Origin of the sequence: Streptomyces sp. NBC_01224 (genome assembly GCF_036002945.1) — a bacterium.
Taxonomy (GTDB): domain Bacteria; phylum Actinomycetota; class Actinomycetes; order Streptomycetales; family Streptomycetaceae; genus Streptomyces.
Genome location: NZ_CP108529.1, coordinates 5,022,853 through 5,937,522, shown reverse-complemented (window position 1 = coordinate 5,937,522; position 914,670 = coordinate 5,022,853). Strand labels below are relative to the sequence as shown.

Here is a 914,670-nt window from a genome sequence, read left to right as displayed (position 1 = left end):
GGAAGACCAGCATCGCGGCGAGCGAAACCGCAACGGTCAGCGCGGAGAACAGCACCGTGCGCCCCGCAGTGCGCAGCGTCGCCCCCACAGCCGCCCGGGTGTCCGCCCCGGTCGCGAGCTCTTCCCTGAACCGGCGCACGATGAACAGCGCGTAGTCGATGGCAAGTCCGAGACCGAGGGCCGTGGTGAGGTTCTGAGCGAAGACCGAGACGTCGGTGAATTCGGTGATGCCGCGCAGCACGGCATTGGTCCCCAGGATCGCGACGATGCCCACACCGAGCGGCAGCAGGGCGGCGATCGCACTTCCGAAGACCATGACCAGCAGCACGAGCGTCACCGGCAGCGCGATCATCTCGGCCCGCAGCAGGTCCTCCTGGATGATCGTCTGCATCTCGTGCCGTACGGCGACCGGGCCGCCGACCGAGACCTCCACAGGGCCGTGCGCACCACGGTATGCGGGGGCTATCCGGTCCAGGACCTCGCCCATCGCCTTGTCGTCGCCTTCTATCCGGGCGGCGATCAACGCTTCTCGCCCGTCCTCGGCACGCAGTGCGGGTGCCTTGCTCTGCCAGTACGAGCCGACGCCCGTGATGTCCTTCTCTCCGGCCAGCCGCTCGGTCAGCCGGGCCGCCTCGGCGGCCACCGCCGGATCGTCGACCGATGCGCTGCCGCTGTCCACGAGCAGCAACAGATTCGGCTGGGATGCGGGGAACTCGCGCTCCAGCGCCTTGGTCGTATAGGTCGATTCGGCGTCCGGGGCCTCCCAGCCGCCGCTGCCCATCTTGTCGACCACCCCGCTGCCCGCGAACACGGCGAGCGCCGTGATGACCAGGGCCGCGAGCAGCGCGAGCCGTGGTCGCGCAGTGACGAAGCGGGTCCAGCCCCCCAGACGCTCCGGACTGTTGACTTCAGGCATGGCGCGATGTCCCCTTCCCCCCGGATCCAGCGGCGCGAGACGGCCACACAAGGCGGCCGCGCAGGGCAGCATGGATCAGTCGTTGCCAATTACACTGGCAAACACGAGTCATCGCTCGCGTTTCAACAAGAATGCGAGCGACCGCTCGTGTTTGTCAACCGCGTCATGAAAGCTGGGGATTGACCGTGTCGGAGGCCAGAGCGAAGGGCACCGGAAGCGCCAGGGGCACGGGCGGCGCGGGCGGCACCGCGAACCCCTCAGCCACGAGCGGCACCGGGGGCGCGGGCGGCAGCGCACGCATCACGGGCGGCGCCAACAGCACCAGCAGCGCACGCCCCGAAGCGGCCGCCGGCGCCACCCGCCCCCGTCGCCGCCAGGCCCGCGGCGAAGCCCGCATCACGCAGCTCCTCAAAGCGGCGGCCAATGTCTTCTGCACAACCGGCTACACCGCGGCGAGCACCAACGCCATCGCCCGCGAGGCAGGCGTCTCACCGGGCACGCTCTACCAGTTCTTCCCCAACAAGGAGGCCATCGCCGTCGAACTCGGCGACCAACTCCTGAACCGCTGGCGGGAGACATACGGCGCCGCGTTCCTCCCGGATCACCTGACGCTCCCGCTGGACCGGATGCTGGACGCCACCCTCGATCCGCTGATCGCCTTCAACTGCGAGAATCCGGCCTTCACCGTCCTTATGCACGGTTCCGAGATCCCCGGAATGATCACCCAGGGGCACGACGCGCTGCACATGACCATGCTCGACCGCGTCGAGGCGATCCTCGGCGGCTACCTGCCGGACACTCCGCCCGCCCAGATCGCCCGTACCGCCAACATAATCTTCATCCTCTTCAAGGGCGGACTCGACCTGATCATGGCCCACGAGGGCGCCGAGCGGGACGCGTACATCAGGGAGCTGAAGACCGCATTGCTCCGTTATCTGGAGCCACTGGTCTGCGACGCGACGCCCCCCGCTCCCCCGGATGCCCAATAGCCCACACCTCGCGGAATTCGGACAAATCAGGCGACAGCGAAGCTCGCGGCTCCGACGCTCGCACTTCGCTGTCGCCATGAAGGGCTCAGGCCTGCACGCCCCGCTGGAGACCGAGGTAGCCGCGCGGGACCGCCCGCACCATTCGGGCACGACCCCCGGACAGGCTGCCGCCGGGCGGCGTCCCACTCTCCCCCCGGAGGCCGAACGGGCGTTTCCGCCTCGCCGCGCCCGCGAACGCCACACGCCTCGGCGCCACCGTGCTGCACTCACTCCGGGACTCGATGCACGGCATCGCGATCCGGCCGCCCGGGCCGCCGACGCCGGCCCGAGCCGCGCACTCTTCGCACAGGGATGCACCCCGGCCCCCACCGACGAGCCAGCGCGCACAGCGAACACTCGCATTTATACCCCCTAGGGGTATAGTGTGATGAGTGTTGGGGCACACGGGTCTCCCGGGGTTCCCGACACACCACGCCCTTTTGTGCTCGTCGAAGAGGAGAACACCATGACCGCCGAGACCCAGCTCCCCCAGGCCACCGGCTCCTGCTGCTCGCCCAGCGGCTCCTGCCACGACGGTGCGGACTCCGGCGCCCCTGTGGGCGGGGTGACCACCGTCTACCAGGTGTCCGGCATGACGTGCGGCCACTGCGAAGGTGCCGTCTCCGAGGAGATCTCCGGCATCGACGGCGTCACCTCGGTGAAGGCCGTCGCCGCCACCGGCCAGGTGACCGTCGTCTCCCGGGCCCCGCTGGCCGAGGACGCCGTGCGCGCCGCAGTCGACGAGGCCGGCTACGAGCTCGTCGGCCGGGCCTGAACGCCATCGGGGCATACCCGATACACCGGATACACCCGTATAACCCCCCTTTGCCGCCGGGCCGGACCGACCAGCAGATACTGGTGGGGTACGGCCCGGTCGGCGTTTCAGGAGTTCGGACATGCACAGTGCAACAGAGGCCGCGACCCCGGCAGCGGAGAGCTCGCGGGCCGAACTCACGATCGGCGGGATGACCTGCGCCTCCTGCGCGGCCCGCGTCGAGAAGAAGCTCAACCGGATGGACGGCGTCACCGCCACCGTCAACTACGCGACCGAGAAGGCCCGTGTCTCCTTCGGCTCAGGGACCGACCTCGCGGATCTGATCGCCACAGTCGAGAAGACCGGCTATACCGCTCAGCCGCTACGCCGCCCCGAATCGGCACCGCCCACCCCGGCGCGTGCCGCGGCACCGGCCACGCCCGCGATCACCGTCACGGGCACCCCCGAGGACGGCGGCCCGCACAGCACCCGAGTCCGCACCGAGCAGGCCACCGAAAGCCCGACCGACACAGGCACAGGCACAGGCACAGGCACCGAAGCCGAGACCGAGGCCTACGCCGACGACCCCGCCGAGCGGAAGGCCGCCGACGCCCTCGCATCACTGCGTCAGCGCCTGATCGTCTCGGCCGTCCTCGCCGCCCCCGTCGTCTTGCTCGCGATGGTCCCTGCCCTCCAGTTCGACAACTGGCAGTGGCTCTCCCTCACCCTGGCCGCCCCCGTCGTCGTCTGGGGCGGACTGCCCTTCCACCGCGCCACCTGGACCAATCTCCGGCACGGCGCGGCCACCATGGACACCCTGGTCTCGGTCGGCACCCTCGCTGCCTTCGGCTGGTCCCTGTGGGCGCTCTTCCTCGGTGACGCAGGCATGACCGGGATGCGGCACGGCTTCGACTTCACCGTCTCGCGCGCAATGGGGTCTTCCCTGCTCGAGCGGAGCCGAGGGCTCGGGGAAGGCCCGTCCACCATCTATCTGGAGGTCGCGGCCGGCGTCGTCACCTTCATCCTGCTGGGCCGCTACCTGGAGGCCAAGTCCAAGCGGAAGGCCGGTTCCGCCCTGCGCGCGCTGATGCACCTGGGCGCGAAGGACGTCTCCGTCCTCCGGGGCGGCACTGAGGTACGTATCCCCGTCGGCCGGCTCACCGTAGGCGACCGCTTCGTCGTCCGCCCCGGCGAGAAGATCGCCACCGACGGCACCGTCGTCGAGGGCGCGTCCGCCGTGGACGCCTCCATGCTCACCGGCGAGTCCGTCCCGGTCGATGTGGGCGTCGGCGACCGGGTCACCGGGGCCACCGTGAACGCCTCCGGCCGGCTCGTCGTCGAAGCCACCCGGGTCGGCGCCGACACCCAGCTGGCACGGATGGCGAGGCTCGTCGAGGACGCGCAGAACGGCAAGGCCGAGGTGCAGCGCCTCGCCGACCGGATCTCCGCGGTCTTCGTCCCCGTGGTGCTGGTGCTCGCAGTGGCCACCCTGATCGCGTGGCTGCTCGTCACGGACGACGTGACCGCCGCGTTCACCGCCGCCGTCGCCGTACTGATCATCGCCTGCCCCTGCGCCCTGGGCCTCGCCACTCCCACCGCCCTCATGGTCGGTACGGGACGCGGCGCCCAGCTCGGCATCCTGATCAAGGGCCCCGAGGTCCTGGAGACCACGCACCGCATCGACACGATCGTCCTCGACAAGACCGGCACGGTCACCACCGGCCGTATGACCCTCCAGGACATCCACCCCGCACCCGGCACCGACGAGACCCGGCTCCTGCGGCTGGCCGGCGCACTGGAGCACTCCTCCGAGCACCCCATCGCCCAGGCCGTCGCCGCCGGAGCCACGGAACGCATCGGCGGCCCCCTCCCCACCCCCGAGGACTTCGCCAACGTCGCGGGCCTCGGCGTACGCGGCACGGTCGACGGGCACCAGGTACTGGTCGGCCGTCCGCAATTGCTCGCCGACGCGGGCATCGACATCCCCGACGACCTGTCCGGCGCCGTGGCGGACGCGGCGGCTCAGGGCCGTACCGCGATCGTGGTCGCCTGGGACGGGCAGGCACGCGGCGTCCTCGCCGTCGCCGACGCGGTCAAGGAGTCCAGCGCGGCAGCCGTCGCCGAGCTGCGCGCGCTCGGCCTCCGTCCCGTTCTGCTGACCGGCGACAACCGGGCCGTGGCGGACGCCGTGGCCCACGCCGTCGGAATCGACGAGGTCCATGCCGAGGTCCTGCCCGAGGAGAAGGTTCACGTCATCGAGCGGCTCCGGGCCCAGGGACGCTCCGTAGCCATGGTCGGTGACGGAGTCAACGACGCGGCCGCTCTCGCCACCGCCGATCTCGGCCTGGCGATGGGAACCGGTACGGACGCCGCGATCGAGGCGAGCGATCTGACCCTCGTTCGTGGAGATCTCAAGGTGGCGGCCGATGCGATCCGGCTCTCCCGGCGCACCCTGGCGACCATCAAGGGCAATCTCTTCTGGGCATTCGGCTATAACGTAGCCGCCCTACCCCTTGCGGCATTTGGCCTGCTCAACCCTATGATTGCGGGAGCGGCGATGGCGTTCTCATCGGTCTTCGTCGTGACGAACAGCCTGCGGTTGCGCGCCTTCACGTAACTTCCACAAAGAGATTTAGATCACACCGGTTTCAGGGTAACCATCCGGTGGGTTCGCGAGTCTAAGAGTGCGATGCCAAGGATGTCTTGGGGGACGTCCATCGAAGTGTCTTGGGGGATGCTTCGGGCAAGCGTTGGCCGGGGCACGTGCACCGGGGAGCTTTGAGCGGCCCTCCCGTGCGTACGTACCCCGGCGGACCGCACTGGAAGTACAAGTGAAGAGCGCAGCTCGCAGTAGGTGAGGAGCGCCCAGGAGCTTCGGCTCCCGCAGACGCCCGGCCGGATCCCGTGGGGGGAATCCGCTCCGGGATATGGGAAGCGCCTCGCTGTCGGCCCGTGGGGGGATCGATGGCGGGGCGCTTCTCGCTGTCGGCCCGGCATGCGGCATCGCGCGCGGCTGCGTCGGTCACGCAAATCGCCCCGGACACCGCGCTCTGTGCGAAAGCGCGGTACTCGGGGCGAAGACGACCGGCCTCGGCGGCCGGGGTGGTGCAGGGGCGGTACGAGGTTCAGCGGCCTTCGACCGGGACGAAGTCACGCAGGACCTCGCCGGTGTAGATCTGGCGCGGGCGGCCGATGCGGGAACCCGGCTCCTTGATCATCTCGTGCCACTGGGCGATCCAGCCGGGAAGCCGGCCGAGCGCGAAGAGCACGGTGAACATCTCGGTCGGGAAGCCCATGGCCCGGTAGATCAGACCCGTGTAGAAGTCCACGTTGGGGTAGAGGTTGCGCGAGACGAAGTACTCGTCGGAGAGCGCGTGCTCCTCCAGCTTCAGCGCGATGTCGAGCAGCTCGTCGGACTTGCCGAGCGCGGACAGCACGTCGTGGGCCGCGGCCTTGATGATCTTCGCGCGCGGGTCGAAGGACTTGTAGACGCGGTGGCCGAAGCCCATCAGCCGGACGCCGTCCTCCTTGTTCTTCACCTTGCGGATGAAGGAGTCGACATCGCCGCCGTTGGCCTGGATGCCTTCGAGCATCTCCAGCACCGACTGGTTGGCGCCACCGTGCAGCGGGCCCCACAGCGCCGAGATACCGGCGGAGATCGAGGCGAACATGTTCGCCTGCGAGGAGCCGACCAGACGCACGGTGGAGGTCGAACAGTTCTGCTCGTGGTCCGCGTGCAGGATGAGCAGCTTGTCGAGCGCGGAGACGACGACCGGGTCCAGGTCGTACTCCTGGGCGGGGACCGAGAAGGTCATGCGCAGGAAGTTCTCGACGTACCCGAGGTCGTTGCGCGGGTAGACGAAGGGGTGGCCGATCGACTTCTTGTACGCGTACGCGGCGATCGTCGGCAGCTTGGCCAGCAGACGGATCGTCGAGAGGTGACGCTGCTCCTCGTCGAACGGGTTGTGGCTGTCCTGGTAGAACGTGGACAGCGCGCTGACGACCGAGGACAGCATGGCCATCGGGTGGGCGTCGCGCGGGAAGCCGTCGAAGAACCGCTTGACGTCCTCGTGCAGCAGCGTGTGCTGGGTGATCTCGTTCTTGAAGGTCGACAGCTCGTCGACCTTGGGAAGCTCACCGTTGATGAGCGTGTACGCGACCTCGAGGAACGTCGAGCGCTCGGCGAGCTGCTCGATCGGGTAGCCGCGGTAGCGCAGGATGCCCTGCTCACCGTCGAGGTAGGTGATGGCGGATTTATACGCTGCGGTGTTGCCGTATCCGCTGTCCAGCGTGACCAGGCCGGTATTGGCCCGGAGCTTCCCGATGTCGAAGCCCTTGTCGCCGACGGTGCTGTCGATCACCGGGTAGGTGTACTCGCCATCGCCGTACCGCAGTACTACAGCGTTATTGGTGTGCTCGCTCACGTCATCCCTCACCGACGTAGTGCCTCTTCTTCGAGGTTCCCTGACTGTCTCCACCCTCCCCCATTTGGCTCAGGAGAGTGCACTCGGGGTCGTCCATTGGACCTACTCGCGGCACTGAGTGCCGCGAGCTTACTCATCCTGCCCCCTTGACTCCGGTTCCGGAAGGCCTCCGTGATGTTTCCCACCGATTTGATCGATCATTTTTTCCGGCGATCCTCCGCCCAGACCCCCTGACAGCCGGTAATCCAGCGCCGTACAGCGTCTGCCTGCGGAAACCGTGCGGACCGCCTGGCCGATCGCCTGCCGCGAGCCGACCAGCACGACGAGCTTCTTGGCCCTGGTCACGGCGGTGTACAGCAGGTTCCGCTGGAGCATCATCCAGGCGCTCTTGGTGACGGGGATGACGACGGCCGGGTACTCGCTGCCCTGGGAGCGGTGGATCGTCATGGCGTACGCGTGGGCCAGCTCGTCCAGCTCGTCGAAGTCGTAACCGATCTCCTCGTCCTCGTCGGTCAGTACCGTCAGCCGCTGTTCGTCCAGGTCGAGGGCGGTGACGACGCCGACCGTGCCGTTGAAGACGCCGTTCTCCCCCTTGTCGTAGTTGTTACGGATCTGGGTGACCTTGTCGCCGACCCGGAAGACCCGGCCGCCGAACCGCTTCTCGGGCAGGTCGGGACGGGCCGGAGTGATGGCCTGCTGGAGGAGCCCGTTGAGCGTGCCCGCCCCGGCCGGGCCGCGGTGCATCGGGGCGAGGACCTGTACGTCACGCCGCGCGTCCAGCCCGAATCTGGCCGGAATACGGCGGGCGGCGACGTCCACCGCGAGCACGCCCGCGTCCTGAGTCTCGTCCTCCACGAAGAGGAAGAAGTCCGTGAGGCCCTGGGTGAGGGGCGGTACTCCGGAGTTGATCCGGTGCGCGTTGGTGACGACTCCGGACTGCTGGGCCTGGCGGAAGATCGTGGTCAGCCGGACCGCCGGAACGGGGCTGCCGTCGGCGAGCAGATCGCGCAGCACCTCCCCCGCGCCGACCGACGGCAGCTGGTCGACATCCCCCACGAGCAGGAGGTGGGCACCGGGTGCCACCGCCTTCAGCAGTTTGTTGGCGAGCAGCAGATCCAGCATCGACGCCTCGTCGACCACGACCAGATCGGCGTCCAGCGGCCGGTCCCGGTCGTACGCGGCATCGCCCCCCGGTTTCAGTTCGAGCAGCCGGTGCACGGTGGACGCCTCGGCCCCGGTCAGCTCGGAGAGCCGCTTGGCCGCCCGCCCGGTGGGCGCGGCCAGCACCACCTTGGCCTTCTTGGCGCGGGCCAGCTCGACGATGGACCGGACGGTGAACGACTTCCCGCAGCCGGGCCCACCGGTCAGGACGGCGACCTTACGGCTGAGCGCCAGCCGCACCGCGGCCTCCTGCTCCGGGGCCAGTTTCGCCCCCGTACGGCCCGCGAGCCAGGTCAGCGCCTTGGCCCAGTCGACGTCCTGGAAGGTCGGCATCCGGTCCTCGGGCGTCCGCAGCAGCCGCTGCACCTGCGCGGCGAGCGCGACCTCGGCGCGGTGGAACGGCACGAGATACACGGCCGTGACCGGCTCGCCGCCCTCGGGCGAGGGCACCTTCTCCCGTACGACGCCTTCCGGGTCCTCGGCCAGTTCGGCGAGGCACTCGATGACCAGCCCCGTATCGACCTGGAGCAGCTTCACCCCATCGGCGATCAGCCGCTCCTCGGGGAGGAAGCAGTGGCCCTGGTCGGTTGATTGCGACAGCGCGTACTGCAGCCCGGCCTTCACCCGCTCCGGGCTGTCGTGCGGGATGCCGACCGCCTGGGCGATCTTGTCGGCGGTGAGGAAGCCGATGCCCCAGACGTCGGCGGCCAGCCGGTAGGGCTGGTTCTTCACGACGGAGATCGACGCGTCCTCGTACTTCTTGTAGATACGGACGGCGATGGAAGTGGAGACGCCGACCCCCTGGAGGAAGACCATCACCTCCTTGATCGCCTTCTGCTCCTCCCAGGCCGCGGCGATCATCTTCGTCCGCTTCGGCCCGAGCCCGGGCACCTCGACGAGCCGCTTCGGCTCCTGCTCGATGACGTCGAGGGTGTCGACGCCGAAGTGGGTGGTGATCCGGTCCGCCATCACCGGGCCGATGCCCTTGATCAGGCCGGAGCCGAGATAGCGGCGGATGCCCTGGATGGTGGCGGGCAGCACGGTCGTGTAGTTCTCCACCGTGAACTGCTTGCCGTACTGGGAGTGCGAGCTCCAGCGCCCTTCCATCCGCAGGGACTCCCCGACCTGGGCACCGAGCAGCGACCCGACGACCGTCAGCAGATCGCCCGCACCCCGACCCGTGTCGACGCGGGCGACGGTGTACCCGTTCTCCTCGTTGGCGTAGGTGATCCGCTCCAGGACCCCTTCGAGGACGGCCATGTTGGACATGTTCCGACGGTATCGGTTCCCACCGACAACGCATTCCCGGCCTCGGAGGCCGCCCGTTTCCTGTGGTGACGGCGCCTGAGCAGCGCATCGGAATGATCAGCAACTCCGGTGTGAGGAGGACGCCTTGGAATGCACCGATGGTCCGAGCGTGCATAGTGTTGTCCATATCGAGGCAGCCGTGCCACGGGCCCGGGAGCTGGTGACGGACATCCGCCTGCCGGCCCGGTTCAGCCCGGAGTTGCGGCGCGTCGCCTGGCTCGACGGGGCGAACGGGCCCGTGGTGGGAGCACGCTTCGAGGGCATCAAGACGCTCGCCGAGGAGGGCGGTCGGAGCGGCTGGGAAGCTGTTGTCCGGCGGCGCTCTGCCCCAGTCGGCCATGGCCTCATCTGTCGGTGATCCCGGAGAGCCATGCCGTGTCCTCCGGGCCCGGCGCTCCTGTCCCGGGCGCGGGCAGCCGGCGGACCTCGCCCGTTCGCAGGGCGACCGTGGCCCGTGGCCGCATCGGCCCGTCGCCCCTGCGTGAGAGCAGGACGAGTTCCCAGACTGTCGCCGCCATGGTGTCGAGCCGGGTGACACAGTCGGCGGTGACTCGCCGCGGATCCCGGGTCCGACCCAGGGACAGATGTGGGGTGAAGTTCTTGGCGGGCCCGCTGCAGCGCGGGAACCGCTGCCGCAGCAGGCGGTGCAGGTGGGCCCACGGCGCCTGGCCGGCTGCCGTCGGGTCGAGCCACACGGTGAAGTACGTCCTGTGCCGGAAGGTGCGCACCCCGTCCAGCCGGGCGGTGAAGACCGGCGTCTCGGCCGTCGCCGCGGCGAGCAGCGGGGCGGCCCGCTCGAAGTCGGACTCCGGCACGAAGCCGAAGAGCACATTGACGTGCGGCGGCCACCGGTGGATCTGCGGATCGTAATCCTGGCGGATGTCCTGGATCGGCGGCCACAGCTCCGCAGGCGGGATCCAGGCCACCGCTGTGCGGGCCGTCGGGGGCACGTCGAGGACGCCGACGGGATCGCCCCTGCCGGAGCTCGTATCGAAGCTCAGGTCCGCTTGCGGGTCCCGCACCCGGCCGGCGCCCGACGCATCGACGCGGTCCACGCCCGTGGCCCGGTCCCAGACCACCTCGCCGTCCGCCTCGATGAACACCACCCGGTGCCACGGGATGTCGCCCCCGGGCACGAATGAAGGCAGCGGGATGCGTTTGCAGGCATCCCCGCGCTGGCTGATCCCCAGCACGAACCGGGCAGGGTCGAACCGCGGATCCCAGCGGACCCGGTGATAGATCTCGTCGCTGGTTCGCATCACGCCTCCTCGCCCACTCACGCCGCGACCGGCCGGACCGCCGCTTCAGCGCGGCTTCGCATACTCCACCTTCACCACATCCGGCACGTCGGGCAGCTTCTCCCGGCCGGTCAGGAGTGCCTCCGCCGACGTGTCGCCCATGAGGTACCGGCGGAAGAAGGCGACGGTGCAGCCCATGGCGATCCGGCGCTGGGTGGCCTCGTCGAGCTCCTGGTGCTGCCGATCTCGCTCCCGCCCGCCACAGTCAATCTTCGGTTTCCCTGCGTGACTCCTCCCCGCCCTGAAGAGCGGGGCTGGTGTCGTCGAGCGACCGGGCGGCGCAGTTCGCCCTGGCCCGCTCCACCTCGGGCTGCCACATCGGCAGCGCCCTGTCGTAGCCGGCCCCCTCGGCGAGGCCGGCCGGTGGGGGACCTGCCTCGAAGAGGACAGGCTTCCTGACGAGGTCGCCGCGTTTGAGGAGAGGTACAGCGACCCCGCACGGTGGATGCGCGCCCTGGCCTGGCAAGGCCAGGAATCGGCGGCCGACTCCCCCTTTGTCGAGCAGCAGTTGGCAGCCGTGCGGGCCGCCGCCTCCAAGGCCCTCGGCCACCCGGTCACCTGGGACACGCTCGCTGAGGCACGGGGTGACGCGCCGGAGGCGGGTTCGTTCGGCCAGTCCTTGGCGGCCGTGGGCTGCGCACTCCTGGCGATCGTGTCCGTCGGGATCCGGGTGAACGGGTTCCTCGACCTCTTCCGCTGACCCACCACCCCGAACGTGCCATTGACCGACACTTCTCTCAGGAGGCCCTGAGCGAACAGGCAATGTGCCCGCCGACGCTGATCAGTCATGACGAGGCGGGGCGGCGGCGGCCGAAGCCGGATGACGCGCACCGCCTCGACATCGCGTTGAAGACCGACGGCTTCTTTGTCCGTTGGATGGGCGACTTCGAAGTTCGCCCGGTACTTCGCGGTGGCTGCCGAGTTGGAGCGTGAGGCTACGGAAATCCGCCCGTACGCCGCGTCTCTCATCCCTGGCCTGCTCCCTACGGAGGCATACGCCCGTGCCGTGTTCCACGGCATATCGCCCCAACTACTGCACAGAGGAACCCGCGTTGCCGGCCAGCAGGAGCCGCAGCACGGACTCCCGGGTCGCGAAGTCGTACATCGACACGGAAGAACGACCGGGCGTAGCCGCGGCCGTCGGGCGTCCACGGACACGGGACGTCACCGAGAAGGCTTCAATAACCCGACCGCGTTTTCATTACGCCACGCATTTCATTCATCACACGGGCCGAACAGAAGGCTTTCCCGCCGGCATGGGCAATATTTCAATGTCCGTTTTGGCAGCATTTGATGCTTTCCGATGTGTGATGTGGACTATATGACACACGTCACCATGATGCGACCTAGTAGGACAAAAAGTCCGTTTCGTGGCCTGTTTGCGGCGGCTTTAAGACCATTGCCCAATATCTGTACGTATTCCGATAGTAAAGAGGGTCATTGACCAGAACTAGAACCACGCTTAAAACTTCTCGGCATCCCCACGGAAGAGGTAATTTCCGATGCAGATCTCCGCGATGTCCAAGAAGTTCGCTCACATGACCCAGACCAAGAAGATCTCACTGGGCATGGCCGCCGCAGGAGCCGCAGTCGTCGCCGGCTCCCTCGTCGGCGCTCCGGCCGCCTCGGCCGCGCCCGCCCAGTCCGGCAGCAGCGTCAGCAACTGGATCAACCAGTCGCTGGAGATCATGCGCGCGCAGGGCATCCCGGGCTCCTACCACGGGATCCACCGCAATCTGATGCGCGAGTCGAGCGGCAACCCGAATGCCATCAACAACTGGGACTCCAACGCCGCCAAGGGCATCCCGTCCAAGGGACTGCTCCAGGTCATCGACCCGACCTTCAGGGCGTATCACGTCCCCGGCACCTCGTGGAACATCTACGACCCGGTCGCCAACATCACCGCCGCCTGCAACTACGCGGCACAGCGCTACGGCTCGATCGACAACGTCAACTCGGCCTATTGATCAGCATGCGATGAAACGTCGGGAATTCGCGAGACGGTCCCGACAAGGCGAAACGGGCCCGGTCAGAAGACCGGGCCCCCTCGCTTTCCCCCTCCGTCAGGGCTTCCCGATCCCCCCGGATCCCTCCCCGGGAGCACCCGACGCCAGATATGACCCGGCAGGGTGCCGAACGGTTGCACGTCTTGGTGATCTCTTTACCCTGGCGGCAAAAAGCCTTCTCAGCAGGCGTGTTCGGCGTACCGGGACGCGACCTCCGCGAGGACTTCGGCGCCGTCGCGGGCCCAGAGGTCCTCGTTGAAGATCTCCACCTCGATGGGGCCGTCGAAACCGGTGGCCTCGACCAGCGAACGGAACGCGCGGAAGTCCACGGCACCGTCGCCCAGTTGGCCCCGGCCGACCAGGACGCCCGCCGGAAGCGGGGTGATCCAGTCCGCCAGCTGGAAGGAGTGGATACGGCCGCCCGCGCCCGCCCGGGCGATCTGTGCGGCCGCCTGCTCGTCCCACCAGATGTGGTACGTGTCGACGACCACCCCGACCTGCTCGGCGGGGAAGCGTTCCGCGATGTCCAGGGCCTGGGAGAGCGTGGAGACGACGCAGCGGTCCGAGGCGAACATCGGGTGCAGCGGTTCGATCGCCAGACGGACACCTCGCTCGGCCGCGTACGGTGCGAGTTCGCCCAGGGCGTCCGCGATCCGCTCACGCGCGCCGTGCAGGTCCTTGCTGCCGACGGGAAGGCCGCCGGAGACGAGGACCAGGGTGTCGGTGGACAGGGCCGCCGCCTCGTCGAGCGCGGCGCGGTTGTCGTCCAGGGCGCGGGCCCGTTCCGCCGGGTCGATGGCGGTGAAGAAGCCGCCTCGGCAGAGGCTGGTGACCGAGAGGCCGGAATCGGCGAGGAGTCGGGCGGTGCGCTCGATGCCGTACTCCTGCACGGGGGCCCGCCACAGGCCGACCTTGTCGACGCCCGCCTTGACGCAGCCCTCGGCCAGCTCGGGCAGCGACCACTGCTTGATGGTCTCCTGGTTGATGGAGAGTCGGCCGTCGCTCATCGGGTGCCTCCGTTGACCGCGAGCAGGGCACGCATCCGGGATTCGGCCAGCTCCGGGTCGGGGAACAGGCCCAGCCGGTCCGCGAGTTCGTACGCCTTCGCCAGATGCGGCAGCGAGCGCGCGGACTGCAGGCCGCCGACCATGGTGAAGTGGTCCTGATGGCCGGCCAGCCAGGCGAGGAAGACCACGCCCGTCTTGTAGAAGCGGGTGGGCGCCTGGAAGAGGTGACGGGACAGCTCGACCGTGGGGTCGAGGAGGTCCCGGAAGCCCTGGACGTCCCCGGTGTCCAGGACCCGTACCGCGTGTGCGGCCAGCGGGCCCAGCGGGTCGAAGATGCCGAGCAGGGCGTGGCTGAAGCCCTGGTCGTCGCCCGCGATCAGCTCGGGGTAGTTGAAGTCGTCGCCGGTGTAGCAGCGGACCCCGCCGGGCAGACGGCGGCGGACGTCGATCTCGCGCTCGGCGTCCAGGAGCGAGATCTTGATGCCGTCGACCTTGTCCGGATGCTCGGCGATGACCTTCAGGAAGGTGTCGGTGGCGGCGTCGAGGTCCGAGGAGCCCCAGTAGCCCTCCAGCGCCGGGTCGAACATCGGGCCGAGCCAGTGCAGGACGACCGGTTCGGAGGCCTGGCGCAGGAGGTGCGCGTACGTCTCCAGGTAGTCCTCGGGCCCCTTTGCCGCGGCGGCGAGCGCGCGGGAGGCCATCAGGATGGCCTGGGCGCCGCTCTCCTCTACAAGGGTGAGCTGCTCCTCGTACGCGGACCGCACCTCGGCGAGCGAGGCGGGTCCGGCGGGAAGCTGGTCGGTGCCGACGCCGCAGGCGATGCGGCCGCCGACCGCCTTCGCCTCGGCGGCGGAGCGGCGGATCAGTTCGGCCGCGCCGGCCCAGTCCAGACCCATGCCGCGCTGGGCGGTGTCCATGGCTTCGGCGACGCCGAGACCGTGCGACCAGAGGTAGCGGCGGAAGGCGAGGGTGGCGTCCCAGTCGACGGCGGCCGGTGAGTCGGGGCTGATGTCGGCGTACGGGTCGGCGACGACATGGGCGGCGGAGAAGACCGTACGGGAGGCGAGGGGAGCCCCGCCGGGGGCGAGGTCGAGCGGGGCGGTGCGGGGTTCGTACGGGCCCTGCGGGAGGTGGATCGTCACAGCGTCAGCTCCGGTACGTCGAAGCGGCGGCCCTCGGCGGAGGACTTCAGGCCCAGCTCGGCGAGCTGGACGCCGCGGGCGCCGGCCATCAGGTCCCAGGTGTACGGCTCGTCGAGCACGATGTGGCGCAGGAAGAGCTCCCACTGGGCCTTGAAGCCGTTGTCGAAGGCAGCGTTGTCGGGGACTTCCTGCCACTGGTCGCGGAACGACTCGGTGACCGGGAGGTCCGGGTTCCAGACCGGCTTGGGGGTGGCCGAGCGGTGCTGGACACGGCAGTTGCGGAGGCCGGCGACGGCGGAGCCGTGGGTTCCGTCGACCTGGAACTCGACGAGCTCGTCGCGGTTGACGCGGACCGTCCAGGAGGAGTTGATCTGTGCGACAGCTCCGCTCTCCAGCTGGAAGATGCCGTACGCGGCGTCGTCGGCGGTGGCGGCGTACGGCTTCCCCTGCTCGTCCCAACGCTGCGGGATGTGCGTCTGGACGTGCGCCTGGACGGTGGAGACCCGGCCGAACAGCTCGTGGAGCACGTACTCCCAGTGCGGGAACATGTCGACGACGATGCCGCCGCCGTCCTCGGCGCGGTAGTTCCAGGACGGGCGCTGGGCCTCCTGCCAGTCGCCCTCGAAGACCCAGTAGCCGAACTCGCCGCGTACGGAGAGGATCTCGCCGAAGAAGCCGCCGTCGATGAGACGCTTCAGCTTCAGCAGGCCCGGCAGGAAGATCTTGTCCTGGACGACGCCGTGCTTGATCCCGGCGTCACGGGCCAGGCGGGCCAGCTCCAGGGCGCCCTCGACGTCCGTGGCGGTGGGCTTCTCGGTGTAGATGTGCTTGCCCGCGGCGATCGCCTTCTTGATCGCCTCGACGCGGGCCGAGGTGACCTGGGCGTCGAAGTAGATGTCGATGCTGTCGTCCGCGAGGACCGCGTCGAGATCGGTGGACCACTCGGTCAGACCGTGCTGTGCGGCGAGTTCCTCCAGCGCATGGGCGCGGCGGCCGACCAGAACGGGCTCGGGCCACAGCACGTCGCCGTCCCCGAGATCGAGGCCGCCCTGCTCGCGGATCGCGAGGATCGAGCGCACCAGGTGCTGCCGGTATCCCATGCGACCCGTGACGCCGTTCATGGCGATGCGCACTGTCCTGCGTGTCACGAAAGTTCCTCCATACACCCGTAGCAAGCGCTTTCTATCGGTGATGACGCTAGCCTGCCGACAGCGGCCCGGACAAGAGGGGGCACGCGGTCGGTCATACTCCACTCCCACTCCTCGTCATTCCTCGGAGGAAAACGTTGACAGTCACCCTGGCGGATGTGGCGGCCCGCGCCCGGGTGTCCCCGGCCACCGTCTCCCGCGTGCTGAACGGCAACTACCCGGTGGCCGCATCCACCCGGGAGCGGGTCCTGCGCGCGGTGGACGACCTGGACTATGTGCTCAACGGGCCCGCGAGTGCACTCGCGGCGGCCACGTCCGACCTGGTCGGCATCCTGGTCAACGACATCGCCGACCCGTTCTTCGGGATCATGGCGGGGGCGGCGCAGACCGAGATCGGCGGACCCGGGGACGGTTCGGGCCGGGCGGGCGGCGAGAAGCTCGCCATCGTCTGCAACACCGGCGGCTCCCCCGAGCGCGAACTCACCTATCTCACCCTGCTCCAGCGCCAGCGCGCCGCGGCCGTCGTCCTGACCGGAGGCGCCGTGGAGGACCCGGCGCACCAGGCGGCGATCTCCGCCAAGCTGGCGAAACTCGCGGACGCGGGCACACGGGTGGTGCTGTGCGGGCGGCCCCCGCTGCCGGACAGCGAGGCGGTCGTGGCCGCACTGGCCTTCGACAACCGGGGCGGGGGGCGTCGCCTCACCGAGCATCTGCTTTCACTCGGCCACCGGCGGATCGGCTATGTCGCGGGCCCGTTGGAGCGCACGACGACCCGGCACCGCCTTGAGGGTCATCGCGACGCGATGAGAGCGGCGGGCCTCGCCGGCGACGAGGAACGCCTCACCGTCCACGGCCCCTACGACCGCCGCTCCGGGTACGACGCCACCCTCGAACTCCTGCGCCGCGAACCGGAGGTGACGGCTGTCGTCGCCGCCAACGACACGGTGGCGCTGGGCGCGAGTGCGGCGATCCGGGACCGTGGTCTGCGCATCCCCGAGGACATCTCCGTGGCCGGTTTCGACGACCTGCCGTTCTCGGTGGACGCGGTACCGGCGCTGACGACCGTACGACTGCCGCTCTTCGAGGCGGGCGCGCGGGCGGGCCGGCTGGCGATGGGCAAGGAGACACCGCCGCCGGGCGGCATCGCGACGATCGCCGCGGAGCTGATGGTGCGGGGGTCGACGGCGCCGCCGCGGGTGGGCTGAGGTTGTACCCCCGGCCCGGGGGTACCGGTATGCACGCCCCGGGCCGATGATGTGCCGGCCGCTGTCCGGCGCGGTGGCACGTACCGATGGAAGGAACATGCACGTGAAGCTCGCTTTCTCGACCCTCGGAGTGCCGGGGATGCCGGTGGCCGATGTCGTCCGGCTCGCCGCAGAGCACGGTTATCAGGGGGTGGAGCTGCGCGCCCACCCCGAGGAACCGGTGCACCCGGGCATCTCGGCGCTCGAACGGGCCGATGTCGTCGAGGAGTTCAAGAACGGCGGCGTCGAGATCCTGACCGTCGCCGGGTATGTCCGGGTCGCGGCCGAGGGGGACGACCGGGCCGCGCTGGACGAGCTCGCCGGGCTGGTGGAGCTGGCGCACGACCTGGGTGCGAAGAACGTCCGGGTCTTCCCGGGCGGCGGTGACCAGGACCCCGCCGTGGCCGATGCGACCGCCGCCCGCCGACTGGCCGCCGCCGCTCCGCACGCCGCTGGCCTGGGCGTACGCATCCTGCTCGAAACCCATGACTCGCACCGGGCGGGCGCCGATGTGGCCCGGGTCGTCGGGACGGTCGGGCACGGGCAGATCGGTGCGCTCTGGGACATCATGCACACCTGGCTGGCGGGCGAGGACCCTGCCGCGAGCCATGCGGTGCTGGCCCCGCACCTGGGCTACGTACAGGTGAAGGACATCGCATCGGCCGAGGACACCGAGCCGTTGACGCTGGGTGCCGGGGTGCTGCCGCTGGGGCCCTGTCTGGACACGCTGGACCCCGACAGCTGGGTCTGCTGGGAGTACGAGAAGCGGTGGCACCCGGGGGCGGCGGAGCTGCCGGGGCTGCTGAGCGCGGGGCGGGAGCATCTGCTGCGGCTGGGGGCGCCCAAGTCGTAGGCGGCTGCGGTCAGGTCCGCGCCGGCCGCGGTGCCGGTTCCGGTGTGTCCGGCTCCGCGGGTCCCGCAGTGGCACCGGGCACGGGAGCCCGATCCGATGCCGCCCGGCCGGTCCGCCGCACCCCCGCCAGCGATGTGAGGGCCACCCCGCCGACCAGCAGCGCCGCCGCGCACCACCGCAGCGGGCTCACCGACTCGCCCAGCAGCAGCGCGGCCGCCGACATCCCGAAGACCGGGACGAGCAGGGTGAACGGGGCCACCGACGAGGCCGGGTGATGGCGCAGCAGGAAGCCCCACGCCCCGAAGCCGAAGACGGTGGTGATCCAGGCGACGTAGACGATGATCCCGACGCCGCTCCAGTCGAGCGCGGCCAGCGCGTCGGCATCGCGGTCCCAGCCCTCGAAGAGGAGGGAGAGACCGAGCAGCGGGAGCACGGGCACGGTCGAGACCCAGACCATGAAGTTGAGGGAGTCGGGCGGCGCGGCCTTGCGGGTCAGTACGTTGGACACACCCCAGCAGGCCGCCGCCGCGATCACCAGGACGAACGCGAGTACAGGCCCGCTCGCGCCCTCGTCGACCGCGGCCACCCCGATACCCGCGAGGGCCAATCCCATCCCCGACACCCTTACCCTTCCCGGCCGTTCACCCAGCGCGAGCGCCGCGAAGAGGGCGGTGAAGACCGCCTGGACCTGGAGCACGAGGGAGGAGAGACCGGCGGGCATTCCGTGGTCCATGCCGATGAAGAGCAGCCCGAACTTCGCCACTCCGAGGACGAGCCCGACACCCACGATCCATTTCCACGCGACCTTGGGCCGGCCGACGAAGAAGACCGCGGGCAGCGCGGCGACCAGGAAGCGCAGGGCGGAGAAGAGCAGCGGCGGGAAGTGCCCGAGGCCGACCTCGATGACGACGAAATTGACACCCCAGACGGCGGCCACCAGGGCGGCCAGGGCGATGTGGAGGGGACGCATGCACCGAGGGTCGCCCATACCGACCATGTAGCACCAGCGCGGATTTCTTCATGGTGAAATTGAGCGTTGCTAACGAATCGCGAGGCCGTACATCCGGGAGGTTCCGGTGCTCGATCTGTCCAGGCTGCGCGCACTGCACGCCATCTCCGTCCATGGCTCCGTCGCGGGCGCCGCCGCCGCGCTCGGCTACACCCCGTCGGCGGTCTCGCAGCAGATCACCAAGCTGGAGCGGGAGACCCGTACGACCCTCCTCGAACGCCGCGGGCGCGGTGTCGCACTGACCGAGGAGGCGCTCCATCTGGCCGCCACGGCCCAGCAGTTGCTGGCGATCGTGGAGCACGCGGAGACGACACTGGAGGAGCGCAGGGGGCTGCCCACCGGACGGCTGTCGATCGGCGCGTTCGCGTCCGCGGCGCGCGGACTGCTGCCCGGCGTACTGGCCGGGCTGGACCGGGACCATCCGGCCCTGGACATCCGGTTGACCGAGGTCGATCCGCATCTGTCGGTCGACCTGGTGGCCAAGGGCGTGATCGATCTGGCGGTCGCGCACGACTGGGACATCGCCCCGCTGCCCGCCCCGGAGGGGGTGGCGCAGGCGGTGATCGGTGACGACCGGTGCGATCTGCTGGTGCCCGAGGGCCATCGGCTCGCCGGGCGGGACGCGGTGCGGCGCGAGGAGCTGGCGAAGGAGCGGTGGATCTGCCAGCCGCCGGGGACGGTCTGCCACGACTGGCTCGTACGGACGCTGCGCGCGGCGGGTTACGAGCCCGACATCCGGCACCAGGCGGAGGAGAACCACACCCAACTGGCCCTGCTCGCCGCCGGTCTCGGGGTCGCGCTGATCCCGCGACTGGGGCGGGGGCCGCTGCCGGCGGGGGTGGTGGCGGTGCCGCTCGATCCCGTACCGGTGCGTCGGCTGTACGCGCTGTGGCGTACGGAGGCGGCCCGGCGGCCCGCGATCACGGCGGCGGTGTCGGCACTCCAGGCACACGGGGCCGCGGTGGGGCTGAGGAGGTAAAGGGTCCCGGAGGCGTCCCGACCCCGCGCCCCGATCACCGGACCTGCCCGGATTCGCCCACACCTCCCGATCACCGGACGGGCTCAAAACGGTCCGGACCCTTGACCGGAAGTTATTTTCTGGATATCCGTGCTCCTTGGAAGTTTCTTTCACCATCCCCCTCGTCCCCGAGTACGGCCGAAGGAGCTCACGTGCACCACCGCACCTCCAGACGCACCCTCCTCACCGCCACCGCCGCGACCGCCGCAGCCGCCGTCACGGGCGGGGTCGTCGCCCCCGGCGCCGTCGCTGCCCAGAGGTCCGCGGGCAGCGGGCACAGCGGCGGGCACCACACCTCAGCCGCCACCACCGAGCGCCTCAAGCGGCTCATCTCCCGGATGACCCTGGAGGAGAAGGTCGGGCAGCTCTTCGTGATGCGGGTGTACGGGCACTCCGCCACCGAGCCCGACCAGGCCGACATCGACGCCAACATGGCGGAGATCGGGGTCCGTACCGCCGCCGAGATGATCGCCAAATACCACGTCGGCGGGATCATCTACTTCGCCTGGGCGCACAACACCCGCGACCCGCACCAGATCGCCGACCTCTCCAACGGCATCCAGCGCGCCGGCCTCGCCGGCCCCACCCCCCTGCCGCTCCTCGTCTCCACCGACCAGGAGCACGGCATCGTCTGCCGCGTCGGCGAGCCCGCCACCCTGATGCCGGGCGCGATGGCGCTGGGCGCCGGCGGCTCGCGCTCCGACGCCCGCCGGGCCGGGCAGATCGCGGGCGCCGAACTGGCCGCGATCGGCATCAACCAGAACTACGCCCCGGACGCCGACGTCAACGTCAACCCGGCCAACCCGGTGATCGGCGTACGCTCCTTCGGCTCCGACCCGCAGTCCGTGGCCGGGATGGTCGCCGCCCAGGTGAAGGGGTATCAGAGCAGCGGCATCGCCTCGACCGCCAAGCACTTCCCCGGCCACGGCGACACCAACACCGACAGCCACACCGGCCTGCCCGTCATCCGCCACACCCGGGAGCAGTGGGCGGAGCTGGACGAGCCGCCGTTCCGGGCCGCGATCGCCGCGGGCATCGACTCGATCATGACCGCACACATCGTGGTCCCGGCACTGGACCCCGCGGAGGACCCGGCGACGCTGTCCCGCCCGATTCTCACCGGCATCCTGCGCGAGGAGCTCGGCTACGACGGCGTCGTGGTCACCGACTCGCTCGGCATGGAAGGTGTACGGACCAAGTACGGCGACGCGCGCGTGCCGGTCCTCGCGCTTCAGGCGGGCGTCGACCAGCTGCTCAACCCGCCGAACCTCGACGTCTCCTGGAACGCCGTCCTGGAGGCCGTGAAGAACGGTGAGATCAGCGAGGCCAGGGTCGAGGAATCGATCCTGCGGATCCTGCGGCTGAAGACGAAGCTCGGGCTGTTCGACGACCCGTTCGTCAGCCACAAGGGAGTGGACCGCACCGTCGGGACGCGGGCCCATCTCGCCGCCGCCGACCGGATCGCCGAGCGCACGACCACACTGCTCGCCAACGACGGCGCGGTGCTGCCGCTCTCCCGCCGCTCCCACAAGAACCTCCTCGTGGTCGGCGCCGATCCGGCCTCCCCGTCCGGCACCACCGGGCCGCCGACCACCACCCTGGCCACCGCCTTCGTGGAACTGGGGTACGCGGCAACCGCGCTGTCCACCGGCACCGCCCCCACCAAGGCGAAGATCGACGAGGCGGTGGCGGCCGCACAGGGCAAGGACGCGGTGATCGTGGGGACGTACAACGTCTCGGCGACCAGCTCGCAGCGCACCCTGGTGAGCGCCCTCTCGGCAACCGGCATCCCGGTGATCACGGTCGCGATCCGCAATCCGTACGACATCGCCCAGCTGTCCGGGACCGGGTTTGCGGCGAACCTGGCCACGTACTCCTGGACCGATGTCGAACTGCGGGCCGCCGCCCGGGTGATCGCGGGCCGCGCCGACCCGGAGGGCACCCTGCCGGTGCCGGTGCAGCGCGCGGACGATCCGGCGCGCGTGCTGTACCCGGTCGGTTACGGGCTGACGTACTAGACCTCAGGGAACCGGGAAGGGGCTGTGCACCCGCACAGCCCCTTCCTTGGTTCGGCTTCGGTCAAGGACCGGTTACGGCCGCAGCCTGCGCTCGTTCATCACGTCCCGCTTGTCGAGCCGTTCGTCGAACTTCGCGAGCGGCTTCGCCTTCGCCGGGTCGTCCTGCACGGCGGCCGGGGCGACGCCCGCCCAGCGCAGGATGGCCGCGGTGGCCTTCGCCTTTTCGTCGTCGGCGAGCCCGGCCACGTTGGAGCCGTGGTTTCCGCCGGCCACGGTCATGACATAGCTGTCACGGGCGCCCGCCCCGAGCCGGAAGCGCTCCGCACCCCACGGGTCGTTCTGCCCGTACACGTACAGCATGTGGTTGGCATGGTGCTTCACCCAGCTGTCGACGTCGCGCATCACCGACGGCTGGAACTTCATCGGGATGGAGCGCGGCACGAAGTTGCGCGGCGGCTGGTATCCGTACCGGCTCAGCTTGCCGAGCCACGGCTGCTTGATGTTCGGCGAGCCGAGCTGGGTGCCCGCCTGGTAGTAGTACGGCGTGTACGTGTTCAGGCCCTGGTCCGCATAGGCGGAGAAGCCGGATATGCCGTCGATCGAGTCCCAGATCGCCTGGTCGGGGGCGGTCTTGGCGTCGGCCGGGATGGTGTCGCAGTCGGACAGCAGGCTGTACTGCCAGAACGCCCAGACGTAGTCCATGACGACGGCTTCGTACGCCTTGTCGAGCGAGCCGACGGTGTTGAAGGTGTAGCCGTTCTCGGCGGCGTACTCCTCGTACTTCTTCTCCAGCGGCTCGCGGCGGATCAGCGCCTCGCGCTGCACCCCGTTCAGCTTGTCGCGGCACTCCTTGGTGCCGACGTTCTCGAAGAACCGGTCGTACGCCGAGTCCTCCTTGTTGACCACGTCGTTGGGCGCGACGTACGCGACGACGCCGTCCATGTCCTTGGGGTAGAAGCGCTCGAAGTACGTGGCGGTCATACCGCCCTTGGAGCCACCGGTGGTCAGCCAGTTCTTGGTGTAGATCTGCTTCAGCGCGGTGAAGACGCGGTGCTGGTCGCTGGCGGCCTGCCAGATGTCGAGCTTGGACCAGTCGGCGGGAGCCGGGCGGGACGGGGTGAAGAACCGGTACTCCAGGGAGACCTGGTTGCCGTCGACGATCCGGGTCGGCTCGGAGCGGCTGGGGTTCGTGGAGACGTTGTAGCCGCTGGTGTAGAAGACCGTCGGGCGGGACGTGTCCTTGTGCAGCAGGGTGATGCGCTGCTGGAAGGTGCCCTTGGACGGGTGCCGGTGATCGATCGGCTGGGTGTAGTTGAGGACGAAGTAGCGGTAGCCCGCGTACGGCTTCTCCTCGATGAGACTCATTCCCGGGATGGCCAGGATGCGGTCCTTGATGTCCGTGCTCGTGCCGCTGTCACTGCCGGCCGTGCTCCGGAACGTGGTCGGTTCCGCGGCGGTGGCCGCCCCGGCCGAGGCACCCGTCGCACTCACTGTGCCGATGAGCACCGCGAGCGACAGAAACCCTCTGAGCGCCTTGCGCATGCACCCTCCCCTTGATTCACAACAGACGTCGTGAACCTAGCGGGGCAACACCTTTGCCGCCAGCCCCTATTGGCACGAAGCGGCGACGAGCCGCCGCCGTCAGCAGAGAATCCAGCCCGTGGAACCGGACCTTCCCGAGATCGTGGCCGAGGCCCGGACACACCGGTTCAGCGCGTGGACCGTCACCGGGCCGGCCTGTCGGGTGTATCTGCCGCTGTCGACGACGGGGCTGCCGCCGCGCGCCTGGATGTGCACGGACATCTTGCGGCGCGAGCCCGGCTTCTTCGCGACCGCGACCGCGCAGGCGTAGGAGCGGTTCTTGTAGACGCGCAGCTCGCCGGTCTTGAACGCGACCGTCTTCGCGGGGCGCCCGGCGCAGGCCGTCGCGGCGTCCGCGCTGTTCGCCGCACTGCCGCCGAGCACCAGACCGACGGCGGTCACCAGCGGCAGGACGAACAGGCGCACAAGCATCCGGCGCCCCCGGCCGCTTCCGCCCCCGCCGACCGCTCCGGCCTCTCCGGTTCCTCTGATCACCAGCAGCCCCATCGTCCGATCGAACACTTACGCCCTTGCTCGACACATACACGTACATGCGTACGACGCAGGAGGCCATCCGGAGGTTGCACCCGGCGCGCTCCGCCTCCGGAGCAACCGAATCGCCACAGCATGGCTCCAACAGGGCAGAGCCACACGAAAGGCAGGAACTGCCATGCTCCAACTCCGCGACTCACAGAGCCCCCGCGGCCGGCGCACCATCGGCCGGACGCTGCTCGCCACCGCTCTCCTCACCGTCGTCGCCGCGGTCCCGGCCGCCGCGGCTGCCCCGCAGGCCCCGGTGGCCACGGCGCCGGTGCGCAGCGACGCCGGCACCCCGGCTTTCCAACAGGTTGCCCACTTCTACGCCGCCTACATCGATGCCGTCACGGCGGAGAGCGGCGGCAAGCTCGCCACCGCCCTGAGGACGTTCTATCTGACACCCCACCTGCGCACCCAGCTGGAGACGTGGGAGAAGCGCAACCACGCGGACGGTGTGCTCCGCGCCCAGAACACCCCGCTCGCCTTCCGGGTCACCTCCGGCGACAGCGGCGCGGGCCACACCTGGTCGAAGGTGCGGCTCACCTGGAGCAACGGCAAGCAACCCACGTACTCGTATCTGACCGTGCGGTCGGACCTGCAGACCGGCAAGATCTCCGGCATCGGCAAGTGAACCGGTGGACGGACCCGGCTCTCACACCCCCGCGGGCTCGTCCTCCCCTATGAAGGTGCGCCACAGCACGGCGTAGTGCCCTTCCCGGGCGAGGAGTTCGTCGTGCGTGCCGTCCTCGACGACCCGGCCGTGGTCCATCACCACGACCCGGTCGGCGCGGGCGGCGGTCGTCAGCCGGTGGGCGACGACGAGGGTGGTGCGGCGGCCGGTGAGCCGGTCGGTCGCCTGGTTGACCAGGGCTTCGCTGGCCAGGTCGAGGGAGGCGGTCGCCTCGTCGAGCAGCAGGACATCCGGGTCGACGAGTTCGGCGCGGGCGAGTGCGATCAGCTGGCGTTGGCCGGCCGAGAGGTTGCGGCCCCGCTCGGCGACCTCGTGCAGATAGCCGCCGTCCAGGGTGGCGATCATGTCGTGGGCGCCGACCGACCGCGCCGCCGCCTCCACCTCGGCGTCGGTGGCCTCGGGTCGCCCGTACGCGATGGCGTCACGGACCGTACCGGCGAAGAGGTAAGCCTCCTGCGGTACGACTCCGAGCCGGTGCCGGTACGCGGTGAGGTCGAGGCGGCGCAGATCGGTGCCGTCCGCCGTGACCCGGCCGCCCGTCGGGTCGTAGAACCGGGCGACGAGCTTGACGAGGGTGGACTTCCCGGCGCCGGTCTCGCCGACGAACGCGACCGTCTGTCCGGCCGGGATCCGCAGGTCGACACCGATGAGGGCTTCCTCGGCGTCGTCGCCGGAACCGTATGCGAAGGACACGTCCTCGAAGGCGATCTCGCCGCGCAGCGACAGCACGTCCAGCGGTTCGTCCGGGGCGTCGGTGGAGGTCGGCTCCCGCAGGAGTTCCTGGATACGGCCGAGGGAGACGGTGGCCTGCTGGTAACCGTCGAAGACCTGGGAGAGCTGCTGCACCGGGGCGAAGAACAGGTCGATGTAGAGGAGGTACGCGACCAGCGCACCGGTGGTGAGCGTGCCGTTGTCGACCCGGCCCGCGCCCACGATCAGTACGGCCGCCGCGGCCACCGACGACAAGAGCTGCACGAACGGGAAGTAGACCGATATCAGCCACTGGCCACGGACCCTGGCCTCGCGGTAGTGGTCGCTGCGCCCCGCGAACCGGTCCGCGCCGTCGCGCTCGCGGCGGAACGCCTGCACGATCCGCAGCCCGGAGACGGACTCCTGGAGGTCGGCATTGACGACGCTGATGCGTTCCCGGGCCAGCTCGTACGCCTTGACGCTCTTGCGGCGGAAGAAGAACGTACCGATGACCAGCACCGGCAGCGTCGCGAAGACGACGAGGGCCAGCTGTACGTCGAGTACCAGCAGCACGACCATGATGCCGAAGAAGGTGACGACGGAGACGAAGGCCGTGACCAGACCGGTCTGCAGGAACGTCGACAGCGCGTCCACGTCCGTCGTCATCCGGGTCATGATGCGGCCGGTCAGCTCGCGTTCGTAGTAGTCCAGGCCGAGCCGCTGGAGCTGCGCGAAGATCTTCAGCCGCAGCGAGTACAGCACCCGCTCGCCGGTGCGGCCCGTCATCCGGGTCTCGCCGATCTGGGCAGCCCACTGCACGAGCACGACCACCAGGGCCAGCGCGGACGCCGCCCAGACGGCACCGAGTGCGAGCTGCGAGACACCCTGGTCGATGCCGTGCCGGATCAGTACGGGCAGCAGGAGTCCGGCGCCCGCGTCCACCGCCACCAGCGCCAGGCTCACCAGGAGCGGCAGCCCGAAGCCGCGCAGCAGCCTGCGCAGCCCGTACGACTCCTCGGCGCGGACGGCCCGCGCCTCGTCGATGTCGGGTGTGTCGGTGGCGGGCGGCAGGGCCTCGACCTGGGCGAGCAGCTCGGGCGTCGCGGGCATGCCGGCCGCACCGGTGTCGCGCGGTTCCTCCTTGCGGATCCACAGGTGGGGGCTGATGCCGCGCTCGGCGTCGAACTCGGCGTCCAGTTCTTCCTGGAGCGCGCGGTCGTCCTCGGGGCTCGTGTCGGCGGCGGTGGTCAGCGGGTGATGTCCGGGCGAGGTGCCGCCCAGCTCGTCCGGGTCGGTGAGCAGCCGCCGGTAGAGCGCGGAGCGGCGCTCCAGCTCCTCGTGCGTACCGATGTCGGCGAGCCTGCCGTGTTCCAGGACCGCGATCCGGTCGGCGAGGCCGAGGGTGGAGCGGCGGTGGGCGATCAGGAGGGTCGTCCGCCCTGCCATCACCTGCCGCAGCGCCTCGTGGATCTCGTGCTCGACGCGGGCGTCGACGGCGGAGGTGGCGTCGTCGAGGAGGAGCAGCCGGGGGTCGGTGAGGATGGCGCGGGCGAGCGCGACGCGCTGGCGCTGGCCGCCGGAGAGGGTGAGTCCGTGCTCGCCGACCTTGGTGTCGTAGCCCTCGGGCAGCTCCGCGATGAACCGGTCGGCCTGGGCGGCGCGGGCCGCTTCCTCGATCTGTTCCTGGGTGGCGTCCGGGAATCCGTAGGCGATGTTGGCGCGGACGGTGTCGGAGAACAGGAAGCTGTCCTCCGGGACGAGGCCGATGGCTGCGCGCAGGGACTGCTGGGTCAGCTCGCGGACGTCGTGGCCGCCGACCAGGACGGCGCCGTGCGTCACGTCGTAGAAGCGGGGCAGCAGCAGCGAGACGGTGGACTTCCCGCTGCCGGACGCGCCGACGACGGCGACGGTCTCACCGGGCTCGATGGTCAGCGAGAAGCCGTCGAGGACAGGGCGCTCCTCGTCATAGCCGAACCGTACGTCGTCGAACTCGACGCTCGCGGGGGCGTCGGCCGGGAGTTCCTTGGTGCCGTCCTTCATGGTCGGCTCGGTGTCGATCAGTTCCAGTACGCGCTCGACGCCTGCCCGGGCCTGCTGTCCGACGGTGAGGACCATGGCGAGCATCCGGACCGGGCCGACGAGCTGGGCGAGGTAGGTGGAGAACGCGACGAACGTGCCAAGGGTGATCTCGCCCCGGGTGGCGAGCCAGCCGCCGAGGGCCAGCATCGCGACCTGACCGAGCGCGGGGACGGCCTGGAGGGCGGGGGTGTAACGGGAGTTCAGCCGGATCGTCCGCAGCCGTCCGGCGAAGAGCCTGCGCCCGACCTCGCGCAGCTTGCCGGTCTCCTGCTCCTCCTGCCCGAACCCCTTGACGACCCGGACCCCGGAGACGGCCCCGTCGACGACTCCGGCGACGGCGGCGGCCTGCCCCTGGGCGTACCAGGTGGCGGGGAAGAGACGGGAGCGGGAGCGGCGGGCGATGAACCAGAGCGCGGGGGCGACGGCGATCGCGACCAGGGTGAGCAGCGGCGAGAGCCACGCCATGATCACCAGGGAGATGATGAAGAGCAGCACGTTCCCGATGGTCATCGGGAGCATGAACAGGAGCCCCTGGATCAGCTGCAGGTCGCTGGTGGCGCGCCCGACGACCTGTCCGGTGGACAGCTCGTCCTGACGCTTCCCGTCCAGGCGGGTGATCGTCCCGTACATCTCGGTACGCAGATCGTGCTGTACGTCGAGGGCGAGCCGGCCGCCGTAGTAGCGGCGGATGTACGTGGATATGTACACCAGCACGGCGGCGACCACGAGGAGTCCGGTCCAGACGGCCAGGGAACGCGTGTGGTCGCCGACGACGTCGTCGATGATCACCTTGGTGATCAGCGGGACGAGGGCCATCACCGCCATGCCGGCCAGCGACGAGCCGAGCGCCAGCAGCACATTGCGCCGGTAGCGCCATGCGTAGCCGATCAGCCGCCGAGCCCAGCCCGGGGCCTGCACCGCGCCCTCTGCGTCCCCTGCGTCCGTCACCGGTGCCTCCCGTTCGACCTGGTCCATCGCAAGGCACCAACGCGGTGGGCAGCGGATTTCATCCCGCCGTTACAAAGACGGGTCTTACGGCGCAGGGCGGTCCGACGACCGTCCTACCACCGGCTGCGTCAACCTGGCGAGGCCCGCCCACTCGTCCTGCTGACTTCACTGCCACTTCGAAGCGATATATATTAGTCCATATATACGTTGCTTCACATGGGCGACCTTTTCATCATCGAGATCGAGCCGGAGGTCCGACTGTGGCTGACGAATCTGTCCGCGGCCGACTATGAACGAGCGGAGCACGCCGTCGGCCGGCTGGCGCGGAGCGCGACCACGCTGAGCGAGCCGCACTCACGGCACCTGGGTGACGGCGTGCGGGAGCTGAGGTTCGATCTCGGGCGTAGCCGCGAAGCCGTGCGGATCTCGTACTGGCTCGCGCCTGATCGCCGCGTCGTGCTGCTGACCGTCTTCCGCAAGACGCGGCAGCGCGAGAATGCCGAGGTCGTTCGTGCCAGACGGGCCAAGGCCGTCTGCGAAGCGGAGCACAAACCGGCACATGACGTGTTCAGCCGCGACGTCTAGGAAGGAAGAGCAACGTGGTCAGTCACGCAGAGTGGAAGCTCGCCCGGGACCGGAAGGTCGCAGAGAGCATCTCGGAGGGGGACGACAGCGCCGAGCGCGCCGAGCGCGTGAGACGGCGCCAGGAGCTCGATCTGGCCTGGGATCTCGGTCAGGCAGTCTATGACCGCCGCACCGAACTCGGCATCGCGCAGACCGAACTGGCACGGCGCGCCAGGATGACGCAGCCGCAGGTCTCCAAGCTGGAGCTCGGCGGCACGATGCCCACGGTGCCGCTGCTGGCCCGCCTGGCGCGGGCCATGGACTCCACGTTCAGCATGGAACTCGACGGCGACACGATGCGGGTGGCGTTCACCGCCCATGCGGGTTCCGGGGCGGAGGCAGATGCCGGTGCCCAGGCGGTCGGCGGCTGACCAACGCCCGGGGGCGGAGGCCGGTCGGTGGCCACAGCGCCGCGTCCTCGACCGCCGGACGGTCATACCGCGTCCGGCGATCGAGGACAGCTTCGGCCCCGTCGGCTACGACTGCGGCGTCGCGGTGAGCATCCGTACCGCCGGTGCCTCCGGTACCGCGGGCACCGCTTCCTGCGGGGCGGCGGGCGGGGCGACCGTCGTCAACGCGCCGGCGGCCGGGTTGAGGTCCTTGTGCACGGCGCGGGCGACGGCCTGAATGGTGTTGATGCCGTCGTTCATCGTCTTGTTGTCCTGGGTGAGCACGGTGATCGCGTAGTCGTGCCCCTTGCCCGTGAAGGCGCCGATGCTGTGCACCCGCCAGCCGTGGGTGGCACGCGGCAGCCAGCCGTTCTTGACCTGGACGGTCACGCCGGACGGCGCACCGGCGGGCGTGCCCCAGCGCTGGGAGGAGACGACCTTGCGCATCAGGCCCAGTTCGTACGCCCGCGAGCTGTCGCTCAGCACGGAGTTCTTGGTGGTCAGCAGGGTCAGCAGTCGTTGCTCGTCCTGGGCGGTGATCTGGGTCAGCCCCCAGTAGCCACCGGAGCCGGGCACGGTGTGCGTCATCCCGGCGGCCTTCAGGAACGCCTTGACCTTGGTCACCCCGAGCTGCTTCCACAGGCTGGTGGTCGCGTTGTTGTCGGACTTGGTGATCATGGAGGTGGTGAGGTTGATCTCGCGTTGGGTGAGATAGCGGTTGTGCTTCTTGTTGTCCCAGAGCAGCGTCGCCAGCACGGTCGCCTTCACGACGCTGGCGGAGTCGTACTTCGTCGTCGCTCGCAAGGAGCACGTCGTCTTGGTGGTCCGGTCGTAGAGCGCCACGGCCGTCGTCGACTTCCGCCCCTTGAGTGCGGCGGTGATGTCCTTGGACAGCTTGGCGGCCAGCCCTGCCTTACCGGATGTGCAGCTCACCGTCGGCGTCGCGGCGACGGCGGGCGAGACGCCGAGCGCCACGGGTGCGAGCACGCCTGCGGCGAGCGCGACGGACAGCGCGCCCCGCGCACGGCGGAATATACGAGGCTGTTCCTTCATGTGGTGCGTCCCCCTGAGTGGATCCGTACGGTGCGCCCCCGGCACACCCGTCAGTAACGACTCGCGATCGGCGAAAAAGTTGCGCGCCCCGAACTGTGCGGTTCCTCACCGGTTGCGCGCGGGTATCGATGACCCGGTGCAGTCCGGCACGGTGACGAGGGGGAACCATGACGAGCGGTCAGCCGGTCCGGCACGCTGAGGCGTACCGCTGCGGCCGGCTCTACGCGGCGATCGCGGCGCTGCAGAGGCTCGCGCAGAACGAGCACCACAAACTGGGACGACCGGAGAACGTGGCGAGGGCCGCGGCGCGGCCGGAGCCCATTCTCAGAGACCCTCTGCGGGAGGTCGGCCACTACTTGGTACAGGCGCGGATACGCGGCCAAGGGGTGGCGGCCGACCCGGTCTTCCGGTCGATCCCCGACTTCCTGCCGCCGGCCAAGGACGTGCCCAGCAGACTCGAGGGCGACGAGCGGCTGGAGTTCCACCGGGGCCTGGAGGATCAAGCGGCACTCATCGCGAAGGAACACCCGCCGAAGAAATGAGCCCACCCGTGTGTCCGGGGCGACCGGGCACACGGGTGGGCAGTGGGCTGGCGCCCTGCAGATGCGTCACAGATGCGTCGGCTCGAACATCCTCAGCAGGGCCGGGAGCACGACCACCGAAGGGCCCGGCTCCGCGAAGGACTTCGCCAGGTCGTCGGCGAGCGCCTCGGGGGTCGTACGGACCGCCGGGACGCCGAAGGACTCGGCGAGGGCGACGAAGTCGGGGCGGGAGAGTTCCGTTGCCGTGGCCTCGCCGAAGGCGCCCGTCATGTATTCGCGCAGGATGCCGTAGCCGCCGTCGTCGACGATCAGCCAGGTGACCGGGAGGTCGTACTGGCGGGCCGTGGCCAGTTCCGCGATCGAGTACATCGCACCGCCGTCGCCGGAGACAGCCAGGACCGGCTTCGTACGGTCGGCCGCCGCCGCGCCGAGCGCGGCCGGGAAGCCGTAGCCCAGACCGCCCGCGCCCTGGGCCGAGTGCATCGTGTTCGGGTGGCGGGCGTCGAAGGCGGACCACGCCCAGTAGGCGAGGATCGTCATGTCCCAGAAGCTCGGGGACGTGTCGGGCAGCGCCTGGCGGACCGAGGCGATGAGCTGCTGCTCCAGGGTGAGTTCCTGGCCGGCGATCCTGTCCCGTACCGCTTCGAGCACCGTACGGACGCGGTCCGCGGCCGACGGGTCCTCGCGGCGGTCGACCGCTTCGAGGAGGTCGGCCAGGGCCTCGCGGGCGTCGGCGTGGATGCCGAGTGCGGGATGGTTGGACTCCAGCTTGCCGGCGTCGGCCTCGATCTGGATGACGCGACCGCGCGGGGCGAACGTGTGGTAGTTCGAGGAGAGTTCACCGAGTCCGGAGCCGATGACCAGCAGCACGTCGGCGGACTCCAGGAAGTCCGTCGTGTGGCGGTCCTCCAGCCAGGACTGGAGCGAGAGCGGGTGCTCCCACGGGAAGGCGCCCTTGCCGCCGAAGGTGGTGACGACCGGGGCGTCGAGCTTCTCCGCGAGCGCGAGCAGCTTGCCGGACGCGTCGGACCGTACGACTCCGCCGCCCGCGATGATCGCCGGGCGCTCGGCCTTCGACAGCAGGTCGGCTGCCACGGCGGTCAGTTCGGGACGGGCGTGCAGTTCGCGCGGGGTGGCGTCCATCGCCGTGACGACGGGCAGGGTGGTCTCGGCGAGGAGTACGTCCTGCGGGATCTCGATCCAGACCGGGCCGTGCGGGACGGTCAGCGCGGACTCCCAGGCGGCGGCGATCGCCGACGGGATCTGGGAGGCCGTGCGGACGGTGTGGACCGACTTCACGATGTCGCGGAACGACGCCTTCTGGTCCCTCAGTTCGTGCAGGTAGCCATGGCGTCCGCCACCCAGACCCGCGGTCGGGATCTGGCTGGAGATGGCCAGCACCGGAGCGGAGGCCGCCGCCGCCTCCTGGAGCGCGGCGAGGGAGGTGAGGGCACCCGGCCCGGTGGAGAGCAGTAGAGGCGCCACTTCCCCGGTGATCCGGCCGTACGCGTCGGCGGCGAAGCCCGCGTTGTTCTCGACGCGCAGGCCGATGTACGTCAGGGCCGAGCGGCGCAGCGCGTCGAACATGCCCAGCGCGTGCTGGCCGGGCAGGCCGAAGACGGTGGTCGCGCCGAGGCCCTGGAGGGTCTCGACGACGAGGTCGCCGCCGTTGCGTCCGGCAGGGGGGTTCAGGGCGGCCGCGATCTGCTCGGGGGTGAGCTGCGGGCGCTCGTCGTGGTGGTCGTGGCTCACTTCGTACGGGCCTCTGCGATCTGGCGGGCCATGATCGTCGTCAGTTCGTACGCCGTGTGGGAGGCGGCGACGGAGGTGATCTCGGCGTGGTCGTACGCGGGAGCGACCTCGACCAGGTCGGCGGAGACCAGGTTGCAGGAGGACAGCCCGCGGACGATCTCCAGGAGCTCGCGGGAGGTCAGACCGCCGGCCTCGGGGGTGCCGGTGCCGGGGGCGTGGGCCGGGTCCAGGACGTCGATGTCGATGGAGATGTAGAGCGGCCGGTCGCCGATGCGCTGGCGCAGCTGGTCGGCGACTTCGTCGACACCGCGGCGCATGACGTCGGCGGAGGTGACGATGCCGAAGCCCATCTTCGCGTCGTCGTCCAGGTCCTGCTTGCCGTAGAGCGGGCCGCGGGTGCCGACGTGGGAGAGGGCGGAGGTGTCGAGGATGCCCTCCTCGACGGCCCGGCGGAACGGGGTTCCGTGGGTGTACTCGGCGCCGAAGTAGGTGTCCCAGGTGTCGAGGTGTGCGTCGAAGTGCAGCAGGGCGACCGGGCCGTGCTTCTTCGCGACGGAACGCAGCAGCGGCAGCGCGATGGTGTGGTCGCCGCCGAGCGTCATCAGGCGGGCGCCGGTGGAGAGGAGGTCGTCGGCGGCGACCTCGATCGTCTCGACGGCCTCGTTGATGTTGAACGGGTTCGCGGCGATGTCACCGGCGTCGGCGACCTGTGCGAGGGCGAACGGCGAGGCGTCCTGCGCCGGGTTGTACGGGCGCAGCAGGCGCGAGGCCTCACGGATCGCGTTGCCGCCGAAGCGGGCACCGGGGCGGTAGGAGACCCCCGTGTCGAAGGGCACGCCGACGACGGCGACATCTGCGGCGGGGACCTCGTCGAGGCGGGGCAGCCGGGCGAACGTCGCGGGTCCGGCGTACCGCGGGACGCGGGAGGAGTCGATCGGACCGCGCGGCGATTCGTTGCTGCTCATGGGGGTGCCTTTCTTGTTGCGATGCGTGGTGACGCGGGATGACGCGGGGTGCTGCATGCTTTGTGGGCGTTCGTACGATATTCGAAATCAAGCCCGTCCGGCGCGTGCGGACAAAGCCTTACGTGGTGACCGGCTCCGGGGCGGTCTCCGTGTTCTCAGCACCCCGCCCCGCCAGCCGGTGGCGCCAGGCGGCCAGCACAGCCGCGTCGGTCGGCTTCGTGGCCAGCGAGACGATCACGTACACCACGAGCGAGGACAGCAGGCCGTAGTAGACCGGTTCGTTGGCGAGGATTCCGTACGACGCCATCAGGCCGATCACCGCGAGGCCGCCGACGGCCACCGAGGCCAGCGCACCGGCCGCCGTGCCCCTGCGCCAGAGCAGACCGCCCAGGATCGGGACGAGAAGCCCGCCGACGAGCAGGTTGTACGCGACGGTCAGGGCCTCGACCACGTTGTTGAGCGCGATGGCGATGGCGATGACGGCGACACCCATGATGAGGATGAAGACCCGGTTGCCCTTCACCTCGTCGTGCTCCTCGCCGCCTCCCCGCGACACCACGCCCCGCAGCCGGGACCAGATGTCGTTGTTGGCGACGGTGGCGCAGGCGATCAGCGCGCCGGAGGACGTGGACATCACCGCGGCCAGTGCGGCGGCCAGGACCAGCCCTCGTACACCGACGGGCAGTTCGTCCTTGACGATGGTGGCGAACGCGGCGTCCGCGCTGGGCAGATTCGGGTACATGACCTTGGCGGCGGTGCCGATGACGGCGCCGGCGATCGCGTACACCAGACAGTACGTACCGGCGACCGTGCCGCCCCAGCGCGCCGTCCGGTCGCTCTTCGCGGTGAACACCCGCTGCCAGATGTCCTGGCCGATCAGCATGCCGAAGGTGTAGATCAGCACGTACGTGAAGATCGTCTCGCCGCCGATGCCCAGCGGGTCGAAGTACTCGGTGGGCAGCTTGGCCTTCATCTCGCTGAAGCCACCCGCCTTGATCACCGCGATGGGGAGCAGGAGCAGCAGCACACCGATGGTCTTGACGACGAACTGCACCATGTCGGTGAGCGTGATCGACCACATGCCGCCGAGCGTCGAGTACGCGACGACGATGGCGCCGCCGAGGATGATCGCGACGGTCCGGTTCATGTCGAACAGGACGTCGAAGATGGTGGCGTAGGCGATGGTCGAGGTGACCGCGAGCATCAGCGTGTACGCCCACATGACGACACCGGAGATGAGCCCGGCGCGGCCGCCGTAGCGCAGGTCGAGCATCTCGGAGACGGTGTAGACCTTCAGCCGGGCGATGCGCGCCGAGAAGAAGACGGACAGGGCGAGCAGTCCGAGGCCGATGGTGAAGACCATCCAGGCGCCGGAGAGTCCGTACTGGTAGCCGAGGCCGACGCCACCGATGGTGGAGGCGCCGCCGAGGACGATGGCGGCCATCGTGCCGGAGTACATCCAGGGGCCGAGGCGGCGACCCGCCACCAGGAATTCGCTCTTGGACTTGGCGCGGCGCATGCCCCACCAGCCCATGGCGAGCATGCCGGCCAGATAGACGATGATCACCGCGTAGTCGACAGCCATGGGCTTCCTCCGTTTCAGTCATGTGCGCACGTCGTATGTGGTGAAGACGGTAGGTGGCCCACAAGCAACGCTGAAGTGTACGTTTCATCCATAATTGAAGTCACTGATGGATGGACCGTCCATGCCTGAAGCCCTGGCCGGGCTCACCCCGCCCGCTCCCCCCTCTCCTTCCGCTCCTCCCACTCCCCCGATCCCTCTCACCGAGCTGCTCGCCCGTGAGGAGCTGGGGCTGCACCGGATCGCGGGTCCGGCCGAGGCGGACCTGCTGTGGGTGCACACCTCGGAGATGGCCGACCCGTACCCGTATCTGCTCGGCGGTGAGCTGCTGCTGAGCGCCGGGGTGCTGCTCAAGGACCCGGACGCCTATGTGGCCCGGCTGGTGGAGGCGGGGGCGGCGGCGCTCGGTTTCGGGGTGACGCCGGTGTTCGACACGGTGCCGCAGGCACTGATCGAGGCGTGCGACCGGCATGGCCTGCCGCTGGTGGAGGTGCCGCCCGAGACCCCGTTCACGGCGATCGCCCGGGCGGTGTGGCGGCTGATGGCCGAGGCCCGGCACCGCGAGCTGCGCCGGGTGACCCGCGCCCAGCAGGCCCTGGCCACGGCGGCGGCCCGGCCCGACCCGATCCCCGCGGTGCTGCACCAGCTGGCGTCCCAGCTGGAGGGCCGGGCGGTGCTGCTCTCCGCGGACGGCGAGGAGCTGCACGCGGCGGGCCGCCGCCCGGCCCCCGACATCGGGGCGGCTCTGGCCCGGCTCATCCGGGTGGTCTCCGCCGTGACGCGCCCCGCCCCGTCGTCCGCCACCGACACGTTGCGGGAAGCGCACCTGTCCGCGTACGCACTGGGCGGCGGCCAGGGCCTCGTCCTGGCGCTGGCGACGGAGCGGCGCGAGGCGGGCGACCACACGATCGCCGGGGTAGCGGTCGTCCTGCTCTCCCTGCTGGCCGCCCCGCACCAGGGCGCCGACGCGGCGGGCCGGTCGGCCGCGCTCGTACGGATGCTGCTGGGTACGGACCCGCAGGATGTCGCCCCACTGCTCGGTGGCGCCGAGCAGTGGACGGTGGTGCACGCGCGCCGCAGCGGCGACGGCCCGGTCGACCCGCTGACCGCCGGCGCACTGGGCGCCGCTCTGGGCTCGGCCCTGGTCGACGCGGGCCGGGGCGGCGACGCCGTCAGGGTGCTGATCCCCGGCGGCGACCGGATCACCCCGCAGCCCGGGTGGACGCTCGGCGCCTCCTCCCCCGCGCCCATCACGGCCCTCGACCTCGCCGACGGCCAGGCATCCCGCGCCCTGGGCCGAGCCGTGGCCACCCGTACCCCGCTGGCCCACCACGACACCGGCGCCGGAGGCGGCCTGGCCGCCCTGATCCCTCCCGACCAGGCCGAGGCCCATGCCCGCGCCCTCCTGGCCCCGCTCACCGAGCCCCTGACCGAGACCCTGCGCTGCTGGCTGAGCCTCCACGGCAGCTGGGACCGCACGGCGACGGCCCTCCAGGTCCACCGCAACACGGTCCGCCAACGCATCGCCCGCTGCGCGACGCTGCTGGACGCGAACCTGGACGACATGGACGTACGGACGGAACTGTGGTTCGCGCTGCGGCAGCGGTGAGCCGTCGGCACTGCCGATGCCGAGTCCGGTGGAGAACCCGAGCCCGCCGGCTCAGGTCTCCGTCGCGACGCCCCCGCAGGCGGCACAGGGATCCTGGCCCCTCGGCTCTCCGCGATCCGGTGGACATCGCGCAACGCTTCCGGGTCATGTCCCCCTACCTGCCGCCCCGTCTCCTTCAAGCGGCCGAACCTCTGTAGGTCCTGCCGTCAAAGGATCTACGACGGCAGATCGTGGTGGGGTGACACGGCACGGCCGATCGTCCATCACACGGTTTCGCGCCGGTGCACGGAGAAGCACCGCGGTCCCCGATGCGGGCTTCGAGCGCCCCGCATCCGCGCCTGTCTGCGCAGGTCACAGCCATGCCAGGCTGCCGGTGATCAGGGGCAGAGCCTTGATCACCGTCAGGAGAAGAGGTTTCCGCCATGAACCGCATCACCGCGCTCGCCGTCACCTCGATCGCCATGGCCCTGGGGCTCGGCGCCGGGCCGGCCGCCGCCGGGGCCGCCGAGAACACCGCCGCGAAGAGCACCAGCGCGAACGCCGCCGTCGAGAGCGCCAGGGCTTCCTACAACTGCAGTCCCGGCTACTTCTGTATCTACAGCGACTGGAACGGAGGTGGCACCCGCTGTCAGTGGTCGGACAAGAAGCGGGCGAATACCGCCGACGACTGCTCCTTCATCCAGCGGGGCCAGAACGTGCGCTCCGTGTGGAACGCGACCGGGCACCGCGTTCAGTACTACACGCAGACCAACTACAACGCCCGGGTCGGATCCACCCCTGCCGGAAGCGGCGGCAACCTCCAGGGGAGCTACCAGATCCGCTCCTTCAAGCCCCAGTAGGGAACGGAGACAGCGCAGGAGCCCTTCCCGGCCGGTGGTCGGGAAGGGCTCCTGCGCGTCCACTGCCGGCCGCTCCGCGCGGGCGTGCTGAGCATCACCCTGGACAGTTTCGGTGACCGCCGGGTAACTTTTGACCAGAACTGAGCAAGCGCTTAGCCAGCCTGGCCGAAGCTCACCCGAACCCGCCCGAAGCTGACCAAGGAGGCACCCCGTGCGCCGTACGGTATTCAACGAGGACCACGAGGCGTTCCGGGAGACCATCCGCGCCTTCATCGAGGCCGAGGTCGCCCCCGTCTACGACGAGTGGTTCGCGGCCGGCCAGGTGCCCCGCGACTTCTACTACAAGCTCGCCGAGCTGGGCATATTCGGCATCGAGGTGCCGGAGGAGTTCGGCGGCGCCGGGGTCGAGTCCTTCAAGTTCGAGGCGATCATCTCCGAGGAGTGCGCCCGCGCGGCCGTCAACTTCGGTGGCTCCGGTGTGCACGTCCTGCTCTGCCTGCCGTACATCAAGGCGTACGCCACCGAGGAGCAGAAGAAGCGCTGGCTGCCGGACTTCGTCACCGGCAAGGCGATGTACGCCATCGCCATGACCGAGCCGGGCACCGGTTCCGACCTGGCCGGTATGAAGACCACGGCCAAGCTCTCCGAGGACGGCACGCACTACATCCTCAACGGCGCCAAGACGTTCATCACCGGTGGCGTCCACGCCGACCGGGTCATCGTCTGCGCCCGTACCGCCGCCCCGAAGGAGGACGACCGCCGCTTCGGCATCTCCCTCCTCGTCGTCGACACCAAGGCCGAGGGCTACTCGGTCGGCCGCAAGCTCGACAAGCTGGGCCTGCGCACCTCCGACACCGCCGAGCTGGCGTTCGTCGACGTCAAGGTGCCGGTCGAGGACCTCCTCGGCGAGGAGAACAAGGGCTTCTCCTACCTCGGTCAGAACCTGCCGCAGGAGCGCCTCGGCATCGCCGTCGGCGCGTACGCCCAGGCCAAGGCCGCCGTCCGGTTCGCCCAGCAGTACGTGTCGGACCGCACCGTCTTCGGCAAGACCGTCGCGTCGTTCCAGAACACCAAGTTCGAGCTGGCCGCCTGCCAGGCCGAGGTGGACGCCGCCGAGGCCGTCTGTGACCGCGCCATCGAGGCCCACGACGCCGGTGAGCTGACCGCCGCCGAGGCCGCCTCCGCGAAGCTCTTCTGCACCGAGGTCGCGCACCGCGTCATCGACCGCTGCCTCCAGCTGCACGGCGGCTACGGCTACATGAACGAGTACCCGATCGCCCGCCTGTACGCGGACAACCGGGTCAACCGCATCTACGGCGGCACCAGCGAGGTCATGAAGTCGATCATCGCCAAGTCCATGGGCCTGTAAGAGCGGTTACGTTCTCTCCATGAGCTCAGCACTTGACTCCCTGCTCGATCTGCTCGACCTGGAGCAGATCGAGCGGGACATCTTCCGGGGCAGGAGCCGTTCGGCGGTCGTGCCCCGCGTCTTCGGCGGCCAGGTCGCGGCCCAGGCCCTGGTCGCCGCAGGCCGCACCGTCCCCGCCGACCGGACCGCCCACTCCCTGCACTCGTACTTCCTGCGGATGGGCGACCCGGGCGCGCCGATCGTCTACAGCGTCGACCGCATCCGTGACGGCCGTTCCTTCACCACCCGTCGGGTCGTCGCCGTCCAGCACGGCCAGCCGATCTTCCATCTCTCGGCGTCCTTCCAGACGTACGAGGAGGGCCTTGAGCACCAGGCGGACATGCCGTCGGCCCCGGACCCGGAGACGCTGCCCACGGCTGCGCAGATGCTGCCCCGGTACGCGGACCGCTTCAGCGATCCGGGTGTCGTGGACCGGCTGATCGAGGCGCGGGCCGCCGTCGACCTGCGCTACGTGGACGCGCCGCCCTTCGGCACGGTCGGCGAGCCGCGCGAGCCCCGCTCCCAGGTGTGGTTCCGCACCAACGGCAAGCTCGCGGACGACCCGCTGCTGCATGTCTGCATGGCGACGTACGTCTCCGACATGACGTTGCTCGACTCGGTGCTCCTCGCCCATGGGCGCGGCGGCTGGGCGGTCGGCGACGTGGTCGGCGCGAGCCTGGACCACGCGATGTGGTTCCACCGTCCCTTCCGGGCCGACGAATGGCTGCTGTACGACCAGGAGTCGCCGTCCGCGTCCGGTGGGCGCGGGCTCGGTCAGGCCCGTATCTACACGCAGGACGGCCGGCTGGCGATCACCGTCATCCAGGAGGGCGTGGTCCGCGTCCCCCGGGACTGAACAGGCCACGCTCTGCCAATTCGGACATACTCCCCACCATGAGCGACGAGAAAGCTGGTGCTGGGGAGTCCATGTTCACGGTCGTCGTCGCGGCGGCCGCAAATCTCGGCATCGCCGTGGCGAAGGCCGTCGCCGGAGTGATCAGCGGATCGAGCGCGATGCTCTCCGAGGCGGCGCACTCGGTCGCCGACACAGTCACCGAGCTGATGCTGCTCACCGCCCTGAAGCGCAGTGGGAAGCCCGCCGACGACGAACACCCGCTGGGCTACGGCCCCGAGCGCTACATCTGGGCGATGCTCGCCTCCGTCGCCACATTCGTCGGTGGTGCGGTCTTCTCCGTCTACGACGGCATCCACACCCTCGCGACGGGCGAGGAGCTCGGCGATCCGCTCGTCTCGTACATCGTGCTCGGCGTGGCCTTCCTGCTGGAGGGCTACTCGTTGCGTACCGGGCTCCGGCAGGTCCGCGGCGAGGCCGCGCGGCTGGGGGCGCCCACCGCCCACTATTTGCGCCTCACCCCCGACACCGCGGTGAAGGCCGTGGTGATGGAGGACTCGGCGGCGCTGGCGGGTCTGCTGCTCGCCGCGGGCGGGCTGCTCGGCGGCCAGCTGACCGGTTCAGGGGTCTGGGACGGCATCGCGTCGATCCTGATCGGTGTGCTGCTGGTGTACGTCGCCTGGGTGCTGGGCCGGTCCAACGCCCAGCTGCTGATCGGCCGGCCGGTGCCGGAAGCGATGCGTGCCGGCATCCGCGACGAACTGCTCTCCGTCCCGCACATCATCGACGTACTGGAACTCACCACGCTGATCCAGGGCCCGACCGAGATCCTGATCGCAGCGAAGATCGACTTCCGGGACGTGTCGAGCGCGGAGCAGATCGAGTGGGCCTGCGAGGAGGCCGAGGAGCAGTTGCGGGAGCGCTATCCGTCGATCCGCCGGGTCTATCTGGATCCGACGCCCGGGCTGGGCGAGCAGCGTCGGGCAGCCGGTTCGTGCCCGCCCGGCGGATGAGCATCGGGCGCCGGATCAATCGGCGTCGGACGAGTCGGCCTCAGATCAGCCCCGCCGCGTCCAGCAGATAGTCCGTCAGCGGGTCGTAGAAACGCGGGTCCAGCACATGGTCGTCCAGCGGTACGGCCACCTGGAGCGTCCCCTCCGCCTCGCCGAGGAACAGCGCCGGGTCGTTGCAGTCCGCGTACCCCACCGCGTCAAGACCGCGCTGCGCCGCGCACCCCGCCCACCCGTGGTCGGCGACCACCAGGTCCGGCAACGGCCGGCCCTCCCGCTCCAGACCGTCCAGGATCGCGGCCATCGGGGCGGGCGAGTGCGTGTGCCAGAGCGTCGCGCCGCGCTCCTGCACCGCGACGTCCGCGAACTGGAACACCATGCCCTCGTCGGCCACCAGCCCCGAGGGAATCCGCACGATCTCGCATCCGGCCGCCCGCAGCGCCTGAGCGGTCTGCCGGTGCACATCCAGGAGCCCGCCCGGATGCCCGGTCGCGAACAGCACCCGCTCCGCCCCCGCCGCCGCCTTCCGCAGTCGTGCCGCCATCCGCTCCAGGGCGTCGACCGTCAGCTCCGGGTCGATGGTGTCCTGCCCGAACCGGTGCTCCGGGTCGTCGCTGACCCCGCAGCGCTCGGCCATCACGGCCAGCACGTCCTGCTCGTCGCGCCACCGGTCCCCGAGCTCCAGGCCCAGCCAGTAGTGGCGGTCGCCGTTGGCGAGCTTGCGGTAGTGAGAGAGGTTGTTGTCGCGGGGTGTGGCGACGTCTCCGGCGATGCGCGTACGGACGAGGTGTTCGACGAGGGCGGCACGGCTGGGTATCGGCATGAACCCATTGTGCCGTCAGGTGTGCACAGTGTGCCGGGTGTCTTGTACGACGGGCGGACCGGCCGCTCAGGGAAGCCGGGTCGAGTACGTGATCTTCTTGAGGTGGTAGTACTGGGCGACGCACTGCCCCGGCCACAGCTTCTTGCCGTGGTCGCCGAACGGCTCCCCCATTCCGCTGACCGATACCGGCGTGTACGGGAGCACTTGGGCACCGCGCGCCGCCTGGGTCCTCAGTGAGCGGTCCTGGCGGTCCCAGCGCTGGGCGCGCACGTCCATCTGCTGCCCCAACTGGAGCAGCGGGACGGCGAGGCCGACACAGGCCAGCGCGCATACGACACCGGCGGCCGCCGCCGTCGCCGCACGGATCCCCCACCTGCGGGCGCGCAACGCCCGTCCCAGCAGGGCGCCGACACTGACCAGGAGCATCACGAACAGCAGGAGGAAGTCGCCCCAGATGCGCGGCGCGTACATCACGCTCACCCCGAAGGCGGGGTAGGCGATGACGGTGCAGAGGTATCCGGAGACCAGGAAGGCGAGAAATCCGACGAGGACCGCGCGGAGGGGCCTGCGCCGCAGGGATCCGTCCGGCCCGCCCGTTCCCTGCTCGCCACCACGTACCAGCAGGCCCAGCAGTACGCCGACGGCGACCGCTCCCAGGTACTGCCAGGTCGTGAAGATCACCCCCAGGATGTGCTCGAACGCCCGCAGTGCCGTGGTCAGTGCCTCCGGGCCGAACGTGGAGGCGCTGTCGGCGCCGAACCGTTCACGCCGGGAGCGTGCGCCGGGCGACATGTACAGGATGGCCGATCCCACCGCGACCCCGGCGAAGGCGAACGCGCACCAGATGCGCGCATGGGTCCGGCCGGCCCCGGGAAGGGCCCAGCAGCTGATCAGCAGCGCGGCGGCGAGCACGACGAACGCGACGACCGCCGTCTCCTCCGACAGCGTGCCGATGAAGGCTCCGGCCACGAATGCGATGCCCACCGCGAAGTCGCGTCCCCGGCGGGTCCGTGCGCGCAGCAGGGGAATCACGGCGGCGCAGGCCAGTACCGGTGCGACTGTGTGCGACACGGAGGAGGCGGGCCAGTAGAACGTCTTGTACGTGTTGGACGTCGCGAGAAAGAAGACCGCCGCCATCATCGCCGCCACCAGCAGCGCGAGCCCGCGCGGCCCGGTCAGTCCGGCCCTCTTGAGCGCCGAGGCAGTCAGCAGCCAGAGGATGCCCAGCATGACCACCCCGCTGACGAGGGCGAACCACCGCTGGCCCGCGACGCCGAAGGACGCATACGCGACGACCAGCAGCGCGTTGGCCACGCGTCCGTTGTCGTGGAAGAAGAACTTCGCGATCATTCCGGAGGCGCCCTCGTCGCGTACGACCGGGAGGAAGCACCAGTCGTCCCCTCCCGGGCGGACCAGGCGGCCGATCCAGAAGGCCGCGCCGAGCAGGGCGAGCGGCAGCAGAGTGAGGGCCGCCGTGCAGATCGCCGCCCACCGCCGTGCGGGGCCCGGGCGGGCCTCCGGCTGGGGGGACTCCTCGCTCTCCGACTGTGTGCCGGCGGTTTTCGACGTGTCCGCGGTCATGTGCACTGGTGCCCTTCGTACGTTGCTCGCGTCTTGCGCGCCGAGTGGTTCAGGCGGTGTGGGGTCAAGGTGTGGTGTGTCCTGCACTGCTCTCGGCCAGGCCGGCGCGTTGCCGGGCCAGCGCGGCGCCTGAGTCGATGGCCCAGCGGGCGAGCAGGAACGAGAAGGGGGTGGCGAGGATTCCTGCGGCCACGGCGGCGATGTTCTTTTCCATGCCCAGCCTGCTCACGCCGAGGTAGAGCAGAACACCGGTGAGCACGAGATTGACGACACTCGACAGCGGATACCGGACGAAGGCGCGCCAGGTCGGCTTCGTACGGCAGGTGATGTACGAGTTGAGCAGGAACGATCCCACGATGCTGACCGCATATCCGAGGACATGCGCGGCCAGATAGGGAATCCAGGTGTTCAGCGAGGCGTACACCGACAGATACACCGCCGTATTGACGATTCCGAGCATCGCGAAAATGACGAACTGGCGTACGGTGCGTGACCTGGCGGCGCCGAGCGCGGTCGCCCCGGCGTGCCCCGCCATCGGTGTCTCGACCACGGGCGAAGCGGTATGGACCTCGTCCGGCTCATCGGCTGGAATGTCGACCGGGGGAACGTTCGGGGATTCATTCGTTTCGCGCACCACGTAGTGTGGACGGCGTTTCGACTCGCTGTAGATGCGTCCCACGTATTCACCGATGATGCCGAGCGTGGCGAGCTGGATGCCGCCGAGCGCCACGACGGCGGTCAGCAGTGTGGTGTAGCCGGGTACGGCGACACCGTGCAGAACAACGTCGGTGATGATCCACAGGGCGTATCCCAGCGCCGCCAGCGCGAGGGCGAGGCCGGCGTGGATCGCCAGGCGCAGTGGACGGCTGTTGAAGGAGATCAGTCCGTCGATCCCGTAGTTGAGCAGATGCCTGCTGCCCCACTTCGAACTCCCGGCCGCACGCTGGATGTTCCGGTAGGTGAAGCTGACGGTGTCGAAGCCGACCCAGGAGAAGATCCCCTTGGAGAACCGGTTGGTCTCGGGCAGCGCGAGTACGGCGTCCACGGCGGTGCGCGACAGCAGCCTGAAGTCGCCCTCGCCGTCGACGACCTCGACGTCCATGCACCGGCCCATGGCCCGGTAGTAGACGGCGCTGAGAAAGGTACGCAGGGCACCTTCACCCGCCCGGTCCCGCCTCGCGACGACCTGGTCGTACCCGCGCTGCCGCAACGCCAGCATGCGGGGGAGGAGTTCGGGCGGATGCTGGAGGTCGGCATCCATGAGCACGACGGCTTCACCGCGGGACATGCGCAGCCCCGCGAGCATGGCGGCCTCCTTGCCGAAATTGCGGCTGAAGGAGGTGTAACGGACCCGTCGGTCCGCAGCGGCGAGCGAGCCGATCCGGGCCCTGGTCCGGTCGCTGCTGCCGTCGTCGACATAACAGATCTCGAAGGTCCGCCGAGTCGGTTCGAGGGCTGAGATCAACGCACGGTGAAATGCCTCGATCACCTCGTCCTCATTGAAGCAGGAGACAACGATCGAGACCTGACATGTTTTCATTTAATTTCCCCATCAGGCGTGGGCGAGACAGCTCAAACCATATGCCTGTGGGTCACCGCGACACTCCGACCGATGGAGCTCGCCGAGGAAAAGGAAGGGAAATTGAGCGACCGCCCCTTCCCTCTCGCATCAATTCATATATTCAAAGGCCGGACAGGGATCACGAGGGCCGGACAGGAACCACGCCGCGCCCACCGACGGGCCCATGGCCAGGCCCTACGCGCGGGCCGCCGCCTCGAACGCCCCGCGCGCCAGCCGGTGCAGCAGAGCCGCCGTGTCCGCGCGGTCCGGCCGCGCGTCGGGGCGGCCCAGGTGCGGGGTCGAGTTCAGGAGGCCGAAGACGGCATGGACAGCGGCGCGGGCCTCGTGCTCGGGCAGGTCCGGATACAGCTCGCGGACCACCTCCACCCACACCTCGACGTACTGCCGCTGGAGCTGTCGCACCCGCTTGCGGTCGGCGTCCCGGAGGCGGTCCAGCTCGCGATCGTGGAGGGTGATCAGGGGGCGGTCGTCGAGTGCGAAGTCGATATGACCCTCGATGAGCGCGTCGAGCAGGGCGTGCGGGGAGCCGTCCTCGCAGGCCGCGTCCTCCGATACGCGCAGCTGCCCGCCCGCCAGCAGGCGCTCACTGATACCGACCAGCAGCTCGGCGAGCATCGCGTCCTTGCCGGGGAAGTGCCGGTAGAGACCGGGGCCACTGATACCGACGGCAGCACCTATCTCGTCGACGCCGACACCGTGGAAGCCGCGCTCAGCAAAGAGGCGGGCAGCCTCCTTGAGGATCTGCTCGCGGCGGGTGGGGGCGTCCGTCCTGGTGGTCATGGATTCGATTCTAGACAGTCGGGTTAGCGAACGTTAACCGGATTGCAATGTGTCAACACTCATCGACCTGGTCGAGTCGAGGGGCGACCGCACTTCTCGGCGAACGCGACGCCGCGCGAGCCGGCACGACTGCGACCCACGTCCGTCGCCTCGCCTGTGTCACCCTGACGTTCCGACTACGAAACCTTCCTGGCCGTCGCCTTCCCGGGCCGCGCCCACAGCGTCACCACGCGCAGCAGCCACTCCACGGGCCCGAGTCGGTGGCGCCGCATCAGCCACCCGCTGAGCGCGAGCTGGCAGGCGTAGAGCACGAGCGCCCCGCCGACCGCCGCCGCCGCGCCCGTGCGGCCGTACAGCCCCAGGCCGTACCCGGAGAAGACGAGGGCCATGACGAGGGACTGGGTCAGGTAGTTGGTCAGCGCCATCCGCCCGGCGGGCGCGAAGACCCGGGCCGTCGCGGCGCCGCTCGGCGTGGCGAACCACAGCAGCAGCCCCGTGGCGTACGCGGCCGAGAGCGCCGGCGCCGCGGCCAGACCGACTGCCAGGCCGAACAGTTCCCAGCGCGCCGGCAGCGGCCCCGCCATCCCGGCCGCGGAGAAGACCGCCCCGGGGACTCCGATGGCGAGACCTGTCAGAAAGATGCGGCGCAGCCGCGTCCGGTCGGCGAGCGCGGCCGCACCGAGCCACTGCCGCCGGCCGGCCACGAACCCCACGAGGAAGGCGGCGACGACATAACCGCCCATCAGCGGAAGGGCTGCCACGATGTCGGGCAGTGCCCTGATGTTGGCGCCGACGACCTCGGTGAAGCCGCCCCGGTAGGCGGCGGTCAGCTCGGCCTTCACCGCGGCGGATTCGCCCAGGTCGCCGGGATCGAACAGCGCGGCGCCCAGACCGACGAGCAGCAGGAACCCGCCGGCGACGCCGTACACCCACAGCGCCGCCCGCCAGGCCCTCGCGGGCCCGGCGTTCCGGGCGGCCAGCAGGACCAGTCCGCACAGGGCGTACATCATGAGGATGTCGCCGGTGTAGAGCAGCACCGCGTGCGCGAGCCCGAGCACGGACAGTCCGGCCAGCCGCCGTGACATCCGGGGTACGAAGCGTGCTCCGGCGCGGGCGGCCGAGTCCATCTGAAGGGTGAAGCTGTAGCCGAAGAGGAAGGAGAAGAGCAGGTAGAACTTCGACTGCGCGAGGAGAACGACCAGCCATTCCACGGCCCCGTCCGCCGCGTGCACATGCGCGAGCCCACCCCTGACGCCCGGAGGCCCGGCCGTCGTCAGGACGTTCACGACCAGGATCCCGGCGAGCGCGAACCCGCGCAGGGCGTCCACTTCGAGGATGCGCGGCCTCTCCGTCACTCCCCTGGCCGTTCCCGCACCCACCCCTCGCACCGACTCCGACTGCGACTGCGACTGCTGCGTCATCTGCTGGTTTCCCCCACCCGATCGGCCGTCGGCCGTTGCACGCCCCCGGCCATGACGACCGGGCCCCCGCACAAGCCAGGCAACTCGCCCGGTCACGGCCCTCGTCGGACCGCGACCGGTGCCGCTCCGGGTCGGGGAGCGGCACCGGTCATTATTCCGGGCCCACCGCGCGTCCTGCCCGCTGCGGGACGTACGTACCGATACCTGCCGGAACCACTGCGGGCACGGCCGAGCGGCCTGGACAAGGCTGTTAGCGGTCGTTAACCTGGAGTCGGACGTTAACGCTCATTAACCACTGCGGTACGGGCAAGGGGGCTCGACACGATGCAGCAGGCACCGGTGCTGGCGAGCGCGGCCGATCCCGCCTCCGAGGCCTGGCAGGCCAACGAGGCGGCGCATCACGCGCTCGCCGACGAGCTGCGTAAGCGGCTCGCCACGGCCAGGCTCGGCGGGGGTGAGAAGGCCCGCGCCCGGCATGTGGCGCGCGGCAAACTGCTGCCCCGGGATCGGGTGGACACATTGCTGGACCCCGGGTCGCCCTTCCTGGAGCTGGCGCCGCTGGCGGCCGAGGGGCTGTACGGGGGTGCCGCCCCGGCGGCCGGGGTGATCGCCGGGATCGGCCGGGTCAGCGGCCGGGAGTGCGTGATCGTCGCCAATGACGCGACCGTCAAGGGCGGCACGTACTACCCGATGACCGTGAAGAAGCACCTTCGCGCCCAGGAGGTGGCGCTGGAGAACCGGCTCCCCTGCCTGTATCTCGTCGACTCGGGCGGGGCGTTCCTGCCGATGCAGGACGAGGTCTTCCCGGACCGGGAGCACTTCGGGCGGATCTTCTTCAACCAGGCCCGGATGTCGGGGGCCGGGATTCCGCAGATCGCGGCGGTGCTGGGCTCGTGCACGGCGGGCGGGGCGTACGTCCCCGCGATGAGCGACGAGGCCGTGATCGTCCGCAATCAGGGCACGATCTTCCTGGGCGGTCCGCCGCTGGTGAAGGCCGCCACCGGCGAAGTCGTGACGGCCGAGGAGCTGGGCGGCGGCGAGGTGCACTCCCGTACGTCGGGGGTGACCGACCATCTCGCCGAGGACGACGCCCACGCGCTGCGGATCGTGCGGAACATCGTCGCCACGCTGCCGGAGCGCGGCGCGCTTCCGTGGTCGGTGCAGCCGGTCGAGGAGCCGAAGGTCGATCCCGCCGGGCTGTACGGGGCCGTCCCGGTCGATTCCCGGACGCCGTACGACGTACGGGAGGTGATCGCCCGGGTGGTGGACGCCTCCCGGTTCGCCGAGTTCAAGGCGGAGTACGGGACGACGCTGATCACCGGATTCGCCCGTATCCACGGCCACCCGGTCGGGATCGTCGCCAACAACGGCATCCTGTTCTCCGAGTCCGCCCAGAAGGGCGCCCACTTCATCGAGCTGTGCGACCAGCGCGGTATCCCGCTGGTCTTCCTGCAGAACATCTCGGGCTTCATGGTGGGGCGGGACTACGAGGCCGGCGGCATCGCCAAGCACGGCGCGAAGATGGTCACGGCCGTCGCCTGCACCCGTGTGCCGAAGCTGACCGTCGTGGTCGGCGGGTCGTACGGGGCGGGCAACTACTCGATGTGCGGGCGGGCCTACTCACCGCGCTTCCTGTGGATGTGGCCCAACGCGAAGATCTCCGTCATGGGCGGCGAGCAGGCCGCGTCCGTCCTCGCGACGGTCAAGCGCGATCAGCTGGGCGACGACTGGAGCGCGGCGGACGAGGAGGCCTTCAAGGCCCCGATCCGCGAGCAGTACGAGACCCAGGGCAATGCGTACTACGCCACGGCCCGGCTGTGGGACGACGGCGTGATCGACCCGATGGAGACCCGGCAGGTACTGGGGCTCGCTCTGACCGCGTGTGCCAACGCCCCGCTGGGTGAGCCCGGCTTCGGCGTCTTCCGGATGTGAGGAACAGATGACGATGTTCGACACCGTTCTTGTCGCCAACCGCGGCGAGATCGCGGTCCGGGTCATCCGGACCCTGCGCGAACTGGGTGTGCGGTCCGTCGCCGTCTTCAGCGACGCGGACGCGGAGGCCCGGCATGTACGGGAGGCCGACACCGCGGTACGGATCGGGCCCGCGCCCGCCTCGATGAGCTATCTGAGCGTGCCCGCGCTGCTGGACGCGGCCCGCCGCACCGGCGCGCAGGCCGTCCACCCCGGGTACGGATTCCTCGCCGAGAACGCGGGCTTCGCGCGGGCGTGCGCGGAGGCGGGACTGGCCTTCATCGGTCCGCCCGCCCAGGCCATCTCGCTGATGGGCGACAAGATCCGGGCCAAGGAGACGGTCGCGGCGGCCGGGGTCCCGGTGGTGCCGGGCTCGTCCGGGAGCGGGCTCACCGATGCCCAGCTGGACACCGCGGCCCGTGAGATCGGTACGCCCGTACTGCTGAAGCCCTCGGCGGGCGGCGGCGGCAAGGGCATGCGGCTGGTACGCGACGAGGCGCTGCTCGCGGACGAGATCGCGGCCGCCCGGCGCGAGGCACGGGCCTCGTTCGGCGACGACACGCTGCTCGTGGAGCGGTGGATCGACCGGCCCCGGCACATCGAGATCCAGGTGCTGGCGGACGCCCACGGCAATGTGGTCCACCTCGGTGAGCGCGAATGCTCGCTCCAGCGCCGCCACCAGAAGATCATCGAGGAGGCGCCGTCCGTCCTGCTCGACGAGGAGACCCGGGCGGCGATGGGCGAGGCGGCCGTCCAGGCGGCCCGCAGTTGCGGATATGTGGGCGCGGGCACGGTGGAGTTCATCGTCCCGGGCAACGACCCCGCCTCGTACTACTTCATGGAGATGAACACCCGCCTCCAGGTCGAACACCCCGTCACCGAGCTGATCACCGGCCTGGACCTGGTGGAGTGGCAGCTGAGGGTCGCGGCGGGCGAGCAACTCCCTTACGAACAGCAGGACATAAAGCTCACCGGCCATGCCGTCGAGGCCCGGATCTGCGCGGAGGACCCGTTCCGCGGCTTCCTGCCGTCCGGTGGCACGGTGCTCGCGCTGCACGAGCCGCAGGGCAACGGCGTACGGACGGACTCCGGGCTCGGCACGGGTGGCGAGGTCGGCAGCCTGTACGACCCGATGCTGTCGAAGGTCATCGCGTACGGCCCCGACCGCGCCGCCGCCCTGCGCCGGCTGCGTGCGGCGCTCGCGGACACGGTGATCCTCGGCGTCCCGACGAACGCCGGCTTCCTGCGCCGGCTGCTTGCCCACCCGGCGGTGGTGGCGGGCGATCTGGACACCGGTCTGGTGGAGCGCGAGGTGGCCGGGCTGGTGCCGGAGGGGGTGCCGGAGGAGGTGTACGCGGCGGCGGCGCTGCTGCGGCAGCCCTCCCCGGTGAGCACCTCCCCCGTGGACGGCTCCGGCTGGGTGGACCCGTTCTCCGTGGCGAGCGGCTGGCGGCTGGGCGGCACCCCGGCCCGGACGGTGCGCCACTTCCGGCTGCCGGGCCACGACCCGGTGCAGGTGTCACTGCGCTCCTGCCCGGCGGGCACCGAGCTGACGTTCGGCCATGTCGGGGAGGGCGCACAGCCGCCGGAGCCCGCGACGGGCGCCTGCGGCCCGCTGGCCCCGATGCCCGGCGGCAAGGAGACGGCCAGGCTGATCGAGCTGTCCCCGCATCACCTCACGCTCGAACTCGCCGGTGTCACCCACACGTTCACCCATGCCGCGTCCCCCGAGGGGACCTGGCTGGGCCGCGACGGCGACACCTGGCACGTACAGGATCACGATCCCGTTCAGGCGTCGCTGGCCGGCGCCGCCCGCACCGGGGCGGACACGCTCGCCGCGCCCATGCCCGGGACCGTCACCGTTGTGAAGGTGGAGGTCGGGGACGAGGTCGTGGCCGGTCAGAGCCTGCTCGTCGTCGAGGCGATGAAGATGGAACACGTCATCTCCGCCCCGCACGCCGGGATCGTGACCGAGCTGGATGTCACCGCCGGCGCCACGGTCGCCATGGACCAGATCCTGGCCGTGGTGACCCCCGCCGAAGCTCCCGGGGAGGACGCATGACACCCCGCACCCTGCCCATGACCGTGCCCGCCCAGGATCTGCCCCCGCGGGTACGCATCCACGAGGTCGGCGCCCGCGACGGGCTGCAGAACGAGAAGGCCGTCGTACCGACCGAGGTGAAGGCGGAATTCATCCACCGTCTGGCCGCGTCGGGCCTGACCAGCATCGAGGCGACCAGCTTCGTGCACCCGAAGTGGGTGCCCCAACTGGCCGACGCACAGGACCTGTTCCCCCGCCTCGACGACATCGAGGGCGTCGCCCTGCCGGTACTCGTACCGAACGAACGCGGCCTGGACCGGGCCCTGGCGCTCGGCGCCCGCCGCATCGCCGTGTTCGGCTCGGCGACCGAGACGTTCGCCGCCCGCAATCTCAACCGCACCGTCGACGAGTCGCTCGCCATGTTCGAGCCGGTCGTCGCCCGGGCCAAGGCCGACAAGGTGCATGTCCGTGGCTATCTGTCGATGTGCTTCGGCGACCCGTGGGAGGGGCCCGTCCCCGTCCACCAGGTCGTCCGCGTGGCCAAGGCACTGATGGACCTCGGCTGCGACGAACTCTCCCTCGGCGACACCATCGGCGTCGCCACGCCCGGCCATGTGCAGGACCTGCTCTCCGAGCTGAACGAGGAGGGAGTGCACACCGACACCATCGGCGTGCACTTCCACGACACGTACGGCCAGGCCCTCTCCAACACCCTCGCCGCGCTCCAGCACGGTGTCACCACCGTGGACGCCTCCGCGGGCGGCCTCGGCGGCTGCCCGTACGCGAAGAGCGCGACCGGGAATCTCGCCACCGAAGACCTCGTGTGGATGCTCGACGGCCTCGGCATCGAAACCGGGGTCGACCTCGACGCGCTCACCGCCACCAGCGTGTGGCTCGCCGAACAACTGGGCCGACCCAGCCCGTCCCGTACCGTCCGCGCGCTCTCGGTGCGATCAACACAGTCCCACAAGGAGTGACACCTGCCATGTCCCTGGACCACCGGCTGACCGCCGAGCACGAGGAACTGCGTCGCACCGTCGAGGAGTTCGCGCACGATGTGATCGCGCCGAAGATCGGCGACTTCTACGAGCGCCATGAGTTCCCGTACGAGATCGTGCGGGAGATGGGACGGATGGGCCTGTTCGGGCTGCCGTTCCCCGAGGAGTACGGCGGCATGGGCGGCGACTATCTCGCCCTCGGGATCGCCCTGGAGGAACTGGCCCGCGTCGACTCGTCCGTGGCGATCACCCTGGAGGCCGGGGTCTCGCTCGGCGCGATGCCCGTCTACCACTTCGGTACGGAGGAGCAAAAGCGGCAGTGGCTGCCGAGGCTCTGTTCGGGCGAGGCGCTCGGCGCGTTCGGCCTGACCGAGCCGGACGCCGGTTCGGACGCGGGCGGCACCCGCACGACGGCGGTGCGCGACGAGGCCACGGGCGAGTGGGTGATCAACGGCTCGAAGTGCTTCATCACCAACTCCGGTACGGACATCACGGAACTGGTCACGGTCACGGCCGTGACCGGCCGCAAGGAGAACGGCGCCCCGCTGATCTCCTCGATCATCGTGCCGTCCGGCACCCCCGGCTTCACCGTCGCCGCCCCGTACTCCAAGGTCGGCTGGAACGCCTCGGACACCCGCGAGCTGTCCTTCTCCGACGTCCGCGTGCCCCTGGAGAACCTGCTGGGGCAGGAGGGCCGCGGCTACGCCCAGTTCCTGCGCATCCTGGACGAGGGCCGGATCGCCATCGCCGCGCTGGCCACGGGCCTGGCGCAGGGCTGTGTGGACGAGTCGGTGAAGTACGCCAAGGAGCGCCAGGCCTTCGGCAGGCCGATCGGCGCCAACCAGGCCATCCAGTTCAAGATCGCGGACATGGAGATGCGGGCCCACATGGCCCGGGCCGGCTGGCGCGACGCGGCGTCGCGCCTGGTGGCGGGCGAACCGTTCAAGAAGGAGGCGGCGATCGCGAAGCTGTACTCGTCGACGGTGGCGGTGGACAACGCCCGCGAGGCGACCCAGGTCCACGGCGGCTACGGCTTCATGAACGAGTACCCGGTGGCCCGGATGTGGCGCGACTCCAAGATCCTGGAGATCGGCGAGGGCACGAGCGAGGTGCAGCGGATGCTGATCGCGCGGGAGCTGGGGCTGCCGGCCTGACATCTCGCGGTGGTACGGGGCGGGTCCGGGTTCCGGGCCCGCCCGATCCGCTTTCCGGGCCGGTCACCGAATCAGGCCGAACCCGGCACTCCGACCCCCGGGAACAACCGGGCGCCGCCCCGGAGTTCGCCCGGCACCGTGCACCCGATCCCTGCGCGCATCCGCCTCCCGCCTGTCACCGCCATGACATACCCTTCACAACAACGGCCGCGCCCTGCACACCGTCTTCACGTAACGGTGTCCGGATGCCGCGCGGCCCGACTCGTCACCCGGCCCATCCACCGGGTTTCACTGTGGGGGTACATCAACGTGCGTACGCGCACCGTGTCGACCGCGCTCGCGGTCCTCTTCAGCTCGACGGCGCTGGCCGTCGGCACCACGGGGTCGGCCATGGCCGACTCCAGCAAGGCCCTGCCGATCTCCTCGTACGGCGACATCGCCGTGGACGGTGTACACAAGCGGGTCTACATCAGCGATCCGAGCGGCAACAAGGTCGTCGTCACCGACTACGCGGGCAAGGTCGTGACGACCGTCCCGAATCTCCCTGGCGTACAGGATCTGGCGATCGCGCCCGACTCCCGTTCCGTCTACGCGGCCGTCCCGGGCAGCGACGCCGTCGTGGCCATCGAGACGACCACCTCGACCGCCGCCGCGCAGTACGGCACCGGCGAGAACACCCGGCCCCAGACGCTGGCGGTGGCGGGCGGGCGGGTCTGGTTCATGTACGGCGAGCAGCCTTCGCACCACCTGGGCTCGTTCGACCCCGCGCAGAGCAGCCCGGAGGTCGCCCTCGACCAGCTCCCCGGCATCGGCTGGTACGACGCCCCCGAGCTGGAGTCCGCCGGGAACACCCTGGTGCTCGGCGTCCACGGCACCTGGTCCGGACTGGCCGTGTACGACGTGTCGACGAGCACCCCCGTCCTGCGCAAGCAGGGCATGCCGTCCGAGGCCGCGAACTACATGGACGACTTCGCACTCAGCGCCGACGGCAAGAAGATCGTCGCCGCCTCGGGCGAGTCCCCCTACGCGGCGACCGCGATCAACACCGACGACCTCACCCGTACCGGCGGCTACCCGACCAAGGCGGACCATCCCAACTCGGCCGCGATCGCCCCGGACGGCACGGTCGCCCTGTCCACCTACAGCTGGTACGACACGGACATCTACATCTACAAGCCCGGCGCGACGACGCCGTACCGCACGTACACGTACGACCAGGGCACGCCGGGCGGCGACACCATCACCTCGCAAGGACTGGCGTGGGCCCCCGACGGGACCAAGCTGTTCGCGCTCGCCGGCGGTTACGGCGGGCCGTCCCTGCGGGTCCTCGACGACGCCACCCGCTACCCGGTCAAGGCCACCGTCTCCGCGCCCGCCAAGGCGACCCGCGCCAAGAAGCTCGACGTCACCGGCAAACTGACCTCCGGCAAGTCCTTCCCCTCGGGCTCCAGGGTCACCGTCACCCGGACCGATATCGACTCCCCCAAGGGCAAGTCGCTCGGCACGAAGACGGTCGGTTCGTCCGGTGCGTTCTCCTTCAGCGACACACCGCCCGCCGGCGGCAACGTCACCTACACGGCGACGTACGCGGGCGACGCCACACACGCGCCCGCATCGGGCAAGGACACGGTCGCCGTCTCGCGCACCGCCACCGCCCTCACGCTCAACCACAACGGCGGCACCTACTCCTACGGCGCCAAGGTCTCGTTCACCGCGCACCTCGGCAAGACGTACAAGAACCGCACCGTCGAGATCTGGGCCGATCCCTTCGGCGCCGACAAGCCCAAGAAGCTGCTGCAGAAGGGCAAGGTCAACTCCAAGGGCAACCTGTCGGTCACCGTGAGCATGACCCGTAACACCGCGGTCACCGCGGTCTACGCGGGCGATGCCCGCTCGGGTTCCAAGACCGTCAAGTCGACCGCGTACGCCAAGGTGAAGGTCTCCACCTCCGTCTCCAAGCAGTACAAGACAGGCAAGATCGGTTCCACGACGTACTACTGGTTCCACAAGAACACCGACCCGGTCCTCACCACGTCGATGACGTACTACAAGGGCCGCCAGCAGCGCTTCGGGCTCCAGGTCTACTACCAGGGCAAGTGGTACGACGCGGACCCCGAGTACTTCGCGCTGGGCACCAACGGCAAGTCCGTGGTCCGCCTCGAAGCCCCTGGCAAGTCCGGCATCCGCGCCCGGATGCGCTCCTCGTACATCAAGGGCTCCTCGGGTGACAACGTGAACTCGACGACGCACGGCGCGTGGAAGTACCTGTACTTCACGAAGTAGGGAACAGCACACCACTGCCACGTGACGGAGAAGGGCCCCGGCGGGGGCCCTTCTGCACGTCGGGGTGCAATTCGTTCGACAGCGCGCAGCTCCTTTCGGCAGAGTCCGTACATGAATCCGCAGCACTGGCCCCTGTACGGGCTCCGCCTCCGCACGCCGCGCCTGGAACTCCGTCTCCCGGACCTGGAGTTGCTGGACGATCTCGCGTCGGTCGCTGCGGACGGGGTGCACCCGCCGGCCGATATGCCGTTCACGGTCCCCTGGACCGACGCGTCGCCCGCCGAGTGCGGCAAGGCCGTGTTCCAGCATGTGCTGGCCACCGTCGCCAACTGGTCCGTACGGGACTGGGCACTGAGCCTCGTCGTGCTGCACGAGGGCAAGGCGGTCGGGCGGCAGGACGTGATGGCGAAGGACTTCGCCGTGACCGGTGAGGTCGGCACCGGCTCGTGGCTGGGTCTGGCCCATCAGGGTCAGGGCATCGGCACCGAGATGCGGGCCGCCGCCCTGCATCTCGCCTTCGCCGGACTCGGGGCCCGGACCGCGGTCTCGGCCGCCATGACCGACAACCCGCGCTCGCTGGGTGTCTCGCGCCGGCTCGGATATCTGCCGGACGGACTGGAGGTCGGCGCGGTACGGGGTGCGCCCGTCACTCTGCAGCGGCTGCGGCTGGACCGTGCCCGCTGGGAGGCGTACCGGGCCGTCGAGGTGACGGTCGAGGGGCTCGACGACTGCCGGAAGGAATTCGGGGCATGACGCTGACGGTGCATACGTTCATCTACGACGAGGACTGTCGGTCGCATCTCCTCGACGACCCCGAGGACGGCAGCAACATGGCCGGGACCGAGGTCTGCCGGACCACGCTGTGGGGGTCGAAGGCCGCACGGGCGCTCGGCGCCCGATTCTTCCCCGAGCTGGCCACCGGCGATCTGTACGTGGAGCCGGAGGACATCGACGACTTCCTCGCCGAGTGCGAACTGCTGCACCGGAACGCCGCGACGCTCGCCGGAGGCGGCGGCGACCGGCAGGACTACGTGGCGGCCCGGCTCGCCAACATCACCCGCGCGGCCCTGCGGGCCCGGGCGGTGGGCGGCGGGGTCCTGGTCTGGTGAGCGGCCGGGGAACCCTCGAATTCTCGATGAGGTTAGGCTAACCTTCCTTTTGGCATGCCGGTGGCCTGTTCCCGGCTTCGCTTCCGGTTCCTGGGAGGAACCCCCGCATGACGACGTCTGTCGCACCCCCCATCACCCCCTTCCGGTTCTTCGGCCTGACCGTCCTGCGGACCCGGCGACTCGGACCCTCCATGCTCCGGGTCACCTTCGGCGGCCCGGGACTCGACGGCTTCGCCGCCGGAGGACGCGACCAGAGCCTGTCGCTGTTCCTGCCGCACCCCGGCCAGCCGGAACCAGTCGTTCCGGTCGATGAAGACGGCAATTGGTTCGCCGCCTGGCGCGCCCTTCCGGACGACGTGCGGGCCGTCATGCGCTCGTACACCGTGCGCACCCAGCGCCGCACACCCGACGGGGCGACCGAGATCGACATCGACTTCGCGTTGCACGGGGACGGCGGGCCCGCCTGCCGCTGGGCGGCCGCCGCCTCCCCCGGCGATCCGCTCAAGGCGCTGGGCCCGGCCGTCGAGGACAACACCGCCGTCCGTTTCCGCCCTCCGCAGGACACCGACTGGGTGCTGATCTGGGCCGACGAGACCGCGCTGCCCGCCGCGTCCGCCGCCCTGGAGTGGCTGCCGGCCGGCATGAAGGCCCAGGTCTGGCTGGAGGTCCAGCACACCGAGGACCGCCAGGCCCTCAACACCGCGGCCAGGGCCCGGATCACCTGGCTCGTACGGGACGAAGGCGCACCCGCCGGCCTGGAGGCCGTCCGGGCGGCCGAGTTGCCCGAGGGGGCACCGTACGTCTGGATCGCGGGCGAGTCGTCACAGGTGCGGGCACTGCGCCGCCATCTCGTGCAGGAGCGCCGATTCGACCGCAGGCGCGTGACGTTCGTCGGGTACTGGCGTCGCGGAATGAGCGAGGAGCAGCTGCGCGAGGCGACGGCCACCGCGGACGCGTAGCAGGAAGGCGGCAGGGTGCGGTCCGCACGCCGCACACCCCGAACTGCCCGCCCGCAGGCCGGAAGCGGCCACCTGGTACGCGTAAATCGGACAACCTCTGCGTCCCCCGGGGGGCGAGGGACAACCCGATGTGAAGTTAGGTTAGGCTAACCTAACTTCGACATCGGGCCCTCGCCCCCTCCTTCTGCCCTGAGGGCCGATGAAGTTTCCCCGCATCCGGGAGGACCCCCTTCATGCGTTCGCACCTGCTCAACGACACGACCGCGGAGCACTACCGGCGCTCCGTGACCGCAGGAGTCGAACGGGTCGCAGCCAAACTCGCCGCCACAGACCGGCCGTTCACCGGAATCTCCGTCGACGAGCTCACTCCCGTCGTTGACGCGATCGATCTGGACCGACCGCTGGGCGATGCGTCCGCCGCCCTCGACGAGCTCGACAGCGTCTATCTCCGTGACGCCGTCTACTTCCACCACCCCCGCTACCTGGGCCACCTCAACTGCCCGGTCGTCATCCCCGCCGTCCTCGGCGAAGCCGTGCTCTCGGCCGTGAACTCCTCCCTGGACACCTGGGACCAGAGCGCCGGCGGCACTCTGATCGAGCGCCGCCTGATCGACTGGACCGCGGCCCGGATCGGCCTCGGACCGGCCGCGGACGGCATCTTCACCAGCGGCGGTACGCAGTCCAATCTGCAGGCCCTGCTGCTCGCCCGGGAAGAGGCCAAGACGCCGCCGCACCACTTCACCCGGCTGCGCGTCTTCACCTCCGAATGCAGCCACTTCAGTGTCCAGAAATCGGCCAAACTCCTCGGTCTGGGACCGGACTCGGTCATCGCCGTCCCCGTCGACCACGACAAGCGCATGCAGACCGTGGCGCTGGCCCGCGCCCTGGAGCAGTGCGTCGCCGAAGGCGCCGTACCGATGGCCGTCGTCGCCACCGCGGGCACCACCGACTTCGGTTCCATCGACCCGCTGCCCGAAATCGCCGCGCTCTGCCGGCAGTTCTCCACCTGGCTGCATGTCGACGCCGCGTACGGCTGCGGTCTGCTGGCCTCCCGTGAGCGCCGCCATCTCCTCGACGGCATCGAACACGCCGACTCGGTCACTGTGGACTACCACAAGTCCTTCTTCCAGCCGGTGAGTTCCTCGGCCGTGCTGGTCCGGGACCGGGCGACGCTGCGCCACGCCACGTACCACGCGGAGTACCTCAACCCGCAGCGAATGGCCGCCGAACGCATCCCCAACCAGGTGGACAAGTCACTGCAGACCACCCGCAGATTCGACGCCCTGAAACTGTGGATGACGCTGCGTGTCATGGGTGCCGACGGCATCGGCGAGCTCTTCGACGAGGTCTGCGACCTGGCCGCCGAGGGCTGGCGGCTGCTCGCCGCCGACCCGCGGTTCGACGTCGTCGTCGAGCCCCGGCTGTCCACGCTGGTGTTCCGCTACGTCCCGTCCGGCGTCACCGCGCCCGGCGAGATCGACCGGGCCAATCTCCATGCCCGCAAGGCGCTCTTCTCCTCCGGCGAGGCCGTCGTCGCCGGTACGAAGGTCGGCGGCCGTCAATACCTGAAGTTCACCCTGCTCAACCCCGAAACGACCGCGCAGGACATCGCCGCGGTACTCGACCTGATCTCCGGCCACGCCGAGCAGTACCTGGGAGACTCCCTTGACCGCGCTTCCTGAACCCCATGACTTCATCGGTATCGGGCTCGGCCCGTTCAATCTCGGGCTCGCTTGTCTGACCGAGCCGATCGACGAACTGAACGGGGTGTTCCTCGAGTCCAAGCCGGACTTCGAATGGCACTCCGGGATGTTCCTCGAAGGGGCCCATCTCCAGACGCCGTTCATGTCGGACCTGGTCACGATGGCCGACCCGACTTCTCCGTACTCCTTCCTGAACTATCTGAAGGAACGCGGGCGGCTGTACTCCTTCTACATCCGGGAGAACTTCTACCCGCTGCGGACCGAGTACAACGACTACTGCCGCTGGGCCGCCGCGGAACTGAGCAGCATCCGCTTCGACACGACCGTCGAGTCGGTCACGTACGACGAAGGGACCGCGCTCTACACCGTCCGCACCGCCACCGGCGGCGCCTTCCGGGCCCCGCGGCTCGTGCTCGGCACCGGTACTCCCCCGTACATCCCGGATGCCTGCCAGGGCCTGGGCGGCGATTATCTGCACAACTCTCGTTATCTGGAAGGGAAAACGGCTCTCCAGGCGAAGGAGTCCATCACCCTCGTCGGCAGTGGGCAGAGCGCGGCCGAGATCTATTACGACCTGCTCTCCGAGATCGATGTGCACGGCTACCGGCTGAACTGGGTGACGCGCTCGCCGCGTTTCTTCCCGCTGGAGTACACCAAGCTGACGCTGGAGATGACCTCCCCGGAGTACATCGACTACTTCCACGCGCTGCCAGAGGAGACCCGCTACCGGCTGGAGTCCGGGCAGAAGGGCCTCTTCAAAGGCATCGACGGAGAGCTGATCGACGCGATCTTCGATCTGCTCTACCAGAAGAACCTGGCCGGTCCCGTCCCGACCCGGCTCCTCACCAACTCCTCGCTGGACAGCGCGAGATACGAGGAGAGCAGCGGCACGTACACGCTTGCCCTGCACCAGGAGGAGCAGGGCAAGGACTACACCCTCACCACCGAGGGCCTGATCCTCGCCACCGGCTACCGCTACCGCGCGCCCGCATTCCTCGAGGACATCCACGACCGGCTGCGCCGGGACGGCCACGGCCGCTTCGACGTGGCCCGCAACTACTCCATCGACACCACCGGGCACGGCGTCTTCCTGCAGAACGCGGGCACGCACACCCACTCGATCACCTCGCCCGACCTGGGCATGGGTGCCTACCGCAACGCGTACATCATCGGCGAACTGCTCGGCCGTGAGTACTACCCGATCGAGAAGTCCATAGCCTTCCAGGAGTTCGCCGTATGACCGCCGACCTCGGCACCTTCACCACCCGTCCGCTGGACCCCCTCGCCGACGCCGAACTGGTGCACGGCTGGGTCACCCACCCCAAGGCCTCCTTCTGGCTGATGGGCGACGCGGAACTCCAGGACGTCGAGCGGGAGTACATGGCGATCGCCGCCCACCCGCACCACGACGCCTTCATCGGGCTGCACGACGGGGAGCCCGCCTTCCTGATGGAGCGGTACGACCCCACCGAGGTCGAGCTCAAGGGGCTGTACGACGCCGAGCCCGGCGACATCGGGATGCACTTCCTGGCCGCCCCGACCGACACCCCGCTGCACGGCTTCACGCTCGGTGTGATCACCGCCGTGATGGAGGCGATGTTCGCCGACCCGTCCGTACGCCGGATCGTCGTCGAACCCGATGTACGCAACAGCGCGGTGCACGCCCTCAACAAGGCGGTCGGCTTCGAAGTGCTGGGCGAGATTGCCAAGCCGGAGAAGAACGCCCTGCTCAGCGCGTGTACACGGGAACAGTTCGCCGCAGCGGCCGGGGGTGGTGTCTGATGTCCCCCGTCATCGACAGCGTCGCCCATCTCACCCCTGAGCGCTGGGCCACCGCCAACCGGCTGCTGATCCGCAAGGCGCTCGCCGAGTTCAGCCACGAGCGGCTGCTGACCCCCGCACCGCACGGCGACGACCGCTACTCGGTGCGCAGCGACGACGCGGCGACCGAGTACCGCTTCACCGCACGGCTCTACGCCCTCGACCACTGGCAGGTCGAGGCCGACTCGATCAGCCGCCACCGACATGGCTCCGAACTGACGCTGGACGCAGCCGAGTTCTTTGTCGAGCTGCGCTCCACGCTCGGCCTCTCGGCGGAGATCCTCCCGGTCTACCTGGAGGAGATCTCCTCCACCCTGGCCGGCACCGCGTACAAGCTGACCAAGCAGCCCGTCACCTCCGCCGAGCTGGTCCGTGCCGGGTTCCAGGCGATCGAGACCGGCATGACCGAGGGCCACCCCTGCTTCGTCGCCAACAACGGGCGGCTCGGCTTCGGTATGGACGAGTACCGGGCGTATGCCCCCGAGGCGGCAACCGGGATCCGTCTGGTCTGGCTCGCCGCCCGCCGCGACCGCGCCACCTTCACCGCGGGCACCGGCCTCGACTACGGGACACTGATCACCGGTGAGCTGGGCGAGGAGACCCTCACCCGGTTCGCGGCCACGATGACCGGCCTCGGGCTCGACCTCGACGACTATCTGCTGATCCCGGTCCACCCCTGGCAGTGGTGGAACAAGCTGGCCGTCACCTTCGCCGGAGAACTCGCTCAGCATCATCTGGTCTGCCTCGGAGAGGGCGACGACAGCTACCTCGCCCAGCAGTCGATCCGCACGTTCTTCAACACCAGCAGCCCGGACAAGTACTACGTCAAAACGGCGCTGTCCGTCCTCAACATGGGCTTCATGCGCGGGCTTTCCGCCGCGTACATGGAGGCCACCCCCGCGATCAACGACTGGCTGGCCGAGCTGATCGAGCGTGACGAGCTGCTGCGCGAGGCCCGCTTCTCGATCATCCGGGAACGGGCGGCCATCGGCTACCACCACCGGACGTACGAGGCGGCCACTGCCAAGGGCTCGCCGTACCTGAAAATGCTCGCCGCGCTGTGGCGGGAGAGCCCAGTCCCCGGCCTGGCGCCCGGCGAGCGGGTCGCGACCATGGCCTCGCTGCTCCACACCGACCACGAGGGCAACTCCGTCGCCGGTGCGCTGATCGCCGAGTCGGGACTGGATCCCGCGGTGTGGCTGCGCCACTACCTGGACGCGTACCTGGTGCCGGTGCTGCACAGCTTCTACGCGTACGACCTGGTGTTCATGCCGCACGGCGAGAACGTCATCCTGGTCGTCGAGGGCGGCGTCGTACGGCGCACGGTGTTCAAGGACATCGCCGAGGAGATCGCTGTCATGGACCCGGACGCGGTGCTGCCGCCGAAGGTCGAGCGGATCCGCGCCGAGGTTCCCGAGGACATGAAACTGCTCTCGGTCCTCACCGATGTCTTCGACTGCTTCCTGCGCTTTCTGGGCGCGGGGCTGGCGAGCGAGGGCGTGCTCGAGGAGGAGACGTTCTGGCGGACGGTCGCCCGGTGCGTCACCGGTTACCAGGAGTCGGTGCCGTACCTCGCCGAGAAGTTCAAGCAGTACGACATGTTCGCGGAGGAGTTCGCGCTGTCCTGCCTGAACCGGCTGCAGCTGCGGAACAACAAGCAGATGGTCGATCTGACCGATCCGCCGGGGGCGCTGCAGCTGATCGGCACGCTGAAGAACCCGATCGCCGGACGGGCGTGAAACCGGGCCCGTCCGGCGACTGAGGACATCTGCCGAGCCCGTCCGGCGATCGAGAACACAACGGTCGCCGGACGGCCCCGGTCACCTCACCGGTCGGCCCAGGGAACCTGCGGCGCCCGGTAGTAGTTGACGCCGAGCGCCGAGAGCCTCGGCCCCTGCGCACCCAGCCGCACCTTGTACGCGTCCCAGTCGTGCGTGGACGCGGGCGACCATCCCAGCTCCGCCACCCCGGGCAGCCTGGGGAACGCCATCTGTTCGATCTCGTCGCTGTTGGTCAGGGTCTCCGACCAGAGCGGCGCCTCGACGCCGAGGATCGAACCCTCCGGGGCACCGTCCAGGTACGTCGCCGGGTTCCAGTCGTACGAACGCTGGACGGAGACGTAACCGGCCCAGGCCAGGCCGAGCTTGGTGTCCTTGTCGTACTTCATATCGAGGTAGCTCCGGTCGGCCGGGGACAGCACCAGCTTCGTGCCGTTCACGGCGGCGTCCGCCACCTGCTTGCGCTCGGCCGCGCCCGTCCGGTCGTAACCCCAGTACTGGGCGACCGCGCCCTTCACCGGCGTGCCCCCGGTCAGCTGGTGCCAGCCGATCACGGTCTTGCCGTACTTGCCGACGATGGCCTGTGCCTTGTCCATGAAGGCCACATAGTCCTCGTGGCTGGTGGAGTGCGCCTCGTCGCCGCCGATGTGGAGGTACTTGCCGGGGGTGAGCGCGGCCAGCTCACGGACCACGTCGTCCACGAAGTCGTACGTGAGCGCCTTCGGGACGCAGAGCGAGCTGAAGCCGACATTGGTGCCGGTGTAGAGCGGCGGCGCGACGCCGTTGCAGTTCAGCTCCGCGTACGAGGCGAGGGCCGCGTTGGTGTGGCCGGGCAGGTCGATCTCCGGCACGACCTCCAGATAGCGGGAGGAGGCGTACCGCACGATCTCCTTGTAGTCGCTCTTCGTGTAGTAGCCGCCGGCTCCCCCGCCCACCTCCGTCTGCCCGCCGTACGTGGCGAGCCGCGGCCAGGAGTCGATGGCGATCCGCCAGCCCTGGTCGTCGGAGAGGTGCAGATGGAGCTTGTTCATCTTGTAGAGGGCGAGCTGGTCGATGTAGCGCTTGACCTCGGCGACGGAGAAGAAGTGCCGGGAGACGTCCAGCATCGCGCTCCGGTACGCATAGCGCGGCGCGTCCTTGACCGTGCCTCCCGCGACCTTCCACGGGCCCTTCTGGCGGCTGTTCTTCTCCACGTCGGCCGGGAGCAGCTGGCGCAGCGTCTGGACACCGTGGAAGAGCCCTGCCGGGCCGCGCGCCGTGATCGTGACGGAGCCGCGGCTCGACTTCAGGGTGTAGCCCTCGGCACCCGACGCGCTGTCGTGGGAGTCGAGCCGGAGCCGGATACCGTCGCCGCCGCGACCGGTGACCGGCAGGGCGTAACCGGTGGACGGGCGCAGCACGCCCGCCAGATAGTCGCCGATCTTCCGGGCCTCGCGGGAGCCGTCCTCGACGCGGATCCTGGTGTCCGCGGTGATGGTGTACGGAGAGCCGCCGGGCTTCGCCTCGGCGGGGGCCGGCACTATCTGCCCGAGCGGACGGGGCACGGCGGCAGTGGCCGGGCCGCTGTCGGCCGCCTGCCCTCCCGGCGCAGCGCCGACACTGGAGATGCCGGCCGCTGTGACGAGCAGCAGCGAGCCGAGAAGACGGGGAAGGGCGGTGCGCTGTGTCCTGTGCAGTCTCACAAGCCGGGTCCCTTTCGACGGGTTCACACCTGTGGATCTCCTGAGCAACGAACCATCACCATGCGTATCGCCTGTCCCACGCACGGTCAAGGTGTAGACCACTTCCCCGTTATGGGGCTGAGAGAATCTGCCCCATGGCGGAAATAATCCAGCGCGACGGAACGTGGACCTTCGACGGCGACGCGGTGCGGATCGTGCCCGGCCGGGGGAAGGGCATTCATCCGCTCCGGCAGGAGCTGGGCGAGTGCGTGGTCCCGCTCCGGGCACTGGCGGGCATCGCCTTCGAACCGGACCGCAAGGGCGGCCGGCTCCGGCTGAGGCTGCGTGACGGCGCCTGTCCGGTCCTGCGCGCTGCGGACGGCAGGCTCAAGGACGCCGCGGATCCGTACCAGCTGACGGTGGAAAGGGACCGGAGTGGAGTAGCGGAGTACTTCGTCGGCGAGGTGCGCAGCGCCCTGCTGATCGAGCAGGTGCCCGCCGGGCCGGTGGACGGCTTCCTGTTGCCGGGGCCCGCGGTGCCGGTCGCCGGGGGCGGCGGGGACGGCACGGCCTCGTTCGACGGCGAGGTCATCCGCCTCACCTGGAACTGGAAGGCCAAGGAGGTCAAGAGCTCAGGTGGCCCGGTCGCCTTCCCGGTGTCGGAGGTGACCGGGGTGCACTGGTTGCCCGCCATCGGTCTGGAGAACGGGCATCTGCGCTTCGTACGGGGCAGGGGCGGGGACATGGGCACGGGTCCGGCTCCGGCTCCGGCGGCCGAGTTCGATCCGTACTCGCTGGATCTGTGGGGACTGTCCAAGAAGGAGTACACGGCGGTACTGGTCGCGGCGGCGGTACTGGTCCGGCTGCCGGGTGCGGCGGGGGCGGAAACAGCGGCCGCCGCCGAAAGCGCTCGGCCCGCACAGATCCCGGCCCCGGCCGCACCAGCGGCACCAGCCCCCGCACCGCCCGCCGACGATCACGATGTGCTGCTGCGCCGGCTGCGCGAGCTCGGCGAGCTGCATCGGGCCGGGATTCTCACCGACGACGAGTTCACCGCCGCCAAGCAGGCCGTCCTGAAGCGTCTCTGAGCGCGTCCCCATGCCCTCCCTGACCACCTCCAGGCCCGCCCGAGAGCGCAATCACACCCACCCCTGCCCGATATCGGGCAGAATTGTTGCGTAAGCGCTCCGTCCACCGCAATATCAACGAGTGCTCGAACGCCGCTCGTCGCATGACGACCTCATTGATCACCTGGTGCGCAGCACCGCGCTCCAGCGCGGTGAAGCCGCCCGGGTGGTTCTCGACGTGCTGGCGTACTTCGACGAGACGACCGACGACTTCGTCCGCCGCCGCCACCGCGAACTGCAGTCCGGCGGCCTGGTGAACACGGAGATCTTCGAGCGGATCGCGGCCGAGCTGCCGCACCGGGCGGTCGCGCCACCGGAGCTCTCGCTCCGCCAGCTGCGCCGCATCGTCTACGGCTGAGCAACGGGCACCACAGGTACGTCGATGGAGGGGCAGAGACTTTATGTGCGGAATCGTCGGATATATCGGGAAGCGTGATGTGGCTCCGCTGCTGCTGGAAGGGCTGCAGCGGCTGGAGTACCGGGGTTACGACTCCGCGGGCATCGTCATCACCGGCAAGGCGTCGGCCGGGAAGCCCGCCGCCCTGAAGATGGTCAAGGCGAAGGGCCGGGTCCGCGAGCTCGAGGCCCGCGTTCCCAAGCGTTTCACCGGCACCACCGGCATCGCCCACACCCGCTGGGCCACCCACGGCGCCCCGAGCGACGAGAACGCGCACCCCCACCTGGACGCCGACAACAAGGTCGCCGTCGTCCACAACGGCATCATCGACAACGCCTCCGAGCTCCGTGCGAAGCTCGTCGCCGACGGTGTCGTCTTCCTCTCCGAGACCGACACCGAGGTGCTGGTCCACCTGATCGCCCGCGCCCAGGCGGAGACCTTGGAGGAGAAGGTCCGCGAGGCGCTGCGGTCGGTCGAGGGCACGTACGGCATCGCCGTCATGCACGCCGACTTCAACGACCGCATCGTGGTCGCCCGCAACGGCTCCCCGGTCGTGCTCGGCATCGGCGAGAAGGAGATGTTCGTCGCCTCCGACGTCGCCGCGCTGGTAGCGCACACCCGCCAGGTCGTCACCCTCGACGACGGCGAGATGGCCACCCTCAAGGCCGACGACTTCCGTACGTACACGACGGAGGGCTCGTCCACGACGGCCACGCCGACCACCGTGGAGTGGGAGGCCGAGTCGTACGACATGGGCGGCCACGACACGTACATGCACAAGGAGATCTCCGAGCAGGCGGACGCCGTCGACCGGGTGCTCCGCGGACGGATCGACGACCGTTTCTCCACCGTGCACCTCGGCGGCCTCAACCTGGACGCCCGCGAGGCGCGCGGGGTCCGCCGGATCAAGATCCTGGGCTGCGGCACCTCGTACCACGCGGGCCAGATCGGTGCGCAGCTGATCGAGGAGCTGGCCCGTATCCCCGCGGACGCCGAGCCCGCCTCCGAGTTCCGCTACCGCAACCCGGTCGTCGACCCCGACACCCTGTACGTGGCCGTCTCCCAGTCCGGTGAGACGTACGACGTGCTGGCCGCCGTCCAGGAACTCAAGCGCAAGGGCGCCCGGGTGCTCGGTGTGGTCAACGTGGTGGGTTCGGCAATCGCCCGGGAGGCCGACGGCGGTACGTACGTCCACGCCGGCCCCGAGGTCTGCGTCGTCTCCACCAAGTGCTTCACGAACACGGTCGTCGCGTTCGCGCTGCTCGCCCTGCACCTGGGCCGGATCCGGGATCTGTCGGTCGCCGACGGCAAGCGGATCATCGAGGGGCTGCGCAGGCTGCCCGCCCAGATCAGCGAGATCCTGGCGAACGAGGACGAGATCAAGAAGCTGGCGGCCCAGTACGCGGACGCCAAGTCGATGATGTTCATCGGCCGGGTGCGCGGCTACCCCGTCGCCCGTGAGGCCTCGCTGAAGCTCAAGGAGGTCTCGTACATCCACGCGGAGGCGTACCCCGCCTCCGAGCTGAAGCACGGGCCGCTGGCGCTGATCGAGCCCGCGATGCCGACGGTCGCGATCGTGCCGGACGACGATCTGCTGGAGAAGAACCGCGCCGCGATGGAGGAGATCAAGGCCCGCAGCGGCCGCATCCTCGCCGTCGCGCATCAGGTGCAGGAGAAGGCCGACCACACCATCGTCGTACCGAAGAACGAGAACGAGCTGGACCCGATCCTGATGGGCATCCCGCTCCAGCTCTTCGCGTACCACACAGCGCTGGCCATGGGCCGTGACATCGACAAGCCGCGCAACCTGGCGAAGTCCGTCACCGTCGAGTAGCCATCCCTGCACGGGCTGTGCCCGGAGCAGAGCGGCCCCGTACCCACCGCCACCGCGGGTACGGGGCCGCTCCCATCGGGGCCGGTGCCTCTTCCCCTTGCCGCACCGGCCCGGTCGCTGCCTCAGCCGGTGGCCGCCACGCCTCGGCCGGCAGCACGCCCCGGCAGCGCCGTGGGCCAGTTGGCCAACGCCGCCGTCGCCCCGTACCAGGCGGCGAGACCGGACACCGCGGCGAGCCAGCCGCCCGCCTTGGCCAGGCTCCCGCTGTCCGCGAACTGCCCGACGCCCAGGAGCAGAAGCGCCAGGAACAGCAGTGCGTACGTCCCCTGGACGAGCAGACCGCCACCGGCCGCGCCGAGGGTCAGGCTGAGCGCGAACAGGGCCCAGAGCAGCAGGAACAGCCCTGCCGCATGGCTGGAGACATGCGCGCCGGCGCCGGTGCCCCAGGTGAACCAGAAGGCGCCGAGCCCGGCGAAGGCCGTGCCGGTGAAGCCGCTTCCCGCGCGGAACTCCAGGAGTCCGGCGACGAACAGGGCGATACCGCCGACATACAGCGCGAGCGAGACGGCGTCGGCCGCCGTCACACCGTCCACGACCCCGGTGTGACCGATACCGAACGCCAACAGGGTGAGTCCCAGGGCGAGATGGCCGAGGGTAGAGGTGCTGGTGCTTCCCGCAGAGACGTCATTGTCCACGGCGGGCTCCCTTCACATGCAGTGGTCCTGCTTCCCAGTGACCCTTATGTACCCTTCACAAGCGCACAATCCACCTCTACGCATCGGTAGATTGCCGGTTTTCACAGGCGAGTTGACGCCACGTCGACTGAGGGGTCCGGAGCCGGTGACGAGGGTGACGGCAGGGGCGTCCGGGACGGGGAACGCTCAGGGAATGACGACGACCGGGCGCTGCGCGCGCCGTGCGAGGCGCCCCGCCACCGAGCCGAAGATGCGGCCGACGATGCCGTGCGTGGAGCCGACGACGATGGCGTCGGCCGAGTACTCCCGGCCGACCTCCTCCAGCTCGTGACAGATGTCCCCGCCGCGCTCGACGAGCACCCAGGGAACCTCGGAGAGGTAGTCCGCGCAGGCGAGCTCCAGGCCGAGCACCTCGGTGCGGTGGTCGGGCACATCGACGAATACGGGCGGCTCGCAGCCTGCCCAGACGGTGGTCGGCAGCCGATTGGCGACATGGACGATGATCAGGCCGGAACCTGATCTTCGGGCCATACCGATGGCGTATGCGAGGGCGCGCTCACTGGATGTCGAGCCGTCGAAGCCGACCACGACCCCATGCCGGAAGGCGGGGTCGCAGGAATGACGTGTTTCTTCGACCGCCTGCGGGTCCGACATGGGGTCGGCTACCTGCTTGCGGTCGGCGGGTTCGGGGATTTCGTGACCGGCCATCGGTGTCTCGGCGAAGAGAGTCCTCGTGAGGAGAGCGACTTGGGGAAGGTGCGTCAGCGGGCGGTGTTGCGGTGTCCGGGAATCATCTTCCCAACCCCTTACCCCCAAGGGTACGGCGCCACTCCTCCACTGCCCAGACCCGCGCAAAGCGCGTGCGACGTTTCACGGAGCATGCCCGAGGCGGACCCGTATGGCAATGCCGGTTGCGCTGTACATCGACGCCGGCGGGCCGGAACGACTCCCCTCGGTGACCGGGCAGGGCCGTATCCGTCACCCACTCCACGCGCACCGGGGCCGCCGCACCCCGGTGTGGATCACCACTCCGCCGCCCGGCGCCGGGCCGGCGGTCCACTCCCAGGAGTCACGCCGCGCCGGCCCCGGCACGTCCGCCCCGTCCAGAGCTCTCCACCCGGCCCCGGACCGATATCGGCCCGCCGGTCGGGATTCCGCTGCCCGCCGTCGCGCCGCGTCCTTCCGTACGATCGGCCGTCCAACCTGCCGAGGGGCGCAAAGAAGCGGCCGTTCATCGGGGTTGTGCGCCGGTCGACTGACTGAATCACGTACGCACAACCATCTATTTTCAGCCAACTTCACACCCCTGTCGCTTCCTTGCCGAATTGGCCGATCAACCCCCTTGCCACCAGGCAGGAAGAGACCGCGCGGTACGCTTCCACCCGACGGGGACGGGCCATGAACGCGAGGCGCACTTCCCTGCAAGGCCGCTGGATGAAACCCTTCGTGATCGAATGCTTCCCGCCAAGTTGCCTTGTCGACATAACGCCGGTTGGTGAACTTGTCACGCCGGCACCACGGGACGCAGTAGATTCGATCTTGGGTATCGAAGACGGGGACTCGTGCAGGACCGAGGGGAAAAGTGCAGGAGCGACAGGCCCGTAAGGACCAGGAAGACGCGAACACCGAGGGGGGCTTAGCGTCATGAGCCAGGACTCCGCCGCCGCAACGGAGGCTGTACGGAAGCTCAGTGGACGACGACGACGAGAAGTCGTCGCCGTACTGCTGTTCAGCGGCGGCCCCATCTTCGAGAGCTCGATCCCGCTCTCCGTGTTCGGAATCGACCGCCAGGACGCGGGAGTTCCGCGCTACCGACTCCTCGTCTGCGGCGGGGAAGAGGGGCCGCTGCGGACCACCGGGGGACTCGAACTGACCGCGCCCTACGGGCTGGAGGCGATCAGCAGGGCAGGCACCGTCGTGGTGCCCGCCTGGCGTTCGATCACCTCGCCGCCGCCCGCAGAAGCGCTGGACGCGCTGCGCCGCGCCCACGAGGAAGGGGCCCGCATCGTCGGGCTGTGCACCGGCGCGTTCGTGCTCGCCGCCGCCGGTCTGCTGGACGGTCGCCCGGCGACCACGCACTGGATGTACGCGCCGACGCTGGCCAAGCGCTATCCGTCGGTGCATGTCGATCCGCGTGAGCTCTTCGTCGACGACGGCGATGTGCTCACCTCCGCCGGGACGGCGGCCGGGATCGATCTCTGTCTGCACATCGTCCGCACGGACCACGGCACGGAAGCCGCCGGGGCACTGGCCCGCCGGCTCGTCGTGCCGCCGCGGCGCAGTGGCGGTCAGGAGCGCTACCTCGACAGGTCTTTACCCGAGGAGATCGGCTCCGACCCGCTCGCCGAGGTCGTGGCCTGGGCGCTGGAGCATCTCCACGAGCAGTTCGACGTGGAGACGCTGGCCGCGCGCGCCTACATGAGCAGGCGGACCTTTGACCGGAGGTTCCGCTCGCTCACCGGCAGCGCACCGCTCCAGTGGCTGATCACCCAGCGGGTGCTGCAGGCGCAGCGGCTGCTGGAGACGTCCGAGTACTCGGTCGACGAGGTCGCGGGCCGCTGCGGCTTCCGCTCGCCGGTCGCGCTGCGCGGACACTTCCGGCGCCAGCTGGGCTCCTCCCCCGCCGCGTACCGGGCCGCATACCGGGCCCGCCGTCCGCAGGGCGGTGGCGCGGAGGCCCACGCCCCGGCGATCGAGCCGATCGTGCCCGCGCAGGGAGCCTCGGCGGGCCGGCGTGCCACGGCTGCGGCCACCCCACCGGGTCCGCATGCCGTCACGTCGGCGACGGTCGGGGCGGGGCAGCCGGAGCACGGGAAACCGGGCCCCGACGCGTACTCCACCGGGCGCCCGACCCTGCCGGGCCAACGGAGTGCCCCGTAGGGTGGAGCCATGAACGATCGCATGGTGTGGATCGACTGCGAGATGACCGGGCTCTCGTTGACGGAAGACGCACTCATCGAGGTGGCCGCACTGGTCACCGACTCGGAGCTGAACGTGCTCGGCGAAGGGGTGGACATCGTGATCCGCCCACCGGACGCGGCCCTGGAGACGATGCCCGAGGTGGTGCGCCAAATGCACACCGCCTCGGGTCTCCTCGACGAGCTGGCCCAGGGCACCACCCTGGCCGACGCCGAGGCCCAGGTGCTGGCCTATGTCCGCGAGCATGTGAAGGAGCCCGGCAAGGCCCCGCTCTGCGGGAACTCGGTCTCCACCGACCGCGGCTTCCTGGCGCGGGACATGTCGGCCCTGGAGGGCTACCTCCACTACCGGATCGTCGATGTGTCCTCGGTCAAGGAGCTGGCGCGCCGCTGGTACCCGAGGGCGTACTTCAACAGTCCGGACAAGAACGGCAACCACCGGGCGCTCGCGGACATCCGTGACTCCATCACGGAGCTGCGTTACTACCGCGAGGCGATCTTCGTGCCGCAGCCCGGTCCGGACTCGGAGCGCGCCAAGGCGATCGCGGCACGTATCGCGCCGCCCACGCCGTAGGACGTTGCGAAGCCGCTGGTCATGGGCCTTTCGGGGGCCGGGATCAGCGGCTGAACAACTGGGGCGCGAGCACCCTCTCGGACCCTGTACACTTTTTCTCGGCCGGTCGGAAAAAAGACCGGGCATGGTGGGTATAGCTCAGATGGTAGAGCACCTGGTTGTGGTCCAGGATGTCGCGGGTTCGAGTCCCGTTACTCACCCTGAAGGGAAGGGCCCCGGTCAATGACCGGGGCCCTTCTCATGCCTGAGCCACCCTCACCGGCGGCCGTGTGACGGTCGTCACGAGGAGTCGCGGACAATCAGTTCCGTGGGGAGCACGATCTGCGGACGCTCCTGGTTCTCGCCCGCGATCTCCTGGAGCAGTACGCGGGCCATCGTGCGGCCCATCTCCTCTATCGGCTGGCGCACGCTGGTGAGCGCCGGGTCCATGTGACGGGCCACGGCCGAGTCGTCGAAGCCGATGAGAGCCACATCGTCCGGGATACGCCGGCCGGCCTCGCGCAGCACCTGGCGGGCCCCTGCGGCCATGACGTCGGAGGCGGCGAAGACCGCGTCGACGTCGGGGCGGCGGGCGAGCAGGTCTCGCATGGCCTGTGCGCCGCCTTCCTCGGTGAAGTCGGCGGGGGCGATCAGCTGCTCGTCCGGTCCGAGACCGGCCGCGGAGACCGCCTTGCGGTAGCCGTCGAGGCGGCGCCGGGCACCGTAGACATCGAGGCGCCCGGTGATCGTGGCGATGGAGCGGCGGCCCCGGGAGATCAGGTGGTCGACGGCTGCGCGGGCGCCCTCGAAGTTGTCGGAGTCGACCGAGGCGAGCGGTTCCGAGGCGGATCTGCGGCCGCTCATCACGGCCGGCATGCCGAGCTGCTCCAGCAGGTCCGGGAGCGGGTCGTCGGCGTGGACGGAGACCAGCAGCACGCCGTCGACGCGGTGTGCGGTCAGATACTGGGCCAGCCGCCGGCGCTCACGGTCGCTGCCGACGAGGGTGAGCAGCAGCTGCATGTCGGTGTCTGCGAGCGCCGCGCCGACACCACGGACGATGTCGGAGAAGTACGGCTCGGCGAAGAAGCGGGTCTCCGGCTCCGGCACGACGAGGGCGATGGCGTCGGTACGGTTCCCGGCGAGCGCGCGGGCCGCGCGATTGGGCACGTACCCCAGTTCGGCGACGGCCGCCTCCACCGCCTCGCGGGTGTGCGCGCTGACCCGTGGGGAGCCGTTGATGACTCGCGAGGCCGTGCCGCGCCCCACCCCCGCCCGTGCCGCGACCTCTTCGAGCGTGGGCCGCCCGCCGCTCCGTACTCGCGCTGCCGTCATGGCTGCCTCCCGTTCGCGGTCAATTTCTCACAGTCGGATAACCGAACCAAGTCCTGGTGCTGGATCCCTTGACACTCGTCCGGGCCCGGCGACCTCTCCGCAGCATCAGAAATGGGAGCGCTCCCATACTACGAGGGTACCGAGCCGGGTTCCCCGGCCCCCGAAAGCGGGCGGAAATGACGGAGACCCGGCACGGGCTGCCGGGTCTCGGGAGGGGGTGCCTGTCGCTCTCAGGCGAGGTCGGTGGCCGGGGGCAGTGCGTGGCGGCGGATGACGTCGGCGTACCAGCGGGCGCTCGCCTTGGGGATGCGGCGCTGGGTGGCGTAGTCGACGTAGACGGCGCCGAAGCGCTTGGAGTACCCGTATGCCCACTCGAAGTTGTCCATCAGGGACCACAGGAAGTAGCCGCGTACGTCCGCGCCGTCCGCCACGGCTCGCTGTACGGCGTCGAGGTGGCCGCGCAGGTACTCGATCCGCTCGGGGTCCTCCACCAGGCCCTCGGGCGAGACATAGTCGTCGAAGGCCGCGCCGTTCTCGGTGACCATCAGCGGCACGCCCGGGTGGTCCCGGGCGACGTCGATGAGCAGGTTGTACAGCCCGTCGGGGTCGATCGCCCAGTTCATCGCGGTGCGCTTCTTGCCCTCGGAGAGGTGGAAGGCGACATGCTCGGAGCCGGGCCACGGGGAGTGGTCGCTGTTGCCGTGACCGTCGTCGCGCGAGTCGCCGGAACCGTCCGCGGGCGTGGAGACCAGCGTCGGTGTGTAGTAGTTGACGCCCAGGACGTCGATCGGGCGGGAGATGGCGGCCAGGTCGCCGTCGTGGACCAGCTTCGACCAGTCCACCAGGTGCGAGGTGTCGGCGATCAGGTCCTCGGGGTACGCGCCGTGCAGCATCGGGCCGGTGAAGACCCGGTTGCCCACCGCGTCGATCCGGCGGGCGGCGTCCGCGTCGGCCGCGCTGTCGGTCAGCGGGCGGACCTGATGGAGGTTGAGGGTGACCGAGGTCTGCGCGGTAGCGGGGAGTTGGTTGCGCAGAACCTCGATCGCCCGGCCGTGGGCGAGGTTGAGATGGTGGGCCGCGCGCAGGGCGGAGGCCGGCTCGGTGCGGCCGGGGGCGTGCACGCCGGAGCCGTAACCGAGGAAGGCCGAGCACCACGGCTCGTTGAAGGTGGTCCAGGTGCCGACGCGGTCGCCGAGGGCGCCGGCCACGATGGCGGCGTAGTCGGCGAAGCGCTCGGCGGTCACCCGCTGCGGCCAGCCGCCGGCGTCCTCCAGCTCCTGGGGCAGGTCCCAGTGGTAGAGGGTGGCGACGGGAGCGATGCCCGCTTCGAGGAGCTCGTCGACGAGCCTGCGGTAGAAGTCCAGTCCGCGTTCGACGGCGGGGCCGCGGCCGGTGGGCTGCACCCGGGACCAGGAGACGGAGAAGCGGTAGGCCTTCAGCCCGAGCTGCTTCATCAGCGCCACGTCGTCGCGGTAGCGGTGGTAGTGGTCGGCGGCGATGTCTCCGGTGTCACCGTTGCGGACCTTGCCCGGAGTGCGGCTGAAGGTGTCCCAGATGGAAGGGGTGCGGCCGTCCTCGGCAGCGCCGCCCTCGACCTGGTAGGCGGCGGTGGCCGCCCCCCAGACGAAACCGGTCGGAAAGTCCGCCGCCTCGGGCGCCTGCTTAGGGGCGATGTCGGGTCGTACAGCAGTCATGCGGGAGCGCTCCCAGAGGTGGACGAACAGGGGCAGGTAAGGGGTGGAGCTCCGGGGGCCCGTACGGCCTGCGGTCAGGGAACAGGCCGTATGGGCGTCCGGGGGAGGGCGGGTGACTCGGTGTCACCCCTTGACGGCGCCGGACATGATCCCCCCGACGATCTGCTTGCCGAAGATCACGAAGACCACGAGCAGCGGCAGCGTGCTGATCAGCGCGCCCGCCATCACGATGCTCTGGTCGGGGACGTAGGAGGCGCTCAGCTGGCCGAGGGCCACCTGGAGCGTGGGGTTCTCCTGGTTCAGGGCGAGGTACGGCCAGAAGAAGTCGTTCCACGCCTGGACGAAGGTGAGCATGCCGAGCACCATCATGGCCGGGCGGGCCACGGGGAGCACGATGCTCCGCACGATGCGGATGTTGTTCGCGCCGTCGACCCTGGCGGCCTCGATGAGTTCGTAGGGCAGCGCCTCGCTCAGGTACTGCCGCATGAAGAACACCCCGAACGCGCTCACCAGCGTCGGGAAGATCACCGACTCCAGCTTTCCGCCCCAGCCGATGTCGGACATCATCATGAACAGCGGTACGACGCTGAGTTGCGGCGGGATCGTGAGCGTGGCGATGACCGCTGTCATCAGCGCTCCGCGGCCCCTGAAGCGCATCTTGGCGAAGGCGTAGCCGGCCAGCGTGCAGAAGAAGAGCGTCGCCGCGGTGATACTGGCGGACACGATGAGCGTGTTCCAGATGGCCTTGCCGAGGTGGGCCTGTTCCCAGGCCGCTTCGAGGTTGTTGAACAGGTTGCCGCCGGGGATGAACGGCGGGGTGGTGTCCAGCACCTCATTCTGAGTACGGGACGCGGCGACGAGTGTCCAGTACAGCGGGAAGAGGGAGCCGATGCCGACGACGGCGAGGGCGAAGTAGGCGAAGGGGCCGGCGTGGTGCTGGCGGCCCGCGCCGGGCTTGAACCGGCGGCGGCCTGGGGCTTCGCTGCGGGCGGCGGCCTTGGGGACGCGGCGATCCGGAGCGGTGATGGGGCTGGTCGTGGTCATGGGTATCGCTCCCGGTCAGGCCGCGGTCTTGCGCATGACGCGGCCGATGAGCCAGTTGATCGCGGCAATGAGCAGCAGCAGGGCGAGCATGGCCCAGGCGACTGCGGCGGCCGGACCGAGATGCCCGAGATTCCAGCCGTAGTTGTAGAGGTAGATGCTGAGCGTCTCGTACTGGTTCTCGTTGCCGCCCTGCGCTCCGAGGGTGCCGCCTTCCAGCAGCAGAGGTTCACCGAACAGCTGCATGGAGCCGATGGTCGAGATCACGATCGTGAAGAGGATCGTCGGCCGCAGCGCGGGAATCGTCACATTGCGGAACTGCTGCCAGCGCGAGGCTCCGTCGAGCGAGGCGGCCTCGTACAGATCGGACGGGACGGCCTGCATCGCGGCCAGGTAGATCAGGGTGTTGTAGCCCGTCCAACGCCAGATCACGATGATCGAGATGGCGATCTTTGACGACCAGTGCCCGTTGGCCCAATTGGTGTCGCCGAGACCGATGAAGTCCAGGGCCCAGTTCAGCAGGCCGCCATCGGCGCGGAAGACAAGAGCGAAGACAAGGGCGGCGGAGGCCACGGAGGTGGCGTACGGAGTGAGAATCACCGTTCGCCAAAAGGTGCTGGCGCGCAGCTTGTAGTTCAGCAGGTGGGCCAGGCCCAGCGCGACCATCAGCTGCGGGACCGTCGACATGACACCGATGAGGAAGGTGTTGCTGACGGCCGTCCAGAATTCGGAGTCCTGCAGAATCCTGCTGAAGTTCTCCCAGCCGACCCACTCCATCTGGTCGAGCCCGGTCATCTCCACTCGGTGCAGAGCGATCCAGCCGGTGTACAGGAGCGGGTAGAGCCCGAAGGCGCCGAAGACGAGGAAGAAGGGGGCGATGTACGCGTACGGCGACGCCTTGTCGTCGAATCGCCACAGTCGGCTGCGCCAGGCCTGACGGCTGGAGGACACGGGCTTCGGAGCGCGGCGGCCGGGCCGGGAGCCATGCGCATCCCGGATGGGGGTGGAGGTTGCCACAGGCGGGAGTCCTTCCCTGGGGTGTGCCGACACCGCAGGAGCAGGCCGGACTTTTGATCAGGTCCGGCGGAGGTGTCGGAATCCGTGCACGGGCCGGCATGGGAGCCGGCACCGGTGCGGGCGGCCTGGGGCTCGGAGTACGCCCCCTGCCGCCCGCATCGGCGAGGATCAGCCGATCACCTTGTCGATCGCCTTGGTGGCGGCGTCCCAGGCGTCGTCCGGGCTGGTGCCCCGCTGCTCCATGTTGTTGATCTGGGTGGAGATGGTGTCCTTGATGACGCCGTCCTTCGGGCCGAGCACGGCTGCGGGGATGACGGCCGCCTCGTCGGCGTAGATCTCACCGATCGGAGCGTTGTTGAAGTACTCGAGCTTGGCGTTCTTCACGTCGGGCAGTTCGTAGGCACCCTTGTTGGACGGGAAGAGACCGGCCGCCTTGAACACGGCGGCCTGCTGCTCCGGCGCGGTCAGCCACTTGATGAGCTCACCGGCCTCCTTGACGTGCTTGCCCTTCGCGGGCACGGACAGGAACGAGCCGCCCCAGTTGGCCGCGGTCGAACCCGGGGCGTGGGCGATGTCCCACTTGCCCTTGAACGAGTCACCGGCGTACGTGGAGATCTGGGCAGCCATCCAGGCGGGGCAGGCCACGGTGGCGATGGTGCCCTTGCGCAGGGCCGCCTGCCACTGGTTGCTGAACTGGGGCAGGCCCTGGCTCAGTTGCTTCTTGGCGGCTTCGGCTGCGAGGTCCCAGCCCGCCTTGACGCCGGCGCTGTCCTTGTAGATCGCCTTGCCGTCCTTGGCGTAGTACTGCTCCTCGCTCGAGGAGACCACACCGTTGTACATGGCGCTGGCGGAGTCCATGTAGAAGGTGCCCTTGGGGGCCTTCTTCTTGTACTCCTCGCCGAGCTTGAGGTAGTCCGCCCAGCCGCCGGCGACCTTCTTGGCCACGTCGGCGCGGTCGGCCGACAGGCCGGCCTGCTCGAACAGGTCGCGCCGGTAGCAGAGCGACATCGGGCCGATGTCGGTGCCGGCTCCGATGACCTTGCCGTCGTCGGCGGTGGCCTGAAGGGCCTTCCAGCCGACCCACTGGTCGGCTGGAACAACGCCACTGAGGTCGGCGAACGCGTCCGACTTGGTTTCGACGAGCTCCTTGACGCGGCCGACCTCGATGCCCTGCACGTCGGCCAGGCCGCTGCCCGTGTTGAGCTGCTGGAGGAACTTGGGGTAGTAGACCTTCTCGTCGGCCGTGGCGCTTTCCTTGACCGTGATGTTCGGGTGCAGCTCGTGGTACTTGGCGAAGAGACCGGCTTCCTTGTAGCCGAACTGCCCGAAGTCGGCGACGGTCAGCGTGATCTTCCCGTTCGCATCGGAGCCCGTGTTGTCCGATGAATCCGAATCGCTGCTGCAGCCGGTCAGCAACAGGGCCGAGACTGTCAGGCCCGTGGTGACCAGAACCGCGACTCTGCGGCTCCGGCCGGCGACGGTGCGGGTGATACGCATTCCACTACTCCTTGTTCCAGGGTGGGACTGGCGTTCTGACTGCGTGGCATACGCGCTGGTGAGTGCGGGTGCCGACTGGTTCAGGGGGGAGGACACGGGCAGTGCCGTTCGAGCGGGGAATCCCCGCACGATGTGGGAGCGCTCCCATGCGTCGATGTCGGAAGGTTCCTGCCTTGAGGGGGTGAGTGTCAAGAGTTGAAGACGCTTCCGTTGCCCGAGTGTGTCCTTCAAGTCACGAGACCGTGTCCCGTCCAAGTCTTGCCATATCCCGCGGGCACCGACCGAGGACTCACGCCGTCCCGAAAAGGCGCAGGCCAAGGGCTTATTGAGGAAGACTCGCCTCGCCGGTCACACCGGGTCGGCACGCCCGCGCCGCATTTCCGCCCGCCCCCGGGAGCGGTCTTGGTCATCCCCGATTCACGCCGGACCGCCCGCCGGAAGGTGAACGGGGTCTCTCGCAGTGAGGGCCGCCGGGGGCGTATCCGCGTTCTTTCTCCGAACCCGACGCACCATCACGGGGCGCCGGGGGCAACGGGAAGGACGGGCCGGGGTTCACCAGAACTACGCCGCCCGCAGCCGGGCCAGCGTGGACTCCAGTTCGGTCTGCGCGGCCCGGCCCGCCGACTCCGCGTCGCCTGCCACGACGGCCCGTACCAGCGCGTCATGGCCCGCGTCGCCGTGGTGCGGATCCTCGCGGCGCAGCCCGAACAACTCCACGAGGTCGATGAGACCCTGTCGCAGTGCCGGGGCGAACTCGCCGAAGAGATCGGTGAGTACGGGGTTGTGGGCCGCGACCACCACGGCCCGGTGCAGGGCGATGTCCGCGTCGACGAACTCGGCGTCTCCCCCGGCCCCCGCCGCCCGCCGCACGGTGAGCGCCGCATCGAGGGCGGCCAGGTCCTCGTCCGTACGGCGCTGCGCGGCCAGCCGGGCGGCCTGGACCTCGATCAGCATGCGCACTTCGTAGACATCGGTGACCGAGGCCCGGCGCAGCCGGGCCGGCCAGTCCTCCGTCGCGTGGTCGGCGATGACGAAGACGCCCGCGCCGTGACGGGACTGGAGCAGCCCGAGCGTGGCCAGGGTGCGCACCGCCTCGCGTACCGTGGAGCGGCCCACGCCGAGCGTCTTGGCCAGGGTGGTCTCGCCGGGAATCTTCGTGCCGACCGGCCAGTGCCCCTCGGTGATCTGCTGGCGCAGATGGCGCGTGGCCTGTTCGACCAGGGGGCTGGGGCGGAGCGGACCGAGCGAGGACACGGGTTTCACCTGTCAGGTTGTCTGAGGACTTGCTTTCTGGCACTGTACCGGGCATGACGCACAGCGGTCTCCTTCTTCTCGGCTGCCGCGGCGGGGCCTGAAGCGACCGGCACCCCGCCGCGGGGTGCCGTGCTGTGCCGGTCGCATCCGGCGATGCGAGAAGAGTCCGTCTTCATGTCCGACCGTCTGTCACCGATGCACAGCTTCCCCACGATCTGCACCCCGCGCGGGCCCGTGCCCGCCGACGCGCCCCGCTGGAACCCGCAGCGCGCCAGCTCCATGCCGTCCCACCGCTACCGCTCCGTCTTCGACCGCGTCGAGGTCCCGCTGACCGGCCGCACCTGGCCGCAGGCCCGTATCGAGCAGGCTCCGCTCTGGGTACCCGTGGATCTGCGGGACGGCAACCAGGCACTGGCCGAACCGATGGACACGCCGCGCAAGCGCCGGATGTTCGATCTGCTCGTCGCCATGGGGTTCAAGGAGATCGAGGTCGGCTATCCGTCCGCGAGCCGCACCGACTTCGACTTCGTCCGGCATCTGGCCACGAGCGGCGCGGTGCCGGACGACGTCACCGTGGTCGTCTTCACCCCGGCCAGGCAGGATCTGATCGAGCGTACCTTCGAGTCCATCGAGGGGATGGATCGCGCGGTCGTCCATCTGTACATCCCGACCGCCCCCGTCTGGCGCGATGTCGTACTCGGCCGCAGCCGCGCCGAGGTGCACGGTGTGGTGCTGGAGGCGGCGACGCAGATGGAGCGGCTGGCGCGGTCGCGGCCCGCAGCGGACATCCGGTTCGAGTTCTCCCCCGAGGTCTTCATCCTCACCGAGCCGGACTTCGTCCTGGAGCTCTGCAACAGTCTCACCGAGCTGTGGGACGCGTCCCCGGACCGGCCGGTCATCCACAATCTGCCCGCCACGGTGGAGATCGCGACGCCGAATGTGTACGCGGACCAGATCGAGTACATGCACCGGCATCTGGACCGGCGGGACTCGGTGATCCTCTCCGTCCATCCGCACAACGACCGCGGCACCGGCACCGCGTGCGCCGAACTCGCCGTTCTGGCGGGTGCGCAGCGCGTGGAGGGCTGTCTGTTCGGCAACGGGGAGCGGACCGGCAATGTGGACCTGGTCAACTTGGCCCTCAATCTGCACGCCCAGGGCGTCGACCCGATGATCGACTTCTCCGACATCGACGAGATCCGCCGCACGGTCGAGCACTGCAACCGGCTGCCGGTGCCACCCCGCCACCCGTACGGCGGCGATCTCGTCCACACCGCCTTCTCCGGCACCCACCAGGACGCCATCAGCAAGGGCTTCGCCCATCGCGCGAGCAGCGGTTCCGAGCTGTGGCAAGTGCCGTATCTGCCGATCGACCCGGCAGATGTGGGGCGTACGTACGAGGCGGTCATCCGGGTCAACAGCCAGTCGGGGAAGGGTGGTATCGCGCATCTGCTGCAGAGCAACTACGGGGTGAACCTGCCGGCCGGACTGCGTGCGGACTTCTCCCGTACGGTGCAGACCGCGACCGACGACAGCGGTCTGGAGGTCACGCCGAAGGATCTGTGGGAGCTGTTCGAGGCGACGTATCTGGTACCCGGCCGGGACGGTTCCGTGGCCCTGACTTCCTGGTCCACAGACCGGAATCCGGCCGGTGAGCACCGGTTCATCTGCACGCTGCGGGTGGGTGAGCGGGAAGGCGACTACGAGGGCACCGGCAATGGCCCGGTGTCGGCATTCACCCATGCGCTGGCGGCGGCCGGGATCGAGGTGGGCGTCGTCGACTTCTCCGAGCATGCGACGGCGACGGGGCAAGGCAGTCCGGCGATGGCGTACGCGGAGTGCCGGGTCGGCGCCGGCATCGACGGGGAGCGGTGCTGGGGGGCGGGACAGGACACGTCCGTCCTCACGGCGTCGATCCTGGCCGTGCTGTCGGCGGTGAACCGGGCGGGCCGGTAGGGCTTTGTTACGTCTATGGGCAGGCGGTTGCACGCAAGTGGGGGCGCACCCCGGCCGGATGTGGGGGTGTGGGGGCCGGCCGGGATGCGCTGTCGTGGTGGGGTGTGCACACGGTGATGGCGGGCACGGCGTACGACCCGCCGCGCGCGGTGCCGATCTCGGCGAGCGCCGGGGGCGGCCAGGACTCCACGGACGGACTGTCTTCCTCGATGCAGGTCTGGACGAACTCAACCTGGATCCGGGTGGACTTCGGCCAGGACGGCGGCCGGGTGGTGTCGGTCTTCTGCACCTGGAACGACCATCCGCCACAGGTCGAGGTCGTGTAGGCCCTGACGTGCCGACACCACTGGGCACCAGGCACGCGTGAAAGGGGCCCTGCAGGCTTCCGGAACCGGTGTCGACCGGGTGCGGCTGCGCACCGTGGACAAAGGACGGCGCTCCCCGCTCGCCCCGCTGCGGCCGGAAGCCGAACCAGTCGACCTGTCACGGAAGAACGCGCCGCCGTCCGGCCAGACCGACGGCTCGGTCCCTGGTAGCGGCGTGGTCGGTGGAGCGGAGATACACAGTCTTCTCTGAGCTCCACCGGCCACGTTCATCTCGCGTCTACAACCTCTGGTCTCCTTGCCAGGTGACTGACGTCAGCGCGGCCGGCCCACCATGTGCCAGGCCTTTGTAGGTCACTGACCGGGCGGGGCCGAGCTCATGTGCGATCTGTTCCGCCAGGTCCATTCCCTCGCGGAACAGCCGCTGCCACTCGGCGTCGTACTTGCCGTCCTCCCGGTCCCGCAGGTGCAGGTTCAACGTGGTGTCGATGCTTTCCGCCCACGTGTACAGAGCGGCGACGAGGTCATCGGACAGGGCCAGGGCGGCGGCGGGATCATCCGGGAAGAAGTCCCCGAATCCGTCGGAGCGCAGCGGACCGAACTTGTACTCGCCCTCGACCGTGATGTCGACCGGGTGCGGGGGCGTGCCGTGGCTGTCGCGCTCCCAGTGGAGGCGATCGCAGCCCCAGCACACCCACTTCGCCGTCCTGTGGCGCTCGTCCCGGTAGCGCACCGCGCACGACGGCCCGAGATGCCTGGCCAGTCGCTGGGCGGCCGCCAGGCCCTGCCTTGCGTGCTTGCGCAGGTCCGGGCGGGATGCGAAACCCCCCGGCAGTCGGGTCAGCGACCAGGAACGCAGCACGTCCGCCAGATCCGCCGGGAGGTCCAGCCGGGAATCGTCCAGCGGGACGTTACGGGTGAAGGCCCCGAGGTCCTCGTAGGCCCCGGGATCCTCCGGCTCGTACAGCGGGGACGGCTCGCCCCGGGCCTGCACGAGCATGTGCCGCGGTTCTTCGAGGGTCATACGGGGTTTGCTCCGATCACGAATCCGTTGTCGCCCACGCTAACGGCCACGCGCTGGGTCTTGCCGTTGAAGGCGACCTCGAAGATCGGCCTCCCCGCCCCCTGGGTGCCGACCCTCGTGCCGAAGGCAGGCGGGGGTAACCGTCCAGAGGCGGGATGATGCGCGCGGATCAGCACGCTGTCCCGGCGCGGGGACAGGAGCGGCAGGCGACGCCTACCAAGGCGGCATGCGCGGTGAGCTGGTTTCGCGGCATGACGGTCCGTCCCTCCCCGTGGCGGCACTGCTCCCCCGGCCGCCGAATGATGTGCGCGCGTCCTGGCGAAACGGTCGAGACCCAGCACGCGCGGCGATCACCATAGGCACAGGCCAACACCCCGGAACAAGAGGTGATTTTGGCTGCCGGAGCTCCATGACGCGAAAGCACCTACCCGATTTCTCCCGATTCGGCGTGCGTAGATCCCGTGCCCATGACAGGAGTAATCTGTGTGGCTGCCGTGAAGAAGGAGTGGATTCGACGATGCCTCTCGGCTGGAAGTTGGCTGATAAGCAGCCCTTCCTCACCTGCGTCAGACAGGCCGACCAGGCAGTTCCGTTCGGGTCACTCCCGCCGAGTCGGGTCGTCGGTCCGGATGTGCCGCCGGCTGAAGCGCAATGGGCGCGGATCGAGCCGTTGGTTTGAGAATGTGGGCCTTCGACAGCACCTGGGAGCGCGTATTCACCATGCTGCCAGCCGACGCCGATGGGGATTTGAACCGGGTCGTCGCGGTGGACTCCACGATCGCGCGCACCAGAACGCAGCCGGGGCCCGCACCCAGGTCGTGCCGGCGAGCCGATGATGGTCGCGTTGCCCGAAGACTTAGTCGACGAGTCAGCTGTCCTCGCCTCGATCGCCGTTCCGGGAAACCGGGGCGTGGTCGCCCGACCGACGCACAAAAGCCCTGAACTCTATTGACCCGGAACGGTGTTGTCGGTCCTCGGCATCCCGGCCGAGACCTTCAGCGCCCTCCTACCCGAAGGCCGACGGCGGCGGAGCCGGTGAATGCCTGGCGTCCGCGTCGCTCACCGCCGCCGCGCCGCCGGTGAAGTCGGCGAGCGCCCGCCCGTGTTCGACGCGTCCGGGGTGCGGGTCGGTCGCGACCCGGCGGGTCAGCTCCGCGACCTTCAGCGGCAGATCCGAGGCGAGCAGCACGGCGTTGCCGAAGCGACGGCCGCGCCACACGGTCGGGTCGGCGGCGAGCGCCAGTTCGGGGAAGACCGTGGCCGCGGTGGCGACCTGGCCGCGCAGATGGGTCAGCGGCGGGCCGTCCGCGAGGTTGGCCACGTAACTCCCGCCGGGCTTCAGGACCCGGCGTACCTCGGCGAGAAACTCGGTGCTGGTGAGGTGTGCGGGGGTACGGGCCCCGCTGAAGACATCGGCGATGACGAGATCCGCCCAGCCGTCCTGGATCTTCCCGAGCCCGGCGCGGGCATCGGTGGCCCGGACCCGGATCCTGGCCTGTGGGTCCAGCGGCAGCTCCCGGCGGACCAGTTGGACGAGCGCGGCGTCCACCTCGACGACCTGCTGGGTGGAGCGGGGCCGGGTCGCGGCGATGTAGCGGGCGAGCGTGAAGGCACCGCCGCCCAGGTGCACCACGTGCAGGGGCTGCCCAGGGGGTGCGACGAGGTCGGCGATGTGGCCGATCCTGCGCTGGTACTCGAAGGACAGATACGTGGGGTCGTCGAGGTCCACATGGGACTGGGGGGCTCCATCGAGCGTCAGCGTCCAGGCGTGCGGACGCTCCCGGTCGGGCACCAGCTCGGCGAGACCGCCGTCCACCGGTTCGGCGAGCGGTTCCGTCCTGCGCCCGGTCCCGCGTCCGGTCCTGCCGTCGGCCTTGCGGTCGGACCGCTTACGGGCGCCCGCGCCTGCGCTCGACGCTCCTCGACGTGCCACTGCTGCTCGTGCCTGCTCACTGCTCATCGCTCCGGGCCGGTACAGAACCGGCCGTGCCGGGGAAACCCGGCCACCGGCCCATTATGGGCGCGCGGACGGGGAGCCTGCGGTCAGCGGCGGTTGTCGGCCGCCTCGATCAGCCGGGCCGCCTGGTCGAGAGCGGCCCGCAGCACGGCCGGGTCGGTGACCGGGGCGTCCTCCCCCGGCGGCAGCAGCCAGCCGCTGCCGGTGACGGGCGGCTCGGCGGGGATGCGCAGCCCGCGGCCGTCGGTCCGCGTACAGGCGCTGCCCGGTACGTCCCACGCCTCGGCGGTCCCCGGGGGAACCAGGAAGCCGAGGGTGTCACAGGCTCCGTCGTGCAGGACCGGGCCGACGGCTTCCTGGTCGGCCCCCCGGCGCAGGATGTCCACGGCCTCCAGTCCCTGGCGTGCCGGGACGGTCACCAGGTCGCAGGGTACGGCGCCGTGGTCCTCCGTGGGCGCTGTGGGCACCGTGGCACCCGTTGCGGCCGTGGTCGTCGCAGTCGTCCGCGAGCCGGTCTCCGTGCCGATGTGCAACAAGGGACCTCTCCTCTCATCGCCGGGCGGAGCCGGATTCCGTCTCCACGGGGATCAACGCGTCGACGGCGTCAAGGGCTACGGTGCCACGCCGCCGCAAAGGGTGGCAGTTCATGGCGGATCGCAGGCGAGATATCCCTTTTGTAGGCAAACGCTGTATGTGCGGTCCGTCACAACAGGTACGTTCTTGCTCCGCCGGGACACCGGAAGCAGGAGCCCGGCTGCACCAGAGAGGGCTCAGCCATGGTGTCGACAGGGGCAGTTCCCAACCTCGCCTTCCGGCGGCTGCGCGGACCGCGCTCCGCCGGGGAGTTCGCTGCCGCGGTACGCAGGTCCGCCCGCGAGATCGGCGAGCAGGTCGCGTGCGACGCCCGGTACATCGGCCGCGTGGAGTCCGGCGAGATCCGCTGCCCCAACTACGCGTACGAGCGGGTCTTCCTGCACATGTTCCCCGGCGCCACCCTGGCGGACCTGGGCTTCTCGCCGCGCGAATCGGTACGCGGCCGGGGGGCACGGACCACTGCCGAAACCCCACCGCCCCCCACGCTCCACAGCGACACCGACGAGGAGAGCGACGTGCTGCGTCGCGTATTCATGACGAGCGGCACCACCGCGATGGCGGCCGCAACCCTGGGCCTCGGCCTCGACGGCACGTCCGCCGCCGCCCTGCCCGACCGGCACCGGGTCGGAGAGGCCGAGGTGAGCGCCGTCGAGAAGGCAGTACGGCAGATCCGGCTGCTCGACGACCGGCACGGCGGTGACGGCCTGTACCGCAGGGCGTCCCAGCCGCTGCGGGCGGCGTACGCGCTGCTCGACTCCGCAACCGCCACCAGGCGCTCCACGGCCGACCGGCTGCATGCCGGGGCGGGCGAACTGGCCATCTCGGTGGGCTGGCTGGCCCATGACTCGGGCCGGTTCGAGGACGCCCGCTCGCACTATGCGGAGGCGCTGGCGACGGCGCGGGTGGCGGGTGACGCGGCGCTGGAGGCGCATGCGTTCTGCAATGCGTCGTTCCTGGCCAGGGACACGGGGCGGCCCCGCGAGTCCGTGCGCGCCGCCGAGGCCGGGCAGCGGGCGGCGCAGCCGCTGGGCTCGCCGCGGCTGGTGGCGCTGCTCGCGCTGCGGGAGGCGGGGGGCCGGGCGGGGCTCGGGGACCGTACGGGCTGCGAACGGGCGATCGGCCGGGCGCACACCGCGTTCGAACGCGGTCCGTCCGACGCCGATCCGGAGTGGATGACCTTCTTCCGGGAGGCGGAGCTGGAGATGCTGGAGGCGCAGTGCTGGTCGGCGCTGGGCGACTGGTCGCGGGCGGCCCGCCATGCGCTGCGGGCGACACGTCTCCAGGACCCGCACTTCACCCGGAACCTGGCGCTGTACCGGGCCGAGCTGACCACAGACCTGGCCCGGGCGGGCCGGGCCCCGGAGGCGGCGACGGCGGGCCACCAGGTGCTGGACCTGCTGGACCGCGTCCAGTCGTCCCGCATCCGGGCGATGCTGGCGGGGGCGGCGGGGGTACTGGCGCCGCAGCGGGGTGCGGCGGAGGTACGGGGGTTCCTCGAGCGGCACGCGGAGGTCTCCGCGGCGGGGGCGTAAGGGTTCGCCGAACGGCCCGGATTCCAGACCCCCCGCGCCATGTGACCGGTTCCGTCCGCAGCCACCGGACGGGCCGGCTTCCACCGCGCGCCGGCAAGATCGAGCCCGTCCGGCGATCGAGACCCCCTGCTGCCGGGGGCGGCAGGACTACCGGTCCAGATGGCCCGTGTCGTTCCAGCGCTCTATCGCGGGCGCACCGTACGCCCACCCCAGCACCGACAGCGACGTCGGATCGAGCCGGATACGCGCCGCGAACGACACGTCCTCGCCCAGCCACCGCGCCCCCAGCGCCCGCAGGATGTGACCGTGGGCGAAGACCAGGACGTCGCGGTCGGCCGAGCGGGCCCAGTCGACGATCTCGTCGGCGCGGGCGGACAGTTCGGCCAGGGTCTCCCCCTCCGGCACCCCGTCGCGCCAGATGAACCAGTCGGGACGGATCGCCTTGATCTGTGCCGGGGTCATCCCCTCGTACGCCCCGTAGTCCCACTCCAGCAGCGCGTCCCACGGCTCGGCCCGGTCCCCGAAACCCGCGATGTCACAGGTCTCCTTGGCCCGGAGCAGCGGACTGGTGCGGACTTCCAGGCCCGGCAGGTCCGCCCACGGCTTGCGGTGCAGCCGCTCACCGAGGAGCTTGGCGCCCGCACGGCCGGTGTCGAGCAGTGGGATGTCCGTCCTGCCTGTGTGATTGCCCTTGACGGACCATTCCGTCTGGCCGTGCCGGGCGAGCAGGATACGCGGTGCCATGACGGCTCTCCCTGAGACTGAGATCTGAGGCCGGAGATCGTGACAGAACGGATCGTCCGGTTTTCCCATCATCGCGCACGTCTTCCGAAGGCAACCTCCGGGGCCGAACCGGCGTCACTCCCTGCGCGGAGAAATCCGTGCGCACACGGGGCACCCGACAAGGACCCCCGGGGGAATCGCGGCCGACACGCACCGTACGGTTGAACGCCCGCCGTCGGTCGCATGAACACATGATGGAGAGCTTCCGGATGCAGCATGCCAGCACCGCGTACGTGCCGCGCCCGCGGCCCCGTTGGTGGACCGAGCTGCCGTTGCTGGCCCTGGTGTACGCAGCCTACTCGGCGGGCCGGCTGGTCGCGCGCGGCGACGTGTCCACGGCCGTCGACCACGGTCTGCGCATCCTGCACCTGGAGAAGACGCTCCACATCAACTTCGAGCACCCGCTCAACCGGCTGCTGACCGCCCACCCCTCCATAGGCATACCCGCCGACTTCATATACGCGTCCCTGCACTATCTGGTCACCCCGGCCGTTCTGATCTGGCTTTTCCGCCGCCGCCAGGCCGTGTACCGCAGGGCTCGCACCTGGCTGATGACCTCCACGCTGCTCGGCCTGATCGGCTTCACGCTGATGCCGACCTGCCCGCCCCGGCTGCTTCACGCCACTCACGGCTTCGTCGACACGATGGCGCAGTACAGCTCGTACGGCTGGTGGGGCACCGAGGCGAGTGCTCCGCGCGGCATGGGCGGAATGACGAACCAGTACGCGGCGATGCCGAGCCTGCACGTCGGCTGGGCGCTCTGGTGCGGAATCCTGCTGTGGCGTCACGGCCGGCACCCGCTCGTACGGGCCGCGGGCATCGCGTACCCCCTGGTCACCACGTTCGTGGTGATGGGCACGGCCAATCATTACTTCCTCGACGCGGTCGCGGGCGCTGCCGTGATGGGCGTCGGAGCCCTGCTGGCCGGACCGGTGATGCGTATCGCCGACCGGGTCGGGGACCGGTTCACAGCCCGCTTCCCGCGATTCGCCCGGACCACGAAGTCCCCGATTGTCAGTGCCGGATGCAAGACTTCGGCGGGTGAGCGAATCCCTGGTCAGCGGACCACCTCCGCAGATTCCATCGATGCCGCAGCATCGGCCGACGCAGACGCCTCGGCCGGTCGCGCACCCCGGGCCGACGCCGCTGCCCCCGCAGGCGCGGGAACAGCGGGGGACGACACTCCGGCAGCGGCTCGCTGAGCTGCGGGGCCCGGCTGTCGCACCGCGTCCGCTGGATGCCCGCGCGCTGGCCGCCCTCGCCGCCAACCCCGGCTGCCGACGCCGCGCCCTGCTGGACGGCGCCGGGGTGGACAAGGCCGCGCTGGCCACGGCGCTCGGTTCACCGGCCCCCTTCGGCCAGTCGCAGTTCGCTTTCGTCCGGGGCAACGCCTTCGAGGCCAAGGTCAAGGCCGATGGCGGTACGGAGCTGATGCGGCTGCTCCACGAGCGCCTCGGCGGCGGCGCCGAGTCGCCGCGCGAGGTCCTGGTGCCCGATCTGACCGCGGCCGGTCCCGAGGGCCGCGCGGCGCGTACGGCGCTGGCGCTGCGGGAGGCGACCGAGGCAGGCGGCTGGGCGCTGCTGGACCACCCGATGCTGGCCCTGGAGGTGGCGGGCTCCCCCACCTATCTGGAGCCGGACGCGGTCGCGGTGCACCCCGACGGCACCTGGACGGTCGTCGAGATCAAGTCCTTCCCCATGATCGATGGTTCTGCCGACGCGGCGAAAGTCGGTGCGGCAGCCCGGCAGTCCGCCGTCTACGTACTGGCGCTGGAGCGGATCGCGGAGCTGACCGAGGGCGCGGAGGTCGGCCACCGGGTGCTGCTGGTCTGCCCGAAGGACTTCTCCAATCTGCCCACCGCCTCGGTCGTCGACGTACGCAAGCAGCGTGCGGTCACCCGGCGCCAGCTGGCCAGGCTGACCCGGATCGAGGACATCGCGGCGGCCCTGCCCGAGGGCACCACCTTCGATCCGGAGTGCTCCCCGCAACAGCTCGACGCCGCGGTCGGGTCCGTCGGCGCGGCGTATGCCCCGGAGTGCCTGGCCGCTTGTGAACTGGCCTTCCACTGCCGGGCGAAGGCCCGCGCGGCCGGTGCTGTGGAGGCGCTGGGGCGGAGCGTGCGGGGTGAGCTCGGTGGGCTGACGACGGTGGGTGCGGTGCTGGCCGCCGCCGCGGGCAAGGAGGGCGACCCGGCGGATCCGACGGTCGTGGCCCTGCGGCGTGCGGCGGCGCTGCGTGCAGAGGCGCTGGAGGGCAGTGCGGCATGTCGCTGATCAGCACCCTGGCCCGGCTGGAGGCCGTGGAGAGCGGCCGGGCGCAGCCGATGACGACGGTCCTGCACCGCCATCTCACCGACCGGCCGCTCGTCCTGGTGCCGCTGACCACCGCCGGTGAGGCGGGCGCCCCATTGGGCGCGCTCGTCGGGACCGACCGGGAGGCGCCCCGGCTGCTGGCGGTTTCGCAGCCGCGCGACCGGGATCTGCGGTTCGCGTTCCTCGCCGAGCTGGCCGAGGCGGTGCTGCCGCACATCGAGGCGTACGAGGCTGTCGTCGAGCCCGCCGAGCGCAATGAGACCGATCCGGAGACCGGGAAGAAGGTCAAGGTCGAGGTCGAACTGTGCGCGGACGCACCGCAGTTGATCGTGCCGAGCCGGGCGGGCATCGATTTCGTACGGCTGCTCGGCCGCTCCATGCGGTTCAGGCGCACGGCTGAGGACGAGCCCGACACCCCGTACCCCGCCCCTGCCCGTGTCCCGCTGCTGGGCCGCTGGCTGACGCACTACGGGGAGCGGGCCAGGGTGCCGGGCTCCTCGCTGCTGCTGGCCACGACCGATCTGCTGAACCGGCACTGGGCGACCGGTCAGAGCAGCCTGGAGGATCAGCATCTGGGCGCGCTGCTGGCCTGGATCGCCGCCCCGGCGGGCGAGTCCGGGGCGCGGGCCGCGCTCCGTGCGGAGCTGGAGCGGGACGGCGAAGGGCAGCTGCTGTGCCCGCCGGCCGGTCCGGCCACGGACCCCGCGTTCGACAACCGGCTGCTGGCGCCCGCCATCGAGAAGTACGACCGGGCGCGCACCTCCCTCGCAGCGGCCGAGGACGGACTCGCGGCCGATGCCCGGCTCGCCGAACTGACCGCTGCCGAGCGGGACATCAGGGCGTTGCTGGCCGGTGTGATGAGGCCGACCTGGGACGCGGTGTGGCGGGGGCTCGATCTGCTGAAGGAACTGCCCGAGGGGTCTCGGGCCGAGGACCGCTGGACGAGGGACCGCTGGTCGTTCACCGGTCACCGGGACCGGGTGCGGTCCGGCGAGCCGCCGCAGCCCCGCCGGGACGACGCGGTGACGGCCGCGCAGAAGCTGGCCTCGCGCGAGACGGCACAGGCCCAGCTGGAGGCACAGGAGGCGCTGGACGATCCGCTGGTGCTGGCCGGGCGGCGGCTGGCCGGTGAGGCGTTCGTCGGCGACGTGACGGAGGTGGTGATGGCGTACAGCGAGTCGAAGCGCCCGTCCCCGCGCCCGTTGGTCACGGTCCGCACGGACGAGCGCCCGCATCTCGGGGAGCGCACCAAGGTCTACCGCTCGCTGGACGGCAAGCCGCAGACCGCCGAGTTCGTGGAGTACGCCACGGAGCCGGAGGACGGGAACGCGCCCCTGCTGGTGCTGCGGATCACCGACCGGATGGGCCGGAGCAAGGAGCCGGCCCCGGGTTCGGTGCCCGAGCCGGGCGACCGGATCGCCTGGACGCTGTTCGAGCACGATCAGCGCGCCGGCCCCAAGCTGCCGGACCCCGAGGAGACGCCCTGGACGCACGGCGGCCCGCCGGGCGCCACTGCCGGGCAGGCCGAGAGCCCCGATCCCGTGACCACGGAGGACCTTCTGTGACGGCCGTATTCGACCCGGGCGCCCAGGCCGCGCGGGCGACCGACGCGATCCTCGCCGACACCCTGAGCGGTACGTCGCGCGGCATCGTGGTGGACTCCCCGCCGGGCGCGGGCAAGTCGACACTCGTGGTGCGTGCCGCACTCGAACTCGCGGCGGCCGGGCACCCGTTGATGGTGGTCGCGCAGACCAATGCCCAGGTCGACGACCTGGTGGTGCGGCTGGCCGAGAAGGACCCGGGGCTACCGGTCGGGCGGTTGCACAGCAATGACTCCGACCCGTACGACAAGGTGCTGGACGGCCTGGCCCATGTACGGAAGTCGGCCAAGGCGTCGGATCTCGCCGGACTCGATGTCGTCATCTCGACGGCCGCCAAGTGGGCGCATGTGAAGAACGTCGAGCCGTGGGGGCACGCGATCGTCGACGAGGCGTACCAGATGCGTTCGGATGCGCTGCTGGCCGTCGCGAGCCTCTTCGAACGGGCGCTGTTCGTCGGCGACCCGGGCCAGTTGGACCCGTTCTCGATCGTCGGCGCGGACCAGTGGGCGGGGCTGTCGTACGACCCGTCCGCGAGCGCGGTCTCCACGTTGCTCGCGCACAATCCCCACCTGCCTCAGCACCGGCTGCCGGTGTCGTGGCGGCTGCCCGCCTCCGCCGCGCCGCTCGTCTCGGACGCGTTCTACCCGTACACCCCGTTCCGCAGCGGTACGGGCCACGGGGACCGGCGGCTGTCGTTCGGCGTCGCGTCCGACGGCTCGGCGCCGGACCGGGTGCTGGACGAGGCCGCGGAATCCGGCTGGGGCCTGCTCGAACTCCCGGCCCGGCACACCCCGCGCACCGATCCGGAGGCGGTACGAGCGGTGGCCCTGGTCGTCCGCCGGCTCCTCGACCGGGGTGGCGCGGCGACGAGCGAACGCTCCCCGGATCCGGTCCCGGTGACGGCGGACCGGGTCGCGGTCGGCACCGCCCACCGCGACCAGGCGGCGGCGGTACGGGCGGCGCTCGGGGAGCTGGGCGTGACGGGCGTGGCGGTGGACACGGCGAACCGGCTCCAGGGCCGCGAATTCGATGTGACGGTGGTCCTGCACCCGTTGTCCGGCCGCCCGGACGCCACGGCGTTCCATCTGGAGACGGGCCGGCTGTGTGTACTGGCCTCGCGCCACCGGCATGCGTGCATCGTGGTGTGCCGGGCGGGCGTCGCGGAGCTGCTGGACGAGCACCCGTCGACGGAGCCGGTGCAGCTGGGGGTCACGGTGAAGTTCCCGGACGGCTGGGAGGCGAACCACGCGGTGCTGGCACATCTGGGCGAGCACCGGGTGCGGTGGGAGGCGTGAGGGCGCCCCGTCCCGGCAGGTCGCAGCCCTGCTTCCGGCTGTCCGCGGAGCCCCCTTGCGCGACGTTGGACAATGGAGGGTGGCCGTCGGGCCCACCGAAGGAGGAAACACCACATGGCACAACCCGAGCGGAACGAGCAGCAGCGGCTGCGCCCCGCGCCCCTGCTCTTCGAGCCGTCGGCGGCAGTCGCCGATCCTGAGCACTTCTTCGACCTGGAATCGATGGACGATCCGAAGGAGGTGCTGTCCCGCGCCACCGAGCTGACCCTGGCGTTCCGTGCCGCGGCCGACCGTGCGGTCGAGTTCCAGGCGATCGCCGCCGCCCAGCTCGCCGATCCGCGCCGGTTCGACCGGCTGACGACCGCGGACATCGCGCAGCGTGCGGAGTGGGCCGAGGACTATGCCAAGAAGATGATCGAGTTCGGCCGGAGCCTGCTGGGCGGCTCCACGCCCTGACTGCCGTGACGGCCCCGACGCGACCGGCGCACCCGTCCCACCGGGCCTGCCACCGGCCCCGGCCCGCCATCGCGCCGATCGATCCGGGCCACCCGTCCACGCCAGGTCCTGACACCGGGTACAACCAGTGGCATATGCCCGAGCGCAAGATACTCCTCCCCACCCCGACCTGTCCCGGTTTCCGGCAACTCTCGGAACCCACTTGATCACTCCCGGTAGACATGGGCGCATGAGCGCATGGCTGCCAGACGAAAAGCCCCTGCATCACGGCGACGGCCCCCACCACGGCGCCGACATCTTCGCCCTCCTGCGGGACCGGGCCGCGAACCAGACGGCTCAGGTCACGGCGGCCGGCGCCGCCTGGCTCGCCGGCGCCGCGGCCTATCCGCGCAGCACGCTGGCCCAGTGGGAGGCCCACCCCTCCTTGCCCGGGGTGCTGCCGTGCGGTTCGGCCTTCGACGTGGTGAATGTGCCCACCCTCTTCGGGCGCCGGATGCTGGAACACCTGTGGGCGGACGGCCCGGGCTCCGGCCCCGTCGCCACTCACCGCGGACGGATGCTGCTCTTCGCCTCCCCCGGCACCGCCCAGCGGCTGCCGTCGCTGCTCGACTGGGAGGAGTGGGGCGGTGGCCATGAACCGCGGACCGGCAGGGGCGCGCAGGGGCGGGGCGGAGTCGACGGCAAGGTCCCGCCGCTGCTCTGCCACGGCATCGGGGACGCGGTGACCGTACCGCCCCTGACCTGCTCCTCCTCCGCCCCCGGGCCCCGCTGGGTGGTAGCCCCCGACACCCGCAGCCCGTGGCTGCCGGGGCCGGACGTACTGCTCTGGGCCTGTGTACGGGTGACCAGGTCGACGCCCTCGTCGGCGGCCAGGAATTCGATTTTTCCTCCCGCCGATCAGGATGCTAATGTCTACGACGTCAGCAGGCGCCGCTAGCTCAGTTGGTTAGAGCAGCTGACTCTTAATCAGCGGGTCCGGGGTTCGAGTCCCTGGCGGCGCACAGACGGAAGAGGCCCCTCGCGAAAGCGAGGGGCCTCTTCGTGTTCACGGGAGCCTACGTTCCCGTGGTGATCCGGACCGTCCAGGCGCCCGACGGTGTCCGGCCGGCGACCTCGACCCTGGCGTGCACGCCGGGGATGCTGTACGTCTCGCCGACCCGCAGCGGGGCGTCCGCGAGCGGCGCGTAGACGGACAGGTCCCAGCAGGCGTCGGTGCGGGGATGGGTGTCGATGACCTCGACCGGGCCGCCGCCGGACGGGGTTGCGTTGCGCACCCGGTAGAGCAGGACGCCTTCGGTGCAGGTCGTCCGGTCGTTGCCGGTGGCGCTGCGCGCCTCGATGGCCACGGCGCTGCCCTCACCGGTCCTGATCACCGCGAGCCGGGTGCCGATGGAGGCCCCGGGCGCGGGCACGGCGGCGATCGGCTCCAGGGTGATGTCCCGGCTGCGCTGGACGCACACCACCTGCCTGCGGTCCAGCCATCCCAGCTTCCACTTGTGCCAGCCGAAGAAGTCCGGTGCGAGCCCGAACTGACTGCCCATCACGTCCCAGTCGCCGACATAGGTGTCCCAGTCGCCCTTGCCGTCGGACGGCCGGTGGTAGAGGTCCGGCAGGTCGAAGACGTGCCCGGTCTCGTGGGCCAGCACATTGTGGTCCGGCGGGTGCTGTTCGAAGACGGTGACGACGCGCCGGATGTCCGTGCCGTCGGCGTGCAGCGGCTGGTCGAAGTTGACGACCTTGGTGGCGTCGGAGTCGACGCCCGGGGCATCCGGGTCGGCGACCAGGTAGACGATGCTGAACCGGGAGAAGTCGACCTTCGGGTCCGCCACGGCGATGGCGTCGCGCAGATAGGCGCTGCGCCGCTCGCTGCTCCAGTCCCGTTGCATGCCGTACCAGTCGGACGCCTTGGGCATCTGGATCCACTGCCGCAGCGGGTGGGGGCGCAGGGTGAACTTCCCGTACGAGGCGCGCTGGAAGAACTGTGTGGTGGCGGGGAAGTAGTCGGCGGTGAGTTCCTTGGGGGTGCTGGTGGGGCGGTGGTCCGGGAAGGAGAGAAAGACCATGACCGCGTCGAGGGAGTGGTCGGGGCGGGGGTAGGCGTCGTTCCAGTCGCCCACGCCGAGCGAGTGGTGCGCCTCGGTCCGGGGCAGCGCGCACGGACCCGCTTCACCGGTGGCCGCCACGGCGGGCCCGGCGACGAGGGAGGTGGCAGCGAGCGCCAGCAGGGAGGTCACAGCCGCGACCGCACCTCGCAGGCTCGGCCTCTCCACTCCCCCGGTTCCGTGCTGGCGCGGCACATCTACCTCCGGGTGCGGGATGCGGTCACCCACCCACCCTGTGATGATTCGAGGCTTTCGTCCTGTTGAGCTGCCCCAGTCGAGTCAACAGTCGGCCGCGGAGTTCACCCTCACGGACGGTCACAATCGATCATCCGGACATCATGAGGGAACAAGATCACCCAGAAACCATCAATAGCGGGCAAGCTGGATCGGCGCGCGACTGACCCAAGTGGGGCGAACGCGGGGCGCGGAGGGGTCGGGCGCTGGAACGGCCGACGCACCAACCTCTATGCTTCACCAGGCTTTCCCGCGTGGTTTCCGCCTCCGACAACGGCGCCCCGCGCGGCGGGCCAGTCCGGCCACACCTGTTCAGGACAGAACTGCACGGCGGGAGCGAACGGTGAGCGGAACCTCCGAAGGGCCGAGGCCCGCGGTGGGCACACCCCCCCATTCCGCAGGACCTTCGGTCACGGAGCGTCACCCTCTGTGGTCCCCTGCCGGAGCCGCAGGATCCGAGCCGCACGGCTACCGGGCCGCCTTCCGGGCCGCCACGCTCCCGATGGCCGTCATCGACCACGAGGGCCTGGTCGTCGCCGCCAACGACGCCCTCGGCGGCCTCCTCGGCTTCCCCGCCGCGGCACTGACCACACAGTCCGCAGCCGATCTGCTCGACCTCGTGGCGGACGGCCGCACCTGGCACGCGTACCGCGAGGTGCTGCACCGCCGGCGCTCACGGTTTTGCTGCACCCGCAGTCTCAAGCATCCCGACGGGCGCTCGATGTGGGCCGAGATCACCGTGGTACCGATGCCCGAACCGGAGGCCGGCAGGGCCGACGGCCCCGGGCCCGGCCGGGTGCTGCTCTCCGTCGCGGACATCAGCGACCGGCGTGAGCTGCAGAAGCGGCTGCGCCACCTCCAGATGCACGACCCGGTGACCCGGCTGCCCAACCGGACGTTGTTCTTCGAACGGCTCTCGGCCGCCCTGGAGATCCCGCCGTTCCAGGACGACAGCATCCCCGGACACGGCCGTATCGGGCTCTGCTATCTCGATCTCGACGGCTTCAAGGCCGTCAACGACACGATGGGCCATCGGATCGGCGACCGGCTGCTCGCCGCCGTCGCCGCGCGGCTCACCGACTGTGCGGCCCAGGACGGCCCGCACCGCCCCGGTTCACACCTCGTGGCGCGCCTGGGCGGCGACGAGTTCGCGATCCTGGTCGAGGACTCCGCCGGTACGCAGCAGCTCACCGACCTGGCCCGCACGGTCCTCGCCGCGCTGCAGAAGCCCTTCGATCTGGGCGGGCAGCGGCTCTCCGTATCGGCCTCGATCGGAGTGGTGGAACGGGCCGTGGCCGGCACCTCGGCGACCGGTCTGATGCAGGCCGCCGACACCACGTTGTACTGGGCGAAGGCGGACGGCAGGGCCCGCTGGACGGTCTTCGACCCGGAGCGCAACGCCCACCGGATGACCCGGCAGACGCTCTCCTCCCATCTGCGGCCCGCCGTCGAACGCGGTGAGTTCACCATCGAGTACCAGCCGCTGGTCGGCATGGCCGACGGAGTCGTACGCGGGGTGGAGGCGCTGGTCCGCTGGAACCACCCGCAGTTCGGCATGCTCTCGCCGAATCGGTTCGTCGCGATCGCCGAGGAGGACGGCTCGATCGTCCAGCTCGGCCGGTGGGTGCTGCAGTCCGCCTGCCGCCAGGCCCGGCGCTGGCAGCTCGACCACCCGGCCGAACCGCCGCTGTTCATCAGCGTCAATGTGGCCGTACGGCAGGTCTGGGACTCCGACCTGGTCACCGATGTCGCGGAGATCCTCGCCGAGACGGGCCTCGATCCCGGACTGCTGCAGCTGGAGCTGACCGAGTCCGCCGTGATGGGCTCGGCGGGCCGCCCGCTCCAGGCCCTCCAGTCGCTCAGCGAAATGGGCGTACGGATCGCCATCGACGACTTCGGGACCGGCTACTCGAACCTTGCCTATCTGAGCCGGCTGCCGGTCTCCGTACTGAAGCTGGACGGCTCGTTCGTACGCGGCTTCCGCCACGACGACGGCGACCGCCCGAGCCCCGCCGCCGAGACGATCGTCGAGGCGATGGTGGAACTGGCGCACCGCCTGGGCCTGACCGTCACCGCGGAGTGCGTGGAGACGGCAGGCCAGGCGGAACGGCTGCGCAGGATCGGCTGCGACACCGGGCAGGGCTGGTTGTACTCACGCGCGGTGGCCCCGGAGCGGATCGCCGAGCTGATCGGCAGCGGAAGGCTGACGGTCTGAACCCCGGCTGCCGGTGTCAGGCCGTCGGCAGCCCGTACGCGTCCGCGAGCAGTTCGTAGCTGCGCAGCCGGGCCTCGCCGCCATGGGCGTTGGCGGTGATCATCAGTTCGTCGGCGCCGGTGCGCTTGGCCAGGTCGTCGAGGCCCGTACGGACCTCGTCCGCCGTGCCGTGGACGATGTTGACCAGCCAGCTGTCGACGAACTCCCGCTCCATGGGGCTGAAGGCGTACGCCTCCGCCTCCTCGGGTGTCGGGACCAGGCCGGGGCGCCCGGTGCGCAGGCGGACCATGGACAGGGCGCCGGAGAGCACCTGGCGGCGGGCCTCGCGCTCGTCGGCGGCGGCCAGGGCCGAGACCCCGATCAGCGCGTACGGGGCGTCGAGCACCGCGGACGGCCGGAACGACTCCCGGTACAGGTCGAGGGCCGGCACCGTGTTCTGGGCCGAGAAGTGGTGGGCGAAGGCGAACGGCAGGCCGAGTACGCCGGCCAGCCGGGCGCTGAAGCCGGAGGAGCCGAGCAGCCAGATCGGCGGGCGGGCAGGGGACTGGACCCCGCCCTCGGCGGTGGCCTGGACCGGGCCGGGGACCGCGTGGATACGGGCGTAGGGGTGGCCGTCGGGGAAGTCGTCGTCCAGGAACCGGGTCAGCTCGGCGAGCTGCTGCGGGAAATCGTCGGCGCCTTCGCCCAGCCGGTCCGTGCGTCGCAGGGCAGCCGCGGTCGCGCCGTCGGTGCCGGGGGCGCGCCCGAGACCGAGGTCGATGCGGCCGGGGGCCATGGCCTCCAGGGTGCCGAACTGTTCGGCGATGACGAGCGGTGCGTGGTTGGGCAGCATCACGCCGCCGGATCCGAGCCTGATGCGCTCGGTGTGTGCGGCGAGATGGGCCAGGATCACGGCGGGTGAGGAGGAGGCGACGCCGGGCATGGAGTGGTGTTCGGCGACCCAGTAGCGATGGAATCCGCGGCGCTCGGCGAGCTGCGCGATGTCCACGCTCGTATGCAGCGCCTGGGTGGCGGTGCGGCCCTGGCCCACGGTCACCAGGTCCAGCACGGAGAGCGGAACGGTGGCCGTCCCCTCCGTCTTGCCACGGATCTCGTCGCCTTGAATCTCGTCCACGTCCTGACCTCTCCGGTGTTGCGCCTACGTCCGGCTCATACGTCCACAGGACGCAACAGGAGGTGGTCTCCGCTTATTCCCCCGGCTCACCGGCCATCCCTTGACTCACCGACCGTCCCCCGGCTCACCAGCCGGGGTGGGTCTGCTTTCCGGGCCACCCCTTCTTCCCGCTGTGCGCGCGCTCCCGGCCCGCGCCCCATGTGGCCACCGGGGCCGGGGGCGCCTCGCGCTCGGCAAAGATCTTGCCGAGCCTCGGGGACCAGGACCGGCGGTCCGCCAGCCGCAGCCCCTCCCGGACCGTCACCTGGTTCCCGGTGAGGACCGGCTTGCCGAGGAGTTTCTCCAGCTCCACCACGTGCGAGACGGTGTGCAGGGCCGTGTCGGGCAGCAGCATCACATCGGCCTCCGGCCGGTCCGCGGCCGTGACGAGTTCCTTCACCTGGTCCAGGTCCCAGGCGGCGGCCTCGGCGGCGGAGGAGAGAGAGGCGGCGTGAGTGGCGGCCACCTCGATGCCCGCGGACCGGAGAAAGGTGGTGAACAGTGCGGCGATGTGCTCGGGGTAGGTCGCGGCGACGGCGACCCGGTCGGCGCCCAGCTCCCGTACCGCATGGACGAAGCCGAAGGAGGTGCTGGAGGCGGGCACACCGGCCGCCCGGGCCAGGGCGGCGGTCTGTTCATGGGCGCCCTCCCAGCCGTACAGGAAGCTGCCACCGCTGCTCACCCACACGACGGACTCGACACCGGCGCGCTGCAGCTCCGCCACCCCGGCGGCCAGGCATTCGGGCGCGCCGGTCCGTAGCAGCGCGTCGATCCCGTAGGCGTCCTCGTCGACTTCGGTGTGGTTCACGACCAGTCTGACGGCGTCGAGCAGGATCTCCATCCGCGGGAAGTCGTCCTCCGCGTAGTGGTGGCCCGGGTAGAGAAAACCGAGGGTCGTCATGTCCACCCTTCCTGTTCCTGCGGGTTCCTGGACGGGTATTCGGGGGCCGGACGGGTCCGGGTATGCCCTACCCGTGACCGTTTTCGCCCGCCTCTTCCCCAGTATTCCCCCATCCGTCGCCACCCCCACTGCGACGTGTTGACGAAGCCGGGCGCGGGTGCGAGCGTGGTCGAACCGCACCTCTCAGACGCAGCGGAGCGACTGTCTCTCATGTCAGAGCCCACCCTGCTCGTCCTGGACACCGACCCGTCGCCGCGTCTCGGCCGGCTGACCGGCCGGGCCGCCGTCCGCTATACGGACGAGGCCGGACTCGCCGCGCAGCTCCCGGAGGCCGACGTACTGCTGGTGTGGGACTTCACCTCCGACGCGGTACGGGCCGCCTGGCCCGGTGACGGACCGCGCCCGGCATGGGTGCATACGGCGAGCGCGGGCGTGGACCGGCTGCTCTGCCCGGAGCTGGCGGCCTCCGACACGGTGGTGACCAATGCGCGGGGCATCTTCGAGCGGCCGATCGCCGAGTACGTGGCGGGCCTGGTGCTGGCGTTCGCCAAGGATCTCCCGGGCACGCTGGAGCTCCAGCACCGGCGGCTGTGGCGCCACAGGGAGAGCACTCAGGTCGCGGGCAGCCGTGCGGTGGTCGTCGGCGCGGGCCCGATCGGGCGGGAGATCACCCAACTGCTGATCGCTCTCGGGGTCCAGGTGGCGCTCGTGGGACGCCGGGCGCGGCGCACCATCCACGGCGTGGCAGAGCTGGATCGGCTGGCCTCCATGGCCGACTGGGTGATCTGCGCGGCGCCGCTGACGGAGTCGACCCGTGGCATGTTCGACGCGCGGTTCTTCGGGCTGATGCAGCCGTCGGCCCGATTCATCAATGTGGGGCGCGGCCCGATGGTCGTCGAGGACGATCTGGTCGCCGCGCTGCGCAAGCGCTGGATCGCGGGCGCGGCGCTCGATGTGTTCGAGCAGGAGCCGCTGGGGCCGCAGAGCCCGCTCTGGGACGTACCGGATCTGATCGTGTCGCCGCACATGAGCGGCGACACGGCGGGCTGGCGGGACCGGCTGGGCGAGCAGTTCGTGGAGATGTACGAACTCTGGTCGGCCGGGGAGCCCTTGCCGAACGTGGTGGACAAACAGCGCGGGTACGTACCCGTCCGGGACCGCAGCGAGTGACCTCGACGGGCCGGGCCCGTCGGCCACTTCACCTGTCCGTCACGGACATCTCCGCATGACGGTCAGTGGCTGATCTCCGCGGCCGACCTGATGACCGTGATCCAGCAGCTGCGCGACCGTACCGGTGAGACGCTCACCGCGCACGTGACCCTGCTGGTCCTCCACTTCGTCCTGGCCTGCACCGAGGCCCCGGTCAGCGTGCTGGGCATGGACCGCGACGAGGCGGAGAGCCGCGCCCGCGAGCTGCTCGACCTGGTCGGGCTCTCGGGGAAGATCGACGCGCATCCCTCCCAGCTCTCCGGCGGCCAGCAGCAGCGGGTGGCGATCGCCCGCGCACTGGCGATGCAGCCGGAGATCCTGCTGCTGGACGAGGTGACGTCCGCACTCGACCCGGAGCTGGTGGCGGGCGTGCTGGAGCTGCTGAGCGACATCGCCAGGAACACCGACATCACCATGCTCTGTGTGACCCACGAGATGAACTTCGCACGGGACGTCTCGGAAACGGTACTGATGTTCGATGCTGGACGCGTGATCGAGTCGGGATCACCGGAAAAAAATCTTCACGGATCCCGCACACGAACGTACGCGCGAGTTCCTCGCCGCAGTGCTGTGACCTCGCCACTTCCTCGCACGCCAATGACTCTGGCATATGCCGGACGGGTGCGCCCCAGCTTGCGGCTTCGGGGCACCCCATCAAGTCGCCAACAGCCGCCCCTGAAAGGGCTCTTGGCGGCTATCGTGAGGGCAGAGCCTGCGGTCACAACCTGGTGGGGGGAAACCGTGACGTTGAAGCCCGAACCGACCGCACCGTTCCATTCGGTGCAGTACGCCCTTCGTGTTCTCGAAACGGTCTCCAAGCACGGCACCGGCGTGCCGGACACCCAGATCTCCCGGGAGACGGGACTACCCATGGGGCATCTCACTTCTTTGCTGCTGATGCTGCGCCGCGAGGGATACGTCGAGCAGGTCACCGACGGCGCGTATGTCATCGGCTCCTCGCTCCTGCTCCTCGGCTCCGGCGCGGCCCGCAGACAGGCCCTGGAGACCAAGCTCCAGCAGATGCTTGCGCAGCTGCGCGACTCGGTCGGTGCGGCCGTCTACATCAGCCGGTACGTCGACGGCGAGATCCGCGTCACGCAGTACGCCGACGGCCCCCGCACTCCCGCGGTCAACGAGTGGGTGGACTTCCGTTCCTCCGCGCACGCCTCGGCCGTCGGCAAGTGCCTGCTGGCCCAGCTCGACCAGAACGGCCGCCGCGACCACCTCTCGCGCCACAAGACGGCCCGGCTCACCTCGCGGACGATCACCAACGAGAAGGTGCTCTTCTCCAAGCTGGACAGCCAGCCGGCGACGGTCCCGATGCTCGACCTCCAGGAGTACGCGGTCGGCACGGTGTGCGCGGCGGTACCGCTGACGGCCGGGTCGTCGGCGGGTTGCCTGGCACTGTCCCTGCCGGTCGAGGACGCCCATCGCCTGCGCGAGGCGGCAGCCACGTTGAATCGGCGGGCGGCGCCCGTGCTTCTGTCGCTGGCGCTCTAGGGGTGAGGGTTCGGCGAGGCCCACCGGGGTGCACCCGGGACGACTTCGTCCTCAATCGCCGGACGGGCTTGATTTTGCTGGACGGATCGATTCGCCCTAATACGTCACGTTTGCCCGAGTGTCATCAGCACCCTCGGGAGCAGGTATTATTTTCGAGTCAGCAGGCGCCGCTAGCTCAGTTGGTTAGAGCAGCTGACTCTTAATCAGCGGGTCCGGGGTTCGAGTCCCTGGCGGCGCACAGACAACGCACTGGCGGTTCACGTTCACACGTGAACCGCCAGTGCGTTTTTTGCTGCCCATCGAGATGTACGAACGTTTTACACATCCGTACTAGACAAGCGTTTTAAACGCTCGTACATTTCCTGGCATGACGAACGCTACGAGCACCACCGCCGAGCGCGGCCACCTCGCCGGTCGCCGGGAATGGACCGCCTTCGTGGTCCTCCTGCTGCCCCTCCTCCTCGTCTCGATGGACGTCTCCGTCCTCTTCTTCGCAATCCCGTCCATCGACCGGGACCTCGCCCCCAGCGCCACCCAGCAGCTCTGGATCTTCGATGTGTACGCCTTCGCCCTGGCCGGTCTGCTCATCACGATGGGCTCGCTCGGCGACCGGATCGGCCGCCGCAAGCTGCTGCTTCTCGGGGCGTTCGCGTTCAGTACCGCCTCCGTCGCGGCCGCGTACTCCACCAGCCCCGAGATGCTGATCGCGGCCCGCGCCCTGCTCGGGATCGGCGGTGCGACGCTGATGCCGTCGACGATGGGGCTCGTGCGCAACATGTTCCGCGACGAACGGCAGCGCGGCCGGGCCGTCGGCATCTGGTCGGGTGCCATGGCCGGCGGGATCGCGCTCGGCTCGGTGCTCAGCGGGGTCATGCTGGAGCACTTCTGGTGGGGCTCGGTCTTTCTGATCAATGTGCCGGCCATGGTGCTGCTGCTCATCCTGGTGCCGGTGCTGGTACCGGAGTTCAAGGACCCGAGCCCCGGCCGGTTCGACTTCCTGAGCGTGCCGCTGTCGATGGGGGCCGTGCTGCCCGTTGTCTACGGAGTCAAGGAGAGCGCCGCGCACGGGCTCGATGTGCGGAACGCGCTGATCATCGCCGCCGGGCTCGTCATCGGCTGGTTCTTCGTCCGCCGCCAGCGCAGCCACGGCGACGCGATGATCAGCCGGGAGCTCTTTCGCAACAGCGGCTTCGCGGCCGGGATCGGGCTGAACGCGCTGGCCGCGTTCGCCATGATGGGGTCTTCGTTCTTCACCACGCAGTATCTGCAGTCGGTGCTCGGCATGGGCACGATGGAGGCCGCACTGTGGAGCCTGGCCCCGTCACTTGCGGTGGGTGCCGCCGCCCCGACGGCCACGGCGATCGCCCAGCGGACCGACCGTACGCGCGTCATCTGCGCCGGTTTCGTCATCGCCGCCGCCGGTTTCGCCGTTCTCGCCCTGACGGGTACGGACTCGCTGTGGCTGCTGCTCGGCGGCTGCGCCGTGATGAGCTGCGGCATCGTCACCGTGATGGCGCTCGTCTCGGACCTGGCGCTGTCCACTGCCCCGCCGGAGAAGGCGAGTTCTGCGGCCTCGCTGCTGGAGACCGGGCAGGAGTTCGGCGGTGCGATGGGGATGGCCCTGCTCGGTGCGGTGGCCACGGCCGTCTACACGGCCGACATGCCGGGCTCCGCGCCGGAGGACGCCCGTAAGACGCTGGCGGGTGCGGTGGCCACGGGGGACGGTTCGCTGATCTCGATCGGGCGGGAGGCCTTCGTGCACAGCATGCAGTACGCCTCGGTGGCGGGGGCCGCGCTGTTGCTGGCGGGCGCGATGCTGGCCGTGACGCTGCTGCGGCCCAGTTCCGCGGTGGCAGCGCGGGAGGAGCTCACCCTGACGAACTAGTGCCGCATCAGGCAACGTTCGCCCTGGGTGGTCTGCGACGATGGCTCCATGGACGAGGAAGTCGTTCCCGTTCTTCGCGTCGAGGACGCTGCGGCGGCGGTCGCGTGACCGGGAGCCGAGGCCCCGCAGTCGGGCGACCTGGCCGCCTGGGAGGTGGTCCGGGAATCGTTCGGAGACCACGACGTCCCCAGCACCCTGATCGGAGTCACCGTGCTCGGCTACGACGACCAGCTCGTAGAGATCGAAGCCGTCGCTGCCGTGCTCGACTAGCCAAAACTTGGTGCGCTTCAGGCAACGTTCGCCCCCGACAGGCATCGGGACAGGCTGAGGCGCCTGCGGAAACGAGTGGCCCGAAAGCGGGGGCACGGCTAACGTCGCGGTCGTGGATATCAGGGAACTGGACCGCCGTGCCCTCGCCACCTTGGGAGCGGTGATCGCGCAGATCGGCCCGGACCAGCTTCGTCTTCCAACGCCGTGTGCCGACTGGACACTGCACGGCCTGCTCCGCCACCAAGTGAGCGAGAACCTCGGCTTCGCAGCCGCCGCAGCAGGCGTCACCGGTGACCTCCGGGCCTGGGACCAGGGCAACCTGGGTGGGAATCCTTACCAGGCGTACCTCGACTCGGCCGACGCCATGGCGAGGGCGTTCGCCGAGGATGTCCTGGATCATTCGCTCCAGATCAGGGAGTTCGGGTTCTTTCCCGGCCGGGTCGCGCTCGGTATGCATGTGCTCGACTGCGTAGTCCACGGTTGGGACGTCGCTCAGACCATCGGCGTTGCCTACGATCCGGGCGCCGACCTCGTCCGCTACTCACTCAAGGTCGCGACGCAGATCCCGACCGGAGCACCGTCCGACGACCGGGCAAGGACTCCGTTCGCCCCGGCGGTCGAGATCTCCGCGGGCTCTCCCGCCCTGGAGCAGCTGCTCGGACTCGTCGGCCGTCGTCCAGCGGCAGGCTGAGCGACGCCTCGCCAACGGGTCGTGCACTGCGCCCAGGACGGCGCACCTCCCACCTTGAACGTCTGGGCTCCGAGCCCGTGCGGGTTGAGGGTGTCCACGAATGGCTTCAGCGTCAACGGCAGGGCACACAGGGACGGTTCGGCCTTCACCGTCGGCAGCGCCGCGTGCCGCCGCGTGGGCGGGCAGCACCGCACGCATCTCCCTCACATCGCGTCCGACCATCCGCTCGCCCTACTGCGCGTCACGACAGCAGGACTTGCTCCCGGAGCACAGCAGGTCGTCACGCCCGTGTGCCTCGTACTCGCGCAGCAGGGCTGCCGGTTGCTCGCCCTCGAACGGGGCGTACGCGTCATCGGGGCCTCGCCACCACACCGGACCCCCGCACCAGAACCCCTCGCGGCGCAGCCCGACCCGGTGCACCTTGTTCGTTGCCGTCACCGGCATCGACGGGACGATGCGTACGAAGCGGGGGGCCATCTTCGTACCCAGGTCCCTCTGCGCCCCGAGGAACGCGGCAAAGGCGGACGGGTCGAAGGCTGCGCCCTCCCGCATCGCGAGTGCCGCCATCACCTGGTCACCGGCGACCGGGTCCGGCACCGCGTACACCGCCACGGCCGCCGCGTCCTGCCAGCGGGCCAGGATGTTCTCGATCACCGCGGCGGCCAGGTTCTCGCTGTCCACCCGCAGCCGGTCGTCCGTACGGCCCGCGAAGTAGAGGAAGCCGTCGGCGTCGCGGAAGAAGAGGTCCCCGGTCCAGTACCAGCCGCCGCGCACCCGGTCCGCATCCGCCGCCGCGTTGCGCCAGTACCCCTCGAAGGGCGTACGGCCCCGGTTGACCAACTCCCCTATCGCGTCCGCCCCGTTGGCCAGCCTCCCGGACTCGTCGAAGACCGCGGCGGCCCGCTCCTCACCGGTCTCCGGGTCGACGACCGCGAGATCGTCGCGCGATGCCGCCTTGCCGATCGCGCGCTCCGGGGTGTCCGGGGTCCGCTGGATCGCCGCGCCACCCTCGGAGGAGCCGTAGCCCTCGACCAGCCGCACCCCGAACCGCTCCCGGAAGCGGGCCGCGTCCACCGCGCCGGCTTCGGTGCCGAAGCCGAGCCGCAGCGGGTGCTCGCGGTCGTCGGGGCGCTCGGGGGTGGCCAGCAGATACTGCACGGCGCGGCCGACATAGGTGAAGTACGTAGCCCCGTGCGCCCGTACGTCGTCGAGGAATCCGGAGGCCGAGAAGCGGCGGCGCAGCGCGACCGCGGCCCCACCGGCCAGCGCGGGCGCCCAGTCGGCGATCACCGCGTTGCCGTGGAACATCGGCATACAGATGTAGTGGACGTCCTCGCGCCGGACGCCGAAGTGATCGACGAGGGACCGCCCGGCCGCCGCCAGCCGCCCCTGGGAGCAGATCGCGGCCTTGGGGGCACCGGTCGAACCCGAGGTGAAGTAGAGCAGCATCCGGGTTCCGGGCCCGACTTCGGCCAGGACCGTGTCGCCCGGTTTCGCCCCGGCGTACGGGGCGAGCAGTTCGGCGTACGCATCGGTGTCGGTGACCAGCACCCGTACACCCGGAAGATCCAGGCCGTCGAGCAGCGAGAGATGCGCGCGTTCGGTCACCAGGACGCGGCAGTCGGTGTGCAGGATGTCGCGGACCAGTTCGGCGCCGCGCCGGGTGGGGTTGATACCGGCGACGGCGGCCCCGGCCAGGGCCGCCGCACTCAACCAGAGAGCAAATTCAGGAGTGTTGTCCAGCAGCACCCCGAGGTGCGGTTCGCTGCCCGCCGGCAGCAGATCCGCCAGGAGCGCGGCCCGTGCGGCAGCACCCGAGGCGACCTGGTGATGGCTGAGGACGGTGTCCTCGGATCTCAGTCCCGGCCGGTGGTCGCCCCATTGGCGCTGTACGAGCTCCGCGACGGTGCCTGCGCTCCCCATGGCGCCGCACGGTAACTGACTACACGTCAGAACTGAACATCGGAGCACGCATAGAACGCGTTCGCCGTGTCCGCGATGGTCCAGACGCTCAGGATGATGTGCTTCCCGGTCTTCTGGGTGGGGATGGTGCCCTGCTGGGTCAGGGTCGCCGGGGGCTGCTTGCCGCCGTACGGCACCGTCATGAAGGGCTGCGGCTCCAGGTCGGCCCTGGTGAGGGGCTTGGTGGGGTCCCAGCCGTTCTTGGTGATGTAGTAGCGGAAGTCCGTCGTGGCGTGGCGCGCGGTGAACTGCCAGCGGAAGCCGAAGCCCTGCCCCGCTGTGACATCGGTGGCGGGCCAGTTGCCGCCGCGCGGGTCGTCGAGCTGGGCGAACTCGGAGTGGCCGCCGGAGCAGATCTTGCCGTCGGCCGGACCTGCCGCCGGGAAGCCCTTGGGACCCTCGACGCTCTGCGGCTCCCACTGGACGTTGCCGCAGCCCGTCACCGTGCCATTGGCGCAGAGCTTCTGGCGGCTGATGGGATTGTCGGTGTAACCGTGACTACTGGCGCTGCCCGTCGCGAGCATCGAGACGCCCGCTACTGCCAGGCCGACTACGGCCGCGCTTGCCCTTTTACGCATTGCTGTCGCTCCTCAAGAACGTGGGGGAGGTTCCATGAGCCCTGCTGCGCGCATGTGTTGCGGTCTAGACCAAGCCTTAGATTATTGACGCGACATGAACATGTCCAGACCAATGGGAGTTGGATTCCGCTTCGTCGCCGGAGCGTCCCCCGAAACCGTCAGGCGCCCTCCCCGCCACTGCGTCCGGTGTAGAAGGCCACCGTCAAGTCCTTGACCAGCGCCTTCCGTTCGTAGTCGTCCAGCTCCACGAGCCCCCTCGCCGTCAGTCGGTTGACAGTGTCGTCCACCGCGTCAACCACCGAAGTCAGCACGCTGTCGCGGTGCTTGGCGTCGATGGCGGCGATCCGGCGGCGCTGCATGGCCGCGGCGATCTCCGGTGCGTACTCGATTCCGGTCGGCTGCGCGGAGTACACCTCGATGCCGACGGGCTCGCAGTCCGCCTTCAGCATCCGGGTCAGCGCATCACCGACGGCCTCCGCGTTGCGCAAGGTGTGCGCGTCCTCGTGGAAGGCGTCGGCGGGCAGCTGCGAGAGGACCCGGGCCATCGCCGCCTCGACCTGCTCACGCAGATACGCCTCGTGGTCCGCGACCCCGAGCGTCGCCCGTACGGTGTCCCTGATCCGCCAGACGACGAGGACGACGACGCGCAGCGCCGTACCGTTGGCATCCACGGCGGGGAGCGGTTCGCTGCGCCAGTGCCGCAGGCGTACGTCGACCCGGCGGCGCAGCAGCAGCGGGCTGATCCACATCAGCCCGGTCCGCCGCGCACTCCCCCGGTACTCGCCGAAGAGCGTCAGCACCCAGGCGTACCCGACCCGTCCGCGGCCCAGGCCGCCGAGCGCGAAGATCACCACCATCACCAGCACGGCGAGGGCCGCCCAGACGCCGGAACCAATCCCGTCGTACGGACGCGAGCCGATCCCGAACCGGGCGAGCGCGGCGGCGGGCAGCGCGCCGACCCACCAGAGGACAGCGCCACCGGCAACGATCCCGGCCAGCCCGGCGAGCAGTGCCACCCAGCCGGGCAGCGCGGGCCCCGGCCGCTCGGCAAGCTGTGGATCACCGACCGGCGCCGGCCGCGTCGGGGGCGGCACCTGCGGCCCCCTCGGCACGGGCGGCCGAGGCACCCCCGCCGCCGGCTGGTCACCGCCGGGCCCCCGCCGCATCACACCGGCGGGGAGCGCGGCCGCGTCGGTGTGCTCGGGGTTCTCACGGAAGAGCTGGTGTACGGGGATGGCGGCGGTCGGCTCATTGGCGATGACCGCGTGATGCCGCCCGGTCCTCCACGGGGCGTCGCCGGACTGCTCCTCCCCGTCGCCCCCGGCGACGGGGAGGGAGTCGAAGACCATGCCGGGAACGGCCCGGCTCGTGGACGGGGACGGAGGCAGGGATGAGGACGGGGTGCCGGAACCGGATCCGGTGCGGTGGCCGGTCGAGGCCGGGACGGGCGCGGCGTCCGGGACAGGTGCGGTGCCCACGGCCGGGACCGATACCGAGGCCGAGGTCGCACCGAGGGCCGCGGAGTCCACGTCCTCACCCGGGACCAGGTCCAGCACAAGGTCGACCACCGAGTCGGGACCGGCGCCCGGCTCCCCGTCCGGGGCGACCCCCGGGCCCGCACCGTTACCCGAACCCGATGCCGCCCCCGCACCGCTCCCCGGATCCGGAGCCGTCTCCTCGCCCGCTTCCCCCGCCCCGTCGCGCGCCTTCACCTGGTCCGGACCCCACACCCGCACCGGCATCTCCCCCTGCTCCCGCTTCCCTTCCCGTTCCCTCGCGTTCTCCGGGGCTCCGGAGCTGTCCGACACCGTGGATCCCATTCCCGCCTCCGTCATGTCCGTTTTGTCACGCGAAGAGTCGTCGCCAGGTCTCCGGGCCGGGGTAGCCGTCGGCCGCTCCGCCCCGCCAGCCCTGGGCCCGCTGGAAGGCCTCGACATTGCGCCGGTCCGCCTCGGTCCAGCGGGGCCCCGGTCCCGACAGGTAGTGCTTGCCGTATCCCTTCTTCACCAACTGCTTGCCGAGCCTGTCGACATGGCCGTTCGACTGACCGGGCCGGAAATAGCCCCGCCCGGGGAACTTCGAAGCCGGGTTCGAATCGCCCCGGCCGCTCCCGCTTCCGGCGGCGGGAATGTCGCGACCGGTCCCGTTGGCCAGGTGGCGCCAGGTGTCGGGGCCGGGGATGCCGTCCGCTTCCTTGCCCTTCCAGCCCTGGGCCTGCTGGAAAGCCCGGGTCGCGCGCCGGTCGGCGTCGCCCCAGCCCGGCCCGGGGCCCACCTTGTAGAAGCGCCTGCCACCCCGGTCCGCGAGCATCTTCCCGAGCTGGGTGACGTACGTGTTGCTGATGCCGGTACCGAACTTCCCGGAGCCCGGGAACGCCTTCGTCAACACTCCGCTGTCGCTGCTGAGCGACTTGTAGCGGTACGCGACGTACTTGGCGGAGTTGGTCCAGTACGCCATGGGCGTCGTCTGCTTGCGGGTGTGCGGCTTCGTCTGCTCGTACGCCGTGTAGTGGGTGTGCGTGGAGTCGGTCCAGCCGCCGAAGATCGTGACGTGCGAGCCCTTCGTGGGGTCGGCCGGATTGTGGAAGAGCAGGATGTCGCCGGGCTGCAGCTTCTCCCGCGCGATCTTCTTCCCGTAGTTGGCGAGGCTGCCGGTCCACTCGTTGCCGGGCAGGTTCCAGGCCATCGACACATAGCCGGAGCAGTCCTGCCGGTAGCCGTCGGACCAGTACTTGTTCATGCTGTACGGAACCTGCGCGGACACCCATTTCTTCGCGCGGTTGATGATCGCGGCCCGGCTGGTCTTGCGCAGCGTGGTCCCGGTGGACGAGGGCGGGCCCGAGGCCCCCGTGCCCCGCAGCGGCCCCGGCCCGCCCTGCGGACTGTCCGGATCCCGGTCGACCGGGGTGAGCGGGTCGTCCTCGTCGGCCGGGGTCTCCGGGTCCACCGACATCGTCGCCTCGTCCGTACGGGCGGCTCCGGTCGCCTCCGCCGCCCGGCCGCCCGGCGCACGCGCCGCCTCGGCCACGCCGGCGCTCAGCACCACTCCGGCCGCGGTGACCAGCACCAGCGCGCGGCGCGCGCCATGTGCGGCCGGATGACCTCCGTACCGCAGGGACAAGGCACTGGCGGCGGTGCGCCGTTGTGCGGCGCACCCCGCACAGGTGCAGTCGCTGGCGGGTACGTACTCCTCGAAAGCCGGCACAGTCATGCGATTCCCCTCCGCACTCGTCAAGATCTTTGGGCGCATCTGCACGGGCGCCAGTGTCTCGACTCTCCCGACATATCGCATTTTGACGGATAGAAGAGAAAAAACGAACATCCGACAGGCCGTGATGGGCGGGAAATGGTCAGGAGCACACCTCACCTTCAGGTAGAGTTCTCCAGGTCAGCAGGCGCCGCTAGCTCAGTTGGTTAGAGCAGCTGACTCTTAATCAGCGGGTCCGGGGTTCGAGTCCCTGGCGGCGCACGCAGAGTCAAGGCCCCCTCACCACGCGTGAGGGGGCCTTGTTCGTTCATGAACCGGGCCCCCGCGTCGCCACTTTCACGAGGCCCATACGTGGCACCCGGCTGTCACGCAGTCACCACCTCGCCGCTCAGAGACTCGAAGAGCCCTCGCATTACACCTCTGCGCACCCCCGCCGCAAGGGTTCCCTAAATCGCACATATGACTGGTAACCCACCCTTTTCGCCCTTGCGATCGGGGCCGGGGTCGGACAACCTGTCTAAGGGCCGTCAGCTCCAACCAGGCTGATGCGCCGTGCAGTTGGGGGATGCAGAGGGGGAAGTTCCGGTTGTCCGCTACGTGGGGTGGGGGCCCCGCTCAGGGACAGATGTCGGGGAGGCATCAGACAGCCGGAAGGGCGCCGTTCCGTGTCTGAGCGGAAGGTCGCCCGCCATTGATGTCGTCCGCGGCGACCGACGGGGAATCGCCGTGGCCGAGACGACCGACCAGTCACGCACTGACCATGCGTGCAGGGGGATGACCCATGACGTCGACGCCGACAGGCGCCCGGCAGCAGAACAACGACCCTTCCCGGACCACTCAGCTCCGGATACCCGCACAGCCGAGGACCGGGGAACAACGGCAGCACCCGAAGAATGCATTGCCGCGTTACGACTACGAGCACTACAGCCGGCTCGCCGGCCCACTGACCCATCCCGATCCGGGCAGACCGTACCGGGTGCAGTACCGCTCGCTGATCTCGCAGGAGCCGCACAGAATCCGCGCGGCGCTCCTGCTGGGCGCCGCGCCCCTCGTCTCGCTCGGCCTGTTCGTCTGGCTCATGCAGCCGGATCACTGGACGCGGCGCGACCCGAATCCCAAGAACGACACGCTGCTGGTCCTCGACGTCGTGATGCTGGTCTCGATCGGCCTGATCGAGCTCTTCCGCACGCTGAACGTCCTGTCGAACGCGCACGCGACGCTGGTCGCGCGCGACCCGGTCCCGGTCGTACCGGAGACCGGCACCAGGGTCGCCTTCCTCACCTCCTTCGTCCCGGGCAAGGAGCCCCTGGAAATGGTGACGAAGACCCTTCAGGCCGCGATCCGCATCCGGCACCGCGGGACAGTGCACGTCTGGCTGCTCGACGAGGGCGACGACCCGGCCGCGAAGGAGGTCTGCGCCCGGCTCGGGGTGCACCACTTCACCCGCAAGGGCGTCGCGCGCTGGAACCGGGCCGAGGGTGCACACCGCGCGAGGACCAAGCACGGCAACTACAACGCCTGGCTGGACGCGCACGGCGGCGCGTACGACTTCTTCGCCTCCGTCGACACCGATCACGTACCGCTGCCCAACTATCTGGAGCGGATGCTCGGCTACTTCCGCGACCCGGACGTCGGCTTCGTCATCGGCCCGCAGGTCTACGGCAACTACGACACGCTGGTCACCAAGGCCGCCGAGTCCCAGCAGTTCCTCTTCCACGCACTGATCCAGCGCGCGGGCAACCGCTACGGCGCCCCGATGTTCGTCGGCACCAGCAATGCGGTGCGGATCTCGGCCCTCAAGCAGATCGGCGGTCTGTACGACTCGATCACCGAGGACATGGCGACCGGCTTCGAGATGCACCGCGCCCGCAATCCGCGGACCGGCCGCAAGTGGCGCTCGGTCTATACCCCGGACGTGCTGGCCGTCGGCGAGGGCCCGACCGCGTGGACGGACTTCTTCACCCAGCAGCTTCGCTGGTCGCGGGGGACGTACGAGACGATCCTCAAGCAGTACTGGAAGGGCTTCTTCTCGCTCCCCGTGGGCAAGCTCTTCAACTACACCATGATGATCATCTTCTACCCGATGTCCGCCCTGAACTGGATCCTCGCGGCCCTGAGTTGCGCACTGTTCCTGGGGATGGGCGCCTCGGGTGTGCAGATCGACCCAACGGTCTGGATGATGCTGTACGGCAATGCCTCGGCGCTCCAGATCGGCCTGTACACCTGGAACCGGCGGCACAATGTCTCACCGCACGAGCCCGAGGGCTCCGGCGGCCTGGCCGGCATGATGATGTCCGCGCTCTCCGCCCCGGTCTACGCGCGCTCGCTGCTGGATGCCGTGCTGCGCCGCAAGAGCTCGTTCGTGGTCACGCCCAAGGGAGACTCGTCCAGCCCGGACACCCTCTTCGGCACCTTCCGGATCCACCTCCTCTTCATCCTGGTCTTCGGCGGCTCCATCGCCGCCTCCTTCGTACTCGGACACAGTCATCCGGCGATGCTCACCTGGGCCGCCATGGCGCTGCTGATTGCCGCGGCACCGATCCTCGGCTGGCAGTACACCGTCCGCACGGAGAAGCAAAAGCGCCACACCACCCCGCCCCCGCAGCCGGCACACGTACGGGCCGATCACGAGCGGGCCGACGACGAACAGACCATGCAGATCGCTCTTGGGGGACGTGAACGATGAAGTACCGTCCGAGCCTCCGTACCCGCCGCATGGCGATCAGTACGGCGGTGGTTCTGGCACTCTCGGGAGCGAACGGGCCGTGGGTGTACCGCTTCAGCAGCGAGCGCTACCACGAGTACAAGATCAACAAGCCGGACTACAAGGCCGCGAACGGCCACTGGGACTTCCTGGACATCCCTTCCGGGTACCGGATCAATACGATCCACGCGGCACTGCTGCACACCGGCAAAGTGCTGCTCGTCGCGGGCTCCGGCAACAACCGGAAGAACTTCGACGCGAAGAGCTTCCGGTCGGTGCTGTGGGACCCGAAGACCGATGAGTTCAAGAACATCCCCACGCCCGAGGACATGTTCTGCTCGGGTCACACCCAGCTGCCCGACGGCAAGCTGCTCATAGCCGGCGGCACCAGGCGTTACGAGAAGCTCAAGGGCGATGTCACCAAGGCCGGCGGCCTGATGATCGTCCACAACGAGGACCCGGACAAGCCGATCACCCTGCCCGCGGGCACCCGGTTCACGGGCAGTGCGAACGGCAGGACGTTCGTCTCCAAGGATCCGGTGCTGGTCGAGAGGGCTACCAAGGTCTTCGACAGGAGGACCGGCGCGTTCCTGCGCAACGACGCCGGACTCGGCCGGATCTATGTCGAGGCACAGAAATCCGGTGAGGAGTACGGAACGGGCACCGAGGACAACTACCGGATCGCGGGCCTGACCGGCTCCGACGCGCGGAACGTATACGGAATCGCGCAGAAGCTCGCCCTCGACAAGAAGGACTTCCAGGGCATCCGGGAAGCCTTCGAGTTCGACCCGGTGTCGGAGAAGTACATCACCGTCGACCCGATGAACGAGGCACGCTGGTACCCGACGCTGACCACCCTCCGGGACGGCAGGGTCCTCGCCCTCTCCGGGCTGGACGAGATCGGGCAGATCGTCCCCGGCAAGGACGAGATCTACGACCCGAAGACCAGGAAATGGCAGTACACCGGCATCGTCCGGAGGTTCCCCACATACCCAGCGGTCTTCCTGCTGAACGACGGGAAGCTCTTCTACTCCGGGTCGAACGCCGGATACGGCCCCGCCGATGTCGGCCGCGAGCCCGGCATCTGGGACCTGGCGACAAACAGTTTCAGGAAGATCCCCGGCCTGAGCGACGCCGACGAGATGGAGACCTCGGCGACGGTACGGCTGCCCCCGGCCCAGGACGAGAAGTTCATGGTCATCGGCGGTGGCGGGGTCGGCGAGTCCGACAGGTCGAGCGCGAAGTCACGTCTGGTCGACCTGAAGGACCCCGCCCCGAGGTTCCGGGACGGCGCCTCGCTGGAGGAAGGCACCCGTTATCCGAGCGCCTCCCTCCTCCCCGACGACTCGCTGCTGGTCACCGGCGGCTCCAACGACTACCGCGGGCGCGGCGGATCCAATGTGCTGCAGGCCCGGCTGTACGACCCGAGGACGGACACGTACAAGCGGGTCGCCGACCCGGCGGTGGGCCGCAACTACCACTCGGGGTCCGTACTCCTCCCCGACGGCCGGGTCGTGGTCTTCGGCTCGGACTCGCTCTACGCGGACCGGGCGAACACCCGGCCGGGCGTCTTCGAGCAGCGCATCGAGATCTACACGCCGCCGTATCTGTACCGCGGTTCGCGCCCCGAGCTGACGGCCGGGCCGCACAGCATCCGACGCGGCGGTACGGGCAGGTTCACGACGGCGCACGGGGCGACGATCACCTCGGCGAAGCTGATGCGGCCGAGTGCGGTCACCCATGTCACGGACACCGACCAGCGGTCGGTGGCCCTGGGCCTGAAGAGGACGGCGGGCGGGATCACGGTGACGGTGCCGGGGAACCGGGCGTTGGTGCCGTCGGGGTGGTACATGCTGTTCGTGACGGACGACAGGGGGACGCCGTCCGAGGGGATGTGGGTCGAGGTGCCGTAGGTGCGGGTCCCCGGGGCAGGGCGTCCGGTGATTCGGGGCGCCCCGCACCCTATTTCGTCGCCCGGGCCAGCCCCAGCGCGTACTCGGGCCACCAATCGCCCGCCTTCGGGCCGCCCTTGCAGTCACCGTCGGACTCGCCGGGCCGCTTGACCCAGAGGTATGCGTCGACCAGTTCGTCACCCGTGTCGGTCGTCGGCGTCTCGCCGAGCGCGCGGCCGGGCGGGTTGCACCAGTTCTCCTCGGGCGCGCCCCCGCTGTACGGGCCGTTGCCGTTGCGGCTGGTATCGATGACGAACGACTTGTCGCCGATCTTCGCCGAGAGCTGCTTGCCGAATTCCGTACTGGCCGCCGTGGTCTGGAAGTTGGAGACGTTGACGGCGAATCCGTCGGCCGCTTCGATGCCCGCCCGCCGGAGCGGCCGGAAAAGCGTGTCGGGGGTGCGCCAGCCGGCATTGCCGGCGTCCATGTAGACGCGGGTGTCCGGCTGCTGCTTGAGCCGCTCGACGGCCCCCTTCAGCAGGTCGTACCGCTCCTCGTGGAACTCCTGTGGCGTGCACCCGTCGACCATGTGCAGCAGCGCGTCCGGCTCCAGGATCACCGTGGCGCGCCGGTCACCGATGCCCTTGGCGACGCCCTCCAGCCAGACCCGGTACGCATGGCCGTCGGCGGCGCCGCCCTTGGAGAACTGCCCGCAGTCGCGGTGCGGGATGTTGTAGAGGACCAGCAGCGCTTCCCGGTCGGCCTTCTCGGCCGCCTCCGTGAAGCCCTTCGCCTCGGCCTCCGGATCGTGCGGACCGATCCACTCGCCGACGGGCTGCCGCGCGATCTTCTCGATCAGACCGGCGTTCTCCCCGTCGCCGTCCTTCGTGTAAGCGGCGACCTGCCTGGCCGCGTTCCCGTCCGGGTTGACCCAGTACGGGTCGCTGCCCCGGGGTCGCTGACCGATGGCACCGGCACTCTTGCCCGCGCCGCCCGAACCGGGGGACGAGCCGGACGGGCCCGCACCGCCGGAGCCGGACGAGGAGGAACATCCCGCGAGCAGCAGAACGGCCCCGGCCACGGCCACCGCACCCGCTCGCCTCATGCCCGGCCGGCCGTCGTAACTGCCGTACATCCACTCCCCCTCGGGTGCGACGGCGGTGCACTGCCGCGTCCCCTTCATCCTGGCACAGGGCTTCTGTCCGTTCACCCGGAAGCCGAGAGTGACCGATTACCGACGGTGCGTCAGAACATCTCTGGGCCCAGGCGGTTCGCCGCCCTGGAGTGTCGGGCACGGTCCGCCCCCTGGCCTCCCGTGTCGGCGCCGGCTACTCCCGCACCCGCCCGCCGCGGTCGAGGACCGGCCCGGCCGGCGCCCCGGGGGAAGAGGGCTGTCGGCCGGGCCGGATACCGGCGTCGTCAGTCGCTGCCGCTCCCCGCGGACTTCTCGCCGGTCAGGTAGGCCGAGACGACCACATTCGCGTCGTACGAGCGCGACGCCCGGTCGTAGGTGCCGCCGCAGGTGATCAGGCGGAGTTCCGCGCGGCCGATCCTGTGGGGGCCGTACGCCTTGTCGGCGTTGAAGCGTTCCCGGGTGAAGACCTGGACGTCGTCGATGGTGAATTCGGCGACCCTGCCGTCCGCGCGGGTCACCTCGACCTTGGCGCCGGGGCGGGCCGCGCTGAGCCCGTAGAAGACAGCCGGTTGGGTCTCGGTGTCGACGTGGCCGACGAAGAGGGCGGCGCCCTTCGCACCGGGCTCGGTGCCGTTGCCGTACCAGCCGACGGTGTGGGGCGTGTCGAACGGCGGTGGTTCGATCGCCCCGTCCTTGTCCAGGCCGCGGGCGACCACGGGCGCCTTGATGCCGATCGACGGGACCTCGACCCGCTCCGGCGCGGCGCCCTCGATCGGGTCGTGCGGCGGTGGCAGCGGGACGCCGAGCGGGCGCCCGACCGCGGCGATGTCGCCGGTGGTCGGGGCGGAGCTGGCGCCGGAGCCGTCGGCGATGTCGCGGCCCCAGAGCCACAGGCCCATCAGCAGGACGGCCCAGGCCACTCCGGTGAGCAGCCGACCGCGACCCTCGGGGCGGTCGGGGGCGGACACGTCAGTCCTCGGCCGGGCGGCGACGGCGCACGCTGCGGAATCCCACGGCGGCGGCCGCGACGGCGGCCAGGGCCAGGCCGATCACCACATGCACGGCGCCGGGGCCGTCCTGATGGGCTTGTTTGTCGGTGAGGACGGCGGTGCCGCCGCCTCCCGCGCTGACCGGCGCGAGGGGCGTGGCCCGGTCGCGGTCGATGACGGTGACCCTGCCGGATGTCTTGGTGCCTTTGTCGTCCGTACAGACGATCTGGATGTCGTGGTCGCCCGGGGAGGCGTCCGAGCTGATCCGGGCCTGCGCGAAGAGGCCCCCGTCCGCGGCGGGCGAGAAGCGCGCCTCCGAGACGAAGGCATCGGAAGTGCCCCTGGCCTCCTTGCCCCCGCAGGCGTCCAGCCTGAGGGCCACGTCGCCGCCCGGGGCGGCGGAGGGCGGGGTCACCGAGAGTGTGGCGCGGGAGTCCGAGCCCGTCTGGCCGGACCCGGATTCGGCCAGTGCGGCGGAAGCCGGCACCAGGATCGCCGCGACGGCCGCGACGGCACAGAACGTGAGGGATATCGAACGCATCGTGAACCTCCTTAGGGAAGGTTCACGCCTGCTCCGGCTTTTCGCATCCGCAGGAGCACGGGGGGCGGGGCGGGCAGGCAAGGCCCCATCGGAACGTTTTCCCCCGCCCCCTCGGGCCGGTGCCCCGCCGGGCTCAGCTCACGTCGACGAGGTCGACCAGATCGGCGATGGAATCGACGACCGTGGACGGCCGGAAGGGGTACCTGTCGATATCCGCCATTGTGGTGAGACCGGTGAGGACCAGGAACGTCTGCATCCCCGCCTCCAGGCCGGCCAGCACATCGGTATCCATCCGGTCGCCGATCATGGCGCTGGACTCGGAGTGGGCGCCGATCGCGTTGAGTCCGGTGCGCATCATCAGCGGGTTGGGCTTGCCCGCGAAATACGGGGCCTTGCCGGTGGCCTTGGTGATGAGGGCGGCGACGGACCCGGTGGCGGGCAGCGGGCCCTCGGCGGACGGGCCGGTCTCGTCCGGGTTGGTGCAGATGAAGCGGGCGCCGCCGTTGATCAGCCTTATCGCCTTGGTGAGCGCCTCGAAGCTATATGTACGGGTCTCTCCGAGGACCACGTAGTCCGGCTCGTGGTCGGTGAGGACGTAGCCGATGTCGTGCAGGGCGGTGGTGAGCCCGGCCTCTCCGATGACGTACGCCGTGCCGCCGGGCCGCTGGTCGTCCAGGAACTGGGCGGTGGCCAGGGCAGAGGTCCAGATGTTCTCCACGGGCACGTCCAGACCCATGCGGTCCAGGCGGGCGTGGAGGTCGCGAGCCGTGTAGATCGAGTTGTTCGTGAGAACCAGGAAGGGCAGCCCCGAGTCCCGCAACCGCTTGATGAAGGCATCCGCTCCGGGGATCGGCGTCCCCTCGTGGATCAGGACTCCGTCCATGTCGGTGAGCCAGGATGAGATCGGCTTGCGCTCTGCCATGTGGGACTCCTGCCGTACGCCGTGTGCGGGGACGCCGGCGGCACCGCGTTGTGCAGCGCCGACATCCCCAATTTTAGGCCGTCCGTTCAACCAGCCGATACGGCCGGAACGCCCGGTACCCAATCACCCGGTGCCGGGTCATCGGCGCATGGTCGCCCGGTTCCGCCTCCAGGACGGTCCAGACCCGTTACCTTTGCGCGATGATCCGCCGAAGTCCCTTTTCCTCAAGGTGAATCGCCGGCCGGCGGTCAGCTGCCGGTGGCGGACTTCCAGGCCTCTACGTACGTGTCCAGGTTGGTTCCGATGTCCGACCAGTCGGGCTGGAAGATCTCCACGCCGTCCATCAGCTTGGCGAGCTCGATGGCGTTGGCGTCGGTGGCCTCGACGTCCGTGCGGGCCGAGAAGCCGCCGCCGACCGCGCTGACGTCCTTCTGGGCCTGCTCGGAGAGCATGAAGTCGAGCAGCTTCTTGCCGTTGGCGCTGTGCGGGGCCTTGTCGACCAGGCCGGCCGCGTACGGCAGGGCGAAGGTGGTGGGCTTGCCGCCCTCCTTCGCGGGGAACCAGATGCCGAGGTTCGGCATGTCCTTGGACTGTGCGTAGTTCATCTGGACATCTCCGTTGGCAGCGAGCAGTTCGCCCTTGTCGACCTTGGGAGCGAGCTTGCCGGTGGAGGCGGACGGGCCGACGTTGTTTGCCTGGAGCTTCTTCAGGTACTCCATCGCCTGCTCCTTGCCGCCGAAGTCGTGCATGGCCTTGATCAGTACGGCCGTGCCGTCGCCGGCGACTCCGGGGGTGGAGTACTGGATCTTGTTCTTGAACTTTCCGTCGAGCAGTTCCTCCCAGGTGGTGGGTGCCGACTTCAGCTCCTTCTTGTTGTGGATGAAGCCGAAGTAGTTGTTGACGACGGAGGTCCACTTGGAGTCGGACGCCTTGTCGGCGCCGTCGACCTTGTCGGAGCCGGCCGGTGCGTACGCCGTCAGGAGGCCCTTGGTGTCGGCCTGCTGGATGAACGGCGGCAGGGTGACCAGCACATCGGCCTGGGTGTTGGACTTCTCGCGGACGGCGCGCTGCACCATCTCGCCGGAGCCGCCCTCCACGTACTTGACCTTGATGCCGGTCTTCTTCTCGAAGTCCTTGAAGACCTTGTCGTACCAGCCGTCGCCGTTCTCGCCCTTGAGGCCGTCCGCGCTGTAGACGGTGACGACCTTCTCGTCGGAGGCGGCCGACGAGCCGCCACAGGCGGAGAGGGTGGCGGCGAGGGCGACGCAGCCGGTGACGGCGGCTATGGGCTTGAGGTGGTTCTTGCGCATGGCAGTCGTATCTCCTGGATGTCGGCCGGAAGCCGGCCGGAGTCAGTACGGGGGGGGTATCGGCCGATCCACGGATCGACGGATCAGCGGTACGAGGCCCTGGTGCGGATTCGGGCGACGCCGAGCAGCACGAGCAGCGTCGTTCCCATCAGGACCACGGCGACGGCCGCTCCGGTGAACAGCGAGCCACGGTCGGTGGCCGCGAAGATCTGCACCGGGAGCGGTGTCCAGTCCGGCGGGTAGAGCATCATCGTGGCGCTCAACTCACCCATGGACAGCGCGAAGCAGAGCCCTGCGGCCGCCGTGAGGGCCGGCAGCAGGAGCGGCAGCTTGATGCGCCACAGGATGTACGAGGGCCGGGCGCCGAGACTGGCCGCCGCCTGTTCGTACATCGGGTCGAGACGCACTATTGCCGCCGAAACCGACGAATAGGCGAACGCCGTGACAAGAATCGTGTGCGCCAGGATCACGATCCAGCGCGTCCCGTTCAGCAGCATCGGCGGCTTGCTGAACGCGACGAGCACGGCGAGGCCGACGACGACCGACGGCACGGCGACCGGCAGCATGAACAGCGCGTCGAGGAACCCCCTGCCGCGCCTGCGCAGCGAGGCGGCGGCGAGCGCGGCCCAGGTGCCGACGGTGAGCGCGAGCAGACTGGCGCTGACGGCGGTGATCAGGCTGGTGGTCAGGGCCTGGAGGGAGTCGCCGCCGGTCGCGGCCGCGTAGTGCACGGTGGTCGGGCCCGAGGGGAAGGCGCCGGACCAGTTGGTGGTGAACGACGCGGCGAGGATGACCAGCAGCGGCACCGCGAACAGCGGGACGAAGAGCACGAAGAACACGGCCCAGGCGGCCCACTTCCCCGTACGGCTATGCACCAACACGGCGGCTCACCATCCGATACAGGCTGTAGAGACCCACGGAGATCGCGATGTTGACGACGGCGACGACACAGGCTGCCGGGTAGTCGGACTCCAGGATCGCCTTGCTGTAGACGAGCATCGGCAGGGTCGTGACCCCTTTCGCGCCGGTGAACAGCACGATGCCGAACTCGTTGAGACACATCACGAGGACGAGGCTGCCGCCCGCGGCGAGCGCGGGGAGCGCCTCGGGGAGGATCACCTGCCGCACGATCCGGGCCGGCTTGGCGCCCAGCGAGGACGCCACCTCCAACTGCGCGGTGTCGAGCTGCGAGAACGCGGCGAGCAGCGGGCGCATCACGAACGGGGTGAAGTACGTGACCTCGGCGAGCAGCACGCCCCACGGGGTGGTGAGGAAGTCGAAGGGCCCGTTCGATGCCCCGGTGACGTCCGTCCACAGGCCGTTGGCCATGCCGACATTGCCGTAGATGAACAGCAGGGCGAGCGTGATCAGGAACGACGGGAAGGAGAGGAAGACGTCGATGAACTTGGCGACCGCCCTGCCTCCGGGGAACGGCACGAACGCGATGACCATGGCCAGGACGAAGCCCAGCACCAGACATCCGACTGTCGAACCGACCGCCAGCCACACGGTGGTCGTCAGCGCGGAGCGGAACGACTCGGAGGCGAACACGTCACCGTACGGGGCGAGCGAGGTGCCGCCCTCGTCCGGGCTGACGGACTGCTGAACGACGAGGGCCAGCGGGTAGAGGAAGACGAGTGCGAGGACGGCGACGGGCGGCAGCGCCCAGACGAAGCGGGGGATCCGGCGGTCGCCCGCACCCCGGTCCGGGCCCTCGATGGGCCTGCGCGGGCCGGCGATCGAGCCCGTCCGCCGCCCGAGGACGGACCGGCTGCCTGACGGTCCCGGGCGGACGTCCGCGGTCAGCGCGCTAGGCATGCGCCCCTCCTCCGGCTCCCGGTGCCGTGCCCGCAGGCAGCAGCACCGCATCCTCCGCGGCGAAGTGCAGCGTCACCGTGTCACCGAGCGCCGGCGTCTCACGCAGCTCGCGGAGGTCCGCCTTGACCCGGTGCCCGTCGACGTCGACGTACAGCCGGTGGGTGGAGCCCCGCCACTGCACCTCGGCGATCGTGCCGCTCAGCGCGTTGGGCCCGTCGCCGAGCCCGACCAGATGGGGCCGGACGCACAGCGTGGCGGTGGCACCGCCGGCCGCTTCGCCGGTCGGTACGTCGAGCGCGCGCCCCGCGAAGTCGACGGTGTCGGCGCCGTCGGCGACGGTGACCGGCAGCAGATTCGCGTTGCCGACGAACGACGCGGTGAACTCCGTACGCGGACGGCGGTACAGCTCCTGCGGGGTGCCGCAGTCCTGCAGCCGCGCCTTGTCCATGACCGCGATCCGGTCGGCGAGGGTGAGCGCCTCGACCTGGTCGTGGGTGACGTACAGGATGGAGACGTCCGGCAACTCCCGGTGCAGTCGCGCCAGTTCGGCGAGCATTCCGGAGCGCAGCTGGGCGTCGAGCGCGGAGAGCGGTTCGTCGAGCAGGAGCACGCCGGGGCGGATGGCGAGCGCGCGGGCGATGGCGACGCGCTGCTGCTGGCCGCCGGAGAGTTCGCGCGGGTAGCGCTCGGCGTAGGCGGCCATGCCGACGAGTTCGAGGGCCTCGGCGACCCGCTCGGGGATCTCCGCCTTCGCCGCCTTGCGGGCCTTGAGTCCGAAGGCGACGTTGTCCTTCACCCGCATGTGCGGGAAGAGGGCGTACTGCTGGACGACCATGCCGATGCCGCGTTTGTGCGGCGGCAGCCCGGTGACATCGCGGTCGCCGAGGTACACCCGGCCCGAGGCGGGCTGCACGAATCCGGCGACGGCGCGCAGGGCGGTGGTCTTGCCGGACCCGGAGGGCCCGAGCAGCGCCATGACCTCGCCGGGTTCGACGGTCAGATCGAGCCGGTCGAGGACGGTGTTCCCGCCGTAGGCGACGCTGACCTGATCGAAACGGATCCCGCCGGTGGCCCCGCCGGTCATGCTTCCGCCCGGGCGACGAGGTCCGGCAGCTCGGCGACCGAACGCAGGACGTGGGTGGCCCCGTTGCGGGTCAGCTGGTCCTTGTCGTGTGCGCCGGTCAGCACGCCCGCGACGATCCCGGCCCCGGAGCGGACGCCGCTGAGCATGTCGTACGAGGTGTCCCCGGCGACCACGGTCTGCTGGACACCGTCCACCGCACCGGTGCGCAGGAATGCGGCGAGGACCATGTCCGGGTGGGGGCGCCCGCGCCCTCCCGCGTCGGCGGGGCACAGGGTCAGGTCGGCCAGGTCCTGCCAGCCGAGTGCGGCGAGGATCGCGTCCTGGGTGACGCGCGCGAACCCGGTGGTGAGGACCACCGTGCGGCCGGCTGCCTTCAGCTCCTCGATCGCCTCGCGGGCGCCGGGGACCGGGGCGATGAGGCCGCGGTCGACCAGTTCCCCGTACGCCTCCTCGAAGGCGGTGTTGGCCTGCTGGGCCCGGCCCTCGTCACCGAAGAGGTGGCGGAAGACGGAGATCTTGGACTCGCCCATGGTGGCGCGTACGTAGTCGAGCTTCCCGGCGTGGTCGGCGGAGCCGGGCTCCACGCCGAGGCGCTGGGCCGCGGCGGAGAAGGCCTGCTCGACGAGGCCGCCGTCGGCGACGGTGGTGCCGGCCATGTCGAGCACGATCAGGTCGAGGGGGTTCTGCGAAGTCAACTTCTTCACCAGCCCAGTTCGTTGGCGGTCGTTTCGGCGATTGCGGGTGAGCAGGTCATGCCGCGGCCGCCCGGTCCGGTGACCAGCCAGACGCCGTCTCGCACCTGCTGGCGGTGGACGACCCGGCCGGTGTCGGTGCACTGGGCGTAAACCCCGGCCCAGCGGTGGCGGATCCTCGGCAGCGGGCGGCCGAGGAAGGATTCGACGACCCCGGTGAGGTGCTCGTACGGCTCCTCGACGGTGTCGAAGGAGAAGGGGTGCTCGTACTCGTGGGTGTCGCCAATAGTCAGTCCGCCGTCGCGGCGCTGCACCATCAGGAGCTGCATCCTGTGCTCGGCGGCGGTCGGCGCCTGTGCCTGCCGGGCGTTGAGGGTGTCCAGCGACTCGCTCCGGTACGCCGGGTAGTAGCGGAAGCTGTCGGCGTCGGCGACGGAGGTGGTGAGCGGCTCGCCGAGCGGGTCGGTCTGCATCATCTGGAGGCGTACGCGACGCACCGGCAGATCGGGGCCGGCCAGTTCGCGGACGAGTCCGCCGAGCCAGGCTCCGGTGGCCAGGATCACGGCGTCACCGGTGTGCACATCGCCGTGGTCGTCGCGGACGGAGGCGGTACCCATCACCTCGCGGACCTCACGCCCGCCGAGGTACGTATACCGCCCGGACTTCACCAGCTCCTGCTTCAGTGCCAGTTGGGCGGTGCGCGGCTCGACCGCCGCATCCCGCTCGCACCACAGGGCGGCGGTGAAGTCGCCGCGCAGCGCGGGGTTGATCGCGCGGGCCTCGTCGGCGGTGAGCAGCTTGTAGCCGCGGGCCGCCGCGTCGGGGCGGGCGACGGCCGCCTCCGCGACGGCGGTCTCCAGCTCGGTGCGGAGCGGGGTGAGCGAGCCGCAGGGCCGGAAGCCGAGGCCGGGGACCCGGGCCCCGATGCCCTCCCACAACTCACGGGCGCGAAGCGCGGTCTCCAGCTCCTCGCCACCGGCCCGGCCGCTGACCCATATCTGTCCGAAATTGCGGAGCGATGCCCCGCGTGCCTCGCTCTCGCGCTCGATCTGTACGACCTCGTGGCCGCGGTTCACTGCGTGCCAGGCGTGCATGGTTCCCACCACGCCGGCTCCTACGACGATGACTCTCACGACGGCTACGCTCCTCGGGGCCGGTGACCCGTACGGATCGGTACGGCAACGGGAGGGTGAACTGGGCCCCAAGCTTGGACTAGACCCGTTACATTCTCGTTATCGTGATGAGTCGATCGGCGGCTGCCGTGTCCGGGGCCGTTCGGGGCCGTTCAGCGTCCGCCCTGCGCGCCCAGGTGTGCGGTGAAGGAGAACCTGTCCCCGCGGAAAAGGGTCCGTACGCGCTCCAGCGGCTTCCCGTCCGTATCGCGCGAGATCCGGTGGATCAGCAGCATGGGCAGTGCGGGCGGCGTACCGATGAGCAGCGCCTCGCGCGGCGTCGCGAGCACGGTCTCGATCCGCTCGTCCGCATCACCGAAGGAGATCCCGAGCCGGTCGCGGAGGTAGGCGTAGAAGGACGAGTCGGGGTCGAATCCCTTGTCGAGATCCGGTACGCGGGCGACGGAGACGTACGTGCTCTCCAGGCCGACCCGGTCGTCATCGGCGAGCAGCACCCGCTCCAGGTGCCAGACCGGTTCGCCGCTCCCCACCCCGATGTCGGCGGCCAGCGCCTCGGGGCAGGGGAACCGCTCCAAGCCGATGAGGTGACGGCCAGGGGTGCGGCCCTGGCGGCGTACGCCTTCCGTATAGCTCGCCAGCGAGAGCGGCTGCTCCAGCTTGGGGCCCGCGACGACGGTGCCGCGCCCCTGGCGGGCGAGCCGCCCCTCCAGCAGGAGTTCGCGCAGCGCCTGACGCACCGTCTCGCGCGAGACTTCGTAGCGCTCGGCCAGATCGCGTTCGGTGGGCAGCATGCCGCCCTCGCCCAACTCCTCTATGAGGAGGGATACACGAGCCTTGACCGCGTAGTACTTGGGGATACGGCCGTGCTCCGGGATGCCGGAACGAATGGGTGCGCCAGGTGTCTGGTCGTACGGGTAGTCCACGGCCCGATGGTGGCAGACGGACATGAACACCCGTGAACGCCCAGACGCGGACGGGCCTGGCGACGGGTGCGGAAGGGGCGGTTCAGGGGCGGGGGCGGCGGCGCAGGCGGCGGGACCAGACCACCATGGCCCCGCCGCCGATCAGGAACCCGGCAACGGTGATGCCGGGGTAGGGAACAGTGGCCGGGCCGGTTGCGGCCAGCTCGGGGAGGCCGCTGTCGGCAGGGGTCGTCCGGCCGGGTGCGAGAGGCCGCGGAGCGTCACCGGTGCCGGTGACAGCGGTGCCGGCGGTGTCACCGGTGCCGACGGTGGCGCTGGGCGTGGCTTCGTCGGGCAGGGTGTAGCGGGGAGTGTCGCCGGCCTTCCCGGTCCCACCGATCTCCCCCGTCCTGCCGACCTCCCCTGTCTTGCCGACCTCGCCCGTCTTGCCGACCTCCCCCGTCCCGCCAACCTTTCCCGTGCTGCCGACCTTTCCCGTGCTGCCGACCTCGCCAGTCCTGCCGGCCTCTCCCGTCCCGCCGACCTCCCCCGTCCCGCCGACCTCCCCCGTCTCGCCGACCTCTCCGGTCTCGTCGCTCTCTCCGGTCTCGCCGCTGTCGTCTACGACGGCAAAGGGGTACTCGCCGGACTCGCCGACCCAGGCCCCGTCGTCCTTCCCGGTCCCGCCGCTCGCTGCGGGCTGCCGCTGGACGATCGCGGCATTGGCGGTCATCCGGCCCGGGCTGGTGTCCGAGGTGAACGCCATCCGGACCTCGACGGTGACGGTATAACCCGCGGGGATGGTGAAGCCCTCGAAGGAGTCGGCGCCGTCGCCGCCGAAGACACCGATGTGTTCGTCCTGGTCGGTGGTCTCCCAGGTGACGCGGTGCTCCACATCGGGACGGCTCGGCTCGGCGAACTCCAGCTGGATCTGGTCGGAGGTCAGCTTCCGGTCCTCGTCGGTGAGGACCAGCACAGGATGGATGGCCCGGCACGACTCGGTGGTGGTGTTGGTGAGGTCCAGGAACCAGGTTCCGTAGCCGCCGCCGGATGCGTAGGTGTCCGGACCACCGTGGATACGGGTGCTGATCGGGAAGTCGCTCGCCTCGGGATCACCGCAGGTGGGCTGCTGGTCGGCGGTGGCGGAGTTCGGCTTCGAGACCGGGGTGGCCGAAGGTACGGCGGAGGCGGGTGCGGCGGATGTGCCACCGAGGACGGCGGGAACCACGCTCGCCGCCGCCAGCCCGAGCGCGAGCCCGTGCCGCGTCCGCCCGGGGAGCGGGTGCGGGGACGAGGGCGAGGGCGAGGGCGAGGGAGGACGCGCGGAGGCGGTGGATACGGGGATGGAGGCGGCGGAGGACAGCGGGATGGACACAGGACCGGCCGCGGGGATGGATGCAGGGGTGGAAGCGGAAGGTCTGCCGGACGGGGGCGGTGTGGGGGGCATGTGGGGGCACCCTTCGCTGCTCGCGAGACGGTCGGCTCGCCCCGTGCGCCGGAGTTCACCGGTTCTGGGCCGCGACGCTGCCACGCGCGCGCGAGGCGACCGGCACCGACATGCCGGAGGGCCGCCCGGCCGGCGGCCCGCAACCGCTCGATCAGCTCAGCTGCGCCCCGCGTCCGCGCTTCTGCCCCGGACCGCCGCGCGGGCCACCGGACCGAAGCACCGGACCGGAGTCGAACCCGCCGCCCTCGGCCGCCGGGCGGTCACAGGATCAGGTCCGCACCCCCGTCCGCACCTCCGACGCCTCCGACGTCCGCACCTGCGACCCGCCCGAACAGCGGGGCCAGGACCAGCTGCGCGGCCCCCTCCGCGACCGGCCGGTCCCCTCCCCCGGTGGCGGTGACCGGCACGGGCGCGTCGATGCCGCCCCGCCGGGCGCGCTCGTCGATCACGGCGCGGACGCCTCGTACGTACGCATCGGGATCGGCTGCGACGGTACGGCCGCCCAGCATCACCCGGTCGATGTCGAGCAGCCCGACGAGGTTGGCGGCGCCGGTACCCAGCACCCGTGCAGCCTCCGCGACATCACCGCGGGCGACGGCGGCGAGACAGAGCGCCTCGATGCAGCCGCGCCCCCCGCAGCTGCACACCGGACCGTCCAGCTGGACGGTCTGGTGCCCGAACTCACCGGCCCCGGTACGGGCCCCGCGATGCAACCCCCCACCCAGGACCAGCCCGGCGCCGAGCCCGGTCCCGAGGTGCAGATACGCGAAGTCGCCCGCGCCCGCCGCGCGCAGGGCGAGGCCCAGGGCAGCGGCGTTGGTGTCCTTGTCGACGACGACGGGCAGCCCGGTCCTCGCGGCGAGCACGTCCCGCAACGGGTACCCGTCCCACTGCGGGAACCCGGTGACGCGGTGCAGCACCCCGCCCCTGTGGTCGAGCGGCCCCGGCACCGCCACGCCGACCCCGAGCACCGGCAGGTCCACGGGCTGCGCGCCCCCGTCCCGTACCGCCGCGACCGCGTACGCCGCCACCGCGACCACTTCGTCCGCCGGGGCGCCGAAGTCCAGCGGGGCGGTACGGCTCGCGGCAACCGCGCCGGCCAGGTCGACGAGCACCACCGTCAGCTCGTCGCGGTCCAGGTGCATGCCGACCGCGTACCCGGCGTCCGGCACCAGCCGCAGCACGGTGCGCGGCTTGCCCCCGGTGGAGGCCCGGTGCCCCGCATCGGCCGCCAGGCCCTCGGCTCGCAGCCGGGCGGTGATCTTGCTGACGGCCTGCGGCGTGAGCCCCGTACGCTCGGCGAGTTCGAGCCTGCTGATGCCGCGCTCGCCCGCCACCCGCAGCAGATCCAGCACCAACGCCGCATTGTGGCTGCGCAGCGTCGGCAGGTTCGCACCGCTATTGCTCCTGTTCACAGCCCCATTGTCCCTGTCGCTTGCACTTTGGCAACAGCGTTGCTTAAGTGGCGGGCATGACTGGCAACGCGACTCACGAGACGCCCGGGCTGTCCGAGGCCCCCCTGCGCGTCGGACTCGTCGGCTACGGCCTGGCGGGTTCCGTCTTCCACGCCCCGCTGATCGCCGCGACCGAGGGCCTCGTCCTCGACACGGTCGTCACCTCGAACGAGGAGCGGCAGGCGCAGGCGCGCGCCGAGTTCCCCGACGTACGGTTCGCCGCGTCGCCCAAGGAGCTGTGGGGGCGCGCGGACGAACTCGATCTGATCGTGATCGCGTCGCCGAACAGGACCCATGTCCCGATCGCGACCGCCGCGATCGAGGCCGGTCTGCCGGTCGTCGTGGACAAGCCGATCGCCGGTACGGCCGCCGAGGCGCGGGAGCTCGCGGCCCTCGCCGAGGAGCGCGGGGTGCTGCTCTCGGTCTTCCAGAACCGCCGCTGGGACAACGACTTCCTCACTCTCGCCCGCCTGATCGCGGACGGTGAGCTGGGGGACGTACAGCGCTTCGAGTCCCGTTTCGAGCGGTGGCGCCCGCAGCCGAAGGGCGGCTGGCGCGAGTCGGGCGACCCCCAGGAGATCGGCGGGCTGCTGTACGACCTGGGCAGCCATGTCGTCGACCAGGCGCTCGTCCTGTTCGGACCGGCGGTACAGGTGTACGCGGAGTCCGATGTACGCCGCCCCGGCGCCGCCGCCGACGACGACACGTTTCTCGCGATCACCCATGCGAACGGGGTCCGCTCACATCTGTACGTCAGCGCCACCACGGCCCAGCTCGGCCCGCGCTTTCGGGTGCTCGGCTCGACCGCGGGCTATGTGAAGTACGGCCTCGACCCGCAGGAGGCCGACCTGCGCGCGGGCGCGCGTCCGACGGCGAACCGGCCGTGGGGCGAGGAGCCCGAGAAGCTGTGGGGCCGGATCGGCTCGGGCGAGTCCCCGCTGACGGGCGGCGGCGCCCCGGTCCGTACGCTGCCGGGCGACTACCCCGCGTACTACGCGGCGGTCACCGACGCACTGCGCGGAAAGGGTGACAATCCAGTGACCGCCCTCCAGGCCGCCGCTGCCCTGGACGTACTGGAGGCCGCGCGCCGCTCGGCCCGCGAGGGCGTCACCGTGCCCCTGCCCGCCGCAACCCCGTCCACCTCCGCCGATACCGAAACCGATACCGAGGAGCAGACCGTATGAACCCCACCGCTCCGACCATCTCCGAGCTCATCGCTCAGGAACGCCGACTGACGCTGCCGCATTTCAGCTACGACGACGCGTACGCGCTCGGCGGCCTGCTCGTCTCGATGGCCCGGGAAAGGCACGCCCCGGTCGCGATCGACATCCGCCGCGGCGCACAGCAGCTGTTCCATGCCGCACTGCCGGGATCGAGCGCGGACAACGACGCCTGGATCGACCGCAAGCGCAAGGTCGTGGAACGGTACGGCGAGAGCTCGTACCTGGTCGGATCCCGGTTCCGGTCGAAGGGGACGACCTTCGACGAGTCCTCGCGCCTGGACCCGGACATGTACGCCGCGCACGGCGGTTCGTTCCCGATCGCGGTCGAGGGCGCGGGCGTCATCGGCTCGGTGACGGTCTCGGGCCTGCCCCAGGCGGAGGACCACGCCCTGGTGGTCGAGGCGCTGGAACAGTTCGCGACGACGATCGGCGCGTAACGGGAAGGAGGGGTGGGGTGCCGGCGACGCGTCACCCCACCCCTCCGATCTGTCAAGGCGGTCATCCCGGAGAAGAAGGACCAGGCCGCCAACCGCAAGAAGAAGGGCTCCACAGGCGGCCGGCCCCGTCCTCCTCGGCCTCGCCGCCCCAGCCATTCGCGGCCGCGCGAAACGCTGAGCACCGGCACGTCCCGGCAGAAGCCGGGGCATGATGCTGTTGAGCACCACCATCAGAGGCGGGACACATGACGAGCGCACCCGATTACAGCCACGGCATCGACTCCGAACGCGCCCTCAAATACGCCGTCCAGCACATCCGCGGGGACCGTGTTCAGATCATCGAGGGGATCATCGAGCCCGCGTCACCGACCTGGGTGGGTGAAGGCCGCGCGGAAGTTCTCCAAGGCACGCGGGAAACGTGACGAAGCCCTTCCCCCGGCGGGGGAAGGGCTTCGTGGGTGAGCGCTGGGCAGGCCTTGCACCTGCATTTCCCCGCAGGAAGCGGGGTGTCTTTCCTTGGACCACCAACGCAGCGTCAGTCGCCGTGAGTTGCGGAAACTTCCAAGATCCACCATAGCGCATGCGGCCGTCGGTCGGCCCCGGCCATCACGAAGACGTTCGGCACCAAGGCAGTCCCCGACGGGGAGACGGCGCTGGACAGTGCGTGATCCCCGATCGAGTCGATCCGCGTCCGGCGCCGTCGCCAGACAGCCCGCGAGCCCGGACCATTTGGTTCGGGCTCGCGGCATGTATCGGTATCGGCCGGCGGTCGGCCTGGTGGCATGTCAGGCCGACTGCTCGACATGGGCGAGGCGGTTCTGGGCGTATGTGAAGAGCAGACCGACGTACACGCGGAGAAGTGCGGGGTCGGCGCAGCACACCTGGCCGGAGCCGTATTCCACAGCGATCAGGGAGCCCAGCGAGTTCGAGCGAGCGGCGGCCGGGACGGGCGAGTGGGCGCGCAACGGCCTTCCGGGGCCGCCGATCTGACAACATTTCGGTTTGCGACGGACGGCAATCCGGTCCGGGATCTTCCCGCGCGATGCGACATGTGCCATTTTACATGTCACATATTGATTGCCCGCATGCCCAACGTGCGGCCACGAAGGCCCCGGAGGCCCCCTCAGATGCGCCCCTCCCGGATATCAACGGCCAACGCGCGCAGGCTTTCTGCGCTCGGCGCCGCTCTCTTCGTCGCGCTCGGCCTGCTCACGCCGCAGAGCCAGGCCACCCCCGTCGGCGCCGTGACCAAGCTTGGCGCCAACGCTGCCGGACCCGCGGCCTCGGCGCCGCGGTCGATCCCGGTCCCCAAGTCGCCCGACGCCACGACCGACGGCTCCGGTTTCAAGATCTCCTCGCAGGACTCCACCGAAGAGTCCGCCCCGGCGGCCGCCCCGACCGCCGAGCCCGTCAAGGCCGGCAAGCAGTCGGCCGCCCCCGGCGGGAACGAATGCGGCGACCTGTCCGGAGTGATCAACGCCACGGGCAGCGCGCTGATTCAGCAGCTCAAGGCCCTCCCCGGGGTCACTTGCACCTACCCGCTGTTCAACCTCACCGGCACCGACGCCGGGAAGACGTTCCGCGAGCCCCAGATGGTGACCGTCGCCAACGCGCTGCGCGACGCCTCCGCCACCTACCCGGGCGACAACAGCACCTCCGTGGGCCAGTTGGTGATGTTCCTGCGCGCCGGCTACTACGTGCAGGACAACCACCAGGACGTCGTCGGTGACTACGGCACGGCGCTGCAGGCCTCGGCCCGCGGCGCGCTGGACGCCTTCTTCGCCGCCCCGCGCAGCAAGGACGTCACCGACGCCAACGGCGACACGCTCAACGAGGTCGTCACGCTGATCGACAGCACCCACGAGGCCGGCCGGTACGCCGGCGTCGTCAAGTGGCTGCTCGCCAACTACGACGCCACCTGGCCGAGCCGGATGACCCTCTCCCTCGAGAACGCCGAGCGCGTCGTCGAGAACGGCTTCGATACCAAGAACGACGGCCGGGGCTGGCGGGCCGCGCTCAAGGCCGACCCTGCGATCCTCAACACCTGGGCCGACTTCATCACCCGCAACGACACGCAGCTGAACCGCTTGGACGTCATCAGCAATGTCGGCCGCTTCCTCGGTTACGCCCTCGACGTTCCCGAGCTCAAGGACCGGGTCCGGCCGCTGCTGAAGGACCTGATCAACCGCTACCCGAACGTCGGCCCCACCGCCCCGATCACCATGAACCTGGGCTGGGCCACACGTCAGTACGACAAGGGCAACTGCGCGGCCTACGGCATCTGCGACCTGGGCAGCCGCGTGCTCCCGCTGGTCCTGCCGATCCAGCACACCTGCACCCCGGGCCTGAAGATCCGCGCCCAGGACATGTCCCCCGGGCAGCTGGCCACCACCTGCACCAGCCTGATCAACCAGGACGCCTACTTCCACCGCGTGATCGGTGACAAGGGCGCGATCCCCGGCGACGTGAACACCAACCTGGAGGTCGTCGCCTTCGACGACTACACCCAGTACTCGCTGTACGCCTGGGCCATCTACGACATCGACGTCGACAACGGCGGCATGTACGAGGAGGGCGACCCGGCCAAGCCGGGCAACCAGGCCCGCTTCATCGCCCACGAGGCGTCCTGGCTGCGCCCCAAGTTCGAGATCTGGAACCTCAACCACGAGTACACCCACTACCTCGACGGCCGCTACAACATGCACGGCGACTTCGACGCCGGCCAGACCACGCCGACCATCTGGTGGGTCGAGGGCATCGCCGAGAACATCTCGTACGGCTACCGCCAGGAGCGCAACGCCAACGCGATCGCTGCAGCCGGCAAGAAGACGTACAAGCTCAGCGAGTTGTTCGACACCGTCTACGGCCAGGACGACGACCCCGACGTCAACTCGGCCCGGGTCTACCAGTGGGGCTTCCTGGCGGTCCGCTACATGCTGCAGGCGCACCCCGCGGACATCGAGACCGTGCTCGGCAAGTACCGCACCGGTGACTGGAGCGGTGCCCGCACCTTCCTGAAGCAGACCATCGGCACCAGCTACGACGCCGGCTTCGCCACCTGGCTGACGACCACCTGCGCGACTGACAACTGCGGCCCCCTGCCGGAGGCCTCGTCCACCCCGCTCTGCACCGACGCAGACCCGCGCCAATTCGGCAAGAACTGCCGCCGGGACAAACTCGCGGCCACCACCGGCAACTACAGCAGCCACTTCCTGTACCTGCCGGCAGGCGTCCAGCACCTGACCATCACCAGCACCGGCGGCACCGGCAACGCCGACCTGTACTACAACGGCACCAGCTGGGCCACCACCACCTCGTACCAGGCGAAGTCCACCAACGCCGGTAACAACGAGACGCTGACCATCGACAACCCGCCGTCCGGCTGGGTCTACTTCAGCCTCGCCGCCGGACAGCAGGACTTCAGCGGCGTGAGCGTCACCACGCAGTACCAGTAGGCCGCTCCACCGGAACCCACCGAGCTCCGCCGAGCAGGGAAGGCCCCCGCCGGCGTGACACTGTCGGAAAACGGGGCTTGGGCGTGCGTCCCGCCGTCGTCGGGCGGCGGGACGCAGTGCCTGTCCCGCCCGACCAGGTCCGGAGCCGGCGGCACCTGGTACAACCGTCGGCGGCATCAGCGGCCTCGCCCTCGCCCTCAGCAGGCGCCGGCACGGGATGCAGCCGCAGCCGACCTCGTCCTACTCGTCCCGCGGCAACCGCGCCCACCTGCGGAAACGCCGCATCAAGGCGGTCATCCCAGAGAAGAAGGACCAGGCCGCCAACCGCAAGAAGAAGGGCTCCACAGGCGGCCGGCCTGTCAGCCGCGACGCGGACCTCCGCAAGGAACGGAACACCGTCGAGCGTCTGATCAACAAGCTCAAGGCCTGGCGAGGCATCGCCATCCGGTACGACAAGACCCCGGACAGCTACCTTGCCGGACTCCAACTACGCGCCTCAATGATCTGGCTCAAAGGCCTCACCCGAACCGCCCCAGGCGCACCCTCTTCCTGCTAGGCACCCTTCAGTTCCTGCCGCTGCCGCCCCAGTCCCGCGACCTCCAGCTCCACGACATCCCCCGCCCTCAGATACGGCTTGGGCTCGGGCTGTCCCAGAGCGACCCCCGCCGGCGTCCCCGTGTTGATCACATCGCCCGGGTACAGGGTCATGAAGTGGCTGAGGTACCGGACCACCTCACCCACGGGGAAGATCTGGTCGGCCGTCGTGCCGTCCTGCTTCAGCTCACCGTTGACCCAGAGCTTCAGCGGCAGCGCCTGCGGGTCGGCGATCTCGTCCGCCGTCACCAGCCACGGCCCCAGCGGGTTGAACGTCTCGCAGCTCTTGCCCTTGTCCCAGGTGCCGCCACGCTCGATCTGGAACTCGCGCTCGGAGACGTCGTGCGCCGTCGCGTATCCGGCGACATGTGCGAGCCCCTCCTCGGCGGACTCCAGGTAGCGAGCGGTGCGCCCGATGACGACCGCGAGCTCGACCTCCCAGTCGGTCTTGACGCTGCCGCGCGGCACCAGCACCGTGTCGTCGGGTCCGACGACGGTGTCCGGCGCCTTGAAGAACAGGATCGGCTCGGCGGGAATCTCCGCACCGGTCTCGGCGGCGTGGTCGTGGTAGTTCAGCCCGATGCACACGATCTTGCCGATCCGGGCGAGCGGCGGCCCGACCCGCAGCCCCTCGGCGTCGAGCTCGGGCAGCTCGCCGGGCGCGGCCGCGGCGGCCCGTACCCGGGCGAGCGCGGACTCGTCGGCGAGCAGCGCGCTGTCGATGTCGGTGACGATTCCCGACAGGTCACGCAGGGTTCCGTCCTCGTCCAGCAGTGCCGGTCGTTCCGCGCCTGCCGTACCCACACGAAGCAGCTTCAACGGTCTTTCTCCCCTTGGTCGAGATCGGGCCCGTCGGATGGGTGTCGGCCATCGCAGGCTTGTCCGATCGTCCAAGACATCCGATCACTCTGCAAGACCCTGTTCACACACTGGACCGGCGCACTGCCGTCCCGATTACGCCGCGGTGGCGATGGCGGCGCCGGCGGCCGGCATGTCGCGGTAGAGGACGGCCCGCTCGATCGCGGTCCAGGTGGTGCTCGTGACGACGTACAGCGCGGCGGCGAGCGGTACGACGGACACGGTGAAAAGCGTGGCGAAGGACATCAGGGGCATCAGCTTCGTCATCATGCCCATGCCCGGGACCGGCTGTCCGTCGGGCCCGGTGGTCGGGGTGACGGGGTTGGCGGCCATCTGCCGCTTCGTACGCCGGAAGTTGAAGGTGGCCACGACGGCGACGATCGCGAACAGGCCGAGGTAGACCATGCCCTGGGCCCCGAACGCTCCGCCGTGCGCGAGCGCGTCCTGCCAGTGCTCGCCGAGCAGGGCGCCGAAGAGCTGGTGGCCGAGCAGCTCGTTGGGGTGGCCGTCGATCGTCTGGCTGGAGAAGAGGTGGTAGAGGAGGAAGAAGGCGGGCATCTGCAGGAGGCTCGGCAGGCAGCCGGAGAGCGGCGAGACGTTCTCCGCCTTGTGCAGTTCCATGAGCGCCTTCTGCATGCGCTCGGGGTTCTTGCCGTGTTTCTTGCGCAGCTCGGCGATCTGCGGCTGGAGCCTGGTGCGGGCTTTCTGTCCGCGCGCAGCGGCCCGCGACAACGGGTGCACGGCGAGCCGCACGAGCGCCGTGAACAGCACGATCGCGGCGGCGGCGGACGCGCCCTGGAAGAGCGGGTGCAGCACATCGGCCATTGCGCCGACCAGGGCGGCGAATGCGGACATGAAGACGGACATGGGTGAGCCCTCCGGGGGTCTCGTCGTGCCGGGAAGAAGAGCGAACTCGGCATGACGAACCGCGAGGGGTGCCTACGGGTGGTGCGAGCCCCTACGCGGCCGTCGGGAGGGCACGGCCGGGGGCTCGGGGGCGCCTGCGCCCCTTGGCGTCCGGGTCTCGCTGCGGCAGGAACGCGGTGCGTTTCTCCCGGTCGCGGATGGCCGTACGGACCCGGGTGCGGGGCACGGGGACGGCACAGCGGGCGCTGATGACCGAGGCGGCGACGAGCGCGGAGCCGGCGGCCGCCGTGGCGGCGAGCGCGACGGCGGCGGAGAGGCTGCCGCCTTCGGCGAGGACGACTTCGGTGACGAGGAAGAGCAGCAGCCCCAGGGGGCGGAGCAGCCGGGCGAGGCCACTGCGCAGACGGTTCACGTCACCACTCATCGGCCCCTCCCTTCTTCCCCTTCGCGGCCTGATGGCCGGGCTCACGCAGCCACGCTTTTCGCGCAGGTGTGCGTTCGGCTCTCCAGCCGTTATACACGATGGGTCCGGCACACCCGTCCGCGCTAGGCGCGATCGGTCTCCAGCGGCCGCAGCAGTCGGCGCGGCGCGAGCAGGGCGCGGCTGACCGGATCGGCAGGGTCCGGATCGAGTCCGTCGCCCGGCCGCATCTCGACGTCCCCGGGCGGTACGGGCAGCGCGCAGGCCGGGCATTCGCCGTACGCGCCCAGTTCCGTACCGCAGGAGACGTGGACGAAGACGCGCATCGGCCGGGTGCCGGGAATGTGGTCGCGCCCCCACACCCCGATGGTGCGGACGACCGGCCAGAGTGCTTGGCCGCTGGCCGTGAGGACGTACTCGTCGCGCGGCGGCGACTCCTGGTAGCGGCGCTTCTCCAGGACGCCCGCCTCGACGAGCGACTGGAGCCGGGTGGCCAGCACGGCGCGCGGCGCACCGAGGTGGACGAGGAAGTCGTTGTAGCGGCGCACACCGTAGAAGGCGTCGCGCACCACCAGCAGGGTCCAGCGCTCGCCGATCACTTCGAGTGCGCGGGCGATCGAGCACTGCTGTGTCGCGTAGTCCTTGCCGAGAGCCATGGTGACCACTTTACCTCGTTACGGTTCAGTGAATGAACCTACCGTGCTAGCGTCGGCACGTGGATATGAGTTCATTCACCGAACCTTCCCTTCGAGCTTCTGGTCGTCCCAGCACGCGCCCCAGCCCCAGTCCCAGTCCCCGGAGCGAAGCCATGGCACAGCCCGTACGCCCCCGCCCCCAGCAGTCCGCCCCCGCGCACAAGACCCGTGACGCCCCACCGCAACCCCTGACGCACCCACCGACCGGCACAAGCCCCCACACCCGCGCCGCCCTCCGCCCCGGTGCCACCCTCGCGACCACCGCGGCAGCCACCGCCGTCGCGCTGATGAACTACACGTCGCCGATGACGACCGTCCCCGACATCTCGGCCGCGCTCGCCACCCCCGTGTCCGGCCGGGCCTGGCTGCTCAACGGCGCCCCGCTCGGTCTCGCCGTCTTCCTCCTGATCGTGGGCAGCCTCGCCGACGACTACGGCCGCCGCAGGCTCTTCCTCATAGGCACCCTCTCCCTCGGTGTGACCACCGGCCTGGGCGCCTTCGCGACGACCACCCTCGCCTTCACCGTGGCGCGTGTGGCCCAGGGCGCGGCGAGCGCCGCGATCCTCGCGACCAGCCTCGGTCTGCTGGTCGGTGCGTTCCCCGCGGGGACGGCCAGGATCAGGGCGACCGGGATCTGGGGCGCGTTCGTGAGCGCGGGGATCGCGCTCGGCCCGTTGCTCGCGGGCTCGCTCGGCTCCGTCGACTGGCGGCTGCCGTACGCCGTGCTCGCGCTCGCCGCCCTGCTCACGGCCGTGCTCGCGTTCCGTACGCTCGAAGAGTCCCGGGCTCCGCGCGGTGGGCGCCCCGATCTGGCGGGGGCCGCAACGCTCGGCCTGGCGATGACGGCGCTGCTGACCGCGCTGACGCTCGGCCGGGACGGCTGGCTGCGCGCACCCATCGGGCTGCTGCTGCTCGCCGCGATGGCCCTGACCGCCGGGTTCGTCGTGGTGGAGCGCCGGGCCGCGGCTCCGCTGATCGATCTGTCGCTGCTGCGCAGCCGCCCGTTCCTGGCGTCGTCGGCTGGCGGGCTGTTCACCGGTCTGTCGGTGATCGGCCTGTTCAGCTATCTGCCGACGCTGCTCCAGCAGGCGCTGGGAATGTCCGCGCTGGGCTCGGCCTGGCTGTTCCTGCTCTGGTCCGGTACGTCGTTCGTGGTGGCGCTGCAGGCGCGGCGGCTGGCGGGCCGGGTCGCTGCCCGGCACCAGCTGGCCGTGGGCTTCGTCCTGCACGCGGTGGCGGTGCTGTCGCTGCTGGGCATCCTGGACACGGCGGGCACCGCGCACACCGGTGCGTCGGTGTGGCTGCGGCTGCTCCCCGCCCTGGCCGTGTCCGGCATCGGCAGCGGGCTGCTCAATGCCGCGCTGCCGCGCCTGGCGGTCGAGTCGGTGCCGCCGGAGCGGGCGGCGATGGGTTCGGGCGCGAACAACACGGCCCGGTACATCGGCTCGTCGGCGGGCGTGGCCCTGACGATCGCGATCGCCGCGACGGGTTCGGGCGCGGACGGCGCGCTGCTGCTGTCGGTGGGCCTGGCCCTGCTGGCGACGGTCAGCGTCCTGTTCCTGCGGGAGCGCCGCTGAGCTCCGCGCCGTCCTTCGGGGACCCGATCTCGTCCCGCGCGAGCACCTCGCTGTCCGGCCGGTCGTCGTGCTCGCGCGGGCCCGCGTACGTCACGGCGAGCGCGACGACGAGGTTGGCGCCGAGCGCCACGATGCCCGCGTTCATCCCCCACACCGGATCGTTCTCCGTGAACACGAACCCGCACACCATGCCCACGCCGACGACCAGCCCGCTCATCGCCCCGAGCAGGGTCAGCCGCCGCCACATCAGCCCCAGCAGCACCATGGGGAGCAGCTGCGCCATCCCCTCGTACGAGATGAGGGAGAGCCGTACGAGGGTGTTCGGCGCGGTGTACGTGAGCACGAGCGCGATCACACCCGCGGCCACCACGACGGTCTGCGCGGCGCCCTTCTGCCGCCGCTCCAGCCGCGGCACGAGCGACAGCACACTGCGCCCCCACATCGTTCCGATGACCAGCATGAAGACGGCCATCGGCACGATCGACGACAGAGCCGCCGCCACACCGATGACGCCGACCGCCCAGGCCGGCAACGAGTCCACGACCAGCTTGAAGAGCGCCAGGTTGGACTCGGCGCCGACGAGCCCCGGCACGACGAAGAGAGCGGCCATGCCGAGCAGCATCGGCACGAAGAGCAGCACGTTGTAGGCGGGCAGCCACATCGCGTTGCGGCGCAGCACGTCGGCGTTCTTCGCGCCGAGATAGCCGGCGACGGTCGTCGGGAAGATCACCACGGTGAGGGAGTTGAGGAACGAGGTGGTGATGAACCATGCCTGCCCGAGACCGCTGTCCCCGTGCCCGGGGAAGGTCAGCCACTGGCTCTTCTCGGTGACGAGCCGGTCCAGGAAGGGCCCGTATCCGTCGAAGTAGTGGATCGGTACATAGAGGGCGAGGAAGCCGAGCGTGGCGATCACGAGGATGTCCTTGAGGACGGACACCCACGCGCTGCCGCGCAGCCCGCTCACCACGACGAAGCCGGTGGTGACGGCGAAGGCTATGAAGTAGGCCCAGTTCAGACTGATGGCACCGTAGGAGATGGTCGATACGACCACGCCCATGCCGGTGATCTGGAGCTGGATGTACGGCAGCAGGAAGACGGTCGCGATGACGGCGACCAGCGCACCGAGCCAGGGCCGTCCGAAGCGGTGCGCCACCATGTCGGTGATCCCGACGAGCCCGTGCTTGCGCGCGTACGCCCAGAGCGTCGGCCCGACGACATAGCCGAGGGCGTAACCGCAGGACATGTACGCCACCACGTAGAGCACGGGAGCCCCGTAGTTGTAGCCCCATCCCGCCGCGCCCAGGTAGCTGAAGCTGGTGTAGCCCTCGCCCGCCATCAGCACCCAGATGAACACGGTCCCGAGGCTGCGCCCGCCCACGGACCACTCCGCGAGCCCGCCACCCTCGCCGCTCCCTCGCCGTCGCCCGCGCATCGCGAGCAGCCCGAGGGCGACGGTGACGACCATGAAGACCCCGAAGACGGAGGTCGCGACTGCGGCGTTCACCGGCGGTCCCCCCGTCGGGTCAGCCATACGGCGACGGGTGTCAGCAGGGTCGCCCCGAGCAGCCATACGAAGAGGAACGGCAGTCCGAGAACCACGGGATGGACCCGGTTCACGAACGGCAGCGCCCCCAGGTAGAGGACATAGGGGACCAGCAACCACAACAACTGCGGACGTCGTCTGAGCACGTCAGGGAACCTTAGTGCGACACCGCTACCGCGCCCGGACCCCCGTGAGCTTCCCCCATACGACAAGCCGGTAACGGGAGGTGAATTCGGGCGTGCACGTAGTGAGCGTCACATAGGAACCGGCCGTGCTGTACCCGGCGTGCGGCTTCACATTGCTGCGCGGGACGGCCGCGATGACACCGCCATCACTGGCGCTGGTCTGCCCGAGCGTCCGGTCGACGGTGTACGTGTAGACGGCGTCCCGGGTCTCGACATCGATCCGGTCCCCGCGCCGCAGCCGGTTGATGTACCGGAAGGGTTCGCCGTGCGTGTTGCGGTGCCCGGCGAGCGCGAAGTTCCCGGCCCGGCCGGGCTGTGCGGTGCGCGGGTAGTGCCCGACGTACCCCTTGTCGAGGACGCCGCGTTTGCTGATGCCCTGGGCGACGGGGGCGGTGAGCCCGAGCCGCGGGATGCGGATGACGGCGTAGGCCTGATCCCAGCGGGGCGCGGGGGGTGCGGTGCGGCCCCCGGACGAACCCCCGCCAAAAGCCCCACGTCCGGACTCGCCACTGCTCCCCGTACCGCCCGCCGGCTCTTGCGGCTGCTCCGGTGGCTGCCCCTGTGGCTCCCCCCACTCCCTCTGAAGGGCCTGCACCTTGTGCTGGGCGTCGGCGCGGGCCTGCCGGTTGGTCCACCACAGTTGATGAACAACGAGCAACAGCAGGACGAAACCCAGGGTCACCATCACCTCGGCGCCCGTCCACAACCCGCGCGCGGCGACCCGGCGCCCTCGCGAGTTCCGCTGCACCACGACCGGTATCCGCTCCCGCACGGCCCGCACGATAGGGCCATGTGCCGTAACTCTCCAGGGCCGGAACAACCCTCCGTCCAGATGCCGTACAGCAGTACGGTGTGGTTCATGCGCCCCGACACGCCTGCTGACCACATCACCGAAGCCGAGCGCCTGCTGCGCACCGCGGCGCAGTACCCCGAGGACCGCGAGCCGCTGCTCCTCCAGGCCGCGGCCCATCTGGAGCTCGCCGGTGACCGCGCCCGCGCCACCACCCTCTACGACGAACTGCTCGGCTCCCCCGGCCTCGACCGCCCGCACCTGGTCAAGGCCCTGAACGCGGCCAACCTGTGGGAGTACGGCCACGAGGCCGAGGCCCGCGCGATCATCGACGGCATCCGTGCCGCGGGCCCGCTCGACCCGGCGCCCTGGGAGATCGCGGCCGAGACCCTCGAATCGCACGACGAGCTGGAGGCGGCCCACGACTACTTCACGACCGCGCTGACGCTCCTCCTCACGCCGGGCGAGGAGGTCCCGTACGCCACGCAGTCGCTGCTGATCGGCCGCCACCGTGTGCGAAGGCTGATGGGCGTCGAGCACGATGTCTGGGACGAGCTGGCCGACACCGTCCACACCGCCTCCGTCCCGCTGGACGAGCTGCACGACCCGAAGCGCCTGTGGGCGCTGGGCTCCTCGGACCCGGGCGAGCTCCGGGCCGAGATCACCCGCCTCCGCGCCGAACTGGGCACGTACCGCACCGCGCTGTCCCGCCCGTTCCCGGTGGCGGTGCTGCACTGGCCGGCCACCGAACTCGACGAACTCCTCAACGCGTACCCGGTCCTGCGCGGCGAGTACCCCTCCCACGCCGACCACCTGGCCCGCCTGGAAGCCGCACTCCGGGACCTCCACCAGGCCGGCACCCCGAACCTCGGCATCGTGACGGGCACGGTCCCGTCGTACGAGGCCTTCGCCGCCTCGGAAGCCACGTCCCCGGCCGACCCGGACCTCCTCCCCCAGTACGCCACCACCCTCGCCGCCCGCGGCCGAGCGGTCCCCTGGCCCCCGGCCCGCAGCGCACCCTGCTGGTGCGGCTCGGGACGGGCGTACCGGGAGTGCCACGGGGCGCAGTGACGGCCCCGGTCGATCGGGGGCCCAGCCACGCCAGGGCCCCCGATCGCAGGTCCACGTCCCTTACCGCCACAGCAAGACCCCTGGCCCCAGCCCCCCGTACCCTTCCCCCATGCCCGAACTCCAGCTTCTCCGCGCCGATCACGCCCCGGCCCTGCTCGCATTCGAGCAGGAGAATCGCGCCTTCTTCGCCGCGTCGATACCGGATCGCGGCGACGAATACTTCGCCCACTTCGAAGCCCGGCTCGCCGCGCTGCTCGCCGAACAGGCCGCGGGTATCTGCCGCTTCCACGTCCTGGTGGACACCGATTCCGACGGCGACGGCGAGATCCTGGGCCGGTTCAACCTGGTCGACATCGCGGACGGCTCCGCCGAACTGGGCTTCCGTATAGCCGAAAAGGCCACCCACCAGGGCCTGGCCACGGCCACCGTCCGCCAGATCTGCACCCTGGCCGCCACCGAGTACGGCCTGACCACACTGCGCGCAGCAGCCGCGCTCGACAACACGGCCTCCCGCGCGGTCCTGACCCGCACGGGGTTCGTCCCCACCGGAGAAGAACTCCTGCTGAACGACCGCCCCGGACTCGGTTACGTACGGAGCACGACGGGCGAGGTCTGAGGGAGCGCCGAAATCTCAAGAACGCGGGTACGAGCGCGGGGTGCGTCGGCGTTGCGCGGCAGACGAACCCTGTTCCGGCGGATCCCGGCTGTGGCTAGCTTTCGGGTCCCTCGGCCGGACGGACCGCGACCGCGTCGATCTCGAAGAGCATCCCGGGCAGCGCGAGCGAGGCGACCCCGCTGAGCGTCTGGGCGGGCAGCCGGTCGCCCCAGGCGCCGTGCAGCGCCTTGCCGAGGATCTCCAGCTTCTCCAGGTCATGGTCGACGATGTACGTGCCGAGCCGTACGACATGTTCGAAGCCAAGACCGACACCGGCGAGCGCGATGCGCAGATTGCCGAAGGACCGCTCGACCTGCGCGGCAAAGTCGCCGGGCACGACCTGGCCGGTGTCGTCGGAGGCGTACTGCCCACCGATGAACACCAGCTCGCCGGGTGCGGAAGCGGCGTGGCTGTAACCGAACGGGGTGGGGTCGTGCAGCCCGGCAGGGTTGGTGATGGTGCGGTTGTCGCTCATGTGCGGTCGTTCCTTCAAGTGTGATGTTTCCACCCGGTGAAGCTCCCCCAGCGGGTTGGACACTCGATCTCCACGCTGCGAGGGCGTTGTCGTGACTCTACTTAGGGCACTTCGTGCGGGTTTCGGCAGCCGGGCGTGGAGTGCAGCCGTCGGCGGTTGCAGTGTGCTGCGTGAAGCGGAAGCCGTCGGCCCGAGCCGATTCCCGGCCGGGCCGGAGGGGAGTCGAATCCTTCAGCTGATACCGCCCTCGCGCTGGCCTGGATCGCACTGTCGATTCTGCTGATCGTCCACCCCAACCAGCTGGAACCCCTGTCCTGGTTAGAGCAGCGGCCCATCCAACTCCCGGCAGGGGTTTCATCAACTGGGTTCCCCTCCACACCTTTGCAACATCACCACGTTCCAACTACCTATCTCAGGGCCACACCTCCGCACGCGGATCTCAGCTCTGTGTGCGCGAGGGAGTCTTCATGCCTCCCTATCAGCCATCCGCCGACTGGCAGTTCGAGATCCCGACCTCCGGCAGCAAGCGGCTCCCGCCCGCTGCCCGCAACGTCGAATCGCTGACACACCAGGGCTACGGCTTCGAGGCGGCCTTCGTGGACCTCGTCGACAACTCCGTCGATAACGGTATGCGGAACTGATCGACCGAAAGCCACAGTTGACTCCCTCTCAGATCCTGCCGCTGGTGTCCCAGCACCTGCCCTGGATCAAGCCGTCTGCCCGCAGCAAGATGTTCAACGCGGAGCTGGTGGAGATCCGGTCACCGGGACAGTGGGTCGTACCCGACGGATGCGGCGGATCTTCGGCACAACGCGGAGGCCTGGCGTCCCGTCCTGGAGTCACTGGACTCCACTCCCGTCACGCTGACGTGCTCGTCCCTCGAACACGGTCGTAGCGACAGCTAAGACCGACCGGCACGGTCGATCACGACGCGCTGCTGAAGATCCTGTGCGACCTGCGATGGTTCGCTCCCACGCAGTTCTCACCGCATCTGGAGTCCCCCATCACAGCCGGGGAGTCCGGCCCGGGCATCGACGACTGGCTGGCGATCGTCCCGCAGCAGACCTCGGTCCGCCGTACGGAGGCGACGATCTTCGGTTCCCGCCCACTGTCCCTGGCCCACCGAACGCGTCGTCGCGGTGATCTCTTCGGCGCGATCAGCGAGCCGAAGCACCGCGGGGTCGCCCTGCGGGTGGCAGGCGCGCTGAAAGACTCGGGGAACCCTCTGGTCGAGTCGCTCGTACGTGAGCGGCGCGGCGCCCGGGTCCTGTATCCCGTGGTCGCGGACGAATCCCGGCTCTCCGCCGACGGCGCGATCGCCCCCGGGCATCTGGTCATGGCCTTCTGCCTGGTCGCTCCGAAGTCGTCGACCGGCCGGGAGAAGAGCCTGGTGCGCTTCCGGACCATCGATTCGGGGAGGCGCGATTTCACAATCATCGATCGCGAGACCGGCAGGGCGTAGGAGACTTGGCAGTGATGAGCACCGCGAAGCCTTCCTCCCCCAGCGTCTCCGCCCGGATGAGCCGCCAGGCGAGCCGCGACACCGCACCCGAGGTGGCGGTCCGAAAGTTGCTACACGCCTCCGGCTACCGCTACCGGGTCAACGAGCGGGTGCCGGGAATGTCCCGTAGGACCATCGACATCGCTTTCACCAGGGCGAAAGTGGCAGTACTGATCGACGGATGCTTCTGGCACGGCTGCCCCACACACGCCACGCAACCGAAGGCGAACGCGGAGTGGTGGCGCGAGAAACTCGAACGCAACATGGCACGGGATCGGGAGACGACCGCCCATCTTGAGTCCGAAGGGTGGAAGGTCCTGAGGTTCTGGGAGCACGAGTCGGCCGAGGAGGTCGCGGGCAGGATCGTCGCGACGATGGGGCCACCGTCCTCGAGCAAGGCGGGACGTGCTGTGCCCGATTCGTGACGGCGAGCCGCGCGGCGGTCGCGAGTTCACGATTTGGAGGTCTGTGCCGCACCGACTCCCCGCCGACCATCACCTTCCGGGAGGGACGACTCGATCAAGGTTGCGGCTTCGCGTGTCAGTGCTCATCTCACCCAATAGGGTGTACATGCCATACAAGGGGCCTGGCGACCGTCTGCTCCTTGGCGTGCCCGCGATCGGCGGATGCGGAGAGGTTCGGGGTGGTTGGCTCCAGTGGACAGGAACGGGGAACGGTCGACTCTCATGACCGATGAATTCGATGCAATGTATGACACGTTCAAGGCTCTGTTGGAGTCGTTCCCTCCCGTGGAGGCGGTCAAGCGACTCGAGCAGTTCGGCATCAGCCGTGACATCGTCGAGCGGATTCGAGAGAGGCACGAGCAGCAGGCCCTCCGCATCAAGGAGCTCGAAGAGCCACATGCGGTTGTTCGAGACAATCGCATCACCTGGTACACGGGCCCCCAGTCGAAGGACAAGTGCTGGCCAGCGATCGTCGAGCTACTCCGCAAGGACGGCTGGCCCGAGGAGCCTGCGATCAAGAACCTCGACGACTCCTCCAGTCGCGTCGTGTCGCTGCTGAACCACCCGAAGGAGAAGTCGTTCGCCACGCGGGGGCTCGTCGTCGGCTACGTGCAGTCGGGCAAAACGACCAACTTCACTTCGGTCATGGCCAAGGCTGCCGACCGCGGCTACAAGCTGTTCATCGTTCTGGCCGGCGTCCATAACGGCCTCCGCCGTCAGACGCAGGCCCGCCTTGTCCAGCAGCTCGTGGAGCCGAACCCCTCGCTGTGGTCCCAGCTGACCGGCCTCGACCACGATTTCACCCCTCACGAGAACCCAGCCTCGTACTTCGGCAAGAACAACAAGACTCATGTGCTGTGCGTCGTGAAGAAGAACGCAACAGTCCTCCGCAAGTTGGCCAAGTGGCTCGACAAAGCCTCGGACTACCTGGCCGACTGCCCGGCACTGATCATTGACGATGAGGCCGACCAGGCGACAGTGGCCACCAGGTCGATCAACCCGCTGATCCTCAACATCATGAGCAGCCTGCCGCGATCCGCATACGTCGGCTACACCGCCTCGCCATTCGCGAACCTGCTGATCGACCCGAGCGCCGAGAATCTGTATCCCAAGGACTTCGTCGTCAACCTGCCGAAGCCGGATGGTCACTTCGGCACTGAGGTCCTGTTCGGACGCTACGCGCTCGACGGAGACGACCCGGAGGACGTCGACGACGGGTACGACATGATCAGGTCCGTTCCCGACGAGGACGTGCCGGCGGTACGCCCGGGGACACGGGCCGATGTCGACGGTTTCGAGCCGGTCATCACCGACACCTTGCGTCGGTCTGTCGAGTACTTCTGGATGGTGACCGCTGCCCGACGAGTGCGCGGTGCCGGCAACCCACACAACACGATGCTGATACACACGAGCGTCAACACAACAGTACACAACAGCTTCAGAAGACCGCTGGAGTTTCTGCGTGACCGTGCCGCACGGTCCCTGACGGACGCGAGGTTCCTATCGCGTCTGCGAGACCTCTGGGATGAGGAGGCTGCGCGTGTCCTTGCTGAGGATTTCGGCGAGACCAAGGTGCCCTTCGACAAGCTGGCTCCCGAGCTGGCCGGAGTACTCAACAGCTGCCGGATCATCATGGACAACTCCAGCAGCGAGGACCGCCTCGACTACGAGAACGGTCCGGTCGTGGCCATCGCCGTGGGCGGCAACACGCTCTCGCGAGGACTGACGTTGGAGGGCCTGTCCGTAAGCTACTTCGTCCGAGCAGTCTCGGCGTACGACACCTTGCTGCAGATGGGGCGTTGGTTCGGATTCCGCAACGGCTACGCCGACCTGCCGCGCATCTGGATGACTGACGAGCTGGCCGAGTGGTTCCGACACCTGGCAACCGTCGAAACCGAGATGCGCCGTGACATCGACGTCTACTTGACCGAGGCCGAGAGTCCGCTCACGTTCGCGGTGCGCCTGCGGACACACCCCGCCTTGCGTGTGACCGCAGCCGCCAAGATGCGCGACGCCGTCACGGCGGCCTCTTCCTACGGTGGCAAGCGGGTCCAGACCCACTTCTTCCACACCAACGCCGATTGGCTGCGTGGGAACATCGACGCCGCGAATGCTCTGGTTGCTGCCTCCGTCACGAACGCGAGTCAAGTGGATGAGGGCCTGACGGCGGGCCGGTACGTGTTCCGCGATGTGCCGCATGACATCGTCACCGAGTTCCTGTCGACCTACCGGTTCCACGAGAAGTCCCAAGAGAACAATGCTGACCTGATCACTGGATACATTCGAAAGCGAGTCACAGCCGGCTCGCTGCGGCGGTGGAACGTCGCGATCGTCGGCACTCCGAGGGGAAAGGGGGACGACTTCAGCTTTACGCCCATTGTGACCGTCGGACGGGTCAACCGTGCCCGCCTGGATCTGTCCAACCCTGGCCCGGACTTCGCTGACATCAAGACACTGATGAGCCGTCGCGATGCCGCTGTTGACCTGGCAGGGGACACCGCGAAGCTGACGGAGAAGGAGATAACGGTCGAGCGTCAGAAGCAGTTGCCTAACACCGGTTTGCTGGTTCTGTACCCGATCGACAAGTTCTCCGAGCCGAACCCTTCGAAGAAGCTGCGTGCGCCCTTGAACGCTGAGGAGCATGTGATCGGCGTCGGTCTGGTCTTCCCCTCACCGAGAGATCGCGACAGCGAGGTGGAGGGCTACATCTCTGCCAACTTGGCCAACGTCCGGATCGAGGAGGAGGACTTCAGCCTCCTCGACGACGAGGACGCATGAACGACGAGACGCTCCGCAGGATCGTCGGGGACAGCTGGACGTCGCTAGAGGCCGAACAGACCAGTGGGGAGCGCCGGCTGCGAGTCACTGCGTTGCCTGTCGACACCGAGCAGGGTCCGTTGGTGGCGGCAGTCGATCACCATGGATATCGTCATCTTCTGGTGCCGATACACGCTCACCGGAAGATCCGCCTCGGCCTCGACGGCCCTGTGCTGCAGCTGCGCAAGCGTGCACTGGAGGACGAGGAGAGCTACCAGAACTACGCCGACCTCGGGTGTCTGCGCAACGACTTCAGAGACCTTTTCACGGAACTCTGCGTGGACGTGCTGAGTGCAACGAGGGAGATGCCCGAGAACCCGGTCAAGGCGCTCTACACCGTCCTCGATCGGTGGAAGGCGCTTTTCCGCGCGCAAGGAGTGCCGCTGGGTCCCGAGCAGCTTGCGGGCCTCTTCGGCGAGCTGGTGGTTCTGAAACAGCTTCTTGAGAAGGACCCGAGCGCACATCGCCTGTGGTGCGGTCCGGGCAGATACCGCCACGATTTCTGGGCCGGAACGACTGCTGTCGAAGTGAAGACAAGCACCTCGACGGAAGGGCGGAGACCGCGGATCCACGGGCTGGACCAGCTGGAAGCCCCTGAAGGGGGAGCGCTCTGGCTCGCCTGGTTCCGACTCCGGAGGACCACCGCAACCGATGTGGGCACCGGCTTCGCGGAGTTGATCGGGCAGGTGCTGGGCCTGTGTGACGACGAGAGTGCGCTTATCGACCTCCTTGCCGATGCCGGATATCGCCCGGCCGACGCCGACCGCTACCGGGATATCCGCTTCTCCGTCAGCGAGGAGCGTTGGTACCGAGTCGGCCCCGACTTCCCCGGTCTCACGGGGGAAGCCCTTGTCTCGGCCGGCGTCCCGGTATCGGCACTGGATGTCGAGTACACAATCGATCTGTCCGGTGAATCCCCAGCTCCGTTGGAGCTCGACCAGGTGCCCCAGTTGATCAACCGTTTGATCCAGGAGTCCGTGTGACGATACCCGAGTGGGTCTCCCAGCCCTACCCACCGGAGGGTGCGAGTGCCGCCGAGGGGATTCGCAACCAGCTTGGGCGACCGGAGCTCGACCTGCTCACCATCCTGGTGCGCGAGTCGGCACAGAACAGTTGGGATGCTCGAATTCCGGAGTCATCCGCTCCCGTCGACTACCGCATCGACATGTGGACGGTCGGCCCGGCCCACGCCGGTGCGTGGCGTGAACTGCTGCTCAACGGTGCGCCCGCCGAGCGCGACAGCTTCCCACTGCACGAAGTCCTCAGACGCAGTTCAATCCGGGTCATGGCCGTGTCCGACCGAGGCACGCGCGGGCTCGGAGGCCCCACCCGTGCCGACGCTTTCGACCTCGAGCGCGACTTCGTGTCCTTCATCCGCAACATTGGCGAACCTCGAGACAACGCCCTGGGAGGAGGGACGTACGGCTTCGGCAAGGGCATCTTCTACCTGCTGTCCAACGCCGGAACGATCCTTGTGCACTCACGTTGCCGCACCGCACACGGTGGCTACGAAACCAGGCTCATCGGATGCACACTCTGGAAGAGCTATGTCGCGAACGAGTCCGGCGGGAATCGCCGTCACACCGGCCGGCATTGGTGGGGTGACACGTCGGATGCCGTCGTCGAGCCGCTGACAGGCCAGGACGCGGAAGCCGTGGCGCGACGTCTCGGGCTCCGACCCTTCGGGCCCGAGGAGACCGGGACGATGGTCGTCGTCATCGATCCGATTCTTGACGAGCTCACGCCAGTCGAGGCGGCCGGCTACCTGGCCGAGTCCATCGCCTGGCACCTCTGGCCCAAGATGATAAATACGGGCGGCAGGCCCTCCGATATGCGCTTCTCCGTCACGTGCGACGGCGTCGATTTCCCGGTGCCGGATCCCCGCGAGACCCGCCCGCTCAACATGTTCGTCGCCGCCTACGAGAAGATGACCGGCCCGGACGGCGGTGAGCTGCATTGCAATCGCCCCAAGCGCTATCTCGGGCGCCTCGGGCTGGAAAAGCGGATCACGCCTCCGTTGGAGCCGAGCCGGGCCTCCCGCATGGTCGACATCGAGGACATTGTTCATCACGTCTGCCTGATGCGCCCTGCCGAACTCGTCGTCACCTACCGGCCCGGGCCCAAGCCGCCCAGCGTGAACCAGGGGTACGCCGGGGTCTTCCGGGCCGACGAGTCCATGGACGAGATCTACGCCAGGGCCGAGCCACCCACGCACGACGCCTGGAACCCGCAGTCCCTCGAAAGGCCCGAGAGTACCTTCGTGCAAACGACCTTCCGACGCATTGGCGAGGCGCTGGACAATCTGCTCTCGCTCGGCGGTGTCGCACGCCCTGGAGCAAGCAGCGTCGCGCTGGGTGCGGCCAGTTCATTCTTCTCCGGGTTGGTGGGCGGAGCCTGGGGCATAGGTGGGGCCACTGCGTACTCCAAGCCGGGCAGCATCACAACGCGGCGCAAGTCGAAGGTGAACGACGAGGAAGAAAGCACTGCGCCTTTGGGCACGGGCCGTTACTCCCCGAAGACGGCATCACTCAGTGCGGAGGACGCAACGGCCGGCGGGCCCGGCGAAAGCGGGCGGGCCGCGGCGCCGCGGAGGCGCCCGCGGGTCCAGTACGTCGGTGACCCGTACTACGAAGATCGCGAGGACACGTCCCTCCTCGTCCAGGAGTTCCGCCTCCCTGCGCCCGGGCCACAGCGGGTCCAGGTGGATCTGGCAGTTACCCTGCCCGGTAGCGGCGGGCGTGAGACGGACCCGCCCATCGGCGCCAGCATGCCTGAGCTCGTCGGCTGGGAGGACAGCGACGGACAAGTGCACGGCTCCGACGCGTTCGAGATCGAGGGCGGCGAGTCCCTCTGGCGTGTGCTCGTTCTCCCGGCTCCGGACACGATGACGGAGATCGGCATCAAGGTGGAGGCGGTGAAGTCGTCGTGACCCGCCGTGTTCTTCCGTACCGCACTCCGTCAGACGACGTTGTCGCCGCCGAAAGTTGGCTCCTGGTGACCGAGGACGGCGAAATCACCCTGCCGGAGGCGCTGCCGGACTGGGACTACCAGATGGACCTGCGCCTGCGCAGGACCGTCCGAATCGACCTGGACCGGGCCCGAGCGCAGTCGGGTCTCCCGGCCGACGCGGCGCTGATGCTCGCAGCCGTGTGGACTGCCACCGGATCCAGTCTCAGCGGACCGGGCCAACATCTGCGCCTGCCCCAGGCAGGCATCGTCCCGGTGGAGATCGATGTCGAGCTTCGCGGCGCTGATCTGGGCGGTCTGCTCCTCATCGATACCGCTCTCGTCCTGGCCGAACGGCGCACCGACGCTCGCCCCTCCTCTCCCCGCAGAGCCGGCTCCATCCTGTGGAGTGATCGAGAGGCGCTGCGTCTCCAGGGTGATGCGCCACAGTTCCCCATGGCCGTGATCGATTTCGCTCGTACGTCCTTCCCCGACTACGCGGCCTGGCACCTGCAAATCAGCGGCGGCCTGGAGAGCGCCACCATGGGTGCTCTCCTCCTGCTCGTCAACGAGCGAAACACGGTCACTGCCACCGCCTTCGAGAACGCAGGAAAGCCTCGGCCGATCGACCGGGTGGTGCTCTCCGCGGTGTACGCGGACGCCGCCCGGATCATGGTCGAGCACGCGCTCGGCCACGAGGACTTCACCGAGGACTCCGACTACCCCGAAGACTCACTGGGCGCGACGTTGCTGAGTCTGTTCGACCAACTCTTTCCCGACCAGCCGATCACTGACATTCGCCTGCGCCAACGCCAGTCGCCGTCCTTGTTCGCCTCGGATCTGCAGGCGGCAGTCAAGATCTTCGAGGTGTCGTGATCAGCTTCCTCTACCCGCGTTTGCTCGCCGAACAGGCCGCACCCCTCTTCGCCGAATACCGAGAGCTACCGATCCCCGAGCTGACCGGGCGAGTGGCCTTCGCCCACGAGTCAGCGGTGTATGTGGCCACCGGCGGCGACCGTGTCTCCGCCGACCGGCTGCGGGTACTGCGCGAGGGTGTTGTCGACCTTGCCGAGCGCGCAGGCTTCCCGGACGACTCCGACCGCACGCGCAATGCCGAATTCGACCTGGCTCTCGCCGCGCTCCTGCATGCCGAGATGGGTATGGTGCCCGCCGAGGCCGCCGCCCGCGATGTCTGGGCCTTCCTTGCCTTGATCGTCCTTCCCGACGTCGCCTTCTGGCGCTACCCCCAGCCGCCGAAGGACCGCGTTCTGGGTACGGATCTCACTCGACACGTCTTCGGCCGGCTCTGGTGGCGGGCCCAGCTCGTACGCTCCTCCGACGCCTCAGAACCGTACGGCGCTCTGAAGATTCTTGGCGAGGCCGCCTTCGACCAGATCTACGCACGCCGAGCCGCGCTCGGTGGCAGTCCGCATATGGTCGGAGCCATCCTGCGAGTCTGGGCAGACCTCGACCTGCAGGGACTGAACGAACGCGAAACTCTCCGCGACTTCCTCAAGCGACTGCTCAGGCTCGCCCCGTTCGTTCTCTTCGACGGCGTCGCCGGAGCAGCGCTGGACGACGAGCTGCACGCTGTGGCCCAGGAGTCCATCGACGCGCAGCGACTCGCCGCCCTGCAGATCGACGGCAACAGGGCAAGGGACACCGCACGGGGAACAGCCTTCGAGGGAAGGGGGAGCCAGGCGGCACCGGAGGGAGCGACACCGATGTCTCGGACGACCTCGACCCGGGTGGTGTCAGTGCCTGACCGTCGACTCCGCTCCGTCGAGATCTGCGCCGGATGCGGTGCACAGGCGCTCGGACTCGAGCGTGCCGGTTTCGAGCCCGTACTTCTTATCGACAGCAAGGCCGACGCCTGCTTCACCATCGAGGCGAACCGTCCCGAGTGGGACGTCATTTGCATGGACCTCGCCCACTTCCGGGTATTCGAGCGCCAGGACGTCATCGGAGTCGACCTTCTGAGTGGTGGCCTCCCACGCGTCAAGTCGATGGCCACCGTCGGACGCGACGAGGACACCGACGAGCGCAGGGTGCTTCGAGCGACGATTGACCTGGCCCGCATCATCAGGCCCAAGGCCGTGCTGTTGGAGAACGTCCCCGACCTCGTCGGGAGCCCGGACTTCGAGGCAGATCGTTCATGGATGACAGAGGCCCTCGTGCAGGCGGGATACGAGTGCCATTGGGCAGTCCTGAACGCAGCCGACTTCGGAGTGCCGCAGAACCGTCGCAGCGGCTTCCTGGTCGCGCTGCAGGACCCGTACCACTCCCGATTCTCCTGGCCCCAGCCTGCCGGCAGGACACCACCGACCGTGGGCCAAGTACTCGGACCCACCATGTCTGCAAACGACTGGCCAGGGGCGGAACGCTGGGTCAAGGGAGCCGACCGCATTGCGCCCGCCCTCGTCGGAGGCTCCGACCGGCGCGGTGGAGCCGACCTCGGTCCGACCGGCAGCAAGAAGGCGTGGGAGGCACTCGGCGTGAACGGCAGCAGCCTCGGCAACGAGCCGCCCGGCCCGGACTTCCCCGTGGACGGCCTGCCCAAGCTGACCGTCGAACAGGCTGCCCTGATCCAGTCGATTCCCGAGGACTGGCGCTTCGCCGGCGGCAAAACGTCCAGGTACCGGCAGATCGGTCACGCCATGCCGCCCCCTCTGGCAAGTGCCGTCGGCCGGGCGATAGCAGCCGCTCTGCGAAGCTAAGATCGCCCCATGCGTACGTCCCGCCCCCGCGACCCCGAGCCCGTCACCGTCCTTGATCTTTTTTCCGGCTGCGGGGGCTTCACTCAGGGCTTTCACGAGTTCCGTCCAGCCACAGCGCCGGACGGAGGTCCGGTCTTCCACAGCATCGCGGCCGTCGAACACGACACGGCTGCTGCTGCCACGTACGCCGCGAACTTCGGAAGCGGCCGGGGGGACCAGAACGTTCCACCGGCACGTATCCATCTCGAGAACATCGAGGACTGGAAGCCGACGTCGGACGAGCTGAGTGCAGACGTCGTTGTCGGGGGTCCTCCCTGCCAGGGTTTCTCTGCGCTGAACCGGATCAAGAAGGGCACCGAGCGCAATCGCCTGTGGGAGGAATACGTCCGAGTTGTCGAGGAAATCAGACCCAAGGTCTTTGTCATCGAGAACGTTGATCGATTCCTGAAGTCGGACGAATTCCGTAATCTCCTCAAAGAGGTGGGCGAAGGCGGACGGCTGGCCGAGTACCGACTCGTCGACCCGCCGGGCCACGAGCCGACGGACACGGAGGAACGAAGGATCAAGCGGTACCTCCTCAACGCCGCTGACTACGGCGCGGTCCAGGCCCGTCGCCGCGCCATCGTCATCGGCGTCCGAAAAGACATCGACAGCGGTCGGACAATGGCGTACCCTACGGCAACTCACGTCCGACGCCCACGACGCAGCAAGGGCGGCTCGGCGCAGGCGCTCGACGGCACCGACGTGGGTCTGCCGTACTGGCGCGCCGTGGACAGCGTGTTCGAGGAGTCCTCCGAGTTGAGGCTCCGGGGCACCGAGCTTCCGGACTCTAAGAAAGACGTCGCCGACGTGAACGCTCGCGTCCTCGGAATCTTCACCACTCATGACCTGCACTTCGGGCGCAATCCGGAGCCGCTGTCGATCGCCCGCTACAGAGCCATCCCTCGAGGTGGAAACCGTAAAGATCTGCGGGGAAAGTGGTTCACCGTGGACGAGGACGGCCGCATCAGGATCTTCGGCGAGCCGAACCCTCAGGGCGTGAAGACCGCGGTGGCCTACCTGTCGACCGAGAGCTGGGACAACCACAACTCCGGCACCGGTGACGTGATGGGTCGGCTCCGCCTGGGCGAGCCCTCGGTCACCATCCGGACCGAGTTCTTCAAGCCGGAAAAGGGCCGCTATCTCCACCCGACGGCCGCCCGCCCCATCACCCACTACGAGGCCGCCCGCATTCAGGGCTTCCCTCACGACTTCCGTTGGTGCGGCTCGAAGACCGACATCGCCCGCCAGATCGGCAACGCGGTGCCCATCCCTCTCGGCACAGCCATAGCGTCCTCGATCCACGCCTTCCTGCGCGGCTAACCGGAGCGACTCTCACCTCGACCCCCTGCGCCGACTACAAGGATCGGACCGGATCCAGCTTCAGGGATCCCGACGTGGCGGAAATAACCGAAACGGCACTCGCCAAGCTCCTCCAGACAACCTGCACATCGACGAAGCAGCGGCCCTTCCCTGGCCGACGGTTCTGTTGTCCGCCAGCTCGTAGCGGTACTACGGCCGCCACCGACGCCCACCCGGCTCGCGCCCACTTCCCGGGAGTCACCCCACGCCCAGAAGAGACACTGCGAATGCTGCAGCGTCGGGTACCCGCCTGCTGACGACCCGGCCGATGCGGAGCAGCCGGCTTCCCGCGCCGTTCAGAAATCACCGGTGAGGCGGGCGCAGCGCCTTCGCCGCAAGGTCCGTCGGCGCGAACTTTCAGGGCTGCAGGAACAGATGAGGGTGCCGGTCCCCCGAACAAAGGGGGACCGGCACCCTGCAGAAGCCGCCGAGCTCGCATGGACGGAGACCGGAGTGGTGGCTCGCTATCTCGCCGACGGCCGGGGCCGCGACGCGGACCTCGTGCTCTGGCGGGCAGGTGCGTCGTACTCCGCAGACGAGATTCTTAAAGCCGTCAGCTCATGTCGCTCAGCGGACCTGCGGGACGCCGCCGAGACCATACTGATCAACGCCGCCGAACGTACAGACAAACAGGCTGTCCTGAACATCGCGGCAGCCTTCAGCAACGCCGGCCGGCACGAGGACGTGACGTTCCTGCTGGCCGCCGCGATCCGAGCTTCCGTCTGACCTTGCAGCAGACGCCCAGAGTCAAGCCGCTTCTGCCTCCGCCTCGAAGTGCATTTGCGCCCGGTCCAGCAACCCGTCCGGGTCGCCGCCCCGGGAAGTGACCCAGTGCAGGACATCCGCGATGAGGTCGATGGCAGATTCCTCAAGGGTCTGAGCGGAGCGACTCTGCAGCAAAGGCGGTGCACCGACGTCGCCTCGGTATTTCGTCAGGGCCGCTTCAGCACGCTGCACCCGGCGGCACTTCAGCTCCGGGTCGGCCGACAGCTCACACCAGACAGCCTTCCCCGTCGCAGTCAGCAGCGTTCCCCAGTCGGCAGCCATGCCGGCAAGCAGATGCAGACCCCGCCCGCACTCGTCGTCGCAGGCCACCGTTCCGAGGACTGGCACGCGGTAACTCTTGTCATGGAGTTCGATCCGCAGCCGGTCCCCTACCGCCTCCAGGACCAGGGTGGCAGCAACACCTCTACCCACATGCTTGATCACGTTGGCTGCCAGCTCACTCACCGCCAGCTCAGCTTCTTCGGCGAAAGCCGGCAAGCGCCACTCCGCAAGCTGCCCCCTGACGGCTCTTCGCAGGTCCCGGACCGCTGCGGGCTCGGCCTCGAACGGCAGGACGCTGCGGAGTTGCGAACTGTTGTCGTGTCCGGACATGCACTCTCCTTCCGGCGCCACATCAGCCCTGCACCTGCCGTATCCAAACGACTGCGCTGAGTGGCCAGGTTTGCGAGTATGGCAGCAAGAAGTCTCTTGATGAAACTTCTCACGAGAATCGATCGGGTGAATCCAGATCTCGGCAACGGGTCTCAGACATAGCCTTGTTGGCGCCGGAGAGCCTCAGCGCACACGGAACGGAAGGCCACCCTCCATGTCCGTCAGGACCACAACACGACGTCGACAGCTCGGCGCGATGATGCGCAAGTTGCGCGCACGGAAAGGCATGACGCTGGAGGAAGCTGGACGGCTCGTCGGGATCTCAAAGGCCACGGTCAGCCGCTACGAGACCCAGGAAGGGCCAGTGAAATGGCCCATCGCGGACGCCCTCTGCCGACAGTACGACGCGACCGACGCGGAGCGGAATGCCGTGGTCGCCCTGGCGAAGGACGCAAAGCAGCAGGGTTGGTGGGGGCCGTACACCGACTCCATCCCCGCTGACATGAATCTCCTGCTGACGCTCGAAGACGAGGCAGTGCGCGAGGACCACTTCTCCGGCACTTACGTACCCGGCCTTCTGCAGACACGGAACTACAGCACAGCGATCCAATGTGCCAGCGAGATGCGTCTGGCGCCCGAGGAGATCCAGCGTCTCGTCGATATCCGCTTGAAGCGCCAGGAGATCCTGAGTCGGCCGAAGCCACCCCACCTGTGGGCGATCCTCGACGAGTCGGTGATCCGGCGCGTCGTCGGATCCCCCGAGAGCATGCGCGATCAGTTGAGTCACCTGCTGGAAGCCAACAACTCGCAACACATCACCCTGCAGGTCCTGCCGTTCTCCAAGGGCGCCCACGGCGCGGCCTTGGGAAGTTTCGTGATCCTCGGCGGGGTCGAGGCAAGCCTGGATGTCGTGTACGTCGACCTGCATGTCGGCCCGCTCTTCATGGAGACGGACGAAGAACTCGACCGATACAGACTTGCGTTCGACTACCTGCGTGCACAAGCGTTGGACATGGCCGCGTCGTCGGCCTTGATCGAGCGCGTTCGCAAGGAGATGTAATGCTTTCGGTTCCTCACTCCCCCGAGCCTCTCCGCTGGTTCAAGTCGTCATACAGCGGAGCGAACACCACCGAGTGCGTTGAGGCCGCCCACCTTCCACAGGCCACCGCGGTCCGCGATTCGAAGGCCCCTGACGGTCCGATGCTGACATTCGGCAATGCATCATGGGAGGGGTTCCTCACTGCCATACAGCACCAGCAGCTCGGCGCGTGATAGGCCACCTCCTGTGTGAGGGGTGGCGTCCGCGATGCCTCGCAGTCAGGGCCGCCACCGGCAGACTGCCCGGGACCCAGCTCTCTCCAGGCCACGAGGAGGTGTACTCATGACGAATCAGCCTTCCGCCGGCTCCCAGTGGCGGAAGAGCAGTCGCAGCGGCGGCAGCAGCACGGAGTGCGTCGAGGTCGCGGACCTGCAATCGGCGGTTGGCGTTCGGGACTCCAAGCAACCTCGCGGGCCGCACATAGCCGTACGTCGCGACACATGGGCACGGTTCGTTGCCTCTCTGCGCACCCAGTAGGTCAGCCTCGATCGAGCGTGGCAGCCGCCGTCAGCGGAGGTCGAGGCTTCGGCGCGCCCTGGCGATCACGTGTTGTACCTCCGCTCCGAACAGGGCCGATCCACTCAGGGACTGCCACACCCGCTGGTACGTGGCAATGGTGTCCGCGTCGTCGAGCCACAGTTCGGCATGCCAGTCCTCGGTGATCACGAGGCGGCCGTCGAAGCTCCAGAAGCCATGGAGTGACGGACATCCGGTGCCGCCGCTGCCTGTGCCGTTGAACCGCAGCCTGCGTGCCATCTCGACCTCCCTCTCGCCGGCAGTGCCTCCGGATCACAGGTTCTCCGCAGTCTTCCGTGAATGTCGGTTGGATACTCTCCCGGTATGAAGATCACGATGGGTGCTCTTGCGGCCGGGGTGGGACTCGGGGCGGCCACCTCGCTCATCAACGCGCTTTCCTCCCCGTACGGGGAGCTCGGCGCCCCTCTTGCGGGCACCGTTTGGGCCAGTGCTGCCAAGGTGCTCAGCCTGCTGATGGACGCAGGCTGGTCCTGGGCCGCGCTGGCGGTGGCGGTGGGCTGGCTGGCCGGGACACCGGTCCGAGGCGCGCTGGTCGGGGCCCTGGCGCTGATCGCTGCCACGGGGGCGTACTACGTGACGGACGCCTTCGCCTCGGGGGCCGGCACGGAGATGGTCAGGTGGTGGGTGGCGGGACTGCCGCTCGGGCTGGTCCTGGGCGCGGTGGGTGCAGCCATCCGGCGGCCTGGATTGATCGGCTTGCTTGCGGCGTTGACGGTTCCGGTGGGTGCTGCCGTGCAGATGGTCGTGCTACCGCCCCGACCGCACCTCACCTTGACCCCGGCAATTGTTCTCGCCGAGGTCATCGTCTGGACGGCCGCTGTGTTCAGTGCCGGCTGGGTTGTCTACCGTTTCTGGGCGGCGAGGCGTACAGCCGTGGCCGGATAGCGGAACCACCAGGGATGCCCCGTTCTCGTCAACGGCGAGCCGGCGGCCGTCTCTCTCAAGATTTCCCCCGTGGACTCAGCCGGCGAGCGGGAACATCCGGCTGAGACGCGGCAGCCGACGCGACGCTTCGTCCGCGTTGCGTATGTCCCACGCCTCGCCGCTCGGTTCGGGGTTGCAGGGGAGGTCCAGGCCCTCGGCCTCCAGTGCCTTCTCAAGTCCTTCCTCCTCGCCCGTCAGCATGTCGAAGGCCTCGGCCGCGACGTAGTCCAGTGACTCCCACTCGGGCCACTCGTCGTCCGACCAGTCCTGCAGGGGGCGTCCGGCCAGCGCGCGCAGCTTCGGGGACTCCGCCAACGAATCCGGATCGGCCACCGCCCTCTCGTACGTCTCTCGGCCGAGGCCGAGCACCCAGAACTGGAAGTACCAGAAACTGTCGTCGGAGCACGATCCTCCGTGGATCTGCTCGGCGGCGACCCACATCTCCCACGTGTCGATCCGCCGTCGCACCTGGTGCAGGCACGACTGGAACTGCACGATCTCTGCCAGTGACCGCTGCTTGAGTTGCTCACGCAGTGCCTCCAGCCGCTGGTCCGGGTCGCCGGTCTGCTGCTGAGAGCCCTCCATCAGGGCCCAGAAGGAGTTCTCATCCATGGGCCGCACTATGGCAGTCGGGTCGGACAGTCCTACTGCCGCGCGGGCAGGGCCGTCGACGTCCCGTTGATTCTCGCGATCCGCTCCCGCCACGGGACGCGGTCGGGCTCCGGTGCGCGGGCGCCGTAGAAGGTCGCGTGTGCTGTGGACCGGCGGCACGGTGCGCATTCCGTCTCGTCGGCCAGGGGGCGGAAGACGTGTTTCTCGCCCGGGCCCTCGCACTCCAGCAGCTCACGGACGGGCGCGGGCTCGTACGGCGGGAGCGGGGCCTGGGGCTCGGGAAGTTTCTGGATGAGGCGGTAGCGCAGGAAGCCGACCGCCGAGCGCACGCCGTCCTGCGGGCGTTCGGCGAGTAAGGCCTGGCGCAGGTCGGACTCGCTCAGGCCGCGCTCCAGCCACTTGACCGCTTCCACAGCCAGTGCGCGGGCCTCCCGTACGCCCAGGTGCAATTCGCGGCGGGAGTGGCGCAGGGAGAGCAGGACCCGTTCCGCCCGGGCGAGTTGGGGGGAGTCGGCCGACTCCGCCGTCGGCTCGGGATCCGGGTCCGTCGCCGGCTCGGCTTCGGAGGGTGGGTGGGGAGTGGTCTTATCACTGTGGTCTTCTACCGGTTCATAGCCACCGGCCGACCGGGCAGTCGGTTCGCCGACGGTCGGCAACTGCGTACTCGGCAGCGGCGGGGCGGCGGGCACGGCCCCTCGCAGGTGTTTCGCCTGCTCACTCGTCAGAGGGTTGTTCGCGACCAGCTGCTCAGTGATCCAGCGGCCCCCGCTGCCCTGGCTCCGCCACTCGTGGACGTACCCGTGCTCGACCAGCTGTTGCTTCGCCTTCTGGTACGCGCGGCCCTTGATGCCCAGCTTCTGGGCGAGTTCGCTCAGGGACTTGTCCGTGGCGTCCTCGGGAAGACCCTGGACGTACACGAGCAGGACTTTCGCGTCACTGTTCAGACGCGGATGGCGGACGACATCGTGCGATGCCTTCGTATAGCGCGCGGACGGCGCGATAGCATGACGCAGCATTTCCGGTGGCCTCTGGTTCCACTGGTGATGAAGGCCCTCGGTTGGTGTTGACGCACCGCCGGGGGCCGCTCCATGTGCACGGAGGCGCACAGAGCGTGATGGTTTCGTCACCGTACCGCATCGCCTCCATCTCCCACCATGCGAACGGGATTTCACACCATCAGGCGAGCCAGATCGAGCTGTGCCGGTGGTTCGCCGGTGGTACGTCCACCATGTCTGCGGCTTCGCACGCGAGTTCTCCGGTGGTGGTGTTCACCAGGCGCCGAATGGTCCCCGCCTGCGCGCGGAGGCGTTGGCGGGATCGGCGTTCCGCCAGGGCGGAATCCCGTGAGACCCCGCGGTCGCGGTTGTGGCGGGGGAAGCAGTAGACGTCCACGCGGCGGCGGACCCATTGCGGCCGGGGCCTGCGCCCCTCGCTCGCCGCTTCGGTGAGGCTTCGGGTGCTGTATCGGAGAGCGGTTTGGACCACGGAGTGCCAAGGGCTGCTCACTCGGTCGTCGTGGGTCTTCCTGGTCTGCGAAGGGGGAAGGTGATGAGCGGTGCGTGCCACGGGGCTCCGTCGGTAGCAACCAGCGGGGACGGCTCTCCTGGCGGGCTACCGGGAAGGGCAGCCGCCGGGAGGGGCGACCGCTGTCGGCAGCGCGGAATGTCGGCAGACTCTCGGCGCGATGTCGGCCGGCAGGTACAGACTTGTGCGCATGACTGAGCTTCTCGCATCATCCGATGACGGTCGACCCATTACCGCTCTCGATGACGGTCGCGGGCCGAACCTCCTGGTGGTCCACCCGGGCGGCGGAGACGCGACGACCTGGGACGGCGTCACCCGCCAACTGGCCGACGACTTCCGTGTCGTCAGGATCAACCGACGGGTCTACGCTCCCGGGGCGGACATCGCACTGCCCCATTCGATGGCCGTCGAGGCAGCCGACATCGTCGCCGTCGCGGAACTCCTCAAGCCCCCCGTGCTTCTCGTGGGGCATTCCTCCGGTGCCGTCGCGGCGATGGAAGCCGCGTTGCTCGCACCGTCGGCGTTCGCCGGACTTTTCCTCTACGAACCTCCCATGCCCACCCGGGAGTTGGTGGCCGGAGAGGCGGGAGTCCGTGCCCGTGCCGCGCTCGACGCGGGCGACCCGGTCGGGGCGATGCGCATCCACATGCGTGACATCGTCCGCATGCCCGCAGGCGTGGTCGACGCGATGTTCGCCGACCAGCGGGTGCGAGCGGCACTCTCCGCCCACGCGGAGGCGCTGATCGCCGATGACGAGGCGATCGACGCGCTCGGCGTCGGTATCGATCGCTTCGCGACGCTCGGAATGCCGACGACCCTGGTCGAGGGAGACCTCAGTCCCGCCCACTTGCGCGAGCGCCTGGCCGACCTGGCGGCAACCCTGCCGAACGCGCGGATCGTCACACTCGCCGGCCAGGGACACGTCGCCCACCTCACCGCTCCTGACGCCCTGGCCGACGCGGTCCGGGAGATGGCGGAACAGGTTCTCCACGCATGAGGCGTCCGGGCCGCTCCGTCAGCCGCCTTGCCTGCCTCTGACCGGCAGAGCGACTCCGGATGTCAGAGCCTGGCACTACCCTCGCCGCATGTCAGGAGCGGACGAATCTCGCGGACCGCACCGGAGACTGCGGAACGGTCAACCCCGTACATCTGGGCCGGCGCGGCGTGGGGCAGGCCGAGGCGTAGGTCACCGCGCCTGTTCCTCCCGGGGTTACCGCCGATCGGAGTCCTGCCATGGGAACGGGGCGAGGTCGGGCTCGACCCAGCCAGTCCTCGCCTGTGAGTCGGCCAGCGTCGCCGGACGGTAGAAGCGGGTCAGAAGGCGCTTGTCGAGCAGGACGGGGTGGTGGTCGGCGAACGCGGTGAAGTCGTCGTCGCCGTGTTCGGCCGCGTGGTGGCCTACCAGTTCCACCCAGGCTCGGCTGACGGTCGCGTGGTACTTCTGGGGTGCGCCCGCGTAGCGGGCGGTGCGCTGGATGCCGTCGCTGACCAGACCGACCGCCGCAGGCGTACCGAACCGCCGCACGGCCAGCCACGTCAGATGTACGTGCTCCCGGTGGCCGAACTTCCCTGCGGTCGCGGTTACTTCGGCCATCAGTGCGTCGAAGTCGGCGGGCTGGGTGGTCATGAGGACACCTCGGTCAGGGCCTGCAGGGCGGCGCGAAGGCAGGCGATCGCGTCGGCCGGCAGGCCGTGGAGTGCGCGGTGCTCCAGGTCGGTGATGGCCTGGCGGATCGTGGCGGCGGCCACGCGGCCGGAGGCGGTGAGTTCGATGAGCACCGCACGGCGGTCTCCCGGGCGGGTGCCGCGGGTGATGTGGCCTCGCCGTTCCAGGCGGTCCAGCACGCTGGTCAGCGTGGTGGGGCGGGTGCCCACGGCCACGCCGAGCTCGGACACAGTCCGACCCCGGCCGTCGGCAAGATTGGCCAGCGCGTTGATCTCGGAGGGGGTCAGGTCCAGGTCGACGAGCTCCGCGGCGAGTACTTGCAGGGTGGCGTGGGTGGCCCGCTGCAGTGCGAGCAGGGCCGACCACTCGGATGGCACGGATTCGGACTTCACGATTTCGAACTATACGATTTCGTATAACCTGCTGCAAGTCAGCCCCAACCGCAGTCGGGCGCCGGCCGCGTGCTGGTGGGCGCGGGCGATCGTCGAGTCCACCGAGACCTCCCTGGTGATCAGGCCCTTCGCGTCGGCCTGGGCCTGGAGTTGCCCGAAGATGCGGTGCCAGGTGCCGTTGCGCTGCCGGCGCCGGAACAGCCCGTACACCGTCTCCCACCGCCCATGGCGTTCCGGCAGGTCCCGCCACCGGATGCCGGTGCGCGTGCGGAACCGCATGCCGTTGATCAGCTGCCGCTTGCTGTGCACCGACGGCCGGCCGGGCTTGACGCCCTTCGGCAACAACGTTTCCAGCACCGCCCACCGGGCGTCTGTCAGATCCCCCCGAGCCAGGAGAGTTGATCACCGCAAGACCTTGATCCACTTGTGAAACAGGTCATGGATAGCGGCTACTGGCTCAGTTCGGGGTAGTAGGTCAGCTGGTACGGCGACAGCTGGAAGACGGCCAACTGGCCCCCGCCCCGGCAGATGGGGCAGACGCGTTGCCCGCCGCACTGGCGGCAGTTACTGCGCCCATGGGGCTCGCTGGGCACCCAGCCGCGTCCACCGCAGCCGTGGCAGGCGCCGAGGCCGTCGCACTCGTAGCAGAGCACGTAGCCGGGCGTGAGGGTCTCGGGCGTCCGGACCGGCTCCGGCCACTGGAACTCCTGCGGCTCGCGCAGGGCCAGGGCGGGGGTCTGCCCGCTGTAGAGCACGGCCGAGTTGTGGTCGCCCGTGCGGACTTCGATGCGGGTGCCGTCGGGGCGGCGGGCGGTGAGGACGTACGTGCGTTTCGTGCCGTCGATCTCCTCCTGAGGCCCCGCGATGTCCCAGTCGGCCGGGCTGAGCAGTCCGGCCGCCCGGGAGGCGACGTCGGCAGCGCCGACCCCTTCGGGGCGTTCCCCACGGAACACGGCCGAGTAGCTGTAGCGCAGAGGCTCGTGCCAGTCGGCGACGTTCGGCTCGTCGAGGAAGAGGAGGCCGAGGTCGGCGCCGGGGGTCAGTTCGTCGATCAGCTCGACGAACTGCGCACGCAGGGCACGCCCGAGCCGGTCCAACTCCTCACGCGCACCTGGCATTTCACCCACTGGAGCCCCCCGCTCTCGCTTGGTCACGGGCATCCTATGCGGGTGAGAACGGTGAGAACACAGGCAGAGGCCCGTACCCAGCTGCTACGGCACTTCACGGAGACGCTCCGCGCGCTGCCCCCGGAACTGTCGCTGGCGCTAACGACCTCGCCCACGATTGGCAGTGGGAGAAGGAGCGGCGTCTGGGGCCTTCGAATCCAAGGCGGAGGAGGGAGTCGACGCGGAGCGTCGGCGACTGACGACAACGCCGGAGGCGGAGGTCCCCGACACCGCGACGCCGCTGACAATCGCGGGCGAGGTCGTAAGGCATCCGGACCTGCCCCACGCGGGCCTGCACCGCGGGGTTGTCCTGCCCGAGGACCTGAACCATCCCGATGACGGCTGGGCGACCTTCGACATCCGGTACTGGGTCCTGGGAACCACGCCGGACACCCCCGACCGGTATTTCGACCTGGTGACGGGGGTGTGGCGCGAGTGGGGCTGGGCGACGAGGGACGGAGGGGCTGCTCGTACGCGCACGGGTTGGGCGGACACCCCCGACGGCTACGGCCTCGCCCTCACGCGGAGTGTGAACGGCTACCTGAGCATGGCCGGCTCGACACCGCTGTTCCTGCGGGACTCGGTGGTGGGGGAGCCGATGCCGACGCGGATCGCTTGGCGGGACGGGGAGGCGGTCTCCTCCTTGTAGTCACGCTCGCAGAGTGAGTGGTGTGCATCGTTACGTGGCGGGTCACGGGCCTGGTGTGCGTCGGTGTCGGTGTGCTCACGCTGGTTGTGGGCGGATGACTTCGGTGTAGATCGTCGGTCAGCGGGCGACTTCTCGGTTCGTCAGGACCAACAGGGCCCGCACCGGCGCGGTCGCCCCCTTCGGGTCGGGCTGTGACCAGCACTTTCGAAACACACTAGGGCATGTGGTACTTGCCGCTGCTGTCCTGCAACCATGTCCCCCGTGTGGGGTCGATGTCGATGTTGGTCCCGTGCAGCTTGCACGCCGCCTCGACCGGGGCGAGGAACTTGCTTTCGAAGTCCGCCTGGGTGACCGCCCCCGCGTTGATGGCGGCCGTCATGTAATTGAAGGCGTTCTCGAGCTCGGCGGAGCGGGGCGTGGTGTTGCCCTTGGCGTCCTTGTTCAGGTCGAGGCCGTCCCCCGGGTCGTCGGTCCTGTCCTCGGGCCGGGGGCCGACGCGGAAGTTGGTCGGCATGTTCTTCAGTGCCTTGTCGACGTCGGACGTGCCGAACGCTTTCGGGGCGAGTGGTGCCAGCGTGTTGCTGATCTGCTGCTCCTGAGCGGGGGTCAGCACAGCGAGGAACGGCTGGAAGAGCGACTTGGGAATGATGTGGTGCAGCGTATCGACCAGTGGACCGCTGGAGTGCGCCGTCTTCACGGCGGCCAGCTCGTTGCTCGTCGACCCGAGCTTCCAGTCCTTCTTCTTGGCGCGCTGCACGACACCGACACCGACGGCCCCGCCGGAGTCGGCCGGGCTGCACCCGGGGCCGTGTTCGTGGCGGCTTCGCTTGATCATGGCTGTGACCGCGGCGTTCCCGAGGCTGCGCTGCAGGGCGAGCAGCGCCCCCGGCGGCTGCGGTCCGGCGCTCACCGCCACCGCTCCGCCTCGCTCGCCGCTCCGCCGTGACCGCGCTGCCTGAGCGTGAGCGAACTCCGCCTCCAGCGAGGACTGTGCGCGCATATGTCCCTCCTCCTGGCCGGTCTCCATGCTCACAACAGCGGCCCGCCTCTGAAAAGCGCCCCCGGGGCAGACCCGGGGCAGCACCACTACGCGCTCGGGGCAGAACCGCATCTCCCAGCGGGCACGTCGGCAACAAACGCCTCCCCGAGGCGGGACGCCGGTCACTCGATACGCTCGCGCCGGACGGGATCCTCATCGACGTGAGAGGCACCGGTCCCGACCGGGCTGCCGCCCGGGAGCAGGCCCACCTCCACGGTCTGCGGTTCGTCCAATTCGGCTTCAACCCTTCCGGTGCCGATCTGGAGAGCATCGCCGACCTGGTGGAACGAGGCAGCCTCCACCTCGCCGTCGATCAGGTGCTGCCGCTGGAAGCCGCGGCCAAGGCCCATGAGCTCAGCGAGACCAACCGGGTGCAAGGAAAGATCGTTCTGACTCCTCAGAGCTGTCGGAAGGGGCGGGCGACGCGGATCGATTTGACTTGCCACTACGTATCGCGAAAGCTAGATGCGTTCCTGTAGAGAGCATGGAGAGGCAGACCGGTGGATCCGCTGGCCGTACACAAGGCGCTCGCCAACCCCGCGCGCCTGCAGTTCATGCAGTGGCTCAAGGAGCCGGAGAAGTACTTCGACGAGGACTCCTACCGGCAGCAGGGGCTCGGCTTCCACATCGGCGTGTGCGTCGGCGACATCCAAAAGCGTGCCGGGCTGGCACAGTCGGTGGTGTCCGGCTACTTGCAGACCTTGAAGGACGCGGGGCTGCTCACCTCGGAGCGCATCGGCAAGTGGACGTACTACCGACGCAACGAAACGGTGATCGCCGAGTTCGCCGCGCACGTCCGCGACGAGCTGTAGCCCACCTGTAGCCCACTCGATTTCCGTACACCCGCCCTGTTCGACAACTCAATGCATCTACTTTTCTAGATTTGATGAAGGGTCGCCATGAGAAAGACCTCCCTCACCGTCCTGGTGCTCGCCCTGGGCGTGTTCGGGATCATCACCACCGAGATGGGCATGGTCGGCGTACTCCCCCAGGTCTCGGCCGAGCTCGGTGTCACTCCGTCCGCCGCGGGATGGCTCGTCGGCGTCTTTGCCCTGGTCATCGCCGTGTCCGGGCCGTTCACAACGCTGCTCGCCTCCGGCATCGACCGCAAGAAGGTGCTCGCCGCCGCAATCGCGGTGTTCGCCGTCTCCAATGCCGTCTACGCGCTCACCACGCAATACGAGGTGATGCTGGCCTTCCGCGTCGTTCCCGCCCTCTTCCATCCGGTGTTCTTCGCGGTCGCGCTCGCGACCGCCGCACGGCTGGCGCCCGCCGGAGACGCGACCCGGGCCACGACGACCGTGTTCGGCGGAGTCACCGTCGGCTTCGCCTTCGGTGTGCCGCTGACCTCGTACCTCGCCGAGCATGTGTCCCTGGCGTCGGCGTTCTGGTTCGGCGCGCTCGTCAACCTGATCGCCTTCCTCGGCATCCTGCGGTTCGTACCGTCGATGCCTGTCGGGCAACGGGCATCCTACGGTGCCCAGTTGAGCGTTCTCAAGCGGTCCCGGATGTGGCTGACCATCACGTCGGTCGTCTTCGTCTTCGCGGCGATGTTCTCGGTCTACGGCTACTTCGCCGAGTACCTCGGCCAGGTCACGCACATGGACGGCACCTGGGTCAGCGCCATGCTGATGGCGTTCGGCGTCATCATGATCCTCGGGAATTTCGTCTTCGGTGGGCTGTTGCGGCGCAACCTGATTCGTACGGTGGTCGCCTACCCCGTCCTGTGTCTGCTCGTCTACGTGCTCCTGTACGCCGTCGGCCCGCTGTTCGCGCCGATGGTGTTGGCCGTACTGGTCTGGGGGGCCGTGCACTCGGGCGGGCTCATCGTGAGCCAGAGCTGGCTGGGGAGGGACGCCGTCGACGCGCCCGAGTTCGGCAACAGCCTCTTCATCTCGTTCTCGAACCTCGGCATCACCATCGGAACCGCGGTCGGGGGCTGGGTCCTGGCCGAGTACGGTGCCCGTCAACTCGCTTGGGCGGGGGCGGGATTCGCCGTTGCCGCGCTGATCGTCATAGCTCTGCGGCTGGGCCTGGACGGTGTCGGAGGCCGACAGGCGGCGCTCACCGATCCGGACGTAGGGACGCTCGGAGAGGTTCGATTCTGAGACAGCCGGGCCACCACCCCGGCCGGGGCGATCCAGCGCACGACAGCGCCCCCCGTGCTCGTGACTGCGGAGCACGGGGGCACCGGTGTATCAGTGCTGCCGTGCCTTACGGCGGCGGATCACCAGGAGGCCGCCGGCCGCGACGAGCGCGGCGCCGGCGGCCGAGGCGGACGTGCCGCTTGGGGGCGCCGCCGGAACACCGACCTCCCCAGACCTCAGCATCGGGGACCCATGCCCCGCCTACAATTCGGTCCACGAAGACGGTTGCAACGACCCCGGCGAACGGGTCGATTCCTCATATGTTGCGAGGTAGCTTTGCCGGAATGTGAATTCTGCAGCATCGGAGCAGGGGAAGCCGCGGCAGAATCGGTTTACGAGGATGCCGAGAATCTGGCGTTCTTCCCGCTCCGTCCGGCAGCCGTCGGGCACACGCTGGTCATTCCGAAATCCCATTACACCGATTTCTTCGACCTGCCGGGACCACCCCTGGCCAGCCTCATGCAAGCGGTTTCGACTGTGGGGGCCGGACTGCGCACGACCTTGCGGCCGGACGGAATGAACGTCATCAGTTCTGCCGGGGCAGCAGCTTCGCAGACCATTTTTCACGCGCATGTACACCTGGTGCCGCGCTGGCGCGATGACCGTTTCGGCGGCATCTGGCCGTCCAACGGGGCCACGGTCGGCAAGGAGATCGCCGACCGGCTGCGCCGGGAGCTCAGGACGTCAGGGCCCTGACCACTCCCCATCCGATGAACACCACATCGATCAACGCGAGCATTCCGTAGAAGTTGACCACCGTGTACGAACGAACGACCTCAAACCATGGCACCGCCGAGTGGTACGGCTGGACGTTCATCGAAAAGAGTTCGACACCGGTTCCCGGCCTGCGAACGTCGTCGTAGAGCCTCCTGAACAACCTCTCCTGACGCAGAAAAAAGCTGTCGAGCAGCCAGAACCCTACGATCGGTATCAGCCCGGCCGACGCCAGCGGCCAGCCCGGACGGCCCACCAGAACACCGAAGAAGACCCCGGCCACTGTCAGCGTCCATCCTTTGATCAGGAAGGATCCGTTGCTCAAGCGGGAGATTATCGCCTGGATGAATTCAAGATGCTTGATCACTTCAGGCGTGACGGTGGCGGTGGGGGCTGAGGCCGGCGAAGTCATGACATCTCCGTCTGGTCGCAAGCGGGTGCGCTTGCCTCCTGGCCGGCAAGTCCCGCTGGAGCCTACCCACGGACGCCCTCGTAGTGAACGTGGAGATCACGATTCGTCCGGACGGTACGCCAACAGGACTGTCGACCGCTGGGGTTGGCAGCCTTTCGACCTGGGCATGTCACTCGCGGGGCACATCGCCCACCAGGCGTAACAGGGGCATACGGGAGGGGCTTCGGCGTGCAGGGGCATCAGGAGCCGTCGCTGACGGCCAACGGTTTCGAACGGTTCTCGCTGTCGAGGGAATTCGAGCCGGACCTCATCGACACCTGGCTCGGAGAGTTGAAGGAGGAGTTCGCCGACCTCCCGCCGGACCCCTACGGAGATCCTCTGCTGCACCGCTACCGTCGGCACTCCTGCGCGGTGCTTCTTCCCTGGGAGAAGAAGCTGCACTGGGTGCCCAAGGTCAGCGACGCCCGCCTGGGCGAAGTCACCCACTACTTCCAGGGTGGCTACAACCCGGAGCACAAGGGGATGGATCGGTTCTTTCCCGCGATCTCCGCACGAGCGGAGTCCAATCCCCTGCTGGAGAGGATCGTTCTGTTCGACTTCGCCCAGACCTGGTGGAGCGAGCGGGAGCGGAATCTGCCCATGCACGTGGGCGTGCACTTCATCAAACTCTCCGTCGAGGACGGCGACGGGACGGCCGTTTCTTCGCCGAACTTCCTGCATCAGGACGGCGAGCCCTTCCACTTCGCCCACCTCATCTACAAACGGAACGCCATCGGCGGAACGAACTACGTCGCAGATGTGGTCTGCTCGGGCAACGGCCCCGGTGAAGTGTCCCCCGATCTACTGAAGGCGTCCTTCGACCTGGAGGAGGCGCTGGAGTCCTACGGCATCCATGACGAGCGGGTCAGCCACCACGTCGACCCCATCCGTCGAGGCAACGAATCATGCCCGGGTGAACGTGCTGTGGTGCTGGTCGACATCACCCCCATGGTCAAGGCCGTATGAGGTCTCAACAGGGCCGAAAGCAAGGCTCTGTGAGTCCTCGTCCGACCACTACAATCGCGCCCACCACCGTCTGAGCTGCGCGGTGGGGTGTCAGGGACTCCGCGTCCCTCACGGGGGCAATCCGGATGTGAGAGCCATGTCGATCGATTACCTGTTCAGTACGTATCACGCACCGCCGGACGATTTCGTCGACCGGACGCGGGAAGTCAGCAGGCTCCTCACCTACGTCGAGTCGGGCTGCAGAGTGTGCACGGTGCACGGACTCGGCGGTGTGGGCAAGAGCGCGCTGGCCTTCCGACTCGCGCACACCGGGGCCAAGACGCCGAGGCGGACCATCTGGGTATCGCTGACGAACGCGCCGTCCGTGGACGAACTGCTGCATGGAATTCTCTCGCTGTTCCCCGACAGGGACACCCGGTCGGACGGGACGCCCACCGAGCAGCTCATCGCGTGTCTGACCAGCGAGTCTTGCTTCGTCGTCCTGGACAATCTTGAGGTGCTGCTCGACTCCGAGCGGTTCTCCAACGAGTTCCGTCCGGCCTATGAGGAGTACGGCACCCTGCTGAGCCGCCTGGCCTCGGAACCACACCGGTCGACCGTGCTGATCACCTCGCGCGAGAATCCCTCCTTTCTGCGGGAGCGAAGCACAACGGTGCGCACCCTCCACCTCCAGGGTCTGCCGAAGGTCCCCGCCCGGACGCTGCTGGCCCGCCGAGGTCTGCGCGGAGATGTGCGACTGCGCGGGGAGCTGGTCAGCAAGTACGACGGAAACCCGCTGGCGATCCAGCTCGCCTCCGATCTCATCCTGGACATACACGACGGGAGCATCGCCCGGTTCGTCGAGTCGGGCGAGTTCGTCTTCGGGGAGCTGGAGGGGCTGTTCCATCAGCACTTCGAGCGGCTGACGAGCGAAGAACGCATGGTGCTGTTCCGCCTCGCGGCGGCCCGCAGGCCGCTCACGGTCCGTGAGATCTCCGCCGATTCACGTGCCGGATCAGGCACGGCAGGAACCTTGTTGCAACGGCTGCGGCGCAGGTCGCTGATCCAGGAGAGCGACGGCAGCTTCTACCTCCAGTACATGATTCAGGAGTTTGTCACCGCCCGGTTGAACCTGGATTGCGTCGAGGAAGTCCACACCGGCAGGCCCGATGTCCTGTGCCGGTTCGCCCTGGTGGACGCCGGGGCCCCGGAACACGTACGCGAGGCGCAGCGCCGGTTTCTGTCCGGGCCGATGATGAACATGCTGCAGGACCGGCTCGGCTCGGCCATCCAGGTCGCGCCGCGTCTGCTGGCCCTGCTGGATGCTTCCCGGATCGGCACCGACGCGTACGGCACCTTCCTCGCCGCGAATGCCTTGTCCATCCACCACGCCTGGACCAGCGACCTGTCCGGACTCGACCTGTCCCGGCTCGTGCTGCGCCGGCTGGACCTGTCGGGGCTGCGCCTCTCCCGTGCCGATGCGCGTCAGACGGAGTTCTCCGGCTGCCGGTTTCCCGGCGTCTACCACTACGTCTTCGCGCTTGAATTCTCCCCCGAGGGGAAGGTCGCGGCAATCGGGCAGAGCGGCGGTTCCGTGATCCTGGTCAACGTGCCGGACGGGACCAGGCTGCGTACCCTGCCCTGGCAGGCGGACTGGATCAGAGCAGTCGCCTACTCACCGGACGGCGGCAGGCTCGCTTGTGCCGACGAGCGCGGCCGACTGCGGGTCTGGGATCTGACGACGAATCTGCCCACCGACTTCGCCGGTCACGACCGGCAGACCCGCAGTGTCGTCTTCTCCGCCGACGGACGCACCCTGTTCAGTGCCGGGGAAGACCGGCGCATCCTCGCCTGGTCCGTGGCCCCGAGAGAGGCGGAACCGCGCGTCCTGTGCCGGATGGACGCGGAGATCTGGAGCCTGCACAGCGCACCGACCGCACCTCTGCTCGCGGCGGCCTGCGACGAGGCATGCCTGCGCGTCTGGGACACGAGCACCGGCGAGGAAGTCCTGTTGACGGGCGGCGAGCGGGTGGCCGGCCGATGTGTGAAGTTCTCCACCGATGGCAGGCACGTCTTCGTCGGCTGCGACGACGGAGTCATCCGGGTGTGGAGCATGGAGAGCCGCGGTCTTGTCGCCGAGTTGCCGGGGCATACCTCGTCGGTATGGGCGTTGGCCGTGACCAGGACACCATCGGGCGACGTACTCATCACCGGCAGCCACGACGAGACCATTCGCGTATGGAGCATCGCGGACCCTTCCGCAGCCCGCTGCGAACGCGTGATCAGCAGCCTCAACGGGCCGGTTTGGCCCGTTGCCGCCGACAGTGACGGCCAGTACTTCGCCAGCGTCGGGCGGAACTCCACCATTCGCTTCTGGGACACCGCCACCGCCGAGTGCCTGGAGGTTCTGTCGGGCAGCTCCGGCACGCTGCTCGGTGTGGCCTCCTCACCGGACGGCCGCCTGATCGCCTCCGGAGGCCATGATCAGCTCGCCCGTGTCTGGAATCCGGACACGGGCGAGTGTCTGGCAGAGCTGCGCGGCCACACCGCGGGCATCCGCGCCCTGGCGTTCCACCCGGAGGGCGAGTTGCTGGCAACCGCGGGCGAGGACTGGGACGTTCGCCTGTGGGACCTGACGACCAACCAGCTCTCCGCGGTACTGACAGGATCGCGCAACTGGCTGTGGACGGTCGTGTTCGAACCGAACGGTCACAGCGTCGCGGCCGCGGGAGCCGACGCGATCATCAGGATCTGGGACGTCCAGGGGCGTGGGGGCATGCAGACCCTGGCCGGTCACGAGGCTCGCGTGCGTGCCGTCCAGTACACGAGTGACGGACGGCGCATGGTCTCGGTCGGTGAGGACGGGCAGACCAGACTCTGGCAGATCGCGGCTGGTGAGTCGGAACTGCTCGGCACCGTCGAAGGCCATGTCACCAGCGTCTGTGTCCTCGACGACCGCACGTGCGTCACGGGTGGCAGTGATGGAATCCTGCGGCTTTGGGACCTGGAGTCCCGCACGCTGCGAGGCCAGACGAGGGGCCATGACGGCGCGATCCTCTCGCTTCTGTCCCCGCCCGGCGGCACCACGTTTCTGAGCGCCGGCCAGGACGGCTATCTGCGCAGCTGGACATCGGAGGGACTGCGCTTACGGGGTGTCTCGGCCGCCCCCAGCGGCACTATTCGCTCGACCGCATGGCATGCCGATGGAACACGCATCGCGGCCGTCGGCAGCGATGAAGCCATTCGCAGCTACGTGCACCCGGAACTCGGCGAAGCCGAGGCCATGCGGGTGGCCCGGCAGTTCGAGGGATTCGACATCAGTGGCTGCCGAGGCATCACCCCCGCCGAGCTGAGTTCGCTGACGGCCCTGGGAGCGATCGAGTCGCCCTCGTCAACCTCCTCGGTGGTCCCGCAGCGCGTCTCCGTTCCGCCTCCGACTCCCGAGCCGCAGTCCTCGCCCCTGCCGTCCTCCACGCGCCGCGCCAGGATGTTCATCTCCTACTCGCACCGCGACGACGAACTGCGTTCGCAACTGGAGAAGCACCTCAGTCTGTTGCGCTGGCGCGGACTCCTCGACTCCTGGTCGGACCGGCAGATCCGGGTGGGAGAGGAGTGGAGCGGGGCGATCGACGACAATCTGGAGTCGGCCGACATCATCCTCCTTCTCGTCAGCGCCGACTTCCTGGCCTCCGACTTCTGCCGGGACATCGAGATGCGCCGGGCCATGGAACGCCACCACGAAGGAACCGCTCGCGTGGTTCCCGTGCTGCTCAGGGCCTGTGACTGGCACGGGTTCCCCTTCGGCGCGCTTCAGGCGCTGCCGCGCGACTGCAGGCCGGTCACCGCATGGCCGAATCCGGATGCGGCCTTCACCGACGTCGCGGTATGGCTGCGTACCGCGCTGGAAGACATTGTGCAATCGCCCCGCGAACACGGGACAACCACGGAACGGACCGAGTCTTGACCCTCGACTTCTCGCACCTTCAGGGAGCGCCCAGCACCCTGCTCCTGATCGACCCGGCGGAAGTTCCCAGCAGCCTGCGGCCACGCCTGGACTCCCTGGTGCGTCCGGTATGGCGACCGGACGGAGACGCCGCAGGAGACGGGTTCGACATTCTGGTCACCGCCAATCGTGACCTCGGCGGAGCCACGCTGGAGAAGCTCCCGAACCTGCGCCTCATCGTCACCACGGGCACCGCCTATGACTACGTCGACATCGCGTACTGCGAGGCGAACGACATCACGGTGTGCAACACACCGGGCTACACAGGGTCCTCGGTGGCCGAGCACGCCGTCGCGCTCTATCTGGCCGCCAACCGCCACCTCACCGCGCTCGATCAAGCGGTGCGCACCGGAGCCGCCACCTCTGGGTATCTGTCCCTCGAAGTCGAGGCGAAGACCGCCGGTGTCATCGGCGCAGGCGACATCGGCACGCGCATCTGCGCGATCGCCCAGGGTCTCGGAATGCGCGTCCAGTTCGCCAACCGGAGCACCAGGACGATCCAGGGCGCCACGCAGGTCGGGCAGGAGGAGCTGCTCAAAACCGCCGACGTGGTGTTCCTGTGTCTGCCACTGACGCCGGAAAGCCACCATCTGCTGAACCGGCGGACGTTCGCCCTGATGAAGCCTACGGCGTACGTCGTCAACATCTCCTCGGACGAACTCATCGATCCGCAGGCACTGGCGGACGCTCTGCACAACGGCACCATCGCCGGAGCGGGCCTCGATGTCATCGGCTCGCCGGCCCCCTACACCGGGCTGCCCAACACCGTACTGACACCGGCCCACGGCTGGTACACCGCCGAGAGTGTGCACCGGCGAGCGGATACATGGATCGGCACGATCGAAAGTGCGCTGGCGGGCCGACCGGCCCACCGGATCGTCTGACTGGGGGATTGGAATGAGCGTTTCGCCTGCGGAACTACTGCGTCTGCACCGTGAGCTGGACGGCACCTCGCGCACGAACAAGGCAGGCCGGTTCCTGTCCGGCTGGCAGACCACGCACCCGTACGCGGGCCGGTATCTCAACGGCACGCATGTGGTGGCGCAGGATCCCGGAACGCTCCAGAACTACAACTTCCTCTCCGATTCCACCTCCTTGACCGACGCCATCACGGGGTTTCACGCCAAGGCGGACGACGTCGCCTACGAACGGGACGCCGTCTATGTGTCCAGCGGGTCGAGCCCCCTTCTGCTGGGCTTCTTCCTCGCGCTGAAGGAGATGGGGGTGGAGGAGGTCTGCTACGTACCTCCCGTCTACTACTCCTGCTACTACTTCTGCGATTCCCTCGGCATCCCCATGCGCCAAGTCAGTGCCGACCTCCTGCACAGTGAGACCGCCGAGCTCGACCTTCCGGAGCGTAGGTCCGCTCTCGTGCTCTGCGACCCGATCTGGGTCTTCGGCACCACGGTGCACGAGCGGCAGATAGAGAAGATCGCGCAGTGGCAGCGCCGCACGGGCTCGTTGGTGCTGGTCGACGGAACGTTCCAGTACACGCGTTGGGACCGGTCCTCACGTGCCGAGCCGACATCCCGTCTGGATCGGGATCTCACGTTCCGCCTCGTGTCTCCGACCAAGAGTCTGGCCGTACACGGGACACGGTTCGCCTATCTGCTGCTGCCGCCGGAACTCCGGGAAACGGTCCGCTACGCATGCGCGAACATCACCGGGGCGACCAGTGCGGCCAACGAACACTTCGCGCGCCGGATCATGGAGGTACTCGACTCGGACGAGTCGAACGACGCGCTGGTGCGACACATCCAGGCGGAACGGGACCGGCTGCTCGACAGCGGCGTCATACGTGCGGAAGCCGGGCTGCCGGAGGCGGGCTACTACACCTTCGCAGTGCTGGACGACGCGTCGATGAAGGACGCCATCGTCATGGACCAGCGCTTCTTCGGACTTGACCGCTTCGACAACCACGTTCGTGTCAATCTGCTCTATCCCGGCTGGTCGCAACCCTGAGCCCTGTTCCGCTGTCTGTCCCGTCGTGAAGTCCTAGTGTGGGCGTCCCAGGACCCGACCGTTGGGGAATGCCGCATGGGAACGATACATACCGACGACGCGCAGGGCGGTGAGCGCGAGGATCTGCTCGCGCTCGTTGCCGATCAGCGCACCAACTTTCTCTATACCGTCGCGGGCGTCGGCGATGAGCAGGCAAGCATCGCCACCACCGTCAGCGAGCTGACGCTCGGCGGCCTGCTCAAGCATCTCGGCGAAGTACAACGGACGTGGCTCGCGGTGGTCGACGGTACGGCGCCGGGCAAGGTCGACTGGGCCGATCTCGACCCCGACGGCACCCGGATGACCAAGGGCGAGACCCTGGCCGGGCTGCTCGACGCCTTCCACGCGGCGGCAGCGGAGTTCGATCGCACGGTCCGGCAGGAGCCCGACCTCGACCGCCTCGTGACTCTCCCGCAGTACCCGTGGTCGCCGCCGGAACCGATCACCTGGACCGTCCGCCACGTACTGTTGCATGTTTTCCGGGAGATCGCGCACCACAGTGGGCACGCGGACATCGTCCGCGAGGCGCTCGACGGTGCCAGCACTACGGCTCGCATGGTTGAGGCCGCCTCGCGCGGCGACGATGTGTCCGGCGACGGCTGACGGCAGGTGACCGGGGGCGGAAGGGAGCTGGAGGTGGGGGCTGGAGCGGGCCGGCCCCAGTGAAGCATGTGCGGCCAAACGAGTGCCGATCAGTCCGTCTCCAGTACACGCGGCAGGGAGTTTCAGGAGACTGGCAGTCAGTGCTGAAGGTGGCCCTTGACAGTTCGCACCGAAGGTCGATTTCCGGCCACAACACAACGCCCCGTACGCTGCAACACATCGGTCACCATCGGTCGGCCGCTAGAGAAGGGCGACAACATGACCTCCGAGACCAACACACTCGACACCATCGACGCCACAACTACCTTGTTGCAGGCGGAACTTCCACGTCTGGAACAGCACCAGCAAACCCTGGAAAAGGAGCTCGCGACCGTCACCGAGCGTCTGGAATCGGTGCGGACCGCACTGACGGCCCTGCGCTCGCTGTCCACCTCCCCTGTCTCCCCCTCGAACACGGAGGCGCAGGAGGTCGAGGCAGAGGACGTCAAGGCGGAAGCCGAGGACGTCAAGGCCGAGGCGGAGACCGAGAGCGTTGCCGCTCCCAAGATTCCGCAGCAGGCTCAGTATTCCATTGACTCCGCCACCCCGGCGGAGGTCTCGCAGGAGCCGACAGCGGCCGCCCCCGCACGCCGCACCGCCCGGAAGACTTCTGCACCCAAGGGCCGCAAGCAGGCTCCCGCCAAGCCGAAGAGCGAGCGCGAGCCGGCCAAGAAGGCCGTCGCCACCAAGGCCGCCAAGCCCGCAAAGGCCACCGCGCCCGCGAAGGACGCCAAGCCCGCAAAGGCCAGGGCACCGAAGAAGGCAGCGCCTGCCGCGCCTGCCGCGCCTGCCGTCGACGACAGCGGCAGCCTCACCGAGATGGCCATGAAGGTGCTGTCCACGTTCGGCGACACACCTGTCCGTGCCCGTGAGGTCACGAAGGCCCTGGGGCGTGAGCTCACCCCCAACAGCATCAACACCGTACGCAGCACCCTCGACCGCCTCGTCGGCACCTCCCGGGCGCACCGCGCCGGCCGAGGCCTGTACCAGGCGCCCGCCAACTGACGTTTCCCGCAAGGGAATTCGTTCAGACGCCCCCGTCGCGGCCCGATGGCCGTAGCGGGGGCGAAGGCGCTCCTGCATCGTGCTTCGGCGGCTGATCCCGGTGGTTTTTCAGCACGCTCTGTAGGTTGCAGACATGTCTTCATCACTTCGCCTCGAAAAGGTCACGTCCGACAACGTCGAGGCCGCCTGCCTGCTGAAAGTACGTCCCGACCAGGACGGGCTCGTGAAGCCGGTCGCCTGGTCGCTGGCTCAGGCGTATGCCGCACCCGAGGCCGCCTGGCCCCGGCTGATCTTCGACGGTGAACGGCTCGTGGGTTTCGTCATGGCCTTCTTCGATGTCCGGTTCGATCCGGACAAGCCGGATGACAGGCTCCGCTCCGGGCTCTGGCGGCTGAACATCGCCGCCGATGAACAGGGTCGCGGTTACGGTCGCTTCGCCGTGGAGGCGGTGTGCGAGGAGATACGGCGGCGCGGGCAGACGCGCACGACCGTGACCTGGGTTCCCGGGTCGCACGGGCCCGAGAAGTTCTATCTGAAGCTCGGTTTCCGGCTGACCGGGGAGATGAGCGGGGACCAGGTCGTCGGTGAGCTGGAGCTCGGCGACGTGTAGTGCTGCGGCCGGAAGCGGCCACTGCAACCCAACGGATCACTCGACGCGATCGGCGATGATCCGCGCGCACTCCATGGACTCGCTCCGCGTCGTGTCCACCTCCAGGTCGTAGAACACGCCCCGATGGACCACGTCCACCTGCGACGCCGCCATGCCCGTCACCCGGTCGCCGCGCGCGATCTCACGGGCTGCGGCAACCGCGCTCTCGCACCGGACGCCGACCCACAACACCTGTACTCCACCGAGCGCCTTCTGCCATCGCTGCTGGGACGCCGCCCCGCCGAGGAAGACCTCGTCGACGATGACCCTGGCTCCGGCCCGGGCCATCGTGGCGACACCCTCGATCCACGCCGTCTCCAACGTACGGAAATCGGGGCCGACGACCACCTCACCGTCCGGAGCGAACTCGATGCCCGCGTCCGACGCCTGCATGGACGCGGGCATCGCCTGGATCAGTGTGTCGACCCCGAAGGCCAGCCAGGGGTCCGGCAGGACCGCCTGCAGGCACCGGGCGATCCCGGACTTCCCCGAGCTGGAGCCACCGTTGAGCACGATCATCCGCGTCATCACCGCGCCACTCTAGAACCGTGTCCCCCGGGTGACACCCCCTTTGCCGACACGACGCCGCCGGGCGTTCACGGCTCGGAGATCTCACTCCGATTCCCTCACCGGCGCAGCAGGCCGCCTTCGATGGCATCGAAGGCAGCAGGATGGTTGATGGGATGGTCGAGGAGAACGTCCTCCACTACGGCGAATCCGTTCGTGAGGGTCAAGGCCTCGGGTGCGAGGTCCACGACGACACTCTCGGCCGCGTCGGGGAGCTGCCTCACCTGAGCGCTGGTCAGGTAGCCCTCCGCAAGCAGGTCCCCACTGTGCGCCGCCACGCGGCGCAGGGTGAACAGGCGGTGCAGCAAACGCAGCTGGCGCTGCGCTTCGGGGTGAGGAGCCTGGTTGGCGGCGTCCAGAAGAGCTTGAGCAGCCTGGCTGTGTGCGTAGGCGTCGACCAGTTCCAGAGCCGGTGTGACGGTGGTGTTCCATCGGTTGAGGGGATTGCCGGCCGGTGCGCTGCGCAGGCGCGTACGTGCACGCTGGTGCCAGATGCGTTCGATGTCGGCCAGCAGGTCTTGGAGGAAGACCGGATCGTCGAGGTCGCGAGCCTCGGGCGGCGCGTCATGGGGCTCCTTCGGAGTGAAGTGTCCAAGAAGCATTTCGCCGGCGGCCTTGACCCAGATGACGAGGTTGTCACCCTCCGCTGTGATGGTTCCCTCGTTGGCTGCCAACTGGCCCGCGATTCCGTTGGCCAAGAAGAGTCCCTGCGCACCGCAGCGTTCGCGGCACTCGGTCATGACGGCGCGGGCCCGCCAGGTGATCCAGCCCTTGGCTATGGCTGCGAACCGCTCAGCGTTCTCCCGCTCCGGCTCCGTTGCCTGCGCCCACTGCCGTACCGCGGCGCGGTGCAGGAGAGTCGCGGCGTAGGTGGTGGCGATGGCGTCCACGAGCGGAGCGTGGTGGCTGCGGTGAGCGAACAGCGGAACGTTGCCGCCGGCTGTCACGCCGGAAGTCTGCCTCGTGTGGGCGTGCCGTACGGCCACAGCGAGCGCGTGGCGCGTGACGCCGAGGCTGTAGGCGCTCATACAGAGCTTGCCGGTGGTGACGCGGCCGATGGAGTGCAGGAAGCGCTTTCGGGGACTGCCGATCGAACTCGTGAAGACGCCTTCCGGTGTGAGGCGTCCGTGGTCGGACTGCAGAAGCGCTTCTTGTGGCAGACGGACGTTGTCAAAGGAGGTGATGCAGTGGTCGACAGGGGCGGTGGCTGTCTGAGGCAGCCTGCGTATCTCGACTCCCGGCATCGGTCGCCCGGTCTCGTCGCTGAGCGGAGTAAGAAACAGGAAGACGCCCTGGTCTTTGCCGTCCGTGATGAGGCGGGCGGCGACGACAGCGGTTTTGGGACCGCCGGTGGAGCTGGTGTTCGGCATGAACTTGCGGGCGGCCGCACTGGGAGTGTTCAGCACGAACTCGCCCGCGGTTCGGTCGTACGTGGCGGTGGTCTCCAGTTGGGAGGCGCTGTTGCCGTGCCCGGCCTCCGTGCACAGAAACGTTCCTGTACGCCGCAGCTCAACGAACTCCCGCAGATCGCGGCTCGGGCCCGCCGTGTGTTTTTCGAGGAGGCTGCCGAGGAAGAGGTTGTAGTGGATACTCGCCACTGTCCCCAATCCCGCGTCCACAGGGCCTGCCCATTCATGCAGTGCCGTGAGTCGTTCCACATCGACCACGAAGTCCTCGGGGCTGTCGAGTGCCTCGTTGATCAGATGTAAACGCTCGTAGGACAGCGCGGCACGTTCATCGGGCGACAGCCCTTCTCTGAAGCTGAACGGCTCAGTGCTGAACAGCTTGCGCCAGGGCTCGTGGAGCTGATCCAGGCGTTCGCCGAAGAGCGCCTGCGTCAGTGCTGCGACGGTCGAAGAGGCCTGGTCAGAGGGGATTGAGGTCTTGATCACTTTCGGAACGCTAGCTCATACGTTCAGTTAGCACGGCGTGATGATCAACACGATTGAGATCACTCGGATGTTGGTACTCGCCCGTTTCGAGGTGCGGGTATCCCTGCCCTCCGGGAGTATGTGAGGCCCCCTCGACGCTCCTGATCAACACGCCCAGGAGGCCGTCAATGCCACGCCGCAGAGTGAGAGTTCCGAGCGGTCGGCTGTGCGCGGGGGCGCACTCGGAGCTGTTGCCGGAGCGGGAACACTGTGACTGCTCGCCCTCCTCGGTCATGCCCTCTACGCCTCGCAGAGCACCTTCCAGTTGCTCCCGTTGCCGAGGGCGGGCAACGCGGCAGCGGCCCGGCCCGGCCGCGCTGATTGCTCACCCACGAGAGGCCTCTGCCATCCCGGGCAGGGGCCCCTCGCAGTTGCTGCCCGGGGTCAGCTCGGTTGGTCTCCCGTGTAGCGGTAGATCGCGCCATCGGAGTTGACGTGCCAGACGGTGCCGTCGGCGGCCACACCGATGTCCACCGCCTTACCGGGGATACCGACCCACGGGTTGGTGTCATGCCCGGTGTACCGGTAGATCTGGTCCAGGGAGTTCACGCCCCACACATGAGTCCTGGACCCGACCGAGATACGGGTGAGGCCGCCGGAGACGGCGACCCAGTCGGTAGAGCCCTGGTCTCCGGTGTAGCGGTAGATCCCACCGGCGGAGTTGACGTGGTAGACGGTGCCGTCGGCGGCCACACCGATGTCCACCGCCTTACCGGGGATACCGACCCACGGGTTGGTGTCATGCCCGGTGTACCGGTAGATCTGGCCCAGAGAGTTCACGCCCCACACATGAGTCCTGGACCCGACCGAGATACGGGTGAGGCCGCCGGAGACGGCGACCCAGTCGGTAGAGCCCTGGTCTCCGGTGTAGCGGTAGATCCCACCGGCGGAGTTGACGTGCCAGACGGTGCCGTCGGCGGCCACACCGATGTCCACCGCCTTACCGGGGATACCGACCCACGGGTTGGTGTCATGCCCGGTGTACCGGTACATCTGGCCCAGAGAGTTCACGCCCCACACATGAGTCCTGGACCCGACCGAGATCGTCGTGAGACCACCAGAGACTTGCTTCCAGTCAGCCATGCTCGTGTCCCTTCGGCTCGAACGTTACAAGGGGGAATCTGGCGCTCGGCAGGGTCACCCAAACGACCGCGTTTGTGGATTGACTGCTGAAATGGTCCAAAGATCGCCGTTTGTTTTATTTCACTCCCAATGCGCACGGGAGGCGGCCCTCCCCCCAGCACAATCAGAAGGCCGGAAACGCTGTAACCCACAAGAGGCCAAGAGCGGCGGCCGGTTCACCACTCAAGGAACCAACCCCTTGCCCCACACCCGGTCCCAGCGGGCACCGAAGGGGCACGTCCGCCAGGATGCCTCCCTCGGGTTCGGCCCCTTGGACAGGTTGCGAGACGTTCACCGGGTCGCGCTCGCGCGCCGTGCCGGGAATCCGTGTGCGCGGGCTGCGGTCACCACCGCCACAACCGGCAGCATCAGCACAAGTACACCCCAGGGAAAGGCCGTTGATCCGAATGTGTCCAGCAGAACGCCGCCCACGAGTCCGCCACCGGCCGTGGCCGCGTTCCACAGCGTGACGAGCATGGCCTGCGCGCCCTGCGCCGCATCCGCCTCGTTGCCCGCCGCCTCGCCCGCCGCGGTCTGCAGGAGGGTGGGGGCACCTCCCCGGCCGAGCCCCCACAGCACCACCGCCACGTAGACGAGAGCGGGGCTGCCGGCCGGCACCGCCAGGACGGCTGCCGCAGCGGCGACCAGCAGTCAGGGCTGGCGGGCAACAGGCCCGCGGGCAGAGTTTCGGTGAGGCTGGTGATGAAGACGGCCGCGGCGGCGGTCAACTCGGCGAGCGCGGTACATGACCCACATGGCCGTGGGCAGAACCGATTCGGCAGTTCCCGTCCGGGTGACGGAACCCCACGTCTGACAGTAACCGCAGGTCAGCGCCGCAGACTTGGGCCGGTTCCGATTCATCTCCCGCACAAGGAGTGCCCTTCATGCGTCTTCGTTCCACCGTGGCTGCCGCCTTCGGCGCGCTCGCGCTCATCGTCGCTGTGCCGACCTCGGCCGACGCGGCCTCCGGAGACTTCAGCTACACATACAGCGGTCTCGACGGCTCCCCGCAGGTCGCCTTCCTGATCGACCCGCCGAGCAGGGTGTGCATCACCCTGCCCGAGGTCGCCGACCCCGGTTCGTCGAACCCCGCCCACTCTCCGTGGAACAACACCGACGCGACCGCCGTTGTCTTCACCGGCGTCGACTGCGAGGGCGACTTCTTCCTCCTCCGGCCGCACGGCGGCCACGCCTCCGACCGGCTGAAGCTCCGTTCCGTCGCCTTCAGCTGATCCCGCCACCACCTTCCGACCGCCCACCCCGGTACGAGCCGGCCGCGCTCGTGCCGGGGTGGCGTGGTCAGGGGAATGAGGCCCTGCCGTCACTGGTTGACCGGACATGTCGACGCCCCGTGTGATCCTTTTGCTGTCCGGAAGCCTGCGCAGCGGTTCCTCCAACGAGACCGTGCTGCGCACCGTGCAGGCCGTGGCGCCTGCGGGCGTACGGACCGTTCTCTACGGTGGCCTCGCGGCACTCCCGCACTTCAATCCCGATGACGACGCCGAGCCCCTGCCGGAGCCGGTGGCCGCGCTGCGTACGGCGATCGACGAGGCGGATGCCGTTCTGGTCTGTACGCCGGAGTACGCGGGGACCCTGCCGGGGGCGTTCAAGAACCTGCTGGACTGGACGGTCGGCGGCACCGAGATCTGCGACAAGCCGACCGCGTGGGTGAACGCCGCCGCCCCCGGCCGTGGCCAGGGCGCCGAGGCCACGCTGCGGACGGTGCTCGGCTACACCGGTGCGGACATCGTGGAGTCGGCCTGCGTACGGATCACCGTGGACCGGAACGCGGTCGACGCGGAGGGGATCATCACCGATCCGGGCGCCCGCGAGCAGCTGGGACAGGTGCTCGGGCTGCTCACGGGGCGGGCCGCGCAGATCGATCGCGGCTAGGGCGACGCAGCTGCGGCCCGCCCGGTGGGAGTCGGGCGGGTCGAGCGACTCCCGGCGGGGGCTCGGGGCTCAGGCGCTGATCGCCCAGATGAGGGTGATGGTGCCGACGACTCCGATGGTGCCGAGGGTGGTTCCGGCGATTGCGGTCCACAGGCGGCCGGTGCCGTGGCGGGCGTAGTGGATGCCCGCTGCGCCAAGGGTGACGGCGAGGGCTCCGGCGATGATCGCCCCTGGGAACGTGGCGAACGCGGGCACCCATGCACCTATGGCGGAGGCGGCGCCGAGAACAAGTGCGGTGGGGCCCAGGGCGACGGCGGGTGTGTCGGTCGGGTCGGGCACGGTCGGCTCAGGCATGAACCGTTCCCCCTTTTGAACGAGTTCAAATTGTACGCCGATCATACCGACAGGAGGGCGGCGGACCGGCCGGGGGCGGGCATGGCTAAGCCCGCCGGTCGGGCGGGGCTTCGGGGTCAGCCACGGCGTCCGAGCCCGGGGGCAGCCGGCCCCATGCACTCGTCGGCGCCCGCCTGCGGCACGATGACAGAATGGGGTGAATGATGACGTCTTGTGGGCCCGGACCCGCACCCGAGCCCTGGTCGTGCGACGGGTCGATGCACGCCGACCTTCTCGCGGCGAAGTCTCTGGTTTACGACCCGTGCGGTTTCGTATGTTCCCGGCCGGCGCCCGAGGCGGAGAGCGCCGAGTACGGGGCGCATGTATTCACCGTGGACGGCGCCGCCGTCAGGTTCCGGGTGGCCAGGACGACCCCGACGAAGGTCGGCCAGTTCGTGACGGTGTGGAAGCGGTCCGCCGGTGGGCCGATTCAGCCCTACGACTCCGAGGACCCCGTCGGTCTCTTCGTCATCAGCACCCGTGAAGCCGACCATTTCGGGCAGTTCGTGTTTCCACGGGACGTGCTCTGCGAGCGGGGCATCGTGTCTCGGAACGGCTCCGGCGGGAAGCGCGCCTTCCGCGTCTACCCGCCCTGGGTGACGACGACCAATCGCCAGGCCGGACGTACACAGGAGTGGCAGGCGGACTATTTCCTGCATGTGGGCCTGCCTGCGGAAGAGGGTGGGGCGGTCGACCAGGGCCGGTCCCGGGCGCTCTACCACCCGTGACGGCGCCGCCCGCCCGGCCCGGTCGGCGCAGGACGGCGACCGTCAGCGGTAGTCCTCCGGGTGGCCCTGCATCCAGGTGTTGATGCGGTCGCGGGTGCCGATCAGTTCGGAGCGGTGCTTCTCCAGGTTGGCTGTCGAGGTGTCACCGTTCAGCGTCTTGCGCAGGGTGCTGATCCAGGCCAGCGGCTCCTTGAAGCGGCCGGGGCCCTGAGCGTCCGCCTTCATGGCCTTGTCCAGGCGCGCCAGTTCAACGTTGACCCGGCCCAGGAAGTAGGCGCAGTTCGCCGACCCGGGGGTGCAGTTGTCCTTCAGCGTGGCCTGGAGACCCGCGAAGGCGTCGCGTACGGCCTCCGGACTGTTCCCGGCGGCCTCGGCCGCCTCCGCTCCCGCACTCGCCTCGTCCGAGGCGCTCTTCGCCGCGGCGGCGTCGTCGGCCGCCTTGACCATGGCCGACGCGTTCGCGGACGGCGCCGCATAGGGAACGTCGTCACCCGGCCCCTGCGACGTGGAGACGCTGGTGCAGCCCACCAGGAACGCTCCGAGAACCGCTGCCGCGGCCACGGCTGTTGCAGCGCCGCGCGTGTTGGTACGGATGAACATGAGGCCCCCCTCTTCCGGTTGGGCCAGACCTTACATCCCCGGTCCGGCGTCGCCCCCGCCCCTCACCCCGTGATCAGGGTCTGCAGCGCGGGCGCATACAGGTCCGCGATGTGTTCGGGGGTGGCCTGGGCGCCTGCGCCCTCGCGGTGGAGGCTGAGGGTGGCGCCGAGGCCGAGGAGGTGGCCGGCGATCAATTCGGCGCGCAGGGTGCGTTCGGGGCCAGTGAGGCGGGCGGCCAGGGCGTCGGTGACCTGTTCGTGGAAGCGGTCGCGCAGCAGGGAGCGTTCGTCGCGGTTGCCGAGCGAGAAGACGACCCGCAGCAGTGGGTCGGACTGCAGTTCCCGGCGGCGGCTCATCAACGTCACCACCATGTGGCGGCCCAGCATGTCGATCGGGGCGTCGAAGAGTTCGGCGGCTGCGGGGCCGAAGTCGGCGACGGTGTTGAAGAGTTCTTCCTTGCGGCCGAAGTGCTTGACGACCAGGGACGGGCTCACTCCGGCGTCGGCCGCGATCCCCCTTATGGTCACCTCGGCGTAGGGGCGCTGTGTGAACGCCCTGCGGGCGGCGCGCAGGATCGCGTCCCGGCCCGTGCCCGGATCGACAGCGGTCGGCTCCGGTCCCGGGGCCGGAGCCGGGGCCGGAACGGTGGCCTGGCGGCTGGTCATGCGCCCTCCTGGATCGGCATCGTCCGCACACCGTTCTTCCGGTCGCCCGGGGCGTTGCGGCTCTCTTCGACCGTACCCGCCGTGGGCGTACGGCCGCCCGGCAGGCACAGCGTGACCAGCATCGCCGCGAGCGCCGCGCCCGCCGCGATCAGGAAGACCACCTGGTAGGCGTGGAGCGTCGGGGCCGTCCGGCCGCCCACCAGGAACGTGATGTCGGCGAGGACCGCGGCCACCGTCGCACTGCAGAAGGCCTGCCCGATCGACCGCATCAAGGTGTTGAGACCATTGGCCGCGCCCGTCTCGCTGACCGGGACGCCGCGCATGACCAGCGCGGGCAGCGCCGAGTACGCGATGGCCGTGCCGGAGGCGACGACCGTCGCACCGGCGATGATCATCCAGAGGCTGTGGCTGGTGAAGTACCGCACCACATATCCGGCCGCGATCACGCCCGCCGCCAGCGCAAGGCTCACCTTCGGACCGTACTTCGCGGAGATCCGCGCCGAGACCGGCGAGAGCGCCACCATCATCACGCCGCCCGGCAGCAGACACAGCCCGCTGACGACGAGCGAGGCGCCGAGCCCGTAACCCGTCGCCTTCGGCTCCTGCACCATCTGCGCGGTGACCAGGGAGTTCGCATAGAAGGCGAAGCCGATCAGCAGGGCGGCCACGTTGGTGAGCAGGACGGCCGGACGGGCCGAGACCCGCAGATCGACCATCGGCGTCGGGACGCGGAGCTCGTACGCACCCCAGACCAGCGCCACGACGACGGCGGCCACCAGCAGACCGACCGTCCGCGCCGACGCCCAGCCCCAGTCGGCGCCCTGGGTGACCGCGAGCAGCAGGCAGACCAGGGCCCCGGACAGCCCCAGCGCACCGACGGCGTCGAAACGGCCGCGGGTGCGGAGCGGGGATTCCGGTACGCACCACAGCACCAGCACGATGTCGATGACGCCGATCACTCCCGAGACCCAGAACATCGTGTGCCAGTCGAAGTTCTCGACGACGAGCGCCGCGACCGGCAGCCCGACCGCCGCGCCGATGCCGAGCGTCGAGCTCATCAGCGCCACGGCGGACAGCACACGCTCGGGCGGGAGTTCGTCGCGCAGGATGCTGATGCCCAGCGGCACGACGGCGAGCGCCGCACCCTGCAGGGCGCGGCCGGTGATCAACACCCCGATGTGGGAGCTGACCGCACACAGGACCGAGCCCACCACCAGCACCATGAGCGAGGCGACGAGCACCCGCCGCTTGCCGTACATGTCACCGACCCGGCCCAGGACGGGTGTGAAGACGGCACCGGTGAGGAGGGTGACGGTGACCAGCCAACTCGCGGCGGCGGGGGTCGCGCCGGTGAGGGCCGGGATGTGCGGGAGGAGCGGGACGACGATCGTCTGCATGACCGCGACCACGACACCGCAGAACGCGAGGACGCCTACGGCGAAACGGGGATGCGGGGCCACATCCGTGGTGGCGGTCGGGGCAGGTATGTCCGCGGGCATGACTCTCCGTACGGTGCTCGGCGGCAGGGGCTTCGCGCAGGGGTGCACGCTCGTTCACCCCCAAGAGTAAACGCCTGTGCACCCCCTCGGCGACAGGAAGTCCGCACGCCGCGTTAGCCTCGAAGAACCCGGGCTCCGGGTCCGGACAACTCAGACAAGAAGGCGAAGGTGGCTGCGATGGCGAAGGTTCCGGCAGCGGCGGTGGCGGCGAGCGGGCTGGTCGGCGGGTACGCCGTCGCACGGTGGACCAAGAAGCGGCCGCTGGGCGGAGTCGCCCTCGCCGCCGCGGGCAGCGTCGCCGCGTACGAGTGGAACCGGCAGGCCGGGCCGCGCGCGGCCGTCGGGCTGACCACCGCGTATGTCGCCGCGTTCGCCGGTTCTCATCCGCTGGCCAAGAAGGTCGGCGCCTGGCCCGCCGTCTTCGCCGTGGCGGGCGGCGTGGCCGCCGCGTCGTGGGCGGTCACCCGCCGGGCCGCCTGAATCGCGTACGGATTGCCGGTGATCAGCCGCTGATCATCTGCCGGATGCGTTGAACGCGGGCGGGACCATGTGCGTATTCAAGGGCACTCCCCCGCGTAAGCCGGGTGCGTATCCGTACGACAGGACGGGTACGCGCCCGGAACCCTCAAGGCTCCGACGAGCCGGAACCCCGGGCCCTACGCCCCCAGTGCCCGCGACACCGTATAGATCAGCAGCCCCGCCAGCGCACCCACCACCGTGCCGTTGATCCGGATGAACTGCAGGTCACGGCCGATGTGCGCCTCGATCTTCTTCGATGTCTGGTCCGCGTCCCAGCTCGCGACCGTGTCACTGATCAGCGACGTGATCTCCGCGCGGTACGTCGTGACGACATAGACCGCCGCGTCCTCCAGCCAGCCCTCCAGCTTGGCCTGCATCCGCCCGTCCGTCGCCAGCCGCGCGCCGAACGTCAGCAGTGAGGCCCGCGCGCGCAGCCGCAGCTCGCTCTGCTCGTCGTCCGCAGCCGCGATCATCATCGTGCGCACCGACGACCAGGCCGATGCGATGACCTCCTGGACCTCGCCGCGCCCCAGGATCTCCGACTTCAGCCGCTCCACCCGTGCCCGGGTGTCCGAGTCCGTCTGGAGGTCGGCCGCGAAGTCCGTCAGGAACGTGTCGATCGAACCGCGCGCCGGGTGCCCCGGCATGTCCCGCATCTCCGTGATGAAGCGCAGCAGTTCCTTGTAGACCCGCTCCCCCACCCGCTTGTCGACGAACCGCGGCGTCCAGCCCGGTGCCCCGCCCTGCACCGCGTCCATCACGGAATCGCTGTGCAGCACCAGCCAGTCGTGGGCGCGCACACAGATCAGGTCCACCATCCTGCGGTGGCCGCCGTCCGCGACGATCTTCTCCAGCATCTTGCCGAGGCCGGGACCGATCTCCGCCGCATTGGCCCGCCGGGTGATCGCCTCACCCACCACGGCCTGCACATCGGAGTCCCGCAGCACCGTCAGCGCGCCGCGCAGCGCGGTCGACAGCTCGGCGGTCACCCGGTCGGCGTGATCCGGCTCGGCCAGCCAGGCACCGAGCCGGCCACCGACACCCAGGGCGTGGATGCGGCTGCGTACGACATCGCCGGAGAGAAAATTCTCGCCGACGAAGGAACCCAAGGAGGCTCCCAGCTGGTCTTTTTTGGTGGGGATGATGGCGGTGTGCGGGATCGGCAGGCCGAGCGGACGCTTGAACAGCGCCGTGACGGCGAACCAGTCGGCCAGCGCACCCACCATCCCCGCCTCGGCGGCCGCGGCGACGAAGCCCGGCCAGCCGCCCACACCCACGTTCTTCGCCCAGGTGGCGAGGACGTACACGAGCGCGACCAGCAGAAGGAGGCCCGTGGCCGTGGTCTTCATCCGGCGTACACCGCGACGCTTCTCCTCGTCGGCTGCGGTGTACGCGAACGAGGCGAGGGGGGCCGGGCGGCCGCCGGGCGCGGGACGGGCCGCGCCCGCCACCTGCTCCCGGGCACGCTCCGGCCGCCCCGCACCCTGTTCCCCGGGTCCGGTCCCATCGATCCGTTCCATCCGCTCCACCCGTCCGCGTACGCATCGCCCCCGGTGTCCCGTACGCATTGTCCCTACCTGACCTACTCCCGAGCCGCACGCCGAGTTCCCGACACCTTGCCCCATCATGGGATCAGTCCGATTAACCACGAGGAGACACACCGTCCATGCCCAGGCGCCAGGGGTACGCCCTGCACATCGCCCTCGTGGCGGGCACCGCCGCGCTCGCCGCCGGCGTGGCGTTCGCCGGCTCCCTGCTCTTCTCCGGCTCCGGCACCCGGTCGCAGCAGGTCGCCGCACCCGACCCGCGGTCCGTGGCCCGTACGCCCGCCGCACCGGCCCACTCCACCGGCCTCTGGCTCGGCACCTGGGCGGCGGCCCCCACCACCGGGGTGATCGACACGCACAACGGCAGCGACCTGACCCGGCGCACCATCCGTAATGTCGTGCACACCAGCATCGGCGGCGACGCGGCCCGCATCACCCTCTCCAACCTCTTCGGCACTCACCCGCTGGTCGTGGACCGGGCCACGGTCAACACCCGCCCCGTGACCTTCCGGGGCGTCGCCGCCGCGACCGTCGCCGCGGGCGGACAGATCGTCAGCGACCCGGTCCTCGTCCCGGTCGCCGCCGACGCCGATCTCGTCGTCACCCTGCGCACCCCCACCGCCGAGGGCCCCGTCACCATCCACCCGGGCACCCACCAGACGTCGTACGTGGAGGACGGGCGGGGCACCTGGCGCACCACCGACTGGCGCTACCTCACCGCCGTCGACGTACACAACGAGACCGCCGCCGGAACGATCGCGGTGATCGGCGACTCGCTCACCGCGGGCACCGGCTCCACCCTCGACACGAACAGCCGCTGGCCCGACGTGCTCGCCGACCGGCTGCGCGGCCGGTACGGAGTGGTCAACGCCGGCATCGCGGGCAACCGCATCCTGCACGACGGCCGCGGCGTACGGGCGAGCGCCCGCTTCGACCGCGACGTACTGGACGTCGCCGGGGTGAAGACGGTCGTCATCGCGCTCGGCATCAACGATGTGCAGCAGTTCCCGCAGGAGACCGACCCGCAGCGCATCGCGGACGCGCTGCGGTCCATGACCCGGCGCGCCCACGCACGCGGGCTGCGGGTCGTCGGGGCGACGCTGATGCCGTACGAGGGGTTCCGCACCTGGACACCCGCGCAAAACGCCGTACGGGAGCAGGTCAACGAGCTGATCCGGGCCGGCGGGATCTTCGACTCGGTCATCGACTTCGACAAGGCGGCCCGCGACCCGTACCACCCGGCCCGGCTGCGGCCCGCCTACGACTGCGGCGATCATCTCCACCTGAACGACACGGGCTACCAGCGGCTGGGCTCACTGGTCGACCTGCCGGCCCTGCAACACGACCGGCCCGTCTCCGACCAGTTCTGACGGCGGGACACCCGCGCCAAAACCGCTTGTCACCCCTGCGCGGCGTGCCGTCATACTCTGCCATGAGCAGAATCGCACAGGTCATTGTGCTGGCGTTGTACGCCGACGAGGTCATGGAACCACTGACCCTCCCCGACGAGTCACGCAGTTGGTGTGGCACGTTCCGGGCGCTCGACCTGTTCGCAGGAGGGTGGGTCATCGAGTTCGACCACATGAAGCCCCGCACCGGTCTGCTGAGGCATCTGGAGTCGCTACCGTGGCCCGATCCCCGGCAAGTGCAGGTGCTGATCCACGACGAGGAGGACGATGTCTTCGGCCTGTGGACGATGCGGGACGGCACACTGGCCGAGGTGCCCCTACCGGACACCCAGCGCTACCACAGCGCGGCGCCGCCGACCGATGAGTTCCCGCCGAGCCCGGGGTACCTCTGGCTGGCGGGCGGAGCCGAAGCCGAACGCGAGGACCTGTTCACAGAGCCTCAGGATCTGCGCCCCGCCTGGTAGCGGCAGAGTCGGCGCGATCGGAAGAGTCCTAGTAGCGGTCTCCCTCACCCTTCTCCAGCCGCCCCCGCTCGCGCCCGCGCTCCCGGTCCAGCTCCCGCGCCCGTTCCGCGTCCCTCAGCCGCTGCTTCTGCGCCTTGCTCCGCTTGCGCTCCACGCCGACTCCGCCCATCAGCGCGAACCCGGTGATCCGCACCCGCGGGGAATCCGGCGACGCAGCTCCCGCGTCCTTCGAGCGCTCGCCGAAGCCGCCCATGATGCCGATGCCCCTGACCTCGGCATTCAGCTCCGGCGGGACCGTCACGCGCATACCACCCATGATCGTGAAGCAGCGGATGACCACCTCACGGTCCTCGAAGTTCGCCTCGCGCAGATCGATCTCGCCACCGCCCCACATCGTGAACGCGGTGAACTTCCGGCCCACCGTCCAGTTTCCCCGGCGGCCGAACCCTCCCCAGACCGCGAACGCGCCGCGCGACGTGGCGGGCTTGCCGATACGGTCCGCCCACCGCACGGCCGAACCGGTCGCCGCCGGAGCCGGGGCGGGGCCCACCGGGTCCAACTGGGTGCCCGGTGCCGGAAGGTCTCGGACGAGCGGTTCCAACTCCCCATGCGTACGCGCCTTGTAGGTCGCTTCGAGCCGGTGCTCGAACTCTTCCATCTCCAGCCGGCCCTCGGCCACCGCCTCGCGCAGGGTCTCGGCGACTCGCTCGCGCTCGGCATCGGAAGCACGCATTTCCGGAAGGTCACTTGTCATACCGCGCAGCCTATTGAACGCGTACGCTCCCGTCACCGATCTACATGCCGCCGGCCGACGCGTACATCTTCGCGATCACGGCCTCGATGTCGGGCTCCCGCACCGACAGGTCGACCAGCGGGTAGTCCGCCGCGATCCGGGCGACCAGCGGTGCGGCCGACTCCGAGGCCGGGAAGGCCAGCCACTGACGCGGCCCCTCCACCTTCACCGTACGGACCGAAGGCGCAGACTCCAGCCGGATCGGCGGGAGCTGACGCTCCAGGTCGACCACCAGCATCCGCTCGCTCTCGCCCACCTCATGCAGTCCGGCGAGCGCCCCGTCGTACATCAGACGGCCGTGGTCGATCACCATCACACGCTTGCAGAGCTGCTCGATGTCCGTCAGATCGTGCGTGGTGAGCAGCACGGTCGTGCCGCGTTCGGCATTCAGGTCCCGCAGGAATCCACGGACCTTGGCCTTGGAGACGACGTCCAGGCCGATCGTCGGCTCGTCCAGGTACAGCACCTCGGGATCGTGCAGCAGCGCCGCCGCGATGTCCCCGCGCATCCGCTGCCCGAGCGACAGCTGCCGTACGGGTACGTCCAACAGCTCGCCCAGATCGAGGAGTTCGATGCAACGGTCCAGATTCTCGCGGTAGCGGGCGTCGGGAATCCGGTACATCCGGTGCATCAGCCGGTACGAGTCGCGCAGCGGCAGGTCCCACCAGAGCGTGGTGCGCTGGCCGAACACCACACCGATACGGTGAGCCAGCCTCGTCCGCTCCCTGGACGGGTCGATGCCCGCCACCCGCAGCCGGCCGCCGCTCGGGGTGAGGATGCCGGTCAGCATCTTGATCGTGGTCGACTTCCCGGCACCGTTCGGGCCGATGTAGCCGACCATCTCGCCGCGCGCGACGCGGAAGCTGATGGAGTCGACCGCTCGCACCTGGCGGCGTTCACTGCGCATGAAGCCGGTCTTGCGGCGCACGTCGAAGACCTTTTCGACGTTGTCGAGCTCGATGAAGTCGGTGTCTTCACCCTTGCCGATGTCCGTGTCGGTGCCGGTGTCGGTGTCGGTGCCGGTGCCGGTTTCTGCGTTCATGTCCGATGCCCTCGCCCTTGCCCTCGCCCTGCCCGATGTTTTCGTCAACTGCCTGTACTGCGGTACGCGCGCAGACCCGAGCGCCAGGCCAGGCCCGCGAGCAGCCAGCACAGGCCCGCCACCACCGGAGGCAGGAACGCCACCCAGTCCGGCAGACCCAGCGGATAGTCCCGGCCCAGCACATACAGCGCGGGCAGCCAGTTCACGAAGGCCAGCGGCACCACGAACGTGACCCCGCGCACCAGATCCTTCGCGAAGATCGACGGCGGGTACTGGAGCAGCGTGTTCCCGCCGTACGTGAAGGAGTTCTGCACCTCGGAGGCGTCCTGCGCGACGAACTGGAACGCCGCCCCGGCCACGAACACCGCCGCGAAGATCGCCGCCCCGCTGAGCAGCATCAGCGGAAGCATCGCCACCTTCAGCGGTGTCCACCCGATGTCCAGCGTCACCAGCGCGTACCCCAGGACCAGCACCCCCTGGGTGATCCGCCCCATCCTGCGCAGCGCGAACCGGTCCGCCGCGACCTGGGCAAGCACCGGCACCGGCCGTACCAGCAGCGTGTCCAGCGTGCCGTCGCGCACCCGCCGCCCCAGCCGGTCCATCGAGCCCATCACCAGGTCGGCGAGACCGAACGCGGTACCCGAGGCCCCGTACAGCAGCGCGATCTCCGGCAACGTGTATCCGCCCAGCGCATCCACGTGCTGGAACATCAGCAGGATCGCGACGAAGTCGAAGGCGGTCACCGCGAAGTTCCCGAACGCCGTCATCGCGAACGAGGCGCGGTACGCCATCGTCGAGCGCAGCCACATCGTCGCGATCAGCCCGTACGCCCGGACCCCCTCGACGAGCCTCGACCGCTCGACGAACACCACCTCGGGTGTGTCCGCCGCCTCGGCCACCTTCACCGCACCGGCCGTCTCAGCCACCCTGAACCACCACCCTCCTCGTCGCCACCGACTGCACCAACCGCCCTACCAACAGCAGCGTCAGCGCCCAGCCGCCCTGGAAGGCGTACGCCTCCACCAGCCCCCACCCCGTGCTCTTGCCGAGCAGCACATCGGCCGGCACCTGGAGCAGCGACGACCACGGCAGCACCCGCGCCACGTCGCCCAGCACCCCGGGAAACAGCGTCAGCGGCAGCAGCATCCCGGAGAAGAACATCCCGGCCAGGGCCGTCATCTGCGACACCCCCGCCCCGTCCAGCAGCCAGAACGCGGAGAGCGCCACCAGATAGCGAATCGCGAAACTGACCACGACACCGAGCGCCACCGAGACGAGGAAGGCCAGCCAGACCCCCGGCGAGGCGGGCAGTGCCAGATCGAAGGCGAGCGAGCCCAGCAGCATCGGCACGATGCCGCGGCCCAGCAGATGGAACGTCGCCCGACCCAAGTCGCCTGCCAGCCACCACAGTTGGAGGTCCACCGGCCGGTAGAGATCCACCGCGACATCGCCTGTACGGATCCGCTCGATCAGCTCGTCCTCGAAACCGCCACCCATCATGGCGCAGGTCATCAGCAGCGCCTGCCCCAGCCACACATAGGTGAGCGCCTGGGGCATGTCGTAGCCGCCGAGCTGCGGACGCTCGTCCCACAGCGCCACATAGGTGTACGCCATGATGAAACCGAAGACGGTGTTGGTGAACACTCCCGCCGCCGTCGCGGTCCGGTAAGTGGCATAGCGCCGGAACCCACCCGCCGCCACCACCGCGTACAGCCGCACCGCATCCACCCCCATCGCCCGGGCACCCAACAGCGTTGGACACCAAAGCGCAAAACCTTAGTCCAACGAAGACGGCCGCCGCGACCGCTTTTCAGGGGTCGATCCGGGGCTTATTCCACAGAAAAGGGCACTATGGGGGAACTGACCGCGGCCGAGGAGTCTGCACGGACATGAGCGACGAGCCACAGCAGCCGAACGGCGAACACGAACCCCGGGGCCGGGCCCCCGGGGACCCGTCCGCCCACGGCAGCAACAGCGGCAACAGCGGCAACAGCGCAGATCAGGGCGGCGAAGCCGGCCGGGCGAAGAAGCCCGGGCGCCCCAAGCGCACCGGCTGGCGCCGCGCCGTCCCCACCTGGCGGATGGTCCTCGGCGCCGTTTTCGTCCTCGCCCTGCTCCTGGTCGGCGGCTTCATCGCCGGATACCAGCTCGTCGACATCCCGCCCGCCAACGCCAGCGCCACCGCGCAGTCCAACGTCTACCTCTACAAGGACGGCAGCGTCATCGCCCGCTCCGGCGAAATCAACCGGGAGAACGTCAAGCTCGCCCAGGTCCCGCTCAACGTCCAGCACGCGGTCCTCGCCGCCGAGGACCGCGACTTCTACTCCGAACGGGCCGTCGACCTCACAGCCATGGTCCGCGCCGCCTGGAACACCCTCGCCGGCAAGGGCAAACAGGGCGGCTCGACCATCACCCAGCAGTACGTCAAGAACTACTACCTCGGCCAGGAACAGACCATCATCCGCAAGATCAAGGAGTTCTTCATCGCGGTCAAACTCAACCGCGAGGAGCCCAAGAACCAGATCTTCGAGGGCTACCTCAACACCAGCTACTTCGGCCGCAACGCCTACGGCATCCAGGCCGCCGCACAGGCCTACTACGGCAAGGACATCGGCGACATCACCACCGCCGAGGGCGCCTACCTCGCCTCCCTGCTCAACGCCCCCAGCGCCTACGACGTCGTCGTCCACCCGCAGAACAAGTCCGCGGTCCTCGCGCGCTGGAACTACGTACTCGACGGCATGGTCAAGGAGAAGTGGCTCACCGCCGGCGAACGCGCCGCCATGGAATTCCCCGTACCCGGCAAGGTCAAGCCGCCCACCGGGCTCTCCGGACAGCGGGGCTACATCGTCCAGGCCGTCGAGGACTACCTCACCGGCAACGAGGTCATCGACGAGAACACCCTGGCCACCGGCGGCTACCGGATCACCACCACACTGGAGAAGAAGAAACAGAACGCACTCGTCAAAGCCGTCGACGACAACGTCATGTCCCAGACGAGCACGGAGCGCGAGGCCGACCGCAACGTCCGCGTCGGCGGCGCCTCCATCGACACCGGCACCGGCCGGGTCGTCGCCATGTACGGCGGCGTCGACTACACCAAGCAGTACGTGAACAACGCGACCCGCCGCGACTACCAGGTCGGCTCCACCTTCAAACCCTTCGTCTTCACATCCGCCGTCGCCAATGGCTCCACCACCCAGGACGGCCGGCGCATCACCCCCAACACCGTGTACGACGGCACCAACAAACGCATGGTCCAGGGCCCGAACGGACCCACCGGATACGCCCCCTCCAACGAGGACGACATCAGCTACGGGCCCATCACCGTCCGCATCGCCACCGACAAGTCCGTCAACGCCGTCTACGCCCAGATGGCCGAGGACGTCGGCCCCGACAAGGTCAAGCAGACCGCCATCGACCTCGGCATCCCCAAGAACACCCCCGATCTCACCCCCTACCCGTCCATCGCGCTCGGCGTCGCCACCGCCAGCGTCCTCGACATGACCGAGGCGTACGCCACCCTCGCCAACCACGGCAGGCACGGCGCGTACACCCTCGTCGACAAGGTCAGCAAGGGCGGCGAGGACCTGGAACTCCCCGGCAGGAACACCCAACAGGCCGTCAGCCGCGAAGCCGCCGACACCACCACCGCCGTCCTCCAGAGCGTCGTCGAAAGCGGCTCCGGCATCGCCGCCCAGGGCGCCGGCCGCCCCGCCGCGGGCAAGACCGGCACCGCCGAAGAGGACAAAGCGGCCTGGTTCGCCGGCTACACCCCCGACCTCACCACCGTCATCGCCATCATGGGCCAGGACCCCGACACCGGCGCACAGAAACCGCTCTACGGGGCACTCGGACTGGCCCGCATCAACGGCGGCGGCACGCCCGCCCAGACCTGGGCCCAGTACACCGAGGCCGCGCTGCGCGGCACCACGGTCGAGAACTTCGACCTCAGCCTCGAAAGCGGCGCCGAAGAAACCGTCGAGCCCACCGAGGAGAACTCCAGCCCCGGCAGCACCGGAACGCCGTCCGAACCCCCCTCCAGCACATCGCCCAGCAACCCCGGGAGTACCGCGCCCAGCAGCCCGCCGACCCTCGGGATCAGCGAACCCGACACCGGCGGCGCCGAGAACGGCACACCGACCGGCGGCGGAACGGAAATCGGCGGCGCCGAGAACGGCGGCGGGGACAACGGCGACCGGGACCGCTACGACTTCCTCCCGGGCGCCCGCGGCACCCCGGCACCCCCGGCACCCCCGGCCACCCCGGCACCGCAGGGCACCCCGGCGCCGCGTCAGTGACCCGAGGTCGCCTTCAGCCCCACCACGGCCACCAGCAGCAGAGAGACGAAGAAGATCCGGGCGGCGGTCACCGGCTCACCCAGCACCACCATGCCGAGAACCGCCGCACCGGCCGCACCGATCCCGACCCACACGCCGTACGCCGTACCGATCGGCAGCGTCTTCGCCGCATGGGACAGCAACACCATGCTCATCACGATCCCGAGGCCCGTGAACACACTCGGCCACAGCCGGGTGAACCCCTCGGTGTACTTCATCCCTATCGACCAGCCCACTTCGAGCAGACCGGCGACAACCAGCAGAACCCACGCCATGACGGAACCTCCGACGAGACAGAAAACGCGAACAACACGGGGTGCGTCGTCTTTGCAGAACCCGGTACGGCGCGTCTCGTCGGGGTCACACCACCGTAGCAAAGAACATGCAAAGGACCTGGTGACACCGGTCACCAGGCCCCACTCGCCACTACTGCCGCCTACAGATACAGCCCGGTCGAATCCACCGACCCCTCGAACCGGTCCGCCGCCACCGCATGCAGGTCCCGCTCGCGCATCAGCACATACGCCACACCGCGCACCTCGACCTCCGCACGGTCCTCGGGGTCGTACAGCACCCGGTCGCCCGGCTCCACCGTCCGCACGTTCTGCCCCACCGCGACCACCACGGCCCAGGCCAGCCGACGGCCGACCGCAGCCGTCGCCGGAATCAGAATGCCGCCACCCGAGCGCCGCTCCCCCTCCGGCGCATCGGACCGGACCAGCACACGGTCATGGAGCATGCGGATGGGCAGCTTGTCGTCGGTGTTCTCGCTCACGCCCCGCAACCTACCTGTCCGCCGCAGCTCCGCACGCCTCCGGGGTACACGGACCTCGGCATCAGTTCTTCCGCCGCCGCTTCGACACCACGAGCAGACCCACGACACCCACCGCGAGCAACGCCGCCGGAATCACCCGCTCCAGACGCGGAGCACCGTCCTCGGACACAAACCGCGCCTTCACGTCCGACACCGTCCGGTTCACCGCGACAAAAGCCCGCCCGGCCGTCCGGTCCACGGCCTCGGCGGCCTTGGCCTTCGCATCACCCATGATCGTCTTCGGGTGCACCCGCACCCCGATCTCATCGAGCACCACCGCAAGCTGCTCACGCCTGCTGATGATGTCCGCCTCGATCTGCGCAGGGGTCCTGGCATCCGACACTGCGCCGCCTCCGTGGTCCTCGTCCGGTAAACCTTCATCGACAGTCTGTCAGCTCGACTGCCCACGTACCCGGCGGCACCCCCATTACGCTCGGTCCCGTACACCCCACGTGCCACCTGAGGAGAACCATGAGCGAGCGACTCCAGCCCGGCGACACCGCCCCCGCCTTCACCCTCCCCGACGCCGACGGCAACGAGATCTCGCTCGCCGACCACAAGGGCCGCAAGGTCATCGTCTACTTCTACCCGGCCGCCCTCACCCCCGGCTGCACCAAGCAGGCCTGCGACTTCACCGACAACCTGGACCTGCTCGCCGGCGCCGGATACGACGTCATCGGCGTCTCCCCCGACAAGCCCGAGAAGCTCGCCAAGTTCCGCGAGAAGGAAAACCTCGAGGTCACCCTGGTCGGCGACCCCACCAAGGAGACCCTTGAGGCATACGGCGCCTTCGGCGAGAAGAAGCTCTACGGCAAAACGGTGACGGGCGTCATCCGCTCCACGATCGTCGTGGACGAAGAGGGCAAGGTCGAACGAGCCCTCTACAACGTCAAGGCCACCGGCCACGTAGCCAAGATCATCAAGGACCTCGGGATCTGACCCGAGCCCGTCGAGGACCGCCTCGGATGGCCGAGAAGATGTGAGGGACATCCCATTCGGCCAGCGACCTGGTCTGCAGCCGCCCTGACCGCGCAGAAGCCTTCCTGGACCACCCACCCGAGGAAGGGACCCGGTCATGGCGGCGGCCCTGGTCGGCGTGATCGCCGTGGCCTGCATGAAGGAGACCGCCCAGAAGCCCCTGGCCGGCACCCCGCCATCGGTGGAGACACATGCGGAGGCGGCAGAACTGGCCGCGGCCCAGACGCCGGATCCGAGGTTCTGACCCCGTACCTGCCGGCCCGCAGGCACACCCCGGTAGCATGTCTGACGGCTGGCGGCGGTGGTGCAATGGCGACACAGCAGACTTAGGATCTGTGGCCCGTGAAACGGCTTGAGGGTTCGAATCCCTTCCGCCGCACAGTAAACGGCCTGCGAATCAAGGAACTTGGTTCGCAGGCCGTTCTCGTACCCGTTACACCTGGCTCAACAGCTCCCGCACCACCGGCACCAGTGCCCGGAACGCCTTGCCGCGGTGGCTGATCGCGTTCTTCTCCGCCGGGGTCAGTTCCGCGCAGGTGCGGGTTTCGCCGTCCGGCTGGAGGATCGGGTCGTAGCCGAAGCCGTTCGTGCCGGACGGGGTGTGGCGCAAGGTGCCCAGCAGGCGGCCCTCGACCACGCGTTCCGTGCCGTCGGGGAGGGCCAGGGCTGCCGCGCAGGCGAAGTGGGCGCCGCGGTGAGGATTGTCGATGTCGGAGAGCTGGGCCAGGAGCAGGTCCAGGTTGGCCCGGTCGTCGCCGTGGGTGCCGGCCCAGCGGGCGGAGAAGATGCCGGGGGCGCCGCCGAGTACGTCCACGCACAGGCCGGAGTCGTCGGCGATGGCGGGGTGGCCGGTGGCCTTCGCGAGGGCGTGGGCCTTGAGGAGGGCGTTCTCGGCGAAGGTGACGCCGGTTTCCTTGACGTCGGGAATGTGGGGGTACGCGTCCGCGCCGACGAGCTCGTGGTCGAGGCCTGCGTCGGCGAGGATCGCGTGGAGTTCGGTGATCTTCCCGGCGTTGCGGGTGGCGAGGATGAGGCGGGTCATGTCACCCAGTATCGAGGGTGGTCAGGGCGTGCAGACCTTGCCTATCTCCTTGGCGGCGTCGGTGACCGGGGTGATGTCGGGGGTGGCGTCGCCCTTGTCGATGGAGTCGCGGACGTTGCCGACGCCGGACTGCAGGTCGTCGACGGCCTTGCCGAGGTCGGCGTTGTCGGTCTTGTCGCCGAGGTTGCCGAGTTCCTTCTCGATCTCGTCGAGGGCTTCGGATGCCTGGGTGGGGTCGTCCGAGGCGTTGGAGACGGCCTGTTGGAGGTTGTCGACGCTGGTGGCGATGGCGTCTGCGGTGCGGACGCAGTCGAGTGCCTTGTCGACGGCCCCGCAGCCGGCTGTCGCGGTGAGGGTGAGGGCGGTCAGGGTCAGCGCGACGGTGATGCGGCGGTGGCGGGTGGCCTCGGCCATGGTGCGGTTCCTCCCCAGGTGCGGATACGCGGACGGGCGCACGGTTCGACCCGTGCGCCCGTGTTCGTAACGACGCGTTGTGGTGCGTATTTGGTTGCTTCTTTACTCGCTCAGCGTGCGGGCCAGGGCCTCGTTCTGGAAAGCGGTGAGGTCTGCGCAGCCGACGGTGGCGAGGTCGAGGAGGGCGCCCAGTTCCTTGCGGTCGAAGGGGGTGGCCTCGGCGGTGCCCTGGACCTCGACGAAGCGGCCGTCGCCGGTGCAGACGACGTTCATGTCGGTCTCGGCGCGGACGTCCTCCTCGTAGCAGAGGTCGAGGAGGGGGGTGCCGTCGACGATGCCGACGCTGATCGCCGAGACGGTGTCGGTCAGCGGCTTGCGGCCGTGCTTGACGAGCTTCTTGCGCTGGGCCCAGGTGACGGCGTCGGCGAGGGCGACGTAGGCGCCGGTGATGGCGGCGGTGCGGGTGCCGCCGTCGGCCTGGAGGACGTCGCAGTCGAGGACGATGGTGTTCTCGCCGAGGGCCTTGTAGTCGACGACGGCGCGCAGGGAGCGGCCGATGAGGCGGCTGATCTCGTGGGTGCGGCCGCCGATCTTGCCGCGTACGGATTCGCGGTCGCCGCGGGTGTTGGTGGAGCGGGGCAGCATGGAGTATTCGGCGGTGACCCAGCCTTCGCCGCTGCCCTTGCGCCAGCGCGGGACGCCTTCGGTGACGGAGGCGGTGCAGAAGACCTTGGTGTCGCCGAAGGAGATGAGTACGGAGCCTTCGGCGTGCTTGCTCCATCCGCGTTCGATGGTGACGGGGCGGAGCTGTTCGGGGGTGCGGCCGTCGATACGAGACATGGTGTCGACTTTATCGGGTGCGGGGGTGGCGGCCGTTCGGGTGCACCGCAGGCCCCGTCCGGGTGGGCAGGGCCTGCGTGGTGCTGAGTGCTTGGGCTCAGCAGGGGGTGCGGCGGCTGGTCACATCATGTCTTCGATGTCGGCGGCGATGGGGTCGGCGTCGGTGCCGATGACGACCTGGATCGCGGTGCCCATCTTGACGACACCGTGGGCTCCGGCGGCCTTGAGCGCGGCTTCGTCGACCTTGCTGGGGTCGTGGACCTCGGTGCGCAGGCGCGTGATGCAGCCTTCGATCTCGTCGATGTTATCGATACCGCCGAGCCCGGCGACGATCTTCTCAGCCTTGCTGGCCATGGCCTTCTCCCTGGTTGTTCACATGCATGCGACGGCCCACCATGGGTCCGTTTCGTCACCGTAACGCACGTTTGGCCCAGCTTCGCGAGCGAGTGACTGGACCGTCCTCAATGATGACGATCACCGGTGCCTTGTCTTCCAGGCGGGTTACGCACCGTACCTCAACTGGTCTACACCAGTGTGCAACGACCGCCGAACGCGTCTTGTTCCGGGAGGATGCCGATGAGCTCGAGCAGCGCCGCAGTTCCCCAGAAGACGTGGTGGAACGGCCTCTTCCAGGGTCTCCAGAAGATGGGCCGCAGCCTCCAGCTCCCGATCGCCGTCCTGCCGGCGGCAGGCATTCTCAACCGGCTGGGTCAGCCGGACGTATTCGGCGACAAGGGCCTGCGTTGGGGCAATGTCGCCAAGGTGTTCGCGGCCGCGGGCGGCGCGCTGCTCGACTCGGGGCTCGGCCTTCCGCTGCTGTTCTGCGTCGGTGTCGCCATCGGTATGGCGAAGAAGTCGGACGGTTCGACCGCGCTCGCCGCGGTGACCGGCTTCCTCGTTTATTACGCGGTGCTGCACGCCTTCCCGGTGGACTGCGCGCCCGGTTCCACGTTCACTTCGGGCGGCACCTGGTTCGGCACCTGCGTCACCGGCAATGCCAAGGTCACGGCCGCGGAGTACCAGAACCCCGGGGTGTTCGGCGGCATCGTGATGGGTCTGCTGTCCGCCTGGTTCTGGCAGCGGTACCACCGGGTCAAGCTGGTGGACTGGCTGGGATTCTTCAACGGCCGCCGGCTCGTCCCGATCATCATGGCGTTCGTCGGCCTTCTCGTCGCGGCGTTGTGCGCATGGCTCTGGCAGCCGATCGGTGACGGCCTGACCAGCTTCTCCAAGTGGCTGGTGGACCTGGACTGGGCGGGCTCCGGAATCTTCGGCATCGCCAACCGGGCCCTGCTGGTCATCGGCCTCCACCAGTTCCTGAACACTTTCGTCTGGTTCCAGTTCGGCGACTTCACCAAGCCGGACGGGACGGTCGTGCACGGTGACATCAACCGGTTCCTGCAGGGCGACCCGACGGCCGGTCAGTTCACCTCGGGCTTCTTCCCGATCATGATGTTCGCCCTCCCTGCGGCGGCGCTGGCGATCTACCACTGCGCCAAGCCGAATCGCCGGAAGGCGGTCGGCGGCATGATGCTCTCGGTCGGCCTGACGTCATTCGTGACGGGAATCACCGAACCGATCGAGTACTCGTTCCTCTTCGTGGCACCGCTGCTGTACGCGATCCACGCGGTGCTCACGGGTGTCTCGATGGCCGTGACATGGGCGCTCGGAGTCAAGGACGGCTTCAGTTTCTCCGCCGGGCTGATCGACTACGTCATCAACTGGCACCTGGCGACCAAACCGTGGCTGATCATTCCGCTCGGTCTGGCCTTCGCCGCCGTGTACTACGTGATCTTCCGGTTCGCGATCACCAGGTTCAACCTCCAGACTCCGGGCCGGGAGCCCGACGAGCTGGAGGAGGAGATCGAGAGGAACCTCACGAAGTAGCACTTCGGGCGGGCTTTCGGCTCGGTCGGAGCAGGCCCTTGGACCCTTGTGGTCCGGGGGCCTTCGCCATGTGACCGAGCGTGGGTGATAGCTCATGCGAAGTAGTCGGAAATTGCAGGTTCCTTATACAACCCACACCGTGCTACAACTGGTCTACACCACTGAGTGGTCCAGACCGCGTGCGTTCTGCCGCGTTTCTCGAGTCGCCGCCTCCCCCCGTCAATGACCTGGGCGGCGCCTTGTCCAATGGAGGAAGTTGATGTCCACGGCAGACACCGCACCCGCGGTCACCAAGAAGAAGGGCGCCGGCGTGATGGCGGTCATGCAGCGCATCGGCCGCAGCCTCATGCTGCCGGTCGCGGTGCTGCCCGCGGCCGCGCTGCTGGTCCGGCTCGGTCACGACGACATGCTCGGCAGAAAGTCGTTCCCGGACTTCGTCACCAAGATCGCGAGCTTCATGGACGCGGGTGGCAACGCGATCTTCGCCAACTTGGCGCTGCTGTTCGCCGTCGGTATCGCGATCGGCTTCGCCAAGAAGTCGGACGGATCGACCGCCCTCGCAGCCGTCACCGGCTACCTCGTCTTCCAGAAGGTGCTCGCCACCTTCACGGACAGCAATCTTCCGAAGATCGCGACGGTGGTCGACGGCAAGATAGTCATGACGGACGCCCCCGTGGACGCGGGGGTCCTCGGCGGTGTGGTGATGGGCATCGTCGTCGCGCTGCTCTACCAGAAGTTCTACCGGACGAAGCTGCCGGCCTGGGCGGGCTTCTTCGGCGGCCGCCGCCTCGTTCCGATCCTCTCCGCCTTCGCGGGTCTGCTCATCGGCATCGTCTTCGGTTACATCTGGCCGGTACTCGGCACCGTGCTGCACAACTTCGGTGAGTGGCTGGTCGGTTCCGGCGCGGTCGGAGCGGGCATCTTCGGTGTGGCCAACCGTGCGCTGATCCCGGTCGGCATGCACCACCTGCTGAACTCGTTCCCGTGGTTCCAGGCCGGTGACTACCACGGCAAGAGCGGCGACATCAACCGCTTCCTGGCCGGTGACCCGACGGCCGGACAGTTCATGACCGGCTTCTTCCCGATCATGATGTTCGCTCTCCCGGCGGCCTGCCTCGCGATCGTCCACTGTGCCCGTCCGGAGCGCCGCAAGGTCGTCGGCGGCATGATGTTCTCCCTCGCGCTCACCGCCTTCGTGACCGGCGTGACCGAGCCGATCGAGTTCACCTTCATGTTCATCGCACCGGCGCTGTACGCGATCCACGCGGTGCTGACCGGTGTCTCGATGGCCCTTACCTGGGGCCTCGGCATGAAGGACGGCTTCGGCTTCTCCGCAGGTGCGGTCGACTTCTTCCTGAACCTCGGCATCGCGAGCAAGCCATGGCTGCTGGTCCTGGTCGGTCTCTGCTTCGCGGTGGTCTACTACGTGGTCTTCCGGTTCGCGATCACCAAGTTCAACCTGCCGACTCCGGGCCGCGAGTCCGACGAGGAGCTTGCCGAGCTCCTCAAGGCCGAGGCGAAGTAGGCCTCACCGCGGGCCTCACCCCGGCGCACGAAAAAGCCCTCACCTTCCCCGCGGGAGGTGAGGGCTTCGTCGTGCACCGGATGTGCGGGACGACTAGATCTCGTAGACCGCGCCCGGTGCCGCCACCTCCACCGGCCCGCCGTAGAGCAGGCGGGCATCGGCCTGGTTGCGGTCGGCGTCGGTCCACGGCGGGATGTGGGTGAGGACGAGCCGTCCCACCCCGGCGCGGGCGGCGATGTCGCCGGCCTCGCGGCCATTGAGGTGGAGGTCCGGGATGTCCTCCTTGCCATGGACGAACGATGCTTCGCAGAGGAACAGGTCGGCGCCCTCGGCGAGTTCGTCCAGAGCCTCGCAGGCACCCGTGTCGCCGGAGTACGTGAGCGAGCGGCCGCCGTGCTCGATCCGGATGGCGTAGGAGTCGACGGGGTGGCAGACCTTCTCCGTACGGACCGAGAAGGGGCCGATCTCGAACGAGCCCGGCTTCAGCGTGTGGAAGTCGAAGACCTCGCTCATCGCCCGCTCGGACGGGGTGTCGGCGTGGGCGGTGGTCAGCCGCTGCTCGGTGCCGTCGGGACCGTAGACCGGGATCGGGGCGGGACGGCCGCCGTCGTGCCGGTAGTAGCGGACGACGAAGTACGCGCACATGTCGATGCAGTGATCGGCATGGAGGTGACTGAGGAAGATGGCGTCGAGGTCGTAGAGACCGACATAGCGCTGCAGCTCGCCGAGGGCGCCGTTGCCCATGTCGAGGAGCAGCCTGAAGCCGTCGGCCTCTACGAGGTAGCTCGAACATGCTGATCCCGGGGACGGGAACGAGCCGGAGCAGCCGACGACGGTGAGCTTCATGGAGCGTGAACCTCCGAGACGTGGGAACGGGGAGGGTTCGTGCGGTCTGTTGAGCGGTTTGTCGAGCGTAAGGCGCGAAACAGCCGGTCGCTCCTTCACGGCCGTCCGTTGTGGGGGAACTCACCTGCTCTGTCACCGGTTCGATGGAAGAGGCGGGGACGCCGGTACGGTCGGGGCATGGACATGTCCTGGTGGTGGATTGCGATTGCCGTTGTCGTCCTGCTCGCGCTCGTGGTGGCGGTCGCCGATGGGCGGGCACGGGGCGGGCAACGGTCGCGGGGCCGCTCCGGCAGGTCAGCGGGTACGCGCTTCGGTGCGCGTCCGGGCGGGCGGACGCGTCCGCCGGCGGGGCCGGGGCGTGGGCCGGAGCCGGAGCGCAGGCCGCGGCCGGGTGAGATCTGGTGGGCCGAGGTGCCGTACGAGGACGGGCCCGGGGCGAAGGACCGGCCCTGCCTGGTGCTGTCGGTACGGGGTGACTCGGCGCTCGTCGCGAAGATCACCAGCAAGTATCACGAGGAACGGCCCGGAGTGATCGCGCTGCCCGCGGGGACGGTGGGGGATGCGCGGGGGCGGGAGAGTTTCCTGGAGACGGATGAGTTGCGGGAGGTTGCCGTGCGGGGGTTCCGGCGGCGGGCGGGGGTGGTGGATCCGGATGTGTGGGAGCGGGTGCGGGGGCTTGGGTGAGGTCGGGGGCATCGCTGCGGGTGCGCGTGGCCTCGGGGCGCCTGCGGCGGGCCTGTCCCCTGCCCGCCCGTTCCGGCAACCGGGGCTCCGCTCCTCGATCGCCGGACGGGCTGGATGTTCAGCTCGTCCGGCGATTCAGGACGAGCTATGCCCAGAGCTGGCCGTGCAGCGTTTCGATGGCTGCTTCGGTTGTCGGGGCCGTGTAGACGCCCGTCGACAGGTACTTCCAGCCGCCGTCCGCGACGACGAAGACGATGTCGGCCGGCTCCCCCGCCTTGACGGCCTTGTTTCCCACTCCGATCGCGGCGTGAAGTGCGGCGCCGGTGGAGACGCCCGCGAAGATGCCCTCCTGCTGGAGGAGTTCGCGGGTGCGGGTGACGGCGTCCGCGGAGCCGACGGAGAAGCGGGTGGTGAGGACGGAGGCGTCGTAGAGCTCGGGGACGAAGCCCTCGTCGAGGTTGCGGAGCCCGTAGACCAGGTCGTCGTAGCGCGGCTCGGCGGCGACGATCTTGATGTCGGGCTTGTGCTCGCGCAGGTAGCGGCCGACGCCCATGAGCGTGCCGGTGGTGCCGAGGCCCGCCACGAAGTGGGTGATGGACGGGAGGTCGGTGAGGATCTCCGGGCCGGTGGTGGCGTAGTGGGCGCCCGCGTTGTCCGGGTTGCCGTACTGGTAGAGCATGACCCAGTCGGGGTGCTCGGCTGCCAGCTCCTTGGCGACGCGTACGGCCGTGTTGGAGCCGCCCGCCGCCGGGGAGGAGATGATCTCGGCACCCCACATGGCGAGCAGGTCGCGCCGTTCCTGGGAGGTGTTCTCCGGCATGACGCACACGATGCGGTAGCCCTTGAGCTTGGCCGCCATGGCGAGCGAGATGCCGGTGTTGCCGCTGGTGGGTTCCAGGATGGTGCAGCCGGGGGTCAGCCGGCCGTCCTTCTCGGCCTGTTCGACCATGTGGAGCGCGGGGCGGTCCTTGATCGAGCCGGTGGGGTTGCGGTCCTCCAGCTTGGCCCAGATGCGGACGTCGTCCGACGGTGACAGCCGCGGCAGGCGGACGAGCGGGGTGTTGCCCACTGCGGCGAGCGGGCTGTCGTACCGCATCAGTTCATGCCGCCGGCGACGGCCGGGAGGATGGTGACGCTGTCACCGTCGCTGAGCTTGGTGGAGATGCCGTCGAGGAAGCGGACGTCCTCGTCGTTGAGGTAGACGTTCACGAAGCGACGGAGCTGGTCACCGTCGACGATGCGCTCACGGATGCCGTTGTGGCGGCTGTCCAGGTCCGTGAAGAGGTCGGCGAGGGTCTCCCCGTTGCCCTCGACTGCCTTGGCGCCGTCGGTGTAGGTGCGGAGGATGGTCGGGATGCGGACCTCGATGGCCATGGCGTGGGCTCCTGTCGAAAGCGGAGAGGTGGCGTGGGGCGCGCGGCTCTGCCCCCGCGCAGGGGTTGGTGCGTGACGAATGGGTGCTCGGGCCGCGAACCCGGCTCAGGCCTCGCGGCCGGCGGGCAGGCGGCTCGTACAGATCGCGCTGGAGAGCCTGCACAGGTCGACGTGCAGCCGCGCAACGAGCAGCATGCCCGGCGTCTTGTCGCTCACGTCATGGGGAACCATGCGGTCATCGTATCGATTCCCGGTCCGTGATCCGGAATGTGATCTCACCTGATGGATGTTCGGTGTTCGACAGGTGGACGGGACCGTGGTGGGCCCGGTCCCGTCCGGCCGGTGGAGTGCCGGGGTCGGGCGGTGCGAGGAGGTCAGGCGGCTTCGTACGCCTCGACGACCTCGACGTCCTCCTCGGTGATCTCGCCGTCCACGATCCGGTAGGAGCGGAACTGGAAGGGGCCCGCGTCGTCGGTGTCCGCGGTGGAGACGAGCACGTAGTGGGCGCCGGGTTCGTTGGCGTACGTGACGTCGGTGCGGGACGGGTAGGCCTCGGTCGCGGTGTGGGAGTGGTAAATGATCACCGGCTCCTCGTCGCGGTCGTCCATCTCCCGGTAGAGCTTGAGGAGGTCGCCCGAGTCGAACTCGTAGAAGGTGGGCGAGCGGGCGGCGTTGAGCATGGGGATGAACCGTTCGGCGCGGCCGGTTCCGGCCGGCCCCGCGACCACGCCGCACGCCTCGTCGGGGTGGTCGGCGCGGGAGTGCGCGACGATCTGGTCGTAGAGCGCCTGGGTGATGGTCAGCATGGCGCCAGGATAGGCATGCGGGCCCCGACGTACCGAGGGGTGGTACGTGGGGGCCCGCATGGTGGACGCGACCGTTGGGGCGGTGGTCGCCCGGGGATGGTTCGGGGTTCGTACGGAGTGGCCTCAGCTCTTCGCGAAGGCCTTGTTCTCGGGGTTACGGGCCTTGAGCACCAGGTATGAGACGCCGAGGATGGCCGCCCAGAGCGGGGCGCAGTACAGCGAGATCCTGGCGTCCTTGTCGATGCCCATCATCACGATGACCATGGCGATGAAGGCCAGCGCGAAGACGCTGGTGAACGGGGCGCCGGGGGCCCGGAACGTCGACTGCGGGAGCACGCCGCGGTCCGCGAGGCCGCGGTAGCGGATCTGGCAGATGAGGATCATGATCCAGGCCCACATGCCGGAGATGGTGGCGAAGGAGACGACGTAGGTGAAGGCGTCGCCGGGCCACTGGTAGTTGATCCAGACGCCGACGAGCATCAGGGCGGCGGAGAAGGTGGTGCCGATGAGCGGGGTGCCGCTCTTCGTCAGCCTGGTGAAGAACTTCGGACCCTGGCCGTTGAGGGCGAGGTCGCGGAGCATGCGGCCGGTGGAGTACATGCCGGAGTTGCAGGAGGAGAGGGCCGCGGTCAGCACGACGAAGTTGACGATGCCGGCGCCGATGCCGAGGCCCATCTTCTGGAAGGCGGCGACGAACGGCGAGATGCCGGGCTGGAACTCGGTCCACGGGACCACGGAAAGGATCATGATGAGGGCGCCGACGTAGAAGACGGCGATGCGCCACGGCACGGTGTTGATGGCCTTGGGCAGGACGGTCTTCGGGTCCTTGGACTCGCCCGCGGTGACGCCGACGAGTTCCACGGCGAGGAAGGCGAACATCACGATCTGCAGGGTCAGCAAGGTGCCCTTGATGCCGTGCGGGAAGAAGCCGCCGTCGGCCCAGAGGTGGGTGACGGACGCGGTGTCCCCGGCGTCGGAGAAGCCGAGGGTGAGAATTCCGGCGCAGATGAGGATCATGCCGACGATGGCGGTCACCTTGACCATCGAGAACCAGAATTCGAGTTCCCCGAAGAGCTTTACGGAGATCAGGTTCACGCCGTACAGGATGATCGTGAAGATCAGCGCCGAAACCCATTGAGGAATATCGAACCAGAAGGTCATGTACTGGGCGGCCGCAGTGACTTCGGTGATTCCGGTGACGACCCAGAACAGCCAGTAGGTCCAGCCGGTGACGAATCCTGCGAAGGGGCCGATGAATTCGCGGGCGTACTCGGAGAAGGAGCCCGAGACCGGCCGGTACATGAGGAGTTCGCCCAGGGCCCGCATGATGAAGAAGATCACCAGGCCCGCGATGGCATAGGCCAGGATGAGGCTGGGCCCGGCCTTGGCGATCGCCTTTCCGGCGCCGAGGAAGAGGCCGGTGCCGATGGCCCCGCCGATGGCGATCATCTGGATCTGACGGGCGCCGAGGGCTCGCTGGTACCCCTCGCCCGCCGCGCCGGCATCCGCGACCGCTGCGGCCTTGCGGCCGTCTTGTCCCTTGTCGACCTGCGCCGATGTCATGTGCTGCGCCTTTCTCCACGCCGATCCGCGCCGTTGAGGCTGCGGATCAGGTCCTGATCCCCCCGGATATGGATGGAGTGCCGCCGGCGGTCGCCGGCCTGTAGCGCCCTCGGGAACATGGGTGGCGTCCCCGAGTGGTCGTGAAGATTTACCACGGACACATGGGCGGATCATCGGACATTATGTGGGGCACACCACAGGAAAAAGCGGACAAGGGTTCCCAGTCGCCGCAAAAGAGACCGTTCAGGTGACGGGATCGTTATTCGAATTTGAGCGTCCGTTGAGCGAACGCGATGCGAGAGTGGCCGGGAAGTCCGTAAACGAGTGGTCGGTCCAAGTCCGCGAGCAAGTGATCGGGAACTCCGCACGCGAGTGATCGGCTCCGCATACAGGAACTACGGCATCAGGGTTTCCACGAGGGTTTCCTGGAGCGCGCCGAGCCAGAGATAGGCCATGACCATCGGCTTGCGCGGGTCGCTGTCGGGGAGCCGGTAGAGCGAGCCGGCCTCGTCGTCGTCGGAGACCTCGAGGCGGGTGCCGATGGTCAGCCGGAGGTCATTGAGCGCGCCGAGCCAGTTGCGGCATTCGTCGCCGGTGAGCTCCAGTACCGCGTCGCCGTCCTCGGTGAGGGAGAGGGCATCCAGGGTGCGTACGACTGTGAGGGCGTCGTCGCGCTTGCGGGTGCGCAGATCGTTCTCGGTGAAGCGGCGGAATTCGGCGGACGCGGCGCGCACCTCGGTGTCCTCGTCGCCGTACGCCTCGGGGAAGAGGCGGGCCAGGGCGGGGTCGGTGGGCGGTTCGCTGGGCCCCTCGGCGAAGAGGGCGGCGAGCGGGTCCTCACCCTCGGCGGGTTCGTCGCCGGGGCCGATCAGTTCCAGCAGCTGGACGGCGAGGGAGCGCAGGATCGCGATCTCCACCTCGTCGAGCGCGACGGCCGCGCCGCCGCCGGGGGTGGCCTCGAAGTGGCCGGCCATGGGTTTTCTCCGATGGTGGGTCGGGCGGGGCAGAGGAGGATCGGTCTAGTTGCGGTCCTGCGTGAGGGTGGCCCACAGCCCGTAGCCGTGCATGGCCTGGACGTCGCGTTCCATCTCCTCGCGGCTGCCGCTGGAGACGACGGCGCGGCCCTTGTGGTGGACGTCCAGCATCAGCTTGTGGGCCTTGTCCTTGGAGTAGCCGAAGTAGGCCTGGAAGACATAGGTCACATAGCTCATGAGGTTGACCGGGTCGTTGTGGACCAGCGTCACCCAGGGGACGTCGGGCTCGGGGACGACATGACTCTCCTCGGCCGATTCGGGACGCTCGATCTCAGTGGGGGCGACGCTCACCCACCCCATGCTGCCACCCGGGAGGGGTCATCGCACAAACGACCCGAGATCTCGTCACTCTGACGACATAGGGGTAGCATCCGGAACATGAACTCTGTGGACCTTGGGCGACGGGTCGGTGTGCCGTCGACCGCGCTCTTCACCGACCAGTACGAGCTCACGATGGTGCAGGCCGCCTTGAAGGCCGGCACGGCCGACCGGCGCTCGGTCTTCGAGGCGTTCACCCGCCGCCTGCCGGAGGGACGGCGCTACGGCGTCGTCGCGGGCATCGGACGGGTGCTGGACGCGGTGGAGAACTTCCACTTCGACGACGAGATGCTCACCTTCCTGCGCGAACAGAACGTCGTCGACGGGCCCACCCTCGCCTGGCTGGCCGACTACCGCTTCAGCGGTGACATCTGGGGCTACCCCGAGGGCGAGGTGTACTTCCCCGGCTCGCCGATCCTGCGGGTCGAGGGCTCCTTCGCCGAGTGCGTGCTGCTGGAAACGGTGATCCTGTCGATCCTCAACCACGACTCGGCGATCGCCGCGGCGGCGTCGCGGATGTCCGCCGCGGCGGGCGGGCGGGGGCTGATCGAGATGGGTGCACGACGCACCCATGAACTGTCGGCGGTGGCGTCGGCGCGTGCCGCGTACATCGGCGGCTTCGACACCACGTCCGACCTGGCCGCGGGCTTCCGCTACAACATCCCGACCGTCGGGACGAGCGCCCACGCCTTCATCCTGCTGCACGACACCGAGCGCGACGCGTTCCGGGCCCAGGTCGACTCGCTGGGCCGGGGCACGACACTGCTGGTCGACACGTACGACGTCGCCGAGGCGGTCCGTACGGCGGTCGAGGTCGCAGGTACCGAGCTGGGTGCGGTACGGATCGACTCCGGGGACCTGCTGCTGGTCGCGCACCGGGTGCGGCAGCAGCTGGACGAGCTGGGCGCCACCGGGACGAAGATCGTGGTGACGTCGGATCTGGACGAGTACGCGATCGCGTCGCTGGCCGCGGCGCCGGTCGACGCCTACGGGGTGGGCACGCAGCTGGTGACCGGCAGCGGGCAGCCCACCTGCTCGATGGTCTACAAGCTGGTCGCCCGCGCCGTGTCCGCCGACCCCGCGGAGCCGCTGCGTCCGGTCGCCAAGAAGTCGCTCGGCGCGAAGACGTCCGTGGGCGGTCGCAAGTGGGCCGCACGCCGACTGGACGAGAACGGGGTGGCCGAGGCCGAGGTGATCGGCACCGGTCCCGTACCGGCCGAGCTGGCCGACCGGCAGCTGCTGGCCGAGCTGGTCAGGGGTGGTGAGGTGATCGCCCGGGAGCCGTTGGACGCGGCGCGCGAGCGGCACATGGCGGCGCGGTCGGGGCTGCCGATGTCGGCGATGCAGTTGTCCCGCGGGGAGCCGGTGATTCCCACGGAGTACATATGACGGGGGCGGCGGGGCGGCGACCGGGGCGCCCGGATACCGCTTTGCCCTCGATCTCCCCCATGGCCTGAAGCGCGCGGGAGGGGCCCCCTCGGCGGGCTTAATGACGCCCCCTCCCTAAGCCGCTCCGGAGTCTCTAGGCTCGAATACGCCCCCCATGACCGCCGACCGTCCCCCACCGAAGGACACCCGCCATGCACCGCGCCTTGATCGTCGTGGACGTTCAGAACGACTTCTGCGAGGGCGGCAGCCTCGCCGTGGCGGGGGGCTCCGATGTCGCCGCCGCCATCACCGACCTGATCGGCGAGGCCCAGCCCGGGTACCGCCATGTGGTGGCCACCCGTGACCACCATGTCGACCCGGGCAACCACTTCTCCGCGCAGCCGGACTACGAGCACACCTGGCCGGCGCACTGCGTCGCCGGCACGGAGGGGGTGGGCTTCCACCCCAATTTCGCCCCTGCGGTCGCCTCGGGGGCGATCGACGCGGTGTTCGACAAGGGTGCCTATGCCGCGGCGTACAGCGGCTTCGAGGGCCTCGACGAGAACGGTGTGGGGCTGGCCGACTGGCTGCGGGACCGCGGGGTCACCGAGGTCGACGTGGTCGGCATCGCGACCGACCACTGCGTGCGGGCGACGGCGCTGGATGCGGTCCGGGCAGGCCTCACGACGCATGTGCTGCTCGATCTGACCGCGGGGGTCGCCGAGGAGACCACGGAGCGGGCGCTGGAAGAGCTCCGCCGGGCCGGCGTGAAGCTTTCCGGCAAGCCCGTCGTGGCGTAGTCGGGCGAGAGCCGCCACGGCTCCTCGCCGCTCTCACCCGCTCACGCCCGTCACTGATACCGGTGCCGACCCCACGCCTCAGGCCGGGCGACGGTCCGGTACGACCGGCACGGCCGGGCGGAGCAGCGCTCGGATCGGGTGCCAGAGTTCCTGGGCCTGCTCCGGTCTCGCTCGCCAGAGCAGCCCGTCCGGGTGGTGCAGCACGGCGGTGATCTCGTCCGGGGTGGGCGGCTCGGCGTTGCCGCGGAGGTAGACGGCGCGCAGGCCCAGATTGCGCAGCCGGGTCAGCGCGCGGGCCCGGTTGGCGGCGTGCACCAGGACCCGGACCGGGGTGCCCGGACCCGTTCCGTCCGCGGGACCGGTCAGGGTGATCGCCACCACCACACTGCCGTTCGGCAACTTGCTGAACCCTCCGCCTGCCATGCTCCGCGCTCCCCCGTGAGACGTCATGTCAATAAGGATCTGAACAAGACGCACCTAAACACGATCGGCCGCCGCCCGCTAGAGGGCGACGGCCGATCAAGCTCTGACCTGTGGTGATGCGGGATTACTTGTGCGAGGACCCGACCTTCACGATCATCGTCGAGCCGTCGCGCGGCTCGCTGACGATCGTGATCCGGGTGTTCGTGTCAGCGACCTGAACACTTCCGGTCTTGTTCTCGCTGTACCAGTAGGTTCCCTTGTGGTCGTCGAAGACCGGGATGCCGAGCTGCGGCTTGATCTTCACCGCCACGTCGGCGTTGTGCAGCGTGAAGCCGTCGGTCGCATGCCGGCTGAAGGGCGCGTCGAAGGGCTGGATCTTGTTGCGGATGACCGTGCCGTCCGCCCACTTCAGCGGCTTGGCGTGCGCGTCGATCGGCAGGATCAGGCCCTTGCCCGGGTGGGTCGAGACGTTGTTGTCCTTCTGGGAGAGGTCCCAGAGCCAGATGAGCAGACCGTTCTGGTACGGGTAGTGCTCGACCCAGTCCGGACGGGTCTTGGAGAAGCCGAAGTTGTACGGGCCGACCTTGAGGGTCTGGTCGTAGCTGACGTACTGGCGGTTCTCCGCGATGTAGAACTGCGGGTAGTCCTTGGTGAACGACTCGCCGACGCGGGAGAAGCCCTTGGCTGTCCAGCCGTTGTCGTCGCCCTCGGCGTTGTCCGTGAACAGCGCGGCACCGTCGGCGTTGACCGAGATGGTGTCGGCCGCGAAGCCGACGCCGCCCGCGCCGCCGTCGGTGGCGTAACGGAAGCGGATGTCGATCTTCTTGCCCGCGTAGGCGTCCAGCGGGTACGAGAGCTTCTGGTACTTGCCGGAGACGTCGGTCAGGGCCGGCTTGTCACTGGCGTCGCGCGGGATCGCCTTGCCGTCGGCGGTGCCGTCGATCGCGGTCCAGCTGGTGCCGCCGTTCTCGGACACCTCGGTGTAGAGGTAGTCGTAGTCCTTCTCGATGTCCCACCAGCCCGAAAGGTCGAGGGACGCCTTGGACTTGCCGGTCAGGTCGACCGAACGGGACAAGGTGTTGTTGAGGTTGTCACCCATGTCGCTCCACCACTGCTTGGAGCCCTCGGCGGGCTTCGTGACAGCGGTGGTGACGGGCTTGTCGGGCAGCGAGACGACGAGCGCCTGCTTGTCCTTGGTGTTGTACTCGGACACGCCCAGCTTGTGGGTGGAGTTCGTCGCGGCCTTGGCCTCGGCGTAGTTCAGCCAGCCCAGCTGGAGCTTGTCCCAGGCGGTCATGTCGCCGGGCAGGTCACCGATCTGGTTCTTGCCGGTGCCGAGCCAGGAACCGGCCGACATCAGGGACCAGAAACCGACCGAGTTCTCAGCGGTGTTGGTGGTGTCGTAGAGGTCCGGCAGACCGAGGTCGTGGCCGTACTCGTGGGCGAAGACGCCCAGGCCGCCGTTCTCGGGCTGCGCGGTGTAGTCGCCGACCCAGATGCCGGTGTCACCGATCTCGGTGCCGCCGGCCTTGTTGTCGGCCGGGCCGGTCGCACCGGCGTTGGTGCCGTACGCGTACCAGCGGTGCGCCCAGATGGCGTTCTTGCCCTCGACGCCGCCGCCCGCGGACTCGTCCTCACCGGCGTGGACGATCTGGAAGTGGTCGATGTAGCCGTCGGGCTCGTTGAAGTTGCCGTCGTTGTCGTAGTCGTAACGGTCCCACTGGTCGTACTGCGCGAGGTCCGTCTTGATCTGCTCGGGGGTACGACCCTTGGCCTTCTGGTCGGCGGCCCAGGCGTTCACGCCGTCCCTGACCATGTCCCAGGCGTTGGCACAGTTGGTCGAGCCGCAGTAGTTGGACCCGTAACGGGCCTCGTTGTACGGCACCTTGACCCAGTCGGAGACCTCGCCGTCGACCGAGTAGCGCCCGGAGGACGTCTTCTCGTAGTACGTCTTCAGCGAGTTCTTGCCGGCACCCGTACCGAAGTAGAGGTCCTGGAAGTGCGCCTGGTTGTAGTCGGCCTGCCAGGCGGTGCTGTTGTCCTTCTTGGGGTCCGGCTTGGCTATCTTGTTGTGCGCCGGGCCGGGCGTGCCGCCGTACTTCGGGACGGCCGGCTTCGGGCCGTCGCCGTCCGGGTCGAACATGGTCGTGTTGTCGACCTTGTCGCCGAACTCCACCAGGACCGTGAAGATCTTGTCGGTCTTCTCGCGGCCGAGCTCGACGTACTTCTTGTCGTCGAGCTTGACGACCTTGGAGCCGCCCCGCGCCGTCACCTTCTTGTCGCCCGCCATGACCTGCTCCAGGGCGGCCTGACGCTGGGCGTCCTGCTGCTTACTGAAGGGGCCCTGCAGGTTGTGCGCGTCGCCCTTGGCCGACCCCGGGTCGCGGCGGTCGGCTACCGGCGCCTTCGCCCCCGATGTGTGTTCATCCGCCTGGGCAGTGGCGAAAGCCGACGCCGTAGCGGCAGTGGCGGCCATGGCCACGACAACCGCTGCGGCGCGAAGCGCCCGTCTATGAGTGGTCACTTGATGCAGTCCTCCCCGGCGTTCGCGGCTGCGGCCTGGGGTGGTGTGGAAGGGCCGCGCGCGGATACGCGTCACAAGTGACGACATTCGACCGGAGTTACGCGAGAAAAGACAGACCTTGACTTGAACAGGCCAAGTGCACTATGCAGGAGCACATTTCCGTTATCCGGACGTTCACCACACAAGCAACCAGCGCGTCAGGGCCCGCGGTTGGGGAACGGAATGACTCCGTGCGCCCCCCGTGCACCGGTACCGCGGGTTAGGTGACGCTTACTACCGGTTCCTCACGGGCATCCACCGTCGTAGAGTCGCTCGACAGTGCGACCGTGTTGAGAGACTGCCCATCCGATGCCCCGAGGACGGATACCGACATGCCGCGTATCACTGCCGCACAGCTTTCCTACGGTTCGGTCACCGTCGTCTTCTCGACCCTCGCCATGCTGCTGCTCTCCCGTACGGGTTCGGGCCTCGGCATCGCCGTCATCGGGACCGCGGCGCTTGCGCTCGGCCTGCTGGTGGCCGTGACCGTACCCAACCCGTCCCGGGCGAAAACAGCGAAGTCGGCGAAGGCCGGGGCCGCAGTTCGTACGAACCAGGATGCGGTCTCCGCCGCCGTCGAGGCCGAAGGCCTCGCCCGCGACGGAGTCCAGGCCTCGATCCCGGCGGCCCGCACGGCCGAGCAGCGCGCCACGGCGCGTGTGGAAGAGCTGCTGGGCGAGCATTCCCTGCGGCGCTGACGCATACGGCCTCGGTCTCGGTACAGGATCGAAAACCGATCCTGTACCGAGACCGAGGCCGTATGACGCAGGAAGGGCCCAGGGAGCGTCCGGTACCCCCTAGTTGGTCTGGACGACCACCGTCTTCGCCGCCTTGTCGTGGAGGCCCTGCCGGTACGGCTTGTCCGTGAACATGAGCACGATGTTGATCAGCCACCACAGGCACGGGCAGCACAGCAGCGCCGGCAGCCACAGCACCACGGCCCGCAGGAACGACGCACCGGTGTCCGGCACCCGGCCGTCGTTGAGCATCGCGACCCGTAGCTTCAACAGCCGCTTGCCGATGGTCCGGCCGTCCTTGTGTGTGAAGTACGTGTCGTACCCGACGTAGATCACCAGACCGATCAGCGACCAGAGCAGCTGGTGCCCGCTGTACGTCTGGCTGAAGACATCGCCGACGTTGCTGTTGCTGCTGTTGTTGCCCTTCATCTCGACCGCGCCGCCCCACGGCAACGAGATCAGATACAGCGGGATCGAGATGATCAGGAAGTCGATCAGCCGAGCCAGAATCCGCTTGCCGGGCTCGCCGAGCGGCGGCATACCGGCCAGCGGATCCACGCCCCCGTACGGGCCACCGCCGCCGTAGGGACCGGATTCGTACGGAGGAGGAGGCGGCGGAGGAGCGCTGTCGTAGGGCGAACCCGACGACGGCCCCTGCGGCTCCTGCGGCCTCTGCGGTTCCTGCGGTTCCTGCGATTTCTTGAGGAACGGGTCGTCCTCGGGCGGCTGACCGGACGTCGGCTGATCGTTGCTCATGGGGGCAGTGCACCCCGGCCCACGGGTGCCCGCAACGGCTCAGGTGCGTTCGGGGGAACGGCACATCCCCCGAAGGCCACTCCCCCGATGAGCCGTCAGCCGGAGGAGTGGGCTCCGCGGACCCTCGCGCGGAATCAGCCCGCCACGAAGGTGTGCGCCACCTTGTCGTGCCAGCACTGGCGCCACGGCCGGTCGAACAGACACCAGAGCACATTGACCACTCCGACCACCAGGACGCCCAGCACGCCGTAGACCAGCCAGCGGCGCAGCGCGGCGCCGAAGGGAGGGGCCTCGTGGGACTCGATGTCCCGCACTTCGAGTCCGCAGAGCTTCTTGCCGAGCGTACGGCCCCACTTGGCGGTCGGCAGCGCCTCCAGCAGGACGCCGAGCACGAGGAACGCGCCGAGCACCCCACCGAACAGAGCGGCCGTGGTGGAGTCCACCAGCCAGACGGTGACCGTCTCACCGGACAGCTTCGCCGCGCTGATCTTCTCGTCGATGTGGTCCATCGCCCGCGCGACGAGCGGGTAGCCGATCGCGCCGACGAGCGCCGCCAGCACCACCGTATCGACGAGCCGGGCGGCGAACCTCCTGCCGAGCCCGGCGGGCCTGGCCGATGCCTGGGCCTGCGCGAGCTGCTGGAAGGGGTCGTTGACCGGGGGCTTCCAGGGCACGACGGGCTGGTCCGGCTGTCCACCGTGCGCACCGAGCTGCGGGTGAGGCTGCTGCCCCTGGAGCGGGAGGTGGGGTTGGTGTTGCTGGGGTTGCGGGCGGGCCGCCTGGTCGGGCTGGGCAAGTTGGTGGACCTGCTGCGCCCAGGAAGCGGCACCGCCACCGGGGCCCGGAGTGAGAGGACTGTTGAGATCGGCGGGGGCCGGGGCGGGGGTCTGTGCCGGGGCGGGGGCCTGGTTCTGAGCCGGGGCAGGGGCCTGCACCGGGGCCTGCGCGGGGGGCTGCGCGCCGGGCCCGGGGGCGATCGCGCGGATCGCCATCGTCCCGTCCGCAAGCTCCTGTCCCGTCGCCCGGGGAGCAGGCGGGCGGCCGCCCCGGCCCACGGCGCGGATCGCGACCGTGTTCTCGGGGGCCTGGCTCCTGCCGTCGCGCATGCCCGGCAGCGCACCGCCCGTCGGATCCGGGGAGGCCGGCCGGCGCGGGTCTGCGGGAGCACGGTCGACGGGCTCCCGAACCGCGGGGGCCCGGTCGATGGGCTCCCGGACCGCCGGAGCTCGGTCGATGGGCTCCCGGACCGCCGGAGCTCGGTCGATGGGCTCCCGGACCGCCGGGGCCCGGTCCGCTGACGTACGCGGATCCCGGCCGGACTCCGGTCCCGAGCCGAACCCCGCCCCGGGCTCCGGCCCCGACGACGGCCGGCTCTGCTCGCCCTGCCCGCCCGGCTGCCCGGCGCCGCCCCAGGAGACCCGCCGGTCGCGTTCGCCGCCGAAGCCGGTCTGCCGGGAGGCGTCGGCCTGCCAGGCGGTGGCCGGTTCGGGGCGGTTGTCCGCGTACGGCTCCTCGTCGAGGAAGACCGGACCGGTCTCGTCCACCGGCGCGGGCGCCGGGGCCGACGGCTGCGGCGGCTGCGGTTCGGCCGCCGCTCCGGACGACGTTGCGGGCATCGGCTCGCCCTGCTGAGGGGCGGGCCGGCTCGTGCCGGGCACCCACGAAGCACCGTTCCAGTACCGGACATATCCGGGAATGGACGGGTCGGGGTAATACCCCTCGCGGGGGCTTTCGTCACCGGGTGCCGGGGTTGGGGCGCTCATCACCGTGGTCCCGTATCTCTTCGAGGCCTCAATACAACGGGTCCACATCTATCAGACGACCGCGCACCCCTGGGCCAGTCCAGGGGTTTGGGCCACTTTCCGGTCACGCAGAAATTTTTTCCGGAAGTCGCGTAATAGCTGGAGGGGAGGGCGCTCTCTCCCTGTGCGGACCGGTCGCGGGACCGGCCCACAGGTACCGAAAGGACGCACTCATGCACACCGTCGTGGAGCGCGAGCTGGAGCTCAAGCTGGTTCTGTCGCCCGAGCGCAGCATCCCCGTCCCTGCCCGGCTGACGTACCGCACGGAGGACCCGTACGCCGTACACGTCGCCTTTCACATCGGCTCCGACTTCCCCGTCCACTGGACGTTCGCCCGCGATCTGCTGGTCGAGGGCGTGTTCCGGCCGTGCGGCCAGGGGGACGTGCGGATCTGGCCTACCAAGGCCGACCGGCGCAACGTCATCTTCGTGGCCCTCACTTCGCCCGACGGCGACGCCCTTCTGGAGGTGCCGTCCGCCGTGGTGGCCACCTGGGTGGAGCGGACTCTGCGGCTGGTTCCGCCGGGTACGGAGACCGAGCGGCTCGGCATCGACGAGGGTCTCGCCGAGCTGCTCGCGCCGCTGCCGGCCGACGATCTGTGGCTGAGCGACCCGTGGGCATCGGACGAGTGGCAGGACGGCGACGCGTGAGCGGGCGCGGTCCTGGCCGGCCGTCAGAACACCTTGCCCGGATTGAGCAGCCCGAGCGGGTCGAACGCCTGCTTGATGCCCCGGTGCAGTTCGACGCTCACCTCGCCGAGCTCGCGCGCGAGCCATTCCTTCTTCAGGACACCGACGCCGTGTTCACCGGTGATCGTGCCGCCGAGTTCCAGGCCGAGCGCCATGATCTCGTCGAAGGATTCCCGGGCCCGCCGGGACTCGTCGGCGTCGGTGTGGTCGAAGCAGACGACGGGGTGGGTGTTGCCGTCGCCCGCGTGCGCGCAGACGCCGATGGTCAGGTCGTACTTCTCGGCGACGGCGGCAGTGCCTTCGAGCATCGCGCCGAGCTTCGAGCGCGGTACGCAGACGTCGTCGATCATCGTGGCCGACTTGACCGTCTCCAGTGCGGTGAGCGACATCCGCCGGGCCTGGAGCAGCATTTCGGACTCGGCGGCGTCCTCCGCGGGGACCACCTCGGTGGCGCCCGCCGCGGTGCACAGCTCGGCGACGGCGGCCAGGTCGGCCGACGGGTCCGGGGTGTCGAAGGCGGCGAGCAGGAGCGCCTCGGTGGTGTCGGGGAGGCCCATGTTGGCCATCCTGTTGACGGCATGGACTGTTGTACGGTCCATCAGTTCGAGGAGTGACGGGGTGTGACCGCGCTCCATGATCCGGCAGATCGCCTCGCAGGCGGTCGCCGCGCTCGGGAACTCGGCGGCCAGGACCAATTGCTGCGGCGGCCGGGGCTTCAGCGCGAGCACGGCCTTGACGACGATGCCGAGGCTGCCCTCCGAGCCGACGAAGAGCCGGGTGAGGTCGTATCCGGCGACGCCCTTCGCGGTACGGCGGCCGGTGGTGAGCAGCCGCCCGTCGGCGAGGACGACCTCCAGGCCGAGTACGTATTCGGCGGTGACCCCGTACTTCACGCAGCACAGACCGCCGGACGCGGTGCCGATGTTGCCGCCGATGGTGCACGTCTCCCAGCTGGAGGGGTCCGGCGGGTAGTAGAGACCGTGCTCGTTGACCGCCCGGGACAGCACCGCGTTGATGACGCCCGGTTCGACGACGGCGATCCGGTCGACGGGGCTGATCTCCAGGATCCGGTCCATCTTCACCAGGGACAGCACGATGCAGTCGTCGGAGGCGTTGGCCGCGCCCGACAGACCGGTACGGGCTCCCTGCGGGACGACCGGGACGCGCAGGGCTGTGGCGGTGCGCATGACGTGCTGGACCTGCTCGACCGTGCGCGGGAGCACGACGACGGCCGGCGTTCCCGCATCGCAGAAGCTCGCCATGTCGTGGGCGTAGGAGGCGATGACGTCCGGATCGGTGATCAGGGCCTCGGCGGGCAGACCCGCACGCAGTTGTTCGAGAAGACCATTCATCGGATTCCTCCGTGGATACTCCGCCCTTCAGGGCGGAGAGGAAACGGACTCCTGCGGAGCAGGGCAAGGAGCGGAGTTTCGCCCCCAGGGCGAAAGGCCGTGCTGTGACCCGCAGGCCCGACCTTAACTCGCAGTACCACTAGTTTGTGAGCGTGACCACGAGCCGTGTGAAGCGGGCGTTCAAGTACCGCTTCCATCCGACTGATGCGCAGGCAGCCGAGCTGTCGCGCACGTTCGGTTGCGTGCGGAAGGTCTACAACCTGGCGCTCGCCGCCCGCACGGAGGCATGGGTGCGGCAGGAGCGGGTCAACTACAACGCAACGTCGGCGATGCTGACGGCGTGGAAGAAGACCGAGGAGCTGGCGTTCCTCAACCAGGTCTCGTCGGTGCCGCTCCAGCAGACGCTGCGGCACCTCAACGGAGTTCTCCGGGCGGGCGGTCGGCGACGAAGCAGAAACCCCCACGGCGCGAGCCGTAGGAGTTCCCCTCGTTCACGAGGGGGAGGAAGTCAAGATCCAAGCGTGGCACCCGGGGGCCCATTGGTGTGAACCCGTCTGCCGCAGCCTTCGCAAGACGCGGTGTGCTCTTCGTACTGACGCAGAGTGATCGGCATGGATGTCATGCCGCAGCAGCCTCCGGAGTCCCCCCATTCGACCGAGCCTCCCCTCGAACCTCCCGGAACCGGTCCCGCACCGCCGGTCCCGGCGTCCCCGGATCCGTCCCCGGCCGAACTGCCGCCCCTCTCGCTGCGTACGACGCTTCGCCGGGCGGCCATGGGTGCGGTGGCGGTTGCGGTACTCGTGACGGGTGCGGTGGTGGCCGTGCCGGACGACGAGAAGAAGTCCGCGCCGCCGCCCGCCCCCGGTCCGGTTTCGCGAGCCCTGAAGGCCAGGGACATGGGCTCCCCCGCCTCCCTCTCCGATCTGACGGCGCTGATCGGGGACCGGCAGCAGTGGGTGGGCGCGCATCCGTCCGACGCGCCGTCGTGGGCGTTGCTCGGTACGGCCTATGTGGAGTGGGGGCAGCGTTCCGCGGACGCGGCGTACTACGTCCGTGCCGAACAGGCGCTGAAGCGTTCGCTGGACATCCAGCCGGGTGAGAACGGGAACACGGCGGCCTGGGTGGGGCTCGCGACGCTCGCCAATGCCCGGCACGACTTCGTCACGGCGAAGAAGTGGGGCGAGACGGTACGGGCACGGCAGCCGAAGCAGTGGAACGTGTATCCGGCCCTGATCGACGCGTACAACGGCCTCGGTGACTACAAGTCCGCGAACACGGCGGTGGAGAAGTTCACGGCGCTGCACTCCGGCGCCCCGGCTCTCATCCGGACGGCGCAGAAGTACCGGGACCTCGGCCGGCGCGAGGTCGCGCAGGCCGACGCGCAGGCCGCGGCGGACCGGGCCACCACACCGGCGCAGAAGGCGGAATGTCTGCATCTGCTGGGCGAACTGGCCTGGGAGCGGGGCGAGCCCGACAAGGCGGTGGCGCAGTACAGCGCGGCGCTGCGGACCGACCGTGCCCATCCGTCGCTCGCGGGCCGGGCCAGGGCGCTGGTGGCGCTCGGCCGTACGGACGAGGCCGAGCGCGACTACAAGGCGGCGCTGGCCAACCTCCCCCGGCCCGAATACATGCTGGCGCTGGGCGAGTTGTACGAGTCGCTGGGCCGGGACGAAGATGCCCGGAGCCAGTACGCACAGCTCGGCGAGGCTCTCGCGCGTGACGACGGCGAGGGCGTGGACAACGCAACTCTGCGCGGCCGTTTCGAGATCGATCACGGGGACCCGGCCGCGGCGGTGAAGCTGCTGAAGGCGGAGTGGGACCGGTCGCACCGCAGCGCGGCGGTGGCGGACGCGCTGGGCTGGGCGCTGCACCGCTCCGGCGACTCGTCCTCCGCGCTGCAGTACGCGACGCGGGCGGTCGACACGGATGGGCGGAACGCCGCGTACGTGTCCCACCTGGGCGCGATCCAGCAGGCGTTGAAGGACTACGGTCCGGCGCGCCGCAATCTGGCGGAGGCCCTGCTCATCAACCCGCATTTCTCGCCGCTGGAAGGCCCGGCGGCCCAGAAGGCCCTGGATGCCCTGGGCGGCCCTCCGGCGGGCGGCCCGCAAGGCCTGGCGCCCGCGAAGCCGCAGCCCGCTTCACCGGCGCCGGGGCGCCGCTGACGGCGGGCGACGGGTTCAGTCGCCGGACGGCCCGCGACGCGCCGGCCCTCCGGCGACTTCCATGACCTCGGCGCAACCGCAATTGTTATGGACCAATACCGCAGTCTTCCCCGCCGGCACTTGAGACCGACCGGCACATGGGGGGTGGGAGAAAGAGCGGGGCTGGGTGCGTGCAGCTGCAAGAACAAAGCGGCGGCCTCGACCGGTGATGAGCGGTCTCATCCCGGTCCGCCTCGGTGTCCCGTCCGGGCCCGCCGCCCGCTGGGTGGCGGCCCTGGATGCGGGACCTGCTGAGGTCAGCCGACCTTGGCGGGTTCTTCTGCTCGTGCTCGGGTGCCGGCAAGGCGGAAGGAGTCGGTGCCGGTTTCGAAGACGGTGCCGTTGAAGGTCAGGCGGTCGACGATGGCCGCGCGGAGTCGGGGGTCGCGCCGACGTCCAGAGCCTCCACAGCAGTCCGGGACCACTGCCGGGACGACACGTCGGGGTCCGGGACGAGCGTGGAGTGGAGTGGGGCGGTCGCCCGGCGTGGAGGTGTCAGACGATGACGGGGACGGCCTCGGCGCGGTTGGTGGCCCAGTTGGTGACGATGGGCTTGTCGACGTTGGCGGGGTCGGGGAGCTTGAGTTCGGCGGGGTTGGGATCGTCGTCGGTGGTGGCGATGATGACGTTCTCGAACTCCTTGCCGGCATTGCTGTTGGTGGTCTTGGGGCTGATACCGGTGTATGCGACGGCGGAGCCGGTGAGCTTGATGGGGTCTTCGCCACCCTGTCCGACAGGTGAGGCGACGCCGTCGGCGCCGGAGCCGAAGGACACGCTGGGGGTGTTGGTCTCCAGGTAGCAGGTGATGCCGGACTTGGCCTTGGCGGTGACGAGGTAGTAGCCGCCGGCCTGGGACTCCGAGGTGACCGTGAAGTCCAGGTCGTTGGTGCCGCAGGACTGCCCGTAGCCGCCCTTCCTGCCGTCGCCGGAGTCGGCCTTGCCGGTGGAGCCGCTGGAGCTGGAGCCGCCGGTGGAGGAGCCGCCGGTGGAGGAGCCGCCAGTGTTGGAGCCGGTGCTGGAGCCGCTGGTGGAGGGGCTGTCGCTGGAGGAGCTGTCGCTCCCGCCGCTGCCGGCGGAGGCGACGGCGGAGGGGGCCGTGGAGCTGCCGGCGTCCGCGACGTCGCCGGGGTCGCAGGCGGTGGTGGTGGCGGCGAGGGCCGTCACGGCCGCGGCGGCCAGGACGAGACGGGCGGAACGGGTGGCGAGACGCGAACGCATCGTGATCTCCAGCGGCTGTCGGTTGCGGTGTTTCCTGCTGACACCGATGACACTAGGGCCGAGTCGATCCTGAAATGATCCTGTGCATGTCCGGGTTCTGTCTCAGCAACTTCGGTGCCGAGAAACGGCGTTGGATTGCACCAAACCCAGCTCAAGGGGCATGTCCGGGACCCCGCGAGTCGCCGGGACGCTGCGAGACCCATGGTGCCTGGCGTACCAGTAGCTACAGCGGCGGGGGTTCGTCCGGTGGCGACTGCGTGGAGGTGGCCACCCTCCCCGCCGGCGCTGCCGTCCGCGACAGCAAGAACCCCTCAGGCCCCGCCCTCCGCTTCGGTGACGGGACCTGGGACGCTTTTCCTCGCGGAGGCCGAGCGGGCGCGGTAGTGCGTCGCTCCGGTCGGCGTACAGGGCCGGGGTTCTCGGGCGTGCCCGGAGACCTCCCGGACAGCGGAAACGGGCTCTTTGGAGGGAGCCCGTTCCGCTGTCCGGCCGGAGGCGGGCCGGAGGCGGGCCGGAGGCGGGCCGGAGGCGGGCCGGAGGCGGGCCGGAGGCGGGCCGGAGGCGGGCCGGAGGCGGGCCGGAGGCGGGCCGGAGGCGGGCCGGAGGCGGGCCGGAGGCGGGCCGGAGGCGGGCCGGAGGCGGGCCGGAGGCGGGCCGGAGGCGGGCCGGAGGCGGGCCGGAGGCGGGCCGGAGGCGGGCCGGAGGCGGGCCGGAGGCGGGCCGGAGGCGTCCTACAGGTTGCCGCGCTTCTCCTGCTCGCGCTCGATCGCCTCGAACAGGGCCTTGAAGTTGCCCTTGCCGAAGCCCATCGAGCCATGGCGCTCGATCATCTCGAAGAAGACGGTCGGGCGGTCCTGGACCGGCTTGGTGAAGATCTGCAGCAGGTAGCCGTCCTCGTCGCGGTCGACGAGGATCTTCAGCTCGCGCAGGGTCTCCACGGGGACGCGGGTCTCGCCCGCCCACTCGCCGAGGGTGTCGTAGTACGAGTCGGGGGTGTCCAGGAACTGGACGCCGGCCGCCCGCATCGCGCGCACCGAGGCGACGATGTCGTTCGTGGCGAGCGCGATGTGCTGGACGCCCGCGCCGCCGTAGAACTCCAGGTACTCGTCGATCTGGGACTTCTTCTTCGCGATCGCCGGTTCGTTGATCGGGAACTTCACCTTCAGGGTGCCGTCGGCGACGACCTTCGACATGAGGGCGGAGTACTCGGTGGCGATGTCGTCGCCCACGAACTCCTTCATGTTGGTGAAGCCCATGACCTTGTTGTAGAAGCCGACCCACTCGTTCATCCGGCCGAGTTCCACATTGCCGACGCAGTGGTCGATGGCCTGGAACGTCCGCTTGGCCGGCGGCTCGACGACGGGGGCCGCGGCGACGTAGCCGGGCAGGTACGGGCCGTCGTAGCCGGTGCGCTCGACGAGGGTGTGGCGGGTCTTGCCGTACGTGGCGATGGCGGCCAGCACGACCGTGCCGTGCTCATCCTTGACCTCGTGCGGCTCGGCGAGGCCGAGGGCGCCGTGCTCGACCGCGTACGCATAGGCCGCGCGGGCGTCCGGGACCTCGATGGCCAGGTCGACGACGCCGTCGCCGTGCTCGGCAACATGGTCGGCGAGGAAGCGGCCGTGGTCGGTGGACGCCTTGATGACGGAAGTGAAGACGAAACGGGCGGAGCCATTGGTCAGGACGTAACTCGCCGTCTCGCGGCTGCCGTTCTCCGGTCCGGAGTAGGCGACCAGCTTCATGCCGAAGGCCGTCGAGTAGTAGTGAGCGGCCTGCTTGGCATTGCCGACGGCGAAGACGACCGCGTCCATTCCCTTGACCGGGAAGGGGTCGGCCTGCCGGGCTGTGTCGGGGGTGGTGTGCAGAGTCTCAGTCATGCTCGAAGGCTCTCGCCGCTTCGCAAGGTGCGCAACAGTTCGCGAATCGGCTGGGCAATCTGCATAGCCGATAGGGATGATGGCCGGGCTATCTGTACATGATGACCACCACAGCGGCCCCCGGAGGCGAACCCATGGCGATCGATCATCTGGACGGGCGACTCATCGTACTGCTGGCCCGCGAGCCCCGTATCGGCGTCCTGGAGGCATCGCGCCGGCTCGGCGTGGCGCGCGGGACGGTGCAGGCGCGCCTCGACCGGCTTCAGTCGAATGGAGTCATCCGCGGATTCGGCCCGACCGTCGATCCGGCGGCGCTCGGCTACCCCGTCACCGCGTTCGCGACGCTGGAGATCAAGCAGGGTCAAGGCGCCGATGTACGGGCCCACTTGGCCGGTGTCCCGGAGGTACTGGAGCTGCACACCACCACCGGGCACGGCGACATGCTCTGCCGTCTCGTCGCGCGTTCCAACGCCGATCTTCAACGGGTGATCGACCGGGTTGTCGGTTTTGATGGCATCGTCCGGGCCTCCACGGCCATCGTCATGGAGAACCCGGTTCCGCTGCGGATCATCCCGCTCGTCGAGCAGGCCGCAGAGGACAACGACTGAGCCGAGGAGTGGCGTGTGAGCTTCTGGGAGTACCTGGGCAACCGGCATCAACAGCTGCTCACCGACGCGTATCAGCACGTCAGTGCCGTATTCCAGTGCATGGTCATCGCCACCGTGCTGGGTGTCCTGATCGGGGTCGTCACCTATCGCAGCGGATGGGCGGGGTCGCTGGCCATCACGTCGACGGCGACGATCCTCACCATCCCCTCCCTCGCCGCGATCGGTCTGCTCATCCCGCTGGTCGGGCTCGGGGTCGCGCCCACGGTGATCACTCTGACGCTGTACGGGCTGCTGCCCATCGTCCGTAACTCGATCGTGGGGCTGCGCGGCGTCGATCCGTCGCTCGTCGACGCGGCGAAGGGCATCGGGATGTCGCGGCCGGCCCGGCTGTGCCGGGTGGAGCTGCCGCTCGCCTGGCCGCCGATCCTCACCGGCATCAGGGTCTCCACACAGATGCTGATGGGCATCGCCGCCATCGCCGCCTATGCGTCGGGCCCCGGCCTGGGCAATGAGATCTTCCGCGGCATCGCCTCGCTGGGCAGCGCCAACGCGCTCAATCAGGTGCTCGCAGGCACGCTCGGCATCGTCATCCTCGCCCTGCTCTTCGACGCCGCGTACGTACTGCTCGGGCGGCTCACCATTCCCAGGGGGATCCGTGTCTGAGACCGCCGACGCCGGGAACGCCGGCTCCGGTGCCGCCGACGGGAGCAGCGCCGCCGACAGCGCCGGAACGACGAAGACCACTTCCGGCGCCACCATCCATCTGGACAATCTGACCAAGCGCTATCCGGGCAATCCGAGCCCGGCGGTGGACAACGTCACGATGGACATCAAGGCCGGTGAAACGGTGATCTTCGTCGGCCCGTCCGGCTGCGGGAAGTCCACCACCCTGAAGATGATCAACCGGCTGATCGAGCCGACGTCCGGGCGGATCAGGATCAACGACGAGGACGTCACCGACATCGACCCGGTGAAGCTGCGCCGCAAGATCGGTTACGCGATCCAGTCGTCCGGGCTCTTCCCGCACATGACGGTCGCCGAGAACATCGCCCTCGTACCGAGGATGGTCGGCTGGTCGAAGTCGAAGGTGAAGGACCGGGTCGAGGAGATGCTCGATCTGGTCGGCCTCGACCCCCGGGAGTTCCACGGGCGCTACCCGCGTGCGCTCTCCGGCGGACAGCAGCAGCGGGTGGGCGTGGCGCGGGCCCTGGCGGCCGATCCACCGGTGCTGCTGATGGACGAGCCGTTCGGCGCGGTCGACCCGATCACCCGCGACCACCTGCAGGACGAGCTGATCCGGCTCCAGCACGAGCTGCACAAGACGATCGTCTTCGTCACCCACGACTTCGACGAGGCGATCAAGCTGGGTGACCGGATCGCGGTACTGCGGGAGCGTTCACACATCGCGCAGTTCGACACCCCGGAGGCGATCCTCACCAACCCGACGGACGACTTCGTCTCGGGTTTCGTCGGTGCCGGGGCCGCGCTGAAGCGGCTCAACCTCACCCGCGTACGGGATGTGGAGATGGTCCAGTTCCCGACGGTCACGGTCGACGACCCGCTCCAGTCGATCTTCAACAAGCTGCGCAGCGGCCCGCACAACGAGCTCCTGATGCTGGACCGCAGGAACCGCCCGTACAAGTGGCTGCGGCGCGGCGACCTGATGCGGGCGCGGGGTTCGCTGGCGCGTGCCGGGCAACTGGTCCATGACACGGTGACGCGGGACGCGACGCTGCACGACGCCCTGGAGGCGGTGCTGACCGACAGCGGCGGACGGGCCGCGGTGACCGGGCGGCGCGGCGAGTTCATCGGGGTCGTCGACATGCACACCCTGATGAACTCCGTCCAGGAACTGCTGGAGGCCGACCGGCTCGCCGCCATCGAGCACCAGCACGACCTGGAGGACACGCGCGCCCACCAGACCGGACAGGAGCTGGAGGGCGGTGCGGGCGCATGAATCCCAACTTCCCGCAGGATCCCGAATCGGCGCGGACTGCGCGCTCCCCCCGCCCGGCGCCCGCGTCCGACAAGGACCGCCCGCCCGGCGAACACGACGTCATGGGCCATGCCTTCCGCGACGAGGAGGAGGAACCCCCACCGCCACCGGTGGCGCCGCGGCGCCGGATCACCTGGCGCAAGCTGGTGCTGCTGCCGGCCGCGCTCGCGATCGTCCTGGCCATCACCTATCTGTGGATCACCAACACCCACCTCGACTCGATCGCCAGGAATTCGCTCACCGGCGGCAATGTGCGGCTGCGCTGGTGGCAGCATGTGAAACTGACCGCGATCTCGACGTTCTGGGTTCTGATCATCGCCATCCCGCTGGGGATCGCACTGACCCGGCGCCTGCTGCGCAAGGGCGCCCCGGTGGTCACGGTCGTCGCCAACATCGGGCAGGCGACCCCCGCGATCGGTCTGCTGGCTCTCCTGGTCATCTGGCTGGGCATCGGCCCGTCGACGGCGATCATCGGCATGGTGATCTACGCGGTGCTGCCGGTGTTCTCCAACACGGTGGCCGGTCTCAGGGCGATCGAACCGAGCCTGGTCGAGGCTTCGCGCGGCATCGGCATGTCGGCGATGGGGACGCTCACCAAGGTCGAACTGCCGCTCGCCGTCCCGCTGATCCTGGCCGGTGTACGGACGGCGCTGGTGCTCAACGTCGGTACGGCGACCCTGGCCACCTTCGTCGGCGGCGGCGGCCTCGGGGACCTGATCACCTCGGGCATCCAGACCCAGCGGATGCCGGTGCTGGTGCTCGGTTCCGTACTGACGGTGGTGCTGGCGCTGCTGGTGGACTGGCTGGCCTCGCTGGTCGAGGTGGCGTTGACGCCGCGTGGACTGGAGGTGGGGTGAGATGGGCCCGCGGCAGGTGCGTGCCGGACTCGTAGGGGCACTCGCCCTGACGCTGACGCTCTCCGGGTGCGGTCTGAAGAGCGGCTCGCCGATGGTGGACGACGTGGTGCCGGGCTCCGTGGGTCGGGGGAAGCCGCTGGACGGTGCTTCGCTGACCGTGACCTCGAAGAACTTCAGCGAGAACATCATCCTCGGCCAGATGATCGGCCTGGTCTTCAAGGCCGCCGGCGCGGAGGTCCTGGACCGGACGAACCTGCCCGGTTCGATCAGTGCGCGTGAGGCGATCATCAAGGGCGGCGCGGATGCGATGTACGAGTACACGGGCACCGGCTGGATCACCTATCTGGGCCATGCGAAGCCGATCGCCGACCCGTTGGCGCAGTGGAAGGCGGTCCGCGACGAGGACCGGAAGAACGGGGTGACCTGGCTGACGCCATCCACCCTCAACAACACCTACGCGCTCGCCATCAGCAGGAAGAACAACGCGAAGTACCACTTGAGGACGCTCTCCGATGTCGCCGCGCTGGCGAAGAAGAACCCGTCGGCGGTGACGATCTGCGTGGAGAACGAGTTCGCCTCGCGCGACGACGGGCTGCCGGGCATGGAGAAGGCGTACGGGATGTCGCTCCCTGCCGCCAACATCAAGAAGATGGACGCCGGGATCATCTACACCCAGGTCTCGAAGTCCAACTCCTGCCTGCTGGGCGAGGTGTTCACCACGGACGGCCGGATCAGGGCCATGGACCTCGACGTGCTCGTGGACGACAAGCACTTCTTCCCCAACTACAACGCGGCGCCCGTCATCCACACCAAGACTTTTGAGAAGTACCCGCAGATCGCGGGGCTGCTCGACCCGGTGAGCAGGAAGCTGACGACGGAGGTCGCGCAGGAGCTCAACGCGAAGGTGGATGTCGACGGGCAGGACCCGCACGAGGTGGCGAAGGGCTGGCTGATCCAGGAGGGGTTCATCAAGAAGGGGTGAGCCGTCGCGACCCTCCGGGCAGGACGCAAAGAAATCGCTGCAAAAAAATCGTTGCAAAGAGAGCTTTGCAACTCTACGGTTGAGCCATGCCCGCAACAGAGGACGACGGCGAGAGCGCCGTCGTCGGCCCGAATGTCCACACGGTCGACGCCCGCACCCTGCGCGGGCTCGCCCACCCCCTGCGACTGCGCCTGCTGAGCGCGCTCCGCGAGTTCGGCCCCGCCACCGCCTCCGGTCTCGCGGACCGGCTGGGCGAGTCCAGCGGCGCCACCAGCTACCACCTCAGGCAGCTGGCGGCGTACGGCTTCGTCGAGGACGACCCCGAGCGCGGCAAGGGCCGCGAACGCTGGTGGCGGGCCGTCCACACAGGCACCGCCTTCAACAGCGACCGATTCCTGGGCCACCCGGATCCCGAGGTGCGCGGCGCCGTCGGCGTCGTACTCCACGAGATCGCCACCACACACGCCCAGGAGCTGAACACCTGGCTCGGCACGATGCACGAGTGGCCCGAGGAGTGGCTGCACGGCTGGGACGCCAGCGATTTCAAGGTGCGCCTCACCCCCGATCTCTCCAGGGAGCTGATCGGGAAGATCCACGATCTCATCGCGAGCTATGAGGACCGGGTCCCGGAGGGCACGGAGGGCTCGGCCAACGTCCGCAGCCACGTGCACCTCTTCCCTCGCCCCGCCGAGTAACGAACCCACCGGGCAACAGCCCGAAGAGCGGTGGACCCGTCCGGCGGACGGGTCCACCGCGCGACGCCGCCGGCCGGCCGTGCGGGAAGCCCGTCGGGCACCGAGTCGGCCGTGCGACGAAGTCGCCGAGGAATGAGCCCCTCCGACCGGAAGGACACCGCCATGCACTCCGACACTCATCTGCTGCTGCACCACCAGCGCTCCGCCGAACTACGGCGGCGGGCAACGGATCTCGATCTCGTTCCGGCTGATCCGCGCGCCTCGCTGCGCGCCCGGCTGGGCTGGCTCCTCGTGGAGTCGGGGCTGCGCATCATGCCCCACAGCCCCGACCGCCCTTCCGTCGTGCCCGGTACGGCATGAGCGGCCGGGGGGACCGCAGTCGCGACCGCATCCCGCTCATCGCCGTACTGTCCGCCAACTCCATATCCACGGCCGGTACTTCACTCACCCTCATCGGCGTCCCGTGGTTCGTCCTGGAGACCACGGGCAGCGCGGGACGGGCCGGCGTCGTCGCCTTCTGCGCGACTCTGCCGATCGTCGTCTCCGCACTGATCGGCGGACCCGTCATCGACCGGATCGGGCGCCGCCGGGTCTCCGTCGCCTCCGACCTGGTCTGCGGCGTCGCCGTAGCCGCCATCCCTCTGCTGCACTACGCGGACTCCCTGGAGTTCTGGATGCTGTGCGCGCTGATGGCGGTCAGCGGACTCCTGCACACCCCGGGCAACACGGCCCGCTACGTCCTCGTACCGGATCTCGCCGAGCACGCCGGCACCACCCTCGCCCGCGCCGCCAGCCTCTTCGACGCCGTCTCGCGCGGCGCCAGGATGGTCGGGGCGGCGCTGGCCGGCGTACTGATCGCACTGGTCGGCGCGGAGACCGTACTGCTGCTGGATGCCGCGACCTTCCTGACGTCCGCGCTGCTGATCGCGGTCGGGGTGCGGGGGGTACGCGCGGCCGAGCCCCGCAAGGCCGCGGCGCCCGTCTCGCTGCGGGCGTACCGCACCGAACTGCGCGAGGGTTACACCTACTTGCTGAGCAACCGGCTGTTGCTGGCCGTCGTGGTGATGGTCCTCTTCATGAACGGCACCGATCAGGGCTGGAACGCCGTCCTGCTGCCGGTGCACGCCTCCGCCGAACTGGGCGGGGCCAGGGACATCGGGCTTCTCACCGCGCTGTTCGGCGCGGGCGGGCTGACCGGGGCGCTGCTGTACGGGGCGTTCGGGCACCGTTTCTCGCGGCGGGCCGTCTTCACGGTGTGCGTGGTGCTGTGCGGCGCGCCCAGGTACGCGGTCGCGGCGCTGACCGGGACGACGCTGCCGCTCGCCGTGACCATGGCGCTGAGCGGCATCGCGGGCGGGGTGCTGAACCCGATCCTGACGACGGTGATCTACGGGAGCGTGCCCGACGAGCTGCGCAGCCGGGTCTCCGGGGTCCTCACGGCAGGAGGCGAACTGGCCATGCCGGTGGGCGGTCTCGCGGCCGGCCTGCTGGTGGAGAGCGCAGGCGCGAGAGGCGCGCTGCTGGCGATGGGCACGGTGTACCTGCTGGCGACGCTGAGCCCGTTGGTGTTCCCGGTGTGGCGCACGATGGACGCGGCCGATTCCGGGTCCGGGTCCGGGGGCACGGAGGCGGAGGCCTCGGCACCGGCCGCCGAGGTCAGCAGCTCGGGACCTTGCGCCCCTGCTCCAGCGCCTGGAGTGAGGACACCGCGCTCTTCAGGGTCGTGACCGGGATCAGCCGGAGCCCCTTGGGGAGCTCGGCACCCGCCTCCCGGCACTCGGCCTTCGGGACGAGGAAGACGGTCGCGCCGTCGCGGTGCGCGGCCTGAGTCTTGAGCGACACTCCGCCGACCGCGCCGACCGCGCCGTTCGCCTGGATCGTTCCGGTGCCCGCGATGGTGCGGCCACCGGTGAGATCGCCGCCGGAGCCGTCGCCGTCGAGCTTGTCGACGATGCCGAGCGCGAAGAACAGACCCGCGCTGGGACCTCCGACATCGGCGAGGTGCAGGGTGACGTCGACCGAGCCCTTGGGCTTACCGAGGTAGTTCAGGGCCGCGTCGACGGCGGAGTTCTGCGACTTCCTCATGTCCTCGAGGTTGTGCTTCTCGATCTCCTTCTCGGAGCCGCCGGTCGGGTAGACGGAGTTGCGGGGCAGAACCGCCCGGTCCGTACGGAACCAGCTGTCGACCACATCACCGATGCCGACATCGGCGTTGGGCCCGGTCGCGACGATCGTCGTCATCCGCAGCTCGCCCTTGGTGGGGCGGGTGGGCGCGCCCTTGATGCTGATCACGGGGGTGCCGTGGTCCTTCCCGAGCACGTTCGCGGTCGTGCCGGGCTGCGCCAGCGTGAACGGCAGCGGCGCGAAGGCGGCCACGCCGAACAGGGCGAGGACGGGCAGGGCACACAGGATGAGGGTGCGGGTGCGGGGGCGCGAGAGACGAGTGAGCACCCGCCCAATCTAACCGCCGGGACGCTGGTACGGGCCGGGTGGTGGGTCGACCCGGCCCGTACCGGCTGCCCGGCCCGGCTCCCGCGGAGGGCCGGGCCGGTCCGGCCGACCGCTTTGTCCTCAATCGCCGGACGGGCATGATTTGGCCGGCCGACCGCCACCCGCGACAGGCCGGGCTCGAAATGCCCTACCGGAGCGCGTCCGCCACCTCGCGGGCCGCGTCCACGACTCGGGGGCCGACGCGTTCGGGTACGGAGTCCGCGAGCATCACCACGCCCACGCTCCCCTCGACGCCCGTCACCCCCATCAGCGCGGCCGCCGCCCCGCTCGCCCCGGCTTCCAGTTCGCCGTGGGTGAGGGTGAAGGCGGTCTCGCCCACCGGCTTCTGTCGGGCGGCGAGGATCGCCCGGCCCGCGGCACCCCGGTCCAGCGGATGACGGAAACCGGCCCGGTAGGCGACGTGGTAGTCGGTCCAGGTCGGCTCGACGACCGCGACCGCCAGCGCGTCGCTGCCGTCGACCAGCGTGAGATGGGCGGTGGCCCCGATGTCCTCGGCGAGGGACCGCAGCGCGGGCAGCGCGGCTTCCCGCACGAGCGGATGCACCTGGCGGCCCAGGCGCAGCACGCCGAGGCCCACCCTGGCCCGGCCGCCCAGATCGCGGCGTACCAGGGCGTGTTGTTCCAGGGTGGCCAGCAGACGGTAGACCACGGTTCGGTTGACACCGAGTTTGTTGGACAACTCGGTGACGGTCAGGCCGTGGTCGGTGTCGGCAAGCAGTTTGAGGACCCGTAGTCCCCGGTCGAGCGTCTGGGAGGTCTCCGCGGTCACGACGCCCTCTCCTCTTTGGTGAGCGGCGGCGGCTGGTTCCCACGGGATGTGTGCCACCGGTCCCAGCGGCGACGCACGGAGAGGCCGCCGGCCTGGCCAAGGCAACCGGCTGCGCTCCGCGGCGGCGTTGCCACGGGGCGTGCATTTTTTTCTGGACAGTAGCGAGCCAGTCCGCTCAGCGGAAGACCTCGTCCAGAATCCGGGCGTCAGCGGAAGTGGAGTTGCGGTGAAGAAACATAAGCGCCGGTCAGCGCAGCGTCGGCCGAAATCTGGACGTCTACGCGCGTCCAGGTCGGCCGACGCCTCGGCGGCACGTCCGCATACCGGACGTGAACGGGCGTTAACTCACCGTGAACGACTGTTGCACAATTTTTCCGTTCACGAGCACCTCGCAGGCTCTGATCGCCCTCGTCGCCGGATCACGGACGGCGAAGTTGAGGGCGAAGGTGCCGTCGAGTCCGATGACCCGGGTGACGTACGAGTCCGAGGTCTGCTTCCCGTCCGCGGTGCGGCCGGTCACCGAGACCGTGGCGACGGGGGCGAAGCCCCGGCCGGTCACCTGGACCACCGTGCCGACGGGCCCCTCGGACGGCGAGAGCGCGAAGGACGGTCCTGCGGGGACGGTCCCGTCCTGGACGGTGAACGCCGCCGTCTCGGTGCGCGGGTTGACGAGGACCTCCCGGACCCGGATCGCGACGGTGTCGGTGGCGTTGACCGTGAAGGTCTGTGAGAACGCCCCGTCCAGCCCGACCACCTTCGTCTTCACCGGGTCGGACGTCTGCGTTCCGTCGGCCCGCAGCCCGACGACGGATACGGTGGCGACCTTCGCGAACCCCTGCCCGAGGACGGTGACGGCGGTGCCCTTCGGCCCGGCCGACGGGGTGAGGACGACAAAGGTCGGGGCGACGGTCAGCGGGGTGAGGGCCTGCGCTCCCCCGGCGGTGACCTGGAGCGCGTACACGGCGCGCGGGGTGGACCCGGCCACGGTGACCGTACCGGCGAGCGTTCCGTCGGCGTTGATCCGGAGGGTGGAGCCGCTGATCCGTGCGCTGTCGCAGGCGCTGCCGTCGGCGGCGCAGAGTGCGGCGGCGGGCGTGGTCCCGGTCGGCCAGTCGCCGCCGGAGAGGGTGATCGTTCCGCCGGGTTTGACCTTCGCCGGGCCTGCCGAGAGCGTCGCGGAGGCGTCGGTCACGGCGAACGATGTGGTCAGTACGGTGGCCGGGTCGTTGCCCTCGTCGACCTGGATCGCGGCGATGGCCGGGTCGGAAACGGTGAAGTCGGCGCTGAACGTGCCGTCGGGGGTGCTCTTCACATAGACGGCGGTGTCATCGAGCGTCGCTCCGCTCGCGTCCAGGGCGACGGTGTTGATCCACCGGTCCTGGAAGTAGTTGCTGCCGGTGACCTTGATGACGCTGCCCAGCGGCGCGCCGGAGCGGGAGAGCGCGATGGTCCGCGGGCCGCCGGGGACGTACGCCCTGATGGTCAGAGGTGCGGTCGCCTCCTTCGTACCGTCGCCGACCTTCACCAGGTACGAGCCGTCGGCCACGGTGCCGGCGGCGGCGAGCACCGCACTTCCGGTCAGCTCCCCCGAGCTGCTGATCGCGAGGGTGCTGGAGACGAACTTTCCGGTGTCGCAGCCACCGCCGTCCGCCGCGCACAGAGAGGGCACGGGGGTGGCACCTGCGGTCCACAGGCTGCCCGTCAGGGCGACCGCGGTGGACGGCCGGACGGCGGTGGTGGGCGCGGTCAGGGTGGCGGGCAGGCCCGCGGTGCCCTCGGCGGTGACGGTACCGATGGAGCCGCCACCGCTGATCACGTCGCACGGGGTCTCGTAGGTGGAGCCGAGCACCTTCGTACGCGTCAGATTGCGTACCGGGGCGAAGGAGATCGGCCCCTTCGCACTGGCGGGGATGATGAAGTCCCCTTCGTACGGCGGGATCTCGATCGGCTTCCCGGACGGGATGTCGAGGTTGATCTGTGGCCCGGTGACGGTGACCGTGCCGGTCGCACCGCCCGACATGGCGAAGTCGATGCTGGGCGTGGTGGGCACATCGCTCAGGCTGAGTCCGCTGGTGGCGGGGGACGGGCCGAGGGTGACCTTGGCGTGGACCTTGCCGCCCGGGTCGACGACGGCCGGCGAGAGGTCGACGCTCATCTGCTGCGGCCCGGTGGCCTCGCCCTGTCCGGCGGGCAGGGTGCAGTGGACGGTCGGGGTGACCGTGCCGGCGTGGGCGAGGGGGGCGAGTGCGACGGTTCCGCCCGTCCAGGCCAGCACGGCCCCGGCGGTGAGGGCGACGGCGCGGCGTAACACCGCACCCGGCCTTTCGGATCTTCTCGATCCTTCCGGTCTTCTCGATCTCGGCCGTACGAACATGCGGCTCCTCCATGACTACGGGAATTCTCCGAATTCGAAATGGCGACGCCCGCCTGCTCCCTTGCGATACGGAGCAGGCGGGCGTCTCCGGGTCTTCCCCCTGACGGCTCTCAGAGAAGAGTGAGTGTCAGGGTGGCGCTGTAATCTCCGGGCCGGGTGAATCCGGGAACCGTCAGTGTGAGATCGGCGTCCGCGTCGAACCGGCCGCCGGTGAACGGACGGGATCCGTCCGGATTCATCCGGCAGAGGCTCGCCGCCTCGCTCCCGAGCGCGGCGGGCGATCCGGCCACCGGCGCTCCCACACTCCCGTTCTGCGCCGTGCACTTGGGTGTCCACCGGACGGCGCCGGCCGGGATGGTGCCCCCGTCGGCGCTGGTGAAGCCGGTGAGGGTGGCGGTCAGGGACCAGCCGCTGTTGACGCCGCGGGCGTCCTCCACCTCGACCCGGTTGAGCCGGGAGCGCTGCACACCGCTGCCGGTGCCCAGGACCGTCGTACCGAAGTCGACGGTGTCGCCGTCCTGGACCATGGACAGTGTCCCGGCCCGGACCGAGGTGTTCAGCTTCTGGTCGGCACTGCCGCCGCCTCCTCCCCCGCCCGTGGTGACGGTGAACGGGGTGGTCCGTACGGTGGCGGGGTCGTTGCCCTCGTCGGCCTGGACGGCGACGACGGCATCGGAGATCACGGTGAACTCGACGGCGAAGGTGCCGTCCGAGCCGCTCTTGACGTAGACCGCGCTGTCGTCGAGCCCGGTGCCCGTCGCGTCGAGCCCGATGACATTGATCCAGCGGTCCGGGTTGTAGTTCTTTCCGCTGACCGTGATCACACTGCCGACCGGTCCGCTGCTCTGCGAGAGCGAGATCTCGCGGTCGCCGGCCGCGACGGCCTTGACGGTGAGGGGAGCGGTGGCTTCCTTCGTACCGTCGTTGACCTTCACCTCGTACGCGCCGTCCGGCACCGCTCCGGCCTCCGCGAGGGTGGCCGTGCCGTGCAGCGTTCCGTAACTGTCGATGGTGAGGGTGTGGCCCTTGAACTTCAGCGGATCGCAGCCGCCACCGCCCACCGCGCAGAGCGAAGGCACAGGTGCACCGCCCGGCGTCCAGCCCGAACCACCCAGCTTCACAGGGGTGTTGGGGCGTACGGGATCGGCGGGGGCGGTCAGGGTGGCGGGCTCGGAGCCGGTGCCCTCCGCCGTGACCGTGCCGATGGAGCCGCCCCCCTCGACCACGTCGCAGGGCGTCTCGAAGACCGAGCCGAGCACCTTGGTCTGCGTCAGCGTACGGACCGGGGCGAACGAGATGTCGCCGGAGGCGTCCGCCGGGACCAGGAAGTCGCCCTCGTACGGCGGGAGTTCGATGGGCGTCCCGGCCGGGATGTCCATCGTGAACTCGGCGCCCCGCACAGTGACGGTTCCGGTGGCCCCGCCGGACATGGCGAGGTCGAGGCTGGGGATGGTCGGCACATCGTCCAGCGCGAGAGCGCTGGTGGCGGGGGACGGGCCGAGGGTGACCTTCGCATGCACCTTGCCGCCTGGAGCGACGACCGCGGGCGACAGCTCGACGGTCATCTCCTGCGGCCCGGTCGCCTCCCCCTGGCCGGCGGGCAGGGTGCAGTGGACGGTCGGGGTGACCGTACCGGCGGCCTGCTGTCCGGCCGGTGGCGCGGCCTGGGCGGTGGCCCCGACGCAGCTCAGGGACAGTACGAAGCAGGCAGCGAGCAGACCGGTCACGCCAGGTCTTCGTCGTCGAATCACCAGACACCCCTCCATGGCCCATTGATTTGCGCACATTGAGGAGGTCGCACGCAGAGAAGTCAAGAGAGAATTGACTGATCCTTATCCGGAGAATGATCGTTATCTGAAATGCCCGAAAAGCATTTCCACAAGCACTTTCCACGCACCTGTTGACATCTCTTGACATCTCCGAAGATCACAGTTTCACTGCATCCGACATGCCGGGCCCGGCACGCAGATCCGCAGGAAGATCGCATACGGCGATTTCTTCGAATCCGCGGAATTCAACCGGAAGGAGTCCCTCCCGTCATGTCGATCACTTCTGTACGGCCGTCGAGAGTACGGCCGTCGAACCGAAGACGCGTCCGCGTCCCGCTCGTGCTCGCCGCGGCCTGTTCCGCGGCCGCCGCGCTCGCCCTGGCGCCGTCGGCCCAGGCGGTGGCCCCGCTCATCGCGACGGCCACGTACGACTGCGGAACCTGGGGCCACGGTGTCGCCACCCTGACCGCCGCCGACTCGGGCACGTCCAAGACCATCAAGATCAACTCAACCGCGATCACCATGCCGATCGGCGCCAGTGCCGACCCGAACAGCATCACGACGACGCTCAAGCTCACCAAGACCTCGGGCGGCGTCACCAGTCAGGTGCAGTTCTCCGGGAAGACCAACCCCGGCATGACCGGCCCCAACCCGATCACCCTGGGGCCGCTGAAGCTCACCTCCGGCACCCTGGCGGCGGGTGACCGCACCGATTCCGTGGTGCTGGCCACTCCCCCGAGCGCCACCAACTGGTCACTGCAGATCGTGGCGTCGTCCCCGACGTCGGCCACGGTTCCGTGCGTGGCCACGGTCAACCAGTCCGCACCGTTCGTCTGGTAGCCGTACGTAAGACATCCACTCACCCGGCAACGACGCCCGACCCGCACCCGGCAACCGCACCCGGCAACCGCACCCGGCGACCGCACCCGATCCGCACCCGGCAGCCGAGCCTGATCGCACCTGATCCGCGCCAACGACGCCGGCCCGGGGCGAGGACCGCTGTCCCCGCCCCGGGCCGGCCCGCCGCACACCCGGCACCCCGCACCCCGCACCCGGCATTGCCACGCCGGACACACTTCCCTCACACTTGATCATTTCAATTCATGGTCAACTCTTACGGAAACTGCCCGGTCTCATTGATAAAGTGACGCACCGTTTATCGCCCACAGGGGCGACATACGGGAATCATTGGGACTACGGGGAAGGTAACCACCAGTGGCGTGGGACGAGTGGGAGCAGCTGAAATCCGAGGCGGCAGAGAGACACTCGACTCAGATGCAATTGAACCAGGTCGATCCAGGCGGCGGAGGGCCGATTCCCCAGGGCGATCTGAAGGTCAATCAGCAGGATCTGGCGGCGATCGGCAATACCGCATACCGGATGTACGGAGATCTCGAGAAGGCCGGTGACCACGCCCGCACCGCCACCCAGAAGGCCGCCGGAGGCCTCAAGACGGAGACCTTCGCCATAGGCGCGGCCCTCGATCACGTGGCGTCACGGTGGATCGACCAGGTCCGCTCCCTGCTGGACGCCTGCGCCCACATCTCGAACCACCTCGATTACACCAAGGGCGCCCACGCCGGCGACGAGGTCTACATCGGCACGATCATCAGCAACATCGACACACTCGACGAGGGCTTCGACGAAAGGTCGGGCCACTGATGGACCTCGACTCCCTGCGCTTCGCGAACTTCTCCGACCTGGACGCGGCCATCACCGACTGGGAACAGATGGTCACAAAGCTCAAAACCCTCCAGGGCGACGCCAAGGACGACCTCAAAGCCAAGTCGGACAAAGCGAACTGGGCCGGTGAAAACGCCACTGTGACCCGCGCTTTCGTGGACAAGACGGCCGGAGAGTTCACCGACGCCCACACGCAGGCCGAAACCATCACAAAGATCCTCACCGACACCCGTGGGGAACTCGTCGGCTACCGCACAGAGCTCAACGACGCGATCCACCGCGGGGTGCAGAAGAACCTCACGGTCCAGGACACCGGCGAGGGATCCTTCACCGTCACCATGAACATCCACCCCGACCGTGCGGCGAAGGGCACCACGCTGCCCGAGCACACCCAGCAGGACGTCGACAGGTTCCGGGACGAGATTCAGAACATTCTGAAGAAGGCCACGGAGAGCGACACATCGGCGGCGAAAGTACTCACCCTCATCGTCGACCAGGCCAAGTACGGCTTCTCCGATGCCAGCTACTCGGACCGCGACTCCGCGGCCAAGGCGGTGGCGGAGGCGGAGAAGATGGCGGAGATCCTCAAGAAGGACCCGCACGACGTCACGCTGACCGAGCTCAACACGCTCAACACCACCCTGGCCGCCTACAAGAACGACCCGCTCTTCGCCGAGCGGTTCGCCACTCAGGTGAAGCCGAAGGAGGTCCTGGAGTTCTATGCCGGAATCGCCGATCCGTACCAGGGATACGGGACCGACCGGGACCGGATCGAGCAGGCGAAACGGCTTCAGAAGAATCTCGGTATCACGCTGGGCACGGCCACGCTCTCCGACAGCGACAAGATGCAGGCCTGGGAAGAGAAGATGGTGAAGCTGGGCCCGGACCGGCTCGGCATCGACGACGCCACCGACCCGACGGGCTTCGGCGTCATGAGCAACCTCATGCGCTTCGGCGACTACGACGACCAGTTCCTCAACGACTACGGCGACAAGCTCATCGCCTACGACAAGGAACGCAACGTCAAGGACATGAGCCCCTGGATCAACAACTGGAATCAGGGAGACCTCAACTTCTACGGGAAGAACGACCGCGGCCGGGACCCGATGACCGGCTTCATGGAAGCCCTGGGCCACAACCCCGACGCCTCGACCCAGTTCTTCGCACAGCCCGACGGCGCGGGGGCGACGGTCGACAAGGAGAGCGAGGTGAACGATCACCTCAAGTACCTGACCAAGGACCGTATCTGGCTCCCGGACGCCACCTTCGGCGGCGACAGCAAGGTCATCGCCGGCCATGACTCGCTCGGTCACGCTCTGGAAGCGGCCACCACCGGATACGCGTACGACGCCGACCCGATGGCCGGCAAGGACCCGATGGTCCCCGGCAGCAGAGACCACCGGACGGCCGCGACGGCAGGCGTCATGGAGCAGGTGGCGTTCCTGTACGGGAGCGAGGACGGCCCCAAAATGCTGCACGAGCAGTCACAACTGGCCGACAGCCTGGGGAAGATGGGCGCTGCGTACATCGACGACATCGACTACAGCCTGTCGGGCATCGGCGATGAGGCGAAGGACGACGGTACGTTCCCCGCGAAGTACCAGGGGCGGGCGAATTTCGGCAACGCCGGCGCCATCAATTTCCTCAGCGTGCTGGGCCAGGACGAGACCTCGCACGGAGTGGTCACGTCCGCGCAGCACCTGTACACGCTCAGTGCGCTGGACGCCTACCCGGCCACGAGCGAGGCGAACATCGGCAACGCGCACGACGCGCTCACCACGGGCGCCGAGGCCCGCGGCATCCTGGACCACTCGCGCGTGCAGCAGGCGGAGACCACGTACAAGGACGACGCCGAGCAGGCCAACAAGTCTCTCGGCCGCTCCGGGGACTGGGTCAAGCTGGGCGCCGGCGTGGTGGTGGGAGGCGGAATCGCGGCGATCCCGCTGCCCGGCTCCACCGCCGCGGCCCTGGTGGTCGCTCCCATGGCGGCGGACACCGTCGGTGACATGGTGAATACATTCATCGGCCACGAGGTCGACAAGAGCATCGACGGCTCCGAGCAGGACGCCACCGAGAAGTCGCAGATGACAAGTCAGAAGTTCTACGGCGCGGGTGTGGCCCAACTGGGAGACGCCTACACCGACTATGTCGAGGCGAACCCCCGAATGGAGAAAGTCGGCGACGACCAGGACTGGGCCCAGGACGTCAAGAGCAGTTACCTCGGGACGGGGTCGCTCCAGAACGACTACCGCGGGCGCGCCCCGTACAAGGACTGACCACCATGAGACGGACAATCACCCGCACCAGGAGCGGAGCGTTCATGTGGACGCCGGTCCGCTGGGCCGTGTGCGCGGCCCTCATCACCGGCGGGGCCACCGCGTGCAGCGACGATGGCGCCGGGACCGACAAGCCGGACGCGCTCTCCACATCACAGGTCTGTGACGGAACGCTGACGTCGGCGGGTGCGGCCGCGCTCAAGCACATCGGGGGCAAGGACGGATACACCGAGCCGGAAGATCCCGAGAGGTGGTCGCGGGAGTCGGCCGCGAAGGGCCTTCAGGAATCCACGATCTCCCGCTACGAGTGCATCCTGTATCCGGAGGGCGACAAGAGCGGACGTCCTTTGTTGACCATCGGGTTCATGGCGCGGCAGAGCCACCCGGACCCGGTGGAGGCGGCAAAGGACAAAGACCACGACCAGTTGTTCTACCCGCTCGGGGTGTACGCCTCCGCGACGGGGTACGGGGCCACTTCCCTGTTCTTCGAATGCCCCACAAAGCGAGCCGAAGGCAGCACCCCTTACGTGAAAGCCGAAATGTACTCGGCGAAGGACAAGATGAACGCCGACAGCACCGGCAAGGACCGCATGACGATCCTCAACGACATGTCCCGCGCCCTGGCCAAGGAACTCGGCTGCGCCGCCCAGGCGAAGCTGCCGGCGAAGGTACCCGACGCCCTGCCCGGATAACTGCGAGGCCCCTGGCGCGCGGGCAGATCGCTCCGCCTGCGCACCGGGGGCCGTCGCTGCCGGCTCACCTCATCCGGGTGGCCCACTCCTGGACCTTCTGGATCCGCTGCTGGATCTGCCCGGCCGTGGCCTCCGCACTCGGCGGCCCGCCGCACACCCGCCGCAGCTCGGTGTGGATCACTCCGTGCGGTTTGCCGCTCTGGTGCGTGTACGCCGACACCATCGTGTTGAGTTGCTTGCGCAGCCCCAGCAACTGCTTGTGCGTGACCACCGGCCGCGCCTCGGCCGGCTTCTCCAGCAGATCGGCGTCCGCGGCCGGCTTCTGGCGGCTGTGCGCGATCTGCCGGGTCTGCCGCTTCTGGAGCAGCAGCTGCACCTGATCGGGTTCCAGGAGCCCCGGAATCCCCAGGTAGTCCTGCTCCTCCTCACTCCCCGGGTGCGCCTGCATGCCGAATTCGGCACCGTCGTACAGCACCCGGTCGAAGACCGCGTCGGATTCGAGGGCCTCGAAGGGCAGCTGCTCCTCGGTCTCCTCGTCCTCCAGACGTTCCGCGTCGGCGAGGAGCTTGTCCTCCTCCGCGAACGGGTTCTCCTCGTCGCTGCCCTTCTTGGGCTTGTCGAGGACGTGGTCCCGTTCGACCTCCATCTCGTTGGCGAAGTCGAGGAGCATCGGAATGGTCGGTACGAAGACGGAAGCGGTCTCGCCACGCCTGCGCGAGCGCACGAAACGGCCGACGGCCTGCGCGAAGAAGAGCGGCGTGGAGATGGTGGTGGCGTACACGCCCACGGCGAGGCGCGGCACGTCGACGCCCTCGGACACCATGCGGACCGCGACCATCCAGCGCGAATTGTCCTCGCTGAACCGGTCGATCTTCTTCGACGCGGCCTTCTCGTCGGAGAGGACCACGGTGGCCTTCTCGCCCGTGACCCTCTTGAGGATCTTGGCGTACTCGCGCGCCGACTCCTGATCGGTGGCGATGACGAGCCCACCGGCGTCCGGAATGCCCTTGCGCACCTCGGTCAGCCGCTTGTCGGCGGCGCTCAGCACATTGGGGATCCAGTCCCCGGTGGGCGACAGGGCGGTACGCCAGGCCTGCCCGATGGCGTCCTTGGTCATCGGCTCGCCGAGCCGGGCGGCGATCTCGTCTCCGGCCTTGGTGCGCCAGCGCATGTTGCCGCTGTAGCTGAGGAAGATCACGGGCCGGACGACGCCGTCGGCGAGCGCGTTGCCGTAGCCGTAGGTGTAGTCGGCCGAGGAGCGCCGGATGCCGTCGTTCCCCTCCTCGTACACGACGAAGGGAATCGGGTTGGTGTCGGACCGGAACGGCGTACCGGTGAGCGCGAGCCGCCGGGTGGCCGGGTCGAACGCCTCCTGGCAGGCCTCGCCCCAGGACTTCGAGTCACCGGCGTGGTGGATCTCGTCGAGGATCACGAGGGTCTTGCGCTGCTCGCACCGGTTGCGGTGCAGCATCGGCCGGACGCCGACACCCGCGTAGGTGACCGCGACGCCGTCGTACTCCTTGCTCAGCGGGCCCGCGCTGTACTCGGGGTCGAGCTTGATCCCTATCCGGGCAGCTGCCTCGGCCCACTGCTTCTTCAGGTGCTCGGTCGGCGCGACGACGGTGACCTGCTGCACCACGTGGTGGTGCAGCAGCCATGACGCGAGGGTCAGCGCGAAGGTGGTCTTCCCCGCGCCGGGGGTGGCGACCGCGAGGAAGTCGCGCGGCTGCTCCTGGATGTACTTCTCCATGGCGCCCTGCTGCCAGGCTCGCAGCTTGCCGGCCGTGCCCCAGGGGGCGCGGCCGGGAAAGGCGGGTGAGAGGTGGTGGGAGGCGGTAGTAGTCACGGTCTCCGGTTCGGGTCTCTCGGGTACGTGGGGCGCTGTCCGTACGGGCCGGGACGGACTCGTACGCGATACGACAACCGGGCCACCCTACCGGGGGCCCGGGCGTGAACCGCCTCGAACTACGCCGCCCCGCACGGAATTGCGATGGCTGTCACACGTCGTCGACGACCAGCTCGCGCAGCCCCTGAGAGATGGCTTTCACCTCGTCCATCTCCCCCGTGGCCACAGCGATGACCAGGCGTTCCGCGGCATCGATGTCCGGACGAAGATCGATCCCGTTCATCGCGAGGAAGGTCACGCACGACAACCAGGCCGTGCGTTTGTTGCCGTCGAAGAGCGGATGGTTGATCGCCAGGGACTGCAGGAGCGCGGCAGCCTTGTCGATCAGGTCCGGGTACGCCTCCTCGCCGAACATGGCTGCGGAGGGACGGTGTGCCGCCGATTCGAGGAGTCCGGCGTCGCGCACGACGACATGCATGTCCGCGCAGGCATGTTCGGCGATGACGAGGATGTCCTCGGACGTCAGATAGACACAGGTCACTTGAGCCGGTCCATCAGCTCGCTCCACTTGGCCGCCTGCTCCTTGGCCGTCTTGCGGACGATGGCCTGCTGAGCTGTCCTGGCCAGGTAGTCGTCCACAGCCTGCAGCAGTATGGCGTGCATGCTGGTCCCCTCCTGCTCCGCTCGCTGCTTGAGGGCCTCGGTCTGATCGTCACGAAGACGCAGGTTCATAGCCATACCAAAACGGTACCATCGAGTGGGGCCAAAGTGGTACCACGCGACATCTAAGGCTTTGTCCGCACCCGCGCCGCCACCCACGCCCCCACCAGCGCCACCCCCGCCATCGGCAGGAAGACCACCGCGAACGCCCCCGGATGAGACCCGGAGGCCCCCGCCTCCGCCGCCCCGTGCACGGCCCCCATCGCACCGCCGCCGAGCGCGGCGAAGGCAGCCCCGCCCGCCGCCAGGAGCAGGACGTTCGACAGCCCGTCGGAGATCTGGAGGGCAGCCGAGTTCGCCCCCGCCTCCTCCGGCGCCGACAGCTTCAGCAGCAGCACGCTCGTCGATGCGATCACCATGCCCATGCCGAAGCACCCGAAGGCCCACGCCACGGCCACGGTCCAGACCGGCACCCAGTCGATCAGCACGGACGGCGCGGCCGCGATCGCCGCGGCGACCAGCACCATGCCGCCCACCATCAGGCGCTCCCGGTACGGCTCAAGGCGCGGCCTGGACTGTACGTACGAACCGAGCGCCCAGGTCCCGCCCCCGGCTGCGAGCGAGAGCCCGGCCATCGTCGGGCTCAGCCCGCGCTGGGTCACCAGCATCAGCGGTACGAACGACTCGGCGGCGATGAACGACCCGGCCGCCACCCCGCGCAGCAGCACCACCGAGGGCAGCCCGCGCGCCGCCCGGCCCGTGCCCGGGGGCAGCAGTCCGCGCACGGCGGGGACGAGCAGGGCAACCCCCGCGACGGCCGGAAGCAGCGCGAACCAGTTCCGCTCCTGCCCCGCGTACTGGAGCAGCCCGGCCCCGACCGAGATCCCGAGCGCGAGCACGATGCGGCGCCGGTCGTACGGCTCGACGGGTGCCGCCGGATCGGCCGGCCCCGAGGCCCGTCGCCGGATCGCGGGCAGCGCGAGCGCCAGCGGGAACACCACCAGCACGGGAATGCCGACGAAGACCCACCGCCACCCCAGGTGCTCGGTCACACTCCCTGCGGCGAGCGGCCCGACGACGGACGGGATCACCCAGCTCGCGGCGAACGCGGCCATGATCGACGGCCGCAGACGCTCCGGGTAGGCCCGGCTGATCACCACGTACAACGCCACGATCACCAGCCCGCCGCCGAGCCCCTGGACGGCCCGCCCGGCGATGAACGTCCACATGCTGCCCGCTGTACCGGACAGCAGCAGCCCCACCCCGAACGCACTGATCCCAGTGGCCAGCGGCGCCAGCGGCCCGCGCCGGTCCGCCCACTGCCCGGAGAGGACCATGGCGAACAGGCTGGTGGTGAAGTACGCGGAGAACGCGAACGCGTAGAGCGGGATGCCGTGCAGCTCACGGGCGGCGACCGGCATCGCGGTCCCCACGGCTGTCGCCTCGAAGGCGATCAGGAACACGACGGAGACGATGCCGATGCTCAGCGCCCGATAGGTCCGCCCGAGCATCCCTTCGGATTCGGCGGGCGGGACCAGTATCGCCGCTTCGACGGCGGTGCCGGTATCGGTACCGGCGTCTCGTGGTTCCAGGGCACTCATGAGCCCAAGAGTAAGGGGCAAGATCTTATTTGGCCCCTGTCGCGAGATGGTCCGCCGCTCGTACGTTGGTCGTAGGACCGCGAGCCGATCATGAACGCGGTATGGCAGTCGCATTGCGGCCCGCCCCACGCCCTTGAGCAGCGCGGACACCCGGCCCTAGGGTCGAACCACAACGAGGAACACACGGCCGTGTGCCCGAGTGGTTCAGGGGCTCGACTGCAACTCGAGTTACACCGGTTCGAATCCGGTCACGGCCTCCACGCAGTACGCCCGCCCAGCACGCGTCATACGCCGCGCCGGGCGGGCGTCGGCATTTTCAGGAATGGCCCTGGGCCTTGAACGCGAACGGTGCGAAACCGTTGATGAATTCCTTCAGCGCTTTGCGGCGGTCAGCGACGTCCTCGGGTACCGGCTTGGATTCGCCGAGTTCGACAAGGACGGCGTACTTCCGCGGGGAACCCTGATCTGCATCGGGTGCCCGCGTACGAAAGGCGACCACCCCACGCGCGGCGCGGGCAGTCGCCTTCTCTCGTATGGTCCGGAGATCAGGAGGCGATCGTCGTCTCTTCCTTGAGCGCTTCCTTCACCATCTCCCGCAGGTGCACCTCGTCCTCCTTGCTGAGCGAGGTCTGCACGAGCTGACCGCCGAACTTGACGATCTCGGGGATGACCTTGTCGCGAGCGGACGTCTTGACGAGCACGAAGACGGCAGCGGCGCCGGGCCGGAGATTGGTGCTGAGCTCCCTCATGAAGTCGTCGTTGACACCGGTGTCGACGGCGGACCCTCCGGCGGCGCCGGCCGCTGCGCCCACCGCGGCACCGAGGAACGGCACGAGGAAGAGCAGCCCGATGACGCTCCCCCACAGCGCGCCACCCGCGGCACCGGTACCCACGTGGTTGACGGCCTGATGCAGCTTGATCTTGCCGTCCTTCTCACGCCGTTCGACGACGACGACGTCCTCCAGCTCGACGAGGTGCTCGCGGTTCATGGACAGCAGCTTGTCCCGGACCTGGTCGGCGGTGGCGAAATCGTCGTAGGCGATGACGAACAGATTGCTCATGCGGCTGACTCCTCCTCGTGGTGCGTTACCGCACCGACCATAGAGGAACTGTAGTTAAATAAGATATTAAGTCCGAATGCATCGGCCCTCCAACCGCTTCAGCGGTCCGTTCCGGCCCACGTCTCTTCTCCCCTACGCAAAGCGAGCAACCCGAGGCAATGTCCCCGTCGGGCTCTGCCAACTTCCCGTAGAGCAGCCGGAATTCAGGAGCGGCGTACCAACTCGCGTGACAGGGCGGCCAGTTCGCTCCCGCTGCCCGAGAGGCTCTCTACAGTGGACGGCATGGCTGATCGCACAGACCACGGCGTCGCCCCGCAGAGCCACCCCGAATTGCTGGCGTGGCTGACCGAACGCGCCCAGAACTTCGAGCACTGGGCCGAGGCCACCAGCACCCCCGGGACATGGGACTTCTCCCCCCAGTCCCTGGATCCACTGGAAGACCTCATCCGCAGCCAGTACGACAGCGACGCGGAGAGCCTCACAGCGCGACGCAACGCATTCCTTCAAGGGGCATGCTGGTACATCGGGGAAGTGCTTTGCCGCGCCCGGGGGGCGGTGTGGAAGTTCGAGCCGTTCGCCGTGAAGGGCGCCGAACTGCCATCCCTGTTCGGGGAGGCGGCTCCGTCAGGGGTCATCGACGACCCCTGCGTGGGGGCGCCCGGAGAGGACACGGAGGAGGCCATCTATCCGATGGGCGCCGTGCACGGACTGTTCTCCACCGAAGACGAGCTGGGCAACCCCATCGAGCAGCACCTCTCCGACGTGCTGGGCGACTTCGAGGAGGAGGAGGACTTCGAGGAGGAGGAGGAGTAGCCGGGGTGCCGCCGCGATCGTGGCCGGTGGGGTCGATGCGCGCGTCGGCGGAGGCGAAGCGGGTGGTCGAACCTCTTGCCGCCTCAGCCCTCCAACCCTCCCACCACCCGCGCCCGCTCAAGACCCGCAAGGACCTCGTCGACCGCGTGCTCCACGGTCTGCCCGGTCGTGTCCAGCCAGAGCCCGATCCGCGGCGTCTCCTCCCGCAGCACCCGGTCCAGCGATTCGACCGTCCAGCCGGCCCCGTAACCGCTCTTGCCGCGCCCGGCCGTGCTCAGCCTGCGACGGCACCCGCCAGGAAAGCGGTCCAGGCGGCGGGGGCGACGGCGAAGGTCGGGCCGTCGGTGACCTTGGAGTCGCGGACGTGGACGGTGTGGGGGCAGGTGGCGACCTCGACGCAGGCCTCGCCCTCGTTGCCGCTGTAGCTGGACTTGAACCAGGAGAGCTCGGGACCGGTGGTCACAGTTGCCTCGCCTTCGCTTCGATGATCTCCGCCGACTTCCAGGGATTGAGCGCCTGGGCCCGCAGGATGCCGAATAGGTCGAACGTATCGCCCACCTGCTCGGGCTTCGAGATCAACCTACCGCCGCCCTGCGCCTCCACGTACACCAGATTGCGGCCTTCCGCCGTACACATCAACTGCATCGGCCCCATCAATCCCGCATGCGTGTGCTGATCCGAGGGCATCACCTGCACCGTGAGGTGGTTCATCCGCCGCATGCACTCCAGCAGATGCAGCAGTTGCTCCTTCAACACCTCAGCGCCGCCGAGCGTCCGCTCCAGGATCGACTCCTCGATGACGAACCCGACGTACGGCGGTGGCGTGCGCATCAGCACCGCCTGCCGTTCCAGTCGCGCCTCGACGTGCCGGACGATCTCGTCCTCGGTGTACGCGGGTTTGCGTGCCCGGTACAGGGCGTACGCGTACGCCTCCGTCTGGAGCAGCCCCGGGATCAGCATCGTCTCGTATGCGCTGATGACCCGCGCCTTGCGCTCCAGCCGCGCCCAGCCCAGGAACTTCGCCGGGTACTTCTCCTCGTCGATCAGCTCGACGCACGCCTTCAGCGCACCGCCCGCGTCAAAGACCCGGTCCGCGTCAGCCAGCAGTTCCAGCGTCGGAATACGCTCCGCCCGCTCGACCGCCCCCATCAGCGACTCCGAGATCAACAACTTGTCCGCAGCGTCCTTCTGCGTGAGCCCGGCCCGTACCCGATGGATACGAATCAGGTCTCCCACAAGCCTGCGCACCTGCGACGGCTCACCACTGGTCCCCACAGCCACCACCACCCTCACCACATCCCATCGATGTGGACCGCGTCCTCCTGGTCACGCTATGCAGCCGTCGGGATGCTTGGGGTCATGACGAGCAAGAAACGCCCCGAATGGGTACCCGCCGCCGGCTTCCAACTCCACCTGACCGGCATCCATTTCGATGCCATCCGGCTGCGGGGCGTACGCGGCGAGGCAGTACTGCAGCACCTCGGGACGCTCACCGAAGGCGAACCGGGCCCGGTCGTACGGGAGATCGCGGGCGCCCGGTGGACGTACTTCCTGATCCCGCCCGGTTCGAGCAAGGAGTACGACTGGCCGCCGGGTGCCAGGTGCTTCGGGCCGGCTGCCTGTGACCAGTACGTGGGAATCCCCGCACCGGACGGCAACACGTACCCGCTGAGCTGGCGATGCGGGGCACCACGGGAAGGGGAGTTCGTGGACGTGGAGCTGCTGTACGGGCTGGTGATGGCGCAGCTGGCGCCGGAGGAGGGGTGAGGCGGGCGCGGGTAGGTAAAATGACCGTCAGCTGCCGACCCTGGCGCGGAATGCGTCCATAGTCATGGTCTTGTCCGCGCTCGGGAGCGTGACGGTCTTCTTCTTGCCGAAGTCCAGGTAAGTCGTGCTGCTGGTGCGGCCGTCGCGCGTCGACTTCAGCTTCAGCAGATACGCCGGGTCCTTGGCGCTGACGTAGTGGGTGTCCGTGGCGGACGCCGACGCGGACACCTTGACGGCACGCGCCGGGGTGCCGTTCACCGTGGCGTCGTCGGACGGGGCATAGCGTCCGGTGGAGGACAGAGTGAAGTACGCGTCGCAGCCCTGCCCCGACTTCGTGGTGACATACGTGTCGTCCAGGTCGGCGGGGACGGTGATCTCCTGGCCCTGCTGCTTCAGGCTCGCGGCGAACAGGTTGGAACTGATGTAGGTCACGCCGTCCTGGCAGTACATGTTGCCGCCAATGGTGCCACTGATCTCGATGCGGAGACCCTGCTGCGGGTTCCACGTCATGCGCTGGAGGGCTCCGTCATACGCGGTCGAGTTCCCGATCGCGCTGAAGGTCGTGGTGCGCATCGTCTCGTTCACGGCCTCGATGCGCGCGGAGGCCGAACCGCCGGTCGCGTCATCGGCGGCAGCCGACGTGGATGAGGACGATGAAGTGGACGCTCCCTCATCGGAGTTGTCACTACACGCGACCGCCCCAGCCAGGAGCAGGGCGGTCACAGCTGCTGTACGCAAGGGGGAAGACACGAACGGTCCTTCTGCTAGGGGAGAGTGACGCGCGGACACGAGTGGGCGGCGGCCGTCGCGTCGAGGAAGTTCTGGAACGTGGCTTTCTCGACCCTCATGTACGCGAGGCCGTCGTGATTGGTGCTGTCGTGCAGGGCCTCGTCGTACGCGGTGTTCCACTTCGCGGCGAAGTGCACATCACCACTGCCACAGTGCAGAACAGCCTCATCGATCCGAGCAACCCCCTTGTCACCGGGGAGATTTTCCAAGTCGTACATATCCTTCTTGGCCACCTCAACAAAATTTTTGTCCGACGTCGCGGCAAAGGACACGGCCGCCTTGGCCGAGCCCGCCAGGTGCAGGTCACACGCCCACGTGTCGGCACTTCCGTTGTTCACCTGCTCCCGGTCCGGTTCGGCCCGGGAGACGACCACGGCCTCCTTCGGCAGCACGAAGCCCCGCACTCCACACACGTTCTGGACATCTGTCGTCCGCGAGGCGGACGGGGCGGCAAGATCAGGGGCGGCCGAGAGCGCCGGCGTGCTGCAGCCGGCCTTTTCGGCGACCTGCCGGGCCGAGCGGGTCAGCAGCCTGGCCAGACCGGCCGGGTCCGCCGCCCCCTTCTTCACCTCGGCCTCCACAGTCGCCACCGCGCCGTCCTCGAAACGTACGATCCCCTTGCCCTGCAGGGCGCCGCCCTTGTCCCAGCAGGATTTCGGCAGGACGACGTACCCGCCGTCCTGCGACACGGCACCGGTCACCCCGCCCCTGAAATAGGACCGGGCGGCAGGGTTCTTCCAGACATGGGTCGTGAAGGGGAACGCCCCTTTCTCGATGTCCGTCTCGACCGTCACCTGCTGATCGTCGCCTCCGACGAAACGACTGGTGCGCTCGACCGTGCACTCGAACTCGGCCCACTGCGGATCGACTTGCGCGTACACCTGCGACACGCGGCCGGTGGAGTCCAGAGCGGCCTGCACCTCCCCGCTTCCCATCCGGCCGCCGCAGAACGAGTCCGCGCCGAAAAGGTTCGTGTTCCACCAGCAGTACGAGGAGCCGAGCGCGGCCACCACGACCAAGGCGATCGCCGCCACAAGTACCGGCTTCTTCTTCCGCGTCTGGGCTGTCATGGTGCTGCTTACCGGTTCCTTCCGTCGGGTCGTACGGGGATCGGTGTTCCACATGCGGTGATCAGGTACGGGACCGCAGGGCCTCGTACTATCCGGCGCCCGCTCACGTAGCTCTGCCGGGCCTCTCCGCCCGCAGTGCGCCTCTGCGGTTCCCGAGCTACTGCCGAATCGGCTCGCTGGAGGACCAGAAGGCCGAATGCTCCCGCGGCCTCAGCTCCTCCGCCTTCGGCCCGCCGGGGTGGCCAGGTGTCCCCGTTGGATAGGTCATCGCTGAGTTCTCGGCACAGCTGAGTCCCGCACTGACGGAGACGTTGCCGATACTGCCGACTTCCAGGGAGACGGTGAATCCATCGGCATCCCTGGCCTGGATCCGTGGCATGTCCTTGTCGGAGTTGACGCTGACAACCCGAAAGCCCTGCCGTTCCCAGTATCGCTGGACGAGTCCCAATAGGTTGCCGCGTCGCTGCTCGGAGACCACGGTAAGGATGTTCCTGCTGCGGGAGACGGTCGTGGTGTCGGTCGGCTCGTTGAGACCGGTGCTGCACGCCGCTTCCGCAGGGGCGCCGTAGGCCCATTTCACCGGCGGACGGATGGCCACCAGCGTGCCGTCGAGAATCGCTTCCGAGCGCTGCCCAGCCTGCTGCATGTCCATCGTGGGTGCCTTCTGTTCTTTCTTGCCCTGGCCCTCCGTGCCGTTTTGCCCACCGCTGGTTCCACAGGCGGCGAGCGCCACCACCAGCAGCGCACACCCCAGCAGCCGTGTTCTGCTCACGCGCGTCACCTCGGTACCGCCGTCTGGATCTTGTCACCGTGACCAGTCACGACGCTCGCGATGTTGTTCAGGGAATCGCCCCCCTCGACCGGGTCGAAGTAGATCGAATGCGCGGGCAGGTCTCCGGTCGCGAGCCCCGTGAGGCCGGTGTCCTCGCCGGGGGCGACGCTGAAGTGATGACCACCAAAATGGTTGTCGGCTGGGTCAGTGCCGAACCAGTTCTTCTTAGGGCCGTACTCGCTCCCCGGAGCGACGTACTCCAGAAGGTTGGGCGTGGGCAGGTTGGTCACCTGGTCGTTCTCCGCCGCTCCAATGTAGACGTGGTCGGCGCCCACGCCGAGGTCGGCGGCCTTGTCGACGCCGACGCCGGGGCTGCCGACGAGGACCACGTCGTCGGCGGGGATTCCGTCGGGCTGCTGGGTGGCCTGGCCCACGGTCAAGGATCCGTATGAGTGACCAATGGCCGTCACATGCGGTGATCCGGACTCATGGGTGGCCCGAATGCCGTTCAAGAAGCTGTCGTAGGCCGGGGCGCCGGCCTTGGCGTCGTCGTCGTCCATAACGTCGGTGGCCGACCACTTGAAACCGTCCAACTGGGGTGCGTCATAGCCGAGCCAGACGACGGAGGCGGTCGTGGTGTCCGGGTACATTTTGTTCGCAGCGTGTGCCACATTCCAGGCCCGGTCCACGTCCGATGAAGCGAAGTGTCCGCTCAGCTTGGTGTTCAAGCCTGGCACATACGCGGAGACGTTCTTCGAGCTGTCCGGATTGCCGAACGACACGATGGCGCGGCCGTTACCTTCCGAGCCGATGCCGAGCAGATACGGGCGGGGCTCGCGCCCCCGGTCCAGTTGCTGCTGGATGCCCTTCACACCATCGATCTTGTCCTTGAGAGCGGTCGCCTCATCCCCGGTCGCCGACGCGTAGTCCGCCTCCAGACTGCTCAACAGCATCGGCAGGTAGGTCCGGTTGGCCCGGTCGCGGTCGGCCGCAGGCACTCCGTCTCGGTTGCCGATCTGCTCTGGGTAGTCGTGGATCAGCTCGGCCTGGAGGCTGGGCGAGAGTCCTGCCCACCACGCCTGTACGGCCTCGGGTGAAGCATTCTTGTCCGGCATGCCGAGCTCGGACAGCAGCTCACGATTGAGCTCGTTCGCGGTCGCCAACTCCAGCAGGCCGGCGCTCCAGTTACCTTTGGCGCACCGGTTGGCCGCCTCGGTGAAGAGCTTGATCGCCGCCGCGTACTCCTTGTCGGCTGTCCGTGCCGCGCTCAGGGCATCACCAATCCGGTCGGCGTACTCCTGGGCGCGAGCGGCGTGGTCTCGATTCATCATCGCGACATCACCGGGCATCATGTGACTGGTGTCGGCAGTCGGAGCGGTGACCGTACCGTCGTCGGCGACTTTGTAGCCACTTTCCGTGGCATCTGCGACGGCGGCCACGAATCGGCCCTGCTGGGCGGCGAACTCCTCACCACACGCCCTCAGCACGGTGCCCACCGCGTCGAGTTCCTGCTTGGCAACGTTCACGTCTCGTTGTATCCGGGCGAGTCGGTCGGCGGCGGACTCGGCGGCGACCCCGCCCCAGACCCCATCCTGGCTGAGGGGGCGGTGCAGATACTTGCCGAAGTCGCCGGCATGGGTGGTGAACTTTTCTGCCAGCCTGTCCCAGGCGTCGCCGGCGTCGGTCAGCAGGAGTGGCTTGGCATCACGAAGCTCCGAGACTCGCATGCGTCAGTGTCCTCCGTTCACCGACGGCGGGACGGTGAGCCCCGAGGTGTGCGAATAGTAGAGACCCGGGGTGCTGACGCCTGGAGCGTAGGGGCCGAGGAACGACTTCCGACGCTCCTGGTCCTCGTGCGTGAAACTTTTACTGGAGTCAATCACCGCGTCCGCCGCGCCTCCCACCATGCCTGCCAATGAACGCAGCGCCTTCGCCCACGCCTCCAGGCAATCGTCAATCGCCTGGGCGGACTGGAAACCGACCAGCCCGGCTACAGCCGCGTCCGTCGGCATGAACAGGGCTTTAATGTCTTCCGGTATGTCCTGGGCGACCTTGCGAGCGGCCTCACCCGCCTTCTGCACCTCTTGCGGTTCGATCCAGAACCCTTGCGTCGCACTGCCGATCGGTGTGGACATGCGTTCCCCCTCGGTCGCTGGTCATCCGTAGGCTAACCACCGGTTCTTCCCTGGCCTTGAGTACGCGTACTCAAGGCCGGGGAGGGCGGTCGCGAAGTCGCGTGATCTTGTGATGCTGCTGGTCCGCAGCAGGTGCCGACCTAGCCTTGCCGTGGCGCCGTGCCGTACACAACAAGCTCTGCACCGCACGGCACGCGGAGGTATCAGAATGGTGTTTCAGTTCGGCATTTCATCGTAGGGAGGCCTGTCGTAGGGCGAGTTGGAGCCGGGGGTAGCGGTCGGAGGGGGCGCATAGGTCGGGCGCGTGGGCTGAGGCTGATGCTGGGATTGCTGGTACGGGTTGGGGTGCGGAGGCTGGTGCGGGTACGCGGGCGGTGCGGCTGCGGCGGCGGACCCACGGCGGCGGGAGCGGATAGCCAGAGCGGTGACCACTGCGCCGATGAGCGCGGCTCCGCCGATGCCTAGGCCGATCCAGAGGCCGGTCTTGCTGCTGGTGTCGTCGGATGCCGGGGCTGCTGCGGCGGGCTTGTCAGTGTCCTTTGAACTTCCGGTCGCCTTGGAAGGCTCGGCGGAGGGGCTGGGGCTCTCGGCCGCCGCGAGATCGGGGAGCGGGTACACGTCGGCCGGGCCGGGGTCGCCCGGGGTCTTCAGGGCGATGCGGGGGCGGACGATCCCGTAGCCGATGTAGTCCGTGCGCTCGTCGCCACTGATCGGGCCGCCGGCCGTGTTGAGCATGACGCGCAGGACCTGGTTGTTCGTCCAGTGGGGGTGCTTGGACCAGATCAGGGCGGCGGATGCGGAGGTGATGGCGGTGGCATCGCTGGTACCGCTGCTCTTGCACAGCTGAGTACCCCCACTGCAGGTGTGGACCATGTCCACGCCCGGGGCGGACAGATCGACCTGTGGACCATACTGAGAGGACTTGGCCCTCTTAAGATCCTTCCCGACCGCCCCCACGCCGACGACGCCAGGAGTTCCGGCCGGGTACTCGATCGCGTTTCCCTCGTCAGCGCTGTTCCCTGCGGCTGCGAAAACGAGAGATCCCTTACCCAGGGCGTACTTCACGGCATCCGTGAGACGTTGCGATCCCACATTGTTACCGAGAGAGATATTAATTACTTTGGCGCCGTTGTCAGCCGCAAAACGAATCCCTGCAGACACGTCGTCGTTGAAATTTTCATCCCCTGTCGCCCCATTGACTTTTCCGAAGTTATCCCTTACGCGAATGGGGAGAATTTTACTCGAAGGCGCTATCCCAAAGGCACCGCCCCCGCCGCCGGAATCGCCTGTCCCGGCGATGAGGCCAGCCATCCCGGTCCCGTGATTGTCGTAATCGGCGTGCTCATCGCCCGGAGAGTCTGCCGCCAGGTCTTTCCCTTTGAGTACACGCCCTCGGAGATCAGGGGTTGACGCATCGACACCTGAATCAATAACGGCGACGGTAACGTTTTCTCCCGTACTCGACGCCCACATCTGATCGGCCTGCATCACGTCCAGATGCCACTGCCTCGCACGAACAGAATCCGCGGACACAGGGCTGGCGCCCACCAGTAGCGACGCCGCTACCGCGGATACGACGGTTCCACGACGGATGACCGCTGCACTGCTGGTACGCATCCAATTCCCTCTGTCTGTTTTCCTGCTGCTCAGTCGATCACTGGTGGGACAACCCGTCGGCTGCCCTGCTGCCACGTCTCCTCGTCCTCGACGAGATAGTCCAGCCGCTCACGTTCGTCACGGCGCGGCTCCCCGGCACGCTGAGGGGTTGCCGCTCCGCCGCGCCCCATCTGACCGCCCGCGCCCCGCACCAGACCGGTGCCTCCAGGAGTGAACGGGCGTGCAGATGTCCGCCCTGGCTGCTGCGGACGACCTCCCACCGTGCCCCCGGTCTCCCCGGCAAGTCGGCGGCCACCCACGATTCCGCTCTGGCCACCGCTCCCGACTCCGCTCATTCCCGCGCCGCGCCCCATCGCTCCACGGCCGGCGTGTGTGCCCTCGCCACCGATCACGGTGCCACGAGGAAGACCTCCCCCAGGCCGCCCGGACGTCTGCGAGGCCGGACGGCCACCGACGATCCCACCATCTCGGGACGGGCGACCGACCGGACTCGCGCCCGTATTCCCGTTACCCGGAGGCATCGGTGGACGGGGGATCCCAGTCGTCCTCCCGCCGGTGTTCGTCGGCTGAGGCCCTCCACCAATGACGGGCGGCAGAACAGCAGGCGTAGTGAGGAATGCATCGGGCTTGCCCGGCCCGGGAGTTACGGACGGACCCGGCACAGGCTTTGACGGAGCCGTCGTCGGCAGCGTCTCAACACTGTCGATCTCCATGTCCACCGGCGGCCGCACCACACTGGCGACCGGTGCCGTCACGCTCGCGTACGTGGACGACGGCGTGGTCACGCCGCCCACCGCTCCGTGACCGCCCACAGGCGTCGAGGAGCTTCCGGCATAGACACCGGCAACTCCCCCCGCCGACCCCCCGCCGGAGATGCGTTCATTGGTGTCGCTCCGCTTGGCCCGTGTGTCCTCCGGCGCGATCACCTGCGGAGGCGGCGGAAACTCGGGCTTCTCCAGCTTGCCGAAGCCCTCGACCGACTGGGAGTACGTCTGGGAGAGCTTCCTCATCTCCGCAGCCGCCGCCTCCCGCTCCTCGGTCAGCTTCCGCACCAGAGCCGTGGCATCCGGATCGTTGTGGTTCTGGAGAGCAGCCTTCATCGTCACCTCCGGATCCCCCTGGGGACGCGGTGTCGCCGCCTTGGCCAGGGCGATCGCGTCAGCCGCGTGGCTCAGCTGCGTCGATGCCCCTTTGCTGTAGAGACCGAGACGCAGCGTCGCGTTGGCCAGGTCCGCGCTCCAGGTACGGAACGACTCCGCACCCTGCCCCTTCCATTCCACGATCTGCGGACGGATCTTCAGTTCCTCACCGATCTTGTCGATCTCCGTCGCCGCGGTCGCCAAGTGGTCGGCCACAGCTTTGACGGCCTCGCTGTTGGCTTGGTCCAACCACGCAACCAACTGCACGTGGGACATGCCCTCGAACGATGTCGTACTCATCCCGCTCCCCCGTTCATACCAGCGATCGCTAGGTGATCTTCATCGCCGTCACGCGGCTCCGGTCTCCTTCGTCGGCGAAGGCTGGGGAGTCGTCGCCGACTGCCCACCGTCCTGCTTGCCCTCGTTCGGAACCGGGTTGTACTCACCCTCATAGTGCTTCTCCGCGCCCCACTTGATGGCGAGCATGCGGTCACGGATGTCGTCGTCCAGGTTCTCGTAGCCCTTGTGCGCCGCCAGGACTGCGATGCCCAAACCTTCTATGGAATCCGACAGCAGCTTCGAGAGGGTTTCCAGCTCCGTGACGACCTTCTGGTACGAGGCGTACAAGCCGGATGCCTCTGCCCACGCAGGGTCGCCGAACTGAGTCTTACCGATGGCGACTTCGCTCAGCTTCTTCGCGTCCGCAGGCGACGCCTTGAGGTTGCGCAGGAGCTCGTCGATGCGGTCGCGGAACTTCGTGAACGACGACAGCTCGGTGACCAGATCACCAACGGCCTGCGGTGCCACCGCACCGATGGCACCCATGCCTCCCATGACAGCCAATGGATACGCCGAAGACTCCGCCCCCGGATCGCTCTGCCCCATAGCGCTCTCCCCCGTTTAGCAACAGCCGATTACCGCTTCTGCTTCAGCTTCAGCTTCAGCTTCAGCTTCAGCTTCAGGGCTCACCCTAGCCAGCAGCGGCGACAGCGCGCAGCTCCGGGTTGCACCCGCAACCCGGATCACGCCATCCGCACAGGGCTCAGGACTTGGGCGCTGCCACCGCCGCCTGGGGCCTGATGGGGAGGCGGTTGATCGGGCGGCCGGTGGCGGCTCGTACTGCTGCGGCCACTGCTGCGGGGGAGGTGACCACGGGGCTCGCCGAGGCCCGCTTGGCGCCGAAAGGGGCCACTACGTCACGTTCTTCGATGAGTTTGACAATGCGAATGTCCGGTGCGTCCAGGGAGGTCGGCAGCGCGTAGCCGGTGAGGTCGGGGTGGCGGATCAGGCCTCGGGCGGCGCGAAGGTTCTCGGTGAGGGCGGCGCCGATGCCCTGGGTGATGCCTGCCTCGATACGGGTCGCCAGCTGGGACGGGTTGAGGACCCGGCCGACGTCCTGGGCGATCGCCATCTCCACGACCCGGACGGAGCCGGGTTCGATGTCGACGTCCACCACCGCGCGGATCGCGCAGAAGGCGAGGCCGACGAAGGCATCGCCCTGGCCCGACTCGTCCAGGGACTCGATGGCCCGACGGCGGGTTGTTCGTACGGACCGCCCAGCCCTCGATGAAGGCGTGCGGGACGAGGTGGTGCCGCAGCACCTCGGGACGCTCACCGAAGGCGAACCCGGCCCGGTCGTACGGGAGATCGCGGGCAGCCGGTGGACGTACTTCCTGATACCGCCCGGATCGAGCAAGGAGTACGACTGGCCGCCGGGCGCCAGGTGCTTCGGACCGCCCGCCTGTGACCAGTACGCGGGAGTCCCCGCACCGGACGGCAACACCTACCCGCTGAGCTGGCGGTGCGAGGCGCCGAAGGAAGGGGAGTTCGTGGACGTGAAGCTGCTGTACGGGCTGGTGATGGCGCAGTTGGCCCCGGAGGAGGGCTGAGGCGGGCACCCGGATGCGCCATTGCGCTGTGCAATGTCACATGATTCACTCGCGGGCAATGAGGCCGGCTCGGGAGGTGCCGGGTGTCCGCACGGTCGATCGAGGAGACCTTTGCCGCGCCGGCTGAACCCCTCTGTGCCCATGGCCTGACGGCCCGCCCCGCTGCCCCGTATCAGGATCGGACCCCACCATGACCATCACCGACATCCGCACCGTCGACTATCACGCCGGCGGTGAGCCGTTCCGGATCGTCACCGACGTGCCCGGGATCGCGGGCGACACCGTGGCGGACAAGCGTGTGAGCGCGATCTCCGATCCCGGGATCGACGGGCTGCGCGCCCTGCTGTGCTCCGAGCCCCGCGGCCACGCCGACATGTATGGCGGGTTCATTGTTCCGCCCGACGACGCGGGGGCCCATTTCGGTGTGCTCTTCTGGCACAAGGACGGTTTTTCGACCGCCTGCGGTCACGGCACCATCGCTCTTGGCGCGTGGGCGGTGCGTAGCGGCCGGGTTCCGATCGATCCCAGCGGGGTCACGGAGGTGGTGATCGACGTGCCCTCGGGGCGGGTCCGCGCCCATGTGGCCACCGACGGCGACCGGGTCGTCAGCATCGACTTCGTCAGTGTTGCCAGCTACGTCCTGCACGACGAGGTGGCGGTCCCGACCTCGCGCGGGGAGGTCCGGTGCGGGATCAGCTTCGGCGGCGCGATTTATGCTCACGTCCCGGCCGCAGCGGTCGGCCTCGACGTGAGCGTGGCCTCGCTTGCCGCGCTGATCGAGCTGAGCCGCGAAATCAAGAGCTTCCTCAACCCCACCGCCTTCGCCTGTCACCCGCTCGACGACAGGCTGAGCGGCATCTACGGCGTCATCTATATCGACGACCAGGGAATCGGCCCGGACGGCAGCCTGCGGCAGCGCAATGTCACCGTGTTCGCCGACGGTGAGGTCGACCGTTCGCCCTGCGGGTCGGGCACCTGCTCGCGGGTTGCCGCGTTGCATTCCACCGGCCGGCTCAAGCCCGGCCAAGTGCTCGCGCACAGCTCGATCACCGGGGCGACCTGGCTTGCGCGGGTGCAAAGGACCACGCACGAGGCAGGCCGGGAGGCCGTGGTGCCGGTGGTCACCGGCCGGGCCTACCAAACCGGCGAGCACCGGTTCGTCGTCGACCCCGACGACGACATGGTGCCGGGTTTCGTGCTTCGTTGAGAGAGAGTCACAATGTCAGCGCCCTATGGCAGTTAGGCGCTGGAGTCGGCCGCAGGGAGGCCGCGTGTCCTCGGCATTCTCCGAGGGAGATATGGAATTCGCCTCGGTGGCGGCAGCGCCCGGAGACGGCACCGGAACCGATGCGGTCTCCGGGGCGCACCCGCAACCCGGATCACGCCATCCGTACAGGGCTCAGAACTTGGGCGCTGCCACCGCCGCCTGGGGCCTGATGGGGAGACGGTTGATCGGGCGGCCGGTGGCGGCTCGTACTGCTGCGGCCACTGCTGCGGGGGAGGTCACCACGGGGATAGCGGAAGCGGGCTTGGCTCCGAAGGGGGCGACCACGTCGCGTTCTTCGATGAGTTTGACAATGCGAATGTCCGGTGCGTCCAGGGAGGTCGGCAGCGCGTAGCCGGTGAGGTCGGGGTGGCGGATCAGGCCTCGGGCGCTGCGGAGGTTCTCGGTGAGGGCGGCGCCGATGCCCTGGGTGATGCCCGCCTCGATACGGGTCGCCAGCTGGGACGGGTTGAGGACCCGGCCGACGTCCTGGGCGACCGCCATCTCCACGACCCGGACGGAGCCGAGTTCGATGTCGACGTCCACCACCGCGCGGATCGCGCAGAAGGCGAGGCCGACGAAGGCGTCGCCCTGGCCCGACTCGTCCAGGGGCTCGGTCGGGTGGGGGCGGCACTGGGCGGTGGCCCAGAGTTCCTTGCCGTGCATCTCGTCCGCGACCGTCGTGGACAGCACCCCGTCGTACGAGGTGATCTTGCCGCCGGAGATCTGCAGCAGCTCCGTGGACATGCCGAACTTGTGGGCCAGGGGCTGGAGAAGCTGTGTGCGGACCATCTTGGCGGCGCGTTCCACCGCTCCTGCCGAGACCCAGGTGTGGCGGCCGTGCGTCGCCGGGCCCGCCGGGGGCTGGTCGGTGTCGACGGACGCTACGTGCACCTCTTCGATGCCGAGGGTTTCCTGGACCACCTGACGGGCGAGGGTCGAGAAGCCCTGGCCCGTCTCGACGGCGGCGCAGATGACCGTCGCGATGCCGTCGTGGACCCTGACCGTGGCCGTGGAGACCTCGTCGGCGCCCTCCGCTCCGAGCATGTGGACCATGCCCAGCGCATAGCCGACCCCTCGGCGCACCGCACCGGGCTCGCCCGCGCCCTCCGGGCCGCCGGGGAGCAGCCAGTCGTCCTCCGGGGCGTCCTTGGGGAGAGCGGGGAGGGGGAAGTCCCTTACGGATTGCAGTAGTTCGGCTACCGGTGCCGGGCAGGTCACCGTCTGGCCGGTGGGGAGGATGTCGCCGGTGGACAGGGCATTGCGCAGGCGCAGCTCGGCCGGGTCGATGCCCAGCTTGGCGGCCAGCTTGTCCATCTGGCCCTCGTACGCCGCGCAGACCTGCATCGCGCCCTCGCCGCGTACATGGCCCGACGGCGGGTTGTTCGTACGGACCGCCCAGCCCTCGATGAAGGCGTGCGGGACGACGTACGGACCGCAGGCGAACGCGACCGCCGCGGCCAGCGACTCGGACGAGGCATCGGCGTACGCGCCCGCGTCGAGCAGGATCTGTGCCTCGACCTTCACCAGCCGGCCCTCGGCGTCCGCGTGGTGGCGGTAGCGGAGCAGCGTCGGGTGGCGGTGGGCGTGGCCGAGGAAGGACTCCTCGCGGGTGGCTGCCAGTTTGACCGGGCAGCCGGTGCGTAGGGCGAGCAGTCCGAGTGGGAGCTGGAAGCCGGGGTCCTCGCGGTCGCCGGTCGCGCCGGGGACGCCGGTGACGACGAGCTTCACCCGGTCCGGTTCGAGGCCGAAGCAGGCGGCGGCGAGATCGCGGTCGGTGTGCGGGTCGGTTGAGGCGGTGTAGATCTCCACACCGCCGTCGGGGCGGGGCACGGCGAGTCCGGCCTCGGCGCCGATCGGGGCCGGGTCCTGACGGCCGATGCGGTACAGGCCCTCGACGACGACTTCGCCGGTGACATCCGGGTCGCCGTAGCTCAGCGGGATGTGGCGGATCAGATTGCCGTCGGGGTGCAGCGGTTCGGCGGCGAATGCCTTCTCCGGGTCGGTGACCGGTTCGAGGGCCTCGTACTCGACGGCGATGGCCGCGGCGGCGAGGCGGGCCGTGTCGGGGTGGTCGGCGGCGACCGCGGCGATCGGCTCGCCGTGGTGGCGCACCAGGTCGGAGGCGAAGACCGGGCGGTCGACGACCCTGCGCCCGTACGCACTCTCGCCGGGTACGTCCTCGTGCGTGACGACGGCCCGTACGCCCGGCATCTCGACGGCGGCCGAGGTGTCGATGGACAGGATGCGGGCGTGCGGGTGCGGGGAGCGGAGAACGGCCGCCCACAGCAGGCCCTCGGCCCAGAGGTCGGCGGCGTACGGGAAGGTGCCCTCGGTCTTGGCACGCGCGTCGGCGGGCGGGAGGGAGACGCCGAGGCCGAGTGCGGGCGGCTCGGTGTCGGGGCCCTCGATCGACGGGGTGGTGATCCGTGTGCTGGTCGCGTTGGCAGCGGTGGCTGCGTCGTTGCTCACGCCATGCCTCCGTCCTGCAGGTGCGGCTGAACACTACCCGCGCCGGGGGCCGCCTGGTGCGGGATGCGGGCCTCGTCGGACTCCGGGGACGAGGAGTCCGACGAGACGGGGTCGTTGATCGCCTCGCGGCCCGCGATGACCTCGTTCACGGCGTCGAGGACGCCCCGGTAGCCGGAGCAGCGGCAGAGGTTGCCGCAGAGCGCTTGACGCGTCTCCAGTTCGCTGGGGGCGTGGTTGCCCTCCAGCAGGTCGTGGACGGTCATGGCCATGCCGGGGATGCAGAAGCCGCACTGGACGGCACCGCACTTGGCGAGGGCGCGCTGGACGTCCGACGGCTCGCCGTCCACGGCCAGGCCCTCGACCGTTCGGACCTCGCTGCCGGCCGCGGTCGCCGCGGGGACCAGGCAGGATGCGACCAGACGGCCGTCCACCTGGACGTTGCAGGCGCCGCACTCGCCCTGCGAGCAGCCGTCCTTGGCACCGGCGAGGCCGAGGCGCTCGCGGAGCACGTAGAGGAGCGACTCTCCGATCCAGGCGTCGGTGACGGGGCGGTCGGCGCCGTTCACATGCAGGACGTAGGAGGCGGCGGGGTGCTCGCTGGGCAGTGGTGAGGCTTCCGGCGGGGCGTCCAGTGGTGGTGCGTCCGGGGCCGTGTCGGGCTCGGAGCGGAGTGCCGTGTCGGCCGGCAACTCTGCTGGGTGGTGCTCGGGCGTGGCCTCCACCGGGTGCTCGGCCGGGGTGTCGGCCGCCGGAGCGGTGTCGGGGGTCGGGGCGGTGTCGGAGGTCGGGACCTGCGCGAGGTCCACCCCGAGAGCGGGGGTGTCTCCGGCAATGGGCCCGGGTACGTCCTCGGCAGCCGTCCTCCGTGCTGCCTCCGGGGCCTGGAGGGTGCTGTCTTCGTACGCGGACGGCTCCACCGCAGGCGCGGAATCGGCTCCCGGCGCGTGCTCCGGCTCAACGTCCGCTCCGGGTGCCGGCTGCTCCACCGCGGGCTCGGGCTCGGGCCCCGCGACCGGCTGCTGTGTCGCCCACGGTGCGGGCGCACCGCCCGGCAGCGTGGCCGGCGGTGTGCGGTCCGCGTACCACTGGGAGGCCGGAGCCGACGCCGCGAACTCGCCGGAATCCTCGGGGAGGTCGCCGTCGGCGACCGGAATCGTCCACTGCCCGCTGTGGCCGGCCGGGTCGGCATGCCCACTGTGCCCGGGCTGACCGCTGTGGTCGGCCGAAGCGGCGTGACCGGCCTGACCACTGTGGTCCGCGTAACCGCCGAACTCGCCGAACTCGGTGGACTCGGCGGACTCGGCGGACTCGGCGGACTCGGTGAAGTTCCACTGGCCCGTCGCGGCCGGCGTCTCCTGGTACTGCTCCTGCTGCGGATACTCGTACCCGTACTGCGGCTGCTGCTGGTTCGGGTCCGGCCAGTGCACCGCGTCGGATGCCGGCTGCTCCGCTCCCGTACCCCGCTCCTGCTGGCTCTGCGTCTGCATGACCCAGCTGCCCGTGGCCGCCGGGTCGAGCCCGGCCGCGGGGGTCAGCGGCAGGATCATCGGCGGTACGTAGCCATGGCCGGGCGCGGCCAGCGGGATGTCCGCCAGGTCCTCCGGCGGCAGGTGGACGAAGGCCGTCGCCTCGGCGTCGTACTCGCCGCCCTGCGGCGTCGGCTGCCAGCCCCCGTGCTGCGGCTGCTCCCGCTGCGCGTGCTGATTGTTGTAGTCCTCGTTGCTCACGACAGTGCCCTCCCCAGCGCTCGTCGGGCCAGCGCGGCGACGGTTCGCCGCAGATGCAGTACGGCGGGGGGCAGCGGTGGCACCTCTCCCCCGTCGGCGGGCGGTGCCTGGTCCGGGATGCAGGCCGCGGCGACGTACTCGCCGAAGGCGGCCAGCGCATCGGGGGCCAGGCCCCGTTCGCCGTCCCAGTCGATCAGTGAGGCGATCCAGCGCTCGGCCTCCAGCGGCCGCAGCGGCATCGGCGCGATGGCGCCGACCGCGCAGCGCACTCCGCGCCGGGCCGGGTCGAGGACGATCGCGACGGATGCGGTGGCGCGGCCGGGACCGGTGCGGCCGGTGGCCTTCAGGAAGATCTGGGGGGCGTGCAGCAGCGGTACCCGGACGAAGCCGATCAGTTCGGCGGGTTCGAGCATGTCGCGGCCGGCCAGCAGGTGCGAGACCGGGATCTCGCGGCGGGCGCCGCCGGGGCCCGCGATGACGAGCTCGGCCTCCAGCGCGGCGAGCACCGGCAGGGCGTCACCGGTCGGCGCGGCGGTGGCGATGTTGCCGCCGAGCGTTCCGGCGTTACGGATCTGGGGCGGGCCCGCGGCGCGCGCGGACGCGGCCAGGGCGGGGATGAGAGCGGCGAAGTCGGGCCGCCCCATGCGTGCGTGGGTGAGTCCGGCGCCGAGCAGCGCGTGGCCGTCCTGGTAGTGCCAGCCGCGGAGCTCGCTGATCCGGCCGAGGCCGACCAGCCCCGAGGGGCGCAGCAGCCCCTTGTTGACGGCCGACATCAGGTCTGTACCGCCTGCCACGGGAACGGCGGCGGGCATGGCGCCCAGCGCCGCCACGGCCTCGTCGAGCGAGGCCGGCAGCGTCACGGACTGCGTCGCCTGCGGTGCGTGCGTGGTCAACCCAGCTGCCCCTTCCCGGTGTCCCGGCTGTCCGGCTTGTTTCGCCGTACGGTACGTGCTCAAAGCCTGGACGTGGCAACTCTGGCACATCTTCCGACCGGCCCGACGCGAGGGTCCGCGAAGGGCGTATCCGTCCCCGACCAGGGAGATGGTCCCGATTCGCCCCGCTTCGGCACAGAGTGCGAATTGCCACTCTTCGGCGAGCCTTGTACGGCTTGTTCCGTTCCGGCTGTTCCGGTCCGGCGGGGGCGCGTTCCGGTCCGGCGGGGGCGCGTTCCGGCTACTCCGTGCCCACGGGACGCGTTCCGGTATTCCGTTCCGGCTGCGATGCGTTACGGGGGAACGACCGCCGGCCGTCACACTCCCGGGGAGGGTGACGGCCGGACCCGGAGCGCGACCGGGATCACACGTTCGGGGGCGGTCCCTCAAGGGGGCGGCCGAGGACGCCCGGGCGCCGCTGCCGGGGCAACGGGCCGGTGGGCGGCCGGTAATCGACGCCGAGCGCGTCAAGTCGGGCATAGTGCGTGGTCATTCGGCGTTCGAATTCGGCGAAGTCCCGTTCGGCGGAGGCGGGCAGGGGCGACCAGGCGACCTCCGCGAACGCCGCGAGGCGCGGGAAGACCTGGTAGTCGACGCGGGCCCGGTTCTGCATGACCTCGGTCCAGACATTGGCCTGGGTGCCGAGGATATGACGGGCCGCCTCCTCGGAAAGGCCCGGAGGTACGGGTTCGAAGCGGTAGACGTCCTCCAGGGTACGGATGAAGCCGATGGGCATCGGCTCGTCGGCGCCGCCGTCCTGACGGTGGTCCAGGTACACGTACTGCTCCGGGCACATCACCACGTCGTGGCCGGCCTCGGCGGCGGCGATGCCTCCTCCGTAACCCCGCCAGGACGACACGGCGGCGCCCGCCGGGAGGCCGCCTTCGAGGATTTCGTCCCAGCCGATGAGCCGGCGTCCGCGTGCGGTGAGCCAGGTGTCGAAGTGCCGGATGACCCAGGACTGCAGCTCGTCCTCATTGGCCAGGCCGAACTCCTCGATCCGGGCCTGGGCGGCCGGGGACTCCTTCCACTGGTCCTTGCGGCACTCGTCGCCGCCGATGTGGATGAACGGCGAGGTGGCGGCGGGGAAAAGGTCGAGGACCTCTTCGAGGACGCCCTCGAAGAAGCGCAGGGTGTTGTCAGTGGGGGCGAGTACGTTCGGGTTGATGCCCCAGGTGTCCCAGACGGAGAGGGTAGTGGTGTCGATGACGTCGGTGTTGCCCAGTTCGGGGTACGCGGCGATGGCCGCCTGCGAGTGGCCCGGGATGTCGATCTCGGGGACGACACGGATATGCCGCTCGGCGGCGTACGCCACGATCTCGCGGATGTCGTCCTGCGTGTAGTAGCCGCCGTGCGGGGTCTCGTCCCACAGTTCGGAGGCCCGGTGACCGTGCTTGGTACGGGACCGCCAGGAGCCGACCTCGGTGAGGCGTGGGTAGCGCTTGATCTCGATGCGCCAGCCCTGGTCATCGGTGAGATGGAAGTGAAAGACGTTCAGCTTGTGCGCGGCAAGGAGGTCGAGGTAGCGCAGGACGTCGTCCTTGGGCAGGAAGTGCCGGGCCACGTCGAGCATCATGCCGCGCCAGGGGAAGCGGGGGCTGTCCTCGATGTCCGTGAAGGGAATGACCCACTTCTTGTTGGAGTGGACAGGCGCGCGGCGGAAAGCGTCGGGGCCAAGGAGCTGACGCAGGGTCTGGGCGCCCCAGAAAACCCCCGCCGCGCTGCCGCCGCGGATCTCGATGCCTCGGTTCCGGACCACACCAAGCCTGTACGCCTCGGGCTCCAGAGCGTCGTCGATGTGCAGCGCGACCGAATTCTTGGCCCCTTCATCTCCCGGCGCCAGCTGCAGACCGAGGGCGGGACCAACCATGGAACGCAGCCAGCGCTCCGTGGTCTCTGTGCCGGGCGCCGCGTAAAGCGTGGTGCTCCGGTCCAGCAGGAAACCATCGGGGGCCAGGACTTCGACGGCGACGGGCGCGGGGATCAGATCCATGGGTTCAGCGTCTCAGATGAACTTGTGCCATCCGGGTGAGGCTGGTTGTTCGGACGAGTGCGCGCAGCGGTCCCCGATCAGCGCCGATACACGCGCCGGGGCCTTCGCCCGTCAACCGGCGAGGAGCGGCACCCGCTACCGATGATTCATGCGCAGTTCTCAGCCCTTCGGGCTGGAGGTGAAGCACTTCTGGCGCAGGCGGCGGGAGGAGCCGCCTCGAGCGGGCAAATGCCGCTTGTACGGCTCCGAGCTGCGGCGACCGGTGCCGCCGTTTCACACCTCGCAGACCTGCGCGGCCTGCGGCCGGACGGATCCGCAGTCCCGCAAGGACTGCGGCCGACTGTTCGCGTGCGTGCACTGCGGGCATGAGGACGACCTGACCACAACGCCCCGGTCGAGATCGAGACCGAGCCCGCCAGGGGGGGCACCTCCCATGCCCTTCGGGCTATGGGGAGGGTGGCTCGGTCAACAACAGCACGCGCAGGCGCCCTTGGTGCCGAGTCCCGCCCTCCGGCGGAGGCGGACGCGTGAAACCCAACCGGCCACTTTCGGGTGGTCAAAGGGAATCTCCCGGCTTCAGAGCCGGGAGAGGATCGTCAATCCTTGTCCTTGCCGCCCTTGCCCTTGTCGCCACCGGCACCCATGGACTCGTAGATCTCCTTGCACATGGGACAGACCGGATACTTCTTCGGGTCGCGACCCGGTACCCAGACCTTGCCGCAGAGTGCGACCACGGGGGTGCCCTCCAGGGCACTCGCCATGATCTTGTCCTTCTGGACGTAATGGGCGTAGCGCTCGTGGTCGCCGTCGCCGTTCGACACCTGCGGCGTCGGCTCTACGAGGGTGCCCGTACCTGCCCCGCGCTCGGGCTCAAGAGTGCTCATGGACCCCAAGGGTACTGAAGGCCGGGACCATCAGTTCAGCGAAGGGTCGTCCGGGTAGGTGGCGATCATCGCCAGTTCGCTCCGCTGGCGGCGCAGGACCGCCCGCCAGAGGTGTTCGGGGCGTGGGGAGGAGACGTCTCCGGGCTCGGACTCGACGACGTACCAGGCCCCCTCGGTGAGTTCCGTCTCCAGCTGTCCGGGGCCCCAGCCGGCGTACCCGGCGAAGATCCGTAGCGAGCCGAGCGCCGCGGCCAGCAGCTCCGGTGGGGCCTCCAGGTCCACCAGGCCGATCGCCCCGTACACCCGGCGCCAGCCGAGCGGGCCCTCGTCACCGGGGATGACGGCCACACCGAGCGCCGAGTCGAGCGAGACCGGGCCGCCCTGGAACACGACGTCGGGCTCGCCGGTCAGGCCGGCCCAGGACGTGAGGATGTCGCAGACGCCGACCGGGGTCGGGCGGTTCAGGACCACGCCGAGTGAGCCCTCCTCGTCGTGGTCGAGGAGCAGCACCACCGCGCGGTCGAAATTCGGGTCCGCGAGCGCGGGTGTGGCCACGAGCAGTCGCCCTGTGAGCGAGGACACCTCGGTCATGGCAGAAATGATCCCGCATCTTCGCTCTCCACGGGGACCAAGTGGGCCGCCCGGTCACCGAGGGGGACCGGGCGCAGCTCAGGGCGCACGGATGCATGCGGAGCGCACCGCCCGGAGGGCGTTGCGGACGGTAACCCTCCGCAAGAGTCGGGGAGCAGAGCGTGTTGTGGCGAATTCATGACGTTCGCACACCCCCCGCTCTCTTACGGAAGGGGGGCTGTGGGCCATTACCCTTTCGTTTGGCCCCCTGCCCGACCACTCCGGAACGCGAGATTCATGACCGGCACAGACGATGTCCTGCTTGTCCACGGCGGAACCCCGCTGGAGGGCGAGATCCGCGTCAGAGGCGCCAAGAACCTGGTGCCGAAGGCAATGGTCGCCGCGCTGCTCGGCAGCGGACCCAGTCGGCTGCGCAATGTGCCCGACATCCGCGACGTGCGGGTGGTGCGGGGGCTGCTGCAGTTGCACGGTGTGACGGTCCGGCCGGGTGACGAACCGGGCGAGCTGATCCTGGACCCGACCCATGTCGAGAGCGCCAACGTCGCCGACATCGATGCCCACGCGGGCTCGTCGCGCATCCCGATCCTCTTCTGCGGCCCGCTGCTGCACCGGCTGGGCCATGCGTTCATCCCGGGGCTCGGCGGCTGTGACATCGGCGGCCGGCCGATCGATTTCCACTTCGACGTGCTGCGGCAGTTCGGCGCGACCATCGAGAAGCGGGCGGACGGCCAGTATCTGGAGGCCCCGCAGCGGCTGCGCGGCACGAAGATCCGGCTGCCGTACCCGTCGGTGGGCTCCACCGAGCAGGTGCTGCTGACGGCCGTGCTCGCCGAAGGCGTCACCGAGCTGTCCAACGCGGCCGTGGAGCCGGAGATCGAGGACCTCATCTGCGTACTGCAGAAGATGGGCGCGATCATCTCGATGGACACCGACCGGACGATCCGGATCACCGGTGTCGACCGGCTGGACGGTTATACGCACCGGGCGATCCCGGACCGTCTGGAGGCGGCCTCCTGGGCGTCCGCGGCGCTGGCCACCGAGGGCAACATCTACGTGCGGGGCGCACAGCAGCGCTCGATGATGACGTTCCTGAACACCTTCCGCCGGGTCGGCGGGGCGTTCGAGATCGACGACGAGGGCATCCGCTTCTGGCACCCGGGCGGCGCGTTGAACGCCATCGCCCTGGAGACGGACGTGCACCCCGGCTTCCAGACCGACTGGCAGCAGCCGCTGGTCGTGGCCCTGACGCAGGCCTCGGGCCTGTCCATCGTCCACGAGACGGTGTACGAGTCCCGGCTCGGCTTCACTTCCGCGCTCAACCAGATGGGCGCACACATCCAGCTCTACCGCGAGTGCCTGGGCGGCTCCGACTGCCGCTTCGGTCAGCGCAACTTCCTGCACTCCGCGGTCGTGTCCGGGCCGACGAAGCTGCAGGGCGCGGATCTGGTCATTCCGGACCTGCGCGGCGGTTTCTCGTACCTGATCGCCGCGCTGGCGGCGCAGGGCACGTCGCGGGTGCACGGCATCGACCTGATCAACCGCGGCTACGAGAACTTCATGGAGAAGCTGGAGAAGCTCGGCGCGAAGGTGGAGCTGCCGGGCGGGGCGCTGATCTGAGGCGCGGCTCCCGAGGGCTGCTGACGGGGGTTCGGGGCGCTGCCCCGGGCCCCCGTTCTCCGTTTGCGGGAGGGGCCGGGTCCGCACCCCTGGTCCGTAATGGCGGCAGAAGCCCGGAAACGGGCCCTCTCGGGCCGGTACACCGAAGGGCGGTCACCCTGGTCGGGTGACCGCCCTTCGTCGCGCCTGTGGGGCTTACTTGCCCTTGGCGGCTTCCTTGAGCTTGGAGCCCGCGGAGACCTTCACGCTGTAGCCGGCCGGGATGTTGATCGGGTCGCCGGTCTGCGGGTTACGAGCGGTGCGAGCGGCACGGTGGGTGCGCTCGAAGGTCAGGAAGCCGGGGATGGTGACCTTCTCGTCGCCCTTGGCGACGATCTCACCGACGGTCTCGGCGAGCGCGGCCAGCACGGCGTCGGCGTCCTTGCGAGTCACCTCGGCGCGGTCGGCCAGGGCGGCCACCAGCTCACTGCGGTTCATGTTGTTACTCCCGTGTTCTTCTTGCCTGTGAGGCGTGAGATCGAAGCCGATGCTGCCAGGGCCCTAGGACAGTCCCCGGACCCGGGTCTGTCGTCAGACCCTCGCGCCCGATTACGCATCCTGCCCCCACCTGCGGCGGGAAAGCCAATCCGGCACCCTCCGGAGTCACACGAAAAGCACCACTGCCTCGTCGTGGTGACGTTCCGTCGACTCCCCGAAAGCGGTCCGCAGCGGATGCGGGGCTCTGCGGGACGCGCCGCCCGCCCACCCTAAAGGGGCGTTTGTGGCGCCGCGACCCGCGACGCGCCGTACGCCGGGCCAACGTGGGGGGCACCGCGGCCGTGGGCGGCACCGACAGGGGCCGTGGCGGGTTCTGTGGGGGATGGTTCAGCCGAGGTCGCCCGAGCCCGCCACAGCGCCGCTCCCCGCCTTCGCGGCGTCCCGGACGGCACCGGCGACCGCTCCCGCCACCCTGTCGTTGAAGACCGACGGGATGATGTAGTTCGCGTTCACCTCGTCCTCGGCGACGACATCGGCGAGGGCGCGCGCCGCGGCGAGCATCATCTCCGTGTTGACGGTGCGGGACTGGGCGTCCAGCAGACCGCGGAAGACACCCGGGAAGACCAGCACGTTGTTGATCTGGTTCGGGAAGTCGGAGCGGCCGGTGGCGACAACTGCCGCCGTCTGGCGGGCGATTGCCGGGTCGACCTCGGGGTCCGGGTTCGCGAGCGCGAACACGATCGCATCGTCGGCCATGGCGGCGACATCGGCGCCGTCCAGCACGTTCGGAGCGGAGACGCCGATGAAGACGTCGGCGCCCACGACGGCCTGCTTGAGGGTGCCGGTGATGGATTCGGGGTTGGTGTTGTCGGCGATCCAGCGCAGTGGCGAGTCGGCGTCGGCGGAGACCAGGTCCTCGCGGCCCGCGTGCACCACGCCGTGGATGTCGGCGACGACGGCGTGCTTGACGCCCGCGGCAATGAGGAGCTTGAGGATGGCCGTACCGGCCGCTCCGGCGCCGGACATGACGACCCGTACGTCCCCGATTCCCTTGCCCACCACGCGCAGCGCGTTGGTCAGCGCGGCCAGGACCACGATCGCGGTGCCGTGCTGGTCGTCGTGGAAGACGGGGATGTCCAGGGCCTCGCGCAGCCGTGCCTCGATCTCGAAGCAGCGGGGTGCGGAGATGTCCTCCAGGTTGATGCCCGCGAAGCCGGGGGCGATCGCCTTGACGATCTCGACGATGGCGTCGGTGTCCTGGGTGTCCAGGCAGATCGGCCAGGCGTCGATACCGGCGAACCGCTTGAAGAGGGCCGCCTTGCCCTCCATCACCGGGAGGGCGGCCATCGGGCCGATGTTGCCGAGGCCGAGCACGGCGGAGCCGTCCGTCACAACTGCGACGGAGTTGCGCTTGATGGTGAGGCGGCGGGCGTCCTCGGGGTTCTCGGCGATCGCCATGCAGACCCGGGCCACACCCGGGGTGTAGATCATCGAGAGGTCGTCACGGTTGCGGATGGGGTGCTTGGACGCCATCTCGATCTTGCCGCCGAGGTGCATCAGGAACGTACGGTCGGAGACCTTGCCGAGCACGACGCCCTCGATGCCGCGCAGGTTTTCGACGATCTCGTCGGCGTGCGAGGTGGAAGTGGCGGCGATGGTGACGTCGATCCGCAGCTTCTCGTGGCCGGAGGCGGTCACATCGAGGCCGGTGACCGAACCGCCGGAGGACTCCACGGCCGTGGTCAGCTGGGAGACCGCTGTGCCGCTCGCGGGCACCTCCAGCCTGACCGTCATCGAGTACGAGACGCTGGGCGCCGTTGCCATGGCCGAGTCCTTCGCTTTCCTTAGCTTCATTGCCGCGCGGCCGGGGCGCTCGCCTCGGACACGCTTCCCGATCGTCGCACCTACTGGCTGGTAGCCGGTAATGACTGCCGCGTTTCGGAAAGTACTTTCCACCATACGAGAGACAACCGCTTCAGCGGAACCCCCAACCGCTCCCTGCCAGGGCCGGAAACCGCCGAGCCCCGTCAAGAAGCCGTCAGGTCCGCAAACAACAACAGACCCGCGCCACCCGAAGGTGACGCGGGTCTGTCTTCTTGTTCAACGGCACCGACCCGCCATGCTCGCCTCGCGGCAAGTGGTCGCTCGAAGCGACGAAGGTTGGGCCCGGGGGCTTGGATCGAGCCGGTGCCGACACCAGGCTAACAAAGACCCCGCAGAAGTGATTCCCGCAGGACAGGTCGGTTCGAAAATCTGCCCCGACGGCGGTGCCCCGCTCCTTGCCTCAGTCCCTCAGCAAGTCCGGGACGCCGTCCTCGTCGGGCAGGTCCCGCTCCCCCGAGACCACCGTGAGCTGCTGCGTCGCACGCGTCAGCGCCACGTACAGCACCCGCAGACCGGCCGGGGACTCGTCCGCGATCTCCGCGGGCGAGACGACCACCGTGGCGTCGTACTCCAGGCCCTTCGCCTCCAGGCTGCCCAACGCCACCACCCGCTCGCCGAGCTCGGCGAGCCAGTTGCGCGCCTGCGCCCGGCGGTGCATCGCGACGACCACACCCACCGTGCCGTCCACCTCGGCCAGCAGCCGCCGCGCCTCCTCGCGCACCGATGCGGCCAGATCGCCGCCCCGTACGGTCTCGAAGCGCGGCTTCACACCCGTGGAACGGACCGCGGCCGGTGACTCCATTCCGGGCATCGCGAGCGCCAGGACCTTCGAGGCCAGCTCGGCGATCTCCGCCGGGTTGCGGTAGTTGACCGTGAGGGTGAAGCGGCGGCGCGGCCGGTTGCCGAGTGCCTCGTCGCGCGACCGGGCCGCCTCGTCCGGATCGGACCAGGAGGACTGCGCCGGGTCTCCGACGATCGTCCAGGTGGCGTGCCGGCCGCGGCGGCCGACCATGCGCCACTGCATGGGCGTCAGGTCCTGCGCCTCGTCCACGATGACATGCGCGTACTCCGTACGCTCCGCGGCCAGCCGCTCGGCCCGCTCGCGCTGGGTCTCCTCGCGCTGCGGCATCAGCTCCTCCAGACCGGAGAGCTGGTCCAGCGGGTCGAATTCGCGCTTCTTCTTCGGCCGGTGCGGGGTACCGAGCAGCGTCTGCAGCTCGTCGAGGATCGCCACGTCGTGTACGGAGAGCGGCCCGTTCCCTTCGCTGTCGAGCCTCTTCAGGGAGCGGGCGAAGCGGCGCACCTCGCCCTGGTTGAGGACCCGGCGCGCCCAGCGGCCGAGCCGCTTCTCGTCGGCCATCGCGGCGAGCACCCCGCGTGGGGTGAGCTCGGGCCACCAGGCGTTCAGGAAGTCGAGGAAGGGCGTCTCGGTGGAGACGTCCTCGTCGAAGGAGGAGCGCAGTTCGGCGGCCAGCTCGGGGTCGGTGTAGCGGCCCCGGCCCGAGGACTTGTTCCACAGGGCGTCCAGGAGCAGTCTGCGGGCGCGCGGGCGCAGCAGGTTGACCGGGGCGGTGCCGCCGAGGACGGACTGCCGGATGCGGTGCAGGTCGTCGGCGTTCAGTTCGACACGGGCGCCGAACGCGACGACCCGCAGCCGGGTCGGGGTGGCCGGGGCCTCGTCGGCTCCGTCGTCGAAGGACAGCTGGCCGTCCCGGTCCTCCGTCCTGCGGGGGGTGCCGGGCTGTTCCAGTGCGCCGCGTGCCGCCTTGCGCAGCACCTGGAGCATCCGGGAGGAGCCCTTGATCCGGGCGACGGCGGGTTCGTCGTACGTGGTGGCGCCCTCGACGCCGGCCGCCTCGTCGGAGAGCGAACCGACCGCGCGGATCGCGACCTGTCCCTCCTCGCCCAGCGAGGGCAGCACGCCTTCGGTGTACGCGACGAGGAGCGGGGTCGGCGAGACGACGAGGATGCCGCCCGCGTAACGCCGCCGGTCCTGGTAGAGGAGGTACGCGGCACGGTGCAGGGCGACGGCGGTCTTGCCGGTGCCGGGGCCGCCGGACACCTCGGTGACGGAGGCGGCGGGGGCCCGGATCACCAGGTCCTGTTCGGCCTGGATGGAGGAGACGATGTCCCGCATGGTGTGGCTGCGGGCCTGGCCGAGCGCCGCCATCAGGGCGCCGTCGCCGATGACGGGAAGCTTGTCGCCGCCCAGGTACGCGGTCAGCTCGGGGCGCATCAGGTCGTCCTCGACCCCGAGGACCTTGCGGCCCTTGGAGCGGACGACCCGGCGGCGTACCACCCTGCCCGGTTCCTTCGGCGTCGACCGGTAGAACGGTGCGGCGGCCGGTGCGCGCCAGTCGATGACCAGCGGCGCGTAGTCGGAGTCGAGGACCCCGATCCGCCCGATGTGCAGCGTCTCCGCGATATCGGCGGAGTTGTCGTCGCGTACGGCGTCGTCGGCCGGTTCGACGGAGGTGTACGCGCCGTCCGGGCCACGTTCGCCGTCCTTGCCGAGCAGCAGATCGATCCTCCCGAAGAGGAAGTCCTCGAACTCGCTGTTCAGCCGGTTGAGGTGGATTCCGGCCCGGAACACCTGGGCGTCGCGCTCGGCGAGCGCCCCAGGGGTACCGACCTGGCCGCGCTTGACGGCGTCACTCATGAGAAATTCCGCCTCGTGGATCTTCTCTTCGAGGCGGTGATAAACACGGTCGAGATGTTCCTGCTCGACACCGATTTCCCGGTCCCGCATCGAATCGACAGCGGCATCCTGCGCGGCCACCGAGGCCCCCTTCTGACGTGCATTGGGCAGCCGTCAACCCTATGCGAAGCGGGGGCCGCCGCGCACCTGCCGCGCGTATCGAAATGGCACGGCGGGGTCTCGATCAGGCGTCGACCTCCACCAGCCGCTTGCCGTCGAACGTACGCACCTCGAAATGGTCGATGTCGCCGCGGTCCATCGCCGCGCCGCCGTGGACATAGAGCGGGTACTTCGAAGCCCGGTGCGGGGAGTCCTTGATGCCGTATCCCCACTTCGGTACGGACCAGGAGGTGACGACCTCCTCCTCACCGGTCTTCGACACGGCGATCAGGCTGCACTTCTCCGGACCCGTGACGTTCTTGAGCTCCAGCACGGTGTGGGTGCCCCATGCCTTCTTCTCCATGCCGATGGTGGCGTCGACCTTGGTGGTGGGGTCGGTGGCCCGCACCTTCTCCGTCATGTGGTGGAAGTAGGAGTCCTCGGCGGGGCTGGTGGGGTGCGGGTCGGCCGCCTGCGCCGGGGTACCGTCGTTGCCGGTCGCCAGGACCGCGACCGCCGGACCGCCGATGATCAGCGCGGCTGCCGCCGCGACCAGATACATGGAGCGGCGCCTGCGTCCGGCCCGTTTGACCGCGACCTCGTCGACCAGCCGGTCGAGCATGCGGGGAGCGGGCGGCTGCGGGACGTGTGGGACGGGGCGGGCGCCCGGTACGGAGGCCGGGGACTCGGAGAGCAACGCGAGCACGGGTTCCAGGCCGGCGAACTCGTCGAGATGGGCGGCGCACAGGTCGCAGTCGGCCAGATGCGCCTCGAAGGCGGATGCCTCGGCATCGTCCAGAATGCCGAGGAGATACGCACCGGCGGCGTCGTGCCCGGGCCCTTCGGCGGCTCCGCGCGGGGCTGTGTGGCCACCGGGGCTGCGGGGGCCACTGGGGCTGCCGGGGTTTCGGGGGCCGGAGGGACCGGTCGGCCGAAGCCCGAAAGGCTCCCACTCGTGGTCGCTCATGGCGTGATCCCCCTCTCTTCGAGAGCAAGCTTCATCGAACGCAGTGCGTAGAAGACCCGGGACCGCACCGTCCCGCTGGGGATGCCCAGCACATCAGCCGCCTCATTGACCGTACGGCCCTTGAAATAGGTCTCGACCAATGCTTCCCGGTGGGCAGGGGACAAATCGTCGAGCGCGTCCGAGAGCGTCATCAGCCACAACGCCTTGTCTATCTCGTCCTCCGCGGGAATGACCTCCAGCGGCGACGGATCGACCTCGTGCGGCCGGGCCTGCCGACTGCGGTGGCCATCGATGACGATGCGCCGGGCGACCGTCACCAGCCAGGGGCGGACGGAGCCGGTGGCCCGGTTGAGCCGGCCGGCGTTCTTCCAGGCACGGATGAGCGTTTCCTGCACCACGTCCTCGGCGCGCTGCCGGTCGCCGGCGACGAGGCGGAGCACATACCCGAGCAGAGGTCCGGCGTGTTCGCGGTAGAGCGCCCGCACCAACTCCTCGTCGGGGACATCGGAGGAGAACGGAGGCGGCTCACGGCGATGCCGAGCCCTGTGCGGACGGTCATCGGCCACGGCCGCATCCTTGCGCACCCGAACCTCCCGGTCGAGACCCTGTCGAGCTCCTTGACCATGAACACGGAGGGGGGCCGCGATCCATTCAATCCGCTTTCAAGATTCTTTACGGTGCTCCCGCGTCCGTGTCCGTGATCGCCACGGCCGCCGCCCGGCGCCGGTGCCGGGCCACCCGCTCCCGGTTCCCGCACACCTCGCCGGAGCACCAGCGGCGCCGGCGGCCGCGCGAGGTGTCCAGGTAGAGGCGGCGGCAGTTGCCGGCCTCGCAGCGGCGCAGGCCGGCTCGCGCCACGGGGTCGGTCAGGAGTTCCACGGCGTCACGGGCCACGGCGGCCAGCAGTGCCCCGCATTCGGGATCGGCGCTCAGTGTCCGTACCAGCGTGCCGCTTCCTCCGCGTACGGCCCGCAGTCCCGGTGGTGCGGTCGCGGCGAGCGCGTTGACCCGTTCCAGAGCGCTCTCCGCTCTGCGGCCGCCGAGTTCGGCGGTCAGCAGGCGGTCGACGCCGGTCCTCAACTGCCGGAAGCGCTCCACCCAGGTGTCGTCCACCGCGCCGAGGTGGGTGCCGCTCGGTACGAGTCCGGCGGCCACCAGCCAGTCGGCGAGCCGCTCGGCGCCGTCGAGCAGTTCGCATGCGCCGGAGGTGCCGATTCCTGTGGCCACCAGATCCAGGCAGGGGCGGCCGGAGTCGAACCGCCAGTCGTACGAGCCTTTGCCCGCCGCCATGCGCATGTCACCGCCTCGGGTCTCCGGTGGAGGTCTCCCCCAGAGTGCCCCTCGGGCGGCAGACCCGGAACCCCTGCTGCCATGCGGGTCGGTGCACGCGGCCCCATACGGTGTCCTGATGGACGACGATCTCCGCACCGCCACCCTTGCGGTCGGCCCGCTCCTGCTCCGGCCGTGGCTGCCCGACGACATGCCGGCCGTGATCGAGGCGTACCGCGATCCTGCGATGCGCGCCACGCTGCGCATGCTGGTCACGGACGAGGCGGAGGCTCAGCACTGGCTGCGGGTGCAGCAGGAGGGCCGGGAATCCGGCAGCCGCTTCAGTTTCGCGGTGGTCGATCGCGATCGCGCCGACGAACTGGTCGGCAATGTGGCGCTCAAGTGCCCCGCACCGGGCTCCGGCTGCGCGGAGGTCGGCTACTGGACGGCGGCGCGGGCGCGCGGCCGCGGAATCGCGCCGCGGGCGCTCGGGGCGCTCACCGACTGGGCGTTCGAAGCGTTCGCCGGGGACGGGCTCGTGCGGCTGGACCTGCTGCATCAGGTGAACAACGAGGCGTCCTGCCGGGTTGCCGAGAAGAGCGGATACGGCTTCGCGGAGGTTCTTCCGGCACGGCCGCCGTGGACGCTGGACGGACACCGGCATGCGCGGGGGCGCACCGGGGGCGTCCGGTAGCCGCCCTTGCCCTCAATCGCCGGGCAGGCTCAACTTTCACGCCTGCACGGTGGAAGCAGGCCCGTCCGGCGTTCGAGGACACTCCCACAGCCAACGGTCACCCCATCAACGGCCCATCGTGCAGGATCCGCTGGAACAGCCGGTGGTCGCGCCACTCACCGTTGATGTGCAGATAGCGCGGAGCCATCCCGTACTGCTCGAAGCCGCACTTGGCGAGCACCCGCTGCGACGCCACGTTGTCCAGCACCGTCCCTGCCTCGACCCGGTGCAGGCGCAGCTCGTCCCTGGCCAACTCGCAGATCCGCTCGACGGCGGCCGTGGCCAGCCCGCGACCCGCGTACTCGACGTCGACCCAGTAACCGAGAACCCCGCTGCGGAACGGCCCGAGCACAATGCCGTTGAGGGTGAACCAGCCCACCACGCGGTCCTGTTCATCGGCGAGCACCCACGGCATCACCCGCCCCGCGTCGCGGTCCGCGAGCATTCCGGCCAGGCGTTCCCGCTGCCCCTGCTCGGTGTAGAAGGCGTCGGGCCGTACCGGCTCCCAGGGCTGCATGTACGCGCGGCTGCGGGTCAGCGCCACGGCGAGGGAAGGGGCGTCGGCCGGGGTGACGGGACGGAGTCGCACCTCCGCGTCGAGCCGGTGGATGTCATTGATCATCCCTTCACGCTATCCCGGCCTCCTCACGCCGCCTCCGCCGAGGCCGGCCCTGCCAGCCGGTCGAAGGTGCGGATCAGCTCCGCCCGTCTCTTCTCCTTGTACTCCGGCGCGGGTTCAAGACCGTCGATGGTCCGCTCCCACACATGCATGAAGGTCTTCTTCCAGCCCTCGACCACCGCCGCACCGGGCACCGCCGCACCGACGTGGTGCTGCTCGGCGATCAGGCACAGCAGCTCGATGTTGCACGGCACTGCGACGCCCCAGTATTCGTCGGGCTCCAGGCCCACCGGGTCACCTGCCATCGCCTCCTCGATCTCCGAGAGGAGTCGCCCGGTGATGCCCGACAGGTGATCCGCCGCCGTGTCGCTGTCGAAATTCCCACTGCCCCAGGTACCCACAGGTCCCCCTCCGCTCACCGTTCTGTGCCTGCGACTGTTCTAGCAAGCCGCACTGACAACAGCGGGCGGACCGAGTGCCGCGCTCCTTCTGGACGCTCGCGTAGGGAGCTGCGCGTCCGGGCCATGGAACGCGGCCGCCCCCGCCGCTCTACTGGGAGACATGACAACCACCCGGCCCACACCCCCCTCCCGCACCCTGGACCACCTCGTGCTCGGCGGCGCGGCCATCGCCACCGGCCTGGTCGCGGGCACGTTCTATGTGTTCTCCTGTGCCGTCATGCCGGCCCTCGGGCGCAGCGACGACCGGACCTTCATCGAGGTCATGCAGAACATCAACGACGTCATCGAAAATCCGGTCTTCTTCGCCGGATTCTTCGGCGCGCTGGTCCTCACAGCGGTCGCCGCCTGGCAGCAGCGCCGGTCCCCGGGGCCGCGACGGTGGATCCTCGCCGCCCTCGCCACGTACACCGTCGCTTTCCTGCTCACCTCGGGCGTCAACGTCCCGCTGAACAACGCCCTTGCACACGCCGGGGATCCGGCGCGGATCGCCGATCCCGGAGCCGTGCGCGAGAGGTTCGAGGACGCGTGGGTGGCCTGGAACGCCGTCCGGGCCGTCCTGTGCACGGCCGCACTCGCCCTTCTCCTGCGTGCCGCGTTCCTGACGGCGCGGCAGCATCCGCGGCCTCCTCAGGAATCGCCGTACTCGCTGTCCGCCGCCGGGTCCAGCGCCAGCCGGTAGCCGCGCTTGACGACCGTCTGGATGAGGCGGGGGGCACCCAGTGACGTGCGCAGCCTCGCCATGGCCGTCTCCACCGCGTGTTCGTCCGTTCCGCTGCCGGGTAGCGCGCGCAGCAGGTCGGCGCGGGCCACCACCCAGCCCGGCCTACGGGCCAGGGTGTGCAGCAGGGCCATTCCGGCGGGCGGCACCGGGCGCAGTTCGCCGTCGACGATCGCGGCGTGACCGCGGATCTCCACCCGGTGCCCGGCGATCGGCAACATACGCGCCCTGGAGGGGAGTTCGTCGCACAGCAGTTGAACGAGCGGGGCGAGCCGGAAGCGCTCCGGCTGGACGGTGTCGATGCCGCGGGCCTGCAGCGGCAGGGCGGTGACCGGTCCGACGCAGGCCACGAGGACGTCGTCCCGCAGGGCGCTCAGGAGCTCCGGGATCAGCCCCCGCTTCTCGGCCCGGCCGAGCAGCGAGGCGGCGGCCGGGGCGCTGGTGAAGGTGAGGGCGTCCAGGCCCCGGGCCAGGGTGATGTCGAGCAGCCGGTCGAGCGGGGCGATGTCCTCGGGGTCCACCCAGCGGTAGACGGGTACGGCGACGACCTCGGCGCCCGCGGCGCGGAGCGGCTCGATGAAGCCGGGGAGGGGTTCACCGTGCAGCTGGAGGGCGATCCGGCGGCCCTCCACGCCCTCGTCCAGGAGCCGGTCCAGTACCTCGGCCATGGACTCGGAGGCGGGTGACCACGCCTCGGTCAGCCCGGCGGCCCGGATGGCGCCCTTGACCTTGGGGCCGCGGGCCAGCAGTTCGGTGCCGCGCAGGGTTTCCAGCAGCCGGTCGCCGAGGCCCCAGCCGTCGGCGGCCTCGATCCAGCCCCGGAAGCCGACCGCGGTGGTCGCGACGACCACTTCTGGGGCGGAGTCGACGATTCGCCGGGTGGCGGCGAGGAGTTCGCTGTCGTCGGCGAGCGGCACGATCCGCAGGGCGGGCGCGTGCAGGACGGCGGCGCCCCGTCGCTCAAGCAGCGCGCCGAACTCCTCCGCGCGCCGCGCGGCGGTGACCCCGACGGTGAAGCCCGCGAGGGGGCCGTGCTGTTCGTCCTCGTGCATGTGGTCTACCCGGCTCTCGTCCCGCTGCTGCCCGATGATGCCGAGGGGCGAGCCTGCCAACGATGCGTGACAGGCCTGGTTCACCCATATTTCCCGCCCGTTACGTCAGATGACATCGAGTGGTCGTGATCACGCCTCGATACGGCTGAGCTGCGACTTCCCGGGCACGGGCAGGGCGGGATCCGGTCCGGCGAAGGTATACCGTCCCCTGGTCACCGGGATTTCCGCGAACCGTTCGGCCAGAGCCTCGGTGCGCGCTTCGCCGCTACGTCCTCGACCCAGCCGACCGCCGGGATCACCAGCGCCATCAGCGGCCAGACGAGGAGCAGCATCAGCGCCGTGTACGAGGCGCCGATGTACGTACCGAAGTGGTCGCCGAAGTACGGGATGTTCCACAGCTGGTCGATCAGCGGCTCGGTGGCCGTGATCAGCAGGTTGTGCCAGAGGTAGATCGTCACGGCACGGTTGTTGGTGAGGGTGATCAGCCCGTCCCACCGGGTCAGTCTGCCGGGCAGTTGTCGCCAGGACGGTGCGTACTGGAGCAGGATCACGCAGAAGCCGAACGACCAGGCCGCCTGGGCGAGCGGGATCTCGTCGAGGTTCCAGCCCTCCTCGGTGAGGTGCCCCGAGGCCCACCACAGTCCGAACGCCATGACGAACGCGGCGAGCGAGACCGTCAGATAGCGCGGGACCTTCTTCAGGAGGCCGTCGTGGTGGGCGAAGCCGAGGATCCAGCAGGACCCGAACACCGCGAAGTCGATGAGCCCTTCACCGGTCTCGCCGGGAACGGTGACCGGTCCGGTACCGATCACGGCGGTGAGGACGATCGGGGCGAGCAGCGTCGGCCAGGGCATTCGGCGGAAGGCCTTCAGCAGGAGCGGCGACGCGAGCACGAACCACAGGTAGGCGCGGATGTACCAGAGCGGTCCCACGGCCTGCTCGGCCCAGGACGCCTCCAGGAGGCCGCTCGGCGAGCCGTTCTCCCAGGGATACGGAGGGGCGCCGACCGGAAGGAGGTAGCAGCCCAGCTTGATGAACCACCAGATGCCCTCCTCCTTCACGGGTTTCCAGCCGAGCAAAAACATCACCGGGACGACAGCCGCGGCGAACGCCCACATCGGGGGCAGCAGCCGGCGGAGCCGGCCTCGGATGACGTCTCGTGCCGGGCGGGCCAGCGAGCGCGCCATCAGCGAACCGGCCAGCGCGAACATGACGCCCATGGAGGGGAACAGGACGGTCAGCCAGGCCCAGCCGAAGACATGGAAGACGACGACGCGCACGAGAGCGACGGAGCGCAGCAGGTCGAGATAGCGGTCCCGGCCGCCCGGCAACGCGCCGGCGGGCGGCGTCGCGGCCTCCGCGGGCGGCGGCGCGGACCGACCCTGCACCGGCAACGGCACTGTCTGCCGCTCGCCGGTCGGATGCGTGGGGAGGTGTCTCGGGTGGCTCATGCGACGGGCCTCCGGTCATTGCTCCGCCGCCGGCCCGGCGTGACGCCGGGCGCTTCCACGACGCCGGTACGGCGCAGCTTCTGCCAGCGCAGTCGCCCGCCGGTGAGCGCCGTGATCCAGGACTGGAGCAGCACCACGTACATGAGCTGCCGGTAGAGGATCTGCTGGAGGGGCAGCGAGATCAGATGCGTCATGCGTTCCCGGTCGAGCCGGAAGGCGTACGCGGCACAGATGCCCTGCACCGCGAGGACGCCGAGCCAGGCGAGGACGGTCTTCCGGGTGGGGCCGAAGACGAGTCCGTACAGCAGGAAGACGTCGATGAGCGGGGCGAGCAGCGGAGCGACGACCATGAACAGGGCTACGAAGGGCAGTCCGACGCGTCCGAAGCGGCCGGACGGGCCGCGTTCGACGACGGCGCGGCGGTGCTTCCAGATCGCCTGCATGGTGCCGTACGACCACCGGTAGCGCTGTGACCACAGCTGCTGCACGGTCTCCGGGGCCTCGGTCCAGGCGCGGGCGTTCTCCGCGTAGACGACCTGCCAGCCGTCGCGGTGCAGGGCCATGGTGACGTCGGTGTCCTCGGCGAGGGTGTCCTCGCTCATGCCGCCGATCCGGTCCAGTGCTTCCCGGCGGAAGGCGCCGACCGCACCGGGGATGGTGGGCATGCAGCGCAGGATGTCGTACATCCTGCGGTCCAGGTTGAAGCCCATCACGTACTCGATGTGCTGCCAGGCGCCGATCAGCGAGTCGCGATTGCCGACCTTGGCGTTCCCGGCGACGGCGCCGACGCGCGGGTCGGCGAAGGGCTGGACGAGTTCGCGGACGGTGGCGGGTTCGAAGACGGTGTCGCCGTCCATCATCACGACGATGTCGTGACGGGAGTGCGCGATGCCGTTGTTGAGGGCGGCGGGCTTCCCGGCGTTGCGCTGGCGGATGACGCACACCTGCGGCAGCCGCATCGCCTCGACGATGCCGGCGGTTCCGTCCGTGGAGCCGTCGTCGATGACGATGATCTCGACGGGGTGGTCGCTCGCCACCAGGGAACGCACGGTGTTGGCGATGCATTCGCGTTCGTTGTACGCGGGCACGAGCACCGAGACCGGGCGGGTCGGCTCCGGCCCCCAGCTGAAGTCTCTTCGGCGGACCTTGCGGGCGTGCAGGAAGGACAGCAGCAGCATCAGTCCGAAGCGGACGAGGACGAGGACGCCGATCACCGCGAGCCCGGCCACCAGGACGCCGGTGGTGTTCTCCGAGAGGCCCACGGCGTAGACGAACGCCTTGCCCTTCCAGAGCGCGAATCCGGTGACCGGGGTGTGCGCGCTGGGGGCACCGAGGGCGGTGGTGAGGTTGGTGAACTCGTAGCCCCGCTGCTGCATTCGCGGCAGGAACTCGCCGAGGGCGGCGACGGTCTGGGACCTGTTGCCGCCGGAGTCGTGCATCAGGATGACGGCGCCCCTGCCGCCCTTGGGAGTGGCGCGCTCGGTGATCGCGGGGACGCCCGGGCGCTTCCAGTCCTCGCTGTCGGTGTTGTTGACGACGGTGAGATAGCCGCGGCTGCCGACGTACCGGGTGACGGGCCAGGACTTGTTGTCCATGGCGTCGGCGAACGAGGAGTACGGCGGGCGGAACAGGGACGTACGGATACCGGCCGCGCCCGCCAACGCCAGCTGGTTCTGGGAGAGTTCCCAGTCGATGCGGGAGTGGGACTGGTAGGAGAGGTCGGGGTGGTCGAAGGTGTGCAGCCCGACCTCGTGCCCCTCGTCGACCATGCGCCGCACGAGCTCCGGGTAGCGCGAGGCCATGGTTCCGGTGACGAAGAAGACGCCGTGCGCGTGGTGCTTCTTCAGCTCGTCGAGCACTTTCGGGGTCCACACCGGGTCGGGTCCGTCGTCGAAGGTCAGGACGATGCGGTGGCCGGGGATGCTCAGCGACCTGGCGGGCCCGGTGGTGCTCCGGGCATCGATGACCGGGCCGCCGTCGAGGATCCTCTCGGGCACCCGGCCGGTGGCCGCCGGGGGCCGGACCCGGTGGTCGGCGAGGATTTCGCTGTGCACATAGCCGCGCAGCATCAACATGGCGAGCAGGGCAACGAGGAGCAGTGACGGCAGCAGATAACGCATGGGAAATCTGCGCCGCCCGCTCTGCTTCCTGACGTTGCGCCTGCCCCGCGGGGCAGGGGAGGTCATTTACTTGGCGCCTTCTCGCTCTTGCACAGGAGGTTCCGGGGACTGGGCCGGCGGCGTCGTGCTGTCCACGGGCGGAGTCGAGGTGCCGGCGGACGGCGTCGCGGTGTCGACGGGCGGTACGGGGGCCGAGGTCGCCGGATCGGGCTTCTTGCCGCCGCCGGTGCCGTCGTGCGCCTTGGGCGATACGACGGGTGAGGACGCCGGGGTGTGCTTGCCGGGGTCGGCCGAGGCTCCGGCGGCTGCGCTGCCCGAGGGCTTCGCGGCGCTGCCGGGCGTCGGGCCGGTGGTGGCGCGGGCGGGCGCGCTGTCGGGCGGGAGCTCCTCGCCGGCGCTGCCCGTCGGTGCGGGCGGCGCCTGGACCACGTCCGCGTTCTTGTGCCCTTCCGCACCGGAGAGCGGCAGCCAGGGCGCGCTCGAACTGCCGCCGAGCAGGGCGACGGCCAGCGTCACCGCATAACAGGCACAGACCGCGGCGAGGATCCAGCCCAGACGCCTGAACGTCTTGCTGCGCCGGCCGCTCTCGTCGACGAACACGGGGCCGTCCGAGCCTTCCGGTTCGCTCGGCTGCGCGGTCAGCTCGGAGAGCTGCCGACCCAGGCCGTCGAGCTGGACCGTGACTTCGTTCGGCTCGTGTGTGTGCCCCGAACGGGCACCTTCACGCCAGGTTTCCACAGGTGTACGCACTTCCCCCACTCAAGGATCGGGTGCGCACGACTGTCCGATTATGTGCTTCCGGACCGGGCCCCCACCCTGTCCGCGCCCCCACCACATTGCACCCGGGCGATGAATGTAGCGCACGAAAACGGCACTTCTTTCCCCCAATCAGGTGGATTTCAACATGAGAGATGCATCGATCTCGGGCAGCCAGCTTCCATCCGGCCGCACCATCCAGCCCTCCTCGGAGCCCAGTTGAGCTGTGGCTTTGCGCAATGCCTCCAGGCCGGGGTGGCGCAGCCCCTTGCGCCAGACCATCAGGAGCGGCGAGAGCGGTACGGGCCGGGCCAGCGGACGCACCACGGTGCCCGGCACCGGAGAGAAGTCGACGACGCACAGAACCGGGTGCCGCGACTTCGCCATGACCCGTTGAAATTCGGCCACACCGATCGCGAGTGGGGCGGGTGGCGCCAGCTCGATGCCCCATTCGGCGAAGAGCAGCCGGGCGAGGTCCGTCCACTCCTCGGTGCGCGGATTCCCGGCGCCCGCGTAGACGGTCTCGCCGGCCAGGTCGTCCAGTGCGACGACCTCGTGCGCGGCGAGGGGGTGATCGTCAGGGAGCAGAACGGCCATCGGCTCGTACCGCACCGGCTGTACGCCGAGCCGCGCCCGCACCGCGGGGTCGAGTCCGGCGGCGCGGCCGAAGGAGACGTCGAGCCGCCCGGCGAGGATCTCGCCGGCGGCCCAGGTGAGTCCGCTCTCGAAGCGCGCCATCAGCTCGTACGCCGGAGCCAGCTCCCGTGCGCGGGCCAGTACGCGGGCGGCCGTCATGCCGTCGGTGTTGAGGTCGACGAAGAGCGGCCGGGCCGCGGGGTCGGCGAAGGCTGCGGCAAGATCGGCGTGCGCCTCCAGTACCCGCCGGGCGTACGGGAGGAGCCGTTCACCGTCGGCGGTGAGGGCGACCTGCCGGGTGGTGCGTACGAACAGTTCCGCACCCAGCTCGCGCTCCAGCCGGCGGATGTCCCGGCTCAGTGCCTGCTGGGCGATGTAGAGCCGGGCGGCGGCACGGGTGAAGTGCAGCTCCTCGGCGACGGCGACGAAGGCGCGGAGCAGCCGAGGGTCGGTAGGGGTATGCGTCTGGGTGCCCGTATCAGCAGCGGAGGAGGCCACACCCAGGAATTTACAACACCGATGCGTTAATCGGTACGGAGAAGGTGTTGGACCCCATGGCCCGTGTGCCGTGAGGGTTGATCCATGCCGTACGAGAGAGCCCCGCACACCGACCCCATGCTCGCCGTCTCCGGGGACCTGCTGGTCATGACCCCGCGCACCGCCGCCGCCGGGCCGGCGCCCACCAACCCGTACCGCCGGCTGCTCGCCACCCCGGGTGCGCGCGCCTTCACCGCGGGCAATCTCCTCGCCCGGCTTCCCATGGGCATGTTCAGCGTCAGTGCGGTGATCATGATCGCCGGTTCGCGCGGCTCGTACGCCCTGGCCGGCGCCGTGACCGCGACCGGCCTCGCCGCGACGGCGGTGGTCGCGCCCTGGACGGCCCGGCTCGTCGACAGGTACGGACAGGCCAGGGTCGCCGTGCCCGCCACCGCGATCGCCGCGCTCGGATCGCTGGCACTGCTGCTCTGCGTGCACTACGGGGCCCCGGCCTGGACGCTCTTCGCCTCCTACGCCGCGACCGCCACCACCCCCAACACCGGCGGGATGTCCCGGGCCCGCTGGGCCCATCTGCACCGGGGCGATCCGGCCACCCTGCACACCGCGAACTCCTTCGAGCAGGCCGCCGACGAACTCTGCTTCATGCTCGGCCCGGCCCTCGCCGCCCTGCTGTGCGCGGCGCTCTTCCCGGAGGCCGGAACACTCGTCGGGGCGATCCTGCTGATGACCGGCGTGCTGATCTTCGCCGCCCAGCGCGCCACCGAACCGCCGGTGGCACCCCGCACCCACGCGGGCTCCCCGCTCCGCGCCCCGGGCATGCCGGCCCTGCTCGCCGCCTTCCTCGCCACCGGCGCGGTCTTCGGCGCGATGGAGGTCGTCACGATCGCCCATGCCGGGGGCGCGATCCTGGCCCTCCAGGCTGCCGGATCATGTGTGACGGGACTGCTGTACGGATCGCTGCGCCCGGTCGCGGACATCCGGCGCCGACTGCTGGGCTGCCTGACGGGAATGACGGCGCTGATGTCCCTGCCGCTGCTGGCCGTCTCCTCGACGGATTCGCTGCTCGCCCTCGCGGGCGCGCTGCTGCTGGCCGGTGCGGCGACGGCTCCGACCATGGTCACCGGCATGACGCTGGTGCAACGCCTCACCCCCGGGAGCCAGTTGAACGAGGGCATGACCCTGGCCGTGACCGCGCTGCTCGGTGGGACAGCCGTGGGTTCGGCGACCGGCGGCTGGATGGTCGAGCACACGGGGCAGGTGACGGGCTATGTCGTACCGGTGTGCGCGGCAGGACTGGCGCTGACCGTCGCGGCGGCCGGGGTCCGGGCCCCCCGGAACTGATGGCCGGCACAAAAACAAGGACCCCGTTGCCGGTGGGCAACGAGGTCCTCGTTCACATGGGAATTGTGGAGATGGCGGGAATCGAACCCGCGTCCAACGGTGCAGAATCAGGGCTTCTCCGAGCGCAGTTCGCTGCGATTTTCTCGGCCCCGGAGATCTCGCGAACAAGTCTCCGACGGGCTCAGTCACTGTTTGATTTCCCACCGAACCCCGTGACCGGGATCAGTGGTTTAGTCCCCTAGATTATGCCAGGGTCCGGGTCGGGAACACCCCCGGGCTGACACCCATTAAGGGTCCCTCACTCACTGCTTATTAGGCAGCGAGGGCGAAGGACTGGGAATCGCTCTTGGAATTGGCGATTATTGGTTGCGACATATGGTTTACGAGATCATTGCCGCTTCCTCGGCTCGCTTCCCCTGCTTCGACATCCGCTGTCGAAACCGATCATCCCCATGTTGTGTTTTCAAAACGCGCACCCGCTGTGGAGTGCAGTCCCATCGTACGTGACCAACGCACCACGATGCCAGCCTATTCCTGCGGGCCGCCGCCGGCCCGGCCCGTACGCGCCGGCTACGCGCTGCGCTGGCGCCGGCGCGCTGCCGAGATCGCGCGGTTGGTCTCCCTCAGATCCTGCTTCTCGCGCAGGGTCTGCCGCTTGTCGTACTCCTTCTTGCCCTTGGCGAGCGCGATCTCGACCTTGACCCGGCTGTCCTTGAAGTACAGCGCGAGCGGCACGATCGTGTGACCCGTCTCGCCCGACTTCGACTCCAGCTTGTCGATCTCCGCCCGGTGCAGCAGCAGCTTGCGCTTCCGCTTGGCAGAGTGGTTCGTCCAGGTCCCCTGCACGTACTCAGGGACGTGGATGTTGTGCAGCCAGGCCTCGCCCCCGTCGATCTGGACGAAGCCGTCCACCAGGGAGGCCCGGCCCAGCCGCAGCGACTTGACCTCGGTACCCATGAGTACGAGACCGCACTCGTAGGTGTCGACGATGTGGTAGTCGTGCCGCGCCTTCTTGTTCTGCGCGATGAGCTTGCGCCCTGTGTCCTTTTCCTTAGCCATAGTGAGGCCATTTTCGCACTACGACCCACCCCCGAGGCCACTCAATACCGTCTCGGCCCGCCGCTCGGCCCCGGAGCTGACCGCGAGGTCCGGGGTGATGCCGCGGCCGTCGACGCCGCGGCCCGCCGGGGTGCGGTAGTGGCCGACGGTCAGCTCGGCCACCGAGCCGCCCGGGAGCTTGCTGGGCATCTGGACCGAACCCTTGCCGAAGGTGCGCGATCCGACGGTGACGGCGCGGCCCCGGTCCTGGAGCGCGCCGGTGAGGAGCTCGGCGGCGCTCATCGTGCCGCCGTCGACGAGGACGACGAGGGGGCGGACGGTGTCACCGCCCGGCTGCGCGTAGAGGGCGCGCTGCTCGCCGTGCACGTCGTACGTGGCGACCAGGCCGCCGTCCAGGAAGGCGGAGGCGGCGGTCACGGCCTCGGTGACCAGGCCGCCGGAGTTGCCGCGCAGATCGAGGAGCACCCCGGCGCCCGCCGGTGCGTCCCGGACCGCGTCGTGGATCCTGGCACCCGAGCCCCTGGTGAACGAGTCGACCTCGATCAGTACAGCCGACGAGGGATCGGAACGGTCCGGTCCGATGCGCCGGACGGTGACGGCCTCGGTGCTGAGCCTGGCCCGGCGCAGCGTCTCGGTCCGAAGGGCGGCGCCCCGCTGGACCGCCAGCACGACGGTGGTGCCCGCGCCCGCCTCCGTACGGTCTCCGCGCAGCAGGGCCACGGCCTCGGCAACGGGGCGCTTGTCGATCCGGTGACCGTCGATCGTACGGAGCAGATCGCCCGGCTCGATGCCGACCCGGTCGGCGGGGCCGCCGGGCTGGACCCGGGCCACCTCGACCAGCCCGTCCGCGGAGCGCTTCGCGGCGATCCCGACACCGGTGTACGAGCCGTCGAGGGCCTGCTCGAACTCCTCGTACTGCCGCTCGTCGTACACCGCGCCCCAGCGGTCGCCGCTGCGGCTGACGGCCTCCTCGGCCGCCTCCTTACCGGACTTGCCGTCGGCGACGGCGCGGGCGGCGGCGTCGGCCACCTCGTCGCCGTCGACGGTGGAGGCGACGGAACGCGCCGCTATGCCCGAGGACTTCGCGCCGTCGTGCGGCAGCGAGCCGGTGGCCGCCGCGGTGGCCAGCACGGTCGCGAAGACCAATGTCAGGGCCGCCCCGCGGCGCACACCGCGGGGCCCGAAACATTGTGTGGGGCCCGACATGGCGTCGAGTCTAGGACAACGCCCCTGTGGCGCACGGCCGGTTGGCCGTGCGCCACAGGGGCGCTTGTCACACCTTCAGGTACTTGCGGAGCGCGAAGAGAGCGGCAACGGCGGGCATCAGCAGACCGATTGCCAGGACCAGGGGCAGCTTGGTGAAGACCGCGTCCCAGCCGATGAAGTCGATCAGATTCAGCTTGCTCTGCAGTGCCAGACCGCCGTCGATCAGGAAGTACCGGCCGGCCAGCAGCATCACGCAGGCGAGCACACCACCGATGAGACCGGCGAACGCGGCCTCCATGATGAACGGCATCTGGATGTAGAAGCCGGATGCGCCGACGAGCCGCATGATGCCGGTTTCGCGCCGTCGGCTGAACGCGGACACCCGGACGGTGTTCACGATCAGCATCAGCGCAATGACCAGCATCAGCGCCATCACGAAGAGGGCGGCCACATTCATGCCGTTCATCAGCTGGAAGAGGTTGTCCAGGATGGATCTCTGGTCCTGGACGGACTGCACCCCGTCACGGCCGGCGAAGGCGGTGGCGACGACCTTGTACTTCTTCGGGTCGTGGAGCTTGACCCGGAACGACTCCTGCATCTGGTCCGGCGTGATGTTGCTCGCCATGGGAGAGTCGCCGAACTGCTGCTGGTAGTGCTTGTACGCCTGGTCGGCCGACTCGTACGTGACCGTCTGGACGGCGTCCATCTTCTTGAGGTCGCCCTCGATCTCCTTCTTCTGCTCGGCGGTGACGGCGCCCTTGGCGCACTTGGGCGTCGAGGTCACATCACTCTTGCTGCACAGGAAGATCGAGACGTTGACCTTGTCGTACCAGTAGTCCTTCATCGTGCTGACCTGCTCGCGCATGAGCAGCGCGCCGCCGAACAGGGCGAGCGAGAGGGCGACGGAGACGACGACGGCGAAGGTCATCGTGAGGTTGCGACGGAGGCCGACGCCGATCTCCGACAGGACGAACTGGGCGCGCATGGCGTCCTTTCAGTGCTCGATGCTCAGTGCTGGTAGCCGTAGACGCCGCGGGCCTGGTCGCGTACGAGACGGCCCTGCTCCAGCTCGATGACGCGCTTGCGCATCTGGTCGACGATGTTCTGGTCGTGAGTCGCCATGATCACAGTGGTGCCGGTCCGGTTGATCCGGTCCAGCAGCTTCATGATGCCGACGGAGGTCTGCGGGTCGAGGTTGCCGGTCGGCTCGTCCGCGATCAGCAGCATCGGACGGTTCACGAACGCCCGCGCGATCGCCACGCGCTGCTGCTCACCACCGGAGAGCTCACCGGGCATCCGGTCCTCCTTGCCGCCGAGGCCGACCAGGTCGAGGACCTGGGGCACCGCCTTGCGGATCTCACCGCGCGGCTTGCCGATGACCTCCTGCGCGAACGCAACGTTCTCCGCGACGGTCTTGTTGGGGAGGAGGCGGAAGTCCTGGAACACCGTGCCCAACTGGCGGCGCATGTGCGGCACCTTCCAGTTGGACATGCGCGCCAGGTCCTTGCCCAGGACGTGAACCATGCCCTGGCTGGCGCGCTCTTCGCGGAGGATGAGTCGCATGAAGGTGGACTTGCCGGAGCCGGAGGAGCCCACCAGGAAGACGAACTCGCCCTTCTCGATATCGAGAGACACATCCCGTAGAGCGGGACGGCTCTGCTTCGGGTAGGTCTTGGAGACGTTGTCGAATCGGATCACGGATGCACCACGGTCGGCCGGGAGTAGGTGTGCGTGACCATACGCGAACCGGGCTGACGCGTGCAGGCGCGCGTCCGGGGATGGGCGATTTATGACGGAACGGGACTGGTCGGCGCCGGGGCCGAAGCGCTATGGAACGGGTGATGTCCGGCGGGCCGCGCCGAAATCCGCGCGAGCTGGCACAGTGGTGGGGGGAACAGTTGCGTTTCCATGAGCGTTGTGCGGAGTGAGGACGTATGCGGCTCCGCCGCGCGGGAGGAGGAAAGCGCATGACCTATGACCGACTGGTGTGCGCAAACTGCGCGGCGCCTGTGAACGAGGGCCGTTGCCCTGTGTGCCGGGCCAGCCGCGCACGGCTGCAGCAGGAACAGGAGCAGGGAATGTTCGCGGGGCTGAGCCCTGTGACGCTGGTGGCCCTGCTGGTGGTGCTGCTGGGCGCGCTGGCGCTGCTGGCGCACCAGACCGTGTAGTCGAGGCCGTCCGTCCGCCTGCAAGAGCGTGTACGTGTACGCAGAGGGGCCCGGGATGCCGACTGGCGTCCCGGGCCCCTCTGTGCGTAGCTGTTACCGCAGGCGGCCCTTAGGCGACCGTACGGCCGTTCACGAGGCGCGGCAGGATCCGGAAGCCGATGCCTCCGGCAATCATCGTCGCGGCGCCGACCAGCAGGAACGTGGTCTCGGCGGCACCGGTCTCGGCGAGCTCGTCCTTGCCCTTGCCCTGCTCGACCGGCTGGTTGCCGGCCGAGTCGGGGGTGGTGTTGTCCGCGCACTTCGCGCCGTCGAGGTCGACGGTGCACGTGTCGGCGCCGCCGCCACCGGTCGCGGAGCCTGCGGAGGCGTTACCGGTGGTGGAGCCGGTGTCGCCACCGGTCGCGCCGCCGTGCGAGGCACCACCCTGGTTGCCCGCGCCACCCTGGTTACCGGCACCACCCTGGTTGCCCGCGCCACCCTGGTTGCCCGCGCCACCCTGGTTGCCCGCGCCACCCTGGTTACCGGCACCACCCTGGTTACCCGCGCCACCCTGGTTACCCGCGCCACCCTCGCTGCCCGCACCACCCTGGTTACCGGCACCACCCTGGTTACCCGCACCACCCTGGTTGCCCGCACCACCCTCGCTGCCCGCACCACCCTGGTTACCGGCACCACCCTCGCTGCCCGCGCCACCCTGGTTGCCCGCGCCACCCTCGCTGCCCGCACCACCCTGGTTACCGGCGCCACCCTCGCTGCCCGCACCACCCTCGCTGCCGGCACCACCCTCGCTGCCCGCACCACCTTCTGTGGTACCGCCCGTGTCGACGCCACCGGGCTCCCCGCCGCTACCACCGCCGGCCTCGCCGGCGTTGCCGACCTGGGCGCTGACGGAGGCGTCACCGGCGTCCACGCCGATCCCGATTCCGATACCGGCGGCCGACGCCACACCGGCAGCGGTGAGCGAGGCACCCGCCGCGATCACCGCACCTGCGGCTATGCGCGCGACGCGCACTCGCGTCTTCTTGGTCATCTGCTGCTACCCCCAGTAGCTGTTCTCGTCAGTGGAGCAGCCATATGCGGGCCCCGGCTCTGCGGGGTTTGCTCCGAACAGCGCCACATGGAACCGTGGTCACGCCGCCCGCCCCCGTTCACACCCGTCCCAGACATACGCATGCTGCCCTAGCACCCTGTCCACAGTTAAGGCCTGCGTCAAGGCCGTTCCGTGCAATGTGCACCGCTTTGATAGCAGTTGACCTTCATTCAGAATCACGACTGTGACGCACTCACCACGCCACCTGCGCAACTCGGAACCCCAACTCCCTTTCGGGTGCCGCCCCGCACCCCTCCCCGACGAAAACGGCGGTGCCGGAAACCCCGTCGGGATTCCGGCACCGCCGTAAGAACAGGAAGCAGCAACAGACTGCTGGGGCCCGCCTACTTCTCCCGCTGCTTGCGCCAGCGGATGCCCGCCTCCAGGAAGCCGTCGATCTCGCCGTTGAAGACCGCTTCCGGGTTGCCGATCTCGAACTCCGTACGCAGGTCCTTGACCATCTGGTACGGGTGCAGGACGTAGGACCGCATCTGGTTGCCCCAGGAGTTGCCACCGTCGCCCTTGAGGGCGTCCATCTTGGCCTGCTCCTCCTGGCGGCGGCGCTCAAGGAGCTTCGCCTGGAGGACGTTCATCGCGGACGCCTTGTTCTGGATCTGCGAGCGCTCGTTCTGACAGGAGACGACGATGCCGGTCGGGAGGTGGGTCAGGCGCACCGCGGAGTCCGTGGTGTTGACGCCCTGGCCGCCGGGGCCCGACGAGCGGTACACGTCGACGCGCAGCTCCGACTCGTCGATCTCGATGTGGTCGGTCTGCTCGACCACGGGCAGCACCTCGACACCCGCGAAGGACGTCTGGCGGCGGCCCTGGTTGTCGAAGGGCGAGATCCGGACGAGCCGGTGGGTGCCCTGCTCGACGGAGAGGGTGCCGTAGGCGTACGGGATCTGGACGGCGAAGGTGGTCGACTTGATGCCGGCCTCTTCCGCGTACGACGTCTCGTAGACCTCGGTCTTGTAGCCGTGCCGCTCGGCCCAGCGGATGTACATGCGCTGGAGCTTCTCGGCGAAGTCGGCGGCGTCCACGCCACCGGCCTCGGCCCGGATGTTGACCAGGGCCTCGCGGGAGTCGTACTCGCCGGAGAGGAGGGTACGGACCTCCATCTCGTCGAGCGCCTTCTTGACGGACTCCAGCTCGGACTCGGCCTCGGCCAGGGCGTCGGCGTCGCCCTCGTCCTGGGCGAGCTCGAAGAGGACCTCGAGATCGTCGATGCGGCCGCGGAGGGCCTCGGTCTTGCGGACCTCGGCCTGGAGGTGCGAAAGCTTGCTGGTGATCTTCTGCGCCGCGTCCGGGTCGTCCCAGAGGGATGGCGCGGCCGCCTGCTCCTCGAGCGCGGCGATGTCCGCCCTCAGCGCATCCAGGTCCAGGACGGCCTCGATCGACCCCATGGTCGAGGAGAGGGACTTCAGCTCTTCGGAAATATCGACGACTGCCACGGGTCCAGCGTAACGGCTGTCGGCGCGGACATTCCTCGGGCCGCATGATCACGACTCCGCGGCCGTGTGGGCGCCGCGTCCCCGGGCCGTACGGCGAAGGGGTGCGCACGGGACTCTCCGGCCGCGGAGCCATCGGGAACCGCCTCGCGGGGCCCCGGGGGGGGTCAGGGTGTTCCCGGCGCCGAGTTCTTCGTGTCCTGCGCAGGCGCGTCCGCAGTGTCGTCGCCCAGCGCCAGCCAGCCGCCCACGCCCAGCGCCACCACCAGCACCAGCGCCGCGGCGCCCAGCGTCAGGCGGCGCTTGCGGACAGCCGCGGACTTGTTGCGGGCCGAGCCCGGGCGGGGCCGGCCCGGGGAGCGCGGGGCCCTGGCCGTGCCCCGGGGGCCGCCGGAGAGTTCGTCGGGGGCCGGGACACGCATGCTCGTGTGGGTGTCCCGGTTGGAGTCGGCGGACGAGCCGGGGACCAGGGGGACCGCGCCGCGGCGGCGGGGTTCCTCGGGTGCGGGGGTGTACTGCTGCTCGTCGTACTTCTGGGGTTCCGGTTCGACGTCCGGCTCGTCCACGTCCAGCGGCGGGATGCCGGCCAGCTGCGGGAGCTGCTCGCGCAGCCGGGCCGCGAGCTCGGAGGCACGCAGCCGGGAGGCCGGGGCCTTGGCCAGACACTGGACCAGGAGCTGCCAGAGCTCGTCGGGGATGCCCGGGAGCGGGACGACCGTCTCCGTGACGTGGCGGCGCAGGACCGCGCCGGGGTGTCCGCCGCCGAAGGGTGTGAAGCCGGCCAGGAGTTCGTACAGGACCGTCGCGAGTGCGTAGATGTCGACGGCGGCGCGGGGCGGGAGGCCCTCGACTATCTCGGGGGCCAGATAGTCCGGCGTACCGATGATCTTGCTGGCCTTGGTGCGGCGCGGGGTGTCGATCAGCTTGGCCACACCGAAGTCGGTGAGCAGCGCCGGGTGCGAGCCGCCGGGGCCGAGCGGGCCCTCCATGTCGAGCAGGATGTTCTCCGGCTTGACGTCACGGTGGACCACCCCGGCGGCGTGCGCGGCGGCCAGGCCGTCGGCGACATCCGCGATGATCGCGACGGCGGCCTCGGGCGCCAGACGGCGTTCGCGGTCGAGGCGGGTGCGCAGGTCCGTGCCGCGTACCAGACTCATGACCAGTGCCAGGTCGTTGCCGTCCACCACGAGATCGCGGACGGCGACGACATGCGGATGGTCCAGGCCGAGCAGGGCGGTGCGCTCCTGGACGAAGCGGCCCACGAGCTCCTGGTCGGACGCGAGGTCCTCGCGGAGCAGCTTGATGGCCACCGGGCCCTCGGGCCCGTCGCCGAGCCACACCGTGCCGGCGCTGCCGCGCCCCAGGATCTGGTGGGCGGTGTACCGGCTGCCGATATTCCGTGCCAAGACTGCTCCCTCAGCGGCTGGCGATGGACCGTCGCTCATGACCCCCGGTCGACAAAGTTACGCGTCGATCGGGGTGTTGAGTGCCCGGGATGGCGCCAACCTTCACTTCTGCGGGCGAAATGCGGTGGAAACTGGCCCGCAGAAGTCGATATAGCTACAGAGTTGATGGTGTACCGGCGGCTCAGGAGCCGCTGCTGCCGCCCAGTTTCGAGACCCAGTCGGTCACGCTGGAGACCGCGTCACTGATCGCCTGCCAGTAGCTCTTGCCCTGGCCGATCCAGTCCTGCAGCGGGGTCAGTTCCCAGATCAGCCAGCCCGCGACGAACAGCAGCACCAGGGTGAACAGACACCCCTTGAGGCAGCCGAGGCCGGGAATCTTCATCGGGTTGGCGCTGCGCTGCCGCGGCTCGCGGGGCTGCCGCGGGGCCGGCTGCTGGGGCGGCGGCTGCGGGGGCGCGTACTGCTGCCGCTGGTACTGCTGTTGGGGCTGGTGCTGATGCTGGGGTTGCGGCTGGTACTGCTGCTGCCGGGGCTGGGGGTACTGCTGCGGCTGCTGCTGATGCTGCGGCGGCTGCTGCCGTCGCTGAGGCTGCTGCTGGGGCTGGGACCTCTGGGGGCGGCGGCGCAGCGGGTCCTCGCTCGGGTCGAGGTACTGGACCTGCGTCTGCTCGTTGCGATCGCGGGCCGCCTGGAGCTGGGACTGCCAGGGGTGCGGCCCCTCGGGCTGCGGAGGGCCGTCCGGGTGCGGCGGTACGGGCGGCAGGACCGAGGTCGGGTCGGCGTGCCCGCCCGGGCCGGGGGCGTGCTGCATGACGCTGGTCGCGGCGTTCGGATCGTACGAGCCCGCGTTGCTGGGCAGCACCTGCGTCGGGTCGGCCGCACCGGGGGCCTGGGGAACGGCCGCGGGCGCCGGGTCGGGTGCGAGCAGGGCGCCCACACCGTCGGCCGCCGCGATCTGGGCCGAGCTGGCGTGCACGCCGATGCCCGCCGCGACGGTACGCAGTCCGCGGGCCAGGTTCTCGGCGCTGGGCCGCCGGTCGGGGTCCTTGCTCAGGCAGCGCTCTATGACCGTCCACAGCGGCGCCGGGACGGTGGTGGGGCGGCGGGGCTCCTCGCTGAGGTGCCGGTGCAGGACTTCGAGGGCGGTGCCTCCGGAGAACGGCGGGCGCCCGGTGACCAGCTCATACAGCAGGATGCCCGCGCCGTAGATGTCGACCGCGGACGTCTGCGGCCGGCCCTCGGCGGACTCCGGCGCCACATAGGCGGGCGTGCCGACGAACTCATGGGTCCGGGTCAGCCCCGGGGAGTCGGCCAGGCGCGCGATGCCGAAGTCGGTGAGCATCGGGTGCATCTGGCCGTCGCGCTCGTCGAGCAGGACGTTGGCGGGCTTCAGGTCGCGGTGGACGACGCCGTCGGCGTGGCTGGCGGCGAGCGCGTCCGCGATCTGCGCGGTGAGGAGCGCGGCGGCGACCGGGGTGAGCGGGCCGTTCTCGCGGAGGTAACGGTGCAGGTCGGGGCCGTCGACCAGGTCCATGACGAGGGCGAGGAGGTCTCCCTCGACGACCAGGTCGCGGGTGCGCACGATGTTCTCGTGGGTGAGCCGGAGCAACACGGAGCGCTCGCGCAGGAACCGCATCACGACGTCCGCGTCGTTGGCGAGCTCCTCCTTGAGGACCTTGATCGCCACGGTCTCGCCGGGCTGGCCGGCGACGGCCGCCTCGGCACCTGCGGTCTCCCGCTGGCGGGCACGCCAGACGGTGCCCGTGGCGCCGCGTCCCAGCGGCTCCTCGAGCAGGTACTTGCTGCCTACCGGCCGCACGTCATGCGCTCCCTGCTGATCGTGGTGCTTGCGGTGCTCCCGGATCCCCCGGGAGTTCCGGCCCACTCTAGTGGGGTGACCGGCGAGGTCGGGCGGGTCCGCCCGGTTGCCGTCGCCGTCCTTGTCCGCCGGGCCCGATTGCCTCCTGAAGGAGGTACCGGCCGTTGCGGAACAAGACGCTCACACCGGGCGGATGGTTGTCGTACACACGTGCGATGAACCGTTCCGGGCGCTCTCCCGGATCGGTTGCGCTGCCGCGGAGATCGTTCCAAGCAGGCACTTATGGGCGCACAGCCGACCTTTCAAGATCACTTAGCGGTGACCCCCGGGCGTGTTGTCAGTGGCAGGTGCGAGGATGCCTTCAGCACGGACTGTGGGGTAGGGAGCCCTGTGGCACGTGACGAACCTGTACCGGACGACGCGTCCGGGTCGGGTGGGGGGAATCACAGGGCGTTTCCCCTGCCCGGCGCCCCGCGCAGAAGGGACCGCTGACGGCGATGCAGATCCGGCTGACCGTCCTCGCGCCGCGCAGCGGCCAGACTCCGGCGCGCGCCTGCGACGTGCTGGTCACCGCCCCGCCGGGGACGGCGCTCGCCACGGTGGCGTCCAATCTGGCCGCGGCCGTTTCCGGGCCCGACGGCTCGCTCGGCAGCGGTGCGGTGGTGCTGTTCGCCGGGCGTGAGCGGCTCGACGCGCAGCGGTGCGCACTGGGTGAGCCCCCGCTGGTCGACGGAGCGGTGCTCTCACTCCAGGTCCCGGGCGAGGACGAGTCGGCGGACGACGCCGTTCCGGCGCAGCTGCATGTGGTCGCGGGGCCCGACGCGGGCGGGGTCCATCTGCTGCACGGCGGCCGGATCCGGATCGGCCGCTCCGCCGACGCGGACGTCCCGCTCGACGACCCCGACGTGTCCCGGCTGCACTGCACCGTGACGGTCGCCGAGGACGGCCTGGTCTCGGTGGCCGATCTGGGCTCCACCAACGGCACCCTGCTCGACGGTACGGAGGTCCGCGACCGCCCGGTCCGTCTGAAGCCCGGCGCGCTGCTGCGGCTCGGCGAATCGACGCTCCGGCTGACCTCGGGCGCGCGTACGCCGACGCTGGCGACGGCCCCGGACGGCGAGGGGCATCTGCGGGTGTCCGGTACGGCAGGCGCGGCCGCCGCCGATGGCGGCTTCGCCGAGGAGTACGGCTCCGGCCACGGGTACGCCCCGGCCGCCGCCGGCCCCGGGCCCGCCCCGTACGAGGGGCCCGGCGACCGTCACACGTACGAGAGCGGCGAAGGCGGGTGGGCCGACACCCGCCAGCCCCCCTCCGAGCGCTCCCCCCGCTTCCCGGGCGACGGAACACCCCGGCGGGGCGGGATAGGCGCCTGGGCGCGCAGACTCGCGGGCAACAAGGGCGAGCCGGTGCACGAGGCGACGCCCGACGGGACAGGCGCGGCCGAGCTGCCGTTCCCGGCCACCGCCTCCCCCGCGACACCATCGGGATGCGCCGCGGAGAGCATCTGGCCCGACCCGGCGGCCGTGCTGCTTACCGCGCTCGGACCCGGCCCCAGGCTGTGGGAGCGCGACACCGCGCACCCGGAGGCGCTCGTGGTGCGCCTGGGGACGACGGACCGGGCCGAGCTGCCCGCCGTGCCGGTGACCGTGGGGCTGCGGGAGGCCGGTTCCCTCGGGCTCGCCGGTCCGCGGACCCGGCTGGCCGGACTCGCCCGTTCAGCGGTGGCGCAGCTCGCCGCGCTGCACTCCCCCGCCGATCTGGAGATCGTGCTGATCAGCACGGACCGCGCCCGCAGCGCGGACGAGCGCAGACGCGAATGGGCCTGGCTCGGCTGGCTGCCCCATCTGCGCCCCATGCACGGCCAGGACTGCCGGCTGCTCCTCGCGTACGACCGGGAACAGGCCGTCGCCCGTACGACGGAGCTGGTGCGCCGACTGGACGACGGGCCGCTGGGGCCCGGCTGGGCGAGCCTGGACCGCAGCACGGTCGCCGAGGCCGCCGGGCAGTACTCGGGCCCGTACACCGTGGTGATCGTCGACGGCGACCCCGGCTCGGCGGTGCTGCGCGAGAACACCGCCCGGCTGGCCGCCGCGGGTGCCGCTGCCGGAATCCATCTGATCTGTCTGGCCGAGACCCCGGCCGCCACGCCCACCTCACCGGTCGCGGCGACGTACGAGGCGGCCTGCCACGCCTCGATCGCGTTCCGTGAGTGCGGGGCGGTGGCGATGCTGAGCGGTGATGTGGCCACGGCACTGCGGCTGCTGCGCACGGCGGACGGACGGGCCGCGGGCCGCGGCACGGTCGCCGCGGTGGACGCGGTGTCGGCGCACTGGGCCGAGCGGTTCGGCCGGGCGCTGGCCCCGCTGCGTACGGAGGGTTCGACGTCGGCCCACGGCCGGCCCGCGTCGGCCGCGCTCCCGCCGACCGCCCGGCTGCTGGACGAACTGGGCCTGGCGCGTGCCACCCCGGCATCCCTGATGGCCCGCTGGGCCTCCACTGCGGACGACCAGCCCGGCGCCACGGTCCGCGGTTCGGGCCGCTGGGCGGGCGGGCCGGCGGGCGCCGGTGGCGGTATGGATGCAGCCGACGCGGATGCCCGCGGTTCGGGACGCACGGAGTACCCACGCGGCGCGGGCCCCCGCGTGGGCGCCCAGCGCACAGGCGGCGCACCGGGGCCGGACCGCGCGGGCGGGTACGCCCCCGGCTCGGGGCGCACCCCGTACCCCGGCAGCGAGACCACCACCCACATCGGCACCGCGGGCCACGGCCTCGTGCGAGACGACGCCCACGACACCGGTGGTTCCGGACGCACCCCGTATCCCGGCGCCGCCCGTGTCGGCGGCGGGCGCTACGGCAGTTCGCCCGGGGACACCCGGAGCTCCCGTACCGTTCCCGCGTCCGGTACCTGGGGCGGAGGTGATGTCCAGGGGGCCGACAGTCTCCGTTCCGCCGGATCCGGGCGGACCTCGAACCGGGTCAGCGGACCGCGCGGCGGCGACACACCCCCGGTCGCGGCGCGGGGCGCCGGGAGCGGAGCGGCAGCCGCACGTACCGCCGTGGAAGCGAACACGGGCACCGGCATGCCCGCAGCCGCCCGGGCCGAAGGCGCCGCTGCCGTGGCCGCCGGGCGGCCCGTCGTGGTGCTCGGGGCCGGGCCCCGGGGCGCGGTCAGTGTGGATCTGGCGGAGGAGGGACCCCACCTCCTCATCGAGGGGCCGACCGGCAGCGGACGTACCGAGCTGCTGCGGGCCGTCGCCGCCTCGCTGTCCGCGGCAGCCCGGCCCGACCGGCTGGGCATACTCCTGGTCGACGGCGCCGGTGGCGAGCGTGGCGAGAGCCTGCGCCCCTGTACCGAACTCCCGCACGTGTTCACACACCTGGTGGCCTCGGATCCGGTACGGATGCGCGAGTTCGCGCAGGCGCTGGGCGGCGAACTGAAGCGGCGCGCCGAACTGCTCGGCCAGTACGACTTCACCGAGTGGCACCACCGGCACGAGGTGGCGCAGCGGATGGCCGGCCAGCGCCCGCCGAGCGCCGCGGAGCAGCGCGGAGACCTCGACTCCCCGATGAGCGGGACGCTCCGGCTGCGGCCCGCCGCAGCACGGTCCACGGGCCCCGGCCCCTCCCCGCTGCCCCGGCTCGTCGTCCTGGTCGACGACTTCGACGCGCTGGTCGCCCCGGCGCTCGGCAGCCCCGGCCGCCCGGCCGCGGGGTCGGTCGTACGGGCCCTGGAGGCCGTGGCCAGGGACGGCGGCCGGCTCGGCGTCCACCTGGTCGCGACGTCCGCCCGCCCGGACCGTACGGAGGACACGGACCTGGCCCATGGGGCCCGGCTGCGTATCGTGCTCGACGCACCGGTCGTCCCGCCGTCACCGGAGGCTCCGGCACCCGGACGTGGCCGGCTGGGGCATCCCGACGGGCGGGTGACACCGTTCCAGGGCGGCAGGGTGACGGGACGCATTCCGCGTACGGCGACCCTGCGCCCCACCGTCGTCCCGCTGGAGTGGGAGCGGATGGGCGATCCGCCGGCCCGGCGCCCGGTCCGCGAACTGGGCAACGGTCCGACGGACCTGGCGCTGCTGGCCAGTGCGCTGGAGCGGGCGGCCAGGTCGGTGAACGCCGAGCCGATAGCCCCGTTCGGGCCCGTCCACTCCTGAAGCGGCTCCGGGTCCGGACATCCACTGACATCACGTCACGAGCCCATCACGATCAAGGAGTTGACACGAGAAGCGGTATTGCGGCACCCGTACACCGGGCGTAGGACTGTGCGCACACAACGATGTGAGAGACGGGGAAGCAATGCGCACAACCCTTCGGATCAGCAGGGCCGCCGCGGTGTTCACCGCCATCGGCGCACTGGCCCTCACCGGTTGCGGTGACGACGGCGGCGGAAAAGACAAGTCGGACAAGAGCTCCGAGGGCGGCAAGGGGAGCTCGTCGAGCGTCGTACTGCCGAAACTGGACGGCGAGAAGCTCTCGGTCGCGGCGGTCTGGACCGGTGCCGAGCAGGCCAACTTCGTCAAGGTCCTCAAAGAGTTCGAGAACCGCACGGGGGCGACGGTCACCTTCGTCCCGGCGCAGGACCCGATCGTCAACTTCCTCGGTACCAAGATCGCGGGCGGCCAGCCGCCGGACGTCGCGATGATCCCGCAGGTCGGCGCGATCCAGCAGGCCGCCCAGAAGAAGTGGGCCAAGCCGGTCGGCGCCGAGGCCAAGGCCCAGCTGGCCAAGAACTATTCGAAGGTCTGGCAGGACCTCGGTGCGGTGGACGGCACCCAGTACGGCGTCTACTTCAAGGCCGCCAACAAGTCCCTGATCTGGTACAACGCCAAGGCATTCGAGAACGCGGGCGCGAGCGAACCGAAGACCTGGAAGGACTTCCTGGCGACGGCCGAGACGGTCTCCGCCTCGGGTGTCACCCCGGTCTCGGTCGGTGGCGCGGACGGCTGGACCCTCACCGACTGGTTCGAGAACATCTATCTCTCCCAGGCGGGTCCGGAGAAGTACGACCAGCTGGCCCAGCACAAGATCAAGTGGACGGACCCGTCCGTCAAGGACGCGCTGACCACGCTCGCACAGCTCTTCGGCAAGCCGTCGCTGATCGCGGGCGGCGCCGACGGCGCGCTGCAGACGGAGTTCCCGGCCTCGGTCACCCAGACCTTCACCGGCGGTGACCAGCCCAAGGCCGCGATGGTCTACGAGGGCGACTTCGTGGCCGTCAACATCGCGCAGACGAAGGCGAAGATCGGGACGGACGCCAAGGTGTTCCCGTTCCCGGCGGTCGGCGCCGAGTCCCCCGTCGTGACGGGCGGCGACGCGGCGGTGGCACTGAAGGACGGCAAGGGCGCCCAGGCCCTGCTGACCTGGCTGGCCTCGACCGACGCGGCGAAGATCATGGCTGAGCAGGGCGGGTTCATCTCGCCGAACAAGGCCCTGGACGCCGCCGCGTACCCGAACGAGGTGCAGCGCACGATGGCGAAGGCGCTGGTCGCGGCGGGTGACGCCGTCCGGTTCGACATGTCCGACCAGGCCCCGCAGTCGTTCGGCGGGACGCCCGGGAAGGGCGAGTGGAAGACCCTCCAGGACTTCCTGAAGAACCCGAAGGACATCGCGGGGACTCAAGCCAAGCTGGAGTCCGACGCGGCCAAGGCGTACAAGAGCTGACGGGATGACGACAGCCGCAGCGGGGGGCGCCGACGCGGTGCCCCCCGCCGACAAGCATCCGTCCGGACAGTCGTCACTACCCGCTCCCAGGAAGCCGTCCGATGCCCAGGCCGGCGGCCCGAAACGCAGCCGCAGAAGTGTGACCGGCACCCGCCGGGTCATCGCGGCGCTGTTCCTGGCGCCCGCGCTGGTGCTGCTGGGCGCGCTCGTGGTCTATCCGATCGTGTACTCCGTCTACCGGTCGTTCTTCGACCAGGCGGGCACGGGCTTCGCCGGACTCGACAACTACAAGGCGCTGTTCACGGACGACACCATCCGTACAGCGGTCGAGAACAATGCGATCTGGGTCGTGTTCGCGCCGACGGTATCCACCGTTCTCGGGCTGATCTTCGCGGTACTGACGGAGCGGATCCGCTGGGGTACGGCGTTCAAGCTGATCGTCTTCATGCCGATGGCGATCTCCATGCTCGCCGCGGGCATCATCTTCCGGCTGGTGTACGACGCGGCCCCGGAGCGCGGGGTCGCCAACGCCGTATGGGTGGGTGTGCACGACACATTTGCCGAGTCGGCGGGCTATCCGAAGGCGCATCCGCTGCCCGTCCACCCGCTCAAAGCGGGCGCGGGCGGTTCGTTCGTCACCAAGGCGCCGGTGCGGGCCGGGCAGCCGGTACAGCTGCCGCTGGTCGGTGTGGCGCCGGCGAAGATGCCGACGGACGCGAAGCCTGCGAAGGCCGCGGCGGCGGGGGCCGGAAAAATCACCGGTACCGCGTGGCTGGACTTCACCAAGGGCGGCGGCGGCAGACCCAATGTCATCGACGCCAAGGAGCTGGGGCTCAAGGGCATCAAGGTGGAGGCGGTCAAGGACGGCAAGGTGGTCGCCTCGGCGACGGCGGCCGCGGACGGTACGTTCACTCTGCCCGCTTCGGCGGACGGCGCCGAACTCCGGCTCCCCGCCTCCAACTTCAAGGAGCCGTACAACGGAGTCGAGTGGCTCGGCCCGACCCTGGTCACACCGGGGATCATCGGCTCCTACGTGTGGATGTGGGCCGGGTTCGCGATGGTGCTGATCGCTGCGGGCCTGGCGGGCCTGCCACGTGAGCTCCTGGAAGCGGCCCGGGTGGACGGCGCGAACGAGTGGCAGGTGTTCCGCCGGATCACGGTGCCGATGCTCGCGCCCGTTCTCGCGGTGGTGCTGGTCACGTTGATGATCAACGTGCTGAAGATCTTCGACCTGGTCTTCATCATCGCTCCGGGCTCCTCGCAGGATGATGCGAATGTGCTGGCGCTCCAGCTCTACCGCTCCTCGTTCGGCACGGACGCGGACCTCGGGATCGGCAGCGCCATCGCCGTGCTCCTGCTGCTGCTGGTACTCCCGGTGATGTATTTCAACGTCCGCCGGATCCGGAAGGAGGGGCGCCGATGACGAGAGCGACGACCACGACCGCCACCCCCTGCCGGGGGTCCGGGGGTTGTCCCCCGGGACGGCACAGCAACGTCCGCCGGATCCGGAAGGAGGGGCGCCGATGACGACAGCGTCGAACACGGCCACGAGCACGACAGCCGCAACCGAACCGGTGAAGGCCGAACAGTCCCTCGGCGCACGCATCGCCGCCCGCGCCGGCGGCGGTGTGATGAGGGTCTTCCTCATCCTGGTGGGCCTGTTCTGGCTGATGCCGACCATCGGGCTGCTGCTGTCCTCGCTGCGCGGTGCGGACGACATCGCGTCGACCGGCTGGTGGAAGGTCTTCACGGCCCCGTCCCAGCTCACCTTCGACAACTACTCCCGGCTGCTGGACAATTCGACCATCACCCACTCCCTCCTCAGCACGGTCATGATCACCGTCCCGGCGACCGTCCTGGTCGTCGTGATCGGTTCACTGGCCGGATACGCCTTCGCCTGGATGGAGTTCCCCGGCCGCGACTGGTGGTTCCTCGTGGTCGTGGGGCTGTTGGTGGTTCCGGTGCAGGTCGCCCTGGTCCCCGTCTCCAAGCTCTTCGGCGCGGTCGGGATCTTCGAGACGACCTTCGGCGTGATCATCTTCCACACGGCCTTCGGTCTGCCCTTCGCGATCTTCCTGCTGCGGAACTTCTTCGCGGAGATCCCGAGGGAGCTGCTGGAGGCGGCCCGGCTCGACGGGGCGGGCGAGATCCGGCTCTTCACCCGGGTCGTGATGCCGCTGGGCGGTCCGGCGATCGCCTCGCTCGGGATCTTCCAGTTCCTCTGGGTGTGGAACGACATGCTGGTCGCACTGATCTTCGCGGACTCCGGCTCCCCGCCGATCACGGTGGCGCTGCAGCAGCAGGTACGGCAGTTCGGCAACAACATCGACGTGCTGGCGCCCGGCGCCTTCGTGTCGATGGTCATTCCGCTTGCGGTCTTCTTCGCCTTCCAGCGTCAGTTCGTCTCCGGCGTGATGGCGGGCGCGGTGAAGTAGTCGCACAGCCGTACGTCAACACGGGGTGGTCCTGTTCACCGCAACAGGACCACCCCACCTGCAATTTTGCGGATTTGCCACATTTTGGCGTAACCCTGTCACTCCATCGGACGTTTGCGGACCACCCGCCCGCGCTGCGAACGACCCATGGATGTGTTGTGCCCCGGTTCAGTGTCATCGTGCCCGCTTACCGGGTTCAGGCGTATCTGCACGAGAGCCTGGACTCGGTGCTGACCCAGTCCTTCGAGGACTTCGAGCTCATCGCGGTTGACGACTGCTCACCCGATGCCTGCGGCGCCGTCATCGACGAGTTCGCCGCCCGCGACCAACGGGTGCGGGCCCTGCATCTGCCGGAGAACGTGGGTCTGGGCCAGGCCCGTAACGCCGGGATCGCACAGGCCACCGGCGACTATCTGATCTTCCTGGACAGCGACGACACCCTCGCCCCCGGCGCCCTGCGGGCCGTCGCCGACCGGATCGAGGAGACCGGGGAACCGGACGTCCTGGTCTACGACTACGCCCGTACGTACTGGACGGGCGAGAGCGTACGCAACACCTTCGCCGAACACCTCGCCGAGACCGGCCCCGCCACCTTCACGCTCGCCGGCCGGCCCGGGCTGCTGAAGGTCCTGATGGTCGTCTGGAACAAGGCGTACCGCCGGGCGTTCGTCGAGGCCGAGGGATTCGCCTTCCCGCCCGGCTACTACGAGGACACGCCCTGGACGTACCCGGTGCTGCTGGCCGCCCGCTCGATCGCGGTACTCGACCGGGTGTGCGTCGGCTACCGGCAGCGGCGCCAGGGCAACATCCTGGCCACCACCAGCCGCAAGCACTTCGACATCTTCGAACAGTACGACCGGGTCTTCGCGTTCATCGACGCCCGCCCCGAACTCGCGCCCTGGCGACCGGTGATCTTCCGCAGGATGCTCGACCACTTCTGCACCCTGTTCACCGCCCCCGGCCGACTGCCGCGCCGCAGCCGCGCCGAGTTCTTCCGCCGCGCCCGCACCCATTGCGGCCGCTACCGCACTCCGGGCGCCCCCGCCCCGCGCCGCGCCCGGCTGCGCCACGGCCTGATCCGGCTGGGCGCGCACCGCACGTACCGTGCGCTGTGGACCGCGCAGTTGCTGCACGGCCGGCTGCGGAAGGTGACCACGGCTGTCCGCCGGGTGCTGCGGGCCGCCGCGCTCCGGGCGTACTACCGCATCCAGCTGCGGCTGCCCGTCCAGGCGGACCGGGCGGTGTTCGCGGCGTACTGGCACCGCGGCTACGCCTGCAATCCGGCCGCGATCGAGGCGAAGGCCCGCGAACTCGTCCCCGGCCTGCGGACCGCCTGGATCTGCCGCCCCGAGGACGCGCACACCGTGCCCACCGCAACAGAGCGGCTCACCCCCGGAACGTATGGCTACTGGCGGGCGCTGGCCCGCTCCAGGTATCTGGTGAACAACGTCAACTTCGACCGGCGGCTGGTCAAGCGACGCGGCCAGGTACTGCTCCAGACCCACCACGGCACACCGCTCAAGACCATGGGCCTCGACCTCCAGGACCGGCCTGCGGCGGCCCGCGGGATGGACTTCGGCCGGCTGCTCGCCAATGTCGACAAGTGGGATTACTCCCTCTCCGCGAACCAGCACTCCACCCTCGTCTGGGAGAAGGCCTATCCGTCGGCCTCCGCGAGCTGCGCGACGCTGGAGTACGGCTATCCGCGCAATGACGTCTACCAGCGGGCAACCGCCGACGACGTGGCGCGGCTGCGCGAGTCGATCGGCATCCCCGAGGGCACGCTGGCCCTGCTGTACGCGCCCACGCACCGCGACTACCGGCGCGACCAGCACATCGCGCTCGACCTGGCACGCGTGCTGCGGGTCCTCGGTCCGGGCTTTGTGATCCTGAGCCGCGCCCACTACTCGTACGGGGCTCCGCCGGTCCGCGAACCGCACCCGCGGATCATCGACGTCAGCGGCCACCCGTGCGTCGAGGCGCTCGCGCTCGCCTCGGACGCGCTGATCACGGACTACTCGTCGCTGATGTTCGACTACGCCAATCTGGACCGGCCCGTCGTCATCCACTGCGACGACCGCGAGGCGTACGAAGCGGCCCGCGGTACCTACTTCGACCTGCTCTCCTGCCCGCCCGGCGCGATCGCGCACAGCGAGGACGAACTGCTCGACGTCTTCGCGACCGGCCACTGGTGCGGCACCCGCTCCGCCCGGCTGCGCGCGGCGTTCCGGGAGCGTTTCTGTCCGTACGACGACGGGCACGCGGCGGAGCGGGTGGTGCGCCGGGTCTTCCTGGGCGACACGTCCGCGCAGCCGCCCGCGACTCCTCCGGCACTGCGGCGGCCCGCACCGGCGGCGGGCGACCCGGCGCAGGTCCCGGTCTCCACACCGGCCACGGCCACGGTCCCGGCGGACCGGCAGGCGTCCACGGGCCTCGGCCTCGCCGGAGCGCAGCCGACCAACCACCCCTGAGCGCACCCCTCCCCCGTAGACCCGAGTCCGAGAAAGAGCCTGTATGCCCCGGCTGAGTGTCATCATCCCCGTCCGCCGCGCCCGAGGGCAGTTGCGCGAGTGCCTGGAGTCGGTGCTCACGCAGTCGTTCACGGACATCGAGGTGATCGGGGTCGATGACGGTTCACCGGACGGTTCGGGGCTGCTGTTCGACGAGTTCGCCGCACGGGACGACCGGGTGCAGGCCATCCATCTGCCGCCGGGGGCCGGGCCGGACGGGCGGCGCAACGCCGGGGCCGAGCGGGCCGTCGGGGACTATCTCCTCTTCCTGGAGGGCAACTTCGTCCACCTGCCGGGGGCCCTGCAGTCCGTCGCCAACCGGCTGGACGCCGCCGGTGACCCCGAACTGCTGCTGTTCGGCCATCACAGGCGCCCGTTCCGGGGCCGTCCCCGCCCGACCCGGTCGCTGGAGCTGCTCGGCGAACTGCCCGAGGGCCGGCTCACCCTGCTCGAACACCCCGTACTCCTGGACATCGCACCGGTCTCCTGGAACCGCGCCGTGCGCCGCACCCTCCATGAGGGCGAGAAGCTGTCCTTCGGGCCGGGGCAGCACGGGGAGCGGATGTACGCACTGCAGACCCTCGCCGCGGCCGAGTCCGTCGCCGTGCTCCCCACCGCCTGCGTCGAGCACCGCAGCCGGCGCCACCTGCCCGTTCCGGCCGACGCGACGGAACCGGCGGACGGCTCGACACCGCACCAGCTCGCCGACGTGTACGCCGGTCTGATGGAGTTCGTACGGGACCGGCCGCTCCTGCATCCCGTGCGGACCCTGCTCTTCGACCGGGCGGCCTGGGAACTCCTCTCCGGATACCCGTCGGTGACCCGGCGGCGCAGGCGCTACGTACGGTCCGTGGCGGCGTTCCACCGTGCGCACCGGCCGGAGGGGCACCGTTTCCCGGGCGGTGCCCAGGGGCTGCGACCGAAGCTGATGGGCGGTGGCCGGTACGTCGTGCTCGGCGCCCTCGACACGGTCCTGGCCCTGCGCCGGAGTCTGCGGGCGGCGCCCGGCGCGGTCCGGGCGCGGGCCAGGCGCACCCTGTCCGCGCGCTACTACTGGTGGCAGCGCAGGCTTCCGCTGGACCCCGGGCTCGCCGTCTACGCCGCGTACTGGAACCGCGGGGTGAGCTGCAATCCGGAGGCCGTCTTCCGCAAGGCCCAGGAGCTGGCCCCGCAAGTGCGCGGCGCGTGGGTGGTGTCGAAGAACCAGGTGGACACGGTGCCCGAGGGCATCGACCACGTGGTGCCGGGAACCCGCCGCTACTGGCAGTTGCTGGCCCGTGCCACGTACTTCTTCAACAACGTCAACTTCCCCGACCATCTGGTCAAGCGCCCCGGCCAGATCCATGTGATGACCCATCACGGCACCCCGCTGAAGATCATGGGGCTCGACCAGCAGGACTATCCGGCGGCGGCCCAGGGGCTGAACTTCGACCGGCTGCTCCAGCGCGTCGACCGGTGGGACTGGAGCGTCTCCGCCAACCCGCACTCCACCGAGGTGTGGGCACGCGCCTATCCGGGCGCCGCCCGGTCCCTCGAATCGGGCTATCCGCGCAACGACGTCTTCGCGACGGCGACGGCCGAGCGGATCGCGGAGATCCGCGAGGGTCTCGGCATCCGGCCCGGCCGCCGCACCATCCTGTACGCGCCGACGCATCGCGACTACGAGGCGGCGTTCACCAGCCGGATCGATCTGGTCCGCCTCTGCGAGGCGCTCGGCCCGGACACCGTCGTGATGATCCGCGCCCACTACTTCTACGAGGGTGCGGGGCTGCCGGAGCACCCCTCGCTCGTCGATGTCTGCAATCACCCGCGGATCGAGGAGCTGTGCCTGGCGGCGGACGCGCTGGTGACGGACTACTCGTCGGTGATGTTCGACTACGCCCATCTGGACCGACCGATCGTGGTGCACGCTCCCGACTGGGAGACGTACCGCACGGTCCGGGGAGTCTGCTTCGATCTGCTGTCCGGGAAGCCCGGCGACACCCCCGGGGCGGTCTCCACCGATACGGACGAGCTGGCCCGGATCTTCCTCGACGGCAGCTGGCGGAGCCCGGCGAACGAGGCGCTGCGGGCCGCGTTCCGGGCCCGGTTCTGTCCGTACGACGACGGGCGCGCAGCGGAGCGCGTGGTGCGGAGGGTTCTGCTGGGGGAGCGTGCGGTGCCGGGCCCGTCCGGCGGCGTGTCCTCGAGCGCCGGACGGGCTTGAATCTGCTCAGCGTTGCTGGCCCGCCATCACCGTGAAGAGGCCGACGACCACGAGCAGCGAGCCTCCCCAGGTCCACATCGAGGTCCGCTCGTGCAGCACGGTCGCCCCGGCCAGCACGATCAGCAGATACCCGAGGGCGTTGAACGGATAGGCGATGGACAGCGGCACCTTGGCCAGAGTGGTCATCCAGGCGATGGCGGACACCGCGAAGACCACCAGGCCGAGGACGACCCAGGGGCTGGTCGCGGCGCGCACGGCGAGGGACCCGCCGCCCTGCGCGGCGGCGGCCGCGGCGCCCTTCATCCCGTGTTTGAGCATGATCTGGCCGCCCGCCGACGAGAACACGGCGAACAGCAGCAGCATCAGACTGGGGAGGGTCAAGGCCTTGCTCCTGACTGCGGCGACCGGGGCTTCGGACGTCGGGGCGGGGGTGGGACGGGGGACGGCGGCCTCAGACGCCGACCCGGTCGGCAGCGGCGTACCGTCGGTTGAGGATGTCCTGTACATCGACGTGCTCTCCAGCGATGATCGTCTCGGCCGCATGCGGGGTGAGCAGTGCGACGTGCTGATAGCCGAACAGCGTCGGCCGGATCCGGGTGAGCAGCTTCGACACCCCGCCGAGGACCGCGGGGAGCGGTCCGCCTCCGAGCAGCGCCCAGAACGGGGCTCCGGTGGAGGCGATGTGGAGGACGTCGTAGCCCGCGCTCCTGACCGTGCGACGCAGGCTGGCCCGGGTGAAGAAGCGCAGATGCGTCTCGTCGAGGATGCCGCGCCGGTCGTAGTCGAAGACGCCGAGCGCGACCCGCAGCCGTGAGTACCAGTGGCTGAAGTTCGGTACGGAGAGCAGTACATGGCCGCCGGGCCGCAGCACGGTGGCGACCTCGGCGAGCACGCGCTCGGGGCGGGAGAGGTGCTCGATGACATCGCCGGCGACGACATAGTCGTAATCGGTGCCGATCTCCGCGGGCAGCCCCTCCTCCAGGTCGGCGAGGTGGAAGTGGGTGCATTTCTCGCGTACGCCGGGGACCTCGACGTAGTCCACACCCGTCACTTCGTGGCCGAGGGCTTCGAGTCGCTGGGCGAACAGGCCGCCGGAGCAGCCGAGATCGAGGACCCGGCCGGGCGGAAGGCTGCGCATCTTCTCCAGGATGACGGCGTGCGAGGAACCGTCGCCCTCCTTGAACGCGTACTCGACGGGCTTGGGGATCCAGGCGCAGGTGCCGAATCCCTTGACGGCGAGCCGGTATTCGAGGACGTCCTTGACGACGTCCTTCGCGTACTTCATGCCGTTGACGTAGCAGATCTCGTCGCCGTAGTAGGTGGGGACGGGGATCTCCTTGATCCGCATTCCTTCGTTGAGCAGCTGGACGATGATCTGGGTGTCGAAGTCGAACGCGTCGGTGTTCCGGTGGATCGGCAGCCTCTTGAGTGCCGCGACGCTGTAGGCGCGGTACCCGGAGTGGAATTCGGTGAGCTGCGAGCCGAGAAGGGTGTTCTCCAGGCGGGTGAGAATACGGTTGCCGAGCCATTTGTACACCGGCATGCCGCCCTTGAGAGCGGATCCGGGTTTCATCATCCGCGAGCCGAACACGGCATCGCATTCCCCGCGTTCGATCGGTGCGACCATGTCGGGCAGGAATTCGGGGGCGTACTGTCCGTCGCCGTGCAGCAGCACGATGATGTCGAGTCCGTGTTCGGCGGCCAGCGCATATCCGGCCTTCTGGTTTCCGCCGTATCCGAGATTCTTGGTGTGCCGCATCACCACGGTCCGCGGCAGTCCCTCCGTCTGCGACCAGCGGCAGCCTGCGGTGAAGGTCGCGTCATGGCTCGCGTCGTCGAGAATCAGGACCTCGGCGACCTTGGACCGGAAATCTTCCGGAATGCGGTCGAGGGTCCTCTCCAGTGTCGTCTCGGCGTTGTACGCGACCACCAGGATGCCGATCCTGGGGCTCGGGCTTTCCTTCACGGGGCGTTCTCCAGTTGTGCTCGGTGCTTGGGAGGGGCGGTCAGTTGATGGAGGAACCGGTGGGCCGCGGGGTGCAGGGCGCCGGGACCGAGCTCCGGTCGGCGGGGGATTGCGGGGGTGCGGCCGACTGCGCGGCGAGGATCTTGCGGACTCCGCTGACGAGGCAGGCGGCGAGGACGAACCAGCCGGCCTCGCCCAGATGCAGCACCGTTTCGCTCCAGCGCACGGCGGAGCGTCCCTGGTAACCGAGGACCGCCGTCAGGCCGAGCAGACAGCTGTACGCGGCGCCTTCCCAGAACCCGATGACGAACAGCCCGGCGGCCGCCCAGGTCAGGTACTGCAGGGCGGACGCGGTGGAGAGCAGCAGCAGGAGGCCCATCGTTACGGCGACGACATAGGGCAGCTGCGCGGGCCGCAGCCAGGCGAGCCAGACCCCGACCGACACGCAGACCAGCACGAAGAGGAAGTGACCCTCGCCCTGGATGAAGGTGATGAAGGACTGCGACAGGCCGAGCGCGTCGGCGAACCGGACGAGACCCCAGAGCCGGTAGCTGCCGCCCGCGTACTCCAGGACGTTCTCCTTGAGGCTCTGCGGCACGGTCACCAGGACCGGTCCCCAGACGAGGGCGACGAGGGCGGTGAACCCGGCGGTGAAACGGATGAGCGTCGGCCGGCCGGAGCGCAGCGCGACGACGAACAGCGCCGGGATCACCACCACCGGGACGAACTTGACACTGATCGAGAGCGCGGCACACACCCCGGCGGCCAGCGGCGACTTCCGGTCGGCGAGCAGATGGGCGGCGGCCAGGGCGAACGTGATGGCGACCGCGTCGGTGTTGCCGTGATAGCCGGAGGTGGCGATCAGTACGGGGCTGACGGCCACGCCCACACCGCAGGCGACCGCCGTACCGGCGGAGCTGCGCCGACGCACGATTTCGAACACGAGGAGAGCGCAGAAGAAGTCGGCGATCGAGGCGGGTGATCTGATCAGCGTTCCGAAGGAAATTCCGAGTTCGGAGAGTTCGTGCAGACCTAGGAGCATCCAGCCGGCCAGTGGCGGATGGTTGTAGACGGGCAGTCCCGGCAGTGGCTGTTCGTAAATCCGAATGGGGCCGTACCGCACGATGGCCTCTGCGAAACCTTGAAAGATCCGCACGTCGGCCGGTCCGGGCTTATTCGCCGCGATCAGCATTCGGGTGAGGAGACCGGCGGCCGCAGCAACGAGCACCACCGCTCTCGCCCGTCGTACGTCCCAGGTTTCGCATCGCATTCGGATACCCATGAAAACAGAACGTAGCAACCCGAGGACGCTGAGCAACACACCGATGACCACACTTACATGGCTCGCGACTTCGATGCCCTGCGTATCTGCGCAAACGTCCGAATCCCTGAATCACTCAAACGGTTCAGGCGGGGTGTGGTGGCCTCGGGGTCCTGCCCGGCCGGCACCGGGACCGGCCGGGCTGCACGGACCACGGTCCGTCGGATCAAGACCGGTCAAGACCGGTCAAGGCCCTGAAGCATCCGGTCGACCACCCCCGCCGCCGCGTGTCCGTCGTCCAGGTCGCAGAAGTCCCGGAGAAATGCCTCGTACGCCTGCGCGTGTCCCCTGGTGGCCCGCTCCGGGTCGCGCAGCGCCTCGATGAGTCCGGCGGAGCCGGGGATCAGGGGGCCCGGGGCGCGGGCCTCGAAGTCGAAGCAGAAGCCGCGCAGGGTGTCGCGGTAGTGCGCCAGATCGTGGGTGTGAAAGAGCATCGGTCGGCCGGTCTGGGCGAAGTCGAACATCAGCGAGGAGTAGTCGGTGACCAACGCGTCGCTGACCAGCATCAGCTCGCCGACGTCCCCGTAGCGCGAGACGTCACGGACGAAGCCGCTGCCGCTGTCCGGGAGGCGGTCGGTCACCAGATAGTGGCGGCGGACCAACAGGACGGTGTCCGCGCCGAGTTCGCGTTCGGCGGCGTCCAGGTCGAGCTGCAGGTCGAGGGCGTAGCGGCCGCCGCCCTGCGGCCTGTCCTCGCGCCAGGTCGGCGCGTACAGCACAACCCGCTTGCCCTCGGGGATGCCGAGCCGCTCCCGTACCGCCGCGGCGACCTTGGTCCGGTCCGAGGCGCGGAACAGGTCGTTGCGGGGATAGCCGCACTCCAGAACCTCGCCCCGGTAGCCGAACGAGCGCCGCAGGACGGGGGTGGAGAAGCGGTTCGGGGAGACCAGGACGCTCCACTGGCGGGCGCGCCGCTCGATGGTGGCGATATAGGCGGTGTTGGCCCGGGCGGTGCCCGCGAGGTCGAGACCGATGCGCTTGAGGGGGGTGCCGTGCCAGGTCTGGACGACGCACTGGCCCTCGCGCCGCTCGAACCACTCCGGCAGCTGGGTGTTGGTGACGATGTGACGGCTGCGGGCCAGCGCCTCGTGCCAGGCGGCGGAGCCGTGCTCGACGGCCGTGGCTCCCGCCGGGATACGGGCCTGCTGGTCGCGCACCACCCACAGATGGTCCAACTCGGCTCCCCGCCGCGCCACTTCCTCATGGATCGCGCGCGGCGAGTCGGAGTACTGGCGGCCGTCGAAGCTGCTGTACAGCACGGTGTCGCGCAGAGGTGCCATGCGCAGGCCCCGGTACGCCTCGCGCAGCAGCCGCTTGCCGCGCGCACCGCGTTCCGCGGCGGTGAGCACCGATGCGGAGTTGATCAGCAGCTGGTCGTGGAAGCGCCGCTCGATGAGGTACTTCCGGCCCGCGAGGGTGCGGGCGGCGGGCAGGGTGCGGTGGGCGGCGGCCGGGATGCGCAGCGGGGCGTCGTACGCGTCGTCCCTCGCACCCTTCTCGCGGAGGAAGAGGTACCAGTGGCCCTGGCCCAGCGGCAGTTTCCCACCGGGTCCTTCTACGGCGTCCGGCCGGAGCGCGGCCCTGAACCGCCGCGCCCCGACGGCCCCGGAGGAGGTGAGGGGGAAGGTGGCCTCCTCGCCGTGTCCGCTGTGCCGGGCCACCAGCTCGACGGGCCGTTCCGGGTCGTCGGGGAAGGTGCCCTCCAGGAGGAGCTGTCCGTCCCCCGTCCAGGTCGCCAGGTCGACGGCGGGTTGTACGGTGCGGTCGCTGATCAGCAGATTGCCGCGGGAGCTTGCGGTCAGACCGAGTTCGCGCCGCAGGTCGCCGTCCCTGCCCAGCGGGTAGCGGCCCGGCGGTACAGGCCCCGGCACGTCGATCGGTGTCCTGCGCCCGTCCGGGCCGAGGAGCTGCAGGCTGTACGGCAGCTGTGCGGGCACCGCCCCCTCCCCCGCTCCCTGCCGGGCGTCGGCGAAGGCGCCGAGCGGGACATCGGCTGTGAAACGCCGCCACCCCGCAGCCGAGGGCACCGCCCCTTCGTGCACGGTCACCGGACAGTCGAAGGAGGTACCGGAGGCCCGGTGGGTGAGTGCGAGGCGCAGCGGTCCCTTGCCTAGGCGGTCGCGGATCATCCCGTCGATCACCACGGTGCCTGCGCCGCCGCCCGTGCCGCCCGCGCGGTGTGTCTCGAAGCGGGCATCGATCCGCTCGGCGTGCAGAACGAGCCTGCCGTCCTCGAAGGCGGGCACGATCCGGTGGTCGCCGTCGGGCCGGTGCACGGGCGGCGGTGCGGCCGCCTCGCTCGTCGAGAGGTCGGAGCGGCGCAGCATGCCGTGCCCGGCGATGCCGATCTCCAGGCGCCAGGTGAGCCGGTCGGGGCTGCCGGCCGCATCGATGCGGAGCCTGGCCGGGTCGATGACGGTCTCGAAGCCGGACCGGTCGTAGTCGTGCAGGCTCTGCCGGGACCGGGCGGTGGCCTCGGGTTCGGCGACCGTGCGCAGCCGGAGCGGCAGCACATGCCGTCGCCCCGCCCGCAGCCAGCCGGCCCGGAACTCGGTGCCGCGCGTGGTGGCGGGCAGATTCCGGATGTACGCGTACCCCCTGAGGTGCAGCTTGCCGCCCCTCCAGTGGGCGTCCCGCAGCCGGGCGGTGAGCGGCAGATCCCGGTCGGTGACCCGCAGCACGGAGCGCGGCACCGGCCGGACGAGGGCGGGGAAGAAGGCGCTGCGGCGCCGCACGCCCCGTACCGCGAATGCTCCCGGCTCGGCCTTGTCGAAGGCGAGCAGGGCCAGCAGTTCGTCGGTCCGTCGTTCGCGCACGAGGTGCCACATCAGGCGCAGCCGCAGCGGGAGCGCGTCGAGGACGGCCGGGTCGACCTGGTCGGTGAACTCGTTCGCGTAGGTGAGGAAGGCGCGACGGTACTCCTCGTCGCCGTCGGGCAGTGCCTCCATGAAGTACCAGAGGTCGTTGGCGAGGACGTGCGCCTCGTACTGTCGTTTGTCGGCGGCGCCGCGGTGCTCGTCGAGGAAGGTGGAGACGCCCAGCACGTGCGAGGCCCGGTCCTGGATACCGCGGACGACGGCCCGACGGGTGGTGATCGAGCCCGCCCGGTCGCGCCAGTGGTAGACCGCGTCCTTCAGCACATCGACGGAGCGGGCCAGGAAGTGGGCGGGCAGGACGACCGGGATGTCCTCGTAGAGGGCGCCGACCGGGAAGGCGAAGGCGTGCTCGTCCCAGAAGGACCGGCGGAAGACCTTGTTGCAGGCGATCCGGTCGGCGGCGAGGTCCCAGTCGCGGGAGATGTGGGTGCGCAGCCGGGTCGTCGCCATGGGCTTGCGGAAGTTGGGCGACTGCTGGAGCTTTCCGGAGGCCCGCAGCCGCAGCACATTGCCGGACGCGATGTCCGAGCCGGTCTCCTCCAGGGCGCCGACGAGGAGTTCGTACGCGCGGGGTGGGAGCACGTCGTCGCTGTCGACGAAGGCGAGATGGCGGGCGCCCGGGTCGCAGTTGCGGACCCCGGTGTTGCGGGCGTGCCCGAGTCCGCCGTTCTCCTGGCTCACCAGCCGGAACCGGCCGTCCTTTTCGGCGAACTCGGCGGCCAGGACCGCGCTGTTGTCGGTGGACCCGTCGTCGACCATCACCACCTCCAGGTCGGCCATGGTCTGCTCCGCGAGGGACTTCAGGCAGTCCGTCAGATAGAGCTCGACGTTGTGGACGGGTACGACGACACTGAGCCGTGGCGGCATGTTGAGCACGTCCGTTCATCGGGGGCCTGGTTGTCCGTATGGCTCAACCCTGTGCAGGGCCGGGGGTCACCGGTTGCGGTCTTTCCCGAACGGGTGACATCGGCTGCGCCGCGCTTACGACCTCGCCCGCGATTGTCAGCGGCGTCGCGGTGTCCGGGACCTCCGCCTCCGGCGTTGTCGTCAGTCGCCGTCGCTCAGGAACAGCCGCCGCACCACGCGCTCGGCCGCGTGTCCGTCGTCGTACGGGCAAAAACGCCCCCGGAACGCCGCCCGCAGCTCCGCCGTCCGCGCCGAGCGCCACTCGCCCGTCCTGAACAGTTCCAGCAGCTCATCCTCGTCGGTGGCGACCGCGCCCGGGGTGTCGCCGGGGCGTCCGGACAGCAGATCGAAGTAGGTGCCGCGCGAGGCCCGGTAGGCGGCCCAGTCCGGGGCGTGGCTGATGATCGGGCGGTCCAGGCAGGCGTAGTCGAACATCAGTGACGAGTAGTCGGTGATCAACGCGTCGGAGACCAGGCAGAGTTCCTCGACGGACGGATATGCCGTCACGTCCACCACCCGGGCGCTGTCCAGCTGCGCCGAGCGGCCGTAGAAGTAGTGCGCCCGGACCAGCACGACGTAGTCCGGTCCGAGTTCGCGGGCGAGTCGTTCCAGGTCGAGGTGGGGGACGAAGCCCTTGCGGTAGTCGCGATGGGTGGGCGCGTACAGCAGCACCGTCCGGCCCGGGGCGAGGGAGAGTCGCTGCCGGATCGCGGCGGTCTGCTCGGGGGTGGCGGTGAAGAAGATGTCGTTGCGCGGGTAGCCGAGGTTCAGATGCTCGTAGCCGGACGGGTAGACCCGGTCCCAGATCTCGGTGGTGTGCGGGTTGGCGGAGAGGGAGAAGTCCCACTGGTCGGCGTGGGCGACGATCTTCTCGAAGCTGATGCCGTTGGTGAGGGCCGGGTAGGCGCGCTGGTCCAGGCCCATGGTCTTCAGCGGGGTGCCGTGGTGGGTCTGGAGATAGCGCTGGCCGGGGCGTTTGGTGAAGCCGCCGGGGAAGCTGGAGTTGTTGATCAGGTACGTGGCGGTGGCCATCGCCCGCCAGTAGGCGCGGGAGCCCTCAATGACGTACGGGATGCCGGGCGGCATGCGGTCGCGGTGACGGGAGGAGACGGCCCAGACGCCCCGGATGTGCGGGGCGAGTTCGAGGGCCTTGGCGTGGATCGCGGCCGGGTTGCAGGCGACTCCCCGGTTCCAATAGGCCCCGTACACCGCGAGGTCGGGGTCCAGGGGGCGGAGCAGATCCGTTCGGTAGGCGGCGCGCATGACGCGGGCCCGGAGCGTCTTCTTGCGGTGGCGCAGGGCGGCCCGGATGCGGGTGCGACCGGTGCGGACGGTTTCCCGGGCGCGGTGGACGGCGTAGTTGCCGGGGAGGGCTGCGGCGCGGTGGAAGGCGGCGCGGTCCTCGGGGGCGGTCCGGCCGGGGTCGGCGAGGACGGCGCGCAGGTGGTGGGTGCGCGCCGCCCGGATCCGTGGGTCGTGGCCCGTCTCGGCGAGCAGCTGTTCGTATGCGTCGAGAATCGCGAAGTGGTGGCGTCCCGGGGTGGTGGCGAAGGTGCCGGAGCGGCGGATGCGGTGGCGGACACAGATCCGGTCGAGGGTGTCGAGTGTGCCGGCGTCGGAGGCGAGGAGGGTGGCGCGGTGGACGGGGAGGACGTCCTCATAGGGGCCGTCGGTGAAGTGGAGACCGTGCGCGGTCCAGAAGGCGCGGCGGAAGAGGTGCGGGACGGCGGTGGAGAAGTCCTCGGCAACGGATGCCGGGGACGGGATGACGGGTGCCGGGGACGAGACGTCCCCCCACCAGTCGATGCGGTCGTGTCCGAGGAGGAGCACGTCCGGTTCGCTCGCGGTCAGCCGGCCGGTGATCGCTTCCAGGGCGCCCGGTCGCAGCAGGTCGTCGCCGTCGAGGAAGAGGAGATACCGCCCCCGTGCCTCTGCCGCCCCGGCGTTGCGGGCCGGACCCGCCCCGCGATGCTCGTCGAGGGTGATCACCCTGACCCTCGGGTCGCGCGCCGCGAATTCGGCGGCGATCTCGGCGCTGCCGTCCCTCGACCCGTCGTCGACGACGAGAAGCTCCCATCCACCGGGGCCCTGGCCCAGCACGGAGTCCAGGCTCGCCCTGAGATATCCCTGAACGCGGTGGACGGGCACGACAACACTGAGGAGCATGGCAGCCGAGGGTAATCGCGCACCCACCGCGCAACGAATCGCGTGTTCACCCGTTCGGGGCAGTGCCGGTGACCAGGCGCGTCCGCCCCGGTTGACCTGGCATGAAGCCGCGCCTCAGTGTCGTCGTCCCGGTCCACAACGTCGAGGACTATCTGGAGGACTGCCTGCGGTCGGTGGCCGAACAGTCGGTCTCCGACATCGAGGTGGTCCTCGTCGACGACGGTTCGACGGACGGCAGCACGGCCGTCGCCAGAACGTTCGCCGCCCGCGACCGCCGCTTCCACTACGTCCGTCAGCCCAACGCGGGGCTGAGCGCGGCCCGCAACACCGGCGTGCGGCACACCACGGCCGACGTGCCGTATCTGGCGTTCGTCGACAGCGACGACATCGTCGTCCACGACGCCTACGAACGGATGCTGGCGTCACTGGAGTCGACCGGCTCCGACCTCGCGACCGGCAATGTGTGGCGGCTGAACGAGCAGGGACGGCAGCAGGCCTGGCAGTACCGCTGGCTGACCACCACCCGGGCCCGCACCCACATCAGCCGCGATCCGCGACTGATCGCCGACCGGGTCGCCTGGAACAAGGTGTTCCGGCGCTCCTTCTGGGACCGGCACGCCTTCGCCTTCCCGGAGGGGAAGCTCTATGAGGACACCCCGGTGATGATCCCCGCGCACTTCCTCGCGGGCTCGGTCGATGTGCTGCACAAGCATGTCTACTACTGGCGGGTGCGGGAGGGATCGATCACCCGGCGGCGTACGGATGTGAAGGGCCTACGGGACCGTATCTCGGCGTGCGAGCAGGTCAGCGCGTTCCTGGCGGGCCGGGGCGGGGTGGCGAACGGCGGTGCGCGGCGCCGCTACGACCTCTCGTGCCTGCGCGACGACTTCGTGTACTTCCTGGAGGGGCTCGCGATGGGCGGGCCCGAGTACCGGGACGCGTTCATGGCGGACGCGGGGGCATTCCTGGACCGGATGGAGCGGATGGACGGGGCGGCCAGGTCGGGCCGGGCAGTGGCCCATGAACTGCCGGTGGAGCTGCGGATCAAGTGGCAGCTGGTGAAGGAGCGCAGGCTTGCGGAGCTGCTGGCCGTGCTCGCCTTCGAACGGGCCAACGGCGCCGGAACGTTCACGGTCGGCGGCGTGCCGGGGCGGCGGCAGGCCGGTTTCCCCGGCATCCCGGACAGCACCCGCCTCGCCCGTACCGATCTCCCCGCCGTGGCACGGCTGCTGGAGGCTCAGTGGGGCGACGACGGGAAGCTGCTGCTGCGCGGTTACGCGTACATCCGCAATCTGCCGGCCGCGGCTCCGCGCCACTCGCTGAAGGTGGGCATGGTGCGCGCGACCCGCGGTCAGCATCTGCGGACGGTGCCGGTGCGGAACGTTCCCGCACCCGAGGCGACCATCAACTCCGGTCAGCAGATGCATAGTTATGACAACGCGGGTTTCGAGTTGACTCTCGACCCGCGTCGGCTGCGGCCCGGCAGCTGGCTGGTGGGCATGATGGTGGCCGCTCATGGCACGGTCCGCCGAGTGGCCGTACGGGCCGTGGAGGCGGGGTCCGTGCAACCGCTCGTCCACGACCTGGGCGAGGGACGGCGGGCGGTGCTCGACTACCTGGACGGGCGGCTGAGGCTGACCCTGGCGCAGTTGCCGGCCCGGTGCGAGGACCGTCGCATCGGCGAGGAGCTGGAGTTGACCGGCCGGCTGTACGGGGGCGCCCGGCCGAAGGCCCTGGTGCTGACCTGCGAAGGGGTGGCGGACCAGGAGTTCGGCCACCCGGTCGAGTGCCGGGCCGACGGCCGTTTCGCAGTACGGATTCCGCTCACCGACCTCACCGGGATGGCGGCCGCACCGCAGGCGCCGCACCGGGCGCCCCGCGAGGTCGAGCCGGAGCCCGGCGGGCGGTGGCGGGCGCGGCTGGTGCTGGCGGACGGGTCGAGGGTGCCGCTGGCCGCGGCCCCGGAGGCGGCGCCGCCGGTCGTGGCCGATGCGATGGGCGAGCTGGTGCTGGACCTGAGCGGGCAGCCGTTCGTGGACGGGGCGGCGTGGACGTCGGACGGTGCGCTGCGGGTGGAGGGGGTGACCGGCGCCGGAACGGGCGTACGGGAGGAGGAAGGCCCGACCCACCTCGTACTGCGGCACGAGGCACTGCGCGAGACGGTGACGGTCCCCGTCACGCATGAGGAGCCGCGCGCGGCAACGTACGGGGAAGCACGCGCAGGTGCGCCCGAAGGGGCTTACGAGGGCTACCGCTTCACCGCGTTCCTCGCGCCCTCGGTGGCCGCGGGGCTGCACGAGGGCCGCTGGGACGCGTATCTGGGCGGTCGGCCGGTCCGTGTGCTGACCGCACTCACCGCCCGTCTGCCGCTCCGGCGCACGGGGGCGGACTCCACGGCCCCCGCACCCGGCCGGGAGTTCGCCCTGGACCGCAGGTTCGGCGACCGGCTGACCGTGCAGGCCGGACCGGTACTCGCGGTCGCCGAGCGGGGCGCGTACCGCCGGGCCGAACTGCGCGGCACGCACTATCCGGCCCGGCGCGCACTGCCACTGCGGGACGCCGTCCTCTACACGGGCGGCGCCTCGCCGCGCGCCGTCCACGCCGAACTCCTGCGCCGGGGCGTGGAGTCGGAGCACCTCTGGGTCACCGACGGGCTCCACGGACACATCCCGTCCGCCACCGTCCCGGTCATCGAACACAGCGCCGCCTGGTACGAGGCGCTGGCGCGGTCCCGCCGGATCGTCACCGCCGACCAACTGCCCGAGTGGTTCGAGCGGCGGCCCGGCCAGACCGTCGTGCAGACCTGGCACGGCACACCGCTCGGTCGCTTCGGTACGGATCTGGGCGGCACCCTGTACGCCGACCACCACCAGCTCGCCTCGCTGCCGCGCCGGGCGGCCCAATGGTCCGTCCTGGTCTCCCCCAGCCGCCACTCCACCCCGCTGCTGCGCCGCGCTCTCGGCTACGGGGGCGAGGTCCTGGAGGCGGGGTCCCCCGCCAACGATCTACTCTTCTCGGCCGACCGGGCCAAGACCGCCGAGCGGGTTCGCCGCAGGCTCGGCATCCCGGACGGCCGCAGGGTCGTGCTGTACGCGCCGACCTACCGTGACCAGCTGGCCCACCCGTCCGGCACCGGTGGCGAGCGGCCCCGCTACCGCTGGGATCCGGCGCTCGACCTGGCAGCGCTGGCGCGGTCCCTCGGCGACGGCCACACCGTGCTGGTGCGGCGCCATCCACAGGTGACCGGGAGCGTGCCCGAGGGACACGGCGTACGCGATGTGTCGGCGCACCCGGACACCGCGGAGCTGCTGCTGATCGCCGATGTACTGGTCACGGACTATTCGGGGCTGATGTTCGACTACGCACACACGGGCCGTCCGATGCTCTTCCACGCCTACGACCTGGAGCACTACCGGGACACGGTGCGCGGTTTCTGTCTGGACTTCGAGACCCGGGCGCCGGGGCCGCTGCTCGTCGGCACGGACGAGATCGCCGGGATCCTGCGAGATGCCGGCGCCCTGACCGCATCGGCGGCCCGGCACTCGGAGGCGTACGAGAGTTTCCGCCGGGACTTCTGCGACCTGGACGACGGCGGGGCGGCGGCGCGGGTCGCGGACCGGCTGCTCGCCGAGGGGTAGTGCCTACCCGGCTCGGTTCTTGAGTGCGGCGACGGCGGATGCCGCCAGGTCGTCGAGGTAGCCCTTGGGCAGCGGAGTGCGGACGACGGCGAGCCGCCAGTAGAGCGGGCCGACGATCAGGTCGAGCGCACGGTCCGGGTCACTGTCCTCGGGCAGCTCGCCGCGCGCCACGGCGTCGCGTACGACGACGGCGGCGATGCCCTGATGCGGGTCCAGCAGGGCGGCCTTGATCGTCTCCGAGATCTCCGGACTGCGGGCCGCCTCGACCAGCAGGTCCGGGATGACCTGCGAGGCGACGGGGTGGCGCAGGGCGTAGGAGGCGAGTTCCAGTACGGCGCGGACATCCCCGTACAGCGAACCGGTCGCCGGAGCCGGCATGCCCTGGACCGCGACGGCGGAGACCAGGTCGAGGACCAGGGCCAGCTTGGACTTCCAGCGGCGGTAGACGGCGGTCTTGCCGACGCCCGCGCGCCGGGCGATGCCCTCGATCGACATCCGGGCGAAGCCCACCGCGGCCAGCTCCTCGAAGACGGCGCTGCGAATCGCATCGGTGACGTCCTCGCGCAGCACAGCGGCTCCGGCGGGGACACGGCGGCGGGTTCCCGGGTCGGTGGTCATGGCCGAATCATAGTCCGTAACGACGAAACGGTTGCGTTGCGACGTGGATGCGCCCTACCCTCGACGTTGCGACGATACGGTTCCGTCCCGTCGGCCGTCGTGTTCCTGCCCTCCCGTCGAAAGCGATCGTGGTGAGCCAGACAACAACCCCAGCGGCCCCGGCCGACACCCCTGCCGGTGAGCCCTTCCCGGTGTACGCACCGGGCGAGCTTGCCGCGCTCGCCGCCCGGCACGGACTGACCATGAGCGGGGCCCGGCCCACGCTGGGCGCGTACATCCGGCAGCTGTGGGGGCGGCGGCACTTCATCACGGCGTTCGCCACCGCCAAGCTGACCGCGCAGTACAGCCAGGCGAAGCTCGGCCAGATCTGGCAGATCATGACGCCGCTGCTGAACGCGACGGTCTACTACTTCATCTTCGGCGTCCTGATGAACACCAAGCGCAACGTCGAGGACTTCGTGCCGTTCCTCGTCACCGGCGTCTTCATCTGGACCTTCACCGCCAGCTCGATCACCGCGGGGACCCGCGCGATCAGCGGCAACCTGGGCCTGGTCCGGGCCCTGCATTTCCCGCGCGCCTCGCTGCCGGTCGCGCTGGCCCTCCAGCAGCTCCAGCAACTGCTGTTCTCGCTGGCCGCCCTGGTGCTGATCCTGGTGGGGTTCGGGCAGTTCCCCAAGCCGTCCTGGCTACTGGCGGTTCCGGCGCTGTTCCTCCAGGCCGTGTTCAACACCGGTGTCTCCATGGTGGTGGCGCGGCTCGCCGCCCGGACGCCGGACATCGCCCAGCTGACGCCGTTCATCCTGCGCACCTGGATGTACGCCTCGGGCGTCATGTGGAGCGTCGACACGATGCTCAAGGGCGACCGGGTTCCGCACTATGTGATGGTGATGCTGGAGTGCAATCCGGCCGCCGTCTTCATCGACCTGATGCGGTTCGCGCTCATCGACAGCTTCGGCGCGTCCCATCTGCCGCCGCATGTGTGGGCGATCGCCGCGGGCTGGGCGCTCGTGTGCGGCGTGGGCGGATTCGTGTACTTCTGGCAGGCGGAGGAGCGGTACGGACGTGGCTGACAACAACGAGCGGGTGCCGACCGTCGTCGTGGACGATGTGCACATCACGTACAAGGTCAATGGCGCCCGTACCGGAAAGGGCAGCGCCACCTCGGCGCTCAGCCGGATCGTCTCGCGCCGGCAGACCCCCGGGGTGCGCGAGGTGCACGCCGTGAAGGGGGTGAGCTTCGCCGCGTACAAGGGCGAGGCCATCGGCCTGATCGGTTCCAACGGTTCGGGGAAGTCGACGCTGCTGAAGGCGATCGCCGGTCTGCTGCCCGCGACGAAGGGCCGGGTGCACACCCAGGGCCAGCCCTCGCTGCTCGGGGTGAACGCGGCGCTGATGAGCGATCTGACCGGCGAGCGCAACGTCGTGCTCGGCGGCCTCGCGATGGGGATGACACGGGCCGAGATCCACGAGCGCTACCAGGGGATTGTGGACTTCTCCGGCATCAACGAGAAGGGCGACTTCATCACCCTGCCGATGCGGACCTACTCCTCCGGCATGGGCGCCCGGCTGCGCTTCTCGATCGCGGCCGCCAAGAGCCATGACGTCCTCCTGATCGACGAGGCGCTGTCCACCGGCGATGCCAGGTTCCAGCGGCGCAGCAAGGAACGGATCATCGAGCTGCGCAAGGAGGCCGGCACGGTCTTCCTGGTCAGCCACAGCAACAAGTCGATCACCGAGACCTGTGACCGGGCGATCTGGCTGGAGGCGGGAACGCTGCGGATGGACGGTCCGGCGGACGAGGTAGTGGCCGAGTACGAGAAGTTCACCGGCAAGAAGTAGCGGCGCGGGCGGCGGGCCGGGGAGAGCGGCCGGGGCGGCCGGGGTGATGAACTCCCGTGCCGCACAACGGAGTTGTCCGGATGCCGTTCAGGGGGCACACGCAGGACGGCGTACCGGGACCGCTGTGGGCGGACGATCAGCGGGAGATCTCCGGTTACGTCCGGCGGGGCCGGGTGGGCGAGGGCGGGATGGGCACGGTCCATCTCTCGCACACCCGGGACGGCCAGCCCGTCGCGCTGAAGGTGATCCGCCGGAAGCACGCGCAGAGTGCGGCGTTCCGGCTGCGGTTCGCCCGTGAGGTGGCCGCCGCCCGCCGGGTCTCCGGCTACCACCCGGTGCCGGTCGTCGACCATGACGCCGAGGGGCCGCAGCCCTGGCTCGCCACCAACGATCTGCCGGACCACTTCACCGAACTCACCCTGTGGCAGCAGTGAATATCGAGCACGTCCGGCGATTGAGGGCGGGGCGGCTGCCGGGAACCCCGGCAGCCGCCCCGCCCCGACCAACCCCTACGCGTGCGTACGCAACAGCGTCCGCATCGTCCGCATGGCCACCGACAGATTCGCCAGATCGAACGCGTCCGACCCCTGAATCTCCTCAAGCGTGGAGCGCGACCGGGTAAGGATCGCCGCGTTCTTCTCCTCCCACGCCTTGAACCGCTCCTCCGGCGTAGAGGTCCCGTTGCCCACGGACAGCACATCCGCGGTGAGCGCGGCGTGCGCGGCGTACAGGTCCTCGCGGATGGAGGCACGGGCCATGGACTGCCAGCGGTCGGCCCGCGGCAGCTCGATGATCCGGTCCATCAGCTGGGTGATGCCCAGCCGGTCCGCGAGGTCGTAGTACACCTCGGCGACGGAGAGCGGGTCCTTGCCGGTGCGGTCCGCGATCGCCACGATGTCCAGCACCGGGAAGGCGGAGGAGAATCCGGCGACCCGCTGGGCCAGCTCGCCCGGGACGCCCGCCTCGGTGAGCTCGTCCAGGATCGACTGGTACCAGTCCAGGTCGGCGCCCATCAGCATCTTGGGCAGCTCGGCCCAGACCTGCTCGACACCCGCCTTGAAGAAGTCGATCGTCCCGGCGATCTCCAGCGGCTGCGGCCGATTGCCGAGCAGCCAGCGCGAACCGCGCTCGACGAGCCGGCGCGAGTGCAGCCGGATCCGGGTCTGCACATCGGCGGCGACCTTGTTGTCGAGCGCCTCGACGGCGTCCCACACCTGGCCGAGGCCGAAGATCTCGCGGGCCGCGAACTGCGCCCGCACGATCTCCTCGATCGAGGCGCCGGTCTCTTCCCGCAGCCGGTGCAGGAAGGTCGAACCACCGCTGTTCACGGTGTCGTTGACCAGGACCGTGGTGATGATCTCGCGACGCAGCGCGTGCCCGTCGACCGCCTCCGGGAACTGCTCCCGCAGCTGCTGCGGGAAGTAGGCGTGCAGCAGCTTCTGCAGGTGCGGGTCGTCCGGCAGGCTGGTCTTGATCAGCTCCCGGGCCGCCGTGATCTTCGTGTACGCGAGCAGCACGGCCAGCTCGGGCTGGCTGAGCCCCTTGCCGGCGTTCAGCAGTTCGCGGATCTGCCGGTCGGTGGGCAGGAACTCCAGCCCGCGGTCGAGGTCCCCGTCACGGACCAGCCGGCGCATGAAGCGCTGGTGGGCGTGGAGCAGGGAGGGCGCCTGGACCGTGGCGTTGGCCAGGGCCACGTTCTGCGCGTAGTTGTTGCGCAGCACCAGACGGCCGATCTCGTCGGTCATCTCGGCGAGCAGCTTGTTGCGCTGCTTGACGGTCATGTCGCCGTCCCGGACCAGACCGTTGAGCAGGATCTTGATGTTCACCTCGTGGTCGGAGGTGTCCACACCGGCGCTGTTGTCGATCGCGTCGGTGTTGATCCGGCCGCCGTTGCGGGCGAACTCGATCCGGCCGAGCTGGGTGGCACCGAGGTTGCCGCCCTCGCCGACGACCTTGGCCCGCAGGTCCTGGCCGTTGACCCGGATCGCGTCGTTGGCCTTGTCGCCGACGTCGGGGTTCGACTCGGCGGACGACTTGATGTACGTACCGATGCCGCCGTTCCACAACAGGTCGACGCGGGCCTTGAGGATGGTCTGCATCAGCTCGGCGGGCGTCATCTTCGTGACACCCGACTCGATCCCGAGCGCCTCACGGATGTGCGCGTTGACCGGGATGGACTTGGCGCTGCGCGGGTGGATGCCACCGCCCGCGGAGAGCAGTTCCTTGTTGTAGTCGGCCCAGGAGCTGCGCGGCAGGTCGAAGAGGCGGCGCCGCTCGGCGTACGAGGTGGCGGCGTCCGGGTTCGGGTCGATGAAGATGTGCCGGTGGTCGAAGGCGGCGACGAGCCTGATGTGCTCGGAGAGCAGCATGCCGTTGCCGAACACGTCGCCCGACATGTCGCCGACGCCGACGACGGTGAAGTCCTCGGTCTGGGTGTCGTGGCCGAGCTCGCGGAAGTGCCGCTTGACGGACTCCCAGGCGCCGCGGGCGGTGATGCCCATGCCCTTGTGGTCGTAACCGGCGGAACCGCCGGAGGCGAACGCGTCGCCGAGCCAGAAGCCGTACGAGACGGCGACCTCGTTGGCGATGTCGGAGAACTTCGCGGTGCCCTTGTCGGCGGCGACGACCAGATATGTGTCGTCCTCGTCGTGACGGACGACGTCCCTGGGCGGCACGACCTCGCCGGCCACCATGTTGTCGGTGATGTCGAGCAGCGCCGAGATGAAGGTGCGGTAGGAGGCGATGCCCTCGGCCATCCAGGCGTCACGGTCGACGGCCGGGTCCGGGAGCTGCTTGGCGACGAAGCCGCCCTTGGCGCCGACCGGCACGATGACGGTGTTCTTCACCATCTGCGCCTTGACCAGGCCGAGGATCTCCGTACGGAAGTCCTCGCGCCGGTCCGACCAGCGCAGACCGCCTCGGGCGACCTTGCCGAAGCGCAGGTGCACGCCCTCGACGCGCGGCGAGTAGACCCAGATCTCGAACGCCGGGCGGGGCGCCGGCAGATCCGGGATGGACTGCGGGTCGAACTTCATCGAGACGTAACTGTGCGGCCTGCCGTCGTCCGCCATCTGGAAGAAGTTGGTACGCAGGGTGGCCTTGATGACAGTGAGGAAGGACCGCAGGATCCGGTCCTCGTCGAGCGAGGCGACCTGGTCCAGAGCCCCGTCCAGCTCCTCGAGGAGGCCGTCGGTCAGCTCCGTACCGGCCCGCTGACGCTCGGGCGACATCCGCGCCTCGAAGAGCGAGACCAGCAGCCGGGTGGTGTGGACGTTGTTACGGAGAGTGCTCTCCATGTAGTCCTGGCTGAAGGTCGATCCGGCCTGACGCAGGTACTTCGCGTAGGCGCGCAGCACCATCGCCTGCCGCCAGTTCAGACCGGCGCCCAGCACGAGCGAGTTGAAGCCGTCGTTCTCCGCCTCACCGGTCCACACGGCGGCGAAGGCGTCCTGGAACCGATCGCGCGCGTCGTCGGCGAGGTAGTTGCCGTTGCCGTTGGTCTGCGGCATCCGCAGACCGAAGTCGTAGATCCAGGCGTGCGTACGGTCCGCACAGCGCAGCTCGTACGGACGCTCGTCGACGACCTCGACACCGAGCCGCTGGAGCGCCGGAAGCACGGCGGACAGGGAGACCTGCTCACCGGTCCGGTAGATCTTGAAACGGCGCTCGCCGGGGCCGGCACCGACCGGCTCGTACAGGCTGAGGGCGAAGTCCTTCTCGTCCTTCTTGAGCGCTTCGAGGTGGACCAGGTCCGCCACGGCGGAGCGCGGCGTGTGGTCGGCCTTGTAGCCCTCGGGGAACGAGTGGCCGTACTGACGCATCAGCTCGGCGGCGCGCTCCTCGCCGCACTCGGCGTTCAGCGCCTCCTGGAAGCCGTCGGCCCAGGAGCGGGCGGCCTCGACCAGCCGGGCCTCGATGCGGTCGGCCTCGGCGTCGGTGAGGTCGGGCAGCTCGGTGCCGGGGGCGACCCGGACGACGAAGTGCAGCCGGGAGAGGATCGACTCGGTGTTCCAGGCGGTGAAGTCGACGCTGGTGCCGCCCAGCTCCTCCTTGAGGATGTCGATCAGACGGAGCCGTACACCGGTGGTGTAGCGGTCGCGCGGCAGGTAGACGATCGCGGAGTAGTAGCGCCCGTACTCGTCCTGGCGCAGGTAGAGCCGCAGCCGACGGCGCTCCTGGAGGTACAGCACGGAGGTGACGACGGAGCGCAGCTGGTCGACGGGCGTCTGGAAGAGCTCGTCGCGCGGGTACGTCTCCAGGATCTGCAGCAGGTCACGGCCGTCGTGGCTGTTGGGCGAGAAGCCCGCGCCCTCCAGCACCTCGGCGACCTTGCGGCGGATGACGGGCACCCGGCGCACGGACTCGGTGTAGGCGGCGGACGAGAACAGGCCGAGGAAGCGGCGCTCACCGATGACATTGCCGTCGGCGTCGAACTTCTTCACACCGACGTAGTCGAGGTAGCTGGGGCGGTGGACGGTCGACCGGCTGTTGGCCTTGGTGAGGATGAGGAGCTTGTGCTCACGGGCCTTGGCCCGGGCGTCGGCGGGCAGCCTGTCGAAGGACGGGCTGACGGGGTGCGCCTCGTCGACGCTGTGGTGCGGGTCGGAGCGCAGGATGCCGAGGCCGGTGCCGGGTACGGCAGCCAGCGCGTCGGTGTCCTTCAGCTCGTACTCGCGGTAGCCGAGGAAGGTGAAGTGGTCGGCGGCGAGCCAGCGCAGCAGCTCCCTGGCCTCGTTCACCTCTTCGTCGGCGAGGTCGTCGAGCGGCTCGCCGGGCAGGTCGTCGGCGATGCGCAGTGCGGCGTCGCGCATCTTGTCCCAGTCCTCGACGGTCTCCCGTACGTCGGACAGCACCCGCAGTAGATCGGTGGAGATCTGCTGGAGGTCGGAGCGGTCGGTCTCGCGGTCGATCTCGACGTGGATCCAGGACTCGACGAGCGCGTCGTGCGGCAGCCCGGTCCCGGCGCCCTTGGCGTCCTTGCGGCCCTGCAGGCTCGTCGAGATGCCGTTGCCGTCGGCGAGGACCTCGATGAGCTTGCCGGTGACGTCGCGGCGCACGACGACCTGCGGGTGGATCACGACATGGATGCCGCGCCCCTGCCGGGACAGCTCATTGGTGACGGAGTCGACCAGGAACGGCATGTCGTCGGTGACGACCTCGACGACGGAGTGGCTGCACGTCCAGCCGTTCTCCTCGACGGTCGGGGTGTGCACCCGGACGTTCGCCGTGCCCTGCGGGCGTGTCTCCGCGAGCCGGTAGTGGGAGGAGGCCGCGCCGAAGACGTCCACGGGGTCGCGGCCCGCGATGTCCTCCGGAGCGGTGTGCAGGTAGTAGCGCTGGAGGTAGGCGAGGAGTACGTCCTGCCCGGGACGCTCCTGGTCGGCCCCGGCGGCCGCAACACGTACCCCGGGGGTACCGCCCGGGCCACCGACACCACCGCCCGGGCTGTTGTCAGCTACCTTGGCGGCCCGTGCGAGCAGCTCGGCCTTGGCTTCGTCCAGCTTGGTCTGCATGTCCTCTGGCTCCTGTCGCGCGCCGTTGCGTGACGTAGGTGAAAAAGACGACGTACCGCCACGACACGGGGTTTCCGGTCTGAGTCGACGCTATGCCGCTATGAGAGATGCCCGGGACCATATTGGCCATTTTTGACAGTCGGCCCGGGCTGTGAGGATCAGTGATAGCCCGGGTGCTGTGGCACTCCGGGCGCAGGCCGGGGGCTTCGCTGCCCCCGAGGCGTATCGCGCTGATCACGGGGTCCAGGCTATCTCGCCCGCCCCCGTAACCGTCACGAGCCGTATGTGTACAAAAGATGGCCCCGAAGTTTGACACTCTGGACAGCGCGTCGGCCCGTATTGCCGCACTCTGGTAGACGGAACAGGCCGACGAACCGTGGGAGCCCCGCCATGGCACCGAAAATCCTGATCGTCACCGGCGACGCCGCCGAGTCCCTGGAAGTCCTCTATCCCTACCAGCGGCTGCGCGAGGAGGGTTACGACGTCCATATCGCGGCCCCCGCCCGCAAGACGCTCCGTTTCGTGGTCCACGACTTCGAGCCCGGCTTCGACACGTACACCGAGAAGCCCGGCTACACCTGGCCCGCCGACCTGGCCTTCTCCGAGGTCGACGCCGGAAATTACGTGGCCCTGGTCGTACCGGGCGGCCGGGCGCCCGAGTATCTGCGCAACGACGCCGAGCTGCGCAAGATCCTCAAGGCGTTCTTCGACTCGGACCGGCCGGTGGCCCAGATCTGCCACGGCCCGCTGATGACGGCGGCGGTCGGCGCACTGGTCGGCCGGCACGTCACCGCGTACCCCGCGCTGGAGGTCGACATGCAGGCGGCGGGCGCCGTCTTCGAGGACCACGAGGCGGTGGTCGACGGCACCCTGATCTCGTCCCGAGCGTGGCCGGACCACTCGGCGTGGATGCGCGAATTCCTGAAGGTGCTCCGCACAAAGGCCCCGGTGACCACCTGACGGCGCTCACGAGGGACCGGGCCCCCTCGTCCTTCCTCCCTATCCAGCCATCCGCTCGGCGAGGTCGGCGGCCTCGGCCAGGCTGTCGACCACCGGCACCCCGGCCGCCTCCAGACTGGCCCTGCTGTGCGATCCGCCGGTGTAGAGAACGGCCTTCGCACCGACATGGGCGGCGGCCACGGCGTCGTCCAGCGCATCGCCGATGACCACCGTGTGCTCCGGGGACACCCCGTCCAGCGCGGCGATGTGCCGCTCCATGTGCCGCGCCTTGCTGCCGCCGGACGGTCCGGTGCGCCCGTCGACCCGTACGAAGTGCCGCTCGATGCCGTACCCCCGGACCACGGGGACCAGCTGGTCGTGTCCGTACATGCTCAGGAGAGACTGGCTGCGTCCGGCCAGCTGCCACTGCGCGAGAAGCTGCTCGGCGCCCTCGGTGAGCCCGCAGGCGGCCCGCTGCTCGGTGTAGTGCAGGTGAAATATCCCGTCCATCCGCTCCCACTCGGCCTCTGTGGGCAGCCGGCCCATCAGCCGTTCGTAGAAGCGGGGGATCGGGATGCAGTACATCTCGCGGTACTGCTCCAGAGTGATCGGCTCCAGGCCGACCTCGCCGAACGCGGCGTTGGTCGCGCCGACGACCGCGGCGTTGTCGTCGAGCAGTGTGCCGTTCCAGTCCCAGACCAGATGCGTGCGGTGCTTCCCATGCGTCCCCATGCATAAGAAAGTACCCGCCGGGTCCGACACCCGTTCCGGAAGCGGGGCAGCAACCGCAACTCCCCTCTTCCCCCCTCCGCTCCCCCTCCCCCTCACCCGATCAGATTCGGGATCTCCTGAATGCCGAACCAAAGCAGCTCGTGATCCTCGGCGCCGTCCACGGTGAACTGCGCGTCGTCGTCACCGAGGTCCGCCGCGCCCAGTGCAGCCGCGGCGGCCGTAACGTCCTTCTCGGCGTCGTCCGCGTCGACATGCACGGCAGCAGCCTCGGTCAGCGCCACGGAGGACGCGATCCGCACCTCGCCGAGCGACGACGAGTCAAGGCTGCGGTCCGGGTCGGCCACGGCCGCGCCGTCCGGTACGTCGACAGCGACGACGACCCGCCGACGGACCGCGTCGGGATTCCCGGCGATCAGGCGCAGCGAGGCGGAAGCGGCCCGGTTGAGCGCCGCGTACTCCAGCTCCTCGATGTCGTCCGAGACGTACCACTCACGCAGTCCGGGGGTCACCGCATAGGCGGTCAGCGGACCGGGACCGATCTCGCCCGCCTTGTGCGCCGCTGCGAGACCGAGGAGCGTCAGAGGGACGTACACGCGCATGGCTGGCCGCTTTCGTAGTCGGAAACGCCCTCAGGATACGTGCGACGTCCCCCTTTGGGGTTACGTGCACCGCTGCTGTCCCGTCCACCCCGCAACCGCCACTCACCCTCCCCACGCCTTCCTCGCACCCCGCACGGCACCGGGCTCATCACCCGGATAGGTGATTCTCCCGATCACGTCCGGCGCCCCATCGGCGCTTGCGGTCACCTCTGCCGTCGCCGTAGAAGGTCCACAGCAGAAGTTACCGCCCGGTATTCGACCGGGCCTCTGAAACACGGGGGCGATGAGCGATGAGCACGAACAGGACCCGGCCCACCGGACGACACGACCGGCGCAGGCCCGAGTCGGTACCACAGCAACGCACAAGGACTCCCCGACGCGTCCGCCCCCACCACTGGTTCGCCGAGCGCCTCCTGGCGGTCCTCAGCGGCCAGCGCCCGGTGCACTGGATGCTCGGACACACCATCGGCGAGGCATACGACCAACTGGCCGAACTGGCCCCCCGGACCCCCCTCAGGGCCCGCGGCGCCCGCCCGGTCATCCGCATGTGCCATGGCGCCCAGCCGGCTCCGGGCGTGGTGGAGGCCTGGGCGAGCATCGCAGCGGGCGAACAGGTAAGGGCCATGGCCTTCCGCCTGGAACAGGGCACAGACCTCCGCTGGCGCTGCGCAGCAGTAGAGCTGGGCGACGAACACCTACAGGCAACGCCCACCCGCTAGACACCCAGCCGGGGACTCCCCCAGGCCCGCAGCCACACGAGCCACGGGTCCAGGGGGGAGCCCCGGAAACCACGGGCCACCCACCCCACGCCCGCGCACCGCACTCTCAGCCTTTCCGGCGCTTGAGGAGCGGGACCCAAGCCGAAACCCCCGTCAGCCACCGGACGCCCCACCCACCCACACCACAGCCACCCCACCTCACCGCACCCCGCACTCACCGCACCCCGCACCCCCGGCAACGGGCCCCAGGGCCCGGGCCCAAAAAAAACCGGGGTCGGCCACCCACAAAAGGTGCCCGACCCCGGCCAAAACCCCACCGGCGCCAACAACGCCGACGCCACCGCTACTTCTTGCGGCGCCGCCCACCCCCACCATTCTTCTGCGCCTTGCGCCGCTCCGCCCGAGTCAACCCGTCCGACTCGGACGCGACGCCACCGTCACCGTTGGAGAAGTCGCCCTCGACGACCCCGCCCTCCCCGTCCACCGTGGGAGCGGAGAAGTGCAGCCGGTCCGGCCGCTGCGGAGCATCGAGCCCCTTGGCCCGGATCTCCGGACGCGCCGCCGGCACGAGGTCCTCCTTGGCGAGCGAGGTCCGCTCGGCCTCGTCCTGCACCGGAACCTCCTCGACCTGCTGCTCGACCTGGACCTCCAGGTTGAACAGGTAGCCGACGGACTCCTCCTTGATGCCCTCCATCATGGCGTTGAACATGTCGAAGCCCTCGCGCTGGTACTCGACCAGCGGGTCCTTCTGCGCCATGGCACGAAGGCCGATGCCCTCCTGGAGGTAGTCCATCTCGTAGAGGTGCTCACGCCACTTGCGGTCCAGGACGGACAGCACCACACGCCGCTCCAGCTCACGCATGATGTCCGAGCCGAGCTGCTTCTCACGCTCGTCGTACTGCTCGTGGATGTCGTCCTTGATGGACTCACCGATGAACTCGGCGGTGATCCCTGCCCGGTCGCCGGCCGCCTCCTCCAGCTCCTCGACGGTGACCTTCACCGGGTAGAGCTGCTTGAACGCACCCCACAGCCGGTCCAGGTCCCACTCCTCGGCGAAGCCCTCGGCGGTCTCCTGACGGATGTAATCGTCGATCGTGTCGTCCATGAAGTGGCGGATCTGGTCCTGCAGATCCTCGCCCTCCAGGACCCGGCGACGCTCGCCGTAGATGACCTCGCGCTGTCGGTTGAGCACCTCGTCGTACTTCAGGACGTTCTTACGCGTCTCGAAGTTCTGCTGCTCGACCTGCGACTGGGCCGACGCGATCGCCCGCGTCACCATCTTGTTCTCGATCGGCACGTCGTCCGGCACATTGGCCATCGACATGACGCGCTCGACCATCTGCGCCTTGAACAGCCGCATCAGGTCGTCGCCGAGCGACAGATAGAAGCGGGACTCGCCCGGGTCGCCCTGACGGCCGGAACGGCCGCGCAGCTGGTTGTCGATACGCCGCGACTCGTGCCGCTCGGTGCCCAGGACATAGAGCCCGCCGAGCTCCCTGACCTCTTCGAACTCCGCCTTCACGGCCTGCTCGGCCTTCTCCAGCGCGGCGGGCAGCGCGGCCGCCCACTCCTCGACATGCTCGACGGGGTCGAGGCCGCGCTGGCGCAGCTCCGCCTCGGCGAGATCGTCGGGGTTGCCGCCGAGCTTGATGTCGGTGCCTCGTCCGGCCATGTTCGTCGCGACCGTGACCGCGCCCTTGCGGCCGGCCTGAGCGACGATCGTCGCCTCACGGTCGTGCTGCTTGGCGTTGAGGACCTCGTGCTGGACACCACGCTTGGAGAGCTGCTGCGAGAGGTACTCGGACTTCTCGACCGAGGTGGTGCCGACCAGGATCGGCTGGCCCTTCTCGTGCTTCTCGGCGATGTCGTCGACGACGGCGGCGAACTTCGCGACCTCGGTGCGGTAGATCAGGTCCGACTGGTCGGCACGGACCATCGGCCGGTTGGTCGGGATCGGCACCACACCGAGCTTGTAGATCTGGTGGAACTCGGCGGCCTCGGTCATCGCCGTACCGGTCATGCCGGAGAGCTTGCCGTAGAGGCGGAAGAAGTTCTGCAGGGTGATCGTGGCGAGCGTCTGGTTCTCGTCCTTGATGTCCACCCCTTCCTTCGCCTCGATCGCCTGGTGCATGCCCTCGTTGTAGCGGCGGCCGGCGAGGATACGGCCGGTGTGCTCGTCGACGATCATGACTTCGCCGTCGATGACGACGTAGTCCTTGTCCTTCTTGAAGAGTTCCTTGGCCTTGATGGCGTTGTTGAGGTACCCGACGAGGGGGGTGTTCACCGACTCGTAGAGGTTCTCGATGCCGAGCCAGTCCTCGACCTTCGCGACACCGGGCTCATGGATGGCGACGGTCCGCTTCTTCTCGTCGACCTCGTAGTCGCCGGTCTCCTCGATTCCCTTGAGCGGGTTGCCCGCCTCGCCCTTGCTGAGGCGGGTGACCAACTTGGCGAAGTCGCCGTACCACTTGGTGGCCTGGTCGGCCGGGCCGGAGATGATCAACGGCGTACGGGCCTCGTCGACGAGGATCGAGTCGACCTCGTCGACCACAGCGAAGTTGTGGCCGCGCTGGACGAGCTCGTCCGCGGACCACGCCATGTTGTCGCGGAGGTAGTCGAAGCCGAACTCGTTGTTCGTGCCGTACGTGATGTCGCAGGCGTACTGCTCACGGCGCTGGGCCGGCGTCATGTTGGCGAGGATGCAGCCGACGGACAGGCCGAGGAACTTGTGGACCCGGCCCATCATTTCGGAGTCACGCTCGGCCAGATAGTCATTGACCGTGATCAGGTGCACGCCCTTGCCGGAGAGTGCGTTGAGATACGCAGGCAGGGTGCCGACCAGGGTCTTGCCCTCGCCGGTCTTCATCTCGGCCACATAGCCGAGGTGCAGGGCTGCGCCGCCCATCATCTGGACGTCGTAGTGGCGCTGTCCGAGGACCCGCTTGGCGGCCTCACGGACGGTTGCGAATGCCTCGGGGAGCAGGTCGTCCAGGCTCTCGCCGTCCGCGTACCGTTCCTTGTACTCGTCGGTGAGCGCCCGCAGCTCGGCGTCGGAGAGGTTGACGAAGTCCTCTTCGATGGAGCTGACCTGGTCCGCGATGCGGTGCAGTTTGCGCAGGATCTTGCCTTCGCCTGCACGCATGAGCTTGTTGAAGACGGACACTGAGGCTGGTCTCCTTGCCGGTCGGGCCTGGCACTGGGTCGTGTTATGGACTCTGGCGCGGGCACGGCAGGTGGGCCCCACCGCAACGGCCATCGTAAGCGAGGACCCCGCCGCGCCGGGAGGGCTGCCGCCGCGTCGGCTCCGCCGGTCCCTTCCCAGTCAACGGCCGGGGGGCTCCGAAGGTGCCGGGAAGTCCGAAAAGTGTTCGCTTCACGGCCGGCGCCTCACCAGAATCCGTACATGGAGCCGATCACCCTCACCACCGAGCGTCTGCTGCTGCGCCCCTTCACGATCGGCGACGCGGACGAGGTCCACGCCGCTTGTCAGGACCCGGACATCCAGCGCTGGACGGTCGTGCCCTCGCCGTACAGCCGCGCCGACGCGGAGCTCTTCGCGGGGAAGCTGTCCCCCGGCGGCTGGCGCGACGACTCCATGTACAACTTCGCGGTGATCCCGCGCGAGGGCGGGGCCCTGGCGGGCGCGCTCGGCATCAATCGCCGCAATCTGCCGGGCACGTACGAGGTGGGGTTCTGGACCGCCAAGGAGCACCGGGGCCGCGGCTACATGACGGAGGCCGTGCTGTCCGCCGCCCGCTGGACCTTCACCTCGCTCGGCGGCGACCGGCTGGAATGGCGGGCCGAGGCCGGCAATGTCGCCTCGCGTGCCGTGGCGCTTCGGACGGGATTCCGGATGGAGGGCGAGCAGCGGTCGGGACTGCTCAACAAGGGCGTCCGGCGCGACGCGTGGGTGGGGGCGCTGATCCCGTCCGATCTCGGCCTGCAGGGCACTCACGCCTACCTGCCCGCCACCGCCTGACTCACCGGCCCCTTGCTATCGCGGGGAGCTCCACGGCCGGATGTCAGTGCCCCCCTCTAAGGTGCGAGGCATGACGTCTGCGCCGCCTCCCGCCGCCGAACTCTCCACCGACCAGGCGCGCAGGATCGCCCTGCGCGCCCAGGGCTTCCTGGGCGCTCCGGACCGCAGGGCCGGGGTTCCGGGCGTGTTGCGGCACCTCGGTGCCGTACAGCTCGACACGATCTCGGTGCTGGCCCGCTCGCACGAACTGATCCCGTACGCACGCCTCGGCGCCGTCGGCCGGCGCACGGTCGAGGACGCGTACTGGTCGGCCGGCCGCAGCTTCGAGTACTGGTCGCACGCGGCGTGCATCCTGCCGGTCGAGGAGTGGCCGCACTTCGCGTTCCGCCGCCGCGCCTACCGCTCGCGCCCCCACTGGCACCACGACCTGCCGGACGGCGCCTACGAAACGGTGATCAAGCAGCTGCGCGCCGAGGGCCCGCTGACGGCGACGGAGCTGGGCGGAGCGAAGAACGGCGGGGAGTGGTGGGACTGGTCGGCGTCGAAGGTCGCCGTCGAGCGCGCCCTGATGTACGGCGAGGTGGTGTGCACCAAGCGGCGCAGCTGGAAGCGGGTGTACGACCTCGCCGAGCGGGCCCTGCCCGACACCGTGCTGCACGACGATCTGGACGACGCGGAGTGCCTGCGACGGCTGGTCGCGCTCGCGGGGCAGTCCCTGGGCGTCGGCACCCGCGCGGACATCGCGGACTACCACCGGCTCAGGGGCGAGCAGTTCGACGCGGTGGTGGCGGACTCCGGGCTGGTGCCGGTGACGGTGCAGGGCTGGGCGAAGCCGGCCTGGGCGGACCCGGCAGCGCTGGCCTCCGAGCCGCGCGGGCGGCACCGTACGACCCTGTTGTCGCCGTTCGACTCGCTGGTCTGGGAGCGGGCGCGCACCGAGCGGATCTTCGGTTTCACCCATCGCCTGGAGGCCTACGTCCCCAAGCCCAAGCGGATACATGGTTACTTCGCGATGCCGCTGCTGGCGGGCGGAAAGCTGCAGGGCCGCGTCGATCCGGCGCGCGAGGGAAGCACGCTGGTCGCCCGCCAGGTGTCCCTGGAGGGCAGGAAGGCCGTGGCACCGATGGCCGAGGCGCTGGTGGAGGCCGCGTCCTGGGTCGGTTGTACGGATGTCCGGCTGGAGCGGGTCGACGCACCGGAACTGCGCGGGCCGTTGGCTCAGGAAATCGCCCGAGCTCTGGCGTGAGCGCGCATTCCCGTCCCTTTACCCGGCGTCGTCCCTCCCGGTCCCGTCGTGGGACCGGTCATCTGATCTCCAGGATCTTCTCCCGCATGGCGTAGACCACGGCTTCCATCCTGGAGTGCAGCTGCAACTTCTCCAGGATGTTGCGGACGTGGTTCTTCACGGTGTTCTCGGAAATGAACAGTTCCTTCGCGATATCGCGATTATTCATGCCCGTTGCAACAAGTTTCAGGACTTCGAGTTCCCGGTCGGTGAGCCGCGGCGCCGGCACCAGCCTGCGCTCGTCGGTCCGCTGGATCATCGACTTGAACTCGGTAAGCAGTTTGGACGCCATGGAGGGGCTGATCTGGGACTGCCCGTCGGCGACCGCGCGAATCGCGGTGGCCACCTCGTCCGTGGAGATCTCCTTGAGGAGATAGCCGGTGGCGCCCGCCTTGATCGCGTCGTAGAGATCGGCCTCCTCGTCGCTGATCGTCAGCATGATGATCTTCGCACTGGGGGCCACCTCCTTGATCGACGTGCAGGCCTCGATGCCGCCGCGCTTGGGCATCCGTACATCCATCAGCACGATGTCGGGCAGCAGATCGGCCGCCTTGTCGACCGCCTCCGCCCCGTCACCCGCCTCGCCGATGACCTGGATATCCTCCTCCTGAGCGAGGACGATCTCCAGGCCTCTGCGGAAGAGCGCGTGGTCATCCACCACGAGGACCCGGATCGGCTCCTTGCCGGAACCACTGTCCGCGTCCGCCCCGGTAGCGCCGTCGGCATCATTCGCATCGCGTACGGGCCCGAAGGTGTCCGCCATCGTTCCTCCCCCTGAAGGCCATGGCCTGAAGTTCACAAACTGTCCGCCAACGGCAGTTCACAGAGCACTGGTTGGCTTGGGACGACATGATTTCATGCCCGGACGTCGGAGCGGTGATTCCGTGGCCGCACACGGGTGCCCCTGGGGGCGCACAGGCGCTCCCAGGGGCACCGCAGAAGGGAGGCGTCAGCCGCCGAGCGCACCGCCCGCGCCGCCCGCCTCATCGGCGGCCAGCGGATCGGTCCTCAGATGAATGACACCGTAGTCATAGGCATGCCGTCGGTAGACGACACTGGGTTCCTTCGTCTCGGAGTCGACGAACAGATAGAAGTCGTGCCCGACCAGCTCCATCTCGTAGAGCGCCTGATCGAGCGACATCGGTGCGGCGACGTGCGTCTTCTCCCGCATCACCAGCGGACCCTCGCCCTGCACCTCCAGCGAGCCGAACCTGGTGGTGGGTACGGACTGAGCCGCCTCGTTGCCGACCAGATCGCCCTCGCCGTTGAACGACGCCGCGCCCGGCACGGTCTCGGCGACTTCGGCAGCGGGAATCCGGCCGTTGCCACGACGGCTGTAGCGCTTGTCGTGCTGCTTGCGCAGCCGCGCCTCCAGCTTGCCGGTGGCCAGGTCCAGCGCTGCGTACGGGTCGCCTGCGGCCGCTTCCGCCCGGATGACCGGCCCACGCGAGCGGAGCGTGATCTCCACCCGGTCGGAACGGTCGGCCTGACGGGGGTTCGGCTCCTTGGACACCTCGACGTCGAGGCTGATCACCTTGCCGTCGAACTTCTGGATCTTGTCCAGCTTCAGCTTTTCGGCCACGTGCTTGCGGAACCGCTCGGGCACCTCGGTCTTGCGGCCCTTGACGACGATGTCCACGCAGAACTCCGTTCCCGGATCACTCCGCTCACTGGCGGAGCATCTCCCTTTTGCACCAGGCCCCGGTGGTAGCCGGAGCCGCGGACTCGGTGACTTCCACCTCCTCCTCCCCCATCGGCAGGGTCTCCACCCCACCGAATTTTCCACATCTGGCCTACCGGTGAGTTGCCTGCCCGAAATCTGGTGTTGCATTCATCGAGGTCTGGCATTCACCATTCCTCACAACCGAACATAGCCTGCCTGGCCTGATGTCGGCACCCGCTACTCGCACGTACCTCCGTTCAGGTCTTTTTACCTACTCACCACCTGCAACGATGCAAGTTCACTGGTAGTTCCGGTTTATTTCAAAGGCCGGCGGAGACACCGCGACAACCGCCGCCTGCCCGCTGCCGGACAGGGCACCCGTGTGCCCGTCCGCTGTCCTGATCGCCCGGGCTGCCTCGGCCAACGAGGCACCGGTCGTCAAAAGGTCGTCCACCAGCACCACCCGTCCGGCCACAAGCAGCCGTTCGCCCCCGGCCACGACTTCCAGTGCCCCCGCAAGATTCGCCTGCCTCTGCCGGGCTCCCAGCCCCGCCTGATCGGCCACCGGCCGCCGCTGCCGAAGCACCGCGACCACCCGGGCACGGGTACCTCCGCGCCGCAATTCGCCCGCGGCGGCCAGCGCGATCCGGCGCATCGGATCATGCCCCCGTGCCGCCACGGCCCGCCGCGTCGACGGCACGGGCACGAGCAGAACCGGGCCGCTGACACCCACCTGCCCCGTCCCGGCCCGTACGGCCCCCGCCAGCGCCTTGCCGAGTGCCCCGGCCAGCCCCAGTGCCCCCCGCTCCTTATGGGCCAGGAGCACCGCACGTACCGCGTTCTCGTACGCGGCGGCCGCATGCACCACTGGCAGGCCCGCGGGCTCCGGCACGGGCCTGACCCGGTGCGGCACCTCGCCGTACAGCTCCGCACGGCATTTCTCGCACAGCTCGGTACGCGCCCTGCCGCAGCCACTACAGGACACCGGCAGAACCAGTCCGGAGATCTCCCGCCACCATCCCCGCATGACTCCACTGTGCCCTCCCCGAAGGGGCCGGGCCACCCCTGTGGAAAACGCGGAAGGGACCGCGGGGTCTCAGCCCGGGTAGACCAGCGACGAACCTTCCTTGACCACCGTCTGCCAGTTGTCACCCGGCGACAGCTTCACTATCCCGTCGCTCGACGTGGCCGCCATCAGCGGCAACTGCTCGTCGTCCGCCGCCGCGACCGACGACACCTGGTTCACACCGGGCAGAACACCCGATGCGGCCGTCGAGCCGTCCGCCTGCACATAGCGCACCTGCTGCACGCCGCCCTGCTCCTTGCCGACCACCACGAGACGGCTCCGGCCCGACCACGACATCGCAGTCACATCCGTCAGCTGCGGTGCGGCCTGTCGCAGCTCCACCACCGAGACTTTCTGCTCCTTCTCCGGCCCGCGCCGCTCGATCCGGCCGATCTTCAGCGTGTTGTGGCCGTCCTCGCTCACCAGGAGGGCGATCCGCACGCCGTCCGCGGACATCCGCAGCGCCTCGATCCGCCCGCCGTCCAGGCTTGGCACGGTGACCTCCTGCGGCTTTCCGGCACCGCCGGTCAGCCGCAGCAGTCTGCGGTTACCGGGATCCCGGTCGGCCACCCAGAGATCGCCCCGACCGTCCCAGCTCGGCACCGACAGACGGTTGTTCGGGTTCTGGGCCTTGCTGGTCACCGCAGCCGCAGGAAGCTCGCCGTCCGAGACAATGGACGACACGTAGAGGGACCTCTTGTCGCGCGAGACCGCCGCCGCCCACTGCTCGTCCCTGGCCACACCGACCGCGCCCATCCGCACCGGTCCGTCGCCGAGCGGACCTGAAACCACCTCCGGGGTGCCACTGCCCTTGGTACTGCCAGGAATTCGCTCCACACGCCCCTTGCCATCGACGAAGTACTGGCTGTCCGGCCCACTCGACGAACCGTCAGGTGCGAACTCCTCCGCCTGATCCGTCCCGAGGACGCACAGCGGGGAGCCGTCGGAGCGCTGCAGTTCGACCTGCTCGACCCGTGCGGACGTCAGGTCCCGCAAGGTGTAGAGGACCTGTGAGGCCATCATGCGGCAGGAGCGCTGTCCGACGCCGTCCGCCTTCTTGTTGAGCGGGACCTTCAGTACGTTGCGGTCGTCGGGCGCCAGCGAGGTGACGCCCTTCTTCAGCGACGTACCTGCGGGGAAACGGGAGTCGACCACCGGTCGCAGCCAACTGGTCGGCCCTGCCAGGAGGCTGCGGACCGCCTGTGTCACGGTGTCCATCCCCGTGACAGGATCCGTCCGGCTGCGGAGATAGACGGGGTCGGCGACCAGGGTCGACTGCTCCGACGTCCGCCCTGCGGCGAAGTAGTACTTGTCCACAGAGCGGTAGAGACGCTTGAAGTCCGACTGCCCGAGCAGAAGGCCGTCCGGCACGAGGTCGATGCGCCACTCCTTGCCCTCCGGCCCGTTCTCCTTCACCAGATGCAGGGACTGGTTGTAGTCCGTAGGCGCGAGTGGCTGATAGGCACTCTGGGCGTCGACCGTTGCCACCCTCTCACCGGTCAGGGTGTAGGTGATCTCCGTGATGCCGGGGTCGCTGTCGCGGAACGGGCGGTCGCTCCGGTTCGGCGCCTTGGTGAGCACTGTCGTGAACGCGCTCGGCTTCCAGGTACTGGCTGCCTTCCTCGTCAGGTACTTTCGGGTAGTCCTGAAGTCCGAGTCATCGCTCGTCATGGACTCCAGGAAGCCGTCGACGACCTCGTTGGGAGTGGCGTTGTCACGCGGCGCCACGGCATACACCTGCACCTGGGAGTCGCCGGGCTGTGAGGCGTCGACAGCCTTGACATCCCCGGTGACGGGCATCGAGCCGCACGCGGACAGCAGCACGACACCGCATCCGAGCAGCGCGAACAGCCCCAGCACACGTCCATGGCCGTCCCTACGACGGTCAGTGCCCACGATTCGTGTCCCCCCGCTCCGAGTCCTGCACTGCAGAGTCGAAATCGCCACCCGGCCGGTCCTCGGCGGCGCGCGCGACCACCCTTGCCCCGCTCCCCGGCAGGGCCGCCGGATGCACCGAGATCGGCGTCGTCCGGGGTGCCACGGGGGTACGCGAGGATACGGGCAGCGCGGACCGATCATTGCCACCGGGCTGGGCCGGCACTGCCGTCAGCCGGTGTTCACTCCCGGTCATGGAAGCGACCGCGGCTCGCTCCCGGTTCTCCCGGTTGCGCCGGGAGTCCTCGGGTTCCAGCGGTATCGGCGATCCGCGCAGCGGTTCGTCCGCCGTGCGCGGCAGAGTCAGCCGGAACTGCGAACCGCCGCCCGGCTCGCCCCATGCCTGTAGCCAGCCGCCGTGCAGCCGGGCATCCTCCACGGCGATGGACAGTCCGAGTCCGGTGCCGCCGGTCGTCCGTGCGCGAGCCGGATCGGCCCGCCAGAAACGGTTGAACACCCGCGTAGCCTCGCCGGGCTTGAGTCCCACGCCGTAGTCCCGGACGGCCACTGCGACCGCACCTCCGGCCACCGCCATCCGCACCACGACGTCCCTGCCCTCGCCATGCTCGACGGCGTTGACCACAAGGTTACGCAGGACGCGTTCGACCCGCCGTGCATCGGCCTCCGCGATCACCGGCTGCTCATCGCCGACCACCCGGATACGGGTGCCCTTGCGCTCGGCCAGCGGCTCGGCCCCGCCGATCACCCGTCGTACGACCTGACGCAGATCTATCGGCTCGGCCTCCAGCGCGGCGGCGCCCGCGTCGAACCGGCTGATCTCCAGCAGATCGGAGAGCAGCGACTCGAACCGGTCGAGCTGATCCCCGAGCAGCTCCGCGGAACGCGCTGTCACGGGATCGAAGTCGCTGCGGGCCTCGTGGATGACATCGGCGGCCATCCGTACGGTCGTCAGCGGTGTCCGCAGCTCGTGGGAGACGTCGGAGACGAAGCGCCGCTGCATCCGGGACAGCTCCTCCAGCTGCTGGATCTTCAGCTGCAGGTTCTGCGCCATCTTGTTGAATGCCTCGCCGAGCCGGGCAATGTCGTCCTCGCCGGTGACCTTCATCCGCTCCTGGAGCCTGCCGGCGGAGAGCCGCTCGGCGATGCCCGCCGCCATCCGTACGGGCGTGACGACCTGCCGCACCACGAACCAGGCGATGGCCCCGAGCAGCACGACCACGAACAGTCCCGCAGTCGCCAGCGTGCCCTTGACCAGCGTCAATGACTTCTCCTCCTGCGTCAGCGGGAAGAGGTAGTAAAGCTGGTACGGATTGTGGTCGATGTCGTAGAGGCGCTTGCCCACCACGAGTCCGGGCTGCGGCTCCTGTCCGTTCGCGTACTGGATCAGGGAGTACGTCTGGAACGCCCCCGGGCCCTTGTTCACCGAGTCCCGCAGGCTCTGCGGAATGCTCGCCGCCTCCACACTGCCCGAGCCGCGCGGCGCACGGGTGCCCTCGTCGGCGCTGAGTGCCACCACGTTGAAGGCGTTCTTGCCGCCACTGGCGAGCTGGTCGACGAGCTCGGTCCGCCAGGAGTTGTTGGCCGAGGTGCCGTCCGCAGTGTCGCCGCCCTGCCCACCGGGCGTGAGCGGGGCGTTCGCCTTCTCCTGGGCCGCCGCGAAACCGCCGGCGGCCTGGGTCTGGGCAGCCTTGCTCTTCGCGTCGAGCAGGCCGTTGCGCACCTGGCCGATCACGACCAGCCCGAGGAGCAGCACCACACCGAGCGACATGAGCAGCGTGCCCGCGACGACCCGCAACTGGAGGTTGCGTCGCCAAAGCCGCACGGCGGGCAGCAGCGGACGCCGCACCCAGCGCATCAGCAGTCGCGGCACAGGACCGCCGGGCGCCCGGTCGTGGAACAACCGGCCACCCTGCAGAAGACGTCGGACCTGGGACGCCTCCTGTCCTGGAGCAGCAGCCCGCTCCGCACGGGCTCCCGGCTCCCCGGGCTGCGGAGCAGCGCTACTCATGGGCATATCAGCTCGGTCCGGCCTTGTAACCGACACCTCGGACGGTCACCACGATCTCGGGCCGCTCCGGGTCCTTCTCGACCTTGGAGCGCAGGCGCTGGACATGCACGTTCACCAGCCGGGTGTCGGCAGCGTGGCGGTATCCCCAGACCTGCTCCAGCAGTACCTCACGGGTGAAGACCTGCCACGGCTTACGGGCGAGTGCGACCAGCAGGTCGAACTCCAGCGGGGTGAGGGCGATCGACTGCCCCTCCCGCTTCACCGAATGACCGGCCACATCGATGACCAGATCCCCGATGGCCAGCTGCTCCGGCGCGGGTTCCTCGGACCTTCGCAGACGTGCCCTGATCCGGGCAACCAACTCCTTAGGTTTGAACGGCTTGACGATGTAGTCGTCGGCCCCGGATTCCAGGCCCACCACCACGTCAACCGTGTCGCTCTTGGCAGTGAGCATGACGATCGGCACACCCGACTCGGCCCTGATCAGCCTGCAGACCTCGATGCCGTCCCTACCGGGCAGCATCAGATCCAGCAGGACCAGGTCCGGCTTGGCCTCACGAAATGCGGCAAGTGCCTTGTCGCCGTCCGCTACGAACGACGGTTCGAACCCTTCACCACGCAGCACAATCCCGAGCATCTCGGCCAGTGCGGTGTCGTCGTCGACGACAAGGACGCGTCCCTTCATAATCGACATCATCCCATTAGCTAATCGTTACCTGCGATGATCTGGCACACAGCTCTGCCAGTCCGACCCCCGTGACCGGGGAAACTGCACCCTCCTCCGTGACGATCGCCGTGACCAGCTCCGGCGGTGTGATGTCGAACGCGGGGTTGTACGCCGGGGTTCCCGCCGGTGCCACGAGCAATCCGCCGACGTCCTCGCCTGCCGCACCGATCTGCGAGAATGTGAGCTCCGTCACTTCATTGCCCGGTCGCTCCTCCACGGTGATCGATGCCCCGTCCGCGGTATCCAGATCCACGGTCGTGGTCGGCGCCACCACGATGAACGGTACGTGGTGATATTTCGCGAGCACAGCCAGCGGATAGCTTCCCACCTTGTTCGCCACCGATCCGTCCGCGGCGATGCGGTCCGCCCCGATGATCACGGCATCCACCTCCCCCGCGGCAAACAGCGAACCTGCGGCGCTGTCCACGAGCAAGCTGTACGGCATGCCATTGCGCGCCGCCTCGTACGCGGTCAACCGGGCACCCTGCAGCAGCGGACGTGTCTCGTCCACCCACAGCCGACGCAGCCGCCCCTCCCGATGTGCCCCGAGCGCCACCGCGAAGGCAGTGCCCTCACCACCCGAGACGAGCGCCCCCGTATTGCAGTGGGTCAGCAGTCGATGCCCACCACCGGGCAGCAGTTCGTCCAGAAGTGCGAGCCCGTACCGCGCCATACGCCCGCTGGCCTCGGCATCCTCCCGGTGCAGCGCCCTGGCCTCGGCCAGTGCAACCGCCGCAGCCCGCTCCGGATCCCCCTCCATGGCCGCCTGGTACGCCTCGGCCGCCCGCCGCACCCCATAACCGAGATTCACCGCGGTGGGCCGCGCCCGCTCCAGCAACTCTGCCGCCTCCGCCACGTCGTCTCCTCGCACCGCTGCCAGAGCCACGCCATAGGCCCCTGTGATGCCCAGCAACGGCGCCCCGCGCACCGCCAGCGTCCGGATCGCCTGAACCAGCGCGGGCACATCGGTGCACACCAGCTCGGCCTCCTCGGCAGGCAGCCGAGTCTGGTCGAGGAGCACCAGTACGGGGCCTTCCGGAAGCTCGCCCCAGCGAAGTACGGGGAGCGCGGGAGGCCTGATGCCCACCGACGATTGCGCATCCTGATCAGCCATCCGCCCAGTCTGCCCGGTGAGCCACCCACAAATGAAGGTACGAAGGAGATACAGGGCCAGGCCCGTACCGGAGCAACGCGTGGCACGATGGCTGCCAACCTGCCGCGCCGATGAGCGGACAGGATCGTGAAGGAGCGAGAATGAACGACACTCCGGGCTGGGCCTCGCCCGGATCTGCCCCCTCCGAGGGTCAGGGGGCGGGCGTCCCCCGACCTTCCGAGCCCGTCGACGGCAGCGGCCCGGCAGGGAACTGGTCCCCCACGCAGCCGCCCACAGGGCAGTGGTCCCCACCGAGCACTCCCGGCACAGGCCCCGGCGCACCACCCACCGCCCCCGGCTGGGGCGGTGGGCCGCACGGCTCCGGCTGGAGGCAGCCGCCCGTCGCGGCCAAGCCCGGCGTCATCCCGCTCCGGCCACTCGGCGTCGGCGAGATCCTCGACGGCGCGGTCTCCACGATGCGCGCCCACTGGCGCACGGTCCTCGGAATCACGCTGGCCGTGTCCGTGATCGCCCAGATCGCGATCATCCTCGTGCAACGCTATCTGCTGCCGGAACCCGCAGCGATCGACCCGAACGCCACCGGTTCGGAGGCACTCCGGCAAGCTGCCGACTCGGCTCAGTCGGCGCTGGTCAACAGTGTGCCGTCCCTGCTCATCACCATGATCGCCACACTGATCACGACATCCGTACTGACCGTGGTGATCAGCCGCTCGGTACTGGGCCGCCCGGTGACGCTCTCCGACGCATGGGCCGAGGCCCGGCCCCGGCTTGCTCAGTTGCTGGGTCTGACATTGCTGCTGGCCTTGATCAGCGCCGCCATCATGGCGGTGGGCCTGCTGCCGGGCATGCTGGTCGGCTCCGCCGCAGGCGCCGGGCTCGTCGTCATCGGACTTATGGCCGCCTTCGTCGTAGTCATCTGGCTGATGGTCCGCTTCTGTCTCGCCTCGCCGGCGCTGATGTTGGAGCGGCAATCGATCACGACCTCCATGCGCCGCTCCGCGAAGCTGGTCAGGGGCGCATGGTGGCGGACCTTCGGCATCCTGGCGCTCACCTGGCTGCTGACCCTCATCGTGAGCGTGATCATCGCCATCCCGTTCAGCGTCATCGCGATGGCCACGAACGGCGACGGTATCGGCTCCTTCCTCACGGACGGCTCCACGGGCTTCGGCTGGCCGTTCCTGATCGTCTCCGGCATCGGTCAGGTGATCACCGCAACGATCACCTACCCGCTCTCCGCTGGTGTGATGGCCCTGCTCTACATCGATCAGCGCATCCGCCGCGAGGCACTCGACCTCGAGCTCGCCCGGGCAGCAGGCCTGCCCGGGTACGACACCAGGAGCTGATGCCGTGTCGGGGGCGGGGGGCACAACAGCAGCACGGCTACTCATCCACGCGAGCAGTGACATACCGGTGGACACTCCACGTGCCCCCGCCCGCGAGGCCGCGAAGCACGAGCTGTCCAAACCGACGTACCACGAGAACGATCCCAACCTCCTCCAGCGCGGCCTCGACCGCCTCTGGGGCTGGATCGGCGATCTCCTGAACACGGCCTCCGACGCCGCACCGGGCGGCCCACTCGGTCTTGTCGTGCTCGTACTGGTCGTCATCGGCCTGGTCGCCGCACTCTGGTGGAGGCTGGGCACCCCGCACCGCACCGTGCGTTCCCCAGACGCCCTCTTCGACGACAGCCCCCGCAGCGCGGCCGAACACCGGACGGCTGCCGAGGCCCACGCGGCCGCCCACCGCTGGAACGAGGCGGTCCAGGAACGCATGCGCGCCATCGTCCGCTCCCTGGAGGAGCGCGCCCTGCTCGCCCCCCGCCCCGGGCGCACCGCCGACGAGGCCGCCGCCGAAGCGGGCCGTCCACTGCCCGCACACGCCACGCGACTCCGCGCCGCCGCTAGAGAATTCGACGATGTCACATACGGCGGCCGAACTGCGGACCAGCAGGCGTATCTGGACGTACGAGCTCTGGACCTCGATCTTGAAACCGCCAAGCCTCTCCTGACAGCCGCGGCCCGGGGAGCAGCCGAATGATCGAGGTCACCGCCGCCCCCACCACCTCGGCATCCCTCGCCCCGCACCAGATCTGGATCCGCACCCGCGGTCTGCTGCTCGCCCTCCTCGTACTCGTCGCTGCCGGAATCGCTCTGGCAACCATGCGCTCCGGAGACCAGCACGGCCGCCTCGACCCCCGTTCCGCCGACCGCTACGGCAGCCGCGCCGTCGCCGAACTCCTTAAGGCGCGTGGCGTCTCCGTTCACGTGGTCACCACGCTCGACGAAGCCACGGCCCAGGCCGGCCCTGAAACCACGCTGCTCGTCGCCTCCCCCAATCTGCTGACAGCGCACCAGCAGAGCGAACTCCGTGCTAAGACCAACCACTCGGCCGGCCGCACCGTCCTTCTCGCGGCGGGGCCGCCGTCCGTGGGTACGCTCGTCCCCGGTGTCCGCGCGGGGTCCGCCGGACCGGTAGGCACCCGCGCCCCTCAGTGCTCCCTGGCCGCCGCCCGCAACGCCGGCGACGTCGAAACGGGAGGCTTCCGCTATGCCTCGGACGGCCTCGACAACACCATCGCCTGCTTCCCGAGCGACGGCCTCCCCACCCTGCTCCTGGTCGAACAGGGCGCGGGTGACACCGTTCTCCTCGGTTCTCCCGACTTTCTCTACAACGACCGGCTCGGAAACCAGGGCAATGCCTCCCTGGCCCTGCAACTCCTCGGTTCCCGCCCACATCTGGTCTGGTACCTCCCCTCGCTCACTGATACCTCTGCTGCCACCGAGAACGGCGGGGGCGGCGGCAATGGCGCCCACAACGACCGCAGCTTCGGCGACCTGATCCCCCGGGGCTGGCTGTGGGGCACCCTGCAACTCGCACTGGCCGCCGTACTCGCCGCCATCTGGCGCGCCCGTCGTCTGGGTCCGCTGGTGGCCGAGCGGCTGCCCGTAGCCATCCGCGCCTCCGAATCCACCGAGGGCCGAGCCCGCCTCTACCGCAGGGCGAACGCCCGCGACCGGGCCGCCGACTCACTGCGCGCCGCCACCCGCACCCGTATCGCCCCACTCACCGGCGTCTCCCCACGCGATGCCCACTCCCCCGCAACACTCGTCCCTGCCGTTTCCGCCCGTCTCAGCACCACCAGCAGCGACGTCCAAGCCGTGCTCTTCGGACCCGCCCCGTCCGACGACGCCGCTCTTGTGCAGCTGGCAGACCAACTCGACACCCTCGAAAGTGAGGTACGCACGTCATGAGCGTCCCGCCCCCAGAGCCCGCCGGGGCTACCGAGACCGTCGGGCACGGCGACACAGCCCGCGCATCCCTGGAAGCGCTGCGCTCCGAGATCGCCAAGGCCGTGGTCGGCCAGGACCCGGCAGTCACCGGGCTTGTCGTAGCTCTGCTCTGCCGAGGCCATGTACTCCTCGAAGGCGTCCCCGGCGTGGCCAAGACCCTCTTGGTCCGGGCTCTCGCGGCCTCACTCGAACTCGACACCAAGCGTGTCCAGTTCACCCCCGACCTGATGCCGAGCGATGTCACCGGCTCACTTGTCTACGACGCCCGCACGGCACAGTTCTCCTTCCAGCCCGGGCCTGTCTTCACCAACCTGCTTCTCGCCGACGAGATCAACCGCACCCCTCCCAAGACGCAGGCCTCCCTCCTGGAAGCGATGGAAGAGCGCCAGGTCACCGTCGACGGAACCCCTCGGCTGCTGCCCGAGCCCTTCCTCGTAGCCGCCACGCAGAATCCCGTCGAATACGAGGGCACCTACCCGCTCCCCGAGGCCCAACTGGACCGGTTTCTCCTTAAACTGACGGTGCCATTGCCGTCCCGCGACGAGGAGATCAACGTCCTCACCCGTCATTCCGACGGCTTCAATCCGCGCGACCTCCAGTCAGCGGGCATCCACCCCGTCGCCGGCCCGGCCGATCTGGAAGCCGCCCGCAACGCAGTCGCCCAGACCAAGGTCTCCCCCGAGATCGCCGGCTATGTCGTCGATATCTGTCGTGCCACGCGTGAATCCCCCTCGCTCTCCCTCGGTGTCTCTCCCCGAGGCGCCACCGCGCTGTTGTCGACCGCCCGTGCCTGGGCCTGGCTCACCGGCCGTGACTACGTCATTCCGGATGACGTGAAAGCCCTGGCACTCCCCACGCTTCGCCATCGCATCCAACTGCGGCCCGAGGCGGAAATGGAGGGAGTCACCCCCGACTCCGTCATCACCGCAGTCCTCGCCCACGTACCCGTACCCCGATGAGGCGGTAACCGTGGCCCTCACCGGACGTACCGCCTTGCTGGCCGCCCTGGGGTCACTCCCCGTAGGCGTCCTGGCCCCCAGTTGGACAGGCATGCTCGCGGTCAACGCACCGCTCTCCCTAGCGATTCTGTGCGACTATGCCCTGGCCGCGCCAGTGCGAACGCTTCAGTTCACCCGATCCGGTGATACAACCGTTCGACTTGGCGAGGCCGCCGAAGTGCAACTCACCGTAACCAACCCTTCCCGTCGCCGCCTGCGGGCACACCTCCGCGACGCGTGGCCGCCCAGCAGCTGGCCCACCGGCGCAGAGCAGGCCTCGTCCCGTCACACACTGACAATCCCGGCGGGGGAACGCCGCCGGTTGACCACCCTCCTGCGTCCGACACGGCGAGGTGACCGCCGCGTCGAACGCGTCACCGTGCGCTCGTTCGGACCTCTAGGGCTTGCGGCCCGCCAGGGAAATCATGAAGTTCCGTGGACGGTACGTGTCCTGCCGCCTTTCACCAGCCGCAAGCATCTGCCATCCCGCCTCGCCAGGCTCCGCGAGCTGGACGGCCGCACCAGCGTTCTCACTCGTGGAGAGGGCACGGAGTTCGACAGCCTGCGTGCCTACGTGCCCGGTGACGACACGCGCTCCATCGACTGGCGCGCTACAGCACGTCAGTCCGCCGTCGCAGTGCGAACGTGGCGCCCCGAGCGGGACCGTCACATCCTCGTCGTCCTGGACACCGGGCGTACTTCGGCGGGTCGTGTCGGTGACGTGCCCCGTCTCGACGCCGCTCTGGACGCGGCCCTGCTCCTCACAACGCTTGCCACTCGTGCGGGCGACCGCGTGGATCTGCTCGCCTACGACCGCCGCATCCGCGCTCAGGTCCAGGGCAGGTCCGCGGGAGAAGTCCTGTCGGCCATGGTGAATGCGCTGGCGCCGGTCGAACCCGCTCTCGTGGAAACGGATGCCCGGGGACTCAGCGCTGCCGTTCTTGCCAACGCTCCTCGTCGCTCCTTGATCGTGCTCCTCACCGGTCTGGACGCGGCGCCCGTAGAAGAGGGCCTGCTCCCTGTCCTCCGCCGACTGACCCAGCGCCACACGGTGCTGGTGGCTTCAGTGGCCGACCCGCACATCGAACAGATGGCAGAAGCCAAGGGCACCGTGGACGCGATCTACGAGGCCGCAGCCGGCGCGCAGGCCCAAGCACGGCGACTCCGCACCTCAGAGCAGCTCCAGCGCCACGGCGCGGTGGTCGTCGATGCCACCCCGGACAACCTCGCCCCGGCTCTCGCCGACGCCTACCTGGCTCTCAAGGGAGCGGGTCGCCTCTGACCGACCGCTCGCGTCAAAGAATTCACTCATCGGGAAAGGGCCCTCCCGGCGCACCGTGAACGCAGAAAAGCCCCGCACCAGAGGTGCGGGGCTTTCCCGTAAAAGGAGTTCGGCGGCGTCCTACTCTCCCACAGGGTCCCCCCTGCAGTACCATCGGCGCTGAAAGGCTTAGCTTCCGGGTTCGGAATGTAACCGGGCGTTTCCCTAACGCAATGACCACCGAAACACTATGAAATTAACCAACACCGGAACACAACACGGCCGTTCGTTATTTCAGAACTAACACAGTGGACGCGAGCAACTGAGGACAAGCCCTCGGCCTATTAGTACCAGTCAGCTCCACCCGTTACCGGGCTTCCACATCTGGCCTATCAACCCAGTCGTCTACTGGGAGCCTTAACCAATCAAGTTGGTGGGAATACTCATCTCGAAGCAGGCTTCCCGCTTAGATGCTTTCAGCGGTTATCCTTTCCGAACGTAGCCAACCAGCCATGCCCTTGGCAGGACAACTGGCACACCAGAGGTTCGTCCGTCCCGGTCCTCTCGTACTAGGGACAGCCCTTCTCAATATTCCTACGCGCACAGCGGATAGGGACCGAACTGTCTCACGACGTTCTAAACCCAGCTCGCGTACCGCTTTAATGGGCGAACAGCCCAACCCTTGGGACCGACTCCAGCCCCAGGATGCGACGAGCCGACATCGAGGTGCCAAACCATCCCGTCGATATGGACTCTTGGGGAAGATCAGCCTGTTATCCCCGGGGTACCTTTTATCCGTTGAGCGACAGCGCTTCCACAAGCCACTGCCGGATCACTAGTCCCGACTTTCGTCCCTGCTCGACCCGTCGGTCTCACAGTCAAGCTCCCTTGTGCACTTACACTCAACACCTGATTGCCAACCAGGCTGAGGGAACCTTTGGGCGCCTCCGTTACTCTTTAGGAGGCAACCGCCCCAGTTAAACTACCCATCAGACACTGTCCCTGATCCGGATCACGGACCCAGGTTAGACATCCAGCACGACCAGAGTGGTATTTCAACGGCGACTCCACAACCACTGGCGTGGCTGCTTCAAAGTCTCCCACCTATCCTACACAAGCCGAACCGAACACCAATATCAAACTGTAGTAAAGGTCCCGGGGTCTTTCCGTCCTGCTGCGCGAAACGAGCATCTTTACTCGTAGTGCAATTTCACCGGGCCTATGGTTGAGACAGTCGAGAAGTCGTTACGCCATTCGTGCAGGTCGGAACTTACCCGACAAGGAATTTCGCTACCTTAGGATGGTTATAGTTACCACCGCCGTTTACTGGCGCTTAAGTTCTCAGCTTCGCCGACCCGAAAGTCAGCTAACCGGTCCCCTTAACGTTCCAGCACCGGGCAGGCGTCAGTCCGTATACATCGCCTTACGGCTTCGCACGGACCTGTGTTTTTAGTAAACAGTCGCTTCTCGCTGGTCTCTGCGGCCACCCCCAGCTCACCGAGTAAATCGGATCACCAGTGATGGCCCCCCTTCTCCCGAAGTTACGGGGGCATTTTGCCGAGTTCCTTAACCATAGTTCACCCGAACGCCTCGGTATTCTCTACCTGACCACCTGAGTCGGTTTAGGGTACGGGCCGCCATGAAACTCGCTAGAGGCTTTTCTCGACAGCATAGGATCATCCACTTCACCACAATCGGCTCGGCATCAGGTCTCAGCCTTAACGTGTGACGGATTTACCTACCACACGGCCTACACCCTTACCCCGGGACTACCACCGCCCGGGCTGGACTACCTTCCTGCGTCACCCCATCGCTTACCTAGTACAAGTCTGGTTCGTCGGCTCCACCACTACCCTCAACTCCGAAGAGATCGGGCCGGCTTCACGGACTTAGCATCGCCTGATTCAGTATTGGGCGTTTCAAAGCGGGTACCGGAATATCAACCGGTTGTCCATCGACTACGCCTGTCGGCCTCGCCTTAGGTCCCGACTTACCCTGGGCAGATCAGCTTGACCCAGGAACCCTTAGTCAATCGGCGCACACGTTTCTCACGTGTGTATCGCTACTCATGCCTGCATTCTCACTCGTGAACCGTCCACAACTCGCTTCCGCGGCTGCTTCACCCGGCACACGACGCTCCCCTACCCATCCACACAGGCGTTAGCCCTTAATGTATGAATGACACGACTTCGGCGGTACGCTTGAGCCCCGCTACATTGTCGGCGCGGAATCACTTGACCAGTGAGCTATTACGCACTCTTTCAAGGGTGGCTGCTTCTAAGCCAACCTCCTGGTTGTCTCTGCGACTCCACATCCTTTCCCACTTAGCGTACGCTTAGGGGCCTTAGTCGATGCTCTGGGCTGTTTCCCTCTCGACCATGGAGCTTATCCCCCACAGTCTCACTGCCGTGCTCTCACTTACCGGCATTCGGAGTTTGGCTAAGGTCAGTAACCCGGTAGGGCCCATCGCCTATCCAGTGCTCTACCTCCGGCAAGAAACACACGACGCTGCACCTAAATGCATTTCGGGGAGAACCAGCTATCACGGAGTTTGATTGGCCTTTCACCCCTAACCACAGGTCATCCCCCAGGTTTTCAACCCTGGTGGGTTCGGTCCTCCACGAAGTCTTACCTCCGCTTCAACCTGCCCATGGCTAGATCACTCCGCTTCGGGTCTTGAGCGTGCTACTGAAACGCCCTATTCGGACTCGCTTTCGCTACGGCTTCCCCACACGGGTTAACCTCGCAACACACCGCAAACTCGCAGGCTCATTCTTCAAAAGGCACGCAGTCACGACTGCATGTGCAAGCACATACAGCGACGCTCCCACGGCTTGTAGGCACACGGTTTCAGGTACTATTTCACTCCGCTCCCGCGGTACTTTTCACCATTCCCTCACGGTACTATCCGCTATCGGTCACCAGGGAATATTTAGGCTTAGCGGGTGGTCCCGCCAGATTCACACGGGATTTCTCGGGCCCCGTGCTACTTGGGTGTCTCTCAAACGAGCCGTTAATGTTTCAGCTACGGGGGTCTTACCCTCTACGCCGGACCTTTCGCATGTCCTTCGCCTACATCAACGGTTTCTGACTCGTCTCACAGCCGGCAGACCGTGAAAGAGAGATCCCACAACCCCGCATGCGCAACCCCTGCCGGGTATCACACGCATACGGTTTGGCCTCATCCAGTTTCGCTCGCCACTACTCCCGGAATCACGGTTGTTTTCTCTTCCTGAGGGTACTGAGATGTTTCACTTCCCCTCGTTCCCTCCACACTGCCTATGTGTTCAGCAGCGGGTGACAGCCCATGACGACTGCCGGGTTTCCCCATTCGGACACCCCCGGATCAAAGCTCGGTTGACAGCTCCCCGGGGCCTATCGTGGCCTCCCACGTCCTTCATCGGTTCCTGGTGCCAAGGCATCCACCGTGCGCCCTTAAAAACTTGGCCACAGATGCTCGCGTCCACTGTGCAGTTCTCAAACAACGACCAGCCACCCATCACCCCACCCCGAAAGGCGAGTTCACTGGGACCGGCAACTGAAGGCAACCTTGCGGCCATACCTTCAGACACCCAACAGCGCGCCCAGTACCCGAAATTCATCCGGTTCGTTTTCCACGCTCCGAGGAGCAGTACTTACGACCCGGTTGAACCACCAGGTACTGAATAGTCAACGTTCCACCCATGAGCAACCACCGCCGAACATTTGCCGACGTAGTGGCCTCTGACCGAGCAAGCCCGGTAAGAAGTGCTCCTTAGAAAGGAGGTGATCCAGCCGCACCTTCCGGTACGGCTACCTTGTTACGACTTCGTCCCAATCGCCAGTCCCACCTTCGACAGCTCCCTCCCACAAGGGGTTGGGCCACCGGCTTCGGGTGTTACCGACTTTCGTGACGTGACGGGCGGTGTGTACAAGGCCCGGGAACGTATTCACCGCAGCAATGCTGATCTGCGATTACTAGCAACTCCGACTTCATGGGGTCGAGTTGCAGACCCCAATCCGAACTGAGACCGGCTTTTTGAGATTCGCTCCGCCTCGCGGCATCGCAGCTCATTGTACCGGCCATTGTAGCACGTGTGCAGCCCAAGACATAAGGGGCATGATGACTTGACGTCGTCCCCACCTTCCTCCGAGTTGACCCCGGCAGTCTCCTGTGAGTCCCCATCACCCCGAAGGGCATGCTGGCAACACAGAACAAGGGTTGCGCTCGTTGCGGGACTTAACCCAACATCTCACGACACGAGCTGACGACAGCCATGCACCACCTGTACACCGACCACAAGGGGGGCACCATCTCTGATGCTTTCCGGTGTATGTCAAGCCTTGGTAAGGTTCTTCGCGTTGCGTCGAATTAAGCCACATGCTCCGCTGCTTGTGCGGGCCCCCGTCAATTCCTTTGAGTTTTAGCCTTGCGGCCGTACTCCCCAGGCGGGGAACTTAATGCGTTAGCTGCGGCACCGACGACGTGGAATGTCGCCAACACCTAGTTCCCAACGTTTACGGCGTGGACTACCAGGGTATCTAATCCTGTTCGCTCCCCACGCTTTCGCTCCTCAGCGTCAGTAATGGCCCAGAGATCCGCCTTCGCCACCGGTGTTCCTCCTGATATCTGCGCATTTCACCGCTACACCAGGAATTCCGATCTCCCCTACCACACTCTAGCCTGCCCGTATCGACTGCAGACCCGGGGTTAAGCCCCGGGCTTTCACAACCGACGCAACAAGCCGCCTACGAGCTCTTTACGCCCAATAATTCCGGACAACGCTTGCGCCCTACGTATTACCGCGGCTGCTGGCACGTAGTTAGCCGGCGCTTCTTCTGCAGGTACCGTCACTTTCGCTTCTTCCCTGCTGAAAGAGGTTTACAACCCGAAGGCCGTCATCCCTCACGCGGCGTCGCTGCATCAGGCTTTCGCCCATTGTGCAATATTCCCCACTGCTGCCTCCCGTAGGAGTCTGGGCCGTGTCTCAGTCCCAGTGTGGCCGGTCGCCCTCTCAGGCCGGCTACCCGTCGTCGCCTTGGTAGGCCATCACCCCACCAACAAGCTGATAGGCCGCGGGCTCATCCTTCACCGCCGGAGCTTTCAACCCCGTCCCATGCGGGACAGAGTGTTATCCGGTATTAGACCCCGTTTCCAGGGCTTGTCCCAGAGTGAAGGGCAGATTGCCCACGTGTTACTCACCCGTTCGCCACTAATCCACCCCGAAGGGCTTCATCGTTCGACTTGCATGTGTTAAGCACGCCGCCAGCGTTCGTCCTGAGCCAGGATCAAACTCTCCGTGAATGTTTTCCCGTAATCGGGACACACATCACGAGAGCGGAACGATCGGCCGGAATAAGACCGATCGTTCACAGCGTCCTCGCTGTGTAAATTGCCTACCGGAACCGTGAGGCCCGGCAGGACTTTCAAAGGAACCACCAACCTGCCGAAACAGGCCGGGGTATCAACATATCTGGCGTTGACTTTTGGCACGCTGTTGAGTTCTCAAGGAACGGACGCTTCCTTTGTACTCACCCTCTCGGGCTTTCCTCCGGGCTTTCCCTTCGGTCTTGCGTTTCCGACTCTATCAGACTCTTTCGTGTCCGATTCCCGGTCGAAGCGGGTTTCGCTTTCCAGTTCTTCGCTTTCGCGTTTCCCTTTCCGGCGGTTCCAACCTTACCAGATTCTTTTCCGTTCCATTTCCGGTCCGAATTTGAATTCCGATGGCCGTTGGAGTGGCCTTCGCCTTTCGGCTGACTCGACTTTATCAGAAGCATTCAGCCGATTTCATCGGCTACCTGATTCGGAAGTAAGAGAATCAATGGCTCTGCGGAAATTCAATTTCCGGTGAGAGCGAGGAAGATGCTAACCGTTGGGATCGGACCTGTCCAGTCCGACGCAACCGTTAAAATCTACCTCCCCTGGCGGACCATGTCAACGGTCTTTTGGGGCGAAGAGGAGACTAGCAGGTCAGCGGGGGCGTACGCACATCAGGCAGCGACCGGGAGCTCGGCGCTGCGCTCCGTGGCATCGACGTCGCCCCCGTCTCCTGCTCGCGCTGCTCGGCCGCCCAGGATGTAGACGTACGCGAGGAAGGCCAGCTCGGCCGCAATGCCGATGGTGATGCGCCCCCAGGTCGGGAGATCGGAGGGGGTGACGAAGCCTTCGATGACGCCCGAGACGAACAGGACCAGTGCGAGGCCGATGGCCATGCCGATCGCGGCCCGGCCCTGTTGGGCGAGGGCTGAGCGGCGGGTGCGCGGGCCCGGGTCGATGACCGTCCAGCCCAGGCGCAGGCCCGTACCCGCTGCGACAAAGACGGCAGTGAGTTCGAGCAGGCCGTGTGGGAGAACCAGCCCCAGGAAGGTGTCGAGCCGGCCGGCTGAGGACATCAGGCCGAGGCCGACGCCAAGGTTGAGCACGTTGACGAAGAGGATCCAGATCACCGGGATGCCGAGGAACGCTCCCAGGACCAGGCACATGGCTGCGGCCTGGGCGTTGTTCGTCCATACCTGGGCGGCGAACGATGCGGCCGGGTGGCTGGAGTAGTAGGTCTCGTACTCCCCGCCCGGGCTGGTCAGGCGGCGGAGGTCGTCCGGAGCCGCGATGGCCGACTGGACTTCCGGATGCGTGCCGATCCACCAGCCGATGACTGCGGCCAGCAGCGTGGAGAGGACGGCCGTGGGTATCCACCAGTGCCTGGACCGGTAGACGGCGGCGGGGAAGCCGGCCGTCAGGAAGCTGGTGGCGTCTCGCCAGGAGGCTCGGCGGGTGCCTGTGACCGTGGATCGGGCTCGGGCCACGAGCTGAGTGAGGCGCGCGGTGAGCATCGGGTCCGGGGCGCCGGACTGGAGTAGGGAGAGATGGGTGGCCGTGCGCTGGTAGAGGTCGACGAGTTCGTCGGCTTCCGCGCCGGTGAGTCGGCGCCCGCGGTGCAGGAGATGGTCCAGGCGGTCCCACTCGGTGCGGTGGGCGGTCACGAAGACGTCGAGGTCCATGGTCGGCTGCTGCTCCAGGCATAGGTGCGTACGGGTTCGTACTACGGCGGCGCGCTGCGGGTCAGCTTGGCAGACTGAGGTCCCGAGGGGCAGGGAAGATCGGCGAAGGATGGGGCGGCGATGAGTGAGCTTGTGACCGGGGACGCGGTCGTGCTGGGGTTGCGTCCGGCGAAATTGCCCAGCCGAGCGCTGGCGCTGGCCATCGATGTTGCCGTGGTGGGGGCGGCGTTCGTTCTGGTGTCGATCGGGTTGGCCATCGCGACGGCGACGCTGGATGAGGCGGCACTTGCGGCCGTATCCGTCGCGTCCTTTCTGCTGGTGCTGGTGGGCGGGCCGATCGCGGTGGAGACGCTCAGCCATGGGCGTTCGCTGGGGAAACTGGCGTGCGGGCTGCGGGTGGTCCGGGACGACGGGGGGCCGATCCGGTTTCGGCATGCGCTGGTGCGCGGGGCCATGGGGGTCGTCGAGATTCTGATGACGCTCGGGGTTGTCGCCTGTATCGCCTCGCTGGTGTCGGCGCGGGGGCGACGGCTCGGGGACGTGTTCGCGGGGACGCTTGTTGTACGGGAGCGGGTGTCGGCGGGACGAGTTGCTGCTGTGCCACCTCCACCGCCGTGGCTGGTCGGGCGGTTCGCGGGGCTGGATCTGTCAGCGGTGCCGGACGGTCTGTGGCTGGCAATACGCCAGTACCTGACGCGGATGCATCAGCTCGACGCGCAGGTGGGCCGGTCGATGGCGGAGCGACTGGCTGTGGAGCTGGCGACGAAGACCGGGGTTCCGGTGCCCGAGGGGGTACCCGCCGGGGCGTATCTGGCGGCGGTGGTGAACGAGCGGCAGGCGCGGGATGCGCGGCGGGTGTTCGTCGCTGCGCAGACAGGGAGCGGAGTACAGGCGGGTGGGGCCATTGCTTCCGTGCCGGTGGGGTCCGGGCCGTCCACGGGAGGTGCGGCGGCGGGTGTTCCCGTGGCCCCGGCAGTGGAGGAGGGCGGAACAGCACCCGCTGCAACGGGGTTCGCGCCGCCTGCCTAGCGAGGCGAGGGCGGGGACTCCAGGTCTTCGAGCTCGATCCCGGGGGCCGACAGGACCACGTCGCCGGCGATGTGAATGGTGTGCTGCTCGCCGGTGTCCAGGGCGCTGACCTGGTATTCGTCCACCGTCAGAGGGCCGTTGTCAGTGGCGTGCGCTTCACTGTTGACCAGGGCCCAGGACTGGTCGACGGTGCGGGGAGCGAGGACCGGGTCCGTGAAGGCGACCAGGCGGACGCGGGTCGCGGGGGAATCGGGGGTGAGGCGCAGCAGTCGTGAGGTCGCGATGAGGAATGCGGGGGATGTGCCGGTGAAGGCGTGGGCGCGCACATTGCCTTCAGTGGCATGAGTGCCGGTCGGGTCGGTACGGACCCAGGTGACGCCTTCGAGGGCGGCGCCGCGGACCTGCCAGCTCGCAGCGCGGAGTTCGAGCCGGATGGGGCGGCCCAGTTCGTCGAGGGTGAGGTCGACGGAGCCGAGGTGATCGCCGGAAGGGGCGGTGGTCTGGGAGACGTAGCGCCAGCCGGAGGGGCCGGGGGCGCACTGGAAGTGTTCTTCGCCGAGGAGGGTGTGATCGTGAAGATCATGGAGCGAATATCGGCCGCGGGGCATGGGGTCCTTCGAGGTTCCTCGGGCTGAGCGGGTGCGGTACGGGGCAGGCCCCCGACACGGGGGTGCGGGGGCCTGCGCTCGTAGCTGCTGCTGAGGCTGTTCCGTCTGTCAGCGGCCGGTCGTCACTGACCGGTGGTGACGTGCGCGGTCACTGGCGGGCGGGATCAGTAGCGGTAGTGGTCGGGCTTGTACGGGCCTTCGACCTCGACGCCGATGTAGGCGGCCTGCTCGGGGCGGAGCGTCGTGAGCTTCACGCCGAGCGCGTCGAGGTGGAGGCGGGCGACCTTCTCGTCCAGGTGCTTGGGAAGCACGTAGACGTCGGTCGGGTATTCCTCGGGCTTGGTGAACAGCTCGATCTGGGCCAGGGTCTGGTCCGCGAACGAGTTGGACATCACGAACGAGGGGTGGCCGGTGGCGTTGCCCAGGTTCAGCAGGCGGCCCTCGGACAGGACGATGAGGACCTTGCCGTCGGGGAACGTCCAGGTGTGGACCTGCGGCTTGACCTCGTCCTTGACGATGCCGTCGACCTGCGCCAGGCCGGCCATGTCGATCTCGTTGTCGAAGTGGCCGATGTTCCCGACGATGGCCTGGTGCTTCATCTTGGCCATGTCGGCGGCCATGATGATGTCCTTGTTGCCCGTCGTGGTGACGAAGATGTCGGCCTGGCCGACGACGTCGTCGAGGGTGGCGACCTGGTAGCCGTCCATCGCCGCCTGCAGGGCGCAGATCGGGTCGATCTCCGTGACGATGACCCGGGCGCCCTGGCCGCGCAGGGACTCCGCGCAGCCCTTGCCCACGTCGCCGTAGCCGCAGACGACGGCGGTCTTGCCGCCGATCAGGACGTCGGTGGCGCGGTTGATGCCGTCGATCAGCGAGTGGCGGCAGCCGTACTTGTTGTCGAACTTGGACTTGGTGACCGCGTCGTTGACGTTGATCGCCGGGAAGAGGAGGGTGCCGTCGCGGTGCATCTCGTACAGCCGGTGCACACCGGTCGTGGTCTCCTCGGTGACACCGCGGATCTCGGACGCCAGCTGGGTCCACTTCTGCGGGGACTCGCCGAGGGTGCGGTTCAGCAGGGTGAGGATGTGGGCGTACTCCTCGCTGTCCGCGGTCGACGGGTCCGGGGCCGCACCGGCCTTCTCGAACTCGACGCCCTTGTGGACGAGGAGGGTGGCGTCACCACCGTCGTCGAGGATCATGTTCGGGCCGCCGGTGGGGGTGTTCGGCCAGGTCAGGGCCTGCTCCGTGCACCACCAGTACTCCTCCAGCGTCTCGCCCTTCCAGGCGAAGACCGGGACGCCCGCCGGGGCGTCCGGGGTGCCGTTCGGGCCGACGGCAATGGCCGCGGCGGCGTGGTCCTGGGTGGAGAAGATGTTGCAGGAGGCCCAGCGGACCTCGGCGCCGAGGGCGACCAGGGTCTCGATCAGCACGGCCGTCTGCACGGTCATGTGCAGCGAACCGGTGATGCGGGCGCCGGCCAGCGGCTGCGTGGCGGCGTACTCCTTGCGGATCGACATCAGGCCGGGCATCTCGTGCTCGGCGAGGGTGATCTCCTTGCGGCCGAACACCGCGAGGGAGAGGTCGGCGACCTTGAAGTCCTGTCGATTGGCGACCGTCGTCATAACGGGCTGCTCCTCGTAATGGGGTCGAGGTGGGGCACGGATGGCTCTGCGGCGGCGGGCACACGAATGCCCGGACGCTCGCAGCGCAGTCCGTCGGAGGCCCTCTCTCCCTCGGCCGGTCCGCGCGTACGGACCGATCGACCGCCATCAGCAGCGACGTCTGACACTGCCGTCGAATCTACACCGATCGGCCCAGTCGCTCCCAGTCCGCCCCGGGCCGAGACGTGGCCGGAGAGCGGTCGGGATGCTGTTGGGATGCGGTCGGACGACGTTCCGGGAGCGGGCGGGAGGGCGGGTGGAGGGGGTGGTCAGTGGCCGGATTCCGTCGGGGTGTCCGGGGTGTCGCCGGGGGCTCCGCCCGGGGCCTTGCCGGGGTTGATGCCCGCCGCGGCGGCGGCCTCGCTGTAGATGTCCGGTTCCAGGTAGATGACCCGGGCGATCGGGACCGCCTCACGGATCCGGCTCTCGGCGGCGTTGATGGCGTTGGCCACTTCGGTGGCCGTGTCGTCGTGCTGCACCGCGATCTTGGCGGCGACGAGCAGTTCCTCCGGGCCGAGGTGGAGCGTACGCATGTGGATGACGGCGGTGACCGTGTCGCCGTCGACGACCGCGGCCTTGATCTTCTCGACCTGGTCGGCGCCGGCCGCCTCGCCGAGCAGCAGGGACTTCGTCTCGGCGGCGAGCACGATCGCGATGATGATCAGCAGGACACCGATGCAGAGGGTGCCGATTCCGTCCCAGACCCCGTTGCCGGTCCCGAGGGCCAGGCCGACACCTGCGAGGGCGAGGACCAGACCGATCAGCGCGCCGAAGTCCTCCAGGAGCACGACGGGGAGCTCGGGGGCCTTCGCGCGGCGGATGAACTCCTTCCAGGAGAGCGATCCGCGGGTCTCGTTGGACTCCTTGATGGCCGTACGGAAGGAGAAACCCTCGGCAATGATCGCGAAGATCAGCACACCGACCGGCCAGTACCAGGCCTCGATCTCGTGCGGGTGCTTGATCTTCTCGTAGCCCTCGTACACCGCGAACATGCCACCGACCGAGAACAGCACGATGGAAACGAGGAAGGCGTAGATGTAGCGCTCGCGACCGTAGCCGAAGGGGTGCTGGGGGGTGGCCTCGCGCTGGGCCTTCTTGCCGCCGAGCAGCAGCAGGCCCTGGTTGCCCGAGTCTGCGAGCGAGTGGACGCTCTCCGCGAGCATCGACGACGAGCCACTGAACAGGAACGCCACGAATTTGGCCACTGCGATCGCGAGGTTGGCGCCGAGTGCCGCCACGATCGCCTTGGTTCCGCCTGACGCACTCATGGGTGCCTGGTGTCCCTTCTTCGGTGCTGCGGCTCTGGCGCCGCGGTACGGCCGGACATTGTTGCAGCCGCTGATGCGGACGGTACGTCAGGCCACCACAGTGGCGCGGAACAGGGTTCCCGTACCGGACACTTCGACCTTCTCGCCGGAGGGTACGAAAACCGAGGCCCCGGGGGTGAGACCGACCGTGCCCGCCTTCGGGGCGCCCGCGGTGCAGAGCAGGATCTGCGGGGTGTCCCTGGTCAGGTCGACGGGGTCGGCGCCGGGCGACAGGTCGAAGCGCGAGAGTCGGAATTCGTCCACGGGCGTCTCGTACAGCTCCTCGCCTGACGGGGACGCCTCGGGGCGCAGGACGCCGGGGTCGGTCGCCTCGAAGCGGACGATGCGCAGGAGTTCTGGCACGTCGATGTGCTTGGGCGTGAGTCCGCAGCGCAGCACATTGTCCGAGTTGGCCATGATCTCGACGCCGAGGCCGTCGAGGTAGGCGTGCGGAACACCCGCACCGAGGAACAGGGCTTCGCCGGGCTGGAGTTCTACGTAGTTCAGCAGCATCGCCGCGATGACACCGGGGTCGCCGGGGAAGTGGTGGGCGATCCGGGCGTACGGGGCGTGGGCGCCGCCGAGCCGTTCGGCGGCAGCGGCCGCCAGGTTCACCGTTTCGGCCATCTCCGTCGCGTCGGCGCTGAGGATCGCGGTGAGGACCTCGCGCAGGGCCGCCTCTTCGGGGTGGGCGCCGAGGAGGTCGACGTACGGCTTGAGGGAGTCGACGCCCAGTGCCGCCATCGCCTCGGCGGCCTCGGTGGGCCTGCGGAAGCCGCACAGGCCGGCGAAGGGGGTGAGCGCGCAGATCAGCTCGGGCTTGTGGTTGGCGTCCTTGTACGTGCGATGGGGTGCGTCGATCGGGACGGATCGGCGCTCCTCGTCCTCGTAACCCTGCTCGGCCTGTGCGAGGTCGGGGTGGACCTGGAGAGAGAGTGGGGCGCCTGCGGCGAGCAGTTTGAGGAGAAAGGGCAGGCGGGGGCCGAACTTTTCGACGGTGGCCCGGCCCAGTTCGCGCTCCGGGTCAGCGGCGATGACGTCGGTGAGAGGCTGCTCGGGGCCGGCCTCTGCGGTGCCGGTTGCGCGGGTCAGGCGGGAGGGGGCTCCGGGGTGGGCGCCCATCCACATCTCGGCCTGGGGTTCGCCGGTGGGGGCGATGCCGAGCAGCTCGGGGATGGCGGTGGTGGAGCCCCAGGCGTAAGGGCGCACGGTGTTGGAGAGCCGGTCCATGAGTTCGTCCTTGTGAGATGCGTGGATCGGAGGGGGTGTGCGTGGTGCGGGTAGGCCCGGGCGGTCAGGCGCGAGCTGCCGAGGCGAGTGCCAGGTAGACGGCGGCGAAGTCGGTGACCGCGAGGAGTTCGGCGAGGGCTTCGAGCTCGGTGCCCTCGTCCGGTTCGAGTTCGCTGATCGCCGTGTCGTGGCCGAGGGCCAGTTCGCGGGCGGCGGGCCCGGCGCTCAGGCCGCCGGTGGGGCGGTCGCGGAGCAGTACGACGCGGGCGTGCAGGGGCTCCGGCTCGTCGACCCGGTCGCGGAAGAAGTCGTCGGGGTCGGCCCCGGCGGCGAATGTGCCCGCCAGCAGTGCGCCGTGAGCGGGAAGCGCCTCGGGGAGTTCGGCGGCGAGGGCCGGGCGGCCTGACAGCTCGGCCAGGACGGCGGCGAATCTGCGGCCGACCGGGGCCGCGGCTTCGCCCTCCGTCCAGATGAGGGGCAGGCTGTCGGCGAGTTCGGCAGCGAGGGTCTTGGCCGGGTTGCTGTACGTGGCGATGGCGGGACCGCAGCGTTCCGCGGTGCGGTCGAGGCGGTCGGCGACGCCCTGCAACGCCTCGGCCGACGCGGTGACCAGGCCGACCCGGTCGAGCAGCGCGAGCAGCGGGGTGAACAGGGCCCAGAGCGTGCCGGGGCCCGCGGCCGACGTCTCGGCGTCGTACTCGCCGTGCGGAGCGGAGGCCATCGGCACGACGAGTCCGTGCGCCCCGTCGATCGCCTCGCGCAGCGGTGACTGGCGGGGGGCGACGGCCACGACGCTGCAGCCGCGGCGGTACGCCTGTTCGGCGAGAAGGGAGAGGCCCGGCTCGGAACCGTCGGCCGTGACGATGAGCAGCAGGTCCACGGAGCCGGCCCAGCCGGGCAGCGTCCAGCGCATCGCGCCCGCGGCGGGGGCGACCCCGGTGGGGTGGATACGGGTGACGGGCGCGGAGGCGCCTGCCAGGGCAGTGATCAGGTCGGCGACGCCGGACGCGGCGGTGCCGGAGCCCGCGACGAGTACGGCGCGGGGACGGCCTTCCGGGTTCAGTGCGGCGATCCCGGCCTCCGCCGCGTGCCGGGCGGCGGTACGGACCCGGGCCCCGGCCTCGGCGGCGCCGCGGAGCAGGCCGCGGCGGTCGGCTCGGGCCAGGGCTTCCGGGGCGTCGAGCAGCGACTCGTCGAGCATGGGGACGGTCCTCCGATCACGTGCTGATCACCGTGCGGGGCGCGGGGCGCGGATGCCGTTACGCGGGGCGGCGGGCCTCGTCGACGAGGAGGACCGGGATGCCGTCCCGTACCGGGTAGGCCAGGCCGCAATCCGTGCCGGTGCAGACCAGCTCGGGGCTGTCGGCTGCCGACCGGTCGTCGAGCGGAGAGTGACAGGCCGGGCAGGCGAGGATCTCCAGAAGGCCGGCTTCGAGCGGCATGGGGTGAGTCCCTTCAAGCATTCGAACAAGCGGTTCGGGTTCGCGCGGATCGGGCGACGTCAGCCTACCGCCGGGGTGCGGGGGGCGCGGCCCGGGCCGGGGTGGGGGCGGGGTGGGCGCCTGCGGCGGGCCATTGCCCTACCTGCCCTTTCCCGAACCGGCCCGGGCCGGACCCCGCTCGTCAAACGCCGGAGGGGCTGACATCGCCGGGCGGGCTGGAATCGCTGGACAGGTCGGAACCGCCGGACTCGCCCTACGAGGCCCGTTCCCGGACCAGTGCCAGCACCTCGTCCCGTACCGCCGTCATCGTCTGCTCGTCTCGGGCCTCGACGTTCAGACGCAGCAGGGGTTCCGTGTTGGAGGCTCGGAGGTTGAACCACCAGTCCGGTCCCGTGACCGTCAGGCCGTCCAGGTCGTCGGTCGTGACACCGTCGCGGGGTGCGAAGGTTTCACGTACCGCTGCCGTGCGGCCCGGCTGGTCGGCGACCGTGGAGTTGATCTCGCCGGATCCGGTGTAGCGGTCGTACTGGGCGACCAGTTCCGACAGCGTGCCCGGCTGGCCGCCCAGCGCGGCCAGGACGTGGAGCGCGGCGAGCATGCCCGTATCGGCGTTCCAGAAGTCACGGAAGTAGTAGTGCGCGGAGTGTTCGCCGCCGAAGATCGCGCCGTGCTCGGCCATCTCGGCCTTGATGAAGGAGTGGCCCACGCGGGTACGGACCGGGATTCCGCCGTTCTCGCGGACGACCTCGGGGACCGAGAGGGACGTGATCAGGTTGTGGATGACGGTGCCCTTGCCGCCGTTACGGGCGAGTTCGCGGGCCGCGACCAGGGCGGTGATCGCTGACGGGGAGACGCCCGCGCCCCGCTCGTCGACGACGAAGCAGCGGTCGGCGTCGCCGTCGAAGGCGAGGCCCAGGTCGGCGCCCTCGGCCACGACGCGGGCCTGGAGGTCGACGAGGTTCTTCGGGTCGAGGGGGTTGGCCTCGTGGTTGGGGAACGTGCCGTCGAGCTCGAAGTACATCGGCACGAGGTCGACGGGGAGCTCCGCGAAGACGGTGGGGACGGTGTGGCCGCCCATGCCGTTGCCCGCGTCGACGACGACCTTCAGCGGGCGGATCGATGCGAGGTCGACCAGGGACAGCAGATGCGCGGCGTAGTCGGGGAGCGTCTCTCGCTCGGTGACGGTGCCGGGGGTGGCGGCCGGTTGCGGTGTGCCGGTCTCGGACCACTTCTCGACCAGGGCGCGGATCTCGGAGAGTCCGGTGTCCTGGCCCACGGGTGCGGCGCCCGCCCGGCAGAGCTTGATGCCGTTGTACTGCGCCGGATTGTGCGAGGCGGTGAACATCGCGCCGGGGAGGCCGAGGCTGCCGGAGGCGAAGTACAGCTGGTCGGTCGAGCAGAGGCCGATCAGTGTGACATCCGCGCCGCGCGCCGCGGCGCCGCGCGCGAAGGCTCCCGAGAGACCGGGCGACGAGGGCCGCATATCGTGGCCGATCACGATCGCGTCCGCGCTCGTCACCTCGACGAACGCCGCCCCGAACTGCTCGGCCAGCGATTCGTCCCACTGGTCGGGCACCACTCCGCGCACGTCGTACGCCTTGACGATCTGCGACAGATCAGCAGCCACGGGCCGGTCCTCCTGAGATTTCTGCGGACCGCCCAAACTACCCGGCGGCCGTTCGGGCGGGCCGTGGGGTCTTGCGGCTGTGCGGCTGTGCGGTTGCCTGGCTGTGCCTACGGTGACCGAGGACGGCCGGTTGTCGCTTTGTCCTCATTGCCGGGCGGGGTTGAGTGCCGTGCTGCTCAAGGCGGCATCCAGCCCAGCGCCGTCGTGCTCTGTGCCAGCACGATCAGGCACATCACAAGCAGCAGTCCCAGGCTCCACGGCAGCACCTTGCGCAGCAGGGCCCCTCGCGTCGGCCAGGCCGACCCCCGCGCACGCGATCGTCAGGTTCTGCGGGCAGATCATCTTGCCGAGCACCCCACCGGAGCTGTTCGCCGCGGCCAGCAGTTCCGGTGACAGGCCCGATTCGCGTGCCGCCGAGACCTGAAGTGCGCCGAAGAGGGCGTTCGCAGAGGTGTCGGAGCCGGAGACCGCGACGCCGAACCAGCCGAGCACCGGCGAGAGGAAGGCCGGTCCGGCACCTGCCGCGGCCACGAACGGCGTGCTCAGGAGTCCGGTGAGCGCAGCACCCGCAGATGGCCGCGGCGACCGACCTCCATCGGGTCCGCGGTCTGCGGGCCGCCGCCCCTGCCGTCGGTTCCGCGGTCGTGCGGCCGCGCCGCTTCCCGTACGGCGTTGGCAAGTGCTTCGAGGTCGTCGCCGCTGGGGCGCGTGGGAGCGGAGGGGTCGGAGAGCCTGACGACCTCCCAGCCACGTGGTGCGGTCAGCCGCTCACTGTGCTCGGCACAGAGGTCGTAGCAGTGGGGCTCGGCATAGGTGGCGAGCGGGCCGAGGACCGCAGTCGAGTCGGCATAGACGTACGTCAGTGTCGCGACGGCAGGGCGGCCGCACGCGGTGCGCGAACAGCGACGTACAGGGCTCACGATGTTGGACGGTACCGCACTCTTGAGCGGGCTGCGACGACTCTCCCTCAGGTCACCCCACCGTGTCGCCCTGAAACCTCCGGCACAACCGCCTTCCGGGCGGTCCTTCTGACCTGCGGAGGAACCCGGGGGCACAGACCGTATCGGCAACGATTCCGGTCACCACTCGGCACAAAAGCTGTCATTCAGCAGGAGATCAATGGTCAGGAGCTGGGCCTGAAACGGGCTCTCGTCTGGCCTGATTGTTCAGGATTGGACATGCCGACGCCTTGTCAGGAAGCAGCGATCCACCTGTGCCGCAGAGAGTTACCCTGCGTCAGTGATGGACAGTCCCGTACCTCCCCACCCGCCCGAGCCGCGCCCCCGCCGTCGTGACCGCCATGGCCGCGGCATGCGCGGGCCCGTCGCCCCGCCCCAGGTCCCGCTCTCGGCCAGCAGGGCGGAGAACTTCCGGGATCTCGTGCAGGATTCGGTGGAACGGCTGGAGCGGCGCTGGCCGCAGCTGGCCGATGTCGACTTCATGGTGCTCGATGTGCCGGGGACTCAGGAGGAGACCGTACCGCTGGGGCGTGCGGTCTCGGCGGAGAAGGACCGGCCCGCGCAGATCATCGTCTACCGGCGGCCCGTCGAGATCCGCACCAAGAACCGCGACGAGCGCGCCCTGCTGGTGCACGAGGTCGTGGTGGAGCAGGTCGCGGACCTGCTCGGTCTTTCGCCGGAGTCGGTCGATCCGCGGTACGGACAGGAGTAGGAGCGGCGGTACGAGCGGGCCCGGCGCCCGGTCCCACCCGTACCGCCCGCCCGCTCAGTCGTCCAGGACCGACAGGTCCTGCTCCGCCGCGGGCACCTCGACCGTTCCGCCGTCGTCCGGCAGGGTCTGCACGGTGAACATCTGGATGCCGTCCTGCGGCAGGGCGAGCGTGCGTGCGGCGTGGACCGGGCCGCCCGACTGTGTCTCCACCGTCAGCGCGTAGCTGCCCTTGAGCCCGGACGGTACGGGCGGGGTGACCGCGAGCGTCGTACCGCCCTTGACCGTGTACGTCTTGACGGCCTGTTCGCCGCCCCCACTGCCGGCGGAGGCGGTGACCTTCACGGTGGCGGTGGCGCCCGGCGCGGTGAGCGAGAGGGTGGAGCCCTTGGCCCGGTTGTCGGCCACGGTCGCCTGTGCGCCCACCGGGCCGGTCGCCGGGATGTAGCCGACCTCCTGCGCGTCACCCTTGCCGCGGACCACACGCAGCGCGGCCACCACCGGGGTGCCCTTTCCGCCCCGGGCCGGAGTGAGCAGCAGGGAGCCGGCTTCACCCCTGGTGATGTCCTTCAGGTCGACGCCCGCGGTCATCCTCGACTTGACGTGGAGGTCCTCGTGTCCGGCCGGGGAGATCGCGCCGTTCTTGGCGAGCAGTTTCACCTTCAGATCGGCGTCGTCGTCGCCGGGTGCAAAGGCCACCAGGCGGACCGAGGTGGCGTCCGCCGGGATGCCGGGGAGCACCAGGGTGCCCGTCGGGTCGGCCGAGGCGGCCAGCCAGTCGCTGCCGACCCCTTCGTCCGCGGCCCTGACGACCGCGCCGACGCGTCCGGTACGGGTGGTGACGTGGGCGGTCACGTCCTCGGCCACCTCGCTGGTCAGCGTGGAGATCAGGACCGGGACGCTGGACCGGGCGGGCACCGTGATGCCCTCGCCCACATCGGACTTGAGGGTGCCGTCCGGCCCGTACAGCTCGATGTCGGCCACGGCCGCGGTGTCGTCCGGATTGGTGAGGTGGACGTAGTCCTCGCGGGACTTCGCGGTGCTCGCGGCCGGGAACCAGAAGTCCGTGTCGGGTCCGGTGCAGCTGACGCCGAGCAGGCCGCGGGCGCCGCCCGCCTCGACCGTGGTGGTCTGCTGGGTGGTCCAGCCAGGGGCCAGGCGGCCGGTGGCGGTGCCGACCAGCGCGGGGGCGTCGGCGCCGGACTCGTCGGCGGTCGCCGGCTTGCCGGGCTCCTTGAGGGAGACGACCGGCTTTCCGGAATCCGCCTTCGCCTTGCCCTTCTCGCCCTTCTTGTCCTTCTTGTCCTTGTTCCCGTCCTTGTTCGTGGCGTCGTCGGCCGTTGTGGACGTGGACTGCTTCAGTTCGGCCGTACCGGCCTCGCCGCCGCCGCCCGCCGGGGTGAATGACGTGTATGTCGTCTCCGCGAGGTCCGAGAGACCGGGCGCCGGGCAGAGCAGGCTGGACCGTTCCACCGGCAGCCGGGTGGCGGCCTTCGCCTCCGTCGTGCCCCCGTCGCCGGGCGCGGTGAGCGCTGCGAAGCCGGTGACGGCGGCGAGGGCGACGGTGCCCGCGATGAGGGACAGGCTGGTGGACTTCACTCGGACTCGCCTCGCGATGCGTTACCGGTCGGCCACGGGTTCTGGCCCGGGACGGGGTTCTCGTCGGGGTTCTGCGGGTCGTACTGGCTCTGTTGGCCGTAGTGGACCTGGGGGTCGTACGGAGCCTGCGGGTCGTACTGCGGGGGTTGGGGGGCGTACTGGGCCTGCGGGTCGTACTGCTGCTGCTGCTGCGCGTAGCCGTACGGGTCGTAGGCGTTCTGCTGGTACGGGTCGGCGGTCGCCTGGTGCTCCTGCTGCGTGCCGTACTGGCCGTCCTGGTACTGCTCGCCCTGGTACTGCTGGTAGTCGGCGCCCTGGTACTGCTGCGCGTCCCATTCGCCGTACTGCTGCTGCGGCACCGCCGGGTACTGACCGCTGTCGGCCTGCGGGGCGAACACTTCCTGGTCGTCGGTCTGCTGCGGATGCGGTTCGGCCGTCTGCTGTGCGGGGATGTACTCCCCCGCCGCCTCCTCGGCGCTCCCGCCCGGCTCCGACTCGGCCTCCGACTCCGCCTGGGCGGCCGCGCGCAGCCTGCGTGCCCGGCGCCCCTCGCCCGCGACCGGCTCCGAGGGGACTGCCACGTCCTCCTCGGGCAGGTCGTCGTCGATCTCCCGGCGCCGGCCGGGCAGGGCGAGGACCACCAGGACCACGGCCAGCGCGGCCTGGGCCCAGATCCAGGCGGTGTGGGTGAGCGGGGTGTTGTACGTGAGGTCCAGGGTGCCGCCTTCGGCGGGGAGCTCGAAGCCCTGGGCCCAGCCGTCGACGGTCTTCCGGGTCAGGGCGCGCCCGTTGAGCGTGGCCTCCCAGCCGGGGTCGGCGGCATCGGCGATCCGCAGCACCCTGCCGGAGCCGCCTGCCGGAATCTTTGTGTGCGCCTCGACGGGGAGGGAGCCCACGGGCAGCGGTTCGTCGTCGGCGCCGGACGGGATGATCATGACGCGGGCGACCTGCCGGTCGACCCGCCACAGCGCACTGCCGTCCAGCTGGCTCAGCCGGCTGAGGCCCGGGGTCGCGTCGAGGACCCGGCTCATCTCCTTCGGAGCGCCGTCCCGCACCAGTACGTAACGGATCGCGAATCCGCTGAGCTGGCTGCCCTGGTCGGCGCCGGAGCCCGCGACCAGATTGGCGACGACCTTGTCGAGGTGGCTGTTGCTGCCGCCCGCCTCGACCAGTTCCGCGTCACCGAGCCGCGTGCCGGAGCCGCGTACCAGGGTGTACGAGACGGCGGCGGGCGATGTGCCGCCGAGGACCAGGGTGCGCGGCTGGTCGCGGGTGGTGCTCTCCTCCGCGACGAACGCGGGCACCTGCACCGGGTCGCGGCGCTCCAGCGGGCCCGCGGCGCCGCCGATCATCCAGCCGGCGGCGGCCAGCACCGGGGCGAGGCCTGCGGCGAGAGCGATCAGTGCGGCCACGGGCTGGCGCCAGCCGAAGCTGAGCTCGGCAACGCGTACCCGGGCGCCGTCCGCGCCGACCAGCGCGGCGACGATCAGTGCGATGCCGTAGACGAGGGTGGCGGGGCCCGCCCAGCCCGAGCCGTTGGCGAGAGCGGCGAAGACCAGTGCCACGAGCGCGACCGCCCACGCGGTGCGTACCGCGAACTGCCGCTCCCCGCGCAGCAGCGCCGCCAGCGCGGCGAACACGATGCCGAGCAGCAGCACACCGCCCGCGGCCTTGGGGCCGCCGGGGCTGATGCCGAGCAGGTCGAGTGCGGAGGCCGTGCCCGTACCGATCTCCAGGCCCGCCTCCTTCAGGAAGCCGGACGGGCTGGTGAGAAGCGAGAGCGACCAGGGCGCGAGAATCAGCAGCGGGGTGCCGATCGCGGCGAGGAAGCGGAGCCCGTACGCGGCGATGTCGTCGCGGCGCAGTGCGAGCACCCCGATGCCGAGGATCACGGCGAGCGGCCAGACGATGGGCGTGAAGGCCATCGCGAAGGTGAGGAGCAGGGTGTACGCCCAGGTGGCACGCCAGCTGCCGCGGGCATCGCCGACGGCGCGCATGCCGTGCGCGGAGACGGCGGCGCGGGCGATCAGTGGGAGCAGGACGGCCAGTACGGCGGTGCCGAGGCGGCCCGTCGCCAGTGCGCCGGTCGCGGCGGGCAGGAAGGCGTACGCAACGCTCGCCCAGGCCCGCAGCAGCCTTGATTCGAGCAGCGGCCGGGAGACGAAGTACGCGGTGAGCCCGGCGAGCGGGACCGAGCAGACCAGCAGCAGCGTGAGCGCGAAGCCGGTCGAGCCGAGGAACAGCGCGGACAGGGCCGAGATGACGGCGAGGTAGGGCGGTGCGGTCTGCGTGCCGCCGGTACCGACCGTGTGCCAGCCGTCCGCGTACCTGCCCCACAGGTCGGAGACATCGGCGGGCGCGGGCAGCAGTGCGCCGCCCGCCAGCGCTCCGCCACCGAGCAGGCTGCGGCAGGCGACGAGCGAGACGAACAGCAGAAGGACGAAGAGCACCGGGCCCGGCTTGCGCCCGATCCGCTTCAGCCGCGCGAACTGCTCGATCTCCAGGAAGTCGGCGTCGTCGCCACCGGGACCGGACTCCACGGCGCCGTGCCGTGAGCCGCCCGAGTCGGCATCGGAACCGCCGCCGAAGTTTCCTGCGACCTGCTCGACGGTGGCGCGGACGGTGGCTCCGGGCGGCGGGAAGAGGCCGCGCAGTTCGGCCTGGTCGACGGCGCCCTTGCCGCGGCTGCGCCTGGCCGAGAGGATCCGCCCGGGGCGCAGCAGGGTGCCGAAGAGCCCGGCGACCTCGTCGAGGGCCTGGCCGGGCACCTTGCCGACGAGATAGGCGAGGGTACGCAGCAGGGTGCCGAGGACGAGCCGGAGCATCACCCAGGGCAGGGCCTTGGCACGTGCGTTGACCAGCATCGTGTAGACGGCGCCTGCCTTGTCGACACGGTGCGGTGAGGCGACCGAGCGCCCTGCACAGTCGATGGGGCGGCGCTCGCGGGCGGAGGCCTCGGCGTGCCTGAGGACGGCGTCGGGGGCGACGAGCACCCGGTGTCCGGCGGTGTGCGCGCGCCAGCACAGGTCGACGTCGTCACGCATCAGCGGGAGCCTGCGGTCGAACCCGCCGAGCTCCTCCCAGATGTCACGGCGGATCAGCATGCCCGCGGTGGAGACGGAGAGCACGGTACGGACCTGGTCGTGCTGGCCCTGGTCCTGCTCGCGCCGGTCGAGTCCGGTCCAGCGGCGACCGCTGTTGGCGATGGAGACGCCGACTTCGAGCAGCTGCTTGCGGTCGTACCAGCCGCGGAGCTTGGGGCCGACGATCGCGGCATGCGGGTCGGTGTCGACGACGCGCAGCATCTCGGCGAGCGCGTCGGGTTCGGGTGCGCAGTCGTCGTGGAGCAGCCAGAGCCACTGCACCGGTTCGCCGTGCGGCAGTTCGGGCAGGTCGTACGCGTCGTCGCGCCAGGACCTGCTGACGGGGTCCCAGCTGCTGGGGCGCTTCAGGTACGGCAGGTCCTCGGGGGTGAGGACGCCGGCCGTGCGGGTCGCCTCGTCGACGGCGGTGCCGAAGCTCGTACGGCGCGCGAGGTGCAGGACGCGTTCGGCGCCGAGGGCCTCGGTGACCAGCCGCGCGGAGTCGTCGGCACTGCCGGTGTCGGCGGCGACGACGTTCTGTACGGGGCGTTCCTGCCCGAGCAGCCCGGCGAGCGCGTCGGGCAGCCAGCGCGCGCCGTCGTGGGAGACGAGCACGGCGGTGACGACATGCCGGGGGAACTCTGGGGCGGCGGCAGCCGCGTACGGCGCCGTCGATTGGCTGTGCACGGACATCGAGGTACGGGCCCTCCGGCCGGGTCCGGGGGGCGTCCCCCCGGGGGCTGCATCGGTGTACACGCGCGCTCCGTCGGGGCGTTGGCGCGTCTCGGACGGGGCCCCACACTAACGGTACGGATAGCCGCGGTGCCGCCGAGCGGTTGAACGAGGGCGGTGGTGGAGCGGCGGCGGGCACAGCAATGGCCCGTCGCCTGCGGGGGAGTGCAGGCGGCGGGCCATGATCGGTCGCGGTCCGGTGGGCGGCCGGTGCGCGCTTCGTACGCGGTGCTCAGTCGTTCCGGTGGTCCGCGGTCAGACAGCGGCCTTCTTCAGGCGGCGCCGTTCACGTTCCGAAAGGCCGCCCCAGATTCCGAACCGTTCATCATTGGAAAGCGCGTACTCAAGGCATTCGGAGCGGACTTCACAGGCGAGACAGACCTTCTTGGCCTCGCGGGTGGATCCGCCCTTCTCGGGGAAGAAGGACTCGGGATCGGTCTGGGCGCACAGTGCGCGCTCCTGCCAGCCGAGTTCCTCGTCCGCGTCCTCGACCAGCAGTTGCTGGAACAGCTCGGTCATGTGCGCCCCTCGTCTGTCTCTTGCGTCCCCGTGATGCAGCCGTTACTGATTGCGGCCGAACGACACGAGTGAAATTACAAGTGTGTAGCTCCAGGCCAGTCAAGCGAAGATCTGCTATTGGCCCCGGTATTCACTCTGCGGAACCAAGGGTATGCGGAAAGTGTGCAAATCACCAAAAACCTGACATATGCCACGGGACTCGCCACACCCCCCTCTCTCACAGAGTGAGACGACCGGAGCCACCCTCGTGTTTCGATTCGATCACCGAAGCGATCAAGATCACAGTCGGGTCACGAGGCCCCAACGACGTTTAGGGACGCGGTTGATGCGCCACATCTCCGCCGCGGCGGCCGCACAAACCTTTCCCGGTCCACAGTAACCGGATGAGGTGAAACATTACCCCCCAAATCGGGCATTGAGTTGACAGTAGAGGATCGAGCCGGTCTCCTTGACTGCATGCCAGCGACCGCAGCGATGTACGCCACCCACGTCCGTGGGTTCCGCACCGCTGTCCAGGCGCGCTGTTGCTGTTCCAGCTGTCACAGCTGTTGATGCCGTAGGGCACCGGCTCTGATCCAGCTCCTCCTTTGCAGAGCTTCTCCGCAGAGCTTCCTCTCTGCGCCTCCGCGGCTCTCCGGTCTCCGAGACACCCCGCACATGCACCCCCCATGCCGAGGAACCACCGCTTCCATGAACAGTGACAGCGACCTTCAGATCGCCGGCGACATCCTTGAGGTCCAGTACCTTCTCCAGCCGGCCCGCGAGCACCCCTCCACCGTGGCCGAGTTCGTCGGACTCGCCCGCAGCATCGCCGCCGACCGCGCGCAGTGGGCACCGCTCGTCCGGTACGACACCACCACCCGCTGGTACCGCCGGCTGCGCGCAGTTCCCCAAGCTCTCGGCCCCGCTCGAGCAGGGGAGACCCCACTCGGTTACGAGGTCTGGCTGCTGAGCTGGGTGCCCGGCCAGGGCAGCGGGCGCCACGACCACGGTCCGTCCTCCGGCGTACTGACCGTCCTGGACGGTCAGTTGACCGAGCGGACCGAGCGCGGGACGCGAGCACTGGACTCGGGCGCGCAGCGCGTGTTCGCGCCCGGCTATGTGCACGAAGTGGTCAACGACTCTCTCGAACCGGCCGTCAGTCTGCACATCTACTACCCGGGTCTGACCGAGATGCCGATGCACGCGGCGCAATGCGCCCCGGCGGCCATGGATGTCGTACCCGCCTGACAAACTGCTGTACATGCGCATTGTGGTTCTGGCCGGCGGTATCGGTGGTGCTCGTTTTCTGCGTGGCCTCAAGCAGGCCGCGCCCGACGCGGACATCACGGTGATCGGCAACACCGGTGACGACATCCATCTGTTCGGGCTGAAGGTCTGCCCCGACCTCGACACCGTGATGTACACCCTCGGCGGTGGCATCAACGAGGTGCAGGGCTGGGGGCGTACGGACGAGAGCTTCCAGGTCAAGGAGGAGCTCGCGGCCTACGGCGTGGGGCCCGAATGGTTCGGGCTCGGCGACCGCGACTTCGCGACGCATATCGTCCGTACCCAGATGCTGGGCGCGGGCTATCCGCTGAGCGCCGTCACCGAGGCGCTCTGTGCGCGCTGGAAGCCGGGGGTCCGGCTGCTGCCGATGTCCGACGACCGGGTCGAGACGCATGTAGCGGTCGATATGGACGGCGAGCGCAGGGCGATCCACTTCCAGGAGTACTGGGTGAAGCTGCGCGCCTCGGTCGAGGCGCAGGCGATCGTGCCGGTCGGCGCCGAGCAGGCCAAGCCGGCGCCGGGCGTGCTGGAGGCCATCGCCGAGGCCGACGTCATCCTCTTCCCGCCGTCCAACCCCGTCGTGTCGGTGGGGACGATTCTTGCCGTGCCCGGCATCCGGGAGGCGATCGCCGAGGCCGGGGTGCCGGTCGTCGGCCTCTCCCCCATCGTCGGGGACGCGCCCGTGCGCGGTATGGCGGACAAGGTACTCGCCGCGGTGGGCGTCGAGTCGACGGCTTCGGCCGTGGCCACGCACTACGGTTCCGGGCTGCTCGACGGGTGGCTCGTCGACACGGTGGACGCCGGGGCGGTCGACGAGGTGGAGGCCGCGGGCATCCGCTGCCGTTCCGTGCCGCTGATGATGACCGATGTCGACGCGACGGCGGAGATGGCCCGGCAGGCATTGGTGCTGGCCGAGGAGGTACGGACGTGAGCGCCGAGTCCTCCGGTTCTTCCCCGGCGCCGTCCTACCGGGTCTGGGCGCTGCCCGGGATGCCTGAGGTGCGGGCCGGGGACGATCTGGCGAAGCTGATCGCCGCCACCGAGCCGGGGCTGGCCGACGGCGACGTCCTGCTGGTCACCTCGAAGATCGTCTCCAAGGCGGAGGGCCGGATCGTCGAGGCCACTGACCGGGAGGCGGCGATCGACGCCGAGACGGTACGGGTGGTGGCGCGGCGCGGCACGCTGCGGATCGTGGAGAACCGACAGGGTCTCGTCATGGCCGCGGCCGGGGTCGATGCCTCGAACACCCCCGCCGGAACGGTGCTGTTGCTGCCCGAGGATCCGGACGCTTCGGCGCGCGTCATCCGGGACGGGCTGCGGGACACCCTCGGCGTCGAGGTCGGGGTCGTCGTCACGGACACCTTCGGGCGCCCGTGGCGCAACGGGCTGACGGATGTCGCGATCGGGGCGGCCGGGGTCCTGGTGCTGGACGATCTGCGCGGCGGTACGGATGCGTACGGCAATCCGCTGAGCGCGACCGTGGTCGCCACCGCCGATGAGCTGGCCTCGGCCGGTGATCTGGTCAAGGGCAAGGCTTCGGGGCTGCCCGTCGCCGTGGTGCGGGGGCTCGGTCATGTCGTGGACCCGACGGACTCCGCGGGCGGTGCCCGGGCGATGGTGCGGGTCGCGGCCGACGACATGTTCCGGCTCGGTACGTCGGAAGCGGTACGGGAGGCGGTGACTCTGCGGCGTACGGTGCGCGAGTTCACCGACGATCCGGTGGACCCTGGCGCGGTGCGGCGGGCCGTGGCCGCGGCGGTGACGGCACCGGCGCCGCACCACACGACGCCGTGGCGGTTCGTCCTGCTGGAGTCCGAGGAGTCGCGGACCCGGCTTCTCGACGCGATGCGGAACGCCTGGATCGCGGATCTTCGCCGGGATGGCCGGAACGAGGAGTCGATCGCGAAGCGGGTTCGGCGGGGCGATGTGCTGCGCCGGGCGCCGTATCTGGTGGTGCCGTGTCTGGTGATGGACGGCTCCCACACATACGGGGACGAGCGGCGGGACACCGCGGAGCGCGAGATGTTCGTGGTCGCCGCGGGTGCGGGTATCCAGAACTTCCTGGTGGCGCTGGCGGGCGAGCGGCTCGGCTCGGCGTGGGTGTCGTCGACGATGTTCTGCCGCGATGTGGTGCGTGAGGTGCTGGATCTGCCGGAGTCGTGGGATCCGTTGGGGGCGGTCGCGGTGGGGCGGGCGGCGGCCCAGCCTGTGGCTCGGGCGGGGCGGGATGCGGAGGGGTTTGTCGCGGTGAGGTGATCCGGTGGAGATGCCGGACGGGCCGATGGGGCCTCTGCCGTTACAGGCGCGCGATGTCGCCTCGAGTCATTCGAGGGGCCCGGCGGGGTGGGGTGTGGCCCGATAGGAGGATGAGGCGGGTGGCTCGGTGGCGTTGGCCCTCGTAGGGGGTGAGGAGGGCCAGCATCTCTTCGTCGTCGGCGTTTCTGTTGCCTGCCAGGGCGTGGCCGACGATGCCGGGGAGGTGGAGATCGCCGACCGTGACCGCGTCCGCCGCGCCGTTTGACCGTTGGAGGGTCTCGGCCGAGGTCCAGGGGCCGATGCCGGGGATCAGTTCCAGGCGGGCCGTGGCCTCCGGGAGCTCCATGGCGGCCGCCTCCTCCAGGCGGCGGGCCACGCGTACGGCGCGCAGGATCGTGGCCGAGCGTTTGGCGTCGACGCCTGCACGGTGCCATTCCCAGGACGGGATCAGGGACCAGGTGCGGGCGTCCGGCATGACGTGCAGGCCGAGGGCGGTGAACGCGGCGTGGTCCGTGGGGCCGGGCGCCGGGGTGCCGTGCTTGCGGACCAGGTAGCGCCACGCGCGGTAGGCCTCGTCCGTGGTGACCTTCTGTTCGAGGATCGACGGGATCAGGGACTCCATGACCAGGCCGGTGCGCAGCAGGCGCAGGCCGGGGCGGCTGTGCCGGGTCAGGGCGAGCAGCCGGTGGCGCGGGCGGAAGGCGTCCGGGTCGTCCGTCGCGCCGAGCAGCGTCGGGAGCTGGTCCAGCAGCCAGGGCGCGCCCGGCCCCCAGGCCGCCGCCTCGATCCGGCCGTCCCGGGACGTGACGCGGAGGGTTCCGGGGCCCGCGGGTGTGCGGCCGGCCCGCCAGACCGCGCCGTCCCGGGTCATCCGGAAGGTGGGGTCGGCGGGGCCGCGGCGCAGCGGGCCGAGGACCAGGCGCAGGTCGAGCGGGCCGGGCGGGGTCCAGTCGCGGGTCAGCGCGTCCGTCGCCGGAGCCGCCGCCTGGTGGGGGACCGCCGCGCGAGGAGCACTGCGGGGTGCGAATCGTCCTGCCACGATGAGGTCCTCGGTCGTCGGGTATGCCTGTCGAGGGTAACGACCTCGCCCACGATTGGCAGTGGGAGAAGGAGCGGTGTCCGGGGCCTTCGAATCCAGGGCGGAGGAGGGAGTCAACGCGGGGCGTCGGCGACTGACGACAACGCCGGAGGCGGAGGTCCCGGACACCGCGACGCCGCTGACAATCGCGGGCGAGGTCGTAAGCGCAGTGGTGGGTGCCCGGTTATTCGTCGGACGGGTGCCCGGTTATTCGTCGGACGAGAAGCGCACCGCGGCGTCCGGCAGGACCGCCCCGCACCAGATGCGGATACCGTCGCGCAGTTCGTTGTCGGCGCCGACCCGGGCCCCGTCCCCGATGACCGCGCCGGTCAGCACCGTACGACTGCCGATCCTGGCACCGGCTCCGACCAGCGATTCCGTGATCACGGCTCCCGGTTCGACGACCGCGCCGGCCAGGACCGCGGAGCCATCGATCCGGGCTCCTTCGCCGATCAGGGCGCCCTCTCCGATGACCGTACCGCCGCTGAGTTTGGCATCGGCGGCGACCGAGGCCGTCGGCAGGACGAGTTGGTCGCCGCACCGGCCGGGGACGGCCGGGGAGGGCGCGCGGCCCAGGACCAGGTCGGCGGAGCCGCGTACGAAGGCCTGCGGGGTGCCGAGGTCCAGCCAGTACGTGGAGTCGACCATTCCTTGAAGGTGTGCGCCGGAGGCGAGCAGTCCGGGGAAGGTCTCGCGCTCGACGGAGACCGGCCGGCCGGCCGGGATGGTGTCGATGACCGACCGGCGGAAGATGTACGCCCCAGCGTTGATCTGGTCGGTGACTATCTCCTCGGGCGTCTCGGGCTTCTCCAGGAACGCGGTGACCCTGCCGCTGCCGTCCGTCGGTACGAGACCGAAGGCGCGCGGGTCCTCGACCCGGGTGAGGTGGAGGGAGACATCCGCTCCGGATGTGGTGTGCGAGGCGACCAGCGCCCGGATGTCGAGGCCGGTGAGGATGTCGCCGTTGAAGATGAGCACCGGTTCGTCGGGGCCCGCGGTGAGCCGGGACGCGACGTTGCGTATCGCTCCGCCGGTGCCGAGCGGTTCGCGTTCGGTGACGTACTCGATGTGGAGACCGAGCGACGAACCGTCCCCGAAGTACGGTTCGAAGACCTCCGCCAGATATGACGTCGCGAGCACGATGTGCTCGACCCCGGCGGCCCGGGCGCGCGCCAGCTGGTGCGTGAGGAACGGGACGCCCGCCGCCGGAACCATGGGCTTGGGAGTGTGCACCGTGAGCGGGCGCAGCCTGGTTCCCTTGCCGCCGACCAGGAGGATCGCTTCTCTTGCCTCTGTCACAGCGCTGACTCTGCTTCCTGGTGGGGCCTGGCCTGGTTTCGGCTGGCCAGTTTATGCAGACCGGTCCGATCGTCCCCGGTCAGCAGCTCGCAGCGGTCCGCGGCAGCCTTCCGCGCTGTTCCGTTCAGCGGCCCTGCAGATGGGCGGAGCTGGTCCGGGCCGAGCCGAGCTTCTTGTAGAGACGCGCTCCGGGGCATTCGGTTGCGAAGCCGTCCCGATGGCCGGAGATGACGTTGAGTTCGACCTTCTTTCCCTTCTTGAACTTGTTCCCGCCGCCCGAGACGAGTGTGGTCCTGCCCTTCGGGTTGGCTCCGAACAGGCCGAGCTTCCACGCGGTGAGCTTTGCGATGGCGTTCACCGCGGCGGCGGGCGGGTTCGAACTGGTGAAGGTTCCGAGCACCGCGATGCCCGTGGTGTTGCTGTTGAAGCCGCGCGTGTGCGCGCCCAGGACGGCCTTCGTCACGCCTCCGGCACGTCCTTCGTAGATGTTTCCGCACTTGTCGACGGCGAAGTTGTAGCCGATGTCGCGCCAGCCGCCGCTCTTGACGTGGTAGCGGTAGATGCCTCGCAGGACGGCGGGCGCCTGGGTGCACTTGTAGTTGTTGCCCGTGGCGCTGTGGTGGATGAACGCGGCCTTGACGCTCTTGGTGTACACGAAGGCGCGTTCCCTGAGCTTCTCGTCGGCTCCCCAGCCCTTACGGGTGATGATGCGCGGCCGGGGTCCGATGTACGGCTGGGCGCCGGGCGCGAGTCCGGCCTCCGCCTCGCTGCGCGCCTCGGTCTCCGCCTTGCTCAGGGCGGGGAGCACGCTTCCGTCGAGCGGTGCGGTTCGGCCGTCGCCGGTGTCCCCGGCCTCGGCGCCCGCCGCGGGGAGTGGCTGCGGATCCTTGCCGGGGTCGACGAGTTCGAGGCGCAGACCGGTGGGCAGTGGTACGGCGGGGGCATTCCGGTCCTGCGGGTCGGTGGATTCCGGGCGTACGCGGACCGCGACGCCGTCCGAGTCGCCCACCCAGAGCGGGGCGGTGGAGCCCCGTACGGTCCCGGACTCACGCTCGGCGCTCCCGGGGTCCGCGGCGTGCTCGGCGTTGTGCGTCTCCAGGTCCTGCCAGCCCGACCAGCGGGTGGTGCCGATGGCACGGGTGCGGACCTGGACGGTGCCGTGGAGCTCGGTGTCCACGTCGTCCCAGACGACGCCGACCAGGGAGAAGGGGCGGACCTCGTGCTCGGGCAGCCCCTGTTCGGCAGCCTCGGCGGTCCGGGTGGGTTCGCCGGTGGCCCGGCCGGACGGTGCCGGCAGCGGCGACAGCGGCAGGGACTGCGTCGAGCCCGGCACATCGGGGGGCTCGACGGACTCGGCGGGGGCGGTGTGGGTGTCGGGGACGGCGCCCGCGGGCACGGCCAACGGCAGTGCGAGAAAGGCCGCACAGGTGACACCGATCGAGGATGCAATGAAGGCACGCATACGAACGATCCTGGGCACATTATGACAACTCCGGCTACCGGGGTATTTCTGCATAATTGACGGGCCGTCTGCCGAACCGGTGTACCCGGCGCCCGTCGACCCCACCCGGCCCGGCACCGCCGCGTACCCTTGCGCGGATGAACGCCACCGACCGCACCCCCGCCGACCTGCTGCGTTCCGCGCTTGCCACGGACCCGGCCCGCCCCTTGGTCACTTTCTACGACGACGCCACCGGAGAACGCGTCGAACTGTCGGTGGCCACCTTCGCCAATTGGGTGGCCAAGACCGCCAACCTTCTGCAGGGCGACCTCGCCGCGGAACCCGGCGACCGGCTCGCCCTTCTGCTGCCCGCGCACTGGCAGTCCGCGGTCTGGCTGCTCGCCTGTTCCTCGGTCGGCGTGATCGCCGATGTGCAGGGCGACCCGGCCGGCACCGACCTCGTCGTCAGCGGCCCGGACACACTGGAGGCCGCGCGCGCCTGCCGCGGCGAGCGGGTCGCCCTGGCGCTGCGCCCGCTGGGCGGCAGGTTCCCACAGGCACCCGAGGGTTTCGCGGACTACGCGGTCGAGGTGCCGAGCCAGGGCGACCGGTTCGCCCCGTTCGCACCCGTGGACCCGGACGCCCCCGCGCTGGCGGTGGGCGGTGTCGAGCTGACGGCGGCGCAACTGTTGGCGCGGGCCCGCGAGGATGCGGCCGGTCTCGGCCTGACCGCCGGGTCGCGACTGCTTACTGGACATACGTACGACACCTGGGAAGGCCTGAGCGCGGGGCTGTTCGCGCCGCTGGCGGCCGGGGGGTCCGTGGTCCTGTGCCGGCATCTGGGGCAGCTGGGCGAGGACGGACTGGCGAAGCGCGTCGAGAGCGAACGGGTCACCAACACCGCTGTATGACAAGCGCCCTGAGGACCACTCATCCGGCCCATACCGGGTCGAGCCCTCGGGGCTGCGCTTCAACTCCGGTACATGATCGGCGGTACAGACCACTCGGGACACAACCAAGCGTGAGGTTCAGCCGTCTACTTCTGCGACCGGCGGCCCAACGCGCCGCCGAACGTGAAGGATGGACGCAGACGTGAGCGAAAGCGCCGGCCCGCCGGACGACTCCGACGACTCGGCTGCGGGCGAGGGCAAGTCGCAGGCCGGGGACGGCTCCGGCGCCACCCCGGAGCCCCTCGCCGGGCACAGGCGCCGCTGGCTGCGCTGGACCGCGCTCGGCGTCTCGTTCGTGGTCCTGGCCTCCGCGGGCGCCGGCTGGTGGCTGTACAGGAAGCTCGACGGAAACATCAGGACCGACACCTCGGCGGCCGCCGAACTGAAGGTGTACGAGCGGGAGCGGCCCGTCTCCGTGGTGCACGACGCGGAGAACATTCTGCTCATCGGCTCCGACAGCCGGGCCGGTGACAACCGCAAGTACGGTCGTGACGACGGCGGCAGCCAGCGCTCGGACACCACGATCCTGCTGCACCTCGCCGCGGACCGGAAGAGCGTCACAGCGATGTCCCTGCCGCGCGATCTGATGGTGGAGATCCCGGTCTGCCACAAAGCGGACGGCACGGCTACAAGGAAACAATTCGCCCAATTCAACTGGGCCTTCGAATTCGGTGGCACCGCCTGCACGACCCGTACGGTCGAGAAGCTGACCGGCGTCCGGATCGACCACCAGATGGTCGTCGACTTCAACGGCTTCAAGGACATGGTCGACGCCGTGCACGGTGTCGAGGTCTGCCTCAAGAAGCCGGTCAATGACACCGACGCCCATCTGAAGCTTCCCGCCGGGCGCCAGAAGCTCAACGGTGAGCAGGCGCTGGGGTACGCACGGGCCCGCAAGTCCATCGGCAACGGCAGCGACACCGAACGGATGGACCGCCAGCAGCAGTTCCTGGGCGCGCTGGTGAACAAGGTGCAGAGCAACGGCGTCCTGCTCAATCCGACCCGTCTCTACCCGGTGCTGGACGCGGCCACCAAGGCGCTGACCACGGACCCGGGTCTGGACAGCCTCAAGGACCTGTACGAGCTGGTGCGCGGCCTGCGCGAGGTACCGACCGACAAGGTGCAGTTCCTGACCGTGCCCCGGCAGCCGTACGCCGCCGACCCGAACCGGGACGAACTCGTCCAGCCCGACGCGAAACGTCTTTTCAAGCGGCTGCGCGACGACACTCCGGTTGCCGTGGTCCCGGCGGACCGGCTCAAGGGCGACGACGGGAAGAACAACGGGAAAAACAATGCCGCGACCGATACGCAGGACGCTGCGGGCCCGACTCCCACACCGACCTATTCGGGCAACAACGCGGCGGCCGACCTGTGCAAGCAGTAAAGCAATTCCCAAGCAGAAGCCGGTGATCGGCGTGTAATGGGCAGAATGACCAGTTGTAAGGACCGTGGAATTTGTCACGCTCGTCGCTCGACGCCGAACCGGGCCGATAGTGTGACGCGATCCGGTGCTTCCGGCCGCCAGGCCGCGCACTTCTGGAGCGAAAGATCGAGCGCCTGATCGGGGGAGGCGCCTCGCGTGGCACCGACGGAGGACTCAAGAAACCGTGGATGCGCAAAGCCGTGGGCGGGCGGATGAAATCGACCCCGCAGACCAGTGGGTTCTCAACCCGCACACCGGTGATTACGAACTGCGACTGAATCATTCCGGAGCGGATTCGGCCGGCACTTCCCAGACGTCCGGTCCGCGTATCCCCAATCGCAGACGACCTGTCCGCGACGGTGGCGGCGAGCGCAGAGGCACGGCTCGTGACGGCAGTGGCGAGCGGCAGGGTCCGGCCCGTGACGGGCACGGGTCCGCTCCGCGCCGCGAGGTGCCGGGGCAGCGCAGCCGCCGTTCGGCCAATGGCCCGCGCGGCCAGGAGGGTTCGGGCCCTGGCGAGAGCACGGGCCGCCGCAGCCGCAAGGCCCCCAAGGCGCGCCGCAAGAAGGCGTTGCTGTGGACGGGCGGCACGATGGCCTTCGTACTGGTCGGCCTGTCGGTGGGCGGATACGCGCTCTACCAGCACTTCAACGGCAACCTGAGCACCGTCGACATCGGCAGCGCCGGCAACAAGAACGTCTTCGACAACGACGCCCCGGTCAACATATTGATCATCGGGACCGACAAGCGCACCGGTAAGGGCAACGAGGGGTACGGCGACAAGGGCAGCGTGGGCCACGCCGACACCAACATCCTCTTCCACGTCTCCAAGGACCGCACCAACGCGACGGCGCTCAGCATCCCGCGCGACCTGATCACCAACATCCCGGACTGCACCGTCAAGCAGCCGGACGGCTCGGAGAAGGTCATTCCGGGTACGCAGAACGTCCGCTTCAACGTCAGCCTCGGCCAGGACGGCCGCGACCCGGGCTGCACCATGAACACGGTCAAGGAGATCACCGGCCTGAAGCCCGACCACTTCATGATGGTCGACTTCAACGCGGTGAAGGAGCTGTCCACCGCGGTTGGCGGCGTCAAGGTCTGCCTGGCACATCCGGTCAAGGACAAGGACTCGCACCTGGACCTGCCGGAGGGTGAGAGCAAGATCCAGGGCGAGGACGCGCTGGCGTTCGTACGGACCCGGCACAGCTTCGGCAATAAGAGCGACCTGGACCGGATCAAGGTGCAGCAGCAGTTCATCGGCTCGATGATCCGGCGAATGCAGTCGGACGACACCCTGACCAGCCCGACGAAGCTGTACAAGCTGGCGGACGCGGCGACCAAGGCCCTCACGGTCGACAAGGCCATCGGCACAGGGAAGAAGCTGGTGTCGCTGGCCACGGAGCTCAGCAAGGTCGACACGAAGAACATCACCTTCGTGACGGTCCCGGTGATAGACAACCCGGCCGAGCCGAAGCCCATCACGGTGGTGCTGCATCCGGAGAAGGCGGACCAGCTCTTCGCGATGATGCGCGAGGACACCTCACTGACCGAGGTGAAGTCGCAGAAGAAGGCGGCGAAGAGCAAGCAGGACGCGCTCCTCAAGGGCTCCAAGGCCGCCGCGGCCGATGTACGTGTCGATGTGTTCAACGGCGGCAAGATCGCCGGTGGCGCGCAGAAGACGGTCACCTGGCTGCAGACCGAGCAGGGCGTGCTCAAGTCCACGAACAAGGCCAACGCCCCGGCGAAGATCGACAAGACGACCCTGGAGTACGCGCCGAACCAGGCGGACCAGGCCCGTGCGCTGGCCGCCATGATGGGCCTGCCCGGCTCCGCCATGAAGAAGGGCACCACGGACGCCGAGGGGCTCCAGGCGATGGTGCTGACGCTGGGCGCCGACTTCGAGGGCGCGGGCGTTCCCATCACGGGACCGGCAAAGGCGCCGGCAGATATTCCGCTAGCAAACGCCGACAAGGCAGAGTGCGCCAAGTGACACCGGGTCACTGCGCCAAACCACGAGTCTGAGCAGCAGGGGGGTCCTGGTGGGACGGAGCAGTACGCCTGGGGAGGGGACGCGACCACGCGTCCGGCACGCCGGCCAACTCGGCTGGGACGACGGGCTATACGAGGACGCCCCGGAGAAGGGGCCGGACTCCGGCGCGTCCGGCGGACGGTCCGCCCCGGCGGACAGCGGCCATCGGCGCGGCGGCCCCAAGCGGCGCGGCAAGAAGGGCAAGCGCCGGGCGCTGCGCTGGGTCGCCGCGGTTCTCGCGCTGTTCATACTCGGCGGCGCGGGCGCCGGATACCTCTATTACGAGCACCTCAACGGGAACCTCAAAAAAGAGGACCTGAACATCGGCGACAAGAAGATGGCCGAGCACAAGGCCAACGCCGCCGGCCAGACCCCGCTGAACATCCTGCTCATCGGCTCGGACGCGCGGGACTCCAAGGAGAACCAGAAGCTCGGCGGGGCCAAGGACACCTTCGGGGCGCCGCCGCTGGCCGATGTGCAGATGCTGCTCCATCTCTCCGCCGACCGCAGCAACATGTCGGTGATCAGCATGCCGCGCGACACACTGCTGAAGATCCCGAAGTGCACCGACTCGAAGACGAAGCACGTCTACCCCGCGACCACGGGCCTGGCGATGACCAACGAGACGCTCGGCCGCGGCGGTCCCGGATGCACCGTGGCCACCTGGTACGAGCTCACCGGCATCACCATCGACCACTTCATGATGATCGACTTCGCCGGTGTGGTCTCGATGGCCGACGCGATCGGCGGTGTCCCGGTCTGCGTCAAGGGCAACGTCTACTCCCACACGCGCGCCGGCAAGGGCTCCGGGCTGAAGCTGGAGAAGGGCACCACGAAGATCAAGGGCAAGCAGGCCCTCCAGTGGCTGCGCACCCGCTACGGCTTCGAGGACGGCACCGACCTCGGCCGTACCCACGCCCAGCACATGTACATGAACTCGATGGTCCGTGAGCTGCGCAAGGGCACCAAGCTCACCGACCCGGGCAAGCTGACGAACCTCGCCGAGGCGGCGACCGACGCGCTGACGGTCGACAAGGGCGACAAGGGCCTCGGCGACGTCAAGAAGCTGTACGACCTCGCGGAGGAGCTCAAGAAGCCGCCCACCAAGCGCATCACGATGACGACGATGCCGAACGTCTACGGAACGGGCGTGAACAAGGGCCGGGTGCTCCCCAAGCCCGTCGAAGCCGATCAGCTGTTCCAGATGGTCCGCGACGACATCCCGCTCGACGGCAAGGCGTCCAAGCGCAAGGCCCCGGCCGCCAAGAAGCCCACGTCGCCCGTCGCCGAGATCCCGGTCAGCGTCCGCAACGGAACCCGCACCGACACCGAGTACCCGGTCAAGGGCCGCGCGACAGCGGTCAAGGGGCTGCTGACCGGGAAGGGCTTCATCCAGACCACGATCGACACGCAGAACACCGCGGCGGCGGCGCGCACCGGGGTGCTCTTCCCCAGCGTGGACATGGAGGGCAATGCCCAGGCCGTCGCCAAGGCGCTCGGCATCCCGCTGACGGCGGTGAAGAAGTCGACCGACGTCTCGGGCATCACGCTGACCGTGGGGGCCGACTGGCGCGAGGACGGGGACTACACCGCGCCGAGCGCCGCGGAGAAGACTCCGGAGAGCGCCCGCGCCCTGAACGGCGACGACGAGGGGGCCTGCATGGACATCCAGCCGGGCTTCGGCTGGTAGCGCCGGACCGGGCACAACGCACGGTGGGGGCCTTCCGACACATCGGAAGGCCCCCACACCGCGTCGGCGGCTGTCCCTACACCGTGACGGCCGGGCGCCGGCTGGCGATGACCTTCTTCGCCAGCGAGCGCGGGCTGGTCAGGAAGCCGTACCCCCACGACATGTGCATCGTCGCGAGGGCCACCGGGATCTGCGCCCGCGCCTTCAGCGACAGGCCCTTGCCCGCCGGGAGGGACCCGGCGACGATCGCCGCGACGTATCCGGCGGGAACGACGAACGCCCACGGGGTGACAGCCGCGCCGACCACGATGCCCGCCGCGATCGCGCAGACGGCGGTGGGCGGCGCCAGGTAGCGCAGATTGATCGAGCCGGAGTGGTAACGGGCGACGACGTGCCGCCAGCGACCGTAGTCCTTGTACTGCTTGGCGAGCGCCTTGATGGAGGGCCGCGGCCGGTACTGCACCTTCAGCTCGGGCGAGAACCAGATCAGGCCGCCCGCCTCGCGGATGCGGAAGTTCAGCTCCCAGTCCTGGGCGCGGATGAACTCCACGTTGTAGCCGTCCGCCTTCTCCAAGGCCTCACGGCGGAACACACCGAGATATACGGTCTCCGCAGGGCCTGCCTGGCCGCCGGTGTGGAAGGCCGCGTTGCCGACGCCGATCTTCGACGTCATGGCCGCGGCCACGGCGTCCTCCCAGGCGTTCTCGCCCTCGGCGTGCATGATGCCGCCGACGTTCTGCGCACCGGTCTCCTCCAGGAGGCGGACCGCGGTCGCGATGTAGTTCGGCGAGAGCATGCCGTGACCGTCGACCCGCACGACTATGGGGTGGCGGGAGGCCTTGATCGCGGCGTTGAGGGCGGCGGGGGTGCGACCGGTCGGGTTCGGGACGGTGTGGACCCGGGGGTCCTCGCGCACCAGCTCCGCGGCGATCTCGTCCGTACGGTCCGTGGAGGGGCCCAGCGCGATCACTACCTCCATCTCACCTGCGTACTCCTGCTCCAGGATGTGCCGGACGGAGTTCCTGAGATGGCGTTCCTCATCGAGCACCGGCATGATCACGGAGACGGCGGGGTGCTGCACGGCAGACATGGTGGTCCTCGGGTGGTCCTCGGGGCGCCGGGGGTTCGCACCCCACCAGGCGGCGTTATTCGGCCGCCACGTTACCGCGAATGGGGGACACCGGCGCGCGCCACCGGGTTGCTTCGCGGACTGCAGATCGTATGGGCCTACTGTGCGAACGATCCCCCCTGCACCGCGGAGGTTCCCCCCGTGCCCACGCCGCACCCCTCCCCCCGTTCGCCGCGCTCCCGCCCGGTTCCGCCGCAGCGCAGGTCCAGAAAGCGGAACGGACGGCCGCGCTGGGGCATGCGGGTGGTGACCGGCATCTCCGTGCTGGTGCTCGGGGCCGGTGGCATCGGCCATGCGGTGGTGACCAGCCTGGAGACCGGGATCGACCGGATCGACCCGTTCAAGGACATGAAGAACCGGCCCCGGGCCGGCTATGGCACGAATCTGCTGCTCGTGGGCACCGACGGCCGCGACAAGATCACCCGGGAGGAGAAGGAGAAGTACCGGCTGGGCGGTGTGCCCTGCAACTGCACCGACACGGTCATGCTGGTGCATCTGTCGGCGGACAAGGAGCGCGCGAGCGTCGTCTCGCTGCCGCGGGACAGCTATGCCGAGATCCCCGAGCACAAGGACCGGACCACCGGCCGGATCCGCGCCGCCCACCCGGTGAAGCTGAACGCCGCCTACGCCGAGGGCGGCCCCGGTCTGACCGTGCGGACCGTCGAGCACATGACCGGCATCAAGATCGACCACTACCTGGAGGTCGACTTCACCAGCTTCATGAAGACGGTGGACGCCCTGGGCGGGGTGCAGATCTGCACGGCCCGGCCACTGAAGGACTCGTACACCGGTCTCGTTCTCCCCGCGGGCACCCATCATCTGGACGGCGGGCAGGCGCTCCAGTACGTGCGCTCCCGGCATATCGACGGGGCCGCCGACCTGGGCCGGATGCAGCGCCAGCAGAAGTTCCTCGCCTCGCTGATCAAGCAGGCGACCCGCAGCGGTGTGCTGCTCAATCCGGTGAAGTTCCGGGACGTCGCCTCGACGATGCTGAGGTCGGTCCGGGCCGACAAGGGGTTCGATACGGAGCAGATGCTGGAGCTCGGTCAGGCGATGCGCGGCTTCTCCCCCGCCTCGTCCGAGTTCGCCTCCGTACCGATGGGGAACGTCGCCTACCCGGTCAAGGGCGTCGGCACCACGGTCAAATGGGACGAGCGGAAGTCGAAGAAGCTCTTCCAGGCACTGCGCGACGACCGGCCGCTCGCCCCGGTGCGGCCCGAGCAGCCGAAGGACGCGACGAAGGTCGGTGTCGCCCCGCGGCAGATCCGCGTCCAGGTCTACAACGGGACCTCGAAGGACGGGCTCGGCAAGACAGTCGACGACGCACTGCACGCCACCGGTTTCAACACCACGCGGGCTCCGCTGAACGGGGAGCCGCAGGATCTCAAGCGCACCCTGATCACCTACGACCCGCGCTGGGACCTGTCCGCGAAGTCCCTGGCCGTGGCATTGCCCGGGGCCGAGCTACGGGCGGTGCGGGGGCAGGGCCCCACGATGAAGGTGACGGCGGGCCCGGACTTCGAGAAGGTGAAGCGGGTGCGGGCCGAGGAGACGAACCGGGGCGAGTTCGGCACGGTCACGGGCGACCAGGAGGCCTGCCCGTGACCGCGGGTACGTCGGGGCTCAGTCCTCGATGCCGTCCGCCGCGCGCTTCTCGCGCAGTTCCCTGATCGCGCGGCGCCTGGCGAGGCGGTGGGTGCGCCGGATCTGCGCCTCCTGGTAGCGCCGCTTGTCGCGCTCCGTCTCCGGGATCACGTGCGGTACGGGGCGCGGCTTGCCGTCCGCGTCGACCGCGGCGAACACCAGATACGCGCTGCCGACCTGCTGGGCGGGGGTGGATTCGTTCCACCGCTCGGCCATGACCCGGACACCGACCTCCATCGAGGAGCGGCCCGTCCAGTTCACCTGGGCCCGGACGTGAACAAGGTCACCCACGCGGACCGGCTCCAGGAAGACCATCTCGTCCATCGAGGCCGTCACCGCGGGTCCGCCGGAGTGCCGGCCGGCCACGGCGCCCGCCGCGTCGTCGACCAGTTTCATGATCACTCCACCGTGCACCGTGCCCAGCAGATTGGTGTCGTTGCCGGTCATGATGTGGCTGAGGGTGGTCCGGGAAGCGGCGGTCGACTTGCCCGGAATGTCGCCCTCCGGGCGCGGGGCCTGATCTGTCATACCGTCCACCTTATGCGGGGGCTTCCGCCCGGCAGCAATGCATCAGCTTCGCAACAGCCCTGATGCGATTTCCCGCACCCCCTGTAATCGCAGGGCGCCCGGCCTGCACACTGGACCGCATGAACGATTGGCCCGAGGGCTGGACCGACGACAACCGCAGCGGCAACCGCTACGGGCAGGGAAGCAACAGTGACCGGCCCGAGGGCGCCCGCGTGATGCCGCATGTCCAGCGGCGCCCCGCACCGCCGCAGCAGCGCCCCGCACCGCCCCGGCAGCGGCAGCCGGAGCCGCCGCAGTACGCCGGCGGCTACGACGACAACGCAGGGTACGACAACGGTTACAACACGGGCCAGGTCTACGGTGGCGGTGGCAACGGCGGCGGCCGGGGTGACGGCGGTTACGTCCAAGGGCGCCCGGCGCCCAACTGGGGCCGCCGAATAAAGATAGGCACGCTGTCCCTGGTCGTCGTGGTGCTCGCGGTCTCCATCGGCACCTACTTCTGGGCCGACTCCAAGCTCAAGCGCGAGGTGGACCTCTCCAAGGTGATCGAGCGACCGCACGAGGGCGACGGCACCAACTACCTGATCGTCGGCTCCGACAGCCGCGCGGGCATGACGGCCGAGGACAAGAAGAGGCTCCACACCGGCTCGGCCGAGGGCAAGCGGACCGACTCGATGATGATCCTGCACGACGGTTCGAACGGCCCGACGCTGGTCTCGCTGCCGCGTGACTCGAACGTCGAGATCCCCTCGTTCAAGGGCTCCGACTCCGGCAAGCTCTACCCGGCCCGCGGCCAGTACACCAAGCTGAACGCCGCCTACGCCATGGACGGCCCCGAACTCCTCGTCCGTACCGTCGAGTTCAACACCGGACTCCACATCGACCACTACGTCGAGATCGGCTTCGGCGGCTTCGCCAAGATCGTGGACGCGATCGGCGGCGTGGAGCTCGACATCCCCAAGGCGTTCAAGGACAAGTACTCCGGCGCCGACTTCCAGGCGGGCAAGCAGACCCTCGACGGCCAGCAGGCCCTCGCCTTCGTCCGCACCCGGCACGCGTTCACGTCCGACCTGGACCGTACGAAGAACCAGCAGAAGTTCCTCGCGGCGCTGGCGAGCCAGACGGCGACGCCGTCCACGATCCTCAACCCGTTCAAGCTGTACCCGACGATGGGCGCCGGTCTCGACACCCTGGTCGTCGACAAGGACATGTCGCTGTGGGATCTGGGCCAGATGTTCTTCGCGATGAAGGGCGTCACGGGCGGTGACGGCGCGTCCATGAACATGCCGATCTCCGGCTCCACGGGCGGCAATCTGGTCTGGGACAAGGCCAAGGTCAAGCAGCTGGTGGAACAGCTCAACAACGACGAGAAGGTCACCGTCTCCGGCAACTGACGGCAGGCGGCAGCAGGCACGAGCGGGGCCCGGCCGGTTCGCCGTCCGGGCCCTGCTTCATGTCGGACGCGGGGCCGGGAAGCCCGGCCCGTTCGACCGCAGCGCGCGGGCGCAGCCCTCGGCCCGCGCTTCCCGGATCCGCCGCTCGCTCACATCGAACGCGGTCATCGCGCGCCTTCGACGGGCCCCTGCGGCTCGACCTCGTCGAGGTCCTCGTACAGCGCGTCCAGAATCCGTCCGGTGGGCTCGCCCTCCGGTGACAGCTCGGCCAGGCACCAGCCGGGCAGCTTCTGCTCGACCTCGGGCGGAAGATCGCCGTCCGCAGGGTCGGCCAGGCCGTAGAGAAGGCCGAACGCGGTCTCCTTCGCCACCTCTCGGGCTATCTCCCCCAGGTCGCCGGGGGTCAGGCCGATGGCCAGCGCCCGCTCGACGGCGCCACCGGCGAGCCCGTCCTTCCGGTACGCCTCGACCCAGTCGGAGGCCGCGGCACTCCATCCGTCGATGTCCTGCCAGACCATGCGCAGGAACCGGTAGCGGGCGAGCTGTGGAATGTTCTCCTCGGCCTCGGAGTCGGCCCAGCCCGCGGCGTCGTCGGCGCCGAGCGCGGTGAACAGGTCGGTGAGCTTGTCGATGTCGGTCATGGACGTGGAAGGTACGCGACGCGGCTGCCATGCAGCGATCAGGAGTTGCCCCGGGTCCACCGCCGCTCGTTGGAGTTGACGTTGCCCCACTCGTCCACCGCGTCCATCGCGGGGTGGATCCGCGTGGGTTCCTGGACGTCGATGTCCGAGCACCGTGGGCCCTTCGGGCCGACCGGCCCGATACGCATCATCCGTTCGACCCGGACGATCTGGAAGCAGCGTCCCCGCACCTCCGGCTCATGGGGCCGGACCTGCTTCGTGAATCCCTCCGCCGCCCGTGCGTACCCGGCGGCCTCCCGCTCGTCGACCTCCTCGGTCAGCGGCAGGAACTCCTTCAGGCCATGGGCCGGTGAGCGCGCGGGCCGGCCCCGAGGGGCCGGCCCGCGCTGTTTCACGGAAACAGGGTCACGAGGCCTTCTTCAGCGTGAAGTTGCCGGTCGTCGTCTCCCCCTTCTTGAGCTTCACAGTGGTGACCACCGGCTGGTAGCCGTCCTTGGCCACGATCACGGTGACCGGGTTGTTGCGGGTGTCGAACCACAGGCCGAAGGTGCCGTCCTTGGCGGTCCGCAGCGTGTAGCTGTTCGCCCAGCTGTCGATCTGGACGGTCGCCCCGGCCAGTGGCGCGGTGCCGCCCTTGCCGTCGGCGCCCAGCACGGTGCCGGCGTACTTGCCCCAGTTCTTCGGCGGGTTGACGTGCATCTTCACGTCGATCGGGACGCCGGCGTACGGGGTGTCGGTCTGGACGGTCAGCGCCGCGGTGTAGTCGCCGGGCTGGGTGACCTCGGGGACGGTGGCGTCCAGGCCGACGGTGATCGTGGTGCTCTCCCCGGGCTGGAGTGTCACCTTGTCCTTGCTCATGGACAGCCAGCTGACGTCCGAGGACTCGCCGCCCTGGTCGTAGCCGGGCAGCACCTCGACGGTGGACACCGGCGGCGTCGAGCTGCCGCCGGGGTTGCCGCCGACCTTGTAGAAGCCGGAGGAAGCACCCACACGGTAGACGCTGGTGTTGGCGTTGGGCAGGGCGGTCCAGCTGCCGGTGCCCGGGTCGAAGGCGTAGCCCTGGTTGGTGATGTCGGCGCTGTTGTTGGTGACACCGCTGGAGACCAGCAGCTTGCCGTTGCCCACGCTGTACGCCGAACCCCACAGGTCGGCGGGCATGTCGGCGACGGGCGACCAGTTGTCGGCGCCCGGGTCGTAGACGTAGGCGTGCTTGGTCGAACTGGTGCCGCTGTTGCCACCGGCGCAGTAGAGCTTGCCGTCGATGCCGCCGCAGGACTGCCAGGAGATCGGCTCCGGGTAGGAGGCGATCTGGGACCAGCTGTCCGACGACGGGTCGTAGACCGTGGCGTCCGTGGTGCCACAGCTGTCGGTGCAGCCGCCGACGACGTACAGCTTGCCGCCGAGCACCGCGCTGCCCGAACCGGCGTACGGCTTGGGCGAGGACGCCTTGGTGGACCAGCTGTTCGACGCCGGGTCGTAGACCTCCAGCTTGGCGTCGGGGTCGCCGCTGGCACCCCAGCCGCCGACCACGTACAGCTTGCCGCCGATGAAGCCATGGGCCGGGATGCCCTCGCGGGTGTCGGCCGCGGAGGCCAGCTTGGTCCAGGAGCCGCTGTCGGGGTCGTAGGAGTACAGCGCGTTGGTGTCCTCGCTGCCTGTGTAGCCGAAGGCGGAGTAGACCTTGCCGTCGTAGACGGCGACCGCGTTGTCCTGCACCGTGGTCGGCAGGTTGGCCACCGGCTGCCAGGCGTCACCGGCCGCGTTGGCCGCCGGAGCCGCATCCGAGGTCTTGCCCTTGCTGAGGGCCAGCGGGGAGTAGTTGCCCTTCACCAGGTTGAGCGGCGCGCCGCCCTTGACCTGCTGGGTGAAGCCGCCCGGCTGCTCGCCCAGGGTGAGGCTGGCAGGCGCACCGCCAGTGTTCTTCACCGTCAGGTTCTGGGTGGCCTGCTTGCCCCAGTCGACCGTCTTGTCGATCGAGCCGGGGGTGAACGCCAGCTTGCCGGCCTTCAGGTTGAAGACCGCCTGGGTGGTGCTGTCCGGTGCCACGTTCACCGTCTTGGCCAGGTCGGCGTATTTCGACTTGGAGGCGGTGTAGGTGTGGCTGCCGGTCTTGGAGGTGAACATCCAGTAGAAGCCGCCGCCGAGTGCCGGGTCGTCCGGGGTGGCCGCGGTGATGGCCTTGTCCTGCGAGGCGTCGGTGTTGACGACAGTGGCGCCGACGACGCCGTCGTCGGTGTTGGCGTCCTTCACGGTACCGGCCACCAGACCACCGGTGACGGGCTCGTAGGTCCGCTTGCCCACGAACACGTTGTCGAGTTCCCACCAGTAGCCGTAGCTGCCCGTGAAGTGGAACCGCAGCTGCACGCCGGGCTTCCCGGCGTAGTCGGTCAGTGGAAGCTCGACATGGGCAGGGCCGGTCAGGGTGGTGGTGCGGTTCCAGATGTTGGTCCAGGTCGCACCGCCGTCAGTGCTGACGTCAATGTTGCCGGTCTGGTTGGTGTAGCTCTTGTAGTCGGTGTCGAACTCCAGTTGCGGGCTGTCGTTGCCGGTCAGGTCGAAGGCCGGCGTGATCAGCGAGCTGTCCTGCTTCTTGCCGCTGCCGATCTTGTCACTGTCGACCATGGCGAAGGCGCCGGAACCACCGGACTTGTTACCCCGGTTACCGAAGTCGTCGAAGGACCAGCCGCCGGTGGTGCCGTCGGCGTTGACCACGCTCCAGCCCTCGGGGGCGCCGGCGGTGGAGTCGAAGGGCTGGGTCGGGCCGGACCGCTTGACCTGGTAACCGGGCGCCGTGGCCGCCTCGGCGTCCACCGGGACCGCGACGTTCACGGTCTGCGCCGCGTCATTCACGGTCACCTGCTTGGTGACTGCCTCGTAGCCGGGGTACACGGAGGTGAAGCGCAGGGTGTAGTCGGCGCCCTGCGGCAGGTCGACGCTGTACGCGCCGGTGTACGGGTCGGTGAAGACCGGGGCGCCGGGCACGTCATCGATGGTGATCTTCGTGTAGAGCGGCCAGCCGTGGCCGGAGCCGTCGGTCACCTTACCGGTCACGGTCTGCCGGGCCACCGCGTCCAGCGCGAAGTCCATCGTGACGGTGCCATCGTCGACGACGACGCCGTTGGCCTTCTTGGGCGCGTACCCGTAGGCGTACGCGGCCATTTTGTAGGTGTCAGGCGGCACCGTCAGGTTGTAGTGCCCCTGGGCGTCGGTGGTCGACCGGTAGATACCGGCTACGACGGAGGCGCCGGAAAGCGCCTTGCCGGAGCTGTCGGTGACGGCGCCGGAGATCTCGCCATGCGAGCCGACGCCGGAGGCGGCGAGACCGCCCCCGGGATGCGTCGCGGTGGCGACGGTGCCCGGAGCGGCTGCCTCGGCGCCGGTGGCAGCCTGGGCTGCGGGTAGTCCCGCAGCCATGACTGCGACAGCCGCCGCGGTGAAAGCGGCCAGTCGCGCGGAGATCCTCCGCGCGGCCGGTCTGGAATGCCTCGAAGTGCGCAATGTGTGACTCCCATGCAGCTGAGCTGGGGTCGACCCGTGCGCTGGTTCTCGGTCGACAGCAGATGGATTCATCCGCCGGGACAACTAAACATCGTTGCCATGTTCTCGACAAGAAGGCCTCCGGGGTGGATGCACGACATAGCATGGACCCGCCCATTTGCGATGATCCATCAGCTACCGGTCACGCACCCTGGCGATGCCGGCGGCGGTGACGGTCCCGAATCGCTCAGCTCGTCAAAGTGCCCTGGTGGAAGTACATACGCCAGCCCACTTCCGTCAGACGCCACACGGAGCTCCGCCATGCCCGGCGCCCGCTGTGGTCGGCGAAGTACGTCAGATGAACGATGCCGGGAGCGAGTACGACCCCCGACATATCGCTGACCTCGACCGGAGCTTCGGGGGAAGGCTCTCGGTACCCTCGGCCCGTGATGACTCGTACGGGTATGGGCGAGGCGGACGTGTGGTCGATGAAACGCACAACCTCTGCGGTGGCGGGGCGCGCCGTGCGCGACGTGTTGTTGTGGACGGTGCTTTCGGGTGCCGGTCTCCTCTGGTACCTGGACCGTGCGCAGTCGTCCCTGACGCTGGGGTTGGTGATACCGCTGCTGGTGCTGGCGGCGGCGGTTCCGGGCAGCCGCCGACGGCCCGGCGTCGCCGTGTTCCTCGTCAATGCGCTGTGCGCGCTGGGTCTGGCCTCCCCCGGAACACCGGCGAACGCGTATCTGCTGGCCCTGGCGGTGCTGACCTTCCTGCTCGGCACCAGGTCGGCCGGTACGAGCCCGGCGCTGCCGGTGTTCGCCGGCTGCCTGGCAGTCGATCTGGGGCTCTGCGCCGTACTGCGGGTCGACGCGGTGTACTGGTTCTACGCGGTGACGCTTTTGCCGCTGGCCCTGGTGCTGCCCTGGCTGACGGGCCGCTACTGGAAGGCCCGGCAGGCGTTGGTACGCGGCGGCTGGCAACGCGCGCGCAGCCTTGAGAAGCAGCAGGGGTACGTCGCGGAGCAGGCGCGCTTGCGGGAGCGGGCGAGGATCGCGGCCGACATGCACGATTCGCTCGGGCACGAGCTCAGCCTCATCGCGTTGCGCGCGGGCGCTCTGGAGCTCTCGCCGACGCTGACGGGCCAGGACCGGAAGGACCTCGCCCAGCTGCGCGCGAGCGTCGCGGACGCGGTCGGTCACCTGCGGGACACCATCGGCGTTCTGCGTGACGGTGCCACTGCGGAGCCGATGGTGTCGTCCGTCGAGTCCGTGGAGCAACTCGTCGACCGTGTGCGGGGGTCCGGGGTCGATGTGGACCTGCGTTGTGAAGGCAAGGTGCCCGCCCTGCCGCCGCTCGTCGACCGGGCGGTGTACCGGGTGGTGCAGGAGTCGCTGACCAACTCCATCAAGCACGCCCCCGGGAGCGGAATACGCGTACGGCTCACCCGGAACGGTGGCCGGACCGAAGTACGGGTGGTCAACTCGCCTTCCCCCGCGGGCCGGTCGGCGGACGCGACGCCGGGCGGTCACGGGCTGACCGGGCTGCGGGAACGGGTCCTGATGATCGGAGGCACACTGCGGGCGGCGCCGCACGAGGGCGGGTTCGAAGTGATCGCCACCCTGCCGGACCGGGTGCGCACCGACCGGCCGGGGACCGCAGGGACCTCCGGTGCCTCGTTCGCGGAGAACGCGGAGGACACGGAGGACGCGCATTCGGGTTGGGATCCGGTATCAGAATCGGAATCGGTACGTCGGCTCGCCTCGGTCCGGCGCACTGCCAGATGGCGATTCGCCCTCGCCTTCAGCGCTCCCGCGGGAATCGGGCTCGTTACAGCCCTGTCCGCCGCCCTGCTTGCCTATCAGCTGACCACGTGCGTGCTGCGGCCACTGGACTACGCGGCGCTTCGCATCGGCGCTCCACGAAGCAGCTATGCGGCCGTGTTGCCACAGCAGACCTTTCGCTACCCGTCCGACCGTATGAAAGCGCAGCCCGCACCCGAGGGCACGGACTGCGAGTTCTACCGGTCGAACACCAATCTGCTGGACCAGGCGGATGTGTACCGGCTCTGCTGGTCGGGCTCCCGGCTGGCCGCCAAGGACGTGCTGTCCGGCCGGCCGGGCGGCGGCTGAGTTCGGACCCGTCTTCGAGCCGGCTGTTGACCGGCGCCGCTCCGAGCGGTCCTCAGGCGTCGCGCCTTCGCAGAACGAGCCAGCCGGTCAGGTGGGCGGCGACCGCCCACGACAGCAGGATCGCCATCGCTGCCACCCGCGGGTACGGGGCACCGTCGGCGCCCTGCATCACATACGTGCCCGCCGTCTGCGGCAGGTAGTCGTTGACCGCCAGGAGCACGTCGCCGCCCAGCCCGGTGAGTACGCTCGGCAGGGCCGAGACCAGGGTGAAGAGCACCGCCAGCGCTCCTGCCGAGGCCCGCAGGGCGAACGCCACCCCCACGGTGAGCACGGCGATCAGGGCGCAGTAGACGCCCATCGCCAGCACCTGGGAGAGCGCCTTGGACATCTCGAAGGTGGCGTGGCCACGGAAGGGCGCCCACGCCACCGCGATCCCCAGCACGCCGAACAGGATTCCGGCGATGAAGGCCACGGCGGCACACACGAGCGACTTGGCCAGCTGCACCCGGTGCCTGAGCGGCACCCACAGCAGCGAGGCGCGCACACTGCTCGTCGCGTACTCACTCGTCACCGTGACCATCACCAGTACGACGACGGCGAACTGCACAAGGAGAAGGGACGTCACCGGGGCATTGCCGACGGGCTGGACCGGCTTGTCGTTGATCCGGGCGATCGAACCGTAGTAGAAGGTGAAGACCGCCGTCGCCAGCGCGCCCACCGCCAGGCAGACGTACGGCGAGCGGACGGACCACATCTTGGTCCACTCGGCGGCGACCGCACCGGCGAACCCGCCTCCGGAATGACGGAGTTGATGGATCTGACCGAGCTGACGGAGGTTGTGGTGCTCGGGAACTGCGGCGTCCACAGTGGTCGGCACGGCGCTCACGCCTCCGTCTGTCGTACCGGCCGGTCGTCGCCGGCTCCGTACTCCACGCTCTGAGCGGTCAGTTCCATGTATACCTGCTCCAATGAGGGGGTCACGCTGGACAGTTCATGCAGCCGGATGCCGAGCCGGTGGGCGAGGTCGCCGACCTCCCCAACGGTGCTGCCCTTGATGACGACGGCCCCGTCGGCGGCCGGTTCGACCCGCACACCGCCGCGCCGCGTCAGCCGGTCGACCAGTGCGCGCCGGTCCTCCGGGTCGGGGGCCTGCACCCGCACCGATGCCTGCGGGCCGCTCGCCAGCAGCTCCGCCATGGACCGGTCCGCCAGCAGCCTGCCTCTCCCGATGATGACGAGCCGGTCGGCCGTCAGCTGCATCTCGCTCATCAGGTGACTGGAGAGGAAGACGGTACGGCCCTGCTCGGCCTGTTCGCGTACGAGATCACGCACCCAGCGCACCCCGTCGGGGTCGAGACCGTTGACCGGCTCGTCGAAGATGAGCACCCTCGGATCGCCGAGCAGGGCTCCCGCGACGCCGAGCCGCTGGTACATGCCGAGTGAGAACGCGCCGGCGCGCCGCCTGGCCACCTTGGCCAGCCCCACCGTCTCCAGTACCTCGTCCACCCGCTTCGCGGGGATGCCGTTGCTGCGAGCCTGGGCGAGGAGATGGCAGCGCGCCGAGCGGGCCGGGTGCAGCGCCTTCGCGTCGAGCAGCGCTCCGACCTCGCGGACCGGGTGCCGCAGCGACGCGTACGGCCTGCCGTCGATGAGCGCCTCGCCCTCGGACGGGTGGTCCAGGCCGAGGATCATCCGCATGGTGGTGGACTTACCCGCCCCGTTGGGGCCCAGGAAGCCGGTCACCTGCCCTTCCCTGATGTCGAGCGTCAAACCGTCCACGGCGACAGTTCCGCCGTACCGCTTCGTCAGCCCTCTGAGCGTGATCACATGTCCTCCGGTGTCTTCCGTACTGCCTCAACCGTAGGAATCGCCGACCCCTCCGGGCATCGGCCGCGCGGCGGTGATCACACCCCTTACTTTCGTCAGGGACCCCCTGACGATCGGTCAGTCCGCCCGCTCCGGCCCGCGGTTAGGCTGTGCCGGTGGTACGAGTACTGGTGGCAGACGACGAGGCGATGGTCCGCGCCGGAGTCCGCGCGATCCTCGCGCGGGATCCCGGCATCGAGGTCGTCGCCGAGGCACCGGACGGGCACGAGGCGGTAGAGGCCGCGCGCGTGCATCGCCCGGCCGTGGCCCTGCTGGACATCCAGATGCCCCTCCTCGACGGGATCGCCGCCGCCGCGCAGATCTACCGCGAACTCCCCGGCACCGCGGTGATCATGCTGACCACCTTCGGCGAGGACGACTTCATCGCACACGCCCTGCAGGCCGGTGCCAGCGGTTTCCTGCTCAAGGCGGACGACCCCAGGGAGCTGCTGTCGGGCGTGCACGCGGTGGCCGCAGGAGGCGCCTACCTGTCGCCGAAGGTCGCCGCCCGCGTGATCGCCGGACTGCGCACCGGCCGCCTGACGAACGGCACCCCGCTCCACCACCCGCTGGAGCGGCTGACCGAACGGGAACACACCGTCCTCTCGCTGCTCGGCTCCGGCCTGTCCAACGCCGAGATCGCCGCCCGCCTCCATCTGGTCGAAGGTACGGTGAAGGCGCATGTCAGCGCGGTCCTCAGCAAACTCGCCGTACGCAACCGGGTGGAGGCGGCGATCGTCGCGTGGGAAGCGGGGCTGGTCGGGCCTTCGTGAATCCGGGGGTCCTGTCCGGGGTTCCGGCCGACGCTCAACTCCGCGCTGCGGACACTGGAACAGTTCCAGGGCCCGCTGCGCTGACCAGCAAGCGAACGCCCCTGCCGAGCGAGCGCGGCAGGGGCGTTCGTCGGCCCGCCCGAGGGGTCCAGGGCAGAGCCAAGAAGGGGTTGGCGGTGTCGAGCGGTTGCGTGCACCCGGAGTCAAACCCAGGGCGGAGGCGCGAGTGCGTGCGGAGTCAGTGCTCGGCAGCGTGGGAGACGAAGCCTGCCCAGGCACTGGGCCCGAAGGTGAGGCGAGGGCCTTGAACGTTCTTGGAGTCTCGGACGTGCACCGTGCCGGGGGAAGCCGCGACCTCGACACAGTCATTGCCGTCGCTGCTGTCACTGAAGCTGCTCTTGAACCACTCCAACCCGGAGGCGTCCCCTGCAGAGCTCTTGCGGATCATGTCTCTCCCAGCACTTGCTCGATGAAGGCCAGTGACTCTCCTGGCGAGAGAGCCCGAGCCCGGATGATGCCATACCGCAGTTCGAGGATCCGGAGCTGCTTCGGATCGGAGACGGGGCGACCGGCGAACTCGTTGTCGGTGCGCCCTACCGCCGAGCCGTCGCCGAACTTCAACACCTGGATCCGTCCGCCCGTTCCTGGGTGATCCCCGCAGCTCGTCGGCATTACCTGGATCTCTACGTTCCGCAACTGCCCCACCTCCAGAAGGCGTTCGAGCTGTTTGCGCATCACCATTGTCCCTCCGATGGGGCGGCGTAGCGTCACCTCTTCCTGGACAAAGCTGAACTCCGGAGCAGGCTCCCGTGCGAAGACGGAGCGCCGGGCCATGCGCGCATCGACCATCCGCTGGAGCTCCTCCTGCGAGTACGCAGGCCGACGCGTAGCGAGTAGCGCCCCCATGTACGCCTCCGTCTGCAACAGCCCGTGGATGTTGTGGTTGCCGTACGCCAGAAGCTCGACCGCTCGCCCCTCCAGCTTCGCCAGGTCCCGCACCTTCTTCGGGTACCGGACCTCCGCCACATCCTGCTTCATCGCCGCGAGCTTCCCGCCTGCTCCCAGCACCTTGTCCGCCCGGTCCAGGAACTCCGGCCGAGGGATGCGCCGGCCGCCCTCCACCTTGTAGACCAGGTCCTCCCCGTACCCGATCGCAGCCCCGAACTCACCGGCTCGCAGCCCCGCCGACTCCCGCCACGCCTTGATCTGGCGGCCCACCGCAGCGACCACCGCAACCCCCGACTCGTCGTCGGGATCGACGTCCCAGCCGGGCTCGTCCGCTCCGCCGTCCCCGCGCTCCGCACCTGCCCCATTCACGCTCATCCGTGCCCCACTTCCGACGTGTATGCCGTTCCTGCTCAACCACTGGTGTCCCCAGCACGTCACCCCGGACAGCCGGGACAGCACTGGACAGGCACGGGACAATCACCGTACGTAAGGGGCTCGTCGCTGTTCACGGTACGCAGGCGCGGCCACGCTGAGTGACGTGACTCAAGAAATCACCCGAACCGAACACTCCGCTCCCACTCGGCAGTTCACGGTGCTGCTCTCCCCCACCCGCCGAGGTGCCAGGCTCGCCCGGCTGCTCACCACCGCGCATCTATGCGATTGGGGGCTCCCCGCCGAGTCAGCCGCGCACATCGTCGCCGAACTGGCCACGAACGCCGCCCTCCATGGCCGCGTACCGGGCCGGGACTTCCGACTGAGCCTCACCGTCCACCCCGACGCACTCCTGCGGATCGAGGTGACCGACACCCGGGGTGAGCATCTACCTCCCCCGCCCGGCACCACCGTCGCCCCCGTCGATGACGCGGAATCAGGGCGCGGTCTGCTGATCGTCGAGGCACTCGCCGACCGTTGGGGCATCGACGTCGGGCCCGTCCCACGCAAGACGATCTGGGCCAATCTCAGCCTCGTACCGTGACCGTCTCCACCGGGTCGCGGGGACCCGCGACCCGGTAGGCCACGTCGCCGCGTCCCACGACATATAAAGCTTTGAAGAACTTGGGGAAATCACCCTCCCCACCCAAACCCAGCCCACCCCGCCCCCGTCACTCGCGCGGGTGACATAGGGCAACTGGGCTGGATTTCATACGGGTTGGCTGGCATATGCTCGCCGCGACAACTGCAGACATGCGACGGCCCCCGACGAGACGCCAATCTCGACCGAGGGCCTGACCACCGAGGAAGTACGGAGCTTCCCGATGGGTACCCCGCAGATTACCGCGCCCCAGTGCGCCCTGTCCCCCGCACCCGGGGACGCCACACCGTCATCCGGTGTCATCCACATCAATGTCCGGCACGCCGCCGGCTTCACCGTCATCGGCAATCATCTCGCCCAGCATCGCGGACTCTCCCTCACTGCGATCGGGCTCGCCGCCCACATCCAGTCGCTGCCCGCCGGAGCCAGGATCGGCATCAAGCACCTCGCCGAACGCTTCCCCGAGAGCGAGACCCGCATCGCCGCCGCCCTGCGTGAGCTCGAAGCCCACGGCTACCTCCACCGCAGCCGCGTACGCCTCGCCGACGGCCGCATCGTCACCCGCACCATCTCGTACAACCAGCCCGGCGCAGCCCCTCAGCCCCGAACGGTTCCCAGCGAGCCGGCCCCCCTGCCCACACCACCGCCGCCGCCACGCGTAACCGCTCCCGAACCGCGCCCCGCACCACCCCCGGTGCCCACGCCACGGCCGCAGCCGCAGCCCGCCCTCGTACCGGCCCCCACCGCGCGCACATCGCCGCCTCCGCCGCTCCCACAGCCGCAGGAGCTCACGCCGGAGCTTCAGCGCGTGGCCACCGCGCTCCTCGCCGACCTGCGCCGCCACACACCCCAACTCACCCTCGCCGAGCACGACATCCACACCCTCACCCCCGGCGTCGCCACGTGGCTCGAACGCGACGCCCACCCCGACACCATCCGCCACGCCCTCACTACCAACCTCCCTGCTCCCCTCAAACACCCGGCCAAGCTCCTCCGTCACCGGATCACGACACTCCTGCCGCCCCCGCTGCCCGGAACCCAGGACCTCGCACCCGCACACCGCAGCGTCGTCGTCATCCCCCTCCAGAACTGCGACCGCTGCGACCGCGCCTTCCGCTCCCACCACCCCGGCCACTGCCGCGACTGCCGCACCGAACTGCACACAGCCGCCTGACCGGAACATCACCCACAACCCGAACGGACCTGCATGGTCAGCTCGCCGCACGAGGCAATGCACCGCATCTTCCAGGAGTTCCCCGGCCTCTTCTCCCGCGTCTCCGAGGTGCTCGGAGTCGACATCCCACCACCCACCTCGGCCACCGCGCTGCCCACCGACCTCACCGAAGCCCGTCCCGTCGAACGCCGGGTGGACACCCTCCTGCGCATCGAGACAGAGCATGACGGGCCCTTCCTCCTCGCCATCGAAGCCCAGGGCAAGAAGGACCCACGCAAGACCGTCAGCTGGCCGTACTACGTCAGCTATCTCCACAACAGATACGGGCTGCCCATCCTGTTGCTGGTCGTCTGCCAGGACCACGCCACCGCCGAATGGGCCGCACGCCCCATCTCCATCGGCGTCCGTCAATGGCAGACGCTCGCCCTGAACCCCCTCGTCGCGGGCCCGCACAACATGCCTGTCATCACCGATGTGGCCGAAGCCCGCAAGGACCTCGCACTCACCACCCTGGCCGCCATCACACACGCCGACAATCCGGACGTCGGTGCCATACTGAAAACCCTGTCCGCCGCACTGCGGGACACACCGGAAGCAATCGCCGACCCCATCATCGAACTCACCGCACAAGGCCTGGGCAACCGCCCGGCCGCACAACAGTGGAGGAATCTGGTGGCCGTGGACCTCTCTTTCTACAAGTCGCCCCTCTCGGAAGAACTCCGGGACGAAGGTCGGGCCGAAGGTCGGGCCGAAGGTCGAGCCGAAGGACTCCTGCTCGTCCTCCACGCGCGCGGTATCGCCATCACCGACGAGACCCGCGAGAAGATCGCCGACTGCGACGACCCTCAGCTCCTGCACCAGTGGCTCAACCGCGCCGCCACCGCCACCACCACAGAGGAAGTGTTCGCCGGAGAGTGATCCAACCCCGGCCTCCCCGCCGCATACACACGTCTGGCCCCCGACGCGCACATCGGGGGCCAGACACCAGAGCAGCAACCGCTACGGCAGGTTCCTCGCCATGACGATGCGCTGCACCTGGTTCGTGCCTTCATAAATCTGCGTGATCTTCGCGTCGCGCATCATCCGCTCCACCGGGTAGTCCCGCGTGTAGCCGTAGCCGCCGAGCAGCTGGACCGCGTCCGTGGTGATCTCCATCGCGACGTCGGAGGCGAAGCACTTGGCCGCGGCGCCGAAGAAGGTGAGGTCGCTGTCGAGGCGCTCGGACTTGGCGGCGGCCGAGTAGGTGAGCTGGCGGGCCGCCTCCAGCTTCATGGCCATGTCGGCGAGCATGAACTGGACGCCCTGGAAGTCGCCGATCGGCTTGCCGAACTGCTTGCGCTCCTGGACGTAGCCCTTGGCGTAGTCGAGGGCTCCCTGGGCGATACCGAGGGCCTGGGCCGCGATCGTGATGCGGGTGTGGTCCAGGGTCTTCATCGCGGTGGCGAAGCCGGTGCCCTCCTCGCCGATGATGCGGTCGGCGGGGATACGGACGTTGTCGAAGTAGACCTCGCGGGTCGGGGAGCCCTTGATGCCGAGCTTCTTCTCCGGGGCGCCGAAGGAAACACCCTCGTCCGACTTCTCGACGACGAAGGCGGAGATGCCCTTGGAGCGCTTGGTCGGGTCGGTGACGGCCATGACCGTGTAGTACTCGGAGACGCCCGCGTTGGTGATCCAGCGCTTCACACCGTTGAGCACCCAGAAGTCGCCGTCGCGCACGGCCCTGGTCTTCATGCCCGCCGCGTCGGAACCCGCGTCGGGCTCGGAGAGGCAGTACGAGAACATGCCGTCGCCCTTGGCGAGCGGGCCCAGGTACTTCTTCTTCAGGTCCTCGGAGCCGGAGAGGACCACGGGGAGCGAGCCAAGCTTGTTCACGGCCGGGATGAGGGAGGAGGAGGCGCAGACACGGGCCACCTCCTCGATCACGATGACCGTGGCGAGGGCGTCGGCGCCCGCGCCGCCGTACTCCTCGGGTACGTGCACCGCGTGCAGGTCCGCGGCGGTCAGGGCGTCCAGCGCCTCCTGCGGGAAGCGCGCCTCCTCGTCGACCGCTGCCGCGTACGGGGCGATCTTCGCCTCGGCGAGCGCACGCACCGTCTCGCGGAGCATCTCGTGCTCCTCGGCCGGACGGTACAGGTCGAAATCGGTCGAACCCGCCAAGACGCTCACTCCCCAAAGATGCTAACTACCGTTAAGTAACCCGATTTTAGAGCTCCGCCGCCGCAATGGCCTATGCAATGCGTGCGTGAGCTTCGCGACAGGGGTGGGAGAAGCTGCGCAGGCAGCCGGAAACCGGGCCTCCGGAGGCACGACTATGCTCGTTCACCGCACGTCTGTCCGCATCTCCCAGGAGCACTACATGGCCCTCAGGATCACTGTGATCGGCACCGGCTACCTCGGCGCCACCCACGCCGCGGCCATGGCGGAACTGGGCTTCGAAGTGCTCGGCCTCGATGTCGTGCCCGAGAAGATCGAGATGCTGAGCACCGGCAAGGTCCCGATGTACGAACCGGGCCTCGAAGAGCTGCTCCGCAAGCATGTGGAGGGCATCGAGGGAGCTACCGGACGGCTGCGGTTCACCACCTCGTGGGAAGAGGTGGCGGCCTTCGGCGATGTGCACTTCGTCTGCGTGAACACTCCGCAGAAGCACGGCGAGTACGCCTGCGACATGAGCTACGTCGACAGCGCCTTCGAGTCGCTGGCACCGCATCTGACCCGGCCCGCCCTGGTCGTCGGGAAGTCGACCGTGCCGGTGGGTTCGGCGGCCCGGCTCGCGGCGCGGCTGGCGGAGCTGGCACCGGTGGGCGCGGAAGCGGAGCTGGCCTGGAACCCGGAGTTCCTGCGCGAGGGCTTCGCTGTGAAGGACACCCTGCACCCGGACCGGATCGTCGTCGGCGTGACGAGCGAGCGGGCCGAGAAGCTGCTGCGCGAGGTGTACGCGGTGCCGGTCGCCGAGGGTTCGCCGTTCGTGGTGACGGACTTCCCGACCGCCGAGCTGGTGAAGACCGCGGCCAATTCCTTCCTGGCCACGAAGATCTCGTTCATCAACGCCATGGCGGAGGTCTGCGAGGCCGCCGACGGCGATGTGAAGAAGCTGGCCGAGGCGATCGGGCACGACGAGCGGATCGGGTCCAAGTTCCTGCGGGCCGGGATCGGCTTCGGCGGCGGCTGTCTGCCGAAGGACATCCGGGCCTTCATGGCGCGCGCCGGTGAGCTGGGCGCGGACCAGGCACTGACCTTCCTCCGCGAGGTCGACTCGATCAATATGCGGCGCCGCGGCCACATGGTGGAGCTGGCCCGGGAGGCCGTGGGCGGCGATTCGTTCCTCGGCAAGCGGGTCGCGGTCCTGGGTGCGACGTTCAAGCCGGACTCGGACGACGTACGGGACTCACCGGCGCTGAACGTGGCCGGGCAGATCCATCTGCAGGGCGGCCAGGTCACGGTCTTCGACCCGAAGGGCATGGAGAACGCCAGGCGGCTCTTCCCGACCCTCGGCTACGCGGACTCGGCGCTGGAGGCGGTGCGCGGCGCGGATGTGGTGCTGCATCTGACGGAGTGGCGCGAGTTCCGCGAGCTCGACCCGGCGGCGCTCGGCGAGGTCGCGTCCCGCCGGATAATCCTGGACGGCCGCAACGCGCTCGACAGCGAGCAGTGGCGCGAGGCCGGCTGGACGTACCGGGCGATGGGGCGCCCGAAGGCCTGACGTATCCGGTCTTCGGACCGGTCTCAGAGCCTGTCGGGTGACCTCCGATCGGATAGCGGACGCGGTCTGGTGCGTGCGATTCCAAGGCGGAGGAGGGAGTCAACGCGGAGCGTTGGTGACTGACGACAACGCGGGAAGCGTGCGTGCCAGGGCGTGGCCGCCCGGTCGGAGGTCACCCGACAGGCTCTCAGCCGCGCTTCGCGCGGTAGGTGCGCATTTTGGCGCGGGCGCCGCACACCGACATGGAGCACCAGCGGCGGCGCCCCGCCGGGCTGCGGTCGTAATAGGCCCATTGGCAGTCCTCGGCCTCGCACGCCTTGAGCCGGGCCCAGGTGCCGTCGGCCGCCGCGGTGGCGATGGCCGCCGCGACACGGGCGGTCAGACCGGCCGGTTCGCCGGCGGGCCGCAGTGAGGCGGCGCCCGCCGCGTCCACGGTGACGCGCAGGGGCGCTTCGGCGAGGAGCCGGTCGAGCGGGGGTGCTGCGGAGCCGTCCGGCGGGCAGTGGCCGGCATGGGCGAGGCAGGCGGTGCGGAGCGCCTCGCGCAGCACGCGCGCGTCCGGGACGTCCGGCTCGGCAAGAGAGAAGGCGGCGCGCCCGTCCGCCGTATCGAGAGTGTCCGCACCGGTCTCGACGTCCAGTGTGTTGACCAGGGCCTCGATCAGCGCGAGTCCACCGGGCGCGGAATCCTGCTCATTCATGGTTGCGACGTTACCTCCAGTGCGGCAGCATGCAGTAACGGTTACCTGTTGGAACGCTTTAGGGGTAACCATCCCTGCCCGAAGGAGGAAATGTCATGGCTGTCGCCACTCTGGGTGCCGTCGTTCTGGACTGCCCCGACCCCGTTGCGCTCGCCGGGTTCTACGCCGGGCTGCTCGGCGGAAAGATAGAGGACCACGAGGGCTGGGTGGAGCTGACCGGTGGCGCGGCCGTGCCGCTCGCGTTCCAGGCCGCGCCCGGTTTCGTACCGCCGCGGTGGCCCGGTCCGGACGGCTCGCAGCAGTTCCATCTGGATCTGACCGTGCCGGACCTGGACGCGGCGGAGCGGGAGGTGCTTGCGCTGGGTGCGACCGTGCTGGATGCGGAGGACCGGGAGCGGAGCTTCCGGGTGTACGCGGATCCTGCGGGGCACCCGTTCTGTCTGTGTGCGTGCTAGAAAACGTCTGTCTGTGTGCGTGCTAGAAAACGTGCGGGGCGCCCCTGGGGGCGCCCCGCACGCGACAGTTCCGGCTCAGCCGGCCCGGGTGTCCAGCTGCTCGATCGTGGCGTGGGACGGGGCCCGGCGCGTGCTCAGCTCGCGTGCGACGTCCTCGGCGTCGCGCAGCACCCGTACCGCGTTCTGCCAGGTGAGCTTGGCGAGATCGGCGGTGGACCAGCTCCGGCCGAGCAGCTCCGCGATCAGGTTCGGGTAGCCCGCGACGTCCTGGAGACCCTCCGGGAGGAAGGCGGTGCCGTCGTAGTCGCCGCCGATGCCGATGTGGTCGATCCCGGCGACCTCGCGCATGTGGTCGAGGTGGTCGGCGATCGTCGCCACGGTGGCCATCGGGCGCGGGTTGGCCGTTTCGAAGGCTGCGTGGATCTTCATGGCCTGCGCGGTGGTGTCGAGGTGGTGCAGGCCGTGGGCGCGCATGTTCTCGTCCGCGGCGTGGGTCCAGGCGACGGCTGCCGGGAGGACGAACTTCGGTACGAAGGTCGCCATGGCGATGCCGCCGTTGGCCGGGAGCCGGCCGAGGACGTCGTCGGGGATGTTGCGCGGGTGGTCGCAGATCGCGTGCGACGAGGAGTGCGAGAAGATCACCGGCGCGGTGGAGGTGTCGAGCGCGTCGCGCATCGTGGTGGCCGCCACATGGGAGAGGTCGACCAGCATGCCGGTGCGGTTCATCTCCCGTACGACCTCGTGGCCGAAGGGCGAGAGACCGCCGACGCCCGGCTCGTCGGTCGCCGAGTCCGCCCACGCGATGTTGTCGTTGTGCGTGAGCGTCATGTAGCGGACGCCCAGGGCATGCAGCGCGCGCAGGGTGCCCAGCGAGTTGTTGATGGAGTGGCCGCCCTCGGCGCCCATCAGGGAGGCGATACGGCCTTCGGTGCGAGCCGTCTCCATGTCGTCGGCGGTCAGGGCGCGCCGCAGGTCCGCGGGGTAGCGCTCCAGCAGCTCGGTGACCACGTCGATCTGTTCGAGGGTGGCGCTGACGGCTTCGTCACCCGCCATGTCGGACCGTACGTAGACGGACCAGAACTGGGCGCCGACGCCGCCCGCACGGAGCCGCGGGATGTCGGTGTGCAGATGGGCGGACTGGTCGGTGGCGATGTCGCGGGCGTCCAGGTCGTAGCCGACCTGTTCGCGCAGCGCCCACGGCAGATCGTTGTGGCCGTCGACGACGGGGTACTCGGCGAGGAGTTCCGCGGCCCGCTTCAGCTGGTCCACGGGTGGCCTACTTCCCGAAGCCGAAGGAGTCGCTGCCCTCGACCTTGCTGCGCAGCCGCTTGCCCTTCTCCGTCGCCTGGTCGTTCAGCTCCTGCAGGAACTCGACCATGCGGGCCTGCAGCTCGCTGTCGTGGGCGGCGAGGATGCGTGCGGCGAGCAGGCCCGCGTTGCGTGCGCCGCCGACCGAGACGGTGGCGACGGGGACACCGGCGGGCATCTGCACGATGGAGAGCAGGCTGTCCATGCCGTCCAGGTACTTCAGCGGGACCGGGACGCCGATGACGGGCAGCGGGGTGACGGAGGCGAGCATGCCGGGCAGGTGGGCGGCGCCGCCCGCACCCGCGATGATCGCCTTGAGGCCGCGGTCCGCCGCGTGCTCGCCGTACGCGATCATTTCGCGCGGCATGCGGTGGGCGGAGACGACGTCGACCTCGTAGGGGATCTCGAACTCGTCGAGGGCCTTGGCCGCTGCTTCCATGACGGGCCAGTCGGAGTCCGAGCCCATGACGATGCCGACGACCGGCGCGGCGGAGGCGGGGGAAGTCATTCGGTGATCGTTCCTCTGAGGTAGTCAGCTGCATGACGGGCTCGGTCTCGCACGTCCGCCAGGTCGTCGCCGTAGGTGTTGACGTGTCCGACCTTGCGGCCGGGCTTCACGTCCTTGCCGTACATGTGGATCTTGAGCTGCGGGTCGCGGGCCATGCAGTGCAGATACGCCTGGTACATGTCCGGGTAGTCGCCGCCGAGCACATTGGACATGACCGTCCAGGTGGCGCGGGGGCGCGGGTCGCCGAGCGGGAGGTCGAGGACGGCCCGGACGTGGTTGGCGAACTGTGAGGTGATCGCGCCGTCCTGGGTCCAGTGCCCGGAGTTGTGCGGGCGCATCGCGAGCTCGTTGACCAGGATGCCGGGTTTCCCGTCGGGTCCACGGGTCTCGAAGAGTTCGACGGCGAGGTGGCCGACGACGCCGAGCTCGGAGGCGATACGGAGAGCGAGCTGCTGGGCCTCGCCCGCGAGCCGCTCGTCCAGCTCCGGGGCCGGGGCGATGACCGTGTCGCAGACCCCGTCGACCTGGATCGACTCGACGACCGGGTACGCGACGGCCTGGCCGTGCGGCGAGCGGACGATATTGGCCGCCAGCTCCCGAACGAAGTCGACCTTCTCCTCGGCAAGGACGGCGACACCGGCCCGGAAGGGGTCGGCCGCGTCCGCCTCGGAGCGGACCACCCAGACGCCCTTGCCGTCGTAGCCGCCGCGGACCGTCTTGAGGATGACGGGGAAGCCCCCGACCTCTTCCGCGAAGGCCGCGACGTCGGCCGGGTCCTTCACGATGCGGTGGCGGGGGCAGGGCGCGCCGATCTCGGTGAGCTTCGCGCGCATCACCCCCTTGTCCTGGGCGTGCACCAGCGCATCGGGTCCCGGGCGTACGGGAATGCCGTCCGCCTCCAGGGCCCGCAGGTGTTCGGTCGGTACGTGCTCGTGATCGAAGGTGATCACGTCACAGCCGCGCGCGAAGGCACGCAGCGTGTCCAGGTCGCGATAGTCGCCGACGACGACTTCGTTCACCACCTGGGCCGCCGAGTCCTGGGGGGTGTCACTGAGGAGCTTGAACTTGATGCCGAGGGGGATGCCCGCCTCGTGGGTCATACGGGCGAGCTGACCGCCGCCGACCATGCCGACTACCGGGAACGTCACTCCTCCAGGGTATCCGTCGCTCCGGGGGTAGCCCGACGACGCCCTCCGTCCGCCCCTGCGGGGGGCACGTCACAGCATCGCCACACCTGACAGGACATCCACAGGCAACCCATGAACGGGCTGGATAGCATGAGCGGGTTGACGTAACCGACAGACGGGCTGAGCGATCACCATGAGCGAACGGGGCGCACTGCGAACCCGGCTGGATCTGCTGGCCCGGGAGGTCGCCAAGTTCGGCGCGGTCGGCGCATTCGGCCTGGTGGTCAATATCGCGGTATCCAATCTGCTCTGGCGTACCACGGACCTTCAGGTGGTGCGGGCAGGTCTGCTGGCGACGTTCGTCGCCATCCTCTTCAACTACATCGGCTTCCGCTACTGGACGTACCGGGACCGTGACAAGACCGGGCGGACCCGGGAGCTGACGCTGTTCCTGCTGTTCAGCGCGGTGGGTGCGGTCATCGAGACCGGTGTGCTGTACGTGGCGACGTACGGGTTCGGGTGGAACAGCCCGGTCCAGAGCAATGTCTTCAAGATCCTCGGGATCGGCATCGCGACGCTGTTCCGCTTCTGGTCCTACCGGACGTGGGTGTTCAAGGCGCTGCCAGCGAAGGAGACCGTGCTGAGCGCGGAGGGGTTCCTGAAGCAGGGACGTACGGAGCAGGTGCCGCGGGTCGAGGCGGATCCGGTGCGGCCGTAGCCACCCACCGCACGCGCTCACCGCACCGGGCGTTCCGGTTCCTGTCTGTTCAGGGCCACCCGGCTGAGGAACAGGGCGAAGACCGGTGGCTGCTGCTGGAGCAGTTCGAGGCGGCCGCCGTCCGCCTCCGCGAGGTCCCTGGCGACCGCGAGGCCGATGCCGGTGGAGTTGCGGCCGCTGATCGTCCGCTCGAAGATCCTGGCGCCGAGATCGGCGGGCACGCCCGGGCCCTCGTCCGTGACCTCGATCACCGCCTGATTGCCGGTGACCCGGGTACGCAGCGCGACCGTACCGCCGCCGTGCATCAGTGAGTTCTCGATCAGTGCGGCCAGCACCTGGGCGACCGCGCCCGGCGTACCGACGGCCCGCAGCCCCTGCTTTCCGGAGCGGACGATGGCGCGGCCCTCGCCCCGGTAGGCCGGGCGCCACTCCTCGATCTGCTGCTTGACGACCTCGTCGAGGTCGAAGACGACGGCGGAGCCGGTACGCGGATCGCGGGCGTTGGTCAGCAGCCGCTCCACCACATCGGTGAGCCGCTCGACCTGGGTGAGGGCGATGTTCGCCTCCTCCTTCACCGTGTCCGGGTCGTCGGTGACCGAGATCTCCTCGATCCGCATGGAGAGCGCGGTCAGCGGCGTACGGAGCTGGTGCGAGGCGTCGGCGGCCAGCCGGCGTTCCGCGGTCAGCATCCGGGCGATCCGCTCGGCGGAGGAGTCCAGGACGTCGGCGACCCGGTCCAGCTCCGGCACTCCGTACCGCTTGTGGCGCGGACGTGGATCACCGGAGCCCAGGCGTTCGGCGGTCTCGGCGAGGTCCGTCAGCGGCGAGGCCAGTTTGTTGGCCTGGCGTACGGCGAGGAGCACGGCCGAGACGATGGCCAGCAGCGCCACCGCGCCGATGATCATCAGGGTGCGGCCGACCTCCCGGGTGACGGCGGAGCTGGACTCCTCGACGGTGACGCGCTCGCCCTGCTCCCCCTCGGCCGTGCTGCTGATCACCCTGCCGGTGGGGCGCGTACCGACTTCGAGCGGGGCGCGTCCGGGGATCTTGACCAGTGCGTAGCGCTTGCTGGAGATCTGTTCGGCCAGCAGCGCGGGGTTGATCCGCTCCGCCCCCAGGAGCCGGCTCTCGACGACGCTGATCAGCCGCAGCGCCTCGGAGTCGACACTCTCCTGGGCGCTGTTGCTGATGGTGCGGCTCTCGACGATGACGAGGGAGACGCCGAAGACGGCGATCACCACGAGCACCACGGCGAGCGTGGAGTTGATCAGTCTGCGGCGCATGAGTGCTTCTGTACGTCAGCTCTTCTCGAAGCGGAAGCCGACGCCCCGTACGGTCGCGATGTAGCGGGGGTTGGCCGCGTCGTCACCGAGCTTCTTGCGGAGCCAGGAGATGTGCATGTCGAGGGTCTTGGTCGACGACCACCAAGTGGTGTCCCACACCTCGCGCATCAACTGGTCGCGTGTGACGACCCGGCCGGCGTCGCGGACCAGGACCCGCAGCAGGTCGAACTCCTTGGCGGTGAGCTGGAGTTCCTCGTCGCCCATCCAGGCCCGGTGCGACTCGACGTCGATCCTGACGCCGTGGGTGGCGGGCTGCGGAGCGGGTTCGGTGGCGCCGCGACGCAGCAGGGCCCGGACGCGGGCGAGCAGTTCTGCCAGGCGGAAGGGCTTGGTGACGTAGTCGTCGGCGCCCGCGTCCAGGCCGACGACGGTGTCGACCTCGTCGGCGCGGGCGGTCAGCACCAGGACCGGCACGGTGTGGCCTTCGGCACGGAGCCTGCGGGCAACTTCGAGGCCGTCCATCCCGGGCAGACCCAGGTCGAGTACGACCAGGTCGATCCCGCCCTGGAGGCCGGCGTCGAGAGCGGTCGGACCGTCTTCGCGGACCTCGACCTCGTAACCCTCCCGACGCAGGGCGCGGGCCAGTGGCTCCGAGATGGATGCGTCGTCCTCGGCGAGCAGTACACGGGTCATGGAGTGATGGTAGTCCGCACAGGGCGGATGCTGTGAGGTGATCGAAAAGCCCTGCGGGTCCGTGAGAAAAACGGAGAGGGGCCTTCGAATATGGGAGTGCGGTTCCATCAAAACCTGTGATCCATCTCTCAAGTCCATTCATATCCGGCAGTGTCGTGTCGTATGGTTGCTCGACGCCTGTTGCACTACTCAAGGACCCTTGGGCAGCTTTTAGCGCCGAGGGTCTCTTTTGTTCTGCCGGCTGGTACCCGCCAGTCGTGAAGTTCAGTGAATGACCTGTGGCCGGGCCCGGAACGCGAGGATGCGCACCGGGCGTGGATCCCGATGCGGTCGGTCCCCGTCTTCTTCGGTCGGCTCCTCGACGAGTCCGGCGGTCGGGACGAATCCCCTTGTCAGGCGTTGGGGTGGGGCAGGGCCTTGTGTCGGTGCCGGCCTCCCCCCACCGGGCGCGTCACGCTCACGAGGCGTCGCGTCCCGAGCAAGCAAGGATCGACCATGGCGTCCAGCCTGACGAAGGACCCGGCCAGTACTTCTGGATCCGAGAAGACCTTCTTCGGCCACCCCCGCGGCCTGGCCACTCTCTTCATGACCGAGATGTGGGAGCGTTTCAGCTATTACGGCATGAGGGCGCTGCTCCCCCTCTACTTGATCGCCCCCAACGGGCTTCACATGAACCCGGCCACGGCCACGGCGATCTATTCGGTCTACGTGTCGCTGGTCTATCTGCTCGCCATGCCCGGCGGCTGGTTCGGCGACCGTGTCTGGGGTCCCCGCAAGACCGTCGCCGTCGCCGGTGCCGTCATCATGATCGGCCACCTGGCGCTGGCGCTGCCCGCGCAGGGCACTTTCTTCGCCGGTCTCGGACTGGTCGCCATCGGCTCCGGTCTGCTGAAGTCCAACATCTCGACGATGGTCGGCCACCTCTACGACGGCCCGGACGACCCGCGCCGCGACGGTGGCTTCACGATCTTCTACATGGGCATCAACGCGGGTGCCTTCGCAGCGCCGCTGATCATCGGCACCGTCGGTGAGAACGTCAACTGGCACCTGGGCTTCGCGCTCGCCGCGGTCGGCATGGGACTCGGCCTCGCCCAGTTCCTCATGGGCACCCGCCACCTGGACGAGCGCAGCCTCGTCGTCCCGAAGCCGCTGTCCGCCGCCGAGCGGGCGAGCACGCTGCGCAAGGGCATGATCTGGCTGGCCGTCGCGGCCGTCTTCTACATCATCACGGTCGTCACCGGCGTCTACACGCTCAATTGGCTCCTGGTCCCCATCACCGTCGCGGGCCTGGTCATTCCGGTCGTCGTCCTGGCGCGCATCAAGCGCGACAAGGAGCTCAGCGCCACCGAGCAGTCGAAGATGTCCGGCTACATCTGGTTCTTCGTCGCCGCCGCCATCTTCTGGATGATCTACGACCAGGGCGGTTCGACGGTCGCGATCTTCGCCAAATCCTCGGCCGACAACACTGTCTTCGGCTGGAACTTCCCGGTCTCCTGGTACCAGTCGGTCAACCCGGTCCTGATCATGGCGCTGGCCCCGCTCTTCGCCGCCTTCTGGCTGTCGCTGAACCGCCGCGGCAAGGAGCCCAGCACCATCGTGAAGTTCAGCTCCGGCCTGGTGCTGGTCGGTGCGTCGTTCTTTCTCTTCCTGATGCCGCTGACGATCGCGACCGACGGCCACAAGGCCGCCGCGATGTGGCTGGTCGCGATCTACTTCGTCCAGACGGTCGCCGAGCTGACGCTGTCCCCGGTGGGCCTCTCCGTCACCACGAAGATGGCTCCGGCCAAGTACGCCAGCCAGATGATGGGTGTCTGGTTCCTGGCCGTCACCGCCGGTGACTGCACCACGGGTCTGCTGTCCACCGCGGGTGTGGAGCTCAACGGCACCGGCGTGGTCACCCTGCAGGCCTTCCTCGCCGTTGCCGCGGGTGTCGCGGTCTTCATGTACCGCGGCAAGGTCAAGCAGCTCATGGGCGACGTGCGCTGACGCACCGAACCCGGCTGTGCGAAGGGCCGCTGCACCGACACATCGGTGCAGCGGCCCTTCGCGTGCATCCGTACGGAGCTCAGCTCACCTGGTGCCGCGCAGCCTGCGCCACGGGGTGAAGGTGAACACGGCCCCGCCCAGCAGGATCGCCGTCCCCGCGACCAGGCCGAGCGCACGCAGGGTGCCGTTGTCCTCGGCCCCGGTGGCGGCCAGTCCGCCGCCGGAGTCCGTGCCGCCTGCCGCGGAGCCGGTGGAGCCCGTGGTGGTGCCTCCGGAGGCGCCGCCCTGCTGGGCTGTGGTGTCCAGTTCCAGCGACGGCGTCACCGACCCCTTGACCTTGCAGGGAATGTTGATCTTCGAGGAGCCCAGGGTGACATCGATCGTCAGGGTGCCGGGGCTGAGCGTGGATTTCCCGGACGCGCCCGGCTTGTAGGTGCCGGTCATGTCGGACAGATCGACCGGCTTGCCCTGCTCCAGCGGTTGGGCGTTGGCGGGTCCGGTGACCTTCACCGAGCCCTTGTCGGCGCCGCCGATGACGACGTCCATGGACGGCTTGAGCGCACCGGCGGGCAGCGCGGCGGGGCTGTCCATCACGCCCTTGGCAGTCTTCACCGTGAGCGCGTAACTCCCGCCGCTCTTCTTCGCGTTGATCGTCACCTTGGAGGCGATGCCGGCCGGTCCCGGGGACGTACAGGCGAAGTTGACCGAGACCTCCTTGCCGGGGAAGTCGGTCTGGCCGCCGCCGGAGCCCGCGGTCGTCGTGCCGCCCGCGGTCGTCGTGCCGCCCGCGGTCGTCGTACCGCCCGCGGTGGTGGAGCCGGTGGTCGTGCCGCCCGCGGTGGTGGAGCCGGTGGTCGTGCCGCCCGCGGTGGTGGAGCCGGTGGTCGTACCGCCCGCGGTGGTGGAGCCGGTGGTCGTACCGCCCGCGGTCGTGGAGCCGGTGGTCGTGCCGCCCGCGGTCGTGGATCCGCCGCCGTCCGTGACCTTGATGGTCGCACCCGGCTGCACGGTCTCCTTCGGGGTGCACTTGGTGTCCGTGGAGATCGGCTTGGAGACGTTGATGTTGTAGGCGTCCGGTGTCAGCGTGATCTCACCGGCCTTCTCCAGCTTCAGTGTGCCCTTCATGTCGGGCAGCACCATGGCGCTGTTCTTGGGGATCGGCGGGTTCTGCCGCGGCCCCTCCATCTTCAGGCTGCCCGTGGTCGCGCCGCCCACCTTGATGGTGCCGGTCGGCTTGACCGTGTCCTTTTCCAGGTCGAGGACGTCGGGGTTCCTGGAAGCGGCCTCGACCGTCTTCCACACCACCTCGACGGTGTCCCCGACCTTCGCCTCGGCCGGCGCGGTCAGCTGCACCCTGGTGGTGCCCTGCACGGGCGGCAGCCCGGAGATGGGCGGGGGAATGCACTCCGTCCGGTACGAGATCTCGGCGGCCTGGGCCGGGCTCGCGGCCAGCAGCATGCCCGCGCCGCCGAGCATCATCGCGACTCCCGCCGCGACCGTCCTCCGTTGCGTACTCACGAATGTCCCTTCGTCGTCGGTCTGTTCTCTGACGGTGCGGAATCGGGTGTGAACCATGGCAGAGCGGCCGTGGTGACGGGCGCTGCCGCGGGGCTCTCGGCGGGCCCCGGTGCGCGTCGCAGCTTCGGGAGCCTGGCGGTCACATCGGCCAGTTGCGGGTGGCGCCCGGCACGGACCGGGGTGCGCGAGGTGCGGGGACGTACTCTGTCGACGATCGCCATGCCGATCCGGAACACGGCGGCCGGTACGACGACGCAGAGCAGGATCCAGAAGAGCGTGACTCCCCAGGGGCGGCCGACCCCCCACGGCTGCTCGGCCAGCACCTTGCTGCCGTACTTCAGCGAGACCTGGTAGTCACCGTGGGCGCCCGCCGTCAGTTCGACCGGCAGCTTGATCTGCGCCTTGCGACCGGACTCGATGGTGCCGCGCCACTGCTGCTCCTCCCACTGCGGGGCGAAGACGCCGTGCGCGGTGCCGATCCGGAAGACCGGGTCCTTGACGGGAGCGGAGCCCAGGTTGCCCACGGTGAAGACCAGTTGCCGGGAGGGCGGGGCGCCGAACCAGGTGAGGATTCCGCTGTCGCCCTCGAGCCGGGTGGTGGCCAGCACCGCGAGCCTGCCCCCCTCGCTCTCCTTCGGCAGCGCGGCGACCGGGTGGCCGGCGACGACGAACACGGCGTCGGCGGTGGCGTGTTCCCCGGTGACGGTGGCCACATGAACCACACAGGGGCAGGGTGCGGGCGGCTCGGCGACCGGCATCTTCTTGCTGAAGTCGCCCTCGGTGCCGGTGGTGACGGCACGGCCCTCGGCATTGGCGCAGGAGTTGGTGCCGCCGATCACACCGCGGTCCGGCGTGGCCTGCCCGCAGATCAGCATCATCAGCAGCGCGTTCGGGCGCCAGCCGCTGCCCTTGACGGTGATGTCACCACCCTTGCCCGCCTGCTGCTTGGAGAGGGTGATCACCGGCTTCGCGTCCGCGGCCCTCGTACCCGCCGCGTCGGCACCGGTGGTGGAGAGCATCAGCAGGGCGGGCAGCAGGGCGCCGAGCAGCGCGGCCGCCCACCGGTGGCTGCCGCTCCGGAGTGATGCCGGTCCGGGCTGTCCAGTCACGATTCCGCTCCCGCCTTCACCAAGTGTCTTCTCTCCGAGTGCCGTTGATCGCCCGAGAACTGTCCGGGCCCGCCGTCGTCCGGTGGCCGTCTGCGTGAGCGCCGGAGCCGGTACGCGTACCCGCCCGCGGCGACGGCGGCCAGGAGCAGCAGTGCGCCGCCGGTCACCGGCGCCCACGGGACGAAGGCCGCACGGGCCGTCGCCTCGCTGTGCGCGCCGCCCGCCGCCGTGACGCGCAGCCGTACGGTCACCGAGTCGAGGGCCGGGGCATCCCGCCACGGTTCGCTGAGCCTGACGCGCTGTCCGGGCAGCAGCTCCACCGGCAGCGTGCGCGCCTCGCGCCGCAGCAGCGTCCCGAACACTCCGTCGGCGGCGACGGTGATCCGCGGCGCCAGCTCCGTGTTGCCGCGGTTGACCAGCGTGTAGTGGATGGTCTGCCCGGACACGGTGACGTCCTCGACGGTGAGCGCGGCCAGCGTCGGCCCGCCGACCCGCAGTTGGACCCGTACGCCCACCGAGCGGTCGCCGCTCCGCACGACGATCGCACCGGGGTGGTCGCCGGGCGTCGCGCCTGTCGGCACCGTGACGGAGAACGGCACATCGGCGCGGGTGCGGGCCGGCACGGTCACCTCGGCGGCGGCGGTTCGCAGCCAGGCACCGGTCCCGGTGGAGCCCTTGCCACCGCGCACCGCGAAGTCGCCGCCCTCGGCGTTGTACGCGTCGGCGCCACGCAGCCGCACGGTGACCGGGGCCGTACCGGAGTTGGTGACGGAGAGCCGGTCCTGGAGAACGGTGCCGGGCGGGCCCTCCAGATAGAAGTACGGTCTGCCGCCGTCCATGCCGGAACCGCTCACCGCGGGCTGCGCCGTCCACGACGCGGCGCTCGCCGGCGTCGGCCTCCGGGCCGCGGCACCGGCCACCGGAGTCATGGCGAAGGTGAACAGCAGTACGGCGAGGACGAGTCGGGCGGCGTGGCCGGTCGGCGACGGCATGGGCAGCTCCCTGGTGCGTGACGGCGGCGGGATCGTGGGGCCGGGGCCTTTCTTCCGGATCCGGCCCGATCCGGAGGACCGGAGGAAACGCCCTATCGGCGCACGGCTCCCTGCCCGCGCCTGGTCAGCCAGAGCACCCCGGCCGCACCGGTCAGCAACACCGTGCCGCCGAGCGTGCCGAGCGCCACGGCCGAGTCGAGCGGACCGGTCTTCGGTAGCTGCCCGCCGTTGTCCAGGGTGCTCTGCGCGTTGCCCGCGGCCGTCACATCGAGCTGGAGCGACGGCCCCGGGTTGTTGGAGGGGGTGCAGGTCGTGGTCGTACCCAGCGCCTTGATGGTCAGCACACCGGCGGTGAAGTCGACCTTGCCGCTCTTCCTGGGGGTGTACGTACCCGACAGGTCACTGATCTTGATGGGGGTGTTGGCGGGGATGGCAGCGGAGTTCGGCGCACCGGAGACCTGGACCCGGCCCGAGTCCGCACCCCCCACCTTGATGACCGCGCTGGGGTTCATCGCACCCTTGCCCAGTTCGACGGGGCTGGACGAGACGCCCTTCTGGAAGGACATCGTGAGCTTGTAGCCGCCGCCGCTCTTGACACTCTTGATGTCGATGGGAGACACGGCACTCTTGTCCCCGATCGGGGTCTTGCACTGGTAGTCGACGTCCACGACCGTGGCGTGGGCGGCGGGCGCGGCCATCAGCACCACCGTGCCCGCCAGCGCGGACGCCAGCGCGAGAGCTGTTCGCTTCTGGTAGGACACCTTGAGTTCCCCTCATGCCGGAAGTCGCCGTGCGCCGTCTCTCACCGACGCAAGTTACTGACGACACATCAGATCGGCGCTCAAGGTACGCCCGGGGCCTTGTGGAGGGAAGACAAAGAGCGCGCCGATCCGGCGCGCTCTTCAAAGGTGCAAATACGGGGCCATGCGCCCCCACGTCCCGAATCAGCGGCTACGCGGGGGCGGCCAGCTCCGCCCAGACGGTTTTACCTGCTCGGCCCGCCACCCGCAGGACGCCCCAGTCCAGGCAGAGCCGCTGCACGATGAACATGCCGTGCCCGCCGGGCCGGCCGGCCCGGTGCGGGGTGCGCGGTGCGGGCTGTCCCGCACCCCCGTCGACGACCTCCACCCGCAGCACCTTCGCCGTGCAGGCGATACGCAGTTCCTCGGGACCGTCCGCGTGCAGACAGGCGTTGGTGACCAGCTCGGAGACGACCAGCAGGACGTCCTCGGCGGCGGCCCGCCCGTCGGCGCTCGTCGCAGGGAGCCAGCCCCAGTCGTGAAGCGCCTGGCGGGCGAAGTCGCGGGCCGTCGGCACGATGCCGCCGACTCCCCGCAGCGACAACGTGCGCCACTGCCGCTCGACCGTCTCGGGGGAGGCCGCGCCGGCGCCCGCGTCCGCGGGTGCGCCCACGCCGGCGCCCTCCGGCTCGCGGCCGCGGTCGCCCGGCGGATGCTGCCGGGTGGTGCTCATCAGCGCTTCACCTCACCGATTCACCATGTCGCCATTGATCAGTTACAAATACAGATACAGAGTGCGCGGGCCGCCCACGACTCCGCCGGGTGTCTCCTGCCCGGCCGAATCGTGACAACACCCAATTCGTCTACGCGGATCGCGTGACACGGGCAACACATGAGGCACCCGGGGCCGCGGAACGCGCCACGATCAGGCGTCCAGGGCCGCTTCCAGGGAGTCGTGGACGGTGAAGACCGCCTCGGCCCCGGTGATCTCGAAGACCCGCGCCACCACCGGCAGCATTCCGGCCAAATGGACCCCTCCCCCGGCCGCCTCCGCCTTGAGGCGGGCACCGAGCAGCACATTGAGCCCGGTGGAATCACAGAATTCGAGTCGCGAGCAGTCGACCACCAGGCGTACTCGCCCTTGCTCGACCGCGCTCTCCAGGGGTTCCCGCAGCAGATCCGCCGTGTGGTGATCCAGCTCACCCACCGGCGTCACGACCTCGCTGCACCCCTCGGTACGGGTCTCGACCTGAAGCCGACCCCGGTTCGCACTGCCGACCGTCCCGCGGTCCATGCCCGTCCCTCTTCGCCGTCGTCACTGCCTGCGTCTCAGCGTGCGCAGATTCGTTGTAGCCGTCGCTGACGTTCTTGAAACAGTACGCGTTCCGTACGCCACGCGGTACCCGAAGACCCCAACATATCGGACATATAGCCTCAATTGGAGCTTGTAACTGCCCGTCCGAACCGGGTAAGGGTAGGGGGACACCCAAAACACGGCCGGCTTTGGAGGCGCCGCTTCACCGCAGGAAACACGTATGGGCATCGGCAGCCATATGCCGAGAACGATGGAGGCGATCATGTCACCCCGGCTCGACGGACCGCGTACCCACGACGCGACGTCAGCATGTCCTCAGGGACTGACCCACTCAGACTCCCCTGCCGCGAACGCCGGAGACGGCACGCGTAGCAGCACCAGCAGCACCGCCGTCGACAGCGTCGACAACTACGGCGTCACCGACGGTCTCGAAGGACTTCCCGAGATCCCGCCCTACGACGAAGTGGGGCCGCTGGACGCCAGGGCCCTGTCGAAGACGCTCTTCGCGCGACTCGAATCCCTCGAAGAGGGCACCCACGAGTACTCGTACGTCCGCAATACGCTCGTCGAACTGAACCTGGCCCTGGTCAAGTTCGCCGCCTCCCGGTTCCGCTCCCGCAGCGAACCGATGGAGGACATCATCCAGGTCGCCACCATCGGCCTGATCAAGGCGATCGACCGCTTCGAGCTCAGCCGGGGCGTGGAGTTCCCGACGTTCGCGATGCCGACCATCGTCGGCGAGATCAAGCGCTTCTTCCGCGACACCAGTTGGTCCGTGCGCGTACCGCGCCGGCTGCAGGAGCTGCGGCTCGACCTGGCCAAGGCGGGCGACGAGCTCGCCCAGAAGCTGGATCGTTCACCCACTGTGGGCGAGCTCGCCGACCGCCTCGGCATCAGTAACGACGAGGTCGTCGAGGGCATGGCCGCGAGCAACGCGTACACCGCGAGTTCGCTGGATGCCAAGCCCGAGGAGGACGACCACGAGGGCGCGCTGGCGGACCGCATCGGCTACGAGGACCACGGACTCGAAGGCATCGAGTACGTCGAGTCCCTGAAGCCGATGATCGCGTCCCTGCCGGGGCGCGAACGCCGCATCCTCTCGCTCCGGTTCGTCGCCAATATGACGCAGTCGGAGATCGGTGAGGAGCTGGGCATCTCGCAGATGCACGTGTCCCGGCTGCTCTCCCGCACGCTGGTCAGACTCCGCAAGGGACTGACCCTGGAGGAGTGAACGGGCGTACCGTACGCCGGACTTGTGGAAGGGCCCGCCCCCACGGCTGATGCCGGGGGCGGGCAAGATCGTCCAGGAAGTCGAGTTCTCCTCGGCCGGCGCCTTCCCCATCGTGATCGACCCCGGGTTCTGGTCGACCACGTGGAAGATCACCAAGTGCGCGGCGGCCATCGCCGGCGTCATCGCCGCCTTGACGCCGGTAGGCTCCTCGGCACGTGTGCTGACCGCCATCCGGCTGGTGAAGCGGATCGGCGTCAAGAAGACGGCGAACCTCATCCGCACCTACACCAAGCGCCGGAAGATGACCTCGACACACCGCAAGGCCATCGCAGCGCTCCTCGGCATCTCCGCCATCCAGAATGCCTGCAAGTTCTAGGAGCCGTCCACAATGTTCGCGCTGATAGCGCTGCTGGCGCAGCTCGCGCTCATCTTCGTCCACCGGTCGAGGAACAAACTCCGCTCCAGGCCCAGCCCGCGCGCGCTCTACACCTGCCTGTGCCTGGTGGGCATCGCGGTCGGCTGGCTGGCCATCGGCCGCCCGGAGATCACCTGGAGCGACGGTCCTCTCGTCCTCCTCAGCGGTCTGCTGATCACGGCCGATGCGGCAGACGCGGCAGTCAAGCTCGGCGCGCCCCGCTGGGCGGACAAGGCGCTCTGCCTTCTGTGCGGAGCCGCGGCGGCGACGTGGATGGCGCCGGGGTGGATCCCCTGGGCCTAGAACCGCGTCGGGCCGTGTTCGCCCTGCTGTGACATGACGCGCCGCCCGGCACCGTGCCGGGCGGCGCGTTCGCGTCGTGCTGTGCGGGTCAGACGACGCGTTCGCCGCGCTGCCAGACCGCGTGGACCAGCGGCACGCCCGGCCGGTAGGCCAGGTGGACGTGGCTGGGCGCGTCCAGGAGCACCAGATCGGCGCGGGCGCCGGGGGCGATGCGGCCGATGTCCGTACGGCGCAGGGCCGCGGCGCCGCCCGCGGTGGCGGACCAGAGGGCCTCGTCCGGCGTCATGCCCATGTCGCGTACGGCGAGCGCGATGCAGAAGGGCACGGAGGACGTGAACGACGAGCCCGGGTTGCAGTCCGTGGAGAGGGCCACGGTGACGCCCGCGTCGAGCAGGCGGCGGGCATCCGGCCAGGCGGCGCGGGTGGAGAACTCGGCGCCGGGGAGCAGGGTGGCGACGGTGGTGCCCTGGGCCAGGGCGTCGACGTCGGCGTCGGTGAGGTGGGTGCAGTGGTCGGCGGAGGCGGCGCCGAGTTCCACGGCGAGCTGGACGCCGGGGCCGTGGCCGAGCTGGTTGGCGTGGACGCGGGGGTGCAGGCCCTTCGCGATGCCCGCGGTCAGGATCGCGCGGGCCTGGTCGCCGTCGAAGGCGCCCTTCTCGCAGAAGACGTCGACCCAACGGGCGTACGGGGCACAGGCGTCGAGCATCGGCCCGGTGACCAGGTCGACGTAGCCGGCCGGGTCGTCGGCGTAGTCCGGGGAGACGATGTGGGCGCCGAGGTAGGTGACCTCTTCGGTGTGCTGGGCGGCGATGCGCAGGGCGCGGGCCTCGTCCTCGACGGTGAGGCCGTAGCCGGACTTGGTCTCGAAGGTGGTGGTGCCCTGGCGCAGGCCCTCGGCGAGGTATCGGGCGACGTTGGCAGAGAGTTCGTCGTCGGTGGCGGCGCGGGTGGCGGCGACCGTGGTCCTGATGCCGCCCGCGCTGTAGGCGCGGCCGGACATCCGGGCGTTGAACTCCTCGGTGCGGTCGCCCGCGAACAGGAGGTGGGAGTGGGAGTCGACGAAGCCGGGGATCGCCGCCCGGCCGCCCGCGTCGACGGCGTTGTCAGTGGCGGGTGCTTTGCTTGACTCACCGGTCCAGACGACCCGGTCGCCCTCGATGACGACGGCCGCGTCCCGGATCAGGCCCAGGGGGGAATCCGCGCACAGGGAGGGGTCGTTGGTGACCAGGGCGGCAATGTTGGTGATGGCGGTCGTCGTCATCGGGCGACTGCTCTCCTTGTGTATCGGCTTGCGGGGCGGCGGTCTGCCGGTGGGCCGTCTCCGGAGCGGCGGTCCGTCAGCGGGACTGCGGGGCGACGCGTGCGGGGGTCCGGGGACCGGCCGCCTCCGGGGCGGCGGGGTGGTCAGTGGTGGAGTGCGGCGATGGCCGAGGCGAGCGCTGCGGGGACGTCCCCGACGAGGGTGTGCTGCCCGTCGCGGACGATGTGCCGGCCTGCCACGACCGTGTGCCGCACATCGGCTGCGGAGGCGGCGAATACGGCTGTTTCGGCAGCGAGCCGGGGCACCGGTCCCGCTGTCCTGACGGAGTCCAGGGCGACGGTCGCCAGATCGGCGGGCGCGCCGGGTTCGAGGATGCCCGCCTCGGGCCGGCCGAGCGCGGCGTGTCCGTCGACCGTCGCGGCGCGCAGCAGGGCGGCCGCTGTCCAGTGACCGCGTGCCCGGGTGCGCAGGCGCTCGTTGAGCTCCATCGCCCGGGCCTCTTCGAAGAGGTCGATCACGGCATGGCTGTCGCTGCCGAGGGAGAGCGGCGAGCCGGCGCGCTGGAGGGCGACGGCCGGACCGATTCCGTCGGCGAGGTCGCGTTCCGTGGTGGGGCACATGCAGGTGCCGGTCGCCGAGGAGCCGAGGAGCGTGATGTCCTCGCCGGTGAGGTGGGTGTTGTGGATGCCGGTGGTGCGCGGGCCGAGGACCCCGTGGTCGGCGAGGAGCCGGGTGGGGGTGCAGCCGTGGGCGGCGAGGCAGGCGTCGTTCTCCGCGGTCTGTTCGGAGAGGTGGACATGGAGCGGTGCCTGCCGCTCCTCGGCCCACGCGGCCACGGTGGCGAGCTGCGTGGCAGGGACGGCGCGCACGGAGTGGATGGCCGCGCCGATCAGTGCGTGGTCGCTGCCCTTGAGGAGGGAGGCGCGTTCGGCCCAGGCGTCCGCGGTGGTGTCGGAGAAGCGCAACTGGTGCTGGTCGGGCTGCTGGTACTGGGTGGGGCGCCGGCCGAATCCGGCGGAGAGGTAGGCGGTGTCCAGCAGCGTGATCCGGATGCCGGCCTCACCCGCGGCCGCGATCAGCGCCTCGCCCATCGCGTTGGGGTTGCTGTACGGGGTGCCGCCCGGCGCGTGGTGCAGATAGTGGAATTCGCCGACCGCGGTGATCCCGGCCAGGGCCATCTCGGCATATACGGCACGGGCGAGGTCGTAGTACGAATCGGGGGTGAGCCGGGAGGCGACCTGGTACATGGTCTCGCGCCAGGTCCAGAAGGTGCCGGAGCCGACCTGGACGGTGGAGCGCAGGGCGCGGTGGAAGGCGTGCGAGTGGGTGTTGGCGAGCCCGGGAAGGGTGAGCCCGCGCAGCACGGTGGCGCCCGGCGGCGGGGTGGCCACGCCGGTGCGGACGCCCGCGATGACCCCGCCGGACACGTCCAGGGCGACGCCCGGCTCGACATGGGTGCCGAGCCAGGCGTGGGACAACCAGTACGTCACGGTGACGGGCCGGCCCGTCGGTTCCGTTGTCAGCTGCACGCGAGACCTTCCAGTACGTCGGCGAGTGCGGTCACCCCGGCCACGCAGTCGTCCTCGGCGGCGTACTCGGCCGGCGAGTGCGAGATCCCGGTGGGGTTCCGTACGAACAGCATGGCGGTCGGGACCGAAGCGGACAAAATACCCGCGTCGTGCCCGGCGCCGGTACCGAGGACCGGTACGGCGCGATCGGCGTCGCCCCGGCCCGTCAGGATCTTGCCGAGCTCGTCACGCAGGGCGTGCTCGAACTCCACTACGGGCGTGAAGGACTCCCGTACGACATCGAGGTCGATCCCGGCCCGCTCGGCGTGTTCCCGGGCGGCCCGCTCGATGCCGCCGACCACGGCGTCGAGGCGGTCCTGGTCGGCGGCGCGGGAGTCGAGCCAGCCGCGGACGAGGGAGGGGATGGCGTTGACACCGTTGGGCTCGACGCTGATCTTGCCGAAAGTGGCGACGGCTCCGGCGAGCTCCGCCTCGCGGCGGGCGGCCAGCACGGTCTCGGCGTACGTGAGCATCGGGTCGCGCCGGTCGACCAGCCGGGTGGTGCCCGCGTGGTTGGCCTCGCCCCGGAAGTCGAACCTCCAGCGCCCGTGCGGCCAGATCGCGGAAGCGATGCCGACCGGGTCGCCGGTGAGGTCGAGGGCGCGTCCCTGCTCGACATGGAGCTCGACGAACGCACCGATTCGGGCGAGCCGTTCGGGGTCGGGGCCGATGGCGTCGGGGTCGTATCCGGCCGCCTCCATGGCCTGCGGCAGGGTGATGCCGTCACCGTCGCGGAGCCGGTGTGCCGCCTCGACGGTCAGCTGTCCGGCGGCGAGCCGGGAGCCCACACAGGCGAGCCCGAAGCGGGCTCCCTCCTCGTCACCGAAGTTGCTGATGGCCAGCGGCCGGGTGAACTCCACTCCCCTGCGGCGAAGTTCGTCGAGCGCGGCGAAGGAGGAGACCACACCGAGCGGCCCGTCGAAGGCACCGCCGTCCGGTACGGAGTCGAGATGCGATCCGGTGACTACGGCGTCCCCCGCGAGGGGGTCACCGAGCCAGGCCCACTGATTGCCGTTCCGGTCGAGCTCGTAGGTGAGCCCGCGCGCCTCGGCCTGCGCCCGGAACCAGGCGCGGCAGTCGGCATCGGCCCCCGTCCAGGCGTAGCGGCGGTAGCCCCCGCTGTCCTGATGCCGGCCGACCGGCAGGAGTTCGCGCCACATGGCCTGGAACGACGGTGCGCCGTCCCCGGCCCCGCCCCTTTCCCGGGTCACTGCCCCACGGCCGTCCTCCCGGGTCACTGCCCCTCCGTCATCGGTACGCGCACGCCCTTGTCCGCGGCGACGGACTCCGCGATGTCGTACCCGGCGTCGACGTGCCGGATGACGCCCATGCCCGGGTCGTTGGTGAGCACCCGGCGGATCTTCTCGCCTGCCAGCTTCGTACCGTCGGCGACGGTCACCTGCCCGGCGTGGATGGAACGTCCCATCCCGACGCCGCCGCCGTGGTGGATGGAGACCCAGGAGGCCCCCGACGCCACATTGACCATGGCGTTCAGCAGCGGCCAGTCGGCGATCGCGTCCGACCCGTCGAGCATGGCCTCGGTCTCCCGGTACGGGGAGGCCACGGAGCCGCAGTCCAGGTGGTCGCGCCCGATGGCCAGCGGAGCGGCCAGCTCGCCGGAGGCCACCATGTCGTTGAACCGCTCGCCGGCCCGGTCGCGCTCGCCGTAACCGAGCCAGCAGATCCGGGCGGGCAGCCCCTGGAAGTGGACGCGTTCGCCGGCCATCTTGATCCAGCGGTGCAGGGACTCGTTCTCCGGGAAGAGTTCGAGCATCGCCTTGTCGGTCTTGTGGATGTCGGACGCCTCGCCGGACAGCGCCGCCCAGCGGAACGGGCCCTTGCCTTCGCAGAAGAGCGGCCGGATGTAGGCGGGAACGAAGCCCGGGAAGTCGAAGGCCCGTGCGTACCCGGCGAGTTGGGCCTCGCCACGGATCGAGTTGCCGTAGTCGAAGACCTCGGCCCCGGCGTCCATGAAGCCGACCATCGCCTCGACGTGCTTGGCCATCGACTCCCGCGCGCGCTGCGTGAAGTCGGCGGGCTTCTCGGCGGCGTACGAGGCCATGTCATCGAAGTCGACACCGAGCGGGAGGTACGAGAGCGGGTCGTGCGCGCTGGTCTGGTCGGTGACGATGTCGATCGGTGCGCCCTCGGCGAGCATCCGCGGCAGCAGCTCCGCCGCGTTGCCCAGCAGACCGATGGAGAGCGGCTTGCGGGCGTCCCGGGCCTCGGTGGCCAGCTGAAGCGCGTGCTCCAGGGAGTCGGCGCGCACGTCCAGGTAGCGGTGCTCGATCCGGCGCTCGATGGCGCGCGGGTCGCAGTCGATACAGATCGCGACACCGTCGTTCATGGTCACGGCGAGCGGCTGGGCGCCGCCCATGCCGCCGAGTCCGGCGGTCAGGGTGATCGTGCCGGCCAGTGTCCCGTTGAACTTCTTCGCCGCGACGGCGGCGAACGTCTCGTACGTGCCCTGCAGGATGCCCTGCGTACCGATGTAGATCCACGATCCGGCGGTCATCTGGCCGTACATGGTGAGCCCGAGCGCCTCCAGGCGACGGAACTCCTCCCAGTTCGCCCAGTCGCCCACCAGATTGGAGTTGGCGATCAGGACGCGCGGCGCCCACTCGTGCGTCTGCATGACGCCGACCGGACGCCCGGACTGGACGAGCATGGTCTCGTCCTGCTTGAGCGTCCGCAGTGTGCGCACCATCGCGTCGAACGAGCGCCAGTCGCGGGCCGCCTTGCCGGTGCCGCCGTAGACGACGAGCTTGTCGGGGTGCTCGGCGACCTCGGGGTCGAGGTTGTTCTGCAGCATGCGCAGGGCGGCCTCCTGCTGCCATCCCAGGGCGCTCAGTTCCGTACCGCGCGGTGCCCGTACGGGGCGGGGTCCTGACATGGCGATGCCTCCTCGCAACTTGTAAATCTTCTATTCACATCCTGGCGGCCTGAATACTCGTAGTCAACAGTCCCGCGCCGACAGCTGGACGAACAGCACTCGGCCGCCCCGCGCACAGGGCGCCCCGGCGCACCTCCGGCACGCCCTTCGAAGATCTCTTTCGCATGTACCTATGGAAAATGCCAGAACCTCCACCTGGGGCGAGCACGTTGCGTAGCCTCTGGGTCACAGCCGTACGCCACGTCGGGAGGGGAGTGCGCGTGCCCGGAATCGACGAGTGCCTGCTCGAAGTCATGAGGCTGCCCGGCGCCCGCGGCGCCGCGGTGGTCGACTGGACGAGCGGCCTCGCCCTCGGCACCATCGGCGAATCGCCCAACGGCGATCACGAGGCCACCGCCGCGGAGACGGCCGAGGTCGCGAGGATGGCGGCCGAGCAGCCGGCCTTCGCGCTGGAGGCCACCGGACCGTCAGCCGCATTACGGGAAAAGGCCGTTACGGGAGCACCGCCGCCGGTGGAGGACGTCATCGTCACCACCCGCGCCGGGTACCACATCCTCCGTTTCGTCGAGACGGCCTTCGACAGCAGCGTCTTCGTCCATCTGTGGCTCGACCGGGCGGAGGGCAATCTGGCCCTCGCCCGGATACGACTGGGCGAGATGGCCGAGCGGCTGGTCCTCGCATGAGAACCGCCCCCTCCCCGGTCACCGCCCTCTCCCCGATGCTGCAGCGCCTCGCCGACGAACGCGCCACCGGCGCCCTGATGCGCGACCGCGGCACCCTCTATCTCGCCGAGGGCCAGGTGGTGCACGCCGAGAGCCCGGCGACACCCGGTATAGACGTCCTGCTCACCACGGGCGGCGCCCTGCACCGCGACGGCTGGTGGGAGGCGGTCGCCAGCGCGGGCGCCGGGCAGCGGGTCGGCCGCTATCTGGTGGACAGCGGACGGGTGCCGGGCGGGGCGCTGGAGCTGTGCCACCTCGGCGCGCTGTACGACGCGGCGTTCTTCGCGCTCGCCCCCACCCGGACCCCGGCCCGCTTCCGCTACGGGGTCTCTCATTGGATCGGCCCCGTCCGCCCCGTCCCCGTCGATGCCGTGCAGCGCGAGACGCTCCGGCGCCGGGAGCTGCTGGAGCGGATCTGGCCCGACGCGGTGACCGACAGCGCACCGCTCGTACGGACGGCCCGTCCCTTCGACGCACCCGTTCCGCCGGCCCGGCGCCGCGTGCTCGATCTCGTGGACGGGGTGCGTACCGCATCGGACATCGCCCAGGAGCTGGGCAGGCCGGCATTCCACGTACTGGTCGGTCTGCGGCGCCTGGCCGCGGCCGGACTGGTCGAAGCGGTACGGGAGCTGCCGGCCGCGACCGCCCCCGGCCGGGTCGCACTTCCCGAGGTCACGGCCGACCCCGACGTCGCCCTGCTGCGCCGGCTCCGAGACGCATTGGAGGCCCTGTGATACGCGCGCTCAGACAGCGTGCCGGGAGGAGACAGCTGATGGTGCCCGAGGCCGAAGTACAGGATGTCCTGGCCGAGCTCCAGCGGTTACGGGCCCGGGTCCCGCTCCTCTCCGGCGCCCTGGCGGCCAGCACCGACGGTCTCGTCCTGGCCCATGACACCCCGGGCGTGGAGGCGGAGGGCGTCGCCGCACTGACCGCGGCCGCTCTCGGCGTCGCGATCCGGATGGCGGACGCGACCGGCCGGGGCGGCTTCCGTGAACTTCTCGTACGGGGCGAGACCGGCTACATCGCGACGTACGCCGCCGGCTCCTCGGCCGTCCTCACGCTGCTGGCCGAGGACCGGATCAACGTCGGCAGGCTCCATCTGGAGGGCCGCCGGGCAGGCACCCGTATCGGCGAACTGGTCGACACCGCACTGGAACGCGCCGCACAGCCGGCGCCCCCGGCCCGCGCCCCCGAGCAGCGCCCCGCACAGCCCGGACCGCTGCCGCACCGCACGTAACACCACATGCCCAGGAAACAACCCACGGATCCGGTCGTCCCGGCCGGCCAGGAAAGGAATCGAGCACTCATGGCGAACACCGAAACGTCACTGAAGGAAGCGATGACGTCCATCGAGGGCACCCTCGGTGTCGCCCTCGTCGACTACACCAGCGGAATGGCGCTGGGCACCCTCGGCGGCGGCAAGGACTTCAACCTGGAGGTCGCGGCCGCGGGCAACACCGATGTCGTACGCGCCAAGCTCCGCACGATGGAGCACCTCGGCCTCCAGGACGAGATCGAGGACATCCTGATCACACTCGGCGGCCAGTACCACCTGATCCGGCTGCTCAAGGCCCGCGGCAACAACGGCCTGTTCCTGTACCTGGTGCTGGACAAGGGCCGCGCCAACCTGGCCATGGCCCGCCACCAGCTGAAGCGGATCGAGGCCGAGCTGGAGGTCTGACCCGGCGGCCTCAGCGCCGGCGCCGCGCCCCGCCGGGCGCGGCGTCACCCGCCATCGGTCCGGTCGTCCGATACCCCTTCACCTGCTTGCCCGCGGGCCGTCCGCGCTCCGCCCAGTCGGTCCGCACCCAGTACAGGGTGTCGTCCCGGCGCTCGCGCTGCCCGATCCTGACGGCCTTGATCCAGAGCCCGGCCCCAGCGCCCGCGAGCACCATCCCGCCGGCCCCGGGCAGCAGGAACGCGCTCGCCACCGCCATGAGGAACGCCCCGAGCAGCCACCACCGGTGCCCGCGTCGCCAGTTGCGTACGGTCACGGCCCGGTCCTGGAGAAAGTCGGACCGCCCGGCGCGAGTGGCGCCCCTGGCCAGTTCCGCGTACCGCCGGCCGCGTACGAGCGCCACCACGGCCGCGGTGACCAGGAACAGCGCCGCTCCGGCCAGCAGCCCGATCCGGCGTCCGGTGAGCCCCGGCACCAGCGCGCCGATCGCCGCGGCGAGCAGCCCCGGCCACCACAGCGGTGCGGCTCCGGCCCGTACGATCACGGCCACCCTCGCCAACGACTGCGCTCCGCGCCCCACGTCCGTACCCCTCTCCGCAGCTCCTTCTGATCCTTCTGGGCCGGGAGATTAATAGCCGTAAATGAGCAATGCCTGAGAAGGGGCGGGGCGAGGTCGGCGGGGCGACCCCAGCACCTGATCCTGACCGGGCCGCCGCCCGGCGCGACAGCGCACCGCTGTCCGGGCTCCGGACTCGGGGCGCATCAGGGCTGCTCGCCGCCGGACCGCCGGGCGGCGCCCGTCACTCGACGAAGAGCCCCCGTGCCACCGCTCGGGTGTCGAACTCCTCCAGCCGTGCCTGCACGTCGGGCAGGTCGTCGCACATCGCCTCCAGCAGCACCCGTCCCAGCAGCATGGGCGCACACGCGGTGTCGAAGGCGAGCCCGGTGCCGACGGCGGCCGGGATCAGCAGGTCGCTGCATTTGGCGACGGGCGCGAAAGCGGAATCCGCGACCGATACGACGGTCAGCCCCTGCTCCCGCGCGTACGCGAGCGCGTCCACGACCTCCTTCGGGTGTCGGGGCAGCGCGAAACAGATCAGCGCCGAGGCGCCCGCCCGCCGCGCGGCGTCGATCCGGTCGTGCAGCATGCTGCCGCCCTCGTCGAGCACCCGCACGTCGGGATGCACCTTGGCCGCGAAGTACCCGAACCCGCGTGCCTGCGAGGAGGCGGCCCGCAGCCCGAGCACCGGCAGCGGACGCGAGGCCGCCAGTAGCCTGCCCGCGCGCTCGATGGGACCGGGGTCGGCGAGCAGCTCGGCCAGATGTCGAAGGTTCTCGATCTCACCGAGAACGGCCTGCTGGTACTCGTTGTACGCGTCGTCCCCGCCCTCCGCCACGGACCCGGCGGGGGTGACCTCGCGCAGGTGCCTGCGGAGTGCCGGATAGCCGTCGAAGCCGAGCGCCACGGCGAACCGGGTGACGGACGGCTGGCTGACCCCGGCGAGCTCGGCCAGCTCCACACTCGACAGGAACGGCACGTCCCCGGCTCTGCGCACCATCGAGTGCGCGATGCGCCGCTGGGTGGGTGTGAGCCGGTGCCCCTCGAAGAGCTGCTGCAACCGCGCGGCCGGGCTGCTCCCGCTCATGCTGTCCCCTCGGTAGATCCGTCGCACCACGGTCCGGCGCCGACAGATCCATTCAGCCAGTAAGGCGTCTGCATGTCCATATGCAGCGGCAGCGAGGGCCGGGCCTCCCCCGCGCTCAGGAACCGCGCACGCCGTCCAGGACCTCGGTGACCGAGACCCAGGAGTTCCAGCGCCGCGTGAACACCCGCAGCGTACGACCGCCCTCCACCGTGCCGACCCAGGAGCCGCTCCCGTCCTCCGCCTTCCCCGAGTTCCCCGGCGTCGGCCGCAGACCGCCCGATTCCAGTACGTCGCCCGTCTTCCTCAGCTGCTCCCGGGCCGTGGCCTCGTCGTCGTACTCGACGATGCAGTGCTGCGCCACGGCTCCGTCCCTGCCCGTGTACCACCGGCTGTAGCTGGTCTCGTCGGCCGCGCCCACCGGAGGGGGCGTTTGCACGCAGGCTCTGCCGAGACCCAGGTTCGGCAGGGGATCCTCCTGCGAGCCGGCGCCGGTGGTCGGTCGGTCGTCCTCCTTCCAGTGCCACGTCCCATGAAGGGGCACCTCGTCCGCCCGCATCATCTGGACCAGACCGTCCTTGCGGAACGGATTGTCCGGCGTGGTGGCAACCGTGCCGCGCCCGTGCCGCTGATTCGCTCCGGTCGGCAGCACGGCCCAGGCCCCGGCGGCCATCAGCACCACGGTGCACACCACCACCGTCGTGGTCCTGCGGCGCGAACGCCGCCTACCCCTCGCCCGGATCTCCTCGGCGGCAGGCAACCGCACCGCGACGCCGTCCAGCAGTTCCTCGACCTCAGCCATGGTGAACGCCCTCCACTCGCCCGGCAGTGACTATGGTCTCGGCGAGCCGCTCGCCGAGGATCTTGCGGGCCCGGTGGAGCCGGGTCCGTACTGCGCCGTTCGACACTCCCGCCTCGCGCGCCACCTCTTCCACCGGGAGATCCAGCAGATGGTGCAGGACCACGACCTGCCGCTGCTCGGCGCTCAGCTCGCCGAGCGCCCCGACCAACGCCACCCGGTCCACGGAGAGGCCTGGCAGTTCCTCGGGCGGCCCGTGCCGGAAGTGCGCCCGCACCCGGTTGCGCGCCCTTCGCCACGTACTGATCGCCAGCCGGATGGCCACCGTCCGCACCCAGGGCAGCGGATCGCCGTCGCGTGCCAGCCGGTCCCATCGCTGCCAGGCCCGCACATATGCCTCCTGCACCGCGTCCTCCGCCTCGCCCAGATCGCCGGTCATGGCGTAAACCGTGGCAACCAGGCGCTTGGCCGTAGCCGTGTAGAACGCGTCGAAATCCTCGTGCCCCGTCGGCATCGTCCCCCCGTCCGTTCATCGCGCCCAAGAAACGCTCTCGCCATGAACACGCTCCGGCGGTCCCGGATGTTACGGACTACTTTTTGGCAGCGGCCGCACCCCCGTCGTGACTCCGCCCCCATCGGCCGCACCGGTCCAAAGAGGGGGGTTAGCCCCACTGCCCGGAGCGCTCCCGATTCGTACCGTAAAAGACATGGAAACCCGTGACCCTGAGCTCAAGAGCGAGCTCGATGCCACCCTGCATGCCCGTAGTGAGCTGGGTTCGGATTACGAGTCCGCGCTCGTCGAGTCGTTCCTGGAGAAGGTCGAGCAACGTCTCGACACCACGCTCGACCGCCGCGTCCGGCGCCATCTCGCCGAGCAGCAGGTGAGCGTCGCCAGGGGTGCGCGCCCGCCGCAGCCCATGGGGAACTTCGGCGAGCGCTACGGCTTCGGGATCATCTCGCTGATCCTGGCCATCCCGCTGTCGGCGATCGGCGCCGCGGCCGCCCATACCGGCGGGCTGGTCGTCGCCTGGCTCGGCATCGTCGCCGTCAATGCCGTGCACGCCGCCCGCGGCCGGCCCTGGTTCCGGCACCGTTCCGGGCGCACGGAGTCCGACTGGGAGGACTGAGAGCCGCGGGCCGGGCCCGAGGACACGGGCGCTACGCCTGGCGGGTGGGCAGCACGACCAGCTGGCGCAGGTTGAGGTGGCGCGCGCGGCTGGTGGCGTAGGCCACGAGGTCGGCGATCTCCTCGCTCGACAGTGCCCCGACCGCGTCGAACATACCGTCGAGCTGCCCGCTCAGCTCGGCGTTGTCGATGTGGCCGCCCAGTTCCGTGTCGGTGAGACCCGGCTCGATGTTCGTGACGCGGACGTCGCGAGGTCCGAACTCCGTGCGCAGCGACGACGACAGGTGGGTGAGCGCGGCCTTCGTCGCCCCGTACACCGCGTAGTTGGGAAACGTGACGTGCGCGCCGATGGACGAGATGTTCACCAGGTCCGCGGTGCGGCCGTCGGCGGCCGCCGCCACCAGGTCGGATGTGAAGGCCCGGATGATCCGCAGGGCGCCCGTCACATTGGTGTCGATCATCCGCTGCCACTCGTCCGTCCGGCCCTCGTCCACCGGATTCGGCAGCATCACACCGGCCGCGTTGACCACCAGGTCCACCTGCCCGAACGTGCTGTGCACCCGCTCGGCCGCGGCGTCCACGGACGCCTGGTCGGTGACATCGGCGGTGACGGCGAGCGCCTCACCACCCTCCGCCTCGATCGTGGCGGCCAGCTCCTCCAGCCGCTCCGCACGCCGGGCCAGCAGTGCGACCCTGACGCCCTGGGCGGCGAGCAGCCGGGCGGTCGCGGCGCCCATGCCGCTGGCGGCTCCGGTGATCACGGCGGTGCGGCCTGCGAGGGTCTCGTACGACATGTCCGTACTCCTTGCGCTCTCAGGACCGGGGCGTTTCCCCGGGCCTGGTCCCACTCTGCGCGGCTGCCGCCCGGCTACCCAGGGATGCGTTGTTCCTGGGTCTGCCAGTACCAGGATCGGCGCCCGTACTTCTTCTACGATCGGTGTCATGGACGGCGACCTCGGTGATTTCCTCCGCTCACGGCGAGCCCGCATCCAGCCCGAGGACGTGGGGCTGAACGCGTACGGCGGCCGACGGCGGGTTCCCGGACTCCGGCGCGAGGAGGTCGCGCAGCTCGCGGGGGTGAGCGTCGACTACTACATACGGCTGGAACAGGGGCGCGGCCCGAGCGTCTCGGACGCCGTGCTCGACGCGATCGCCCGGGTGCTCCAGCTGGACGAGACGGAGCACACGTATCTGCGTACGGTGGCGCGCCCGGGGCCGCGCGCCTCGGCCCCGGCCGCCACCCAGCGGGTCCGCCCCGGTCTGCGCCTGCTGCTGGACACGCTCGGCGGGGCCCCGGCCTTCATCCTGGGCCGCCGGATGGACGTACTGGCGTGGAACGCGCTGGGGGACGCGGTCGTCGGCTACTCGCGGATGCGCCCGGCGGAACTGAACATCCCGCGCCAGGTCTTCCTCGACCCGGCGACGCGCGAGCTCTATCCGGAGTGGGCCGCGGTGGCGGCGGAGACGGTCGCACATCTGCGACTGGATGCGGGGCTGCATCCCGATGACAAGCAACTGGCCACACTGGTGGGCGAGTTGTCCATGAAGAGCGAGGACTTCCGCCGGCTGTGGGCGGATCACCAGGTGAAGGCGAAGACCTACGGCGTCAAGCGCATCAACCACCCCGTCGCGGGCGAGCTGACCCTCCCGTACGAGACGCTCGGCGTGCCCGGCGACCCCGGCCAGTCCCTGGTGGTCTACACCCCGGAGCCCGGCAGCGAGACCGCGGAACGCATCGCGCTGCTGGCGAGCTGGGCGGCCGCACCGGCCGGGTGAGACGCCGCCGGGGGCGCGAACGGCGCCTCACCCGGCCGGCCAGGCACTCGCCCGTCGCACGGTCCGCGCATATGACCGTCGCAGACGTCCGCGCGCATGACCGTCGCAGACGTCCGCGCAGATGACCGTCGCACATGGATGTATCGCGGGGACCGCCGCACCCCCGGTTTCCCAGGGGGCGGGACGACGGCGGTCCCCGCGAGGGACACGGTCCGGGTCAGGGCCGGTCACCGCGTCCTGGCGACGGTGGAGGTCCGGGAGCCGCTCCGTAGTCCGTGTCGCCGTATCGGGTGTCGGCGGGTTTCCCTGCCGACACCCATCAATCTGCCGGACTCGTGTTAAGCCGGTGCTGCGCGTACGTGTCGCGCTCGTACCGTTTTCGCGAAGCCCGGCCTCCGAGCCGGCTACGGCTTGCCGGCGGCCGCGTCCTTGGCGAGGAAGGCCAGCAGGTCCTGCCTGCTGACGACGCCCGTCGGCTTGCCCTCCACCAGCACGATCGCCGCGTCCGCCGCGTTCGTGCCGCCGAGCACCGCCATCAGGTCCGCGACCGGTTCACCGGAACCGACCTGCGGCAGCGGCGGCGACATGTGCTTCTCCAGCGGGTCGGAGAGCGAGGCCCGCTGAGCGAACAGGGCGTTCAGCAGCTCCCGCTCCACCACCGAACCGATGACCTCGGCGGCCATCACGTCCGGGTGGCCGGCGCCCGGCTTCACGATCGGCATCTGCGAGACGCCGTACTCACGCAGGACGTCGATCGCCTCGCCGACGGTCTCCTCGGGGTGCATGTGGACGAGCGTCGGGATCGGGCCGTCCTTGTGGTCGAGTACGTCCCCGACGCGTGCGGACGGTCCGGTGTCCTCCAGGAAGCCGTAGTCGGCCATCCATTCGTCGTTGAAGATCTTGCTCAGGTAGCCGCGGCCGCTGTCGGGCAGCAGGACGACGACCACGTCGTCCGGGCCCAGCCGCTTCGCGACCTCCAGGGCGGCGACGACCGCCATGCCGCAGGAGCCGCCGACCAGCAGGCCCTCCTCCTTGGCGAGGCGGCGGGTCATCTGGAAGGAGTCCTTGTCGGACACGGCGATGATCTCGTCCGTGACCGTACGGTCGTACGCGCTCGGCCAGAAGTCCTCGCCGACCCCCTCGACGAGGTACGGGCGTCCGGAGCCGCCGGAGTAGACCGATCCCTCCGGGTCCGCGCCGACGACCTTGACCGAGCCGCCGCTGATCTCCTTCAGATAGCGGCCGGTGCCGCTGATCGTGCCGCCGGTGCCGACACCCGCGACGAAATGGGTGATCTTCCCGTCCGTCTGCTCCCAAAGCTCCGGACCGGTGGTCTCGTAGTGCGAGCGCGGGTTGTTCGGGTTGGAGTACTGGTCGGGCTTCCAGGCTCCCGGCGTCTCGCGGACCAGCCGGTCCGAGACGTTGTAGTACGAGTCGGGGTGCTCGGGGTCAACGGCCGTCGGGCAGACGACGACCTCGGCACCGTAGGCGCGCAGCACATTGATCTTGTCCGTGGACACCTTGTCGGGGCAGACGAAGATGCACTTGTACCCCTTCTGCTGGGCGACGATCGCCAGGCCGACGCCCGTGTTGCCGCTGGTCGGCTCGACGATCGTGCCACCGGGCTGCAGCTCGCCGCTCTGTTCGGCGGCCTCGATCATGCGCAGGGCGATGCGGTCCTTGACCGAACCGCCGGGATTGAAGTACTCGACCTTGGCCAGGACCGTCGCCTGGATGCCGGCCGTGACACTGCCCAGCCTCACCAGCGGGGTATTGCCTACGAGACTGATCATCGAATCGTGGAATTGCACCGTGTACTCCGGGGTCTCCGAGATGGTGCGGCAAGCGTATGCGTACGGGCACGGGATTGGGCGAAGCGATTGAGCGACGGTCGCTGCGGGGCAGTTAGCTGTATGTACGGCGATACGGCAACGAGGAGGTGGACCGGACTGTGTCGAGGGCAAGGGTGGCACGGCGGATCGCAGCGGGCGCGGCCTACGGCGGCGGCAGCATCGGGCTGCTCGGCGCGGCGGCGGTAGGCGTACTGCTGGCGGAGGTCCAGCTGGCGAAACGGCAGGTGGGCGGCGGTATCGCACCGGTTCCGCCGAGCGCGGACGGACGGTACGGGGTGGCGTTCACCGGCCCCGCCGACCCGTTGCGGCTAGGGCTGCTGGGTGACTCGACGGCGGCCGGACAGGGGGTGCGCCGGGCCGGGCAGACACCGGGGGCGCTGCTCGCCTCGGGGCTGGCGGCGGTGTCCGAGCGGCCGGTGGATCTGCGCACTGTGGCGCAGCCGGGCGCCCGGTCGGACGATCTGGAGCGGCAGGTCTCGCTGCTGCTCGCCGATCCGTCCCATAGGCCCGACGTCTGCGTGATCATGATCGGGGCGAACGATGTGACGCATCGGATGCCCGCCACCCAGTCGGTGCGCTGTCTGACCACCGCGGTTCGCAGGCTGCGCACGGCGGGCGCGGAGGTGGTGGTCGGCACGTGCCCGGATCTCGGCACGATCGAGCCGGTCTACCAGCCGCTGCGCTGGATGGCCCGGCGGGTGAGCCGGCAGCTGGCGGCGGCCCAGACGATCGGTTCGGTGGAGCAGGGCGGGCGGACGGTGTCGCTGGGCGACCTGCTGGGGCCGGAGTTCGAGGCGAATCCGCGGGAGCTGTTCGGTCCGGACAACTACCACCCGTCGGCGGAGGGGTACGCCACGGCGGCGATGGCGGTCCTGCCCACGCTCTGTGCGGTGCTGGGACTGTGGCCGGAGTCCGACCGTCTGGACGGGGCCCGGCGCGAGGACATGCTGCCGGTGGCCAAGGCGGCCTCCCAGGCGGCCAGGGAAGCCGGTACGGAGGTCACGGGGGCGCGGGCGCCCTGGGCGCTCCTCAAGCACCGCAGGCGGCGGCGTCTGCCCGCGGCCACGGAGCCCCAGCCGCACCCGGAGACGCATGGGGAGGCGCCCCCGAAGACGCTCGGGGAACCACAGGGGGATTCGCACGCGAAGCCGCACGAGGAGGCGCCCGAGGAGCCATATGGAGAGTCGCACGGGGAGTCGCACAACCTGCCCGCCAATTGATCGACTGAGCGGCCGCTTAGAAAAGAGGTCGGCGTCACATGCGCTGCCCGGTGACCCAGCACCTACGTACAGGTAACTTCCAAGTCAGCACCTGCCAGAACCCGCCTTCCAGCCCTCATGGAGCCGCGTGATGCCCGAAGCCGTGATCGTCTCTGCTGCCCGTTCCCCCATCGGCCGGGCCTTCAAGGGTTCGCTGAAGGACCTGCGCGCGGACGACCTGACCGCCACGATCATCCAGACCGCGCTGGCCAAGGTGCCCGAGCTGGACCCGAAGGACATCGACGACCTGATGCTCGGCTGCGGCCTTCCCGGCGGCGAGCAGGGCAACAACCTGGGCCGCATCATCGCCGTACAGATGGGGATGGACCACCTTCCCGGCTGTACGATCACCCGCTACTGCTCGTCCTCCCTGCAGACCAGCCGGATGGCGCTGCACGCCATCAAGGCCGGCGAGGGCGACGTCTTCATCTCGGCCGGTGTCGAGATGGTGTCCCGCTTCTCGAAGGGCAACTCGGACAGCTGGCCGGACACGCACAACCCGCTGTTCGCCGACGCCGAGGCCCGCACCGCGGCCCGCGCCGAGCAGGGCGGCGACGACTGGCACGACCCGCGCGAGGACGGCCTGGTCCCGGACGCGTACATCGCGATGGGGCAGACCGCGGAGAACCTGGCCCGGCTCAAGGGCGTCACCCGCCAGGACATGGACGAGTTCGGCGTCCGCTCGCAGAACCTCGCCGAGGAAGCCCTCAAGAACGGCTTCTGGGAGCGCGAGATCACCCCGGTCACCACCCCCGACGGCACGGTCGTCAGCAAGGACGACGGCCCGCGTGCGGGCGTCACCCTGGAGGGCGTGCAGGGCCTGAAGCCGGTCTTCCGCCCCGACGGCCTGGTCACCGCCGGCAACTGCTGCCCGCTCAACGACGGCGCCGCCGCCCTCGTCATCATGTCCGACACCAAGGCGCGCGAGCTGGGCCTGACCCCGCTGGCCCGGATCGTCTCCACCGGTGTCTCCGGCCTCTCCCCCGAGATCATGGGATACGGACCGGTGGAGGCCAGCAAGCAGGCACTGAAGCGCGCCGGGCTGACCATCGACGACATCGACCTGGCCGAGATCAACGAGGCGTTCGCCGCCCAGGTGATCCCCTCCTACCGCGACCTCGGCCTGCCGCTGGAGAAGGTCAACGTCAACGGCGGCGCCATCGCCGTCGGCCACCCCTTCGGCATGACCGGCGCCCGGATCACCGGCACACTGATCAACAGCCTGCAGTTCCACGACAAGCAGTTCGGCCTGGAGACCATGTGCGTGGGCGGCGGCCAGGGCATGGCGATGGTCATCGAGCGGCTGAGCTGAGCTGCAGCGGAGGGTAGGGGGCGCCTGAGGTACGAAGGCGGCACCTGCCCGCAGCGGAAGCGAAGCGAACGCGACCACAAGACCGAGCGGCTGAGCTGAGCTGCAGCGGAGGGTAGGGGGCGCCTGAGGTACGAAGGCGGCACCTGCCCGCAGCGGAAGCGAAGCGAACGCGACCACAAGACCGAGCGGCTGAGCTGAGCTGCAGCGGAGGGTAGGGGGCGCCTGAGGTACGAAGGCGGCACCTGCCCGCAGCGGAAGCGAAGCGAACGCGACCACAAGACCGAGCGGCTGAGCTGAGCCGGCCCTGACATAGCCGTCAGCCGGTTCCCGGCCGACGGCGTGGCCGGTTCCGAGCCCCGACCGTGACCGAATCTCCCCCAGGATGTGATCTATCTCCTGGGGGAGAGTCATTCCCGCAGGTCACACCCGCAACAGGGTTAAACCCCAGGCCCAAAGGCCTGTCCAATTCGTGACGTAATGCACTGACACCGGGCGCAGGTAGAGGACAAGCTGAGGTAGGAAGTCGGGGGATCGATTGAAACCGGGAGTATGTCAGTGAGCGCCATGCCTCTTGCCCTGTTGCTGACCACCGCCGCTGCCACGGCCGTCGGCGCTGCCGCTCTGCACGCTGCTCACGGGCTGCGCAAGCAGATCACGGCCCTTCGTACGGAGCTGACCGCGGCCCGCGTCCACGGTGCCGCCGTGCCGGCGCAGAGCCGCAGCGACGTGACCCCAGCCGCCGAGATACGCGCGGCCGTGGCCGAAGCACTCGCCGAGGAGCGGGAGCGCGAGCTCGCCGAGGCCCGCGCCTTCTGGGCCACCCAGGAAGCGCGCGACGCCGCCGACGCCCCCTCCCTGCTGGGCGGACTGACCGGGATCGGCGAGGACGCGCCGTTCTTCATGCCGCGCCAGGCCGACTTCGCGGGCCTTGAGGCGATGGACCTCGACGCCACCGAGGCGCTCGAAGAGCTGACGGAGCTGGCCGAGCCGGCGGACATGACCGAGCTGCCCGAGACGGCGGAGTTCGCCGAGGACTCCCCCGAGCTGGCCGCGGCCCGTCGCCGTCACCCCTCGCACCCCGACTTCGTTCCGGTGCAGACCCCGGTCGTCACCGACCACGAGCGCACCGTGAACCGCCTCGAAGAGCTCGCCGACAGCCGTACGGAACTCGCCGATGTGCGCCCCGGCCCGCTCGGCACCCTCGACGTCTACGTCTTCGCCGACGGCACCACGCTCTGTATGACCCCCGGCCACCGCGAGACGGCCGAGCGCCTCGCCGAGTCGCTGCTCGCGGGTGAGCACCCGGTACTGCTGGGCGGCTCCGGCGTCTCCGGCGCGTACGCCTTGACCTTCTCCTGCGGCAAGGAGAACGTCTACATCCTCGCCGACCGCGTCATCGCCTCGTTCTAGCCCCGGCACATCCGGGCAGAACGGCTCTCGCCGGCCCCTGCCCCGGGCCACCGCCCGCCCGCCGCTACGCGAACGCCCGCGCAGCGGCCTCCGCCACGAATTGCACGGCCTCGTCCAGCTCGGTCGACGGGGCCGTTTCCAATGCCACCGCCAAGTCGCGCCCCGCTACGGAAAGTTGGTCGCCGATCGCGAAGATCCCGGCGTCCGGCATGACCCGCGGTTCCCGCTCCGGCGCCTCGATGCGCTGGGCCCGCAGAGCCAGTTCCCTGGCCGTGGCCAGCCCTTCGGCAGCCGCGCCGCGCTGCAGCCGGCTCTGGGGCGCGGCGCGCAGCCGGTCGGCGAATCGGTCCACGGCGGTGATCAGCGGGGTCGTATCGAGCACTCCGCGACCCTACGCGCCCTCCCGGGATGGTTGCCAACGGGCCGATGCTCGGGCACGGTGTCGGGAAGGACCAGCAACGCGCAATGCGTCGGAGGCGCCGATGTCCCAAGTCTTCTCCGAAAAGACCCATCGCAATCTGCTCTCCCGAATCCCCCGCTGCACCGGTCGTGAAGTCTCCGACTGGCTCCGCACCGTAGAGGAAGGCCCCGCTCTCCGCTTCGAGGAGAAGGTCAGCTGGCTGCGGAGCGAACACGACCTCGCCTACGGACACGCGAAGGCCCTCATCCACGAGTACGACCTCAGAAGGGCCGCGCGCAAGCTGCTCTAGGCACACGCGAGAAAGGGGAACGGCCCGCAGGCACAAGTGCCTGCGGGCCGTTCCGTTCCCGTTGCGGGGCGGTGCGTCAGTCGTCGCCGCTGAGGATGGAGAGCAGACGCAGCATCTCCAGGTAGATCCACACCAGGGTCATGGTGAGGCCGAAGGCCGCCAGCCAGGACTCCTCGCGCGGGGCGCCGAACGCGATGCCGTCCTCGACCTGCTTGAAGTCCAGGGCCAGGAAGCACGCACCGAGGACGATCCCGATGACTCCGAAGAGGATGCCGAGGCCGCCGCTGCGGAAGCCCAGGCCGTCACCGCCGCCGAAGACGGCGAACAGCAGGTTGACCACCATCAGGAGCATGAAGCCCATGGCGGCGGCCATCACGAAGCCGTAGAAGCGGCGGGTGACGCGGATCCAGCGCATCTTGTACGCGAGAAGCACACCGGCGAAGACACACATGGTGCCCATCACCGCCTGCATCACGACGCCCGGCCCGATGTACGTGCTGACCGCGCTGGAGATCACCCCGAGGAAGACACCCTCGAAGGCCGCGTAGGAGACGATCAGCGCCGGGACCGGCTTGCGCTTGAAGGACTGGACGAGCGACAGGACGAACGCCACCAGGGCGGCGCCGATCGCGATGCCGTAGGACTTGCCGAGGTTGGCCTCGTCGACCGGCAGCAGGGCCCAGGCGAGCGCGGCGCCGAGCACCACGGTGCCGAGCGTGAGCGCCGTGCGTGTGACGACATCGTCGATCGTCATCGCACCGGAACGCGCCGGTGCCTGCGGGACGCCGTACTGGGTGTCCTGCTGGGCGTAGGGGTTGGTGGCGTACGGGTTGGCGGCGGTGCCCTGCGCGTACGGGTTGGCACCCGCTGCGGGGGCCCCGGCCTGCGGCGCCGCGTTGAAGCCCGCGTATCCGTTGTCGCGGCTGAAGCCCCGTCGCGAGAAGACCGGGTTGCTGCTCCTCATCTCACTCCTCCATGGCCACCCTGCGTGGCCTTCCCACAAGAGTAATGGGTAGGCAAAAGAATCAGGCTCGTGCTTGGGGAGGATCTTTATGGAAGCCGGCGGCCGGCGAGGACCCCGGACAGGAAGGTCCGGGCGACCGAACGAACCGCCCTGCAAGATCGCCACCGGAGCCGGAGGCACACGGCCTGCCCGGAGCTGCGGACCGGCCGGGTGCGGGTGCCCGGTCCCGGAGCGGCTGCACGAAGAGGTCGGCTTCAAACGCCTGCCCGGACGGGACCTCGAGAACCTCATCCGGCACACGACCGTCACGCTTTCCCGCCCGCTCGACCTCATGCGCGAAGTGGTGCCCGGAACCGGACTCGAACCGGTACGCCCCCGAGGGGCAGCGAGGTTTAAGCTCGCCGTGTCTGCATTCCACCATCCGGGCCTGGCGCGCGGCTCCGCGTTGGCACATGACCCTATCCGGGGGCTTCCCCTGATCAGCGGATCAGTGGCGCGATGTTGTCTTATTTTATTGACCGTTTGAGGGGCCGTCAGCACTCGCGAAGGGGCATCGCCACATGCCTGGGCGGGGTAGCGGGCGCGGCGACCGGTAATCCGGATTGACGTAAAGTCGCCGCACCCGGACGGCGCATTCGCCAGGTGCGCGCCAGTGATCGCCATGGGCGCGCCCCCCGGCCGGGCAACGGGGGCCGTGCCGATGCCCTCAGGGTCGGTGTCATACCGGAGGAGGACGCGGGGGTCCCCTGGTGCGACTCAAGACGGCCCCTGGAACGGGCACGGGGTCTGACGACCTGCGGCGATACGGCGGTGACGATGGAGGGGTTCCAAAGGCAACCGATCGCAACCCCGGACGAAGCCCTCGGCCGGAGCCCCGAAACAGGAGATTCCCGTGACCACCACTTCCACCGCACACCGCGTCACCACGGTGGCTGCCCGCGCCACGGATCTGTCGAAGGTCTACGGAGAGGGCGAGACCAGGGTCACGGCCCTGGACCGGGTCTCCGTGGACTTCCCGCGGGGCGAGTTCACCGCGATCATGGGCCCGTCCGGCTCCGGCAAGTCCACGCTGATGCACTGCGTGGCCGGCCTCGACAGCTTCAGCAGCGGTTCGGTACGGATCGGCGAGACGGAGCTGGGCTCCCTCAAGGACAAGCAGCTCACCCAGCTCCGCCGGGACAAGATCGGCTTCATCTTCCAGGCGTTCAACCTGCTGCCCACGCTGACGGCCCAGGAGAACATCACGCTCCCCATGGACATCGCGGGCCGCAAGCCCGACGCCGAGTGGGTGCGCAAGGTCATCGACATGGTGGGCCTCTCCGACCGGCTGACCCACCGGCCGACCGAACTCTCCGGCGGCCAGCAGCAGCGCGTCGCGGTGGCCCGCGCCCTGGCCTCGCAGCCGGAGATCATCTTCGGTGACGAGCCGACCGGAAACCTGGACTCCCGCTCCAGCGCCGAGGTCCTCGGCTTCCTGCGCAACTCGGTGCGCGAGCTGGGGCAGACCGTGGTGATGGTGACCCACGACCCGGCGGCCGCCTCCTACGCGGACCGGGTCATCTTCCTCGCGGACGGCCGGATCGTCGACCAGATGATGCACCCCACCGCGGACGGGGTCCTCGACCGGATGAAGGCGTTCGACGCCAAGGGCCGCACCAGCTGACGCCCGCCCCGCCCCGCGCCCTCCTCCGGAACCCCTCCCCATCCCAGGACTGACAGACATGTTCCGTACCGCCCTGCGCAATGTGCTCGCGCACAAGGCCAGGCTGCTGATGACCGTCCTCGCCGTGATGCTCGGCGTGGCCTTCGTCTCCGGCACTCTGGTCTTCACCGACACCATCGGCAACGCCCTCCGTAACCAGTCGGCGAAGAGCTACGACAATGTCGCCGTGGCCGTCACCACCTACGCCGACCAGCGCAACGAGAAGACGCCCGGCATCACCGCCGCCACCCTGAAGAAGATCCAGGGCGTGGACGGCGTCGACACCGCCACCGGCCGGGTCTCCGGCTTCGCCGGGGTCGCCGACCCCGACGGCAAGCTGATCGGCAACGGCTGGTCGAACACCGGCGGGAACTACTCCCCCGGCAAGAACGGCAAGGACTCCGCGTACACCTTCGTCGACGGTACGGGCCCGGTCGCGGCCGACCGGATCGCGCTCGACAAGGAGACCGCGAAGCGGGGCGAGTACCACGTCGGTGACCGGGTCCGGGTCGCCACGAACGGGCCGGTGAAGGAGTACACCCTCTCCGGTGTCTTCACCACCGAGGACGGCGCGGTCAACGCGGGCGGCAGCCTGGTCCTCTTCGACACCGAGGTCGCCCAGAAGCTCTACCTCAGGCCCGGCGTGTTCAGGGACGTCAACGTGTCCGCCGCGCCCGGCGTCTCCGCCGAGAAGCTGCTCACCGGAGTGAAGCCGCTGCTGCCCAAGGACGCCGAGGCCAAGACCGGCCAGGCGCTCGCGGACGATCAGGCCAAGCAGATCGAGAACGGTCTGAGCGGTCTCAACGGGATGCTGCTCGCCTTCGCCGGCATCGCCCTGTTCGTCGGTGTCTTCCTGATCGCCAACACCTTCACCATGCTGGTGGCCCAGCGCACCAAGGAGCTGGCACTGATGCGCGCCGTCGGCGCCTCCCGCCGCCAGGTCAAGCGCTCGGTGCTCCTCGAAGCGGCCGTCGTCGGCGTGATCGCCTCGGTCGTCGGCTTCGCCCTCGGCCTCGGCCTCGCCACCGGGCTGCGCTCCGCGATGGGCCTGTTCGGCGGGAAGATCCCGGCCGGACCGCTGATCATCTCACCCACCGCGGTCATCGCCGCGTTCGCCGTCGGTGTCCTGATCACCGTGCTGGCCGCCTGGCTGCCCGCCCGCCGGGCCGCCAAGATCCCGCCGGTCGCGGCGATGAGCAGCGTCCACGCGACGGCCACCGTCAAGTCCCTGGTGCTGCGCAACTCCATCGGCGCGGTGCTCACCCTGCTGGGCGGGGCGGCGATCGTGGCGGGCGCGGCCAAGTCCGGATCGACCGGCCGGACCGTCATCGCCGTGGGTGCCTTCCTCACGCTGATCGGTGTCATCGTGCTGATCCCGCTGCTGTCGCGGCCGGTGATCGCACTGGTCCGCCCGCTGCTGAAGCGGCTGTTCGGGGTCTCCGGCAAGCTGGCCGCGCAGAACGCGGTCCGCAACCCGCGTCGTACCGGTGCCACCGCCTCCGCGCTGGCGATCGGCCTCACCCTGGTCACCGGCATCTCGGTCCTCGGCGTCACCCTCGGCCAGGCGGTCGACCGGATGACCACGGACAACATCAAGGCCGACTACATGGTGACGATGGCGAGCGGCGGTCCGCTCGACGAGTCGGCGCTCACCGCCCTGCAGAAGGCCGACGGCGTCTCGGCGATCTCGCCGCAGCAGGCCACCTCGCTGCGGGTCAAGGAGGACTACCACGCCGCATCCGGCGTCGCCCCCGGCGATGTGCAGAGGCTCTTCGCGCTGCCGACCGTCTCCGGCTCGATCGACGCGCTGGACAAGGGCGAGATCGCCGTCGACGAGAAGACGGCCAAGTCGAACGGCTGGAAGACCGGCGACACCCTGCGGGTGACGTTCGACGACGACAAGAAGGGCGAACTGAAGGTCGGGGCGGTCTTCAAGGGGAACGAGATGCTCTCCCCGGTCCTGATGCCGAAGAACGTCGCCGATGCGCACGGGAGCCGGGCGGACATCCGGGAGATCTGGCTGAAGATGGACGGCGGCGCGTCCGACGCCAACGAGCAGGCCCTGGTGAAGGCTCTGGGTGACAACCCGGGGATGAGCATCATGGACCGCCAGGACATCCGTGACATGTTCGGCGGCTCGGTCAACCTCGCGATGAACATCATGTACGGGCTGTTGGCGATGGCCCTGATCATCGCGGTGCTCGGGGTCGTCAACACCCTGGCGATGTCGGTCTTCGAGCGCCAGCAGGAGATCGGCATGCTGCGGGCGATCGGCCTGGACCGGCGCAGGGTGAAGCGCATGATCCGGCTGGAGGCCGTGGTCATCTCGCTCTTCGGCGCGGTGGTCGGTGTCGTGCTCGGCATGTTCCTCGGCTGGGCGATCGGGCAGACCCTGGCGTCGGACATCCCGGAGTACGCGCTGGTCATCCCGTGGGACCGGATCGCGGTCTTCCTGGTGCTGGCAGGGGTCGTGGGTGTGCTGGCCGCGCTCTGGCCGGCCCGCAGCGCCGCGAAGCTGAACATGCTGACGGCGATCAAGACCGAGTAGCGAACCGGGCGGCATTTCGCCGGACGCGCCCGAGGGCCGGTACCCGCAGCACGGAGCTGCGGGTACCGGCCCTCGGTCCGTCCCGGTGTCAGCCGGTCGCCGACGCCGTCCAGTGGCGGGCCCGCAGCGGCATGCGGGCGGCCCCGCCCTCCGCCGGGCGCACCACGAGGATCTGGTTGACGCCGATCTTGTTGTGTTCGAAGGAGAGGGCGGAGGCGGCCATATAGAGGCGCCAGACCCTGGCCCGTCCCGGCGAGGCCATCCGGACCGCGCGGTCCCAGTTCTTCTCCAGGTTGGCGACCCAGCTGCGCAGGGTCAGTGCGTAGTGCTCGCGGATCGACTCGACGTCACGTGCCTCGAAGCCGGCTTCCTCGAGGGTGGCCACGGTCCGTCCCACCGGGGCCAGTTCGCCGTCCGGGAAGACATAGGCGTCGATGAACTCGTCCACGTGGTACGCGGACTCGTCGTTCTCCGGGCGGCGGGCGATCTGGTGGTTGAGCAGCCGGCCGCCGGGCTTGAGCAGTGCGTAGAGGTCGTCGGCGTATTCGCGGAAGCGGACCGAGCCGACGTGTTCCGCCATGCCGATGGACGAGATGGCGTCGTACGGCCCGTCCCTGACGTCCCGGTAGTCCTGGACCCGGATCTCGATCCGGTCGGTCAGGCCCTCTTCCGCGATGCGCTTCCTGGCGTAGGCGGCCTGTTCGACGGAGAGGGTCACTCCGGTGACCCGGGCACCGTACTCGCGGGCCGCGTGGATGGCCATGGAGCCCCAGCCGCAGCCGACGTCGAGGAGGCGGTCGCCCTCCTTCAGCGCGAGCTTGCGGCAGACCAGGTCGAGCTTGTCTCGCTGGGCGTCCTCAAGATTCCCGTCGTCCTCCCAGTAGGCGCAGGAGTAGACCATGGACGGGCCGAGGACCAGTTCGTAGAAGTCATTGCCCACGTCGTAGTGGTGACTGATGGCCTCCTTGTCGCGGCGCTTGGTGTGGAGGGTGCCGGCGCGGCGGCGTACCTCCTCGGGCGGCGGGGGCGGCGGGAGCCAGGGGCCGGCGAGCTGCAGCAGCCCTTTGGCGAAGGCCCGCACCTTCGGGTCGCGGACCGGGTGGACGCTGTCCTTGGCCTCCACGCCCCGGTCCCAGATCAGCGAGGCCATCAGATCCAGGGCCTCGTACAGATCGCCTTCGATGTCGAGTTCGCCCGCCACCCAGGCGCGGGCCAGGCCCAGTTCACCCGGCTTCCACAGCAGCCGGCGCAGCGCGCGGCGGCTGTGGATGACGAGGACAGGGGCACCGGGCGGTCCGGATTCGCTGCCGTCCCAGGCCCGGATACGGACCGACAGCCTTTCTCCCAGCAACTCCTCGGCGAGAGCGGTCAGCCGCAATGCGGCGTCTGCCATGGCGCACACCTCCGTGATGGTGTTCCCAATGTGCCCAAACATGTCCAAACATGCCTGCAACCACGCCGAGCACCCGCGGCGCCACGACGAGGTACTACACCGTCAACAGTCTGCGGAGCGCGCACCATCCCGCTACGGCGCAACGGAACAGCAAAATACCTGTACAGCACATGTATTGGCTGGTGCGCCGCCATCGGCCCCCCGCACCGCACCGCGCCCCGCCACGCGGCGGCCGGACGCGCCGAAGGGGCCGTCCGCACCACGGATGGCGGACGGCCCCTTCGGGCGTTGTGCACGTACTGCGCGGGCGAGTGGACCCGCGGGCGGACTAGGAGGCCTTGGCCTTCTCGCCCTCGGCCTTGGCGGCGGCCGGTGCCGGGGCCGGCTTGGCGGCCTCATAGAACTCCTCGCGCGGCGTCTCCATGGCGCCGAGCGAGACGACCTCGCGCTTGAGGAACATCGCAAGGGTCCAGTCGGCGAAGATCCGGATCTTACGGTTCCAGGTGGGCATCGCCAGGCCGTGGTAGCCACGGTGCATGTACCAGGCGAGACGGCCCTTGAGCTTGATCTTCATCTTGCCCATGACGATCATCGCAACGCCCTTGTGCAGCCCCAGACCGGCGACCGCACCCTTGTTGGCGTGGCTGTATTCCTTCTGCGGGAAGCCGCGCATCCCGGAGATGACGTTGTCACCGAGGACCTTGGCCTGACGCAGCGCGTGCTGGGCGTTCGGCGGGCACCAGGCGTTCGGGTTGCCGGCCTTGCGGCCGACCATGTCCGGAACCTGGGCGTTGTCGCCCGCGGCCCAGATGTAGTCGGTGCCCTGCACCTGGAGCTTCTCGGAGGTGTCCACGTGACCGCGCGGACCGAGCGGCAGACCGAAGCGGGCCAGCGCCGGGTTCGGCTTCACGCCGGCCGTCCACACGATCGTGTTGGAGTCGACCTCGAGGCCGTTCTTCAGCACGACATGACCGTCGACGCAGGAGTCCATGGAGGTCGAGAGGAAGACCTCGACGCCACGGGACTCCAGGTGCTCCCGGCCCCAGGTGCCCAGCTTCGGGCCGACCTCGGGAAGGATCTTGTCGGCGGCGTCGACGAGGATGAAGCGCATGTCCTCGCGCTTCACGCTCGTGTAGTACTTCGCCGCGTCGCGGGCCATGTCCTCGACCTCGCCGATGGTCTCCGCACCGGCGAACCCGCCGCCCACGAAGACGAACGTCAACGCCCGGCGGCGGACGTCCTCGTCGGTCGTCGAGTCGGCCTTGTCCAACTGCTCGAGGACGTGGTTGCGCAGGCCGATGGCCTCCTCGATGCCCTTCATACCGATGCCCTGTTCGGCGAGGCCGGGGATCGGGAAGGTGCGGGAGACCGCGCCCATCGCGATGACCAGGTAGTCGAAGGGCAGCTCGTAGGCCTCGCCGACGAGCGGCGCGACCGTGGCGACCTTGCGGTCCTGATCGATGGTCGTGACGCGGCCGGTGAGAACCTCGGCCTTCGGCAGTACGCGTCGCAGCGGGACGACGACATGCCGAGGCGAGATGCTGCCGGCGGCTGCTTCGGGGAGGAAGGGCTGGTAGGTCATGTACGACCGGGGGTCGACGACCGTGACGGTCGCCTCGCCGTAGCGCATCTTCTTCAGAATGCGCCGAGCTGCGTACAGGCCTACGTACCCACCGCCTACTACGAGGATCCTGGGACGCTCCGTGGTGCTCATGCCATCGAGTATCCACCCCCCTCTGGGGGCATGCTCGTGAGCCCCTTCACAAGGTATGGCCCACCCTCTGCTACACTTCGCCGCCCGCGTGACCGAGGTCATGGCACCGCAGGGGAACCACGGTGCAGTGGCGAACGTTGTTCACCGCCTGTGAGCTGGCCCTTGAGCCTCCGAGCCGGGTGAACCACCACTCCGATTCACACATCGGCAACGCGTCTGGAACAGTCCCGTATCGACACGGAACGACCCCGCGAGCGGCCCTGGGTACCCATACGGACCAGAACTGCCCCCCACGGGGCCGAATTCCTTGTGAAGAAGTTCACGAACTTCGTGGTGACGTGTCTCGCGAGGCACCCCCCAGGTGGCCCACGAAGGCTCAAAAGTGCAGGCCGGAGAGCGCATGAGCACCGTTCTCGCACCCTGCCGGAAGGCCCCCGCACGCCTCGCCCGCACGAGCGGACCTATGCGATCGACCAGCCGATTCCGTCGAGGATGTCGTGCTCGCTGACGACGATCTCCTGGGCCCCGGCCCGCTTCATCACGGCGAGCAGGATCAGCGCTCCCGAGGTGATCACATCGACCCGTCCCGGATGCATCGCGCCGATCGCGGCACGCTCGGCGTGGGTGGAGGCGAGGAGCCGTCCGGTGATCTCCTGGACCTGGTCGAGGGAGATCCGGGAGTGGTGGATCGCCTCGGAGTCGTACGCGTCGAGCCCCAGGGCGATCGCGGCGACCGTGGTGACCGTCCCGGCGAGACCGACGAGGGTGGCGGCCCCGGTGAGCGGGACGCTCTCCTCGGCGAGATCGAGGGCGGCGTCGATGTCGGTTCGGATCGCGGTGATCTGACCGAGGGTCGGCGGATCGCTCACGACACCGTCGTGCACGAGGTGCCGCTCGGTCATCCGTACGCAGCCGATGTCCACGGATCGCGCGGCCCACACATGGTCGTCGCCGACGACGAACTCGGTGGAGCCGCCGCCGATGTCCACAACGAGATACGGCTTCGCGAGGTGATCTCGGCCCGCGAGCTCCTTGGTGGCGCCGGTGAAGGAGAACTCCGCCTCCTGGTCGCCGCTGATCACCTCGGGCTCGACGCCCAGGATGTCCAGCACGCCGCGGACGAAATCGTCCCTGTTCTCCGCGTCGCGGGAGGCTGAGGTGGCGACGAAGCGTATCTTCTGCGCCCCGTACTCCTTGATCACCTCCGCGTACTGGCGGCATGCGGAGAACGTCCGCTCCAGGGCCTCGGGCGCGAGCCGGCCGGTGCGGTCGACGCCCTGGCCGAGGCGGACGATCTCCATCCGGCGGTCGAGCTCGACGAGCTCACCGGTGGACGGGTCCGCGTCGGCGACGAGCAGACGGATGGAGTTGGTACCGCAGTCGATGGCGGCCACGCGAGTCATGAATGCTCCTGTGGAATCAAGCCCCTCCGGCGATCGAGGAGCGGGGTCCGGGGACGGAGCCCCCGGGAACGGTCAGGCCTCGTCGCCCGCGTCCACGGACTGGCAGGGCGTCACGCACGGCCCCTTGCGCCACCACTCCGGCAGCATCGCGATCGCCTCGTCGCCGAGCGGGTTCACCCCGGGCCCCGCGGCCAGCGAGTGCCCGACCAGCACGTGCAGGCACTTCACCCGGTCCGGCATGCCCCCCGCACTCGGGAAGCCCTCAAGGACTTCGATGGCATCGCGCCGGGCGATGTAGTCCTCGTGCGCGGCCCGGTACGCGGCGGCCAGCTCGGGGTCCGTACCGAGGCGCTCGGTCATCTCCTTCATGACACCGTTCGCCTCCAGCGTGCCGATCGCGGACGCGGCACGCGGGCACGTCAGGTAGTACGTCGTCGGGAACGGCGTACCGTCCTCCAGCCGGGGCTGCGTCTCGACCACGTCCGGGTTGCCGCACGGGCAGCGGTGCGCGATCGCGCGCAGCCCGCGCGGCGGGCGGCCCAGCTGCTGCTGGAACGCGGCGATGTCCGCCTCTGTGGGCGCGGTGGACTCGGTCTGCGGAGGGGGGGTTTCCATGCCTGCCTAGGTTCTGATCGGGCTGCTCGAACTGCGGTTCTGCAGATGGATGAAGAAAGTCAGTCGCGGTCGGCGCTGTCGACGCCGTCCCAGAGATTGGAGTGCCACGGCCGGCCGGACTCGTCCGTCCTGCCGTTGCGCTCCTTGACCGCGTCGGGGTCGACCACCGTGTAACCGGTCTCCCCGGGGAGAAGGTAGTGCAGGTGCTTGCGGGCCAGCTGCCTGATGTACGCATCGTCCTGGAGGCGCGCCTTCTCGTCGCGCAGCTCCTCGGTGCGGGCCGCGGCCTCCTGCGCCATACGCTCCTGGTCGGCGATCTCGTCCCGCTGCGACACGTACTGCCGCATCGGGTACGCGAGCGCGACCACCAGGGAGCAGACGACGAGGGCGAGGAAGGCCGCCCGGCCGGTGAGCCGGGAGCGGCGGGCCTGACGGCGGCTCTGCGACCGGTAGACGCGGGCGGCGGTCTGCTCGCCGAGCAGCCGCAGCCGGGTCGCGGTGGAGAACCGGTCCCGGTCCTTCGCGGCCATGTGTCCGCCTCCCCATTACGCACGTCCGTCCCCGCACACGGTACGGGACCGAGTGCGGGGACGGACGGAGGCCGGGGCCTTCGGCCCTCGAAGGGCCGGTGCTCAGCCCTTGAAACGCGGGAACGCCGAGCGGCCCGCGTACACCGCGGCGTCGTCGAGGATCTCCTCGATGCGCAGCAGCTGGTTGTACTTGGCGACGCGGTCCGAGCGGGCCGGGGCGCCGGTCTTGATCTGACCGCAGTTCACCGCGACGGCGAGGTCGGCGATGGTGACGTCCTCGGTCTCGCCGGAGCGGTGGGACATCATGCACTTGAAGCCGTTGCGCTGGGCCAGCTCGACGGCGTCCAGGGTCTCGGTCAGCGAACCGATCTGGTTGACCTTGACGAGCAGGGCGTTGGCGGAGCCCTCCTCGATGCCGCGGGCCAGACGCTCCGGGTTGGTGACGAACAGGTCGTCGCCGACGATCTGCACCTTGGCGCCGAGCTTCTCGGTGATGACGTTCCAGCCGGCCCAGTCGTCCTCGTACAGCGGGTCCTCGATGGAGACCAGCGGATACGCGGAGACGAGCTCCTCGTAGTACTCGGTCATCTCGGCGGCCGAGCGGGACTTGCCCTCGAACTCGTACTTGCCGTCCTTGTAGAACTCGGACGCGGCGACGTCGAGCGCGAGCGCGATGTCCTTGCCCGGGGCGTAGCCGGCTTCCTTGATGGCCTCGAGGATGAGGTCGAGGGCGGCGCGGTTCGACTCCAGGTTCGGCGCGAAGCCGCCCTCGTCGCCGAGACCGGTCGAAAGACCCTTGGTCTTCAGGACCTTCTTCAGCGTGTGGTAGACCTCGGCGCCCCAGCGCAGGGCCTCGGAGAAGGACTCCGCACCGATCGGGGCGATCATGAACTCCTGGATGTCCACGTTGGAGTCGGCGTGCGACCCACCGTTGAGGATGTTCATCATCGGGACGGGCAGCAGGTGCGCGTTCGGGCCACCGAGGTAGCGGAACAGCGGCAGGTCCGAGGCCTCGGAGGCGGCGTGGGCGACGGCCAGCGAGACGCCGAGGATGGCGTTGGCGCCGAGCGAGCCCTTGTTCTCGGTGGCGTCCAGATCGAACATCGCCTGGTCGATCAGCCGCTGCTCGGTCGCGTCGTAGCCGACGAGCTCCGGGCCGATCTGCTCGATCACGGCGAGGACGGCCTTCTCGACGCCCTTGCCCTGGTATCGGTTGGGGTCACCGTCGCGAAGCTCAATGGCCTCGAACGCACCGGTGGAGGCGCCGGACGGCACGGCAGCACGACCCGTGCTGCCGTCGTCGAGGCCAACCTCGACCTCGACCGTGGGGTTCCCCCGGGAGTCGAGGATTTCCCGGGCTACGACGACGTCGATGGACGGCACGAGGCATCTCCTTCTGGGATATGACACTGATTGTGCAGGGTCACTTTGGCCTTGCGACAAGAGCCTAACCGGCCCGGCCCGCTCAGTCGGACGACCGCCCGTCCCCTGGGACGAAAAAGGACCCAAGAGCGCGCATTGCCGGGCAAACGGTCAGAATTTTACTGATCAGTAACTACAACAGTTGAACGATCACCCATAGTCGGCGCCCCCTGTGCGACAGGCGTCGCTCCCTCTGCACAGAGGGAGCGACGCGCCGCACATGGAGCCGGGGCGTCGGGCAGAGGTGACGCGTCACGCAGAAACCCCGGCCCGGCGCATACGGGGGATTGCGCGCCGGGCCGGGGTGCTCGGGGGGAGTGAGCCTGAACTACTTCGTCAGGTGGAGCTGCTGACCCGGGTAGATCAGGTCGGCGTCCTTGACGATGTCCTTGTTCAGCTCGAACAGCTGCTGCCAACCGCCCTTGACCTTGCGGTCGGCGGCGATCTTGCTCAGGGAGTCACCGGAGGCGACCTTGTACTCGCCGTCGCCCTTCTTGACCTTCTCGCCGGTCGGGGTGGTGACGGTCTTCTTCGACTCGGCCTGCGGGGCGACGGAGCGGTCCGAGCGGGAGGCGGCCGGGGCCTCGGTACGCGCGGTCTTCTCCGGCTGGGCCTGCTGCTTCGGCGCGGCCGGAGTGCTCTTCTGCTCGGTGGCGTTGGAGCTGGAGGTGGAGTTCGAGGAGGAGCCGGTGTCGACGCCCGGGTCGACACCGTCGTTGGTCAGGTTGCCGGCACCGGCGCAGCCCCAGGCACCCGGACCCTGCATGTCGAGGAGCTTCTCGGCGGTGGCGATCTGCTGAGCCTTGGTGGCCAGGTCGGCACGGGGGGCGTACTGCGTACCACCGGCGGCGGCCCAGCTGGACTGCGAGAACTGCAGACCGCCGTAGTAGCCGTTGCCGGTGTTGATGGACCAGTTGCCACCGGACTCGCACTGGGCGACGGCGTCCCAGGTGGCGACAGAGGCGGCGGAGGCGCCGGTCGCGCCCATCAGCGGTACGGCGACAGCGGTACCGGCGACACCGGCGAGCGTGGCGATACGGACGGCCTTGGACGGGCGGCGGTGCTTGCCCTTGCTGGAAAACAGCATGGAACTTCTCCTCACCGACGCCTACGAGGTGAGCTGTCGGGTTCGGGCCAAGTGAGTTGCCCGGTCGCACGTCCTAGCACGCGACTTCACCCCAAGCCGGTCCTGATGCGTCTTTCGACGATCGGGCCCGGCGCTTACCTGGGTCCCCCGCTCCTGCCTACGGCGCTTTACGCGTCTGTTCCCTTCGACCGACGGCAGGATTCGGCGTGACGGTCGACGGGGCCCGCGGTGCGAGCGGTTCCGACCGTAAACATACGCAACCCTCACATTCAAAGACGGACACATCCGACAATCTTCCCCTACTTGCATCTGAGGAACCGTCGTTTCCGCAGGTGGGAGCGGTGCGGAAGGGTCACCCGGGCGCGACACGCCAGTTGACGCAAAGAGACCCATGTCTCACTTACACATAAGCGGACATAGGCCTCTGAACTACCCCTGTTTTTGGGGCTCTTTTAGCCGATTTTCAGACTGCCCTCACTCGGCCTTCACGTCGAGGTCGAGGCTCTGGCCAGGGAGGATGAGGTCCGGATCGGAGCCGACGGCATCCTTGTTGGCCTCATAGAGCGCGGGCCAGCCACCGGGAACCTTCTGTGCGTCAGCAATCGCCCAGAGGTTGTCGCCGGGGTGCACGGTGTACGTACCGTCGGCAGCCGAAGCGCCCGCGTCGCGCGCGTCGGCGTCACCGCGGGAGGCATGGCGGCCCGACTCGCGGTCACCGCCGTTCGCGTCCCGGCTCCCTTCGGGGGCCGGTGCGCCGCGGTGCTTGCCGGCGACGCCACCGGACGAATCGGATGAGCCGGATGAATCGGGTATCCCGGAGGGCGAAGTGGCCGACGCACTGGCCGAAGGCTTCGCAGACGCCTTGGCCTTGCCGGCCGACTTGCCGGCGCCGTTCGAGCCCTTCGAGCCGCCCTTGCCGCCCGAGACCCTGTCCGACGGCGTGGCGTCATCGGACGGGGCCGCCGACGCGCCGTCAGCCCGCCCCGCGCTCTGCGTCGGCTCGGAGGAGGGCGCGGAACCCGGGTCGACACCCGGCAGCGTCCCGTCCACCGCGAGGCCGGAGATGACCGCACAGCTGGGCCACGCCTGCGGACCCTTGTCGTCCAGGACCTTCTCCGCCACGGCTATCTGCTGCGCGCGGCTGGCGAGGTCGGCACGCGGGGCGTACGTGTCGCCGCCGTACGCCTTCCAGGTCTCCTGCGAGAACTGCAGACCGCCGTAGAAGCCGTTGCCGAGGTCGGCGCTCCACATGCCGCCGCTCTCGCACTCGGCCACCCGGTCCCAGGTCGTGGTGTCGGCCGCGTGCGCACTGGCCGCACCGAGCAGCGGGATGGCGATGGCCGATCCGGTCACGCCCGCGGCGACGACGATGGCGGGTGCCTGACGAGGGCGACGGTGTCTGCCGTTCGCGGAGCCCATGGGGTTGCCTTCCGTGTGACTGACGAGTGACTGGTGAGTCGAACGGTGAACCTAGCGGGACTCGAACGTGTGTCACAAGTCGATGCAGCACAGATCACGTGAAAGTCACAGAGTTGACGGAGCGTCACTTCGCACCGGTGCGGACCCCGGTGTGAACTCCACGGGCAGAGTGCGCAGTCCGCGCATGATGAGCCCGCCACGCCACCGCAAATCGGTAGGTTCCACCGCAAGCCGCAGATCCGGAAGGCGCCTCAGAAGCGTCGCGAGCGCGGCCTGTCCCTCCAGTCGGGCGAGCGGTGCTCCCAGGCAGTAGTGGATGCCGTGCCCGTATCCGAGGTGCTGATTGTCACGCCGTGCGAGGTCGAGCGTGTCGGGGTCCCCGAAGCGCTCCGGGTCGCGGTCGGCTGCGGCGAGTACGACGAGTACGGGGTCGCCGGCCGCGATGTCCTGTCCGCCGAGCGTCAGCGGCTGGGTGGCGAACCGCCAGGTCGCCAGCTCCACCGGGCCGTCGTACCGCAGCAGTTCCTCGATCCCGGTCTCCAGCAGGTCGCTCTCCCCCGCGTCGAGGGAGTGCTGCAGCCGCTCGCGCTGTGCGGGGTTGCGCAGCAGTGCGTACACCCCGTTGCCGATGAGGTTGACCGTCGTCTCGAACCCGGCGAAGAGCAGGATGAAGGCCATGGCCGCGGCCTCGTTCTCGGTGAGGTGCTCGCCGTGGTCGCTGGCCCGGATCAGCCCCGAGATCAGGTCGTCCCCCGGGTTCTCCCGCTTGCGGTGGATCAGTTCGGCAAGATAGCCGCGCATCTTCTTCACCGACCTGGCCACCCCGCCGCGCGGGCCGCCGCCGTGGCGGATCATCATGCCCGCCCAGTCCCGGAAGTCGTCCTGGTCCTCGCGCGGGACGCCGAGCAGATCGCAGATCGCGTAGATGGGCAGTGGGAACGCGAAGTCGTGGATGAGGTCCGCCTTCCCCTCCGCGATGAAACGGTCGATGAGGCGGTCCGTCAGTTCCTGCACCCGCGGCGCGAACTCGGCGACCCTGCGCGGAGTGAACGCCTTGGAGACGAGGCGGCGCAGCCGGGTGTGGTCGGGCGGGTCGATGTTCAGCAGATGCGTCATCAGCTCCGCCTTGCGCTCGCCCGGGATGCCCGTCTTCCCCTTGGCGTGCGCCGGCTCTGCGTGGTGCGCCGGGTTCTTGGAGAGCCGGGTGTCGGCGAGCGCCTGCCGGGCGTCGGCGTATCGGGTCACGAGCCAGGCCTCGACACCGCTGGGCAGCGCGGTCCGGTGCACGGGACTGTGCTCGCGCAGCCAGGCGTAGGCCGGGTACGGGTCGGTGGCGAACTCCCACGTGAAGAGTTCGGGGGCGCCGGCGGGGCAGGCGGCGGGGTGATCGGCTGGGCGGTCGGCGGGGCTGTGGTTCACCCTCCGACGTTATCCGTTGCCCTCCGCCGCCCGGATGGCGTCCCGGTAGGCGCGGCCCGCGGCCCGCAGTGCGGCTTCGGGATCGACGCCGTCCCGTTCGGCGCGTACGGCGAGGGCGAGGAGCTCGTAACCGATGCCGTCGCCCGTGGGGAGCGCCACATCGAGTCCTGCGGTACGGACCCGGCCGGCCAGCTTCGCCGCGAGCGCCAGTCCGGGCTGGCCGAGCGGGACTCCGTCGGTGACCGAGTCGCGCTGCTTCTCGATGGCCTTGGTCCGCAGCCAGTGGGCGTGCACGTCCTCCGGGGTCTCGGCGCTCTCGTCGCCGAAGACGTGCGGGTGGCGGTGGATCAGCTTCTCGACGAGGGTCGCGGCCACGTCGTCGACGGAGAACGGCTCGTCTTCGGCCTCCTCGGCGATCCGGGCGTGGAAGACGACCTGGAGGAGTACGTCCCCGAGTTCCTCGCGCAGCTCGTCGCGGTCGCCGTCCTCGATCGCCTCGACGAGTTCGTACGCCTCCTCGATGGCGTACTTGGCGAGGCCCTTGTGGGTCTTCTGCGAGGTCCAGGGGCATTCGATCCGGATCCGGTCCATGACCTGGACCAGATCGAGGAGCCGGGCGCCCGGCAGATCGTACGAACCGGGCAGCAGCTCCAGGTCCGGCATCTGCACCCGGCCCGAACCGGCCAGCCGGGCCAGCCCGTCGGTCAGCGGTCCGCTGCCCTCGCCGCCCGTGAGAACGACGACGCTCCGGCCGCCCGCACAGGCGTCGACGAGCTCCTGCGCGGTGGGCGCGGAATGCTCGACGCCGACGCCCGCCTCGCGCAGATACGGCAGCTGCGGGTGGTCCGGCTCGGCGCAGAGCACCCGGTCGGCGGCGTGCAGCGTCTGCCAGGCGGGCCAGGACAGAAGTCCGGGCGCGACGCGGTGGCTGGCGGTGAGCAGGACGATACGGCCGGGGTCTTCAGCGTTCACCGTTCGAATCTACCCCGGTCGGTCCGGTCGCCGTTTTCCGCAGTCCTCTAGGCTCCGGACCCGTCGCCCGTCTCTGCGGGCTTGGTGACTTGGGTGATCCAGGGGGCCTTGTAGTTGGCGAGCTGGGTCTGCTTGTTGTCCCAGGCGCCGTAGCGCGGATTGACGTCGACCTTCAGTGCCTTCGACGCCTTGCTGAGCGCATCGCCGACGGCCTTCTGCCCCTCGGGCTGCTGCAGGTCGGCGCCGAGCGCCTGGGCCAGCTTCGTCAGCTGGACCTGCTCGCGCAGGACGGCATCGATCTGGCCGGGGGCGACCCAGCTCTGCTGGAGCATCGCCGTCCGCAGCTGCGCCTCCCCGCCGGACTGGGCGGCCGCCGCCTTCCGCATCTGCTGGATCTCGTTGCGGCTGACGGTCACGCCCGCGTCCTGCGCGGCCCGGTCCAGGACCCGGTCGAAGATCATGCCGTGCAGCTTGGCCCGGCTGAGCTGCCCGGACTTGTCGATGAGCTGGGACGATTCCTTCGAATCGAGCTGGGCCTTGCGTACGGCCGCCACCTGGCCCTGCAGCGTGGACACCTCGATCCGGTCCCCGCCGACGAGGGCCGCGGCGCCCGGGTGGGCCTGGCCGCCGCAGGCGGTCAGGAGTGGGGCTCCGGCGAGCAGTGCGGCGGAAACGGTGAGCGCGGTGCGACGGCGGCGGTGCAAAGGAACCTCCCGGGGAGAGTTTGTGCATCAGTGCACAAGACCTTGCGGTGATCGATGTTAGGCAGTGGATGTGGTTGGGGCCACTGGTTCGACCAACGATTCGGAAGGAGTTGGGGATGTGGGCCCGTTCAGGGGTGCCCGGCGGCGCTCAGGACACGCGTTCGGCCGCCGGGACCTTGCTGTCCGGGCGCAGCATGATCGTGCGCGAGACGACGAATGTGATCGGGATGGCCGCCGCGGCCGCGACCAGCGGCGCGTACCGGCTGCTGAACCCGGCGAGGTCGACCAGCAGATAGACACCACCGGTCGTGATGACGAAGTTGGCGGCGTTGGTGAGCGGGAAGAGCAGGAACTTCCGCCAGGTCGGACGGGTCCGATAGGTGAAGCAGGAGTTCAGGAAGAAGGAGCCGGTCATGCTCAGCGCAAAAGCGGCCGCATGGGCGGCGATGTACGGCAGCCGGGTCAGCAGGACGAGGTAGCAGCCGTAGTACGTGCCGGTGTTCACGACTCCCACGAGGGCGAATCGGGCCATCTGTGCCTTGACCGTCATCGGCGTACGAACTCCTGGGGCTCCCGTATCGGCTGCCGCGCCGCTTGGGTGTTCGTGGCCTTCACCAGGAAGTGCGGGCGCCGCTTCACCTCATAGTAGATACGGCCGACGTACTCACCGACCACCCCGACCATCACCATCTGGACCCCGGCAAGGGCGGTGACCACGACGAGCAGGGTGACATAGCCGGGGGTGTCGACCCCTCTCACCAGCGCGACGCCGACGATCCACGCTGCGTAGGCGAAGGCGACGGACAGCAGCAGCATGCCCAGATAGAGCGCTGCGCGCAGTGGCTTGTTGTTGAAGGAGAGAAGCCCGTCGAGACCGTAATTGAGAAGCTTTCCGAAGGTCCAGGCGGAACGGCCCTCCTCACGGACGGCATTCTCGTAACTGAAGGTCGTGGTACGGAATCCCACCCAGGCGAAAAGGCCTTTGGAGAACCGGTTGTATTCGGTGAGTTCCAGTACGGCGTCGACGGTGCGGCGGGACAGCAGCCTGAAGTCACCGACGCCGTCGACCAGTTCGACGTCCACCAGGCGGTTGATCAGCCAGTAGTAGGCGCGGGCGCTGACGGTGCGGGTAACTCGATCGCCCTTGCGGGTGCGGCGGGCGATCACCTGGTCGTAGCCGTCCTCGTGCTCCTGGATCATCCGGCCCACGAGCTCCGGCGGGTGCTGGAGGTCGGCGTCCATGATGACGACCGCGTCGCCCTCGGCGTGCTGGAGGCCGGCCAGCATGGCGGCCTCCTTGCCGAAGTTTCGACTGAAGGAGACATAGCGGACCCGCGGGTCGGCGGCGGCCAGTTCCTGAAGGATCACCAGGGTCCGGTCCGTGCTGCCGTCGTCGACGTAGACCAGCTGGAATTCATGTCCCAGCCCGGTCATTTCGTCCGTGACTCGTTCATGTAAGCGTTCGAGGATCTCTTCCTCGTTGAAACAAGGCACCACCAGCGAGATCAGCACGGATGTACATCAACCCGTCCGCATGTCGGAATCCGACGCTTCATATGACCGATGGGCGTCCATCAAGTGAACTGACCTATTTCAGCAGGGGTTTATGCGTTCGGGGCTGGCATATTCCCGCGTATGCCGACTTTACGTCCCCGCCTGCGTGCGGGCTCGCTCGCCGCGCTGCTCACCGTCGCCGCCGTCTGTGCGGGTGATGCCTGGGCGCGCAGCTTTCCGTTCGGGCCGCGCACCCGGAGCGTCAACGACCTGGGCAATCAGTTCGTGCCGTTCCACGCCCGGCTGTGGGACCTGCTGCACGGGAGCGCCGACGGCGGAGTGCTGCTCAACTGGACGTCCGGGTACGGGACAAGCTTTCTGCCGGATCTCGGCACCTATCTGACCAGCCCGTTCGCCCTGCTCGTCGGGGTCTTTCCGCGCGACCGGATGGATCTCGCGGTCTATGTGGTGACAATCCTGAAGATGGCGTCGGCCGCGGCGCTCATGGCCCTGTTGCTGCTGACGCTGCGCGGCGGTCGCTGGTGGGCGGCGGGCGTGCTCGGTGGTTCGTACGCGCTGTGCGGCTGGTCGATCGTCGAGGCGTCGTACAACCCGATGTGGCTGGACGGTCTGGTCGCCCTGCCGCTGCTCTGCCTGGCCGCCGAGTGGGCCCGGACGGGACGGCACCGCATCGCCGCGCCGTTGCTCGTCGCGGTGGTGTGGGCGGCCAACTTCTACACGGCCTACATGGCGACGCTCGGGGCCGCTCTGGTCCTTGCGGCCCGGCTCTTCACGGAGCGGGAGGACCGACGGGCGGTGGGCCGGGGGCTGGTGCGGGCTCTCTGCACGGTCGGGGTGGGTGTCGGTCTCGCGGCGCCCGTCCTGATTCCCGTCTATCTGGGGACGAGGCACGCCTACCCGGGCTGGGACCGGACGTTCGCGCCCGCCGCCTGGCCCGATGTGCTCGCCCGGCTGCTGCCCGCCACGTACAGCTTCTTCACTCCGGCTCTCTTCCTCGGTACGGGCACCCTGCTCCTGGCCTGTGCGCTGGCCTTCCAGCGGTCCGTGCCGCGGCGCGAGCGGTGGGCGTGGGCGGGGCTGGTGGCAGGGGTCGCGCTGTCGTTGCAGTGGGGGCCGACGCATCTGCTCTGGCATGTGTTCGCCACGCCCAACGGCAGTCCGTACCGGCAGACGTTCGTACTGGCCGGGCTGGTGGTGATCGCCGCCTGGATCTCGGTCTCGTACGACTGGCCGGGGTGGCGGGCGCTGCTCGGCGGCGGCACGGTGCTGGTGCTGATCGCGGCCGGAGCCGGCATCAGCGCCCTGGTCACGCGTTGGACGTATCCGCTGTTCGCGGCCGGTCTGGTGGCGGCGGTGGGCGCGCTCCTGCTGGTCGGGCGTGGCCGGAGGTTCGCGGCGCTCGCCGCTGTGCTGCTGATCGGCGCACAGGCCGGGCAGGCCGCCGCGACCACCGCGTTCGCCGACCGGCAGAGGCTGAACCGGCTCGACCACTACGCGCCGTGGGGCGAGCGGCAGCGGATACAGGCGGCGGCGGTCGCGGGCGCCGACGGCTGGCCGCGCTATCGCACGGACCCCGGCCGGGAGCAGACCACCGCGAACGATCCGCTGCTGGTGGGTGGGCAGGGCGCCGCGTACTACAGCAGCCACACGCCGGCTGTGCTGACCCGCACGCTGCGTGCGCTGGGCGGCGGCTGGACTTCGAACGGCCGGGCCGTGCAGAGCCTCGACAACCCCGTCACGGACGCGATCTTCTCGGTCGGTGCACGGGTGCGCGGGCCGCGCGATCCGTATCAGGTGTGGAACGCCCCGGACGACCGGCCGGTGACGGTGAGCCGCGAGGAGGCGCCGCCGCTGGTGACGGTGCGACGGCCGGGAAGGCCCGCGGCGTTCGGCCGGTCGCCGTACCGGAACCAGGAGGAGCTGCTGGGTTCGCGGGTCTATACGGTGCCGACGACGGTGCTGCGCGCGCCGGACGGTGGCGCGGTGACGGACCGGGGTGCGTACGACTACCGGGTGGGGCGCGGTACGTACACGCTGACCGCCCACTGTCCGGCCGCCTCGGAGGCGTATCTGTGGACGCCCGATCTGTTCGGCTCGGCGCGGCTCGGCGCGGGCCCGGAGGTCGAACTCAAGGGGCAGCTCCCGGCCCGGCGCGCCCCGATGGGGCGCCTGGGAACGGCGGGTGGGAGCGCGCCGGTGGTGGTCACGCTGACCTCCGTACGCGAAGGGACCGTGCCGCACGAGGCGATCGGCTGCCTGGACCGGTCCCGGCTGGCCTCGGCGGTCGCCGCTCTGAAGCGCACAGGTGCGACCGCCGTACATGTCACCGCCGTCGGCATACGGGCCGAACTGCCGCCCGGCAGCACCGGAACCGTCGTGATCGCCGCGCCCCGGATCGCAGGCTGGAGCTGCCAGGGCCGGCCCGCCGACGGCTATCTGGGCCTGGTCGCCACCCCGGCCCCCGCCCGCGGCACCTCCGTCGACTGCACGTTCCGGCCCCCAGGCCTGCGGGCGGGTGCGACGGTGGGCGCGGGCGCGGTGCTCGCCCTGCTGGTGGCCGGGATGTGGGGAGCACGGCGACGACGACGGGACCCGGCCTCCGGGAACTAGCCCACGATCGCGACCGGGGCGTCCCAGGCGTTCCGGTCGATCGTGAGCGTGCCCCCGGTGTGCGTCACCTTCTTGTTGACGGCGTACTGGTGACCGCGGCGGTGCCCGGTGTACAGCGTCGACGCGTACGGAAAGCCCTTGGTCGTGGAGTACACATCGTCGTAACGGGCGTACCAGAGGATCTCCGGCAGGTCCGTGCGGTTCGTGGCGTTGGCCACGACGGCGGCGCTGGAGTTGCTGAAGCCGTAGAAGCCGGACCAGTACCCCTTGGCCTTGACCGTCTTGTCGAACGACCGGATGTAGGCGAGCACCGTGTTCACGCAGGAGGTGTTCTTCGGGTCGAAGTACTCCATGTCGAGGTAGACCGGGCTGCCCGGCTTCATGCCGAGGGCTGCCTCCTTCGCCACGGCGTCGTTGGCGTCGGTGACGGCCAGCGAGGTGGCGTTGGCGGCGGTCATCTTCTCGGGGTTGGCGCTCGTCTGGCACGGCGGCTGCGCGCCGACGTACAGCGGGACCAGTTTCCATCCGGTGGCGCTGACGGACTTCACCCAGGAGGCGGTGAGGTTGGGCTGAGCGCAGCCGCGGTTCTTCCCGCCGACGTACACGGCGGCACCGTGGTAGACGGAGGAGCTGTACCAGCCCTTCATGGTGGTCAGCGACGGTGCGGTGCAGGTGTCGAAGACATGCCCGGTGTAGATCTTCGGCGCGGGCCTGGAGACCGTGGTGGCGGTGGCGGCCTCGGCGGCGAACGCGCCGCCGGCGAGAACGGCGACGCCTGCCACGGCCAGGGAGATACGACGGCGCTTCTTGGATATGCGGTGAGAAGGCACAGAGACCTCGACAGTGCTCGAAAGAAGTGTGAGGCCGACGGGGCAGGCGAGTCGTCAGCCGCCCCGGCGGCAGATCACGGTCTCATGCCGCGGTCGGCGGTTCGCCGACGAATGAGGCATTCCGTACAGCCATTACAGAAATTTGGCGTGCTCATTGCCTTCACCGCGTATGTCGGGGCCCGTCGGCCCTCTCCACGGCGAGTGGGCGCGGAGAACCACGCCGAGAGCGACGACCACACCGGGAGTGCACGGCTCTTGAGACTGTGTACAGCTCAGCACGCGCGCCCGGGGTACCTTGCCACACGAACACCCGCCACCGTGCCGCCCCTCATCCAACTCAGCACCCCGGACCGGCCGGGGATCTCCCCCTCTGCCGGTCCCCGTCAGCCGCCGCGCACCTCCACCTGGCGGTCGAGGCGGCGGCGCAGCTCCACCGGCAGCGGATGGTGCGGTCCGTACGCCCGCTCCGTGTCGTACAGCAGCCCCTGCAGCTGTACGCGCGCCGCCACATGGTCGCCGACCGCGAGCAGCAGGTGCCCGATGCGGTTGCGGATCTCGAAGGAGCGGGCCGGGTCGTTGCCCATGGCGTGGTGGTTCTCGTAGTACGGGAGAACCGCGCGGTACTCCGCGAGAGCGGCGGCCGGTTCACCGAGCTGCTCCAGGCACTGGGCCGCGTCGTAGCGGAACTGGAGGGTCTGGGCGTCGGCCGGGCCGGCCTCCGCCGCGCGGTCGTCGGCGAGGCGGCGCAGTTCGGGCAGGGCGCGGCGGTACTGGCCGTCGTCCATCAGCGTCGCCGCGTACTGCTTGCGCAGGATGCGGACCACGGCGGAGTCCTCACCGTGCTGTTCGGCCGCGACCGGGAGGATGGAGCCGAGGATGTCCACGGCCTGGGTGATGCGGCCCTCCCCGAGCAGCTTCTTGACGTCGTCGACGGCGGCGACGACATCGGGCCGGGCTGCGGCCGGGGCGTGCGGGGCCTGAGGAGGGGGCGGAGCGGTCGCGCGGTCGGGCCACGGGGCGTGCGGGCGCAGGAAGGGGCGGGTCGGGTCGAGCGGTCCTGTCGGGAGCCCTGCGCCCCGGGTGGGGAGCAGCGGGGCGAGGTGTTCGTACACCTCCTGGGCGCCGGACGGGCGGTGTTGCGGGTCCTTGGCCAGCAGCCGCAGCACCAGCGCTTCGAGCGGTTCGGGGATGTCGGGCCGGATCCGGCGGACCGGGAGCGGTGGCTCGTAGAGGTGGCGGTGCAGCACGCCGAGGGCGGTCGACCCCGCGAACGGCACATCGCCGCTGAGCAGTTCATGAAGGAGCACACCGAGTGCGTACAGATCGGTGTACGGGCCGACAGCACCGCCCATCGCCTGCTCGGGAGCCATGTATGCCGGGGAACCGATCGGTGAACCGGTGTGGGTGAGACGGGTGGTGTCGGTGTCCAGGACGGAGGCGACACCCAGGTCGAGGACGGTGAGGGTGCCGTCCGGACGCACCATCACATTGCGGGGCTTGAGGTCGCGGTGGACGATCGGCACCGCGTGCACGGCACAGAGGACGGCGCAGAGCTGTGCGGCGACCGCGACGGACCACTGCCAGGGGTACGGGTCGTGCTCGGCGAGATGGTCGGCGAGGTCGGCGCCCTCCACGTACTGCATGACGAGGTACAGGTCGTCGCCGTCGCTGCCCGCGTCGTGGACGGTGACCAGGCCCGGGTGGTCGACCTGGGCGGTGACCCGGCACTCGCGGACGAAGCGGCGGCGCAGCTCGCCCGCGGCCTCGCTGCCGATGGGGCCGGTGACCCGGTCGGGGCGGAGCAGCTTCACCGCGACCCGGCGGTCCAGTCGCTGGTCGTAGGCCGTCCAGACCTGGCCCATGCCGCCCTGGCCGAGGATGGTCGCCAGCTGGTACCGCCCGCCGATGAGGCGCCCGCTCACCGTCCCTCCTCCTTGCGGAGGTAGTCGCTCAACTCGTCGAGCTCGGCGCGGACCTGATCGATGCGCTGGGGCTGGGCATGCGGTTGAGGGTACGGCTGGGGGTGCGATTGAGGGTTCGGTTGAGGGTGAGCCGAAGGGTGCGGCTGGGGCTGCTGGTACTGCTGCGGTGGTGCGGCGGGCGGCTGCATCGGCTGTATCGGCTGACGCGGCGGCTGCCGTTGTACGGGCACGGGCGCGGGGGCGGGCACACGCATCGGCACCGTTGGCGCGTATCCGTACCCCGGCGCCGAGGGCGCGTAACCGCCCATGAGGTTCCGCTTCGTGAGCTGTTCGTAGTGACGGATGTCCCCGACCAGGTAGTAGGCGGAAGCGGCCGCCATCGCCAGCAACAGCAGCGGTATGAGGATGTTGTCGATGCCTGCGGGCTCGTCATTGCCGTCCCTGCCGAGGATCGGCAGGAGCACACAGACGAACACGAACCCGGCCCCGGTCAGCCACCAGTCGGACGTCCGACGGCGCACGATCGCGAGGCGGAGCAGCGGGCTCCACAGCAGCAGTCCGAGCGAGCACACCGAGAGCACGACGAACAGCACACGCATCGAGACGATCCAGGCCCGGCTGGGAACCCGGCGCGGCGGCGTCGGCGGATGACCCGGGGCGTACATGGCTGCTCCTGGAGACCTGGTCGTGAACGTCCGCGCACACGCTCCGTGTACGCACATCCGAGCGTAAAGGGCGACACCGACAACCGGCCCCGGGTTGTACGGAACCGTTGTGGTTCAGCTCACCTCGGCGCGACCGTGCCGTCCGTCAGCCCGTCGTACATCCCCTGGACCAGTTGTCCGCCGAGCCGGCCGGCCAGCCGGAGCGCGTCCTCGAACTCGGCCAGGGCGCGGAACCGTTCCCCGTACCTCTGCTGCTCCGCGAGCGGCAGCCGGGGCAGTTGGAGGCGGCGGGCGTCCAGCCGGGTGGCGGTGGAGGCGTAGCTGCTGGCCTGGCGGTTGTTGGCGGTGCCGCGCAGGAAACCGGCGAGGAACCAGGGGTCGAGGGCGGTCGGATCGGGGCGCAGCAACTGGAGGTTGCGGCCCAGTGCGGCGCCTGCGGTGGCGTCGTCGATGACACGGGCGACGGAGCCGCCGCCGAGCACGGGGACGACGACATCGCCCGGCTCGACGAGGACCGGCTCCTCGGGGGGCCCGTCGACGGGAAGGCTTCCCGAGGGGGCGGTGGAGCCGAGGACGTCGTGTTCCGTGAGGACAGGGACCGGGCCGGTGCCGGAGCCGCCGGTGCGGAGTTGGAGGGCGCCGGCGCGGGCGAGTTCACCGACGGTGGTGAGCGGCCAGTGGGCCGGGTCGGAGAGGGTCACAGCCGGCGGGGTGAGGGTGCCAGTGAGACCGAGCGTCTCGGTGAGCCGTTCCCGTACGCGGATCAGTTCGGCCGGTCCGCCCGCGGCTGCCGGGGGCGGCAGATGCCGGGCGGGGGCCAGGTCCACGTCGTCGTCGAGGAGTTCGATGACGGGGACGGCGCGGCTGACGCCCGGGCGACCACCGAGCGGGTGGCCGGGGCCGGTCCGGTCCGCCCGGCCGGGCCTGCCCATGCCTGCATCCTCGCCCTCGCCCACGCCCACGCCCACGCCCACGCCCTCGAACGACTGCCAGGCGTCGAGTACGGCGCTGCGCACCGCCTGCCAGTCGAGCCGGTCACGTCCGCCTGTCGGGGCGGCGGCCGCCGGGCCCGCCGAGAGGGATTCGGCGGGTTCGGCGGTGTCGACGAGCAGCAGCTCGGGCGAGGGATGCAGGCCGCTGCCCGGCTTGCGCAGCACCCAGAGGTGGAGCGGGATGCCGTACGGGGGTGCGGCGCCGGCGGGGAGCGCGATGACGGCGCGCAGGGCGCCACGGCGCAGCAGATCGGCGCGGATCCGGCGGCCGGAACGACGTGACGCGGCGGCCGGGGGCATCAGGAGTACGGCGGTACCGCCCTCGCGCAGATGGGCCAGAGCATGCTGGACCCAGGCGAGTTCGGACTCGGTACGGGCCGGGAAGCCGTACTCCCAGCGCGGGTCGTAGGCGAGCTCGTCGTGACCCCAGTTGCGCTCGTTGAACGGCGGGTGGCACAGGACGGCATCGGCGGCGAGCCGCGGGAAGGCGTCGGCGCGCAGGGTGTCGCCGGTCCGTACCGCGAGGGCGCAGCTGTTGTCGGAGTCGGTGAGCAGGGCGAGCCTCAGTGCGGTGAGCGCGGCGAGGTCGGGGTCGGTCTCCTGCGCGTACAGGGCCGTCGGTCGGCCGACGGCGCGCAGCAGGGCGCCGGTGCCCGCGGCGGGGTCGAGGACCGTGCGGGCGGGCTGTTTCCCGGTCTCCACCAGGGCGGCCATCAGTTCGGCGAGTCCGGGCGGGGTGAGCGTGTACTGGCGCGGGTTGGCGTCCAGTTGGCGGCCGAGCAGAAACTCGAAGGTCTGCCGGGCCCCGGTCTCGGCAGCGAGCTCCGCGGCGCCGCGGAGCAGCGGAATGGACGGAAGCAGTTCCGCGCGGCTGGGGGTGTGAACAACCCGTCCGGCTTCCGCGGCCGGCCCGAAGCGGGCGGCGAGCACGTCGTTGAGGGCGAGGGACAGCACACCGGCCATCCGCTCGTCCGACACGGCGGTGATCTCGGGCCAGACGGTGGGGCTGTTCCGCAGGAGCAGCAGGGCGCAGCCCGCGTGGACCAGGGCGGGGACCGCGCCGGCCGGGTGTCCCGCGAGTTGCTGCCAGACCCGTTCACGGACTGGGACCTCGGCGAGTTTCCCCTGGTCCCGCAGCCATCGCTCGACCTCGGGCAGCGCGAAGGAGGGGCTCGTCTCAGTGCCACCGACGGGCTTGGGGAAGTCGGCATGGCGACGGCGCCAGTTACTGACGGCGGCGCGCCCCACGCCCGCGAGCCGGGCGATCCCGGCCGCGGTCACCTCTGTCGAGTTCTCCGGCACTGGCTGTCTCCCTGGTCGTGATCCCGGCGGTCCTGGCAGTCGTCCCCGTACTGGTTGTCGGCGAGCATACCGACCCCGTTCACGTGACATCGATTCACAGCGTGCATCAACCAATCCAGCGTGAATCATGTTGACTCGGTTCACAAGCTCTGTTGTTATTGACCTGTCGCTACACGAGAGCGATGCACGGAACCGCTCACCACCCATCTCTGCATTTGCCGGAGGGCACAGCCATGTCCCAGTTCACGCAGCCGCCGCAGTCCCCCCAGCCCCAGCAGCCGTACGCCCCCACCCAGACGCCGGGCATGCGCCCGGCCCGTAATGGACTGGGCATCGCCGCTCTCGTCCTGGGTGTCATCGGCGCCGTCTCGGGCCTGATCCCGTTCATGTTCTGGCTGGCGGGCATCCTCGGCGTCATCGCCCTGATCCTCGGCCTGGCCGGCCGGGGCCGGGCCAAGCGCGGCGAGGCCACCAACAAGGGAATGACGACCTTCGGCGCCGTCCTCGGCCTGATCTCGCTGATCCTCGCGGTGGTGGGTGCGGTGATCACGTTCAAGGCCGTGGACGATGCGGTGAACGACCTCAACAAAACGGTGTCGGACACCACGGCCTCCGCGAAGCCGAAGCCCGGCAGCGACTCCGCGAAGGGCGGGGGCGCGGAGAAGAAGAAGGACACCGGCAAGGCGCTGGAGGCCGGTGACTCGGCCGTGTACGACGACGATCTGACGGTCACGGTCGGCGACGCCACCTCGTACACCCCGGACACGTACGCCGCCGGGCACACCAAGGGCAACAAGGCCTACCGGGTCGCCGTCGTCATCGAGAACGCGGGCAAGGAGAAGTTCGACTCCGCACTCGTCAATGTCACGGCCCGCGCCGGCCAGGACGGTGTGGACGCCGAGCAGATCTTCGACGGCAAGGTCGGCCAGGGCTTCAGCGGCACGGTACTGCCGGGCAAGAAGGTCACGGTCCAGTTCGCCTTCGACGCCCCCGCGGACGCCAAGAACCTGACCGTCGAGGTCAACCCCGGCTTTACGTACGACGCCACCCAGTGGGACCTGAAGCTCTGACCTTCCCTCTCGACCGGAGCCGACCACCATGCGCCCACTCGCCCGCACCGCGGCAGCCGCTCTCTGTACCGTGACAGCCCTCGGCCCCACAGCGGCCTGTGACACGCTCTTCGACGATGCACGAAGCGCCGCTCCCTATGCACGGCTGACCGGCCCCGAGGTCGTCAACAAGGCCCTCGCAGCGACCCGGGGCGCCAAGTCGGTACGTATGACGGTGGAGACGACCTCCTCCGAGGGCCCGGTCGAGGCGTTCGTCGCCACGGACGTCAGGGGCGAGTGCACGGTCACGCTGTCCATGGGCGCGGCGGGCACGATGGAGCTGGTGCGGACGGGCGGCACGGTCTACACCCTGTCCGACGCCGCGATGCTGCGGGCGGCCGCCGCCCCGGGCACGCCGCGCAAGGATGCCGAAGCCGAGGTCAAGAGGCTCACGGGCCGCTGGGTGAAGGCGCCCGCCGACGACCGGCACACGAGGCTGGCCCTGCGCTACTGCGACCGGAAGGAGTTCCTCGACCCCCTCGCGTCGAAGAGCGGAACGGCCCGCAAGGGGAAGCCGGCGACGCTCGACTCCGTACCCACCCTGACCGTCACCGGCAGGACGGACGACGGGACATGGACGGCGAGCATCGCCGCCGAGGGCAGGCCCTACCTCCTGAGGACACGCCTGACGGACGGAGCACGCGGCGACGGCCGCCCCCTCACCGTCGAGTTCTCCGAGTTCGACAAGCCGTTCACGGCGAAGAAGCCGAAGATCTCACCCGTCTGACTCTCCCGACACCACGGAACCCGCCCTCACCCGGGCGGGTTCCGTCTGAGCGTTAACACCCTCTGCCGCACCCATACATGGGGCTCCACCGCATCCCCCGGCACGCGATCACCCTCCGCACTGCTCCAGCATGGTCCGCTTGTCCGCGGTCGTCACCGGCAGTTCGTACTTCAGGGACACCTGCGCGAACCGCACCGCGTACGAGCAGCGGACCGGCTTGTACGGCGGCAGCCAGGAGGCGGGCCCCGAGTCCCGCTTGGCGTTGTTGGCCGGGCCGTCGACCGGGATGAGGTTGAGCGGGTCGTTGGCGATCTGCTGCCGCTTGGCCTCGTTCCAGCGTGCGGCGCCCATCTGCCAGTCGTACGAGAGGGGCATGACGTGATCGATCTGGACCTTGGTGGCCTGCTGCTTGCGCCAGTCGATGGTCGAGCCGGTGTACGGGTCCTTGAGGGTCATCGACACGACCACACAGTCCGAACCGGACCGGAACTTCACGTCCTTGCCGTCCCTGGCGAGGAGGTCGTTGCGGGTGTCGCAGCCGTTCCTCGCGAGCGGTATCCCGTCGACCGAGTCCTTCCACGCGTAGCCGAACTTGTCGCGCGCGTACCCGGTCTTCGGCCCCCGCCCCTTCGTCGCCACCTTCTCGATGATCTTCCGGCCGGCCGCCTTGTCCGCCTCGGAGGTGAGCGGTGCGAGCCCCGGCTTCGTACCGTCGGCGTTGTCGAGCGGACTGGCCCCGAATCCGGTGACGGCCTGTCCGCCGGCCTGAGACCCGTCCCCCTTCCGTCCGGTCCCGGAGGCCGCCTGCTCGGGGTCGCAGCCGGCCAGGGTCAGCACCGCCGCCACGCTGAGGGCGGGCAGCATCACTCGGTATGCGCGGGGAGATATCACTCGAAGCCGTCCTGACGGGGAGAAAGCCGAACCCGGGAATCCTACGGACGCCTTCCCCGCTGACGGGCGTTCATGAGTGCGCTTCCTGCAGGATGCGGCCGGAATCACACTGCCCGGCCCGCCCGGCCGCTCACACCTTCCCGATGCCCAGCGTCGTTTCGGACGGCAGCAGTCCGGAGCCGATCACCGCCACCCAGAGCGGCCCCAGCAACTCGACCAGCCGCTCCCGCTCCTCCTGACCGAGCGCCCGCCACGGGGCGGCAGCCGCCTCATCCGTACGCCGCTCGACTTCGGTGCGCAACGCCCGCCCCGCCTCGGCCGCCGTACCGTCCTCCGTCAGCAGCCCGCGCTTCACGAGCCGTTGACGAGCCGCCTGCCACTCCTCGTCACCCCACCCCCGGCTTGCGAACACCTCCGGGAGCGCCGCACCGATGGCGGCGAAGGAGACCAGCGACTCGACCGGATCGAGCCCGGCCCCGGCGAGCGCGGCAACATGCCCGTCCCCGCGATGCTCCCGCAGGATCGTCGCCGCCTGCCAGAGCACCAGATGCGGCTCTTCCGGCCAGAACAGGGCGGCGTTGGCCGCGGCGAGCGGGCGGCCGGCCGTGTCGGCAGCCTCCGCGACGCGTCGAACGAGCGCGGCGGTCTCGGCAAGCTCCGGACCGGCGACCTGCTCCCCCAGCAACCCCCGGTACGCACGGTCGACCGCCCGCGTCCGGGCGGCGAGCACCGCGCCGGAAGAGGCGACGGACCAGGCCGCGGGGACGTACTCGCGCACCATCGCCGGGCTGAAGCTGTAGAAGGTGTCGACCACCCGGTCGGTACCGACTTCCCCGAGCGGCGCGGCGCGCCAGGCGAAGTAGCTCGGCCAGCGCTCATCGGTGCGGTAGCCGAGCCCGGCAGCCTCCTCGAAGGACTCCGGCGCGTAGTACAGAACAGCATGCAGGGGCTCCAGCAGGTGCCACATCTGCCGCACCCGGCCCAGCTCCTCGGACATGTCTCCGCCCTCCACAGCGTCACGCATCTTGTCACTGACTAGATCCCAAGAGTGCTCTCCCCTTCCTGAACTTGTCAATGACTAGATTCCGCGTAATCTGCTGCACATGACCAACGAGCGCACCTATCACCACGGCGACCTGCGACGCGCCGTCCTCACCGCCGCACTCGATGTCATCCGCACCGAGGGCCCGGGTGCACTGAGCCTGCGCGACCTGGCACGCCGGGCCGGCGTCTCCCACGCGGCCCCCGCCCATCACTTCAAGGACCGCACGGGCCTGCTCACCGCCATCGCCGCCGAGGGCTACACCCTCTTCGCCGACGCACTGGCCGACGCCCCGGACCTACGGGAGCGGGGCGTGCGGTACGTACGGTTCGCCACCGACCACCCGGCACACTTCCAGGTGATGTTCCAGCCCGACCTCCACCGCACCGACGACCCCGAACTGCTCGCCGCGAAGGCCCGCGCCACGACGGAGCTGCGTGCGGGCGTCACCGACCTCCCCACCGCCGGACGCGGCGACGACACCCGGCTCGCGGGCCTCGCCGCCTGGTCCCTGGCCCACGGTTTCGCCACCCTGCTGCTGAACGGCAATCTGGAGGGGGCGGTGGGCGGCCGGGACCCGGAGGAGGTGTTCCGGTCGCTCACGGAGTTGTTGTTCGCATCGGCGGATGAGCGGTCGGCGTCGGGAGGGCCGGAACGGGGTGGCGCGTGAGCCACTCCTGAAACTCGCGATGCCGGAACTGGTAGGCGGCACCGGTCACCCGGATCAGTCCTGCCGTCCGGGACCACTCCAGGAAGCGGCTCAGGCGGAACGGAAGTCGTCGGCAGTTGACCAGTAGCCAGCACGCATACATGGCCGTGGGGCCGCTCAAAGCAAAGTAAAACGACCCGAATATGGCGAAGATCAGAAGGTCGGCGGTCGGCCCAAGACCCGCTGAACGGCTGAGGAACACCAGAACAGCCGCGGGCCACAGGACAATCAGGGCGAAGAAAGCGCCTGTACGTGGCCAGCCGGACGGCCCTACCGCCGCTGATCCGAGGAAGTAGGCGGAGAACATGATGAAGAACAGCGCGGGCGTGAACAGCATCGCCACGGTCATCGGCCAGTTCTCCATACCACCGAATCGTTGAGGTGCTGCGGCCCGCCACATGGCGAGGACGGGCCAGATCGCGGTGACGCGCACCGCCCAGCGCCCGCTCCCGCTCCGTGCCAGCCGCATCCCCACCCGCCACAGAGGGCTGCCCCACGGGGGCAGGGCGAAGTCGGCGCGTCCCCAAAGACTCATCTTGCTGGAACGCAGATATCGGAACCCGATGCCCCCCACCACTACGAGGACAGCGGACAACCCCCAGGTCACCGCATCCGTGTCCCCGTCGGACAGCAGAAGCGCAACCGGGACGAGCGCGAAGACCCCGACCAGAACGGCGTACAACCGCCTCGCCCACACCGCCCCCGGGGAGTGTACGAGTTCGGACAACACCAGATCCGTCCTGCCACTTCCCCGCGCCTGGAGACCGCATGCGAGGGTGCCCAGCCACGCGTGCACATCCTCGGGTGCGCACCGGCTCCGTGTTCCCGCGACAGCGCGGACGGACGACTGGATGAAATGGCCGTGGAGTACATCGCCCACTTCCTCCCGCGTGGTGCATGTCAGAAGTTCGCTGGGATCATTGGCCTGCTCGTACGCCGTGGCCACGAGCACCAATCGCCACGGCGTGGAGAGCGAACTAGCCAGCAGGCCCTGAGGGCGAGCACGCAACTCGTCCAGGATCGGGGCCCATGCGGCCTGACGGTAGGCCGCCCCCGCGCGCCGCGAGAGGAATCCCGCAGCCGCCTCGGCACTCACCGGGTCGATCTCGACCCGTGCCGTGTCCAGCATCGGCCTTCCGGAAGCTTCGAGCGCGTCGTAGAGATCCGTTCGGCACGTCAGGACGAGTGGTGCGGGTTCCAAGCCCTCCTGATAGTCGGCCAGAGCGTCCAGCGCGCCCTGGGCCCGTGACTCGGCGAGCGGGACTTCCGCCCTGTCCATTTCATCGAGACCATCGATGACCGGGAGCACCAGTCCCGCGTCCACGAGCTGACCGGCACGCTTCCACGATCTGCCGTAGTCGCGCACCAGATGTCTGACGACCCAGTCACGGAAGCTCTCCTCCCGCTCCCAGTCCCCGAGTGCGATCAGCACCGGGACGGGGTCGCCGTCCGCCCTGGTTTTGTTGAGCTCGGCCACGAAGGAACGGGCCAGCACCGATTTCCCGGCTCCCGGCTGGCCGGTAACCACCAGGCGCCGGGGTCTGAGGGCCTGGTAGTCAGCGACCAGACCGTCCAATCGTCCGGCCGGCGCCAAGGGGGGCGCCGCGCCTCTGGCGTGTGCGTAAGGGCGGAACCTGTAAGTGATATCCGCGACGACCCGATCCCCGCCCAACACCCGACGTGACAGCGGCTCCGCGAGCGCCACGGCTTGGCTCAGTTGTCGCGCTGCGGCCATATCGCCCACCATCGCACTGGCCCGCTGCGTTGCCCACACCCCGAACACTGTCGCGACCAACGTCAGGGCCGTGAGCAGCATCCCGACGACGCCCACGCGGTCCGACAGGTTCTCCGCACCCTGCCCTGGGCGCAGGACGTACAGCAGGCAACAGGCCAACAGCACGCACGTCACCACGATCCAGCGATTCCGGGTTTTGTTCTCCGTGCCCCTTTCCATTCGTCGCATCCTGCCTCACGGATCTGACAAACCGGCCGGGCGAACCCGCAAGGCACCGCTCAGTCGGGGACGAACGCGTACTGCACCTCGTACAGATGGCCCGCCTTGACCATCACCGTCGCTTCGATGGGCCGGTCGTCATCGCTATGGACGATGCGCAACGTGCGCAGTACGGGCAGGTCGCCGGGGAGTCGGAGCAATCGGTACTGATCCTGGGTGGCGACACGCGCGGACACTCGGTCCACGCTGATCCGAGGTGGATAGCCCAGTGCCGTGAGGAGGGTAGGCGTACCACCGGCAATTCTGCGGCGTTCGGTGAGGGCGGTACCGCGGGCGATGTCCAACGGGTAGTAGGAGGCAACGAGTTCCGCCGGTTCGTCGTCGATCGACAGCAACTGACGCCGGAGGACCGCAGTGCCGCCCGGCTGAAGGCCCAGCGCCGCAGCGACGTCTGCCGGAGGCTTCTCCTCGGCCACCTCGATCAGTGTGCTGTGGGCGCGCGCACCCGAGTTCACCGCTTCGCTCAGCCAACGGTACGGCTCACCGGAGGCCACAGGGGCCATGTATGCGGCCGGGCGTATCGTCCGCTGCCGGTGCTCGCGAACGGTCACCGACGCGCCTGGACGTCCAATGACCAACCGTTCGCCTTTGAGGAGTTGCAACGCCTTCTGCACGGTGGCATTCGAAGCGGAGAACCGCTCCTTGAGTTGCGCGGTGGAGGGAATACCGGCTCCCGGTGCCAGATCCCCGGACATGATCTCGTCGCGCAGATCCGCCGCGATCCGCTCATGCAGGGAGCGCCGGTCCGGTGTCTCGTCGTCCACTCTGGGCACAGTCATCCGATCCTGATCTCGTACCGCAGTCTCTGACCCCGCGGGGACATGACCATCACATCAGCCTGGACGGGGCGGTCATCCCCGCTCAGCGTGAGTCGCGTCAGTTCGAGCACCGGCTCACCTGCCTCCAGCGACAAGGACGCCCTCTCGCCTTCGGACGGCATACGGGCCACCACATCCTCCTGCGCCCGGACACCGGCATAGCCGAGATCGGCAAGCAGCCGGATGGCCCCTCCCCGGATTTTTCCCGTTGCGGCCAGCCCGGTTCCCCGAGCGATCTCCAACGGGTAGTAGGTGTCGGTCAACTCGCACGGATCGCCATCGAGGTACATGATCCGCCGTCGCTCGACGACACGACCGCCACGCTCCACCAGGAGGAGGTCGGCCACTCTGTCCGGTGCGACCACCTCCCCTGCGCACACGATCCGCTGGGTACCTCGTCGCCCTTCGGCCGCCGACTCGGCCCCCCAGGCATCGCTTTCGCCCCGGGCGGGTGGCGCCAGGTACCGAGCGGATGTGCCGACCCTCTCTTCACCCACGACCTTCCCCTTCGCAGTCGACGCCCGAGACACCCTGCCGCTGCACACGGTAGGCGAAGCATTCGGGCCCCCCAAAGGATACCTTGCCACTTTTCGCGAATAGCAGTACGGTGTGCGCGTTATGCCCCACGAGCAAGGCGGTGGACCACCGTGTCTCTGTCGCAGCAACGGCGCTTTCCCCGACGACGCACCTCTGTCGGTGCCTCACGCGACTTCGTCGTCGATGTCCTCACGGAGTGGCAGCTCACACCCTTGATCGATGACATAAAGCTCTGCGTCTCGGAACTGGCGACCAATGCCCTGCTGCACGGCGTCCCGCCGGCAAGGGAGTTCGCCGTCCGCCTCCACGCAACAGAGGATCTTGTGCGCCTGGAGGTGCGGGACAGCGGCGGCGGACGACCGGCGATCCAGCACGCGGAAGATGACTGCTGCTCGGGACGCGGCTTATTCCTGGTCGGTGAACTGGCCGCGGAGTTCGGCATCGACCACCACATCGTCGGCAAAACCGTCTGGCTCACATTCAAGAGGCCTGCCGCTCCATTCGTCCCATGAAAGGGATCGGCCCCGCCGAACATCCGACGGGGCCGAGGCAGGAGGCGTTCCGGGGCTACGACCCCAGAATCGTCGTGAGGAACTCCCCCGTCCACGCCAGCAGTTCGCGGCCGACGACCGGCTTGCCGCCGATCCTGCCGGCGGTGGGGCGCGGGACCAGGATCTGGTGGACGGCCGGCTTGATGATCGTCTTCGGGTAGAGGCGCTTCAGGCGGAGCTCCTGCGACTCGCGCAGCTCGACCGGGGCGAACCGGATGTTCGAGCCCTGGAGCACGATCTCGCCGACGCCGCAGGCGCGGGCCAGCATGCGCAGGCCCGCGACCAGGAGCAGGTTCTCGACCGGCTCGGGGAGCTTGCCGTAGCGGTCGGTGAGTTCCTCGCGGACCGCCCTGATGTCGTCCTCCGTGTTGGCGGAGGCGATGGCGCGGTATGCCTGAAGGCGCAGCCGCTCGCCGGGGGCGTAGTCGTGGGGGACGTGTGCGTCGACCGGGAGCTCGATCTTGACCTCCAGGGGCAGCTCCTCCTCCACACCGCCTTCGAGGGAGGCCCGGTAGTCGGCCACCGCCTCGCCGACCATGCGTACGTACAGGTCGAAGCCGACGCCCGCGATGTGGCCGGACTGTTCGCCGCCCAGGAGGTTTCCGGCGCCCCGGATTTCGAGGTCCTTCATCGCGACGTACATGCCCGCGCCCATCTCGGTGTGCTGGGCGATCGTGGCCAGGCGCTCGTGGGCCGTTTCGGTGAGCGGCTTCTCCGGGGGGTAGAGGAAGTACGCGTAGCCGCGTTCCCTGCCACGGCCCACGCGGCCGCGCAGCTGGTGGAGCTGGGAGAGGCCGAAGTTGTCGCCGCGCTCCACGATCAGGGTGTTGGCGTTGGAGATGTCGATGCCGGACTCGACGATCGTCGTGGAGACCAGGACGTCGAACTTCTTCTCCCAGAAGTCCACCACCACCTGCTCCAGAGACTGTTCGGACATCTGGCCGTGGGCGGTCGCGATCCTCGCCTCGGGGACGATCTCGCGCAGGCGCGCGGCGGCGCGGTCGATCGACTCGACGCGGTTGTGGATGTAGAACGCCTGGCCCTCGCGGAGCAGTTCGCGGCGGATCGCCGCACCGATCTGCTTCTCCTCGTACGGGCCGACGAAGGTGAGGACCGGGTGGCGCTCCTCGGGAGGCGTGGTGATCGTCGACATCTCGCGGATGCCCGTCACGGCCATTTCGAGCGTACGGGGGATGGGCGTCGCGGACATGGTGAGGACGTCCACATTGGCGCGGAGCTTCTTCAGCTGCTCCTTGTGCTCGACGCCGAAGCGCTGCTCCTCGTCGACGATGACCAGGCCCAGGTCCTTGAACTTCGTCTCGGAGGAGAAGAGGCGGTGGGTGCCGATGACCAGGTCGACGGAGCCCTCGCGGAGCCCTTCCAGGGTCGACTTGGACTCGGATTCGGACTGGAAGCGGCTCAGCGCCCTTACGCTGACCGGGAATTGGGAGTAGCGCTCGGTGAACGTTCCGTAGTGCTGCTGGACCAGGAGGGTCGTGGGCACGAGGACGGCGACCTGCTTGCCGTCCTGGACCGCCTTGAAGGCCGCCCGTACCGCGATCTCCGTCTTGCCGTAGCCGACGTCGCCGCAGATCAGCCGGTCCATCGGGACGGACTTCTCCATGTCCTCCTTGACCTCGGCAATGGTGGTGAGCTGGTCGGGCGTCTCCGCGTACGGGAAGGCGTCCTCCAGTTCGCGCTGCCACGGGGTGTCCGGGCCGAAGACATGGCCGGGGGCCGCCATCCGCGCCGAGTAGAGCTTGATCAGGTCGGCGGCGATCTCCTTGACGGCCTTCTTTGCGCGCGCCTTGGTCTTGGTCCAGTCGGCGCCGCCGAGCCGGTGCAGGGTGGGCGCCTCGCCGCCGACGTACTTGGTGACCTGCTCCAGCTGGTCGGTCGGGATGTACAGGCGGTCGCCGGGCTGGCCGCGCTTGGCGGGGGCGTACTCGACGAGGAGGTACTCGCGGGTGGCGCCCTGCACGGTGCGCTGCACCATTTCGATGTAGCGGCCCACACCGTGCTGTTCGTGGACGATGTAGTCGCCCGTCTCCAGCGTCAGCGGATCGATGGTCTTGCGGCGGCGGGCCGGCATCCGGCCCAGGTCCTTGGTGGCGGTGCGCTGGCCGGTCAGATCCGTCTCGGTGAGGACGGCGAGCTTGAGCGCCGGGTCGACGAAGCCTTGGTCGATCGCGCCGCAGGAGACGTGGACCAGCGACGGGGAGATCTCCGCCAGGTCGGGGTCCAGGCGGGCCGCGATGCCCTCGCCGCTCAGCACCTCGACGGTTCGGGAGGCGAGCCCCTGCCCCTCGGTGACGTACACCGTGCGCCAGCCGTCGGCGATCCAGCCCTTGGTGTCGGCGAGCGCGCGGGCGGTGTCGCCGCGGTACGACTCCGGGGCGTGCATCGTGAGCTTGAGGGTGTCCTCGTCGAGCTCGTCGTCCGCGGCGAACGGGGAGACCGACCACCACATCATCTCCAGCTCGCGGGCCCGGTCACGGACATCCGCGATGCCCCGAAGGGAGGCCGCACCGACATCGATCGGGGCCTCGCCTCCGCCCGCGGTGGCCGCCCAGGACGCCTGAAGGAACTCCTGGCTGGTGGCGACCAGGTCCGCCGCCCTGGTCCGGACCCGCTCCGGGTCGCAGACCAGCGCCATCGAGCCCTTGGGCAGCACGTCGAGCAGCAGTTCCATGTCGTCGACGAGAACCGGTGCGAGGGACTCCATGCCCTCCACCGCGATCCCCTCGGCGATCTTGCCGAGCAGTTCGCCCAGCTCCGGGTGGAGTTCGGCGAGGGCGGCGGCCCGCTCGCGCACCTCGTCGGTCAGCAGCAGCTCGCGGCAGGGCGGCGCCCACAGCCCGTGCTGGGCGATCTCCAGCGACCGCTGGTCGGCGATCTTGAAGTAGCGGATCTCCTCGACGTCATCACCCCAGAACTCCACTCGAAGGGGGTGCTCCTCGGTCGGCGGGAAGACGTCCAGGATGCCGCCGCGCACGGCGAACTCGCCGCGCTTCTCGACCAGTTCGACCCTGGAGTACGCGGCCGCCGCGAGCGCGTCGACCGTCTTGCCGAGGTCGGCGCTCTGTCCGATGCGCAGCGCTACGGGTTCCAGGTCGCCGAGCCCCTTGACCTGCGGCTGGAGCACGGAGCGGACCGGCGCGACGACGACCTTGACCGGGCCGGTCTCCGGGTCGTCCTTCCTCGGGTGCGCCAGGCGCCGCAGCACGGCGAGGCGGCGGCCCACGGTGTCGGAGCGGGGCGAGAGCCGCTCGTGCGGCAGGGTCTCCCAGGACGGGAACTCGGCGATCGTGTCCGGCGGCAGCAGGGTGCGCAGCGCGGCCGCCAGGTCCTCGGCCTCCCGGCCGGTCGCGGTGACGGCGAGCACGGTCCGTCCGGCCTCACGGGCCAGCGCGGCCACGGCGAAGGGGCGGGCGGCGGGCGGACCGACGAGGTCGACGTGCATCCGGTGGCCGTCGGTGGCGGCCTTCACCGCTTCGGAGAGTGCCGGATCACGTACGACGACATCCAGCAGGCCGTGCAGGCTCATGAAGGGCTTCCGTCCGGGTAACGAGGGCGAGGTCTGACAGCCGGCTGCTGACAGGGGGCAACGCGAGGGGCAACACGAAGGACCCGACACGTCTCACGGGCCGGGGGGGTTCCAGCGTACGACTCCCGTGTGACAGCCGCGTGCGCAATCGCCCGGGGCAGGAGGAGTGCGGCCTGATTCCGGCGGACGGCGGTGGGTGGGTCCGCGGGTCCGCCCGGGTGCGGCCGGGGTTCCGGTCGGCGCGGGTACCGGCCGGGGTTCCGGGTGGCGCGGGTACCGGCCGGGGTTCCGGTCGGTGCCGTCCGTCGTGCGCCCGGCGCCGCTCGTCGCGGGCCACACGCCGTTCATCTCCGTATCGCACACAGTTGTGTCCGGCATCGTCACAGAAACGATCCCAGCGTCTACGCTTTGGCCGAAGATTCCACAAACAGTTGCACGGGCAGTGAGCACGGCAGCCGTCGACCCGCACTCACGGGCAACCCCCGGAAGTGCGCGGCCACGCATGGACCAGGCAGCGGGGGCACACGTGGGCGAGAACGAGATGTCCATATTCGGAGTCTCGGAGGCCGAGGAAGAGGTCTACCGGCATTTCCTGCGCAACCCCGGCACCGCCACCGACGACCTGCACCTCCTGTTGCACACCGACCCGCGGGTCGCACGCTCGTGCATCGACCGGCTCCAGGAGCTCGGACTGCTCCATCCCGAGGGCTCCGACCTGCGCATTTTTCCGACGGACCCCGAAGTCGCGCTGGCCCGGCTGATCGACTTACGTCTGCACTCCCTCCACCAGGAGCTGCAGCGTGTCACCCGGTCCCGCCATGTCATCGACGGTCTACGCGCGGAGCAGGGGGCGCGAAGACCCCCTCCACCGGGCATTGAGCAACTGGAGGGGCTCGCGCAGATCCGCAACCGGATCGACGACCTCGCGTTCTTCGCCCGGGACGAGATCCTCTCCGTGGAGCCGTACACAAAACTGTCGCCCGAGAACATCGCCCGCTCGCGCCCGCTGGACCTGCGATGTCTGCGGCGCGGCGTGGGGGCGTGCTCGGTCATGTCAGCTTGCTGCACGGACCACGGCAGCTTCGTGCAATCGGTTCCGGCCACGGAGTGTCCGGAGGAACACCCCGCGCCGTACGGACACGAATCCGGCCCCGGAGTGTTTGGAGGAACACCCCGGGGCCGGATCAGTCATCCTACGTCGGTCGTCACCCTCGCTATTCCGTGGCGATCGCGTTCAGGACGTTCATCCTGCCCGCCCGGAACGCCGGGACCAGGGCCGCGAACAGGCCGACGAAGGCCGAGGCGACGAAGACCGTGAGGATCGTCGGCCACGGGATCTCCAGGACGTTGAGGCCCTCCAGGGCCAGCAGCTTCTGGGCCGCCGTGCCCCAGCCCATGCCGAGGCCGAGGCCGAGCAGGGCGCCGAAGACCGCGATGACCACCGACTCCAGGCGGATCATCCGGCGCAGCTGGCGGCGGGAGAGGCCGATGGCGCGCATCAGGCCGATCTCGCGGGTCCGCTCGACCACCGACAGGGCCAGGGTGTTCACCACACCGAGCACCGCGACGATGATCGCGAGCGCAAGCAGGCCGTAGACGATGTTCAGCAGTTGGCCGATCTGGTCCTTCAGCTGCTGCTTGAAGTCGGCCTGGTTCTGCACCTCGTACTGCGGGTACTTGACGAGGGCGGCCTTCAGCGCGGCGTACGCCTCCTTCTCCTTGCCGTCCGCGGCCTTCGCGAACATCATCATGTTCTTCGGCAGGCTGTCGGCGGGGACGTACCGCGCGGCGGTCGCGACGTTCGTGTACATCGCGCCCTTGTCGATGTTCACGTCGTCCGAGGTGATCGCGGCGAGCCTCAGCTTCGCGGTCTCGCCGCCCCTGAACGCGACGGTGAGCCGGTCGCCGACCTTGAGGTGGTGCTTGGTGGCGTACGTGTCACCGACGGACATGGCGTCCTTGCCGTACGCGTCGGCCAGCTTCCCGGCGACCGTCTCGCGCCGGACGTCCTCCTGGTACGTGGGATCCACGGCGGCCAGGGCCTTGTTCTCGGTGGTGCCGTCGGGGGCCGTGATCCCGGCGCTGACGACCTTGTAGCCGGTGAGGTGCTCGATGTCCGGCACGGACTCCAGGGACTTGACCGCCTGGTCCACGAGGAGCGTCGGGTTGCCGCCGGCCGGCTGGACGATGAAGTCGGCGCCGACCGACTTGTCGAGTTCCTCGGTGGCCGAGGCGACCATGGAGGAGCCGACGACGGAGAGGCAGGCCACCAGGGCGAGGCCGATCATCAGGGCGGCGCCGGTCGCTCCGGTGCGGCGCGGGTTGCGCAGGGCGTTGCGCTCCGCGAGCCGTCCGACGGAGCCGAACATCCGCAGCATGACCGCGCTCAGCACCCGGACCACGAAGCCGGCCAGCAGCGGGCCGATCACGATGAAGCCGATCAGGGTGAGGACCACGCCCACAGCGAGGAAGAGCGAGCCCTCGCTCGACTTGTCGGCCCGCGTCGCGGCGAAGAGCGCGGTGCCGCCGGCGAGGGTGAGGACCAGGCCGATCGCGGCCCTGACCCGGCCGGCCCGGCCGTCCGCCGGGGTTCCGGCGTCGCGCAGGGCGGCCATCGGGGAGATCTTCCCGGCGCGACGGGCCGGAATGTACGCGGCGACGACGGTCACGATGATGCCGAGCGCGAGGCCGACGACCGGGGTCGTCCAGGCGACCGTGAGGTCGTCGGTGGACAGTTCCATGCCCACGGCGCCCATGAACTTCATCAGGCCGACGGCGAGGCCGATGCCCGCACCGACGCCGAGGACGGAGCCGAGGATGCCGAGGAACAGCGCCTCGATGAGTACGGAACGGTTGACCTGCTTGCGGCTGGAGCCGATGGCCCGCATCAGGCCGATCTCGCGGGTGCGCTGGGCGACCAGCATCGAGAAGGTGTTGACGATCAGGAAGATGCCGACGAGGAAGGCGATTCCGGCGAAGCCGAGCATCGCGTACTTCATGACGTCGAGGAAGGAGCCCATCGAATTCTTGTTGGCGTCCGCGGCCTCCTTCTGCGTCTGGAGCTTGTACGCGGAGGTGTCACCGAGCGCCGTGGCGACGGCCTGCTTCAACTGCGTGTCACTGACGCCCTGTTCGGCGGTGACGGAGATGAGGCTGAAGACGTCCGGCTTGCCGAGCAGTTTCGTCTGCGCGGTGACGGTGTCGAAGTAGACGACCGCCGCACCGGGGTTGGTGACCTTGAAGGTGGCGATGCCGCTGATCTTCGCGTTGATGTCGCCGGTGGCGGCGATGGTGCGCAGTTCGTCACCGAGCTTCAGGTCGTGCTTGTCGGCGGTGTCGGCGTCGACCATCACCTCGGTCGGGCCGCGCGGTGCGTGGCCGGAGGTGATCTCCATCGAACGCAGGTCGTTCTTCGTCCAGTTGCCCGCGATCGTCGGGGCGCCCGTCGTGGAACCCATGTTCTTGTTGTCGCTGTCGACAACGGTGACGGACATGCTGGAGACCGCGCCCTCGGCGGCCTTCACGCCGGTGGCCTTGCCGACCTGCTGGACGGCGGAGGCGGGGAGCGTGACGGGCTTGCCGTTCTCCGGAAGCCGGTCGTCGTCCTCGGGGGTCTTCGGGCTGACGGTGACATCGGCCGACGTCGCGGCGAAGAGCTTGTCGAACGTGGTGTTCATGGTGTCGGTGAAGACGAGCGTGCCGCACACGAACGCCACCGACAGCAGGACCGCGACGGCGGAGAGCGCCATTCGTCCCTTGTGCGCGAAGAAGTTGCGCCTCGATGTCTTCCAGACGGTCATGACGTCCGCCCGCGCGAGTCGAAGTCCTTCATGCGGTCGAGTACCTGGTCGGCCGTCGGGTTGTGCATCTCGTCGACGATGCGTCCGTCGGCGAGGTACAGCACCCGGTCCGCGTAGGAGGCGGCGACGGGGTCGTGGGTGACCATGACGATGGTCTGGCCCAGCTCGTCGACCGACCTGCGCAGGAAGCTCAGCACCTCGGCGCCGGCCCGCGAGTCCAGGTTTCCGGTGGGCTCGTCACCGAAGATGATCTCCGGTCGGGCGGCGAGCGCCCTGGCCACCGCGACGCGCTGCTGCTGGCCGCCGGAGAGCTCGGTGGGCCGGTGCTTCAGCCGCTCGGCGAGACCGACCGTCTCCACGACCTGCCGCAGCCAGGCCGCGTCGGGCTTGCGGCCCGCGATGTCCATCGGCAGCGTGATGTTCTCCAGGGCGTTCAGCGTCGGGAGCAGGTTGAACGCCTGGAAGATGAAGCCGATCCGGTCCCGGCGGAGCTGGGTGAGCTTCTTGTCCTTGAGCCCGGTGATCTCGGTCTCGTCGAGGTGGATCTGCCCCGAGGTCACGGTGTCCAGGCCGGCCAGGCAGTGCATCAGGGTCGACTTGCCGGAGCCGGACGGTCCCATGATCGCCGTGAACTGCCCGCGGGCGATGTCCACATCGACATGGTCGAGCGCGACGACCCGGGTCTCCCCCGCCCCGTACGCCTTGACGACCTGTCGCGCTCGCGCAGCGACGGCCGTACGCCCTCCAGTGCCCCCGTGCCTGGGAATGGTTACAGCCGTTGTCACGGTTTTTCTCCTATGTCGGTCAGCTGTCGGTCAGCTATGTCGGTCAGCATTTTTCGGTCAGCTTCGGAATGTCGCGGGTGTACCCGTGAAGTCTGGTGTTCCGAGGGGGTCCGGCGCCCTGGTGCACAGCGCAGTCTTCGGGTGGGGTTTTCCCCACCCCGCCCCCCTGCGGTCAGCCGCATTCGCGGTGGGAATCAGCCGCTTTTTGCGGTGTAGGAACACGCTAAGGAACGGGCCCCCGCCGTCACGTCCTCCGCCGGGAGGAACCACCCCCGGGCAAAACTGAGGAGCGTCCCCTAGGGGTCTCGGCCCCCGGGTGGAGACCGGCCTCAGGGACTGGACCCTTGGGTGCACTCGGGGTGCACTCGCCGGGGTCCGCAGAGGTCTTCGGACACGCCCCCAACAGCGGCACCCTCCCCGCCGGGATCCGTGGGTGAGACAGTGTCCCGAGAAAATACGTGCAGGGGGAAGGAATCTTGGTGAGCGGCGCGGGCGGCAATGCGGGCGGCGATACCGAAGCGATGTCCGGGCCCGGGGCCGGCCCGGCCCCCTCTCCCGAGACGCCGCGCGGACGCGGCCCGGTGGTCGCCGCCCTGATGCTCGGGATGGCCCTCTCGGCCATCGACGGCACCATCGTCTCCACCGCCGTCCCGCAGATCGTCGGCGACCTCGGCGGCTTCTCCGTCTTCTCGTGGCTGTTCTCCGGCTATCTGCTGGCCGTGACGGTCTCCCTGCCGGTGTACGGAAAGCTCTCCGACACCTTCGGCCGCAAGCCGGTCCTGATCGCCGGCATCGCCCTCTTCCTGTTCGGCTCGGTGCTCTGCGCCGCCGCCTGGAACATGGCCGCGCTGATCGCCTTCCGGGTCGTCCAGGGGCTGGGCGGCGGTGCCCTGCAAGGCACCGTGCAGACCATCGCCGCGGACCTCTACCCGCTCAAGGAACGCCCGAAGATCCAGGCCAAGCTGTCGACCGTGTGGGCCACTTCGGCGGTCGCGGGGCCGGTGATCGGCGGGCTGTTCGCGGTGTACGCCGACTGGCGCTGGATCTTCCTGATCAATCTGCCGGTCGGGGCGCTCGCACTCTGGCTCGTCGTACGTCACCTCCACGAGCCGTCCGGCACCCGCCGGGCGGCCGGCGCGCCCCGCCCCCGCATCGACTGGGCGGGCGCCCTCGCCGTCTTCGCCACCGGCGCCCTGCTGCTGACCGCGCTCGTCCAGGGCGGGGTCGCCTGGCCCTGGCTCTCCGCCCCGTCCCTCGGGCTGCTGGCCGGCAGCATCGCGCTCGGCGCGCTGACCGTCGTCATCGAGCGGCGGGCCGCCGAGCCGATCATTCCCGGCTGGGTCTGGCGGCGGCGGTCCATCGCCTCGGTCAATCTGGCGCTGGGCGCGATGGGGCTGCTGATGGTCGCCCCCACGGTCTTCCTGCCGACGTACGCCCAGTCGGTGCTGGGCCTCGGCCCGATCGCCGCGGGATTCGTCCTGTCCGTGATGACCCTGAGCTGGCCGGTGTCGGCGGCCTTCTCCAACCGCGTCTACAACCGCATCGGCTTCCGCCGCACCGCGATCATCGGCATGAGCTGCGCCCTGCTGATACTGCTCGCCTTCCCGCTGCTGCCGTATCCGGGCGAGCCCTGGCAGCCCGCCCTGATCATGCTGCTGCTCGGTGCGGCGCTCGGGCTGTTCCAGCTACCGCTGATCGTCGGGGTCCAGTCGACGGTCGGCTGGGCCGAGCGCGGCACGACGACCGCCTCCGTACTCTTCTGCCGCCAGGTCGGCCAGAGCGTCGGCGCCGCGCTCTTCGGGGCCGTCGCCAACGGGGTCCTCGCCTCCCGGCTGGCCGCCGCCCCGGTTCCCGGGCTGCCGGGCGACCTGGACGCGATCTCGCACGCCCTGGACGACCCGGGCAGGCTCTCGGCCGCGGCGACGGACTATCTGCGGCGGGCCGTCGACGCCGCCGTCGACCACGTCTACCTGGGTGCCGCCGGGGCTGCGGCGCTCGCCCTGCTGGTGCTGGTCTTCGTGGCCCCGCGCCGTTTCCCGGTCCTCACCGAGGAGTCCGGGAACGACGCCCCGGCGCCATAGACGTCCGCATCGCATTGCGGAGCAGAGAGACTCCATTCGGCAAGACCTCATGCAACTGAGCCATTACCGTGGGTAGTTCAGGCCAACCTCTCCCCAACCGCCATACCCGCGAGTAATGTTCGCGCTTCCGACAGCACAACCGCACTCCTGCCTTGCCGTCCAGCCCAGGACCCGAGCCATGCAAGGAGCAGCACCCAGATGTCGTACGGAAGCCCGCCCCCGTCCCCGTACTCCTCCTGGCCCGGACGGCTGCCGAAGCCGTCCCGGCGGCATCAGCCCCCGCCTCCGCATGACCCCGAACACCTGCTGCCCTGGCAGAGTTCGGAGCCCTCACCGCCCCCGGAACAGCCGAGCGCTCCCACCACTCCCGTGTCCGTCCCGGGCCATCACGGCGATCTGCGCCGACTGCGCACCGCGTACCGGCTACTGCGGCGCATCACGACCCTGACCGCACTCGGCTACTTCGTCGTCTTCCTGCTGCTCTCCGGATTCGCCAAGGACCTGATGGACCGCCCCCTGTTCGGCGGTCTCAACATCGGCCTGGCGCTGGGACTCTGTCAGCTCCCCGTGACACTGCTCGCCATCGTCCTCTACGAGCGGACCGCCCGGAGCACCGTCGATCCGCTCGCCGCACGGCTCCGAAGAGCGGGAGCGGCCCAGTGAACGGATTCGACGATTCCGCGCAGTCGATGTCCCTGGTGGCATTCCTCGCCGTGGCCACCGTGGCGCTGCTGCTCTGTGTGATGACCGGCCCGGACCGCGACGACCTCGATGAGTTCTACGCCGGCCCCCGCTCGCTCTCGCCCCTGCAGAACGGCCTCGCAATCGCGGGCGACTACCTCTCCGCGGCCACGGTTCTCGGCACCACCGGCATCATCGCCCTCACCGGATACGACGGGATGATCCTCGCCCTGAGCATCACTCTCTCGCTCGTCCTGCTGATGTTCCTGCTGGCCGAACCGCTGCGCAACGCGGGCGGGTTCACCATGGGCGACCTGCTCGTGCGCCGCGCCCCCGGCCGCGCGGTCCGTATCACCGCCTGCGCGGCCACCATCGCCGCGCTCGTTCCGATGATGGTCGTCCAGCTCGCGAGCAGCGGCGATCTGTTCTCCTTCATTCTGGGGTTCGACAGCTCCGGGTTCCGCACCGGCGCCATCATCGGCCTCGGCATCCTGATGATCGGCTACGCGGCGATCGGCGGCATGAAGGGCACCGCGCTGATCCAGATCGTGAAGACCGTGGTCCTCTTCGTCGCCGCGTTCACCATCTCCGTACTGATCATGAACCGCTTCGACTGGGACACCGGCGCCCTGCTCTCGGCCGCCCGGGCAGGCAGCGGCGAGGGGGCCGCGTATCTGCGCTCGGGGCTCCAGTTCGACGGCAGCGGACTCGACATGGTCAGCTCCGAACTGACCGTGGTGCTCGGCGCCGCCTGTCTGCCACACGTCACCATGCGCATGACGAGCGCTCGCTCCACGCAGGCCGTCCGCCGCTCGCTGTCCTGGGCGGTCGCCGTGGTCGCCGGGCTCTGTCTACTGCTCGTCGTCATCGGTATCGGCGCGGGGGCGCTCGTCGGCCACGACCGCATCACCGCCGCCGGGGCGTCCGGAAACAGCTCGATCCTCCAGATCAGCGGTGTGGTGGCGGGCGGTGGCCGGCTGGGCGCGCTGGTCGTCACGACGATGACGACGGCGATCTTCCTGACTCTGCTCGCCTCGGTCGCCGGAATGATCCTGGCCTGCGCGAACTCCCTCGCGCACGATCTCTTCGCCCACGGCCTGCACGGGGTGCGCGACCCGGACAGGAAGCCGCTGCCGGGCCTGTCCGAAATGCGTACAGCACAGGCCGCAGCGATCGTCGTCGGGCTGCTCGCCACCACACTCGCCGTCGTGGCCAGGCACTGGAACGTACAGGCGCTGGCGACGCTCTCGTTCTGTGTCGGTGCCTCGGCGCTGGCCCCGGCGCTCGTCTACAGCATGTTCTGGCGGCGCTTCACCCGTACCGGACTGCTCAGCACCCTGATCGTCGGCACCGTCACCGTCATGGTGCTGATCACCGGCACCAATCTCGTCTCGGGCTCACCGTCCTCGGTCTTCCCCGAGTACGACTTCAACTGGTTCCCGTTCACCACGACCGGGCTCATCTCCATCCCGGCCGGTTTCCTGGCGGGATGGCTGGGAACGGTACTCGAGCGGCGCACAGCGGCCGAAGAACGCCGACAGTACGAGGCCGAGGAACCGCGAATCCTGGCGGGCGCACCGCAGAATACGGCGGCCCGCCCCTGAGGAACCCCCCGTGTCCGAAGGCGAAGGTCCCGGAGGTCACCCGACAGGCTCTCAGTCCTCCGCCGGGGCCACCCGCCCGGTGAGCGCCGCGAGCGAGTTCCGCACGTGCGCCATGTGCGCCTGGACCTCCTCGCGGCCCTCCTCGTGCTCCCGCAGGATCCGCTCCGTCTCCCGGACCACCCGCTCCTCACGGACCCTGGCCGCCGCGATCAGCTCCGCACCCTGCGCCTCTGCATCCTCCTGGCCGTGCCGTGCGGCCTCCTCGGTCCGAGCCAGCGCCCGCCGCGCCTCGGCCAGGCGGGCCTCCGCCTGCTCGGTCAGCTCGTCGTGGTGCGCGGTCTGCGCGGCCTCGGCCTCCGCCACCTCGTGTTCGGCCGCCTTCCACCGCTCGGAGTGCTCCTGCTCCTGGTGCGCGAGGACGCTCGCGGTACGGCGACGCGTCTCGGCCATCGCGGACTCCGCCTGCTCCCGCGTCTCCGCGGCCTCCTTGCGGGCCTCGGCGACGGTCTCCTCGGCGGTGCCCCCGGCCGTGATCAGCGTCCCGTCGGCGTACTTCTCGGCCGCCGTCCGCATCGCCTCACAGTCCGCACGCGCCGACTCGCGGAGCCCGCGGCCCGCCTCGTCCGCCGCGTCCCGCAGCGCCTGCGCCTCCTCCTGGGCGGCGCCCCGTACGTCCCGGGCCTCGCTCTCGGCGAGCGCCAGGATCTGCCGGGCGCGCTCACCGAGCGATTCGTAGTTCTGCGGGGCAAGTTTGGCGACGACCTCGCTCAGCCGGACCGACTCGGCCGAAAGCTCCTCCACCAGCGCGGTCAGCCGGGACACCTGCTCCCACGCCTCGTCCCGCTCGGCCGACAGCCCGGCCACGGTGCGGTCCACCTGCTCCGGACGGTAGCCACGTCCTCGTACGCCGACGAAGCCATGCGCGGACACCGGTGCAGAACTCATCCTTGAAGCCTCTTTCCGACTCTCCGACCACCAGCAATACGTCAAGGATGCGGCAATTGACTCAGAAGTCGGAATCGTTTCGCTGCTTTCCGGACGGAAGCGACGGGCATCACAGGCCCCACATGACGCGGCGCCCGGCCCCCCTCTCGGGGAGCCGGGCGCCGTCCGCAGAGCCTGCCGGGTCAGATCAGCCCGTCCCACATCTGCTCAAGGAGCACCGACCACCAGCTCTCCGGCGACGCCAGCGCCGCCGCGTCCAGCGCCACCAGCTGGGCCTGGAAGTCGACCGTCCAGCGGCCCGCCTGCTCCGGGTTGAGCCCGAAGCGCAGCCGCCACATCCGGCCGAGCAGTGCCATCGAGCGCTGGAACTCCGGCAGCCCGGTGTTCACGAACTGCGGCGCCACCGACTGACTGTGCCCGCCCGCGGGGGAACCCGCCTCGACCGGCACCGCCACGATGTTCGCGGTGCCGTACTGGACACAGATCGCCCGCCCGAAGTCGGACCCCATGACGAGGTACGACCCCGCGTCGGGGGCTGCCTGTACCTGCCGCTGTGCGGCCAGCTCGGCCAGCGTCGGCACCACCGGCTGGCCCGGCTGCGCCCAGAAGAACGGCCCGAAGTCGGCGGGCAGCCCCGCCCACACCAGCGTCCGCGCCACGGCCTCGGGCACACCCTGGCGGGACACCGCGCGCTGATCGAAGCGGAGGATGCCCTGCGGACCGAAGGTCTGCACCATCTCCTGGGCGAGGGCCTCCGGCGGCACCGGCGGCGCGGGCGGCATCTGCGGCAGCGGAGCCCGGACCGGCGCGGGACGAGCCGGCCCGTCCGCGACCTGGTGCAGTTCCCCCTGATGGGTGAGCAGATGCTGCATGCCCTGCTGGCGGCTGGCGTGATCGGTGCCGTACGGGGCGACGCTGGTGATCCGCACCTGCGGCCAGGTCTCACGGATCATCCGCGCGCAGTAGCCACCGGGCAGCTCGCACGACTCCAGCTCGGTGTGCAGCTCGATGACCTGCTGCGGCGGCACGTTCATGGCCCGCAGCTCGTGCAGCATCTGCCACTCGGGGTGCGGGGTGCCCGGCGCCGAGCGGCGGATCAGCTGCTGCTCGCTGCCGTCGGGAGCGCGGTAGCGCAGCACGGCCTGATAGCCGGGGCCGACGGTCGGCTGACCGGTCGGCGCCTGCGGATATCCGTACGCCGGGGGCGGCGGGGTGTGCGGATTCGGCGGTATGGGGCCGGGGGCGCCGCCCTGCGGCATTCCCGGCGGACCGGGCGGACCGGGCGGCTGCGGCGCGGACGGCCCGACCTGGCCGGGGCCCGCGAGCATCGTCGCCGCATGGTGCACCCCGCCACCGGGCGGCGGCGTCGAACCGGGAGGAGCGGGGGGCGCCGGAGGCCCGGGAGGGCCGGGCGGCTGCGGGGCCCCAGGGACTCCGGGCGGACCCGGAGGCTGCGGCACACCCAGGCCACCCATGCTCGGGTCCGCGAACATCGTCGCCGCATGGTGCAGCCCGCCACCGGGCGGAGGCGTCGAACCAGGAGGAGCGGGGGGCACGGGAGGGCCGGGCGGCTGCGGGGCCCCAGGGACTCCAGGCGGACCCGGAGGCTGCGGCGCACCCGGGCCACCCATGCTCGGGTCCGCGAACATCGTCGCCGCATGGTGCACCCCGCCACCGGGCGGCGGCGTCGAACCAGGCGGAGCGGGGGGCGCCGGAGGCCCAGGAGGGCCGGGCGGCTGCGGGGCCCCAGGGACTCCAGGCGGACCCGGAGGCTGCGGCACACCCAGGCCACCCATGCTCGGGTCCGCGAACATCGTCGCCGCATGGTGCACCCCGCCACCGGGCGGCGGCGTCGAACCAGGCGGAGCGGGGGGCGCCGGAGGCCCAGGAGGGCCGGGCGGCTGCGGGGCGCCGGGCGGGCCCTGCTGGGGGACGAGCTGCGTCGGCAGGTACCCGCCCGCCGGAGCGCCCGGCGCACCCGGTCCCGAGGGCGGTGGCACGGGCGCACCCGGCCTGGCGCCCGGGGTGCCGGGGGCACCGGGCGGCGGCGGGGTCGTCGAACCGCCCCCGCGCGCACCGCGCGGCGGCACGACGGCCTTGCTGGTGGCCGCATCCGCGATGTCACCGGCGCCAAGGCCGGGAGCACTCGGTGCAGGTGTTCCGGGTGCAGGTGTGCCGATTCCCTGCTGGTCCAGGCCGGGGACGACCGCCGTCCGGGGCAGCTGGCTGCCACCGGACATCAGAGCGGTCGGCGCATCGGCCGGTACGACCGGCGGCGGGGTGCCGTCGTCGTCGGCGCCCGAGAGCGGCGGTGCGAACACCGTGGCCGGCAGGGGCACCGCACCGTCGTCGGAGCCCGCGTTGGTGTCGGTCCCGGCCCAGGGGGTCGACCCGACGGGCACGTTCGGCGGGGAAGCCGGAACGCCGTCGTTGGCGGTGGGCTCGTACGCGACCGGCCCGCCCGGCGAACCGTGCGCAGCCGCGGGCGCGGGAGCTGCAGGCGCGATGGGGGGAGGAGCGGTCGAAGGGGCCGAAGGAGCCGCGTCCGCGGCCCGGTCCGCCCGACGGTCCGGGATGCCCAGCTTGTCGGCCGCTTCCTGGAGCCACTCCGGGGGGCTCAACAGGAAGGACGTCTGGTTCAAGTCGATGCGCTGCGGCAGCTCCGGAGCGGCCGGTGCCGCATCGTGTGCGCCGTACTCCTCCTCGTACCGCCGGATCACCTCGCCCACCGACAGCCCCGGCCACAGGGTGGCCTCCCCGCTGTCCCTGGCAATCACCAGCCGCTGCCGGCCGCCGTCCGAGACGGGACCCTCGGCACGGTCCTCGCCCCACACCACGAAACCCAGCTCGAACTCCCGTACCCGCACATCGCGGTGCTGGTAGGCGGGCACGTCGCCGTTGATCCACTCGTCCGCGCGCTCCTGCGCCTGCGCAAAGGTCACCATCGCGCTCACCCCTCCACCGGGACGGCCCGCGCGAAGCCGCCGTCCACCATCAGGTTCGCCACGGTCTCCAGCTCCGGCGGATTGCCCGCCAGACGCTGCAGGAAGGCATCGAAGTCGCCACCGCACGGCAGCAGCAGCCGGTCCACCCGCTCCTGCACATTCCAGCCGTCCTGGTCCCGGGCGTCGTCGTACGCGCAGAACCAGACCGAACCGACACCGTTGCCCTTCACCTTCACCGCGAGGATGCCGCCCTGGACGAAGCCGACGCCCAGGTAGTCCTTGGTGAGGTGGTCCCGCAGGCACTTGTTGACGTACACCAGGTCGTTCACGGCGGCCTCCTCGCGCACCGTGAAGAACGGCTGGTCGACCAGGAGACCGAGCTCCGCGTCGAGCGCCGCACCGACCGGGGCCGAGCCGCCCGCCGCCTTGAGAAAGGAGCGGTAGGCACCGGGCAGCCGGTAGCCGAGGTCCTCCTCGACGCCCAGGATCTGCTGCTCGCTCACCGCGACGGCGCCCTTGGGCAGCCGGAAGTGCGCGGGCCGGGTCTCCTGCAGCGGGCGGGTGCCGCGCTTGTTCTGGTCGACCGCGGTGGCGGCGAGGCCGCCGTGGTGCCTGAGCAGCGCCTTGACCTCGACCGGGATCAGCTCCATGCGCCGGCCGCCGGGTACGTGGTGCCAGGTCCAGCCGTGCGGGGTGGCAACGGCGGGAATGGTGTCCCACAGCTCATGGCCGCTCGCCGCCAGCGCCGCGTTGGCCGAGACGTAGTCGGTGAGCCGCAGTTCGTCGACGCCGAAGCCCTGCGGGGGCTCGGCGATCTCGGCGGCGGCGCGCGCGTACGGCGCGAAGTCCGGGCTGCCGTTCTCGTCCATGCGCACACCTCTGGGGTGGCGGGACGCCCGGACCGGGTCCGGGAAATGCACGAGCTGCCCGGCATAGGCCGCGTTCGGTGGCGCGGCTTGCTGCCCGAGCCGACCTGTCGTCATGGCGGTTGCCCCCTGCTGCGTCTGACTGGTGAGGACCGACCTGCCCAAGGGGGCGGTCCGGGCACAGCCTATGCGGTGCCGCAAGAGCGGGTCCCGCCCCTACGCCACCCCTCTCCTCTTCCGTCACGAACCGTCACAGCGACGTGACTGACGAGCGATGCTCCTGCCACTGCCGGGTGACACGGAGACGCGTTTCCCCGCCCCAGCTTCCCCACCAGCCGGGACATTTGGCAGGCTGTCACCGCAACTCGGGGGCGTGCACATCGCGCAGCTACCGCTGCGGGCACGGGAGGGAAAAGCACCATGCACAGCGCACGAACAGTCACATCCGGGGATCCACGCCTCAGCTGGAGCGACACCGGAACCAGCCTCACACCCCGGCTGCACCACCGCCGCGACGGCATCCTGCCCGCCGTGGCCGCAGCGCTGTCCGTACGCGGTGAGACGCTCACCTGCACGGCGGGCAAGGGCGACCAGCCGCCCGTACTGCATCCGCTGGTCCAGGACTTCCTCGACACCCTCACCAGCGGCCAGCGTGAACGCTTCACCGGCCGCTGCCCCGAGGCGATACTGCTCTCCCGGCAGCTCACCGCGGCCGAAGCCGGCCGTTCCAAGCGGGCCCAGCGCAAGCCGCTGACCAACGGCGAGGCCCGCCGCGCCCTGAAGCACTCGCGGCTCACCGCACGGCGCATCCGTGAGGACGGCGACCCGATGCACGGCAGTTACGCGCCGCCGTGCCGCTCCTGCGAGGCGATGCTCGCCCACTTCGGCGTACGTCCCGTCGACCTCACGACCACCGGGGCGGCGACCACCGCCGAGAAGGGCTGACCGCGCGCCGATGCACGACCGAACCGACCTACCCGAACAGGCGGGCTCCGCGACCCGCGACCGCCACTCCTCGACCCGCTTCCCCGTCGCCGTCGACGCCGCCCTGCGCGCCGCGGGCTGGCAGCCCGGCCGCTGGGACATCCGACAGGCCGAGGAGTGGGCCGACGCACTGCGCTCGCACGCCTCGCCCGCCGGTCATCAGCACGCGGTCTTCCCGGCGGCCGTGGAGGCATGGGCGGAGTTCGGCGGACTGCACATCACGACGTCCGCACCGGGTCGGCAGATCGCACCGGCCTCGGTGCGCATCGATCCGCTGAGAGGACTGCATCTCGCCCGCACTCTCGGCGACCTCGGCCGGGCACTGGAGACCGAGGTCAGCCCACTGGGCGAGGAGGGGGACGGGCAGGCCGTCCTCGCGATCGATACGCAGGGGCGGGTGTACAGCATCGACCACACCGGGGACTGGTACCTCGGCCCGGACGTCGACCAGGCGCTGGCCACGCTGGTCGGCGGCGTCCAGCCGCAGCGCCTCGTCCTGGGCTGAGCGGCCTGATCTTCCGGCCCGTCCAGCGATCGAGGGCAAGACGGCTCCCGGCCGTGCCCGGTCACGATTCCGCCCCGGCAACCCACCGCCGTCCCGGTTCCGTCCTCAGACGCCGGACGGGCCGGAATCGCCCGCCTGGCGATCCAGGACGAAGCGAGGCCGCGAGGCGGGTCAGGCCGCCCCCCGGTCCGGCAGTACCGCCGACACCCGGAAGCCGCCCGCATCCGTCGGGCCGGAGACGAAGACGCCGCCGAGGCCCAGCACCCGCTCCCGCATGCCGACCAGCCCGTTGCCCCCGCTCGGCAGCCCCGCGTCCGCCGTGGCGGCGTCCGACGGACCGTTCTCCACCTGCATCGCGACTTCCGAGCCCCGGTGCGCAAGCCGCACCCACGCCTTCGCGCCCGCCGCGTGCTTGTGCACGTTCGTCAGGGCCTCCTGCACCACCCGGTACGCGGTCTGCTCGACCTCGGGCGCGTACGGGCGGGCCTCGCCGTCCACCGAGAGTTCCACGGTCATGCCGGCCGCCCTGGATTCCCCGACCAGGGTCTCCACCTCGTGCAGCCGGGGCCCGTCCTCCGTGGCGGCGGCCGCCGCGGCGGCCGCCGCCCGGCCGACCGAGGCGAGCGGCGGCTTCGCGGACCGGGCCGCCGCAGGCTCCCCGCTCCGCAGCACCCCGAGCATCTCGCGCAGCTCGGTCAGCGCCTGGCGGCCCATGTCGCCGACCAGGGCGGCGTTCCGCACCGCTTTCGCCGGGTCCTTCGGCGCGACGGCCTGGAGCGCGGCGGCGTGCACGACCATCAGGCTGACCCGATGGGCGACCACGTCGTGCATCTCGCGGGCGATCCGGTGGCGCTCCTCCGTACGCGCCCACTCAGCCCGCTCCTCGGCCCGGTCGGCGAGCAGCGACAGCTCCCGCTCCAGCGAGTCCGCCCGCTCCCGAAGACTCTCCATCAGCCGCCGCCTGGCCCCTATGTAGAGGCCGAACAGCACGGGTGGTGCGGTGAGCCCGAGCGACATGAAGAGGGATATCAGCGGTACGTACCAGTCGTCGCGCCCGAAGTCGGTCTGCTGGGAGACGCTCTGCCGCAGCCGTACGTACGTGACGATGAACGTCCCCGCGAAGGACATCCCCATCAGCACCGCGGTGATTCTTCGCGGTACGTCGGAGGCGGCCAGCGTGTAGAGGCCGACCAGGCCCATCAGGAAGCCCATCTCGGCAGGCGTCGTCGCGATCGACACCAGCACCACGGCGATCGGCCAGCGCCGCCGCACCACCAGCACGGACCCCGCGAGCAGCCCGAACACGACGCCGACCGGCACCGGCAGCCCCGTGCCCCCGGCGAACTCCACCCCTTCCAGTGCGCATTCCAGCGCCGACAGGAGCGCGAGCCCCACGTCCAGAGCGACACTGCGCCGCCGTTCCCACCACCAATAGCCGCGGGTGGTCGTACCCGCGGCTTCCCGGTATGCCCCCGTTGCGGTCATGCCGTCCAGCCTAAGGGCGGGCGCACCTCATTTTCGGGCGACCTGGACAGCACGTGCGTCTGCCGAACAGAGACAGAACAACCACTTATCGCTTGAAATGGTGAATCGGGCAGGCTTTCGCACCGGACGTCCGCATTCCGGACAACGCTTGTCGCATGACGGAAATCACGAACAAGTACGCCGACTTCGAAGGCCTGCGCGAGCAGGCGATCGCCCTGCGCCGGGAGGGACTCAGCCGCCGCCAGATCCGCGACCGGCTGTTCGTGGACAACAACGACATCCTGAACCGCCTCCTGGAGGGCGAGCCCGCCCCGGAGTGGACGAAGCACCCGAACGCCAAGGACGACCTTCGCGACAAGGCGCGGGAACTGCGACTCCAGGGCATGACGTACGACCAGATCCAGGTGGAGCTGGGGTGCTCGAAGAGCTCGATCTCGCTGTGGGTGCGAGATCTGCCGAAGCCCGTCCGGAGCCGCACCGCCGTCGAGCAGGCGCGGCTCGCCGGGCGGATGCGATGGGACCACGAACTGGCGGTACGGGACGCCGAGCGACAACGGATCAAACACGCCGCCAAACAGGAGATCGGCGCACTGACGGAGCGCGAGCTCTTCCTGATCGGCGTCGGTCTCTACTGGTCAGAAGGGAGCAAGGACAAGTCGTACGACCGCCGCGAAACCGTGGCATTTGTAAACAGCGACCCTGGAATGATCACGACATACCTCGCATGGCTCGACCTGCTCGGGGTCAATCGCGAGCAGGTGCGTTACGGCGTCATGATCCACGAGACTGCCGACGCAGCAGCAGCCGAGCGATACTGGGCCGATCTCACTGGCGCCGACCTCGCCGCGTTCTACAAAACCACGATCAAGAAGCACAACCCGAAGACGGCCCGCAAGAACACGGGGGACAACTACCGGGGCTGCCTCGTGATCAAAGTCTTGCAAGGCGCCGACCTTTACCGTCGCATCGAGGGATGGTGGTGCGGCATAGTAGATGCCGCACCGCCAGCCGGTTAGCAAATTGTCCGGTTTGATGGTTATTGCTATCCCCTGTGGTGTAATAGGCAACACGGGTCACTTTGGATGATTTGTTCCAGGTTCGAGTCCTGGCAGGGGAGCTTTCCGTGTGCGGGCCCCGACCTAGCCGGTCGGGGCCCGCACGCATGTCCGCCCCATACCCCCCCGGTATCCTTCGGGTGTCCACCACCCGAAGCCGAAGGGCATTTCCGTGAGCGCCAACCGCCCGGCAGCCGTCGTCGTCCTCGCAGCGGGTGAGGGCACCCGCATGAAGTCGAAGACCCCCAAGGTTCTGCACGAGATCTCCGGGCGCTCGCTCGTCGGACATGTCGTCGCCTCCTCCCGCGAACTGGACCCGGAACATCTCGTCGTGGTCGTCGGCCACGAGAGCGAGCGGGTCAGCGCGCATCTCACCGCCGTCGACGACCGGCTGCGGACCGCCTACCAGGCCCAGCAGAAGGGCACCGGAAACGCGGTGCGCGTCGGTCTCGACGAGCTCGGCGGGACCGTCGAGGGCACCGTGATCGTCGTCTGCGGCGACACCCCGCTGCTCTCCGGCGAGACGCTCACCGCGCTCGCCGCCACCCACACGGCCGACTCCAACGCCGTCACCGTGCTGACCGCCGAGGTCCCGGACTCCACCGGGTACGGCCGGATCGTCCGCGACCCGGCCAGCGGTGCGGTCACCGAGATCGTCGAGCACAAGGACGCCACCGACGCCCAGCGTGCGATCAGGGAGATCAACTCCGGGGTCTTCGCCTTCGACGGCCGGCTGCTCACGGACGCCCTCGGCAAGGTCCGTACCGACAACAGCCAGGGCGAGGAGTACCTCACCGATGTGCTCTCCATCCTGCGCGAGGCCGGACACCGGGTCGGCGCCCATGTCGCCGACGACCACCGCGAGATCCTCGGCATCAACAACCGGGTCCAGCTGGCCGAGGCCCGGCGGCTGCTGAACCAGCGGCTGCTGGAGCGGGCCATGCTCGCCGGTGTGACCGTCGTGGACCCGGCGTCCACACTGATCGACGCCACCGTCACCTACGAGCGGGACGCGATCGTGCACCCGGGCACCCAGCTGCTCGGCAGCACGCATCTCGCCGAGGACGCCGAGGTCGGCCCCAACACCCGGCTCACGGACACCGTTGTGCACGCGGGCGCACGCGTGGACAACACGGTCGCGGACCGGGCCGAGGTCGGCGAGGGCGCGACGGTCGGCCCGTACGCCTATCTGCGGCCCGGCACCAAGCTCGGCCCGAAGGCCAAGGCCGGCACCTACGTGGAGATGAAGAACGCCACGATCGGCGAGGGCACCAAGGTCCCGCACCTGAGCTATGTCGGCGACGCGACGATCGGCGATCACACCAACATCGGTGCCGCCAGCGTCTTCGTGAACTACGACGGCGTGGCCAAGCACCACACGACGATCGGCTCACACTGCCGTACCGGGTCGGACAATATGTTTGTGGCTCCCGTCACGGTCGGGGACGGCGTCTACACCGCGGCCGGCTCGGTCATCACCAAGGACGTACCCTCCGGTTCGCTGGCCGTCGCCCGCGGCCAGCAAAGGAATATCGAGGGTTGGGTGGCCCGCAAGCGTCCGGGAAGTGCCGCCGCGCAGGCAGCTCAGGCCGCCACCCCGGAGCACGACGGCGAAAGCTGACCGGAAACAGGTGCGCCGTGTACGGCGTACCGTGATAGATGCTCACCCCATTTCGGCTGGCTCGTTGCACATCGGGACACATGCGTGCAGCGCCAGAAACACGTCTGAGGAGACTGTGCTGTGACCGGGATCAAGACGACCGGCGAGAAGAAACTGATGCTCTTCTCCGGCCGCGCCCACCCCGAGCTGGCCGAGGAGGTTGCGCACCAACTGGGTGTCGGCCTCGTGCCGACGAAGGCCTTCGATTTCGCCAACGGTGAGATCTACGTCCGCTTCCAGGAGTCCGCCCGCGGCGCCGACTGCTTCCTGATCCAGAGCCACACCGCTCCGATCAACAAGTGGATCATGGAGCAGCTCATCATGCTGGACGCGCTGAAGCGCGCCTCGGCCCGCTCCATCACGGTGATCGTGCCGTTCTACGGATACGCCCGCCAGGACAAGAAGCACCGCGGCCGCGAGCCGATCTCGGCCCGTCTGGTCGCCGACCTGATGAAGACGGCGGGTGCCGACCGCATCCTCACCGTCGACCTGCACACCGACCAGATCCAGGGTTTCTTCGACGGCCCGGTCGACCACCTCTTCGCGCTGCCGATCCTGGCCGACTACGTCGGCGCCAAGGTCGACCGCTCGAAGCTGACGATCGTCTCCCCGGACGCCGGCCGGGTGCGCGTCGCCGACCGCTGGTGCGACCGCCTGGACGCCCCGCTGGCGATCGTCCACAAGCGCCGTGACAAGGACGTCGCCAACCAGGTGACCGTCCACGAGGTCGTCGGCAACGTCAAGGGCCGGGTCTGTGTCCTGGTCGACGACATGATCGACACCGGCGGCACCATCTGCGCCGCCGCCGACGCCCTGTTCGCGCACGGCGCCGAGGACGTCATAGTGACGGCCACGCACGGTGTGCTCTCCGGTCCGGCCGCAGACCGTCTGAAGAACTCCAAGGTCAGCGAGTTCGTCTTCACGGACACCCTGCCGACCCCGGGTGAGCTGGAACTCGACAAGATCACGGTGCTCTCGATCGCCCCGACGATCGCCCGCGCGGTGCGTGAGGTCTTCGAGGACGGCTCGGTCACCAGCCTCTTCGAAGAGCAGTAAGCGGCACAGCACAGAAGATCCACTTTGGGGTGCGGCCTCCCCGCCGGGTAGACTCAGCGAGTTGCTCGGCGAGGGAGGCCGTACTCATGTGTACGGCGGTCCGTTATCGACGCGCTCTTCGTAGCAGGCCTGTCGTGGGCCGGGTGACCGTCCAAGTTTCGTCACCATACGAGGAGTGCAGTCATGGCTGAGGTCAAGCTCGCCGCCCAGGTCCGTACCGAGTTCGGCAAGGGCGCTGCCCGTCGCACCCGCCGCGCCAACCTGGTTCCCGCGGTCGTCTACGGCCACGGTGCCGAGCCGGTTCACATCAACCTGCCGGGCCACGACCTGATGATGGCGCTCAAGACCGCCAACGTCCTGATCGGTCTGGAGATCGACGGCAAGGACGCCCTGGTCATCCCCAAGGCCGTGCAGCGCAACCCGCTCAAGGGCGACATCGAGCACGTCGACCTGCTGACCGTCAAGCGCGGCGAGAAGGTCAACGTCGAGATCGCCGTGCACGTCGAGGGCGAGCTGGCCCCGGGCGGCAACCTCCTGGAGTACGTGCAGAACACCCTGCTCGTCGAGGCCGAGGCCACCCACATCCCCGACTCCGTCACGGTCTCCATCGCGGGCCTGGACGCCGGCGACTCGATCCTCGCCAAGGACGTCCCGCTGCCCAAGGGCTCCGTGCTGGCCGGTGACGAGGACGCCGTCGTGCTCCAGGTCGTCGCCGCGCAGGCCGAGGAGCCGGCCGCCGAGGGCGAGGGCGAGGGCGCCGAGGCCTGAGCCTCGCCTTCCCTGCTTCACTGACGGGGCGGCGGTTCCTTCTTCGAGGGCCCGCCGCCCCGTTTCCCTGTAACCGGGCCATCCGGAACCATCCGTACGCGAGGAGACCGAGCGCAGATGTCCGACGCCACCGAACCCTGGCTCATCGTGGGCCTCGGCAACCCCGGTCCCGAGTACGCGGCGAACCGGCACAACGTCGGTTTCATGGTCGCCGACCTCCTCGCCGAGCGGATCGGCGGGAAGTTCAAGCGTGCGCAGAAGGCCCAGGCTCAGGTCGTCGAGGGCCGCATGGGCCCGCCGGGACCCGAGAACCGCCGGGTGATCCTGGCCAAGCCGATGTCGTACATGAACCTCTCCGGCGGCCCCGTCACCGCGCTGCGCGACTTCTACAAGGTGCCGACCGACCACATCGTGGCGATCCACGATGAGCTGGACATCGACTACGGGACACTCCGGCTGAAGCTGGGCGGCGGCGACAACGGGCACAACGGGCTCAAGTCGATGACCAAGTCGATGGGGGCCGACTACCACCGGGTCCGGTTCGGGATCGGCCGGCCGCCGGGCCGGATGCAGGTCGCGGACTTCGTGCTGAAGGACTTCTCGTCGACCGAGCGCAAGGAGCTCGCCTACCTCGTGGACCGGGCCGCCGACTCGGTGGAGTGCCTGCTCGCGGAGGGTCTGGAGCGCGCGCAGAGCGCATACAACTCCTGACACCCGCAGCAACGTGTACAACTCTGACATTCCCGCCGGTACCCCGGCGTTTTTCGGCCATGAGTTGACCGCGAGCGTTGCTCTGCCCAAGGATCGCTGCCCATGAAGCGGAGCTCCTCCCACCGCGCCCTGGTCCACGCCCGCAGCGCCGCCCTGGGCTGTGTCGTCCTGCTGCTGATCGTCGCGGGTGTGCTGTCCTCCTGGGACTCGGCGCACCACATCGTTCTGGCCAAGGGCCGCGAGCACGGCACGATGACCGTCACGGGCTGTGGCGCCGATGTCTGCACCGGACCGTTCGCGCCGTCCGGTCAGGCCGCCGCGCGCTCCCGGGTGACGATCGAGAAGTCTGTCGCGGCGCGGCGCGGCGACAGCTTCCCCGTCGTCGTGAAGCCCGGCACGGACGATGTCGTACGCACCGGAACACCCGGCTTCCTGCATGCCTGGGTGCCGCTGGGCGGTGCGCTGTTGCTGGCCGCCCTGGTCATCGGCGGCGGTATGCGGCTGCCCCGGATCGCCTGGGGGACCGGGATCGCGGGCGCGGTCCTGCTGGTGGCGACGTTCTTCGCCCTCTGAGCAGGGCCGCACCCGCGTCCGGGGGGCTCAGCCGGTGTTGCGCAGACCCGCGGCGACACCGTTCACGGTGAGCAGCAGGGCCCTGGCGAGCAGCGGGTCCGCTTCCTCGCCGCGTGCCGCCGCCTCGCGCTGGCGGGCCAGCAGCGAGACCTGGAGATAGGAGATCGGGTCCAGGTAGGCGTCCCGGATGGCGAAGGTCTGCTGCAGCACCGGGCTGGTGCCGAGCAGTTCGGAGCCGCCGGTGACCCTCAGGACCTCCTGGACCGTGAGCGCGTGCTCGGCCTCGATGTCGGCGAAGACATGCTTCAGCTCGTCCGGGACGAGTGTGTCGACATAGTGGCGGGCGATCCGCAGGTCGGTCTTGGCGAGCGTCATCTCCACGTTCGAGATGAAGTTCCGGAAGAAGTGCCACTGCTCGTGCATCTCGTCCAGAACGGTGTCCGGACCGGCCTCGCGCAGCGCCTTGAGCCCGGAGCCGACGCCGTACCAGCCGGGCACGATCTGCCGTGACTGGGTCCAGCCGAAGACCCACGGGATGGCCCGCAGCCCGTCCAGACCGGCGCCGGAGTCCGGACGCCGCGACGGACGCGACCCGAGGTGCAGCTCGGCGAGCTGGTCGACGGGGGTGGAGGCGAAGAAGTACGCGGGCAGGTCCGGGTCCTCGACCAGCCTGCGGTACGCGGCGTGCGCGGCGTCGGAGACGGTGTCCATCGCCGCGTCCCAGCGGGCCAGGGCCTCGTCGGACTGGCGGGGCGCGGTGTGCAGCGCGGAGGCCTGGAGGGTGGCCGCGACGGTCAGCTCCAGGTTCTCCCTGGCGAGCGCCGGGATGAGGTACTTGTCGGAGATGACCTCGCCCTGCTCGGTCACCTTGATCTCGCCTTCGAGGGTGCCCCACGGCTGCGCGAGGATCGCGTCGTGCGAGGGGCCGCCGCCGCGGCCGACGGTGCCGCCGCGGCCGTGGAAGAGCCGCAGCCGTACGCCGTAGCGGTGCGCGACGTCGCGCAGCCGGCGCTGCGCCCGGTGGATCTCCCACTGGGAGGTGGTGATGCCGCCGAACTTGGAGGAGTCGGAGTACCCGAGCATGACCTCCTGCACATCGCCGCGCAGGGAGACGAGGCGGCGGTACGACGGGTCGGCGAGCATCTCGTCGAGGATGACGTCCGCGGCGCGCAGCTCGTCGGTGGTCTCCAGGAGCGGCACGATGCCGATCTTGGCCCAGCCGCCGTGCAGGTCGAGCAGTCCGGCCTCGCGGGCCAGGACGGCGGCCGCGAAGACGTCGTCGGCGCCCTGGCACATCGAGATGATGTACGACTCGATGACCTCGGGGCCGAACCGCTCGAAGGCTTCCTTGATGGTGTGGAAGACGCCGAGGGTCTTCTCGCCCGCGGCGTCCAGCGGGGCCGGGGTCGGGGCGAGCGGGCGGCGCGAGCGCAGCTCCTTGGCGAGCAGCTTCTGCCGGTAGTCGCGCGGCATGTCGGCGTAGCGCCAGGACTCCTCGCCGAGCCGGTCGAAGAGCTGGCCGAGGGCGTGGTGGTGGGCGTCCGCGTGCTCGCGTACGTCCATGGTGGCGAGCTGCAGGCCGAAAGCGGCGAGCGTGCGGATCGTGCGGTTCATCCGTCCGTCGGCGAACAGGCCGCCGCGGTGCTCGCGCAGCGAGGTCTGGATGAGTTCCAGGTCGGCGATGAGCTCGGCGGTGCCGAGGTAGTCGCAGCCGGGGCGGTGCGGGGTGCCGCCGGCGAGGCGCTCGCGGGTGTTGACGAGCTTCTGCCGGATGCAGGTGGCCTTGAGGCGGTACGGCTCCTCGGCGTTCAGCCGCTTGTAGCGCGGGCTGATCTCGGGGAGGCGCTCCAGGTCGGCCTGGAGCGAGGTCAGCAGCTCGTCTGTGGCGCCGGTGTAGCGGATGGAGTTGGAGAGCTGCCCGCGCAGATGATCGATGAGCTCCAGCGCGTCGGTGATGCCGTGCTCGTGCTGAAGGATCAGCACCTCCCGGGTGACGGCGGGCGTCACGTTGGGGTTGCCGTCGCGGTCGCCGCCGATCCACGTACCGAAGGTGAGGGGGCGGGTGCCCGCGGGCAGCTCGACGCCGACCCGCTCCAGCTCGGCCGCCAGGTCTTCGAGTACGTCCCCGACGGCGCCCGTGTGCAGCTCGTCGAGGTAGTAGATGGCGTTACGGGCCTCGTCGGCCGGCTCGGGCCGGACCACGCGCAGCTCGTCGGTCTGCCAGATGAGGTCGATGTTCTCGGCGAGCCGCAGATCCTGGCGGCGCCGGTCGGCGTCGATGACGGGCGTCTCCAGCAGCTCGGCGATGCGGCGGAGCTTGTTCAGCACGGAGCGCCGCGCGGCCTCGGTCGGGTGCGCGGTGAAGACGGGCCGTACGTTGAGGTTCTTGACGGTCTCACGCAGGTGGACCGGGTCCGCGTCCTTCAGCCGGTCGGCGGTACGGGCGAGGAGACCGCCCTCGGCGGCGCGCCGGTCACGCATCTCGTGGGCGCGGTGGACCTGCTCGGTGACGTTGGCGAGGTGGAAGTAGGTGGAGAAGGCGCGCACGAGCTGCGCGGCGGTCTCCAGGTCCGTGTCGCCGAGGAGCTCGGCCGCGGCCTCACCGTCGGTGCGGGTCAGGGCGCGGACCCGCTCGACGAGGTCGAGGAGCTCCTGACCCTCCTGGCGTACGAGGGTCTCGCCCAGCAGATCACCGAGGCGGCGGATGTCGGCGCGCAGCTCGGGGCTGGCGGCGGGGGTCTGGTCGGCACTGCTCACAGTGTGCGGCTCCTTGCAGTGGTTGAGCACGGGGATCTCCGGGGCCTGGTGCTGACGACACCCCGGGAAGCAGAGTGCGGACCGCGCTGTCCGACCCCACCAGGATAGGTGTCCACGCCGTCGGCAACGCTCGCGCCCCGATCGGGTTTTCCCTCCTCGGGCGGCCCGTCGCGCTCTCGTGCAGCGGGCCTCCGCGCTGCAATACTTACGTAGCCGTAGGTTACGGATGCGTAGCCAGAGCTATCCGTCGTATTCCTCATCCCCAGGGGACTCCCCATGAACACCAGCCCCGCTGTGATCGACGACACCCAGCCGTCGGCGGCCGACGGTCAGGTCCTTCCCGCCGCCACGCTCGGCGGGGACAACAAGCGGTCGATCGAACAGATCGCCCTTCTGCTGTTCATCGTGGTGCCGTTCGTGGCGCTGGTCGCCGCGGTGCCGCTGGCCTGGGGCCGAGGCGTGAGCGGGCTCGATCTGGGTCTGCTCGTGGCGACGTACTTCATCGGCTGCCACGGCATCACGATCGGCTTCCACCGCTACTTCACCCATGGCTCCTTCAAGGCGAAGCGCCCGCTCCGCATCGCTCTGGCCGTCGCGGGTTCGCTGGCCGTGGAGGGCCCGCTGGTGCGCTGGGTGGCCGACCACCGCAAGCACCACCGCTTCTCCGACGCGGAGGGCGATCCGCACTCGCCGTGGCGTTTCGGTGAGAGCCTCCCCGCCCTGGTGAAGGGCCTGTGGTGGGCGCACATCGGCTGGATGTTCGACGAGGAGCAGACCCCGCAGCAGAAGTACGCCCCCGACCTGATCAAGGACCCGGCGATCCGCGGGATCTCCCGCCACTTCCTCACCTTCACGATCGTGTCGCTGGCGTTCCCGCCGCTGGTCGGCGGTCTGGTGACGATGTCGTGGTGGGGCGCGGCGACCGCCTTCTTCTGGGGTTCTCTTGTGCGGGTGGCCCTGCTGCACCACGTCACCTGGTCGATCAACTCCATCTGCCACGCGGTCGGCAAGCGCCCCTTCAAGTCCCGTGACCGGTCCGGCAACGTGTGGTGGCTCGCGGTCCTGTCCTGCGGCGAGTCCTGGCACAACCTGCACCACGCGGACCCGACGAGCGCGCGCCACGGCGTGATGAAGGGCCAGATCGATTCGAGCGCCCGGCTGATCCGCTGGTTCGAGAAACTGGGCTGGGCGTACGACGTGCGCTGGCCGGACTCCGCCCGGATCGAATCCCGCCGTATCGGCTCCCGGCGCGACCCCGCGCGCGCCGACGCGGCATGATTGACGACGTGGCGACCGACTCCAGAACCAGCAGCGAGAACAACCGTCCCCCCTCCGTCCGGCGCACCCGCCGGGTGAGGATGACCGGCAAGGAACGCCGCGAGCAGCTGCTGGACATCGGCCGCACCCTCTTCGCCGACAAGGGCTTCGAGGGCACCTCGGTCGAGGAGATCGCGGCCCGGGCCGGCGTCTCCAAGCCGGTCGTCTACGAGCACTTCGGCGGCAAGGAGGGCCTGTACGCCGTCGTGGTCGACCGCGAGATGCGCCAGCTCCTCGACATGGTCACCGGCGCCCTGACCGCGGGCCACCCCCGCGAACTCCTGGAACAGGCCGCGTTCGCCCTGCTCGACTACATCGAGACGTACACGGACGGCTTCCGCATCCTGGTCCGCGACTCCCCCGTCGCCCAGTCGACGGGCACCTTCGCCTCCCTCATCAGCGACATCGCCACCCAGGTGGAGGACATCCTGGGCCTGGAGTTCAAGGCCCGCGGCTTCGACCCGAAGCTGGCCCCGCTGTACGCCCAGGCGCTGGTCGGCATGGTCGCCCTGACCGGCCAGTGGTGGGTCAACGCCCGCAAGCCGAAGAAGGCGGAGGTCGCGGCCCATCTGGTGAACCTGGCCTGGCACGGCCTGGAGAACCTGGAGTCGAAGCCCCGGCTGATAGGGCACCGCAAGAGCTGAGGGGCCGGCGTGCCGGGGCCGGCTGGGGACTTTGCCGAGCAGCGCGGCAAACGCGTCGCCGGGTACAGCCGGCACAGGGCTGTGCGCGACCTTCGAAGCCCGGATACCGGAGCCGCGAAGCGTTCTACGACGGCTGATCCGTCGGCTGGCCGGTGGACCGGCGGGCGCGGCTCCGGCGGTCGTACGCCGCCTGGGCCACCGCCCGCAGCCGCACATAGAAGGGGTTGTCCTGGCTGGTCTGCCACATGTGCAGATAGATCAGCATCTGGTTGAGCACGGTGTCGTACTCGACCAGCGTGCCGGACGCGTCTCCGGCCGCTCTGCCCCAGCCGACCAGGCGGTCCTTCTGCTCGGGGGTGATCTTGGCCGGCTTGTCTTTGCCGGGCTGCGCGAAGGCTTCCGCGTACCGCTCCAGCTTGTGCGGCTGAGCGCCGTAGACCAGCTTTTCCTCCAGCATCCCTCGCTGGAATTCGTCGAACTCGGGGTTTCCGGCCAGCTCCGCCTTCAGATCGCTGAGCGCCTGCTTGCGCTCGGCCGCCAGCGCCGCGACCTCCTCATCGGTCGCCCCGGACTGCACCAGCTCCATCACCGGGCTGCTGCCGAACGCCTGGTGGGCCGCGACATGGGTCAGCTCGTGGGCGATGTGCCCCAGCAGGAAGGAGGTGCCGCCCCTGGCCTGGGTGTCGACGTTGAACGTGAACGCCGGGCCGCCGCCGTCGGTGGCCGGGTTGAGCTTCATGCCCGGCATGCCGCCCTGCGGGTACTGCATCACGGTCACCAGGGGCACCACGGCCATCAGTTCCCCGATGACGGCGCGCGTCTCCTCAGGTAGCGCCGGGTCCTCACGGAGCGCCCCCAGCTTCCGGACGAAGTCGCCCATCATCGCGTGGAACCGGTCCGCGGGGACTGCCTGCGCCGCCTTCTGGGCCTCACCGGCCGGCATGCGGATGTCGAGGTCCGGGTTCTTCCCCTCGCTCATCATGCGGTCGAGTTCGGTCAGCAGGTCCCGAAAGACCGCCTCGGGGTCCAGCTGTCCTTGCGCCGCCGCGGCCTGCTGGCCGAGCTGCTGGGCGCCCCCTACGCGCGACCCTCCCTCGGCCTTGTGGGCGGCATAGTCGCCGCACGCCTTGACGATGTCCTTGAGGGCGAGCAGCCGGGCACCCGGTCTGTCGTCCGGCAGGGCGTAGAACGCCCTGAGCGCGTTGTCCACCTTGGCGATCTCGGAGCGGCCGCGTGGTCCGAAGGTCGCCGTACTCTGCTTGAAATCGCCCTCGGTCATCATCCGGGACACCGTGATCAGCTGCGATACGGCCGCGTTGCCCATGGTGCTCTGCAGTCCCGCGGAGGCGCGGGGGCCGCGGCTGTTCCGTACGGGGGACGCGGGCGGCGTGCTGTGTGTCTGCCCGGGGCTCTCGTGGCTACGCATGGAGCCACGCTAGGTGGGCGCAGGCGCGGGGACCCAGGGACGGAAGGGCACGGTAAGGGCAATATCCTTTGCCTCCAGGGAACTTACGACCTCGCCCGCGGTTGTCAGCGGCGTCGCGGCGTCCGGGACCTCCGCCTCCGGCGTTGTCGTCAGTTGCCTCCGCCTTGGATTCGAAGGCCGCGACGGTGGCCGGCCTCCTGGGCCCGCGACCGCGACGCCGCGCCGCAGTGCTCCTTCACGCGGAAGGCGCAGGACGCGCCGTGTCGCTCAGTGGCCCACCGGCTCCAGGAACTCCAGCCGGTTCCCCACCGGGTCGTGGCTGAAGAAGCGCCGGTGCCCCGGCAGTTCGTCGTCCCAGCGCACCTCGGCGCCGTGCTTCTTCAGTCGCGCCGCGTATGCCTCGATATCCGTGACGCGCAGGCCCGGGTGGGCCTTCTTCGCCGGGCGGAAGTCAGGTTCGATGCCCAGGTGGAGCTGGACCGGGCCGGCCTGGAACCAGCAGCCGCCGCGGGCCGCGAGTGCGGGGGGTCTGGCGAGTTCCGTCATGCCGAGGGCGTCCACGTAGTACCTGCGCAGCGCGTCCTGTGAACCTTCGGGGGCGGCCAGTTGGACGTGGTCGACGGCGGCGATCATCACGTCTCCTTGCGGGCCACGGCGAAGATGCGGCGGAACGGGAACACCGTGCCGTGCGGGCCCTTGGGGTAGGCGGTGCGGAGCTGGTCGCGGTATTCGGCGAGGAACGCCTCGCGGGCCTCGGGGTCGTCGGCGAGGGCCGTCAGGACGGGGCGCAGGCCGGTGCCCTTCACCCAGTCGAGCACCGGGTCCTCGCCGGGCAGCAGATGCAGATACGTGGTCTCCCAGACGTCAGCCGTGATGCCGGGGGCCGTCAGCGCGTCGAGGTAGGCGGCGGGGCCGAGCACCGCGTCGTCGTGGCGCAGCTCGCCGGCCAGCCGGTCGCGCCAGCGCGGGGACCCGGCGAGTTCCCGCATCAGGACATGGCTGGGCTGGTCGAAGTTGCCGGGGACCTGGAAGGCGAACGTGCCGCCGGGGGTGATCGCGTCCAGCCAGACCGGGAAGCGCGCGGTGTGGCCGGGAACCCACTGGAGCAGGGCGTTGGAGACGATCAGGTCGTACGGCTCCGCGGGGGTCCAGGTCGTGGCGTCGGCCTCGGCGAAGTCCAGGAGGGGGCCGGCGTGCTCCCGGGCCCGCTCCAGCATCTGCGGGGAGTTGTCGTAGCCGGTGATCCGGGCCTTCGGCCAGCGGTCGGCGAGGAGGGTGGTGACGTTTCCCGCTCCGCAGCCGAGGTCGGCGACACGGGGCGCGGGGGCAGCCGGAGGCTCGGCGATGCGGGCCAGGAGGTCGTGGAATGGGCGGGTGCGATGGTCCGCGTGGCGCAGGTACTGCTGCGGATCCCAGGTGGGTGTGGTCATGGCACAAGGATCACGCCAGAAGTATCTTGATGTCAAGACACTCGAATTCAAGAGACTTCATGTCGACAGACCCTCTACACTGATCCACATGGAGGACGAGGTCGACCGACTGGTCGCTGCATGGCGCCGCGAGCGCCCCGACCTCGACGTGGAACCACTCGAGGTACTCAGCCGCGTCTCCCGCCTGGCCCGCCATCTGGACCGGGCCCGCCGGATCGCCTTCTCCGAGCACAATCTGGAACCGTGGGAGTTCGACGTACTCACATCGCTGCGCCGCGCGGGTGATCCTTATCAGCTGTCCCCCGGCCAGCTGCTCACCCAGACCCTGGTCACCTCGGGCACGATGACCAACCGCATCGACCGGCTGACCAAGAAGAACCTCGTCGAGCGGCTCCCCGACCCCAGCGACCGCCGCGGCGTGCTGGTCCGGCTCACCGCCGAGGGGCGCGACAAGGCCGACCAGTCGCTGGCCGGCCTGCTCGCCCAGGAGCGCGCCATCCTGGGCGAGCTCTCCGCCCGGCAGCGCGGTGAACTGGCCGGACTGCTACGCCAGTTGACTGCTCCGTTCGACAACATCCCCGGCTAGGGCCGGTTCCGGATCGACCGGTCCGACACCCGCCCGCCGGGCCAGCGCGACCGCGGCCAGCGTGGAGTGCACGCCGAGCTTCCCCAGCACGTTCTGCATGTGCGTACGCACCGTGTGCGGGGAGAGGTAGAGCCGCTCCGCCACTGCCTTGCGGCCCAGGCCCGCCACCATGCAGCGCAGCACCTCGCGCTCGCGCGGGGTCAGTGACTCGACCAGCTCCTCGCTCTCGGTGCGGTGCTTGCGCGCCGCCGTCAGCTCCCGCAGCACGCCCGTGAGCAGGGCCGGGGGCAGATGTGTCTCGTCGCGCAGCACCCCCCGGATGACCGTGAGCAGGCGTTGCAGTGAGCAGTCCTTGGCGACCCAGCCCGAGGCCCCGGCCTGCAGCGCCAGCGCGGCCCGGAGCGGGTCGTCCTTCTCGGCGAGCACCACCGTATGCACGGAAGGCCGGCCCGCACGGACCCCGGCGACCAGCGAGATGCCGTCCACCGGGCCGTTCTCCCCGCTGCGGGGGACCGGAACGGGTGCCCGGCGCTCCCTCGCCCCGGCCAGGGTGCCCAGTTCGGCATCGATCAGCACCACGTCATAGCCTCGCCCCTCGGCGGCCGCCCGTTCCAGACATCGCAGCGCGGCGGGGCCACTGCCCGCCGCCGCCACATCGACGTCCGGCTCGGCCGCGAGCGCCGCTGCGAGCGACTCGGCGAAAATGCGGTGGTCGTCCACCACGAGAACCCGGATACGAACCACAGGCACCCCCAAACTGCCTCTGTTGCTGGGCCACCCCCGGCCCGCCGAAGGGACGGAACGGCGCGGGTACGGCCGCCCGGATCGGGGAAATGGACCGCAGTCCCACGGCCGCCGCCGTGTTTCGACTGCAACCCGCCCCGGGCGCCGTACCCGACTGTCTCGTACCCCTGAATCAGCACCGGCCCCCACCGGTGCTGTGCATCAGGGTACGGCCGGGGCGCCGGGTCGGAAGGAAATTCGCAGAACTGACAGGCTCTGCTCCGTAGGCTGTGTTACATGTTCCGTCTTGAGACAGAAGTGGACAAAGGGCGGCGCACCCTGCTCAGTCGGCGACTGCGCGACGACAACACAGCCGGCTCCCCTGAGCTCCGCGCGCTGCGCACCGACCCCGCCGGTCAGGAAATCCCCCTGGAAGTGTGGGTACTTGACGAGCTGGGCGCTGTCGCCGGTGGTCTGACCGGCCGCACCTGGGCGTACTGGCTTCATGTGGACCAGCTCTGGGTCGACGCCCGCCACCGCGGCCGCGGCCTCGGCTCACGGCTGCTCGCCGAGGCGGAACGGGTGGCCGGGGCCGACCGGGCCTGCACCCGCTCCCGACTGGAGACCTGGGGTTTCCAGGCTCCGGACTTCTACCGGAAGCGGGGCTACGAGGTGAGCGGGCGGGTCGAGAACTACCCGCCCGGAATCACCGAATTCATCCTGACCAAGAACCTCAGCTGAGGCGTCGGGCACCCGCCGAAGGGATGGCGGGGAAGATCCGCGGCGCCGCGTACCCCGCCGAAGCGAACGCCTCCAGTACGGACTTGGCGACCATGTCCGCCTGCGCCTCGTCCACCAGCACGATCGCCGAGCCGCCGAAGCCACCACCGGTCATCCGCGCACCGAGCGCCCCGGCCTCGCCCGACGCCGACACCACCAGGTCCAACTCCGGGCAGGAGACCCGCAGATCGTCGCGGAGCGAGACATGCCCCGCGTCGAGGACCGGGCCCGCGCCCCGCACGTCGCCCGCGTCGAGCAGCGCGATGACCTGCTCCACCCGCTCGTTGTCGCTGACCACATGGCGTACGTAACGCACCACGGACTCGTCGACCCCGGCCTCGGCCAGGGCGTCCAGGGCCGCGCCGAGACCCTCGTACGGCAGCTCGCGCAGCGTTCGCAGGCCGAGCGCGGCGGCCCCCGCCTCGCAGCCTGCCCGCCGCTCGGCGTACGCGCCGTCGCCGAGCGCGTGCTTGACCTGGGTGTCCACGACCAGCAGCCGCAGCCCGTGGGCAGCCAGGTCGAAGGGGACCTGGCGCTGGGTGAGGTCGCGGGTGTCGAGGTACAGCGCGTGGCCCTCGGTGCAGCAGGCGGATGCCATCTGGTCCATGACCCCGCACGGCACGCCGACGAACGCGTTCTCGGCGCGCTGGCCGAGGACCGCCAGCTCCGAGGCCGAGAGCCCCAGTTCGAAGAGGTCGTTCAGAGCCAGCGCGGTGACGACTTCGAGGGCCGCGGAGGAGGAGAGCCCGGCGCCGGTGGGAACGGTGGAGGTCAGCTGGATGTCCGCCCCGGTGACCGGGTGACCGGCCTCGCGCAGCGCCCAGACGACTCCGGCCGGGTACGCCGCCCAGCCGTGCCCCTGGTGCGGGGCCAGCTCGTCGACCCGGAGCCGGACGACACCGCCCGGTACGTCGGTCGAGTGGAGCCGCAGCTCGCCGTCGGTGCGGCGGGCGACGGCGGCCCGCGCGGTGTGCGGCAGCGCGAGCGGCATCACGAAACCGTCGTTGAAGTCGGTGTATTCGCCGATCAGATTCACTCGGCCGGGTGCCGCCCAGACCCCTTCGGGGGCACTCCCGTACAGCTCGGTGAAGGCGGCGGTCAGCTCACTGTTCCCGGTCATGGGGCGGTGGGCTCCTCTCGGCGGGCGAACGTCCAGGCGTCGGAGACGATTCCGGTCAGGTCCGCGCGCGACGGCGTCCAGCCGAGCCGCTCCCTGGCGGTGGTGGCGGAGGCGACCAGCACGGCGGGGTCACCGGCGCGGCGCGGGGCCACGGTCTCGGGGACCGGGTGGCCGGTGACCTCACGGACGGTCTCGATGACATCGCGCACCGAGAAGCCGTTGCCGTTGCCGAGGTTGCAGATCAGGTGCTCGCCCTCGGTGGCCGCGTCCAGGGCCAGCAGGTGGGCCTCGGCGAGATCGGCGACATGGATGTAGTCGCGGACGCAGGTGCCGTCGGGGGTCGGGTAGTCGTCGCCGTACACGGAGATCGACTCCCGCTGTCCGAGGGCGACCTGGAGGACCAGCGGGATGAGGTGCGACTCGGGGCTGTGCCGCTCCCCGCAACCGCCGTACGCCCCGGCCACGTTGAAGTAGCGCAGCGAGACGGCGGCCAGTCCGTGCGCAGCCGCCTCGCCGGTGATCATGTGGTCGACGGCGAGTTTGGTGGCGCCGTAGGGGTTGGTGGGCGCGGTCGCGTCGGACTCCGTGATGGGGGAGGTGACCGGTTCGCCATAGGTCGCGGCGGTGGAGGAGAAGACCAGGGTCCGCACCCCGGCGTCCCGCATCGCGGCGAGCAGTGCCACGGAGCCCCCGACGTTGTTCACCCAGTACTTCTCCGGGTCCACGACGGACTCGCCGACCTGCGAGTACGCGGCGAAGTGCAGCACCCCGTCGTAGGAGGGGTCCAGCCACTTCGCCGCGTCCTGGATGCGGCCCTCGATGAACTCGGCCCCGGCCGGGACGCCCTCCTGGAACCCGGTCGAGAGGTCGTCGAGGACGGTGACCGCGTGACCGGCCTCCAGCAGATGCTGGGCGACCACGCTGCCGACATAACCCGCGCCACCCGTGACCAGGTACTTCTTCTGGGGCTTGCTCATTCGCTCGCTACCTCTCGCAGTCGCTGGGCCGCGGCCTCCGGCGGCACATCGTTGATGAACACATTCATGCCGGATTCGGAACCCGCGAGGAACTTCAGCTTGCCGGAGGTACGTCGGATGGTGAAAAGCTCCAGATGGAGCCCGAAGTCCTGCCGTCCCGGGACACCGAACGGCGCCTGGTGCCAGGCCGAGATGTACGGGGTCGGCGGCTCGCCGGGGCCGAAGATCCGGTCGAATCGTCTCAAGAGTTCCAGATAGATCTGTGGGAACTCTGTGCGCGTGGCCTCGTCGAGTTCCCTCAGGTCGGGGACGCGGCGGCGGGGGTGGAGGTGGACCTCGTACGGCCAGTGCGCCGCGTACGGCACGAAGGCGACCCAGTGCTCGCCACTGATGACGATCCGCGAGCCGTCCTTCTCCTCGCGGGCCACGACGTCGTCGAAGAGGTTGCGGCCGGTCTCGGCACGGTGGGCCTCCATCGAACGGAGCATCAGCTCGGTGCGCGGGGTGACGAAGGGGTAGCCGTAGATCTGCCCGTGCGGATGGCCGAGCGTGACGCCGATCTCGGCGCCCCGGTTCTCGAAGCAGAACACCTGCTTGACCTGCGGCAGCTCGGCGAGTTCGGCGGTGCGGTCGGTCCATGCCGCCAGGACCAGGGCGGCCTGGTCCTCGGTGAGGTCGGCGAACGACGCGTCGTGGTCGGAGGTGAAGCAGACGACCTCGCAGCGGCCGGAGTCACCGGCGAGCGAGGGGAAGCGGTTCTCGAAGACGGCGACGTCGTAGTCCGCCTCGGGGATCTCGCTCAGCCGGCCGTCCCGCGAGGGGCAGAGCGGGCACTCGTCGGCCGGCGGGTGGTAGATGCGGCCCTGGCGGTGCGAGGCGATGGCGACGCTGTCACCCAGGAACGGGTCACGGCGGATCTCGGACGAGGTCGAGACGGCGTCGAGGGGCCGGCGGTCGACGGCGTCGCGCACGACATCGTCACAACCGTCGTAGTAGAGCAGCTCCCGGCCGTCGGCAAGCGTCGTAACCGTCTTCTTCACCAGGTTCCTCCAAACATAATCAAACACAATGAATCACAAGTCAACAGACGCGTCAATGACGCCGACAAGGCACATGTGAGCAGGATCTCTGGCGCCTCCGGCCTGGATTTACTGGCTAAACGATCACAATCAAACAAAGATCCCCAGGAAAAGTGTTCAGTTTTTGAACGCAAGAGCGTAGTTTCCTTCGAGTTCAGTTCGCGCAACGAAGCGAGTACCCCCACATGCACTACCTGGCCGAAGGGCTTCGGCTCCCCACGAACGGGCTCGACTACACGATCCTGGCGATCTACTTCGTCGTCGTCCTCGGCATAGGTTTTGCCGCACGGGCGAGCGTGAAGACGAGCCTCGACTTCTTTCTCTCCGGGCGGTCACTCCCCGCCTGGGTGACCGGGCTCGCCTTCGTCGCGGCCAACCTCGGTGCCACCGAGATCCTCGGCATGGCAGCGACCGGCGCGCAGTACGGTGTCGCGGTCGTGCACTGGTACTGGATCGGTGCCATCCCGGCCATGGTCTTCCTGGGCCTGGTGATGATGCCGTTCTACTACCGGTCGAAGGTCCGGTCCGTACCGGAGTTCCTGCTCCAGCGCTTCGACAAGTCGGCGCACCTGCTGAGCTCCGTACTCTTCGCCTTCGCGGCGATCCTGATCGCGGGCGTCAACCTCTACGCGCTGTCGATCGTCGTCGAGGCGCTGCTCGGGTGGCCGCAGTGGGTCGCCATCGTGGTCGCGGGCCTCTTCGTCCTGATCTACATCACCATCGGCGGTCTCTCCTCGGCGATCTACAACGAGGTGCTGCAGTTCTTCGTCATCCTCGCCGCGCTGATCCCGCTGACCCTGCTGGGTCTCAAGCGCGTCGGCGGCTGGGACGGCCTGACCGGTTCACTGGAGAAGAGCCACGGCTCCGACTTCCTCTCCGCCTGGGGCGGCACCGGCATCGGTGACGCCAACCCGCTCGGCGCCAACTGGCTGACGATCATCCTCGGCCTCGGCTTCGTGCTCTCCTTCGGCTACTGGACGACCAACTTCGCCGAGGTGCAGCGCGCCCTGTCCGCGAAGAACCTCTCCGCCGCCCAGCGCACCCCGCTGATCGCCGCGTTCCCGAAGATCTTCATCGTCTTCCTGGTGATGATCCCGGGCCTGGTGGCCGCCGTTCTCGTACCGAAGATCGGTACCCCCGGCTCCGACCTGACCTACAACGACGCGATCCCGCTGCTGATGCAGGAGCTGCTGCCCAACGGTGTGCTCGGCATCGCGGTGACCGGTCTGCTGGCCGCGTTCATGGCCGGCATGGCGGCGAACGTGTCGTCGTTCAACACGGTGTTCACCACCGACATCTGGGCCCGTTATGTGAAGAAGGACCAGCCGGATGCGTACTACCTGCGCTTCGGCCGGCTGATCACGGCGATCGGGGTGCTGGCCTCCATCGGCACGGCCTTCATCGCCGCCAGCTTCTCCAACATCATGAGCTACCTCCAGACGCTGTTCTCCTTCTTCAACGTCCCGATGTTCGTGGTCTTCATCATCGGCATGTTCTGGAAGCGGGCCTCGATGAAGTCCGGTGTCTGGGGTCTGGTCGCGGGCACCACCGCCGCGATGGTCAACTACTTCGTGATCTACAAGCAGGGGATCATCGACATCCCCACCGACCAGGGCGCCAACTTCGTCTCCGCGATCGTCGGTTTCGTCGCCGGTGCGGTGGTCATGGTCGCCGTCACGCTCTTCACGGCCCCGAAGCCCGAGGCCGAACTGGCGGGTCTGGTCTACGGAACCGAGTCCCCGGACGCCGAGGAGGCACCGGCCGAGGGCGACAGCGCCTGGTACCGCAAGCCGGCCCTGCTGGGCTGGGGCGCGATCGTCCTCGCCGCCCTGTGCTACGTCCCGTACTCGTTCTGATCGGAGGAACTCACCATGTCCGACCTGCACAAGGAAGTCTCCGAACTGGAGCAGAAGTCCGCGACCGCGGCCCGTCTCTTCGACATCCGGCGGATCATCGGCGGCCTCTTCGTGGTCTACGGCGTGATCGTCACCATCGCCGGGATCAACCCGTCCGACGCGGACCTGAAGAAGGCCCAGGGCGTCCACATCAACCTGTGGACCGGCCTGGCCATGCTGGTCCTCGGGCTGTTCTTCCTCGTCTGGCTGAAGCTGCGCCCGGCGCAGGCGCCGGCCGACGGCCCGGAACCGGCGGACGGCTGACGTACCGCCTTCAGCAGGGGCCCGGCGGCATCACCCGATGCCGCCGGGCCCCTGCTTGTCCAGCGGCACCGCCCGGTCCAGCAGTCCCGTGCGGGCCGCGAGCGCCGCGGCCTCCAGCCGGGAGCCGACACCCAGCTTCATCAGCACCCGCTGCACATGTGTACGCGCGGTGCTCGACGCGATCCGCATCCCGGCCGCGATCAGCCGGGTGTCCTCACCCTCGGCGACCCGGATCAGGACCTCGACCTCGCGCGGGGTGAGCATCTGCAGCAGCCGCTGCCCCTCGTCGTCCGGCGCCGCGACCGGATTCAGCAGATCGGCGAAGGCGCCCTGGAGCAGTTGCGGCGCCACCGCGGCCTCTCCGGCTCGCGCCTTGACCATCGCCCGTTCGACGCCCTCCATGCGCTCGTCGTGCCGGACATATCCCGCGGCGCCTGCCGCGAAAGCCGCCGCGATCCCGCGCGGGCTGGGCACGGGCCCGAGCACCACCACGGCCACCTGAGGGCGCTCGCGCCGGATCCGTACGATCGGGTCGAAGGCGCCGGGTTCGGCAGGTGCCGCGGTGCCGAACAAGCAGACCTCCGGCGCCCTGCTGACCACCAGTTCCGCCGCCCCCGAAGTCGGCGCGGCCGCCGCGAGCACCCGGTGGCCCCGCAGTTTCAACGCCGAGGCGAGCGCCTCGGCGAGCAGTCGGTGATCATCGACCACCATGAGCCGCACGCCCATCGAGCACACCCCCATAGCACCGGCACCAGGCCCCCCGGCCCGCCCTGACCCGGCAAGCTACACGCTTGTTCGACGTTCCGGACCCCTAACCCGGCAGAAGGCCCCCGGAGTGTCGGATTATGTGCCATTCAGGGCCGCTCGACGGGCGGAAAACGATCGGCCCTGCCGGTCGAATGATCGACCGGCAGGGCCGGGTCACAGGTACTGCGTACGGGATCAGCTGGTGCCGAAAGAGACGGCGAGGTACTCCTTGTCGGTCAGCGAGGCCCCGCCCCCCTTGCTGATCATCGTCTGGGAGATGCACAGCCGGCCACCGGAGTAGAGCATCTCGGAGTAGTCTCCGGTAAAGCTGGTCTCGGCGTCGTGGACGGACTTCTCGCTCGGGTTCTCCATCAGCACCGTCTGTTTGAAGGTGGAGCCGTCGATGGAGACTATCTGGCCGCCCTTGTCGTACGGGGGCGCCTTGTACGCGATGATGTCGCCGCCGTCCATGCGGACCGGGAACATCGTGTAGCGCTCGCCCGCATCGGCCCGGTCACTGGTCGGCTTGCCCGTGGTGAGGTCGAAGGAGACGATCTCGTTGGTGTCGCCGTACTCGCCGGTGCCCTCGTGGTCCTCGGTCGGCACGTAGATGCGGTTGTTGCCGACGGCCAGTTTCCGGCAGCTCTCGACCTCGGTGGATTCGCAGCGCGCGGCGTACTTCTCGCCGTCCGCCGCGATCCTGGTGAGCAGTTTGCCGGTGGAGGCGTCGATCGAGAAGAAGTCCGAGATGCCGCTGCCGTCACCGGCGGTGTCGCCGACGTCGGCCGCGACGACCAGCGGCTTGGTGGAGACGATGCTCGCGTAGTCGACACCGGGCGGCATCTTGTAGGAGGAGAGCGGGGCGCCGGTGGTCGGGTTCAGCGCCTGGATGACGAGCTGCGGGTCGTCGTACGTACCGCAGCTGCGGACGACGGCGAGCGCCTCGCCACCGGCGTAGCCCGCGTCGTAGCAGCCGTCGGCGGAGACCTTGGGCTTCCAGCGCTCGGCGCCGGTGTTCAGGTCGAACGCCGCGCCGCCCTCGGTGCCGGCCGCGGCGACCGTGGTGCCGCTGAGCGTGACCCCGCTGTACCTGAGCGGCTGGTCACCGCTGGTGGCGGCGGTCACCGACTTGCTCCACATCAGCTTGCCGGTGTTCAGGTCGATCGCACCGATCTGGTTGCACGGCTGGTACTTCCTGGCCTTGGTCGGCTTGGCCTCCTCGAAGGCGATGGCCGTCTTGTAGTCCTTGGACATGTGCGGGGAGGCGGCGCAGACCTGGCCCGCCAGCGGGATGGACCACAGCTTGGTGCCCTTGGCCGCGTCGTAGCCGACGATCTCGTTCAGGCCGGTCTTCACATACGCCTTGTCGGTCAGCCAGGAACCGTTGACCTTGGTGACTTCATCGACCTTCGGTTCCGGCAACTGGAACACAACCCTGGACTTGGGGTCCGCCGGTGCCTTCTCCTTGCCGGCGCCATCGGCAGCGCCGCCCTGACCGCCGCCCTTGTCCTCGGTGGTGCCGCCGCTGGACTGGGACGCCTTGCCCTTCTTGCCGTCGTCACCACCGCTGGAGGAGAACCAGATGCCCGTGGCGACTATCAGCACGACGGCGACCGACGCGGCGACGATGATCTGCATCCGGGTGGTGAACTTCTTGCCCCCGTTCCCGTTCTGCTGCGGCGGGTGCGGCTGCTGCATCGGGGTGGTCGGGTAGCCGTACCCCTGCTGCGGCGGCTGGCCGGGCGGCAGGCCCTGCGGGAATCCGTAACCCTGCTGCGGCTGGCCGGGCACGGGCGACTGCGGGTAGCCGTAACCGGGCTGCGGGGGCTGACCCTGCGGGTAGCCGTAACCGGGCTGCGGGGGCTGACCCTGCGGATAGCCGTAACCCGGGCCCGGCTGCTGCGGCGGGCCCGCGGGCGGAGGAGTCTGCGGGGCACCGAATCCGCCCGCGGGCGGGGTGGCCGGCTGCTTGCCGAACGGGTCGGCGGGCGGCGGGGTCGGTGCGCCGAACCCGCCCGGCGGGGGGTCCTGCGGGGCACCGAATCCGCCCTGGGGCGGGTCGTTGGGCGGCTGTGGGGGCTGCGTCATGGCGTACGTACCTCTGGGGAAAGGGAGTTGGTGGGTCGGGGCCGTCGAAAGCCTTGGTGAGCCGTCAGTTACCGAAGGCCATCATGGTCTTCATCTCCAGCTCTTCCTTGTCGTTGCTCGCGCTGATCCGTCCGCTCGCGATGAAGGAACGGCCGTCCGCGTAGACGATCTTCGGGTTGTAGAAGGAGCTCTCGATCTGGGCCGTCGACACCGGGTGCCGCAGCACCATCTGCGGCGTGCCACCGGTCGGTGCGAGGGTGGCGATCCCGCCGCCCTTGTTGTACCCGGCCTTCACGTAGAGCAGCACATTGCCGCCCTCCATGCGCAATGGCTTCACCGTGCGCCCGGCCGGAGCCGCGGCCTTCCACTTGGACCGGCCGGTGTTCAGGTTGAACGCCACGACCTTGTTCGTATCGGTGATGCCGCTGGAGTCCGGCGCGGTCGACATGTAGAACGTGTTGGCGTCGGCGGCGACGCCGGTGCAACCGTCCAGGGAGTTGCCGAAGATGGCGAAAACGTTGCCGCAGTCCGTCGCGAACTTGTCGCCCTTGTCACTGACGAGTCCGGAGCGGAGCGAGCCGTTCTCCTTGAGGGAGAGGACGCTCCACTCCTTGTCCTTCTTCAGGGAGGTCACCAGCGGGCTCACCGAGTAGACCCGGTCGATCTCCCATCCGCGCTTGGGCCGGTACGTCCACCGGGGCTTCCCCGTGACCGGGTCGAGCTCCTGGATCTGATGCTGGGGATTGCCGACGTCATCGGTGCGGCAGCTGGAGGCGGCGATCAGCTTGGGGCCGCCCGCGAAGGCGAACGGCTGGCAGTCGCCGGGCTGGTTGCCGAACAGCTCCTTGCCGTCACTGACCCGGAAGGCGTTGGAGTTGCCGGTGCGCCCGACCGCCACGGTGTCGCCGCTGATGGCCAGCGAGATGTTCGCCATCAGGTCCCAGACGCCGTTCTGTTTGATCGACTTCTTCCAGCCGGCCTTGCCGGTGTTGAGGTCGATCATCTGGAGGTCCGCGCAGTCGGCCTTGTCGGTGGTGCCGTTCTCGACCCCGATGACGATCTTGCCGTCGGTGGTGGGCTGCGACGGCGCCGCGCACAGGTCGGCGGGCAGCTTCAGCGTCCACTTCTGCTTGCCGTCGGCCACGGAGTAGCCGGAGATGGCACGGTACATGCCCTTGACGACGGTGTCACCGACGACCCAGGGGCCGTACACGTCCGAGCCGTTGCCCGGCAGGTCGATGTCGTTCTTCTGCAGCCAGAGAACCTTCGCCTCGCCCTCCTTGCGCCCGGCGTTGAGGTCGTCATCGACCTCGCGGCCGTCGCCGTTGCCGTTGCCCTCGTTGACGGAGGGCGAACTGCTCGGCTTGGCGTCGCCGCTCTTCTCCGCGACGGGCTTCTTGTCGCCGTCGCTCCCGCGCGTGGCGATGTAGATGCCGCCGCCGATCAGCAGGAGCGCGACGGCCGCGGCGCCGACTATCAACGCGGGCTTGCGCTTGGGGGAGTTGCCGCCGCCCTGACCAACGGGGCCGCCGGAGGCCGGTGCGCCGGGGTACTGCTGCGGGTAGCCGTAACCGGGCTGCGTCGGCTGACCGTACGGACCGGGCTGCTGGTTGTACGGACCGGGCTGCTGCCCGTACGGACCCGGCTGCTGCCCGTACGGACCCGGCTGCTGGTTGTACGGACCGGGCTGCTGGGCATACGGGCCCGGCTGCTGCTGGTTGTACGGGCCGGGCTGCTGGGGGTAGCCGTAACCGGGGGCCTGGCCCGGCGCCTGACCGGGCGTCTGCGGGTAGCCGTAGCCGGGCGGCGGGGCCTGCTGCGCGGGCGGCGCCTGGGGCGGCTGCGCGGGCGGCGGGGTCTGCGGCGGACCACTCGGCGGCGGACCCTGAGGCGGCTGAGGACTCCCCTGCGGCGGCTCCTGCGGTGCGCCGAAGCCTCCCTGCGGCGGTTGCTGGCTGGGCGGCTGGGTCATCAGCACGTCCCCCTTCGTGCGGTCCGGTACCCGTTCCGTTCTCCCCCGCGATTCCGCAGGGCTCGAAGAGTCCAACAAGACCCCCCGAACTCCCCGGAAAGGAGCGAATCGGGCATGGATCCCGCGGCGTTACGACAGTCGAGCGGGGCTTCTTTGTACCACCCGCAACACCTCGGACACCGGGCCGGTCCACCCCCTGTTCCCAAGGGAGAACCGCCCCGTGATGCCCTCGTTACGCCTCGGCCCGTCAGCTGCCGAAGCCCACGATCGACCTCATCGACTTCTCCGCCTCGTCGTCGATCCCACTGATCCTCGCCTGCACAAGGAAACAGCGCCCGTTCGCATAGGCGACCCGGGAAAGAGAGAAGTCCCTTTCGACCGCGGCGGCCGCCGCCGGGTGCCGCAGCACCATCTGCGGCGTACCACCCGTCGGCGGGAGGGACGCGATACCGCCGCCCTTGTTCTTCTCCGCCGCCACATACATCAGCAGCCTGCCGCCCTCCACCCGCATCGGCATCATGGTCTGACCGGCCGGCGCCGCAGCCTTCCACTTGGTCCGACCGGTGTTCAGGTCGAAGGCCACGACCTTGTTGGCGGGACGGCGAGCCGCCGGGTCGGGCTTCGTCGCCAGGTAGACCGCCCGGTCGTCGGCCGTCACGCCGAGGCAGTTGTCGAGACTCCTGCCGTCGGTGAGGAGGTCTTCGTCGCACTCCGTCACGTAGTCCTCGGTGCCACCGACCAGTTGAGAGCGGTAGGTACCGTTCTCGTTGAGCACGAGGATGGCCCACTTGTCGTCCTGCTTCAGCGAGACGACCGGTGGGCTCGCCGAGTAGAACTGCGCGACCTGCCAGCCCTTCTTGACCTTGTACGTCCACTGGACCTTGCCGGTGACCGGGTCGATCCGCTGCACCTGCTGTTCCTTGTGGTCGTCGGCCGCCGTCTGACAGCTGGTGGCGGCGATCGCCACGGGGCCGCTCGCAATGCCGAACGGCTGGCAGTTCCCCGGCAGTTCGCCCCAGAGCACCTTGCCGTCACTGACCCGGAAGGCATCCGTCCTGGTGGTGCGCCCCACGGTCACGGTGTCGCCGTTGATCGCCATCGCGACGTGGGAGAGCCCGTCCCAGGCGCCCTGGCGTTCGTAGGTCTTGTGCCAGCCGGCCTTGCCGGTCGTGAGGTCGACCATCTGGAGCGCGTCGCAGAACGCCTGGTCCCCGTGGCCGGACTCGATCCCGAGGACGATCTTGCCGTCGGCGGTGGCCTGCGAGGGCGCCGCGCACAGATTCGACGGCATGCGAAGGCTCCACTTCTGGCGGCCGTCGGTGACCGAGTAACCGGAGAGCGTGTGCAACATGGCCTTGACGATGGTGTCGCCGACGATCCAGGGGCCGTACACGTCCGAGCCGTTGCGCGGCACATCGACGCCGCCCTCCTGGAGCCAGAGGACCTTCGCCTCGCCCGGACTGCGCTTGGCGTTGAGCGCGTCGGCCTCGGCACGGAGGTCGTGCGTGTCCTGGTCCTGGTCCTGGTCCTTGGCCTTGCCGTCGCCCCCGCCGCCTGTGGAACTCGGCCCGGGATCGGCACTCGCCTTCGCCGTGGGATTCGACTCGTCGTCGCCCCTGCTCGTGGCGAGCCAGATGCCACTGCCGGCCAGCAACACCACTGCCAGCACGGCACCGATGACCGTCCCGCGCCTGCCCCGGAAGAAGCCTCCGCCACCGGGCTGCGGAGGCTGCTGCGGCGGCTGCTGCTGCTGCTGCGGGTAGCCGTATCCGGGCTGCGGCTGCCCTGGATACCCGTATGGACCGGGCTGCGTGGGTGCGTCGTACGGACCGGGCTGCTGGACGCCGTACGGCCCCGGCTGCGCGGGTGCGCCGTACGGGCCCGGCTGCGCAGGCGCACCGTACGGTCCCGCGGCCTGAACGGGCGGCGGCACGGGGCCGTATCCGGAAGGTGGAGGTGGCGACGACGGCTGAACCGACCCCGGCGGCGGATCGTACGGAGCCCCGAAGCCTCCCTGCGGCGGTTGCTGGCCGGGCGGCTGGGTCATCAGCACGTCCCCCTTCGTGCGGACCGGTCCGGCATCTCTACCTGTGCCGGGCGAGCTTTCTTTCTATCACCCGCCCCACAGGCCCCACCGGTCGCACCGAAGGCACCGCAGCGGTCAGGCGTCCTCGGCCAGTTCCAGCCAGCGCATCTCCAACTCATCGCGCTCAGCGACCAGTTCGCGCAGCTCCGCGTCCAGCTTCGCCACCTTCTCGAAGTCCGTGGCGTTTTCCGCGATCTGTGCGTGCAGCGCGGTCTCCCGCGTCGACATCTTGTCGAGCTGCCGCTCCACCTTCTGCAGTTCCTTCTTCGCCGCACGAGCGGCCTGCGGGGAGACGCTCGCGGCCGACGCGGCCTTCTCCTTCGCCGCCGCGGGTGCGGCGGAGGGGGTGGCCGCCTCCTCCATCCGCTGCCTGCGCTCCAGGTACTCGTCGATCCCGCGCGGCAGCATCCGCAGCGTGCGGTCGCCGAGCAGCGCCATCACCCGGTCCGTGGTCCGCTCGATGAAGAACCGGTCGTGAGAGATCACGATCATCGTTCCGGGCCAGCCGTCGAGGAGGTCCTCCAGCTGGGTCAGGGTCTCGATGTCGAGGTCGTTGGTGGGCTCGTCGAGGAAGAGGACGTTCGGCTCGTCCATCAGCAGGCGCAGGATCTGGAGCCGGCGCCGCTCACCACCCGAGAGGTCACCGACCGGGGTCCACTGCTTCTCCTTCGAGAAGCCGAACTGCTCGCAGAGCTGACCCGCGGTCATCTCCCGGCCCTTGCCCAGGTCGACCCGGTCCCGTACCTGCTGGACCGCTTCGAGCACCCGCAGGTTCGGGTTGAGCTCGTGTACCTCCTGGGAGAGGTAGGCCAGCTTGACGGTCTTGCCGACGACGACCTTCCCGGCGGCGGGCTGCGCGTCGCCCTGTGTGCGTGCCGCCTCGGCGAGCGCCCGCAGCAGCGAGGTCTTGCCCGCGCCGTTGACCCCGACCAGGCCGATCCGGTCGCCGGGGCCGAGCTGCCAGGTGAGGTGGGTGAGCAGCGTCTTGGGGCCTGCCTGGACGGTCACGTCCTCCAGGTCGAAGACGGTCTTGCCGAGCCGGGCGTTGGCGAACTTCATCAGCTCGCTGGTGTCGCGCGGCGGCGGCACATCGGCGATCAGTTCATTGGCCGCCTCGATGCGGTAGCGCGGCTTGGAGGTACGGGCGGGGGCACCGCGGCGCAGCCAGGCCAGCTCCTTGCGCATCAGGTTCTGCCGCTTGGACTCCTCGGTCGCGGCGATGCGCTCCCGCTCGGCCCGCGCGAAGACGTAGTCGCTGTAGCCGCCCTCGTACTCATGGACCGTGCCGCGCTGGACGTCCCACATGCGCGTACAGACCTGGTCGAGGAACCAGCGGTCGTGGGTGACGCAGACGAGCGCCGAGCGGCGTGCCCGCAGATGGCCGGCCAGCCAGGAGATGCCCTCGACGTCGAGGTGGTTGGTCGGCTCGTCGAGGACGATCAGGTCCTGCTCGGCGATGAGCAGCTTTGCCAGCGCGATCCGGCGCCGCTCGCCGCCGGAGAGCGGGGCGATGACGGTGTCCAGGCCGTGCTCGAAGCCCGGCAGGGCGAGCCCGCCGAAGAGTCCGGTGAGCACATCGCGGATCTTTGCGCTGCCCGCCCACTCGTGGTCGGCAAGGTCGCCGATCACCTCGTGGCGGATGGTCGCCTCGGGGTCGAGCGAGTCGTGCTGGGTGAGGACGCCGAGGCGCAGCCCGCCGCTGTGGGTGACGCGGCCGCTGTCCGCCTCCTCCAGCCTGGCGAGCATCCGGATGAGGGTCGTCTTGCCGTCGCCGTTACGGCCCACGACACCGATCCGGTCCCCCTCGGACACACCGAGGGACACACCATCGAGCAGGGCACGGGTGCCGTACACCTTGCTGACCTGCTCGACATTGACCAGATTGACGGCCATTTCACTCCTGCCTGGGGGATCGATCGACGTCCCAGGGTAGTCGGCTCGCGGCTGCGATAGCGTGCGGCAATCGATCAAGGGGCGGGGGCCCGGTCGGAAGATCTTCGAACATCTCAGGGGTGGGGACTTCAGTGGGGACTTCGACGGTGCGTGACACCGCGCGGAATGCTGTCCGTGGGCCGGTGCGGAGCATGGCCCCGGCGGCACTGCTGGCGACGCTTGTGCTGGCGGGCTGTTCGTCGGCGTCGCAGGATGCGGGGGCCGTGGCCGAGAAGCCGGCCGGCGGGAAGCCGTCGCAGAAGGCCGGGGCGGCCGGGAAGACCGCCGCCGAGGGGGGCACGGTCGGCGGCTCCGGCTCGGCCTGCCCGCTGCCCGTCACCTTCGACCTCGCGGCGTCCTGGAAGCCGAAGGCCGTCAGCGTCGATCCGGACTCCGAGCTCGGTGCCGCACTGGGCGTGCAGGGCCGGCTCACCATGGTCTGCGAGATCGATGCGAAGCCGGCGGGGAACATCGGGTATCTGCGGGTGTGGCAGGGCGAGAAATCCGGCCGCACCCCGCGCCAGGTCCTGGAGGCGTTCATCGCCGACGAGGACGGCGCCGGAAAGATCACGTACACCGGGACCGGGGCCGGTGACATGCCCGCGACCGAGGCCGACTACACGGTCAGCAGCGAGCTTCTGGACGAGCCCAAGAAAGAGCGGGCCTTCGCCGTCTCCACCCCGGACGGTCCTGTCGTGGTCCATCTGGGCGGGCTGGACTCGCGGGAGCACGAGGCGATGCTCCCGGCGTACGAGCTGGCGAAGAAGAGCGTGCGGCTCGGCTGACCGGGCGGCGGCGCCACCCGGCCGGCCCGGCTCACAGGACCGTGGCGCCCGGCGCCGGGGACACCGCGGCCCGTGCGTTCCTGCACGTCCCCGACGTGATCAGCGCCTCGGCCACCTTCCGCGCCGACTCCGCGTCCGCCACCAGGAACGCGGTGGTCGGCCCGGAGCCCGAGACCAGGGCGGCCAGGGCGCCGGCCTCGGTGCCCGCGGCGAGGGTGTCGGCGAGGGAGGGGCGCAGGGAGAGCGCGGCGGGCTGGAGGTCGTTGCTCAGGGCGCCCGCGAGAGCCGTGGCGTCACCGGTCCGCAACGCGTCCAGGAGCGCGGCGGACGGAGCGGGATCCGGGACGTCCGTACCGGCCGTGAGCCGGTCGAACTCGCCGTAGACGGCCGGGGTGGAGAGCCCGCCGTCGGCGACCGCGAAGACCCAGTGGAAGGTTCCGCCGACGTCGATCGCGGTCAGCTGCTCGCCGCGTCCGACGCCGAGAGCCGCGCCGCCGACCAGACTGAACGGCACGTCACTGCCGAGCTCCGCGCAGATGGCGAGGAGCTCCTCCCGGCGGGCACCGGTGGACCAGAGGGTGTCGCAGGCCAGCAGGGCGGCGGCACCGTCGGCGCTGCCGCCCGCCATGCCGCCCGCGACGGGGATGTCCTTGGCGATGTGGATGTGCACATCGGGTGCGATGCCGTGCCGCTCGGCCAGTGCGATCGCGGCGCGGGCAGCGAGGTTCGTCGCGTCCAGCGGGACCTTGGCGGCGTCCGGGCCCGAGCAGGTGATGCGCAGTTCCTCGGCGGGGGTGACGGTGACCTCGTCGTACAGGCCGACGGCGAGGAAGACATTGGCCAGGTCGTGGAAGCCGTCGGGGCGCGCGGCGCCGACCGCGAGCTGGACGTTGACCTTGGCGGGGACGCGGACGGTGACGCTCACTCGCCGCTCCCGGAGGGCTTGTTCTCGGCAATGGCGGCGAACTCCTCGACCGTCAGCGCCTCGCCGCGGGCCTGCGGCGAGATCCCGGCCGCGACCAGGGCCGCTTCTGCGGCGGGCGCGGAGCCCGCCCAGCCGGCCAGGGCCGCCCGCAGCGTCTTGCGGCGCTGGGCGAAGGCCGCGTCGACGACCGCGAAGACCTCGGTCCTGCTCGCGCTCGTCGTGATCGGCTCGGTACGCCGGACCAGCGAGACCAGGCCGGAGTCGACGTTCGGGGCGGGCCAGAAGACATTGCGGCCGATGGACCCGGCACGCTTGACGTCCGCGTACCAGTTGGCCTTCACCGACGGCACGCCGTAGACCTTGTTGCCCGGCTTGGCGGCCAGCCGGTCGGCGACCTCGGCCTGGACCATGACGAGGGTCCGCTCGATGGACGGGAAGCGCTCCAGCATGGTCAGCAGGACCGGCACGGCGACGTTGTACGGAAGGTTCGCGACCAGCGCGGTCGGCGCCGGGCCCGGCAGCTCCCGGACCAGCATCGCGTCGGAGTGCACCAGGGCGAACCGGTCGGCGCGCCCCGGCATCCGGGCGGCGACCGTGGCCGGCAGGGCGCCCGCCAGCACGTCGTCGATCTCGACGGCGACGACCCGGTCCGCCGCCTCCAGCAGCGCCAGGGTCAACGAGCCGAGCCCCGGACCGACCTCGACGACGACGTCGTCCGGGCGGACTTCCGCCGTCCGCACGATCCTGCGGACCGTATTGGCGTCGATGACGAAGTTCTGACCGCGCTGTTTGGTCGGGCGTACGCCCAGCTCGGCGGCCAGCTCGCGGATGTCTGCGGGGCCCAGGAGGGCATCGGGCTCAGTGGTGCTCACCCGGTAAGCCTACGGCCGCGGCGCGGCCGGGGGCTCGCCCCCGTTGCACGTGCGGCCTCCCGCTCCGCCGCCTCCGCTACCTCCGCGCCCGCACGACGACCTCGTCGCCGTCGGCGAGCGGGCTACCGAGGGCAGGGGTGACGGTGTCGTGGGCGGCGACGGTGACACCCTGGTCGGCGAGGAGTTCGTCGACGTCGGCCGCGAAGGTGTGCAGGGTGCGGGGCGTGCCGTCGACATCGAGCGTCACCGCCTTGTCGCAGGCCACGAAAGCGGTGGTGCCACCGGCCAGGAACGCGACGACGAGGGCCTGCGGGACGAGGCGGCGCAGGCTCTCGGGGCGGACGGGGACCTTGCGTCGCCGCCCGCCCCGACGCGCCGCCGCCCGGCCGCCGTCGCTGCCGGGGAGTGCCGGCCGGCCGGGTAGCAGGGGCGTATCGACGACTGTCGGGGCGCGCACCGCCCAGGCGGCGAGCGTCAGCTGCTCATGGAGCGGTACGGATACGGATGCGGCGGCCGGGAGACGGGCGGGCGGCATCGCCACCGCCGTACGCCCCCTGCCGCGTGCTGCACGGTGACTGCCCTTCGAATTGCTCACGACGCTCCAGAGGATCCGATCGGCCGGCTCGCCTGATGGCGCCCGGGACGATAGCGGAGCATCGATGACTCTCCAAAACGGCTCAACTACACCCCGTAGCCGGGGAGTCGGCCGGCACCGGCCCGTACCGGTCAGTAGTCGAATGCGCGGGCGGTGTTGTCGGAGATGGCCGACGCCAGGGTGTCCTCGTCCACGCCCTTCACCTCCGCCATGGCACGCAGCGTGACCGGAATGAGGTAGGGCGCGTTAGGCCGTCCGCGGTACGGGGCGGGGGTCAGGAACGGTGCGTCCGTCTCGACCAGGACCAGTTCCATCGGCGCGACGGCCAGTGCGTCACGCAACGGTTGGGCGTTCTTGAAGGTGACATTGCCCGCGAAGGACATGAAGTACCCGGCATCCGCGCAGATCCGGGCCATGTCGGCGTCGCCGGAGTAGCAGTGGAACACGGTCCGCTCGGGGGCACCCGCGTCGGCGAGGATGCGCAGCACATCCGCGTGCGCCTCGCGATCGTGGATGACCAGCGCCTTGCCGTGCCGTTTGGCGATCTCGATGTGGGCCCGGAAGGACTCCTCCTGCGCGGCCATTCCCTCAGGGCCGGTACGGAAGCAGTCGAGCCCGGTCTCGCCGACACCGCGTACGTGGTCGAGTGCGGCCAGCGCGTCGATCTGCGCGAGGGCCTCGTGCAGTGCCGCCCGGCCGCCCCCTTCACGCACCCCCTGCCGCGACCGGCCTCCTCCAGCCCCGGGGGGCTCCCCCGGGTCGCCGTGCACGATGCGCGGGGCCTCGTTGGGGTGGAGGGCCACCGCCGCGTGCACGTTCGCATGCGCGGCGGCGGTCTCTGCGGCCCAGCGCGAACCGGCCACGTCGCAGCCCACCTGGATCACGGTGGTCACATTGACCGCCGAGGCCCTGGCCAGGCCCTCCTCGACAGTTGCGTCCTGCATGTCCAGGTGGGTGTGCGAATCGGCGACCGGTACCCGGAGGGGTTCGGGCAGCGGCGGGGCTTCGGAACGGCTCATGACGACGATCGTACGAGGACCGCGCCGGTGGCCCTACTTGCGGTGGAAGGGGTGCAGCAGGTCGGACAGGTGCCAGTGATGCCCCGCACCCGCGGGTGCGGCGGTGGCGGCCACGGCCTCGCCCTCCCGGGCGCCGATGTCCTCGATCGCCGGCCGCGTCGACGTGGAGTTGTGGAGCAGCTGCTGGGCGGCCGAGACCCGGCCGGCCCGCATGATCCGGACCAGGTGTCCGCCGCAGTTCGTGCAGGTCGGCCTGGAAAGGGGTGAGGGCACCCGCTCGCCGTCCGCCTTGTATATGACGAAATCGTTGTTGGCACCGTCGACGTGGTGCTCTATCTCGTAGGCCTGCTCCCAGCCGTATCCGCACCTCATGCAAGCGAAGGCATACGCCTCGTGAACGGTGGTTGCTGCGCTCTCGCTCATGCTCGCTCCTTTGTCCGTCGGACAAGCACTCCGGAGAATGCGTCCCTGGTCCAGTGGACGCCGCTACCGGCGGGAACGCACCAGGCCCTGTCGAGTGTTGGAGCGGATTTGGCCTTCTCGTGGCAGAAAGGCCCGATGCGCGGCTCGCGCTTTGCCTTTTACGCCAGTCCTTTGCCCTCGGCCGGCCCGGTTCGCGCCGCATTCTTTGCTGCAACGACCGCATCGAAGACTTCGCGCTTGGGCAGCCCCGCATCTGCGGCAACAGCGGCAATGGCCTCCTTGCGCCGCTCCCCCGCCTCCTCGCGCACCTGCACCCTGCGTACCAGCTCCGCGGCGTCCAGTTCTTCGGGTCCGGAGTCGGCAGCGCCCTCGACGACCACGGTGATCTCGCCGCGTACCCCTTCGGCCGCCCAGACCGCCAGCTCGCCCAGCGGGCCGCGCTTCACTTCCTCGTACGTCTTGGTCAGCTCCCGGCACACGGCCGCCCGACGGTCGGCGCCGAAGACCTCGGCCATCGCCGCGAGGGTGTCGTCGAGCCGGTGCGGGGCCTCGAAGAAGACCATGGTGCGGCGCTCGTCGGCGACCTCGCGCAGTCTGCCTAGCCGTTCGCCCGCCTTTCGCGGAAGGAAGCCCTCGAAGCAGAAACGGTCGACGGGCAGCGCGGACAGGGCGAGAGCCGTGAGCACCGCGGACGGGCCGGGGACCGCGGTGACCTTGATGTCCTTCTCCACGGCTGCGGCCACGAGCCGGTAGCCGGGATCGGAGACGGACGGCATCCCGGCGTCCGTGACCAGCAGGACGCGGGCGCCGCCGGTCAGTGCCTCGACGAGTTCGGGCGTACGGGCCGACTCATTGCCCTCGAAGTAGGAGACGACCCGCCCCGTGGTGTGGATGCCGAGCGCCTGCGTGAGGCGGCGCAGACGTCGGGTGTCCTCGGCGGCGACCACATCGGCCGTCTCCAGTTCGGCGGCGAGGCGTGGCGGGGCGTCCGCCACATCGCCGATGGGGGTTCCTGCGAGTACCAGCGTTCCAGTCGTTCCAGTCACATGAGTCATCCTCCCAGCACGGGCGACAGCGCTCGCACAGATGCGTTCCCTACGATGGCGCGGTGACGAGTACTGCGCCCGAAGCCCGGCAGGGCCAAGACGCCGGGGAACCGCACGGCGAAGAGCCGACATCCTGGCAGCAGCGGCTGCGCCGCTTCGGCCATTCGCCCCGGCCCGGAATCGGGCTGCGTGAACGGCTGGTTCCGCCGTACACCCGCCCCGGCGCCCAGTTGTGGGCGGTGCTCGGGATCTCTCCGCCCATGGCCGAGCGCCTGGTCCGGTGGTCCGCCTGGGGCGGCCCGCTGCTGGTGGCACTGGTCGCCGGGGTGCTGCGGTTCTGGAACCTGGGCAGCCCGCACGCGCTGATATTCGACGAGACGTACTACGCCAAGGATTCCTGGGCACTGATCAACCAGGGGTACGAGGGGAACTGGCCCAAGGACATCGACAAGCTGATCCTCGACGATCCGTCGAAGGTGCACGTCCCGGTGGATCCGGGCTATGTGGTGCACCCACCGGTCGGCAAGTGGATCATCGGGATCGGTGAGCAGATCTTCGGTTTCACACCGTTCGGCTGGCGGTTCATGGTGGCCGTGCTCGGCACGCTGTCGGTGCTGATGCTGTGCCGGATCGGACGGCGGATGTTCCGCTCGACGTTCCTGGGGTGCCTGGCCGGCACGCTGCTCGCCGTCGACGGTCTGCACTTCGTGATGAGCCGCACCGCGCTGCTCGACCTCGTGCTGATGTTCTTCGTGCTGGCGGCGTTCGGCGCCCTGCTGATCGACCGCGACTGGGCGCGGCGCCGCCTCGCCGCCGCGCTGCCGGTCGACGAGGAGGGTGTGCTGCGCCCCGATGCCGGGGTCGCGGAGAATCTGCGGCTGGGCTGGCGTCCGTGGCGGCTCACCGCCGGTCTGATGCTGGGGCTGGCCTTCGCCACCAAGTGGAACGGCCTGTACATCCTGGTCGGCTTCGGTCTGATGACGGTGCTGTGGGATGTGGGCGCGCGCCGGACCGCGGGTGCGATTCGCCCGTACACGGCGGTGCTGAAGCGGGATCTGCTGCCGGCGTTCGTCTCGACGGTCCCGGTCACGATCCTCACGTACCTCGTCTCCTGGACCGGCTGGATCGTCACCGACAAGGGCTACTACCGGAACTGGGCCCAGACCGACGGCAGGGGCGGCAACTGGACGTGGTTGCCGGACTGGCTGCGCAGCCTGTGGCACTACGAGTACCAGGTCTACGAATTCCATGTGAATCTGACGTCCGGCCACACCTACCAGTCCAATCCGTGGAGCTGGATCGTGCTCGGCCGGCCCGTCTCGTACTTCTGGGAGGAGCAGCCGGGCTGCGCGGCGTCGGCGACCGGCAAGTGCTCCCGCGAGGTGCTGGCCATCGGGACGCCGCTGCTGTGGTGGGCGGCGTGCTTCGCCCTGGTGTACGTGCTGTGGCGCTGGTTCTTCCGGCGCGACTGGCGGGCGGGGGCGATCGCCTGCGGTGTGGCGGCGGGCTGGCTGCCCTGGTTCTTCTACCAGGAGCGCACGATCTTCCTCTTCTACGCGGTCGTGTTCGTGCCGTTCCTGTGTCTGGCGGTCACGATGATGATCGGCGCGATGCTGGGTCCGGCGGCCGGGACCGGGGCCGAACGGGAACTCGGCCCGGTGACCGGCGATCCGGCGGGGGAACGGCGGCGGACGCTGGGGGCGATCGCGGCGGGCGTACTGGTGTTGCTGATCATCTGGAATTTCATTTATTTCTGGCCGATCTACACGGGCACGCCGATCCCCGACGGTTCGTGGCGCGACCGGATGTGGCTGGACACCTGGATCTAGCTGGGCAGGAGCACCGAGAGGCCGCAGTCGTCGACTGCGGCCTCTCGGTGATTGTCGGCCATCATCGGTGCCCATCGGCCGCCCGCGGACGGCCCACAGACGGCCCGGCGGTCGGCCCAGGGAACGGCTCTGACATCCGCATGACACCTGACACCGTCACGGGGGCCGTGACACCCGAACCCCTGGGCGGGCGCGGGTGTCACTAACCTGCGACAGCGAAGATTGATTCATTGCCAACGAAGTTTGGCCGCAGGGCGAGGGTTGATGAGCCGCCGTATATCCCAAGGTGTCCTGGTCGTCGGGTCGATCGGCGCTCTGATCAACATCGTGGACGCGATCGGGACGGGGCGTCTGGAGCCGCACGATGCCTTCGCCGCGCTGGTCGTACTCGGTGCGGGTGGTGAACTACTCAAAGAGCGTTGGCCCGGGGCCGCGAAGGCGCTGTACGCGGTGGCGTCGGTGCTGCTGGTGGTTGCCGGATCCGTCGCGGGGGCCAGGGCGTGGGCCTCGTTCTTCAGGGGCGCGGCCTATGACTGGCTCGACCTCGGACTCGGGGTTCTGGTCGTGCTCTACGTGGCCGTCGGCGCGGGTCGGCTGCTCGCGCACCTGTCCCGCAGAGCATCGAAGTCTCGTAGAAATGCCAGCATGCTCAGCGAGTAGCAAGCCTGGTCGCGCCACTGCTTGAGCTTGTTGATGCAGCGTTCGACGGGCATCCGCTGGGGCGGACGCCCTCTCAAGATCGCAGCCTGACCAACCCGGCGAACCAATGCGGTCACGGCACTAGTGTCCTGCACCGGAGATCCATCGTTAGTTCCTGTATGAGTGTTTCTGCGGGTGTGCCCGCACCGCGTCGTGGTCCGAAGCTGGAACCGTTGTTGTTGTCCGTTGACGAGCGTGCGGTGCTGGAGCGTTGGGCCCGGCGGGCGACGTCTGCGCAGGCGGTGGCGTTACGGGCGCGGATCGTGCTGGCGTGTGCAGGCCCTGACGTTCCGCCGATTGTTGTGGTGGCGCGGGATCTTCGGGTAGCGGCGGATACGGTCCGCAAGTGGCGTCGGCGGTTCCTGGCCGCCCGGCTGGACGGGTTGATGGACGAGCCCCGGCCGGGTCGACCGCCCACCATCAGCGTCGACCAGGTGGAGGCCGTCGTGGTCAGCACGTTGGAGGAGATGCCGAAGAACGCCACGCACTGGTCGCGCAAGTCGATGGCCGACCGCAGCGGGCTGTCGAAGTCGACCGTGGGCCGAATCTGGCGCAAGTTCCATCTCAAGCCTCATCTGACGGACACCTTCAAACTGTCGGCGGACCCCTTGTTCGTGGAGAAGGTCTACGACGTGGTCGGGCTGTACTTCAATCCGCCCGAAGGGGCGGTGGTGCTGTCGGTGGACGAGAAGTCGCAGATCCAGGCGCTGGACCGGTCTCAGCCGGTGCTGCCGATGATGCCGGGCATGCCCGAGCGTCGCACCCACGACTACGTCCGCAACGGTCTGACCACCCTCTTCGCGGCCTTCGACGTCGCGACCGGCGAAGTCATCACCTCGCTGCACCGTCGGCACCGGGCAGCGGAGTTCAAGAAGTTCCTCATCAAGATCGAAAAGGAGGTTCCCGGGCACCTCCAGGTCCACCTGATCTGCGATAACTACGGCACCCACAAGACGCCCGCCATCAAGGCATGGCTGGCCAAACACCCCCGATTCCACCTGCACTTCACCCCTACCAGTTCGTCCTGGATCAACCAGGTGGAGAGGTGGTTCGGCTTCCTCGCCGACCAGAAGATCCGCCGCGGCTCCCACAAAAGCGTGCGTTCCCTGGAAGCCGACATCCGTGCGTGGGTAAAGGAGTGGAACGAAAACCCAACACCGTTCATCTGGACCAAGACGGCCGAGGAGATCCTCGACTCCCTCGCCCGCTTCTGCCGACGGATCTCCGGCGCAGGACACTAGCCGCCGCAGGTCAGGTCCTTCGCGGGCAGCTGGCCCGTGGTCAAGTACCGCGTGACGCCGGCGTCCGCACAGGACGGGCCGGCCACCACCACGCCGTGGCCCTCACCGCCGGCCACCGTGACCATCCGCGCACCGTGCAGCGCCCGCCGCATGCCCTGCGCCATGGCCAGCGTCGCCTGCGGGTCCCACTGGTTCTGCACGATCAGCGCGTTGACGTCGTTGCTCACCACGGTGGCCGGCTCGCTTCCCGCCGACTTCCAGAACGCGCACGGCTGAATGTTGGCCCCCAGGTCGCCGGCCAGCGGGTACTTGGCTCGGTCTCGCATCGCGTCCCGGCGGTACCGCTCGGGGTTGCGCGGCCAGCTGCGGGTGTCGCCGCAGAAGACGGCCCACACGGCGGCGGACTGGTTGTCCGCCGGAACGTCCGCACCGAACGCCCCCGCCCCCGCGTCGGCGGACCGGACCGGGACGGAGTCGGGCACCGCCGACGCGGTCGGCGTGGCCGGCGCGGGCGGTCCGCCCGCAGCCGCGGCCTTCAACGCGACGATCCACGGGGTGACGGTCGCGACGTGGACGAACGCACCGTACTCGGAACGGATGGCGCCGCCGCTGAGGGTCCCGCCCGTCGTCGGGACGGGCGTGCGGTCGGCGCGGGCGATGAGCTCCCCGTACGTCTTCCGGACCTCCGCCGGAGTCGGGCCCAGCCCGTACGTGGCGTTGCGCGCGGCGGCCCACTCGGTCCACCGGGTGAAGGCGAGTTCGGCCCCCGCCGACCATCCCCGGAACATCCCTCGCCACGCGAGCGTCGGATCGAGCGCGCTGTCGAGCACGAACCGGTCCGAATGCCGGGGGAACATCTGCGTGTAGACGGCGCCCAGGTACGTGCCGTACGAGTACCCGAAGTAGGAGATCTTCCTCTCTCCCAGTGCCGCCCGGACGACGTCCATGTCCCGTGCCGTGTTGCGGGTGGTGAGGTGCGGCAGCACGTCCCCCGCCTTGGCCCAGCACTTGTCGGCCACCGTCCGGGCCCGGGCCACGTCCTTCGCGAACGTCCTTGCGGTGTAGGGGTGCTGGAAGGTCTGTTCGTCGCCCGTCAGGTCGCAGCCGATCGGCGAGCTCTGCCCGACGCCTCGCGGGTCGAAACCGATCAGGTCGAACCGCTCTCGTACCTCCGCCGTCAGCAGCGGCTCCATCTCCGTGGGCATGGTCAGCCCCGGAACGCCCGGACCCCCGGGATTCATCAGCAGCACGCCGTGCCGCTCCTTCGCGCTGCCCGCCTTGATCCGCGATATCGCGAGGTCGATCTTCCGGCCCCCGGGGTCGCTGTAGTCCAGCGGCACCTTGATCTTCGCGCACTCGAACTCCGCCGGCCCGCCCGTATCGCAGCGCTCCCAACGGAGTTTCTGCTGCGCATACTGCTGGAGCGGATCCCCCGCCGCGAACGCCGTCACGGGGGTGAGCGCTGCCGTCACGGCCGTCACCGCGCCGACCGTCAGCACGGAAATCGTTCGTCCGCCTCGTAGAGCCATGCCAGTCCTCTGTACAGAATCAGTGTCTCGGATCGCCTCCAGTCTCTGTTCCGGCCCACTCGTACCTCGTACGGCTCAGGGATGGGCCCGTGATCCAACTCGTGGCGTACGGCGACGCACCGACCTCCTGCTGGAGTCCTGCTCCTTGTCGTTCACCGGTCAGGGTGGGTGGCCGATCGGCCACCTGCTGGCCGTCACGCCGTGGACGCCCCGGCCCGCAGCGCGGCGATGGCACAGGCGGCCTCAGCGCCGACGGCGCGGCCGATCGCTGTGTCGTCGGCGCCCGGGCAAGAGCGGGTGAACACGGTTGCCGCGTTCCGGCATCCGCCGGGGTGGGTGACGATGCCGACCTCGTTGCGCACCACGCCGACCGGGCTGCCGCTCCTCGCGACCGCCCACACCGGCAGACGGAAGCCAACGAAAAGGCGGTGTCCCTCAGTTGACGCCCCACCACCGTCCGCACCCACACGCAGACAGCAGGGGCCCGGTGCGATCGGCCCATGCAGTGGTTCGGCCGTGCCGCGGGCGGTGGTAGGGGTGGAGCGGCGCGGGTCGAGCGCCCGACCGGTGGCCAAGTTCTTGTCGGCGGCGAGCTCCGGGAGCGGCGGTGGCGGGCCAGGCCGGCGCGTCGGCCCACTCGGCGCGGCCTCCCTGTCTTCCGGCTTGTCGGATCAGCACGCGGATCCCCCGCCCCCTAGGGGTTAGGGGAGGGATGCCCGGCGTCGCGCGTCCAGCCAGATCCAAGCCACACCCGCGTCATTCCATGGACAGCACACCAGGTCTTCGGGCCCCGTCCGGCAGGGAAACCGCTGGTCGGGGCCGTCTGCGCCGCCATGCGCGAGGCTTCATTTATTTCTGGCCCATTTATACGGGGACGCCCATTCCCGACGGGTCCTGGCGGGACCGAATGTGGCTGGATACCTGGATTTGACCGGCACACCTTGACTTGACCGTCATGTTCATGCCGCATGTATCGCGTTCCTATAACAACCATCTCGACTGTCACCGTCGTCCCGTAGTGTGCCCGGCAGCATCCCCTTGAACGCGTTCAAGGGGAACTCCTGGGGAGGGGGACTGCAGGGATGCGCAGTGGAGCGAAGGTTGCGATAGTCGGCGGAGTGTTCGCGGTCGTGGTCGGCGGGGTGGGCTACGGGGCGTACAACGTCCTGGACGACCTGAACGGCGGTGGCGGCGACGGCACGGACAGCAAGTCCACCTCCGCCGAGGTGAAGACGGGGCCGGTCACCAAGGCGGAGATCGACGACGCGTCGAAGAAGTTCCTCAAGGCCTGGGCGAGCGGTGACGCGGCCGCCGCGTCCCAGCTCACCAACAACGCGGCCGAGGCCGAAACGGCCCTGACCGGCTACCGCGAGAGCGCCCATGTCACCGACGCGGTGATCACTCCGGGCCCGGCGGTCGGCACGAAGGTGCCGTACACGGTGAAGGCGACCGTGTCGTTCGAGGGGAAGTCCAAGCCCTGGTCGTACTCCTCCGAACTGACCGTGGTGCGCGGCCTGACCACCGGCAGGCCGCTGGTCGACTGGGCCCCCGCCGTGATCCACCCGGATCTGACCGCCGGTGCGTCGCTCAAGACGGGTGAGGCGTCGACGCCGTCGATCGAGGCCGTCGACCGCAACGGCAGGACGCTCACCAAGGAGAAGTACCCCTCCCTGGGCTCGATCCTGGACACACTGCGCGAGAAGTACGGGGAGAAGGCGGGCGGCACCGCGGGCATCGAGACCTGGATCGAGAGCGCGGACGCGAACGGCCCGGACAAGACCCTGCTGACCCTCACCAAGGGCCGGCCGGGCAAGCTGCAGACCACGCTGGACGCGAACGCGCAGGCGGCGGCCGAGGTGGCCGTGAAGAAATTCAGCCAGGCCTCGGTGGTCGCGGTCCGGCCGTCCACGGGCGCGATCCGCGCGGTCGCCAACAATCCGGCCACCGGCTTCAACACGGCGATGCAGGGCAAGCAGGCACCCGGGTCGACGATGAAGATCGTGACGGCGGCGATGCTGATCGAGAAGGGCGTCGCGGCGGCCGACCGTCCGGTGGAGTGCCCGAAGGACGTGATGTGGCAGGGCCGCACCTTCCACAACCTGGACCACTTCTCCCTCCCGGACACGGCCACGCTCACCACCAGTTTCGCCCGGTCCTGCAACACCGCCTTCATCAAGCTGATCGACGAGGTGGACGACGAGACCGCGCTCGCCAAGGAGGCCCGCGACGTCTTCGGCATCGGCCTGAACTGGCAGACCGGTGTGGTGACCTTCGACGGCAGCGTGCCCGAGGCCACCGGTGGCGAGGCGGCCGCCCAGTACATCGGTCAGGGCACGATCCAGATGAACGCACTCAACATGGCGTCCATCACCGCCACCGCCAAGAACGGCACCTTCCGCCAGCCGATCCTCGTCGACCGGGACCTCGACGGCCGGCCGATCGCCACCGCCTCCCGGTCGCTTTCCCCGTCCGCGTCCCAGCAGGTCACCAACATGATGCGCCAGACCGCGAGTTGGGGCACCGGAAAGGCCGCGATGGCCTCGGTCGGCGGCGACAAGGGCGCCAAGACGGGCTCGGCAGAGGTCGACGGCCAGGCCACGTCCAACAGCTGGTTCGCCGGCTTCAGCAACGACCTCGCCGCCGCGGCGGTCGTCCAGTCCGGCGGCCACGGCGGCGACGCGGCAGGCCCGGTGGTGGCGGCAGTCCTCCGCGCGGGGTCGTGAGATGACTGCTGCCGGGCCCCGGGGGTCACGCACGTTCGTTCTCGGAATGTGCGCGGCCGTCGGCGGGATCGCGGGCGCCGTCAGAGGTGTGGCGGACGGCACGGGCCTCCTCAAGGTCCTCGGACTGCTGGCCGTCGGAGTGTTCGGGGTGCTGCTGACCGTCGCCTGCGTGGTGAATCACTCCAAGGAGCGGTGACCGCCGCCCCGCACGCGTGGAACCCCGTCGCGTGCCCCGTGCGACGTTCGCTAGCGTGCGGGGCATGAGCACTTCCGATGCCACCGCCGCTGCCGAAGCCCACCCTCGATTCGCCGAGGCCCTCCGGGAGCTGGGGCTCGATGTCGAGGTCCGCCGCTTCCCCGAGGCCACCCGTACCGCCGCCGAGGCCGCCGCCGCGATCGGCTGTGAGCTGAGCGAGATCGTCAAGTCGCTGATCTTCGAGGCCGACGGGGTCCCCGTGCTGGTCCTGATGGACGGCTCCTCGCGCGTCGACGTGGAGCGGGTACGCGCGGAGCTGGACGCCGGGAAGGTCAAGCGGGCCGGGGCCGAGCTGGTCCGGGAGACGACCGGGTACGCGATCGGCGGCGTACCCCCCTTCGGGCACCGTACGAGGACCCGGGTGCTGGCCGACCGGGGGCTGCTGGACCACGAGGTGGTGTGGGCGGCGGCAGGCACCCCGCACACCGTCTTCCCGCTCGACCCCAAGTCGCTGATCGGGCACGCTGGCGGAACCGTGGTGGACGTGCGCGAGCAGTCGAAGTGACACCGCTGGTCGCGTTCGCGGTCCTGGTCGCGGCGGTCACGCACGCCAGTTGGAACGCCATCGCGCACGCGATCAAGGACCAGCTCCTCTCCTTCACCCTGATCTCCGGCGGCGGGCTGATGATCGGCGCGGCCGGTGCCCTCCTCGTGCCGTTCCCGGCCGCCGCGGCCTGGCCGTATCTGCTGGTCTCGGCCGCGCTCCATGTGGCGTACATGCTGCTGCTGATGCGTTCGTTCACCCTGGGCGACTTCGGGCAGATGTACCCGATCGCCCGGGGCACGGCGCCGCTGGTGGTGACGGTCCTCGCCGCGGTCTTCGTCGGCGAGCACCCGGACGGCTGGGCCACCGCCGGGGTCGCGGTGGCCTCGGCGGGGCTCGTCGGGCTGGCCCTCTGGGGCATCCGGGGTTCCGGCAGACGCCCCGACTGGCCGGCCCTGCTGGCCGCCCTCGCGACCGGCCTGGCCATCGCCGGGTACACCACGGTGGACGGCGTCGGAGTACGCGCCTCCGGCACCCCGCTCGGCTACATCGCCTGGCTGATGATCCTGGAGGGCCTGGCGATCCCGGCCTACGCGCTGTACCGCCGCCGGGGCGAACTCGTCGGCCGGCTCAAGCCGTTCGCCGCGCGCGGGCTGCTGGGCGCGGCCCTGTCCGTGACGGCGTACGGCCTCGTCCTGTGGGCCCAGACCCGGGCGGCACTGGCCCCGGTCGCGGCCCTGCGGGAGTCGTCGATCATCGTCGGAGCGGCCATCGGGACGCTGTTCTTCAAGGAACGGTTCGGCGCCCCGCGGATCGCGGCGGCGGGGCTGATGGTGGTCGGCATCGGGCTGATGCTGCACACGAGTTGAGCACGACGACCCTGCGGCTCCGCCCTTTGCGGAAGGGTATCCCGTGACAGCCGAATCCCGTCGATCATCACGTTTCAATCGGGCTGCACGGAGAGGGTGTACGTGAAGTCGGTGTCGGGGACGACGACGAGGAACGGGTTGCCGTTCTTGATGTGTGCCTGGGCCGCGCGCTGGCCCTGCCGGTCCTCGTACCAGGCACGGAGCTCGGCGGGGCGGTCGGGCGTGGAGCCGACCGGCAGCCGTTTCAAGGGCTGCACCCACGCCGAACGCTCCAGGTCCCATCGCGGGCTGAAGCCGGAGTCGGAGTCCGGTTCGGCGTCGGGATCGGCGTCGATCCGGTCCGCGATCCACAATGCCTGACCGCCCAGCCACCGCAGCGCCAGCACCGGGGAGATGGTCCGGAACATGCCCAGCACGTGCCTCTCCATCTTCCCCGTGCCCCCGAAGAACTCCATGGCCAGCGCCTCGCACCGGTAACCCCCCGGCACCGCAGCCCCGTTCACAGCCCACCCCGGCTGCTCCGCAGATTCCGCAGCGCGTTCTCCACGCTCAGCCGCTCGGCCGGAGTCAGCGCCCGGACCCACTCGGGCTCCGCCTCCCACTCCACACCGCCACCGACCGGGCGCAACGACCAGTACGGACCGGCAACCCCGCGGAACTCACCCACCCGGTCGCCATGGCCGGTATCCCGGAAAAGCGTTCCAGGCGGGGGGACTTGAAGGGGTTCGTGACGAGTCAGGGCTACGTCGTCGTCTTCGGGCACGTCAACTCCGCTCCGTAGTCATCCCACTACCAGGAGGCTTCAGCGTGGCCTAGAGTCGAGACATCTTCAACGTTCCGCAATCGGAGGGCACGTTGGTAAACGTTAAGCAGTTGAACCCTGAGGCAAGCCCGCGAGCGGCCTACGGCGCCCGCTTACGCAGTTCCCGTGAAGTACGCGGCTGGACGCAGGATGAGCTGGCTGACCTGGCGGAATACTCGGGCAGGCACATCTCGGCCATCGAAACCGGCCGCAAACCGCCAACGCTCCGCTTTTCGCGGAGCGTGGATACTGTCTTCGGATTCACCAGCACTGCCGAATCGTTCGAACGCGCGTGGGCAGAGCTCCGGAACGGCAGTCTGCTGGAAGGCTTCCCGGAGTACCTGGGGCAGGAGAGCCGCGCGGCTGAGATCCGGATGTTCGACGTTGGGGTGATTCCGGGGCTGCTTCAGACGCCGGAGTACGCCACGGCCATCGAAGAGGGGCATGCGAAGCGGGGCACGATCACCCCGGATCAGGCATCGGAGCGGGTCGAGGCGCTGATAGAGCGGCAGGCGGCCCTAGTGCGCCGCATCCCGCCCATGCTGATCGTGGTGCTGGACGAGAGCTGCATCCGTCGTGTGATCGGAGGGGCAGCGGTCATGGAACGCCAGATGGCCCATCTCATCGAGTGCGCCGAGAGGCCGGACACCGTGCTTCAAGTGGCCTCCTACTCCATGGGCGAGCGCCGCCCGTTCAACCGGCTGGTGAACCTTCTGACCCTGCCCGACCGCTCGGTGATGTCCTACGTGGAGTCTGAAACCAATGGGTACTTGGACAGGGAATTGACGTCCGTGCTGCCGCTGGTGAGGTATTACCATCAGCTTCAGGCTGAGGCGCTCTCCCAAGCGGCGTCCGTGGCCATGTTCGACGAAGTGCGAAAGGGAACCCCCTGATGACTGATTCCCCCTCCCTCCTCTGGGTCAAGTCTTCGTACAGCGGCAGCGGCGGTTCCTGCGTCGAGTGGGCCCCGCTCAGTGCACTCGCCACCGGCATCGTCCCCGTACGCGACTCCAAGAACCCGGGCGGCCCCGTGCTGCACGCCTCCCCCGCCTCCTTCGCCGCCTTCGTGGCGGGCGTCAAAGCCGGGGAGTTCGGCGCCGTCTGACCTGAACCAACCCCCGCCCCGCCCCGCCCCGCCGTGCCACGCATGGCGGGGCGGGGCGCGATCGCGGGGCCGCCGTCGAGATCGCGGCCCCTGGTTGTCACGTCCGGCCCTACGCCTCCGGCAGCGCCGATCTGCGTACGGGGCGGCCCATGCCCTCGCGCGGGCGCATCCGTATCGGCAGCACCACCAAGACGTTCACCGCGACCGTCGTGCTCCAACTCGCCGCCGCGCTCAGCTCGCCGGGACCGGCGCCAGGCGGGCCGGCGGTTCCTCGGTGGCCGGGGCCGCCGGGGCCGTCGGCCTGGCGGCCGGGCGCAGGAGCACGGCGCAGGCGAGGGCGGCCAGCAGGGCGAGCGAGGCCGAGACGGTCAGGCACAGCCGCATGCCGTCGAGGAAGGAGTCACCCAGGGCGGTCAGGGCCGGTCCGGTGGCGGCGTCCAGGTCGAGCCCGGCCACGGCGCCGAGTCCCTGCTCGCGGGCGGTGTCGAGGACGCGGGCACCGGCCTCGGCGGGCACCCCCGCGTCGGCGAGGCGGCCGGGCAGCGCGTCGAGGGCCCGGGTGGTCAGCAGGGTACCGAGCACGGCGGGGCCGAGGGCTCCACCGACCTGGCGGAAGGCGTTGTTCCCGGCGGCGGCCATCCCGGCCAGGTGGTACGGGACGGAGGACACCGCGGAGGCGGTCATCGGGGTGAGCACGGCACCCATGCCGAGGCCCAGCAGGGCCAGCCGCCAGACGATCGAGCCGTAGGAGGTGTGGGCGTCGACGCCGGTCAGCGAGAGCATCGCGCCCGCCGCGACGACCAGGCCCGTGGTGATCAGGACCCGGGGGGAGACCCGGTGCATCAGGCGTCCGATGGGCGCCCCGACAACGAGGGCCACCCCGGACACCGTCACCATCCGCAGTGCCGCCTCGATCGTGGTCAGGTGCTGGACCATGCCGAAGTAGAGACTCAGCACGAAGAAGAAGCCGATCAGCCCGAGGAAGCTGATCATGGCGACCAGGGCGGTGGCGGTGAAGGCCGGGCTGCGGAACAGCGCCAGGTCGAGCATCGGGCTCGCGCTGCGGCGCTCCACGGCGACGAACACGGCCGCGGATACCGCGCCGAGCACCAGGGCCGTCACCACGGCGGGCTCGCCGAAGCCGTCAGCGCCGCCCTCGATCACGCCGTAGACGACCGCGGTGACCGCGACGGCCGCGCTGATCTGTCCGGGCCAGTCGAGCCGGCGGCCGTGCGGGGCGCGCGAGTCGGGCAGCAGGAACGCCGCGACGACCAGCACGATCAGGGAGACCGGCACGGGCAGGAGGAAGATCCAGCGCCACGCGACGTGCTCCAGCAGCGCACCCGCGATCAGCGGGCCCACGGCGAGCGAGGCCATCAGGGACATGGCCCACAGGCCGATGAACCTGCCCCGTTCCCGGTGGTCGGGGGCCGCGTGGCTGATCAGGGCCAGCGTCGTGGGCAGCAGCGCCGCCGCCCCCAGCCCGGAGACGGCCTGCCCGGCCCACAGGGCCTGCACCGAGTCCGAGGACAGCGAGATCGCCGCGCCCAGCGCACAGAAGGCCATGCCCGCCTGGAAGACCCGCTTGCGGCCGTGGACGTCGCCCCACACCCCGGTGGTCAGGATCAGCGCGGCCATCGGCAGCACGAAGGCGTCCGAGACCCAGGACAGCTGGGACGTGGAGGCGCCCAGAGCCCGCTGGACGGCCGGCAGGCTCACCGACACGGTGGTCACGGGGAGGTAGGCGACGAAGACGCCCAGGCAGGCCATGACGAGCGTGACGCCCCGCCCTGATCTGTCCTGTGTCGTTGCGGAATTCACGAAAAGGTTCCTTCTGCTGCGGGGGTGGGTGCCGCGCGGGCACCGGCTGCGATGTGAGCACCGCCGTCCGGCGTGCGCCCGCTCCCGGGCGCACCGGCGTACCACCGCGTTCCGCGCGGTCCGCCGGATCACCCGCAAAGCCGCCGACCAGCTTCGCCCCGACCGTCGATGAATCCCCAAGCGATCCCGGCGAACGTCATGGAACCTCCGGATGGAGCGCCGCTCATGTGACCATTCATCCATGCCTGACGATCTGGACCGCAAAATCATCCATGGGCTGAACTGCTCGCCGCGGGTCTCCTTCCGCCGCCTCAGCGAGGTCGTCGGGGTGTCCGAGCAGACCGTGGCGCGCCGCTACAGCGCCCTGCGCCGCGGCGGCGTCGTCCGCGTCGTCGGGCTGAGCAGCCCCGCCGCCCACGGCCGGTCCGAGTGGATCGCGCGGCTGCGCTGCCGCCCGGACGCCGTGGGGCCGCTCGCGGATTCCCTGGCCCGCAGGCCGGAGGTCGCGTACACAAGCATCGCGTCGGGCGGTTCGGAGATCATCTGCATCATCCGTTCGCCCGCCGGGACCGCCGGCGACGACGTGCTGCTGAGGCGGCTTCCCCGGGCGGCCTCGGTCCTCGACCTGAACGTCGATCTTCTCGTCCACGCCTTCGGTTCCCCGGACACGGCCGGCTGGACCGGGCGGGAGGGCTCGCTCACCGACGAGCAGGTGCGGCTGCTGACCGCGGAGCGCCCCATCCCCGCCGGGCCCCCGCTCACCCCGACCGAGGAGGACCGCCCGCTCCTCGAAGCGCTGGCGGAGGACGGCCGCGCCTCCCACACCCGGCTCGCGGAGGCCACCGGCTGGTCCAAGCCGCGCGTGGCCCGTCGGCTGGAGGCCCTCGAAGCGACCGGCTCGCTGGTCTACGACATCGACACCGTGCCCGAACGCCTCGGCTACGAGCTCAACGCCACCCTCTGGCTCCAGGTCGACCTGCCCCGGCTCCAGGAGATCGGCGAGGAGCTCAGCGGGCACGACGAGTGCGCCTTCGCCGCCGCCATCAGCGGCAAGCACAACATCATGGCCGTGGTCATCTGCAAGGACACCCCGGACTTCTACCGCTACCTCAGCGGCCGCTTCGCCCGTACCGAGGGCATCAGGGGCTACGAGATCAGTGTGCGCGTGCGCCGTCTCAAGCAGGCCGCCTCCCTCATCCTCCACGGGCGGCTCGTCCACCCCGCGCTCGCCTGACCCGGGCGCGGGGCGGACCGGGTCCGCATCGGTCAGGCCCCCGAAACCGCGTCCCGGAAGCCGTAGTTGACCGCCGTCAGCCCGCCGTCCACGCGGAGCGTCGTCCCCGTGATCCAAGCCGCATCGCGCGAGGCGAGAAAGGCGACGGCGGACGCGATGTCGTCGGGCTCGCCGACCCGGCCGAGCGGGTAGAGGCCGCTCACCCGGGACAGTTCCGCGTCGCGGCCCGTCCAGGCGTCGGTGCGGATCGTGCCGGGTGCGACCAGGTTGACGCGTACGCCGCGCGGTCCCGCATGGCCCGCCAGGGTACGGGTCAGGCTGCCCAGGCCCGCCTTGGCCGCGCTGTAGGCGTGATTGCCGAAGTCCTGTTCGCCGTTGACCGAGCCGATGTTGACGATCGCGCCCCGGCCGGAGGCCACCAGGTGCGGTAGGGCGGCGCGGGCACAGCGGTACGGTCCGGTGAGTGTGATGTCCAGGTCGCGCTGCCAGACCTCGTCGGGCTCGTCCTCGAAGAACGGCGCGTCGGGGGCACAGGCGTACGCGTTGTTCACCAGCACATCGAGGGAGCCGAAGGCGGCGACGGCGTGGGCCACCGCGGCCTCGACCGCGGCCCGGTCGCCCACGTCGCAGGGCAGCGACTCGGCCGTCGCGCCCGTCTCGCGTATCTCCGCGGCGGTGCGTGCGGCGCGGTCGCCGTCCAGGTCGGTGACCAGGACGCGCGCGCCCTCCGAGGCCAGCCGGCGGGCCGTGGCCGCACCGATCCCCTGGCCTGCTCCCGTGATGAGTACGCCGTGACCGTCGAACCGTGAACCAGCAGAGTGAGGAGGAGTCATAGCGCCGACCGTACTGCCCTGACCAGGGCCTGGGCACGGGGATCGGCGGTGACTCCCTTCTGCAGACCGTTCGTCACATAGCCCAGCGCGATACCGGATTCGGGGTCGGCGAACCCGAGCGAGCCACCCCGGCCGGGGTGGCCGAACGAGCCGGGGGCCAGCAGCGGGGCCGCCGGGCCGTGCAGCATGTAGCCGAGGCCGAAGCGGGTGCTGACGACCAGGACCCGGTCCGGGCCGGCCGACTCCTCGGTGCGGGCGAGGGTGAGCGTGGCCGGGGCGAACAGTCGGTGGCCGTCGACCGGGCCGATCATCGCGGCGTAGCAGCGGGCCAGCGCGCGGGCGGTGGCGATGCCGTTGGAGGCGGGGAGTTCGGCCACCCGGTAGGCGGGGTCGTTCTCGTCGGGGAGGGGGTCGATGGCCCCGAAGGCGCGGCGGGTGAGGGACTCCGGGTCGCGGTAGGCCTCGACGACGGACCGCTTGGGGCGCACCCTCAGGGCGCCGCCGTTGCCCGCGTCGGCCGGGGGTTCGACGGGCCCGATCCGGCCCACCCGGTGTGCCTCTTCCGCCGGGAGGCCGAACCAGAAGTCCAGGCCGAGCGGGCGGGCGATCTCCTCGACGACCCAGCGGCCGACGGTGCGGCCGGTGACCCGGCGCACCAGTTCGCCTATGAGCCAGCTGTAGGTCTGGGCGTGGTAGCCGTGGTCGGTGCCGGGTTCCCACTGAGGGCGCTGGGCCGCGACGGCCTGTGGCCCGGAGATCCCGTCGGCCGCCTCGGAGGGGGTCAGCGGGCAGTCGAGGGCGGGGATGCCGGCCCGGTGGGCGAGGAGGTGGCGGACAAGCACACGTTCCTTGCCGGCCGCCTTGAACTCCGGCCAGTACGTGCCGACCGTGGCGTCGAGGTCGACCTGGCCGCGCTGGTGCAGCATCAGCGGTACGGCGGCGGCGATGCCCTTGCCCGCCGAGCGGACGATCTGCACGGTGTCGACGGCCCACGGTTCGGCGCCGTCGACGTCTCTCGTACCGGCCCACAGATCGACGACCTTGCGCCCGTCCCGGTAGACCGCGACGGCCGCACCGCGTTCGCCGCGCTGCTCGAAGTTACGGATGAAAGCATCCCGGACCGGTTCGAATCCGGCCGCCACCGTGCCTCGTACGTCCACGCCTGCTCCTGCGCTCCCGCTCATCCCCCCATGGTGCATCCCGCCGCAGGTCGGACGCGGGGCGGGTCACCCCATGTTCACAGTCACGGAACGCGGGTCGAAGCCGAAGGGCAGCTCCAGACGGTGGCTGCGCATCAGTTCCTCGTCGCAGAGCAGATCCTGGGTACGGTCGTCGGCGGCGATGACACCCTCGCTCAGGACGACCGCGCGCGGGCAGAGCTCCAGGGCGTACGGCAGGTCGTGCGTGACCATGAGCACAGTGACGTCCAGGGACCGCAGGATGTCGGCGAGCTCGCGCCGCGAGGCCGGGTCCAGGTTGGAGGACGGCTCGTCCAGCACCAGGATCTCCGGCTGCATGGCGAGGACGGTGGCGACGGCGACGCGGCGGCGCTGGCCGAAGGAAAGGTGGTGCGGCGGCCGGTTCGCATACTCCTCCATGCCGACCTGCCGCAGGGCTTCGGTGACGCGTTCCTCCAGTTCGGCGCCGCGCAGCCCGGAGGCGGCGGGGCCGAAGGCGACGTCCTCGCGGACGGTGGGCATGAAGAGCTGGTCGTCGGGGTCCTGGAAGACGATGCCGACACGGCGGCGGATCTCGGCGAGGTTGCGCTTCTCGACCGGGAGACCGGCGACCCGGACGGTGCCCGCACCGGCGTCGAGGATGCCGTTGAGGTGGAGGACGAGGGTGGTCTTGCCGGCTCCGTTCGGGCCGAGCAGGGCGACGCGTTCGCCTCGGGCGACCGTCAGGTCCACCCCGAAGAGCGCCTGGTGGCCGTCGGGGTAGGCGTAGGCGAGGCCGCTGACCTCCAGGGACGGCGCGGGGGCGGTGGGCATGCTCATACGGTCCATCCCAGCAGACAGATTATGAGGGCGAGTACGGGGAGTGCCGAGGCGTGCGCCCACTGGGTCCTGGAGGCCGTCACCTCGTCGATGACCGGCATGGAACCGGCGTAGCCGCGGCTGACCATCGCGAGGTGGACGCGTTCGCCGCGCTCGTAGGACCTGATGAAGAGCGCGCCCGCGGATTTGGCCAGGACACCCCACTGCCGTATCCCGCGCGCCTCGAAACCGCGGGAGCGGCGGGCGATCGACATCCGGCGCATCTCGTCGGTGATCACATCGCCGTACCGGATCATGAAGGAGGCGATCTGGACGAGCAGCGGCGGCAGCTTGAGCCGCTGCAGGCCGAGCAGCAGCGAGCGCAGTTCGGTGGTGGAGGCGAGGAGCACGGACGCGGCGACGCCGAGGGTGCCCTTGGCGAGGACGTTCCAGGCGCCCCAGAGGCCGGGGACGCTGACCCAGAGGCCGAGGACATGGGTCTGCTCGCCGGGCACCACGAACGGCATGAGCAGCGCGAACGCGACGAACGGCACCTCGATGAGCAACCGCTTGAGCAGGAAGCCTGCGGGGATGCGGGCCAGTGCGGTGACGGCGCCGATCAGTGCCGCGTACAGCGCGAACGCCCACACCGCCTCGCGCGGCGTCGAGACGACGACCACGACGAAGCAGAAGGCGGCGGCGAGCTTGCAGTGCGGCGGCAGGTCGTGGACGGGCGAGTGCCCGTGCCGGTAGAGCCTGTGTGCATGTCCGGCGCCCATGTCAGACGGTCTCCTCGGTGCGTGGGCTGCCGGCGGGCGCGTCCGGCGTGCGACGGCGGCGGACGACGTAGAAGACTCCGCTGCCGACCAGGATCGTGGCACCGACACCGATCACTCCGGCGAGGCCGCCCGAGATCCGGGCGTCGGAGACGTCCTTGACGCCGTAGTCGGCGAGCGGGGAGTCCTTGGCGGCGTGCTCCTCGGTCTTCTTGTCGATGCCCTGGTCGGCGGCGACCTTCTCCAGGCCGTCGGGGCTGGCGGAGGCGTAGAAGGAGACGAAGCCTGCCAGGACGAGGGCGGTGACCAGGCCGATGGCCCGGATTCCCCGGGTGGAGCGGGCGGCGACGGGGGCGACGGACTGCCGGGCGGGGGCGTCGACGAGCTCGCCGTCGACCCGGAGCTTGAGCGGGGCGGTGAGTCCGCGGGCGCCGTGGACCAGATCTGGACGTACGGCGACGACGGCGCCGACGGTCAGGGCGGTGATCACGGCTTCGCCGATACCGATCAGTACGTGGACCCCGACCATCGCGGTGAAGACCTTGCCGATCGGTATGTCGGTGGTGCCGCCGATCCAGTAGATCAGCGTGAAGACGCAGGCCGCGGCCGGTACGGAGACCAGGGCGGCGACGAAGGACGCGGCCGTCATGGAGCGACGGGTGCGCGGCAGCACGCCGACCAGCCCGCGGAAGAGGGCGTACGCGACGACGGTGGTCGTGATGCCCATGTCGAGCACGTTCACGCCGAGCGCGGTGAGGCCGCCGTCGGCGAAGAGGATGCCCTGCATGAGCAGTACGACGGAGATACAGAGCACCCCGGTGTAGGGCCCGACCAGGATCGCGGCGAGCGCACCGCCCAGCAGATGCCCGCTGGTGCCCGCCGCAACCGGGAAGTTCAGCATCTGTACGGCGAAGATGAACGCGGCGACCAGGCCGGCGAGCGGAGCGGTGCGTTCATCGAGTTCACGGCGGGCGCCCCGCAGGCTGACGGCGACGGCACCCGCGGCGACGACTCCAGCGGCGGCGGAGACGGGGGCGTTGATGAATCCGTCGGGTACATGCATGGAGGAGGCTCCGCTTCCTGCGTTACTGCGTAGCTGCGCGGGGTCATGAACCTCGCAATGATAGACCCTTGTTGCGAACCATTCGCAAGAGCGCATAGATAACAGCTGTGCGACCTCGGTCACCCCGGCACCCTCACCGCACCAGCCGGCCAAAATGTGGGACATTAGATGGCAAGGGTGGGCAAACAGGAGGAGTCGGCCATGTCCCTCGTGATCGAAGAGCACACCGAAGCCCGGCTCATCACCGAGGCCACCGACACCTTCGCAGTCCCCGTCGACCTGCGGTACGACGCCACCTCCGACCCGCGAACCGTCCATGTGGCCTTCCCCGGCGGCACCGACTGGGCCTTTGGCCGCGACCTGCTGGAGGGCGGGATGCGCTCCCCCGCCGGGCGCGGCCCCATCCGGATATGGCCCTGCGGCCGGGCGCAGCTGGTCGTGGAGAAGCATTCGGCAGACGGCGTCGAGGTGGTGCAGTTCGACAACGCGTCGATGAACCGCTTCCTGCACCGCATCCACGACGAGACCGGGCCCGAGGCCGTGCGGACGGTGACCACCCGGGCGTGACGGCATGAATGAGCCCCCGTGCCGCTCGCACGGGGGCTCATCGTCGCCCCGGTCCCCCGTCCCCACAGGTAACCGGCGCATCCGGGGCCGCGCTCCGCTCAGACGCGGACCCCGGAAGCCCTACGGTCCGGCCGTGCGGCTCGGACTCGGGCCGGGCCCGGCTCAGACGCGGATCAGCTCACGCTCACCCTCGGCGTCACCGCCGTATCCGTCGCGGCTGGTGCCGCCCTCGGGCGTCTCGCCGAGCTCCTTGCGCAGCCCCTCACCCTCCACGTCCACGTTCGGCAGGAGACGGTCCAGCCAGCGCGGCAGCCACCAGGCGCGCTGGCCGAGCAGGGCGAGGACCGCGGGCACGATCGCCATCCGGACGACGAACGCGTCGAAGAAGACGGCGATGGCGAGCGAGAAGCCGATCATCTTGATCATCTGCTCGCTGGAGCCGATGAAGCCGGCGAAGACCGCCATCATGATCACGGCCGCGGCCGTGACGACCCGGGCGCCGTGCTTGAAGCCGGTGACGATCGCCTGGCCGGGCTTCTCGCCGTGGACGTACGCCTCCCGCATCCGGGTCACGAGGAAGACCTCGTAGTCCATGGCGAGGCCGAAGACCACACCCACCATGAAGATCGGCATCATGGACATGATCGGGCCGGTCTGTTCCACGCCGAAGAGCGAGCCGAGCCAGCCCCACTGGAAGACCGCGACGACCGCGCCCAGGGCCGCGACGACCGAGAGCAGGAAGCCGAGGGCCGCCTTCAGCGGCACCAGCACCGACCGGAAGACCAGCATCAGCAGCAGGAAGGCCAGGCCGACGACGAGCGCCAGGTACGGCAGCAGCGCGTCGTTCATCTTCTGCGAGAAGTCGATGTTCATCGCCGTGGAGCCGGTGACCAGGACCTCGGCGCCCGTGTCGGACTTGATGTCCTTGCCCGTGTCACGGATCGCGTGGACCACGTTCTCGGTCTCGGTGGAGCTCGGCCGGTCCTTCGGGACGACGGTGATCATCGCGGTGTCGCCGGCCTTGTTGAACTGGGCCGGCGTGACGGCGACGACGCCCGGGATGCCGGAGATCTCGTCGGAGACCTGCTTGGCGGCGGTCTTGCCGTCGGAGCTGTTCGCGGTGTCGACGACGACCATCAGCGGCCCGTTGAAGCCGGGGCCGAAGCCGTCGGAGAGCAGGTCGTAGGCGCGCCGCTGGGTGGTGCTGGTGGGCTGGGAGCCGTCGTCGGGCAGGCCCATCTCCAGGGACGCGGCCGGCACGGCGATCGCACCGAGACCGATGACTCCGGCCAGCAGCACCCACACCGGCTTGCGCAGTACGAACCGCGCCCAGCGGGTGCCCATGTTCGGCTTCGCCTCGGGCCGGTTCCCGGCCTCGGCGGCCTTGCGCGCCTTGCGTCCCATGACCCGCTTGCCCGCGAAGCCCATCATGGCCGGGACCAGGGTGAGCGCGATGAGGACGGCGATCGCGACCGTGCCGGCCGCGGCGAAGCCCATCTTCGACAGCATCGGGATGTTGACGACGGCGAGGCCGACCAGGGCGATGACGACAGTGAGACCGGCGAAGACGACCGCGGAACCGGCCGTGCCGACGGCGCGTCCGGCCGCTTCCTCACGTTCCCGGCCATCGGCCAGCTCGGCGCGGTAACGGGAGACGATGAACAGCGCGTAGTCGATGCCGACCGCGAGGCCGATCATCATCGCGAGGGTGGAGGTGGTGGAGCCCAGGTCGAGTACGTTCGCCAGTGCCGTGATCGTCGAGACACCGATGCCGACCCCGATCAGGGCAGTGAGCAGCGGCAGCCCGGCGGCGATCAGCGAGCCGAAGGTGATGACCAGCACCACCGCCGCGATCGCGACACCGATGATCTCGGTGGCCCCGGTCTCCGGCATCACCTGGAGCGCGTCACCGCCGATCTCCACGGTCATCCCGCTCTTCTGCGCCGTGTGGCCCGCGTCCTCGAGGGCGCCCCGGGTCGCGTCGGTCAGCTCCATCGAGTTGACCTTGTAGGACACGGAGACGTACGCCGTGGAGCCGTCCTTGCTGACGGCGCCCGCGGTGTACGGGTCGGTGACCGAGGCGATCTGGTCCGAGCCGGACTTCAGCTCGCCGGCGATCTTGTTCACCTCGGCCTTGTTCGCCGGGTCCGTCATCTTCTGGCCATCGGGGGCCTTGAAGACGACACGTGCGGTCGCGCCGTCGGCGCTGGAGTCGGGGAAGCGCTGTTCCAGCAGGTCGAAGGCCTTCTGCGCCTCCGTACCCGGGATCGAGAAGGAGCTGGAGGTGGCGGTGGACGCGGAGGCCGCGCCGAATCCGGCGAGTGCCAGCAGTGCCACCCAGATCAGGGCGACATAGCGGCGGCGCCGGAAGGCGAGCCGTCCGAGCTTGTAGAGGAATGTGGCCACGGAGACGTACTCCCGGTCAGGTCGTGTGAGTGGAAAAGGGCGTGAGGAACCAGCCCGACGACGAGAGCGGCGTGTCAGGTGGGGCTTGGGGAGGGGGCCGTGCAAAGGGGACGGGAGGGTCGGACTCCGGAGCCGGCCAGGATCTTCAGCCGACTCCGAGTGCGGGGAGAATCACGGAGTCGACGTAGTCGGTGAGGAACGCCTGGTCGACGGGGCGGTCCTCGACCAGCTGCCGAGCGGTGAAGGCACCGATCAGCATGTGCGATACATACTTCAGCGCCGGATGGTCCGGACGCAGTTCACCCCGGTCCACGGCTCGGCGCAGCAGCGTGTTGAGGCCGGTCATCTCCGGCTCGATCAGCAGTTCGCGCAGGGCCTGGAGCAGATCGGGATTGTCGTGGACGGCATGGCTCAGACCCCGCATCAGCGCGGAGTTCTTCTCCATCTGGCAGTCGTCCGTACGGCTCAGCGCGGCGTGGAAGTCACCGCGCAGCGATCCGGTGTCGATCTCTGCGAGGGACACCGGCTTGTTGTGCCGCAGGGCCGTGACGACCAGCTCGGGCTTGCTCCCCCACTGGCGGTAGAGGGTGGCCTTGCTCGAACGGGTGCGGGCGGCGATGGCGTCCATGGTCAGGGCGTCGTAGCCGACCTCGCGGAGCAGGTCGAGCACGGCGGCGTACAGCTCGCTCTCGCGCTCGGGCGTGAGCCGGGTGCGCGCCATGTGCCGACCTCCTGTTCGCCTTCTGTTCGTGACTCCCGTACAGCAGCCAATCGAACGAAACTGTTTCGTACACATCGACGGTACTCCGCACGCCCAGCGAAACGAAATCGTTTCGCTTGTGTTCCGCACCACAAGTTGCCGGGGCCCGCCGGCGCGGAAAGCATTGGAGGGTGAGTGACGACGTCGCGTATCTCCGTTTCCCGCACCTCCACGAGGATCTGCTCTGCTTCGCGGCCGAGGACGATCTCTGGATCGCTCCCCTCGCCGCCGAGGGGCAGCGGCCCGGCCGCGCGTGGCGGCTGACCGTCGACCGGACCCGGGTCAGCCACCCGAGGTTCTCCCCCGACGGAAGCCGTATCGCCTTCACGACCTGGCGCAGCCTCGACCCCGAGATCCATCTCGCACCGGTCGAGGGCGGCCCGGCCCGCCGCCTCACCTACTGGGGGTCGACGGACGCCCGGGTCTGCGGCTGGACACCCGACCCCCCGGACACCTCGCAGATCCTCGCCGTGTCCTCACACAACCAGCCGTTCTCGTACGTCTCCTGGGCCTACACGGTCCCCACGGACGGCAGCCCCGGCGGCAAACTCCCCTGGGGACCGGTCTCCGACATCGCCGTCGCCGACATCGACGGCGAGCGGCGCACCCTGCTGCTGACCGGCAAACCTCCGCACGAACCGGCCTCCTGGAAGCGGTACCGGGGCGGTGCCATGGGGCGGCTGTGGCTGCACGGCAAGCGGCTGCTCCCGGACATCGGCGGGCATCTCGACTCGCCCATGTTCGTCGGCGGCCGGATCGCGTTCCTCTCCGACCACGAGGGCGTCGGCAATCTGTACTCCTGCCTGCCCGACGGCAGCGATCTGCGCCGCCATACGGATCACGACGCCTTCTACGCCCGGCACGCGTCCAGCGACGGCAGCCGGGTCGTCTACCAGTGCGCCGGCGATGTGTGGCTGGTGGACGACCTGGAGTCGCCGGACGCGGTGCCGCGGAAGCTGGAGGTACGGCTCGGCGGTCCGCGTGCCGGACGGCGTACGTACCAGGTGTCGGCCGCCAGCAATGTCGACTCGCTGTCCGTGGACGAGACGGGCCGGGCCAGCGCCGTCTCCGTACGCGGCAGCCTGTACTGGCTCACCCACCGCGACGGCCCCGCCCGGACGATCTCCGATACCCCGGGGGCCCGGGTCCGGCTGCCCGAGATGCTCGGCAGCGGCGGCCAGGTCGCCTACGTCACGGACGCGGACGGCGAGGACGCGATCGAGATCGCCTACCTGCCGCGCGCCAGCGGCGACCGCGAGCCGCGCCGGCTGGCCTCCGGACAGGTCGGCAGGGTCCAGGAGCTGATCGCCGACCCGGACGGCGAGCGCCTGGCGATCGCCACGAACGACGGGCGGCTGCTGCTCCTGGACACGGACGAGGAGGAATCCACCGGCGAACCCACCGAGCTGATCCGCTCCGTCAACGGCCCGGTACGCGACATGGCGTTCTCTCCGGACGGCGCCTGGCTGACCTGGTCGCACCCCGGGATCGGCCGTTCGCTGCGCCAGATCAAACTGGCGCGCATCCTCGGGTCCGGCGCTCCGGTGATCGTCGATGTCACCAACGGCCGCTTCGAGGACGAGAATCCCGTCTTCACGGGCGACGGACGCTACCTCGCCTTCCTCTCCTGGCGCGGTTTCGACCCGGTGTACGACGTCCACACCGGGGACCTCTCCTTCCCGCTGGGCTGCCGCCCGTACCTGGTGCCGCTCTCCTCGGCCACGCCCTCCCCGTTCGCCCTGTCCCCGGAGGGGCGTCCCGCGGCGGGCGGTCTCGACCCGGCCGACGACGTCGTCGTCGAGGCCGGTACGGGCGAGGGGCCGTCAACGGTCACGGTCGAGTTCGAGGGCCTGGAGAACCGGGTGACACCGTTCCCGGTCTCCGCGTCGAAGTACTCGGCCCTTCATCCGGTCAGCGGTGGCGGGCTCGTCTGGCTGCGCTGGCCGATCTCGGGCGCGCTCGGCGAGACATTCGCCAACCCGGCGGACATGTCGGGCCGCCCCACGCTCGAACACTTCAACATCTCCAAGGCCAGGAAGACCGAGCTCGTCGGCCATCTGGACTGGTTCGCGGTCAGCGGCGACGCGACGCGGCTGGTCGTCATGGACGAGGGCGAGCTGCGCGCCGTCCCCGCCACCGAGACCGGCGACAGCGACTCGACGGTCTACATCGATCTGCGCCGCATCCTGCACGAGGTCGACCCGGGGGCCGAGTGGCGGCAGGCATACGGGGAGGGCGGCCGCATCATCCGCTCGTACTTCTGGGAACCGGACATGTGCGGCATCGACTGGGACGGCGTGCTCGACCAGTACCGCCCGCTGGTCGAACGGGTCGCCTCCCCCGACGAGTTCGCCGATCTGATGCGCGAGGTCCTGGGCGAACTGGGCACCTCGCACGCGTATGTGGCACCGGCCCGCCGCAACGAGGGCCCGCCGCACTACCAGCGGGCGATCGGGATGCTCGGCGCGAACCTGGTGTGCCGGGACGGCGACTGGACGATCCGGCGCATCCTGCCCGGTGACTCCTCCGACTCCAAGGCCCGTTCCCCGCTGGCCGGTACGGGCATCCGGGAGGGCGCGGTCCTCACCCATGTCGACGGCCGTCCGGTCGACCCGGTGGCGGGCCCGTACCCCCTCCTCTCCGCAGCGGGCGGCACCACGGTGGAACTCACCTTTCGCCCGTCCGGCAGTGAGGGCCACTCCCGCCGGGTCGCGGTCGTCCCCCTGGTCGACGAACGGCCGCTGCGCTACCAGGACTGGGTGGCCAAACGCCGTGCAGTCGTACGGGAGTTGAGCGGCGGCAAGTGCGGGTATCTGCACATCCCCGACATGGGCGGCTCGGGCTGGGCCCAGTTCAACCGGGACCTGCGCGGGGAGGTCTCCCGCCCGGCCCTGATCGTCGATGTACGCGGCAACGCGGGCGGCCACATCAGCGAGTTGGTGGTCGAGAAGCTCACCCGCACGATCCTCGGCTGGGACCTGACGCGCAACGCCCAGCCGGTCAGTTACGCCTCCAACGCCCCCCGGGGCCCGGTGGTCGCCCTGGCCGACGAGGCGACGTCCTCCGACGGCGACATGATCACCGCCGTGTTCCGCCTGCTGAAACTGGGCCCGGTGGTGGGCCAGCGGACGTGGGGCGGCGTGGTCGGCATGACCGGCCGGCACCGGTTGGGTGACGGCACGGTGATCACGGTGCCGATGAACGCGGCCTGGTTCGACACATACGGCTGGTCGGTCGAGAACTACGGCGTCGAACCGGACCTGGAGGCCCTGCGCACCCCGCTCGACTGGGCCGAGGGCCGGTACGCGGTGCTGGACGACGCGGTGCGGGTGGCCCTGGACCTGCTGGCCGCGCATCCGGCGGCGACGCCTCCGACCTACGAGTCGGTCCCGGACCGGCGGCGTCCGCCCCTGCCGCCACGGTAACCGGCCCCTGGGCCGAACGGACGGCAACGACGGGGCGGGCGTCGGCGGCTCCGGCAAGGCCGAAGGCGCGCTCACCGGAGGCCCCACCGTGGTCAACGGCAACCCGCGGCGAAGGTCAGCGGATCGACGCCGAGCGACGGCATGGCTGGTGTCACGGCCGGGCCGGACTGCATCCCCCGGCCACCACTGCGCGTATACATGCGTGGGACGCCGGCCCTTCCCGTCCTCGGCCGCCCGCTGGTTCCACGCCGCGGTCACACCGTGCGGAGGAAGTCTTCGAGGGCCGCGTTGAAGGCGTCCGGGCGTTCCACGTTGGGGTAGTGGGCGGTGCCCTCGATCGACATCGCGCGGCCGTCGGGGACGGTGCGGATGAGGCGTTCGGCCATACCGATGTGGTCGGGTGAGTCGAGGGCGCCGTTGACGGCCAACACGGGGACGTCGATCCCGCCGGCACGGTCCCAGGTGTCGGTCATCGGGACGAGCCAGTTGGGCTCGTCGGGGGTGTGCTTGGCCAGCGTGCCCCGCGTCATCCCTCGCAGACGGTCGACGGCGTCGGGGTCGAGGGCGTCGAGGGTGCGGTGCGGGCCCGCCGCGAAGAGCGTGAACGCCTCGACCGAGGCGTCGAGGTCACCGATGGCCATCGCCGCCTGCCACGCGGCCAAGGTCCCGGTGGTCCAGGGGTCGGTGAAGTACGGCTCACTGGTCCCCGCGCCGACGACGACCACGGCACTGACCAGTTCCGGGTACTCCAGCGCGGTGTCGACCGCGACGCTGGCCCCCATGGAGACGCCTGCCAGGACCGCCGGGCCGGTGTCCAGGTGACGCAGCAGCGCGGCGAGATCGTCGGTGTGCCGGAACGGTGCGGTGGCGTTGGCGGACCGCCCGTGGCCGCGGGCGTCCGGCGCGATGACGCGGTGGCGCGGGGCGAAGAAGGGGATCTGGTCGTCCCACATCGTGTGGTCCAGGAAGCCGCCGTGCAGCAGGACGAGGGGGTGGCCGGTGCCGGTGTCGAGCCAGAACAGATCATTCATGACAACCAAGGTGTCATTGTTGCGACGGAATGACAACCCAGGTGTCATGATGGTGGGGTGAGTGACACAAACCGGGGCGTGGCGTCCGAAGAGCAGAACAGCCGACTGGCCGAGGTGTTCGACCTGGTGGGGCCGCTGTACCGGCGCACCCAGCGCAAGGTGGAGCAGGACATCTCCGTCCAGGGGCTGTCGGTGGGGGTGCGGGCCGTCCTCAGCCTGCTCCACGAACACGGGCCCATGACCGTTCCCGAGATGGGCCGGGCTCAGGCGTTGAGCCGCCAGTTCGTGCAACGCATGGTCAACGACGCGACCGCACTGGGTCTCGTCGAGTCCGCCCCCAATCCGGCCCACAAGCGGTCGTCCCTCAACCGGCTGACCCAGCGAGGCCGGGAAGCCATCACGGCCGTGATCGAACGCGAACGCGCGATCCTGAGCCGGGTGGGCAGCGACCTCACCGATGCCGAGGTCGACGCCTGTCTCCGGGTCCTCTCCCGCCTCCTCGATCTCATGGGCGGCGACGACATCGACTGAGCCGGGTCCCACAGGGTCGACTGACACGGCTCCTGGGAGACTCGCGAATCCTGCGGCGGGTGCACGACTGATGTCTGACAAATGATCACGGCTGCGGCATCCCGAGCATTCTGCGGGACTACCTCGCGCCACGCGGCGGCACCGTCATCGAACTCGACATGAGCGCGCTCGCCCCGCGGCCGTGTGCGACGAACTCGTCGACAATCGCGCGACAGCTCTTCTCCTTCTGGTCGGCCACCCGGAGCCGGCAGTGTCGATCGTCAAGTCTGTCCGCCGCGACCAGCGCCTTGCCGAGATCACGATTGGTGCTCCGGCCGGGCAACCGGAGTTCACCGAATGGGCGACGTTGCTGGGCGACGACAGCGCCGCGATCCCGTTCTTGCGCTACCTGCCCGGGCGCCTCAGCCCACTCGGTGCACGAGTCGAGACGGCCCTCCGCGAGCGGCTGGCCGAAGCGCCCCCTTCGTCGCCTTCGAGGGCTACGACACGGTCGCCGTCCTCGCCGATGTGCTGCGTTCTCACGTCGCGGACCGGGCGCGCACTGCCGAATCCTGGCCGCGCGTTGCAGTCGAAGGCACCCGCGGGCAGATCCAGTTCTCCCGCACGCCAGGCATCAGCGTCTGGCAATGGGCTCGGCCGCCAATCCAAGTCGTTGATCGAGATCCGGCGGAACCCGATCGCTTTCGGATCCTTCACGCCAGCTGAGAGAGCACGGAGGTCCAACTGCCCGGATCTGTCCTGATTTGAGGCTGTCTACCTGTCTGCGCGTGCCGGCGCTCGTGCCCCTCCCGGCAAGCTTCGCCCCGTCGCGCCGCCCAGCACGCACTCCCACAAGGCCTTAAAGGACCAGGGGCCCCTCGGCGTTGACCAAAGGCCCTGGTAGCTCCTTCCCCGAGCTCTCAACTTCGTTCGAGGAGGGGAGGCCCCATCCAAGGGCTTCCGGCCACCTTGCGACCGCACGCACCGGACGACGCTCCTTCCGGGCAAACATTGCCGGTCACGGCAGTAGTGTGCAGACGGGCGACGATCGTCTGCACGTTCTTCCCCACCCATACCGTCCCGGCCCGACTCATCGCCCGGCCGTGGCCTCGATCGGCAGGAGCAACGGCGTGCACCAGCTCACGTACGACGACATCAAGGCCGCCACCGACCGGATCGCCGGACACATCCGCCCGGTCACCGTCGCCCCCGTCGACCCGGGAACGATCCGCGCAGATCACCGTGGCCCCCTCGACACCCGCTCCAAGGAGCCCTGCGAGGTCTGGTTCGCGCTGGAGTTCATGCAGCACACCGGCTCCTTCAAGGCGCGCGGCGCGCAGAACTTCATCCAGGCCCACCGCGAGGCCGGCACCCTGCCGGACGCGGGCGTGACCATCGCCTCCGGCGGCAACGCCGGGCTCGCCTGCGCATGGGCCGCCCAGCAGCAGGGCGTGCGCGCCACGGTGTTCCTGCCGACCGTCGCCCCGGCGGTGAAGGTGGCCAAGCTGCGCGACTTCGGGGCGGATGTGCGGGTGGTCGGCGCGGAGTACGCCGAAGCCCTCGAAGCGTGCGAGGAGTTCGCTGCCTCGTCCGGCGCGCTCGCCGCGCACGCCTACGACCACCCGCTGATCGCCGCCGGGGCCGGGACCCTGCTGGAGGAGATCCACGCCCGGATCCCCGGTCTGGACACCGTGGTGGTCTCGGTCGGCGGGGGCGGCCTGTTCGCCGGTGTCGCCACCGCCGCTCAGCACCACGGAATCCGCACGGTCGCCGTCGAGCCGGAGAACTGCCGGGCGCTGAACGCCGCCATCGAGGCCGGTCGCCCGGTCGACGTCCCCGTCGAATCGGTCGCCATCGACGCCCTCGGCGCCCGCCGTGCCACCGCGCTGGCCCTGGACGCCGCCCGCCGGGACGACGTCCGCTCCGTCCTGGTACCGGATGGCGAAATCGTCCGCGCCCGCCAGGAGTTGTGGGACCACCGCCGCGTCGCCGTCGAGCACGCCGCCGCCACCGCGCTGGCCGCGCTCACCGCCCCGGACCTCCCGACCGGGCCGACGGCACCGAGCCGCGGCTACCGGCCGGGCAGCGGCGAGCGGGTCGCCGTCGTGCTGTGCGGGGCGAACACCGACCCGAGCGACCTGGTGCACCCGGCCGAGAACTGATATCCGGTGGCCGGCCCGGCCATGACGGCAGCCCCGCAGGTCATACGATCTCCTGAGGGCCGCCGCCTTGTCACCGAAGGCGCCCCTCTCCGTGATCGAGGAAGCGGCAGACGAGAACCGAAATGGTGTGCAGCCGGATCGACTTGAGCACCGCGACCTGGCGTAGGAGCAGCTACATCGATTCCTCCGGCGGCGACTGCCTCGAAGTCGCCGACGGTCACACCGGCATCGTCCCCGTCCGCGACTCCAAGCGCCCCGAAGGACCGGCCCTCGCCATCGCCGCGTCCGCCTGGACCCCGTTCGTCGAGTCCGTCAAGCCATCCCGACCCGCCGCAACGTCGTCAAGAGCCCTCCGGACAGCCCTGGTTCGTGGGCATAGGCGGGACGTGAGCCGAACGTCAGCGGTGAGCTGAAGAGTGGGAACGCCGCTCAGACCCCGCCACGAAGCCGAATCCAGCAGATTGATCACAGCCCGATGCGCGCCGCGGGTTGCGCGCCGGGTGAGACGGCCGGGCTGACCGGGGCAACGGCCAGGACTGTCTCACCCGGCGCTCCAGGAGTCCGGCGCGCCGCCCCGGGGCTACCGGGTCGGCTTGTTCCGAGGAAAGGAGACCGTCACTTGACGTCGACGTAGTCGCCGGCCGCGGTCGCGCCGCCGGTCGTGTTCGTCTCACCGAAGGTCCATCGCCAGTAGCCGTCGGCGGAGGCGGTGACCGTGGTCTTCAGGGCGCCGGTCGAGTTCGCCTTCACGATCTTGACCGTGTTGTACGTGCTGGTACCGGCTTTGCGGAACTGGAGCTTGGCCGCCTTGCCACCGAAGCCGGTGTACTTGTGCTTCACCCAGTCCGCGCGGGTGATCTTGCCGGTGACGGTGAGCTTGCCGCCCTTGGCGACGGGCTCGGGCGAGGCGTCGACGGTGACCTTCGCCGCGCGCTTGACCCGCACGGTGGGGGAGAGAGGAAGATACTCCTCGCTCTTGAGCCCGCCCTTCGCGTTCCAGATGCGTACCCAGGCGGCGCTCTTCCAGGTCGTGGCGTCGTTGTTCGAGTCGAGGGTGTATCGCGGGTCGATGTACAGCTCGCCCTCGCAGTCGGCGGCCACGGAGCCGTCCTCACAGGCGGTGAGCACCATGCGGATGCCCCCGCGCTCCGAGGCCTTGGCGGGGGTGGTGTCGTGGTACAGCAACAGGGAGGTGTTCACGTCGGACTGCTTGAGGCCGGACGGCCACGACACGCGGTACGTGAATGTGGGGGAGACCTCTGCGGACGTACCCACGATGATGGACTTGCCCTTGTTCAGGACCAGGTTCGACACCTTGACGCCGGTGTCCGCCGCCTGCGCGGACGGCGCGGTGAATGCCCCCAGGGCGAGCGTTCCCGCGACCACGACCGCGAAGCCGGATCTGCCTGCGCGCATGCGCAACCTCTTGTTGGTGAGGGACTGGTATGAGTCCGGTAAGGGAAGAATGGATCGCCGCAGGCTAACAGCCCCCGAACGGGGTCCGGTTCGAGAGGGCCGGGCTCGAACCACCGGCCCGACAGCCTCGTGACGGGCGAAGCCGAGACGGACGACCTTCTCGGGATCAAGCCCCTGCAGGGCGCCATTCGCCACGGCCCTGCGTCCCGGCGGCCCGGCAGGACCGATGCCCTCCTCGGGCCGCAACAAGCCGACGGGGAACCGGAAAGGGCGCGCCCGGTATCCGGGCGCGCCCTCAAGCAGACAACGCGCAGTGTCGCGAATCGCGTCAGCGGTCGAAGCGCTCGCGGGTGTCGTCCGCAGCGTCCCGGACCTTGTCACGGCCCTGCTGGGCCTTGTTACGGCCCTGCTGCGACGTCTTCGAGGCCCGCTCGGACGCGCCCTGCGCCCGCTCCCGACCCTGGTTCCGAGCCTCGCCGCGGCCCTCGTGGCCCTCGCGGCCCTCGTGGCCCTCGTTCGCCTTCTTCTTCGCCTGGTCGGCGAGCTCCTGCGCCTTGTCCTTGAACTGGTCTGCGATGCCCATGCTGTTCACTCCTAGTGGGTGCGTGGGGGACGGCCTGTAACGGCCTCGACCAGAGTTACACGCCCCGACATTCATCGCATTTCGATCACTTACTCTGCGTACGCACCGCCCGCACGTCCTGGTCAGCGGCGCCTCCGGCGCCCACGAGCCCCTTGCTCACGCCCTCCAGCCGCGCCCCGAACCGCCGCATCTCGCGCTGTCCGACGACACCGATCACCGAGGGCAGATAGCCCCGCACGGACTGCATCCCGCGCAGCCACCACTGCGCGTACACATGCGCCGACCGCCGCTCGATACCGGCCACGATCCGGTCGACCGCCGGACCCAGCGGATACGTACGGTTCGACGGCCAGGGCAGCCGCTGCCGCAGTTCCCGCATCACGTCGTCCTGGTCGGCGCCCCGCACCATGTCCGTGTCGGTCCAGGACAGATAGCCGACCCCGACCTTCACCCCGCGGTAGCCGACCTCGGCCCGCAGGCTGTGCGCGAACGCCTCCACGCCCGACTTGGACGCGCAGTACGCGGTCATCATCGGCGCCGGCGTCATCGCCGCGAGCGAGGCGATCTGCAGGAAGTACCCGCGGCTCTCCATGAGCACCGGCAGGAAGGCCCGCCCCGTCACCGCGCCACCGATCAGATTGACCTCGATGACCCGGCGCCACGCCTCCGGGTCCGAGTCGACGAACGGACCGCCCGACGCGACTCCGGCGTTGGCGACGACGACATCGACCTTCCTGAACCGCCCTTTGACCTGCTCGGCGACGCGCGCCATCGCCTCGTGGTCGGTGACATCCGCGAACCAGTGGTCGCTCTCCGAGTGCAGCCGCTCGGAGACCTTCTTCAGCTCGTCCGGTTCCAGGCCGACCAGCGCGAGCTTGGCCCCGCGCGCCGAGAGCTTGCGCGCCAGCAGTTCACCGACGCCACGCGCCGCGCCCGTGACGACGACGACCTGTCCTTCGAGACTCCGCCTGTCGCTCATGCGACATCCTCCTTCTCGGCCATACCGTCCACACCTGCCGCGCCGCCCGCCGGGACGTACGCGGTGACGAGCTCCCGGATCTTCGCGGTGACCGCCTCCGGCGCCTCCACCGGTGTCATGTGGCCCATGCCCGCCAGCTCGGTGAGCCCCAGGCAGTCGGGCAGCGCCACCGCGATGGCACGGGCGTGCACGAGCGGCGTCAGCCGGTCCTCCGTGCCCGCGATCACCGCCGTGGGCACTCGCAACTCCCTTACCCCCGCGTCGAGATCGAGCTCCGCGAGGACATGTCCCCAGGCGACTCTGGCCGCCCGCGGGCAGGCGTGCACGATCCTGGCGCAGATCTCGACCCGTTCGGGTGCCGAACCCGCTCCCATCGTCCCGTACTTGAGTATCCGCCTGGAGACCGGCGTGACCGGCCCGAGCGGGGCACGCGCCCCGAGAATCGCGCGGGTCATCCGGGTACGGACGGCCCCGGCCCGCAACGGCACCACCAGCGACTCGGTGATCAGCCGCGAACTGCCGGTGCTGCACAGCAGTACGGCGGCCGCGTGCTCACGCAGCCCGGCCCGCCGCGAGGCGGCCATCATCGTCATCCCGCCCATGGAGTGCCCGGCGAGCACGGCCCTCTCGCCCGGTTCGAGGGCGGTGGCCAGCACCGCTTCGAGGTCGTCGGCGAGGGCGTTCGTGCTGTACCCGTCGCGGCCGACCGCGGGCGAACGGCCGTGGCCCCGCTGGTCGTAGACGACGACCCGGTGGTCCACCGCAAGGTCCCGGATCTGCGCGGCCCAGAAGTGGGTGTTGCAGGTCCAGCCGTGCGACAGGACCACCGCGGGGGCGCCGTCCCGCCCGTGCACCTCGACATGGATCCGGGCGCCGTCGGCGGAGATCGCGGTCAGCTCGCGCGCGGGGACCGGCGGGGCGTCGTCGCGCCGCAACAGCCGGCTCATCCCACGATCTCCTCGACGACGGACCGCTCGGGGGCAGCGGCCTGCTTCGGTACCCGGACGACCTCGTACTCCGCGAGGTCGACCGACCGCGTCACCTTGCGGAGTTCGGAAGTGGTGCCCGGCCAGACCGTCGTATTGCGACCGTTGGCGTCCAGGTACCAGCTGGTGCAGCCACCGGTGTTCCACACGGTGCGCTTCATCCGCTCCTGCACGCGGCGGTTCCAGGCCCCGACCGCCGAGGGCCGCGCGTCGAGTGCGACACGGCCGCCCAGCACGTTCAGCTGGCGCAGATAGTCGGCCATGTAGTTCAGCTGGGACTCGATCACGAGGATCATCGAGGAGTTCCCGAGCCCCGTGTTGGGGCCGATGATCGTCATCCAGTTGGGGAAGCCGGTCACGCTCGCACCGCGCAGCGCCTGCATGCCGTCCTTCCAGGATTCTGCGAGCGTGATGCCTTCCGCGCCCACCACCCGGTCGGCGATCGGCATGTCGGTCACATGGAAGCCGGTGCCGAAGATGATCGCGTCGACCTCGGTCTCCGTACCGTCGGAGGCGACGACCGTGGAGCCGCGCACCTCGGCCAGACCGGAGGCGACCACCTCCACATTGGGCTGGGCGAGCGCCGGGTAGTAGGCGCTGGAGAGCAGGATGCGCTTGCAGCCGATGCGGTACGAGGGGGTCAGCTTGGCCCGCAGCGCCGGGTCCTTGATCGACCGCGCCATGTTGGACTTGGCTACCGTCTCGACCAGGCCCAGCTCGTTCGGGCGCTTGGTGAAGGCGCTGACCTGCAACTCCCTTATGCCCCAGAGCAGTCCGCGGCGCGCGGCACCGGTGAAGGGGAGCGTGCGGTGCAGCCAGCGCTCGGCGCCGCTGATCCTGCGGTCCATGCGCGGCATGACCCATGGCGGGGTGCGCTGGAAGAGCGTCAGCTCGGCGGCCTTCGGCTGGATCGAGGGCACGATCTGGATGGCGGAGGCTCCGGTGCCGATCATCGCGACGCGCTTGCCGGTCAGGTCGTAGTCATGGTCCCAGCGGGCCGAGTGGAAGACCTTGCCGGGGAAGCCGTCGAGCCCGGGTATGTCCGGTATCTTCGGGTCGGAGAGCGGGCCGGTCGCGGAGACGACGACATCGGCGGTGAACGTGGCCCCGCCCGCGGTCTCGATGACCCAGTGGAGCTCGTCGCGCTCCCAACGCGTCATCATCACTTCATGGCCCAGCCTGATGTGCGGGCGCAGCCCGAAGGTGTCCGCGACATGCTCCAGGTAGGCACGGATGTGCTCCTGCCCGGAAAAGGCGCGCGGCCACTCGGGGTTGGGGGCGAACGAGAACGAGTAGAGGTGGGACGGTACGTCGCAGGCGCAGCCCGGATAGCTGTTGTCGCGCCAGGTGCCGCCGACGGAGTCGGCCCGTTCCAGGACGACGAAGTCCGTGATGCCTTCGCGGCGCAGCCGGACCGCGGCCCCGAGGCCCCCGAATCCGGATCCGATCACCGCCACTCGTACGTGCTCGTGCTGGGCCATGCTGCCGCCTCCCGCGATACGTCACACGACTCCGCCAGCAATCACTGGCATTGTTGGGAGAGTAGAACAGCTCCGTACCGATGGGTAGGGGTGCGACAAGGGAAAGTTACCGACGGTACGACATAGGGTGCGGGTGTGGCTGAAGGACGCGAGCACCGCGAATACCGGATGGAGGAGCTGGCCAAAGAGGCCGGCATCCCCGTACGGACCGTGCGCTTCTACCGGGAGCGCGGCCTGATCTCGCCACCCCGGCGCGAGGGACGCATCGCCTGGTACGACGACCACCACCTGGCCCGGCTGCGCACCATCGCGGGCCTGCTGGAGCGCGGCCACACCCTCACCGGCATCGCCGATCTCGCCCGCACCTTCGAGAGCGGCCGCGATGTCGCCGAGGTGCTGGGCCTGGGCGAACCGACCGAGGAAACCCCGGTCCGCCTCACCCCCGAACAGCTCGCGGACTACTTCGAGGGCGAGGTCACCCCGGAGAATCTGGCCGCCGCCCTCGACCTGGGCTATCTGGCCACCGACGGCGACGAGATCGTCCACATCAGCCGACGCCTTCTGGAGGTATCGGCGGAGCTGGTACGGGAAGGGGTGCCGCTCGCCACGGTGCTCTCGGCCGGCCGCCGGGTCCGCGAGCACGCGGACGCGCTCGCCGAACTCTTCGTGAGCGTCCTCGAAGCCCACAGCGACGGAACGGAACCGCCCCAACTGCGCCCGCTGGCCCGCGCCGTGGTGGACGCCGAGCTCTCCATGGCCCTGGACCGCCGCCTGCGCCGCGAGAACACCGACCGCCCACCACAGGAACCCGCCTCCTGACAGGACGGGCCAAGGCCCCCGCCCCCTGAACACACCTGGCGGAGGGCCCCCGATCTCATTCCGCCCCCGCACGCCCTACAGGTCGAAGACCACCGTCACCGGCGCATGGTCGCTCCACCGCTCGCCGTGCGTCGCGGCCCGCTCGACCCAGCCCTTCACCGCACGCCCGGCCAGCCCCGGCGTCGCCACCTGGTAGTCGATCCGCCAGCCCGTGTCGTTGTCGAAGGCCCGCCCGCGGTAGGACCACCACGAGTACGGCCCCTCCTCCTCCGGGTGCAGCGCCCGTATGACATCGACGTACTCGGCCTCGTCGAAGACCCGGGTCAGCCACTCCCGCTCCTCGGGGAGGAAGCCGGAGTTCTTCTTGTTGCCCTTCCAGTTCTTCAGGTCGGCCTCCCGGTGGGCGATGTTCCAGTCGCCGCACACCACGACCTCACGGCCGCCGGCCGCCGCCCGCTCCCTGAGGCCCTTCAGATACGGGAGGAACGCGGCCATGAACCGTTCCTTCTCGTCCTGCTTCTCCGTGCCGACCTCGCCGGAGGGCAGATACAGGCTCGCGACCGTGACACCGGGCAGGTCGACCTCGATGTAGCGGCCGCTCGCGTCGAACTCCTCGCTCCCGGCGTCCCCGAAGCCGCCGAACCCGATCTGCACGCGCTCGGGCGCCCGCCGCGTGTAGAGGGAGACACCGGCCCGCCCCTTGGCGGCGGCCGGTGCGTGCACGGTGTGCCAGCCCTCGGGGTCGCGTACCTCGTCGGGCAACTGCTGAGGCTCGGCCCGCACCTCCTGCAGGCAGATCACATCGGCTTCGGTCCGGGCCAGCCACTCGACGAAGCCCTTCTTGGCGGCGGCGCGGAGCCCATTCACATTGACGCTGGTCACAGTGAGCATTACGGCACGATACCGACAGACAGTGGACGCATACCCGTACCATATCCCGCATGAATATCCATTCTCGGCCCTTCGATCACGCCGATGCCGTCAAACTCAACGACCAGGTGCAGCTCGAATACGCCGAGCGATACGGCGACGAGGGCGATGTCACACCGCTCGACGCGTCGATGTTCGAGCCGCCGAACGGTCTGTATCTCCTCGCCTACGATGCGCAGGGCCGCCCGGTCGCCACCGGTGGCTGGCGCTCTCAGGAGCAGAACGACGAGGGCTACTCCGACGGCGACGCCGAGATCAAGCGGATGTTCGTCATACCCGAGGGCCGCGGCAACGGGCTGGCGCGCCGCATCCTGGCCGCCCTGGAGGCCGACGCGCGGGCGGCCGGCCGTCGTCGCATGGTGCTGGAGACCGGGGACAAGCAGCCCGAGGCGATCGCCCTGTACACATCCAGCGGTTACACCCCGTGCGAGAAATTCGGCCACTACCGCACGTACCAGAGCAGCATCTGCTTCGCGAAACCGCTGCATTAGCAGGTCTCACCGCCCCGGGCCTCAGGCCTCGGCCGCGTACCGCCAGAACTCCCGCATGACCGCGGGCGGGGTCGGTCCGGCCATCTCCAGCTGAGTGAGCAGGACGGTGACCGTGCCGGTGGACGGGGTGAGGTGCGCCGCCGTTCCGGTGCCGCCCACCCAGCCGTAGCGTCCCGGTACGTTCCAGGGGTCGATGGCCTCGACATCGACCGAGCCGCCGAAGCCCCAGCCCTGCCCCTCCAGGAACAGCGTGCTGTCGTCGCGCTGCGCCTGCGTCAGATGGTCGGTGGTCATCTGCCGCACCGACTCGGCCGACAGCAGCCGGCGTCCGTCGGCGCTGCCCTCGGTGAGCAGCATCCGGGCGAAGGAGTACCAGTCGTCCACGGTCGAGACCAGCCCGCCGGCACCGGACGGAAACGCGGGCACGCTGCTCCACTGCCCGTCGGGCGCGTCGACCAGTTGGAGGCCGCCGCCCTCCGGGTCGGTCCGGTAGTAGGTGGTGAACCGGTCGAGCTTGTCGGCCGGTACCGCGAATCCGGTGTCGGCCATGCCCAGCGGCGCGAACAGTCGCTCGGCCAGGAACTCGGGCAACGGCCGGCCCGAGACCCTGGCGATCAGCACGCCCAGGATGTCGGAGCAGGTGTTGTACAGCCAGGTCTCGCCCGGCTGGTGCAGCAGCGGGATGCGGGACAGGGTGGCCATCCACGCGTCCGGCGCCTCGATGAGCCGGGGCTGCGGCGGTCCTTGCTTCAGCTCGCTGAACAGCAGTCCGACCACCGGCAGCGAGAAGTCGGACGGGAATCCGCACCCGGCCCGGAAGGTGAGCAGATCGGCCACCGTGATCGCCCTGGCAGCCGGGACCACGTCGTCGACCGGGGAGGCCGGGGTGCGGACCACCTTCGGTGCCGCCAGTTCCGGCAGCCACTGCCCGACCGGGTCGTCCAGCGCGATCCGGCCGTCCTCGATCAGCAACATGACGGCCGCGGCGATGACGGGCTTGGTGATGGATGCGATGCGGAAGATCGAGTCCCTGGCCATCGGGGCCGTGCCGTCCGCATCGGCGGAGCCGACCGCCGTCACCTCGACCCGGCCGCCACGGGCGACCAGGCCCACGGCTCCCGGCGCCGCCCCGCCGCCGACATGCTTCTCCAGGAGGTCGTGCAGATTGCTCATCGGTCCACCCTCTCGCTGGTGCGCTCAGAAGCAGGACTGCCGCACCGCCCCGGACTCATCGGTCCCGGACGTCACTCCCCCGGGCTCAGCGCACCCGCCCGACACCCACGTAGAAGCCGCTGCGTTCCCGCACCGGCGCGGGCTCCTCCTGGTACCACTCCGTGGCGAACACCAGCCCGGGCTCGACGAGGTCCAGACCGTCGAAGAAGGGCTCGACCTCGCTTCGGGTACGCATCCGCAGCGGGATCGCCCCCTTCCTGTACGCGGTCTCGGTCTCCTGCTGGAGCTCGGGATGCTGGTCGGCCGTGCCGTGCGAGAGCACCAGGAAGCTGCCGGCGGGCAGGGCGTCGACCAGGGTGCGGGTGATGCCGTACGGGTCCTGGTCGTCGGGCAGGAAGTGCATCAGGGCGATCAGGGACAGCGCGATGGGCCTGCTGAAGTCCAGCAGCTCACGGGCGTGTTCGAGGATCGCCTCCGGCTGCCGCACATCCGCGTGGATGTAGTCGGTGACCCCCTGTGGGCTGCTGATCAGCAACGCTTCCGCGTGGCGCAGGACTATCGGGTCGTTGTCCGCGTAGACGATCCGGGCGGTCGGTGTGATGGCCTGGACGACCTGGTGCAGATTGGGCGCCGTGGGGATGCCGGTGCCGATGTCGAGGAACTGGTCGATCCCGCCCAGCGCCAGCCAGGCGGAGGCCCGGTGCATGAAGGCCCGGTTCCGCGCCGCGTTGCCCCGCGCCTCCTCGGGCAGCGTCTGCCCCACCTGCTGGTCGACCGGATAGTTGTCCTTGCCGCCCAGCAGCCAGTCGTAGACGCGCGCGGGGTGGGGCTTGCTGGTGTCGATCTGGGGCTTGGGCATTCCGGCCGTCACAGGGAACTCCTCCGTACGGGGAAATCACGAGCAGCTGAGAACCCGGCCCGACATGGGAACACCCCCGGCGGGACCCACGGAACGGGCGAGCAGTGCCAGCGTAGTTGGCCCCGCCTGCACCGTCCCGCCCCGGGCGCCGGGGAGCTGCCGACGAACGCTCCGTGGCCTCGCACCGCGGTCCCCGCGCTCACATGTCGTCGACCAGTGGCGCGGCGCCGCGGCCGTCGTCGGGCAGCACCACCAGGCGTACGGCCATCTGGCGTGCGCCCGGCGGGTGTTCACCGGGCTCGCTCGCGTACTTGTGCAGCAGCGCCTGGTACTCCTCGGTGAACGCGGCGACCTGTTCCTTCGTCATCCGCAGCCCGGCGCGGTAGATCTGGTTCCAGCCCTCCGAGGCGTCGTACCCGGCGTACGCCCGCACGACCAGGCTCAGGTCGTGAGTCATCTTGAGTGCGCCGATCTTCACGGCGGCCTCGCGTTCGTCCACCGTCATCTCCAGGCCGGGCGGCGTGAAGATGTTCGTCATGAGCGACTTCCACCAGCGCTCGCGCCCGGTGGAACGCTCCTCGATCTCCGCGATCAGCTTGAGGTCGGCGAGCTTGCGCAGGTGATAGCTGGTGGTACCGGTGGACTCGCCGAGGGCTTTGGCCACGCTGGTGGAGTTCGCTTCGCCGTGTTCGCCGAGATAGCTCAGGATGTCGCGGCGCACCGGGTTGGACAGCGCCTTGTAGAAGGCCTTGAGGTCCGGGCCGGTGAGCACTCTCGTCTCGGGACGCTCGACCATGGCCGCCAGCATAGTGCAGAGATTCTCTGCAATCATTGCAGAGAATGTTTGCAGAATATCTCTGCGATCGCTATTTTGGTCCGGGAGGCGCCACCGGGCGCCGGGAATCGCGGGGGGCGCAGATGCACAGAGGCCTGACGGGAAGGCTGTCGCCGACAGCAGGGGCGACAGCCGGAGCAACCCGGGCGGCCGCCCATGCCTGACCCACTGGACGCCCGGCTGCGGGACGAGATCGACGACCAGGTCGCGGAGGCGTTCGACGCCTACCTGTCCGACCGGCTGACGGAACCAGGACCGCTGCGCGAGTCCCTGGCCGCGGGGCGCGGCGCCCGGGTGGTGCTGGGCACGGTCGCACTCGGCGCCCTCGCAACGGCGCTCGCACCACCCGGCGTTGCCGCCATCTGCTGGATCTGGGGCGCGATCGCGGTGATCGACGTCACCTGGCTGTGGGCCGCTCGCCGTCGTTGACGGTCCGTGAGGCCCCTTCCCCTCATGGTCCCGTCGCGGAAGGCAGGCCCGGAACGACAAGATCCCGCCCGATCTTTCGATCGGACGGGATCTTGTGTGTGCGGTGGACCTGTGGGGATTTGAACCCCAGACCCCCTCGATGCGAACGAGGTGCGCTACCAGACTGCGCCACAGGCCCTTGCAACGAGTGAAACTTTAGCACCCCCACGGGGGTGCTCGGAAATCCGGTCCGTGCTGGTCAGCCGAGTCGGTGTCGCCGCGGGGCCCGAAGGGGCTCACTCATTGGCGGCACGGGGGCGTTCCCCGTCCTCGTACTGATCGAAGAGCGGGGTCCGGCCGCGGTCGCGGGTGCGGCGGGACTGGTTGGTGCGCTGGCGCGGCGCCGGGTCGACGGGGGGTGCCACGGGGTGCGAGGTACCCGTCTGGGTGGGCTCGGCGGTGCTGGAGCGGGCCGCGCTCCAGGTCTCCGGGTTGCCGACCTCGACGCCGCCCGTGGCGCGCGGGGCGACCGGCGCGGTGACGTACGTCGGCAGGGGGACCGGGACCGGCTCCCAGCTGTCGCCCTGGACCCGGCCGCGTTCGCGCTGCTGGTCGACCCATTCCGCGTGGTCCGTCTGCTCGACCAGGGCGCGGCGGCCGGCCTCCTGCGGGGAGACCGCCGGTGCGGGCTCGGGCTCGGGGCGGCGCGCTTCGGGCTCCTCGTCGGCCTCGGCGGGGGCCGCCGCGGCCGGCTGGTGCCTGCGGGGACGGCTTTCGCGCAGATGCTGCGCCGCCACTTCGGCCCGGCGCCGGTCCATGGTGAAGGCGAACCGGCGTCGCTCCTGGGCGCGCAGATGCACGATGTACGTGCTCAGCAGCACCGCCGGAACCGCGGGTGCCCAGAGGAAGCCGAGGCCGCCGACCGCCGCGACGACCGCGCCGAGGGTGAAGGCGAGGAAGAGGACGACGGTGGTACGCCGACGGCGCGCGAGGACCTGGAGTCGCTGGGCACGCCGGACGCGCTCGGCGTCCGTCCCGCCGGTGCGCGGGCGCGCGCGCCGCGCGGGACCGGGTTCGGGGCGTTCCCGGTCCGGGCGCTCGGGCGTGCGCGCAGGGTCGTACACCCTGGCTTCGGTATGCGCCGGAGGCGCGGCGAAGGCCCGGACGTCCACGGAATCCATTCGGTCCGTGACGACGTCCGGGTCGGCGTCGGGCCCCGCCTCCTCGGTGGTGCGCTCCCGCAGCTCCTTGGCATACCGGCGCTCCATGGCCGCCCGTCCGGACAGTAGCCGGATGGCGGTGCTGAAGCGTTCCGTCGGACGGGCTTCATTGAGCTCGTCCTGCCTGCGGAGCCACATCGGCACCAAGTAGGCGGCCCAGGCCCCGACGATGACTGCATAGATGAGGCCGCTGCTGCTCACGTCTCACACCGTAGAGGGGTTTGCGCGGGGGCATCCGCCAATTGGCCCGGTGTGTCGCACGATCCGGCTGATATCAAGGACTTTTTTTGTGATTGTTCAGATCAGCAGTGAGTGTTTGCGCGTCCGTTTGCCGTCACATGGCGATCAATATCGAACACTTATTTTATTTCCCGTGGCGTTCCGGGTCGTGCCTGGTGCCAGCGCCGGAGCAGCCCGTCGGGTACTTCCTCCACGGTGAGCGCGTAGATCAGGTGGTCCCGCCAGGCGCCGTCGATGTGGAGATAGCGCGGACGCAGACCTTCCTCGCGGAATCCCAGTTTCTCGACGACCCTTCTGCTGGGCCCGTTCTCCGGCCGAATGCACACCTCGACGCGGTGCAGTCCGACCCTGCGGAAGCAGTGGTCGACAGCGAGGGCGACCGCGGTCGGCATCACACCGCGGCCCGCCACGTCCTGGTCGACCCAGTAGCCGATGTGACCCGAGCACATCGAGCCCCAGGTGATCCCGGCGACCGTCAGCTGACCGACCAGACGACCCTCGTACTCGATGGCGAAGGGCAGCATCCGGCCCGCGCCGGCCTCTGAGCGCAGATGACGGACCATCTGGCGGTAGGTGGGGCGCTGGGCCACCGGGCCGCCCGGGGCGGGCGGCGGCACGGTCGCCTCCCAGGGGCGCAGCCAGTCACGGTTGCGCCGGTTGACCTCGCGCCACACGCGCTGGTCGCGCATCTTTACCGGACGGAGGGTGATCTCGCCGTCGTTGAGGACCACCGGCCAGGTCGGGACGTTCAGCTCGGGCTCCCGGGTCGGGGGTGATCGCCGCCGCGAAGCTGGTCGACGGCGTGCACCAGGAGACGTGCGAGGACGGCCAGGCCGTCGCGCACCCCGCCGGTGGAGCCCGGCAGGTTCACGATGAGTGTGCGGCCGGCGACGCCCGCGAGGCCACGGGAGAGCGCGGCGGTGGGCACCTTGTCGCGGCCCTCGGCGCGGATCGCCTCGGGGATGCCGGGGATCTCGTGGTCGAGCACGCGGCGGGTGGCGTCGGGGGTGCGGTCGGTGGGCGAGATGCCCGTACCGCCGGTCGTGATGATGACGTCGTACCCGGCGGCCACCCCGTCGCGCAGCGCCTGTTCGACCGGGTCACCGTCGGGCACGACCCGGGGGCCGTCGACGGCGAAGCCGAGCTGCGTGAGCGCCTCGGAGATCAGGGGGCCGCCCTTGTCCGCGTAGACCCCGGCGGAGGCCCGGTTCGATGCGGTGACCACAAATGCGCGGTACGCGGACGCCGCGGCGTCGTCGCGGACCCCCGCCGCTTCGCCGGACGCGGTCATGCGTCCGCTCCGTCCGATGCGGTGCGCCGGTACTCGCCGGACTTGCCGCCCGACTTCGACTCGACCCGTACGTCCGTGATGACTGCCGCCTTGTCGACCGCCTTGATCATGTCGATCACAGTGAGCGCGGCGACCGAGACGGCGGTCAGGGCCTCCATCTCGACGCCGGTGCGGTCGGTGGTCTTCACCGTGGCGGTGATCTCCACCGCGTCGTCGGCGACGCTCAGGCCGACCTCGACGCCGGAGACGGCGAGCGGGTGGCAGAGCGGGATCAGGTCGGGGGTGCGTTTGGCGCCCATGATCCCGGCGATACGGGCGGTGGCCAGGGCGTCGCCCTTGGGCACTCCTTCGCCGCGGAGCAGCTCGACGACGCGCGGCGAGACGAGGACCCGGCCGCTCGCGCGGGCCACCCGCGCGGTGACGTCCTTCTCCGAGACGTCGACCATGCGGGCCGCGCCCGCCTCGTCGATGTGCGTCAGCCTGTTCTGCGTACTCAACTAACTCCGCCTCGCGGTAGGGCGCCGGTTGCCCGCTCGGCCCGCACCGGGGTGCGGGTCGGGGGCCCGGGGGTGTCCCCGGGAAGGCACAGCGGCAGATACCGTACCGCCACCGCCCGGGGATCAGCGGAGCAGGATCACCTCGGTGTCCGCGCCGGACTCGGCGGAGGTGACGTCCTCGGGCAGCACGATCAACGCATCCGCCTGGGCGAGAGCAGCGATCAGATGCGATCCGGAGCCGCCGACGGGGGTGACGGTGCCGGCCTCCGCGTCGTACGTACCGCGCAGGAACTGGCGCCTGCCGGACGGCGAGGTGAGCGCCTTGACGGTGTTCAGCTTGGCCCGGACGGTGGGGCGGTTCACGTCCTGAAGTCCCATCAGGGCGCGGATCGCGGGGCGTACGAACAGCTCGAAGGAGACGTACGACGAGACGGGGTTGCCCGGGAGCGCCAGCAGCGGCGTGTGTTCGGGGCCGATCGAACCGAAGCCCTGCGGCTTGCCGGGCTGCATGGCGAGCTTGCGGAAGTCGATGCCACTGCCGGGCTCGTCCTCGTCGCCCACCGACGAAAGGGCTTCCTTGACGACGTCGTACGCGCCGACGCTGACGCCTCCGGTGGTGACGACGATGTCGGCGCGGATCAGCTGGTCCTCGATCGTGGCGCGGAGCGTGTCGGCGTCGTCGGTGACGGCGCCGACCCGGTAGGCGATCGCTCCGGCGTCCCGGGCGGCGGCCGTGAGCGCGAAGCTGTTCGAGTCGTAGATCCGGCCGCCGGTCAGCTCCTCGCCGGGCTGCACCAGTTCGCTGCCGGTCGAGATGACCACGACGCGCGGCCGGGGCCGTACCTTCACCGTCGGGCGGCCGATCGCGGCGAGCAGCCCGATCTGCGGCGGGCCGATCACCGATCCGGCGCGCAGGGCCAGATCGCCCGGCTTGACGTCGCTGCCACGGGCCCTGACATGGGCGCGGGCCTCGACGGGACGGTGGACGCGGACCTCACCGCCCGCGCCCTCGGGGGCGTCGCGGTGGGCGCGCATGGTGTCGGCGGGGCCGCCGCCCGTACCGCCGTCGGTCCACTCGACCGGGATCACGGCTTCGGCGCCGGCCGGCAGTGGGGCGCCGGTCATGATGCGGGCGGCCTCGCCCGGGCCGACGCTCCGGTCGCCGGGCAGCCCGCCGCTGCCCGCCGCAACGTCACCGATGACGGTGAGCACCGCGGGGAACTCCTCGTCGGCGCCCTCGACATCGGCCACACGGACCGCGTACCCGTCCATCGAGCTGTTGTCGAAGGGCGGCAGGGCGATCTGCGCGATGACGTCCTCGACGAGGACGCAGCCCTGTGCGTCGTGCAGTTGCAGCTCGATGGGTTCGAGCGGTCGCACTGCGCCGAGAATGTCTTCCAGGTGCTCGTCCACCGACCAGATCGTGCTGCTCAAAGTGCTACATCTCCTCGGTGACGTAACTGCGGAGCCAGGTCCGGAAGTCCGGGCCCAGGTCTTCACGTTCGCACGCGAGTCTGACAATGGCACGGAGGTAATCGCCCCGGTCACCGGTGTCATAGCGGCGCCCCTTGAAGACGACGCCGTGCACGGGGCCGCCGATCTTCTCGTCCTCGGCGAGGAGTTGAAGGGCGTCGGTGAGCTGGATCTCGCCGCCGCGGCCCGGCTCGGTCTTACGCAGTATGTCGAAGACGGCCGGGTCCAGGACGTAACGGCCGATGACGGCGAGGTTGCTGGGCGCCTCGGCCGTGTCGGGCTTCTCGACCAGGCCGGTGACGCGCACCGCATCGCCCTGGGCGGTGGGCTCGACGGCCGCGCAGCCATACATGTGGATCTGCTCCGGCGCGACCTCCATCAGCGCGATGACACTGCCGCCCTCGCGCTCCTGGATCTCGACCATGCGGGCCAGCAGCGGGTCGCGCGGGTCGATCAGGTCGTCGCCGAGGAGGACCGCGAACGGCTGGTCGCCGACGTGCGGTGCGGCGCACAGCACGGCGTGGCCGAGGCCGCGCGGGTCGCCCTGCCGGACGTAGTGCATGGTGGCCAGGTCGCTCGACTCCTGGACCTTCTGGAGCCGTTCGGCATCTCCTTTGCGGGTGAGCGCGGACTCCAGTTCGTAATTGCGGTCGAAGTGGTCCTCAAGGGGGCGCTTGTTGCGGCCGGTGATCATCAGTACGTCGGAGAGACCGGCGGCCACCGCTTCCTCGACGACGTACTGGATCGCAGGCTTGTCGACGACAGGCAGCATCTCCTTGGGAGTGGCTTTGGTAGCCGGCAGGAAACGGGTACCGAGGCCTGCGGCCGGGATGACAGCCTTGCTGATCCTGGTGTGCGACTGAGTCATGCGCAGAACCATAACCGGTGCGTATGGGTGGAAGATGAGGCTCCGGTTAATTTTGTACGCCTATATACGCATACAAGAGATTCAAGGTGCCCAATGAACGGCAATATGTCCCAAAAGGCGCTTCTCAGACGTGAACTGCTGGCCGCGCGGCGCCTTCTGCCTCAGGAAGACGTGGAAAACGCCGCGTTGGTTCTGTCCCGGGGCGCATTGAATCTTCCGGAGTTGTCCGGGGCCCGAACCGTCGCCGCATATGTCTCGGTGGGGAGTGAGCCGGGCACCCGCGCCCTGCTGGACGCGCTGCGTGAGCGGGGCGTACGGGTGCTGCTGCCGGTGCTCCTCGCGGACAACGATCTGGACTGGGCGCCTTACGAAGGAGCCGGTCGTCTGGTCCGGGCCGGCCGCGGGCTGCTGGAGCCGGACGGGGAGCGCCTCGGTCCCGACGCGGTCCTGGACGCCGACGCGGTCCTGCTGCCGGGCCTCGCAGTGGACGCGCGCGGCATGCGGCTCGGTCGTGGCGGCGGCAGTTACGACCGGGTGCTGGCCCGGCTCGCCGCGGCGGGGGCACATCCGGCGCTGGTCGTCCTGCTCTACGACAACGAGGTGGTCGCGCAGGTCCCTGAGGAACCGCACGACCACCCCGTCGACGTGGTGGTGACACCGGCCGTGACCCGCCGGATGGGCCCTACGGTTTGAGGGTCAGGGTGTCGGTCGTCGACTTGGCGACGGCGTTCGTCCCGAAGGACCAGTCGAGCAGTTCACCGTTGACCCATTTGTCGGTCTGATCGGTGTAGTGCGCGCTGAACGCGTGCCCGGAAGCGCCGGTGAGGTTGATCCAGCGGGACTTGTCCCAGTCATCCACGTTGACGACCATCCGCATCGACGGAACCCAGACGACGTCGTAGCCGCCCGCCGCGTTCCAGCCGCTGGCGTTCACCGCGGCCTCGCCACCGCCGAGATTCCACGGACCGCGGTTGAGGACCCGCTGGAGCAGACCGGGGCCCTCGGTGCCGAGGGTCTGATTCTTCAGGGTCAGCTGGTGCAGCCGGCCCCAGCTCCAGGTGGTGATGTCCTTGCCGAGCTTGGCGGTCAGCTCCCAGCGGGCGTCCTCCATGGCACGGGCGAAGAGCTCGTCCCGGTTCCCGGTCGCCTCGTCCCGGCCGCTCTTCGGCGACTTCCACCAGTCGCTGTTCTGGTCGTCCATCAGGTTGGCGACCACCTGGTACCAGCGGTCACCGCCGTCCGGCTGTGCCGTGTCCGCGTCGCGCCGTCCGCACTCGCGCACCAGCTTGTCCTGCTCGTCGACCGGGCCGGAGGTGTCGGCCCGGGGCACATTGAGGCACTCGCCCTCGACCCGCAGCTCCTTGGGCAGCTTGTCGCCGAAGGCCAGCTTGAGGATGTTGCGCCAGACCGCGTTGAAGTACGCGGCCGCAGCCGAGTCGGACTCCTGGGTGTAGTCCCAGCCCTCCAGGAGCTTCTGTGCCTCGCGGACACTCTTGTCCGAGATATTGATCTTCATCAGCTCGGGCACCAGCAGCGCGGCGATCGCGCTGGTGTTGTCCATCTGCATCTTCTGCATGTCTTCGGTCGAGATCTTCCCGCCGCCCTTGATCTTCGACTGGATGAGGTCGTTGATCCGCTGGCTGCGGGCGCCGTAGCCCCAGTCCTTGGTGAGCAGGTGGGGGTACTTCTTCTCGTCGATGACGGGCTGGTTGGCGGTGACGATGTAGCCGCGCTTCGGGTCGTACTCGTAGGGAAGCTCCTCGAACGGGACCGGCTCCTTCTTCCAGCCGTACTTCGAGGACCAGCCGGGGCTGGGCATCGTGCCGTCGCCCTGGAGGCGGACCGGGATCTTTCCAGGTGCCTGGTAGCCGATGTGATCCTTGGTGTCGGCGTAGATCAGGTTCTGCGAGGGAACCTCGAAGTGTTCGGCCGCCGCCCGGAAGCTCGTGAAGTCCTTGGCGCGGTTGAGCTCGAAGACCGCGTCCATGGACTTGCCGGGTTCCAGCGCGGTCCACTTCAGGGCGACCGCGTAACCGTCGGCCCGGTCCGGAGCCGCGCCGGCGACGGGGGCCTTCTGGCCGACCTTCTCCAGCTCGCCGCTGCGATCGGACACCAGCGGACCGTTGTTGGTCTCGCGGATGGTGATCTCCCGGCTCCTGCCGCCCGCGACCTTGATGGTCTCCTTGCGGACGGTGAACGGCTTGACCTTGCCGTCGTAGAGATAGCCGTCGGTGGAGACCTTCTCCAGGAAGAGGTCGGTGACGTCCGCACCGAGGTTGGTGAAGCCCCAGGCGATGTCCTGGTTGTGACCGATTATCACGCCGGGCATTCCGGCGAAGGTGTAGCCGGCGGTGTCGTACTGGCAGGTCTTCGTGATCTCGCGGCAGTGCAGCCCCATCTGGTACCAGAGCGAGGGCAGCTGGGGCGCCAGGTGCGGGTCGTTGGCGAGCAGCGGCTTGCCGGTCGTCGTGTATTTGCCGGAGACCACCCAGGAGTTGGACCCGATGCCGCTGCCGTTCGGGCCGAGCAGCGCCGGGATCTGGTCGAGGGTGTCGGAGAGCGAGGAGAGCTGGGTGTTCAGGCCCTCGGTCGCGCCCGCCATGGTGCTCGAGCCGATGCTCGTCGACGGTGTCGCGTCCGGGTCGAACTTTCCGGTGACCGGGGAGATCGCGCCCTGGCTGACGATCGGATCATGCGTTTTGTACGGGTACTCCGGGTAGAGGTCCTCGATCTGCTTCGCGTCGAGCCTGCTGGTCATCAGCGAGCGGTCGATCTCTTCCTGCATGTTGCCGCGCAGGTCCCAGGCCATCGCCTTGAGCCAGGCGACCGAGTCGACCGGGGTCCACTCGGCCGGCTTGTAGTCGTTGGTGAAGCCGAGGGCGGCGTACTCGACGGAGATGTCCTTGCCGTCGCGCCCCTTGAGGTAGGCGTTCACGCCGTCCGCGTACGCCTGGAGGTTCTTCTTGGTGTCCGCGGACAGGACGTTGTCGTACTCCTCCTGTGCGACCTTGCGCCAGCCGAGCGTGCGCAGGAAGGAGTCCGTCTCGACCTGTCCGGAGCCGAACATCTCGGAGAGCCTGCCCGCCGTCATGTGGCGGCGGACGTCCATCTCCCAGAAGCGGTCCTGCGCCTGGACGAAGCCCTGGGCGCGGAAGAGATCGGCATCGGAGTCCGCGTACAGCTGCGGGATTCCGTAGCTGTCGCGCTTGACGTCGACGTTGCCGTCGAGGCCGTCGAGCTTGATGGAACCGGTCGTCTGCGGGTACGAGGCCCGCACGGTCGATACGGACCAGAACGCGCCGTATCCGATACCCGCGACAAGCGCCAGCACCAGAACGATCACGATCAGGCGGGCACGTCGCCCCTTCTTCCTGCCGGTCTTCCCACCGGCGGAACCGGTGGTGCCGGAAGAGGCGGTTGTGTTGGCGGGCATCGCTGTCCTTCGAGGGGCAGGTGGTCCTGGGAGTGCAGGAGCAACCATAGGCGCAGCGCCCGGGCCGCTCTGACGCGGCATCGGCATGGTTCGAATTGCGCAGCGATCGTACGAACGATCGAACGCGTCAAGAAAGCGTTAAAGATTAGGTAAGGTAACGAAGTACCGGCCGCCAACGGCCGATGCCGAGGGTCGAATTCGGCAGGCGTACGCAGGGAAGGAACGGCCACTGACTGTCCACACGCTCAACGAACTCCTGCTCGTCTGCTCACTCGTCCTGCTCGTCGCCGTGGCAGCGGTGCGCATCTCGTCCCGCAGCGGGCTCCCCAGCCTGCTCCTGTACCTCGGCATCGGGGTCGCCATGGGGCAGGACGGCATCTTCGACGTCAAGTTCAACAATGCGGAACTGACCCAGGTGATCGGCTATGCCGCACTTGTCGTGATCCTCGCCGAGGGTGGCCTGGGCACGAAGTGGAAAGAGATCAAACCCGCACTGCCGGCTGCCGCGATGCTCTCGATCGTCGGCGTCGCGGTGAGCGTCGGCGTCACCGCGGCCGGGGCGCACTACCTGGTCGGACTGGACTGGCGGCAGTCGCTGATCATCGGTGCGGTCGTCTCGTCGACGGACGCTGCCGCGGTCTTTTCCGTGTTGCGCAAGGTGCCGCTGCCCGCCCGTGTCACCGGAGTACTGGAGGCCGAGTCCGGCTTCAACGACGCGCCCGTCGTGATCCTCGTGGTCGCCTTCTCGACCAGGGGACCAGTGGACAGCTGGTACGTACTGGTCGGCGAGATAGCACTGGAGCTCGCGATCGGCGCGGCCGTCGGTCTCGCCGTCGGCTGGCTCGGCTCGTTCGGACTGCGTCATGTGGCACTGCCCGCGTCCGGCCTGTATCCGATCGCCGTGATGGCGATCGCGGTGTCCGCGTACGCGGCGGGCGCCCTGGCCCACGGCAGTGGCTTCCTCGCCGTCTATCTGGCCGCGATGATCCTCGGCAACGCCAAACTGCCGCACTGGCCCGCGACCCGCGGCTTCGCCGACGGGCTCGGCTGGCTGGCCCAGATCGGCATGTTCGTGCTGCTCGGACTCCTGGTCACGCCGCACGATCTGTACGACGACTTCTGGCCCGCGGTCATCGTGGGACTGGTACTGACCGTGGTGGCACGTCCACTGGAGGTCTTCATCTCGCTGGCGCCGTTCCGGCTGCCCTGGCAGGAGAAGACGTTCATGTCCTGGGCGGGGCTGCGCGGCGCCGTACCCATCATCCTGGCGACCATTCCGATGGTGTCCGGAGTCGAGGGCTCCACCCGGGTCTTCAACATCGTCTTCGTGCTCGTCGTCGTGTACACCCTCATCCAGGGACCGACCCTGCCCTGGATGGCGAAGGCCCTGAAGATCGCCGACGATCCGGCCGAGGCCGCCGACCTGGGCATCGAGTCGGCGCCGCTGGAGCGGCTGCGCGGCCATCTGCTGTCGGTGGCGATCCCCGGGAAGTCGAAGATGCACGGCGTGGAGGTCGGGGAGCTGCGGCTGCCCGCCGGGGCCGCGGTCACCCTGGTCGTACGGGACCAGAAGAGCTTCGTACCGGCGCCGTCGACCGTGTTGCGGCGCGGCGACGAACTGCTGGTGGTCACCACCGACCCGGTGCGCGACGCGGCGGAGGAACGGCTGCGCGCGGTCGGCGAGGGCGGCAAGCTCGCGGGCTGGCTGGGGACGAGCGGCAGCGGTGGCAAGAGCCTCGCCGGGCCTCATGTGGCACATGATGTGGCGCACGCGCTGAAGGCCGTGAAGAAGCCGGGGAAGGCCGACGGGCCGAAAGCGCACCGCTGAGAGGGCCGCGGGGGCTGCACGCTGTCGATCCGAGGCGGGGGCGGGGGCCTTGCGCACAATCAGAGGTGCACAAGGATGCCCGCCTGTATCATGAAGGAAACCTGATCGGCCTCCGTAGTGGGGTCGGCCAACCCGATCGACCAACCCGAACGACCAACTCTGCCTGATGCAGAGCTGGCGCGACCGTATGGCGGTCGTGGCGTCCTCCGCCTCTGCTGAGCGCCCGGCATCTACCGCAGTTCCGCGCGAAGAGGACAGCTCTCGGCAGCACCCGCACGAGCCCGCACCACCTGTGCCGGCCCGGACCTGCGGGAGCTCGGCCACCAGGCGGCAGAAAGGCATGGACCGTGGCGTCCACGGTCTCCGACCGCCCCGGTTACGGGCAGTTGCTGCGCACCCCCGGTGCGTGGACGTTTCTCCTGCCGGGCTTCGCCGCACGGCAGCCCTTCGCGATGCTGACGATCGGCATCGTGCTACTGGTTCAGCACACCACCGGCTCTTACGGCAGCGCGGGCTCCGTCGCCGCCGTGACGGGTGTCTCCATGGCCCTGTTCGCACCGCAGACCGGCAAACTCGCCGACCGTTTCGGCCAGCGCGCCGTGCTGCTGCCCGGTGTCCTGGTGCACGCGGCGTCCGTATCGGCGCTGACGGCACTGGCGTTGGCGGACGCGCCCCTGTGGGCCCTGTTCGCGGCGGCCGTGCCGACCGGTGCGTCCGTTCCGCAGATCGGGCCGATGGTACGGGCCCGCTGGGCGGCCGTACTGGGCGCGGCACCGGGCCGCAAGGCCTCACCGCTGATGTCCACCGCGGCCGCCTTCGAATCGGTGACGGACGAGTTCACCTTCGTCATCGGCCCGGTGCTCGCCACCGCACTGTGCACGGGAGTGCACCCGGCGGCCGGTCTGATCACGGAGGCCGGACTGACCCTGGTCGGCGGACTGCTCTTCGCCGCGCGGCGCCGCACGCAGCCCGCGGTGCGCAGCACCGAGTCCGGCACCTCCCAGCGGCATGCGTCCGCCCTGTCCGTACCGGGTGTACGGGTGCTCGCGGTGGCCTTCCTGGGCATCGGCGCGGTATTCGGCGGCATGCAGGTCTCGCTGACCGCCTTCGCCGAGGAGATCGGCCGGCCCGGGGCGAACGGTCTGCTGTACGGGGTCTTCGCGGCCGGCAACATGCTGGCCGGGATCGCCTGCGGCGCCATCGCCTGGAAGAGCGGGCCGCGGCGGCGTCTGATCGTCGGATACGCGGCCCTGACCCTGACCGCGTCCGGACTGTGGGCCGTGCACTCCGTGCCGCTGCTGGCCGGACTCGGACTGCTGGTCGGACTCTCCATCGCCCCGGCCCTGATCAGCGGCTATACGCTGGTCGAGGCTCTGGTTCCGGGATCCGCCCGGACCGAGGCGTTCACCTGGCTGACGGGCTCGGTCGCCCTCGGCCAGGCGGCCGCGGTGACGGTCGCCGGGCGGCTCGCCGACGCCCACGGCGCGAGCACCGGTTTTGTGGTGCCGCTGGTGGGGACCGTACTGGCACTGGTCACCCTGGTGTCACTGCGTTCGAGACTGACACCGGCCCGCGCGACCATCACGGCCGCACGCGGCGCGGTTCACCCTGATCCTGTCGCGGCCAGAGAGTGACGATTCATGCGCTCGCATCAGCGGAATACGTCGGTGTGACTCCTCCGCCACATAATGTGGCAGCTTTTCACTAAGGCCAGCGGCCCTCATGACGGCCAAGCCCTGACCGCTGTCCTCCGGGCAGGTGACAGACATTACTGCAAACAGCGGCCCGTAGCAGCTACCATTGACGACTGTTAGCACTCATCGAGTGAGAGTGCCAGGAGGAAGACAAGTGCCGACCTATCAGTACCAGTGCACCGAATGTGGCGAGGGCCTTGAGGCGGTGCAGAAGTTCACCGATGACGCCCTGACCGTGTGCCCGAGCTGCGAAGGACGCCTGAAGAAGGTGTTCTCGGCGGTCGGCATTGTCTTCAAGGGTTCCGGTTTCTACCGGAACGACAGCCGTGGCTCCTCGTCGAGCAGCACGCCGTCGTCGGCCTCGGCGAAGGCGTCCGGTTCCGCTTCGTCCGATTCGTCGACGGGGTCGGGTTCGGGTTCGGACACGAAGTCGTCCGCTTCCTCCTCGTCCGCCGCGTCTTCTTCGTCCGCCGCGTCCTCTTCGTCGTCCTCGACGAGTGGCACGTCGGCCGCCTGAGCCGAACCGCACTTCCCCGAGGACCCCACCGATCTGTTCGGCGGGGTCCTCGGCGTTTTCCCGCGCCGCTAGTGTGATCGCATGGTGAACGCAGAGATCGGTGTCATCGGCGGCTCGGGCTTGTACTCCTTCCTGGAGGATGTCACGGAGGTGCGTGTGGACACCCCGTACGGACAGCCGAGTGACTCCCTGTTCCTCGGCGAGGTCGGCGGCCGCCGGGTCGCCTTCCTGCCCCGCCACGGACGCGGCCACCATCTGCCGCCGCACCGCATCAACTACCGGGCCAACCTGTGGGCGCTGCGCTCCGTCGGCGTACGTCAGGTGCTCGGCCCGTGCGCGGTGGGCGGCCTGCGTCCGGAGTACGGGCCGGGCACCCTGCTCGTGCCCGACCAGCTGGTGGACCGCACCAAGGCCCGGACGCAGACGTACTACGACGGGGAGATCCGGGCCGATGGCGCGGAGCCGAACGTCCTGCATCTGGGCTTCGCCGATCCGTACTGCCCCGATGGACGCAGGGCCGCGCTGGCGGCGGCTCGCGCGAAGAGCTGGGAGCCGGTGGACGGCGGGACGCTGGTGGTGGTCGAGGGGCCGCGCTTCTCGACCCGGGCCGAATCGCGCTGGCATGCGGCGATGGGCTGGTCGGTGGTCGGGATGACCGGGCACCCCGAGGCGGTCCTCGCCCGTGAACTGGGCCTCTGCTACACGACGATGACGCTGGTGACGGACCTCGACGCGGGCGCGGAGGCCGGGGAGGGCGTCTCGCACGGGGAGGTGCTGAAGGTGTTCGCGGCCAACGTGGACCGGCTGCGCGCGGTGCTCTTCGATCTGGTGGCCGCGCTGCCTGCGGAGGCGGACCGCGACTGCCCGTGCTCGCATGCGCTGGACGGGCTCGAGACGGGGATCGAGCTTCCCTAGCGGGGTGGGTGGGTGACGGTCGCCGCGTGGGTGGGTGACGGGGTTATCCACAACGCCGGGGCCGTCCACAGGCTTCGGCGGGAAACTCGTGGACGGTGGATCGTGAGGGGCGTTCGTCCGAAACTCCTCACGGCAGGTGGTGTTGGCCATGTTCCCGTCGTCCCCGTCGTCCCAGTCGTTCCCGTCGTCCCCGTGTGTGCCCTCTGGACGATCCGCTCCGGCCATGGCTCCAGGGCCTCCGGCGTCGGCTCCCCCGCCCTGTGGTGTGCCCGCGTTCGAGCCGTTGCGGGTGCGCGGTGGTGGTGGGCACCGGCTGCGGCGGGCTCTGTGGCGGCAGCGCAGCGCGCTGGCCGCCGGGCTGGCCCTGACTGCTGCCGCGCTGGCCGCGACGGGGCTGGGCGGGAGCGGCGCGGGCGGCGATGCGGCGCATGGGGCAGGGGCGGGGGGTACGGCCGGGTCGGCGCCGGAGCGGGCGCGGCGGCCGGTCCCCTTGGTGTCCGCGCCGGTCCGGATCGCGGATGCGGGGGCGGTGCGGCTGTTACGGCCGGGCGACCGCGTCGACGTGATCGCCGCCGAGGGGGCCGGAGCCGATGCCCGGGTGCTGGCGAAGGGCGCGCGGGTGACAGATGTACCGCAGACCTCGGCCGAGGGTCCCGCGGAGGACGGTGCGCTGATCGTGGTGTCAGTCCCCCGGGGCACGGCCGCATCGCTGGCCGGCGCGGGTATCTCCGCCAGGCTGGCGGTGACCCTGTGCTGATTCGTGCTGATGAGCTGTCAAGGCGGCCCGTGGGGCGGGACCCTCGGGCCGGACCCCGGCCGAGGCCACGACCAGTAGCGGGACGCGCGGCAGGAAGACCGGCAGGCAACGTCGTCGGACCACCACGGAGCGGGGGCTCAGATGTGGTGAGGCGGCTTCTCGTCGAGAAAGCGCGCCAGATCGGCGGCGCTGCCGCCGGCCGGGGCCCGCTCGCCCCACCCTCGGTCCGTATCGTCCGCGGACTGCTGGTCCAGCGGATCGTCGAAGATCAGAGCCGGTTTGGGTTTCGTCTGTTCCGGCTGGGTCGGCTTCGAATCGCGCGGGCCGGGGGCGGGGGCGGTGCTCATATCTCAAGGGTACGGCCGTGGTCAGCGATCCTTCGGGTCGAGCGCCCACAGCCCGAGGACGACGAGGAACGACAGACAGAGGAAGCCGGCACCCCACCAGGCCGTACCGGTGTTGCCCTCCATCCACGCGTCGACGATGACGGTCAGGCCCCAGAGCTGTCCGACGACGACGGTCATCGCCAGGACCAGCCGGGCCGTCAGTTTCGAGGAGCGTTCGGGTTCCTGGTCGGTGCCGGCACCCGGGCCGGGACCGGTGTGGCGGACCCGGGGGTCGCCGTAGCCACTGGTGGCACGGATCTGCGGATAGCGTTCGCGGACGGGGCGGTTCAGTTCGGGGCGGGCGCTGCCCGGGCGGTACTCCGGATAGTCGGGGGACTCCTGGTCACGGGGCTGCCGGGCGTCGGTCATGTCCGCCTGCCGGGAGTCTCGGCCTCGGAGGCCGGGGGTGCCTCCGCGCCTTTGCCTCTGACCGCGGGGCAGCCGATGCGGGACGCGAGGTCCGGGCGGTCGATGCTGAGCCGGCGGCACAGGCCGTGCTCGATGCTCTCGCCCGAGCGGGTCGTGCCGACCGCCCAGACGCTGCCGTCGGTCTGCTCGATGAGCACCACCTTGGGCAGTGCGCGGGGCGGTGGCCCGGCGGTGACCTCGCCTGTGCGGGCGTCGAAGACACCCTCGTGGCAGGGGCAGTACAGCTCCCCCTCGGAGCCGCGGTCCTTGCGCCAGAGCACGGCACAGGCGAGATGGGTACAGATCGCGGAGTATCCGACAAGGGTGCCGTCGTCGAGCCGGACGGCGACCGCCCGGTCCTCTTCGTCCGGGTAGTGGAAGGCGATGGACTCACCGGGAAGAAGCTGAGCGGTGATCTTCTTCGGCGCGGGTGCCTTGGCGTCGTCGACGTCGCCGTGACGCGGCAGGATTCCGCCGGCCACGCCGAGGCTGCCGACGGCGAGTCCGCCCGAGACGGTCGCGACGATCCGAAGGTAGTCGCGCCGGGTGGTGAGGGAGTCGGCGGCGATCCGGTCGTGCAGGGCTTCGCACGGATCCCCGGAGGGCGGCTGGCCGGTGGCGCTCATCGCCGGACGTCCTTCCCGTTGATCTCGACGACAGGAAGACCGCCGGGCACCGGCCACTGGACCTTGTCGGCGGGTACGACCATGGCGACGCCGGTGCGGACCTCGCTCCGGCCGAAGACGAAGGTGTCGGCGACCTGGACGCCGGGGCGCTCGGCCTGGAGCTCCTCGACGGTCCCGTAGAACAGCGCTCCCGTCGGGCAGACGGTCGCGCACATGGGGGCGAGGCCATAGGCGGTGCGGTCGTAGCAGAGGTTGCATTTCATCTGCAGCTTCGCCTGCAGATCGATCTTCGGAACGCCGAAGGGGCAGGCGTTGACGCAGTTGGCGCAGCCGATGCAGCGGGTGGTGTCGGCCTGCTGCACCACACCGTCGGCGGTCACCAGGATCGCGTCGGCGGGGCAGACCTCGGCGCACGGAGCGACCGGGTCCTCACAGTGCATGCAGACTGTGGGGAGGGAGGCCACGGACTGGCCCTCGTCGGTGTAGTCGAGGTGGATCATCGACTTGCCGCGGTGCGAGTCGCATTCCCGGCAGGCGGAGACACAGGCCTGGCAGCCGATGCAGCGCCCCGGGTCGATGAAGATCGTTCTGCCCATCATGCGGCGATCAGCCCCTCTCCGAGGTGCCACGGCCCTGGGGGGACGTGGGCGGCAGCGGGTCGGTACGGGAGACCTGGGCCTCCGGGTAGGCGACATGGCCGGGCGCGACAGGCGGTGCGGGGACCTCGTCGATCGTTTCGGCGTGCTCGATACGGCAGGCGCACACCTTGTACTCGGGAATCTTGGAGCGGGGGTCGAGGGCGTCGATGGTCAGGGCGTTGGCCGCGGTGGGGACGGGCCAGTGGTACGGGATGAAGACGGTGTCGGGGCGGATCGCCTCGGTGACCAGGGCAGGGAAGACCTCGCTGCCGCGCCGGGTGACGACGCGGACCGGTTCGCCGTTGCGGAAACCGTGGGAGGGGTGGAGCTCGGCCCAGGGGCGCGGGGTCTGTTCGACGAGGCCGCCCAGCCGACGGGTCTGGTTGCCGGAGAGGAAGTGGGCGACGGTGCGTCCGGTGGTCAGCGACATGGGGTGCTCGTCGTCGTACGGGTCCATCGGCGGGTGCCACTCGACGACCTGCAGATGGATCTTGCCGTCGGGGTGGTAGGTCTTCCCGTCCTCGAAGAGCCGGGGGGTGCCGGGGTGGTCGGTGGAGGGGCAGGGCCAGACGATCCCGCCGGTCTCCTCCAGCCGTTCGTAGGTGATGCCGTAGTAGTCGTTGACGGTGCCGGCGGAGGCGGTCCGCAGTTCATCGAAGACCTCGCGGGAGTCGGCGAACGCGAATTTGTCGCCCGCGCCCAGGCGCTTGGCGAGTTCGCACATCACCCAGGTGTCGGTCCGTACGCCGGGGGGCGGGTCCTGGGCCTTGTTGTGCTTGACCACCCGGGCCTCAGCGTTGGCCATCACCCCTTCGTCCTCGGCCCAGGTGGTGACGGGGAAGACGACATGTGCGTTGGCAGCGGTCTCGGAAAGGAAGAAGTCGAATTGGGCATGGAACTCTGTGGCGTCGTACCCCTCCTTGACCACCTTGTAGTTGGGAAGGGAGACGAAGGGGTTGTTGCAGATGCCGATCAGTCCGCGGATCTCGCGGCGCTGCATCTGCCAGACCATTTCCATCATCGAGGTGCCTGCGGGAGGGAGCTCGGACTCCTCGATGCCCCAGATCTCGCAGATCTGCCTGCGGTGCTCCTCGTTCATGATCGAGCGGCCGCCGGGAAGGAGGTCGGCTTTCTGGCCGTGCTCGCGGCCGCCCTGCCCGTTGCCCTGGCCGGTGAGGGTGCCGTAACCGGCGCCGGGCTTGCCGATGTGGCCGGTGGCGGCGCAGAGGTTGATCACGCTGAGGCAGTTCTCGACGCCCTGCGAGTGGTGCTCGATGCCGCGTGCGTGCCAGGCCATGGCCTTGGGGGCGCGGGCAAAGGCGCGGGCGACCTGGACGATCTGCTGGGCGGGGATGCCGCAGATCTCGGCGGCCCGGGACGGCGGGTACTCGCCGGCCTTGGCCTTCACCTCCTCCCAGCCGGTGGCGTGGGCGGCGAGATAGGCCTCGTCGGTCAGACCCTCCTCGATGACCACGTTCAGTACGGAGTTGAAGAACGCCGAGTCGGTGCCGGGCTTGAGCGCGACATGGATGTCGGCGGTGCGGGCGATCGCGGTCTGGCGCGGGTCGACGATGATCAGGCTTGCGCCGCGGTCCCGGGCTCCCCACACGTACTGGGTCATCACGGGAAAGCACTCGCCGACGTTGGAGCCCGCGATCAGCAGGCAGTCGGTGAGCAGCATGTCGGAGAAGGGGTTGCCGGCCCGGTCGATGCCGAAGGCGAGTTTGTTGGCGCCCGCGGCGCTGACCATGCAGAGCCGGCCGTTGTAGTCGACATGCCGGGACTTGAGGGCGACCCGGGCGAATTTGCCGACCAGATAAGTCTTTTCGGAGAAGAGGCTGGCGCCGCCGAGGAGCCCGAAGGCGTCGTTCCCATAACTCCGCTGGATGCGCTTGATCTCGGAGACGGTGAAGTCGAGTGCCTCGTCCCAGGAGACTTCGTGGAAGTCCTCGTCGCGGGAGCGGCGCAGGAGCGGAGCGGTGAGCCGGTCGGGGTGGTTGACCTGCTGATACGCGTTGATGCCCTTGGGGCACAGCCGCATCCGGTTGATGTCGTGGTTGCGGGGTTCGACGCCGAAGACCTTGCCTTTGCGGTCGACGCGCAGATACATCCCGCACTGGACCCCGCAGAAGCAGCAGTGGGTGGGGACGAGTGTCTCGCCCTCCTGGTCGGCGTGCCACCGGTCGGCGGGGATACCTCCCGCGTCCCGGAAGGCCCGGGTGCCGGGCGGCGCGAGGGAGGGGTCGAGAGGAACGGCCGTACGGGGGTCGGCTGCTCGCGGATCCGAGGTCACTTGAAGCCCTTCTTCACCTGGGAGAGATAGGCGCTGCCGCGCAGCAGCCGCTTGCAGCGCGGGCAGTATTCGGCCCACTCGTCGAAGCCGAGGCTGAGGTCGCGCATGGTGCCGCGGAGGTTCTCGACGTACGGCCCGGTGTCGATGGGCTCCTCGCAGCGGCGGCAGCCGAAGACCTCCTGGTTCTGCCGGGCGGTGTATTTGAACAGCTGCATGCCGACCGCGGCCGGGCGCTGGACGATGTGGAAGAACTTCCCGAACGGGATGTAGATGAGGGTGAAGACCACCGACACCATGTGGAGGATCGCCAGGAATTCGTATCCGCCGCCGTGCAGGAAGATCGACGAGAAGGTGAGCAGCAGACCGGTCACGGAGATGACGATCAGGGCGATCAGCGGCACCAGGTCGTAGGCGAAGCGCTGGCCGGTGATGGCGCCGCGGTCCTTCATCCTCCGCCAGAGGAAGTACGAGGCGCCGGGGATGACGAGCACGGCGGCGATGTCCAGGCCGTGGAACATCAGCCAGCCCAGGATGTCCAGGGAATCGAAGCCGATGATCCTGAAGCCCCAGATGCGCATCTCGTAGCCGGGGCCCGAGCCGGAACCGGAGGTGAAGGTGAACCAGCCCCAGGTCAGCGGGAAGGTGATCAGGGAGGCGAGGATGCAGCCCCAGAAGATCAGTTGGTGGGCGGCCCAGCGGGCGTAGGAGCGGGCGCCGAGGAATTTCTGGAAGCCCAGATAGGTGGCGATCATCCTGGGCAGGGCAGTTGGGGCCTGGCGGAAGTTGGCCACGGAGAAGAAGCTCCGCCACCCCTGTTTGAACAGGCGCCGGGCACCGGGCGCGGAGACCCAGACCGTGTAGCGGTAGGCGACGCCGAAGGCGAGGAAGACGGTGGCGACGGCGTACGGAAGAAGAGCGGAGTCGAAGTTCTCAAGAAGCCTGCTGCCGAACACGATCGCGAGGATCAGCAGGGCGGAGACGATGGCGCCGGCCGCTGTCGCGCGGCCGGTGACGGACCGGGGCGCGGCAGCCCGGGGCCCGGTGGCCCCGGAGGGCGGCGGGGCGGCGAGCACTCCGGCGGAGACAGTGCGTGCACCGGGGGCGGGCTGCGCGGCAGAGGCGTCTGGTGGCTCGGTCACCTCGTCACCGTAGGGTCGTATGGGGTGGTTGGTCCTGTTTTACGGCTCGGCGGGGTGAGCCCGTTCGTCCGACCGGCTCGTAGCCCGTCGGACGGCTCGCAGTGCGTCAGACGGCCCACAGTCCGTGGGACGTGAAGATCTCTCGGGCCGAGGCGGCCTGCTCGGGGGTGGGTGACGGGGTGTCGTGCAGGGTGAAGGGCTTGCCCAGCGCCTGCCACTTCGCCTCGCCGAGCTTGTGGAAGGGGAGGACATCGACACGGGAGACATTGCCGAGGGAGGCGGCGAAGGAGGCGACACCGTCGACGTTGGCCGGGTCGTCGGTCAGTCCCGGCACCAGTACGAAGCGGACGTGCACCTCTTTGCCGAGGTCGGCGAGGCGGCGGGCGAAGTCCAGGGTCGGCTGCAGCGGTCGGCCGGTGACCCTGCGGTATGTGGCTCGGTCCCAGGACTTGATGTCGAGCAGGACCAGATCGACGTCGCGCAGCAGGGAGTCGGTGGCGCGGGCGCCCAGGAAGCCGGAGGTGTCCAGGGCGGTGTGCAGCCCCAGCCCGTGCTTGAAGCGGTGGAAGAGCTCACCGGCGAAGACCGGCTGCAGCAGTGGTTCGCCGCCGCTGATCGTGGCGCCGCCGCCCGCAGCCCGGATGAACGTCGTGTACTTGCCCGCCTCGGCGGCGAGGTCGTCCGCCGACATCCGGGTACCGCTGCGCATCCGCAGGGTGTCGACGTTGTGGCAGTAGAGGCAAGTCAGTGGACAGCCGGCCAGGAAGGTGACGAAGCGGGTGCCGGGGCCGTCGACGCCCGTCGACAGGTCCCAGGAGTGGACCGCTCCGGAGACCGGCCGACGGGTGGCCGCACCCGCCGGAGTGACGGAGGTGCCGATGTCGCCGGTGTTGTGGATGTCGCCGGTGTCGCCGGTGTTGTCGATGTTGTCGATGTTGTCGATGTTGTGGATGTCGCCGGTGTCGCCGGTGTTGTCGATGTTGTCGATGTTGTCGAGGAGTGTGGCCATGGCAGGGCCTCCTGTGCGGACGGGGCGTTCGATGGCCGGGCGCGACGGGTGCGGAGCGCGCGGCGCCGGGGCCCTACGGGGGATGGGCTCCCGACGCCGCGCGGTTCAGGCGGCTCGGAACGATCGGGGAGGATCAGAGCGAGCCGTGGAAGGTGCGGTTGATGACGTCGAGCTGCTGCTCGCGGGTCAGCCGCACGAAGTTGACCGCGTATCCGGAGACCCGGATGGTCAGCTGCGGGTAGTGCTCCGGGTGCTCCATGGCGTCTTCGAGAGTCGCCTTGTCGAGCACATTGACATTCATGTGGAAGCCGTCGCTCGCCATGAATCCGTCCAGCACGCCGGCGAGGTTCTGGATCCGCTCCTCGGGGGTGCGGCCGAGTCCGTCCGGCGTGATGGTGTTGGTCAGCGAGATGCCGTCCTCGGCGTCGTCGTACGGCAGCTTGGCAACCGACAGTGCGGAGGCGATGTAGCCGTGCTCGTCGCGCCCGTTCATCGGGTTGGCACCCGGGGCGAACGGGGCGCCGGAGCGGCGGCCGTCCGGGGTGTTGCCGGTCTTCTTGCCGTAGACGACGTTGGAGGTGATGGTCAGCACCGACTGGGTGTGCACCGCGCCCCGGTACGCCGGGTGCTTGCGGACCTTCTCCATGAAGTCGTGGACGATGCCGCGGGCGATGGCGTCGGCACGGTCGTCGTTGTTGCCGTACGCAGGGTAGTCGCCCTCGATCTCGTAGTCCGTCGCGAGACCCGTCCCGTCCCGGATCACCCTGACCCGGGCGTGCTTGATGGCGGAGAGCGAGTCGGCGGCGACCGACAGACCTGCGATGCCGCAGGCCATGGTGCGCAGGATCTCCTGGTCGTGGAGGGCCATCTCCAGGCGCTCGTACGCGTACTTGTCATGCATGTAGTGGATGACATTGAGCGCGTGCACATACGTCCTGGCCAGCCAGTCGAGCATCGCGTCGTACCGCTCGGCGACGGTCGCGTGGTCGAGGTACTCGCCGGTGACCGGCTCGAAGCCGCTCACCACGAGCTTGCCCGTCCTCTCGTCACGGCCGCCGTTGATCGCGTACAGCAGCGCCTTGGCGACGTTCACACGGGCGCCGAAGAACTGCATCTGCTTGCCCGTCGCCATCGCGGAGACGCAACAGGCGATCGCCGTGTCGTCGCCGTACTTCGGGCGCATCAGCTCGTCCGACTCGAACTGGAGCGCCGAGGTGTCGATGGCGACCTTCGAGGCGAACTCCTTGAATCCGGCGGGGAGTCGCTGCGACCAGAAGACCGTGAGGTTCGGCTCGGGGGCCGGGCCCAGGTTGTAGAGGGTCTGCAGGGCCCGGAAGGTCGTACGGGAGACGAGCGGGCGGCCGTCCTCACCGATGCCGGCCATCGACCAGGTGACCCAGGTCGGGTCGCCGGAGTACAGCTCGTTGTACTCCGGGGTGCGCAGGAAGCGGACGATACGGAGCTTGATGACGAAGTCGTCGATGAACTCCTGTGCCCGCTCCTCCGTGATGAGTCCGCGCTCGATGTCGCGCTGGAGGTAGATGTCGAGGAAGTTGTCGATGCGGCCGATCGACATGGCCGCGCCGTTCTGCTCCTTCACGGCACCGAGGTAGCCGAAGTACAGCCACTGCACGGCCTCACGACCGGTGCGGGCGGGCCCGGAGATGTCGTGGCCGTACGACATCGCCATCGTCTTGAGCTCGTTCAGGGCCTTGATCTGCTCGGCGATCTCCTCACGGTCCCTGATGACGTGCTCGGTCGGCCACTGCTCACCGAGGGCGGCCCTGTCGGCCTCCTTGGCTGCGATCAGCCGGTCGACGCCGTAGAGGGCGACGCGGCGGTAGTCGCCGATGATGCGGCCGCGGCCGTATGCGTCCGGCAGTCCGGTGATGATGCCGGAGGAACGGCAGGCCCGGATCTCGGGTGTGTACGCGTCGAAGACACCCTCGTTGTGGGTCTTGCGGAGACGGGTGTAGATCTCCCTGATCTCGGGGTCGGCCTCGTAGCCGTACGCGCTCAGAGCACCCTCGACCATCCGCCAGCCCCCGTTCGGCATGATGGCGCGCTTGAGCGGGGCGTCGGTCTGGAGCCCGACGATCAGATCGCGGTCGGCGTCGATGTAACCCGGCTCGAAGGCATCGATCCGGGACGGAGTCTTCACGTCCACGTCGTGGATGCCGCGGGCGATCTCGTCCGGGAACATCGAAAGGAGCTTCTCCCAGACCGCGGTGGTCCGGGCAGTGGGGCCGGTGAGGAAGGAACTGTCGCCCTCGTACGGGGTGTAGTTCTGCTGGACGAAGTCACGGACGTCGATCGCGTCGCGCCACAACCCGCCCTTGAAGCCGTCCCAGGCCCCGTTGTCCGTCGTCGCCTCTGCCGCAGTCGCCGTCATGGCCCGCACCTTCCGAGATCGTCCGTGCGCCTCATTGCCGCTGGGTCCATTGCACTCCCGATTTCCGCAGTCCCGGGCCCGCAATGGTCCCTGCCAAAGGGCCCAAGGTCCCGTCAGATGACGGACCTGGTCCGGCATAGCCGCGCTGACCTGTGGTTTCTCCGAGGACTTTGGACCCTCGTTCGCTTGTGAATGCTTTCACAAGAATTTCCCGACCCGCGCCGGGGGCGCGCCCCCCTGGGCGCCGCCGATCCTCGTCTGGTGTGCTGGTCCCCATGCCTGGAATGACTGCCCGCAGCCGCGCCGAGAGACATCGCGCTTCGACCCCGCTGGAACTCTTCTTCGACCTCTGCTTCGTCGTCGCCGTGGCGCAGGCCGGCGGGCGGCTGCTGCATGCCGTCACCGAGGGCCACGCCGCCACCGGAATCGTCAGCTACGCGGCTGTCTTCTTCGCGATCTGGTGGGCCTGGGTCAACTTCACCTGGTTCGCCTCGGCCTACGACACCGACGACCCGCTGTACCGCGTGGTCACGTTCGTCCAGATCACCGGTGTACTCATCTTCGCCGCCGGGGTGCCGCGCGCCTTCGACGCGGGCGACTGGACAGTCGGCGTCGTCGGCTACGTCGTGATGCGGCTCGCCCTCACCAGCCAGTGGCTGCGCGCCGCGTACTGCACCCGGGGCGCCGAGCGGCGCGTCGCGCTGCGGTACGCCGTCGGGATCGCCGTGGTGCAGCTGGGCTGGATCGGCATGCTGCTGCTGACCGACAACACGGGCGGAGCGCGTGCCGCGGTCTTCGTCGTGCTCGTGCTCGCCGAGATGTCCGTTCCGGCGATCGCCGAGCGCGACCGCCCGACGAGCTGGCATCCCCGCCATATCGGTGAACGGTACGGCCTGTTCACGATCATCGTGCTGGGCGAGACGATCGCGGCGGCCACGGTCGCGGTCCAGGAGGCGGTGGACGAGCACCAGGCGTTCGGTGAGCTGCTGCCGATCGCCGCGGGCGGGCTGCTGATCGTCTTCTCCGCCTGGTGGATCTATTTCACCGTGCCGATCCATGACTACCTCCGCGGCAGCAGGGAAGCGTTCGTCTGGGGATACGGGCACTACCTGATCTTCGGCTCCGCGGCCGCGATCGGCTCGGGCATCGAGGTCGCGGTGGAGGAGGCCGTGGGCAAGTCCCATGTCTCGGACACGGTGGCCGCCGCCGCGGTGACCGCGCCCTCCGCACTTTTCCTGCTGACGGTGTGGGCGCTGCACGCCCGCCACTTCAAACGCGATCTCGCGGAGCAACTACCACTCCCTGTGGCCGTGCTGGCCATCCTGGCCTGTACGTTCGCCGGGGGGTGGGCGGTGCTCGCGGCCGGCCTGGTGGCGGCGGTGACGGTGGCCGTGGAGGTGGCACTGTCCCGACGGCCCGCTGTGACGGGATGAGCACATGGGCGGTGTGCGATGAGTCGCGAGTGGCAAGTCGTAAGTGGTGAATCCAGTGAGGAGCACGCAATGACGGAAGAACCGCGGGAGCCGGCAGAGCACTCCGTAGCGCAGCGCGCATCGCCCATATCGTCAGGACCGCTCGACGCGCTGACCGATGTCGCCGGGCTGCGCGTCGGCCATGCGCAGGTGGCGGGCGCGGGCGCACTGAGCGGCACCACCGTGGTCCTCGCCCCCGAGGGCGGTGCGATCGCGGCCGTCGACGTACGCGGCGGCGGCCCCGGCACCCGGGAGACGGACGCGCTCGATCCGCGCAATCTGGTGCAGCGCGTGGATGCCGTCGTCCTGACGGGCGGCAGCGCGTACGGCCTGGATGCGGCGTCCGGCGTGATGGCCTGGCTGGAGGAACAGGGGCGCGGGGTGCGGGTCGGCCCCGATCCGGCGCAAGTGGTGCCGGTGGTCCCCGCCGCATGCGTCTTCGACCTGGGGCGGGGCGGCGACTGGCGGGCCCGCCCGGACGCCTCGACCGGCCGCGCGGCGGTGGAGGACGCGGCGGGTACGGAGCCGGGGGCGCCGGTCGCCGAGGGAGGTGTCGGCGCCGGTACGGGCGCGGTCGCCGGGCAGCTCAAGGGCGGGGTGGGCACGGCGAGCGTGCGGCTGGCGTCCGGAATCACGGTGGGCGCACTCGTCGTGGTGAACGCGGCAGGCTCGGTCGTCGATCCGCGTACCGGAGTGCTGTACGGGGAGTACGGCGCGGCGGAACCGCCGGTGTACCCCGCGCCCGAGGTCCACCGGGCGGCGCAGCAGCGCCTGGCCCAGGCGCGGGAGGCGAACGCGCGACCCCCGCTCAACACCACGCTCGCCGTCGTCGCCACGGACGCCGATCTCACCCGGGCCCAGGCGCAGAAGCTCGCGGGTACGGCGCACGACGGACTGGCGCGCGCCGTCCGCCCCGTACATCTGCTGACCGACGGGGACACCGTTTTCGCGTTGGCCACCGGCGCCCGGCCGCTGGATCCGCAGAACCCGATCGCACTCAACGACCTGCTGGCGGCCGGTGCGGATGCCCTGACCCGTGCCATCGTGAAGGCCGTCCGCGCAGCTCGGAGCGTCAACGGCCGCCCCGGCGGCGGCAGCTATCCCGCGTACAGCGATCTCTACGGCGCACGCGGGCACCCCTCACGACCGTCGCCGCACAGCCACCCCGACCCCGACTCGCCTCCCGGGTAAGGAAGTTCGGACGAACCGCCAGGAACCATCTGCGTGTGTCATACGTTTTCCTGAACCCCGGTCACGATGTCAGACCCAGGGACTACGTTAAGCACGCACCAAGTAACACGCGGCGACGGCCTGGAGACAGCACCTTGAGCGATCCGTACGAGACAACCGAGCAGCACCTCGAGCGACTCCTGCGACGGGCACTCAACTCTTTCGACCTGCCCGACAGTACGGTCGAGAGACTCGGTACCGCACTCGCCCACAGCAGTTCCCTGCACTCCTCGCACCACAGTTCCGTACTTCACCGCGAGACCTACCGGCATACGTATCTGCTGTCCGACGGCACCCCCTTCACCCTGTGGGAGCTGGTGCACGGAGGTCCGCGGAGCACGAGGGGCCCACAGCCGGGGACGGAGCCCGACCTCCGGCACCACGAGCTGTACGACGACGAGGCCGATATCCATATCGCCGCTGCCCGGCTGACCGGCGGCTTCGGTGAGGTCCCGGTGTTCGGGGACGACGGGCCGCATGCCGACCTGGAGATACTCACGGTTCTGATGGCGGCTCCCCCCGTCCCGCTGCCACGGATGTACGCCCCGGACAATTCCGCCGACCACGCCCGCCGCGTCCTGCGCCGCGCGGAGAACAGCGACGGCCCCGGCGAGGAGACCGCCCGGCTGCTGCGCGCCGCCTTCGCCCACCACATCACCCAGGTCTTCGGCCGGCAGTGCCAGGTGGACGGGCGGGACGCCGGATTCACGCTCTACGAGCACGCCTTCCTGCTCCTCGACGGCAGCGAGACGAGCCTGTGGGAGGTCGAGCACACGGCCACGCCGGACGGCCGCCACATGTGCGAGGTGTACGGCGACGAGGACGCCGCACGCGGAGCCATGGAGAGCCGCACACGCATCTGCTGACCGTGGGGGCGCGGGCCCACGCCCTCCCCCGCACACGCGGGTGCCCGCACCCCCGAGGGGTGCGGGCACCGTCGCGCTTGAGGGCATCACGGCGTCAGCGCGGGCTCCTTGCCGAGCTCGACCTCGGGCTCGGCAACGGTGTCCATACCCTCGTCACCCTCGTCGCCTCCCTCCACGTGCTGCCGCTGCCGCGCGGGCAGCGCGAACATCACCAGGAAGATCACCGCGAGCACCCCGGCGACCCACCACAGCGAGTGCCGGAACGCCTCCGCGAACGCCGGGCCCACCTCCTGCGGCGCCAGCCGGTCACCGATCGCGCCGAGGAAGACGACCGAGACCAGTCCGAGCCCGAGCGCATTGCCCATCTGCTGCACGGTGTTGATCAGCCCGGAGGCCGAACCGGAGTGCTCCTTGGGCACCTCGGAGAGCACCGCGTCCGTCAGCGGCGCCACGATCAGGCCCATCCCTATGCCCATGACCACCAGCGGCAGCGCCATCTGCCAGGACGTGATGCCCATGCCGTACCGGTCGGACTCCCAGATGTAGAGGAGCAGGCCGACGATCATCAGCAGCGCGCCCGTCTGGAGGACCTTGCGGCCGAAGCGGGGCACCAGCTTCTGTACGGAGATCCCGGCGGCGAACGACACGGCGATCGAGAACGGGATACCGGTCGTGCCGGCCCGTAGCGCGCTCCAGCCGAGGCCCATCTGCATGTAGAGCGTCCAGACCAGGAAGAAGATGCCGAGCCCGATGCCGAAGGTCAGCTGCACGGCGATGCCCGCCGCGAAGCTCTTGACCCGGAACAGCGACAGTTCGACGAGCGGCGAACCGTCCTTGCGCGCCTTCGCCCGCTCGAACAACACCAGAATCAGGAACACCAGCAGGCTGCCGACCATGGATACGTGGCCCCACAGCGGCCAGCCCAGTTCGTGCCCACGGGTCAGCGGGTAGATCAGCATCAGCATCCCCAGGGTCACCAGGGCGACGCCGGCCAGGTCGAGCCGGAGCGCCTTCGGGGCCTTGGACTCGGTGATGAACTTCCGGCCGAGGATCAGGCCCGCGATACCGACGGGCAGGTTGATCAGGAAGATCGGCCGCCATTCGAGACCGGCGATGTTCCACTCGGTGAGCAGCGCGCCCAGCAGCGGCCCCAGCACGGCACCGAGGCCGACGATCGCGCCGAAGAGGCCGAAGACCTTGCCGCGCTCGTGCGCCGGGAAGGTGGCGTGCACGATCGACAGCACCTGCGGGACCATCAGCGCGGCGGTGCCGCCCTGGAGGATGCGGGAGGCGACCAGCATCTCCGGGTTGGCGGCGAAGCCGCAGAGCGCGGAGGCCACGGTGAAGCCGCCGATACCGATGAGGAACAGCCGCTTGCGGCCGTAGATGTCGCCCAGCCTGCCGCCGGTGATCAGACCGGCCGCGAAGGCCAGGGAGTAGCCGGCGGTGATCCACTGGATCGAGCTGAACGAGGCTCCGGTGTCCTCGCGGATGCTCGGAATGGCGATATTGACGATCGTGACGTCGACCAGGTCCATGAAGGCCGCGGTCATCACGATGGCGAGCGCGAACCAGCGTCGCCGGTCCGACGGGTCCGAGGACACCGTGGGCCCGGATGCCGTGGACGGCAGAGATGAGGAAGAAGTCATATGAAGAAGCTAAACAGCCATTAGGTCAGATCATGACCCAATGGATGGGCACCCTGATGAGATGACCGACACCCCGGCACGAGGTTGAGCCCATGACCGACACCCCGGCACGACTGCTGAATCTGCTGTCGCTCCTCCAGACGCCCCGCGAGTGGCCGGGCAGCGAGCTCGCCGAGCGGCTCGACGTCAGCCCGCGCACCATCCGCCGCGACATCGACCGGCTCCGTGAGCTCGGCTACCCGGTCGAGGCCTCGCGCGGATCGGTCGGCGGCTACCGCCTCGTCGCGGGCACCGCCATGCCGCCACTGCTCCTCGACGACGAGGAGGCGGTGGCCATCGCGGTGGGCCTGCGGGCGGGTGCCGGCCATGCCATCGAGGGGGTCGACGAGGCGTCCGTACGGGCTCTGGCGAAGCTGGAGCAGGTGCTGCCGTCGCGGTTGCGGCACCGGGTGTCGACCCTGCAGAACGCGACGATGCCGCTGACCCGCGGCGACGGCTCGACGATCGATCCGCACACGCTGACGGTGATGGCGGCGGCGGTCACCGGGCGGGAGCGACTGCGGTTCGCCTACCGTGCGGGCGACGGCGCCGAGACGAAGCGGCAGGCCGAGCCGTACCGGCTGGTGAGCACGGGGTGGCGCTGGTATCTCGTCGCGTACGACCTGGGGCGCGAGGACTGGCGTACGTTCCGGGTCGACCGGGTCAGCGAGCCGTTCCCGACCGGGGCCCGGTTCACACCGCGCGAGCTGCCGACGGGTGATGCGGCGGAGTTCCTCAGCAGCTCCATCGCCAGGCGGCAGCCGGAGCTGGCGGTCGATGTGAGCTTCGCGGCCCCGGCGGACTTCGTGTCCGCGCGGCTGCCGGCCTCGATCGGCCCGTTGGAGCGGACCGGCGAGAACAGCTGTCGGCTGCGGGCGGTCCTGTCGGACTCGCTGGAGTGGGTGGCGCTCCGACTGGCGCTGGTGGACTGCGAGTTCACCGCGCACGAGCCACCACAGCTGGTGGAGTACTTGAGTCATCTGGGCGCCCGGCTGACCCGCGCGACAGCACACTGACACATCGCCGCCCGAACGACGACCGACCCGGCCGCCACCGCACGCGCAGAAGGCCTGCCTCCACCGAGCGCGCAAAAAAGAATGAGCCCCGGCGCCAGGGGGGGGTGGGCGCCGGGACTCAGTTCAGGGGGTCACACGAAGCGACCTATTTCGGAGGTTACTGGACGAGGGCTCACGCCGCAGCGTCAAAACCCGTGTCGTGGGCCATTCGCTTCAGTTCGAGCAGCGCGTGCTTCTCGATCTGGCGGATCCGCTCACGGGTCAGCCCGTGCTGCTTGCCCACCTCGGTGAGGGTCCGCTCACGGCCGTCCTCGATGCCGTACCGCATACGGATGATCGATGCGGTGCGGTTGTCGAGCTTACCGATCAGGTCCTCCAGCTCCTCGCTGCGCAGCAGCGTCATCACCGACTGCTCGGGCGACACCGCGGAGGTGTCCTCCAGCAGGTCACCGAACTGCGTCTCGCCCTCGTCGTCCACGGACATGTTGAGGCTGACCGGGTCACGGGCCCAGTCCAGGACGTCGCCCACGCGCTCCGGCGTGGAGTCCAGCTCGGCGGCTATCTCCGTGTGCTCCGGCTCGCGCCCGTGCTCACGGTTGAACTCACGCTGCACCCGTCGGATCCGGCCGAGCTCCTCCACCAGGTGGACGGGGAGCCGGATCGTACGGGACTGGTCGGCTATGGAACGGGTGATGGCCTGACGGATCCACCACGTCGCATACGTGGAGAACTTGAAGCCCTTGGCGTAGTCGAACTTCTCGACCGCGCGCACCAGACCCGCGTTGCCCTCCTGGATCAGGTCGAGCAGGGGCAGCCCGGCCCGCGGATAGCGGCGGGCGACGGCAACGACGAGCCGGAGGTTGGAACGGATGAATATGTCCTTGGCGCGCTCGCCCTCGGCGACCAGCGCCTCCAGCTCCTCGCGCGTGGCTCCACCGGCTTCGCTCTCCACCGCACCGTCGAGAATCCGCCGCGCGTAAACACCCGCCTCGACGGTTTGCGACAGCTCGACCTCCTTTGCGGCATCGAGCAGTGGCGTACGCGCGATCTCGTCCAGGTACATGCCGACCAGGTCGCGATCGGCGATCTCTCCGCCAGAGGCGCGAACACTGCTTGCCCGGCTGGTACCGCCGGTGGCGGACGAACGACGGGCGACGGCACGGGTTGCCATGCGTGCTCCCTTGCTGAGTAGGTCGCGACACCCTCTCGGGTGCCCTGCATCCGATGGAAACAACGACTGGAATCCGGACAGAATTCCCATGCCTGGCATTCATTTTCGTGATCATGCAGTACCCTGTGCCGCCGCGAAGGGAGTGAGCATGCCGAGCATCCAGACAGAAGTGCAGGTCAGGCCGGGCACCGAAGGCGATTTGGTGGCGCTCACGGACATCTACAACCATTACGTACGTGAGACCGCGCTCACATTCGATACGACCCCCCTTACACCCGAACAGCGGCTGCCGTGGCTTCGTTCCCATCCTGAAGACGGCCCGCACCGTCTTCTGGTTGCTCAGGATGTCCGCATTGTCGGCCCCGCCTCGATCCTGGGATACGCCACCAGCAGCGCTTTCCGTCCCAAGTCGGCGTACGCGACCTCGGTCGAGGTGAGCGTGTACTGCGCCCCGTGGGCCACCGGCCGAGGCATCGGCACGCTCCTCTACTCATCCCTGTTCGAGGCGCTCGCCGGCGAGGACCTGCATCGCGCGTACGCGGGCATCACCCAGCCCAACGACGCCTCGGCCCGGCTGCACGAACGCTTCGGTTTCCGCCATGTCGGTACGTACGCCGAGGTGGGCCGGAAGTTCGGCACGTACTGGGACGTCGCCTGGTACGAGAAGCGGCTGGGGCCACAGTCCTAGGGCCCGGCCCGGTCGCGGCCTAGGTCCACGGCCCGTTACGCACCGCGGGCTCCGCGCCTAGCGTGCTGCCGTATGAACGACACAACGAGCAGGGACGGCACACCCGGCAGGGACGGCACAACCAGCGGGAACGGCACACCTGACACGACCACCCGCGCCACCGACGACACCACGGGCACGCTCGACGAGGCGCTGGAACGTCTCCACACCGCGGGCCCCGAACGGAACGGCTGGCTGAGCAATCACGGCCCGATGGCCGTCGAGGCGCTGGTCCGGCACGGTCAGGCACCGGCCGTCCACCGGTGGCTCGACCATTACAGCCACAAGCTGGAGGACATGCCGGACACCGCGTCCCGGGTGACCGCGGAGAACTGGCGCGAGGCCCTGGGCGACCCGCGCCGGATCGCGGACTGGACTGTGTACTTCGAGCGGGAGACGGCCGAGCGCCCCTGGCGGGACGTCCTGACCGAGTGGTGGCCACGGCTGCTGCCCGGCATCGCGGCGGGCGCCACCCACCCCGTGATCCGGGTCGGCCACTCCGTACGCACTCTGCTCGTCGGCGAGGCGAGCGCGCCGCGGATCACCGAGCTCGCCCACGGCCTCGGCTACTGGGCCGCCCGCCACCAGCCGCTTGCCACGCTGACACCGCTGGCGCCCGCACCGAGCGCCGCGGCCGCACTGGACGCCGTACCGCCGGTGCCCGAGCAGAGCGGCGGCATCCGGGACCGGCTGGCACAGCTCACCGCGTTCCCGGTGTGGCCGCAGCGGTTCACCGACGACCCGGACGAGGCGCGGGCCCGGCTGGAGGAACTGGTGCGGGCCGCGACCCACCGCTATGCCACGCACGGGCACGGCGAACCCATCATGCTGGTGCATGCCGCGACCGCACCCAATGCCGTGCTGCGCACGCTGCCCGCGCTCCCCCGCGCGCTGTGGGTGCCGAGCCTGGAGGCCGCCTGGGCGGCGAGCGCCGCAGTCACCGCCGCGTACGGCCCGGCCGAGCCGGCCCCGTACACACCGGCGGCGGCGTCCGCCGAGGAGCTCTTCGCACGGGCGGCGGCGCACGGCGACGATCACACCATCAAGTTCACGGACACCGCACTGGACATCGGCGATGCGACGGCCCTCGCCGCCGCACTCCGGTCGATCGAGCTGAACCCGCCGGCCCTGTGACAGGACCTTGGACAGAGCTCAGCCGAACTGCACCGACCGCTTCGCGAGCCCCATCCAGAAACCGTCGATGACGCTGCGGCCCCGGTCCAGCTCGCCCTCCGAGGCGCCGAGCGTCACGAAGAGCGGCGCGAAGTGCTCGGTGCGCGGGTGGGCCAGCCGGCCGGCCGGGGACTTGTGCTCGAAGTCCAGAAGCGCGTCGATGTCCCGCGCCTGGAGCGCCCGGTTCCCCCAGTCGTCGAACTCCGCCGACCAGCCGGGGGTGCCGCCGCCCGCATGCCGCAGGGCGGCCAGGTTGTGGGTGAAGAAGCCGCTGCCGACGATCAGGACACCCTCGTCGCGCAGCGGTGCGAGCTTGCGCCCGATGTCCATCAGCTTCTGCGGGTCCAGCGTCGGCATGGAGATCTGGAGTACGGGGATGTCGGCACCGGGGAACATCTCGACCAGCGGGACGTACGCCCCGTGGTCGAGCCCGCGGTCCGGGATGTCCTGGACCGGCGTACCGGCTCCGCGCAGCAGTTTGCGTACGTTCTCCGCCAGCGCCGGGGCGCCCGGGGCGGCGTACTGCACCTGGTAGTAGTGCTCGGGGAAGCCCCAGAAGTCGTAGACGAGCGGGACGGTCTCCGTCGCACCGAGGGCGAGCGGGGCCTCCTCCCAGTGCGCGGAGACCATCAGGATCGCGCGGGGGCGGGGCAACTGCGCGGACCAGGAGGCCAGTTCGCCGGGCCAGACCGGGTCGTCGGCCAACGGCGGTGCGCCGTGGGAGAGGTAGAGGGCGGGCATGCGCTCCGCGGTGACAGTCATGGCACTCCCCATCCGCTGCTGATCGAGGTAAGTCTTTTACAGGTCTCTTTGAAAAGGAAGGGTTCTTTAATCTTCAAGCTCCTACTTCCCGAGACCTTAGCTCTATCTAGTTAAACTTTCAAGAAAAGGTCGTACAGTGGAGTACATGACCACGGCATCCCCCGGCGAGCCCCGCTGGCTCTCCGACGAAGAGCAGAGCGTCTGGCGTGCGTATCTGCACGCCACCACGCTCATGGAGGACCACCTCGACCGCCAGCTGCAGCGCGATGCCGGCATGCCGCACATCTATTACGGACTGCTCGTCCAGCTCTCCCAGGCACCCCGTCGCCGGAAGCGGATGACCGAGCTCGCCAAGGACGCCAAGATCACCCGCTCCCGGCTCTCGCATGCCGTCGCGCGGCTGGAGAAGAGCGGCTGGGTACGCCGCGAGGACTGCCCGTCCGACAAGCGCGGCCAGAACGCGGTCCTCACCGACGAGGGCTACGAGATGCTCCGACGGTCCGCGCCGGGCCATGTCAGCGCCGTACGCCAGGCGATGTTCGACCGGCTCACACCCGAGCAGATGCGCTCGCTCGGCGAGATCATGCAGGTCGTCGCCACCGGACTGCAGCCGGAAGGCACGGACGCGGACCTGCCCTGGCTGCGCTGACCAGTCGTCGAACGCGGCTCTGCCCCGGTTCCGTCGAGCGGAACCGGGGCAGAGCCGCGTTCACATCACTTCACGTCACGCACTACGCGACCCGCGTCCGTGTTCAGTCCTCAGTGGGCGACGACCGGGACCTTGAACTCGTCCTCGACACCGTCGGCGTCGCTCGAACCGGAGGTTCCGGTCGCTGCGGTCGCCGAGGGACGCCCGGCGTTGATGAAGGTCACCGCGATCGCGGAGGCCACCACCAGGATGCCGACGGCCCACCAGATGGCACCGGTGAAGCCGTGCACCATCGACTGGAGCTTCAGCAGCTCCGGGTCGGTGGCGCCGAGTGCGGCGTGCGAGGTGGCATACGCCGTCGCGGCCGACGCGGCAATGGTGTTCAGCAGCGCCGTACCGATCGCGCCGCCCACCTGCTGCGAGGTGTTGACCATCGCGGAAGCGACACCCGAGTCCCTCGGCTCGACACCATGCGTGGCCAGCGACATGGCCGGCATGAACGCCGTACCCATGCCAAGCCCCAGCAGGAGCTGTGCGGGCAGGATGAGCGTGGTGTAGGAGGAGCCGATCTCCAGCTGCGTCAGCAGCAGCATGCCGACGGCAGCGGTCAGGAAGCCGGGGCCCATGAGCTTGCGCGCCGGAACCCGGGTCATCAGCCGGGCACCGATCTGCGTCGAGCCGGTGATCATGCCCGCGATCATCGGGAGGAAGGCGAAGCCCGTCCTGATCGGCGAGTAGCCCTTCACGACCTGCAGGTAGTAGGTGAGGAAGAGGAACAGCCCGAACATCGCGATGATGGCCAGACCCAGCGAGAGGTAGACGCCACCGCGGTTGCGGTCCAGCAGGACGCGCAGCGGCAGCAGCGGCGACTTGACCCGGGCCTCGGTCAGGACGAATGTCAGGAGCAGCACACCGGACGCGACGAACATGCCGATGGTCAGCGCGTCCGACCAGCCGGCGGACTCGGCGCGGGTGAATCCGTACACCAGGGAGACCAGACCCAGCGCGGACAGGACGACGCCCGGGATGTCGAGCGCCGAGCGGTTACGACTGCCGGCCGGCTCACGGATCACAAAGTACGCGCCCGCGGCCGCGACGATCGCGAACGGGATGTTGACGAAGAACGTCCAGCGCCAGTTCAGCGCCTGAGTGAGGAAGCCGCCGAGGATCAGGCCGACGGCGCCACCGCCACCGGCGATCGCACCGTAGATGCCGAACGCCTTGGCGCGCTCCTTGGCATCGGTGAACATCACGGCGAGCAGCGACAGGGCCGCGGGGGCGAGCAGCGCGCCGAAGACACCCTGGAGCGCGCGCGAACCGAAGAGCATGCCCTGGTTCTGCGCCGCGCCACCGAGCGCGGAGGCCAGTGCGAAGCCGATCAGGCCGACGACGAAGGTCCGCTTGCGGCCCCAGAGGTCGGCGATCCGTCCCCCGAAGAGCAGGAGGCCGCCGAAGGCGAGGGCATAGGCCGTGATGACCCACTGCTTGTTGGCATCGGAAATGCCCAGGGCCGTCTGGGCGTGCGGCAGCGCGATGTTCACGATCGTGGCATCGAGCACGACCATCAGCTGCGCAAGGGCGATGAACGCCAGCGCTTTCCAGCGACTGGGGTCCGGGAGTCGTATATCAGCTGTTTTTGACATGGAGGTATCCGCCTAAGGGCGCGCGCGGGCGCGCGAAGTCATGAACCGAGAGGTCGGTGAACGGGCAGTCGGTCGAGGACGGTCGGCGAGAGGACCGTCGGCGAAAGGGAGCGCGGTGAAAAGGAAGGGATGGTCAAGGCGTGGCGGGGCGCCACCGGGCACCCGGCTCAGGGGCCCGGTGCGGGCGTCATGGCCGGCGCCGCAGATCCTCCAAGGTCGCAGCCGTTCCGGGCAGTTGGGACCGGGCCGGAGCCTCCAGCCCGTCCAGGAACAGCTGTAGATGGCGGTGGGTGAACCGGTCGATGTCCAGGCAGCCGGTGCCGGGCAGTGGCCGGGTGAGCTGGGAGAGGGCGACCAGCACGTCACCGACGGCGATGTCGGTACGCAGGCGCCCCGCGGACATGGCGCGCGCCACGAGTCCTTCGACGGCCTCTTCGAGGCGCCGACGCTCGGCGAGCAATTCGGGATGGTCCTTGTCGAAGCCGCCGGACAGCATCGGACACAGCGCCCCGATCCGTTCGTCGGCCGCCGCGTGCACAAAGCGGCTGAGCGCGGCGAAGGGATCGGCCTCTTCGGCCGTCGCCTCCTCCGCACGGTCGGTGGTGCGGGAGGTGACCGCGAGCACGACCTCGTGCGTCAGCGCGGCCCGGTCGGGGAAGTTCCGGTAGAGCGTGGCGTTGCCGACACCGGCGCGGCGGGCGACCTCGTCGAGCGGCACATCCGGCCCGAACTCGACGAACATCTCGCGCGCGGCCGTCACGATCCGCTCCCGGTTGCGCAGCGCGTCGGCCCGCGGACGGGTCGTCCGGGGCTGCACTGCTCCCGTGGCGGTGCGGGTGGCGGTATCCACGACGACTGTCCCTGCCTTCCGGCCCTTATCGCGACGCTGTTGGTCACTGCGACGCTCTTCGTTCTTCATGACGACCCCTTCCCGTAACCGGGGACCGCCTCCCCGTTTTCGCGAGGACACAGATTCAAACGGGGAAAGGATCCCCGGTTATTTCCCACCGTAATGTGACCTGAGCCACACTTCCGGAACGGGAAAACCAACCGATCGGCGCACTCAACGAGCGGTGCCGCACCACCCGTCACAGGCTGATCCGCAGAGGGCAGTCGGGGTCGGCCGGCTGCCGCGGACCCCGAGGCGCCTATATGCAGAAGACCCGCCACCGGATACGCAGGCACCGTCACCCGATCGCTCTCGGCTCGGCAACAGCACTGGTCATTGCCGCAACGACCACGGCCAGCAGCAATCTCCCGATACCCAGCCGGGCCTCGGCCGGCCCGGTGGCCACGGCCCCTTCGGCGGCGATCGCCCCGTGCCGGATACCGGTGACCATGGGCGTGCAGATGTCGGAAGGCATACCGACTCCGACGGGCTACGCCCGCTCCACAGGCAGGATTCACGCCCTCAACCTGATGATCGACTTCCCGGACGCGCCGGGCCCCGAGCCGGCGATGGACCGGTACGCCGAATTCTTCCCGCAGACCACCAAGTGGTTCCGGACCGGTTCGTACGGGCGACTCACCTACATCCCCGACGCTCCCGTGAAGTCCTGGCTGCGGATGCCACTGCCGTTCTCGGAGTACGGGATAGACCGCGGATCACCGTACGAGCCGGGCTACCACCGCCTCGCCGAGGACATAGTCGCCGCAGCCGACCCGAAGGTCGACTTCAGCGCATACGACCTGGTCAACATCCTGGTCACCCCGAACGCCGGGCCCTCCGCCCTGGACACCGTCCTGTCCGTGACGTTCTCCGGCAATGACGACGCCCCGCACGCGGACGGTGTCCCGCTCACCAACGCGTCCTTCATCTACAGCCGCCAGGACGACGGCTCCGGGTCGTACGCACAGACCGGATACCGCGTCCTGCCGCACGAGAACGGCCATATCTTCGGGCTTCCCGACCTCTACACCCTGGAGGGAGGCGGCTCGGTAGGACACTGGGACATCATGTCCGAGGACTGGGGCGTCAACAACGATCTGCTGGGCTGGCACAAGTGGAAGCTCGGCTGGCTGGACAACAAGCAGATCAGCTGCGCCTCCAAGCCCGGCACCAGCGACCACGTCCTGAAACCGCTGGCCACCAAGGGCGGCACGAAGCTGGCGTTCATACCGCTGAGCAGTGAGTCCGGCTACGCGGTGGAGGTACGGACCCGGGCGGGCAACGACCAGGCGGTCTGCCGGCCCGGCGTGCTGATCTACAAGGTGAGCTCGGACGTCGACACCGGTCAGGGACCGGTGTCCGTGGCTGACAGCACCAAGGACAGCAACGGCTGCACCCGGCTGCCCAATGTGCACGCCGAGCTCTCCGACGCCACCTACGAGCCGGGCGAGACCTTCACCGACCGGGCCAGTGGGATACGCATATCCGTGATCGACAAAAACGACAAGGGGGACTACCGCGTCCGGATCACTCGCCCCTGACCACCATGATCACTCGCCGCGACCGCCCGTGATCACTCGCCCCCGACCGCCCGCCGCACCTCCGCCTCGACAGGCCCGCGCAACTCCCGCTTGAGGATCTTCCCGGTCGGATTCCGGGGCAGCGGTTCATCGCGCACGAGCACATGGGCCGGGACCTTGAACGCGGCCAGACTCCGCCCGACATGCGCCCGCAGCTCCTCGACCGTGACCGTGGCACCGGACCGCAGCCGGACGACGGCGGCGACCTCCTCGCCCAGGACCGGGTGCGCCACCCCCAGCACCGCCGCGTCCTCGACGTCCGGGTGGTCGTGCAGCGCCGCCTCGACCTCCACGCAGTACACGTTCTCCCCGCCGCGGACCACCATGTCCTTGATCCGGTCGACGACACTGACCCGCCCCTCGTGCACCACCGCGAGATCACCGGTCCGGAACCAGCCGTCGGTGAACGCCTGCGCGGTCGCCGCCTCGTCGCGCCAGTAGCCGCGGACCAGGGACTGGCCACGCAGCCACAGCTCACCGACCTCGCCCTCGGGCAGCGCCTCGCCCGCAGGACCGGCGATCCGCACCTCGGTGGTGGGCGTCGGACGGCCGACGCTGCCGGGGTGGAGCCGGTATTCGGCGCCGAAGTTCGCCAGGACACCACCGCTGGTCTCGGTCAGGCCGTAGCCGTTGCGGGGCTCGATCCGGTCGCCGTGGCGCGCGGTCAGCTGCGCGACGAGGTCGGGCGGGGCGGCGGCCCCGCCGGTGTTCAGCATCTGGAGGCTCTCCAGGCCGTCGCCCGCGTGCTCGGCCGCGGCCAGCAACTGGAGCGCGGTCGCCGGGACGCCCGCGTAGTGCGTGACGTGGTGCTCACGGATCAGCCGCAGCGCCTCCTCGGCGTCCCACTTCCGCATCAGGACGAGCGTGCCGCCTGCTGCCATCGCCGCGTAGAAACCGGTGAACGCGGCGACATGGAAGAACGGGAAGGTCAGCAGCGACACCGGGGCGGGCCCCTGCCCCGGGATGATCCCGCGCCCGAGCATGGAGGCGGCGGCGTGGTAGCGCGGGTTGAGTGCGGCTCCCACCTGGGCGAGATGCGTGGCGACCGCACCCTTGGGCCGGCCGGTGGTGCCGGAGGTGTAGATGATCGTCGCATCGTCCTCGGGCCGGATCTCCACCTCGGGGGGCGCGGCGAGCGGATCGGGCGCGGGCAGGTCCTCGTACCGCTCGACGCCGTCCGGAACCGCCCCCTCCTCATGGAAGACGACCACGCGCGCCCCGTTCTTCGCCGCCCACCCGGCGACCCTGGGCAGACGTTCGCCGTCCACCAGGAGCACACTCGGCCCGGAGTCGTCCAGCGCGTACGTGAACTCGTCCTCGGTCCACCAGGCATTGAGCGGTACGGCGACCAGGCCGGCCAGCTGTGCGGCCCAGAAGGCGATCTGCCACTCGGGGTGGTTACGCATCGCGACGACGGCCCGGTCACCTCGGCGGAGCCCGTACGTCCCGGTCATCCGGCACGCCAGCGCGGACGCGGCGGCGAAGAACTCGGCGTACGAGTAGCTGCGCTCCCCCGCGATCAGGAACGGCCGGTCCCCGAAGGCCCAGGTGGCCTCCACGAACTCACGGAGCGTCCTGGGCCCGTCCGCGTACACGAGCGAGCCCGCATGGACCCCGTCCTCCACCCGCACCACGGCGAACGGGGCTCCCGGACCGGTGAGCGCGGCTTCGATACGGGCGACGGCCTCCGAGGCGGCCTCAGCGGCAGCGGCCGATGCCTGGGCGTCCGGGTCGGGGGTGGCGGGGGTCGGGTCGGTGTGCGGCACGAACGACCTCTCTAAGCGCTTGCTCAGTACATTCGCGACGGTATGCCCGCCCTCGCCCCTCGTCAAGAGACCGTCCCGCCCCGCCTCACCACCCCACGGGCAGGTTGCCCCCCAGGTCGCGCGCGCCGCGAACCCGCCGGAGATCCTGCTGCGCCGCGTGGCGCGGGATCCTACCGCTGCTTTCGCAACTCGTCATGACGTGACAGAGCTTGGACATGGGCAAAGTCCTCAGGCACTCCGGTCTGCTCCATCCCGTCGTCGTCGCGGTAGCGCCATTCGAACGGCAGACCGTGCGCGGTCAAGACATCGGGACCGTCCATGAGCTGGAAGTGCAGATGCGGTTCGGAGGAGTTGCCGGAGTTTCCGCACTCGGCCATCTGCTGACCGCCCGTCACCCGGTCACCCACAGCCACTCGGAGGGAGCCGCGCCGCAGATGGGCATGGCCCGCGTACACGCCCTTGCCGAGGTCCAAAAGGATGTAGTTCCCCCAGAGGTGGCAGGGCCGGCCCAGACTGCGGATGAACCCCTCCACGAAGAGGTAGGCGAAACCGGGCAGCGACATCCGGGACAGATGGTCGCGCTGCCTGCTCGCGGTCGCCACGACCACACCATCGGCCGGAGCCAGCACCGGCATACCGAAGGAGGGATAGAGCCGAGGACGCCGCCCGAACGGCCAGAGCCGGCGGAACGGCGGCGCCGCCGGTGAGTCCGCTTCATCCTGGAGCGGGTCGCACTTCAGGTCGATGGCGTATGTCTGCGCATGGCTGTGCACATGGCTGGGGACCTTCGTGCCGGGACCATTGAGCGCCATCCAGCGCCCGGCCACGGGCACCTGGACCGGCACCGGCGCCCGTTCCCTGGACGGGCGCTGCCTGCGCGCCAGGGTCCAGCGCATGAGCCCACCAATGGCGAGCAGCGCGACGCCGGTGTACCAGAGAGGCCCCAGGCCCTGCTTGTTCACCAGGATGCACAGCGCCCCGGCACCGAAGATCAGGCCGTGCCGCTTCCACAGTCCTGACAGCAATGCGCACCCCCGTTCGCAGGCCTTCGCAGGCAGCTCGGCTGACGACGCGTCCGCCCACATCGGCGCGTGCCGAACCCGCGGCGATTTCGCCGGGAACATCCTCCCCACGCAGGGCTCCCCGCCCCCCTCCAGCCGATGCCCTCCCCCACCGACTTTCCTTTCATTGACCATTTCATTGCGGTTGCCCCAGTCGACGCAATGCGTCACCAGCCACCGCAGGAGACCATGGAAGGACCAGGAGACACGGGAATCATCCAGCCTCGCAGGGCCGGCGTCACAAGCGCGCCGCGTCGGCAGGAGGAAGGGGCGCCCAGGATGAGTGAGGCCGTAACTTTCGGTGCCGACAGCGACTCGTCGGGCCCCCTGCTGGAGCGGCCGAGCGGGTTGCTGGACGCACTCGGCGTGGCGGTGGTGGGGCTGAACGCCTCCGGGCGGATCGCATTGTGGAGCCCGCAGGCACAGGAGCTGTTCGGCCACGTCGCACAGGAGGCACTGGGTCGGCACGCGACGCGGCTACTAATCCCTGAGCAGTACATGGACCTGGTGGCCGGCGAGTGCGAGCGGATGAGGGAGACCGGCGAGGGCTGGGCCGGGGTCCTTCCCGCCCGGTGCGGGGACGGCAGTACACGGCTGGTGGAATTCCGTTGCACGCGACTGCCGGACGAGCAGGGGGACTTGTACGCGCTGGGCATCGCCACAGACGCGTCGGCGCTGCGTGAGGTGGAACGGGACGTCGCGTTGTCCAAGCAGCTGATCGCCCAGTCGCCGATCGGGCTGGAGCTCCTGGATACCGAACTGCGTTACGTGGCCGTCAATCCGGCGATGGAACGGATGCATGGCCTGTCCGCCGAAGAGCACCTCGGCCGGGGTTTCCGCGAGGTCCTGCCCTCCGTCAGCGTCGACGCGTCGGAGGCGGCAGTCAGGGAAGTGCTTGCGACCGGACGCCCCCAGGTCGACAAGTACACCATCGGCCGCACCCCGGCCGACCCCGACAACGATCATGCCTGGTCCGTCTCCGTCTACCGACTGGAGGACCCCGGCGGTCAGGTTCTGGGTGTCGCCACATCGGTGGTGGAAGTCACCGACCGGTACGGTGCGATCACAGCGGCGGCCCAGGCCCGGCAGCGGCTGGCCCTGATCGTCGAGGGCTCTGCCCGTATCGGCACCACCTTGGACATCAAGCGGACGGCTCGCGAGCTGGCCGACGTCGTGGTGCCCGAGCTCTGCGACGTCGCGGTGGTGGACGTACTCGACTCCGCCCTGGACGATCGCCGCCCCGCGACACCCGAGAGCGGCCCGGCGCTCGTCCGCACCCTCGCCGTGAGAACCGCCTCCTTCACGGAGGTGGCCCCCGCTGTCGGCACGGCCGGTCACCTGGTCAGCTATGACGCCGACCGACTGCCCGCCCAATGTGTGCGTACCGGTCAACCGATCATGGTGGCTCACGTGGACGAATGGGATCTGGCACGCATCGCCCGCGATGCCGGGGCCGCCGCCGTCCTGGCCAGTGCCGGCATCCACTCCTATCTCGCGATACCGCTGACCGCCCAGGGCGGGACGTTCGGACTCCTGACCCTGATGCGCGGCCGCAATCCGCTCCCCTTCGACGCGGACGACGCCACCCTGGCCTGCGAGCTGGCCGGCCGGACTGCGGTGTCCCTCGACAATGCGCGCCTGTACCAGAGCGTCCGCAATACCGCGGTGAAGCTCCAGCGCAGCCTGCTGCCGTGTCCGACACCGCCCGCGGGCCTGGAACTCGCCACTCGCTACCAACCCGCCGGAACCTCGACCGAGGTCGGCGGCGACTGGTTCGACGTCATTCCCCTCTCCGGAGACAAGACCGCGCTCGTGGTGGGCGATGTGATGGGCAGCGGCATCGATGCGGCCGCCACGATGGGCCGCCTGCGCACCGCCACCGCCACCCTGGCCGAACTCGGTCTCCCGCCCGCCCAGGTGCTGCAACACCTCGACAAGATCACAGCCGGCCTGGACCCCTACATCGCCACCTGCGTCTACGCCGAATACGACCCGCACAACAACCAGTGCCGCATCGCCGCGGCCGGACACCTGCCCCCCGCGCTGACACGCACCGGCGAACCCCCCGAACTGCTCGACCTGCCCCCCGGCGCACCCCTCGGCGTCGGCGGCGTCCCGTTCGAGACGACCACCGTTCCCCTGCGCCCCGGCGATCAACTGGTCCTCTACACCGATGGCTTGGTCGAAACACGCCGCGACACCATCGACGATCGCCTGAACGTATTCCTCGGCGTACTCGACGGCCCCGACCGCTCCCTGGAAGAAACCTGCGACCGCCTCCTGGCCTCGCTGCGCGACCCGGACGATCACGACGACGTGGCCATACTCATCGCCCGCCCCCGACCGAGCGCCTGACACCCCCACCCCCCACCGCCCACCCGGCAGGGCAGCACCGAGCACTCGCGGGAGCTGACCGAGTCCGTCGCCTACGCGCTGGCGCTACGGTACTTCTCGATCACCAAAACGTTGCTGTCGCACGTTCATATCCGCTCGCAGGTGTGCGACGAGGCACGGGGAGGGGCCCCGCATGGCGTGGGATGAGTGGGAGCAGCTCAAGACCGCGGTGGTCGAGCGGCACACCACGCAGTTGCAGCTCAACCAACTGCCCGCCGCCCCCAGAGGTTCCACTTCCGGTGGCAGCGGCGGCGGTGTCGGCAAGCTGAGGTCCGACAAGGCGGCGTGGGACCAAGGCAGGGGAAGGCATGGGCTCGTCACGAGGGAGACGCCGCGATGAGGAAAAGGGTTGCAGCGGCCGCAGTGCTGGTTCTGCTTCTGGCCGGGTGCGGCGCGACAGGTACCGCGTCCTCAACCAAGGGAAGCCAATCGAAGATGAACATGCAAGAGGCGGCCGACAGGGCGGACACGATTCTGGACGAGACGTTTGCGTCCATCAAGCCTCCCGTTCAGTGGACACACAGGTACTCCATGCCGGGTGACTGCTACGTGGACCGCGAGCGTTCCGTCATGACGATCATCTCTGCTGAACGGCGTGGCGGCTTCCTCGGCATGCTGGAACGCCACTGGAAAAGCAAGGGCTACAAGCTCGTCGCCACGAGTCCGAACGGGCTGGCGGCCAACTTCGAGACCCAGGACGGCTTCCAACTCGAAGTCCTGATCGGGACCACCGGCCAGGCCCACGTGAGCGTCACCACCCCGTGTCTGGAGAAGTCCGAGGTTGCTCCGCCGACCAGCAAGCCGAACGGTCCCGACTACTCGAAGCAGGAGTTGCCGGCGCCGAACGTGAAGTCGACGTTCTGGTCGAGCGACGCGCCCCTCTCGAGCTGAGGCGGCGGATCTCAAGTTCCTCAGCCCACGACCGCGCGTGCTCCGGCCGGTGTCGGATCCGCTTGCCCTCGGCCAAGTCCTGCTCCAACTTGCCGGCCTGGGCGTACCAGTAGCTGATCTCCTGCTTCAGACGCTGTTCGACCTGAGTGCGGGTGCGGTCGATGGCCAGGAGGAGGCGTTCACGAGCCGAAGTGAGGTGTTCAGGTACGGCTTCCCGGATCGCCCAGTCCAGCGCTCGCGCGCTTCCGCCGTCACGCAGCCACTCCTCGTCCAGCAAGACCTTTATGGCCTTGGCTTCCGTGCCGTAGGAGGCCGATGGTCGAGACAGGGGGCCGGACCCGAGTTGCGGGCCGCACCGTCCGGCAGCAGGCTCAGTGAACGCGAAGGTTCGGCCAACAGTTTGCCGGTGGCCATCCAGGATGTTCTGCTCCAGGGCGACGAGGAGCTGCGGCTGGTCGCCCGAATCAGCGGCGTCGACCGAGATGGCGCCCTTGCCCAGCAGGTGTCTGCGGCGTCGCACCGTCTCATTCAATACGGCGTCGAAGAGGGGTGCCCGGGTGCGATGAGGTCGGCTCGGGGCTTACCCGGGACGGTGATGTATTCCCGCTCGAAGGCGACGCGCTCGTACTTGGGCTGAACCAAGCCCCCGAGCCCATCACCAATGCGGCCTACCTTCGGAGAGGCAGCGGGTCGAGCACGCTCGTGGCGACAGCCAGCATGGCATCACCGCGGGCAGCCATGCGGATACGCAGCGCCTCGGCGACGAGACGGAACAAGCCGGGGTCGGCATCGAGGCGGCTCTCCTCATCTACATCGGCGACTCCTGGCCGAACGGCTCCACCACCCGCGCCAGAAACGGCCTGACCCTCGGCGCCTGAAACCGCGGATCCCCGACCCCAATCCCCTGCACCTCGCCCACTGGCAGCACCCCAGCTCGCCCGCCACAGGCGCGCGGTCATGGACCCGAGGTACCGACCTCACCCCACCCGCTACACTGTCGGCGGTGGCCCGGCCCTCACAGGCGAGACCATCGCAAACCTGTCGGCAAGCTGACCTGAAGCCCACCGCCCACCCGCGCCGGGTTTTGGACACGTTTTCCTACAGATCCCAGCGCCTTCGTAGCTCAGGGGATAGAGCACCGCTCTCCTAAAGCGGGTGTCGCAGGTTCGAATCCTGCCGGGGGCACAACGCATTACCGCTCTGACCTGGGGTTTCTCTCCCAGGGAGGGGCTCTACCCGGCCTCGGACTCCTCGTCCGGGGCCGTTTGCGTGAGCGGTGCGTGAGCGGACGGGGAGTTGATCTCCCGAATATTGCCCGACGGATCAGCGTCATTCGGCACGGGCTCATCAGCCTCGCCGGGCTGGACGTCCGCCCCGCGCCCGGTGTCCTCGGAGGTGGCGCGGGCTCGCGGCACGAGTCGGGCTGCGGCCTCGGCGATCGCCAGATCCGCCTCGGGGAGCAGGCTCGTGTGGCCTGGACAGGCGGGGTCGAGGTCCCAACAGGCGCGGGTGAGGCGGCGGGTGTGGCCGGGCAGGTCGGGCAGGTCGGGCAGGTCGGGCAGCTTGTCGAATTCGGCGAGCACCCTCGCCTCCTGACGCCGGCCGTCGCACCGCCCGCCCCTCGCGCCGCATCCCATGGCAGCCTCGTCGCACAGGGCGGACAGTGGGATCAGGGGCATCAGGTGCATCAGGGAAGCGAGATGGTCATGGACCGTTACCCGCCCATTGCCGACCACGGCCTCGTCGGCGACCTACAGACCGCTGCTCTGGTGTCGTCCCAGGGGGTCGTCGACTGGTTCGCGGCTCCCCGGTTCGACTCGCCCAGTGTCTTCGCCGCCCTGCTCGACCACGACCGCGGCGGCTACTTCCTGTTCGCGCCGGATAGCCGGACCACCACCTGCAAGCAGCTCTACTACCCCGACACCGCAGTCCTGGTTACGCGATTCATGTCGCCGGACGGGGTCGGCGAGGTATTCGACTGCATGCCACCGGATCGCACCGGCACCCCGACGGACAGGCACGTGCTGATACGCGGAGTGCGGGCAGTGCGCGGAACGGTGCGCTTCACTTTGGAGTGCCGTCCGCGCTTCGACTACAGCCGGGCCACCCACCATCTCGACTTGCAGGACGGTACCGCCACGTTCCATGCACCGAACGTCACCGCCTTTCTGCAGAGCACCTTCCCCCTGCAGCAGGACGGCAGGGACGTGCGGGGTGCGGTGACCTTGAGGCCGGGCGAGGTGGCCGCAGCGGTGTTCACCGTCGGCGGACCCGACGGTGACCCTCCGCCGCCGGTCACCCCGGACTCGGCGATGGAGCGGTTCTGGGACGTGGTGGAATTCTGGCAGCGCTGGGTGCGCTCCTCCCGGTATCGCGGCCGGTGGCCGGGGGTGGTGCACCGCTCGGCCATCACGCTCAAGCTGCTCACCTACGCACCCACAGGTGCTCCCGTCGCCGCCGCCACCATGGGCCTGCCCGAACAGATCGGGGGTGAACGCAACTGGGACTACCGCTACACCTGGGTCCGTGACGGCTCCCTGTCCGTGCGTGCCCTGCTCGACCTGGGGTTCGCCGAGGAGGCGGCGCAGTTCACGCGCTGGCTGAGCGACCGCCTCCAGGACCGGGAGGGCGTCGAAGGCGAGCCGCTGCAGATCATGTACCGCGTCGACGGGGACCCCGAGCTGCCGGAAGAGGTTCTCTCCCACTTCGAGGGCTATCGGGGTTCGTACCCGGTGCGGGCCGGGAACGCAGCAGCCGGTCAGCTGCAGCTGGACATCTACGGCGAGGCGCTCTATGCCTTGTCGGAGGGGCGTGAGATCGCCGTGGGAGGCAGCTACCACGGCTGGAAGAACCTCGCGCGGACGCTGGACTGGCTCGCCGATTCCTGGGATCGCCCCGACGTAGGCGTCTGGGAGACCCGTGGTGGGCGCCAGGACTTCACCTTCAGCCGAGTGATGGCGTGGGTGGCCTTCGACCGGGGGCTGCGCCTGGCAAGAGAGCACAGCCGTCCCGCCGACGCTCCTCGTTGGACCGCGGCTCGCGACGCGATCCTCGAACAGGTGATGGAGCGGGGCTGGAACGAGACGGAGCAGGCCCTCGTCCAGCACTACGGCAGCGACGTCCTCGACGCTTCGTTGCTGCTCATTCCGCGCGTCGGGTTCCTGGCGCCCAAGACGGTCAGCTGGCTGTCGACCTTGGACGCGATGGAGCGCACCCTGATATCGGACAGCCTCGTCTACCGCTACGACCCTGCGGCCTCCCCGGACGGTCTGCGGGGCTCCGAAGGCACATTCAGTCTCTGCACCTTCCTCTATGTGGACGCTCTTGCCCGCGCCGGGCGGATTCGTCCGGCGCGCTATGCCTTCGAGAAGATGCAGACCTACGCCAACCACGTCGGCCTGTTCGCCGAGGAGATCGGACCCAGTGGCGAGCAGCTGGGCAACTTCCCGCAGGCTTTCACGCATCTGTCCCTGATCATGGCCGCCGCTACCCTGGACAACGCCCTCGATCAACAGCGGGACTGAGAACGAAGGTCGCGCCTGCCGCTCGAGGCCGTCGTAGCGGTTCAGCCGCCGGTGGCGAAGCCGGGAAAGAGGGTCATGCCGCCGTCCACGTAGAGAGTGGTGCCCACCACGTAGTCCATGAGGTCCGAGGCGAGCCCGACGACCGCGTGGGCGATGTCCTCCGGATCGCCGACGCGCCCGTAAGGAATCAGCTGCAACAGGTCCTTTTCGGCGTCGGGGGTGTTCCAGGCGCTGCGATTGATGGGAGTCCTGATGGCTCCCGGAGCAATTGCGTTGACCCTGATCCTGTGGGGCGCGAGCTCCTGGGCGAGCGTCTCCATCATCATCTGCACGCCGCCCTTGGAGGCCGCGTAGTTGACGTGGCCGGCCCAAGGGATGAGTTGGTGGACCGAGCTCATACAGATGATCTTCCCGGCCGCTCGCGACACCTCGGGGACGACTCCCCTTCTCAAGAACTCCTTCGTCGCCTCCCGGGCGCACAGGAACTGGCCGGTGAGGTTGACGTCCAGCACCTTCTGCCACTGGGCCGTCGTCATCTCGGTGAACGGGCCACACGCCGGGCACGGACAGATTGCGCCGATCGGTCGAACGCGACCGGGCCTCGGGGACATGGGACTCCGGAGCCGATCGGCAGCGCAGCCTTTCCCGGAGTGCGGGCAAAGTACGCGCGGGATACGCTGTTTGGCAGGAAGGTCAGGATCTCTGGGCGGTTCTACCCGCCAGTCGCCTTGTATGCGATGACCAACCTTCTGCGGCGACCCGCCGAGCGCGGGCGCATCTACGTCGGCCAGAGCTCCCGCACCGAACGTCGGCGTGACGTGCAGCCGGGTCACGGCCTCGTTCCGCTCCCTGCTGCGGTCAGCCGGCTTGCGGTCCCGAAGCCAGGCATCGGCGTACTCGGTGCAGGGAACAGCTCCCTTGTCCGGGTCCTCCCACTGACCACGCGAGATGTCCGCCTCGATGTCCGCCTCGATGTGCGACAGCGCGGCTTCAGCGTCTGTCTCGGTCGCGTAGGTCTGCTCGGCACTGCGGAGCTGCCCGGTCGCCGGGTCACGGTAGCGAGCTTGCCAGCGACCCGAGCGCAGTTGCCGAACCGATCCGAAGCGTCGACGGTTCCCCTTCGTGACGGCTCGGCCCAGTCACAGCGTTGGGTCAGTTACGCAGTCCGGAGATCCGGGCGCGCGAGTCACCTCTTGCGAACGAGCGTGACGATTACCAGTGCCATGGTCATGAACATCACTGACACCACGAGCGAGGCGAAGAACAGAGCCTCGATCCACCCAGCGTTCGCGCCGGTGAGCGTTCCGTCCATGGAAGCGCACGCCACCTCCGGCGGGAAGCTATGCCTACGCAGATCGTGGCAGGCGTTGGGCAGGTCATCGTTGATCACGTATGCATTCACCCAGAGCAGAGCCCAGGTGATCAGGAAAACGCCCAGCGAGGTGAAGGAAACTCCCCACAGGAGAGTCGGGCGATCCGGTAGAGCCTGGGCGTCTGTCCTGGGTGGTGTCATGGGTCGGCAGCGTACTGGCGCAGCGTCGAGAACCGTCCACGTCCAGAGGGTCAGAAGTTCCCCGTGCCACAACCGCGCCAGATGGAGCGGGAACTCACGGGGAGCAGCGGCACCGACCACGCTTCGGCCCGGGTCAGGGGCTTCGCAGGTCAGCCGCCGCCCGCATACGGCGTCTTCCGAACTGGTGCTCCAAAGCCCTCGCGCCGGCGCTTGACTGAGCCATCAACGGCGGCTCGGGGGGCCTTTTCGTTTCACAGAGGCGATCACGACGGATACGACGGCGCTCACGACGAGGCTCCCCACCATGACCATCCCCACGCCGACCATGAAGAGGCCGCTGGAGTCGTCCGACCAGTCGTAATAGGCGGCAATGGTCAGGCCGGCCGTGATGCCGAGCACAGCACCTGCGATGTAGCGCCGGGATGCCGCCCAGTACACCAGCGCCAGCAGGGTCAACACCAGCCCGATCACCTGCCACGCCTCGTACGGGCCGGTCGTCGAACCATCAGGGTGCACGTCACGCCGCTGGTCCCAGCCCAGCCAGGCAGCCCACGCCCCTAGCGTCACCACAGCCAGTACGAGGACCGCCAACAGCTGGGGAACGAGTTTCAGTAGTCGTTGTCGCATGGCCCAAGCGTTCCGGCTCGCCCCATAACCGACCAGAGCGCACGTACTCAACTCTGCCCGAGTGCTTTGGCCAACATCTGATGTCGGTCGGGCTTCGGAAGCTGCCGTCCGACGCTCATCGGATCCCACCCCTGTTCCGTAGCCGCGGTACAGGGGCGAAGTACAGAAACCCCACCGACCGTCAGCACCCACTCTTGATCCTCGGAGCCCGTCTGGCCCTCAGTGCGAACAGCCGATGTGGTTCGGTGGGTTGGCACTCTGCCAGCGGGAGGATGACGGCAAGAGGATCCACCGAGGCATATGGGGCTGCCCACGGCGGCGATACGGGCAGGGCTCCAGAGAGCCGCCCGTCCGGGTTCGCCGACGCCGGTATTCGGCTGCTGGACTCCGAGGGAACCCCACTCGACCAGTTGGAAGTCTCCGACGGCCGCACCGGCGAGACCGCCCTCGTGCTGGGGTCCTTCCGTCGCCGCGCGAACGGCGACTGGGAGTTCGTCACCGGAGGCAAGGGATACCGAGGCGGCTTGGAGGAACTGGTCCAGGAGTACGGCATCGATGTGGATTAGCGCGCCCCTGCCGACATGAGACCTCAGGCGTGGTGCCGCCGATCCTTCGTGTCTGTCTCGAAGACCCGCCGACCGGCTCGGGGCCATGATCCGGGGCGGTGAGGGAGCGGCTCCGGGCTCCTCCGAAGAGGGCGCCGAGGAAAGTAATGGCACGCGTGTGGCACGGCGCCTGGAACAGCGAAGGGCCGGCCTGGGAGGAAACCCCTCCTGAGCCGGCCCTTCTGTCTGGTCCTCGTGCCGCACCGCTGACCGAAATCCGGGTGCGCCGCCCCCGTGTGGCGCCCTGGCCGGGTGGCGCTAGGGCAGCCGCTTCTCGTAGGTCTTGTCCTCGTCGGAGTCGTAGACCAGCTTGCTGTCGGCGTCATAACCCTTGATGCGCGGGGCCACGGTGACCTGCTGGTTCAGGACACCAGAGGCGACGAACCAGCCGTGGTCCAGGGCGGCCTGGCTGGTGGCGCCGCCATAGGAGACGGTCACCCGGGCCACTGACGGCTCGACGGTGCCGATGACACCCCACTGGAACGGCAGCTTCCAGTTGCCGTGGTCGAGGATCGACTGCTGGTAGAGCTTGCCGCCGTTGATGTCGGCCATCACGGGGCCGGCGCCCGGCACATCGTCGGAGCCTACGCCGGCGTTGAGGCCGTTCGCCTCGCCGTCCTTCACCTTGCAGATCAGTCGGGTCTGCTTCGGTTGCTCCTTCACCGCGACGACGTACATGCCGTCGCCGGGCGCGTTGGAGTCGCCGATGCTGTTCATCGCCAGGATGATCCGGTACTCCTCGGCCGCGCCCAAGTCCGTGCGGGAGCCGGACGGGCCGCGTGTGTGCGACTGGTCGTAGGCGAGGCACTTCTTCAGCCCGTCGACGGCCTGCCCGAAGGTGATCCCGTCAAGGAGCTGGTCCTCCGTGGCCGGCCTCGTCGGCGACGCGGACGGCGTCGGTGTCGGCGTCGCCGATGTCCGCGGTGTGGCGCTGACCGACGGTGTCGATGCCACCGTGTTCCCACCTGCATCCCCGTCGGCCAGCGCGTACGCCCCCACGGGCATCGCCGCCAGCGTCACCAGGGCCGCCCCGGTCGCCGCCACCCGGCGTCGCCGCTCGACCGTGCCCCGGCGGCGGATCGCCGGATACGGCACCGGCGCGGGCCGGATTGTGTTCGCGTCCCCGGCGAGCAGCTCGCGCAACTGCTCCTCGAAGTCCCCGCCGGTTCCGGTCCCCTGCTGCTTCTGTTCCTCGTTCACCTGCTGCCTTCCTGCCCGGACGACACTCGGCTGCGGACTGGTTCGTCCACGACCTGCGCGAGCCCCGGATACGTACGCAACTTCGCCAGCGCCTTGGACGCCTGGCTCTTGACCGTGCCGGGCGAGCAGCCGAGCACCTCGGCGACCTCGGCCTCGGACAGGTCCTCCCAGTAGCGCATGACGATCACCGCCCGCTGCTTCGGCGGCAGTCCGGCCAGTGCCGCGAGCAGGGCGCTGCGCTCGTCGGCCCACGAGACGGCCTCGTCGCGCCCGGCCACCTCCGGCGGCGCCGCGGTCAGAGCCTCCGTAACGCGCCGCTTGCGGAACCGGTCGCTGTTGCAGTTGACCAGTATCCGCCGGACGTACGCATCCGGTCTGTCGCTGCGCGAGACGCGCCGCCATGAGCGGTACGCCTTGGCCAGCGCCGTCTGAGTCAGGTCTTCGGCGTAGTGCACGTCGCCCGTGAGCAGATAGGCGGTCCGTACGAGATGGGACCACCGCGCTCTGACGAATTCTTGGAACTCGGCCTCTTGTTTGGCCTGCATCAAGCACCCTCCCTCGCCCTCCAGACCACCGTTTCGGCGGATTCGGTTGCCCGGGATCCGGTGCCTCTTCGGTCAGGTGAGCGGGGCCACTGACAACCATCAGCCGGGACCGAAATGTCAAGCATCTCCCGGGACCGGACACAAGGCTCTCAGTCGGTGAGTTACAACCTTCTCTACGGGTTCAAGGCACCCGGCTCCGGCTGCGCCCGCGCCCCTGCCTTCGGCCCGCTCGGCGCTGCCGCCGCCGACGCGCGCCCACGTGGACAGGCCCGGCCGCTCTCTACGTGGCGGGGATCCTCCCCGACCCGCGTACAGCCTGGGGCTCGTAGTCGCGTTTGTCCTCTGGCCCGAGGCGATCAGAGCGGCTCAGGCGTGCCCACGAAAGTGGTTCCGTGTGGTGCACCGGCACGGGGCCGTACATCAAAAGGTTACCCAGTTGCGCAATGTTCAAAGTATTGGATTGGGTTCAACATCGGTATGGCGCCCGGTATTGGTGCCGCGTTCATGTCCTGCTCCTACCGTTGCCTCGCCCGGCCTGCCCCGGTGCATCGTCCAACGTCCGAGGAGAGCAGTCCGCACATGCGCAGCAGACCAAGCAAAATCCTGGCGGTTCTCGCCGTGACCGGTGCACTCGCCGCCAGCACTGCGGCGACCGCCAACTCCGTGCCCCAGCAGGGCGGCAATGGCAAGAAGCCGGAGATCCGTAACGTCATCTACCTGCTCGGCGACGGCATGGGCCGTACCCATGTCACCGCCGGGCGCGAGCGCTACTACGGCGCCGACGGCAAGCTGAACATGGAGCGGCTGCCGAGCTATGGCGCGGTGGCGACGTCCGCCGTCGAGAAGGGCAGTGACCGGCCGGCGCTGGTCACCGACTCCGCCAGCGCGGCCACCGCGTGGTCCTCCGGTGTGAAGACGTACAACGCGGCCATCGGCGTCGACTCGTACGAGAAGAAGCTGCCCACGCTGATGGAGCAGGCCAAGAAGTCGGGCTTCGCGACCGGCAACGTGTCCACCGCCGAGATCACCGACGCCACCCCGGCCGCCCAGATGAGTCACGCTCTGCTGCGCGGCTGCCAGGGCCCGGTGTACTCCGACGCGGCGTGCCTGCCGAAGAAGGACGACGGGTCGTACGAGAACAAGCCCGCCGACAAGACCCTGATCACGCCGATCGCCCAGCAGATCGCCCGTAACGGCACCGCCGACGTGATCTTCGGCGGCGGCCTCGCACGCTTCGCGCCGGACGACCAGAAGGCGCTGGGGTCGCAGGGCTACCAGGTGCTCGGCAGCTTCGGCGACCCGGCGCTGCCCGCCCAGACCGCTGAGAGCCAGAAGGTCGCGACCAAGGCCGACCTCGACAAGGTCAAGAGCGGCAAGGTCGTCGGACTGTTCAACCGCGGGAACCTGACGGTCGAGAAGTCCAAGGCCGAACTGCCCGCCGGCGCCCCGGAGAAGAAGGAGCCGACGCTCGCCGAGCTGACCAAGAAGTCGATCTCGCTGCTCGACGGCCGGTCCAAGAAGGGCTTCCTGCTCCAGGTCGAAGGCGCGCTGATCGACAAGCGCTCGCACGCCAACGACGCGTCGCAGACCCTGGGCGAGATCAAGGCGTTCGACGACGCGGTCAAGGCCGCCACGGACTTCGCGAAGAAGGACGGCCACACCCTCGTCGTCGTGACGGCGGACCACGAGTGCGCCGGCTTCAACATCATCGAGAAGGGCACCTTCACCAACGCCGAGGCGGCAGCCCCGCCGGCCAACAACGACTCGGGCAACGCGGCCAACAACTCCGTGCCCGCGCGCTCGTCCTCGGCCAACGTCAAGGACCCGGCCCGCTCCTCCGGCATCGTCAACGGCTCGGGTGCCGGCGACGCCAAGAACTTCGGCCCGGCCACCTTCCGTACCCCCGACGACCCGGCGGGTGTGAAGGACGGCAGCGAGGACGCCAGCCTCTGGCTGACCTATCTGTCCGGTAACCACACCGGCGCCGATGTGCCGATCTACGCGTACGGACCGGGTAACAACGCCTTCGCCGCCAGCCAGGACAACACCGAGCTCTACAGCAAGATGTACCGCTCGCTGTTCGGCACCGCACCGCACGGCCACTGACCCTCGCTCAGCCACGCGACCCGGGGCCGGGAGGGGGCGCCCCTCCCGGCCCCGGGCCGTTCGTATCCCAGGAGCATGTCCGATGAGACACCCGATCCGCATCACGACGGCCGCCGTGCTGGGCGCTATCGCGCTGACCGCTCTCACGGGCTGCGGCACCTCCGCGGGGACCGACCCGGGCAAGGGCGAGCCGCTCGCGGCCACCGCCCTGCCCCTGCCCCCTCCCCGTTCCGCGCCGTCCCCGGCCGCGACGCTCCCGGCGCCGCCCGAGCAGGGCGAAGTACGTGTCGAGGAAGGGCCCTTCACCGACCGCGTCCGCCTCACGCGGCTCACGCTCACCGGCGGGTCCGCCGTCAGCGGGCATCTGGCAATTACCTCCGACGTCAGCGACGTGCTCGCGCTGGAGCTGAGTGCCGCCTATTACGATTCCAAGGGTCGTTTCATCGGCACCGGCAGCTTCCAGTACCAGGAAGAGGGGCAGGACGCAGAAGGCGGCCATCACCACGACGGGCCGCGCGCGGCGGGCGAGGGCATCGACTTCAAGGCGCCCGCCACCAAGCTCACCGGCACCGCGGCGGCCGCCGTCGTCTCCGTCCCCGTCCTGGTCAACGAGTAGCCGGGCGTCCAGCATCACTGATCACCCGGAGGCCGACCGGAACATGGCGAGCGTCGTGGGCTCCCATCCGGACCACCTTCGGCCCAGGCAGAGCCGAGCAGTCGCGAGCGGGGCGTCAGCCGACGGCCGGTGTCCCCAGCACATCCCCGTACAGGCGGAACAGGCGCGGCATGGACGTGGAGTTGCCCCCTTCGGGCTGTGCCTGCAGAAGGCGGGTCCAGCAAGTGGCGGTGAGTTCTCGGGCCCGGCTGCCGGGCCAGGGCCGGGGAAGCAACTCGGGCGGCAGCAGCGGATCGGGCTCCATCGCGCGGGTGAACTCGGCCGCGAGCTCGACGGCCATGGTCAGTTGCCCGGCATCCGACAGCGCCTTGCCGCTCTCGATCTCGGCGAGGCAGGACTCGGCGAGGCAGGCGAGCCGGTCGTACCGGTCCGCGATCTCCGCCAGCGGCCACAGAGCCGCCGCCAGGTCGGCCGGCTCGTCGACGGTGCCCATGCGAAGGTCATTGCTGGTGAGGAAGGTGACGGCGTCCAGGACGTCCAGGTGTCGCGCCTCGGCCTCGACGAGGCGCTCGATGGGATTGGCGCTCGCGTAGAAGCCGCCCTGGACTGGTGCGGCACCGAGACTGAGGAGGCTGTCGCGCAGGGCGTCCCGGGCGGCTCGTCTGGCCTCGGGGACGGCGAAGGCGAACAGGTGCCAGGTGCCGTCCCACGGAGCGAGTCCATGGTCCTGGCGGTAGGCATGACGTACATGGGCGGTGTCCGGTGCGATGGAGCCCGTGGCGTCCCGGGCGGCCCGCAGCACGGCTTTGCGTCCACGGCCCTCGTGGGTGAACCGACCCTCGGCAACAAGGCGTTTGACGCACAGCCTCACCTGCTGGTCGGTCATGCCGAGGATGCCGGCGACCGCGTAGAGCTCCCCTGCGTCCACCGTGCCGTCTCCTCGTACGAGGGCGTGCACCAGCAGGCGGGTCGGGACCTCCGCCCTGCCTCTTTTGGCGTTCATCGTTCCTCCCTGCTGTCCGCCACCGTGACCGGACGGTACATGGTCGTGACCGCCGAGAAGCCCATCAGGTCGCGCAGGTAGGGCGTGCGCTCGGTGCGCGCCGCGGCGAAGCCGTGCCGTTCGTAGAGGGCACGGGCCCGCGGGTTGACGTCGATGACATCCAGCCGGATGCGCCGGCAGCCGCGGTCGGCGGCAAGTGCGGCGATCTCCGTCAGCAGCAGGCTCCCGATCCCGCGTCCGCGGTGCGCCGGGCTCACGGCGATGCCGTCCATCACGAGCTCGTGTGCCGCCGGGGTGCGCGAGAGCAGGGCGAGGAGCATCAGTCGCGGCAGCCCGCGAAGTGCCCCGTACGTGGAAAGCACGTCCCGGGCACCGCCCCCGGTGAGCGCGCGCCCACCGAGTTGGTATCCGGCCACGCCGACCACTTCGCCGTCGATGAGCGCGGCGACGCCGCGGTCGTGGTGCAGGTGTGCCGCGATGAACTCCCGTGCGGTTTCGGGTGGGTTGAGGGCCGGGCCGAGCTTGCGGCCGAAGGCATCCCAGTAGAGCTCCGCGACGCGCACCTCGGCGCCTTCGGGAATCCGTCGGCGCACCACCGGCCTGCAGTGTCCCACGGGGCCGTTCTCGTGGTCCGTCATCGCTCCTCCTCGCCCAGGGGGCCGTCACTCCCGCCCGCTCGTTCGAGCGTAGTACGTTCATTACTATAACGAACGTTTCATATTCGATAAGTCTCCCCAGGCGTTGGGGATCAGGAACGGCGCGGCGGCCGCACGGTGCAGGGCGGCGAAGGCGGCAGCCGGGGTGGTTGCCGCGGGGACGGGCGTCATGACTTCGGGGTTCGGCCGGGCGGGGAGGCTGATGCCCCGTCCGCCGCCAGGTCCCCCACGGAGTCCGCGTAGTACGCCGATCCCTCCAGGTGGAAGGCGAGTTGTCGGAAGGTCCACCCCGTTCCGGGCGACTTGTCGAGCTGGTCGGGCCTCAGGGCGTCCAGACGGTTCGCCCAGATCCTGGCCAGCCGGGTGAGCCGGCTGCGCGCCTCGTCGAGGTCGGCCTCGGTGAACGGGGCGAGGTCCGCCTCGGTGGTGGTCGCCGAGGCGTGCCAGTGGTCGGGCTGTGTCTCCTCTCCTACGAGCCTGGCCTCCATCTCCGCGAGATGGTCGACCATGTGGTCGGCGACGCGGCGGATCGCCTTGTGCGGGGTGTAGATCCGGTCGTCGGCGGGGACGGGGCGGCCGTCCCAGGCGGTCCAGGTCGCGGCGAGGGCCAGGACGTGGTCGACCATGGCCGTCAGGATCTGCGCGGGGTCGCGGTCGTCCGTCGCCGGGGCGTCTTCGAGGATGTCGGGGGTGTCATGGATATCGGGGGCGCCGGGTGCGTCGAGTACGTCCGGTGCGTGCTTCGTTTCCGTCATGGTCCGACGCTAGATCCGGGAAGTTTCGGTCCCGGCCGAACCGTTGCGGACCCTTTCCTGGTTCAGGACGACGTGACGTCCTTCGACCTCGGGCGCCGGCCCGGTGAGGCGCAGTTCGGGCACCAGTAGCCCTCCTGCTGGATGAATATCCACCCGAGCTGCTCGATGTACGGGGAGGCAACGGTCGCACTGTGCAGCACATGGCCGAACAGGTCGGTCTCGATGTCCGGCGGTGGCTCCGCGATGACCAGGTCGAACACGGCCCGTGCCCGGCAGCCGCTGTGGTCGCACGCCAGGTAGAACCGCACGGGGCCGGGTGGCTCTCCGTCTGTGGTCAGGCTCATACGTCAACTATGGACGCAGAGTTGGCCCCGCGGTGGCGTTTCCCGGCCATCGAGCCGCCGGACCCCCGAACCCCGAACCGGATCAGCGGCAGGAGACCTTCAGCTGCGCCGCCGCGACGACCGCCGAGGCGAGGAGCGTGACGGCCGCGGCCGGCGAACCGGTCAGCATCACGGCTCCCGCCGGCAGCAGCGCCTTGCGGCTGCTGGGCAGTGTGGATATCCGGCCCGCGAGCGTCTCACGGGCGATCCAGGAACCGTCCGGACCACCGGGACCGTGCGAACCGCCCCGGTCCCTCCGTCCGCCCGTGCGCGTCACCGAGCCGCAGTCCGGACAGGCCATTCCCGGCAGCGCGCCACGTTGTTCACCGCCGCACCATTGGCACCTCATCGCAGCACACCACGCCAGGGCATCGCGCCCGGAGGGAGGGATCGCGCACCATCGGCTCGCACTACCGCCCTGCGGCGGCGGCCGAATTCAGCGCAGCTCCTCCGGGCACGGCGTGCCGGGTGACAGCTGGTAGGGCGCGGCCAGCCGGTACACGCCCGGCCGCGGCGCGAGCAGCTCCGTCCACTCGTCGCCGTCCTCGTCCTCCTCGACCTTGTTCAGACAGCCGTTGGTGTTGACGAAGGTCCGCGGGCTGCTCTCGTCCTCACGCTGCTTGGACTCCTCGGTCTCCTGCGGCCGCTCCAGGCTCTTGCCCTTGTCATCGACCAGGGCGAGCCAGCGTGAGTACGGGATGCGGATCAGGATCCGGCCGGGCGTCTTCACATGGATGGTCAGCTCACCCGCATCTGCCCGGTCCACCGTGGCCGGCGGATCGGCCAGGGGCACCGGACCATCGACCTCGAAGAGCCGCCAGTTGGCGTCCGACCAGACCGGCTTCAGATACGGCAGCCCACGGTCGACCAGCTCCGCCTCCTGCACCGCGCCGGTGGAATCCGGTGTCCCCTTGGGCAGCACCACGTAGCGCACCGCCCAGCGGTCGAGCCACTCGCGGTAGCTGGCGCTGTTCAGGGTGTCGTCGTAGAAGAGCGGGTTGCGCTCCATGTCCGCCTGGCGGTTCCAGCCACGGGCCAGATTGACGTACGGCGCGAGCGCGGACGCCTCCCGGTGGCTGCTCGCGGGCACGACCTCGACCCTGCCGCGCTCCGCGCCGACCTCTTGCAGCTCATTGACCAGCGGGGCCAGTTCACGCGTCCAGGAGGCCGCGGGGGCGGTCCGGACGATGTCGTCGACGCCCTTGAAGCCGATCCAGAAGTTCAGCCCGACGAACGCGAGAACCAGCGCGTACCAGCGCCGGGAGCGCGGCTCCGTGTACGGCAGCGCGGCAAGCAGCACCACACCGGCGAACAGCATCGCCATCCGCGTAACGTTCGAGCCGATCTGCGAGTCGACCACATAGGTCAGCAGCGTCCCGACGCCGTACACGCCGGCTGCGGTACGGACCGTCTTCCAGTCGCGCGGTACGAGGACGAAGACGAGGACCGCGAAGAGGAACGGCAGCGACAGGGTCGCGATCGACATCGGCTGCGTACCGGAGAAGGGGAACAGCCACGCGGACAGGGCCACGACCGCGACCGGGGCCAGGCCCAGCGCGTACGCCCCGGGGCGCCGCTTGTTCAGGAAGAGCGCGGCGGCGACCACCCCCAGGAACAGTCCGGCCACGGGGCTGCTCGCCGTCGCGAGCCCGGCGAGCGGGGCGGCGACGGCCGCCTTCGCCCACCGCCTACGGGGGGCGCAGCGACAGCTGCTCCGGTGGAGCCGGTGCTCGCACCGGAGGTACGGCCAGCAGAACACCGCGGCCACCGCACCCACCGCGAACATCATGCCGAGCCCGAACGTCACCCGCCCGGACAGCGCGTTGCACAGATACGCGAACACCCCGGCGAGCGAGCAGGCGAGCGGATTGCGGACGGCCCGGACCCGGACCAGGATCAGCGCGGTCAGCGCCGCCGACACGGTCCCGGCGACCATCATCGTCGTACGCACGCCGAGCACCGACATCAGATACGGCGACACGACGCTGTACGAGACGGGGTGCATGCCCCCGTACCAGGCGAGGTTGTACGCCGTACCGGGGTGCCGGCCGACGAATTCGGCCCAGGCGTCCTGGGCGGCCAGGTCGCCGCCGCTGTTCGCGAAGAAGAAGAACCAGAGCACGTGGGAGATCGCGGCGGCTGCCGTCGCGATCGTCACCGGATGCCGAAGCAGTCGCTCGGCGCGGGTCCGCCGGGACGGGGTGGTGCGTGGCTCGGGGGCGTCCGGGGCGGGCGCGGCTGTCCGCGTGTTGCCGCTGCTGCCCCTCATGCCTGTGCTGTCGGCCGCCTCATGGCCGGGTCTCGGCTCCGCGGTGGTCACTACGGCTCTCCCAGTCTCCGCCGGCCCCGTATCCCGTACGCCTGTGAGGACGCCTTCCGAGCATCCTTGAGTTGCTCCGGGACGCTAACACGTACGCAGTCGGGAAGAGGGTGCCGGGATCGGCACCCTCTTCCCGTTACCAGGCGGTTTCGGCCATCCGGCCGGTCAGCTGATCCGGGTCAGCTTGTCCCCGAACGTCGGCTCCGCCAGATCGCTCTGCAGCGCGACGGCCACCTTCACCTGGCTGGTGCCCTCACCCACGGTGAGCGTTCCGACGTGGGTGCCTGCTGCCGCCGAGTGCGGGATCGTCTTTCCGTCGTCGGTCAGTTCGAGCTTGACCGTGAGACCGGGCCAGCCGACCGCCGACACGTCCTTGGTCGCGATCACCGGGGTGCTGCCGCCCAGCCCGTCGGAGACGGTGCCGACCACATCGCCCTTCTTCACGACCTTGGCGCTCGTCAGCAGATCCTGGGTGGCGATCATGGCTTCCTTGCTCACCGCGTTGACGGTGTCGATGATGGCGGGCTTGTGCTGACCCAGCACGGCGCCGACGATCAGCTGGTCCGTGTCGCCGACCATCTTGTGCGCGGCGAAGAGCAGGTTGCCACCGGCCTTGGTGGTGGAGCCGGTCTTGATGCCGAGCGCACCGTTGTACGGAACGAGGGTGTTGTAGTTCCGATGGAACTTGCCCGACGGGTCGGTCCACGACGGCAGCTTGGTGATGGCCATCAGCGCCGGGATCTCCACCAGCTTCTGGCCGAGCTTCACCTGGTCCTCGGCCGAGCTGACCGTGGTCGCGTTGAGGCCGGACGGATCGGTGTAGGTGGTGTTCGTCATGCCGAGCGACTTGGCGGTGTCGTTCATCTTCTTGACGAACGCCTTTTCGGAACCCGCGTCCCAGCGCGCCAGCAGCCTCGCGATGTTGTTCGCGGAGGGGATCATTATCGCGGAGAGTGCCTCCTGCTCCGTGAGCTTGTCACCGGCCTTGACGGTGTCGAGCGTCGACTCGCCCTCCGTGTACAGCTTGCCTTCCGACTCCGCCTTGGCGTCGATCTCGATGGAAGGACCCTTCTCGCCCTTCTTCAACGGGTGGTCCTTGAGCACGATGTACGCGGTCATCGCCTTGGCCACGCTGCCGATCGGCACGGCCTTCTGCTCGCCGAACGAGTCCACCGTGCCCAGGCCGGTCGCCGCCATGTAGCCCTGGCCCTCGCCGGGCCACGGCAGGGACGGCTTGCTGCCCTTGAAGGTGTACGTCGGCTTCGCCGACATCTGGAGCGCGGGCTCCGGAAGCGGGCGCACCATCTGCGCGATCGCAAAGATGATCAGCAGCAGGAGGACCAGCGGGGTCCAGATCTTGACCCGGCGGACGGCGGTGCGGACCGGCGTCTGAGGCGGCGGAGGCGTGTTCGTCAGCTCGGCCAGCAGGTCGAGCGGCGGCTTGGGCGGCATCGGCTGCTGCGTGGTCCGCTCGGCTCCGGAGAGGGAGGCGGCGGGCGGCGGGGCGCCGGGCGTCGAGGCGGCTGCCGGCGCCTCGGGCTTGCGAGGCGCGGGCGCCGGTCGTACATCGTCCCCCCGCAGCGGTACGAACTTGCTGGTCCGCTCGGCGGCGGACTCGGGCTTCGACTCCGCGCCCGAATCCGGCTTCGAGGTGGGCGGGATGACCTTCAGCGCGGTCGTCGGCTGGTCGACCTTGGCCGCGGCGGGCGCCCTGAAGACGGCGGTCGGCTGATCGATTCCGCGCTTGTCCTCTGCGGTGTCCGGCTTGTCGGCCTTGCCGACCTTGTCGGCCTTGCTGTCCGCGTCAGCGGTGTCCCCGGCGTCGGCTTCTGACGCTGCTTCGGCGTCTTCCGCGTCCTCGGATGCGTCCTCGGATGCGTCCTCGGACGGCTCGTCCGCCGCGCTGGCATCGGCATCGGCATCATTCGACGCGGTCGCCTTGCCCGAGGCTGCGCCGGCCGGAGTGACCGGCTCAGGCGCATCGCCCTCCGACACGCCGCCGGTATCCGCGTCGGTGTCCGCATCCGCGTCGGGCGCGGTCTCGCCCTCGGACGTTGCGGCCTTCGCGTCGTCGCCCTTCGGGCCCTCGTCGCTCTGGTCGTCGTCCTCGGCCACCCATGCAGCGACCGCCGCACGCAGCCGCGCGTCACCCTCCTCGGGCGCAGCGTCATCAGCGGGCTCGGCGCCGTCCACGTCCTCCGGGGACTCGGCGACGTCCACGCTCTCCGCGCTCTTCACGCCCTTCGAGGACTCGGCGGCCTCGGAGGACTCATTGGAGGACCCAGAGACCCCCTCCGGGACCTCAATGGCCTCCCCCGCCCCCTTAGCGCCCTCAGCGCCCTCAGCGCCTGAGGAGCCTTCCTGAGCCCCGGAGGCCTCCGGCCGCTCCGGACCCTGGCCGTCCTCGCCGTCGCCCGACGGGACCGGCCCCGTGCGGAAAACAGCCGTCGCCGTGTCTGTCCCGCCGCCGGCTTCGACCCCGGCGGACGGTTCACGGAAGACGGCAAGCCGCGGATCGCTCTCGCTCCGAGCCGTTCCCGACGACTTCTGCTGCTTCGACTTGTCGGGGGACTCGCCCGCCACCGATGCCTCCTCCATGCGGCGCGGGGACATCCCCCGCGCTGTCCGAACCATCTACCAGTGTCCCGTGTGAACCACCGGCCCGGCTGCTAGACGAGAACGACATACCTACTGGTTCCCGCGCAAAGCACCCAGGCGCCCTCGACAGACCAATGTGAGAGGGGTCACCCTGTCATTCATCCACGCGGGGAGGCATGGATGGGCAGGAGCCGCAGAACAATTCCGGAGGAGCTTCTGCTGCTCGCTCTGGACCCGGCCACGGGTACCACAGCGCAGCCGCAGTCGCTCGACCTCGGCCTCGCCGGAGCTCAGCTAGTGGAGCTGGCTCTGGCAGGACGGATAGCCCCTGACGGGGATCGTATCGCCGTGGTGATGCCACGGCCGACAGGAGATCCGACTCTGGACTCCGCACTGGAACTGCTGCGCCGACGCGGCAGCCCGGTTCGGGCGGTCCACTGGATTGGTGGGCCCCGGCTGGGGCTGCGCCAGATCTACCTCGCTCATCTGGAGCGATGCGGCATGGTGCATGCCGTGGCGGGCCAGATGTGCGGAGTACTGCCGACGACTCGCTACCAGGCGACGGACACGGCAATCAGCCGGGACATCAGATCCAGGCTGGACAGCGCGATCCGCACCGGCGTACCGCCGGACCCGCGGACCGCGGCGCTCGCCGCGCTGGCCCACGCGGTCGGACTCGGCAAGCACCTGTATCCCGGGAACGAGGGGCGTTCATCGCGCTCCCGGCTCCGGGACCTGATCAGACACGACCCGATGGGCGGACTCGTGGCGCATGCCGTGATGGACGTCCAGAACGGGGCGGTCGCACAACCGCGCCGTAACCAGGCGGCCGGAGTGCCGTTGCAACCGCAAGTGCAGTCGCAGTCACGCCGCGGCAGTATGGCGCACACCGCGGCCCACTAGGACCGCACCCGTCGCCACACGCACCGCAGCACCGCAGCACCGCAGCACCGCAGCACCGCAGCACCGCAGCACCGCAGCACCAACCGAATACCGCCGCACCGTCGTCCCCAAGACCCGGTTCGGGAGCCGCACCAAGCGCGGGGCAGCCGGAATCACGGCTGCCCCGCGCGTCTGCGTGTCGCCATTTCCCAGCGCGGCCGGGGGCATGGGTGGCAATCTGCTCAGCAGTAGATACGCACAGCTACATAGCCGGAGGTGCCGTTTCCGTGCCGTCCAACGTCAATCCCACCGTCAGGCGACGCCGATTGGGCCAGGAATTGCGCCGACTGCGCGAACTCAAGGGCATGACGGCCGAGGAGGTGGCGGAGCGGCTGCTTGTCTCGCAGTCGAAGATCAGCCGCCTGGAGAACGGCCGCCGCTCCATCAGCCAGCGCGATGTACGTGATCTCTGCGGGGTGTACGAGGTCGAGGATCACCGGATCGTCGACTCGCTCATGCAGATGGCCAAGGACTCTCGCCAGCAGGGCTGGTGGCACGCCTTCGGCGACATCCCGTACAGCGTCTACATCGGTCTGGAGACCGATGCCGAATCGCTGCGGGTGTACGAACCCCAGGTGGTCCCGGGCCTGTTGCAGACCCGGAGTTACGCCGAGTCGCTGATCCAAGGCGCGTTGCCGGAGGCCCCGCCTGCCGACATCGACAAGCGCGTCAGCGTCCGGGCCCGCCGCCAGGACCGGATCACCTCCCTGGAGCATCCGCTGCGGCTGTGGGCGGTGATCGACGAGTCCGCGCTGCGCCGGCTGGTCGGCGGCAAGCAGGTGATGATCGAGCAGTTGGAGCAGCTGGTCGAGCTGTCGCACCTGCCGCACGTGACCGTGCAGGTGCTCCCGTTCGAGATGGGCGCGCACCCCGGCATCAACGGCCAGTACGCCGTTTTGGAATTCCCGGACGCCGCGGACTCCAGTGTCGTCTATATCGAGGGCGTCACCAGCGACCTGTATCTGGAGAAAGCCAATGATGTGCAGCGGTACAGCGTCATGTACGAGCACCTGCGGGCACAAGCGCTGAATGTGGAGCAGACCCGGCACTTCATCAGCGACATCGCGAAGGAGTACGCCGGGCGCTCGGGCGCGTAAAACCGGACAGCCCACAAAGTCCGGTATGCGGGAAATGAAGCGATGTTACGGGAGGGGCGGCGGTAAGGTACACCGCCGCCCGCCCGCAATGGAAGACCTTGGTGGTTTATACCATCCGGTCGAGTGAACGACCCCTTCACTCAAGAGACTTGGCGAGTAGCGTCGATCACGCCAACCGGAACGCTGTTGGTGTCTTTCACACGACTCTCTGAACCGGAGTGAACATGACCATTCGTCAGGGTGCTACGGACAAGTGGACGAAGTCCTCGTATTCCGGGGGCAACGGCGCCTGCGTCGAAGTCAAGTCCCCTCTCGCGCAAGCTATTGCCGTACGCGACTCGAAGGCCCCCGAGGGCCCTTCGATCACGTTCGTCCCCGCAGCGTGGAACGCCTTCGTGCGTGACGTCGGCAAGGGCGCCGTCGACGCCTGACCGATACTTTCCACCGTTCGCATCGCAGCATCGATTCCGGTGCTGCCGGTAGCCCTCTCGACTGGTCCGCCGTCCTGGCCGAGGGGGCTCGATGCCCGACCCGGAGAATGCCCGACGCGGAGAATGCTTGACCCGGAGAACGCTTGACCGGGAAATGCCTGACAGGGAAATGCCTGCCCCGGAGATCCGGGGCTCTCAGCGCAACTGATCGACGTGGAGATCGGTGCCGGGCACGGTCGGAATGAACGGCGCCACCAACTCCACCCGCCCCAGGCCGGATTCCTCGACCATCGCGTCGAGCCCGGTGAAATGCCCGCCCCAGCAGTCCCGCGGGTCCTCCTGAAGGAACCACAGCAGGGTCAGCCGGGTGTCGACGCCCTCGACCTGCTTCACATAGGTCATCCGGTCGCCCGGCAGCGGCGTGGGGCGGAAGACGGTCACCATCGCCGCCGGGGAGCCGCCCAGCCGCTTCGGCAGATGCCGCGAGCGCAGCCATTCCAGCAACTCGGCCCGCTGCTGCGTCCCTTCGGCGTCGATCACCTGAAGGACCAGCCCGCGGTAGGGGTGGTCGAGTGCATGGAAGTCCCGGGGCCCCGAGGCGCCGTCCCGGTAGACCGTCGCCTCGTGGTCCTGGAACGACGTGAACACATGGGTGCGGTCCTGGTAGACCCGGCCGTCCCGGTTCAGCCGCTTGTTGATCCCGACGGTCCACTTCATGTGGTCGTCGTAGCGCCCGTCCGTCACCCAGTACGTGGACAGGTAGCACCCCGCGCCGACCGGCTGCGCGACCGCGGACACCTCCGGGTACCGCAACTCCTGGAGCTCCCGGGTGGCCACCCAGCGCCGCCCGGCGAACATCCAGGGCATCGCCATCGCGCCCGCGTAGTAGTGATCGTCTTCGTACCATCTGTTGTACGCGTACTCATGGCCCAGGTGCGGTTCGACCATGGTGATCAGTGCGTGGCCGGGATGGATTCCGTACGGTCCCAGCGCGGCCAGTTCGGCGTAGGTGTCACTCCGCGTCTCGTCGCTCATGCCGTTCCCCTTCCGTACTCCGCAGCGGCGTCCTACTCTGACGCCCCGTCAGAAGAACTGCCAGAGCCGGGAGGCCACCGATGTTGCTCGCGGGGAAGACCGTCATCGTGTCCGGGGTGGGCGCCGGGCTCGGGCACCAGGTCGCGGCGGCAGTCGTACGGGACGGCGGCAGCGCGGTGCTCGGGGCACGCACCGCCGCCAATCTTTCCAAGTCGGCCACGGAGATCGACCCGGAAGGCCGGCGCACCGCCCATCTGGCCACCGACATCACGAACGAGGCGCAGTGCGAGGCGCTCGCCGCACTGGCGCTGGAGCGGTTCGGACGGATCGACGCGGTGGTCCATGTCGCCGCCTGGGACAGCTGCTTCGGCGGAATCGAGGACGCCGACTTCGCCACCTGGCAGTCGGTCATCGACGTCAATCTGCTCGGCACGCTACGGATGACCCGCGCCTGCCTGCCCGGCCTCAAGGAGCGGGGCGGCTCGGTGGTCGTCATCGGCACGCAGTCCTCGGTGGCCGCACCGTCCCAGGTGCAGCAGGCGGCGTACGCGGCCTCGAAGGGGGCGCTCACCTCGGCGATGTACTCCATGGCGCGGGAGTTCGGCCCGCACCGGATCCGGGTGAACACGGTGCTGCCCGGCTGGATGTGGGGTCCACCGGTGCAGGCGTACGTACGGTTCACGGCACACACCGAGGGTGTGCCCGAGGCCGAGGTGCTGGACAGGCTCACGGAGCGCATGGCGCTTCCGGACCTTGCCACGGACGGCGATGTGGCCGAGGCCGCCGCGTTCCTGGCCTCGGACCGGGCGCGGGCGATCACCGGGCAGTCCCTGCTGGTCAACGCCGGCGAGCTGATGCGGTAGGACGGTTCACAACACCGGTCCACAACACCGGTTCACAAGGCCGGTTCGTAACACCGGTTCGCAAGGCCGGCTCTCCCCCTTCTCGGCCGCACGGGACCCGCATCCCGTGCGGTCTTTCTGCGCTCCTCGGTACTCCTGACGCTCTGCACAGCCTGACGAAGTGCCCGCTCATCGTGTGGCCGCCGTCACGTTCGCGACAACGCTTACGTGAGTCAAGAACAAGCAAAATCGTTCGACTTACTGATCCGCGTTCACATTTCTGATCGCGAAAAACCTTGACCGAGGGACCGGACAGGCGGTTCAATCCCCGAAGTCCCCGCTCCCGCACGGGGGCCCCGCTGAGCGGCCGTGCTGACGAAGTGCGTACCCGTTCATAAGGCGGACCCCAGGAGGGGGCACATGAACAGTCTCGACTGGGTCGTGCTCATCGGCTACTTCGGCGTGATGATCGCGATCGGGCTCTGGTCCCACAAGCGTGTGGACAACGTCAGCGACTTCTTCACGGCCGGCGGCAAGATGCCGTGGTGGCTGTCCGGCATCTCGCACCACATGTCCGGCTACAGCGCGGTGATGTTCACCGGTTACGCCGGTATCGCCTACCAGTACGGCGTCACGTCCTTCGTGACCTGGTCGCTTCCGATCGCCATCGGCATCGGCATCGGCGCACAGCTCTTCGCCCCCCGGCTCAACCGGCTGCGCTCGCGGCTGCATGTCGCGTCCCCGCTCGAATACCTGAAGAACCGCTACAACATCCAGACCCAGCAGGCGCTCGCCTGGTCCGGTCTGCTGCTGAAGATCGTGGACGTCGGCGCCAAGTGGGCGGCCATCGCCACCCTTCTCTCCGTCTTCACGGGCATCTCGATCACGCAGGGCATCTTCATCACCGGCTGCATCACGGCCGTCTACTGCACGGTCGGCGGCCTGTGGGCCGACGCGCTCACGGAACTGGGGCAGTTCGTCATCCAGCTCTTCGCCGGCGTCGCGATGCTCGTCACCGCCATGGCCGAGCTCGACGGTGTCAGCACCCTGTGGACGGTCTGGGACAAGCTGCCCGAGGGCCACACGAACCCGACGGCCGGCCCGTACACCGTGACCTTCCTGCTGGCGTACCTCTTCATCAAGACCTTCGAGTACAACGGCGGCATGTGGAACCAGGCCCAGCGCTACATGGCCACGGACTCCGCCGCCTCGGCCAAGCGCTCGGCCCGGCTCTCCGCCGTGCTGTGGCTGGTCTGGCCCACGGTCCTGTTCTTCCCGATGTGGTGCGCCCCGCTGCTGGTCGACGCGCAGAAGCCGGACGCCTCCGACAGCTACGCCCTGATGACCGAGCAGCTGCTGCCGCACGGGCTGCTGGGCCTGGTCGTCGTCGGCTTCTTCTCGCACACGATGGCCATGTGCTCCTCCGACGCCAACGCCATCGCGGCGGTCTTCACCCGGGACATCGCCCCGGTCCTCTCGAAGGCGGCCCGCACATGGAGCAGCCGCACCGGTCTGCTGGCGGCCCGCGTGTCCACACTCGGCTTCCTCGGTCTGTCGATGGCGCTCGCCACCCAGATCAACTCGCCGACGTTCAAGGACATCATCTCCGTCGTCATCAAGTGGGTGGCCGGTCTGATGGGTCCGATCGCGATCCCGTTCATGCTGGGCCTGCTGCGCAGGTTCCGTAAGTCGGGTCCGACGGCGGCGCTCGTCAGCTGGGCTGCGGGTCTGCTGGCGTTCTACTTCACCAACTACAACTTCGACGGTTCGGTGAAGACGGATGTCGCGCTGCAGTACCAGGTCGCTCTGCCGCTGGCGATCTCCCTGGTCCTCTACATCGTGATCGGCTTCATCAAGCCGGAGGACACCCCGGAGCGCGACGCGATCATCGAGCAGATCAACTCGGACGGTGACGGCACGGGCGCCGGAGCGACGGTTCCGGCGCAGGCGCAGGCCGGTTCCGGGGATGCCGCCGTCGCGGAGGGCGTGAAGGACTGACACGCACAGCCGCACGGAAAAGGGCCGAGGGGCGGGGTACGGACGCGGCGGTGTCCGTACCCCGCCCCTCCCTCCTGCTCCTCTTTTCGGGTCTCAGCCGCGCGGATAGCGGGTCAGCCAGCCCGGTGCGGCGGCCGACGGGCTGTGCAGGGCGGGGCCCTGCGTCATCTCCATCGCGAAGTCGTCGGCGAGTTCCAGCAGGGTGGCCCGGCCCTCCAGTTCGGCGAGCCAGGCCGGCGGCAGCGCGGTCTCGCCGTGCAACGCGCCGAGCAGCGCCCCGCACAGGGCCCCGGTGGCCGCGGAAGGTCCACCGTGGTTGACCGCCAGCCGCAGCCCGTGCCGCACGTCCTCGCCGACCAGGGCGCAGTACACGGCGACGGCGAGGACCTCCTCGGCGGCGTCCGTGGCACCCAGCGACTCGATCAGGGCCGGTCCCGGAATGCCCTGGCGTACGGTGCCGAGGGCCCGCTTCAGCGCCTCGGTGACCGGTTCGTGCCCCGGGCGCTCGACGAGCAGGGACAGGGCGTGCTGGACGGAGCCGTCCAGGGTCTCGCCGCGGGCCAGCCCGTGCATCATGACGGCGAGGGCGCCCGCGGAGAGCAGGGCGATGGGGTGACCATGGGTCTGGGCGGCACATTCGACGGCCAGTTGGAGGACGAGCTGAGGCTCCCAGCCGACGAGCAGCCCGAACGGGGCGGACCGGGTGAGGGCCGCCGAGTCCCGGGCGGTGGGGTTCTTGGGCTTGTCGAGCGTGCCCATGGTGGTGTCGCCGAGGCCGGTCAGGCATTCCCGGGTGGGGGCGCGGCGGGCGTAGAGCCACTCCTGCAGGGCGAGCCAGCCGTTGTCCTTGCGCCGCTCGTCGGGCCCCCAGTCGCGCTGCGTGGCCGCCCACCGCAGATGGGCCCGGTGCACATCGGTGGGCGGGTGCCAGGCACCGGTGTCGCGGCGGACCTGGGCGCGGATCAGCCCGTCGACGGTGAACAGGTTGAGCTGGGTGACGGCGGTGACGGTGCCGCGTCCGCCGTGCGCGGGTACGAAGTCGGTGACGGCTTCGGCGCCGTGGACCGCCCGGATCTCTTCGAGCGTGAGCCCGTCGACACCCGCGCCGAGCGCGTCGCCGATGGCCCCGCCCAGCAGAGCGCCGCGCACCCGGCTGCGGAAGTCCTGCTGCTCGGCACGGCCCCAGACGGCTGTGGTCCCTGTGCTCACCGTGCACCTCCCCGTCGGCCCGCCCGCCTGCGACTGCGCAGCACTGTAATCGACGGGAACGGGCGGTCGAGGGAGCGGAATTGGGTACGCGCGGGTATGTGGACGGACGTCCCGCAGGTCGTTTTTGGCCCGAACATGCCGGCCGATGTGTACACGACGGCCGCCGAGACCGACTCGCCGGAATGCTCGGCTTCCGCTGAGCCCAGGCCGCTCGAACCACCGCTGCGTCGCGCTCGGACGCGCAGACGCCCGCCCCGGCTGTGCGCGATGACCAGTACCTCCCACAGCGACTCGATGACCTGGCACAAAACCGACGGCCACGCCCGACGACCTCGCCGGCTGCCTCGTGACGGGGGACGGCGAACCGCCGGTGACCTGCCTGCCCGACCTCGACAGACCGCTCGGCCAACGCTGGGCGAGTCTCGCGACCGTCACCCTCGAACCCACGACGCGCACGGCCCGGATTCTCGACGGCACACCCGCCGACATCGGCTCGCGCGACTGGCGCATCCTGACCGCCGGCTGATCCGGACAACGGCAAGGAGACGGACCTGCGCAACAACTCCATCGGCCGTCGGATCGGCCGTGACAACACCGGCAAGTCGAGTGCGGGCGTCCGCAGCAGGGATGCCCGCAAGAACGGGACGAGCCGTGGGAAGCTGTGGATCATCAAGAGTGGCAAGCTCGTGAGGAGCAACGCATGACATCCGTGCTCAGCCGGCGAGTGGTGCCCGTCCTTCTCCTCCTCCAGGTCACCTACCTCGCCCTGATGACCGTGGCGTTCACCGTTCTCCCGCCGGACACGGCGGAACTCGACCACACCGACGCCCCGGCCGTGGACGCGATGCTCTCCGTCGCCGTCACGCTCGGAGTCGTGGTCGCGCTGGCGGGTGCGGCGGCGCTGCTGGGGCTGGAGAAGGCACGCACCCGCAGCCCGCGGGCCCTGCGCGTCGCCTGGCTGACGGTCGTCGGACTGGGGCAGGTCGCCATCGCCGCGAAGGCGCTGGTCACCGTCCTCGGCCAGAATCCCGGCCCGGACACCGTGATCGGCTCGGGCATGGTGGCGGTCGCCTTGTGCGTCACCGCGGCCTGCGCGGTCGAGGTGCGTAGTGCGTTCCACGTGACGGGACGCAACGCGCACGCCTGAGGCGGCCGGCCTGAGGAGCGTGGCGCCCCCTGGTACGACCGGGGGCGCCACATCTCGTTGTTCTCCCCCGCGGCTGAGCGGCCATCCATTTTCCGGACACCGGTTATGGGTGTTTTCTCTGCCGCGAGCTGCATCTTCACGTATTCGGCGTGAACTTCTGCCGGGGTCTTGTAGCCGAGGCCCGCTGGGCCCGCGGACCGTACGCATGGCCGGTCGGTGAAGGCATACGGCTCAGTCCGACAGCACGGGAAGCAGCTCCGGAAGGTGCCCGTCGGACGCGGCGGCCGCCGCCACCCGCTCCGGCGGGACCTCCCCGTACAGCGTCGTACGCGGCTTCGCCGGGCGGCCCGCGAGTTCGGCGATCGCGACGAGGTCCTGGACGGAACGGTACGAGCCGTAACTGGAGCCCGCCATCCGGGAGATGGTCTCCTCCATCAGCGTGCCGCCCAGGTCGTTGGCGCCCGAGCGCAGCATCTCGGCCGCGCCCTCCGTGCCGAGCTTCACCCAGCTGGTCTGGATGTTGGTGATGTGCGGGTGGAGCAGGAGCCGGGCCATGGCGGTGACGGCACGGTTGTCGCGGTCGGTCGGGCCGGGGCGGGCGATGCCTGCCAGGTAGACCGGGGCGTTGGTGTGGATGAAGGGGAGGGTGACGAACTCCGTGAAGCCGCCGGTCTCCTGCTGAAGGTTTGCCAGGGTCCTCAGGTGGCCGAGCCAGTGGCGGGGCTGGTCGACGTGGCCGTACATCATCGTCGACGACGATCGCAGGCCCACCTCGTGGGCGGTCCTGATGACCTCCAGCCAGGTCGCCGTGGGCAGCTTGCCCTTGGTGAGGACCCAGCGGACCTCGTCGTCCAGGATCTCGGCCGCCGTACCGGGGATCGAACCGAGCCCGGACTCCTTCGCGGCGATCAGCCAGTCGCGGATGGACATGCCGGTGCGGGTCGCCCCGTTGACGACCTCCATCGGGGAGAAGGCGTGCACATGCATGCCCGGTACGCGTTCCTTCACCGCTCGCGCGATGTCGAAGTACGCGGTGCCGGGCAGGTCCGGGTGGATGCCACCCTGCATGCAGACCTCGACCGCGCCGACGTCCCACGCCTGCGCGGCCCGGTCGGCGACCTGGTCCAGGGAGAGGGTGTACGCGTCGGCGTCGGTGCGCCGCTGGGCGAAGGCGCAGAAGCGGCAGCCGGTGTAGCAGACGTTGGTGAAGTTGATGTTCCTGGTGACGATGTACGTGACGTCGTCACCGACCACGTCACGGCGCAGGGTGTCCGCGATCCGGCACAGTTCGTCGAGCGCCGGGCCGTCCGCGTGGAGCAGGGCGAGCGCCTGGTCGTCGGTGAGTTTCGTCGGATCGTCGGCGGCCTGGCCGAGCGCCTGGCGTACGTCGGCGTCGATGCGGGACGGGACCATGCCGGGGGCCGCTGCCTCGCGCAGCGCCTCCCAGTCGCCGTACACCTCGTCGAAGTCTTCGCGACGGTCGCCGGTGCGGCCCTCCGTGTCGATGGTGCGGTGCAGATCGGTGCGTCCAGTGGCGCCGAACTCCTCGTCGGGCTCCTGCCAGGGCAGGCCGACGGGGATCGCACCCTCCTTCGCGAGGCCCGTCTCCGGGTCGGCGAGGGCGCGGACGTGCGGAAGCAGGCGGGGGTCGAGCCAGGGCTCGCCGCGCTGGATGAACTCCGGGTAGATGGTGAGTCGCTCGCGGAGTGCGAAGCCCGACTCGGCGGTCTTCGCAGCCAGTTCGTCGATGTGGGGCCAGGGGCGTTCGGGGTTCACATGGTCGGGGGTGAGCGGGGAGACGCCGCCCCAGTCGTCGATGCCCGCGCCGATGAGCAGCGCGTACTCGGCGTCGACGAGGTTCGGCGGGGCCTGGATGCGGGCGGACGGGCCGAGGATGTGCCGGGCGACGGCGATGGCCGCGGCCAGTTCCTCCAGCTCGGCGTCCGGCATGCCGCGCATCGCCGTGTCCGGCTTCGCGCGGAAGTTCTGGACGATGACTTCCTGGATGCCGTGGTAGGCGCGGGCGGTCTTGCGCAGCTCGAAGAGGGAGTCGGCGCGCTCCTCGTACGATTCGCCGATCCCGATCAGGACGCCGGTCGTGAACGGGACGTTGGAGCGGCCCGCGTCTTCGAGGACGCGCAGGCGCACGGCCGGTTCCTTGTCCGGGGAGCCGTGGTGCGGGCCGCCCGGTTCGGACCACAGGCGGGTGGCCGTCGTCTCCAGCATCATGCCCATGGAGGGGGCGACGGGCTTGAGCCGCTGGAGGTCGGTCCAGGTCAGCACGCCCGGGTTGAGGTGCGGGAGGAGGCCGGTCTCCTCCAGGACGCGGATCGCCATGGCGCGTACGTACGCGAGGGTGTCGTCGTACCCCTCGGCCTCCAGCCACTCCCGTGCCTCGGGCCAGCGGTCCTCGGGCCGGTCGCCGAGCGTGAACAGCGCTTCCTTGCAGCCCATGGCCGCGCCCTTGCGGGCGATGTCCAGCACCTCGTCGGGCGACAGGAACATCCCGTGGCCCTCGCGCCGGAGCTTGCCGGGGACGGTGACGAAGGTGCAGTAGTGGCACTTGTCGCGGCAGAGCCGGGTCAGCGGGATGAAGACCTTGCGGGAGTACGTGATGACACCGGGCCGGCCGGCGGCTTCGAGGCCGGCGTCGCGCACCCGGGCGGCCGAGGCGGCGAGATCCGTCAGATCGTCATCTCGCGCCTGGAGCAGCACGGCGGCCTCGGTCACATCGAGAGCGACACCGTCGCGGGCCCGCTTGAGGGCGCGCCGCATGGAGTTGGTGGTCGGACGTCCGCGCTGAGGATCGGTCATGAAGCGAGCATACGAGCGAGGCGCGCGCCCCGGACCAGGGACTCCGTGGGACCGGCGGGACCGAAAGCCCGACCCTGGCGCCTGGGCCGCTGGAGCGGTCGGGGGCCGTAGGCTCGGGACGGTGATGGAAACGATCGTCTTCGACATCGGCGAAACACTCGTACGCGACGACCGCTACTGGGCGTCCTGGGCGAACTGGCTCGGCGTTCCACCGCACACGCTCAGTGCGTTGGTCGGCGCGGCGGTCACCCAGGGCCGCGACAGCGCCGACGCGCTGCGCATCCTGCGCCCCGGCATGGACGTCAGGGAGGCGTACCTGGCGCGTGCGGCGGCCGGACGCGGTGAGCATCTCGACGAGACGGACCTCTACCCCGACGTCCGCCCCGCCCTCGCGGAGCTGCGCACGCTGGGGGTGCGGGTGGTGGTGGCGGGCAATCAGACGGTACGGGCCGGGGAGCTGCTGCGGGCCCTGGACCTGCCCGCGGACCTGGTCGTCACCTCGGACGAGTGGGGCGTGACCAAACCGGACCCAGCGTTCTTCGCACGCGTACTGGAGGTGTCGGGGGCCGCTCCGGAGCGCACCCTGTACGTGGGCGACCACCCGGCCAACGACCTTTTCCCGGCCAAGTCCTTCGGCCTGCGCTCGGCGCATCTGCGCCGCGGTGCGTACGGGCACTGGTGGGCTGACCATCCGGACGTGGTGGAGACGGCGGACTGGCGCATCAACGCGCTGACGGAACTCCCGGCACTGGTTGCCGAGGTCCGCGAATCCACCCCGTCCGGCAATTGAGGACGGGATCGTCGCCCGCGTGAGCGGACATCATTCGTGACACGGCCATCGGCCGCGCCGCGTCCTCGTCCTCGTCCTGGGCCGGGCCACTCCACCCGTATCCGCTCGGCCCGATAATCGCTGGATCCGGCCCGGGCGCATTGTTACGGTCACCTCGACCACGGTGTCGACCGTCGCCGAACCATGGGCGCCTGCCCTGGAAAGAAGTTGATGTATGCCCCGGCCAGTAGTTCCGAGCTTCCCTCGTCGCGCCTCCAACCGCGCAGGGGCAATCGGAGCTGCGTGCATGCGCACGCCCGCGGCATCGCGCTGACACGCGTCCGCTGACCGGCACGCGTTTCCTTCTCGTCAGTACGTGATCCCCGGCCGGCGCACCATGCCTCCGAGGCCCATGCCCCCGAGGGCTGCTCGGTACTTCCCTGCTGCATTGCTCATCCTCTTCGGCAAGGAGAAAACCGGGTGTCCACCGACAACCCCAAGAACCATTCGGCCAAGTCCTCCGCCAACGGCGCCGGCGCCTATCTGAGGACCGACACCTTCACGTGCCTGTGGTGCGGGCTGACCGTCGCCACACTCGCGCCCGACGGCAGCCGTCGCAACCACTGCCCCAGCTGCCTGCACTCGCAGCACTGCCTCGACCACGTCGAGGGCGGACCGTCCGACTGCGGGGCGCGTATGACCCCGATCTCCATCGCGGTGCTCCGTACCGGTGGCTGGATGGTCATCCACCGCTGCACCCGCTGCGACGAGCTGACCTCCAACCCGGTCTGCGGGGACGACAACCAGCTGATCCTGATGCGGATGGCCGTACGTCCACTGGCCCAACCGCCCTTCCCGCTCGAAGCGTTCGGTGACCTGTGAGCCGCCGACGACGACCGAGGACAGGACGGAGAACCCGACATGCCGCGGCGTAGACCCCGGCGATCAACGCACCGCCCACAGAAACGAAAGGATGTCCTGCACGGACCGGGCGGCGCCCACGGCGACGCGTTCCGCTGCGTCGGCTGTCGGCTCGACGTGCCGCTGATCGCACCGGGCACCGCCCACCGCAACCACTGCCCGCACTGCCTGACCAGCCTCCACGTCGATCTGCGGATTCCGGGAGACCGGGCCGCCGACTGCCGCGGGCGGATGACGGCGCTCAGCCTGTCCGTCCGGCAGGACGGGGAATGGACGATCATCCACGAGTGCCTGACCTGCGGTGAGCTCAGCGCCAACCGCATCGCGGGGGACGACAACGCCCTGGCGCTGATGCGCATGGCCGTACGTCCTCTGTCCGACACCGTCGTCCCCGTGCGAGCACTGCTCGCGCTGTGACACAGATGCGCCCCTGCCCGAGCCGCCCGGCTCGGGCAGGGGCCGACGTACGACGTGACATCACGGGCCCAGGTGTCACGTTGTCCTGATGCGGGGCGTCGGCCACTTCTGGGCGTCCACCCATGCGGCGTACGGAGTCCAGGGGACGGTGGGGAACTGCCTCCGCAACGCCTCCAGGTCCACCTGGTAACCGGTGTCCGCCAGAAAGCTGTACATGGCGAACATGTCGGGGCTGGTGGTGCACAGGTCCGCCAGCGGCGTCTGCCGGAACGCGACCGTGCCGCCCGCGGCCCGTCCGATCTCCTCGGCCATCCGGACCGGCGTGGGATCGTCGCCCGCCACCTCGATCCGCTGCCCGATCCATCGGTCCGGATCGGCCACGACCGCGGCCACGACACGGCCCAGGTCCTGCCGTGCCACCTGCTGGAGGGGGGTGTCACCGGGAAGCGGCATGGTGAGGAGGCCGGCGGCGACCTCGTCCAGCGCGCCCAGCGCGTTGTCGTAGAAGTAGGTCGGTGCCACCACCGTCGCCGGAATCCCGGAGCCTGCGAGCAGTTCCTCGGTCCTGGCCTTGGTCTCGAAGTGCGGGATGCCGGTGGCGCGGTCCGCACTGGCGACAGAAGCCAGCACCAGATGCGGCAGTGCGACGTCCTCGGCGGCCCGCACGATCGCCGCGCCCTGGGCCACCTCCGCTTCCAGACCGTCCTGGAACGGCGTGGTCACGGCGAACGCGGCCGTCGTGCCCAGGAACGCCTCGGCGAGCGAGCCCGCGTCGAACAGATTCCCGGGGACGACCTCCGCTCCGGCCGCCGCCAGCGCCCTGGCCCGCCCGCTGCCGGGATCCCGCACCACGGCGCGCACGGCATGCCCCGCCTCCAGCAGGGCGGCGGCCACCGCGCCGCCCTGGCCACCGGTCGCTCCGAGTACCGCGATGGACATGGGGCCTCCATGATCGAGGGACATGTGTCCATGCTGACCAGCGGCGGCCGGACCTGCCACCGGGAAGACCCCGAGCGGTGGGCATCGGCCCTGTCTCGTGTCCGCCTCAATGGCGACCGGCAGGTAACTCGGCCCAGACCGTCTTGCCCACGACCCGGTCGGTGACTCCCCAGGACGTGGCCAGCGCCTCGACCAGGTACAGGCCGTAACCGGACTCCGCGTCGGCCCGGAGGCGGCGCTGCTGCGGCCCTCGCTCACCCAGCGCGTCCGACACCTCGATCCGGAGCGTGCCCGCGAGGGCAACAAGCCTCAGCTCGAAGTCCCGCCCCGCTACGAGCCCGTGCAGCACCGCGTTGGCCGCCAGCTCGGACACGATCACGGCGGCATCGTCGGAGAGCTCGCTCCCGTACGGCACACCCCACTCGTCGAGTTGATGCACAGCGAGCCGACGGGCGAGCCGCGCGCCTCGGCGGGTGGCGCTGAACCGCTGGACGAACTCGGCGCCCACAAGGGTGATTTCGGCGTTCATGTGACTCAGCGTGTCCGGTTGCTCGTACGCTGACCAGGAGTGACACCACGACGCCGAGCAGCTGTACGGGCACGCCCGGTCGGCTGTACGGGGCGTCGGCCGTGACCGGGCGGACAGAGAGCGGTGCGGGGCAGATGGCGAACGCGGAACGTGAGGAACGACCGGAGCGGCCGGCCGAGTCGGACGGGACGGCGCACCTGTTCAGGGCGCTGGGCAAACAGATCAAGGTGCTACGGGAACGCGCGGGCCTGAGCCAGAGGGATCTGGGGCTCGCTGCGCATTGCGGGGAGGACCTGATCTCCGCGATGGAGCGGGGCGTGCGGACGCCGCAGCCGGACTTCCTGGGGCGTGCCGACACGTTGCTGAACGCGGGAGGCGTGCTGGCGGCGGCGGTCGATGAGGTGCGGGAGGCGTTGTCGCGGTCACGGACGCGGCACCCGGACTGGTTCCGCAGCTATGCGCGGGTGGAGGCCGATGCGCTTGCGTTGCACGAGTACAGCGCCCAGGTCGTGCCCGGCCTGCTTCAAACGGAGGCATACGCACGGGCCGTCTTCACACAGCGCCGCCCATTGCTGGACGAGGCGACCATCGAGAAGCGCGTCGCAGACCGGTTGGATCGGCAACAGATCTTCGAGCGCTGGCCTGCGCCGACCCTCAGCTACGTACTGGAGGAAACCCCGTTGCGGCGACCAATCGGAGGCAGAGCCGTCCACACGGAGCAGCTGCAACGGCTCTTGCACATCGGAAGGCTGCGGACGGTGGAGATCCAGGTCATGCCGACGCATCGCGAGGAACACCCTGCGATTGGCGGCACGTTCACCCTGATCACCCCCAAAGGCCGGCAGCAGGCGGTTTACACAGAGCTCTACGGACATCCACGGCTGATCACAGACTCCGAGGAGGTCCGGGTCTTCAGCGAGCGCTATGGGATCATCCGAGCGCAGGCTCTCACCCCGAGGGAGTCCCTGACGCTGATCGAGAAGATGCTGGGAGAGCTATGAACACCGAGCAACTGCACTGGTTCAAGAGCAGCCACAGCGACGGCGAAGGCGGCAACTGCATCGAGGTCGCCTACGACTGGCGCAAGTCCAGTTACAGCAGTGGCGGCGGCGGCGAATGCGTCGAGGTCGCCACCTGCCCCACCACCATCCACATCCGCGACTCCAAGAACGTCCAGGGCCCCCACCTCGACGTCGCCCCCGCCACCTGGTCCGCCTTCGTCTCGTACGCGCGCCAGGGCTGAGCGCGGCCCGATCCGCCTGGTACACCTGGTCCCGCACCGGATCGCGACAGCCGCGACCCGGTGCGCCGCGACCCGGTCGACCGCGACGCGGCGGCCCCCGACGTAAAGGCTTTAAAGGCTTTGGGAAGAAGGAACTTCCCAACCAAACCCCTCCCCCGGCCTCAACCAAAGGCCCGTCACTCACACGGGTGAGGTTTGCCAACTGAGCTGGATTTCAGAGCGGTTGGCTGGCATATGCTCGCCGCGACAACCGCAAACATGCGTCGGCCCCCGGCCGGGACTCGCAATCCCGATCGAGGGCCTGACCACCGAGGAAGAGAACGCTTCCCGATGGATACCCAGCAGGTTAGCGCGCCCTCGCGCGCCGCGTCTCCCGTTCGCGGGGACGCCACGCCGTCATCCGGTGTCGTACACATCAACTCCCGCCACACCAGCCACTTCACGGTCGTCGGCAACCACCTCGCCCAGCACCATGAGCTCTCCCTCCTCGCGATCGGCCTCGCCACCCACATCCAGTCGCTCCCCGCCGGGACGAAGGTCGGGATCAAACCCCTCACCGAACGCTTCCCGGACAGCGAGGCCCGCATCGCCGCAGCACTGCGCGAACTGGAAGTCCACGGCTACCTGCGCCGCACCCGCGAACGCCTCCCCAACGGCCGCGTCGTCACCCGCACCTGCTCGTACAACCAACCGGGCTCCACCGACGCCCACCTCGTCCCGGCCCCCAGACGGCGCCCCAAACCCATTCACCCAGCCCCGGTCGCTGCCCCGGCCCCCGCCCTGGCACCGGTTGTCACTCCCGCACCACCGACCCCCGAGACACCCGCACCGGCCCCCACAGCCGTAACCCCCGCATCCCCCTACGTCCCCGCCCCCACCGCACCCAAGCCCCCGCACCCGCCACTCCCCCAACCCACCGAACCCCTCCCCCAACTCCTCCACGCCGCCACCGCGCTCCTCACCGACCTCCACCGCCACACACCCCACATCACCCTCACCGAACGCGAAATCCGCCACCTCGCCCCCGCCGTCGCCACCTGGTTCGAACGCGGCACCACGCCCGCCGCCGTCCGCCAGGCCCTCACCAACGACCTCCCCCAGCCCCTCAGATTCCCGGCCAAATTCTTGAGGCACCGCCTCATCGCCCTCCTCCCACCTCCGATCACTCCCGCCTACCAGCCCGCCCCGCTCCAGAACTGCGACCGCTGCGACCGCGCCTTCCGCTCCCCCGTCCCAGGCAACTGCCACGACTGCACAGCCGACGAGCCGCACCTCCTGTCGGCCTGAACAAGTGGGGTCTCTACCCTGTGGTGATCACTGCTGGGCCACGGGACAGGTGGGTGAAGGAACGTCATGACGAGTGCTCCGGCATTGGCAGAGCTGCGTGAGGTCTGTCAGCCGAACGCGAAGCTTCAGAGCCGTAACGGGGAGCACTGGGCGGGCCGCCTGTACATGCGGCGGATCTCCCTGCGGACCACCCGGCAGCTGGTGCGTACGCGCGTGACGCCCGATCAGCTCACCTGGACGATGGTGGTGTGCGGGGTGGCGTCCGGCTTCGCGCTCCTCATACCCGGCCTGACCGGGGCCGTGCTCGCGGCGGTGCTCTTCCAGCTGTTCCTGCTCTTCGACTGTGTGGACGGCGAAGTGGCGCGCTGGAAGGGGCAGAACAGTGCGACGGGCATCTACGTCGACCGGCTCGGGGCCTACCTGGCGGACGCGGCGCTCATGATCGGGGCCGGCTTCCGGGCGGCGCGCGGCTCCTCGGACCTCTGGGTGTCGGTGGGACTCGCGGCGGCACTCGGAGTCGTCCTGCTGAAGGCGTCCACCGACCTGGTGGATGTCGCACGCTACCGCCGCGGTCTGCCGCTCGCCGACGACGAGGCGACCCGGCCGCGGTCGGCGGGGCTCGCCTCGGCGCGACGGCTGGCGTCGGCCTTCAAGATCCATCGGATCACCAACGGCATCGAGGCCTCCCTCGTCCTGCTGGCGGTTGCCGTGGTCGACCTGTTCATGGGCAGCATCGAGGCGACCCAGGTCACGGTGCTGGCCATCGCGGCCATCACCTGGGTCATGGTCGTGGCTCACCTGGCCTCGATCCTGTCCTCCTCACGCCTTCGCTGAGGCCCGCCGGCCCCCACCCCCCTGCTGGATTGCCGTGGCAGGAAGTCCAGCACTCTGCGCAACGCGGTGAGCTCCCGGTGCCCCCGGCCAGGGCGTTTCCCTGGCCGCAGGGGGCACTCGCGTGTGTCAGCCCGCGGGGGAGTCGCTGACCTTGCCGAGCGGGCTGATCCGGATCGGCCGGCTCTGGGAGTCCGGGTTGTCGGCCGGGAGGGAGCCCGCGGGCCAGGCGATGGTGACGGTCTTCGTCTCGTTCGGCGGAGTCACCAGGATCTTGGACACGCGCACGCCGGAGCCGCCGGTGTTGTTGACCGGGAAGGTGATGTTGAAGGCGGCGGACTCGCCGTCCTTGAGGACGTCGGGGCGGGGCTTGTCGCCGTTGCGTTCCGCGGACATGGTGTCGCCCGATGCCGTCTTCAGGTCGACGCCGGCGAAGCCGCTGATGGTGCAGTCGCGGCCGCCGCCGTTCTTGAACTGGACGGTGACGACGCCCTCCTCCTTGTCGGTCGTGTTGTCGGCGGCGCTGATCTCCAGCTCGTCGCTGCGGCAGATGCCGACCGACTGCTTGTTGGAGCCGGTGCCGGCGGCGGTGCCTCCGTTGCCGCTTTCCTTGCTGTTGCCGCCGCTGCTGCTGTTTCCGGTGCCGCTTCCCTTGCTGCTGCCGCTGGAGCCCTGGTCCGATTCGCCACTGCCGGAGCCGCCGTTCCCACCCGTCGAGGCGCTGGAAGAGGAGCCGGCGGGCACCGCGTCCGTACTGCCGTCGTTGCCGTTGCAGGCGGTCAGAGCGAGGGCGCTGACCAGCGTGAGGCCGGCGAGGAACGTCGCGCTGGTGTGACTGAGCTTCATGGGTTCCCCCGTGGTGTGCGTGGTGGCGATTCGCGGCCGGTCGGCGTTCTCCGTCCGGCTCGGCAACAGACAATCCGTTCCAGGATCGCGGGGACAAGCGGGAGCGGGAGATCCGGGATGCTGGGACGCTGATATGGGGTCTGACCTGCGAGAACAACTACTCCCTGGAACGCGGTGACGGGATGCCCCGGGTGGGCCCCGCGCCCCTGAGAGGGGCAGCCTGCGGCCGCCCTCGGCGCCCCGTACCCCCGCCCCGAACGACAACGTCGGTCTCCAGGACCACAACCGGGTCTTGGAGACCGACGTCACGCCAGGCCTCGAATGCGCCAACAGCATCCTGCCGAGGGGCGGGCCGGCGGTCGTGCTCCCGGAAACGACGCCCCTAGACGAGGGCCACGGCGAACAGCGTGAAGGCGAGCACGATGACGCCCACACGGACGTAGTGGAACCGGTCCCAACGCCCCACCTGCTGCTTCCAGTCCGCGGGCACGCCTTCCTGTGACCAGCTCGCGACGCGTGAGTTGATCGGCACGAGCAGCAGGATCGACATCACCACGCTCACCACGAGCAGCGCTGCGCCCGCGGCGACGAGCGACGCGCCCGCGTCGCCCCACGTCAGCGTGGACCACACCGCGCCGAGAACGACCGAGCCGATGTACCAGAACGGCATCACCCGGCCCAGGACACGCGCCCCGTCGCTGCGGGCTTCGACCCCGCCGTCGTTCGGAAGCCGGTCGAGGATCGGGTTCACGAACACCGCCACCGCGAACTCCACGCCCCAAAGGCTGACCTAGCGGCGCTAGGTTCTGACGCAATGCTAGACATGCCATCGCTCGATTGTCTAGCGGCGCTAGCATCGAGTCATGTCAGTACACGAACGCAAGCGGGCCAACCGCCACAGACTGATCGTCTCCACGACCCGCGAACTCGCCGAGGCCCACGGCTGGGACGCCGTCACCACGCGCCGGCTCGCCGAGCGGATCGAGTACAGCCAGCCCGTGCTCTACAGCCACTTCCGGGGCAAGAACGAGATCGTGGCAGCGGTCGCGCTGGAGGGGTTCGCCGAGCTGACGACCGCGCTGCGCGCCGCGGTGCCGGAGGGGCCCGCCGACCGGGAGGCGGTGGCCGCACTGGCCCGCGCCTACACCGACTTCGCCGCGCGCAACCACGCCCTGTACGACGCGATGTTCAGCCTCGACAACGGCCTCCCCTTCGCCGACGATGCCACGCCCGCTCCACTGCGCGAGGCGTTCCAGGCCCTGCTGGACCCGCTCGTCGACCACGCACACCCCGATGAACCGGGGTTGTTCGTCGAGACGTTCTGGGCCGCTCTGCACGGACTGGTCACCCTCACCCGCGCCGGACGCCTGCCCGCCGACCGGGTCCCCGACCGCCTCGCGCTCCTGGTCGACCGCTTCGTCCCCCGCTAGGGAGCAGCTTGCCGAACGCCTCGCGGAGGCCGGGCCGGCCGCGAAGCAACCGCCAGCTCACCGCGCAAGAGTCCCGCCACAAGCCGGCCCGCGACGTGTGCCACGGCAAGCGCGGCACCATCCACCGGGCGTACCGCGACGGAATGGAGGATCGGCTCGGCGCGCTCGGCCCGGCCATCAACGCAGTCGTGCTCCGGAACACCCGTGGATCGCGGGTCCCTCGGGACGGACGGCCGCGTCCTCGGCGACGACCGAGAGGATCTCGATCGCGGTGGGCCCGGCCGGATAGTCCTGGTTCTGCTCCTTCAGAGGCTGCGGGCGGTGATGTCGCCGCGGGAGGTGGTGGCGCGGATGTCGAGTTCGGCGGTGCCATCGTTCTTGAGGGCGTTGCTGACGCGGCCGTAGTCGGTGCCGGCGTCCAGGGCGGCCGAGACACCGGCGGCGGCGGCGACCGAAATGTCGCCGGACTCGGTGCGGAGCACGACCGTGCCGCGCACGGCCTCGGCGATCCGGATGTCGCCCCTTGCGGTGCTGATCTCCGCGGGGCCGTTGAGCCGGCCGACCTCGATGTCGCCGTCGATCGCAGCGAGGCGGACGCTCGCGGCCTCGTCGATCTTGATCTGGCGGTACGCGCCTTCGAAGGCGACGTCGCCGAGGCGTCCGACGCCGCGGAGCTCGGCACTGGCGGCCTTGGCCTCGATGCGGGAGTCGGCGGGCAGCTGGACGGTGACCTCCAGGGATCCGGAGGGGCCGGAGAGCTGGCTGTTGGGGGTCGAGGCCGTGATCCGCAGGACGCCGTCGGCGTAGGCGACGGTGGTCTGCTCAGCGGCCTTGGTGTCGCGGCTCTTGGAGGGGTCGGCGGGCAGGACCTCGACGGTGGTGTCGGCGCGGTCTGCGGCGATGAACTGGATGCGTCCGGCGGGGATGTCCAGGACGGCGGAGATGGGGGCGGGGGTGTCGAACTTCTGCATCGTGCTCTCCCGTGCTCGTTCATTGTTTCTGACACCGGAAACGCTACGTTGCTTTCCAAACCCTGACAACACATCTGTTGCACAGGCTCGATATTCATGCAGGTCAGAGTAGATAAACTGTTGCAACGGCCTGGAGGACAACGCAACGACAATTGCTCTGATCATTGCAATGGATGAGAAGTGAACGCTATAGTGGGGGGGCTCAGGGACCGCCACGAAGGATCACCAAGGAGATCGCGATGCCGGGAGGCAGGCTCACCCAGCAGGAACGTCAGCAGATCGCGCTGGGGCTGGCCGACAGCCTCCCCTACGCCGAGATCGCCCGACGCCTCGACCGTCCGACCTCGACAATCACGCGTGAGGTGATGCGCAACGGCGGCCCCACCGCCTACCGCGCCGACCTGGCCCACCGCGCCACCGAACGCCGCGCCCACCGGCGCAGGCCCGCCTCCTCCCGAGGGCCGGAGTCGGTCCCCCAGCCGCACGGACGCGACGCCGAGGCCGTGGCCGAGTACGAGGAGACGTTCACCACCGTCCTCATGGCTTCGGGCCTGACCAAGATGACGGCCCGGGTGCTGACCTGCCTGTTCACCACCGACGCGGGCAGCCTCACCGCGTCCCAACTCGCCCAGCGCCTCCAGGTCAGCCCGGCGTCCATCTCCAAAGCGATCGCCTTCCTGGAGAGCCAGAGCCTCGTCCGCCGAGAACGCGACGAACGCCGCCGCGACCGCTACGTCGTCGACGACGAACTCTTCTACCAGGCGACGATCGCCAGCGCCCGATCCAACGACCAGCTCGTCGAAACCGCACGCCAAGGCGTCGCCATCCTCGGCCCCCACACCCCCGCCGCCACCCGCCTGGAGAACATCGCCCGCTTCCTCGACTTCATCAGCGAAAGCATCACCCGCGCCGCTGAACAGGCCCGCGAAGTCCTCCACACCAAACCCGAAACAACCTCGAACGACACCGCCCAACCAAGCCCAGACCACGGATAGACAGCCGTCGCGATCGTCACAGCCATGAGACGAAGCCGGCTGCGTCCTTGGGGAAACACAGGGTTCCACCATGGCGGCCGTCATCGGCAGGCTCGCCCCGGCCTCGCCGAGAAGACTTCACGGCCGTCCGGCCGCCGATGCACCGGTAGTTGCCCACCTGGACCGATGGATGCTTTGCATGACACCCCCTCACACGGCACTCGTGCCCGATGCGGACGATGCCGAGCGCCATCCCTGCCCGCGCCGCCGGGCTCATCCCGCCTTTGTCGAAGTGCAGGCTTCTTTATCCTGGCCGGATGAGCACTCCTCCTGAACTCGTCATATTCGACTGCGACGGCGTACTCGTCGACAGCGAACGCATCGCCGTGCGCATCCAGATCGAAGTGGGCGCCGAACTGGGGTGGCCGCTGACGGCGGAAGAGGTCATCGAGAAGTTCGTGGGCCGGTCGAACAAGTCCATCGGCGCGCTGATCGAGGACCACCTGCCCGGCAAGTCCGCCGTCTGGCAGCAGCGCTTCGAGGACCTCCACCGTGCCGCCGTGGACTCCGAACTCGTCGCGGTCGACGGCATCCACGAGGCGCTGGCCGCCCTCACGCTCCCCACCTGTGTGGCATCGAGCGGCAGCCACGAAAAGATGCGCCACACCCTCGGCCACACCGGACTCCACTCCCACTTCGAGGGCCGCATCTTCAGTGCGAGCGAGGTCGCAAACGGCAAGCCCGCCCCCGATCTCTTCCTCCACGCGGCCCGGCAGATGGGCGTGGATCCGTCGGCCTGCGTCGTCGTCGAGGACAGCAAGTACGGGGTCCAGGCCGCCCGTTCGGCCGGAATGCGGTCACTCGGCTACGCGGGCGGGCTGACCCCGGCGCACTGGCTGGAGGGCCCGGACACCGTGGTCTTCGACGACATGCGCAAACTGCCGACGCTCTTGTCGGAGATCTGACGGCCGGCCACCTCAAGTCCGTTACGCGTAGGGCGGGTCGGGGTGGCCGCTACCCTGTTCTCCCCCTGCCACGAGGCGGGGAGAACAGGGGTGGGACATGCGCAGAAGAATGGCTGCGGCTTCCGTGGTGGCGGCAGTGGCCACCGGAATCGCGGTGGCGCCGGCCGCTCACGCGGAGGGGCGGGGCGACATCCGGGTCACCAAGACCGTCGTGAACGGTGGCGGCAGCGTGATCGTCGGGGTCAAGAACGCCAAGCGGTTCCAGATCACCATGACGATCAAGGACAACTCGGGGGTGAAGGGGGTCGCCGATGTGTCCGCGTTCAACGCGACCAATGGCTACGGGCCGGTCGACCATCTCGGTACGACGTGCAAGAAGGTCAGCACCACAACGTCCGTGTGCACCGCGACGATGCAGATCGACCCGACGTGGATCGACTTCTACGGAAGCGGCAACGAGGGCTGGGACGCCAACTCGGTCGCGGGGACCTGGCAGGTCAACGCCACGGTCCAGGCGAATGACCGCGACTACTGGATCTCCGACCGCATCGCCTTGTTCAAGGTCAAGCGCGCCGCGACCCTGACCACGGACGCCACGCCCGAGCCGGTCAGGAAGGGGGGCACGCTGACCGTCACCGGAAAGCTGTCGCGGGCCAACTGGACGGACCTCAAGTACCACGCGTTCACCAAGCAGGTGGTGAAGCTGCAGTACAAGAAGCCCGGCGGCACGTACAGCACCGTGAAGACGGCGACCACCGACAGCAAGGGCCACCTCCGCACGACGGTGAAGGCCACCGCTTCGGGCAGCTGGCGCTGGGCATTCCTCGGTACGACCACGACCATGAAGGTCGTCTCCACCGGCGACGCCGTCACGGTGAAGTGACCTCGCGGCGGGCCGGAGAACGGCCCGCCGACGAGTCACCGATGAGCACTGCCGTGTTCCGGTCCAGCGCCGCGGGCCTGACCCAGGCACTCGCGGTGAAGTTCCGCCCGGTGTCGGCGATGGCTGCCCCGGCGTCGAGATAGGCGTTTGCGGTGCCGTCGAAGCGGGCCGCACTGTCCACCACTCCGTCCGGCCCCGGTACCTCGAACGCCACTCCGGTCCCGGGCACAGCCGGATTGCGTCCGGCTCGTCGTGTGCCTGGGTACTGCCCCGCTGCGGCTACAGATACTCCGCGTACGCGTCCAGCACCCGCAGTACCTCCGCCTCTCCGGCCGGAGGCAGTTGCAGGACGACCTCCTCGATGCTCAGGTCCGCATAGTGCGCCAGCTTCCCCGGGCTCGGGAGTACCGCGTAGGGAACCACCTGGAGCTGCTTCGGGTCGCGGCCGGCCGACTCCCACGCCTCGCGCAGCTTCGGTACGGACTCCGTCAGGCCGCGGCCGCCGATCGGGAGCCAGCCGTCGGCGTACTGGGCGATGTGCGCGAACAGCTTCGGGCCTGCCGCGCCGCCGATCAGGGTGCGGGGGCCGTTCACCGGGCCGCGGGGCGCCTGGACCGGCTTCGGGTACGCGTGGCTGGCCCGGACCGAGCCGAACTCGCCGTCGTACGCCGTCGGTTCGTCCGACCACAGGGCGCGCATCAGGGCCATGCGGTCGCGGACGAGGTCCCGGCGCGTCGACCAGTTCACGCCGTGGTCCGCGGCTTCCTCGATGTTCCAGCCGTAGCCGAGGCCCAGCGTGAAGCGGCCGCCTGAAAGATGGTCGAGGGTGGCGATCTGCTTCGCCAGGTCGATCGGGTCGTGCTGGGCGACGAGCGTGATGCCGGTGCCGAGGGCGAGGCGTTCGGTGACGGCGGCGGCCTGGGCGAGGGCGACGAAGGGGTCGAGGGTGCGGCCGTACTCGGGCGGGAGTTCGCCGCCCGCCGGGTAGGGGGTGTCCCTGCTCGCCGGGATGTGGGTGTGCTCGGGCAGGTAGAGCCCGGCGAACCCGCGCTGTTCGAGCTCGCGGGCGAGCCGCAGCGGCGTGATCGTCTCATCGGTGAGGAAGATCGTTGTGGCGATCCGCATATGAGGAAACCTCCGTCGTGATCCGCTGAGGGCCTCAACGTATGCCGTGCGGTGCGGAAAAGCCGAGCGTCCGGGAGTTCGGTCCCCGGTCATGCCTCCCGCCGTTTCCCCGGAGTTCATGGCTCCCGGCCAGGGTCGGGTACGTCACCCCTCGCCAGCCACGACACCCCGGGGAGCCACTCGTATGTCCGCATCGCAATCCGCCCACGGCCGGCCGATGGCCAGGCGCGGCCTTCTCGTCGGTACGGCCGCCACCGCTCTGACGTTGGGCACTGTGAGCTTCGCCGACGCCGCGACCGGGGACGACGCCCCGGACCGGACCAGGACCGTGCGCGGCACTCTGCCGACCGGGTCGCCCGACTATGTGTATCTGCCGGTCGAAGTACCGCGCGGGGTACGGGAGATCGTCGTCTCGTACACGTACGAGAAGACGCCCGTCCCGGCCGGGACCCAGGGCAACGCCCTCGACATCGGCATCTTCGACGAGCGCGGCACGGAGCTGGGCGGGCGCGGGTTCCGGGGGTGGTCCGGCGGGGCGCGGAGCAGCTTCTTCATCCGGGCGGACGAGGCGACGCCCGGCTACATCGCGGGGCCGGTACGGGCAGGGACCTGGAACATCGCCCTCGGGCCGTACACCGTCGCCCCGGAAGGGCTCCCGTACGAGGTGACGATCACCCTGCGCTTCGGGCCCACCGGGTCCACACCGAAGCCTGTGTACCCGCCGGAGCGGGCGAAGGGGCGCGGGCGCGCCTGGTACCGCGGGGACTGCCATCTCCACTCCGTCCACTCGGACGGCAAGCGCACCCCAGCCGAGATCGCCGCCGCCGCTCGCGCGGCCGGGCTCGACTTCATCAACAGCAGCGAGCACAACACGTACTCCGCGCACAGTGCGTGGGACGGGCTGTGGGGTGACGATCTGCTCGTTCTCACGGGCGAGGAGGTCACCACCCGCAACGGGCATGTGATCGCGCTCGCCACCGACCCGGGCACGTTCGTCGACTGGCGTTACCGGGCCCGCGACAACCGGTTCGGGCACTATGCGAAAGCCGTGCGCCGGGCCGGTGGTCTGGTCGTGCCCGCTCATCCGCACGCCACCTGCATCGGCTGCCACTGGAAGTTCGGCTTCGGCGAGGCGGACGCGGTGGAGGTGTGGAACGGGGCGTACACCCCGGAGGACGAGATCGCCCTCGCCGAGTGGGACAACTCTCTTGTGGCGGCCGTCCGTACGTCGAAGCCGTGGGTTGCGGCGATGGGCAACAGCGACGCGCACCGGGAGCCGGACAAGGTGGGGCTGCCGCAGACCGTCGTCCTCGCCGACGAGCTGTCGCGCGAGGCGATCACGGCCGGAATCCGGGCCGGGCACTCCTACATCACCGAGTCGTCCGCCGTCACCCTGTCCTTCGGGGCCTCGGGCGGGCGCGGCCTGCACGCGGGGATCGGTGAACGGCTGCGGGTGGACGGGGACGACACCCCGGTCACCGTACGGCTGGAGGTGACCGGGGCACCCGGCTGCACCGCGCACTTCGTCACCGACCAGGGCACGCTGTTCACGGCCACGCTGCCGGGGTCGGGGACGGGGGTGGTGGAGTGGCGTACGACGCCGGTCTACGCCGCCTATGTGCGGGCCGAGGTCCGGCACCCGGCGACGGTGCCGGGGCTGCCGGGGGCACTGGCGGCGCTCACCAATCCGGTGTTCCTGGAGGGTTAGGGGCAGCCCCTGGCCTCGCCGTTTCGGTCGGGATGAGGCTGAAGGTGGGGCGGAAGCAGGAAAGTGCCTTCTGAACTGGGACGATGAACCTTGTCGAGGGGTTCTGTCGGTCCAAGTGGAAGGCACTTTCTGCGTGCAAGGGGTCGGTTCTCGTCCCAAGCCATGGCGCCCCTCCGATCCGCCCGGTGGCTACGGGCGGAAGAACCGATGCTGATTCGCGTACAAGAATGTCCGGCACCCAACCGCTGGGCGGAGCTCACCGAGACGTCCGGAGCATGGGTCGCCAATGCCCATGCATTGATTGCCGAAGATGCGCGATGCATGCGCCTTTGATTGCGCTTGACCGTCCAGGGATCATGGCGCAAGTTGGGCCCTCGGGCGACCCGGGACTCGGGACCAGGGCCACGCGGTACGGGGACACGGAGAGGATGCACTGGTGGCATGGGACGAGTGGGAACAACTCAAGACCGATGCAGCAACACGGTCGACGCAGATGCAGTTGAACCAGTATCCGGCCGATTCCGGTGGCGGTACACCCGGGGCCAATGCCTCGGCCGACCTGAAGTCGGACAAGAGGGCATGGGTCAAGGCGGGCGAGGGCACCAAAGGTCTCACTGAGCCGATGGGGCCCGCGCTGACGAAACTTGAAGACGGGCAGACGCGGCTGGACAACGCAGCCGGCTGCCGGAGCACGGCGGCGCAGAAGGAGTTGTACACCTCCTGGAGCAAGTACGTAAGGAATGTGCGCGGGCGCTGCAAGTCCCTGGGTGGGCTGCTTGAGGCTTCAGGGCATGACCTGTCGAAGACCGATGAGTCGCTGAAGTCTGAGCTCGACGCGATCAAGGACAAGTACACGGACACCCAGGCCGTCGGCGGCCAGTCGAAGGAGAAGTGATCGGGGCGCATGGATCTTGCGACGCTGAAAGCGCTCAAGCCGTCGGAGTTCGAGAGTGCCGCGGACGCGTACCGGACGACGGACGAGATGGCCAATGCAGCCAAGGACACCATCGACAACCAGATCACCGCGGGGATACGGAACCAACTCGAGGGCGCGGCGGCGAAGGCCGCCCTTCGGGAGCTGGCCGAGTTGTCAAAGAACTTCCAGTACATGCAGACCGAGTGCGGGCTGGTGAGCACCGCGCTGAACGGTTTCGCATTCGATATGGCGGCGGCCAAAAGGAAGCTGGACGCAGCGCTTGAGGACGCGCGGGCGAACCACTGCACGGTGAACACGGACGGTTCGGTCAACTTCCCGGCGGGCAGAAAGCCGGGCGAGGAGAAGGATGCCGAGGGCGGCACAGTGACCGGTGGCGCCGGGGGCAGCCCGACATCCGACGCCCTGGAGCGCCAGGCGGTGAACATCCACCCGAACCCTCACTACGGCGCGGCCCTCGGCTATGCCAACCGGATAGCAGATGCCTTGAAGGAAGCCACTGACGCAGACGCGAAGTGGGCGCCGAAGCTCCGCGCCCTCAAGGCCGACGACGACCTCGTGGTCTCGGACCGGGATTGGGTGGACGTGAAGTCCGACCGGGGCGGGGTGCTCAAGGCCGCTGACCCGTACCTGGACAGCATCAAGGCCCCACCGAAGGAAGCCACGCCCGAGGAGAACGCGGAGTGGTGGAAGAATCTCACCTCGGAGCAGCGGGCCGACTATCTGGCCGTCCATCCGAATTCCATCGGATCGATGAACGGCCTCCCGTCCGACATTCGCGACGAGGCGAACCGAATGGTTCTGAACGAGACGAAGGCGAGTTACCAGCTGGAGCTGGACGCCATCCCGAAAGAGCCGACCAAGTACGGTCCCAACACCAGCGGAAGCTACCCCGCTGCCGTGATCACCCCGGAATGGCGGGAGTGGCAGGACAAGTACGGGGACAAGAAGGCCAGGATGGAGGGCGTGATGAAGGGAATGAACGCCATCCAGGATCGCTTCGACCGCACAGGCAAAGACGGGCTTCCCGAGGCGTACCTGCTCGGCTTCGATCCCACCGGTCTCGGGGACGGAAAGGTCATCCTCGCCAACGGGAATCCGGACAAAGCCGATCACGTAGGCGTCTACGTCCCCGGCACGTTCGCAGGCATAGAATCCATCGGCGGCGGCGGGGATACTCATGGGGACCTCGGCCGTGGCGAACGTCTCTGGGCCGAGAGTCACCGCCTCACTCCCGGCCAGAACGTCTCCACCATCACGTGGCTCGACTACAACGCGCCGGACAGCATCGTTCCGGAGGCGACACGCGGGCAGTACGCGGACGAGGGCGGCCCACGACTCTACGACTTCTTGCAGGGGAACGGAGCTGCGCAGCAGACTGCCGACGGCACTCGCGCGCACACCACTGTCATCGGGCACAGCTACGGCAGCACGGTGGTCGGCGTCTCAGCACAGTCGGGGAGTTGGAATGACCCTGAGGCCGCCAACGACTTCGTCTTTGCGGGCAGTCCTGGTGTCCAGGCGGATCACGCGGCGGACCTGGGTGTCGGAGCCGACCACGTGTGGGCAATGGGCGCCCCCTGGGACGATCAGGTGGTCCGGCAGGGCGGTCGGCTGATGGGGCTCGGTGACAACGGGATCATTCCCACCGACGACGCCTTCGGCGGCAACATCATGGAGAGTGACTCCGGCGGACACACCGGATTCTTCGACGATGGCTCTCTCAGCATACGCAATCAGGCAGCCGTCATCGCCGGCCAATATGACAAGGTACAACTTGAATAGGCGAATTTCGAAACTCGGGTTCATTATCGCGACGTGCGCGCTGGCGATGGCGTGCTCGAACGGAAACGAGGCGGCGGTGAAGACACAGAACGGCGATACCGTGAAGGCGGGCGTCGAGAGGACATCCAGTCGGATTCTCGAAATCCTCGACGTCAAGGGGAAGGTCACGGAGACGGGTGCGATGACGTCGCGTTGCTCGGACTACGACTCCGACGAGGAGGTCTACCGCGCACGTCACCCCTGGAGCATCTACAAGGCCCCCTTTGCCGATATGCAAAAGGGCATGGACCGCCTGCGGGTCGAACTCCCGAAAGACGGCTGGAAGATCGTCCGGGACGGCGTGGACGGCAGTAAGGCCAAGAGCCCGCAGATCGTCGCGGAGTCCAAGGGGGGTGAATTCGCAGTCGACGTACGGCTGCACAAAGCGAGCAAGGTCGGAAACGCCCCGGACCTCCTGGAGGTCACCGTCGAATCAGCTTGCTACCGGTCGAAATAGCCCACCGCGAGGCAAGACGGCCTGCCCTGCGGGCTGCCCCTAGGAGACCGGCGCGGGGGTGGCCCTCTTCGGGGCCGGTGGTGGTGCGAGAGTGCGGAGCCGTCGCGTACACGCCCGCCGTTGCAGGACGGAGAGGCCCGCGACCACCGCGCCCAGCACCAGCCACCCCGCCGGTCCTGCGGCCATCACCGCACCGGTCAACAGCGGCGGCCCGGCGGACTTCTGGATGGACTGGGACATCCCGGCCACCCCCAGATACTCGGCGCGGGCGTCCTGGGGTGCGAGGAGAACCGCGAGCTCCCAGGAGCTCACCGAACGCATCAGCTCCGCCAGCGTGACCACCAGCGCCGCGGCGAGCAGGACGGCCGTGGCCGCCCAGGTCCCGCCCCGGGTGGCCGCGGCCAGGAACGCGCAGCACACGAACACCATGGCTCCGTACAGCAGCACCGCCCGGGTGGCCCGGCGCGGTCCTTCGGCCCGCGCGGACACGCTGATCTGCAGCACCACGACCATCACGGTATTGATGATCAGGAAGGCCGGGACGAGGGCGTGCGGCGCCGAGGTGCGGTTCACCAGCCACAGCGGCAGGCCGACGTTGAGGATCGAGTCGTCGAGGTTCATCGGGATGTCCAGCAGCACGAACGTGAGATAGCCGCGGTCCCGCCACGGGTTGGCCCTGCGGACAGGCGGCTGCTTCCCGGCTCCGGCTGCCGGGCCGTCGGGGCCTGCCACCTCGACGGTGGTCTCCCGCGGCCCTTCCGTACGCCACACCAGCGCCGCGGCGACGACGAAGGACAGCGCGTTGCCCAGGATCAGGGCCCGGTAGGCGTCACTGGTCCCCACGGCCAGGCCGATGGCCGCGATGCCCGCGCCGACGGCGTAGCCCGCGTTGGCCGCGCTGCGGGACAGTGCCTGGTAGGCCGCGCGCCGCTCGCCCGCCGTCCTGGTGGCGAACAGCATCTCCAGCGTCTTCGCCGCCCTGTCACCCAGGTATGTGACGGCGACAACGGGCAGCAGCGCGTCGAAGCCGCCGCACACCAGCACCAGGACGAGCGTCACCAGGCGGAGCAGATGACAGCCGATCAGCAGCGGGCGCACCGGGAAGCGGCCGGCCAGGCGTCCGGCCAGCGGTGAGCCCGCGATGCCCGCGACTCCGGCCACGCCCAGCAGCACACCGATCTGTTGGGCACTCAGATGCGTCACAAAGGTGAGATACAGGACCGAGGACGCGGCCCACAGTCCCGAGCCGGTCCGGTCCACGGCCAGGGCGAGCAGCATGATCCGCGCGTTGCGGCCGCCCGGCGGATTGCGCAGCTGGGCCAGCAGGCCCTGCCCGCCCTTCGACGTGCCCGGTTCCCCGCCGCCCTTGCCGCGCCGCATCGCACTCCCCCTCCGAGATGTCTCGACATCAAGAGATCAATGGATCAGGGGGAAGCCTGCCGGGGGAGTCGTCTCGATGTCAAGATACTTGATGTCGACATACCTGCCGTCCGTGCCGACGCACCCCGTCCCTGTGCGCTTCACGGCCGGGAGCGTCACAGTGGAAGGGGGGCACCGGGCGGGCCTGCCGGAGGAGGTGTCCGGATGGATATGACCGGCGGAAACGACGACCGGCTCCGGGACTACCGCAGCGAACGGCACTTCGACGCGACCGCGGAGCCACGCGGCGACGGCGGGCGGACGAGTGCGGCGCCCTGTTTCGTCGTACAGATCCACCAGGCGCGGCGCATGCACTTCGACTTCCGGCTGGAGGTCGGCGGCGTCCTGAAGTCATGGGCGGTGCCGCGCGGACCTTCGGAGAACCCGCGCGAGAGGCGGCTGGCCGTCCCCACGGAGGACCATCCGCTGGAGTACCGCACGTTCGAGGGAGTCATCGCGAAGGGCAAGTCCGGCGGCGGCACGGTGATCGTCTGGGACCAGGGCACCTACCGGCCGCTCAGCCACGACCGCTGGGGCGCGCCCGTGCCGTTCGAACAGTCCCTGGAGGACGGGCACGCGACCTTCTGGCTCGACGGCACCAAGCTGCACGGCGAGTTCGCCCTCACCCGCTTCAAGGGAGGCGGTGCGGACGACGCCCCGGGCGAGGAGATATGGCTGCTGATCAAGGCCAAGGACGGGCGCGCCACCCATGACGGGCCGGACACACCGGACCCGTACCGGGCGCGTTCGGCCCGTACGGGGCGCACCCTGCAGCAGGTCGCCGCCGAGGAAGGAGGCGGACCTTCGTGACCGCCCGCAGGACCGTGGAGATCCTTCTCAGCCGCTACGGCACCACCTACGCCGCCGAGGCCGGCATCCGGCTGCGGAACACACCACAGCCCCTGTACCAACTCCTCGTGCTCAGCGATCTGTTGAGCGCCCGCATCCGGGCGTCCGTGGCGGTGGCGGCGGCACGCGCGCTGTTCGCCCACGGCATGCGCTCCCCGGACCGGATGATCGGGTCGACATGGCAGCAGCGTGTCGACGCGCTGGGCGAGGGCGGCTACCGGCGCTACGACGAACGGACCGCCACCCAGCTCGGCGACGGGGCAGAGCTCCTTCTGGTCGAGTACGGGGGCGATCTGCGGCGGCTGCGCAAGGAGGCCGACGGCGACCTGGACGTGCTGCGGTCCGGGCTGCGCAGAACCCCGGGCATGGGCCCGGCCGGTGCGGACATCTTCGTACGCGAGGTGCAGGCCGTGTGGCCGGAGACGGCACCGTTCCTGGACGGAAAGGCTCTCCAGGGCGCCGAGAAGCTGGGGCTTCCCGCCTCGCCGGCGAAGCTCGCACGGCTCGCGGAGCAGGCTGAGCAAGCCGAGGAGGCCGACGACCGCGGGCCCGCCGTGCTCGCGGCGGCCCTGGTGCGCGCCGCGCTGGACAAGCACGTCGTGGACGACGTCGCAGCGCGGGCCTGAGGGAACGTCCCACCGCCCCGGCCCGTAGGCCTGAGTTCGTCGGTGAGACGCTGCGAGCGGCGCTGGAGGCGCTGGCGGTCGCGGCTCCGGTCCAACCCGAACGCCAACTCGTCGGAACGAATCGGCGACCCGGCTCCTCTGTGGGGTGACGCAACCCGTCACCACCATCCGCCCCGCAGAGGAGCACCCATGAACCTCACCCGGCGCACACCCACCGCCACCACCGCGGCCGCGGCCGTCGCCACCGTCCTCCCGGGACTCCTCCCGGAAGGCATGGACGTCATGACCGAAACCCCCCCGCCCGCAGTGGCCCACCACCCCGGAACTCGACCCGGTCCGCCGTCTGCACGCCCTCGCGGCGGGCGTCCGCGGCGCCCGCGTCACCACCCGCGAGATCCCCGCCCCCTACACCACCGTCCACCCGCTGCTGGCCGACATCGACGGCGAACTGTCCCGGCTGGTCCCCGACATGCGCCGTCTGAGGCTCACCCGCGCGGACGGCGACCGCGTCGAGGCCGTGGCCCGCAGCCGTTACGGCATGCACGCCCGCTTCCACGGCGTGCGCCGCCCCGGCTGGCTCTGGCTCCAGAGCCGCTTCGTCCTGATCGGCATGGCGGCCACCCCGTCTCCCACCGCATCCGGCCACACCCTGGTCGCCTTCACGGGAGGGGTACGCCTCCCGGGCCGCGCGGCCCTGATCCCACTCGGCGTGTCCCGCGCAGGCCGCCGGGTCCTGAGCCGGCTGGCAGCCCGCGTGGGCGGGTAGCCGTACGCACGGTCCGCAGCTTGTCCGGGTGTCAGCCAAAAGCCCTGGCCGTCAGTCCTCCACGACCAGCGCCGGAGTCTCCTTCGTCAGCACCTCGCCGCGGAAGAACGCCGGGCTGCGGCGCTGCATCACCAGCATCAGCACCACACCGAGCAGCAGCAGCCCGACACCGATCACGAACACCGAGCCGACCCCGAAGACCGACGAGCCGGAGCCGTACGCCGGATCCCACATGTCGTAGAGGGTCTTGCCGAAGACCGCGGTGAGCAGGATGCCGCCGACGGCCGGGAAGAGGCCCTTGAAGACCAGGTCGCGGACGGAGCGGGTCAGGTCGGCGCGGAAGTACCAGGCGCAGGCGAACGCCGTCAGCGCGTAGTAGAAGCAGATCATCAGGCCGAGCGCGTAGATCGTGTCGACCAGGACGTGCTCGCTGACCAGGGTCATGACCGTGTAGAAGACGCCGGTCGCCACACCCGCCGTGACGGTGGCCTTCCCCGGGGTCCTGAAGCGCGGGTGGACGCGGGCGTACGAGGCGGGCAGGGCCTCGTACGTGGACATCGCCAGGACCGTGCGGGCCACCGGGATGAAGGTGGTCTGCAGGCTCGCGGCGGCGGAGGCGAGCACGGCGATGAAGAGCAGGACGCCAAGGCCCGGGCCCATGACCGGGCCGGCGAGTGCGGCGAAGACGTTGTCGGAGGTGTCCGGGTTGGCGAGGCCGAGACCGGAGTCGCCGGAGCCGACGGCCATCTGGGCGGCGACGGCGGTCGCCAGGTAGGAGCCGACGAGCACGACCATCGCGATGAGGGCGGCGCGCCCGGGGGTCTTCTCGCTGCCGATGGTCTCCTCGTTGGCGGTCAGACAGGTGTCCCATCCCCAGAACATGAAGATCGACAACGACAGACCCGCCGTGAACGCCGCGAACGACTGGACCGCGAACGGGTTCAGCCAGGACCAGGAGAAGTCCACCGACGAGGCGAACCCCCCACTGTTCGCCTTCTGCACGGCCATCGCCACGAACAGCGCGAGGACGACGAGCTGAAGGCCCACCAGGGCGTACTGGATGCCCTTGGTGGCCGTCATCCCCCGGTAGCTGATCGCCGTGGCGATCGCGATCAGGATCAGGCAGGTGAGGATGTGGACGGGCTTGCTGTCGTCCAGGGCGGCGATCGAACCGCTGCCCGTGATCTCGCCCGCGAGGAGCCAGAAGTACGAGGTGGCGACGCCCGCCAGGTTCGACAGGACGATGATCGTCGCGATGACCAGGCCCCAGCCGCACATCCAGCCGACGCGCGGGCCGAATGCCTTCACCGTCCAGGTGAAGGAAGTACCGCAGTCAGGCATGACCTTGTTGAGTTCGCGGTACGCGAATGCGACGAGCAGCATCGGCAGGAAGCCGGCCAGGAAGACGGCGGGCATCTGCACGCCGACCTCGCCCGCGGTGGAGCCGAGGGTGGAGGTGAGGCAGTAGACGGGGGCGACGGTGGAGATGCCGATCACGGCGCTGCCCATCAGGCCGACGGAGTTCCCGCCCAGACCCTTGCCGCGTACACCGCCGTCGGCCGGGGCGGTGCCCCGTACCGGGTCTCCGGCCTGCGGCCGCGCGTCCAGCTGTGTCATGGAGAGGACGTTATGCGCTGCGATATCCACATTCGGAGGCCGAGACTCCGGAACCTCATCCTTGAATTTCGGGTGACAGAACGGACAAGCAGAAATTAATTGAAGGCAATCGATGAGCACGACCTACTGATGAGAGGTCAACGCTCGATCACAGCGCCGTACGAGAATCGCAGCACCGTCCGTTTTGTGGTGGTTCAAAATTTTCCCGTGGGTGTCCGCTCAGCGGACACCCACGGGGTGTGCCGGTTCAGCCCGGCCAGACGATCGCCTGGAGTTCGCTGTATGCGTGCAGGGCGTACGAGCCGACATCGCGCCCGACACCGCTCTTCTTGAACCCGCCGAACGGGGCCTCCATGTTCCGCCCGATGGTGTTCACGCCGACCCCGCCGGCGCGCAGCTGCCGGGCCACCCGGAAGGCGCGTGCCACGTCCGAGGACCAGACGTAGTCGATCAGTCCGTAGTCACTGTCGTTGGCGAGTGCGATGCCCTCGTCCTCGTCGTCGAAGGGGACGACCACGACTACGGGGCCGAAGATCTCCTCGCGGACGACGCGCATGTCGTTGGTGCAGTCGGCGAGGAGGGTGGGGGCGACGTAGAAGCCCCGGTCGAGTCCGGCCGGACGTTCGCCGCCCGTGACGATCCTCGCCCCTTCCTTCCGGCCGAGTTCGATGTACGACTCGATGCGGTCGCGGTGGGCGGCGGAGATGACCGGGCCGACGACCGTGCCCCGGTCCGTCGGGGCGCCCACCTTCAGGTGACCCGCGTACGCGATGAGTTTCTCGATCAGGGCGTCGTGGGCTGCGCGCTGTACGAGGACGCGGGTCGGGGCCGTACAGATCTGGCCGCTGTAGAAGGAGAACGTGGTGCCGATGCCCGCCACCGCGGAGTCGAGGTCCGCGTCGTCGAGGACGACGGCGGCCCCCTTCCCGCCCAGCTCCATCAACTGCCGTTTCATGGAACGCCCGCACACCTCTGCGATGCGCTGCCCGACGGCCGTGGAGCCGGTGAAGCTGACCATGTCGATGTCCGGTGAGTCGACGGCGGCCTCGCCCGCCCCGGGGCCCGATGCGGTGACGACATTGACGACGCCCGCCGGAACGCCCGCCTCTTCGAGCGCCTCGGCCATCCGGTAGACGGAGAGCGGGTCCTGCGGCGCGGGTTTCACGACGACCGTGTTGCCCATGGCGAGTGCGGGGGCGACCTTGCCGGCCGGGTTGGCCCAGGGGTTGTTGTACGAGGTGATGCAGGTGACGACGCCGACCGGCCGGCGTACGGCGAGCGCCCCGAACACACCGGCCCGCCCCATCGGCCCGGCCTCGTTGATCTGTGGTGCGATCGGCTCCTCGACCGGTTCCAGGGCGCCCCTGGCGTACCGGCGGAAGCGGGCGGCGCCGACGGCGGCCTGCATGGTCCTGGCCGTTGACGTGGTGGCGCCGCTCTCCGCCTGGGCGAGTGCGGCATTGCCGGTGAGGTCGCGCTGCATCAGGTCGGCGGCGCGGTCGAGGATCGCGGCGCGTTCCTCGGGGCGGGTGCGGGACCAGGTGGCGAAGGCCTCGCGGGCCGCGGCCGCCGCCGCGTACACCTGCTCGCGGCTCGCCTCGGGGGCGAGGCCGACGACCTCCTCGGTGGCCGGGTTGATCACCTCGTAGTGGCCGTGGTCGGGTTCGGTCCACTCGCCGCCGATGAAGAGGCGCCGGTTCCTGTCGCTCATACGGTGCTCACCGTCCGGGTGTCGCGGCCGGAGCGGAGCACCGTACCGGGGACCGCGCCGGTCACCTTGTCGTCGCGCAGGGTCTCCACGCCGTTGACGCGGACGGACACGATGCCGATGGCCTTGGAATCGAGACGGGGGCTGTCGCCGGGCAGATCGTGTACGAGGGTGGCGGGCCCGGCGTCGATGCGTTCGGGGTCGAAGAGGACGAGGTCGGCGTGGAAGCCCTCCTCGATGCGGCCGCGGTCGCGGAGCCCGAAGAGCCGGGCGGGGTCGTCCGTGAGCATCTTGACGGCCTGTTCGAGGGGGAGGAGTTTGCGTCGGCGCAGGCAGTCGCCGAGGAAGCGGGTGGTGTACGGGGCGCCGCACATCCGGTCCAGGTGCGCGCCCGCGTCGGAGCCGCCGAGCATGACGTCCTCGTGCTCCCAGGTCTGCCGTCGCAGCGCCCAGGAGTCGGGGTCGTTGTCGGTGGGCATGGGCCACAGAACCGTGCGCAGCTCGTCGTCGGCGCAGATCTCGACGAGGCAGTGGAAGGGGTCCTGCCCGCGTTCGACGGCTATGTCGCCCACGACGCGGCCGCTCAGTCCTTCGTTGGCCGCGCTGTACGTGTCCCCGATGACGTACCGGCCGAAGTCGGCGAGGCGGCGGAAGACGCCGGCCTCCTTGCTGTCGGCGCGGCGGAGCATTTCGGCGCGGGTGCCTGCGTCGCGGAGCCGTTCGATGCGTTCGGGGACGGGGAGGGCGAGGATGTCGCCCCAGCCGGGGATGAGGTTGAGGGCGCAGAAGGTGCCGAGCGACATGTTCATGGGGGTGAGGATCGGCATGGTGAGTGCGACGATCCGGCCGCCGGCCCGGCGGGCCCGTTCGCTGGGGACGAGCTGGCGGGGTACGCGTTCGGGGACGGCGGCGTCGATGGTGAGGACGTTCCAGTTCAGTGGGCGGCCCGCGGTGGCGGTCATGTCGACGAGGAGTTCGATCTCTTCGTCGGAGAACTGGTCGAGGCAGCCCGCGACGATCGCTTCGAGCTGGGTGCCTTCGTGTTCGCCGACGGCGCGGGAGAGGGCGAGGAGCTCCTCGGGAAGCGCGTGCCGGGAGGCGACGGGCTGTCCGTCGCCGTCGGAGTGGGTGGAGGACTGGGTGGTGGACAGCCCCCAGGCTCCGGCGTCCATCGCGTCGTGGAACAGCGCGAGCATGGCGTCGAGCTGTTCGGGGGTGGGCTGCCCGCCGATCGCGTCGGCGCCCATGACGTGTCTGCGCAGGGCACAGTGGCCGACCATGAACCCGGCGTTGACGGCGACCCGTCCTTCAAGGGCGTCGAGGTATTCGCGGAAGCTGGACCAGCTCCAGTCGACGCCCTCCTCCAGTGCCTTGAGGGCCATGCCCTCCACCCGCGACATCATGCGGCGGGTGTAGTCGGCGTCCTCGGGGCGTCCGGGGTGGAGCGGGGCGAGGGTGAATCCGCAGTTGCCTCCGGCGACGGTGGTGACGCCGTGGTTCATGGAGGGTGTGGCGTACGGGTCCCAGAAGAGCTGGGCGTCGTAGTGGGTGTGGGGGTCGACGAAGCCGGGGGCGAGGACGAGGCCGGTGGCGTCCTCGGTGGTGACGGCTTCCTCGGCGAGCGTGCCCGGTTCGGCGATGACGGCTATGCGGCCGTCGCGGATACCGATGTCAGCGGGGTACGAGGGTCCGCCGGTGCCGTCCACGACGGTCGCTCCGCGGATGAGGTGGTCGAGCATGACGGGGGTTCCCTTCTGTGTTTCCCGCCGCGGGTACATGGGTGTGCAGCCGGGGTGCGCACGGCCGCGGTACGCACCCCGGCTCCACGGAGCGGCGGTCCGGGAAGACGCCGCTGTTCTCGGCCCCGCCGGTGTTTCAGGCGGGGTGAAATCAGCCCCGCCAACGCTTGAGGCGCGGGGTCCGGGACGGAGCCAAATTCAGCCCCGCCGGCGCTTGAGGCGCGGGGTCCGGGGCGGAGCCCCGGTTTCGGGAAGGGGCGGGTCGGGGGCAACGCCCGCCGCAGGCGCACCGAACCCGCACCCCGCCCCACCCCTGCGCCCCCCTACGCCCCCGCCGCCCCCCGGAACCGCGAGGTCCGGTGCACCGGGTCCGTGTCGATCTCCGGGATCACGTGCTCACCGATCAGCCTGATCGAGTTCAGCGTGTCCTCGCGGCTCATCCCGATCGGCAGCCCGAAGCTCAGCTGATCCGCCCCCGCCTGCTCCCACCGCTTGCACTGCCGCAGCACCTCGTCCGGATCACCGCAGATCATCAGCTCCTCGGCGATCAGCAGCTCGATGATCTCCTCGGAGTACTCCGGCAGCAGCTCGGGCCACTCCGGGATGCCCTCGGGCCGGGGGAACGTGTCGTGGTAGCGGAACAGCAGCGACTGCAGATAGTTCAGCCCGCCGCCCACCGCGATCTCGACGGCCTTCGCGTGCGTCTCGGCGCAGATGGCGGTGGAGGTGACCATGACGTTGTCGTTGACGAAGTCGCCGACGGGTTCGGCCTCCTTGACGGCCGTCTTGTAGGACTCGACGACCCACTCCATGTCGGAGACCTTCTGCACGCTGAAGCCCAGCACGCCGAGCCCCTTCCTGCCCGCCATCGCGTAGGAGGACGGTGATCCGGCCGCGTACCACATCGCCGGGTGCGACTTCCCGTACGGCTTGGGCAGGATCTTGCGCGGCGGCAGCGACCAGTGCTTGCCCTGGAAGCCCACGTACTCGTCCTGGAGCCACATCTTGGGGAACTCGGCGATGGTCTCTTCCCAGAGTTCCTTGGTGTGGTTCATGTCGGTGATGCCCGGCATGAAGCCCAGGATCTCGTGGCTGCCGGCCCCGCGCCCGGAGCCGAATTCGAAGCGGCCCTCGGAGAGGTGGTCGAGCATGGCGACCTTCTCGGCCACCTTCACCGGGTGGTTGACGGGTGCGAGCGGGTTGAAGATGCCGGATCCGAGGTGGATACGGTCGGTGGCGTGTGCGAGGTAGCCCAGGTACACATCGTTGGCCGAGAGATGCGAGTACTCCTCCAGGAAGTGGTGTTCGGAGGCCCAGGCGTACTTGAAGCCGGACTTGTCCGCCTGGATGACGTACTCGGTCTCCTCGATCAGCGCCTTGTGCTCTGCCCCGGGGTCGGCCTTGGCCCGTGCGGCGGGCACGTACCCCTGTACAAAGAGCCCGAATTCCAAGGGGGTTCACCGTCCTCATTCATTTCTGACACATCGTCAGATTGCGATGCGTCCGACTGTTCCACCGGCACCCACACCCGTCAATACCTGACGCATCGTCAGAACAACTCAGAACAGGCTGACGCCGGCCAGCCAGCCCCCATCGATGACGAACGGCTGCCCGGTGATGTACGAGGAGTCGTCCGAGGTCAGGAAGAGCGCCAGCGCCGCCACCTCCTCCGGCTGCCCGATCCGCCCCAGCGGTACGAGCTTGCGGTACAGCTCGGCCACCGCCGCCCTGGACTCCTCCGGGTCCGCGGTCGGGTCCAGCGCCGCCGGGTTGGTCATCGCGGTGTCCACGACCCCGGGGCAGACGGCGTTGACCCGTATCCCCTTCGCGGCCAGCTCCACCGCCGCCACCTTGGTCAGCCCGAGCACCGCATGCTTGGTGGCGGCGTACGCGCCCACGAACGCCATGCCCGTGAGCCCCGTGTACGAGGCGGTGTTGACGATGGTCCCGCCGCCCGCGGCCTCGATCTCGGGCGCGACGTTCTTGATCCCGAGGAACGCGCCCACCTGGTTGACCTGCACCACCTGCTGGAACTCCTCCAGCGGTGTGGTCACCAGCTCGTTGAAGCGGAGAATCCCCGCGTTGTTGACCAGTCCGTCGATCCTTCCGAAGGTGTCCTTCGCGGCGGCGACGGCGGCCTGCCACTCGTCCTCCCGGCTCACATCCAGATGAACGAACCGGGCGACGCCCTCCCCCAGCTCCTTGGCCAGCGCCTCGCCCTGCTCGTCGAGCACATCGGCGATCACCACCCGCGCACCCTCCGCGGCGAAGAGCCGCGCCTCCTGCTCACCCTGCCCGCGCGCCGCACCGCTGATCAGCACGACCCGCCCGTCCAGCTTGCCCATGGCCTGACTCCTACCTGTCGAGATGGGGTGCGACCTCGGCGGCGAACGCCGCCATCTGGTCGGTCAGTTCGCTACGGCTCCGACTGCGGAACCGCACCTGGATCTGGTGGACGCCCATGGCCCCGTACTCGCGCAGCGACTCGGCGAGGACCTCCGGCTTTCCGGTGAGGGCTCGCCGCCCGACGGACCACTCCGGCTCACCGACGTACAGCGGCTCGGTGATCGCGCCGATGACGATCGGGGCCTCGATCCCGGCCGCCTCGCGCAGCTCCTTCAGCCTGGTGATCTGTGCCGGCAGCTTCTCCCGTGGATCACCCTGCGGCAGCCAGCCGTCCCCCCGCACCGCGGCCCGGCTCACGGCGGCGGGCGAGGAGCCGCCCACCCAGACCGGCACCCGTTCCTGGGCCGGGCGCGGCAGCTGGCCGAGCCCGGCGAAGGAGAACCGTTCCCCCGCGAACTCCGGGTACTCCTCGGGACCGAGCGCCGCCTTCAGTGCGTCGATGGTCTCGTCGAGGACCCCGCCCCGCCCCTCGAAGTCCGCCCCGAGCGCCCGGAACTCCTCCGGTACGTGCCCGGCCCCGACCCCGAGGATCAGCCGGCCGCCGCAGAGGTGGTCGAGGGTGGCGTACTGCTTGGCGGTGGCCAGCGGGTGCCGCAGGCCGACGACGGCGACATGGCTCATCAGCAGGACCCGCTCGGTGATCCCGGCGAGAAAGGCGAGAGTGGCGACCGGGTCGTACCAGACGGTGCTCATGACCCCGGCGAGCCGCCGCGGAATCGCGACATGGTCGCAGCTCGCGAGGTAGGCGAAGCCGGTACGGTCGGCGGTGCGGGCGATCTCGGCGAGATCCGCGGGGGTGGCCGCGGCCTCCCACCCCTCCGCGTAGATGGTGCTCTGCGACTGGATCGGCAGCTGCATCCCGTACGACAGCGGCCCGGTGGGCAGTATCGGCACCGGACGGCCTCCTTCCCGAGGGAATCTGACGCATCGTCACCTGACGCGTGCGGGGGCCATCGTCGTACCTGGCGTCACATCAGACAAGAGGCGGGCGCGAACCGGCAGGCCGCCCGCCACACACCCGGGCGGCCTGCCGACCGGGTCAACCAGCGGCGTCCGGCGCCGATGAGCCCGTCGGACGGGTGGCACCATCGCCGGCATCGCTCTCGACGAAGGCGACCATGTCCGGCCAGGTGATGAAGCCGATGCCGGGGAGCCCGTAGCGGGAGGCGGCGAAGCCGAATCCGGACACGAAGAATCCGTCGTAGTGCCGGGCCGCGAAGGACACCGAATACATTTCGCAAATACCCATGAGAGGAGCCGTTCCCGGAGATCCGACTTCTTCCCTCAACGCACTTCCATAACGCACAGCATCTCCTCGCCAATGATTCGCTTATTCGTGAATCGGCGTCCGCCGCATCGCCGATGCACCAAATCGGCGATTCGGTAATTCCGTTTATGGAATAGGCGTTGAACAACGCCGTCTCAGGTGATGCGGAATCCGGCGCCACCGGGACCGGGAGTCACCGAGACCGGTGGACGAATCAGGGGCATGCGGATCGGCGATTCAGCAATTCACTGATGCGACGAATACTGAAACACCACGCGCAGCGCTCACTTGCGGAAAAGGCGACGGCACTCGTGCCACACAGGACACGAAGAACCGCCCTCTTCGTGAAGACGCGTATATCTATACAGACATGACCGCCGCTTTACCCCGGGACACGCCGCGTTTGACCCTGCGTACGAAACCGGAGGGTCGTTTTCCTTCGGACCATCCGACGCATCGCCGGAAGGACCGCCGACTACCCGACAGCGACGTCACGTCGGGGCGCTGTGGCGATGACCGCCGATCAGGCGAACCGGTCGAGCAGGCACTCCACATTGCCCTCCAGGCGCGCCGTGAGCACCTCGGGCGTCAGATCGGTCCGCCCCCACGTCCAGCCGTCGCATCTGCGAGGTCCATCCGCCGCGCAGCCGCTCCGCGCCCTCGATCCGCTCCCCGGGCGCAAGGACCTTCTCCACCCACGTACGCGTCGCCACCCGGCCGAGGTCACCGCCTGCCGCTTCGCCCAGGCGTGGAGCGTACTGACCTCACTGACGCGGAGAACGGCCGGCAGAGGTTACCGGAAGCCGGCGCCAGGCGGGACGACGTCCACTTCGACACGTCCCTTTCACCTGAAGGGTGGATACGCAGGTCGTTCGCCCCTGGGCAGGCTTCCCGCGCTCGGAAGCAGCACAGCCGAGCAGCGTTCGAACTCGCAAGACAGACAAGGAGCACATCTTGAAGCGCATGAGACTTCTGTCCGCCCGCACGGTGATCGCCGCTACCGCTTCGGTCCTGTTGGTGGCCGGTACCGCGCAGGCCGCACCGGCGAAGTACGCGCGGCACGCGGACGCCGCCGCCCAGTTGAAGAAGGCGGGCATCACCTGGACATCCAGCGGCAACTGCTCCGACTGGAACAAGAAGTCGTGTACGTCGTTCACCCAGATCAACAAGGCGACCATCGCGGGCACGATCGCCTTCAAGAAGGCCAGCGGCTGCAAGGTGATCGTCACCGGCGGCACCGAGAAGGGCCACAGCCCCGGCACCTACAGCCATCGCAACGGGTACAAGACGGATATTTCCACCAAGATCTCGTGCGTCAACACCTACATCACAGGCAAGTTCGCCAAGGCGGGGAAGCGTAGCGACGGGGCCGCTCTGTACAAGTCCCCCGCCGGCAACGTCTACGCGCGGGAAGGCAGCCACTGGGACATCACGCACTACAACAGCAAGGCGTAGCGGACACTGCCGCTTCTGACGGGGGGCTTGCGGCATCGGACTGCGGCACGCATGTGAAGGAGCAGCCGTCTCCTTCACATGCGGCCGCGACGCCGGACGCCATTCCCGTCCGTCCTCGACCCGTGGACGGGAGTGGCATCGGCCGGGCGTGCCGGTCAGCAGTCCGGGATCACCGTCCCGTTGTTGTCTCTCGCCTCGTCGTTGCCCCAGCGCGACAGGTAGTACGCCGAGACATACGCGCCGCGCCCGTTCTTGCCCGCGTACACCGTGTCCAGGTCCGTCTTCAGCCACCAGTGGTTGTAGCTGGAGCCGGAGCCGACCTGGGCGCCCCACACCTTGCAGTAGACATAGTTCGTGCCCGCGTTGAGGACGCCCTGCGCGTCGCCCGTGCCGGCCGCCGCGTAGCCCGTGGCGTCGGCGAAGGTGTCGACCCAGTACGTGCCGCCACCGCCACCTCCACAGCCGTTGTCGCTGGTCAGGTACTTGCTGTAGTACGAGCCAGGGTACGGGGCGAGTGACTGGCCGTTGATCGCGATGGTCTGACCGACGCCGTTGTACAGCTGCTCGTAGTGGATGTGGGCGCCGCTGCTGTTCCCGGTGGAGCCGGTGACGCCGATCTGCCGGCCCTGGGAGACGGAGGCGCCGTCGGCGACGGAGTACGAGGCGAGGTGGAAGTAGTAGGTCTGCCAGCCGCCACCGTGGTCGATGGCGATGTAGTTGCCCGCACCGCTGGGCTGGGAGTAGCGGTGAGCCGTCCCGCCGGACGAGGCGAGGACGGGAGTGCCGGCGGTGGCGCCGCCGTCGGTGCGGACGAAGTCGAGGGCCTGTCTTACTTCCGCCGAGTGATGACTGTAGGTCCAGGTCTGGCCGCAGGGGAACGGCGCCTTGAAGTTCGGTGCCGCGGCGGCGGGGGTCGCGGTCAGCAGTCCTGCGACGAGGGCCACCAGGCCCAGCAGGACGATGCGTATCGAGCGCATGCGCGGTCAACCTCCGAGTCGAATCCGAGTGGAGTACCGGGGGTACGGGGGACAGCAATCCGGGTTGAACGGACCCAAGAGTGCCGGAAGTTCAGCTGCCCCAATAGACCCGACAGCCCCCGAGACCCGAGCCGACCGCTTCGGAGAAGTGCGGCCGGCGTGCGCCGGTGCGGTCGCACCGGATGGGAACTCGGGGGCTGCGGAACTCGACGGAGACGACATGGAGCTGCCGCAGCAGAAGACCCTTCATCTGCTGCGGCAGCGATCACAGGGACTGTCCCGAACCTTGCGCGGGTTCCCGTCCATTCCCCTTGGAACTAGTTACGTCACGGACCGACGGTGCCAGGAATGCAGACCGCGTACGACTGGACGGTCTGCGCGGTGGCGCCATTGTTGTATGCGGAGACGTGCCAGGTGTTGGTGGCGGTGTCCGGGTAACTCGCGGTCCAGATGATGTCCGGGTTCTGCAGCTGGCTCACGGCACCTCCCCCGGTCAGCACGGTTCCGGCAGGGCACACGGCCACGATGTCCGTGGTGCTACCCCCAGCGGGCACAGACGTGGCGTTGCTGTTGGCCTGCACGGACGGGCCAACAGGTCCCGTCGGGCCGGTGGCACCGGTGGCACCGGTGGCACCGTTGGTGCCATTGGTGCCGGCCGGACCCGTCGCACCCGTCGGACCCGCAGGACCGGTAGCACCGTCCGCACCGTTGGTACCGGAGGCACCCGTCGCACCCGTCGGACCCGCAGGACCAGTAGCACCATCGGCACCATTGGTACCGGAGGCACCCGTCGCACCCGTCGGACCCGCAGGACCAGTAGCACCATCGGCACCATTGGTACCGGAGGCACCCGTCGCACCCGTCGGACCCGCAGGACCAGTAGCACCATCGGCACCATTGGTACCGGAGGCACCCGTCGCACCCGTCGGACCCGCAGGACCAGTAGCACCATCGGCACCATTGGTACCGGAGGCACCCGTCGCACCTGTGGCACCCGTCGCACCAGCAGGCCCAGTAGCACCCGTGGCACCGTTAGCACCGTTAGCACCGGTGGCACCCTGCAGACCCGTCGCACCCGTCGCACCAGCAGGCCCAGTAGCACCGGTGGCACCGTTAGCGCCATTGGCACCTGCGGGACCCGTCGGGCCAGTAGCACCGTTAGCACCGGACGCACCGGTGGCACCGGTGGCGCCCTGCAGACCCGTCGCACCCGTCGCACCCGTCGCACCAGCAGGCCCAGTAGCACCCGTGGCGCCGTTAGCGCCGTTAGCACCGGACGCACCGGTAGCACCGGTGGCGCCCTGCAGACCCGTCGCACCCGTCGCACCCGTCGCACCAGCAGGCCCAGTAGCACCCGTGGCGCCGTTAGCGCCGTTAGCACCGGACGCACCGGTAGCACCGGTGGCGCCCTGCAGACCCGTCGCACCCGTCGGACCGGTCGCACCGGTCGGACCGTGAGCACCAACAGCACCGGACGCACCGGTGGCACCGGTGGCGCCCTGCAGACCCGTCGCACCCGTCGGACCAGCAGGCCCAGTAGCACCGGTGGCACCGTTAGTACCGTTAGTGCCATTGGCACCCGCCGGACCCGTGGCACCGGTGGCACCGTTAGTACCGTTAGTGCCATTGGCACCCGCCGGACCCGTGGCACCGGTGGCACCGTTGGTACCCGGCAGACCCGTCGCACCCGTCGGACCAGCCGGCCCGGTCGCACCGTTGGAACCCGCCGGACCCGTCGGACCCATGGGCCCCGTCGGGCCGGTGTCGCCCGAGCCCGGGTAGTCGTCACAGAACGGCACTGTGGTCTGCGTCGAGATGTAGCGGGCGCTCATCCAGCCACTGCCGTTGGACAGCAGGTACCAGAACGAGTTCCCGTCGACGTTCTGGCCGACCACCTTGCAGGCGATGGAAACCGCGCCGCCGGACGGCACGTTGCCCACGATCTGCGACTGGGTCGTGGGACCGCTACGGATGTTCTGAGAGGTCTGGGAGGTGACCGTCCCGGACACGCTGGCCGCCACCCGGCCGGCCATCAATCGGTTGGCCGCCTGCGAACCCGTGGGGTTCGGTGCTCCGTGAGCGATGTCCATGGGGCACAGCGTCAGGGTCACACCCAGCGACATGGCACCCAGGGTTGAACGGGACAGAATGTCCCAGCTTCTCGATTTGTGCATCTTCGGATTCCTTACCGGGTCTGCGTGGATCGGAGCCGTGACTGTGACAGCCGCAACAGGGCAAGGGCATATGCGCCACGCCGATGATCTACCGTCTGGGTGCTGACAGCTCCCCTTGTGAGTGAGTAAAGCTTCGACCATCTGCCCCTATTCGCATATTAGTTAGGCTCGTTGGCCATTTCCCCCGGCCACCTGAGCACCGTCGAGAATTCCGTGTCGCGTCGCGGCCACCGGATTCCGGCGCACTAGCGTCAATTTCCTCGGTGACCGGATCGGCCGATCCCGTACACCGCACCAATTCGCCATGGAGCGTTACTCCATAGAAGTCAGATCGGGAGATGTATATGACAAATCTGATCGACCGTCCTACCGAAGAACGGCCATCCGCCCTGCATCGCAAGCCGTCGATCTGCCTGTGCATGATCGTCAAGGACGAGGCGAAGGTCATCGAACGATGCCTGAACTCCGTACGCGACCTGGTGGACACATGGGTCATCTCCGACACCGGCTCCCGTGACGGAACACAGGAGCTGATCCGCGCCACGATGAAGGGGATCCCGGGGGAACTCCACGAGGACCTCTGGGCCAACTTCGGCCACAACCGCACCCTGAACATTCAGCGCGCACGCGGCAAGGCCGACTATCTCCTGCTCATCGACGCCGACATGGCCGTCCGGCGGGAGGGCTCACTGTCCGAACTGTCCGAACTGAGTGCCGACTCCTACATGTTGCGGCATCTCGGCGCCCTCGAATACCGCATCCCCCGGCTGGTCAAGGGAGACATCCCATGGCGCTACGAGGGTGCGACCCACGAATTTCTGACCACCGCCCAGCAGCACACTGTTGCCGATCTCTCGGCCCTCAGCATCGAGCATTTCGCCGACGGCGGCTCGCGCGGGGACAAGTTCACCCGGGACGCCCGCCTGCTGCGCGAAGACCTCAAGCGCAACCCGGACAATCCCCGCACGGTCTTCTACCTCGCGCAGACTCTCCGTGACATGGGTGAGACCCGAGAAGCGATCGCGGCGTACGAACGTCGGGCCGACATGGGCGGATGGGACGAGGAGGTGTACTACGCCCTGCTGCAAGTGGGAGTGCTCAAGGCCGACTCCGGTGACTGGCCCGGCGGCATGGACGCTCTCACCCGTGCATGGGAGAGCCGGCCGCAGCGGTTGGAGGCCTGCTACGAACTGACCTGCCGGCTAAGGAAGATGGGACGCTATCAAGCGGCCAACGCAGTCGCCGTCGCCGGTCTCAATCGCCCTGTCCCCGAGGACTGGCTGTTCATGGAGCCCTGGATCTACAGCTGGGGCCTGCTCTTCGAGCACTCCATCACGTCCTACTGGACCGGCGACGCGCGCGGATCACTGGCTTCCTGCGATCGTCTCCTCGCGTTGCCCGACCTGCCGGCCGACTACCGCGAACAGACCATCAGCAACCGTAAGTTCGCGGCCGACCTTGTCGCCGCACGCTCCCGCCGCTCGGCACCCGCCACCTTTGCCCGCCCGAAGACCGCATGACAGGCGCGCGGGACGGCTGAGGGGAAACCGGGAGAGGCGCGGAACAGGTCCGGCCTCGGTGACGATGTGCCGCCGCTTGCCGGGTCCGTCCGGCGGCCGGTTCGTCCTCAATCGCCGGACGGGCCGGATTTTGGCGCCTGTCCGGTTCGGTGCGTCACGGGCGTTCGAGAATGGCTGTGACGCCCTGGCCGCCGGCTGCGCAGATCGAGATCAGGCCCCCGGACGGGGCGTCGCGTTCGGCGAGGAGTTCGGCGAGGGTGGCGACGATTCTGGCGCCCGTTGCGGCGAACGGGTGGCCGGTGGCGAGTGATGAGCCGGTGATGTTGAGCTTGTCCCGGTCGACGGGGGCGAGGCCCTGCTTCTCCCAGGCGGCCAGGGTGGCAAGCACCTGGGAGGCGAAGGCTTCGTGGATCTCGAAGAGATCGAAGTCCTCGATACCCAGCCCGGCACGCTCCAGCATCCGCGGTACGGCGTACGCGGGCGCCATCAGCAGTCCCTCCTCATCACCCACGTAGTCGACGGCGGCTGTCTCGTACAGAGACAGGTACGCGAGCGGTTCCAGGTCGTGGGCCCGGGCCCAGTCCTCGCTCGCCAGCAGTACGGTCGCGGCGCCGTCCGTGAGCGGGGTGGAATTGCCCGCGGTCATCGTCGCGCCGGGGTGGTCGGTGCCGAACACCGGCTCCAGCGTGGCGAGTTTCTCGACCGTGGAGCCCGGGCGCAGGTTCTGGTCGCGGGTCAGGTCCCGGAACGGGACGACGAGGTCGTCCAGGAAGCCGCGTTCGTACGCGGCCGCGAGGCGCTGGTGGCTGGTGGCCGCGAGGAGGTCCCGGTCCTCACGGGTGACGCCCCAGCGGCGGGCGGTGATCGCCGCGTGGTCGCCCATCGAGAGGCCGGTGCGGGGTTCGGCGTTGCGCGGGATGTCCGGAACAAGGTGCCGGGGACGTACCCCCGCAAGTGCCTTGATCCTGGGCCCTGCTGATTTTGCCCGTCGGGCGGTGAGCAGCAGTTTGCGCAGCTCGTCGTTGACGCCGAGGGGAGCGTCGCTCGTGGTGTCCATCCCGCCCGCGATTGCCGAGTCGATCGCACCGAGCATGATTTTGCCGGCGGCGGCGATGACGGCCTGGAGGCCCGTACCGCAGGCCTGCTGGATGTCGTACGCGGGGGTGCGCGGGTCGAGTGCCGAGCCGAGTACGGTCTCGCGGGCCAGATTGAAGTCGCGGCTGTGCTTGAGGACCGCGCCCGCGACGAACTCGCCGACCCGCTGCCCCTGGAGTCCGAACCGCTCGACCAGGCCGCCCAGCGCGGCGGTGAGCAGCTGCTGGTTGGAGGCCTGTGCGTAAGGGCCGTCGGAGCGCGCGAACGGAATGCGGCTGCCGCCGATGACCGCGACCCTGCGGGGCTGTGGGAGTGCGAGGGGATCATCTCGACCAACTCCTGACTCTTGAGTAACCTTACTCTTGAGTAAATCTACGACCGAGCAGGGAGTCCGGACAATGGCCGACCACTATCTGCACTTCACCGGCACAGCACCCGGCCGTTTTCTGACCCGGAGGCTCGGCCTGCCGCAGCCCGCCCCGTTGCGCCGCTGGTCGTTGGAGACCCGGTCGCTGGACGGGCCGCTGCTGCACCTCACCGCCGGGGACTCCGCTGTCACGCAGGAGCTCGACGCACTTCTCGCGGCGACCGGACTCGAAGTCACCGGGCGCGGCGAACGTCCTGCGGGGATTGTGGTGGATGCGACGGCCGTTGACACCCCCGGCGGGCTCGGCGATGTCCATGCGGCCCTGCACCCGGTGGTCCGCTCGCTGGCGCCGGGCGGGCGCATCGTGGTGGTGGGGGTGCGGCCGTCGGCCGACGACCATCATCAGGCCGCCGCCCAGCAGGCCCTCGAAGGATTTGTACGCTCGCTGGGCAAGGAGATCGGCAGGGGCGCCACCGCACAGTTGCTCCGTATCGCGCCGGATGCCGTCGCCTCGGCCGGGTCCACCCTCCGCTTCCTGCTCTCGCCCCGGTCCGCGTACATCAGTGGTCAGGTGATCGAGCTGACCGCGGCCGCACCCGATCCCGTCGCCGACTGGGCGGCACCGCTCGCCGGGCGCATCGCGCTGGTCACCGGTGCGGCGCGCGGCATCGGCGCCTCCGTCGCCTCGGTCCTGGCACGGGACGGCGCTCAGGTCATCTGCCTCGACATCCCGCGGGCAAAGGACGAGCTGACCCGTACCGCCGACCGGCTCGGCGCCACCGCGCTGCCGCTGGACATCACCGCGGCGGATGCCGCGGAACGGATCGCCGCCGCGGCCCCCGGCGGTCTCGACGTCCTCGTCCACAACGCGGGCATCACCCGCGACCGTCGGCTCGCCAACATGCCGGGCGACCGCTGGGACTCGGTCATCGACATCAACCTCGACAGCGTGCTGCGCACCACGGACGCTCTGCTCGAGGCGGGCACCGTCAACCGCGGGGGCCGGATCGTCGCCACCGCATCCATCGCCGGCATCGCGGGCAACAACGGCCAGACCAACTACGCGGCGAGCAAGGCGGGCATCATCGGCCTGGTCCGTTCGCTGGCTCCGCGCGCCGCCGCCGACCACGGTGTCACGGTCAACGCGGTGGCCCCCGGCTTCATCGAGACAAAGATGACCGCGGCCGTCCCCCTCCTCATCCGGGAGGCGGGCCGTCGCATGAACTCGCTCTCACAGGGCGGCCTTCCGGTCGATGTCGCCGAGACGACCGCCTGGTTCGCCCAGCCCGCGTCGACGGCCGTCAACGGTCAGATCGTGCGGGTCTGCGGCCAGAGCCTGCTGGGGGCGTGACGTCCGATGACGACTGCTGCCCCTTCCCGGACCCTGACGGCATCACTCGTACGGGGCGCGCTCACGTCCCCGTTCAAGCGCGCCGGCCGGTCCGGTGCCACGCTCACCGCCGACCGGCTGACGGCCGGAAACGTCCGCATCGCCCCCGGTGCCCTCGCCTCGTACAGCAGGATCTGCGGCTTCCCCGAGTCGGGCCCGCTGCCGCTGACGTACCCCCATGTGCTGGGCTTCCCCCTCGCGATGCGGCTGATGACCGGGCGGAACTTCCCGCTGCCGGTCGTCGGGCTGGTCCACACCTGGATCGAGATCACCCGGCACCGGGCTGCACCCGTCAGGGATCCGCTCGAACTGACCGTGTACGCGGACACGTTGACGCCGCACCGCCGTGGCACCGAGGTCAGCATGGTGACGGAGGCCCGTTCGGGCGGTGAGCTGGTCTGGGACTCGCGCAGCGGCTATCTGTCCCGCCTCCCGGCCACGAACGCTGTCGCTCCCAGCGCCGTCGGCGCAGCCCCTGCCACCGAGCTCCCCGCCGTCGCCGAGTGGCGGCTCCCCGGCGATCTGGGACGTCGCTACGGTGCGGCGTCCGGTGACCGGAACCCCATCCATCTGTACCCGCTGACGGCCCGGCTGTTCGGCTTCCCGAGGGCCATCGCGCACGGCATGTGGACGGTCGCCCGCTGCCTGGCCGAGGCCGCCGATCCGGGCCGGATCCGTTCCGTACGCGCCGAATTCAAGGCACCGGTCCTGCTCCCGGCGACGGTGACGTACGCGGCGGACGGATCGGGCTCCGCCTTCCAGCTCCGCAGCGGCAGCCGGGTCCACCTCACGGGATCGACGACGCGGGACGGTGGAGGAGCGGATCCGTGACCGGCCGCTGCTACCTCTGACCGGCGGACTGGCTCGGCGGCAGCCACGGGCGACCGTGCATGAGGTTCCCCAGACCCGCCCAGGCGAAGTTCATCAGCGTGGCCGCGGCTTCCTTCGCCGAGACGCCCGGGGTGTCGTTGGCCCAGCCGGCGAGCGACTCCGCGGCCCCCACGAGGGCCTGCGCCAGACCCGCCACATCGCGGTCCGGCAGGGCCGGATCATGGTGGGCCTCACGGGCCGCCGCACCGATCAGACCCGTCACGAACGCAACGATCTCGTCGCGCATCACCATGACCTCGGTGGCGAACGGCTCCCCGTGCGTACGCGCCTGCCGGTGCAGTACCGCCCAGCCGTCCGGGTTCTCCGCGGTGTGCGTGAAGAATGCCCGTAGCCCCGCCCACAGTTGCCGATCCGCCGGAAGCTCCGGCTCCACCCCCGACTGCACTGCTGCGACCAGCGCTTTCGCCTCGCGCTGGATGCAGGCGGTGAAGAGCTCCTCCTTGGAATTCAGATACAGATAGACCAGCGGCTTGGACACCCCGGCCAGCTCCGCGATCTCGTCCATCGAAGCGGCCCGGTATCCGCGCTGCCCGAACGTCCGTACCGCGGCGTCCATCATCTGCTGCTCGCGCACGGCACGCGGCATCCGTTTGCTCTTCACAGCACCCACGTCCGACTTCCTCCCGCCCCCGCTGCCCCACTCCTCGGCAAGAGTACGGCGCAGGCCTCTTGCCCGTCGTACGGAGAGGACTTCCGCGGCCGCCGAGTGGCCGGTTGCGCCCCGCCGAAAGTCATGTCTCCCGGGGCCCGGGATCACCCTGTGGTGGGACAGCGGTTCCCCCCTGCGCGCGATGTTCCCGCACAGTCGGATCCGTAGCGTCTTCACCATGATCAGTCTTCGCAGCCGGGCCACGGCCACGGCGATCACCCTGGCCGTCCTGCTCGCCTCGCCCACGACCGCCTTAGCCGCCCCGGGTCCCGGAACCCGTCCCGATGCGACCTCTGCGGCGCACGCCGCGACCGGACCGTCACTCGAAGTCCCCCGGCCGACCGGACCCTACGCAACGGGCCGGGACACCCTGCATCTGACCGACCGGAGCCGACCGGACCCCTGGGTCCCGGCGGCGGGCGCCCGGCAGTTGATGGTGTCGGTCCACTACCCGGCCCGGCCCGGCAGCGGCACGACGACCGCGCCGTATATGACCACGGACGAAGCCCGGCTGATGCTGGCGTCCCGCGGTCTGGAGGACGTGGTCCCCGCGACCACGGTCAGCGCCACACTCACCCACGCGCGCCTGGCCGCCCGCCCGGCACCCGGCCGGTTCCCGCTGGTGGTGCTCTCCCCCGGCTTCGGCACGCCACGGACAACGCTGACCGGCCTGGCCGAGGACCTGGCCAGCCGTGGATACGTCGTCGCGACGGTCGACCACGCCTACGAGTCCACCGGCACCACCTTCCCCGGCGGGCGCCTGCTCACCTGCGCCGCCTGCGAACAGACCGCGACGACGGGGATCGCAGCCGTGGCCACGGGGCGGGCCGAGGACCTCTCCTTCGTACTGGACCGGCTGACCGGCCGTCACCCGGCCTGGCGTCACGCCCGCGTGATCGACCCGGACCGGATCGGCATGGCCGGCCATTCCATCGGCGGCAACGCCACCGCCTCGACGATGGCCACCGACCACCGCGTGCGCGCCGGGGTCGACATGGACGGCACCTTCTTCGACCCGGTCCCCGCCGGCGGGCTCGACGGCAGACCGTTCCTGATGCTCGGCACCGCCTCCGACCACCATCCCGGCGGTGAGGACGAGAGCTGGGACGAGGGCTGGGCGCGACTGGACGGCTGGAAGCGCTGGCTGACCGTCACCGGATCCGGCCACTTCACCTTCACCGATGTCCCCGCACTGGGAGGCCAGTTGGGCATCGTCGCCCCCGAGGCACCGCTCTCCGGCGAACGCTCGATGCGGATCACCCGGGACTATGTCGCGGCCTTCTTCGATCTGCATCTGCGGGGCACGCCCCAGCCGCTCCTGGACGGCCCGACACCGGACAACCCCGAGGTCGGGTTCCAGCACTGATCCGGCCTGGACGGGGCGAGGCGCGTCGCATCACGCACGCACGTGGTGCTCAGAGCCCGAGTGCCACGTGCGTGCGGTAGTGCGGGCACCGGGTGAAGTCGTCGTGCTCGCAGCCCAGCGCGCACTCGACCAGGTCCAGCGAGGCCTGCGCGGCAGCGATACGGGTCCGCAGCCGCACCGCCTCACCGACGAGCACCGCCCGACGCTCGGCGGGGTCCGCGGCGGCGACCAGGACCCGGATCGTATCCAGGCCGAGACCCGCCTGCTTGGCCCGGACGACGACCGCGACCCGGGTGAGGTCGTCCGTACCGTAACGCCGTCTCCCCGCACCGTCCCGCGCGGGCGTCACGAGCCCCACCGCCTCCCAGTGCCGCAGCACATGCGTGGGCAGCCCGAAACGCGCCGCCGCGTCCCCGATGCCCAGCAGAGCCCCCGCCTCGCTTGACTTCATGCCGACATTAAGTCGCAGCCTGCCGACCATGGACAAGCCCTGGACCACACCCGCGACCACATCCGTACCGGCCTCCCGGGCCACGCCTCTCGCCACGCTCCTCGACACGGCCGAGCGGATCCCCGGCGCCGCCGCCCTCCGGCACCACAGCTACGAACTGCTCCGGGCAGGAGCGGGCACCGCCGTCGTCGACATCGGCTGCGGGACCGGAACCGCGGTCGCCGAGCTGGCCGCGCTCGGTGCCCGGGCCATCGGCGCGGATCTCGACGCGCGGATGGTCGCCGTCGCCCGGGAGCGGCTCCCCGGCGCGGACATCCGGACAACGGACGCGTACGCCCTCCCCTTCCCCGACCACTCCCTGCACGGCTACCGCGCCGACAAGGTGCTGCACGCCCTCGCCGACCCCGCTGCCGCACTGCGCGAGGCACGACGCGTCCTGATCGCCGGCGGGCGGGCCGTCCTGATCGGACAGGACTGGGACACCTTCGTCATCGACTCCGACGACCCCGCACTCACCCGTACCGTCGTGCACGCGAAGGCCGACACGGTACCGAGCCCCCGGGCCGCCCGCCGCCACCGGAATCTGCTGCTGGACGCGGGCTTCGAGGACGTCGGAGCGCAGGTGCGTACGGCAGTCCTCACGGACGCCGCGGCGCTGCCGGTGATCACCGGACTGGCGGAAGCGGCCAGGGACACGGGCGCCCTCACCGCCGCGGAGGCCTCGGCCTGGACCGCGGACCAGCGCGCACGCGCCCGGACAGGGCGGCTGTTCCTCGCCCTCCCCCTCTTCGTCGCCTCGGCCACCGCTCCCTGAGGTGCCGGCCGGAGCCCGGCGGAAGCTGTGGCCGTTACGCGGCGACCGGGACGCTCACCGGCTCCTCGCGCACCTCGTCGTCGACCGGGGAGGCCGGGCCCGAGTTGTACGCATCGAGGTCGAGGATCTTCTCGCGGGCCCAGACGATCACGGGACCAGCGCCTGACCTTCCACGTCCGTAACCGGATTGCGTGTATGCACGTTGGTCAGAGCGCAGGTACGTCGTCCGTGACCAGGGGTGGGACATGGCCAAGCCGAAGCGTGTAGGGATCTACGTCCGGATCAGCAAGGACCGCAAGGGCCAGGAGCTGGGCATTCAGCGCCAAGAGAAGGCATGCCGGGAGCTGTGCGAGCGCATGGGGTGGGGCGTCCTCAAGCTCTACCCCGAGAACGACGTCTCGGCGTCGACCACGAGCAAGCGCCGCCGCTCCCAGTACACGGAGATGCTCCGCGACGCCCGCGACGGCCTCATCGACGGCATCGTCGTCTACTCCATCGACCGCCTGACGCGCCGGATCGGCGAACTGACCAGCTTCCTGGAGGAGCAGAAGGAGCACGGTTTCGCATTCGCCACGACCGAGGGCGAGGACACATCGACCGCCAACGGACGCATGATCCTGACGATCAAGGGTGCCGTGGCTCAGCAGGAGACCGAGCGCATGTCGGAGCGGGTCAACAACTCGCTTCTGCAGCGCAGGGAACAGGGGAAACCGCACGCGGGCGGGAAGAGGCAGTTCGGCTTCAAGACGGGTTCACACTTCCAGAAGCTGGACGAAGCCGAGGCCGAGCTCATCCGCGAGGGCTATCGGATGCTGATGGATCGAAGCCCGAAGACGCCTGGTGACGTGGCTCGCTGCTGGAATTCCGAAGGAACTACGACCCCGCAGGGTGGCGCTTGGACGATCCAGTCCGTGAAGCGCGTGTACCGCTCCGAGCGGACCGGCGGAATCATCACCTACAGGGGCCAGGACATCGGGGACAGCATCTACGGCGCCCCGCTGACTCGGGAGCAGTGGGAGAACGTCCAGACCCTGCTTGACGGTCGAGCCACACCGGCGGCGCAGGGCTCAGGCAAGAGGAAGCACTTGTACTCCGGATTCCTACGATGCGGGAATTGCGGGTCCGCCCTGCGCGTCCAGTGGGCGACCATCCAGGGGCGGACGTTCCGGCGGACGTTCTGTCACTCTGGCCAGAGGGGCAAGGACGGCCGCCTTGGCTGCGGGAAGGTCAGCCGCAAGTACGTGTGGATCGAGGAGCGGCTCAACGAGGTGGTCGAAGTGGCCCTCAGGGCACGGATGCCCCAGCGGGAGGAAGTGCCGGCCGAGGAACTCACGGGCGAGATCAGCCTGTTGGAGACGCGTATCCGTGCGCTTAGGAGCCGTTGGAAGGACGGGCAGATGGAGGATGAGGACTACTTCGACTCCTTGGCTCACCTCCGTGAAGAACTCCAAACTCTGCGTACGCGCGAGGCCGCGACGGTCATCCGTCGATCCCGCGCCGAGACCGACCCACTGACGATCTGGATGGACGATGGCATCGAGAACCTTGAGCGCCGCCGGGCCATCGTGGCGACGGTGATCGACCACGTTGACGTGTTCAGCGTCGGCCGCGGGCGGCGCAAGCCTCCCGAGGTCACGTCGATCAAGGTCAGGCTGGTCGGCGCGATGGACGAGGGTTCTTCGAGCTGACCGACTTGGCCCGGTCGGCAAGGCAGCCGTCGATGGACGTCCTCCCACACCGGGTCCGCGACAGGGGCATCGTGCACCTCGACAGTGAAGCCCACATCTCCGGGGTGCAGGCCCGTGACCAGCCACAGGATTCCGGGCACCGCGGCTCCGAGGCCCGAACCCAGATCATCGGCGCACGAGCAGCACACCCACCAACGGAACGTGCCCCACACCCAAATCGCGGGTGCGGGGCACGTTCCGTACGAGCCTGAGGACGTCAGGCGGCGGCGAGCACAGCCTGCGGCTCGTCCTCGGGGGAGGACGTCGCCGCGTTGTACCTGTCGCGGTCGAGGATCTTCTCCCGCGAAGCCACAATCAACGGGGTTACAACTTGACCAGCAACGTTGGTGGCCGTACGCATCATGTCCAGGATCGGGTCGATGGCCATGAGCAGACCGACGCCCTCCAGGGGGAGGCCCAGCGTCGACAGCGTGAGGGTCAGCATGACCGTCGCACCGGTGAGACCGGCGGTGGCCGCGGAGCCGATCACCGAGACGAACGCGATCAGGACGTAGTCACCGACGCCCAGCTGGACGTCGAAGATCTGCGCGATGAAGATCGCCGCCAGCGCCGGGTAGATCGCCGCGCAGCCGTCCATCTTGGTGGTCGCGCCGAACGGGACCGAGAAGGAGGCGTACTCCTTCGGGACGCCGAGGCGCTCGGTGACCTTCTGGGTGACCGGCATCGTGCCGACCGAGGAACGGGAGACGAAGGCCAGCTGGATCGCCGGCCAGGCGCCCTTGAAGAACTGCAGCGGGCTGAGCTTGGCGACGGTGACGAGCAGCAGCGGGTACACCCCGAACAGCACCAGGGCGCAGCCGATGTAGACGTCGGCGGTGAACGTCGCGTACTTGCCGATCAGGTCCCAGCCGTAGTCGGCGATCGCGTAGCCGATGAGGCCGATGGTGCCGATGGGGGCGAGGCGGATGACCCACCACAGGGCCTTCTGGAGCAGCTCCAGGACGGACTCGCTGAGAGTGAGGATCGGCTGGGCCTTCTCACCGAGCTGGAGAGCCGCGATACCGGCGACGGCCGCCATGAAGACGATCTGGAGCACGTTCAGCTCGGTGAACGGCGTGATCACGTTGTCCGGGATGATGCCGGTGAGGAAGTCGAGCCAGGAGCCCGCGTGCTCCGGCAGCTTGCCGTCCTTCGGGGTCAGTCCCGTACCGGAACCCGGGTTGGTGATCAGGCCGATCGCGAGGCCGATGGCGACCGCGATCAGCGAGGTGATCATGAACCAGAGCAGGGTACGGGTGGCCAGCCGGGCGGCGTTGTTGACCTTGCGCAGGTTGGTGATCGACACCAGGATCGCGAAGAAGACGAGCGGCGCGACGGCCAGCTTCAGCAGCTGGACGAAGATGTGGCCGACCTTGTCGAGCGTGGTGTAGAGCCAGTTGATGTCGTATGAACGGGCAAGCCACCCGAGCAGGACACCGAGGACGAGACCGGCGACTATCTGGGCCCAGAACGGGACCTTGGGTATACGGAAACCGGAGCCGGAGCCGGACGGGCTGTCGGTCGCGGCGGCGGACGCGGGATTCGCGGACACGGACACACTCCAGATGTGACGCATCGGGGCGCACGGGGACGTCGTGCGGGGGGACGGGGGTGCGGCGCCCGCGTCAGGGGCGGCGCCGCTGCATGGTGCCGGTTCAGACGTTGCGGCAACAGACCGCGGACATACAGCGGCATAGATCGACATGCAGGCGCGCCACGAGCGGGACGCTCGCGGCGGATCGATGGCGCACTGCTGTCTTCATGTCGAACACGTTAACACTTGAACTTTGAGAACCTCAAAGGTCTTCTTTGGGTCGGAAAACGGTCCCCGTAGTGCCCGGCACACACGCGGGAACGACGAAACCCCAGTACAGGAGCGCTTGCTCCGGCACCGGGGTTTCGTACGGAAACTGTGCGGGGTGTGAGGAACCTTACGTTGCCCTTACGTCATCCTCACCGGGTCGTCACTGGGTGACGCGGTCCTCGCGGGTCCGGTTCGCTTCGAGCCGCGCCTTCGTGCGGTCGACCGTGGACACGATCTGCGCGGACATCTCGTCACGCTGCTTGCGCAGCAGCACGTAGCTGAGCGGCGCGGAGAGGACCAGCGCGAGCAGGATCACCCAGATGAAATTGGAGCCACTCGCCCCCGAGGGAAGCAGACCGAAGTGGACGGCCACGGCTGCGACGGCGAAGCAGCCGACGAAGATGCTGAGGCGCATCGCGGTGTACCGAATCGTCGCGCTCGGCTTGGCAGCGGACACAGTTGGCCCCTCTCTCTACGTACGACAGTCCTGCGATCCTGCCCGACCAGTGAAGCATGCCCCGGAATCGATCACTTCGGAGGGCTGCACCAAAAGGGGTCCGTCAGGTCGCGTGCCCGTCCGGCGGATCGGGGGCGTGGACCTCAGCCGAGCGACAGCAGCATGATGATGTCGTCGCGGTCGTCGCCGTCCGCCACCCGTATCGCGTCGGGCACCCGCCCGACCTCCTTGTACCCGCACGAGGTGTAGAACCGGTCGACACCGGTGCCGCCGCGGCAGGTGAGCCGGATCGCCTCCATCCCCTCCATGCCGCGCGCGGCCTCCGCCGTGGCGTCCATCAGGTCGCGCCCGTAACCCTTGCCCTGGTGACGTGGGTGGACCATCACCGTGTAGAGCCAGAGCCAGTGGGCCATCAGCCGGTGTGTGTTGAAGGCCAGGAAGGCGGTGGCCGCGACGGCGCCCTCCTCGTCGTAACCGACCAGCAGCCGGGTCCGCCCCTCGGCCATGGCGACCAGGTGCTTGACCAGTTCGGGCCGGACGTCGTCGGCCGTGACGGGCGGTACGAAGCCGACCGCACCGCCCGCGTTGGAGACATCGGTCCACAGCTCGGCGATGCCGTCCCGCAGGGTGCGGTCAAACTTGGGATCCAACTCAAAAGTAAGTGCCATAGGTGCAGATTAACTATTACCGATCCATCGCCTCAAGCCTTGTCCAGTACGCGAGAGAGCCCCGGCCGGCGGCCGGGGCTCTCGTAACATCCGAGCTACTGACGACGCGACAGGTCGGACGGGTCAGACGCGCATCGGCTGTGGCGACTCGCGCCGTCCGGCGTCCGGGCCCGGGTACTCGCGGATGATCTCGTACCGCGTGTTGCGCTCGACGGGCCGGAAGCCCGCGTCACGGATCAGGTCCAGCAGATCCTCACGGCCGAGCTTGTTCGGCGTGCCGTAGTTGTCCGCATCATGCGTGATCTTGTACTCGACGACCGAGCCGTCCATGTCGTCGGCGCCGTGCTGCAGCGCGAGCTGGGCGGTCTGCACACCGTGCATCACCCAGAAGACCTTGACGTGCGGGACGTTGTCGAAGAGGAGCCGCGAGACCGCGAAGGTCTTCAGCGCCTCGGCGCCGGTCGCCATCGTCGTCCGCGCCTGGAGCTTGTTGCGGACCTTGCCGTCCTTCATGTCCACGAAGTCGTGCTGGTAGCGCAGCGGGATGAAGACCTGGAAGCCGCCGGTCTCGTCCTGCAGCTCACGCAGCCGCAGCACATGGTCGACGCGGTGACGCGGCTCCTCGATGTGCCCGTACAGCATCGTCGCCGGGGTCTTCAGACCCTTCTCATGAGCGAGGCGGTGGATGCGCGACCAGTCTTCCCAGTGGGTGTTGTGGTCCACGATGTGCTGGCGGACCTCCCAGTCGAAGATCTCCGCGCCGCCACCGGTCAGCGACTCCAGACCGGCCTCGATCAGCTCGTCGAGGATCTCGGAGGCGGAGAGCCCGGAGATGGTCTCGAAGTGGTGGATCTCGGTGGCGGTGAACGCCTTGAGGGAGACCTGCGGCAGGGCCTCCTTCAGCGCACTGAGGGAGCGCGGGTAGTAACGCCACGGCAGGGTGGGGTGCAGCCCGTTGACGATGTGCAGCTCGGTGAGGTTCTCGCCCTCCATCGCCTTCGCCAACCGGACGGCCTCCTCGATGCGCATGGTGTACGCGTCCTTCTCGCCCGGCTTGCGCTGGAACGAGCAGTACGCGCACGACGCGGTGCACACATTGGTCATGTTGAGGTGCCGGTTGACGTTGAAGTGCACGACGTCGCCGTTCTTGCGCGTACGCACCTCGTGCGCGAGGCCGCCGAGCCAGGCCAGGTCGTCCGACTCGTAGAGGGCGATGCCGTCCTCACGGGTCAGCCGCTCCCCTGCGCGGACCTTCTCCTCCAGCTCGCGCTTGAGCCCAACGTCCATGCGGCTGCCTCCCAGTTGTCGACGCGCTGTGCCTTCCCGGTGGTACCGGGCGAAACCCCCGGTCACCCGGGGGCTCCACCACGTTACGCCTACGCCTTCTCGGGAAGTTCCCCGACCCGGTCCTCCCACTTGGTGGAGAGCACGATCGTGGTACGCGTGCGCGAGACGCCCCTCGTACCGCTGAGCCGGCGGATGGTCTTCTCCAGACCGTCCACGTCACCGACCCGCACCTTGAGCATGTACGAGTCGTCGCCCGCGATGAACCAGGCGTCCTCGATCTCCGCGAGGTCCTTCAGCCGGCGCGCCACGTCCTCGTGATCGGCCGCGTCGGAGAGCGAGATACCGATCAGGGCCGTGACCCCGAGCCCCAGGGACGCGGCGTCGACGGTGGCGCGGTAGCCGGTGATGACACCGGCGGTTTCCAGCCGGTTGATGCGGTCGGTGACGCTGGGCCCGGAGAGCCCTACGAGCCGTCCCAGCTCGGCGTACGAGGCCCTGCCGTTCTCCCTGAGGGCCTGGATGAGCTGCCTGTCCACCGCGTCCATGTGACTGAAACCTTCCATTGTTCAGCAGTATCGCGAGTTTACGTGTAGAATCTAAGGCATGCAGGCTTCAACGCCTGCAAATCTTTCCGAACATCCAAAAAATGCTTTCGAATCTTCAGGAGTGAGAACACCGTGTACACGATCGAGATGGCCTACGCCCGAATGCGCGAGCTGCAGGACCTGGCCAACCGCTCGCGTGCCCACCAGCCCGCCGCCGCGCACCGGGTCGACAAGACCCGCACCTCGCGCGCCAAGAAGAAGCGCTGACCACAGGCTCAGTCTGCGGAGTCGCGAGAGCCGCCACCGAGCTCTCCCTCCCATCGGCGGTACAGGTCGTGCGGCACCCCCGCCGCGTCCAGCACCCGCCCGGCGACGAAGTCCACCAGATCCTGGATGTGCGTCGCCCCCGCGTAGAACGCCGGAGAGGCGGGCAGCACGACGGCGCCCGCCTCGTCCAGGCTCACCAGATGTTTCAGCGTCTGCCCGTTCAGCGGTGTCTCGCGCACCGCGACGACCAGCTTCCGCCGCTCCTTGAGCGTCACGCTCGCGGCCCGCTGGAGCAGATCCTTCGAGAGTCCGAGCGCCACCCCGGCCACACATGCCGTCGAAGCCGGGACGATCAGCATCCCCTTCGCCGGGTACGACCCCGAGGACGGCCCGGCGGCAAGATCACCGGCCGCCCAGTGCCGTACACCCTCGACGTCCACATCGAAGGTGTGCGGCTTCCCGTCCGCCCCTCGCGCCAGCCAGCTGCGCAGATCCTCCTGCCAGTGCACGTCGCGGAACGCGATCCCGGTCTCGTCCAGCAGCGTCAGCCGCGACGCCCGGCTCACCACCAGATCGACGCTCTCCCCCGCGGCCAGCAGACCGCGCAGCACGGCGGCGGCGAATGGGGTGCCCGAAGCGCCTGAAACCCCGACAATCCAAGGCTGCCGCTGGTGCTGACTCACTGAAGTCCCGGAATCCACACAGCCGAGCCTATCCGGCTGCCCGAACCCGGAACCGAGTAAGGTGCCTCAGCCGTTCTGAGGGGTGGAAACAGGAGCGACACAGGAGACCGGCAGGGGGACCGCGATGGCCGCATCGTCAGATCGAATCGCACCGGCGTGGAGCGCGGGCGACCGCGCGAAGGCCGCGGCCAAGCTGATGCTGGGCTGGGTGGCGTTCCTCTGGATGCTCGAAGTCGTCGACGTGTCGAGTGGCCACTCACTGGACGCGTACGGGATCGAGCCGCGCCGGCCCGGCGAACTGCTGGACGTCGTGCCCGCGTCCTTCATCCACTTCGGCTTCGGCCATGTCGCCTCCAACAGCGTGCCGCTGCTGGTCTTCGGCTTCCTGGCCGCGCTGGGCGGCATACGCCGGTTCGCGGCCGTGGCCGCGCTGATCATCGTCGTCGACGGTCTCGGCGTCTGGCTGGTCTCGCCGGCCGGCTCCAACACGGCGGGCGCGTCCGGCCTGGTCTTCGGCCTCTTCGGCTATCTGCTGGTCCGCGGCTTCGTGGACCGCAGAGTGCTGGACATCGGCGCCGGGCTGGTGATCGGCGCGATATGGGGCTCGTCGATCCTGCTGGGCATCTCCCCCGCCAACACCTCGGTCAGCTGGCAGGGCCACCTGTTCGGACTGGCGGCGGGCGTGGCGGCGGCGTTCGTCTTCCGCCGCCCCGCGCGCGGCCGGAGCACGGTGCCGCCCGCCCGGCCGCTCATACCGTAGAGCGCGGACGGATCCCCTGGTGTCCGGGTCAGCCCTCGCCCTGACCGGCGCTCCCCATCGGGCCGACCTTCACCGGGGAGCCGGAGCCGTCCGTGACGGGCAGCGTGGCGGCGCCCGGCCAGTCGAGGGTGACCGACTTCGTCTCGTCCGGCGGGGTCACCACCAGCCCCGTGATGCGGACGCCGGAGCCGCCCGACGTGTTGATCGGGTAGTTGATGCCGAAGTACACCGACTTCCCGTTCTTGAGGGTCATCGGGGTGGCCTTCTCACCGGTGCGCTTCGCGGACAGCGACCCCGCGCTGGTCTTCAGGTCGACGCCCGCGTATCCGGAGAGCACGCAGTCCCGGCCGCCGCCGTTCTTCAGCTCCACCGCGACGGTCCCATCGGGGTCGCCGTCGATGGTGCTGTCGATCGCCGTGATCTCCAGCTCGTCGGTGCGGCACTTGCCGACCTTGCCGTTCCCGCTGGAGCCGGTCCCGGCGGCCGTGCCCTGCCCGCCGGATCCCTTCCCAGCGGAGTCCTTCCCGGCGGAGTCCTTCCCGCCGTCCTGGTCCGAACCGCCCGAGCCCGAACCACCGCTCGCGGAAGACGCGGAGGACGCGGACGACGGGGCGGTCTGTCCCATGTCGTCCTCGCCGTTCTGACAGGCCGTGAGCGAGAGACCGGCGACAACGGCCAGGGCGGCGAAGGTGAGCTTCTGTACGCGCATCGTTTCTTCCTCAGCGTCGGTGGGGGGGTATCGGCCGCTCGGCACGGTCGGTACGAGCGAGCGTTTCTGATCACCAAGAGCCGCCCGGCCCGGCGAGGCGTTCCGCCCAACCACCCGCTAATACACCCCTGTTACACGCACAGCCAGGCACAACGCGCCCCACCACCGGGCACACCCCGCCCGCACCCGCCCCCTGCCGCACCCGCTCCCTGCCGCCGTCCGGCACGGGAAACGGGGCCCGAACACAGTGCGCCACACCACTCCGGGACACGCCACCGACGGGCCGGGACGGCGGTTCCCGCCACCGTTTCGCACCTGTCAACGCCGCAGCCCACTGGGACGGACCCGTGACGCGGCGGTCCTTGACCACAACAGGTGACAGGCCTCCTCGACCCGCCTCGCCCGCGCCCGGGGCAGCCGTCCGTCGAGGACGAGGTCCTGGATCCGCCGGAGACGACCCCGGGCGGGCTCAGACGGTCAGACCCCGCACCAGCAGATCCAGCAGCGCGCACGCGAACAGCGCTATTCCGATGAACCCGTTGACCGAGAAGAACGCCCGGTTCAGCCGGGACAGATCGTGCGGCCGCACCACCCGGTGCTCGTACACGAAGGCGACCGCGACGATCACCATGCCGATCCAGTAGAACAGGCCGGCCTCCGTGGCCAGCCCGAACCAGACGAGCAGCCCGGTCGTCACCACATGGCAGACCCGCGCACCCCACAGCGCGGCCGGAATCCCGAACCGGGCCGGCACCGACAGCACCCCGTGCGCCCGGTCCGCCTGGACGTCCTGGCAGCCGAAGATCAGGTCGAAGCCACCGATCCAGATCCCGACCGCGAGACCGAGGATCACCGCGTCCCACGACCAGCTGCCGGTCACGGCCAGCCAGGCGCCGATCGGCCCTATGGCCTGCGCGATCCCCAGGATGGCGTGCGGGTAGTGGGTGAACCGCTTCCCGTACGGATAGACCACCATCGGCACGACGGCGACCGGCGCGAGCGCCAGACAGAGCGGGTTCAGCAGAGCCGCCGCCCCGAGGAAGGCGACAACGGCGACGAGCGCCCCCGTCCACGCCGACTTCACGGAGACCGCCCCGGTGACCAGTTCCCGGCTCGCGGTGCGCGGGTTACGGGCGTCGATCTCCCGGTCGATGATCCGGTTGCAGGCCATCGCGAATGTCCGCAGCCCCACCATCGCGATGGTGACGAGCAGCAGCGTGACCCAGTGGATCGACTTGTCCGCCTGGAACATCGCGGTCAGGGCGGCGATGTACGCGAAGGGCAGCGCGAAGACCGAGTGCTCGATCATCACGAGCCGCAGAAACGCCTTGACCTTGCTGTTCGGTTGTACGGGCTCTGAGCCCAGTGCTGCTTCGGCGGCGCTCACAGTCCGTATTCCTTCCACCGGCGGTCGACCTTCGCCGCCGTCTGAGGGTCGGACTCGACCATGTTCGGCCAGCCCCCGTCCCGGGTGTAACCCTCCTCGGGCCACTTCTTCGTCGCGTCGATGCCCGCCTTGCCACCCCAGAACTGCTGGTAGGAAGCATGGTCGAGGTGATCGACGGGCCCCTCGGTGACGGTGAGGTCACGCGCGTAGTCCGTATTGCCCAGCGCCCGCCACGCCACCTCGTGCAGATCGTGGACGTCGCAGTCGGAGTCCACGACGACGATCAGCTTGGTCAGCGACATCATGTGCGCACCCCAGATGGCACTCATCACCTTCTGGGCGTGCTTCGGGTACTTCTTGTCGATCGAGACGATCGCACAGTTGTGGAAGCCGCCCGCCTCCGGCAGGTGGTAGTCCACGATGTCCGGCACGATGATCTTGAGGAGCGGCAGGAAGAACCGCTCCGTGGCCCGCCCCAGCGGCCCGTCCTCGGTCGGCGGCCGGCCCACCACGATCGACTGCAGCAGCGGACGCTTCCGCATGGTCACGCAGTCGATGGTCAGTGCGGGGAACGGTTCCTGCGGCGTGTAGAAGCCGGTGTGGTCGCCGAACGGCCCCTCGGGAAGCATCTTCCCGGGCTCCAGCCACCCTTCGATCACGACCTCCGCCTGCGCCGGGACCTGCAACGGCACGGTCTTGCAGTCGACCATCTCGATCCGCTTGCCCTGGATGAACCCGGCGAAGAGGTACTCGTCGATGTCCCCCGGCAGCGGCGCGGTGGAGGCGTACGTCACCGCGGGCGGCGCCCCGAACGCGATCGCGACCGGCAGCCGCTCCCCGCGCTTGGCGGCGACCTGGTAGTGGTTGCGGCTGTCCTTGTGGATCTGCCAGTGCATCCCGATGGTGCGCCGGTCGTGACGCTGGAGCCGGTACAGACCCAGGTTCCGCACACCCGTCTCCGGGTGCTTCGTATGGGTGAGCCCCAGGTTGAAGAACGATCCGCCGTCCTCGGGCCAGGTGAAGAGCGCGGGCAGCTGATCCAGATCCACGTCGTCGCCGGTGAGCACGACCTCCTGCACGGGCGCGCTCTCGGACTTCACCTTCTTCGGCGGCACATGCACCATCGAGCCGAGCTTCCCGAATGCCTCCCGCACCCCGACGAAGCCGTGCGGCAGCTCCGGCTTGAGCAGCCCGCCGATCTTGTCGCTGATATCGGCGTACGACTTCAGCCCGAGCGCCTTGAGCAGCCGCTTGTCGGTCCCGAAGACATTCATGGCCAGGGGCATCGAGGACCCCTTGACGTTCTCGAAGAGCAACGCGGGCCCGCCCGCCTTGTTCACCCGGTCGACGATCTCGCCGACCTCCAGATACGGGTCGACCTCGGCCTTGATGCGCTTGAGCTCGCCCTCGCGCTCCAGGGCCCGGAGGAGGGAACGAAGATCGTCGTAAGCCATGCCGTCCAGTTTGTCATCACCCTGGTGGATCACCCGGGGTGCCCCACCTCTCCGCCTCTCCGCAACATGGACGTGCGCGTTGAGGGCGGCCTCGATCGAAGCGACGTCGTCGGAGGATGGGCGGCCTGCCGGCGAAAGCGAGTCGCGCCACGATGCCCCAGCTCATCGGTGCCGTTCGCCCTGGCCGCCGCGCAGTCCCTCCCTGAAGCCGTCGAGGGGGCCCGTAGCGCGGCGCGGTCGCGAAACCGCCACAGGGTCAGCAGGGCCCAGGTGGCGAGGTACTTGGCTGGTCGGAGACGGATGTGCGGTCAGTCACGCAGGACCGGCAGTGACTGGGCTGCCGGCAGTCGTTGTCCGGGGACCGCTGATTGATGCATCGCCTGCTCATGGAGGGCCTCGATGAACGTTGTGACGTGTGGGTGGTCGCGACGGCGGCCGATCGTGGCAACGCCGATGTGCCGGGTCGGAGTCGGCGGCTGGATCGGGACGGCGCGCAGGCCCGGCACCGTCGGGACGAACGCGATGGAAGGGATCAGGGAGATTCCCATTCCCGCGGCGACGAGCGAGCGGGCGAAGAAGTAGTCGGTGGTGGTGCCGCGTACTTCCGGTTCGAAGCCTGCGCGCTCGGCGTAGCGGCGCAGGTATGTCTCGGTCTTGAGGCAGCCGAGTACCCAGGGCTCGGCCGCCAGCTCGGTGATGTCGAGCGAATCGCGGTCGGCGAGTCGGTGCTCCTCGTGCATGACGACGTGCAGGGGGTCTTCCAGGAGTGCGGCCCACCGCAGGCTGGAGCAGGGGCCCGGCCCGACGGGCAGCGGGCCGTCGAAGTGGTAGGCGAGTGCGAGGTCGACGGCGCCCTGTCGGACGAGGGGCAGGGTCTCTTCGGGCTCGCCCTCCTTGACGTGGAGCAGGGTGCGGGGATGGGTTGCCATGAGCCGGGGGAGAGCGCCGGGCAGCAGGTGCCTGCCGCCGCTGGTGAAGGTGGCGACGGTGAGCTGTTCGCGACCCGTGCTGAGTTGCTCGACCTGTTGCTTCGCCTGTTCGAGCTCGGCTGCGACGGACTCGGCGGCCCCGACCATGATCTGGCCGGCCTGAGTGAGGGTGACCCCGCGCGTACTGCGTGCCACGACCTGGGCACCGAGGCTGCGTTCCAACACCGCTACGTGCTGGGAAACGGCGGAGGGGGTGAGACGGAGAGCCGTGCCGGTACTTCGGAAGACTCCTGGTCGAGCGCCTGCAGGCCACCGGTCACCAGGGGGACCGCCACTACGCCATGAGTAACACCCGCGCGAAACAGCTGGGCTTCGCCTTCTCCCGTACTGCCGACCGGCTGCCTGGCGCCGTCGCCGAAGCCCTCACAGCATCCGCCGCCCCCGTCGCCTGAGGAACACGAACCGCCATGGAACACCGCACCATCGCAGGCACCACCGTCAGTGCCATCGGACTGGGCGCCATGCCGCTGTCCATCGAGGACCGCCCGGACGAGACGCGGGCCATCGCCACCGTCCACGCCGCCCTCGACGCCGGCGTCACGCTCATCGACACCGCCGACAGCTATCACTGGCACGCCGATGAGGTGGGCCACAACGAGCTCCTGGTCGCCCGCGCGCTGGCCCGCTACGGCGGCGACACCTCCGGCGTCCTGATCGCGACCAAGGGCGGCCGCGGGCGGCCCGGAGACGGCAGCTGGACCGTCACCGCCACCCCGGAACATCTCAAGCGCGCCGCCGAAGCCTCCGCCAGGCGACTGGGCGTCGACGCGATCGGCCTGTACCAGCTGCACAAGCCGGACCCGGCAGTGCCCTGGGCGGAGTCCGTCGGCGCTCTGCGCGACCTGCTCGACGTCGGCACGATCCGCGCCGCCGGCATCTCGAACGTGACCACCAGCCAGATCCGACAGGCGCATCAGATCCTCGGCGACGGGCTCGTCTCGGTACAGAACCAGTACTCGCCCGCCGTCCGGGACAGCGAGCCCGAGCTGCAGCTGAGCACCGAGCTGGGCCTGGCGTTCCTGCCCTGGAGCCCCCTCGGCGGCATCTCCCGCAGTTCCCTCGACGGCCCCTCCGGCCCGACCTCCATCGGCACCGCTTTCCACCGCATCGCGGCCGAACACGGCGTCAGCCCGCAGCAGATCGCCTTGGCGTGGCTGCTGAGCCGCTCCCCCGCGGTGATCCCGGTGCCGGGAGCCAGCCGCCCGGCCTCCATCACTGACTCGGCCCAGGCCGCGGAACTCACACTGAGCCCGGGGGAGCTGACGCAGCTCGACCACGCGCTTCCGGGCTGATGCGGCTCCAGGCGTCGACGCCGAGTTCCTCGGCCGAGGACGGCCGCTCCCACCAGTCGACCGTTCGGGATGCGCCCAGAACGCAGCAGTGGGTCCAGGACTCACTCACGCGTGCTGGCCAGGAACGGTTCACCGGAGCGCACTTCCACACCGGTCCCGAGTTGGAGGCGGAAATGCGCGAGGCCGGCTTCACCGACACCCGGGTATACGGCGTCGAGGGCCCCGCCCGGGCGCTGCTGAAAGCGACCGAGCAGCATACCGGTGAGTCACTCACCGGATCACGGATGTTCACCTCCGCGCCGGCCGCGGCCCGCATGGCGGAGCCGTACCCCGACCTGCTCGCCGCCGGTTCCCACCTGCTCGCCGTGGGGCGCATTTGACACCGGCTACTCTGGGCCCGTCACCGGGGCGGGACAAGCCCCGCCATCTCTCCGCAGGGGGACTTTTCCACCATGTTCCGGGCCCTGATCTATCTCCTGCCTCTGGCGCTGACGATCTACGCGTTCATCGACTGCCTGAACACCCCCGAGGACGAGGCCAAGCACCTGCCGAAGATCGCCTGGGTCTTCATCATCCTGCTGTTCTGGATCGTCGGCCCGATCGTCTGGCTGGCCGCGGGCAAGATGCGTCAGGTGCCTGCCGGGGGCCGTACGCCGTCCGAATGGCACCGCAATCACCGCTCGCAGTGGGTGGCGCCGGACGACAATCCGGAGTTCCTGAAGGCGCTGAAGGAAGAGAACAAGAAGGACGAGTCGCTCCTCAAGGACTGGGAGGCGGATCTGCGCCGCCGTGAGGAGGAGCTCAAGCGTCGCGAGAGCGGGGCGGGGCCGGAGGAGTCGGCGCCACCCGCTTCGTGATCGCGAAGGGCCGGCCGGCCCTTGTCGGCGGCCCGTACATGTCGTTGGACACGCTGCGGCCGTCGTGCGTGCCGGGAATCGGCTGTCCGCACGGTGGAGAGTGGGCGCGTGAACGACTACCGCGCCATGCTCGCCACCGCCCTCGCCGAGGCCCGCGCCGGGCTCGCCGAGGGCGGCGTCCCCATCGGTGCCGCCCTCTACGGGCCGGACGGCAGCCTCCTCGGCCGCGGCCACAACCGCCGTGTCCAGGACGGCGATCCGTCCATGCACGCGGAGACGGCGGCGTTCCGGGCGGCCGGACGCCGGCGCTCGTACCGGGGCACGACGATGGTGACGACGCTCTCCCCGTGCTGGTACTGCTCCGGCCTCGTGCGGCAGTTCGGGATCTCTCGGGTGGTGATCGGCGAGGCGGAGACCTATCCCGGCGGGCACGACTGGCTGGCCCGGCACGGAGTGGAGATCGTGCTGCTCGACGATGCCGAATGCGTCGCAATCATGCGGGACTTCGTACGGAACCATCCCGATGTCTGGAACGAGGACCTCGGCGTTGGCTGATTCACCTCGCCGCGTCCCCGATCGTTCGAAAATCTTCACCTTGCTCCAACACCCTGCCGATATCCTTATGTTGACGGTGTGACAGATCGGGTGGGGCATCGGCGCTGGGGGTGCTGTGGAGAGAGAGCTGTATGGGCGCGAGGCGATCTTCGGCAACGACGGACTTGCGGCGCGTCTGACAGGTCTCACTCCGTACGGCTCCGCCCGGGTCGCCTACGAGCACCGTGACGATCCGCCGGTCGCCGTGCTGACCGGCGGCCGCGGCATGGGAAAGACGGCCGCGCTCAAACAACTGCGCCATCTGTACCGGGAGATCACCCCGGTGGCCCTGGTCGACTGCGAGGCCGTCGTGCCGCCCGCGGACCCGGGCCCCGGCTGGACTCCGGTCACCGGGGCGCTGCCGGAGCTCGCCACCCAGCTGACGGCGAAGGTGCATGCCGCGCGGCCGGTGCAGTTTCCCCGGCTGAGCCTCGGGCTCGTGGCGGTCGCCTCGATCTCCTGGACGCGGGAGGACGAGACGCGGGCGCAACGGGATCTGCAGTCGCTCGGCCCGGTGCTGGCGACCGTCGACACCCGTGGGGACGCGGCGACGGGCTGGGTCACCAAGGTGCTGACGAAGCTGGCCGCGAGTGCCTTCGACTCGATGGTCCCGCTGGCCGGGATGGTCGCCGAGGCCACGATCGAGACGGTGCTGGAGGAGACGTTCAGCCGGTTCCAGCGGCGTTCGGCGGACTGGTACGGGAGTTATCCGCACGCGGGCGGCAACGGCAGGATCGGGCTGCGGCAGCTGGCGGTCGATTTCGAGCGCGGCGGCGATCTGCGCCGCCGGGCCGAGGATCATCTGGTGCTCGCGCTGGTCGCGGATCTGGTGCGGGCGTACGGGGGTCTGGCGCGGGGTGCCCGCCGGGGCCGTCCTGTGCTGCTGCTGGACAACGCGCACACGTTGCTGGGCCGGCAGCTGGTCGAGCCGGTACTGCGGCAGCGGGCCTCCGGGGTGCGCGATCAGATCGCCCTGTTCGCCTCCTCGCGCGCCCGTGACCACGAGGGGCTGAGCCATGCGGTGCGCCGGCGGCTGCCCGAGGTGGCGCACGGCTCGCACTGGGCCCGCGGTTCGGAGGTGACGTCCGGGATCCTGGCCGTGGAACTCACCCCGCTGGGCCCGGCGCACGTACAGGCGGCGTTCGACCGGCACGATCCGGTGGGCCGCACCCCGGCCGGGCTGGCACGTGGGGTGCACCGGCTGACGGGTGGGCGCCCGCTGGGTGTGGCGCTGTTGGCGCAGGCGGCGGGCAAGGCGCTGGTGCCGGGGACGCCGCGGCCGGGGACGCCGCGGCCGGGATCGTCGCAGCCGGGTTCGCTGGTGCCGGGGGCGCTGCTGGACCGCACGGTGGAGCTGCGTGAGGACCGGGCGCCGGTGCGGGTCGCGGACGAGCTCCTGGCACGGCTGCTGCCCGGGCAGCAGCTCGACGTGCTGAGTGTGCTGGCCGCCGCGCACGGTGAGGACTCGGCGCGGCTGCTGGCCACGGCCCGGCTGCGCGGCCGGTCGCTGGACGGCGATGTGGCGCTGCAGGTGCGGGACGTACTACGGGCCCAGGACTGGCCGGTCGGTCCCGAGTACTTCGTCGCCGATCCGCTGCTGCGTGCGCTGCTGCTGCACCGGCTGCGGTTCCAGGACGACGACCATCCGTACTACGCGGTGTGGCGTGCGGTGCACGAAACGCTGCGCACGGCGTACGCGCCCGGGGGTCGCTGCCCGAGCGTCCCGCACCGGCTGCACCAGGAGCTGGTGCTGGGCAGGACGAGGGACTGCGTGACGCATCTGCGGGAGCGGTTCACCGACGGGGATGTCACCACCTGGCTCGGCTCGTTGCGGTTCATCGCCTCGGCCCCGTATCCGCGTCCGCCCGGTTACGCCGGCCCCGATCCGCGGCAGGCGGTCGCGCTCGGCCGCGAGGCGGCCGGTTCGCTGCCGGACGGGGAGACGGGGCTCGCGGGGCTCGGCGAGCGGGCCGTGGAGCTCCAGTTGCAGCTGCGCCGGCTGCTGCACGCCGTATGGCTGCTGTCCGATCCACTGGCACTGCCGGACGAAGAGGTGGTCGACAAGATGGCGCACGAACTGCGACAACTGTCCGGCAGGCATCCGACGGGCAACAGCGTGCTGTGGGACGCGGCGACGCACTGGCCGCAGGACATCAGGGCCTGGCGGCCGCTGTCCATGCCGCCGGGATCGCCGGACACGGGTGGACCGGGCACGGGCGGAAGCGGACAGAGGCGGGGGAACGGTGGCTCGGATGCGTAATCCACTGCGTTATCGCGTCTGGTACACGGCAAGGCAGAAGGTGGTCACCACGGTGGTGGTCGGCGCCCTGGTCGTCACGTCCGGCTGGTACGGCATCGGCCGGCTCACCGCCCCCGAGGACCGCTCCTGCGCGAAGGGTGTCGAGCGGCCGCAGGGCAGCGACGAGTGCATAGGTGTCTCCGGCGACGGCTACGACTTCGGGCGGCCGAAGCTGACCGAGGTCGCCGCGGCCATCGCCCGGGAGAACGACACCCTGAAGCCCGGCCGGTACGCGACGGTCGCGCTGCTGCTGCCGCTGACGTCGACGGACGAAGCCATGCAGACCAAGATGCAGCGCGAGCTGCAGGGCGCGTTCGCCGAGCAGTACCGGGCCAACCATCTGTCGAACGAGCAGGTGCCGGGGATCCGGCTGGTTCTCGCCAACACGGGGAAGAACAACCTGCTGTGGCAGCCGACGGTGGACCGGCTGAAGAAGATGACCGGGGCCCCGGACCATCTGCGGGCCGTGTCGGGGGTCGCCACCAGCAGTACGCAGGTCAGGTCGGCGGTCAAGGAGCTGACCGCCGCGCACATCGCGGTCGTCGGTACCACGATCACCGCCGACGACATCGCCAACGGCCCGGGCGGCGACCCGTTCCCCGGTCTGGCGCGGGTGTCGCCGACGAACCGGGACGAGGCGCGGGCGCTGGCGCACTTCGGGAAGGTGAAGGCGGACAAGGCGCTGCTGGTGCAGGACACCCGCACCGGGGACCACTACACGGACACGCTGCGGGCGGCGTTCACCTCGCTGGTGAAGGGCACGCAGTACGAGCCGCAGCTGTTCACCTCGCGCGAGGACCCCAACGACGAGGGCACCACGGCCAACACGTTCCAGCAGATCACGCACCTCATCTGCGACACGGATGCGGATACGGTGTTCTTCGCCGGACGCCACACCCAGCTGCGGCAGTTCATCAACGCGCTCGGGGCTCGCGGCTGCCAGAACCGCCCGTTCACGATCCTGACCGGCGACGAGGGCTCGTACCTCGGCCGCGACAAGAAGCTCGACCGGGGCGCGCTGCGCCGCAAGGTGACGGTCCGCTACGCCTCGCTGGCGCACCCGGACGCCTGGGCGGTGGCGAAGGAGAAGGGCGGGGCGGCGACGGGCGGTTCCCCGGCGGACTACCGGAGCTTCCTGGACCTGCTGGCCACGGTGGCGAAGAAGCCCGTGGGACCGATCGGTCCGACCGGTCACCAGGAGCTGACCGACGGCCAGGTCATCATCGCGTACGACGCGATGTCGCTGGCGGTGCACGGCATCCGGCAGGCGACCCCGGACGGCAAGCAGCTTCCGCAGCCCGCGGACGTGGGTGAGCAGTGGCCGCGGGTGAAGGGTTCGCTGCGGGTGTCGGGGGCCAGTGGCTGGATCTGCCTGGACAACCACGGGAACCCGTACAACAAGGCGGTGCCTGTGGTGGAGCTGGCGCCCGAGGACGCCCGTCAGCGGTTCGTGGCGATCGCCTGGCCTGAACGCACGCCGCCGGATCCGAAGTGCCTGCCGCCGTCCTCGGCACCGTGACGCCGCGTCACCGCTCGGCCTCCACGTACTCCTCGCGCAGCCCCGCCCACCGGACCGGGGTCCACTTCGACCAGTCGGCGGGGTATCCGTCGAGCGCGTCGACGAGGTAGCGGAAGTGGTCGTGCCAGCCGGCGAGGCAGTCCAGGCGCAGCTCGTCGTCGCCCCGGAACTCGTTGGTGAAGCGCAGCAGCACATGGTCGCCGCGCGGTGGCTCCAGGTGGAAGCGGATGCGGCCGTGGAGTCCTTCGAGGGTGTATTCGGCGACCCGCTCGATGTCCCAGGCGGTGACGGTGCCGGAGGCGACCGTGGCATGCCCGTCCCGGTCGGTGTTCAGCCAGCGCAGCGTGACGGCCCCGCCGATGCGCGGTTCGAACGGGTCGGCGGCGGCGAGCCAGCCGGGCAGCCCCTCGGAACTGGCAACGGCTGCCCACACCCGCGGGACGGGGTGGGGCAGCCGTAGCGTGAACCGCAGGATGTGCTGGTCACCATGGGTCTCGCTGGTGCCACGCTCGATGACGGGGGTCACATCGGTCATGGTTCCAGCGTGGCCCGGTGGTGCGGGATCCGCACCCGTACGGGATGGGGGCCACCCCTATGGGATGGGGACCGGTCAGACGCCTGCGTAGGAGTGCTTGCCGGTGACGAAGATGTTCACGCCGTAGTAGTTGAAGAGCCAGCAGCCGAAGGCGATCAGTGCCAGGTAGGCGGCCTTGCGGCCCTTCCAGCCTGCGGTGGCGCGGGCGTGCAGGTAGCAGGCGTACGCGACCCAGGTGATGAAGGACCAGACCTCCTTGGGGTCCCAGCCCCAGTAGCGGCCCCATGCGTCGCCCGCCCAGATGGCGCCCGCGATGATCGTGAACGTCCACAGCGGGAAGACCGCGGCGTTGATGCGGTACGAGAACTTGTCGAGCGTCGAGGCGGCGGGCAGCCGGGAGAGCACGGACTGGGCGAACGAACCGGGCTGCACGCCATTGGCGAGCTTGCTCTCGTAGCTGTCGCGGAAGAGGTAGAGCAGGGTGGCGACCGCACCGATGTAGAAGACGGCGCCGCAGATGATGGCGGTGGAGACGTGGATCCAGAGCCAGTACGAGTGCAGTGCGGGCACCAGCTGGTCGCTGGAGGTGTAGAGCACCGTGGTCGCGATACCGAGGTCCAGCAGGACGGTGGTGACCAGGAGCAGCCCCATCCAGCGGACGTTCTTCTTCAGCGCGAGGAGGATCAGGTACGCGGCCACCGCCACCGTGGAGAAGGTGATGGAGAACTCGTACATGTTGCCCCACGGGGCACGCTGCACGGACAGCGCACGGGCGAGGACACCGCCGGCCTGCACGAGGAAGGCGAGCACGGTCATGGAGACCGCCACGCGTCCGTACAGGTCGCCCTTGAACGTGCCGCCGGCCGCGCCGGGCCCGTCCGGGACGTCGCGGGTACCGGCCGCGGAGCGCGTGATGATCTTCGGGCGGTCGAGTACGGCGGTGCCGCCGCCCTTCTCCGCGACCTGCACCTTCACCGTGGCGGCGGCCGCCGCACCCTCGGCACCGGTCAGCGCGGCGGCGGTGCGGCCGACCTTGCTGCGGCTGCCGAACACCCATTCCGCGATGTGCGCGAAGAAGGCCAGGGTGTAGACGGCCATCGACGAATAGATCAGCACATTGCTGGTGTGCGCCAGGTTCTCGTTGGTTGCGGCGGCGAGATTCACTTCTCAGCCCCTTCGGCAGGTTCTACGGGGGATTCTTCGACGGAGCCGGAATCTGATCCGGGGTCGGTGTCAGGGCCGGGCGCGGTGGGCGCGACGGCATTGAGCGTGACCGCGAGATCGGCCAGCTCCTCGGGAAGCTTCGCGGACTCGCTGCGGCCGAGACCCGCCATTTCGACGACGGTGACGCCGTCCGCACCGCGTACGGCCCGCACCCAGATGCGGCGCCGCTGGATGAACAGCGAGCCCGCGAGTCCGGCGATCGCGGCGATGGCTCCGGTGAGCGCCCAGCCGCTGGCGGGCTGCTCGGAGATCTGGAAGCTGGCCCACTCCTCGACGCCCTCGAAGGTGATCGAGCCGGCGCCGTCGGGCAGCTTCATCGTGTCGCCGACCGCCAGGCGCTGCTTGAGCTGCTTGCCCTTGCTGTCCTTGAACTCCGACATCTTGGACTTGTCCAGCTGGTAGACGTTCTGCGGCAGTCCGGAGTCGACGCCGAGACTGCCGTAGAAGCCGTTGAGGGCGAGCACGGGCATGTCGGCGGCCGGGAACTGCGAGAACATCGTGCCCTTGCCGTCGCCTGCGAAGGTCGGCACGAAGAAGGCCTGGAAGCCCAGCTGGGTCTTCTTGCCGTTCTTGTCGCGGTAGCCGTCCATCACCTTGATCGCCCCGGTCGAGGTGACGTTGTTGTCGATGGGCAGCAGCGGCACGGCGTTCCGGTAGACCTCTTTGCCGCTGCCGTCCTTGACGGAGACGACGGGCGCGTAGCCGTGCGCGTTCAGATAGACCTTGGTGCCGTCGACGACCAGCGGCTCGTTGACCTTGATCACGGTCTTCTGCGGCTTGCCGTAGGCGCCCTTCGTGTACGTCACATGGGCCTCGTAGGTCCGGGGCGTACCGATCTGGGGGCCGCTGCGCTCGTACGTACCGATGAACTTGTCGAGCTTGAAGCTGAACGGGGCGAGCGAGTCACTGTCGAACAGCGAACCCGCCTTGAAGTCGTCGTACTGCGTCAGCGTGTTGGAGAAGCCGTCGCCCTCGACGATCAGCTTGGCGCCCTCGGACTTGAAGAGCTGTCCGTAGGCGAACGCCACCAGCATCACGATCAGCGCGATGTGGAAGATCAGGTTCCCGGCCTCGCGCAGGTAGCCCTTCTCGGCGGCGACCGCGTCCCCCGCGGTGTGCGCGCGGTAGCGGCGCTTGCGCATCATCGCGAGCGCGGCCTCGCGGACCTGCTCGGGCTCGGCCTCGGTGCGCCAGGTGGTGTACGCGGGCAGCCGGGTCAGGCGCCTCGGGGCGCCCGGCGGGCGGCTGCGCAGCTGGCCTACGAACTGGCCGGTGCGCGGCACGATGCAGCCGATGAGCGAGATGAACAGCAGGATGTAGATCGCGGAGAACCACACCGAGCTGTAGACGTCGAAGAACTGGAGCTTCTCGTAGATCGGCGTGACGGTGGTGTGGGCTTCCTTGAAGGTCTGCACCTTCAGTTCGTCCACGCTGTTCTGCGGGATCAGCGAGCCGGGGATGGCGCCGAGCGACAGCAGGAAGAGCAGGATCAGCGCGACCCGCATCGAGGTGAGCTGCCGCCAGAACCAGCGAACCCAGCCGATGACGCCCATGGCCGGCAGGTTGGCCGCGCTCTCCTCGCGCGGGGCGGTGGAGAGCTGGGAGCCGGCCGCACCGAGTTCGCGGGCGTTCTCCCGGTCCTGCTCGTCCCGGATCTCCCGCTCGTCCCGGCGCTCGCGCTCCTGGGCCGGGTTGGACTTGGTGTTGCTCATGGAACTCAGATCCCCACCGTGAAGCCGTTGGACCAGCCCTGCAATTCCTGCATCATGCTGCCCCACAGACCGGTCAGCAGGAGCAGTCCGGTCGCGATCATCATGACGCCGCCGATGCGCATGACCCATGCGTAGTGGCGCTTGACCCAGCCGAACGCGCCGAGCGCCTTGCGGAAGGCGACTGCGGCGAGCACGAAGGGCAGGCCGAGCCCGAGGCAGTAGGCGATGGTCAGTATCGCCCCGCGTCCGGCGGTTCCCTGGTCCATCGCGAGGATGCTCACCGAGCTGAGCGTCGGGCCGAGGCACGGGGTCCAGCCGATCCCGAAGAGGGCGCCCAGCAGCGGTGCGCCCGCCAGCCCGGTCACCGGCCTTCTGTGGATACGGAATTCGCGCTGCGTCATCCACGGCATCAGGCCCATGAAGAAGATCCCCATCAGGATCATCAGCACGCCGAGGACCTTGGAGAGCGTTGCGCTGTGCTCCTGGAGGGTCTGGCCGAAGAAGCCGAAGAGCGCGCCGCCGGAGACGAACACGGCGGTGAAGCCGAGCACGAAGAGCGAGGCGCCCACGACCATGCGCCCCCGCCGGGCCTGCGCCAGGTCGGTGCCGCTGACGCCGGTGACGTAACTGAGATAGCCGGGCACGAGCGGCAGGACGCACGGCGAGAAGAACGAGACGAGTCCGCCGAGTACGGCGATGGGCAGGGCGACGATCAGCGCCCCGCTCATCACGGTCTCGTTCTGCCCCGGAAGTGCGGCAAGGGTGAGCACGGAATCACTTCTCCGCGATCAGCGGGTCGATCATCTTGTGCAGCTTGGTGTCGTCGAGCGCGGTCAGGTAACGGGCGGCGACCTTCCCGTCCCGGTCCAGGACCACGGTCGACGGAATAGCCTGCGGGCGCAGCGTGCCCTTGGGGAAGCGGAGCATGAGTTTGCCGGTCGGGTCGAAGAAGCTCGGGTAGGTGACCCCGTAGTCCTTCTCGAAGCTGATCGCGGGGCCCTTCTCGGGATCGCGGGTGTTGATCCCGATGAACTGGACGCCCTTGTTCTTCGTCTCCTTCGCCACCTTCGCGAAGTACTGGGCCTCCAGACGGCAGGGTCCGCACCACGACCCCCACACGTTCACCACGACGACCTTGCCCTTGTAGTCGGCGACGTCGAGCTGCTTGCCGTCGAGGGTCTCACCGTCGAGCTTCGGGGCGGCCTTGCGGTCGCCCTTGGCCACAGTGGAGATTCCGCCACTGCCCGTGACGAAGTGGGTGTTGCCACCGCCGCCGGCCTTGTTGCCGTCACCACTGCACGCGGTCAGCGTCAGTGCGAGTGCGACGGCCGCCGCGGGGGCGGCGAGCAGGGTGAAGCGGCGTCGAGGTGCGCGGCCATAGCTCATGTGAAAAGTTTCGCATGGCGGTTCCGGCGATCTCGGGCACCCCCCTCGGTGCCCGTAAAGCCCGTTGTCAGGCCTGTTTAAAGAAGGCGTTCCAGCCGCCTTCGGGCGACTGTCCGACTCCCAGCGTACGGAGCTTGTCGAGCACGGCCGGGGTCTGGACGTCGAGCCAGTCGGCGAACTGCTTGAAGGAGACGAGCCGGACATCCGGCTTCCCCGCGATTTTCTTGATCGCTTCCTCGACCGCGTCCATATAGATGCCGCCGTTCCACTCCTCGAAATGGTTTCCGATGTAGAAGGGCGCGCGATTCGTCGTGTACGCACGGTTGAAACCGGCGAGATACGACTGGGCGGCCTGCTTGCGCCAGCCCGGATAACGCGAAGGCATGCCCTTGGTGGAATTCACCGACTGGTTGGCGAGGATGTTGTAGTCCATCGAAAGGACTTCGAAGGAGTGCCCCGGGAACGGCATGCCCTGCAGCGGCAGATCCCACACGCCCTGACGCTTCTGGGGCCATACCTGGGTGCCACCGGGCGAGCTGGCGTCGTAGCGCCAGCCGAGCTTGCGCGCCGTGGGCAGCAGATTGTCCTGGCCGAGCAGACAGGGAGTGCGTCCGCCGACCAGTTCCTTGCGGTAGTCGAAAGGCAGCGGATCGAGGTCGGCCCAGCCGGTGTTGGTGCGCCATTCGGTGACGAAGGAGACCGCCTGATCGATTTCGCTCTGCCACTGGGAGGCCGACCAGTTCGCGACCGATCCGGAACCGCCACAGAAATGCCCGTTGAAGTGGGTGCCGATCTCATGCCCGTCGAGCCAGGCCTGCCGGACGTACTTCAGCGTCTGCTTGATGTGGTCATCGGTGAGATAACCGATGTCGGAAGCGCCGATCGGGTTGTTGGGCGGCCGGTACATGGACTTCTTCGACTCGGGCAGCAGATAGAGGCCGGAGAGGAAGAAGGTCATCGACGCTTCATGATCCTTGGCGAGTTCCAGAAAGCGCGGGAAGAGCCCGTTGCCGACCTCGCCCGCCCCGTCCCAGGAAAAGATCACGAACTGCGGTGGCGTCTGCCCGGGTTCGAGCGGAACCGGCGCGGAAGGCTGGTGCGGCTGCTTCCCGGTGTCCGCGGTGGAACCGTCCCCTATCTCGCGGACGTCCTTCTTCGCAGGTCCAGTCCCCCGGGTGTGCCCGTCGGCGCCCTTCTCCCCCGTATCAGCGCCCGGCAGGCCCGCATCGGAGGAACCGCACCCCGTCAGGCCGATGGCGGCCGCGGCCCCAAGCCCGGCTCCGAGCAGACCCCTTCGGCTGATGTCGCGCATGAGTTCCCCATCTGCGGTCGTTTTGCCTCAAGTCCATACAAACTGGCAAAGGCTTAGATGAGGGGAGCAGCACAGAGGTTCCGCCGATTAGCATATTTTTCTTTGCGCGACCAGACCTCGGCCTCGACCGAACGCATGGCTGAGCGAGCCGGCCGCGGCGGGAGCAGGGCTCAACCGCCGACGGAGTGATCAATCGCTGAAGGGACTCAGTCCCCGGTCCCAAGGCGGCAGCAGAATCGCCGGCCCTGGGACGACGGCAAAAATCGCCGGACGGGCGGAAAATCAAGCCCGTCCGGCGATTGAGGACAGAACGGCAACCGGACGACCGGGAAGACCGGGGCCCGGCACACCCCTCACCGCCGGCCCCGGGCCGGCTACGCGCCGAACGCCTTCGACTTCCCCTTCACCGGCTTCGCGCCGGCCCGCAGATGCGCCGGCACCAGATCCCGCGCCGGCTCCGTGTACCCGACCGACACGATCTTGTCGCCCTGGTACGTGAAGCTGGTCAACGACGCGAGCGTGCACTGCCGCTTGCGCGGGTCGTGCCACAGCCGCCGCCGCTCCACGAAACTGCGCACGATCCAGATCGGCAGCTGATGGCTGACGCACACCGCCTCGTGCCCGCGCGCCGCGTCACGCGCGGCGTCCAGGGCGCCCATCATCCGTACGACCTGCTCGATGTACGGCTCGCCCCACGACGGCCGGAACGGATTCGTCAGGTGCTTCCAGTTGTCCGGCTTGCGCAGCGCCCCGTCGCCGACCCCGAAGGTCTTGCCCTCGAAGACGTTGGCGGCCTCGATGAGCCGCTCGTCGGTGGCCAGGTCGAGGCCGTGCGTCTTGGCGATCGGTGTGGCCGTCTCCTGGGCACGCTCCAGCGGGGAGGCGACGACATGGGTGATGTCGCGGCCTTCCAGGTGCTCGGCGACCCGGTCCGCCATCTGCCGGCCGAGCTCGGAGAGGTGGTAGCCGGGGCGGCGCCCGTAGAGCACGCCCTCCGGGTTGTGCACCTCGCCGTGCCGCATCAGATGGACGACGGTGATGTCCTTGCGGCTTCCGTTCTCGCTCATGCGGTGGCCTCCGATGCGGCGCGGGCAGCGGCGGGCAGGGCGGCGGCGATGCGCTCGACGGCCTGCGTGTCGTGGGCGGTGGAGACGAACCAGGACTCGAAGGCGGACGGCGGCAGGTAGACGCCCTGCGACAGCAACGAGTGGAAGAAGGCGGTGAAGCGGAAAGCTTCCTGCTGCTTCGCGTCCTCGTAGTTCCGCACCGGCCGGTCGGTGAAGAAGACGGAGAACATGTTGCTCGCCGCCTGCACGGTGTGTGCCACGCCTTCCTTGGCGAGCGCCTCGCCGACCAGGCCGCGGATCTCCGCGGAGACCGCGTCCACCTTCGCGTACGCGGCGTCGTCGAGCAGCCGCAGCTGGGCGAGACCGGCGGCGGTGGCCACCGGGTTACCGGAGAGGGTGCCCGCCTGGTAGACGGGACCGGCCGGGGCGAGGTGCGCCATCACGTCCGCACGGCCGCCGAAGGCCGCTGCCGGGAAGCCGCCGCCCATGACCTTGCCGAAGGTCATCAGGTCGGGCCGTACCCCGTCGATGCCGAACCAGCCGGCCTTCGAGGTACGGAAACCGGTCATGACCTCGTCGGAGATGTAGAGCGCGCCGTTGGCGGCGCAGATCTCCTTGAGCCCGGCGTTGAAACCGTCCAGCGGCGGTACGACGCCCATGTTGCCCGGCGACGCCTCGGTGATCACACAGGCGATCTCGCCGGGCTGCGCGGCGAACGCCTCCCGCACGGCGTCCAGGTCGTTGTACGGCAGCACGATCGTGTCGCCGGCCTGCGCACCGGTGACCCCCGGGGTGTCCGGGAGACCGAAGGTCGCGACCCCGGACCCTGCGGCGGCGAGCAGGGCGTCGACGTGGCCGTGGTAGCAGCCGGCGAACTTCACCACCTTGGCCCGGCCGGTGAACCCGCGGGCGAGACGGATCGCGGACATGGTCGCCTCGGTGCCGGACGACACCAGCCGCACCTGCTCCACGGGCTCGACCCGGGCCACGATCTCCTCGGCGAGCGCGACCTCGCCCTCACCGGGGGTACCGAACGAGGTGCCGCGGGCGACAGCCTCCTGGACTGCGGCGATGACCTCGGGGTGGGAGTGGCCGAGGATCATCGGCCCCCACGAGCACACGAGGTCGACATACTCACGGCCGTCGGCATCGGTGAGGTACGGACCGGTACCGGACACCATGAAGCGGGGTGTACCGCCCACGGCCCGGAAGGCACGGACGGGAGAGTTCACGCCGCCGGGCGTCACGAGGGACGCGCGGTCGAAAAGCGTCTGCGAAACTGGGGCGTCATAGGGAAAGCTCACACAAGCCATGGTGTCAGAGCCACGGACGGTCTTGCGGACAGGTGTTTCACCGCACGTCCGCGGGGGAGGTCACTGACACGATGATCGGGTTGCGCGGCGGGGGCTGTGTCTCCTAAGTAGTAGTCGGGTGGATGAGATATGCATCGCGGTGGCGGAGTGGGCGAAGGGACCGACGACCTGGGGCCCGAGCCTGCCCGGCGGGGTCGGCACCGGCGTGAGGCGGAACGCAAGCAGGGCATACAGGCCGGTGGTGCGCAGGGTGTCGGAGCCGGAAGCAGGAGTGGTGGCCGGATGGGGGTGACCTACAAGTATTTCGGTGCCCCTGACGGGGCGACCGCGGCACGCGTGCCCATTTCGATGCGCCCCGAGGAGCTCGGCGGCGACGAACTGGGCATGGGCGGCATGTTCACCAAGATCAAGCCGGAGACGATGGCGGCGATGGTCCTCACCGGCATCCAGGGCATACCCCTGCACAAGGTCCCACCGCTGGAACTGGTCGTACTGCACCCCGACTACGCGGTGGTCAAGCTCCCGATGACGGTCGTCGACCCGCTGCGCGGCGTCGGCGAGGAGACGGTGGGTGCCGCAGCCTTCATCTGGTCCACGGTCCCGGACCGCGGCGGCCCGCGCGACGCGTTCAACGTCTACCAACTGCTGCACGAGTGGCAGGATTTCAGCCATCGTCTGCATGACGCGGGGCATCAGGCGTACTGCCTGGTCTGGCCCTGACCTGGATTTTCATTCAGTACGGACGGCCCACTGGAGAGGTTGCCCCGGGGCCGTCCGGGAACGCCCGTCAGGCCACGTCGCCGACGAACACTTCGAAACGGCGCGGAAGCGACTCGCTCCCGCCTGAGCAGCCCACGATCGGACCGCCCACACCGCAGGCCAGGCCCAGGGACCGGCCCGGCGTCACTTTCCGCGGCGCCGACCGGAGTGCTGAACGCCCGGGCCCGGCCGATGGATTCGGCGTCACCGCTGCTTCCGCGGAGTGCGGGTCAGCCGGCCCATCGTCCGGAGAGGAAGGTGACGGCGAAGACGGTCATCAGGGGTGCCGCGATGACGAGGTAGGCGGTCTGGATGCGGGCGTTTCGCAGGCTCCAGGCAGCGAGGCCGGTCCACAGGGGCCACCACAGGAGGGTCGCGCGGGGGATGGAGGTGTACCAGTAGGAAGTGCCCAGGGCCCACAGGCTGAGGCCGATGTACACGGCTTCCGGCCAGCGTCGCTGTCGGAGCAGCAGGCCGCACAGGCCGATGCCGACCAGCATGGTGAGGAGTTCGGCCTGGCTCATCAGGGCGTACCCGGTGCTCTGGGAGTGCCCGAAGGCGGCGTGCCAGGTGTTCTGCCAGGCTTCCCAGGGGGCGTGGAAGTCGCGGTACCAACCGCGTTCCTCGGCGTGTTTCCAGGCCATCCAGTCGCCGGTGTGCGCGTGCAGGTACCAGCTGTAGAGAAACGGCGGGAGGGCGGGCAGCGCCAGCCAGGGAAGACGTCGCCAGTGGGCGGGGGTGCGGGCGGTGACCAGGAAGTGGACCGCGAGCGCCGCGGCGAGGAAGAGGCCGCTGACACGGACGGTGGTGGCCAGGCACGTCAGGAGGGCTGCGAGCGGCCAGTTGAGGCGCTGGGCGGCCAGCCAGGCCGGCAGGGCCAGGGCGAGGAAGAGCGCTTCGGTGTAGCCGGCGGCCAGGAAGACCGCGCACGGGGAGAGCAGGAAGAACAGGGCTGCGCGCTGTCCCGCGTCGTCCTGTGGCAGGTGCAGCCGGGCGATGCGGGCCAGGGCCAGCACGGCGACGCCTCCGGCAACGAGGGAGATCAGCGCACCGGCCGCGGGCCAGCTCGGAATGATGGTGTGGACGGCCCGCAGTACGAAGGGGAAGCCGGGGAAGAAAGCTTCCCTGTTGTCCCAGCCGGATATCCAGGGGCCGGACTGGCCCGGGAAGTAGCCGTCCTGGGCTATGTGCAGGTAGTGCCACCAGTCCCACCGCTGCCACGGTGAGAAGAACGAGGCGGCGTGGTGGGTCTGGCGGTCGTCGGCGAACAGCCAGCGGGTGCAGTAGGCAATGATCCAGATGCCCGCGCGGGTCAGCAGGTACAGCCACAGCACCTCGCGGTCGGCGGGCTTGAGCCGGAGGAACAGCCGCCGGAGAAACAGCCGGCCGAAGGATGTCGTGCTCGGTGACGGCGTATCGCGGGGCCGCCCGGGAGCGGTCCTGGTCCGGGCGGGCGGACGCTCACGCTGCCGGTGGGGGGATGAAAGGCTCACAACAGAATCTCCTGGGTCGAATGTGCGCGTGCCGAACGGCCCCGGGCAGGCGTCACCCGGGGCACGGGAGGCGGAAGATCAGCGGGGCGGGTCGCTCTGGCTGTGGGTGGGGGTGGCCGCTGCCCCCGATGTGCCCTGACCCGGGGACGGGCTGCCCATCGGCGGCGGGCTGGTGCGGGGCGAGGAGGGCAGGGAGGACACAGGAGAGGGCCGGGGGGTGGAAGGGGTGGTGGCCGGGACGGTGGTGCTGGTGCTGTCGGGCAGGAGCGCGGCCACGGCCGCACCCGCGCCGGAGAAGACCAGACAGACTCCGACAGCCAGCGCAAGGATCCGGCGCCTGCGCACTTGCTCCGCACGCTCGGTGATGAAGGAGAGCGGAGCGGAACGGGCGCGGGACTGGCCGGTGGCGGCAGCCTCCTTGAACAGGGACCGCAGCGGGTCTTGGGATTCAGACACAGGTCCCCTCCTCGGTACGCGGATCCTGCAGACGACGCGAGAGCGTGGCCCGGCCCCGGGCCAGATGCGTCTTGACGGTGCTGGCCGCCAGACCGGTCTCCGCGGCGATCTGCTCGACAGTCAGATCGCATACGTAGTGCAAGGCCAGCGTGCGGCGCTGTTTGGGCGGCAGATCCCGCAGCACTTCCACCAAGGCCACCGACTCCGGACCGGGAGCCTCCATATGAGGCGGGGCACCACTGCGCTGCCAGGCATCCGCCATACGGCGCCGCCCTCGCCACCGGCTCACCGCCAGTCGCCAGGCGACCCTACGGATCCACGCCTCGGGCTGCCCGTCACGGTCGAGCTGACGCCGTCGGCTCCAGCCCTTGACGAAAGCTTCCTGCACCACGTCCTGCGCCTCGTGCTGGTCGCCGAGCATCACAAACAACTGCCCCGTCAGCCGGGCGGCCGTCTGCGCATAGAACTCTTCGAACTCCTCGACGGTCAACAATCAGCTCCTGGATCTCCTCGGTCTCACCGGGCATACGCCCGGCACCCCGCATCCGGACGACACCGAAACCGAAATGATCAGCGTGATGGTCATCACACAGACCTGACGGTCCGGGGCATCGGATTGCGGTTCACTCAGCCCGCTCTCACAAATGATCGCCTGTGAGCGTTCTGCGAAGACCCCGGGACCTGCCCCGTTTCCACAGGTGGGCGCATGCAGAAGTCCCCCGGAACCCGCGCGTCGCGCGTTTCCGGGGGACTGGCGCCATCGATTCGAGGCCCTGGAAGCCCCCTCCGCACACGGCAGATACCGAAGGGCCGTCGCAACACGCGAGTGTCGCGACGGCCCTTCGGTGAGCCAGGGAAGTCCAGGGCTTCCGCCTCGACGTCGGTCCGCACGGCGGTGACGGTGATGCCCCGACCGGCGCGGCCGGCCTTCGTCGGCGCCTCGACGAGGCGCACGCGAGTGGTCAGGCAGCCGCGGAGGCGGCCTGCGAGGTCACCTGCTGGATGACCTCGGTGAGCGCGGTGACGACCTCGGCGTCGTCGGCGGGGTGGGTGTCGGCGAAGCGCGTCACGGAGCCCGGGATGGACAGCTTGACGTCCTCCAGGACCACACCGCCCGCGATCCCGGCGGACTTGCGGGCGTCGTCCTGCGCCCATACGCCGCCGTACTGACCGAAGGCGGTGCCGACCACGGCGACCGGCTTGCCGGAGATGGCGCCGGCGCCGTACGGGCGGGACAGCCAGTCGATGACGTTCTTCAGGACGGCCGGCATGGTGCCGTTGTACTCGGGCGAGAACAGCAGGAACGCGTCGGCCTGACCCGCCGCCTCGCGCAGTCGGGCGGCAGCGGCCGGGACGCTTCCCTCGACGTCGACGTCCTCGTTGTAGAAGGGCACGTCGGCCAGGCCCTCGTACAGCTCGATGTCGACACCCGCGGGGGCGTGCTTGACGGCGGCTTCGGCGAGCTGACGGTTGTGCGAGCCGGCGCGGAGGCTGCCGACGAGCGCGAGGATGCGTACAGACATGGAGAACTCCCGGAAGGCGGAATCTGCGGACAAGCGGACCGTGGTCCGTTGAAATTTGTACCACTTAAGCGGACCGCGGTCCACTTAAGACTTCCGGGCGCTACTCTGAGCCCATGACCGGTCACGTGCCCCCGCCGCTCAGGCCACCCGACCCCGGCGAGGCGCGGACGAGTCTCCCGCTCGCCCCGACCGGTGAGCCGCCGCAGCTACGGGCGGACGCGGCGCGCAATCGCACGCGCCTGCTGGACGCCGCTTCCCGGCTTCTGACCGAGTGCGGAGCAGCGAACCTGACCATGGAATCGGTGGCCGCCGCCGCAGGGGTGGGCAAAGGCACCGTCTTCCGGCGCTTCGGCGACCGAGCCGGACTCCTGCTCGCGCTCCTGGACCATCGGGAGGAGCAACTCCAGGCCGCCTTCCTCTCGGGTCCGCCGCCCCTGGGCCCCGGCGCCCGCGCGGCGGAGCGTCTGCACGCCTTCGGGCCCGCCGTCCTGCGCCACGAACGCGATCAACACCCCCTGATCCTGGCCAGCCGGACGGACCCGCTGCGCAGCTACACCGTCCCGGCCCACCATCTGCGGCTCAGCCACATCACGATGCTGCTGCGTCGGGCGGACGTGGCCGGTGATCCGGAACTGCTCGCACACACCCTGCTCGGATCCATCGACACCGCCCTGGTCCACCACCTCACCGAGGAGCGCGGCATTCCGCTGGAGCGCCTGGAGGAAGGCTGGCACCACCTGGTCACGCGACTTGGGGCGACCCGGTAGTCGACGGGCGCAGCCGTGGCGTGCGTGGACCACGAACCCGTCGACCTGACGCTGCTCGTCCTCGACGCGACGGAGGACGCCCGGGCCGCAGGCCCCGGCCACCGCTGGCTGCTCGACCTCCCCGAAGAGCCCGTGACCGTCACCGGTGACGCGCACCGCCTCCACCAGGCGATCGGCAACCTCCTCACCAACGCCCGCACCCACACTCCCGACGGCACCGAGGTGACCGTAAGGCTCCGCGCCGAGCACACCGCCGCCCGTCTGACCGTGACCGACGACGGGCCGGGCATCCCCGAAGAACTCCAGCCCGAGGTCTTCGGCCGCTTCGTCCGCGCGGACCACAGCCGCTCCCGGGGAACCGGCAGTACCGGCCTCGGCCTGTCGATCGTCCACGCCGTGGTCACCGCGCACGGCGGCACCATCGAGGTCGACAGCCGTCCCGGGCACATCCTTCGAGATGACACTCCCCCACTGACCGCGGGGACGGTGGGCGCCGAGGAAGTGGGTTCGGGGCCGGGGTCACTCCGACGGCTTCCTCCACGATCCCCCCTGTTCCTCAGCCGGGCGAGGGAGGGCTTCCGTGGGCGGGCGGGGCAGGGCTTTCGTCGCCGGGCAAGGGAGCGACGTGCCGGACCGGGGGCAGATCGAGCCACCGGGCCGTACCGGGTGTGATCACATGGGTGTGGCCTCCCAGGACGACCCGGACGGCCGGGTGGTGCGAGTCCGGTACGGCGATCCGTAGGCGCTGGGCACGGATGCGCAGGTCCACGTCCCAGTGCCGGCGGAATCTGATGCGTATCCCGAGTTTCGAGAGCTGGGGCAGCGTGGCCGGCGCCAGCCACAGTGCGTCGTCACGGGTCTCCAGCCCCGTCATCCCGCGCTGGACGAAGTCGAGGGTGCCCGCCATCGCCCCCAGATGGATGCCTTCCTCGGTGGTGCCGCCCTGGATGTCGGTCACGTCCCCGGTCAGCGCCTCCTCGCAGTACTTCCACGCCGCCTCGCGGCGTACGCGGGCCAGCACCCAGGCATGGACCAGGGAGCTGAGCGTGGAGCCGTGACTCGTACGGGCGAGGTAGTAGTCGACGGTGGCGCGCCAGGTGTCGTCGTCCAGCACATGCCCGAGCTGCCGGAAGAGGCCGGCGAGTTCCTCCGGCGAGAAGAGGTAGCCGAGCATCAGCACATCGGCCTGTTTGGACGCCTGGTAACGATTGACGGTGTCGCCCTCCGCCTCCAGGATCCGGTCCAGCCGCCGGATGTCCCCGTACCGCCTCCGGTACCCCTCCCAGTCGAGCTCGGCCAGCTCCCCGTAACCGGCGAACTGACTGATGACACCCCGGTGATACGGCACATGCAGCCGGTGGGAGATGTCCTCCCAGCGTTCCGGTTCATCGGAATCGAGCCGGAACCGGTCGAGGAGCTGCCGGCGTCGTGTCCCGGACAGGGCGCGGTACAGCTCCGTCGAACGGGACAGGACCCAGGCCGCTGTCACGTTCGTGTACGCGTTGTCGTCGAGGCCTGCAGCCTCGGTTCCCGGATAGGCGTCGTGGTACTCGTCCGGTCCGACGACGCCGCGGATGCGATACCGGGCCAGGGACGCGTCCCATTCGGCGCTGTCCGCCCAGAACCTGGCGATCTGCAACAGCATTTCCGCGCCCTGGGAGTGCAGGTACTCCGTGTCCCCGGTGGCCTGGCAGTACTGCCAGACGTTGTACGCGACCGCCGAGCCGACATGGTGCTGCAGCCGGGAGCGGTCGGGCAGCCAGCGCCCCGAGCGCGGGTTGAGATGGAGCTCCTGGGTCTCCTCACGTCCGTTGTCGGCGCTCTGCCAGGGGTACATCGCCCCGGCCCTGCCCGCCTCGCTCGCCGCTCGGCAGGCTGCGGGCAGCCGCCTGTGGCGGTAGTCGAGAAGTCCTCGGGAGACTTCCGGGAGATGCAGATTCAGGAACGGCAGTACGAACAGCTCGTCCCAGAAGACATGACCCCGGTACGCCTCACCGTGCAGTCCTCTCGCCGGTACCCCCACATCGAGTCCGGCGGTGTGCGGGGAGAGCGTCTGCAGTACGTGGAAGAGGTGCAGCCGGAGAATGCGACCCGCTTCGCCCGGGACCTCCAGCCGGACCTGCTGCCACAGATCGGCCCAGGCCCGCTGGTGCGAGGAGAGCAGATGCGAGAAGTCCGGGGCTCTTCGGACCTCGGCCACGGCTGCCCGCAGCGGGCTGCCGATCGCCAGGTCGCGCGAGGTGTACAGCGCCACCGTCTTGTCGACGACGGCGTCGGAGTCCGGGCTCAGCGGGAGCATCAGCCGCTGGAAGACCGCCTTCGCCGTGTGCCGGGAACCCGGACCGACCCGCTGTTCCTTCCCTTCACCGCCGCACCCGGCCCGTGTGCGGGCCGCCAGCGCGACACCGATGTCCGACTCCACCGTGCGGCACCTCAGCGACACCGCACCGTCCTCCTCCGTCGCGGTCACCCAGCCGGTCAGGTGCCGGTTCGACAGATCCCGGTACCGCGCGACGCCGGAGTTGCGGACGTCGCCGTCGATCCCCGTCTCCACCTCGATCGCGCCGGCCCATCCCTCCGCCCGGAACACCGTGTGCAGGGCGGCGAGATGCGGATCACCCATGTGGACCAGGCGGCACTGCTCCACATGCAGCCGCCGGCCCGCCCCGTCCTCGTAGACGGACCGGCGGGTCAGCGTGCCCCCGCGCAGATCGAGTGACTGGCGGTGTTCCACGAGGTGCTCGTGATCCGGGGAGAGCCACGGTCCCGGGGCGGTACCGGCGGGGTGGATCCGGTAGCGCAGCGGCAGCCAGTTCGGCAGGTTGACCAGGTCCTCGTTCTCCACCCGGCGGCCCCGGACCGAGGAGGTCAGCCGGTTGTAGCAGCCCGCCGCATAGGTGCCGGGGTAGTGCGAGGGGCCCTCGGACGTCTCGGACGCGGCTCCGCGGGTGGCGAAGTATCCGTTGCCGAGCGTGCACAGCGCCTCGCGCAACCGTTCCTCCTGCGGGTCGTACCCCTCGTACGACCAGGTCCAGGCGCGCGCCATCAGTCGTCCCCGGCCGTCAGCAGGTCCCCCGGATCGGGCACCACGATGTCGGCACCGTGGCGGCGCAGCTCGGCGGCGGAGGCGGGGGTGCCTGTTCGGTCCACGCCGATCACGAGCCCGAAGCCGCCACGGCGCCCGGCCTCGACCCCGGCCAGCGCGTCCTCCACCACGGCGGTGTCCCGGGCCGGGGTCCGCAGACGCCTCGCCGCTTCGACGAAGAGCGAGGGGTCCGGCTTCCCGGGCAGCCGGAGCCGACGCGCCTCGTTTCCGTCGACCACGGCGTCGAACCGGTCGACGAGGCCGGCCCGCGCCAGCAGTTCCGTCGCGTGCCGGGACGCGGAGACGGCGGCGCAGGGCACCCGCTCACGGCGCAGCACGCCGAGGAGACGGACCGTGCCGGGCCAGACGTCGACCGGGTCGGTGCGCAGGCTCTGTGTGAACAGCTCGTCCTTGCGGGCGGCGATCGCCCATACCGTCGCGGTTCCCGGTGGGTCGTCGGGGCTGCCTTCGGGAAGGTTCAGTCCCCTCGATGCCAGGAAGGCCGCCGCACCGTCCTTCCGCGAGCGGCCGTCGACGTGGCGCAGGTAGTCCTCGGCGTCGAACGGCCGCTGCCCCTGGACGGCCGACAGGCAGGCGTCGAACGCCTTCTTCCAGGCTGCGGCGTGTCTCCGGGCGGAGTCGGTGATCACTCCGTCGGTGTCGAAGACCACGGCCCGCACGGAGCGCAGGCACGGTGCCAGGGACGGTGCGGCTGCCATGACCGGGGCGGTCCCTTCGTCAGGGGCTCCTCTTCATGGCACCACGGTTCAGGCGCACGGGCGCGTCGTGGACTCCGTCCGGCATCGCGGCCGAGCGTCCCCTCAAAACCGCGCATATCGTTCACAACAGGCAGTCGCGGCCGGACACGCGCGGCCGCCGTCACAGCCCTCCAGGGACCGCCATGGACGGAGGATTCCATGTCAACGACCAGGAGTCTGCTCGACGTGATCCCGCCCGACGGCCGGACACGCCTGCTCGGCGAGGCGGGCCGCGAAGTGCCTCTGGCCCTCGACGAACGCCTCTTCGAGGAAGGCAGACGGGCCGACCACTTCTGGATCATCCGCTCCGGACAGGTCGAGGTCGACATCCATGTGCCCGGCCGTCGTGCGGCGGTCATCGAGACGCTGGGCCAGGACGATCTGCTGGGCTGGTCCTGGCTGTTCACCCCGCACGTGTGGCACATGGGTGCGCACGTGATCCGGGCAGGACAGGCCGTGGAATTCGATGCCGCTGCCGTCCGCTCGTTGTGCGAGGCCGATGCGGTACTGGGCCGGGCGGTGTACAAGTACGTCGCCGAGACGGTGGCGGAGCGCCTGTACGGAACACGGAAAAGGCTGCTGCAGCTGTACGGTCCCCGGGGCGAGGCCCTTGAGGACTGAAACGGTCCGAGGCAAGGGGCCTTCCGGGGTGCGGGACCGTCCGGGCGCGGGACCCTCCGCAGCGCCACCCTCTGTGGCGCACCCGAGGGACGAAAGGCCCATACCACCCGGCCGGCATCTGTTCCATGCTGAAGAGACCATCGACCGTTCCCGATCTCCGGGAGTTCCGATGCCCAGCCAGACTCTCGACGACGCAACGCTGGCCGACCTCGTCGCCGATGCCACCGCCGCCCCGTCCATGCACAACGCCCAGCCCTGGCAGTTCCGCTACACACGCGCCGGCCGGACCCTCACCCTCGTGGCCGACCTCGACCGAGCGATGCCGGAGGCCGACCCCGCCAACCGCGCACTGCACGTGGGCTGCGGCGCGGCGCTGCTGAACCTGCGGGTGTCCGCCGCCCACCAAGGCCTGGACGCGGTCACCGCGCTGCTGCCCGAACCATCGGCCCCTGCCGTACTGGCCACCGTCCGTCTCGGCGTCCGCCCCGACGCTCCACGGGAACCCGCGGATGAAGCGCTCGCCGCTCTCCACCCTGCGATCCGGGACCGGCACACCAGCCGCTATCCGTTCGACGAGCAGGCGATCCCCGAGGACATCCGTGCGCAGTTCGCCGACGCGGCCCGTATCGAGGGCGCGGACTTCGCGTTCCTGGCCCCGCCGCATCTGGAGACCGTGCTCGAACTGATCCGGGACGCCGAGGGATACGACCGCGGGGATCCGGCACGGGAGGCGGAGCAGGAGCACTGGACCCGGAACACGAAGACCGAGGCGCCCGTCGACGGAATCCCGGACTACGCCTTCGGCCCCCGCGACGCCTCCGAACGAGCGACCACCCGCGATTTCGCGGGAAGCGGCGTCCTCCCGGGCCGGGCACGCGTCCGGTTCGAGAAGCGGCCGCAACTGGCCCTGCTGAGCACCCCGGGTGATCACCCCATGGACTGGCTGAGCGCAGGACAGGCGCTGGAGCGCGTACTGCTGACCGCCACGCTCCACAATGTGTCCACCTCGTTCGCGACCCAGCCCATCGAATGGCCGGACCTGCGGTGGCTCCTGCGCGACCCGGTCTTCGGCACGGGGCACGCACAGATGATCGTCCGCCTGGGATACGGGCCCACGGGACCGCGCACGCCACGCCGCCCCTTGAACCAGGTACTGACGATCGAACCGTAGAAACATCCGGGCTCACGCCCGGACACGCGCCCGAGCAATTCACCCGGGCCCGAGGTGGACCGAGCACGGAAGGCGGTGGGAGCGATGCAGCTCCCCGTAGTCGTCGGAGTGGACGGATCGGAGGGCAGCCTCCGTGCCCTGGACTGGGCAGCGGCGGAAGCGGCACGATCGGGGCTTCCCCTGCGCGTCGTCCACGCGTCGCTGTGGGAGCGCTACGAAGGCACGCACTCCCCCTCCGACACCGAGCGTCCCACCGAACAGATTGTCGCGGAGCGTCTCGTCGCCGACGCCCGGGAACGCGCGCAACGGCTCGGCCCCGAGGTGCAGGTGGTGACGTCCGTGGAGCCCGAGGACCCGGTGGCCACGCTTGTCAGGGAGAGCCACGAGGCGGCCCTGGTCGTCCTCGGCTCCCGCGGCCGGGGCCGGATCGCCGGGATGCTCCTGGGGTCCGTCAGCCTCGCGCTCGCGGGCCGGTCCCACTGCCCGGTCGTGGTGGTCCAGGCAACGGCGCCGAGCACCCCGCCGAAGGCCGGCCACGTCGTCGTCGGGATCGGCAGCGCCTCAGGACCCTCGGCAGCCGCCGCCTTCGCACTCGACCAGGCGGCGGCGCGCCACGGCGAGCTGATCGCCGTACGGGCCTGGCGCTCTCCCGCCCACGAGGCCATGAGCCATCCGCTCCTCGCGGGCTCCCCGGCCTCCGCACACCACCAACAGGCCGAGGAACACCTCGAAGAGGTACTGGCGGCGCTCGACCGGACCGGTTCCCCCGACGTCACCATCCACAGGTCGGTGGTGCAGGGGCCGGCGCACCAGGAACTGATCGAAGCCGCCGCAGGTGCCGAACTGCTGGTCGTCGGCGCCCGGCGGACCGGCGGATGGCACGGATTCCATCTGGGCCCGGTGAACCACGCGATGCTGCACTACGCGCCCTGCCCGGTCGCCGTCGTCCCCGATGCGTACCTTTCGTCCCGAGCCTGAGACGTACCGGACCTGACGCCGGTCGGGAAAGCGTCGCGGTCAACAGCCGCCGGAGCCGGCAGCGGGGACACCGATACCGATCGAAGCAGTCGGAGCAACTGCCGCCCGGCCGCACCCTCCGGTTCACAGCCCCGACGGGTCGCCCGTGCTCCCCTCCTCCGCGCTCGGCGCGGGGTCGGTGTCAGGGACGTACGTCGAAGCCGGCCAGGGCTCGTACGCCGGCACGGTGCTCGACGGCGTGGGTTCGGGGCGCGCGAAGGGGCCCACGCGCTCCTGCATGAGGATCAGGATCACCACGGCCAAGAGCGGGGTGATCAGGATCAGCGCGAGGCCGATGGGGTTCCGGGGGTTGTAGACGTAGCGGCTCGTCCCCCACTTGCTCCGTATGAAGACTGGCTCATCGTCACGGTCCACAAACCGGATACTACGTCGAACACTTGAGCAGTCGAGGAGTCCAGGCACGGCGTCACCGACCTCATGGGCGCGAGCGACTGTCGGTCCCCCGCCGTACGGTTCTCCTCGTACCGATGCACTCATGTACGAGTCGATGTACTCATGTACGAGGGGGAGGGCCGACCCATGGCCAAGGCTGCCGCCGCACGTCTTGTCACCACGCTCGCCGCACCGCTGGACCGCAAGCAGGACGCTGCGGACGCCCCGCACCTCCTGCGGTGGCCCGCACATCAGGAGGACATGCGGCCCGCATCCGGCGACGGGCAGCCCGCTTCCGGCCGGCGTCTGCTCCTCCAGCGCAGCGACACCGAGCTGGTCGCCGTCGACCCGGACACCGAGGGCGCCCCGGCGATCCGTTTCCCCGCGCCCTGGCCCCGCCGCTTCGGTACCTGCACGGTGGCGCCGAGCGGTGATCTCGCGGTCTTCGCCGGGGTGCACGCGCTGCGCGCGGTGGACCCGACGGGCGCGGTGCGCTGGGAGGTCCGGCACGGCTGCTGGGACGGCAGCTGCCGCACGCTCCACACGTCGTACGAGGAGTACGCGACCGACCGTTCGCATCTGTACGCGGACAGCGGCTCGGCCGTGTTCTCGGCGGACGGGACACTGGTGTGGGCCCACATCCGCGGCCCCGTCGCGGATGCCGGACCCGACCCGGAGGCGCTGGACGAGTGGCTGGTCATCGACGCCGCCGACGGGCAGGTGCTCGGCCGGGCGGACGCGGAGACCGTCGCCGCGGGCTCGGATCATGTCCCGCACCCGGACCCCTCCCGGATGGGGCTGAGCGTCGGCGAGGGCCAGGACGGAGTGCCGATGCTGTGGGGCCGGTGGGACGGCGAGAAGCTCTCCGTCGAGCGGTTCTGCGACGACGAGCGGGTCCTGATGGCGGTGAGCCCTTCGGGCGAGCGCTTTTTGACGGTGACTCATTACGAGGAGACACTCGGCGTGCACCGGGTCGACGACGGTTCCGTACTGTCCGAACTCGACACCGAGAACGCCATTCCCCGCCACCCCGAGGCCGATCTCGACGACAAGGACGCCGACGAGACGCTCTGGGACTACGAGTGCGGCTTCCTCGACGAGGAGACCGTCATCGCCGGTACGTCGGAGAGGGACGAGGAGTACGGCGAGGAGCGCCACTGGCTGGTGAGCGCGGACGCTGCGCAGATGCGGGTGGTGGCACAGATCGCGTACCCCTTCCCGGTATCGGGCGGAGTCACGGCCCTCGGCGACGGCACCTGGTACACGGTGTCGGAGGCGGGCGACGCCGTGCATGTGTGGAGCCGGTAGGCCGCGCCGGGGGCGTCAGCCCAAGGCTCCCGCCCCCCAATCACCCGCATTCGGCCATACATTGGCCGAAGAATGATCTTCAGCTGACCTGCCGATCCTGCCGATGCAGAAGACATCTACGTTGTTTCCGTGCCGTGAGGAGGCCTGCCATGGGCGACACTCTGCTGGCCCTGTCCATCCCCGTGCTGGTCTTCGCCGGCGGTATCTACGCGGCGTGCGAGAGCTGGTGGCGGCGTCGGCACCCCGCGCCGCCGTCCCCGTACACGCATCAGGCGGCGCGGCTGGCCGAGCGCGCGATGCTGGTGGACGCCGAGGACATCGTCGACGGCGCCTACACGAGGCTGGGCGGCCTCTACGACAGCCCGGGTTCGCCGGACACACACCCTCCGGCCCCCGGCGTCACGCGCCGGGAGGCCGCCAGCCCGGATCCCGGCCGGTCAGCGCCAGCACCTGCTCGAAGGGGCTAGCCCCGTCCGGTACGGGATGGGGCTCGCCGAACACCTTCGCCTCCCGGGCCATCGGCGCCATCGCGGCCAGCCCGGGACCGATCTCGCTCAGCACGGACTCGTCCGGAACGAACTCCTGGCCGGTGGCACGGGCCAGATCCCAGGCATGAACGGTCAGATCGCCCAGCACCATGTTCCCGACGGTCCTGGCCGGGAGCCCCATGGACCCCGCGGTCCCCTCGTCGGCGCCGGGCACGGCCCAGGCCGCCACCAGCTTCGCCGTCTCCTCGCCGAAGCGGGCCCGCCAGTCCCCCGTGACGGCGTCCGGCACCTCGCCGAAGTCGGCCTGCTCCCTGGCCGCCAGGGCCTGGAAGTTGACGACCACTTGGAAGAGATGGTTGACCAGGGCCCGTACGTCGTACTCCGCGCACGGTGTGGGGTCTCCCAGGCTGTTGTCGTCGATCCCGTGCATCACGGGGACGGCCCGCCCGGCGGCCGCTTCCAGCAACTCGCTGATCTTCTTCATGCTTCGACCCTGCGTGCCGGAGCCGACCGGTGCTTGAAGAAACGCGACACTGCCCCCACGGAGTTCCGCGCGTCATAGGATCGCCGCCATGGCAGGTCCTCGACGCGACACCCGGGGCATCGTCGACGCCCCCGAACTCTTCGCGCAGGTACGTTTCCGCCGCCGCGAGCCCGCCCCTGCACTGCGGCCGTACCTGGAGCACTACTGGCTCATCGACTGGGATCTGCCGAAGCCGTACGCCTCCCATCTGGTGCCGCACCCGTCCGTGAATCTGGTCTTCCAGCGGTACGGGACCGGTGAGGACCACGGTGCCGGGTTCGCAGAGGTCTCGGGCATCGGTCTGGAGCTCTTCACGCAGAAGCTGGAGGGCCGGGGGCGGGTCTGCGGTGCGCAGTTCCGGCCCGGCGGATTCCGCCCGTTCGCACCGGACCGGCCGGTATCGGAGTGGACGGGGCGGCGGCTCCCCGCGGGCGAGGTGTTCGCCCCGCCCGCCCCGCCGTCGGCCGTGCTGGACCCGGCGGACGAGGACGCACGGGTGGCGGCACTCGACGCGTATCTGCTGGGGCTCGGCCCGGAACCGGACCCGCAGGCCGAACGTGCGATGGCCCTGGTCGAGCTGGTGCGTACTGACCGCACGGTGCGCCGTGTCGACGAACTCGCCCGCATCGAAGGGCTGTCGTCGCGCTCGCTCCAACGGCTCTTCGCCGCGTACGTCGGCGTCGGCCCCAAGTGGGTCATCCTCCGCTACCGCATCCACGAGGCGCTGGAGCGGGCCGAGTCGGACCCGGAGGTGGACTGGGCGGCACTCGCCGCGGAGCTCGGTTACAGCGACCAGGCCCACCTGATCAGAGACTTCACAGCCACGGTCGGTGTTCCGCCGACCGCGTTCACCCCACGCTGATTTGCCGGAGGGCCCCCTCCGATTACCCAAGTCCCATCCGGCTGTCAGTGCCGCGTCCTACAGTTTTGGCATGGAACGCACCGCTTCATCATCCGTACGGATCGAGCCCTGGTCGGACGCCGACCTGGAGCTGCTCCGCCGCGCCAACGCACCGGAGCTGATGGACCATCTGGGCGGCCCCGAGACGGAGGAGCAGCTCATAGCGCGTCACGAGCGCTACGTGGCGATGAGCGCGGACCGGACGGGCGGAGGCAGGATGTTCCGCATCGCCCTGGCCGACGGGGGCGAGGCCGTGGGCACGATCGGTTTCTGGGAGCGGACCTGGCAGGGCCGGGAGGTGTACGAGACGGGGTGGGCCGTCCTCCCCGGATACCAGGGCCTGGGCATCGCGACGGCCGCCACGACAGCCGTCGCCGAACAGGCCCGCGCCGAGCACAAGCACCGCTATCTGCACGCCTATCCGTCCGTCGACAACGGCGCGTCGAACGCGGTGTGCCGCAAGGCCGGCTTCACCCTGATCGGCAAGTGCGACTTCGAGTACCCGCCCGGCAATGTGCTGCTGACGAACGACTGGCAGCTGGACCTCACCCCGGACGCCCCGGACGCTGGGCGCTGAACCTCGGCCCACGCTCAGGCCCACACCGGGCCCGGCCTTGAGCTCAGTCCAGATCAAGGACCTTGTCGAAGTTGAACGCGACGATGCTCAGCCGCTCCCGCAGATAGAAGCGGTGGGCGTCGGTGCGTTGCGTGCCCGAGTCCAGGTTGAGGTGCAGACAGCCGGCCTCCCTGGCCCGCCCTTCGAGATGCCCGAGGAGCCGGCGGCCGACACCGGTGGAACGGGCGCCTTCGGCGGTGACCAGGTCGTCCACATACAGCATCCGGATCTGGCTGGTGTTGTCGACGATGCGCCAGCCGGCCGCGCCCACGCAGGTGCCCTCGTCGTCGTAGGCGGCGCTGAACCGCAGCCCCTGTGCGTGCCCCTTCGCGTACACCTCCCGGAAGAGGTCCTCGGTGAGGTGCGGGCGGAGTTCGCGCAGGACGGGAAGCAGGTCGGCGGCCAGTCGGGCATCGCCGGGTTCGAGGTCGAGGATCTTCATGCGGGAACTGTAGGCGCCGGGGCCGCCCGGGCCCATCCGCTTCGGGCACGCCCGAAACCGTTTGACGGGCGGGCCCTACTCCAGGATATTCATCTGCGTCGCGCAGCTTATGCGCATCACAGATAAAAAATGATCAGAGGAGGCTCCACCCCATGCTCACCCTCGTCACCGGATGCCGAGGCCGTATCGGCTCCACGCTCGTCTCACTCCTGCACCGGGACGGCCACGCCGTACGTGCCGCCTCGCGCACCCCCGAGAAGCTCACCACCCTGCCCGCCGACGTACCGATCGTGGCCTGCGATCTCGGCGATCCCACCACCTTCGCGACCGCTCTCGACGGGGTCGACTCCGTCTTCCTCTACGCCGAGGCGTCCGGCATCGACGCCTTCCTCTCCGCGGCCGAGACCGCCGGAGTCGGCCACATCGTGCTGCTGTCCTCCAGCTCGGCCCTCGGCCCGGACGCCCACGGCAACCCGATCGCCGCCTCCCACCACGCGGTGGAACAGGCCCTGACAGCCTCGCCCCTCACCACGACGCTGCTCCGCCCCGGCGCCTTCGCGAGCAACGCCTACCAGTGGGCGGAGTCGGTACGGACCCACGGCTCCGTCGGCCTCCCCCACCCCCGCAGCCACACCAGCCCGATCCATGGGACCGACATCGCCGAGGCCGCCCTCACCGTTCTCACCGACCCTCGGCTGCAGGGCGCGGCATACCACCTGACCGGCCCCGAATCTCTCACCGCCGCCGAACAGATCGACCTGCTGGCGGCGGCGGCCGGGCGCCCCATCACCGTCGACACCGTGACCGGGGAGGCCTGGAAGAAATCCGTGGCCCCCTTCGTTCCCGAGCCGATCGCCGACGCGCTGCTCGCCTACTCGGCCGCCACGGACGGCTCACCGGCCGAGGTGACCGGCGACACGGAGAAGCTGACCGGCCACCCGGCCCGCGCCTTCGCCACCTGGGCCCAGGAACACGCGGCAGCCTTCCGCCGCTGAGCCCTGCCCCCGGCGCCGAAACCCCTGGCTGACGCACCCCGCGCAATGACATCCTGACGAGGTGAACGGACCGGAGATCCACCTCGAAGTCGACCCCGCACTGCGGCTCTTCGTCGCCCATGCACGCCGCAGGGGACGCTCTGCCGTGACCACCGACGGCTCCTCCACCCTCGGTCATGTCGTGGAGTCGCTCGGCATCCCGCTCACCGAGGCCGGACAGCTCCTGGTCGACGGCCGCCCCGTACCCGTCTCGCACATCCCGGGGGCGGGCGAGCTGGTCGAGGTACGCGCCGTGGAACGCCCCCAGCGCGTCCCGGGCGCACCCCTGCGGTTCCTGCTCGACGTCCACCTCGGCACGCTCGCCCGGCGGCTTCGGCTGCTGGGCGTCGATGCGGCGTACGAGAGCGAGGACATCGGTGATGCCGCGCTGGCCACCCGGTCGGCGGACGAACGCCGCGTACTGCTCTCCCGGGACCGCGGGCTCCTGCACCGGCGGGAGATCTGGGCCGGGGCGTACGTCTACAGCGACCGGCCGGATGACCAACTGCGCGACGTGCTGGAGCGGTTCACGCCGCATCTGGCCCCCTGGACCAGATGCACCGCCTGCAACGGCCCGCTGAAGGCGGCCGACAAGGACTCCGTCAGCGACCATCTGGAGCACGGCACCCGGCGCTCGTACGACGTCTTCGCGCAGTGCACGGAGTGCGACCGCGTCTACTGGCGGGGGGCCCACCACTCCCGCCTGGATGCGATCGTCACGAAGGCGCTCCACGACTTCGCGCCCACTCCCCCGGACGACACCGAGGAGAACGACCACGACCGGGCGCCGTCAAGCCCGTCCGGGGCCGGAGACTGACGAGGCCCCCTCCCGCAACGCCGTGACCTGCAGTGCACTCAGCTCGACCGTCCGCCGCATATGGGCAATGAGCAGAGCCACTTCGTCATCGTCGTACGCCTCGAACATCGCCGCCCACGCCCCGTTCAGCCGCTCCCACACCGCACCGATCTCCGCCATCCGCTCCGGGACGGTCGTGACGAGCACCCGCCGCCGGTCGGCCGTGTCACGCTCGCGTGTCACATAGCCGCCCCGCTCCAGCCGGTCGACCAGCCGGGTCGCCGACCCCGTGGTGAGCCCGGTCAGCTCCGCGATGCGGCCCGTGGTGACCGGCACCGTCTCCAGACTGAGCAGATTGAGGCACTGCAGATCGGTCGGGTGGAGCCGCAGATGGTCCGCGACGGCCTGGTTGAAGAGGGCGTACGCGGCCATGTAGCGGCGCGACTCGACGGTCAGCTCGGCCATCAGCGCACTGCGGCGGGCCCGGGGCTTCTGTGGCATGCAGAGAGTGTACGAAGCAGATAACACACGAAGGCACGTTCGTCCTCGTCACCCCCCGACGACGCCGCCGCTCCGGCATCACCGGCCCCGCTGCTGCACACCCACTGGAGGGGCGACCGCACCACCTCCCTGCTCGTCCGCCCCGACGACTGCGGGGCGCAATGCCCCCGGCCACCACCTCCGGCGCACCGGCAGTCACGGTCGCAGCCGCAGCCGCGCCACCCATCCCCAGCACCACAGTCGCAGCCGTCGCCGCGGCGAACACCACGGGCGCAGCTCTACGTGTCACCAACATGCCCCGAAGATGCAGATCACCCCGAATCGTCCATATTCACCCACCTGTTCGGCGCGCCCTCTCCCTCGCCGCCCATGACACCCTGACTCCATGGTCGTCGCCCGCTCTGTCGCTCTGTTCGTCATCGCCGCGCTCTTCGAGATCGGCGGCGCCTGGCTCGTCTGGCAGGGCTTGCGTGAGCACCGGGGCTGGATCTGGATCGGCGCGGGCGTCATCGCGCTGGGTGCCTACGGTTTCGTCGCCACGCTCCAGCCGGACGGCGAGTTCGGCCGCATCCTCGCCGCGTACGGCGGTGTCTTCGTCGCGGGCTCGATCGCCTGGGGCATGGTCGCCGACGGCTACCGCCCCGACCGCTGGGACGTGATCGGCGCGCTGATCTGCCTGGCCGGCATGGCCGTGATCATGTACGCCCCGCGCAACCACTGACCGCGCACCTGCCTATCCTGGCCCCGTACCGATCAGCTGCCCGAGGAGTCCGCCATGGCCGCCATCCCGATCGCCGTCATCACCGGAGCGAGCAGCGGCATCGGCGCCGCGACCGCCCGACAGCTGGCCGCCGCCGGCTACCGCGTAGTCCTGACCGCCCGTCGCAAGGACCGCATCGAGACGCTCGCCGCCGAGATCAACGAGGCGGGCCACCAGGCAACGGCCTACGCCCTGGATGTCACCGACCGCGATGCGGTGGACGAGTTCGCCACGGCGTTCCGTACCCTCGCCGTCCTCGTCAACAACGCCGGCGGCGCACTCGGCGCCGACCCCGTCGCCACCGGCGACCCCGCCGACTGGCGCCAGATGTACGAGACGAACGTCATCGGCACGCTCAACGTCACCCAGGCCCTGCTCCCCGCCCTCACCGCGGGCGGGGACGGCACGATCGTGATCCTCTCCTCCACCGCAGGCCTCGCCACCTACGAGGGCGGCGGCGGCTACGTGGCCGCCAAGCACGGCGAACACGTCCTGGCCGAGACCCTCCGCCTGGAGATCGTCGGCACCCCGGTCCGGGTCATCGAGGTCGCCCCGGGCATGGTCAAGACGGAGGGATTCGCCACGACCCGCTTCCGCGGTGACACCGAGAAGGCGGCGAAGGTGTACGCGGGCGTCGAGGCCCCCCTCACCGCAGACGACGTGGCCGACACCATCACCTGGGCCGTCACCCGCCCCAGCCACGTCAACATCGACCTCCTGGTGGTCCGCCCCCGCGCCCAGGCCTCCAACACCAAGGTCCACCGCACCACCTGACCCGCACCGCCTGACCCGCACCGCCTGGGCCCGGCGAAGACCCGAAAGAGCCCGGAGCCCAGAAGGAGCCCCGGACACACCACCCGCGTCCGGGGCTCCTCCGTTCAGAGGTCCTTCCGTCCGGAGGGCCTCCGTTCAGTCGCGCGCAAAAGGCCTCAACCCTTCACACACACAACCTGCTTGAGCTTGGCGACGACCTCCACCAGGTCCCGTTGCTGCTCGATGACCTGCTCGATCGGCTTGTACGCGGCCGGAATCTCATCCACGACGCCGGAGTCCTTGCGGCACTCCACGCCCCGCGTCTGATCCTCCAGGTCCCGCGTCGAGAAGCGCCGCTTCGCAGCGTTGCGGCTCATCTTCCGGCCGGCGCCGTGCGAGGCCGAGTTGAAGGACTTCTCGTTCCCGAGGCCCTTCACGATGTACGAGCCGGTGCCCATCGAGCCCGGAATGATCCCGAAGTCCCCGGAACCCGCACGGATCGCCCCCTTCCGCGTGACCAGCAGGTCCATGCCCTCGTACCGCTCCTCCGCCACGTAGTTGTGGTGGCAGGAGATGACCGGCTCGAAGGTGACCTTGGCCTTCTTGAACTCCTTGCGGACCACGTCCTGGAAGAGCGCCATCATGATGGCGCGGTTGTGCTTCGCGTACTCCTGCGCCCAGAACAGGTCGTTCCGGTACGCCGCCATCTGCGTGGTGTCGGCGATGAATACGGCCAGGTCGCGGTCGATCAAGTCCTGGTTGTGCGGCAGCTTCTGCGCCTGCCCGATGTGGAAGTCGGCCAGTTCCTTGCCGATGTTCCGCGATCCGGAGTGCAGCATCAGCCAGACCGAACCCGACTCATCGAGGCAGAACTCGATGAAGTGGTTGCCCGATCCGAGCGTTCCCATCTGCTTCGTGGCACGTTCCTGACGGAACTTGACCGCATCGGCGACCCCGTCGAACCGCCCCCAGAAGTCGTCCCAGCCCGGCGCCCGGAAGCCGTACAGCCGCTCCGGCTCCACGGCCTCGTCATGCATGCCGCGGCCCACCGGAATCGCCTGCTCGATCTTCGACCGCAGCCGGGACAGGTCGCCCGGCAGGTCATTGGCCGTCAGGGAGGTCTTCACCGCGGACATTCCGCAGCCGATGTCCACGCCGACCGCCGCCGGACAGACCGCACCGTGCATCGCGATCACCGAACCGACCGTCGCCCCCTTGCCGAAGTGGACATCCGGCATGACGGCAAGACCCTTGATCCAGGGCAAAGTGGCCACGTTGCGCAGCTGCTGCATCGCGACGTCCTCGACCGAGGCCGGGTCGGCCCACATGCGGATGGGGACCTTCGCGCCCGGCACCTCTACATACGACATAGTTCCTCGATTCCCCCGAAAAGCCTGAAAGCGCAAAACCGGTGCCAAGGTCGGCAAATGAGTCGGCCGACCGGCATTCACAGCGGCGCGTGCGATACACATTGTGTCAACCGGTCGCCATCGAGCGGCAACCGTTTTTCGCACGAAGGGAGCCCAGGACCGTGCGACGAATGGCGTACGTACCCGGCACCGCGCTACTGGCAGCGCTTGTCGTCGGCTGCAGTGCCAGCACCGGAACGGGTGGCTCCGCCCCCGACAGCAAGCCCGGCGAGGCGACCGTCGCCGCGGCGGCCCCCGGCAAGTACCGCACTCTCCCCGACCCTTGCCGCGCCGTTGCGCCGTCCGCGCTGAAGGACCTGCTCCCGGTCGCCGCCGAACTCCCCGAGGACCAGCAGAAGAAGGTGTACGAGGGCGCGGCCACCATCACCTACGACACCGACCGCAGGGTCGGCTGCCGCTGGAAGTCCGAGGCCCCCGACGCCTCGCACACTCTCTTCATCGACTTCGAGCGTGTCGTGTCCTACGACCCCTCGGTGAGCGATGACGACCGCGCCCGCGAGGTGTACACGAAGAAGGAGACCGCCGCCGGTCTGTCCTCACCCTCCGCCGCACCCAGCAGCACGAAGGACGCGGAGAAGCGGACATCCCCCTCCTCGGACTCCGCGTCGGGCTCCGCCTCGCACGCCCTGTCGGGCCCGGCCTCCGAAGACGGGAACGCGAACGATCCCGCAGGCGAGAACGGCAGCGACACCGGCGGCAGCACGGACGGCAGCGCAGGCAGCGCAGGCAGCGCAGGCAGCGCCGACGAGAGCCTTCTGCCTCGCACCCTCGATGACCTCGGAGACGGTGCATTTCTGGACGATCTACTCACTCGGGCAGGTTCCACCGCACAGAACCGCACGGTGAGCGTGGTATTCCGCACATCGAACGTCATCGTGACCATCGAGTACACCGAGCAGCCGGCCGTCCCCACCGGACCCCCCGACAGCAAGGAACTGCAGGACAAGGCCCAGTCGCTGGCCCGGAAGCTGGTCGACAAGTTCAGCGAATAGCCCCGCCCGGGGCACCCCGGACCGGTGTCGCCCGCGTCCGCCGGGTACCCGACCGAGGCGGCATCCGGTCGCCGTCCGTCGTACCGTGGCCCTCCGGAACACCCGCTGAACCACCCGCCGACCGCCGACGCCCGACCGCCCGACCGCCCGATCGCGCCGACCACCTGGCAGCCCGCCCGCCGCGCCACCCGAGTGAAGGAACCATGCACCGTTCAGCCCCGCGACTCTCCCGCATACTCGCCTGCGCCGCCGTTCCGGTGATGCTCGTCGTCGCCGGCTGCTCGTCGGACTCCGGCGACAAGAAGGGCTCGGGTTCGTCCTCGTCTTCCGCCGCGCCGAGCGCGAAGAAGTCGGAAGCGACCGTCGAGCCGGCGAAGTTCGCCGCGCTGCCCGACCCGTGCAAGTCGATCAGTGCGAAGACGGTCACCTCCCTGGTCCCCAAGGCGAAGTCCAAGGGCGGTACGCCTGCCAGCTCCAGCGACACCGCGTACCGCGCGGGCTGCTCCTGGAACGGCCTCGACGACAACGGAGTGAAGGGTTCCCAGTACCGCTGGCTCGACGTCGGCTTCACCCGCTTCGACTCGGACCAGGCCCTGGGCAGCGGCGCCAAGCGCGCGCAACAGGACTACGCGAAGCAGGTCGCCAAGGCCAAGGCGACCGAGGGTGCGAAGAAGGTCGCCGAGGCTCCTGTCTCCGGCATCGGCGAGCAGGCCACCAAGATCACATATGACCTCACCAAGACGAGTGAGGACTTCAAGTACGCAACGGTCGTGGCCCGTACGGGGAACGTCGTCGTCACCCTCACCTACAACGGCGCGGGTTACGCGGGCGCGAAGACTCCGTCCGCCGACGACATCCTGAAGGGTGCCGAGAAGGCGGCCAAGGAGGCAGTGGCCTCGGTCGCCGCCGGCACGAAGTCGGACGCGCCGAGCGGGTCGGCCAAGCCCAGCGAGAAGGCCACGGAAAAGAAGACGAGCTAGCCGACTCGGCAGGGCCTGCCCCAACGCCCCTGCCCGGAAGCAGTTTTACGAAGCCCGGTCCTCCCCCGAGTACCGGGCTTCGCCCCTCCCCGCGCAACACGCCGCTCCCTCATGTGCCAGGCTGTGCCCGCCAGAAGTCGGAACAGGACGTCGGACAAGGGAAACGGGGAGGGGAACGCGGGTGGCCGCGATGCAGCTGACACGCACCCACCGGATACTCATCGGGCTCGTGGTCGCCGGTGCGGTGCTCATCGCCGCGATCGGTTTCGCGGGTTCGTACGCTGCGGTGCGCGAGCTCGCCCTGCAGAAGGGCTTCGGCAACTTCTCGCTGGTCTTCCCCATCGGCATCGACGCGGGCATCTGTGTCCTGCTCGCCCTGGACCTGCTGCTGACCTGGCTGCGCATCCCGTTCCCGCTGCTGCGCCAGACGGCCTGGCTGCTGACCGCCGCGACGATCGCCTTCAACGGCGCCGCCGCCTGGCCCGACCCGCTCGGCGTCGGCATGCACGCGGTCATCCCGGTGCTGTTCGTCGTCTCCGTCGAGGCCGCCCGGCACGCCGTCGGCCGGATCGCCGACATCACGGCCGACAAGCACATGGAGGGCGTGCGACTCACCCGCTGGCTGCTCTCCCCCGTGCCGACGTTCCGGCTGTGGCGGCGGATGAAGCTCTGGGAGCTCCGGTCGTACGAGCAGGTCATCAAGCTCGAACAGGACCGGCTCATCTACCAGGCCCGCCTCCAGGCCCGCTTCGGCCGCAACTGGCGCCGCAAGGCACCCGTCGAGTCCCTGATGCCGCTGCGCCTGGCGAAGTACGGCGTTCCACTGGCCGAGACCGGACCGGCCGGCCTCGCCGCCGCAGGCATCGAACCGGCCCTGCTGCCCCCGGCCCCGGCCCTGGTCGAACCGGGCGAGTACCAGCCCGAGTTGCCGTACGCCGAACCTCACCCCCAGCAGGAGCACGAGCAACAGCAGCAGCACGCCCACCCCTCCGACCCGGCCGCCGCCGAGGAGTGGCCCCAGGAGGGCCCCGGCTCGCACGAGAGCCCGTGGTTCGCGGCGTCCCAGGCGCCGGACGACACGTACGAGAGTGCGTACAACCCGACGTACGTCGAGGGCCTGGAGCCCACCCCGGTCATGGTCCCGTCGGGCCCCGGCGGCCGCACCCGCCCCCTGGGCAACGTGGGCACCATCGGCGCCGTCCCGGGCCCCCGCGCCGCGGAACCCCAGCCGGAGCCCCGGTCCGAGGAGCCGGAGCCGGAACCCCGGCCCGTGCAGCAGCAGGAGCCCGACCCTTCCGAATGGGCCGAGGCCGAAGTCGAGTTCAGCAAGATCGCGTACGAGGTGTTCACCGCGTACACGCACGCGCACCAGGACTACCCGAGTGCGGAGGTCCTCGACATACACCTCTCGGACGGCCACAACGTCAGGCACCCCCGCAGCTCGGCCCTGCTCCGCCGCCTCCTGCCGGGGTTCAAGCAGCGCTTCGACAACGAGATGGCGGAGAACCACATCGCGTAGGCCCCCGCCCGGCCCGTCCGGCGTTCAAGGACGGAACCGGCAAATACGGAGGGCCGTCACCCGAATCACCGGGTGACGGCCCTCCGTACAAAAGGCACCTACGCGCCCAGCAGCCTACTCACTGAGTAGTCTGCGCACCCGCTCAGCGCCCACGGCCAGCAGCAGCGTGGGCAGCCGCGGCCCCGTGTCCCGGCTGACCAGCAGCCGGTACAGCAGCGCGAAGAACGACCGCTGCGCGGCCTTCAGCTCGGGCGTCGGCTTGGCGTCCGGCTCCAGGCCCGCCAGGGTCTTCGGCACGCCGTAGACGAGCGTGGTGAGCCCGTCCAGCGACCAGTGCGAGTCCAGCCCCTCCAGGAGCAGCCGCAGCGACTCACGGCCCTGCTCGTCCAGCGAGCCGAGCAGTTCCTTGTCCGGCTCAGCGCGGACGATCGTGCGGGCCTCGGCCGGGACCTGGCTGGTGATCCAGTTCTCGGCGCGGTCGAGCCGGGGCCGGGCCTCGTCCAGCGAGGTCAGCGGGTTCTCCGGGTCCAGCTCGCTCAGGATGCGCAACGTCTGCTCGTCGTGCCCGGCCGTGATGTCGACGACCGAAGCGAGGGTGCGGTACGGCAGCGGGCGCGGCGTGCGCGGCAGCTCACCGGCGGCCGTGCCGATGGCCCTCGCGTACGCGGCGGCGTCGGCGGACAGCACCGAGCCGTCCGCGACCTTGCGCGCCAGCGAGTCCCACTCGTCGTAGAGCCGCTGGATCTCCTGGTCGAAGGCGATCTTGAAGGACTGGTTGGGCCTGCGGCGCGCGTACAGCCAGCGCAGCAGCGGCGCCTCCATGATCTTCAGCGCGTCGGCCGGAGTCGGCACGCCGCCCTTGCTGGAGGACATCTTCGCCATGCCGGAGATGCCGACGAAGGCGTACATCGGGCCGATCGGCTGTACGCCGTCGAAGATCTCACGGACGATCTGGCCGCCGACGACGAACGAGGAGCCCGGCGAGGAGTGGTCCACGCCGCTCGGCTCGAAGATCACGCCTTCGTACGCCCAGCGCATCGGCCAGTCGACCTTCCAGACCAGCTTGCCGCGGTTGAACTCGCTCAGCCGGACGGTCTCGGCGAAGCCGCAGGACGTGCAGGTGTAGTTCAGCTCGGTGCTGTCGTCGTCGTACGACGTGACGGTCGTGAGGTCCTTCTCGCAGTTGCCGCAGTAGGGCTTGTACGGGAAGTAGCCGGCCGAGCCGCCGCTGCCGTCGTCCTCACCGGCCGCGCCGGAGCCCGCCTCGGCCTCCAGCTCGGCCTCGTCTACCTTCTTCTGCTGCTGCGGCTTCTTGCCGCCCTTGGCTCCGGCCGCCGGGTCCTTCTTCGTCCGGTACCGGTCGAGGACTGCGTCGATGTCGGCCCGGTGCTTCATCGCGTGCAGGATCTGCTCGCGGTACGCGCCCACCGTGTACTGCTCGGTCTGGCTGATGCCGTCGTACTCGACGCCCAGCTCGTCCAGCGCGGCGGTCATGGCGGCCTTGAAGTGCTCGGCCCAGTTCGGGTACGTGGACCCGGCCGGGGCGGGCACCGAGGTCAGCGGCTTGCCGATGTGCTCGGCCCAGGACTCGTCGACACCCGGGACACCGCCCGGAACCTTGCGGTAGCGGTCGTAGTCGTCCCAGGAGATCAGGTGCCGGACGGTGTACCCCCGGCGGCGGATCTCGTCGGCGACCAGGTGCGGGGTCATGACCTCGCGGAGGTTGCCCAGGTGGATCGGGCCCGACGGCGAGAGACCGGACGCGACGACGACCGGTTTGCCAGGCGCACGACGCTCCGATTCGGCGATGACATCGTCCGCGAAGCGGGAGACCCAGTCGGTCTCGGTGCTGCTCTGACTCTGAGCCACGGTCTGCACGTCCTTCTCTCTTGTAGGACTCGTAGGAACACCCTTGTGGGACTCATAGGGGCACCGCCCATTCTCCCAGGTCCCACCGGTAGCGCGAAAACGCCTTTACTCACCGTGGAATACTGGGTGTGATCCCTTGTACCCCTACGGAAACGGCAGCCAGCCCATGGCCTCGGTCAATTCCCTCGCTTCCTCGCTCCAGCAGCAGCTGGCGGACGCCCTGACGGCAGCTCTGCCGGATGCCGGCACCGCGGACCCGCTGCTGCGACGAAGCGACCGGGCCGATTTCCAGGCCAACGGCATCCTGGCCCTCGCCAAGAAGCTCAAGGGCAACCCGCGCGAGCTGGCGTCCCAGGTCACTGCCGTGATCCCGGCGGGCGGCCTGATCAAGGAGATCGAGGTCTCCGGCCCCGGCTTCCTGAATGTGACGCTCTCCGACAGGGCGATCATCGAGACCCTCGCCGCGCGTGACGCGGACGACGAGGGCCGGCTCGGTGTGCCGTACAACAGCGCCGCGGGCACCACGGTCATCGACTACGCGCAGCCGAACGTGGCCAAGGAGATGCACGTCGGCCACCTCCGTTCCGCGGTGATCGGTGCCGCGATGGTGCAGATCCTGGAGTTCACGGGCGAGACCGTGGTCCGGCGCCACCACATCGGCGACTGGGGCACCCAGTTCGGCATGCTCATCCAGTACCTGATCGAGCACCCGGGCGAGCTGAACCACGAGGCCGATGGCGGCGCGGCGGACGGCGAGGCCGCCATGTCCTCCCTGAACCGGCTCTACAAGGCCTCGCGGGTGCTCTTCGACGCCGACGAGGAGTTCAAGGCCCGCTCCCGGGACCGGGTCGTGGCGCTCCAGGCCGGTGACGAGGAAACCCTTTCCCTGTGGCAGCGCTTCGTCGACGAGTCGAAGATCTACTTCTACTCGGTCTTCAACAAGCTCGACATGGAGATCCGCGACCCCGACATCGTCGGTGAGTCCGGCTACAACGCCATGCTGGAGGAGACCTGCCGCATCCTGGAGGAGTCGGGCGTCGCCGTCCGCTCCGAGGGTGCGCTGTGCGTGTTCTTCGACGATGTGAAGGGCCCGGACGGCAACCCGGCGCCGCTGATCGTCAAGAAGTCGAACGGCGGCTACGGCTACGCGGCGACCGACCTCTCCGCGATCCGCGACCGGGTCCGGAACCTCAAGGCGAACACCCTGCTGTACGTGGTGGACGCACGGCAGGCCCTGCACTTCAAGATGGTCTTCGAGACGGCCCGCCGGGCCGGCTGGCTGAACGAGGACGTCAAGGCCGTACAGCTCGCCTTCGGCACGGTGCTCGGCAAGGACGGCAAGCCGTTCAAGACCCGTGAGGGCGAGACGGTCCGGCTGCAGGACCTGCTGGACGAGGCGATCGACCGGGCGTCCACCGTCGTGCGCGAGAAGGCGAAGGACCTCACCGACGAGGAGATCACCGAGCGCGCCACGCAGGTCGGTATCGGCGCGGTGAAGTACGCGGACCTGTCGACGTCGGCCGCCCGCGACTACAAGTTCGACCTGGACCAGATGGTGTCGCTGACCGGCGACACGAGCGTGTACATCCAGTACGCGCACGCACGGTCCCGCTCCATCAAGCGCAAGGCGGGCGAGCTGAAGTCCCGGCCGCACCCGGAGCTGGAGCTGGCCCCGGCCGAGCGCGCGCTGGGCCTGCACCTGGACCAGTTCGGCGAGGTCGTGGCCGAGGTCGCCGCCGCGTACGAGCCGCACAAGCTGGCCTCGTACCTCTACCAGCTGTCGTCGCTCTTCACGACGTTCTACGACCAGTGCCCGGTGCTGAAGTCCGACGTCCCGGGCGATGTGGCCGAGAACCGCCTCTTCCTCTCGGACCTCACCGCCCGCACCCTGCACCAGGGCATGGAGCTGCTCGGCATCAGGACCCCCGAGCGCCTCTGACCGGGACGTCAGTCAGCCCGTACGCACCGGCCCGGTGGCCGTGACCACTAGTCCCACTCCTTGGTCACCCACTGGGCCATGTCGTACTGGTACATGTACTTCGGCCGCACCTTGATGCTGCTGGTACGGAACGGCTTCCCGCCGTCGTCGATGCGCAGCGTCCCCTCCCGGCCGCCGCTGCTCCACTCCAGCTCCAGGTACCAGCTGACGTCGTGCCCTTCGACATGGGCGTTGAGGTCGAACACCTCCACATCGGTGGAGGACACCCGGAACGGGAAGTCCTTCGGCGGCACCCGTACGTCCCCCTGTTTACCCGCCACCGGGGTGAGGGTCGGCCGGCCGTCGTCGAGGTCGATGTCGAAGGACTGCGGTGTGATGCCGCTCCCGCAGCCCTCCCCCATCGAGTACGCCGACCACGCCAGCGGCGCCTTCCGGGACAGCGTCCGCACATGCAGTCCGTTCAGCACGACGGCCTGCCCCGACTTCCCCTGCACGGTGACTTCGAGCAGCATGTTGCCGCCGTCCACCCCGCCGAGCGCCCTGGCCCAGCCGCGGGTGTCCTGCGGCGGGGGCGGCGGAGGCACGTCGTTCGGCTTCTGGTCCAGCACGTAGTACTGGCCGCAGGGCTCTTCCCAGTTGTACGAACTGATGGTGGCGCTCAGGGGTACGCCCCCGCTCTGCTGCCCACCCGACCCGGCTCCCGTGCCGTGCCCCCCGGACGTGGCGGAGGCGCCGCCGGACGGCGGGGACGAGACGGTCGCCGAGCCGGACGGTACAGGTTTGCCCGACTTCTTCGGCCCGCTGGGCGAGGCGGTGACGCTCGCGTCGAGGCCGGGCCGGACGCGCGCGGCCCCGTCCGGGTCCTTCGCGTCCACGGCGGGGGCGTTGCTGAGATCGTCCGTGCCCGTACCCGACAGATTGCTGACGACGATCGAGGTCGGCACGGTGAGCGCGACGACGGCGACGGCCGCGAGCAGGACACGCACCCGCGGGGAGGACCAGAACCGCCGGGGCCGGCTCGCCCCGGCCGTCACGACCTCGGGCGCGAGCGCGTCGTCGTCCTTGCCCTCGCCTCCGTCCCGGTCCTCGGCCGAAGCCACGGCCTCAGCCGCGGCTCCCGGCTCACCGGACCCGGAATCAGAAACGGGAGCGGCAACCGGAGCCGGAACCGAATCAGGAGCGGAAGCAGGACGCCGCCTCGCCGCATCGGCCACGATCCACCGCCGGTGCAGCTCCACCAACTCGTCCGGGCTCGCCCCGCAAAGCCGCCCCAGCCGCTCCACCGGCGCGTACTCATTGGGCACGGCGTCACCGTTGCAGTACCGGTGGAGCGTCGATGTGCTGACGTGCAGTCTTCCGGCGAGAACCCCGTAGCTGTGCCCCGAACGATCCTTCAGTTCCTTCAGCAGAGCCGCGAATTCCCCGGCCTCCGGCGTCGCCACTACGGCGTTCCCCCTCCTGGTTCGTCCCGGAACACCGTTCCAGGGACGTGGAATCTGCCCAGGTCACAGTACGCGCAAGCATTCCAGCTTCCCCAATGGGCCGTTCGGCGTTGCGGCCGAAATCCGCCGTCCCGCAGTCTGTGACCACACCGCAGAGACCACCGGGACGACACAGTGCGAACCCGTTTCCGCATCGAGTTGATCGATGCCGTGGCAATCGGCGTAGTGACCGTGTCGACCGCGATCGTCATGGTCCTGATCTGCCATCACTGACTGAACGACCTCACCAACACATACGGGGAGTACCACCACCATGCGCAGCAACCGCATCCGCACCACCGCCCTCGCCGCGACCGCCCTCCTGGCCGCCCTCTCACTCACCGCCTGCAGCGACAACGGCAGCGGTGACAACGGCAAGGCGGGAGCGGCGGCTCCGGCAGGGAGCACCGCCGACCAGCAGTCCCCGGCCGCCACCGCGCCGGACTCGGGCAAGGACGCCAAGGACGCCAAGGGCGCCAAGGAGACCAACAGCGGCACAGCCAATGCCCCCGCCGAGAACGTCTCCGCCGCGTCCAAGGGCTCCACCGGCGGCAGCAAGAGCGAGAAGAGCAGCGGCGGCACCACCGGAAGCGGCAGCAAGTCCCCCGTCACCTGCACCGGCTCGAACACCAAGGTCACCGTCAGCAAGGTGAGCCGCCCCATCAACCACCTGCTGCTCACGGCGACCAACACCGGCTCCGTACCCTGCTACGCGTACCACGCGCCGGCGCTCGGCTTCGACGACGCCCAGGCCGCCTTCCCGGTCCTCCGCGACAGCATCCCGCAGGCCGTGGTCACCCTTGCGCCGGGCCAGTCCGCCTACGCCTCCATCGGGCTGTCCGGTGAGCCCGACGGGCAGGAGCTGCACGAGGGCACCCACCTCACGGTGTACTTCACCGGCAGGAGCAACCAGGGCTCCACGGGCGCCCCTGCCGAACTGACGCTCCCGGCCGGCACCCACTGGGGCGACAACGGCTTCGTCACCTACTGGCAGAGCAACATGGCCGACGCCCTCACCTACTGACCTCTCACGCATCGAAACACCAACTCGCCGTCCCCCGAGGGCAGTAGATCGTAGAATCCTGGATCGAAACCTGAAGGGGGCGACGTGCGTACGAACACGGGTGTCGGACCGACGGCATCGGCCATACGGGCAGCAGCGGCCACCACGGCCGCGGCTGCCGCAACGCTGGTACTGATCACCGGCTGTGGCAAGGTGGCGGACCCTTACGCATCGGACAAGGAGTCCAGCAGCCCCACCGCCTCGCCGACCCCGAGCGTGAACCCCTCGTACGGCACGCTGTACCTCGCCGAGAACGAGTGCGCGGCCCCCGAGCCCGGCCAGAAGGACGTCTACCGCGAGGTCCCGTGCGGCGATCCCAAGGCCGTCGCACGGGTCACCTACCGGATGGAGTCCGGCAAGGCCTGGCCGTTCTCGGCCACCAGCTGCTCGGAGACCACCGACTTCGTGATCGATGTGCCGATCAGCCTCGCCATGCTGGAGGGAACGCGCGCGACCGGCGAAGGCTACGCCTGCATGCGCAACCTGAAGCCTCCACACCCCGGAGACCCGGGCGGGGGTGGCGGCCCCAGGATCGAGGTCGGCGACTGCGTGCACAGCGGCCCGAAGAAGAACGACACCATCGAGGAGGTCGCCTGCCGGACCAAGGGCAAGAAGAACGGCGCGACCCACAAGATCATAAAGATCCTTGAGGACACATTCCTGGGCGGCTTCAGCGACCCGTGCGACTACAAAGCCGACGCCGTCTTCACCGAGAACCCGATGTTCGACTCCGACCTGGCCAAGAACGACCGCGTCCTGTGCGGCAAGAAGCTCTGACTCACGCGACCGGGGAGCAGCACCGCCACCGGCGTTCGGCAGTTCGGTCACGAGGGGGCTCCTTCGGGAGTCGGGGCGACCACGGGGGTCAGCGGCCACCTGGTGCGATGCCAGGCGATGACGTTCTCGGCGGGTGCGCACACGTACGCCCGCTGCGAGGCGTCGGACAGATACGCGCTGTGCGGGGAGAGCTGGATGCGCGGGTGGGCACGCAGCGGGTCGTCCGGTGCCGGAGGCTCGACCGGGAACACGTCCAGGGCCGCGGCCCGGAGCCGCCCGCTACCCTGGCCCAGGGGCGGACACAGGACCGGGTGGCACACGAGGCGGTGCCGACCGCCTCGTAACGCAACGACTGCGGCTACAGCTACGTGTTCCCCTGCCCGCCTCACGGACAGGGGAACACACATCTCGGCCGGAACTTGGCCTGACTAGGCTGCCGGTCATGAATCCGGACACGACCAGCGACATCACCACCGACCCCACCATCCTTGACGCCGCGGAGCTGAACGCCGATCCGGAGCTGAAGGCCCGGTTCGCTGAGTCGGCCCACCGGATCCTGGCGGACCTGGTCGGTGGAGGTGCCGCGCTCGGCTGGCTCGAACCACCCTCGCGGGACGAGGTGGCGGAACTTCTCGGCCACGTCGTCTCCGCGGTGCAATCCGGGGATGCGGCCCTGCGTGCCGCCTACCTCGACCGTCGGCTTGTCGGGTTGGGGTACTGGCTCCGCTACACCCGGCCGACCCATCGGCCGCACGCCGATCTGGAAAAGCTCGCGGTGGACGCCACTGCCCATGGTCACGGCATCGGCCGGGCGCTGACCGCCGCCCTGATCTCCGACGCCCGGGAGGCAGGAATCGAGGTCCTCACCCTGGACGCCCGTGGCGACAACGCCAACGCCCTGCATCTCTACCGGTCGCTGGGCTTCACCGAATACGGCCGCCTCCCCGAGTTCGTGGCCGTCGGCGAACGCCGCTACGACAAGGTCTTCTGCATGCTGGACTTCCGCCGGCAAGGCTGACCACGCCCTACCCGAACTCGCACCACACCACCTTGCCCGGATCCCGCTCCCCCACCCCCCACAGATCCGCCAGCGCCGCCACGATCACCAGCCCGCGCCCCGACTCCCCGTCCGGCTCCCGCACGCCCGGCCGCCCGCCCCCGCTGTCGTGGACCTCGACCCGCAGCAACTTCCCCTCCTCACGCAGCAGCAGCCGCACCAGATACCCCCGCCCCGGCGGCACCCCGTGCACCAGCGCATTGGTGGACAGCTCGCTCACACACAGCAGTACGTCGTCCAGCCGCGCCCCGAACCCCCAGTCGGTGACAGCTCCTCGTACGAACTCTCTCGCTGCAGGCACCGATCGGCGCTCACGCCGGTAGAACCGCTCACGCAGCAGCGAGAGTTGCATCGTCTCGTCCATGGGACGAGAGTCACACTCTGTGACTATGCTGCCGCAGTACGCGCACCCGTACAGATTTCTTGTACGGGTCGTGCGCGCGTGACGTACGCATGCAGGTGGGAGTTCGATCCGTATGCACCCCAGAAAGCGGCAGCGCAAGAACGCGTCGGCAATGAAACTCGTGGGCAAACTGGTCGGCGTGTTCCGCGTCGCGGCGGGCCTGACCCAGGCCCGGCTCGCGGACCGGGTGGGCCACCAGGTGGAGACGATCGCCTCGATCGAGCAGGGCAGACGCGCACTGCTGCCGGAACTGGCCCGTCGATTGGACGAGTTGCTGGAGACCAAGGGGGCGCTGGAGACGGCGGTGGGCAACATGCCGGAGGTGGACCTGATCCCGGCGTGGGTCGAGCAGTACCTGGATCTGGAACGGGAAGCGCTGGCACTGTCCTGGTACGACAACCAGGTGCTCCCCGGACTTCTCCAGACGGAGGCCTACGCCCGAGCCGTCTTCCGTAACCGCGTCCCGGTCTTCGGTGAGGACGAGATCGCCATCCAGACCACGGGCCGCCTTGAGCGTCAGGAAATCCTGCACCGCACCGCGCCCCCGACCATCAGCTTCGTTGTCTGGGAACCGGTCCTGATGCTTCACCTCCTGGACGACGAGGGGCATGCGGAGCAGCTGAGCCACCTTCGGGCGTGTGCCGCGCTCCCCGGCATCTGTCTCCAGGTCCTGCCACTGAACAGCCGTACCCACGCCGGGCTCAACGGCCCCTTCACCCTGCTGGAGACCCCGGACTACCAGCACGTCGCCTACTCCGAAACACAACGTGGCAGCCTGCTCGTCTCCGACCCCGACGAGGTCAGCATCCTCGCCCAGAAATATGCGATGCTGCGAGCCCAGGCCCTCAGCCCCGAAGACACCGTGGGCCTGCTGGATCGTCTGCTGGGAGAGCTATGAACAGCACCGCACTTGAGTGGTTCAAGTCCAGCTACAGCGGCGACGAAGGCGGACAGTGCCTCGAAGTCGCCTACGAATGGCGCAAGTCGAGCTACAGCGGCAGCGAGGGCGGGCAGTGCGTCGAGATCGCCGCACACCCCACCGCCATCCACATCCGCGACTCCAAGAACCCCGACGGCCCCAACCTCACCGTCGCCCCCACCACCTGGACGGCCTTCGCCGGCTTCGCCGCCGACCGGCGACTCGTCTGAGCCCACAGGAGGAATACCACCGCCATGGCTGTCATCCACCGCACCACACTGACGCCCACCAAGCTGGAGCTCCTCGCCACCTGGCTGCCCGCGCAGCCCTGGTACCGCGGCAAGGCGGGGCAGCAGCCGGAGCTGGCCAGGACCGGCGGGTTCCGGCTGGACGACCCGGAGGGCGAAGTGGGCATCGAGTTCATGGCGGCCACCGACACTTCGGGAGACCAACCAGTCACGTACCACGTGCCGTTCAGCTACCGCGGCGCGCCGATCGCGGGTGCCGACCAAGCGCTCATCGGCACGACCGAGCACGGCGTGCTGGGGCGGCGGTGGGTGTACGACGGGACGCGTGACCCGGTCCTCGTCGCCCAGTTGCTCGCGCTGATCGTCGGCGAAGCCGAGCCGCAGATGCAGAGTACGAGCGACACCCCCGACCCCTCCGTCACCGGTTGGTTCGCGGAGACCGGAGTCAGGGCGGCGATCGCCTCCACGACCGTGAGCGACGACCCGAGCGGTACGGACATCCTCGTGGAGACAGCAGCCGACGGACGCCGGCTGACCATCCACATCAACCGTGTTCTCCAGCCCGGTGAGGGCGCCGAGGGGCAGGCAATCGGCCACGTCACCGCAGACGCGCCGCTACCCGACGGCACCACTGCACGCACCGAGTTCGCCGTAGTTCACGCACACCCGTAATCCACCCCAAGTCCGGTGGCGGGCAGGCCGGAAACCGACCGCGCCCCACCCCTGTCAGTGGCCGCGTCTAGAGTCGCGGTCATGGCGACGCTCCCGAATCCGCTCCCGTCCCTGACCACGTCAGGGCTCCAACTCCCGCCCGGCTCACTGGTGGACGCCACGCTCGACGGCACGTGGCACGAACCGCTGCTCTGGTGCGCCGACGAGCCCGCATCCCACGGGACGTGGGCCGGGCTCCGCGATGCGGGACGGCCGGTCGGGCTCATTCCCGTCCTGATCGACGGCGGGAGACGCGACCAGTGGCCCGACACCTGGGACCTCGCCCCGGACAGGACGTCGTACCCGGGTGACCACGACGCCGAGGAGGTGCTCGGCGAGTACTGGGCGGACTGCGCACCCGAAGAACTCGACGCGGCCGACGGCGAGTGGCCGGGCCTGGCGCCCGCCCCGTCCGCCGACGGACGCGACGGCCCGGACAAACTGGCGGCCGAGATCGCGGAGGAGTGCGTCGGCCCGGACGGCTGGTTTCCCGGTACCCGAGCGGCGCTCGTCCCGGCCCGGCGCAGCGCGGACATCCCGGCCGCGATCGGCTGGTCGGGACCGGTCAACTACGAGGACGACGTGGCCCGGCTCTGCGCCGTGCTCCGCTCCTGGGAGGACCGCTTCGGCATACGGGTCGTGGTGCTCGGCTTCGACACCCTGACCGTGTCCGTCGGACGCCCGCCCACCACCCTCGCCGAGGCACGGGCGCTCGCCGCCGAGCACTTCGCGTTCTGCCCGGACAACATCAACCAGAACCCGCCGTACGACCTGGATGTGTACGCCGAGAAGATGGTGCTGAACCAGGAGACCTGGTCGTTCTGGTGGGACTGAGTACGACAACTCATGCGGCGTTCACGGAAGCCGAGTTGACTCGTACGCATGCCCGAAGAAGTCACTGACACCCGCCCGTCGCGCACCTGGATCGCCCCGCTGATCTCCACGGTCGTGACGCTTCCGCTGGCCTTATTCACCCTGGTCTTCGGCGCGCTCTCGTCGATGGCCTGCGACTACTGCGAGGAGGCCGAGGCCCACCGGTTCGGCACCAGCTTCGATTCCGCGTGGACGGTGCTCACCGTCGGCCTGGTGCTGGCGCTGATCACCCTGGTCGCGAGCTGGGCGCTCAGCAGGCGCAGGCCACCGGCAGGCCTCGCCCTCGCCATGCTCGCGCCGAGCGTCGTGTCCTTCGCGTGGTTGGCGTTCATGGTCCTGGTCGACCAGCCCTGAGTCTCCAGAGGCGTGCCGGTGCCCGCTCGGACAGCTGCGGCGTCAGGGGACCTTGAGCAGGTCGCGGAGTTCGCTCACGTAGGCACGGACATCACGTTCGATGGCGGGCTCGGTAACGCCGTCCGGGGTGACGGCTGAGCCATGGGTGACCTGGCGGCAGGGGCGGCAGAGGCCGTCGGGAAGCGCATCGGGGCGGCCGGGGGTGCCGCACCGGGTGCACTCGACCATGACGCGGCGGGCGGGGACGACGGGGGCTTCCGGGGCGACGGGCAGGACGGGTGGGATCTTGTCGTTGAGCCGACGGCGCAGGAAACCGACGGGCGAGTCGACCTGGGCGGGAAGTCCTGCAGTGAGGGCCTGGGTGAGGTAGTCCGTACTCACGCCGCGGGCAAGCCATTCGGTGGCACGTCCCTCCAGTGCCTCGCAGTCGGCGGCGGAGAGGGCCACCCTGCGGTCCATGCGCCCGAGTTGGGCCAGGGCCAGGTATGCGGGCGACGGACATCCCGAGTCCGGCTGCGGGAGTGCGGCAGGCTCGGCGGACGCGGGCCTCGGCCCCGCTTCGGGCTGGGGCATTGCGACCGGCACGGGGGCCGGAAGCGACCCGTCGACAGCGGCCCCAGGCGCCGGAACCAGGGACTCCGTGGGCGCCCTGCGCGGCAGGGATGTGATCGTCGACGGTTCAAGCTCGGGCTCAGCCCCGACCCCGGCCCGGTTGTCCTCGGCGGCGAGGTAGTCGGCCCACCATTCGTTGTCGCGCGCGGTGCGTGACCAGAACGTGCGGAAGACCCACCGAACCTGGTCGCCCTCGCCCACCAGGCGACGCACACGGCGCAGGTGGCCGGCCACCGACAGGGCGGTCAGGGCACTGCTGACGGCTTGCTGGCCGTAGAGCGGCAGTTGCTTGGCCAGGGCCTTCACGTTCATCGCCGCACCGTCGGGCAAATGGTCGACGAACCCGGCAACATACCGCTCCCGCTCGGGCAGCAAAGCGAAGTCGTCGGCACGACGGGGATGTTGGTCCGGCGCGGACCGCTTACCGTAACCGGGCTTGGCCATCGGGTACGAAGCCGAGGATGCGGGCGCGCACAGGGCAGGGCTAAAGTTCTGGGTAGCCACAGGATCGCCTCTTCGATCTTGGGGTGAGACCCCGGCCCGGTGCGCTAACACCGCGTCGGGGTCGTTTCGTTGTCGCACCGTAAGCAGTCACAACGCCACGCTGCAAGTCGGTCACGATTAGTCATACTTGCTGGCCGTGACGGGTCAGGGAGGTCGGGAGGGTTTCCCAACCCCCCTTACCCACCTACCGGTTACAGCAGCCGCTCGAATCCCGGAACCCGACTCCCGGCGCTCGAATCCCGACGCCCGGATCCCGAAGCTCAATGCCCGGCCGCACCCCCGACCCGTACCCCGCACGAGTGAACCAACGGGTCCGAGGCTCGAATCCCGAATCCCGGAACCCGAAGCCCGGGTGACGAGCGACGGGGACGCTCCCGGCACGACGTTCACCGCATACGTAACATGCATGGCGCTGGTCGACCGGCCCCGAGAGGACCCCCGCATGAACCCGCCGCCGAACCGCCTCGACGGCCTCGAACGCCTCATTGAGGAGTTCCGCGCCCTGCCCGCCACCAGTGACCGCAAGCGCGAGATCGTCGCGGAACTGGACGACACCCCCGACGCGCTGCCCTTCCTGATCGCGGTCGTCGCAGACCCGCGGGAGTACGACCTCGCCCGCGTCGAGGCCGCCACGATCCTGCGCCTGTGGCCCCCGTCCGACCCGGCCACCGCCCGCACCGCCGCCCGCGCCCTGCTGGCCGCCCTGAACGACCCCGAGGAGGACCTGGTCCGCCAGTACGCGGCCGAGGCGCTCGGCCCCTACGCCGACGACCCGGCGGTCCATGGGGCCCTGGCCGCCTCCCTGAAACCGGACGAGGACCCCCTCGTACGGCACAACGCCCTGGCCGCCGTCGAGGAGGCGGGCCCGAGCGATGCCCGTACCGACGTACTGCGCGCCCTCACCCAGGACCGCGACCTCGGCCGGGCGGCGGCCCGCATCCTGACAGCGTGGGGCCAAAAGCCCGATGCCTGGGCCATGTCGTCGAACCAGGGTCTCCGCTACTGAATCCGGAAACTGTCCACGATCATGTAGTCGCCCGTCTTCATGACGCCCCTGAGGGTGTGCGCCCCCGGGGCCAGCCCGGTCCTGCTGAAGACGGTCTTCTGATGCACGCGCGTGGCGTTGTAGTTGTCGATCGTGCCGACGGACCGACCGTCGAGGAAGAGCTCGATCTCGCCCTCGTCGGTGTTGACCTGGGTGATGAGATCGATCGCGGTCCCGTTGAAGGCGAGCTCGAAGGAGTCCCCCACAGCCTGGGTGGCGTGCACATCGTCGGCCCAGCCACCCGCGCCGCCCCGGTATCTGTTCTTCCAGTCCCAGCCGGTGCCGCTGTAGACGACGCCGGAGGTGTTGTTGATCTGTTCGCCGCCGACGGGCTTGCGCAGGGTCACGTCGGCGGACGCCTGATTGCGCCAGACCTTCAGCGGGACGTCGGCGCCAGGAGCGGCCTGGTTGTACGCGAGCCAGAAGCTGTTGCGGTCGGTGACCGGCCGGCCGTCGATCTCCCGGATGACGTCATTGGCGCGCAGCCCCTGCCGGTACGCCTCCGAGGTGCTCGGCACGGAGGCCAGATGCAGACCGTCGGTGTCGGTCAGCCCCGTGGCGGACTTGATCGCGTCGGAGTAGATCCGCGTCACCGGCACACCCAGCAGCGGTTCCGGAAGGGCGTCGAGGGTGTCGGTGTCAGGCGTCTCCGTGGGCCAGGTGAGCGGCGGCGGAGTGGGCGCACCGGCCCTGCCGAAGCCGTCCATCGCGATGTTGTGGAAGCCGAGGGCCAGGGCGGGCGAGTCGGACTGGACCGTGTAGTCGAGCTTTGCCGGGTCGGCGAAGGGAGAGGAGCCGGTGAACTTCGGGTCGGCGATCACCGAGCGGGTGTCCAGCCCGTTCGCCCGCCAGGCGTCGTCGAGGCCCTGGACGGCTTTGCCGTTGTTCCAGAACAGGTTGTCGTCGATGACGGGCCTGCTCCTGGCCATGTCGACCTGGATCAGGCTGTAGGGGGTGTCGGTGACGAAGACGTTCTTCTCGACGACATCGCCGCTGTCCGCGAACCAGACGTGGAAGTGCGCGCCGCCGTTGACGAAGACGTTGTTGCGTACGGTTCGGTGGAAGCCTTCACGGAGCTTGACCCCGCCGTTGAGCAGCAGGTTGTCCTCGATGAGGTAGTTCGAGCTGCCGTCGTCGAGGTCGATGTCCCAGTGCGAGGAGTGCCGGATCCGGTTGTGGCGGATGACGGTGGTCTCCATCGCGTCCAGCTTCGCGTACGACTTCTTCGTCGCGTCGTCGGCGGTCAGCGGCCAGAAGCGGTCCCGGCCCCAGGAGTTGAAGGGGCCGTGGTCGGACGTCTCCTTGACGCAGTTGAAGATGTCGTTGTTCTCGATGAGGTGGCCGCCCCAGGTGCCGTCGTTGATGTCGACGCAGGCGCGGGGACCGTCGTGGAGGGTGTTGCCGTCCACGGTGACGCGGCGGCTCATCGATATCTGCACGCCGGAGGTCTGCTTCTCGAACTGTCCGTTGTCGTGCATGTAGTTGTCGCGGATGCTGATGTCGCGAGGGTAGTTCTCGGTCTTCGGGCCGGGCGTGGTATCGCTGATGGTTCTGCGCATGCTGTCCCAGGTGGAGGGCTCACGGACCGCGTCCGGGTTGCCGATGACCGCGACGTCGGAGGCCCCGGAGTGGCTGAACTCATTGCCCGAGACAACGTCGTGGTTGTTGTACCCGTCGACCAGGAGCGCGTTGCCACCGAGTTGGTCGAAGTGTGAGTCGCGTACGGAGACGTTCTCGGTGTTCTTCAGATGGACCGCTGCCGCTCGCGCAAGAGCCCAGTCCCCGAGCTGGAGCTTCTCGTACGGCGTGTTGAAGAGCGTGCGGTGGGTCTGGGTGAAGGTGAAGCCGGAGAAGGTCAGATGGCGAACGGCGTCGCCCGGCCCGTTGCCCGTCACCCGGATCAGTTCGTTCTGTTCGGCCGTCTCGACACGGGCGCGGGTGGGGTCGACGCCCGCCGGGGGATAGAAGTACAGCTTCCCGGCGGGTTTGTCGTAGAACCATTCGCCGGGGGCGTCGAGCTCCTCGAAGACGTTCTCGACCATGCGGTACGTGGCGTGCAGGCCGCTGCCCCGGTTGTTGTCGCCGACCCAGGCCAGCTCAGGCGTGCCGTCCGCCTTCACACCGGTGACCTTGAAGGAGTTCCCGCCCCACATGCCGTCGTGCAGACCGCGCACGAGCGCTGTCGTCGGATTCTTCCAACGGGCCACGCGCTGGGCGGAGATGGCATCCGCCGCGTACCCGCCGAGGATCGTCGTGCTCGGATCGTAGTCGGGGTAGCGGGCGAGCGTCTGCCGCTGTCCGTCGATGAAGAGTCCGTCGAAGTCGAGACCGGCCCCGATGTCGGCAACCTTGATCGTGTCGGAGTAGGACCTCCAACGAGGTGCGAGTGCACGACCGCCGCTGAGCACGACGTGCTCGCCGGGTGCGGCAACGTACCGGACCGGAGCCTTGGCGGTACCGGAGTCGGCGGCGGTGAATTTCAGCGTGGACCGCAGCCGGTACGTACCACCGTGCACCACGACATCGACCGGTCTCCTCTCCCGCACACCTTTGCTCAATGACGTACGGACGGCCTTCTGAGCTCGCTCCAGTGTCCGGAACGGCTTCGCCGCCGAGCCCTTGGCCCGGTCATCGCCGTGGGGCGAGACATGAAAGGTGACCGCCTCATCACTACGGCCTCCGGCGGCGGCCGGCCCGGCGGGCAGTACGGCCAGCCCGGCGCCCAGGGCGGCGGTGGCCACGACGGCTGTCAGCGCCGAGGCCGGGCTTCGGTGGCGAGAGCGGGAACCTGGGACAGTGCGCATGGGCACTCCTCATAGACGGTCACGTCGGGTCGGCTTCCATGAAAGTCAGGCATCCAACGTTTGCGCCCAACTTCTGCGTGTTGTAGAGGGGTTGTCGCGCCGAAAGCTATAAATACATCGGATGACCGTCAAGAGGTTGAGCCAAAAAGAGCCCCCGCCCGCCCCGGAATCGGGACGGGCGGGGGTCGGATCACGCCGGGCTCGCGCGCCCGGTCACCATCCGACGTGGCCCGATGCCGCGAGATCCCGAGTCCCGACAACCGGACACGCCTCGGCTTCCTGGCACTTCGTCAGTATGGTGAGCATTGGTCTTGACCAATGTCCTATTGTGTGAAAAGTATGGGCGCGCCACCACGGAATCTTCACGACCAACTCCGCGGGAGAACCAAGCCCCATGCGCATAACCGCAACCGCCGCAGCCACCGCGCTCGGCGGAGCCCTCCTTCTCGGCCTCACGGCCGCCCCCGCCGCACAGGCCACGCCCGCCGATTCGGCCGGCTGCACCACGGACGCCTTCGGAATCGCCGGGAAATACGGTGAGTTCGTCCTCGGTGACGACGTCCACTCGCCCGACGCGGAGGGCGCGGTGGCCGTCGGCGGCAACGCCGACTTCCGCGGCGGCTTCAGCGTCGCCAACGAACTGTCGGCGGCAGAAGTCGACGCCCTGCCGGACCGGGCGCCGCTCGTCGTCCGCGGCGACCTGGTCAACGGCGGGTCGGTCACCGCAGTGATGAAAGGCAACGCGGTCGTAGGCGGCAAGGTCCGCGACCGCGCCGTCGAGCTGCACTCCGGCACCTTCCGCCAGAACGCCGGACCGATCGACTTCGACGCCGAGTTCGCCAAGCTCCGGTCGTACTCCTCCGCACTGGCCGAAGAGCCGGTGACCGGTGGTGCCGACGCGAGCTCGAGCGGCACGAAACTCACCCTGGAGGGCGGCAACACCACCCGCAACGTCTTCAAGGTGACGGCCGGTCAACTGGAGCAGGCCAAGGACATCTACCTCAAGGTGCCCGCCGGCTCGACCACGGTCGTCAACGTCAGCGGCGAGAACTACGACATGGCCAAGGCCGGCACCACCGGCTTCTTCCTGTCCGGCGGCCAGGACTACGTACTGGACGACAAGCTCCAGAGCGCCTCCGACGGCAAGGTCCGCGCCCGGCTGCTGTGGAACTTCCCCGAGGCCCGCACGGTCACCAAGAGCAGCCAGGCGGCCTGGCCCGGCAGCGTGCTGGCACCCCGGGCGCACCTGGAGCTGGGCACCGGCGCGCCGGTCAACGGCTCGGTGTGGGTCGCCTCGCTGCACGGCTCGGGCGGAGCGGAGACGCACCACTTCCCCTTCACCGGCTGCCTCCCCGAGACCGGTAGGACCCCGTCCGCCACGCCGACGCCGAGCGGCACCACCGGGACCACTGCGCCGATGACCGGCACGCCCTCCGCCTCCGTGACACCGCCCCCCGAGAGCGGCACGCCGTCCGCCGGCTCCTCCCAGCCCGCCGCACCCGGCACACCGGCCCCGTCGCAGAGCTCGGCGCCCGGCACCGGTGGTGGCGACCTGGCCTCGACGGGCAGCAGCGGCACGGTCCCGCTGGTCATCGGCACCGCCGCGGTGCTCGCAGCGGGTACCGGCCTGATCGTGGCGGCCCGCCGCCGGTCCAAGCGGGCCTGACACCCGGGGCCCCGCCCGCCCGGACGGGCGGGGCCCCTCAGGCAACGCTCAGGCGCGGCCCAGCCGCTGCGCGACCTCCGTCGCCCAGTACGTCAGGATCATCTGCGCACCGGCCCGCCGGATCCCGGTCAGGCTCTCCATGATCGCCGCGTCCCGGTCGATCCAGCCCCTCTCGGCGGCGGCCTCGATCATCGCGTACTCACCGCTGACCTGGTACGCGGCGACCGGCACGTCCACCGAGTCGGCGACCTTCGCGAGGATGTCGAGATACGGTCCGGCCGGCTTGACCATGACCATGTCGGCGCCCTCTTCGAGGTCGAGCGCCAGCTCGCGCAGGGACTCGCGGGTGTTCGCCGGGTCCTGCTGGTACGTCTTGCGGTCGCCCTTGAGCGAGGAGCCGACGGCCTCGCGGAACGGCCCGTAGAACGCCGAGGAGTACTTCGCCGTGTAGGCGAGGATCGAGACGTCCTCGTGGCCCGCCTGGTCCAGCGCGTCACGGGTGACGCCGACCTGGCCGTCCATCATGCCGCTGGCGCCGACCGCATGGGCGCCCGCGTCGGCCTGGACCTGGGCCATCTCGGCGTACCGCTCCAGCGTCGCGTCGTTGTCGACGCGACCGTCGGCGGTCAGCACGCCGCAGTGGCCGTGGTCGGTGTACTCGTCCAGGCACAGGTCCGACATGACGACGAGATCGTCACCGACCTCCTCGCGCACCGCGCGCAGACCGACCTGGAGAATGCCGTCCGGGTCCGTGCCCGCCGTGCCCCGGGCGTCCTTCTTCTCGTCCACGGGGACGCCGTAGAGCATGATCCCGGAGACCCCGGCCGCCACCGCCTCGACGGCGGCCTTCCGTAGGGTGTCCAGGGTGTGCTGCTGGACACCGGGCATGGCCGAGATGGCGACGGGCGCATCGATGCCCTCGCGTACGAACGCGGGCAGGATCAGATTCGCCGGGTCGAGCCGCGTCTCGGCGACCATCCGCCGCATTGCCGGGGTCGTCCGCAGCCGCCGGGGGCGGGCGCCGGGGAAGTTTCCGTACACAGTCATCCTTCGAGACTAGACCCGTACACATCACCGTCTTACCGACACCCGTGCCGGAAAAACGGGCAGGGGCCCGGCCGCCGAAGCAGCCGGACCCCTGGCACAGTCAACCGGGCCGATCAGGTCGTCGTACGACGCCGCCGCGCCCCCGGACGCCGCTCGCTCGGCCGCGTCACCGGGTCACCGGCCACCTTCGCCGCCTCCCGGCGCTGCGCACCGAACTCGGCGAGGGCCTCCGCCAGCTTGTGCACCGAAGGCTCCGGCGACAGGACGTCGACGCGCAGGCCGTGCTCCTCGGCGGTCTTGGCCGTCGCCGGGCCGATGCACGCGATGACCGTCACGTTGTGCGGCTTGCCCGCGATGCCGACGAGGTTCCGGACGGTCGACGACGAGGTGAAGAGCACCGCGTCGAAACCGCCGCCCTTGATGGCCTCACGCGTGTCGGCGGGCGGCGGCGAGGCGCGGACCGTGCGGTACGCGGTGACGTCGTCGACCTCCCACCCCAGCTCGATGAGCCCGGCCACCAGCGTCTCGGTGGCGATGTCGGCGCGCGGCAGGAAGACGCGGTCGATCGGGTCGAAGACCGGGTCGTACGGCGGCCAGTCCTCCAGCAGACCGGCGGCGGACTGCTCACCGGACGGCACCAGGTCCGGCTTCACACCGAAGTCGATCAGCGCGGCGGCGGTCTGCTCGCCGACGGCCGCGACCTTGATCCCGGCAAAGGCACGGGCGTCGAGCCCGTACTCCTCGAACTTCTCCCGGACGGCCTTCACGGCATTGACGCTGGTGAAGGCGATCCACTCATAGCGACCCGTGACCAGGCCCTTGACCGCGCGCTCCATCTGCTGGGGCGTACGCGGCGGCTCGACGGCGATCGTCGGGACCTCGTGCGGCACGGCACCGTACGAACGAAGCTGGTCGGAGAGCGACGCCGCCTGCTCCTTGGTACGCGGGACGAGCACCTTCCAGCCGAACAGCGGCTTGGACTCGAACCACGCGAGCTGGTCGCGCTGGACGGCGGAGCTGCGCTCACCGACCACGGCTATGACGGGCTGATGCCCGTCCGGCGACGGGAGGACCTTCGCCTGCTTCAGGACCTGGGCGATCGTCCCGAGGGTCGCCGTCCAGGTGCGCTGGCGGGTGGTCGTACCGGCCACCGTCACGGTCAGCGGGGTGTCGGGCTTGCGGCCCGCCGAGACCAGCTCACCGGCGGCCGAGGCCACCGAGTCGAGGGTCGTCGAGACGACGGCCGTGGCATCGCTCGCGCCGACCTCGGTCCAGCAGCGTTCCGAGGCGGTGCGGGCGTCGACGAACCGGACGTCGGCGCCCTTCGCGTCACGCAGCGGCACACCGGCGTACGCGGGCACGCCCACGACGTTGGCGACACCCGGCACGACCTCGAAGGGGATACCGGCGGTGGCGCAGGCGAGCATCTCGGCGCCGGCGTTCCCGTCCAGTCCCGGGTCGCCCAGGACGGCACGGACGACCCGCCTGCCGCCCTTCGCTGCCTCCATGACAAGATTGACCGCATCCCTGAGAACGGGAACACCGGCGGCTGCTGACTGCGCGTCAACAACCGTCAGCTCAGGCGTGCTTACGCCTGCCCGCGCATGGCAGCGAACGACGCCGAGAACGTCCGGCTCGGCGACAAGGACGTCCGCGCTCGCGAGCGCCTCGACAGCGCGCAGAGTCAGCAGTCCCGGGTCGCCGGGACCGGCGCCGAGGAAGGTGACGTGCCCTTGTGCGGACAGGGCCGGAAAGTCGGATACGGCGGGGCCGGTGGGGCTCAAAGTGCTCGCTCCCCCATAAGACCGGCCGCACCCTTGGCGAGCATCTCGGCCGCGAGTTCGCGACCGAGGGCCGCCGCGTCGTCGTGCGACGTGGGGACGGGACCGGTGGTGGACATCTGTACCAGCGAGGAACCGTCGGTTGAACCGACGACACCGCGCAGGCGCAGTTCATTGACAGCCTGTCCGTCGACCAGGAGGTCGGCCAGCGCACCCACAGGTGCGGAGCAACCGGCCTCCAGGGCGGCGAGCAGGGCACGCTCGGCGGTCACGGCGGCCCGGGTGTACGGGTCGTCGAGCTCGGCGAGCGCGGCGGCGAGGTCTGCGCTGGTCGCAGCGCATTCGATCGCCAGTGCTCCCTGGCCGGGAGCGGGCAGGACGGTGTCGACCGACAGGAAGTCGGTCACCTCACCGATCCGGCCGAGGCGGCTGAGCCCGGCCGCGGCGAGTACCACCGCGTCCAGCTCCCCGCTTCGTACAAATCCGATACGCGTATCGACGTTCCCCCGGATCGGCACGGTCTCGATGTCGAGGCCGTGGTTACGGGCGTACGAGTTGAGCTGCGCCATGCGGCGCGGCGAGCCGGTGCCTATGCGGGCACCGGACGGCAGCTGCTCGAAGGTCAGCCCGTCCCGCGCCACCAGTACGTCGCGCGGGTCCTCACGCACCGGTACCGCGGCCAGCACGAGGCCCTCGGGCTGGGCGGTCGGCAGGTCCTTGAGCGAGTGGACGGCGAAGTCCACCTCGCCGCGCAGCAGCGCGTCACGCAGCGCCGCGACGAACACGCCGGTGCCGCCGATCTGCGCGAGGTGCTCCCGGGAGGTGTCGCCGTACGTGGTGATCTCGACGAGCTCGACGGCGCGCCCGGTCACCTCGCTGACCGCGTCGGCAACGAGGCCGGACTGCGCCATGGCGAGCTTGCTGCGCCGGGTCCCCAGCCTCAGCGGCTTGGTGGCCCCCGCGCCCAGGGGTGAGTTGTCGGTCATGACCGCCCTCGATTCGGGTCGTTCAGGTCTGCCCGGGAGACGGCGGCGACCGTCTGCGGGTCGAGGTCGAAGAGTTCCCGCAGCGCATCGGCGTACCCGGCGCCGCCGGGCTCGCTGGCGAGCTGCTTGACCCGCACGGTGGGCGCGTGCAGGAGCTTGTCGACGACGCGGCGCACGGTCTGCGTGATCTCGGCGCGCTGCTTCTCGTCCAGGTCGGGGAGGCGTCCGTCGAGCCGCGCGATCTCGCCCGCGACCACTCCGGCGGCCATCGTGCGCAGGGCGACGACGGTCGGGGTGATGTGGGCGGCGCGCTGGGCGGCGCCGAAGGCCGCGACCTCGTCGGCGACGATGGTGCGCACCTGATCCACATCGGCGGCCATCGGGGCGTCCGCGGACGCCTCGGCGAGCGACTCGATGTCGACGAGGCGCACCCCGTCGAGACGGGCGGTGGCTCCGTCGATGTCGCGCGGCATGGCGAGGTCGAGCAGGGCGAGGCGGACGGGGCCGGCGCCCTGGGCGGGCACGGTGGCCCGGCGGACGGCCTGGCGCACCGTACCGGCGGTGCCGTTCTCCACCCAGGCGGCGTGTCGGTCGGGGTCGGCGGGCGGCGCGGGGACGGACGCGGAGGGCGCCTCGTACGCGGGGGCGAAGGCCAGGCCGAGCGCTCCGGCGACGGTCTCGGCGGTCAGCACGAGACCTGTCGCGCCGGTGCACGAGACGACGACATCGGCACGTGTCAGTTCGTCGGAGACCGCGGCCATCTCCACGGCGTGGGCGGCCACTCCCGTACCGCCGGGCTGGCCCAGGATCTCGACGAGCCGGTCGGCACGGGCCCGGGTCCGGTTGGCGACGACGATCTCGGCGACACCGGTACGGGCCAGGGTGGCGGCGGCCAGCGAGGACATCGAGCCGGCGCCGATCACCAGGGCACGCTTGCCCCTGGCCCAGTCGGCGACATCCGCAGCGGCAGCGAGCTGTTCGAGACCGAAGGTGACGAGCGACTGCCCGGCCCGGTCGATCCCGGTCTCGCTGTGGGCGCGCTTGCCGACCCGCAGGGCCTGCTGGAACAGGTCGTTCAGCAGCCGGCCGGCGGTGTGGAGCTCCTGCCCCAGCGCCAGCGCGTCCTTGATCTGGCCGAGGATCTGGCCCTCGCCGACGACCATCGAGTCCAGCCCGCAGGCCACCGAGAAGAGGTGGTGGACGGCCCGGTCCTCGTAGTGCACATAGAGATACGGAGTGAGCTCGTCCAGCCCGACGCCGCTGTGCTGGGCGAGGAGCGTGGACAGCTCGGCGACGCCCGCGTGGAACTTGTCCACGTCGGCGTACAGCTCGATGCGGTTGCAGGTGGCCAGCACGGCGGCCTCGACCGCGGGCTCCGCGGCGAGGGTGTCCTGGAGGAGCTTGGCCTGCGTCTCGGCAGCCAGCGAGGCCCGCTCCAGTACGGAGACGGGGGCGCTGCGGTGGCTCAGCCCTACGACAAGAAGACTCATGCCGGCATCACGGCGGGCATGTCCCCGTCAGGTCCCTTCCGGCCGCCGGTGGTGGCGCGCACGGGCGGTGCGGCCGGGTCCGGGCTGCTCTCGGTTCCTTCCTCGCCGGCCTTGCGCTGCTCGTGGAAGGCGAGGATCTGAAGCTCGATGGACAGGTCGACCTTGCGCACGTCGACGCCGTCGGGCACGGAGAGCACCGTCGGCGCGAAGTTCAGGATGGAGGTGACGCCCGCGGCGACGAGCCGGTCGCAGACCTGCTGAGCGGCACCGGCCGGGGTCGAGATGACACCGATCGACACACCGTTGTCGCCGACGATCTTCTCCAGTTCGTCGGCGTGCTGCACGGGAATCCCGGCGACGGGTGTCCCGGCCATCGCGGGGTCGGCGTCGATCAGTGCGGCGACCCGGAAACCACGGGAGGCGAAGCCGCCGTAGTTGGCGAGCGCGGCGCCGAGGTTACCGATGCCGACGATCACGACAGGCCAGTCCTGGGTGAGCCCGAGTTCGCGGGAGATCTGGTAGACGAGATACTCGACGTCGTACCCGACACCACGCGTCCCGTAGGACCCGAGGTAGCTGAAGTCCTTGCGCAACTTGGCAGAGTTGACCCCCGCCGCTGCGGCGAGCTCCTCGGACGAGACCGTGGGGACCGAGCGCTCGGAGAGCGCGGTCAGTGCGCGCAGGTACAGCGGAAGTCGGGCGACGGTGGCCTCGGGAATTCCTCGGCTACGGGTCGCCGGTCGGTGATTTCGGCCAGTTGCCACGGTGCTCCTGCGGGATGAGCGGGGCTGCAGGCGGCCGTATGTCCCAAGGCCGCCCCGTCGAATGCAGGCTATGTCTTTGTGAACGCGTGCACAAAGATAGTGTCCGTTTTGTCCGGTCAAAGTGACCGGGGTCACGCACATTCGTCGCGCGATCCCGGAACCAAGGATCGCATCAGCCCGTTGCAGGCCCAAAGGGGGCAAAGCGGTACACACTCCTCACAACCACTCCCCCGAGAGCACTCAAAACGCCCACGATGGTAACCGCGTTTCCCTCACGAAAGCAGTGCGTTGCGCAGCCTCGACGGGTCCACACGCCAGAACGTGTGCTGTTCGTTATCAATCAGGACAACCGGGATCTGCTCCCAGTACTCCCGGTGCAGCTCCTCGTCCTGGGTGATGTCCTTCTCCTCCCAGGACGCGCCGGTCTCCGCACAGACCTCCCGCACCACCGCCCTCGCGTCGTCACAGAGGTGACATCCGGGCTTCCCGACCAGGGTCACCACCCGGTCCGCGGGCTTCTTCTTCGTACGTCGCAGCAGGGCACTCATGCCTTCATTCTGCGCCGGAAAGGGACCGCCCCTCCGAGCCGGAAGGGGATCACTTCCACCCTTGATCCGAAACGCCCCGAATCGCCCGTTTAACAAATCAGCAGCCAAGAGTTCACGGCACGGCATCCCAGCAGGTCGGGAAGGGCCGAACCGACTGGCTATGCTCACGACATGGCCGCTCTTGGATGGCTCACACCCCGTAGGCGCCCCGCGACAGCACGGAGCGTGCTGGCAGGCGAGGCAGCAGCTGAGGCAGCGCGGAAGTCCTCCCTCCCCGACGATCAGTCCTCCGCCACCGACCAGGACACCTCTGTCCTCACCACGGCCGAGGAACCACCCTTCCCCGTCGTCGGCGACGACCGGGCCGCCGCCTTCTTCGACCTGGACAACACCGTGATGCAGGGCGCGGCGATCTTCCACTTCGGCCGCGGCCTGTACAAGCGGAAGTTCTTCCAGCGCCGCGAGCTGACCAGGTTCGCCTGGCAGCAGGCCTGGTTCAGGCTGGCCGGCGTCGAGGACCCGGAACACATGCAGGACGCCCGCGACAGCGCCCTGTCCATCGTCAAGGGCCACCGCGTGTCCGAGCTGATGTCCATCGGCGAGGAGATCTACGACGAGTACATGGCCGACCGCATCTGGCCCGGCACCCGCGCACTCGCCCAGGCCCACCTCGACGCCGGACAGCGGGTCTGGCTGGTCACCGCCGCCCCGGTGGAGACCGCCACGATCATCGCCCGCCGCCTCGGCCTGACCGGCGCACTCGGTACGGTCGCCGAATCCGTCGACGGCGTCTACACCGGCCGTCTGGTCGGCGAGCCGCTGCATGGCCCCGCGAAGGCCGAGGTGGTCCGCGCCCTTGCGGCGGCCGAGGGTCTGGATCTCGACCGCTGTGCGGCGTACAGCGATTCGCACAACGACATCCCGATGCTGTCCCTGGTCGGACACCCGTACGCGATCAACCCGGACGCCAAGCTCCGCAAGCACGCCCGCGCGCTCGACTGGCGGCTGCGGGACTACCGGACAGGCCGCAAGGCGGCCAAGGTCGGCATCCCGGCCGCAGCCGGCGTGGGCGCCCTCGCCGGCGGCACCGCGGCCGCCGTCGCCCTGCACCGCCGCCGCCGCTGACGCACACCCGTTCGCACCCCCGCCCGATCCCGCCGGGGGCCGCCGAGCCACGCCCGGACGCCTGCCATCAATCGGGACCCCTTACCCACCGACCGCTCCCGCCAGTCGGATTGCTCGCACCCGACCACAACCCGTCGCGCCCGCGGGCAGATCGCGAAGTAATCCGATCAATAAACGGTCACGATGTGCTACTTGATGCATCGATTAGTCGCTACAGAAACGACGTAATCGGTGATTTTAGCAACTGGGTGTAGCACTGCCTGTACGAAGCGTTATTCTCCTCAGACGCATTCCGGAACCCACCACTCACTACGACGAGTGACGGTTTCGCACTGCACGTGATGGAAGCTCTGCCTCTGGGAGTCCCGTGTACCCACACGTCGGGGTTGACGCCTCGGGCCTGGCTACGCTGCGCGCAACGGTCGCCGACCGCTTGCGCGGCTTCGTCCCCACCGCGTACGCCGTACCCGCATTTGCCACCCCTGCACCTGTCGGCCCTTGCTACGCCCTGGCCGAACGCGGTGCGGCGGTCGGAAGACGCAGCAACCGCGGCGCAACTACTACGTCCACCGTTCGCCGGCCCACCGCCGACAGCGACAGCGCGCGCATGATGGATCTCGTCGAGCGCGCACAGGCCGGCGAGGCTGACGCCTTCGGCCGCCTCTACGACCAGTACAGCGACACCGTCTACCGATACATCTACTACCGCGTGGGCGGCAAGGCGACGGCGGAGGACCTCACAAGTGAGACCTTCCTGCGCGCCCTGCGCCGCATCTCCACGTTCACCTGGCAGGGCCGCGACTTCGGTGCCTGGCTGGTCACGATCGCCCGCAACCTGGTCGCCGACCACTTCAAGTCCAGCCGTTTCCGGCTGGAGGTGACCACCGGCGAAATGCTCGATGCCAACGAAGTCGAGCGCAGTCCGGAGGACTCCGTCCTGGAGTCCCTCTCCAACGCCGCACTGCTGCAGGCCGTGCGCCGACTCAACCCCCAGCAGCAGGAGTGCGTGACCCTGCGCTTCCTGCAGGGCCTCTCGGTCGCCGAGACCGCCCGGGTCATGGGCAAGAACGAGGGCGCGATCAAGACCCTCCAGTACCGCGCCGTCCGCACCCTGGCCCGGCTCCTTCCGGACGATGCCCGCTGACCCCGCTCCCGGCCGAATCACTCTCGGCGATATGTTCATCACGCACTGGTCCGATCATCCTTCGTGCGTAACCCAAGTGCCGCGCCCCTCGTTGTGCCGGTTGCAGGCCCCCTGTCGTCACCCCATGTCCGCCGACACTCACTCTTTCGTGTGGAAGCGCTCAAGGTGTGCAACTATCCGGACCCCCAGGGGAGTCGACCGTCATGACGAGAGGAGGTGCCGCCAGTGATCGCAAACGTTTCGGCACACCGGCGGGCGAACGCCTTCGCCCAGGCCCTGGAGGAGCAGTCGCTCCGCGGTGCGGCGGCCGTACAGCCCGAGGAACCGGCCGAACCGGCCGACCACGGAACGCTGTTGGCCCTGGCGAACGGCCTCGGTGAGCTACCGCGGCCGGAGTTGGATCCCGAAGTCAAAGTGGTGCAGCGAGCCCAGCTCGTCGCCGCCATGGAAGCCATGATCGCCGAGGGCGGTGCGTCCGCGGGCCCTACGGTGCCCGAGCAACGGACCAAGGGGGCCCACCGGGCCTCCCCGCTCCGGAAATTGCGTCCGCGCTCACGCTGGGCGAAGGGCCTCGCGGCCGGCGGACTCACCGTCGGTGTGGCGGCGGGAGCCTTCGGCGGAGTGGCCGCTGCCAGTTCCGACGCCCTGCCGGGTGATTCGCTGTACGGGCTAAAGCGCGGCATGGAGGACATCCACCTCGGCATGGCCAGCGGCGATGCCGACCGCGGGGAGGTCTACCTCGACCAGGCATCGACCCGGCTCAGCGAAGCGCGCCGACTGATGGAGCGCGCCCGCTCCGGCGATCTGGACCACGAACAGCTCGGCGAGGTCAGGCGCACGCTCAACGGCATGACGCACGACGCCACCGAGGGCCACCGCCTGCTCCACTCCGCCTACCAGCGGGACGGCGCCATCGGCCCGATCCAGACCCTGGAGTCCTTCTCCCGCTCGCACCGCGACAGCTGGAGCAGCCTGCGCGACCGGCTGCCCGTACAGCTGACCGATGTCGGCGACCAGGTCAGCTCGGTCTTCGACGCCATAGACGATGAAGTCGAACCGCTGCAGTCGCTGCTGCCCCGCACCCCGGGCAGGAGCAGCGGTTCCCAACAGTCGGACGAAACGGAGCAGGGCACAGGACCGTCCCGTACGGACCAGTCCTCGCCCTCGTCACCGGAGGCCTCACAGGGCCGTACGGGCGACAGCGCCTCGCCCCATCCGTCCGACTCCGACAGCACCCCGTCCGACGGCCTGATCACCGGCGGCACGGACGGCCTCCTCGGCACCCCGCCCCCGGGCACCACCCCGTCCACCGACGGCCGTCTCAGCCCCACACCCACCCCGGACGTAACCCTGCCCCCGCTCCTACCCGGCCTGCTCCCTGGCCTGGGAATCAACGGCGAGAACCTGAACGACTAGCGCAACCCTCAATTGCCGGACGGGCATTCAGCACCATCAAGCCCGTCCGGCGACTGAGGACACAGCGCCCACCGGGCGGCGCCCCCGGCACTCCTCGCGCGCACCCCTCAGAAGAACACCGACCTCCGCTGCACCAACAGCTTGTACAGCGTGTGCTGAATCTGCTCCCGCACCTGATCCGTCAGATTGAACATCAGCATCGGGTCCTCCGCCGCCTCCACCGGATACCCACTCGTGGAGATCGGCTCCCCGAACTGGATCGTCCACTTCGTCGGCAACGGCACCGCCCCGAGCGGCCCCAGCCAGGGAAACGTCGGCGTGATCGGGAAGTACGGAAACCCCAGCAGCCGCGCCAGCGTCTTCGAACTGCCGATCATCGGGTAGATCTCCTCCGCCCCCACGATCGAGCACGGAACGATCGGCACCCCGGCCCGCAACGCCGTGGAGACAAAGCCGCCCCGCCCGAAGCGCTGCAGCTTGTACCGCTCGCCGAACGGCTTGCCGATGCCCTTGAAGCCTTCCGGCATCACCCCGACGACCTCGCCCCGCCGCAGCAGCCGCTCCGCGTCCTCCGCGCAGGCCAGCGTGTGCCCGGCCTTGCGGGCAAGCTCGTTGACCACCGGCAGCATGAAGACGAGATCAGCGGCGAGCAGCCTCAGATGCCGCCCCGCCGGATGGTTGTCGTGCACCGCGACCTGGAGCATCAGCCCGTCGAGCGGCAGCGTCCCCGAGTGATTGGACACGATGAGCGCCCCGCCGTCGGACGGGATGTTCTCAATGCCCTTCACCTCGACCCGGAAGTACTTCTCGTACATCGGCCGCAACATCGACATCAGGACCTGATCGGTCAGCTCCTTGTCGTACCCGAACTCGTCGACGTCGTACTCACCGGTGACCCGCCGACGCAGGAACGCGAGCCCGCCGGCGATCCGCCGGTCCCAGCCACCGCGCTCGACCCCCTCCAGGGGCTGCCCGGCCTGCTGGGGCTCCTCCTGCGGCAGCGAGGCGTCCTGCTGCCCGGGAAGGGCACTGACGGCCGCAGTGCCGACCACGGAGGCCGCCGAGGGCCCCTGGCCCCGGCTGCCGCCCCCTGCGGACCGGCGTCGCGCAGAGCGCGGCGAGCCGCCCGACCGCGAACGGTCGTCGTCGAACGGAATGACCTTGGCATCCGCCATCGTCGGTGCGCTCCTCTACCTGGCGCTGGGGGTCGGGTGTGTGTCGCCCGCCCCGGTGTTCCCCGGAACATCGCCGGCCGCCCCGGCGAACGGCATGGCGGCCAGTCGGTCGACCGCCCTGCCCACCGCCTCCGGCGGCAGCAGTCCCGGCCCCTGACTGCGCGCAAACTCCGCGAACGTCTCCGCGGTACTGAACCGCGGGTGGAATCCCAGGGTCTCGCGCATCTGGACGGTGGAGACCACCCGGCCGTGGGTGAGCAGCCGGATCTGCTCCGGCGAGAAGTCCGTCATGCCGACCGTACGCAGTGCCTGGCCGACCCAGGTGACGGCGGGCAGCAGCAGCGGCATCGTCGGCCGCCCCAGCCGCCGCGAGCACTGCGAGAGCAACAGCACACCGTCCCCGGCAATGTTGAAGGTGCCGCTGTTCAGCGTCCCGCGCCTCGGCTCTCGCGAGGCGATTCCCAGTACGTCGACGACATCGTCCTCGTGCACGAACTGGAGCCTCGGGTCGTATCCGAACACCGTCGGCAGTACGGGCAGCGACAGATAGTCGGCGAGCGGCGAATCCGCCTCCGGCCCCAGGATGTTCGCGAACCTGAGCACGCACACGGCGACGTCCGGCCGACGGCGCGCGAAGCCCCGTACGTACCCCTCGACCTCCACCACGTCCTTGGCGAAGCCCCCGCTCGGCAGGGACTTGGGCGGGGTGGTCTCGGTGAAGACCGCAGGATCGCGGGGCGCGGAGCCGTACACATTCGTGCTGGATTTGATCACCAGCCGCCGCACGCTCGGCGCCTTCTGGCAGGCACCGAGCAGCTGCATGGTGCCGATGACGTTGGTCTCCTTGACCGCCGTCCGGCCACCCGTCCCGACCGTCTTGGCGGAGACGTCCAGATGGACGACCGTGTCGACGGAGTGCTCGGCGAGGACTCTGGCGATCGCGGGCTGGCGGATGTCCGCGCGCACGAAGTCGGCGTCGCCCAACTGGTGTCCGGGCGCGACCGCGTCCACGGCGATCACCCGGTCCACTTCCGGATCACGCCGGATGCGCCGCACGAAGCGGCCGCCCAGTTGCCGGGCCGCTCCCGTGACCAGCACGACCTTCCCCAAGATCAGCGCCTTCCGTCGAAAGGTTTCCCCTGGCCGTCACCGTAGCGGGTGGATGTTGCCCTGTGATGACCGCACGGCGGCCTTCTGCCAAGTCTTTGGTCCGAATGCGCGTACGTGCCGCCCCACAACGCACCGCAGCCCTCCCGCCATGTCGGCGGGAGGGCTGCGGATACACGAACTGCGTTCGCTTACTTCTTGTTGCGACGCTGAACGCGCGTGCGCTTGAGCAGCTTGCGGTGCTTCTTCTTGGCCATCCGCTTGCGCCGCTTCTTGATAACAGAGCCCACGACTACCCTCGCTCACTTCTTCTTCACTGGTGCGGGGCGTCTGGGCCCACACGACCTACGTCGGCCTAGCCTACCCGCCACCGCGTGAGGGGCGTAATCCGAGGTGAACCTCAGGCGGACTCCACCCCCACAAAGGACTCGCGGAGATACTCGTGAACCGCTTGCTCCGGAACCCGGAAGGACCTTCCCACCCGGATCGCCGGCAGATGACCGCTGTGCACCAAGCGGTACACGGTCATCTTCGACACCCTCATGACCGAGGCGACTTCCGCCACAGTCAGAAACTTGACCTCGTTGAGAGGCCTCTCGCTGCCAGCAGCCATGACCCACCTGTACCTTCCGCACGAGACGCGCACCGGCTTCCCCTCCGGTGACTCTTCGTCGTTGTGCGCTCACTCCCCAGATTAGGGGCGTGTGATGCGAGTGGGGAAGAGGAGAGACGATCGGCCGCCTACTGTGACAGACACGCCCGATTGAGTACATAGCGAGTGAGTGGCCAGTAGTAGGCGGAGGGCACGGCATCGTCGAGCGGAACGGCGACCGACACCTGCCCCTCGGCCTCCCCGACGAACAGCGCCGGATCGTCCGTATCCGCGAGCCCGATCGCCTCGATGCCCAGCTGACCTGCCCCGCAGACCCATCCGTGGTCCCCGACGACCAGTTCCGGCAGCCGCCCGCAACCTTCCGCAACCGCCTCCAGAGCCACCCGGACCGGCAGCGGCGAATGGGTGTGTGCGCCGGTGTCACCACCGGGAGCCCGCACGCCGGGTTCGCGCACCATCGCGACACCTCGTACGTAGTCGAGGCTGTACGTGCGTACGCCGAACCGGGCCGTTATGTCGATACATCTCCCCTGCGCGGGGGTGAGTACGGGGCACCCGGCCGCCGACATGGCGTCTGCCAGCTCTGCGTAGAAGCCGAGCAGCCGGTGCGGATGACCGGTTCCGAACAGCACCGGCGCCCGCCGGACCGCGGCATACGACAGCCGCACGGCAAAGGCATCCAGACCTGCCAGGGTCCGCTCCGGATCAATCACATCAGGGCCCGAAACATGAGCAGGATCGTCCGAAACCCCGCACTTGTCGGCCATGAGACGAAGAAGATCGGGCTCTCTCCAGCCCCGTTCGGGGTCGAGGCCGAGCATCACCCGCGGGTCGCGGGCCGCGAAGAGCCGATAGCTCCGCAGACTCACTTCCCTCGATGTGGCCACGGGCCCGGCCAGCCGGGCCGCCAGCAGATGCGCACGCAGCGCTCCGGTGCTCAACACCCCACCGATGCTCCCCGAATCACCCGGACGGGGGGCCAGAAGCCCGCTCACACCCCACAGTTGGCGTAACCATTCCTCACCACCGCACGGAAACGGCCACACTGCGACCGCCCCCGCCCGCCTCAGGTCAGCAGCCCCCGCAACGGGAACGCCGCCCGCCTGGTCGCCAGCACCGCCTGATCCAGCCGGTCCGCGGGATCGTACCCCTCCTCCCACGACTTCCAGGAAGGAGTACGCCCGTCCGTCATCCGGGCCGGCCCCAGCTGCCGCGTCCGGGCATAGACCTCGTCCCGCCACGAGGTCGGAATCACCGACTCCGGGTCCACCGGCGCATGCGCGGCGATCCCCACCAGATGCGTCCAGGACCGCGGCACCACATCGACCACCGCGTAACCGCCCCCGCCGAGCGCCACCCAGCGCCCGCCCTCCGCGTACTCATGGGCCAGATCGTGACAGGCCGCCATCACCACCCGCTGCGCGTCCAGCGACACCGCGAAATGAGCGAGGGGATCCTCGAAATGCGTATCGGCCCCGTGCTGACTCACCAGCACCTGCGGCCGGAAGTCCGCCAGCAGCTCCGGCACCACCGCATGGAACGCCCGCAGCCACCCCGCGTCCCCCGTACCGGCCGGCAGCGCCACATTCACCGCACTGCCCTCACCTACCCCGGAGCCGGTCTCCTCCGGCCAGCCGGTCTGCGGGAAGAGCGTGCGCGGGTGCTCGTGCAGCGACACTGTCAGGACCCGCGGATCCTCCCAGAAGGCCGCCTGCACCCCATCCCCGTGGTGCACATCCACATCGATGTACGCGACCCGCTCGGCACCCAGCTCCAGCAGCCGCGCGATGGCGAGCGCCGGATCGTTGTAGATGCAGAACCCCGCCGCACCGCCCGGCATGGCGTGGTGCAGCCCGCCCGCGAAGTTCACGGCATGCGCGGTGTCACCCCGCCACACCGCCTCGGCCGCAGCCACCGACTGCCCGGCGATCAGCGCCGACACCTCATGCATCCCCGCGAACGCGGGATCGTCGACCGTCCCGAGACCGTAGTTCTGGTCGGCGTGTTTCGGATCCGCCGAGGCGGCGCGTACGGCGGCCACATAGTCCTCGCGGTGCACGAGCCGCAGTGTGGACTCCCCGGCGGGCTTGGCCGCCACCACATCCACCGCACCGTCCAGCCCGAACGCCCGCACCAGCCCCATCGTCAGGGCGAGTCTGACGGGGTCCATCGGATGGCTTTCCCCGAAGTCGTATCCCGTTACTGCGTCATCCCACATCAACTGTGTGCGGCCGCTCATGCCCGCCACCGTATCGGGCAGGCTCCGCACCGAACGACCTGGCGTACACGAGCGTCGCAAGCACCAACACCATCGGCACGAGCATCGCCCCCCGATAGCTCCAGGCGTCCCCGAGCGCCCCCACCAGCGGCGACCCCACGAGGAATCCCACGTAGTTGAAGACATTCAACCGTGCGATGGCCGTATCACTCGCCCCGGGGAACATCCGCCCGGCAGCGGCGAACGTCTGCGGCACGATCACACACAGCCCGAGCCCCAGCAGGGTGAACCCGAGCATCCCGACCCACGCCCCACCGGCCACCGCCACCACACCGAACCCGGCAGCAGCCAGCACACTCCCGAACCGCACCACGGCCACAGCCCCGAACCGCCGCACCCCCAAGTCCCCGACAGCCCGCCCCAGCAACGTCGTCACCATGTAGACGTTGTACGGAACGGTCGACAGCTGCTCCGAGCTCCCCAGCACGTCCTGCAGATACTTGGCGCTCCAGTTGGACACCGTCGAGTCCCCGATGTACGCGAAGCTCATCACCAGACAGAGCGGCATCAGCAACTTGAAGGAGACCGAGGCGGCCCCCTTCCCCTGCGCCTCTCCCAGGCCCTTCTCCACCGACGCGCCGTCGACGTACCACCGGCTCCCGATGAACGCGACGGGCAGCAGCACGACAACCGCCGGCAGGTACGAGACCAGCAGCGAGAGATCCCAGTGCGCCCCGGCCCACGCCATGGACGCCCCGGCGATACCGCCCAGGCTGTACGCGGCATGGAAGCCGAGCATGATGGAACGCCCGTACGCCCGCTGAAGACTGACTCCCATCATGTTCATGGAGGCATCGAGCGCCCCGACGGCAAGCCCGAACACACCGAGCGCCAGGGCCGCCTCCCACAACGCACTCCCGGCCCCGACACCGAGCAGCGCAAGCAGCACGACGGGCTGCGCCCACCTCAGTACGACCCCGGGCCGCACCCGCGCGACCACCTTCTCGGTGACCACGCTGCCCACCCCGGCAAGGATCGGCACCGCGGCCAGGAACACAGGCAACAGCCCGTCGGATATCCCGTACCGGTCCTGGATGGCGGGAATCCGCGTCACGAGCAGAGCAAAGGTGACTCCCTGCACGAAGAAGCTCAACGCGAGGGAGGCCCTGCCGTGCCGCAAACGAGCATCTGTCATGGCCGCGAGCGTAGGGCCAGTCTCTACCCATGGGTAGATGGATCAGGCGAGCATTTCCCGCAGTTGACTCATGTCGGAGAAGCGCCCGGTCACCCCGGCGAGCCGGTCCGCCGGCATCATCGACGTAAACCCGTACACATCCATCCCCGCGGCCCTGGCCGCCTCCACTCCGAGCGGGCTGTCCTCGATGACGACGCACCGCTCGGGAGGTACGCCCATCCGCTCGGCGGCGCGCAGGAACAGATCGGGCGCCGGCTTTCCCTCCCCCACATCCTCCGCGCTGAAGATCCACTCCTCCTCGAACCACTGGTCGAGCCCGGTCTTGCGATGCCCGACCCTGATCCGCTCATGGCTGCTGGAGGACGCGACGCAGTAGGAGACACCGTCGGCGACAAGCTTCCCCAGCACATCGTCGACACCCGCCACCGGCTCCAGCTCCTGCTGGAACGCAGCGAAGACCCGCGAGTGAAGCGTCTCGTCGAAGTCCGCGGGCAGCTTCTCCCCGGTCCTCTCCTCGACGAGATCGTGCACCCGGTGCACGGCAGCCCCCATGTAGTCGCGAAGACACTCCTGGTACGAGGTGGGGTGACCGAGCTCCGTGAGGTACTCGGCCAGGATGGTGTTGGAGATCGGCTCGCTGTCCACGAGCACACCGTCGTTGTCGAAGATGACCAGTTCGTAGCGCATGGTTCGAGCCTAGACGCTCAGAACGCAGAAAAGCCCCGTGCCACAAGGGCACGGGGCTTTCCCGTAAAAGGAGTTCGGCGGCGTCCTACTCTCCCACAGGGTCCCCCCTGCAGTACCATCGGCGCTGAAAGGCTTAGCTTCCGGGTTCGGAATGTAACCGGGCGTTTCCCTAACGCAATGACCACCGAAACACTATGAAATTAACCAACACCGGAACACAACACGGCCGTTCGTTATTTCAGAACTAACACAGTGGACGCGAGCAACTGAGGACAAGCCCTCGGCCTATTAGTACCAGTCAGCTCCACCCGTTACCGGGCTTCCACATCTGGCCTATCAACCCAGTCGTCTACTGGGAGCCTTAACCAATCAAGTTGGTGGGAATACTCATCTCGAAGCAGGCTTCCCGCTTAGATGCTTTCAGCGGTTATCCTTTCCGAACGTAGCCAACCAGCCATGCCCTTGGCAGGACAACTGGCACACCAGAGGTTCGTCCGTCCCGGTCCTCTCGTACTAGGGACAGCCCTTCTCAATATTCCTACGCGCACAGCGGATAGGGACCGAACTGTCTCACGACGTTCTAAACCCAGCTCGCGTACCGCTTTAATGGGCGAACAGCCCAACCCTTGGGACCGACTCCAGCCCCAGGATGCGACGAGCCGACATCGAGGTGCCAAACCATCCCGTCGATATGGACTCTTGGGGAAGATCAGCCTGTTATCCCCGGGGTACCTTTTATCCGTTGAGCGACAGCGCTTCCACAAGCCACTGCCGGATCACTAGTCCCGACTTTCGTCCCTGCTCGACCCGTCGGTCTCACAGTCAAGCTCCCTTGTGCACTTACACTCAACACCTGATTGCCAACCAGGCTGAGGGAACCTTTGGGCGCCTCCGTTACTCTTTAGGAGGCAACCGCCCCAGTTAAACTACCCATCAGACACTGTCCCTGATCCGGATCACGGACCCAGGTTAGACATCCAGCACGACCAGAGTGGTATTTCAACGGCGACTCCACAACCACTGGCGTGGCTGCTTCAAAGTCTCCCACCTATCCTACACAAGCCGAACCGAACACCAATATCAAACTGTAGTAAAGGTCCCGGGGTCTTTCCGTCCTGCTGCGCGAAACGAGCATCTTTACTCGTAGTGCAATTTCACCGGGCCTATGGTTGAGACAGTCGAGAAGTCGTTACGCCATTCGTGCAGGTCGGAACTTACCCGACAAGGAATTTCGCTACCTTAGGATGGTTATAGTTACCACCGCCGTTTACTGGCGCTTAAGTTCTCAGCTTCGCCGACCCGAAAGTCAGCTAACCGGTCCCCTTAACGTTCCAGCACCGGGCAGGCGTCAGTCCGTATACATCGCCTTACGGCTTCGCACGGACCTGTGTTTTTAGTAAACAGTCGCTTCTCGCTGGTCTCTGCGGCCACCCCCAGCTCACCGAGTAAATCGGATCACCAGTGATGGCCCCCCTTCTCCCGAAGTTACGGGGGCATTTTGCCGAGTTCCTTAACCATAGTTCACCCGAACGCCTCGGTATTCTCTACCTGACCACCTGAGTCGGTTTAGGGTACGGGCCGCCATGAAACTCGCTAGAGGCTTTTCTCGACAGCATAGGATCATCCACTTCACCACAATCGGCTCGGCATCAGGTCTCAGCCTTAACGTGTGACGGATTTACCTACCACACGGCCTACACCCTTACCCCGGGACTACCACCGCCCGGGCTGGACTACCTTCCTGCGTCACCCCATCGCTTACCTAGTACAAGTCTGGTTCGTCGGCTCCACCACTACCCTCAACTCCGAAGAGATCGGGCCGGCTTCACGGACTTAGCATCGCCTGATTCAGTATTGGGCGTTTCAAAGCGGGTACCGGAATATCAACCGGTTGTCCATCGACTACGCCTGTCGGCCTCGCCTTAGGTCCCGACTTACCCTGGGCAGATCAGCTTGACCCAGGAACCCTTAGTCAATCGGCGCACACGTTTCTCACGTGTGTATCGCTACTCATGCCTGCATTCTCACTCGTGAACCGTCCACAACTCGCTTCCGCGGCTGCTTCACCCGGCACACGACGCTCCCCTACCCATCCACACAGGCGTTAGCCCTTAATGTATGAATGACACGACTTCGGCGGTACGCTTGAGCCCCGCTACATTGTCGGCGCGGAATCACTTGACCAGTGAGCTATTACGCACTCTTTCAAGGGTGGCTGCTTCTAAGCCAACCTCCTGGTTGTCTCTGCGACTCCACATCCTTTCCCACTTAGCGTACGCTTAGGGGCCTTAGTCGATGCTCTGGGCTGTTTCCCTCTCGACCATGGAGCTTATCCCCCACAGTCTCACTGCCGTGCTCTCACTTACCGGCATTCGGAGTTTGGCTAAGGTCAGTAACCCGGTAGGGCCCATCGCCTATCCAGTGCTCTACCTCCGGCAAGAAACACACGACGCTGCACCTAAATGCATTTCGGGGAGAACCAGCTATCACGGAGTTTGATTGGCCTTTCACCCCTAACCACAGGTCATCCCCCAGGTTTTCAACCCTGGTGGGTTCGGTCCTCCACGAAGTCTTACCTCCGCTTCAACCTGCCCATGGCTAGATCACTCCGCTTCGGGTCTTGAGCGTGCTACTGAAACGCCCTATTCGGACTCGCTTTCGCTACGGCTTCCCCACACGGGTTAACCTCGCAACACACCGCAAACTCGCAGGCTCATTCTTCAAAAGGCACGCAGTCACGACTGCATGTGCAAGCACATACAGCGACGCTCCCACGGCTTGTAGGCACACGGTTTCAGGTACTATTTCACTCCGCTCCCGCGGTACTTTTCACCATTCCCTCACGGTACTATCCGCTATCGGTCACCAGGGAATATTTAGGCTTAGCGGGTGGTCCCGCCAGATTCACACGGGATTTCTCGGGCCCCGTGCTACTTGGGTGTCTCTCAAACGAGCCGTTAATGTTTCAGCTACGGGGGTCTTACCCTCTACGCCGGACCTTTCGCATGTCCTTCGCCTACATCAACGGTTTCTGACTCGTCTCACAGCCGGCAGACCGTGAAAGAGAGATCCCACAACCCCGCATGCGCAACCCCTGCCGGGTATCACACGCATACGGTTTGGCCTCATCCAGTTTCGCTCGCCACTACTCCCGGAATCACGGTTGTTTTCTCTTCCTGAGGGTACTGAGATGTTTCACTTCCCCTCGTTCCCTCCACACTGCCTATGTGTTCAGCAGCGGGTGACAGCCCATGACGACTGCCGGGTTTCCCCATTCGGACACCCCCGGATCAAAGCTCGGTTGACAGCTCCCCGGGGCCTATCGTGGCCTCCCACGTCCTTCATCGGTTCCTGGTGCCAAGGCATCCACCGTGCGCCCTTAAAAACTTGGCCACAGATGCTCGCGTCCACTGTGCAGTTCTCAAACAACGACCAGCCACCCATCACCCCACCCCGAAAGGCGAGTTCACTGGGACCGGCAACTGAAGGCAACCTTGCGGCCATACCTTCAGACACCCAACAGCGCGCCCAGTACCCGAAATTCATCCGGTTCGTTTTCCACGCTCCGAGGAGCAGTACTTACGACCCGGTTGAACCACCAGGTACTGAATAGTCAACGTTCCACCCATGAGCAACCACCGCCGAACATTTGCCGACGTAGTGGCCTCTGACCGAGCAAGCCCGGTAAGAAGTGCTCCTTAGAAAGGAGGTGATCCAGCCGCACCTTCCGGTACGGCTACCTTGTTACGACTTCGTCCCAATCGCCAGTCCCACCTTCGACAGCTCCCTCCCACAAGGGGTTGGGCCACCGGCTTCGGGTGTTACCGACTTTCGTGACGTGACGGGCGGTGTGTACAAGGCCCGGGAACGTATTCACCGCAGCAATGCTGATCTGCGATTACTAGCAACTCCGACTTCATGGGGTCGAGTTGCAGACCCCAATCCGAACTGAGACCGGCTTTTTGAGATTCGCTCCGCCTCGCGGCATCGCAGCTCATTGTACCGGCCATTGTAGCACGTGTGCAGCCCAAGACATAAGGGGCATGATGACTTGACGTCGTCCCCACCTTCCTCCGAGTTGACCCCGGCAGTCTCCTGTGAGTCCCCATCACCCCGAAGGGCATGCTGGCAACACAGAACAAGGGTTGCGCTCGTTGCGGGACTTAACCCAACATCTCACGACACGAGCTGACGACAGCCATGCACCACCTGTACACCGACCACAAGGGGGGCACCATCTCTGATGCTTTCCGGTGTATGTCAAGCCTTGGTAAGGTTCTTCGCGTTGCGTCGAATTAAGCCACATGCTCCGCTGCTTGTGCGGGCCCCCGTCAATTCCTTTGAGTTTTAGCCTTGCGGCCGTACTCCCCAGGCGGGGAACTTAATGCGTTAGCTGCGGCACCGACGACGTGGAATGTCGCCAACACCTAGTTCCCAACGTTTACGGCGTGGACTACCAGGGTATCTAATCCTGTTCGCTCCCCACGCTTTCGCTCCTCAGCGTCAGTAATGGCCCAGAGATCCGCCTTCGCCACCGGTGTTCCTCCTGATATCTGCGCATTTCACCGCTACACCAGGAATTCCGATCTCCCCTACCACACTCTAGCCTGCCCGTATCGACTGCAGACCCGGGGTTAAGCCCCGGGCTTTCACAACCGACGCAACAAGCCGCCTACGAGCTCTTTACGCCCAATAATTCCGGACAACGCTTGCGCCCTACGTATTACCGCGGCTGCTGGCACGTAGTTAGCCGGCGCTTCTTCTGCAGGTACCGTCACTTTCGCTTCTTCCCTGCTGAAAGAGGTTTACAACCCGAAGGCCGTCATCCCTCACGCGGCGTCGCTGCATCAGGCTTTCGCCCATTGTGCAATATTCCCCACTGCTGCCTCCCGTAGGAGTCTGGGCCGTGTCTCAGTCCCAGTGTGGCCGGTCGCCCTCTCAGGCCGGCTACCCGTCGTCGCCTTGGTAGGCCATCACCCCACCAACAAGCTGATAGGCCGCGGGCTCATCCTTCACCGCCGGAGCTTTCAACCCCGTCCCATGCGGGACAGAGTGTTATCCGGTATTAGACCCCGTTTCCAGGGCTTGTCCCAGAGTGAAGGGCAGATTGCCCACGTGTTACTCACCCGTTCGCCACTAATCCACCCCGAAGGGCTTCATCGTTCGACTTGCATGTGTTAAGCACGCCGCCAGCGTTCGTCCTGAGCCAGGATCAAACTCTCCGTGAATGTTTTCCCGTAATCGGGACACACATCACGAGAGCGGAACGATCGGCCGGAATAAGACCGATCGTTCACAGCGTCCTCGCTGTGTAAATTGCCTACCGGAACCGTGAGGCCCGGCAGGACTTTCAAAGGAACCACCAACCTGCCGAAACAGGCCGGGGTATCAACATATCTGGCGTTGACTTTTGGCACGCTGTTGAGTTCTCAAGGAACGGACGCTTCCTTTGTACTCACCCTCTCGGGCTTTCCTCCGGGCTTTCCCTTCGGTCTTGCGTCTCCGACTCTATCAGACTCTTTCGTGTCCGATTCCCGGTCGAAACGGGGCCGCTTTCCAGTTCTTCGCTTTCGCGTTTCCCTTTCCGGCGAGTCCGACTCTATCAGATCCTTTCGGGCCTGATTCCCAGTCAGCGAGGTTTGTCTTCCCGGCCGTTGGGCCGTTCCGACGAGTGAGACTTTAGCGAATCCTGGTCCTCGACGCTAATCGGGGTCGCGTTCCTTCGAACGCGGATTCTTCATTTCGCAAATGCGCACAGAAAGTCTGGCGACAGATGTCGCTGACCAGATGTGGTTACTGCGGAATGGCTGTCCGGGGACCGACCGGAGTCGGCGCTCACGTCGGACAACTCGGAGAACATTACGGATGTGGGCGTGTCGTGTCAACCTCGAGCCTGCCCGGGTTCTGATGGAAGGCCAGGCGGTAGTCGCGGGGGCTGGTGGAGAGGTGGGTGGCGAAGTGCTGGCGCATGGTGATCTCGCTGCCGAAGCCGGTGCGGCGGGCGACCTCGGGGAGGGGCAGGTCCGTCTGTTCCAGGAGCTTCTGGGCTGCGGCAACGCGTTGGGTGATCAGCCACCGGAGCGGGGTCGTGCCGGTGGTGGCCTGGAAGTGGCGGGCGAAGGAGCGGGGGGACATTCCGGCGTGCGCGGCGAGGTCGGCAACCGTGTGGGGTTCGGCCAGACGGGTCAGGGCGAAGGCCCGTACCGAGGCGAGGGTGTCGGCGTCGCGGTCGGTATGGGGCGTGGGGTGCTCGATGAACTGGGCCTGGGTGCCGGTGCGGAAGGGGGCCGTGACCATCGAGCGGGCGATCGTCGCGGCCGTCTCCGCGCCGTGGGCCGTACGTACGAGATGGAGGCAGAGGTCGATGCCGGCCGCTGTGCCCGCTGACGTCCAGATGTTGCTGTCGTGGAGGAACAGGGCGTCCTGGACGACCGTCACGTGAGGGTGGCGGGTGCGCAGGAGGTCGGTGAGGTTCCAGTGGGTGACTGCCTGGCGGCCGTCGAGGAGGCCGGCCTGGGCGAGGGTGAAGGCTCCGCCGCAGAGGGCCGCGATGGGGGTGGCTCGGGCATGGGCAAGGCGCAGCGCTTCGAGGACCGGTTCGGGGGCCGGTGTCAGGTGGTCGTCGAGTCCGGGGACGACGATCAGGTCGGCACGGGTGAGCCAGGCGAGGGTGCGGTCGGGGGTGAGGGTGAGGCCGCCGCGCAGAGGGATGGGGGCCGGGTCGGCGGCGGTGCGGCGCAGGTCGAAGGGCGGGACGCCTCGGTCGGTGCGGTCCACGCCCCAGACCTCCGTGATGACGGAGACGTCGAATGCGCGGATGCCGGGGAAGGAGACGAGCGCGATGCGAGTGGGCCGGCGGGCGGTCGAGGGCATGATGGCAGTAAAGCATCGATCGATGGCTTTTTGACCTCTGGGCCACAGGGGTGCGGCGCGACAGCATCGTTCATATGGAGATCGCAGAGAACGCAGCACTGGTCGTGGTGGACGTACAGGAAGGCTTTGAGGAGGAGGCGTACTGGGGGTCGCGGAACAATCCCGGGGCCGATCGGAACATTGCGGGGCTGATCGATGCCTGGCAGGCGAGTGGACGGCCCGTGGTGTTCGTACGGCATGACTCGCCCAAGCCGGATTCGCCGTTGCGGGTGGGGCAGCCGGGGAATGACTTCAAGGGGTACGTGGAGGAGCGGCGCGGGAAAGGTGGCGGTCCCGAGCTGTTGCTGACGAAGAGCGTGAACTCCGCCTTCTACGGGACACCCGATCTCGGGGCGTGGCTGGATCGGGGCGGGGTGCGGCAGATCGTGGTGGCCGGGATCCAGACCAATATGTGCGCGGAGACGACGGCGCGAATGGGCGGGAACCTCGGGTACGAGGTGTTCTTCGCGCTGGACGCGACGTACACCTTCGACGGGGTCGGGCCGTGGGGGTGGACGCTGGGCGCGGATGAGCTCGCGCGGGCCACCGCCGTGTCGTTGCACGGCGGTGGGTTCGCGAAGGTGGTGCGCAGTGCGGAGCTGGTCGAGGCTGCCGGGTAGCCGTCAGCCGTTGCCGGAGGCGAGTTCGCGGCTGCGGTCGCGGGCTGCTTCGAGGGCGGCGATGAGGGCGGCTCGTACGCCGTGGTTCTCCAGTTCGCGGATGGCGCTGATGGTGGTGCCGGCCGGGCTGGTGACGGCTTCGCGGAGCTTGACCGGGTGTTCGCCGCTGTCGCGGAGCATCACGGCGGCGCCGATGGCGGCCTGGACGATCAGGTCGTGGGCCTGGGCGCGGGGCAGGCCGAGCAGGATGCCCGCGTCGGTCATCGCCTCGACGAGGAAGTAGAAGTACGCCGGGCCCGACCCGGAGAGGGCGGTGGCCGCGTCCTGCTGGGACTCGGGGACGCGCAGGGTCTTGCCGACGCCGCCGAAGATCGCCTCGGCGGTGGCGAGGTGTTCGGTGGTGGCGTGGCTGCCCCCGGAGATGACGGACATGCCCTCGTCGACGAGGACGGGGGTGTTCGGCATGACGCGTACGACCGGGGTACTCGCGGTGAGGCGGTCCTCGATGAAGGCGGTTGTGATGCCTGCGGCGGCGCTGATGACCAGCCGGTCGGCGGTGACGTGCTCGGCGAGCTCGTCCAGGAGCCGGCCCATGTCCTGGGGCTTGACCGCGAGGATGAGGATGTCGGCGCGCTTGGCGGCCTCGGCGTTGGTGACGGAATCGACGCCGTAGCGGCTGTGGAGTTCCTCGGCACGCTCGGAGCGGCGGGTGGTGACCAGCAGGTTCGCCGGGTGCCAGCCTGCCCGGATCATGCCGCTGAGCAGGGCCTCGCCGATCTTGCCGGTGCCGAGGACTGCAACTGTCTGGGTCATGTGGTTCACCCTCCGGGCGGTGCTCGCGGTTCTCCGTGCGTCGTGCTGACGGTTCTCGGTGCTCGTGTCCGTCATCCTCGCACCGGGGCCGGTCAGGCGGTACGTCGGCGGAGCGTGGCCGCGCCGAGGGTGAGGACGAGCAGGGCGCAGCCCGCGACGACCAGGACGTCGCGGATGAAGTCGCCGGTGACGTCGGTGTGGTGGAGCACCTCGTTCATGCCGTCGACCGCGTACGACATGGGCAGGACGTTCGAGAGGGCTTCGAGGACGGGCGCCATCCGGTCGCGTGCGATGAACAGTCCGCAGAGCAGGAGCTGCGGGAAGATCACGGCCGGCATGAACTGGACGGCCTGGAACTCGGATGCGGCGAAGGCGGAGACGAAGAGGCCCAGTGCCGTGCCGAGCAGGGCGTCGAGCAAAGCGACCAGGAGCAGCAGCCACGGTGAGCCGGTGACGTCCAGGCCGAGCGCCCAGACCGAGAGTGCGGTGGCCAGGAGGGACTGGACGATCGCGACGGCGCCGAAGGCCAGGGCGTAGCCGCCGATCAGGTCGCCCTTGCCGAGCGGCATGGCGAGGAGGCGTTCGAGGGTGCCCGAGGTGCGTTCGCGCAGAGTGGCGATCGAGGTCACCAGGAACATCGTGATCAGCGGGAAGATGCCGAGGAGCGAGGCGCCGATGGCGTCGAAGGTGCGGGGGCTGCCGTCGAACACGTACCGGAGCAGCGTGATCATCACGACCGGGATCAGGAGGAGCAGCGCGACGGTGCGGGGGTCGTGGGTCAGCTGGCGCAGGACGCGGGTGGCGGTGGCGAACGTGCGGGCGGGGCTGAGGGGTGGTGCGGCCGGGTGGGGCTGCGGGTGCGGGGTGCTCATCGGACGGTCTCCTGACGGATGGCGGCTTCGTCGACCAGGTGGAGGAACGCCTCCTCGACGGTGGCGGCGTGGGCGGCGGTGCGCAGCGCCTCGGGGGTGTCGTCGGCGAGGATCTCGCCCTCGCGCATGAGGAGCAGCCGGTGGCAGCGCTCGGCCTCGTCCATGACGTGGGAGGAGACGAGGAGTGTGGTGCCGCGGTCGGCGGCGAGGGCGTGGAAGAGGTTCCACAGGTCTCGGCGGAGTACCGGGTCCAGGCCGACGGTCGGTTCGTCGAGGACCAGGAGTTCGGGGGTGCCGAGCAGGGCCACGGCGAGGGAGACACGGGTGAGCTGGCCGCCGGAGAGGGTGCCGGCCAGCGCGTCGGCGTGACTGGTCAGGTCGACCTCGGCGATCACGCGGGTGACGGCTGCGCGGCGGGCGTCCCGGTGGCGGCGGCCCGGCTGGAGGATCGCCGCGAAGTAGTCGAGGTTCTGCCGGACGGTCAGGTCGGTGTAGACGGACGGGGCCTGGGTGACGTACCCGATGCGCGGGCGGAGGGTGGGGTGTCCGGCGGGGGCGCCGAGCACGTCGAGGGTGCCGGTGACCTTGGCCTGGGTGCCCACGACGGCACGCATCAGGGTGGATTTGCCGCAGCCGGAGGGGCCCAGGAGGCCGGTGATCCTGCCGGGTTCGACGGTGAAGTCGAGGTCGCGGAGGACGGTGCGGTTGCCTCGTACGACAGTGAGGCCGCGGGCCTCGATGGCGACACCCGGAGAATTCATCATGTGATGAATTTTGATCCTGGCGGTGTCTGCCCGTCAATAGCACGACCGGGCCGTCGTGCTGGACCTCAGCGGGCCGCACCACACCGACCACGCATGCGCCCCGGCCCTGGAGGACTGGGCCGCGGAGCGGGAGGCCCGCGAGGTCCCTCGGCGTGCGGATCAGGAGCGCGGTGGGGGTGGGGCCGGGGTCGAGCCCGGGCGGATCGCCACGCGCAGGTCGACCACGTAACTCTCCTCGACCGTGCCGTCCGAGAAGAACTCCGCCAGCCGGTCGCGCTCCTCGGCGAGGAATCGGCGCGCGGGTTCCTCACCGAGGACGAGGAAGGCGGAGTGGCTGCCGAGGTTGGCGAGGTGGGTGTCGAGGGACACCCGTCGGGTCCAGGGCACCGTGCGGTGTACGAAGCCGAGCTCGGACGGCAGATCGCGGGAGCGGACGGGCGAGCCGTGGGCGCCCTCGTCGGCACCGAAGAAGCGGCGAAGACGGGCGTCCTGCTCTGCGATCCAGGGGACGGAATGGTCGGAGACGTTCCACCAGAGGGCGAGTGCGCCGCCGGGGCGCAGGACGCGCAGGGCCTCGGGGGCGGCGCGGCTCCGGTCGGTCCAGTGCCAGGACTGGGCATACGTGATCAGGTCGGCCGATGCGGTGGCGATGGGGAGGCGGTTGCCGTCGCCGCGCACGATCGGCACGTACGGGAGTGCCCGGTGCAGTTCTTCCGCCATGCCGTGGCCCGGTTCGACCGCGGTGACCCGGGCGCCCCGGTCGTGGAGGAGCCGGGTGGAGATACCCGTGCCCGCGCCGACGTCGATGGTGCGGGCGCCACGCAGGGTGCGGCCGGCCAGTTCCTCGACGGTGTCGAAGAGGGCGGGCGGGTAGCCGGGGCGGGCCGCGGCGTACTGGGCGGCTGCGCGGTCGAAGGAGAGTGCGCGGGATGGGGCCGGGGAGGCGGGTGAGGCGGTGCGTGCCCGGGAATCGGAGTCGGAAGGATGCATGGGGTCATCGTGGCCCGCGCGGGGGCCTTGCGCTGGTGCTCGCGGGACTTGACCCGCGCTTGTGGGGCCCTGCGCTCGTGGGGCGCTACTTGCGCTTGGGTCGCTTTCCCTTGGTGGTCTTGCGGGCGGCGGGGTTTCCGGTGCGGGCCGAGCGGCGCTTCGCGTAGCCGGCCAGGGCCGTCTCGTACTCCGTGCGTCGCAGTTGCTCGCCCGGTGCCTCCTTGAACGTACGGAGGAAGTACGCGATCAGTGAGCCGACGAAGCCGATGGTCTTGAGGCCGCGCAGATTGGCCTCGCGCGCCGGATCGGCCGGGCGGCGGCTGAAGCCTTCCCACGTCTTGCGGAAGGCGATGGCGCTGCAGATGGCGAACATCAGGACCACCAGGATGCCGACGAGGTTGCCGACGTCGGCGATCTCCAGTCCCTGGAAGGCGAAGCGGAGTACGAAGCAGGCGGCGACCGCGGCCGCGAAGGAGCCCACCGCCGCCCCGACGCGTCGCAGCCCGTAGCCCCCGTCGTGGTCGACCCAGGTCGTACCGAAGAAGAGCAGGGGCTCGGGCTGCGGGCCGGGCGTGGTGGAGCCGGGCGTGGCGCCGGGGCCGGGGGCTTCGCTGTTCTCGCTCACGAGGTCGATTATCCCCGGGCGGCCTCGGTCCCGATCGCCGTCCCCGTCACAGCCCCGGTCGCCGTCCCGTCGCGGTCCCGGTCGCGGTCCGGGTCCCGCTCCCGGTCAGTCGCAGCGCGGGGCGATGTAGCCGTCGCTGCCCGTGTGGACGTAGGCGTCCGCCACGAACTGGCCGTTGGCGATGTTGTCCCAGATGTTCGAGGTGCCGTACGGGCCGGTGACCCGCTCCCCCGGCTTCTGGCAGTAGACCGGAACCTTCATTCCGTACGGAAGCGTCCTGACGATGCCGTACTGGGTGCCCGGTCCCGTGCGGACGTTGACCCGGTAGCCCGGTGCGATGGGGTACCTGGTGACGTCGTCGGTGCCGGCGAGCGCGGCCACGTCCTCGGCCGCGTCGGTGGTGCCGGTGGTGATGTCGGTGTGCTCTTCCATGGCCGTGAGGCCCTCCCCCGTTGAGAGACGGTGTGTACGACGCGCAGGCTACAAGCCCCGGCCGTTTCGCACGCATCATCGACTAGGCTCCGTGCGTCGCGCTTGCGGACGAACACACGGGGGTGGGCGATGCCGCCGCTGCGAGGTACCGGAGTCAATCCGGAAGCGGAGCATCCGGATTACGCCGGTCACTACCGCCTTGAGGCATGTCTCGGCGCGGGCGGCATGGGTGTCGTGCACCTGGCGCGCTCCACCTCGGGGCTGCAGCTCGCCGTCAAGGTGGTACACCGGCACTATTCGGCAGACCCTGAGTTCAGGGCACGCTTCCGGCAGGAGGTCGGGGCGGCGAGGCGGGTCAGCGGGGCCTTCACGGCACCGGTCGTCGACGCCGATCCGGACGCCGCACGGCCGTGGATGGCCACTCTGTACGTGCCCGGCCCCACACTCTCCGACCAGGTGAAGCGGAACGGGCCGATGGCCCCCGCCGAACTGCGCAGACTGACGGCGGGGCTTGCCGAGGCGCTTCGCGACATCCATCGGGCCGGAGTGATCCACCGCGACCTCAAACCGAGCAATGTGCTGCTCTCCGACTCCGGGCCCAAGGTCATCGACTTCGGGATCTCCCGGCCGTACGACAGCGATCTGCGCACCGAGACGGGCAAGCTGATCGGCTCGCCGCCGTACATGGCGCCCGAGCAGTTCCAGCGGCCGCGTGAAGTCGGGCCCGCCGCAGACGTGTTCGCCCTGGGGGCCGTGCTCGTCCATGCGGCGACCGGCCAGGGGCCCTTCGACTCCGACAGCCCGTACATCGTGGCCTACCAGGTGGTCCACGACGAGGCCGATCTGACGGGGGTGCCGACGGATCTGGCGCCGCTGATCGGCCAGTGCCTGGCGAAGGACCCTGCGGAGCGGCCCACTCCGGACGACATCATGGCGGCGCTGCGCCCTCCTTCGTACGACGCCGCCGCGTTCATACCGTCGCAACGGCGGCCGGGTGCTGTCGAAGCTCCGGCGGTATCGGGGCCGGAGATCGCGACGGGGGCGGATGCGGATGCGGACACGCATGTAGGCGCGGGCGCGGCGCGGGGCAGGAAGGCGACCGCGAGCGGTGGCGGCAAGCGGCGGTGGCTGGCAGCCGCTGCGGCGCTGCTCGTCATGGGTGCCGGTGGGGCGTGGGCTGCCGGGGTGGTGGGCGACTCAGGGGGCCCGAGCGAGTCGGACGGCTCGGGTGAGTCGGGAGGGTCGGGCGGCACGAAGGGCTCGGCAGCGGCGTTCGCACCGTGGCGGACGCCACTGCCGACCTCGGGCAGCTCCACGCCGGTCTGTTCCTCGACGGGCGGTGCCGGCGAAGAGGCGCCCGGCCCGTCCGCCGCGCTGTACTGCGCGGCGGACGGTATCGGCGCCGCCCGGTTGGACCCCGTGGACGGCCGGGTGCTGTGGTCCCGTCACGGCCCCGCCGGGGACACCCCGTCGGTCGGCGTGGTGTCGGTCTCCGGCGGTCTGGTGCATACGGCGGTGCCGGGCGGGAAGCTCCGGGCGTACGACCCCGCCAAGGGCGAACAGGTCTGGGACGCGGACCTCTCCCCTTACCTCGGCGCCCCCTTCGCCGCGGGTGACACGCTGCTGCTGGTCAGCGAGGACGGCGCGACCGAAGCGCTCGACTCCGCGACCGGCGTGTCCCTCTGGCGGCATCCGCTCACCGGACACCAGCGGCCGGACTACGCGCTGTACGACGAAGGATCGGGGCTGGCCTACGCATTCGAACACTCGGCCTACGGGTCCACCACGCTGGTCACTGCCGTCGATGCGGCAACGGGGCACGCGGCGTGGCAGCGGCGGCTGGACGGAATGCTCACCCCGGTGGGGACCTCGGACGGTGCGCTCGTCCTGACGTCGATGAACGGGGACGCCCAGACCGTCGGGCTCGTCCGCTACGACCCGGAACGCAGGAGCGTCGCACGGGTGGCACTGCCGTTCCGGATGAACGAACCGGAGGTCGTGGTGGGCGGGGACACCGCGTATCTCCTGGCACACGGCGGGACCCTGGTCGCCGTCGACACGCGCCCGGCGGGCGACAGAGCTGTTCGCTGGCAGCTGGAGACCGCTGCCGGGCGGACGTCTGCGCCCGTTCTCGCCACCGGGAACCGGCTGTACTTCTCGGCGGCGGACGGGCGGCTGCTCGCCGTGGACACCGAGCGCGGAACGCTGCTGGGCCAGACGGGCCCCCGGCTCCGGGACGGGAAGCTCACGTACGCATCGGCGCTGCCCGCCCCTGTCGCCGCCGGCCGGACCGTCTTCGGCACCGCGCCCGACGGGTCCGTGTTCGCCGTCGACGGACAGGACCCCGCTCACTGGTGAGAGCGGGGTCCGGCGGCAGCGTTCGCGGCTGCCTCGGTCAGCCTTTGTTCAGCCGAGCTTGGACACGTCCCGCACCGCACCCCGGTCCGCGCTCGTCGCCATCGCCGCGTACGCGCGCAGCGCCGCGCTGACCTTGCGGTCGCGGTCCTTCGGCGCGTACACGCCGTTCAGCGCCTCGCGGCGGGCGGCCAGCTCGGCCTCGGGGACGAGGAGCTCGATCGAGCGGTCCGGGATGTCGATCCTGATCCGGTCGCCGTCCTCGACCAGCGCGATCGTGCCGCCCGACGCCGCCTCCGGCGATGCGTGGCCGATCGACAGGCCCGACGTGCCGCCGGAGAAGCGACCGTCGGTGACAAGCGCACAGCTCTTGCCGAGGCCGCGGCCCTTCAGGAAGGAGGTGGGGTAGAGCATCTCCTGCATGCCGGGACCGCCGCGCGGACCCTCGTAACGGATGACGACGACGTCGCCCTCCTTGATCTCCTTGCGGAGGATCTTGTCCACCGCCTCGTCCTGCGACTCGCAGACGACCGCCGGGCCCTCGAAGGTCCAGATCGACTCGTCGACGCCCGCCGTCTTCACGACGCAGCCGTCCTCGGCAAGATTCCCCTTGAGGACCGCGAGGCCGCCATCCTTGGAGTACGCGTGCTCCAGGTCGCGGATGCAGCCGCCCGCCGCGTCCCGGTCGAGGGTGTCCCAGCGCTCGGACTGTGAGAAGGCCGTCGCGGAACGCACGCATCCGGGGGCCGCGTGCCAGAGCTCGACGGCCTCGGGGGACGGGGAGCCACCTCGGACGTCCCAGTTCTTCAGCCACTCGCCGAGGGTGGCGGAGTGCACCGAGTGCACGTCCTCGTTGAGCAGACCGCCGCGGTAGAGCTCGCCGAGGATGGCCGGGACGCCGCCCGCCCGGTGGACGTCCTCCATGTAGTAGGTGCCGCCGGGGGCCACGTTGGGCGCAACCTTCGACAAGCAGGGGACGCGGCGCGAGACCTCGTTGATGTCTTCGAGGTCGTAGGCGAGCTCGGCCTCCTGCGCTGCGGCGAGGAGGTGCAGGATCGTGTTGGTGGAGCCGCCCATGGCGATGTCCAGCGCCATCGCGTTGTCGAACGCGGCGCGGGTGCCGATGGAACGCGGCAGGACCGTCGCGTCGTCCTGCTCGTAGTAGCGCTTGGTGATCTCTACGACGGTGCGGCCGGCGTCCTCGTACAGCGCCTTGCGGGCGGTGTGTGTGGCGAGGACGGAGCCATTGCCGGGAAGGGAGAGGCCGAGGACCTCGGTCAGGCAGTTCATCGAGTTGGCGGTGAACATGCCGGAACAGCTGCCGCAGGTGGGACAGGCGTTCTCCTCGATACGGAGGATGTCCTCGTCCGAGACGTTCTCGTTGACGGCGTCACTGATCGCGTTGATCAGGTCGAGCTTGCGGACCGTGCCGTCGACGAGGGTGGCCTGGCCGGCCTCCATCGGGCCGCCGGAGACGAAGACCGTCGGGATGTTCATGCGCATCGCGGCCATCAGCATGCCGGGCGTGATCTTGTCGCAGTTGGAGATGCAGATCAGCGCGTCCGCGCAGTGCGCCTCGACCATGTACTCGACGGAGTCGGCGATCAGGTCGCGGGAGGGGAGGGAGTAGAGCATCCCGGCGTGGCCCATCGCGATGCCGTCGTCGACGGCGATGGTGTTGAACTCGCGGGGGACGGCGCCTGCGGCCCTGATGGCGTCGGAGACGATCCTGCCCACCGGGGCGAGGTGGGTGTGGCCGGGGACGAATTCGGTGAAGGAGTTGGCGACAGCGATGATCGGCTTGCCGATGTCCTCGCTCGCTACGCCCGAGGCCCGCATAAGGGCGCGGGCGCCCGCCATGTTGCGGCCGTGGGTGACAGTGCGGGACCTCAGCTGGGGCATCGTCTCTCGCTCCTTCGACAGAAAAGACTGCTTCCGAGCCTACGCCTCCGGCTCCAAGATCTGGACACGGTGTCCAGCATGCGGGATGTGGTGCTCGGTGGGTGGGAGGAGGTTGGGGATGCGGTGGGGGGTGCGAGTGGGCCGCCGTGCGGGGCTGGTCCCTACCCGTCCCTTCCCGGAACCGGGGCTCTGTCCCGGACCCCGCTCCTCAAGTGCTGGATGTAGCTGGGGGTGGCCGACGAGGCTGAAGTGTCAGGGCTCCGTCAGGTAGCGCTGCAGTGTCGGCGCCACCATCTCGATGATCTTCTCCGGGGGTGCCGAAGCAAGTGGTTCCGCCCGGATGACGTAGCGCAGCATCGCGATCCCGAGCATGTGCGAGGCAGCCAGTTCCGCGCGGAACGTCGCGTCCGGTACCTCCAGTGCCTCTGCGATGCGTTCCAGGAGGCGGCGCAGGACGAAGCCGCGAAGGACGTTCGCCGCCGCCTCGTGCGTCAGTGCGGACCGCATGATCGCCAGCAGGGGTGCCCTGGACGCCGGGTTCTCCCATACGGCGATGAAGTAGCGGGCCAGCCGCTCCCCCAAGCCGTCCGTGCCGCTGCCCAGGATGGCCGGGATCACCAGGGCCGGCTCGAAGGAGAGCTCGATGGCGGCCGCGAAGACCTCGTCCTTCGTACCGAAGTAGTGGTGGACGAGGGCGGAGTCGACGCCTGCAGCCTTGGCGATGCCCCGGATCGACGTCTTGTCGTAGCCGCGCTCCGCGAACTCGGTGCGAGCCGCCTCCAGGATGCGGGTGCGGGCGTCGGGGCCGGTGGTCCCGGCCGTACGGGAGGGGCGGCCGCGGCGCTTGGCGGCGGGACCGGTGGGATCAGTGGGATCGGTGTGGCCACCGGTCATGGGCGCGGCGCCTCGGCCGAGGACGACGCCAGGTGGAGCCGGGTGAAGGCCAGCGCCTCCGCCAGGTCGGCCTCACGTTCGGCGGTGGACATGGCGCGGCGGGTGTTGACCTCGATGACGACATGGCCGTCGAAGCCGGTACGGGCCAGGTGTTCCAGGAGTTCGGCGCAGGGCTGGTCGCCGCGGCCGGGCACCAGGTGCTCGTCCTTGTTGGAGCCCTTGCCGTCGGCGAGATGGACGTGGGCGAGCCGGTCGCCCATCCGGTCGACCATCGCCATGCCGTCCGTGCGGGCCGTCGCGGTGTGCGACAGGTCCACGGTGAAGTGGCGGTAGTCGTCGTTGGTGACGTCCCAGTCGGGGGCGTACGCCAGCATCTCTCGGTCCCGGTAGCGCCAGGGGTACATGTTCTCGACGGCGAACCGCACATCGGTCTCGTCCGCCATGCGCCAGATCCCGGTGACGAAGTCGCGCGCGTAGTTGCGCTGCCAACGGAACGGCGGGTGGACGACGACGGTCGTCGCCCCGAGCTTCTCAGCGGCGGCCCGGGCCCGCTGGAGCTTCACCCACGGATCGGTGGACCAGACGCGCTGCGTGATCAGCAGACAGGGCGCGTGGACGGCCAGGATCGGCACCTGGTGGTAGTCCGAGAGCCGTCGCAGCGCCTCGATGTCCTGGCTGACGGGGTCGGTCCACACCATGATCTCGACGCCGTCGTAACCAAGACGCGCGGCGATCTCGAAGGCCGTCGCCGTCGACTCCGGGTAGACGGAAGCCGTCGACAGGGCGACCTTCGCATCCGGGATGCGCACCACTGGTTCTGCCACTGGGACAGCGTACGGGCAGTGTGACGCCGCACCGAGAGACCCGGGCGGAAAGTGAGGAGGGCCATGGCGGGCTTCCGGCGCCACGGCGGTGCTCAGCTCGGCGCGGCCTGCTCCGTGGGCTCCGTCGGCATGTGGTCCAGACGGCGCAGGATGACGCCCTCGCGCAGCGCCCAGGGGCAGATCTCCAGCTCTTCGACCCCGAACAGATCCATGGCCCCCTCCGCCACCAGCGCCCCGGCCAGCAGCTGCCCGGCCCGGCCCTCGGAGACCCCGGGCAGGGTGCCGCGCTGCTCGACCGTCATCGCTGCCAGCTTCGGCACCCACTCCTCCAGCGCCTTGCGGGTGAGGGCGCGCTGCACGTACAGGCCGTCGGTGGAACGTGCGGCACCCGCGATCCTGGCGAGCTGCTTGAACGTCTTGGAGGTGCCGACGACATGATCCGGGCGCCCGAGGCGGGTGAATTCCCCGACGCTCCGGGCGATCCTGGCCCGCACATGGCGGCGCAACGCCTTCACCTCCGCCGGGTCCGGCGGATCGCCCGGCAGCCACCCGGCGGTGAGCCGGCCGGCCCCGAGCGGCAGCGACACCGCGGCGTCCGGCTCCTCGTCCATGCCGTACGCGATCTCCAGCGAGCCGCCCCCGATGTCCAGGACCAGCAGCCGCCCCGCCGACCAGCCGAACCAGCGGCGCGCGGCGAGGAAGGTGAGCCGGGCCTCCTCAGCGCCGCTGAGGACGGTGAGGTCGATGCCCGTCTCGTCCCGCACCCGGGCCATCACCTGGTCGGCGTTGCTCGCCTCCCGTACCGCGGATGTGGCGAACGGCAGAACGTCCTCGCACCCCTTGTCCTCGGCGGCCTGGAGCGCATCGGTGATCGTCGCCACGAGCCGGTCCACACCGTCGGGGCCGACCGCCCCGTCCCCGTCGAGAAGTTCGGCCAGGCGCAGCTCCGCCTTGTGCGAGTGCGCGGGCAGCGGGCGGGCGCCGGGGTGCGCGTCCACCACCAGCAGATGCACCGTGTTCGAACCCACGTCGAGGACTCCGAGTCTCATACCAGGAACGCTACCGGGACCGCGGACTTACTCTTGGCGCGTGCCAAAGACGAAAAAGGCGAAGCCGGGCAAAATCACGAAGAAACAGAGAACGAAGCAGGAGATGCAGCAGCAGGAAGTGAACGGGCCGAACCGGTCCGAAGACGAGACGGGGATCGACTTCGCACGCGCCTGGGTCGAGTTCCCGGACCCCGCGGACGACGAACAGATCTTCCGCTGCGACCTGACCTGGCTGACGTCCAGGTGGACCTGCATCTTCGGCAGTGGCTGCCAGGGCATCCAGGCGGGCCGCGCGGACGACGGATGCTGCACGCTCGGCGCGCACTTCTCGGACGAGGACGACGAGAAGCGGGTGGCGAGCCATGTCGAACGGCTGACCCCTGATCTGTGGCAGTTCCACGATGTCGGTACGGAGACGGGCTGGGTCGAGGTCGACGACGACGGGGAACGCCAGACGCGGCGCTGGAAGGGTTCGTGCATCTTCCAGAACCGTCCCGGGTTCGCGGCCGGCGCGGGCTGCTCGCTGCACATCCTGGCGCTGCGGGAGGGCAAGGAGCCCCTGGAGACCAAGCCGGACGTCTGCTGGCAGCTGCCGATCCGGCGTACGTACGACTGGATCGACCGGCCCGACGACACGCGCGTGCTCCAGGTCTCGATCGGCGAGTACGACCGCAGGGGCTGGGGTCCGGGTGGCCACGATCTGCACTGGTGGTGCACATCGGCGACCTCGGCGCACGGGGCCGGGGAGCCGGTGTACGTGTCGTACCGCCCGGAACTCATCGAACTGATGGGCAAGAAGGGGTACGACCGACTGGTCGAGCTGTGCGAGGAGCGCCTGTCCTCGCTGCTGCCGATGGCGCCGCACCCGGCGGATCCGGTCGATCCGGCGTGACGGCGTGACGGCGTGACGGCTGAGGCGTAGCAACTGGGGCGTGCCGGCCGAGGTGCCTTCCGGTGGCTCGGCCGGTCACGTCGCGCGGGCCGCCGCAGCCCCGGACGGACTGTTTCAGCCCGTCGGTGTGGTGGTGCCCGTACCCGGGTGGGTCGGGGTCGTGGAGCCGGACGGGTCCGGGGACTGCGTCGGATCGGTCGGGGACGGTGACGGCGTGGGGTCCGTCGGGTCGGGGGTCGGGTCGGTCGGCTGTGTGGGGTGCGGCGAGGACGGGGGCGGATCCGACGGTACGGACGGGCCCGATGGGGTGGAGGGGCCGGTCGTACCCGAGTGGCCGGGGCCGCCGGGTGACGGTGCCGTCGCCCCTGCCCCCCGGATCGCCACGACCGAACCGGAAGGGGCGAGGGCGATGCGTGCGCTCCAGGGACCGGCGGGTTGCCGCAGGTGGTCCACGAGGACGCGGATCGTGATGCTCGTGCCTGCGGCGAGCGTGCCCGAGGAGCTGCTGAGGCGCAGCCAGGACGCATCCGCGCGGGCCGACCAGGCGACGGGTGCGCCGCCCGAGGCGGTCAGGCGGATGAGTGTCGTGCCGCCGGACGAGCGGGCCTCGACGGTGAGCCCGCCGATGCCGCCCCGCACCGGACCCGAGCTGATCACCTCGGCCGAGACGTCCGGGGTGTGGCCGTCCTTGAAGCGGGCGCCGGGCTGGGGACGGGCATTGCCCGCGTTCTCGTAGTGGCCGTCCGGGGTGCCGTCGAGGTCGTGGCGGACGTCCGTCTCGGTCGCGGTGACCGAAGAGCCGTCGTGGCCCTCGCCGGTCTGCGGCGCGCCGCGATAGGCCGTCCACAGCGCGATCACCGGGGCGGCGACGACCGTCGCCACCACCGTCGTCGTCACGACCCTGGCCCGCAGCCGGTCCCGGCGAGCGGCGTGGTCCTTCGGGTCCATGGGAAAGCCCGCCCGGTCGAAACGCGGGCCGGCGGACCGGTTCCGCTGGGCATGGACCATCGCTACGTACGCGGAGGGCCGTGGTGCCTCGACGACCGGCAGCGCGGCGGCGGGGGTGACGGCCGCGCCCGGCCAGGGGCCCTCGGCGCCGGCCCGCTCGGCGGCGCCGCGGCAGCGGGGGCAGTCGTCGACATGACGGACGAGTTCGCGGCGCAGGGCCGCGGAGAGCAGGACGCGGTGGTCGCCGGTGAGCCGGGCGACGGTGGGGCAGTTGCCGCTCTCGACGACGGCGAGGGCTGCGCGGGTGCGTTCCACCTCGCAGGCCGCGGCGGCCAGAAGCTCGCGGGCGGTCGCCGGTTCGAGGCCCAGGACGGAGGCGACGGCACGCGGGGCGAGGCGGTGGCGCACGGCGAGTTCGAGCGCTTCGCGCTGTTCGGGGGTGGTGCCGGCGGCCTCCGGCCAGGCCAGCTGAGCGAGTTCACGGCGGTGCGCCTCGGCGGCGGCTTCGGATTCGGCCGCGTTGGCCGCGGGGGCGCCGCCCGGCGTGCACGCGGCGGCCTCAGTGGCCTTCGCGACAGCGGCCGGGGACGTACGGCGGCCAGCGCGCGCCCCCTGGGTTGCCGTCCCGCCCGGCTGCTTGCCCGGAGGGCCTCCCCCCGCCCGCTTCGCCTCGCGCTGTGCCTCCTGCTGGGCCGACCGTCTTCCCGACAGCTTCCCGGCATTGTGGCGGTGCGCCTGACGGCCCTGTTTCTGCTCGGCGAGCTTGCGCAGACACGTCCATCTGGCCAGCGCATACAGCCAGGATTTACGTTCCTCCTCACCCGCCGGGCACCGGCCGTCCTGCCGTTCCGCGATCGCGAGCACACCGCCGAGCGCCTCGGTGGCGGCATCGTGGTCGCAGAGCACGGAGAGGCAGTAGGTGAACAGGCCATCGAGATGCGGCTCGTAACGTGCAGGCGGCCGCCGCGGCGAAGGCTGCGCCGAGGAGTGGGGCGCACGGCGCCGCGCCCGGTGTGCGCCGGTGGTGTGCGTGGGGGGCTCCAGCCTGCTGCTCGTCACCTGGCGACCGTAGGCAGCACAGAGCATGCCTTTAGCGCCCCTCCGGCACATTTAATCCTTACGGGTGAACGTATCGCTCAAAAGGGGACAGGCATCTCAGGTCCAGGTGACGGAATCCCTGATTTCGCCGGAGCGCCGGGCCGATCCGGGGGCCACCGGCGGGCACGCGCCCGCGCCGGGCGGCGTCGGCGGACCGCGCCCGGCGGCATTGTCGGACCACACCTATACGGTTGCGCCATGGCTGCCCGTACAAAATCCGCGAAGGACCGGCCGTCCTACCGCTGCACCGAATGCGGCTGGACGACCGCCAAGTGGCTCGGCCGCTGCCCCGAATGCCAGGCATGGGGGACGGTCGAGGAGTTCGGCGGCGCCCCCGCCGTGCGGACCACTGCGGCCGGCCGGGTCAGCACCGCCGCGCTCCCCATCGGCCAGGTCGACAGCCGGCAGGCCACCGCCCGGTCGACCGGCGTCAGCGAGCTGGACCGAGTGCTCGGCGGCGGTCTCGTGCCGGGTGCCGTCGTGCTGCTCGCGGGCGAGCCGGGCGTCGGGAAGTCGACGCTGCTGCTGGACGTGGCCGCGAAGGCGGCGAGCGACGACCACCGCACGCTCTATGTCACCGCCGAGGAGTCCGCGAGCCAGGTCCGGCTGCGCGCCGACCGGATCCGGGCGATCAACGACCACCTGTATCTCGCCGCGGAGACCGACCTGTCCGCGGTCCTCGGCCATCTGGACGCCGTCAAGCCGTCGCTTCTCATCCTCGACTCCGTACAGACGGTCGCCTCGCCCGAGATCGACGGGGCGCCCGGCGGCATGGCACAGGTCCGGGAGGTCGCCGGTGCCCTCATCCGGGCCTCTAAGGAACGCGGTATGTCCACGCTGCTGGTCGGCCATGTCACCAAGGACGGGGCGATCGCCGGGCCACGGCTGCTGGAGCATCTCGTCGATGTGGTGCTGTCCTTCGAGGGCGACCGCCATGCCCGCCTGAGGCTCGTACGGGGCGTCAAGAACAGGTACGGCGCGACCGACGAGGTCGGCTGCTTCGAACTGCACGACGAGGGCATCACCGGCCTCGCCGACCCGTCCGGGCTGTTCCTCACCCGCCGCGACGAACCTGTGCCCGGCACCTGCCTGACCGTCACCCTGGAGGGCAAGCGGCCGCTCGTCGCCGAGGTGCAGGCACTGACGGTCGATTCCCAGATCCCTTCGCCCCGGCGCACCACCTCGGGTCTGGAGACGTCCCGGGTATCGATGATGCTGGCCGTTCTGGAGCAGCGCGGCCGGATCAGCTCGCTCGGCAAGCGGGACATCTACAGCGCGACGGTCGGCGGTGTGAAGCTCTCCGAGCCCGCCGCGGACCTCGCGGTCGCGCTGGCGCTGGCCAGTGCCGCGAGTGACACACCACTCCCCAAGAACCTGGTGGCGATCGGCGAAGTAGGTCTCGCGGGCGAGGTCAGAAGGGTTACGGGAGTCCAGCGCAGGCTGGCCGAGGCATACCGTCTGGGCTTCACGCACGCGCTGGTTCCGACCGACCCGGGGAAGGTCCCGGCCGGTATGAAGGTCACAGAAGTCGCCAACATGGGTGATGCGCTGAGGGTGCTCCCGCGCCGGTCTCGCGCACAGGCCCCGCAGGAGGAGAACGCGCGCCGGTAGACTTTGCCCTGGTCTCGCCCGTCCGTACGAACGGTATGAGGGACGTAAGGGCACCGCAAACCTGTGACCGGAGGAGTGCAGTGGCAGCCAGCGACCGGGCAGCATCGCCCGGAAAGTCCGGCCAAGGCACCGGTAACGAGGCGCTGATGCGCGCCTCGTTGACCGCCGTCGCGCCTGGAATGGCCCTGCGGGACGGCCTGGAGCGCATCCTCCGTGGCAACACCGGCGGGCTGATCGTTCTGGGCATGGACAGAACCGTCGAGTCGATGTGCACCGGCGGATTCGTGCTGGACGTGGAGTTCACCGCGACGCGCCTGCGCGAGCTGGCCAAGCTCGACGGGGCGCTGATCCTCGACAAGGACATGACCAAGATCCTGCGGGCCGGTGTGCAGCTGGTCCCGGACGCCTCCATCCCCACCGAGGAGACCGGCACCCGCCACCGCACGGCGGACCGGGTCTCCAAGCAGTGCAACTTCCCGGTCGTCTCGGTCTCGCAGTCGATGCACCTCATCGCGCTGTACGTGGACGGGGAGCGCCGGGTCCTGGAGGAGTCCGCCGCGATCCTCTCCCGCGCCAATCAGGCACTCGCCACCCTGGAGCGGTACAAGCTCCGGCTCGACGAGGTCGCGGGCACCCTCTCGGCGCTGGAGATCGAGGACCTGGTGACGGTCCGGGATGTGACCGCCGTCGCGCAGCGGCTGGAGATGGTCCGCCGGATCGCGACCGAGATCGCGGAGTACGTGGTGGAGCTGGGCACCGACGGCCGGCTCCTCTCGCTCCAGCTCGACGAGTTGATCGCGGGCGTCGAGCCGGAGCGAGAGCTGGTCGTGCGCGACTATGTGCCGGAGCCGACCGCGAAGCGGTCCCGTACGGTCGCCGAAGCCCTGACCGAGCTCGACGCGCTCTCCCACACCGAACTTCTCGAACTCCCCGTCGTGGCACGGGCGATGGGGTACAGCGGCTCGCCGGAGACGCTGGATTCGGCGGTCTCGCCGCGCGGCTTCCGGCTGCTGGCGAAGGTGCCGCGACTGCCCGGGGCGATCATCGACCGGCTGGTGGAGCACTTCGGCGGTCTGCAGAAACTCCTTGCCGCCAGCGTGGACGACCTCCAGACGGTGGACGGGGTCGGCGAGGCGCGGGCGAGGAGCGTGCGCGAGGGACTGTCGCGACTGGCCGAGTCGTCGATTCTCGAGCGGTACGTGTAGCGGTACGCGCAGCAGACACAGGCGGTGCCGGGGCCCGGGAGACCGGGCCCCGAAGTGTTTCCGGAGCTGGTCGGCCCCTCGGGCTCTCAGTCCTTCGCGAGTACGAACGAGGCGCGCCGCACCGGCTCGCCCGGCGCCTTCGCCTCGACCAGGTAGGTACCGGGCCCCGCGGTTTCCGCGGGCGGCGTCGCGCATTGCGGGGTGCTCTTCTTGCGGTCCCACTCCACGGTGTGGACGACGGTCGAGCCTGCCGGGACCTTCAGCAGCAGGCTGCCCGCGTTGCGCGGGCAGTCCTTGGAGGACCACACCTGGCTGTCGTCGCCACCGGCCTCGGTGATGGTGAGCACCGCGCTCTTCGGCCCGAAGTCGGCCTTGCAGGTGGTGGACGAGGTGTTCTTGGCGATCAACCGGAACTTCGGCTTCTCGCCGGGGCTGTAGCTGACCTCGGTGCTCAGGCTCAACTGCAGTGCACCGGTGGCGCAGTCGGGGAGCGAGGAGCCTGCCGGGACCTGCTCTCCGGTCGTCGCGCCGCTTCCGCTCACGCCGCCGGCTCCGTCGTCCGATCCGCTGCCGGTGTCCGTGCCGCCGTCACCGTTACCGCCGTCGGAGCCCGCGCCCGTACCGCTGTTGTCTTCGCCGCCGCTGCCCGAGTCGCCCGACTCGTCGCGCCCGCCCGGCTGTTGGCTGATGGCCGGACCCGACTGCGAGGGGCCGGGAGTGATCGAGCGCGCGGGACCCGATCCGCCGGGCCGGGAGTCGTCCGTGTTCCCCTTGCCGCCACCGGAGGTGACGGCCCACACGATCAGCAACGCGAGCAGCGCAATCAGCGTCGCCGCTACGGCCCTCCGTCGCCAGTAGATGGTGGAGGGAAGCGGCCCGATCGGATTACGCAAAGATCCCACGGCGCAAACTGTACGAGAGATCGGCGCCAACTCTCGCCCCACCCGCCGCCCGGCCCTGAAGTTTTGCGGATCATCATCTCGGGACGGCCTGCTCCGGCCCCGTACGCCCGCCGAGTTGGGCCCCGGAGGTCGCCCAAGGTGGCCACCCGGTTTTGTTGACTACCCTCTGTCACATGGATAGTTCATCTACTGCCCCGCTCTACCGGGACATCACCGACTTCGCGCATGACATGCCGTCATGGGTGCAACACCTGGCCGAGATATGGACGGAGCTCGGACTCCTGGTCTTCGGCGTCCTGTTCATCACCGGGTGGTGGCGTGCCCGACGGGCGGACGACGGCGCCCTGGCGCTGGCTGTGCTCGCACCCATTGCGACGGCCTTCGCCTATGTGGGCAGCGAGATGCTCAAGTCGGTGGTGGACGAGGAACGCCCGTGCCGAGCGGTCGTCGGGGCAGCGGCCTCGCTGGTGCCGTGTCCGCCGACGGGCGACTGGTCGTTCCCCAGCAACCACTCAGCGATCGCCGGCGCGGCAGCCGTCGCCCTGGCGATCGCCCGGCCCCGGCTGGCCTGGCTCACCGTGCCGCTGGCCCTGCTGATGGCCTTCTCGCGGGTCTTCGTCGGGGTGCACTATCCGCATGACGTGGCGGTCGGTCTGCTGCTGGGCGCGGTGGTGGCCGCCGTGGCGGTCGCCGTGCTGTACCGGCCGGCACGGTCGCTCGTCCGGACGATGCGGGGCAGCGGAGCGCCCCTGGCCGTCTGGGCGTCGGGCCCGGGGGCGGCGGCCGGCCGGTCCAGGCGGCGGGGCAAGCGGCACTGACGGCCGGGGGGCGTCTCCTTGGGCCGGTTGCCGGATATTGCGGGGACAGACGGGTGGCAATATCACCCCAAGGGCCCTGAGGAGGAGCGACACCACCGTGCGCGGAGCCGTCCTCTGCCCTTCCGTGTCAGGATCGGCAATGCGATGACTGCCATGACTTCGACACAGACGCCCCCCGCCTCCCTCCACGATCCCGTCATCGGGTGGTTCGAACAGCACGCCCGCGATCTGCCCTGGCGCCGCCCCGAAGCGGGCGCCTGGGGTGTGATGGTGAGCGAGTTCATGCTGCAGCAGACCCCCGTCAGCCGGGTCCTCCCGGTGTACGAACAGTGGCTGGCCCGCTGGCCGCGCCCGGCCGATCTGGCCGCCGAGCCGCCCGGTGAGGCGGTCCGCGCCTGGGGCCGGCTCGGCTACCCCCGCCGGGCGCTCCGCCTGCACGGGGCCGCGCAGGCAATAACTGAACGGCACGGCGGCGACGTACCGAGCGAGCACGGTCAGCTGCTCGCACTGCCCGGGATCGGTGAGTACACCGCGGCGGCCGTGGCCTCGTTCGCGTACGGACAGCGGCATGCCGTACTCGACACGAACGTCCGCCGGGTGTTCGCCCGGGCCGCGACCGGCATCCAGTACCCGCCGAACGCGACCACCGCCGCCGAACGCAAGCTCGCCCGGGCCCTGCTCCCCGAGGAGGACGAACGGGCCGCCCGCTGGGCCGCCGCGACGATGGAGCTCGGCGCCCTCGTCTGCACCGCCAAGAACGAGGACTGCACACGTTGTCCGATCGCCGGGCAGTGCGCCTGGCGGCTGGCCGGAAAGCCCGCCCACCAGGGGCCCCCGCGGCGCGGTCAGACCTACGCCGGCACGGACCGGCAGGTGCGCGGACGGCTGCTCGCCGTGCTGCGCGAGGCCGTGGCACCGGTGCCGCAGTCGGCACTGGACGCGGTGTGGGACGAACCGGTGCAGCGAGCCCGCGCGCTGGACGGCCTGGTCGCGGACGGCCTGGTCGAGCCGCTGGCCGACGGCCAGTACCGGCTGCCGCTGAGCTGAGGGTCCCTGCCGCCCTCTCCCCGCTGTTACACAACCGATGGACAGCCGTGCGTCAGCGTATGGCTGCTCCGCACAGCCCCGTGACAACAGCTCCGTAGCGTCATCGACGTCAGCCCGGCCGATCGTTGGCTGACGGCGGTTCTACGGGGATCTACGGGGACGGAGGCGGTTGGTATGGCGCAGGGCGAGGTGCTCGAATTCGAGGAGTACGTACGCACTCGGCAGGAGGCACTGCTGCGCAGTGCACGCCGACTGGTCCCCGACCCCGTGGATGCGCAGGACCTGCTGCAGACCGCCCTGGTCCGTACGTACGGCCGCTGGGACGGCATCGCCGACAAATCCCTCGCCGACGCCTATCTGCGCCGCGTCATGATCAACACCCGTACCGAGTGGTGGCGGGCCCGCAAGCTGGACGAGGTACCCACCGAGCAGCTGCCCGACGCCAGCGTCGATGACGGCACCGAGCAGCGCGCAAACCGCGCCCTGCTGATGGATGTGCTGGGCGTACTGGCTCCCAAGCAGCGCAGCGTCGTCGTGCTGCGACACTGGGAGCAGATGAGTACGGAGGAGACGGCTGCGGCGCTCGGCATGTCGGCCGGTACGGTGAAGAGCACGCTGCACCGTGCGCTGGCGCGACTGCGCCAGGAGCTGGAGAGCCGTGAGGCAGCGAGCAGGGAGGCCCGGCTCCGGGAGGAGCGGGGTCTGACGGCGGCCGACCGTGCTCCGGCCGTCGGCGCTCCGGTGCGTGCGCGGGCAACGGCGCAGGTACGGGCGCAGGCGGGCAGGCGTATGGACGAACGGGGGCGGGAGCGGTGCGCGGCCTGACAGCCAGCGGTGACAGCGGTAACGGCGACCGTGGCGGCGCAAGAGACGGCGGTGGCCGCGGGGCCACCGGCAGTCGCGGCCGGGTCCTGACCGGCTGGGCGGCGAGCACCACGACCCTGGTCGGGCTCGCCGCTTTCGGGTTGCTCGCCGTCGGCTGCTCCACCGGCGGTACCGGCACCCGTGACGAGGGTCCGGCAGGCACCCAGGCGGTCGCCCAGGTCACGCCGAGCGCCGATCCGACGTCCACGGCGAAGCCCACGCCCCGGATCGATCCCGTGGCGCTGCTCAAGCGGGACCCCAAGGTCAGCGAGCGGGTCAGGACGGATCTGGAGCCCTGCAGCGGCTCCGAGTACCCGGTGGACACCTCGTACGGCACCATGACCGGCGGCCCCTCGGCCGACGTCGTGGTGAACGTGATGACCTGCGGCGATTCGGTGGGCGTCGGAACCTACGTGTACCGCCAGCGGGGCAACGGCACGTACGAGAACGTGTTCGCCATGGAGCAGCCCGCGGTGTACGGCACCATCGACCGCGGTGATCTGGTGGTGACGGCCCAGGTGTACGAGAAGAAGGACTCGGTCGCGTACCCCTCCGGCGAGGAAGTGATCACCTACCGCTGGGCGGACAACCGGTTCAGCGAGCACGACCGGGTGCACAACGACTTCAACCGAGCCGTCGGCAGTGGGGAAGCCGGGCTTCCGCAATCCGCCGAACCGGCGGGGAACTGAGAGCAGTCCGATGGCCGAGACCCACGTCCTGTTCGTCGAGGACGACGACGTCATCCGCGAGGCCACCCAGCTGGCGCTGGAGCGCGACGGCTTCGCGGTCACCGCGATGCCCGACGGACTGTCGGGGCTCGCCGCGTTCCGGGCCGACCGTCCCGACATCGCCCTGCTCGATGTGATGGTGCCGGGGCTCGACGGGGTCAGCCTCTGCCGTCGTATCCGCGACGAGTCGACGGTCCCGGTGATCATGCTGTCGGCCCGGGCCGACTCGATCGATGTGGTGCTCGGCCTGGAGGCCGGCGCCGACGACTACGTCACCAAGCCCTTCGACGGGGCGGTCCTGGTCGCCCGGATCCGTGCCGTGCTGCGCCGCTTCGGTCATGCGTCGGGCGGGCAGCCGGGCAACGGGGAGCCGGAGCCGCAGCCCGTCGGCGGGGTGCTGGTCTTCGGCGATCTGGCGATCGACACCGAGGGCATGGAGGTCCACCGGGGCGGCCGGCAGGTGGCGCTGACCCCGACCGAGATGCGGCTGCTGCTGGAGTTCTCCGCCGCGCCCGGCACGGTGCTCTCCCGCGACAAGCTCCTGGAGCGGGTCTGGGACTACGGGTGGGGCGGTGACACCCGGGTCGTGGATGTCCATGTGCAGCGGCTGCGCACAAAGATCGGCCAGGACCGGATCGAGACGGTCCGCGGCTTCGGCTACAAACTCCGGCCATGAAGCGGTTCGCCCTGCGGACGGGTGTCCGCTGGAAGATCAGCATCGCGATCGCGGCGGTCGGCGCGCTGACCGCGGTCGCGCTCAGCTTCGTCGTCCACAACGCCGCCCGGGTCTCGATGCTGGAGAACGCGCGTGAGGTCCAGCTGGAGCGGCTGACGTACGCGCAGCTGCTGTACGAGGCGAAGAAGACGCAGAAGGCCGACCCCCGGTTCGGAGCCAAGCTCAACGACCCGACGATGCCGCGCAGCCTGCGCGCGGAGACCAACAGGAACCGGCGGGCCACGCATGTCGAGGAGACCAGGAACGGGGTGCCCGATGTGTGGGCGGCCGTGCCGGTCGGCAACGGCGATGTGCTCTCGCTGCACACCCGTTTCGCCGACCGCAGCGCCACGATCATGGGCGATCTCGACCGGGCGCTGATCATCGGCTCGGTCTCGGTGGTGTTCGGCGGCTGCGCGCTGGGTGTGCTGATCGGCGGGCAGCTGTCGCGCCGGCTGCGCAAGGCGGCGGCCGCGGCGGGCAGGGTCGCGCAGGGCAATACGGATGTGCGTGTCAGGGAGGCCGTCGGCGGTGTCGTCCAGGACGAGACCGATGAGCTGGCCCGCGCGGTGGACGCGCTGACGGACGCGTTGAACGAACGCATCGAGGCGGAGCGCCGGGTCACCGCGGACATCGCGCACGAGCTGCGTACCCCGGTGACCGGTCTGCTGACGGCGGCCGAGCTGCTGCCGCCGGGCCGCCCCACCGAGCTCGTACGGGACCGGGCGCAGGCGATGCGCACCCTGGTCGAGGATGTGCTGGAGGTGGCCCGGCTGGACAGTGCGTCGGAGCGGGCCGAGCTGCAGGAGATCTCGCTGGGTGAGTTCGTCAGCCGGCGGGTCGCGCTGCTGGACCCGGATGTGCGGGTGCAGGTCGTCCACGAGTCCTGGGTCAGCACCGATCCGCGCCGGCTGGAGCGGATCCTCGGCAATCTGCTGGGGAACGCCGCCAAGCACGGTGCCACCCCGGTGGAGGTCACGGTCGAGGGCCGGGTGGTGCGGATCCGCGATCACGGTTCCGGGTTCCCGGCGGCGCTGCTGCGTGAGGGCCCGAGCCGGTTCCGTACCGGAAGCAGCGACCGGGCCGGACACGGACACGGTCTGGGGCTGACGATCGCGGCCGGTCAGGCGCGGGTCCTCGGGGCCCGGCTGACCTTCCGCAACGCGGCGCCGGAAGGGGCGGCGAAGGGCGCGGGCGGGGCGATCGCCGTGCTGTGGCTGCCCGAGCACGCGCCGACGAACACCGGCAGCTTCCCGATCCTGCGCCTGTCCGAACAGCGCACGCCGGGCAGCGGCGACGGCCAGAGCGCGGAGTCCGGCCGCAGGCGGTCCGACGGCTGAACCGGATACGGGAGGAGGCTCCCGGGGCGCGCCCCGGGAGCCTCCTCGTGCGCGGCTCGTACACCGCTCGTGCGGCGCGAAGCGATCAGACGGCCTCGTGCTGCTTGGGTCCGGCGACCGCGGCCTACTCCTGCACACCGTTCGACGACACGGTTTCCGGGCCCGCTCCCCGCAGCGGGACCTCCTTGACGAACACCGACGCGAGCAGGGCGATCACTCCGACCGAGGCACCCACCAGGAACGCGATGTGGGTACCGGACGACACCGCGAACTGGTACGCCTCACGCATCGCATCCGGCAGCTTCGCCAGGCTCGCCGCGTCCAGCTGCGCGGACCTCGCCGTGGCTCCCCCGCCGCCGCGGGCCACCATCTCGTCCTGCACCCGCCCGGTGAACAGCGCCCCCATGATCGCGACACCGAAGGAACTGCCGAGCGTACGGAAGAGGGTGGTCGCGGAGGAGGCGACTCCCATGTCCTTCATCTCGACGCTGTTCTGCGCGACGAGCATGGTGATCTGCATCAGGAAGCCCATGCCCGCACCGAGCACCGCCATGTAGATGCCCGAGGTGAACCGCGTGGTGCCGGTGTCCATCTGCGACAGCAGGAACAGACCGGTCACCATCAGGACCGAGCCCACCACGGGGAAGATCTTGTACCTGCCGGTGCTGGTGGTGACCCGTCCCGCGATCAGCGAGACGACCATCATCGACAGGAGCATCGGCAGGAGCAGCAGACCCGAGTTGGTCGCCGACGCGCCCTGGACGGACTGCTGGAACAGCGGCAGGAAGAGCACCGCACCGAACATCACGAAGCCCGACATGAAGCCGACGACGGACATCAGGGTGAAGTTGCGGTTCCGGAAGATGTGGAGCGGAATGATCGGTTCTGCAGCCTTCGTCTCGACGAAGAGGAAGCCGACGAGCGAGGCGACACCGATCGCTATGAGCTCCATGATCACAGCGGAGTTCCAGTCGTACTCCGAACCGCCCCAGGTGGTGACCAGCACGATCGCGGTGATACCGAGGGTCAGCAGACCCGCGCCGAGGTAGTCGACCTTCGCCTCGGTGCGCTCCCGCTTGGGCAGGTGGAGCACGGCGGTGACCATGGCGAGGGCGACCGCGCCCAGCGGCAGGTTGATGTAGAAGCTCCAGCGCCAGCCGAGGTGGTCGGTTATGGTGCCGCCGACCAGCGGTCCGCCGATCATGGCGATCGCCATCACACCGGCCATCATCCCCTGGTACTTGCCTCGCTCGCGGGGCGGCACCAGGTCGCCGATGATCGCCATGACGCCGACCATCAGGCCGCCCGCGCCGAGTCCCTGGACCGCCCGGAAGCCGATCAGCTGACCCATGTCCTGGGCCATTCCGCTCAATACCGAGCCGATCAGGAAGAGCACGATGGACGTGAGGAAGATGCCCTTGCGCCCGTACATGTCGCCGAGCTTGCCCCAGATGGGGGTGGAGGCCGCGGTGGCCAGCGTGTACGCGGTGACGACCCAGGACAGATGTTCCAGGCCGCCGAGGTCACCCACGATGGTCGGCATGGCAGTGCCGACGATCAGGTTGTCCAGCATGGCGAGCAGCATCGTGATCATCAGGGCGAGCATCACCACCTGGACGCTGCGCTGCCGCTTCTCGGGTTTCCCGACAGGCCGGTCGTCCACCTCTCCGTCCGCCGCCTTCTTCAGGTCCGACATGGTCCCCACTCCCCTGATCCCCTGTGCGTACCGGGCACTTACTTGCCGCCCGGCTAGTTGACTACACTGGGGAAAGTAGACCCGTAACTAGCCGGGCGTCAAGTAAGTATCGAGGGAGAGCGCCATGGGCAGCACACCGCAGCCGCGCCGGGGCAACACACGCCAGCGCATTCAGGACGTCGCCCTGGAACTCTTCGCCGAACAGGGCTACGAGAAGACCTCACTGCGCGAGATCTCCGAGCGGCTGGATGTCACCAAGGCCGCGCTGTACTACCACTTCAAGACCAAGGAAGACATCCTGGCCAGCATCTTCGACGACCTGAACCGGCCGGTCGAGGAGCTGATCGAGTGGGGCAGGGGCCAGCCCCACAGCCTGGAGACGAAGAAGGAGATCCTGCGCCGCTACAGCGAGGCGCTGACCGCCGCCGCCCCGCTCTTCCAGTTCATGCAGGAGAACCAGGCGACCGTACGGGAGCTCAGCATCGGCAAGACCATCAAGGACCGCATCGTCGGACTGGTCGATCTGATCAGGGAACCCGATGCTCCGCTGGCCGACCAGGTGCGCTGCTTCACCGCGCTCTTCACGATGCACGCGGGCATGTTCGCCCTCAAAGACTTCGAAGGCGACCCCGAGGAGAAGCGCAAGGCCGTCCTCGAAGTCGCCTTCGATCTGGTCACCCGGGCGCACAGCCCGGGGTCCGCCGAGTAGGGCCGGACAGGCCCTGAGGGGTGCGTCCCGGTCGGGTCAGACCATGACGCCGTGCTTGTGCAGGAACGAGACCGGGTTGATCGCGGAACCGTAGTTCGGCGTGGTCCGGATCTCGAAGTGCACGTGCGGGCCGCTGGAGTTTCCGGTGTTGCCGGAGAGGGCGATCTTCTCGCCCGTCTTCACGGTCTGGCCGATGTGCACATCGATCCGCGACAGGTGGGCGTACTGCGAGTACACGCCGTTGCCGTGGCTGATCACGACGGCATTGCCGTACGCGGGGCCGTCACCGCCGCCGTTCGGACCGGCCTTCACGACGGTGCCGCCGTGCGCGGCCTTCACCTTGGTGCCGATCGGCACGGCGAAGTCCTGGCCGGAGTGCTTGTGGGCCCAGCGCGCGCCGTCATTGCCGAAGGACGCGCTCAGCACATAGTGGCGCACCGGAGTCTCCCAGGCGGCAGCGTTCTTCACGGCCGCCTTCTTGACCGCCGCACGTTCAGCCTTGGCCGCCTTGCCCTGCGCGGCCGCCTGCTTGGCGACCGATTCGGCCGCACTGATGTTGATCAGGTTCGCGGCGTCGGGGGCACCCGCCGTGCCGGCCGCGAACGCAGCGCCCACACCGAGAACCATCGACGTCCCCAGACCGGCTGCCACGACGGCACCACGGACACGGGACAGGGACGGACGACGGGAGTGGAACGAAACGCGCTTCGACATAAGCGGAGAACCTCCGGAGACGACTGGACCCGACGCTTCCGCCGGGCTGGTCATCCCTTGGTAACCCGCAACCACACCAATGCTCAAACACCCCATCTACGAACAAAAGCCGTAGCATGAGCCCCGGGAATTCACCGGCACAGGTTTCGTGCGCCCCATTTCCGGACTCATCGAAACTCTCGTTTCGGACAGGTTTAACCCCAGTTCCAAACCGCCCTAATCGGACTAAACATGGCGATCCGGGCTTCTCTCCTCCCACCTCCGAAAACCCCTCTCCACGCAGGGGCAAAGGCCCCCGCCGCGATCACGGCGCCTGCCCCTATCACCCCTAGTAGGCCCGGAACGGGCTGTGTGCCTTGTCACTGGCGATGGGGCCTGAGGCCGTCCGATTCGGGGCCTTCGGCCTGCAACCCGACTACGCTGACACGGCGACCGGCTCAGCTCCCGGGGGACAGGCCATGGCCAGTGACGCCGCAGGCACAACGGGGCGGCGCAGCCCGGTCGCCCCCGTGCGGCTCGGCGTCCTCCCCAGCGGCCAGGCGCTCCCCGGCTGCGAGATCACCGGCTCCCCCGACATCCAGCAGTACGGCCCCGAGCAGCATCTGGAGGCCGACCAGTACGCCGCCACCGTCCTGCCCGTGGCCGGACGCCTGCGCGGCCTGCTGGTCCGCGAGCTGGACGGCCCGCCGCCCGTCCGGACCTCCGTCGTTACGGGGCATGTCCGGCGGTCCGGTCCTGGCCGGGAACGTCCTGCTCGGCATCGCGATGCAGATCCCCCCGGCAACGCGGCGGCCGGCGAGTGGACTGCGTGCCGCTCGCCACTGACGGCAGCACCGCGGGCACGGCGGCACGGCAAAAGGGGCTGCCCCGGACCGTTCTCACGGTTCCGGGGCAGCCCCTTCAGATGCTCAGGCGCTCAGGAGCTTCCTTACACGTCCTTCGACATGTTCGGGCCCGCGCCGCCTGCCGCCTGCTCGATCGGGGGGACGTCGGGCAGAGCCGACTTCTCCTCGCCGCGGAAGGTGAACTTCTTCTCCTCACCCTCACCCTCGGTGCCGACGACCACGATGTGACCGGGGCGCAGCTCACCGAAGAGGATCTTCTCGGAGAGGATGTCCTCGATCTCGCGCTGGATCGTCCGGCGCAGCGGCCGGGCGCCCATCACGGGGTCGTAGCCCTTCTTCGCCAGGAGCGACTTGGCTTCCGAGCTCAGCTCGATGCCCATGTCGCGGTCCTTCAGGCGCTCGTCCACCTTGGCCAGCATGAGGTCGACGATCTGGATGATGTCTTCCTCGGTGAGCTGGTGGAAGACGACCGTGTCGTCGACACGGTTAAGGAACTCGGGGCGGAAGTGCTGCTTGAGCTCTTCGTTGACCTTGTTCTTCATCCGCTCGTAGCCGGTCTTGACGTCACCCTGGGCGGCGAAGCCCAGGTTGAAGCCCTTGGAGATGTCCCGGGTCCCGAGGTTGGTCGTCATGATGATGACCGTGTTCTTGAAGTCCACGACCCGGCCCTGGGAGTCGGTCAGGCGACCGTCTTCCAGAATCTGGAGCAGGGAATTGAAGATATCGGGGTGGGCCTTCTCGACCTCGTCGAAGAGGACGACGGAGAACGGCTTGCGGCGCACCTTCTCGGTGAGCTGGCCACCCTCTTCGTAACCCACGTAGCCGGGGGGAGAACCGAAGAGGCGGGAAACCGTGTGCTTCTCGCTGAACTCCGACATGTCGAGGGCGATCAGCGCGTCCTCGTCGCCGAAGAGGAATTCGGCGAGCGTCTTGGAGAGCTCCGTCTTACCGACACCCGACGGGCCGGCGAAGATGAACGAGCCACCGGGGCGCTTCGGGTCCTTCAGACCGGCTCGCGTACGGCGGATCGCCTGCGAGAGGGCCTTGATGGCGTCCTTCTGGCCGATGACGCGCTTGTGGAGCTCGTCCTCCATGCGCAGCAGACGGGAGGACTCCTCCTCCGTCAGCTTGAAGACCGGAATGCCGGTCGCGGTGGCCAGGACTTCGGCGATCAGCTCGCCGTCGACCTCGGCCACGACGTCCATGTCGCCGGCCTTCCATTCCTTCTCGCGCTTGGTCTTCGCGGCGAGAAGCTGCTTCTCCTTGTCGCGCAGGGACGCGGCCTTCTCGAAGTCCTGCGAGTCGATCGCGGACTCCTTGTCGCGGCGGACGCCCGCGATCTTCTCGTCGAACTCGCGGAGGTCCGGCGGCGCGGTCATCCGGCGGATGCGCATCCGGGAACCGGCCTCGTCGATCAGGTCGATCGCCTTGTCCGGCAGGAAGCGGTCCGAGATGTACCGGTCAGCCAGCGTCGCGGCCTGGACCAGCGCCTCGTCCGTGATGGAGACGCGGTGGTGGGCCTCGTAGCGGTCGCGCAGACCCTTGAGGATCTCGATGGTGTGCGGCAGCGACGGCTCCGCGACCTGGATGGGCTGGAAGCGGCGCTCGAGAGCGGCGTCCTTCTCCAGGTGCTTGCGGTACTCGTCGAGCGTCGTGGCGCCGATGGTCTGCAGCTCGCCGCGGGCCAGCATGGGCTTGAGGATGCTGGCGGCATCGATCGCGCCCTCGGCGGCGCCCGCACCCACCAGGGTGTGGAGCTCGTCGATGAACAGGATGATGTCGCCGCGGGTGCGGATCTCCTTGAGGACCTTCTTCAGGCGCTCCTCGAAGTCACCGCGGTAGCGGGAGCCGGCGACCAGCGCACCGAGGTCGAGGGTGTAGAGGTGCTTGTCCTTGAGGGTCTCGGGCACCTCGCCCTTGACGATGGCCTGCGCCAGTCCTTCGACGACCGCCGTCTTGCCGACGCCGGGCTCGCCGATGAGAACCGGGTTGTTCTTGGTACGGCGGGACAGCACCTGCATGACCCGCTCGATCTCCTTCTCGCGCCCGATGACCGGGTCGAGCTTGGATTCGCGAGCGGCCTGGGTGAGATTCCGGCCGAACTGGTCGAGCACCAGGGACGTGGAGGGAGTGCCTTCCGCGGGGCCGCCCGCGGTTGCCGCCTCCTTGCCGCCCGAGTAGCCGGAGAGCAGCTGGATGACCTGCTGCCGCACCCGGTTCAGGTCGGCGCCCAGCTTCACGAGGACCTGGGCTGCGACGCCCTCGCCCTCGCGGATCAGGCCGAGCAGGATGTGCTCGGTGCCGATGTAGTTGTGGCCGAGCTGGAGGGCCTCGCGGAGCGACAGCTCCAGGACCTTCTTGGCCCGGGGCGTGAAGGGGATGTGCCCGGACGGGGCCTGCTGGCCCTGGCCGATGATCTCCTCCACCTGCTGGCGGACCGCCTCGAGCGAAATCCCGAGGCTCTCCAGGGCCTTAGCGGCGACACCCTCACCCTCATGGATAAGGCCCAGGAGGATGTGCTCGGTGCCGATGTAGTTGTGGTTGAGCATCCGGGCTTCTTCCTGAGCCAGGACGACAACCCGCCGCGCGCGGTCGGTGAACCTCTCGAACATCGTTAATCGCTCCTCAGAGCGGTCAGGCAGTAAGGGGTCGGTCCCCTCCCTGTCCTTCCGCAGCTTAGTCCCGCAAGCGGGGACCGCTCATTCCAACTGCCGACACCGTCCTAGGCCTCCTGCCCCGAACGCCGACATCTGCTCCAACCCGATGGTGCGAGACGATGTTCCCGCAGGCCAGGCAGATACCCCTTTCACCAGTACGCCGATGGCGAACGTGAGATGCCCGAGCCTGCGTGTCGCCCCTCCCCACTAGGGATGTCTTACCCGCAATTACAGACAGTCCATGCGGCGCACGCCGGTTCCCTCCGCTACGGGCGAACATCTACACGCTCCCGAATGCGCCCCTACGCCCCCATCTCGGACACGCTGAGCATTCGACCGCAGACTCTGCGTAACTCCTGGGGTGACTCGGCCGTTCTCCCGACATGGCCATCACCGTCCCGTCCACCCTGCCGTCGGTCGCCGACGAGCAGGAGGGCCACGCCGATAGCGCACGGTGGGCGCAGTGGTACGAGCGCGAGCTCGGCTGGGCAACGGAGGGCACCACACCGGTGCGGTTGCTGACCGGGCTGCGGTTCGACGTCCTGCAGGCGCCTGCGGCCGCCGGCCATGCCGCGCTGCGGCGGGTGGGCCGCACCGGACCTGTCGCGCTGACGGGCTCGCGGATGAGCCTGCTGGTGGCAGCGGGAAGCGCCGACGAGCTGCCCGGGCTGCTCGACTGGCTGGAGTGGGGCGGGGTCACCCTCTCGCTGACCGCCATCGGTACGGGCGGTCGGATCACTGCGCCGACGCCGCCCGGTCGGGTGGCGGGCCGGTCGGGGGCCGCCGTATGGCTGCGGCCCCCCGGGCTGCGGCACGAGGGAGAGCCGGAGCTCCCGGCCCTCGTCGGCCTCGGGAGCAGGGGTGGGGATGCTCCCGATCTCGCACGGCTCGTGGACGCGGTGGCGACGGAATGCCACCGGGTCCGGTTGATGCGCGCCCGAACGGGGCGGTCGACCGATGAGTCGACAGCTCAGCCGTTGGCCTTCTCGTAAGCCTCACGAATCTCCGCGGGAACACGGCCGCGGTCATTCACATTGTGGCCGTTCTCGCGCGCCCACTTACGGATCTCCGCGGTGTCCTTGTTGCCACCCGTAACGGCACGGCCCTTGCCACGGCCGGCCGCTGCACGGCCACCCGTACGCCGGCCACCCTTGGTGTACGGCTCAAGAAGACCACGGAGCTTGTCCGCGTTGCTCGTGGTGAGGTCAATCTCGTACGTCTTGCCATCCAGAGCGAACGTCACTGTCTCGTCCGCCTCGCCACCGTCGAGGTCATCGACAAGAAGGACCTGAACCTTCTGTGCCACCGGATTTCCTTTCATCGAAAATGCAGTACGCGGAAAGGAAACCGCTTTTCCCCGGAAAACACAAACCCCCGGGAGAGGTTCAGGATCCCGAGAAGACGGGAAACATGTGCGATTCGGACATAGGGCCACGGCTTCTTGTGGCGATCACAGGTGCAGAAGCATCCGGCTGTTGCCCAAGGTGTTCGGCTTCACTCGTTCGAGACCCAGGAACTCTGCTACACCCTCGTCATAGGAACGCAGCAGCTCGCTGTAGACATCTCCGTCGACCGGCGTCTCTCCGATCTCCACGAAGCCGTGCTTCGCGAAGAAGTCGACTTCGAAGGTGAGACAGAAAACCCGCCGTACACCCAGCCAACGGGCAGTCTGCAACAACTTGTCCAGTACTTGATGCCCGACTCCGGCACCCCTGATGCTGTGATCGACCGCGAGAGTGCGCACTTCTGCGAGGTCTTCCCACATGACATGCAGTGCACCGCAGCCGATGACCCGGGCGTCCTCGTCGCGTTCTGCGATCCAGAACTCCTGGATGTCCTCGTAAAGCGTCACCGTTGCTTTGTCGAGCAGGATGCCTTCGCGTACGTACCCGTCGAGGAGACGGCGGACCGATGCCACATCGCTGGTCCTGGCACGACGGACTGTGATGGCCACGTTTATAACCGACGGCTCGGTACGGAAATCGGTATGCGGAAGCTCTGAGGACATACCCAGACGCTATCGCCCGGTCTCCGGGTCCGCGCCATCGGCCGGATCTTCGGTCACTTCTCCGGCCGGTTCATCAGTCGGTTCATCGACCTCTTCACGGGTCGCTTCATCCGCCGCTTCATCGGACGACAGCTCGGCGGCCCCATGCAGGTCGGGCAGAACGATCCGCATGGCGTCCTTGAGGGCCTCACGCTGCTCGGCGGACATCATGCCGAAGAAGGCGACGAGAGCGGCGGCGGGGTTGTCGCTGCGCGACCATGCTTCGTTCATCAGTGCGGCCGAGTAGGCGGCGCGGGTGGAGACCGCCGTATATCGATATGCGCGGCCGTCGACTTCCCTGCGCACCCAGCCCTTCTGATGGAGATTGTCCATTACCGTCATGACGGTGGTGTAGGCGATGGAGCGTTCCTGCTGAAGGTCCTCAAGGACTTCCCGCACGGTGACCGGACGGTTCCATTGCCAGACCCGCGTCATCACGGCGTCTTCCAGATCTCCCAATTGGCGGGGCACAATGTCACTTTAGTGCCAGATGCCAGGAATGCTCGGCTATTTACGCAGCAAAAGGGCGCACGACTCCTGACAAGTCGTGCGCCCTTCGCGTGCTGCGAGGTCCGGGGAAGTCAGACGCCGTCGGTACGCGGCGCCTGCTGGACCGACTCGGCACGGCCGATCGCCATGTCCACGGCTGCGTCCTCCTTGGCCTTGTTGGGACCGCCCTGGCTCTTGACGATCGTCACGACGAGGCCGATAAAGAAGGCAGCCATCACCACGGGGGGCACGAGCGCGGATACGTAGTCCATGGCATCCAGAGTAGCGAGGCCGGTACCGACTTCCGCGCGCCCCCTCCGCGTCGCGTCGGGGTTATCCCGCGGCCCGCTGCTGCGGTGGCGGGACCGGGCGGCGGGGCGGAAAGACCTCCGAGGGCTTCGGCGCCGGGCGCTCGGACGGCGGGGCCGGCCGGGGCGGGGCCGCCGGGGTCTTCGGCCGTTCGGGTTCGGCGTCGGCGGCCCGGCCGCCGGGCAGGGCGAGGAGTCGGCTGCGGGGTGCGGGGGCCGCTGACGGCGCGGAACGTCCGGCGAGGCGGGCCCGCACCGACCGCTCCGCGAGCGCCTGGCAACGCTCCAGGAGCGCCGCGGCCACCGGTCTGTGGCGCAGGGCGCGCAGCGCGGCGAGGTCATCGGGACGGGGGTCGTATCCGCCCGCCAGGGCGTCCTGGAGAAGCTCCAGATAGCCGCTGACGGAGCCGGGGAGGGTGTTGCGGTAGCGGACGAGGTCGGCGAGGAGGAACGTGCGCAGCCGTCCCGCCTCGCCGACCGCCTCGTCCACGGCGCCTGCCAGCCGCAGGCAGTCCTGGACGTCCTCGTCGGGCAGGGGCGTGGGGTGAAGGGCGATGGCGAGGACGCGTCGGAGCACACGCAGCTCGTCCGCGCTGAACGCCATACCGCCGCGTGATCCGTAAGGCGTGGGCATGACGCGACAATACGTGCTAAATGGACAAAATCGGCTTAACTGGCCGTTGACGGCGCGGCGGCGGCCCCCGTTCCGCCGAACCGTTCCCGCAGGTACGCCCCGTACCCGCTACATCCGGGACACGTTCCGCTCGTACACCAGACGCAGACCGATGAGAGTGAGCCAGGGCTCGTGCTCGTCGATGACGGAGGACTCGCCCAACACCATCGGCGCAAGGCCGCCCGTCGCGATGACGGTGACGTCGTCGGGGTCGGCCGCCAGCTCCTTCTTCATCCGTGCGACCACACCGTCGACCTGGCCCGCGAAGCCGTAGATGATGCCCGCCTGCATCGCCTCGACCGTGTTCTTGCCGATCACGCTGCGCGGCCGGGCCAGCTCGATCTTGCGGAGCTGGGCGCCCTTGACGCCCAGTGCCTCGACCGAGATCTCGATGCCGGGGGCGATGACACCGCCGGTGTACTCGCCGCGGGCGGAGACCGCGTCGAAGGTGGTGGCCGTGCCGAAGTCGACGACGATCGCCGGACCGCCGTACAGGTCGACGGCGGCGACCGCGTTGATGATGCGGTCCGCGCCGACCTCCTTCGGGTTGTCCATCAGGATCGGCACCCCGGTCTTGATGCCCGGCTCGACGAGGACCGCGGGGACGTCGCCGTAGTAGCGGCGGGTCACCTCGCGCAGCTCGTGCAGGACGGCCGGGACCGTGGAACAGATCGCGATGCCCTCGATGCCGTCGCCCAGTTCCTCGCCGAGCAGCGGGTGCATGCCCATCAGGCCCTGGAGCAGCACCGCGAGCTCGTCCGCGGTGCGGCGGGCGTCAGTGGAGATCCGCCAGTGCTCGACGATCTCCTCACCGTCGAACAGGCCGAGGACGGTGTGGGTGTTGCCGACGTCGATGGTGAGCAGCATCAGACGCCGGCCCCGTCGGTGTCGCGGAAGTCCAAGCCGATGTCGAGAATCGGCGAGGAGTGGGTGAGCGCGCCGACCGCCAGGTAGTCGACGCCCGCTTCCGCGTAGGCGCGTGCGGTGTCCAGGGAGAGCCGGCCGGAGGACTCCAGGACCGCACGGCCGCCGACAAGGGCAACCGCCTCGGCCGTCTGCAGCGGGGTGAAGTTGTCCAGCAGGATCAGGTCGGCGCCCGCCTCGAGGACCTCTCGGACCTGCTGCAGGGTGTCCACCTCGACCTCGATCGGCACGTCCGGGAACTCATCGCGTACGCGCTTGAAGGCCTCGGCCACGCCGCCCGCCGCGACAACGTGGTTGTCCTTGACCAGCGCCGCGTCCGACAGCGACATGCGGTGGTTGACGCCGCCGCCGCAGCGCACCGCGTACTTCTCCATGGCGCGCAGGCCCGGGGTGGTCTTGCGGGTGTCGCGGACCTTGGCCTTCGTGCCTTCGAGCACATCGGCCCAGGCACGGGTGGCGGTCGCGATGCCGGAGAGCCTGCACAGCAGGTTGAGTGCGCTGCGCTCGCCGGTGAGCAGGTCACGGGTGCGGGTGGTGACGGTCAGCAGCTTCTGGCCGGGGGCGACGCGGTCGCCGTCCTCGACATGGCGCTCGACCGCGAACTCGTCCGTGCAGACGATGGACAGGACGGCCTCGGCGACGCGCAGACCGGCCACGACGCCCGCCTCACGGGCGGTGAAGTCGCCGGTGGCCACGGCGTCCTCGGCAACGGTCGCGACGGTGGTGACGTCGACACCGCCGTCGAGGTCCTCCTCGATGGCGACGTGCGCGACGTCCTCGACCTGGACCGGGTCCAGGCCCGCGTCGGCGAGGAGCTGGGCGAGGTCGGGGTCGAGGCCGCACTCCAAGGGGTCGAGCTCGTAGAACTCGTCCCCGCCGCAGCCGCAGCCGTCCCCGCAGCCGCCCGCGGACGGTGCGGGCGCGCCGATCTGGATCAGCGGTACGTCCACGGGTGTGGGGCGCGGATTCTCTTCGGGCGTGCTCACGGTTACGGCTCCTCGGTGACGTCGGCGGGGTGGATCAGTGGTGCTGCTGCTGCGCAGTCTGGTGCCTGCGTCGGGCGTACGGGCCCGAATGCCTCGGTCTCCGTCCGACGGAGGACCGGTTGACGCTCCGGGGTGAGCCGGACGACGAGGTGGCGGCGCCAGTTCTCGTCGTCGCGCTCGGGCCGGTCCTGGCGCCAGTGGCAGCCGCGGGTCTCCTCGCGCCGGCGGGCGGCGGCGACCAGGACGCGCGAGACGAGGAGCAGGTTGGTGGCCTCCCACGCCTCGACACCGGGCACCGCGACCTTGGGCTCGGCAGCCCCGGCGGCCTCGGCAGCGCTGTTGTGCAGGGCCTCCAGCTCCTCGGCGGCGGCGGCCAGGCTCGCGGCGGAGCGTAGGACTCCGGCGCCCCGGGTCATGATCCGCTGGATCGTGGCGCGTGCCTCGGGGGCGAGCAGCGGCGAGGAGGCGGGGAGGGTGCCGGCTGTCGCGGCGCCCGCGCTGGGCCGGTCCTCGATGATGTCCGCCGCGATGCGCTCGGCGAAGACGAGGCCCTCCAGGAGGGAGTTGGACGCCAGCCGGTTCGCGCCGTGCACGCCGGTGCAGGCGACCTCGCCGCAGGCGTACAGGCCGGGCACGGTCGTACGTCCCCGCAGGTCGGTGCGGATGCCGCCGGAGGCGTAGTGCGCGGCGGGGGCGACCGGGATGGGTTCGGTGATCGGGTCGATGCCGTGGGCGCGGCAGGCCGCCAGGATGGTGGGGAAGCGCTGTTCCCACATCCGGGCGCCGAAGTGGCGGGCGTCGAGATACATGTGCTCGGTGCCCTGCAGCTCCATCTGGCGCGTGATGGCCTTGGCGACGATGTCGCGCGGGGCCAGTTCCGCCAGTTCGTGCTGCCCCGTCATGAAGCGCGTACCGGACGCGTCGACGAGATGGGCGCCCTCGCCCCGTACCGCCTCCGACACCAGGGGCTGCTGGCCCTCGGAGCCGGCGCCGAGGAAGAGGACCGTCGGGTGAAACTGGACGAATTCGAGGTCGGAGACCTCCGCACCGGCCCGCAGCGCCAGGGCCACGCCGTCGCCCGTGGAGACCGCAGGGTTGGTGGTGGCGGAGAAGACCTGGCCCATGCCGCCGGTGGCGAGGACCACCGCGGGGGCGCGGACAGCGCCGACACCGTCGTGCTGACCCTCGCCCATGACGTGCAGGGTGACGCCCGCGGTACGGCCTTCGGCATCCGTGAGAAGGTCCAGGACGAGGGCGTTCTCGACGGTGTGCAGGGCGGCTTCGCGGACCGCTTCGACCAGGGCGCGGGAGATCTCGGCACCCGTCGCGTCACCGCCCGCGTGGGCGATACGGCGGCGGTGGTGGCCGCCCTCGCGGGTCAGCGCGATGTCGCCGCTGTCCGTGGTGTCGAAGTGGGCGCCGGTCTCGATCAGCCGGCGTACGGCGTCGGGGCCCTCGGTGACCAGGGTCCGTACCGCGGCCTCGTCGCACAGGCCCGCGCCCGCGACCAGGGTGTCGTCCAGATGCTGTTCGGGGGTGTCGCCGTCGCCGAGGGCGGCCGCGATGCCGCCCTGCGCCCAGCGGGTGGAGCCGTCGTCGAGGCGGGCCTTGGTGACCACGACGGTGGCGAGACCCGCGGCTGCGCAGCGCAGCGCGGTGGTGAGACCGGCCACGCCGGAGCCGACCACCACGACGTCGGCGTCGATGGACCAGCCGGGGGCGGGGGCGGTCAGCCGTATTCCGGTCACGTGGTGGCTCCGAAGGTCAGCGGGATGTTGTCGATCAGGCGGGTCTTGCCGACCTTCGCGGCGATGGCGAGGATCGCGTCACCGGTGGTGCGGTCGTCGGGGATCTCGGTGAAGTCGGCCGGGTCCACGAGCGCGAGGTAGTCCAGGGCGAGCGGCGGCTGTTCGGCGGCCGCGTCGTCGAGGATCAACTGCGCGGCGGCGCGTACCGCCGCGGGTCCGTCCACGGGGCGGGCCAGCGCCACCGCCTGGGTGTCGGCGGCCGCGCGGGTCTCACCGAGCGCGGTGAGCGCGGCGGCCCTGCCGGTGGTCGCCGCGGTGGTCTGCGCGCGGGCGTGCAGCGCCTGCTGGGCCGCGAGCCTGTCCCGCGCGGCGAACAGGGCCCGGGACAGGGCGAGGGCGGTGTGCCGTTCCTCGACGTCCAGGAAGCGGTTGCGGCTGGAGAGCGCGAGGCCGTCCGGTTCGCGGACCGTCTCCACGCCGACGATCTCCACGGGGAAGTTCAGATCGCGCACCATGCGGCGGATCAGCGCCAGCTGCTGGGCGTCCTTCTGCCCGAAGAACGCAGCATCGGGGCGGGTGAGGTGCAGCATCTTGGCGACGACGGTGAGCATCCCGTCGAAGTGCCCGGGGCGGGAGACCCCTTCGAGCAGGTCGCCCATGGGGCCCGCCGAGATCCGGACCTGCGGTTCGCCGCCGGGATAGACCTCGTCGACGGACGGTGCGAAGACCGCGTCCGCCCCGGCGGCGCCGGCCACGGCGAGATCGGCGTCGAGGGTACGGGGGTAGCGCTCCAGGTCGGCGGCCTCGCCGAACTGGAGCGGGTTGACGAAGACGGTGACGACGACCTGGCCGTCCGTGCCCGCGGCGGCACGTGCGGTACGGATCAGGGTGGCGTGACCCTCGTGCAGCGCGCCCATGGTCATGACGACGGCTCGCTGCCCTTTGAGGGGGGCGAACGCGGCGAGTTCGGCGGCCGTACGGAGAAGGGTGGCCGCGGGGGCGGTGCCGGGCGTGCGGGGCGGGGCGGCGGCGTGGGACGTACCGGACGTGCCGGGCCTGCCGGTCCTGTTTGTCATCGGGACTCCTGTGATCCGGTGCCGCCCGCGGTGCCGGCGCCGTCGGCCAGGACTCCGAGCAGGTCCTCGGCCAGCTCCGGCTTGAGCATGCCGTGGGCGAGTGCGCGGTCGGCGGTGGCGCGGGCCATCGCGACATAGCCGGCCACGGCCTGCGGAGCGTGCCTGCGCAGCTCGCCGATGTGCGCGGCGACCGTCCCGGCGTCGCCGCGGGCCACGGGGCCGGTCAGCGCGGCATCGCCGGAGCGCAGGGCATTGTCGAGCGCGGCGCCCAGGAGCGGGCCGAGCATCCGGTCGGGGGCGGCGACCCCGGCCGTACGCAACAGTTCCATCGACTGGGCGACCAGGGTGACCAGGTGGTTCGCGCCGAGGGCGAGCGCCGCATGGTAGAGCGGGCGGGACTCCTCCGCGATCCATTCGGGCTCGCCGCCCATCTCGATGACCAGCGCCTCGGCCGCGAGCCTCAGCTCCTCGGGGGCGGTCACGCCGAAGGAGCAGCCGGCCAGCCGCTGGACGTCGACCGAGGTGCCGGTGAACGTCATCGCCGGGTGCAGGGCGAGCGGCAGGGCGCCGGCCCGCAGAGCCGGGTCCAGCACCTTCGTCCCGTAACGCCCCGACGTGTGGACGATCAGCTGTCCCGGCCGCACGGCGCCGGTCTCGGCGAGGCCCTCGACCAGGCCGGGCAGGGCGTCGTCGGGAACGGTCAGCAGCACCAGCTCGGCGCGCGCGAGGACTTCGGCGGGCGGCACCAGCGGTACGTCGGGGAGCAGGGCGGCAGCCCTGCGCACGGACGCGTCGGAGACGCCCGACACGGCTACCGGTCGGTGCCCGGCGAGCTGCAGGGACGCGGCGAGAGCGGGGCCGACGCGGCCCGCGCCCACGACGCCGACCGTGAGGCGGGCGGGGCGGTCCCTCGCGTCGAGGGGCTCCTTGGGGGTTGTTGCATTCACGCGGCGATGGCCTTCCGTTCCAGTCCGCGGGGGGTACCGGACGATTTCTCTGCATGCTACGCCAGCGTTTCGTCCTGACTCCTGGCTGTCCACAGCCTGTGGGAAAAGTCCGGGCGGGGGCGCGGCCCGAGCCCCGGGTGAACCCGGAAATCGTTCGGGCCCGAGCTGCGCTCTGCGTGATGATCGTCCCATGACAGACATGGCAGACACGGACGTACAGACACGACAGCGGCAGGCGCAGGACGGGGCGCGGAGCGATGTTCAGGAGCCGGAGCGGTCGAAGGACGCGCAGCGGCTGCGCAGGATAAATGCCTGGCGCGCGGCCGAGCGGGTCCTGATCAGGCCGCCCATGAACCTCTCGCTCGGTGAACGGCTGGCCGCGCTGGCGGCGGGGGCCGGGTCGGTCACCGACCTGGAGCGCCCTGCGGACATCTACGGCGATGGCGTCGTCGCCGAGCTGGAGGGGCGGATCGCGGGGCTGCTGGGCATGGAGGCCGCCGCGTTCTTCCCGACGGGGACGATGGCCCAGCAGGTCGCGCTGCGGTGCTGGGCCGGGCGGACCGGCAATTCCACAGTGGCGCTGCATCCCCTGGCGCACCCCGAGGTGCACGAGCGCGGCGCGCTCGGCGCGGTGAGCGGGCTGCGTACCGTCCATCCGACGTCCGAGCCCCGGCTGCCCACGGCGCAGGAGATCCGTGACTTCGCCGAGCCGTTCGGCACGATGATGCTGGAGCTGCCGTTGCGCGATGCCGGTTTCGTCCTGCCGACGTGGGAGGAGCTGGAGGCCGTGGTGGCGGCCGCGCGGGAACGCGATGCAGTGGTGCACTTCGACGGCGCGCGGCTGTGGGAGTGCGCCCCCCATTTCGGGCGGGAGCTGCCGGAGATCGCGGCGCTCGCGGACAGTGTGTACGTGTCGTTCTACAAGACCCTCGGCGGAATCTCCGGGGCCGCGCTGGCCGGTCCCGAGTCGCTGATCGAGGAGGCCCGCACCTGGCGCCACCGGTACGGCGGGCAGCTCTTCCAGCAGTTCCCTGCGGCGCTCGCCGCCCTGATCGGCCTGGAGCAGGAGCTGCCGCAACTGCCGTCGTACGTGGCACAGGCGAAGGTGGTGGCCGGGGCGCTGGCCGAGGGCTTCTCGGCGGCCGGCGTCGGGTGGTTCCGGGTGCATCCGGAGCCGCCGCACACGCACCAGTTCCAGGTGTGGCTGCCCTACGAGGCGGATGTCCTGACGGAGGCCTCGGTGCGGCAGGCGGAGGAGACGGGCGTGGCACTCTTCCGCGTCTGGCACCCCGCGGCTTCCGGGCCGCCCGGGGCGTCGTTCACCGAGGTCACGGTGGGGCGGGAAGGGCTGGAGTGGACGGCGGGGGAAGTACGGGCGGCGGTGGGGGAGTTCGTGAAGCGGCTGGCCTAGCGGGGGTTGGCCGGACCGCGGCGGGGGTGCCGGACACGATTGCCCCCCGGGGCCCCCGCCCGGACGGTTCCGTCCTCAAACGCCGGACGAGTTGGAGTTGCCGCACCGGCTGGGGACGCCGGGCCGGGCGGTGCGCCGGCGCCGGGTGAACAGGGCCCGTAGCGCCGTCCGCCGGCGGCGGCGCGCCGGGCGGCCCGCGATCACCGCGTCGAAGCGGCGCCGGTCGCGTGCCTCGCGCACCACCCTCCAGTCGTGCCGACCCGGCGGTGGCGGCGGCAGTTCCCCGTGCTGAGCTGCGCGGTAACTGTCGATCATGTGCTGCTGAATGGCGTCCATGGCCTCAGCGTGAGCCTGTCCCGGCCGACCCGGCCCCTCGATTGACGACCACCGTCAAACGGTGCGTGGCCTGCTCCGCGCACCCCGCACTATGGACGGGTGAGCGTGCACATCGACATCGCGGGGCTGGCGCCCGAGCGCATCGTTTTCGAGACCTCCCCCCTCGCCGAGCTGGGGCTGGCCCTGCACGCCCTCTCCGAGCCGGGACACCACCCGGGCCTGCACGGCTGGGCGACGGCGACCACCAGCGCGCTGGAGCCCGATCTCGCCGACCGGCTGCACGAGGCCGACTTCCTGTGGCGCCACACGTTCTCGGACGTCTTCATGCCGTTCGCCGGGGTCCGTGGCGGCAACGGCAGGACGGGAGCGAATCTCGCCGAGGACCTGGACATCCTCGACCGGCTCGACGACGAGCGGTTCGTCTCCGCCGCCCTGGAATTCACCTGCCACAGCCTGTACGGGACAGGCGCGCCCTCGCCGCTCAGCGACGCCACGATGCGCGCCCGCGCCCTGGACATGGCGGCGACGCGCGGCCCCCACCAGGTGGAGTTCACCAAGCAGCTGCTGGCCGACCCCATCTCCGTACGTCGCTGGATCCGGCGCCTGTTCGAGGACTGCGACCAGGCGTTCTTCGCCGACACCTGGCGGCGGGTGCGGGTCCAGCTGGTCGCCGACGCCCGGCACAAGACGGATCTGCTGCGGCGCAAGGGGCTCGGTGAGGCGGTGGGCGCGGTGTCCCCGGCCCTGTCGCTCGACGAGGCCGGGACCCGGATCAGCGCCGACAAGCTGACCGAGGGCCGGACCGACGCGGCCGACCCCGCCGTCGGCCCCGGGCTCACCCTCATCCCGTCCACCTTCGGCTGGCCGCACCTGAATCTGCTGCACGCGCCGGGCTGGCGTCCGGTGATCCACTACCCGGTGCACCACCCCGAGCTGCCCTCCCCCGCCTCCGTGGAGCTGCTCCAACTGCGCATGGATGCGCTGGCCCACCCGATGCGGATGCGCCTGTGCCGCCACCTCGCCCGATCCGCGCACACGACCGGTGAACTCGCCGACACGCACGGCATCACGGCGCCCGAGGTCTCCCGGCATCTCGCGGTGCTGAAGAAGGCCGGCCTGGTCACCACGCGGCGGCGCGGCCGGTACGTGCTGCACCAGCTGGACCTGACCTTGGTGGCACGGCTCGGCAGCGACTTCCTGGAGGGCATCCTGCGCTGAGTCGTGGCCGGTTCAGTCGAAGCGGATGTGCTTGATCCCCGTCCAGGTACGCCGCACCCGGTGCGTCCGGAGCAGCGCGCCCACGGGTCAGCCCACCCCGCCGCCGCCGGCCCGCACCAGCCCCGTCTCGTACGCGAGGACGACGACCTGCACCCGGTCGCGCAGGCTCAGCTTGGTGAGGATGCGGCCCACGTGCGTCTTCACGGTCGCCTCGGAGAGCACCAGGCGGGCCGCGATCTCGCCGTTCGACAGGCCCTGCGCGACCAGCAGCATCACTTCGCGTTCGCGTTCGGTGAGCTTTCCGATGCCCTTGTGCTGCGGTTCGCTGTTGCCGCTCGGCAGCATCGGTGAGAAGCGGTCGAGCAGCCGGCGGGTGGTGGACGGGGCGACGACGGCGTCGCCGCTGTGCACGGAGCGGATGGCGGCGAGCAGTTCGGCGGGCGGCACATCCTTGAGCATGAAACCGCTGGCCCCGGCCTTCAGCCCGGAGAAGGCGTACTCGTCGAGGTCGAACGTGGTCAGGATGAGCACCTTGGGCGCATCCGGCTGCGCACAGATGCGACGGGTGGCCTCGACGCCGTCCAGCCTCGGCATACGGACATCCATCAGCACCACATCGACGGCGGTGGAGCGCAGGATCTCGATCGCCTCCGCGCCGTCGCCGGCCTCGGCCACGACCTCCATGTCCGGCTGGGCGGCGAGCACCATCCGGAAGCCGGTGCGCAGCAGCACCTGGTCGTCGACGAGCATCACGCGGATGGCCATGAGGTGTCCTGTCTCCTGTCTGTCCTGCAAATCTGTCCTGCAAAAAATCCGAAGACCTAGTGGGCCGGCTTGAGCGGCAGCAGTGCGCTGATCCGGAACCCGCCGCCGGGCCGCGGCCCGGCGTCCAGCGTGCCGCCGACCATGCCGACCCTCTCGCGCATACCGATCATTCCGTGGCCCGCGCCGTCGGCGCCGCCGTCCTCGTACAGCTCGTGCGCCGCGCCCCGCCCGTCGTCCTCGACCAGCAGCCCGAGCCCGTCATCGAAGTAGACCAGCCGGACACTGGCCCCGGCGTCCGGGCCGCCGTGCTTGCGGGTGTTGGTCAGGGCCTCCTGCACGATGCGGTACGCGGTCAGCTCGACCCCGCTGGGCAGCGGGCGCGGCGTGCCCTCGATCTTGAAGTCGACGGTCAGTCCGGTCTGTCTGACCTGCTCGATCAGGACCTCGATCTGGTCCACATCGGGCTGCGGGACGTACTCCCCGCTCTCCTGGCTGTCGCCGGTCCGCAGCACCCCGAGCAGCCGCCGCATCTCGGCGAGGGCCTGCCTGCCGGTGCTGGAGATGGTCTCCAGGGCCTGCCGGGCCTGGTCGGGAGCCGCGTCCATGACGTACGCGGCACCGTCGGCCTGCACCACCATCACCGAGACGTTGTGCGCGACGACATCGTGGAGTTCGCGGGCGATACGGGCCCGCTCGGCGGCCACCGCGACCTTCGACTGCGCCTCACGCTCCCGCTCCAGCCGGGCTGCGCGCTCCTCCAGCTGGCTGAAGTAGGCGCGTCGGGTCCGCATCGAGTCACCGAGCACCCAGGCGAGCACGAACGGCACGGTCATCACGACGACGATGAAAACCTGCTGGGGCCAGCTGGTCTGCGGGACGTTCTGCGGCCAGCGCAGCTGGGAGACACCGGCCGCGCTCAGGCTGCAGACCAGGGCGAGCCGGGACGCCCAGCGCTCCCCCAGGGTGGCCACGGTGAAGACGATCACCAGCATCGCGAAGTTCGCGACGCCCGGCTTGACCCCGAACACCAACTGCGCGACGCCCATCGCGACGGTGAGCAGCAGCATCTTCTCCGGCGCGCGCCGACGCAACGCGACAACGGTGCAGAGGCCGACGATGATCAGCAGGGCGGCGAGCCGCTCACCGGTGCTGCCCGCATGCGCCACCATGGACAGGCCGGAGAGCCCGAGGAGGCAGACAGCCCAGAAGCTGTCGACGCCCGTCGGGTGTCTGCGGATGAAGTCGTAGAGGCGCTGCACGTAACCCAGCGTAGGGACAGGCGGGAGGTGCATGGGTCAGCCGAAGGGCCGATCCAGCTGCTGGGACCGTACTCCCCAAGGTGGAGACTTGGAAACGTGACGGATGAGTGGCGTGGGTGGCAGGAGGCGGCAGAGACCGCTTTGTACGGAGACGGGGGGTTCTACCGGAGCCCCGAAGGACCGGCGGGCCACTTCCGTACCTCCGTCCACGCTTCCCCGCTGTTCGCCTCCGCCGTCGCCCGGCTGCTGGTCAGGACGGCGCGGGAGCTGGGCACGGACTCGGTCGACCTGGTGGACCTGGGGGCGGGGCGGGGCGAACTGCTGACGGGGGTGCTGACGGCGCTGCCGGCCGTGGGCGCCGACGGTCTCGCCGTACGGGCGTACGCCGTGGAGATCGCCGCCCGCCCGGCCGGTCTGGACCCCAGGATCGAGTGGTGCACCGAACCGCCGCCGGGGGCGCACGGTCTGCTGTTCGCCAACGAGTGGCTGGACAACGTCCCGACCGACGTCGCCGAGACCGACGCGGACGGTGTCGACCGGTATGTCCTCGTCCGGACGGCGGACGGTACGGAACGGCTGGGCGAGCCGGTGACCGGGGCGGACGCCGAGTGGCTGCGCCGCTGGTGGCCGTCGGCCGGACCGGGCAGCCGCGCGGAGATCGGCCGGCCGCGCGACGAGGCCTGGGCACGAGCGGTGTCCACGCTGTCCGGGGGGCTCGCGGTGGCAGTGGACTACGCCCACGTAAGGGAGGCACGGCCTCCCTTCGGCACGTTGACCGGCTTCCGGTCCGGCCGCGAGGTGCGGCCGGTGCCGGACGGCAGCTGCGACCTCACCTCGCACGTGGCGCTGGACGCGTGCGCGGCGGCGGTGGACGCCGGGGCCGGAGCACCGCCCGAGGTGCTGACGCAACGCGAGGCGCTGCACCACCTCGGCATCAACGGCGAGCGCCCACCACTGCCCCTGGCGTCGACCGACCCGGCCGGATACGTACGGGCCCTCGCCTCGGCGGGCGAGGCAGCGGAACTGACGGCCCGGGGCGGCCTGGGCGACTTCGGCTGGCTGATGCAACGACGAGGCTGAAGACCCGGCCCCGCCGGCCTCTGAGGCGCGGGCTCCGGAGGCTGAGCGAAATCCAGCCCGCCGACGACCGAGGCGCGAGGCCCGGAAACCGAGCGAAATCCAGCCCCTCCGGCGTTTGCGGAGCGGGGCCCGGGGCGGAGCCCTGGTCAGAACCAGCCCCGCCGGCGACCGAGGCGCGGGGCCCGGGGCGGAGCCTCGGACACTCAGGGAATACTGGCCGTATGACGGAGACGACAGTCGGCATCGGCGGCGCAGCGGAGAGCACCGACATGGTGCTCAACATCGGCCCCCAGCACCCCTCCACCCACGGCGTGCTCCGTCTGCGCATCGTCCTCGACGGCGAACGCATCCAGCACGCCGAACCGGTCATCGGTTATATGCACCGCGGCGCGGAGAAGCTGTTCGAGGCCCGTGACTACCGACAGATCGTGATGCTCGCCAACCGCCACGACTGGCTGTCGGCGTTCTCCAACGAGCTGGGCGTCGTGATGGCCGTCGAGCGCATGCTCGGCATGGAGGTCCCGGAGCGCGCGGTCTGGACGCGCACCCTGCTCGCCGAGCTGAACCGGGTCCTGAACCATCTGATGTTCCTCGGTTCGTACCCGCTCGAACTCGGCGGGATCACCCCGGTGTTCTACGCCTTCCGCGAGCGCGAGGAGCTCCAGGCCGTGATGGAAGAGGTCTCCGGCGGCCGGATGCACTACATGTTCAACCGGGTCGGCGGCCTCAAGGAGGACCTCCCGGCGGGCTGGCTCGGCCGCGCCCGGGACGCCGTCGCCTCGGTCCGGTCCCGGATGGACGTGTACGACGACCTGGTGCTCGGCAACGAGATCTTCCGGGGCCGTACCCGCGGTGTCGGCGTGCTGTCCGCCGACACCGTGCACGCTTACGGGGTGTCCGGGCCGATCGCCCGCGCCTCGGGGGTCGACTTCGATCTGCGCCGCGACGAGCCGTATCTCGCGTACGGAGAGCTCCAGGACACCCTCAAGGTCGTCACCCGCACCGAGGGCGACTGCCTGGCCCGCTTCGAGTGCCTGCTGGAACAGACGCACAACGCCCTGGATCTGGCGGACGCCTGCCTGGACCGGATGGCCGGCCTCGCGCCCGGCCCGATCAACCAGCGACTGCCAAAGGTACTGAAGGCCCCCGAGGGCCACACCTACGCCTGGACCGAGAACCCGCTCGGTATCAACGGCTACTACCTGGTGTCCAAGGGCGAGAAGACCCCGTACCGGCTGAAGCTCCGATCCGCCTCGTACAACAACATCCAGGCGCTCACCGAGCTCCTGCCGGGCACGCTGGTCGCCGACATGGTGGCGATCCTGGGCTCGCTCTTCTTCGTCGTCGGCGACATCGACAAGTAGGCCGACACCCAGGCCGACCCGCGCAGTGCCTGCGCGCCCGCGCGCCTACGAGATCGCGCTGCGCAGTTCCACCACGTCCAGCTGCTCGGTCTCGTCGTGCGTGGTCAGGTCGATGACCTTGCCGACGGCCCGGTTCTCGGCCGTGCCCGTGCGGTGCGCGGCCAGTGCCTCCTCGCCCACCACGTCCGCGAGGTCCTCGTTCTGCACCGACTCGATCGCGGCGCGCGCCTTCTGCGTACCGAAGAAGTCGAAGCTTCCCTGCGGCACCAGATGACGGCGGGACGCCGCGTACGGAGCGACGGCGCTGGCGGCCGGCACGGTGCGCGCCGCGGGCAGCGCGGCGGACGGCCGGGGAGCGGGAAGGGCGGTCGGCGGGCGAAGGTGCTGCGCCCCGGACGCGTCCGCGGCCGCCGCGTGCTTCCCCTGCCGCTCCTCCGCCTCCCGGGCCCGCTCCGCGAGATCCCGCTCCCTGGCCTGCTCGGCGGTACGGCGCGCCTCCTGGAGTGCCCCGTTGCGCGAGAGGTCCTCCAGCGCCTGGGCGGCACGCAGATAGGCGGCCGGTGTCGGTGTACTGCGTGCGGCGGGCAGCTCCCGGGGCGCGGCGGCTTCGAGCGCGAGCTGTCTGCGGCCCTCCAGCGCGCTGGCCCGCTCGGTCTCGGCGTTGGCGTACCTCCGCAGCAGCGCGGCGTGCTCCCCGCGCAGACCGGCGAGCTCCACCCGCTTGCGGCGCAGCTTCGTCTCCAGCCGTACGCGCAGCTCCCGCGACTCCTCCAGATCGGCCTCGAGCTCGGCCATGCGCTCCTCGGCCCGCCATTCGTCGCCGGCGCGGGCATGCGTCAACTCCGCGACACGACGGCCCGCTTCCCGGTCCCAGCTACGCATCAGATACGCACCGGTCACGGCAGCGGCCGCCGCAGCGGCCACCAGACCGCGCAGGACCAGGGGCTCGGCGAGCAGCCAGGCGCCCGCGGCACAGAGGATCGAGACTCCGACGACGGCCGAAGACGGAAGGATTCTGTGCAGAGGTGGCGAATGGCGATGACGTCCACGTGGCATGGCCTGAAATTTACAGTGCGTACGGGGCGCTTGGGGGGCCGCCCGCCAATCTGTTCCCGGCCGGTTACCTGACGGCCCCCGATCGCCCCAATTCCTACTTCTTGATGAGGCCCTTCGACTGCAGATAGTCCTTGGCCGCATCGGCGGGCTTTGCGCGCTCGGCGTCGACCTTGCGGTTCAGTTCCGCCAGATCCTCGGTCGTGAGGGCCTTGGTGAGCTTGCCGAGTGCGTCGGCAATGTCCTGGGAACCCGCGTCCTTGGCATTGACGACCGGCAGAACGTTGTCCGCGTTCTGGAGCTTCTTGTCGTCCTCCAGGAACACCAGGCCGTAGCTGTCCAGCACCGCGTCCGTGGTGGTGGTGAGGACCAGCTGGTCCTTGCCGTCCTTCACGGCCTGCTTGGACTGCGGCGTACCGACTCCCTTGGGATCGATACCGGTGACATCGATGCCGTACGTCTGCTTCAGACCCGGTGCGCAGAACGGCCGCACCTCGCACTCGTCGCCCGCCGCGATCTTCACTTCGGCCTTCGACCTGCCGAGATCCGAAAGGGTCTTGAGCTTGTTCTCGGCGGCGAATTCCTTGGTCACCGCGAAGGCGTTCTGGTCGACGGCCTCGCCGGCCGGGAGCACCTTCAGCCCGCGCGGGGTGGCGAGCTTCTCCAGCGCCGCGACCGTGGCGGCCGCGTCACCGGAGGCGACCGGCTTCTTCTCGGCCTCCTTCGCCCCGTTCACCTTGGCATTGAGGAATTCGGCGATCGTCGCGGCATATTCGGGGACGACATCGATCTCACCCTTCTCCAGGGACGGTTCGTACAGTTCCCGGTTGGCCACCGTGGTGACCGAGGTGCTGTATCCGGCGTCGCCCAGGATCTGTGCGTACAGCTCCGCGAGCACCTTGGACTCGGTGAAGGAGGCCGCGCCGACGACGAGCGAACCCTTCTTGCCGGAGCCGCCGGAGGATGCCGAGCCCCCCTTGTCCTTCTCCAGGCTGTCGCCACCGCAGGCGGCGAGCGAGCCGGCCAGTGCGACCATGCCGATGACCGCGCCCGCTATTCGCGAGGTCTTGCCCATGAGTTGTTCTCCGTCCACAGCAACAGGGTCTGTTTGAGATGGGATCCGGGGATCGAGGGGGTGCGATGAAGTGGGCCCGACGGGCGGTCGTGCCGTGCCGTCATGCCGTCCTGCGGCGGCGCAGTGGTGACAGCATCCGGTCCAGGCCCACCAGCACCGCCTCCACCAGCAGGGCGAGCACGGCGACCAGCAGTGCCCCCGCGACCACCTGCGGCGTGTTGTACGTGTTGAACCCGGCGGTGATGATCCGGCCGAGTCCGCCCTGACCGACCATCGCGGCGATCGTCGCCGTGGCGACCACCTGGACCGCGGCCGAGCGCAGCCCGGTCATGATCATCGGGTAGGCCAGCGGGAGTTCGACCCGTACGAAGAGCTGGCCCCCGGACATTCCCATGCCCCGAGCCGCCTCGGTCACCGACCGGTCGACCTCCGTCATTCCGACATAGGCGTTGGTGAGCAGCGGCGGCACGGCGAACAGCACCAGCGCGGTGATCGTCGGCACATATCCGGCGTTGCGCAGCGGCGAGACCATGAAGAGGGCCAGCACCGCGAAGACCGGGATCGCCCGCCCCACATTGGAGATGTTGACGGCCAGCGCGCCCCCCTTCCCGATGTGTCCGAGACAGAGCGCGATCGGCAGGGCTATGGCGCAGGCCAGAGCGAGCGCGACGCCGCTGACGTACAGATGCTCACCGAGCCGGTGGGCCGCCCCGTTCTCCCCCGACCAGTTGGCGCCGGTGGTGAGCCAGGTCCAGGCCTCGCCGAGAACTCCCATGGTCAGACCACCTTTGCCGTGGCGCCCGCGACCGCACCCGCGGTGCGTATTCGGGTCCAGGGGGTCAACAGCCGCTGGAGGCCCAGCAGCAGCAGATCGGCGACGACCGCGAGCAGTACGCACAGGACCGAGGCGGTGAGCACCTGGGCCTTGAAGAAGCTGGGCAGAGCGTCCCCTATGAGGTTGCCGAGGCCGCCTCTGCCGATGATCGATCCGACCGTAGTCAGCGCGATCGTCGAGACCGTCGCGATCCGCACCCCGGCCATCAACGCGGGCATGGCGAGGGGGAGTTCGACCTCCCACAGCAGCCGGATCGGCCCGTACCCCATTCCCTTGGCGGCTTCCTTCGCCTCCTGCGGGACCGCTTCGAGGCCCGCCAGGATGTTCCGTACGAGAATGGTCAGCGAATACAGCACCAGGCCGGTGACGACCAGCGCCGCGGAAAGTCCGAACAGCGGCAGCAGCAGCGAGAACATGGCGAGCGAAGGCACGGTGTAGAGCACCGTCGTCAGCCCGAGGACCGGTCCGGCGAAGCGGCGGCTGCGGCGGGCGAGCAGCGCCAGCGGAAAGGCCACCAGGAGTCCGATCAGCACCGAGACCGCGGTGATCCAGATGTGCTGGACCGTCGCATCGGTCAACTCCTGGCTGCGGGAACGGAGATACTCCCCACAGATCCAGTCGTTCGTCACCATGCAGTTCTGTGCGGCAGCCATCCGCCCCCTCCGATTACCGCCTCGTACCGATGTTCTGGTGACCCTATCCTCGACCACTGACAATCGCCGAGGCCGTTGTATTCCAGCAACATGTCCTTCACAGAACACGCGCGACAATGGGGAACCATGATCCGTTTCGAGCATGTCACCAAGCGGTACGCGGACGGCACCACCGCCGTCGACGACCTTTCCTTCGAGATCGCCGAGGGCGAACTGGTCACGCTCGTCGGACCGTCGGGCTGCGGCAAGACGACCACCATGAAGATGGTGAACCGGTTGATCGAACCGACCGAGGGCCGGATATTCCTCGACGGGGACGACATATCCGCCATCGACCCCGTCCGGCTCCGCCGCCGTATCGGCTATGTGATCCAGCAGGTGGGGCTCTTCCCGCACCGTACGGTCCTGGAAAACACCGCGACCGTTCCTCATCTCCTCGGCTGGAAACGGGGAAAGGGCCGTGAGCGCGCGGCGGAACTCCTCGACCTTGTCGGACTTGATCCTTCCGTTTTTGGCGACCGCTATCCGGAACAGCTCTCCGGCGGTCAGCGTCAACGCGTGGGCGTGGCAAGGGCACTGGCCGCGGATCCGCCGGTGCTCCTGATGGACGAACCTTTCGGCGCGGTCGACCCGGTCGTACGGGAACGACTGCAGAACGAGTTCCTGAAACTCCAGGCACAGGTCCGCAAAACCGTGCTGTTCGTCACGCACGACATCGAGGAAGCGGTCCGGCTCGGTGACCGAATCGCCGTCTACGGACAGGGCTCCATCGAGCAGTTCGACTCCCCGGCGACCGTGCTCGGCGCCCCCGCCACCCCCTATGTCGCGGACTTTGTCGGCGCCGACCGCGGCCTCAAGCGGCTCTCCGTGACCCCCGTCGAGGAGGGCGACCTCGACCAGCCGCCGGTCGTCCACCTCGACGACTCCCTGGCGAGGGCGACCGAGCGGCTGCGCGCCGAAGGAGCGCGCTGGGCCGTCGTGCTGGACGGCGAGGACAATCTGCACGGCTGGATCCCGGCCGACGGCTTCACCGCCGGGACCAAGGACACAGTGCGCGCCCACGCCCGCAGGATGGAGGCGTGGCTCCCCGTCGGCGCCCCGCTCAAGCAGGCGTTCGCCACCATGCTCCAGCACGACGCGGGCTGGATCGCCGTCGTCGACAAGGAGAGCAACGGCCGCTTCCTCGGCGTACTCACCCCGGCCCGGCTCCATGAGGCGCTGCGCCGCTCGATCGACGCGGACGCCCAGGACGTCCCGCGCGGCGAGGTGGCCGTCGAGACGGTGGAGAGCGTCACCAAGACCGCCGCACGGTGAGCCGGTGAACGGAAGCCGGGAAGCGGGCCCTGCACCGGGTCCGACTCAGTTCTCGCTCAGCCGGCTGCTCATCCAGTCCAGCGCCGAAGGGATCTCCCGCCGCCAGGTGTTGAAGTTGTGCCCGCCGCTGTCGAGCACGATCGACGAGACCTGGGCGGGCGGCTTCACCTTGGCGATGAACCGCTGCGTGGCGCGGTAGTTCCCCTCGCCGTGCTTGGAGGTCGTGACGAGGAAGGACGAGTCGGGCTGCGGCAGATTGTCCAGGCTCCACATCAGATCGGAGCGGTCGCGCGCCCCCTGGTCGCCGTGGAAGAGGTCGCCGGTCGTCGGATCCTCGGCCGCCTTGTAGTACGCGGAGAGCCCGGCGCTCGCGGCGAACCGGTCCGGATGATGGAGCCCGATCTTCAGCGCACAGTAGCCGCCGGTCGAATTGCCCATGATGCCCCAGTTACGGGCCATTTTGCCGACCCGGTACGCATCCGAGACCGCCCGGGGCAGATCCTCGGCGAAGAACGTCTCGGTCTTCGGTCCGCCCTTTATGTCCACACACTCGGTGTCCCGCGGCGGAGCCACCGTCGGCCGCAGCATCACCAGGATCATCGGCTGCGCCCGGCCGGCCTTCACTCGCTCCTGCGCCGTCCGCGGGTACTGCAGGCCCTTCAGAAGGTTCTCCGAGACTCCCGGGTAGCCGGTGAGGACGACGACCGCGGGGAACTTCCGGCGGGCGAAAGCCGCCTGGAAGTACTCCGGCGGGAGGTACACATACGCCGAACTCTCGATCTTCGACTTCCGCCCCGCTATCACGACCTTGTCGATCCGGCCGCCCATCGTGGGCCGTGAGCCGCCCGGCACGTCCGGCCGCTGCATCCCGACCCGCACGATGTTCTTCGATGCCAGTGTTCCGGCCGCGTGATCGGTGACCACGCCCAGATCCTGCTTCTGGCCGAACAGATCGGCCCAGGAGCCGTAGAAGAGGAACGAGTTGTTGGCCAGCAGGCCGACGGAGACGAAGACCGTCACCTGAGTCGCCAGGAGCAGGCCGACCCTGCCGAACACCGCGGACACGCTTCGCCGGGCCAACCGCGGCCAGAGCCAGACCGTGGCGGCGAAGAACACCACGGCCAGCACGATGGCCGTGGCCAGAAATGTCTTGCTGGTAAGACCCATGGGGGGTGAGCTTTCTTGTCGGGAAATTTCCGGCCGGCGGGTGAACCTTCGCCCCGGAAGCCTCGTCCTACAGATCGCACATCGTCCGGAAGGCCTCGGCCGAAGGACTCAAGAATCTCTCGCGGAACCACGGGAAGCGATGTCTGTCACGCTAGATGGGGATAAATCGGGATCGGTTCCGAGTCCTGTACGCAAGTTCGTACGCGGCCCGCGTCCCGAATCCGTACCGACGCTGGTCGGTGCCGCCTGCACCGTCGTCGGCCTGATCGATGTCGCCGCGGGCGTCTTCCCGCGCTTCCGGCACAGCCGGATGCACACTCTCGCCGAGGTGCTCCCCGGCGCCCTCGGACCGTTCGCCGCCGCCCTCTCCCTGAGTGCGGGCGTCCTGCTGCTGCTTCTCGCGCACGGGCTCAAGCGGCGCAAGCGGCGGGCCTGGCGCGCGGCCGTCGTACTGCTGCCCGCCGGTGCGCTGGCGCAGTTCGTCTACCGGCACTCGGTCATCGGCACGCTCGTCTCGCTGACGCTCTGCCTGCTGCTGGTTCGCCACCGCGGTGAATTCGCCGCGCTCCCCGACCCCAGGAGCCGCTGGCGGGCCCTGGCCAATTTCGTGCTCCTCGGCGCGGGTTCGCTGGGTCTGGGCCTGATCATCGTCAGCGTCCACCCCGGCCGGGTCGTGGGAAGCCCCAGCATCGCCGACCGGCTCCAGCACGTGCTGTATGGACTGCTCGGCTTCGAGGGCCCCGTCGAGTACGCCGGAGTCACCTCCTGGACCGTGGCGTTCTCGCTCGGCGCCCTCGGTCTGCTGACCGCCGTCACCACGATCTACCTCGCCTTCCGGCCCGAGCACCCGGCCGCCCGCCTCACCGAGGACGACGAGGCCCGGCTGCGCGCCCTGCTGGAGAAGCACGGCGGCCGCGACTCGCTCGGCCACTTCGCGCTCCGCCGCGACAAGGCCGTCGTCTTCTCCCCCAGTGGCAAGGCCGCCGTCTGCTACCGCGTCGTGTCCGGGGTGATGCTGGCGAGCGGCGACCCGATAGGCGACGTAGAGGCCTGGCCCGGCGCAATCGAGCGCTTCATGGACGAGGCCAAGGCCCACTCCTGGACCCCCGCCGTGATGGGCTGCAGCGAGACGGGCGGCGAGGTCTGGACCCGCGAGACCGGACTCGACGCACTGGAACTGGGCGACGAGGCGGTGGTGGATGTCGCGGATTTCTCGCTCGCCGGGCGCGCGATGCGCAACGTACGCCAGATGGTGAAGCGCATTGAACGTCTTGGCTACGAGACCCGGGTCCGGCGCATCCACGACATCGGCGAGGCCGAGCTGGCCCGTATCCGGCGGGCCGCCACCGACTGGCGCGGCACCGACAACGAGCGCGGCTTCTCCATGGCGCTCGGCCGGATAGGCGACCCGGCCGACGGGGACTGCATCATCGCCACCGCCCACAAGCCCGACGAGCACGCCGCCGACTCCCCGTACGGCGATCTGAAGGCCGTACTCCACTTCGTCCCGTGGGGCAGGGACGGCATGTCCCTCGATCTGATGCGCCGCGACCGCTCCGCCGACCCGGGCATGAACGAGCTGCTGATCGTCGCCGCCCTGCAGGCCGCCTCCCGGCTCTCCGTCGAGCGCGTCTCGCTGAACTTCGCGATGTTCCGCTCGGCACTCGCCCGTGGCGAGAAGCTGGGCGCGGGACCGGTGCTGCGGACCTGGCGCGGACTGCTGATCTTTCTGTCCCGCTGGTTCCAGATCGAGTCGCTGTACAAGTTCAACGCCAAGTTCCGGCCCCGCTGGGAGCCCCGCTTCGTCGTCTACCGCGCCGCACGTGACCTGCCGCGCATCTCCCTCGCGGCCATGCAGGCCGAGGGCTTCGTGAACTTCGCGCTGCCCCGCCCCCTCGCCCGCCGATTCCCGCGACGTCGGCCGCGCCCCTGCGCCCACACCCGGACGCCGGGCCAGGAGCACCACGCCCACGCGGCGTAACGGCACACCGTACGGGGCCTACGCTGGTCGCATGAGTACCTTGCGTGGACGAGGCACGGTCCAAGGCCTGCCGGAGTGGGACCGCTGCGCGGTCATGGGTGTCGTCAATGTGACCCCGGACTCCTTCTCCGACGGCGGCCGCTGGTTCGACACCACGGCCGCGATCAAACACGGCCTCGACCTGGTCGCGGAGGGCGCCGACCTGATCGATGTCGGCGGCGAGTCGACCCGCCCCGGCGCCAGCCGGGTGGACGCGTCGGAGGAATTGCGACGCGTGGTCCCGGTGGTCAAGGGCCTGGCGTCCGAAGGGGTCACGGTCTCCGTGGACACCATGCGGGCCCGTGTCGCCGAGGAGTCGGTCGCGGCCGGAGCCGCCCTGGTCAACGATGTGAGCGGCGGCCTCGCCGACCCGGACATGGTCGGGGTCGTCGCCGCGGCCGGTACGCCGTTCGTCGTGATGCACTGGCGCGGCTTCAGCGAGTCCATGAACAGCCGGGCGGTGTACGAGGACGTCGTCGCCGAGGTCGTCGCGGAGCTGCGGGAGCGGATGGACGCCGTGATCGCGGGCGGTGTCGCCCCGGAACGGATCGTGATCGACCCCGGTCTCGGCTTCGCCAAGGACGCCGGCCACGACCTCTCCCTGGTCGCCCACCTCGACGAGCTGCGCGCCCTGGGCCGCCCGCTGCTGGTCGCCGCCTCCCGCAAGCGCTTCCTCGGCCATGTGCTGGCCGGCGAGAGCGCCGCACCGCCGCCCGCCCGCGAACGCGACGCCGCCACTGCGGCGATCTCCGCGCTCTCCGCCCGCGCCGGTGCCTGGGCCGTCCGTGTCCACGAGGTACGGGCCACGGCCGACGCGGTACGGGTCGCCCGCGCCGTCGAGGGAGCCGCGTGAGCGGGCCCCGCGACGAGCACGCAGAGGCGGCTGCCGACATCGCGGCCGTCGAGCAGGCCAACACCGCCTTCTACGAGGCGATGGAGCGCGGCGACTTCGACGAGCTCTCCGGGCTCTGGCTGCCGGGCGAGGACCTCACCGTCTCCTGCGTCCACCCCGGCTGGCCGGTGCTCACCGGCCGCGGCGAGGTGTTGCGCAGTTACGCCCTGATCATGGCGAACACCGAGTACATCCAGTTCTTCCTGACCGATGTCGGGGTCGCGATGACGGGCGACACGGCCCTGGTGACCTGCACGGAGAACATCCTCAGTGGCGGCCCCGCGGAGGACGGCAACGCGCTCGGACCGCTGGTCGGCCAACTCGTCGTGGCCACCAATGTGTTCCGGCGCACACCGGACGGATGGAAGCTCTGGTCCCACCACGGCTCGCCCGTCCTCACCGAATCCGGTGAGGACGAGGACGAGGACACATCCTCCTGACCGAGGCATCCGCCCGACAGGGGTTGGAATCCGAAACCGCGGGTAGAAGCGGCTACCAGCCCCGCAAGGTCCTGTCCATAGCCCCCGCGGGCGGGCACTGTCGGTGCTCGCAGGTAGATTCGAGAGAGAGCACCCAGCCGTCCGCACGCGGCCCCGTGTCTCTACGCCCAACGACAGCAGGAGTGATTCGCGTGGATCGTGTCGCGCTGCGCGGCCTCAAGGCCCGTGGACACCATGGCGTCTTCCCCCGAGAACGGGAAGAGGGCCAGACGTTCATCGTGGACCTGGTGCTCGGCCTCGACACCCGCCCCGCGGCAGCCGCCGACGACCTGACGAAGACCGTGCACTACGGCATCGTCGCGGAGGAGGTCGTCGACGTGGTGCAGGGGGAACCGGTCGATCTGATCGAAACGCTCGCGGAGCGCATCGCCCAGAAGTGCCTCAAGCACGAAGGAGTCGAGGAGGTGGAGGTGGTGGTGCACAAGCCGGATGCGCCGATCACCGTCCCCTTCGACGATGTGACCATCACCATCACCCGGAGCCGAGTATGACTGCATTTTCTACCGAGGGGCAGAGCGACCCGACCGTACAGCCGGTTCCTGCCTCCGTGGTCGAGCAGGTGGACGCCGCGGACATCACCCTCTCCAACCCCAAACGCGCCGTGCTCTCCCTGGGCTCCAATCTGGGCAACCGCCTGGAGACCCTCCAGGGCGCCATAGACGCCCTGGAGGACACCCCCGGCCTGCGGGTCAAAGCGGTCTCCCCGGTGTACGAGACGGAGCCCTGGGGCGTCGCTCCCGGCTCCCAGCCCTCGTACTTCAACGCGGTGATCGTCGTGAAGACGACGCTCCCCCCGTCCTCCCTCCTGGAACGCGGCCAGGCCATCGAAGAGGCCTTCGACCGGGTTCGTGAGGAACGCTGGGGCCCGCGCACCATCGACGTCGACATCGTGGCGTACGCGGATGTCGTCTCCGACGACCCGGCGCTCACCCTCCCCCACCCCCGTGCCCATGAGCGCGCCTTCGTGCTCGCCCCTTGGCACGACATCGACCCCGGGGCTCAGCTGCCCGGCGCCGGCCCCGTGGCGGAGCTGCTCGCCGGTGTCGGCCGGGAAGGCGTTCTGCCCCGGGCCGATCTGGAACTCCGTCTGCCCGAGTAGTCGTTAGGCTCAACGGAAACGGATCACTGGCTACACAGACCACTGGTGACACGCACCACTGGCGGCGAAGGGTGGATCACTCGGTGAAGCAACTACGGCTCGGGGTACTGGCCGGCCTCTTCGCCGCAGCCGGGGTGCTCTCCTGGGGCGGTGCCCGTCTCTGGGACTCCCTGGGCAGTCTGCCGAGCGTTCCCCTCGCCGCGCCGATCGTGCTCGCGGTGATCGCCGCCATCCTGCTCGCGACAGCGCTCTCCATCCGTTCCCGGCTGCGCGCCCAGCGTGAGCGCCGGCCGGAAGCCAAGGGCGTCGAGCCACTGATGGCGGCCCGCGCAGTCGTCTTCGGCCAGGCCAGCGCGCTGGTCGTCTCCCTGGTCTCCGGCATGTACGGCGGCACGGGCGTCTTCCTGCTCGGCTCGCTCGACATCCCGGCCCGCCGCGACCAGGCGATCTACGCGGGCTTCGCGGTCCTGGCCGGCATCGCGGTGGTTGCCGCGGCCCTCTGGCTGGAGCGCATCTGCAAGCTCCCGGAGGACGAGGACAACGACAAGAGCTCGGCGTCCGCGTAGCGGTCACCGAGCTCTTCCCTCACAGCCGCTCCGGAGCTCAGCGCGCCATGATCAGGCTCATGGCCTCGGCGCGCGTCGCGGGGTCGCGGAGCTGGCCGCGCACCGCCGAGGTCAGCGTCTTCGCACCGGGCTTGCGGATACCGCGCATCGACATGCACATGTGCTCGCACTCGACGACGACAACGACCCCGCGCGGCTCCAGAATCTCCATGAGCGAATCGGCGATCTGCGTGGTGAGCCGCTCCTGGACCTGCGGGCGCCGGGCGAAGACATCGACGAGACGGGCCAGCTTCGACAGACCGGTGATCTTGCCGCTGGTCGCCGGGATGTACCCGACATGCGCGACACCCCGGAACGGCACCAGGTGGTGTTCACACGTGGAGAACACCTCGATGTCCTTGACCAGCACCATCTCGTCGTGGCCGAGATCGAACGTGGTCGTCAGCACATCCTCGGGCACCTGGTAGAGGCCCGCGAATATCTCCTTGTACGCCCGTGCCACCCGCCCCGGCGTCTCGCGCAGTCCCTCACGGTCCGGGTCCTCGCCCACGGCGAAGAGGAGTTCGCGTACGGCCGCCTCGGCCCGCTTCTCGTCGAACTCACCGATCGAACCCTGGCCGTCCAACGTCACCGGGTCGGTCATCTGTGCCTCGTTCCTCTGAGCTGTCACCCGCGCATACCTCCGCACGGGCGTACGAAAAAGCCGCGCCCCCACAGGCTAGAACCTGCGGGGGCACGGCATCCATTCCGGGTCCGGTGCGGCTCCCGTGACAGCAGCCACACCGGGCTTCGCGGAACCTCAGCTCTCGGGGCGGTCCTCCGGAAGCACCTCGGTGGCCGGGACGGTGTCCGTCGGGACGACCGAGCCGTTCGCCGTGGTGGCGCCGTTGGTGAGGGCGAGCTCCTTGGGCGAGAGCACCGGCGGCCGCGTCGACGGGGTGCGTCGGGCGGAACCGGTCCATGCCGGACGGGACGGGCGCTTCACGATCGGGGCGAAGATCTCGGCGATCTCCTCCTTGCCGAGCGTCTCCTTCTCGAGGAGCTGGAGAACCAGGGCGTCCAGCACGTCGCGGTTCTCGACGAGGATCTCCCACGCGTCGTTGTGCGCGGTCTCGATGAGCTTCTTGACCTCTTCGTCGACGAGGGCCGCGACCTCTTCCGAGTAGTCGCGCTGGTGGCCCATCTCCCGGCCCACGAAGGGCTCGGTGTTGTCGCCACCGAACTTGATCGCGCCGAGCCGCTCCGTCATGCCGTACTGCGTGACCATCGCGCGGGCCGTTGCGGTGGCCTTCTCGATGTCGTTCGCAGCGCCGGTGGTCGGGTCGTGGAAGACCAGCTCCTCGGCCGCGCGCCCGCCCAGCATGTAGGCCAGCTGGTCGAGCATCTCGTTGCGCGTCGTGGAGTACTTGTCCTCCTCCGGGAGCACCATCGTGTAACCGAGGGCGCGGCCGCGGGAGAGGATCGTGATCTTGTGGACCGGGTCCGACTGGGGGGAAGCCGCCGCGACCAGGGCGTGTCCGCCCTCGTGGTACGCGGTGATCTTCTTCTCCTTCTCGGACATGATCCGGGTCCGCTTCTGCGGACCCGCCACGACGCGGTCGATGGCCTCGTCGAGCATCTTGTTGTCGATCAGCTTCAGGTTGGCGCGCGCCGTGAGGAGCGCCGCTTCGTTCAGCACGTTCGACAGGTCGGCACCGGTAAAGCCCGGCGTACGACGGGCAACGGCGCCGAGGTCGACGTCCTTTGCGACCGGCTTGCCCTTCTGGTGCACCTTGAGAATCTCGAGACGGCCCTGCATGTCCGGCCGGTCGACCGCGATCTGCCGGTCGAAACGGCCCGGTCGCAGCAGCGCCGGGTCGAGGATGTCCGGCCGGTTCGTGGCGGCGATCAGGATGACGCCGCCCTTCACGTCGAAGCCGTCCATCTCGACGAGCAGCTGGTTCAGCGTCTGCTCGCGCTCGTCGTGACCGCCGCCCATTCCGGCACCGCGGTGCCGGCCGACGGCGTCGATCTCGTCGACGAAAACGATCGCCGGAGCGTTCGCCTTGGCCTGCTCGAAGAGGTCACGAACCCGGCTGGCACCGACACCGACGAACATCTCGACGAAGTCGGAACCGGAGATCGAGTAGAACGGGACGCCCGCCTCGCCCGCGACAGCGCGTGCGAGCAGCGTCTTACCCGTGCCGGGAGGCCCGTAGAGCAGGACACCCTTCGGGATCTTGGCACCGACGGCCTGGAACTTCGCCGGCTCCTCGAGGAACTCCTTGATCTCTTGGAGCTCCTCGACGGCCTCGTCCGACCCCGCCACATCGGCGAACGTCGTCTTCGGGGTGTCCTTGGTGATCAGCTTCGCCTTGGACTTCCCGAACTGCATGACCCGGGAGCCGCCGCCCTGCATCTGATTCATCAGGAACAGGAAGACGACCACGATCAGGACGAAGGGCAGCAGCGAGAGGAGGATCGAGATGAACGGGGACTGCTTCGACGGCGAGACAGTGTAGCCCTTGTCGATCTTGCCGCTCTCGAACTTCTGCTGCAGCGTGTCGGCCAGCTGGACACCCTGGTCGCCGATGTAGCTCGCCTGGAACTTGCTGCCGGACTCGCCCGAAAGCTTCTGGCCCTTGTTCAACTCGATCTTGATGATCTGTTCGTCACCGGTGGTCAGCTTGGCCTGCGCCACCTGGTCCTTGCTGATCGCCTGGATCACCTTGCCGGTGTCCACCGATTTGTAGCCGCCCGACGAGCCGACGACCTGCATCAACACGACCACGGCGAGGACGGCCAGCACGATCCACATGACCGGCCCACGGAAGTATCGCTTCACGTCCATCCATACGGGGCGATGACGCCCCGTCCCTCCTGCCCGTAGGTAAATGCTGCTGTGAGAAAAGACTGTTCTTCGGACGGTACCCCAGCATTGTCGCCTGCGGCTGCCGAGGACGTCTGTCGAAACCCGCCTTCAAAGGCTCAACGGCGGGAATCCGGTGAAAGGTTCCCGTCGTCCGCCCCGGACGGGCCGGGCACCCCGGCCGGGCGAGAGGTGCCGGGAGGCGGTCAGCCCCCGTAGACGTGCGGAGCGAGCGTGCCGACGAAGGGCAGATTGCGGTACTTCTCCGCGTAATCCAGCCCGTATCCGACGACGAACTCGTTGGGGATGTCGAAGCCGACCCACTTGCAGTCGAGCGCGACCTTGGCCGCGTCCGGCTTGCGCAGCAGGGTGCAGATCTCCAGGGACGCCGGCTCGCGCGAGCCGAGGTTCGACATCAGCCAGGACAGCGTCAGGCCCGAGTCGATGATGTCCTCGACGATCAGGACGTGCTTGCCCTTGATGTCGGTGTCCAGGTCCTTGAGGATCCGGACCACTCCGGAGGACTGGGTGCCCGCGCCGTACGACGAGACGGCCATCCAGTCCATGGTGACGGGGGTGGACAGCGCGCGCGCCAGGTCCGCCATCACCATCACTGCGCCCTTGAGGACGCCGACGATGAGCAGGTCCTTGCCCGCGTACTCCGCGTCGATCTTCGCGGCCAGCTCGACGAGCTTCGCGTCGATCTCTTCCTTGGTGAGGAGCACCGACTGAAGGTCGGTGCCCATGTCCTTCTCGTTCACCCGCGTCTCTTTCTTTGCCTGCCGGATCCGGGGTATTGGCCCGGACCTGCGCGGCCGCTCGCCTGCATGTCAGCCGCTCGTGCTTCAGCTCTGCCGAATCACCAGTCTGCCACCCTGTCGCATGGCTTCGACCCGGCCCGGCAGGTTGATGGCCCGCTGGCCGCGCCAGCCGGTGATCAGACGGTCGACTTCCTCGATGTGCCGGGCGAAGAGCGAACCGGCCGGGGAGCCCGCCTCCATGGCGGCCCGGCGCAGTACCCGGCGGCGCACGGCGGGCGGCAGCGCGTACAGCTTGGCGCACTCCAGCCGGCCCGCGTCGTCCCGCACGGCGCGGTCGGCCTCGGCGGCCCAGGTGTCCAGGGCGTCGGCGTCGTCGCGGGAGAGCTGCGCCGTACGGGCCAGAGCCTCGACGACCCCTTTGCCCAGGGCCTTCTCGAGGGCCGGCAGGCCCTCGTGGCGCAGTCGGGAGCGGGTGTAGGCGGGGTCGATGTTGTGCGGGTCGTCCCAGACGGGCAGCGACTGGACGAGGCAGGCCTTGCGGGCGGTCTGCCGGTCGAGCTGGAGGAAGGGGCGGCGGTAGCGGCCGGCCGGGCCGGATGCGGCGGCCATGCCGGAGAGGGAGCGGATGCCGGAGCCGCGGGCGAGGCCCAGCAGCACCGTCTCCGCCTGGTCGTCACGGGTGTGGCCGAGCAGGACGGCGGCGGCGCCGTGCCGCTCGGCCGCCGCGTCCAGGGCGGCGTAGCGGGCGTCGCGGGCCGCGGCCTCGGGTCCGCCTTCCTGGCCTACCTGCACGGCGACGGACTCGACCGGGTCGAGGTGCATGGCGGTGAGGCGGTCGACGACCTCGGCGGCCCGGGTGTCGGATCCGTCCTGGAGGCCGTGGTCGACGGTGATGCCGCCGGCCCGGACGTCGAGTTTGCGGGCCTCGAAGGCGAGGGCGGAGGCGAGCGCCATGGAATCGGCGCCGCCGGAGCATGCCACCAGCACCAGCGGGGTATCGGGGCGTTCGGGGAGTGCGGCGCGCTGCCTGCCCGCACCGGCTTCGGCGAGCTCGGGGTGCGGGGTGCGCCGGGTGTGCTCGGCGCTCCGGGTGTGTTCGGTGAGTACGTCGTGGAGTACGCGGCGGACCGCCAGGCGTATCGCCGCGACCGCAGGATGGGGACCCATGTCCGGTGCCCTTCGTGAAGTTTTGGGAGGTGCCTCGGAGTGCCGGGACGGGAAGAGTGCCGTCACTCAGAGTGCGTCGATGGTGACAGAGGCAAGCCGTCCATCGAGCATTGCACGCCTTCCCATGCCTCTACGGTCCCTCGGATGGGTGAATACCGGCGCGTTCGAGTCCTGTCGTCCGCCGTCGGGCCCGTCGTGATCAGGACTCTGCCTTACGGTGCACCCTCGCGATCCAGTCCGTCGGTTTCGCGATCTCCGCCTTGGTCGGGAGGGTGTTCGGCGAGGTCCAGACCCGGTTGAAGCCGTCCATGCCGACCTCGTCGACCACGGCACGGACGAATCGCTCGCCGTCGCGGTACTGGCGCAGTTTGGCGTCGAGTCCGAGAAGCTTGCGCAGCGCCTGGTCGAGACGGCTCGCACCGCGCGCCCTGCGCTGCTGGAACTTCTCCCGGATCTCGCCGACGGAGGAGACGACCTCGGGGCCGACGCCGTCCATCACATAGTCGGCATGGCCTTCGAGCAGGGACATCACGGCGGTGAGCCGGCCGAGGATCTCGCGCTGGGCGGGTGTCTGGACCAGTTCGACGAGGCTGCGGCCGCCGTCCTCGCCGTCCTCGCCCTCGGGACGGCCCCCGGCCAGGGACTGGGCGGCCTCGCGGAGCCGTTCCAGCACGGTCATCGGGTCGACGTCGGTCTCTTCGAGGAACGACTGGATCTCACCCTGCAGATGGTCGCGGAGCCAGGGCACACCGGTGAACTGGGTGCGATGGGTCTCCTCATGGAGGGCGACCCAGAGCCGGAAGTCGTGCGGGTCGACGTCGAGTTCGCGCTCGACATGGACGATGTTCGGGGCGACGAGCAGCAGCCTGCCGCCGCCGTCGGCCGAGGCCGGGAGCTCACGGGTGGCGGGGGCGAACGTCTCGTACTGGCCGAGGACCCGGGAGGCCAGGAACGACAGCAGCATCCCCACCTCGACGCCCGTCACCTTGCCACCGACCGCACCGAGCACGGCGCCGCCCGGGCCGTTGCCACGCCGGTCCTGCATCTTCCCCAGGAGCGGGCGGAGCAGTTCGCGGAAGCCCGCGACATTGGCCTTGATCCAGCCGGCCCGGTCCACGACCAGGACCGGGGTGTCCTCCGGTTCGGCCCCCTCGGGGATCATCCGGGTGAAGGAACGGACGTGCTCCTCCGCGGCCTTGGCATGCCGGCGCAGCTCCGCGACAACCTCGCGGGCGTCCTCGCGGCTGATCTCGGGCCCCGGCCGCACAAGTCGGGTCGCGGTCGCGACCGCGAGATTCCAGTCGACCATCTCGGCACCACCGATGCTCGTCATGCGTCAACCGTACGTGCTCGGGTGCGTCCGCGGTGTGGTGTTGACCGGCTCATCGGGTACGGGCGGCGAGGCTGGTGGCGAGGGCGTCGAGGGAGGACTGGGCCTCGGACGGGGATGTCGTACCGGATGCCAGGAAGGCGAAGGCGAGCAGCCGGCCCTGCCTGTCGACGACCGTCCCGGCGAGGGTGTTCACACCGGTGAGGGTGCCGGTCTTGGCGCGGATCAGGCCGGTGCCTGCGGACTTCTGGGTGTAGCGGCCGCTGAGGGTGCCGCTGAATCCGGCCACCGGGAGGCCGGTGAGGACGGGGCGCAGTTCGGGGTGGTCCGGGTCGGCGGCGCGGGCGAGGAGGCCGGCCAGCAGTCCGGCGGTGACCTTGTCCTTGCGGTTCAGCCCGCTGCCGTCGGCGAAGTTCACACCTTTCAGCGGCAGGTGGAGCTTCTTGAGCTGTGCGGTGACGGCCCGTCGGCCGCCGTCGAAGTCGGCCCGTTCGCCCGCGGCCAGGGCGGTCTGCCGGGCGAGCGCCTCGGCGATGTCGTTGTCGCTGTTGGTCAGGGCCCGTTCGACCAGTGCGGAGAGCGGGGTGGAGAGGTGTTCGGCGACCGGCCGGGACTTGGCGGCCGGCCGGCCGGGCAACGGGCCGGACCGGGTGGCGATCCCGGCATCCTCGAGCAGCTCGCCGAAGGACCGGGCGGTGTCACCGGCCGGGTCGTCGCTGCGTGGGGCGGGTCCGCTGTCGGTGCTGTCCAGCCTGCCCTCATCGGTCATCAGGGCGCTGACGGGCGCGATGTTCTCGTTGGGGCCGATCGGGTGCCGAGCCGGGCCGGAGTAGCGGGAGGTGTCGTACGTGAGGCGGACCGTTTTTACGCCCCGGCCCTTCAGGGTGCGGGCGGTGTCGGCGGCCAGTGCGCGCAGGGCGGCCTTGTCGAGGGTGGGGTCGCCGCCGCCGACCAGGGCAATGCTGCGGGAGTCGGGGGACGCCTGGACCGTCGTGGCGATGCGGTGCTCGGGGCCGAGCGCGCTCAGGGCGGCGACCGCGGTGGCGATCTTGATGGTGGAGGCGGGCGTCATGGGCGTGTCGGCGCCCTGGCCGTACAGCCGCTCGTCGGTGGCGGTGTCGATGACGACGGCGGTACGCACGGTGCCCAGGGCGGGGGCCTTCAGCAGCGGGCCCAGGGTGGCGCGGAGGGCGGCCGCTGCGCCGTCCGGGGCGTCCCGGGCGTCCGGGGCGGCGTTGTCGACGACGGAGGAGAGGGGCGCGAGGACGGCCGGGGCGCTGGGTGCAGGATCCGGTCCGGACGGTGCGCCGGGTTCGTGATGTACGCCACCTGTGCGGCTCCGGGCGGCAGCCCAGTCCTGCTCGGCCTTACGCTGACCCGAGTCCCAGGGGCCGGCGGCAAGGACGACGCCGGCTGCGAGCGCCAGGCCGAGGCCGGCGGAGACAGCCGTGAACTGCCGATCGTTCAGCCCCTTCAACCTGATCACGCTGGCCTGCCGGGTGAGCCTGCTCAGCTTGTCGAGCGGATTGACCGACGGTCTTTTCACCGGCTCGTCCACCGTTGACCAGCCCCTTTCGCGAGCACACATCTGCGTGGGGGACACTTAATCACCAGTCTTATGTCTTGATCATGGAGGAGCCACCCGTGGAGTTCGACGTCACCATCGAGATCCCGAAGGGTTCGCGGAACAAGTACGAGGTGGACCACGAGACCGGTCGGATCCGCCTGGACCGTCGACTCTTCACCTCGACCAGCTACCCGGCGGACTACGGCTTCGTCGAGAACACCCTCGGCGAGGACGGTGACCCGCTGGACGCGCTGGTCATCCTGGACGAGCCGACCTTCCCCGGCTGCCTCATCAAGTGCCGCGCCATCGGCATGTTCCGGATGACGGACGAGGCCGGTGGCGACGACAAGCTGCTGTGCGTGCCGGCCTCCGACCCCCGGGTGGAGCACCTGCGCGACATCCACCACGTGTCGGAGTTCGACCGCCTGGAGATCCAGCACTTCTTCGAGGTCTACAAGGACCTGGAGCCCGGCAAGTCCGTCGAGGGTGCCGACTGGGTCGGCCGCGCCGAGGCCGAGGCCGAGATCGAGGCCTCCTACAAGCGTCTTGAGGCACAGGGCGGCGCGCACTGACCCCAGGGTCGCGGCCGGATTCCGGCCGGGATACATCGCACGGTTCCGTTTACGGTTCCGTGCCGGAAACGGGCGGCACTCCTTCCCATGGGGTGCCGCCCGTTTCGTATGCCCGTCCGCCCCATGGGGTGCCGCCCGTTTCGTATGCCCGTCCGCCCCATGGGGTGCCGCCCGTTTCGTATGCCCGTCCGCGTGTCCGTCCGGTCCGTGGTTCCGCCCGCCTCGCATCCGCACCCTTGCCCGTGGCCATACTGGGCAGAAGCGCAACCGAAGACGCGCAGCCGATGAGGAGCGAGGTCGAGTGGTGGCGGAACCGGGCGGTCCGGAGGACCAGAAGCCCCAGTCCGACGAGGCGCGCAGCGCCTTCGTCCCGCCGGCCGGGGTGGGGAGGCCCACGTCTGTCTCCGACGACGACCACCCGACGTCGGAATTCGCCATTCCGACCGGTCTGACGACCGAGCCCCAAGGGTCGGGGACGGGTTCCGCTTCGGGCTCCGGACCGGGTTCCGGTCCGGCCTCCGGCTCGGACACGATCGGCTCCGCCTTCGCCCCGCCGCGCACCTACAGCGCCCAGCATCCGCCACCCGCGTTCACTCCGGCACACGGCAGTCCGATGATCCGGCTGACCAAGGAGGCCCCTTGGCAGGACCGGATGCGCACGATGCTGCGGATGCCGGTCGCCGAGCGCCCGGCACCCGAGCCGGTGCAGAAGCCCGACGAGGCGGGGCCCGCGGTGCCGCGCGTGCTCGACCTGACGCTGCGTATCGGGGAGCTGCTGCTCGCCGGCGGTGAGGGCGCCGAGGACGTCGAGGCGGCGATGTTCGCGGTGACACGCAGCTACGGCCTGGACCGCTGCGAGCCCACGGTCACCTTCACCCTGCTGTCGATCTCGCACCAGCCGTCGCTGGTCGACGACCCGGTGACGGCGAGCCGTACCGTACGCCGTCGTGGCACCGACTACACCCGGCTGGCCGCCGTCTTCCGGCTCATCGACGACATCACCACCGAGGATGTCGAGGTCTCGCTGGAGGAGGCCTACCGGCGCCTGGCAGAGATCCGGCGCAACCGGCATCCGTACTCCGGCTGGGTGCTGACGCTGGCCGGCGGCGGTCTTGCGGGGGCGGCATCGGTGCTGGTCGGCGGTGGTCCGCTGGTGTTCCTGGTGGCGGCGATCGGCGCGATGCTCGGCGACCGGCTCGCCTGGCTCTTTGCCGGGCGGGGGCTGCCGGAGTTCTACCAGTTCGTGGTGGCCGCGATGCCGCCCGCCGCGATGGGCGTGGCGCTGACCCTCACCCACTGGTCGGACGTACGGCCGTCCGCGGTCATCACCGGTGGGCTGTTCGCGCTGCTGCCGGGGCGGGCCCTGGTGGCGGGTGTGCAGGACGGGCTGACCGGTTACTACATCACCGCCGCCGCGCGTCTGCTCGAAGTCATGTACTTGTTCATCGGCATCGTCGTCGGTGTGCTGCTCGTCCTGTATCTGGGACTTCAGCTTGGCGCCCAGCTGAACCCCGAGGCCAGGTTCATCGCCCCCGACCGGCCGGTGGTGCAGATCCTGGCATCGATGGCGCTCTGTTTCGCCTTCGCGATCCTTCTTCAGCAGGACCGGTCCACAGTGCTGGCGGTGACCCTCAACGGCGCCGTGGCCTGGGTGATCTACGGGGCGATGGCCAGGACCGGCGGTATCTCGCCGGTGGCGGCGACAGCGACGGCGGCCGGTCTGGTGGGCCTGTTCGGGCAGCTGCTCTCGCGCTACCGGTACACCTCGTCGCTGCCGTTCATCACGGCGGCGATCGGCCCGCTGCTGCCCGGCTCCGCCACATACTTCGGTCTGCTCGGCATGGCACAGGGCAACGTGAACACCGGGCTCGCCTCGCTGTCGACCGCGGTGGCAACGGCGCTGGCCATCGCGATCGGGGTGAATCTGGGAAGCGAGATCTCCCGGCTGTTCATGCGGGTGCCGGGGGCGGTCGGCGGGGCGAACCGCCGCGCGGCCAAGCGGACGCGCGGCTTCTGAGAGCCTGTCGGGTGACCTCCGATCGGATAGCGGACGCGGTCTGGTGCGTGCGATTCCAAGGCGGAGGAGGGAGTCGACGCGAAGGGGGTCCCCCCATGCCTTCAGCTATGGGGGAGTCGGTGACTGACGACAACGCGGGAAGCGTGCGTGCCAGGGCGTGGCCGCCCGGTCGGAGGTCACCCGACAGGCTCTGAGGCTGCCGGGTGACCTCCGATCGGATAGCGGACGCGGTCTGGTGCGTGCGATTCCAAGGCGGAGGAGGGAGTCAACGCGGAGCGTTGGTGACTGACGACAACGCGGGAAGCGTGCGTGCCAGGGCGTGGCCGCCCGGTCGGAGGTCACCCGGCAGGCTCTGAGGCTGCCGCCGGTTCGGCTCCGGGTCAGCGCTTGGCGTGGCGGCCGCGCTGGCCGGAGGCCGGGCTGCCGCCGGCGGACGGACCATGGCCCTCGCCGCCACCGGCCGCCGCTTCCTTCTTCGACCTGGAACGGGCCCGCAGGAACTCGATCGCGATCGGCACCACCGAGATGAGCACGATCAGGATGAGCATCGCCTCGATGTTTTCGTGGACGAAGTCGATCTTGCCGAGGGCTGCGCCGAGCAGCGTGACCCCGACGCCCCAGAGCACACCGCCGATGATGTTGAACGTGATGAACGAGCGGTAGTTCATCCGGCTCACACCGGCGATGATCGGCGTGAACGTACGCACGATCGGCACGAAGCGGGCCAGGATCAGCGACTTCGGTCCGTACTTCTCGAAGAACTCGTGGGCCTTCTCGACGTTCTCCTGCTTGAAGAGGCGGGAATCCGGGCGCTTGAAGAGCGACGGACCGACCTTGCGGCCGAAGAGATAGCCCACCTGGTCGCCGATGATCGCCGCCAGCGCCACCAGCACGCAGACCAGCCAGAGCGGAGACTTCAGCTGGCCCGTGGTCACCAGCAGACCCGTGGTGAACAGCAGGGAATCGCCGGGAAGGAAGAAGCCGATCAGCAGTCCGGACTCGGCGAACACGATGAGGAGGACGCCGGGGATTCCGAAGGTGTTGATCAGATAGTCCGGGTCCAGCCAGCTCGGTCCGAGCGCAAGCGTATTCAAGGGTCCGGGCTCCTGGATTGATCGATGGCGGCTGCGTGGCCGCCCAAAGCTATCAACGCAGGATGACGTCCCCGGGTTCCAGTGGCCCGTGCGAGGATGCACACCCCGGCGAACCGGGGCAAAAGCTTTCTCCAGGAGGTGCCACACGATGGGCATTGAAGAATACGGCGGCGGACAGCCGGCCCAGTCCGATGTCCTGGTCGTCACCACGAACGACGTACCGGGCTACCAGGTGACCCAGGTGATCGGTGAGGTCTTCGGCCTGACGGTCCGCTCCCGCCACCTCGGCAGCCAGATCGGCGCCGGGCTGAAGTCCATGATCGGCGGCGAGCTGAAGGGGCTGACCAAGACCCTCGTCGAGACCCGTAACCAGGCGATGGAACGGCTCGTCGAGCAGGCGAAGGCCCGGGGTGCCAACGCGGTGCTGATGATGCGCTTCGATGTGACCGAGGCGGCCGACGTGGGCACGGAGGTGTGTGCGTACGGAACGGCCGCCGTGATCAGCAGGAGCTGAGCGACGCGGGCACGGGGGTGAGGGCGCCCCACCCCCGTGCCGGTTACGCGAGGCGCTCCGCGTTGGCGTCGATCGCGTCCCGCAGGTGCTCGGCCAGGCCCGGCCGCATCGACTCGTAGTACGCGCGGAACTGCGGGTCGGACACATACATCTCGCCGAGTCCCCGGTGGATCTCGGGGGTGCACTCGTAGAACCACTTGGTGATGTGGAGCCGGTGGGCCTCGGCGAGGTCCATCGCCCGTTCCCCGGTGGCCGGTTCACCGGCCTCCATCAGCGCATGGTAGGCGGCGCCCCAGTCGGCGACCTCCGTCTGCATCCGCTTCCAGTCGTCCTTGGTGTACCGGGCGACCCGGCGCTGCGACTCGGCGTACGTGGCAGTGCCGCCCCAGCGGCGTTCGGCCTCCTCCGCGTGCTCCTCGGGGTCCTTGCCCCCGAAGACCTCGAACTTCTCCTCGGGCGTGAGGTTGATGCCCATCTTCCGTGCCTCCATGGCTGTTTCGACGGCGGCGGCCATCTTTCGCAGTTCGGCGATCCGGTCGGACAGCAGCCGGTGCTGGCGGCGCAGATGCTCCTGTGGGTCCGCGTCCGGGTCGTCGAGCAGTACCGCGATCTCGTCGAGCGGGAAGCCGAGCTCCCGGTAGAACAGGATCTGCTGCAGCCGGTCGAGGTCACCGTCGTCGTAGCGGCGGTGACCCGCGTGACTGCGCCCGCCGGGCGAGAGCAGTCCGATGCCGTCGTAGTGATGCAGGGTGCGCACCGTGACTCCGGCGAATCCGGCGACCTGTCCCACGGAGTAGTCCACGACTCCCCGCTCCCTTCTCCGTTCCGGTACGTACTGAGCCTGAGTCCTGACGTGACGTGAGGTGCAAGCCCGAAACGCCGTTGTCCCCGGCGCCATTGGAGGGGTTATACGGCTTTTGCGTCGTTATGGTGAGCCGATGGCCACAGATTCTCCCGATCCCGCCGGAACCGCTGCCGCCAAAACCGCTCCTGCCGAAACCAGTCCCGTACGCCGACTGCTGCCCGCCATCGTGCCCTCGCTCGCCTTCCCGTATCTGCACCGGGCCTTGTGGGCCCTGAAGCACTCGGTCCTGGCGCTGACCCTCGGCGGGCTGCTGCTAGGCCTGCTGGGGGCACTGGGCGGCCGTCTCACCCTGTTCAAGGGGCTCGACGAGGTGAAGGAGCTCGCCGCCGACCCGAGCGGCTGGACGGCCGGGCAGTTCGCGGGCATGGCAGTCGTGAAGACGGCCGCGCTGCTGGTCGCGGCGGGCTGCGGCTTCCGGGGCGGGCGGATCTTCCCCGCCGTCTTCGTGGGTGTCGCGCTGGGGCTGTGCGCCCATGCCCTGGTCACATCGGTGCCGGTGGCGCTCGCGGTGGCCTGTACGGCACTGGGGGTGCTGCTGGCCGTCACCCGGCAGGGCTGGCTGAGCCTGTTCACCGCGGCGGTCCTCGTCGGCGACACCGCCGTGCTCCCGATGCTGTGCATCGCCTCGCTGCCGGCCTGGCTGCTGGTGACCGGGCGGCCGCAGATGCAGCTGCACGAGGACGGTACGCCGCTGAGGTGAGCCCGGACCGAGCCCCTTGCCCGACCCCTGGCCCCCGCCGCTCGACGCGCCGGATGCCCCTGCTTTCCGTATCGTCACATCCGTATGGATTCGCATGGATACGTTCTGCTAAGGCTCTGTCGGAGGATTCCGTAATGCCCACGTCCGTCAACGTCGCCGTCATCTACTACTCGTCGACCGGCACCGTCGCCGCGATGGCCAAGGCCATCGCGCAGGACGCCGAGAAGGCCGGTGCGGAGGTACGGCTGCGCAAGGCCGGTGAGCTCGCCCCGCAGGCGGCCATCGACTCCAACCCGGCCTGGGCCGCCAACGCGAAAGCGACTGCGGACATCGCCGAGGCGTCGAAGGACGACATGATCTGGGCGGACGCCGTGATCTTCGGTACGCCGACCCGGTTCGGCAATGTCACCGCCCAGCTCAAGCAGTTCATCGACACCCTCGGCAGCCTCTGGCAGGCGGGCCGTCTCGCCGACAAGGTCTACAGCGGCTTCACCTCCACCAGCACCGCGCACGGCGGCCAGGAGTCCACGCTGCTCGCGCTCTACAACACGATCCACCACTTCGGCGGCATCCTGGTCGCCCCCGGCTACACGGACCCGTCGAAGTTCGTCGACGGTAATCCGTACGGCACTTCGCATGTCGCGGGGCAGGGCGACATCCCCGTCGGCGTGCAGACCCTGACCGCCGCCCGGGTCCAGGCCGAACGGGTCGTGAAGTTCACCCGGGCCATCAAGGACGGCCTCGCCGCCGAGAACTGAACCACCGCACACCGACAGGACCGTCGTGGGTCACGATGACCGCCGAGAGCCGGGAAGGGCTGTCCGCCGATGCCTCTCCACAAAGGTTTGCCCAAGGGCAAGGAACCGTCCCTGGAACGCCGCAGGCTGGCCCTCAACCCGTTCTTCGGAGAGGCCGACCCGACCGCCGGGATGGAGTCGGCACCGCCCCGGCACCGGCTGCCCGACAGGCCGATGCCGCCCTCGACCGCGTACGGCCTGGTCCATGACGAGCTGATGCTCGACGGCAATTCGCGGCTCAACCTCGCCACCTTCGTCACCACCTGGATGGAGCCCCAGGCCGGGGTGCTGATGGGCGAGTGCCGCGACAAGAACATGATCGACAAGGACGAGTACCCGCGCACCGCCGAGCTGGAGCGGCGCTGTGTGGCGATGCTCGCCGATCTCTGGAACGCCCCCGACCCTTCGGCCGTCGTGGGCTGTTCGACCACGGGCTCCAGCGAGGCCTGCATGCTCGCCGGCCTGGCGCTGAAACGCCGTTGGGCAGCAAGGAACGCCGACCGCTACCCGGCGACCGCCCGGCCGAACCTGGTCATGGGCATCAATGTGCAGGTCTGCTGGGACAAGTTCTGCAACTTCTGGGAGGTCGAACCGCGCCTGGTCCCGATGGAGGGCGAGCGCTTCCACCTCGACCCGCAGGCCGCGGCCGACCTCTGCGACGAGAACACCATCGGTGTCGTCGGTATCCTCGGTTCCACCTTTGACGGTTCGTACGAGCCGGTCGCGGAGCTCTGCGCGGCCCTGGACGCCCTTCAGGAGCGCACCGGTCTCGATGTCCCCGTCCATGTGGACGGGGCGTCCGGTGCGATGGTGGCGCCGTTCCTGGACGAGGACCTGGTGTGGGACTTCCGGCTGCCCCGGGTCTCCTCCATCAACACCTCCGGGCACAAGTACGGCCTGGTCTACCCGGGCGTCGGCTGGGCACTGTGGCGCTCGCCCGCAGAGCTGCCCGAGGAGCTGGTCTTCCGGGTCAACTACCTGGGCGGCGACATGCCGACCTTCGCACTGAACTTCTCCCGGCCCGGCGCACAGGTGGTGGCCCAGTACTACACCTTCCTGCGGCTGGGCCGGGAGGGCTACCGGGCCGTTCAGCAGGCGTCCCGGGACGTCGCCGGCGGGCTCGCGAAGCGGATCGAGGAGCTCGGGGACTTCCGGCTCCTCACCCGGGGCGACCAGCTGCCCGTCTTCGCGCTGACGACCGCGCCGGATGTGCAGGCGTACGACGTCTTCGACGTCTCGAGGCGGCTGCGCGAGCACGGCTGGCTGGTGCCCGCGTACACCTTCCCCGCCAACCGGCAGGACCTGTCGGTGCTCCGGGTGGTGTGCCGCAACGGCTTCTCGTCGGACCTCGCCGAACTGCTGCTTGAGGACCTCGGGCTGATCCTGCCCGACCTGCGCCGCCAGCCGCACCCGTTGAGCCGTGACAAGCAGGCGGCGACTTCCTTCCACCACTGAGAGCCGGGCAGCGGCTCTAGCGGCCGATCCGGGCGAACCTCCTTACCGCCAGCGGGAAGAACACCGCGATCAGCGCCGACGGCCAGGCCACCGCCAGCAGTTCGGCGTGGTCGGACGCCCAGGTGCCGCCGGGCCCGCCCGGGTTGCCGAACAGGCCGCGTACCGCCGTGGCCGTGGCCGACATCGGGTTCCATTCGACGACCGCGCCCAGCCAGGCGGGCATCGACTCGGGGGTGGCGAAGACGTTGGAGAGGAAGCCGACCGGCCAGACCAGGATCTGCACCGCCTGCACCAGCTCCGGCTTCCCGGCCACCAACGCCAGCTGGATGCCGATCCACAGCATCGCGAAGCGCAGCAGCAGAAGCAGCCCCAGCGCCCCCAGTGCCGCGGCCGGCCCGTGGTGCCAGCGCCAGCCGACCGCGTATCCGACGCCGGTCATCACGGCGAGTGCGGCGGCCGACTGGAGCATGTCCGCGACGCTGCGGCCCACCAGCACCGAACCGGAGAACATCGGCATGGCACGGAACCGGTCGATGACGCCCTTGTTGAGGTCCTGGGTGACCGCGAGCATGGTCGACTCCAGGCCGAAGGCCATGGTGAGCGCGAGCATGCCGGGCACCAGGAACTCTGTGTTGTCGCCGTCGACGCCCCGCCCGCCGCCGACCAGGTAGTTGAACATCAGCAGCAGCATCACGGGGAAGACCAGGCCGACGACGATCCGCACCGGCTGCCGTGCCCAGTGCGCCAGTTCACGTCGCGTCATCGTCCAGGAATCGGACACCGCCCAGCTCATCGCGCTCATGCCGCCACCTCCGCGTGCTCCGGCCTCCGGTCGGTCAGCGAGAGGAAGACCTCGTCCAGCGTCGGGCGCCGCACCGCGATGTCCTCCGCCTCGATGCCCGCCTCCTCCAGCGCCCGCACGGTCCGGGTCAGGGCCGCCATCCGGTCCGGTGCCGGCGCCCCGATCAGCCGCCGGTCCGCGTCGACGACCGCACCGTCACCCAACAGCAGGGCAGCGGCTGCCAGTTGCGAACCGTCCCGGACCACGACATCGATGCGGTCACCGGCCACCATCGCCTTCAGCTCGTCGGCCGTCCCCTCGGCGGCGACCCGTCCGGCGTCGATCACCGAGATCCGGTCCGCCAGCTGATCGGCCTCCTCCAGATACTGCGTGGTCAGCAGTACGGTCGTGCCGCCGCCCACCAGTGAGCGCACCGCCGACCACACCTCGGCCCGGCCGCGCGGGTCGAGTCCGGTGGTCGGCTCGTCCAGGAAGAGCACCTCCGGGTCGGTGATCAGCGAGGCGGCAAGATCGAGCCGTCGCCGCATGCCGCCGCTGTACTCCTTGACCGGCCCCCGGCCGGTGTCCGCGAGCCCGAAGCGGGCCAGCAGTTCGTCCGCCCGCGTACCCGCCCGGCGTGCGCCCAGATGGTACAGACGGCCGAACATCTCCAGGTTCTGCCGGCCACCGAGCTCCTCGTCGACCGCCGCGTACTGCCCGAGCAGCCCGATGCGGCGCCGGACCTCGCCGGCCCGGTCCCGTACGTCGAACCCCGCCACCTCGACCCGCCCCTCGTCGTGCCGCAGCAGCGTCGACAGGATGCGTACGGCCGTGGTCTTGCCCGCGCCGTTGGGGCCGAGCACGGCATGGACGGTGGAGCGGCGGACCGTGAGGTCCAGGCCGTCCAGGGCGCGCTTCTCCCCGTATCGCTTGTGCACGCCTTCGACAACGATCGCGTCGGTCAAAATCGCCACACCTCCTGTAGTCAAACTTGACTAGCGGGTCGAAGGTAACCGCACCGATCCCATTCGTCAAACTTGATTACTCGTCGTCGCCGGGATCGTGGACACCCGTCGCGTACGGGTTCTCCTGCCCCTCGGCGAGCACGCCGACGAAGGGTTCGCCCTCCCCCGCGAAGGTGTACGCCCCGCCCTCGATGCGGGCGATCAGCCCACGCGTCCACTCGGCCCCGGCATCCGCAGAGTGGACCCACATGTTCATGATTTCGCCGATGTGACCGATCGACTCGGGCCCGGCCTCCGGCGTGTAGTACTCGGTGACCGAGGACCGCCAGGCCGCGAGGCCGGCCACTCGCTCCTTGAGCAGCGCGATCGCCTCGGACCGCTCCAGGTCGACGATGCCGCCGAGGCCCGCCGACAGCACGTCCAGCTTCTGGTCGTACGAGGTCAGCGCCGCGCGCAGCAGGGTGAGGTACTCCTCGTTGCCCCGCTCGGTGATCTCGTACTCGGTACGGGGCGGGCCGCCCGCCGTACTCGGAGCGGTCTCATGCGCGACCAGCAGCCCCTGCTTCGCCATCTGCTTCAGTGCGTGGTACACCGACCCGGGCTTGGCGCTGGACCACTCGTGAGCGCCCCAGTACTCCAGGTCGTTGCGGACCTGATATCCGTGCGCCCGGCCGTGCTGACGCACAGCACAGAGGACCAGCAGCCGAATCGCGGACATGTCACGCACCCTTTCTAATCAACTTTGATTAGAGTATCCCCCCGCTTCGGCGACCAGCTCGAACGCCGTTCGGCCGTCCAGGGACTCCCGGATGATGTCGGCGTGCCCGGCGTGCCGGGCGATCTCCTCGACGAGATGGGCCAGCAGCCAGCGCATCGAGCAGTTCGCATCCTTCGGGAACCAGGGCGCCTCGGGCAGCGGGAACGTGTCGTTCATGCTCTCCACCGAGTGGATGAACTCCTCGGTCTCCGCCGCGACCTTCGCCCAGAACTCCAGCATCTGCGGGACGGTCTCGTCCCCGACGAGACGAAAGCTGTCCGCCCAGGTCTCCTCGGTGCGGGCCTTCTCGTTGGGGCGCTGCTGGGCGAGGCGCAGCCAGTTCAGCTCGGTCTCGGCGACGTGCTTGAGCAGCCCGGAGAGGGAGAGTTCACTGGCGCTGGGCCGGCTCGCCGCCTGCTCCTCGGTCAGACCGATGAGCGAGCGCCGGATCGCGCCACGCTGCGCCTCGACGAAGGAGAGGAGCGCGCCGCGCTCGTCGCAGGAGGCTTCTGCGGGAACGTGAGTGACCATGATGTCCGCCTTGGGGAACCGTGCCGGTTTCTTCCTGACACCGACCAAGCTACGGACCCTTGCGGTCAGCTCCTGTCCTCAACCCATCGGTGTCAGAAGGGAAATGCGGTCCGGCCGTGCTGAATGGACATCCACTTCTGGGTGGTGAAGGCGTCCACGGTCGCCTCGCCGTTCAGCCGGCCGATCCCGGAGGACTTCTCGCCCCCGAAGGCCACCAGCGGATCGTCCTGCACGGTGGAGTCGTTGACGTGGAACATCCCGCTGACGACGCGCTGCGCGAACCGCACCCCTCGTTCGGTGCTGCGGGTGTGCACAGCGCCGCTGAGTCCGTACGGGGTGCCGTTGGTGATCCGTACGGCATCGTCCTCGCCGTCGAACGTCACCAGCAGCGCCACCGGGCCGAATATCTCCTGGGACAGCAGGGGGGAATCCTCGGGGAGCCCGGTGAGCACGGTCGGTTCGACGAGGTTGCCGCGGGTCCGGCCCCGTACGAGCGCGGTGGCCCCCTCGGCAAGTGCCTGGTCGACCAGGGCGGTCAGGGCGTCGGCCTGGAAGGTGTTGATGACCGGGCCGATCTGGGTCTCCGGGTCGCGCGGGTCGCCGGTCCGCAGCGCGGCCACCCTGGCGGTGAACTTCTCGGTGAACTCCCGCTCGACTCGGCGGTCCACCAGGATGCGGTTGGCGGCCATGCAGACCTGCCCCTGGTACACGAAGCGGCTGAAGACGGCCGCGTCGACCGCGTAGTCGATGTCGGCGTCTTCCAGCACCACCAGGGCGCTGTTGCCGCTGAGTTCGAGGATCGTCCGCTTGAAGTGTCCGGCCGCGATCGCGCCGACGTGGCGGCCGACCCGGTCCGTGCCGGCGAAGGAGATCACCTTGGGCACGGGGTGCTCGATGAACGCGTCCCCTATCTCGGCGACATCGGTGATCACGATGTTGAGCAGTCCGGCGGGCAGCCCGGCGTCCTCGAAGATCTTGGCGATCAGCCCGCCGCCGACGACCGGGGCATTCTGGTTGGGCTTGATGACGACCGCGTTGCCGAGCGCGAGGGCCGGTGCGACGGACTTCATCGTCACCAGGAAGGGGAAGTTGAAGGGGCTGATCACCCCTATGACGCCGACGGGCTGACGGAAGAGACGGTTCTCCTTGCCGTCCACCGGGGAGGGCAGGATGCGGCCCCGGGGGCGCAACGCCTGCTGGATCGCGTCGCGCAGGAACTCCTTGGCGACGCGCACCTCGTACTCCGCCTTGAGCCGGGTGCCGCCCAGCTCGTCGACGATCGCCTCGACGATGTCGTCGTGCAGTTCCTCGGTGATGCGCAGGGCGCGTTCCAGGACGCTGCGGCGCTCGTACGGGCCGGTGGTGGACCAGGACCGCTGGGCGCGCTCGGCGGCGCGGTAGGCCAGGTCGACCTCCTGCGCGGTCGCGATGGTGATCGCGGCGAGTTTCTCCCCGTTGTAGGGATTGAAATCGATGATGTCCCACGAGCCGGTGCCGGTCCGCCACTCACCGTCGATGTACTGGTCGGCCAGCTCGTAGAAGAAGGACATGCGATCCCTTAACTCAGGTGCAGACTCCCGTCGAACCGCCATCGTACTGATGAATCAGATGAGTTGGAGTAGACCACGGAGCAGATCGCGGCTCTCCTCGGGGCCGGGGCTGTCCTCGTGCAGCCGCACCATGGCCTTTTCGTACTGAGCGACTTCTTCGGCCTTGTCCAGATAGAGCGCACTTGTCAGCTGCTCCAAATAGACAATGTCCGACAGGTCGGATTCCGGGAATCGGAGCATCGTAAAAGAACCGCCCTCCCCCGCATGCCCGCCAAAACTGAAGGGCATCACTTGAAGAGTGATGTTGGGCTGTTCCGACATTTCGATCAGATGCCGCAATTGTCCGCGCATCACTTCACGGTCGCCGTACGGCCGGCGCAGCGCCGCCTCGTCCAGCACGGCGTGGAAACGGGGTGCGCGTTCGGAGACGAGGGCCTTCTGACGCTCCAGCCGCAACGCGACCCGGCGGTCGATCTCGACGGCCGGGGCGCCACCCATGCCCCGTGTGACGACCGCGTGCGCGTAGGACTCGGTCTGCAACAGGCCGTGGACGAACTGGACTTCGTACACCCGGATGAGCGATGCCGCCCCCTCCAGACCGATGTACGTCTGGAACCACCCGGGCAGTACATCTCCGTAACTGTGCCACCAGCCCGCCACATTGGCCTCGCGGGCCAGGCCGAGCAGGGCATCGCGCTCCGCCTCGTCCGTGACGCCGTAGAGCGTGAGCAGGTCCTCGACATCCCTGGCCTTGAAGCTCACCCGTCCCAACTCCATGCGGCTGATCTTCGATTCGGAAGCCCGGATGGAGTAGCCGGCCGCCTCGCGGGTGATCCCACGCGAGTCGCGCAGCCGCCTGAGCTGCGAGCCCAGCAGGATGCGCCGCACCACAGATCCACTCGACTCGCCTGCCGCCACTGGTCCGGTCCTCCCCATCGCTTCCTGGACACCGGGGCTCCCCCTGAACCCCAAGTGCCGGATTCTGCCATCAAAACGCTTCAGCCCGTACTCGTTCGATTACGGAAATGAGAAGACTCCCAGAAAGCTACGAAAATACACGCAGGAAGAAATGACCAAGAACCGGCATGGGCTCGGACAGGTCAGGCGCGTGCACGTGCATCTGCCCTTGCATCTGCCCTGCGCATTCGGAACCATGGTCCTCGCGCACCTGCGTGCTCGTTCGTGTTGTGCCGCTGTACCCCGCAGTACCGATACAGCCGCGAATCCCGGGAGTGCCTCGCATGGGGACGAATGGATCGACGATGCTCGAGCCGTTACGGCAGGGGCTTCCACCCATCGATCCCTCAGCCGTCTCCGGATCGGCCACCTGCACCCTGCCCGCCCGCTACGAAGCCGTAGGCGGGGCCCGGCAGTTCACCAGGACGACGCTGAACGGCTGGGGACTGGACGAGCGCTTCGACGACGTCGCACTGGTCGTCTCCGAACTCGTGACCAACGCTCTGCGGCACGCCCTGCCTGCGGACACCGCGCCGGAGCCTCAGGAACCCCCCGTACGGCTGCACTTGATGCGCTGGAGCTCGCGCCTGGTGTGCGCCGTGCGCGACCCCAGTCAGGAGAGCCCCATAGCCTCCGAGGCTCCCGACTCGGCGGAGTCGGGCCGCGGCCTCTTCCTCGTGGAGTCCTTCAGCGACTCCTGGGGCTGGCACCCCTCTCCCGCTCTGGGGGCGGACAGCCCGAACGCCGCGGCGATACAGCGCGGCAAGGTGGTCTGGGCACTGTTCCGGCTGTCCGACGACGTGTGACCCGCGCGGCGGCCGCGCGGGCTGCCGGCGGGTGGTGGGACACCGCCCCGCGGGACGCGGTCAGCCGCCCGCTATGAGGTGGTCGAACTCCCCGTCCTTCACCCCGAGCAGCAGCGCCTCTATCTCGGCCGGCGTATAGACCAGGGCCGGCCCGTCGGGGTGGCGCGAATTCCGCATCGCCACATCCCCGTCGGGCAGTTTCGCGAACTCCACGCAGGATCCCTGGGAGTTGCTGTGTCTGCTCTTCTGCCAGACGACTCCGCGAAGCTCTGTGGCCGCCATGCCGTTGTACACGTGGTGCACAGGACGCTCCCCGAGTTGCAAGGTGCAAGTGTCAACTGTCTCGGATCATAGCTCTGTTCAATTTTCTCTGCATGAGCAGATGCATGAGCGGATGCACGTGCACGCGGGGTGTTCCCGCGATTACAGCTATAGACGCAGAGATAGACGTACGGGATGCCTGTTCGGCTCCGCCTACCCCGAGTTGGGCGGCCCATCCCGGTGGCGCGCGCTGGTAGCTTGGCGCGGTCTTTTGCCGACAAGGGGGAATTCCACATGCCCAAAGTCGTACGTACCGGTGCCGTAATCATCGCCGGACTCGTCACCGCCGCAGCACTGACCGGCTGCAGCAGCGACGGCAAGAAGAGCGACCCGGACGCCGGCTCCGACGCCGCGAAGTCCAGTCGGGCTCCCGGCGAAAGCGACAGCGACAGCGGCACCGCGGCGCTGGAGGGCGGCTGGGCCGGAAAGACCGACGGCAAGGCCGTGGTTCTGTCCGTCGCGTCCGGGAAGGCCGTGCTCGTCACCGAGCAGCGTGCCTGTACGGGCACCGTGAAGGACATGGGGAAGGTGATGCTGGCGTTGAAGTGCGCCGACGGCGACACCGGCCGCACCATGGGGTCCATCGAGTCCAACGATGGCAAGACCGTCGTCGTGTCCTGGGACGGCGGGACAGAAGACACCCTGGCCAAGACCGAACCGGGTGCAATCCCGTCGGGTCTGCCGGACCTGCCGACACCCTGAAGGCCGGCTGCTCCATCGCCTCAATCGGCTTGATCCGAGGGAGGGTTCTGCTTCGACGTCCCGTCCAGTCCCCGGGAGAACTCCTCCAGGGCTTCGAGGAGGAGGCCGGCCCCGTTCCGTACGAACGGGTCCGCTTCCCCTTCGCCCGTCCGCTGCTGCGCGTCCCACTGCGCCAGCGCCTCGCGTACCTCCACCCAGTCCGGTACGCGCCGCTCCCGCACCTCCTTCGCCCCCTGTTCGGTGGCCCGGCGCAGCGCTTGCGCCAGGCGCGCGGCGGCCGGTACGGGGGTGGCGCTGCCGCACGGGAGGTGGGCCTCCAGCAGCATCGCGACCCGGCCGAGCTGGGCGAGGGCGTGCTGGGTGTCGTCGGCGGCGGCGCGGGAGAGGCCGCGGTTGCGCACCGGTTCGTGCTGGGCGGTGGCAAGCGCCTCCTGCCAGGCGACGCGGGCCTCGCGGGTGTCGAGCAGGGCGGAACGGACGTCGTCCTGGCCGTGCTCGGCCGGTTCGGCGTACTGGTCGACGACCGCGGCCGCGTACCGCCCGTCCGCCTCCAGCCAGTCGCCGAGCCTGCCGCGAAGCCTCGGGGTCTCCCACGCCGGGTAGGCGGCGTACGAGATCATCGCGAGGAGGCCGCCGATGAGGGTGAGGACGACCCGTTCGTGTACGGTCTGCGACCAGTTGTCGCCCGCCATGCCGAGCAGGAAGACGACGTACGCGGAGACACACGCCTGGCCGACCACGTACCCGGTGCGCATCAGCAGATACATCAGCAGGGCGCAGAACACGGCGAGCATCGCGGACCAGGTCACACCGGGGTCGGTGATCCGGCCGATCGCGGTGGCGAGCGAGACGCCGACGATCGTGCCGCCGAAGCGGGCCACGGAACGCCCGTACGTCTGGGAGAACTCCGGCCGCATCACCATGACGGCCGCCATGGGCGCCCAGTAGCCGTGGCCGAACGGCAGCGCGGCACCGATGAGATAGCCGACGGCGACGACGACGGAGACCCTCACGGCGTGCCGCAGGATCGGTGAACCGGGGCGCAGTTCGGCGCGCACCGCCCTCCCGACGACGGGGACCAGCCGCAGGAGGGTGGGGCGGCGGCGGTGCGGAGCGCCGGGGATCCCGTCCCCGGTGGCCCTGATGGTCTCGGCGGCCTCCTCGGCCTCGGCCTGTTGCTCCTTCGTCCCCTCGCCCTCGGCCGTCTCGATGACATCGGAGAGCAGCGCGCCGAGCCGGGCGGCGGCGCGGCGGGACGGGCCGGTGAGGAGAGTGCCGGTGTCCGGGGTCTTCAGCGCGGCGACGGCGGAAGGGGAGAGCTTCACCGGGTCGCCGCCCCGGATCGCCCGGGCCGCCGAGTCGAGCACGGATCCGGCGGCGGCGAGGAGTTCGCGGACCCGGTCCCGTTCCGGACCCTCGGACGGGACGCCCATCGCCGGGTCCGCGAGCGAGGCGAGCACCGGTCTGATCCGTTCGGCAACACCGCGGGAGCCACGCAGCTCGGGCGGCCGGCGGCGGGCCTGCCGCGGGGTGACCGCGGCCGCGCTGCGGGCCGTCATCAGCGGCACCGGATCGAAGACGGCGAGCGGGTCGTGGCGCAGCCGGCGGGCGTAGTCGGCCTCGGCGGCCAGGGCGTCGGCAAGGGCATCGCGCTGGGCGCCCCATCTCCGTACCGGGAACAGGACGATCAGCGCCGCCTGCACCACACCGCCGAAAAGGATCATCACGACATGCACGGCCGAGTTCGCGACGGAGGTGGGCAGGGTGACCGTCACCAGCATGATCGCCACGTTGGACGACGCGATGAGGCCGCCCGTCGGTCCCGCCGCCCAGGCCAGGCCCGCGAGGAACGTCCAGAGCACCAGCAGGGCCACGAACAGCGGCACTCGGGGGCCGGCGAGATAGCCGAGGAATGTCGATACGGCGAGGCTCGCCCCGGAGACCAGGGCGAGGACGGGCCGGGGGCGCCAGCTGCGCTGGAACGTGGCGATGGCCGCCTGGAACGCACCGAACGCGGAGCTCGCGGCGACCACCGGCCCGAAGAGCGCGAGGCCGACCCCGATGACGAGGGCGAGACCGGCCGCACCGCGGATCGCGATGAGCGGTTCGAGACGCCGCCGCTCGATCGTCAGCCCCGAGCGGGCGGTCTCCTTCAGCGCCCGCAGCCAGCTCATGCCCAGAGCCTAGCCGGAATCACCGATAAGCCCGAGTTGCCGTAATTCAGGAGACATCTGAGGTTTCTACCGGTTCCCGCGCCTGCCGTGGATCTCCGGCCCGGTCCCGCTCATCCTCGCCCGGTCCGCGGCAGCCGTTCCATGGGTCCATCCGTCGAGGTCCGTGGCGCCCCGGACACGCGTGGTCGTGGTCTCGGGGAACATCCGCTCGGCGGTGTCCGTGACGGCCATGTCGCGGGCGGCGAGGACCGGGAGCAGATGGGGTGCCACCACCCCTGCGGCTTCGGATTCGGTCTCGGCTTCGGCGGCCGCTGTGACACGGGCGGTGTCGGCGGCGAGCCGGCTGCCCAGGCGCTGGGCGTACGCCATCAGGAAGGACTGCCGGAACGTCTTGGTCCGCTTGCGTCCGCCGGCCCGCTGGCCCGCCTCCGCCTTCGTCATCGCCACCGTGCCCTGGACCAGCAGGGAGGTGTACAGCAGCTCCACGGCCTCCAGGTCCGGCTCGAAGCCGACCACCGTGGAGAAGCCGAGGTCGCTGTTCCACACCGCACGGCAACGGTTCGCGGAGGCGACCGCGTCGAGCAGGATCGCCTTCGCCGTCTCGTACGGGGCATCGACCCCGATCCGGCACGCTCCCGGCGCCTCCTTGCTGTGGGTACGGGCAGCGAGCAGGGCCTCGTCGATGGAGTGCCGGGCCATCAGCTCCTGCGCCTTGGTGGTGAGGGCCTCCGCCTCCTCGGGGAAGCCGGTCGCCTCCGCCTTGGCGAGCAGGGCACGGATCCGGGTCAGCATCCGGGGTTCGTCGTGCGCGGGCGGCAGGTGGAGCCCGTGCGGGGAAGTGCCGGGCGGCGGACCGACCGGTTCGATGGCGGGGAGCCCGAGCAGCAGCCGGTACAGGCCGAGGAGCGCGGAGGCGTAGGAGAAACGGTCGGGCCGGTTCCGGGGCGGCGCGGCGGGGAGCCCGTCGAGCTGGGACCGCCAGCGGGGCGGCAGCTGCTCGTACCGTCCGGTCTCCGATGCGATCAGCCCGGCGGCAAGGCCGACCGCGGTCTCGTCGAGTTCGCGGCGGACGACGCGTACGACATCGGCGGGCTGCCAGCCGCGCTCCCAGGCACGGCGGACGAACTCCTCGCCGCGCCGGAACAGTTCCGTGTCGGCCGTCGGAGCGGCGGCCAGGAGGGAGGCTCCGGTGTCGAGACCGGCGTCGCCCTCGGAGTAGAGGGCTGCCGCGAATGCCTGGTCGATCACCGGTTCCATGAGGCCAGGGTAGGCAGGGGCGGTGCGGCCGGGTATGCCTGGCCCCACCCCGAGGACGGGCTCTGGTGGTCGTGATCGCGGAGCGCGGAAACGGTTCGATCGAGGACATGACTTCCCCGCATGCGTCCGCCGCATCCGCGAGTGCCACCGATGCCGTACGGCTCCGCTCCGTACGCCGTACCTATGGTGAGGTCGACGCCCTCGACGGCATCGACCTCACCGTCCGCCCCGGCACCTTCACCGCTGTCATGGGCCCGTCCGGCTCCGGCAAGTCCACGCTGCTGCACTGCGCGGCCGGGCTGGACCGGCCGACGTCCGGCACCGTCGAGGTGGGCGGGGTGGAGCTGACCGGGCTGAGCGAGCGCCGGCTGACACTGCTGCGCCGGGACCGGATCGGCTTCGTCTTCCAGGCGTTCAACCTGGTCCCTTCGCTGACCGCCGCACAGAATGTCGCGCTGCCGCTGCGGCTCGCGGGCCGCCGCCCGTCCCGTACCGAGGTGGGTGAATCCCTGGCCCGGGTCGGTCTCGCCGACCGGGCGGGGCACCGGCCGGCCGAAATGTCCGGCGGACAGCAGCAGCGGGTGGCGCTGGCACGGGCCCTGATCACCCGGCCCGCGGTGCTCTTCGGCGACGAGCCGACCGGTGCACTGGACACCGCGACGAGCCAGGAGGTGATGGTGATGCTGCGGGAGCTGGTGGACCGGGAGGGGCAGACGGTCGTGATGGTCACCCATGACCCGATGGCCGCGGCCTATGCGGACCGGGTGGTCTTCCTGGTCGACGGGCGGGTGGCGGACGATCTGACCGGACTGCCGGCCGAGCGGATCGCGGCCTGGATGGCGGCGGGACGTACCGCGGCACGCCGCACGACGGCCGCCGTAGCAGGCGTCACGGGCCGTGCGGGGGTCGCATCGTGCTGACCGTCGCCGGCCGTGCGGAGGTGGCGTCGTGCTGACCGTCGCCCTGGCCGCCCTGCGTACCCGCTGGACCACACTCATCGCCACCTTCGTCGCGCTCGCGCTGGGCGTGGGGCTGATCGCGGCCATGGGCCTCGGCCTCGCCTCGACCTTCGACGCCCCGGACCGGGCGCCGCAGCGATTCGCCGGATCGCCGGTGGTGGTGATGGGCGACGACACCTTGACCGTGGAGGTGCGGCGCGGGCCGTCCACAACGGAGGTCAGCCGCAGGCTCGCTCATCCACACCCTGTGGATATCACACTCCTGCGCGACCTCCGGGCGCTCGGCCGGGTGACCCGGGACGACGGAAACGGAGCGCACCGCGGCCCGGACGCCGTAGGCGTGGACGCGCCCGTCGCCGAGGTGCGCCGCGTCGTCGGCGACCGCGCCCTGGTCCTCACCGGCGACGGCCGCCGCCGCGCCGACCCGGCCACGGAGCGGGACGCCGAGGGGCTGCTGACCGTGAACGCCCTGCTCGGCACGGCGGGCGGCGTCACCGCCTTCGTCTCGGTCTTCGTCGTCGCATCGACGTTCGCCTTCGCGGTGGCGCTGCGCCGGCGCGAGTTCGGGCTGCTGCGTACGGCCGGCGCCACGCCGGGCCAGCTGCGGCGGCTGCTGCTGACGGAGGCGGCCGTGGTCGGCATACTCGCCTCGGCTGCCGGGTGCGCGCTGGGCCGCTGGGCCGCGCCGCTTTCGGCCGGGCTGCTGGTCGACGAAGGGGTGGCGCCGTCCTGGTTCACCGTCCGCCCGGTTGCCTGGCCGCTGCACGCCGCCTTCTGGACCGGCCTGGTCGTGGCGTTCGCGGGGGTCTGGGTGGCCTCGCGGCGGGCGGGCAGAACCGGCCCGGCCGAGGCGCTGCGCGAGGCCGATGTCGATACGGGCGTGCTGCCGCCGGCCCGTCGTCTGCTGGGCTTCGCCCTGCTCGCGGGAGCCGCTTTCCTCATGGCGAAATCCCTCGCCACGGACCCGTCCGCGCTGCTGAAACGGAAGACGTACACCACCCAGCCGATGGTCCTGATCACGGCCGCTGCCCTGCTCGCGCCGCTGCTGGTACGCCCATTGGTCCGGCTGATCCGGCTGCCCGGGGCGACCGGAATGCTCGTGACCGCGAACACATCGGCTTCGCTGCGGCGTACGGCGGCAGTGGCCGCTCCGGTGCTGATCACTGTGGCACTGGCGGGTTCGGTGGCCGGCTCCGCGATGACGGTAACGGCGGCGAAGGCGGCCGAGGCACGCGAGCACACCCGGGCCGACCTGGTCGTGACGGGTGAGGAGTTGAAGGTACGGCCGGTGCGCGGCGCAACACTGTCCGCGTCCGCATCGACAGCCGTCTACGTACGCGAGGAGGGCACCGCTCTGATCACTTCCGAGGCGCGGGCGGTGGACGACGCGAAGGCCCTCGCGACGGTCGAGCGGCTGCCGGTGGCGGCGGGCGACATCCGGGATCTGGACGACCGCTCGATCGTGGTGAACGAGGAGTGGGAGCAGCACACGGTGGGCTCGACGGTACGGGTGTGGCTCGGCGACGGACGGCCGGTCGCGCTGCGGATCGCGGCGGTGCTGGCGCGCGGGACGGGGAACAACGGGGCCTATGTCACGAGGGCGAACGCGCCGGCGGCTCCGGTGGACCGGATCGACGTACGCCTCTCGCCGGGCGCGAACCGGGCCGCGGTCGCAGCACAGTTGCGCGGCACCGGCGGCGAGGTGCGGTCGACGGAGCAGTGGCTGGCCGCGACACACCCGCGTACGAGTCCGCAGACCCGGCTCGGCCTGATCGTGATCCTGGGGATCGCGCTGGTGTACACGGCCATCGCCCTCGTCAACACGATGCTGATGGCGGGGTCCGTACGGTCCTCGGAGCTGAACGCGCTCCGGCTGGCCGGGGCCGCCCGGCCGCGGGTCCTCGCGGTGGTGGCCGGGGAGACCCTGTTCGCGGTCGGGGTCGGAGCGCTGCTCGGACTGGCCGTGACCGCGGTCAACCTGGCGGGCCTCGACGCCGCGCTGGCCTCGCTGTCCGCACCGGTGGAGATGTCGGTGCAGTGGCCGCTGACGGCCGGGGCGGCCGGAGTGTGCGCGGTGGTCGCGGTCGGAGCGGCGCTGCTGCCGAGAGCGGTGCGGCGCCGCTCTATGCCGGTGCGCTGAAGGTCCGGATGGGCCGTAGGAGACCGGGCCGGACAGCGCGCTTAGTCCATCCAGCCCCACCCGCTGACGATGTATCCGCTTTCATCCATTCATCCATGTATCGCGTGGTTTCATCTCGCCATGGAGGCGAACAAGTGATGACTGGGGACCGACAGCAGGACACGAAACTACGGGCGATCACATCGCGGCGACGCGTACTGGCAGCAGCCGCACTCGCACCGATGCTGACCGCTGCGGGGCCGGCCGCCGCTCGCGCCCTGCCCAACGGGATGACGGGGCCGGGGCACGGCAGGCGGGTCAGGCCGGTGCCGACCGGACTGGCGGACTGGGCGGGCGTGGCGAGAGCGCTGGGCCGCACCGGCAACATGCTGCGCGGAACGACCTACCACACGGGCTTCCCCCGGCGGGACCTTCACGTGGTCTCCGACGGCGTGGTCGTCACACCCGGGCTCGCGCTGGGCACGCATGTGGCCTTCGTCCGTTACGCCGACGGCAGCACGATGCTGATGGGCGACGTGGTGGTCACCGAGGACGAACTGCAATGGGTGACCGATGCCTGGCAGGCGCACGGAATCGAGCAGACCGCGCTCCACAAGCACCTGCTCGCCCAGACCCCCGACATCTGGTGGACCCACGTCCATGCACACGGTCACGACGCGGTTGCCCTGGCCCGCGGTCTGCGCGCCGGATTCGACCGCACCGGAACCCCGCCCGCCCTGCCGCCGGGACCGCCGGCCCCGGTCGATCTGGACATCGCCGGAATGGAGGCGGTGCTGGGCGCCAAGGGTTCCATCGAGGACGGGCTCTACAAGAGCATCTTCGTCCGCCGCGAGACCATCGCGGACGGCCATCTGATCCTGCCGCCCGGCCTGGGATCGACCAGCGCGTTCAACTTCCAGCCGCTGGGCGGCGGCCGGGCCGCGCTCAGCGGTGACTGCGTCATGCTCGCCCATGAGGTGCAGAACGTACTGAAGGCACTGCGGCGCGGCGGGATCAAGCTCGTCGAGCTGCACAACCATCACCTGGCGGAGGACCCCCGCCTGTTCTTCACCCACTTCTGGGCCGTGGGCGACGGCGTCGAGCTCGCCCGGGCGGTGCGCCCCGCGGTGGACGCCACCAACGTCGTACCTTCCGGCTGAGACCGGCCGTTCACTCCGATCCCGGCGAACGCGCCGAACCCGCCGGACAGGGCAGACAGGCCGGACAGGGTCGCTGGACCGATTGCGCCGGTCCAGCGACCCCGGCTGTCGAATCCGTTCTGCATATGGACCAATCGGCCCGGAGTGGCGCGTGCCTGTGCGGGTGACCGGGCACCCATGTCCCGTCCAGCCCGCAGATTCCTCGAACCACCCGTCAGATCCCCCCTCTGGAGCTCCGTATGGAACCAGTCGCCGGCGCACGGCACTGCCCGTTCGACTATGCCGAGGCCCTCGAATTCGACCCGGTGCTCAGGCACTTGATGACCGAAGAACCCGTCTCCCGCATCCGGCTGCCGCACGGCGACGGCGAGGCGTGGCTCGTCACCGGCTACGACGACGTGCGCACGGTGACCACCGACCGGCGCTTCAGCCGGAGCGCCATCATCGGCCGCAACTTCCCGCGCATGACCCCTGAGCCGATCGTTCAGGACGAAGCGATCAACGTGATGGACCCGCCGGGCAGCAGCCGCCTGCGCAGCCTGATCTCCAAGGGCTTCGCGCCTCGTCACATGGAGCGCATGAAGGTACGTACCCAGCATGTCGTGGACGAGCTGCTGGACCGGATGGAGGAGCACGGAGCCCCCGCCGATCTCTTCGAGCATCTGGCGGCCCCGCTGCCCCTGACCACCATCTGCGAGGTCCTCGACATTCCCGAGGCCGACCGCGCACAGCTGCGCGCCCACGCCCGGACGATGATGGACACGACCGTCGAGAACAAGGACGCCGCGGTACGTGCCAAGGCCGATCTCCGCGCCTACTTCCAGAAGCTGACGGCCGAGCGGCGCGCGGACCCCGGCGACGACCTGATCAGCGCGCTGGCCACGGCTCGCGACGGGAACGAGATCCTCAACGACCAGGAACTGACCGTGATGGCCATGGTGCTGCTCATCACGGGCCAGGACACCACCACGTACGAGATCGGCAACATCGCCTACACGCTGCTCACCAGGCCGGCCGAGCTCGCGATGCTGCGCGAGCGCCCCGGCATGCTCCCGCAGGCCATGGAGGAACTGCTCCGCTTCATCCCGTTCCGCAAGGGCGTCGGCATCCCCCGGGTCGCCTTGGAGAACGTGGAGCTGAGCGGGGTGCTGATCCGGGAGGGGGACATCGTGCACGTCTCCTATCTGACGGCCAACCGCGACCCCCGGAAGTTCGACCGGCCCGACGAGCTGGATCTGGAGCGCGAGAATCCGTCCCACATGACGTTCGGCTGGGGCGGACACCACTGTCTCGGCGCGCCGCTCGCCGCAACGGAGCTCCAGGTCGCCATCGGAACCCTGCTGGAGCGCTTCCCCGCTCTGAAGCTGGCGACGCCGGCCGAGGAAGTGCGCTGGAACAAGACCTCGATCTGGCGCTATCCCCTCGAACTGCCTGTCACCTGGTGACAGGGGAGGTCCGGCAACGCACCGGGCCTCCGTGCACGGACAGTGATGCTCATTGATGATGCGTCGCACCACGGCGCCCGGCAACCCGGAACAATCCCGGGGCGCCGGGCGCCTCGCTGTGCCCTGCTGCGCACCGGGCGCCTCGCCGTGTCCTGCCTGCGCACCGGGCGCCTAGCCGTGTCCTGCCCTGCGCACCGGGCGCCTAGCTGTGCCCTGCTGCGCGCTGTGCGTCGGCTCGACATGCGGCCCCGATCCACCTGCCGTAACGTGATCCCGACGGCCACCCACCCAAGCCGTGGCGGATCAGTATCCGCCCGTGAACGGCTAGAACTCAGTCTTCGAAGGTCGGCCCGTCCGCGCCCGTATCAGGGGTACCGAACCCGGCGCAGGAATCCACCAAAGCTCTGATTCGCGCGGCACCGCGCGTGCGGAGCCGTGGTGGCCACTCCCGCGTCGGCGAACACCCCGCAACCGTTCCGGGCCCGGCCGTGTGGACCAAAAGTCCGCTAGGAGGAGTTCCATGGCGGTTCTCTGCAAGCCGGCAATCGAGGTTCCCGAGTATGTCATCACCAACGAGGAAACCCTGGAGCTGGCCCAACGGTTGCACGGCGACCATCCACAGATCGACCTGGTCCTTCGTCTGATCGAACATACCGGGGTGCAGAAACGGCACCTGATCCAACCGATCGAGAAGGTGCTGCAGCACCCGGGCTTCGACGCCCGCAGCATCACCTACGAGCAACAGACCAAGGCCAGGGTGCCGGCGGTGGTACGCCGGGCACTCGATCAGGCCCAACTGGAGCCGCGGCAGATCGACTTGATCGTCTACGTCTCCTGCACCGGCTTCATGATGCCTCCGCCGACCGCGTGGCTCATCGGCAAGATGGGCTTCCGGCCGGAGACACGACAGATGCCGATCGCCCAACTCGGCTGCGCCGCGGGCGGCGCAGCCGTCAACCGGGCCCACGACTTCTGCACGGCGTACCCCGACGCCAACGTGTTGATCGTCGCCTGCGAGTTCTGCTCGCTGTGCTACCAGCCCACCGATCTGGGTGTCGGATCCCTGCTGTCCAACGGCCTGTTCGGCGACGGCATAGCCGCCGTCGTGGTCCGCGGCAGCGGTGGCACCGGAGTCCGCCTGGAAAGCAACGGCTCGTACATCATCCCGGACACCGAGGACTGGATCTCCTACGCGGTCCGGTCCACCGGATTCCACTTCCAGCTCGACAAGCGTGTGCCAGGAACCATGGAGCCCCTCGCCCCGGCCCTGAACGCCGTCGCGGAGGAGCACCAGTGGAACGCCGGCAAGCTGGACTTCTACATCATCCACGCGGGCGGCCCGCGCATCCTGGACGACCTGAGCCGCTTCCTCGACGTGCCGCCGGAAGCGTTCCGCTTCAGCCGCGCCACGCTCACCGAGTACGGCAACATAGCCAGCGCGGTGGTGCTCGACGCCCTTGGCCGCATGTTCGACGAGGCTTCGGCCCTTGACGGCCACCGCGGCCTGATGGCGGGCTTCGGCCCCGGCATCACCGCCGAGATCTCCCTGGGCACCTGGACGACGGACTCCGAGTAGGTTTCGGCCCGTCCGGCGCTTTTGGCCCCCGGCCCCTCCAGCCCGTCCGGCATTCGAGGAACGGGGTCCGGGGCAGAGCCCCCGGTTTCGGGAAAGGGCGGGGGTGGGGTGAAACCCCGCGCAGCGGGCCACCCCACCCCGCGCCCCGCCCCACGCCCCCTGTCAGTGCCGGGTGCCAGACTCGACGACATGACCGAACGTTGGGCTCTGGCCACCACGGAGACCGGCGGCGCCCTCCTCGCCCCGCTGGACTCCACCGGCCTGCCCACCGCCCCGGTCCTGACCGAACCCGACCTCGTGGAGGCGGTCCGCTCCCGCCCGGATGTCACACGCTGGGTCTGGCGGTCCACCGCCGAGATCTACCCGCGCCTGCTCGCGGCCGGCGTCCCCGTGGCCCGTTGTTACGACATCGAGGTCGCCGAGTCCCTCCTCCTCGCCCACGAGGGCCGTCTCGGCGAACCCCGTTCCGCAGCCGCCGCCCACGCCCGCCTGCGCAACGCCCCCGTACCCCCCGATCCTCCGCCCCGCTCCGCCGAGCCCGGCTCGCAGTCCTCCCTCTTCGAGCCGCAGTCCGGCACGGACCTGCCCTTCGACGACCTCCTCCAGGTGTACGCCGACCAGCTCCGCCGCCACGACGCCACCGCACACCCGGGCAGGATGCGCCTGCTGACGGCCGCCGAATCGGCCGGCATGCTGGTCGCCGCCGAGATGAACCGGTCAGGCCTCCCCTGGCGCGCCGACGTGCACCGGGACGTGCTCCACGAACTGCTCGGCGAGCGTTACGCGGGCGGCGGCGAGCCCCGCAGGCTGGCCGAGCTGGCCGACGAGGTGTCGGCCGCCTTCGGCAGACGGGTCCGCCCCGACCTCCCCGCCGACGTGGTGAAGGCGTTCGCACAGGCCGGCATCAAGGTGAAGTCCACCCGGCGCTGGGAGCTGGAGGAGCTGGACCATCCGGCGGTCGAACCCCTCATCCAGTACAAGAAGCTGTACCGGATCTGGACGGCGCACGGCTGGAGCTGGCTCCAGGACTGGGTGCGCGACGGCCGCTTCCGCCCCGAGTACCAGCCGGGCGGCACGGTCAGCGGCCGCTGGACGACCAACGGCGGAGGAGCGCTGCAGATCCCCAAGGTGATACGGCGGGCGGTCGTCGCCGACGAGGGCTGGCGCCTCGTCGTCGCGGACGCCGACCAGATGGAGCCCAGAGTGCTGGCTGCGATCTCCCGCGATCGCGGTCTGATGGAGGTGGCGGGCCATGACGGCGATCTCTATACGTCGCTGTCGGACCGGGCCTTCCACGGCGACCGGGACCACGCCAAGCTCGCCCTGCTGGGCGCGATCTACGGCCAGACCTCGGGCGACGGCCTGAAGAACCTGGCAGCCCTGCGCCGCAGATTTCCGCTGGCCGTGGCCTACGTCGACGATGCGGCAAAAGCGGGCGAAGAGGGACGTCTCGTACGGACGTGGCTGGGCCGGACCAGTCCGCCCGCGGCCGGGAGCGAGGAGAACGACGAGGCCGGCATCCCGCAGGAGAACACGGAACAGCCCTCCGCCGAGGGTCAATTCACCCCTGGTTACGCATCGTCGAACGCTCGCGCGCGGGGCCGCTTCACCCGCAACTTCGTGGTGCAGGGCAGCGCGGCGGACTGGGCGCTGCTGCTCCTGGCCGCCCTGCGCCGGTCGCTCGGCTCCGCCGGTCTCCGGGCCGAGTTGGTCTTCTTCCAGCATGACGAGGTGATCGTGCACTGTCCACAGGAGGAGGCAGAGGCGGTCGTGGAGGCGATCCGGGCGGCCGGCGACCTGGCCGGGCGGACCGCCTTCGGCGATACGCCAGTGCGTTTTCCGTTCACGACGGCGGTGGTGGAGCGCTACTCGGACGCGAAGTAGCCCGCCACCTGCGGATCACCCGCCGGAGCCGGGCGTACCAGGACCCCCGGGCCCTCCGCTCCCCTGCTGTTCGCCCGAACCCCCCGGGGCAGGTCCCGGAGCAGGACGGGTGTCCGGTCCATCGTCGAACCCGGCCAGCCCGTGATCGTAGTGCGCGGGACGCAGATGCTGATGCCGATGCCTGGCATTGAGCATGTGGATGACGAACGCTGCGATCGCGATCATCGCGAGGACGACCACGACGGTGACCAGGGTGTCCATGCGGTACCGGCCCCCTTCGATGCGCAGGCCGACAAAGGCGGCTCACCGGGAGCCGTACACATCCAGGCTACTCCGCAGACCGGCACCCGCCCCCGGACAGCGGCCCCACCGCGTGCGCCCCGCAAGCGAGGGTCTTCCGGCTGATCCGGTGGTCGTCGCGATGCAGTACGCGTCACCGCCCCGCAGATCCGCGAACGTGCGTGGCATTTCGCCCGATCGAATCACCGTCACCATCTCACGCGACACATCCGCCGCGGCGAGGAAGGCACCAGCAGCCGAGGCGCGGGCGGCCTGCACGACCACGCGGTTGGGGGCCACGTCGACGTACGGCCACGGTGGCGGTACACGCGGCCAGGGCACGTCTGCGGAGGATGGATCCCTCCACGGAACTCTCCTTGACTTCGGGGGAATTGCCGCCAAGGTAGCCGCGCACACGTCAACCTCAGGAGATCCCGTTCTCCCCCTTATGAGGCCCGTGGCCGGGGGCGTCAGGGCCTTCCCTGCCCCGCGCCGCCGTACAGGCCCTAGGCTCCGCGCATGGCCACGCATGAACGCGAGATCACCGAGCCCGTCGACCTGTGCCTGCCGGACGGCCGGCTGAACCCCGCGGCCCGCGGATGGTCCAGGCAGCCGCTGCACCGGGCGAATCTCCGGGGCTGGGGCCGGACCAAGCGGTGGGAGTACTGGTGCGTGACCACACCGGCCCACCTCGTCGCGCTGACCGTGAGCGACCTCGACTTCCTGGCCCTGAACACGGTGTACGTACTGGAATACGGGTCGGGTGGCCGCGAGTTCGAGCGCACCGCGATCGTCCCCGGCGGCCGCGGCGTCCATCTTCCGGAGACGATCGCAGGCGCATCCGGCTCCCCCGCCGTGGTGGTCGGTCCGCAGCGACCGACTGGCGGCAAGGTCAGGATCGAGATCCGCGAGGAGAACGGGGCCACCCGCCTGCGGGCCCGCTGCCTGACCCCGTCCTCACCGCAGGAGCCCGGGGGGACGAGGGAGACCGTGGAGGTCGACCTTTTCGCCGCTCTGCCCGCCGGCCACGAATCGCTTTCCGTCGTCGTGCCGTGGAGCGAGCGCTGCTTCCAGTACACGGCGAAGCACACGGCCCGCCCCGCCTACGGCACGGTCCGGATCGGGGACAGAGTCCTGGAGTTCGGCGAGAACGCCTGGGCCGTGCTCGACCACGGCCGGGGCCGCTGGCCGCGCTCGGTCGACTGGAACTGGGGCGCCGCATCGGGCCGTACGGGCGGTCACACGGTGGGGCTGCAGTTCGGCGGCCGCTGGACGCGGGGCACCGGCGCCACCGAGAACGCACTCTGCGTGGACGGCCGGCTCACCAAGATCGGCGAGGAGCTGGAGTGGCACTGGTCGCCCGACGACTACATGGCCCCGTGGACCATCAGATCGGCGGGCGACCTGCCCCTGGTGGACCTCACTTTCACCCCCTTCCACAACCGCTCCGCCCGCACCGACGCCGGCCTGATCGCCAACCGCACCGACCAGTGCTTCGGCCACTACACCGGCCGCATCCGGGACGACAAGGGCCGCGAGATCGCCGTGGACCGGCTCCTCGGCTGGGCCGAGGATGTCCATATGCGCTGGTGATCTCCCCGTGCCGCCGCCCACACCCATAGGTTCGTCCCATGCGAATAGGTGAGCTGCTGGGTGCCGGACGATCCGCCGATGTGTACGCGCTCGACGAGAAGTGGGTCCTGCGCCGCTACCGCGACGGCATGGACGCCACCCACGAGTGGACGGTCATGTCCTACCTCAGCGCCCACGGCTACCCGGTCCCCCGCCTCGGCCCCCGCAACGCCGAGGCTGCACCCGGCGAACTGGTGCTGCAGCGCCTGACCGGCCCGACGATGCTGCAGTCCCTGCTGTCCGGCGATCTCTCTGCGGCCGAGGCCGGCACCATGCTGGCCGGTCTCCTCGCCGAACTGCACACCGTCCCCGCCCGGCTCTCCCCGCACCCCGAGGACCGGATCCTCCACCTCGACCTGCACCCGGACAATGTGATGCTGACGGACCGGGGCCCGGTGGTGATCGACTGGAGCAACACCAGAGAGGGCGTACCGGCCGTGGACCGGGCCATGTCGACCCTGATCCTCGCTCAGGTCGCGGTCGACGCCGGTGCCCCCGCGTCGGCGGGCGCCCGCGCCCTGCTGGATGCCTTGTTGCCGCACTTCTCCGCCTCCGGCGGCATCCCCGACCGCCACCTCGCCGAAGCCGCCTCGCGCCGCGCGGCCAACCCGACGATGAGCCCGCGCGAGGTGGCCCTCATCGGCCGAGCGACGTCACTGATCAACGAGTTGACGGACTGAGCACCCGGCCCGCCGCCCGAACCGTCGACCCGTTCACCGCCCCGCCGGCTGGTCCGGCAGCGTATAGATGTGCTGCGGGGTCACGATGCGGGTGACCGCCTCACCGAAGAGGGTGCTCGGTTCGGAGCCCCGCGAGCGGGCGACCGTTCGCCTTCTCCACCACGAGTCCCAGCAGGATCGCATTGGTGTTGGAGTACTCGAACTTCTCGCCCGGCTGGAACTGCACGGGATGCCTGAACGAGTATGCGAGCAACTGCTCGAAGCGTGGGCCCCGGCCCCCGAGCGGGCGACCCAGCCGGATTCAGCCCATGCCGCCGGGGTGGAGGACGACCTTGGTCCAGCCGTCGTCCCGGTTGTCGAAGTGCTCGTAGCCCCGCGCCGCTTCCGAGAGCGGAAGCTCGTGGGAGACGATCCACGACGGCTTGGCCTTGCCCTGCTGGATGAGGTTGCACAGCTGGCGGTTGTAGGCCTTGACGTTGGCCTGGCCGGTACCCATCGACTGGCCCTTGAACCAGTACATGCCGTAGTCGAAAGCGATCTCTCCTTCGTCCTTGTAGAGCTTGTCCGGGCTGCCGGGGTCATGAGGGACAAAGTCGCCGACCACGCCGATGGTGCCGGTGAACTTCACCGACTGCACCAGATTGTTCAGCGTCAGGTTCGGCTGCTCGTGCCCCTGGGCGTCATGTGCCTGGTAGCCCACACACTCACAACCGCAGTCCGCACCCAGCCCGTTGGTGTGCTCGTTGATCTGATCGATCGGTGAGCCCTTGGAGTCGTCGATGGGGATGGCGCCGATCTCCTCGGCCAGACGCAGCCGGTCCGGGTGACGGTCGACAACCATCACCTTGGCGGCGCTCTTGAGGTTCGCCGACAGGGCGGCCATCAGACCGACCGGCCCGGCACCGTAGATGACGACGGTCTCGCCCGGCCGCACACCCGCAAGTTCGGTGCAGTGCCAGCCGGTCGGGAAGACATCGGACAGCATCACGTAGTCGGTCTGCTTCTCTCGCGCCTCTTCCGGCAGCACCAGGCAGTTGGAGTCCCCGTACGGAACCCGCAGGAACTCCGCCTGGCCGCCGTTGTACGGGCCCATTCCCGCGAAGCCGTACGCGGCGCCGGCCATCCTCGGATCCGTCGGCGTGGTCAGACAGAACGCCGTCAGCCCGTTGTCACAGTTGCGGCAGAACCCGCAGCTGATGTTGAACGGCAAGCAGACCAGGTCCCCCACTCTCACCAGGTCCACCCCGTCACCGACCTCGATCACCTCACCCATGTTCTCGTGACCCAGAACGCGCCCCGTCTCCATGTCGGTGCGCCCCTCGTACATGTGCAGGTCAGATCCGCAGATGTTCGTCGAGGTGATCCTCACCAGCACATCCGTCGGCCGTTCGATCCTCGCGTCCGGCACGTCCTTGACGCTCACCGAACGCGGTCCGTCATACACCAGTGCCTTCATGGAATTGCCTCCGCATTCCGCATTCCCCGATCGCGCCCTCTGCGCCCGCCGCATCGAAAGGTCTGGCGCGGAAAACCGGCCACGCAAGGATGAAGGAAGGCATGCACCGCCGTCGGATCCCCGGAGTGCGGATCCGACGGAACTGCGGATCCGACGGAACTCCGGTCACTGGATCGTTGGATCACTGGATCACTGGATCCGCAAAAGCCGCGAGCCGCTGCTCCCGGTGGCCGTCCGACCGCCCCGGACATATCGGTCTCGGGCAGGGCTTGACGCCTCTTCCACCCTCCCACCAGGTCGCCGCATGTCAACCGGAGGACCCGCGCGGCAGCAGTCGAACAAGCGCATAAGAAAAACCCCAGGTCACGGCGAGTGAGTCCTGGGGTTAATCCGAGCCGCCTTCGGGATTCGAACCCGAGACCTACGCATTACGAGTGCGTTGCTCTGGCCAACTGAGCTAAGGCGGCACACCCTGTCGCACCATGGTGCGATCAGCAGCGTCGCCAAGTCTACACAGTTTCCGGGGGTGCTCCGTACCAGCCCGGCTTTGGCCCGTTTTCGCAGGTCAGCGGCAGTCTGGATGCGATCAGGAGCACATCTTGCCCTCGGTCGGCGGAGTGCCGTCCAGGAGGTAGGTGTTGATCGCCGTGTCGATGCAGTCGCTGCCGCGGCCGTACGCCGTGTGGCCGTCGCCGCGGTAGGTGAGGAGGGTGCCGGAGGAGAGCTGGTCGGCCAGGGACTCGGCCCACTTGTACGGAGTGGCCGGGTCGCGGGTGGTGCCGACCACGAGGATCGGGTCGGCGCCCTTCGCCTCGATGCGGTGGGGGGTGCCGGTGGGCCGGACCGGCCAGTGGGCGCAGTTCAGGGCGGCCCAGGTGAAGGTCCTGCCGAAGACCGGGGATGCCTTCTCGAAGACGGTGAGTGCCTGGGCTGCGGCATTGGCGTCGGCGAAGGCGGGCGGCAGATCCAGGCAGTTCACGGCGGCATTGGCGAACATCAGGTTCGCGTAAGTGCCGTTCGGTTCGCGTTCGTAGTAGCTGTCCGACAGGGAGAGCAGGCCGGAGCCGTCGCCCTTCTCGGCACCGGTGAGGGCCTCGCGGAGCTGGGGCCAGGCCGACTCGTCGTACATGGCGGCGATGACTCCCGTGGTGGCGAGGGATTCGGTGAGCTCGCGGGAGGCGCCGGTGGGGATCGGCCTGGCGTCGAGGCCGGCGAAGAGCTGCTTCAGGCGGGTGGCCGCGTCGGCTGCGGAGGTGGTGCCGAGTGGGCAGTCCGTCTTCTTCACGCAGTCGGCGGCGAAGGACTGGAACGCGGTCTCGAAGCCCTCGGTCTGGTCGCGGTTCGCGTCGACTGCGGGGAGCGACGGGTCCATCGCTCCGTCCAGGACCAGGCGGCCGACCCGGGCGGGGAAGAGCCCGGCGTACGTCGCGCCGAGATAGGTGCCGTACGACGCCCCGACGTAGTGCAGCTTCTCGTCACCGAGCAGGGACCGCAACATGTCCATGTCGCGGGCCGTCTCGACGGTGGAGACATGCGGGAGAATCTCGCCCGAGCGCCGCTCGCAGCCGCTTGCGAACTCCTTGTAGGCGTCGCTCAGCCTGCTGACCTCGGTGGCGTCGTCCGGGGTCTGATCGACCTGGGTGTAGGCATCCATCTGCGAACCGGTGAGGCATTCGACGGGCTCGCTGCGGGCCACTCCGCGCGGGTCGATGGCGACCATGTCGTAACGGGCCCGGACCTGGGCGGGATAGCCGATGGCCGCGTAACTCTGGAGGTAGCCGACGGCCGAACCGCCGGGGCCGCCCGGATTCACCAGGAGGGAGCCGATCCGCTTGCCCGGTCCGGTGGCCTTCGCGCGGGAGACGGCCAGCGCGATGTCGCCGCCGTCCGGCTTCGCGTAGTCCAGGGGCGCCTTCATCGTCGTGCACTGGAACCCCTCGACGCCACAGTCCCGCCAGTTCAGCTGTTGTGCGTAATACGGCGTGAGCGCGGCGGGGACGGATGCAGCGGACGGCGAGGCGCTCGTCGAACTGCCACTGCTGCAGCCGGAGATGAGGAGGCCGGCAGTGCCGAGCGCGGTGCCAAGGATGCGGAGCGGGCGCCTGGTGTCCATCCCCGGAGCGTAGTCGCCGCGTGATGGTTCGCCCGCTTGTCTGCTCGTACGGGTGAAAACGCGGTGATAAGCGGCGATGAGCAGCGGCAATGAGTGATGAGTGGCCTCAGCCCGCGCGCAGCGCCATCGTCATCGCCTCCACCGCGAGCAGCGGCGCCACATTGCGGTCCAGCGCCCGGCGGCAGGCGATCACTGCCTCTATCCGGCGCAGGGTGCGCTCGGGCGTGGAGGAGCGGGCGATGCGGTCGAGGGCGTCCTGTGCGTCCGCATTGGCGATGGCGATCCGCGAGCCCAGCTGGATGGCCAGTACGTCGCGGTAGAAGCCGGTCAGATCGGTGAGGGCGAGATCGAGGCTGTCGCGCTGGGTACGGGTCTTGCGGCGCTTCTGTCTGTCCTCCAGCTCCTTCATCACCCCCGCCGTGCCGCGCGGCATCCGCCCCCCGGCGGCAGCGCCGAGCGCGGCCTTCATCTCTTCCGTCTCCTTGGCGTCGACCTCCTCCGAGACCTGTTTGGCGTCATCGGTGGCGGTGTCGATCAGCTCCTGGGCGGCCTTGAGGCAGCCTCCGATGTCCTCGACGCGCAGCGGGAGCTTGAGCACGGCGGCGCGACGGGAGCGGGCCCTCTCGTCGGTGGCGAGGCGGCGGGCCCTGTCGATGTGGCCCTGGGTGGCACGGGCGGCGGACGCGGCCCGCTCCGGATCGATGCCGTCGCGCCGGATCAGGACGTCGGCGACAGCGTCGACCGGGGGCGTGCGCAGCGTGAGGTGACGGCAGCGGGAACGGATGGTGGGCAGCACGTCTTCGAGGGAGGGTGCGCAGAGCAGCCACACCGTGCGCGGCGCGGGCTCCTCGACGGCCTTCAGCAGGACGTTCCCCGCGCCTTCGGTGAGCCGGTCGGCATCCTCCAGAACGATGACCTGCCAGCGGCCGACGGCCGGGGAGAGCTGGGCGCGGCGGACCAGCTCGCGGGTCTCCTTCACACCGATGGAGAGCAGATCGGTACGGACCACCTCTACGTCGGCGTGCGTACCGATGAGGCTGGTGTGACAGCCGTCGCAGAAGCCGCAGCCCGGTGCGCCACCCAGGGCGCGGTCGGGGCTGGTGCACTGGAGGGCGGCGGCGAAGGCCCGGGCGGCGGTGGAACGGCCGGATCCCGGCGGGCCTGTGAACAGCCAGGCGTGGGTCATCTTCGACCCCGGAGGCACCGACTCCCCCGCGGAGTGGGCGGTGACCAGCGCATCGGCGTCCCGGGCGGCGGCGCCGAGCTGCTCCTGCACCCGGTCCTGACCGACCAGGTCGTCCCATACGGTCATGGGTCACCGCCCTTCCGGTGGTGTGCGGCTGCGCGGCTCTCCTGCGATGCGGCCGCGCAGCTGTGATGTCACTGCTTGTCGATCCGACTCCCATTGTGGGGGACGGGTCTGACAATCCCGGCAGCACCGCAGTCCGGCTGCCGGGCAGACCCGCCCGGCAGCCTCCGCGGATCAGCGGCGCGGGCGCCGTCCCCGGCCCGAGGGGCCTGAGTCCTCGTCGTCGCTGCGGTCGCCCAGCAGCTCGTCCGCCAGCGTCGGAAGATCGTCCAGCGGTGTCTCCTCGGCCCAGTCGGGACGAGGGCGCCGGCCCCGGCGCTCCTGGTGTTCCTGACGTTCCTGACCGTCCCAGTGGTCCTGAGCCGGCTGCGGGGCGACCGCATGCGGGTCGCTGATCTGCGGAAGCTCGCGCGTGCGCTCGTTCTCGCTCTCCCGGGCGGAGTCCGCCGGGCGCTCGTCACGGAAGATGCCCCGCGGAACCCGGTCTGCCGGATTCACGTCCCGGGCGTCACGAGCAGCCCGGGCGTCGCGTACGTCCCGTACCGGAGGAAGAACCGCCGTCTCATCCGCGGCACCCGCCGCGCCAGGGCGCTCGGACCGGTCATGGATCTTCGGAATCATTGCCGTCTCGGCCTCGTCGGAGGGCGAGGGCGGGGTGACCGGCGAAGGCACCGGCTGCGTCACATCGTTCGGGTTGACGATCGGTGTCGACACCGTGATCTCGCTGTCCGGCACGGACGCCGCCGCAGCCGCCTCGGCCTCGGCCTGCCGACGGGCTTCCTCGGCCCGCAGCAACGCCTCTTCGGCCTTGCGCTGCTTCTCCAGCCGCCGCGCCTCGGCCTCCTTGCGCAGCCGGGCCTCCTCCTCGGCCTGCCTGCGCAGCCGGGCCTGCTCGGCCTCGCGGGCCGCTTCCTCGGCCGCCAGCCTGGTCCTCTCCTCCTCGGCCAGACGCCGGGCTTCCTCGGCCCGCTGCCGAGCCTCCTCCGCCTGGCGTTCGGCCTCGCGCTGGCGTGCCTCCTCCAGTTCGCGGCGCTTGCGCTCCTCCTCCTCGGCACGGAGCTTGGCGAGCTGTTCCTGCCGCTCGCGCTCCAGCCGCTCCTCCTCGGCCTTGCGGGCCGCCTCTTCCTCGGCCTTGCGCCTGGCCTCTTCCTCGGCGGCCTTGCGCGCCTCCTCCTGGGCCTTGATCTCGGCCTCGGAGAGCGGGAGAAGCTGGTCGAGCCGGTGGCGTACGACCGTGGTGATCGATTCCGGATCCTGGCCCGCGTCCACCACCAGGTAGCGGGTCGGGTCGGCCGCGGCCAGCGTCAGGAAGCCGGACCGCACCCGGGCGTGGAACTCTGGCGGCTCGGACTCCAGCCGGTCGGGCGCCTCGGTGAACCGTTCCCGCGCGGTCTCCGGGTCGACGTCCAGCAACACCGTCAGATGCGGTACGAGTCCACTCGTCGCCCAGCGCGAGATCCGGGCGATCTCGGTCGGGGAGAGGTCACGGCCCGCGCCCTGGTAGGCAACGGACGAGTCGATGTAGCGGTCGGAGATGACGATCGCGCCCCGCTCCAGCGCCGGACGGACGACCGAGTCGACGTGCTCGGCGCGGTCGGCGGCGTACAGCAGTGCCTCGGCCCGGTTGGAGAGCCCGGCCGACGACACATCGAGCAGGATCGAGCGCAGCCGCTTGCCGACCGGCGTCGCGCCCGGCTCGCGGGTGACGACGACCTCGTGGCCCTTGGCGCGGATCCACTCGGTGAGCGCCTCGACCTGGGTGGACTTGCCGGCGCCGTCGCCGCCCTCCAGGACGAGGAAGAAACCGGTCGCGGCGGGGGCGACGGCCGGGTCGCCGCCGCGCAGTGCCTCGCGCAGATCACGGCGCAGCGGCACTCCGGAGCGGTCGTCCGTCTTGGCGAGGACGATCACGGAGACGGGCAGCAGCAGTGCGCCGATCAGCATCAGCGCGAAGGCCGCTCCGCCGTGGGCGAAGACGAAGTTCCCGGAGGTCAGCCGGTGCTCGCCGATCGCGGCGGCCAGCAGCGGGCCCGCGAGCGCGCCGAGCGCGATGAGGACCCGTACGACGGCCTGGAGGTGTTCGGTGGTCCTGGCCCGGCGGAACTCCTCGGTCTCCTGGTCGACCAGGACATGACCGGTGCCGGCCGCGACACCCGCCGCGTATCCGGCGAGCACCGCGATCATCAGCACGGTCGCCGTGTCCGGCACGAGTCCCATGGCAAGGAGTGCGATGCCCGTGACGGCGGTGGCCAGCGCGAGCAGCCGGCGCCGCGACAGCGCGGGCAGCACCTTCCCCGCGGTTCGGATGCCGACACCCGTGGCTCCGGTCAGACCGAGGATCAGCAGGGCGAAGGTGGCGGGGCCGCCGCCCAGGTCGGCGGCGTGCAGTACGGCGACGGCGGCAGCGGCGGCAATGGCTCCGGCGACTGCGGCAGAGACGCCGACGATCAGCGGCACGGATCCGGTGCGGCCCTTGTCGGGTCCGCTGCCGGTCGACGGCCGGCGCAGGCCCTCCAGCGGCGAGCGCGGGCGGGGCGTCTGCGAACCGGGCAGTTCCAGGAAGTACAGGGTGGAGATCGAGGCCGAGAAGAGCCCGGCCGCGACGTACGAGCCGAGGGCCGCCTGGTGGACCGAGAACCACTCCAGGCCCGAGCCCAGCAGGTTGCCGATGAGCGTGGCGATCAGCAGGACGGCCGCGGCGGCCGGAATGGCGGCGAAGTCGGTACGGATGGAGAGCCGGCGCAGTGCGTCGAGGTGGTCGGGCAGCGGACGTACAGCGGCGCCTTCGGGGGGCGGGGCGGGCAGCAGCGCGGGGGCGGCACCGTCCTTGGCAACCGTCCACAGGCGTTCGGCTGCGCCGATGACGAAGACGGTGATGAGGATCATCATGAGCGCCTTGTCCGGCATCCAGTCGATCCACAGCGGTGCGACGACCAGCAGCGCGAGCCGCAGCCCGTCCGTCCCGATCATCAGCCACCGCCGGTCCAGCGGTCCTCCTGGCGCGGTGAGCGTCGTCAGCGGCCCCAGGAGTACGGCTCCGAAGAGCAGGGTGGCAAGGATCCGGGCACCGAACACCGCGGCGACGGCAAACGCCGCCCCTCGGTACCCGGCTCCGAATGAGCCCTCAAGGACCGCCGCTTGCAGCGACATCAGCACCAGCACGAGAAGGGCGAGTGCATCGCCGATACTGCCGACGAGCTGGGCGCTCCACAACCGCTTCAGCGGGGGAACACGCAACAGGGCTCGTACGGCGCGCTCGCGTGAGTCTGCGGCAAGTGTGTCGGAGGTGGGGCTCACGACCGTTGGCTGCTCGGCTCGCGTCATCCGCCCAGCCTATCCGGAGCGGCGGGGTCCCCGGAGGCCCCGCCCGAACATATGGGCGTCCCGGGGGTGCGGGCGTCTCCAGCACCCCGGCGATGGAGGGGCATTCCCAGCCCCTCCGGCGCTTGAGGAGTGGGGTCCGGGGCAGAGCGCCGGTTCCGGGAAAGCGCGGTCAGGGGACCGGCCCCGCCGCAGGCGCCCCAGCCTCGCCCACCCGACCCCGGTACGCAAACGCCGGAGGGGCTGGAAAACCCAGCCCCTCCGGCGATCGGTCGTACGGTCAGTCCTCCACAGACGCCGCAGTCGTCCTCTTCGCCGCAGTCGCCTTCTTCGCCGTAGTTGTCTTCTTCGCGGTCGTCGTCTTCTTCGCCGCGGTCTTCTTGGCTGCCGCGGTCGTCTTCTTGGCCACCGTCTTCTTCGCGGTCGCCTTCTTCGCGGTCGCCTTCTTGGCCGGGGCCTTCTTGGCCGTCTTCTTCTTGGCGGGCCCCTTGGCGCGCTTCTCGGCGAGCAGCTCGTAGCCGCGCTCCGGCGTGATGGTCTCGACGCTGTCGTCGGTCCGCAGCGTCGCGTTGGTCTCGCCGTCGGTGACGTACGCACCGAAGCGCCCGTCCTTGACCACGACCGGAGCCCCGCTCACCGGGTCGGTGCCCAGTTCCTTCAGCGGCGGCTTGGCGGCGGCGCGGCCGCGCTGCTTGGGCTGGGCGTAGATCGCGAGGGCCTCTTCGAGGGTGATGTCGAAGAGCTGTTCCTCGGAGGTCAGCGACCGCGAGTCCGTGCCCTTCTTCAGGTACGGGCCGTAGCGGCCGTTCTGCGCGGTGATCTCGACGCCGTCGGAGTCCTCGCCCACGACACGCGGCAGCGACATCAGCCTGAGCGCGTCGGCCAGCGTCACCGTGTCCGGCGACATGGACTTGAAGAGCGAGGCCGTCCGCGGCTTGACCGCGTTCTTGCCGGTCTTCGGGGTGCCCTCGGGCAGTACCTCGGTGACGTACGGGCCGTAACGCCCGTCCTTGGCGATGATCTGGTGCCCGGTGACCGGGTCCGCACCGAGCTCGAAGTCGCCGCTCGGCTTGGCCAGCAGCTCCTCCGCGTACTCGACGGACAGTTCGTCGGGCGCCAGGTCCTCCGGCACGTCCGCGCGCTGGTGACCCTCGGAGTCCTTCTCGCCGCGCTCGATGTACGGGCCGTACCGGCCGACCCGGAGCTTGATGTCGTTGCCGACGGGGAAGGAGGAGATCTCACGCGCGTCGATCGCGCCGAGGTCGGTGACGAGCTCCTTCAGACCGCCCAGGTGGTCGCCGTCGCCGTTGCCCGCGTCGGATGCCGCTCCCGCGCCAGCCGTGTCGCCGGCGCCCGCACCGAAGTAGAAGCGCTTCAGCCACGGCACGGACTGGGCCTCGCCGCGCGCGATGCGGTCGAGATCGTCCTCCATCTTCGCGGTGAAGTCGTAGTCGACGAGCCGGCCGAAGTGCTTCTCCAGCAGGTTGACCACGGCGAAGGAGAGGAAGGACGGGACGAGCGCGGTGCCCTTCTTGAAGACATAGCCGCGGTCGAGGATGGTGCCGATGATCGAGGCATACGTCGACGGGCGGCCGATCTCGCGCTCTTCGAGCTCCTTGACCAGCGAGGCCTCGGTGTAGCGGGCCGGCGGCTTGGTGGCGTGGCCGTCGACCGAGATCTCCTCGGCGGACAGCGCATCGCCCTCGGTGACCTGCGGGAGGCGCCGCTCACGGTCGTCGAGCTCGGCGTTCGGGTCGTCGGCGCCTTCGACGTACGCCTTCATGAAGCCGTGGAAGGTGATCGTCTTGCCGGACGCGGAGAACTCGGCGTCCCGGCCGTCGCTCGCCCGGCCACCGATCTTGACGGTGACGGAGTTACCGACCGCGTCCTTCATCTGGGAGGCGACGGTTCGCTTCCAGATCAGCTCGTAGAGCCGGAACTGGTCGCCGGTGAGGCCGGTCTCGGCAGGGGTGCGGAAGCGGTCGCCGGAGGGGCGGATCGCCTCGTGCGCCTCCTGCGCGTTCTTGACCTTCCCGGCGTACGTACGCGGCTTCTCCGGCAGGTAGTCGGCACCGTACAACTGCGTGACCTGCGCCCTTGCCGCGGAGATCGCGGTGTCGGAGAGGGTCGTGGAGTCGGTACGCATGTAGGTGATGAAGCCGTTCTCGTACAGCTTCTGCGCGACCTGCATGGTGGCCTTGGCCCCGAAGCCCAGCTTCCGGCTCGCCTCCTGCTGGAGGGTCGTCGTGCGGAACGGGGCGTATGGGGAGCGACGGTACGGCTTCGACTCGACGGACCGTACGGCGAACGTGGCGTCGGCGAGCGCGGCGGCCAGGGCGCGGGCGTTCGTCTCGTCCAGGTGCAGCACCTGACCGGAGCCGGACTTCAGCCGCCCGTCCGGACCGAAGTCACGGCCCTGGGCGATGCGGCGGCCGTCGACCGCGCTGAGGCGGGCGACGAGGGTCGACGGGTCGGAGGCGTCACCGGTGCGGCCGGTGGCGAAGGTGCCGGTCAGGTCCCAGTACTCGGCGGAACGGAAGGCGATGCGCTCGCGCTCCCGCTCGACGACGAGTCGGGTCGCCACGGACTGGACGCGGCCGGCCGACAGGCGCGGCATGACCTTCTTCCACAGGACCGGCGAGACCTCGTAGCCGTAGAGACGGTCGAGGATTCGGCGGGTCTCCTGGGCATCGACCATGCGCTGATTGAGCTCGCGCGGGTTGGCGACGGCCTCCCGGATCGCGTCCTTGGTGATCTCGTGGAAGACCATCCGGTGGACCGGGACCTTGGGCTTCAGAACTTCCTGCAGGTGCCACGCGATGGCTTCGCCCTCGCGGTCCTCATCGGTGGCGAGGAAGAGTTCGTCGGACTCGGCCAGTAGCTGCTTGAGCTTCCTGACCTGCGCCTTCTTGTCCGCGTTGACGACGTAGACGGGCTGGAAGTCATGCTCGACGTCTACGCCGAGCCGACGGACCTCGCCGGTGTACTCGTCCGGGACCTCGGCGGCGCCGTTCGGCAGGTCGCGGATGTGCCCGACGCTCGCCTCGACGACGTATCCGGGGCCGAGGTAGCCCTTGATCGTCTTCGCCTTGGCAGGCGACTCGACGATGACGAGTCGGCGGCCGCCCTGTGCGGTCTCGCTGGTCGGGGACAACTTCGCTCTTCTCTCCGGTCGACACTCAGTGGGCATCCGGGCAGCGCGATGACGCTGCCGACGGTGCTGTCGCTGCGGAGTGTGACGGTACAACCCGCCCCCGTGTCAAACGGCAAAAGCCCGCAACGGCCACTCGAACGGTAACCCGACTTCCGCCATTCCTGCCGCCCGGACTGCCCGGTTCGCCGCGCACACGGCCGCTGCCTGCGGGTTTCTGGTTGCTGTGGCGGCGCTGCCGGCACCGGCGGTGAGTGGCGGACGGGCCGGGCGTGTTCCCTGCCACTGGCCGCCGTGACCTGCGGTTTCCGGCCCGGTCCGGCGGGGAGTGGATCAGATGCGGGTGAAGCACCACACACCGAGGACGAGAAAAAGTACGCCGAACACAGTGGCGAGAGCTGCGGAGGCGACGGGGCTCACACCGTGCGCCACCGGCGCGCGGTGCAGCACGCGCGCCCCCGTCCACAGCAGCAGCGCGGCGCCGAACAGCGCGAATGCTGTTCCGGCGAAGACCGCAGGTCCGCTCTCCATGTCCGTACGCCTCCCTGTCCCTGGTCGGCCGGGGCCCGTGCCATCCGGTCAGGGGGAGGCTGCCACCCCAGGGCGTCGTGCACGCGAACCCCCGGTGAATGGCCGGATTCACACATCCCGGAAGCGCGAGGCCGAAGCCCCGGGGCAACACCGGTCCGCAAGCCAACCGGAATCCACAGCCCCGCGGCGGACCGCCGGCGGTGAGCATGAAGGCGCTGGTGGCGAGCCCGTTCATTACACACGGCAGCACGCACCCGGACCGGAACGGAACCCGGTGCCGGAGACAGCCGCGGTGGCGGAGTCGGCAGCCGCCCCACCCCGGGACCAGGGCCGGGGTGGGGCTGGGACGAGAGCAACGCCATCAGCTCGCCGACGGCACCGGCTCCAGGAAGCCCTCCTCCACCAGCAGTCGGATCGCCTGCGGGGTGCGATCGCGCAGCAGCACGGGGTCCTCGTTCATCAACTGGGCGATCGCGTCCAGGATCCGGCCCGCGGGCAGTGTTCCGTCGCACACGCCCGCAAAGCCCGCGCCGACGGCGTCGACCTTCGTCGCACGCCGCATGCCGCGGTTCTGACGGAGCACCACATGCTCGGGGTCCTCCGCGCCCGGCAGTCCGACCTGCTCCTGCACGACCTCGGCGGCGAGTGCGAAATGGCCGGCCAGGAGCGCCGCGTCGTCCTGTTCGCGGAGGTAGTCCTGGCGGGCGAAGTGGGCCTGGACGGCCGGTCCGAGCGGCTGCTCCACCGCATGCGGCCACTCCTCGATCACGACGGACGGGTTCCCGGCGGCAGCCGCGGCGGACTTCCGCAGGGTGATCCAGCCGAAGCCGACGCCCTTGGTCTTGCGGGCCTCGAACTCGTCCAGCCAGGCGTCGTACCGTGCGGCGTACTCTGCCGGGTCCGTGCGGTGGTCGCCGCTGTCGCGCAGCCACAGCTCCGCGTACTGCGTGACGTCCTGGACCTCGCGCTGCACGATCCAGGCGTCGCAGCCGTGAGGCACCCAGGAACTCAGCCGGTTCTGCCACTCCTCGCCCTCGATGTGCTGCCAGTTGGCGAGGAAGTGGGCATATCCGCCTTCGTTCAACCGGTCGCCCGACTGCTGCACCAGGGTCCGGCACAGATCGTCGCCGCCCATGCCGCCGTCGCGGTAGGTGAGGCGAGCGCCGGGCGAGATGACGAATGGCGGGTTGGAGACGATCAGGTCGTACGTCTCGGTTCCGACCGGCTCGTACAGGGAACCCTGGCGCAGCTCGGCCGGGGCGGCATCGGACAGGGCGAGCGTCAGCCGGGTGAAGTCCAGCGCACGCGGGTTGAGGTCGGTGGCCGTGACTCGGGTGGCGTGCTGCGAGGCGTGCAGCGCCTGGATGCCGGAGCCCGTACCGACATCGAGCGCGGAGGCGACAGGCGTACGGACGGTGATCCCGGCGAGCGTGGTGGACGCTCCGCCGACTCCGAGGACCACGCCCTCCTCGCGCGAACCGATGCCGCCCGCGCCGCCGACCGCGCAGCCCAGGTCGGAGACGATGTACCAGTCCTGTCCCTCGGGCCCGCTGTACGGGCGTACGTCGACCGTGGCCCGCACCTCGTCGCCGGTCCGGGTCAACCAGCCGTCCTCGATGCACTCGGCCAGTGGGAGCGCGGCGCGGGCCCGCTCGTACGGGACGGAGTGCTGGAGCAGGAAGAGCCGCACCAGTATTTCGAGCGGGGAGTCCCCCCTGGTGGCACGCAGCGCCGGAACCGTCTCGCTGCGGGCGAGCGCGGCATAGGCCGGCGCACCGAGCAGGTCGAGGAGCCCGTCGGCGGTGAAGGCGGCGGCGAGCAGGGCTTCGCGGAGCCGGGGCGAACGGTCGGGCGCGGGGAGACTGGTCGTACTCACTCACCCATTGTGGCCGTTACCACTGACAACGGCAGCGGCCCGGCGCCCACCGTGGCCGCCGGGCCGTCCGTACAACCGCCGCTTCCGTTCGGTTACGGCTTCTTGCTGGGAGAGGCGGACGGGGAGGCCGACTTCGAGGAAGCGGTATTCGGCGGCACCGAGGCCGTCGGCTTCTGGCAGCCCTTCTGCTTCGCCATCGCGGTGCCGACCTCGCCGGACTGGAGCTTCTTCAGCGCCTCGTCACCGCCGGTACTGATCTTGTTCAGCTCGTCCGCGATGCCCTTGAGACCGTCGGCGAACTTCGCCTGGTCCTTCGTGTTGAGGGCGTCGACCTTCTTCTGCAGGTTCGCGTACGCCACGGAGGAGGCGTTGAGCTCCTTCACGGCCTCCTTCTGCGTGGTCTCGCCGCCGTCGACCGGCGGCGCGCCCGCCGAATCGACAGCCGCGCCCAGTGCCTTGTACGCCTGCGAGATCTGCTGGAAGGCGGCCGAGTCGGTCCTCTGGACGTCGGCGGGCTTGCTGTTGTCGGCGGTCTGCTGCTGGATGGCGGCGTTGGCGTTCGCGATCTTCTGCAGTTGGGGCTGGACCTGGTCGCAGACCTTCTTGGCCCAGGCGTTCACCTTGCCACTGTTGTCGTCGCTGCTGCAGCCCGACAGCGTAAGTACCAGTACCGCACCGCCGGACAGCGCGGCCGCAAGCTTCTTGTTCACCGGATCGGTCCCTTCCAAGGCTCTCGGCCCCGGAACTTACACGTCGAGCGCCCTCCATCCGGGTGCCGGACGTCCGATGAGTGTCCTTTTGCAGCCATTTGCACCAAGGGAAATGAGGGAGATACAACTCACCCACACGGCCCTCCGAACACTGGAACATTTGTACGAGCAAGCACACGGACGGGTGTACCGACCGCCGTACCGACACCAGAACACGACCGGGCGGACGACACATCAGACTGCGTCGCCCGCCCGGTCGTTGAGCCAGGGCCGACTACATGCCACCGGCCTCTTCCCGTCGCCGTTTCATGAAACAGCCGCCTGGTCGGCCGATTTGGCGGGTCCCCCGCCACTGTCAGCAGGGCCCTCCTCGTCCCCCACGGCGATCCCGCGCCGTTTGGAGACGTAGACCGCGCCGATGATGACGGCGACGGCGAGCACCGCCACCACCGCTCGTACGCCGACGCTCGCGTCCTGCCCGTAGCTGAACTGCACCACCGCCGGGGCGATGAGCAGCGCGACCAGGTTCATCACCTTGAGCAAGGGGTTGATCGCCGGTCCCGCCGTGTCCTTGAACGGGTCGCCGACCGTGTCCCCGATGACTGTCGCGGCATGGGCCTCGCTGCCCTTGCCGCCGTAATGACCGTCCTCGACGAGCTTCTTGGCGTTGTCCCACGCACCACCGGAGTTGGCCAGGAAGACCGCCATCAGTGTGCCGGTACCGATGGCGCCCGCGAGATACGAACCCAGCGCCCCGACGCCGAGCGTGAACCCGACGGCGATCGGCGCCAGAACAGCGAGCAGGCCGGGCGTGGCGAGCTCACGCAGGGCGTCCTTGGTGCAGATGTCGACGACGCGCCCGTACTCCGGCTTCTCGCTGTAGTCCATGATCCCGGGATGCTCGCGGAACTGCCGCCGCACCTCGTAGACCACGGATCCGGCGGACCGGGACACCGCGTTGATCGCCAGCCCGGAGAAGAGGAAGACGACCGCGGCACCGAGGATCAGGCCCACCAGGTTGTTGGGCTGCGAGATGTCCAGACTGAGCGTCATCTCCCCGGCCTTGGCCCCCACGTTGCCGACCGCCGTGGCGATCGCGTCGCGGTACGAACCGAAGAGCGCCGACGCCGCCAGGACGGCCGTGGCGATGGCGATGCCCTTGGTGATGGCCTTTGTGGTGTTGCCGACGGCATCCAGATCGGTGAGGACCTGAGCACCGGCGCCCGTGACGTCACCGGACATCTCCGCGATGCCCTGCGCGTTGTCGGAGACCGGGCCGAAGGTGTCCATGGCAACGATGACACCGACGGTGGTGAGCAGCCCGGTCCCCGCCAGGGCCACCGCGAAGAGCGCCAGCATGATCGACGTACCGCCGAGCAGGAACGCCCCGTAGACGCCCAGACCGATCAGTAGTGCCGTGTATACAGCGGACTCCAGACCGATGGAGATACCGGCGAGTACTACGGTGGCCGGACCGGTCAGCGAGGACTTGCCGATGTCCCTGACGGGCCGCCGGTTGGTCTCGGTGAAGTAGCCGGTCAGCTGCTGGATCAGGGCGGCCAGCACGATGCCGATGGCGACGGCGACCAGGGCGAAGACCCGCGGGTCGCCGCCGTGCGAGGAGATGGCGGCGTCGGTGACACCGTCCAGATCCGCGTACGAGGACGGCAGGTAGACAAAGACCGCCACGGCCACCAGGACGAGCGAGATCACCGCGGAGATGAAGAATCCGCGGTTGATGGCGGTCATTCCGCTGCGGTCGGCGCGCCGCGGGGCGACCGCGAAGATCCCGATCATCGCGGTGACCACGCCGATCGCCGGGACGATCAGCGGGAAGGCCAGTCCGGAGTCGCCGAAGGCGGCCTTGCCGAGGATGAGCGCCGCGACGAGCGTCACGGCGTACGACTCGAAGAGGTCGGCCGCCATGCCCGCGCAGTCACCGACGTTGTCGCCCACATTGTCGGCAATGGTGGCGGCGTTGCGTGGGTCATCCTCCGGGATGCCCTGCTCCACCTTGCCGACGAGGTCGGCGCCGACGTCCGCGGCCTTGGTGAAGATACCGCCTCCGACCCTCATGAACATGGCGATCAGCGCGGCACCGAGACCGAAGCCCTCCAGCACCTTGGGCGCGTCGGCGGCATAGACGAGGACGACACAGGAAGCACCGAGCAGCCCGAGGCCCACCGTGATCATGCCGACCACGCCACCGGTACGAAAAGCGATCTTCATCGCCTTGTGCGAAACAGCGGTGAGATCCCTTTCAGGTTCCCCTTCCGCAGGAGTCGCCTCACGCGCAGCAGCAGCCACACGGACATTACTGCGTACGGCGAGCCGCATCCCGATGTATCCGGTGGTCGCCGAGAAAAGCGCGCCCACCAGGAAGAACAACGAACGGCCCGCGCGCTGCGACCAGTTGTCGGCCGGAA

At 69.6% G+C, this 914,670-nt stretch carries 804 protein-coding genes, 11 tRNA genes, 6 rRNA genes, 1 other RNA gene, 28 pseudogenes and 2 riboswitches (2 of these 852 cut by a window edge); of the genes and pseudogenes, 372 read left to right on the top strand and 478 right to left on the bottom strand.

Annotated features, from left to right (window positions below; translation table 11 throughout):
• Window positions 1–916, bottom strand: the 5' portion of a protein-coding gene (locus OG609_RS26700) for an MMPL family transporter (protein ID WP_327275141.1). Its footprint begins 1,334 nt before the window's first position; the window shows 916 of its 2,250 coding nt (coding positions 1–916); its start codon is at window positions 914–916; its stop codon lies off the left edge, out of view.
• Between the two features lie 185 nt (window positions 917–1,101).
• Between OG609_RS26700 and OG609_RS26695 the strand changes: the two genes are divergently transcribed.
• The 3 genes from OG609_RS26695 to OG609_RS26685 all read left to right on the top strand — a co-directional run bounded on the left by OG609_RS26695 (window position 1,102) and on the right by OG609_RS26685 (window position 5,315).
• Window positions 1,102–1,905, top strand: a complete 804-nt coding sequence (locus OG609_RS26695) for a TetR family transcriptional regulator (protein WP_442818007.1) — start codon at window positions 1,102–1,104, stop codon at window positions 1,903–1,905.
• Window positions 1,906–2,410: 505 nt separating this feature from the next.
• The gene (locus tag OG609_RS26690) at window positions 2,411–2,719 is read left to right on the top strand and encodes a heavy-metal-associated domain-containing protein (protein WP_327275140.1); all 309 of its coding nucleotides are present in this window, start codon (window positions 2,411–2,413) and stop codon (window positions 2,717–2,719) included.
• A gap of 121 nt (window positions 2,720–2,840) precedes the next feature.
• Window positions 2,841–5,315 (top strand): heavy metal translocating P-type ATPase, encoded by a 2,475-nt coding sequence (locus OG609_RS26685; protein WP_327275139.1) that lies wholly within the window; start codon window positions 2,841–2,843, stop codon window positions 5,313–5,315.
• A 508-nt stretch (window positions 5,316–5,823) separates the two neighbouring features.
• Here OG609_RS26685 and OG609_RS26680 read toward each other — a convergent pair.
• Together OG609_RS26680 and recD2 are read right to left on the bottom strand one after the other, a co-directional pair.
• Window positions 5,824–7,122: a citrate synthase gene (locus OG609_RS26680; protein WP_266361410.1), complete on the bottom strand. Its 1,299-nt coding sequence runs from the start codon at window positions 7,120–7,122 to the stop codon at window positions 5,824–5,826.
• Window positions 7,123–7,251: 129 nt separating this feature from the next.
• Entirely contained in the window at window positions 7,252–9,552 is a 2,301-nt protein-coding gene (gene recD2 / locus OG609_RS26675; RefSeq protein ID WP_327275138.1) for an SF1B family DNA helicase RecD2, read from the bottom strand.
• A 148-nt stretch (window positions 9,553–9,700) separates the two neighbouring features.
• Here recD2 and OG609_RS26670 point away from each other — a divergent pair, with 148 nt between their 5' ends.
• Window positions 9,701–9,949 carry a hypothetical protein gene (locus tag OG609_RS26670; RefSeq protein ID WP_327275137.1) on the top strand — a complete coding sequence of 83 codons (249 nt, stop codon included), beginning with the start codon at window positions 9,701–9,703 and terminating at the stop codon, window positions 9,947–9,949.
• 25 nt (window positions 9,950–9,974) lie between these two features.
• Here OG609_RS26670 and OG609_RS26665 read toward each other — a convergent pair.
• Window positions 9,975–10,850 (bottom strand): annotated as a pseudogene (locus OG609_RS26665) (RNA repair domain-containing protein); the annotation flags it as partial.
• A 45-nt stretch (window positions 10,851–10,895) separates the two neighbouring features.
• A complete protein-coding gene (locus OG609_RS26660) occupies window positions 10,896–11,027 on the bottom strand; it encodes a hypothetical protein (RefSeq protein WP_327275136.1) in 132 nt (43 codons plus the stop codon).
• Window positions 11,028–11,130: 103 nt separating this feature from the next.
• On the opposite strand from OG609_RS26660, the gene OG609_RS26655 reads away from it, so the two are divergent.
• From OG609_RS26655 to OG609_RS26645, 4 genes are all read left to right on the top strand, one after another.
• On the top strand, window positions 11,131–11,589 hold the full coding sequence (locus tag OG609_RS26655) for a DUF6584 family protein (RefSeq protein WP_327278196.1): 459 nt from the start codon (window positions 11,131–11,133) through the stop codon (window positions 11,587–11,589).
• A gap of 62 nt (window positions 11,590–11,651) precedes the next feature.
• Entirely contained in the window at window positions 11,652–11,822 is a 171-nt protein-coding gene (locus tag OG609_RS26650) for a hypothetical protein (protein ID WP_442818006.1), read from the top strand.
• Window positions 11,800–12,183 carry a Scr1 family TA system antitoxin-like transcriptional regulator gene (locus OG609_RS46275; protein ID WP_442818005.1) on the top strand — a complete coding sequence of 128 codons (384 nt, stop codon included), beginning with the start codon at window positions 11,800–11,802 and terminating at the stop codon, window positions 12,181–12,183. Before OG609_RS26650 ends, OG609_RS46275 begins: the two co-directional genes overlap by 23 nt.
• A 208-nt stretch (window positions 12,184–12,391) precedes the next feature.
• The gene (locus OG609_RS26645) at window positions 12,392–12,856 is read left to right on the top strand and encodes a transglycosylase SLT domain-containing protein (RefSeq protein WP_232837655.1); all 465 of its coding nucleotides are present in this window, start codon (window positions 12,392–12,394) and stop codon (window positions 12,854–12,856) included.
• Between the two features lie 218 nt (window positions 12,857–13,074).
• Here the strand turns inward: OG609_RS26645 and OG609_RS26640 are convergent, their stop codons facing one another.
• Genes OG609_RS26640 through OG609_RS26630 form a run of 3 tightly spaced genes read right to left on the bottom strand, consistent with a single transcriptional unit; the run spans window position 13,075 to window position 16,192 of the window.
• Window positions 13,075–13,902, bottom strand: a complete 828-nt coding sequence (locus tag OG609_RS26640) for a sugar phosphate isomerase/epimerase family protein (protein WP_327275135.1) — start codon at window positions 13,900–13,902, stop codon at window positions 13,075–13,077.
• Window positions 13,899–15,044 (bottom strand): dihydrodipicolinate synthase family protein, encoded by a 1,146-nt coding sequence (locus tag OG609_RS26635; protein WP_327275134.1) that lies wholly within the window; start codon window positions 15,042–15,044, stop codon window positions 13,899–13,901. Before OG609_RS26635 ends, OG609_RS26640 begins: the two co-directional genes overlap by 4 nt.
• Entirely contained in the window at window positions 15,041–16,192 is a 1,152-nt protein-coding gene (locus tag OG609_RS26630; protein WP_327275133.1) for a Gfo/Idh/MocA family protein, read from the bottom strand. Before OG609_RS26630 ends, OG609_RS26635 begins: the two co-directional genes overlap by 4 nt.
• Window positions 16,193–16,329: 137 nt before the next feature.
• Between OG609_RS26630 and OG609_RS26625 the strand changes: the two genes are divergently transcribed.
• The gene (locus tag OG609_RS26625) at window positions 16,330–17,397 is read left to right on the top strand and encodes a LacI family DNA-binding transcriptional regulator (RefSeq protein ID WP_327275132.1); all 1,068 of its coding nucleotides are present in this window, start codon (window positions 16,330–16,332) and stop codon (window positions 17,395–17,397) included.
• Between the two features lie 103 nt (window positions 17,398–17,500).
• Entirely contained in the window at window positions 17,501–18,289 is a 789-nt protein-coding gene (locus OG609_RS26620; protein WP_327275131.1) for a sugar phosphate isomerase/epimerase family protein, read from the top strand.
• 10 nt (window positions 18,290–18,299) lie between these two features.
• Here the strand turns inward: OG609_RS26620 and OG609_RS26615 are convergent, their stop codons facing one another.
• Window positions 18,300–19,259: an EamA family transporter gene (locus OG609_RS26615; protein WP_327275130.1), complete on the bottom strand. Its 960-nt coding sequence runs from the start codon at window positions 19,257–19,259 to the stop codon at window positions 18,300–18,302.
• A 106-nt stretch (window positions 19,260–19,365) separates the two neighbouring features.
• On the opposite strand from OG609_RS26615, the gene OG609_RS26610 reads away from it, so the two are divergent.
• Together OG609_RS26610 and OG609_RS26605 are read left to right on the top strand one after the other, a co-directional pair.
• Complete coding sequence (locus OG609_RS26610) at window positions 19,366–20,277, top strand: LysR family transcriptional regulator (protein ID WP_327275129.1); 912 nt, start codon at window positions 19,366–19,368, stop codon at window positions 20,275–20,277.
• Window positions 20,278–20,468: 191 nt separating this feature from the next.
• The gene (locus tag OG609_RS26605) at window positions 20,469–22,334 is read left to right on the top strand and encodes a glycoside hydrolase family 3 protein (RefSeq protein ID WP_327275128.1); all 1,866 of its coding nucleotides are present in this window, start codon (window positions 20,469–20,471) and stop codon (window positions 22,332–22,334) included.
• A 72-nt stretch (window positions 22,335–22,406) separates the two neighbouring features.
• On the opposite strand, the gene OG609_RS26600 is transcribed toward OG609_RS26605, so the two are convergent.
• Together OG609_RS26600 and OG609_RS26595 are read right to left on the bottom strand one after the other, a co-directional pair.
• On the bottom strand, window positions 22,407–23,876 hold the full coding sequence (locus OG609_RS26600) for a S28 family serine protease (RefSeq protein ID WP_327275127.1): 1,470 nt from the start codon (window positions 23,874–23,876) through the stop codon (window positions 22,407–22,409).
• A gap of 99 nt (window positions 23,877–23,975) precedes the next feature.
• The gene (locus OG609_RS26595) at window positions 23,976–24,422 is read right to left on the bottom strand and encodes a hypothetical protein (protein WP_385648224.1); all 447 of its coding nucleotides are present in this window, start codon (window positions 24,420–24,422) and stop codon (window positions 23,976–23,978) included.
• Window positions 24,423–24,585: 163 nt separating this feature from the next.
• Here OG609_RS26595 and OG609_RS26590 point away from each other — a divergent pair, with 163 nt between their 5' ends.
• Entirely contained in the window at window positions 24,586–25,083 is a 498-nt protein-coding gene (locus tag OG609_RS26590; protein WP_327275126.1) for a hypothetical protein, read from the top strand.
• 21 nt (window positions 25,084–25,104) lie between these two features.
• On the opposite strand, the gene OG609_RS26585 is transcribed toward OG609_RS26590, so the two are convergent.
• On the bottom strand, window positions 25,105–28,887 hold the full coding sequence (locus tag OG609_RS26585; protein ID WP_327275125.1) for an ABC transporter ATP-binding protein: 3,783 nt from the start codon (window positions 28,885–28,887) through the stop codon (window positions 25,105–25,107).
• Between the two features lie 189 nt (window positions 28,888–29,076).
• Between OG609_RS26585 and OG609_RS26580 the strand changes: the two genes are divergently transcribed.
• A complete protein-coding gene (locus OG609_RS26580; protein WP_266361385.1) occupies window positions 29,077–29,445 on the top strand; it encodes a type II toxin-antitoxin system RelE/ParE family toxin in 369 nt (122 codons plus the stop codon).
• Window positions 29,446–29,459: 14 nt separating this feature from the next.
• Entirely contained in the window at window positions 29,460–29,855 is a 396-nt protein-coding gene (locus tag OG609_RS26575) for a helix-turn-helix domain-containing protein (protein WP_327275124.1), read from the top strand.
• Between the two features lie 105 nt (window positions 29,856–29,960).
• On the opposite strand, the gene OG609_RS26570 is transcribed toward OG609_RS26575, so the two are convergent.
• Window positions 29,961–30,926 (bottom strand): serine hydrolase, encoded by a 966-nt coding sequence (locus tag OG609_RS26570; protein ID WP_327275123.1) that lies wholly within the window; start codon window positions 30,924–30,926, stop codon window positions 29,961–29,963.
• Window positions 30,927–31,093: 167 nt separating this feature from the next.
• Between OG609_RS26570 and OG609_RS26565 the strand changes: the two genes are divergently transcribed.
• Window positions 31,094–31,468 (top strand): hypothetical protein, encoded by a 375-nt coding sequence (locus tag OG609_RS26565; RefSeq protein WP_327275122.1) that lies wholly within the window; start codon window positions 31,094–31,096, stop codon window positions 31,466–31,468.
• Between the two features lie 66 nt (window positions 31,469–31,534).
• On the opposite strand, the gene OG609_RS26560 is transcribed toward OG609_RS26565, so the two are convergent.
• From OG609_RS26560 to OG609_RS26550, 3 genes are all read right to left on the bottom strand, one after another.
• A complete protein-coding gene (locus OG609_RS26560) occupies window positions 31,535–33,220 on the bottom strand; it encodes a thiamine pyrophosphate-binding protein (protein WP_327275121.1) in 1,686 nt (561 codons plus the stop codon).
• A complete protein-coding gene (gene speB, locus OG609_RS26555) occupies window positions 33,217–34,185 on the bottom strand; it encodes an agmatinase (RefSeq protein WP_327275120.1) in 969 nt (322 codons plus the stop codon). The genes OG609_RS26560 and speB overlap by 4 nt, the downstream gene beginning before the upstream one ends.
• 118 nt (window positions 34,186–34,303) lie before the next feature.
• Window positions 34,304–35,770 (bottom strand): sodium:solute symporter, encoded by a 1,467-nt coding sequence (locus OG609_RS26550; RefSeq protein WP_327275119.1) that lies wholly within the window; start codon window positions 35,768–35,770, stop codon window positions 34,304–34,306.
• Between the two features lie 106 nt (window positions 35,771–35,876).
• Here OG609_RS26550 and OG609_RS26545 point away from each other — a divergent pair, with 106 nt between their 5' ends.
• The 5 genes from OG609_RS26545 (at window position 35,877) to OG609_RS26525 (ending at window position 41,489) form a co-directional block, all read left to right on the top strand.
• Entirely contained in the window at window positions 35,877–37,376 is a 1,500-nt protein-coding gene (locus OG609_RS26545; protein WP_442818004.1) for a PucR family transcriptional regulator, read from the top strand.
• 422 nt (window positions 37,377–37,798) lie between these two features.
• Window positions 37,799–38,215, top strand: coding sequence for a peptidase inhibitor family I36 protein (locus OG609_RS26540; RefSeq protein ID WP_327275117.1), 417 nt, complete (start codon window positions 37,799–37,801; stop codon window positions 38,213–38,215).
• A gap of 211 nt (window positions 38,216–38,426) precedes the next feature.
• Window positions 38,427–39,584: an acyl-CoA dehydrogenase family protein gene (locus tag OG609_RS26535; protein WP_327275116.1), complete on the top strand. Its 1,158-nt coding sequence runs from the start codon at window positions 38,427–38,429 to the stop codon at window positions 39,582–39,584.
• Between the two features lie 19 nt (window positions 39,585–39,603).
• A complete protein-coding gene (gene tesB / locus OG609_RS26530) occupies window positions 39,604–40,479 on the top strand; it encodes an acyl-CoA thioesterase II (protein WP_327275115.1) in 876 nt (291 codons plus the stop codon).
• A gap of 38 nt (window positions 40,480–40,517) precedes the next feature.
• Window positions 40,518–41,489, top strand: coding sequence for a cation diffusion facilitator family transporter (locus tag OG609_RS26525; RefSeq protein ID WP_327275114.1), 972 nt, complete (start codon window positions 40,518–40,520; stop codon window positions 41,487–41,489).
• A gap of 40 nt (window positions 41,490–41,529) precedes the next feature.
• Here OG609_RS26525 and OG609_RS26520 read toward each other — a convergent pair whose 3' ends face one another.
• The 5 genes from OG609_RS26520 to OG609_RS26500 form a co-directional block, all read right to left on the bottom strand.
• Window positions 41,530–42,309, bottom strand: a complete 780-nt coding sequence (locus tag OG609_RS26520; RefSeq protein WP_327275113.1) for a phosphatase — start codon at window positions 42,307–42,309, stop codon at window positions 41,530–41,532.
• A gap of 66 nt (window positions 42,310–42,375) precedes the next feature.
• Window positions 42,376–43,890: a DUF6056 family protein gene (locus tag OG609_RS26515; protein WP_327275112.1), complete on the bottom strand. Its 1,515-nt coding sequence runs from the start codon at window positions 43,888–43,890 to the stop codon at window positions 42,376–42,378.
• A gap of 64 nt (window positions 43,891–43,954) precedes the next feature.
• Window positions 43,955–45,430, bottom strand: a complete 1,476-nt coding sequence (locus OG609_RS26510) for a glycosyltransferase (protein WP_327275111.1) — start codon at window positions 45,428–45,430, stop codon at window positions 43,955–43,957.
• Between the two features lie 216 nt (window positions 45,431–45,646).
• Window positions 45,647–46,252 (bottom strand): SACE_7040 family transcriptional regulator, encoded by a 606-nt coding sequence (locus OG609_RS26505; RefSeq protein WP_327275110.1) that lies wholly within the window; start codon window positions 46,250–46,252, stop codon window positions 45,647–45,649.
• Between the two features lie 176 nt (window positions 46,253–46,428).
• Window positions 46,429–47,673 carry a DUF418 domain-containing protein gene (locus OG609_RS26500; RefSeq protein ID WP_327275109.1) on the bottom strand — a complete coding sequence of 415 codons (1,245 nt, stop codon included), beginning with the start codon at window positions 47,671–47,673 and terminating at the stop codon, window positions 46,429–46,431.
• Between the two features lie 324 nt (window positions 47,674–47,997).
• Between OG609_RS26500 and OG609_RS26495 the strand changes: the two genes are divergently transcribed.
• The 12 genes from OG609_RS26495 to OG609_RS26440 all read left to right on the top strand — a co-directional run bounded on the left by OG609_RS26495 (window position 47,998) and on the right by OG609_RS26440 (window position 63,451).
• Window positions 47,998–49,605, top strand: a complete 1,608-nt coding sequence (locus tag OG609_RS26495) for a carboxyl transferase domain-containing protein (RefSeq protein ID WP_189274183.1) — start codon at window positions 47,998–48,000, stop codon at window positions 49,603–49,605.
• A gap of 13 nt (window positions 49,606–49,618) precedes the next feature.
• Window positions 49,619–51,706 (top strand): acetyl-CoA carboxylase biotin carboxylase subunit, encoded by a 2,088-nt coding sequence (locus OG609_RS26490; protein ID WP_327278194.1) that lies wholly within the window; start codon window positions 49,619–49,621, stop codon window positions 51,704–51,706.
• The gene (locus tag OG609_RS26485) at window positions 51,703–52,662 is read left to right on the top strand and encodes a hydroxymethylglutaryl-CoA lyase (protein WP_327275108.1); all 960 of its coding nucleotides are present in this window, start codon (window positions 51,703–51,705) and stop codon (window positions 52,660–52,662) included. The genes OG609_RS26490 and OG609_RS26485 overlap by 4 nt, the downstream gene beginning before the upstream one ends.
• Window positions 52,663–52,670: 8 nt before the next feature.
• Window positions 52,671–53,837, top strand: a complete 1,167-nt coding sequence (locus OG609_RS26480; protein WP_327275107.1) for an acyl-CoA dehydrogenase family protein — start codon at window positions 52,671–52,673, stop codon at window positions 53,835–53,837.
• Window positions 53,838–54,146: 309 nt separating this feature from the next.
• Window positions 54,147–56,120, top strand: coding sequence for an Ig-like domain repeat protein (locus tag OG609_RS26475; RefSeq protein WP_327275106.1), 1,974 nt, complete (start codon window positions 54,147–54,149; stop codon window positions 56,118–56,120).
• 111 nt (window positions 56,121–56,231) lie between these two features.
• On the top strand, window positions 56,232–56,873 hold the full coding sequence (locus OG609_RS26470; RefSeq protein WP_327275105.1) for a GNAT family N-acetyltransferase: 642 nt from the start codon (window positions 56,232–56,234) through the stop codon (window positions 56,871–56,873).
• Window positions 56,870–57,229, top strand: a complete 360-nt coding sequence (locus OG609_RS26465; protein ID WP_327275104.1) for a hypothetical protein — start codon at window positions 56,870–56,872, stop codon at window positions 57,227–57,229. The genes OG609_RS26470 and OG609_RS26465 overlap by 4 nt, the downstream gene beginning before the upstream one ends.
• A 107-nt stretch (window positions 57,230–57,336) precedes the next feature.
• Window positions 57,337–58,188 (top strand): siderophore-interacting protein, encoded by an 852-nt coding sequence (locus tag OG609_RS26460; RefSeq protein ID WP_327275103.1) that lies wholly within the window; start codon window positions 57,337–57,339, stop codon window positions 58,186–58,188.
• A 233-nt stretch (window positions 58,189–58,421) separates the two neighbouring features.
• Window positions 58,422–59,870, top strand: a complete 1,449-nt coding sequence (locus OG609_RS26455; protein WP_327275102.1) for a pyridoxal phosphate-dependent decarboxylase family protein — start codon at window positions 58,422–58,424, stop codon at window positions 59,868–59,870.
• Window positions 59,854–61,131: a lysine N(6)-hydroxylase/L-ornithine N(5)-oxygenase family protein gene (locus tag OG609_RS26450; RefSeq protein ID WP_327275101.1), complete on the top strand. Its 1,278-nt coding sequence runs from the start codon at window positions 59,854–59,856 to the stop codon at window positions 61,129–61,131. Before OG609_RS26455 ends, OG609_RS26450 begins: the two co-directional genes overlap by 17 nt.
• Window positions 61,128–61,673, top strand: a complete 546-nt coding sequence (locus OG609_RS26445) for a GNAT family N-acetyltransferase (protein WP_327275100.1) — start codon at window positions 61,128–61,130, stop codon at window positions 61,671–61,673. The genes OG609_RS26450 and OG609_RS26445 overlap by 4 nt, the downstream gene beginning before the upstream one ends.
• On the top strand, window positions 61,673–63,451 hold the full coding sequence (locus OG609_RS26440; RefSeq protein ID WP_442818003.1) for an IucA/IucC family protein: 1,779 nt from the start codon (window positions 61,673–61,675) through the stop codon (window positions 63,449–63,451). Before OG609_RS26445 ends, OG609_RS26440 begins: the two co-directional genes overlap by 1 nt.
• An 86-nt stretch (window positions 63,452–63,537) precedes the next feature.
• Here OG609_RS26440 and OG609_RS26435 read toward each other — a convergent pair whose 3' ends face one another.
• Window positions 63,538–65,172, bottom strand: a complete 1,635-nt coding sequence (locus OG609_RS26435; protein WP_327275099.1) for a beta-N-acetylhexosaminidase — start codon at window positions 65,170–65,172, stop codon at window positions 63,538–63,540.
• A gap of 134 nt (window positions 65,173–65,306) precedes the next feature.
• Between OG609_RS26435 and OG609_RS26430 the strand changes: the two genes are divergently transcribed.
• The 3 genes from OG609_RS26430 (at window position 65,307) to glmS (ending at window position 68,509) form a co-directional block, all read left to right on the top strand.
• Complete coding sequence (locus tag OG609_RS26430) at window positions 65,307–66,239, top strand: DUF4429 domain-containing protein (protein ID WP_327275098.1); 933 nt, start codon at window positions 65,307–65,309, stop codon at window positions 66,237–66,239.
• Between the two features lie 121 nt (window positions 66,240–66,360).
• Complete coding sequence (locus OG609_RS26425) at window positions 66,361–66,636, top strand: hypothetical protein (protein ID WP_114244647.1); 276 nt, start codon at window positions 66,361–66,363, stop codon at window positions 66,634–66,636.
• A gap of 43 nt (window positions 66,637–66,679) precedes the next feature.
• Window positions 66,680–68,509, top strand: a complete 1,830-nt coding sequence (gene glmS, locus OG609_RS26420; RefSeq protein WP_327275097.1) for a glutamine--fructose-6-phosphate transaminase (isomerizing) — start codon at window positions 66,680–66,682, stop codon at window positions 68,507–68,509.
• 122 nt (window positions 68,510–68,631) lie between these two features.
• Here glmS and OG609_RS26415 read toward each other — a convergent pair whose 3' ends face one another.
• Both OG609_RS26415 and OG609_RS26410 read right to left on the bottom strand, forming a co-directional pair.
• The gene (locus OG609_RS26415; protein WP_327275096.1) at window positions 68,632–69,204 is read right to left on the bottom strand and encodes an acetate uptake transporter; all 573 of its coding nucleotides are present in this window, start codon (window positions 69,202–69,204) and stop codon (window positions 68,632–68,634) included.
• A 186-nt stretch (window positions 69,205–69,390) separates the two neighbouring features.
• The gene (locus OG609_RS26410; protein ID WP_072489220.1) at window positions 69,391–69,912 is read right to left on the bottom strand and encodes a universal stress protein; all 522 of its coding nucleotides are present in this window, start codon (window positions 69,910–69,912) and stop codon (window positions 69,391–69,393) included.
• Between the two features lie 936 nt (window positions 69,913–70,848).
• On the opposite strand from OG609_RS26410, the gene OG609_RS26405 reads away from it, so the two are divergent.
• The 3 genes from OG609_RS26405 to OG609_RS26395 all read left to right on the top strand — a co-directional run bounded on the left by OG609_RS26405 (window position 70,849) and on the right by OG609_RS26395 (window position 72,896).
• Window positions 70,849–72,084 (top strand): helix-turn-helix domain-containing protein, encoded by a 1,236-nt coding sequence (locus OG609_RS26405; RefSeq protein ID WP_327275095.1) that lies wholly within the window; start codon window positions 70,849–70,851, stop codon window positions 72,082–72,084.
• Window positions 72,085–72,093: 9 nt separating this feature from the next.
• On the top strand, window positions 72,094–72,696 hold the full coding sequence (gene orn, locus OG609_RS26400; RefSeq protein ID WP_327275094.1) for an oligoribonuclease: 603 nt from the start codon (window positions 72,094–72,096) through the stop codon (window positions 72,694–72,696).
• Window positions 72,697–72,823: 127 nt separating this feature from the next.
• Window positions 72,824–72,896 (top strand) — tRNA-His (locus OG609_RS26395).
• 79 nt (window positions 72,897–72,975) lie between these two features.
• On the opposite strand, the gene OG609_RS26390 is transcribed toward OG609_RS26395, so the two are convergent.
• The 6 genes from OG609_RS26390 to OG609_RS26365 form a co-directional block, all read right to left on the bottom strand.
• Window positions 72,976–74,007 carry a LacI family DNA-binding transcriptional regulator gene (locus OG609_RS26390; RefSeq protein WP_327275093.1) on the bottom strand — a complete coding sequence of 344 codons (1,032 nt, stop codon included), beginning with the start codon at window positions 74,005–74,007 and terminating at the stop codon, window positions 72,976–72,978.
• Window positions 74,008–74,237: 230 nt separating this feature from the next.
• Window positions 74,238–75,701: a GH1 family beta-glucosidase gene (locus OG609_RS26385; RefSeq protein ID WP_327275092.1), complete on the bottom strand. Its 1,464-nt coding sequence runs from the start codon at window positions 75,699–75,701 to the stop codon at window positions 74,238–74,240.
• Window positions 75,702–75,824: 123 nt separating this feature from the next.
• A complete protein-coding gene (locus OG609_RS26380) occupies window positions 75,825–76,745 on the bottom strand; it encodes a carbohydrate ABC transporter permease (protein WP_327275091.1) in 921 nt (306 codons plus the stop codon).
• Between the two features lie 15 nt (window positions 76,746–76,760).
• On the bottom strand, window positions 76,761–77,759 hold the full coding sequence (locus OG609_RS26375; RefSeq protein WP_327275090.1) for a carbohydrate ABC transporter permease: 999 nt from the start codon (window positions 77,757–77,759) through the stop codon (window positions 76,761–76,763).
• Between the two features lie 168 nt (window positions 77,760–77,927).
• A complete protein-coding gene (locus OG609_RS26370) occupies window positions 77,928–79,256 on the bottom strand; it encodes an ABC transporter substrate-binding protein (protein WP_327275089.1) in 1,329 nt (442 codons plus the stop codon).
• A 561-nt stretch (window positions 79,257–79,817) separates the two neighbouring features.
• Window positions 79,818–80,510 carry a FadR/GntR family transcriptional regulator gene (locus OG609_RS26365; protein ID WP_327275088.1) on the bottom strand — a complete coding sequence of 231 codons (693 nt, stop codon included), beginning with the start codon at window positions 80,508–80,510 and terminating at the stop codon, window positions 79,818–79,820.
• Window positions 80,511–80,684: 174 nt separating this feature from the next.
• Between OG609_RS26365 and leuA the strand changes: the two genes are divergently transcribed.
• Both leuA and OG609_RS26355 read left to right on the top strand, forming a co-directional pair.
• A complete protein-coding gene (leuA, locus tag OG609_RS26360) occupies window positions 80,685–82,466 on the top strand; it encodes a 2-isopropylmalate synthase (protein ID WP_327275087.1) in 1,782 nt (593 codons plus the stop codon).
• Between the two features lie 116 nt (window positions 82,467–82,582).
• Window positions 82,583–82,792 (top strand): hypothetical protein, encoded by a 210-nt coding sequence (locus OG609_RS26355; RefSeq protein WP_327278192.1) that lies wholly within the window; start codon window positions 82,583–82,585, stop codon window positions 82,790–82,792.
• Window positions 82,793–83,069: 277 nt separating this feature from the next.
• Here the strand turns inward: OG609_RS26355 and OG609_RS26350 are convergent, their stop codons facing one another.
• The 3 genes from OG609_RS26350 to OG609_RS26340 all read right to left on the bottom strand — a co-directional run bounded on the left by OG609_RS26350 (window position 83,070) and on the right by OG609_RS26340 (window position 86,306).
• Window positions 83,070–83,813, bottom strand: a complete 744-nt coding sequence (locus OG609_RS26350; protein ID WP_327275086.1) for a hypothetical protein — start codon at window positions 83,811–83,813, stop codon at window positions 83,070–83,072.
• A 1,006-nt stretch (window positions 83,814–84,819) separates the two neighbouring features.
• The gene (locus OG609_RS26345; RefSeq protein WP_327278191.1) at window positions 84,820–85,746 is read right to left on the bottom strand and encodes a spermidine synthase; all 927 of its coding nucleotides are present in this window, start codon (window positions 85,744–85,746) and stop codon (window positions 84,820–84,822) included.
• Window positions 85,747–85,856: 110 nt separating this feature from the next.
• Window positions 85,857–86,306, bottom strand: coding sequence for a hypothetical protein (locus OG609_RS26340; protein ID WP_327275085.1), 450 nt, complete (start codon window positions 86,304–86,306; stop codon window positions 85,857–85,859).
• A 240-nt stretch (window positions 86,307–86,546) separates the two neighbouring features.
• Between OG609_RS26340 and OG609_RS26335 the strand changes: the two genes are divergently transcribed.
• Window positions 86,547–87,896: a tetratricopeptide repeat protein gene (locus OG609_RS26335; protein ID WP_327275084.1), complete on the top strand. Its 1,350-nt coding sequence runs from the start codon at window positions 86,547–86,549 to the stop codon at window positions 87,894–87,896.
• Window positions 87,897–88,043: 147 nt separating this feature from the next.
• On the opposite strand, the gene OG609_RS26330 is transcribed toward OG609_RS26335, so the two are convergent.
• Entirely contained in the window at window positions 88,044–88,640 is a 597-nt protein-coding gene (locus tag OG609_RS26330) for a histidine phosphatase family protein (protein ID WP_114244660.1), read from the bottom strand.
• Window positions 88,641–88,888: 248 nt separating this feature from the next.
• Between OG609_RS26330 and OG609_RS26325 the strand changes: the two genes are divergently transcribed.
• The 7 genes from OG609_RS26325 (at window position 88,889) to OG609_RS26295 (ending at window position 95,345) form a co-directional block, all read left to right on the top strand.
• Entirely contained in the window at window positions 88,889–89,881 is a 993-nt protein-coding gene (locus OG609_RS26325) for a phosphatase PAP2 family protein (RefSeq protein ID WP_327275083.1), read from the top strand.
• Window positions 89,766–90,953 carry a hypothetical protein gene (locus tag OG609_RS26320; RefSeq protein ID WP_327275082.1) on the top strand — a complete coding sequence of 396 codons (1,188 nt, stop codon included), beginning with the start codon at window positions 89,766–89,768 and terminating at the stop codon, window positions 90,951–90,953. Before OG609_RS26325 ends, OG609_RS26320 begins: the two co-directional genes overlap by 116 nt.
• Window positions 90,944–92,557: a hypothetical protein gene (locus OG609_RS26315; RefSeq protein ID WP_327275081.1), complete on the top strand. Its 1,614-nt coding sequence runs from the start codon at window positions 90,944–90,946 to the stop codon at window positions 92,555–92,557. The genes OG609_RS26320 and OG609_RS26315 overlap by 10 nt, the downstream gene beginning before the upstream one ends.
• A complete protein-coding gene (locus OG609_RS26310; RefSeq protein ID WP_327275080.1) occupies window positions 92,554–93,888 on the top strand; it encodes an AAA family ATPase in 1,335 nt (444 codons plus the stop codon). The genes OG609_RS26315 and OG609_RS26310 overlap by 4 nt, the downstream gene beginning before the upstream one ends.
• A 114-nt stretch (window positions 93,889–94,002) precedes the next feature.
• Window positions 94,003–94,344 (top strand): hypothetical protein, encoded by a 342-nt coding sequence (locus OG609_RS26305; protein ID WP_327275079.1) that lies wholly within the window; start codon window positions 94,003–94,005, stop codon window positions 94,342–94,344.
• Between the two features lie 229 nt (window positions 94,345–94,573).
• On the top strand, window positions 94,574–95,281 hold the full coding sequence (locus OG609_RS26300; RefSeq protein ID WP_327275078.1) for a hypothetical protein: 708 nt from the start codon (window positions 94,574–94,576) through the stop codon (window positions 95,279–95,281).
• Window positions 95,272–95,345, top strand: a tRNA-Lys gene (locus OG609_RS26295). Before OG609_RS26300 ends, OG609_RS26295 begins: the two co-directional genes overlap by 10 nt.
• Before the next feature lie 54 nt (window positions 95,346–95,399).
• On the opposite strand, the gene OG609_RS26290 is transcribed toward OG609_RS26295, so the two are convergent.
• Window positions 95,400–96,614, bottom strand: a complete 1,215-nt coding sequence (locus OG609_RS26290; protein ID WP_382898193.1) for a M6 family metalloprotease domain-containing protein — start codon at window positions 96,612–96,614, stop codon at window positions 95,400–95,402.
• 409 nt (window positions 96,615–97,023) lie between these two features.
• Here OG609_RS26290 and OG609_RS26285 point away from each other — a divergent pair, with 409 nt between their 5' ends.
• On the top strand, window positions 97,024–98,895 hold the full coding sequence (locus OG609_RS26285) for a putative bifunctional diguanylate cyclase/phosphodiesterase (RefSeq protein WP_327275077.1): 1,872 nt from the start codon (window positions 97,024–97,026) through the stop codon (window positions 98,893–98,895).
• A gap of 16 nt (window positions 98,896–98,911) precedes the next feature.
• Here the strand turns inward: OG609_RS26285 and OG609_RS26280 are convergent, their stop codons facing one another.
• On the bottom strand, window positions 98,912–100,009 hold the full coding sequence (locus tag OG609_RS26280; protein ID WP_327275076.1) for an LLM class flavin-dependent oxidoreductase: 1,098 nt from the start codon (window positions 100,007–100,009) through the stop codon (window positions 98,912–98,914).
• Window positions 100,010–100,133: 124 nt separating this feature from the next.
• The gene (locus OG609_RS26275; RefSeq protein ID WP_327275075.1) at window positions 100,134–100,949 is read right to left on the bottom strand and encodes a maleate cis-trans isomerase family protein; all 816 of its coding nucleotides are present in this window, start codon (window positions 100,947–100,949) and stop codon (window positions 100,134–100,136) included.
• Between the two features lie 210 nt (window positions 100,950–101,159).
• Here OG609_RS26275 and OG609_RS26270 point away from each other — a divergent pair, with 210 nt between their 5' ends.
• The 7 genes and pseudogenes from OG609_RS26270 (at window position 101,160) to OG609_RS26240 (ending at window position 106,504) form a co-directional block, all read left to right on the top strand.
• On the top strand, window positions 101,160–102,119 hold the full coding sequence (locus OG609_RS26270; RefSeq protein ID WP_327275074.1) for a D-2-hydroxyacid dehydrogenase: 960 nt from the start codon (window positions 101,160–101,162) through the stop codon (window positions 102,117–102,119).
• Window positions 102,120–102,299: 180 nt separating this feature from the next.
• A pseudogene (locus OG609_RS26265) lies at window positions 102,300–102,732 on the top strand (amino acid ABC transporter ATP-binding protein); the annotation flags it as partial.
• A 167-nt stretch (window positions 102,733–102,899) separates the two neighbouring features.
• A complete protein-coding gene (locus OG609_RS26260) occupies window positions 102,900–103,658 on the top strand; it encodes an IclR family transcriptional regulator (protein ID WP_327275073.1) in 759 nt (252 codons plus the stop codon).
• Between the two features lie 164 nt (window positions 103,659–103,822).
• A tRNA-Lys gene (locus OG609_RS26255) sits at window positions 103,823–103,896 on the top strand.
• A 129-nt stretch (window positions 103,897–104,025) separates the two neighbouring features.
• Window positions 104,026–105,543 (top strand): MFS transporter, encoded by a 1,518-nt coding sequence (locus tag OG609_RS26250; protein ID WP_327275072.1) that lies wholly within the window; start codon window positions 104,026–104,028, stop codon window positions 105,541–105,543.
• A 141-nt stretch (window positions 105,544–105,684) separates the two neighbouring features.
• Window positions 105,685–105,813, top strand: a pseudogene (locus OG609_RS26245) (RidA family protein); the annotation flags it as partial.
• A 112-nt stretch (window positions 105,814–105,925) separates the two neighbouring features.
• Window positions 105,926–106,504 (top strand): TIGR03086 family metal-binding protein, encoded by a 579-nt coding sequence (locus tag OG609_RS26240; RefSeq protein WP_327275071.1) that lies wholly within the window; start codon window positions 105,926–105,928, stop codon window positions 106,502–106,504.
• A 231-nt stretch (window positions 106,505–106,735) separates the two neighbouring features.
• Here OG609_RS26240 and OG609_RS26235 read toward each other — a convergent pair whose 3' ends face one another.
• The 4 genes from OG609_RS26235 to OG609_RS26220 form a co-directional block, all read right to left on the bottom strand.
• A complete protein-coding gene (locus tag OG609_RS26235; RefSeq protein ID WP_327275070.1) occupies window positions 106,736–108,427 on the bottom strand; it encodes an AMP-binding protein in 1,692 nt (563 codons plus the stop codon).
• Between the two features lie 26 nt (window positions 108,428–108,453).
• Window positions 108,454–109,044 carry a lytic polysaccharide monooxygenase auxiliary activity family 9 protein gene (locus OG609_RS26230; protein ID WP_327275069.1) on the bottom strand — a complete coding sequence of 197 codons (591 nt, stop codon included), beginning with the start codon at window positions 109,042–109,044 and terminating at the stop codon, window positions 108,454–108,456.
• Between the two features lie 158 nt (window positions 109,045–109,202).
• The gene (locus OG609_RS26225) at window positions 109,203–110,864 is read right to left on the bottom strand and encodes an SPFH domain-containing protein (RefSeq protein WP_327275068.1); all 1,662 of its coding nucleotides are present in this window, start codon (window positions 110,862–110,864) and stop codon (window positions 109,203–109,205) included.
• 25 nt (window positions 110,865–110,889) lie between these two features.
• Window positions 110,890–112,254 carry a peptidoglycan-binding protein gene (locus OG609_RS26220; protein WP_327275067.1) on the bottom strand — a complete coding sequence of 455 codons (1,365 nt, stop codon included), beginning with the start codon at window positions 112,252–112,254 and terminating at the stop codon, window positions 110,890–110,892.
• A 184-nt stretch (window positions 112,255–112,438) separates the two neighbouring features.
• Here OG609_RS26220 and OG609_RS26215 point away from each other — a divergent pair.
• The 3 genes from OG609_RS26215 (at window position 112,439) to OG609_RS26205 (ending at window position 116,868) form a co-directional block, all read left to right on the top strand.
• Window positions 112,439–112,512, top strand: a tRNA-Lys gene (locus tag OG609_RS26215).
• Window positions 112,513–113,032: 520 nt separating this feature from the next.
• Window positions 113,033–114,937, top strand: coding sequence for a glycosyltransferase family 2 protein (locus OG609_RS26210; protein WP_327275066.1), 1,905 nt, complete (start codon window positions 113,033–113,035; stop codon window positions 114,935–114,937).
• Window positions 114,934–116,868 carry a galactose oxidase-like domain-containing protein gene (locus tag OG609_RS26205; RefSeq protein ID WP_327275065.1) on the top strand — a complete coding sequence of 645 codons (1,935 nt, stop codon included), beginning with the start codon at window positions 114,934–114,936 and terminating at the stop codon, window positions 116,866–116,868. Before OG609_RS26210 ends, OG609_RS26205 begins: the two co-directional genes overlap by 4 nt.
• A gap of 49 nt (window positions 116,869–116,917) precedes the next feature.
• On the opposite strand, the gene OG609_RS26200 is transcribed toward OG609_RS26205, so the two are convergent.
• The 13 genes from OG609_RS26200 to OG609_RS26140 all read right to left on the bottom strand — a co-directional run bounded on the left by OG609_RS26200 (window position 116,918) and on the right by OG609_RS26140 (window position 130,235).
• Window positions 116,918–117,982, bottom strand: a complete 1,065-nt coding sequence (locus OG609_RS26200; RefSeq protein ID WP_327278189.1) for a glycoside hydrolase family 6 protein — start codon at window positions 117,980–117,982, stop codon at window positions 116,918–116,920.
• Between the two features lie 284 nt (window positions 117,983–118,266).
• The gene (locus OG609_RS26195; RefSeq protein WP_327275064.1) at window positions 118,267–118,950 is read right to left on the bottom strand and encodes a class F sortase; all 684 of its coding nucleotides are present in this window, start codon (window positions 118,948–118,950) and stop codon (window positions 118,267–118,269) included.
• A gap of 1 nt (window position 118,951) precedes the next feature.
• Window positions 118,952–119,512, bottom strand: a complete 561-nt coding sequence (locus OG609_RS26190) for a hypothetical protein (protein ID WP_327275063.1) — start codon at window positions 119,510–119,512, stop codon at window positions 118,952–118,954.
• A gap of 133 nt (window positions 119,513–119,645) precedes the next feature.
• Window positions 119,646–120,434, bottom strand: a complete 789-nt coding sequence (locus tag OG609_RS26185) for an HAD-IIA family hydrolase (RefSeq protein ID WP_327275062.1) — start codon at window positions 120,432–120,434, stop codon at window positions 119,646–119,648.
• A gap of 248 nt (window positions 120,435–120,682) precedes the next feature.
• Window positions 120,683–121,744, bottom strand: coding sequence for a 2-aminoethylphosphonate ABC transporter substrate-binding protein (locus tag OG609_RS26180; RefSeq protein ID WP_327275061.1), 1,062 nt, complete (start codon window positions 121,742–121,744; stop codon window positions 120,683–120,685).
• 83 nt (window positions 121,745–121,827) lie between these two features.
• Entirely contained in the window at window positions 121,828–122,625 is a 798-nt protein-coding gene (locus tag OG609_RS26175; protein ID WP_327275060.1) for an ABC transporter permease, read from the bottom strand.
• Window positions 122,612–123,562, bottom strand: coding sequence for a 2-aminoethylphosphonate ABC transporter permease subunit (locus tag OG609_RS26170; RefSeq protein ID WP_327275059.1), 951 nt, complete (start codon window positions 123,560–123,562; stop codon window positions 122,612–122,614). Before OG609_RS26170 ends, OG609_RS26175 begins: the two co-directional genes overlap by 14 nt.
• Complete coding sequence (locus OG609_RS26165) at window positions 123,555–124,646, bottom strand: ABC transporter ATP-binding protein (protein WP_327275058.1); 1,092 nt, start codon at window positions 124,644–124,646, stop codon at window positions 123,555–123,557. Before OG609_RS26165 ends, OG609_RS26170 begins: the two co-directional genes overlap by 8 nt.
• Entirely contained in the window at window positions 124,643–125,350 is a 708-nt protein-coding gene (locus tag OG609_RS26160) for a phosphonatase-like hydrolase (RefSeq protein WP_327275057.1), read from the bottom strand. The genes OG609_RS26165 and OG609_RS26160 overlap by 4 nt, the downstream gene beginning before the upstream one ends.
• Window positions 125,347–126,471 carry a TIGR03364 family FAD-dependent oxidoreductase gene (locus OG609_RS26155; protein WP_327275056.1) on the bottom strand — a complete coding sequence of 375 codons (1,125 nt, stop codon included), beginning with the start codon at window positions 126,469–126,471 and terminating at the stop codon, window positions 125,347–125,349. Before OG609_RS26155 ends, OG609_RS26160 begins: the two co-directional genes overlap by 4 nt.
• Window positions 126,472–126,623: 152 nt before the next feature.
• Window positions 126,624–127,394 carry a GntR family transcriptional regulator gene (locus OG609_RS26150; protein ID WP_327275055.1) on the bottom strand — a complete coding sequence of 257 codons (771 nt, stop codon included), beginning with the start codon at window positions 127,392–127,394 and terminating at the stop codon, window positions 126,624–126,626.
• 82 nt (window positions 127,395–127,476) lie between these two features.
• A complete protein-coding gene (locus tag OG609_RS26145; protein WP_327275054.1) occupies window positions 127,477–128,820 on the bottom strand; it encodes a hypothetical protein in 1,344 nt (447 codons plus the stop codon).
• Window positions 128,821–129,080: 260 nt separating this feature from the next.
• Window positions 129,081–130,235 (bottom strand): ROK family transcriptional regulator, encoded by a 1,155-nt coding sequence (locus OG609_RS26140; RefSeq protein ID WP_327275053.1) that lies wholly within the window; start codon window positions 130,233–130,235, stop codon window positions 129,081–129,083.
• A 56-nt stretch (window positions 130,236–130,291) separates the two neighbouring features.
• Between OG609_RS26140 and OG609_RS26135 the strand changes: the two genes are divergently transcribed.
• From OG609_RS26135 to OG609_RS26125, 3 genes are all read left to right on the top strand, one after another.
• Complete coding sequence (locus OG609_RS26135) at window positions 130,292–131,458, top strand: Gfo/Idh/MocA family oxidoreductase (protein ID WP_327275052.1); 1,167 nt, start codon at window positions 130,292–130,294, stop codon at window positions 131,456–131,458.
• Window positions 131,455–131,934 carry a heme-degrading domain-containing protein gene (locus OG609_RS26130; protein WP_093900345.1) on the top strand — a complete coding sequence of 160 codons (480 nt, stop codon included), beginning with the start codon at window positions 131,455–131,457 and terminating at the stop codon, window positions 131,932–131,934. The genes OG609_RS26135 and OG609_RS26130 overlap by 4 nt, the downstream gene beginning before the upstream one ends.
• 245 nt (window positions 131,935–132,179) lie before the next feature.
• Window positions 132,180–132,356: a hypothetical protein gene (locus OG609_RS26125; RefSeq protein WP_327275051.1), complete on the top strand. Its 177-nt coding sequence runs from the start codon at window positions 132,180–132,182 to the stop codon at window positions 132,354–132,356.
• A gap of 363 nt (window positions 132,357–132,719) precedes the next feature.
• Here the strand turns inward: OG609_RS26125 and OG609_RS26120 are convergent, their stop codons facing one another.
• Window positions 132,720–132,992: a hypothetical protein gene (locus tag OG609_RS26120; RefSeq protein WP_327275050.1), complete on the bottom strand. Its 273-nt coding sequence runs from the start codon at window positions 132,990–132,992 to the stop codon at window positions 132,720–132,722.
• A 69-nt stretch (window positions 132,993–133,061) separates the two neighbouring features.
• Between OG609_RS26120 and OG609_RS26115 the strand changes: the two genes are divergently transcribed.
• Window positions 133,062–135,389, top strand: coding sequence for a M9 family metallopeptidase (locus OG609_RS26115; protein WP_327275049.1), 2,328 nt, complete (start codon window positions 133,062–133,064; stop codon window positions 135,387–135,389).
• Between the two features lie 180 nt (window positions 135,390–135,569).
• Window positions 135,570–135,945 (top strand): annotated as a pseudogene (locus tag OG609_RS26110) (transposase); the annotation flags it as partial.
• Here the strand turns inward: OG609_RS26110 and OG609_RS26105 are convergent.
• From OG609_RS26105 to OG609_RS26090, 4 genes are all read right to left on the bottom strand, one after another.
• Window positions 135,942–136,802 carry a fumarylacetoacetate hydrolase family protein gene (locus tag OG609_RS26105; RefSeq protein WP_327275048.1) on the bottom strand — a complete coding sequence of 287 codons (861 nt, stop codon included), beginning with the start codon at window positions 136,800–136,802 and terminating at the stop codon, window positions 135,942–135,944. The pseudogene OG609_RS26110 and the gene OG609_RS26105 sit on opposite strands and share 4 nt — an antisense overlap.
• A 135-nt stretch (window positions 136,803–136,937) precedes the next feature.
• Window positions 136,938–137,708: a YidC/Oxa1 family membrane protein insertase gene (locus OG609_RS26100; RefSeq protein WP_327275047.1), complete on the bottom strand. Its 771-nt coding sequence runs from the start codon at window positions 137,706–137,708 to the stop codon at window positions 136,938–136,940.
• 91 nt (window positions 137,709–137,799) lie between these two features.
• A complete protein-coding gene (locus OG609_RS26095) occupies window positions 137,800–138,132 on the bottom strand; it encodes a DUF6412 domain-containing protein (protein WP_327275046.1) in 333 nt (110 codons plus the stop codon).
• A 122-nt stretch (window positions 138,133–138,254) separates the two neighbouring features.
• The gene (locus OG609_RS26090) at window positions 138,255–138,785 is read right to left on the bottom strand and encodes a winged helix-turn-helix transcriptional regulator (protein ID WP_327275045.1); all 531 of its coding nucleotides are present in this window, start codon (window positions 138,783–138,785) and stop codon (window positions 138,255–138,257) included.
• A gap of 152 nt (window positions 138,786–138,937) precedes the next feature.
• Here OG609_RS26090 and OG609_RS26085 point away from each other — a divergent pair, with 152 nt between their 5' ends.
• Entirely contained in the window at window positions 138,938–140,401 is a 1,464-nt protein-coding gene (locus OG609_RS26085) for an MFS transporter (protein ID WP_327275044.1), read from the top strand.
• Here the strand turns inward: OG609_RS26085 and OG609_RS26080 are convergent.
• Genes OG609_RS26080 through OG609_RS26070 form a run of 3 tightly spaced genes read right to left on the bottom strand, consistent with a single transcriptional unit; the run spans window position 140,370 to window position 142,910 of the window.
• A complete protein-coding gene (locus OG609_RS26080) occupies window positions 140,370–141,905 on the bottom strand; it encodes a sodium:solute symporter family protein (protein ID WP_327275043.1) in 1,536 nt (511 codons plus the stop codon). The genes OG609_RS26085 and OG609_RS26080 overlap by 32 nt on opposite strands.
• Window positions 141,902–142,060, bottom strand: a complete 159-nt coding sequence (locus tag OG609_RS26075; protein ID WP_078840020.1) for a DUF3311 domain-containing protein — start codon at window positions 142,058–142,060, stop codon at window positions 141,902–141,904. The genes OG609_RS26080 and OG609_RS26075 overlap by 4 nt, the downstream gene beginning before the upstream one ends.
• 55 nt (window positions 142,061–142,115) lie before the next feature.
• A complete protein-coding gene (locus OG609_RS26070; RefSeq protein WP_327275042.1) occupies window positions 142,116–142,910 on the bottom strand; it encodes a class E sortase in 795 nt (264 codons plus the stop codon).
• Window positions 142,911–142,988: 78 nt separating this feature from the next.
• Between OG609_RS26070 and OG609_RS26065 the strand changes: the two genes are divergently transcribed.
• On the top strand, window positions 142,989–143,990 hold the full coding sequence (locus OG609_RS26065) for an SEC-C domain-containing protein (RefSeq protein WP_327275041.1): 1,002 nt from the start codon (window positions 142,989–142,991) through the stop codon (window positions 143,988–143,990).
• A 109-nt stretch (window positions 143,991–144,099) separates the two neighbouring features.
• Window positions 144,100–144,606, top strand: a complete 507-nt coding sequence (locus OG609_RS26060) for a GNAT family N-acetyltransferase (RefSeq protein ID WP_327275040.1) — start codon at window positions 144,100–144,102, stop codon at window positions 144,604–144,606.
• A 94-nt stretch (window positions 144,607–144,700) separates the two neighbouring features.
• Here the strand turns inward: OG609_RS26060 and OG609_RS26055 are convergent, their stop codons facing one another.
• Window positions 144,701–145,120, bottom strand: coding sequence for a RidA family protein (locus OG609_RS26055; RefSeq protein WP_327275039.1), 420 nt, complete (start codon window positions 145,118–145,120; stop codon window positions 144,701–144,703).
• 467 nt (window positions 145,121–145,587) lie between these two features.
• Between OG609_RS26055 and OG609_RS26050 the strand changes: the two genes are divergently transcribed.
• From OG609_RS26050 to OG609_RS26005, 10 genes are all read left to right on the top strand, one after another.
• On the top strand, window positions 145,588–145,761 hold the full coding sequence (locus OG609_RS26050; RefSeq protein ID WP_442818002.1) for a hypothetical protein: 174 nt from the start codon (window positions 145,588–145,590) through the stop codon (window positions 145,759–145,761).
• 551 nt (window positions 145,762–146,312) lie between these two features.
• The gene (locus tag OG609_RS26045; RefSeq protein WP_327275038.1) at window positions 146,313–146,582 is read left to right on the top strand and encodes a hypothetical protein; all 270 of its coding nucleotides are present in this window, start codon (window positions 146,313–146,315) and stop codon (window positions 146,580–146,582) included.
• A 14-nt stretch (window positions 146,583–146,596) separates the two neighbouring features.
• On the top strand, window positions 146,597–147,046 hold the full coding sequence (locus OG609_RS26040) for a very short patch repair endonuclease (protein WP_327275037.1): 450 nt from the start codon (window positions 146,597–146,599) through the stop codon (window positions 147,044–147,046).
• Window positions 147,047–147,307: 261 nt separating this feature from the next.
• Window positions 147,308–149,863, top strand: a complete 2,556-nt coding sequence (locus OG609_RS26035) for a Z1 domain-containing protein (RefSeq protein WP_327275036.1) — start codon at window positions 147,308–147,310, stop codon at window positions 149,861–149,863.
• A complete protein-coding gene (locus OG609_RS26030) occupies window positions 149,860–150,885 on the top strand; it encodes a PD-(D/E)XK motif protein (protein WP_327275035.1) in 1,026 nt (341 codons plus the stop codon). Before OG609_RS26035 ends, OG609_RS26030 begins: the two co-directional genes overlap by 4 nt.
• The gene (locus OG609_RS26025; protein ID WP_327275034.1) at window positions 150,882–152,831 is read left to right on the top strand and encodes a hypothetical protein; all 1,950 of its coding nucleotides are present in this window, start codon (window positions 150,882–150,884) and stop codon (window positions 152,829–152,831) included. Before OG609_RS26030 ends, OG609_RS26025 begins: the two co-directional genes overlap by 4 nt.
• A gap of 65 nt (window positions 152,832–152,896) precedes the next feature.
• Window positions 152,897–153,724, top strand: a complete 828-nt coding sequence (locus OG609_RS26020; RefSeq protein WP_327275033.1) for a hypothetical protein — start codon at window positions 152,897–152,899, stop codon at window positions 153,722–153,724.
• Complete coding sequence (locus OG609_RS26015; protein WP_327275032.1) at window positions 153,721–155,565, top strand: DNA cytosine methyltransferase; 1,845 nt, start codon at window positions 153,721–153,723, stop codon at window positions 155,563–155,565. Before OG609_RS26020 ends, OG609_RS26015 begins: the two co-directional genes overlap by 4 nt.
• Before the next feature lie 9 nt (window positions 155,566–155,574).
• Window positions 155,575–156,927 (top strand): DNA cytosine methyltransferase, encoded by a 1,353-nt coding sequence (locus tag OG609_RS26010; RefSeq protein ID WP_327275031.1) that lies wholly within the window; start codon window positions 155,575–155,577, stop codon window positions 156,925–156,927.
• 420 nt (window positions 156,928–157,347) lie between these two features.
• Complete coding sequence (locus OG609_RS26005; RefSeq protein ID WP_327275030.1) at window positions 157,348–157,692, top strand: hypothetical protein; 345 nt, start codon at window positions 157,348–157,350, stop codon at window positions 157,690–157,692.
• Between the two features lie 21 nt (window positions 157,693–157,713).
• On the opposite strand, the gene OG609_RS26000 is transcribed toward OG609_RS26005, so the two are convergent.
• Window positions 157,714–158,343, bottom strand: coding sequence for an ATP-binding protein (locus OG609_RS26000; RefSeq protein ID WP_327275029.1), 630 nt, complete (start codon window positions 158,341–158,343; stop codon window positions 157,714–157,716).
• 214 nt (window positions 158,344–158,557) lie between these two features.
• Here OG609_RS26000 and OG609_RS25995 point away from each other — a divergent pair, with 214 nt between their 5' ends.
• Genes OG609_RS25995 through OG609_RS25985 form a run of 3 tightly spaced genes read left to right on the top strand, consistent with a single transcriptional unit; the run spans window position 158,558 to window position 159,919 of the window.
• Complete coding sequence (locus OG609_RS25995) at window positions 158,558–159,403, top strand: helix-turn-helix domain-containing protein (RefSeq protein ID WP_327275028.1); 846 nt, start codon at window positions 158,558–158,560, stop codon at window positions 159,401–159,403.
• Window positions 159,403–159,615: a DUF397 domain-containing protein gene (locus OG609_RS25990; protein ID WP_327275027.1), complete on the top strand. Its 213-nt coding sequence runs from the start codon at window positions 159,403–159,405 to the stop codon at window positions 159,613–159,615. The genes OG609_RS25995 and OG609_RS25990 overlap by 1 nt, the downstream gene beginning before the upstream one ends.
• Before the next feature lie 34 nt (window positions 159,616–159,649).
• On the top strand, window positions 159,650–159,919 hold the full coding sequence (locus OG609_RS25985; RefSeq protein ID WP_327275026.1) for a DUF397 domain-containing protein: 270 nt from the start codon (window positions 159,650–159,652) through the stop codon (window positions 159,917–159,919).
• A gap of 30 nt (window positions 159,920–159,949) precedes the next feature.
• Here the strand turns inward: OG609_RS25985 and OG609_RS25980 are convergent.
• Window positions 159,950–160,138: pseudogene (locus tag OG609_RS25980) on the bottom strand (transcriptional regulator); the annotation flags it as partial.
• 144 nt (window positions 160,139–160,282) lie between these two features.
• Here OG609_RS25980 and OG609_RS25975 point away from each other — a divergent pair.
• Window positions 160,283–160,864, top strand: coding sequence for a hypothetical protein (locus OG609_RS25975; protein ID WP_327275025.1), 582 nt, complete (start codon window positions 160,283–160,285; stop codon window positions 160,862–160,864).
• Between the two features lie 75 nt (window positions 160,865–160,939).
• Here OG609_RS25975 and OG609_RS25970 read toward each other — a convergent pair whose 3' ends face one another.
• Window positions 160,940–161,515, bottom strand: a complete 576-nt coding sequence (locus OG609_RS25970) for a DUF4240 domain-containing protein (protein ID WP_327275024.1) — start codon at window positions 161,513–161,515, stop codon at window positions 160,940–160,942.
• A 32-nt stretch (window positions 161,516–161,547) separates the two neighbouring features.
• Complete coding sequence (locus OG609_RS25965) at window positions 161,548–162,531, bottom strand: hypothetical protein (protein WP_327275023.1); 984 nt, start codon at window positions 162,529–162,531, stop codon at window positions 161,548–161,550.
• A gap of 698 nt (window positions 162,532–163,229) precedes the next feature.
• Here OG609_RS25965 and OG609_RS25960 point away from each other — a divergent pair.
• The gene (locus tag OG609_RS25960; protein WP_327275022.1) at window positions 163,230–164,036 is read left to right on the top strand and encodes an alpha/beta fold hydrolase; all 807 of its coding nucleotides are present in this window, start codon (window positions 163,230–163,232) and stop codon (window positions 164,034–164,036) included.
• 213 nt (window positions 164,037–164,249) lie between these two features.
• Here OG609_RS25960 and OG609_RS25955 read toward each other — a convergent pair whose 3' ends face one another.
• From OG609_RS25955 to OG609_RS25940, 4 genes are all read right to left on the bottom strand, one after another.
• Window positions 164,250–164,666: a hypothetical protein gene (locus OG609_RS25955; protein WP_327275021.1), complete on the bottom strand. Its 417-nt coding sequence runs from the start codon at window positions 164,664–164,666 to the stop codon at window positions 164,250–164,252.
• Window positions 164,663–165,097 (bottom strand): MarR family winged helix-turn-helix transcriptional regulator, encoded by a 435-nt coding sequence (locus OG609_RS25950; RefSeq protein WP_327275020.1) that lies wholly within the window; start codon window positions 165,095–165,097, stop codon window positions 164,663–164,665. Before OG609_RS25950 ends, OG609_RS25955 begins: the two co-directional genes overlap by 4 nt.
• A gap of 9 nt (window positions 165,098–165,106) precedes the next feature.
• Window positions 165,107–165,475: a transposase gene (locus tag OG609_RS25945; RefSeq protein ID WP_327278188.1), complete on the bottom strand. Its 369-nt coding sequence runs from the start codon at window positions 165,473–165,475 to the stop codon at window positions 165,107–165,109.
• Between the two features lie 71 nt (window positions 165,476–165,546).
• Window positions 165,547–166,215 carry a hypothetical protein gene (locus OG609_RS25940; protein ID WP_327275019.1) on the bottom strand — a complete coding sequence of 223 codons (669 nt, stop codon included), beginning with the start codon at window positions 166,213–166,215 and terminating at the stop codon, window positions 165,547–165,549.
• Window positions 166,216–166,387: 172 nt separating this feature from the next.
• Here OG609_RS25940 and OG609_RS25935 point away from each other — a divergent pair, with 172 nt between their 5' ends.
• Window positions 166,388–166,912 carry a hypothetical protein gene (locus tag OG609_RS25935; RefSeq protein ID WP_327275018.1) on the top strand — a complete coding sequence of 175 codons (525 nt, stop codon included), beginning with the start codon at window positions 166,388–166,390 and terminating at the stop codon, window positions 166,910–166,912.
• 214 nt (window positions 166,913–167,126) lie between these two features.
• Here the strand turns inward: OG609_RS25935 and OG609_RS25930 are convergent, their stop codons facing one another.
• Entirely contained in the window at window positions 167,127–167,912 is a 786-nt protein-coding gene (locus tag OG609_RS25930; RefSeq protein WP_327278417.1) for a hypothetical protein, read from the bottom strand.
• On the opposite strand from OG609_RS25930, the gene OG609_RS25925 reads away from it, so the two are divergent.
• The 4 genes from OG609_RS25925 (at window position 167,855) to OG609_RS25910 (ending at window position 170,794) form a co-directional block, all read left to right on the top strand.
• Complete coding sequence (locus OG609_RS25925) at window positions 167,855–168,430, top strand: zinc-binding dehydrogenase (RefSeq protein ID WP_327275017.1); 576 nt, start codon at window positions 167,855–167,857, stop codon at window positions 168,428–168,430. The genes OG609_RS25930 and OG609_RS25925 overlap by 58 nt on opposite strands.
• 21 nt (window positions 168,431–168,451) lie before the next feature.
• A complete protein-coding gene (locus OG609_RS25920) occupies window positions 168,452–168,763 on the top strand; it encodes an ArsR/SmtB family transcription factor (RefSeq protein WP_385648768.1) in 312 nt (103 codons plus the stop codon).
• Window positions 168,764–168,850: 87 nt separating this feature from the next.
• Window positions 168,851–170,059 carry an MFS transporter gene (locus OG609_RS25915; RefSeq protein WP_327275016.1) on the top strand — a complete coding sequence of 403 codons (1,209 nt, stop codon included), beginning with the start codon at window positions 168,851–168,853 and terminating at the stop codon, window positions 170,057–170,059.
• A gap of 315 nt (window positions 170,060–170,374) precedes the next feature.
• Window positions 170,375–170,794: an HIT family protein gene (locus OG609_RS25910; RefSeq protein WP_327275015.1), complete on the top strand. Its 420-nt coding sequence runs from the start codon at window positions 170,375–170,377 to the stop codon at window positions 170,792–170,794.
• Here the strand turns inward: OG609_RS25910 and OG609_RS25905 are convergent.
• Window positions 170,775–171,224 (bottom strand): hypothetical protein, encoded by a 450-nt coding sequence (locus tag OG609_RS25905; protein ID WP_327275014.1) that lies wholly within the window; start codon window positions 171,222–171,224, stop codon window positions 170,775–170,777. The two genes, OG609_RS25910 and OG609_RS25905, sit on opposite strands and share 20 nt — an antisense overlap.
• Before the next feature lie 228 nt (window positions 171,225–171,452).
• On the opposite strand from OG609_RS25905, the gene OG609_RS25900 reads away from it, so the two are divergent.
• From OG609_RS25900 to OG609_RS25870, 7 genes are all read left to right on the top strand, one after another.
• The gene (locus OG609_RS25900) at window positions 171,453–172,229 is read left to right on the top strand and encodes a 2OG-Fe dioxygenase family protein (RefSeq protein WP_327275013.1); all 777 of its coding nucleotides are present in this window, start codon (window positions 171,453–171,455) and stop codon (window positions 172,227–172,229) included.
• 136 nt (window positions 172,230–172,365) lie between these two features.
• Window positions 172,366–176,172: a TIR domain-containing protein gene (locus tag OG609_RS25895; RefSeq protein WP_327275012.1), complete on the top strand. Its 3,807-nt coding sequence runs from the start codon at window positions 172,366–172,368 to the stop codon at window positions 176,170–176,172.
• On the top strand, window positions 176,169–177,095 hold the full coding sequence (locus tag OG609_RS25890) for a 2-hydroxyacid dehydrogenase (RefSeq protein ID WP_327275011.1): 927 nt from the start codon (window positions 176,169–176,171) through the stop codon (window positions 177,093–177,095). Before OG609_RS25895 ends, OG609_RS25890 begins: the two co-directional genes overlap by 4 nt.
• 13 nt (window positions 177,096–177,108) lie before the next feature.
• Complete coding sequence (locus OG609_RS25885) at window positions 177,109–178,173, top strand: pyridoxal phosphate-dependent aminotransferase (RefSeq protein ID WP_327275010.1); 1,065 nt, start codon at window positions 177,109–177,111, stop codon at window positions 178,171–178,173.
• A gap of 75 nt (window positions 178,174–178,248) precedes the next feature.
• Window positions 178,249–178,815, top strand: coding sequence for a DinB family protein (locus OG609_RS25880; RefSeq protein WP_327275009.1), 567 nt, complete (start codon window positions 178,249–178,251; stop codon window positions 178,813–178,815).
• Between the two features lie 258 nt (window positions 178,816–179,073).
• A complete protein-coding gene (locus OG609_RS25875) occupies window positions 179,074–179,859 on the top strand; it encodes a hypothetical protein (protein ID WP_327275008.1) in 786 nt (261 codons plus the stop codon).
• A 133-nt stretch (window positions 179,860–179,992) separates the two neighbouring features.
• Entirely contained in the window at window positions 179,993–180,469 is a 477-nt protein-coding gene (locus OG609_RS25870; protein WP_327275007.1) for a GNAT family N-acetyltransferase, read from the top strand.
• Window positions 180,470–180,505: 36 nt separating this feature from the next.
• On the opposite strand, the gene cpt is transcribed toward OG609_RS25870, so the two are convergent.
• The 4 genes and pseudogenes from cpt to OG609_RS25850 all read right to left on the bottom strand — a co-directional run.
• Window positions 180,506–181,027 carry a chloramphenicol phosphotransferase CPT gene (gene cpt, locus OG609_RS25865; RefSeq protein ID WP_327278186.1) on the bottom strand — a complete coding sequence of 174 codons (522 nt, stop codon included), beginning with the start codon at window positions 181,025–181,027 and terminating at the stop codon, window positions 180,506–180,508.
• A gap of 107 nt (window positions 181,028–181,134) precedes the next feature.
• Window positions 181,135–182,967, bottom strand: a complete 1,833-nt coding sequence (locus tag OG609_RS25860) for an acyl-CoA dehydrogenase family protein (RefSeq protein WP_327275006.1) — start codon at window positions 182,965–182,967, stop codon at window positions 181,135–181,137.
• A 423-nt stretch (window positions 182,968–183,390) separates the two neighbouring features.
• The gene (locus OG609_RS25855; protein WP_327275005.1) at window positions 183,391–184,089 is read right to left on the bottom strand and encodes a tectonin domain-containing protein; all 699 of its coding nucleotides are present in this window, start codon (window positions 184,087–184,089) and stop codon (window positions 183,391–183,393) included.
• Between the two features lie 330 nt (window positions 184,090–184,419).
• Window positions 184,420–184,779, bottom strand: a pseudogene (locus OG609_RS25850) (MFS transporter); the annotation flags it as partial.
• Window positions 184,780–185,012: 233 nt separating this feature from the next.
• On the opposite strand from OG609_RS25850, the gene OG609_RS25845 reads away from it, so the two are divergent.
• Together OG609_RS25845 and OG609_RS25840 are read left to right on the top strand one after the other, a co-directional pair.
• On the top strand, window positions 185,013–185,360 hold the full coding sequence (locus OG609_RS25845) for a hypothetical protein (RefSeq protein WP_327275004.1): 348 nt from the start codon (window positions 185,013–185,015) through the stop codon (window positions 185,358–185,360).
• A 106-nt stretch (window positions 185,361–185,466) separates the two neighbouring features.
• Complete coding sequence (locus OG609_RS25840; RefSeq protein WP_327275003.1) at window positions 185,467–186,021, top strand: NADPH-dependent FMN reductase; 555 nt, start codon at window positions 185,467–185,469, stop codon at window positions 186,019–186,021.
• A gap of 69 nt (window positions 186,022–186,090) precedes the next feature.
• Here the strand turns inward: OG609_RS25840 and OG609_RS25835 are convergent, their stop codons facing one another.
• Window positions 186,091–186,375 (bottom strand): hypothetical protein, encoded by a 285-nt coding sequence (locus tag OG609_RS25835; RefSeq protein ID WP_327275002.1) that lies wholly within the window; start codon window positions 186,373–186,375, stop codon window positions 186,091–186,093.
• Window positions 186,376–186,632: 257 nt separating this feature from the next.
• On the opposite strand from OG609_RS25835, the gene OG609_RS25830 reads away from it, so the two are divergent.
• A complete protein-coding gene (locus OG609_RS25830; protein ID WP_327275001.1) occupies window positions 186,633–187,142 on the top strand; it encodes a MepB family protein in 510 nt (169 codons plus the stop codon).
• Window positions 187,143–187,184: 42 nt separating this feature from the next.
• On the opposite strand, the gene OG609_RS25825 is transcribed toward OG609_RS25830, so the two are convergent.
• The 3 genes from OG609_RS25825 to OG609_RS25815 all read right to left on the bottom strand — a co-directional run bounded on the left by OG609_RS25825 (window position 187,185) and on the right by OG609_RS25815 (window position 189,906).
• Window positions 187,185–187,742 (bottom strand): hypothetical protein, encoded by a 558-nt coding sequence (locus OG609_RS25825; protein ID WP_327275000.1) that lies wholly within the window; start codon window positions 187,740–187,742, stop codon window positions 187,185–187,187.
• A gap of 62 nt (window positions 187,743–187,804) precedes the next feature.
• Window positions 187,805–188,407: a TetR/AcrR family transcriptional regulator gene (locus OG609_RS25820; RefSeq protein ID WP_327274999.1), complete on the bottom strand. Its 603-nt coding sequence runs from the start codon at window positions 188,405–188,407 to the stop codon at window positions 187,805–187,807.
• Window positions 188,404–189,906, bottom strand: a complete 1,503-nt coding sequence (locus OG609_RS25815; protein WP_327274998.1) for an MFS transporter — start codon at window positions 189,904–189,906, stop codon at window positions 188,404–188,406. The genes OG609_RS25820 and OG609_RS25815 overlap by 4 nt, the downstream gene beginning before the upstream one ends.
• A gap of 177 nt (window positions 189,907–190,083) precedes the next feature.
• Here OG609_RS25815 and OG609_RS25810 point away from each other — a divergent pair, with 177 nt between their 5' ends.
• A complete protein-coding gene (locus OG609_RS25810) occupies window positions 190,084–190,386 on the top strand; it encodes a hypothetical protein (protein ID WP_327274997.1) in 303 nt (100 codons plus the stop codon).
• Window positions 190,387–190,562: 176 nt separating this feature from the next.
• Here the strand turns inward: OG609_RS25810 and OG609_RS25805 are convergent, their stop codons facing one another.
• Complete coding sequence (locus tag OG609_RS25805) at window positions 190,563–191,945, bottom strand: DUF445 domain-containing protein (RefSeq protein ID WP_327274996.1); 1,383 nt, start codon at window positions 191,943–191,945, stop codon at window positions 190,563–190,565.
• A gap of 146 nt (window positions 191,946–192,091) precedes the next feature.
• Between OG609_RS25805 and OG609_RS25800 the strand changes: the two genes are divergently transcribed.
• Together OG609_RS25800 and OG609_RS25795 are read left to right on the top strand one after the other, a co-directional pair.
• Complete coding sequence (locus OG609_RS25800; RefSeq protein ID WP_327274995.1) at window positions 192,092–193,342, top strand: SGNH/GDSL hydrolase family protein; 1,251 nt, start codon at window positions 192,092–192,094, stop codon at window positions 193,340–193,342.
• A gap of 62 nt (window positions 193,343–193,404) precedes the next feature.
• Window positions 193,405–193,845: a hypothetical protein gene (locus OG609_RS25795; protein WP_327274994.1), complete on the top strand. Its 441-nt coding sequence runs from the start codon at window positions 193,405–193,407 to the stop codon at window positions 193,843–193,845.
• 28 nt (window positions 193,846–193,873) lie between these two features.
• On the opposite strand, the gene OG609_RS25790 is transcribed toward OG609_RS25795, so the two are convergent.
• The 4 genes from OG609_RS25790 to OG609_RS25775 form a co-directional block, all read right to left on the bottom strand.
• A complete protein-coding gene (locus OG609_RS25790; RefSeq protein ID WP_327274993.1) occupies window positions 193,874–194,578 on the bottom strand; it encodes a DUF1707 SHOCT-like domain-containing protein in 705 nt (234 codons plus the stop codon).
• Between the two features lie 61 nt (window positions 194,579–194,639).
• Window positions 194,640–195,680, bottom strand: coding sequence for an ABC transporter ATP-binding protein (locus tag OG609_RS25785; RefSeq protein WP_327274992.1), 1,041 nt, complete (start codon window positions 195,678–195,680; stop codon window positions 194,640–194,642).
• Between the two features lie 44 nt (window positions 195,681–195,724).
• Window positions 195,725–196,606 carry an ABC transporter permease gene (locus OG609_RS25780; RefSeq protein ID WP_327274991.1) on the bottom strand — a complete coding sequence of 294 codons (882 nt, stop codon included), beginning with the start codon at window positions 196,604–196,606 and terminating at the stop codon, window positions 195,725–195,727.
• Complete coding sequence (locus OG609_RS25775; RefSeq protein ID WP_327278185.1) at window positions 196,599–197,399, bottom strand: ABC transporter permease; 801 nt, start codon at window positions 197,397–197,399, stop codon at window positions 196,599–196,601. The genes OG609_RS25780 and OG609_RS25775 overlap by 8 nt, the downstream gene beginning before the upstream one ends.
• A 170-nt stretch (window positions 197,400–197,569) precedes the next feature.
• Here OG609_RS25775 and OG609_RS25770 point away from each other — a divergent pair, with 170 nt between their 5' ends.
• Window positions 197,570–199,981 carry a transglycosylase domain-containing protein gene (locus OG609_RS25770; protein WP_327274990.1) on the top strand — a complete coding sequence of 804 codons (2,412 nt, stop codon included), beginning with the start codon at window positions 197,570–197,572 and terminating at the stop codon, window positions 199,979–199,981.
• Here OG609_RS25770 and OG609_RS25765 read toward each other — a convergent pair.
• The 3 genes from OG609_RS25765 to OG609_RS25755 all read right to left on the bottom strand — a co-directional run bounded on the left by OG609_RS25765 (window position 199,975) and on the right by OG609_RS25755 (window position 201,177).
• Window positions 199,975–200,295, bottom strand: coding sequence for a DMT family transporter (locus OG609_RS25765; protein ID WP_093900307.1), 321 nt, complete (start codon window positions 200,293–200,295; stop codon window positions 199,975–199,977). The genes OG609_RS25770 and OG609_RS25765 overlap by 7 nt on opposite strands.
• Window positions 200,296–200,335: 40 nt before the next feature.
• Window positions 200,336–200,400, bottom strand: a riboswitch (guanidine-III (ykkC-III) riboswitch).
• A 56-nt stretch (window positions 200,401–200,456) separates the two neighbouring features.
• Entirely contained in the window at window positions 200,457–200,795 is a 339-nt protein-coding gene (locus OG609_RS25760) for a GroES family chaperonin (RefSeq protein ID WP_327274989.1), read from the bottom strand.
• A 61-nt stretch (window positions 200,796–200,856) separates the two neighbouring features.
• Entirely contained in the window at window positions 200,857–201,177 is a 321-nt protein-coding gene (locus OG609_RS25755; protein WP_327274988.1) for a DUF3618 domain-containing protein, read from the bottom strand.
• A 128-nt stretch (window positions 201,178–201,305) separates the two neighbouring features.
• Between OG609_RS25755 and bcp the strand changes: the two genes are divergently transcribed.
• The 3 genes and pseudogenes from bcp (at window position 201,306) to OG609_RS25740 (ending at window position 202,191) form a co-directional block, all read left to right on the top strand.
• A complete protein-coding gene (gene bcp, locus OG609_RS25750) occupies window positions 201,306–201,773 on the top strand; it encodes a thioredoxin-dependent thiol peroxidase (RefSeq protein ID WP_327274987.1) in 468 nt (155 codons plus the stop codon).
• Between the two features lie 136 nt (window positions 201,774–201,909).
• Window positions 201,910–202,056, top strand: a pseudogene (locus OG609_RS25745) (hypothetical protein); the annotation flags it as partial.
• A 51-nt stretch (window positions 202,057–202,107) separates the two neighbouring features.
• Window positions 202,108–202,191, top strand: a tRNA-Leu gene (locus OG609_RS25740).
• Window positions 202,192–202,245: 54 nt separating this feature from the next.
• On the opposite strand, the gene rdgB is transcribed toward OG609_RS25740, so the two are convergent.
• From rdgB to OG609_RS25720, 4 genes are all read right to left on the bottom strand, one after another.
• Complete coding sequence (rdgB, locus tag OG609_RS25735; RefSeq protein WP_327274986.1) at window positions 202,246–202,854, bottom strand: RdgB/HAM1 family non-canonical purine NTP pyrophosphatase; 609 nt, start codon at window positions 202,852–202,854, stop codon at window positions 202,246–202,248.
• Window positions 202,855–202,875: 21 nt separating this feature from the next.
• Window positions 202,876–203,268 carry a hypothetical protein gene (locus OG609_RS25730; RefSeq protein WP_327274985.1) on the bottom strand — a complete coding sequence of 131 codons (393 nt, stop codon included), beginning with the start codon at window positions 203,266–203,268 and terminating at the stop codon, window positions 202,876–202,878.
• Window positions 203,269–203,370: 102 nt separating this feature from the next.
• Window positions 203,371–204,108, bottom strand: a complete 738-nt coding sequence (rph, locus tag OG609_RS25725; RefSeq protein WP_327274984.1) for a ribonuclease PH — start codon at window positions 204,106–204,108, stop codon at window positions 203,371–203,373.
• A gap of 120 nt (window positions 204,109–204,228) precedes the next feature.
• Complete coding sequence (locus tag OG609_RS25720) at window positions 204,229–204,462, bottom strand: glucose PTS transporter subunit EIIB (RefSeq protein ID WP_014046255.1); 234 nt, start codon at window positions 204,460–204,462, stop codon at window positions 204,229–204,231.
• A 222-nt stretch (window positions 204,463–204,684) separates the two neighbouring features.
• Here OG609_RS25720 and OG609_RS25715 point away from each other — a divergent pair, with 222 nt between their 5' ends.
• Together OG609_RS25715 and OG609_RS25710 are read left to right on the top strand one after the other, a co-directional pair.
• Window positions 204,685–205,995 (top strand): PTS transporter subunit EIIC, encoded by a 1,311-nt coding sequence (locus OG609_RS25715; RefSeq protein ID WP_327274983.1) that lies wholly within the window; start codon window positions 204,685–204,687, stop codon window positions 205,993–205,995.
• 259 nt (window positions 205,996–206,254) lie between these two features.
• The gene (locus tag OG609_RS25710) at window positions 206,255–207,520 is read left to right on the top strand and encodes a PTS transporter subunit EIIC (protein WP_327274982.1); all 1,266 of its coding nucleotides are present in this window, start codon (window positions 206,255–206,257) and stop codon (window positions 207,518–207,520) included.
• A gap of 93 nt (window positions 207,521–207,613) precedes the next feature.
• On the opposite strand, the gene OG609_RS25705 is transcribed toward OG609_RS25710, so the two are convergent.
• A complete protein-coding gene (locus OG609_RS25705; protein ID WP_327274981.1) occupies window positions 207,614–208,366 on the bottom strand; it encodes an MBL fold metallo-hydrolase in 753 nt (250 codons plus the stop codon).
• Window positions 208,367–208,543: 177 nt separating this feature from the next.
• Between OG609_RS25705 and OG609_RS25700 the strand changes: the two genes are divergently transcribed.
• Complete coding sequence (locus tag OG609_RS25700) at window positions 208,544–209,050, top strand: type II toxin-antitoxin system PemK/MazF family toxin (RefSeq protein ID WP_327274980.1); 507 nt, start codon at window positions 208,544–208,546, stop codon at window positions 209,048–209,050.
• A 145-nt stretch (window positions 209,051–209,195) separates the two neighbouring features.
• Here the strand turns inward: OG609_RS25700 and OG609_RS25695 are convergent, their stop codons facing one another.
• From OG609_RS25695 to clpS, 7 genes are all read right to left on the bottom strand, one after another.
• A complete protein-coding gene (locus OG609_RS25695; RefSeq protein ID WP_114244744.1) occupies window positions 209,196–210,146 on the bottom strand; it encodes a PLP-dependent cysteine synthase family protein in 951 nt (316 codons plus the stop codon).
• Complete coding sequence (locus OG609_RS25690; RefSeq protein WP_037692508.1) at window positions 210,146–210,424, bottom strand: MoaD/ThiS family protein; 279 nt, start codon at window positions 210,422–210,424, stop codon at window positions 210,146–210,148. The genes OG609_RS25695 and OG609_RS25690 overlap by 1 nt, the downstream gene beginning before the upstream one ends.
• 105 nt (window positions 210,425–210,529) lie before the next feature.
• Entirely contained in the window at window positions 210,530–210,655 is a 126-nt protein-coding gene (locus OG609_RS25685) for a putative leader peptide (RefSeq protein WP_256103089.1), read from the bottom strand.
• Window positions 210,656–210,798: 143 nt separating this feature from the next.
• On the bottom strand, window positions 210,799–211,230 hold the full coding sequence (locus OG609_RS25680; protein WP_114249045.1) for a Mov34/MPN/PAD-1 family protein: 432 nt from the start codon (window positions 211,228–211,230) through the stop codon (window positions 210,799–210,801).
• Between the two features lie 123 nt (window positions 211,231–211,353).
• Window positions 211,354–212,793, bottom strand: coding sequence for an amino acid permease (locus tag OG609_RS25675; protein ID WP_327274979.1), 1,440 nt, complete (start codon window positions 212,791–212,793; stop codon window positions 211,354–211,356).
• A gap of 395 nt (window positions 212,794–213,188) precedes the next feature.
• Window positions 213,189–213,767, bottom strand: coding sequence for a DUF2017 domain-containing protein (locus OG609_RS25670; RefSeq protein WP_327274978.1), 579 nt, complete (start codon window positions 213,765–213,767; stop codon window positions 213,189–213,191).
• A 45-nt stretch (window positions 213,768–213,812) separates the two neighbouring features.
• On the bottom strand, window positions 213,813–214,127 hold the full coding sequence (gene clpS, locus OG609_RS25665) for an ATP-dependent Clp protease adapter ClpS (RefSeq protein WP_327274977.1): 315 nt from the start codon (window positions 214,125–214,127) through the stop codon (window positions 213,813–213,815).
• Between the two features lie 78 nt (window positions 214,128–214,205).
• Here clpS and OG609_RS25660 point away from each other — a divergent pair, with 78 nt between their 5' ends.
• Complete coding sequence (locus OG609_RS25660; protein WP_327274976.1) at window positions 214,206–215,534, top strand: nicotinate phosphoribosyltransferase; 1,329 nt, start codon at window positions 214,206–214,208, stop codon at window positions 215,532–215,534.
• Between the two features lie 191 nt (window positions 215,535–215,725).
• Window positions 215,726–216,313 carry an isochorismatase family protein gene (locus OG609_RS25655; RefSeq protein WP_327274975.1) on the top strand — a complete coding sequence of 196 codons (588 nt, stop codon included), beginning with the start codon at window positions 215,726–215,728 and terminating at the stop codon, window positions 216,311–216,313.
• Window positions 216,314–216,391: 78 nt separating this feature from the next.
• Here the strand turns inward: OG609_RS25655 and OG609_RS25650 are convergent, their stop codons facing one another.
• A complete protein-coding gene (locus tag OG609_RS25650; RefSeq protein ID WP_327274974.1) occupies window positions 216,392–216,736 on the bottom strand; it encodes a hypothetical protein in 345 nt (114 codons plus the stop codon).
• 124 nt (window positions 216,737–216,860) lie between these two features.
• Window positions 216,861–219,260, bottom strand: a complete 2,400-nt coding sequence (locus tag OG609_RS25645; protein WP_327274973.1) for an immune inhibitor A domain-containing protein — start codon at window positions 219,258–219,260, stop codon at window positions 216,861–216,863.
• 371 nt (window positions 219,261–219,631) lie between these two features.
• On the opposite strand from OG609_RS25645, the gene OG609_RS25640 reads away from it, so the two are divergent.
• Entirely contained in the window at window positions 219,632–219,997 is a 366-nt protein-coding gene (locus OG609_RS25640) for a hypothetical protein (protein WP_327274972.1), read from the top strand.
• 99 nt (window positions 219,998–220,096) lie between these two features.
• Here the strand turns inward: OG609_RS25640 and OG609_RS25635 are convergent, their stop codons facing one another.
• Window positions 220,097–220,792 carry an RDD family protein gene (locus tag OG609_RS25635; RefSeq protein ID WP_327274971.1) on the bottom strand — a complete coding sequence of 232 codons (696 nt, stop codon included), beginning with the start codon at window positions 220,790–220,792 and terminating at the stop codon, window positions 220,097–220,099.
• 134 nt (window positions 220,793–220,926) lie between these two features.
• Complete coding sequence (locus tag OG609_RS25630) at window positions 220,927–222,555, bottom strand: RDD family protein (protein ID WP_327274970.1); 1,629 nt, start codon at window positions 222,553–222,555, stop codon at window positions 220,927–220,929.
• 212 nt (window positions 222,556–222,767) lie between these two features.
• Between OG609_RS25630 and OG609_RS25625 the strand changes: the two genes are divergently transcribed.
• Entirely contained in the window at window positions 222,768–223,244 is a 477-nt protein-coding gene (locus tag OG609_RS25625; RefSeq protein ID WP_327274969.1) for an SsgA family sporulation/cell division regulator, read from the top strand.
• Between the two features lie 23 nt (window positions 223,245–223,267).
• Here OG609_RS25625 and OG609_RS25620 read toward each other — a convergent pair whose 3' ends face one another.
• Window positions 223,268–224,635: an FAD-binding oxidoreductase gene (locus OG609_RS25620; protein WP_327274968.1), complete on the bottom strand. Its 1,368-nt coding sequence runs from the start codon at window positions 224,633–224,635 to the stop codon at window positions 223,268–223,270.
• A 146-nt stretch (window positions 224,636–224,781) separates the two neighbouring features.
• On the opposite strand from OG609_RS25620, the pseudogene OG609_RS25615 reads away from it, so the two are divergent.
• Window positions 224,782–225,129, top strand: a pseudogene (locus OG609_RS25615) (helix-turn-helix domain-containing protein); the annotation flags it as partial.
• A gap of 117 nt (window positions 225,130–225,246) precedes the next feature.
• The gene (locus tag OG609_RS25610) at window positions 225,247–226,800 is read left to right on the top strand and encodes a tetratricopeptide repeat protein (RefSeq protein ID WP_327274967.1); all 1,554 of its coding nucleotides are present in this window, start codon (window positions 225,247–225,249) and stop codon (window positions 226,798–226,800) included.
• 534 nt (window positions 226,801–227,334) lie between these two features.
• On the opposite strand, the gene OG609_RS25605 is transcribed toward OG609_RS25610, so the two are convergent.
• A complete protein-coding gene (locus OG609_RS25605; protein ID WP_327274966.1) occupies window positions 227,335–228,057 on the bottom strand; it encodes a hypothetical protein in 723 nt (240 codons plus the stop codon).
• Between the two features lie 74 nt (window positions 228,058–228,131).
• On the opposite strand from OG609_RS25605, the pseudogene OG609_RS25600 reads away from it, so the two are divergent.
• Window positions 228,132–228,407: pseudogene (locus OG609_RS25600) on the top strand (DUF397 domain-containing protein); the annotation flags it as partial.
• A gap of 381 nt (window positions 228,408–228,788) precedes the next feature.
• On the opposite strand, the gene hppD reads toward OG609_RS25600, so the two are convergent.
• The gene (hppD, locus tag OG609_RS25595) at window positions 228,789–229,934 is read right to left on the bottom strand and encodes a 4-hydroxyphenylpyruvate dioxygenase (protein ID WP_327274965.1); all 1,146 of its coding nucleotides are present in this window, start codon (window positions 229,932–229,934) and stop codon (window positions 228,789–228,791) included.
• A gap of 134 nt (window positions 229,935–230,068) precedes the next feature.
• On the opposite strand from hppD, the gene OG609_RS25590 reads away from it, so the two are divergent.
• The 8 genes from OG609_RS25590 (at window position 230,069) to OG609_RS25555 (ending at window position 236,799) form a co-directional block, all read left to right on the top strand.
• Complete coding sequence (locus OG609_RS25590; RefSeq protein ID WP_327274964.1) at window positions 230,069–230,542, top strand: Lrp/AsnC family transcriptional regulator; 474 nt, start codon at window positions 230,069–230,071, stop codon at window positions 230,540–230,542.
• A gap of 15 nt (window positions 230,543–230,557) precedes the next feature.
• Entirely contained in the window at window positions 230,558–231,205 is a 648-nt protein-coding gene (locus OG609_RS25585) for an ABC transporter permease (protein WP_327274963.1), read from the top strand.
• Window positions 231,206–231,299: 94 nt separating this feature from the next.
• Window positions 231,300–232,499 (top strand): ABC transporter ATP-binding protein, encoded by a 1,200-nt coding sequence (locus tag OG609_RS25580; RefSeq protein WP_327278184.1) that lies wholly within the window; start codon window positions 231,300–231,302, stop codon window positions 232,497–232,499.
• Window positions 232,500–232,600: 101 nt separating this feature from the next.
• Entirely contained in the window at window positions 232,601–233,395 is a 795-nt protein-coding gene (locus OG609_RS25575; protein WP_327278183.1) for an ABC transporter permease, read from the top strand.
• A gap of 1 nt (window position 233,396) precedes the next feature.
• Window positions 233,397–234,377: a glycine betaine ABC transporter substrate-binding protein gene (locus OG609_RS25570; RefSeq protein ID WP_327274962.1), complete on the top strand. Its 981-nt coding sequence runs from the start codon at window positions 233,397–233,399 to the stop codon at window positions 234,375–234,377.
• Between the two features lie 86 nt (window positions 234,378–234,463).
• Window positions 234,464–235,072, top strand: a complete 609-nt coding sequence (locus OG609_RS25565) for a winged helix-turn-helix domain-containing protein (RefSeq protein WP_327274961.1) — start codon at window positions 234,464–234,466, stop codon at window positions 235,070–235,072.
• A gap of 162 nt (window positions 235,073–235,234) precedes the next feature.
• The gene (locus OG609_RS25560) at window positions 235,235–235,432 is read left to right on the top strand and encodes a hypothetical protein (RefSeq protein WP_327274960.1); all 198 of its coding nucleotides are present in this window, start codon (window positions 235,235–235,237) and stop codon (window positions 235,430–235,432) included.
• A complete protein-coding gene (locus tag OG609_RS25555) occupies window positions 235,429–236,799 on the top strand; it encodes an MFS transporter (RefSeq protein WP_327274959.1) in 1,371 nt (456 codons plus the stop codon). The genes OG609_RS25560 and OG609_RS25555 overlap by 4 nt, the downstream gene beginning before the upstream one ends.
• On the opposite strand, the gene OG609_RS25550 is transcribed toward OG609_RS25555, so the two are convergent.
• The 4 genes from OG609_RS25550 to OG609_RS25535 form a co-directional block, all read right to left on the bottom strand.
• The gene (locus tag OG609_RS25550; protein ID WP_327274958.1) at window positions 236,729–237,523 is read right to left on the bottom strand and encodes a S16 family serine protease; all 795 of its coding nucleotides are present in this window, start codon (window positions 237,521–237,523) and stop codon (window positions 236,729–236,731) included. The genes OG609_RS25555 and OG609_RS25550 overlap by 71 nt on opposite strands.
• A 187-nt stretch (window positions 237,524–237,710) precedes the next feature.
• Window positions 237,711–238,352: an IclR family transcriptional regulator gene (locus OG609_RS25545; RefSeq protein WP_093900273.1), complete on the bottom strand. Its 642-nt coding sequence runs from the start codon at window positions 238,350–238,352 to the stop codon at window positions 237,711–237,713.
• A 340-nt stretch (window positions 238,353–238,692) separates the two neighbouring features.
• Entirely contained in the window at window positions 238,693–240,663 is a 1,971-nt protein-coding gene (locus tag OG609_RS25540) for a hypothetical protein (protein ID WP_327274957.1), read from the bottom strand.
• A gap of 173 nt (window positions 240,664–240,836) precedes the next feature.
• On the bottom strand, window positions 240,837–242,453 hold the full coding sequence (locus OG609_RS25535; protein WP_327274956.1) for a WxL domain-containing protein: 1,617 nt from the start codon (window positions 242,451–242,453) through the stop codon (window positions 240,837–240,839).
• Window positions 242,454–242,765: 312 nt separating this feature from the next.
• On the opposite strand from OG609_RS25535, the gene OG609_RS25530 reads away from it, so the two are divergent.
• From OG609_RS25530 to OG609_RS25515, 4 genes are all read left to right on the top strand, one after another.
• On the top strand, window positions 242,766–243,335 hold the full coding sequence (locus OG609_RS25530; protein WP_327274955.1) for a hypothetical protein: 570 nt from the start codon (window positions 242,766–242,768) through the stop codon (window positions 243,333–243,335).
• 375 nt (window positions 243,336–243,710) lie between these two features.
• Window positions 243,711–244,157 (top strand): hypothetical protein, encoded by a 447-nt coding sequence (locus tag OG609_RS25525; protein ID WP_327274954.1) that lies wholly within the window; start codon window positions 243,711–243,713, stop codon window positions 244,155–244,157.
• Window positions 244,157–246,454 carry a hypothetical protein gene (locus OG609_RS25520; RefSeq protein WP_327274953.1) on the top strand — a complete coding sequence of 766 codons (2,298 nt, stop codon included), beginning with the start codon at window positions 244,157–244,159 and terminating at the stop codon, window positions 246,452–246,454. Before OG609_RS25525 ends, OG609_RS25520 begins: the two co-directional genes overlap by 1 nt.
• A 5-nt stretch (window positions 246,455–246,459) precedes the next feature.
• Entirely contained in the window at window positions 246,460–247,146 is a 687-nt protein-coding gene (locus OG609_RS25515; RefSeq protein WP_327274952.1) for a hypothetical protein, read from the top strand.
• Window positions 247,147–247,210: 64 nt separating this feature from the next.
• On the opposite strand, the gene OG609_RS25510 is transcribed toward OG609_RS25515, so the two are convergent.
• The 4 genes from OG609_RS25510 to OG609_RS25495 all read right to left on the bottom strand — a co-directional run bounded on the left by OG609_RS25510 (window position 247,211) and on the right by OG609_RS25495 (window position 251,253).
• Complete coding sequence (locus tag OG609_RS25510; RefSeq protein ID WP_327274951.1) at window positions 247,211–248,992, bottom strand: DEAD/DEAH box helicase; 1,782 nt, start codon at window positions 248,990–248,992, stop codon at window positions 247,211–247,213.
• A gap of 151 nt (window positions 248,993–249,143) precedes the next feature.
• The gene (locus OG609_RS25505; RefSeq protein ID WP_327274950.1) at window positions 249,144–249,533 is read right to left on the bottom strand and encodes a type II toxin-antitoxin system death-on-curing family toxin; all 390 of its coding nucleotides are present in this window, start codon (window positions 249,531–249,533) and stop codon (window positions 249,144–249,146) included.
• Entirely contained in the window at window positions 249,530–249,730 is a 201-nt protein-coding gene (locus OG609_RS25500) for a ribbon-helix-helix protein, CopG family (protein ID WP_327274949.1), read from the bottom strand. The genes OG609_RS25505 and OG609_RS25500 overlap by 4 nt, the downstream gene beginning before the upstream one ends.
• A gap of 47 nt (window positions 249,731–249,777) precedes the next feature.
• On the bottom strand, window positions 249,778–251,253 hold the full coding sequence (locus OG609_RS25495) for an MFS transporter (RefSeq protein ID WP_327274948.1): 1,476 nt from the start codon (window positions 251,251–251,253) through the stop codon (window positions 249,778–249,780).
• A 185-nt stretch (window positions 251,254–251,438) separates the two neighbouring features.
• On the opposite strand from OG609_RS25495, the gene OG609_RS25490 reads away from it, so the two are divergent.
• Window positions 251,439–251,513: transfer RNA gene (locus OG609_RS25490), tRNA-Cys, on the top strand.
• Between the two features lie 285 nt (window positions 251,514–251,798).
• Here the strand turns inward: OG609_RS25490 and OG609_RS25485 are convergent.
• Window positions 251,799–252,314: a DUF1269 domain-containing protein gene (locus OG609_RS25485; RefSeq protein ID WP_327274947.1), complete on the bottom strand. Its 516-nt coding sequence runs from the start codon at window positions 252,312–252,314 to the stop codon at window positions 251,799–251,801.
• A gap of 282 nt (window positions 252,315–252,596) precedes the next feature.
• Here OG609_RS25485 and OG609_RS25480 point away from each other — a divergent pair, with 282 nt between their 5' ends.
• The gene (locus OG609_RS25480; RefSeq protein ID WP_327274946.1) at window positions 252,597–253,127 is read left to right on the top strand and encodes a hypothetical protein; all 531 of its coding nucleotides are present in this window, start codon (window positions 252,597–252,599) and stop codon (window positions 253,125–253,127) included.
• An 83-nt stretch (window positions 253,128–253,210) separates the two neighbouring features.
• On the opposite strand, the gene OG609_RS25475 is transcribed toward OG609_RS25480, so the two are convergent.
• The 3 genes from OG609_RS25475 to OG609_RS25465 all read right to left on the bottom strand — a co-directional run bounded on the left by OG609_RS25475 (window position 253,211) and on the right by OG609_RS25465 (window position 254,363).
• Window positions 253,211–253,339: a hypothetical protein gene (locus OG609_RS25475; RefSeq protein ID WP_385652095.1), complete on the bottom strand. Its 129-nt coding sequence runs from the start codon at window positions 253,337–253,339 to the stop codon at window positions 253,211–253,213.
• Window positions 253,340–253,401: 62 nt separating this feature from the next.
• On the bottom strand, window positions 253,402–253,590 hold the full coding sequence (locus OG609_RS25470; RefSeq protein ID WP_327274945.1) for a DUF397 domain-containing protein: 189 nt from the start codon (window positions 253,588–253,590) through the stop codon (window positions 253,402–253,404).
• The gene (locus OG609_RS25465; protein WP_327274944.1) at window positions 253,587–254,363 is read right to left on the bottom strand and encodes a helix-turn-helix domain-containing protein; all 777 of its coding nucleotides are present in this window, start codon (window positions 254,361–254,363) and stop codon (window positions 253,587–253,589) included. Before OG609_RS25465 ends, OG609_RS25470 begins: the two co-directional genes overlap by 4 nt.
• Window positions 254,364–254,486: 123 nt before the next feature.
• On the opposite strand from OG609_RS25465, the gene OG609_RS25460 reads away from it, so the two are divergent.
• Entirely contained in the window at window positions 254,487–254,894 is a 408-nt protein-coding gene (locus OG609_RS25460; protein ID WP_327274943.1) for a hypothetical protein, read from the top strand.
• Window positions 254,895–254,921: 27 nt separating this feature from the next.
• Here the strand turns inward: OG609_RS25460 and OG609_RS25455 are convergent, their stop codons facing one another.
• The 9 genes and pseudogenes from OG609_RS25455 to OG609_RS25415 all read right to left on the bottom strand — a co-directional run.
• Window positions 254,922–255,644 carry a hypothetical protein gene (locus OG609_RS25455; protein ID WP_327274942.1) on the bottom strand — a complete coding sequence of 241 codons (723 nt, stop codon included), beginning with the start codon at window positions 255,642–255,644 and terminating at the stop codon, window positions 254,922–254,924.
• A gap of 14 nt (window positions 255,645–255,658) precedes the next feature.
• Window positions 255,659–256,753 carry a hypothetical protein gene (locus tag OG609_RS25450; protein ID WP_327274941.1) on the bottom strand — a complete coding sequence of 365 codons (1,095 nt, stop codon included), beginning with the start codon at window positions 256,751–256,753 and terminating at the stop codon, window positions 255,659–255,661.
• 157 nt (window positions 256,754–256,910) lie between these two features.
• On the bottom strand, window positions 256,911–257,525 hold the full coding sequence (locus OG609_RS25445; RefSeq protein ID WP_327274940.1) for a hypothetical protein: 615 nt from the start codon (window positions 257,523–257,525) through the stop codon (window positions 256,911–256,913).
• Between the two features lie 5 nt (window positions 257,526–257,530).
• A complete protein-coding gene (locus tag OG609_RS25440; protein ID WP_327274939.1) occupies window positions 257,531–259,252 on the bottom strand; it encodes an alpha/beta hydrolase in 1,722 nt (573 codons plus the stop codon).
• A 3-nt stretch (window positions 259,253–259,255) separates the two neighbouring features.
• On the bottom strand, window positions 259,256–259,660 hold the full coding sequence (locus OG609_RS25435) for a hypothetical protein (protein ID WP_327274938.1): 405 nt from the start codon (window positions 259,658–259,660) through the stop codon (window positions 259,256–259,258).
• 216 nt (window positions 259,661–259,876) lie between these two features.
• Window positions 259,877–261,148 carry a type VII secretion-associated serine protease mycosin gene (gene mycP, locus OG609_RS25430; protein WP_327278182.1) on the bottom strand — a complete coding sequence of 424 codons (1,272 nt, stop codon included), beginning with the start codon at window positions 261,146–261,148 and terminating at the stop codon, window positions 259,877–259,879.
• A 158-nt stretch (window positions 261,149–261,306) separates the two neighbouring features.
• Entirely contained in the window at window positions 261,307–262,716 is a 1,410-nt protein-coding gene (locus OG609_RS25425) for a WXG100 family type VII secretion target (protein ID WP_327274937.1), read from the bottom strand.
• Between the two features lie 48 nt (window positions 262,717–262,764).
• The gene (locus OG609_RS25420) at window positions 262,765–263,241 is read right to left on the bottom strand and encodes a hypothetical protein (RefSeq protein ID WP_327274936.1); all 477 of its coding nucleotides are present in this window, start codon (window positions 263,239–263,241) and stop codon (window positions 262,765–262,767) included.
• A gap of 217 nt (window positions 263,242–263,458) precedes the next feature.
• Window positions 263,459–263,938, bottom strand: a pseudogene (locus OG609_RS25415) (molybdopterin cofactor-binding domain-containing protein); the annotation flags it as partial.
• Between OG609_RS25415 and OG609_RS25410 the strand changes: the two are divergent.
• Window positions 263,856–264,305, top strand: a complete 450-nt coding sequence (locus OG609_RS25410; protein ID WP_327274935.1) for a hypothetical protein — start codon at window positions 263,856–263,858, stop codon at window positions 264,303–264,305. The pseudogene OG609_RS25415 and the gene OG609_RS25410 sit on opposite strands and share 83 nt — an antisense overlap.
• Before the next feature lie 190 nt (window positions 264,306–264,495).
• The gene (locus OG609_RS25405; RefSeq protein ID WP_327274934.1) at window positions 264,496–265,512 is read left to right on the top strand and encodes a proline racemase family protein; all 1,017 of its coding nucleotides are present in this window, start codon (window positions 264,496–264,498) and stop codon (window positions 265,510–265,512) included.
• Window positions 265,513–265,704: 192 nt separating this feature from the next.
• Here OG609_RS25405 and OG609_RS25400 read toward each other — a convergent pair whose 3' ends face one another.
• From OG609_RS25400 to OG609_RS25385, 4 genes are all read right to left on the bottom strand, one after another.
• The gene (locus OG609_RS25400) at window positions 265,705–268,041 is read right to left on the bottom strand and encodes a xanthine dehydrogenase family protein molybdopterin-binding subunit (protein ID WP_327274933.1); all 2,337 of its coding nucleotides are present in this window, start codon (window positions 268,039–268,041) and stop codon (window positions 265,705–265,707) included.
• A complete protein-coding gene (locus tag OG609_RS25395) occupies window positions 268,038–269,768 on the bottom strand; it encodes a 2Fe-2S iron-sulfur cluster-binding protein (protein ID WP_327274932.1) in 1,731 nt (576 codons plus the stop codon). The genes OG609_RS25400 and OG609_RS25395 overlap by 4 nt, the downstream gene beginning before the upstream one ends.
• On the bottom strand, window positions 269,765–270,661 hold the full coding sequence (locus OG609_RS25390; protein ID WP_327274931.1) for an FAD binding domain-containing protein: 897 nt from the start codon (window positions 270,659–270,661) through the stop codon (window positions 269,765–269,767). The genes OG609_RS25395 and OG609_RS25390 overlap by 4 nt, the downstream gene beginning before the upstream one ends.
• A 403-nt stretch (window positions 270,662–271,064) precedes the next feature.
• A complete protein-coding gene (locus tag OG609_RS25385) occupies window positions 271,065–272,693 on the bottom strand; it encodes a beta-N-acetylhexosaminidase (RefSeq protein ID WP_327274930.1) in 1,629 nt (542 codons plus the stop codon).
• A gap of 148 nt (window positions 272,694–272,841) precedes the next feature.
• Here OG609_RS25385 and OG609_RS25380 point away from each other — a divergent pair.
• Window positions 272,842–273,012: pseudogene (locus OG609_RS25380) on the top strand (hypothetical protein); the annotation flags it as partial.
• Between the two features lie 277 nt (window positions 273,013–273,289).
• On the opposite strand, the gene OG609_RS25375 reads toward OG609_RS25380, so the two are convergent.
• Entirely contained in the window at window positions 273,290–273,577 is a 288-nt protein-coding gene (locus tag OG609_RS25375) for a DUF3039 domain-containing protein (protein WP_327274929.1), read from the bottom strand.
• A gap of 30 nt (window positions 273,578–273,607) precedes the next feature.
• Window positions 273,608–274,168 carry a YqgE/AlgH family protein gene (locus OG609_RS25370; protein ID WP_327274928.1) on the bottom strand — a complete coding sequence of 187 codons (561 nt, stop codon included), beginning with the start codon at window positions 274,166–274,168 and terminating at the stop codon, window positions 273,608–273,610.
• A 276-nt stretch (window positions 274,169–274,444) separates the two neighbouring features.
• On the opposite strand from OG609_RS25370, the gene murA reads away from it, so the two are divergent.
• Window positions 274,445–275,785: a UDP-N-acetylglucosamine 1-carboxyvinyltransferase gene (gene murA, locus OG609_RS25365; RefSeq protein ID WP_327274927.1), complete on the top strand. Its 1,341-nt coding sequence runs from the start codon at window positions 274,445–274,447 to the stop codon at window positions 275,783–275,785.
• A 195-nt stretch (window positions 275,786–275,980) separates the two neighbouring features.
• On the opposite strand, the gene OG609_RS25360 is transcribed toward murA, so the two are convergent.
• From OG609_RS25360 to OG609_RS25335, 6 genes are all read right to left on the bottom strand, one after another.
• Window positions 275,981–276,262: an HU family DNA-binding protein gene (locus OG609_RS25360; RefSeq protein WP_003968811.1), complete on the bottom strand. Its 282-nt coding sequence runs from the start codon at window positions 276,260–276,262 to the stop codon at window positions 275,981–275,983.
• A 387-nt stretch (window positions 276,263–276,649) separates the two neighbouring features.
• Entirely contained in the window at window positions 276,650–278,086 is a 1,437-nt protein-coding gene (locus tag OG609_RS25355) for an NAD-dependent malic enzyme (RefSeq protein ID WP_327274926.1), read from the bottom strand.
• 460 nt (window positions 278,087–278,546) lie between these two features.
• Window positions 278,547–280,925: a HelD family protein gene (locus OG609_RS25350; RefSeq protein WP_327274925.1), complete on the bottom strand. Its 2,379-nt coding sequence runs from the start codon at window positions 280,923–280,925 to the stop codon at window positions 278,547–278,549.
• Window positions 280,926–281,028: 103 nt separating this feature from the next.
• Window positions 281,029–281,910: an anti-sigma factor family protein gene (locus OG609_RS25345; protein WP_327274924.1), complete on the bottom strand. Its 882-nt coding sequence runs from the start codon at window positions 281,908–281,910 to the stop codon at window positions 281,029–281,031.
• On the bottom strand, window positions 281,907–282,494 hold the full coding sequence (locus OG609_RS25340) for a sigma-70 family RNA polymerase sigma factor (RefSeq protein WP_327274923.1): 588 nt from the start codon (window positions 282,492–282,494) through the stop codon (window positions 281,907–281,909). Before OG609_RS25340 ends, OG609_RS25345 begins: the two co-directional genes overlap by 4 nt.
• An 88-nt stretch (window positions 282,495–282,582) precedes the next feature.
• On the bottom strand, window positions 282,583–283,200 hold the full coding sequence (locus OG609_RS25335) for a CGNR zinc finger domain-containing protein (protein ID WP_327274922.1): 618 nt from the start codon (window positions 283,198–283,200) through the stop codon (window positions 282,583–282,585).
• Window positions 283,201–283,318: 118 nt separating this feature from the next.
• On the opposite strand from OG609_RS25335, the gene OG609_RS25330 reads away from it, so the two are divergent.
• Window positions 283,319–283,873: a GNAT family N-acetyltransferase gene (locus OG609_RS25330; protein ID WP_327274921.1), complete on the top strand. Its 555-nt coding sequence runs from the start codon at window positions 283,319–283,321 to the stop codon at window positions 283,871–283,873.
• 97 nt (window positions 283,874–283,970) lie between these two features.
• Here the strand turns inward: OG609_RS25330 and OG609_RS25325 are convergent, their stop codons facing one another.
• Together OG609_RS25325 and OG609_RS25320 are read right to left on the bottom strand one after the other, a co-directional pair.
• Window positions 283,971–284,534 carry a GNAT family N-acetyltransferase gene (locus OG609_RS25325; RefSeq protein ID WP_327274920.1) on the bottom strand — a complete coding sequence of 188 codons (564 nt, stop codon included), beginning with the start codon at window positions 284,532–284,534 and terminating at the stop codon, window positions 283,971–283,973.
• A gap of 23 nt (window positions 284,535–284,557) precedes the next feature.
• A complete protein-coding gene (locus OG609_RS25320) occupies window positions 284,558–284,932 on the bottom strand; it encodes a DUF4259 domain-containing protein (RefSeq protein WP_327274919.1) in 375 nt (124 codons plus the stop codon).
• Between the two features lie 160 nt (window positions 284,933–285,092).
• On the opposite strand from OG609_RS25320, the gene OG609_RS25315 reads away from it, so the two are divergent.
• The gene (locus tag OG609_RS25315; protein ID WP_327274918.1) at window positions 285,093–285,671 is read left to right on the top strand and encodes an anthrone oxygenase family protein; all 579 of its coding nucleotides are present in this window, start codon (window positions 285,093–285,095) and stop codon (window positions 285,669–285,671) included.
• Here OG609_RS25315 and OG609_RS25310 read toward each other — a convergent pair.
• From OG609_RS25310 to OG609_RS25290, 5 genes are all read right to left on the bottom strand, one after another.
• Window positions 285,620–286,762, bottom strand: coding sequence for a uroporphyrinogen-III synthase (locus OG609_RS25310; protein ID WP_327278181.1), 1,143 nt, complete (start codon window positions 286,760–286,762; stop codon window positions 285,620–285,622). The genes OG609_RS25315 and OG609_RS25310 overlap by 52 nt on opposite strands.
• A 212-nt stretch (window positions 286,763–286,974) precedes the next feature.
• Window positions 286,975–288,213 carry an acyltransferase family protein gene (locus OG609_RS25305; RefSeq protein WP_327274917.1) on the bottom strand — a complete coding sequence of 413 codons (1,239 nt, stop codon included), beginning with the start codon at window positions 288,211–288,213 and terminating at the stop codon, window positions 286,975–286,977.
• Window positions 288,210–290,399, bottom strand: coding sequence for a bifunctional polysaccharide deacetylase/glycosyltransferase family 2 protein (locus OG609_RS25300; RefSeq protein ID WP_327274916.1), 2,190 nt, complete (start codon window positions 290,397–290,399; stop codon window positions 288,210–288,212). The genes OG609_RS25305 and OG609_RS25300 overlap by 4 nt, the downstream gene beginning before the upstream one ends.
• Complete coding sequence (locus OG609_RS25295) at window positions 290,400–291,083, bottom strand: hypothetical protein (RefSeq protein WP_327274915.1); 684 nt, start codon at window positions 291,081–291,083, stop codon at window positions 290,400–290,402.
• Window positions 291,084–291,221: 138 nt separating this feature from the next.
• The gene (locus OG609_RS25290) at window positions 291,222–292,223 is read right to left on the bottom strand and encodes a LysR family transcriptional regulator (protein ID WP_327274914.1); all 1,002 of its coding nucleotides are present in this window, start codon (window positions 292,221–292,223) and stop codon (window positions 291,222–291,224) included.
• 84 nt (window positions 292,224–292,307) lie between these two features.
• Here OG609_RS25290 and OG609_RS25285 point away from each other — a divergent pair, with 84 nt between their 5' ends.
• Entirely contained in the window at window positions 292,308–293,564 is a 1,257-nt protein-coding gene (locus tag OG609_RS25285; protein WP_442818001.1) for an MFS transporter, read from the top strand.
• 63 nt (window positions 293,565–293,627) lie between these two features.
• Here OG609_RS25285 and ssrA read toward each other — a convergent pair.
• The 5 genes from ssrA to ftsE all read right to left on the bottom strand — a co-directional run bounded on the left by ssrA (window position 293,628) and on the right by ftsE (window position 297,527).
• Window positions 293,628–294,016, bottom strand: a transfer-messenger RNA (tmRNA) gene (ssrA, locus tag OG609_RS25280).
• 118 nt (window positions 294,017–294,134) lie between these two features.
• Complete coding sequence (gene smpB, locus OG609_RS25275) at window positions 294,135–294,623, bottom strand: SsrA-binding protein SmpB (protein ID WP_327274913.1); 489 nt, start codon at window positions 294,621–294,623, stop codon at window positions 294,135–294,137.
• An 18-nt stretch (window positions 294,624–294,641) separates the two neighbouring features.
• Window positions 294,642–295,829 (bottom strand): S41 family peptidase, encoded by a 1,188-nt coding sequence (locus tag OG609_RS25270; RefSeq protein ID WP_327274912.1) that lies wholly within the window; start codon window positions 295,827–295,829, stop codon window positions 294,642–294,644.
• A gap of 67 nt (window positions 295,830–295,896) precedes the next feature.
• Window positions 295,897–296,814 carry a permease-like cell division protein FtsX gene (gene ftsX / locus OG609_RS25265; RefSeq protein WP_327274911.1) on the bottom strand — a complete coding sequence of 306 codons (918 nt, stop codon included), beginning with the start codon at window positions 296,812–296,814 and terminating at the stop codon, window positions 295,897–295,899.
• A gap of 23 nt (window positions 296,815–296,837) precedes the next feature.
• The gene (gene ftsE, locus OG609_RS25260) at window positions 296,838–297,527 is read right to left on the bottom strand and encodes a cell division ATP-binding protein FtsE (protein WP_024489199.1); all 690 of its coding nucleotides are present in this window, start codon (window positions 297,525–297,527) and stop codon (window positions 296,838–296,840) included.
• 269 nt (window positions 297,528–297,796) lie between these two features.
• On the opposite strand from ftsE, the gene OG609_RS25255 reads away from it, so the two are divergent.
• Window positions 297,797–297,997: a hypothetical protein gene (locus OG609_RS25255; protein WP_266361154.1), complete on the top strand. Its 201-nt coding sequence runs from the start codon at window positions 297,797–297,799 to the stop codon at window positions 297,995–297,997.
• Window positions 297,998–298,106: 109 nt separating this feature from the next.
• On the opposite strand, the gene OG609_RS25250 is transcribed toward OG609_RS25255, so the two are convergent.
• The 4 genes from OG609_RS25250 to OG609_RS25235 all read right to left on the bottom strand — a co-directional run bounded on the left by OG609_RS25250 (window position 298,107) and on the right by OG609_RS25235 (window position 303,760).
• Entirely contained in the window at window positions 298,107–299,027 is a 921-nt protein-coding gene (locus OG609_RS25250; protein WP_327274910.1) for a hypothetical protein, read from the bottom strand.
• A gap of 404 nt (window positions 299,028–299,431) precedes the next feature.
• Window positions 299,432–300,538, bottom strand: coding sequence for a peptide chain release factor 2 (gene prfB, locus OG609_RS25245; protein WP_327274909.1), 1,107 nt, complete (start codon window positions 300,536–300,538; stop codon window positions 299,432–299,434).
• A 164-nt stretch (window positions 300,539–300,702) separates the two neighbouring features.
• Window positions 300,703–301,941 carry a serine/threonine-protein kinase gene (locus tag OG609_RS25240; RefSeq protein ID WP_327274908.1) on the bottom strand — a complete coding sequence of 413 codons (1,239 nt, stop codon included), beginning with the start codon at window positions 301,939–301,941 and terminating at the stop codon, window positions 300,703–300,705.
• 181 nt (window positions 301,942–302,122) lie between these two features.
• A complete protein-coding gene (locus tag OG609_RS25235) occupies window positions 302,123–303,760 on the bottom strand; it encodes a serine/threonine-protein kinase (protein ID WP_327274907.1) in 1,638 nt (545 codons plus the stop codon).
• 497 nt (window positions 303,761–304,257) lie between these two features.
• Between OG609_RS25235 and OG609_RS25230 the strand changes: the two genes are divergently transcribed.
• The 6 genes from OG609_RS25230 (at window position 304,258) to OG609_RS25205 (ending at window position 316,575) form a co-directional block, all read left to right on the top strand.
• Window positions 304,258–307,917: an FHA domain-containing protein gene (locus OG609_RS25230; protein ID WP_327274906.1), complete on the top strand. Its 3,660-nt coding sequence runs from the start codon at window positions 304,258–304,260 to the stop codon at window positions 307,915–307,917.
• Between the two features lie 142 nt (window positions 307,918–308,059).
• A complete protein-coding gene (locus tag OG609_RS25225; RefSeq protein WP_327274905.1) occupies window positions 308,060–309,424 on the top strand; it encodes an ABC transporter substrate-binding protein in 1,365 nt (454 codons plus the stop codon).
• 4 nt (window positions 309,425–309,428) lie between these two features.
• Window positions 309,429–310,847 carry a carbohydrate ABC transporter permease gene (locus OG609_RS25220; protein ID WP_327274904.1) on the top strand — a complete coding sequence of 473 codons (1,419 nt, stop codon included), beginning with the start codon at window positions 309,429–309,431 and terminating at the stop codon, window positions 310,845–310,847.
• A gap of 100 nt (window positions 310,848–310,947) precedes the next feature.
• Window positions 310,948–311,859 carry a carbohydrate ABC transporter permease gene (locus OG609_RS25215; RefSeq protein WP_327274903.1) on the top strand — a complete coding sequence of 304 codons (912 nt, stop codon included), beginning with the start codon at window positions 310,948–310,950 and terminating at the stop codon, window positions 311,857–311,859.
• A gap of 158 nt (window positions 311,860–312,017) precedes the next feature.
• Window positions 312,018–314,330, top strand: coding sequence for a bifunctional glycosyltransferase/CDP-glycerol:glycerophosphate glycerophosphotransferase (locus OG609_RS25210; protein ID WP_327274902.1), 2,313 nt, complete (start codon window positions 312,018–312,020; stop codon window positions 314,328–314,330).
• Between the two features lie 43 nt (window positions 314,331–314,373).
• Window positions 314,374–316,575: a bifunctional glycosyltransferase/CDP-glycerol:glycerophosphate glycerophosphotransferase gene (locus OG609_RS25205; protein WP_327274901.1), complete on the top strand. Its 2,202-nt coding sequence runs from the start codon at window positions 314,374–314,376 to the stop codon at window positions 316,573–316,575.
• Window positions 316,576–316,581: 6 nt separating this feature from the next.
• Here the strand turns inward: OG609_RS25205 and OG609_RS25200 are convergent, their stop codons facing one another.
• From OG609_RS25200 to OG609_RS25180, 5 genes are all read right to left on the bottom strand, one after another.
• Window positions 316,582–316,956: a hypothetical protein gene (locus OG609_RS25200; RefSeq protein WP_229846057.1), complete on the bottom strand. Its 375-nt coding sequence runs from the start codon at window positions 316,954–316,956 to the stop codon at window positions 316,582–316,584.
• Between the two features lie 70 nt (window positions 316,957–317,026).
• Complete coding sequence (locus OG609_RS25195; protein ID WP_327274900.1) at window positions 317,027–318,541, bottom strand: bifunctional glycosyltransferase/class I SAM-dependent methyltransferase; 1,515 nt, start codon at window positions 318,539–318,541, stop codon at window positions 317,027–317,029.
• A gap of 40 nt (window positions 318,542–318,581) precedes the next feature.
• A complete protein-coding gene (locus OG609_RS25190; protein ID WP_327274899.1) occupies window positions 318,582–319,823 on the bottom strand; it encodes a glycosyltransferase family 39 protein in 1,242 nt (413 codons plus the stop codon).
• A 215-nt stretch (window positions 319,824–320,038) separates the two neighbouring features.
• The gene (locus tag OG609_RS25185; RefSeq protein ID WP_327274898.1) at window positions 320,039–323,605 is read right to left on the bottom strand and encodes a bifunctional glycosyltransferase/CDP-glycerol:glycerophosphate glycerophosphotransferase; all 3,567 of its coding nucleotides are present in this window, start codon (window positions 323,603–323,605) and stop codon (window positions 320,039–320,041) included.
• A 180-nt stretch (window positions 323,606–323,785) separates the two neighbouring features.
• Complete coding sequence (locus tag OG609_RS25180; protein ID WP_327274897.1) at window positions 323,786–325,810, bottom strand: bifunctional glycosyltransferase/CDP-glycerol:glycerophosphate glycerophosphotransferase; 2,025 nt, start codon at window positions 325,808–325,810, stop codon at window positions 323,786–323,788.
• 101 nt (window positions 325,811–325,911) lie between these two features.
• Here OG609_RS25180 and OG609_RS25175 point away from each other — a divergent pair, with 101 nt between their 5' ends.
• A complete protein-coding gene (locus OG609_RS25175; RefSeq protein ID WP_327274896.1) occupies window positions 325,912–329,448 on the top strand; it encodes a bifunctional glycosyltransferase/CDP-glycerol:glycerophosphate glycerophosphotransferase in 3,537 nt (1,178 codons plus the stop codon).
• Window positions 329,449–329,451: 3 nt separating this feature from the next.
• Here the strand turns inward: OG609_RS25175 and OG609_RS25170 are convergent, their stop codons facing one another.
• On the bottom strand, window positions 329,452–330,066 hold the full coding sequence (locus tag OG609_RS25170; protein WP_327274895.1) for a TetR/AcrR family transcriptional regulator: 615 nt from the start codon (window positions 330,064–330,066) through the stop codon (window positions 329,452–329,454).
• Between the two features lie 128 nt (window positions 330,067–330,194).
• Between OG609_RS25170 and OG609_RS25165 the strand changes: the two genes are divergently transcribed.
• The 3 genes from OG609_RS25165 (at window position 330,195) to OG609_RS25155 (ending at window position 332,339) form a co-directional block, all read left to right on the top strand.
• Window positions 330,195–331,136 carry an ABC transporter permease gene (locus OG609_RS25165; RefSeq protein WP_327274894.1) on the top strand — a complete coding sequence of 314 codons (942 nt, stop codon included), beginning with the start codon at window positions 330,195–330,197 and terminating at the stop codon, window positions 331,134–331,136.
• Window positions 331,129–331,905 (top strand): ABC transporter ATP-binding protein, encoded by a 777-nt coding sequence (locus tag OG609_RS25160; RefSeq protein ID WP_327274893.1) that lies wholly within the window; start codon window positions 331,129–331,131, stop codon window positions 331,903–331,905. Before OG609_RS25165 ends, OG609_RS25160 begins: the two co-directional genes overlap by 8 nt.
• Before the next feature lie 80 nt (window positions 331,906–331,985).
• Complete coding sequence (locus OG609_RS25155) at window positions 331,986–332,339, top strand: hypothetical protein (RefSeq protein ID WP_327274892.1); 354 nt, start codon at window positions 331,986–331,988, stop codon at window positions 332,337–332,339.
• A 75-nt stretch (window positions 332,340–332,414) separates the two neighbouring features.
• Here OG609_RS25155 and OG609_RS25150 read toward each other — a convergent pair whose 3' ends face one another.
• Complete coding sequence (locus OG609_RS25150; protein ID WP_327274891.1) at window positions 332,415–337,418, bottom strand: NAD-glutamate dehydrogenase; 5,004 nt, start codon at window positions 337,416–337,418, stop codon at window positions 332,415–332,417.
• Window positions 337,419–337,808: 390 nt separating this feature from the next.
• Here OG609_RS25150 and OG609_RS25145 point away from each other — a divergent pair, with 390 nt between their 5' ends.
• Complete coding sequence (locus tag OG609_RS25145) at window positions 337,809–338,378, top strand: DJ-1/PfpI family protein (RefSeq protein WP_327274890.1); 570 nt, start codon at window positions 337,809–337,811, stop codon at window positions 338,376–338,378.
• A gap of 39 nt (window positions 338,379–338,417) precedes the next feature.
• On the opposite strand, the gene OG609_RS25140 is transcribed toward OG609_RS25145, so the two are convergent.
• Both OG609_RS25140 and OG609_RS25135 read right to left on the bottom strand, forming a co-directional pair.
• Window positions 338,418–339,089, bottom strand: coding sequence for an HAD family hydrolase (locus OG609_RS25140; RefSeq protein WP_327274889.1), 672 nt, complete (start codon window positions 339,087–339,089; stop codon window positions 338,418–338,420).
• Window positions 339,090–339,181: 92 nt separating this feature from the next.
• On the bottom strand, window positions 339,182–339,688 hold the full coding sequence (locus OG609_RS25135) for a DUF6912 family protein (protein WP_327274888.1): 507 nt from the start codon (window positions 339,686–339,688) through the stop codon (window positions 339,182–339,184).
• 290 nt (window positions 339,689–339,978) lie between these two features.
• Between OG609_RS25135 and OG609_RS25130 the strand changes: the two genes are divergently transcribed.
• The gene (locus OG609_RS25130) at window positions 339,979–340,407 is read left to right on the top strand and encodes an Rv3235 family protein (protein WP_327274887.1); all 429 of its coding nucleotides are present in this window, start codon (window positions 339,979–339,981) and stop codon (window positions 340,405–340,407) included.
• Between the two features lie 343 nt (window positions 340,408–340,750).
• Here OG609_RS25130 and secA read toward each other — a convergent pair whose 3' ends face one another.
• A complete protein-coding gene (gene secA, locus OG609_RS25125; protein ID WP_327274886.1) occupies window positions 340,751–343,570 on the bottom strand; it encodes a preprotein translocase subunit SecA in 2,820 nt (939 codons plus the stop codon).
• 240 nt (window positions 343,571–343,810) lie between these two features.
• On the opposite strand from secA, the gene OG609_RS25120 reads away from it, so the two are divergent.
• Window positions 343,811–344,386 (top strand): GNAT family N-acetyltransferase, encoded by a 576-nt coding sequence (locus tag OG609_RS25120; protein WP_327274885.1) that lies wholly within the window; start codon window positions 343,811–343,813, stop codon window positions 344,384–344,386.
• A 70-nt stretch (window positions 344,387–344,456) separates the two neighbouring features.
• Window positions 344,457–345,632, top strand: coding sequence for a winged helix-turn-helix domain-containing protein (locus OG609_RS25115; protein ID WP_327274884.1), 1,176 nt, complete (start codon window positions 344,457–344,459; stop codon window positions 345,630–345,632).
• Between the two features lie 58 nt (window positions 345,633–345,690).
• Here the strand turns inward: OG609_RS25115 and OG609_RS25110 are convergent, their stop codons facing one another.
• From OG609_RS25110 to mtnA, 7 genes are all read right to left on the bottom strand, one after another.
• Window positions 345,691–346,434, bottom strand: coding sequence for a response regulator transcription factor (locus tag OG609_RS25110; RefSeq protein ID WP_327274883.1), 744 nt, complete (start codon window positions 346,432–346,434; stop codon window positions 345,691–345,693).
• 186 nt (window positions 346,435–346,620) lie between these two features.
• Window positions 346,621–347,310, bottom strand: a complete 690-nt coding sequence (gene hpf, locus OG609_RS25105) for a ribosome hibernation-promoting factor, HPF/YfiA family (protein WP_093894003.1) — start codon at window positions 347,308–347,310, stop codon at window positions 346,621–346,623.
• 322 nt (window positions 347,311–347,632) lie between these two features.
• On the bottom strand, window positions 347,633–348,361 hold the full coding sequence (locus OG609_RS25100; RefSeq protein ID WP_327274882.1) for a ComF family protein: 729 nt from the start codon (window positions 348,359–348,361) through the stop codon (window positions 347,633–347,635).
• Window positions 348,362–348,430: 69 nt separating this feature from the next.
• On the bottom strand, window positions 348,431–350,296 hold the full coding sequence (locus tag OG609_RS25095) for an LpqB family beta-propeller domain-containing protein (RefSeq protein ID WP_327274881.1): 1,866 nt from the start codon (window positions 350,294–350,296) through the stop codon (window positions 348,431–348,433).
• On the bottom strand, window positions 350,286–352,310 hold the full coding sequence (gene mtrB / locus OG609_RS25090) for an MtrAB system histidine kinase MtrB (RefSeq protein WP_327274880.1): 2,025 nt from the start codon (window positions 352,308–352,310) through the stop codon (window positions 350,286–350,288). The genes OG609_RS25095 and mtrB overlap by 11 nt, the downstream gene beginning before the upstream one ends.
• A 1-nt stretch (window position 352,311) precedes the next feature.
• A complete protein-coding gene (gene mtrA, locus OG609_RS25085) occupies window positions 352,312–353,001 on the bottom strand; it encodes a two-component system response regulator MtrA (protein ID WP_187438793.1) in 690 nt (229 codons plus the stop codon).
• A gap of 4 nt (window positions 353,002–353,005) precedes the next feature.
• On the bottom strand, window positions 353,006–354,145 hold the full coding sequence (gene mtnA, locus OG609_RS25080) for an S-methyl-5-thioribose-1-phosphate isomerase (RefSeq protein ID WP_327274879.1): 1,140 nt from the start codon (window positions 354,143–354,145) through the stop codon (window positions 353,006–353,008).
• Window positions 354,146–354,285: 140 nt separating this feature from the next.
• Here mtnA and OG609_RS25075 point away from each other — a divergent pair, with 140 nt between their 5' ends.
• Genes OG609_RS25075 through OG609_RS25055 form a run of 5 tightly spaced genes read left to right on the top strand, consistent with a single transcriptional unit; the run spans window position 354,286 to window position 359,715 of the window.
• Entirely contained in the window at window positions 354,286–355,488 is a 1,203-nt protein-coding gene (locus OG609_RS25075; protein ID WP_327274878.1) for a DUF7544 domain-containing protein, read from the top strand.
• Window positions 355,489–355,492: 4 nt separating this feature from the next.
• Window positions 355,493–356,182 carry a DUF4129 domain-containing protein gene (locus OG609_RS25070; protein WP_327274877.1) on the top strand — a complete coding sequence of 230 codons (690 nt, stop codon included), beginning with the start codon at window positions 355,493–355,495 and terminating at the stop codon, window positions 356,180–356,182.
• Complete coding sequence (locus tag OG609_RS25065) at window positions 356,179–357,396, top strand: DUF4350 domain-containing protein (protein ID WP_327274876.1); 1,218 nt, start codon at window positions 356,179–356,181, stop codon at window positions 357,394–357,396. The genes OG609_RS25070 and OG609_RS25065 overlap by 4 nt, the downstream gene beginning before the upstream one ends.
• Entirely contained in the window at window positions 357,393–358,394 is a 1,002-nt protein-coding gene (locus tag OG609_RS25060; RefSeq protein WP_327274875.1) for an AAA family ATPase, read from the top strand. Before OG609_RS25065 ends, OG609_RS25060 begins: the two co-directional genes overlap by 4 nt.
• A 10-nt stretch (window positions 358,395–358,404) precedes the next feature.
• Complete coding sequence (locus OG609_RS25055) at window positions 358,405–359,715, top strand: DUF58 domain-containing protein (RefSeq protein ID WP_327274874.1); 1,311 nt, start codon at window positions 358,405–358,407, stop codon at window positions 359,713–359,715.
• 107 nt (window positions 359,716–359,822) lie between these two features.
• Here OG609_RS25055 and rrf (OG609_RS25050) read toward each other — a convergent pair.
• The 4 genes from rrf (OG609_RS25050) to OG609_RS25035 all read right to left on the bottom strand — a co-directional run bounded on the left by rrf (OG609_RS25050) (window position 359,823) and on the right by OG609_RS25035 (window position 366,672).
• A 5S ribosomal RNA gene (rrf, locus tag OG609_RS25050) occupies window positions 359,823–359,939 on the bottom strand.
• A gap of 79 nt (window positions 359,940–360,018) precedes the next feature.
• Window positions 360,019–363,143: ribosomal RNA gene (locus OG609_RS25045) — 23S ribosomal RNA — on the bottom strand.
• Window positions 363,144–363,452: 309 nt separating this feature from the next.
• Window positions 363,453–364,978, bottom strand: a 16S ribosomal RNA gene (locus OG609_RS25040).
• Together the 16S, 23S and 5S rRNA genes form the textbook arrangement of a ribosomal RNA operon.
• Before the next feature lie 686 nt (window positions 364,979–365,664).
• Window positions 365,665–366,672, bottom strand: coding sequence for a stage II sporulation protein M (locus OG609_RS25035; RefSeq protein WP_327274873.1), 1,008 nt, complete (start codon window positions 366,670–366,672; stop codon window positions 365,665–365,667).
• A gap of 120 nt (window positions 366,673–366,792) precedes the next feature.
• On the opposite strand from OG609_RS25035, the gene OG609_RS25030 reads away from it, so the two are divergent.
• Window positions 366,793–367,701 (top strand): RDD family protein, encoded by a 909-nt coding sequence (locus OG609_RS25030; protein WP_327274872.1) that lies wholly within the window; start codon window positions 366,793–366,795, stop codon window positions 367,699–367,701.
• Here OG609_RS25030 and OG609_RS25025 read toward each other — a convergent pair.
• The 9 genes and pseudogenes from OG609_RS25025 to OG609_RS24985 form a co-directional block, all read right to left on the bottom strand.
• Window positions 367,698–368,309 carry a hypothetical protein gene (locus tag OG609_RS25025; RefSeq protein ID WP_327274871.1) on the bottom strand — a complete coding sequence of 204 codons (612 nt, stop codon included), beginning with the start codon at window positions 368,307–368,309 and terminating at the stop codon, window positions 367,698–367,700. The two genes, OG609_RS25030 and OG609_RS25025, sit on opposite strands and share 4 nt — an antisense overlap.
• 164 nt (window positions 368,310–368,473) lie before the next feature.
• Window positions 368,474–369,931, bottom strand: coding sequence for an adenosylhomocysteinase (gene ahcY, locus OG609_RS25020; RefSeq protein ID WP_327274870.1), 1,458 nt, complete (start codon window positions 369,929–369,931; stop codon window positions 368,474–368,476).
• 308 nt (window positions 369,932–370,239) lie between these two features.
• Window positions 370,240–371,238 (bottom strand): cation diffusion facilitator family transporter, encoded by a 999-nt coding sequence (locus OG609_RS25015; protein ID WP_327274869.1) that lies wholly within the window; start codon window positions 371,236–371,238, stop codon window positions 370,240–370,242.
• 87 nt (window positions 371,239–371,325) lie between these two features.
• Window positions 371,326–372,507: a mannose-6-phosphate isomerase, class I gene (gene manA, locus OG609_RS25010; protein WP_327274868.1), complete on the bottom strand. Its 1,182-nt coding sequence runs from the start codon at window positions 372,505–372,507 to the stop codon at window positions 371,326–371,328.
• 64 nt (window positions 372,508–372,571) lie between these two features.
• Window positions 372,572–373,708: an SIS domain-containing protein gene (locus OG609_RS25005; protein WP_327274867.1), complete on the bottom strand. Its 1,137-nt coding sequence runs from the start codon at window positions 373,706–373,708 to the stop codon at window positions 372,572–372,574.
• 58 nt (window positions 373,709–373,766) lie between these two features.
• Window positions 373,767–373,949 (bottom strand): Trm112 family protein, encoded by a 183-nt coding sequence (locus tag OG609_RS25000; protein ID WP_030927015.1) that lies wholly within the window; start codon window positions 373,947–373,949, stop codon window positions 373,767–373,769.
• 253 nt (window positions 373,950–374,202) lie between these two features.
• Window positions 374,203–375,576, bottom strand: a complete 1,374-nt coding sequence (locus tag OG609_RS24995) for a phosphomannomutase/phosphoglucomutase (protein ID WP_327274866.1) — start codon at window positions 375,574–375,576, stop codon at window positions 374,203–374,205.
• Window positions 375,577–375,752: 176 nt separating this feature from the next.
• Window positions 375,753–376,110: pseudogene (locus tag OG609_RS24990) on the bottom strand (L-lactate permease); the annotation flags it as partial.
• A gap of 8 nt (window positions 376,111–376,118) precedes the next feature.
• The gene (locus OG609_RS24985) at window positions 376,119–376,496 is read right to left on the bottom strand and encodes a DUF3499 domain-containing protein (protein ID WP_327274865.1); all 378 of its coding nucleotides are present in this window, start codon (window positions 376,494–376,496) and stop codon (window positions 376,119–376,121) included.
• Window positions 376,497–376,818: 322 nt separating this feature from the next.
• Here OG609_RS24985 and OG609_RS24980 point away from each other — a divergent pair, with 322 nt between their 5' ends.
• The gene (locus tag OG609_RS24980; protein ID WP_327274864.1) at window positions 376,819–377,247 is read left to right on the top strand and encodes a metallopeptidase family protein; all 429 of its coding nucleotides are present in this window, start codon (window positions 376,819–376,821) and stop codon (window positions 377,245–377,247) included.
• A gap of 54 nt (window positions 377,248–377,301) precedes the next feature.
• On the opposite strand, the gene OG609_RS24975 is transcribed toward OG609_RS24980, so the two are convergent.
• The 3 genes from OG609_RS24975 to OG609_RS24965 all read right to left on the bottom strand — a co-directional run bounded on the left by OG609_RS24975 (window position 377,302) and on the right by OG609_RS24965 (window position 383,177).
• Complete coding sequence (locus tag OG609_RS24975; RefSeq protein WP_327274863.1) at window positions 377,302–378,843, bottom strand: DUF5719 family protein; 1,542 nt, start codon at window positions 378,841–378,843, stop codon at window positions 377,302–377,304.
• Window positions 378,840–382,619 (bottom strand): glycosyltransferase, encoded by a 3,780-nt coding sequence (locus OG609_RS24970; protein WP_327274862.1) that lies wholly within the window; start codon window positions 382,617–382,619, stop codon window positions 378,840–378,842. The genes OG609_RS24975 and OG609_RS24970 overlap by 4 nt, the downstream gene beginning before the upstream one ends.
• A 294-nt stretch (window positions 382,620–382,913) precedes the next feature.
• Complete coding sequence (locus OG609_RS24965) at window positions 382,914–383,177, bottom strand: WhiB family transcriptional regulator (protein ID WP_030927001.1); 264 nt, start codon at window positions 383,175–383,177, stop codon at window positions 382,914–382,916.
• Between the two features lie 690 nt (window positions 383,178–383,867).
• Here OG609_RS24965 and OG609_RS24960 point away from each other — a divergent pair.
• Genes OG609_RS24960 through OG609_RS24950 form a run of 3 tightly spaced genes read left to right on the top strand, consistent with a single transcriptional unit; the run spans window position 383,868 to window position 386,702 of the window.
• Window positions 383,868–384,407, top strand: coding sequence for a cysteine dioxygenase (locus tag OG609_RS24960; protein ID WP_327274861.1), 540 nt, complete (start codon window positions 383,868–383,870; stop codon window positions 384,405–384,407).
• A gap of 13 nt (window positions 384,408–384,420) precedes the next feature.
• A complete protein-coding gene (gene cofD / locus OG609_RS24955; protein WP_327274860.1) occupies window positions 384,421–385,377 on the top strand; it encodes a 2-phospho-L-lactate transferase in 957 nt (318 codons plus the stop codon).
• Window positions 385,374–386,702 carry a coenzyme F420-0:L-glutamate ligase gene (locus tag OG609_RS24950; RefSeq protein WP_327274859.1) on the top strand — a complete coding sequence of 443 codons (1,329 nt, stop codon included), beginning with the start codon at window positions 385,374–385,376 and terminating at the stop codon, window positions 386,700–386,702. Before cofD ends, OG609_RS24950 begins: the two co-directional genes overlap by 4 nt.
• Window positions 386,703–386,742: 40 nt before the next feature.
• On the opposite strand, the gene OG609_RS24945 is transcribed toward OG609_RS24950, so the two are convergent.
• From OG609_RS24945 to OG609_RS24935, 3 genes are all read right to left on the bottom strand, one after another.
• Window positions 386,743–387,741, bottom strand: a complete 999-nt coding sequence (locus tag OG609_RS24945) for a DNA-3-methyladenine glycosylase family protein (RefSeq protein WP_327274858.1) — start codon at window positions 387,739–387,741, stop codon at window positions 386,743–386,745.
• Window positions 387,742–387,987: 246 nt separating this feature from the next.
• Window positions 387,988–389,079 (bottom strand): NDP-sugar synthase, encoded by a 1,092-nt coding sequence (locus tag OG609_RS24940; protein ID WP_327274857.1) that lies wholly within the window; start codon window positions 389,077–389,079, stop codon window positions 387,988–387,990.
• Between the two features lie 124 nt (window positions 389,080–389,203).
• Complete coding sequence (locus OG609_RS24935; RefSeq protein ID WP_327274856.1) at window positions 389,204–390,541, bottom strand: peptidoglycan recognition protein family protein; 1,338 nt, start codon at window positions 390,539–390,541, stop codon at window positions 389,204–389,206.
• A 137-nt stretch (window positions 390,542–390,678) separates the two neighbouring features.
• On the opposite strand from OG609_RS24935, the gene OG609_RS24930 reads away from it, so the two are divergent.
• From OG609_RS24930 to OG609_RS24915, 4 genes are all read left to right on the top strand, one after another.
• Entirely contained in the window at window positions 390,679–391,431 is a 753-nt protein-coding gene (locus OG609_RS24930; RefSeq protein WP_327274855.1) for a TIGR03089 family protein, read from the top strand.
• A gap of 181 nt (window positions 391,432–391,612) precedes the next feature.
• Window positions 391,613–392,854: an LCP family protein gene (locus tag OG609_RS24925; RefSeq protein WP_327274854.1), complete on the top strand. Its 1,242-nt coding sequence runs from the start codon at window positions 391,613–391,615 to the stop codon at window positions 392,852–392,854.
• A gap of 223 nt (window positions 392,855–393,077) precedes the next feature.
• A complete protein-coding gene (locus OG609_RS24920; RefSeq protein ID WP_327274853.1) occupies window positions 393,078–394,886 on the top strand; it encodes an LCP family glycopolymer transferase in 1,809 nt (602 codons plus the stop codon).
• Window positions 394,887–394,935: 49 nt separating this feature from the next.
• Entirely contained in the window at window positions 394,936–396,615 is a 1,680-nt protein-coding gene (locus tag OG609_RS24915; protein WP_327274852.1) for an LCP family protein, read from the top strand.
• A 76-nt stretch (window positions 396,616–396,691) separates the two neighbouring features.
• On the opposite strand, the gene OG609_RS24910 is transcribed toward OG609_RS24915, so the two are convergent.
• The gene (locus OG609_RS24910) at window positions 396,692–397,705 is read right to left on the bottom strand and encodes a glycosyltransferase family 2 protein (protein WP_327274851.1); all 1,014 of its coding nucleotides are present in this window, start codon (window positions 397,703–397,705) and stop codon (window positions 396,692–396,694) included.
• A gap of 180 nt (window positions 397,706–397,885) precedes the next feature.
• Between OG609_RS24910 and OG609_RS24905 the strand changes: the two genes are divergently transcribed.
• Window positions 397,886–399,349 (top strand): LCP family protein, encoded by a 1,464-nt coding sequence (locus tag OG609_RS24905; protein WP_442818000.1) that lies wholly within the window; start codon window positions 397,886–397,888, stop codon window positions 399,347–399,349.
• 18 nt (window positions 399,350–399,367) lie between these two features.
• On the opposite strand, the gene OG609_RS24900 is transcribed toward OG609_RS24905, so the two are convergent.
• The gene (locus tag OG609_RS24900) at window positions 399,368–399,916 is read right to left on the bottom strand and encodes an acyl-CoA thioesterase (RefSeq protein WP_327274849.1); all 549 of its coding nucleotides are present in this window, start codon (window positions 399,914–399,916) and stop codon (window positions 399,368–399,370) included.
• A gap of 119 nt (window positions 399,917–400,035) precedes the next feature.
• Here OG609_RS24900 and OG609_RS24895 point away from each other — a divergent pair, with 119 nt between their 5' ends.
• The gene (locus OG609_RS24895) at window positions 400,036–401,310 is read left to right on the top strand and encodes an LCP family protein (RefSeq protein ID WP_327274848.1); all 1,275 of its coding nucleotides are present in this window, start codon (window positions 400,036–400,038) and stop codon (window positions 401,308–401,310) included.
• 164 nt (window positions 401,311–401,474) lie between these two features.
• On the opposite strand, the gene OG609_RS24890 is transcribed toward OG609_RS24895, so the two are convergent.
• From OG609_RS24890 to OG609_RS24875, 4 genes and pseudogenes are all read right to left on the bottom strand, one after another.
• A complete protein-coding gene (locus tag OG609_RS24890; protein WP_327274847.1) occupies window positions 401,475–401,951 on the bottom strand; it encodes a hypothetical protein in 477 nt (158 codons plus the stop codon).
• A 38-nt stretch (window positions 401,952–401,989) separates the two neighbouring features.
• The gene (locus OG609_RS24885) at window positions 401,990–402,346 is read right to left on the bottom strand and encodes a DUF5954 family protein (RefSeq protein WP_327274846.1); all 357 of its coding nucleotides are present in this window, start codon (window positions 402,344–402,346) and stop codon (window positions 401,990–401,992) included.
• A 10-nt stretch (window positions 402,347–402,356) separates the two neighbouring features.
• Window positions 402,357–405,365: a carboxypeptidase regulatory-like domain-containing protein gene (locus OG609_RS24880; RefSeq protein WP_327274845.1), complete on the bottom strand. Its 3,009-nt coding sequence runs from the start codon at window positions 405,363–405,365 to the stop codon at window positions 402,357–402,359.
• A gap of 310 nt (window positions 405,366–405,675) precedes the next feature.
• Window positions 405,676–405,852: pseudogene (locus OG609_RS24875) on the bottom strand (DUF4440 domain-containing protein); the annotation flags it as partial.
• Window positions 405,853–405,877: 25 nt separating this feature from the next.
• On the opposite strand from OG609_RS24875, the gene OG609_RS24870 reads away from it, so the two are divergent.
• Window positions 405,878–407,557, top strand: a complete 1,680-nt coding sequence (locus tag OG609_RS24870; RefSeq protein ID WP_327278179.1) for a sensor histidine kinase — start codon at window positions 405,878–405,880, stop codon at window positions 407,555–407,557.
• Window positions 407,558–407,609: 52 nt separating this feature from the next.
• On the opposite strand, the gene OG609_RS24865 is transcribed toward OG609_RS24870, so the two are convergent.
• Both OG609_RS24865 and OG609_RS24860 read right to left on the bottom strand, forming a co-directional pair.
• A complete protein-coding gene (locus tag OG609_RS24865) occupies window positions 407,610–408,443 on the bottom strand; it encodes an ABC transporter permease (RefSeq protein ID WP_385655501.1) in 834 nt (277 codons plus the stop codon).
• The gene (locus OG609_RS24860; protein ID WP_327274844.1) at window positions 408,440–409,384 is read right to left on the bottom strand and encodes an ABC transporter ATP-binding protein; all 945 of its coding nucleotides are present in this window, start codon (window positions 409,382–409,384) and stop codon (window positions 408,440–408,442) included. The genes OG609_RS24865 and OG609_RS24860 overlap by 4 nt, the downstream gene beginning before the upstream one ends.
• Window positions 409,385–409,539: 155 nt before the next feature.
• Here OG609_RS24860 and OG609_RS24855 point away from each other — a divergent pair, with 155 nt between their 5' ends.
• Window positions 409,540–410,196: a response regulator transcription factor gene (locus tag OG609_RS24855; protein WP_327274843.1), complete on the top strand. Its 657-nt coding sequence runs from the start codon at window positions 409,540–409,542 to the stop codon at window positions 410,194–410,196.
• Between the two features lie 238 nt (window positions 410,197–410,434).
• On the opposite strand, the gene OG609_RS24850 is transcribed toward OG609_RS24855, so the two are convergent.
• Window positions 410,435–410,644 (bottom strand): DUF397 domain-containing protein, encoded by a 210-nt coding sequence (locus OG609_RS24850; RefSeq protein ID WP_327274842.1) that lies wholly within the window; start codon window positions 410,642–410,644, stop codon window positions 410,435–410,437.
• The gene (locus OG609_RS24845) at window positions 410,641–411,519 is read right to left on the bottom strand and encodes a helix-turn-helix domain-containing protein (RefSeq protein ID WP_327274841.1); all 879 of its coding nucleotides are present in this window, start codon (window positions 411,517–411,519) and stop codon (window positions 410,641–410,643) included. Before OG609_RS24845 ends, OG609_RS24850 begins: the two co-directional genes overlap by 4 nt.
• A 163-nt stretch (window positions 411,520–411,682) precedes the next feature.
• On the opposite strand from OG609_RS24845, the gene OG609_RS24840 reads away from it, so the two are divergent.
• From OG609_RS24840 to OG609_RS24830, 3 genes are all read left to right on the top strand, one after another.
• Window positions 411,683–412,120 (top strand): ATP-binding protein, encoded by a 438-nt coding sequence (locus OG609_RS24840; RefSeq protein ID WP_327274840.1) that lies wholly within the window; start codon window positions 411,683–411,685, stop codon window positions 412,118–412,120.
• A gap of 280 nt (window positions 412,121–412,400) precedes the next feature.
• Window positions 412,401–413,351 (top strand): helix-turn-helix domain-containing protein, encoded by a 951-nt coding sequence (locus OG609_RS24835; protein ID WP_327274839.1) that lies wholly within the window; start codon window positions 412,401–412,403, stop codon window positions 413,349–413,351.
• A 33-nt stretch (window positions 413,352–413,384) separates the two neighbouring features.
• Complete coding sequence (locus OG609_RS24830; protein WP_327274838.1) at window positions 413,385–414,269, top strand: hypothetical protein; 885 nt, start codon at window positions 413,385–413,387, stop codon at window positions 414,267–414,269.
• An 81-nt stretch (window positions 414,270–414,350) separates the two neighbouring features.
• Here the strand turns inward: OG609_RS24830 and OG609_RS24825 are convergent, their stop codons facing one another.
• The gene (locus tag OG609_RS24825) at window positions 414,351–415,508 is read right to left on the bottom strand and encodes an acyl-CoA dehydrogenase (protein WP_327278177.1); all 1,158 of its coding nucleotides are present in this window, start codon (window positions 415,506–415,508) and stop codon (window positions 414,351–414,353) included.
• Between the two features lie 199 nt (window positions 415,509–415,707).
• Here OG609_RS24825 and OG609_RS24820 point away from each other — a divergent pair, with 199 nt between their 5' ends.
• Window positions 415,708–417,051, top strand: a complete 1,344-nt coding sequence (locus OG609_RS24820; protein WP_327274837.1) for a UDP-glucose dehydrogenase family protein — start codon at window positions 415,708–415,710, stop codon at window positions 417,049–417,051.
• Between the two features lie 187 nt (window positions 417,052–417,238).
• Here the strand turns inward: OG609_RS24820 and OG609_RS24815 are convergent, their stop codons facing one another.
• Window positions 417,239–417,751, bottom strand: coding sequence for a CGNR zinc finger domain-containing protein (locus OG609_RS24815; protein ID WP_327274836.1), 513 nt, complete (start codon window positions 417,749–417,751; stop codon window positions 417,239–417,241).
• A 95-nt stretch (window positions 417,752–417,846) separates the two neighbouring features.
• Between OG609_RS24815 and OG609_RS24810 the strand changes: the two genes are divergently transcribed.
• Window positions 417,847–418,206 carry a VOC family protein gene (locus tag OG609_RS24810; RefSeq protein ID WP_327274835.1) on the top strand — a complete coding sequence of 120 codons (360 nt, stop codon included), beginning with the start codon at window positions 417,847–417,849 and terminating at the stop codon, window positions 418,204–418,206.
• A 75-nt stretch (window positions 418,207–418,281) separates the two neighbouring features.
• Here the strand turns inward: OG609_RS24810 and OG609_RS24805 are convergent, their stop codons facing one another.
• Genes OG609_RS24805 through OG609_RS24795 form a run of 3 tightly spaced genes read right to left on the bottom strand, consistent with a single transcriptional unit; the run spans window position 418,282 to window position 421,170 of the window.
• Window positions 418,282–419,475, bottom strand: a complete 1,194-nt coding sequence (locus OG609_RS24805) for a dipeptidase (protein ID WP_327274834.1) — start codon at window positions 419,473–419,475, stop codon at window positions 418,282–418,284.
• Window positions 419,476–419,482: 7 nt separating this feature from the next.
• Entirely contained in the window at window positions 419,483–420,022 is a 540-nt protein-coding gene (purE, locus tag OG609_RS24800) for a 5-(carboxyamino)imidazole ribonucleotide mutase (protein WP_114244880.1), read from the bottom strand.
• Window positions 420,019–421,170 (bottom strand): 5-(carboxyamino)imidazole ribonucleotide synthase, encoded by a 1,152-nt coding sequence (locus tag OG609_RS24795; protein ID WP_093898730.1) that lies wholly within the window; start codon window positions 421,168–421,170, stop codon window positions 420,019–420,021. The genes purE and OG609_RS24795 overlap by 4 nt, the downstream gene beginning before the upstream one ends.
• A 172-nt stretch (window positions 421,171–421,342) precedes the next feature.
• On the opposite strand from OG609_RS24795, the gene OG609_RS24790 reads away from it, so the two are divergent.
• The gene (locus tag OG609_RS24790; RefSeq protein WP_327274833.1) at window positions 421,343–421,867 is read left to right on the top strand and encodes a GtrA family protein; all 525 of its coding nucleotides are present in this window, start codon (window positions 421,343–421,345) and stop codon (window positions 421,865–421,867) included.
• Between the two features lie 17 nt (window positions 421,868–421,884).
• Here the strand turns inward: OG609_RS24790 and OG609_RS24785 are convergent, their stop codons facing one another.
• Window positions 421,885–423,150 (bottom strand): ATP-binding protein, encoded by a 1,266-nt coding sequence (locus tag OG609_RS24785; RefSeq protein ID WP_327274832.1) that lies wholly within the window; start codon window positions 423,148–423,150, stop codon window positions 421,885–421,887.
• A gap of 15 nt (window positions 423,151–423,165) precedes the next feature.
• The gene (locus OG609_RS24780) at window positions 423,166–423,843 is read right to left on the bottom strand and encodes a response regulator transcription factor (RefSeq protein WP_018524728.1); all 678 of its coding nucleotides are present in this window, start codon (window positions 423,841–423,843) and stop codon (window positions 423,166–423,168) included.
• 495 nt (window positions 423,844–424,338) lie between these two features.
• Between OG609_RS24780 and OG609_RS24775 the strand changes: the two genes are divergently transcribed.
• The gene (locus OG609_RS24775; RefSeq protein WP_327274831.1) at window positions 424,339–425,829 is read left to right on the top strand and encodes an oligopeptide:H+ symporter; all 1,491 of its coding nucleotides are present in this window, start codon (window positions 424,339–424,341) and stop codon (window positions 425,827–425,829) included.
• An 84-nt stretch (window positions 425,830–425,913) separates the two neighbouring features.
• On the opposite strand, the gene OG609_RS24770 is transcribed toward OG609_RS24775, so the two are convergent.
• The 6 genes from OG609_RS24770 to OG609_RS24745 form a co-directional block, all read right to left on the bottom strand.
• Window positions 425,914–427,308 carry a hypothetical protein gene (locus tag OG609_RS24770; protein ID WP_327278176.1) on the bottom strand — a complete coding sequence of 465 codons (1,395 nt, stop codon included), beginning with the start codon at window positions 427,306–427,308 and terminating at the stop codon, window positions 425,914–425,916.
• Window positions 427,309–427,343: 35 nt separating this feature from the next.
• Entirely contained in the window at window positions 427,344–428,456 is a 1,113-nt protein-coding gene (locus tag OG609_RS24765) for a hypothetical protein (protein WP_442817999.1), read from the bottom strand.
• The gene (locus OG609_RS24760) at window positions 428,453–429,448 is read right to left on the bottom strand and encodes a hypothetical protein (RefSeq protein WP_327274830.1); all 996 of its coding nucleotides are present in this window, start codon (window positions 429,446–429,448) and stop codon (window positions 428,453–428,455) included. The genes OG609_RS24765 and OG609_RS24760 overlap by 4 nt, the downstream gene beginning before the upstream one ends.
• Window positions 429,449–429,540: 92 nt before the next feature.
• Window positions 429,541–430,209 carry a peptidase gene (locus OG609_RS24755; protein ID WP_327274829.1) on the bottom strand — a complete coding sequence of 223 codons (669 nt, stop codon included), beginning with the start codon at window positions 430,207–430,209 and terminating at the stop codon, window positions 429,541–429,543.
• A 190-nt stretch (window positions 430,210–430,399) separates the two neighbouring features.
• On the bottom strand, window positions 430,400–430,921 hold the full coding sequence (locus OG609_RS24750; RefSeq protein ID WP_327274828.1) for an ATP-binding protein: 522 nt from the start codon (window positions 430,919–430,921) through the stop codon (window positions 430,400–430,402).
• Between the two features lie 192 nt (window positions 430,922–431,113).
• Window positions 431,114–431,482 carry an STAS domain-containing protein gene (locus OG609_RS24745; protein WP_327274827.1) on the bottom strand — a complete coding sequence of 123 codons (369 nt, stop codon included), beginning with the start codon at window positions 431,480–431,482 and terminating at the stop codon, window positions 431,114–431,116.
• A gap of 283 nt (window positions 431,483–431,765) precedes the next feature.
• Between OG609_RS24745 and OG609_RS24740 the strand changes: the two genes are divergently transcribed.
• Genes OG609_RS24740 through OG609_RS24730 form a run of 3 tightly spaced genes read left to right on the top strand, consistent with a single transcriptional unit; the run spans window position 431,766 to window position 433,452 of the window.
• A complete protein-coding gene (locus OG609_RS24740; RefSeq protein WP_327278174.1) occupies window positions 431,766–432,734 on the top strand; it encodes an RNA polymerase sigma factor SigF in 969 nt (322 codons plus the stop codon).
• A gap of 22 nt (window positions 432,735–432,756) precedes the next feature.
• The gene (locus OG609_RS24735; protein WP_327274826.1) at window positions 432,757–433,110 is read left to right on the top strand and encodes a hypothetical protein; all 354 of its coding nucleotides are present in this window, start codon (window positions 432,757–432,759) and stop codon (window positions 433,108–433,110) included.
• A gap of 12 nt (window positions 433,111–433,122) precedes the next feature.
• A complete protein-coding gene (locus tag OG609_RS24730; RefSeq protein ID WP_327274825.1) occupies window positions 433,123–433,452 on the top strand; it encodes a hypothetical protein in 330 nt (109 codons plus the stop codon).
• Window positions 433,453–433,540: 88 nt separating this feature from the next.
• On the opposite strand, the gene hutI is transcribed toward OG609_RS24730, so the two are convergent.
• The 4 genes from hutI to hutU form a co-directional block, all read right to left on the bottom strand.
• The gene (hutI, locus tag OG609_RS24725) at window positions 433,541–434,713 is read right to left on the bottom strand and encodes an imidazolonepropionase (protein ID WP_327274824.1); all 1,173 of its coding nucleotides are present in this window, start codon (window positions 434,711–434,713) and stop codon (window positions 433,541–433,543) included.
• 143 nt (window positions 434,714–434,856) lie between these two features.
• Window positions 434,857–436,242, bottom strand: a complete 1,386-nt coding sequence (locus OG609_RS24720) for a formimidoylglutamate deiminase (protein ID WP_327274823.1) — start codon at window positions 436,240–436,242, stop codon at window positions 434,857–434,859.
• Entirely contained in the window at window positions 436,233–437,441 is a 1,209-nt protein-coding gene (locus tag OG609_RS24715) for an allantoate amidohydrolase (RefSeq protein ID WP_327278173.1), read from the bottom strand. The genes OG609_RS24720 and OG609_RS24715 overlap by 10 nt, the downstream gene beginning before the upstream one ends.
• A gap of 74 nt (window positions 437,442–437,515) precedes the next feature.
• On the bottom strand, window positions 437,516–439,174 hold the full coding sequence (gene hutU / locus OG609_RS24710) for a urocanate hydratase (RefSeq protein WP_093898742.1): 1,659 nt from the start codon (window positions 439,172–439,174) through the stop codon (window positions 437,516–437,518).
• Between the two features lie 260 nt (window positions 439,175–439,434).
• Between hutU and OG609_RS24705 the strand changes: the two genes are divergently transcribed.
• From OG609_RS24705 to OG609_RS24690, 4 genes are all read left to right on the top strand, one after another.
• The gene (locus OG609_RS24705) at window positions 439,435–439,857 is read left to right on the top strand and encodes a hypothetical protein (RefSeq protein WP_327274822.1); all 423 of its coding nucleotides are present in this window, start codon (window positions 439,435–439,437) and stop codon (window positions 439,855–439,857) included.
• Window positions 439,854–440,630: a winged helix-turn-helix domain-containing protein gene (locus OG609_RS24700; RefSeq protein ID WP_327274821.1), complete on the top strand. Its 777-nt coding sequence runs from the start codon at window positions 439,854–439,856 to the stop codon at window positions 440,628–440,630. The genes OG609_RS24705 and OG609_RS24700 overlap by 4 nt, the downstream gene beginning before the upstream one ends.
• Window positions 440,631–440,668: 38 nt before the next feature.
• A complete protein-coding gene (locus OG609_RS24695; protein WP_093898745.1) occupies window positions 440,669–441,133 on the top strand; it encodes a roadblock/LC7 domain-containing protein in 465 nt (154 codons plus the stop codon).
• 69 nt (window positions 441,134–441,202) lie between these two features.
• On the top strand, window positions 441,203–441,577 hold the full coding sequence (locus tag OG609_RS24690; protein ID WP_327274820.1) for a hypothetical protein: 375 nt from the start codon (window positions 441,203–441,205) through the stop codon (window positions 441,575–441,577).
• 10 nt (window positions 441,578–441,587) lie between these two features.
• Here OG609_RS24690 and OG609_RS24685 read toward each other — a convergent pair whose 3' ends face one another.
• From OG609_RS24685 to OG609_RS24670, 4 genes are all read right to left on the bottom strand, one after another.
• Window positions 441,588–442,124, bottom strand: coding sequence for a hypothetical protein (locus OG609_RS24685; RefSeq protein WP_327278172.1), 537 nt, complete (start codon window positions 442,122–442,124; stop codon window positions 441,588–441,590).
• Between the two features lie 250 nt (window positions 442,125–442,374).
• The gene (locus OG609_RS24680; protein WP_327274819.1) at window positions 442,375–443,220 is read right to left on the bottom strand and encodes a MurR/RpiR family transcriptional regulator; all 846 of its coding nucleotides are present in this window, start codon (window positions 443,218–443,220) and stop codon (window positions 442,375–442,377) included.
• Window positions 443,221–443,335: 115 nt separating this feature from the next.
• Window positions 443,336–444,019, bottom strand: coding sequence for a hypothetical protein (locus tag OG609_RS24675; RefSeq protein ID WP_327274818.1), 684 nt, complete (start codon window positions 444,017–444,019; stop codon window positions 443,336–443,338).
• Complete coding sequence (locus OG609_RS24670; protein ID WP_327274816.1) at window positions 444,012–444,530, bottom strand: SigE family RNA polymerase sigma factor; 519 nt, start codon at window positions 444,528–444,530, stop codon at window positions 444,012–444,014. The genes OG609_RS24675 and OG609_RS24670 overlap by 8 nt, the downstream gene beginning before the upstream one ends.
• 193 nt (window positions 444,531–444,723) lie before the next feature.
• Here OG609_RS24670 and OG609_RS24665 point away from each other — a divergent pair, with 193 nt between their 5' ends.
• A complete protein-coding gene (locus tag OG609_RS24665; RefSeq protein ID WP_327274815.1) occupies window positions 444,724–445,143 on the top strand; it encodes a hypothetical protein in 420 nt (139 codons plus the stop codon).
• A gap of 31 nt (window positions 445,144–445,174) precedes the next feature.
• On the opposite strand, the gene OG609_RS24660 is transcribed toward OG609_RS24665, so the two are convergent.
• Window positions 445,175–445,936, bottom strand: coding sequence for an SDR family oxidoreductase (locus OG609_RS24660; RefSeq protein WP_327274814.1), 762 nt, complete (start codon window positions 445,934–445,936; stop codon window positions 445,175–445,177).
• A 148-nt stretch (window positions 445,937–446,084) separates the two neighbouring features.
• On the opposite strand from OG609_RS24660, the gene OG609_RS24655 reads away from it, so the two are divergent.
• The gene (locus OG609_RS24655) at window positions 446,085–446,918 is read left to right on the top strand and encodes a helix-turn-helix transcriptional regulator (protein WP_327274813.1); all 834 of its coding nucleotides are present in this window, start codon (window positions 446,085–446,087) and stop codon (window positions 446,916–446,918) included.
• 404 nt (window positions 446,919–447,322) lie between these two features.
• Here OG609_RS24655 and OG609_RS24650 read toward each other — a convergent pair whose 3' ends face one another.
• Entirely contained in the window at window positions 447,323–448,729 is a 1,407-nt protein-coding gene (locus OG609_RS24650) for a cystathionine beta-synthase (protein ID WP_327274812.1), read from the bottom strand.
• A gap of 155 nt (window positions 448,730–448,884) precedes the next feature.
• Between OG609_RS24650 and OG609_RS24645 the strand changes: the two genes are divergently transcribed.
• The 3 genes from OG609_RS24645 (at window position 448,885) to OG609_RS24635 (ending at window position 452,752) form a co-directional block, all read left to right on the top strand.
• Window positions 448,885–449,991: an SGNH/GDSL hydrolase family protein gene (locus OG609_RS24645; protein WP_327278171.1), complete on the top strand. Its 1,107-nt coding sequence runs from the start codon at window positions 448,885–448,887 to the stop codon at window positions 449,989–449,991.
• 130 nt (window positions 449,992–450,121) lie between these two features.
• Window positions 450,122–451,342 carry an acetyl-CoA C-acetyltransferase gene (locus OG609_RS24640; RefSeq protein WP_327274811.1) on the top strand — a complete coding sequence of 407 codons (1,221 nt, stop codon included), beginning with the start codon at window positions 450,122–450,124 and terminating at the stop codon, window positions 451,340–451,342.
• 579 nt (window positions 451,343–451,921) lie between these two features.
• Entirely contained in the window at window positions 451,922–452,752 is an 831-nt protein-coding gene (locus tag OG609_RS24635; protein ID WP_327278170.1) for a hypothetical protein, read from the top strand.
• Window positions 452,753–452,816: 64 nt separating this feature from the next.
• Here the strand turns inward: OG609_RS24635 and OG609_RS24630 are convergent, their stop codons facing one another.
• Window positions 452,817–453,134 carry a hypothetical protein gene (locus OG609_RS24630; RefSeq protein WP_327274810.1) on the bottom strand — a complete coding sequence of 106 codons (318 nt, stop codon included), beginning with the start codon at window positions 453,132–453,134 and terminating at the stop codon, window positions 452,817–452,819.
• A 100-nt stretch (window positions 453,135–453,234) separates the two neighbouring features.
• Between OG609_RS24630 and OG609_RS24625 the strand changes: the two genes are divergently transcribed.
• On the top strand, window positions 453,235–453,462 hold the full coding sequence (locus tag OG609_RS24625) for a DUF4287 domain-containing protein (RefSeq protein WP_327274809.1): 228 nt from the start codon (window positions 453,235–453,237) through the stop codon (window positions 453,460–453,462).
• 76 nt (window positions 453,463–453,538) lie between these two features.
• Here the strand turns inward: OG609_RS24625 and OG609_RS24620 are convergent, their stop codons facing one another.
• Both OG609_RS24620 and OG609_RS24615 read right to left on the bottom strand, forming a co-directional pair.
• A complete protein-coding gene (locus OG609_RS24620; protein ID WP_327274808.1) occupies window positions 453,539–454,426 on the bottom strand; it encodes a Bax inhibitor-1/YccA family protein in 888 nt (295 codons plus the stop codon).
• Between the two features lie 341 nt (window positions 454,427–454,767).
• Window positions 454,768–454,853 (bottom strand) — tRNA-Leu (locus OG609_RS24615).
• Between the two features lie 465 nt (window positions 454,854–455,318).
• Between OG609_RS24615 and OG609_RS24610 the strand changes: the two genes are divergently transcribed.
• On the top strand, window positions 455,319–456,089 hold the full coding sequence (locus tag OG609_RS24610) for an ABC transporter ATP-binding protein (protein ID WP_266361044.1): 771 nt from the start codon (window positions 455,319–455,321) through the stop codon (window positions 456,087–456,089).
• Between the two features lie 58 nt (window positions 456,090–456,147).
• Window positions 456,148–458,676, top strand: a complete 2,529-nt coding sequence (locus OG609_RS24605) for an ABC transporter permease (RefSeq protein ID WP_327274807.1) — start codon at window positions 456,148–456,150, stop codon at window positions 458,674–458,676.
• 88 nt (window positions 458,677–458,764) lie between these two features.
• On the opposite strand, the gene OG609_RS24600 is transcribed toward OG609_RS24605, so the two are convergent.
• From OG609_RS24600 to OG609_RS24540, 13 genes are all read right to left on the bottom strand, one after another.
• Complete coding sequence (locus tag OG609_RS24600; RefSeq protein ID WP_327274806.1) at window positions 458,765–460,069, bottom strand: cyclopropane-fatty-acyl-phospholipid synthase family protein; 1,305 nt, start codon at window positions 460,067–460,069, stop codon at window positions 458,765–458,767.
• Between the two features lie 328 nt (window positions 460,070–460,397).
• On the bottom strand, window positions 460,398–461,783 hold the full coding sequence (locus OG609_RS24595) for an NAD(P)/FAD-dependent oxidoreductase (protein ID WP_327274805.1): 1,386 nt from the start codon (window positions 461,781–461,783) through the stop codon (window positions 460,398–460,400).
• 461 nt (window positions 461,784–462,244) lie between these two features.
• A complete protein-coding gene (locus OG609_RS24590) occupies window positions 462,245–463,186 on the bottom strand; it encodes a Ppx/GppA phosphatase family protein (RefSeq protein ID WP_327274804.1) in 942 nt (313 codons plus the stop codon).
• Between the two features lie 72 nt (window positions 463,187–463,258).
• Window positions 463,259–463,801 (bottom strand): DUF501 domain-containing protein, encoded by a 543-nt coding sequence (locus tag OG609_RS24585; protein ID WP_327274803.1) that lies wholly within the window; start codon window positions 463,799–463,801, stop codon window positions 463,259–463,261.
• A 59-nt stretch (window positions 463,802–463,860) separates the two neighbouring features.
• Entirely contained in the window at window positions 463,861–464,331 is a 471-nt protein-coding gene (locus OG609_RS24580; protein ID WP_327274802.1) for an FtsB family cell division protein, read from the bottom strand.
• 102 nt (window positions 464,332–464,433) lie between these two features.
• Window positions 464,434–465,714 carry a phosphopyruvate hydratase gene (gene eno, locus OG609_RS24575; protein ID WP_327274801.1) on the bottom strand — a complete coding sequence of 427 codons (1,281 nt, stop codon included), beginning with the start codon at window positions 465,712–465,714 and terminating at the stop codon, window positions 464,434–464,436.
• A 367-nt stretch (window positions 465,715–466,081) separates the two neighbouring features.
• On the bottom strand, window positions 466,082–466,840 hold the full coding sequence (locus tag OG609_RS24570; protein ID WP_327274800.1) for a transglycosylase family protein: 759 nt from the start codon (window positions 466,838–466,840) through the stop codon (window positions 466,082–466,084).
• 3 nt (window positions 466,841–466,843) lie between these two features.
• Window positions 466,844–467,015: riboswitch (cyclic di-AMP (ydaO/yuaA leader) on the bottom strand.
• 299 nt (window positions 467,016–467,314) lie between these two features.
• Window positions 467,315–468,259: a transglycosylase family protein gene (locus OG609_RS24565; RefSeq protein ID WP_327274799.1), complete on the bottom strand. Its 945-nt coding sequence runs from the start codon at window positions 468,257–468,259 to the stop codon at window positions 467,315–467,317.
• Between the two features lie 105 nt (window positions 468,260–468,364).
• Complete coding sequence (locus tag OG609_RS24560; protein ID WP_327274798.1) at window positions 468,365–469,678, bottom strand: cytochrome P450 family protein; 1,314 nt, start codon at window positions 469,676–469,678, stop codon at window positions 468,365–468,367.
• Window positions 469,679–469,687: 9 nt separating this feature from the next.
• A complete protein-coding gene (locus OG609_RS24555; RefSeq protein ID WP_327274797.1) occupies window positions 469,688–470,650 on the bottom strand; it encodes a nucleoside triphosphate pyrophosphohydrolase in 963 nt (320 codons plus the stop codon).
• 47 nt (window positions 470,651–470,697) lie between these two features.
• Window positions 470,698–471,354, bottom strand: a complete 657-nt coding sequence (locus OG609_RS24550; RefSeq protein ID WP_327274796.1) for a SurA N-terminal domain-containing protein — start codon at window positions 471,352–471,354, stop codon at window positions 470,698–470,700.
• 148 nt (window positions 471,355–471,502) lie between these two features.
• A complete protein-coding gene (locus OG609_RS24545; RefSeq protein ID WP_327274795.1) occupies window positions 471,503–471,904 on the bottom strand; it encodes a GtrA family protein in 402 nt (133 codons plus the stop codon).
• The gene (locus OG609_RS24540; RefSeq protein ID WP_327274794.1) at window positions 471,901–472,866 is read right to left on the bottom strand and encodes a glycosyltransferase family 2 protein; all 966 of its coding nucleotides are present in this window, start codon (window positions 472,864–472,866) and stop codon (window positions 471,901–471,903) included. The genes OG609_RS24545 and OG609_RS24540 overlap by 4 nt, the downstream gene beginning before the upstream one ends.
• Before the next feature lie 123 nt (window positions 472,867–472,989).
• On the opposite strand from OG609_RS24540, the gene OG609_RS24535 reads away from it, so the two are divergent.
• Complete coding sequence (locus OG609_RS24535; RefSeq protein ID WP_327274793.1) at window positions 472,990–475,479, top strand: YfhO family protein; 2,490 nt, start codon at window positions 472,990–472,992, stop codon at window positions 475,477–475,479.
• Here OG609_RS24535 and OG609_RS24530 read toward each other — a convergent pair.
• From OG609_RS24530 to OG609_RS24515, 4 genes are all read right to left on the bottom strand, one after another.
• Entirely contained in the window at window positions 475,476–476,309 is an 834-nt protein-coding gene (locus OG609_RS24530) for a glycoside hydrolase domain-containing protein (protein ID WP_327274792.1), read from the bottom strand. The two genes, OG609_RS24535 and OG609_RS24530, sit on opposite strands and share 4 nt — an antisense overlap.
• 383 nt (window positions 476,310–476,692) lie before the next feature.
• Entirely contained in the window at window positions 476,693–478,231 is a 1,539-nt protein-coding gene (locus OG609_RS24525; RefSeq protein WP_327274791.1) for a serine/threonine-protein kinase, read from the bottom strand.
• On the bottom strand, window positions 478,228–478,896 hold the full coding sequence (locus OG609_RS24520) for a hypothetical protein (RefSeq protein WP_327274790.1): 669 nt from the start codon (window positions 478,894–478,896) through the stop codon (window positions 478,228–478,230). The genes OG609_RS24525 and OG609_RS24520 overlap by 4 nt, the downstream gene beginning before the upstream one ends.
• A gap of 119 nt (window positions 478,897–479,015) precedes the next feature.
• Window positions 479,016–481,190: an N-6 DNA methylase gene (locus OG609_RS24515; protein WP_327274789.1), complete on the bottom strand. Its 2,175-nt coding sequence runs from the start codon at window positions 481,188–481,190 to the stop codon at window positions 479,016–479,018.
• 233 nt (window positions 481,191–481,423) lie between these two features.
• On the opposite strand from OG609_RS24515, the gene OG609_RS24510 reads away from it, so the two are divergent.
• Both OG609_RS24510 and OG609_RS24505 read left to right on the top strand, forming a co-directional pair.
• A complete protein-coding gene (locus OG609_RS24510) occupies window positions 481,424–482,260 on the top strand; it encodes a DUF4190 domain-containing protein (RefSeq protein WP_327274788.1) in 837 nt (278 codons plus the stop codon).
• A 28-nt stretch (window positions 482,261–482,288) separates the two neighbouring features.
• Window positions 482,289–483,026 (top strand): hypothetical protein, encoded by a 738-nt coding sequence (locus OG609_RS24505; RefSeq protein WP_327274787.1) that lies wholly within the window; start codon window positions 482,289–482,291, stop codon window positions 483,024–483,026.
• A 108-nt stretch (window positions 483,027–483,134) separates the two neighbouring features.
• Here OG609_RS24505 and OG609_RS24500 read toward each other — a convergent pair whose 3' ends face one another.
• Both OG609_RS24500 and OG609_RS24495 read right to left on the bottom strand, forming a co-directional pair.
• On the bottom strand, window positions 483,135–483,917 hold the full coding sequence (locus OG609_RS24500) for an HNH endonuclease family protein (RefSeq protein WP_385654155.1): 783 nt from the start codon (window positions 483,915–483,917) through the stop codon (window positions 483,135–483,137).
• 130 nt (window positions 483,918–484,047) lie between these two features.
• Window positions 484,048–484,914, bottom strand: coding sequence for an SCO6745 family protein (locus OG609_RS24495; RefSeq protein ID WP_327278168.1), 867 nt, complete (start codon window positions 484,912–484,914; stop codon window positions 484,048–484,050).
• 106 nt (window positions 484,915–485,020) lie between these two features.
• On the opposite strand from OG609_RS24495, the gene OG609_RS24490 reads away from it, so the two are divergent.
• A complete protein-coding gene (locus tag OG609_RS24490; protein ID WP_327274786.1) occupies window positions 485,021–485,629 on the top strand; it encodes a TetR/AcrR family transcriptional regulator in 609 nt (202 codons plus the stop codon).
• On the opposite strand, the gene OG609_RS24485 is transcribed toward OG609_RS24490, so the two are convergent.
• The 3 genes from OG609_RS24485 to OG609_RS24475 all read right to left on the bottom strand — a co-directional run bounded on the left by OG609_RS24485 (window position 485,559) and on the right by OG609_RS24475 (window position 488,997).
• Entirely contained in the window at window positions 485,559–487,403 is a 1,845-nt protein-coding gene (locus tag OG609_RS24485) for an NACHT domain-containing protein (RefSeq protein ID WP_327278167.1), read from the bottom strand. The two genes, OG609_RS24490 and OG609_RS24485, sit on opposite strands and share 71 nt — an antisense overlap.
• 278 nt (window positions 487,404–487,681) lie before the next feature.
• On the bottom strand, window positions 487,682–488,461 hold the full coding sequence (locus OG609_RS24480; RefSeq protein WP_327274785.1) for a GntR family transcriptional regulator: 780 nt from the start codon (window positions 488,459–488,461) through the stop codon (window positions 487,682–487,684).
• Entirely contained in the window at window positions 488,458–488,997 is a 540-nt protein-coding gene (locus tag OG609_RS24475; RefSeq protein WP_327274784.1) for a UTRA domain-containing protein, read from the bottom strand. The genes OG609_RS24480 and OG609_RS24475 overlap by 4 nt, the downstream gene beginning before the upstream one ends.
• A gap of 150 nt (window positions 488,998–489,147) precedes the next feature.
• Between OG609_RS24475 and OG609_RS24470 the strand changes: the two genes are divergently transcribed.
• The gene (locus OG609_RS24470) at window positions 489,148–489,549 is read left to right on the top strand and encodes an ATP-binding protein (protein WP_327274783.1); all 402 of its coding nucleotides are present in this window, start codon (window positions 489,148–489,150) and stop codon (window positions 489,547–489,549) included.
• A gap of 55 nt (window positions 489,550–489,604) precedes the next feature.
• Here the strand turns inward: OG609_RS24470 and mfd are convergent, their stop codons facing one another.
• Window positions 489,605–493,135, bottom strand: coding sequence for a transcription-repair coupling factor (gene mfd, locus OG609_RS24465; RefSeq protein WP_327274782.1), 3,531 nt, complete (start codon window positions 493,133–493,135; stop codon window positions 489,605–489,607).
• Between the two features lie 526 nt (window positions 493,136–493,661).
• Here mfd and OG609_RS24460 point away from each other — a divergent pair.
• Window positions 493,662–494,195: pseudogene (locus OG609_RS24460) on the top strand (helix-turn-helix transcriptional regulator); the annotation flags it as partial.
• Between the two features lie 154 nt (window positions 494,196–494,349).
• Here OG609_RS24460 and OG609_RS24455 read toward each other — a convergent pair.
• Together OG609_RS24455 and OG609_RS24450 are read right to left on the bottom strand one after the other, a co-directional pair.
• On the bottom strand, window positions 494,350–496,935 hold the full coding sequence (locus tag OG609_RS24455) for an ABC transporter permease (protein WP_327274781.1): 2,586 nt from the start codon (window positions 496,933–496,935) through the stop codon (window positions 494,350–494,352).
• On the bottom strand, window positions 496,932–497,720 hold the full coding sequence (locus tag OG609_RS24450) for an ABC transporter ATP-binding protein (protein WP_327274780.1): 789 nt from the start codon (window positions 497,718–497,720) through the stop codon (window positions 496,932–496,934). Before OG609_RS24450 ends, OG609_RS24455 begins: the two co-directional genes overlap by 4 nt.
• Window positions 497,721–498,241: 521 nt before the next feature.
• On the opposite strand from OG609_RS24450, the gene OG609_RS24445 reads away from it, so the two are divergent.
• The 3 genes from OG609_RS24445 (at window position 498,242) to OG609_RS24435 (ending at window position 502,086) form a co-directional block, all read left to right on the top strand.
• The gene (locus OG609_RS24445) at window positions 498,242–499,801 is read left to right on the top strand and encodes an MFS transporter (RefSeq protein WP_327278166.1); all 1,560 of its coding nucleotides are present in this window, start codon (window positions 498,242–498,244) and stop codon (window positions 499,799–499,801) included.
• 198 nt (window positions 499,802–499,999) lie between these two features.
• On the top strand, window positions 500,000–500,464 hold the full coding sequence (locus OG609_RS24440; RefSeq protein ID WP_327274779.1) for a DUF485 domain-containing protein: 465 nt from the start codon (window positions 500,000–500,002) through the stop codon (window positions 500,462–500,464).
• 26 nt (window positions 500,465–500,490) lie between these two features.
• Window positions 500,491–502,086: a sodium/solute symporter gene (locus tag OG609_RS24435; protein ID WP_327278165.1), complete on the top strand. Its 1,596-nt coding sequence runs from the start codon at window positions 500,491–500,493 to the stop codon at window positions 502,084–502,086.
• 51 nt (window positions 502,087–502,137) lie between these two features.
• On the opposite strand, the gene OG609_RS24430 is transcribed toward OG609_RS24435, so the two are convergent.
• From OG609_RS24430 to OG609_RS24420, 3 genes are all read right to left on the bottom strand, one after another.
• Window positions 502,138–503,031, bottom strand: a complete 894-nt coding sequence (locus OG609_RS24430; protein WP_327274778.1) for a cellulose-binding protein — start codon at window positions 503,029–503,031, stop codon at window positions 502,138–502,140.
• Between the two features lie 182 nt (window positions 503,032–503,213).
• On the bottom strand, window positions 503,214–505,976 hold the full coding sequence (locus OG609_RS24425) for an SUKH-4 family immunity protein (protein ID WP_327274777.1): 2,763 nt from the start codon (window positions 505,974–505,976) through the stop codon (window positions 503,214–503,216).
• Between the two features lie 5 nt (window positions 505,977–505,981).
• Window positions 505,982–506,959 (bottom strand): SMI1/KNR4 family protein, encoded by a 978-nt coding sequence (locus tag OG609_RS24420; RefSeq protein ID WP_114244941.1) that lies wholly within the window; start codon window positions 506,957–506,959, stop codon window positions 505,982–505,984.
• 303 nt (window positions 506,960–507,262) lie between these two features.
• Here OG609_RS24420 and OG609_RS24415 point away from each other — a divergent pair, with 303 nt between their 5' ends.
• On the top strand, window positions 507,263–507,787 hold the full coding sequence (locus tag OG609_RS24415) for a YwqJ-related putative deaminase (protein WP_327274776.1): 525 nt from the start codon (window positions 507,263–507,265) through the stop codon (window positions 507,785–507,787).
• Between the two features lie 10 nt (window positions 507,788–507,797).
• Window positions 507,798–508,331: an SUKH-3 domain-containing protein gene (locus tag OG609_RS24410; RefSeq protein WP_327274775.1), complete on the top strand. Its 534-nt coding sequence runs from the start codon at window positions 507,798–507,800 to the stop codon at window positions 508,329–508,331.
• Between the two features lie 171 nt (window positions 508,332–508,502).
• Here OG609_RS24410 and OG609_RS24405 read toward each other — a convergent pair whose 3' ends face one another.
• Complete coding sequence (locus OG609_RS24405) at window positions 508,503–509,816, bottom strand: sensor histidine kinase (protein WP_327274774.1); 1,314 nt, start codon at window positions 509,814–509,816, stop codon at window positions 508,503–508,505.
• Window positions 509,817–509,971: 155 nt separating this feature from the next.
• Between OG609_RS24405 and OG609_RS24400 the strand changes: the two genes are divergently transcribed.
• From OG609_RS24400 to OG609_RS24370, 7 genes are all read left to right on the top strand, one after another.
• Window positions 509,972–510,832 (top strand): hypothetical protein, encoded by an 861-nt coding sequence (locus OG609_RS24400; RefSeq protein ID WP_327274773.1) that lies wholly within the window; start codon window positions 509,972–509,974, stop codon window positions 510,830–510,832.
• Window positions 510,833–510,861: 29 nt separating this feature from the next.
• Window positions 510,862–510,933, top strand: a tRNA-Gln gene (locus OG609_RS24395).
• Window positions 510,934–511,043: 110 nt separating this feature from the next.
• Window positions 511,044–512,492: a bifunctional UDP-N-acetylglucosamine diphosphorylase/glucosamine-1-phosphate N-acetyltransferase GlmU gene (glmU, locus tag OG609_RS24390; RefSeq protein ID WP_327274772.1), complete on the top strand. Its 1,449-nt coding sequence runs from the start codon at window positions 511,044–511,046 to the stop codon at window positions 512,490–512,492.
• Between the two features lie 120 nt (window positions 512,493–512,612).
• Window positions 512,613–513,587 carry a ribose-phosphate diphosphokinase gene (locus OG609_RS24385; RefSeq protein ID WP_030976866.1) on the top strand — a complete coding sequence of 325 codons (975 nt, stop codon included), beginning with the start codon at window positions 512,613–512,615 and terminating at the stop codon, window positions 513,585–513,587.
• A gap of 183 nt (window positions 513,588–513,770) precedes the next feature.
• Entirely contained in the window at window positions 513,771–514,355 is a 585-nt protein-coding gene (locus tag OG609_RS24380; protein ID WP_327274771.1) for a 50S ribosomal protein L25/general stress protein Ctc, read from the top strand.
• Between the two features lie 117 nt (window positions 514,356–514,472).
• Window positions 514,473–515,066, top strand: coding sequence for an aminoacyl-tRNA hydrolase (gene pth / locus OG609_RS24375; RefSeq protein WP_114244947.1), 594 nt, complete (start codon window positions 514,473–514,475; stop codon window positions 515,064–515,066).
• A gap of 102 nt (window positions 515,067–515,168) precedes the next feature.
• The gene (locus OG609_RS24370; protein ID WP_327274770.1) at window positions 515,169–515,639 is read left to right on the top strand and encodes a hypothetical protein; all 471 of its coding nucleotides are present in this window, start codon (window positions 515,169–515,171) and stop codon (window positions 515,637–515,639) included.
• A 27-nt stretch (window positions 515,640–515,666) separates the two neighbouring features.
• Here the strand turns inward: OG609_RS24370 and ppc are convergent, their stop codons facing one another.
• On the bottom strand, window positions 515,667–518,396 hold the full coding sequence (gene ppc / locus OG609_RS24365) for a phosphoenolpyruvate carboxylase (protein ID WP_327274769.1): 2,730 nt from the start codon (window positions 518,394–518,396) through the stop codon (window positions 515,667–515,669).
• Between the two features lie 276 nt (window positions 518,397–518,672).
• Here ppc and OG609_RS24360 point away from each other — a divergent pair, with 276 nt between their 5' ends.
• Window positions 518,673–519,674 carry an acyl-CoA desaturase gene (locus OG609_RS24360; RefSeq protein WP_327274768.1) on the top strand — a complete coding sequence of 334 codons (1,002 nt, stop codon included), beginning with the start codon at window positions 518,673–518,675 and terminating at the stop codon, window positions 519,672–519,674.
• A complete protein-coding gene (locus OG609_RS24355) occupies window positions 519,671–520,357 on the top strand; it encodes a TetR/AcrR family transcriptional regulator (RefSeq protein ID WP_327274767.1) in 687 nt (228 codons plus the stop codon). The genes OG609_RS24360 and OG609_RS24355 overlap by 4 nt, the downstream gene beginning before the upstream one ends.
• A gap of 124 nt (window positions 520,358–520,481) precedes the next feature.
• Here the strand turns inward: OG609_RS24355 and OG609_RS24350 are convergent, their stop codons facing one another.
• The 3 genes from OG609_RS24350 to OG609_RS24340 all read right to left on the bottom strand — a co-directional run bounded on the left by OG609_RS24350 (window position 520,482) and on the right by OG609_RS24340 (window position 523,213).
• On the bottom strand, window positions 520,482–521,783 hold the full coding sequence (locus OG609_RS24350) for a hypothetical protein (RefSeq protein WP_327274766.1): 1,302 nt from the start codon (window positions 521,781–521,783) through the stop codon (window positions 520,482–520,484).
• Between the two features lie 267 nt (window positions 521,784–522,050).
• On the bottom strand, window positions 522,051–522,416 hold the full coding sequence (locus OG609_RS24345; RefSeq protein ID WP_327274765.1) for a VOC family protein: 366 nt from the start codon (window positions 522,414–522,416) through the stop codon (window positions 522,051–522,053).
• Window positions 522,416–523,213: a trans-aconitate 2-methyltransferase gene (locus OG609_RS24340; RefSeq protein ID WP_327274764.1), complete on the bottom strand. Its 798-nt coding sequence runs from the start codon at window positions 523,211–523,213 to the stop codon at window positions 522,416–522,418. Before OG609_RS24340 ends, OG609_RS24345 begins: the two co-directional genes overlap by 1 nt.
• An 88-nt stretch (window positions 523,214–523,301) precedes the next feature.
• On the opposite strand from OG609_RS24340, the gene OG609_RS24335 reads away from it, so the two are divergent.
• Window positions 523,302–523,799 (top strand): MarR family winged helix-turn-helix transcriptional regulator, encoded by a 498-nt coding sequence (locus tag OG609_RS24335; protein ID WP_266360965.1) that lies wholly within the window; start codon window positions 523,302–523,304, stop codon window positions 523,797–523,799.
• On the opposite strand, the gene OG609_RS24330 is transcribed toward OG609_RS24335, so the two are convergent.
• Window positions 523,758–524,543, bottom strand: coding sequence for a response regulator transcription factor (locus OG609_RS24330; protein ID WP_327278164.1), 786 nt, complete (start codon window positions 524,541–524,543; stop codon window positions 523,758–523,760). The two genes, OG609_RS24335 and OG609_RS24330, sit on opposite strands and share 42 nt — an antisense overlap.
• 276 nt (window positions 524,544–524,819) lie before the next feature.
• On the opposite strand from OG609_RS24330, the gene OG609_RS24325 reads away from it, so the two are divergent.
• A complete protein-coding gene (locus tag OG609_RS24325) occupies window positions 524,820–525,263 on the top strand; it encodes a GNAT family N-acetyltransferase (protein ID WP_327274763.1) in 444 nt (147 codons plus the stop codon).
• Here OG609_RS24325 and galK read toward each other — a convergent pair.
• From galK to galT, 3 genes are read right to left on the bottom strand one after another with little or no spacing between them, the layout of a single operon-like run.
• On the bottom strand, window positions 525,256–526,422 hold the full coding sequence (gene galK / locus OG609_RS24320) for a galactokinase (protein WP_327274762.1): 1,167 nt from the start codon (window positions 526,420–526,422) through the stop codon (window positions 525,256–525,258). The genes OG609_RS24325 and galK overlap by 8 nt on opposite strands.
• Complete coding sequence (gene galE, locus OG609_RS24315; protein WP_327274761.1) at window positions 526,419–527,399, bottom strand: UDP-glucose 4-epimerase GalE; 981 nt, start codon at window positions 527,397–527,399, stop codon at window positions 526,419–526,421. Before galE ends, galK begins: the two co-directional genes overlap by 4 nt.
• A complete protein-coding gene (galT, locus tag OG609_RS24310) occupies window positions 527,396–528,439 on the bottom strand; it encodes a galactose-1-phosphate uridylyltransferase (RefSeq protein ID WP_327274760.1) in 1,044 nt (347 codons plus the stop codon). The genes galE and galT overlap by 4 nt, the downstream gene beginning before the upstream one ends.
• A 224-nt stretch (window positions 528,440–528,663) precedes the next feature.
• Here galT and OG609_RS24305 point away from each other — a divergent pair, with 224 nt between their 5' ends.
• Both OG609_RS24305 and OG609_RS24300 read left to right on the top strand, forming a co-directional pair.
• Window positions 528,664–530,334 carry a sodium:solute symporter family protein gene (locus OG609_RS24305; protein WP_327274759.1) on the top strand — a complete coding sequence of 557 codons (1,671 nt, stop codon included), beginning with the start codon at window positions 528,664–528,666 and terminating at the stop codon, window positions 530,332–530,334.
• A 15-nt stretch (window positions 530,335–530,349) separates the two neighbouring features.
• Window positions 530,350–530,637 carry a hypothetical protein gene (locus OG609_RS24300; protein ID WP_327274758.1) on the top strand — a complete coding sequence of 96 codons (288 nt, stop codon included), beginning with the start codon at window positions 530,350–530,352 and terminating at the stop codon, window positions 530,635–530,637.
• 30 nt (window positions 530,638–530,667) lie between these two features.
• Here the strand turns inward: OG609_RS24300 and OG609_RS24295 are convergent, their stop codons facing one another.
• The 5 genes from OG609_RS24295 to OG609_RS24275 all read right to left on the bottom strand — a co-directional run bounded on the left by OG609_RS24295 (window position 530,668) and on the right by OG609_RS24275 (window position 539,423).
• Window positions 530,668–531,363, bottom strand: coding sequence for a response regulator transcription factor (locus tag OG609_RS24295; RefSeq protein ID WP_327274757.1), 696 nt, complete (start codon window positions 531,361–531,363; stop codon window positions 530,668–530,670).
• Window positions 531,364–531,579: 216 nt separating this feature from the next.
• On the bottom strand, window positions 531,580–533,472 hold the full coding sequence (locus OG609_RS24290) for an outer membrane protein assembly factor BamB family protein (RefSeq protein ID WP_327274756.1): 1,893 nt from the start codon (window positions 533,470–533,472) through the stop codon (window positions 531,580–531,582).
• 64 nt (window positions 533,473–533,536) lie between these two features.
• Window positions 533,537–535,444: an outer membrane protein assembly factor BamB family protein gene (locus tag OG609_RS24285; RefSeq protein WP_327274755.1), complete on the bottom strand. Its 1,908-nt coding sequence runs from the start codon at window positions 535,442–535,444 to the stop codon at window positions 533,537–533,539.
• A gap of 247 nt (window positions 535,445–535,691) precedes the next feature.
• Window positions 535,692–537,377 (bottom strand): outer membrane protein assembly factor BamB family protein, encoded by a 1,686-nt coding sequence (locus OG609_RS24280; protein WP_327274754.1) that lies wholly within the window; start codon window positions 537,375–537,377, stop codon window positions 535,692–535,694.
• 228 nt (window positions 537,378–537,605) lie between these two features.
• A complete protein-coding gene (locus OG609_RS24275) occupies window positions 537,606–539,423 on the bottom strand; it encodes an ABC-F family ATP-binding cassette domain-containing protein (protein ID WP_327274753.1) in 1,818 nt (605 codons plus the stop codon).
• A 191-nt stretch (window positions 539,424–539,614) separates the two neighbouring features.
• On the opposite strand from OG609_RS24275, the gene OG609_RS24270 reads away from it, so the two are divergent.
• Entirely contained in the window at window positions 539,615–540,247 is a 633-nt protein-coding gene (locus OG609_RS24270; RefSeq protein ID WP_327274752.1) for a lipoprotein, read from the top strand.
• 31 nt (window positions 540,248–540,278) lie between these two features.
• Here the strand turns inward: OG609_RS24270 and OG609_RS24265 are convergent, their stop codons facing one another.
• From OG609_RS24265 to rsmI, 6 genes are all read right to left on the bottom strand, one after another.
• Window positions 540,279–541,172: a 4-(cytidine 5'-diphospho)-2-C-methyl-D-erythritol kinase gene (locus tag OG609_RS24265; RefSeq protein WP_327274751.1), complete on the bottom strand. Its 894-nt coding sequence runs from the start codon at window positions 541,170–541,172 to the stop codon at window positions 540,279–540,281.
• Window positions 541,169–542,044 carry a 16S rRNA (adenine(1518)-N(6)/adenine(1519)-N(6))-dimethyltransferase RsmA gene (gene rsmA, locus OG609_RS24260; protein WP_327274750.1) on the bottom strand — a complete coding sequence of 292 codons (876 nt, stop codon included), beginning with the start codon at window positions 542,042–542,044 and terminating at the stop codon, window positions 541,169–541,171. Before rsmA ends, OG609_RS24265 begins: the two co-directional genes overlap by 4 nt.
• Before the next feature lie 76 nt (window positions 542,045–542,120).
• Window positions 542,121–542,639 (bottom strand): ubiquitin-like domain-containing protein, encoded by a 519-nt coding sequence (locus OG609_RS24255; RefSeq protein WP_442817998.1) that lies wholly within the window; start codon window positions 542,637–542,639, stop codon window positions 542,121–542,123.
• 131 nt (window positions 542,640–542,770) lie between these two features.
• The gene (locus OG609_RS24250; protein WP_327274749.1) at window positions 542,771–543,658 is read right to left on the bottom strand and encodes a TatD family hydrolase; all 888 of its coding nucleotides are present in this window, start codon (window positions 543,656–543,658) and stop codon (window positions 542,771–542,773) included.
• Window positions 543,659–543,691: 33 nt separating this feature from the next.
• Window positions 543,692–544,081, bottom strand: coding sequence for a hypothetical protein (locus OG609_RS24245; protein ID WP_327274748.1), 390 nt, complete (start codon window positions 544,079–544,081; stop codon window positions 543,692–543,694).
• A gap of 158 nt (window positions 544,082–544,239) precedes the next feature.
• A complete protein-coding gene (gene rsmI / locus OG609_RS24240; protein ID WP_327274747.1) occupies window positions 544,240–545,136 on the bottom strand; it encodes a 16S rRNA (cytidine(1402)-2'-O)-methyltransferase in 897 nt (298 codons plus the stop codon).
• Between the two features lie 53 nt (window positions 545,137–545,189).
• On the opposite strand from rsmI, the gene OG609_RS24235 reads away from it, so the two are divergent.
• The 3 genes from OG609_RS24235 (at window position 545,190) to OG609_RS24225 (ending at window position 548,896) form a co-directional block, all read left to right on the top strand.
• On the top strand, window positions 545,190–546,956 hold the full coding sequence (locus OG609_RS24235; RefSeq protein ID WP_327274746.1) for a dolichyl-phosphate-mannose--protein mannosyltransferase: 1,767 nt from the start codon (window positions 545,190–545,192) through the stop codon (window positions 546,954–546,956).
• A 264-nt stretch (window positions 546,957–547,220) separates the two neighbouring features.
• Window positions 547,221–547,616, top strand: a complete 396-nt coding sequence (locus OG609_RS24230; RefSeq protein WP_327274745.1) for a hypothetical protein — start codon at window positions 547,221–547,223, stop codon at window positions 547,614–547,616.
• A gap of 158 nt (window positions 547,617–547,774) precedes the next feature.
• Window positions 547,775–548,896, top strand: a complete 1,122-nt coding sequence (locus OG609_RS24225) for an IS630 family transposase (protein WP_327272935.1) — start codon at window positions 547,775–547,777, stop codon at window positions 548,894–548,896.
• Here OG609_RS24225 and OG609_RS24220 read toward each other — a convergent pair.
• Window positions 548,893–550,377, bottom strand: coding sequence for an alpha/beta hydrolase (locus OG609_RS24220; RefSeq protein ID WP_327274744.1), 1,485 nt, complete (start codon window positions 550,375–550,377; stop codon window positions 548,893–548,895). The genes OG609_RS24225 and OG609_RS24220 overlap by 4 nt on opposite strands.
• Window positions 550,378–550,619: 242 nt before the next feature.
• Window positions 550,620–550,826 carry a hypothetical protein gene (locus OG609_RS24215; protein ID WP_327274742.1) on the bottom strand — a complete coding sequence of 69 codons (207 nt, stop codon included), beginning with the start codon at window positions 550,824–550,826 and terminating at the stop codon, window positions 550,620–550,622.
• Window positions 550,827–551,507: 681 nt separating this feature from the next.
• Here OG609_RS24215 and OG609_RS24210 point away from each other — a divergent pair.
• From OG609_RS24210 to OG609_RS24195, 4 genes are all read left to right on the top strand, one after another.
• Complete coding sequence (locus tag OG609_RS24210; protein WP_327274741.1) at window positions 551,508–553,148, top strand: penicillin-binding transpeptidase domain-containing protein; 1,641 nt, start codon at window positions 551,508–551,510, stop codon at window positions 553,146–553,148.
• 46 nt (window positions 553,149–553,194) lie between these two features.
• On the top strand, window positions 553,195–553,344 hold the full coding sequence (locus OG609_RS24205; protein ID WP_327274740.1) for a hypothetical protein: 150 nt from the start codon (window positions 553,195–553,197) through the stop codon (window positions 553,342–553,344).
• A gap of 64 nt (window positions 553,345–553,408) precedes the next feature.
• Entirely contained in the window at window positions 553,409–553,909 is a 501-nt protein-coding gene (locus OG609_RS24200; RefSeq protein ID WP_327274739.1) for a YbaK/EbsC family protein, read from the top strand.
• Window positions 553,906–554,757, top strand: a complete 852-nt coding sequence (locus OG609_RS24195; protein WP_327274738.1) for a DMT family transporter — start codon at window positions 553,906–553,908, stop codon at window positions 554,755–554,757. Before OG609_RS24200 ends, OG609_RS24195 begins: the two co-directional genes overlap by 4 nt.
• A 74-nt stretch (window positions 554,758–554,831) precedes the next feature.
• Here OG609_RS24195 and OG609_RS24190 read toward each other — a convergent pair whose 3' ends face one another.
• Both OG609_RS24190 and OG609_RS24185 read right to left on the bottom strand, forming a co-directional pair.
• Window positions 554,832–555,212 (bottom strand): hypothetical protein, encoded by a 381-nt coding sequence (locus tag OG609_RS24190; RefSeq protein ID WP_327274737.1) that lies wholly within the window; start codon window positions 555,210–555,212, stop codon window positions 554,832–554,834.
• Window positions 555,213–555,256: 44 nt separating this feature from the next.
• A complete protein-coding gene (locus OG609_RS24185; RefSeq protein WP_382900422.1) occupies window positions 555,257–555,520 on the bottom strand; it encodes a hypothetical protein in 264 nt (87 codons plus the stop codon).
• Between the two features lie 110 nt (window positions 555,521–555,630).
• On the opposite strand from OG609_RS24185, the gene OG609_RS24180 reads away from it, so the two are divergent.
• From OG609_RS24180 to OG609_RS24170, 3 genes and pseudogenes are all read left to right on the top strand, one after another.
• Window positions 555,631–556,452: a helix-turn-helix domain-containing protein gene (locus tag OG609_RS24180; protein ID WP_327274736.1), complete on the top strand. Its 822-nt coding sequence runs from the start codon at window positions 555,631–555,633 to the stop codon at window positions 556,450–556,452.
• A complete protein-coding gene (locus OG609_RS24175) occupies window positions 556,452–556,664 on the top strand; it encodes a DUF397 domain-containing protein (protein ID WP_382900418.1) in 213 nt (70 codons plus the stop codon). The genes OG609_RS24180 and OG609_RS24175 overlap by 1 nt, the downstream gene beginning before the upstream one ends.
• 80 nt (window positions 556,665–556,744) lie before the next feature.
• Window positions 556,745–556,828, top strand: a pseudogene (locus tag OG609_RS24170) (hypothetical protein); the annotation flags it as partial.
• Between the two features lie 67 nt (window positions 556,829–556,895).
• Here OG609_RS24170 and OG609_RS24165 read toward each other — a convergent pair.
• Window positions 556,896–558,434, bottom strand: coding sequence for a DHA2 family efflux MFS transporter permease subunit (locus OG609_RS24165; RefSeq protein ID WP_327278161.1), 1,539 nt, complete (start codon window positions 558,432–558,434; stop codon window positions 556,896–556,898).
• Between the two features lie 292 nt (window positions 558,435–558,726).
• Between OG609_RS24165 and OG609_RS24160 the strand changes: the two genes are divergently transcribed.
• Complete coding sequence (locus tag OG609_RS24160) at window positions 558,727–559,719, top strand: Lrp/AsnC family transcriptional regulator (protein ID WP_327274735.1); 993 nt, start codon at window positions 558,727–558,729, stop codon at window positions 559,717–559,719.
• A gap of 32 nt (window positions 559,720–559,751) precedes the next feature.
• On the opposite strand, the gene OG609_RS24155 is transcribed toward OG609_RS24160, so the two are convergent.
• The 5 genes from OG609_RS24155 to OG609_RS24135 form a co-directional block, all read right to left on the bottom strand.
• Window positions 559,752–560,552, bottom strand: a complete 801-nt coding sequence (locus tag OG609_RS24155; RefSeq protein ID WP_327274734.1) for an SDR family NAD(P)-dependent oxidoreductase — start codon at window positions 560,550–560,552, stop codon at window positions 559,752–559,754.
• Complete coding sequence (locus OG609_RS24150) at window positions 560,549–561,712, bottom strand: serine hydrolase domain-containing protein (RefSeq protein WP_327278160.1); 1,164 nt, start codon at window positions 561,710–561,712, stop codon at window positions 560,549–560,551. The genes OG609_RS24155 and OG609_RS24150 overlap by 4 nt, the downstream gene beginning before the upstream one ends.
• Before the next feature lie 66 nt (window positions 561,713–561,778).
• Window positions 561,779–562,549, bottom strand: a complete 771-nt coding sequence (locus tag OG609_RS24145; protein WP_327274733.1) for an energy-coupling factor ABC transporter ATP-binding protein — start codon at window positions 562,547–562,549, stop codon at window positions 561,779–561,781.
• Entirely contained in the window at window positions 562,546–563,307 is a 762-nt protein-coding gene (gene cbiQ / locus OG609_RS24140; RefSeq protein ID WP_327274732.1) for a cobalt ECF transporter T component CbiQ, read from the bottom strand. Before cbiQ ends, OG609_RS24145 begins: the two co-directional genes overlap by 4 nt.
• Window position 563,308: 1 nt before the next feature.
• On the bottom strand, window positions 563,309–564,367 hold the full coding sequence (locus OG609_RS24135; protein WP_327274731.1) for an energy-coupling factor ABC transporter permease: 1,059 nt from the start codon (window positions 564,365–564,367) through the stop codon (window positions 563,309–563,311).
• Between the two features lie 201 nt (window positions 564,368–564,568).
• Here OG609_RS24135 and OG609_RS24130 point away from each other — a divergent pair, with 201 nt between their 5' ends.
• Window positions 564,569–564,934, top strand: a complete 366-nt coding sequence (locus OG609_RS24130; RefSeq protein ID WP_327274730.1) for an SsgA family sporulation/cell division regulator — start codon at window positions 564,569–564,571, stop codon at window positions 564,932–564,934.
• A 162-nt stretch (window positions 564,935–565,096) separates the two neighbouring features.
• On the opposite strand, the gene OG609_RS24125 is transcribed toward OG609_RS24130, so the two are convergent.
• Together OG609_RS24125 and OG609_RS24120 are read right to left on the bottom strand one after the other, a co-directional pair.
• Window positions 565,097–567,340, bottom strand: a complete 2,244-nt coding sequence (locus tag OG609_RS24125; protein ID WP_327274729.1) for an MMPL family transporter — start codon at window positions 567,338–567,340, stop codon at window positions 565,097–565,099.
• Window positions 567,341–567,485: 145 nt separating this feature from the next.
• Window positions 567,486–568,061, bottom strand: a complete 576-nt coding sequence (locus tag OG609_RS24120; RefSeq protein ID WP_327274728.1) for a TetR/AcrR family transcriptional regulator — start codon at window positions 568,059–568,061, stop codon at window positions 567,486–567,488.
• A gap of 170 nt (window positions 568,062–568,231) precedes the next feature.
• On the opposite strand from OG609_RS24120, the gene OG609_RS24115 reads away from it, so the two are divergent.
• The gene (locus OG609_RS24115; RefSeq protein ID WP_327274727.1) at window positions 568,232–571,525 is read left to right on the top strand and encodes a S41 family peptidase; all 3,294 of its coding nucleotides are present in this window, start codon (window positions 568,232–568,234) and stop codon (window positions 571,523–571,525) included.
• Window positions 571,526–571,779: 254 nt separating this feature from the next.
• Here the strand turns inward: OG609_RS24115 and OG609_RS24110 are convergent, their stop codons facing one another.
• Window positions 571,780–572,556 carry an alpha/beta fold hydrolase gene (locus tag OG609_RS24110; protein WP_327274726.1) on the bottom strand — a complete coding sequence of 259 codons (777 nt, stop codon included), beginning with the start codon at window positions 572,554–572,556 and terminating at the stop codon, window positions 571,780–571,782.
• 57 nt (window positions 572,557–572,613) lie between these two features.
• Here OG609_RS24110 and OG609_RS24105 point away from each other — a divergent pair, with 57 nt between their 5' ends.
• The 4 genes and pseudogenes from OG609_RS24105 to OG609_RS24090 form a co-directional block, all read left to right on the top strand.
• A complete protein-coding gene (locus OG609_RS24105) occupies window positions 572,614–573,087 on the top strand; it encodes a MarR family winged helix-turn-helix transcriptional regulator (RefSeq protein WP_327274725.1) in 474 nt (157 codons plus the stop codon).
• Between the two features lie 107 nt (window positions 573,088–573,194).
• A pseudogene (locus OG609_RS24100) lies at window positions 573,195–573,792 on the top strand (ABC transporter substrate-binding protein); the annotation flags it as partial.
• A gap of 404 nt (window positions 573,793–574,196) precedes the next feature.
• Window positions 574,197–575,228, top strand: a complete 1,032-nt coding sequence (locus OG609_RS24095) for a threonine/serine dehydratase (RefSeq protein WP_327274724.1) — start codon at window positions 574,197–574,199, stop codon at window positions 575,226–575,228.
• Between the two features lie 122 nt (window positions 575,229–575,350).
• Window positions 575,351–575,545: pseudogene (locus OG609_RS24090) on the top strand (DUF397 domain-containing protein); the annotation flags it as partial.
• 298 nt (window positions 575,546–575,843) lie between these two features.
• Here OG609_RS24090 and OG609_RS24085 read toward each other — a convergent pair.
• The 5 genes from OG609_RS24085 to OG609_RS24065 all read right to left on the bottom strand — a co-directional run bounded on the left by OG609_RS24085 (window position 575,844) and on the right by OG609_RS24065 (window position 580,673).
• Window positions 575,844–576,644 (bottom strand): hypothetical protein, encoded by an 801-nt coding sequence (locus OG609_RS24085; protein ID WP_327274722.1) that lies wholly within the window; start codon window positions 576,642–576,644, stop codon window positions 575,844–575,846.
• Window positions 576,645–576,972: 328 nt separating this feature from the next.
• The gene (locus tag OG609_RS24080) at window positions 576,973–577,227 is read right to left on the bottom strand and encodes a hypothetical protein (protein ID WP_327274721.1); all 255 of its coding nucleotides are present in this window, start codon (window positions 577,225–577,227) and stop codon (window positions 576,973–576,975) included.
• A gap of 85 nt (window positions 577,228–577,312) precedes the next feature.
• Complete coding sequence (locus OG609_RS24075; protein ID WP_327274720.1) at window positions 577,313–578,206, bottom strand: SDR family oxidoreductase; 894 nt, start codon at window positions 578,204–578,206, stop codon at window positions 577,313–577,315.
• Window positions 578,203–579,153 carry an alpha/beta fold hydrolase gene (locus OG609_RS24070; RefSeq protein ID WP_327274719.1) on the bottom strand — a complete coding sequence of 317 codons (951 nt, stop codon included), beginning with the start codon at window positions 579,151–579,153 and terminating at the stop codon, window positions 578,203–578,205. Before OG609_RS24070 ends, OG609_RS24075 begins: the two co-directional genes overlap by 4 nt.
• Window positions 579,150–580,673 carry a flavin-containing monooxygenase gene (locus tag OG609_RS24065; RefSeq protein ID WP_327274718.1) on the bottom strand — a complete coding sequence of 508 codons (1,524 nt, stop codon included), beginning with the start codon at window positions 580,671–580,673 and terminating at the stop codon, window positions 579,150–579,152. Before OG609_RS24065 ends, OG609_RS24070 begins: the two co-directional genes overlap by 4 nt.
• Window positions 580,674–580,841: 168 nt before the next feature.
• Between OG609_RS24065 and OG609_RS24060 the strand changes: the two genes are divergently transcribed.
• The gene (locus OG609_RS24060; RefSeq protein WP_327278159.1) at window positions 580,842–581,492 is read left to right on the top strand and encodes a MerR family transcriptional regulator; all 651 of its coding nucleotides are present in this window, start codon (window positions 580,842–580,844) and stop codon (window positions 581,490–581,492) included.
• A gap of 75 nt (window positions 581,493–581,567) precedes the next feature.
• On the opposite strand, the gene OG609_RS24055 is transcribed toward OG609_RS24060, so the two are convergent.
• Entirely contained in the window at window positions 581,568–582,383 is an 816-nt protein-coding gene (locus tag OG609_RS24055; protein WP_327274717.1) for an exodeoxyribonuclease III, read from the bottom strand.
• Between the two features lie 50 nt (window positions 582,384–582,433).
• Here OG609_RS24055 and OG609_RS24050 point away from each other — a divergent pair, with 50 nt between their 5' ends.
• Window positions 582,434–582,913 carry a GNAT family N-acetyltransferase gene (locus tag OG609_RS24050; protein WP_327274716.1) on the top strand — a complete coding sequence of 160 codons (480 nt, stop codon included), beginning with the start codon at window positions 582,434–582,436 and terminating at the stop codon, window positions 582,911–582,913.
• 21 nt (window positions 582,914–582,934) lie between these two features.
• On the opposite strand, the gene OG609_RS24045 is transcribed toward OG609_RS24050, so the two are convergent.
• The 3 genes from OG609_RS24045 to OG609_RS24035 all read right to left on the bottom strand — a co-directional run bounded on the left by OG609_RS24045 (window position 582,935) and on the right by OG609_RS24035 (window position 585,741).
• Window positions 582,935–584,086, bottom strand: a complete 1,152-nt coding sequence (locus OG609_RS24045; RefSeq protein ID WP_327274715.1) for a serine hydrolase domain-containing protein — start codon at window positions 584,084–584,086, stop codon at window positions 582,935–582,937.
• A gap of 85 nt (window positions 584,087–584,171) precedes the next feature.
• Window positions 584,172–584,957, bottom strand: coding sequence for an SAM-dependent methyltransferase (locus tag OG609_RS24040; RefSeq protein ID WP_327274714.1), 786 nt, complete (start codon window positions 584,955–584,957; stop codon window positions 584,172–584,174).
• A 187-nt stretch (window positions 584,958–585,144) separates the two neighbouring features.
• Window positions 585,145–585,741, bottom strand: a complete 597-nt coding sequence (locus OG609_RS24035) for an ArsR/SmtB family transcription factor (protein ID WP_327274713.1) — start codon at window positions 585,739–585,741, stop codon at window positions 585,145–585,147.
• Window positions 585,742–585,936: 195 nt separating this feature from the next.
• Here OG609_RS24035 and OG609_RS24030 point away from each other — a divergent pair, with 195 nt between their 5' ends.
• Window positions 585,937–586,209 carry a hypothetical protein gene (locus tag OG609_RS24030; protein WP_327274712.1) on the top strand — a complete coding sequence of 91 codons (273 nt, stop codon included), beginning with the start codon at window positions 585,937–585,939 and terminating at the stop codon, window positions 586,207–586,209.
• Between the two features lie 104 nt (window positions 586,210–586,313).
• Here OG609_RS24030 and OG609_RS24025 read toward each other — a convergent pair.
• The 7 genes from OG609_RS24025 to galU form a co-directional block, all read right to left on the bottom strand.
• Window positions 586,314–586,387 (bottom strand) — tRNA-Ala (locus OG609_RS24025).
• A gap of 97 nt (window positions 586,388–586,484) precedes the next feature.
• Window positions 586,485–587,609, bottom strand: coding sequence for a divisome protein SepX/GlpR (sepX, locus tag OG609_RS24020; protein WP_327274711.1), 1,125 nt, complete (start codon window positions 587,607–587,609; stop codon window positions 586,485–586,487).
• A 158-nt stretch (window positions 587,610–587,767) separates the two neighbouring features.
• Window positions 587,768–588,379: a GNAT family N-acetyltransferase gene (locus OG609_RS24015; protein WP_327274710.1), complete on the bottom strand. Its 612-nt coding sequence runs from the start codon at window positions 588,377–588,379 to the stop codon at window positions 587,768–587,770.
• Between the two features lie 17 nt (window positions 588,380–588,396).
• The gene (locus OG609_RS24010) at window positions 588,397–588,939 is read right to left on the bottom strand and encodes a MogA/MoaB family molybdenum cofactor biosynthesis protein (protein WP_327274709.1); all 543 of its coding nucleotides are present in this window, start codon (window positions 588,937–588,939) and stop codon (window positions 588,397–588,399) included.
• Window positions 588,936–589,436: a cyclic pyranopterin monophosphate synthase MoaC gene (moaC, locus tag OG609_RS24005; protein WP_327274708.1), complete on the bottom strand. Its 501-nt coding sequence runs from the start codon at window positions 589,434–589,436 to the stop codon at window positions 588,936–588,938. Before moaC ends, OG609_RS24010 begins: the two co-directional genes overlap by 4 nt.
• A gap of 123 nt (window positions 589,437–589,559) precedes the next feature.
• Window positions 589,560–590,870 carry a molybdotransferase-like divisome protein Glp gene (gene glp, locus OG609_RS24000; protein ID WP_327274707.1) on the bottom strand — a complete coding sequence of 437 codons (1,311 nt, stop codon included), beginning with the start codon at window positions 590,868–590,870 and terminating at the stop codon, window positions 589,560–589,562.
• Window positions 590,871–590,874: 4 nt separating this feature from the next.
• Window positions 590,875–591,777, bottom strand: a complete 903-nt coding sequence (gene galU / locus OG609_RS23995) for a UTP--glucose-1-phosphate uridylyltransferase GalU (protein ID WP_327274706.1) — start codon at window positions 591,775–591,777, stop codon at window positions 590,875–590,877.
• A gap of 93 nt (window positions 591,778–591,870) precedes the next feature.
• Between galU and OG609_RS23990 the strand changes: the two genes are divergently transcribed.
• Window positions 591,871–592,470 (top strand): 5-formyltetrahydrofolate cyclo-ligase, encoded by a 600-nt coding sequence (locus OG609_RS23990; protein ID WP_327274705.1) that lies wholly within the window; start codon window positions 591,871–591,873, stop codon window positions 592,468–592,470.
• Here the strand turns inward: OG609_RS23990 and OG609_RS23985 are convergent.
• On the bottom strand, window positions 592,460–595,210 hold the full coding sequence (locus OG609_RS23985; protein WP_327274704.1) for a penicillin acylase family protein: 2,751 nt from the start codon (window positions 595,208–595,210) through the stop codon (window positions 592,460–592,462). The two genes, OG609_RS23990 and OG609_RS23985, sit on opposite strands and share 11 nt — an antisense overlap.
• 289 nt (window positions 595,211–595,499) lie before the next feature.
• Here OG609_RS23985 and OG609_RS23980 point away from each other — a divergent pair, with 289 nt between their 5' ends.
• The 5 genes from OG609_RS23980 (at window position 595,500) to OG609_RS23960 (ending at window position 600,921) form a co-directional block, all read left to right on the top strand.
• Window positions 595,500–597,038 carry a potassium/proton antiporter gene (locus OG609_RS23980; RefSeq protein ID WP_327274703.1) on the top strand — a complete coding sequence of 513 codons (1,539 nt, stop codon included), beginning with the start codon at window positions 595,500–595,502 and terminating at the stop codon, window positions 597,036–597,038.
• Window positions 597,039–597,385: 347 nt separating this feature from the next.
• A complete protein-coding gene (locus OG609_RS23975) occupies window positions 597,386–598,672 on the top strand; it encodes an MFS transporter (protein WP_327274702.1) in 1,287 nt (428 codons plus the stop codon).
• 214 nt (window positions 598,673–598,886) lie between these two features.
• Window positions 598,887–599,249, top strand: coding sequence for an FmdB family zinc ribbon protein (locus tag OG609_RS23970; protein ID WP_327274701.1), 363 nt, complete (start codon window positions 598,887–598,889; stop codon window positions 599,247–599,249).
• Window positions 599,250–599,330: 81 nt separating this feature from the next.
• The gene (locus OG609_RS23965) at window positions 599,331–600,164 is read left to right on the top strand and encodes an S-methyl-5'-thioadenosine phosphorylase (RefSeq protein WP_093899645.1); all 834 of its coding nucleotides are present in this window, start codon (window positions 599,331–599,333) and stop codon (window positions 600,162–600,164) included.
• Window positions 600,165–600,312: 148 nt separating this feature from the next.
• Complete coding sequence (locus OG609_RS23960) at window positions 600,313–600,921, top strand: hypothetical protein (protein WP_442817997.1); 609 nt, start codon at window positions 600,313–600,315, stop codon at window positions 600,919–600,921.
• A gap of 137 nt (window positions 600,922–601,058) precedes the next feature.
• On the opposite strand, the gene OG609_RS23955 is transcribed toward OG609_RS23960, so the two are convergent.
• From OG609_RS23955 to pflB, 8 genes are all read right to left on the bottom strand, one after another.
• Window positions 601,059–601,268 (bottom strand): hypothetical protein, encoded by a 210-nt coding sequence (locus OG609_RS23955; RefSeq protein WP_266360861.1) that lies wholly within the window; start codon window positions 601,266–601,268, stop codon window positions 601,059–601,061.
• Window positions 601,269–601,289: 21 nt separating this feature from the next.
• On the bottom strand, window positions 601,290–601,676 hold the full coding sequence (locus OG609_RS23950; protein WP_327274699.1) for a hypothetical protein: 387 nt from the start codon (window positions 601,674–601,676) through the stop codon (window positions 601,290–601,292).
• The gene (locus tag OG609_RS23945) at window positions 601,673–602,341 is read right to left on the bottom strand and encodes a QcrA and Rieske domain-containing protein (protein ID WP_327274698.1); all 669 of its coding nucleotides are present in this window, start codon (window positions 602,339–602,341) and stop codon (window positions 601,673–601,675) included. The genes OG609_RS23950 and OG609_RS23945 overlap by 4 nt, the downstream gene beginning before the upstream one ends.
• Window positions 602,338–602,940, bottom strand: coding sequence for a 4Fe-4S dicluster domain-containing protein (locus OG609_RS23940; RefSeq protein ID WP_114245025.1), 603 nt, complete (start codon window positions 602,938–602,940; stop codon window positions 602,338–602,340). Before OG609_RS23940 ends, OG609_RS23945 begins: the two co-directional genes overlap by 4 nt.
• A gap of 7 nt (window positions 602,941–602,947) precedes the next feature.
• Entirely contained in the window at window positions 602,948–605,272 is a 2,325-nt protein-coding gene (locus tag OG609_RS23935; protein ID WP_327274697.1) for a molybdopterin oxidoreductase family protein, read from the bottom strand.
• Window positions 605,269–606,411 (bottom strand): MFS transporter, encoded by a 1,143-nt coding sequence (locus OG609_RS23930; protein ID WP_327274696.1) that lies wholly within the window; start codon window positions 606,409–606,411, stop codon window positions 605,269–605,271. The genes OG609_RS23935 and OG609_RS23930 overlap by 4 nt, the downstream gene beginning before the upstream one ends.
• Before the next feature lie 106 nt (window positions 606,412–606,517).
• Window positions 606,518–607,420 (bottom strand): pyruvate formate-lyase-activating protein, encoded by a 903-nt coding sequence (gene pflA / locus OG609_RS23925; RefSeq protein WP_327274695.1) that lies wholly within the window; start codon window positions 607,418–607,420, stop codon window positions 606,518–606,520.
• Window positions 607,421–607,553: 133 nt separating this feature from the next.
• On the bottom strand, window positions 607,554–609,812 hold the full coding sequence (gene pflB / locus OG609_RS23920; protein ID WP_327274694.1) for a formate C-acetyltransferase: 2,259 nt from the start codon (window positions 609,810–609,812) through the stop codon (window positions 607,554–607,556).
• Window positions 609,813–610,087: 275 nt separating this feature from the next.
• Between pflB and OG609_RS23915 the strand changes: the two genes are divergently transcribed.
• From OG609_RS23915 to OG609_RS23905, 3 genes are all read left to right on the top strand, one after another.
• Entirely contained in the window at window positions 610,088–611,245 is a 1,158-nt protein-coding gene (locus tag OG609_RS23915) for a low temperature requirement protein A (protein WP_327274693.1), read from the top strand.
• Between the two features lie 69 nt (window positions 611,246–611,314).
• Complete coding sequence (locus OG609_RS23910) at window positions 611,315–612,475, top strand: P1 family peptidase (protein ID WP_327274692.1); 1,161 nt, start codon at window positions 611,315–611,317, stop codon at window positions 612,473–612,475.
• Window positions 612,476–612,609: 134 nt separating this feature from the next.
• Window positions 612,610–613,380, top strand: a complete 771-nt coding sequence (locus tag OG609_RS23905; protein WP_327274691.1) for a DUF6227 family protein — start codon at window positions 612,610–612,612, stop codon at window positions 613,378–613,380.
• Window positions 613,381–613,466: 86 nt separating this feature from the next.
• Here OG609_RS23905 and OG609_RS23900 read toward each other — a convergent pair whose 3' ends face one another.
• Complete coding sequence (locus OG609_RS23900) at window positions 613,467–615,029, bottom strand: MFS transporter (RefSeq protein ID WP_327274690.1); 1,563 nt, start codon at window positions 615,027–615,029, stop codon at window positions 613,467–613,469.
• Window positions 615,030–615,121: 92 nt separating this feature from the next.
• On the opposite strand from OG609_RS23900, the gene OG609_RS23895 reads away from it, so the two are divergent.
• Window positions 615,122–616,084, top strand: coding sequence for a helix-turn-helix transcriptional regulator (locus tag OG609_RS23895; protein WP_327274689.1), 963 nt, complete (start codon window positions 615,122–615,124; stop codon window positions 616,082–616,084).
• A gap of 172 nt (window positions 616,085–616,256) precedes the next feature.
• Here OG609_RS23895 and OG609_RS23890 read toward each other — a convergent pair whose 3' ends face one another.
• Window positions 616,257–617,255: a sigma-70 family RNA polymerase sigma factor gene (locus tag OG609_RS23890; RefSeq protein ID WP_327274688.1), complete on the bottom strand. Its 999-nt coding sequence runs from the start codon at window positions 617,253–617,255 to the stop codon at window positions 616,257–616,259.
• A 148-nt stretch (window positions 617,256–617,403) separates the two neighbouring features.
• On the opposite strand from OG609_RS23890, the gene OG609_RS23885 reads away from it, so the two are divergent.
• Window positions 617,404–617,943, top strand: coding sequence for a GNAT family N-acetyltransferase (locus tag OG609_RS23885; protein ID WP_327274687.1), 540 nt, complete (start codon window positions 617,404–617,406; stop codon window positions 617,941–617,943).
• A 72-nt stretch (window positions 617,944–618,015) separates the two neighbouring features.
• Window positions 618,016–619,116, top strand: a complete 1,101-nt coding sequence (locus tag OG609_RS23880; protein WP_327274686.1) for a questin oxidase family protein — start codon at window positions 618,016–618,018, stop codon at window positions 619,114–619,116.
• Between the two features lie 18 nt (window positions 619,117–619,134).
• Here the strand turns inward: OG609_RS23880 and OG609_RS23875 are convergent, their stop codons facing one another.
• On the bottom strand, window positions 619,135–619,917 hold the full coding sequence (locus OG609_RS23875) for a dioxygenase family protein (protein WP_327274685.1): 783 nt from the start codon (window positions 619,915–619,917) through the stop codon (window positions 619,135–619,137).
• A gap of 136 nt (window positions 619,918–620,053) precedes the next feature.
• Between OG609_RS23875 and OG609_RS23870 the strand changes: the two genes are divergently transcribed.
• A complete protein-coding gene (locus tag OG609_RS23870) occupies window positions 620,054–620,566 on the top strand; it encodes a MarR family winged helix-turn-helix transcriptional regulator (protein ID WP_266360841.1) in 513 nt (170 codons plus the stop codon).
• Window positions 620,567–620,676: 110 nt separating this feature from the next.
• Here OG609_RS23870 and OG609_RS23865 read toward each other — a convergent pair whose 3' ends face one another.
• The 3 genes from OG609_RS23865 to OG609_RS23855 all read right to left on the bottom strand — a co-directional run bounded on the left by OG609_RS23865 (window position 620,677) and on the right by OG609_RS23855 (window position 623,573).
• Complete coding sequence (locus OG609_RS23865; RefSeq protein WP_327274684.1) at window positions 620,677–622,209, bottom strand: MFS transporter; 1,533 nt, start codon at window positions 622,207–622,209, stop codon at window positions 620,677–620,679.
• Window positions 622,210–622,396: 187 nt separating this feature from the next.
• Complete coding sequence (locus tag OG609_RS23860; protein WP_327274683.1) at window positions 622,397–623,059, bottom strand: TetR/AcrR family transcriptional regulator; 663 nt, start codon at window positions 623,057–623,059, stop codon at window positions 622,397–622,399.
• A 337-nt stretch (window positions 623,060–623,396) separates the two neighbouring features.
• The gene (locus OG609_RS23855) at window positions 623,397–623,573 is read right to left on the bottom strand and encodes a hypothetical protein (protein WP_327278416.1); all 177 of its coding nucleotides are present in this window, start codon (window positions 623,571–623,573) and stop codon (window positions 623,397–623,399) included.
• On the opposite strand from OG609_RS23855, the gene OG609_RS23850 reads away from it, so the two are divergent.
• Window positions 623,497–624,639, top strand: coding sequence for a M6 family metalloprotease domain-containing protein (locus OG609_RS23850; protein WP_327278158.1), 1,143 nt, complete (start codon window positions 623,497–623,499; stop codon window positions 624,637–624,639). The genes OG609_RS23855 and OG609_RS23850 overlap by 77 nt on opposite strands.
• Window positions 624,640–624,671: 32 nt before the next feature.
• On the opposite strand, the gene OG609_RS23845 is transcribed toward OG609_RS23850, so the two are convergent.
• A complete protein-coding gene (locus tag OG609_RS23845) occupies window positions 624,672–626,444 on the bottom strand; it encodes a class I adenylate-forming enzyme family protein (protein ID WP_442817996.1) in 1,773 nt (590 codons plus the stop codon).
• A gap of 170 nt (window positions 626,445–626,614) precedes the next feature.
• Window positions 626,615–627,469 (bottom strand): M23 family metallopeptidase, encoded by an 855-nt coding sequence (locus OG609_RS23840; RefSeq protein ID WP_327274682.1) that lies wholly within the window; start codon window positions 627,467–627,469, stop codon window positions 626,615–626,617.
• Window positions 627,470–627,784: 315 nt separating this feature from the next.
• Here OG609_RS23840 and OG609_RS23835 point away from each other — a divergent pair, with 315 nt between their 5' ends.
• From OG609_RS23835 to OG609_RS23815, 5 genes are all read left to right on the top strand, one after another.
• A complete protein-coding gene (locus tag OG609_RS23835) occupies window positions 627,785–629,860 on the top strand; it encodes a SpoIIE family protein phosphatase (protein ID WP_327274681.1) in 2,076 nt (691 codons plus the stop codon).
• Window positions 629,861–630,032: 172 nt separating this feature from the next.
• Window positions 630,033–630,239, top strand: coding sequence for a hypothetical protein (locus tag OG609_RS23830; RefSeq protein ID WP_327274680.1), 207 nt, complete (start codon window positions 630,033–630,035; stop codon window positions 630,237–630,239).
• Between the two features lie 95 nt (window positions 630,240–630,334).
• A complete protein-coding gene (locus OG609_RS23825; protein ID WP_327274679.1) occupies window positions 630,335–630,790 on the top strand; it encodes a hypothetical protein in 456 nt (151 codons plus the stop codon).
• 49 nt (window positions 630,791–630,839) lie between these two features.
• Complete coding sequence (locus OG609_RS23820; RefSeq protein ID WP_327274678.1) at window positions 630,840–631,427, top strand: hypothetical protein; 588 nt, start codon at window positions 630,840–630,842, stop codon at window positions 631,425–631,427.
• 475 nt (window positions 631,428–631,902) lie between these two features.
• Window positions 631,903–631,975, top strand: a tRNA-Arg gene (locus tag OG609_RS23815).
• Window positions 631,976–632,022: 47 nt separating this feature from the next.
• Here the strand turns inward: OG609_RS23815 and OG609_RS23810 are convergent.
• The gene (locus tag OG609_RS23810; RefSeq protein WP_327274677.1) at window positions 632,023–632,373 is read right to left on the bottom strand and encodes a hypothetical protein; all 351 of its coding nucleotides are present in this window, start codon (window positions 632,371–632,373) and stop codon (window positions 632,023–632,025) included.
• A gap of 123 nt (window positions 632,374–632,496) precedes the next feature.
• Between OG609_RS23810 and OG609_RS23805 the strand changes: the two genes are divergently transcribed.
• Entirely contained in the window at window positions 632,497–634,314 is a 1,818-nt protein-coding gene (locus OG609_RS23805; protein WP_327274676.1) for a glycoside hydrolase family 15 protein, read from the top strand.
• Window positions 634,315–634,355: 41 nt separating this feature from the next.
• On the opposite strand, the pseudogene OG609_RS23800 reads toward OG609_RS23805, so the two are convergent.
• The 3 genes and pseudogenes from OG609_RS23800 to OG609_RS23790 form a co-directional block, all read right to left on the bottom strand.
• Window positions 634,356–634,862 (bottom strand): annotated as a pseudogene (locus OG609_RS23800) (SDR family oxidoreductase); the annotation flags it as partial.
• Window positions 634,863–635,500: 638 nt separating this feature from the next.
• Window positions 635,501–635,827, bottom strand: a complete 327-nt coding sequence (locus tag OG609_RS23795; RefSeq protein ID WP_327274675.1) for a hypothetical protein — start codon at window positions 635,825–635,827, stop codon at window positions 635,501–635,503.
• A gap of 222 nt (window positions 635,828–636,049) precedes the next feature.
• Window positions 636,050–636,454, bottom strand: coding sequence for a hypothetical protein (locus tag OG609_RS23790; RefSeq protein ID WP_327274674.1), 405 nt, complete (start codon window positions 636,452–636,454; stop codon window positions 636,050–636,052).
• A 353-nt stretch (window positions 636,455–636,807) separates the two neighbouring features.
• Here OG609_RS23790 and OG609_RS23785 point away from each other — a divergent pair.
• A pseudogene (locus OG609_RS23785) lies at window positions 636,808–637,020 on the top strand (TerD family protein); the annotation flags it as partial.
• 297 nt (window positions 637,021–637,317) lie between these two features.
• Here OG609_RS23785 and OG609_RS23780 read toward each other — a convergent pair.
• Window positions 637,318–638,259 (bottom strand): hypothetical protein, encoded by a 942-nt coding sequence (locus tag OG609_RS23780; RefSeq protein ID WP_327274673.1) that lies wholly within the window; start codon window positions 638,257–638,259, stop codon window positions 637,318–637,320.
• Window positions 638,256–638,804: a SigE family RNA polymerase sigma factor gene (locus OG609_RS23775; protein WP_327274672.1), complete on the bottom strand. Its 549-nt coding sequence runs from the start codon at window positions 638,802–638,804 to the stop codon at window positions 638,256–638,258. Before OG609_RS23775 ends, OG609_RS23780 begins: the two co-directional genes overlap by 4 nt.
• A 579-nt stretch (window positions 638,805–639,383) precedes the next feature.
• Between OG609_RS23775 and OG609_RS23770 the strand changes: the two genes are divergently transcribed.
• Together OG609_RS23770 and OG609_RS23765 are read left to right on the top strand one after the other, a co-directional pair.
• Complete coding sequence (locus OG609_RS23770; protein ID WP_327274671.1) at window positions 639,384–640,910, top strand: alkaline phosphatase; 1,527 nt, start codon at window positions 639,384–639,386, stop codon at window positions 640,908–640,910.
• A gap of 82 nt (window positions 640,911–640,992) precedes the next feature.
• On the top strand, window positions 640,993–641,526 hold the full coding sequence (locus tag OG609_RS23765) for a hypothetical protein (RefSeq protein ID WP_327274670.1): 534 nt from the start codon (window positions 640,993–640,995) through the stop codon (window positions 641,524–641,526).
• 115 nt (window positions 641,527–641,641) lie between these two features.
• On the opposite strand, the gene OG609_RS23760 is transcribed toward OG609_RS23765, so the two are convergent.
• The 7 genes from OG609_RS23760 to OG609_RS23730 form a co-directional block, all read right to left on the bottom strand.
• Window positions 641,642–642,529, bottom strand: a complete 888-nt coding sequence (locus tag OG609_RS23760; RefSeq protein WP_327274669.1) for a PaaX family transcriptional regulator C-terminal domain-containing protein — start codon at window positions 642,527–642,529, stop codon at window positions 641,642–641,644.
• A complete protein-coding gene (locus tag OG609_RS23755; RefSeq protein ID WP_327274668.1) occupies window positions 642,526–643,167 on the bottom strand; it encodes a GNAT family N-acetyltransferase in 642 nt (213 codons plus the stop codon). The genes OG609_RS23760 and OG609_RS23755 overlap by 4 nt, the downstream gene beginning before the upstream one ends.
• Before the next feature lie 185 nt (window positions 643,168–643,352).
• Entirely contained in the window at window positions 643,353–643,811 is a 459-nt protein-coding gene (locus tag OG609_RS23750) for a hypothetical protein (protein ID WP_327278156.1), read from the bottom strand.
• A gap of 191 nt (window positions 643,812–644,002) precedes the next feature.
• On the bottom strand, window positions 644,003–644,284 hold the full coding sequence (locus tag OG609_RS23745; protein WP_327274667.1) for a hypothetical protein: 282 nt from the start codon (window positions 644,282–644,284) through the stop codon (window positions 644,003–644,005).
• A gap of 82 nt (window positions 644,285–644,366) precedes the next feature.
• Window positions 644,367–644,624 carry a hypothetical protein gene (locus OG609_RS23740; protein ID WP_327274666.1) on the bottom strand — a complete coding sequence of 86 codons (258 nt, stop codon included), beginning with the start codon at window positions 644,622–644,624 and terminating at the stop codon, window positions 644,367–644,369.
• A 135-nt stretch (window positions 644,625–644,759) separates the two neighbouring features.
• On the bottom strand, window positions 644,760–646,592 hold the full coding sequence (locus tag OG609_RS23735) for an MFS transporter (RefSeq protein WP_385649009.1): 1,833 nt from the start codon (window positions 646,590–646,592) through the stop codon (window positions 644,760–644,762).
• Window positions 646,593–646,808: 216 nt separating this feature from the next.
• Entirely contained in the window at window positions 646,809–649,256 is a 2,448-nt protein-coding gene (locus OG609_RS23730; RefSeq protein ID WP_327274664.1) for a D-alanyl-D-alanine carboxypeptidase, read from the bottom strand.
• Between the two features lie 165 nt (window positions 649,257–649,421).
• Between OG609_RS23730 and OG609_RS23725 the strand changes: the two genes are divergently transcribed.
• From OG609_RS23725 to OG609_RS23715, 3 genes are all read left to right on the top strand, one after another.
• Entirely contained in the window at window positions 649,422–650,144 is a 723-nt protein-coding gene (locus OG609_RS23725) for a GOLPH3/VPS74 family protein (protein WP_093894223.1), read from the top strand.
• A 266-nt stretch (window positions 650,145–650,410) separates the two neighbouring features.
• A complete protein-coding gene (locus OG609_RS23720; protein WP_327274663.1) occupies window positions 650,411–651,280 on the top strand; it encodes a helix-turn-helix domain-containing protein in 870 nt (289 codons plus the stop codon).
• A 224-nt stretch (window positions 651,281–651,504) separates the two neighbouring features.
• Complete coding sequence (locus tag OG609_RS23715) at window positions 651,505–651,711, top strand: DUF397 domain-containing protein (RefSeq protein WP_327274662.1); 207 nt, start codon at window positions 651,505–651,507, stop codon at window positions 651,709–651,711.
• 195 nt (window positions 651,712–651,906) lie between these two features.
• On the opposite strand, the gene OG609_RS23710 is transcribed toward OG609_RS23715, so the two are convergent.
• Window positions 651,907–652,746 (bottom strand): hypothetical protein, encoded by an 840-nt coding sequence (locus OG609_RS23710; protein ID WP_327274661.1) that lies wholly within the window; start codon window positions 652,744–652,746, stop codon window positions 651,907–651,909.
• An 80-nt stretch (window positions 652,747–652,826) separates the two neighbouring features.
• Between OG609_RS23710 and OG609_RS23705 the strand changes: the two genes are divergently transcribed.
• Both OG609_RS23705 and OG609_RS23700 read left to right on the top strand, forming a co-directional pair.
• Window positions 652,827–653,609: an SDR family oxidoreductase gene (locus OG609_RS23705; RefSeq protein WP_327274660.1), complete on the top strand. Its 783-nt coding sequence runs from the start codon at window positions 652,827–652,829 to the stop codon at window positions 653,607–653,609.
• Window positions 653,610–654,008: 399 nt separating this feature from the next.
• Entirely contained in the window at window positions 654,009–655,586 is a 1,578-nt protein-coding gene (locus OG609_RS23700; protein WP_327274659.1) for a sodium:solute symporter family protein, read from the top strand.
• Window positions 655,587–655,679: 93 nt separating this feature from the next.
• On the opposite strand, the gene OG609_RS23695 is transcribed toward OG609_RS23700, so the two are convergent.
• Window positions 655,680–656,795 carry an ADP-ribosylglycohydrolase family protein gene (locus tag OG609_RS23695; protein WP_327274658.1) on the bottom strand — a complete coding sequence of 372 codons (1,116 nt, stop codon included), beginning with the start codon at window positions 656,793–656,795 and terminating at the stop codon, window positions 655,680–655,682.
• A 346-nt stretch (window positions 656,796–657,141) separates the two neighbouring features.
• On the opposite strand from OG609_RS23695, the gene OG609_RS23690 reads away from it, so the two are divergent.
• Window positions 657,142–657,321 carry a hypothetical protein gene (locus OG609_RS23690; RefSeq protein WP_327274657.1) on the top strand — a complete coding sequence of 60 codons (180 nt, stop codon included), beginning with the start codon at window positions 657,142–657,144 and terminating at the stop codon, window positions 657,319–657,321.
• Between the two features lie 174 nt (window positions 657,322–657,495).
• Window positions 657,496–657,942 (top strand): hypothetical protein, encoded by a 447-nt coding sequence (locus tag OG609_RS23685; RefSeq protein ID WP_327274656.1) that lies wholly within the window; start codon window positions 657,496–657,498, stop codon window positions 657,940–657,942.
• 231 nt (window positions 657,943–658,173) lie between these two features.
• Here OG609_RS23685 and OG609_RS23680 read toward each other — a convergent pair whose 3' ends face one another.
• The gene (locus OG609_RS23680) at window positions 658,174–660,756 is read right to left on the bottom strand and encodes a bifunctional FO biosynthesis protein CofGH (protein WP_327274655.1); all 2,583 of its coding nucleotides are present in this window, start codon (window positions 660,754–660,756) and stop codon (window positions 658,174–658,176) included.
• A gap of 124 nt (window positions 660,757–660,880) precedes the next feature.
• On the opposite strand from OG609_RS23680, the gene OG609_RS23675 reads away from it, so the two are divergent.
• From OG609_RS23675 to OG609_RS23665, 3 genes are all read left to right on the top strand, one after another.
• Complete coding sequence (locus tag OG609_RS23675; protein WP_327278155.1) at window positions 660,881–661,546, top strand: HAD family hydrolase; 666 nt, start codon at window positions 660,881–660,883, stop codon at window positions 661,544–661,546.
• Between the two features lie 459 nt (window positions 661,547–662,005).
• On the top strand, window positions 662,006–662,407 hold the full coding sequence (locus tag OG609_RS23670) for an RNHCP domain-containing protein (RefSeq protein ID WP_327274654.1): 402 nt from the start codon (window positions 662,006–662,008) through the stop codon (window positions 662,405–662,407).
• Between the two features lie 39 nt (window positions 662,408–662,446).
• Entirely contained in the window at window positions 662,447–662,863 is a 417-nt protein-coding gene (locus OG609_RS23665; RefSeq protein ID WP_327274653.1) for an RNHCP domain-containing protein, read from the top strand.
• 75 nt (window positions 662,864–662,938) lie between these two features.
• On the opposite strand, the gene OG609_RS23660 is transcribed toward OG609_RS23665, so the two are convergent.
• A complete protein-coding gene (locus tag OG609_RS23660) occupies window positions 662,939–663,802 on the bottom strand; it encodes an NmrA family NAD(P)-binding protein (protein WP_327274652.1) in 864 nt (287 codons plus the stop codon).
• 106 nt (window positions 663,803–663,908) lie between these two features.
• Window positions 663,909–664,331 (bottom strand): ATP-binding protein, encoded by a 423-nt coding sequence (locus tag OG609_RS23655; RefSeq protein WP_327274651.1) that lies wholly within the window; start codon window positions 664,329–664,331, stop codon window positions 663,909–663,911.
• Between the two features lie 134 nt (window positions 664,332–664,465).
• On the opposite strand from OG609_RS23655, the gene OG609_RS23650 reads away from it, so the two are divergent.
• The 4 genes from OG609_RS23650 (at window position 664,466) to OG609_RS23635 (ending at window position 667,695) form a co-directional block, all read left to right on the top strand.
• Window positions 664,466–665,332 carry a helix-turn-helix domain-containing protein gene (locus OG609_RS23650; protein WP_327278154.1) on the top strand — a complete coding sequence of 289 codons (867 nt, stop codon included), beginning with the start codon at window positions 664,466–664,468 and terminating at the stop codon, window positions 665,330–665,332.
• Window positions 665,329–665,574 carry a DUF397 domain-containing protein gene (locus tag OG609_RS23645; RefSeq protein ID WP_327274650.1) on the top strand — a complete coding sequence of 82 codons (246 nt, stop codon included), beginning with the start codon at window positions 665,329–665,331 and terminating at the stop codon, window positions 665,572–665,574. The genes OG609_RS23650 and OG609_RS23645 overlap by 4 nt, the downstream gene beginning before the upstream one ends.
• Before the next feature lie 330 nt (window positions 665,575–665,904).
• On the top strand, window positions 665,905–666,861 hold the full coding sequence (locus OG609_RS23640) for a helix-turn-helix domain-containing protein (protein ID WP_327274649.1): 957 nt from the start codon (window positions 665,905–665,907) through the stop codon (window positions 666,859–666,861).
• Window positions 666,862–666,927: 66 nt separating this feature from the next.
• A complete protein-coding gene (locus OG609_RS23635) occupies window positions 666,928–667,695 on the top strand; it encodes a CDP-alcohol phosphatidyltransferase family protein (protein WP_327274648.1) in 768 nt (255 codons plus the stop codon).
• 126 nt (window positions 667,696–667,821) lie between these two features.
• Here OG609_RS23635 and OG609_RS23630 read toward each other — a convergent pair whose 3' ends face one another.
• Together OG609_RS23630 and OG609_RS23625 are read right to left on the bottom strand one after the other, a co-directional pair.
• Window positions 667,822–668,538, bottom strand: a complete 717-nt coding sequence (locus OG609_RS23630; protein ID WP_327274647.1) for a DUF4232 domain-containing protein — start codon at window positions 668,536–668,538, stop codon at window positions 667,822–667,824.
• A 382-nt stretch (window positions 668,539–668,920) separates the two neighbouring features.
• Window positions 668,921–669,313, bottom strand: a complete 393-nt coding sequence (locus OG609_RS23625; protein WP_327274646.1) for a DUF1772 domain-containing protein — start codon at window positions 669,311–669,313, stop codon at window positions 668,921–668,923.
• 88 nt (window positions 669,314–669,401) lie between these two features.
• Between OG609_RS23625 and OG609_RS23620 the strand changes: the two genes are divergently transcribed.
• Window positions 669,402–669,968: a TetR/AcrR family transcriptional regulator gene (locus OG609_RS23620; RefSeq protein ID WP_327274645.1), complete on the top strand. Its 567-nt coding sequence runs from the start codon at window positions 669,402–669,404 to the stop codon at window positions 669,966–669,968.
• Window positions 669,969–670,003: 35 nt separating this feature from the next.
• A pseudogene (locus OG609_RS46270) lies at window positions 670,004–670,174 on the top strand (Tn3 family transposase); the annotation flags it as partial.
• A gap of 99 nt (window positions 670,175–670,273) precedes the next feature.
• Here OG609_RS46270 and OG609_RS23610 read toward each other — a convergent pair.
• Window positions 670,274–670,939 (bottom strand): DUF4097 family beta strand repeat-containing protein, encoded by a 666-nt coding sequence (locus OG609_RS23610; RefSeq protein ID WP_327274644.1) that lies wholly within the window; start codon window positions 670,937–670,939, stop codon window positions 670,274–670,276.
• Window positions 670,940–671,178: 239 nt separating this feature from the next.
• Here OG609_RS23610 and OG609_RS46265 point away from each other — a divergent pair, with 239 nt between their 5' ends.
• The 3 genes from OG609_RS46265 to OG609_RS23590 all read left to right on the top strand — a co-directional run bounded on the left by OG609_RS46265 (window position 671,179) and on the right by OG609_RS23590 (window position 673,761).
• On the top strand, window positions 671,179–671,934 hold the full coding sequence (locus tag OG609_RS46265) for a helix-turn-helix domain-containing protein (RefSeq protein WP_390099236.1): 756 nt from the start codon (window positions 671,179–671,181) through the stop codon (window positions 671,932–671,934).
• Window positions 671,935–672,230: 296 nt separating this feature from the next.
• Entirely contained in the window at window positions 672,231–672,878 is a 648-nt protein-coding gene (locus OG609_RS23595; RefSeq protein ID WP_327274643.1) for an HAD family hydrolase, read from the top strand.
• Window positions 672,879–672,975: 97 nt separating this feature from the next.
• Window positions 672,976–673,761 (top strand): hypothetical protein, encoded by a 786-nt coding sequence (locus OG609_RS23590; RefSeq protein WP_327274642.1) that lies wholly within the window; start codon window positions 672,976–672,978, stop codon window positions 673,759–673,761.
• Here OG609_RS23590 and OG609_RS23585 read toward each other — a convergent pair.
• Window positions 673,748–673,990, bottom strand: coding sequence for a hypothetical protein (locus OG609_RS23585; RefSeq protein WP_327274641.1), 243 nt, complete (start codon window positions 673,988–673,990; stop codon window positions 673,748–673,750). The genes OG609_RS23590 and OG609_RS23585 overlap by 14 nt on opposite strands.
• Window positions 673,991–674,040: 50 nt before the next feature.
• Window positions 674,041–674,886: an LLM class F420-dependent oxidoreductase gene (locus OG609_RS23580; protein WP_327274640.1), complete on the bottom strand. Its 846-nt coding sequence runs from the start codon at window positions 674,884–674,886 to the stop codon at window positions 674,041–674,043.
• Window positions 674,887–675,103: 217 nt separating this feature from the next.
• Here OG609_RS23580 and OG609_RS23575 point away from each other — a divergent pair, with 217 nt between their 5' ends.
• The 4 genes from OG609_RS23575 (at window position 675,104) to OG609_RS23560 (ending at window position 679,809) form a co-directional block, all read left to right on the top strand.
• Window positions 675,104–676,594, top strand: coding sequence for a CehA/McbA family metallohydrolase (locus tag OG609_RS23575; RefSeq protein ID WP_442818082.1), 1,491 nt, complete (start codon window positions 675,104–675,106; stop codon window positions 676,592–676,594).
• A gap of 436 nt (window positions 676,595–677,030) precedes the next feature.
• Window positions 677,031–677,489: a hypothetical protein gene (locus OG609_RS23570; RefSeq protein ID WP_327274638.1), complete on the top strand. Its 459-nt coding sequence runs from the start codon at window positions 677,031–677,033 to the stop codon at window positions 677,487–677,489.
• Between the two features lie 9 nt (window positions 677,490–677,498).
• A complete protein-coding gene (locus OG609_RS23565) occupies window positions 677,499–679,313 on the top strand; it encodes an alpha/beta hydrolase (protein ID WP_327274637.1) in 1,815 nt (604 codons plus the stop codon).
• Window positions 679,291–679,809, top strand: a complete 519-nt coding sequence (locus OG609_RS23560) for a hypothetical protein (protein ID WP_327274636.1) — start codon at window positions 679,291–679,293, stop codon at window positions 679,807–679,809. The genes OG609_RS23565 and OG609_RS23560 overlap by 23 nt, the downstream gene beginning before the upstream one ends.
• A gap of 39 nt (window positions 679,810–679,848) precedes the next feature.
• On the opposite strand, the gene OG609_RS23555 is transcribed toward OG609_RS23560, so the two are convergent.
• Window positions 679,849–681,189: an MFS transporter gene (locus OG609_RS23555; RefSeq protein ID WP_327274635.1), complete on the bottom strand. Its 1,341-nt coding sequence runs from the start codon at window positions 681,187–681,189 to the stop codon at window positions 679,849–679,851.
• Window positions 681,190–681,393: 204 nt separating this feature from the next.
• On the opposite strand from OG609_RS23555, the gene OG609_RS23550 reads away from it, so the two are divergent.
• The 3 genes from OG609_RS23550 to OG609_RS23540 all read left to right on the top strand — a co-directional run bounded on the left by OG609_RS23550 (window position 681,394) and on the right by OG609_RS23540 (window position 683,469).
• Entirely contained in the window at window positions 681,394–682,038 is a 645-nt protein-coding gene (locus OG609_RS23550; protein WP_327274634.1) for a DNA polymerase ligase N-terminal domain-containing protein, read from the top strand.
• Complete coding sequence (locus tag OG609_RS23545) at window positions 682,035–682,703, top strand: endonuclease (RefSeq protein ID WP_327274633.1); 669 nt, start codon at window positions 682,035–682,037, stop codon at window positions 682,701–682,703. Before OG609_RS23550 ends, OG609_RS23545 begins: the two co-directional genes overlap by 4 nt.
• Window positions 682,704–683,172: 469 nt before the next feature.
• Entirely contained in the window at window positions 683,173–683,469 is a 297-nt protein-coding gene (locus OG609_RS23540) for a hypothetical protein (RefSeq protein ID WP_327274632.1), read from the top strand.
• A 51-nt stretch (window positions 683,470–683,520) separates the two neighbouring features.
• Here OG609_RS23540 and OG609_RS23535 read toward each other — a convergent pair whose 3' ends face one another.
• The 8 genes and pseudogenes from OG609_RS23535 to OG609_RS23500 form a co-directional block, all read right to left on the bottom strand.
• Complete coding sequence (locus OG609_RS23535; protein ID WP_327274631.1) at window positions 683,521–685,086, bottom strand: APC family permease; 1,566 nt, start codon at window positions 685,084–685,086, stop codon at window positions 683,521–683,523.
• Between the two features lie 247 nt (window positions 685,087–685,333).
• Window positions 685,334–686,797: an aldehyde dehydrogenase family protein gene (locus OG609_RS23530; RefSeq protein ID WP_327274630.1), complete on the bottom strand. Its 1,464-nt coding sequence runs from the start codon at window positions 686,795–686,797 to the stop codon at window positions 685,334–685,336.
• The gene (locus OG609_RS23525) at window positions 686,794–688,533 is read right to left on the bottom strand and encodes an N-acyl-D-amino-acid deacylase family protein (protein WP_327274629.1); all 1,740 of its coding nucleotides are present in this window, start codon (window positions 688,531–688,533) and stop codon (window positions 686,794–686,796) included. Before OG609_RS23525 ends, OG609_RS23530 begins: the two co-directional genes overlap by 4 nt.
• 323 nt (window positions 688,534–688,856) lie before the next feature.
• A complete protein-coding gene (locus tag OG609_RS23520; RefSeq protein WP_327274628.1) occupies window positions 688,857–689,984 on the bottom strand; it encodes an LLM class flavin-dependent oxidoreductase in 1,128 nt (375 codons plus the stop codon).
• 108 nt (window positions 689,985–690,092) lie between these two features.
• On the bottom strand, window positions 690,093–690,878 hold the full coding sequence (locus OG609_RS23515; protein WP_327274627.1) for an SDR family NAD(P)-dependent oxidoreductase: 786 nt from the start codon (window positions 690,876–690,878) through the stop codon (window positions 690,093–690,095).
• A gap of 10 nt (window positions 690,879–690,888) precedes the next feature.
• A complete protein-coding gene (locus tag OG609_RS23510; RefSeq protein ID WP_327274626.1) occupies window positions 690,889–691,833 on the bottom strand; it encodes a TIGR03619 family F420-dependent LLM class oxidoreductase in 945 nt (314 codons plus the stop codon).
• A 208-nt stretch (window positions 691,834–692,041) separates the two neighbouring features.
• A pseudogene (locus OG609_RS23505) lies at window positions 692,042–692,245 on the bottom strand (isocitrate lyase/PEP mutase family protein); the annotation flags it as partial.
• Between the two features lie 566 nt (window positions 692,246–692,811).
• Window positions 692,812–692,952, bottom strand: a pseudogene (locus tag OG609_RS23500) (aminoglycoside phosphotransferase family protein); the annotation flags it as partial.
• Between the two features lie 217 nt (window positions 692,953–693,169).
• Here OG609_RS23500 and OG609_RS23495 point away from each other — a divergent pair.
• Window positions 693,170–693,661 carry a hypothetical protein gene (locus OG609_RS23495; RefSeq protein WP_327274625.1) on the top strand — a complete coding sequence of 164 codons (492 nt, stop codon included), beginning with the start codon at window positions 693,170–693,172 and terminating at the stop codon, window positions 693,659–693,661.
• Window positions 693,662–693,816: 155 nt separating this feature from the next.
• Here the strand turns inward: OG609_RS23495 and OG609_RS23490 are convergent, their stop codons facing one another.
• The 3 genes and pseudogenes from OG609_RS23490 to OG609_RS46260 form a co-directional block, all read right to left on the bottom strand.
• On the bottom strand, window positions 693,817–694,638 hold the full coding sequence (locus tag OG609_RS23490) for a M23 family metallopeptidase (protein ID WP_327274624.1): 822 nt from the start codon (window positions 694,636–694,638) through the stop codon (window positions 693,817–693,819).
• Between the two features lie 326 nt (window positions 694,639–694,964).
• A complete protein-coding gene (locus OG609_RS23485) occupies window positions 694,965–695,117 on the bottom strand; it encodes a hypothetical protein (RefSeq protein ID WP_176740255.1) in 153 nt (50 codons plus the stop codon).
• Between the two features lie 1,392 nt (window positions 695,118–696,509).
• Window positions 696,510–696,671 (bottom strand): annotated as a pseudogene (locus OG609_RS46260) (SH3 domain-containing protein); the annotation flags it as partial.
• Between the two features lie 485 nt (window positions 696,672–697,156).
• On the opposite strand from OG609_RS46260, the gene OG609_RS23475 reads away from it, so the two are divergent.
• Window positions 697,157–698,332 carry a glycosyltransferase gene (locus tag OG609_RS23475; protein WP_327274622.1) on the top strand — a complete coding sequence of 392 codons (1,176 nt, stop codon included), beginning with the start codon at window positions 697,157–697,159 and terminating at the stop codon, window positions 698,330–698,332.
• A gap of 154 nt (window positions 698,333–698,486) precedes the next feature.
• On the opposite strand, the gene OG609_RS23470 is transcribed toward OG609_RS23475, so the two are convergent.
• Window positions 698,487–699,713 carry an acetyl-CoA C-acetyltransferase gene (locus OG609_RS23470; protein ID WP_327278152.1) on the bottom strand — a complete coding sequence of 409 codons (1,227 nt, stop codon included), beginning with the start codon at window positions 699,711–699,713 and terminating at the stop codon, window positions 698,487–698,489.
• A gap of 112 nt (window positions 699,714–699,825) precedes the next feature.
• Between OG609_RS23470 and OG609_RS23465 the strand changes: the two genes are divergently transcribed.
• Together OG609_RS23465 and OG609_RS23460 are read left to right on the top strand one after the other, a co-directional pair.
• The gene (locus OG609_RS23465; RefSeq protein ID WP_327274621.1) at window positions 699,826–701,145 is read left to right on the top strand and encodes a 3-oxoacyl-ACP reductase; all 1,320 of its coding nucleotides are present in this window, start codon (window positions 699,826–699,828) and stop codon (window positions 701,143–701,145) included.
• A 6-nt stretch (window positions 701,146–701,151) separates the two neighbouring features.
• Window positions 701,152–702,015 carry a MaoC/PaaZ C-terminal domain-containing protein gene (locus OG609_RS23460; RefSeq protein ID WP_327274620.1) on the top strand — a complete coding sequence of 288 codons (864 nt, stop codon included), beginning with the start codon at window positions 701,152–701,154 and terminating at the stop codon, window positions 702,013–702,015.
• A gap of 10 nt (window positions 702,016–702,025) precedes the next feature.
• On the opposite strand, the gene OG609_RS23455 is transcribed toward OG609_RS23460, so the two are convergent.
• The gene (locus OG609_RS23455) at window positions 702,026–702,661 is read right to left on the bottom strand and encodes a TetR/AcrR family transcriptional regulator (RefSeq protein WP_327278151.1); all 636 of its coding nucleotides are present in this window, start codon (window positions 702,659–702,661) and stop codon (window positions 702,026–702,028) included.
• Window positions 702,662–702,902: 241 nt separating this feature from the next.
• Between OG609_RS23455 and OG609_RS23450 the strand changes: the two genes are divergently transcribed.
• Complete coding sequence (locus OG609_RS23450; protein WP_327274619.1) at window positions 702,903–704,090, top strand: alpha/beta hydrolase family protein; 1,188 nt, start codon at window positions 702,903–702,905, stop codon at window positions 704,088–704,090.
• A gap of 49 nt (window positions 704,091–704,139) precedes the next feature.
• Here the strand turns inward: OG609_RS23450 and OG609_RS23445 are convergent, their stop codons facing one another.
• On the bottom strand, window positions 704,140–704,541 hold the full coding sequence (locus OG609_RS23445) for a helix-turn-helix domain-containing protein (protein WP_327274618.1): 402 nt from the start codon (window positions 704,539–704,541) through the stop codon (window positions 704,140–704,142).
• Window positions 704,542–704,569: 28 nt separating this feature from the next.
• On the opposite strand from OG609_RS23445, the gene OG609_RS23440 reads away from it, so the two are divergent.
• Window positions 704,570–705,355, top strand: coding sequence for a methyltransferase domain-containing protein (locus OG609_RS23440; RefSeq protein WP_327274617.1), 786 nt, complete (start codon window positions 704,570–704,572; stop codon window positions 705,353–705,355).
• Window positions 705,356–705,389: 34 nt separating this feature from the next.
• Here OG609_RS23440 and OG609_RS46255 read toward each other — a convergent pair.
• Window positions 705,390–705,535: pseudogene (locus tag OG609_RS46255) on the bottom strand (dicarboxylate/amino acid:cation symporter); the annotation flags it as partial.
• A 65-nt stretch (window positions 705,536–705,600) separates the two neighbouring features.
• Between OG609_RS46255 and OG609_RS23435 the strand changes: the two are divergent.
• Window positions 705,601–707,043, top strand: a complete 1,443-nt coding sequence (locus OG609_RS23435) for a recombinase family protein (protein ID WP_327274616.1) — start codon at window positions 705,601–705,603, stop codon at window positions 707,041–707,043.
• A gap of 256 nt (window positions 707,044–707,299) precedes the next feature.
• Here the strand turns inward: OG609_RS23435 and OG609_RS23430 are convergent, their stop codons facing one another.
• The 5 genes from OG609_RS23430 to OG609_RS23410 form a co-directional block, all read right to left on the bottom strand.
• Complete coding sequence (locus tag OG609_RS23430; RefSeq protein WP_327274615.1) at window positions 707,300–708,634, bottom strand: dicarboxylate/amino acid:cation symporter; 1,335 nt, start codon at window positions 708,632–708,634, stop codon at window positions 707,300–707,302.
• Between the two features lie 412 nt (window positions 708,635–709,046).
• Complete coding sequence (locus OG609_RS23425) at window positions 709,047–709,301, bottom strand: DUF4229 domain-containing protein (RefSeq protein ID WP_327278150.1); 255 nt, start codon at window positions 709,299–709,301, stop codon at window positions 709,047–709,049.
• A gap of 185 nt (window positions 709,302–709,486) precedes the next feature.
• On the bottom strand, window positions 709,487–710,011 hold the full coding sequence (locus OG609_RS23420) for a GNAT family N-acetyltransferase (protein ID WP_327274614.1): 525 nt from the start codon (window positions 710,009–710,011) through the stop codon (window positions 709,487–709,489).
• A 123-nt stretch (window positions 710,012–710,134) separates the two neighbouring features.
• Window positions 710,135–711,298 (bottom strand): aminofutalosine synthase MqnE, encoded by a 1,164-nt coding sequence (gene mqnE / locus OG609_RS23415; protein ID WP_327274613.1) that lies wholly within the window; start codon window positions 711,296–711,298, stop codon window positions 710,135–710,137.
• A gap of 89 nt (window positions 711,299–711,387) precedes the next feature.
• A complete protein-coding gene (locus OG609_RS23410; RefSeq protein ID WP_327274612.1) occupies window positions 711,388–711,843 on the bottom strand; it encodes an Lrp/AsnC family transcriptional regulator in 456 nt (151 codons plus the stop codon).
• A gap of 132 nt (window positions 711,844–711,975) precedes the next feature.
• Between OG609_RS23410 and OG609_RS23405 the strand changes: the two genes are divergently transcribed.
• Window positions 711,976–712,110, top strand: coding sequence for a hypothetical protein (locus OG609_RS23405; protein WP_327274611.1), 135 nt, complete (start codon window positions 711,976–711,978; stop codon window positions 712,108–712,110).
• An 8-nt stretch (window positions 712,111–712,118) separates the two neighbouring features.
• On the opposite strand, the gene OG609_RS23400 is transcribed toward OG609_RS23405, so the two are convergent.
• A complete protein-coding gene (locus OG609_RS23400; protein ID WP_327274610.1) occupies window positions 712,119–712,793 on the bottom strand; it encodes a UbiX family flavin prenyltransferase in 675 nt (224 codons plus the stop codon).
• Window positions 712,794–712,917: 124 nt separating this feature from the next.
• Here OG609_RS23400 and OG609_RS23395 point away from each other — a divergent pair, with 124 nt between their 5' ends.
• Window positions 712,918–713,553: a rhomboid family intramembrane serine protease gene (locus OG609_RS23395; RefSeq protein WP_327274609.1), complete on the top strand. Its 636-nt coding sequence runs from the start codon at window positions 712,918–712,920 to the stop codon at window positions 713,551–713,553.
• Between the two features lie 28 nt (window positions 713,554–713,581).
• Here OG609_RS23395 and OG609_RS23390 read toward each other — a convergent pair whose 3' ends face one another.
• The 4 genes and pseudogenes from OG609_RS23390 to OG609_RS23375 all read right to left on the bottom strand — a co-directional run.
• Window positions 713,582–714,262, bottom strand: coding sequence for a DUF4232 domain-containing protein (locus tag OG609_RS23390; RefSeq protein WP_327274608.1), 681 nt, complete (start codon window positions 714,260–714,262; stop codon window positions 713,582–713,584).
• Window positions 714,263–714,731: 469 nt separating this feature from the next.
• On the bottom strand, window positions 714,732–715,649 hold the full coding sequence (gene mqnP / locus OG609_RS23385; RefSeq protein WP_327274607.1) for a menaquinone biosynthesis prenyltransferase MqnP: 918 nt from the start codon (window positions 715,647–715,649) through the stop codon (window positions 714,732–714,734).
• A complete protein-coding gene (locus OG609_RS23380) occupies window positions 715,646–717,103 on the bottom strand; it encodes a menaquinone biosynthesis decarboxylase (protein WP_327274606.1) in 1,458 nt (485 codons plus the stop codon). The genes mqnP and OG609_RS23380 overlap by 4 nt, the downstream gene beginning before the upstream one ends.
• 308 nt (window positions 717,104–717,411) lie before the next feature.
• Window positions 717,412–718,338 (bottom strand): annotated as a pseudogene (locus OG609_RS23375) (LysR substrate-binding domain-containing protein); the annotation flags it as partial.
• A gap of 161 nt (window positions 718,339–718,499) precedes the next feature.
• Between OG609_RS23375 and OG609_RS23370 the strand changes: the two are divergent.
• From OG609_RS23370 to OG609_RS23345, 6 genes are all read left to right on the top strand, one after another.
• Window positions 718,500–719,384, top strand: a complete 885-nt coding sequence (locus OG609_RS23370; protein WP_327274605.1) for an aldo/keto reductase — start codon at window positions 718,500–718,502, stop codon at window positions 719,382–719,384.
• A gap of 173 nt (window positions 719,385–719,557) precedes the next feature.
• Window positions 719,558–719,764 carry a hypothetical protein gene (locus OG609_RS23365; protein WP_327274604.1) on the top strand — a complete coding sequence of 69 codons (207 nt, stop codon included), beginning with the start codon at window positions 719,558–719,560 and terminating at the stop codon, window positions 719,762–719,764.
• Between the two features lie 72 nt (window positions 719,765–719,836).
• Window positions 719,837–720,241 (top strand): PLD nuclease N-terminal domain-containing protein, encoded by a 405-nt coding sequence (locus OG609_RS23360; RefSeq protein ID WP_114245120.1) that lies wholly within the window; start codon window positions 719,837–719,839, stop codon window positions 720,239–720,241.
• Window positions 720,242–720,367: 126 nt separating this feature from the next.
• Window positions 720,368–720,796, top strand: a complete 429-nt coding sequence (locus tag OG609_RS23355) for a nucleoside deaminase (protein WP_327278149.1) — start codon at window positions 720,368–720,370, stop codon at window positions 720,794–720,796.
• Window positions 720,797–720,911: 115 nt separating this feature from the next.
• On the top strand, window positions 720,912–723,095 hold the full coding sequence (locus OG609_RS23350; RefSeq protein ID WP_327274603.1) for a hypothetical protein: 2,184 nt from the start codon (window positions 720,912–720,914) through the stop codon (window positions 723,093–723,095).
• Window positions 723,088–724,653 (top strand): ABC transporter substrate-binding protein, encoded by a 1,566-nt coding sequence (locus OG609_RS23345; RefSeq protein WP_327274602.1) that lies wholly within the window; start codon window positions 723,088–723,090, stop codon window positions 724,651–724,653. Before OG609_RS23350 ends, OG609_RS23345 begins: the two co-directional genes overlap by 8 nt.
• A gap of 7 nt (window positions 724,654–724,660) precedes the next feature.
• On the opposite strand, the gene OG609_RS23340 is transcribed toward OG609_RS23345, so the two are convergent.
• The 8 genes from OG609_RS23340 to hemL form a co-directional block, all read right to left on the bottom strand.
• The gene (locus OG609_RS23340; RefSeq protein WP_327274601.1) at window positions 724,661–725,188 is read right to left on the bottom strand and encodes an SRPBCC domain-containing protein; all 528 of its coding nucleotides are present in this window, start codon (window positions 725,186–725,188) and stop codon (window positions 724,661–724,663) included.
• A gap of 75 nt (window positions 725,189–725,263) precedes the next feature.
• Window positions 725,264–726,352 (bottom strand): c-type cytochrome biogenesis protein CcsB, encoded by a 1,089-nt coding sequence (gene ccsB / locus OG609_RS23335; RefSeq protein ID WP_327274600.1) that lies wholly within the window; start codon window positions 726,350–726,352, stop codon window positions 725,264–725,266.
• The gene (gene resB, locus OG609_RS23330; protein ID WP_327274599.1) at window positions 726,349–728,124 is read right to left on the bottom strand and encodes a cytochrome c biogenesis protein ResB; all 1,776 of its coding nucleotides are present in this window, start codon (window positions 728,122–728,124) and stop codon (window positions 726,349–726,351) included. The genes ccsB and resB overlap by 4 nt, the downstream gene beginning before the upstream one ends.
• 5 nt (window positions 728,125–728,129) lie before the next feature.
• A complete protein-coding gene (locus tag OG609_RS23325; protein WP_327278148.1) occupies window positions 728,130–728,852 on the bottom strand; it encodes a cytochrome c biogenesis CcdA family protein in 723 nt (240 codons plus the stop codon).
• A gap of 46 nt (window positions 728,853–728,898) precedes the next feature.
• Window positions 728,899–729,510, bottom strand: coding sequence for a TlpA family protein disulfide reductase (locus tag OG609_RS23320; RefSeq protein WP_327274598.1), 612 nt, complete (start codon window positions 729,508–729,510; stop codon window positions 728,899–728,901).
• A gap of 67 nt (window positions 729,511–729,577) precedes the next feature.
• A complete protein-coding gene (locus OG609_RS23315; RefSeq protein ID WP_327274597.1) occupies window positions 729,578–730,822 on the bottom strand; it encodes a hypothetical protein in 1,245 nt (414 codons plus the stop codon).
• 374 nt (window positions 730,823–731,196) lie between these two features.
• Entirely contained in the window at window positions 731,197–731,889 is a 693-nt protein-coding gene (locus OG609_RS23310; RefSeq protein WP_327274596.1) for a histidine phosphatase family protein, read from the bottom strand.
• A complete protein-coding gene (gene hemL / locus OG609_RS23305) occupies window positions 731,886–733,202 on the bottom strand; it encodes a glutamate-1-semialdehyde 2,1-aminomutase (protein ID WP_385649089.1) in 1,317 nt (438 codons plus the stop codon). The genes OG609_RS23310 and hemL overlap by 4 nt, the downstream gene beginning before the upstream one ends.
• Window positions 733,203–733,331: 129 nt before the next feature.
• Between hemL and OG609_RS23300 the strand changes: the two genes are divergently transcribed.
• The gene (locus OG609_RS23300) at window positions 733,332–733,922 is read left to right on the top strand and encodes a hypothetical protein (RefSeq protein ID WP_327274594.1); all 591 of its coding nucleotides are present in this window, start codon (window positions 733,332–733,334) and stop codon (window positions 733,920–733,922) included.
• A 269-nt stretch (window positions 733,923–734,191) separates the two neighbouring features.
• On the opposite strand, the gene OG609_RS23295 is transcribed toward OG609_RS23300, so the two are convergent.
• The 4 genes from OG609_RS23295 to OG609_RS23280 all read right to left on the bottom strand — a co-directional run bounded on the left by OG609_RS23295 (window position 734,192) and on the right by OG609_RS23280 (window position 737,433).
• Window positions 734,192–735,454 (bottom strand): mannosyltransferase family protein, encoded by a 1,263-nt coding sequence (locus OG609_RS23295; RefSeq protein ID WP_385649091.1) that lies wholly within the window; start codon window positions 735,452–735,454, stop codon window positions 734,192–734,194.
• Between the two features lie 78 nt (window positions 735,455–735,532).
• Window positions 735,533–735,910 carry a hypothetical protein gene (locus tag OG609_RS23290; protein ID WP_327274593.1) on the bottom strand — a complete coding sequence of 126 codons (378 nt, stop codon included), beginning with the start codon at window positions 735,908–735,910 and terminating at the stop codon, window positions 735,533–735,535.
• Window positions 735,903–736,400, bottom strand: a complete 498-nt coding sequence (locus OG609_RS23285) for a SigE family RNA polymerase sigma factor (protein WP_327274592.1) — start codon at window positions 736,398–736,400, stop codon at window positions 735,903–735,905. The genes OG609_RS23290 and OG609_RS23285 overlap by 8 nt, the downstream gene beginning before the upstream one ends.
• Before the next feature lie 472 nt (window positions 736,401–736,872).
• The gene (locus tag OG609_RS23280) at window positions 736,873–737,433 is read right to left on the bottom strand and encodes an NAD(P)H-dependent oxidoreductase (RefSeq protein WP_327274591.1); all 561 of its coding nucleotides are present in this window, start codon (window positions 737,431–737,433) and stop codon (window positions 736,873–736,875) included.
• Between the two features lie 113 nt (window positions 737,434–737,546).
• Between OG609_RS23280 and OG609_RS23275 the strand changes: the two genes are divergently transcribed.
• The gene (locus OG609_RS23275; RefSeq protein WP_327274590.1) at window positions 737,547–738,200 is read left to right on the top strand and encodes a TetR/AcrR family transcriptional regulator; all 654 of its coding nucleotides are present in this window, start codon (window positions 737,547–737,549) and stop codon (window positions 738,198–738,200) included.
• Between the two features lie 24 nt (window positions 738,201–738,224).
• Window positions 738,225–738,675, top strand: a pseudogene (locus tag OG609_RS23270) (sensor histidine kinase); the annotation flags it as partial.
• A gap of 81 nt (window positions 738,676–738,756) precedes the next feature.
• Here OG609_RS23270 and OG609_RS23265 read toward each other — a convergent pair.
• Both OG609_RS23265 and OG609_RS23260 read right to left on the bottom strand, forming a co-directional pair.
• Window positions 738,757–741,246: a glycoside hydrolase family 65 protein gene (locus tag OG609_RS23265; RefSeq protein ID WP_327274589.1), complete on the bottom strand. Its 2,490-nt coding sequence runs from the start codon at window positions 741,244–741,246 to the stop codon at window positions 738,757–738,759.
• Window positions 741,246–742,004: an HAD family hydrolase gene (locus tag OG609_RS23260; RefSeq protein WP_327274588.1), complete on the bottom strand. Its 759-nt coding sequence runs from the start codon at window positions 742,002–742,004 to the stop codon at window positions 741,246–741,248. The genes OG609_RS23265 and OG609_RS23260 overlap by 1 nt, the downstream gene beginning before the upstream one ends.
• A gap of 198 nt (window positions 742,005–742,202) precedes the next feature.
• Here OG609_RS23260 and OG609_RS23255 point away from each other — a divergent pair, with 198 nt between their 5' ends.
• The 3 genes from OG609_RS23255 to OG609_RS23245 all read left to right on the top strand — a co-directional run bounded on the left by OG609_RS23255 (window position 742,203) and on the right by OG609_RS23245 (window position 744,813).
• Window positions 742,203–742,664, top strand: a complete 462-nt coding sequence (locus tag OG609_RS23255; RefSeq protein WP_327274587.1) for a Crp/Fnr family transcriptional regulator — start codon at window positions 742,203–742,205, stop codon at window positions 742,662–742,664.
• A gap of 169 nt (window positions 742,665–742,833) precedes the next feature.
• Window positions 742,834–743,835, top strand: coding sequence for an Acg family FMN-binding oxidoreductase (locus OG609_RS23250; RefSeq protein ID WP_327274586.1), 1,002 nt, complete (start codon window positions 742,834–742,836; stop codon window positions 743,833–743,835).
• Window positions 743,836–743,919: 84 nt separating this feature from the next.
• Complete coding sequence (locus tag OG609_RS23245) at window positions 743,920–744,813, top strand: universal stress protein (protein ID WP_327274585.1); 894 nt, start codon at window positions 743,920–743,922, stop codon at window positions 744,811–744,813.
• Between the two features lie 123 nt (window positions 744,814–744,936).
• Here the strand turns inward: OG609_RS23245 and OG609_RS23240 are convergent, their stop codons facing one another.
• Entirely contained in the window at window positions 744,937–745,227 is a 291-nt protein-coding gene (locus OG609_RS23240; RefSeq protein WP_327274584.1) for a hypothetical protein, read from the bottom strand.
• A gap of 165 nt (window positions 745,228–745,392) precedes the next feature.
• On the opposite strand from OG609_RS23240, the gene OG609_RS23235 reads away from it, so the two are divergent.
• Both OG609_RS23235 and OG609_RS23230 read left to right on the top strand, forming a co-directional pair.
• Window positions 745,393–746,553, top strand: a complete 1,161-nt coding sequence (locus tag OG609_RS23235; protein WP_327274583.1) for a hypothetical protein — start codon at window positions 745,393–745,395, stop codon at window positions 746,551–746,553.
• A gap of 149 nt (window positions 746,554–746,702) precedes the next feature.
• Window positions 746,703–747,020, top strand: coding sequence for a hypothetical protein (locus OG609_RS23230; RefSeq protein ID WP_327274582.1), 318 nt, complete (start codon window positions 746,703–746,705; stop codon window positions 747,018–747,020).
• Here OG609_RS23230 and OG609_RS23225 read toward each other — a convergent pair.
• Window positions 746,953–747,525 carry a TIGR03086 family metal-binding protein gene (locus OG609_RS23225; protein ID WP_327274581.1) on the bottom strand — a complete coding sequence of 191 codons (573 nt, stop codon included), beginning with the start codon at window positions 747,523–747,525 and terminating at the stop codon, window positions 746,953–746,955. The genes OG609_RS23230 and OG609_RS23225 overlap by 68 nt on opposite strands.
• Before the next feature lie 88 nt (window positions 747,526–747,613).
• Here OG609_RS23225 and OG609_RS23220 point away from each other — a divergent pair, with 88 nt between their 5' ends.
• Both OG609_RS23220 and OG609_RS23215 read left to right on the top strand, forming a co-directional pair.
• Window positions 747,614–748,426, top strand: a complete 813-nt coding sequence (locus OG609_RS23220; protein WP_327274580.1) for a helix-turn-helix domain-containing protein — start codon at window positions 747,614–747,616, stop codon at window positions 748,424–748,426.
• A gap of 70 nt (window positions 748,427–748,496) precedes the next feature.
• Window positions 748,497–749,042: a GNAT family N-acetyltransferase gene (locus tag OG609_RS23215; protein WP_327274579.1), complete on the top strand. Its 546-nt coding sequence runs from the start codon at window positions 748,497–748,499 to the stop codon at window positions 749,040–749,042.
• A gap of 43 nt (window positions 749,043–749,085) precedes the next feature.
• Here OG609_RS23215 and OG609_RS23210 read toward each other — a convergent pair whose 3' ends face one another.
• A complete protein-coding gene (locus OG609_RS23210; protein WP_327274578.1) occupies window positions 749,086–749,523 on the bottom strand; it encodes a GNAT family N-acetyltransferase in 438 nt (145 codons plus the stop codon).
• Window positions 749,524–749,675: 152 nt separating this feature from the next.
• Between OG609_RS23210 and OG609_RS23205 the strand changes: the two genes are divergently transcribed.
• On the top strand, window positions 749,676–750,518 hold the full coding sequence (locus OG609_RS23205; RefSeq protein WP_327274577.1) for an NAD(P)H-binding protein: 843 nt from the start codon (window positions 749,676–749,678) through the stop codon (window positions 750,516–750,518).
• A gap of 61 nt (window positions 750,519–750,579) precedes the next feature.
• Entirely contained in the window at window positions 750,580–751,374 is a 795-nt protein-coding gene (locus OG609_RS23200; protein WP_327274576.1) for a Mut7-C RNAse domain-containing protein, read from the top strand.
• Here OG609_RS23200 and OG609_RS23195 read toward each other — a convergent pair.
• Window positions 751,348–751,854, bottom strand: coding sequence for a MarR family winged helix-turn-helix transcriptional regulator (locus OG609_RS23195; RefSeq protein WP_327274575.1), 507 nt, complete (start codon window positions 751,852–751,854; stop codon window positions 751,348–751,350). The genes OG609_RS23200 and OG609_RS23195 overlap by 27 nt on opposite strands.
• Window positions 751,855–752,239: 385 nt before the next feature.
• Here OG609_RS23195 and OG609_RS23190 point away from each other — a divergent pair, with 385 nt between their 5' ends.
• Together OG609_RS23190 and OG609_RS23185 are read left to right on the top strand one after the other, a co-directional pair.
• Entirely contained in the window at window positions 752,240–752,575 is a 336-nt protein-coding gene (locus OG609_RS23190) for a YnfA family protein (protein ID WP_093898485.1), read from the top strand.
• 54 nt (window positions 752,576–752,629) lie between these two features.
• The gene (locus tag OG609_RS23185) at window positions 752,630–753,388 is read left to right on the top strand and encodes an SDR family NAD(P)-dependent oxidoreductase (protein ID WP_327274574.1); all 759 of its coding nucleotides are present in this window, start codon (window positions 752,630–752,632) and stop codon (window positions 753,386–753,388) included.
• A 155-nt stretch (window positions 753,389–753,543) separates the two neighbouring features.
• Here the strand turns inward: OG609_RS23185 and OG609_RS23180 are convergent, their stop codons facing one another.
• Window positions 753,544–754,737, bottom strand: a complete 1,194-nt coding sequence (locus OG609_RS23180; protein ID WP_327274573.1) for an RtcB family protein — start codon at window positions 754,735–754,737, stop codon at window positions 753,544–753,546.
• A 170-nt stretch (window positions 754,738–754,907) separates the two neighbouring features.
• On the opposite strand from OG609_RS23180, the gene OG609_RS23175 reads away from it, so the two are divergent.
• From OG609_RS23175 to OG609_RS23165, 3 genes are all read left to right on the top strand, one after another.
• Window positions 754,908–755,789, top strand: a complete 882-nt coding sequence (locus OG609_RS23175) for a DUF3558 domain-containing protein (RefSeq protein ID WP_327274572.1) — start codon at window positions 754,908–754,910, stop codon at window positions 755,787–755,789.
• A 203-nt stretch (window positions 755,790–755,992) separates the two neighbouring features.
• Window positions 755,993–756,769, top strand: coding sequence for a DUF3558 family protein (locus OG609_RS23170; protein WP_327274571.1), 777 nt, complete (start codon window positions 755,993–755,995; stop codon window positions 756,767–756,769).
• Window positions 756,770–756,950: 181 nt separating this feature from the next.
• The gene (locus OG609_RS23165) at window positions 756,951–758,288 is read left to right on the top strand and encodes a DUF2637 domain-containing protein (protein ID WP_327274570.1); all 1,338 of its coding nucleotides are present in this window, start codon (window positions 756,951–756,953) and stop codon (window positions 758,286–758,288) included.
• A 114-nt stretch (window positions 758,289–758,402) separates the two neighbouring features.
• Here OG609_RS23165 and lysS read toward each other — a convergent pair whose 3' ends face one another.
• Window positions 758,403–760,166 (bottom strand): lysine--tRNA ligase, encoded by a 1,764-nt coding sequence (gene lysS, locus OG609_RS23160; protein WP_327274569.1) that lies wholly within the window; start codon window positions 760,164–760,166, stop codon window positions 758,403–758,405.
• Window positions 760,167–760,323: 157 nt separating this feature from the next.
• Here lysS and argS point away from each other — a divergent pair, with 157 nt between their 5' ends.
• Entirely contained in the window at window positions 760,324–762,096 is a 1,773-nt protein-coding gene (gene argS / locus OG609_RS23155; protein ID WP_327274568.1) for an arginine--tRNA ligase, read from the top strand.
• A 47-nt stretch (window positions 762,097–762,143) separates the two neighbouring features.
• Here the strand turns inward: argS and OG609_RS23150 are convergent, their stop codons facing one another.
• Window positions 762,144–763,538, bottom strand: coding sequence for a helix-turn-helix domain-containing protein (locus tag OG609_RS23150; RefSeq protein WP_327274567.1), 1,395 nt, complete (start codon window positions 763,536–763,538; stop codon window positions 762,144–762,146).
• 313 nt (window positions 763,539–763,851) lie between these two features.
• On the opposite strand from OG609_RS23150, the gene OG609_RS23145 reads away from it, so the two are divergent.
• Both OG609_RS23145 and OG609_RS23140 read left to right on the top strand, forming a co-directional pair.
• A complete protein-coding gene (locus OG609_RS23145) occupies window positions 763,852–764,601 on the top strand; it encodes a DUF4232 domain-containing protein (protein WP_327274566.1) in 750 nt (249 codons plus the stop codon).
• Window positions 764,602–764,685: 84 nt separating this feature from the next.
• A complete protein-coding gene (locus OG609_RS23140) occupies window positions 764,686–765,417 on the top strand; it encodes a hypothetical protein (RefSeq protein WP_327274565.1) in 732 nt (243 codons plus the stop codon).
• Window positions 765,418–765,464: 47 nt separating this feature from the next.
• Here the strand turns inward: OG609_RS23140 and OG609_RS23135 are convergent, their stop codons facing one another.
• Window positions 765,465–765,824 carry an NAD(P)-dependent oxidoreductase gene (locus tag OG609_RS23135; RefSeq protein WP_327274564.1) on the bottom strand — a complete coding sequence of 120 codons (360 nt, stop codon included), beginning with the start codon at window positions 765,822–765,824 and terminating at the stop codon, window positions 765,465–765,467.
• A 35-nt stretch (window positions 765,825–765,859) separates the two neighbouring features.
• Between OG609_RS23135 and OG609_RS23130 the strand changes: the two genes are divergently transcribed.
• The gene (locus OG609_RS23130; protein WP_327274563.1) at window positions 765,860–766,435 is read left to right on the top strand and encodes a GNAT family N-acetyltransferase; all 576 of its coding nucleotides are present in this window, start codon (window positions 765,860–765,862) and stop codon (window positions 766,433–766,435) included.
• Window positions 766,436–766,442: 7 nt separating this feature from the next.
• On the opposite strand, the gene OG609_RS23125 is transcribed toward OG609_RS23130, so the two are convergent.
• Window positions 766,443–766,838, bottom strand: a complete 396-nt coding sequence (locus OG609_RS23125; protein WP_327274562.1) for an ATP-binding protein — start codon at window positions 766,836–766,838, stop codon at window positions 766,443–766,445.
• A gap of 151 nt (window positions 766,839–766,989) precedes the next feature.
• On the opposite strand from OG609_RS23125, the gene OG609_RS23120 reads away from it, so the two are divergent.
• The 5 genes from OG609_RS23120 to OG609_RS23100 all read left to right on the top strand — a co-directional run bounded on the left by OG609_RS23120 (window position 766,990) and on the right by OG609_RS23100 (window position 769,982).
• Window positions 766,990–767,775: a helix-turn-helix domain-containing protein gene (locus OG609_RS23120; RefSeq protein ID WP_327278146.1), complete on the top strand. Its 786-nt coding sequence runs from the start codon at window positions 766,990–766,992 to the stop codon at window positions 767,773–767,775.
• Window positions 767,772–768,026 (top strand): DUF397 domain-containing protein, encoded by a 255-nt coding sequence (locus OG609_RS23115; protein WP_327274561.1) that lies wholly within the window; start codon window positions 767,772–767,774, stop codon window positions 768,024–768,026. Before OG609_RS23120 ends, OG609_RS23115 begins: the two co-directional genes overlap by 4 nt.
• A gap of 24 nt (window positions 768,027–768,050) precedes the next feature.
• Entirely contained in the window at window positions 768,051–768,716 is a 666-nt protein-coding gene (locus OG609_RS23110) for a maltokinase N-terminal cap-like domain-containing protein (RefSeq protein WP_327274560.1), read from the top strand.
• A gap of 81 nt (window positions 768,717–768,797) precedes the next feature.
• Complete coding sequence (locus OG609_RS23105; protein WP_327274559.1) at window positions 768,798–769,589, top strand: DUF4253 domain-containing protein; 792 nt, start codon at window positions 768,798–768,800, stop codon at window positions 769,587–769,589.
• Window positions 769,590–769,637: 48 nt separating this feature from the next.
• The gene (locus OG609_RS23100; protein WP_327274558.1) at window positions 769,638–769,982 is read left to right on the top strand and encodes a hypothetical protein; all 345 of its coding nucleotides are present in this window, start codon (window positions 769,638–769,640) and stop codon (window positions 769,980–769,982) included.
• A gap of 42 nt (window positions 769,983–770,024) precedes the next feature.
• On the opposite strand, the gene OG609_RS23095 is transcribed toward OG609_RS23100, so the two are convergent.
• Window positions 770,025–771,098 carry a MarR family transcriptional regulator gene (locus OG609_RS23095; RefSeq protein ID WP_327274557.1) on the bottom strand — a complete coding sequence of 358 codons (1,074 nt, stop codon included), beginning with the start codon at window positions 771,096–771,098 and terminating at the stop codon, window positions 770,025–770,027.
• 442 nt (window positions 771,099–771,540) lie between these two features.
• On the opposite strand from OG609_RS23095, the gene OG609_RS23090 reads away from it, so the two are divergent.
• A complete protein-coding gene (locus OG609_RS23090) occupies window positions 771,541–772,104 on the top strand; it encodes a HEAT repeat domain-containing protein (RefSeq protein WP_327274556.1) in 564 nt (187 codons plus the stop codon).
• Here the strand turns inward: OG609_RS23090 and OG609_RS23085 are convergent.
• Window positions 772,098–774,947 carry a PDZ domain-containing protein gene (locus tag OG609_RS23085; RefSeq protein ID WP_327274555.1) on the bottom strand — a complete coding sequence of 950 codons (2,850 nt, stop codon included), beginning with the start codon at window positions 774,945–774,947 and terminating at the stop codon, window positions 772,098–772,100. The two genes, OG609_RS23090 and OG609_RS23085, sit on opposite strands and share 7 nt — an antisense overlap.
• Window positions 774,948–775,341: 394 nt before the next feature.
• Between OG609_RS23085 and OG609_RS23080 the strand changes: the two genes are divergently transcribed.
• Complete coding sequence (locus OG609_RS23080; RefSeq protein ID WP_327274554.1) at window positions 775,342–776,613, top strand: choice-of-anchor A family protein; 1,272 nt, start codon at window positions 775,342–775,344, stop codon at window positions 776,611–776,613.
• A gap of 48 nt (window positions 776,614–776,661) precedes the next feature.
• Here OG609_RS23080 and hemB read toward each other — a convergent pair whose 3' ends face one another.
• From hemB to OG609_RS23050, 6 genes are all read right to left on the bottom strand, one after another.
• Window positions 776,662–777,660, bottom strand: coding sequence for a porphobilinogen synthase (hemB, locus tag OG609_RS23075; protein WP_327274553.1), 999 nt, complete (start codon window positions 777,658–777,660; stop codon window positions 776,662–776,664).
• A 113-nt stretch (window positions 777,661–777,773) separates the two neighbouring features.
• Entirely contained in the window at window positions 777,774–779,444 is a 1,671-nt protein-coding gene (locus tag OG609_RS23070) for a bifunctional uroporphyrinogen-III C-methyltransferase/uroporphyrinogen-III synthase (protein WP_327274552.1), read from the bottom strand.
• On the bottom strand, window positions 779,441–780,427 hold the full coding sequence (gene hemC, locus OG609_RS23065; RefSeq protein ID WP_327274551.1) for a hydroxymethylbilane synthase: 987 nt from the start codon (window positions 780,425–780,427) through the stop codon (window positions 779,441–779,443). Before hemC ends, OG609_RS23070 begins: the two co-directional genes overlap by 4 nt.
• On the bottom strand, window positions 780,424–781,917 hold the full coding sequence (locus OG609_RS23060) for a glutamyl-tRNA reductase (protein ID WP_327274550.1): 1,494 nt from the start codon (window positions 781,915–781,917) through the stop codon (window positions 780,424–780,426). The genes hemC and OG609_RS23060 overlap by 4 nt, the downstream gene beginning before the upstream one ends.
• The gene (locus OG609_RS23055) at window positions 781,914–782,681 is read right to left on the bottom strand and encodes a redox-sensing transcriptional repressor Rex (RefSeq protein WP_327274549.1); all 768 of its coding nucleotides are present in this window, start codon (window positions 782,679–782,681) and stop codon (window positions 781,914–781,916) included. The genes OG609_RS23060 and OG609_RS23055 overlap by 4 nt, the downstream gene beginning before the upstream one ends.
• Window positions 782,682–782,953: 272 nt before the next feature.
• On the bottom strand, window positions 782,954–783,229 hold the full coding sequence (locus tag OG609_RS23050; protein ID WP_327274548.1) for a glutaredoxin family protein: 276 nt from the start codon (window positions 783,227–783,229) through the stop codon (window positions 782,954–782,956).
• A 171-nt stretch (window positions 783,230–783,400) separates the two neighbouring features.
• Here OG609_RS23050 and OG609_RS23045 point away from each other — a divergent pair, with 171 nt between their 5' ends.
• The 3 genes from OG609_RS23045 (at window position 783,401) to OG609_RS23035 (ending at window position 786,914) form a co-directional block, all read left to right on the top strand.
• Window positions 783,401–784,354, top strand: coding sequence for an HAD family hydrolase (locus OG609_RS23045; protein WP_327274547.1), 954 nt, complete (start codon window positions 783,401–783,403; stop codon window positions 784,352–784,354).
• Between the two features lie 367 nt (window positions 784,355–784,721).
• The gene (locus tag OG609_RS23040) at window positions 784,722–785,498 is read left to right on the top strand and encodes an ECF subfamily RNA polymerase sigma factor, BldN family (protein WP_030928170.1); all 777 of its coding nucleotides are present in this window, start codon (window positions 784,722–784,724) and stop codon (window positions 785,496–785,498) included.
• 225 nt (window positions 785,499–785,723) lie between these two features.
• A complete protein-coding gene (locus OG609_RS23035; protein ID WP_327274546.1) occupies window positions 785,724–786,914 on the top strand; it encodes a DUF5667 domain-containing protein in 1,191 nt (396 codons plus the stop codon).
• 107 nt (window positions 786,915–787,021) lie between these two features.
• Here OG609_RS23035 and OG609_RS23030 read toward each other — a convergent pair whose 3' ends face one another.
• The 12 genes from OG609_RS23030 to OG609_RS22975 all read right to left on the bottom strand — a co-directional run bounded on the left by OG609_RS23030 (window position 787,022) and on the right by OG609_RS22975 (window position 800,782).
• Entirely contained in the window at window positions 787,022–788,089 is a 1,068-nt protein-coding gene (locus OG609_RS23030; RefSeq protein WP_327274545.1) for a lysophospholipid acyltransferase family protein, read from the bottom strand.
• A 15-nt stretch (window positions 788,090–788,104) separates the two neighbouring features.
• On the bottom strand, window positions 788,105–789,199 hold the full coding sequence (locus OG609_RS23025) for an NAD-dependent epimerase/dehydratase family protein (protein WP_327274544.1): 1,095 nt from the start codon (window positions 789,197–789,199) through the stop codon (window positions 788,105–788,107).
• Window positions 789,200–789,387: 188 nt separating this feature from the next.
• Window positions 789,388–789,486 (bottom strand): 30S ribosomal protein bS22, encoded by a 99-nt coding sequence (locus tag OG609_RS23020; RefSeq protein ID WP_003948845.1) that lies wholly within the window; start codon window positions 789,484–789,486, stop codon window positions 789,388–789,390.
• A gap of 110 nt (window positions 789,487–789,596) precedes the next feature.
• Window positions 789,597–789,809, bottom strand: coding sequence for a helix-turn-helix domain-containing protein (locus OG609_RS23015; protein ID WP_014046653.1), 213 nt, complete (start codon window positions 789,807–789,809; stop codon window positions 789,597–789,599).
• Window positions 789,810–789,937: 128 nt separating this feature from the next.
• Window positions 789,938–790,753 carry a phosphatase gene (locus OG609_RS23010; RefSeq protein WP_327274543.1) on the bottom strand — a complete coding sequence of 272 codons (816 nt, stop codon included), beginning with the start codon at window positions 790,751–790,753 and terminating at the stop codon, window positions 789,938–789,940.
• Between the two features lie 122 nt (window positions 790,754–790,875).
• Entirely contained in the window at window positions 790,876–792,048 is a 1,173-nt protein-coding gene (locus OG609_RS23005) for an acetoin utilization protein AcuC (RefSeq protein WP_327274542.1), read from the bottom strand.
• Window positions 792,017–793,222 carry an MFS transporter gene (locus tag OG609_RS23000; RefSeq protein ID WP_327274541.1) on the bottom strand — a complete coding sequence of 402 codons (1,206 nt, stop codon included), beginning with the start codon at window positions 793,220–793,222 and terminating at the stop codon, window positions 792,017–792,019. Before OG609_RS23000 ends, OG609_RS23005 begins: the two co-directional genes overlap by 32 nt.
• Before the next feature lie 42 nt (window positions 793,223–793,264).
• Window positions 793,265–793,909, bottom strand: coding sequence for an HAD family hydrolase (locus tag OG609_RS22995; protein WP_327274540.1), 645 nt, complete (start codon window positions 793,907–793,909; stop codon window positions 793,265–793,267).
• Window positions 793,910–793,981: 72 nt separating this feature from the next.
• Window positions 793,982–794,098, bottom strand: a 5S ribosomal RNA gene (gene rrf, locus OG609_RS22990).
• 79 nt (window positions 794,099–794,177) lie between these two features.
• Window positions 794,178–797,302, bottom strand: a 23S ribosomal RNA gene (locus OG609_RS22985).
• Between the two features lie 309 nt (window positions 797,303–797,611).
• Window positions 797,612–799,137 (bottom strand): 16S ribosomal RNA (locus OG609_RS22980).
• A 631-nt stretch (window positions 799,138–799,768) separates the two neighbouring features.
• Complete coding sequence (locus OG609_RS22975) at window positions 799,769–800,782, bottom strand: GlxA family transcriptional regulator (RefSeq protein WP_327274539.1); 1,014 nt, start codon at window positions 800,780–800,782, stop codon at window positions 799,769–799,771.
• Window positions 800,783–800,856: 74 nt separating this feature from the next.
• Between OG609_RS22975 and OG609_RS22970 the strand changes: the two genes are divergently transcribed.
• Window positions 800,857–801,441, top strand: coding sequence for a cysteine hydrolase family protein (locus tag OG609_RS22970; RefSeq protein ID WP_327274538.1), 585 nt, complete (start codon window positions 800,857–800,859; stop codon window positions 801,439–801,441).
• A gap of 3 nt (window positions 801,442–801,444) precedes the next feature.
• Here the strand turns inward: OG609_RS22970 and proC are convergent, their stop codons facing one another.
• The 6 genes from proC to OG609_RS22940 form a co-directional block, all read right to left on the bottom strand.
• Window positions 801,445–802,254, bottom strand: coding sequence for a pyrroline-5-carboxylate reductase (proC, locus tag OG609_RS22965; protein ID WP_327274537.1), 810 nt, complete (start codon window positions 802,252–802,254; stop codon window positions 801,445–801,447).
• 92 nt (window positions 802,255–802,346) lie between these two features.
• A complete protein-coding gene (locus OG609_RS22960; protein WP_327274536.1) occupies window positions 802,347–803,126 on the bottom strand; it encodes an ABC transporter permease in 780 nt (259 codons plus the stop codon).
• Window positions 803,123–803,890, bottom strand: coding sequence for an ABC transporter ATP-binding protein (locus OG609_RS22955; RefSeq protein ID WP_327274535.1), 768 nt, complete (start codon window positions 803,888–803,890; stop codon window positions 803,123–803,125). The genes OG609_RS22960 and OG609_RS22955 overlap by 4 nt, the downstream gene beginning before the upstream one ends.
• A 159-nt stretch (window positions 803,891–804,049) precedes the next feature.
• Complete coding sequence (locus OG609_RS22950; RefSeq protein WP_327274534.1) at window positions 804,050–804,880, bottom strand: class I SAM-dependent methyltransferase; 831 nt, start codon at window positions 804,878–804,880, stop codon at window positions 804,050–804,052.
• Window positions 804,881–804,965: 85 nt separating this feature from the next.
• The gene (locus tag OG609_RS22945; RefSeq protein ID WP_327274533.1) at window positions 804,966–805,505 is read right to left on the bottom strand and encodes a hypothetical protein; all 540 of its coding nucleotides are present in this window, start codon (window positions 805,503–805,505) and stop codon (window positions 804,966–804,968) included.
• 105 nt (window positions 805,506–805,610) lie between these two features.
• Window positions 805,611–805,937, bottom strand: a complete 327-nt coding sequence (locus OG609_RS22940; RefSeq protein ID WP_327274532.1) for an SH3 domain-containing protein — start codon at window positions 805,935–805,937, stop codon at window positions 805,611–805,613.
• Between the two features lie 129 nt (window positions 805,938–806,066).
• Here OG609_RS22940 and OG609_RS22935 point away from each other — a divergent pair, with 129 nt between their 5' ends.
• Entirely contained in the window at window positions 806,067–808,295 is a 2,229-nt protein-coding gene (locus tag OG609_RS22935) for a serine/threonine-protein kinase (RefSeq protein WP_327274531.1), read from the top strand.
• A 48-nt stretch (window positions 808,296–808,343) separates the two neighbouring features.
• On the opposite strand, the gene ilvD is transcribed toward OG609_RS22935, so the two are convergent.
• The 4 genes from ilvD to OG609_RS22915 form a co-directional block, all read right to left on the bottom strand.
• Window positions 808,344–810,194, bottom strand: a complete 1,851-nt coding sequence (gene ilvD / locus OG609_RS22930; RefSeq protein ID WP_327274530.1) for a dihydroxy-acid dehydratase — start codon at window positions 810,192–810,194, stop codon at window positions 808,344–808,346.
• 252 nt (window positions 810,195–810,446) lie between these two features.
• Window positions 810,447–811,088 (bottom strand): TetR/AcrR family transcriptional regulator, encoded by a 642-nt coding sequence (locus OG609_RS22925; protein ID WP_327274529.1) that lies wholly within the window; start codon window positions 811,086–811,088, stop codon window positions 810,447–810,449.
• A complete protein-coding gene (locus tag OG609_RS22920) occupies window positions 811,085–811,912 on the bottom strand; it encodes a sugar phosphate isomerase/epimerase family protein (protein WP_327274528.1) in 828 nt (275 codons plus the stop codon). Before OG609_RS22920 ends, OG609_RS22925 begins: the two co-directional genes overlap by 4 nt.
• A 92-nt stretch (window positions 811,913–812,004) precedes the next feature.
• Window positions 812,005–812,961 carry a Ppx/GppA phosphatase family protein gene (locus OG609_RS22915; RefSeq protein WP_327274527.1) on the bottom strand — a complete coding sequence of 319 codons (957 nt, stop codon included), beginning with the start codon at window positions 812,959–812,961 and terminating at the stop codon, window positions 812,005–812,007.
• A 40-nt stretch (window positions 812,962–813,001) separates the two neighbouring features.
• Here OG609_RS22915 and OG609_RS22910 point away from each other — a divergent pair, with 40 nt between their 5' ends.
• Window positions 813,002–813,853 (top strand): hypothetical protein, encoded by an 852-nt coding sequence (locus OG609_RS22910; RefSeq protein ID WP_327274526.1) that lies wholly within the window; start codon window positions 813,002–813,004, stop codon window positions 813,851–813,853.
• A gap of 114 nt (window positions 813,854–813,967) precedes the next feature.
• Here the strand turns inward: OG609_RS22910 and OG609_RS22905 are convergent, their stop codons facing one another.
• The gene (locus OG609_RS22905) at window positions 813,968–815,860 is read right to left on the bottom strand and encodes a BACON domain-containing protein (protein ID WP_442817995.1); all 1,893 of its coding nucleotides are present in this window, start codon (window positions 815,858–815,860) and stop codon (window positions 813,968–813,970) included.
• A gap of 237 nt (window positions 815,861–816,097) precedes the next feature.
• On the opposite strand from OG609_RS22905, the gene radA reads away from it, so the two are divergent.
• Together radA and disA are read left to right on the top strand one after the other, a co-directional pair.
• Window positions 816,098–817,510, top strand: coding sequence for a DNA repair protein RadA (gene radA, locus OG609_RS22900; protein ID WP_327274524.1), 1,413 nt, complete (start codon window positions 816,098–816,100; stop codon window positions 817,508–817,510).
• A gap of 80 nt (window positions 817,511–817,590) precedes the next feature.
• Window positions 817,591–818,715 (top strand): DNA integrity scanning diadenylate cyclase DisA, encoded by a 1,125-nt coding sequence (gene disA, locus OG609_RS22895; RefSeq protein ID WP_327274523.1) that lies wholly within the window; start codon window positions 817,591–817,593, stop codon window positions 818,713–818,715.
• A gap of 86 nt (window positions 818,716–818,801) precedes the next feature.
• Here disA and OG609_RS22890 read toward each other — a convergent pair whose 3' ends face one another.
• On the bottom strand, window positions 818,802–819,617 hold the full coding sequence (locus OG609_RS22890) for a hypothetical protein (protein ID WP_327274522.1): 816 nt from the start codon (window positions 819,615–819,617) through the stop codon (window positions 818,802–818,804).
• Between the two features lie 173 nt (window positions 819,618–819,790).
• On the opposite strand from OG609_RS22890, the gene OG609_RS22885 reads away from it, so the two are divergent.
• The 6 genes from OG609_RS22885 (at window position 819,791) to cseC (ending at window position 825,129) form a co-directional block, all read left to right on the top strand.
• Window positions 819,791–820,435, top strand: coding sequence for a phosphatase PAP2 family protein (locus OG609_RS22885; RefSeq protein WP_327274521.1), 645 nt, complete (start codon window positions 819,791–819,793; stop codon window positions 820,433–820,435).
• Window positions 820,436–820,579: 144 nt separating this feature from the next.
• The gene (locus OG609_RS22880) at window positions 820,580–821,482 is read left to right on the top strand and encodes an A/G-specific adenine glycosylase (protein ID WP_327274520.1); all 903 of its coding nucleotides are present in this window, start codon (window positions 820,580–820,582) and stop codon (window positions 821,480–821,482) included.
• Window positions 821,483–821,656: 174 nt separating this feature from the next.
• Complete coding sequence (locus OG609_RS22875) at window positions 821,657–822,307, top strand: SigE family RNA polymerase sigma factor (protein WP_327274519.1); 651 nt, start codon at window positions 821,657–821,659, stop codon at window positions 822,305–822,307.
• Window positions 822,295–823,035: a hypothetical protein gene (locus OG609_RS22870; protein ID WP_382902946.1), complete on the top strand. Its 741-nt coding sequence runs from the start codon at window positions 822,295–822,297 to the stop codon at window positions 823,033–823,035. Before OG609_RS22875 ends, OG609_RS22870 begins: the two co-directional genes overlap by 13 nt.
• Before the next feature lie 10 nt (window positions 823,036–823,045).
• On the top strand, window positions 823,046–823,750 hold the full coding sequence (gene cseB, locus OG609_RS22865) for a two-component system response regulator CseB (RefSeq protein ID WP_327274518.1): 705 nt from the start codon (window positions 823,046–823,048) through the stop codon (window positions 823,748–823,750).
• The gene (gene cseC / locus OG609_RS22860; RefSeq protein WP_327274517.1) at window positions 823,747–825,129 is read left to right on the top strand and encodes a two-component system sensor histidine kinase CseC; all 1,383 of its coding nucleotides are present in this window, start codon (window positions 823,747–823,749) and stop codon (window positions 825,127–825,129) included. The genes cseB and cseC overlap by 4 nt, the downstream gene beginning before the upstream one ends.
• A gap of 124 nt (window positions 825,130–825,253) precedes the next feature.
• Here the strand turns inward: cseC and OG609_RS22855 are convergent, their stop codons facing one another.
• Window positions 825,254–826,825: an MDR family MFS transporter gene (locus OG609_RS22855; protein WP_327274516.1), complete on the bottom strand. Its 1,572-nt coding sequence runs from the start codon at window positions 826,823–826,825 to the stop codon at window positions 825,254–825,256.
• 124 nt (window positions 826,826–826,949) lie between these two features.
• On the opposite strand from OG609_RS22855, the gene OG609_RS22850 reads away from it, so the two are divergent.
• Window positions 826,950–827,534: a TetR/AcrR family transcriptional regulator gene (locus OG609_RS22850; protein WP_327274515.1), complete on the top strand. Its 585-nt coding sequence runs from the start codon at window positions 826,950–826,952 to the stop codon at window positions 827,532–827,534.
• Between the two features lie 36 nt (window positions 827,535–827,570).
• Here the strand turns inward: OG609_RS22850 and OG609_RS22845 are convergent, their stop codons facing one another.
• The 3 genes from OG609_RS22845 to OG609_RS22835 all read right to left on the bottom strand — a co-directional run bounded on the left by OG609_RS22845 (window position 827,571) and on the right by OG609_RS22835 (window position 831,705).
• Window positions 827,571–828,248 carry a M23 family metallopeptidase gene (locus tag OG609_RS22845; RefSeq protein WP_327274514.1) on the bottom strand — a complete coding sequence of 226 codons (678 nt, stop codon included), beginning with the start codon at window positions 828,246–828,248 and terminating at the stop codon, window positions 827,571–827,573.
• A gap of 437 nt (window positions 828,249–828,685) precedes the next feature.
• Window positions 828,686–829,009 carry a hypothetical protein gene (locus OG609_RS22840; RefSeq protein WP_327274513.1) on the bottom strand — a complete coding sequence of 108 codons (324 nt, stop codon included), beginning with the start codon at window positions 829,007–829,009 and terminating at the stop codon, window positions 828,686–828,688.
• Between the two features lie 167 nt (window positions 829,010–829,176).
• On the bottom strand, window positions 829,177–831,705 hold the full coding sequence (locus OG609_RS22835; protein ID WP_093894034.1) for an ATP-dependent Clp protease ATP-binding subunit: 2,529 nt from the start codon (window positions 831,703–831,705) through the stop codon (window positions 829,177–829,179).
• A 428-nt stretch (window positions 831,706–832,133) separates the two neighbouring features.
• On the opposite strand from OG609_RS22835, the gene OG609_RS22830 reads away from it, so the two are divergent.
• The gene (locus OG609_RS22830; RefSeq protein WP_327274512.1) at window positions 832,134–832,742 is read left to right on the top strand and encodes an SCO3374 family protein; all 609 of its coding nucleotides are present in this window, start codon (window positions 832,134–832,136) and stop codon (window positions 832,740–832,742) included.
• Here the strand turns inward: OG609_RS22830 and OG609_RS22825 are convergent.
• The 10 genes from OG609_RS22825 to OG609_RS22780 form a co-directional block, all read right to left on the bottom strand.
• On the bottom strand, window positions 832,721–833,056 hold the full coding sequence (locus OG609_RS22825; RefSeq protein WP_093894032.1) for a histone-like nucleoid-structuring protein Lsr2: 336 nt from the start codon (window positions 833,054–833,056) through the stop codon (window positions 832,721–832,723). The genes OG609_RS22830 and OG609_RS22825 overlap by 22 nt on opposite strands.
• A 144-nt stretch (window positions 833,057–833,200) precedes the next feature.
• Window positions 833,201–833,758, bottom strand: coding sequence for an amino-acid N-acetyltransferase (locus tag OG609_RS22820; protein WP_327274511.1), 558 nt, complete (start codon window positions 833,756–833,758; stop codon window positions 833,201–833,203).
• A gap of 9 nt (window positions 833,759–833,767) precedes the next feature.
• Window positions 833,768–834,268, bottom strand: a complete 501-nt coding sequence (locus tag OG609_RS22815) for a BlaI/MecI/CopY family transcriptional regulator (protein ID WP_327274510.1) — start codon at window positions 834,266–834,268, stop codon at window positions 833,768–833,770.
• Window positions 834,269–834,378: 110 nt separating this feature from the next.
• The gene (locus OG609_RS22810) at window positions 834,379–834,558 is read right to left on the bottom strand and encodes a hypothetical protein (RefSeq protein ID WP_327274509.1); all 180 of its coding nucleotides are present in this window, start codon (window positions 834,556–834,558) and stop codon (window positions 834,379–834,381) included.
• A 61-nt stretch (window positions 834,559–834,619) separates the two neighbouring features.
• Complete coding sequence (locus OG609_RS22805; RefSeq protein WP_327278144.1) at window positions 834,620–835,198, bottom strand: hypothetical protein; 579 nt, start codon at window positions 835,196–835,198, stop codon at window positions 834,620–834,622.
• Window positions 835,199–835,336: 138 nt separating this feature from the next.
• Window positions 835,337–836,134 carry a type III pantothenate kinase gene (locus OG609_RS22800; RefSeq protein WP_266360500.1) on the bottom strand — a complete coding sequence of 266 codons (798 nt, stop codon included), beginning with the start codon at window positions 836,132–836,134 and terminating at the stop codon, window positions 835,337–835,339.
• Window positions 836,134–837,177 carry a carboxylating nicotinate-nucleotide diphosphorylase gene (gene nadC, locus OG609_RS22795; protein WP_327274508.1) on the bottom strand — a complete coding sequence of 348 codons (1,044 nt, stop codon included), beginning with the start codon at window positions 837,175–837,177 and terminating at the stop codon, window positions 836,134–836,136. The genes OG609_RS22800 and nadC overlap by 1 nt, the downstream gene beginning before the upstream one ends.
• 2 nt (window positions 837,178–837,179) lie before the next feature.
• A complete protein-coding gene (locus tag OG609_RS22790) occupies window positions 837,180–838,925 on the bottom strand; it encodes an L-aspartate oxidase (protein ID WP_327274507.1) in 1,746 nt (581 codons plus the stop codon).
• Window positions 838,922–840,001 carry a pantoate--beta-alanine ligase gene (panC, locus tag OG609_RS22785; protein ID WP_327274506.1) on the bottom strand — a complete coding sequence of 360 codons (1,080 nt, stop codon included), beginning with the start codon at window positions 839,999–840,001 and terminating at the stop codon, window positions 838,922–838,924. Before panC ends, OG609_RS22790 begins: the two co-directional genes overlap by 4 nt.
• Entirely contained in the window at window positions 839,998–840,948 is a 951-nt protein-coding gene (locus OG609_RS22780; protein WP_327274505.1) for a Rossmann-like and DUF2520 domain-containing protein, read from the bottom strand. The genes panC and OG609_RS22780 overlap by 4 nt, the downstream gene beginning before the upstream one ends.
• A gap of 199 nt (window positions 840,949–841,147) precedes the next feature.
• Here OG609_RS22780 and OG609_RS22775 point away from each other — a divergent pair, with 199 nt between their 5' ends.
• Window positions 841,148–842,359 (top strand): threonine aldolase family protein, encoded by a 1,212-nt coding sequence (locus tag OG609_RS22775; protein ID WP_327278143.1) that lies wholly within the window; start codon window positions 841,148–841,150, stop codon window positions 842,357–842,359.
• 75 nt (window positions 842,360–842,434) lie between these two features.
• Here the strand turns inward: OG609_RS22775 and OG609_RS22770 are convergent, their stop codons facing one another.
• Window positions 842,435–842,695, bottom strand: coding sequence for a hypothetical protein (locus tag OG609_RS22770; RefSeq protein ID WP_327274504.1), 261 nt, complete (start codon window positions 842,693–842,695; stop codon window positions 842,435–842,437).
• A gap of 105 nt (window positions 842,696–842,800) precedes the next feature.
• Here OG609_RS22770 and OG609_RS22765 point away from each other — a divergent pair, with 105 nt between their 5' ends.
• The gene (locus tag OG609_RS22765) at window positions 842,801–843,913 is read left to right on the top strand and encodes a DUF5937 family protein (RefSeq protein ID WP_327278142.1); all 1,113 of its coding nucleotides are present in this window, start codon (window positions 842,801–842,803) and stop codon (window positions 843,911–843,913) included.
• 87 nt (window positions 843,914–844,000) lie between these two features.
• Here the strand turns inward: OG609_RS22765 and OG609_RS22760 are convergent, their stop codons facing one another.
• Window positions 844,001–844,678, bottom strand: coding sequence for a response regulator (locus OG609_RS22760; RefSeq protein ID WP_114245211.1), 678 nt, complete (start codon window positions 844,676–844,678; stop codon window positions 844,001–844,003).
• 56 nt (window positions 844,679–844,734) lie between these two features.
• Entirely contained in the window at window positions 844,735–845,937 is a 1,203-nt protein-coding gene (locus tag OG609_RS22755) for a sensor histidine kinase (RefSeq protein WP_327274503.1), read from the bottom strand.
• A gap of 96 nt (window positions 845,938–846,033) precedes the next feature.
• Between OG609_RS22755 and OG609_RS22750 the strand changes: the two genes are divergently transcribed.
• Together OG609_RS22750 and OG609_RS22745 are read left to right on the top strand one after the other, a co-directional pair.
• Entirely contained in the window at window positions 846,034–847,017 is a 984-nt protein-coding gene (locus OG609_RS22750) for an SAM-dependent methyltransferase (RefSeq protein WP_327274502.1), read from the top strand.
• Between the two features lie 221 nt (window positions 847,018–847,238).
• Complete coding sequence (locus OG609_RS22745) at window positions 847,239–848,381, top strand: NADH-quinone oxidoreductase subunit D (RefSeq protein WP_327274501.1); 1,143 nt, start codon at window positions 847,239–847,241, stop codon at window positions 848,379–848,381.
• 45 nt (window positions 848,382–848,426) lie between these two features.
• Here the strand turns inward: OG609_RS22745 and OG609_RS22740 are convergent, their stop codons facing one another.
• From OG609_RS22740 to OG609_RS22725, 4 genes are all read right to left on the bottom strand, one after another.
• Window positions 848,427–849,437 (bottom strand): hypothetical protein, encoded by a 1,011-nt coding sequence (locus tag OG609_RS22740; RefSeq protein WP_327274500.1) that lies wholly within the window; start codon window positions 849,435–849,437, stop codon window positions 848,427–848,429.
• Between the two features lie 94 nt (window positions 849,438–849,531).
• Window positions 849,532–850,509, bottom strand: a complete 978-nt coding sequence (locus OG609_RS22735) for an ABC transporter substrate-binding protein (protein WP_327274499.1) — start codon at window positions 850,507–850,509, stop codon at window positions 849,532–849,534.
• A gap of 100 nt (window positions 850,510–850,609) precedes the next feature.
• Window positions 850,610–851,284, bottom strand: a complete 675-nt coding sequence (locus OG609_RS22730; protein ID WP_327274498.1) for an ABC transporter permease — start codon at window positions 851,282–851,284, stop codon at window positions 850,610–850,612.
• A 2-nt stretch (window positions 851,285–851,286) separates the two neighbouring features.
• Window positions 851,287–851,997 (bottom strand): ABC transporter permease, encoded by a 711-nt coding sequence (locus OG609_RS22725; protein WP_327274497.1) that lies wholly within the window; start codon window positions 851,995–851,997, stop codon window positions 851,287–851,289.
• Between the two features lie 126 nt (window positions 851,998–852,123).
• On the opposite strand from OG609_RS22725, the gene OG609_RS22720 reads away from it, so the two are divergent.
• The gene (locus OG609_RS22720) at window positions 852,124–853,311 is read left to right on the top strand and encodes an ABC transporter ATP-binding protein (RefSeq protein WP_327274496.1); all 1,188 of its coding nucleotides are present in this window, start codon (window positions 852,124–852,126) and stop codon (window positions 853,309–853,311) included.
• Window positions 853,312–853,356: 45 nt separating this feature from the next.
• Here OG609_RS22720 and OG609_RS22715 read toward each other — a convergent pair whose 3' ends face one another.
• Window positions 853,357–854,478: an alpha/beta hydrolase gene (locus tag OG609_RS22715; protein WP_327274495.1), complete on the bottom strand. Its 1,122-nt coding sequence runs from the start codon at window positions 854,476–854,478 to the stop codon at window positions 853,357–853,359.
• 139 nt (window positions 854,479–854,617) lie between these two features.
• Between OG609_RS22715 and OG609_RS22710 the strand changes: the two genes are divergently transcribed.
• From OG609_RS22710 to OG609_RS22685, 6 genes are all read left to right on the top strand, one after another.
• The gene (locus OG609_RS22710) at window positions 854,618–856,459 is read left to right on the top strand and encodes a phosphatidylglycerol lysyltransferase domain-containing protein (protein ID WP_327274494.1); all 1,842 of its coding nucleotides are present in this window, start codon (window positions 854,618–854,620) and stop codon (window positions 856,457–856,459) included.
• Window positions 856,460–856,490: 31 nt separating this feature from the next.
• The gene (gene folP, locus OG609_RS22705; protein WP_442817994.1) at window positions 856,491–857,351 is read left to right on the top strand and encodes a dihydropteroate synthase; all 861 of its coding nucleotides are present in this window, start codon (window positions 856,491–856,493) and stop codon (window positions 857,349–857,351) included.
• Window positions 857,348–857,830: a nuclear transport factor 2 family protein gene (locus OG609_RS22700; RefSeq protein WP_327274493.1), complete on the top strand. Its 483-nt coding sequence runs from the start codon at window positions 857,348–857,350 to the stop codon at window positions 857,828–857,830. The genes folP and OG609_RS22700 overlap by 4 nt, the downstream gene beginning before the upstream one ends.
• A 191-nt stretch (window positions 857,831–858,021) precedes the next feature.
• Window positions 858,022–858,381: a dihydroneopterin aldolase gene (gene folB / locus OG609_RS22695; protein WP_189546133.1), complete on the top strand. Its 360-nt coding sequence runs from the start codon at window positions 858,022–858,024 to the stop codon at window positions 858,379–858,381.
• Window positions 858,378–858,989, top strand: a complete 612-nt coding sequence (folK, locus tag OG609_RS22690) for a 2-amino-4-hydroxy-6-hydroxymethyldihydropteridine diphosphokinase (RefSeq protein ID WP_327274492.1) — start codon at window positions 858,378–858,380, stop codon at window positions 858,987–858,989. Before folB ends, folK begins: the two co-directional genes overlap by 4 nt.
• Before the next feature lie 83 nt (window positions 858,990–859,072).
• On the top strand, window positions 859,073–859,555 hold the full coding sequence (locus tag OG609_RS22685; protein ID WP_327274491.1) for a DUF3180 domain-containing protein: 483 nt from the start codon (window positions 859,073–859,075) through the stop codon (window positions 859,553–859,555).
• Between the two features lie 37 nt (window positions 859,556–859,592).
• On the opposite strand, the gene folE is transcribed toward OG609_RS22685, so the two are convergent.
• From folE to dacB, 6 genes are all read right to left on the bottom strand, one after another.
• Entirely contained in the window at window positions 859,593–860,198 is a 606-nt protein-coding gene (gene folE / locus OG609_RS22680; RefSeq protein WP_327274490.1) for a GTP cyclohydrolase I FolE, read from the bottom strand.
• A 156-nt stretch (window positions 860,199–860,354) separates the two neighbouring features.
• Window positions 860,355–862,385, bottom strand: a complete 2,031-nt coding sequence (ftsH, locus tag OG609_RS22675; RefSeq protein WP_327274489.1) for an ATP-dependent zinc metalloprotease FtsH — start codon at window positions 862,383–862,385, stop codon at window positions 860,355–860,357.
• Between the two features lie 224 nt (window positions 862,386–862,609).
• Window positions 862,610–863,149 carry a hypoxanthine phosphoribosyltransferase gene (gene hpt, locus OG609_RS22670; RefSeq protein WP_072487175.1) on the bottom strand — a complete coding sequence of 180 codons (540 nt, stop codon included), beginning with the start codon at window positions 863,147–863,149 and terminating at the stop codon, window positions 862,610–862,612.
• A gap of 99 nt (window positions 863,150–863,248) precedes the next feature.
• Window positions 863,249–864,331 (bottom strand): tRNA lysidine(34) synthetase TilS, encoded by a 1,083-nt coding sequence (gene tilS, locus OG609_RS22665; protein WP_327274488.1) that lies wholly within the window; start codon window positions 864,329–864,331, stop codon window positions 863,249–863,251.
• Between the two features lie 199 nt (window positions 864,332–864,530).
• Window positions 864,531–865,664 carry a zinc-dependent metalloprotease gene (locus OG609_RS22660; protein WP_327274487.1) on the bottom strand — a complete coding sequence of 378 codons (1,134 nt, stop codon included), beginning with the start codon at window positions 865,662–865,664 and terminating at the stop codon, window positions 864,531–864,533.
• 49 nt (window positions 865,665–865,713) lie between these two features.
• Window positions 865,714–867,219, bottom strand: coding sequence for a D-alanyl-D-alanine carboxypeptidase/D-alanyl-D-alanine endopeptidase (gene dacB / locus OG609_RS22655; protein WP_327274486.1), 1,506 nt, complete (start codon window positions 867,217–867,219; stop codon window positions 865,714–865,716).
• Window positions 867,220–867,305: 86 nt separating this feature from the next.
• Between dacB and OG609_RS22650 the strand changes: the two genes are divergently transcribed.
• Window positions 867,306–867,800: an inorganic diphosphatase gene (locus OG609_RS22650; protein WP_003968257.1), complete on the top strand. Its 495-nt coding sequence runs from the start codon at window positions 867,306–867,308 to the stop codon at window positions 867,798–867,800.
• Between the two features lie 301 nt (window positions 867,801–868,101).
• A complete protein-coding gene (locus tag OG609_RS22645; RefSeq protein WP_327274485.1) occupies window positions 868,102–869,817 on the top strand; it encodes a threonine/serine ThrE exporter family protein in 1,716 nt (571 codons plus the stop codon).
• A 380-nt stretch (window positions 869,818–870,197) separates the two neighbouring features.
• Here OG609_RS22645 and OG609_RS22640 read toward each other — a convergent pair whose 3' ends face one another.
• Window positions 870,198–870,911, bottom strand: a complete 714-nt coding sequence (locus OG609_RS22640; RefSeq protein WP_327274484.1) for a DedA family protein — start codon at window positions 870,909–870,911, stop codon at window positions 870,198–870,200.
• A gap of 148 nt (window positions 870,912–871,059) precedes the next feature.
• Here OG609_RS22640 and OG609_RS22635 point away from each other — a divergent pair, with 148 nt between their 5' ends.
• Window positions 871,060–871,425 (top strand): YbjQ family protein, encoded by a 366-nt coding sequence (locus tag OG609_RS22635; RefSeq protein WP_327274483.1) that lies wholly within the window; start codon window positions 871,060–871,062, stop codon window positions 871,423–871,425.
• A 43-nt stretch (window positions 871,426–871,468) separates the two neighbouring features.
• On the opposite strand, the gene OG609_RS22630 is transcribed toward OG609_RS22635, so the two are convergent.
• The gene (locus OG609_RS22630; protein ID WP_327274482.1) at window positions 871,469–872,227 is read right to left on the bottom strand and encodes a MerR family transcriptional regulator; all 759 of its coding nucleotides are present in this window, start codon (window positions 872,225–872,227) and stop codon (window positions 871,469–871,471) included.
• A gap of 241 nt (window positions 872,228–872,468) precedes the next feature.
• On the opposite strand from OG609_RS22630, the pseudogene OG609_RS22625 reads away from it, so the two are divergent.
• The 3 genes and pseudogenes from OG609_RS22625 to OG609_RS22615 all read left to right on the top strand — a co-directional run.
• Window positions 872,469–872,990 (top strand): annotated as a pseudogene (locus OG609_RS22625) (chloride channel protein); the annotation flags it as partial.
• Between the two features lie 134 nt (window positions 872,991–873,124).
• On the top strand, window positions 873,125–873,748 hold the full coding sequence (gene wrbA / locus OG609_RS22620; RefSeq protein ID WP_266360445.1) for an NAD(P)H:quinone oxidoreductase: 624 nt from the start codon (window positions 873,125–873,127) through the stop codon (window positions 873,746–873,748).
• Between the two features lie 69 nt (window positions 873,749–873,817).
• Window positions 873,818–875,242, top strand: coding sequence for a glutamate decarboxylase (locus OG609_RS22615; protein WP_327274481.1), 1,425 nt, complete (start codon window positions 873,818–873,820; stop codon window positions 875,240–875,242).
• Window positions 875,243–875,258: 16 nt separating this feature from the next.
• Here OG609_RS22615 and OG609_RS22610 read toward each other — a convergent pair whose 3' ends face one another.
• The 6 genes from OG609_RS22610 to OG609_RS22585 all read right to left on the bottom strand — a co-directional run bounded on the left by OG609_RS22610 (window position 875,259) and on the right by OG609_RS22585 (window position 880,762).
• Window positions 875,259–876,044 (bottom strand): ABC transporter permease, encoded by a 786-nt coding sequence (locus OG609_RS22610; protein WP_327274480.1) that lies wholly within the window; start codon window positions 876,042–876,044, stop codon window positions 875,259–875,261.
• Window positions 876,041–876,988, bottom strand: a complete 948-nt coding sequence (locus tag OG609_RS22605; RefSeq protein ID WP_327278140.1) for an ATP-binding cassette domain-containing protein — start codon at window positions 876,986–876,988, stop codon at window positions 876,041–876,043. The genes OG609_RS22610 and OG609_RS22605 overlap by 4 nt, the downstream gene beginning before the upstream one ends.
• Window positions 876,989–877,064: 76 nt before the next feature.
• Entirely contained in the window at window positions 877,065–877,706 is a 642-nt protein-coding gene (locus tag OG609_RS22600) for a PadR family transcriptional regulator (protein WP_327274479.1), read from the bottom strand.
• A gap of 18 nt (window positions 877,707–877,724) precedes the next feature.
• Window positions 877,725–878,276 (bottom strand): DinB family protein, encoded by a 552-nt coding sequence (locus OG609_RS22595; RefSeq protein ID WP_327274478.1) that lies wholly within the window; start codon window positions 878,274–878,276, stop codon window positions 877,725–877,727.
• 92 nt (window positions 878,277–878,368) lie between these two features.
• Window positions 878,369–879,826 (bottom strand): aldehyde dehydrogenase family protein, encoded by a 1,458-nt coding sequence (locus OG609_RS22590; protein ID WP_327274477.1) that lies wholly within the window; start codon window positions 879,824–879,826, stop codon window positions 878,369–878,371.
• 54 nt (window positions 879,827–879,880) lie between these two features.
• Complete coding sequence (locus tag OG609_RS22585; RefSeq protein ID WP_327278139.1) at window positions 879,881–880,762, bottom strand: helix-turn-helix domain-containing protein; 882 nt, start codon at window positions 880,760–880,762, stop codon at window positions 879,881–879,883.
• 326 nt (window positions 880,763–881,088) lie between these two features.
• On the opposite strand from OG609_RS22585, the gene OG609_RS22580 reads away from it, so the two are divergent.
• Complete coding sequence (locus tag OG609_RS22580) at window positions 881,089–881,589, top strand: ATP-binding protein (RefSeq protein ID WP_327274476.1); 501 nt, start codon at window positions 881,089–881,091, stop codon at window positions 881,587–881,589.
• Between the two features lie 60 nt (window positions 881,590–881,649).
• On the opposite strand, the gene OG609_RS22575 is transcribed toward OG609_RS22580, so the two are convergent.
• Complete coding sequence (locus OG609_RS22575; RefSeq protein WP_037690973.1) at window positions 881,650–881,892, bottom strand: DUF397 domain-containing protein; 243 nt, start codon at window positions 881,890–881,892, stop codon at window positions 881,650–881,652.
• Window positions 881,893–882,144: 252 nt separating this feature from the next.
• Between OG609_RS22575 and OG609_RS22570 the strand changes: the two genes are divergently transcribed.
• On the top strand, window positions 882,145–882,612 hold the full coding sequence (locus OG609_RS22570) for a hypothetical protein (protein ID WP_327274475.1): 468 nt from the start codon (window positions 882,145–882,147) through the stop codon (window positions 882,610–882,612).
• A 20-nt stretch (window positions 882,613–882,632) separates the two neighbouring features.
• Here the strand turns inward: OG609_RS22570 and OG609_RS22565 are convergent, their stop codons facing one another.
• Together OG609_RS22565 and OG609_RS22560 are read right to left on the bottom strand one after the other, a co-directional pair.
• Window positions 882,633–884,786, bottom strand: a complete 2,154-nt coding sequence (locus OG609_RS22565; RefSeq protein ID WP_327274474.1) for an FUSC family protein — start codon at window positions 884,784–884,786, stop codon at window positions 882,633–882,635.
• Window positions 884,787–884,852: 66 nt separating this feature from the next.
• The gene (locus OG609_RS22560) at window positions 884,853–886,043 is read right to left on the bottom strand and encodes a DUF2786 domain-containing protein (protein ID WP_327274473.1); all 1,191 of its coding nucleotides are present in this window, start codon (window positions 886,041–886,043) and stop codon (window positions 884,853–884,855) included.
• A gap of 107 nt (window positions 886,044–886,150) precedes the next feature.
• Between OG609_RS22560 and OG609_RS22555 the strand changes: the two genes are divergently transcribed.
• The 6 genes from OG609_RS22555 (at window position 886,151) to OG609_RS22530 (ending at window position 895,186) form a co-directional block, all read left to right on the top strand.
• On the top strand, window positions 886,151–886,963 hold the full coding sequence (locus OG609_RS22555) for an ABC transporter ATP-binding protein (protein ID WP_327274472.1): 813 nt from the start codon (window positions 886,151–886,153) through the stop codon (window positions 886,961–886,963).
• Window positions 886,964–886,991: 28 nt separating this feature from the next.
• The gene (locus tag OG609_RS22550) at window positions 886,992–889,142 is read left to right on the top strand and encodes an ABC transporter permease (protein ID WP_327274471.1); all 2,151 of its coding nucleotides are present in this window, start codon (window positions 886,992–886,994) and stop codon (window positions 889,140–889,142) included.
• 137 nt (window positions 889,143–889,279) lie between these two features.
• Complete coding sequence (locus OG609_RS22545; protein WP_327274470.1) at window positions 889,280–890,281, top strand: DUF1259 domain-containing protein; 1,002 nt, start codon at window positions 889,280–889,282, stop codon at window positions 890,279–890,281.
• A gap of 239 nt (window positions 890,282–890,520) precedes the next feature.
• Entirely contained in the window at window positions 890,521–891,726 is a 1,206-nt protein-coding gene (locus tag OG609_RS22540) for a cytochrome P450 (protein ID WP_327274469.1), read from the top strand.
• Window positions 891,727–892,246: 520 nt separating this feature from the next.
• Complete coding sequence (locus OG609_RS22535; RefSeq protein WP_327274468.1) at window positions 892,247–893,302, top strand: type III polyketide synthase; 1,056 nt, start codon at window positions 892,247–892,249, stop codon at window positions 893,300–893,302.
• Between the two features lie 189 nt (window positions 893,303–893,491).
• Window positions 893,492–895,186, top strand: coding sequence for a bifunctional 3'-5' exonuclease/DNA polymerase (locus OG609_RS22530; RefSeq protein WP_327274467.1), 1,695 nt, complete (start codon window positions 893,492–893,494; stop codon window positions 895,184–895,186).
• 15 nt (window positions 895,187–895,201) lie between these two features.
• Here the strand turns inward: OG609_RS22530 and OG609_RS22525 are convergent, their stop codons facing one another.
• Window positions 895,202–895,447, bottom strand: a complete 246-nt coding sequence (locus OG609_RS22525) for a hypothetical protein (protein WP_327274466.1) — start codon at window positions 895,445–895,447, stop codon at window positions 895,202–895,204.
• A 537-nt stretch (window positions 895,448–895,984) separates the two neighbouring features.
• Here OG609_RS22525 and OG609_RS22515 point away from each other — a divergent pair.
• Complete coding sequence (locus OG609_RS22515) at window positions 895,985–897,058, top strand: DUF2804 domain-containing protein (RefSeq protein ID WP_327274465.1); 1,074 nt, start codon at window positions 895,985–895,987, stop codon at window positions 897,056–897,058.
• Between the two features lie 38 nt (window positions 897,059–897,096).
• On the top strand, window positions 897,097–897,777 hold the full coding sequence (locus tag OG609_RS22510) for a phosphotransferase (RefSeq protein ID WP_327274464.1): 681 nt from the start codon (window positions 897,097–897,099) through the stop codon (window positions 897,775–897,777).
• 133 nt (window positions 897,778–897,910) lie between these two features.
• Here OG609_RS22510 and OG609_RS22505 read toward each other — a convergent pair.
• The 11 genes and pseudogenes from OG609_RS22505 to OG609_RS22455 all read right to left on the bottom strand — a co-directional run.
• Window positions 897,911–898,033: pseudogene (locus OG609_RS22505) on the bottom strand (serine hydrolase); the annotation flags it as partial.
• 45 nt (window positions 898,034–898,078) lie between these two features.
• The gene (locus OG609_RS22500) at window positions 898,079–899,233 is read right to left on the bottom strand and encodes a glutathione-independent formaldehyde dehydrogenase (protein WP_327274463.1); all 1,155 of its coding nucleotides are present in this window, start codon (window positions 899,231–899,233) and stop codon (window positions 898,079–898,081) included.
• 393 nt (window positions 899,234–899,626) lie between these two features.
• Window positions 899,627–899,700 (bottom strand) — tRNA-Thr (locus tag OG609_RS22495).
• 119 nt (window positions 899,701–899,819) lie between these two features.
• Window positions 899,820–901,346: an alpha/beta hydrolase gene (locus tag OG609_RS22490; protein WP_327274462.1), complete on the bottom strand. Its 1,527-nt coding sequence runs from the start codon at window positions 901,344–901,346 to the stop codon at window positions 899,820–899,822.
• Between the two features lie 106 nt (window positions 901,347–901,452).
• Complete coding sequence (locus OG609_RS22485) at window positions 901,453–902,658, bottom strand: DNA polymerase III subunit delta' (RefSeq protein WP_327274461.1); 1,206 nt, start codon at window positions 902,656–902,658, stop codon at window positions 901,453–901,455.
• A 171-nt stretch (window positions 902,659–902,829) separates the two neighbouring features.
• A complete protein-coding gene (gene tmk, locus OG609_RS22480; RefSeq protein ID WP_327274460.1) occupies window positions 902,830–905,979 on the bottom strand; it encodes a dTMP kinase in 3,150 nt (1,049 codons plus the stop codon).
• A 277-nt stretch (window positions 905,980–906,256) separates the two neighbouring features.
• The gene (topA, locus tag OG609_RS22475) at window positions 906,257–909,130 is read right to left on the bottom strand and encodes a type I DNA topoisomerase (RefSeq protein WP_327274459.1); all 2,874 of its coding nucleotides are present in this window, start codon (window positions 909,128–909,130) and stop codon (window positions 906,257–906,259) included.
• Window positions 909,131–909,460: 330 nt separating this feature from the next.
• Complete coding sequence (locus OG609_RS22470; protein WP_093893721.1) at window positions 909,461–909,658, bottom strand: hypothetical protein; 198 nt, start codon at window positions 909,656–909,658, stop codon at window positions 909,461–909,463.
• Between the two features lie 361 nt (window positions 909,659–910,019).
• A complete protein-coding gene (locus OG609_RS22465; RefSeq protein WP_327274458.1) occupies window positions 910,020–911,534 on the bottom strand; it encodes a class I SAM-dependent methyltransferase in 1,515 nt (504 codons plus the stop codon).
• Between the two features lie 92 nt (window positions 911,535–911,626).
• A complete protein-coding gene (locus OG609_RS22460; protein ID WP_327274457.1) occupies window positions 911,627–912,244 on the bottom strand; it encodes a small secreted protein in 618 nt (205 codons plus the stop codon).
• A 306-nt stretch (window positions 912,245–912,550) separates the two neighbouring features.
• On the bottom strand, window positions 912,551–914,670 hold the 3' portion of the coding sequence (locus OG609_RS22455) for a sodium-translocating pyrophosphatase (RefSeq protein WP_327274456.1). 322 nt of this gene lie beyond the right edge of the window; the window shows 2,120 of its 2,442 coding nt (coding positions 323–2,442); the start codon falls outside the window, past its right edge — the gene reads right to left on this strand; its stop codon occupies window positions 912,551–912,553.

Coding starts and splice junctions, on each gene's coding strand:
- OG609_RS26690 (WP_327275140.1), top strand. CDS start 2,411: ATGACCGCCGAGACCCAGCTCCCCCAGGCCACCGGCTCCTGCTGCTCG.
- OG609_RS26685 (WP_327275139.1), top strand. CDS start 2,841: ATGCACAGTGCAACAGAGGCCGCGACCCCGGCAGCGGAGAGCTCGCGG.
- recD2 (WP_327275138.1), bottom strand. CDS start 9,552: ATGTCCAACATGGCCGTCCTCGAAGGGGTCCTGGAGCGGATCACCTAC.
- OG609_RS26660 (WP_327275136.1), bottom strand. CDS start 11,027: ATGGGCTGCACCGTCGCCTTCTTCCGCCGGTACCTCATGGGCGACACG.
- OG609_RS26650 (WP_442818006.1), top strand. CDS start 11,652: ATGTGCCCGCCGACGCTGATCAGTCATGACGAGGCGGGGCGGCGGCGG.
- OG609_RS26645 (WP_232837655.1), top strand. CDS start 12,392: ATGCAGATCTCCGCGATGTCCAAGAAGTTCGCTCACATGACCCAGACC.
- OG609_RS26640 (WP_327275135.1), bottom strand. CDS start 13,902: ATGAGCGACGGCCGACTCTCCATCAACCAGGAGACCATCAAGCAGTGG.
- OG609_RS26615 (WP_327275130.1), bottom strand. CDS start 19,259: ATGCGTCCCCTCCACATCGCCCTGGCCGCCCTGGTGGCCGCCGTCTGG.
- OG609_RS26600 (WP_327275127.1), bottom strand. CDS start 23,876: ATGCGCAAGGCGCTCAGAGGGTTTCTGTCGCTCGCGGTGCTCATCGGC.
- OG609_RS26595 (WP_385648224.1), bottom strand. CDS start 24,422: ATGGGGCTGCTGGTGATCAGAGGAACCGGAGAGGCCGGAGCGGTCGGC.
- OG609_RS26590 (WP_327275126.1), top strand. CDS start 24,586: ATGCTCCAACTCCGCGACTCACAGAGCCCCCGCGGCCGGCGCACCATC.
- OG609_RS26585 (WP_327275125.1), bottom strand. CDS start 28,887: ATGGACCAGGTCGAACGGGAGGCACCGGTGACGGACGCAGGGGACGCA.
- OG609_RS26580 (WP_266361385.1), top strand. CDS start 29,077: ATGGGCGACCTTTTCATCATCGAGATCGAGCCGGAGGTCCGACTGTGG.
- OG609_RS26570 (WP_327275123.1), bottom strand. CDS start 30,926: ATGAAGGAACAGCCTCGTATATTCCGCCGTGCGCGGGGCGCGCTGTCC.
- OG609_RS26565 (WP_327275122.1), top strand. CDS start 31,094: ATGACGAGCGGTCAGCCGGTCCGGCACGCTGAGGCGTACCGCTGCGGC.
- speB (WP_327275120.1), bottom strand. CDS start 34,185: ATGAGCAGCAACGAATCGCCGCGCGGTCCGATCGACTCCTCCCGCGTC.
- OG609_RS26550 (WP_327275119.1), bottom strand. CDS start 35,770: ATGGCTGTCGACTACGCGGTGATCATCGTCTATCTGGCCGGCATGCTC.
- OG609_RS26545 (WP_442818004.1), top strand. CDS start 35,877: ATGGATGGACCGTCCATGCCTGAAGCCCTGGCCGGGCTCACCCCGCCC.
- OG609_RS26540 (WP_327275117.1), top strand. CDS start 37,799: ATGAACCGCATCACCGCGCTCGCCGTCACCTCGATCGCCATGGCCCTG.
- tesB (WP_327275115.1), top strand. CDS start 39,604: ATGAGCTCAGCACTTGACTCCCTGCTCGATCTGCTCGACCTGGAGCAG.
- OG609_RS26525 (WP_327275114.1), top strand. CDS start 40,518: ATGAGCGACGAGAAAGCTGGTGCTGGGGAGTCCATGTTCACGGTCGTC.
- OG609_RS26520 (WP_327275113.1), bottom strand. CDS start 42,309: ATGCCGATACCCAGCCGTGCCGCCCTCGTCGAACACCTCGTCCGTACG.
- OG609_RS26515 (WP_327275112.1), bottom strand. CDS start 43,890: ATGACCGCGGACACGTCGAAAACCGCCGGCACACAGTCGGAGAGCGAG.
- OG609_RS26510 (WP_327275111.1), bottom strand. CDS start 45,430: ATGAAAACATGTCAGGTCTCGATCGTTGTCTCCTGCTTCAATGAGGAC.
- OG609_RS26505 (WP_327275110.1), bottom strand. CDS start 46,252: ATGACCACCAGGACGGACGCCCCCACCCGCCGCGAGCAGATCCTCAAG.
- OG609_RS26500 (WP_327275109.1), bottom strand. CDS start 47,673: ATGACGCAGCAGTCGCAGTCGCAGTCGGAGTCGGTGCGAGGGGTGGGT.
- OG609_RS26495 (WP_189274183.1), top strand. CDS start 47,998: ATGCAGCAGGCACCGGTGCTGGCGAGCGCGGCCGATCCCGCCTCCGAG.
- OG609_RS26490 (WP_327278194.1), top strand. CDS start 49,619: ATGTTCGACACCGTTCTTGTCGCCAACCGCGGCGAGATCGCGGTCCGG.
- OG609_RS26485 (WP_327275108.1), top strand. CDS start 51,703: ATGACACCCCGCACCCTGCCCATGACCGTGCCCGCCCAGGATCTGCCC.
- OG609_RS26480 (WP_327275107.1), top strand. CDS start 52,671: ATGTCCCTGGACCACCGGCTGACCGCCGAGCACGAGGAACTGCGTCGC.
- OG609_RS26470 (WP_327275105.1), top strand. CDS start 56,232: ATGAATCCGCAGCACTGGCCCCTGTACGGGCTCCGCCTCCGCACGCCG.
- OG609_RS26465 (WP_327275104.1), top strand. CDS start 56,870: ATGACGCTGACGGTGCATACGTTCATCTACGACGAGGACTGTCGGTCG.
- OG609_RS26460 (WP_327275103.1), top strand. CDS start 57,337: ATGACGACGTCTGTCGCACCCCCCATCACCCCCTTCCGGTTCTTCGGC.
- OG609_RS26455 (WP_327275102.1), top strand. CDS start 58,422: ATGCGTTCGCACCTGCTCAACGACACGACCGCGGAGCACTACCGGCGC.
- OG609_RS26445 (WP_327275100.1), top strand. CDS start 61,128: ATGACCGCCGACCTCGGCACCTTCACCACCCGTCCGCTGGACCCCCTC.
- OG609_RS26440 (WP_442818003.1), top strand. CDS start 61,673: ATGTCCCCCGTCATCGACAGCGTCGCCCATCTCACCCCTGAGCGCTGG.
- OG609_RS26430 (WP_327275098.1), top strand. CDS start 65,307: ATGGCGGAAATAATCCAGCGCGACGGAACGTGGACCTTCGACGGCGAC.
- glmS (WP_327275097.1), top strand. CDS start 66,680: ATGTGCGGAATCGTCGGATATATCGGGAAGCGTGATGTGGCTCCGCTG.
- OG609_RS26410 (WP_072489220.1), bottom strand. CDS start 69,912: ATGGCCGGTCACGAAATCCCCGAACCCGCCGACCGCAAGCAGGTAGCC.
- OG609_RS26405 (WP_327275095.1), top strand. CDS start 70,849: ATGAGCCAGGACTCCGCCGCCGCAACGGAGGCTGTACGGAAGCTCAGT.
- orn (WP_327275094.1), top strand. CDS start 72,094: ATGAACGATCGCATGGTGTGGATCGACTGCGAGATGACCGGGCTCTCG.
- OG609_RS26390 (WP_327275093.1), bottom strand. CDS start 74,007: ATGACGGCAGCGCGAGTACGGAGCGGCGGGCGGCCCACGCTCGAAGAG.
- OG609_RS26385 (WP_327275092.1), bottom strand. CDS start 75,701: ATGACTGCTGTACGACCCGACATCGCCCCTAAGCAGGCGCCCGAGGCG.
- OG609_RS26380 (WP_327275091.1), bottom strand. CDS start 76,745: ATGACCACGACCAGCCCCATCACCGCTCCGGATCGCCGCGTCCCCAAG.
- OG609_RS26370 (WP_327275089.1), bottom strand. CDS start 79,256: ATGCGTATCACCCGCACCGTCGCCGGCCGGAGCCGCAGAGTCGCGGTT.
- leuA (WP_327275087.1), top strand. CDS start 80,685: ATGTCCGACCGTCTGTCACCGATGCACAGCTTCCCCACGATCTGCACC.
- OG609_RS26355 (WP_327278192.1), top strand. CDS start 82,583: ATGGCGGGCACGGCGTACGACCCGCCGCGCGCGGTGCCGATCTCGGCG.
- OG609_RS26350 (WP_327275086.1), bottom strand. CDS start 83,813: ATGACCCTCGAAGAACCGCGGCACATGCTCGTGCAGGCCCGGGGCGAG.
- OG609_RS26335 (WP_327275084.1), top strand. CDS start 86,547: ATGGTGTCGACAGGGGCAGTTCCCAACCTCGCCTTCCGGCGGCTGCGC.
- OG609_RS26330 (WP_114244660.1), bottom strand. CDS start 88,640: ATGGCACCGCGTATCCTGCTCGCCCGGCACGGCCAGACGGAATGGTCC.
- OG609_RS26325 (WP_327275083.1), top strand. CDS start 88,889: ATGCAGCATGCCAGCACCGCGTACGTGCCGCGCCCGCGGCCCCGTTGG.
- OG609_RS26320 (WP_327275082.1), top strand. CDS start 89,766: ATGCCGCAGCATCGGCCGACGCAGACGCCTCGGCCGGTCGCGCACCCC.
- OG609_RS26315 (WP_327275081.1), top strand. CDS start 90,944: ATGTCGCTGATCAGCACCCTGGCCCGGCTGGAGGCCGTGGAGAGCGGC.
- OG609_RS26305 (WP_327275079.1), top strand. CDS start 94,003: ATGGCACAACCCGAGCGGAACGAGCAGCAGCGGCTGCGCCCCGCGCCC.
- OG609_RS26300 (WP_327275078.1), top strand. CDS start 94,574: ATGAGCGCATGGCTGCCAGACGAAAAGCCCCTGCATCACGGCGACGGC.
- OG609_RS26275 (WP_327275075.1), bottom strand. CDS start 100,949: ATGACGACCCTCGGTTTTCTCTACCCGGGCCACCACTACGCGGAGGAC.
- OG609_RS26270 (WP_327275074.1), top strand. CDS start 101,160: ATGTCAGAGCCCACCCTGCTCGTCCTGGACACCGACCCGTCGCCGCGT.
- OG609_RS26250 (WP_327275072.1), top strand. CDS start 104,026: ATGACGAACGCTACGAGCACCACCGCCGAGCGCGGCCACCTCGCCGGT.
- OG609_RS26235 (WP_327275070.1), bottom strand. CDS start 108,427: ATGGGGAGCGCAGGCACCGTCGCGGAGCTCGTACAGCGCCAATGGGGC.
- OG609_RS26230 (WP_327275069.1), bottom strand. CDS start 109,044: ATGCGTAAAAGGGCAAGCGCGGCCGTAGTCGGCCTGGCAGTAGCGGGC.
- OG609_RS26225 (WP_327275068.1), bottom strand. CDS start 110,864: ATGGGATCCACGGTGTCGGACAGCTCCGGAGCCCCGGAGAACGCGAGG.
- OG609_RS26220 (WP_327275067.1), bottom strand. CDS start 112,254: ATGACTGTGCCGGCTTTCGAGGAGTACGTACCCGCCAGCGACTGCACC.
- OG609_RS26210 (WP_327275066.1), top strand. CDS start 113,033: ATGACGTCGACGCCGACAGGCGCCCGGCAGCAGAACAACGACCCTTCC.
- OG609_RS26205 (WP_327275065.1), top strand. CDS start 114,934: ATGAAGTACCGTCCGAGCCTCCGTACCCGCCGCATGGCGATCAGTACG.
- OG609_RS26200 (WP_327278189.1), bottom strand. CDS start 117,982: ATGTACGGCAGTTACGACGGCCGGCCGGGCATGAGGCGAGCGGGTGCG.
- OG609_RS26190 (WP_327275063.1), bottom strand. CDS start 119,512: ATGCGTTCGATATCCCTCACGTTCTGTGCCGTCGCGGCCGTCGCGGCG.
- OG609_RS26185 (WP_327275062.1), bottom strand. CDS start 120,434: ATGGCAGAGCGCAAGCCGATCTCATCCTGGCTCACCGACATGGACGGA.
- OG609_RS26180 (WP_327275061.1), bottom strand. CDS start 121,744: ATGCGCAAGAACCACCTCAAGCCCATAGCCGCCGTCACCGGCTGCGTC.
- OG609_RS26170 (WP_327275059.1), bottom strand. CDS start 123,562: ATGCCTAGCGCGCTGACCGCGGACGTCCGCCCGGGACCGTCAGGCAGC.
- OG609_RS26165 (WP_327275058.1), bottom strand. CDS start 124,646: ATGACCGGCGGGGCCACCGGCGGGATCCGTTTCGATCAGGTCAGCGTC.
- OG609_RS26145 (WP_327275054.1), bottom strand. CDS start 128,820: ATGCCCCCCACACCGCCCCCGTCCGGCAGACCTTCCGCTTCCACCCCT.
- OG609_RS26135 (WP_327275052.1), top strand. CDS start 130,292: ATGACTGGCAACGCGACTCACGAGACGCCCGGGCTGTCCGAGGCCCCC.
- OG609_RS26130 (WP_093900345.1), top strand. CDS start 131,455: ATGAACCCCACCGCTCCGACCATCTCCGAGCTCATCGCTCAGGAACGC.
- OG609_RS26125 (WP_327275051.1), top strand. CDS start 132,180: ATGACGAGCGCACCCGATTACAGCCACGGCATCGACTCCGAACGCGCC.
- OG609_RS26120 (WP_327275050.1), bottom strand. CDS start 132,992: ATGGCACATGTCGCATCGCGCGGGAAGATCCCGGACCGGATTGCCGTC.
- OG609_RS26115 (WP_327275049.1), top strand. CDS start 133,062: ATGCGCCCCTCCCGGATATCAACGGCCAACGCGCGCAGGCTTTCTGCG.
- OG609_RS26100 (WP_327275047.1), bottom strand. CDS start 137,708: ATGTCCGTCTTCATGTCCGCATTCGCCGCCCTGGTCGGCGCAATGGCC.
- OG609_RS26095 (WP_327275046.1), bottom strand. CDS start 138,132: ATGAGTGGTGACGTGAACCGTCTGCGCAGTGGCCTCGCCCGGCTGCTC.
- OG609_RS26090 (WP_327275045.1), bottom strand. CDS start 138,785: ATGGCTCTCGGCAAGGACTACGCGACACAGCAGTGCTCGATCGCCCGC.
- OG609_RS26085 (WP_327275044.1), top strand. CDS start 138,938: ATGGCACAGCCCGTACGCCCCCGCCCCCAGCAGTCCGCCCCCGCGCAC.
- OG609_RS26065 (WP_327275041.1), top strand. CDS start 142,989: ATGCGCCCCGACACGCCTGCTGACCACATCACCGAAGCCGAGCGCCTG.
- OG609_RS26060 (WP_327275040.1), top strand. CDS start 144,100: ATGCCCGAACTCCAGCTTCTCCGCGCCGATCACGCCCCGGCCCTGCTC.
- OG609_RS26055 (WP_327275039.1), bottom strand. CDS start 145,120: ATGAGCGACAACCGCACCATCACCAACCCTGCCGGGCTGCACGACCCC.
- OG609_RS26050 (WP_442818002.1), top strand. CDS start 145,588: ATGCCTCCCTATCAGCCATCCGCCGACTGGCAGTTCGAGATCCCGACC.
- OG609_RS26040 (WP_327275037.1), top strand. CDS start 146,597: ATGAGCACCGCGAAGCCTTCCTCCCCCAGCGTCTCCGCCCGGATGAGC.
- OG609_RS26035 (WP_327275036.1), top strand. CDS start 147,308: ATGACCGATGAATTCGATGCAATGTATGACACGTTCAAGGCTCTGTTG.
- OG609_RS26030 (WP_327275035.1), top strand. CDS start 149,860: ATGAACGACGAGACGCTCCGCAGGATCGTCGGGGACAGCTGGACGTCG.
- OG609_RS26010 (WP_327275031.1), top strand. CDS start 155,575: ATGCGTACGTCCCGCCCCCGCGACCCCGAGCCCGTCACCGTCCTTGAT.
- OG609_RS26000 (WP_327275029.1), bottom strand. CDS start 158,343: ATGTCCGGACACGACAACAGTTCGCAACTCCGCAGCGTCCTGCCGTTC.
- OG609_RS25995 (WP_327275028.1), top strand. CDS start 158,558: ATGTCCGTCAGGACCACAACACGACGTCGACAGCTCGGCGCGATGATG.
- OG609_RS25990 (WP_327275027.1), top strand. CDS start 159,403: ATGCTTTCGGTTCCTCACTCCCCCGAGCCTCTCCGCTGGTTCAAGTCG.
- OG609_RS25985 (WP_327275026.1), top strand. CDS start 159,650: ATGCCTCGCAGTCAGGGCCGCCACCGGCAGACTGCCCGGGACCCAGCT.
- OG609_RS25975 (WP_327275025.1), top strand. CDS start 160,283: ATGAAGATCACGATGGGTGCTCTTGCGGCCGGGGTGGGACTCGGGGCG.
- OG609_RS25970 (WP_327275024.1), bottom strand. CDS start 161,515: ATGGATGAGAACTCCTTCTGGGCCCTGATGGAGGGCTCTCAGCAGCAG.
- OG609_RS25965 (WP_327275023.1), bottom strand. CDS start 162,531: ATGCTGCGTCATGCTATCGCGCCGTCCGCGCGCTATACGAAGGCATCG.
- OG609_RS25960 (WP_327275022.1), top strand. CDS start 163,230: ATGACTGAGCTTCTCGCATCATCCGATGACGGTCGACCCATTACCGCT.
- OG609_RS25955 (WP_327275021.1), bottom strand. CDS start 164,666: ATGACCACCCAGCCCGCCGACTTCGACGCACTGATGGCCGAAGTAACC.
- OG609_RS25940 (WP_327275019.1), bottom strand. CDS start 166,215: ATGCCAGGTGCGCGTGAGGAGTTGGACCGGCTCGGGCGTGCCCTGCGT.
- OG609_RS25930 (WP_327278417.1), bottom strand. CDS start 167,912: ATGCGCGCACAGTCCTCGCTGGAGGCGGAGTTCGCTCACGCTCAGGCA.
- OG609_RS25915 (WP_327275016.1), top strand. CDS start 168,851: ATGAGAAAGACCTCCCTCACCGTCCTGGTGCTCGCCCTGGGCGTGTTC.
- OG609_RS25905 (WP_327275014.1), bottom strand. CDS start 171,224: ATGACTTCGCCGGCCTCAGCCCCCACCGCCACCGTCACGCCTGAAGTG.
- OG609_RS25895 (WP_327275012.1), top strand. CDS start 172,366: ATGTCGATCGATTACCTGTTCAGTACGTATCACGCACCGCCGGACGAT.
- OG609_RS25885 (WP_327275010.1), top strand. CDS start 177,109: ATGAGCGTTTCGCCTGCGGAACTACTGCGTCTGCACCGTGAGCTGGAC.
- OG609_RS25880 (WP_327275009.1), top strand. CDS start 178,249: ATGGGAACGATACATACCGACGACGCGCAGGGCGGTGAGCGCGAGGAT.
- OG609_RS25875 (WP_327275008.1), top strand. CDS start 179,074: ATGACCTCCGAGACCAACACACTCGACACCATCGACGCCACAACTACC.
- OG609_RS25870 (WP_327275007.1), top strand. CDS start 179,993: ATGTCTTCATCACTTCGCCTCGAAAAGGTCACGTCCGACAACGTCGAG.
- cpt (WP_327278186.1), bottom strand. CDS start 181,027: ATGATCGTGCTCAACGGTGGCTCCAGCTCGGGGAAGTCCGGGATCGCC.
- OG609_RS25855 (WP_327275005.1), bottom strand. CDS start 184,089: ATGGCTGACTGGAAGCAAGTCTCTGGTGGTCTCACGACGATCTCGGTC.
- OG609_RS25845 (WP_327275004.1), top strand. CDS start 185,013: ATGCGTCTTCGTTCCACCGTGGCTGCCGCCTTCGGCGCGCTCGCGCTC.
- OG609_RS25840 (WP_327275003.1), top strand. CDS start 185,467: ATGTCGACGCCCCGTGTGATCCTTTTGCTGTCCGGAAGCCTGCGCAGC.
- OG609_RS25835 (WP_327275002.1), bottom strand. CDS start 186,375: ATGCCTGAGCCGACCGTGCCCGACCCGACCGACACACCCGCCGTCGCC.
- OG609_RS25830 (WP_327275001.1), top strand. CDS start 186,633: ATGCACGCCGACCTTCTCGCGGCGAAGTCTCTGGTTTACGACCCGTGC.
- OG609_RS25825 (WP_327275000.1), bottom strand. CDS start 187,742: ATGTTCATCCGTACCAACACGCGCGGCGCTGCAACAGCCGTGGCCGCG.
- OG609_RS25820 (WP_327274999.1), bottom strand. CDS start 188,407: ATGACCAGCCGCCAGGCCACCGTTCCGGCCCCGGCTCCGGCCCCGGGA.
- OG609_RS25815 (WP_327274998.1), bottom strand. CDS start 189,906: ATGCCCGCGGACATACCTGCCCCGACCGCCACCACGGATGTGGCCCCG.
- OG609_RS25810 (WP_327274997.1), top strand. CDS start 190,084: ATGGCGAAGGTTCCGGCAGCGGCGGTGGCGGCGAGCGGGCTGGTCGGC.
- OG609_RS25805 (WP_327274996.1), bottom strand. CDS start 191,945: ATGGAACGGATCGATGGGACCGGACCCGGGGAACAGGGTGCGGGGCGG.
- OG609_RS25800 (WP_327274995.1), top strand. CDS start 192,092: ATGCCCAGGCGCCAGGGGTACGCCCTGCACATCGCCCTCGTGGCGGGC.
- OG609_RS25795 (WP_327274994.1), top strand. CDS start 193,405: ATGAGCAGAATCGCACAGGTCATTGTGCTGGCGTTGTACGCCGACGAG.
- OG609_RS25790 (WP_327274993.1), bottom strand. CDS start 194,578: ATGCGTGCTTCCGATGCCGAGCGCGAGCGAGTCGCCGAGACCCTGCGC.
- OG609_RS25785 (WP_327274992.1), bottom strand. CDS start 195,680: ATGAACGCAGAAACCGGCACCGGCACCGACACCGACACCGGCACCGAC.
- OG609_RS25770 (WP_327274990.1), top strand. CDS start 197,570: ATGAGCGACGAGCCACAGCAGCCGAACGGCGAACACGAACCCCGGGGC.
- OG609_RS25765 (WP_093900307.1), bottom strand. CDS start 200,295: ATGGCGTGGGTTCTGCTGGTTGTCGCCGGTCTGCTCGAAGTGGGCTGG.
- bcp (WP_327274987.1), top strand. CDS start 201,306: ATGAGCGAGCGACTCCAGCCCGGCGACACCGCCCCCGCCTTCACCCTC.
- rdgB (WP_327274986.1), bottom strand. CDS start 202,854: ATGACCCGCCTCATCCTCGCCACCCGCAACGCCGGGAAGATCACCGAA.
- OG609_RS25730 (WP_327274985.1), bottom strand. CDS start 203,268: ATGGCCGAGGCCACCCGCCACCGCCGCATCACCGTCGCGCTGACCCTG.
- rph (WP_327274984.1), bottom strand. CDS start 204,108: ATGTCTCGTATCGACGGCCGCACCCCCGAACAGCTCCGCCCCGTCACC.
- OG609_RS25720 (WP_014046255.1), bottom strand. CDS start 204,462: ATGGCCAGCAAGGCTGAGAAGATCGTCGCCGGGCTCGGCGGTATCGAT.
- OG609_RS25715 (WP_327274983.1), top strand. CDS start 204,685: ATGAGCTCGAGCAGCGCCGCAGTTCCCCAGAAGACGTGGTGGAACGGC.
- OG609_RS25710 (WP_327274982.1), top strand. CDS start 206,255: ATGTCCACGGCAGACACCGCACCCGCGGTCACCAAGAAGAAGGGCGCC.
- OG609_RS25705 (WP_327274981.1), bottom strand. CDS start 208,366: ATGAAGCTCACCGTCGTCGGCTGCTCCGGCTCGTTCCCGTCCCCGGGA.
- OG609_RS25700 (WP_327274980.1), top strand. CDS start 208,544: ATGGACATGTCCTGGTGGTGGATTGCGATTGCCGTTGTCGTCCTGCTC.
- OG609_RS25695 (WP_114244744.1), bottom strand. CDS start 210,146: ATGCGGTACGACAGCCCGCTCGCCGCAGTGGGCAACACCCCGCTCGTC.
- OG609_RS25690 (WP_037692508.1), bottom strand. CDS start 210,424: ATGGCCATCGAGGTCCGCATCCCGACCATCCTCCGCACCTACACCGAC.
- OG609_RS25685 (WP_256103089.1), bottom strand. CDS start 210,655: ATGGTTCCCCATGACGTGAGCGACAAGACGCCGGGCATGCTGCTCGTT.
- OG609_RS25680 (WP_114249045.1), bottom strand. CDS start 211,230: ATGCTGACCATCACCCAGGCGCTCTACGACCAGATCGTCGCGCACTCC.
- OG609_RS25675 (WP_327274979.1), bottom strand. CDS start 212,793: ATGACATCGGCGCAGGTCGACAAGGGACAAGACGGCCGCAAGGCCGCA.
- OG609_RS25670 (WP_327274978.1), bottom strand. CDS start 213,767: ATGGCCGGCCACTTCGAGGCCACCCCCGGCGGCGGCGCGGCCGTCGCG.
- clpS (WP_327274977.1), bottom strand. CDS start 214,127: ATGGGGTGGGTGAGCGTCGCCCCCACTGAGATCGAGCGTCCCGAATCG.
- OG609_RS25660 (WP_327274976.1), top strand. CDS start 214,206: ATGAACTCTGTGGACCTTGGGCGACGGGTCGGTGTGCCGTCGACCGCG.
- OG609_RS25655 (WP_327274975.1), top strand. CDS start 215,726: ATGCACCGCGCCTTGATCGTCGTGGACGTTCAGAACGACTTCTGCGAG.
- OG609_RS25650 (WP_327274974.1), bottom strand. CDS start 216,736: ATGGCAGGCGGAGGGTTCAGCAAGTTGCCGAACGGCAGTGTGGTGGTG.
- OG609_RS25640 (WP_327274972.1), top strand. CDS start 219,632: ATGCCGCGTATCACTGCCGCACAGCTTTCCTACGGTTCGGTCACCGTC.
- OG609_RS25635 (WP_327274971.1), bottom strand. CDS start 220,792: ATGAGCAACGATCAGCCGACGTCCGGTCAGCCGCCCGAGGACGACCCG.
- OG609_RS25630 (WP_327274970.1), bottom strand. CDS start 222,555: ATGAGCGCCCCAACCCCGGCACCCGGTGACGAAAGCCCCCGCGAGGGG.
- OG609_RS25625 (WP_327274969.1), top strand. CDS start 222,768: ATGCACACCGTCGTGGAGCGCGAGCTGGAGCTCAAGCTGGTTCTGTCG.
- OG609_RS25620 (WP_327274968.1), bottom strand. CDS start 224,635: ATGAATGGTCTTCTCGAACAACTGCGTGCGGGTCTGCCCGCCGAGGCC.
- OG609_RS25610 (WP_327274967.1), top strand. CDS start 225,247: ATGGATGTCATGCCGCAGCAGCCTCCGGAGTCCCCCCATTCGACCGAG.
- OG609_RS25605 (WP_327274966.1), bottom strand. CDS start 228,057: ATGCGTTCGCGTCTCGCCACCCGTTCCGCCCGTCTCGTCCTGGCCGCC.
- hppD (WP_327274965.1), bottom strand. CDS start 229,934: ATGACTGAGACTCTGCACACCACCCCCGACACAGCCCGGCAGGCCGAC.
- OG609_RS25590 (WP_327274964.1), top strand. CDS start 230,069: ATGGCGATCGATCATCTGGACGGGCGACTCATCGTACTGCTGGCCCGC.
- OG609_RS25575 (WP_327278183.1), top strand. CDS start 232,601: ATGGGCCATGCCTTCCGCGACGAGGAGGAGGAACCCCCACCGCCACCG.
- OG609_RS25570 (WP_327274962.1), top strand. CDS start 233,397: ATGGGCCCGCGGCAGGTGCGTGCCGGACTCGTAGGGGCACTCGCCCTG.
- OG609_RS25565 (WP_327274961.1), top strand. CDS start 234,464: ATGCCCGCAACAGAGGACGACGGCGAGAGCGCCGTCGTCGGCCCGAAT.
- OG609_RS25560 (WP_327274960.1), top strand. CDS start 235,235: ATGCACTCCGACACTCATCTGCTGCTGCACCACCAGCGCTCCGCCGAA.
- OG609_RS25555 (WP_327274959.1), top strand. CDS start 235,429: ATGAGCGGCCGGGGGGACCGCAGTCGCGACCGCATCCCGCTCATCGCC.
- OG609_RS25530 (WP_327274955.1), top strand. CDS start 242,766: ATGTCGATCACTTCTGTACGGCCGTCGAGAGTACGGCCGTCGAACCGA.
- OG609_RS25520 (WP_327274953.1), top strand. CDS start 244,157: ATGGACCTCGACTCCCTGCGCTTCGCGAACTTCTCCGACCTGGACGCG.
- OG609_RS25515 (WP_327274952.1), top strand. CDS start 246,460: ATGAGACGGACAATCACCCGCACCAGGAGCGGAGCGTTCATGTGGACG.
- OG609_RS25500 (WP_327274949.1), bottom strand. CDS start 249,730: ATGGCTATGAACCTGCGTCTTCGTGACGATCAGACCGAGGCCCTCAAG.
- OG609_RS25495 (WP_327274948.1), bottom strand. CDS start 251,253: ATGAGTGCCCTGGAACCACGAGACGCCGGTACCGATACCGGCACCGCC.
- OG609_RS25485 (WP_327274947.1), bottom strand. CDS start 252,314: ATGAGCAATCTGTTCGTCATCGCCTACGACGATTTCGCCACCGCCGAC.
- OG609_RS25480 (WP_327274946.1), top strand. CDS start 252,597: ATGGCTGATCGCACAGACCACGGCGTCGCCCCGCAGAGCCACCCCGAA.
- OG609_RS25460 (WP_327274943.1), top strand. CDS start 254,487: ATGACGAGCAAGAAACGCCCCGAATGGGTACCCGCCGCCGGCTTCCAA.
- OG609_RS25450 (WP_327274941.1), bottom strand. CDS start 256,753: ATGACAGCCCAGACGCGGAAGAAGAAGCCGGTACTTGTGGCGGCGATC.
- OG609_RS25440 (WP_327274939.1), bottom strand. CDS start 259,252: ATGCGAGTCTCGGAGCTTCGTGATGCCAAGCCACTCCTGCTGACCGAC.
- OG609_RS25435 (WP_327274938.1), bottom strand. CDS start 259,660: ATGTCCACACCGATCGGCAGTGCGACGCAAGGGTTCTGGATCGAACCG.
- mycP (WP_327278182.1), bottom strand. CDS start 261,148: ATGCAGGCCGATCAGATGTGGGCGTCGAGTACGGGAGAAAACGTTACC.
- OG609_RS25425 (WP_327274937.1), bottom strand. CDS start 262,716: ATGAGTACGACATCGTTCGAGGGCATGTCCCACGTGCAGTTGGTTGCG.
- OG609_RS25420 (WP_327274936.1), bottom strand. CDS start 263,241: ATGGGTGCCATCGGTGCGGTGGCACCGCAGGCCGTTGGTGATCTGGTC.
- OG609_RS25410 (WP_327274935.1), top strand. CDS start 263,856: ATGTCGACGTCCACCACCGCGCGGATCGCGCAGAAGGCGAGGCCGACG.
- OG609_RS25405 (WP_327274934.1), top strand. CDS start 264,496: ATGACCATCACCGACATCCGCACCGTCGACTATCACGCCGGCGGTGAG.
- OG609_RS25385 (WP_327274930.1), bottom strand. CDS start 272,693: ATGGATCTGATCCCCGCGCCCGTCGCCGTCGAAGTCCTGGCCCCCGAT.
- OG609_RS25375 (WP_327274929.1), bottom strand. CDS start 273,577: ATGAGCACTCTTGAGCCCGAGCGCGGGGCAGGTACGGGCACCCTCGTA.
- OG609_RS25370 (WP_327274928.1), bottom strand. CDS start 274,168: ATGACCGAGGTGTCCTCGCTCACAGGGCGACTGCTCGTGGCCACACCC.
- murA (WP_327274927.1), top strand. CDS start 274,445: ATGACCGGCACAGACGATGTCCTGCTTGTCCACGGCGGAACCCCGCTG.
- OG609_RS25360 (WP_003968811.1), bottom strand. CDS start 276,262: ATGAACCGCAGTGAGCTGGTGGCCGCCCTGGCCGACCGCGCCGAGGTG.
- OG609_RS25355 (WP_327274926.1), bottom strand. CDS start 278,086: ATGGCAACGGCGCCCAGCGTCTCGTACTCGATGACGGTCAGGCTGGAG.
- OG609_RS25345 (WP_327274924.1), bottom strand. CDS start 281,910: ATGAGCGACCACGAGTGGGAGCCTTTCGGGCTTCGGCCGACCGGTCCC.
- OG609_RS25335 (WP_327274922.1), bottom strand. CDS start 283,200: ATGGCGGCGGGCAAAGGCTCGTACGACTGGCGGTTCGACTCCGGCCGC.
- OG609_RS25330 (WP_327274921.1), top strand. CDS start 283,319: ATGGACGACGATCTCCGCACCGCCACCCTTGCGGTCGGCCCGCTCCTG.
- OG609_RS25325 (WP_327274920.1), bottom strand. CDS start 284,534: ATGATCAATGACATCCACCGGCTCGACGCGGAGGTGCGACTCCGTCCC.
- OG609_RS25315 (WP_327274918.1), top strand. CDS start 285,093: ATGACAACCACCCGGCCCACACCCCCCTCCCGCACCCTGGACCACCTC.
- OG609_RS25310 (WP_327278181.1), bottom strand. CDS start 286,762: ATGCACGAGGACGAACAGCACGGCCCCCTCGCGGGCTTCACCGTCGGG.
- OG609_RS25305 (WP_327274917.1), bottom strand. CDS start 288,213: ATGAGCCACCCGAGACACCTCCCCACGCATCCGACCGGCGAGCGGCAG.
- OG609_RS25300 (WP_327274916.1), bottom strand. CDS start 290,399: ATGACCTCCCCTGCCCCGCGGGGCAGGCGCAACGTCAGGAAGCAGAGC.
- OG609_RS25285 (WP_442818001.1), top strand. CDS start 292,308: ATGCCGTACGAGAGAGCCCCGCACACCGACCCCATGCTCGCCGTCTCC.
- smpB (WP_327274913.1), bottom strand. CDS start 294,623: ATGGCTAAGGAAAAGGACACAGGGCGCAAGCTCATCGCGCAGAACAAG.
- OG609_RS25270 (WP_327274912.1), bottom strand. CDS start 295,829: ATGTCGGGCCCCACACAATGTTTCGGGCCCCGCGGTGTGCGCCGCGGG.
- ftsX (WP_327274911.1), bottom strand. CDS start 296,814: ATGCGCGCCCAGTTCGTCCTGTCGGAGATCGGCGTCGGCCTCCGTCGC.
- OG609_RS25255 (WP_266361154.1), top strand. CDS start 297,797: ATGACCTATGACCGACTGGTGTGCGCAAACTGCGCGGCGCCTGTGAAC.
- OG609_RS25250 (WP_327274910.1), bottom strand. CDS start 299,027: ATGACCAAGAAGACGCGAGTGCGCGTCGCGCGCATAGCCGCAGGTGCG.
- OG609_RS25230 (WP_327274906.1), top strand. CDS start 304,258: ATGCAGATCCGGCTGACCGTCCTCGCGCCGCGCAGCGGCCAGACTCCG.
- OG609_RS25225 (WP_327274905.1), top strand. CDS start 308,060: ATGCGCACAACCCTTCGGATCAGCAGGGCCGCCGCGGTGTTCACCGCC.
- OG609_RS25220 (WP_327274904.1), top strand. CDS start 309,429: ATGACGACAGCCGCAGCGGGGGGCGCCGACGCGGTGCCCCCCGCCGAC.
- OG609_RS25215 (WP_327274903.1), top strand. CDS start 310,948: ATGACGACAGCGTCGAACACGGCCACGAGCACGACAGCCGCAACCGAA.
- OG609_RS25205 (WP_327274901.1), top strand. CDS start 314,374: ATGCCCCGGCTGAGTGTCATCATCCCCGTCCGCCGCGCCCGAGGGCAG.
- OG609_RS25190 (WP_327274899.1), bottom strand. CDS start 319,823: ATGGGTATCCGAATGCGATGCGAAACCTGGGACGTACGACGGGCGAGA.
- OG609_RS25185 (WP_327274898.1), bottom strand. CDS start 323,605: ATGCCGCCACGGCTCAGTGTCGTCGTACCCGTCCACAACGTCGAGCTC.
- OG609_RS25180 (WP_327274897.1), bottom strand. CDS start 325,810: ATGCTCCTCAGTGTTGTCGTGCCCGTCCACCGCGTTCAGGGATATCTC.
- OG609_RS25175 (WP_327274896.1), top strand. CDS start 325,912: ATGAAGCCGCGCCTCAGTGTCGTCGTCCCGGTCCACAACGTCGAGGAC.
- OG609_RS25170 (WP_327274895.1), bottom strand. CDS start 330,066: ATGACCACCGACCCGGGAACCCGCCGCCGTGTCCCCGCCGGAGCCGCT.
- OG609_RS25155 (WP_327274892.1), top strand. CDS start 331,986: ATGCCGTTCAGGGGGCACACGCAGGACGGCGTACCGGGACCGCTGTGG.
- OG609_RS25150 (WP_327274891.1), bottom strand. CDS start 337,418: ATGCAGACCAAGCTGGACGAAGCCAAGGCCGAGCTGCTCGCACGGGCC.
- OG609_RS25145 (WP_327274890.1), top strand. CDS start 337,809: ATGGCACCGAAAATCCTGATCGTCACCGGCGACGCCGCCGAGTCCCTG.
- OG609_RS25140 (WP_327274889.1), bottom strand. CDS start 339,089: ATGGGGACGCATGGGAAGCACCGCACGCATCTGGTCTGGGACTGGAAC.
- OG609_RS25135 (WP_327274888.1), bottom strand. CDS start 339,688: ATGCGCGTGTACGTCCCTCTGACGCTCCTCGGTCTCGCAGCGGCGCAC.
- OG609_RS25130 (WP_327274887.1), top strand. CDS start 339,979: ATGAGCACGAACAGGACCCGGCCCACCGGACGACACGACCGGCGCAGG.
- OG609_RS25120 (WP_327274885.1), top strand. CDS start 343,811: ATGGAGCCGATCACCCTCACCACCGAGCGTCTGCTGCTGCGCCCCTTC.
- OG609_RS25115 (WP_327274884.1), top strand. CDS start 344,457: ATGACGTCTGCGCCGCCTCCCGCCGCCGAACTCTCCACCGACCAGGCG.
- OG609_RS25110 (WP_327274883.1), bottom strand. CDS start 346,434: ATGGCGGACACCTTCGGGCCCGTACGCGATGCGAATGATGCCGACGGC.
- OG609_RS25100 (WP_327274882.1), bottom strand. CDS start 348,361: ATGCGGGGATGGTGGCGGGAGATCTCCGGACTGGTTCTGCCGGTGTCC.
- mtrB (WP_327274880.1), bottom strand. CDS start 352,310: ATGCCCATGAGTAGCGCTGCTCCGCAGCCCGGGGAGCCGGGAGCCCGT.
- mtrA (WP_187438793.1), bottom strand. CDS start 353,001: ATGATGTCGATTATGAAGGGACGCGTCCTTGTCGTCGACGACGACACC.
- mtnA (WP_327274879.1), bottom strand. CDS start 354,145: ATGGCTGATCAGGATGCGCAATCGTCGGTGGGCATCAGGCCTCCCGCG.
- OG609_RS25075 (WP_327274878.1), top strand. CDS start 354,286: ATGAACGACACTCCGGGCTGGGCCTCGCCCGGATCTGCCCCCTCCGAG.
- OG609_RS25065 (WP_327274876.1), top strand. CDS start 356,179: ATGATCGAGGTCACCGCCGCCCCCACCACCTCGGCATCCCTCGCCCCG.
- OG609_RS25060 (WP_327274875.1), top strand. CDS start 357,393: ATGAGCGTCCCGCCCCCAGAGCCCGCCGGGGCTACCGAGACCGTCGGG.
- OG609_RS25035 (WP_327274873.1), bottom strand. CDS start 366,672: ATGGACCTCGACGTCTTCGTGACCGCCCACCGCACCGAGTGGGACCGC.
- OG609_RS25030 (WP_327274872.1), top strand. CDS start 366,793: ATGAGTGAGCTTGTGACCGGGGACGCGGTCGTGCTGGGGTTGCGTCCG.
- OG609_RS25025 (WP_327274871.1), bottom strand. CDS start 368,309: ATGCCCCGCGGCCGATATTCGCTCCATGATCTTCACGATCACACCCTC.
- ahcY (WP_327274870.1), bottom strand. CDS start 369,931: ATGACGACGGTCGCCAATCGACAGGACTTCAAGGTCGCCGACCTCTCC.
- OG609_RS25015 (WP_327274869.1), bottom strand. CDS start 371,238: ATGAGTGCGTCAGGCGGAACCAAGGCGATCGTGGCGGCACTCGGCGCC.
- manA (WP_327274868.1), bottom strand. CDS start 372,507: ATGGACCGGCTCTCCAACACCGTGCGCCCTTACGCCTGGGGCTCCACC.
- OG609_RS25005 (WP_327274867.1), bottom strand. CDS start 373,708: ATGCTCGACGAGTCGCTGCTCGACGCCCCGGAAGCCCTGGCCCGAGCC.
- OG609_RS25000 (WP_030927015.1), bottom strand. CDS start 373,949: ATGCCGCTCGAAGCCGGCCTTCTGGAGATCCTCGCCTGCCCGGCCTGT.
- OG609_RS24980 (WP_327274864.1), top strand. CDS start 376,819: ATGGACAGTCCCGTACCTCCCCACCCGCCCGAGCCGCGCCCCCGCCGT.
- OG609_RS24970 (WP_327274862.1), bottom strand. CDS start 382,619: ATGTCCGTGCACAGCCAATCGACGGCGCCGTACGCGGCTGCCGCCGCC.
- OG609_RS24965 (WP_030927001.1), bottom strand. CDS start 383,177: ATGACCGAGCTGTTCCAGCAACTGCTGGTCGAGGACGCGGACGAGGAA.
- OG609_RS24960 (WP_327274861.1), top strand. CDS start 383,868: ATGAACAGTGACAGCGACCTTCAGATCGCCGGCGACATCCTTGAGGTC.
- cofD (WP_327274860.1), top strand. CDS start 384,421: ATGCGCATTGTGGTTCTGGCCGGCGGTATCGGTGGTGCTCGTTTTCTG.
- OG609_RS24935 (WP_327274856.1), bottom strand. CDS start 390,541: ATGCGTGCCTTCATTGCATCCTCGATCGGTGTCACCTGTGCGGCCTTT.
- OG609_RS24930 (WP_327274855.1), top strand. CDS start 390,679: ATGAACGCCACCGACCGCACCCCCGCCGACCTGCTGCGTTCCGCGCTT.
- OG609_RS24910 (WP_327274851.1), bottom strand. CDS start 397,705: ATGTCTGCCGTGCAGCACCCCGCCGTCTCCGTGATCATGCCGGTGCTC.
- OG609_RS24900 (WP_327274849.1), bottom strand. CDS start 399,916: ATGACAGATCAGGCCCCGCGCCCGGAGGGCGACATTCCGGGCAAGTCG.
- OG609_RS24895 (WP_327274848.1), top strand. CDS start 400,036: ATGAACGATTGGCCCGAGGGCTGGACCGACGACAACCGCAGCGGCAAC.
- OG609_RS24890 (WP_327274847.1), bottom strand. CDS start 401,951: ATGACCGACATCGACAAGCTCACCGACCTGTTCACCGCGCTCGGCGCC.
- OG609_RS24880 (WP_327274845.1), bottom strand. CDS start 405,365: ATGGCTGCGGGACTACCCGCAGCCCAGGCTGCCACCGGCGCCGAGGCA.
- OG609_RS24870 (WP_327278179.1), top strand. CDS start 405,878: ATGACTCGTACGGGTATGGGCGAGGCGGACGTGTGGTCGATGAAACGC.
- OG609_RS24850 (WP_327274842.1), bottom strand. CDS start 410,644: ATGATCCGCAAGAGCTCTGCAGGGGACGCCTCCGGGTTGGAGTGGTTC.
- OG609_RS24845 (WP_327274841.1), bottom strand. CDS start 411,519: ATGAGCGTGAATGGGGCAGGTGCGGAGCGCGGGGACGGCGGAGCGGAC.
- OG609_RS24835 (WP_327274839.1), top strand. CDS start 412,401: ATGGGTACCCCGCAGATTACCGCGCCCCAGTGCGCCCTGTCCCCCGCA.
- OG609_RS24830 (WP_327274838.1), top strand. CDS start 413,385: ATGGTCAGCTCGCCGCACGAGGCAATGCACCGCATCTTCCAGGAGTTC.
- OG609_RS24820 (WP_327274837.1), top strand. CDS start 415,708: ATGGCCCTCAGGATCACTGTGATCGGCACCGGCTACCTCGGCGCCACC.
- OG609_RS24815 (WP_327274836.1), bottom strand. CDS start 417,751: ATGAATGAGCAGGATTCCGCGCCCGGTGGACTCGCGCTGATCGAGGCC.
- OG609_RS24810 (WP_327274835.1), top strand. CDS start 417,847: ATGGCTGTCGCCACTCTGGGTGCCGTCGTTCTGGACTGCCCCGACCCC.
- purE (WP_114244880.1), bottom strand. CDS start 420,022: ATGACTTCCCCCGCCTCCGCCGCGCCGGTCGTCGGCATCGTCATGGGC.
- OG609_RS24790 (WP_327274833.1), top strand. CDS start 421,343: ATGAGCGAACGGGGCGCACTGCGAACCCGGCTGGATCTGCTGGCCCGG.
- OG609_RS24785 (WP_327274832.1), bottom strand. CDS start 423,150: ATGCGCCGCAGACTGATCAACTCCACGCTCGCCGTGGTGCTCGTGGTG.
- OG609_RS24780 (WP_018524728.1), bottom strand. CDS start 423,843: ATGACCCGTGTACTGCTCGCCGAGGACGACGCATCCATCTCGGAGCCA.
- OG609_RS24775 (WP_327274831.1), top strand. CDS start 424,339: ATGGCGTCCAGCCTGACGAAGGACCCGGCCAGTACTTCTGGATCCGAG.
- OG609_RS24770 (WP_327278176.1), bottom strand. CDS start 427,308: ATGATGCTCGGCGGCGCGGGCATGCTGCTGGCCGCGAGCCCGGCCCAG.
- OG609_RS24760 (WP_327274830.1), bottom strand. CDS start 429,448: ATGCCGTCGCCGACCGGCCACGCCGCCCGACTCGTCCTCGCCGTACTG.
- OG609_RS24750 (WP_327274828.1), bottom strand. CDS start 430,921: ATGAGCACCACCCGGCAGCATCCGCCGGGCGACCGCGGCCGCGAGCCG.
- OG609_RS24745 (WP_327274827.1), bottom strand. CDS start 431,482: ATGGACCGCGGGACGGTCGGCAGTGCGAACCGGGGTCGGCTTCAGGTC.
- OG609_RS24740 (WP_327278174.1), top strand. CDS start 431,766: ATGTCACCCCGGCTCGACGGACCGCGTACCCACGACGCGACGTCAGCA.
- OG609_RS24730 (WP_327274825.1), top strand. CDS start 433,123: ATGTTCGCGCTGATAGCGCTGCTGGCGCAGCTCGCGCTCATCTTCGTC.
- hutI (WP_327274824.1), bottom strand. CDS start 434,713: ATGACGACGACCGCCATCACCAACATTGCCGCCCTGGTCACCAACGAC.
- OG609_RS24715 (WP_327278173.1), bottom strand. CDS start 437,441: ATGTGGCGCGAACTCCTGCCGGTCGGCCGGCATCAGGACAGCGGGGGC.
- hutU (WP_093898742.1), bottom strand. CDS start 439,174: ATGTCAGGACCCCGCCCCGTACGGGCACCGCGCGGTACGGAACTGAGC.
- OG609_RS24700 (WP_327274821.1), top strand. CDS start 439,854: ATGAGAACCGCCCCCTCCCCGGTCACCGCCCTCTCCCCGATGCTGCAG.
- OG609_RS24695 (WP_093898745.1), top strand. CDS start 440,669: ATGGTGCCCGAGGCCGAAGTACAGGATGTCCTGGCCGAGCTCCAGCGG.
- OG609_RS24690 (WP_327274820.1), top strand. CDS start 441,203: ATGGCGAACACCGAAACGTCACTGAAGGAAGCGATGACGTCCATCGAG.
- OG609_RS24680 (WP_327274819.1), bottom strand. CDS start 443,220: ATGAGCGGGAGCAGCCCGGCCGCGCGGTTGCAGCAGCTCTTCGAGGGG.
- OG609_RS24675 (WP_327274818.1), bottom strand. CDS start 444,019: ATGGCTGAGGTCGAGGAACTGCTGGACGGCGTCGCGGTGCGGTTGCCT.
- OG609_RS24670 (WP_327274816.1), bottom strand. CDS start 444,530: ATGCCGACGGGGCACGAGGATTTCGACGCGTTCTACACGGCTACGGCC.
- OG609_RS24665 (WP_327274815.1), top strand. CDS start 444,724: ATGGAAACCCGTGACCCTGAGCTCAAGAGCGAGCTCGATGCCACCCTG.
- OG609_RS24660 (WP_327274814.1), bottom strand. CDS start 445,936: ATGTCGTACGAGACCCTCGCAGGCCGCACCGCCGTGATCACCGGAGCC.
- OG609_RS24655 (WP_327274813.1), top strand. CDS start 446,085: ATGGACGGCGACCTCGGTGATTTCCTCCGCTCACGGCGAGCCCGCATC.
- OG609_RS24640 (WP_327274811.1), top strand. CDS start 450,122: ATGCCCGAAGCCGTGATCGTCTCTGCTGCCCGTTCCCCCATCGGCCGG.
- OG609_RS24625 (WP_327274809.1), top strand. CDS start 453,235: ATGTCCCAAGTCTTCTCCGAAAAGACCCATCGCAATCTGCTCTCCCGA.
- OG609_RS24620 (WP_327274808.1), bottom strand. CDS start 454,426: ATGAGGAGCAGCAACCCGGTCTTCTCGCGACGGGGCTTCAGCCGCGAC.
- OG609_RS24605 (WP_327274807.1), top strand. CDS start 456,148: ATGTTCCGTACCGCCCTGCGCAATGTGCTCGCGCACAAGGCCAGGCTG.
- OG609_RS24600 (WP_327274806.1), bottom strand. CDS start 460,069: ATGGCAGACGCCGCATTGCGGCTGACCGCTCTCGCCGAGGAGTTGCTG.
- OG609_RS24595 (WP_327274805.1), bottom strand. CDS start 461,783: ATGAGCACCACGGAGCGTCCCAGGATCCTCGTAGTAGGCGGTGGGTAC.
- OG609_RS24590 (WP_327274804.1), bottom strand. CDS start 463,186: ATGACTCGCGTGGCCGCCATCGACTGCGGTACCAACTCCATCCGTCTG.
- OG609_RS24585 (WP_327274803.1), bottom strand. CDS start 463,801: ATGGAAACCCCCCCTCCGCAGACCGAGTCCACCGCGCCCACAGAGGCG.
- OG609_RS24580 (WP_327274802.1), bottom strand. CDS start 464,331: ATGGCCGCGAAGGACCGGGACCGGTTCTCCACCGCGACCCGGCTGCGG.
- OG609_RS24570 (WP_327274800.1), bottom strand. CDS start 466,840: ATGCTGTTTTCCAGCAAGGGCAAGCACCGCCGCCCGTCCAAGGCCGTC.
- OG609_RS24565 (WP_327274799.1), bottom strand. CDS start 468,259: ATGGGCTCCGCGAACGGCAGACACCGTCGCCCTCGTCAGGCACCCGCC.
- OG609_RS24545 (WP_327274795.1), bottom strand. CDS start 471,904: ATGACGGTCAAGGCACAGATGGCCCGATTCGCCCTCGTGGGAGTCGTG.
- OG609_RS24535 (WP_327274793.1), top strand. CDS start 472,990: ATGCCGACTTTACGTCCCCGCCTGCGTGCGGGCTCGCTCGCCGCGCTG.
- OG609_RS24520 (WP_327274790.1), bottom strand. CDS start 478,896: ATGTACGCCCCGGGTCATCCGCCGACGCCGCCGCGCCGGGTTCCCAGC.
- OG609_RS24510 (WP_327274788.1), top strand. CDS start 481,424: ATGTCCCAGTTCACGCAGCCGCCGCAGTCCCCCCAGCCCCAGCAGCCG.
- OG609_RS24505 (WP_327274787.1), top strand. CDS start 482,289: ATGCGCCCACTCGCCCGCACCGCGGCAGCCGCTCTCTGTACCGTGACA.
- OG609_RS24495 (WP_327278168.1), bottom strand. CDS start 484,914: ATGTCCGAGGAGCTGGGCCGGGTGCGGCAGATGTGGCACCTGCTGGAG.
- OG609_RS24490 (WP_327274786.1), top strand. CDS start 485,021: ATGACCAACGAGCGCACCTATCACCACGGCGACCTGCGACGCGCCGTC.
- OG609_RS24485 (WP_327278167.1), bottom strand. CDS start 487,403: ATGGCCGCAGCGCGACAACTGAGCCAAGCCGTGGCGCTCGCGGAGCCG.
- OG609_RS24480 (WP_327274785.1), bottom strand. CDS start 488,461: ATGACTGTGCCCAGAGTGGACGACGAGACACCGGACCGGCGCTCCCTG.
- mfd (WP_327274782.1), bottom strand. CDS start 493,135: ATGAGCCTGCACGGCCTGCTGGATGTCGTCGTACGTGATCCGGCACTC.
- OG609_RS24455 (WP_327274781.1), bottom strand. CDS start 496,935: ATGACCGTCTGGAAGACATCGAGGCGCAACTTCTTCGCGCACAAGGGA.
- OG609_RS24445 (WP_327278166.1), top strand. CDS start 498,242: ATGTCCGGGCCCGGGGCCGGCCCGGCCCCCTCTCCCGAGACGCCGCGC.
- OG609_RS24440 (WP_327274779.1), top strand. CDS start 500,000: ATGTCGTACGGAAGCCCGCCCCCGTCCCCGTACTCCTCCTGGCCCGGA.
- OG609_RS24435 (WP_327278165.1), top strand. CDS start 500,491: ATGTCCCTGGTGGCATTCCTCGCCGTGGCCACCGTGGCGCTGCTGCTC.
- OG609_RS24430 (WP_327274778.1), bottom strand. CDS start 503,031: ATGAGTTCTGCACCGGTGTCCGCGCATGGCTTCGTCGGCGTACGAGGA.
- OG609_RS24425 (WP_327274777.1), bottom strand. CDS start 505,976: ATGGTGACCTTTGCGCAGGCGCAGGAGCGCGCGGACGAGTGGATCAAC.
- OG609_RS24420 (WP_114244941.1), bottom strand. CDS start 506,959: ATGACGACAGGTCGGCTCGGGCAGCAAGCCGCGCCACCGAACGCGGCC.
- OG609_RS24415 (WP_327274776.1), top strand. CDS start 507,263: ATGCACAGCGCACGAACAGTCACATCCGGGGATCCACGCCTCAGCTGG.
- OG609_RS24410 (WP_327274775.1), top strand. CDS start 507,798: ATGCACGACCGAACCGACCTACCCGAACAGGCGGGCTCCGCGACCCGC.
- OG609_RS24405 (WP_327274774.1), bottom strand. CDS start 509,816: ATGACCGCAACGGGGGCATACCGGGAAGCCGCGGGTACGACCACCCGC.
- OG609_RS24400 (WP_327274773.1), top strand. CDS start 509,972: ATGACGGAAATCACGAACAAGTACGCCGACTTCGAAGGCCTGCGCGAG.
- OG609_RS24380 (WP_327274771.1), top strand. CDS start 513,771: ATGGCTGAGGTCAAGCTCGCCGCCCAGGTCCGTACCGAGTTCGGCAAG.
- pth (WP_114244947.1), top strand. CDS start 514,473: ATGTCCGACGCCACCGAACCCTGGCTCATCGTGGGCCTCGGCAACCCC.
- OG609_RS24370 (WP_327274770.1), top strand. CDS start 515,169: ATGAAGCGGAGCTCCTCCCACCGCGCCCTGGTCCACGCCCGCAGCGCC.
- OG609_RS24360 (WP_327274768.1), top strand. CDS start 518,673: ATGAACACCAGCCCCGCTGTGATCGACGACACCCAGCCGTCGGCGGCC.
- OG609_RS24355 (WP_327274767.1), top strand. CDS start 519,671: ATGATTGACGACGTGGCGACCGACTCCAGAACCAGCAGCGAGAACAAC.
- OG609_RS24350 (WP_327274766.1), bottom strand. CDS start 521,783: ATGCGTAGCCACGAGAGCCCCGGGCAGACACACAGCACGCCGCCCGCG.
- OG609_RS24345 (WP_327274765.1), bottom strand. CDS start 522,416: ATGATCGCCGCCGTCGACCACGTCCAACTGGCCGCCCCCGAAGGTTCA.
- OG609_RS24340 (WP_327274764.1), bottom strand. CDS start 523,213: ATGACCACACCCACCTGGGATCCGCAGCAGTACCTGCGCCACGCGGAC.
- OG609_RS24335 (WP_266360965.1), top strand. CDS start 523,302: ATGGAGGACGAGGTCGACCGACTGGTCGCTGCATGGCGCCGCGAGCGC.
- OG609_RS24325 (WP_327274763.1), top strand. CDS start 524,820: ATGTTCCGTCTTGAGACAGAAGTGGACAAAGGGCGGCGCACCCTGCTC.
- galK (WP_327274762.1), bottom strand. CDS start 526,422: ATGACCGGGAACAGTGAGCTGACCGCCGCCTTCACCGAGCTGTACGGG.
- galE (WP_327274761.1), bottom strand. CDS start 527,399: ATGAGCAAGCCCCAGAAGAAGTACCTGGTCACGGGTGGCGCGGGTTAT.
- OG609_RS24305 (WP_327274759.1), top strand. CDS start 528,664: ATGCACTACCTGGCCGAAGGGCTTCGGCTCCCCACGAACGGGCTCGAC.
- OG609_RS24300 (WP_327274758.1), top strand. CDS start 530,350: ATGTCCGACCTGCACAAGGAAGTCTCCGAACTGGAGCAGAAGTCCGCG.
- OG609_RS24295 (WP_327274757.1), bottom strand. CDS start 531,363: ATGGGCGTGCGGCTCATGGTGGTCGATGATCACCGACTGCTCGCCGAG.
- OG609_RS24290 (WP_327274756.1), bottom strand. CDS start 533,472: ATGACGCAGCCCCCACAGCCGCCCAACGACCCGCCCCAGGGCGGATTC.
- OG609_RS24285 (WP_327274755.1), bottom strand. CDS start 535,444: ATGACCCAGCCGCCCAGCCAGCAACCGCCGCAGGGAGGCTTCGGCGCA.
- OG609_RS24275 (WP_327274753.1), bottom strand. CDS start 539,423: ATGGCCGTCAATCTGGTCAATGTCGAGCAGGTCAGCAAGGTGTACGGC.
- OG609_RS24270 (WP_327274752.1), top strand. CDS start 539,615: ATGGCCCCGGCGGCACTGCTGGCGACGCTTGTGCTGGCGGGCTGTTCG.
- OG609_RS24250 (WP_327274749.1), bottom strand. CDS start 543,658: ATGAGCCGTTCCGAAGCCCCGCCGCTGCCCGAACCCCTCCGGGTACCG.
- OG609_RS24245 (WP_327274748.1), bottom strand. CDS start 544,081: ATGAGCGAGAGCGCAGCAACCACCGTTCACGAGGCGTATGCCTTCGCT.
- rsmI (WP_327274747.1), bottom strand. CDS start 545,136: ATGACTCATGTGACTGGAACGACTGGAACGCTGGTACTCGCAGGAACC.
- OG609_RS24230 (WP_327274745.1), top strand. CDS start 547,221: ATGAGCCGCCGTATATCCCAAGGTGTCCTGGTCGTCGGGTCGATCGGC.
- OG609_RS24225 (WP_327272935.1), top strand. CDS start 547,775: ATGAGTGTTTCTGCGGGTGTGCCCGCACCGCGTCGTGGTCCGAAGCTG.
- OG609_RS24210 (WP_327274741.1), top strand. CDS start 551,508: ATGCGCAGTGGAGCGAAGGTTGCGATAGTCGGCGGAGTGTTCGCGGTC.
- OG609_RS24205 (WP_327274740.1), top strand. CDS start 553,195: ATGTGCGCGGCCGTCGGCGGGATCGCGGGCGCCGTCAGAGGTGTGGCG.
- OG609_RS24200 (WP_327274739.1), top strand. CDS start 553,409: ATGAGCACTTCCGATGCCACCGCCGCTGCCGAAGCCCACCCTCGATTC.
- OG609_RS24190 (WP_327274737.1), bottom strand. CDS start 555,212: ATGGAGTTCTTCGGGGGCACGGGGAAGATGGAGAGGCACGTGCTGGGC.
- OG609_RS24175 (WP_382900418.1), top strand. CDS start 556,452: ATGACTGATTCCCCCTCCCTCCTCTGGGTCAAGTCTTCGTACAGCGGC.
- OG609_RS24165 (WP_327278161.1), bottom strand. CDS start 558,434: ATGGCCTGCCTGGGCGTCTTCGTCGCCTACCTCCCCGTGACCACCGTG.
- OG609_RS24160 (WP_327274735.1), top strand. CDS start 558,727: ATGCCTGACGATCTGGACCGCAAAATCATCCATGGGCTGAACTGCTCG.
- OG609_RS24155 (WP_327274734.1), bottom strand. CDS start 560,552: ATGACTCCTCCTCACTCTGCTGGTTCACGGTTCGACGGTCACGGCGTA.
- OG609_RS24145 (WP_327274733.1), bottom strand. CDS start 562,549: ATGAGCATGCCCACCGCCCCCGCGCCGTCCCTGGAGGTCAGCGGCCTC.
- cbiQ (WP_327274732.1), bottom strand. CDS start 563,307: ATGGGCGCCGGACATGCACACAGGCTCTACCGGCACGGGCACTCGCCC.
- OG609_RS24135 (WP_327274731.1), bottom strand. CDS start 564,367: ATGCATGTACCCGACGGATTCATCAACGCCCCCGTCTCCGCCGCCGCT.
- OG609_RS24130 (WP_327274730.1), top strand. CDS start 564,569: ATGTCCCTCGTGATCGAAGAGCACACCGAAGCCCGGCTCATCACCGAG.
- OG609_RS24120 (WP_327274728.1), bottom strand. CDS start 568,061: ATGGCGCGCACCCGGCTCACGCCCGAGCGCGAGAGCGAGCTGTACGCC.
- OG609_RS24110 (WP_327274726.1), bottom strand. CDS start 572,556: ATGAATGATCTGTTCTGGCTCGACACCGGCACCGGCCACCCCCTCGTC.
- OG609_RS24085 (WP_327274722.1), bottom strand. CDS start 576,644: ATGCGCGCAGGCAGATCCGGCTTCGCGGTCGTGGTCGCGGGAACGCTC.
- OG609_RS24080 (WP_327274721.1), bottom strand. CDS start 577,227: ATGGGCATCGCAGACCAGTTCAAGGACAAGGCGCAGGAGCTCGCCGAC.
- OG609_RS24075 (WP_327274720.1), bottom strand. CDS start 578,206: ATGAGCGACAGGCGGAGTCTCGAAGGACAGGTCGTCGTCGTCACGGGC.
- OG609_RS24070 (WP_327274719.1), bottom strand. CDS start 579,153: ATGAGCCGGCTGTTGCGGCGCGACGACGCCCCGCCGGTCCCCGCGCGC.
- OG609_RS24065 (WP_327274718.1), bottom strand. CDS start 580,673: ATGGCCCAGCACGAGCACGTACGAGTGGCGGTGATCGGATCCGGATTC.
- OG609_RS24060 (WP_327278159.1), top strand. CDS start 580,842: ATGGAGGAGCTGGCCAAAGAGGCCGGCATCCCCGTACGGACCGTGCGC.
- OG609_RS24055 (WP_327274717.1), bottom strand. CDS start 582,383: ATGCTCACTGTGACCAGCGTCAATGTGAATGGGCTCCGCGCCGCCGCC.
- OG609_RS24050 (WP_327274716.1), top strand. CDS start 582,434: ATGAATATCCATTCTCGGCCCTTCGATCACGCCGATGCCGTCAAACTC.
- OG609_RS24045 (WP_327274715.1), bottom strand. CDS start 584,086: ATGAGCAATCTGCACGACCTCCTGGAGAAGCATGTCGGCGGCGGGGCG.
- OG609_RS24035 (WP_327274713.1), bottom strand. CDS start 585,741: ATGGTCGAGCGTCCCGAGACGAGAGTGCTCACCGGCCCGGACCTCAAG.
- OG609_RS24030 (WP_327274712.1), top strand. CDS start 585,937: ATGCCTGACCCACTGGACGCCCGGCTGCGGGACGAGATCGACGACCAG.
- OG609_RS24010 (WP_327274709.1), bottom strand. CDS start 588,939: ATGACCGCGTCCGGCGAAGCGGCGGGGGTCCGCGACGACGCCGCGGCG.
- galU (WP_327274706.1), bottom strand. CDS start 591,777: ATGACTCAGTCGCACACCAGGATCAGCAAGGCTGTCATCCCGGCCGCA.
- OG609_RS23990 (WP_327274705.1), top strand. CDS start 591,871: ATGAACGGCAATATGTCCCAAAAGGCGCTTCTCAGACGTGAACTGCTG.
- OG609_RS23985 (WP_327274704.1), bottom strand. CDS start 595,210: ATGCCCGCCAACACAACCGCCTCTTCCGGCACCACCGGTTCCGCCGGT.
- OG609_RS23965 (WP_093899645.1), top strand. CDS start 599,331: ATGGTGAACGCAGAGATCGGTGTCATCGGCGGCTCGGGCTTGTACTCC.
- OG609_RS23960 (WP_442817997.1), top strand. CDS start 600,313: ATGTTCCCGTCGTCCCCGTCGTCCCAGTCGTTCCCGTCGTCCCCGTGT.
- OG609_RS23955 (WP_266360861.1), bottom strand. CDS start 601,268: ATGAGCACCGCCCCCGCCCCCGGCCCGCGCGATTCGAAGCCGACCCAG.
- OG609_RS23950 (WP_327274699.1), bottom strand. CDS start 601,676: ATGACCGACGCCCGGCAGCCCCGTGACCAGGAGTCCCCCGACTATCCG.
- OG609_RS23945 (WP_327274698.1), bottom strand. CDS start 602,341: ATGAGCGCCACCGGCCAGCCGCCCTCCGGGGATCCGTGCGAAGCCCTG.
- OG609_RS23940 (WP_114245025.1), bottom strand. CDS start 602,940: ATGATGGGCAGAACGATCTTCATCGACCCGGGGCGCTGCATCGGCTGC.
- pflA (WP_327274695.1), bottom strand. CDS start 607,420: ATGGCCACACTCCTCGACAACATCGACAACATCGACAACACCGGCGAC.
- pflB (WP_327274694.1), bottom strand. CDS start 609,812: ATGACGGCGACTGCGGCAGAGGCGACGACGGACAACGGGGCCTGGGAC.
- OG609_RS23915 (WP_327274693.1), top strand. CDS start 610,088: ATGCCTGGAATGACTGCCCGCAGCCGCGCCGAGAGACATCGCGCTTCG.
- OG609_RS23910 (WP_327274692.1), top strand. CDS start 611,315: ATGACGGAAGAACCGCGGGAGCCGGCAGAGCACTCCGTAGCGCAGCGC.
- OG609_RS23900 (WP_327274690.1), bottom strand. CDS start 615,029: ATGACTTCTTCCTCATCTCTGCCGTCCACGGCATCCGGGCCCACGGTG.
- OG609_RS23895 (WP_327274689.1), top strand. CDS start 615,122: ATGACCGACACCCCGGCACGACTGCTGAATCTGCTGTCGCTCCTCCAG.
- OG609_RS23890 (WP_327274688.1), bottom strand. CDS start 617,255: ATGGCAACCCGTGCCGTCGCCCGTCGTTCGTCCGCCACCGGCGGTACC.
- OG609_RS23885 (WP_327274687.1), top strand. CDS start 617,404: ATGCCGAGCATCCAGACAGAAGTGCAGGTCAGGCCGGGCACCGAAGGC.
- OG609_RS23880 (WP_327274686.1), top strand. CDS start 618,016: ATGAACGACACAACGAGCAGGGACGGCACACCCGGCAGGGACGGCACA.
- OG609_RS23875 (WP_327274685.1), bottom strand. CDS start 619,917: ATGACTGTCACCGCGGAGCGCATGCCCGCCCTCTACCTCTCCCACGGC.
- OG609_RS23865 (WP_327274684.1), bottom strand. CDS start 622,209: ATGTCAAAAACAGCTGATATACGACTCCCGGACCCCAGTCGCTGGAAA.
- OG609_RS23855 (WP_327278416.1), bottom strand. CDS start 623,573: ATGCCTTCCGACATCTGCACGCCCATGGTCACCGGTATCCGGCACGGG.
- OG609_RS23835 (WP_327274681.1), top strand. CDS start 627,785: ATGAGTGAGGCCGTAACTTTCGGTGCCGACAGCGACTCGTCGGGCCCC.
- OG609_RS23830 (WP_327274680.1), top strand. CDS start 630,033: ATGGCGTGGGATGAGTGGGAGCAGCTCAAGACCGCGGTGGTCGAGCGG.
- OG609_RS23825 (WP_327274679.1), top strand. CDS start 630,335: ATGAACATGCAAGAGGCGGCCGACAGGGCGGACACGATTCTGGACGAG.
- OG609_RS23805 (WP_327274676.1), top strand. CDS start 632,497: ATGGACCGTTACCCGCCCATTGCCGACCACGGCCTCGTCGGCGACCTA.
- OG609_RS23795 (WP_327274675.1), bottom strand. CDS start 635,827: ATGACACCACCCAGGACAGACGCCCAGGCTCTACCGGATCGCCCGACT.
- OG609_RS23790 (WP_327274674.1), bottom strand. CDS start 636,454: ATGCGACAACGACTACTGAAACTCGTTCCCCAGCTGTTGGCGGTCCTC.
- OG609_RS23775 (WP_327274672.1), bottom strand. CDS start 638,804: ATGCAGGCCAAACAAGAGGCCGAGTTCCAAGAATTCGTCAGAGCGCGG.
- OG609_RS23770 (WP_327274671.1), top strand. CDS start 639,384: ATGCGCAGCAGACCAAGCAAAATCCTGGCGGTTCTCGCCGTGACCGGT.
- OG609_RS23765 (WP_327274670.1), top strand. CDS start 640,993: ATGAGACACCCGATCCGCATCACGACGGCCGCCGTGCTGGGCGCTATC.
- OG609_RS23760 (WP_327274669.1), bottom strand. CDS start 642,529: ATGAACGCCAAAAGAGGCAGGGCGGAGGTCCCGACCCGCCTGCTGGTG.
- OG609_RS23755 (WP_327274668.1), bottom strand. CDS start 643,167: ATGACGGACCACGAGAACGGCCCCGTGGGACACTGCAGGCCGGTGGTG.
- OG609_RS23750 (WP_327278156.1), bottom strand. CDS start 643,811: ATGGTCGACCACGTCCTGGCCCTCGCCGCGACCTGGACCGCCTGGGAC.
- OG609_RS23745 (WP_327274667.1), bottom strand. CDS start 644,284: ATGAGCCTGACCACAGACGGAGAGCCACCCGGCCCCGTGCGGTTCTAC.
- OG609_RS23740 (WP_327274666.1), bottom strand. CDS start 644,624: ATGGCCTGTCCGGACTGCGGCTCGGTGACGCGCACGGGCGGACGGAGG.
- OG609_RS23735 (WP_385649009.1), bottom strand. CDS start 646,592: ATGAGGGGCAGCAGCGGCAACACGCGGACAGCCGCGCCCGCCCCGGAC.
- OG609_RS23730 (WP_327274664.1), bottom strand. CDS start 649,256: ATGTCCCCGCGCCGCATGGAGGAGGCATCGGTGGCGGGCGAGTCCCCC.
- OG609_RS23725 (WP_093894223.1), top strand. CDS start 649,422: ATGGGCAGGAGCCGCAGAACAATTCCGGAGGAGCTTCTGCTGCTCGCT.
- OG609_RS23715 (WP_327274662.1), top strand. CDS start 651,505: ATGACCATTCGTCAGGGTGCTACGGACAAGTGGACGAAGTCCTCGTAT.
- OG609_RS23710 (WP_327274661.1), bottom strand. CDS start 652,746: ATGAGCGACGAGACGCGGAGTGACACCTACGCCGAACTGGCCGCGCTG.
- OG609_RS23705 (WP_327274660.1), top strand. CDS start 652,827: ATGTTGCTCGCGGGGAAGACCGTCATCGTGTCCGGGGTGGGCGCCGGG.
- OG609_RS23700 (WP_327274659.1), top strand. CDS start 654,009: ATGAACAGTCTCGACTGGGTCGTGCTCATCGGCTACTTCGGCGTGATG.
- OG609_RS23685 (WP_327274656.1), top strand. CDS start 657,496: ATGACATCCGTGCTCAGCCGGCGAGTGGTGCCCGTCCTTCTCCTCCTC.
- OG609_RS23680 (WP_327274655.1), bottom strand. CDS start 660,756: ATGACCGATCCTCAGCGCGGACGTCCGACCACCAACTCCATGCGGCGC.
- OG609_RS23675 (WP_327278155.1), top strand. CDS start 660,881: ATGGAAACGATCGTCTTCGACATCGGCGAAACACTCGTACGCGACGAC.
- OG609_RS23665 (WP_327274653.1), top strand. CDS start 662,447: ATGCCGCGGCGTAGACCCCGGCGATCAACGCACCGCCCACAGAAACGA.
- OG609_RS23660 (WP_327274652.1), bottom strand. CDS start 663,802: ATGTCCATCGCGGTACTCGGAGCGACCGGTGGCCAGGGCGGCGCGGTG.
- OG609_RS23655 (WP_327274651.1), bottom strand. CDS start 664,331: ATGAACGCCGAAATCACCCTTGTGGGCGCCGAGTTCGTCCAGCGGTTC.
- OG609_RS23650 (WP_327278154.1), top strand. CDS start 664,466: ATGGCGAACGCGGAACGTGAGGAACGACCGGAGCGGCCGGCCGAGTCG.
- OG609_RS23645 (WP_327274650.1), top strand. CDS start 665,329: ATGAACACCGAGCAACTGCACTGGTTCAAGAGCAGCCACAGCGACGGC.
- OG609_RS23640 (WP_327274649.1), top strand. CDS start 665,905: ATGGATACCCAGCAGGTTAGCGCGCCCTCGCGCGCCGCGTCTCCCGTT.
- OG609_RS23635 (WP_327274648.1), top strand. CDS start 666,928: ATGACGAGTGCTCCGGCATTGGCAGAGCTGCGTGAGGTCTGTCAGCCG.
- OG609_RS23630 (WP_327274647.1), bottom strand. CDS start 668,538: ATGAAGCTCAGTCACACCAGCGCGACGTTCCTCGCCGGCCTCACGCTG.
- OG609_RS23620 (WP_327274645.1), top strand. CDS start 669,402: ATGTCAGTACACGAACGCAAGCGGGCCAACCGCCACAGACTGATCGTC.
- OG609_RS23610 (WP_327274644.1), bottom strand. CDS start 670,939: ATGCAGAAGTTCGACACCCCCGCCCCCATCTCCGCCGTCCTGGACATC.
- OG609_RS46265 (WP_390099236.1), top strand. CDS start 671,179: ATGCCGGGAGGCAGGCTCACCCAGCAGGAACGTCAGCAGATCGCGCTG.
- OG609_RS23595 (WP_327274643.1), top strand. CDS start 672,231: ATGAGCACTCCTCCTGAACTCGTCATATTCGACTGCGACGGCGTACTC.
- OG609_RS23590 (WP_327274642.1), top strand. CDS start 672,976: ATGCGCAGAAGAATGGCTGCGGCTTCCGTGGTGGCGGCAGTGGCCACC.
- OG609_RS23580 (WP_327274640.1), bottom strand. CDS start 674,886: ATGCGGATCGCCACAACGATCTTCCTCACCGATGAGACGATCACGCCG.
- OG609_RS23575 (WP_442818082.1), top strand. CDS start 675,104: ATGGCCAGGCGCGGCCTTCTCGTCGGTACGGCCGCCACCGCTCTGACG.
- OG609_RS23565 (WP_327274637.1), top strand. CDS start 677,499: ATGGATCTTGCGACGCTGAAAGCGCTCAAGCCGTCGGAGTTCGAGAGT.
- OG609_RS23560 (WP_327274636.1), top strand. CDS start 679,291: ATGACAAGGTACAACTTGAATAGGCGAATTTCGAAACTCGGGTTCATT.
- OG609_RS23555 (WP_327274635.1), bottom strand. CDS start 681,189: ATGCGGCGCGGCAAGGGCGGCGGGGAACCGGGCACGTCGAAGGGCGGG.
- OG609_RS23550 (WP_327274634.1), top strand. CDS start 681,394: ATGGATATGACCGGCGGAAACGACGACCGGCTCCGGGACTACCGCAGC.
- OG609_RS23540 (WP_327274632.1), top strand. CDS start 683,173: ATGCGCCGTCTGAGGCTCACCCGCGCGGACGGCGACCGCGTCGAGGCC.
- OG609_RS23535 (WP_327274631.1), bottom strand. CDS start 685,086: ATGACACAGCTGGACGCGCGGCCGCAGGCCGGAGACCCGGTACGGGGC.
- OG609_RS23530 (WP_327274630.1), bottom strand. CDS start 686,797: ATGAGCGACAGGAACCGGCGCCTCTTCATCGGCGGCGAGTGGACCGAA.
- OG609_RS23525 (WP_327274629.1), bottom strand. CDS start 688,533: ATGCTCGACCACCTCATCCGCGGAGCGACCGTCGTGGACGGCACCGGC.
- OG609_RS23515 (WP_327274627.1), bottom strand. CDS start 690,878: ATGGGCAAGCTGGACGGGCGGGTCGTGCTGATCAGCGGTGCGGCGCGC.
- OG609_RS23495 (WP_327274625.1), top strand. CDS start 693,170: ATGAGACTTCTGTCCGCCCGCACGGTGATCGCCGCTACCGCTTCGGTC.
- OG609_RS23490 (WP_327274624.1), bottom strand. CDS start 694,638: ATGCGCTCGATACGCATCGTCCTGCTGGGCCTGGTGGCCCTCGTCGCA.
- OG609_RS23475 (WP_327274622.1), top strand. CDS start 697,157: ATGACAAATCTGATCGACCGTCCTACCGAAGAACGGCCATCCGCCCTG.
- OG609_RS23465 (WP_327274621.1), top strand. CDS start 699,826: ATGGCCGACCACTATCTGCACTTCACCGGCACAGCACCCGGCCGTTTT.
- OG609_RS23460 (WP_327274620.1), top strand. CDS start 701,152: ATGACGACTGCTGCCCCTTCCCGGACCCTGACGGCATCACTCGTACGG.
- OG609_RS23455 (WP_327278151.1), bottom strand. CDS start 702,661: ATGCCGCGTGCCGTGCGCGAGCAGCAGATGATGGACGCCGCGGTACGG.
- OG609_RS23450 (WP_327274619.1), top strand. CDS start 702,903: ATGATCAGTCTTCGCAGCCGGGCCACGGCCACGGCGATCACCCTGGCC.
- OG609_RS23445 (WP_327274618.1), bottom strand. CDS start 704,541: ATGAAGTCAAGCGAGGCGGGGGCTCTGCTGGGCATCGGGGACGCGGCG.
- OG609_RS23440 (WP_327274617.1), top strand. CDS start 704,570: ATGGACAAGCCCTGGACCACACCCGCGACCACATCCGTACCGGCCTCC.
- OG609_RS23435 (WP_327274616.1), top strand. CDS start 705,601: ATGGCCAAGCCGAAGCGTGTAGGGATCTACGTCCGGATCAGCAAGGAC.
- OG609_RS23425 (WP_327278150.1), bottom strand. CDS start 709,301: ATGCGCCTCAGCATCTTCGTCGGCTGCTTCGCCGTCGCAGCCGTGGCC.
- OG609_RS23420 (WP_327274614.1), bottom strand. CDS start 710,011: ATGGCACTTACTTTTGAGTTGGATCCCAAGTTTGACCGCACCCTGCGG.
- mqnE (WP_327274613.1), bottom strand. CDS start 711,298: ATGGACGTTGGGCTCAAGCGCGAGCTGGAGGAGAAGGTCCGCGCAGGG.
- OG609_RS23410 (WP_327274612.1), bottom strand. CDS start 711,843: ATGGACGCGGTGGACAGGCAGCTCATCCAGGCCCTCAGGGAGAACGGC.
- OG609_RS23395 (WP_327274609.1), top strand. CDS start 712,918: ATGGCCGCATCGTCAGATCGAATCGCACCGGCGTGGAGCGCGGGCGAC.
- OG609_RS23390 (WP_327274608.1), bottom strand. CDS start 714,262: ATGCGCGTACAGAAGCTCACCTTCGCCGCCCTGGCCGTTGTCGCCGGT.
- OG609_RS23380 (WP_327274606.1), bottom strand. CDS start 717,103: ATGGCTTACGACGATCTTCGTTCCCTCCTCCGGGCCCTGGAGCGCGAG.
- OG609_RS23370 (WP_327274605.1), top strand. CDS start 718,500: ATGGAACACCGCACCATCGCAGGCACCACCGTCAGTGCCATCGGACTG.
- OG609_RS23365 (WP_327274604.1), top strand. CDS start 719,558: ATGCGCGAGGCCGGCTTCACCGACACCCGGGTATACGGCGTCGAGGGC.
- OG609_RS23360 (WP_114245120.1), top strand. CDS start 719,837: ATGTTCCGGGCCCTGATCTATCTCCTGCCTCTGGCGCTGACGATCTAC.
- OG609_RS23355 (WP_327278149.1), top strand. CDS start 720,368: ATGCTCGCCACCGCCCTCGCCGAGGCCCGCGCCGGGCTCGCCGAGGGC.
- OG609_RS23345 (WP_327274602.1), top strand. CDS start 723,088: ATGCGTAATCCACTGCGTTATCGCGTCTGGTACACGGCAAGGCAGAAG.
- OG609_RS23340 (WP_327274601.1), bottom strand. CDS start 725,188: ATGACCGATGTGACCCCCGTCATCGAGCGTGGCACCAGCGAGACCCAT.
- resB (WP_327274599.1), bottom strand. CDS start 728,124: ATGAGCAACACCAAGTCCAACCCGGCCCAGGAGCGCGAGCGCCGGGAC.
- OG609_RS23325 (WP_327278148.1), bottom strand. CDS start 728,852: ATGAGCGGGGCGCTGATCGTCGCCCTGCCCATCGCCGTACTCGGCGGA.
- OG609_RS23320 (WP_327274598.1), bottom strand. CDS start 729,510: ATGAGCTATGGCCGCGCACCTCGACGCCGCTTCACCCTGCTCGCCGCC.
- OG609_RS23315 (WP_327274597.1), bottom strand. CDS start 730,822: ATGCGCGACATCAGCCGAAGGGGTCTGCTCGGAGCCGGGCTTGGGGCC.
- OG609_RS23310 (WP_327274596.1), bottom strand. CDS start 731,889: ATGAGCGAGAACGGAAGCCGCAAGGACATCACCGTCGTCCATCTGATG.
- hemL (WP_385649089.1), bottom strand. CDS start 733,202: ATGGCTTGTGTGAGCTTTCCCTATGACGCCCCAGTTTCGCAGACGCTT.
- OG609_RS23300 (WP_327274594.1), top strand. CDS start 733,332: ATGCATCGCGGTGGCGGAGTGGGCGAAGGGACCGACGACCTGGGGCCC.
- OG609_RS23280 (WP_327274591.1), bottom strand. CDS start 737,433: ATGTCTGTACGCATCCTCGCGCTCGTCGGCAGCCTCCGCGCCGGCTCG.
- OG609_RS23275 (WP_327274590.1), top strand. CDS start 737,547: ATGACCGGTCACGTGCCCCCGCCGCTCAGGCCACCCGACCCCGGCGAG.
- OG609_RS23265 (WP_327274589.1), bottom strand. CDS start 741,246: ATGGCGCGCGCCTGGACCTGGTCGTACGAGGGGTACGACCCGCAGGAG.
- OG609_RS23260 (WP_327274588.1), bottom strand. CDS start 742,004: ATGGCAGCCGCACCGTCCCTGGCACCGTGCCTGCGCTCCGTGCGGGCC.
- OG609_RS23255 (WP_327274587.1), top strand. CDS start 742,203: ATGTCAACGACCAGGAGTCTGCTCGACGTGATCCCGCCCGACGGCCGG.
- OG609_RS23250 (WP_327274586.1), top strand. CDS start 742,834: ATGCCCAGCCAGACTCTCGACGACGCAACGCTGGCCGACCTCGTCGCC.
- OG609_RS23245 (WP_327274585.1), top strand. CDS start 743,920: ATGCAGCTCCCCGTAGTCGTCGGAGTGGACGGATCGGAGGGCAGCCTC.
- OG609_RS23235 (WP_327274583.1), top strand. CDS start 745,393: ATGGCCAAGGCTGCCGCCGCACGTCTTGTCACCACGCTCGCCGCACCG.
- OG609_RS23230 (WP_327274582.1), top strand. CDS start 746,703: ATGGGCGACACTCTGCTGGCCCTGTCCATCCCCGTGCTGGTCTTCGCC.
- OG609_RS23225 (WP_327274581.1), bottom strand. CDS start 747,525: ATGAAGAAGATCAGCGAGTTGCTGGAAGCGGCCGCCGGGCGGGCCGTC.
- OG609_RS23220 (WP_327274580.1), top strand. CDS start 747,614: ATGGCAGGTCCTCGACGCGACACCCGGGGCATCGTCGACGCCCCCGAA.
- OG609_RS23215 (WP_327274579.1), top strand. CDS start 748,497: ATGGAACGCACCGCTTCATCATCCGTACGGATCGAGCCCTGGTCGGAC.
- OG609_RS23210 (WP_327274578.1), bottom strand. CDS start 749,523: ATGAAGATCCTCGACCTCGAACCCGGCGATGCCCGACTGGCCGCCGAC.
- OG609_RS23205 (WP_327274577.1), top strand. CDS start 749,676: ATGCTCACCCTCGTCACCGGATGCCGAGGCCGTATCGGCTCCACGCTC.
- OG609_RS23195 (WP_327274575.1), bottom strand. CDS start 751,854: ATGCCACAGAAGCCCCGGGCCCGCCGCAGTGCGCTGATGGCCGAGCTG.
- OG609_RS23190 (WP_093898485.1), top strand. CDS start 752,240: ATGGTCGTCGCCCGCTCTGTCGCTCTGTTCGTCATCGCCGCGCTCTTC.
- OG609_RS23185 (WP_327274574.1), top strand. CDS start 752,630: ATGGCCGCCATCCCGATCGCCGTCATCACCGGAGCGAGCAGCGGCATC.
- OG609_RS23180 (WP_327274573.1), bottom strand. CDS start 754,737: ATGTCGTATGTAGAGGTGCCGGGCGCGAAGGTCCCCATCCGCATGTGG.
- OG609_RS23175 (WP_327274572.1), top strand. CDS start 754,908: ATGGCGTACGTACCCGGCACCGCGCTACTGGCAGCGCTTGTCGTCGGC.
- OG609_RS23170 (WP_327274571.1), top strand. CDS start 755,993: ATGCACCGTTCAGCCCCGCGACTCTCCCGCATACTCGCCTGCGCCGCC.
- argS (WP_327274568.1), top strand. CDS start 760,324: ATGGCCTCGGTCAATTCCCTCGCTTCCTCGCTCCAGCAGCAGCTGGCG.
- OG609_RS23145 (WP_327274566.1), top strand. CDS start 763,852: ATGCGCAGCAACCGCATCCGCACCACCGCCCTCGCCGCGACCGCCCTC.
- OG609_RS23135 (WP_327274564.1), bottom strand. CDS start 765,824: ATGTGTGTTCCCCTGTCCGTGAGGCGGGCAGGGGAACACGTAGCTGTA.
- OG609_RS23130 (WP_327274563.1), top strand. CDS start 765,860: ATGAATCCGGACACGACCAGCGACATCACCACCGACCCCACCATCCTT.
- OG609_RS23125 (WP_327274562.1), bottom strand. CDS start 766,838: ATGGACGAGACGATGCAACTCTCGCTGCTGCGTGAGCGGTTCTACCGG.
- OG609_RS23120 (WP_327278146.1), top strand. CDS start 766,990: ATGAAACTCGTGGGCAAACTGGTCGGCGTGTTCCGCGTCGCGGCGGGC.
- OG609_RS23115 (WP_327274561.1), top strand. CDS start 767,772: ATGAACAGCACCGCACTTGAGTGGTTCAAGTCCAGCTACAGCGGCGAC.
- OG609_RS23110 (WP_327274560.1), top strand. CDS start 768,051: ATGGCTGTCATCCACCGCACCACACTGACGCCCACCAAGCTGGAGCTC.
- OG609_RS23105 (WP_327274559.1), top strand. CDS start 768,798: ATGGCGACGCTCCCGAATCCGCTCCCGTCCCTGACCACGTCAGGGCTC.
- OG609_RS23100 (WP_327274558.1), top strand. CDS start 769,638: ATGCCCGAAGAAGTCACTGACACCCGCCCGTCGCGCACCTGGATCGCC.
- OG609_RS23090 (WP_327274556.1), top strand. CDS start 771,541: ATGAACCCGCCGCCGAACCGCCTCGACGGCCTCGAACGCCTCATTGAG.
- OG609_RS23085 (WP_327274555.1), bottom strand. CDS start 774,947: ATGCGCACTGTCCCAGGTTCCCGCTCTCGCCACCGAAGCCCGGCCTCG.
- OG609_RS23080 (WP_327274554.1), top strand. CDS start 775,342: ATGCGCATAACCGCAACCGCCGCAGCCACCGCGCTCGGCGGAGCCCTC.
- hemB (WP_327274553.1), bottom strand. CDS start 777,660: ATGACTGTGTACGGAAACTTCCCCGGCGCCCGCCCCCGGCGGCTGCGG.
- hemC (WP_327274551.1), bottom strand. CDS start 780,427: ATGACCGACAACTCACCCCTGGGCGCGGGGGCCACCAAGCCGCTGAGG.
- OG609_RS23060 (WP_327274550.1), bottom strand. CDS start 781,917: ATGAGTCTTCTTGTCGTAGGGCTGAGCCACCGCAGCGCCCCCGTCTCC.
- OG609_RS23050 (WP_327274548.1), bottom strand. CDS start 783,229: ATGAGTGCCCTGCTGCGACGTACGAAGAAGAAGCCCGCGGACCGGGTG.
- OG609_RS23045 (WP_327274547.1), top strand. CDS start 783,401: ATGGCCGCTCTTGGATGGCTCACACCCCGTAGGCGCCCCGCGACAGCA.
- OG609_RS23030 (WP_327274545.1), bottom strand. CDS start 788,089: ATGGCGGATGCCAAGGTCATTCCGTTCGACGACGACCGTTCGCGGTCG.
- OG609_RS23015 (WP_014046653.1), bottom strand. CDS start 789,809: ATGGCTGCTGGCAGCGAGAGGCCTCTCAACGAGGTCAAGTTTCTGACT.
- OG609_RS23005 (WP_327274542.1), bottom strand. CDS start 792,048: ATGAGCGGCCGCACACAGTTGATGTGGGATGACGCAGTAACGGGATAC.
- OG609_RS23000 (WP_327274541.1), bottom strand. CDS start 793,222: ATGACAGATGCTCGTTTGCGGCACGGCAGGGCCTCCCTCGCGTTGAGC.
- OG609_RS22995 (WP_327274540.1), bottom strand. CDS start 793,909: ATGCGCTACGAACTGGTCATCTTCGACAACGACGGTGTGCTCGTGGAC.
- OG609_RS22975 (WP_327274539.1), bottom strand. CDS start 800,782: ATGCCCTCGACCGCCCGCCGGCCCACTCGCATCGCGCTCGTCTCCTTC.
- OG609_RS22970 (WP_327274538.1), top strand. CDS start 800,857: ATGGAGATCGCAGAGAACGCAGCACTGGTCGTGGTGGACGTACAGGAA.
- proC (WP_327274537.1), bottom strand. CDS start 802,254: ATGACCCAGACAGTTGCAGTCCTCGGCACCGGCAAGATCGGCGAGGCC.
- OG609_RS22960 (WP_327274536.1), bottom strand. CDS start 803,126: ATGAGCACCCCGCACCCGCAGCCCCACCCGGCCGCACCACCCCTCAGC.
- OG609_RS22955 (WP_327274535.1), bottom strand. CDS start 803,890: ATGATGAATTCTCCGGGTGTCGCCATCGAGGCCCGCGGCCTCACTGTC.
- OG609_RS22950 (WP_327274534.1), bottom strand. CDS start 804,880: ATGCATCCTTCCGACTCCGATTCCCGGGCACGCACCGCCTCACCCGCC.
- OG609_RS22940 (WP_327274532.1), bottom strand. CDS start 805,937: ATGGAAGAGCACACCGACATCACCACCGGCACCACCGACGCGGCCGAG.
- OG609_RS22935 (WP_327274531.1), top strand. CDS start 806,067: ATGCCGCCGCTGCGAGGTACCGGAGTCAATCCGGAAGCGGAGCATCCG.
- ilvD (WP_327274530.1), bottom strand. CDS start 810,194: ATGCCCCAGCTGAGGTCCCGCACTGTCACCCACGGCCGCAACATGGCG.
- OG609_RS22925 (WP_327274529.1), bottom strand. CDS start 811,088: ATGACCGGTGGCCACACCGATCCCACTGATCCCACCGGTCCCGCCGCC.
- OG609_RS22915 (WP_327274527.1), bottom strand. CDS start 812,961: ATGAGACTCGGAGTCCTCGACGTGGGTTCGAACACGGTGCATCTGCTG.
- radA (WP_327274524.1), top strand. CDS start 816,098: ATGGCTGCCCGTACAAAATCCGCGAAGGACCGGCCGTCCTACCGCTGC.
- OG609_RS22885 (WP_327274521.1), top strand. CDS start 819,791: ATGGATAGTTCATCTACTGCCCCGCTCTACCGGGACATCACCGACTTC.
- OG609_RS22880 (WP_327274520.1), top strand. CDS start 820,580: ATGACTGCCATGACTTCGACACAGACGCCCCCCGCCTCCCTCCACGAT.
- OG609_RS22875 (WP_327274519.1), top strand. CDS start 821,657: ATGGCGCAGGGCGAGGTGCTCGAATTCGAGGAGTACGTACGCACTCGG.
- cseB (WP_327274518.1), top strand. CDS start 823,046: ATGGCCGAGACCCACGTCCTGTTCGTCGAGGACGACGACGTCATCCGC.
- cseC (WP_327274517.1), top strand. CDS start 823,747: ATGAAGCGGTTCGCCCTGCGGACGGGTGTCCGCTGGAAGATCAGCATC.
- OG609_RS22855 (WP_327274516.1), bottom strand. CDS start 826,825: ATGTCGGACCTGAAGAAGGCGGCGGACGGAGAGGTGGACGACCGGCCT.
- OG609_RS22850 (WP_327274515.1), top strand. CDS start 826,950: ATGGGCAGCACACCGCAGCCGCGCCGGGGCAACACACGCCAGCGCATT.
- OG609_RS22845 (WP_327274514.1), bottom strand. CDS start 828,248: ATGTCGAAGCGCGTTTCGTTCCACTCCCGTCGTCCGTCCCTGTCCCGT.
- OG609_RS22840 (WP_327274513.1), bottom strand. CDS start 829,009: ATGCCGAGCAGGACGTTCCCGGCCAGGACCGGACCGCCGGACATGCCC.
- OG609_RS22835 (WP_093894034.1), bottom strand. CDS start 831,705: ATGTTCGAGAGGTTCACCGACCGCGCGCGGCGGGTTGTCGTCCTGGCT.
- OG609_RS22830 (WP_327274512.1), top strand. CDS start 832,134: ATGGCCATCACCGTCCCGTCCACCCTGCCGTCGGTCGCCGACGAGCAG.
- OG609_RS22820 (WP_327274511.1), bottom strand. CDS start 833,758: ATGTCCTCAGAGCTTCCGCATACCGATTTCCGTACCGAGCCGTCGGTT.
- OG609_RS22810 (WP_327274509.1), bottom strand. CDS start 834,558: ATGGACTACGTATCCGCGCTCGTGCCCCCCGTGGTGATGGCTGCCTTC.
- OG609_RS22805 (WP_327278144.1), bottom strand. CDS start 835,198: ATGGCGTTCAGCGCGGACGAGCTGCGTGTGCTCCGACGCGTCCTCGCC.
- OG609_RS22800 (WP_266360500.1), bottom strand. CDS start 836,134: ATGCTGCTCACCATCGACGTCGGCAACACCCACACCGTCCTCGGCCTG.
- panC (WP_327274506.1), bottom strand. CDS start 840,001: ATGACAAACAGGACCGGCAGGCCCGGCACGTCCGGTACGTCCCACGCC.
- OG609_RS22775 (WP_327278143.1), top strand. CDS start 841,148: ATGGCAGACACGGACGTACAGACACGACAGCGGCAGGCGCAGGACGGG.
- OG609_RS22770 (WP_327274504.1), bottom strand. CDS start 842,695: ATGGACGCCATTCAGCAGCACATGATCGACAGTTACCGCGCAGCTCAG.
- OG609_RS22760 (WP_114245211.1), bottom strand. CDS start 844,678: ATGGCCATCCGCGTGATGCTCGTCGACGACCAGGTGCTGCTGCGCACC.
- OG609_RS22745 (WP_327274501.1), top strand. CDS start 847,239: ATGACGGAGACGACAGTCGGCATCGGCGGCGCAGCGGAGAGCACCGAC.
- OG609_RS22740 (WP_327274500.1), bottom strand. CDS start 849,437: ATGCCACGTGGACGTCATCGCCATTCGCCACCTCTGCACAGAATCCTT.
- OG609_RS22735 (WP_327274499.1), bottom strand. CDS start 850,509: ATGGGCAAGACCTCGCGAATAGCGGGCGCGGTCATCGGCATGGTCGCA.
- OG609_RS22730 (WP_327274498.1), bottom strand. CDS start 851,284: ATGGGAGTTCTCGGCGAGGCCTGGACCTGGCTCACCACCGGCGCCAAC.
- OG609_RS22725 (WP_327274497.1), bottom strand. CDS start 851,997: ATGGCTGCCGCACAGAACTGCATGGTGACGAACGACTGGATCTGTGGG.
- OG609_RS22720 (WP_327274496.1), top strand. CDS start 852,124: ATGATCCGTTTCGAGCATGTCACCAAGCGGTACGCGGACGGCACCACC.
- OG609_RS22715 (WP_327274495.1), bottom strand. CDS start 854,478: ATGGGTCTTACCAGCAAGACATTTCTGGCCACGGCCATCGTGCTGGCC.
- OG609_RS22710 (WP_327274494.1), top strand. CDS start 854,618: ATGTCTGTCACGCTAGATGGGGATAAATCGGGATCGGTTCCGAGTCCT.
- folP (WP_442817994.1), top strand. CDS start 856,491: ATGAGTACCTTGCGTGGACGAGGCACGGTCCAAGGCCTGCCGGAGTGG.
- folK (WP_327274492.1), top strand. CDS start 858,378: ATGACTGCATTTTCTACCGAGGGGCAGAGCGACCCGACCGTACAGCCG.
- folE (WP_327274490.1), bottom strand. CDS start 860,198: ATGACCGACCCGGTGACGTTGGACGGCCAGGGTTCGATCGGTGAGTTC.
- ftsH (WP_327274489.1), bottom strand. CDS start 862,385: ATGGACGTGAAGCGATACTTCCGTGGGCCGGTCATGTGGATCGTGCTG.
- hpt (WP_072487175.1), bottom strand. CDS start 863,149: ATGGGCACCGACCTTCAGTCGGTGCTCCTCACCAAGGAAGAGATCGAC.
- tilS (WP_327274488.1), bottom strand. CDS start 864,331: ATGGGTCCCCATCCTGCGGTCGCGGCGATACGCCTGGCGGTCCGCCGC.
- OG609_RS22660 (WP_327274487.1), bottom strand. CDS start 865,664: ATGACGAGCATCGGTGGTGCCGAGATGGTCGACTGGAATCTCGCGGTC.
- OG609_RS22635 (WP_327274483.1), top strand. CDS start 871,060: ATGGGCATTGAAGAATACGGCGGCGGACAGCCGGCCCAGTCCGATGTC.
- wrbA (WP_266360445.1), top strand. CDS start 873,125: ATGCCCACGTCCGTCAACGTCGCCGTCATCTACTACTCGTCGACCGGC.
- OG609_RS22615 (WP_327274481.1), top strand. CDS start 873,818: ATGCCTCTCCACAAAGGTTTGCCCAAGGGCAAGGAACCGTCCCTGGAA.
- OG609_RS22610 (WP_327274480.1), bottom strand. CDS start 876,044: ATGAGCGCGATGAGCTGGGCGGTGTCCGATTCCTGGACGATGACGCGA.
- OG609_RS22600 (WP_327274479.1), bottom strand. CDS start 877,706: ATGTCCGCGATTCGGCTGCTGGTCCTCTGTGCTGTGCGTCAGCACGGC.
- OG609_RS22595 (WP_327274478.1), bottom strand. CDS start 878,276: ATGGTCACTCACGTTCCCGCAGAAGCCTCCTGCGACGAGCGCGGCGCG.
- OG609_RS22590 (WP_327274477.1), bottom strand. CDS start 879,826: ATGTCCTTCTTCTACGAGCTGGCCGACCAGTACATCGACGGTGAGTGG.
- OG609_RS22585 (WP_327278139.1), bottom strand. CDS start 880,762: ATGGGGAGGACCGGACCAGTGGCGGCAGGCGAGTCGAGTGGATCTGTG.
- OG609_RS22580 (WP_327274476.1), top strand. CDS start 881,089: ATGCTCGAGCCGTTACGGCAGGGGCTTCCACCCATCGATCCCTCAGCC.
- OG609_RS22570 (WP_327274475.1), top strand. CDS start 882,145: ATGCCCAAAGTCGTACGTACCGGTGCCGTAATCATCGCCGGACTCGTC.
- OG609_RS22565 (WP_327274474.1), bottom strand. CDS start 884,786: ATGAGCTGGCTGCGGGCGCTGAAGGAGACCGCCCGCTCGGGGCTGACG.
- OG609_RS22560 (WP_327274473.1), bottom strand. CDS start 886,043: ATGGAACCGGTGATCGACCAGGCATTCGCGGCAGCCCTCTACTCCGAG.
- OG609_RS22555 (WP_327274472.1), top strand. CDS start 886,151: ATGACTTCCCCGCATGCGTCCGCCGCATCCGCGAGTGCCACCGATGCC.
- OG609_RS22545 (WP_327274470.1), top strand. CDS start 889,280: ATGACTGGGGACCGACAGCAGGACACGAAACTACGGGCGATCACATCG.
- OG609_RS22540 (WP_327274469.1), top strand. CDS start 890,521: ATGGAACCAGTCGCCGGCGCACGGCACTGCCCGTTCGACTATGCCGAG.
- OG609_RS22535 (WP_327274468.1), top strand. CDS start 892,247: ATGGCGGTTCTCTGCAAGCCGGCAATCGAGGTTCCCGAGTATGTCATC.
- OG609_RS22530 (WP_327274467.1), top strand. CDS start 893,492: ATGACCGAACGTTGGGCTCTGGCCACCACGGAGACCGGCGGCGCCCTC.
- OG609_RS22525 (WP_327274466.1), bottom strand. CDS start 895,447: ATGGACACCCTGGTCACCGTCGTGGTCGTCCTCGCGATGATCGCGATC.
- OG609_RS22515 (WP_327274465.1), top strand. CDS start 895,985: ATGGCCACGCATGAACGCGAGATCACCGAGCCCGTCGACCTGTGCCTG.
- OG609_RS22510 (WP_327274464.1), top strand. CDS start 897,097: ATGCGAATAGGTGAGCTGCTGGGTGCCGGACGATCCGCCGATGTGTAC.
- OG609_RS22500 (WP_327274463.1), bottom strand. CDS start 899,233: ATGAAGGCACTGGTGTATGACGGACCGCGTTCGGTGAGCGTCAAGGAC.
- OG609_RS22490 (WP_327274462.1), bottom strand. CDS start 901,346: ATGGACACCAGGCGCCCGCTCCGCATCCTTGGCACCGCGCTCGGCACT.
- OG609_RS22485 (WP_327274461.1), bottom strand. CDS start 902,658: ATGACCGTATGGGACGACCTGGTCGGTCAGGACCGGGTGCAGGAGCAG.
- tmk (WP_327274460.1), bottom strand. CDS start 905,979: ATGACGCGAGCCGAGCAGCCAACGGTCGTGAGCCCCACCTCCGACACA.
- OG609_RS22470 (WP_093893721.1), bottom strand. CDS start 909,658: ATGGAGAGCGGACCTGCGGTCTTCGCCGGAACAGCATTCGCGCTGTTC.